670 protein-coding genes, 1 tRNA gene, 16 pseudogenes and 2 riboswitches (1 of these 689 cut by a window edge) are annotated in these 922,746 nt (G+C 74.2%); of the genes and pseudogenes, 306 read left to right on the top strand and 381 right to left on the bottom strand.

The features are described 5' to 3' along the window. Both OH807_RS38970 and OH807_RS38965 read right to left on the bottom strand, forming a co-directional pair. Positions 1–2,457 carry an FtsX-like permease family protein gene (locus OH807_RS38970; protein ID WP_406209488.1) on the bottom strand — a complete coding sequence of 819 codons (2,457 nt, stop codon included), beginning with the start codon at positions 2,455–2,457 and terminating at the stop codon, positions 1–3. After that, complete coding sequence (locus tag OH807_RS38965) at positions 2,451–3,200, bottom strand: ABC transporter ATP-binding protein (RefSeq protein WP_406209486.1); 750 nt, start codon at positions 3,198–3,200, stop codon at positions 2,451–2,453. The genes OH807_RS38970 and OH807_RS38965 overlap by 7 nt, the downstream gene beginning before the upstream one ends. A gap of 324 nt (positions 3,201–3,524) precedes the next feature. Between OH807_RS38965 and OH807_RS38960 the strand changes: the two genes are divergently transcribed. Continuing rightward, positions 3,525–3,701: a hypothetical protein gene (locus OH807_RS38960; protein ID WP_406209483.1), complete on the top strand. Its 177-nt coding sequence runs from the start codon at positions 3,525–3,527 to the stop codon at positions 3,699–3,701. 98 nt (positions 3,702–3,799) lie between these two features. On the opposite strand, the gene OH807_RS38955 is transcribed toward OH807_RS38960, so the two are convergent. The 4 genes from OH807_RS38955 to OH807_RS38940 form a co-directional block, all read right to left on the bottom strand. Next, positions 3,800–4,267, bottom strand: a complete 468-nt coding sequence (locus OH807_RS38955) for a MarR family transcriptional regulator (RefSeq protein ID WP_406209480.1) — start codon at positions 4,265–4,267, stop codon at positions 3,800–3,802. 198 nt (positions 4,268–4,465) lie between these two features. Next, a complete protein-coding gene (locus OH807_RS38950) occupies positions 4,466–5,662 on the bottom strand; it encodes a permease (protein ID WP_406209478.1) in 1,197 nt (398 codons plus the stop codon). Positions 5,663–5,848: 186 nt separating this feature from the next. Further along, positions 5,849–6,712 (bottom strand): alpha/beta fold hydrolase, encoded by an 864-nt coding sequence (locus OH807_RS38945; protein ID WP_406209476.1) that lies wholly within the window; start codon positions 6,710–6,712, stop codon positions 5,849–5,851. 120 nt (positions 6,713–6,832) lie between these two features. Then, positions 6,833–8,362: a protein kinase domain-containing protein gene (locus OH807_RS38940; RefSeq protein ID WP_406209473.1), complete on the bottom strand. Its 1,530-nt coding sequence runs from the start codon at positions 8,360–8,362 to the stop codon at positions 6,833–6,835. A 195-nt stretch (positions 8,363–8,557) separates the two neighbouring features. Between OH807_RS38940 and OH807_RS38935 the strand changes: the two genes are divergently transcribed. From OH807_RS38935 to OH807_RS38925, 3 genes are all read left to right on the top strand, one after another. Then, positions 8,558–8,785, top strand: coding sequence for a hypothetical protein (locus OH807_RS38935; RefSeq protein WP_406209470.1), 228 nt, complete (start codon positions 8,558–8,560; stop codon positions 8,783–8,785). Between the two features lie 164 nt (positions 8,786–8,949). Beyond that, positions 8,950–9,120, top strand: coding sequence for a hydrophobic protein (locus tag OH807_RS38930; protein ID WP_406211419.1), 171 nt, complete (start codon positions 8,950–8,952; stop codon positions 9,118–9,120). A 285-nt stretch (positions 9,121–9,405) separates the two neighbouring features. After that, positions 9,406–9,633, top strand: a complete 228-nt coding sequence (locus OH807_RS38925) for a hypothetical protein (RefSeq protein WP_406209467.1) — start codon at positions 9,406–9,408, stop codon at positions 9,631–9,633. A 97-nt stretch (positions 9,634–9,730) separates the two neighbouring features. Here the strand turns inward: OH807_RS38925 and OH807_RS38920 are convergent, their stop codons facing one another. Continuing rightward, on the bottom strand, positions 9,731–11,149 hold the full coding sequence (locus OH807_RS38920; protein ID WP_406209464.1) for a short-chain fatty acyl-CoA regulator family protein: 1,419 nt from the start codon (positions 11,147–11,149) through the stop codon (positions 9,731–9,733). 359 nt (positions 11,150–11,508) lie between these two features. Here OH807_RS38920 and aceA point away from each other — a divergent pair, with 359 nt between their 5' ends. From aceA to OH807_RS38905, 3 genes are all read left to right on the top strand, one after another. Then, positions 11,509–12,801, top strand: a complete 1,293-nt coding sequence (gene aceA, locus OH807_RS38915) for an isocitrate lyase (protein WP_406209462.1) — start codon at positions 11,509–11,511, stop codon at positions 12,799–12,801. 138 nt (positions 12,802–12,939) lie between these two features. Further along, positions 12,940–14,589, top strand: coding sequence for a malate synthase A (gene aceB / locus OH807_RS38910; RefSeq protein ID WP_406209459.1), 1,650 nt, complete (start codon positions 12,940–12,942; stop codon positions 14,587–14,589). A gap of 26 nt (positions 14,590–14,615) precedes the next feature. Further along, positions 14,616–15,482 (top strand): 3-hydroxybutyryl-CoA dehydrogenase, encoded by an 867-nt coding sequence (locus OH807_RS38905; RefSeq protein WP_406209456.1) that lies wholly within the window; start codon positions 14,616–14,618, stop codon positions 15,480–15,482. Between the two features lie 107 nt (positions 15,483–15,589). Here OH807_RS38905 and metE read toward each other — a convergent pair whose 3' ends face one another. Continuing rightward, positions 15,590–17,902, bottom strand: a complete 2,313-nt coding sequence (gene metE, locus OH807_RS38900) for a 5-methyltetrahydropteroyltriglutamate--homocysteine S-methyltransferase (protein ID WP_406209453.1) — start codon at positions 17,900–17,902, stop codon at positions 15,590–15,592. 187 nt (positions 17,903–18,089) lie between these two features. Next, positions 18,090–18,259, bottom strand: a riboswitch (cobalamin riboswitch). A gap of 419 nt (positions 18,260–18,678) precedes the next feature. Here metE and OH807_RS38895 point away from each other — a divergent pair. Continuing rightward, the gene (locus OH807_RS38895) at positions 18,679–21,225 is read left to right on the top strand and encodes a CARDB domain-containing protein (protein ID WP_406209451.1); all 2,547 of its coding nucleotides are present in this window, start codon (positions 18,679–18,681) and stop codon (positions 21,223–21,225) included. A 174-nt stretch (positions 21,226–21,399) separates the two neighbouring features. Then, a complete protein-coding gene (locus OH807_RS38890; RefSeq protein WP_406209448.1) occupies positions 21,400–21,759 on the top strand; it encodes a VOC family protein in 360 nt (119 codons plus the stop codon). A gap of 313 nt (positions 21,760–22,072) precedes the next feature. Here the strand turns inward: OH807_RS38890 and OH807_RS38885 are convergent, their stop codons facing one another. Together OH807_RS38885 and OH807_RS38880 are read right to left on the bottom strand one after the other, a co-directional pair. Further along, a complete protein-coding gene (locus OH807_RS38885; protein ID WP_406209446.1) occupies positions 22,073–23,359 on the bottom strand; it encodes a serine hydrolase domain-containing protein in 1,287 nt (428 codons plus the stop codon). Positions 23,360–23,647: 288 nt separating this feature from the next. After that, positions 23,648–24,295: a TetR/AcrR family transcriptional regulator gene (locus OH807_RS38880; RefSeq protein WP_406209443.1), complete on the bottom strand. Its 648-nt coding sequence runs from the start codon at positions 24,293–24,295 to the stop codon at positions 23,648–23,650. 60 nt (positions 24,296–24,355) lie between these two features. Here OH807_RS38880 and OH807_RS38875 point away from each other — a divergent pair, with 60 nt between their 5' ends. The 7 genes from OH807_RS38875 (at position 24,356) to OH807_RS38845 (ending at position 36,081) form a co-directional block, all read left to right on the top strand. Next, complete coding sequence (locus tag OH807_RS38875; RefSeq protein WP_406209440.1) at positions 24,356–24,520, top strand: hypothetical protein; 165 nt, start codon at positions 24,356–24,358, stop codon at positions 24,518–24,520. Positions 24,521–24,613: 93 nt separating this feature from the next. Continuing rightward, positions 24,614–25,699 (top strand): LacI family DNA-binding transcriptional regulator, encoded by a 1,086-nt coding sequence (locus OH807_RS38870; RefSeq protein WP_406209438.1) that lies wholly within the window; start codon positions 24,614–24,616, stop codon positions 25,697–25,699. A gap of 481 nt (positions 25,700–26,180) precedes the next feature. After that, on the top strand, positions 26,181–27,584 hold the full coding sequence (locus OH807_RS38865) for an extracellular solute-binding protein (protein WP_406209436.1): 1,404 nt from the start codon (positions 26,181–26,183) through the stop codon (positions 27,582–27,584). Positions 27,585–27,673: 89 nt separating this feature from the next. Continuing rightward, positions 27,674–28,651 carry a carbohydrate ABC transporter permease gene (locus OH807_RS38860; RefSeq protein ID WP_406209433.1) on the top strand — a complete coding sequence of 326 codons (978 nt, stop codon included), beginning with the start codon at positions 27,674–27,676 and terminating at the stop codon, positions 28,649–28,651. A 35-nt stretch (positions 28,652–28,686) separates the two neighbouring features. Next, a complete protein-coding gene (locus OH807_RS38855) occupies positions 28,687–29,556 on the top strand; it encodes a carbohydrate ABC transporter permease (RefSeq protein WP_406211418.1) in 870 nt (289 codons plus the stop codon). Between the two features lie 111 nt (positions 29,557–29,667). Continuing rightward, positions 29,668–31,305: a glycoside hydrolase family 13 protein gene (locus tag OH807_RS38850; protein ID WP_406209431.1), complete on the top strand. Its 1,638-nt coding sequence runs from the start codon at positions 29,668–29,670 to the stop codon at positions 31,303–31,305. Between the two features lie 510 nt (positions 31,306–31,815). Next, a complete protein-coding gene (locus OH807_RS38845) occupies positions 31,816–36,081 on the top strand; it encodes a discoidin domain-containing protein (protein WP_406211417.1) in 4,266 nt (1,421 codons plus the stop codon). A gap of 337 nt (positions 36,082–36,418) precedes the next feature. Here OH807_RS38845 and OH807_RS38840 read toward each other — a convergent pair whose 3' ends face one another. From OH807_RS38840 to OH807_RS38830, 3 genes are all read right to left on the bottom strand, one after another. Then, positions 36,419–39,310, bottom strand: a complete 2,892-nt coding sequence (locus OH807_RS38840) for a discoidin domain-containing protein (RefSeq protein ID WP_406209428.1) — start codon at positions 39,308–39,310, stop codon at positions 36,419–36,421. A gap of 362 nt (positions 39,311–39,672) precedes the next feature. Continuing rightward, complete coding sequence (locus OH807_RS38835; RefSeq protein ID WP_406209425.1) at positions 39,673–40,542, bottom strand: carbon-nitrogen hydrolase family protein; 870 nt, start codon at positions 40,540–40,542, stop codon at positions 39,673–39,675. 8 nt (positions 40,543–40,550) lie between these two features. Further along, positions 40,551–42,044 (bottom strand): APC family permease, encoded by a 1,494-nt coding sequence (locus tag OH807_RS38830; RefSeq protein WP_406209423.1) that lies wholly within the window; start codon positions 42,042–42,044, stop codon positions 40,551–40,553. Positions 42,045–42,161: 117 nt separating this feature from the next. Here OH807_RS38830 and OH807_RS38825 point away from each other — a divergent pair, with 117 nt between their 5' ends. Continuing rightward, positions 42,162–42,770, top strand: coding sequence for a TetR/AcrR family transcriptional regulator (locus OH807_RS38825; protein ID WP_406209419.1), 609 nt, complete (start codon positions 42,162–42,164; stop codon positions 42,768–42,770). A gap of 109 nt (positions 42,771–42,879) precedes the next feature. On the opposite strand, the gene OH807_RS38820 is transcribed toward OH807_RS38825, so the two are convergent. Continuing rightward, on the bottom strand, positions 42,880–45,060 hold the full coding sequence (locus tag OH807_RS38820) for a glycosyltransferase (RefSeq protein ID WP_406209417.1): 2,181 nt from the start codon (positions 45,058–45,060) through the stop codon (positions 42,880–42,882). 255 nt (positions 45,061–45,315) lie between these two features. Here OH807_RS38820 and OH807_RS38815 point away from each other — a divergent pair, with 255 nt between their 5' ends. Next, complete coding sequence (locus OH807_RS38815) at positions 45,316–46,665, top strand: glycosyltransferase (RefSeq protein WP_406209414.1); 1,350 nt, start codon at positions 45,316–45,318, stop codon at positions 46,663–46,665. A 31-nt stretch (positions 46,666–46,696) separates the two neighbouring features. Here the strand turns inward: OH807_RS38815 and OH807_RS38810 are convergent, their stop codons facing one another. Next, positions 46,697–46,819: a hypothetical protein gene (locus tag OH807_RS38810; RefSeq protein WP_406209411.1), complete on the bottom strand. Its 123-nt coding sequence runs from the start codon at positions 46,817–46,819 to the stop codon at positions 46,697–46,699. Between OH807_RS38810 and OH807_RS38805 the strand changes: the two genes are divergently transcribed. Beyond that, positions 46,791–47,081: a hypothetical protein gene (locus tag OH807_RS38805; protein ID WP_406209408.1), complete on the top strand. Its 291-nt coding sequence runs from the start codon at positions 46,791–46,793 to the stop codon at positions 47,079–47,081. The genes OH807_RS38810 and OH807_RS38805 overlap by 29 nt on opposite strands. 62 nt (positions 47,082–47,143) lie before the next feature. Here the strand turns inward: OH807_RS38805 and OH807_RS38800 are convergent, their stop codons facing one another. Continuing rightward, entirely contained in the window at positions 47,144–48,388 is a 1,245-nt protein-coding gene (locus tag OH807_RS38800) for an MFS transporter (protein ID WP_406209405.1), read from the bottom strand. 249 nt (positions 48,389–48,637) lie between these two features. Between OH807_RS38800 and OH807_RS38795 the strand changes: the two genes are divergently transcribed. After that, the gene (locus OH807_RS38795) at positions 48,638–48,910 is read left to right on the top strand and encodes a hypothetical protein (RefSeq protein WP_406209402.1); all 273 of its coding nucleotides are present in this window, start codon (positions 48,638–48,640) and stop codon (positions 48,908–48,910) included. Positions 48,911–49,289: 379 nt separating this feature from the next. Here OH807_RS38795 and OH807_RS38790 read toward each other — a convergent pair whose 3' ends face one another. Next, positions 49,290–49,886: an NADPH-dependent F420 reductase gene (locus OH807_RS38790; RefSeq protein WP_406209400.1), complete on the bottom strand. Its 597-nt coding sequence runs from the start codon at positions 49,884–49,886 to the stop codon at positions 49,290–49,292. Between the two features lie 40 nt (positions 49,887–49,926). Further along, a complete protein-coding gene (locus OH807_RS38785; protein WP_406209397.1) occupies positions 49,927–50,790 on the bottom strand; it encodes an inositol monophosphatase family protein in 864 nt (287 codons plus the stop codon). Between the two features lie 145 nt (positions 50,791–50,935). Between OH807_RS38785 and OH807_RS38780 the strand changes: the two are divergent. Beyond that, positions 50,936–51,119 (top strand): annotated as a pseudogene (locus tag OH807_RS38780) (LysR family transcriptional regulator); the annotation flags it as partial. A 242-nt stretch (positions 51,120–51,361) separates the two neighbouring features. On the opposite strand, the gene OH807_RS38775 reads toward OH807_RS38780, so the two are convergent. Continuing rightward, positions 51,362–51,835 (bottom strand): MarR family winged helix-turn-helix transcriptional regulator, encoded by a 474-nt coding sequence (locus OH807_RS38775; RefSeq protein ID WP_406209394.1) that lies wholly within the window; start codon positions 51,833–51,835, stop codon positions 51,362–51,364. A gap of 44 nt (positions 51,836–51,879) precedes the next feature. Here OH807_RS38775 and OH807_RS38770 point away from each other — a divergent pair, with 44 nt between their 5' ends. Further along, positions 51,880–52,797 carry an alpha/beta hydrolase gene (locus tag OH807_RS38770; protein WP_406209391.1) on the top strand — a complete coding sequence of 306 codons (918 nt, stop codon included), beginning with the start codon at positions 51,880–51,882 and terminating at the stop codon, positions 52,795–52,797. Between the two features lie 364 nt (positions 52,798–53,161). On the opposite strand, the gene OH807_RS38765 is transcribed toward OH807_RS38770, so the two are convergent. Both OH807_RS38765 and OH807_RS38760 read right to left on the bottom strand, forming a co-directional pair. Next, a complete protein-coding gene (locus OH807_RS38765; RefSeq protein ID WP_406209388.1) occupies positions 53,162–53,866 on the bottom strand; it encodes a metal-dependent hydrolase in 705 nt (234 codons plus the stop codon). 79 nt (positions 53,867–53,945) lie between these two features. Then, complete coding sequence (locus OH807_RS38760) at positions 53,946–55,976, bottom strand: APC family permease (protein WP_406211415.1); 2,031 nt, start codon at positions 55,974–55,976, stop codon at positions 53,946–53,948. Positions 55,977–56,266: 290 nt separating this feature from the next. On the opposite strand from OH807_RS38760, the gene OH807_RS38755 reads away from it, so the two are divergent. Beyond that, positions 56,267–57,847 carry an FMN-binding glutamate synthase family protein gene (locus OH807_RS38755; RefSeq protein WP_406211413.1) on the top strand — a complete coding sequence of 527 codons (1,581 nt, stop codon included), beginning with the start codon at positions 56,267–56,269 and terminating at the stop codon, positions 57,845–57,847. A 68-nt stretch (positions 57,848–57,915) separates the two neighbouring features. Then, the gene (locus OH807_RS38750; RefSeq protein ID WP_406209386.1) at positions 57,916–59,658 is read left to right on the top strand and encodes a thiamine pyrophosphate-dependent enzyme; all 1,743 of its coding nucleotides are present in this window, start codon (positions 57,916–57,918) and stop codon (positions 59,656–59,658) included. A 217-nt stretch (positions 59,659–59,875) separates the two neighbouring features. Here the strand turns inward: OH807_RS38750 and OH807_RS38745 are convergent, their stop codons facing one another. Continuing rightward, positions 59,876–60,253, bottom strand: coding sequence for a winged helix-turn-helix transcriptional regulator (locus tag OH807_RS38745; RefSeq protein ID WP_406211412.1), 378 nt, complete (start codon positions 60,251–60,253; stop codon positions 59,876–59,878). Positions 60,254–60,304: 51 nt separating this feature from the next. On the opposite strand from OH807_RS38745, the gene OH807_RS38740 reads away from it, so the two are divergent. After that, positions 60,305–61,192, top strand: a complete 888-nt coding sequence (locus OH807_RS38740; protein ID WP_406209384.1) for an NAD(P)-dependent oxidoreductase — start codon at positions 60,305–60,307, stop codon at positions 61,190–61,192. Positions 61,193–61,297: 105 nt separating this feature from the next. Here the strand turns inward: OH807_RS38740 and OH807_RS38735 are convergent, their stop codons facing one another. After that, positions 61,298–62,590 (bottom strand): MFS transporter, encoded by a 1,293-nt coding sequence (locus tag OH807_RS38735; protein WP_406209381.1) that lies wholly within the window; start codon positions 62,588–62,590, stop codon positions 61,298–61,300. 95 nt (positions 62,591–62,685) lie between these two features. Between OH807_RS38735 and OH807_RS38730 the strand changes: the two genes are divergently transcribed. Beyond that, entirely contained in the window at positions 62,686–63,132 is a 447-nt protein-coding gene (locus OH807_RS38730; protein ID WP_406209378.1) for a winged helix-turn-helix transcriptional regulator, read from the top strand. A 187-nt stretch (positions 63,133–63,319) separates the two neighbouring features. On the opposite strand, the gene OH807_RS38725 is transcribed toward OH807_RS38730, so the two are convergent. Next, the gene (locus tag OH807_RS38725) at positions 63,320–63,511 is read right to left on the bottom strand and encodes a helix-turn-helix transcriptional regulator (protein WP_406209375.1); all 192 of its coding nucleotides are present in this window, start codon (positions 63,509–63,511) and stop codon (positions 63,320–63,322) included. A 157-nt stretch (positions 63,512–63,668) separates the two neighbouring features. Beyond that, positions 63,669–64,364, bottom strand: coding sequence for a CBS domain-containing protein (locus OH807_RS38720; protein ID WP_406209372.1), 696 nt, complete (start codon positions 64,362–64,364; stop codon positions 63,669–63,671). Between the two features lie 408 nt (positions 64,365–64,772). Between OH807_RS38720 and OH807_RS38715 the strand changes: the two genes are divergently transcribed. Then, positions 64,773–65,672: an HAD family hydrolase gene (locus OH807_RS38715; protein ID WP_406209370.1), complete on the top strand. Its 900-nt coding sequence runs from the start codon at positions 64,773–64,775 to the stop codon at positions 65,670–65,672. Between the two features lie 126 nt (positions 65,673–65,798). Here OH807_RS38715 and OH807_RS38710 read toward each other — a convergent pair whose 3' ends face one another. Beyond that, positions 65,799–66,407: a CBS domain-containing protein gene (locus tag OH807_RS38710; protein ID WP_406209368.1), complete on the bottom strand. Its 609-nt coding sequence runs from the start codon at positions 66,405–66,407 to the stop codon at positions 65,799–65,801. 168 nt (positions 66,408–66,575) lie between these two features. On the opposite strand from OH807_RS38710, the gene OH807_RS38705 reads away from it, so the two are divergent. Together OH807_RS38705 and OH807_RS38700 are read left to right on the top strand one after the other, a co-directional pair. Then, a complete protein-coding gene (locus OH807_RS38705) occupies positions 66,576–66,779 on the top strand; it encodes a hypothetical protein (protein ID WP_406209365.1) in 204 nt (67 codons plus the stop codon). Between the two features lie 28 nt (positions 66,780–66,807). Beyond that, the gene (locus tag OH807_RS38700) at positions 66,808–67,620 is read left to right on the top strand and encodes a universal stress protein (protein WP_406209363.1); all 813 of its coding nucleotides are present in this window, start codon (positions 66,808–66,810) and stop codon (positions 67,618–67,620) included. 58 nt (positions 67,621–67,678) lie between these two features. Here the strand turns inward: OH807_RS38700 and htpG are convergent, their stop codons facing one another. The 4 genes from htpG to OH807_RS38680 all read right to left on the bottom strand — a co-directional run bounded on the left by htpG (position 67,679) and on the right by OH807_RS38680 (position 72,217). Further along, positions 67,679–69,595 (bottom strand): molecular chaperone HtpG, encoded by a 1,917-nt coding sequence (gene htpG / locus OH807_RS38695; RefSeq protein ID WP_406209360.1) that lies wholly within the window; start codon positions 69,593–69,595, stop codon positions 67,679–67,681. Between the two features lie 240 nt (positions 69,596–69,835). Continuing rightward, entirely contained in the window at positions 69,836–70,075 is a 240-nt protein-coding gene (locus OH807_RS38690) for a hypothetical protein (protein WP_406209358.1), read from the bottom strand. Continuing rightward, positions 70,050–70,739: a hypothetical protein gene (locus OH807_RS38685; protein WP_406209356.1), complete on the bottom strand. Its 690-nt coding sequence runs from the start codon at positions 70,737–70,739 to the stop codon at positions 70,050–70,052. The genes OH807_RS38690 and OH807_RS38685 overlap by 26 nt, the downstream gene beginning before the upstream one ends. Positions 70,740–70,978: 239 nt before the next feature. Beyond that, positions 70,979–72,217 carry an alpha/beta hydrolase family protein gene (locus OH807_RS38680; protein WP_406209353.1) on the bottom strand — a complete coding sequence of 413 codons (1,239 nt, stop codon included), beginning with the start codon at positions 72,215–72,217 and terminating at the stop codon, positions 70,979–70,981. Between the two features lie 180 nt (positions 72,218–72,397). Here OH807_RS38680 and OH807_RS38675 point away from each other — a divergent pair, with 180 nt between their 5' ends. From OH807_RS38675 to OH807_RS38655, 5 genes are all read left to right on the top strand, one after another. Then, on the top strand, positions 72,398–73,657 hold the full coding sequence (locus OH807_RS38675; RefSeq protein WP_406209350.1) for a sensor histidine kinase: 1,260 nt from the start codon (positions 72,398–72,400) through the stop codon (positions 73,655–73,657). After that, positions 73,654–74,334, top strand: a complete 681-nt coding sequence (locus OH807_RS38670; RefSeq protein ID WP_406209347.1) for a response regulator — start codon at positions 73,654–73,656, stop codon at positions 74,332–74,334. Before OH807_RS38675 ends, OH807_RS38670 begins: the two co-directional genes overlap by 4 nt. 341 nt (positions 74,335–74,675) lie before the next feature. Further along, entirely contained in the window at positions 74,676–75,692 is a 1,017-nt protein-coding gene (locus OH807_RS38665; protein ID WP_406209344.1) for an Acg family FMN-binding oxidoreductase, read from the top strand. A gap of 497 nt (positions 75,693–76,189) precedes the next feature. Continuing rightward, positions 76,190–77,104: a slipin family protein gene (locus OH807_RS38660; RefSeq protein ID WP_406209341.1), complete on the top strand. Its 915-nt coding sequence runs from the start codon at positions 76,190–76,192 to the stop codon at positions 77,102–77,104. A 90-nt stretch (positions 77,105–77,194) separates the two neighbouring features. Next, positions 77,195–77,560: a hypothetical protein gene (locus tag OH807_RS38655; protein ID WP_406209338.1), complete on the top strand. Its 366-nt coding sequence runs from the start codon at positions 77,195–77,197 to the stop codon at positions 77,558–77,560. 114 nt (positions 77,561–77,674) lie between these two features. On the opposite strand, the gene OH807_RS38650 is transcribed toward OH807_RS38655, so the two are convergent. Beyond that, on the bottom strand, positions 77,675–78,697 hold the full coding sequence (locus OH807_RS38650) for a 1-phosphofructokinase family hexose kinase (RefSeq protein ID WP_406209335.1): 1,023 nt from the start codon (positions 78,695–78,697) through the stop codon (positions 77,675–77,677). 258 nt (positions 78,698–78,955) lie between these two features. Then, positions 78,956–81,325, bottom strand: coding sequence for a phosphoenolpyruvate synthase (gene ppsA / locus OH807_RS38645; RefSeq protein WP_406209332.1), 2,370 nt, complete (start codon positions 81,323–81,325; stop codon positions 78,956–78,958). Between the two features lie 594 nt (positions 81,326–81,919). Between ppsA and OH807_RS38640 the strand changes: the two genes are divergently transcribed. The 6 genes from OH807_RS38640 (at position 81,920) to OH807_RS38615 (ending at position 90,483) form a co-directional block, all read left to right on the top strand. Beyond that, entirely contained in the window at positions 81,920–82,330 is a 411-nt protein-coding gene (locus OH807_RS38640) for a hypothetical protein (RefSeq protein ID WP_406209329.1), read from the top strand. Positions 82,331–82,427: 97 nt separating this feature from the next. After that, a complete protein-coding gene (locus OH807_RS38635) occupies positions 82,428–83,846 on the top strand; it encodes a zinc-binding alcohol dehydrogenase family protein (protein ID WP_406209326.1) in 1,419 nt (472 codons plus the stop codon). A gap of 306 nt (positions 83,847–84,152) precedes the next feature. Continuing rightward, entirely contained in the window at positions 84,153–85,577 is a 1,425-nt protein-coding gene (locus tag OH807_RS38630) for an MBL fold metallo-hydrolase RNA specificity domain-containing protein (protein WP_406209323.1), read from the top strand. Positions 85,578–85,933: 356 nt separating this feature from the next. Next, the gene (locus OH807_RS38625; RefSeq protein WP_406209320.1) at positions 85,934–88,909 is read left to right on the top strand and encodes a cation-translocating P-type ATPase; all 2,976 of its coding nucleotides are present in this window, start codon (positions 85,934–85,936) and stop codon (positions 88,907–88,909) included. Between the two features lie 330 nt (positions 88,910–89,239). Next, positions 89,240–89,683: a universal stress protein gene (locus tag OH807_RS38620; RefSeq protein WP_406209317.1), complete on the top strand. Its 444-nt coding sequence runs from the start codon at positions 89,240–89,242 to the stop codon at positions 89,681–89,683. Between the two features lie 347 nt (positions 89,684–90,030). Then, positions 90,031–90,483 (top strand): universal stress protein, encoded by a 453-nt coding sequence (locus OH807_RS38615; RefSeq protein ID WP_406209314.1) that lies wholly within the window; start codon positions 90,031–90,033, stop codon positions 90,481–90,483. A 189-nt stretch (positions 90,484–90,672) separates the two neighbouring features. Here the strand turns inward: OH807_RS38615 and OH807_RS38610 are convergent, their stop codons facing one another. The 4 genes from OH807_RS38610 to OH807_RS38595 form a co-directional block, all read right to left on the bottom strand. After that, the gene (locus OH807_RS38610) at positions 90,673–91,506 is read right to left on the bottom strand and encodes an ABC transporter permease subunit (RefSeq protein WP_406209311.1); all 834 of its coding nucleotides are present in this window, start codon (positions 91,504–91,506) and stop codon (positions 90,673–90,675) included. Next, the gene (locus OH807_RS38605; protein ID WP_406209308.1) at positions 91,503–92,483 is read right to left on the bottom strand and encodes an ABC transporter ATP-binding protein; all 981 of its coding nucleotides are present in this window, start codon (positions 92,481–92,483) and stop codon (positions 91,503–91,505) included. Before OH807_RS38605 ends, OH807_RS38610 begins: the two co-directional genes overlap by 4 nt. Before the next feature lie 161 nt (positions 92,484–92,644). After that, positions 92,645–93,343: a helix-turn-helix domain-containing protein gene (locus OH807_RS38600; protein WP_406209305.1), complete on the bottom strand. Its 699-nt coding sequence runs from the start codon at positions 93,341–93,343 to the stop codon at positions 92,645–92,647. A 30-nt stretch (positions 93,344–93,373) separates the two neighbouring features. After that, complete coding sequence (locus tag OH807_RS38595) at positions 93,374–94,417, bottom strand: zinc-dependent alcohol dehydrogenase family protein (protein WP_406209302.1); 1,044 nt, start codon at positions 94,415–94,417, stop codon at positions 93,374–93,376. A 214-nt stretch (positions 94,418–94,631) separates the two neighbouring features. Between OH807_RS38595 and OH807_RS38590 the strand changes: the two genes are divergently transcribed. After that, entirely contained in the window at positions 94,632–96,350 is a 1,719-nt protein-coding gene (locus tag OH807_RS38590) for a GAF domain-containing protein (RefSeq protein ID WP_406209299.1), read from the top strand. Here OH807_RS38590 and OH807_RS38585 read toward each other — a convergent pair. The 3 genes from OH807_RS38585 to OH807_RS38575 form a co-directional block, all read right to left on the bottom strand. Then, positions 96,347–97,333 (bottom strand): Acg family FMN-binding oxidoreductase, encoded by a 987-nt coding sequence (locus OH807_RS38585; RefSeq protein ID WP_406209296.1) that lies wholly within the window; start codon positions 97,331–97,333, stop codon positions 96,347–96,349. The two genes, OH807_RS38590 and OH807_RS38585, sit on opposite strands and share 4 nt — an antisense overlap. Before the next feature lie 169 nt (positions 97,334–97,502). Continuing rightward, positions 97,503–98,210, bottom strand: coding sequence for a response regulator (locus tag OH807_RS38580; RefSeq protein ID WP_406209293.1), 708 nt, complete (start codon positions 98,208–98,210; stop codon positions 97,503–97,505). Positions 98,211–98,386: 176 nt separating this feature from the next. Further along, positions 98,387–101,107 (bottom strand): GNAT family N-acetyltransferase, encoded by a 2,721-nt coding sequence (locus tag OH807_RS38575; RefSeq protein ID WP_406209291.1) that lies wholly within the window; start codon positions 101,105–101,107, stop codon positions 98,387–98,389. 274 nt (positions 101,108–101,381) lie between these two features. On the opposite strand from OH807_RS38575, the gene OH807_RS38570 reads away from it, so the two are divergent. Both OH807_RS38570 and OH807_RS38565 read left to right on the top strand, forming a co-directional pair. Continuing rightward, a complete protein-coding gene (locus OH807_RS38570) occupies positions 101,382–102,125 on the top strand; it encodes a helix-turn-helix domain-containing protein (RefSeq protein ID WP_406209288.1) in 744 nt (247 codons plus the stop codon). A 58-nt stretch (positions 102,126–102,183) separates the two neighbouring features. Further along, the gene (locus OH807_RS38565) at positions 102,184–104,607 is read left to right on the top strand and encodes a glycoside hydrolase family 65 protein (protein WP_406209286.1); all 2,424 of its coding nucleotides are present in this window, start codon (positions 102,184–102,186) and stop codon (positions 104,605–104,607) included. Between the two features lie 19 nt (positions 104,608–104,626). Here OH807_RS38565 and OH807_RS38560 read toward each other — a convergent pair whose 3' ends face one another. Continuing rightward, positions 104,627–105,112, bottom strand: coding sequence for a hypothetical protein (locus OH807_RS38560; protein WP_406209283.1), 486 nt, complete (start codon positions 105,110–105,112; stop codon positions 104,627–104,629). A 452-nt stretch (positions 105,113–105,564) separates the two neighbouring features. Between OH807_RS38560 and OH807_RS38555 the strand changes: the two genes are divergently transcribed. From OH807_RS38555 to OH807_RS38535, 5 genes are all read left to right on the top strand, one after another. Continuing rightward, a complete protein-coding gene (locus OH807_RS38555; protein WP_406209280.1) occupies positions 105,565–106,449 on the top strand; it encodes a universal stress protein in 885 nt (294 codons plus the stop codon). Positions 106,450–106,708: 259 nt separating this feature from the next. After that, a complete protein-coding gene (locus OH807_RS38550) occupies positions 106,709–108,034 on the top strand; it encodes a PP2C family protein-serine/threonine phosphatase (protein WP_406209277.1) in 1,326 nt (441 codons plus the stop codon). 107 nt (positions 108,035–108,141) lie between these two features. After that, positions 108,142–108,555 carry a universal stress protein gene (locus OH807_RS38545; RefSeq protein WP_406209274.1) on the top strand — a complete coding sequence of 138 codons (414 nt, stop codon included), beginning with the start codon at positions 108,142–108,144 and terminating at the stop codon, positions 108,553–108,555. Positions 108,556–108,686: 131 nt separating this feature from the next. Further along, complete coding sequence (chrA, locus tag OH807_RS38540) at positions 108,687–109,868, top strand: chromate efflux transporter (RefSeq protein WP_406209271.1); 1,182 nt, start codon at positions 108,687–108,689, stop codon at positions 109,866–109,868. A gap of 203 nt (positions 109,869–110,071) precedes the next feature. Continuing rightward, positions 110,072–110,605, top strand: coding sequence for a flavodoxin family protein (locus OH807_RS38535; RefSeq protein WP_406209268.1), 534 nt, complete (start codon positions 110,072–110,074; stop codon positions 110,603–110,605). Positions 110,606–110,708: 103 nt separating this feature from the next. On the opposite strand, the gene OH807_RS38530 is transcribed toward OH807_RS38535, so the two are convergent. The 6 genes from OH807_RS38530 to OH807_RS38505 all read right to left on the bottom strand — a co-directional run bounded on the left by OH807_RS38530 (position 110,709) and on the right by OH807_RS38505 (position 121,236). After that, entirely contained in the window at positions 110,709–111,386 is a 678-nt protein-coding gene (locus OH807_RS38530; RefSeq protein WP_406209265.1) for a CBS domain-containing protein, read from the bottom strand. Between the two features lie 132 nt (positions 111,387–111,518). After that, positions 111,519–112,361, bottom strand: coding sequence for a pyruvate formate-lyase-activating protein (pflA, locus tag OH807_RS38525; RefSeq protein WP_406209262.1), 843 nt, complete (start codon positions 112,359–112,361; stop codon positions 111,519–111,521). 82 nt (positions 112,362–112,443) lie between these two features. Further along, positions 112,444–114,711, bottom strand: coding sequence for a formate C-acetyltransferase (gene pflB / locus OH807_RS38520; protein ID WP_406209259.1), 2,268 nt, complete (start codon positions 114,709–114,711; stop codon positions 112,444–112,446). A 97-nt stretch (positions 114,712–114,808) separates the two neighbouring features. After that, the gene (gene adhE / locus OH807_RS38515) at positions 114,809–117,502 is read right to left on the bottom strand and encodes a bifunctional acetaldehyde-CoA/alcohol dehydrogenase (RefSeq protein WP_406209257.1); all 2,694 of its coding nucleotides are present in this window, start codon (positions 117,500–117,502) and stop codon (positions 114,809–114,811) included. A gap of 304 nt (positions 117,503–117,806) precedes the next feature. After that, positions 117,807–118,667, bottom strand: a complete 861-nt coding sequence (locus OH807_RS38510) for a universal stress protein (protein ID WP_406209254.1) — start codon at positions 118,665–118,667, stop codon at positions 117,807–117,809. 184 nt (positions 118,668–118,851) lie between these two features. Continuing rightward, entirely contained in the window at positions 118,852–121,236 is a 2,385-nt protein-coding gene (locus OH807_RS38505) for a phosphoketolase (RefSeq protein WP_406209251.1), read from the bottom strand. A 246-nt stretch (positions 121,237–121,482) separates the two neighbouring features. On the opposite strand from OH807_RS38505, the gene OH807_RS38500 reads away from it, so the two are divergent. From OH807_RS38500 to OH807_RS38480, 5 genes and pseudogenes are all read left to right on the top strand, one after another. Continuing rightward, the gene (locus OH807_RS38500) at positions 121,483–122,361 is read left to right on the top strand and encodes a universal stress protein (protein WP_406209249.1); all 879 of its coding nucleotides are present in this window, start codon (positions 121,483–121,485) and stop codon (positions 122,359–122,361) included. Between the two features lie 53 nt (positions 122,362–122,414). Then, positions 122,415–123,062 carry a hypothetical protein gene (locus tag OH807_RS38495; protein WP_406209247.1) on the top strand — a complete coding sequence of 216 codons (648 nt, stop codon included), beginning with the start codon at positions 122,415–122,417 and terminating at the stop codon, positions 123,060–123,062. A 151-nt stretch (positions 123,063–123,213) separates the two neighbouring features. Further along, complete coding sequence (locus tag OH807_RS38490; protein WP_406209244.1) at positions 123,214–123,915, top strand: response regulator; 702 nt, start codon at positions 123,214–123,216, stop codon at positions 123,913–123,915. 713 nt (positions 123,916–124,628) lie between these two features. After that, a pseudogene (locus tag OH807_RS38485) lies at positions 124,629–124,736 on the top strand (IS5/IS1182 family transposase); the annotation flags it as partial. 31 nt (positions 124,737–124,767) lie between these two features. Next, positions 124,768–124,974, top strand: a pseudogene (locus tag OH807_RS38480) (transposase); the annotation flags it as partial. Positions 124,975–125,446: 472 nt separating this feature from the next. On the opposite strand, the gene OH807_RS38475 reads toward OH807_RS38480, so the two are convergent. The 3 genes from OH807_RS38475 to OH807_RS38465 form a co-directional block, all read right to left on the bottom strand. Beyond that, positions 125,447–125,713, bottom strand: coding sequence for a hypothetical protein (locus OH807_RS38475; RefSeq protein WP_406209241.1), 267 nt, complete (start codon positions 125,711–125,713; stop codon positions 125,447–125,449). 100 nt (positions 125,714–125,813) lie between these two features. Beyond that, complete coding sequence (locus tag OH807_RS38470; protein WP_406209240.1) at positions 125,814–126,347, bottom strand: DUF1269 domain-containing protein; 534 nt, start codon at positions 126,345–126,347, stop codon at positions 125,814–125,816. Between the two features lie 28 nt (positions 126,348–126,375). Continuing rightward, positions 126,376–128,730, bottom strand: a complete 2,355-nt coding sequence (locus tag OH807_RS38465; RefSeq protein WP_406209237.1) for an arylsulfatase — start codon at positions 128,728–128,730, stop codon at positions 126,376–126,378. A 1,085-nt stretch (positions 128,731–129,815) separates the two neighbouring features. Here OH807_RS38465 and OH807_RS38460 point away from each other — a divergent pair. Next, a complete protein-coding gene (locus OH807_RS38460; protein WP_406209235.1) occupies positions 129,816–130,262 on the top strand; it encodes a DUF6325 family protein in 447 nt (148 codons plus the stop codon). A 1-nt stretch (position 130,263) separates the two neighbouring features. After that, on the top strand, positions 130,264–130,446 hold the full coding sequence (locus OH807_RS38455; RefSeq protein ID WP_406209232.1) for a hypothetical protein: 183 nt from the start codon (positions 130,264–130,266) through the stop codon (positions 130,444–130,446). A gap of 233 nt (positions 130,447–130,679) precedes the next feature. Here OH807_RS38455 and OH807_RS38450 read toward each other — a convergent pair whose 3' ends face one another. Continuing rightward, positions 130,680–131,651, bottom strand: coding sequence for a formylglycine-generating enzyme family protein (locus OH807_RS38450; protein ID WP_406209229.1), 972 nt, complete (start codon positions 131,649–131,651; stop codon positions 130,680–130,682). Positions 131,652–132,244: 593 nt separating this feature from the next. Between OH807_RS38450 and OH807_RS38445 the strand changes: the two genes are divergently transcribed. Then, on the top strand, positions 132,245–132,676 hold the full coding sequence (locus tag OH807_RS38445) for a hypothetical protein (RefSeq protein WP_406209226.1): 432 nt from the start codon (positions 132,245–132,247) through the stop codon (positions 132,674–132,676). 102 nt (positions 132,677–132,778) lie between these two features. Here the strand turns inward: OH807_RS38445 and OH807_RS38440 are convergent, their stop codons facing one another. Together OH807_RS38440 and OH807_RS38435 are read right to left on the bottom strand one after the other, a co-directional pair. Then, positions 132,779–133,426, bottom strand: coding sequence for a GAP family protein (locus OH807_RS38440; protein WP_406209223.1), 648 nt, complete (start codon positions 133,424–133,426; stop codon positions 132,779–132,781). A gap of 205 nt (positions 133,427–133,631) precedes the next feature. Further along, positions 133,632–134,174, bottom strand: a complete 543-nt coding sequence (locus OH807_RS38435) for a potassium channel family protein (protein ID WP_406209221.1) — start codon at positions 134,172–134,174, stop codon at positions 133,632–133,634. Positions 134,175–134,942: 768 nt separating this feature from the next. Here OH807_RS38435 and OH807_RS38430 point away from each other — a divergent pair. Continuing rightward, entirely contained in the window at positions 134,943–135,152 is a 210-nt protein-coding gene (locus OH807_RS38430) for a hypothetical protein (RefSeq protein ID WP_406209218.1), read from the top strand. A gap of 78 nt (positions 135,153–135,230) precedes the next feature. Here the strand turns inward: OH807_RS38430 and OH807_RS38425 are convergent, their stop codons facing one another. Beyond that, a complete protein-coding gene (locus OH807_RS38425; protein ID WP_406209214.1) occupies positions 135,231–136,679 on the bottom strand; it encodes a hypothetical protein in 1,449 nt (482 codons plus the stop codon). Positions 136,680–137,491: 812 nt separating this feature from the next. Here OH807_RS38425 and OH807_RS38420 point away from each other — a divergent pair. The 4 genes and pseudogenes from OH807_RS38420 to OH807_RS38405 all read left to right on the top strand — a co-directional run bounded on the left by OH807_RS38420 (position 137,492) and on the right by OH807_RS38405 (position 139,938). Further along, positions 137,492–137,791 carry a hypothetical protein gene (locus tag OH807_RS38420; RefSeq protein ID WP_406209211.1) on the top strand — a complete coding sequence of 100 codons (300 nt, stop codon included), beginning with the start codon at positions 137,492–137,494 and terminating at the stop codon, positions 137,789–137,791. Next, on the top strand, positions 137,716–138,327 hold the full coding sequence (locus OH807_RS38415) for a hypothetical protein (RefSeq protein ID WP_406209208.1): 612 nt from the start codon (positions 137,716–137,718) through the stop codon (positions 138,325–138,327). Before OH807_RS38420 ends, OH807_RS38415 begins: the two co-directional genes overlap by 76 nt. After that, positions 138,314–139,054: pseudogene (locus OH807_RS38410) on the top strand (phosphotransferase family protein); the annotation flags it as partial. The gene OH807_RS38415 and the pseudogene OH807_RS38410, both read left to right, overlap by 14 nt. Before the next feature lie 101 nt (positions 139,055–139,155). After that, the gene (locus OH807_RS38405) at positions 139,156–139,938 is read left to right on the top strand and encodes a DegT/DnrJ/EryC1/StrS family aminotransferase (protein WP_406209205.1); all 783 of its coding nucleotides are present in this window, start codon (positions 139,156–139,158) and stop codon (positions 139,936–139,938) included. Here OH807_RS38405 and OH807_RS38400 read toward each other — a convergent pair. After that, positions 139,928–140,989: a homoserine kinase gene (locus tag OH807_RS38400; RefSeq protein ID WP_406209203.1), complete on the bottom strand. Its 1,062-nt coding sequence runs from the start codon at positions 140,987–140,989 to the stop codon at positions 139,928–139,930. The genes OH807_RS38405 and OH807_RS38400 overlap by 11 nt on opposite strands. A gap of 146 nt (positions 140,990–141,135) precedes the next feature. On the opposite strand from OH807_RS38400, the gene OH807_RS38395 reads away from it, so the two are divergent. Next, positions 141,136–141,471 carry a KUP/HAK/KT family potassium transporter gene (locus tag OH807_RS38395; RefSeq protein ID WP_406209200.1) on the top strand — a complete coding sequence of 112 codons (336 nt, stop codon included), beginning with the start codon at positions 141,136–141,138 and terminating at the stop codon, positions 141,469–141,471. 417 nt (positions 141,472–141,888) lie between these two features. Here the strand turns inward: OH807_RS38395 and OH807_RS38390 are convergent, their stop codons facing one another. Continuing rightward, positions 141,889–142,482 carry a hypothetical protein gene (locus tag OH807_RS38390; protein WP_406209197.1) on the bottom strand — a complete coding sequence of 198 codons (594 nt, stop codon included), beginning with the start codon at positions 142,480–142,482 and terminating at the stop codon, positions 141,889–141,891. A 24-nt stretch (positions 142,483–142,506) separates the two neighbouring features. Next, positions 142,507–142,785 (bottom strand): hypothetical protein, encoded by a 279-nt coding sequence (locus OH807_RS38385; RefSeq protein WP_406209194.1) that lies wholly within the window; start codon positions 142,783–142,785, stop codon positions 142,507–142,509. A gap of 226 nt (positions 142,786–143,011) precedes the next feature. Here OH807_RS38385 and OH807_RS38380 point away from each other — a divergent pair, with 226 nt between their 5' ends. Both OH807_RS38380 and OH807_RS38375 read left to right on the top strand, forming a co-directional pair. Further along, on the top strand, positions 143,012–144,562 hold the full coding sequence (locus tag OH807_RS38380) for a Na+/H+ antiporter (RefSeq protein ID WP_406209191.1): 1,551 nt from the start codon (positions 143,012–143,014) through the stop codon (positions 144,560–144,562). A gap of 174 nt (positions 144,563–144,736) precedes the next feature. Then, complete coding sequence (locus OH807_RS38375; RefSeq protein WP_406209189.1) at positions 144,737–145,159, top strand: DUF3592 domain-containing protein; 423 nt, start codon at positions 144,737–144,739, stop codon at positions 145,157–145,159. Between the two features lie 127 nt (positions 145,160–145,286). On the opposite strand, the gene OH807_RS38370 is transcribed toward OH807_RS38375, so the two are convergent. The 13 genes from OH807_RS38370 to OH807_RS38310 form a co-directional block, all read right to left on the bottom strand. Continuing rightward, a complete protein-coding gene (locus OH807_RS38370) occupies positions 145,287–145,586 on the bottom strand; it encodes a hypothetical protein (protein WP_406209186.1) in 300 nt (99 codons plus the stop codon). Between the two features lie 62 nt (positions 145,587–145,648). Beyond that, positions 145,649–145,864 (bottom strand): hypothetical protein, encoded by a 216-nt coding sequence (locus OH807_RS38365; protein WP_406209184.1) that lies wholly within the window; start codon positions 145,862–145,864, stop codon positions 145,649–145,651. 189 nt (positions 145,865–146,053) lie between these two features. Further along, positions 146,054–146,737 carry a hypothetical protein gene (locus tag OH807_RS38360; RefSeq protein ID WP_406209181.1) on the bottom strand — a complete coding sequence of 228 codons (684 nt, stop codon included), beginning with the start codon at positions 146,735–146,737 and terminating at the stop codon, positions 146,054–146,056. A gap of 229 nt (positions 146,738–146,966) precedes the next feature. Further along, positions 146,967–148,334 carry a hypothetical protein gene (locus OH807_RS38355; RefSeq protein WP_406209178.1) on the bottom strand — a complete coding sequence of 456 codons (1,368 nt, stop codon included), beginning with the start codon at positions 148,332–148,334 and terminating at the stop codon, positions 146,967–146,969. Positions 148,335–148,730: 396 nt separating this feature from the next. Continuing rightward, positions 148,731–149,405, bottom strand: a complete 675-nt coding sequence (locus tag OH807_RS38350; protein WP_406209176.1) for a response regulator — start codon at positions 149,403–149,405, stop codon at positions 148,731–148,733. Then, a complete protein-coding gene (locus tag OH807_RS38345) occupies positions 149,402–152,032 on the bottom strand; it encodes an ATP-binding protein (RefSeq protein ID WP_406209173.1) in 2,631 nt (876 codons plus the stop codon). The genes OH807_RS38350 and OH807_RS38345 overlap by 4 nt, the downstream gene beginning before the upstream one ends. A gap of 124 nt (positions 152,033–152,156) precedes the next feature. Next, positions 152,157–152,786, bottom strand: coding sequence for a potassium-transporting ATPase subunit KdpC (kdpC, locus tag OH807_RS38340; protein ID WP_406209170.1), 630 nt, complete (start codon positions 152,784–152,786; stop codon positions 152,157–152,159). A gap of 15 nt (positions 152,787–152,801) precedes the next feature. Further along, a complete protein-coding gene (kdpB, locus tag OH807_RS38335; protein ID WP_406199634.1) occupies positions 152,802–154,922 on the bottom strand; it encodes a potassium-transporting ATPase subunit KdpB in 2,121 nt (706 codons plus the stop codon). Beyond that, complete coding sequence (gene kdpA, locus OH807_RS38330; protein ID WP_406209167.1) at positions 154,922–156,583, bottom strand: potassium-transporting ATPase subunit KdpA; 1,662 nt, start codon at positions 156,581–156,583, stop codon at positions 154,922–154,924. Before kdpA ends, kdpB (OH807_RS38335) begins: the two co-directional genes overlap by 1 nt. 1 nt (position 156,584) lies before the next feature. Beyond that, entirely contained in the window at positions 156,585–156,674 is a 90-nt protein-coding gene (gene kdpF / locus OH807_RS38325) for a K(+)-transporting ATPase subunit F (protein ID WP_037831562.1), read from the bottom strand. A 344-nt stretch (positions 156,675–157,018) separates the two neighbouring features. Further along, positions 157,019–158,851, bottom strand: a complete 1,833-nt coding sequence (locus OH807_RS38320; RefSeq protein WP_406209163.1) for an APC family permease — start codon at positions 158,849–158,851, stop codon at positions 157,019–157,021. Between the two features lie 230 nt (positions 158,852–159,081). Further along, complete coding sequence (locus OH807_RS38315) at positions 159,082–159,156, bottom strand: 50S ribosomal protein bL37 (protein ID WP_380419867.1); 75 nt, start codon at positions 159,154–159,156, stop codon at positions 159,082–159,084. Positions 159,157–159,188: 32 nt separating this feature from the next. Next, positions 159,189–160,025 (bottom strand): SDR family NAD(P)-dependent oxidoreductase, encoded by an 837-nt coding sequence (locus OH807_RS38310; RefSeq protein WP_406209160.1) that lies wholly within the window; start codon positions 160,023–160,025, stop codon positions 159,189–159,191. Between the two features lie 610 nt (positions 160,026–160,635). On the opposite strand from OH807_RS38310, the gene OH807_RS38305 reads away from it, so the two are divergent. The 4 genes from OH807_RS38305 (at position 160,636) to OH807_RS38290 (ending at position 163,415) form a co-directional block, all read left to right on the top strand. After that, on the top strand, positions 160,636–160,965 hold the full coding sequence (locus OH807_RS38305; RefSeq protein WP_406209158.1) for a PadR family transcriptional regulator: 330 nt from the start codon (positions 160,636–160,638) through the stop codon (positions 160,963–160,965). A 2-nt stretch (positions 160,966–160,967) separates the two neighbouring features. Continuing rightward, the gene (locus OH807_RS38300; protein ID WP_406209155.1) at positions 160,968–161,336 is read left to right on the top strand and encodes a DUF1048 domain-containing protein; all 369 of its coding nucleotides are present in this window, start codon (positions 160,968–160,970) and stop codon (positions 161,334–161,336) included. 289 nt (positions 161,337–161,625) lie between these two features. After that, positions 161,626–162,627, top strand: coding sequence for an ATP-binding cassette domain-containing protein (locus OH807_RS38295; RefSeq protein ID WP_406209153.1), 1,002 nt, complete (start codon positions 161,626–161,628; stop codon positions 162,625–162,627). Next, positions 162,624–163,415, top strand: coding sequence for an ABC transporter permease (locus OH807_RS38290; protein WP_406209150.1), 792 nt, complete (start codon positions 162,624–162,626; stop codon positions 163,413–163,415). The genes OH807_RS38295 and OH807_RS38290 overlap by 4 nt, the downstream gene beginning before the upstream one ends. 249 nt (positions 163,416–163,664) lie before the next feature. On the opposite strand, the gene OH807_RS38285 is transcribed toward OH807_RS38290, so the two are convergent. Both OH807_RS38285 and OH807_RS38280 read right to left on the bottom strand, forming a co-directional pair. Beyond that, entirely contained in the window at positions 163,665–164,072 is a 408-nt protein-coding gene (locus OH807_RS38285; protein WP_406209147.1) for a hypothetical protein, read from the bottom strand. 7 nt (positions 164,073–164,079) lie between these two features. Beyond that, positions 164,080–164,634 carry a universal stress protein gene (locus OH807_RS38280; RefSeq protein WP_406209145.1) on the bottom strand — a complete coding sequence of 185 codons (555 nt, stop codon included), beginning with the start codon at positions 164,632–164,634 and terminating at the stop codon, positions 164,080–164,082. 328 nt (positions 164,635–164,962) lie between these two features. On the opposite strand from OH807_RS38280, the gene OH807_RS38275 reads away from it, so the two are divergent. From OH807_RS38275 to OH807_RS38265, 3 genes are all read left to right on the top strand, one after another. Further along, positions 164,963–165,700 carry a GNAT family N-acetyltransferase gene (locus OH807_RS38275; protein ID WP_406209142.1) on the top strand — a complete coding sequence of 246 codons (738 nt, stop codon included), beginning with the start codon at positions 164,963–164,965 and terminating at the stop codon, positions 165,698–165,700. A gap of 195 nt (positions 165,701–165,895) precedes the next feature. Then, complete coding sequence (kdpB, locus tag OH807_RS38270; protein ID WP_406209139.1) at positions 165,896–168,091, top strand: potassium-transporting ATPase subunit KdpB; 2,196 nt, start codon at positions 165,896–165,898, stop codon at positions 168,089–168,091. A 145-nt stretch (positions 168,092–168,236) separates the two neighbouring features. Then, positions 168,237–168,773, top strand: coding sequence for a universal stress protein (locus tag OH807_RS38265; protein ID WP_406209136.1), 537 nt, complete (start codon positions 168,237–168,239; stop codon positions 168,771–168,773). Between the two features lie 3 nt (positions 168,774–168,776). On the opposite strand, the gene OH807_RS38260 is transcribed toward OH807_RS38265, so the two are convergent. After that, on the bottom strand, positions 168,777–171,206 hold the full coding sequence (locus OH807_RS38260) for a DUF4118 domain-containing protein (protein ID WP_406209133.1): 2,430 nt from the start codon (positions 171,204–171,206) through the stop codon (positions 168,777–168,779). 147 nt (positions 171,207–171,353) lie between these two features. Here OH807_RS38260 and OH807_RS38255 point away from each other — a divergent pair, with 147 nt between their 5' ends. After that, positions 171,354–171,998: a ricin-type beta-trefoil lectin domain protein gene (locus OH807_RS38255; RefSeq protein WP_406209130.1), complete on the top strand. Its 645-nt coding sequence runs from the start codon at positions 171,354–171,356 to the stop codon at positions 171,996–171,998. 105 nt (positions 171,999–172,103) lie between these two features. Here the strand turns inward: OH807_RS38255 and OH807_RS38250 are convergent, their stop codons facing one another. From OH807_RS38250 to OH807_RS38230, 5 genes are all read right to left on the bottom strand, one after another. Beyond that, positions 172,104–174,041: an amino acid transporter gene (locus tag OH807_RS38250; protein ID WP_406209127.1), complete on the bottom strand. Its 1,938-nt coding sequence runs from the start codon at positions 174,039–174,041 to the stop codon at positions 172,104–172,106. Between the two features lie 672 nt (positions 174,042–174,713). Beyond that, positions 174,714–176,402, bottom strand: coding sequence for a protein kinase domain-containing protein (locus OH807_RS38245; RefSeq protein WP_406209124.1), 1,689 nt, complete (start codon positions 176,400–176,402; stop codon positions 174,714–174,716). Positions 176,403–177,047: 645 nt separating this feature from the next. Continuing rightward, positions 177,048–178,538, bottom strand: a complete 1,491-nt coding sequence (locus OH807_RS38240) for an FAD-binding oxidoreductase (protein ID WP_406209121.1) — start codon at positions 178,536–178,538, stop codon at positions 177,048–177,050. 514 nt (positions 178,539–179,052) lie between these two features. Further along, entirely contained in the window at positions 179,053–179,469 is a 417-nt protein-coding gene (locus OH807_RS38235; RefSeq protein WP_406209118.1) for a VOC family protein, read from the bottom strand. A 10-nt stretch (positions 179,470–179,479) separates the two neighbouring features. Continuing rightward, the gene (locus OH807_RS38230) at positions 179,480–179,899 is read right to left on the bottom strand and encodes a helix-turn-helix transcriptional regulator (protein WP_406209115.1); all 420 of its coding nucleotides are present in this window, start codon (positions 179,897–179,899) and stop codon (positions 179,480–179,482) included. A gap of 185 nt (positions 179,900–180,084) precedes the next feature. On the opposite strand from OH807_RS38230, the gene OH807_RS38225 reads away from it, so the two are divergent. From OH807_RS38225 to OH807_RS38205, 5 genes are all read left to right on the top strand, one after another. Continuing rightward, positions 180,085–180,651, top strand: coding sequence for a MarR family winged helix-turn-helix transcriptional regulator (locus tag OH807_RS38225; protein ID WP_406209113.1), 567 nt, complete (start codon positions 180,085–180,087; stop codon positions 180,649–180,651). Between the two features lie 160 nt (positions 180,652–180,811). Next, positions 180,812–181,267, top strand: coding sequence for a hypothetical protein (locus OH807_RS38220; RefSeq protein ID WP_406209110.1), 456 nt, complete (start codon positions 180,812–180,814; stop codon positions 181,265–181,267). Between the two features lie 80 nt (positions 181,268–181,347). Further along, positions 181,348–182,202, top strand: coding sequence for an NmrA family NAD(P)-binding protein (locus OH807_RS38215; RefSeq protein WP_406209107.1), 855 nt, complete (start codon positions 181,348–181,350; stop codon positions 182,200–182,202). A 500-nt stretch (positions 182,203–182,702) separates the two neighbouring features. Continuing rightward, complete coding sequence (locus OH807_RS38210) at positions 182,703–186,629, top strand: Pls/PosA family non-ribosomal peptide synthetase (protein ID WP_406209104.1); 3,927 nt, start codon at positions 182,703–182,705, stop codon at positions 186,627–186,629. 80 nt (positions 186,630–186,709) lie between these two features. Beyond that, a complete protein-coding gene (locus tag OH807_RS38205; protein WP_406209101.1) occupies positions 186,710–188,038 on the top strand; it encodes a M1 family metallopeptidase in 1,329 nt (442 codons plus the stop codon). 52 nt (positions 188,039–188,090) lie between these two features. Here OH807_RS38205 and OH807_RS38200 read toward each other — a convergent pair whose 3' ends face one another. After that, complete coding sequence (locus OH807_RS38200; protein ID WP_406209097.1) at positions 188,091–189,764, bottom strand: carbohydrate binding domain-containing protein; 1,674 nt, start codon at positions 189,762–189,764, stop codon at positions 188,091–188,093. A 357-nt stretch (positions 189,765–190,121) separates the two neighbouring features. Here OH807_RS38200 and OH807_RS38195 point away from each other — a divergent pair, with 357 nt between their 5' ends. The 3 genes from OH807_RS38195 (at position 190,122) to OH807_RS38185 (ending at position 193,561) form a co-directional block, all read left to right on the top strand. Next, positions 190,122–191,501, top strand: a complete 1,380-nt coding sequence (locus tag OH807_RS38195) for a serine hydrolase domain-containing protein (RefSeq protein ID WP_406209094.1) — start codon at positions 190,122–190,124, stop codon at positions 191,499–191,501. 339 nt (positions 191,502–191,840) lie between these two features. Then, on the top strand, positions 191,841–192,746 hold the full coding sequence (locus OH807_RS38190) for a GNAT family N-acyltransferase (protein WP_406209091.1): 906 nt from the start codon (positions 191,841–191,843) through the stop codon (positions 192,744–192,746). Next, positions 192,743–193,561, top strand: a complete 819-nt coding sequence (locus tag OH807_RS38185) for a lysophospholipid acyltransferase family protein (protein WP_406209088.1) — start codon at positions 192,743–192,745, stop codon at positions 193,559–193,561. The genes OH807_RS38190 and OH807_RS38185 overlap by 4 nt, the downstream gene beginning before the upstream one ends. A gap of 98 nt (positions 193,562–193,659) precedes the next feature. Here OH807_RS38185 and OH807_RS38180 read toward each other — a convergent pair whose 3' ends face one another. Beyond that, on the bottom strand, positions 193,660–195,261 hold the full coding sequence (locus tag OH807_RS38180; RefSeq protein ID WP_406209085.1) for an MFS transporter: 1,602 nt from the start codon (positions 195,259–195,261) through the stop codon (positions 193,660–193,662). A gap of 303 nt (positions 195,262–195,564) precedes the next feature. Between OH807_RS38180 and OH807_RS38175 the strand changes: the two genes are divergently transcribed. From OH807_RS38175 to OH807_RS38165, 3 genes are all read left to right on the top strand, one after another. Continuing rightward, positions 195,565–196,248: a TetR/AcrR family transcriptional regulator gene (locus OH807_RS38175; protein WP_406209082.1), complete on the top strand. Its 684-nt coding sequence runs from the start codon at positions 195,565–195,567 to the stop codon at positions 196,246–196,248. A gap of 169 nt (positions 196,249–196,417) precedes the next feature. Continuing rightward, positions 196,418–197,407 carry a prolyl aminopeptidase gene (pip, locus tag OH807_RS38170; protein ID WP_406209079.1) on the top strand — a complete coding sequence of 330 codons (990 nt, stop codon included), beginning with the start codon at positions 196,418–196,420 and terminating at the stop codon, positions 197,405–197,407. 129 nt (positions 197,408–197,536) lie between these two features. After that, the gene (locus OH807_RS38165; protein WP_406209076.1) at positions 197,537–199,159 is read left to right on the top strand and encodes an esterase/lipase family protein; all 1,623 of its coding nucleotides are present in this window, start codon (positions 197,537–197,539) and stop codon (positions 199,157–199,159) included. A gap of 308 nt (positions 199,160–199,467) precedes the next feature. Here OH807_RS38165 and OH807_RS38160 read toward each other — a convergent pair whose 3' ends face one another. Together OH807_RS38160 and OH807_RS38155 are read right to left on the bottom strand one after the other, a co-directional pair. After that, positions 199,468–200,118, bottom strand: coding sequence for a response regulator (locus tag OH807_RS38160; RefSeq protein ID WP_406209073.1), 651 nt, complete (start codon positions 200,116–200,118; stop codon positions 199,468–199,470). After that, positions 200,106–201,350 (bottom strand): histidine kinase, encoded by a 1,245-nt coding sequence (locus tag OH807_RS38155; RefSeq protein ID WP_406209071.1) that lies wholly within the window; start codon positions 201,348–201,350, stop codon positions 200,106–200,108. The genes OH807_RS38160 and OH807_RS38155 overlap by 13 nt, the downstream gene beginning before the upstream one ends. Positions 201,351–201,891: 541 nt before the next feature. Here OH807_RS38155 and OH807_RS38150 point away from each other — a divergent pair. Together OH807_RS38150 and OH807_RS38145 are read left to right on the top strand one after the other, a co-directional pair. Next, positions 201,892–202,140: a hypothetical protein gene (locus OH807_RS38150; RefSeq protein WP_406209068.1), complete on the top strand. Its 249-nt coding sequence runs from the start codon at positions 201,892–201,894 to the stop codon at positions 202,138–202,140. A gap of 41 nt (positions 202,141–202,181) precedes the next feature. Continuing rightward, positions 202,182–203,240 carry an NAD(P)-dependent oxidoreductase gene (locus tag OH807_RS38145; RefSeq protein WP_406209065.1) on the top strand — a complete coding sequence of 353 codons (1,059 nt, stop codon included), beginning with the start codon at positions 202,182–202,184 and terminating at the stop codon, positions 203,238–203,240. Between the two features lie 134 nt (positions 203,241–203,374). On the opposite strand, the gene OH807_RS38140 is transcribed toward OH807_RS38145, so the two are convergent. The 3 genes from OH807_RS38140 to OH807_RS38130 all read right to left on the bottom strand — a co-directional run bounded on the left by OH807_RS38140 (position 203,375) and on the right by OH807_RS38130 (position 205,162). Then, positions 203,375–203,788: a GNAT family N-acetyltransferase gene (locus OH807_RS38140; RefSeq protein ID WP_406209062.1), complete on the bottom strand. Its 414-nt coding sequence runs from the start codon at positions 203,786–203,788 to the stop codon at positions 203,375–203,377. Positions 203,789–203,828: 40 nt separating this feature from the next. Beyond that, entirely contained in the window at positions 203,829–204,434 is a 606-nt protein-coding gene (locus OH807_RS38135) for an SMI1/KNR4 family protein (protein WP_406209060.1), read from the bottom strand. Between the two features lie 89 nt (positions 204,435–204,523). Further along, on the bottom strand, positions 204,524–205,162 hold the full coding sequence (locus OH807_RS38130; protein ID WP_406209057.1) for a MarR family winged helix-turn-helix transcriptional regulator: 639 nt from the start codon (positions 205,160–205,162) through the stop codon (positions 204,524–204,526). A gap of 97 nt (positions 205,163–205,259) precedes the next feature. Here OH807_RS38130 and OH807_RS38125 point away from each other — a divergent pair, with 97 nt between their 5' ends. From OH807_RS38125 to OH807_RS38115, 3 genes are all read left to right on the top strand, one after another. Continuing rightward, positions 205,260–206,624: an MFS transporter gene (locus tag OH807_RS38125; RefSeq protein ID WP_406209054.1), complete on the top strand. Its 1,365-nt coding sequence runs from the start codon at positions 205,260–205,262 to the stop codon at positions 206,622–206,624. Beyond that, the gene (locus tag OH807_RS38120; protein WP_406209052.1) at positions 206,621–207,619 is read left to right on the top strand and encodes a YdcF family protein; all 999 of its coding nucleotides are present in this window, start codon (positions 206,621–206,623) and stop codon (positions 207,617–207,619) included. Before OH807_RS38125 ends, OH807_RS38120 begins: the two co-directional genes overlap by 4 nt. A 416-nt stretch (positions 207,620–208,035) precedes the next feature. After that, positions 208,036–209,520 (top strand): PHB depolymerase family esterase, encoded by a 1,485-nt coding sequence (locus OH807_RS38115; RefSeq protein WP_406209049.1) that lies wholly within the window; start codon positions 208,036–208,038, stop codon positions 209,518–209,520. A gap of 71 nt (positions 209,521–209,591) precedes the next feature. Here the strand turns inward: OH807_RS38115 and mca are convergent, their stop codons facing one another. Then, on the bottom strand, positions 209,592–210,473 hold the full coding sequence (gene mca, locus OH807_RS38110; protein ID WP_406209047.1) for a mycothiol conjugate amidase Mca: 882 nt from the start codon (positions 210,471–210,473) through the stop codon (positions 209,592–209,594). Positions 210,474–210,663: 190 nt separating this feature from the next. Between mca and OH807_RS38105 the strand changes: the two genes are divergently transcribed. The 4 genes from OH807_RS38105 (at position 210,664) to OH807_RS38090 (ending at position 213,703) form a co-directional block, all read left to right on the top strand. Further along, positions 210,664–211,308 (top strand): TetR/AcrR family transcriptional regulator, encoded by a 645-nt coding sequence (locus tag OH807_RS38105; RefSeq protein ID WP_406209044.1) that lies wholly within the window; start codon positions 210,664–210,666, stop codon positions 211,306–211,308. Positions 211,309–211,502: 194 nt separating this feature from the next. After that, positions 211,503–212,183 (top strand): DUF6445 family protein, encoded by a 681-nt coding sequence (locus tag OH807_RS38100; protein WP_406209041.1) that lies wholly within the window; start codon positions 211,503–211,505, stop codon positions 212,181–212,183. 173 nt (positions 212,184–212,356) lie between these two features. Further along, complete coding sequence (murQ, locus tag OH807_RS38095; protein WP_406209038.1) at positions 212,357–213,349, top strand: N-acetylmuramic acid 6-phosphate etherase; 993 nt, start codon at positions 212,357–212,359, stop codon at positions 213,347–213,349. Between the two features lie 84 nt (positions 213,350–213,433). Further along, positions 213,434–213,703 (top strand): hypothetical protein, encoded by a 270-nt coding sequence (locus tag OH807_RS38090; protein WP_406209036.1) that lies wholly within the window; start codon positions 213,434–213,436, stop codon positions 213,701–213,703. A gap of 21 nt (positions 213,704–213,724) precedes the next feature. On the opposite strand, the gene OH807_RS38085 is transcribed toward OH807_RS38090, so the two are convergent. The 5 genes from OH807_RS38085 to OH807_RS38065 form a co-directional block, all read right to left on the bottom strand. Further along, positions 213,725–213,961, bottom strand: a complete 237-nt coding sequence (locus OH807_RS38085; protein ID WP_406209033.1) for a hypothetical protein — start codon at positions 213,959–213,961, stop codon at positions 213,725–213,727. A gap of 296 nt (positions 213,962–214,257) precedes the next feature. Next, complete coding sequence (locus OH807_RS38080) at positions 214,258–215,532, bottom strand: sugar ABC transporter permease (RefSeq protein WP_406209030.1); 1,275 nt, start codon at positions 215,530–215,532, stop codon at positions 214,258–214,260. Continuing rightward, a complete protein-coding gene (locus OH807_RS38075; protein WP_406209028.1) occupies positions 215,529–216,317 on the bottom strand; it encodes an ATP-binding cassette domain-containing protein in 789 nt (262 codons plus the stop codon). Before OH807_RS38075 ends, OH807_RS38080 begins: the two co-directional genes overlap by 4 nt. Positions 216,318–216,426: 109 nt before the next feature. Next, the gene (locus tag OH807_RS38070) at positions 216,427–217,521 is read right to left on the bottom strand and encodes a sugar ABC transporter substrate-binding protein (protein WP_406209025.1); all 1,095 of its coding nucleotides are present in this window, start codon (positions 217,519–217,521) and stop codon (positions 216,427–216,429) included. 488 nt (positions 217,522–218,009) lie between these two features. Then, on the bottom strand, positions 218,010–219,077 hold the full coding sequence (locus tag OH807_RS38065; protein WP_406209022.1) for an AraC family transcriptional regulator: 1,068 nt from the start codon (positions 219,075–219,077) through the stop codon (positions 218,010–218,012). Between the two features lie 158 nt (positions 219,078–219,235). On the opposite strand from OH807_RS38065, the gene OH807_RS38060 reads away from it, so the two are divergent. Next, positions 219,236–220,150, top strand: a complete 915-nt coding sequence (locus OH807_RS38060) for an MBL fold metallo-hydrolase (RefSeq protein ID WP_406209020.1) — start codon at positions 219,236–219,238, stop codon at positions 220,148–220,150. An 82-nt stretch (positions 220,151–220,232) separates the two neighbouring features. On the opposite strand, the gene OH807_RS38055 is transcribed toward OH807_RS38060, so the two are convergent. Continuing rightward, on the bottom strand, positions 220,233–221,015 hold the full coding sequence (locus tag OH807_RS38055; RefSeq protein WP_406209017.1) for an NAD(P)-dependent oxidoreductase: 783 nt from the start codon (positions 221,013–221,015) through the stop codon (positions 220,233–220,235). 70 nt (positions 221,016–221,085) lie between these two features. Between OH807_RS38055 and OH807_RS38050 the strand changes: the two genes are divergently transcribed. Then, entirely contained in the window at positions 221,086–222,045 is a 960-nt protein-coding gene (locus OH807_RS38050; RefSeq protein ID WP_406209014.1) for a LysR family transcriptional regulator, read from the top strand. 125 nt (positions 222,046–222,170) lie between these two features. Here the strand turns inward: OH807_RS38050 and OH807_RS38045 are convergent, their stop codons facing one another. Then, positions 222,171–222,539, bottom strand: coding sequence for an STAS domain-containing protein (locus OH807_RS38045; RefSeq protein WP_406209011.1), 369 nt, complete (start codon positions 222,537–222,539; stop codon positions 222,171–222,173). Positions 222,540–222,815: 276 nt separating this feature from the next. On the opposite strand from OH807_RS38045, the gene OH807_RS38040 reads away from it, so the two are divergent. Continuing rightward, complete coding sequence (locus OH807_RS38040; RefSeq protein WP_406209008.1) at positions 222,816–223,037, top strand: hypothetical protein; 222 nt, start codon at positions 222,816–222,818, stop codon at positions 223,035–223,037. A gap of 117 nt (positions 223,038–223,154) precedes the next feature. Here OH807_RS38040 and OH807_RS38035 read toward each other — a convergent pair whose 3' ends face one another. Then, positions 223,155–223,535, bottom strand: coding sequence for a hypothetical protein (locus OH807_RS38035; RefSeq protein WP_406209005.1), 381 nt, complete (start codon positions 223,533–223,535; stop codon positions 223,155–223,157). A gap of 373 nt (positions 223,536–223,908) precedes the next feature. Here OH807_RS38035 and OH807_RS38030 point away from each other — a divergent pair, with 373 nt between their 5' ends. Then, on the top strand, positions 223,909–225,561 hold the full coding sequence (locus OH807_RS38030; RefSeq protein WP_406209002.1) for a cytochrome bc complex cytochrome b subunit: 1,653 nt from the start codon (positions 223,909–223,911) through the stop codon (positions 225,559–225,561). Between the two features lie 98 nt (positions 225,562–225,659). Here the strand turns inward: OH807_RS38030 and OH807_RS38025 are convergent, their stop codons facing one another. Next, positions 225,660–225,989 (bottom strand): cytochrome C oxidase subunit I, encoded by a 330-nt coding sequence (locus tag OH807_RS38025; RefSeq protein WP_406208999.1) that lies wholly within the window; start codon positions 225,987–225,989, stop codon positions 225,660–225,662. Between the two features lie 420 nt (positions 225,990–226,409). On the opposite strand from OH807_RS38025, the gene OH807_RS38020 reads away from it, so the two are divergent. From OH807_RS38020 to OH807_RS38010, 3 genes are all read left to right on the top strand, one after another. Beyond that, positions 226,410–226,817, top strand: coding sequence for a hypothetical protein (locus OH807_RS38020; RefSeq protein WP_406208996.1), 408 nt, complete (start codon positions 226,410–226,412; stop codon positions 226,815–226,817). Further along, entirely contained in the window at positions 226,814–227,902 is a 1,089-nt protein-coding gene (locus OH807_RS38015; RefSeq protein ID WP_406208993.1) for a polyprenyl synthetase family protein, read from the top strand. Before OH807_RS38020 ends, OH807_RS38015 begins: the two co-directional genes overlap by 4 nt. A 156-nt stretch (positions 227,903–228,058) precedes the next feature. Further along, positions 228,059–228,391, top strand: coding sequence for a hypothetical protein (locus tag OH807_RS38010; RefSeq protein WP_406208991.1), 333 nt, complete (start codon positions 228,059–228,061; stop codon positions 228,389–228,391). A gap of 40 nt (positions 228,392–228,431) precedes the next feature. Here OH807_RS38010 and OH807_RS38005 read toward each other — a convergent pair whose 3' ends face one another. Then, positions 228,432–230,024, bottom strand: a complete 1,593-nt coding sequence (locus OH807_RS38005) for a PQQ-binding-like beta-propeller repeat protein (RefSeq protein WP_406208988.1) — start codon at positions 230,022–230,024, stop codon at positions 228,432–228,434. Positions 230,025–230,191: 167 nt separating this feature from the next. Here OH807_RS38005 and OH807_RS38000 point away from each other — a divergent pair, with 167 nt between their 5' ends. Beyond that, complete coding sequence (locus tag OH807_RS38000; protein WP_406208985.1) at positions 230,192–230,848, top strand: NADPH-dependent F420 reductase; 657 nt, start codon at positions 230,192–230,194, stop codon at positions 230,846–230,848. Between the two features lie 105 nt (positions 230,849–230,953). Here OH807_RS38000 and OH807_RS37995 read toward each other — a convergent pair whose 3' ends face one another. Together OH807_RS37995 and OH807_RS37990 are read right to left on the bottom strand one after the other, a co-directional pair. Next, positions 230,954–236,665 (bottom strand): amino acid adenylation domain-containing protein, encoded by a 5,712-nt coding sequence (locus tag OH807_RS37995; RefSeq protein WP_406208982.1) that lies wholly within the window; start codon positions 236,663–236,665, stop codon positions 230,954–230,956. After that, the gene (locus tag OH807_RS37990) at positions 236,662–241,677 is read right to left on the bottom strand and encodes an amino acid adenylation domain-containing protein (protein WP_406208979.1); all 5,016 of its coding nucleotides are present in this window, start codon (positions 241,675–241,677) and stop codon (positions 236,662–236,664) included. Before OH807_RS37990 ends, OH807_RS37995 begins: the two co-directional genes overlap by 4 nt. A gap of 510 nt (positions 241,678–242,187) precedes the next feature. Here OH807_RS37990 and OH807_RS37985 point away from each other — a divergent pair. Then, positions 242,188–243,090, top strand: coding sequence for an NADP-dependent oxidoreductase (locus tag OH807_RS37985; RefSeq protein ID WP_406208977.1), 903 nt, complete (start codon positions 242,188–242,190; stop codon positions 243,088–243,090). 96 nt (positions 243,091–243,186) lie between these two features. Here OH807_RS37985 and OH807_RS37980 read toward each other — a convergent pair whose 3' ends face one another. Next, entirely contained in the window at positions 243,187–244,077 is an 891-nt protein-coding gene (locus tag OH807_RS37980) for a DUF4328 domain-containing protein (RefSeq protein WP_406208974.1), read from the bottom strand. Between the two features lie 300 nt (positions 244,078–244,377). Here OH807_RS37980 and OH807_RS37975 point away from each other — a divergent pair, with 300 nt between their 5' ends. Beyond that, positions 244,378–244,824 (top strand): YchJ family protein, encoded by a 447-nt coding sequence (locus OH807_RS37975; RefSeq protein WP_406208971.1) that lies wholly within the window; start codon positions 244,378–244,380, stop codon positions 244,822–244,824. 154 nt (positions 244,825–244,978) lie between these two features. On the opposite strand, the gene rox is transcribed toward OH807_RS37975, so the two are convergent. The 3 genes from rox to OH807_RS37960 all read right to left on the bottom strand — a co-directional run bounded on the left by rox (position 244,979) and on the right by OH807_RS37960 (position 248,451). Further along, a complete protein-coding gene (gene rox / locus OH807_RS37970; RefSeq protein WP_406208968.1) occupies positions 244,979–246,406 on the bottom strand; it encodes a rifampin monooxygenase in 1,428 nt (475 codons plus the stop codon). 348 nt (positions 246,407–246,754) lie between these two features. Further along, positions 246,755–247,735: a polysaccharide deacetylase family protein gene (locus tag OH807_RS37965; RefSeq protein ID WP_406208965.1), complete on the bottom strand. Its 981-nt coding sequence runs from the start codon at positions 247,733–247,735 to the stop codon at positions 246,755–246,757. Positions 247,736–247,962: 227 nt separating this feature from the next. Next, complete coding sequence (locus tag OH807_RS37960) at positions 247,963–248,451, bottom strand: hypothetical protein (RefSeq protein ID WP_406211410.1); 489 nt, start codon at positions 248,449–248,451, stop codon at positions 247,963–247,965. Positions 248,452–248,637: 186 nt separating this feature from the next. On the opposite strand from OH807_RS37960, the gene OH807_RS37955 reads away from it, so the two are divergent. Continuing rightward, positions 248,638–249,177, top strand: coding sequence for a GNAT family N-acetyltransferase (locus OH807_RS37955; protein WP_406208962.1), 540 nt, complete (start codon positions 248,638–248,640; stop codon positions 249,175–249,177). A gap of 35 nt (positions 249,178–249,212) precedes the next feature. Here the strand turns inward: OH807_RS37955 and OH807_RS37950 are convergent, their stop codons facing one another. Further along, a complete protein-coding gene (locus OH807_RS37950) occupies positions 249,213–250,160 on the bottom strand; it encodes a carbohydrate kinase (protein ID WP_406208959.1) in 948 nt (315 codons plus the stop codon). 473 nt (positions 250,161–250,633) lie between these two features. Between OH807_RS37950 and OH807_RS37945 the strand changes: the two genes are divergently transcribed. From OH807_RS37945 to OH807_RS37935, 3 genes are all read left to right on the top strand, one after another. Continuing rightward, a complete protein-coding gene (locus OH807_RS37945; protein ID WP_406208956.1) occupies positions 250,634–252,160 on the top strand; it encodes a M1 family metallopeptidase in 1,527 nt (508 codons plus the stop codon). A 491-nt stretch (positions 252,161–252,651) separates the two neighbouring features. Then, positions 252,652–253,173, top strand: a complete 522-nt coding sequence (locus OH807_RS37940) for a SigE family RNA polymerase sigma factor (protein WP_406208953.1) — start codon at positions 252,652–252,654, stop codon at positions 253,171–253,173. Continuing rightward, positions 253,160–254,155: a hypothetical protein gene (locus OH807_RS37935; RefSeq protein WP_406208950.1), complete on the top strand. Its 996-nt coding sequence runs from the start codon at positions 253,160–253,162 to the stop codon at positions 254,153–254,155. Before OH807_RS37940 ends, OH807_RS37935 begins: the two co-directional genes overlap by 14 nt. Before the next feature lie 101 nt (positions 254,156–254,256). On the opposite strand, the gene OH807_RS37930 is transcribed toward OH807_RS37935, so the two are convergent. Further along, positions 254,257–255,357: a chemotaxis protein gene (locus OH807_RS37930; protein WP_406208948.1), complete on the bottom strand. Its 1,101-nt coding sequence runs from the start codon at positions 255,355–255,357 to the stop codon at positions 254,257–254,259. Positions 255,358–255,625: 268 nt separating this feature from the next. Here OH807_RS37930 and OH807_RS37925 point away from each other — a divergent pair, with 268 nt between their 5' ends. Beyond that, the gene (locus tag OH807_RS37925; protein ID WP_406208945.1) at positions 255,626–255,877 is read left to right on the top strand and encodes a hypothetical protein; all 252 of its coding nucleotides are present in this window, start codon (positions 255,626–255,628) and stop codon (positions 255,875–255,877) included. A gap of 145 nt (positions 255,878–256,022) precedes the next feature. On the opposite strand, the gene OH807_RS37920 is transcribed toward OH807_RS37925, so the two are convergent. The 3 genes from OH807_RS37920 to OH807_RS37910 all read right to left on the bottom strand — a co-directional run bounded on the left by OH807_RS37920 (position 256,023) and on the right by OH807_RS37910 (position 259,776). Further along, positions 256,023–257,642 carry a sigma-70 family RNA polymerase sigma factor gene (locus OH807_RS37920; RefSeq protein WP_406208943.1) on the bottom strand — a complete coding sequence of 540 codons (1,620 nt, stop codon included), beginning with the start codon at positions 257,640–257,642 and terminating at the stop codon, positions 256,023–256,025. A 348-nt stretch (positions 257,643–257,990) separates the two neighbouring features. Then, positions 257,991–258,956, bottom strand: a complete 966-nt coding sequence (locus OH807_RS37915; RefSeq protein ID WP_406208941.1) for a CAP domain-containing protein — start codon at positions 258,954–258,956, stop codon at positions 257,991–257,993. Between the two features lie 283 nt (positions 258,957–259,239). Beyond that, on the bottom strand, positions 259,240–259,776 hold the full coding sequence (locus OH807_RS37910; protein ID WP_406208938.1) for a GNAT family N-acetyltransferase: 537 nt from the start codon (positions 259,774–259,776) through the stop codon (positions 259,240–259,242). A 192-nt stretch (positions 259,777–259,968) separates the two neighbouring features. Between OH807_RS37910 and OH807_RS37905 the strand changes: the two genes are divergently transcribed. The 5 genes from OH807_RS37905 to OH807_RS37885 all read left to right on the top strand — a co-directional run bounded on the left by OH807_RS37905 (position 259,969) and on the right by OH807_RS37885 (position 264,373). After that, complete coding sequence (locus OH807_RS37905) at positions 259,969–261,510, top strand: ATP-dependent DNA ligase (protein ID WP_406208935.1); 1,542 nt, start codon at positions 259,969–259,971, stop codon at positions 261,508–261,510. Between the two features lie 205 nt (positions 261,511–261,715). Beyond that, positions 261,716–261,937 (top strand): ferredoxin, encoded by a 222-nt coding sequence (locus OH807_RS37900; protein WP_406208933.1) that lies wholly within the window; start codon positions 261,716–261,718, stop codon positions 261,935–261,937. Positions 261,938–262,243: 306 nt separating this feature from the next. Next, positions 262,244–263,518 (top strand): cytochrome P450, encoded by a 1,275-nt coding sequence (locus OH807_RS37895; protein WP_406208930.1) that lies wholly within the window; start codon positions 262,244–262,246, stop codon positions 263,516–263,518. 228 nt (positions 263,519–263,746) lie between these two features. After that, positions 263,747–263,908, top strand: coding sequence for a hypothetical protein (locus tag OH807_RS37890; RefSeq protein WP_406208927.1), 162 nt, complete (start codon positions 263,747–263,749; stop codon positions 263,906–263,908). 180 nt (positions 263,909–264,088) lie between these two features. Continuing rightward, the gene (locus tag OH807_RS37885) at positions 264,089–264,373 is read left to right on the top strand and encodes a hypothetical protein (RefSeq protein ID WP_406211408.1); all 285 of its coding nucleotides are present in this window, start codon (positions 264,089–264,091) and stop codon (positions 264,371–264,373) included. A 48-nt stretch (positions 264,374–264,421) separates the two neighbouring features. On the opposite strand, the gene OH807_RS37880 is transcribed toward OH807_RS37885, so the two are convergent. The 4 genes from OH807_RS37880 to OH807_RS37865 all read right to left on the bottom strand — a co-directional run bounded on the left by OH807_RS37880 (position 264,422) and on the right by OH807_RS37865 (position 266,549). Then, positions 264,422–265,237 (bottom strand): hypothetical protein, encoded by an 816-nt coding sequence (locus tag OH807_RS37880; RefSeq protein WP_406208925.1) that lies wholly within the window; start codon positions 265,235–265,237, stop codon positions 264,422–264,424. A gap of 105 nt (positions 265,238–265,342) precedes the next feature. Next, entirely contained in the window at positions 265,343–265,627 is a 285-nt protein-coding gene (locus tag OH807_RS37875) for a DUF427 domain-containing protein (RefSeq protein ID WP_406208922.1), read from the bottom strand. 177 nt (positions 265,628–265,804) lie between these two features. After that, positions 265,805–266,041 carry a DUF6296 family protein gene (locus tag OH807_RS37870; RefSeq protein WP_406208919.1) on the bottom strand — a complete coding sequence of 79 codons (237 nt, stop codon included), beginning with the start codon at positions 266,039–266,041 and terminating at the stop codon, positions 265,805–265,807. A gap of 271 nt (positions 266,042–266,312) precedes the next feature. Then, positions 266,313–266,549 (bottom strand): DUF2277 domain-containing protein, encoded by a 237-nt coding sequence (locus OH807_RS37865; protein WP_406208916.1) that lies wholly within the window; start codon positions 266,547–266,549, stop codon positions 266,313–266,315. Positions 266,550–266,879: 330 nt separating this feature from the next. On the opposite strand from OH807_RS37865, the gene OH807_RS37860 reads away from it, so the two are divergent. Then, complete coding sequence (locus tag OH807_RS37860) at positions 266,880–268,148, top strand: MFS transporter (RefSeq protein ID WP_406208913.1); 1,269 nt, start codon at positions 266,880–266,882, stop codon at positions 268,146–268,148. Positions 268,149–268,286: 138 nt separating this feature from the next. Here the strand turns inward: OH807_RS37860 and OH807_RS37855 are convergent, their stop codons facing one another. The 4 genes from OH807_RS37855 to OH807_RS37840 all read right to left on the bottom strand — a co-directional run bounded on the left by OH807_RS37855 (position 268,287) and on the right by OH807_RS37840 (position 270,591). Beyond that, entirely contained in the window at positions 268,287–268,829 is a 543-nt protein-coding gene (locus OH807_RS37855) for a gamma carbonic anhydrase family protein (RefSeq protein ID WP_406208910.1), read from the bottom strand. A gap of 180 nt (positions 268,830–269,009) precedes the next feature. Further along, complete coding sequence (locus tag OH807_RS37850) at positions 269,010–269,576, bottom strand: DJ-1/PfpI family protein (RefSeq protein WP_406208907.1); 567 nt, start codon at positions 269,574–269,576, stop codon at positions 269,010–269,012. 178 nt (positions 269,577–269,754) lie between these two features. Next, positions 269,755–270,174, bottom strand: a complete 420-nt coding sequence (locus OH807_RS37845; protein WP_406208904.1) for a hypothetical protein — start codon at positions 270,172–270,174, stop codon at positions 269,755–269,757. 84 nt (positions 270,175–270,258) lie between these two features. Next, positions 270,259–270,591 (bottom strand): hypothetical protein, encoded by a 333-nt coding sequence (locus OH807_RS37840; protein WP_406208901.1) that lies wholly within the window; start codon positions 270,589–270,591, stop codon positions 270,259–270,261. Positions 270,592–270,855: 264 nt separating this feature from the next. Here OH807_RS37840 and OH807_RS37835 point away from each other — a divergent pair, with 264 nt between their 5' ends. Next, on the top strand, positions 270,856–272,124 hold the full coding sequence (locus OH807_RS37835) for a glycerophosphodiester phosphodiesterase (protein WP_406208898.1): 1,269 nt from the start codon (positions 270,856–270,858) through the stop codon (positions 272,122–272,124). Between the two features lie 86 nt (positions 272,125–272,210). On the opposite strand, the gene OH807_RS37830 is transcribed toward OH807_RS37835, so the two are convergent. Both OH807_RS37830 and OH807_RS37825 read right to left on the bottom strand, forming a co-directional pair. Then, a complete protein-coding gene (locus OH807_RS37830; RefSeq protein WP_406208896.1) occupies positions 272,211–274,544 on the bottom strand; it encodes a transglycosylase domain-containing protein in 2,334 nt (777 codons plus the stop codon). A gap of 213 nt (positions 274,545–274,757) precedes the next feature. Then, positions 274,758–275,852 (bottom strand): hypothetical protein, encoded by a 1,095-nt coding sequence (locus OH807_RS37825; protein ID WP_406208893.1) that lies wholly within the window; start codon positions 275,850–275,852, stop codon positions 274,758–274,760. A gap of 132 nt (positions 275,853–275,984) precedes the next feature. Between OH807_RS37825 and OH807_RS37820 the strand changes: the two genes are divergently transcribed. Together OH807_RS37820 and OH807_RS37815 are read left to right on the top strand one after the other, a co-directional pair. Next, positions 275,985–277,055, top strand: a complete 1,071-nt coding sequence (locus OH807_RS37820; protein WP_406208890.1) for an SPFH domain-containing protein — start codon at positions 275,985–275,987, stop codon at positions 277,053–277,055. Beyond that, positions 277,052–277,981, top strand: a complete 930-nt coding sequence (locus OH807_RS37815) for a hypothetical protein (protein WP_406208887.1) — start codon at positions 277,052–277,054, stop codon at positions 277,979–277,981. Before OH807_RS37820 ends, OH807_RS37815 begins: the two co-directional genes overlap by 4 nt. Positions 277,982–278,089: 108 nt before the next feature. Here OH807_RS37815 and OH807_RS37810 read toward each other — a convergent pair whose 3' ends face one another. The 3 genes from OH807_RS37810 to map form a co-directional block, all read right to left on the bottom strand. Beyond that, a complete protein-coding gene (locus OH807_RS37810) occupies positions 278,090–279,436 on the bottom strand; it encodes a DUF2254 domain-containing protein (protein ID WP_406208884.1) in 1,347 nt (448 codons plus the stop codon). 207 nt (positions 279,437–279,643) lie between these two features. Beyond that, on the bottom strand, positions 279,644–280,069 hold the full coding sequence (locus tag OH807_RS37805; protein ID WP_406208881.1) for an acyl-CoA thioesterase: 426 nt from the start codon (positions 280,067–280,069) through the stop codon (positions 279,644–279,646). A 104-nt stretch (positions 280,070–280,173) separates the two neighbouring features. Beyond that, positions 280,174–280,941, bottom strand: coding sequence for a type I methionyl aminopeptidase (gene map, locus OH807_RS37800; protein WP_406211407.1), 768 nt, complete (start codon positions 280,939–280,941; stop codon positions 280,174–280,176). An 80-nt stretch (positions 280,942–281,021) separates the two neighbouring features. On the opposite strand from map, the gene OH807_RS37795 reads away from it, so the two are divergent. Next, positions 281,022–281,291, top strand: a complete 270-nt coding sequence (locus OH807_RS37795) for a helix-turn-helix domain-containing protein (RefSeq protein ID WP_406208878.1) — start codon at positions 281,022–281,024, stop codon at positions 281,289–281,291. 150 nt (positions 281,292–281,441) lie between these two features. After that, the gene (locus OH807_RS37790; protein WP_406208875.1) at positions 281,442–281,816 is read left to right on the top strand and encodes a YciI family protein; all 375 of its coding nucleotides are present in this window, start codon (positions 281,442–281,444) and stop codon (positions 281,814–281,816) included. 34 nt (positions 281,817–281,850) lie between these two features. Here the strand turns inward: OH807_RS37790 and OH807_RS37785 are convergent, their stop codons facing one another. From OH807_RS37785 to OH807_RS37770, 4 genes are all read right to left on the bottom strand, one after another. Then, a complete protein-coding gene (locus OH807_RS37785; protein ID WP_406208872.1) occupies positions 281,851–281,991 on the bottom strand; it encodes a hypothetical protein in 141 nt (46 codons plus the stop codon). Between the two features lie 149 nt (positions 281,992–282,140). Next, positions 282,141–282,926: an SDR family NAD(P)-dependent oxidoreductase gene (locus tag OH807_RS37780; RefSeq protein ID WP_406208869.1), complete on the bottom strand. Its 786-nt coding sequence runs from the start codon at positions 282,924–282,926 to the stop codon at positions 282,141–282,143. Then, positions 282,923–284,395 (bottom strand): MFS transporter, encoded by a 1,473-nt coding sequence (locus OH807_RS37775; RefSeq protein WP_406208866.1) that lies wholly within the window; start codon positions 284,393–284,395, stop codon positions 282,923–282,925. Before OH807_RS37775 ends, OH807_RS37780 begins: the two co-directional genes overlap by 4 nt. Before the next feature lie 132 nt (positions 284,396–284,527). Further along, positions 284,528–285,118, bottom strand: a complete 591-nt coding sequence (locus OH807_RS37770) for a TetR/AcrR family transcriptional regulator (protein WP_406208864.1) — start codon at positions 285,116–285,118, stop codon at positions 284,528–284,530. Positions 285,119–285,283: 165 nt separating this feature from the next. Here OH807_RS37770 and OH807_RS37765 point away from each other — a divergent pair, with 165 nt between their 5' ends. Continuing rightward, positions 285,284–285,769, top strand: coding sequence for a DoxX family protein (locus tag OH807_RS37765; RefSeq protein ID WP_406208861.1), 486 nt, complete (start codon positions 285,284–285,286; stop codon positions 285,767–285,769). A gap of 119 nt (positions 285,770–285,888) precedes the next feature. On the opposite strand, the gene OH807_RS37760 is transcribed toward OH807_RS37765, so the two are convergent. Next, entirely contained in the window at positions 285,889–286,185 is a 297-nt protein-coding gene (locus OH807_RS37760) for an MTH1187 family thiamine-binding protein (protein WP_406208858.1), read from the bottom strand. A 236-nt stretch (positions 286,186–286,421) separates the two neighbouring features. After that, positions 286,422–287,978 (bottom strand): SulP family inorganic anion transporter, encoded by a 1,557-nt coding sequence (locus OH807_RS37755; RefSeq protein WP_406211405.1) that lies wholly within the window; start codon positions 287,976–287,978, stop codon positions 286,422–286,424. A gap of 1,325 nt (positions 287,979–289,303) precedes the next feature. Here OH807_RS37755 and gcl point away from each other — a divergent pair. From gcl to OH807_RS37730, 5 genes are all read left to right on the top strand, one after another. Continuing rightward, complete coding sequence (gene gcl / locus OH807_RS37750; RefSeq protein ID WP_406211404.1) at positions 289,304–291,082, top strand: glyoxylate carboligase; 1,779 nt, start codon at positions 289,304–289,306, stop codon at positions 291,080–291,082. 187 nt (positions 291,083–291,269) lie between these two features. Then, entirely contained in the window at positions 291,270–291,761 is a 492-nt protein-coding gene (locus OH807_RS37745; RefSeq protein WP_406208855.1) for a pyridoxamine 5'-phosphate oxidase family protein, read from the top strand. A gap of 85 nt (positions 291,762–291,846) precedes the next feature. Then, on the top strand, positions 291,847–292,335 hold the full coding sequence (locus OH807_RS37740; protein WP_406208853.1) for a glutathione peroxidase: 489 nt from the start codon (positions 291,847–291,849) through the stop codon (positions 292,333–292,335). Between the two features lie 296 nt (positions 292,336–292,631). Continuing rightward, a complete protein-coding gene (locus OH807_RS37735; RefSeq protein WP_406208851.1) occupies positions 292,632–293,240 on the top strand; it encodes a hypothetical protein in 609 nt (202 codons plus the stop codon). Positions 293,241–293,311: 71 nt separating this feature from the next. Beyond that, positions 293,312–294,859: a hypothetical protein gene (locus OH807_RS37730; protein ID WP_406208848.1), complete on the top strand. Its 1,548-nt coding sequence runs from the start codon at positions 293,312–293,314 to the stop codon at positions 294,857–294,859. Between the two features lie 282 nt (positions 294,860–295,141). Here the strand turns inward: OH807_RS37730 and OH807_RS37725 are convergent, their stop codons facing one another. From OH807_RS37725 to OH807_RS37700, 6 genes and pseudogenes are all read right to left on the bottom strand, one after another. After that, positions 295,142–295,567, bottom strand: a complete 426-nt coding sequence (locus tag OH807_RS37725) for a GIY-YIG nuclease family protein (RefSeq protein WP_406208845.1) — start codon at positions 295,565–295,567, stop codon at positions 295,142–295,144. A gap of 577 nt (positions 295,568–296,144) precedes the next feature. After that, positions 296,145–296,983: pseudogene (locus OH807_RS37720) on the bottom strand (IS5 family transposase). Between the two features lie 216 nt (positions 296,984–297,199). Next, positions 297,200–297,322, bottom strand: a complete 123-nt coding sequence (locus OH807_RS37715; RefSeq protein WP_406208842.1) for a hypothetical protein — start codon at positions 297,320–297,322, stop codon at positions 297,200–297,202. A gap of 356 nt (positions 297,323–297,678) precedes the next feature. Beyond that, positions 297,679–298,599 carry a hypothetical protein gene (locus OH807_RS37710; RefSeq protein WP_406208839.1) on the bottom strand — a complete coding sequence of 307 codons (921 nt, stop codon included), beginning with the start codon at positions 298,597–298,599 and terminating at the stop codon, positions 297,679–297,681. 47 nt (positions 298,600–298,646) lie between these two features. Beyond that, positions 298,647–300,680 carry a protein kinase domain-containing protein gene (locus OH807_RS37705; RefSeq protein ID WP_406208836.1) on the bottom strand — a complete coding sequence of 678 codons (2,034 nt, stop codon included), beginning with the start codon at positions 300,678–300,680 and terminating at the stop codon, positions 298,647–298,649. Between the two features lie 221 nt (positions 300,681–300,901). Then, positions 300,902–301,831 (bottom strand): LysR family transcriptional regulator, encoded by a 930-nt coding sequence (locus OH807_RS37700; protein WP_406208834.1) that lies wholly within the window; start codon positions 301,829–301,831, stop codon positions 300,902–300,904. A 109-nt stretch (positions 301,832–301,940) separates the two neighbouring features. On the opposite strand from OH807_RS37700, the gene OH807_RS37695 reads away from it, so the two are divergent. The 4 genes from OH807_RS37695 to OH807_RS37680 all read left to right on the top strand — a co-directional run bounded on the left by OH807_RS37695 (position 301,941) and on the right by OH807_RS37680 (position 306,036). After that, the gene (locus OH807_RS37695; RefSeq protein WP_406208832.1) at positions 301,941–302,645 is read left to right on the top strand and encodes a succinate dehydrogenase cytochrome b subunit; all 705 of its coding nucleotides are present in this window, start codon (positions 301,941–301,943) and stop codon (positions 302,643–302,645) included. Continuing rightward, complete coding sequence (locus OH807_RS37690) at positions 302,645–304,588, top strand: fumarate reductase/succinate dehydrogenase flavoprotein subunit (RefSeq protein WP_406211402.1); 1,944 nt, start codon at positions 302,645–302,647, stop codon at positions 304,586–304,588. Before OH807_RS37695 ends, OH807_RS37690 begins: the two co-directional genes overlap by 1 nt. Further along, positions 304,585–305,322: a succinate dehydrogenase/fumarate reductase iron-sulfur subunit gene (locus OH807_RS37685; RefSeq protein ID WP_406208829.1), complete on the top strand. Its 738-nt coding sequence runs from the start codon at positions 304,585–304,587 to the stop codon at positions 305,320–305,322. Before OH807_RS37690 ends, OH807_RS37685 begins: the two co-directional genes overlap by 4 nt. 411 nt (positions 305,323–305,733) lie before the next feature. Beyond that, on the top strand, positions 305,734–306,036 hold the full coding sequence (locus OH807_RS37680; protein ID WP_406208826.1) for a hypothetical protein: 303 nt from the start codon (positions 305,734–305,736) through the stop codon (positions 306,034–306,036). An 87-nt stretch (positions 306,037–306,123) separates the two neighbouring features. Here OH807_RS37680 and OH807_RS37675 read toward each other — a convergent pair whose 3' ends face one another. Both OH807_RS37675 and OH807_RS37670 read right to left on the bottom strand, forming a co-directional pair. Further along, complete coding sequence (locus OH807_RS37675; RefSeq protein ID WP_406208823.1) at positions 306,124–307,050, bottom strand: DUF2797 domain-containing protein; 927 nt, start codon at positions 307,048–307,050, stop codon at positions 306,124–306,126. A 137-nt stretch (positions 307,051–307,187) separates the two neighbouring features. Next, a complete protein-coding gene (locus OH807_RS37670; RefSeq protein ID WP_406208820.1) occupies positions 307,188–309,656 on the bottom strand; it encodes a penicillin acylase family protein in 2,469 nt (822 codons plus the stop codon). A gap of 194 nt (positions 309,657–309,850) precedes the next feature. Between OH807_RS37670 and OH807_RS37665 the strand changes: the two genes are divergently transcribed. Further along, positions 309,851–310,138 carry a hypothetical protein gene (locus OH807_RS37665; RefSeq protein WP_406208818.1) on the top strand — a complete coding sequence of 96 codons (288 nt, stop codon included), beginning with the start codon at positions 309,851–309,853 and terminating at the stop codon, positions 310,136–310,138. 183 nt (positions 310,139–310,321) lie between these two features. Beyond that, the gene (locus OH807_RS37660; RefSeq protein ID WP_406208815.1) at positions 310,322–310,753 is read left to right on the top strand and encodes a VOC family protein; all 432 of its coding nucleotides are present in this window, start codon (positions 310,322–310,324) and stop codon (positions 310,751–310,753) included. 234 nt (positions 310,754–310,987) lie between these two features. On the opposite strand, the gene OH807_RS37655 is transcribed toward OH807_RS37660, so the two are convergent. Beyond that, positions 310,988–311,428, bottom strand: a complete 441-nt coding sequence (locus OH807_RS37655) for a winged helix-turn-helix transcriptional regulator (RefSeq protein WP_406208812.1) — start codon at positions 311,426–311,428, stop codon at positions 310,988–310,990. A 100-nt stretch (positions 311,429–311,528) separates the two neighbouring features. On the opposite strand from OH807_RS37655, the pseudogene OH807_RS37650 reads away from it, so the two are divergent. Both OH807_RS37650 and OH807_RS37645 read left to right on the top strand, forming a co-directional pair. Then, positions 311,529–312,374, top strand: a pseudogene (locus OH807_RS37650) (alpha/beta fold hydrolase); the annotation flags it as partial. A gap of 215 nt (positions 312,375–312,589) precedes the next feature. Then, complete coding sequence (locus OH807_RS37645; protein ID WP_406208809.1) at positions 312,590–313,279, top strand: maleylpyruvate isomerase N-terminal domain-containing protein; 690 nt, start codon at positions 312,590–312,592, stop codon at positions 313,277–313,279. A gap of 80 nt (positions 313,280–313,359) precedes the next feature. On the opposite strand, the gene OH807_RS37640 is transcribed toward OH807_RS37645, so the two are convergent. Then, a complete protein-coding gene (locus OH807_RS37640) occupies positions 313,360–315,624 on the bottom strand; it encodes an FUSC family protein (RefSeq protein ID WP_406208806.1) in 2,265 nt (754 codons plus the stop codon). Between the two features lie 366 nt (positions 315,625–315,990). Here OH807_RS37640 and OH807_RS37635 point away from each other — a divergent pair, with 366 nt between their 5' ends. Then, on the top strand, positions 315,991–318,156 hold the full coding sequence (locus OH807_RS37635) for a restriction endonuclease (protein WP_406208804.1): 2,166 nt from the start codon (positions 315,991–315,993) through the stop codon (positions 318,154–318,156). A 223-nt stretch (positions 318,157–318,379) separates the two neighbouring features. Next, on the top strand, positions 318,380–318,937 hold the full coding sequence (locus tag OH807_RS37630; protein WP_406208801.1) for a ricin-type beta-trefoil lectin domain protein: 558 nt from the start codon (positions 318,380–318,382) through the stop codon (positions 318,935–318,937). Positions 318,938–319,089: 152 nt separating this feature from the next. Here OH807_RS37630 and OH807_RS37625 read toward each other — a convergent pair whose 3' ends face one another. Together OH807_RS37625 and OH807_RS37620 are read right to left on the bottom strand one after the other, a co-directional pair. After that, positions 319,090–319,737: an HNH endonuclease family protein gene (locus tag OH807_RS37625; RefSeq protein WP_406208798.1), complete on the bottom strand. Its 648-nt coding sequence runs from the start codon at positions 319,735–319,737 to the stop codon at positions 319,090–319,092. A 298-nt stretch (positions 319,738–320,035) separates the two neighbouring features. After that, complete coding sequence (locus OH807_RS37620) at positions 320,036–320,872, bottom strand: hypothetical protein (RefSeq protein ID WP_406208795.1); 837 nt, start codon at positions 320,870–320,872, stop codon at positions 320,036–320,038. A gap of 264 nt (positions 320,873–321,136) precedes the next feature. On the opposite strand from OH807_RS37620, the gene OH807_RS37615 reads away from it, so the two are divergent. Then, positions 321,137–321,616 (top strand): peptidoglycan-binding protein, encoded by a 480-nt coding sequence (locus OH807_RS37615; protein WP_406208791.1) that lies wholly within the window; start codon positions 321,137–321,139, stop codon positions 321,614–321,616. A 163-nt stretch (positions 321,617–321,779) separates the two neighbouring features. Here OH807_RS37615 and OH807_RS37610 read toward each other — a convergent pair whose 3' ends face one another. Beyond that, positions 321,780–322,760, bottom strand: a complete 981-nt coding sequence (locus tag OH807_RS37610) for an Lrp/AsnC family transcriptional regulator (protein WP_406208789.1) — start codon at positions 322,758–322,760, stop codon at positions 321,780–321,782. A 165-nt stretch (positions 322,761–322,925) separates the two neighbouring features. On the opposite strand from OH807_RS37610, the gene OH807_RS37605 reads away from it, so the two are divergent. The 3 genes from OH807_RS37605 (at position 322,926) to OH807_RS37595 (ending at position 325,964) form a co-directional block, all read left to right on the top strand. Further along, a complete protein-coding gene (locus tag OH807_RS37605) occupies positions 322,926–324,500 on the top strand; it encodes an MFS transporter (RefSeq protein ID WP_406208787.1) in 1,575 nt (524 codons plus the stop codon). Positions 324,501–324,609: 109 nt separating this feature from the next. Beyond that, a complete protein-coding gene (locus OH807_RS37600; protein ID WP_406208784.1) occupies positions 324,610–325,482 on the top strand; it encodes a universal stress protein in 873 nt (290 codons plus the stop codon). 200 nt (positions 325,483–325,682) lie between these two features. Beyond that, positions 325,683–325,964 carry a hypothetical protein gene (locus tag OH807_RS37595; RefSeq protein WP_406208782.1) on the top strand — a complete coding sequence of 94 codons (282 nt, stop codon included), beginning with the start codon at positions 325,683–325,685 and terminating at the stop codon, positions 325,962–325,964. An 87-nt stretch (positions 325,965–326,051) separates the two neighbouring features. On the opposite strand, the gene efeU is transcribed toward OH807_RS37595, so the two are convergent. The 4 genes from efeU to OH807_RS37575 all read right to left on the bottom strand — a co-directional run bounded on the left by efeU (position 326,052) and on the right by OH807_RS37575 (position 330,889). After that, positions 326,052–326,903: an iron uptake transporter permease EfeU gene (gene efeU / locus OH807_RS37590; RefSeq protein ID WP_406208779.1), complete on the bottom strand. Its 852-nt coding sequence runs from the start codon at positions 326,901–326,903 to the stop codon at positions 326,052–326,054. Positions 326,904–326,953: 50 nt separating this feature from the next. Then, positions 326,954–328,297 (bottom strand): iron uptake transporter deferrochelatase/peroxidase subunit, encoded by a 1,344-nt coding sequence (gene efeB / locus OH807_RS37585; protein WP_406208776.1) that lies wholly within the window; start codon positions 328,295–328,297, stop codon positions 326,954–326,956. Between the two features lie 123 nt (positions 328,298–328,420). Beyond that, positions 328,421–329,566, bottom strand: coding sequence for an iron uptake system protein EfeO (efeO, locus tag OH807_RS37580; RefSeq protein WP_406208773.1), 1,146 nt, complete (start codon positions 329,564–329,566; stop codon positions 328,421–328,423). A gap of 414 nt (positions 329,567–329,980) precedes the next feature. Beyond that, positions 329,981–330,889, bottom strand: a complete 909-nt coding sequence (locus OH807_RS37575) for an ABC transporter ATP-binding protein (RefSeq protein ID WP_406208770.1) — start codon at positions 330,887–330,889, stop codon at positions 329,981–329,983. 307 nt (positions 330,890–331,196) lie between these two features. Here OH807_RS37575 and OH807_RS37570 point away from each other — a divergent pair, with 307 nt between their 5' ends. Next, positions 331,197–333,443: an amino acid adenylation domain-containing protein gene (locus OH807_RS37570; protein ID WP_406208767.1), complete on the top strand. Its 2,247-nt coding sequence runs from the start codon at positions 331,197–331,199 to the stop codon at positions 333,441–333,443. 150 nt (positions 333,444–333,593) lie between these two features. On the opposite strand, the gene OH807_RS37565 is transcribed toward OH807_RS37570, so the two are convergent. Then, entirely contained in the window at positions 333,594–335,006 is a 1,413-nt protein-coding gene (locus tag OH807_RS37565) for a hypothetical protein (protein WP_406208764.1), read from the bottom strand. 190 nt (positions 335,007–335,196) lie between these two features. On the opposite strand from OH807_RS37565, the gene OH807_RS37560 reads away from it, so the two are divergent. The 5 genes from OH807_RS37560 (at position 335,197) to hemC (ending at position 342,759) form a co-directional block, all read left to right on the top strand. Next, a complete protein-coding gene (locus OH807_RS37560) occupies positions 335,197–336,789 on the top strand; it encodes a M4 family metallopeptidase (RefSeq protein ID WP_406208762.1) in 1,593 nt (530 codons plus the stop codon). Positions 336,790–337,090: 301 nt separating this feature from the next. Beyond that, complete coding sequence (locus tag OH807_RS37555; protein ID WP_406208759.1) at positions 337,091–337,732, top strand: TetR/AcrR family transcriptional regulator; 642 nt, start codon at positions 337,091–337,093, stop codon at positions 337,730–337,732. Positions 337,733–338,020: 288 nt separating this feature from the next. Beyond that, the gene (locus OH807_RS37550; protein ID WP_406208756.1) at positions 338,021–339,385 is read left to right on the top strand and encodes an FAD-dependent oxidoreductase; all 1,365 of its coding nucleotides are present in this window, start codon (positions 338,021–338,023) and stop codon (positions 339,383–339,385) included. 552 nt (positions 339,386–339,937) lie between these two features. Beyond that, complete coding sequence (locus OH807_RS37545) at positions 339,938–341,668, top strand: alpha/beta fold hydrolase (RefSeq protein ID WP_406208753.1); 1,731 nt, start codon at positions 339,938–339,940, stop codon at positions 341,666–341,668. 155 nt (positions 341,669–341,823) lie between these two features. Then, a complete protein-coding gene (gene hemC / locus OH807_RS37540) occupies positions 341,824–342,759 on the top strand; it encodes a hydroxymethylbilane synthase (protein ID WP_406208750.1) in 936 nt (311 codons plus the stop codon). A 176-nt stretch (positions 342,760–342,935) separates the two neighbouring features. On the opposite strand, the gene OH807_RS37535 is transcribed toward hemC, so the two are convergent. Together OH807_RS37535 and OH807_RS37530 are read right to left on the bottom strand one after the other, a co-directional pair. Further along, the gene (locus tag OH807_RS37535) at positions 342,936–343,775 is read right to left on the bottom strand and encodes a hypothetical protein (RefSeq protein WP_406208747.1); all 840 of its coding nucleotides are present in this window, start codon (positions 343,773–343,775) and stop codon (positions 342,936–342,938) included. Then, on the bottom strand, positions 343,768–344,280 hold the full coding sequence (locus tag OH807_RS37530; RefSeq protein ID WP_406208744.1) for a SigE family RNA polymerase sigma factor: 513 nt from the start codon (positions 344,278–344,280) through the stop codon (positions 343,768–343,770). The genes OH807_RS37535 and OH807_RS37530 overlap by 8 nt, the downstream gene beginning before the upstream one ends. A gap of 253 nt (positions 344,281–344,533) precedes the next feature. Here OH807_RS37530 and OH807_RS37525 point away from each other — a divergent pair, with 253 nt between their 5' ends. Beyond that, positions 344,534–345,367, top strand: a complete 834-nt coding sequence (locus tag OH807_RS37525) for a hypothetical protein (protein ID WP_406208741.1) — start codon at positions 344,534–344,536, stop codon at positions 345,365–345,367. Between the two features lie 333 nt (positions 345,368–345,700). On the opposite strand, the gene OH807_RS37520 is transcribed toward OH807_RS37525, so the two are convergent. The 3 genes and pseudogenes from OH807_RS37520 to OH807_RS37510 form a co-directional block, all read right to left on the bottom strand. Beyond that, positions 345,701–346,309: a class I SAM-dependent methyltransferase gene (locus OH807_RS37520; protein ID WP_406208739.1), complete on the bottom strand. Its 609-nt coding sequence runs from the start codon at positions 346,307–346,309 to the stop codon at positions 345,701–345,703. After that, a pseudogene (locus OH807_RS37515) lies at positions 346,306–346,560 on the bottom strand (zinc-binding dehydrogenase); the annotation flags it as partial. The pseudogene OH807_RS37515 and the gene OH807_RS37520, both read right to left, overlap by 4 nt. Positions 346,561–346,678: 118 nt before the next feature. Then, entirely contained in the window at positions 346,679–346,921 is a 243-nt protein-coding gene (locus tag OH807_RS37510; RefSeq protein WP_406208736.1) for a hypothetical protein, read from the bottom strand. 255 nt (positions 346,922–347,176) lie between these two features. Between OH807_RS37510 and OH807_RS37505 the strand changes: the two genes are divergently transcribed. Then, positions 347,177–347,890, top strand: coding sequence for a hypothetical protein (locus OH807_RS37505; RefSeq protein ID WP_406208733.1), 714 nt, complete (start codon positions 347,177–347,179; stop codon positions 347,888–347,890). A gap of 74 nt (positions 347,891–347,964) precedes the next feature. Here the strand turns inward: OH807_RS37505 and OH807_RS37500 are convergent, their stop codons facing one another. The 6 genes from OH807_RS37500 to OH807_RS37475 all read right to left on the bottom strand — a co-directional run bounded on the left by OH807_RS37500 (position 347,965) and on the right by OH807_RS37475 (position 355,785). Continuing rightward, on the bottom strand, positions 347,965–350,277 hold the full coding sequence (locus OH807_RS37500) for an acyltransferase family protein (protein ID WP_406208731.1): 2,313 nt from the start codon (positions 350,275–350,277) through the stop codon (positions 347,965–347,967). Positions 350,278–350,425: 148 nt separating this feature from the next. After that, positions 350,426–352,153, bottom strand: coding sequence for a glycosyltransferase family 2 protein (locus tag OH807_RS37495; RefSeq protein WP_406208729.1), 1,728 nt, complete (start codon positions 352,151–352,153; stop codon positions 350,426–350,428). Positions 352,154–352,286: 133 nt separating this feature from the next. Continuing rightward, entirely contained in the window at positions 352,287–352,856 is a 570-nt protein-coding gene (locus tag OH807_RS37490; protein ID WP_406208726.1) for a GNAT family N-acetyltransferase, read from the bottom strand. A 242-nt stretch (positions 352,857–353,098) separates the two neighbouring features. Next, a complete protein-coding gene (locus OH807_RS37485) occupies positions 353,099–354,373 on the bottom strand; it encodes a CMD domain-containing protein (RefSeq protein ID WP_406208723.1) in 1,275 nt (424 codons plus the stop codon). Between the two features lie 144 nt (positions 354,374–354,517). Continuing rightward, positions 354,518–355,543, bottom strand: coding sequence for an LLM class flavin-dependent oxidoreductase (locus OH807_RS37480; protein ID WP_406208720.1), 1,026 nt, complete (start codon positions 355,541–355,543; stop codon positions 354,518–354,520). 167 nt (positions 355,544–355,710) lie between these two features. Further along, positions 355,711–355,785, bottom strand: coding sequence for a putative leader peptide (locus OH807_RS37475; RefSeq protein ID WP_406211400.1), 75 nt, complete (start codon positions 355,783–355,785; stop codon positions 355,711–355,713). 660 nt (positions 355,786–356,445) lie between these two features. Here OH807_RS37475 and OH807_RS37470 point away from each other — a divergent pair. The 5 genes from OH807_RS37470 (at position 356,446) to OH807_RS37450 (ending at position 361,242) form a co-directional block, all read left to right on the top strand. Next, the gene (locus OH807_RS37470; RefSeq protein ID WP_406208717.1) at positions 356,446–357,057 is read left to right on the top strand and encodes an OsmC family protein; all 612 of its coding nucleotides are present in this window, start codon (positions 356,446–356,448) and stop codon (positions 357,055–357,057) included. After that, complete coding sequence (locus OH807_RS37465) at positions 357,054–358,136, top strand: LLM class flavin-dependent oxidoreductase (protein WP_406208715.1); 1,083 nt, start codon at positions 357,054–357,056, stop codon at positions 358,134–358,136. Before OH807_RS37470 ends, OH807_RS37465 begins: the two co-directional genes overlap by 4 nt. A gap of 189 nt (positions 358,137–358,325) precedes the next feature. Next, entirely contained in the window at positions 358,326–359,492 is a 1,167-nt protein-coding gene (locus OH807_RS37460; protein WP_406208712.1) for an ABC transporter substrate-binding protein, read from the top strand. A 191-nt stretch (positions 359,493–359,683) separates the two neighbouring features. Next, positions 359,684–360,448, top strand: coding sequence for an ABC transporter permease subunit (locus tag OH807_RS37455; RefSeq protein WP_406208709.1), 765 nt, complete (start codon positions 359,684–359,686; stop codon positions 360,446–360,448). Further along, entirely contained in the window at positions 360,421–361,242 is an 822-nt protein-coding gene (locus OH807_RS37450; protein ID WP_406208706.1) for an ABC transporter ATP-binding protein, read from the top strand. Before OH807_RS37455 ends, OH807_RS37450 begins: the two co-directional genes overlap by 28 nt. 74 nt (positions 361,243–361,316) lie before the next feature. Here the strand turns inward: OH807_RS37450 and ahcY are convergent, their stop codons facing one another. The 4 genes from ahcY to OH807_RS37430 form a co-directional block, all read right to left on the bottom strand. Continuing rightward, positions 361,317–362,777, bottom strand: coding sequence for an adenosylhomocysteinase (ahcY, locus tag OH807_RS37445; protein ID WP_406208702.1), 1,461 nt, complete (start codon positions 362,775–362,777; stop codon positions 361,317–361,319). 53 nt (positions 362,778–362,830) lie between these two features. Beyond that, positions 362,831–363,814, bottom strand: coding sequence for a carbohydrate kinase family protein (locus tag OH807_RS37440; protein WP_406208699.1), 984 nt, complete (start codon positions 363,812–363,814; stop codon positions 362,831–362,833). 25 nt (positions 363,815–363,839) lie between these two features. After that, a complete protein-coding gene (gene metK, locus OH807_RS37435) occupies positions 363,840–365,099 on the bottom strand; it encodes a methionine adenosyltransferase (RefSeq protein ID WP_406208696.1) in 1,260 nt (419 codons plus the stop codon). A 322-nt stretch (positions 365,100–365,421) separates the two neighbouring features. Continuing rightward, positions 365,422–366,900, bottom strand: a complete 1,479-nt coding sequence (locus OH807_RS37430; protein WP_406208693.1) for an MFS transporter — start codon at positions 366,898–366,900, stop codon at positions 365,422–365,424. Positions 366,901–367,132: 232 nt separating this feature from the next. Between OH807_RS37430 and OH807_RS37425 the strand changes: the two genes are divergently transcribed. Continuing rightward, positions 367,133–367,489 (top strand): ArsR/SmtB family transcription factor, encoded by a 357-nt coding sequence (locus tag OH807_RS37425; protein ID WP_406208690.1) that lies wholly within the window; start codon positions 367,133–367,135, stop codon positions 367,487–367,489. Between the two features lie 91 nt (positions 367,490–367,580). Then, positions 367,581–368,741, top strand: a complete 1,161-nt coding sequence (locus OH807_RS37420) for an LLM class flavin-dependent oxidoreductase (protein ID WP_406208687.1) — start codon at positions 367,581–367,583, stop codon at positions 368,739–368,741. Positions 368,742–368,860: 119 nt separating this feature from the next. On the opposite strand, the gene OH807_RS37415 is transcribed toward OH807_RS37420, so the two are convergent. From OH807_RS37415 to OH807_RS37380, 8 genes and pseudogenes are all read right to left on the bottom strand, one after another. Further along, positions 368,861–369,856 carry a methyltransferase gene (locus tag OH807_RS37415; RefSeq protein WP_406208684.1) on the bottom strand — a complete coding sequence of 332 codons (996 nt, stop codon included), beginning with the start codon at positions 369,854–369,856 and terminating at the stop codon, positions 368,861–368,863. Between the two features lie 85 nt (positions 369,857–369,941). Next, the gene (locus OH807_RS37410; RefSeq protein ID WP_406208681.1) at positions 369,942–371,021 is read right to left on the bottom strand and encodes a Gfo/Idh/MocA family protein; all 1,080 of its coding nucleotides are present in this window, start codon (positions 371,019–371,021) and stop codon (positions 369,942–369,944) included. Then, positions 371,018–371,518, bottom strand: coding sequence for a flavin reductase family protein (locus OH807_RS37405; protein WP_406208678.1), 501 nt, complete (start codon positions 371,516–371,518; stop codon positions 371,018–371,020). Before OH807_RS37405 ends, OH807_RS37410 begins: the two co-directional genes overlap by 4 nt. A gap of 158 nt (positions 371,519–371,676) precedes the next feature. Beyond that, positions 371,677–372,546 (bottom strand): annotated as a pseudogene (locus OH807_RS37400) (UTP--glucose-1-phosphate uridylyltransferase); the annotation flags it as partial. Between the two features lie 162 nt (positions 372,547–372,708). Continuing rightward, positions 372,709–374,130 (bottom strand): annotated as a pseudogene (locus OH807_RS37395) (trehalose-6-phosphate synthase); the annotation flags it as partial. A 29-nt stretch (positions 374,131–374,159) separates the two neighbouring features. Continuing rightward, positions 374,160–375,230, bottom strand: a complete 1,071-nt coding sequence (locus tag OH807_RS37390) for a zinc-binding dehydrogenase (RefSeq protein ID WP_406208675.1) — start codon at positions 375,228–375,230, stop codon at positions 374,160–374,162. Between the two features lie 160 nt (positions 375,231–375,390). Beyond that, entirely contained in the window at positions 375,391–376,590 is a 1,200-nt protein-coding gene (locus tag OH807_RS37385) for an acyl-CoA dehydrogenase family protein (RefSeq protein WP_406208673.1), read from the bottom strand. Positions 376,591–377,040: 450 nt separating this feature from the next. Continuing rightward, positions 377,041–378,267, bottom strand: coding sequence for an IS701 family transposase (locus OH807_RS37380; protein ID WP_406208670.1), 1,227 nt, complete (start codon positions 378,265–378,267; stop codon positions 377,041–377,043). A gap of 575 nt (positions 378,268–378,842) precedes the next feature. On the opposite strand from OH807_RS37380, the gene OH807_RS37375 reads away from it, so the two are divergent. Beyond that, positions 378,843–379,451, top strand: a complete 609-nt coding sequence (locus tag OH807_RS37375) for a TetR family transcriptional regulator (RefSeq protein WP_406208667.1) — start codon at positions 378,843–378,845, stop codon at positions 379,449–379,451. Positions 379,452–379,512: 61 nt separating this feature from the next. On the opposite strand, the gene OH807_RS37370 is transcribed toward OH807_RS37375, so the two are convergent. From OH807_RS37370 to OH807_RS37360, 3 genes are all read right to left on the bottom strand, one after another. After that, positions 379,513–380,199 (bottom strand): HAD family hydrolase, encoded by a 687-nt coding sequence (locus OH807_RS37370; RefSeq protein ID WP_406208664.1) that lies wholly within the window; start codon positions 380,197–380,199, stop codon positions 379,513–379,515. 116 nt (positions 380,200–380,315) lie between these two features. Next, positions 380,316–381,461, bottom strand: a complete 1,146-nt coding sequence (locus OH807_RS37365; protein WP_406208661.1) for an oxidoreductase — start codon at positions 381,459–381,461, stop codon at positions 380,316–380,318. Between the two features lie 247 nt (positions 381,462–381,708). Beyond that, entirely contained in the window at positions 381,709–382,839 is a 1,131-nt protein-coding gene (locus tag OH807_RS37360) for a ScbA/BarX family gamma-butyrolactone biosynthesis protein (RefSeq protein ID WP_406208658.1), read from the bottom strand. 210 nt (positions 382,840–383,049) lie between these two features. Here OH807_RS37360 and OH807_RS37355 point away from each other — a divergent pair, with 210 nt between their 5' ends. From OH807_RS37355 to OH807_RS37345, 3 genes are all read left to right on the top strand, one after another. Beyond that, entirely contained in the window at positions 383,050–383,736 is a 687-nt protein-coding gene (locus OH807_RS37355) for a ScbR family autoregulator-binding transcription factor (RefSeq protein WP_406208655.1), read from the top strand. A 267-nt stretch (positions 383,737–384,003) separates the two neighbouring features. Continuing rightward, a complete protein-coding gene (locus tag OH807_RS37350; RefSeq protein ID WP_406208652.1) occupies positions 384,004–384,915 on the top strand; it encodes a lysozyme in 912 nt (303 codons plus the stop codon). A 141-nt stretch (positions 384,916–385,056) separates the two neighbouring features. Then, positions 385,057–385,782, top strand: a complete 726-nt coding sequence (locus OH807_RS37345) for a helix-turn-helix domain-containing protein (protein WP_406208649.1) — start codon at positions 385,057–385,059, stop codon at positions 385,780–385,782. Here OH807_RS37345 and OH807_RS37340 read toward each other — a convergent pair. The 3 genes from OH807_RS37340 to OH807_RS37330 are packed head-to-tail and all read right to left on the bottom strand — an operon-like array spanning position 385,735 to position 388,824. Beyond that, the gene (locus OH807_RS37340; RefSeq protein WP_406208646.1) at positions 385,735–386,388 is read right to left on the bottom strand and encodes a class I SAM-dependent methyltransferase; all 654 of its coding nucleotides are present in this window, start codon (positions 386,386–386,388) and stop codon (positions 385,735–385,737) included. The genes OH807_RS37345 and OH807_RS37340 overlap by 48 nt on opposite strands. Further along, positions 386,306–387,709, bottom strand: a complete 1,404-nt coding sequence (locus OH807_RS37335) for a hypothetical protein (protein WP_406208644.1) — start codon at positions 387,707–387,709, stop codon at positions 386,306–386,308. The genes OH807_RS37340 and OH807_RS37335 overlap by 83 nt, the downstream gene beginning before the upstream one ends. Further along, complete coding sequence (locus OH807_RS37330; protein WP_406208641.1) at positions 387,706–388,824, bottom strand: HesA/MoeB/ThiF family protein; 1,119 nt, start codon at positions 388,822–388,824, stop codon at positions 387,706–387,708. The genes OH807_RS37335 and OH807_RS37330 overlap by 4 nt, the downstream gene beginning before the upstream one ends. 500 nt (positions 388,825–389,324) lie before the next feature. On the opposite strand from OH807_RS37330, the gene OH807_RS37325 reads away from it, so the two are divergent. The 5 genes from OH807_RS37325 to OH807_RS37305 all read left to right on the top strand — a co-directional run bounded on the left by OH807_RS37325 (position 389,325) and on the right by OH807_RS37305 (position 393,492). Next, the gene (locus OH807_RS37325) at positions 389,325–389,720 is read left to right on the top strand and encodes a ribonuclease domain-containing protein (protein ID WP_406208638.1); all 396 of its coding nucleotides are present in this window, start codon (positions 389,325–389,327) and stop codon (positions 389,718–389,720) included. 233 nt (positions 389,721–389,953) lie between these two features. Continuing rightward, a complete protein-coding gene (locus OH807_RS37320; protein ID WP_406208635.1) occupies positions 389,954–390,775 on the top strand; it encodes a TetR/AcrR family transcriptional regulator C-terminal domain-containing protein in 822 nt (273 codons plus the stop codon). Positions 390,776–391,029: 254 nt separating this feature from the next. Beyond that, positions 391,030–391,344, top strand: coding sequence for a hypothetical protein (locus OH807_RS37315; RefSeq protein ID WP_406208632.1), 315 nt, complete (start codon positions 391,030–391,032; stop codon positions 391,342–391,344). Between the two features lie 6 nt (positions 391,345–391,350). After that, positions 391,351–392,418, top strand: a complete 1,068-nt coding sequence (locus tag OH807_RS37310) for a M14 family metallopeptidase (RefSeq protein WP_406208630.1) — start codon at positions 391,351–391,353, stop codon at positions 392,416–392,418. A 228-nt stretch (positions 392,419–392,646) separates the two neighbouring features. After that, on the top strand, positions 392,647–393,492 hold the full coding sequence (locus OH807_RS37305; protein WP_406208627.1) for a class I SAM-dependent methyltransferase: 846 nt from the start codon (positions 392,647–392,649) through the stop codon (positions 393,490–393,492). A gap of 13 nt (positions 393,493–393,505) precedes the next feature. Here the strand turns inward: OH807_RS37305 and OH807_RS37300 are convergent, their stop codons facing one another. Beyond that, positions 393,506–394,138 (bottom strand): TetR/AcrR family transcriptional regulator, encoded by a 633-nt coding sequence (locus OH807_RS37300; RefSeq protein ID WP_406208624.1) that lies wholly within the window; start codon positions 394,136–394,138, stop codon positions 393,506–393,508. A 213-nt stretch (positions 394,139–394,351) separates the two neighbouring features. Here OH807_RS37300 and OH807_RS37295 point away from each other — a divergent pair, with 213 nt between their 5' ends. The 3 genes from OH807_RS37295 to OH807_RS37285 all read left to right on the top strand — a co-directional run bounded on the left by OH807_RS37295 (position 394,352) and on the right by OH807_RS37285 (position 396,929). Then, the gene (locus OH807_RS37295; protein ID WP_406208621.1) at positions 394,352–395,110 is read left to right on the top strand and encodes an SDR family oxidoreductase; all 759 of its coding nucleotides are present in this window, start codon (positions 394,352–394,354) and stop codon (positions 395,108–395,110) included. Between the two features lie 92 nt (positions 395,111–395,202). Next, entirely contained in the window at positions 395,203–395,961 is a 759-nt protein-coding gene (locus tag OH807_RS37290) for an SDR family NAD(P)-dependent oxidoreductase (RefSeq protein WP_406211398.1), read from the top strand. After that, positions 395,958–396,929 carry an NADPH:quinone oxidoreductase family protein gene (locus tag OH807_RS37285; RefSeq protein WP_406208618.1) on the top strand — a complete coding sequence of 324 codons (972 nt, stop codon included), beginning with the start codon at positions 395,958–395,960 and terminating at the stop codon, positions 396,927–396,929. The genes OH807_RS37290 and OH807_RS37285 overlap by 4 nt, the downstream gene beginning before the upstream one ends. A gap of 90 nt (positions 396,930–397,019) precedes the next feature. Here OH807_RS37285 and OH807_RS37280 read toward each other — a convergent pair whose 3' ends face one another. Beyond that, entirely contained in the window at positions 397,020–397,886 is an 867-nt protein-coding gene (locus OH807_RS37280; protein WP_406208616.1) for an NAD(P)H-binding protein, read from the bottom strand. 176 nt (positions 397,887–398,062) lie between these two features. Between OH807_RS37280 and OH807_RS37275 the strand changes: the two genes are divergently transcribed. Next, entirely contained in the window at positions 398,063–398,476 is a 414-nt protein-coding gene (locus OH807_RS37275) for a winged helix-turn-helix transcriptional regulator (RefSeq protein ID WP_406208613.1), read from the top strand. Between the two features lie 66 nt (positions 398,477–398,542). On the opposite strand, the gene OH807_RS37270 is transcribed toward OH807_RS37275, so the two are convergent. The 3 genes from OH807_RS37270 to OH807_RS37260 form a co-directional block, all read right to left on the bottom strand. Then, positions 398,543–399,823: an alpha/beta hydrolase family protein gene (locus OH807_RS37270; RefSeq protein WP_406208610.1), complete on the bottom strand. Its 1,281-nt coding sequence runs from the start codon at positions 399,821–399,823 to the stop codon at positions 398,543–398,545. Positions 399,824–400,050: 227 nt separating this feature from the next. Then, positions 400,051–401,280: an acyl-CoA dehydrogenase family protein gene (locus OH807_RS37265; RefSeq protein ID WP_406208607.1), complete on the bottom strand. Its 1,230-nt coding sequence runs from the start codon at positions 401,278–401,280 to the stop codon at positions 400,051–400,053. Continuing rightward, the gene (locus tag OH807_RS37260) at positions 401,280–402,308 is read right to left on the bottom strand and encodes a phosphotransferase family protein (RefSeq protein WP_406208604.1); all 1,029 of its coding nucleotides are present in this window, start codon (positions 402,306–402,308) and stop codon (positions 401,280–401,282) included. The genes OH807_RS37265 and OH807_RS37260 overlap by 1 nt, the downstream gene beginning before the upstream one ends. Before the next feature lie 259 nt (positions 402,309–402,567). Here OH807_RS37260 and OH807_RS37255 point away from each other — a divergent pair, with 259 nt between their 5' ends. Next, positions 402,568–403,665, top strand: a complete 1,098-nt coding sequence (locus OH807_RS37255) for a hypothetical protein (protein ID WP_406208602.1) — start codon at positions 402,568–402,570, stop codon at positions 403,663–403,665. Between the two features lie 4 nt (positions 403,666–403,669). On the opposite strand, the gene OH807_RS37250 is transcribed toward OH807_RS37255, so the two are convergent. The 10 genes from OH807_RS37250 to OH807_RS37205 form a co-directional block, all read right to left on the bottom strand. Continuing rightward, on the bottom strand, positions 403,670–404,707 hold the full coding sequence (locus OH807_RS37250; RefSeq protein ID WP_406208599.1) for an ADP-ribosylglycohydrolase family protein: 1,038 nt from the start codon (positions 404,705–404,707) through the stop codon (positions 403,670–403,672). A gap of 76 nt (positions 404,708–404,783) precedes the next feature. Next, positions 404,784–405,683 carry a Gfo/Idh/MocA family protein gene (locus OH807_RS37245; protein WP_406208596.1) on the bottom strand — a complete coding sequence of 300 codons (900 nt, stop codon included), beginning with the start codon at positions 405,681–405,683 and terminating at the stop codon, positions 404,784–404,786. Positions 405,684–405,823: 140 nt separating this feature from the next. Further along, positions 405,824–406,510, bottom strand: coding sequence for an O-methyltransferase (locus OH807_RS37240; protein WP_406208593.1), 687 nt, complete (start codon positions 406,508–406,510; stop codon positions 405,824–405,826). 82 nt (positions 406,511–406,592) lie between these two features. Next, positions 406,593–407,348 (bottom strand): DedA family protein, encoded by a 756-nt coding sequence (locus OH807_RS37235; protein ID WP_406208590.1) that lies wholly within the window; start codon positions 407,346–407,348, stop codon positions 406,593–406,595. Positions 407,349–407,705: 357 nt separating this feature from the next. Beyond that, entirely contained in the window at positions 407,706–409,217 is a 1,512-nt protein-coding gene (locus OH807_RS37230) for a condensation domain-containing protein (RefSeq protein ID WP_406208587.1), read from the bottom strand. A gap of 23 nt (positions 409,218–409,240) precedes the next feature. Then, entirely contained in the window at positions 409,241–422,596 is a 13,356-nt protein-coding gene (locus OH807_RS37225) for a MupA/Atu3671 family FMN-dependent luciferase-like monooxygenase (protein WP_406208584.1), read from the bottom strand. A 167-nt stretch (positions 422,597–422,763) separates the two neighbouring features. Beyond that, positions 422,764–424,044, bottom strand: a complete 1,281-nt coding sequence (locus tag OH807_RS37220; protein WP_406208581.1) for an MFS transporter — start codon at positions 424,042–424,044, stop codon at positions 422,764–422,766. A 369-nt stretch (positions 424,045–424,413) separates the two neighbouring features. Further along, complete coding sequence (locus tag OH807_RS37215) at positions 424,414–425,313, bottom strand: class I SAM-dependent methyltransferase (RefSeq protein WP_406208578.1); 900 nt, start codon at positions 425,311–425,313, stop codon at positions 424,414–424,416. 208 nt (positions 425,314–425,521) lie between these two features. Further along, positions 425,522–426,316, bottom strand: coding sequence for a spermidine synthase (locus tag OH807_RS37210; RefSeq protein ID WP_406211396.1), 795 nt, complete (start codon positions 426,314–426,316; stop codon positions 425,522–425,524). A gap of 101 nt (positions 426,317–426,417) precedes the next feature. Beyond that, positions 426,418–427,383, bottom strand: coding sequence for an alpha/beta hydrolase (locus OH807_RS37205; RefSeq protein WP_406208575.1), 966 nt, complete (start codon positions 427,381–427,383; stop codon positions 426,418–426,420). A 369-nt stretch (positions 427,384–427,752) separates the two neighbouring features. On the opposite strand from OH807_RS37205, the gene OH807_RS37200 reads away from it, so the two are divergent. Then, positions 427,753–429,174, top strand: a complete 1,422-nt coding sequence (locus tag OH807_RS37200) for a selenium-binding protein SBP56-related protein (RefSeq protein WP_406208572.1) — start codon at positions 427,753–427,755, stop codon at positions 429,172–429,174. A 113-nt stretch (positions 429,175–429,287) separates the two neighbouring features. Here OH807_RS37200 and OH807_RS37195 read toward each other — a convergent pair whose 3' ends face one another. Beyond that, entirely contained in the window at positions 429,288–430,586 is a 1,299-nt protein-coding gene (locus OH807_RS37195; RefSeq protein ID WP_406208569.1) for an alpha/beta hydrolase family protein, read from the bottom strand. Between the two features lie 326 nt (positions 430,587–430,912). Between OH807_RS37195 and OH807_RS37190 the strand changes: the two genes are divergently transcribed. After that, positions 430,913–431,446 (top strand): hypothetical protein, encoded by a 534-nt coding sequence (locus OH807_RS37190; RefSeq protein WP_406208567.1) that lies wholly within the window; start codon positions 430,913–430,915, stop codon positions 431,444–431,446. Between the two features lie 82 nt (positions 431,447–431,528). Here OH807_RS37190 and OH807_RS37185 read toward each other — a convergent pair whose 3' ends face one another. Together OH807_RS37185 and OH807_RS37180 are read right to left on the bottom strand one after the other, a co-directional pair. Then, positions 431,529–432,821 (bottom strand): globin domain-containing protein, encoded by a 1,293-nt coding sequence (locus tag OH807_RS37185; protein ID WP_406208564.1) that lies wholly within the window; start codon positions 432,819–432,821, stop codon positions 431,529–431,531. A 165-nt stretch (positions 432,822–432,986) separates the two neighbouring features. Beyond that, a complete protein-coding gene (locus OH807_RS37180; RefSeq protein ID WP_406208561.1) occupies positions 432,987–433,970 on the bottom strand; it encodes a helix-turn-helix domain-containing protein in 984 nt (327 codons plus the stop codon). A 114-nt stretch (positions 433,971–434,084) separates the two neighbouring features. Here OH807_RS37180 and OH807_RS37175 point away from each other — a divergent pair, with 114 nt between their 5' ends. After that, on the top strand, positions 434,085–435,263 hold the full coding sequence (locus OH807_RS37175; protein ID WP_406208558.1) for an NAD(P)-dependent alcohol dehydrogenase: 1,179 nt from the start codon (positions 434,085–434,087) through the stop codon (positions 435,261–435,263). Positions 435,264–435,520: 257 nt separating this feature from the next. Here the strand turns inward: OH807_RS37175 and OH807_RS37170 are convergent, their stop codons facing one another. The 3 genes from OH807_RS37170 to OH807_RS37160 form a co-directional block, all read right to left on the bottom strand. After that, complete coding sequence (locus OH807_RS37170; RefSeq protein WP_406208555.1) at positions 435,521–436,072, bottom strand: DUF6114 domain-containing protein; 552 nt, start codon at positions 436,070–436,072, stop codon at positions 435,521–435,523. A 2-nt stretch (positions 436,073–436,074) separates the two neighbouring features. Next, complete coding sequence (locus OH807_RS37165) at positions 436,075–436,722, bottom strand: DUF6230 family protein (protein ID WP_406208552.1); 648 nt, start codon at positions 436,720–436,722, stop codon at positions 436,075–436,077. A 133-nt stretch (positions 436,723–436,855) separates the two neighbouring features. Then, positions 436,856–437,638, bottom strand: a complete 783-nt coding sequence (locus tag OH807_RS37160) for a TetR/AcrR family transcriptional regulator (RefSeq protein WP_406208549.1) — start codon at positions 437,636–437,638, stop codon at positions 436,856–436,858. 354 nt (positions 437,639–437,992) lie between these two features. On the opposite strand from OH807_RS37160, the gene OH807_RS37155 reads away from it, so the two are divergent. The 3 genes from OH807_RS37155 (at position 437,993) to OH807_RS37145 (ending at position 441,260) form a co-directional block, all read left to right on the top strand. After that, complete coding sequence (locus tag OH807_RS37155) at positions 437,993–438,661, top strand: Tat pathway signal sequence domain protein (protein WP_406208547.1); 669 nt, start codon at positions 437,993–437,995, stop codon at positions 438,659–438,661. Positions 438,662–438,882: 221 nt separating this feature from the next. After that, positions 438,883–439,755 (top strand): AAA family ATPase, encoded by an 873-nt coding sequence (locus tag OH807_RS37150; RefSeq protein ID WP_406208545.1) that lies wholly within the window; start codon positions 438,883–438,885, stop codon positions 439,753–439,755. Further along, entirely contained in the window at positions 439,752–441,260 is a 1,509-nt protein-coding gene (locus tag OH807_RS37145) for a VWA domain-containing protein (RefSeq protein WP_406208542.1), read from the top strand. Before OH807_RS37150 ends, OH807_RS37145 begins: the two co-directional genes overlap by 4 nt. A 64-nt stretch (positions 441,261–441,324) precedes the next feature. Here OH807_RS37145 and OH807_RS37140 read toward each other — a convergent pair whose 3' ends face one another. Together OH807_RS37140 and OH807_RS37135 are read right to left on the bottom strand one after the other, a co-directional pair. After that, entirely contained in the window at positions 441,325–442,329 is a 1,005-nt protein-coding gene (locus OH807_RS37140; protein ID WP_406208539.1) for an alpha/beta fold hydrolase, read from the bottom strand. A 236-nt stretch (positions 442,330–442,565) separates the two neighbouring features. After that, positions 442,566–443,423 carry a siderophore-interacting protein gene (locus tag OH807_RS37135; protein WP_406208536.1) on the bottom strand — a complete coding sequence of 286 codons (858 nt, stop codon included), beginning with the start codon at positions 443,421–443,423 and terminating at the stop codon, positions 442,566–442,568. Positions 443,424–443,515: 92 nt separating this feature from the next. Here OH807_RS37135 and OH807_RS37130 point away from each other — a divergent pair, with 92 nt between their 5' ends. Together OH807_RS37130 and OH807_RS37125 are read left to right on the top strand one after the other, a co-directional pair. After that, positions 443,516–444,325: a TetR/AcrR family transcriptional regulator gene (locus OH807_RS37130; RefSeq protein ID WP_406208533.1), complete on the top strand. Its 810-nt coding sequence runs from the start codon at positions 443,516–443,518 to the stop codon at positions 444,323–444,325. Between the two features lie 427 nt (positions 444,326–444,752). Next, positions 444,753–445,235, top strand: a complete 483-nt coding sequence (locus OH807_RS37125; RefSeq protein ID WP_406208531.1) for a hypothetical protein — start codon at positions 444,753–444,755, stop codon at positions 445,233–445,235. Positions 445,236–445,374: 139 nt separating this feature from the next. Here the strand turns inward: OH807_RS37125 and OH807_RS37120 are convergent, their stop codons facing one another. Then, entirely contained in the window at positions 445,375–446,685 is a 1,311-nt protein-coding gene (locus tag OH807_RS37120) for an MFS transporter (RefSeq protein WP_406208528.1), read from the bottom strand. 475 nt (positions 446,686–447,160) lie between these two features. Between OH807_RS37120 and OH807_RS37115 the strand changes: the two genes are divergently transcribed. From OH807_RS37115 to OH807_RS37105, 3 genes are all read left to right on the top strand, one after another. Next, positions 447,161–448,408, top strand: coding sequence for a D-alanyl-D-alanine carboxypeptidase family protein (locus OH807_RS37115; protein ID WP_406208525.1), 1,248 nt, complete (start codon positions 447,161–447,163; stop codon positions 448,406–448,408). Positions 448,409–448,636: 228 nt separating this feature from the next. Further along, positions 448,637–450,460 (top strand): alkyl/aryl-sulfatase, encoded by a 1,824-nt coding sequence (locus tag OH807_RS37110; RefSeq protein ID WP_406208522.1) that lies wholly within the window; start codon positions 448,637–448,639, stop codon positions 450,458–450,460. Between the two features lie 276 nt (positions 450,461–450,736). Continuing rightward, entirely contained in the window at positions 450,737–451,108 is a 372-nt protein-coding gene (locus tag OH807_RS37105; RefSeq protein WP_406211394.1) for a PPOX class F420-dependent oxidoreductase, read from the top strand. Here OH807_RS37105 and OH807_RS37100 read toward each other — a convergent pair. Further along, positions 451,092–451,973 (bottom strand): alpha/beta fold hydrolase, encoded by an 882-nt coding sequence (locus OH807_RS37100; RefSeq protein WP_406208519.1) that lies wholly within the window; start codon positions 451,971–451,973, stop codon positions 451,092–451,094. The genes OH807_RS37105 and OH807_RS37100 overlap by 17 nt on opposite strands. Positions 451,974–452,285: 312 nt before the next feature. Here OH807_RS37100 and OH807_RS37095 point away from each other — a divergent pair, with 312 nt between their 5' ends. Further along, positions 452,286–454,655, top strand: coding sequence for a lamin tail domain-containing protein (locus OH807_RS37095; protein WP_406208516.1), 2,370 nt, complete (start codon positions 452,286–452,288; stop codon positions 454,653–454,655). A gap of 77 nt (positions 454,656–454,732) precedes the next feature. On the opposite strand, the gene OH807_RS37090 is transcribed toward OH807_RS37095, so the two are convergent. Further along, positions 454,733–454,975 (bottom strand): hypothetical protein, encoded by a 243-nt coding sequence (locus OH807_RS37090; RefSeq protein WP_406208514.1) that lies wholly within the window; start codon positions 454,973–454,975, stop codon positions 454,733–454,735. Between the two features lie 10 nt (positions 454,976–454,985). Here OH807_RS37090 and OH807_RS37085 point away from each other — a divergent pair, with 10 nt between their 5' ends. The 5 genes from OH807_RS37085 to OH807_RS37065 all read left to right on the top strand — a co-directional run bounded on the left by OH807_RS37085 (position 454,986) and on the right by OH807_RS37065 (position 461,036). Next, a complete protein-coding gene (locus tag OH807_RS37085; protein WP_406208511.1) occupies positions 454,986–455,354 on the top strand; it encodes a hypothetical protein in 369 nt (122 codons plus the stop codon). A 326-nt stretch (positions 455,355–455,680) separates the two neighbouring features. After that, on the top strand, positions 455,681–457,753 hold the full coding sequence (locus OH807_RS37080) for a TerD family protein (RefSeq protein WP_406211392.1): 2,073 nt from the start codon (positions 455,681–455,683) through the stop codon (positions 457,751–457,753). A 165-nt stretch (positions 457,754–457,918) separates the two neighbouring features. Then, positions 457,919–458,101, top strand: a complete 183-nt coding sequence (locus tag OH807_RS37075; protein ID WP_406208508.1) for a hypothetical protein — start codon at positions 457,919–457,921, stop codon at positions 458,099–458,101. Then, complete coding sequence (locus tag OH807_RS37070) at positions 458,098–460,458, top strand: heavy metal translocating P-type ATPase (protein ID WP_406208505.1); 2,361 nt, start codon at positions 458,098–458,100, stop codon at positions 460,456–460,458. The genes OH807_RS37075 and OH807_RS37070 overlap by 4 nt, the downstream gene beginning before the upstream one ends. A gap of 107 nt (positions 460,459–460,565) precedes the next feature. Continuing rightward, entirely contained in the window at positions 460,566–461,036 is a 471-nt protein-coding gene (locus OH807_RS37065; protein ID WP_406208502.1) for a copper chaperone PCu(A)C, read from the top strand. 44 nt (positions 461,037–461,080) lie between these two features. On the opposite strand, the gene OH807_RS37060 is transcribed toward OH807_RS37065, so the two are convergent. Both OH807_RS37060 and OH807_RS37055 read right to left on the bottom strand, forming a co-directional pair. Then, entirely contained in the window at positions 461,081–462,097 is a 1,017-nt protein-coding gene (locus tag OH807_RS37060; protein WP_406208499.1) for an Acg family FMN-binding oxidoreductase, read from the bottom strand. A gap of 284 nt (positions 462,098–462,381) precedes the next feature. Next, entirely contained in the window at positions 462,382–463,272 is an 891-nt protein-coding gene (locus OH807_RS37055; protein WP_406208496.1) for a universal stress protein, read from the bottom strand. Positions 463,273–463,735: 463 nt separating this feature from the next. On the opposite strand from OH807_RS37055, the gene OH807_RS37050 reads away from it, so the two are divergent. Continuing rightward, positions 463,736–465,433, top strand: a complete 1,698-nt coding sequence (locus OH807_RS37050; protein ID WP_406211390.1) for a GAF domain-containing protein — start codon at positions 463,736–463,738, stop codon at positions 465,431–465,433. 313 nt (positions 465,434–465,746) lie between these two features. Here the strand turns inward: OH807_RS37050 and OH807_RS37045 are convergent, their stop codons facing one another. The 5 genes and pseudogenes from OH807_RS37045 to OH807_RS37025 all read right to left on the bottom strand — a co-directional run bounded on the left by OH807_RS37045 (position 465,747) and on the right by OH807_RS37025 (position 471,097). Continuing rightward, positions 465,747–466,472 carry a response regulator gene (locus OH807_RS37045; RefSeq protein ID WP_406208493.1) on the bottom strand — a complete coding sequence of 242 codons (726 nt, stop codon included), beginning with the start codon at positions 466,470–466,472 and terminating at the stop codon, positions 465,747–465,749. A gap of 176 nt (positions 466,473–466,648) precedes the next feature. After that, complete coding sequence (locus tag OH807_RS37040) at positions 466,649–467,182, bottom strand: hypothetical protein (RefSeq protein WP_406208491.1); 534 nt, start codon at positions 467,180–467,182, stop codon at positions 466,649–466,651. Between the two features lie 377 nt (positions 467,183–467,559). After that, positions 467,560–469,233, bottom strand: a pseudogene (gene ctaD, locus OH807_RS37035) (cytochrome c oxidase subunit I); the annotation flags it as partial. Between the two features lie 434 nt (positions 469,234–469,667). Then, positions 469,668–470,078: a pyridoxamine 5'-phosphate oxidase family protein gene (locus tag OH807_RS37030; protein ID WP_406211388.1), complete on the bottom strand. Its 411-nt coding sequence runs from the start codon at positions 470,076–470,078 to the stop codon at positions 469,668–469,670. 107 nt (positions 470,079–470,185) lie between these two features. After that, a complete protein-coding gene (locus OH807_RS37025) occupies positions 470,186–471,097 on the bottom strand; it encodes a sigma 54 modulation/S30EA ribosomal C-terminal domain-containing protein (protein WP_406208489.1) in 912 nt (303 codons plus the stop codon). Between the two features lie 658 nt (positions 471,098–471,755). Between OH807_RS37025 and OH807_RS37020 the strand changes: the two genes are divergently transcribed. The 3 genes from OH807_RS37020 to OH807_RS37010 all read left to right on the top strand — a co-directional run bounded on the left by OH807_RS37020 (position 471,756) and on the right by OH807_RS37010 (position 478,636). Beyond that, positions 471,756–474,878 (top strand): type 2 lanthipeptide synthetase LanM family protein, encoded by a 3,123-nt coding sequence (locus tag OH807_RS37020; protein ID WP_406208486.1) that lies wholly within the window; start codon positions 471,756–471,758, stop codon positions 474,876–474,878. A gap of 120 nt (positions 474,879–474,998) precedes the next feature. Then, entirely contained in the window at positions 474,999–475,187 is a 189-nt protein-coding gene (locus OH807_RS37015) for a hypothetical protein (RefSeq protein ID WP_406208484.1), read from the top strand. Between the two features lie 356 nt (positions 475,188–475,543). Continuing rightward, complete coding sequence (locus OH807_RS37010) at positions 475,544–478,636, top strand: AAA family ATPase (protein ID WP_406208481.1); 3,093 nt, start codon at positions 475,544–475,546, stop codon at positions 478,634–478,636. A 79-nt stretch (positions 478,637–478,715) separates the two neighbouring features. Here OH807_RS37010 and OH807_RS37005 read toward each other — a convergent pair whose 3' ends face one another. Both OH807_RS37005 and OH807_RS37000 read right to left on the bottom strand, forming a co-directional pair. Further along, on the bottom strand, positions 478,716–480,800 hold the full coding sequence (locus OH807_RS37005; RefSeq protein ID WP_406208479.1) for a HelD family protein: 2,085 nt from the start codon (positions 480,798–480,800) through the stop codon (positions 478,716–478,718). A 260-nt stretch (positions 480,801–481,060) separates the two neighbouring features. After that, positions 481,061–481,945: a virginiamycin B lyase gene (locus tag OH807_RS37000; RefSeq protein WP_406208476.1), complete on the bottom strand. Its 885-nt coding sequence runs from the start codon at positions 481,943–481,945 to the stop codon at positions 481,061–481,063. Positions 481,946–481,968: 23 nt separating this feature from the next. Between OH807_RS37000 and OH807_RS36995 the strand changes: the two genes are divergently transcribed. Then, complete coding sequence (locus OH807_RS36995; RefSeq protein WP_406208474.1) at positions 481,969–482,190, top strand: hypothetical protein; 222 nt, start codon at positions 481,969–481,971, stop codon at positions 482,188–482,190. Here OH807_RS36995 and OH807_RS36990 read toward each other — a convergent pair. The 6 genes from OH807_RS36990 to OH807_RS36965 form a co-directional block, all read right to left on the bottom strand. Beyond that, on the bottom strand, positions 482,177–483,379 hold the full coding sequence (locus OH807_RS36990; RefSeq protein ID WP_406208471.1) for an AI-2E family transporter: 1,203 nt from the start codon (positions 483,377–483,379) through the stop codon (positions 482,177–482,179). The genes OH807_RS36995 and OH807_RS36990 overlap by 14 nt on opposite strands. A 293-nt stretch (positions 483,380–483,672) precedes the next feature. Further along, the gene (locus OH807_RS36985; RefSeq protein ID WP_406208468.1) at positions 483,673–484,848 is read right to left on the bottom strand and encodes a winged helix DNA-binding domain-containing protein; all 1,176 of its coding nucleotides are present in this window, start codon (positions 484,846–484,848) and stop codon (positions 483,673–483,675) included. Then, complete coding sequence (locus OH807_RS36980; protein ID WP_406208465.1) at positions 484,845–485,570, bottom strand: glycerophosphodiester phosphodiesterase; 726 nt, start codon at positions 485,568–485,570, stop codon at positions 484,845–484,847. Before OH807_RS36980 ends, OH807_RS36985 begins: the two co-directional genes overlap by 4 nt. Positions 485,571–485,674: 104 nt before the next feature. Further along, positions 485,675–486,124, bottom strand: a complete 450-nt coding sequence (locus OH807_RS36975) for a hypothetical protein (RefSeq protein WP_406208462.1) — start codon at positions 486,122–486,124, stop codon at positions 485,675–485,677. 96 nt (positions 486,125–486,220) lie between these two features. After that, positions 486,221–486,637 (bottom strand): molybdopterin-binding protein, encoded by a 417-nt coding sequence (locus tag OH807_RS36970; protein ID WP_406208459.1) that lies wholly within the window; start codon positions 486,635–486,637, stop codon positions 486,221–486,223. A gap of 250 nt (positions 486,638–486,887) precedes the next feature. Beyond that, the gene (locus tag OH807_RS36965; RefSeq protein WP_406208457.1) at positions 486,888–488,081 is read right to left on the bottom strand and encodes an ROK family transcriptional regulator; all 1,194 of its coding nucleotides are present in this window, start codon (positions 488,079–488,081) and stop codon (positions 486,888–486,890) included. Positions 488,082–488,254: 173 nt separating this feature from the next. Between OH807_RS36965 and OH807_RS36960 the strand changes: the two genes are divergently transcribed. The 8 genes from OH807_RS36960 (at position 488,255) to OH807_RS36925 (ending at position 495,610) form a co-directional block, all read left to right on the top strand. After that, positions 488,255–489,526 (top strand): MFS transporter, encoded by a 1,272-nt coding sequence (locus tag OH807_RS36960; protein ID WP_406208454.1) that lies wholly within the window; start codon positions 488,255–488,257, stop codon positions 489,524–489,526. 270 nt (positions 489,527–489,796) lie between these two features. Beyond that, on the top strand, positions 489,797–490,345 hold the full coding sequence (locus OH807_RS36955) for an RICIN domain-containing protein (RefSeq protein ID WP_406208451.1): 549 nt from the start codon (positions 489,797–489,799) through the stop codon (positions 490,343–490,345). Between the two features lie 66 nt (positions 490,346–490,411). Further along, positions 490,412–490,957: an RICIN domain-containing protein gene (locus OH807_RS36950; RefSeq protein ID WP_406208449.1), complete on the top strand. Its 546-nt coding sequence runs from the start codon at positions 490,412–490,414 to the stop codon at positions 490,955–490,957. Between the two features lie 115 nt (positions 490,958–491,072). Beyond that, on the top strand, positions 491,073–491,834 hold the full coding sequence (locus OH807_RS36945; RefSeq protein WP_406208446.1) for a TVP38/TMEM64 family protein: 762 nt from the start codon (positions 491,073–491,075) through the stop codon (positions 491,832–491,834). Between the two features lie 82 nt (positions 491,835–491,916). Next, positions 491,917–492,459, top strand: coding sequence for a DinB family protein (locus OH807_RS36940; protein WP_406208443.1), 543 nt, complete (start codon positions 491,917–491,919; stop codon positions 492,457–492,459). Between the two features lie 268 nt (positions 492,460–492,727). After that, positions 492,728–493,120 carry a cell division protein SepF gene (locus OH807_RS36935; protein WP_406208441.1) on the top strand — a complete coding sequence of 131 codons (393 nt, stop codon included), beginning with the start codon at positions 492,728–492,730 and terminating at the stop codon, positions 493,118–493,120. A gap of 229 nt (positions 493,121–493,349) precedes the next feature. Further along, entirely contained in the window at positions 493,350–494,039 is a 690-nt protein-coding gene (locus OH807_RS36930) for a TetR/AcrR family transcriptional regulator (RefSeq protein ID WP_406208438.1), read from the top strand. Further along, positions 494,036–495,610: an MFS transporter gene (locus OH807_RS36925; protein ID WP_406208436.1), complete on the top strand. Its 1,575-nt coding sequence runs from the start codon at positions 494,036–494,038 to the stop codon at positions 495,608–495,610. Before OH807_RS36930 ends, OH807_RS36925 begins: the two co-directional genes overlap by 4 nt. A gap of 268 nt (positions 495,611–495,878) precedes the next feature. On the opposite strand, the gene OH807_RS36920 is transcribed toward OH807_RS36925, so the two are convergent. From OH807_RS36920 to OH807_RS36890, 7 genes are all read right to left on the bottom strand, one after another. Continuing rightward, the gene (locus OH807_RS36920) at positions 495,879–498,344 is read right to left on the bottom strand and encodes a SpoIIE family protein phosphatase (RefSeq protein WP_406208433.1); all 2,466 of its coding nucleotides are present in this window, start codon (positions 498,342–498,344) and stop codon (positions 495,879–495,881) included. A 148-nt stretch (positions 498,345–498,492) separates the two neighbouring features. Next, the gene (locus OH807_RS36915; RefSeq protein ID WP_406208431.1) at positions 498,493–499,113 is read right to left on the bottom strand and encodes a TetR/AcrR family transcriptional regulator; all 621 of its coding nucleotides are present in this window, start codon (positions 499,111–499,113) and stop codon (positions 498,493–498,495) included. Positions 499,114–499,247: 134 nt separating this feature from the next. Further along, positions 499,248–500,849, bottom strand: a complete 1,602-nt coding sequence (locus OH807_RS36910) for a 4-coumarate--CoA ligase family protein (RefSeq protein ID WP_406208428.1) — start codon at positions 500,847–500,849, stop codon at positions 499,248–499,250. 362 nt (positions 500,850–501,211) lie between these two features. Then, a complete protein-coding gene (locus OH807_RS36905) occupies positions 501,212–502,399 on the bottom strand; it encodes an acyl-CoA dehydrogenase family protein (RefSeq protein WP_406208426.1) in 1,188 nt (395 codons plus the stop codon). A 129-nt stretch (positions 502,400–502,528) separates the two neighbouring features. Next, on the bottom strand, positions 502,529–504,448 hold the full coding sequence (locus OH807_RS36900) for an acetyl/propionyl/methylcrotonyl-CoA carboxylase subunit alpha (RefSeq protein ID WP_406208423.1): 1,920 nt from the start codon (positions 504,446–504,448) through the stop codon (positions 502,529–502,531). A gap of 10 nt (positions 504,449–504,458) precedes the next feature. After that, positions 504,459–506,057 (bottom strand): acyl-CoA carboxylase subunit beta, encoded by a 1,599-nt coding sequence (locus OH807_RS36895; protein WP_406208420.1) that lies wholly within the window; start codon positions 506,055–506,057, stop codon positions 504,459–504,461. Next, entirely contained in the window at positions 506,054–507,724 is a 1,671-nt protein-coding gene (locus OH807_RS36890) for an acyclic terpene utilization AtuA family protein (RefSeq protein WP_406211386.1), read from the bottom strand. The genes OH807_RS36895 and OH807_RS36890 overlap by 4 nt, the downstream gene beginning before the upstream one ends. 374 nt (positions 507,725–508,098) lie before the next feature. On the opposite strand from OH807_RS36890, the gene OH807_RS36885 reads away from it, so the two are divergent. The 5 genes from OH807_RS36885 to OH807_RS36865 are packed head-to-tail and all read left to right on the top strand — an operon-like array spanning position 508,099 to position 514,372. Continuing rightward, entirely contained in the window at positions 508,099–508,353 is a 255-nt protein-coding gene (locus OH807_RS36885) for a hypothetical protein (protein WP_406208418.1), read from the top strand. 45 nt (positions 508,354–508,398) lie between these two features. Beyond that, positions 508,399–508,902: a hypothetical protein gene (locus OH807_RS36880; protein WP_406208416.1), complete on the top strand. Its 504-nt coding sequence runs from the start codon at positions 508,399–508,401 to the stop codon at positions 508,900–508,902. Continuing rightward, positions 508,899–511,133: a transposase gene (locus OH807_RS36875; protein ID WP_406208414.1), complete on the top strand. Its 2,235-nt coding sequence runs from the start codon at positions 508,899–508,901 to the stop codon at positions 511,131–511,133. The genes OH807_RS36880 and OH807_RS36875 overlap by 4 nt, the downstream gene beginning before the upstream one ends. Continuing rightward, positions 511,130–512,395, top strand: a complete 1,266-nt coding sequence (locus tag OH807_RS36870) for an AAA family ATPase (RefSeq protein WP_406208411.1) — start codon at positions 511,130–511,132, stop codon at positions 512,393–512,395. The genes OH807_RS36875 and OH807_RS36870 overlap by 4 nt, the downstream gene beginning before the upstream one ends. A 9-nt stretch (positions 512,396–512,404) precedes the next feature. Further along, complete coding sequence (locus tag OH807_RS36865) at positions 512,405–514,372, top strand: TniQ family protein (RefSeq protein ID WP_406208408.1); 1,968 nt, start codon at positions 512,405–512,407, stop codon at positions 514,370–514,372. Positions 514,373–514,557: 185 nt separating this feature from the next. Here OH807_RS36865 and OH807_RS36860 read toward each other — a convergent pair whose 3' ends face one another. Further along, entirely contained in the window at positions 514,558–516,354 is a 1,797-nt protein-coding gene (locus tag OH807_RS36860; RefSeq protein WP_406208406.1) for a DUF262 domain-containing protein, read from the bottom strand. A gap of 468 nt (positions 516,355–516,822) precedes the next feature. Here OH807_RS36860 and OH807_RS36855 point away from each other — a divergent pair. Further along, a pseudogene (locus OH807_RS36855) lies at positions 516,823–517,454 on the top strand (hypothetical protein). A 441-nt stretch (positions 517,455–517,895) separates the two neighbouring features. Here OH807_RS36855 and OH807_RS36850 read toward each other — a convergent pair. After that, the gene (locus OH807_RS36850) at positions 517,896–518,783 is read right to left on the bottom strand and encodes a LysR family transcriptional regulator (RefSeq protein WP_406208404.1); all 888 of its coding nucleotides are present in this window, start codon (positions 518,781–518,783) and stop codon (positions 517,896–517,898) included. Positions 518,784–518,875: 92 nt separating this feature from the next. Here OH807_RS36850 and OH807_RS36845 point away from each other — a divergent pair, with 92 nt between their 5' ends. Continuing rightward, positions 518,876–519,613: an SDR family oxidoreductase gene (locus OH807_RS36845; protein ID WP_406208403.1), complete on the top strand. Its 738-nt coding sequence runs from the start codon at positions 518,876–518,878 to the stop codon at positions 519,611–519,613. Positions 519,614–519,938: 325 nt separating this feature from the next. On the opposite strand, the gene OH807_RS36840 is transcribed toward OH807_RS36845, so the two are convergent. Both OH807_RS36840 and OH807_RS36835 read right to left on the bottom strand, forming a co-directional pair. Further along, positions 519,939–521,381: a DUF4157 domain-containing protein gene (locus OH807_RS36840; protein ID WP_406208400.1), complete on the bottom strand. Its 1,443-nt coding sequence runs from the start codon at positions 521,379–521,381 to the stop codon at positions 519,939–519,941. An 86-nt stretch (positions 521,382–521,467) separates the two neighbouring features. Continuing rightward, positions 521,468–521,974, bottom strand: a complete 507-nt coding sequence (locus OH807_RS36835) for a GNAT family N-acetyltransferase (protein WP_406208398.1) — start codon at positions 521,972–521,974, stop codon at positions 521,468–521,470. Between the two features lie 210 nt (positions 521,975–522,184). Here OH807_RS36835 and OH807_RS36830 point away from each other — a divergent pair, with 210 nt between their 5' ends. From OH807_RS36830 to OH807_RS36810, 5 genes are all read left to right on the top strand, one after another. Continuing rightward, complete coding sequence (locus tag OH807_RS36830; protein ID WP_406208395.1) at positions 522,185–524,011, top strand: RNA ligase family protein; 1,827 nt, start codon at positions 522,185–522,187, stop codon at positions 524,009–524,011. Next, positions 524,011–527,016 (top strand): RNA repair domain-containing protein, encoded by a 3,006-nt coding sequence (locus OH807_RS36825; RefSeq protein ID WP_406208392.1) that lies wholly within the window; start codon positions 524,011–524,013, stop codon positions 527,014–527,016. The genes OH807_RS36830 and OH807_RS36825 overlap by 1 nt, the downstream gene beginning before the upstream one ends. Before the next feature lie 222 nt (positions 527,017–527,238). Continuing rightward, positions 527,239–528,615 carry a M14 family metallopeptidase gene (locus OH807_RS36820; RefSeq protein WP_406208390.1) on the top strand — a complete coding sequence of 459 codons (1,377 nt, stop codon included), beginning with the start codon at positions 527,239–527,241 and terminating at the stop codon, positions 528,613–528,615. Positions 528,616–528,731: 116 nt separating this feature from the next. After that, the gene (locus OH807_RS36815; RefSeq protein ID WP_406208387.1) at positions 528,732–530,306 is read left to right on the top strand and encodes an APC family permease; all 1,575 of its coding nucleotides are present in this window, start codon (positions 528,732–528,734) and stop codon (positions 530,304–530,306) included. A 107-nt stretch (positions 530,307–530,413) separates the two neighbouring features. Further along, positions 530,414–530,557, top strand: a complete 144-nt coding sequence (locus tag OH807_RS36810; RefSeq protein ID WP_406208385.1) for a hypothetical protein — start codon at positions 530,414–530,416, stop codon at positions 530,555–530,557. Positions 530,558–530,602: 45 nt separating this feature from the next. On the opposite strand, the gene hypE is transcribed toward OH807_RS36810, so the two are convergent. The 15 genes and pseudogenes from hypE to OH807_RS36735 all read right to left on the bottom strand — a co-directional run bounded on the left by hypE (position 530,603) and on the right by OH807_RS36735 (position 545,261). After that, entirely contained in the window at positions 530,603–531,676 is a 1,074-nt protein-coding gene (hypE, locus tag OH807_RS36805; RefSeq protein WP_406211384.1) for a hydrogenase expression/formation protein HypE, read from the bottom strand. A 31-nt stretch (positions 531,677–531,707) separates the two neighbouring features. Further along, positions 531,708–532,832, bottom strand: a complete 1,125-nt coding sequence (hypD, locus tag OH807_RS36800; RefSeq protein WP_406208382.1) for a hydrogenase formation protein HypD — start codon at positions 532,830–532,832, stop codon at positions 531,708–531,710. Further along, the gene (locus tag OH807_RS36795) at positions 532,829–533,119 is read right to left on the bottom strand and encodes a HypC/HybG/HupF family hydrogenase formation chaperone (RefSeq protein WP_406208380.1); all 291 of its coding nucleotides are present in this window, start codon (positions 533,117–533,119) and stop codon (positions 532,829–532,831) included. The genes hypD and OH807_RS36795 overlap by 4 nt, the downstream gene beginning before the upstream one ends. Positions 533,120–533,141: 22 nt before the next feature. After that, positions 533,142–535,454, bottom strand: a pseudogene (gene hypF / locus OH807_RS36790) (carbamoyltransferase HypF); the annotation flags it as partial. Next, positions 535,451–536,290 (bottom strand): hydrogenase nickel incorporation protein HypB, encoded by an 840-nt coding sequence (hypB, locus tag OH807_RS36785; protein WP_406208378.1) that lies wholly within the window; start codon positions 536,288–536,290, stop codon positions 535,451–535,453. The gene hypB and the pseudogene hypF, both read right to left, overlap by 4 nt. Before the next feature lie 5 nt (positions 536,291–536,295). After that, positions 536,296–536,682 carry a hydrogenase maturation nickel metallochaperone HypA gene (gene hypA / locus OH807_RS36780; RefSeq protein ID WP_406208375.1) on the bottom strand — a complete coding sequence of 129 codons (387 nt, stop codon included), beginning with the start codon at positions 536,680–536,682 and terminating at the stop codon, positions 536,296–536,298. A 117-nt stretch (positions 536,683–536,799) separates the two neighbouring features. Then, a complete protein-coding gene (locus OH807_RS36775) occupies positions 536,800–536,904 on the bottom strand; it encodes a DUF6893 family small protein (RefSeq protein ID WP_406208372.1) in 105 nt (34 codons plus the stop codon). After that, entirely contained in the window at positions 536,898–537,404 is a 507-nt protein-coding gene (locus tag OH807_RS36770) for a hydrogenase maturation protease (RefSeq protein WP_406208369.1), read from the bottom strand. Before OH807_RS36770 ends, OH807_RS36775 begins: the two co-directional genes overlap by 7 nt. Beyond that, positions 537,401–538,774 carry a hypothetical protein gene (locus OH807_RS36765; RefSeq protein WP_406208367.1) on the bottom strand — a complete coding sequence of 458 codons (1,374 nt, stop codon included), beginning with the start codon at positions 538,772–538,774 and terminating at the stop codon, positions 537,401–537,403. Before OH807_RS36765 ends, OH807_RS36770 begins: the two co-directional genes overlap by 4 nt. After that, a complete protein-coding gene (locus OH807_RS36760; protein ID WP_406208365.1) occupies positions 538,771–539,415 on the bottom strand; it encodes a DUF6084 family protein in 645 nt (214 codons plus the stop codon). Before OH807_RS36760 ends, OH807_RS36765 begins: the two co-directional genes overlap by 4 nt. Next, a complete protein-coding gene (locus OH807_RS36755) occupies positions 539,412–540,062 on the bottom strand; it encodes a DUF5947 family protein (protein ID WP_406208363.1) in 651 nt (216 codons plus the stop codon). The genes OH807_RS36760 and OH807_RS36755 overlap by 4 nt, the downstream gene beginning before the upstream one ends. Then, a complete protein-coding gene (locus OH807_RS36750; RefSeq protein ID WP_406208360.1) occupies positions 540,059–540,526 on the bottom strand; it encodes a thioredoxin in 468 nt (155 codons plus the stop codon). Before OH807_RS36750 ends, OH807_RS36755 begins: the two co-directional genes overlap by 4 nt. After that, complete coding sequence (locus OH807_RS36745) at positions 540,523–542,307, bottom strand: nickel-dependent hydrogenase large subunit (protein WP_406208357.1); 1,785 nt, start codon at positions 542,305–542,307, stop codon at positions 540,523–540,525. The genes OH807_RS36750 and OH807_RS36745 overlap by 4 nt, the downstream gene beginning before the upstream one ends. An 83-nt stretch (positions 542,308–542,390) precedes the next feature. After that, positions 542,391–543,446 (bottom strand): hydrogenase expression protein HypE, encoded by a 1,056-nt coding sequence (locus tag OH807_RS36740; protein WP_406208355.1) that lies wholly within the window; start codon positions 543,444–543,446, stop codon positions 542,391–542,393. A gap of 48 nt (positions 543,447–543,494) precedes the next feature. Beyond that, positions 543,495–545,261, bottom strand: coding sequence for an enoyl-CoA hydratase-related protein (locus OH807_RS36735; protein ID WP_406208352.1), 1,767 nt, complete (start codon positions 545,259–545,261; stop codon positions 543,495–543,497). A 279-nt stretch (positions 545,262–545,540) separates the two neighbouring features. Here OH807_RS36735 and OH807_RS36730 point away from each other — a divergent pair, with 279 nt between their 5' ends. Then, entirely contained in the window at positions 545,541–545,792 is a 252-nt protein-coding gene (locus tag OH807_RS36730) for an amphi-Trp domain-containing protein (protein WP_406208349.1), read from the top strand. A gap of 91 nt (positions 545,793–545,883) precedes the next feature. Here OH807_RS36730 and OH807_RS36725 read toward each other — a convergent pair whose 3' ends face one another. The 28 genes from OH807_RS36725 to OH807_RS36590 form a co-directional block, all read right to left on the bottom strand. Beyond that, a complete protein-coding gene (locus OH807_RS36725) occupies positions 545,884–547,188 on the bottom strand; it encodes a serine hydrolase domain-containing protein (RefSeq protein WP_406208346.1) in 1,305 nt (434 codons plus the stop codon). Positions 547,189–547,406: 218 nt separating this feature from the next. Then, on the bottom strand, positions 547,407–548,243 hold the full coding sequence (locus OH807_RS36720; RefSeq protein WP_406208344.1) for a hypothetical protein: 837 nt from the start codon (positions 548,241–548,243) through the stop codon (positions 547,407–547,409). 563 nt (positions 548,244–548,806) lie between these two features. Then, a complete protein-coding gene (locus OH807_RS36715; RefSeq protein WP_406208341.1) occupies positions 548,807–550,582 on the bottom strand; it encodes a dipeptide ABC transporter ATP-binding protein in 1,776 nt (591 codons plus the stop codon). Then, positions 550,575–551,585: an ABC transporter permease gene (locus OH807_RS36710; protein WP_406208338.1), complete on the bottom strand. Its 1,011-nt coding sequence runs from the start codon at positions 551,583–551,585 to the stop codon at positions 550,575–550,577. The genes OH807_RS36715 and OH807_RS36710 overlap by 8 nt, the downstream gene beginning before the upstream one ends. Further along, a complete protein-coding gene (locus OH807_RS36705; RefSeq protein ID WP_406208335.1) occupies positions 551,586–552,665 on the bottom strand; it encodes an ABC transporter permease in 1,080 nt (359 codons plus the stop codon). It lies immediately after the preceding gene. Further along, a complete protein-coding gene (locus OH807_RS36700) occupies positions 552,662–554,302 on the bottom strand; it encodes an ABC transporter substrate-binding protein (protein ID WP_406208332.1) in 1,641 nt (546 codons plus the stop codon). The genes OH807_RS36705 and OH807_RS36700 overlap by 4 nt, the downstream gene beginning before the upstream one ends. Positions 554,303–554,550: 248 nt before the next feature. Continuing rightward, a riboswitch (SAM riboswitch) is annotated at positions 554,551–554,660 on the bottom strand. Positions 554,661–554,933: 273 nt separating this feature from the next. Continuing rightward, positions 554,934–555,455 carry an NUDIX hydrolase family protein gene (locus OH807_RS36695; RefSeq protein ID WP_406211382.1) on the bottom strand — a complete coding sequence of 174 codons (522 nt, stop codon included), beginning with the start codon at positions 555,453–555,455 and terminating at the stop codon, positions 554,934–554,936. 179 nt (positions 555,456–555,634) lie between these two features. After that, entirely contained in the window at positions 555,635–556,546 is a 912-nt protein-coding gene (locus OH807_RS36690; RefSeq protein WP_406208329.1) for a glutathione S-transferase C-terminal domain-containing protein, read from the bottom strand. Between the two features lie 112 nt (positions 556,547–556,658). Continuing rightward, entirely contained in the window at positions 556,659–558,014 is a 1,356-nt protein-coding gene (locus OH807_RS36685; RefSeq protein ID WP_406208326.1) for a M20/M25/M40 family metallo-hydrolase, read from the bottom strand. Continuing rightward, positions 558,011–558,844, bottom strand: coding sequence for a GNAT family N-acetyltransferase (locus tag OH807_RS36680; RefSeq protein ID WP_406208323.1), 834 nt, complete (start codon positions 558,842–558,844; stop codon positions 558,011–558,013). Before OH807_RS36680 ends, OH807_RS36685 begins: the two co-directional genes overlap by 4 nt. A gap of 578 nt (positions 558,845–559,422) precedes the next feature. Continuing rightward, complete coding sequence (locus OH807_RS36675) at positions 559,423–560,817, bottom strand: DUF6519 domain-containing protein (protein WP_406208321.1); 1,395 nt, start codon at positions 560,815–560,817, stop codon at positions 559,423–559,425. 79 nt (positions 560,818–560,896) lie between these two features. Next, positions 560,897–563,278, bottom strand: a complete 2,382-nt coding sequence (locus tag OH807_RS36670) for a hypothetical protein (protein ID WP_406208318.1) — start codon at positions 563,276–563,278, stop codon at positions 560,897–560,899. Continuing rightward, positions 563,275–566,703 (bottom strand): putative baseplate assembly protein, encoded by a 3,429-nt coding sequence (locus OH807_RS36665; protein ID WP_406208315.1) that lies wholly within the window; start codon positions 566,701–566,703, stop codon positions 563,275–563,277. Before OH807_RS36665 ends, OH807_RS36670 begins: the two co-directional genes overlap by 4 nt. Beyond that, positions 566,700–569,654, bottom strand: a complete 2,955-nt coding sequence (locus tag OH807_RS36660; RefSeq protein WP_406208312.1) for a putative baseplate assembly protein — start codon at positions 569,652–569,654, stop codon at positions 566,700–566,702. The genes OH807_RS36665 and OH807_RS36660 overlap by 4 nt, the downstream gene beginning before the upstream one ends. Then, entirely contained in the window at positions 569,651–570,016 is a 366-nt protein-coding gene (locus OH807_RS36655; RefSeq protein ID WP_406208310.1) for a GPW/gp25 family protein, read from the bottom strand. Before OH807_RS36655 ends, OH807_RS36660 begins: the two co-directional genes overlap by 4 nt. Before the next feature lie 5 nt (positions 570,017–570,021). Beyond that, entirely contained in the window at positions 570,022–570,366 is a 345-nt protein-coding gene (locus OH807_RS36650; protein ID WP_406208307.1) for a hypothetical protein, read from the bottom strand. Between the two features lie 10 nt (positions 570,367–570,376). Then, positions 570,377–570,913, bottom strand: a complete 537-nt coding sequence (locus OH807_RS36645) for a phage baseplate assembly protein V (protein WP_406208305.1) — start codon at positions 570,911–570,913, stop codon at positions 570,377–570,379. Beyond that, positions 570,910–572,031: a hypothetical protein gene (locus OH807_RS36640; protein WP_406208302.1), complete on the bottom strand. Its 1,122-nt coding sequence runs from the start codon at positions 572,029–572,031 to the stop codon at positions 570,910–570,912. Before OH807_RS36640 ends, OH807_RS36645 begins: the two co-directional genes overlap by 4 nt. After that, positions 572,028–572,351 carry a LysM domain-containing protein gene (locus tag OH807_RS36635; protein WP_406208300.1) on the bottom strand — a complete coding sequence of 108 codons (324 nt, stop codon included), beginning with the start codon at positions 572,349–572,351 and terminating at the stop codon, positions 572,028–572,030. The genes OH807_RS36640 and OH807_RS36635 overlap by 4 nt, the downstream gene beginning before the upstream one ends. Positions 572,352–572,412: 61 nt before the next feature. Beyond that, positions 572,413–573,057, bottom strand: coding sequence for a hypothetical protein (locus OH807_RS36630; protein WP_406208297.1), 645 nt, complete (start codon positions 573,055–573,057; stop codon positions 572,413–572,415). A gap of 98 nt (positions 573,058–573,155) precedes the next feature. After that, positions 573,156–575,339, bottom strand: a complete 2,184-nt coding sequence (locus OH807_RS36625) for a DUF4157 domain-containing protein (RefSeq protein ID WP_406208293.1) — start codon at positions 575,337–575,339, stop codon at positions 573,156–573,158. 116 nt (positions 575,340–575,455) lie between these two features. Then, the gene (locus OH807_RS36620; protein ID WP_406208290.1) at positions 575,456–575,713 is read right to left on the bottom strand and encodes a hypothetical protein; all 258 of its coding nucleotides are present in this window, start codon (positions 575,711–575,713) and stop codon (positions 575,456–575,458) included. Continuing rightward, on the bottom strand, positions 575,710–577,887 hold the full coding sequence (locus tag OH807_RS36615; RefSeq protein ID WP_406208287.1) for an ATP-binding protein: 2,178 nt from the start codon (positions 577,885–577,887) through the stop codon (positions 575,710–575,712). Before OH807_RS36615 ends, OH807_RS36620 begins: the two co-directional genes overlap by 4 nt. Beyond that, positions 577,884–579,077, bottom strand: coding sequence for a DUF4255 domain-containing protein (locus tag OH807_RS36610; protein ID WP_406208284.1), 1,194 nt, complete (start codon positions 579,075–579,077; stop codon positions 577,884–577,886). The genes OH807_RS36615 and OH807_RS36610 overlap by 4 nt, the downstream gene beginning before the upstream one ends. Continuing rightward, positions 579,074–579,289: a hypothetical protein gene (locus tag OH807_RS36605; RefSeq protein WP_406208281.1), complete on the bottom strand. Its 216-nt coding sequence runs from the start codon at positions 579,287–579,289 to the stop codon at positions 579,074–579,076. The genes OH807_RS36610 and OH807_RS36605 overlap by 4 nt, the downstream gene beginning before the upstream one ends. Before the next feature lie 860 nt (positions 579,290–580,149). After that, the gene (locus tag OH807_RS36600) at positions 580,150–580,893 is read right to left on the bottom strand and encodes a hypothetical protein (protein WP_406208278.1); all 744 of its coding nucleotides are present in this window, start codon (positions 580,891–580,893) and stop codon (positions 580,150–580,152) included. A 7-nt stretch (positions 580,894–580,900) separates the two neighbouring features. Then, positions 580,901–581,425, bottom strand: a complete 525-nt coding sequence (locus tag OH807_RS36595; protein WP_406208276.1) for a phage tail protein — start codon at positions 581,423–581,425, stop codon at positions 580,901–580,903. Positions 581,426–581,439: 14 nt separating this feature from the next. After that, entirely contained in the window at positions 581,440–583,131 is a 1,692-nt protein-coding gene (locus OH807_RS36590; RefSeq protein WP_406208273.1) for a phage tail sheath family protein, read from the bottom strand. A gap of 232 nt (positions 583,132–583,363) precedes the next feature. Between OH807_RS36590 and OH807_RS36585 the strand changes: the two genes are divergently transcribed. Further along, positions 583,364–584,086, top strand: a complete 723-nt coding sequence (locus OH807_RS36585; RefSeq protein WP_406208270.1) for a DUF4157 domain-containing protein — start codon at positions 583,364–583,366, stop codon at positions 584,084–584,086. Here the strand turns inward: OH807_RS36585 and OH807_RS36580 are convergent. Then, positions 584,058–584,957, bottom strand: a complete 900-nt coding sequence (locus OH807_RS36580; protein WP_406211380.1) for a Gfo/Idh/MocA family protein — start codon at positions 584,955–584,957, stop codon at positions 584,058–584,060. The two genes, OH807_RS36585 and OH807_RS36580, sit on opposite strands and share 29 nt — an antisense overlap. A gap of 279 nt (positions 584,958–585,236) precedes the next feature. Here OH807_RS36580 and OH807_RS36575 point away from each other — a divergent pair, with 279 nt between their 5' ends. The 17 genes from OH807_RS36575 (at position 585,237) to OH807_RS36495 (ending at position 602,540) form a co-directional block, all read left to right on the top strand. Beyond that, positions 585,237–588,788, top strand: coding sequence for a BTAD domain-containing putative transcriptional regulator (locus OH807_RS36575; protein WP_406208268.1), 3,552 nt, complete (start codon positions 585,237–585,239; stop codon positions 588,786–588,788). Between the two features lie 354 nt (positions 588,789–589,142). Further along, positions 589,143–590,171, top strand: coding sequence for a LuxR C-terminal-related transcriptional regulator (locus tag OH807_RS36570; RefSeq protein ID WP_406211378.1), 1,029 nt, complete (start codon positions 589,143–589,145; stop codon positions 590,169–590,171). Then, positions 590,168–590,809, top strand: a complete 642-nt coding sequence (locus OH807_RS36565) for a pyridoxamine 5'-phosphate oxidase family protein (protein WP_406208266.1) — start codon at positions 590,168–590,170, stop codon at positions 590,807–590,809. The genes OH807_RS36570 and OH807_RS36565 overlap by 4 nt, the downstream gene beginning before the upstream one ends. Before the next feature lie 118 nt (positions 590,810–590,927). Then, positions 590,928–591,812, top strand: coding sequence for a diiron oxygenase (locus OH807_RS36560; RefSeq protein WP_406208263.1), 885 nt, complete (start codon positions 590,928–590,930; stop codon positions 591,810–591,812). Further along, positions 591,809–592,645, top strand: coding sequence for a hypothetical protein (locus tag OH807_RS36555; RefSeq protein ID WP_406208260.1), 837 nt, complete (start codon positions 591,809–591,811; stop codon positions 592,643–592,645). The genes OH807_RS36560 and OH807_RS36555 overlap by 4 nt, the downstream gene beginning before the upstream one ends. After that, the gene (locus tag OH807_RS36550; protein ID WP_406208257.1) at positions 592,642–593,103 is read left to right on the top strand and encodes a holo-ACP synthase; all 462 of its coding nucleotides are present in this window, start codon (positions 592,642–592,644) and stop codon (positions 593,101–593,103) included. The genes OH807_RS36555 and OH807_RS36550 overlap by 4 nt, the downstream gene beginning before the upstream one ends. Before the next feature lie 10 nt (positions 593,104–593,113). Beyond that, positions 593,114–593,347, top strand: coding sequence for an acyl carrier protein (locus OH807_RS36545; protein WP_406208254.1), 234 nt, complete (start codon positions 593,114–593,116; stop codon positions 593,345–593,347). A 21-nt stretch (positions 593,348–593,368) separates the two neighbouring features. Continuing rightward, positions 593,369–594,193: a class I SAM-dependent methyltransferase gene (locus OH807_RS36540; RefSeq protein WP_406208252.1), complete on the top strand. Its 825-nt coding sequence runs from the start codon at positions 593,369–593,371 to the stop codon at positions 594,191–594,193. Then, on the top strand, positions 594,193–595,167 hold the full coding sequence (locus OH807_RS36535; RefSeq protein ID WP_406208249.1) for a 3-oxoacyl-[acyl-carrier-protein] synthase III C-terminal domain-containing protein: 975 nt from the start codon (positions 594,193–594,195) through the stop codon (positions 595,165–595,167). The genes OH807_RS36540 and OH807_RS36535 overlap by 1 nt, the downstream gene beginning before the upstream one ends. Beyond that, complete coding sequence (locus OH807_RS36530) at positions 595,167–595,433, top strand: acyl carrier protein (protein ID WP_406208246.1); 267 nt, start codon at positions 595,167–595,169, stop codon at positions 595,431–595,433. Before OH807_RS36535 ends, OH807_RS36530 begins: the two co-directional genes overlap by 1 nt. Beyond that, positions 595,430–596,296: a hypothetical protein gene (locus OH807_RS36525; protein ID WP_406208243.1), complete on the top strand. Its 867-nt coding sequence runs from the start codon at positions 595,430–595,432 to the stop codon at positions 596,294–596,296. Before OH807_RS36530 ends, OH807_RS36525 begins: the two co-directional genes overlap by 4 nt. 226 nt (positions 596,297–596,522) lie before the next feature. After that, entirely contained in the window at positions 596,523–597,890 is a 1,368-nt protein-coding gene (locus OH807_RS36520; RefSeq protein ID WP_406208240.1) for a condensation domain-containing protein, read from the top strand. Further along, positions 597,887–598,951 carry a polysaccharide deacetylase family protein gene (locus OH807_RS36515; protein WP_406208237.1) on the top strand — a complete coding sequence of 355 codons (1,065 nt, stop codon included), beginning with the start codon at positions 597,887–597,889 and terminating at the stop codon, positions 598,949–598,951. Before OH807_RS36520 ends, OH807_RS36515 begins: the two co-directional genes overlap by 4 nt. Before the next feature lie 34 nt (positions 598,952–598,985). Beyond that, positions 598,986–600,299, top strand: a complete 1,314-nt coding sequence (locus OH807_RS36510) for an MFS transporter (protein WP_406208234.1) — start codon at positions 598,986–598,988, stop codon at positions 600,297–600,299. A 98-nt stretch (positions 600,300–600,397) separates the two neighbouring features. Continuing rightward, positions 600,398–600,471: transfer RNA gene (locus tag OH807_RS36505), tRNA-Met, on the top strand. A 168-nt stretch (positions 600,472–600,639) separates the two neighbouring features. Continuing rightward, on the top strand, positions 600,640–601,245 hold the full coding sequence (locus OH807_RS36500) for an ArsR/SmtB family transcription factor (protein ID WP_406208231.1): 606 nt from the start codon (positions 600,640–600,642) through the stop codon (positions 601,243–601,245). Next, positions 601,242–602,540 carry an MFS transporter gene (locus OH807_RS36495; RefSeq protein ID WP_406208228.1) on the top strand — a complete coding sequence of 433 codons (1,299 nt, stop codon included), beginning with the start codon at positions 601,242–601,244 and terminating at the stop codon, positions 602,538–602,540. Before OH807_RS36500 ends, OH807_RS36495 begins: the two co-directional genes overlap by 4 nt. 424 nt (positions 602,541–602,964) lie before the next feature. On the opposite strand, the gene OH807_RS36490 is transcribed toward OH807_RS36495, so the two are convergent. Beyond that, on the bottom strand, positions 602,965–603,192 hold the full coding sequence (locus OH807_RS36490; RefSeq protein ID WP_406208225.1) for a hypothetical protein: 228 nt from the start codon (positions 603,190–603,192) through the stop codon (positions 602,965–602,967). 510 nt (positions 603,193–603,702) lie between these two features. On the opposite strand from OH807_RS36490, the gene OH807_RS36485 reads away from it, so the two are divergent. The 3 genes from OH807_RS36485 to OH807_RS36475 all read left to right on the top strand — a co-directional run bounded on the left by OH807_RS36485 (position 603,703) and on the right by OH807_RS36475 (position 606,270). Beyond that, positions 603,703–603,906 (top strand): cold-shock protein, encoded by a 204-nt coding sequence (locus OH807_RS36485; RefSeq protein WP_030918248.1) that lies wholly within the window; start codon positions 603,703–603,705, stop codon positions 603,904–603,906. 370 nt (positions 603,907–604,276) lie between these two features. Then, entirely contained in the window at positions 604,277–605,788 is a 1,512-nt protein-coding gene (locus OH807_RS36480; protein WP_406208222.1) for a DEAD/DEAH box helicase, read from the top strand. 101 nt (positions 605,789–605,889) lie between these two features. Then, complete coding sequence (locus OH807_RS36475) at positions 605,890–606,270, top strand: CBS domain-containing protein (protein WP_406208220.1); 381 nt, start codon at positions 605,890–605,892, stop codon at positions 606,268–606,270. A 153-nt stretch (positions 606,271–606,423) separates the two neighbouring features. On the opposite strand, the gene OH807_RS36470 is transcribed toward OH807_RS36475, so the two are convergent. Beyond that, positions 606,424–606,642 carry a hypothetical protein gene (locus OH807_RS36470; RefSeq protein ID WP_406208218.1) on the bottom strand — a complete coding sequence of 73 codons (219 nt, stop codon included), beginning with the start codon at positions 606,640–606,642 and terminating at the stop codon, positions 606,424–606,426. 215 nt (positions 606,643–606,857) lie between these two features. On the opposite strand from OH807_RS36470, the gene OH807_RS36465 reads away from it, so the two are divergent. Next, on the top strand, positions 606,858–607,343 hold the full coding sequence (locus tag OH807_RS36465; RefSeq protein ID WP_406208215.1) for a saccharopine dehydrogenase NADP-binding domain-containing protein: 486 nt from the start codon (positions 606,858–606,860) through the stop codon (positions 607,341–607,343). Beyond that, positions 607,253–607,930, top strand: a complete 678-nt coding sequence (locus OH807_RS36460) for a hypothetical protein (protein ID WP_406208212.1) — start codon at positions 607,253–607,255, stop codon at positions 607,928–607,930. The genes OH807_RS36465 and OH807_RS36460 overlap by 91 nt, the downstream gene beginning before the upstream one ends. A 75-nt stretch (positions 607,931–608,005) precedes the next feature. Here OH807_RS36460 and OH807_RS36455 read toward each other — a convergent pair whose 3' ends face one another. From OH807_RS36455 to OH807_RS36365, 19 genes are all read right to left on the bottom strand, one after another. Beyond that, on the bottom strand, positions 608,006–608,398 hold the full coding sequence (locus tag OH807_RS36455; protein ID WP_406208210.1) for a hypothetical protein: 393 nt from the start codon (positions 608,396–608,398) through the stop codon (positions 608,006–608,008). Positions 608,399–608,544: 146 nt separating this feature from the next. Continuing rightward, positions 608,545–609,639, bottom strand: coding sequence for a RimK family alpha-L-glutamate ligase (locus tag OH807_RS36450; protein WP_406208207.1), 1,095 nt, complete (start codon positions 609,637–609,639; stop codon positions 608,545–608,547). Continuing rightward, complete coding sequence (locus OH807_RS36445) at positions 609,632–610,279, bottom strand: GAF domain-containing protein (protein ID WP_406208204.1); 648 nt, start codon at positions 610,277–610,279, stop codon at positions 609,632–609,634. Before OH807_RS36445 ends, OH807_RS36450 begins: the two co-directional genes overlap by 8 nt. Beyond that, the gene (locus OH807_RS36440; RefSeq protein WP_406208201.1) at positions 610,269–611,150 is read right to left on the bottom strand and encodes a S8 family serine peptidase; all 882 of its coding nucleotides are present in this window, start codon (positions 611,148–611,150) and stop codon (positions 610,269–610,271) included. The genes OH807_RS36445 and OH807_RS36440 overlap by 11 nt, the downstream gene beginning before the upstream one ends. Further along, positions 611,143–614,352: an AAA family ATPase gene (locus OH807_RS36435; RefSeq protein WP_406208198.1), complete on the bottom strand. Its 3,210-nt coding sequence runs from the start codon at positions 614,350–614,352 to the stop codon at positions 611,143–611,145. The genes OH807_RS36440 and OH807_RS36435 overlap by 8 nt, the downstream gene beginning before the upstream one ends. Then, positions 614,349–615,827, bottom strand: a complete 1,479-nt coding sequence (locus tag OH807_RS36430; protein WP_406208195.1) for an MFS transporter — start codon at positions 615,825–615,827, stop codon at positions 614,349–614,351. Before OH807_RS36430 ends, OH807_RS36435 begins: the two co-directional genes overlap by 4 nt. After that, on the bottom strand, positions 615,824–616,849 hold the full coding sequence (locus OH807_RS36425) for a DUF6895 family protein (RefSeq protein ID WP_406208192.1): 1,026 nt from the start codon (positions 616,847–616,849) through the stop codon (positions 615,824–615,826). Before OH807_RS36425 ends, OH807_RS36430 begins: the two co-directional genes overlap by 4 nt. After that, positions 616,846–618,000 carry a radical SAM protein gene (locus OH807_RS36420; RefSeq protein WP_406211376.1) on the bottom strand — a complete coding sequence of 385 codons (1,155 nt, stop codon included), beginning with the start codon at positions 617,998–618,000 and terminating at the stop codon, positions 616,846–616,848. The genes OH807_RS36425 and OH807_RS36420 overlap by 4 nt, the downstream gene beginning before the upstream one ends. A 107-nt stretch (positions 618,001–618,107) precedes the next feature. After that, positions 618,108–619,037: a DUF6895 family protein gene (locus OH807_RS36415; RefSeq protein ID WP_406208190.1), complete on the bottom strand. Its 930-nt coding sequence runs from the start codon at positions 619,035–619,037 to the stop codon at positions 618,108–618,110. Continuing rightward, positions 619,012–620,298 (bottom strand): glycosyltransferase, encoded by a 1,287-nt coding sequence (locus OH807_RS36410; protein ID WP_406208187.1) that lies wholly within the window; start codon positions 620,296–620,298, stop codon positions 619,012–619,014. The genes OH807_RS36415 and OH807_RS36410 overlap by 26 nt, the downstream gene beginning before the upstream one ends. Before the next feature lie 114 nt (positions 620,299–620,412). Then, the gene (locus OH807_RS36405; protein ID WP_406208185.1) at positions 620,413–620,544 is read right to left on the bottom strand and encodes a hypothetical protein; all 132 of its coding nucleotides are present in this window, start codon (positions 620,542–620,544) and stop codon (positions 620,413–620,415) included. Between the two features lie 29 nt (positions 620,545–620,573). Beyond that, a complete protein-coding gene (locus OH807_RS36400) occupies positions 620,574–622,511 on the bottom strand; it encodes a BTAD domain-containing putative transcriptional regulator (protein WP_406208182.1) in 1,938 nt (645 codons plus the stop codon). Position 622,512: 1 nt separating this feature from the next. Next, positions 622,513–622,704, bottom strand: coding sequence for an aroma-sacti cluster domain-containing protein (locus OH807_RS36395; RefSeq protein ID WP_406208179.1), 192 nt, complete (start codon positions 622,702–622,704; stop codon positions 622,513–622,515). Further along, the gene (locus OH807_RS36390; RefSeq protein ID WP_406208177.1) at positions 622,694–623,104 is read right to left on the bottom strand and encodes a helix-turn-helix transcriptional regulator; all 411 of its coding nucleotides are present in this window, start codon (positions 623,102–623,104) and stop codon (positions 622,694–622,696) included. The genes OH807_RS36395 and OH807_RS36390 overlap by 11 nt, the downstream gene beginning before the upstream one ends. A 268-nt stretch (positions 623,105–623,372) precedes the next feature. Further along, entirely contained in the window at positions 623,373–624,284 is a 912-nt protein-coding gene (locus tag OH807_RS36385; RefSeq protein WP_406208174.1) for a LysR family transcriptional regulator, read from the bottom strand. A gap of 344 nt (positions 624,285–624,628) precedes the next feature. Continuing rightward, positions 624,629–625,822, bottom strand: a complete 1,194-nt coding sequence (locus OH807_RS36380) for a glycine C-acetyltransferase (RefSeq protein ID WP_406208171.1) — start codon at positions 625,820–625,822, stop codon at positions 624,629–624,631. 41 nt (positions 625,823–625,863) lie between these two features. Beyond that, complete coding sequence (tdh, locus tag OH807_RS36375) at positions 625,864–626,892, bottom strand: L-threonine 3-dehydrogenase (protein WP_406208168.1); 1,029 nt, start codon at positions 626,890–626,892, stop codon at positions 625,864–625,866. A gap of 327 nt (positions 626,893–627,219) precedes the next feature. Then, complete coding sequence (locus OH807_RS36370; protein ID WP_406208166.1) at positions 627,220–627,876, bottom strand: hypothetical protein; 657 nt, start codon at positions 627,874–627,876, stop codon at positions 627,220–627,222. Then, a complete protein-coding gene (locus tag OH807_RS36365) occupies positions 627,873–628,739 on the bottom strand; it encodes an ATP-binding cassette domain-containing protein (RefSeq protein ID WP_406208163.1) in 867 nt (288 codons plus the stop codon). The genes OH807_RS36370 and OH807_RS36365 overlap by 4 nt, the downstream gene beginning before the upstream one ends. Positions 628,740–628,967: 228 nt before the next feature. Between OH807_RS36365 and OH807_RS36360 the strand changes: the two are divergent. Continuing rightward, positions 628,968–629,482, top strand: a pseudogene (locus tag OH807_RS36360) (hypothetical protein). Here the strand turns inward: OH807_RS36360 and OH807_RS36355 are convergent. Beyond that, positions 629,449–630,654, bottom strand: a complete 1,206-nt coding sequence (locus OH807_RS36355; protein WP_406208161.1) for an IS110 family transposase — start codon at positions 630,652–630,654, stop codon at positions 629,449–629,451. The pseudogene OH807_RS36360 and the gene OH807_RS36355 overlap by 34 nt on opposite strands. Before the next feature lie 380 nt (positions 630,655–631,034). Between OH807_RS36355 and OH807_RS36350 the strand changes: the two genes are divergently transcribed. Further along, positions 631,035–632,426: a serine hydrolase domain-containing protein gene (locus tag OH807_RS36350; protein WP_406208158.1), complete on the top strand. Its 1,392-nt coding sequence runs from the start codon at positions 631,035–631,037 to the stop codon at positions 632,424–632,426. An 84-nt stretch (positions 632,427–632,510) separates the two neighbouring features. Here the strand turns inward: OH807_RS36350 and OH807_RS36345 are convergent, their stop codons facing one another. Then, positions 632,511–633,572 (bottom strand): ATP-dependent DNA ligase, encoded by a 1,062-nt coding sequence (locus OH807_RS36345; protein WP_406208156.1) that lies wholly within the window; start codon positions 633,570–633,572, stop codon positions 632,511–632,513. 66 nt (positions 633,573–633,638) lie between these two features. On the opposite strand from OH807_RS36345, the gene ligD reads away from it, so the two are divergent. From ligD to OH807_RS36330, 3 genes are all read left to right on the top strand, one after another. Further along, on the top strand, positions 633,639–634,646 hold the full coding sequence (ligD, locus tag OH807_RS36340) for a non-homologous end-joining DNA ligase (RefSeq protein WP_406208153.1): 1,008 nt from the start codon (positions 633,639–633,641) through the stop codon (positions 634,644–634,646). Between the two features lie 77 nt (positions 634,647–634,723). Continuing rightward, positions 634,724–635,359: a GNAT family N-acetyltransferase gene (locus OH807_RS36335; RefSeq protein WP_406208150.1), complete on the top strand. Its 636-nt coding sequence runs from the start codon at positions 634,724–634,726 to the stop codon at positions 635,357–635,359. Continuing rightward, complete coding sequence (locus tag OH807_RS36330; RefSeq protein ID WP_406208148.1) at positions 635,356–636,216, top strand: aminoglycoside phosphotransferase family protein; 861 nt, start codon at positions 635,356–635,358, stop codon at positions 636,214–636,216. Before OH807_RS36335 ends, OH807_RS36330 begins: the two co-directional genes overlap by 4 nt. A 67-nt stretch (positions 636,217–636,283) precedes the next feature. Here the strand turns inward: OH807_RS36330 and OH807_RS36325 are convergent, their stop codons facing one another. Further along, positions 636,284–636,520: a hypothetical protein gene (locus OH807_RS36325; protein WP_406208145.1), complete on the bottom strand. Its 237-nt coding sequence runs from the start codon at positions 636,518–636,520 to the stop codon at positions 636,284–636,286. Then, entirely contained in the window at positions 636,468–637,679 is a 1,212-nt protein-coding gene (locus tag OH807_RS36320) for an 8-amino-7-oxononanoate synthase (protein ID WP_406208142.1), read from the bottom strand. The genes OH807_RS36325 and OH807_RS36320 overlap by 53 nt, the downstream gene beginning before the upstream one ends. Before the next feature lie 226 nt (positions 637,680–637,905). On the opposite strand from OH807_RS36320, the gene OH807_RS36315 reads away from it, so the two are divergent. The 4 genes from OH807_RS36315 to OH807_RS36300 all read left to right on the top strand — a co-directional run bounded on the left by OH807_RS36315 (position 637,906) and on the right by OH807_RS36300 (position 644,015). Then, a complete protein-coding gene (locus OH807_RS36315; RefSeq protein WP_406208140.1) occupies positions 637,906–638,358 on the top strand; it encodes a hypothetical protein in 453 nt (150 codons plus the stop codon). Between the two features lie 34 nt (positions 638,359–638,392). Next, positions 638,393–640,654, top strand: coding sequence for a DUF6571 family protein (locus tag OH807_RS36310; RefSeq protein ID WP_406208137.1), 2,262 nt, complete (start codon positions 638,393–638,395; stop codon positions 640,652–640,654). A 114-nt stretch (positions 640,655–640,768) separates the two neighbouring features. Next, entirely contained in the window at positions 640,769–641,455 is a 687-nt protein-coding gene (locus OH807_RS36305; protein ID WP_406208134.1) for a hypothetical protein, read from the top strand. Positions 641,456–641,522: 67 nt separating this feature from the next. Further along, the gene (locus OH807_RS36300; protein WP_406211375.1) at positions 641,523–644,015 is read left to right on the top strand and encodes a DEAD/DEAH box helicase; all 2,493 of its coding nucleotides are present in this window, start codon (positions 641,523–641,525) and stop codon (positions 644,013–644,015) included. Between the two features lie 101 nt (positions 644,016–644,116). On the opposite strand, the gene OH807_RS36295 is transcribed toward OH807_RS36300, so the two are convergent. Further along, complete coding sequence (locus OH807_RS36295) at positions 644,117–644,980, bottom strand: hypothetical protein (RefSeq protein WP_406208131.1); 864 nt, start codon at positions 644,978–644,980, stop codon at positions 644,117–644,119. Between the two features lie 226 nt (positions 644,981–645,206). On the opposite strand from OH807_RS36295, the gene bioB reads away from it, so the two are divergent. The 3 genes from bioB to bioD are packed head-to-tail and all read left to right on the top strand — an operon-like array spanning position 645,207 to position 648,612. After that, positions 645,207–646,511 carry a biotin synthase BioB gene (gene bioB, locus OH807_RS36290; protein WP_406208129.1) on the top strand — a complete coding sequence of 435 codons (1,305 nt, stop codon included), beginning with the start codon at positions 645,207–645,209 and terminating at the stop codon, positions 646,509–646,511. Positions 646,512–646,534: 23 nt separating this feature from the next. Continuing rightward, positions 646,535–647,875 (top strand): adenosylmethionine--8-amino-7-oxononanoate transaminase, encoded by a 1,341-nt coding sequence (locus OH807_RS36285; protein WP_406208126.1) that lies wholly within the window; start codon positions 646,535–646,537, stop codon positions 647,873–647,875. Then, positions 647,872–648,612: a dethiobiotin synthase gene (gene bioD, locus OH807_RS36280; RefSeq protein WP_406208123.1), complete on the top strand. Its 741-nt coding sequence runs from the start codon at positions 647,872–647,874 to the stop codon at positions 648,610–648,612. The genes OH807_RS36285 and bioD overlap by 4 nt, the downstream gene beginning before the upstream one ends. Before the next feature lie 68 nt (positions 648,613–648,680). Here bioD and OH807_RS36275 read toward each other — a convergent pair whose 3' ends face one another. Continuing rightward, positions 648,681–649,268 carry a hypothetical protein gene (locus OH807_RS36275; protein ID WP_406208121.1) on the bottom strand — a complete coding sequence of 196 codons (588 nt, stop codon included), beginning with the start codon at positions 649,266–649,268 and terminating at the stop codon, positions 648,681–648,683. 303 nt (positions 649,269–649,571) lie between these two features. Here OH807_RS36275 and OH807_RS36270 point away from each other — a divergent pair, with 303 nt between their 5' ends. Continuing rightward, entirely contained in the window at positions 649,572–650,924 is a 1,353-nt protein-coding gene (locus OH807_RS36270) for an NtaA/DmoA family FMN-dependent monooxygenase (protein ID WP_406208118.1), read from the top strand. Next, positions 650,915–652,154 (top strand): annotated as a pseudogene (locus OH807_RS36265) (LLM class flavin-dependent oxidoreductase). Before OH807_RS36270 ends, OH807_RS36265 begins: the two are co-directional and overlap by 10 nt. Before the next feature lie 107 nt (positions 652,155–652,261). On the opposite strand, the gene OH807_RS36260 reads toward OH807_RS36265, so the two are convergent. Together OH807_RS36260 and OH807_RS36255 are read right to left on the bottom strand one after the other, a co-directional pair. Beyond that, complete coding sequence (locus tag OH807_RS36260) at positions 652,262–652,732, bottom strand: GNAT family N-acetyltransferase (RefSeq protein WP_406208116.1); 471 nt, start codon at positions 652,730–652,732, stop codon at positions 652,262–652,264. Positions 652,733–652,849: 117 nt separating this feature from the next. Beyond that, positions 652,850–653,557, bottom strand: a complete 708-nt coding sequence (locus OH807_RS36255) for a class I SAM-dependent methyltransferase (RefSeq protein ID WP_406208114.1) — start codon at positions 653,555–653,557, stop codon at positions 652,850–652,852. Between the two features lie 599 nt (positions 653,558–654,156). Here OH807_RS36255 and OH807_RS36250 point away from each other — a divergent pair. Then, entirely contained in the window at positions 654,157–655,338 is a 1,182-nt protein-coding gene (locus OH807_RS36250) for an ROK family protein (RefSeq protein WP_406208112.1), read from the top strand. 133 nt (positions 655,339–655,471) lie between these two features. Here the strand turns inward: OH807_RS36250 and OH807_RS36245 are convergent, their stop codons facing one another. Continuing rightward, positions 655,472–656,245 carry a GntR family transcriptional regulator gene (locus OH807_RS36245; RefSeq protein WP_406208110.1) on the bottom strand — a complete coding sequence of 258 codons (774 nt, stop codon included), beginning with the start codon at positions 656,243–656,245 and terminating at the stop codon, positions 655,472–655,474. 293 nt (positions 656,246–656,538) lie between these two features. On the opposite strand from OH807_RS36245, the gene OH807_RS36240 reads away from it, so the two are divergent. The 6 genes from OH807_RS36240 (at position 656,539) to OH807_RS36215 (ending at position 665,229) form a co-directional block, all read left to right on the top strand. Beyond that, positions 656,539–657,342 (top strand): exodeoxyribonuclease III, encoded by an 804-nt coding sequence (locus OH807_RS36240; protein WP_406208107.1) that lies wholly within the window; start codon positions 656,539–656,541, stop codon positions 657,340–657,342. Between the two features lie 15 nt (positions 657,343–657,357). Then, positions 657,358–657,768: a hypothetical protein gene (locus OH807_RS36235; protein WP_406211373.1), complete on the top strand. Its 411-nt coding sequence runs from the start codon at positions 657,358–657,360 to the stop codon at positions 657,766–657,768. A gap of 594 nt (positions 657,769–658,362) precedes the next feature. Beyond that, complete coding sequence (locus OH807_RS36230) at positions 658,363–659,676, top strand: chloride channel protein (protein ID WP_406208104.1); 1,314 nt, start codon at positions 658,363–658,365, stop codon at positions 659,674–659,676. A 1,590-nt stretch (positions 659,677–661,266) separates the two neighbouring features. After that, entirely contained in the window at positions 661,267–662,583 is a 1,317-nt protein-coding gene (locus OH807_RS36225) for a DUF6271 family protein (protein ID WP_406208101.1), read from the top strand. A 295-nt stretch (positions 662,584–662,878) separates the two neighbouring features. Next, on the top strand, positions 662,879–664,105 hold the full coding sequence (locus tag OH807_RS36220) for a SpoIIE family protein phosphatase (protein WP_406208099.1): 1,227 nt from the start codon (positions 662,879–662,881) through the stop codon (positions 664,103–664,105). A gap of 341 nt (positions 664,106–664,446) precedes the next feature. Continuing rightward, the gene (locus OH807_RS36215; RefSeq protein WP_406208096.1) at positions 664,447–665,229 is read left to right on the top strand and encodes a BTAD domain-containing putative transcriptional regulator; all 783 of its coding nucleotides are present in this window, start codon (positions 664,447–664,449) and stop codon (positions 665,227–665,229) included. A gap of 86 nt (positions 665,230–665,315) precedes the next feature. Here OH807_RS36215 and OH807_RS36210 read toward each other — a convergent pair whose 3' ends face one another. From OH807_RS36210 to OH807_RS36190, 5 genes are all read right to left on the bottom strand, one after another. Continuing rightward, complete coding sequence (locus tag OH807_RS36210) at positions 665,316–665,840, bottom strand: MauE/DoxX family redox-associated membrane protein (RefSeq protein WP_406208094.1); 525 nt, start codon at positions 665,838–665,840, stop codon at positions 665,316–665,318. Then, the gene (locus OH807_RS36205; RefSeq protein ID WP_406208091.1) at positions 665,837–666,400 is read right to left on the bottom strand and encodes a S26 family signal peptidase; all 564 of its coding nucleotides are present in this window, start codon (positions 666,398–666,400) and stop codon (positions 665,837–665,839) included. Before OH807_RS36205 ends, OH807_RS36210 begins: the two co-directional genes overlap by 4 nt. Then, on the bottom strand, positions 666,397–668,367 hold the full coding sequence (locus OH807_RS36200) for an ABC transporter ATP-binding protein (RefSeq protein ID WP_406208090.1): 1,971 nt from the start codon (positions 668,365–668,367) through the stop codon (positions 666,397–666,399). The genes OH807_RS36205 and OH807_RS36200 overlap by 4 nt, the downstream gene beginning before the upstream one ends. Next, positions 668,364–668,939 carry a hypothetical protein gene (locus OH807_RS36195; protein ID WP_406208087.1) on the bottom strand — a complete coding sequence of 192 codons (576 nt, stop codon included), beginning with the start codon at positions 668,937–668,939 and terminating at the stop codon, positions 668,364–668,366. The genes OH807_RS36200 and OH807_RS36195 overlap by 4 nt, the downstream gene beginning before the upstream one ends. 76 nt (positions 668,940–669,015) lie before the next feature. Next, complete coding sequence (locus OH807_RS36190) at positions 669,016–669,255, bottom strand: hypothetical protein (RefSeq protein WP_406208084.1); 240 nt, start codon at positions 669,253–669,255, stop codon at positions 669,016–669,018. A 383-nt stretch (positions 669,256–669,638) separates the two neighbouring features. On the opposite strand from OH807_RS36190, the gene OH807_RS36185 reads away from it, so the two are divergent. The 16 genes and pseudogenes from OH807_RS36185 to OH807_RS36110 all read left to right on the top strand — a co-directional run bounded on the left by OH807_RS36185 (position 669,639) and on the right by OH807_RS36110 (position 722,860). Further along, positions 669,639–670,919 (top strand): serine hydrolase domain-containing protein, encoded by a 1,281-nt coding sequence (locus tag OH807_RS36185; protein WP_406208081.1) that lies wholly within the window; start codon positions 669,639–669,641, stop codon positions 670,917–670,919. 933 nt (positions 670,920–671,852) lie between these two features. After that, the gene (locus OH807_RS36180; RefSeq protein ID WP_406208079.1) at positions 671,853–672,626 is read left to right on the top strand and encodes a BTAD domain-containing putative transcriptional regulator; all 774 of its coding nucleotides are present in this window, start codon (positions 671,853–671,855) and stop codon (positions 672,624–672,626) included. Between the two features lie 569 nt (positions 672,627–673,195). Beyond that, positions 673,196–680,926 (top strand): SDR family NAD(P)-dependent oxidoreductase, encoded by a 7,731-nt coding sequence (locus OH807_RS36175; protein ID WP_406208077.1) that lies wholly within the window; start codon positions 673,196–673,198, stop codon positions 680,924–680,926. A 45-nt stretch (positions 680,927–680,971) separates the two neighbouring features. Continuing rightward, positions 680,972–691,219 carry a type I polyketide synthase gene (locus OH807_RS36170; RefSeq protein WP_406208075.1) on the top strand — a complete coding sequence of 3,416 codons (10,248 nt, stop codon included), beginning with the start codon at positions 680,972–680,974 and terminating at the stop codon, positions 691,217–691,219. A 73-nt stretch (positions 691,220–691,292) separates the two neighbouring features. Further along, positions 691,293–696,611, top strand: coding sequence for an SDR family NAD(P)-dependent oxidoreductase (locus OH807_RS36165; protein WP_406208072.1), 5,319 nt, complete (start codon positions 691,293–691,295; stop codon positions 696,609–696,611). 76 nt (positions 696,612–696,687) lie between these two features. After that, positions 696,688–700,257 (top strand): annotated as a pseudogene (locus tag OH807_RS36160) (type I polyketide synthase); the annotation flags it as partial. After that, positions 700,249–703,185: an SDR family NAD(P)-dependent oxidoreductase gene (locus OH807_RS36155; protein ID WP_406211371.1), complete on the top strand. Its 2,937-nt coding sequence runs from the start codon at positions 700,249–700,251 to the stop codon at positions 703,183–703,185. The pseudogene OH807_RS36160 and the gene OH807_RS36155, both read left to right, overlap by 9 nt. Positions 703,186–703,256: 71 nt before the next feature. After that, positions 703,257–708,866 (top strand): SDR family NAD(P)-dependent oxidoreductase, encoded by a 5,610-nt coding sequence (locus OH807_RS36150; protein ID WP_406211370.1) that lies wholly within the window; start codon positions 703,257–703,259, stop codon positions 708,864–708,866. Between the two features lie 39 nt (positions 708,867–708,905). Continuing rightward, positions 708,906–714,797: pseudogene (locus tag OH807_RS36145) on the top strand (type I polyketide synthase); the annotation flags it as partial. Positions 714,798–714,842: 45 nt separating this feature from the next. After that, the gene (locus OH807_RS36140) at positions 714,843–716,006 is read left to right on the top strand and encodes an alpha/beta fold hydrolase (protein WP_406211368.1); all 1,164 of its coding nucleotides are present in this window, start codon (positions 714,843–714,845) and stop codon (positions 716,004–716,006) included. Positions 716,007–716,180: 174 nt separating this feature from the next. Further along, positions 716,181–716,870, top strand: a complete 690-nt coding sequence (locus tag OH807_RS36135; RefSeq protein WP_406208069.1) for a class I SAM-dependent methyltransferase — start codon at positions 716,181–716,183, stop codon at positions 716,868–716,870. 97 nt (positions 716,871–716,967) lie between these two features. Next, the gene (locus OH807_RS36130; protein ID WP_406208067.1) at positions 716,968–717,480 is read left to right on the top strand and encodes an SRPBCC family protein; all 513 of its coding nucleotides are present in this window, start codon (positions 716,968–716,970) and stop codon (positions 717,478–717,480) included. Positions 717,481–717,589: 109 nt separating this feature from the next. Beyond that, entirely contained in the window at positions 717,590–719,431 is a 1,842-nt protein-coding gene (gene asnB / locus OH807_RS36125; RefSeq protein ID WP_406208064.1) for an asparagine synthase (glutamine-hydrolyzing), read from the top strand. 10 nt (positions 719,432–719,441) lie between these two features. Further along, a complete protein-coding gene (ubiG, locus tag OH807_RS36120) occupies positions 719,442–720,215 on the top strand; it encodes a bifunctional 2-polyprenyl-6-hydroxyphenol methylase/3-demethylubiquinol 3-O-methyltransferase UbiG (protein WP_406208062.1) in 774 nt (257 codons plus the stop codon). A 2-nt stretch (positions 720,216–720,217) separates the two neighbouring features. Further along, the gene (locus OH807_RS36115; RefSeq protein ID WP_406208059.1) at positions 720,218–721,984 is read left to right on the top strand and encodes an FAD-dependent monooxygenase; all 1,767 of its coding nucleotides are present in this window, start codon (positions 720,218–720,220) and stop codon (positions 721,982–721,984) included. 84 nt (positions 721,985–722,068) lie between these two features. After that, positions 722,069–722,860 carry a thioesterase II family protein gene (locus OH807_RS36110; RefSeq protein ID WP_406208057.1) on the top strand — a complete coding sequence of 264 codons (792 nt, stop codon included), beginning with the start codon at positions 722,069–722,071 and terminating at the stop codon, positions 722,858–722,860. Positions 722,861–722,917: 57 nt separating this feature from the next. On the opposite strand, the gene OH807_RS36105 is transcribed toward OH807_RS36110, so the two are convergent. Continuing rightward, positions 722,918–723,595 (bottom strand): macro domain-containing protein, encoded by a 678-nt coding sequence (locus OH807_RS36105; RefSeq protein ID WP_406208055.1) that lies wholly within the window; start codon positions 723,593–723,595, stop codon positions 722,918–722,920. Between the two features lie 270 nt (positions 723,596–723,865). On the opposite strand from OH807_RS36105, the gene OH807_RS36100 reads away from it, so the two are divergent. Next, positions 723,866–725,506, top strand: a complete 1,641-nt coding sequence (locus OH807_RS36100; protein WP_406208052.1) for an ADP-ribosyltransferase domain-containing protein — start codon at positions 723,866–723,868, stop codon at positions 725,504–725,506. 125 nt (positions 725,507–725,631) lie between these two features. On the opposite strand, the gene OH807_RS36095 is transcribed toward OH807_RS36100, so the two are convergent. The 10 genes from OH807_RS36095 to OH807_RS36050 form a co-directional block, all read right to left on the bottom strand. Then, entirely contained in the window at positions 725,632–726,516 is an 885-nt protein-coding gene (locus OH807_RS36095; RefSeq protein ID WP_406208049.1) for a fumarylacetoacetate (FAA) hydrolase, read from the bottom strand. Positions 726,517–726,529: 13 nt separating this feature from the next. Continuing rightward, entirely contained in the window at positions 726,530–727,861 is a 1,332-nt protein-coding gene (locus OH807_RS36090; protein WP_406208047.1) for a pyridoxal phosphate-dependent aminotransferase, read from the bottom strand. Positions 727,862–727,910: 49 nt separating this feature from the next. Then, on the bottom strand, positions 727,911–729,566 hold the full coding sequence (locus tag OH807_RS36085) for an AMP-binding protein (protein ID WP_406208044.1): 1,656 nt from the start codon (positions 729,564–729,566) through the stop codon (positions 727,911–727,913). After that, entirely contained in the window at positions 729,563–730,678 is a 1,116-nt protein-coding gene (locus OH807_RS36080; protein WP_406208042.1) for a Glu/Leu/Phe/Val dehydrogenase dimerization domain-containing protein, read from the bottom strand. The genes OH807_RS36085 and OH807_RS36080 overlap by 4 nt, the downstream gene beginning before the upstream one ends. Positions 730,679–730,796: 118 nt before the next feature. Continuing rightward, positions 730,797–731,360, bottom strand: coding sequence for a type 1 glutamine amidotransferase (locus tag OH807_RS36075; RefSeq protein ID WP_406208039.1), 564 nt, complete (start codon positions 731,358–731,360; stop codon positions 730,797–730,799). Between the two features lie 12 nt (positions 731,361–731,372). After that, positions 731,373–732,173, bottom strand: coding sequence for an acetylglutamate kinase (locus tag OH807_RS36070; RefSeq protein ID WP_406208036.1), 801 nt, complete (start codon positions 732,171–732,173; stop codon positions 731,373–731,375). Beyond that, positions 732,170–733,225 carry an N-acetyl-gamma-glutamyl-phosphate reductase gene (gene argC, locus OH807_RS36065; protein WP_406208032.1) on the bottom strand — a complete coding sequence of 352 codons (1,056 nt, stop codon included), beginning with the start codon at positions 733,223–733,225 and terminating at the stop codon, positions 732,170–732,172. The genes OH807_RS36070 and argC overlap by 4 nt, the downstream gene beginning before the upstream one ends. Continuing rightward, positions 733,222–734,073, bottom strand: a complete 852-nt coding sequence (locus OH807_RS36060; RefSeq protein WP_406208029.1) for a RimK family alpha-L-glutamate ligase — start codon at positions 734,071–734,073, stop codon at positions 733,222–733,224. The genes argC and OH807_RS36060 overlap by 4 nt, the downstream gene beginning before the upstream one ends. Before the next feature lie 5 nt (positions 734,074–734,078). Beyond that, entirely contained in the window at positions 734,079–734,264 is a 186-nt protein-coding gene (locus OH807_RS36055) for a lysine biosynthesis protein LysW (RefSeq protein ID WP_406208026.1), read from the bottom strand. 30 nt (positions 734,265–734,294) lie between these two features. Beyond that, entirely contained in the window at positions 734,295–735,446 is a 1,152-nt protein-coding gene (locus tag OH807_RS36050) for an isopropylmalate synthase (protein WP_406208023.1), read from the bottom strand. A gap of 470 nt (positions 735,447–735,916) precedes the next feature. On the opposite strand from OH807_RS36050, the gene OH807_RS36045 reads away from it, so the two are divergent. Next, a complete protein-coding gene (locus OH807_RS36045) occupies positions 735,917–736,678 on the top strand; it encodes a LuxR C-terminal-related transcriptional regulator (protein ID WP_406208020.1) in 762 nt (253 codons plus the stop codon). A gap of 63 nt (positions 736,679–736,741) precedes the next feature. Next, on the top strand, positions 736,742–737,485 hold the full coding sequence (locus OH807_RS36040) for an arylmalonate decarboxylase (RefSeq protein ID WP_406208018.1): 744 nt from the start codon (positions 736,742–736,744) through the stop codon (positions 737,483–737,485). 137 nt (positions 737,486–737,622) lie between these two features. On the opposite strand, the gene OH807_RS36035 is transcribed toward OH807_RS36040, so the two are convergent. From OH807_RS36035 to OH807_RS36010, 6 genes are all read right to left on the bottom strand, one after another. Next, positions 737,623–738,291: a response regulator transcription factor gene (locus OH807_RS36035; protein ID WP_406208015.1), complete on the bottom strand. Its 669-nt coding sequence runs from the start codon at positions 738,289–738,291 to the stop codon at positions 737,623–737,625. Positions 738,292–738,839: 548 nt separating this feature from the next. Continuing rightward, positions 738,840–739,709: a polysaccharide deacetylase family protein gene (locus tag OH807_RS36030; protein WP_406208012.1), complete on the bottom strand. Its 870-nt coding sequence runs from the start codon at positions 739,707–739,709 to the stop codon at positions 738,840–738,842. A 79-nt stretch (positions 739,710–739,788) separates the two neighbouring features. After that, positions 739,789–741,009: an LLM class flavin-dependent oxidoreductase gene (locus tag OH807_RS36025; RefSeq protein WP_406208009.1), complete on the bottom strand. Its 1,221-nt coding sequence runs from the start codon at positions 741,007–741,009 to the stop codon at positions 739,789–739,791. Then, positions 741,006–742,409, bottom strand: a complete 1,404-nt coding sequence (locus OH807_RS36020; protein WP_406211366.1) for an NtaA/DmoA family FMN-dependent monooxygenase — start codon at positions 742,407–742,409, stop codon at positions 741,006–741,008. The genes OH807_RS36025 and OH807_RS36020 overlap by 4 nt, the downstream gene beginning before the upstream one ends. Before the next feature lie 93 nt (positions 742,410–742,502). Next, the gene (locus OH807_RS36015; protein WP_406208007.1) at positions 742,503–743,330 is read right to left on the bottom strand and encodes a DUF6292 family protein; all 828 of its coding nucleotides are present in this window, start codon (positions 743,328–743,330) and stop codon (positions 742,503–742,505) included. Between the two features lie 249 nt (positions 743,331–743,579). Then, positions 743,580–744,797, bottom strand: coding sequence for an MFS transporter (locus tag OH807_RS36010; RefSeq protein ID WP_406208004.1), 1,218 nt, complete (start codon positions 744,795–744,797; stop codon positions 743,580–743,582). A 65-nt stretch (positions 744,798–744,862) separates the two neighbouring features. Between OH807_RS36010 and OH807_RS36005 the strand changes: the two genes are divergently transcribed. After that, the gene (locus tag OH807_RS36005) at positions 744,863–745,279 is read left to right on the top strand and encodes a MerR family transcriptional regulator (protein ID WP_406208000.1); all 417 of its coding nucleotides are present in this window, start codon (positions 744,863–744,865) and stop codon (positions 745,277–745,279) included. Between the two features lie 97 nt (positions 745,280–745,376). Here OH807_RS36005 and katG read toward each other — a convergent pair whose 3' ends face one another. The 3 genes from katG to OH807_RS35990 all read right to left on the bottom strand — a co-directional run bounded on the left by katG (position 745,377) and on the right by OH807_RS35990 (position 753,698). After that, a complete protein-coding gene (gene katG, locus OH807_RS36000) occupies positions 745,377–747,629 on the bottom strand; it encodes a catalase/peroxidase HPI (RefSeq protein ID WP_406207996.1) in 2,253 nt (750 codons plus the stop codon). Positions 747,630–748,048: 419 nt separating this feature from the next. Beyond that, entirely contained in the window at positions 748,049–750,511 is a 2,463-nt protein-coding gene (locus OH807_RS35995) for a helix-turn-helix domain-containing protein (protein ID WP_406207993.1), read from the bottom strand. Positions 750,512–750,857: 346 nt separating this feature from the next. Continuing rightward, complete coding sequence (locus OH807_RS35990) at positions 750,858–753,698, bottom strand: AAA family ATPase (RefSeq protein ID WP_406207990.1); 2,841 nt, start codon at positions 753,696–753,698, stop codon at positions 750,858–750,860. A gap of 370 nt (positions 753,699–754,068) precedes the next feature. Here OH807_RS35990 and OH807_RS35985 point away from each other — a divergent pair, with 370 nt between their 5' ends. Beyond that, positions 754,069–756,939 (top strand): BTAD domain-containing putative transcriptional regulator, encoded by a 2,871-nt coding sequence (locus OH807_RS35985; protein WP_406207987.1) that lies wholly within the window; start codon positions 754,069–754,071, stop codon positions 756,937–756,939. 76 nt (positions 756,940–757,015) lie between these two features. Here the strand turns inward: OH807_RS35985 and OH807_RS35980 are convergent, their stop codons facing one another. From OH807_RS35980 to OH807_RS35970, 3 genes are all read right to left on the bottom strand, one after another. Beyond that, positions 757,016–757,633 carry a sigma-70 family RNA polymerase sigma factor gene (locus OH807_RS35980; RefSeq protein ID WP_406211364.1) on the bottom strand — a complete coding sequence of 206 codons (618 nt, stop codon included), beginning with the start codon at positions 757,631–757,633 and terminating at the stop codon, positions 757,016–757,018. A 382-nt stretch (positions 757,634–758,015) separates the two neighbouring features. Next, positions 758,016–758,390 (bottom strand): hypothetical protein, encoded by a 375-nt coding sequence (locus OH807_RS35975; RefSeq protein ID WP_406207984.1) that lies wholly within the window; start codon positions 758,388–758,390, stop codon positions 758,016–758,018. Positions 758,391–758,585: 195 nt separating this feature from the next. Continuing rightward, positions 758,586–759,095 (bottom strand): hypothetical protein, encoded by a 510-nt coding sequence (locus OH807_RS35970; protein ID WP_406207982.1) that lies wholly within the window; start codon positions 759,093–759,095, stop codon positions 758,586–758,588. A 268-nt stretch (positions 759,096–759,363) separates the two neighbouring features. Here OH807_RS35970 and OH807_RS35965 point away from each other — a divergent pair, with 268 nt between their 5' ends. Then, positions 759,364–760,572, top strand: coding sequence for a hypothetical protein (locus OH807_RS35965; protein ID WP_406207979.1), 1,209 nt, complete (start codon positions 759,364–759,366; stop codon positions 760,570–760,572). A gap of 85 nt (positions 760,573–760,657) precedes the next feature. On the opposite strand, the gene OH807_RS35960 is transcribed toward OH807_RS35965, so the two are convergent. The 6 genes from OH807_RS35960 to eccCa all read right to left on the bottom strand — a co-directional run bounded on the left by OH807_RS35960 (position 760,658) and on the right by eccCa (position 774,252). Beyond that, positions 760,658–762,055 carry a S8 family serine peptidase gene (locus OH807_RS35960; RefSeq protein ID WP_406207977.1) on the bottom strand — a complete coding sequence of 466 codons (1,398 nt, stop codon included), beginning with the start codon at positions 762,053–762,055 and terminating at the stop codon, positions 760,658–760,660. Next, positions 762,052–765,426 (bottom strand): right-handed parallel beta-helix repeat-containing protein, encoded by a 3,375-nt coding sequence (locus OH807_RS35955; RefSeq protein ID WP_406207974.1) that lies wholly within the window; start codon positions 765,424–765,426, stop codon positions 762,052–762,054. The genes OH807_RS35960 and OH807_RS35955 overlap by 4 nt, the downstream gene beginning before the upstream one ends. A gap of 99 nt (positions 765,427–765,525) precedes the next feature. Beyond that, entirely contained in the window at positions 765,526–766,947 is a 1,422-nt protein-coding gene (locus OH807_RS35950; protein WP_406207971.1) for a hypothetical protein, read from the bottom strand. 127 nt (positions 766,948–767,074) lie between these two features. Then, positions 767,075–767,518 (bottom strand): hypothetical protein, encoded by a 444-nt coding sequence (locus tag OH807_RS35945; RefSeq protein WP_406207968.1) that lies wholly within the window; start codon positions 767,516–767,518, stop codon positions 767,075–767,077. Positions 767,519–767,529: 11 nt separating this feature from the next. Beyond that, positions 767,530–770,178 carry a hypothetical protein gene (locus OH807_RS35940; RefSeq protein WP_406207965.1) on the bottom strand — a complete coding sequence of 883 codons (2,649 nt, stop codon included), beginning with the start codon at positions 770,176–770,178 and terminating at the stop codon, positions 767,530–767,532. Between the two features lie 138 nt (positions 770,179–770,316). Beyond that, on the bottom strand, positions 770,317–774,252 hold the full coding sequence (gene eccCa, locus OH807_RS35935) for a type VII secretion protein EccCa (protein WP_406211362.1): 3,936 nt from the start codon (positions 774,250–774,252) through the stop codon (positions 770,317–770,319). Between the two features lie 195 nt (positions 774,253–774,447). On the opposite strand from eccCa, the gene eccD reads away from it, so the two are divergent. After that, the gene (eccD, locus tag OH807_RS35930; protein ID WP_406207962.1) at positions 774,448–775,830 is read left to right on the top strand and encodes a type VII secretion integral membrane protein EccD; all 1,383 of its coding nucleotides are present in this window, start codon (positions 774,448–774,450) and stop codon (positions 775,828–775,830) included. An 82-nt stretch (positions 775,831–775,912) separates the two neighbouring features. Here the strand turns inward: eccD and OH807_RS35925 are convergent, their stop codons facing one another. From OH807_RS35925 to eccB, 8 genes are all read right to left on the bottom strand, one after another. Continuing rightward, the gene (locus OH807_RS35925; RefSeq protein ID WP_406207959.1) at positions 775,913–799,363 is read right to left on the bottom strand and encodes a hypothetical protein; all 23,451 of its coding nucleotides are present in this window, start codon (positions 799,361–799,363) and stop codon (positions 775,913–775,915) included. A 69-nt stretch (positions 799,364–799,432) separates the two neighbouring features. Next, positions 799,433–799,732 carry a hypothetical protein gene (locus tag OH807_RS35920; protein WP_406207957.1) on the bottom strand — a complete coding sequence of 100 codons (300 nt, stop codon included), beginning with the start codon at positions 799,730–799,732 and terminating at the stop codon, positions 799,433–799,435. Then, a complete protein-coding gene (locus OH807_RS35915; protein ID WP_406207955.1) occupies positions 799,725–800,171 on the bottom strand; it encodes a YbaB/EbfC family nucleoid-associated protein in 447 nt (148 codons plus the stop codon). Before OH807_RS35915 ends, OH807_RS35920 begins: the two co-directional genes overlap by 8 nt. A 139-nt stretch (positions 800,172–800,310) precedes the next feature. Then, positions 800,311–802,632, bottom strand: coding sequence for a hypothetical protein (locus OH807_RS35910; protein ID WP_406207953.1), 2,322 nt, complete (start codon positions 802,630–802,632; stop codon positions 800,311–800,313). Between the two features lie 91 nt (positions 802,633–802,723). Beyond that, on the bottom strand, positions 802,724–803,083 hold the full coding sequence (locus tag OH807_RS35905) for a hypothetical protein (RefSeq protein WP_406207951.1): 360 nt from the start codon (positions 803,081–803,083) through the stop codon (positions 802,724–802,726). Positions 803,084–803,099: 16 nt separating this feature from the next. Continuing rightward, positions 803,100–803,402 (bottom strand): hypothetical protein, encoded by a 303-nt coding sequence (locus OH807_RS35900; protein WP_406207949.1) that lies wholly within the window; start codon positions 803,400–803,402, stop codon positions 803,100–803,102. Between the two features lie 36 nt (positions 803,403–803,438). Next, on the bottom strand, positions 803,439–803,765 hold the full coding sequence (locus OH807_RS35895; protein WP_406207947.1) for a hypothetical protein: 327 nt from the start codon (positions 803,763–803,765) through the stop codon (positions 803,439–803,441). A 90-nt stretch (positions 803,766–803,855) separates the two neighbouring features. After that, positions 803,856–805,322 (bottom strand): type VII secretion protein EccB, encoded by a 1,467-nt coding sequence (eccB, locus tag OH807_RS35890; RefSeq protein WP_406207944.1) that lies wholly within the window; start codon positions 805,320–805,322, stop codon positions 803,856–803,858. 343 nt (positions 805,323–805,665) lie between these two features. Here eccB and OH807_RS35885 point away from each other — a divergent pair, with 343 nt between their 5' ends. The 3 genes from OH807_RS35885 (at position 805,666) to OH807_RS35875 (ending at position 811,770) form a co-directional block, all read left to right on the top strand. Further along, positions 805,666–808,545, top strand: a complete 2,880-nt coding sequence (locus OH807_RS35885) for an AfsR/SARP family transcriptional regulator (protein WP_406207941.1) — start codon at positions 805,666–805,668, stop codon at positions 808,543–808,545. 109 nt (positions 808,546–808,654) lie between these two features. Beyond that, positions 808,655–809,518: an MBL fold metallo-hydrolase gene (locus OH807_RS35880; protein WP_406207939.1), complete on the top strand. Its 864-nt coding sequence runs from the start codon at positions 808,655–808,657 to the stop codon at positions 809,516–809,518. Between the two features lie 191 nt (positions 809,519–809,709). Then, positions 809,710–811,770: a discoidin domain-containing protein gene (locus OH807_RS35875; RefSeq protein WP_406207936.1), complete on the top strand. Its 2,061-nt coding sequence runs from the start codon at positions 809,710–809,712 to the stop codon at positions 811,768–811,770. Positions 811,771–811,830: 60 nt separating this feature from the next. Here OH807_RS35875 and OH807_RS35870 read toward each other — a convergent pair whose 3' ends face one another. The 5 genes from OH807_RS35870 to OH807_RS35850 are packed head-to-tail and all read right to left on the bottom strand — an operon-like array spanning position 811,831 to position 817,490. Further along, positions 811,831–812,598, bottom strand: a complete 768-nt coding sequence (locus OH807_RS35870; RefSeq protein WP_406207933.1) for a 3-oxoacyl-ACP reductase — start codon at positions 812,596–812,598, stop codon at positions 811,831–811,833. A gap of 5 nt (positions 812,599–812,603) precedes the next feature. Continuing rightward, complete coding sequence (locus tag OH807_RS35865) at positions 812,604–813,977, bottom strand: aldehyde dehydrogenase family protein (protein WP_406207931.1); 1,374 nt, start codon at positions 813,975–813,977, stop codon at positions 812,604–812,606. Continuing rightward, entirely contained in the window at positions 813,974–814,696 is a 723-nt protein-coding gene (locus tag OH807_RS35860; RefSeq protein ID WP_406207928.1) for a gamma-glutamyl-gamma-aminobutyrate hydrolase family protein, read from the bottom strand. Before OH807_RS35860 ends, OH807_RS35865 begins: the two co-directional genes overlap by 4 nt. Continuing rightward, complete coding sequence (locus tag OH807_RS35855; RefSeq protein WP_406207926.1) at positions 814,693–816,051, bottom strand: glutamine synthetase family protein; 1,359 nt, start codon at positions 816,049–816,051, stop codon at positions 814,693–814,695. The genes OH807_RS35860 and OH807_RS35855 overlap by 4 nt, the downstream gene beginning before the upstream one ends. After that, entirely contained in the window at positions 816,048–817,490 is a 1,443-nt protein-coding gene (locus OH807_RS35850; RefSeq protein WP_406211360.1) for an amino acid permease, read from the bottom strand. Before OH807_RS35850 ends, OH807_RS35855 begins: the two co-directional genes overlap by 4 nt. A gap of 403 nt (positions 817,491–817,893) precedes the next feature. Here OH807_RS35850 and OH807_RS35845 point away from each other — a divergent pair, with 403 nt between their 5' ends. Beyond that, positions 817,894–818,643, top strand: a complete 750-nt coding sequence (locus OH807_RS35845; protein ID WP_406207923.1) for a FadR/GntR family transcriptional regulator — start codon at positions 817,894–817,896, stop codon at positions 818,641–818,643. 154 nt (positions 818,644–818,797) lie between these two features. On the opposite strand, the gene OH807_RS35840 is transcribed toward OH807_RS35845, so the two are convergent. Further along, the gene (locus tag OH807_RS35840) at positions 818,798–819,769 is read right to left on the bottom strand and encodes a TrmB family transcriptional regulator (RefSeq protein WP_406211359.1); all 972 of its coding nucleotides are present in this window, start codon (positions 819,767–819,769) and stop codon (positions 818,798–818,800) included. 767 nt (positions 819,770–820,536) lie between these two features. Here OH807_RS35840 and OH807_RS35835 point away from each other — a divergent pair. Then, entirely contained in the window at positions 820,537–821,616 is a 1,080-nt protein-coding gene (locus tag OH807_RS35835) for a hypothetical protein (RefSeq protein ID WP_406207920.1), read from the top strand. 72 nt (positions 821,617–821,688) lie between these two features. On the opposite strand, the gene OH807_RS35830 is transcribed toward OH807_RS35835, so the two are convergent. The 10 genes from OH807_RS35830 to OH807_RS35785 form a co-directional block, all read right to left on the bottom strand. Beyond that, on the bottom strand, positions 821,689–822,450 hold the full coding sequence (locus OH807_RS35830; RefSeq protein ID WP_406207918.1) for a thioesterase II family protein: 762 nt from the start codon (positions 822,448–822,450) through the stop codon (positions 821,689–821,691). 11 nt (positions 822,451–822,461) lie between these two features. Next, positions 822,462–823,724, bottom strand: a complete 1,263-nt coding sequence (locus tag OH807_RS35825) for a beta-ketoacyl synthase N-terminal-like domain-containing protein (protein ID WP_406207915.1) — start codon at positions 823,722–823,724, stop codon at positions 822,462–822,464. Then, positions 823,721–823,960 carry a phosphopantetheine-binding protein gene (locus tag OH807_RS35820; RefSeq protein WP_406207912.1) on the bottom strand — a complete coding sequence of 80 codons (240 nt, stop codon included), beginning with the start codon at positions 823,958–823,960 and terminating at the stop codon, positions 823,721–823,723. Before OH807_RS35820 ends, OH807_RS35825 begins: the two co-directional genes overlap by 4 nt. Before the next feature lie 25 nt (positions 823,961–823,985). Beyond that, positions 823,986–825,206 carry a hydroxymethylglutaryl-CoA synthase family protein gene (locus tag OH807_RS35815; RefSeq protein ID WP_406207909.1) on the bottom strand — a complete coding sequence of 407 codons (1,221 nt, stop codon included), beginning with the start codon at positions 825,204–825,206 and terminating at the stop codon, positions 823,986–823,988. Position 825,207: 1 nt separating this feature from the next. Continuing rightward, positions 825,208–825,468, bottom strand: a complete 261-nt coding sequence (locus tag OH807_RS35810; protein ID WP_406207907.1) for an acyl carrier protein — start codon at positions 825,466–825,468, stop codon at positions 825,208–825,210. Beyond that, a complete protein-coding gene (locus OH807_RS35805; RefSeq protein ID WP_406207904.1) occupies positions 825,465–826,364 on the bottom strand; it encodes an LnmK family bifunctional acyltransferase/decarboxylase in 900 nt (299 codons plus the stop codon). Before OH807_RS35805 ends, OH807_RS35810 begins: the two co-directional genes overlap by 4 nt. Continuing rightward, on the bottom strand, positions 826,361–848,248 hold the full coding sequence (locus OH807_RS35800) for an SDR family NAD(P)-dependent oxidoreductase (RefSeq protein WP_406207902.1): 21,888 nt from the start codon (positions 848,246–848,248) through the stop codon (positions 826,361–826,363). The genes OH807_RS35805 and OH807_RS35800 overlap by 4 nt, the downstream gene beginning before the upstream one ends. Further along, positions 848,245–849,084, bottom strand: a complete 840-nt coding sequence (locus tag OH807_RS35795; protein WP_406207900.1) for an alpha/beta fold hydrolase — start codon at positions 849,082–849,084, stop codon at positions 848,245–848,247. The genes OH807_RS35800 and OH807_RS35795 overlap by 4 nt, the downstream gene beginning before the upstream one ends. A 155-nt stretch (positions 849,085–849,239) precedes the next feature. Beyond that, positions 849,240–850,193 (bottom strand): chlorinating enzyme, encoded by a 954-nt coding sequence (locus OH807_RS35790; protein WP_406207897.1) that lies wholly within the window; start codon positions 850,191–850,193, stop codon positions 849,240–849,242. 10 nt (positions 850,194–850,203) lie between these two features. Beyond that, entirely contained in the window at positions 850,204–850,452 is a 249-nt protein-coding gene (locus OH807_RS35785) for an acyl carrier protein (RefSeq protein WP_406207894.1), read from the bottom strand. Positions 850,453–850,585: 133 nt separating this feature from the next. On the opposite strand from OH807_RS35785, the gene OH807_RS35780 reads away from it, so the two are divergent. The 5 genes from OH807_RS35780 to OH807_RS35760 are packed head-to-tail and all read left to right on the top strand — an operon-like array spanning position 850,586 to position 858,432. Beyond that, complete coding sequence (locus OH807_RS35780; RefSeq protein ID WP_406207891.1) at positions 850,586–851,626, top strand: pyridoxal-phosphate dependent enzyme; 1,041 nt, start codon at positions 850,586–850,588, stop codon at positions 851,624–851,626. Next, positions 851,623–853,065: an argininosuccinate lyase gene (locus OH807_RS35775; RefSeq protein WP_406207889.1), complete on the top strand. Its 1,443-nt coding sequence runs from the start codon at positions 851,623–851,625 to the stop codon at positions 853,063–853,065. Before OH807_RS35780 ends, OH807_RS35775 begins: the two co-directional genes overlap by 4 nt. Then, positions 853,062–854,264 (top strand): ATP-grasp domain-containing protein, encoded by a 1,203-nt coding sequence (locus OH807_RS35770; protein WP_406207886.1) that lies wholly within the window; start codon positions 853,062–853,064, stop codon positions 854,262–854,264. The genes OH807_RS35775 and OH807_RS35770 overlap by 4 nt, the downstream gene beginning before the upstream one ends. A 17-nt stretch (positions 854,265–854,281) precedes the next feature. Next, the gene (locus tag OH807_RS35765; protein WP_406207884.1) at positions 854,282–857,488 is read left to right on the top strand and encodes an amino acid adenylation domain-containing protein; all 3,207 of its coding nucleotides are present in this window, start codon (positions 854,282–854,284) and stop codon (positions 857,486–857,488) included. Further along, entirely contained in the window at positions 857,485–858,432 is a 948-nt protein-coding gene (locus tag OH807_RS35760) for a kinase (protein ID WP_406207881.1), read from the top strand. Before OH807_RS35765 ends, OH807_RS35760 begins: the two co-directional genes overlap by 4 nt. Here OH807_RS35760 and OH807_RS35755 read toward each other — a convergent pair. From OH807_RS35755 to OH807_RS35735, 5 genes are all read right to left on the bottom strand, one after another. Further along, complete coding sequence (locus tag OH807_RS35755; RefSeq protein WP_406207878.1) at positions 858,419–859,381, bottom strand: TauD/TfdA family dioxygenase; 963 nt, start codon at positions 859,379–859,381, stop codon at positions 858,419–858,421. The genes OH807_RS35760 and OH807_RS35755 overlap by 14 nt on opposite strands. Further along, positions 859,378–872,403 (bottom strand): amino acid adenylation domain-containing protein, encoded by a 13,026-nt coding sequence (locus tag OH807_RS35750; protein WP_406207875.1) that lies wholly within the window; start codon positions 872,401–872,403, stop codon positions 859,378–859,380. The genes OH807_RS35755 and OH807_RS35750 overlap by 4 nt, the downstream gene beginning before the upstream one ends. 1 nt (position 872,404) lies before the next feature. Further along, positions 872,405–874,765 (bottom strand): ACP S-malonyltransferase, encoded by a 2,361-nt coding sequence (fabD, locus tag OH807_RS35745; RefSeq protein ID WP_406207872.1) that lies wholly within the window; start codon positions 874,763–874,765, stop codon positions 872,405–872,407. Between the two features lie 153 nt (positions 874,766–874,918). Next, positions 874,919–875,704, bottom strand: a complete 786-nt coding sequence (locus OH807_RS35740) for a DUF6039 family protein (RefSeq protein ID WP_406207869.1) — start codon at positions 875,702–875,704, stop codon at positions 874,919–874,921. A 14-nt stretch (positions 875,705–875,718) separates the two neighbouring features. Continuing rightward, positions 875,719–876,582: a DUF6039 family protein gene (locus OH807_RS35735; RefSeq protein ID WP_406207866.1), complete on the bottom strand. Its 864-nt coding sequence runs from the start codon at positions 876,580–876,582 to the stop codon at positions 875,719–875,721. Positions 876,583–876,729: 147 nt separating this feature from the next. Between OH807_RS35735 and rfbD the strand changes: the two genes are divergently transcribed. From rfbD to OH807_RS35720, 3 genes are read left to right on the top strand one after another with little or no spacing between them, the layout of a single operon-like run. Beyond that, positions 876,730–877,599 (top strand): dTDP-4-dehydrorhamnose reductase, encoded by an 870-nt coding sequence (gene rfbD, locus OH807_RS35730; RefSeq protein WP_406207863.1) that lies wholly within the window; start codon positions 876,730–876,732, stop codon positions 877,597–877,599. Then, a complete protein-coding gene (locus OH807_RS35725) occupies positions 877,589–878,332 on the top strand; it encodes a TylF/MycF family methyltransferase (RefSeq protein WP_406207860.1) in 744 nt (247 codons plus the stop codon). Before rfbD ends, OH807_RS35725 begins: the two co-directional genes overlap by 11 nt. 16 nt (positions 878,333–878,348) lie before the next feature. After that, complete coding sequence (locus OH807_RS35720; RefSeq protein WP_406207857.1) at positions 878,349–878,732, top strand: DUF3224 domain-containing protein; 384 nt, start codon at positions 878,349–878,351, stop codon at positions 878,730–878,732. A gap of 127 nt (positions 878,733–878,859) precedes the next feature. Here the strand turns inward: OH807_RS35720 and OH807_RS35715 are convergent, their stop codons facing one another. The 6 genes from OH807_RS35715 to OH807_RS35690 all read right to left on the bottom strand — a co-directional run bounded on the left by OH807_RS35715 (position 878,860) and on the right by OH807_RS35690 (position 884,748). Further along, positions 878,860–880,173, bottom strand: a complete 1,314-nt coding sequence (locus OH807_RS35715; protein ID WP_406207855.1) for a cytochrome P450 — start codon at positions 880,171–880,173, stop codon at positions 878,860–878,862. Continuing rightward, positions 880,170–880,946: an enoyl-CoA hydratase-related protein gene (locus OH807_RS35710; RefSeq protein ID WP_406207852.1), complete on the bottom strand. Its 777-nt coding sequence runs from the start codon at positions 880,944–880,946 to the stop codon at positions 880,170–880,172. Before OH807_RS35710 ends, OH807_RS35715 begins: the two co-directional genes overlap by 4 nt. A gap of 1 nt (position 880,947) precedes the next feature. Further along, complete coding sequence (locus tag OH807_RS35705) at positions 880,948–882,180, bottom strand: hydroxymethylglutaryl-CoA synthase family protein (protein ID WP_406207849.1); 1,233 nt, start codon at positions 882,178–882,180, stop codon at positions 880,948–880,950. A 5-nt stretch (positions 882,181–882,185) separates the two neighbouring features. Then, positions 882,186–883,037, bottom strand: a complete 852-nt coding sequence (locus tag OH807_RS35700) for a DUF6039 family protein (RefSeq protein WP_406207847.1) — start codon at positions 883,035–883,037, stop codon at positions 882,186–882,188. A gap of 118 nt (positions 883,038–883,155) precedes the next feature. Further along, positions 883,156–884,388 carry a nucleotide disphospho-sugar-binding domain-containing protein gene (locus tag OH807_RS35695; protein WP_406207844.1) on the bottom strand — a complete coding sequence of 411 codons (1,233 nt, stop codon included), beginning with the start codon at positions 884,386–884,388 and terminating at the stop codon, positions 883,156–883,158. 3 nt (positions 884,389–884,391) lie between these two features. Further along, positions 884,392–884,748: a nuclear transport factor 2 family protein gene (locus OH807_RS35690; RefSeq protein ID WP_406207841.1), complete on the bottom strand. Its 357-nt coding sequence runs from the start codon at positions 884,746–884,748 to the stop codon at positions 884,392–884,394. A gap of 130 nt (positions 884,749–884,878) precedes the next feature. Between OH807_RS35690 and OH807_RS35685 the strand changes: the two genes are divergently transcribed. From OH807_RS35685 to OH807_RS35660, 6 genes are all read left to right on the top strand, one after another. Then, positions 884,879–886,189, top strand: coding sequence for a hypothetical protein (locus tag OH807_RS35685; protein ID WP_406207839.1), 1,311 nt, complete (start codon positions 884,879–884,881; stop codon positions 886,187–886,189). Then, on the top strand, positions 886,176–886,589 hold the full coding sequence (locus OH807_RS35680; RefSeq protein ID WP_406207836.1) for a RidA family protein: 414 nt from the start codon (positions 886,176–886,178) through the stop codon (positions 886,587–886,589). Before OH807_RS35685 ends, OH807_RS35680 begins: the two co-directional genes overlap by 14 nt. A gap of 117 nt (positions 886,590–886,706) precedes the next feature. Beyond that, positions 886,707–887,549 carry a hypothetical protein gene (locus tag OH807_RS35675; RefSeq protein WP_406207834.1) on the top strand — a complete coding sequence of 281 codons (843 nt, stop codon included), beginning with the start codon at positions 886,707–886,709 and terminating at the stop codon, positions 887,547–887,549. A 228-nt stretch (positions 887,550–887,777) separates the two neighbouring features. Next, positions 887,778–888,164, top strand: coding sequence for a DUF3224 domain-containing protein (locus OH807_RS35670; RefSeq protein WP_406207831.1), 387 nt, complete (start codon positions 887,778–887,780; stop codon positions 888,162–888,164). Beyond that, entirely contained in the window at positions 888,154–889,629 is a 1,476-nt protein-coding gene (locus tag OH807_RS35665; protein WP_406207829.1) for a class I adenylate-forming enzyme family protein, read from the top strand. Before OH807_RS35670 ends, OH807_RS35665 begins: the two co-directional genes overlap by 11 nt. A 237-nt stretch (positions 889,630–889,866) precedes the next feature. Continuing rightward, positions 889,867–891,366, top strand: coding sequence for a DHA2 family efflux MFS transporter permease subunit (locus tag OH807_RS35660; RefSeq protein WP_406207826.1), 1,500 nt, complete (start codon positions 889,867–889,869; stop codon positions 891,364–891,366). A gap of 112 nt (positions 891,367–891,478) precedes the next feature. Here the strand turns inward: OH807_RS35660 and OH807_RS35655 are convergent, their stop codons facing one another. From OH807_RS35655 to OH807_RS35635, 5 genes are all read right to left on the bottom strand, one after another. Next, positions 891,479–892,753: a hypothetical protein gene (locus OH807_RS35655; protein ID WP_406207824.1), complete on the bottom strand. Its 1,275-nt coding sequence runs from the start codon at positions 892,751–892,753 to the stop codon at positions 891,479–891,481. A 320-nt stretch (positions 892,754–893,073) separates the two neighbouring features. Then, on the bottom strand, positions 893,074–894,825 hold the full coding sequence (locus tag OH807_RS35650) for an ABC transporter ATP-binding protein (RefSeq protein ID WP_406207821.1): 1,752 nt from the start codon (positions 894,823–894,825) through the stop codon (positions 893,074–893,076). Then, entirely contained in the window at positions 894,822–895,610 is a 789-nt protein-coding gene (locus tag OH807_RS35645; RefSeq protein WP_406207819.1) for an ABC transporter permease, read from the bottom strand. The genes OH807_RS35650 and OH807_RS35645 overlap by 4 nt, the downstream gene beginning before the upstream one ends. Then, positions 895,607–896,560 (bottom strand): ABC transporter permease, encoded by a 954-nt coding sequence (locus tag OH807_RS35640; RefSeq protein ID WP_406207816.1) that lies wholly within the window; start codon positions 896,558–896,560, stop codon positions 895,607–895,609. Before OH807_RS35640 ends, OH807_RS35645 begins: the two co-directional genes overlap by 4 nt. Then, entirely contained in the window at positions 896,557–898,113 is a 1,557-nt protein-coding gene (locus OH807_RS35635) for an ABC transporter substrate-binding protein (RefSeq protein ID WP_406207814.1), read from the bottom strand. Before OH807_RS35635 ends, OH807_RS35640 begins: the two co-directional genes overlap by 4 nt. Before the next feature lie 161 nt (positions 898,114–898,274). Between OH807_RS35635 and OH807_RS35630 the strand changes: the two genes are divergently transcribed. From OH807_RS35630 to OH807_RS35615, 4 genes are read left to right on the top strand one after another with little or no spacing between them, the layout of a single operon-like run. Then, a complete protein-coding gene (locus OH807_RS35630; protein WP_406207811.1) occupies positions 898,275–898,535 on the top strand; it encodes an acyl carrier protein in 261 nt (86 codons plus the stop codon). A gap of 2 nt (positions 898,536–898,537) precedes the next feature. Then, positions 898,538–899,674 carry a beta-ketoacyl synthase N-terminal-like domain-containing protein gene (locus OH807_RS35625; protein ID WP_406207809.1) on the top strand — a complete coding sequence of 379 codons (1,137 nt, stop codon included), beginning with the start codon at positions 898,538–898,540 and terminating at the stop codon, positions 899,672–899,674. A 47-nt stretch (positions 899,675–899,721) separates the two neighbouring features. Then, positions 899,722–900,321: a polyketide synthase gene (locus OH807_RS35620; RefSeq protein ID WP_406207807.1), complete on the top strand. Its 600-nt coding sequence runs from the start codon at positions 899,722–899,724 to the stop codon at positions 900,319–900,321. A 2-nt stretch (positions 900,322–900,323) separates the two neighbouring features. Beyond that, positions 900,324–901,721, top strand: a complete 1,398-nt coding sequence (locus OH807_RS35615) for a class I adenylate-forming enzyme family protein (protein WP_406207805.1) — start codon at positions 900,324–900,326, stop codon at positions 901,719–901,721. A 67-nt stretch (positions 901,722–901,788) separates the two neighbouring features. Here OH807_RS35615 and OH807_RS35610 read toward each other — a convergent pair whose 3' ends face one another. Together OH807_RS35610 and OH807_RS35605 are read right to left on the bottom strand one after the other, a co-directional pair. After that, the gene (locus tag OH807_RS35610) at positions 901,789–902,610 is read right to left on the bottom strand and encodes a class I SAM-dependent methyltransferase (protein ID WP_406207802.1); all 822 of its coding nucleotides are present in this window, start codon (positions 902,608–902,610) and stop codon (positions 901,789–901,791) included. 16 nt (positions 902,611–902,626) lie between these two features. Continuing rightward, the gene (locus tag OH807_RS35605) at positions 902,627–903,022 is read right to left on the bottom strand and encodes a pyridoxamine 5'-phosphate oxidase family protein (RefSeq protein WP_406207799.1); all 396 of its coding nucleotides are present in this window, start codon (positions 903,020–903,022) and stop codon (positions 902,627–902,629) included. 127 nt (positions 903,023–903,149) lie between these two features. Here OH807_RS35605 and OH807_RS35600 point away from each other — a divergent pair, with 127 nt between their 5' ends. Beyond that, positions 903,150–903,683, top strand: a complete 534-nt coding sequence (locus OH807_RS35600) for a DUF1697 domain-containing protein (protein ID WP_406207797.1) — start codon at positions 903,150–903,152, stop codon at positions 903,681–903,683. 67 nt (positions 903,684–903,750) lie between these two features. Here OH807_RS35600 and OH807_RS35595 read toward each other — a convergent pair whose 3' ends face one another. The 7 genes from OH807_RS35595 to OH807_RS35565 form a co-directional block, all read right to left on the bottom strand. Then, on the bottom strand, positions 903,751–905,103 hold the full coding sequence (locus tag OH807_RS35595) for a cation:proton antiporter (protein WP_406211357.1): 1,353 nt from the start codon (positions 905,101–905,103) through the stop codon (positions 903,751–903,753). A gap of 2 nt (positions 905,104–905,105) precedes the next feature. Beyond that, on the bottom strand, positions 905,106–905,816 hold the full coding sequence (locus OH807_RS35590; protein ID WP_406207794.1) for a Crp/Fnr family transcriptional regulator: 711 nt from the start codon (positions 905,814–905,816) through the stop codon (positions 905,106–905,108). Between the two features lie 61 nt (positions 905,817–905,877). Further along, positions 905,878–906,174 carry a hypothetical protein gene (locus OH807_RS35585; RefSeq protein ID WP_406207791.1) on the bottom strand — a complete coding sequence of 99 codons (297 nt, stop codon included), beginning with the start codon at positions 906,172–906,174 and terminating at the stop codon, positions 905,878–905,880. A gap of 322 nt (positions 906,175–906,496) precedes the next feature. Next, on the bottom strand, positions 906,497–908,056 hold the full coding sequence (locus OH807_RS35580) for an MFS transporter (protein ID WP_406207788.1): 1,560 nt from the start codon (positions 908,054–908,056) through the stop codon (positions 906,497–906,499). A gap of 318 nt (positions 908,057–908,374) precedes the next feature. Beyond that, a complete protein-coding gene (locus OH807_RS35575) occupies positions 908,375–908,587 on the bottom strand; it encodes an MbtH family protein (RefSeq protein WP_406207786.1) in 213 nt (70 codons plus the stop codon). 78 nt (positions 908,588–908,665) lie between these two features. Beyond that, positions 908,666–914,395 carry an amino acid adenylation domain-containing protein gene (locus tag OH807_RS35570; RefSeq protein ID WP_406207783.1) on the bottom strand — a complete coding sequence of 1,910 codons (5,730 nt, stop codon included), beginning with the start codon at positions 914,393–914,395 and terminating at the stop codon, positions 908,666–908,668. Beyond that, entirely contained in the window at positions 914,392–917,709 is a 3,318-nt protein-coding gene (locus OH807_RS35565; RefSeq protein ID WP_406207780.1) for an amino acid adenylation domain-containing protein, read from the bottom strand. The genes OH807_RS35570 and OH807_RS35565 overlap by 4 nt, the downstream gene beginning before the upstream one ends. A gap of 315 nt (positions 917,710–918,024) precedes the next feature. Here OH807_RS35565 and OH807_RS35560 point away from each other — a divergent pair, with 315 nt between their 5' ends. The 5 genes from OH807_RS35560 to OH807_RS35540 form a co-directional block, all read left to right on the top strand. Continuing rightward, positions 918,025–918,591, top strand: a complete 567-nt coding sequence (locus OH807_RS35560; RefSeq protein ID WP_406207777.1) for a TetR/AcrR family transcriptional regulator — start codon at positions 918,025–918,027, stop codon at positions 918,589–918,591. Between the two features lie 149 nt (positions 918,592–918,740). Continuing rightward, on the top strand, positions 918,741–920,228 hold the full coding sequence (locus OH807_RS35555) for an MFS transporter (RefSeq protein ID WP_406207774.1): 1,488 nt from the start codon (positions 918,741–918,743) through the stop codon (positions 920,226–920,228). 67 nt (positions 920,229–920,295) lie between these two features. Continuing rightward, positions 920,296–920,739: an SRPBCC family protein gene (locus OH807_RS35550; protein ID WP_406207772.1), complete on the top strand. Its 444-nt coding sequence runs from the start codon at positions 920,296–920,298 to the stop codon at positions 920,737–920,739. A gap of 89 nt (positions 920,740–920,828) precedes the next feature. Further along, positions 920,829–922,190 carry a carotenoid oxygenase family protein gene (locus tag OH807_RS35545; RefSeq protein WP_406207769.1) on the top strand — a complete coding sequence of 454 codons (1,362 nt, stop codon included), beginning with the start codon at positions 920,829–920,831 and terminating at the stop codon, positions 922,188–922,190. Between the two features lie 226 nt (positions 922,191–922,416). Continuing rightward, positions 922,417–922,746 carry the 5' portion of an RNA polymerase sigma factor gene (locus OH807_RS35540; RefSeq protein WP_406207766.1) on the top strand. It continues 288 nt past the right edge of the window, so the window shows 330 of its 618 coding nt (coding positions 1–330); it begins with the start codon at positions 922,417–922,419; the stop codon falls past the right edge of the window.

The raw sequence follows: 922,746 nt of genomic DNA, 5'->3' as shown, positions 1-922,746 counted from the left end.
CTATTCGCGGATGCCTGCGACTTCGATCGCCCGTCGGCGGGTTGCCCGTCCGGTCGCTGCCGACGCGGTGACCAGGGTGACGAGGGCGCAGAGCGCGATGGTCCCCCCGATCCGGGTCCATGGGATCACCGTCGGCGCGCCGGTCACGAGTTTGCTCAGCGAGACGTGCTGGGTCACCGCGGCGAGGCCGGTCGCCACGGCGGCGAGCACGGTGCCGACGACCACCGCCACGGCCGACTCGGCCGCGGCCACCTTCACGATCTGGCTGCGTACCGCGCCGGCCAGCCCGAGCAGGGCGAACTCTCTCCGCCGCCCGGCCATCGCCATGATCAGGGTATTGGCGACGGCGATCAGCGCGTAGGCCAGCGCGATCCCCAGGATGATCACTGCGGCGTTGTCCGTCTGCTCGGCGACGTCAGCGCGTTGGGCCTGCAGGTAGGCTTCGTAGCTCTCGACGTGTGCGCCGGAGCCGGCCAGCGCCTGGTTCACCGCGGCCGTCTGCTGCTCGTCGAGCGGCCGGCCCGTGCCCGCCCGGGAGTCGAGGTAGACCCTGCTGGGCATCACCGCGCCGGTCAGTGACGCGGACAGGTAGGTGTCGTCGCCGTTCAGGCCGCGTGCGACGACGGCCGCGATGACGGTCGGGACCCGCGCGCCGGTCGGCAGCAGGGTGACCACCTGGTCCCCGACCGAGAGGCCGTCGGACTGGGCCGCGTGCTCGTCGATGACCAGGAAGTTGTCGGCCGGAGAGGTGAGCGAGCCGGAGAGCACGGGCGGCGTGACGGTCGTGCCCAGCGCGGAGGCGGGCACCGCATTCGTGCTCAGCGAGTCGATCTGCTCGCCGTTCGCGGTGCCGATCCGGATGTTCATCGAGGTGACCGGGGTAACCCGGACCCCGGGCACGGCCGCCAGCTTCTCCAGCGTCCGCGCGTCGATCCCGGCACCGCCGGGCACCACCACGTCGGCCGCGTGGATCTCCTGCTGCTGGCGGGCGAGCACCACGGCGTCACCGGACTCCTGCATCGTCAGCAGGGTGGCGACCAGCCCGACGGCCACCACGATCGGCGCCGCCGTGGCGGCCGTACGCCGCCGGGAGGTGAGGATGTTCTCGCGCACCAGCAACGGACCGGCCTTGGCCGAGCCGCGCAGCGGCCCGATCAGCAGCCGGGTGACCGGCCGCAGCAGGATCGGCGCCAGCAGTGTGACCGCGCCGACGTAGAGGAGCGGGACCACCTCGAACTTGCGGGCGCTGGCCGCCAGGTACGGCTCGGTCCGGGCGATGACCGCCCCCGCGACGACGGCGCCGATCAGCATCCCGATCCCCAGCAGCCAGCGGATCGGCGTCATCCCGCGGCGTTCCACCGCGCTCTCGCGCAGGACCTCGATCGGCCGGATCAGCGAGACCCGGACCAGGGTGGCGGCCGAGCCGGCCAGCGCCGCGGCCACGCCGATGACGAAGGAGACCAGCAGCGGCAGGGGGTTGAAGGGGATGGTGAACCACGCCGGGGCCACGTTGTGCTCCAGCATCCAGGAGCGCAGCGGCACGGTGCCCAGCGGGGCGAGGATGCAGCCGGCGACCGCCGCCGCCAGGCCGATCAGCAGCGCCTCGCCGAGAACCATGCGCCGCACCTGCCGGGGCGCGGCACCCACCAGCCGCATCAACGCCAGTTCACGGCGGCGCTGCTCGGTGGCGAAGGCGAAGGTCGCGATGACGACGAACACCGCGACGAACACCGCCAGTCCGATCGTGCTGCCCGCCATTGCCTGGGCGTTGGCCAGTGCCTGGGCGCCGCCGGTGGAGTCGGCGTCGAGCCGGGTCAGGTCGTCGCCGCCGAGGACCGCGGCTCGGCCGCCCACGAGGGCGGACAGCTGCTTCGTGCTCCGGTCGGTGACCAGAGCGTTGACGCCGGGGGACAGCCGCTCGGCCTCGGCATCGCTGAAGAACACCGCGCTCTCGAACCAGAGCGCGTCGGTGACCCCCACGACCCGGTAGCGACCGGCGCCGTCGGGGGTGACCGCGTGGGCCTGACGCCCGATCAGCGCCTGGTCGCCGCCGCCGACGGCGATCTCGTCCGGGGCCTGCGGCGCGCGCCCGGCCACCAGACGGTAGCCCGCGAAGGCGGCCGAGGACCAGGGATGGCCGGTCGTCCCCGCGGAGCCGGGGTTCAGCCGTACCGGGAAGCTGCGGTCGGGTGTGGCCCTGCCCGCCGCGGTCACCTTCGTCACGACCTCGGCCGGCAACACCGCCGGGGCCTTCATCGGGCGCCCCTCGAAGCCCTGCGGCGCGACCACGGCCTGGGCTTCCTTGAACCGCTGCGGCCCCGGGTGCGGCGTGCCGAAGGTGGCCGCCAGGGTCAGCGTCATCATGCCGATCATCGTCGTGCCGAGCGCGAGGGCGAGAAAGGCGCCCACGAAACCCGTCAAACGGTGGCGCAGGGTCGCTACGGCGATCTTCAGCACGGGTTCGTCCCGCTCCTGCCGGGCTCCAGCTCGGCCATCCGCAGGGCCACGGTCCCGGCCGTCGGCTCGAACAGCTCGCCGGTCACTCTGCCGTCGGCGAGGAAGACCACCCGCTGCGAGTACGAGGCGGCCACCGGGTCGTGCGTGACCATGATCACCGTCTGCCCGTGCTCCTCGACGACACCGCGCAGCAGCGCCAGGACCTCCCGCGCGGTACGCGAGTCCAGCGCGCCGGTCGGCTCGTCCGCGAAGATCACCTTGGGCCTGGTCACCAGCGCACGCGCGATGGCGACCCGCTGCTGCTGACCGCCCGAGAGCTCGGCGGGCCGGTGCCCGCCACGCTCGGTGAGGCCGACCTCGGCCAGCCCCCGGTCGATCACCACCGGGTCGATCGAGCGCCCGGCCAACTGCATTGGCAGCTCGACGTTCCGTCGGGCCGTCAGCGCCGGGATCAGGTTGAAGGACTGGAAGACGAAGCCCATGTGCTCGCGGCGCAGCTCGGTCAGGGCGCGCTCGGAGAGCTCGTGCAGCGGCGCGCCGTCGAGCAGGACCTGGCCCGCGTCGACCCGGTCGAGGCCCGCCGCACACTGCAGCAGCGTCGACTTTCCCGAACCCGAGGGGCCCATGATGGCGGTGAAGGTGCCCACCTCGAAGTCGACGTCCACCCCGTCGAGCACCTGCACCCGGCTGTCGCCACGGCCGTACGTCTTGTGCACGTCGATCAGGCGGACAATGTCGCCCACCCCCTCCGCACCGACGAAGGCCGGGCTCGAAGCCCGTGCCGGTAGAGCCTTGTTCCGGAACACTCGCTCGCCTTTTCCCTAGGGGCATCGGGCGGGGCACGTCCACCCGCCGCACCGACGCTAGGGCCGTTCGTGGCATCCACGCCTCCGGACTGCCCCTGATCTCGACCCTGAGGAACCCCTGACCCGGGTAAAGGGCGGCCGGGCAGCGCAGACACCCGCAACTCGCCACCGGCGGTCCAGCCCCGGGACCGCAGCGCTGTCAGCCGCTGTCGGCCGCTGTCGGCCGCCGAGCCGGTGCGCGCCGCGGAGATCCTGGTGCGGATGGCCAAGCGCCGCGACATCCCGACCAACCTCGCCCTCGGCGTGACGGCGTCGGAGAGGTCCATCACCCAGGACCGGCGACTGCTGGCGCAGGACGAGAAGTGGAGCGCCGTCGGACGGTCCGCGGACTTCACCGTGGCCTACCCGGTGAACTTCCCGGAGGAAGAGGCCGCCTGACGGCCCGGCGGCACATGCAGGCCCGGCGCACGGACGCCCTGCCGGAGGTGGCCGACGGCACCTCGGCCAAGGCCGGGGCGGGCCTGTTCCCCAGCCCGTCAGCCGACCGTCCCACCCGCGTTGCGGATCAGGCGCTGGAGCACCTTCACCGTGGTGACGTAGTCCGCGTCGTCGATGCCCTCGTGGAGGGCGGCACGGATCGCGGGGGCATTGCGTGCGAGGCGGACACGGGCCTCCTCCCCCGCCCCGGTGAGCCAGAGCCGGCCCTCGGTGTCCCTGGTCAGCCAGCCTCGCTCCAGGAGCACTTCGGCCTCCGCCGCCAGATCGTCCTCGGGCCGGACGTACGAGGCCATGGCCTCGCGCAGCCCGGCCAGGGTCATCCCCTCGCCGTCGGGTGAGATGTCGTTCACCGACAGATTGCGCAGCAGCCAGAACTGCGGCTGGGTGTAGCCCTTTTCGGCCTGCCGGGCCCGGGTGAACGCGATGAGCGCCTCGTGGGCGACACCCGTCCAGTACGCGGCCGGCTGTCCGGCGAGTTCGGCGTCGGTGCTCTGCCGGGTCGTCATGTGACGTCCTCTCCCAGTACTTCGGTCTCCGAGCCCGCGGGTGGTGCGGGTCATGAGGCGACCGTAATATCTCAAGTGCACTTCAAGGCAAGCGCATGAGCGCCCGGCGACCCACGGCGTCGCCGATCGCGCCGAGTTCACCCGTGGCGGTGGTGACTTCGGCGAGGTCGGGCGGCCGGATTCGCCTCGGGGCCGCGCTCAGTCGTGATCGTCGTGGGCGGCCGCCGTACCGGGTCCTCCCTGGGTGGCGCGGGGGGCTGCCGGCTCCGGGGAGCCGCCCATCATGCGCAGCATCGCGGAGCCTCCCGTCCGTCGGAAGCGGATCAGGAAGGCGGCGGCCAGGGCGAGGAAGGCGATGTTGAGCCACGTGGTGTAGTCCCAGGAGACGCCGTCGGTGGGGATCGTCGCATCGGCCTGGTCGGGCACCAGGCCCAGGCCGCCGAAGGTGAACTCGACGACGTAGCCCGCCGCCACCATGGAGGCGTAGAAGGTGGCGAGCAGGAAGACCGCCATTCTGGGGCCGTAGTACTTCCGGTAGATGTTGAGGATGGGCAGGATCAGCAGGTCGGCGAAGATGAAGGAGACGACCCCGCCGAAACTGATGCCGCCCTTCCACAGCACCACGGCGAGCGGCACGTTGCCGATCGAGCAGACGAAGGACAGCATCGCCACCACCGGGCCGATCAGCGGGCCCCACAGCTTGGCGGCGAGCGGGTGCCCGGCGAAGAAGAAGGAGTGCCAGAAGGAGTCCGGCACCCAGGCCGCGATGGCTCCGGCGATCAGCAGGCCGATCACGAGGTCCCGGAGGACGGCGGCCCACTCCATGACGAACACGTGGGACACCGAGGTGCAGCCCTCGCGGGAGAACAGCCGTCGGGAGAAGGAGCCCGGGCGTCGGACGGACATGTCCATCGCGGCATGACCCTCCATGGAGCCGGCCCGACCGCGTTCGGCCTGGTGGCGGGCATCGTCGAGCAGTTGCTTCCGCAGGAAGAGCCGGAAGAGCACGGCGAGCCCGACGATCATGACGGGCCCGCCGACGAACTCGGCGGCGGTGAACTGCCAGCCCATCAACAGGGCGAGGATCACGCCGAGTTCGATGACGAGGTTGGTGGAGGCGATCTCGAAGGCCATCGCGGCGGTGAAGTTCGCCCCCTTGCGGAAGAGCGAGCGGGCGAGGGCCACCGCGGCGTACGAGCAGGAGGAGGATGCGGCGCCGAGCCCGGCGGCGATCGCCAGGGTCCGCGGGTGGTCGTCGCCGAGCAGGCGGACGACCGTCGCCCTGTGCACGACCGCCTGCACGACGGCGGACAGGGTGAAGCCCAGGATCAGCGCCCAGGTGATGCCCCAGGTCATCGCTCCGGTGATGGACAGTGCGTGAAGGATGGCGTGCATGGTGCACACCCTCCCCCGGCCGCCGGTCCGGCGGCGGCAACCGGCGAGGAGCCGTCGCCCGGACGAATGACTCCGCTGCACCGAAGGACGTGCGGAGCCGCCGCGGTGGGTGGCACGCGGCGAAAGCGGTCATCCGGTCAACCGGTCAACCGGTCCAGCCGGTCACAGGGTCGGACGATCAGCCGGTCAGGTGGCCGTCCGGGGCTGCCCGGGGCTGCCGTCCAGGAGGGCGGTCAGGTCGGCGAAGGCCGCACGGACCGCCTCCGGCTGCTCGATCCAGGGGAAGTGACCGGCGCCGCCGATCGTGCGCCGCAGGACGTGGGGCCGGTCCACCGTGACCTCGTCCCGCCACAGGCCCTGGTCGACCACGTGGTCCTCGGCGCCGCTGACGATCAGGGTCGGCACTCCACTGTCCTGCGGCCTCCAGCGGGCCCGGTAGGTCTCGTCGAAGTGGGCGTCCGCCCAGGCCACCGCGTCGTGGCAGTAGGCGAGGCCTTCCAGCACGGCACGGCCCGCCGCGAGCCCGCCGGGGGTGAAGTTCCACGCCGCGGCGGCGAGGGTGAGCGCGCGCAGGGTGTCGTCGTTCGGGTTCCGGCCGTACTCCCCCGCCAGCGCGTCCAGGCCGGGGATCGGACGGGCCTCGGCCCACCGCGCGAAGGCCGGGCGCCAGCCGGCGTGCGGGGCGCTGCTGACCAGTACCGCACCGGCCAGGCGTCCTGCCAGCTCGGGGACGGCGAGCATGAACATCCCCCCGGTGGAGTGGCCGACCATGACCACCTCGTCCAGGGCCCCGGCCGCCTCGGCGAGCACGTCCGGCCACCGCTCGTAGGGGCGGTCGGGCACCTCCGGGCCCCGGTTCGAACCGTCCCCCGGCAGGTCGACCAGCCACACCGTGCCCGGCACCCGGGCCGCGCGGGCCAGCCCCGCCACGGACTCGGACCCCAGACCCGGCCCACCCGGAACGAACAGCCAGTTCCACCGCCCCTCGCTCACCGCAACCCGGCGCAGCCTGACGCCCGAGGCCGTCCAGCGCTCCCGATCGTGCTCCACCGCACTCACCTTCCCCGGGCCCCTCACTGGGGCTCCAGGGCGACGATACGTCCCTGCGGATCCGAGGTGACCGGGGCCGGCGGCGAGGGCCCGGGGCCGGCGGCGCCCGCACGGCTCGTCCTAGCGGGGGAACCGGACGAGGCCCTGGAGCAGCATCAGGCAACCGAGGATGTACGCGTACGCGCCGGGGCCGTAGAGGTCGAACTGCAGTCTCGTACGGCTCAGAATCACGATCAGCAGGACCGCGTTGAGGGCGGCACTGAAGCCGTGCAGGTACCGGGGCCAGCGCGGCACGGAACGCGGTACGGAGTCGGCGCGGCTGCGGCGTGCGAAGAACAGCGCCAGCACGCAGCTGCCGACGCCCAGGGCCGAGGCCACGACCCACGGCAAGGAGCCGTGCGCCATGTTGGCCAGGGCACTGCTCGCGAAGCCCGACCGGTTGCCGGGGGGCAGTGCCAGGGCGAGCGGCAGGGCCACGACGGCCGTCCAGAAGGGGGTCGTGGGGCGGGCGGGCCCCGCCGGTCGGGCGCCGGCGGCAGGTGCGGCCGGGCGGGCCGGTGCCGTCGCCCCGGTGCCGGGTGCCGGGACGGCAAGGGGCTCCGGCCGGTCGGCCGAGGGCGTCGGGAGCGAGGGCGTCGGGAGCGGTGCCGTCGAGGGCGCCGAGGGCGATTCCGTCGGGAGCGGTGCCGTCGCGGCCGGTTCCGCCGGGAGCGGTGCCGTCGCGGCCGGTTCCGTCGGGAGCGGTGCCGTCGCGGCCGGCACGGCGACGGTGCTGTGCAGCGCGCGGGTCAGGGGCGCGGGTGGCCATGCGGCGGTCAGCAGTGCCGTCCCGGCGGTGGGGTGGCTCTCGCTCCGCACCGGGGCGAGGTCCTCGATCAGTGCGGTGACCGACGGGCGCCGGTCGGGGTCCTTGGCCAGGCAGCGTTCGATGATCGCCAGACCGGGTGGCAGTTGGGAGATGTCCGGTTCCTCGTACGCGATACGGAAGTTGAGCGCCTGGGCGGAGCCCGTACCGAACGGGCCGGTGCCGGTGGCGGCGTAGGTCAGCACGGCGCCGAGGGCGAACACGTCGGTGGCCGGCGTGACCGGCCTGCCGGCCAGCTGCTCCGGGGCCATGTAGCCCGGTGTGCCGATGACCATTCCCGTCCGGGTGAGCGCGGTGGCTTCGGCGGCCACCGAGATGCCGAAGTCGACCACCCGGGGTCCGTCCGGTGCGATCAGGACGTTCGAAGGCTTGAGGTCCCGGTGGACCAGATCGGCTGCGTGGATGGCTTCGAGCGCCTCCGCGAGGCCCGCGCCCAGGGCCCGCACCGACTCCACCGGCCACGGACCGTGCGCCGCAACCGCCTCGTCGAGCGGCAGCCCCGGAATGTAGGCGGTGGCGAGCCACGGCATCGCACTGTCGGGGTCGGCGTCGACCACGGCGGCCGTGAAGAATCCGTTGACCCTTCGAGCTGCCGCCACCTCATGGGCGAACCGGCGCCGGAAGCCGGGGTCCTCGGCGAGTTCGGGCCGCACGATCTTCACGGCGACCAGCCGCCCGCTGGGCGACTGCCCCAGGTAGACCTGCCCCATCCCCCCGCCGCCGAGACGCCCGGCGATCCGGTACCGCCCTATCTGCCGCGGATCGGTCGACTGCAGCTCGTTCACCCGGTTCTCCCCTGACCACGGTAGGTGCGCACCACCCTCGCGCGATTACACACCAACCCGGCCCACCCGCGCAGCCCTACGGGCACCAAGCGGACCGGCGCCGGCCCGGCCGCAGTACCGCATGCCTCGGCGTCTCCGGGGTAGGCGCGCTGCGGCCCGCCGAACTGACGGGCCATCGGCAGAGGAGGCAAATCCATGGGTATAGGCGGCTGCATCATCGTCTTCGCGATCGGCGCGATCCTGACCTTCGGCGTCGACTGGCACATGAGCGGCGTCAACGTCGACGTCGTGGGGATCGTCCTGATGGCCGCCGGTCTTCTCGGCCTCGTGACGTACGCGAGCGTTTTCCGGCGGCGTCGGATGCTCGGCCGGGCCGGCGCCGACGAGGTCGTGGAGGAGCGGCGTTACTACGACGGGCGCTGAAGGTCGCACGCCGGGCGCCCGGCGTCGAGGTCCCATCCCTCGTGCCGCCGATGACAGGTGCCACCTCGTCCTGCTGCGGATCCGATGTCGGGCGGACGGTCCTCGCCCGAATGATCCACACGATCCGGGGCAGCCGAATCCTCGACATCGACTTGGAGGTCGACATGGTTCCCCTTCTGCTGGTTCTTCTGCTGGCTGTCCTGCTGTTCGGCGCCGGTTTCGCCCTCAAGGCACTGTGGTGGATCGCCATCGCCGTCCTGGTGATCTGGCTGCTGGGATTCGTCGCCCGCGGTACGGGTGCCTCCGGCAACCGCGGCCGCTGGTACCGCTGGTAGTGCCGGCCTCGCGACAGGCTCCGGGCCGGGGACGCTCACCGAGTGAGCGTCCCCGGCCCGCTTGCGCGCGTCGGTTGGCCGCCGGATCTGCCGTCGCCTGCCGTGGCATCCCGGTCACTTTGGGCAACCCTTGTCTTCACATGTCGAACGGTCCCCCAGAGCAGGGCAGTGGAATTCTTCAGAAATGGCGGATCCTGGCGTACCTTCATGAGAGAAGAGGTCATTCACCTAATTTGTTCATCCAATTATTGAACTCAAGGCTGGGGCAGTCAGTAGGAGGGTTCCATGGTCAGCAGCGCCGGCGACGGCAGGGTCCGCGACAGGAAGGCCACCGAGAGATCCCGCGGGACGACGGGCCGGATGTGGATCCGCACGTACCGGGTGGATGCCGACGGCCGGCCACTGGGCGATGCCGAGCACGACGAGTACGCGCCCGTCGCCCCGGAGCCGCTCGCCAGGCGCACCTGGCCGCCCTGCGCGTGCCCCCGGCACATCGCGTCGCCGTCCACGTAGGTCCGCCCGGGTCCGCCGGATCCGCACAGGCCGGAAGTGGCCTCCGCCGCCGACCCCCGGACGGGGCCCCCGGACGGCGATCCAGGACTGCCGTCACTCAGAGGTGCGGGCTCCGACTCTCCGGAGCGGTGTGCAACGGGTACGGAACGAAGGTGCTGGCGTGCTCGTCGACGGCCAGCGGCCGGCCGATGGCGGGCGCGGCGCGCTGCGGGCAGGCCGGGCGCTCGCAGACCTTGCAGCCGAGGCCGATCGGGGTGGCGGCCGCCTCGTCGCCCAGGTCGAGGCCGGCGGAGTAGACCAGCCGTCCGGCATGGCGGATCTCGCAGCCGAGGCCGACGGCGAAGGTCTTGCCCGGCCGCCCCCAGCCGCCCGGTGAGCGGGAGACCGCGCGGGCGGTCCACAGGTAGCGCCGGCCGTCGGGCATCCCGGCGACCTGCACGTGCACCCGCCCGGGGGCGGCGAAGGCCTCGTAGATGTTCCAGAGCGGGCAGGTGCCGCCGGTGCGGGAGAAGTGGAAGTCCGTCGCGGACTGCCGCTTGGAGACGTTGCCGGCCCGGTCCACCCGGACGAAGGAGAACGGCACGCCGCGCAGCCGGGGCCGCTGGAGCGTACTGAGGCGGTGGCACACGGTCTCGTAGCCGACGCCGAAGTGATCGGCGAGGTGCTCGATGTCGTACCGGGAGCGCTCGGCCTCCGTGTGGAACGTCCGGTACGGCAGGACGAGCGCGGCGGCGAAGTAGTTGGCGAGCCCGATCCGGGTCAGGGACCACGCCGGGGAGTCCGGCGCACTGTCCTGGGCCGCGAGTTCGGACAGCAGCCCGTCGTGCTCCAGGTACGCCAGCTGGGTGGCCATCCGGAAGGCCTGCTGGCCCGGGCGCAACCGGTCGGACAGCCGCAGGATCCGTGCCTTCGGGTCGTACTGGTGCAGCAGTTCGCCCCCGGTGGCGATCCGGACGCCGTGCCGGGCGGCCAGCCGCTCGGCCAGCACCGTCCGGACCTCACCCCGCCTCAGGTGGATGCCCTCCGCCAACTCCTCCGCCGCGAGGTCGAGTTCGTGGAGGTAGTTCTGACGGCGGTAGAAGAACTCACGGACTTGCTCGTGCGGCGCGAGGACGTCGCCCGCCGGGCCGCGGTCCCCGGCGAGGACGGCGAGTTGCTCGGCCGCGGCCCTGCGACGCCGGGCCAGATCGGCGAGGACCTGGGCCACGGCGGGGAGCCGGGCCGCGACCTCGTCGACGTCCCCCGGGGTGATGCGGCCGGACGCGATCTCCTCGCCGAGCGCGTCGCGCAGCTCGGCGGTGAGCCGGGCGGTGTCCGACGGGGCGAAGTACCCGGCGTCGACGCCCAGTGCCTCGGTGAGGCGCAGCAGCACGGGGATGGTGAGCGGGCGGGCGTCGTGCTCCAGCTGGTTGAGGTAGCTGGGGGACAGTTCGATCAGCCGGGCCATGGCCGCCTGGCTGAGCCCCCGGTCCTCGCGCAGCCGGCGCAGCCGGGCACCGGCGAAGGCCTTTCCCATGGTCCTGTTCTCCCCTGCTCACCCTGCTCAGCTCGGCGGCCGACCGGCCCGGTAGCCGCAGCCTAGCCCTCAGCGGCACGAGGGAAACCTTCGCAACCTTCGCCGATTTGGCAGGAATGCTTCGCAGGAATTGGCCGCGCTCCAGCGGTGACGGCGGCGGCACCGGGTGCCAGAGTCGGTACTGCGGCCGGGAGGCGCACAGCACAGCCCGACACTCCAGGCCGGTGTCCCTGGCGGAGCTGTCCGGGTGACCACGTCCTGCGGTGCTCCACCGCCGCCCGGCACCTCCCGGCCGCCCGTGGGGCGAGCCGCCTCGCACGCCTCACACCCTTCGCAACGAGCACTCTCGGGAGCAGACGATGACGCAGTCGGTTCGGCAGCAGCAGGAACAGCAGGCGGCGGCGCTGGCCGCCCGGTGGGCGTCCGACCCGCGCTGGGCGGGCGTCGAGCGGACGTACGCGGCGGCCGACGTGGTGCGCCTCGCCGGCACCGTGCGCGAGGAGCACACCCTGGCCCGGCGCGGTGCCGAGCGGCTCTGGGCCCAGCTCCACGAGCAGGACTACCTCCACGCCCTGGGCGCCCTGACGGGTGGCCAGGCCGTGCAGATGGTGAAGGCCGGGCTGCAGGCGATCTACCTGTCGGGCTGGCAGGTCGCCGCCGATGCCAACCAGGCCGGCCAGACCTACCCCGACCAGAGCCTCTACCCGGCCAACTCCGTCCCCCAGGTGGTGCGCCGGATCAACAACGCGCTGCTGCGGGCCGACGGGATCGACGCCGCCGAGGGCAACGACGGCCCGGACTGGCTGGTGCCGATCGTCGCCGACGCCGAGGCCGGGTTCGGCGGCCCGCTGAACGCCTTCGAGCTCACCAAGGCCATGATCGCGGCCGGCGCGGCGGGCATCCACTACGAGGACCAGCTCGCCTCCGAGAAGAAGTGCGGCCACCTCGGCGGCAAGGTCCTCGTCCCCACCGCCCAGCACGTCCGCACCCTCAACGCGGCCCGGCTGGCCGCCGACATCGCCGACGTGCCGACGGTGATCGTGGCCCGCACGGACGCGCTCGCCGCCAACCTGCTGACCACCGACGTCGACGAGCGCGACGCCCGCTTCTGCACCGGCGAGCGCACCGCCGAGGGCTTCTACCGGGTCGAGCCCGGCATGGCCCCGGTGATCTCCCGCGGCCTGGCCTTCGCCCCGTACGCGGACCTGATCTGGGTGGAGACCGGCACGCCGGACCTCGCCCAGGCCCGCGAGTTCGCCGAGGCGCTCAAGGCCGAGTACCCGGACAAGATGCTCGCCTACAACTGCTCGCCGTCGTTCAACTGGAAGGCCGCGCTGGACGACGACCAGATCGCCAAGTTCCAGCGGGAGCTGGGCGCGATGGGCTACCGCTTCCAGTTCATCACCCTGGCCGGCTTCCACGCCCTGAACCACTCGATGTTCCAGCTGGCGAAGGGCTACGCCGAGCACGGCATGACGGCCTACGTCGATCTCCAGGAGGCCGAGTTCGCCGCCGTGCCGGACGGCTACACCGCGGTCAAGCACCAGCGCGAGGTCGGCACCGGCTACTTCGACCTCGTCTCCACCGCGCTCAACCCCAACGCCGAGACCCTCGCGCTGACCGGCTCCACCGAGGCCGAGCAGTTCCACTGAGCCACCCACGGCGGCCGGCACACCACTGGAGCGGGGAGCTCCGCGGCCGCCGCCCACCCCGCCCGGGGCCTCGTTGAGGGACGAGGCCCCGGGCCCCATCACCCCCTGATTCCCGCCGCCTGCTTCCTGGAGTACCGGATGAGCCCCACCAGCCGCACCGAGATCCCCGTCGAGATCCCCGTCGGGCCGCCCGTCGAGCTCCTCGGCGCGCACGAGGACCGCTTCGAGGAGATCCTCACCCCCGAGGCCCTGGCCTTCCTCGCCCGGCTCCACCGCGCCTTCGCCGGCCGCCGCGCCGAACTGCTCGCCGAGCGGGCACGCCGCGCCGCCGCCCTCGCCGCCGGCGCGGGCCTGGACTTCCTCCCGCACACCCGCGCCGTCCGGGAGGACGCCGGCTGGCGGGTCGCCGGGGCGGGACCCGGGCTGGACGACCGCCGGGTGGAGATCACCGGCCCGCCCGAGCGCCGGATGGCGGTCAACGCGCTGAACTCCGGTGCGAAGGTGTGGCTGGCGGACTTCGAGGACGCCACCTCCCCCACCTGGCACAACCTCGTCTCCGGCCAGCTCAACCTGCTCGACGCCATCCAGCGCCGGATCGACGACACCACCCCCGGGGGCAGGCGCTACCGGATCGGCGACTCCCCCGCCACCATCGTGGTCCGCCCGCGCGGCTGGCACCTGGACGAGGCCCACCTGCTGATCGACGGCCGCCCCGCGATCGGCGCCCTGGTCGACTTCGGCCTCTACCTCTTCCACTGCGGCAGGCTCCAGATCGAGCGGGGCAGCGGCCCGTACTTCTACCTGCCCAAGCTGGAGAACCACCTCGAAGCCCGGCTCTGGAACGACATCTTCACCTTCGCCCAGGCCGAGCTGGGCATCGCGCGCGGCACGATCCGGGCCACCGTCCTGATCGAGACCGTCACCGCGGCGTTCGAGATGGACGAGATCCTGTACGAGCTGCGCGAGCACGCCGCCGGTCTCAACGCCGGCCGCTGGGACTACCTGTTCAGCCTGATCAAGAACTTCGCCCGGCAGGGCCCGCGCTTCGTGCTGCCCGACCGCTCCTCCCTCACCATGACCCAGCCGTTCCTGCGCGCCTACACCGAGCTGCTGGTCCGCACCTGCCACCGGCGCGGCGCCCATGCCATCGGCGGCATGGCCGCCGCCGTCCCGCAGCGCGACCCCGCGGCCAACGAAGCCGCGCTGACGAAGGTCCGGGCCGACAAGGAACGCGAGGCCGGCGACGGGTTCGACGGCTCCTGGGTCGCCCACCCCGGCCTGGTCGCCACCTGCCGCACCGCGTTCGACGCCGTCCTCGGCGACCACCCGAACCAGCTCGACCGCACCCGCGAGGACGTCGAGGTGACCGCCACCGACCTGCTCGCCGTCCACCGCCTCACCGTCGGCCTGCCGACCGAGCAGGGCGTGCGCGCCAACGTCGCGGTCGCGCTGCGCTACCTCACCGCCTGGCTCGGCGGCGCGGGCGCGGTCGCCGTGTTCGGACTGATGGAGGACGTCGCCACGGCGGAGATCGCCCGCTGCCAGCTCTGGCAGTGGGTCCACCACTGCTCCCGGCTGGCCGGTGGCTCGCTCGCCACCCCGGACCTGGTCCGCCGGCTGATCGACCGCGAGCGGGCCGCACTGCTCGCCGAGGGCGCCGACCCGATCCTGGTCGACGACGCCACCCGGATTCTCACCGAGACCGCCCTCGGCACCGAGCTGCCCGCCTTCCTCACCACCGGGGCCTACGCCCGCCACCTCGTCCGCCTCACCACCCCGGCCGCCTGAACCGGCCCCCGCCAAGGAGACAGTGCATGAACGACATCCGCCGTGTCGCCGTCGTCGGTGCCGGCCAGATGGGCGCCGGCATCGCCGAGGTCTTCGCCCGTGCCGGGCTCGACACCGTCGTCTGCGAGAACGGCTCGGCCGCCCTCCGCGCCGCCCGCAGCCGGATCGACCGCTCGCTGCACCACGCCGTCCAGCGGGGCCGTCTCGGCGAACAGCAGCGCACCGACGCCTGGGCGCACCTGCTGTTCGCCGACGACCTGGAGGCGCTGGCCGACCGGCAGTTGGTGGTCGAGGCCGTCGTCGAGGCCGAAGGCGTCAAGACCGAGGTCCTCCGAGCCCTCGACAAGATCCTCGTCTCCGAGGAGGCGGTGCTCGCGACCAACACCTCCGCCATCCCGATCACCCGGCTCGGCATCGCCACCGGCCGCGCCACGCACCTGCTGGGTCTGCACTTCTTCAACCCCGCACCGGTCATGCCCCTGGTCGAGCTGGTCCCCTCGCTGCACACCGACCCGGCCGTCCTCGACCGGGTGGAGACCTTCACCCGGGACGTCCTCGGCAAGCACGTCGTCCGCTCCCGCGACCGCGCCGGATTCGTCGTCAACGCCCTGCTGATCCCCTACCTGCTGTCCGCGATCCGGATGGCCGAGGCGGGCCATGCCGGCGTCGAGGACATCGACGCCGGCATGGTGCACGGCTGCGCCCACCCCATGGGGCCCCTCGCCCTCGCCGACCTGATCGGCCTGGACACCGTCCAGGCCATCGCCGAGTCCCTGTACGACGAGTACAAGGAGCCGCTCTACGCCCCGCCGCCCCTGCTCGCCCGGATGGTCGAGGCCGGTCTGCTCGGCCGCAAGAGTGGACGGGGCTTCCACGCGCACCGGAAGGCCTGACCGTTGATCCGGAGGCGGTGCGGTGGTGGCCTCCCGGTCCTCCCGGTCCTCCCGGTCCTCCCGGTCAGCTGCGGCCCCCGTCCGCCCCTCCGGTCCCGCACCGGCGCTCAGCCGGCGAGTTCCTCCCGCAGACGGCGGGCGGCACCGACCAGACTGTCCAACGACGCCCGGGTCTCGGCCCAACCGCGGGTCTTCAGACCGCAGTCGGGGTTGACCCAGAGCCGCTCGGCCGGGATCGCCGCGAGCCCGGCCCGGAGCAGTGCCACCGCCTCGTCGGTGCTCGGGACGCGCGGGGAGTGGATGTCCCACACGCCCGGGCCGACCTCGCGCGGGTAGCCGGCCCCGGCCAGCTCACCGGCGACCTCCATGTGGGAACGGGTGGCCTCCAGCGAGATCACATCCGCGTCGAGCTCGTCGATCGCGGTCATGATCGCGCCGAACTCGGCGTAGCACATGTGGGTGTGGATCTGGGTGTCGGCCCGCACCCCGGAGGTGGCCAGGCGGAACGACTCCGTGGCCCAGTCCAGGTAGGCGGGGCGGCTCGCGGCGCGCAGCGGCAGGGTCTCGCGCAGCGCGGGTTCGTCGACCTGGACGACGGCCGCGCCGGCGGCCTCCAGGTCGGTGACTTCGTCGCGCAGGGCGAGGGCGACCTGGCGGGCGGTGTCGGCGAGCGGCTGGTCGTCGCGGACGAAGGACCAGGCGAGCATGGTGACCGGCCCGGTGAGCATGCCCTTGACCGGGCGGTCCGTCAGGCCCTGCGCGTAGCGGAACCAGTCGACGGTCATCGGGTGCGGGCGGGAGATGTCCCCGGCGAGCACCGGCGGGCGGACGTATCGGGTGCCGTACGACTGCACCCAGCCGTTCCGGGTGGCCAGGTAGCCGGTGAGCTGCTCGGCGAAGTACTGGACCATGTCGTTGCGTTCGGGCTCGCCGTGGACGAGGACGTCCAGGCCGGCCTTCTCCTGGTACGCGATCACCTCGCGGACCTCCTCCTCCATCCGCTCCCGGTAGGCCTCCGCGCCGATCCGGCCGGCCGTCAGATCGGCCCGGGCGACGCGCAGTTCGGTGGTCTGCGGGAAGGACCCGATGGTGGTGGTGGGCAGCAGCGGCAGGCCGAGGCGGGCGCGCTGGGCCTCGCTCCGCCGGGGGTAGGCCTGCGGCCGCCGGGCGTCGGCCTCGGTCACCGCCGCCGTACGGGCGCGGACGGCGGGGTCACGGGTGATCGGCGAGTTGACGCGGGAGGCCAGGTCGGCCCGGTTGGCGGCGAGTTCGGCGGTGATCGCGCCGGTGCCCTCGCGCAGGCCCCGGGCCAGCAGCGCCGCCTCGGCGGCCTTCTGCTTGGCGAAGGCGAGCCAGCGGGCGATCTGCGGGTCGATGTCGCGCTCGGTGCTGGCGTCGATCGGCACGTGCAGCAGCGAGCAGGATGCCGCGACGTCGACCCGGTCGGCGAGGCCGAGCAGCGTGGCCAGGGTGGCGAGGGACTTCTCCAGGTCGTTGATCCAGATGTTGCGGCCGTCCACCACCCCGGCCACCAGGCGCTTTCCGGGCAGGCCGCCGACGGCTGCGAGATCGTCCAGGTTGGCGGCGGCCGGTCCGGTGAAGTCCAGTGCCAGGCCCTCGACCGGAGCCTTGGCGAGCACCGGCAGGGCGTCGCCGAGGCGGTCGAAGTACGTCGCGACCAGCAGTTGCGGCCGGTCGGCGAGGGCGCCGAGGTCGCGGTAGGCGCGGGCGGCGGCGTTCAGTTCGGCGGGGGTGCGGTCCTGGACGAGGGCGGGCTCGTCCAGTTGCACCCACTCGGCGCCGGCGGCCTTCAGGTCCGCCAACAGCCGGGCGTAGACGGGTAGCAGGCGGTCGAGCAGGGTGATCGGCTGGAAGTCGGCGGCCACGCCCGGGGCGGGCTTGGCGAGCAGCAGGTACGTGATCGGGCCGACCAGCACCGGGCGGGCGCGGTGGCCGAGCGCCAGCGCCTCGCGCAGCTCCGCGACGGCCTTGGCCGGGTTCGCGGCGAACGTGGTGTCGGGGCCGAGTTCGGGCACCAGGTAGTGGTAGTTGGTGTCGAACCACTTGGTCATCTCCAGCGGCGCCACCTCCTGCGTGCCGCGCGCCATGGCGAAGTAGCCGTCCAACGGGTCGGCGTCGACGGCCGCCCGGTGGCGGGCCGGGATCGCGCCGACGGCCACGCTGGTGTCCAGCACGTGGTCGTAGAGCGAGAAGTCGCCGGTCGGGACCTCCGTGACGCCGGAGTCGACGAGCTGGCGCCAGTTGCCCCGGCGCAGGTCGGCGGCCGTGGCCAGCAGCACGTCGGCGGTGACCGTGCCCTTCCAGTACCCCTCGACGGCCTTCTTGAGCTCCCGGCCCCTGCCCTGGCGGGGGTAGCCGAACACGGTCGCGGTCGCCGCGTCTGCGGACTTCGTGGTCAAGGGACTCTCCTTCGCGAGTCTGTTTCCTCAAGTGCCCGAGGACGGCACGAGGACGCGAAGGGACGACGAACCAGACGGCAGGCCGGCGCTGCAAACGCGCACGCCCGATCCACCCGGTGTGGTCGCCGACCCGCCCTCGAGGTCATCGGACAGCCGCACGCGGGTCCACCGCGGGCGGGCAGCAGGCAGGTCTTCGGACTCGCGGGCACGCCCACCCTGGTTCCAGGGCGGACACCTACTGGCCGTCGCTTCCCAGACCCTCCCGGGCCCAGTGCGTCTGACGGCGGTCGTTCCCGCTCACCGCTGCGGGGCAGTCCCGGACTGGCCAATTGAAAGGCGTCACCGGGTTCCCTCTTACGACACCCCGCCTGGCGGACGGGGCGTACCAGCTACACCCGGCAGCCTACGGCCAATCCCGCGGCATCCGACCGGAGAATCACTCAACCGACCACATTCTGAGACGCCGTCGGAGCCGGCCGACCGGCTGTCACCGTCCCGGGCCCCGGTGCTGACGCCGGCCGAAGCCGGCGCCGGCCGGGCCCGGCCGGGGCCCACCGGCCCGGCGTTCAGGAATCCGGGAGGAGGACCGGGAACGGCGCTGTCCGGTGGACGGCAGTGGTTCATCCGGTGGACGTCGAACGATTGTCCGCATGAATGATCCGCAAGAAGGTCACTCATTGTGCACAAATTGTCGCACCATATGCCTATCGGTCGTGCACCTGCGGCCAACCGGACGGTCTGCGGCGATTCACCCACCCGACCGATCTGGAGCTGAGATGACGCCGAGCAGACCGTCCTTGTCCCGCCGTGGTTCAACCGCGGCCATCGGGCTGGCCCTGGCCGGCACGACGGTGCTGTGGGGATCGGGCACGGCAACGGCCCTGCCGAGGCCGGCCGACGGAACGCAGCCCAAGGCCGTCCCGCACACCCGGGCGGCATGCCCGCCCGCACCCCTGTGGGCGAACACCGGCGGCGGCGACCACCGGCTGATCGAATACAGCCCCACCGGCACGCAGCTGTTCAGCGTGCCGGTGGTGCGGGACTACGGCGACATCGGGTTCAGCGCCGACGGTGGCACGCTCTACGGGATCGACTTCCCCGGCTCCGCCCCCGCGCTGCGCACGATCGACCCGGCCACGGGGGCGGAGACGGCGTCGGTGGCAGTCACCGGCCCGGCGGCATCGCCGTCCGTCAGTGTGTTCAACGCGCTGAGCCCGTTGCCGAGCGGCCTGCTGCTGACCGGCACCTTCAGCACCAACACCATCTTCACGATCGACCCGGCCACCGGCGCGAGCGCCGTCTTCGGCGCCTCGTTCCCGGCCGGGTTCGTGTCGGCGGGTGACTTCCTCTCCCTCGCCGACGGTGACATCCTCGCCTCGGCCTCCCCCGCCGGATCGTCCGGGTCCACCCCGAGCGCGATCTTCCGGATCCACCCGGACAACACGCTCACCGAGGTCGGCACCGTCCCGACCACGTTCGGGATGGCCCTGTCCGGAAGCGACGTCTACCTGTTCGGCGCGAACGGCAACCTCAACAGGCTGACGGCCCCGATCCCGACCGCCGCGTCGACCGACCCGCTGGCGTTCACCCAGGTCAGCGCGACGGGGAACGCGTTCTTCGGCGCAACGTCGGTGCAGGACAGCGGGAACTGCAACACCGTGGCCGCCCCGTCGATCACCAAGACCGCGGCGGAGGGCTCGTTCGTCACCGGCGAGACCATCCACTACACGTACACGGTGACCAACAGGGCCGACGTACCGCTCACCACCGTCGCCGTCACCGACAACGGCCCGGGCACGCCCACGGTGACCTGCCCGGCCGGACCGCTCGCACCGGGCGCGTCGGCGAACTGCACCGCCAGCTACCCGGCCACCGCGGCGGACACCGCGGCCGGGAGGATCGTCAACACCGCCACCGTCACCGCGGCCGCGCCGACCGGCCAGGTCGTCACCGCGACGAGCAACCAGGTGAGCGTCCCGCTGCGGGCCCTGGCCGTCACGAAGAAGGCCACCGAGACCCAGTTCACGGCCGCCGGCCAGACCATCCACTACACGTACACGGTGACCAACACCGGCCAGGCGCCGCTGACCGGTGTGGGCGTCACCGACCTGACCCCGGGCGTGAACGTCTCGGGCTGCGGGGTGGACCAGCTCGCACCGGGCGCGACCACGACGTGCCAGGCCACGTACGTCACCACCGCCGCCGACGTCGCGAACAAGAACGTCACCGACCAGGGCCGGGCCACCGGCACCGCCCCCGGCGGCGAGAGCGTCACCACCACCAGCAACACGGCCGTCGTGCCCCTCGACGCCCTCGCCGTGGTGAAGAAGGCCGCCGAGGCCCAGTTCACGGCCGCCGGCCAGACCATCCACTACACGTACACGGTGACGAACAACGGCGCCGAGGCGCTGACGAGCGTCACCGTGGCGGACAACGGCCCCGGCACACCGGCGGTGACCTGCCCGGCCGGACCGCTCGCGCCCGGTACATCGGTGGACTGCACCGCGACCTACGTCACCACCGCCGCCGACGTCGCGGCCGGGAAGATCGTCAACACCGCCACCGTCACCGCGACCACGCCCTCGGGCTCCACGGTGACCGGCACCAGCAACACCGTCACCGAGCCGTTCGCCGGCCTGAAGATCGTCAAGGCCGTCCAGGAGACCGCGTTCTCGGCCCCGGGACAGGTCCTGCACTACACCTTCACCGTCACCAACACCGGCAACGTGCCCCTCGGCACGCTCGCCGTCACGGACGTGGCGCCCGGCACGCCGGTCGTCTCCTGCCCCGTGCCGACGCTCGCTCCCGGAGCCGGCACGACCTGCACCGCGACCTACACCACCACGGCCGCCGACGTGAAGGCCGGGAGGATCACCGACACCGCGACCGTCACCGCCACCACGCCCGACGGCACCACCGTCACCTCCCGGAGCAACACCCTGACCGTCACCGCCTGCACCCCCTGCGAGGACAAGGACCACGGCGGCTGCGAGGGTGACAACCCCGACGGCCACGAAGGCGGGGGCCACGACGGCGGCGGACACGACGGCGGGGGCCACCACCCTCCCGGCCACGACCACAACGGCCCCGGCGGCGCGACCGGGCAGCACAGTGACGAGAGCCACGGCCCCCTGCCCGCCCCCGAAGCCCCGAACGCCGCACCGACCGGCCCGGCCCTCCAGGAAGCCGGCCTCGTCCCCCTCGCCCACACGGGATCCCCGACCCGGACCGCCGGCATCGCCGGCGCCGGCGCGCTGGCACTGGGCCTCCTCCTCGTCCACCTAGGCCGGACCCGCAAGCACGCGGCGACCACCCCCCGGTAGCGGACCCCGCACAGCTGAACCCCGACGCGGTCAGGCCGGACCAGCCTGACAACGGCCCGTGTTCCGCCGGAGCTCCCGGCGGAACACGGGCCGTCCCCGGTCCGCTCATGACCCGCAACCCTCGGTACGGCGTCGCAGCACCTCGTTGTCCACGCCGGGACCTACCCTGACCGCATGATCAATGGCGGACACGTCGTCATCCACAGCCGGGACGCAGAGGCGGACAGGGCCTTCTTCAGGGATGTACTGGAGTATCCGCACGTCGACGCGGGAGGCGGCTGGTTGATCTTCAAGCTTCCGCCGACCGAGATCGCCGTGCATCCCACGGAAGGCCCGGAGATGCACGAGCTGTATCTGATGTGCGACGACGTCGACGCAACGGTGACGGCCCTGGCCGCGAAGGGGGTGGAGTTCATCCAGCCGGTCACCGACGTGCGCTGGGGGCGGCTCACCAGGTTCCGCCTGCCGGGCGGCGGCGAGGTGGGCATGTACGAGCCCCGCCACGAGCGAGCCACCGATCTGCCGGCCCCATGACGGGCCACGACCGGCAATCACCTGCCGGCCGCAAGGCAGCCGCTCACCCCCGCGCAGAGGTCCGCGGCTCCGTCACCTCGGTGTGCAGGTCGGCCGTGGTGCCACTGAGGTCACCCACCTCCAACAGCTGGTGGCAAACGGCAACGGCCCCGGCCAGATCCCTCGTCCGGCGTACCGGATACGCCTGCGAAAATCCCATGCCCGGCAGTCTGTCAGGGCCACCTCCGGGAGGGCTGCCCCATTTCCGCAGCGCGGGCGAGGACCGCCCGCCGACGGGCCCGGGCGGCCGGTGCCGGACCACCGGGGTGGACGGTCAGCCGGTCGGGCCGGCGGCGGCCGCGGTGGCCCCCGCGGCCGGCTGACGGCCGCAGAAGGCGGTCGCCAGCAGCTTCTGCGAGGTCTTCCAGCCCTGGCCGGTGTTGCGGTAGCCGTTGGTCGAGACCGCCACCAGCCGGCGGCCGTCCAGGGTGCCGTAGAGGGCGCTGTTGTGCCCGCGCCCGGTGCTGCCGTTGTTGCCCCAGATGTCGCCACAGGGCGTGGTCAGCCGGCCGATCCCCAGGCCGTACTGGGCGCCGCCGCTCGCCGGGGCGACCGTCAGCATCTCGGCGAGCAGCGGTGCGGGGAGCAGCCGCCCGCCGAGCAGGGCCTGGAGGAAGCCGGCGAGGTCCGCGGTGGTCGAGATGCCGACGCCCGCCGCGTCCATCTCGCTCGGCTCCATCTCGGTGACGTCCACCGGGCCGCCGGGCAGGTCGAGGTAGGTGTGCGCGTGCGGGCCGCGGATCTCGGTCGCGTGGACCGGCATCGACGTCCCGGTCAGCCCCAGCCGGTCGATGATCCGGCGCTCCACTTCCCGGCGCCAGTCGTGGCCGGTGACCCGGCCGATGATCATGCCGGCCAGCAGGTAGTTGGTGTTCGCGTAGTGCCAGCCCGTGCCGGGCGCGGCGTACGGCGGGTGGCTGTTGGCCACCGCGAGGAGTTGCTGCGGCGTCCAGCTCCGCCAGCGCCCCTCGCGGAGCCAGGTCTCGTGGTCGACGCCGATGGCCGGGTCCTCGGTGTAGTCGAACAGCCCGCTGGTGTGGTTGAGCAGCTGGCGCACGGTGATGGAGCCGCCGCCCGGGACGGCACCCGGCAGCAGGCTCTCCACGCTGTCGTCCAGCCCGAACCGGCCCTCGCCGACCAGTTGGAGGACGACCGTCGCCACGAAGGTCTTGGTCACGCTGGCGATCCGGAACCGGCCGTTCGCCGAGGGCTCGGCGCCGGTCGAGAAGTCGCCCACGCCCTCCGCGCCCTTCCACACCGTGCGCCCGTACTCCGTCACCCGGGCGAGGGAGCTGGACGCCCCGCCGATCCCGATCACGCCCTCCAGTGCCTCGTTCAGCGCCAGGGCGTCCACGCCGCCCCGGTGCGGGTCACGGCCGGCCGCCTCCGGGCCGTTCCCCGGCTGCTCCTCGCCGACGGCCGCGGCTGCGGCCGGCCCGGTGCCGAGGGCGCCGGCCGTCGGGGCGGTCACGCCCACCAGGCCCGCGCCCGCCAGCGCGAGCGCGACGACCCGCACGCCCCGCGCCGTCCGCGACCCGTCCCGGTGCTCCGCCACCCTCATGAGTCCTCCTGTGTCCGTGCCAACGGCTTCCGCAACGCCTGAAGAATGTGAGGGATTGACACTTTGTCAGGCGGATGCGGGCCGGTCGTCCACCCGCAGGGGCACAGCGGCTCCGCCCACGGGTGGATGCTCCTCCGGCGTGTCGGCCCTCCTCAAGTCGGAGGCGGACCCACTACGGCGCGACACCAACGGTGCGAGGGCCCGCGGTTCGTCGCGGGTCCGCGAGCCGGCCGCCCGGGAGCGCGGCCTTCGCCGGCGTCGCTCGCGCACTCGTCTGCTACCGCCGGCCTACCGAAGGAGATGACGCCGTAGGAAGTTGTCGACGAGCATGTCGGTGAAGGCCAGGTCGACGGGGTCCCCGGTGACCAGGACGCGGTGGTAGATGGGCCCCACGAGCTGGTCGACCGCGGCCACCGTGTCGAGGTCTGCCGGGAGTTCGCCGCGTCGTACCGCGTTCTCCAGGGGGAGCCTGTCGCGGCGGCGCTGCTCGTCGAGGTACCGGGTGCGCAGGACGGCGGCGAACGCGGGGTCGTGCTGCGCGTGGCCGAGCAGTGCGGTGAAGACGGCGCCCGCGTCCGACCGGGTGAGGAACTCGGCCAGCTGGTGCAGGTGGGCGCCCAGATCGGCGGCCAGGTCACCGTGATCGGGTGGGGTGAGGGCCTCCGTCGCATCCAGGAGAAAGGCGTCCAGGAGGATGTCGGTCTTGGTCTTCCACCAGCGGTAGATGGTCTGCTTCGCCACCCCGGCGCTGGTGGCGATGCCCTCGATGGTGACGCCGGAGAAGCCCTTTTCCACCAGGAGGCCGTCGGCGGCCTCCAGCACGGCCTGCCGTGCCTGCTCGCTCCGCCCGTACCGGTTGCCGTGGTTCTGCCGTGCCGCCCGGTCCGCGCCGGCGCCTTCGGCGACCGCATTTCGTCGATCCGTGTCTGCCTTCACGGGCCAAGAGTAGGTCGCGACTCCTAGACGCAACGCAACGGTGCGTCTAGTCTAGGTTCCATGACACCGACCAGCACGCTCCATGACCCCCGCGTGGCATCCGCTCTCGACGCGATGTTCTCCCGGGCGGCGGCGGACGAAGCCCACGTACGCGACCCGCGGAACGGGTACCAGAGCGTCACGTTCCCGGTCGAGGACGGCATGGAGATCAGCTGCCGCCTCTGACGGGGTCGCCAGAAGGAGAGCCGGACGCCCGAGCGGAAAATATTGACGGCTCGCTGCAAATTTTCGCAAGCATTTTGCTCTAGGATCGCAGCCATGACTCGGCGACTTGCGGAAGTGGCGAAGAAGGTCGGGATGAGCGAGGCGACGGTCAGTCGCGTGCTCAACGACAGGCCCGGCGTCTCGGAGAGCACCCGGGTGGCCGTGCTCACGGCGCTCGACGTGCTCGGGTACGAGCGGCCGACGCAGTTGCGCGGGCTGCGGTCGCGACTCGTGGGCCTGGTCCTGCCGGAGCTCCAGAACCCGATCTTCCCGGCCTTCGCGGAGAGCGTCGGGGCGGCGCTGGCGCAGAACGGCTTCACCCCGGTGCTCTGCACCCAGACGGCCGGTGGGGTGTCCGAGCCGGAGTACGTGAACCTGCTGTTGCAGCAGCAGGTTTCGGGGGTGGTGTTCTTCGGTGGCCTGTACGCCCAGGACGACGCCTCGCACGCGCACTACGCCCAGCTGTTCGAGCGGGGCGTACCGACCGTCCTGCTGAACGCCGGCACCGGCGCGCTCGACTTCCCCCGGGTCTGCTGCGACGACGCGGTGGCGATGGAGCAGGCCTTCGGACATCTGCGCCAGCTCGGGCACGAGCGGATCGGCCTGATCCTCGGCCCGCAGGACCACGTCCCCTCGAACCGCAAGCTCGCCGCCGCTCACGGCTTCGCCGCGCGATCCGGGGTCGAACTGCCGGAGCGCCTCGTCGAACGGGCGCTGTTCTCCCTGGAGGGCGGCCAGGCGGCGGCCGGGCGGCTGCTGCGGCGCGGTGTCACCGGGATCGTCTGCGCCAGTGATCCGCTGGCACTGGGAGCGATCCGCGCGGCGCGGCGCCACCGGCTGGCCGTCCCGGAGGACCTGTCGGTGATCGGCTACGACGACTCCTCCTTCATGACCTGCACCGATCCCCCGCTGACCACCGTCCGCCAGCCGATCGAGGCGATGGCGAAGACGGCCGTCGACCTGCTGGTCAGTGAGATCGCGGGGGCGCGGGTGGATCACGACGAGGTGTCCTTCGAGCCGGACTTGGTGGTGCGGGGGTCCAGCGGTCCGGCGCCCGGGCACGGCGCTCCGCCGGGGCCGCGGCAGGGTCCGCCGGGCCTTGCCGTGCCGGCGTCCGGGGCCCGGTCCCGGATGCCCTAGCGAGCCGTCGGCGGCCCGGCCGGGCGCCGCGGCGAGGGGTGCGCGCGGGCCCGCCGGGCCGCCGGCGGAAGAGGTCCCAGGAGGGTGCGAGCTGCGGCTCGCACCCTCCTGCCATGTCCGGAATCGCCCCGCACCGGGCCGCCGGTCCGGAAGTCACGACAGTACATCGCGTTTTTGCGAAATCCTGTCGACATCTTGTGGTCATCTGTCGAGGAGTGGTTAAGTGAGCGCGCCGCCAGGGGGCACCCGGCACCGGACCCGCCCAGGGTTCTTGCCGGACGCCCCGGAGGCGGCAGGAGCCGCGCAAAGCCGGTGCACCACCCCGCCCGAACGCCGCAGCCCACAGCACGCCGCACGCCGCACCTCCCCGTGCCGTCCGCAGGACAGGACGGCACGGCCCCCACCGGAACCACATGGGCTCCCGCCGCGCCCCGAGCGCCGACCGTGCCCACCGTGTGCTTGTAGAAGGGTCCACCCGAACATGAAGACAAACGGGCTTCTCCACAGATCGGCCGTCGCGGTCGTCGTCGCCGGCCTGGCGTTCTCGGCCGCCGCGTGCAGCAGCTCCGGCAGCGGGTCGTCCTCGGGCGACAACGGCAAGGCGGGCGATGCCGCAGCCCCGCTCGACCCGGCCACCAAGGTCACCATCACCGCCGACTGCCAGCCGCCGACCACCAAGCCGGCCGAGCGCAAGCAGTGGGACGACGACATCGCGGCGTTCCACAAGATCTACCCGAACGTCACGATCAAGGCCACGGACGGGCAGCCCTGCGAGGAGCCCGCGAAGTTCACGGCCCAGCTCGCCGGCAAGACCCAGCCCGACCTCTTCTACGGGTACTTCACCGACACCGACCAGATCCTCGACGCCGGGGCGGCGGCGGACATCTCGGCGTACGTGAACGACACGACCGTCCCGGCGCTGAAGGACATCGACCCGTCGGTGCTCGGCACCCTCAAGGACGCCGACGGCAAGCTCTACGGGCTGCCGGTGACGAACTACAAGATGGGCCTGATCTACAACCGCAAGCTCTTCACCCAGGCGGGCCTGGACCCCGACAAGCCGCCGGCCACCTGGGCCGAGATCCGCGAGGACGCCAAGAAGATCGCCGCGCTCGGCAACGGCGTCAACGGCTACGGCGACTACAGCGCCACCAACCAGGGCGGCTGGCACTTCACCGCCGAACTGTACGGCCTCGGCGGCAGGATGCTCTCCGACGACGGCAAGAAGGTGGCCTTCAACAGCGCCGAGGGCAAGCAGGTCCTGCAGAACCTGTACGACATGCGCTGGACCGACAACACCATGGGCGGCGCCCAGGGCCTGAAGTGGCCGGACCTCATGACGCAGACCTCCACCGACAAGCTCGGCATGTACGTCGGCGCGCCGGACGACATCACGTACATGGTGCAGACCCTCAAGGGCAACTACGAGGACTACGGCATGGGCCCGATGCCGGGCGGCAGAGCGGCGCTGCTCGGTGGTGACGGCCGCTACTTCAAGAAGGGCTCCACCCCCGACCAGATCAAGGCCGGCATCGCCTGGGTCAACTTCAAGTACCTGACCATGGGCAAGGGGCAGTTCGACTACGCCCGCAACAAGACCGACGGCCTGCCGGTCGGCATCCCGCAGCCGAACTTCTTCGGCGGGGCCTCCCTCGCGGCCGACAACACCGCGAAGGCCGCCAGCGCCACCGTCCCGGTGAAGAACTACGCGCCGTACGTCTCGACCCCCGTCCCCGGCAGGACCGAACCGGCCAACGCCCAGCAGCTCTACAAGGTGCTGGACGCCGCCGTCTCCGCCGTGCTGACCGACAAGAACGCGGACATCGCCAAGCTGCTGACCGACGCCGAGAGCCAGGCCAACCAGGTGCTCGCCGGCCTCCAGTAGCACTGGACGGGGGCCGGCCCGCCCGGCTGGCCCCCGTACCCCCGGCAACCGTCCGACCAGCCCGTAGAGCCAGAACACCAGGAGAACCGATGGCCGGGACCATCTCCCCCTACAAGACCAGCCGCCGCCCCGCGCGGGCGGGAAGCGGCCCCACCGGGCGCGGCGCCGGCGGCCGGGAGCGTTCGGGCCTCGGCCGGAGGATCCGCCGCAACCTGTCGGCGCACGGGTTCCTCTTCGGGGCCCTGGTCTGCTTCGGCTTCTTCACCTGGTACCCGATGGCGCGCGAAGTGATCATGAGCTTCCAGAAGACCAAGCGGGGCCGGACCACCTGGGTGGGGCTCGACAACCTGAAGCGGATCTTCGACGACCCGGACTTCTGGCACGCCTGGCGCAACACCTTCCTGTTCACCCTGCTCGCGCTGGTGCTCGGGTTCGCGCTGCCGTTCTTCGTCGCGGTGCTGCTCAACGAACTGCGGCACGCCAAGGCCTACCTGCGGATCCTGGTCTACCTGCCGGTGATGATGCCGCCGGTCGCCGCCGTGCTGCTCTTCAAGTACTTCTACCACCCGGACTACGGGCTCTTCAACGAGATCCTGAAGGCCCTGCACCTGCCCACCTCGGCCTGGCTCAACTCCCCGGACACCGCGATGGTCTCGGTGGTGATCGCGGCCACCTGGATGAACATGGGCGGCGCCACGCTCATCTACCTGGCGGCCCTCCAGGGCATCCCCGGCGAGCTGTACGAGGCGGCCGACCTGGACGGCGCCGGCCTGCTGCGCAAGCTCTGGCACGTGACCGTCCCGCAGACCAGGCTGATCCTGTCGCTGCTCCTGCTGCTGCAGATCGTCTCGACGATGCAGGTCTTCGTGGAGCCGTTCCTGCTCACCGGCGGCAACGGTCCGCAGAACTCGACCATGACGGTCGTCTACCTGGTCTACGAGTACGCCTTCGACCTCGGCGGCAACAACTACGGCGTCGCCTCGGCCCTCGGGCTGGTCATGCTCGTGGTGCTCGCCGGATTCTCCGCCCTGTACTCGCGGCTGAGCCGCGCCGGCGACAACGACTAGGAAGGAAGCCCACCGTGGCAGCCAAGGAACCGCGGATGCGGACGATCGTCCCGCAGACCCAGCTCGACCGGCCGCTCGGGAAGGCCGTCTACTGGACGGTCCTGACCACCGTGGTGGTCGTCTTCACCCTGGTCTTCGCCGGCCCGCTGTACTGGCTGGTGACCGGTGGCCTGAAGTCCACCCAGGAGGTGATCCAGAGCCCGCCGACGCTCTTCCCCTCGGAGCTCCACTGGGGCACCTACGCCACCGCCTGGAGGGAACTCAAGCTCGGACGGCTGCTCTTCAACACCGTCTACTACGCGTTCGGCGCGCTCGCCCTCCAGCTCGTCTTCGACGTCGCCGCCGCCTATTCGCTCTCCAAGCTGCGGCCGGTGCTCGGCAACGTCGTCCTCGGCATGATGCTCGCCACGCTGATGATCCCGTCGGCGGTGCTGATCGTGCCGCAGTACCTGACGGTGCTGGACCTGCCGCTGCTGCACCTCAACCTGATCAGCACCCCGTGGGCGATCTGGCTGCCCACGGTCGCCAACGCCTTCAACATCTTCCTGCTGAAGCGGTTCTTCGACTCCATCCCGCAGGACCTGCTCGCCGCCGCCGCCATCGACGGCGCCGGCCCGCTGCGGACGCTGCGCTCGATCGTGCTGCCGATGTCCCGGCCGGTCCTCGGCGTGGTCTCCATCTTCGCCGTGGTGAACGTCTGGAAGGACTTCCTCTGGCCGATGCTGGTCCAGCCGAACCCGGCGGACCAGACGCTCAACATCGGCATCAGGTCGCTCGCCACCGGCGTGCCGCAGAACGTCATCATCGCCGCGCTGGCCATCGCCTCGGCGCCGACCGTCGTGTTCTTCCTGATCTTCCAGCGCAGCATCATGTCCGGGCTCACCTCCGGCGGCCTCAAGGGCTGACCGGCCCCGGGCACCGCGCCCGGACGGCCGCCGGGCGGGACTCCCGCCGACTGGCCCGCAGCCCGGCCCACCACGCTCCTCTCCGCACCCGGTCGAAAGGACCCCCCCACCGTGGGACAGCACCCCAGGCACCCGTCCGAGCAGTCGGACTGGTGGCGCGACGCGGCGATCTACCAGGTCTACCCGCGCAGCTTCGCCGACGGGAACGGCGACGGCACCGGAGACCTGGCCGGGGTCCGCTCCCGCCTCCCGTACCTCGCCGAACTCGGTGTCGACGCCATCTGGTTCAACCCCTGGTACCCGTCCCCGATGGCCGACGGCGGCTACGACGTGGCCGACTACCGCGACGTCGACCCGCTGTTCGGGACGCTGGACGAGGCCGAGAAGCTGATCGGGGAGGCCCTCGACCTCGGCATCCGCACCGTGGTGGACATCGTCCCCAACCACGTTTCCTCCGAACACCACTGGTTCCGGCAGGCACTGGCGTCGGCACCCGGCAGCCCCGAACGCGAGCTGTTCCACTTCCGTCCCGGCCGCGGTCCCGGCGGTGAACTGCCCCCCAACGACTGGGTGTCCGAGTTCGGCGGCTGCCCCTGGACCCGCACCACCGACCCCGACGGCACCCCGGGCGACTGGTACCTGCACCTGTTCGCCGTCCAACAGCCCGACCTCAACTGGGCCCACCCGCAAGTCCGTTACGAACACGAGTCGATCCTGCGGTTCTGGTTCGACCGCGGCGCGGCCGGCGTGCGGATCGACTCCGCGGCGCTCCTCGCCAAGGACCCGGCGCTGCCCGACTTCGTCAAGGACGTCGACCCGCACCCGTACACCGACCTCGAAGAGCTGCACGACATCTACCGGAGCTGGCGGACGATCGCCGACTCCTACCCCGGCACCCGGATCCTGATCGGCGAGGTCTGGCTCCCCGACGCCGAGCGGTTCGCCCGCTACCTGCGCCCGGACGAACTGCACACCGCCTTCAACTTCGACTTCCTCGCCCGCCCCTGGGAGGCCGAGAGCCTGCGCGCCTCGATCGACTCCACCCTGGCCCTGCACTCCCCCGTCGGGGCGCCGGCCACCTGGGTGCTCTGCAACCACGACGTCACCCGGACGGTCACCCGGTACGGGCGCCGGGACACCCGCTTCGACTTCGCCACCAAGGCCTTCGGCACCCCCACCGACCCGGAGCTCGGGCTGCGGCGGGCCCGCGCGGCGGCTCTGCTGTCCCTCGCCCTGCCCGGCGCCGTCTACCTCTACCAGGGCGAGGAGCTCGGCCTGCCCGAGGTCGAGGACCTCCCGGTGGAGCGGCTCCAGGACCCGATGCACCTGCGCTCCGGCGGCACCGACCCCGGCCGGGACGGCTGCCGCGTCCCGCTGCCGTGGTCGGGCACCGCGGCGCCGTACGGCTTCTCGCCGCAGGGCGTCGAAACATGGCTGCCGCAGCCCGCCGACTGGGCGGCGCTCACCGTGGCGGCGCAGTCCGCCGACCCCGGCTCGATGCTGGCGCTCTACCGGGCCGCCCTCGCCGCGCGGCGTGCCGAGACCGGTCTGCACGGCGACAAGTTCGAGTGGCTGGCCGGTGACGCCGAGGTCCTCGCCTTCCGCCGGGGCACCGGGTTCAGCTGCGTCGTCAACCTCTCGCCGCACCCGGCGCCGCTGCCCGCCGGCTCCACCGTCCTGCTGTCCAGCGGCCCGCTCGCGGACGGGCACCTCCCTGCGGACACCGCCGTCTGGCTGCGCGAGGCCTGACCGGCCGCCATGCGTGGAGCATGAGCGGCCGACGCCACGAACGCGGTGGTCGCACGGCCGCCCGACGGCGCCGCCACCCCCGCGGCAGGCCGCGTCGTCCTTGAGGGGGCGACGCGGCTCCTCGCCTCTCCCCCTCCCCTTCCTCCCTCCCCCTCCCGCTCCGCCCCCTCCCGCTCCGCCCCCTCCGCGCCGTCGTGCTGCCGAGCCACCGCCGGCCGCACTGCACCGTGCCGCTGTTCGATCGCGCGCCCCCGTACCGGCGGCGCGCCGCCACCCGCCATGAGTACGTCGGCCCCTCCACCGGAGGCTCCAGATGATCTCGGCTCGCGCACCCCCTCGGACACCCCTCGCACCGCCGTCCCCCGGGCATCGCCATGCCCGCGCACCCGGACGGCACTCACGGATCGGCACACGACGGAGACACCTCCCCGGGTCTCCGCACCCCCACCCTGTCATCCTGACGAGATCCAGAGGACCCCAGTGAGATCGACAGCTCCCATCCCCCGGCTGATGGCCGCGCTGGCCTCGGCCGGCCTGCTGATCGTCGCCGGCCCGCTCCTGCCCGCGCGCGCCGCGGGCGGTCCCAACCTGGCAGCCGGCAAGGCCGTCGCCGCAAGCAGCGCGACCGACGGCCGCACCGCCGGATTCATCAACGACGGTGACCAGAACTCCTATTGGGAGAGCAGCAACAACACGCTCCCGCAGTGGGTGCAGGTCGACCTCGGCACCAGCACCAGCATCGACGAGGTGGTGCTGAAGCTCCCCAGCGGGTGGGAGAGCCGCACCGAGACGCTCGCCGTCCAGGGCAGCGCCGACGGCACGAGCCTCACCACCGTCGCCGGCTCGGCGGCGTACGCGTTCGGCCCGGGCAACGGCAACACCGTCAAGATCTCCTTCCCCGCGACCAACACCCGTTACGTCCGGCTGGCGATCTCGGCCAACACCGGCTGGCCGGCCGCGCAGATCTCCGAGCTGGAGGTGCACGGCACCACCGGCACCGGCGGCAACCTGGCCCTGGGCCGGACGTTGTCCTCCAGCAGTACCTCGCAGACGTACACCGCCGCCAACGCCAACGACGGCAGTCAGGCGAGCTACTGGGAGAGCGCCAACAACGCGCTCCCGCAGTGGATCCAGGCCGACCTCGGCTCGGCGGTACCGGTCAACAGGCTGGTGCTGAAGCTACCCGGCGGCTGGGAGAGCCGGACCGAGACGCTGACCGTCCAGACCAGCAACGACGGCACCACCTTCGCCGACCTGGTGGCCTCCGCCGGCTACGTGTTCAACCCGGCGACCGGCAACACGGTGACGCTCGACCTGGACACCACCACGACCCGGTTCGTCCGGCTGAAGGTCACCGCGAACACCGCCTGGCCGGCCGCCCAGCTGTCCGAGTTCGAGATCTACGGCCCGGCCACCGGCGACACCCAGGCGCCGACCGCGCCCTCGGGCCTGGCGTACACCCAGCCGGCCGCCGGCCGGATCAGGCTGACCTGGAACGCCGCCGCCGACAACACCGGTGTCACCGGCTACGACATCTACGCCGACAACACGCTGGTCAGCAGCGTCGCGGGCAACGTCCTGACCTACACGGACAGCCGACCGGACAGCGCCACCGTCTCGTACTTCGTGAAGGCGAAGGACGCGGCCGGCAACCAGTCCCCCAGCAGCAACACCGTCACCCGGACGGGTGCCTCCGGCGACACCCAGGCGCCGTCGGCGCCCGCGACGCTGGCGTTCACCCAGCCGGCCGCCGGCCGGATCAAGCTGACCTGGGGTGCCTCGGCCGACAACGTGGGCGTGACCGGCTACGACGTGTACGCGGGCGGCGCCCTGCGTGGCAGCGTGGCGGGCGACGTGCTGACGTACACGGACAGCCGGCCCGACACCGCGACCGTCTCGTACTTCGTCAAGGCGAAGGACGCCGCCGGCAACCAGTCCGCCGCCAGCAACACCGTGGTGCGGACCGGCAACGGCGGTGGCGGCGGCACCAACCTGGCCGGCGGCAAGCCGATCTCGGCCAACTCCAGCGTCTTCACCTTCGTCGCGGCGAACGCCAACGACAACGACACCGCGACCTACTGGGAGGGTGCGGGCGGCAGCTACCCCAACACCCTGACCACCCAGCTGGGTTCGAACGCGATCGTGAACTCGGTCGTGGTCGAGCTCAACCCGGCGGCCGCCTGGGCCACCCGGACCCAGACCGTCGAGGTGCTCGGCCGTGAGCAGAGCGCGAGCGGCTTCACCAGCATCTCGGCGGCGAAGTCGTACACCTTCGATCCGGCCTCGGGCAACGCGGTGACCATCCCGGTGTCCGCCACGGTGGCCGACGTCCAGCTGAAGATCACCGCCAACTCGGGCTCCTCGGCCGGCCAGGTCGCCGAGTTCCAGGTGATCGGCACCCCGGCGCCGAACCCGGACCTCCTGGTCACGGCCACCTCGGCCACGCCCGCCGCACCGGTCGAGACCGACCCGGTCACGCTGTCCGCCACCGTGAGGAACAACGGCACGGCGGCCTCCGGCGCGACCGGCGTCAACCTGTACCTCGGCGCCACCAAGGTCGGCACCGCGCAGGTCGGCGCGCTGGCCGCGGGCGCGTCCAGCACGGTCTCGGTCTCCGCGGGCCCGCAGAACGCGGGCAGCTACCAGGTGACCGCCAAGGTCGACGAGGCCAACGCCGTCATCGAGCAGGACGAGACCAACAACAGCTACACCAGCCCGGCCGCGCTGGTGGTCGCCCAGGTCGCCAGCTCGGACCTGGTCGCCGCGCCGGTCAGCTGGACCCCGGGCAACCCGGCGGCCGGCAACAATGTCACCTTCACGGCGGCGATCAAGAACCAGGGCACCGTGGCCTCGGCGGGCGGCGCGCACGGCGTCACCCTGACCGTCGCGGACGCCACCACCGGCAGCGTGGTCAAGACCCTGACCGGCTCCTACACCGGTGCCATCGCGCCCGGCGCGACCAGCACCCCGGTGAGCCTGGGCAGCTGGACCGCCGGCAACGGCAAGTACACCGTGAGGACGGTGATCGCGAGCGACGCCAACGAACTGCCGGTCAAGCAGGCCAACAACACCAGCAGCCAGCCCCTGTACGTCGGCCGCGGCGCCAACATGCCGTACGACACGTACGAGGCGGAGGACGGCGTCCTCGGCGGCGGCGCGGCCGTGGTCGGCCCGAACCGCACCGTCGGCGACCTCGCGGGCGAGGCCTCCGGCCGCAAGGCCGTCACGCTCAACTCCACCGGCAGCTCGGTCGAGTTCACCACCAAGGCCAGCACCAACACGCTCGTCACCCGGTTCTCCGTCCCGGACGCGGCCGGCGGCGACGGCATCAACTCCACGCTGAACGTCTACGTCAACGGCAGCTTCCTCAAGGCCATCGACCTGACCTCCAAGTACGCCTGGCTGTACGGGAACGAGACCGGCCCGGGCAACTCGCCGGGTGCGGGCGGCCCGCGCCACATCTACGACGAGGCGAACATCCTGCTCGGGACGACCGTCCCGGCCGGCAGCAGGATCAAGCTGCAGAAGGACGCCGCCAACACCACCACCTACGCGATCGACTTCGTGAGCCTGGAGCAGGCCACCCAGATCGCCAACCCGGACCCGGCCAGGTACGTGGTGCCGACCGGCTTCGCGCAGGGCGACGTCCAGGCGGCCCTGGACAAGGTCCGGATGGACACCACCGGCACCCTGGTGGGCGTCTACCTGCCGGCTGGTGACTACCAGACCGCCAACAAGTTCCAGGTCTACGGCAAGGCCGTGAAGGTCATCGGGGCCGGCCCGTGGTTCACCCGCTTCTACGCGCCGGCCGACCAGTCCAACACGGACGTGGGCTTCCGGGCCCAGTCCACGGCCAACGGCTCCACGTTCTCCGGCTTCGGCTACTTCGGGAACTACACGTCCAGGATCGACGGCCCGGGCAAGGTGTTCGACTTCGCGAACGTCTCCGGCATCACGATCGACAACATCTGGACCGAGCACATGATCTGCATGTACTGGGGTGCCAACACCGACTCCATGGTGATCAAGAACTCCCGGATCCGGGACACCTTCGCCGACGGCATCAACATGACCAACGGCAGCACCGACAACCTGGTCAGCAACAACGAGGCCCGCTCCACCGGTGACGACAGCTTCGCACTCTTCTCCGCCATCGACGCCGGCGGCGCGGACGAGAAGAACAACGTCTTCGAGAACCTGAGCACCATCCTGACCTGGCGCGCGGCCGGTGTCGCGGTCTACGGCGGGTACGACAACACCTTCCGCAACATCTACATCGCCGACACCCTCGTCTACTCGGGCATCACCATCAGCTCGCTGGACTTCGGGTACGCCATGAACGGCTTCGGCACCATCCCGACCAACCTGCAGAACATCTCCATCGTCCGGGCCGGCGGCCACTTCTGGGGCTCGCAGACCTTCGGCGGCATCTGGGTCTTCTCCGCCTCCAAGGTGTTCCAGGGCATCCGGGTGAGCGACGTCGACATCGTCGACCCGACCTACCACGGCATCATGTTCCAGACGAACTACTCCGGCGGCCAGCCGCAGAACCCGATCACCGACACCGTCTTCACCAACATCTCGATCACCGGGGCGCAGAAGAGCGGCGACGCCTTCGACGCCAAGTCCGGCATCGGGGTCTGGGCCAACGAGGCGGCCGAGGCCGGCCAGGGGCCGGCGGTCGGCTCGGTGACCTTCAACAACCTCCGGATGAGCAACAACTTCCAGGACATCAAGAACACCACGTCGACGTTCACCATCACCGTCAACCCGTAGTGTCCGCAGGGTAGTCAGCGGACCCGGTGCCGCCGGGAGGCCATGCCTCCCGGCGGCACCGCCGTGCCCGGCCTCGCCCGCACCGGCGGTGACGGGCACGGCGGTGCCGGACGTGGGGCCGGCCACGGGCACCCCCGTGCCGGCCGATGGCAGCAACGCCCCGCCGAGTCGGCGACCCGCGCTCCGGCACCCACGGGCCGCCGAACCGGCCGCCCGTCGAGCGGCCACCCGGGACGGGCGGGCCGGAGGGATCCCCGAACGGGCCGAGGCCCCTCCGGCCCGCACAGGGCGGGCCGGAGGGGCCTCGGTGGGAGCCCGGTGTCGACCGGGGTCGGCGTCAGGAGGTGTACGCCTCGAACTCCGAGAGCTGCGCCGCGGGCCAGCCGGTGTTGCCGGTGAACGAGAGCTTCAGGTAGCGGGCGGTGGTGCCGGGGACGGAGACCGTCACCGTGTTGCCGCCGGCCGGGTCGAAGGTGTAGCCGGCCGAGCCCTTCACCATGGTCCAGTTGGTGCCGTCACTGCTCGCGAGCACGCTCAGCGTCTCGGTGCGAGCGGCCCAGGCGGTGACCGGGGGCAGCTTGAGGACGAGGCGGCCCACGGCGGTGGAGGCGCCGAGGTCACCCGTCAGCGACTGCGGGAAGGCGTTCGCGGCGCTCTCCCAGTAGCTGGCGGCGTCACCGTCGTTCGCCTTGCCGGCGGCGTAGACGTCCGCGGTGCTGGTGGCGCTCAGGGGCTTGCCCGCCAGCAGGTTGGTGGTGGCCGGCGGGGTGGTGGCCGGCGGGGTGGTGGGCGTGGTGGTGGGGGGAGCCGTCGGACCGGTGGCCCGGACCTCCAGCTCGGAGAGCTGCGCCGCGGGCCAGCCGGTGTTGCCGGTGACGCTCACCCGGACGTAGCGGGTGTTGGCCCGGGCGAATCCGAGGGTCGCGGTGTTGCCGGTGGCCGGGTCGAGGGTGATGACCGTCGACGGAGCCAGGGTGCTGAACGAGACGCCGTCGGTGGAGCCCTGGACGCTCACGGTCTCGCTGCGCTTCTCCCAGCCGGACGGGAGCCTGGCGGTGACGCTGCCGACCGCGGTGACGGCGCACAGGTCGACGGTGATCGCCTGCGGGAACGCGTTGTTGGCGCTCTCCCAGTAGCTGGCGGCGTTGCCGTCCACCGCGTTGGCCGCGGTGTACGTCTGGTTGGTGCTGCTGGCGGTGGCCGTCTTGCCCTGGGCCAGGTTGCCGGTGCCCGGGTTGCACGCCGGCGGCGTGGTCGGGGCGGTCGGCGACGTCGGCGGCGGCGTGGTCGGCGGTGTGGTCGGCGTGCTGGGCGACGTGGACGGGCTCGGCGAGGAGGTGCCGCCTCCGGTGGACGGCCGCCCGCCGTAGGTCCACTGCGGGGCGGGCCAGTTGCCGCTGCAGGTGGTGCCGTTGTTCCAGCCGGAGTTGCCGCCGCCGTCGACGATCACGAAGCCGCTGCCGACGCAGTTGTGGATCGGAGTGGCCGCCTGGGCGATGTTCTTCGCCTTGACGTCGGTGAACTTCATGGTGGCGTTGGCCTGCGCCTGGACGGCGTAGGTGCCGGCGCCGTCGATGTTCACGTTGGTGAAGTTGATGCCGCTGGACGAGCCGTCGATGGTCTGGACGGCCTCGTAGGAGCTGTCCAGGATGTCCGTGTCGGTGATGTTGATGGTCGCACCGGCGATCGGCTCGTTCAGGCCGTCGAACCAGATCGCGCCGACACCGAACTGCCAGTTGAAGTCGCTGTTGCCGGTGCGGATCAGGGTGTTGCGGGCCGCGGTGATGGTGCCCGCCACGGCGGTGCCGCTGCCGGAGTTGACCCCGGGGTAGCGGTTGGCGATGTGCAGGCCGCCGCCGTTGCTGATGGTGTCCGACATGACGTTGTCGGAGATGGTGAAGTCCTTGCCGCCGTAGGTGACGATGTTGTTCGCCAGGATCGGCAGCACCACGGTGTTGTGGGTGAAGCTGTCGTTGACGTTCGGCACCCGCTCCGGCCAGGAGGCCAGGCCGTCGTCACCGGTGTTGCGGACGAAGGTGTTGGTGACGGTCGAGTTGGTGACGCCGGTGTGGAGGTTCACGCCGTCGGCCGTCTGGTCCAGGATCCGGCTGTTCCTGACGGTGAAGCGGTCCATCGGACCGTCCATCCAGGCGCCGACCTTGGTGTGCTGGAGCCAGAGGTTGTCCAGAGTGGAGTTGGACATCGCGCCGCCGACGGCGTTGACCTGGTCCTCGTCGACCCGCTCGCGGATGTCGCCGATGATGGCGAAGTCCTTGAGGGTGACGTTCTGGCTCGGTCCGCCCTGGCCGACGTACTTGCCGTAGACGCCGGCAGCCTTGGCGCGGTTGTTCGGGTCGCGGCCGCCCAGCACGCTGTACCAGGGGCCGGCCCCGGCCAGGGTCACACCGTCGACCACCACGTGGTCGTAGAGGGTGAAGGTGCCCTGCGGGACGTAGACCGCGCGGCCCTGGGACTGACCGGCGTTGACGGCGGCCTGGAACTTCGCGGTGGAGTCGGTGGCGCCGGTGGGGTCGGCTCCGAAGTCGGAGACCACGTCGATGGCCCCGGCCGGCTTGCCGATCGGGGCTCCGACCTGCTCGAAGTCGGCCAGGTCGATGGTGAAGCTGGGAGACTGCGCGGTCGAGGAGACCTGGAGCCGGATCTTCGTCCCAGCCGGGTAACTCGCCCCGAACATCGTCCGGGTCTCGTCGAAGAAGTGGTGCGGGTTGGTGTCGCCCGGGTTGTTGTTGAACGGGTAACCGCCGTAGTACCAGCTGTACTTGGACGTGACGTCGACGCTCTTCAGCTTGCTGCCGTTGACCAGCAGGTCGATCGAGGCGTCCCGCCCCTTGCCGTCCGCGGTGTCGGGCAGGCTGTAGCGGAAGTCGATCGCGTTGGCCGGCTCGGTGAGGGTGAACTCCACGTACTGGCCGACCGCACCGAGCGTCACCGCCTGGCGGCCGGAGGCCTCCGAGGGCAGGTGGCCGTAGAGCCGGTCGGGGCCGACCACCGTCCCGTTGGTGGCCGCGTACTCGGCCTCCTGTTCCCTGAACGGGACGGTGGCGCCTCGACCGGGGACGCTCAGCGGCGAGAGCGTCGGGACGCCGGCGGCGCCGGCCGGGGTGGCGATGCCGATGACGGCGGCCGTGAACAGGCCGGCACTGCCGAGCGCGACCGCGGTCAGCGCGGCGACGCTGCTCCGTAGCCGGCGGGCGGGTGGTGACTGCATGTCGGTTACACATCCTTGCTGGTCGTGGGGGTGGAACCAGGGGTGGGGACCAGGCTGCAGGGCGGTCGGTACCGGCGGCGGCTCTGCGGCGCTGCGGCCGATCGGATGGCGCACGGGCTTCGAGCGTGTGACGCGGTGGGTTCCGCCGAGCGAGGAGAGACTATGGGCGTCGCCGCATGAAGTCCATATGAGAGAGCAAGAATCTGACACTAACTACGCAAGTTTTCGATCACATGCCGAGATTTGCGTGTCGTAGCCATGGGAACGGTGGAAATCCGGCGCCCCGTCCGACCCCTGCGGGCGGGGCCTGACACGGCGCGACCCGTCGAGCTGCCCGACCCGGGGCCGGGCAGCTCGGCGGCTCACTGCTCGCGGGCCCAGTCGGGGGTACGGAAGCCGCCGCCGTACATCGGCAGGTGGATCGTCGCCCCGTAGCGGGCGAGCTGGGCCCAGGGCCGGTTGATCCCGGCGGAGCCGTACGCGCGGACCCGGGTGACGGCGTCCAGGTCGAGCACGTCGACGAGGGTCTCCTCGCCGGCGCCGGCCTGCTGGCGCACGATGCCCTCCGGATCGACGATGACGCTCTGGCCCACCGCGGCGGGGTCGGCGGCGTTGACGTTGACGACGTAGACCTGGTTGGTCCAGGCGTTCGCGCGGGCGCAGACCAGCTCCATCTCCCGGTCGCGGGTGGTGGTCAGGGTGGGCTGGACGACGACTTCCGCGCCCAGCCAGGCGAGCTGTCGCACGGTCTCGGGGAAGGAGCCGTCGTAGCAGATCGCCAGGCCGACCCGGCCGGTGCCCGGGATGTCGAAGACGACGAACTCGCTACCGGGGGCTGCCTGTTCGTAGGGCTGCCAGGGGAACACCTTGCGGTAGCGGGCGACGATGCCCCCTTCGGGGGAGATCGCGAGCGCGGTGTTGTGGACGGTCCCGTCCTCGGTGCGTTCGAACACGGTGCCGGGCACCAGCCAGAGCCCGGTGGCCCGCGCGAGGGCGCACAGGCGGTCGGTCAGCGGCCCGGGGACCGGTTCGGCGACCTGCTCCATCCACCCCGGGCGGCCCTGGAGGAGCGGCGGTTCGGCGGCGAGCAGCAGTTCAGGGGCGATGACGAGCCGGACGTGCGGGAACAGCTCCCGCACGGCGTGGACCTGCTCCTCGAAGCGGAGGTAGGTGGCTGCCGGGTCGTGGACGACGGGGCGGGTCTGCAGGGCGGCGACGGCCAGGGTGCGCATGGGTGCTCTCAGTCCTCGGTGACGATCAGGTCGGTCACGGTGCGGCGACCGTTGCGGAAGAACTCCGGGAAGCGGAGCCGGAGAAGGGCGGTGACGGGCAGGCTCAGCACGATCGAGCCGATGCCCAGCAGGAACACGCCGCCGACGCCGTCGATCGAGGTGGCGCCGTAGTCCGGGTCCACCATGTCGACGGCGCTGCGGGCGAACGCGGCCAGCATCATCAGGCCGCCCGCGAGCGGGAGCAGGCCCTTGAACACCAGCGCCCGGCCGCCGGAGCGCAGCTCGGCGCGGAAGTGCCAGACGCAGGCGAAGGCGGTGGCGCCGTAGTAGGCGCAGACCAGCAGGCCGATGGAGAGCACGGCGTCCCCGAGGAAGGCGGGCGCGGCGAAGCTGAGCACCGCCAGCAGCGCGACCGCGACGGCACCGGTGAAGAGGGTGGCGACAGTGGGGGTGCGGTAGCGCGGGTGCACCCGGGCGAAGGCCGCCGGCATCGCCCCGTGCGAGGCGACCGAGACGTTGGGGCGCGCCGTGGAGACGACACAGGTCAGCAGTGCGGCGACGGCCGACAGCGCGACCGCGAGTTGCACGCCCTTCGCGACCGGGGCGCCGAGCACCGCCGGGGCGAGCGTGCCGAGGACGTCGGCGGCGTTGCTCGCGTTGCCCAGCCCCAGGCCGGTCGCGCCCGTCCCGGCGAAGCTGATCGCGGCGACGGCGGTGAACAGGTAGGTGCTGAGCAGGACGAGGGTGGACAGCACCGCGGCCCGGCCAGGGGTGCGGGTACGGTCGCGGGCTTCCTCGTTCACCGTGAGTGCCGCGTCCCAGCCCCAGTAGATGAACAGGCACAGCAGCACGGACTGCGCGAACGGCCCGGTGCCGTGGAAGGCGAAGGGGTTGAGCCAGCCGGGGCTGAACTCGGAGGCGGCGTCGTGGGCGGCGAGGGCGGCGACGCCGAAGCCGATCAGTGCGGCGAGTTGGACGGCGACCATGACGGTCTGCACCGCGGCCGAGAGCTGGACGCCCCGGTAGCCGACGGCGGTGGCCAGCGCGATCAACAGGGCGCCGAGACAGGTGACCGGCAGGGTCCGTCCGGCGAGGTCCGTGAGCCCTGCCACGTCGAGCAGGTTGGTGGCACCGACCTGGGCGAGGGCGGTCATGGCGATCAGGGTGGCCGTCTGCGGCAGCCAGTTGCCGAAGATCCAGCCGATCCAGGGGCCGAAGCTCCGGGTGATCCAGACGAAGTTGGTGCCGCAGTCCGGCATGACGCGGTTGAGCTCGCGGAAGGCGTAGGCGGTGCACAGGATCGGCACGAAGCCGACCAGCAGTGCGGCCGGTGCGAGGTGGCCGACGGCGAGCACCACCAGGCCCAGGGTGACGGTGATGCTGTAGGCGGGGGCGACCGAGGCCAGGCCGAGGGACACCATCGACAGCAGGCCGACGGAGTCGGCGGCGAGGCCCTTGTCGGGGGTGGTCGGTCTGGCTGCGAGATCGGTGGGGGTGGACATCAGGAGCTCCTGACGCGAGAACCGGGGAGTTGTTAAACGTGAATTTAAGAACCGGGCCATTCACCCGTCAAGAGCTGGACGGCTAGGATTGAATCCCGAGTCAGAGAAGGAGCGGTCATGGCACCGGGCAGCACAGGCGGTCGCAAGAGCAAGGAGGCCCGCCGGGCCGAGCTGGGCGCGGCGGTGCAGCGCGCCCTGCTCGCCCGCGGGCTCGACGGGCTGCGGCTGCGCGACATCGCGGACGAAGCGGGGGTGACCCCGGCCGCCGTGCTCTACTACGGAGACCTCGACGCGCTGGTGCACGAGACCTACCAGCACGGCATCGAGCGCTACAGCGCGGAGCGTGAACGCGCCGCCGAGCAGTACACCGACGCCCGCGACCAGCTGCGCGCCTGCATCGAGAAGGGTCCGGCCACCGGGCCGGACGACGCCCTCACCAGGCTGCTCTTCGAGTACTGGCCGCGGTGCCTGCGCGACCCCAGGGCCGCGGCTCTGGACAGCGCCCTGAGTGAGCGTCAGATCGCTGTCTACTACGGCATCCTGCTGCTCGGGCAACATCAGGGCCACTTCACGCTGGCCGACTCGCCGCGCCTGCTCGCGGCCAATTTCGTCGCCATGGAGGACGGCTACCAGATGGACATCCTGGCCGGCCGCCGCACCCGGGCCGAGGTCGTCACCGCACTGCGCAGCCTCGCCCGCACGGTGACGGGCTTCGATCTCGGGTGAGCCCCCGGGACGACCGTCGGACAGCGACGGGCCCGTCGCGCCCCTCGGCCGACGGTGGCGCGGCCCGGAGCGGCGAGGCCGGCCGGGCCGGCACCCAGCGCGATCTCCCTCAGCCGCTCCCCGTGACGTCCGGCCCACCGCCCCACCGCGGCGTGTGACACGGCTGCGCCACGGGGTCGTCCGTGCCGCACGTCGCCCGGTAGGCGCCGGCCAGGGACGCGGCCATGGCGTCGATGCCGAATCGCTCGCGCACCGTCGCGGCCCCGGCCGCCGCCATCACCGCCAGGTCCGGCGCCGGCGTGCTCACGAGGGCGCGCAGGCCGTCGGCCAGCCGCCCCACCGATTCGGTGGCCAGCAGCCGCCCGTTGACGCCGTCGCGCAAGTAGTGGGAGGCGCCGCCGCGCCGCGGGGCCGCCACCGGGAGGCCGGCCTCCATGGCCTCCAGCACGGCCAGCCCGAACTCCTCCTTCGCACTGGGGCACACGTACAGCACGGACCCGGGCGCGCGCTGGGCCAACGCCCTTTCCAGCAGCCGGACATGCCGGTTGGACAGCGCGGGCCACAGGGCGGCCCTGCGCATCGCCACCCGGTCCGTCGCCAGGAGTTCGGCGAGGCGGCCGCGGACCGTCGCCTCCACCGCGGTCGGGTTCGTGGGTGATCCGCCGACCAGCAGCAGGGTCGTGCGGTGGTGCAGGCCCGCGAGCATCCAGGCGCGCACCAGCTGTTCCTGCTGTTTGACGGGGTGGAGCCGCCCCACGCACAACAGCAACGGCAGCCCGTGATCGGCCGGGTCGAACGCATCGGGCGCATCCGGTGTGTCGGGCGCGTCGGGCGCATCGGGTCCGTCGGGCGCGTCGGGCGCGAGTGCGCCGCCGTACCCACCGCCACCGAACAGCCGCGCGAGCAGACCGCGCGCCGTCGCCGCGTCGTCCGCGGCGGGCCGGAAAGGGGCAATGCCCTCGGGCTGCACGTGGACCGGACGGTTCCCCAACTGCGGGAAGTGCGTGAGGAGTTCCTCCAGCCCGGAGCCACCCGGCATGGCCACCAGAAGGTCCGCCCGGGAGACCAGGCGGTCGGCGACGAAAACCCGGTGCAGGTCCAGGCGCAGCGCGCGCCCCGCGTCGCCGGTCCGCTCGGGCGGCAGGCCGGCGTGCCGTTCGTCCATGGCCCGGTGGGGGTCGGGGGTGACGGTGAACGCGAGCTTCGCTCCGTGGCGGCGTGCGGCCCGGGCGACGGCGAGGGAGGCGTCGTCGGCGAACCTGACGTGCACGAGGTCCGGTCGGGCGCCCGGTAGTTCGAAGATGCGGGCCGTCCACCAGGCCAGCGCCGCATGGTGCGCGGCGGCGTTCTCCGGATCGAGCGTTCCCGGCAGGTCCACGGGCAGTCGCACCAGCACGTGCGCCCGCCCCGACCAGTGCACCAGGCCCGCGCGTTCCACCTCCGCAGGCCGGGCCGTGGTCAGGGTGAGGACTCGGGCGACGCGCGCCCCGGCCGTCAAGGCCTCACCCAGGCCGGTCAGCAACACGCTCATCCCGCCGCTGAGTCCGGCGCCCGGTTCCTCCAGGCGGCCCTGCAGCATCGACTGCGCGACGACCGGAGCGCCCCGGACGCCCACGGCAAGATCGGCGAACGCCGCCCTGAACCGCCGGCCCGCCGGTGAACCGGGGCACGCCCGCTCGGCGCACGCGGCGAGCAGCAGTCGCTCGTACGCGTCCCCGCCCGGACCGGGGGCGTGTCGCACGAGGCCGCCGCCGGGCAAGCCCGACAGGTAGCGCCACAGGGCGTGGGTCTGCTCCCCGCCGACGGGCTCCAGGCCGGCCGCCTCCCCGGGCGAGAGCGGCCGCAGGCCGTTCGCGTCCGCCACGTCCAGCAGGAATGCCGTCTCCGCCGGGCTCGGGTCCGCCAGCAACCGCCGCCGGATCTCCGCGGTCGCGGCGGGCCCGCCCGCGCGGGCGGCACTGCGCTCCCACGCCTCCGCGAGAGCCGTCCGCTCCCACGCCTCCAGGTCGGCCGCCGCACCCGTCGCGGCCAGCACCCACGCCGGCGCGGCGCGTTCGCGCCGTGCGAGGTGCCGGATCCGCGCCGCGCGCCGGTCGGAGAGCAGCAGCACCGTATCGGGCTGCGCCCACGGATCCCCGTACTCGGCCCGCGCCAGCCGTCCGAGCAGGTCACCGTCCGGGACCGCGGGGGCGCCCCGGGCCCAGTGGAAGCGGCGCCACGCGGCAAGCGTCCCCACACCTGCCGCAGCGATCCGCGGCTCGGCCGCGACCGGCGTCACGTGGTGTGTCATCGCTCCTCCTCCCAATGCCGCCGTTCGGTCTCCGGCCTTTCGGAGACGAGCGGCGAAATGGATTGCGGTGGGCGTGCCGAGTTCGCCCGGCGCCTTCGCGGGGCCGTTCCGGGAGCTTCCCGGGAGCTTCTCGGCGCCGTCCCGGGGGCTTTCCGGCCCCGCGACGACACCCGCGTTCCCGAGGAGTGGCGACGCCGGAAGGCCTGGCATCATCGAAAGCCGCGCGCGCAGTGACGCCCCCGGATGGAGAACACCGTGCCCCGTGTCGTCGTGATCAGCCCGCCGTTCCACTCGCACGCCCGGCCCCTGGCCGCTCTCGGCACCGCGCTGACCCGGCACGACGCCGGTGTGACCTTCGCCTGCACCCCCGCCTTCGCCGGCCTCGCCGCCCGCAGCGGCCTCGGCTTCACCGAGTTGGCCGTGACTCGCAACGCCAACCACGGCATCGCCGAAACCACCCGCCAGGACGACGCGGAAGCGCAGCGGCTGCGTGAGTTCCTCGACTCCACCCATCGCGGCCCGGTCGCGACTCTCCTCACCCAGGCCCGCCACCGCGCCGACGACATGCTCGCCGACCCCGGACGCGTCCTGCGCCACCTCGCCGCCCTCGACGCGGAACTCCGTCCGGACTGGTACCTCGTCGACCAGCTCTCCTACGCCGCGACCCTCGCCCTGCACTGCCTCGGTCTGCCCTACGCCACCTTCTGCCCCGGCCACCCCAGCTATCTGCCGACCGCACCGGACGCCTACTTCGGCCTCCCCTACGCCTGGCCCGCCGCCCTGCGCCCGGCCCCCGCGGACCTCCGCCGGCTGCGCACCGCGGCGGCGGCGAACGACGCCGCGTTCACCGACGCGTTCCAGGCGGTCACCCGGCGGTACGCCCCCGACCGGCCCGAACCGGAGCGTGCCTTCGCCCTGTGCTCACCGCACGCCGTCGTTTTCAACTACCCCCGCCTGCCCTGGCTCCCGCCCGCTCCGACGGGCCCCCGGGCGCTGTACACCGGCCACCTCCTGCCGGACACCGGTCCCGCACCGCTGGACGAGCACTGGCAGGCCGTCCTCGCCCGTCTGACGACCGACGGACGCCCCCTGGTACTCGTCGCCCTGGGCACCTTCCTGTCGGCGCGCGACGATGTCCTGACCACCGCCGCGGCCGGAATCCTCCGGCACACCCCGGCCTCGGTCGTCGTGGCCGCCGGCGAACGCGTCACCGCCGTCGCGGGCCACCCCCTGCTCAACGGCGCCGCGCCCGGACGGCTGCACGTCACCTCGGCGATCCCCCAGCAGGAGCTGCTCCCGCACGCCGCCGCCATGGTCCACCACGGCGGCAACAACTCCTTCACCGAGTGCCTGCAGACCGGCGTGCCCGCGCTGGTCCTGCCGTTCTCCAGCGACCAGTTCGCCATCGCCCACGACGCCGAACGTGCCGCCGTGGGCCTCTGCCTGGCGCCCAACACACTCACGCCCCACGCCGCCGGCCAGGCCGTGGCCGCGCTCCTCGCCGGACAGGCCCACGGCACCGCGGCACTCACGGCCCGGCTGCGCCCGCCGGGCGCCGCCCGGGCCGCCGCCGCTCTCCTGCGGTGCATGCCCGCCCGCGACTGAAGCGGGCGCACACCACCGGCCGGCCCGTTGCTCAGCGGGGCGAGCCGGCCACCGGTCCGGCCACCAACTCGGCCACCGCGTAGACCCGGTGACCGAGCAACGGGAGGCGCAGCAGGGCGGCCGCGATGCGCTGGGCGGCCCCGATCCGCTCCATCACGGGGTGCTCCGCGACGGCGCGCCACGCCGGTGCGGCGGCGGCGGGCCCCTCGGCGCCGCGGGCCCCCGAGCGGAAGGCCGAGCCCGGCAACCCGGGCGGCGGCGGCACCGTCCTGCTCGGCGTCGCCTGGTACGACCGGGCGTTCTTCGACGACCGCCGCGACGCCTGGTTCGGCGCCATGCACCAGCGGATCCACAAGGACCCCGGCATCCCGCTGGAGGACATCACCGTCACCCACTGGCAGCTGCTCGCGAGCTGACCGGAGCACCACCAGCACACCGGCCGGGCCCCGCCATGCGGGGCCCGTGCCCGTGCCAGGGCTCAGTCGCGGGCCGCCGGCTCCGGCACCGGCAAGGCCTCCGACAGCGGCTGGTGCCCCCGGGACAGGGCCACCACCAGCACGGTACCCGCCCCGCCGACCACCGCCACCGCCAGGCCGCCCACCAGGAACGCGGCCCTCGGACCGGCGGCGGCGAGCGCGGGGACGAACAGCATCGAGACCGTCCCGCAAGTGCGGATCACGGTCAGGTCGACCGTCAGCAGCCGCCTGCGGGCGGCCGGAGGGAACAGCGCGAAGTGCGTGGACAGCGCGATCTGCAGGAACGGCGACACCGCCCCCGACAGGACGGACAGCGCCAGCAGCACTGGCAGCGACCCGGCCAGCCCACTGGCGGCCAGCACCAGTCCGGAGGCCGCCCACGCCCCGCAGTACACCGCTGTCAGCGGCCCGGGCAGCCGCACGTTCCCGGCCACCAGGTTCCCGGCCAGGGCCCCGGCGCCGGTGCAGGCCAGCACCGCCGCATAGGCGGAGGCCCCGGCACCGAGCCGACCGGCCATCAGGGCGGGCATCGCCAGCGACACCGCCCCGGCGAAGATCCCGATCCCGTGCACGGCCAGCACCACCCCGGTGTCAGGATGGGTCCGCACCAGCGACCAGACCCGTGGCCGCACCCCTGCCGCTTTCGGTCCGGCCTGCGGGGCGGCAGCGGCCGGCCAGGTACGGGCGGCCAGCAGCACCAGGGCGAGGGCCGAGAGCGCGAACGTGGCCGCGTCGACCCAGAACAGCCCGGCCAGTGGCATCACCGCCAGCAGCAGCCCGGCCGCCCGGGGACCGGCGATCCGGGCGATGCGGCCGGTGAGATCCATCAGCCCGCTGACTGCCTGGACCTCGCCCGGCCTGACCAGGTCCGGCACCAGCGCGCCGAGGTTCGGGTCGAACAGCGCCCCGCCGACTCCCAGCAGGGCCGCCGAGGTGATCAGCCCGACTGTGCCGAACTCGGCCCACGCCCATGGCAGCGCGGCCACCAGGGCCAGCCGCACCGCGTCCACTACCGCCAGCGCCCGCAGCGACGCGAACCGGTCCATCACCCGGCGCCCCACCGTGCCGAGCACAATGTAGGGCACGGACTCGGCGACGGCCACCAGGCCCATCGCCCCGGCGCCCGACCGCTCCCAGGCCATCCACATCACGGCCATCGCGTACAGCCGGTCGCCGAACACCGACGCCGTCTGCGCCCCCCACAGCAGAAGCACAGGCCCGCGCCGCAGCAACCGCACGTATCGCATGATCCACTCCGCCCCAGGAAAACACGAAGTCCCGGCAGCGGGCCGCCACCGGGAACTCCCCACACCCCAGGGCAACTTGAAGCCCTGCCGACGCAGGCGCCCCGAGCGCCGCCGGCCGCCGGCGGCGGCCACACCCGCCACTCGCCCCGGGCCCAGAACTGCGGCAGCCTGGCCCACACCACCGCACCCGAGACCGCCGCCCTGATCATCAATGCCACCGACCACATCACCACCACACCCGAGGCGGACGTGTGGTCTCTGGCGGCCTCCCTGTTCTGGTCCTGGACCCGCACCCCGCCCACCGACTACCGCGACCCCCAGGCGCGCCGTCCCGACCTGCTGGCCGACACCACGGCCAGCCGCCGCCACGACATCGCCGCTGTCCGGCCCTGGGCCTTCCCCGCCTTCGAGGACGCCTTGCGGGCCGGCCTCGCCCACGATCCGGGGCAACGACCCTCCGCCCGCTCGCTGGCCCGATCTCTCCGCACCGCCCTCACCGAGGACGCCCAGGCCCGCAAGTAGTAGCCCGGCCCGCGGCTGTTGGGCCGCCGACGTTTTCGTCCTCGATCCCCGGCGACCACGAGCACAGGACGCCGGGACCCCGGGCCGGGCACCGCCTCCCGGACCGCTGCCGAACCGCTGCCGGAGCGCCGCCGGAGTGCCGCCGGAGTGCCGCCGGACCGCTGCCGGAGCGCCGCTCCGCGACGCGAACAGAGCCGGCGCGGGAACGCGCGCGGCGGCATCCGTTCCCCATCGGGCACGGCACTACCGCCCGGAAGGGACACCGCCCCCCGGCACGGGATCGCAGGGCGCCCGGCCGGCGACAGCGTCACGGACGCAGCGGCGGTCGGGCGGGGGCCTGCGGGTCAGCTGTGTGCTGTGTGCTGTGCCGGGATGCGGATCAGCGGGCGATCGAGATCGCGAAGGGCGCGAATCCGCTGGACCGGATCACGTGCGGCACGAACAGGATCGCGGCCTCGGTGGCGCGGGCGGTCCGGATGCCGCCGAGGTCGGTGATCCACTCCGTGTCCCAGCCGAGGTCGGTGAGCAGTTCACGGACGGTCTGCTTGGCCTGCTGGTCCTCGCCGGAGAGGAACACCTCGGGCGCCTGTGCGAGTGCGGCCGGTGCGGTCATCACCGGGAAGAGCATGGTGTTGAGCGTCTTGACGACGCGCGTTTCGGGAAGCGCCTCCTGGAGCTGCTCGGCGAGGCTCGACCCGGGGTAGAGCAGATCGCCGGGCAGTCCGTCCGGTCCGTCGGCGGTGGCGTTGGAGACGTCGACCAGGATCTTGCCCCGCAGCTCCTCCCGCAGATCGGCGAGCCGCTCCAGCGAGCCGGCGCCGGGCGTCGCGTTGATGACGACCTCGGCCGTCCGGGCAGCGGCGGAGGCGGCGCCGGGCGCGCGGTCCACCGCCGTCACCTCGTGCCCCGCCCGGGCGAGGGCGGTCGCGAGATTGCCGCCGACGCGGCCGTTTCCGAGAACTGCGATCGTGGTCATGATGAGAAGGTCCTTTCGTAGGGGGGGTCGTGGTGGGTGGTCAGCGCGAGAGGGTGGCGACGGCCTCGGTGTGGATGCCGGGTGCGGTGGCCAGGAAGCTCTCGCTCCCCGGGGTCCAGGGGCGGCCGTGGGCGTCGGAGATCCGCCCGCCGGCCTCGGTGACCAGCAGCATCCCGGGCAGCAGGTCCGCGCGGGCGCCGGCGAACTGCCAGAAGCCGTCGATCCGGCCGGCGGCCACGTTCACGAGGTGCAGGGTCGCGGGCACGGCGGTGCGCACGACGAGCGCGTCGAGGAGCATCTCGGTGATCGAGGAGCCCACGCGTCGCACGACCGTCTCGTCCTCGTCGGGCCGGGCCTGGCTGGTGGCCACGATGCTCAGGCCGAGCTCCGTGGTCGGGGAGACGTGCAGCGGCCGGCCGTCGACGTGGGCGCCCGCGCCCGCCAGCGCGGTGTAGGTCTCGCCGGTCAACGGGAGGTGCACGGCGGTGAGGACCGGCCGGTTGTCGCGCACCAGGGTGGCGGTGACCGCCCATTCCGGCAGGGCGTGCAGGTGGTTGACGTTCCCCTCGGCCGGATCCACCACCCACCATTCGCCGGACGGCAGCGCCCCGCCGTCGAGCTCGTCCTCCACCCAACCCGCCTGCGGGCGCAGCTGCGTGAGGCGGGGGCGCAGGATGGCGAGGACGGCCTCGTCGTTGGCGGCGAGCGCCGCCATCAGCTCCTCACGGGTCCGGTGGCGGACCACGTCGCCGTAGCGCTCGCGCAACGCCGAGCCGGCCGCGCCCAGGGCGCTCACCGTCCGGGCGAGCAGGTCGGCGTCGGTCGCGGCAGTTCCGGTGGCGGCGACGTCGGTGGCAGCGACCTCGATGGTGGAAGCGGTGGCGGTCTGAAGCGGTCCGGACATGGCGGTGCTCCTGTTCTGAGGGATCCGAGGAGGGGAGGAGGCCGAGCGACCCGGGCGGTGTGTCCCGTCGTGTGCTCGCACTTCGAAGATAGGCAGCCTCGTCATTAACCTCAAATGCATGTCAGGAACTTTTAGAGTTACTCAGATGCAATTGGATTTGGATCCGCTCACCGCACTCGACGCGCTGCTGGAGGAGGGCAGCGTGACCGTCGCGGCCGCACGCCTTCACGTCACCGCCCCCCGCGATGAGCCGCAGCCCGGGCCGGATCAGGCACGTGACCGGGGACTGTCGTGGCATCAGCGCTACGCCACCGACCACGCCCACACCTGGCTGCGCACACTGGCACGCACCGCGCTGACCGTGCGCAGCGCCCCGCAACCGGCACCGACGGGCCGTGACGACCGGGGCCGACGGGACGGGCGGGCGCCCACTCGACGGGCACCCACTCGACGTCAGGCCACCGGGTCGCCACCCGGTCGCCCGTCGATCGCCCGTCCCTCGTCCGTCGCCCGTCCGTCGTCCGTCGCCCGTCGCCCGTCCGTCGTCCGGCGTCGGAGAGGCCCGGGTGCGTCAGCCCGTCGGCGTGCCGATCCGGTCGCGTTCCAGGGAGGTGCGCAGCTCCGAGAGGGCCTGCGCGGCGGCCGCCAGCGGGGACGGTCCGAGTGCGCCCGTCAGCAGCTCGGCCAACCGCTCGGTGAAGGTCCCTTCTGCCGCGTCGACCAGCCGCAGGCCGTCGTCGGTCAGGGCGAGCAGCGAGGACCGGCGGTCCGACGGATTCGGCCGGCGCGCCACCCATCCCTGCTGTTCCAGACGGTCGATGCCCTTGCTGGTGGCGCCGATGCCGATGGCGAACTCGGCGGCGAGGTCCGCCACCCGGGATGCGGGGTGGTCGCGGAGGTGGCGCAGGAACTCGAACTGCGACGTGACGATCCCGTGCTGCTCACGAAGGCGGTCGTTGAGGGCGTTGTACAGACGCGTCTCACAGCGGACGAGGTCGGCGAAGAAGTTCGGGAGTTCGACGGGACCATCCGATCTATATGCCATGGAATATAGTGTAGAGGAAGGTACTTCCGGACAGGAGCACTTGCATGAGCGACGAACAACGCGCCCGGATCGACGCGATGCTGCGGCAGCCCGGACCCGAGGGCCCTCAGTCGGTCGAGGCGATCCGCGCCGGATTCGAGGCGCTGATGGCCCACATGGTCGTGCCCGACGCCATCCGCACCGGGCGAACGACGCTCGGCGACCGGCCCGCCCTGCGCGTGGAGCCGGACAGCGGCCCGCGCGCCGGGACGATCCTGTACTTCCACGGCGGCGGCTGGGTGTACGGCTCGCCCCGGACCACGCTGTCGCTGACGGGGCAGCTCGTGGCCAGGACCGGCTTCAGGTCGTACTCGCTGGACTACCGGCTCGCCCCCGAGGATCCGTTCCCGGCCGCGATCGAGGACGCCCTGAGCGCCTACCGCGCCCTGCTCGACAGCGGTGAGGACCCTTCGGCCATCGCGTTCGCCGGGGACTCCGCGGGCGGCGGCCTCACCGTCACCACCTGCCTCGCCGCCCGCGACGCGGGCCTCCCGCTGCCTGCCGCGATCGTGGCGTTCTCCCCCGGGCTGGACGCCACCCGGTCCGGGGCGAGCATGGACACCAAGGCGGGCGTCGACCCGATCTTCACCCGCGAGCGCCTGGAACACACCGGCGCCCTGTACCTCGCCGGAGCCGACCCGCATCAGCCCCTGCTCAGCCCGGCCGTCCTCGCCGACCTGACCGGCTTCCCGCCGATGCTCGTCCAGGCGGGCACGAACGAGATGCTGCTGGACGACTCCACGCGCATCGCCGCCCGTGCCCGGGCCGCCGGAGTGGACGCGATCCTCGACATCACCGCCGGCGTACCCCACGTGTTCCAGGCCTTCGCGGGCGGCGGCCTCGACGAGGCCGACCAGGCGCTGGACCGGGCGGCCCTCTTCCTCACCCAGCACGTCCGCGCTCCCGAGGCGGCGGCCGCATAGCCTCGCCGGTCGGGCCGCCGGGCGGTCCAGGGCTCGGGGCCCCGGACGGCCCTGCGGCGTTCCGTACGATGCCGCGCATGGGCTGCTTCCGGGCGGTGGTGCTTCCCGGAACGGCGAGACACATGTACGTCCCGGTGTTTCGGGTGCTGTTCAGGTTGATGACGTGGTGGTACGTCCGGCCGTTGACCGTTCTGCTCGTCGCGATGCCGATCCACCAGTACTGTTCCGCGGCCTGGGTGACGCCGCCCCACTGGATCACTCCGGTGCCGGGGCGAGTTCGGCGGTGATCCGGAGCCGAGGAAGCAGGCCCCCGGGCCCGGAGAGCAGCGGGCCGAGCCGGGCCGACGGCGTAGCCGGATCCCCGTCACGTCATCGGTGGGGTGGGCGGGAAGGCGGCCCACCAGAGCAGGACGAAGGTGGCGATCGTCATCAGCGGGACGAGGAACTTCGTCTCGACGCCGTTGCCGGTGCGCTTGATCAGGACGATCCCGCAGTGGCGTCCGTGCGGCCAGAACAGCGGTATCCCCCGCTTGGTCAGGCAGTCTCCGAGGAGGTGGGCCAGCACGCCCAGGGTCACCGCGCAGGGCAGCCAGTGCGGGGCGTTCGGGAGCCGGGTGTCCAGGCCGGCCGTGCCCAGCACGGCCAGGCCGGTGGGGACGGTCCAACCCGCCACGCCCCGGCCGGCCGGGTGCGGGTGCAGCGCGTGCATGGCCAGGGCCAGTAGGCAGAAAGCCAGGCCGAGGGTGAAGCCGCGGCCGAGCCGCGCGATGCCGACCCAGCTGCCGGCACCGGCCAGTGCGGCGAACAGGAGGGAGTGGGTCGCGTGGCGGTGGCCACCGGAGAGCCGGCCGACCAGGCGGCACAGCCCCCGGGAGACCGGCCCGAGGACGTGCGCGAGCGTGCTGTCGTGGTGGTCCAGATCGGGCAGGAGCGCTGCGCCGGCACACAGGACGGTGCCCATCAGGATGTCGCCCGGTCCGAGCGGCCCGCCGGTCAGCACGGGGGGCAGATGCGGCGCCGCGGCCGCGAACAGCAGTGCTCCGCTCACCGCGTGCGAATGTCCCAGCACGATGCCCCCCGCCTCCGTCGCTCGACCGCCGGCCGGGCGGTCGCGTCCCGGGCTCGGACCCCGCCCCGACTACCCACGATCATCGGATCGAAGCACCGCCGCCGCCCGGTACCACGGGAGCCGGCCGGTCCGCCGCTGCCTTCCGTGGCAGCACCGACCCAGGGCCGACCGGCGGTGCGCCCCCGGGGTGGGCCCCGGGGGCCTGCGCGGCAGCCTCCCGAAGGGCCCGCCGGACGTCGAACGGGACGAGGGTGGCGGCGACGTGGGGCAGGCGGTCGACGGCCTGGGCGAGACGGTCACCCGCCCGCGCGTGCAGCAGGCGGCCGCTGACGGGCCCGTACGTGCGCCGGGGGATGAGCAGGGTGACGTCGGTGTGCCCGTCGGCCGTGGCGCGGGCGGCCAGGGCGGCGACGGCGTGGTGCAGGCGGCGGTCCGGGCACTCGACGAGCTCCAGCGGCACGTCCGCGGCCCGGTTGGCGGCCCATTGGCGACGCAGCTGTTCGGCGTGCTGCTCGTCGATCACGAAGTGCACGGCGTGGAGTTCGTCGGGCCGCAGACTCTGGCCGTGGTGGAGGGCGTTGACGACGGCGAGGTCGAGCCGGTCGACGAGGACGTGGACGACGCCGCGATGGCGGAACGTGGCGGTGGCTGAGGCCGGGGCGGCCTCCAGCGCGTCGGCCTCCGTGCGGTAGCGGTGGTTGGTGCGGATCAGCGCCCAGACGCCGACCGGGAAGACGACGACGACCATCCAGGCGCCCTCGGTGAACTTGGAGACCGCGAAGACCACCACGACGGCCGCCGAGGCCAGTGCCGCCGCCGCGTTGACGGCGATCTTCGTCCGGCGGTGCCTCTCCCGGCGGGTCCAGTGGTGCTTCACCAGGCCGGCCGCCGCCATCACGAATCCGGTGAAGACGCCGATGGCGTAGAGCGCCACCAGCTTCGTGAGGTTCCCGCCGGTCACGACCAGCAGCGCGAGCGAGGCCGCCGTCAGGACGACGATGCCGTTGGAGAAGGCGAGCCGGTGCCCGCGGACGGTCAACTGCCGGGGCAGGAAGGCGTCCTCGGCGACGAAGCTGGCCAGGAACGGGAACCCGTTGAAGGATGTGTTGCCGCCGGTGTAGAGGATGAGCGCGGTGGCGACCTGGACGATGACGAACATCGCGGTGCCGAAGGCGCTCTGCCCGAAGACCAGGTGTGCCTCCTGGGCCAGCACAGTGGGGCTTCCCGAGGTGAACGGCACGGTGTGGGTCTGCCAGGCGAGTGTGGAGACGCCGAGCACCAGGACGCCCAGGAGGGTGCTCATGACGACCAGCGTGCGGCGGGCGTTGCGGCCCTGCGGGCTGCGGAAGGCGCTCACGCCGTTGGAGACGGCCTCCAGCCCGGTGAGCGAGGAGCCGCCGTTGGCGAAGGCCCGCATCAGGACGAGGAGCGAGGCGCCCATCAGGAGGCCGCCGCCCGGGTGGCCCGTGTCGATGGCGCCGGGTGCGTGCAGGTCCGCCTCGCTCAGCCGCGGCAGATTGCCCGCGGCGAGCCGGAGCATGCCGGTGAGCACGGTCAGCCCCGTCGCTCCGACGAACAGGTAGGTCGGCAGCGAGAAGGCCCGGCCGGCCTCGCGGATGCCGCGCAGGTTGCCGTAGCAGAGCAGGCACACCACCCCGGCGGTGATCCACAGCTTCTCGTGATCGATGTTCACCTGCCAGAGGACGTGCAGCAGCGAGGCGACGGCATCGGTGCCGGCGGCCGTCTGGACGGCCACGGTGACGATGTAGTCGATCAGCAACGCAACCGCCGAGACCTGCGCCACCCGCGGCCCGAAGTTCTCCCGCGCCACCACGTAGGAGCCGCCGGTGCGGGTGTACGTCGTCACGACGTCGCGGTAGCAGAGCGTGAGCAGCAGCAGGAGCGCCAGGATGACGCCGGTGACCGGCATGACCAGGGCGAAGCCGGCCACCCCGACGGCGGGGATCAGCTGGGTCAGCATCTGCTCGGTGCCGTAGGCGCTGGAGCTGATGCAGTCCGGCGCGAGGACGCCCAGCGCAACGGGCTTGGACAGCTTCTCGTTGCGCAGTTCCGCGCTGACCAGTGGCGGCCCCAGCAGGATTCGCTTCATCCGGTAGCCCGGACCTTCGGGGAGGTCGCTCTCCTGCGGGCCCGTGTTGTCCGGGCGGTCCGGTACCGCGGCCATCCCTCATCCCCTTCGGTCACGAGAACGGGCGTCGCTGCCGGACTACTGCTCCGGTCGGCCCGCCCGCGGATCCGCCCTCCTTCTGTCCCGGCGGCCACCCGGCATGCACCGGCGGCGCGCGGGAACGAACGGCGGCCCGGCCCGGTTGCCCGGCCCGACGGCCCCGAACAACCGGTCGGCTTGCCGGGCGGGATCCGGGACATACGCGATCCGTGCTGAGAACTCTCTTCGTGGCCCTGTTGGGCGGCGCCGCCGTGGCCGCCGTCGTCGTGTCGGTCCTGGTGTCGCCGTGGTGGTGGTCGGCGGCCGGCCCGCTGACGGCACTGCTGCTGCTGGCGGTGCGGGACCTGCTCCAGAAGCGGCACGCCGTGCTGCGGAACTACCCGGTGGTGGGCCGCCTGCGGTTCGTCCTGGAGGCGATCCGCCCGGAGGTCCAGCAGTACTTCGTCGAGCGCGACTTCGACGGGCGGCCGTTCGACCGCTCCGTCCGCAGCATCGTCTACGAACGCGCCGAGGGGACCGATGCCGAGGAGCCGTTCGGCACCGAACTCGACCTCTACGACAGCGGCCGCGAGTTCCTCGTCCCCTCCATGAGCCCCTGCCAGGTGGCGGAGGAGCCGCCGCGGGTGCGGATCGGCGGCCCCGACTGCACGCAGCCGTACGACATGGCGCTGCTCAACGTCTCGGCGATGAGCTTCGGCTCGCTGTCCGCCAACGCCGTGCTGGCCCTCAACACCGGCGCCGCACTGGGCGGTTTCGCCCACGACACCGGCGAGGGCGGCATCTCCGAGTACCACCAGCGGCCGGGCGGCGACCTCATCTGGGAGATCGGCACCGGCTACTTCGGCTGCCGGACGGAGGACGGCGGCTTCGACGAGCGCGCGTTCGCCGAGAAGGCTGCCCGCCCGCAGGTCAAGTGCGTGTCGCTGAAGCTCAGTCAGGGCGCGAAGCCGGGGATCGGCGGGGTGCTGCCCGGCACCAAGGTCACCGCCGAGATCGCCGCCGTCCGCGGCGTCCCGCAGGGCCGCACCGTCATCTCCCCGGCGTACCACCAGGTCTTCGGCACACCCCGCGAGCTGGTCCGCTTCCTCGCGCGGATGCGCGAGCTGGCCGGCGGCAAGCCGACCGGGTTCAAGCTCTGCGTCGGATCCCGCCGCCAGTTCCTCGCCGTCTGCAAGGCCATGATCGACGAGAACGTCACCCCCGACTTCATCCTCGTCGACGGCGCCGAGGGCGGCACCGGTGCCGCGCCCCTGGAGTTCGCCGACCACATGGGCATGCCGCTGACCGAGGGGCTGCTGACCGTCCACAACGCCCTGTTGGGCACCGGTCTGCGCGACCGGATCCGGATCGGCGCCGCGGGGAAGGTCGCCACCGGCAGCGACCTCGTCAAACGGCTGCTCCAGGGAGCCGACTTCACCAACTCGGCGCGGGCCATGATGTTCGCCGTGGGCTGCATCCAGGCCCAGCGCTGCCACACCAACACCTGCCCCACCGGTGTGGCCACCCAGGACGCCCGCCGGGCCCGCGCCCTGCACGTCGGCGACAAGTCGCAGCGCGTCCGCCGCTACCAGGAGGCGACGGTCAGGAGCGCCCTGCAGATCATGGCCGTCATGGGCGTCGACGACCCCGCCCAGCTGCGCCCGCACATGCTGCGGCGCCGGATGGACGCGCAGACCGTCCGCTCCTACGCCGAACTGCACCCGCAGCTCGAACCGGGCCGGCTGCTCAAGGGCCCGCCCGACGCCTGGGCCGAGGACTGGTACGCGGCCGACCCCGACCGCTTCACCGTGTGACCGGCCCGGCCCGGGACGCCCCCCGACACCCCCGCTCCGAAACCCCCGACCGAACCGGAGGACCAACCGTGGCCCGCACCGTTGCCCGTGTCATCGTCGAAGCCCTGCAGGACCTGGGCGTGCGCCAGGTGTTCGGCGTCGTCGGCGACGCGCTGAACCCGCTCACCGACGCCATCCGCGCCGCCGACGGGATCGAGTGGATCGGCTGCCGCCACGAGGAGGCCGCCGCGTTCGCCGCGGGCGCCCAGTCCCAGCTGTCCGGCACGCTGGGGGTGTGCATGGGCACCGTCGGCCCCGGCTCCGTGCACCTCCTCAACGGCCTGTACGACGCCGCCAAGAGCCGCACCCCCGTGCTCGCCATCGCCGGGCAGGTCCCGCTGGCCGAGTTCGGCAGCGACTACTTCCAGGAAGTCGACAACGACCTGCTCTTCCGTGACGTCGCCGTCCACCGGAGCACCGTCACCTCCCCGGACCAGATGCCGCGCATGCTGGAGGCGGCCGTCCGTGCCGCGTTCAGCGAGAACGGCGTCGCCGTCCTCACGGTGCCCGGCGACCTCGGCGACCTCGAACTCACCGACGACCGGCCCGCCCGGTTCCCCCGCAGCCGCCCCGTCACCCGCCCGGACGAGCCGGGTGTCCGGGCGGCCGCCGAGCTCGTCAACGCCGGATCCAAGGTCACCCTGCTGGTCGGCCGCGGCGCCCGGGACGCGCGCGAGAGCGTCCTGGAGCTGGCCGAGCGGCTGGCCGCACCGATGGTCCTCACCCTCAAGGCCAAGGAGGGCTTCGAGGGGGACAACCCGTACCAGGTCGGCCTGACCGGACTGATCGGCAACCCCGCGGCCGCCCACGCCCTCGACAGCTGCGACACCCTGGTCATGCTCGGCACCGACTTCCCGTACCGCGACTGGTACCCCACCGACTGCAGGATCGTCCAGATCGACCTCCAGGAACGCAACCTCGGGCGGCGGGTACCGGTCGACACGGGCCTGGCCGGCGACGTCGGCGCGACGCTCCGCGCACTGCTCCCCCACCTGGACGCGGTGAAGGACCGCGCGCACCTGGAATCGACCCGCGACCGGTTCGCCACGTGGCAGGCCGGACAGCAGCGGCTCGCGGACCCGGACCACGACAAGCACCTGACGGGACGGCTGCGCAGCGTGCTGGACAACCGCGGCCACGACATCCGGCCCGAGGCGCTGGCCGCCGCCGTGGACGCCTTCGCCGCCGACGACACGATCTTCACCTCGGACACCGGCATGGCCACGGTCTGGCTCTCCCGGCACGTCTCGATGCGCGGCGACCGGCGCCTGCTCGGCTCCTTCAACCTCGGCTCGATGGCCAACGCGATGCCGCAGGCCCTCGGCGCCCAGCTGTGGGCGCCGGACCGCCAGGTCGTCGCGTTCTGCGGCGACGGCGGGCTGAGCATGCTGCTCGGCGACCTCATGACCATCCGCACCTACCGGCTGCCGGTCAAGCTCGTGGTCTTCGACAACCGCCGCCTGGGCATGGTCGAACTCGAACAGGAACAGACCGGGCTCACCGGGTTCGGCACCGGCCTGGACAACCCGGACCTCGCCGCCGTCGCCAACTCCCTGGGGATCACCGGTATTCGCGTCACCGACCCGGGCCACCTCCGGGCCGGCGTCCGCCAGGCGCTCGACACCCCGGGGCCGGTCCTGCTGGACGTGCTGACCAACCCGGACGAGCTCGCCGTACCGGGAAAGCCGACGGTGCAACAGGGCTGGGGCTTCGCCGTCGCCAAGGTCAAGGAGCTGCTGCGGAGCGGCCCGACCGACCCGACGACGGCCTGACCCCGCCCCGGCAGGGCCCCGGCCGGTCCCCGCGGAGCGTGAGCGCCCCGCGATCCCGACGGACAGGGCCGGTCCCGTACGCCGGCTCGCCTTGAGCAGCGGCGGCCGCAGCACCGCGCACGGGACCGGAGGCGTACCCACTTATTTGTGCGTACTGGGCAGGCCCGGGGGTGGCGGGCAAGCTGGATCTCGGAGGCGGAAGGGAGATGACGGCAGGTCAGGAGGCCGACGACTCGACCGGTGCGGCCGGTTCGGCCAGTTCGGCGGCCATGCGATCGAGGCGTTCGTGGCCCCAGTCGGAGACGGGGGCCAGGGCCTCGGAGAGGCGGAGTCCGAAGTCGGTCAGGGAGTAGACGGTCTTCAGCGGAAGAACGTCGTGCACCTCGCGGTGCACCAGACCGTCGGACTCCATCTCCCGCAGCGCCTGGGTGAGGACCTTCTCGCTCAGGCCCGGCAGCTGCCGACGCAGCTCGGCGGGCCGGTGCGGGCCTGCCTCCAACAGCCAGAGCAGGGACGTCTTCCACTTGCCGTCGATCACGGAGATCGCGGCCGTCACCCCGCAGACATTCGGGTCCACCGCCCGGCTGCGCGTCATCTTCGCCCCCTCGTTCTCGATGTCCACCACCATGTCTACAGGAGCTGAAGTATGTCCACCAACCACGTGCAGTCCGCCGTCACCGTGCTCGGCCTCGGACCGATGGGCCGTGCCCTGGCCGGCGCCTTCGTCGAGGCGGGGGTGCGGACCACGGTCTGGAACCGGACGGCCGGCCGGGACACCGACCTTGTCGGCAAGGGGGCGGTGAGTGCCGCGACCGCCGAAGAGGCGGTGGCTGCAAGCGAGTTGGTCATCGTCTGCGTGGTGAACTACGACGCCTCCGACGGCGTGCTGCGCCGCGAGGACGTCACCGCCGCGCTCAAGGGCCGGACGGTCGTCAACCTCACCGCCGACACGCCGCAGCGCGCCAGGGACACGGCCGTCTGGGCGGCGGCACACGGCGTCGATTACCTGGACGGCGCCATCATGACCCCCGCCCCGAGCATCGGCACCACGGAGGCGGTGTTCATCCACAGCGGCCCGGCCGAGCTGTACCGGCGCCACCAGCCGGTGCTGGCGGCCCTCGGTGGTACGCACACCCACCTCGGCGAGGAGATCGGCCGGGCGGCCGGGTTCGACATCGCGCTGCTCGACATCTTCTGGACGACGATGGCCGGGTACGTGCACGCACTGGCGCTGGCCAAGGCGGAGGGGATCGACGGGCGGGAGCTGGCACCGTTCGCCCAGGGCATCGGCGCGATCCTCCCGCCGCTGTTCGCCGAGTTCGCCGAGGACTTCGACAGCGCCAGCTACTCGGGTGCGATCAACCCGCTCACGTCGGCGGTCTCCACGATGGCCCACGTCGTGCACACGGCGGAGGCGCACGGCATCGACTCCGGCGTGATGCGCGCCGCCGAGGGGCTCGTCCGCCGGACCATCGCGCTGGGCCATGGCGGGGACGGTGCGAGCCGCCTGGCCGAGGTGCTCGGCCGGCGCTGATCGCCGGCGGCGGGGCGGGCGGCGACGGGCGGCGGCGTCGCCCGTCCCGCCGCCCACCGCCCGCTGCCGAGCTGCCGAGCTGCCGAGCTGCCGCCGGACTCGTCGTCACCGCCGCTGCGCGGCAGAACCCCGGCCCGCGACGCCGCTGTCGGCGCCCGGGGTGTCACCGCCCGGGGTGTCGGAACGGGTGAACGCCCAGAGCGCGAACGCGAGGCAGCTGAACGCCGCGCCCAGCGCGCAGACTGCGCCCCAGCCGGCGACCGCGCAAAGGGTGGTCGCGGCGATCGCACCGGTGGCGCTGCCGATCGAGTAGAAGACCATGTACCCGCCGATCAACCGGCTGCCCGCGTCCGGGCGCAGAGCGTAGATCAAGGTCTGGTTGGTGACGTGGACCGCCTGCACCGCGAGGTCGAGGAGGACGACGCCGATGACCAGGGCCCAGAGGGAGCTCCGGGTGAAGGCCAACGGCAGCCAGGATGCGGCGAGCAGCGCCAGGGCGGTGCCGGTGGTCTGTCGGGAGAGTCCGCGGTCGTTCAGCCGGCCCGCCGCGGTCGCCGCCAGGGCGCCCACGGCTCCGACCAGACCGAATGCCCCGATCGCGGTGTGGGAGAGGGAGAACGGCGGATCGCTGAGCGGCAGTGCGATGCTGCTCCACAGGGTGCTGAAGGCGGCGAAGATCAGCAGGCCGAGCAGGGCTCGGACCCGCAGGACGCGTTCCCGTGCGAACAGGGTGACGGTGGAGCGCAGCAGCTGTCCGTACCGCAGGGAGGTCGGCGGGAGGGCGCCGTGGCGCGGCAGCACCAGGTGCAGGGCCACGGCGAGCAGGGCGGTGAGCCCCGCCGAGGCGAGGTAGACGGAGCGCCAGCCGGCAAGGTCGGCGACGAGGCCGGAGGCGGTGCGGGAGAGCAGGATCCCGATGACCACGCCGCTGGTCACGAGACCGACGACCCCTCCACGGCGGGCCGGTGGAGCCAGTGAGGCCGCGAAGGCCACCAGGGTCTGGGTGACGACCGCGAGAAGCCCCATCGCGGCCATCCCCGCGAGCAGGAGCGTCGCAGTGCGGGCGACGGCGACCGCTGCCAGCGCCACCACCAGCAGGAGCAGTTGGGCGACGATGAGCCGTCTGCGGTCCACCACGTCACCCAGGGGTACGAGGAGGAAGAGGCCCACCCCGTAGCCGACCTGGGTGAGCGCGACGACGCCGCCGACCAGTGCCGGACTCATGGCGAGATCGTGGCCGATGGTCGCGAGGAGCGGTTGGGCGAAGTAGACGTTGGCCACCGCCGTCCCACAGGCCACGGCGAACAGGACGACCACCCCGCGGGACAGGACGGACGCGGACCCTCCGCCGTCGCGGGCCGCGGCCTGCCGTGTCCCGGCCTCACAGTCGCCGATCATTCGACACCCTCTCCCTACCTAGTTTCATCTTGCTACCGATCGGGACCGTAGCCGAGGTTGGTATCATGTTGCAACCGACATGATGGGAGGACGGCATGGTGGCAAGGACACGCTTCGACGACAGCGACTGCCCCGTCGCGCGATCGGTGGACGCGATCGGCGACTGGTGGTCCCTCCTGATCGTGCGCGACGCCTTCGACGGGAGCCGTCGCTTCGGGGAGTTCCAGCGCAGCCTCGGCGTGGCGAAGAACATCCTGACCACCCGCCTGCGGGCCCTCGTCGCCGGCGGCATCCTCGAAACCGTCCCCGCCTCGGACGGCAGCGCCTACCGCGAATACGTCCTGACCCCGAAGGGCAACGCCCTCTTCCCCGTCATCGTGGCGCTGCGCCAGTGGGGCGAACAGAACTTCTTCGCCCCGGACGAGCCGCACTCGCAGCTGGTCGACCGCCGGCACGGACAACGCCTCCACGACCTCGAAGTCCGGTCGGCGGACGGGCGCCGCCTGAACCCCGACGACACCACGGTCCACAAGGTGTCCTGACCGGATGCCGGGCACCGGAGCAACGGGAAGCGGAACGGACGGAACCGGCCGACCCCCGCACCGAAGCCGGCCGCCCCGCCCGGGGCTGCGGCGCGCGGGCGCGGCGCCCTGGTCCTGGACCTCTGGCTGACCGCCTGAACTCCCAGGGGCCCAGCCCTGCCGGGCTGGGCCCCTGGACCCGGGACGACTACGCCGCCCGTGTCCTCTGCTGCTTCACCCAGGCCTGGACCTCCGACACCTTGAACTGCAACTTGGCGTTCCTGCCACACCCGAACTTGCAGGGCACGAGCCCGAGGCGCGGAGCGTCCCGGTAGGCCCGGGCGAGGGACATGTTCAGATACGTCGCCGTCTCCTTGGCAGTCATGAACTGCTCCGGCACGGCACCCTCCTGCTGTCGTCAAACCGCCATTCGCTGACCACTCGTCTCAGTGGACAAGAGTGAGTTGGCCCCACCGCAAACGGCTGGTGGAGCGCATCGGCGGCCGTTGCATCCCTTCGGAAGCGAAGACAGGCAGAACTGCCGCGCGGCCTTCTTCTCACCGGCCCGCTCGGTAGGCGTGGGGGTGTTCCACCGGGACGTCGGTGTCGTCATCGGTCCAGTCGAGCGACTGGTGCACGGCCACCACGCCGTCCACCGCCCGGCAGAGCTGCTCGGCGAGCGGGATCAGGCTTCGGCGGGGCACCCGTCCCGTGAGGGTCACCACACCCTCCTGAACGGCGACCTGGACGGCGTCCGGCGCCAGCCACAGGGTCTGGCCGAGCACGTCGTGCGTGATCTCCTCGCGGATCGCCGCGTCGTTCCGCAGGAAGACCTGAAGCAGGTCCCGGCGGCTCACAATGCCGACCAGCCGGCCGACCTCGTCGACCACGGGCAGCCGCTTCACCTTGTGGCGGTCCATCGCGCGGGCCGCCTCGGGAACGGACCAACCGGGTCGGGCGGTGACGGGCGGGCTGGTCATCAGGCCGCCGGCGGTCTCGGCCTCCGCGCGGGCGCGGTCGTGGGCGTCGAGCCGGCGGCCCGGGAAGTGACCCTCGGGATCCGGCAGGACCGCCTCCTTGCGGATCAGGTCGGCCTCGGACACCACGCCGAGCGGGCGCCCCTGGTCGTCGATGACCGGGATGGCGGTGATGTCGTTGCGGTGGAAACGCGCCACGACTTCCTTGAACGGCGTGTCGGGCCCGGCCGTGACGACCTCCTGGGTCATCACGTCCTGGACGGTGCGGTGCCGCATGGTCCTCACTCCTTCGCGGGTCGTGCCGTACCCTCACTGTCCGCCGCCGGACCGGGCCGTTCCAGGGCCGTTCGGCCCCGCTGCCCGGGCCGGTCCGACCAGGACGGCCCACCGGGGGCGGCGCCGGGAAGCCGAGGGTGTCCGATCCGAAGGCCGCCGCACAAGGAACCCGCCTATCAGCGGACCGGAGCGCAGCCAGCGCGGGCCCGCGAGATCGGTGACAGCCCGCGGTCCGTCGCCGAGGTGCAGTGCCGGGACCGGGTCTCCGTGCGTGCCCGGTGGCCCGGCATTCGGGGCCGACCGGCCCTGGTGCGGGGAATTCCCGCCGGCGGAGGCTCGGAAGGTACCCGCCCGGAGAGCGCCACCAGGGAGCGCCACCGTCGTCGAACCGGACCGAAGGAGCCTCAGATGTCCACCGCCCACTACCAGCCGTCCGCGGCGGCGGCACGGCCGGCCTTCGGCGGTGCGGACACCGGACCGCTCGGAGCCGAGGAGTACGAAGAGCACGAGGAGCACGAGGAGCACGAGGACGGGACAGGCACCGACGGGACGCCGATCCGGCTGGTCCCTCACCTGGTGAGTGCCGTCATCTTCGACGCGGACCGTGTCCTGACCGACTCCCAGTCGCTGCGCGTCATGGCCTGGCAGGACACCCTCGACTCCTACCTGGCCCAGTACACGCACGTCACCGGTCGTCCGCAACGCCACCTCGACGCCGCGTCCGACCTTCCCGCCCACCTCACCGGCCGCCTCGACGCGGATACCGGGGCCGCCCTGCTGGCCGAACACCTGGTAGTCGCCGACCTGGCCGTCCAGCACCTCGGCCCGTCGGGGGAGGACCTGCTGGGCCTGCTCGTCCGCCACCAGGACCGGTGCTTCGAGGAACTCCTGCACTCCCAACCTGTGCCGCCGCGCAGAGGCGCTGTTCACCTGCTGCTGGCGCTGCGCACCGCCGGGATCCGGACGGCGGCGGTCACCACGAGCCGGCGCGGCGCGCTCCTGCTCCGTGCAGCCGGCCTGGCCGAGCTGGTGGACGCCAGTGTGGATGCCGGGGACGCGTGGCACTGCGGGCTCGCCGGACCACCCGAGCCGGGCCTGTTCGAGCTGGCGCTGGGGCTGCTCCAGGCCGCACCGGCGCGCTCGGTACTGCTGGCCGGCACACCGCTGGGCACGGCGGCCGGTGTCCGGGCCGGCTTCGGCCGCACGGTGGCGATCACCTTCGATCACGAGGCGCCCTCGGGACCGTGGCCGGCCGGGGAGCCGCTCGTACGAGGACTGGGTGCCGTCACGGTCGTCGAGAGCGATTGAGTCCTCGGTGCACCAACGTGGTGATCGTTCGACCGCCCAGCACGCCGCTGCCGGGGCACGCCGCTGCCGGGCCCCGGCGAGCCGTCGACGGCCACGCGTACGGACCCGGCCCCCGGAACGCCCCGCTCAGACCGGCGTGGCGAGTCGGAGTTCGACGCCCACGACCCCCGGCACGGAGCGCACCAGGCGTTCCAGGACGGGCGCGGAGACCGCGTCGGGCAAGTCTCCGGACAGGGTGATCCGGCCGTTCTCGGAGCGGACTCCGGTGTCCACGACAGCGGTCGGGCCGAGGGTGGCGACCAGTTCGAAGCGCACCCGGTCGGTGAGCCCGCGGTCGTCGTCGAGGTAGACCTTCAGCAGGTCGCTCCGGCTGACGATGCCGACCAGGTAGTCCTCCTCGTCGACCACCGGGAGCCGCTTGAGGTGGCCACGGGCCATCGCGCGGGCGGCCTCGTTGAGGGGGCTGCCGGGGTGCACGGTGACGGCCGGGACGGACATCATCCGCCCGGCCGTCAGCGCGTCGGCGCTCGCGCCGTCGCGGGCGCGGGCGCGGGCGGTGAGCAGGTCGGCCTCGGAGACCACCCCGACGACCCGGCCGTCGCCGGTCAGGACGGGGACCGCGCTGACCTGCCAGCGCTGCAGGGTATCGGTGACTTCGCGGAAGTCCGCGTCGCGGCCGACGGCCACCACCCCGTGGGTCATGACGTCGGCGACGGTGCTCGGTGTGCTGCTCACAGTGCCCTCCTCGTCCTCGCCCCTCCTCGCTCGTCCCACCTCCACTGTCGGCCCGCCGGACGCCGTCGGACAGGGCCGGACGGTCCCTGCCGCCGAGGGCGGTCCGGCCCAGGACAACGCGGCCGGACGGCGGGACGATGGAAACCCCGAGCCCCGCTGGAGGCAGCCATGACGACGGACGCCACGACGGGCACCGGCGGACCCCGACCGCAGCCCCGAACCGGCCCGCCGGCCTTCCGCGGCGGTGTGGGAACCGTCGCCGACGGCGATCCCCCGGTCAGGACCGACCACGCCCGTCCGGTGGTCGACTGCGGCCTGTTCCAGGGGACGGCCGCGGTGCCACGCCCGGGCGAGCGGGTGCTCGTCCGTTGAGCCGGACCGACCTATGGAGGTGTCAACGATGAACCGATCCATCGCCGTGGGCGTGGACCCGTCGGAGCCCAGCCGGGCCGCCGTCAACTGGGCCGCCGACGAGGCGGCACTGCGGCACGCGGACCTACGGCTCGTCCACGCCCGGTACGGCACTGCCGATCCGGGCGAGGCGCAGCTGCTCGACGAGGAGTGGGCACGGGTCGCCGAGCGACACCCGGACCTCACCGTCGCGGCCGAACTCGTGGACGGACCGCCACGCGAGGCGCTGACCGGCGCGGCGAAGGGGGCGGTGCTGCTCGTGGTCGGCAACCGGGGGTCGGGAGGCTTCACCGAACTGCTCGTGGGCTCGACCAGCCTGTACGTGGCCGCCCATGCGCCGTGCCCGGTCGTGGTGGTGCACCACGGGCCGGCGCCCGATGGCGGCGTGGTGGTCGGGCTGGAGGGCAGCGACGCGGAGGGCCCCGTACTCGCCCACGCCTTCCAGACCGCCCGGCTGCATTCCCTCCCCTTGACCGTCATCCACGCCTTCAGCTCACCACTGGTGCTCGGGCCCGGCCACGAAGTCCCGCCGGTGTACGAGGAGGGGCACGTCGCGGCGGAGCACGAGCGGCTGGTCGCCGAGGTCTTGGCGGGCCGGCGCGAGCGCTTCCCGGACGTCGCCGTCACCACGTCGGTCGTGCACTCGGGGGCCGCGAAGGAGTTGGTGGCGGCGTCTGCGGCCCACCGGCTGGTCGTGGTGGGCCGCCACGGTGAGCCGAGCGGGCCGCTCGGTCGCCTGGGCTCCACCAGCCGGGCGGTGATCCAGCACGCCCACTGCCCGGTGGTCGTCGTGCCGGTGTGAGTCGGGGTGCGGAGGTCCGGGACCGCGTCGTGCCCTGGCCGGCCGCACCCCGTACCGACTACAGGCCGCGGGACAGGCGGTCGGCGAGCAGCCGGGTGAAGCGGGCGGGGTCGGGAAGGTCGCCGCCTTCGGCGAGCAGGGCACTGCCGTGGACGAGTTCGGCGATCTCCGCCAGCGCGGGATCGTCGGGGTCGGCCTGGTGTGCCGTGCGCAGTGCGGTGACCAGCCGGTGGTCGGGGTTGAGTTCCAGGATCCGCTTGACGGAGGGAAGTTCCTGCCCCATGGCCCGGTACATCTTCTCCAGGGTGGGGGTCATGTCGTCGGCGTCGCCGACGATGCAGGCCGCCGACGTCGTCAGCCGGGAGGACAGCCGGACCTGCTTGACGTGCTCGGACAGGGTGGTGGTCAGCCAGGCCAGCAGGCCGGCGAAGTCCTGCTCGTGCCGGGCCTTGTCGGCGTTGGCCTGCTGGTCGTCGTCGGCGGGTTCGTCGAGGTCGACCTGGCCCTTGGCGATGGACTGCAGGCGGTGGCCGTCGAAGGCCGGGACCCGGTCGGTCCAGACCTCGTCGACGGGGTCGGTGAGGATGAGGACCTCGTAGCCCTTGGCCGCGAACGCCTCCATGTGGGGGGAGTTCTCCACCATCGCGCGGCTCTCGCCGGTGAGGTAGTAGATGGCGTCCTGGCCGTCCTTCATGCGTCCGACGTACTCGCGCAGGGTGGTGGTCCTCTGCGCATCGTGCGTGGAGGCGGCCGAGATCAGTTCGAGGAGGGTGTCGGTGTTGTCGGTGTCCTCGATCAGGCCCTCCTTCAGCACGCGGCCGAACTGGGCCCACAGCTCGGCGTAGCGCTCGGCGTCCTTGCCCTGCATGTCCTTGATCGCGCCGAGGACCTTCTTGACCAGTCGCCGGCGGACGCCCTGGATCTGGCGGTCGTGCTGCAGGATCTCGCGGGAGATGTTCAGTGACAGGTCGTGGGCGTCGACGACGCCCTTGACGAAGCGCAGGTAGTCGGGCATCAGCGCTTCGCAGTCGTCCATGATGAACACGCGCTTGACGTACAGCTGGACGCCGCGCCGGGTGTCGCGGGAGAACAGGTCGAACGGTGCCTGCGAGGGGATGAACAGCAGCGCCTCGTACTCGAAGGTGCCCTCGGCGCGCATGTGGATGGTTGCGGCGGGGTCGAGCCAGTCGTGGCTGATCTGCCGGTAGAACTCGTGGTACTCGTCCTCGGTGACCTCGCTGCGCGGCCGCGCCCACAGGGCCTTCATCGAGTTGAGGGTCTCGACGGTGTGCGTGGTGCCGCCGTCGGCATCCGTGCGCTCGGTGGCCATCCGGATCGGCCAGCGGATGAAGTCCGAGTACTGCTTGACGATCTGGCGGATCTTCCACTCGGACAGGTAGTCGGCGAGCCCGTCCTCGCTGTCGACGGGCTTGAGGTGCAGGGTGACCGAGGTGCCCGTGGGCAGGCCGTCGACGTCCTGGATGTCGTAGGTGCCCTGGCCCTCGGACTCCCACCGGGTGCCGGAGTCGGTGCCGGCCCGCCGGGTGCGCAGGGTGACCTTGTCGGCGACCATGAAGGCCGAGTAGAAGCCGACGCCGAACTGCCCGATCAGGCTCTGCGCCGCGGCGGCGTCCTTGGCCTCCTTGAGCTTGTTCAGCAGGCCGGCGGTGCCGGACTTGGCGATCGTGCCGATCAGGTCGACGATGTCGTCCCGGCTCATGCCGATCCCGTTGTCACGGATGGTCAGCGTGCGGGCTTCCTTGTCGACTTCGAGGGCGATGTGCAGGTCGGAGGTGTCGACCTGGAGGCCGGAGTCGGTCAGCGATTCCAGTCGCAGCTTGTCCAGTGCGTCGGAGGCGTTCGAGATCAGCTCGCGCAGGAAGATGTCCTTGTTCGAGTAGATCGAATGGATCACCAACCGGAGCAACTGACGGGTCTCCGCCTGGAATTCCAGCGTCTCGACAGTGTTACCCACTCTGGGTCTCCTTTTCCGGGTGAGGTGTGGTGAACGGATCGGCGTGAGCCCGGACGGCTCTCGCCGAACAGCGGCATGGTAGGCGACCGGTCGGCCGGCGACCGCCGCTGCACGTGGCGCGCTCCGGTCGTGGGGATCGGGCGGCCAGGTCTCGGACGATCTGGCTGACGGTCGGGGCAGGACGGTCGGCGGCATCGACCTCGGCCTCGATACCGTTGGGGTGCGGACACGGGTCGGGCGTCAGCGGCGCGCCGGTGCCGGCCCCGCCACGGACGCGGAGCTGGTACGGGGGAGGCCGGGGTGGTCGGCGAGGTGCCGGCGCACGGCTTCGAGTCCGTCCAGGCAGGCGTCCATGGCGGCGAGGGCGGAGCCGGTCTCGGTCCGCATGCGGACGCCCACGGCCTCGAACCGGCCCTGAAGCCGCTGCCAGCGTTCCTCGGCGGCGGCGACGGGGTCAGGTGCGTCGTTGGTCGCTGTCATGGCGCAGCCGGTCGGTGTGGTGGGTGATGTCGTCGAGGCGGGTGGCGAGGTGGCGGTGGCCCGTACCGAGGTGGGAGCGCATCGCGGCGAGCGGGGCCACCAGGCCGGCCGGGTCGGGGGTGCCGAGGGCGGTGGTGAGGTCGGCGAGTGCGGCGCGGGCCTGGGGGGCGAGGCCGGTGAGCGCGGCGACCTGTGCGGCGAGCACGCGCAGGTCCGCGGCGTTGGCGCGGGCCCAGGCCGTGACGGTGCGGTCCGCGGCCCGGCGGTCACGGACCGCCTTGACCCGCTCCGCGCCGGTCTCCGCGCCGGTCTCCGCGCCGGCGGAGGCGTCCTCGGTGCGGCGCAGACGCAGGTAGCGGTTCTCGGCCGCCTGACGGCTGGCGACACCCATGGGCCGGGCGAGATCGGCCCAGGTGGCGCCTGCGGCGCGGGCGGTTTCCACCAGTGGGGCCTCCCAACCGGCGAGCCGGGCACGCAGCTCCCGCAGCAGTACCAGCGTGGCCAGGGCCTGTTCGGCGCCGCCTTCCTGCGTGCCTCGACCCTCGGGGTGGCCGGGTGCCCCGGCGGTGCGGACGGCATCGTCGATGGCGGCGAGCGCCGCGGCTGCGGCGAGGAAGGAGACCGGATCGGGCCCGGCGGCGGGCTGCGGGGGCTTCTTGCTCATGCGGTCATTCTATGGACGACACCCCGTGATTGTCATCCACCGGACGACGTCGGCGCCGACGACGAAGCCGGCGTGCCGGCCCTGAGGATCCCGGTCGCCGAGTGGGCCAGGCCCCGCAGGACGGCGATCAGGCACGGCGGAGGCGACCAGCAGATCAAGGCCCGACCACGTCCCCGCGCCGCGGCCTCGCCACCGGTGGGACCGGAGTGGCGGGGGCCGGGCGCGGGGAGGGGGTGGGCTCAGCGGCGGTGGGTGATCTCGGGATAGAGGGCGGATGGCCGGTCGAAGAGCGTGGTCGGGCGGTGCCGCAGGTGGAGGTCGAAGAAGGCGGCGAGGTAGACGCGTTGGACCGCTGCGGCGCGGGTGCCGTCGAGGGAGCCGAGGAGCTGGTCGAGCTGCTCGGCGGGCCAGCCGAGGACCGGACGGGCGGCGGGCAGCAGTACCGCGAAGTCGCTGAAGGAGAGGTGGCCGGAGCCGTTCAGGGTGAGCTGTCGGCGCCAGGAGGTGAGCCGGGGCCAGAGCGCGTCCCACATCGCGTCGCGGGCCGGGCGGACGTCGGAGGCGCCGAGCAACAGCAACGGGCGGTCCACACCGTCGGTGGCCGACGTACCGAAGACCGGGCCGTCCATCGTGGTGGCGGCGAGGACACGCGCATCGTCGTGCAGGGTCTGGAGGGCGGTGGCGCCACCCATGGAGTGGCCCAGCATGCCGACGGCGGTGAGGTCGAGGGCCGGGCCGAGGCCGGACGGCAGCTCCCGGTGCTCGGCGTCGGGGTTGGTGCCGGCCGCGAGGTCGGTGAGCCGGTCCAGGACGAACCGGGTGTCGGCGGTGCGGTAGGCGACGATCTCCTCGTCGGTCATGGCGTGCACGGCGGGGGTGTTGCGGACCTCCAGCCGTCCGTCGGGGAAGCGGACCTCTCCGGCGTCGAAGGTGTGGTCGATCCCGACGACCACGTACCCGCGCGAAGCGAGGTCCTCGGCCTCGGCGGTGCCGAAGGCGCGGTCGCCACGTGATCCGGGCGAGTACAGCACGACCGGGTGGCGGCCGGTGTGCTCGGCGGGTGCGTTCACGAGGGAGTGGGTGAGCGGCCAGACGAGCCGCCCGGGGGCGGTGATGCCGAGGAAGTCGGTTTCCAGCCGGGCCTGTTCGGCGGCACCCGTCCAGGGCGCGCGCGGCAGACCGGATGAGCCGCAGGCGGCTGCCGGGTACCAGACCTGCGCCATCAGCTCCCGGGGGCGAGGGGTGGGCGCCCACAGGTCGGCGCGTCGCGGGTCGACGAGGTGCAGGACCGTGGTACCGACCGGGGACCAGCCGGTGGGTGCGGGCAGCGAGAGCCGTACCGGTGCGGGAGCGGTCACCGCGGGTGGGGCGGAGAGGTTCGGCGGGGCGGCCTGGACCGCCAGGGCGGTGACGGCGGGCGAACCGGCGGTCAGTACGGCGGTGAGCGTCCCGACGAGCAGGGACTGACGGGCTGTCATGTGGGCTCCTTCACTGGTTTCCCGCTGATCTCCTCGTGGATCCGCGCGCCGCGTTCCTGCGGTGGGAGGGAGTCGGCGGCTCCGCTCGACCATGGCGGACGTGCCGCGCCGCCGCGTCCGACCCCGGGCATACGACCGTGGTCGGATGCCCGCCGCCCGAGCCGCGGCTAGCCTGGCCGCGTGCAGATCGACGAGTCGTCCGCCACCGCCCCGTCACCCGCGCCGCTGCCGTGGACGCACCGGCCGGCGTCGTCCCCCTGGGTACTGGTCGACGCCCTCGCCGCGTCGGTCGGCACCACCGTCACCGGCGCCCGCGTGCTCGCGGCGGCCCACGAGTTCGACCCGCACGCACGCGGCAACCAGCCGCCGTCCGGCACCGCCCTCCCGGTGGCGCTGCTGGCCGTCGCGGTGCTCGGTACGGTGCTCGCGCTCCGCCGTCGGAGCCCGGCCGGGGTCTGCGGGCCGGCGGCGCTCGCCTGGGTCGTTCTGGTGGCCGGCTGTCGCCAGCCGGCGATGGGCCTGGTCGTCGGGTTCTGGGCGGTACTCGTCGGCGTGCTGGCGACCTACACGGCGGCGGCCCACGCCCGGTGGGCCGGCCGGGTGGCGCTCGGCGCCGCGGGCCTCGGCTGGGCGGCCACCCTGGCCTCGCCGGGCGAGGTCCGCGGCAACGTGCTGCTCGCCGTGGTCGGCCAGTCGGCCGCGTGGGCGGTGGGGGCGGCCGTCCGCCGCCACCGGGTGCTCACCGCGGCGGCGGCCGCCCATCGGGCGGCCCTGGACCGGGCCGCACGTGACGGTGAACGCCTGCGCCTGGCGCGGGAGGTGCACGACATCGTCGCCCAGGGGCTGGGCGTGGTGAGCGTGCAGGCGGGCTTCGGCCAGTACGCACTGGAGCATCGACCGGAGGAGGCCGGAGCCGCCCTGGCCGCCATCCGCGCGGTGAGCGCGGAGGCCCTGCGGGAGACCCGGGCGCTGCTCGCCGTCCTGCGCGAGGACACCGGATCGGCGCCCGCCGTCCTCCCGCCGGTACCAGGCCTGACGGCGGCGGACCTGGGCCGGCTGGCGGCCCGGACGGTGGCCGGCGGGGTGGCAGTTGACGTCCGGGTGCGCGGGTCCGAACGTCAACTGCCTCCCGGTGTGGGCCTGTCGGCGTACCGGGTGGTGCAGGAGGCACTGGCGAACGCGGTCCGGCACTCGGGGGCGGCAGGCGTCCTGGTGGAGGTGGAGTACCGGGACGGCGAGGTGTGGTTGGAGGTCACCGACGACGGCCGTGGCAGCGAGGTCGCCCCGAACCCCTGCGGCGGTGCACACGGCGGTACCGGGCTGACCGGGATGCGCGAGCGCGTCGCCTCGTACGGAGGATGGTGCACCGCCGGGCCGCTTCCGACCGGGGGGTTCCGGGTGACAGCGGCCCTGCCGTCGGCCGGAGCGGACGGCGCATGACCGTCCGGGTCCTGATCGCCGACGACCAGACGCTGGTTCGCGCCGGATTCGCGGGCATCATTCGGCTCGCCCCGGGCTTCGCCGTGGCAGGCGAGGCGGCGGACGGCGCGCAGGCGGTCGAACTCGCCCGCCGGGAACGGCCGGACGTGGTGCTGATGGATGTCCGGATGCCCGGCCTGGACGGCATCGAGGCGACTCGCCTGATCACCGCCGGTCCCTCCGGCAGCCGGGTACTGATCCTCACCACCTTCGATCTGGACGAGTACGTGCGCGGCGCGCTGCGGGCGGGGGCGAGCGGGTTCCTCGTCAAGGACGCGGAACCGGCGGAACTCCTGGCGGCGGCCCGTGCGGTCGCCGCCGGCGGTGCCGCACTCGCGCCGAGCGTCACCCGCCGGCTGATCTCCGGCCTCCTCGGTGCCGGGCCCACCGGGGAACAGCCGCTCCTGCCCGACCCGGAGCGTGCCAGGGCCCGCGCCGCCGTCGCAGCTCTCACGGCCCGGGAGCGTGAAGTGCTCGCCCTCGTCGGGGACGGCCTCACCAATCCGGAGATCGCCGCCCGCCTGCACATCACCGAGGGCACCGCCAAGACCCACATCGGCCGCCTGCTCCACAAGTTGGCCGCCCGCGACCGCGTCCGCCTCGCCATCCTCGCCCACCGCGCGGGCCTCTCCCGCTGATCGGCCGGGGCAGCCCAGCCGGCAGAGACCGGCCACGCGGACGCGGTCGGCGACGGAGGCCGCTGCGGGGCGGTCGGCCCGCGTCCCGAGCCATCGGCGGGTAGCCGTCCGGGCCGCCTTGGGCAGCGGCCCTCACCCGGCCGGCGAAGAGGACGTCGTCGCAGCCTTCGCCCGCCGGCCGGTCCGGACCGTCCGGCCTGTGTTCGGGGCCGGTGGGCCCATGCCCTGACGCCCCGCGCGGAGCAGCATGGAAACGGGATCGAACGAGGAGACGGGCGCCGACGCCCGGGCGGCAGCCCGGAGCGCCGACCGGAGCGCCGACCGGAAGGGATGCGCTGGTCATGACCGAGCAATCATTGTCCCTGGAGCAGCTGCGACTCCTGGCCTCCGCGGCAGGCGCGGCGCCATCGCTGCACAACAGCCAGCCGTGGCGCTTCACCCCGATGCCCGACTCACTCGGTGTGCAGGTGTACACCGACCCGGATCGCGCTGTACCGCTCACCGACCCCGACGGCCGGGCCTTGCACATCTCGGTGGGCGCGGCCCTGTTCAACCTGCGCGTCGCCGGGCTCCGGCTGGGCCGGGATCCGGAGGTACGGCTCCTTCCCGAGAGGGACGAGCCGCACCTGGCGGGTACGGTCCGCCTCTCCCGTCCCGCTCCTTCCTCGCCTCCCTACGGAAGGGATCTGTTCGAGGCGATCTGGCAGCGTCACTCCAGTCGCCAGCCGTTCGCCAACCGTGACGTGCCCGAGGTGGTCCTCGGCGAGCTGACGGCGGCGGCCCTCGGCGAAGGCGCGGTGCTGTCCGTCCTGGAGGAGGACGGGGTGCGCAGGGTGCTCTCCCTGACCGGAGATGCCGAACGTCGCACCCATGCCGACCTGGCACGGATGGCCGAGACGCGCGCCTGGCTGCGGCTGGAGGCGCCGGCGGCGGACGGGATTCCGGCAGCCGCGTTGGGCCCGCAGGATCACGATGCCCGTGTGCCCATGCGGGGCTTCACCGGGCGGACGCTGTCCACGTCGCCGTCCCAGCGCTTCGAGGCGCTGCCCCAGCTGGCCACTCTCAGCACCCACGGTGACCTGCCGGCCGACTGGCTGCGCGCCGGCCAGGCCCTGCAACGCATCTGGCTGCTGGCGACGGCCCACGGCCTGCGCGCCTCCGTCCTGCACCAGGCCGTCGAGTGGCCCGACACCCGATGGGGCCTGCGCGACCCTGCCGAAGGGGTCGGCCACGTCCAGCTCGTCCTGCGCCTCGGCTACGGACCGCCCGGGCCCGCCACCCCACGCCGTCCGGTCGACGAGATCCTCGACCTGACCGGCTTCCGCGACGCCCGTGTCGGCGGGGAGTCGTCGTGCTGACGCACCGCACCGTCCAGGACGTGATGACCCGCGACGTCGTGCGCGTCGTACCGGTCACGGGAGTCGTCGGGGTCGGCGGGTCGACCTCCTCGCCGAGGACTCGCGGGCGCCCTGACCCCCGACAGGCGTGAGTACTCCCGGTGGGGGTGGCCCGGGAGGTGGTGCCCGGCAGGACCGCACCCGCCCCGGGGCGGCCTCGCGGGCCGGGTCTCCGGTGACCTCTCCTGCGCACGCACCCGGCGCACACCGATCGGGCCCGAGCGGCCGGGCGGAGCCACTCCGTGTCACCACCGGCCACCTGCGCGTGGGTCGCGCCCCGCGTCAAGCGGGCCGGTCACGACGGGAGCAGGCCCGTTCGGCCCTGTCGCCGACTCCGGATGCGGAGCAGGCTCACGGTAGGACCGAAGACCGGTCCCGCGCCTCCCGGTCGCTCCGCTCGTGGCGACGCTTTCCCGGGCCCCGTTCTCCGCACAGGTCCGCAGTCGAAGGGAGCCGAAATGACTGCCTTGATCGCCGTTGTGGTGGTGCTCGTCATCCTTGTCCTGATCGGGCTCGCGATGTCGATCCGCATCGTCCGCCAGTACGAGAAGGGGGTCGTCTTCCGCTTCGGCCGGATCACCGGAGCACGCGACCCGGGATTGCGCCTGATCATCCCGTTCGCCGACGTCATGCACCACATCTCCCTACGGATCGTCACCATGCCGATCCAGTCGCAGGGCATCATCACCCGCGACAACGTCAGCGTCGATGTCTCCGCCGTCGCCTACTTCCGCGTCGTGGACGCCGTCAAGTCGGTCATCGCCATCGAGAACGTGAACTCCGCGATCAACCAGATCGCCCAGACGACCCTCCGCAAGGTCGTCGGCCGGCACACCCTGGACGAAACCCTCTCCGAGACCGACCGCATCAACCTGGACATCCGCCAGATCCTCGACGTCACCACGACCGAATGGGGCGTGGACGTCACCCTGGTCGAGCTCAAGGACATCCAGTTGCCCGACACCATGAAGCGCGCCATGGCCAAGCAGGCCGAAGCCGAGCGGGAGAAGCGTGCCAAGATCATCAGCGCGCAGGGGGAATCCCTGGCCGCCTCCGCACTCGGCGAAGCCTCCGACACGATGATGGCCCACCCGCTCGCCCTCCAGCTTCGCAACCTACAGAGCCTCGTCGAGATCGCCGTCGACAAGAACAGCACCGTCGTCTTCCCCGCCCCCCTGATGAGCACCATCGGCGAACTCGGCTCCTTCCTCGCCCGCGAGGCAACTGCGGCCGCCTCGCCCGCACCGCGTCCGCTCCCGGACACCCCGGACACCCCGGACACCCCACTCGCGACGAAGCCCGTTCACCTGCCCGCCCCCGCCCCCGCCCCCGTGCACGTGCCGGCACCCAACGGGGCAACCGCGACCCCGTAGACATCACCGTCCCCGTTCGGCCCGGTCCGAGGGATCACCGCGTCGGCCGGGCGACGGGCGGAACGCCCCGCACGGAAGGCCCAGGAGAACATGACGCAGCCCTTCCACCCACCGCACCACAGGTCGCACCGCATCCCCGAGCGCTGGAAGGCCGTGGCGGCCGACCACCGTACGCGTGCCGCTGCCCGGCGGTGGCAGCACGTCGGCACCGAGCCCCGCTGGGCACGCAGCGATCTACCGGCCCGGCGACTGCTCGGACGGATCTTCGTCCCGTTCTTCCTGCTCGCTACCGTCGTCCTCACGTTGCTCGCGGCGAACGCACTCCCCGCACCGAGCGCCGACCGTGCGTTCTTCACGGGCCTCGCCGTACTGTGCGCCGTGTCCACCGTCGTCGCGCTGGTCGACCTGGTCGTCATCCGGCGCCGGATGGCGGAGCAACGACGGTGGCACCGCTGACGACACGGCCGGGCGGAGGACACGGCCGCACGCTCCCCCGGCCTCAGCACGGTGCGCGGAGCAACGGGCACCGCGACGGCTTCCCGCCGGGGTGCGGACGCCCCAGGGGCAGTGTCATGAACCGGCTTGCCGTCTTGTCCGCACCGCGGGGAGGAGGGCCTCGGCCACCTCCCGATCGAACGGTTCGGTATCGGGAGTGAGCACCGCGGCGGCGGCCACGGCCACCCCGAGCGCGCAGGCCTCGACCGGATCGTCCCCCGCGGCCAGCCGACAGGTGAGTGCGGCCACCATGGCGTCTCCGGCCCCGGCGTCGCTGAGCGGCTCCCCGGGCAACGGCGGGACTCGCAACTCGGTGTGACCGTGCCTGCTCGAACAGAGTGCGCCCAGTTCCCCGAGGGTGGTGATGGCGATCTCGGTCGGTCCCGCAGCGAGCAGGTACTCGTTGACGGCGCGGGCGTCGTCGAAGCTCCGGACCGGCCGGCCGACAAGACTGGCGGCCTCGTGGTTGTTGCACCTCCGCAGATAGACGGGCTCGTGCAGCGACCCACGCAGGGCACGTCCCGAGGTGTCCAGCACCAGCCGGGCCCCGGCCTCCCCGACCCGGCGGGCGACGGCCGCGTAGAAGGTGTCGGGCAGGCCGCCGGGCAGACTGCCGCTGGCCACTGCGTACTGGTCGCCGCCGACTGCTCGGCCCAGCGCGTCCAGGAGGCGTCCTGCCTCCTCATCGTCCAGTCGAGGGCCCGGCGGCACGATGTGATAGCTGCGGCGTGACGCGGTCTCGAACAGCACGAACGCTTCGCGGGTCTCACCCGCGATCCCGAGAGCGAGGTGGTCGACCCCCTCCTCGTCCAGCAGGCGGTTGAGGCGCTGACCGACCTCGCGGCCGGCGGTGTGGACGGCGGTCGCCCGTCCCCCGAGCCGCGACACGCCCCGGGCGACATTGATCCCTCCCCCGCCGGCGGCCACGAACCTGACCCGGGCGCGGGTCTTGCCGATGTCCGCCAGGCGGTCGACCTCACAGCAGATGTCGACGGTGGGGTTCACCGTCAGAGTGACGATCGGCGACACGGTCTCCGGCAGCGGACTCCGCCCGCTGCCACCCGCCGGAGGCGAACCGGGCACGTCGGGGCCGCTCATGGTGGTGACACTGCGGTCATGCCCTCGCTCGTCCGTGGCCGCCCTCCAGGATTCCCGTCGACGGAGTGGTTCGCCAACGCATCTCGATCTCCTCACCCGGGCACTCCTTCCATCGTGCTGCGCGAGCACGGGAGACGCGATCGGAGGCACCCGCAGCCGTCGGCGCGCACCGGCTCCGGCCGTTGATCGGCGGCGCGCCGACCCTGTCGGCGGTGAACCGCGCGTCCCGGTTCACCGTCGGCAACCCCGCACCGGGGGTCAGGCCCGTTCGGCAGCGGCCACGTGCTTCTTCACGGCCACGAAGCTGTCCGGCGCCACCGAGATCGAGTCGATCCCGGCACTCACCAGGAAGCCAGTGAACGCCGGGTCGTCACTGGGCCTCTGGCCGCACAGGCCCACCGGGCGGCCGGCCGCGTGCGCCGTGGCGATCAGGGCCTCGACACTCCGGGTGACGGCAGGATCGGTCTCGTCGAAGAGGTGCGCGAGGGCGTCGGAGTCACGGTCGACGCCCAGGGTGAGCTGGGTGAGGTCGTTGCTGCCGATGGAGAAGCCGTCGAACCGTTCGGCGAACTCCGCCGCGAGGATCACGTTCGCCGGGATCTCCGCCATCACGTACACCTTCAGTCCGTTGCCACCCCGTGGCAGGCCCTCGTCGGCCATCACCGCGAGTACCCGGTCGGCCTCCCCCGTGGTGCGGCAGAACGGGATCATCACCACCACGTTGGTCAGGCCCATCTCGTCGCGGACCCGACGCAGCGCACGGCACTCCAGGGCGAAGCCCTCCCGGTAGCCCTCGCTGTAGTACCGGCTGGCGCCCCGCCAGCCGATCATCGGGTTGGCCTCGAACGGTTCGAAGGGGCGCCCGCCCACCAGCTTGGCGTACTCGTTGGTCTTGAAGTCGCTGGTGCGCACGATCACCGGATCGGGCCAGCGCGAGGCCGCGATCCGGGCGATGCCCTGGGCGAGGCGGTCCGTGAAGTACCGGGTCCGGTCCTGGTAGCCGTCCGTGAGTGCGTCGACGCGGCGCCGCTCCTCGGCGTCGAGGCGTTCGGGATGGACCAGTCCCATCGGATGGACCTTGACCTGGTGCGCGACGACGAACTCCGTCCGGGCGAGCCCCACGCCGTCCGCCGGCAGCTGCCACCAGCGGGACGCGGCAGCCGGGTCGGCCAGATTCAGCATGACCCGGGTCCGCGTTTCCGGAAGTCCGTCGAGGTCGATCTCGGACTGCTCGTAGTCGAGCAGTCCGGCATAAACGTGACCGTCCTCGCCCTCGGCGCAGCAGACCGTGACGTCCTGGCCGTCGTGCAGCAGCTCCGTCGCACGACCGGTTCCCACGACGGCCGGCACGCCGAGTTCGCGGCTGACGATGGCAGCGTGCGAGGTGCGCCCGCCGTGGTCGGTGACGATCGCGGCGGCCCGCTTCATGAGCGGTTCCCAGTCCGGGTCGGTGATCCCCGTGACCAGCACGGCCCCGGCCGGGAAGCGTTCGAGCTCGACGGGTGTGCTCAGTACGCAGACCGCTCCCGTGCCGATCGCTTCACCCACCGCGATCCCGTCGACGAGCGATTCCCCCGAGCCGGTCAGCCGGAAGCGGTGCAGCACCGCCGCGCGCCGCCGGGAGACCACGGTCTCGGGGCGGGCCTGGACGACGAAGATCTCGCCGGTCCGGCCGTCCTTGGCCCACTCGATGTCCATGGGGCAGCCGTAGTGCCGCTCGATCGCCACACCCCAGCACGCGAGGAGGCGCACCTCCGTGGCGTCCAGCACGGGGCGGGCGCGCTCCTCGGCACTGGTGTCCTCCGTACGGGTGAGGCCGCGATCGGCGTAGACGGCCTTGCGGCGCTTGGCACCGACCTCGGTGTGGATGACCGGGTCGAGTCCGGGGTTCTCCAGCAGCGGTTTGAAGACCAGGTACTCGTCGGGGTCGACCTGCCCACTGACCACCGTCTCGCCCAGTCCCCAGGCCGCGCTGAGCACGACGGCGTCCGGGAAACCGCTCTCGGTGTCGAGGGTGAACATCACCCCGGCCCCGGCCAGATCGGAGCGGACCATCAGCTGCACGCCGACCGAGAGCGCCACCGCGAGTTGGTCGAAGCCCATCCGCTCGCGGTAGTCGATCGCCCGGTCGGTGAACAGGGAGGCGTAGCAGCGTCGGCAGGCGTCCAGCAGGGCCTCGCGGCCCCGGACGTTGAGGTAGGTGTCCTGCTGTCCCGCGAAACTCGCCTCCGGCAGGTCCTCGGCCGTGGCGCTGCTACGCACCGCGACATCGGGATCCTCCCGGCCGGCCTCGCGCCCGAGCCTGGCGTACGCCTCGGCCAACTCCTCCTCCAAGGCGGGCGGCAGGGGTGTGCTGAGCATCGCGGCGCGGATCGTCGCGCCCACCTCGTCGAGTGGCGCGCCGCCGTTCAGCAGGTCGATCTGGTCGGTGATCCGCTGCCGGAGGCCGCCGGTGTCAAGGAACTCCCGGTAGGCGTCGGCGGTGCTCGCGAAGCCGTCCGGCACGCGGACACCGGCCGGTCCCAGGTTGACGATCATCTCCCCGAGCGAGGCGTTCTTCCCTCCGACGAGCCCGACGTCCTCACGGCCGAGACCGGAGAACGGGATCACCCGGCGGATCGTGGACATGGGTTCCTCCGCTGTTGCGAGCAGGAAGGGCGACGGACGCGCGCCGACGCGACGGTCTCCGCCCTCGGGGGCATCGCTGACAACGCACGCCCCGTCCTTCTCCGACTCCTCGACGCGGATCCCATGTGCTCCCCCGTCCGCAGTTCGACGGGGAAGTCCTTGAGCGACTCCGCGAACGGGGCACCGGTGCGATCAGCTGTGGAGCGTGTCGCCGAGCGCGTCGGGCCTTCTCGTCCGTCCGGGCTTCTCCTTCCATCGTGCTGCGCGACCGCGTCCACCGCGATCGGAGCAACCGCCCGCGGCATCCGCTCTGTCCCGGCCTCCCGGTCCGCGGCTTCGCGGATGCCGTGGGGCGTGTCGCCACCCGCGCAGCGACCGTTGATCCTCCGGGGCGTTCCTCGTTGTCGTCGTCGGTGCGAGACGGGGCGGCGCAGTCCGTGCGCCGGCAGAGGTGAGCCCCACCAGGCGCCTCGGCCGGGTCGGACATCGAACCGCCGAGGGCCGCGAGGACGAACGGGACCTCCCTGCCGAACGAATGCGGGAAGCCTCGCCCTGGCAGACCCTGGGAAAGAAGACCGACCTCGGAGGAGAGCGATGACCAGTACCGGTGGCCCACGGAAACCGAGCGCCACGGTGCACATGTCGATCTCCGGGGCGCCACGCGTGGCGAACAGGGTCGCCGACACGGTCGGGCAGTCGTTCAGACTGATCGTCGTCCCTGGTCCTGGCACGGCGGGGGACTACGTCTCACCCGGCGAACACGTGGTTCGCACCCGCTGGCAGGTGGACACGTCGGCGCCGGTCGAGGAGGCCCCGGCAGGGCCGGTCGCCCTCGCAGATGCCGGTGCCGGCCCGGTGCGCGTGGAACTCGGCGGTCACGCCGATGCCGTGGTCAAGGTCGATGCGCTGATCCGCGCGCACTTCCGCGCCGGACCGCCGGCGGGGATCTCACAGGCGTTCGACGTATGGCCGGACAGTCCGCCGCAGGCCGCAGGTGGGCCATGACCGGGGGCACGCGCCCGGCGAACGGTCCGGCCCCACCGCACTGTCGCAGTGCACGCCGGGCCACCAGGTCGTGGGTCGTGTTCTCCACCGCGGCGCCATGGTCCTGGACTTCTCCCCCGGCGACCGGGTCGGCATGGCCTGGCTGGCAGGCACCTGCGGCGATTGCCGGTACTGCCGGGCCGGCCGGGAGAACCTCTGCCCGGGCTCCCGGTACACGGGCTGGGACCTGCACGGCGGCTACGCCCGGTACACGGTGGCCGACGCCCGCTTCGTCTACCGGCTGCCGGAGGGGCCACCCGACGAGGAACTGGCGCCGCTGCTGTGTGCGGGGATCATCGGCTACCGCGCCCTGGAGCGGGCCGAACTGCCGCCGGGAGGCCGGCTGGGGATCTACGGGTTCGGCGCTTCCGCGCACCTCACGGCGCAGCTCGCCCTCGGCCGCGGCGCCACCGTGCACGTCCTGACACGGGCCGAGGAGGCCCGGCGGCTGGCGTTGGAGCTGGGCGCGGCCTCCGCGGGCGACGCGTACGGGTCCCCGCCGGAGCCGCTGGACGCGGCCGTCCTCTTCGCACCGGTCGGTGATCTGGTGCCGGTGGCCCTCGCCGCTCTGGACCGCGGTGGGACACTCGCGGTGGCCGGCATCCACCTCACCGACATTCCCGTGCTCGAGGTCCAGTGGTCGGACACCGGGCACTCCACCCTGTTCTTCCCCGGTCCGGACAGCCGCCTGCACCACTTCACCCGCCAGGACCCGAGCGGGCAGGCACCCAGGTCTTCCGACCGGCCGCAGAGCTCCTCGACGCCGGAGCGGAGCGGGCCCGCCGGACCGCGCGAACCCCCCGGCGGTCCGGAACGGACCAGGCCGAGCAACCCCGGCGACCTCGGCAGACGAGTCGCGCTGCGCCGCGAGCAGCTGGGACTCGGCCGGGAACAGACCGCGGCTCGGGCCGGCATGGCGGTGTCGTACCTGGAGTACCTGGAAACCTCCCCCTCCGACGTCGAGAGGGGCGCATTGGCCAGGCTGGCAGCCGTACTGGAAACCTCGGTCACCCGGTTGCTGGGAGGTGGACCCGACCTGCCGCCCGGCCGGGCGAGCGCCGCCGCGCACCCGGTGCTGGAGGAGCTGGCACGTTCCGAGTGCTGGGAGCGACTGTCCACCGACGGTGTCGGCCGGGTGGCCCTGGGCACCGCGACGGGCCCCGTCGTCCTCCCGGTCAACTACTGGGTACTGGACGGCACACTGATCTTCCGCACGGCTGCCGACGGGCCGCTCGCCGCCGCCGTCGGCCGGCGCGTCGCCTTCGAGGTCGACCGGATCGACGAGGCGCTGCGCACCGGCTGGAGCGTGCTGGCCACCGGTGACGCCCACCGGATCGACGACCGGCCGGCACTGGCCCACCTGAAACAACGGGACAAGCCGTCGCCCTGGGCGGGCGGCGAGCGGGAGTTGTGGGTCCGGATCACGCCGACCGAGCTCAGCGGCCGCGTGATCCGCACCGCCGACGACCCCACCTGACGCCGGTCCGACCGGACGCGAGCAGGCCCGTCCGGCCCGCCCTCCGCGACTCCGATCAGGTGCTCCCCGAGCCGTTCGCCGAGCGGTTCGACGGCTCGACGGCTTCTCGACGGGCAGCAAGGCCGGGAACCCGTGACCGCCGTCGGCATCCGGAACGACACGCTGGCGACCGCATCACAGCAGGCCAGGAAGCGGCGAGCACCTGCCCGAACACCGCGCGGCCCACCGTTTCACGGTCCGACCACGACAGCCGGCCGAAACGGAGGAACGATGGAAGCCCCGGGGAATCCCGATTCGGAGGCCGCCATGACGGCAGACGGCAGCACCCCTCCCCCACGCCCCCGCCCGGGCCTGCTCACGTTCCTCGGCGGTGTGGGAACGGTGACCGGGAGCAAATTCCTTGTGGAGACCGACCACGCCCGGGTCATGATCGACTGCGGCCTGTTCCAGGGCCTGGCCGAGTTCCGTCGCCGCAACTGGCGCGCCCTGCCGCTCGACCCGGCGGACGTCCAGGCGGTGGTGCTCACCCACGCCCACCTGGACCACTGCGGCTACCTGCCGCGCCTGGTCCGGGAAGGCTTTCGCGGCCCGGTGCTGACCACCTCGAACACCGCACGGCTGGCCGAGCTGATCCTGCGCGACAGCGCCCATCTGCTCCGGGAGGACGCCGATCACGCCAACGCGCACGGCTGGTCCAAGCACCGCCCCGCCCACCCGTTGTACGACGAGGACGACGTGGAGCGCACCATCGCCATGTTCGACCCCGTACCGCTGGACACCGATGTGGAGATCACCACCGGCACGGTGCTCCGGCTCCACCACGCCGGCCACATCCTCGGGTCCGCCTGGGCACACCTCACCCTGGAGGACGGGCACAGCCTGGCTGCCAGTGGCGACCTCGGCCGGCCCGTCCACCCGCTGCTGGAACCACCGGTGCCCTTCACCGGAGCCGACGTCCTGCTGATGGAGTCCACCTACGGCAACAGGCACCACGAGGAGACCGCCGCCCGTGAGTGGTTCGCCCGAGCGATCGAGCGCACCCTCGCCCGTGGCGGTACCGTCGTCATCCCGTCGTTCGCCGTCGACCGGACCGAGGTCGTCCTGCACCAGCTCGCCGAACTGCGCCGGGCCGGACGGCTTCACTCGGGAGCCCCCGTGTACGTCGACAGCCCGATGGCGCTCGCGGCCCTGCAGATCTACCGTGAGGCGTTCGCCGACCGGTCCCCCGAACTGCGCCGGGAGGTGGCCGACCACGGCGCAACAGCCCTCGACCCGGAACCGTTCTCACTGATCCACTCACTGCAGGAGTCGCTGGCCCTGGAACGTTCCAGCCTGCCGTCCGTCCTCGTCTCCGCCTCCGGCATGGCCACCGGCGGACGGGTCGTCCATCACTTGCGCAGGCTGCTGCCGGACCCGCGGAACACCGTGATCATCGTGGGCTACGCCGCCGCCGGCACCCGGGCCCGTGACCTGGTGGACGGCGCCAAGGTGCTGAAGATGTACGGCACCTACGTGCCGGTCCGCGCCGAGGTGGTCAACGTGCCCGCGTTCTCCGCCCATGCGGACGCCTCCGAGGTGATCGACTGGCTCAGGAACGCTCCGCCGCCGAGCACCACCTACCTCGTGCACGGCGAGCCCGAGGGCTCCCGGGAACTGCGCGACCGGATCGACCGCGAACTGGGCTGGACGGCGGTCGTCCCGCGTTCGGGTGAGCGTGTCCTCGTGCGCTGAGGGCTCCCCCCGGTCTGGTCCCGACGGGCGGTCGTGCGCCCCGGGCGGGTGCATCTCGACCCTCCGTCGTCGCCGGGAATCCCCCGGACCAGGGCCGGTCGGCCCCGACGGCCGGGGCACCGGGCCGCCACGGACACCCGGACCCGGCATTGCGCCCGTTCCGGGGACCGCAGCTCGTCACCGACCTCACCGACCTCGTGGACCACTCCGGCGTGGGCCCGCGACGACACCTGGGCGCAGGGCTGCCGGGCCTCTCCCCGGGGCCGGTCGGCCCTGCTGCCGGGCACGCTCCGGCGCCTACGGTGAGGAGAGGGCCCGGGTGCGCCGGGCCGCCCCACGACCACCGGGGAGGGAGCATGGCCCCGACCACCGCCCTCCGGCCGGCCGACCGGTCGGACTCCCCCGACCCGCGCGAGCCGATCACGCTGCTCTTCCGGGACCTGCGCACGTCGCCGGCGGGTCTGGCGGAGCGCGAGGCGGTCCGACGCCAGGCCGTGTACGGGCCCAACACGCTCACCCGGCGCGGCGGGCGGCGCTGGCCCCGCGAGCTCGCGCAACAGTTCACCCATCCTCTCGCCGTGCTGCTGGCCCTCGCCGCGGTACTCGCCGCCGTCAGCGGGGCCCCCGCGCTGGCGGTCGCGATCGTGGCCGTCATCCTGCTCAACGCCGCGCTCGCCTTCGCCCAGGAGCAGCAGGCCGAGCGGGCCGTGGAGGCGCTGGCGGCGTTCCTGCCGGAGCAGGCGACGGTGGTCCGCGACGGCGCCCGACGGGAAGTGGCCGCCCGGTCGCTCGTTCCGGGCGACGTCCTGGTGGTCGAGGAGGGCGAGCGGATCTCCGCCGACGCCCGGTTGCTCTCGGGTGGCGTCGAGGTCGACCTGTCGGCCCTGACCGGTGAGTCGGTGCCGGTGTCCCGCTCGGCCGACCAGGTGGACGTCGAAGGCTCCCTGCTGGACGCCCGCGACCTGCTGTTCTCCGGCAGCACCTGCACGGGTGGTGATGCCCTGGCGGTGGTGACCGCCACCGGTATGCAGACCGAGCTCGGCCGGATCGCCGCGCTGAGTCAGCGCACCCGGCGCGAGGAGAGCCCGCTGGAGCACCAGGTCAAACGCGCCGCCCGGCTGATCGCGGTGGTCGCCGTCGGTGTCGGACTGGCCTTCCTGCCGATCGGTCTTGCCGCGGGCCTGTCGCTCGCCGCCGCGGTGAGCTTCGCCATCGGCCTGCTGGTCGCCAACGTCCCGGAGGGCCTGCTACCGACCATCACCCTCGCGCTGGCCTCCGGCGTCCGCGACCTGGCCCGGCGCGGGGCGGTGGTCAAACGCCTGTCCGCCGTCGAGACGCTGGGTTCCACGACGGTCGTGTGCACCGACAAGACGGGCACGCTGACCGAGAACCGGATGCTGGTGACGACGGTCTGGACCCCGGACGGCGAGAGCACCGTCGATGCCCCGACTGAGGTGCCGCCGCAGGTGCGGCTGGTCGCCGAGGCGGCGGCCGCCTGCACGACGGCTCATCCGGACGCGGGCCACGGCGACCCGACGGAACTCGCGCTGCTCGCGCTGGCCGACCGGCTCGGTGTTGCGTCCCCGCCCGAGCGGCGTGACCTCGACCGTCGGGGCGTGTTCCGCTTCGACCCCCGCGTCAAACTCATGACCACCGCCGACGCCGGGGACGGCGCGGTCGTCCTGCACACCAAGGGCGCGCCGGAGGAAGTCCTCGCCCACGCCGCCCGGCTTCTCGACCACGGGGTGGAGCGGGCCCTCACCCCGGACGACCGGACCGAGGTCGCCGACGCCGTCGGTGCCCTGGCCGCCCGGGGCCTACGGGTGCTGGCGGTGGCCCGGCGGCGGCTGCCGGCCGGCGAGCCGCCGCCCGGCAGCCGGGAGGACGCAGAACGGGAGCTGTGCCTGATCGGCCTGATCGCCATGGCCGATCCGGCCCGGCCCGAGGTCGCCGCTGCGATCGAACGCGCCCACCGGGCCGGCATCACCGTGCACGTGGTCACCGGTGACAACGGCCTCACCGCGGCCGCCATCGCCGCCCAGGTCGGCATCGGCCACCGCGGCTCCCGCATCGTCACCGGTACGGAGCTGGCCTCGATGAGCGAGCCGGAGCTCGACACGCTGCTGGCACGGGGCGAGGAGGTGATCTTCGCCCGTACCTCGCCCGAGGCCAAACTGCGGATCGCCGACGCGCTGCGCGCCGAAGGCCACACCGTGGCGATGACCGGGGACGGCGTCAACGACGCCCCGGCCCTGCGGAGCGCCGACATCGGCGTCGCCATGGGGCGCTCCGGCACCGATGTCGCCCGCGAGTCGGCGACCATGGTGCTGACCGACGACAACTTCGCCACCATCGTCGCGGCGGTCGAGGCCGGCCGGCGGACGTACGACAACATCCGCAAGTTCATCGTCTACATCTTCGCCCACGCCGTCCCCGAGGTCGTTCCCTTCCTGGTGTTCGCCCTCGCCGGCGGTGCCGTCCCGCTGCCGCTCACGGTGATGCAGATCCTGGCCATCGACCTCGGCACCGACACCCTGCCGGCCCTCGCCCTCGGCCGCGAACGCGCCGAGCCGGGGCTGATGGACCGCCCCCCGCGCCCGCGGGGCGAGCGGGTGATCCAGCCCGCCATGCTGGCCCGGGCCTGGGGTTTCCTCGGACTGATCTCGGCCGCGCTGGTGATGGCGGGGTTCCTGCTCACGCTGACGCTGGGAGGCTGGCATCCCGGCGACCCGACCGGCCCCGGCACCGCGCTGCACCTGACGTACGAGCAGGCCACCACGGTCACCTGGCTCGGCATCGTCGCCTGCCAGATCGGCACGGCCTTCGCCGCCCGCACCGACCGCGCGTCGCTGCGCTCCGTCGGTGTCCTCAGCAACCGCCGACTGCTCGGCGGTATCGGCTTCTCGCTCGCCTTCGCCGCCGCGATCGTCTACCTGCCGCCGCTGCACCACGTGTTCGGGACGGCGGCGCTCACCCCGGCCCAACTGGCCGTCGTGGTGCCGTTCCCGTTCGTCGTCTGGGGCGCGGACGAGCTGCGCCGTGCCCTGCTGCGTCACCGCGCGGCCGGACGCGTCGCGCCGGCCGCCGTCGCGCCCGCGCCGGTGCGCCCCGTCGCCGGGACGTCCGGGCACCACCCGCTCGCCGTCCTCCTCGCCCGGCACGGTTGGAGCGCCCACCGGCTCACCCGTGCCCTCGGCGTCAGTGAACACACGGCCGACGAGATCGTCGCCCACGCCCGCCGGGTCGCCGCCGACCACGGCCGCCGCACGCACCGAGGCGGACCGCCACGAGCCGCAAGCGGGCCGAAGGGCTCCTCGGCCCACCCGCTGTGACGGGAGGATCGGCCCGCGCGCGCCCGGGCGGGCCGCACCGAAGGCCACCGGCCCGGTGGACGGCCGTCCAGGTCACGGTGCGGACCGGGCGGCCGGGTCGAGGCCGCGCCGGTCCAGCCGGAACGGCGGGTAGCAGCCGGTCATCAGGGCCGCGTACGCGACGACCCGGAACACCAGCGGTTCAGACCCACGAGGAGGTCGAAAATACCGCTCCGCCGGGGCGACTCGCGGAGTGCGCCGCACCGTGGCGGGGTGGAGAGTGGAACAGGCGGGGCGGACCGTGCCGCACAGCCTGCGGAGCCGCCGACCTGCCGGGAAGCGGGGCGAACGATGGACAGCGACGTCCCGGCGGCACGCCGGATCGTGGTCGGTGTGGACGGGTCGCCCGCCTCCCGGCAGGCATTGCGCTGGGCGGTCGGGCAGGCGCGGCTGACCGGCGCCGTCGTGGACGCGGTGCTCTGCTGGGTGCTCCCCACGATGTACGGGCGCGCGCCGATGTCCGTGGACCGTGAACTCGGGCACACCGCCGAGAAGGTCCTGGCCCAGGCGGTCGGCGCGACGGTCGGCGACGAGCGAGCGGCGGAGATCCGGGAGACGGCCGTTCTGGGGAACGCCGCCGAGGTCCTGGAGGAACGGTCTCACGGGGCCGATCTGCTGGTGGTGGGCAGCCGTGGCCACGGCGGCTTCGCGGGCGCCCTGCTCGGTTCGGTGAGCCGTCACTGCGTCCAGCACGCGGCGTGCCCGGTCGTCGTGATGCGCGGTGCCGATGGCTGACGACCTCGCGGAGGCCGTCCGGCGGGCGCGGTGGGACCGGTGGACCCAGGCCGGGGCGACGCACCGGGAGGCGGGGTGGCGGTCACCGCGGGCGGAGGCGGTCCACGTGCTGCACGTGGGAGTCGCCGTGGCGTCCGACCGGCCCGAGGGATCCCACGACGACCGAGCACCCCCGCACCCGGAGCAGCTGCCGCACGCACCACGCGCGCGCGGCCGACCGGCGGAGCAGTCCTCCGCCGCGCCGGTCACGCGGGCGCGGGCGAGCACCGGAGGCCGTGGAACCGACACACGGTCACGTACCCGGTCCAGATCCTGTCGGCCACGCAGCGCATGCAGGGAGCTTCCTCATGGGATCCACGCAGGACGACACCCACACCATCGTTGTCGGCATCGACGGCTCACCGTCCTCGTCGGCCGCACTGCACTGGGCACTCGAACACGCCCGGCTGGACGGCTCCACGGTGCACGCCGTGACCGCCTGGGACTACCCTCCGCTGACCGGCTGGGGCCTGTCGGTCCCCGGCCCCGAGATCGAGGAGGCGGCCCGTCTCAGCCTGGCGAACGCCGTGCAGCGCGAGGAGAGCGCGGAGAGCGCGGCAGCCCCTGCGGTGCCGGTCCGCCAGCACACCGTGTACGGCCACCCGGCCGAGGTGCTGCTGCGGGCCGCCCACGGGGCCCGGCTCCTGGTCGTCGGCAGCAGGGGCCTCGGAGGTTTCAAGGGCACCCTGCTCGGCTCCGTGAGCCGGCACTGCGTCGAACACTCCCCCTGCCCGGTGGTCGTCGTCCGCGGCACCTCCTGAGCCACCGCTCCGGGGGCCGGCCCCTCCCGGTCGATCACCACCGAGCCGTCCACGCCGACCTCCACGCACCGGACCTCGCACGGCTGTGGCCTGCTCGCTGAACGGTCGCGGCCCGGGGCGCTGCCGCCGTCGAGGTCGTCCGGTGCCCGGCGGAGGACCGCCGGGACCGGGCGACCGGCGCGGGACGGATCAGGGGGCGAGGTCCCGGCGGGCGAACAGCCGGAAGGCGACGGCGGTCCCGGTCAGGCCGACCGCCGCGAGGACGGCCACCGACCCCCAGGGAACGGACCCGTCGGCGAGCGCGTCGGCCGGCGTGTAGTAGTGGAACGGGCTGAGGTACCGCAGCGGCGCCGCCGGCGCCCAGGCGAGCGCCACGAAGTTCAGGGCGAAGCCGACCGCACCGAGGGCCACGGTCGCGCCGATGACGGGGGCCCGGTGCCGGCCCGCCGCCGAGAAGGCCAGCACCGGTCCGGTCAGGCAGAGCGCGAAAGCGCAGCCCAGCAGGCCGGCGGCGAAGACTCCGCCGATCGGCACGGCCTCGTGCAGCTTCGGTGACAACGCGACGCCGACCGCGATGGTCAGCGTCGCGGCGGCATTGAGCAGGATCGAGGCGGCCGCCAGGGCCGCGGTGCGTTCGGCGAGCAGCCGGGTGCGGGTGACCGGGCGGGTCATCAGCAGCTCGATGGTGCCCGACTCGATGTCGGCCGCAACGGCCGCGGCCCCCAGTGAGCCGATCGCGGTGAGCTGCATCGCGATCCAGAACGGGTGGGTGAGGCCGGCACCGAGAAGTCCCGGGTAGCTCGCGATGGACACGTCCCCGTTCGAGCCGCTGAACGCCCGGAAGGCACCGGGGGGCCGCCCTCCGCTGCCGAAGATCTGGCTCGGCGGGATCGTGCTGGTGATCACCACGATCAGGGTCTCGAACACGATCATGCCGAGCGCCAGCGCGACCAGCATCCGGCGGCGGCGGTGCAGCGCGAGCCAGACCAGCGGGAGCCGGGCGCTCACCGTTGCGCGGCTCATCGCCGGACCTCCGTCGTGGAGTCGGTGCCCGGGGTGCCCGGGGAGTCCGGGGTGCTCGGGGTGCCCGGTTGCCCGGTTGCCCGGTAGAGGTCGAGGAAGGCCTCGTCCAGTCCCGCCTCCTCGATGGTCAGGTCGGCCACCGGGAGGTCGGCGAGCAGGGCCCGCACGGCCCCCACCACCTCGTCCGGGGGCACCAGCAGCTCCACCCGTTCACCCTCCCAGCGGGGCGACCACCGCTCCGCCGGGCCCAGCGGCCGGGCACCCCGCCCGTCGGCGAACGTGAGCCGCACCCGCCTTGCCCGCGCCTGCCGCAGCTCGGACACGGACCGGACGGTGACCAGCCGGCCCTGCCGGACGATCGCCACCCGCCCGCAGGCCCGCTGGACCTCGGGGAGGACGTGACTGGACAGCAGGACGGTGCGGCCCTCGGCGGTCTCACCGGCGAGCAGCTCGAAGAAGCTCTCCTGGACCAGCGGGTCCAGCCCCTCCGTCGGTTCGTCCAGCACCACCAGTGCCGGCCGGTGCTGGAAGGCCTGGACGAGGCCCAGCTTCTGCTTCATGCCGCGCGAGTACTCCCCGACCGCGCGGTCCAGGTCGGCTCGCGAGAGGTTCAAACGGTCACAGAGCTCGGCCTGCCGGGGGACGGCGGCGCCCTGGACGGCGGCCAGCAGGTCGAGCGTCTGCCGGCCGGTGAGCTCCGGGTAGAGCCGCAGCTCACCGGGGAGGTAGCCGACCGAGCGCGCGAGCCGGCCGTGGTCCGCGACCGGGTCCAGCCCCAGCACCCTCACCTCCCCGGACGTCGGACGCAGCAGTCCGACCAGGCACCGCAGCGTGGTGGTCTTCCCGGCCCCGTTCGGCCCGAGCAGGCCGAACACCTCACCGGTGCCGATCTCGATGTCGAGCCCGTCGATGCCGACGGAGCGCCCGTACCGTTTGGTGAGCGAGCGGAGTTCGATCACCGGTCTGCTGTCAGGCATGTCGTTCCTCCCGTGCCGGCTGCGCACTCCGGAGGCTCGAACACCCCCTCCCGGCAACCGCCGCTCCGAGCGTGACGCCGCCGACCCCCCGCCGTCACGGGGCCGGACGTCCCTTGCGGAATCTCCACACCTCCGGAGCCGCCGCGCGGGTACGGAGCGGCTCAGTCACCGCCGATCCTGCGTCCGGTGATCTCGTCCGCCCGGATCCGCACCCAGAGCGGGCGGTCCCCGCCCGCCCACGGGGTGGTTCCGGGCAACCCCGCCAGCCGGCGCACCTCGTCGGCGTCCGTCACGTGCTGCGCCTCACCGAGGATCAGCACACTCCAGCCCCGGCGCAGCGAGTCGTCGATCCGGTCGACCTGGAAGGACACCGCGGCCCCGTCCTCCGGGGCCGCACCGCTCCGCACGGCCGTACGGAAGACGACCGTCCCGGCGTCCACCGCGTAGTTGACCGGGAAGACGGCCGGACCCGGCTCGACGGGCAGGGCGATCCGGCCCACGCCGTGGCCACCGATCCTGTCCCAGCACTCGGACGCGGTGAGGCGGAACAGCATGGGTCCGCGTCCGGGCCCCGGCTCCGCCTGCCCCGGCGGGGCGTCGGTGCGCCCGTCCACCAGGTCCTGGAGGGTGAGGCCCAGAGCGGCGGCGATCCGGACGAATCCACCCGGGTCGAAGTCCGGTCCCGCCTCCAGCAGGTACCGGAGGTACCGCGGCGCCATCGCCGCCTGTCGCGCCAGCATCTCCTCGGTGAGGCCGAGCAGGGTGCGGCGTTCGGTGATCCGGCGCGCCGTGTCGGCCGGGTCCGCCGGGTCCGCCGGGTCCGCCGGGTGCGCAACCCCGACCTCGTGCTCCTGGTCCATCCCGTTCTCCTTCGGCTCACCGGCGCCCGGTCACGTCCGGAAGAGTGCGACCTTGAGAGCGCCGTTGCCGCCCGCGTCGGCGAAGACGTCGTAGGCCTCCTGCATCTCGTCGAGGCCGAACCGGTGGGTGACCAGCCCGGAGACGTCGAGCCGGCCGGCGGCCAGCATGTCGAGCAGCAGCGGGGTGCTGCGGGTGTCGACCAGGCCGGTGGTGATGGTGACGTCGCGGATCCAGAGGTCCTCCAGGTGGAGCACGGCGGGCTTGCCGTGCACGCCGACGTTGGCCACCCGCCCGCCGGGGCGCACCACGCGGGTGCACAGCTCGAAGGACTCGGGGACGCCGACCGCCTCGATCGCCACGTCCGCCCCGAGCCCGTCCGGGCCAAGTGCGCGCACCGCTTCGGGGGTGGCCTCGGCGACGGTCAGCACGGTGTCGGCGCCCATCCGCTTCGCGGCGTCCAGGCGGCTCGCTGCGAGGTCGACCGCGATGATGCGGGCGGGGCTGTAGAGCCGGGCGGTGAGGATCGAAGCCAGGCCGATCGGGCCCGCACCGACGACCACGACGGTGTCGCCGGGGGTGATCCGGCCGTTCAGGACCCCGACCTCGTAGGAAGTGGGGAGGATGTCGGCGAGCAGGAGCGCGTCCTCGTCGGTCACGCCCGCGGGCAGCCGGTGCAGCGAGTTGTCGGCGAAGGGGGTGCGGACGTACTCGGCCTGGCAGCCGTCGACCAGATGGCCGAGGATCCACCCGCCGCCCCCGGTGCACTGACCGTAGCTGGCGGCGCGGCAGTAGGCGCAGCGGCCGCAGGCGGAGATGCAGGAGACCAGGACGCGGTCGCCCGCCTCGACGGTGCGCACGCCCGGTCCGGTCTCGACGACCGTGCCGACGGCCTCGTGGCCGAGGACGCGGCCGTCGGTCACCTCGGGTACGTCGCCCTTGAGAATGTGCAGGTCGGTGCCGCAGATGGTGACGGCGTCGACCCGGACGACGGCGTCCTCCGGGTCGCGGACGGCAGGGTCGGGGACGTCACCCCAGGTACGGCGGCCCGGTCCGTGGTAGGTCAGCGCTTTCATGTCCTGATCACTCCTGTCGGACGTCGGGCGCGCAACGGCACGTGCCGTCCCGTCTCCCCTCCAGCGTTCCCCCTGGGGCCGGTGGTCGCCATGGGGCGAACGGGGCCGGCCGCTGGGCCGATGGGCCCAGGCGGTCCCGCGGGGCAGGACGCGTCCGGGCGTCGCGTCTAGTCTGGCCATGGCACCCGGCAGGTCTCGGATCCCGGAGGAACCGGTGGGCAGCGCTTCGGAGAGCTCGACCCCTCTGCCGCAGCTGCGTCTCGACGAGCTGCTGGACGAGCTCCAGGCCAGGTTGGACGCCGCGCGCGGCACGCGCGACCGGGTGCACAGTCTGCTGGAGGCGGTCCTGGCGGTGGGCCGCGACCTGGACCTGGCCCAGGCCCTGCGGCACATCGTCGAAGCAGCGGTCACGCTGGTCGACGCCGAGTACGGTGCCCTCGGGGTGATCGGCGAGGACCAGCAGCTCTCCCAGTTCGTCCCGGTCGGCGTGACGGAGGAGCAGGTGAGGCGGATCGGACCCCTGCCCTCCGGCCACGGCGTCCTGGGCGAACTGATCCGCAACCCGGTGCCGCTGCGTCTCAGCCGCATCGCGGAGCACCCGGTGTCCTACGGGTTCCCGGCCCACCACCCGCCGATGAACAGCTTCCTCGGAGTGCCGATCCGGATCCGGGACAAGGTGTTCGGCAACCTCTACCTGACCGAGAAGCGCGGCGGCGGCGAGTTCGACGCCGAGGACGAGTCCGTGCTCGCCACCCTGGCCGTGGCGGCCGGGGTGGCGATCGACAATGCCCGTCTCTACGCCCGGGCCAGGCTGCGCGAACGCTGGCTGACGGCCAACACCGAGATCACCGGGAGGCTGCTGGCCGGAGCCTCCGAGCGGACGGTGCTCGGCCTGTTGGTCACCCGGGCGGCCGAGATCACCGGCGCCGACCTCGCGGTGGTGGCGCTGCCGCTGCCCGGTTCGGACGACCTGGAGGTCCGAATCGCCGTCGGCCTCGAAGAGACGCGTCACCTGGGCCTCGTCCTCCCACTGGACGGCTCCTTCGCCGGGGCCGCCGCCCGGACGGGTGGCCTGGTGGTGACCGGCAACGTCCGGCAGGACCCCCGCATCACTGCCGGGCCACCGCGCTGGGAGGGTCTGGGACCGGCGGTCGCGGTACCGATCGGCACCGCGGGGCACGGGCTCCGCGGGGTGCTGATGCTGGCCCGCGCAGCCGGCGCAGCGCTCTTCGGGGAGGACGAGTCCGGGCCGCTCCTGGGCTTCGCCGGCCAGGCAGCGGTGGCCATGGAGCTGGCGGAACGCCGCCGCGACTCGGAAAAGGTCGCCCTGCTCCAGGAGCGCGACCGGATCGCCCGTGACCTGCACGACCTGGCGATTCAACGCCTCTTCGCCACCGGGATGACCCTCCAGGGCGCCACCCGCTTCATCGACCACCCCGAGGCGACCGACCGGGTGCTGCGGGCGATCGACGACCTGGACGACACCGCGAAGACCATCAGGGCCACCATCTTCGGCCTACGGGCCCGCGAGACGGGCCCGGCCGCTGTCGGCCTGCGCGCGCGCGTGGTCGAGGTCGTCGATCGGGCGGCGCGGACGCTCGGCTTCACCCCCGGCCTGCGGATGACCGGACTGCTCGACGTCACCGTGCCGGCCGAGATCGCCGACGCGGTCGTCGCCGTCCTGGAGGAGGCGCTCTCCAACGCCGCCCGGCACGCCGCCGCGAGCAGGGTCGAGGTCTCGCTGACGGCCGGCGCGGAGCTGGCGCTCAACGTGACGGACAACGGTGGCGGGCTGCCCGAGGGCGGCCGGCGCAGCGGGCTGGCCAACCTGGCCGAGCGGGCCACCGGACTGGGTGGCACCTTCGCCGCCCGTGCACTGCCCGAGGGCGGCACCGAGCTGCTGTGGCGGGTCCCCCTGCCCCGGCCGTCCTAGGTCTTCCGGGGGTCGAGCACCTCGGCGGCCGCCAGTCGGGGTGTCGGCGTTCCCTCCGGACCGTAGCCGAGGCGGATCAGCATCTGCACGCACTCGGGCCCCGTGTGCGGCTCCCGGGCCTCCCGGCGCAGTTCCGGCCACTCCATCACCTGGTGCAGGAGCGAGGCCCGCACCTCGTGGACGGTGGCCGTCAGGAGGACGTGTTCCAGGCCGAGCCCGGTGCGCAGCCAGTCCTCGGGGCGGTCGTTGTCCGTGGTGAGCACCGCGAGGAGCGGCTCGTGCTCGAAGGTGGCGGGCCGCTGGTGCTCGGCGGGGCGCAGGGCGGCGAAGTCCCGCATGGGGAGGCGGCCGCCGCGGTCCTGCGGCCCGAGGGCGTGGGCCGGTATTCCGTACGGTGGTACGTCGCCGCTGCGGACCCAGTTGCGGCTCTCGGTCCGCTGGGCGGCATCGGTGGTGTTGCGGCGTTCGGCCTCCGCGGTGAGTTCGAGCAGCCGGGCCGTCTCCGCACGGCCGGGGAGGTGGAGGACCGTGCCCTCCGCCGCGGCCGCGGTCACCAACCGGTCGAGGACGTCCGGCGGGACAGGACGGTCGGTGAACGGGGTACGGATGGAGTGGCGCCGCCAGACGGCGGCGTAGAGGGCCTCGCTGCCGGGGAGCCGGACCGGGGACGCCGCGTCCAGCCGCACGGTGGCGAACAGGTCCGGCTCGGCGGGATCGGGCAGCAGCCGTACCTCCGGTGCCCAGCCGAGGTGGCGGGCGGCGACCCGAAGGTTCAGCACGGCCGCACCGACGGAGATGTGCATCGCCCGCCCCTGGGGGTCGGCGGCCGGGACGGCGCGCTCCCGCACCGCACGGACCTCCAGGACGGAGATCTCGGGGTCGAGCCGGAAGTGCCAGGGCTGGCTGTTGTGGATCGAGGGTGCGGCCACCGCGGCGGAGACCAGCTTCTCCAGGGCAGCGGCGTCGAGTGCGAGGGTGGGCATGGCGGTCTCCCTGGGGGTGCCGTCGACCGAGGGGGCGGCCCGCCGCCGGGGTACGTCCTCGCGGGCTTCCCGGCCGGGCGGGGTGGGCCTGTGGCCCCGCCTCCACCGTGCACCGGGGCGGCGGGCCGCCGCTTGGGCCGACCGGCCCATCCGGGCGGGCCGGGCGGGCTCAGTGCGGCCGCTGGTGCTGCGGCTGGTGCTCGGTGTCCGTGTGGGCGGCGAGCACGGCCGCCTGGAGACGCCGCTCCACGCCGAGCTTGGCGAGCAGCCGGGAGACGTGGTTCTTGACGGTCTTCTCGGCGAGGTAGAGCTCCTGGCCGATCTGCCGGTTGGTCTTGCCCTCGCCGACCAGGACGAGGATCTCCTTCTCGCGCGGGGTCAGTTGGGCGAGCGCGGCCTCGGTGGGGCTCTCCTCGTGGTGGCGCAGGCTCTCCATCAGCTTGCGGGTGGTCGCCGGATCGAGCATGGACTGCCCGGCGGCCACCGTCCGCACCGCGCCGACCAGGTCGACACCCTTGACCTGCTTCAGCACGTAGCCCGCCGCGCCCGCCATGATCGCGTCCAGCAGCGCGTCGTCGTCGTCGAACGAGGTCAGCATCAGGCACGCCAGCTCCGGCATCCGGTCGCGCAGCTCGCGGCAGACGGTCACCCCGTCGCCGTCGGGCAGCCGCACGTCCAGGACGGCGACATCGGGCCGCAGGGCCGGAACGCGGGCCAGCGCCTGCGCGCAGGTGCCGGCCTCGCCCACGACCTCCAGGTCGGGCTCCGCCTCCAGCAGGTCGCGCACCCCGCGCCTGACCACCTCGTGGTCGTCCAGCAGGAACACCCGTACGCGCTGCGCGGGGTCTGCGGGCCGAACGGGCTCGGTCGCGTCCATCGCCGGCACTCCTCCGGTTGGCGTCGTCACCCCACGATTCTGCGCGCCCGGCCGCCGCGGCGCACCGGAGGAACCGGGCCCCCCGTGCGGGGCCGCGTGGCACGCCGCCCTCCTGGGGGCCGGGTGGGCGACGGTCTCGGCCGGTGTGCCGTCCGGGATGCTGTGGTTCGTCGTGCTCACTCGTCCTGCACGGCGGCCGGTCGGCGCAGCCGGCGCAGGTAGGGGTCGAAGGAGGGGCGGGGTTCCAGCCTGATCCGGGCGTCGACGCAGATGACGCCGTCGGGGCGGGCGATCAGGGGGTTGAGGTCGGCCTCGACGAGTTGGGGGAGGTCGGCGGCGAGCCGGGAGATCCGGGCGAGTACGTCACGGACCGCCGCGAGGTCGACCGGAGGTGCGCCCCGGTAGCCCAGCAGCAGTGGTGCGCCTCGTAGTTCGGTGACCATGGCGGTGAGATCGTGCTCGGTGAGCGGGGCCAGGCGGGCGGTACGGTCGGCGAGGACGTCGGCAGTGGTGCCGCCCATACCGAGGACGACGAGCGGACCGAAAACGCGGTCCTGGACGACGCCGACGAGCAGTTCGAGCCCCGGGGCGGCCATCGGCTGCACCACCGCGCCGCTCAGCCGTCCGCCGAAGCGTTCGCCGAACTCGCGGAAGACGGCCCGGGCCTGGGCGTCCGTGGCCAGGCCGGTGCGCACCGCTCCGGCGGCGCTCTTGTGGACCTGGCCGGGCCAGTACGCCTTCAGCACGACCTCTCCTCCGTGCCCGAGGCCGCGCAGGCCTCGGGCGGCCGCCACCGCGCTGTGTTCGTCCCGTGCCCAGACCGAGGTGGTCAGCGGCAGTCCGTAGCAGTCCAGCAGGTCGGCCGTGCTCAGCGGGTCGAGCCAGCCGCCGTCCGGCTCGGCAACGAGGTGGGCCTCGACCAGGGCCCTGGCGGCCTTCGGATCACAGCCCGGCGGGTCCGCCTCCGCGGTGGACGGTTCGGCGAGCCACCGGGCGCGGTCACGGGCGTGGGCCAGCGCACGGGCGGCGGCCACCGTGTCGGAGTACGACGGCAGCCGGCCGCCGTCGTCGCACGTCAGGTGGCGGACGGGCACCTGTTGGTCGAGCAGGACGGCGACGATCGGGATCCGGCGCCGGGCCGGGCCGTCGAGCAACGCCCGCACCGGATCACCGTCGGTCGCCGTCGCGAGGGCGGTGGGGACGAGGCAGACCAGCAGGGCGTCGACGGCCCGACTGTGCTCCACCGCCTTGAGGCAGCGGGCCAGTTCGGCCGGGCCGACCGCTGCCGTGGTGTCGACCGGGTTTCGGGCCGAGGCACCTTCGGGGAGCGACTCCAGGAGATCGGGAGCGAGCTCGGGCAGCAGCAGTCCGGCGTCGGCGCAGGCGTCGGCGGCGAGGATGCCGATGCCGCCCGCGTTGGACACGACGGCGACCGCGCCGCGCGGGGCGGGAAGCGGCTGGGCGTACAACAGTGCTGCCGTGCCGACGAGTTCGTCGATGCTGCGGGTCGCGGTGATCCCGGCCTGCCGGAACAGCGCCTCGCGGGTGACGGTGGGGGTGGCCGCGGCCGCCGTGTGCGAGGCGGCGCCGCGCCGGCCGGCGGTCGAGCGGCCGGCATCGACGGTCAGGACGGGCAGCTTCCGCGTCACGCGGCGGGCGGTTCGGCCGAAGGCCCGCGGGTTGCCGAAGGACTCCAGGTGCAGCAGCACCAGCTCGGTACGGCCGTCGCCCTCCCACCACCGGAGCAGGTCGTTGCCGCTGACGTCGTACTTGTCGCCGAGCGAGACGAAGCCCGAGACACCGATGCCGAGCCAGGCCAGTCGCTCCAGCAGCGCGATGCCGACTCCCCCGGACTGGACGGCGACGCCGGCCGTTCCGGGCAGCGGGAACGCCCCTCCGAACTCGGCATCCAGCCGGACGGCGGGGTCGGTCTGGGCCACACCGAGACTGTTCGGGCCGACCATCCGCATGCTGTGGCGGCGGCAGGCCCGCATCAGCTGCCGCGACTCGGCCTGCCCCAGCCCGGCGGTGAGCACCACCAGCGCCCGGACACCGGCCCGTCCGCACTCCTCGGCGGCACCTGCCACGACCCCGGGCGGCACGGCCAGCACCACGAGGTCCGGAACGGCCGGCAGAGCACCCACCGACGGGTAGGAGCGCTCGCCCGCCACTTCCTGGGCCTTGGGGTTGACCACCCACAGGGGCCCGGTGAAGCCCCCGTCGCGGATCTTCCGCAGCACGGTCCGGCCGACCGACCCCGGTCGGCGCGAGGCTCCGAGGACCGCGACCGATGCCGGCCGCAACAGCGGGCCCAGGCTGGCGACGTCAGCACGGCGCCCTCGCCCGTCCACCGCCTCGCGGTAGTGCTCGTCCGTCTCGTCCAACGGCACCCGCACCCGGATCTCACCCTGTTCGAGGCGACGGTGCACGGGCAGCCCGAGGTCGGCGAAGACGCGGTGGACACCCCGGTTGCCGGCCAGGGTGTCGGCCTCGAAGACGCGGACGCCCCGGCCGCGTGCGGCATGGACCAAGTGCTCCAGCAGCAGGGTCGCCACGCCCCGGCGGTGCCACTCGTCCGCGACCGCCAGTGCCAGCTCGGCGGTGGCCGGGTCGTCCAGGGCCTCGCAGTCGGCCTCCCCGATCAACTCCCCTCCCGCCCAGGCGCCGAGTGCGAGCAGGCCGGGCCGGCCGTCGGTGCACAACCGCTCCGCGGCCAGCTCCGGCGCCCGCCGGCTGGCACCGAAGAAGCGCAGCCGCCGGCTTTCGGCCGACATCCGGTCGGCGTGCAGGCCGAGGACGGCGTCGCGGTCCGACGGGGCGATCGGGCGGATCTCGACCGTCGTCCCGTCGGCGATCAGCGCCTCGACGGCCGGCGGCGGGTGCGGGACGGTGGACATGGCGCCTCCTCGGCCTCGGACCGGTGGTGCGGACAGATCCAGCGTCCGCACCCCTGCGCGCCCTCCGGAAGGGCCGACCGGCCCACCTTCGGGACGGAATCCGGCGGACCGTTCGGCGCCGCGCGCGACCCGGCCGGCCCCTCGCACCGCTCCCGCCCGCCACCGACCCTGGAGTCGTGCCGGTCGACCGGTCCGGTACCGGGGCCACGCCCTCGAACGGGCGCCGTTCCCGTGGCAGCACCCCGAACGGTTCGGGCCTCGAAAGGAGCGGGCCATGTTCATGGCACTCACGGGCGGGGACCAGCCTCGGGGCCGTCCCTTCCGGTCCGACGAGGCCGACGACGCCCCGGCCGGTCCGGGCGACCTCGGACGCCGGATCGCCCTGCGTCGTCGACAGCTCGGACTCAGCCGTGCGGAGACGGCCGCGAGGGCCGGCATGGCGGAGGGCTTCCTGGAGTACCTGGAGTCGTCACCGGCCACCATCGGGAGCGGAGCGCTGATCAGGCTGGCCGACGCCCTCGGCACGTCCGCCACGCAGCTCCTCGGCGGCGATCTCGCGCTACCGCCCGGGTGGGCGGCGGCCACCGCCCACCCCGTCCTGACCGAGCTGTCGGCCCCGGAGTGTTGGGGCAGACTGGCTCCGGGCGGCGTCGGGCGGGTCGCCCTGAGCACGGCCGAGGGCCCGGTGGTGCTCCCGGTCAACTACCGCGTCCTCGACGGGACGCTGATCTTCCGCACCGCCGCCAGAAGCACCCTCGCCGCCGCCCGGGGCCTCCGGATCGCCTTCGAGGTCGACCGGATCGACGACTCGGCGCGCACCGGCTGGAGCGTCCTGGCCGTCGGCGACGCCGCCGCCTTCGACGAACCGGAAGCCGTCGAACGGCTCCTCCGCCGGGGCAGCCCGGACCCGTGGGCCGGAGGGCCGCGCGAGGTGTGGATCCGCCTCAGGCCGACGTCCCTGACCGGCCGGTCCATCCGCACGGCGGAGGAGGGACCGCGCGCGGACACCGCCGAATGAGCGCCCCGTCGCCGCGTTGCGCAGACTGGAGGGACGCCGACAGCACGGAGGCCGCCGCGTGGAGCCGGAGACCCTCACCACGACCACGACAGCCGGCGCGGCGATGCCCGACCCGTGGACCCTGCGGTACCAAGGCTTCGACCCGGCCGGGGAGGGTCTTCGGGAAGCACTCTGCGCGGTCGGAAACGGCTACGTCGTCACCCGCGGCGCCGCGCCCGAGTCGACGGCCGACGGGGTCCACTACCCGGGCACGTACCTGGCCGGCTGCTACGACCGCGCGTCCTCGATGCTCGCCGGCCGGGCGGTCACCAACGTGGACCTGATCAACACCCCGAACTGGCTGCCCCTGACCTTCCGCCCGGCCGGCGGCGCATGGTTCACCGGCCCGCCCGCCGAGCAGACCCTGGAGCTGGACCTCCGGCGCGGTCTGCTGACCCGGCACGCCCTCGTCGTCGACACCGACGGGCGCCGGACACAGCTGGTCCAACGCCGCCTCGCCAGCCAGGCGCAGCCGCACCTGCTCGCGCTGGAGACCACCCTCTCCCCCGAGAACTGGTCCGGCCCGCTGGAGATCCGCTCCGCCCTGGACGGCACCGTGACCAACACCGGGGTCGCCCGCTACCGCGGCCTGACCGCACGCCACCTGGTACCGTCCGGCCACGGCGTGGACGAGGACGGGACACTCTGGCTGGAGGTCGCGGCCACCGGCTCGCCGCTGCGCATCGCCCTCGCGGCCCGGACCCGCCTGTACCGGGCGGGCGTGGCCGTCGACGCCGACCACCGATGCGAGTTCCGGGACGGCTGGGCGGCGCAGACCCTCAGCACGGACACCCGGCCCGGCCGTCCGGTAACGGTCGAGAAGACGGTCGCCGTCCACACCTCGCACGACCCCGCGATCACGGCACCGCCGGAGGCATCCCGCCTGCTCGCCGCAGAGGCCCCCGGCTTCGGCCCCTTGCTGGCCGCACACTCCTCGCGCTGGGCCGAGTTGTGGCGGCGCTGCCGGATCGACGCGGACTTCGACGGCGCCGGCCCGCTGCACCTGGACCTGTTCCACCTGCTCCAGACGTACTCGGAGCACTCCGTCGACCTCGACGTCGGCATCCCGGCCCGGGGGCTGCACGGGGAGGCGTACCGCGGGCACGTGTTCTGGGACGAGCTGTTCGTCCTCCAACTGCTCAACCTGCGCTTCCCCGAACTGGCGCGAGCCGTCCTGCACTACCGCCACCGCCGTCTGGACGCCGCCCGGCAGGCCGCCCGCGAGGTCGGCCTGCGCGGTGCGATGTACCCGTGGCAGAGCGCGATCGACGGCCGCGAGGAGTCCCAGCGGCTCCATCTGAACCCCCTCTCGGGCCGCTGGCTGCCCGACCACAGCCACCTCCAGCGGCACGTCGGCTCGGCCGTTGCCTACAACGTCTGGCAGTACTACCAGGCCACCGGGGACCTCGACTTCCTCGCCGGGGCCGGCGCCGAGACCTTGCTGGAGATCGCCCGCTTCTGGTGCTCCGCCGCGAGCTGGGACCGTGACCGTGAGCGCTGGTCGATCCGCGGGGTGCTCGGCCCGGACGAGTACCACGACGCCTACCCCTGGGCGGACACCCCCGGCCTGGACGACAACACCTACACCAACGTCCTCGCCTCCTGGGTGCTGGCGCGCGCCCTGGACACCGTCCACGTCCTGCCCGGCCGCCGGCGCGACGAACTGCTGGAACGGCTGGCCATCGACGACACCGAACTCGACCGCTGGCGCGAGGTGGGCCGACGGTTGCACGTCCCCTTCCACGACGGTGTGCTCAGCCAGTTCGACGGCTACGAGCGGCTCGCCGAACTCGACTGGACCAGGTACCGGAGCCGATACCCCGACCTGCGCCGGCTCGACCGGCTCCTGGAGGCCGAGGGCGACACCACCAACCGCTACCGGGTGTCCAAGCAGGCCGACGTCCTCATGCTCTGGTACCTGTTCTCCGCCCGCGAGGTCCGCGACCTGCTCCGGCACCTCGGCCACCCCGCCGGACACGAGCTGCTGCGCCGCACCACCGGCTACTACCTGCGGCGCACCGTGCACGGCTCCACGCTCAGCTCGGTGGTGCACGCCTGGGTGCTCACCCGATCCGACCGCCGCGCCTCCTGGCGCCACTTCCGCGACGCCCTGACCGCGGACCTCCGGGACTCCCAGGGCGGCACCACCGCCGAGGGCGTCCACCTCGGCGCCATGGCCGGCGCGGTCGACCTCCTGCAACGCTGCTACACCGGCCTGGAGATCCGCGAGGACGCGCTCTGGCTGGACCCGCACCTGCCGTCCGCCCTCGGCCGGCTGGAGCTGGAGCTGCGCTACCGCGGCCACTGGGGCGTGGTGATCGCCACCGACCGCCGCACGGTGACGGTGAGCCTTCGCGAGAGTCACCAGGATCCCGTCCGGATCCGGTTCCGCGGCACCCCGGTCCTCGTCCGGCCCGGTGAGAGCCGGGTCTTTCCGCTCTGAACCGTCCGGAAGGCCTCGCTCAGCTCCGCCCGGACCAGAGCGGTTCGACCTGCTCCCACTCGGGTTCCCAGCTCATCTCGGCCCGGCGCCCCAGCGTGCGGCGGCGCAGCGCGTAGGCGCCGGCCGCCACGGCGGAGAGCCCGGTCGCCGTGCCGAGGCCGGCCGCCACGGCGTCCGAGGTGATCGCCTGCCGATCCTCGGCCGGTGCGGCAGGACGGCCCCCGTCGTCCACCTGGATCGGCACGGCCGTTCCGGACGTGGTGCCGGCCGGCACCACGATCAGGCCGCTGCCCGCCACGGCCCGCGGCACGTTCCAGGTCGCCGGGGCCCGGGCCCGGCCACCTCCCGTCCTGAACCCGTCGGACTGCGCCGGGCCGGTGGTCGTCGCCGTCACGGCGTGGCGGTGCCGGGCCGTCTGCTGCGCCGTCCGGCTCTCGCCCCGGAACACCAGCAGCGCGATCACGGAAGCCACCACCAGAGCCCCGAGGAGCGTCAACGTCACCATGACGGCGAGGCGGCTGAAGGCCCTGTCCACCCGCCGGCACAGCGGGCTCGGATCCCGGCCGACGGCGCGGCGGAGGTGACGCCACGGGGTGGTGCGCGTGGCCGGGTGCACACGGGTCACGGACGACGCTTGCACGGCGCGCCTCCTCACGGCGATGCGGACCGGTGGCTCCACTCTTCTCGGCGTCCGGGACCTCTCCAAGGGCCGGGAGGTCCGGCCGTCCGGCTCCCCGGCACCTTCGAAAGGGGTCTCATGGCCCCCGCTCCGGGGGCGCCCGGCCCTGCCCGCACGCGCCGAGCGTGATGCCGTCGCCCCCGCGGAGGCTGCCGCGGACGAGGGGGGCCGGTCCCGGTCGGGGAGGGCCGACCGGCCCTGCCACCGCTGCCCCGGTCCTTCTAGCGTGGACGTAGGACCGGATCCGGGCCTCCGGTCGCCCGACCCGTGGAGGAGCCATGACATCCCCGACCTCCGGTGGGAACCGTCCGATCGTCCTCGGCGTCGATGCCGTGGCCGCCGGGCGGATGACCGCCGTCTGGGCCGCCGACGAGGCCGACCGCCGTGGCCTGCCGTTGCGCCTGGTGCACGCGGTCCCGGTCCAGTTCCGCGAACTTCACGCCCACGACGAGGGCCACTACCGCAAGGCGCTGCGCGAACGCGGCGACGAGGCCCTGGACCTGGCCGCCACGGCGGTCCGCGAGCGGCACCCCGGCCTGACCGTGACCACGTCCGTGACCGAGGACGTCCCCGCCCTGGCGCTGTGCCGGGAGTCGGCCCACGCCGCGCTCGTCGTCCTCGGCTCGCGCGGGCTCAACCGGGCCGAGGAGGTGCTGAGCACGTTCTCCGTGACCGTCCCGGTCAGCGCCCAGGCCCGCTGTCCGGTCGCGGTCGTGCGCGAGCCCGAGCACGTGACCCAGGATCCGCCGTACGTGGTCGTGGGGGTCGACGGCAGTCCGTCCTCGGCGGCGGCCGTCGACGCAGCCTTCGAGGTCGCCGCGCGGCGGGAGGCGTGCCTCCGGGCACTCTGGGTGTGGCAGTCCCCGCTGATCAGCCGGGTCGACGAGGCGTCCGCCGTCAGGACGCTGCAGCGCCAGCTCCACGAGACCACGGCCGGCAACCACACCCTCCGCCCCGACGTCCGACTGACCCACGAGGTGATCCGCGGCCACCCCGTCGAGGAGCTGGCCACGGCCTCGGCGCACGCGCTCGCGGTCGTCGTGGGACGCCGCGGTGACGGCGGCTTCACCGGCATGCGGCTCGGCTCCGTCCCGCACGGCCTGCTCCACCGCGCCCACTGCCCGGTGCTCGTCGTGCCCACGGCCCGCCGGAGCCCGGGATGATGCCGAGCAGACCGCACCGGCCCGGCTACCGCGAAGGAGGCCGTCCGGTACGGACCGGGCAGCCGGACGGCCGGACGGCCGGACGGCCGGGAAGCACGGGACGGGACCGCGCGACCCTCTGCACTTCTGCCGTCCGCCGAGGTCCTGCCTAGGGTGGAAGGGCGGGAGACACCCGTGTCGTCCCCCGGCCCGGGGCCGCTCGGGTGACCGCCGGCCCGCCGCGACGGAATGTTCAGCAGGCCGACCGAAGGCAGGCTCGATGGACCAGGAGGAAGGACCGACGCCGCCGGACGTGCCCGATCCGGACCACCGGATCGACGACGAGCTGGATCGGATCGTCGGACGTCTGCGGACCCTGGCCAACGCCCGGGACCGTTTCCAGGACTTGCTGGACGCGGTGCTGGCGGTGGGCCGGGAGCTGGAACTGCCGGTCGTGCTGCACCGGGTGATCACCGCGGCGATGGGCCTGGTGGACGCCCGCTACGGCGCACTGGGCGTGCTGAGCGAGGACGGCGGACAACTGGAGGAGTTCATCCCCGTCGGGCTGAGCGAGCAGGAGCTGGCGGGCCTCTCCGACGTCGCGCTTCCGCACGGGCGCGGCCTCCTGGGGCACCTCATCGAACATCCCGAGCCGCTGCGGGTCGCCGACATCGGCGCCCACCCGCGGTCGGCGGGCTTCCCCCCGGGCCACCCGCCGATGCGGACCCTGCTCGGGGTGGCGGTCACCTCCCGGGGGCGCGTCTACGGCAACCTGTACCTGTCCGAACGGCGTGACGGGCGCCCGTTCGACCACCACGACCAGGACATCGTCGTGGCGCTCGCCGGCGCGGCCGGCCTCGCGATCGAGAACGCCCGCCTCTACCGGCAGGTCCGCACCAACGCCGAGTACTTCCAGCGCCTCCTCCTGCCCCGGCTACCCGAGCTGGCGCCCTTGTCCGTCGCCGCGATCTACCGCCCCGCCACGGCCCCGGACCACATCGGTGGCGACTGGTACGACGCCCTGGCGCTCCCCGACGGCGCCTGTGCGCTGGTCATCGGCGACGTCGTCGGACACGACCTGAGGGCCGCCGCCGCGATGGCCCGGATCCGCAACATGCTGTGCGCCCTGCTCTACGACCGCCGCACCCCGCCCAGCGCCGTCCTGACGCAGCTCGACCGCACCCTCCAGGCGATCACCGACAACCCGATCACCACCACCTGCCTCGCCCGCATCGAACCCGCCGAGGACGGTTGGACGCTGCGCTGGAGCACCGCAGGACACCCTCCTCCGCTCCTGATACCGCCCGACGGCCCCGCCCGGTACCTGCACGCCGACCCCGGCCTGCCCCTCGGTGTCGACCCGGACGTGCCCCGCCCGGACCACGTCCGCCCGCTCCCCGCCGGCAGCACGCTCGTGTTGTTCACCGACGGCCTGGTCGAGCGCCCCGACCGCCCCCTCGACACCGGCCTGACCGCCCTCGCCCGCATCGCCACCAGCCACGCCGACCTGCCCCTGGACGACCTGTGCCGGAGGCTGGCGGACGCCCGCCTGGGAGACGGCCGCGACGATCTCGCCGTCCTCGCCCTGCGCACTCCGACGACCTGATCCCCACCGGCCCCGACGCGCTCGGCACGAACCGCCCGCCGGGAGCCTCCGGGAGAGCGGCCGGCCAGGGGGACGCCACCATCACCGACCGTGCGCGGGACGTCCTGGTGGGCGTCGACGTCCGACAGCCGGCCGACGACGTTCTCGCCTTCGCCTTCGAAGCCGCCGCCCGGCGCTCGGTGCCCCTGCGGGCCGTTCACGCCTGGGCGCCCCCGATCGGCAGCGAGTACATGGCCTACGATGCGATCCGCGGCGTGGAGAAGGATCTCTCGGCCGCCGAGAGCACGCAGTCGGCCGACGCGCTGGCGCCCTGGCGGTCCCGCTACCCGCAGGTCGACGTGAAGTCCGACCTGGTGCGGGGCAACGCCGCCGACGTCGTGGTGGAGGCCTCGGCGGCAGCCAGCCTGGTCGTACTCGGCCGGCACGGCCGCCGGCTGCCGCTCGGCCCCCACCTCGGTCCAGTGGCCCACGCCGCGATCCACCACGTCCGCTGTCCCGTCGCGATCGTCCCCCACCGCTGACACCGCACCGCACCGCGCCCGGGGCCCTCGACGCCCGGTCGGACGAGGAAAGGAGATCGGGCCGTCCACTCCCGGTTCACCTCGTGCCGTTAGGATCTCGCAGCTGATCAGCGAGGGCGGGAGTGGGTCCGGTGGAGGGCGAGCAGAGGTCTGCGGCGCAGCGGGTCGGGCTGGGGACGATCGTCCGGGCGTGGGGTTGGATCGGCTGCACCGGATTCGGTGGCCCGCCGACCCACATCGCCTTGCTGCGCAGGCTCTGTGTGGAGCGGCGCGGCTGGATCTCGGCGGCCGAGTTCGAGGACGGGATCGCGGCGACGAACCTGCTGCCCGGGCCGGCCTCCACCCAACTGGCGATCTTCACCGCCTGGCGCCTGCGCGGCGTACCCGGCGCGCTGGTCGGCGGCGCGGCGTTCATCCTGCCCGGTCTGGCGCTGATCATCGGGCTGGCCGCGCTGTTCCTGGCGGGCAGTCCACCGCTGTGGGTGGCCGGTGCCGCGGCAGGAGCCGGGGCAGCGGTCGCGGCGGTCGCGGTCCAGGCCGCCCGCGCACTCGTCCCGGCGAGCTGGAAGCGCGCCGGTGACGCACGGGCTGCGCGGGTCCGGTGGATCGGCTACTTCCTCGCCGGCGCGGTGGCAACCGTACTGGTCGGCCCCTGGATGGCGCTGGTGCTGCTCGGTGCCGGCGCGGCCGAGGCGGCCGTACGGACCCGTGGCACCCGCCTCCGCGCTCAGCAGCGGGCGACGTGGCCGTTGCCACTGGCCGCCGCCGTGCCCGCCCTGGGCGGCCTGCTCGCTCTCGCCTGGGTCGCCTTCAAGGTCGGCGCGCTGTCCTACGGCGGTGGCTTCGTGATCATCCCGATGATGCAGAGCGACGCCGTCCACACCTATCACTGGATGACCGACAGCCAGTTCCTCAATGCCGTCGCCCTCGGCCAGATCACGCCCGGCCCCGTCGTCCAGACCGTCGCCGTCGTCGGCTACGCGGCAGCAGGCGTTCCCGGCGCGCTGCTGGCCGCCGCCGTGGCCTTCGCCCCCTCGTTCCTGTTCGTCCTCCTCGGCGCTCACCGCTTCGACCGGCTGCGTGCGGACGCCGGGGTGCAGGCGTTCTTCACCGGCGCCGGCCCCGCCGTGATCGGAGCGATCACCGGCTCCGCCGTCCCGCTGGCCCTCGCCCTCCAACACGCCTGGCAGTACGGAGTCCTCGCCCTCGCCGCCCTGTGGCTGCTCGCCGCCCGCAAGGGCGTCGTCGGCAGCCTGCTCGGTGCCGGGGCCCTCGGTGTCGCGGCATCCCTCATCGGCTGGCCCGTCGGCTGATCCGTCCCTGAACACGAAGCGGACGCGGCGTGGTCCCGGGCCCGCTCTGCCGCTCGCCCCTGCTCCGGGCCGGCAGCCCACGCCGCGGTCCTCCCCCACCACTGACACCGCACCGAGGGCCGTTCGACGCCCGGCCAGGACCGAACGGCCCGTTCCCCGGCGGGACCGGCGCGGGACGCTGGAACCGACGAGAGGTGGGAACCATGCACACCGTGATCGTGTACGAGAGCATGTACGGCAACACCCGCGAGATCGCCGAGGCCATCGCCGAAGGGGTGCACCAGGCCGACCCCGAGGCGTCGGTCGACTGCCTGCCCGTGGCCCGGGCCGACACCGGGATGACGCGCACGGCCGACCTCCTCGTGGTGGGCGGCCCCACCCACATGCACGGAATGTCCTCCGGGCTCAGCCGCCGGATGGCGGCCGTGGCCGAGGCCAGGAAGGAGGACCGCGCGGAAGCCGCCGAGGAGGCGTACGAGACCGCCGAGGGTCCGGGCCTGCGGACCTGGTTCCACCGACTCCCGAAGACCGAGCCCGGAACCCACGCCGCCGCCTTCGACACCCGCGCCGAGATGCGGATGAGCGGGGCGGCCGCCGAGGGCATCGCCCAACGGCTCTCCCGCCACCACTACGACGTGGTCGCCGAACCCGAGGGGTTCCTCGTCGAGGACGCCGACGGCCCGCTGCGCGCGGGCGAACTCGACCGGGCCCGTGCCTGGGGCGCCGGACTGGTCTGACCGTCCGCCACGGCCCGCCCGCAGCCCCCGACCGGTCCCCCGTCGCCTTCGACCGGCACGTGCCGAGCCGGCCTCGTGCGCCCTCGGAGCGACGTGCCGGGGATCAGCCGGCCGAACGCGGTGCGGCGGCGGCATCGGCCGCCCGGTGGTCGAGGCGGTTCGTCACCGAGACCACGCCGTCGACGCTCCGGCACAACCGCTCGATGACGGCCGGCAGGCTCCGGTGCTCGACGGTGCCGCCGAGGGTGACCTGTCCGTCGTGGACCTCGACGTCGAGGCTGTCCGGCGGGATGCCCAAGGTCCGGGAGAGGACCTCGCCGCGGATCTCCTCGCGGATCGCCCGGTCGTGACGGAGGAAGACCCGCAGCAGGTCGGAACGGCTGACGATGCCGATCAGACGGCCGGCCTCGTCGGTCACCACGAGGCGCTTGAGGTGCTTGGCCTGCATCACCCGGGCGGCCTCCACCACGGTCCACTCGGGGCGGGCGCACACGGCCGGGCCGGCCATGAGGCCCTCGGCCGTGGTGGCGCGGCTCCTGGCCCGGCCCGGAGCCGACAGCCGCGGGGTGGGCAGCAGGCCTGCGGGGTCCTCCCGGGAGGCCTCCTTGAGCAGCAGGTCGGCCTCGGAGACCAGGCCGAGCGGCCGGTCCTGTTCGTCGACGACGGGCACGGCGGTGATGTCGTGGTCGGCGAGCAGGCGGACGATCTCCTTGAAGCCGGTGTCGGGTCGCACGTGCACGACGGCGGAGGTCATCAGCTCTCCCACGATCCGGTGTCGCATGGTCGGACTTCCTTTCGGGTGCGGGGCCGCAGCGTGGGCCGCCGGGGTCGGGATCGGGCAGGTGCGCCGGGCCGGCGAGGCCCGGTGGGGCGTGTCGGCCCCGGGTGGAGACGGAAGCCCGGAGCGGAACCGTCAGACGGTGTGCAGCCCCTGCGCCGTGAACACCGCACGGGCCGCGGCCGTCTGGTCGCGGGTGGGCACCGGAGTGTCCGAGAGCGTGAACTCCAGACCGAGCGCTCGCCACTTCTCCGCGCCGAGCTTGTGGAAGGGCAGCACGTCCACGCGGGAGACGTTGCCGAGCGAGGCCGCGAAGGCCGCGACGCCCTCGACGTTCCCCTCGGCGTCGGTCAGGCCGGGGACGAGCACGAAACGGACCCAGACCTCCTTGCCGAGATCGGCGAGCCGGCGGGCGAAGTCCAGGGTGGGAGCCAGCTCCTGGTGGGTGAGGCGCCGGTAGAGCGCGCGGTCCCAGGACTTGATGTCCAGCAGGACCAGGTCGGTGTCGGCCAGCAGCGCGTCGGTGGCGCGGGCGCCGAGGAAACCGGAGGTGTCCAGGGCTGTGTGGAGACCGAGGCGGTGCTTGAAGCGGTGCAGCAACTCGCCGGTGAGGACCGGCTGGAGCAGCGGTTCACCGCCACTGACGGTGGCGCCGCCACCCGATGCGCGGATGAACTCGGTGTACTTGGAGGCCTCCCCGACGATCTCGTCCGCGGAGGTGCGCCGGCCGTCCCGCAGGTGACGGGTGTCGGGGTTGTGGCAGTACAGGCAGCGCAGCGGGCATCCGTCCAGGAAGACCACGAAGCGGGTGCCGGGGCCGTCGACTCCCGTGGAGAGGTCCCAGGAGTGGAGCATCCCCGCGGCGGGGCGCCGCGTGACGGCGGCGGCCGGGGTGGCGGCGATCGGAGTGACGGCGATCGGGGCAGGCGCTGCCGGGGGGCGACTCGGCGCACCCGGGGGAAGGGCGGGTTCGGCCATGACGGGGCTCCGGGGGTGGCAGGTGAGGACAACGGGCGCCGGCGCCCGGTGGTCGGGGCGGGCGCCGGCGAAAGGTCGCGCCCTACAGCGCGTCGTGGAAGGTGCGGTTGACGACGTCGAGCTGCTGCTCGTGGGTGAGCCGGACGAAGTTGACGGCGTACCCGCTGACCCGGATGGTCAGCTGCGGGTACTTCTCGGGGTGCTCCATCGCGTCGATCAGGGTGGCGCGGTCGAGGACGTTGACGTTCATGTGGAAACCGTGGCAGGTGACGTAGCCGTCCAGGACGCCCACGAGGTTGCGCACCCGCTCCTCCTCGGTGCGGCCGAGGGCGTCCGGGGTGACGGTGTTGGTGAGCGAGATGCCGTCCTGGGCGTCCTCGTAGGGCAGCTTGGCGACGGACAGGGCGCTGGCCACGTAGCCGTGGCGGTCGCGCCCGTTCATCGGGTTGGCGCCGGGGGAGAACGGCTCGCCGGCCCGCCGGCCGTCCGGGGTGTTGCCGGTCTTCTTGCCGTAGACGACGTTGGAGGTGATGGTGAGGACGGACTGGGTGTGCTCGGCGCCCCGGTACGTGGGGTGCTTGCGCACCTTGGCCATGAACTCCTCGACCAACCGGACGGCGATGCCGTCGGCCCGGTCGTCGTTGTTGCCGTACGCGGGGTAGTCACCCTCGATCAGGTAGTCGGTGACCAGCCCGGTCGCGTCCCGGACCGGGGTGACCTCGGCGTACTTGACGGCCGCCAGCGAGTCGACGGCCACTGCGAGCCCGGCGATGCCACAGGCCATGGTGCGCCTGACGGCCCGGTCGTGCAGGGCCATCTCGACCCGCTCGTAGGCGTACTTGTCGTGCATGTAGTGGATGACGTTGAGCGCGTGGACGTACGTCCCGGCAAGCCACTCCAGCTGTTCGTCGAAGCGGGTCAGCACCTCGTCGTAGTCCAGCACGCCCTCGCCGACCGGCGCGGTGGCCGGGCCGACCTGGGCGCCGGACACCTCGTCCCGGCCGCCGTTGACCGCGTAGAGGAGCGTCTTGGCGAGGTTGACCCGGGCCCCGAAGAACTGCATCTGCTTTCCGACCTCCATCGCGGAGACGCAGCATGCGATCGCGGTGTCGTCGCCGGTGCGCGGGCGCGTCAGCTCGTCCGACTCGTACTGCACCGAGGAGGTGTCGATCGACACCCGGGCGCAGAACTCCTTGAATCCCCGCGGGAGTCTCGGCGACCAGAGCACCGTCATGTTCGGCTCGGGCGCCGGCCCGAGGTTGTAGAGGGTCTGCAGGTAGCGGAAGGACGTCCGGGTGACCAGGGTGCGGCCGTCCGTGCCCATCCCGCCGATCGACTCGGTGACCCAGGTCGGGTCGCCGGAGAACAGTTCGTCGTACTCCGGTGTGCGGAGGAACCGCACGATCCGCAGCTTGATGACGAAGTCGTCGACCAGTTCCTGGGCCTGGGTCTCGGTCAGCGCTCCGGCCGCCAGGTCGCGCTGGAGGTAGACGTCGAGGAAGGTCGAGGTGCGGCCGAGCGACATGGCCGCGCCGTTCTGCTCCTTGACGGCGGCCAGATAGGCGAAGTACAGCCACTGGACCGCCTCGCGGGCGCTGCGGGCCGGCTCGGAGACGTCGTGTCCGTAGGCCGCGGCCATCTCCTTGAGTTCGCCCAGCGCCCGGATCTGCTCGGCGAGCTCCTCGCGTTCGCGGATCCTCTCCTCCAGTCGCGCCGGGTCCGCGGGCGCCGCGCCCAGCCCGGCCTTCTCGGCGAGCTTGGCCCCGATCAGCCGGTCCACGCCGTACAGGGCGACCCGGCGGTAGTCCCCGATGATCCTGCCGCGTCCGTAGGCGTCCGGCAGACCGGTGATGACGCCGGCCTTGCGGGCGGCGAGGATCTCGGGGGTGTAGGCGTCGAACACCCCGGCGTTGTGGGTCTTGCGGTACTCGGTGAAGACCTTCTCCAGCTGCGGGTCGACCGGGTAGCCGTACGTCCGCAGCGCGCCCGCGACCATCCGCCAGCCGCCGTTGGGCATGATCGCCCGCCTGAGCGGGGCGTCGGTCTGCAGGCCGACGATCAACTCGAGCTCGCGGTCGATGTACCCGGGCGCGTGCGCGGTGATGGTCGACGGCACGTCGTACGCGACGTCGTACACGCCCTTGGCCCGTTCCTCGGGGAAGCGGTCGGTGATCCGCCGCCACACCGCGGCGGTCCGGCCGGTGGGGCCGGCCAGGAAGGCGGCGTCGCCCTCGTAGGGGGTGTAGTTGCGCTGGATGAAGTCACGGACGTCGACGGCGTCGCACCACGGCCCGCCCTGGAATCCCTCCCAGGCGCTGCGGGCCGCAGCCTCGTTCTGCTGGACAGTCATCTTCTCGCTCCCGTCTCGGGTTTCCTCGTCACCACGGTGGTCCGCCGACGGCCCCGGTCCTTGTCCGGAAGGTCCCGGATGACCGGGCCGTTGGTCCTCAGCTCCGGTCGCCGTAGTAGGCCTGGCGCATCAGCCGCTGCATGTCGGCGAGCATCGGCATGCGGGGGTTGGCGGGGGCGCACTGGTCCTCGTAGGCGTTCATCGACTGTTGCGGCAGCGCTGCGAGGAAGGCCTCCTCGTCGACTCCGGCCTCCTTGAAGGAGCGCGGGATGCCCACCGCGTCCCGCAGCTCCTCGACCGCCGCCGCGAGGGACGCCACGCCCTGCTCGGGGGTGACGGCCGGCAGGCCGAGCATCCTGGCGATCGCCTGGTAGCGCGCGGGGGCGACGTAGCTCTGGTACTTGGGCCAGCCCGTCACCTTGGCCGGGGCGGATCCGTTCCAGCGGATCACGAGCGGCAGCAGCAGCGCGTTGGTGCGCCCGTGGGCGACGTGGAAGGTGGCCCCGAGGGTGTGGGCCATGGCGTGGACGGCGCCGAGGAAGGCGGAGCCGAAGGCCATCCCGGCGATCGTGCCGGCGTTGTGCATCCGCTCCCGGGCGGCCAGGTCGTTCCGGCCGTCCAGGACCGCGCGCTCCAGGTTCTCGAAGATCAGCTTGATGCCCTGGAGGGCGAGCCCGTCCGTGAAGTCGTTGGCGTAGACCGACACGTAGGTCTCGATGCAGTGGGTGAGGGCGTCGAAACCGGTGTCGGCGGTGACGTCCTTCGGCAGCAGAGTGGTCAGCGCCGGGTCCACGATCGCCACGCTCGGGGTGAGCGCGTAGTCCGCGAGCGGGTACTTCTGGCCGGTCGCGGTGTCGGTGATGACCGCGAACGGGGTGACCTCGCTGCCGGTGCCCGAGGTGGTCGGGATGCAGACCAGCTTCGCCTTCTCGCCCAGATCGGGGAAGGTGAAGGCGCGTTTGCGGATGTCGAAGAACTTCTCCTTCAGGTCCGCGAACTCCACTTCCGGGTGCTCGTACATCAGCCACATCACCTTGGCCGCGTCCATCGGCGAACCGCCGCCCAGCGCGATGATCGTGTCCGGTGCGAACTCCCGCATCAGCTCCGCGCCGCGGCGCACCGTGTCGATGCTCGGGTTCGGCTCGACGTGGTCGATCACCCGCACCTCGACCGGCTCCCGGCGCCGGTCCAGGACGTTGCGGATCCGCTCCAGGTGCCCGATCCGGACCATCGTGCGGTCGGTGACGACGACGACCCGGTGCGTTTTCGGCATGCTCGCCAGGTACTTGACGGAGTTGCGTTCGAAGTAGATCTTCGGCGGGACCTTGAACCACTGCATGTTGGTGTTGCGCCGTCCGATCCGCTTGATGTTGAGGAGGTTCAGCGCCGAGACGTTGCCGGACACCGAGTTGTGCCCGTAGCTGCCGCAGCCCAGGGTCAGCGAGGGGGTGAAGGCGTTGTAGACGTCACCGATGCCGCCCTGCGAGCCGGGTGCGTTCCAGATGATCCGGCAGGCCTTGACCGCGTGCCCGAACTCCTCCACGAACGCCGCGTCCTCGGTATGCACGGCGGCCGAGTGCCCGAGCCCGTCGAACTCCACCATGGCGGCAGCGAGTTCGGTCCCGTCGTGGCGCGAGCCGGCACTCAGCACCGCCAGGACCGGGCACAGCTTCTCCCTGGTCAGCGGCTCCGCCGGCCCGACCTGCTCGCAGTCCACCAGGATGACCGAGGTGGCCTCGGGCACCTCGAAGCCCGCCGCTTCGGCGATCCATGCGGCCGAGCGGCCCACCACGTCGGCGTTCAGCCTGCCCCCCGCGCAGGAGTTCCCCTCACCGGTGCCGAACAGGAGGCGCTCCAGCAGCACCTTCTCCTCGGCGCTCGCGTGGTGCGCCTTCAGCCTCCGGAACTCGGCGAGCGCGGCCTCCCGAATCTCGGAGTCCAGGATCACCGCCTGCTCGGAGGCGCAGATCATGCCGTTGTCGAAGGACTTGGAGAGCACGATGTCGTTCACCGCCCGCCGGACGTCCGCGCTCCTCTCCACGTACGCGGGGACGTTGCCCGCACCGACCCCCAGCGCCGGCTTGCCGCACGAGTAGGCCGCCCGCACCATGGCGTTGCCGCCGGTGGCCAGGACGGTGGCGACGTCCGGGTGGTTCATCAGGGCGTGGGTGGCCGCCATCGACGGCTCCTCGATCCACTGGATGCAGTGCACCGGGGCACCCGCCGCCACCGCCGCCTCCCGCACGATCCGGGCCGCCTCGGCCGAGCAGCGCTGGGCCGAAGGGTGGAAGGCGAAGACGATCGGGTTGCGGGTCTTGAGCGCGAGCAGGCACTTGAAGATGGTCGTCGAGGTCGGGTTCGTCACCGGGGTGACGCCGGCGACCACCCCGACCGGCTCGGCGATCTCCACGACACCGTCGATCTCGTCCCGGTGCACGACGCCGACGGTCTTCGTCCGCCCCATCACGTGGGTGACGTTCTCGCAGGCGAAGACGTTCTTCACCGCCTTGTCCTCGAACACCCCGCGGCCGGTCTCCTCCACGGCCAGGACGGCGAGCCCGGTGTGCTCGGCCAGCGCCGCCAGGGACGCCTTCCGGACGATGTGGTCCACCTGCTCCTGGGTGAATGAGGCGTACTCCTCCAGGGACTCCAGGGCGGAGGCGACCAGGACGTCGACGGCCGACGGGACGGACGGGGTGGCGGAGGGCGTGCCGGGGGCGGGCGGGGTGGCAACCGTGTCGAGGGAGCGCGTGCGGTCCGCTGTCTCGGCCTCGGGGCGGGAGCGCGGCATGGTGATCACCTTTCGGTTCGTCGTCCGGTCAGGGCGTTCCGGTCGCGACGCCTCCGGAACCCCGGCTTCGCCGCTGCTCAACAGACTGCCGTGGCAACGGACTTCGGCAGGAGCGCCATAAGGCCGTCCCTTCGGGCCGAAGGTCCCTACTTCGCCTGGAGCGCGATCGCGGTCGATCGGTCCGGTGCGGCCGGCCCCGTGCGGCACGACCGGTCCGGGCCGGCCAACGACCGCGGCCCGGACCTCGAAAGGTCCGGGCCGCGGTACCACCGGGCGGTACACCCGGACGGTTCGGCCGTGCGGTTCAGTCGTGCGGAACGATCGCGACCGGGCTCTGCGCGTGGTGCAGCACGGCGTGGGCGACACTCCCCAGCCGGGGCATGCCCGGCTGGTGCCCGGAAGCCCGCCGCCCCAGCACGACGAGCGAAGCCCCCCGGGAGGCGTCGACGAGCACCCCACCCGCGTGACGGGAAGTGAGCTCGGTCCCCACAGGAACCTGGGGGTACTTGTCCCGCCAGCGGGCCAGCGCGTCCTGGAGGCGCACCAGCTCCGCCGTCGCCATGGAGTCCTTGATCTCCCGCTGGTCGACCGGGGCGTCCGTCAGGTAGGGACCGGCCGGGAGCGTGCGGCACTCCACCGCGCGGAGCGTGGTGCGGCGGCGGGCCGCCTGCTCGAAGGCGAAAGCGAGCACCGGATCGCAGGGACGGTCCCCCTGCACGCCCACCACGACGTCACCCGCCCCGCCGGCCGTGCCCTCCGCGTCCGCGCGGACGAGGACGACGGGGCCGGGCGCGTGCGCGGCGACCCTCAGCCCGACCGAGCCGACGAGCAGCCCGGCGAATCCGCCGAGCCCGCGCGAGCCGAGGACGAGCACGGCCGCCCGCCTGTCGGCCGCCACGAGCGCGTGGGCCGGGTGACCGGGAATCCGCTCGACCGACAGCTCCAGACCGGGCAGCGCGGTCGCGATGCGGTCCCGGACCGCGAGCACCGACGGCGGCAGGCCGTCGTCGACGCCCTCCGCCCGCAGCGGCCTGCCGTCCTCGGCTCCCCCGACGTGGACCATCCTGAGCGCCCGCCCGCTCCGGTCGGCCTCGGCAGCCGCCCACGCGGCCGCCGCCGCGCTCTCCTCCGAACCGTCGATCCCCACCACCACGAAGCGCGACATGTCGCAGCCTCCCTCGTCCCGCGGGACGCGGCCGTCCGCGTCCTCGTCGTCCGGACAAGCCTCGCGCCGCACCCCGGGGTCGTGGCAGGGGCCGAGCAGCCCTGTGCCCGGACCGAAGGTCCCGGCACAGGGCAGGACCGAGCACGGAGCTGTCCGCCCGCCGACGGCGCCTCCTGATCACCGGTCAGGACCCCCACGCCCAGTCGACGACCTCCGGGAGGTCCGTACCGTGTTCGCGGATCCAGTCGTGGTGGCGTGCGCGCGAGTCCGCCATCCGCTGCCGGACGGCGGCTGCCCGCACGGCGAGGCCGGGGGTGCGGTCGATGACGTCCATGACCAGGCGGTAGCGGTCGAGGTCGTTGCGGACCACCATGTCGAAGGGCGTGGTGGTGCTCCCGGACTCCTTGTACCCGCGAACGTGCAGCTGGGAGTGGTTCGCACGGCGGTAGGCCAGCCGGTGGATCAGCCAGGGGTAGCCGTGATAGGCGAAGATGACGGGCCTGTCGCGGGTGAAGAGCGCGTCGAACTCGGCGTCCGGCATGCCGTGCGGGTGCTCCTCGGCCGGCATGAGCCGGGCCAGGTCCACCACGTTCACGACCCGCACCGTCAGGTCCGGCAGATGACGGCGGAGCAGACCCGCCGCGGCGACCACCTCCTGGGTGGGGACGTCCCCGGCGCAGGCGAGGACGACGTCGGGCCGGCGGCTGCCGTCCTCGGTGCCGGCCCACTCCCAGATTCCGGCGCCGCGGGCGCAGTGCACGCGGGCCTCGTCGAGGGTGAGCCAGTCGAAGCAGGGCTGCTTGCCGGCGACCACGACGTTGACGTAGTCACGGCTGCGCAGCACGTGGTCGGCGGTCACGAGCAGGGTGTTGGCGTCCGGCGGGAAGTAGACGCGCACGGCCTCGGGGCTCTTGTTGAGCACGTGGTCGACGAAGCCGGGGTCCTGGTGGGAGAAGCCGTTGTGGTCCTGGCGCCAGACGTGCGAGGTGAGGAGGTAGTTGAGCGAGGCGATCGGGGCCCGCCAGGGGATCCGCCGCGCGGTGCGCAGCCACTTGATGTGCTGGTTGACCATCGAGTCGACGATGTGGACGAATGCCTCGTAGCAGGAGAAGAGGCCGTGCCGGCCGGTGAGGAGGTAGCCCTCCAGCCAGCCCTGGCAGGTGTGTTCGGAGAGGATCTCCATCACCCGGCCGTCGCGGGCGAGGTGTTCGTCGGTCGGCAGGGTCTCGGCCTGCCAGGCCTTGCCGCTGGCGGCGTAGACGGCCTGGAGGCGGTTGGAGGCGGTCTCGTCGGGGCCGACCAGCCGGAAGTCGCGGCGTTCGGCGGTGCCGGCCATCACCTGTTCGAGGAGGTCGCCGAGGACCCGGGTGGGCTCGTGCAGACGCGTACCGGGCTCGTCGACGACGACGGCGAACCGCTCCAGCGGCGGCAGGGGCAGGTCGCGCAGCAGCAGACCGCCGTTGGCGTGCGGGTTGGCACCCAGGCGGCGGGCGCCGTCGGGGACGCAGGCGAGCACCTCGGGCACCGGGCGGCCGGCGGGGTCGAACAGTTCCTCGGGCCGGTAGGAGCGCAGCCAGGCCTCCAGCTGAGCGAGGTGGGCGGGGTTGTCCCGGACCTGGTCCAGCGGCACCTGGTGAGCACGCCAGGTGCCCTCGACGGGCACGCCGTCCACCTCGGCCGGGCCCGTCCAGCCCTTCGGCGTCCGCAGCACGATCACCGGCCAGGCGGGCCGCCCGGTCGCCGCGTCCTCCCGGGCGGCCCGCTGGATCTCGGCGATCCGCTCCACGGCGGTGTCCAGGGCGGCGGCCAGGTGCCGGTGGACCGTCAACGGGTCGTGCCCGGAGACGTGGAGCGGTTCGTGGCCGTACCCGCGCAGCAGTGCGTCGAGCTCGACCTCGGGCAGGCGGGCGAGGACGGCCGGATTGGCGATCTTGTAGCCGTTCAGGTGCAGGATCGGCAGGACCGCCCCGTCGTGCACCGGGTCGAGGAACTTGTTGCTGTGCCAGGAGGCGGCGAGCGGGCCGGTCTCGGCCTCGCCGTCGCCGATCACGCAGGCCACCAGGAGGCCGGGATTGTCCAGGGCTGCACCGTAGGCGTGCGAGAGCGCGTAGCCGAGTTCGCCGCCCTCGTGGATCGAGCCCGGGGTCTCGGGCGCGACGTGGCTGGGCACGCCACCGGGGAAGGAGAACTGCCGGAACAGCTTCGCCATGCCGGCCTCGTCCCGGGTCACGTCGGGGTAGGTCTCGGAGTAGCTGCCCTCCAGCCAGGAGTTGGCGAGGACGGCCGGCCCGCCGTGGCCCGGGCCCCAGACGCAGATCGCCTCCGTCCGGTGCTGCCGGACGATCCGGTTGAGGTGCGTGTGCACCAGGTTGAGACCGGGTGAGGTGCCCCAGTGGCCGAGCAGACGGGGCTTGATGTGCTCGGGCCGCAACGGCTCACGCAGCAGCGGGTTGCCCATCAGGTAGATCTGGCCGGCCGCCAGGTAGTTGGCGGCCCTCCAGTGTGCGTCCAGTGCCCGGAGCTCCTGGTCGGACAGGCCGCCGGGCGCCGGAGGTGGGGTGGCGGGCATGGTGGGGTCTCCTCGGGATCGTGGGGCGCGGCACTGGGCGCCCGGGGCCTGGCCGATCGTCACACTCCGTGCATGGGCCTGTACAGGGCCGATCGGAGCACTGCCGGGTCGTGCGGCCGGGACCACCGGCCCAACGGCCGGTCCCTTCGGTCCCTTCTCCGGACCGGCCTCGGGGCGGCAGATTCGGTGGCGTGCCGGACGCCGTTCGGCCCACCCGACGCCTTGATCCCACGAGGGGGAACCACCATGACGCGCTACGTCCTGACCGGAATCGACGGATCGCCGCAGAGTGAGGCCGCGGCACTGTGGGCGGCCGTGGAGGCCGCCCGCCGGGGCTGCGCGCTCCGACTGCTGCACGCCTGGCCCTGGCTCGACACCGGGGACGAGGACCCCTCCCGGCCGGGCGACCTGCGGCCGCGGGCCCTGGAGGCGCTCCGCGTGATCGGCGACCGGATCCGGCACGACCACCCGGGGCTGGCCGTGGAAGCGACAGTAATCTCGGACGACCCCGTCGACGGACTGATCGCCGCGGCGAAGGGGCTCGATCTCCTGGTGCTCGGCTCCCGCGGGTTCGGCGGTTTCACCGGCCTCCTGGTCGGCTCGGTGGGACTCGCCGTGGCAGCGGGCACGCCCGTCCCGACGGTCCTGGTCCGCTCCGGGCAGGCCCCGGCGCACCGGCCCGCGGCCGGCGGGGCGACGCGGGAGGTGCTGGTCGGTCTCGACGGCCGTGAACCCGGCGACGCGGTCGTCGAGTTCGCCGTCGCCGAGGCTGAGCTGCGCGGCTGCCGGCTGCGTGTCGTACACGGGTGGGACTTGGTACCCACCTGGTCGTACGGCGGCCTGATGCCGCCCCAGGTGAACCTGGTCGAGCAGGAGGCCACCGAGGCGGCCCTGATCTCCCCGGTCCTCACCGCCCTGAGGTCGAGGCACCCCGACGTCGACATCGTCGAGGACATCCGCCTCGGCGGCGGAGCCCGGGCCCTGTTGGACGCCTCCGGCCACGCCGACCTCGTCGTCGTCGGCCGGCGGGAGCGCCGTCACCACCTGGGGCCGCGCCTCGGCCCGGTGGCCCACGCCGTGCTGCATCACTGCTCCGCCCCGGTCGTCGTGGTCCCCCACCCCTGAGCCGTACCCGCCCCTCATCGGCACCGTCCTGAACAGCCACGAGGAGTACCGCCGTGTCCAGCACCCACCGCCCGCCCCGGGCCGATGGTCCGCCCGCACGGCCGTGCGGCCACCTCCGCCGGGCTGCCGGCCGGGAACGCAATCCGCTCAGCCGCGCTCTCGACCGGGCCCGGAGCCGGGCGGTGGTGCTCACCGCCCTCGGGATCGTGCTCGCGGCGCTCCTCGGGGCCGGGGCCGCCGTCGCCCGGCTCACCACCGATCAACGGCAGGCCGCGGTCACCACCGCCCGCCTGCACCGCGTCGAGGCCGTCGTGCAGGGCGAGGCCAAGCGGACGGACACTGCCGTCGTCGGTGGAAGGGCCGTCTACCGTGCTGACGCCGTCTGGACGTACCCCGGCGACCGGCGCAGCACCGGCAGCGTCGACGTTCCCAGGACGGCCGGTCCCGGCGTCGCCGTCGGAATATGGGTCGACCGCAGCGGCCGCCCGGCCGCAGCGCCACCGAGCTCCGCCGACCTCGTGGCCGACGCCGTGTGCCTGGGCCTGTTCCTCTTCGGCCTGCTCGGCTTGCCGGCCTGCGCCGGTCTCTGCACGAGGCTGGGCGTCCTCGACCGCCGGGCCGACCGGGCATGGACGCGGTCCTGGGCCCGGCTGGAGCCCGTTTGGAGCGGCCGTTCCACGCCCGGCCACCACGGCGACTGACCGCACACGTCACCGCGGTTCGCTCGCCCGCAGCCCCGAACTAGCAACCACAGGGCCGGACGGCCCTATCGCAACCACCCTTTCACAGGCCAGACTTCGCGGAGGTGCACGCGGCCTGCCACCGGGGCGGGGCGGCGGGGTTGGAGCGGTGATGACGGAGAGTCCGGCGGCTGGGGTCAGCAGCTCGGTGAAGGTGTTCCTGCTCGACGACCACGAGGTGGTCCGCCGGGGCGTGCACGACCTGCTGGACGCCGAACCGGACCTCCGGGTCGTCGGTGAGGCGGGCACTGTCGAACAGGCGCTCGCCCGCGTCCCCGCGCTGCGCCCCGACGTCGCCATCCTCGACATGCGGCTGCCGGACGGCGACGGGGTGACGGTCTGCCGCGAACTGCGCTCCCGCATGCCTGACCTGATCTGCCTGATCCTTACCTCGTTCGACGACGAGGAGGCCCTGCTGGCCGCCATCATGGCCGGGGCCGCCGGCTACGTCCTCAAGCAGATCAGCGGCACCGATCTGGTCACCGCCGTCCGCACGGTCGCGGCCGGCCAGTCTATGCTCGACCCCGGCGCGGCCACCCGGCTGATGGCCCGCCTGCGCGGCGACACCGCCACCGAGCAGAGCCCCGACCTGCCCCAGCTCACCGAACGCGAACGGGAGGTGCTCGCCCTGGTCGGTGAGGGTCTCACCAACCGTCAGATCGGCCAGCGGCTCTACCTCGCCGAGAAGACCGTCAAGAACCACATCTCCCGGCTGCTGGCCAAACTCGGAGTGGAGCGGCGGGTCCAGGCCGCTCTGATCGCCACCCGGACCCTCACCGCCCAAGGACAGCCGAACGGCCGGACCGGCCGTTGAACGACGCCGGACCGGTGAGCGTCACGCGGCCCGGTACGGTCCGGCGTCGTCCGGGTCCTTCCCGAACTGGTGACCGGCCGACTGGTCCCGACCCGCCTGCTCCGGCGCCGCCCGGATCGCAGGCCCGGAACACCTCCGCACCACGAGCGGGAGCGGAGAGCGGTCAGTGTTCCAACGGCACCGACCAGGACATCCTGGTACCGCCCCCCTCCGGGGAGGTCGCCGCCTCCTACATCACGGCCGACGCCGCCGAGTACTTCTCCCTCCCCCGCGACCGCACGATCATCATGGGATCGCACATCGAGGTGTAGACACGCCGGCCGCCGAGGACCGCATCCCCGGCCCGCCCCGATTCACACCCTGACCACTCCCGACCGGACGCCGCCGTTCGTGAACCACGGGAGTCCCCACGCGAACCTGAGGCCCCATCAGCAGAGGTCAGCAAAAGTCAGCACCAGTCCGAGTACACGTGCCCGGACGTGAGCACACCTGAGGACTCGACCCACCGCGCGTCGCAGGTTCACCGCGCCGGTGCGCCGCTCCGACAGGACGGCCGCGCCCCGCGGGCGTAGTTCTGCTTGTCATCACGAGGTCGACGTTTCCGCCCAGCTCAAGGGCATGATCCACCATCCGGAGTCAGCAAAAGGTCAGCAAGACTCCGGGGGTCGGCCATCATGGCAAGCACGAGTCTCATCCGCGGCATGGGCAGCTTCTTCCGACGCCTCCGCATCCGCTGGGACATACGCGACGACATCCATGAGGCATTCCTCAAACTGGCATGCTGCGTCATCACCTATCGGCGCGTCCGGGCTTTGTGTTAGCTCCTCTAAGGCGTGTCTGATAATTGATCTTGTGGCTGGTCGAGGCGAGTTGACGGACGCGGCGTGGGCGCGGATAGAGCCCTTGTTGCCGCAGGTGGACGGGCGTTGTCGCCCGTGGCGTGATCACCGCCAGGTGGTCAACGGCGTGTTGTGGCGGCTGCGGACCGGGGCGCCGTGGCGTGACCTGCCCGAGCGGTACGGGCCCTGGCAGACCGTCTACGAGCGCTTTTCGCGCTGGGGTTGTCCCCCCGTGGTGACCACGACCTACCCCTGGCGGCGTCGCGGCAGCTGCGGCCAGAGTGCCAGTCAGGACCGCCTGGGACTCGCGTCAGTGACTGGGGGCTCATCTTCCTCAAGGTCTGGGCGGAGGTTGTCGAGGAGGTCGTGCACAGCCAGCAAAAGCGCCCAACGATCAACCAGAAGCCGCGATGCGCCGGATCGATGACGATCGACCGCAGTACACCAATTACGTCCACCGGCTCGCAGACAGCGGCCTCGCCAACCAGCGTTCCGTCGGGGTCACGCAGACCCAACCGAAGGTCTGGGGACTCGCCTTCGGCGGTGCCCTCGGCAATCGGGGCAGGTGCGGATCTCGCCGACGCCTTCGCGCCGGGGCAGCACCGGTGAACCCGGCACCACTGGCACTGGCAGGCCCCTCAACCCCAGCGACAGGGCGGTGGGCAGCTCCGGCAGAGGCAGGGAGCGGTTCGTCAGTGGCTGTGCCGCAGGATCCATCGGACGCCACGGTCCGCGCCCGCGCAGCGCCGCCGGATCCTCGCGTGCCGCGCGTGCGGCACTTCATCGGACAGCTGCCGGGCCACGTCGGTCAGTTCATGTGCTCGGCACTGGAGATCGAGCAGGTAGTCAGGGTCGGGTCGGGGAGCGGCCATCAGGCGCTCGTACGCCGTCTCCACCGCGGCCAGCGCCGCACCCAGGTCATGTCGTGCCGTCTGCGGACGGTGCGGAAGCGTTGCCATGCCCTCTCCTACACGGTAGTGGCGCGCCGATCCTGCGGTCGGTCGCCTTCGACGGGTCCGGGGGCCGACCGGTCGCCCGATCCGCCCCCAGCGCCTGATGTCACGCACCCCCCGAAGCGTCGGTGTCCGGCTCGGCCATCTTCTGCTGCGCCTCGGCGATCGCACCCTTCAGGGCCTCCACGTGGTGCCCCTCGGCCTCGCCGACCGCCTTCTTGACGGCGCGGGTCACGGCCGGTTCGACCTTCCCGGCCGCCGAGCGCGGGAAGGCGACGACCAGTCCCGCACCACCGAGCGGGATGGTGGCCCCCACCTGCTCCTCCAGTTTGGCGGCCGTCCTGTGGTGGACCAGTTTGCCGGCGCCGGCGCCGATCACCGCGCCGACCGCGGTCGCGGCCAGCAGCGGTGGCGCGAACAGCCCTACCACGAACCCGACGGCCCCCAGGCCGGCTGCGCCCTCGCGAACCATGTGGTCGGTCTCCTCCACCGACAGGTCGCCGTTGAGGTCCTTGCTCACGACCACCGCACCGTGCAGGTAGCCGCCGCCGGCCAGGACCGCCTCGTAGTCCTCCCGGGCGGCTTCCTTCGACATGTAGCCGCCGATCAGCACGTCAATGGTCTCGTCGTCGAACTTCATCGGTCCTCCTCTGCTCCGCGAACGTGCCTCACCCGGAGAGTCCGTGCCCGGCGTGCCCGTGGTGGGCAGCGGTGTGCAGCGTGTCCTCGTCCTCGGCCGACGGGTGCGACGTGATGTCGAAGGTGACCTTCTTGACGGTGCCGGTGAAGGCGAAGGGCTTCTTGTCCTCGTAGCTGAGGTCGACGACTCCGCCGTTGTCACGGCCGATGTCCATGCCCGCGTAGGCCGAGAAGCGGATCGGGACGGTGTGATCCATGCGGCCGGTGGCGACGGCCTTGCCGTCGATCAGCAGGGTGACCTGTCCGCCGGTGGCGGGCTTGGGCGCATCGGCCACGAACTCCATGCGCACGTTCACCTCACCCGCCGGCAGCTGCACTTCGGCCTGCTGCCGGTAGACGAACACGCCCATCATCGAGTAGGTGTGGGTGAGTCTGCCGTCCTGGACGAAGAGCGAGAACCCGCCCAGATGGTCAGCCTCGGCCACGATCACGCCCTCGACTCCCTCCGGCGGGACAACCAGGTCGGCGCTGATCGTGTACGAGTGGTTGTAGATGCGCGGGATCATCCCCGACATGACGTTCTGGACGTCTCCCCGGTACTCGAAGTGGTCCAGATCCGGCCGCGGCGGGAGGATGCCGAAGAACGCGGACAGCGTGGCGAGCAGGGGGAGCACCTTGTACCTCTCCGCCTCCTGCCAGAAGAGCTCCCTCAGCTCCCGTACCTTCTCGGGGTGGTCCGCGGCGAGGTCGTGGGCCTGGCTGAAGTCGTCGGGCAGGTAGTACAGCTCGGTCGGGTCGTCGTCCGGATTCCAGACGCCCGGTGCGTACGGCCTGAGCGCATGGGGCGTGACCACCCACGGGATGCGCTCGGTCTTCATCGCCAGCCACCAACCGTCCTTGTACATGGCGCGGTTGCCAATGCTCTCGAAGTACTGCTGGGTGTGCCGTTCGGGGGCGGCCGCGTCGGACAGCGACTCCGCGAAGGTCACGCCGTGGTGGGGCTCCTGCTCGATCCCGTCGACATGGGAGGGGGCCGGGATCCCGACGACGTCCAGGATCGTCGGACCGATGTCGATGACGTGGGTGAACTGCGAACGCAGCGCGCCGGGGTCGGTGATGCGCGACGGCCAGTGGACGACCATCGGGTCACGCGTCCCGCCCAGGTGGGACCCCACCTGCTTGCCCCACTTGAACGGAGTGTTGCCCGCCCACGCCCACGCCGCGGAGTAGTGCGGGTCCATGAGCTGCGAGCCCCAGGCCTCGATGCCGCCGTAGCGGTCGGCCAGTTGGAGCTGCATCTCGTCGCTGAGCGGGATGCCGTTCTGCATCGTCATCTCGTTGAACGAGCCGGTGACGGTGCCCTCCATGCTGGCCCCGTTGTCACCCCAGATCCAGATGATCAGCGTGTTGTCGAGTTCGCCGAGCTCGTCGATCGCGTCGATGACCCGGCCGACGTTGTGATCGGCGTTCTCGGAGAATCCCGCGTAGACCTCCATCTGGCGGGCGTAGTAGGCCTTCAGCCGGTCGGAAATGTCGTCCCATGCGGGGAAGGCGTCGTCACGCGCTGTCAGTTCGGCTTCTGCCGGGATCACACCCAGTTCCTTCTGCCGGGCGAAGACCTCCTCCCGGAGCCGGTCCCAGCCCTGGTCGAACCTGCCCTTGTACTTGTCCGCCCAGTCGGAGGCCACGTGGTGCGGGGCGTGGCTGCACCCGGTGGCGAAGTAGGCGAAGAACGGTTTGCGTGCGTTCTGCGCCCGGACACCGTGGAGCCACTCGATGGTCTTGTCGGCCATGTCGTCCGGCAGGTAGTACGGGTTCTCCTTGTCGTAGAAGCCCTCCGGAGTACCGATGATCTTCTGGTTCTCCGCGAGGCACGGGTCCCACTGACCCGCGTCACCGCCCAGGAAACCGTAGAAGTAGTCGAAGCCCCACCCGTTCGGCCAGCGCGCGAACGGTCCGGCCGGTCCCTGGTCGCCGTCGGGGGTCAGGTGCCACTTGCCGAACGCCGCGGTGCTGTATCCGTTCTCCGCCAAGACCCTCGGCCACGGCGTGCAGTCCCGCGGCACGATCGCCGTGTAGCCGGGGAAGCCGCTGGAGAACTCGCCGATCGAGCCGAATCCGACCGTGTGGCTGTTGCGCCCGGTGAGCAGGGCCGCTCGTGTCGGGGAGCACAGCGCCGTGAGGTGGAACCGGTTGTACCGCAACCCCGTCTCGGCCATCTGGGTGAAGCGCGGGGTGTTGATGGGACCACCGAACGTGCTCGGGTTGCCGAAGCCGGCATCGTCGATCAGCACCACCAGGACGTTCGGGGCCCCGTCCGGAGGCTCCGGGTGCCCGATGAGGTTCCAGTCCGGCACCGATCCGTCGAGCGTTCTGTTGCTCACACCCTGGAACGGCGGCCTGCGTATCGGAAGCTTCGTGCGGTCAAGCTCGCTCATCGTTGTCCTACTTCCCGTTCACAACCATCAGCGTCAGGGCTGCCGGGGTCAGGGAGGCCGATCCCGTGAGTCCCTGCATCTGTTGTCGGCGGCGGCTGAATCGTGACCGGCTCCGGACGGTTGAGTTCTGATGCTCTCGTGTCGCTCTCCGCCCTTGTTCCGTCGCCGCCAGCGGCGTTGGGCTCTCGACGAGGCGGGCATCTCGTCTGCGCTGACCGGATCCGTCCCCGATGACTCCGGTACCGAGATGCGGGAAGCCGGCGTCGCCGGTCTGCTTCCGCCCGCGCGACGCCCTGCTCGGGGTCGGGGAGAGCCTGGCGTCCGGCTCAACAGCGGGCGCGGCGGCCCGAGATGTCGTCGCCGGCGATGACGGCGACCTCCTCATTGTCCGCCGGGACCGTCCCGTCCGCCCGATGACGCGAGTTCGGAGGGACGAAGGGCTGGTCCCGACACGGAACGTAGTGGACGCGGAACGACACAGCATCGCCGCATGCCGCGGCACACCCGGGCGGCGACTCGAAGTTCGCTGCCTCCGCCGGGAACTCAGGGAGCGCCCGTCGTCCACGCGGGAGGGAGAAACGGACCATCCTCGGGTGTGGTCGCAACGTCTGCCGACGTCGGTGGCTACCGGCGCACGCAGCGGTGTGCGCCGATGTCCCACGGTCGAAGCGGACGGCATCTGCCGTGTCCAGGCTGGGACTTCGGCCGGGATGCGGGCTCACAGCGACCGTGCAAGGCTGTCGATGGGACCGACATGGCCGGCACCTCCATGGGTGCGGACAGGCGCAACGGCCGAGAGTTCCCGAAGAATCCTGGCAACCGGATGGACAGCGCTCGCCGCCGTTGCGGTGATCTCCGCCGGCACTGCGGCGGTCTTTGCGGCAGCTCCGCCATCGCTGAGGCCCGCCCACGGACGAGCGGTGCGCTGGAGCGGGCGGGCACGCACGTACTCGAAGTCTCGGAACCTGCCGACCACCGACCATGCCACCCGACCTCGGGCGAGCGCTCGGCGCGACAACGGAGGCGCAGATATGACATCACCCGACAATGACGATTTGGGACCGGTCGACTACCTAGTCGTCGAATTTCCGCCGGCCACCTCGCACTTCACCGGCGAAATGGCCGCAGAGCTCGACAAGCTGGTCACCTCGGGGACCATCCGGGTCCTGGACCTGGTCGTCCTGACGAAGGGGCCGGACGGTGAGCTGGACGTCCTGGAGGTCAACGACCTCGAAGGCGTCGGCGAACTGCGTGCGGCAGAGGCGCAGTTGGCCGGCCTGCTCGCCGAAGAGGACGTCGTCAACCTGGCCGCCGCCATGGAGCCCGGCACGACAGCAGGAGTGTTGGTCTGGGAGAACACGTGGGCGGGACCGTTCGCCTCCGCCGCGCGCCGCTCCGGAGCCCAGCTCATCGCCAACGGACGCATTCCGATCCAGGCCATCCTGGCCTCGATCGAAGCCGACGACGAAGGAGAGTGAGATGCCTCTCGGACCCATGCGCAGAGGACGACGCGGGGTGATCGGCGCCCCCGTCGCTCGCACAGCGGCTGTCGTCGGCACCGCAGCTGTCGTCGCCCACGGGGTCGGCCGCCGCAGCGACCGGCGCGAGGACCGCCGGGACGACCGCCAAGACCGCCGGGAGGACCGCCGGGACCGGCGCTGATCAGGTTCGGCGCCGCCCGGAGTCAGGTGCTCCGGCTGCGGCGCGAACCGTTCGACCCCGAGCCTCACCGGCGGCCGAGTCCCACGGGAAGGACGGGACGAAATCGAGCTGCCCGCTGCCTGCCACGGCACCGGGGCCCGATGCGAGTGCACGTGCGCCTGCCGCCGTCTCCTGCGGAGCACGTCGACCAGCGCAGGTGGCCGACGCATCGCGGACAGGATGCTGCGTGCCGCTCATCCATCAGCCGGGCCTGCGCAGCGGAAGCCGATGTTGCCAGTGGAGGAGTCCGGGGTGTTGGGCATCCGGGCGGAGACCCGGTAGCGGCGGCAGTACGAGGCGTGGCAGAGGTAGGAGCCGCCGCGCAGGGAGCGCGCCGCGCCGGTCGGCGGGCCGGCCGGGTCCTCGCGGCGGCCGGCGACGTTCCCGACGGGGTGGAACCGGTCAGCGGTCCACTCCCAGACGTTGCCCGTCATGTTGTACAGGCCGTAGCCGTTCGGGGGGAAGGCATCCACGGGACAGGTGCCGAGGTAGCCGTCCTCCAGGGTGTTGTGGTCGGGGAAGGAGCCGTTCCACACGTTCATGCGGTGCCGCCCACCGGGGCGGAGGTCGTCGCCCCAGGGGAAGGGCTGTTGTTCGAGCCCTCCGCGGGCGGCGTACTCCCATTCGGCCTCCGTCGGCAGTCTCCGGGCGGCCCAGGTGCAGTACGCGACGGCGTCGTTCCAGGAGACGTGCACTACCGGGTGCGCCGCCCGGCCGCCGAGGTCGGACGCGGGGCCGTGCGGGTGCCGCCAGTCCGCGCCGAACACCTCCCGCCACCACGGAGCGGCGGCGACCGCCCGGGTAGGCGGGAAGTCGTCGGGCAGGAGGCCGCCGAAGACGAACGAGGCCCCGTAGCGCTCGGCATCGGTGACGTGGCCGGTGGCGGCCACGAACGAGGCGAAGCGGGCGTTGCTGACGCAGTGCGCGTCGATGGCGAAGGGGCTGAGCCGGACCCGTCGCACCGGGCCCTCGCCGTCCTCGGGGTAGGCGAGCGCGTCGTCGCTGCCCATGCGGAACCGGCCGCCGTCCAGCCGGACAGGCCGCGGCCCGGCGGGGGGCGCGTCCGACTGTGCGACCGGCGGTGCCGACAGTCCGGGCGGGCCCGGCTCCCCGGGCCCCTCCGGACGGCGGCCCGGGGTGCAGCAGGAGGGGGTGTTTCGTGTCATATGCTCGGTTTCTCCGTTTCCTGGTGACCGTAGGAATCCGGATCGTTCATGCTCCATTCCTCGCACATCGGACCGGGCGCCGCAGTCCGGGGCTGCCGCATCGTCGGTACGCGTGGCGTGAGGACGCCGACCGTGACAGGGTGACCGACCGGCGGAGCACGGCCGGGCGGATGACTCCGTTCGATGGCCGGTCTTCGAGTGCGGAGCTGGTGCCGAGCGTGCGGGCGTCCCGCGCTCCCGCTCGGTCCGGAGCGACTGTGCGCAACTCCAAGTCGGGAGCAGCGTGTGACTGGCGCGTTCGCACACACAGGGACGGCGGTGGCCGCTGCTGCTCAGGAGCTCAATCCATTGATGTCCACAGGGTTCTGACTGACCATCCGGACAACGGACCCTCGCGCCCCAGACCGCATCACAGGCAGAGGACGCTCCCGTACACAACCCTCGGCGGCTGGTACCGCGAGACGGGCCCAAGCGGAGAGGGCGTGGGGCAGTCCTGGAGGTGCTGCCTGACTACCGCCGTGGCAGCCTGGATATGGAGTCTCCGACCAGGTCGTCCGATTCGGCGACGAGGCTGTTCTCGAAGGAGCCCGAACATGGCCAGCGATGTCAGCGGAACGCCGACGGATGCCCACGCTTCCCGAAGGCCGTTCGCAACCGGCTGGACCGTCTTTGCCGCAGTTCTCATGATCTTCGGCGGCGCGATGGCGATATTCGAGGGGATCGCGGCCATCGCCAAGGACGACCTTATCGTCGTCACCCACAACTACGCCTACAAGATGAACACCACCGGCTGGGGCTGGATCCACCTCATCCTGGGAATACTCATCGTTCTCGCCGGTGTGGCCCTCTTCAGTGGTGCCGTATGGGCACGTGCCGTCGGTGTCGTCGTCGTCGGGCTGGGGATGATCGCGAACTTCCTGTGGCTGCCCTACTACCCGTTCTGGGCCATCGTGCTGATCGCCATCGATATCTTCGTGATCTGGGCTCTCTGTGCCGGAACGACCAGAACATCGCTGCGGGACTGATCCGCTGCCGCCGGCCCGTGGTGCAGGACCGGTGGCACTGCGCTGGTCCGGGAGACCGCCGTAGATAGCACAGCGCTGCGAAGCTCGGCACTCGGCATCGAGTCACACCAGCTGTGAGAGGCTCTCGCCCACCAACCAGAAGCCGACCAGGAGCGAGAGCACGACGATCGCCGGCTCCTGGTGGTCGACGATCCACCGACGCAGCTGCTCCAGTCTGACCTCGGCGGCGCTCGGGGCGAACACGGTGTAGAGCTCCATCGCCAGCTGACTCGAGGCCGCCAGGACGCAGAAGGCGAACAGGGCGAACCACGTGGCGTCGTCGGAGAGGTTCGCCTGGACCACTGCGGCCGCGCCGGCGGCCACCAGCCCCCAGGGCTGGAGCAGTACCGCGACTCCTGCCGCCGACCAGGAATTGGACTGGTCGAGGTGTCTCTGCCACTTGGGGGTCTTCCGCTCGTGCGGTGCCTTGACGCGGCGTCGCTTGTGCTCGCCGTATGCGATCAGGCCGATGCCCACCGCCAGCTTGACCACCAGGGCTGCCGTCGACGAAGCCGAGTTCCTGGCCGGGGGCTGACCACCAGTCATCAACAGCACTGCGGCGATCACCACGACCAGGCACGTCAGCCAGGCAAGGATGAAGGCGAGCCCCTTGCGGACCCCCTGCTCGGCGGACAGCAGCAGAACGAACGCGATGAGCGGGAGCGGCTCGAGCGTGATTCCCAGACCGATCACCATGAGCTCCAGGACCATCGTCAGCCACCTTCTGGATTTCCGGACACGAGTGCTGCGGCGGTGGGTGCGGTCCTCCGCCGGAACGGTCGGCCGACACGCGTGGCAACTCCGTGGCATACGAATCCGTCGTGAATGTCATGGCCTCGGCTCGTCCTGACGTGCTGCCACAGGCTCGGCCTCCTCCGGGCGAACTCGTGGCAACGGGGCGGTGGTGACGCGGCGGTCATCCGGACGGCCCGAGGTCACCCTCTGCCGGGTCACCCGGCCCGTCCGACGCGGGCCGGGCGGCACCGGGCGGTGGGCCCCCGGACTGCACACGCCGGTCGAGACCCCTGCGCACGGCCTCCAGCATGACGTGTGCGATGACACCGATCAGGAGCACGTCCGCGAGCATCTGCAGAACCGTCGTGATCCTTGCCGCTCCCGTTTTGGGGGCAATATCACCGAAGCCCACGGTGGAGAAGACCGTGACCGTGAAGTACACGGCATCCGTGCGGGACAAGGACTCGGTGAAGGACCCCGATTGGCTCCTCTCCAGGAGGAAGTAGCTCGTGGCGAACAGCAGGATGAGCAGGGGGAAGACGGTTGCGAGCGCCTCTACGGCCCGCAGCCTCGGGTACGGGGAACGGCTGACCGACCGCGTCTGCCACACGAGGAGGCCGGACACCGCCACCAGACCGAGGACGAGTCCCAGCACCGTTGCGGCGCTGTAGGGCTTGTCCATGGGGAGCAGGTAGTAGGCCGTCACCAGACCGGCGGTGGTCACCAGCGGTCGCAGTAGTGCGCGCACCAGGAGTCTGCGTCGCTTCCTCCGGGGAAGGTCCTGAAGATCCGGCCTCACCATCCCGTGCCCATCAACTCAGGACCGCAACGACAACCGATGAATCGCCATACAGATCACGATGCAGGATGCGCGCGCGGATTCGGCGCCCCGGGACCTCCTTACGGGGTGCGGACCACCCGGTCGGCCCAGTCCGCCCCCGGCGAGCGGAATCCCCATCTGTAACGGTGGGTGATCTACCCGCACGAGAAGTACGGCCTGGCTCCCAGCATCTCTCTGGCGATCGCCGCAAGCTCGGCAAGGCGACGGCTTCGGGCCGCTTCGGCGGCCTGCTCCCGGCTGTGACTGAGCCGTTGGAGCCGGCCGGCAGAGCTGCCGCTGGCGTCGCGGTGTGGTGCACGCCTCTCTGCGAGTCGCCTCGGTTCGCGCCCGGCGACTTCCCCGCGCAGCGGCCGGGCTGCGCTGTATCCGCCCTGTCTGCCCCCGTTGGGGTGGTTCGGGGTTGGACGGGTGCCGGGCGTGGGAGAGGCCGGTGATGACGAGATCTACCACGGGCCGCCGGCGCCGCCGGCCGACCACACATGCCGCCGCGTCGGTCGCTTCAGCTCATCCAAGCGCGCTGGCTGCACGGTCCGACCTGTGTCCGGCTGTGCCCTGCTGCCGGACCTGGAGCAGTGAGCACCTGTTGCCGGGAGGGGCGGTGGTGGCTACCACGTGGCATGAGCCGGCATGCCAGACCTCGGGGGCGCGCCCATGACCGGCAGCGTTTCCGTGGGACCCGATGGCGCGCCCAAGGGGTTGACGGCGCCGGTCGGCCGTCTGCCCGGCGACATCGCCGCGCGGATTCGGGCTGCCCGGGAGGCGGGGGTCGAGGAGCGCCACCTCGCGGTGATCCTCGCCGAGGCCTTCCCTCCGTTCGGCACCGGAGGCACGAGCTCTGACCGGCTCCGGGCTGACATGTGACCACCACCCCCGAACCGGAGCAGCAGGAACGCGGGCAACGACGTGAGTGCGGGGTCGCGCCTTCCTGGTCGCGGAGCCTCAACCGCCCGGGCGCGGGGCGCTTTCGACAGTGGGAGCCGACGGCGGTGGAGGGGAGTCTCCCGGTTCCGCGTCCAGGAACTCCCGAATGGCGAACCCGACCAGCACCACCACGACGATCCACCACACCACAGCCGCCGTCGGGTAGCTCCACGTCGCGAGGACGACGGCCGCAACGGCAAGGACCGCTGCTCCGATCCAGCGCTTGTAGTGGTGAACGAACCGGCCGACCGGCCCGAGGCGCATGCCGTGTGCAGTCGACACCTCGCGCAGGGCACCGATCGCCGAGCTGCAGGCGGTGCGGATCCAAACGGCGACCTTGGACGGGCCGATCAGGAAGGCGCCGACGCCCGTCACCAGCGCGGTCACGCCCACGGCGCGGACACTCGCGCGCAGGAAGCGGATCAGTGCGTCGTAGATCGCGCCGGCGGCGGCCTGGGATGCCCCGGGCGGCAGGTGGTCGAGGTAGAACGACCGGAAGACCGTCAGGACGACGCCCAGCAGGAGCATGGCGACGGCCACCCCGAGGGCGGCGCCGATCAGGCCGTGGCGCCGGTTCACGGCGGTGAACACCCCCGCGGCGGCCACCAGCACGGCGAGGATCGGGAGCCAGGTCCCCATGATCTGAAGGATCCGGAAGTAGGTCTTGACCTTGCCGACGTCCTTCGAGGAGAACACCACGAAGCTCGTGTGCACCTCCGGGATCTTCGCGGCGGGTCCGAAGCCCGAGGCCACCAGTTGGTCCTTGACCTTGGCGACGAACGGCCCGATGTCGATGGCGACCTGATTGTTCTCCAGCGAGACCGCGCCGCCGCCCTTGCCCGTAAGCGCCTTGTCGAGCGAGGAGTGCACCGCCCGGTTCGCGTCGACCCACAGGGTCTCGAACTGGTCGCTGGTCACCACCTTGTTCACGGTGCTGCTGACCAGTTGGGTGAGGCCGCTGGTGATCGGCCCGCTCAGGCCACCGATCAGCTTGCCGAGCTCGGGCGGCGCACCCTGCTGGACGGCAGCCTGGGAGAGCTCGTCCACCACGGCCTTCACGTCGATCTGGGCCAGGACCTCCGACGTGACCCGGCTGGTGAGCGCGGCCTGGACATCCGGGTTGCTCGCCAGCGGCGCCACCGTGGCCACGTACCGGTCGGTGTCCCCGACAATCGAGTCGGTCCACACCGCGATGACCGCGAGCAACGACAGCAGGGAGGAGATGACGATCAGGACGACCGAGCCGGATGTACGGAGGCGGTGGTGGCGCGCCCTCGGTGGCGGTGCGGACGCCTCGAGGACGGTGAGCCGGTGCCGCAGTGCGTCCAGCTCGCTGCGCTCGTCCCTCGGGAGCCCTGCCGGCTCCGGTGGCCCGCCGGTATCCGGCTGCTCGCCCTTGGGCCGGCCGTCCTGGGGCCGCGCGTCCCCCGTTTTCCCAGGATCCGGTTCGGGCGTGTCGGAAGGCATCGCAGGCTCCCAGGATCAGCTGTCCTTGACGAGGTGGTCTGACGCTCGGCCAGCCCTTCTTCAGGGAATGCTCGACGTGTCAGGACCGCCACCGGGGCGCGCACACGAGTGACCGCCGACCGGGTGTCCCATGTACTTCGCGAGTCGGCCGCTCGGCCCGGGACCAATTCGAGCCCGGGTGAGGCCCCTGTGCGCGGCACCACGGACTCCTGGTGGCTCGGTACGCAAAGGCGCCGGGTCCGGTGAGCGCGGGGCGGTGTTCCCGAACTCGCCCCAACGGTCGCCCGGCACCCCACCCGCCAGGCCATCGCCCACGCCTACCAGCGGAGGCGCCAAGCAAAAGCCCGCGCCCCCAGCGACCGCCACGACGAACCGCAGCAGACCCGCCGGTCTCGGACTGAAGGGACAGCAAGCATGGGCTTCAGCCTCCGCACTACCCCGAAGGGCGAGTCCTCCTCCTGCACATGTTGATCGCGCGAGCGATCACCAGCCCACCGATTCCGACAGACGCCACCGCTTCCGTCATCATCAGCAGCTTGGCCCACCGCTTGATCGCGGAAATGTCGGTGGGGCTGAACGCAGTGGCGCAGCGGCCTGGTCCGGCATCAGCGGGGGCGGAGCGACCAGGTGCGGGCCTGATGCCAGTTCGTGGAATGGATGCAGGGCCTTTCTATCGGTGTCTCGTCCTCGGACATGGTGTGCGACCTGCCCTGTTGCGCGGCTCACAGTGTGCGGCAGGTGTCGGGCAGGGGCGTGTGTCCGACAGGCCAGGGTGCGGCAACACGACCCAACTACCGATACAGGTCACCCAAGTGCCGGCCCGGTACGTCCCGCTCCTGCGCGACTTCCCCGGCTCGACACTGACCCTGGTGTCCACCGCCCGCGAGGAGGCCGAGCACCGGCACCTCGCCGCCCGGCTCGCGGGGGCGACAACGGCCGACCTCACGGTGGAGCGCTTCCCGCAGCTGACCGGCGACGAGCTGGCCGCCCTCGGCGAGGCCACCTCGCCCGCGAACGCGGCCTGCTGCTGGCCGTCATGCACAACCGAGGCGCCGACCCGGACTTCCTCGCGTTCGCCGACACAGTCCGCTCCCGCGGCCGTGCGCCCCTAGCCGTCACCGCCGACACCCTGGTCACCCTGCCCGGCCCGGGCTTCCGCAGCGGCCAGCACCGGCCCGTCGCCACGGACCTCGCCGTCCACGCCTTCGACCAGGTCCGCTCGCTGATCACCGCGCCGCCCACCGAGGTCACCTGCACGGAGACGGCGACCGGCTTCCTCGCGGCCCACAGCTCGATCGCCACGATCACCGTCCGATTCGCCGACGGCTCCCTGTTCACCTACCGAGGCGGCTACGTCGTCGATCCGGCCCTACGGACCGACGCCAACGGCGACTGGCGCATCAAGGGCCGTGGCTTCGCCGCCCGGTGGGCCCCGGACCCCCACCGGGCGCGGAACGCGTCCGAAGCCGGTCCGCCTGCCTACCAGCGGTGCATCACCGCCATGGTCGATGCCCTCCACCAGGACGGCCCCCTCCCGGTGCCCGCCGTCGCCAACCTCACCTCCATCGCCCTGCTGGACGCCGCCTTGGCCTCCGCCACCCACCGCCGACCCGTCCCCGTGCCGGAGGTGCCCGATGCCCACCTCTGACGCCGTGATCGTGACCAGCCGCGCGCACCCGCTGCTGGTCGACGCCCTCGCCGCGGCGGGCTTCGACGCCGCCGACGCGCACTTCACCCCACTCAAGGCCGGAACGGACAGCCTCCCCTTCGCTGCCAACACCCGCGACGGCGACAACCTGGTCGTCAAGATCCGCCGCGCGGGCAGCCGCTCCCGCTACCCGACCGCCGCCTGGGCCTCGGCCCGCATGCGCGAAGCCGGTGTTCCGGCCGCCGAGATCCTCTGGCACAGCCGGGAAGCGTGCGTGGAGACCTGTTGCTCCGGCCGCCCCGTCGAAGCCGAACCGCCCACGCCGCAGGACCTGGACGCGGCGAGGTGCGCGGGCGAGGTGCTCCGGCGCCTGCACACCATCGAGGTCGGCAGCTTCGGCCAGCTCGACGGCCACGGCATCGGCCAGCACGCCACCATCCAGGGCTGGTTCCTCAGCCTTGCGCCCCGCAGCGTCCCGAGCGTCGACGGCATCGACCTGCCCAGGTTGCTGCACCGGGCCCGCCTCATCCTGGACGTCGGATCGGGCCGCCTGGCCTCAAGTCCGCCCCGGCTCCTGCACGGTGACTGGGTCGGCCGGCACCTGTTCACCGATGACCGGCGGATCACCGGCGTCGTCGACCTGGAGAGCGTGCGCGGCGGCGACCCTCTGGTCGAACTCGCCGGCTGGTCGCTGCGCGAGCCGGCCCCGATGACCGAGGCCCTGTTCGCGGGCTACTTCGACGGCCCACTGCCCGCCGACTGCCTGCTGAGGCCGCCGGCGCCTGCTCTGCGGTCCTGGCCACCCACACCTGGGGCATCCCCGCCCGCATGGACCAGCTCCTCGGCGCCACGGAGCTGCCGATCGTCGAGGACTGCTCGCACGCCCACGGAGCCCTCTACCAGGGCCGGTCGGTCGGCTCCTGGGGTGCGGCCGGATGCTTCAGCCTCCAGGAGTCCAAGGCCGTCTCCGGCGGAGAGGGCGGCGTCCTGACCGCCATGGACCGGGAGGTCTACGAGCGGGCCCTCACCCTCGGCCACCACCCCGCCAGGCTCGCCGCCGAGCTCACCCTGCCCGAGCTGAAGCCGTTCGCCACCACCGGGGCCGCCTACACGTACCGGATGCCCGCCCTGTCCGCTGTCATCGCCCGCCAGCAGCTGCGGTCACTGCCCGACCGGATGCTGGCCGCCGAGCAGAACCTCCTCGCCCTCCGCGAGGCCCTGGAGGAGTACGACGCGCCCATCGCCTGGCCCGAGATCGGCGAGCTGTCGGTGCGCGGCTGGTACGGCACCCCGTTGACGATCGGCGTCCGCGTGCCGGACCCGGCGGAGCTGAGCAAGCGGTTCAAGGCCGCCGGCATCCCCGTCCGCTCTCTGTACGAGGACTGGACGCAGGCCCCGCTCTTCCAGCGCCCGGACCTGGCCGCGCGCTTCTGGCCGCACCTGGCCCGCAGCCCCTACCAGCCGCCGACCAGGGACGAGCTTCCCAACTTTCACAAGGCGATGCGGCAGATGATCGTCCTCAAGGTGCCGCAGATCCTGGCCCCGGACTACATGGAGCAGGTCGGCGAGACCCTCGCCGCCGTGCTGGTCCGCACGCTGGTCACGGCATAGCCGCGAACGCCTCCTGCACGTCCGCGCGCCGCTCGGTCCACCAGGCCAGCAAGCGATCGGCGGGCAGGAAAAGGTGGTCGCAGGAGTGGTCGTCGCGGTCGTAGTGGAAGACCAGCTGCCAGTAGTCCGACATGCGCTTCCACCAGAGCCGCTCCACCGCGTCTGCCAGGGCCGCCACCGGGATCGGCACCACCGACCGGTAGCCGGCCACGAACGCGGTCGTCCGCTCCAGGTCGAGGAAGCCGTCCTCACCGCCGAACTGCACGGTAGCGGTGCGGGCGACCTCCTCGCCGAACGGGCGCACGCGAATGCGGTCCCAGTCGATCACCCCGGCGATCTTGCCGTCCCGCCACAGCACGTTGCGGTGCTGCACGTCACCGTGCGTCCAGCCCACCGGGCCCGCCGCCACCTCGGTGGTCGGGCGCTCGCGGGCGTACTTGTCGAGCAGCACCTTGCGCTCACCCAGTGCCCGGACCGCGTCGGCATCGAAGGCCGTGGGACTCTCAAGGGCCGCGATCAGCGCCGAGAAGCGGGCCGCCTCGGCGTGCGCCGCACCCGGGGTAGTAACCGGGGCAGCCAACGGCTCCGATCCCGGGGGCAGCAGCCTGGCGGCCCGCTCGCCGTTCAGGCTCCGGTGGATCTGGCCGAGCAGGACACCGAGGTCCCCCGCCTGGTCCAGCGTGAGCTCCGTCCCGGGCTGGTGGCCGCCTTCCAACCAGGGGATCAGGCAGTAGCCGCGGCCCGCGACCTCCGCCACGATCTGTCCGGAGGAGGTGACCATCGGCCGTCCGACCGGGACTCCGGCGTCCGCCAGCTCGGACAGGACCGCAAGGTTGCGGCGGGCCAGCTGCAGCGACACGTCCATGATCCGCTTCAGCGCGAACACGCCCTCGGCCGTCTCCAACCGCCAGTTGCCGTTCATCAAGCCGTTGGGCAGGAAGCGGCACGCCTGGACCTCACCGAGCCCGAAGGCCCCGCCGAGGACCACCAGGTCCTCCTCGATCTTGCTGTAGCGCGAGCCACACGAGGCGTCGTCCATCGCTTCCGTCACCTGAAGCAGGCTAGCGGAGCGCGGGGCCCGGCGAGTCCGGTTCGGCGGGCGCATCGCCCGCGTCCGTGGTTCATCCGGCCACTCGGGCGAAGGCCAGTCCCGGGAGCCACAGCAGTCCCGTCAAGCCCGTCGTGACCGGCCTGGGCGTGGGCACCGAGCCTGCCCAAACCATCGTCGACGACCTCGGATACGCCGAGGACGGGATCATCCACGTCACCGCCCGGTTCGGCTACGTGGAAACACCGGACGTACCCGGCACCCTGGCAACGCTCACCCCGGCCGAGACCGAGGGACAGCTGCAACTCGACCAGGCCTCCTACTTCCTGTCGAGGATCGAGCTCCGCCGCGGGAAGACACCCACCATGGCACCCTGGCGCAAGCGGCTGTTCATCGCCACCTCCTACATCACGGCCGACGCCGCCGAATACTTCGGCCTCCCCCGCGACCGCACGATCATCATGGGGTCCCACATCGAGGTATAGGCGCGCCGTCCTGCAAGTCACCGCGACCACAGCAAGGCGCGCCGCATCTGTTCCGGTCCGCCCGGATTCGCCCCCATCGCCGGGCAACGTGCGATGGCCCGGCCCGAAGCCATGAAGTTCACTGCGCCAGGACGAGCAGGGCTGTAACGACGGAGGCCGCCGCCCCGGGCAGGGGTGACGGCCTCCGGTGCCGCGGTGCTCGGCTTGATGCCAGGTGTCACCGAGTGCACGCGGTACCTGGCCCATGTGGGACGGCCCGACGGGTTGCGGCGACGGGGTGGGGAGGTCGGTAGGCGCAGGTGGTGTTGCCGCCGAGGCTGGTGGTGACGCTGGCGAAGCCCTTGCCGAGGATGTCCTCGCAGCGGGCGGCGGCGGTGCCGTTGCCGAGCTGGTACGGCGCGCGGCGCTGCGCGCCGCTCAGTCGAGGTGATTGCCCAAGGCCGACGCCTCGGCTGCCGCGTCCGCGCGCCTCTGCAGGAGTTCGCGGTGGCGCTTCGCCGGCGGGTAGGCGGCCAGGCTGCCGACCGCGAAGAGCCCGAGGAGTAGGGCTCCATCGGGGCGGGCGTCCGCGATGAGCACCGCCAGCACCGTGAAGAGCGCAGCGAGGAGCAGCAGGAGGGCCGGGTCGTTCTGGGCACGGATCCGGTCCGCGGAAGGTCCGGGCATCCGGTCGGGGGCGGGGCGGAGCGGGGTGTGGCCCTGGGGCCGGCCCGGTGGTGTCCACGCCCACGGAGTGCCGGCTCCTGCGGCGCAGGTCCACGGCACCGGGGAGTGAACGCCGGGGGTCAGGTTGGGCCTGCGCATCCAGGCGCCTCGGGCGCGCGCGGCCGGGTCTTGGTCGACGACGGCCAGAAGTTCCGTGTTCGGCCCGGCGCGGCGCTCGCTCGCTATCCGGTAGCCGTAGAGTCGGCAGACCCAGCGGGCTTCGGCGTCGGTGGCGCGGAACAGGTGGGGCCGCAGAGTCACGGCAATCCGGCCGTCGAGTTGCTCGGCGAGTTCGGTCAGGTTCACGGCCTGCGCTTCCGGCTCGATCGGTCAGGCGGCCGGGTCCGGCCGGCATGCGTCGAGTGCGGTCGAGGCGTCGGTGACCGCTCGGTCCACCTCGTCGGTCCGCCAGTGCCACCGGTTCAGCGCCACACGGAGCGCGTTCCCCGTGGCGAACCCCTCGAGGGCGGCCACTGCGGCAGTACCGGACCGCTCACCGAGCGCTCGGGCCTCGGCGTTCTGGTCCGCGATCTCTCTCAGCACGGCCCTGACCGACGTGGGGCTCCCGCCAGAGCCGGTCTTGCCCTCGTTCTTCGGCGAACCACTCACCGCTGATCATTCCCCCCGGGTCGGCAATTCGCTCAAACTAGCTATCGGAGAGCTGAGTTAACAACTCGTCAACCGCTCCGAACGCCTTTCCTGACGGCTTCCTGACGCCCTCGGCAAGAGCTTGATAAAATACGATCACGGTGTGCCGGGAAGCCTGGTCGGCCGGGGGACGGACCGCGGCAGTCGGCCGCGGCGCCCCCGTGAGCGAAGTCCGGGGTTTCCACAGATGCGCGCGGTGGGCACGGTTCTCCTTCTTGTGGTGCTGGCGACGGCGGTGGCCACCGGTGCCCGCCGATGGCGGGTGCCCGCGCCGTCCCTGCTCGTCCTGGCCGGGCTCGCGGTCGCCCTGATACCCGGGGCGCCGGCCCTGCACATCGCGCCGGAGACCATCGGCCTGGTCGTCCTGCCACCGCTGCTCTACGCCTCCGCCGAGGAGTTGTCGCTGCGCGACCTTCGCGCGGTTTGGCGTCCGGTGACGGTGCTCGCCTTCGGCCTGGTGCTGGCCTCCGCCGCCACCGTCGGCCTGCTCGCCGCCGCGCTGACGCCGCTGCCCGGGTCCATGGCGTTCGTTCTCGGCGCGGTGCTGGCCAGCACCGACCCGGTCGCGGTGACGGCTCTTGGCCGGCGGCTCGCACTACCCGGGCGGGTGCAGGTCCTCGTCCAAGCGGAGAGCCTGTTCAACGACGCGACCTCGCTCGTGTTGTTCCGGGTCGCGGTGACCATCGCGGTGGCCACCGGCGCGGTCGGCTGGCAGTCGGCCGGGGGCCAGTTCCTGCTGCTCGCGGGCGGTGGCTGTGCGATCGGCGCGGCGGTGGCCGGCGCCGTCGCGCTGATCCGCCGCCGCACCACCGACCCGGTGCTGGAGACCGTGATCGCGCTGGTCACTCCATACGGCGCCTACGTCCTCGCCGAGTCCGCGCACACCTCCGGGGTCACCGCCGTGGTGGTGGCCGGAGTGCTTCTCGGTCACTCGGGGCACCGGCTCAGCGACGCCCGGATCAGGCTCCAGCTGCACGCCGTCTATGCGGTGGTGATCTTCCTGCTGGAGAGCGTGGTGTTCAGCATCATCGGGCTCGAACTGCCCACCCTGGTCAAGGAGCTGCCCGGCGGCACCGGGCTTTGGCCACTACAGGCGCTCGCCCTGGCCGCGGTGCTGATCGGGCTGCGAGTGGTCTGGATGCTGCCACTGTCGGCGGCGGTCAAACCGACCGGGGGCCGGCCGTCCTGGCGGGTGGCGAGTGTGGTCGCCTGGGCCGGCACCCGGGGTGTGATGCCACTGGCTGCCGCCCTCTCCATCCCGCTGGCCGCCGATGACGGACAGCGACTGGACGGGCGCCCACTGGTCCTGGTGCTGACCACGGCCGTGGTCGTCTTCACCCTGGTCGTGCAGGGGCTGAGCCTGGCCCCGTTGGTCACCCGGTCCGGGCTGGCCCTGGCACCGGAGCACACGGCGCGCGAGGAAGCGCAGGCCCGGGCCGCCATCGCCCGCGCCGGACTGTCCCACCTGGACCAGCTCACCGACCTGGAGTCCGTCCCCGACCACGTCCTGGACCGGGTCCGCCGGGGCCTGGAGGCCCGCCTGCGGCACGCCGACGAGCCGGACGACTCGGCTGGTGTCGACGTCCTGGCCTCCTACCGGGAGGTCCGCCGCGAGGTCATCGCCGTGCAGAGCGAGGAACTGCACCGCCTCTACGACGACCACCGGATCAGCGACACCACCCTCCGGCAGCTCCAGCGCGACCTCGACCTGGAGGAAACCGGCCTCGGCGGGCGGTGAAGGCGGCGGCCGACGATCCCGGGGAGTCCGCGCGGCGGCCGGTTCGAGGCGCTCGTGCACCCGCCGTGGAACCTTGACGCAGGGATAACGTCACGCCCGGTCGGCGACGGCGATACTGACAGGGCCGCGAGCGGTGGATCCGGTGGACGGCACGGCCCGAGGACGGGAGGAACCGTGGGAACGACGACCGGGATCACGGCCGCCCTGGCGGTGTCCGCGGGTCTGGGCGGCCTCGTCGCCTACCTGGCCGGACTGGCCGGACTGCGCGACCTCCGGCGGCTGCGCCAGGTCGGCGTCCCGGTGCGGGCACTGGTACGCGAGCGCATCCCCGGGCCGGAGGACCGCTCGGCCGCCTCCCGCCCGCTGCTGCAGTTCACCACCGAGGACGGCCGCGTGGTCGAGGTCTTCTCACCGGTGCCGGCGAGCCGGCGAGCACCCCTCGTCGACGGCTCGTACGTCGCCATCCGCTACGACCCGGCGGACCCCCGCCAGGTCCTCGTCACCGGGCGCGAGCGCCGCGGACTGGAGTACGTCTTCCTGGGGCTGGGCAGCGTCATGGCACTCACCGCACTCCTCCTGGTGGTCCTGAGCGGGTGACCTCGTCCTTCGGCCTACGCAAGGGGCATCACCTCTGTCGCCGTCCGACCGGAACCCCGGGAGGCCGGCCGTGGTGTCCCCGCTGCTACCTCGTCCGCCGGTTCCTGGGCGCGCTCGGCGCAGGACCCTAGTGCGGCGCGAGGATCACGAGAACGACGGCCGCCACGACGAGAACGGGTACGAAGACGAGGGCGAGGCCGAGCACGGCGGGAGTCAGCCGGTCCCGGAACTGCTTCGAGGGCCGGACCCGTGCGGCCGGGTCCGTGCTCAGCTCCCACCAGTTGACGACCCGCTGGAACTGCTCGTCGAAGTCGGGGGCCGGATGCGCGTCGCCGCGGTAGAGCCCGGGCAGCGAACGACGCCGCCCGCTCGCCAGGAACATCCGAACCGCGTACGACGACGAGCTCTGGCCCTTGGACTCGCGCACGTCGATCCACCGGATCTCGTACCAGGGGTAGGTCCGACCGCGCCCAAGGCCCCAACAGATGGTTATTCCGTCGGCCCCGACCCGCTCCAGCTCCGGTACGACAGGAGGACGACCGGGGCGAGGAGAACGATGCTCCCGCCCATCAGCCAGGAGAAGCCCACCGCGCCGAGCTGGGTGAAGGCGGCGGACCCTTCGACGACCAGGACGACAAGGGCCAGCACCACGTACAGCTTCGTCGGACGAGTCCGATCCATCGCCCGGAAGTTCAGTTCGATCACATTCGGCACACTACGCCTCCGGCCTCGGCCTCGAAACGGCGGGATTGGACCGTCATTGACGGTTGGTCAGAGATGGACGGTGGGTGTCGGCGCAAGCCCGAGCCCGGGTCCGCACCGCCGACCTACGGGGTGGCGGCGCGGGACCGGGGACGGTGCTGCCGCCCCGCTGAGCGGCGCCCCCGCCGGACGTCAGGCCAGCGCGGTCCCGAACGGGTCCACGCCGGGCAGGGCCGGCAGGTCCTCCACAGCCGGCAGGTCCGGCACCCGGAAGCGGACGCTGCGCAGGAAGGCGACCAGCAGTGGCGCGTAACCGTCCGCCCAGTGGTCCGCGTCCGGGGTGGTCGGTTCAGCGATCAGGACGCCGGGCAATGGCGGCTGCAGCGGTAGGTGGGCCTTGGCGGAGAGCAATGGGACGTTCTGCTCGCCGGTGAGCTGCCAGCCCGGGGTCTGCTCCAGGGAGACCACCACCGGACCGGCCGGAGCTTCGAAGCGGCGCACCAGGCGATGCGGTCCGTGCCCGTCGGCAGGGGCCGGCACAGGGGCGAGCATCTCCGTCAGGGCGGCGGCCACCGCCTCCTGCGGCGCGTCACCTGCCGTCTCCAGCTGCGTGACGGTCAGCGTCGCCAGGGACAGCCGCCCGTCGAGGGTGCCGACACAGGCGCCCGACCAGATCGCGTCGAGCTCGTTCAACGCAGCCGAGCCTGCCAGGTAGAGGTCGGTCAGCGCTCTGCGCCGGTCGGCGCCAAGCCAACCGGCTTGCTCGCCGAGCCGGCTCAGAACCAGCTCGTACGCCTCCTCCGGGTCGTCGGTGGCATGGAACTCCTCGAAGAACTCCGGGACTTCGAACTCCACGCTGCCGGTGGCCGGGTTCACCGCGTCTCCCCTCCGTCGTTCTGCTCACCCGCACGGGGTGCGGGAGGCGGCTCGGGCGGCGGGATCGTCCCGCCGTCCTCCGGGTACATCGGACGGCGCCCGCCTGCGCGGGCCAGCAGCCGGTGTCCGGGTCGAGCACCGCCCGGACCCGGGCGCTCCCGAAGCGGTCGGAGAGCTGTTTGAAGCCCTCCAGGCGGGTCCGAACGCGTTCCCGGCGCCGCAAGCCGCGTCAGGCGTACTCCCGCAGCCTGGGTCGGACCCCCAGCAGGGTGAGCGCCAACACCGCCGCGAGCACCGTCCCGCCCGCGGCCGCGGAGACCGCGTCGAGGTCGTCGTCGGTGGCCGCGACCGCGTGGTCGAGTGCGCGCTGGTTGATCGCCTGGACGTCGTCGATCGCCGTGCTCAGGACGCCGAAGTCGGCGTTGGACTGGCCGGCGGCGAGGCCGGTGTTGAAGGTGACGGCCTCCTTGAGGAGCCCCTGCGCGTACAGTTCGCGAATCTTGCGGTCGTCCCGCTGGTAGGCCTGGAACGCCGCCAGCACCCGCTCGGCCGCGTCCTGCTCGCCGACGAAGGTGATGTTCCTCAGCTCGTCGCCCAGGAAGCCCCCGAAGCCGACGGCGGCATGGTCGGCCCGGTGCGTGTCCGCCAGGGCGGCGAGCTTCGCGTTGTAGCCGGAGAGGGTGGCGCCGTCGACGCGGGCGAAGGCCTGGGTCTTGTCGAAGAAGCTCTGCTCGTACGCGGCCGCGCGGGCCGGGTCGGTCAGGTAGCGGCTCTCGTCCGCGTTCAGGTCGTACGCCACCGCACGGGCCCGGCCGAGGGCGATCACCGAGTCGTAGGAGTTGCTCTTCACGACGGTCAACTGGTGGTCCGCCCGGGAGGCGAGGGCCAGCCCGGTGATCAGCCCGGAGAGGACCAGCAAGGTGGTCACGGCGAGCGGCACGTTCACCAGCCGGTGGAAGCGCACCGTCAGCACGCGCTGGAGGGCACCGAGGGCCGCGAGCGCGAGCAGACCGGTGACCAGGATCCACCACCAGCCGGTGTCGACATCTCCCCGTTGGGCCGCGTAGATCCGTTCCACGGTGGCCGAGTTGGCCGCCGTGACCTCGTCCACGGCGGGCAGCAGGCGCTGCCGCAGCAGGTCGGTAGCCTCCCGGTAGGCCGTGAGCGCCTCCGCCGACGGCTTGCCCGCGGGCGCGTGGGCCTGCTCCTCCAGCAGCTGGGCCCGGGCCACCCGGCTCTCGTAGCGGCCGAGTTCACCGATGACGGTCTGCACCGCCCGCTGCCCAGCCGGATCGCCGGCCACCGCCTCGGCGACGCGTTGCAGGTCGGTGTCGGCCTGGGCACGGCGCTGCTCGTACGTCTCCAGGGTCTGCTTGCGCAGGACCTCGAAGTCCGGATCGGCGCCGAACAGCAGCAGATTGGCGGCCTGGGCATCCATGTCGTTCAGCGCGAAATACAGGTCCGCGGAGCGCACCACCTGGGGCGCGGCGTGGTGGCCGATGGTATCGGTGCCGCCGCGGGCCCCGATGAGGACGGTGGCAGTGGCCGCTGCCGTGGTCAGCAGCGCCGCCAGGCAGAGCCCGGTGAGGCCGCGCACCAGGCGCGGCGAGTTCCACCACGAGCGGTGGAGCCAGCCATGGGCGCCCCCCGCACGAGGATTCCAGTGACGGGAGGCGCGCGGCACGGGTGTTGATTCGAGCGGATCAAAGTCCGCCTCCCCCGGCGAACCCGTTGCCCCCACGACAACCGATCTGCTCGACGTACCCGTTGGCATCGCCGCGCGCCCCCCTCCCCTGTTTTTCACTGGCCGCCGAAACGGCCCCGGAGGAACCGCCGGGGCTGGGATTCGGCACGGCGCGCCGCCAGTCGTTGACTCTGGCGGTTAACCGTTCCTCACCGCTGACGCTATGCCCCGCCGATGCCGTGATCGGACCACCCTGACGCCCCCTTGACGAGTCACCCGGCGATCTTGACGAAGCCTTGGCGCCGCAAGTCACGGCTGGTAGCGGTAGCCGATTCCGGGCTCGGTGACCAGGTGGCGCGGTCGGCCCGGATCGGCTTCGAGCTTGCGGCGCATGGCGGCCAGATAGACCCGCAGGTAGTTGCCGTGGCCCGCCCCCTCCGGTCCCCAGACCTCGGCCAGAATCTGCCGCCCGGGCACCAGCCGGCCGGGATTTGCCATCAACAGGGCGAGGATCTTCCACTCCGTGGGCGTGAGCCGCACCGTTCCGTCCGGCCCGGTCACCGTGGCGGCGGCGAGATCGATCTCGTACGGGCCGATCCGCGGCGGCGGTCCGGGGACAGTGGTCACCGGCCGACGCAGGATGGCCCTGAGCCGCGCCAAGAGCTCGTCCATGACGAACGGCTTGGTGACGTAGTCGTCCGCGCCCGCGTCGAGCGCCCGGATCTTCTCCCCGGTGTCGGCCCGTCCGGACAGCACGATGATCGGAACGTCCAGCGTGGAGCGTACGCCCCGGATGACGTCCACCCCGTCGAGGTCGGGCAGCCCGAGATCCAGCACCAGCGCCTCAGGAGGCGCCTGTCCGACCGAGTCCAGCGCCTCCTGGCCGGTGCCCGCGGTCAGGACCGAGTAGTGGCGCGCCTGGAGACTGATCCGCAGTGCGCGCAGCAGCGCCGGCTCGTCGTCGACGACCAGGATGTGGCTCATCGGTACGTGTTCCTCTCCAGGTGGTCCGCACCGGCCACAGGCACCGAACCCGTCAGGGTGCCCCCGTCAATGGCCGCCTCGTCCGGGGCGGCGGGCAGGGTCAGGAGCATGGTGGTGCCGCCGCCGGGGGTGTCCTCGACGTCCAGGCTGCCGCCCATGGCCTCGGCGAGGCCTCGGGAGAGCGCGAGGCCGAGGCCGACGCCGGTGGTGTTGTCGGTGTCGCCGAGGCGCTGGAAGGGCAGGAAGACGCGGTCTCGGTCCTCGGGGGCGATCCCGGGGCCGCGGTCGATCACCCGGACCTCGACCCGCTCGGCGTGGTGGCTGGCGGCGACCAGCACGGGCGCGCCGGGTGCGTTGTACCGCAGCGCGTTGGCAATCACGTTGGCCAGCACGCGCTCCAGCAGTGGCGGGTCGACCAGCACCGCCGGCACCGTGTCCAGGTCGAGCGGCTGAACCGGCGCGTACGGGTCCGGGAGCGAGTCCACCGCGCGCGGCAGGATCTCTTCCAGATGTGTGGGCGCCAAGTGGAGGGTGAGGGCGCCGGCCTGGAGGCGACTCATGTCGAGCAGGTTGTCCACCAGCCGGGTGAGCTTGACCAGGGACTCGTCCGCCATGGCGAGCAGCTCGGCCTGGTCCTGATCCGAAAACGCCACATCTGGACTGCGCAGCGAGCCGATCGAGGCGAGGGCGGCGGCCAGTGGGGTGCGCAGGTCGTGGCTGACGGCGGCGAGCAGGGCGGTGCGCATCCGGTCGGCGGCCTTGATCGGCTCGACCTCGGCGGCGACCACTGCGAGCCGGTCACGTTCGAGGGCGGCGGCGACGTGCGCGGCGAAGGCGGTGAGGACGCGCTGGTCGGCGGCGGGCAACCGGCGGCCGGTGAGAACGAGGAGGGCGCTCTCCCCGACGGGCATCTCGGTCACCTCGTGGTCCGCGACACGGCCGTCCCCGCTTCCATGCTCGGCGCCGGCGTCAGCCACCGCCTCGCTGCACGCGATCGTCCGGCCGGTCGCCCGGTCGAGGAGGGCGACGGAGTGCATGCCGAAGGCCGTCCGGGACTTCTCCAGCAGTGCGGGCAGTGCGTCGGCGCCGCGCAGCACGCTGCCGGCGAGGGTGGAGAGGGTTTCGGCCTCGGCGGTGGCCCGGGCGGCCCGGGTGGTGAGCCGGCTCGCGTGGTCGACCACAGTGGATACGGTCAGGGCCACGGTGGCGAAGGCGATCAGGGCGACGAGGTTGTTGGTCTCGCCGATGGTGAGGTTGTGGACGGGCGGGATGAAGAAGTAGTTCAGCAGCAACGAGGCGATGACGGAGGCCAGCAGGGCCGAGGTCGCTCCGCCGAGCAACGCCACTGCCACCACGCCGAGCTGGAAGATCAGCGCGTCCGTGGTCAGGTTCAGTTGGGTGTGGAACGGAGACAGCAACGCGGTCAGCAGCGCGGGAACCACCAGCCCCGATGCGAACCCGGCGACGGTGCGGCGCCTGGAGTGGCGGCGGCCGAGCGAGGGCAGCCGGCCGCGGCCGGTGAACTCGTGGGTGACCATGTGGACGTCGATGTCCTCGGACGCGTCCACGGTGGTCTGCCCGTTGCCGGGCCCGGTGAGGAAACGGGTGAGGCGACCCCGGCGACTGGTGCCCAGCACCAGCTGCGTGGCGTCATGCGCCCGGGCGAAGGCGAGCAGTGCGGTCGGGATGTCATCGCCGACCACCACGTGGTAGCTGCCGCCCAACGCCTCGACCAGCTGGCGCTGCTGGGCAAGGGTCCCCGACGACGCCCCCGCCAGCCCGTCACTGCGGCTCACATGCACAGCGAGCAGATCACCGCCCGCCGTCCGGTCCGCGATCCGGGCGGCCCGGCGGATCAGGGTCTCGCCCTCGGGGCCGCCGGTGAGGGCGACCACGACGCGTTCGCGGGTCTCCCAGACGCGGTCGATGTTGTGGCTGGCCCGGTAGTCGCGCAGGCCCTCGTCGACCCGCCCGGCCACCCAGAGCAGGGCGAGTTCGCGCAGTGCGGTCAGGTTGCCGACCCGGAAGTAGTTGGAGAGCGCGGCGTCCACCTTCTCCGCCTTGTAGACGTTGCCGTGGGCCATCCGGCGGCGCAGCGCCTGGGGGGCCATGTCGACGAGTTCGATCTGGTCGGCCCGGCGGACCACCTCGTCCGGGACGGTCTCGCGCTGGGGGATGCCGGTGATCTTCTGGACGACGTCGTTCAGCGATTCGAGGTGCTGGACGTTGACGGTGGTGATGACGTCGATCCCGGCGTCGAGCAGCTCGTCGATGTCCTGCCAGCGCTTGGCATTGCGGCCACCCGGGATGTTGGTGTGCGCCAGCTCGTCCACCAGTGCCACCGAGGGACGCCGGGCGATCAGGGCGTCCAGGTCCATCTCCTCGAACTCGGCGTCCCGATAGGTCCGCCTGATTCTTGGCAGCATTTCGAGCCCATCCACCAACCCTTCGGTGAATCTCCGCCCGTGACATTCGATGTAACCGACCACCACGTCCGCACCGCGCTCCTGTCTGCGGTGGGCCTCGTCCAGCATCCGGTAGGTCTTGCCGACACCGGGGGCGGAACCGAGGTACACCCTCAGCCGGCCACGACGGTGCGTGGTACCGAGGGTGAGGTCGCGAGCCATGGGCGCTGCTCTTTCGTCTGAGGGGGCCGATCGGAGGTACAGCGGATATGGGCGACCGACCCGGGCACAGGAGAGGTTCTCCTGTGCCCGGGTCGGTCCGGTCACGCGGTTGTACGGCGCGACGTCACTTCTGCTCGCTCAGCGCCTTGTTGAGGAGGACGACGTTGACGCCCTCCTGGCCGAGGAAGCCGAGCGAGCGGCCCTCGGTGTACTTCCCGATCAGCGTGTTCACCGCCTGGACCGGCAGGTTGCGGGTCTTGGCGACCCGGTCGGCCTGCTCCTTGGCGTAGGCCACGGAGATGTGCGGGTCGAGGCCGGAGCCGGAGGCGGTGATCGCGTCCGCCGGCACGCTCGCCGGGTCGACGCCGTCGAACGCGGCGACGGCCTTGCGGCGGTCCTCGACCGTCGTGGTGAGGTCCTCGCTGTTGGGGCCCAGGTTGGAGGCGCCGGAGACCTTCGGGTCGTAGCCGTTGGCCGAGGGCCGGGGCTGGAACCACTGCGGGTCCGGCTTGGCCTCCTCGTTCTGGTCGTCGGGGTTCTGCTTGGGCAGGTTGTAGTTCTGGCCCAGCAGGCTGGAGCCGGACTCCTTGCCGTCGACCGTCACGATCGACCCGTTGGCCTTGTCGCTGAAGGCGACCTGGCCGATGCCGGTGACCAGCAGCGGGTAGGCGAGGCCGAGGATCACCGTCATCACCAGCAGCATCCGCAGTGCGGTGAAGTGCGTGCGCACGGTGGTGGGCAGGGGCTTGGACATCTGGGTTCTCCTCTCTCAGCTCAGGCCGGGGATGAACTGGACGACGAGGTCGATCAGCTTGATCCCGATGAAGGGGACGACCAGCCCGCCGAAGCCGTAGACCCCGATGTTCCGGCGCAGCAGTGAACTGGCGTCGGAGGGGCGGTACTTGACGCCGCGCAGGGCGAGCGGGATGAGGCCGACGATGACGAGGGCGTTGAAGACGATCGCCGAGGTGATCGCGGACTGGGGGCTGTGCAGGCCCATGATGTTGAGCTTGTCCAGGCCCGGGTAGACGGCGGCGAACATCGCCGGGATGATCGCGAAGTACTTCGCGACGTCGTTGGCGATCGAGAAGGTGGTGAGGGCGCCGCGGGTGATCAGGAGCTGCTTGCCGATCTCGACGATCTCGATCAGCTTGGTGGGGTTGGAGTCGAGGTCGACCATGTTGCCGGCCTCCTTGGCCGCCATGGTCCCGGTGTTCATCGCGACGCCGACGTCGGCCTGGGCGAGGGCGGGGGCGTCGTTGGTGCCGTCGCCGGTCATCGCGACGAGCTTGCCACCCTCCTGCTCCTTCTTGATCAGGGCCATCTTGTCCTCGGGGGTGGCCTCGGCGAGGAAGTCGTCCACGCCCGCCTCCTCCGCGATCGCCCTGGCGGTCAGCGGGTTGTCGCCGGTGATCATGATGGTCTTGATGCCCATCCGGCGCAGCTCGTCGAACCGTTCCCGCATGCCCTCCTTGACGACGTCCTTGAGGTGGATGACACCGAGGGCCTTCGGGGCCGCACTGCCGGTCCTGGAGGCGACGAGCAGGGGGGTGCCGCCGGCGGCGGAGATGCCGTCGACCAGGTCGGCGACGTCCCTGCCGACCGTGCCGCCGTTCTCGGTGACCCAGTTGGTGACCGAACCGGCCGCGCCCTTGCGCACCGAGTGGACGCCGTCGGCCTCGTCGAGGTCGACGCCGGACATCCGGGTCTGGGCGGTGAACGGCACCCAGGTGGCGTGCGTCAACTCGCCCTGGGCGCGGGCCCGCAGGCCGTACTCGGTCTTGGCGAGGACGACGATCGAGCGGCCCTCCGGGGTCTCGTCCGCGAGGGAGGAGAGCTGCGCGGCATCCGCGAGGTCACCGATGCTCACACCCTTGGCCGGCTGGAACTCGGCGGCCTGGCGGTTGCCGAGGGTGATGGTGCCGGTCTTGTCGAGCAGCAGGGTGTTGACGTCGCCCGCGGCCTCGACGGCGCGGCCGGACATCGCCAGCACGTTGCGCTGGACGAGGCGGTCCATGCCGGCGATGCCGATCGCGGAGAGCAGCGCGCCGATGGTGGTCGGGATGAGCGCCACGATCAGGGCGACCAGCACGATCATCGACTGCGGGGCGCCCGCGAACGTCGCCATCGGCTGGAGCGTGACGACCGCGATCAGGAAGACGATGGTCAGTGAGGCCAGCAGGATGTTGAGCGCGATCTCGTTCGGCGTCTTCTGCCGGGCCGCGCCCTCGACCAGGGCGATCATCCGGTCGATGAACGACTTTCCGGGCTCCGAGGCGATCTTCACCACGATCCGGTCGGAGAGCACCTTCGTCCCGCCGGTGACCGCGCTGCGGTCGCCACCGGACTCGCGGATGACGGGGGCCGACTCGCCCGTGATCGCCGACTCGTCGACGGAGGCGACGCCCTCGACGACGTCCCCGTCGCCCGGGATGATCTGCCCGGCCTCGACCACCACGTGGTCGCCGAGCCGCAGTGCCGTCCCCGGCACCTCCTCCTCGGCCCGGCCCTTCGGCCAGTCGAGCAGCCGGCGGGCCATCGTGTCGGTCTTGGTCTTGCGCAGGGTGTCCGCCTGCGCCTTGCCGCGGCCCTCGGCCACGGCCTCGGCCAGGTTGGCGAAGACCGTGGTCAGCCAGAGCCAGACCGTGATCGACCAGGCGAACACCGACGGGTCGGCTATCGCGGCGACGGTGGTGACCACCGAGCCGACCTCGACCACGAACATCACCGGGTTCTTCACCATCACCCGGGGGTCGAGCTTCTTCACCGCGTCGGGGAGGGAGGCGACGAGCAGCTTCGGGTCCAGCAGGCCGCCGGATACTCTGTGCGGCGCCGCCGCGGCGGGCGCCTCCGGCTGCGGGGCCGGCTTGTCGGTCAGGGTGGACGACATCAGGAGAGACCTTCCGCGATCGGCCCGAGGGCCAGGGCCGGGAAGTAGGTGAGGCCGACGACGATCAGGACGACGCCCGACAGCAGGCCCACGAACAGCGGCTTGTGGGTGGGCAGGGTGCCCGGGGTGGCGGGGACGGGCTGCTGCTGCGCGAGCGAGCCGGCCAGCGCCAGGACGAAGACCATCGGCAGGAACCGGCCGAACACCATCGCCAGACCCAGCGCCGTGTCGTACCAGTCGGTGTTCACGGTGATGCCGGCGAAGGCCGAGCCGTTGTTGTTCGAGGCGGAGGTGAACGCGTACAGCACCTCGGAGAAGCCGTGTGCACCGGAGTTGAGCATCCCGGCCCGCTCACCGGGCAGCGCCATCGCCAAACCCGTGCCGATCAGCACGATCGTCGGCGTGGTCAGGATGTAGAGGGAGGCGAACTTCATCTCCCGGCCGCCCAGCTTCTTGCCCAGGTACTCCGGGGTCCGGCCGACCATCAGACCGGCCACGAAGACCGCCACGATCGCCAGCACCAGCATCCCGTACAGGCCGGAGCCGACCCCGCCGGGCGCGATCTCGCCCAGCATCATGTTGAACATCGTGATCCCGCCGCCGAACGGCGAGTACGAGTCGTGGAAGGAGTTCACCGCACCCGTCGACGTCAGCGTCGTCGACGCCGCGAACAGACCCGAAGCGGCCACGCCGAACCGCTGCTCCTTGCCCTCCATCGCCGCGCCCGCCGCCTGCATCGCGGCACCGGAGTGCTGCGCCTCGAAGAAGGTGATCAGCGCCACCGAGGCCACCCAGAACAGACCCATCACCGCGACGATCGCGTAGCCCTGGCGGTTGTCCCCGACCATCTTGCCGAAGGCGCGCGGCAGCGCGAACGGGATCAGCAGAATGAGGAAGATCTCCAGGAAGTTCGTGAACCCGGTCGGATTCTCGAACGGGTGCGCCGAGTTGGCATTGAAGAAGCCGCCACCATTGGTGCCCAGCTCCTTGATGACCTCCTGCGAGGCCACCGGCCCGCCCGGAATCGCCTGCGGGTCGCCCGCCAGGGTGGCCACCTCGTGGAAGCCGTGGAAGTTCTGCACCAGACCGTTCGCAACCAGGACCAGTGCGAACACGATGGACAGCGGCAGCAGCAGGCGCAGGGAGATCCGGGTCAGGTCGACCCAGAAGTTGCCCAGCCGGTCCGTGCGGTTGCGGGTGAAACCGCGGATCAGTGTGGCGACGACGGCGATGCCCACCGCGGCGGAGACGAAGTTCTGCACCGCCAGGCCGGCCATCTGCACCAGGTGGCCCATCGCGGACTCGCCGCTGTAAGACTGCCAGTTGGTGTTGGCGACGAACGAGATCGCGGTGTTCCACGCCTGGTGGCCCGCCATCTGCGGCACCCCCAGGCTCAGCAGCAGGTGGCCCTGGAGGCGGATCAGACCGTAGAGGAAGAGCACGGAGACGGCCGAGAAGGCCAGCACCGAGCGCAGGTACGCCGGCCAGCGCTGGTCGGCGTCGCCGTCCACGCCGATGACCTTGTAGAGGCCGCGCTCGACTCTCAGGTGCTTCTTGGAGGTCAGGAGGTGGGCGATGTAGTCGCCCAGGGGCCGGTAGCACAGCACCAACGCGGCCACGAGGGCCAGGAACTGCAACCAGCCCGCAACAGTGGAGCTCATGTCAGAACTTCTCCGGGTAGATCAGCGCGAGGATGAGGTACCCGACGAGGGCGACGGCGACGATGAGACCTGCGATGTTCTCCGCGCTCACAGCTTCTCCACCCCCCGGGCGATCAGGGCGATGACGCCGAACACGGCAACCGTGACGGCGACGTAGATCAGATCGGACATGGGCTCCACCAGAGCGACTACGAGGATGCCGCGGCCGGCCCCGGAGGGCTCGGCGCAGCACCGGAGGAAGACCGGCTGGAGCAGCAAACCAGCTGGTGGGGGCGCGCAGCGGTTCCCTGATGCCCTCCATACGGGTGATCCGGAAACATTGACGCGGCCTTGATATCCGCGTCATTCACCCGAGACCACGGGTTGTCCTAAACGCTTCGGGTCCCGGACAGCGCCGCTGTCCGGGACCCGCGGGCCAGGCCCTGCACTGCCGCGCTACATCCGCATCCGGAGCCGGCAGACCACCGCGTCGGTGTGGCGGCGCAGCGCCCGGTCGATGACGGCGCCGCGCCGGTTCTGCAGCGCCCGCTGCCAGGAGCGGGCCGGTTCGACCTCGGGGATCAGCACGGTGAGCCGGTCGTAGGCGTGCTCGGCGGCGAGCTCGTTGACGAAGGCGGCGATCGGCGGGCCGAGCCGGCGGTGGCCGTCGGGGAGCTCCACCAGCGGCACGCCGGGCTGCCACAGCTCCCAGTCCCGGCGCAGCGCCTCCGCCTCGGCGCCGTCGTGGACGACGGTGACGGCGAGGACTTCGTCGCCGAGCGAGAGGGCGGCGGAGAGGGCGTCGCGGGTGAGGCGGGTGATGGCGGTGACGGGGACGACGACCAGGCTGCGCTGCGGGGTGAGCGGGCCGGGCACGCGGCCGAGCTCCAGGCGCTCGCCGATCCGGGTGTAGCTGCGGTGGATCCCCTCGAAGAGGAGGACGAGCAGCGGCAGGGCCAGGCAGATGCCCCACGCGCCCTCGGTGAACTTCGTGCCCGTGACGACGACCGCGGCGACGCCGGTGAGCAGCGCGCCGAAACCGTTCAGCGCGGCCCTCGCCCGCCAGCGGGCCGGCCGTTCGAGGCACCAGTGCCGGACCATGCCGACCTGGCAGATCGTGAAGCCGACGAACACCCCGATCGCGAACAGCGGCACCAGGCTGTTGACGTCCCCGCCCGAGCCGGCCAGCAGCAGCGCGGAGACGGCGGCGAGGAACAGCACGCCGTGCCGGTGCACCTGGCGGTCGGCGCGCAGCGCGAAGACGTGCGGGAGGTGGTTGTCGCGGGCGAGGAGGTGGAGCAGGACGGGCAGGCCGCCGAAGGAGGTGTTGGCGGCCAGAGCGAGCAGCACGACGGTGGCGAACTGCACCAGGTAGAAGCCGGCGCCGTGGCCGAGCGAGGCGTCGGCGAGCTGGGCCAGGACGGTGACGCCCTCCACCGGCTGGAGGTGGAAGCGGCCGATCAGCACGGCCAGTCCGATCAGCATCACGCCCAGCAGCACGCCGAGCGCGACCTCGGTGTGCTGTGCGCGCTTCACCCGCGGCGCGCGGAAGGACGGGACGGCGTTCGCCACCGCCTCCACGCCGGTCAGCGCCGAGCAGCCGGCCGCGAAGGCCTTGAGCAGCAGCAGCGCGCCGACCGCGGTGGCGTTCCCGGCCAGGACGGAGGCGTGCCCGGCGGCGGCCTCGGTGCTCGCCGGCGCGTCCCGGAACAGACCGACGACGACGATCGCCAGGACCGACAGCACGAAGACCGCGGTGGGCGCCAGGAACCAGCGCGCCGACTCCGCGATCCCCCGCAGGTTCACCGCCGTCACCAGCGCCAGCACGCCCAGGCAGAGCCAGACCCGGTCGCCGTACAGGCCAGGCACCGCCGAGGTCAGCGCCGCCACCCCGGCCGTCACCGACACCGCCACGTTGAGGATGTAGTCGATCACCAGCGAGGCCGCCGCGGTCAGCGCCGTCCGCCGCCCCAGGTGCGCCTTGGCCACCGCGTACGAGCCGCCGCCGTCCGGGAACGCCGCGATCACCTGCCGGTACGAGGCCACCAGCACGGCCAGCAGCACGGCGATCGCCGCCGTCACCGGCAGGGTGAACCCCAGCCCGTACGCGCCCGCCGCGGCCAGCACCAGCACGATCGACTCGGGCCCGTACGCCACCGACGCCATCGCATCCAACGACAACGCCGCCAACCCGCCCAGTGCGGTCAGCCGGTGGCCCTCGTCCGGAACCGAGCCGGTATCCGGGGGCTCGGGCTCGGCGGTGGCAACCGGGGTGGTGATGTCCGACATCCACTTCTCCATCGATCGTGTGTTCCACGATCGTGGGGGCTGTCCGGAAGCCCGGCCGCCGCTTATTGCGTTCCCTTGACGCGGACACCAGCAGCCTTGACGGCATCTTGACGGCCGCAGGCATACAACGGCCCCCGGGGCCGTCCGTCCGCCACAGTCCGGACAGGGGCCACCGGGGGCCGATCGTTCACCCGGTGCCGGTGGCACGCGGCACCGGGTGGTTCATGGGGTTACTGGCCCGGCTTGCGGCCGTGGTTGGCCTTCTTCTTCCGCCGGGCCTTCTTCTTGCGGGCGCGCTTGGACATGTCGTTCTCTCTGCCAGCAGTAAGGGGACGGGTCAGGCCTGGCCGACGAGCTGGTCGGCAAGCTTGGCGAGGCGGCGCTGCGAGCGCTCCTCCTGCACGATCGCGGCCGTCGGGGCGAGCTCGCCGCCGTCGTAGTACTCGCCGTTGAGCAGCGGTACGTCCGGCAGGCAGAGCCGGACGACGGCGGCCGCGCCCGCGGCCGGCGGCGCGCCGACCCGGCCGTAGAGCGGGAGCAGCGCGGTGTCGCACAGGCCCGGGTTGAGGCTGACGGCGGTGATGCCGGAGCCTGCCGGGGCCATGTCGGCGGTGGCCATGGTCAGGGCGAGCTGGGACTGCGCGTATGCCGCGACCCGGGAGTACTTCTTGGTGCGGTGCGGGTCGGTCCAGTTCATCGAGGCGGTGCGGTGCAGGGAGGAGGAGACGTTGATGATCCGCGCGTCACCGGCTGCCGAGAGCGGGGCGCGCAGCATTTTGGCGAGCAGGTGCGCGGCGAGGAAGTTGACCTGGAGCGAGACCTCGTTGCCGTCGTCGGTGAGGGTGCAGCGCTCGGGGGCCATCATGGCGGCGTTGTTGACCAGCAGGTCCAGCGCCGGGTAGTGCTTCACCACGGTGCCGGCCAGCACCGCGACCTCCGAGAGCCGGGTGAAGTCGGCTGCCAGTTCGACGAGTTGGTCGCGCCGGGCGCCGGCGGCGACGAGCCGCTCGACGGCATCCTCGGCCTCGGCGGTGCTGCGGGCGTGCACCAGGACGGTGGCGCCGAGCCCGGCCAGCAGACGGGCGCTCTCCCAGCCGATGCCGGAGGAGGCGCCGGTGACCAGGGCGGTGCGGGCGGACAGCGTGGACAGCGTGGACAGAACAGCGTCGGACATGACCCATCCAAGGGTGGCGGGCACCGCCGGGGTGCCGGCGGGCGTGACGGTGCACGCCCCCCGGGGGCCGGTGGTGCGGAGAAGGGTGGAACGGTGAAGGACGCGTCCGCCTCCCCCGCGCGGAGTGGCGAGGGAGGCGGACGGCACTACGCGGCACGCGGGCCGGCGACGGAGCGGGGAGGCTCGGACCTACCGGACGGCGGCGGTGACCGCGACAGCGACGACCCGCGGCCGCGTATGCGGCGGGCGGTCGTGGTGGCGTGTCGAGCGGTTCATGTCCCCATCCAACGCCACCCTGCGGAGCCCGGGCAAGCCTGCTCGCCATCCATGACGAGCCCCTGACGCCCCCCTGACAGGCCCTTGACGTCCGACCCGTCCGGGCCGTGTGAATTGGGGCCGAGTGGCAGCGGTACAGCGCCCCAGCCTCCTACTCCGACATGGCGTTCGAGAGTAGTGCGGCCCACTCGGGCTTCCGCCGGCACTGCTGCCGAACCGAGTGCTCGCGATGCCGACCCACAGCCCCACTACTCACTCTTGCTAAGTACTGGTAGTCAGCGTTACTGTGTAGCAGTAGTCAGCAACACTAAATACCTCAGAAAGGAGGTTTCCCATGTCCAAGCTGGAGACGGAGATGCTCAAGGGCACGCTGGAGGGCATCATCATCGCGTCCCTCTCCAGCCGGCCCGCGCACGGCTACGAGATCACTGCAGGGCTGCGGGAGCAGGGTTTCTCCGACATCGCCGAGGGGACCGTCTACGCGCTGCTCGTCAGGATCGAGAAGCGCGGCCTCGTCGATGTGGAGAAGGTCCCCTCCGAGAAGGGGCCGCCACGCAAGGTGTACTCCCTCAACGCTCAGGGACGGGAGTACCTCGAAGAGTTCTGGAGGACATGGAGCTTCCTCACGGAACGACTGGAACAGCTCCGCGAAGGGGGAAGGTGACCATGTCCGATGTCGAAAAGGGCGGCTTCATCTCAAAGGTGATCGGGCCCAAGAAGCGTTGGAGGGCGTACAAGGCCCGCGTCAAGGAGCTTCCCGAGAACTACCGCACGGCGGCCGAAGCGATCGAGCGGTACCTGATGCACTTCGTGCCGACCGACGGCGACAGCAATGCGTCGATGTTCGAAGACCTCGCCGACCTGTTCGAACAGGCCGCGGCGGACGGAATGCCGATTCACGAGATCGTCGGGGAGGACCCCGCGGAGTTCGTCGAGGCGTTCGCCCAGAACTACTCGGAGGGGGGCTATGTCCCCACTCGCGCGCGGAAGCGGCTGGCCGACGACCTCGCGCACGCCGAAGACCAGGCGTCCTGAAGACCGCACGCACGAACGACGAGATCACCGGATTCGGTCGCACTCGGGACCGCGCGCAGTGACGTGATGGTCGGCATCGGCGCGGGCACCGCGCTCCGAGCCGACGTCAACTCGACTTCCGGGCAGGTGCGCAACGCGCTCCCCGTGTCCAAGGCCCGGAGGAGACCGAGGACACCGCCCAGATCCGCACCCGCACGTCACCACCGATCCGCCGTGCCCGCGCCCGACCCCGAAGCGCCATCCTCAGCGCTCACCCCCAGCCACTTCAGCCTTCGAACGGGAGGGCTCCATGCCTTCATCTGTCATGCCCACATCCACCAGGAGCGGCGGCTACCCGTCCCCGGCTGCCGTCTCCGCCGTCGGTCTGCACAAATCGTTTGGCGACAAGACCGTCCTCGGCGGAATCGATCTGCACATCCCGGCCGGATCCGTGTTCGCCCTGCTCGGGCCGAACGGCGCCGGCAAGACCACCGCCGTCAAGATCCTCTCCACCCTCATCACCGCCGACGGCGGACAGGCCCAGGTCGCGGGCCACAACATCGCCGCCGACCCGCAGGCCGTGCGGGCCGCGATCGGCGTCACCGGGCAGTTCTCCGCCGTCGACGGCCTGATCACCGGCGAGGAGAACATGCTCCTCATGGCGGACCTGCACCACCTCTCGCGCAGCGAGGGGCGGCGCACCGCCGCCCGGCTGCTGGAGCGCTTCGACCTCACCGAGGCGGCGAAGAAGCCCGCCTCCACCTACTCCGGTGGCATGAAGCGCCGCCTGGACATCGCCATGACGCTGGTCGGCGACCCGCGGATCATCTTCCTCGACGAGCCGACCACCGGCCTCGACCCGCGATCCCGGCACACCATGTGGCAGATCATCCGCGAGCTGGTCGCCGACGGCGTCACCGTCTTCCTCACCACGCAGTACCTGGACGAGGCGGACGAGCTCGCCGACCGCATCGCCGTCCTCAACGACGGCAGGATCGCCGCCGAGGGCACCGCCCAGGAGCTGAAGCGGCTCGTCCCCGGCGGGCACGTGCGGCTGCGCTTCACCGACCCGGCCGTGTACCGGGCCGCCGCCACCGCCCTGCCCGGGGCCGCCGGGGACGACGAGGCCCTGACGCTCCAGGTGCCCAGCAACGGCAGCCAGCGCGACCTGCGCTCCGTCCTCGACCGGCTGGACTCGGCCGGCGTCGAGGCGGACGAGCTGACCGTGCACACCCCCGACCTCGACGACGTGTTCTTCGCCCTCACCGGACCCGCCAACATCCCCAACCAGTCCAAGGAGAGCGTCCGATGAGCTCCCTCTCCCTCGCCGTCCGCGACTCGTCCACGATGCTGCGCCGCAACCTCCTGCACGCGCGGCGCTACCCGTCCGGAACCCTGAACCTGCTACTCGCGCCGATCATGCTGCTGCTGCTCTTCGTCTACATCTTCGGAGACGTGATGAGCGGGGGCATCGGCGGCCACGGCGCCGACCGCTCCGAGTACATCGCCTACATCGTCCCGGGCATCCTGATGATGACCATCGGCAGCACCGTGATCGGAGCCGCGGTGCACATCTCCATGGACATGAGCGAGGGCCTCATCGCCCGCTTCCGCACGATGGCGATCCACCGCGGCTCTGTGATCATCGGGCACGTCATCGGCAGCGTGCTGCAGTGCATCGCCAGCGTGGTCCTCGTCGGTGCCGTCGCCGTGGCCGTCGGCTTTCGCCCCCACGATGCCACCGTTCTGGACTGGCTCGCGGCGTTCGGACTGCTCACGCTGTTCGCCCTGGCGTTCACCTGGATCGCGGTCGGCATCGGCATGGCCAGCCCGAACGCCGAGGCGGCCGCCAACAGCGCACAACCGCTGATCCTCCTCCCACTCATCTCCAGCGCCTTCATCCCGGCCGACACGATGCCGGGCTGGTTCCAGCCGATCGCCGCGTACCAGCCGTTCACTCCGGCCATCGAGACCCTGCGCGGCCTGCTGCTCGGCACCCACATCGGCAACAACGGCTGGATCGCGATCGCCTGGTGCGTCGGCCTGGCCGCGCTCGGCTACCGCTGGTCGACGGCACAGTTCAACCGCGACCCGAAATGAGTGCGCGGGCTGCACCCTGCAGCCCGCCTCCCTCCAGGACGGCGCACTCCGACACGGCATCGTTCGCCGGCGTGACAGCGCAGGCCAGCCGGGCACCAGGGTCAGATCGCCCGAGGGTGAGATCCCCTCGGGCGAGGGGACGCGAAGGATCCAGGCGCCCCGGGCGCCGACGACATCCGCGCCACAACCTCGCACGGCGACGTCACCGCCCGCAGCCTTTGGAAGGCGGCACCGCGAGACGTACGACGATCAGGCGATCGGCAGCCGGTCGACCCTGACTGCCCGGCGCGGCAGGGCCGCGGGCATGGCGAGCAGTAGGGCGGCCGCGGTGAACAGCGCGTAGTGGCCGCTCTCCGCGCCGACGCCGGACCAGCCGAGTTCGGCGTGGCTGTGCTCGGCGAAGGCGTTGCAGCACAACCAGGCGGCTATGCCGATCACCGGTGCTGCCAAGGGACGGGAGAAGGCCCCGAGCAGCGCACTCAGCCCAACGTAGGCGGCATACGCGAACCAGCCGGAGTGCAGCTCACCGAGCCTGCCCAGGCCGAGCGCCAGGGCACCGCCGACGACCAGCGTCACCGTGCCCGACATCGCGACGGGCAGCCGGTCCAGCACGGGGTGGTAGCGGTGGCCGCCGGGGCGGGCCGAGTACATCCGCACGGCGGGCCTATCCCTTCGCGCGGACCAGCTCGGGCGCAGGCCCGACCGGGAGGTGCCACTGGTTGCGCCGGTGCAGCGACTCCAGTTCCTGCTGCAACTCCGGCCGTGGGACGGCGAGGACGGAGCAGCCGGCCTTCCGCATGCAGTAGGCGGTCACGGAGTGCCGCAGCCGGCGGCGCAGCAGGCTGCCGCTCTGCCCCACCACGAGGAGGTCCCCGGGGTGGTCGGCGGTCCGCACCAGTGCGGGGCCAATCTCGCCGCGAACCACCAGCGGATGCATCGGCACACCCGGGCCGGCGCCGGCGAAGGCCGTGTCCAGGGCGTCGCGCAGGCGCTGCTCAGCGGTGTCGCGGACGACCGCGAGCAGCGGCGGGCACGGGGAACGGCGGTAGCCGAGCTCACCGCCCGGCGGTTCCCAGGCGAGTACGGGAATGACCTCGGCACCGGTGCGGCGGGCCTCGGCGACCGCACGGTGCAGGGCGGCCAGGCTGCCCAGGGAGCCGCTGACTCCGACCACCACGCGGCCCCGAGGCCACTCGTCGTTCCGGTGGCTGCCGTTCATGTCCTGTCCTCACGCCGCTGCGGCTCACGCGTCTTTTTCACGCGTCTTGTCCTCGGCTGTCCTTCAGCCGCTTCCAGCCAAGCCGCAGGGATGGCCGATCAGCGCGGCCTTGACGGGATTCTGACGCGGCCGACCATGATCCGAACGCGGCCTTGACGCCGTGTCGCGGGCGACCGCGCCCCGGATCGCGCCAAGGTAGCGTCAGCATCGTGTAGGTCACCGCCAGACTTCCGTCAATGACCGGCCAGCGGACCATCCGGTACGCGGTACTGGACGGGTGCCCGCATCCGTCACCGCCCCCGCCACAGCGCTCCCTTCCACCGAGTGGTTGACCCCGGAACTGCCCGGGGCCACCACCCTGGCCGCCCACGTCGAGCGAAGCGGCCACGGCGGCTGGTGGGCGGACGATCCCGGCCTCGCCCGCGCGCTGCTGGTGCACTGCGGGCCGGAGCGGCTGCTGCGCGGCGACCCGGACCGGCTCGACCCCGCCGCCCTCGCCGGCCTCGGGCGGGGTCGGTTCCACGCCCCGGACCGCTTCCTCCCCCTGCTGGGCCGCACCTTCACCCACCTCACGCCGTGGGTCCGCGCGGTATACGTCCAGCGGGAACGCCCGCGGCCGGTGTCGCCGCACACCGCAGGCTGGGTCCGCCCGCTCGGCCCGGGCGACGAGGGCAGGCTCGACCGCTTCGCGCTGCGCGGCGGTGCGGTGCGAAGCGGCCAATCACACTGGACGGCCGGGACCTGGGGCGGCCACCGCGCACTCGCGGCGAGCGGATTCGCCTGGGGCGCGTTCCTCGGCCCGTACCTTGCTTCGCTCGCCCGCGGCTACCTCGTCGGCCAGGACCATCTGGAGATCGCCGTCGCGACCGATCCCGCATTCCGCCGCCTCGACCTCGCCCTGGCCTGCGTCCACGCGGCCACTACCGCCGCCCAAGCGCACGGCCTCACCCCTACGTGGTCCGCTCCGGAGAGCAACCTCGCCAGCCGGACCCTCGCGGAGGCCGCGGGCTTCCGGGCCGTCCGGCGCGAGGTCGTGTATTGGGCGGGCCCGGCCGCGTCCCGGTGACCCCTGCGGCCGACAGGGCATCAGGTGCCCGCGTCAGGGTCGCGTCAGGGATCTCCCGTGTCACGCCAAGCAGGCGTCAAGACACGTATGGCGTGTGGAGATCCGGTGTTTCGCTGTGCGGCGTCTCCATTCCCCCGTCGGCACTGAACCGCCGCCCCCGTCTCTTGGGAGCGGCCCCGGAAGGTCCCAGAACTGATGCGCCGTTCGGCCCTCACCCCACCGGACACCACCACCACACCGGACGGGCCCGTCCCGGACTGGTTCCGCCGCCCAAAGGTCGCCGGCGCCGAGCCGGCGCACCCGAGCCACCGCCCCTCCGCGCCCCGGCCCGGACGCCGCCGGCTGATCACCGCACGCCAGCTCCGCGAAGCCCTGCCCGCCGCCCTGCGCAAACTCCACCCGCGCACCATGGCGAAGAACCCGGTGATGCTGGTGGTCGAGACCGGCTCCGCCCTCACCACCCTGACCGCGGTCGTCCATCCGAGCGTGTTCGCCTGGCTCATCAGCTTCTGGCTCTGGCTCACCGTGCTCTTCGCCAACCTCGCCGAGGCCGTCGCCGAGAGTCGCGGCAAGGCACAGGCCGAATCGCTGAGGCAGGCGCAGACCGGCACAACCGCCCGCCGCCTGCTGCACTGGCGGGCCGGCATCCCCGACCACCGGCATGAGATGCTCCCCGCCGAGCAGTTGCTGCTGCACGACATCGTCCTCGTGCGGTCCGGTGAGGCGATCCCCCGCGACGGCGAGGTGATCGAGGGCGTGGCCGCGGTGGACGAGTCGGCGATCACCGGCGAGTCCGCGCCCGTGATCCGCGAGTCCGGCGGCGACCGCACCAGTGTCACCGGCGGCACCCGGGTACTCTCCGACCAGCTCGTCGTCCGGATCACCTCCCGGCCGGGCCAGAGCTTCATCGACCGGATGATCGCCCTGGTCGAGGGCGCGAACCGGCAGAAGACCCCGAACGAGATCGCCCTCAACATCCTCCTCGCCTCGCTCACCATCGTCTTCGTCCTCTCCGTGGTCTCACTCCAGCCCATGGCGATCTACGCCGGCGCCCCGCAGACCAGCGTCGTCCTGGTCGCCCTGATGGTCGCGCTCATCCCGACCACCATCGGTGCCCTGCTCTCCGCCATCGGCATCGCCGGCATGGACCGCCTGGTGCAGCGCAACGTCGTCGCCCTCTCCGGCCGCGCCGTCGAGGCGGCCGGCGACGTCGACGTCCTGCTGCTCGACAAGACCGGCACCATCACCCACGGCAACCGCCGCGCGACCGCCCTCCACCCGCTCCCCGGCGCCACCGTCGAACAGCTCGCCGAAGCCGCCCAACTCGCCTCACTCGCCGACGAGACCCCCGAAGGTCGCTCTGTCATCGAGCTGACCAACCGCCAGTACTGGGTACCACCACGTGCCGACGGTGAACTCGGCGAACAGACCACCGTCCCGTTCACCGCCCAGAGCCGGATGAGTGGCGCCGACCTCGCCTGGCCCGACGGCACCACCTGCCTCATCCGCAAGGGCGCCGCGAACGCCGTCGCCCACTGGGTGGTGCGCTCCGGCGGACGGCTGCCGATCGAGGCCAAGGGCGTCGTCGACCGGATCTCCGCAGCCGGCGGCACCCCGCTGCTGGTCGCCGTCCACGACCGGCACAGCGCCCGGGCGCTCGGCGTGATCGAGCTCAAGGACGTGGTCAAGGAGGGCATCGCCGAACGCTTCGCCGAACTTCGCCGGATGGGCATCCGCACCGTCATGGTCACCGGCGACAACCCGCTCACCGCCCGCGCGATCGCCGCCGAGGCCGGCGTCGACGACTACCTCGCGGAGGCCACCCCCGAGGACAAACTCGCCTACCTCAAAAGGGAACAGGCCGCCGGGAACATGGTCGCGATGACCGGCGACGGCACCAACGACGCCCCCGCCCTCGCCCAGGCCGACGTCGGCGTCGCCATGAACACCGGCACCCCGGCAGCCAAGGAGGCCGGCAACATGGTCGACCTCGACTCCAACCCCACCAAGCTGATCGAGATCATCCGCGTCGGCAAGCAACTCCTCATCACCCGAGGCGCGCTGACCACCTTCTCGATCACCAACGACGTCGCCAAGTTCTTCGCGATCATCCCCGCGATGTTCTCCGCCTCGCACCCCGGGCTGCGGCACCTCAACATCATGGAACTGCACAGCCCGACCTCCGCGATCGCCTCCGCGATCATCTTCAACGCCCTGATCATCGTCGCCCTGATCCCGCTCGCCCTGCGCGGCGTCCGCTACCAGCCCGCCTCCGCCACCGACCTGCTCCGCCGCAACCTGCGCGTCTACGGACTCGGCGGCCTGATCCTCCCCTTCCTCGGCATCAAGGCCATCGACCTGCTCGTCCAGTTCGTCCCCGGCCTCGGCTGATGCCGGGGCCGTCAAGGGTCCGTCAAGGACAGGGCTCCGGGCGTCATGGTGCCGTCATCGGCCGGGTCGGCCGCCCCGGCGGGGCGTTCCATGGAGGCAATGACCCATCGGGTGTCACGTGTGATCGATGCGGAGGCGAACAGCCATGACCGGCACCACCAGAGTGATCGTCGGACTCAGCGGGTCACTGGGCAGCCTCGCAGCGCTCTACCGCGCAGTGACCGAGGCCGCCCGGCTGGAGGCCGTCCTCGTCCCGGTCGCCGCCTGGTCGCCCTCGGACGGCGACCAGCACGGCCCGCGCCCGCTGTCCGAGCTGGAACACGCCGCCCGCAGGCGCATCGACACCGCCTTCGAGCAGGTCTTCGGTGGCTACCCCGCCGACCTGGTCGTCCACCCGCTGGCGGTCCGGGGTCACGCCGGAGCAGCCCTGGTGTCCGCCGTCACCGGCCCGGCCGACCGGCTCGTGGTCGGGACCGGCCGGCACGGCCGCCTCGACCGTCTGCTGCACGGCTCCGTCCTGCGCTACTGCCGCACCTACGCGACCTGCCCGGTCATCGCTGTCTCCCCGTCCGAGCTGTTGGAGACACTGGAGCTCAGCGCCCGCAGCGGCGCGCCGCTCCCCCTCGCCGCCGGACAGCGTCACGCCGGCCATCGGGGCGCCCGGGCCGCCACCACGCACTGAGCATCAGGCTGCCGCGCGGACGAGGGCAATGACGTAGGCCGTCCCGCCGCCGGGAGCCTCCTCCGTGGTCAGCTCACCGTTCATCGCCCCGACGAACCCCTCGGCGACCGCCACTCCCGGCCCGCCGGCGGCGCCGTGGCCCACCACCCTGACGTGGAGCCGCCCGGCCACCAGTCCGGCACCGACCATCACCGGCCCAGGCCCCGCCGCCGCCGCCGCCGACCGAGCCGCGGCGAGGACGTCCGCGAGGGCGCGTTCCAGCAGGCCCGGGTCGGCCAGTGCCCGCGGCAGGCCGTCCACCGCCGCGACCTGGACGGGAGGCGCGGCCGGATCCTCCGGCAGCCCGGCCACGGCTGCCCGGACGATGTCACCGACTGCCGTCGGCCGCAGCACCACCGGAGCCACCCCGGCCCGGAGACGGCCGAGGTCCAGCAGGTTCGCCACCATCCGCTCCATCCGGGCCGCCTCGACACCGATCCGGTCACCGGCCGCACCGGCCGGCCCGTCCCCCGCCGACAGCACGGCGGCCGCCCGGCGGACCGCCGCCAGCGGCTCCCGGAGGTCGTGGCCCACCGCTTCCAACAGCGCCGTGTGCAGGGCGTCGGTGTGCGCCATGGCGTCGGCCGCCGAGGCCCGGGCCTCCAGCTGTTCGCGCTCGCGGGCCAGCCGCAGCTGGGTGACGTAAGGGCCCAGCAGCCGGGTGTCCTCCCCGCTCAGCGGCGGACCACGCAGCACCAACGCCGCGCCGGTGCCCAGATCGACGGAGAACGACGCCTCCTCGGGCCTGGGCGGTACCGCTGCCCCGGCGGAGGCGAGCGACTGCCAGAGTGGCCCGGCCTGTTGCAGCACCGCCGCGCCGTCCAGCCCGAACACCTGGCGCAGCTCCGCCACCAGCTCGGGCAGCGTCCGGGACCCGGAGTCCACCGTCTCGCCCGCCAGCCGGGCCAGCACAGCCGCCTCCGCCCGCGCCCGGTAGGCTTGCTGGGCGCGCCGGGCCAGGCCGTCGATCAGATGGGCGATGATCCCGGCGACGGCCAGGAAGACCGTCAGCGCCGCGAGGTCCGCGCCCCGCTCCACGACCAGGCTGTGCCACGGCGTGGTGAAGAAGAAGTCTGCAGCGAGCGCGCCCGCCGCGGTGCTGCCTGCGGCCGGCAGCAGCCCGCCGAGCCGGGCCGTCCCGGCGACCGGGAGCAGGAGGCAGAGCAGCACGCCTGACAGCCCCAGCGAGTCGCGCAGGGGCGAGAGCGCCCAGGCCAGCGCGGCCGTCCCGGCCGGACCGACCAGCCACGCCGTCCGGCGCCGCCGCGCCGGCACCGTCGCCGGACGGCGCCGTCGGGGTCCGGGCGGCACGGCCAGCAGACCGGGCTCGGGCGGCGGCAGGACGTGTACGTCGATCGGCCCGGCCAGCCGGATCACCCGGTTGATCACAGAACCCGAAGCCAGCTCGCGCCACCGTGACCGTGTCGTCGGCCCGAGCAGGAGCTGGGTCGCGCTCTCGGTGTGCGCGAAGTCCACCAGGGCCCGGGCGACGTCGCCGCCCCCGACCTCGACGTACGTCCCGCGCAGCTCCCGCAGCAGCTCGCGCTGGGCCGCCAGGCCCGGTGGCGCGGCCTGCGCGGTGCCGTCGTCCGCACGGACGTGCACGCCGATCAGGTCGCCGTGCACCCGGGTCGCGGTGCGGGCGCCGCGCCGGATCAGGTGCTCGCCCTGCGGGGCGCCGTCCATCGCGACCATGATCCGTTCTTTGGTCTCCCACGGCGCCCGGATGCCGTGCCGGGCCCGGTAGTCGGCAAGCTCCTCCTCCACCCGGTCCGCCAGCCAGAGCAGGGCCAGCTCCCGCAGCGCGCCCAGGTTGCCGGCCCGGAAGTAGTGGTCCAGCGCGACGTCGATCCGGTCCGGCGCGTAGATCTCGCCCTCCGCCATCCGGGTGCGCAGCGCCTGCGGGCTCAGGTCCACCAGCTCGATCCGGTCGGCCGCGCGCACCACCTCGTCCGGGATCCTCTCCCGCTGGGCGACACCGGTGATCTGCTCGACGACGTCGTTGAGACTCTCCAGGTGCTGAATGTTGAGCGTCGTCGCCACATCGATGCCGCTGTCCAGCAACTCCCGCACGTCCTGCCAACGCTTGGTGTTGCCGCTGCCAGGCACATTGGTATGCGCCAGCTCGTCCACCAGTGCGAGCGCGGGCCGACGCGCCAGCAGCCCGTGCAGGTCCAGCTCGGCCAGCTCGATGCCCCGGTACTGCACCCACCGGCGCGGCTGCACCGGCAGGTCCCCCAGCTGCAACTCGGTGCCACGGCGGCCGTACGTCTCGGCCAGCCCCACCACGACGTCCAGCCCGTCGCCGCGCAGCCGCCGCCCCTCGGCGAGCATGGCGTACGTCTTCCCGACCCCGGGCGCCGCCCCCAGAAACACCCGCAGCTTCCCCGGCACGGCCCGCTCACCACCTCCGTCACGTCCATGCTGCCCCGGCGCGGGTCCGGTGTCTCGGGGTGGCGGCCCGGGCGAGGCCGCTCCGGCCTGGGCTGCCCCGAAGAACCGGACGTCTGCCCCTTGGCGCAGGCCGTGCATGGGCGGCGTATGGATCGCAGGCCAAACGATCAAGACTCCGTCTTCTCCCCGACGATGGTCAGCGGCGTCCCGTCCGGGCAGCCGGCCGACCCCGGAAGGCCCGGATCGCCGGCCGTCCCCGCCGTGCCCGTCGAGGTGCCGGGCGTCATCGTCGGCGTTCCGGCCACTCCCGGCGTACCCGCCAAGCCCGGTGTGCCCGCCAAGCCCGGTGTGCCCGCCAAGCCGGGCAAGCCTGCCGAGCCCGGCACACCGTCCGGCTCCGGCCGCCCGCCGCTCGGCACCCCCGTCCACCTCAAGACGGTCGACAACCTCGGCGCCGTCGCCACCGACGACACATCCGGGTCGACGGTGATCGCCGGCAAGCCGGGCGGCGCCGGCGCCCAGTGGACCTTCCAGGATGCCGGCAGCGGCCGCTACCGCATCACCAACGGCCTCGGCCCGGACCTCACCGAGAACACCGGCACCTACTTCGCCAACGTCTCCGCCTGGAAGGGGAGCTCGGCCCAGAAGTGGGAGGTCCTCAACGTCAGCGGTGACACGTACCGGATCAGGATCAGCGACCAGGACTGCCTGACCTACCACGAGGACAACAAGACGCTCGGAGTGTGGACCTGCGACGGCTCCAAGGACCAGCAGTGGACGATCACCCGCTGAGCCGGTTGCGCGCCCGGCAGAACCGGTCCGGTGCCCGGTGGCTGCGGAGCCACCGGGCGCCGGATCACACATGCGCCGGGGCGCATCGCGACCGCGGCTGTGCACTCAGCCGACGTGGACGCGGGGGCGGCGGTTGCGGTCCGGCTCGGCCTCGCGGAGCACCTCGCGGGTGACCGGAGCGACCTCGCCCTGCCCGAACAGGAAGAACCGCAGGAACTGGGCGAACGGGTTGCCCTCCGTCCACTCGAAGTAGATGTGCGGCTGCTGCCCCGTCCGGTCCCGGACCTCGATGAGCAGTGCCGCCAGGGCGTTCGGCACGCTGGAACTCTCCAGTGAGAGCACCCGGTAGCGGTCGTGCAGCACCTCACCGCGGACGGTCAGCGCCGCCTCGAACTCCGACGGGTCGAGCACGGTGACCTCGACGAAGACGAGGTCGTCCTCGGCGGGGATGTCGTTGTCCGCCCGGATCTGCCGCTTCTTCCCCTGGTACTCCGCCAGATCGCGGGCGTTCGGCTCGTTGGCGATCAGCCGCAGAGGGCGGTGCGTGTAGTCGCGGATGAACCGCTCGGCGGCCTCGTCGAACTCGACGTCCGTCACCCGGAGTTCGAAGGCGCGCTTGAGCCGGGAGAGCAGCGACACCAGAATGATGCCGGCGATGAAGCAGGCGCCGATCTTGACGCCGTCCGGCCGCTCGGCGATGTTGATCGCCGTGGTGTAGAGGAAGACCGCCGCGATCACCGCGAAGCCGATCGTCCAGTTCCGCTCCCCCGCTTTGTGGGCGGCGATGGTCACGGCGATCGCGGCCGAGCTGATCAGCACCAGCACGCCGGTGGCGTACGCGCCGCCCTGGGCGTCCACGCTGGCGTCGAAGATCCAGGTCACCAGGAAGGCGATCAGGGTGAGGACGATGACCATCGGCCGCACCGCCCGTGCCCAGTGCGGCGCCATGCCGTAGCGCGGGAGGTAGCGGGGCATCAGGTTGAGCATGCCCGCCATGGCGGAGGCACCGGCGAACCAGAGGATGAGGATGGTGGAGAGGTCGTAGATGGTCCCGAAGGTATTGCCGAGGTACTCGTGCGCGAGGTAGGCGAGGGCGCGGCCGTTGGCCTCGCCGCCCGGCTCGAACGCCGCCTTCGGGATCAGCAGGGTGGTGATGAAGCTGGTGGTGATCAGGAAGACGCTCATGATCAGCGCCGCCGTGGTCAGCAGCTTCCTGGCACCCCGGATCCGGCCGGTCGGCTTCTCCTCGGTGTCCTCCGGGTCCCCCTCGATGTGCGGCATCACCGCGACACCGGTCTCGAAGCCGGACAGGCCCAGGGCCAGCTTGGGGAAGACCACCAGGGCGACGCCGATCATGGCGACCACGTTGCCGTGCTCGGCGGTCAGCGCGTCCGACCAGTCGCTGACCAGGTGCGGAGCCTGCAGAACCTCCCAGAGCCCGGTGATGACGACGACCACGTTCAGCGCCAGGTAGATCGCGACCAACACCACGGCCAGGCCGATCGCCTCGCTGAACCCCTTGAGGAAGACGCCCCCCAACAGCGCGACCAGGATCAGCGTGATCATCACCTGTTTGCCGCTCAGCGCACTCTGCAGGTGCGGGTTCTCCACCAGGTGCGCGGTGGCGTCGGCGGCCGACAGGGTGATGGTGATCATGAAGTCGGTGGCAGCGAAGCCCAGCAGCGCCAGGACGAACAGCTTGCCCTTCCAGAACGACAGCAGCCGCTCCAGCATCGCGATCGAGCCCTCGCCGTGCGGGCTCTCCTGCGCCACCCGCCGGTACACCGGCAGCGCGCCGAACAGCGTGACCAGCACCAGCACGATCGTCGCCACCGGCGACAGCAGACCGGCCGCCAGCGCGGCGATGCCCGGCTGGTAGCCGAGCGTCGAGAAGTAGTCCAGACCGGTCAGGCACATCACCCGCCACCAACGGGCGCCCTTGTGCTCGACGGGGGCCTGCGCATGCGGCCCGGGGTGCTGCTTGGCCATGTCGGCCAGCCCCTCCAGCAACCACGCGCGGACCCGCTGCCGTCCGGACGGCACAGCCCCCGGATCGACTGAACCCGACGAAACCACGCCGCACCCCTGTCCACAAATTTGAACCGCCCCGCCGTCCGGCAGACGGCAAGGCGACAGGGTATGCGATTCAGATGATCAGACCGCGCAGCGCCGGGAGGATATCGCCGTAATGGCGGAACACTCCCCACCGATCACACGGCTCCACTCCGAAACCCGATCGGTTCCTACCTCTGAGTGGCAAGAGTCATCCTCAGATTCGGCGTGCCGGCCGGAGGCGGCGGCCCGCCCGCTCACGGACACTGCGGCGACGCTGCGCCGGCGCACTCAGTGGTCGGACTCCCACCGGGCTTCGAGCCGCTGGACACCGTCCGGGCCCGTAACGGGTTGCCAGGACGCTGTCATCCCGCTCCCTCGACGAGCGGCACCGAGCGCGCCGGAGGCCGGCGCCCCGCCGATGGCCTGGAGCACGCTGCTGTCGAGCGGACTGTCTGCGAGCCTGCGCAGGATCGCCGCCGGGGTCGCCCCCGCGGACCCCCGGGTACGGGCGCCGGAATGGAACGGCCGGCGTTGGAAGGCACTGAGAACGGTCACGTGGACCTCACCTCCGGTAAAGCATCCTTCGATGCGGCAGGGACGACCGGCCCGACACAACTCCCGGGCGGCGGGGCAGTCACCCCGATCCGGCCCCTGCGGGCCTCAACAGCTCGAACACCCCGAGGCTAGTCCGGCGCGGGCACCTGCCGACCGGCCCTGACAACTCCTTGATTCCTCCCACGTGGCTGCTAACGATGCTCTGACGCCGGAGCCGGACGCAGAAGTTCGGATCTTCCGCACATCATCACGGACAACGGCCTGGCGCGTCCGGTCGACGAGCGCGGCCAACTCCTCGGGAAGACTCGGCTTCCCCGTGGGGGACGCGGGTGCGGGGACGATGTTCGCGGTGCCGCTCAGAGCCGAGGTGATCGACCGGATCTGCGCCAGCGACCAGTTGGTCCCGATGCCACGGGCGTGGCAGGAGAAGCGACCGGCGCAGGAGGCCAGCGCGGCGGCCAGTTCGTCACGGCTCTCCGCCTCGGCCTCGGTGTCGGTCAGCAGGATCGCGGTGCGTACGGCGTCCGCGTGGCCGGCGAACAGCCGGTCGGCGAGCCGTATCCATCGGCCGAATGCCGCCACCTCGATGGGTTCCAGCCCGGCCAGGGCCGCCCGCGCCTCGGCCTTGGCGACCGCCGTCGCCCGGACCAGCCGCAAGGTGTCGGGGTAGAGCATCCGCGCGTACTCCGACCCTGCGACGACAGCGAAGGAAACGCCGTCGTCGAGGCCGTCGATGGTCGCGGCAACCGTCGTCCTGACCGCTTGGAAGTCCGCTTCGGACAGCTCCGTGGAGAGACCGAGCAGAAAGACGAGCGTGCGGGGCACGACCGCCACCGGATCGCCCGCCACCGAACCCCCGCCCGTGACGGTGACGATCGTGTTGAGCTCGGTGGCGCCCGGCGCGAGGTACTCGTTGTGGTACAGCTCCAGGCCGAGCTCCGGAAGGACGTCGGGTGCCCGAAGGCCCGGGGCGGAACGGCCACGGCCCACGTTCCTCAGCCGCTCCGCGACGGCTCCGGCATCGGCCGGGCGACCCGCGGGTTCCTTGCTCAACAGCGCCGACACGAGCCGGTCGAGATCCTCGGGGATGCCCGGCCGGAGCGAGCCGAGGCGCGGGGGCGGGCTCTGCAGGTGATGCGTCATCGACACCCGGACGCCGCCACCCGTCGGGAACGGCGGCTTTCCTGTGAGAAGGGCGAAGAGCACACAGCCGAGAGCGTAGAGGTCGGCCCGTCCGTCGACCCGCGGGCTCCGCCACTGCTCGGGTGCCATGTAGTCGGGCGTCCCCATGAAGCTGCCCTCCCGGGTGAGGCCAGAGTCGCCCTGGAGGTATCCCGCGAGCCCGAAGTCACACACCTTGATCCGGTCTCCGGGGAGCAGCATCAGGTTGGCGGGCTTGATGTCCCGGTGGACGATGCCCGTCCCGTGGGCGTACGCCAGGGCGTCGGCGACCTGGGCGGCCAGGTCCACTGCCTGCTGAACGGGCAGTCCGGACGGCTGTTCCCGAAGCACCTCCGCCAGGTTGCTCCCCCTGATCAGCTCCATGACCAGGTAGAGCTGCCCGGCCCGCTCCCCGCTGTCGAAGATCTGGGCGATACCCGGATGCTGGAACCCCGCAGTGACCCGGGCCTCGCGGTGGAACCGCTCCAGGGCACTGCCCCTGGAAGTCGGCTGAGCAACGAGGAACTTGACGGCAACCTTGCGGTCCAGCCGCGGGTCGTGGGCCTGCCAGACCTCGCCCATCCCCCCGCGTCCGAGCAGCGACTCCAGCCGGTACCGGTCGGCGATCCGCATCCCCGGAATGTTCACAGCCCCCCGCAATCCGCCGGACGCCGCCGTCCCCAAGGCCCTGATCGTTCGGCATCCTACCGAGCGCCTCTCGCCAGCCACAGCTTCCCGTTCCGCGGGCACGCCGCACTCCCACGATCGCCGGAGACACCCTGGGGGACGGCCGTGGACATCGAGAGCAGACTGCTCCCGGTCTCAGCTCTCAACGCAATCGCACCAGGTACCGCCTGCCAGCCCCCGCCTCGACCCGCATCTCGCTACCCGGACGCTCCTCGCACACCAGGTCCGGGCACCAATCAGCAACCAGGCCATTTCCGCGCATGCGCATGCAGAGGCAAGCCGCAGAGCTTGTCCAGTCCCTCGCCAGCCTCTCCGACCACTACTGGTCGAACAGCTGCCGCCCGCGCCGATCAAACCTGACTGACCATCAGCTCAGGTCAGCAAAAGTCAGCATCAGTACGAGTCCACCCTCACAGATACGCGAATACTTGAGAGCTCAGCGCACGGTGGGGCGGACCCGCGCCGGTGCCGCAAGGAAGTCCGGCCGCCCTGCCTCGCTCGTGACAGAAAGCCACGTCGACCTCTTTACACACACCATTTACCCCAATATCATCCGTTTACCGGATGGTTGACATGGCACTGTGCGCTGGTTCAGGACGGCAGGGTGATCGACTGGGCGTGGTGGAACACGTTCCGCTCGTCCCAGGTCTTCTTGGCCCGCTGCAGGCGGGCGTAGTTCTGCTTGTAGTAGAGGCGCTGGTAGGGCGGGTCGGTCTGGCCGGCCGTCCCGAGGTCGACGTCGGGGTAGTTGACGTAGGCGCCGTCGGTGTCGGTGTTGATCTCCGGGATGCCGCCGGTGGCGCCGTAGACGTCCCGGTAGAGGCCGCGCAGGTAGTCGAGGTGCAGGGAGTCCTTGGCCGGGTCGGTCCAGTAGGTCTGGTACTGGAGCTTCATGATCGAGTCTCGCTGCGGGATCGCGTCCTCGGTGGGCGTGCGTGCATTGATCCGGCACCCGTATGAGTCGATCTGGACGAGCGTCTGCTGCAGCTCGGCGCCGTCGACGTCCTTGGTGAGCCACTCCCAGAAGGCGTCGATCTGCCGGGGGGTGAAGCGCCTGCGGTGGTAGGCCGACTTGTACTTGCCGCGCTGGTTCTCCCCCGAGCCGTTCAGCGTCATGGTGGCCTGGAACCACGGCATCTGGCGGCGCTGGTCCGGGTACGGCAGGAAGAGTCCGCCCGCGCTGTGGGTCTGGACGGTGGCCCGGGTCTTCATCCCGTCCTCCACAGCGGCCAGGAATGCGTCCAGCGGCGCGGGGTCGTCCTCGTCCCACTGGCTGAGCAGGACGACGTTCCCGTTCGACCGGTGGGTGAGCTTGAGGATGGCGAACAGGCCCCGGTAGGCCGTTTCCGCCTTTCCGCTGTGCGCGGTGAAGAAGGCACCGAAGTTGTTCACCAGCCGGTGGAAGTCGGCCGGCTCCTTGAGGAGGTCCGCCCACGGCCAGGCGACGCTGCTCAGCCAGACCCGCGGCGGCGGCTTCGGGATGTCGTGGCGGAAGTGGTAGCGCAGCACGACGCCGAAGTTCCCCCCGCCTCCGCCGGTGTGCGCCCAGAAGAGGTCCTGGTCCGCCGAGTCCTTCGGGTCGTTGCGGTGCGCCCTGGTCACTTCCACCCTGCCGCCGCGGACGGTCACGACGTCGACCTGGACCAGGTGGTCGACGGTCAGCCCGTGCCGCCGGGAGAGCAGCCCGTACCCGCCGCCACTGATGTGCCCGCCGGCCCCGACCGAGTAGCAGGAACCGGCCGGCAGCGTGACACCGAACTTGCGGAACAGCGTGGTGTAGACGTCCCAGTTGGTGGCGCCCCCCTCCACGCTGTAGGTGGGCGCACCGTACTTGTCGGTCGCGGTGCGGACGCCCCGCAGGGTGCTGAGGTCGAGGATGACGCCCCGGTCGTTGTCGACGAATCCCTCGTAGCAGTGCCCTCCGCCGCGGATCGTCGGCCGGAGCCCCTTGTCGAGTGCCGACCTGAGCGCCGTCACGGCGTCCGCCTCACCGCCGACCACCCGGATATAGGACGGGGTGCTGCTCCAGCGCTGGTTGAAGCCCTGACTGAGCGTCTGGTAGCGCCCGTCGGACGGGAACACCGTCTCCCCGTCGGACAACCCGTCCGACCCGACCGGATCGATCGGACCGACCGGCACACCGGGCGCGGCCGGGCCGACGGGGCCGACCGGACCGACCGGCTCGTCCGCCGATGCCGGCCCGGCACCGGCGGCAAGGCCGAGAGAGGCGGCGGACACCCCTGCGGCGGCGATTCCGGCGGTACCCAGGAATCCGCGACGGGAAAGTTCTTGATGCATGATCGGGACCCACTTTCTCGACACTGAGAAGCTGGCAGCCGCACGCTAGCACGCACGTTTGCTTTTGTGAATCCTGTACGAATTAGTGTGACAGTACGTCATTTCCAGAAAACGACTTCACCCGAATATTCGTCATTCTTTCTCGCGAGACCGGCCGGTATTGCGTCAACCACCGGTCCGCCGTCGGCCGCGCCGCGCCGCCCGCCCGCCCGCCCGCCCGCGCGCACGCACGACGACGCCCCGGCACCCGTTGCAGGGGGCCGGGGCGGGGAGGTCACGTCGCCCGGAGTGTGACCGGTTACTTGCCGCGCGGCTGGGTGAACCGCAGCATGTTCCCGGCCGGGTCCCGGAAGGCGCAGTCGCGGACGCCGTACGGCTGGTCCATCGGCTCCTGGAGCACCTCGCCGCCCGCGGCGCGGACCCGCTCGAACGTGGCGTCGCAGTCGGTCGTCCCGAAGATGACACCGCGGAGCATGCCCTTGGCCATCAGCTCGGCCACCGTCCGACGGTCGGCCTCGGAGGCGTTCGGGTCGGCGAGCGGCGGCTCCAGGACGATCTCCACGTCCGGCTGCGAGGGCGAGCCCACCGTCACCCAGCGCATGCCCTCGAAGCCGACGTCGTTGCGCACCTCCAGACCGAGCGCGTCGCGGTAGAAGGCGAGCGCCTTGTCGTGGTCGTCGACGGCGATGAAACACTGTGCGAGCTTGATGTCCATGGCCTTCACGCTACGGACCGGGGGTGGATCCCGCTTCTCCGTTCCTGACCGGCCGGGTGTGCATCTTGGCCACGCAGGCCGGGATGCCGGCGCCGTGGTCGTGGTCGCGGGCCCGGTACGCGCTCGGGCTCTCCCCGACCAACTCGGTGAACCGCGCGCTGAACGACCCCAGCGACGTACAGCCGACCGCCATGCAGACGTCCGTCACCGAGAGGTCACCGCGTCGCAGCAGCGCCTTGGCCCGCTCGATCCGGCGGGTCATGAGATAGCTGTACGGGGTCTCGCCGTAGGCGGCGCGGAAGCTGCGCGAGAAGTGCCCCGGGGACATCAGGGCGACCTGCGCCAGGGCGGGTACGTCCAGTGGCTGCGCATACTCGCGGTCCATCAGGTCGCGGGCCTTGCGGAGTCGGACGAGGTCGGAGAGATCCACGCACCTCACGGTACAGACCCCGCAGGACGGGGCACCAGCCACGCGGGCCGGGCCCGGAACGGGGCCCGCACCCGCGCGGGAGGAGGCGCGAACCCGCCCGCACCGGGGCGCGAGTCCGGCACCGGCCGCCGCCCGCGCCGCCGGCCGGCTTGACGACACAGATGGTTAGGCACCATATTACTTCCATGACCCAGCCGCACCGCCCGAACACCCGCCGCCCCGGCAGCGGTCCGGACGACGACCGGAGCCCCGACCAGGGCGCACCGACGCTCGACCAGGCCCGGCGACAGCTGAACCGGTACGGCCTCACGGCCGACCCGCAGGCCGTCCTGGTCGCCGCACGGCTGATGACGGCGGGCGCGCGACTGGGCCAGGCCGGAGAGGCGCACTTCGCCCGCTTCGGCCTCTCCACCGGGCGCTACCGGCTGCTCGCCGACCTGGAGGACCACGGCGGCGAGAAGTCGCCCTCCCAGCTGGCGGCGAGCCTCGGCGTGTCGCGGGCGACGGTGACCGGCCTGGTCGACGGGCTGGAACGCGAGGGCCTGGTGGCCCGCCGGCCGTCCACCGAGGACGGCCGCGGCAACGTGGTGATCCTCACCGCCCGCGGCGCCGAGCGCCTGCGGGAGATGGCACCCCAGCACTACGCACGCATGGAGGCCATGGTCGGCGGGCTCACGGTCGAGGAGCGCACGGTCTTCCTGGATCTGCTGGCCCGCCTGGTCGAGGGCATCTCCGCCCTGACCGACGACTAGCCCCGCCCCGCCCCCGAGCACGGTCCGAGCACCACCCCGGCACCACCCGAACCCGGCACGCCGCCGCAGCACCCGCGCGCGACGGGCCCGGCCACACTCAAATAGTTAGCTACCTAAGCACATATAGTTAGCCACCTAAGCAAAGAGGAGCCGCACACCCATGGCAGGAACGCCCGACTCCCCCGCCCAGCCCCCGCCGTTCATCCTGTGGCGCGAGGTCCTCGTCGCCTACCTGATGCCCGCCGTGATGGCGGGGATCGGCGGAGCCGTCACGCAGCAGCCCGAGCTGGCGATCGCCGCCGCCACCAGCATCGCGGGCACCTCCGCCGTCGTCGCCGCCCTGCTCGGCGCCCGGCTTCGCCGCCGCCCGGACCGCTCCTGGACCTTGCGGCCGCCGCGCGCCCTCCTGGCCGTGGGCTTCGGGCTCGGCGCCGCCGCCCTGGCCCTGCTCATCGGCCGGTCCGGCGCGCACTGGCTGCCGCAGGTGCCCGCACTGGCCGACAGCCGGTGGCCCGGCAGGCTGCCCATCGACCTCCCGGTCTCCGCCGCCATCGCCGCGACCATGATCACCTGGCGCTGGCGCGGCAGCCGGTCGAACCGGCACCGCCGGACCTGACCCCGCACCCCCACTCCCCACCCCCGAAATCCCCCTCGAACCAGACCCGCACCAGAAAGGCAGACCACATGATCGTCATCATGGGAGCGACCGGCGCCACCGGCGGAGCGACCCTGCAGAGCCTCGCCGCACTCGGCGTCCCGGCCCGCGCCCTCAGCCGCGACCCGCACCGCCTCACGGCCGCCCTCGACCACCGCACCCGCGCGCTGGTCGAGCCGGTGACCGCCGACGCGGCCGACCCGGACTCCCTGCGCGCGGCCTTCCGGGGCGCCCGCCAGCTCTTCCTCACCATGGCCAACGGCCCCCAGCAGGTCGAGCACGAGCTGCGCGCCGTCGACCTGGCCGTCGCGAGCGGCGTGGAGCACATCGTCAAGATCTCCGCGCCGGCCGCCGAACCGGACTCCCCCGTCGCCGTCTCGCGCGGTCACCACCGGGTCGAGCAGCACCTGCGGGCCACCGGGATCACCGCCACCGTGCTGCGCCCGTACGCGTTCATGCAGAAGCTCCTGCTACTGGCCCCCGGAGTGACCGCCGCAGGGACGATCCTCGGCGCGATGGGCACCGCTCCGTGCAACTACATCGACTGCCGGGACATCGGCGACGTCGCGGCCTCCGTGCTCACCCGGCCCGAGCAGGCGGGCGGGACGTACGAGCTGACCGGCGGACGGGCGTACAGCCACCCCGAGCTGGCCGCGCTGCTGGGCTCGCTGCTCGGCCGGCCGGTGCGGTCCGTCGACCTGCCGCCGGCGCAACTGCACGCGCACCTCGTGCAGCGGGCCGGGATGCCGGACTGGCTGGCGGCCCACGTGGTCGAGATCCAGCGGCTCGCGGTGGACCGCCCGGAGCGCCCCGACGACGCCGCCGCCCGACTCGTCGGACGCGCCCCGCGTACCCTTGAGGCGTTCCTCCGCGAGCACCTCGACCGCTTCCACTGACGGGGGCGGCGAGCCCCGGGAGCCCCGGCGGGCCCGGAAACGGGCCGGTCGGGGCCGCCCGCCACCCGAAGGGAGCACAATCCGGTGTGGCGTGGATCACGCCGCCGAAAATGAGCTGACGATCCGTCAAAATGACTGACATTCCGTCACCATCGCCCCACGGCAGCTCAGTTATTGCCTGACAAGCCGTCAGATTCGGCTGGTCGAGCGCGAGTTGGGTGGAGTGTCGGGGTGCGGTGCGTTCACCACCCGGGGCTACCATCGGTCGGGTTGTCCGCTCCCGCCCCGGAGTGAGGTCACCCGAACAGTCGAGTGGTCCCACCGCCCCCAGGGGCCGAGCGCCAGTCGCAACAGGGGCGAGGACGAGGAGCGCACGGGCTGCCATGACAGTCGAACCGAGTCAGACGGAGCAGACCCCGCAGGCCCCACCGATCCCGGACGGAGCCGCGGCCGCGGTCCCGACGCCGACCACGACCCCTGCTCCGGCCCCGGAACCGGCGATGGCGACAGCGACGGCGCCGGCACCGCCGACCGCGCCGGCCCGCGACCCGCACGACGCCCCCGCCACCATCACGGCCCCCGAGGGCACCGGCCGGGCGCTCTTCCCCGGCCGCCCGGCACCCGCCCCGCGCACCCTGGTCGACATCCTGGACGCCACCGTCCGCTCCCACCCCGGCGAGCCGGCCCTCGACGACGGGCGGACCGTCCTCAGCTACCGCGCGCTCGCCGCCGAGGTCGAGCAGCTGCGCCGCCGGCTCGCCGCCGCCGGGATCGGCGCGGGCGACCGGATCGGCATCCGCGTCCCCTCCGGCACCAACGACCTCTACGTCGCCATCCTCGCCGTGCTGGCCGCCGGCGCCGCCTACGTCCCGGTGGACGCCGAGGATCCGGACGAGCGCGCCCAGCTGGTCTTCGAGGAGGCCGCCGTCGCCGCCGTGGTGGGCGCCGAGCGCGCGCTCACCGTCACCGAAGGTCACCGCGCCGCCACCCCGGCCGCCCGGCCGACCACGGAGCACGACGCCTGGATCATCTTCACCTCGGGCTCCACCGGCCGCCCCAAGGGCGTCGCCGTCACCCACCGCAACGCCGCCGCGTTCGTCGACGCCGAGGCCGCGCTCTTCCTCCAGGACGAGCCGATCGGGCCCGGCGACCGCGTGATGGCCGGGCTGTCCGTCGCCTTCGACGCCTCCTGCGAGGAGATGTGGCTGGCCTGGCGGTACGGCGCCTGCCTGGTGCCCGTCCCGCGGTCGCAGGTCCGCAGCGGCGCCGACCTCGGGCCCTGGCTCGCCGAGCAGGAGATCACCGTGGTCTCCACCGTCCCCACCCTGGCCGCGCTCTGGCCGGCCGAGGCGCTGAACGAAGTCCGGCTGCTGATCTTCGGCGGCGAGGCCTGCCCGCCCGAGCTGGTGACGCGGCTGGTCACCGAGGGCCGCGAGGTCTGGAACACCTACGGCCCGACCGAGGCGACCGTGGTGGCCTGCGCGGCCCTGCTGACCGGCGACGGCCCGGTCCGGATCGGCCTGCCGCTGGACGGCTGGGACCTCGCCGTCGTCGACGAGGCCGGCCTGCCGGTCGCCTCCGGCGGCACCGGCCAGCTGGTGATCGGCGGGGCGGGCCTGGCCCGCTACCTCGACCCGGTCAAGGACGCCGAGAAGTACGCACCCCTGCCCTCGCTGGGCTGGGAGCGCGCCTACCGCAGCGGCGACCTCGTCCAGGCCGACCCGGACGGCCTGCTCTTCCTCGGCCGCGCCGACGAACAGATCAAGCTCGGGGGCCGCCGGATCGAGCTCGGCGAGGTCGACGCCGCCCTCCAGGCGCTGCCCGGTGTGGCCGGCGCGGCGGCCGCCGTCCGCACCGCACGCGGCGGCAACCAGCTGCTCGTCGGCTACCTCGTGACCAAGGACGGCTGGGACCGCGAGCAGGCCGTCGAACGGCTGCGCGCCGAGCTGCCCGCCGCCCTCGTCCCGCTGCTGGCACCGGTCGACTCGCTGCCCACCCGCACCTCCGGCAAGGTCGACCGCAACGCGCTGCCCTGGCCGCTGCCCGGCCTGGAGACCACTGGCCCGACCGAGCAGCTCTACGGCACCGAGGCCTGGCTCGCCGAGCAGTGGACCGAGATCCTCGGCGTGCCGGTGAGCGGCCCACGTGAGGACTTCTTCGCCATCGGCGGCGGCAGCCTGGCCGCGGCCAGGCTCACCACCCTGCTGCGCACCCGCTACCCGAGCGCCGCCGTGCTGGACATCTACCAGCAGCCGACGCTGCGCAAGCTCGCCCGGCACCTCGAACGCTCGGTGGCGGACGGCGGCGAGGCCCGCACCGTCGCACCGGTGCCGACCCGCGCCAAACTGCTCCAGCTGCTGATGCTGATCCCGCTCTTCACCGTGACGGGGCTGCGCTGGACGGTCGCGCTGCTGGCGCTCGGCAACGTGCTCGCCTGGTTCGGCGCCTACCCGTGGGCGCCGACCGCGTCCTGGTGGGTGGTCGGCGCGGGCGCACTGGCGCTGTTCAGCCCGGCGGGCCGGCTGGCCCTCGCGGCCGGCGGCGCCCGGCTGCTGCTGCGCGGTCTGCGGCCGGGCAGCTACCCGCGCGGCGGGAGCACCCACCTGCGGCTCTGGGCCGCCGAACGGCTCGCCGAGGTCAGCGGTGCCACCGCCCTCTCCGGGGCGTGGCTGACCCGCTACGCGCGGGCACTCGGGGCCAAGGTCGGCCCCGAGGTGGACCTGCACTCGCTGCCGCCCGTCACCGGCCTGCTCAAGCTGGGCCGGGGCTGCGCGGTGGAGGCCGAGGTCGACCTCTGCGGCTACTGGCTGGACGGCGACCGGCTGGAGGTCGGCCAGGTCAAGGTCGGCCCCGGGGCCGTGGTCGGGACGCGCTCGACGCTGCTGCCCGGGGCCCGGGTCGGCAAGGGCGCCCAGGTGCTGGCCGGCTCCAGCGTCACCGGGCACGTCCCGACCGGCCAGCGCTGGGGCGGCGCGCCCGCCGTCAAGCTCGGCCGGGCCGTCCGGACCTTCCCCAAGGAGCGGCCGGCCCGCCGGGCCCGCTGGGCCGCCCTGTACGGCGCGAGCGGCACGGCCCTGGCCCTGCTGCCCGTCCTGCCCGCGCTCGCCGGCCTGGCCGTGCTCTCCGGGTTCGTCCACCCCGGTACGGACCTCGGCACGGCGCTCGGCGGCGCCCTGCTGGGCCTGCTCCCCGCCACCCTGGCCTACGGGCTGGTCTACTCGGCGCAGCTGGTCGCGGCCGTCCGGCTGCTGAGCATCGGGCTGACGCCGGGCGTGCACCCACTGCACGGCCGGGTCGGCTGGCAGGCGTGGACGGTCACCCAGCTGATGGACCAGGCGCGCGAGATTTTCTTCCCGCTGTACGCGGGCCTGGTCACACCGCTCTGGCTGCGGGCGCTCGGGATGAAGGTCGGCCGGGGCGCCGAGGTCTCCACGGTGCTGGCGCTGCCCAGCCTGACCACCGTCGGGGACGGTGCGTTCCTGGCGGACGACACCCTGATCGCCCCGTACGAGCTGGGCGGCGGCTGGGTGCGGCTCGGCGAGGCGAAGGTCGGCGAGCGGGCGTTCCTCGGCAACTCGGGGATGACCGCGCCCGGCCGGTCGGTGCCCAAGCGGGGCCTGGTGGGGGTGCTGTCCGCAACCCCGGCGAAGGCCAAGAAGGGCAGCTCCTACCTGGGCATGCCGCCGATGCGGCTGCCGCGCGCGGCCGACCCCGCCGACCAGAGCCTGACCTACGAGCCGCCGGCCCGGCTGCTCTGGGCCCGCGGGCTGGTGGAGGTGGCGCGGCTGCTGCCGGTGCTGGCCTCCGGTGCGCTCGGCGCGCTGACGCTGGCGGCGCTCTCCTGGCTGGCGACCGGCTGGTCGCCGGTGGCGGCGGCGCTGCTCTCCGGCGTGGTGCTGCTGGTGGCCGGTGGCGCGGCCTGCGTGGTGGCAGCGGCGGCGAAGTGGCTGCTGGTCGGGCGGTTCCGGGCGGTGGAGCACCCGCTGTGGAGCGCCTTCGTCTGGCGCAACGAGCTGGCCGACACCTTCGTCGAGGTGCTCGCGGTGCCGTGGCTGATCGGCGCGGTGCCGGGCACCCCGGTGCTGAACCTCTGGCTGCGGGCGCTCGGTGCGGCCGTCGGGCGGGGCGTCTGGTGCGAGAGCTACTGGCTGCCGGAGGCGGACCTCGTCACGCTGGGCGACGGCGTGACAATCAACCGGGGCTGCGTCGTACAGACCCACCTCTTCCACGACCGGATCATGCGGATGGATACTGTCATTCTCCGCGAGGGCGCCACCCTGGGCCCGGGCGGGATCGTGCTGCCCGGCAGCACGGTGGGTGCGCGCAGCACGCTTGGCCCGGCCTCGCTGGTGATGCGCGCCGAGTCGGTCCCCGCGGACACGCGGTGGCTGGGCAATCCGATCGAGGTGTGGCAGACCACCTCGTGACCGGCCCGGTCACCCCCGTACCCGCATCCCCCACGTCCCCCATGTCGCAGGGAGCGCACGACCCGGTGAAATCCCGCCCGGTGAACCACCAGCACGCCCCGGCCCCCTCCGCCGCGCCCGACCCGTACTTCCCGAACAGCGGCGACCACCGCTACAAGGTGCACCGGTACGAGCTCGCGCTGGACTACCGGCCCGGGCCCAACCGGCTCGGCGGCACGGCCCGGCTCAGCGCCGTCGCGGGCCCGGCCCTCGCCGAGTTCGCGCTCGACCTGGCCGAGTTCCGGATCGGCCGGGTGCTGGTGGACGGCAAGGCCGCCCGCTACACCCACCGGGCCGGCAAGCTGCGGGTGCGCCCGGCGAAGGCGCTGGCCGCCGGGGCCGCGTTCACGGTCGAGGTGCACTACACCGGGAACCCGCGCCCGGTGCGCAGCCCGTGGGGCGGCCTCGGCTGGGAGGAGCTGACCGACGGGGCGCTGGTCGCCAGCCAGCCGGTCGGCGCGCCGTCCTGGTTCCCGTGCAACGACCGGCCGGCCGACAAGGCGACGTACCAGATAGCGGTCACCACGCCGTCCCCGTACACCGTGGTGGTCGGCGGCCGGCTGCTCACCCGGACCACCCGGGCGTCCAGTACGACCTGGGTGTACGAGCAGTCCGCGCCGACGTCGACGTACCTGGTGACGGTCTCGATCGGCCAGTACGCCCCGGTCGGGCTGGCCGGGCGCCCGGCCGTGCAGCAGACCGGGTACGTACCGGAGCGGCTGGCCGTCGACTTCGCCTCCGACTTCGGCCGGCAGCCGCGGATGATGGCGTACTTCGAGGACGTCTTCGGCCCCTACCCGTTCGGCGAGTACACGGTGGTGGTGGCCGACGAGGAGCTGGACGTGCCGGTGGAGGCGCAGGGCGTCGCCACCTTCGGCACCAACCACCTCGGCGGCGGCTGGGAGCGCGAGCGGCTGGTCGCCCACGAGCTGGCCCACCAGTGGTTCGGCAACAGCGTGTCGATCGCCGACTGGAGCCACATCTGGCTGAACGAAGGGCTCGCCAAGTACGCGGAGTGGCTCTGGTCCGAGCACGCCGGCGGCCCGTCCGCGGCCGCGCACGCCGCCATCGCGCACGCCCTGCTGTCCCGGCTGCCGCAGGACCTCCGGCTCGGCGACCCCGGCCGGAAGCTGATGTTCGACGACCGGCTCTACCAGCGCGGCGGCCTGACCGTCCACGCGCTGCGGAAGGCCGTCGGCGAGGAGGCGTTCTTCCGCCTGCTCCGCGAGTGGGCCCTGCTCAACCGGCACGGTGTCGTGGCGACGGCCGACTTCCTGGCCCACGCCGCCCGCTACACGGACGGCCCGCTGGAGGCGCTGTTCACGGCCTGGCTGCGGGAGCCTGCGCTGCCGCCGCTGCCGCTGGGCTGACCGGCCCCGCCCGGGCGGGCGGGGGCGGGGCCGGCCGGTGGAGGACGGCGGGTCAGCCGGTGAAGCCTGCCGTGATGGAGGTGAACTGCCAGTCGTTCTGGGCGATGCCGGAGCAGGTCTCCTGGAGGCCGCCACCGGCGCAGCCGCGGTCGCGGTTGACGGACCAGAAGGCGAGCCGGGCGATGTGGTGGCTGTTGGCCCAGTCGCGGATCGCGGTCCAGTTCTGGACGGTGGTGGTCTCCCCGGTGTCGCTGAGACCGTTCATGCCGGAGAGGCCGATGTGCGCGTAGGCGGTGGCGTCGTCCCACCCGAAGGTGGACTTCAGCTTCGCCTTCAGACCCTCGGCGGCGCTGACGGTGGCGGCGTACATGTCGGTGGAGGCGTTGCCGAAGTCGAACGGCATGATGGTGAAGACGTCGATGTCCGCGCCGAGCGCCTTGGCCTGCTCGATCAGCCGGTTGCCGTAGGAGGTCGGGCCGGTGGTGTCGGTACCGAAGGTCAGAATGGTGCGCAGGCCGGGGTTGTTCTGCTTGACGGTCTTGAGCGCGCCGAGGATGCGGTCCTGGACGGCGGCGTTCTCGAACTCGTCGGTGTTCTCGATGTCGACGTCGATCGCCTTGAGGCCGTAGGCGTCGATCACCTTCTGGTAGGCCGCGGCGAGGTCCGCCGTGGTGGCGCAGTTGGGGCCGAGCTTGTTGCCGCTCCAGCCGCCGATGGACGGGACGACGTCGCCGCCGGCCGCCCGGACGGCGTTGACGGTGGCCTGGTCCACGCCGTTCAGCAGCGGGCGCTGGCTGTCCCAGGCCGGGTTGCAGCCGTTCTGGGCGAGGACGAAGGCCAGGGTGAACCACTTGACGCCGGTGGCGTTCATGACGGTGGTGGCGGCCGGCGGGTTGCCCCAGCCGTTGTAGAGGTAGGGCGCGGCCTGCTTGAAGCCGGTGGGGGTGCCGCCGCCCGCGGTGTCGGTGGTGACGGCGAGCGGGCCGGAGGCGGCGGAGGTGTTGCCCGCCGCGTCGCGGGCCCGGACGGTGAAGCTGTAGGCGGTGGCCGGGGTGAGGCCGCTGACGGTGGCGCTCGCCCCGGTGGCGGTGGCGACCTTGGCGGCGCCCTGGTAGACGTCGTAGGCGGTGACGCCGACGTTGTCGGTGGCCGCGTCCCAGGCGAGGCCGACGGTGGTGGCGGACTTCGCGGTGGAGCGCAGGTTGCCGGGGGTGGTGGGGGCCTGGGTGTCGGCGGGGGTACCGCCGCCGGGGCCGTCCAGGGTCAGGTCGTCGGCGTAGTAGGTGCCCTGGCCGTACCAGCCGTTGAGGTAGACCTCGGCGCTGGTCTGGGTGGCGCCGGTGGTGAAGGCGACGCTCAGTTTGGTGTAGTCGGCGGCGGAGGTCCAGCTGGAGGCGCCGCCGGTGACGCCGAGGTAGACGTAGCTGCCGCGGACCCAGCCGGAGAACGTGTAGCTGGTGTTCGGCTGGACGGCGACCGTCTGGGTGCACTTGGCGTTGTCGCCCGCGCTCGCGGCGCCGGCCAGCGCCTTGGCGCCGCCGTGCACAGGGGCACCGACGACGGAACCGAGCCCGCCGCTGCAGGACCAGCCGGCCAGGGTGCCGGTCTCGAAGCCGGGGTTGGTGAGCTGGTTCGCCGCGTGGGCGGCGGTCGGTGCGGTGAACGCGGCGGCCGCCGCGAGCAGGGTGGCCGCCGCGGCGGCGGGCAGTCGGGTGCGCTGGTGCACCGGTGACCTCCAGTGGGGGTGTGGGGGTGGAGGTGCGGGGAGAAGCCCAAAATGGACTGGACCAATTCACGGTGTCAAGTCCCGCCCGCCGAACGGACGGCGGCGGATCGACGGCGGATCGGCGGCGGATCGGGGACCGGGGTGCGCCGGGGCGGCGAGCGGGGTGCGGCCCGGCCACGGCGCCGTTCCGGCCACAGCACCGTTCCGGGACGCCCCGGGAAAAGGTGTGGATCCGAACAGACCCCGGGGCTAGGTTGGGAAGGCCGTTCGCGCTGCCGCCGACGCCCCTGGTGACAGCCCCCGGCACCCGGCGGCCCGAGCCGTTCGAGCGCTCCTTCGGATGATTCAGAGGATCAGATGACCGACCTGTACGACGAGCTGTTCCCCACCACCCGCCGCGCCCTGCTGCACCGGATCGCGGTGGCCCAGACCGAGGGGCGCACGCCCTCGCTGGTCGCCGCGGTGGTACGGGACGGCCGGCCGGTCTGGAGCGGTGCGCGCAGCATGATCGACGGTCATGCGCCCACCCCCGACGTGCAGTACCGGATCGGCTCGATCACCAAGACCTTCGTCGCCGTCCTCGTGCTGCGGCTGCGCGACGAAGGCCTGCTCGACCTCGCCGACCCGCTCGGGCGCCACCTGCCCGGCACCGCCGCCGACGGCGCCACCGTCGCCCAGCTGCTCTCCCACTCGGCCGGCCTCGCCGCCGAGACCCCCGCGCCCTGGTGGGAGCGGACGGACGGCGCACTGCGCCCGGAGCTCGCCGACGTCCTGGAGGGCGAGCGCCCGCTGCGACACCCGGCCGGCCGGCTCCACCACTACTCGAACCCCGGCTTCGCCCTGCTCGGCGCGCTGGTCGAGCGGCTGCGCGGCGAGCCCTGGGGCGACGTGCTCCACCGCGAGGTGCTCGAACCGCTCGGTATGGACCGCACCACCCTGCTCCCCCAGCACCCGCACGCGGGCGGGTTCGCCGTCCACCCCTGGGCCGACGTCATGCTCCCCGAGCCGCTCACCGACACCGGCGTGATGGCGCCGGCCGGACAGCTCTGGTCCACCACCACCGACCTCGCCCGCTGGGCCGCCTTCCTGGCCACCGGCGACGACAAGGTGCTGGCCGCCGACACCGTCGCCGAGATGCGCCGGCCCGCCGTCGGACCGGAGGGCGACGACTGGTCCGACAGCTACGGGCTCGGCCTCCAGCTGATCCGGCACGAGGGCCGGCTGCTCCACGGGCACTCCGGTTCGATGCCCGGGTTCTCCGCCGGGCTCTGGATCAGCGGGACGGACGGCCTGGCAGCGATCACCATGGCCAACGCCACCAACGGCACCAACACGACGCGCGTCGCGGCGGACCTCATCGCGCTCACCGCCCGGCACGAGCCCCGGCTCCCCGAGCCCTGGCGCCCGCTGCCCGAGGTCGACGAGGAGCTCCTCGCGCTCACCGGCCCCTGGTACTGGGGCGCCGCCGGGCACGCGCTGCACCTGAAGGCCGACCGCGTACTGGAGTTGGTCACGCTGACCGGCGGCGCGCGCCACTCCCGGTTCCGTCCCGAGCCGGACGGCACCTGGACGGGCCTGGACAACTACTACGCCGGTGAGACGCTCCGGATCGTCCGCACCGCCGACGGCTCGGTCAGCCACCTCGACCTCGGTTCCTTCGTCCTGACCCGCGAGCCCTACGGCCCGGCCGACGTGATCCCCGGCGGTCTCGACCCCCGGGGCTGGTCGGCCGGCTGACCCCGGCCGGCGGACCGGTCGGAGCGACACGAGGGCCTGCCCGGCGAGCCGGGCAGGCCCTCGGCGTCCCGGGCCGCTGCCGCCACACCGCGGGTGCCGGTTTCCACCCCATGTCGTGGAGCAGCGGGCGGCGGGCGGGCAAGGGCCAGGTGACCGGCAGGCGCCGGGCGGCCTCATTCAGCAGGTGCACATCTACTCTCCGCCGAACCGCAACGTGGACGCCAGCCGGCTCGGAAAAACATACGGATACCGGTTCGCACGCCCGACGACCGAGCGGGCCGGGCCGGTGCCACGGCGTTCCGTGGCCGCCGCCGTCCGTGCTGCCCTGGAGGGTCCGCCATGACCACCGTCCCCACGTACGCTCCGCTCGCAGTCGCCCCCGGCCACACCGCCGCGGTCCCCACTCCGCGCCCGGCCCGGCCGGCCATCGTCCCCGCCACCGTTCCCGCCCCCACCGCTCCCGGCACTCCCGGCACCGCTCCCGCCGCCTACACCGTGTCGCTGGCGCAGGACGAGGACGACGTGCGCGCCGCCCAGCGGCTGCGCCACCAGGTGTTCGCCGCCGAGCTCGGCGCCGTGCTGCGCAGCCCCGTCCCGGGCCTGGACGTCGACCCGTTCGACGCGTACTGCGACCACCTTCTGGTCCGCGAGGGCGAGTCCGGCACGGTGGTGGGCACCTACCGGCTGCTGCGCCCCGAGGCGGCGCGGCGGGCCGGCCGGCTCTACTCCGACAACGAGTTCGACCTCCGCAACCTCGGCCCGCTGCGCGACGGCCTGGTGGAGCTCGGCCGCTCGTGCATCCACCCCGACCACCGGGGCAACGGCGCCGTGATCAACCTGATGTGGGGCGGCATCGCCCGCTACCTCGCCGACACCGGCAACACCTGGGTCGGCGGCTGCTGCTCGATCCCGCTGGACGACGGCGGCGCCACCGCGGCCCGGGTCTGGGACACCGTCAGCGCCAAGCACCTCGCCCCCGAGCAGTACCGGGTCACCCCGCACCGGCCCTGGGACGCCACCGGCGTGACGCGGGCCGACCGGGCCGCGCTGCCGCCCCTGCTCCGCGGCTACCTGCGGCTGGGCGCGTGGGTCTGCGGCGCCCCCGCGCACGACCCGGACTTCGGCACCGCCGACCTGTACGTGCTGCTGTCCCTGGAGCGCACCGACCCGCGCTACCTGCGGCACTTCCTCTCCGGGCAGCCCGGGCTCACCGGCTCCGGCGCCGCGCCGGCCGCCACCTCATGAGCGTCTGGCTGCCCACCGCCCCGTGCACGCCGGAGACCTGCCTGACCGACCGGGCCCCGGTCGTCGCGCCGCCCCGGCGGGTGCTGCGGCTGGCCGCCTGCCTGGTGGTGCTGGTCACCGGCCTCGCGCTGATCCTGCCGGTGCGCGCGCTCCCCGCGGGGGTGCGCGACCGGCTGGTCAGGCGCTGGGCCCGCACCCTGCTCGGCTCGCTCGGGGTCTCCCTCCGGCTCGGGGCGCCACCGGTGGCCCAGGGCGGGGTGCTGGTGGTGGCCAACCACGTCTCCTGGCTGGACATCCCGCTGATCGCCGCCGGCCGGCCGGGGCGCTCGCTCGCCAAGACCGAGGTGGGCCGGTGGCCCGTCCTCGGGACGCTGGTCGCCTGGGGCGGCACGGTCTTCCTCGACCGCGACCGGCTGCGGACGCTGCCCGGCACCGTCGCCGCCGTCGCGGAGGTGCTCCGGGCCGGACGGCCGATGGTCGTCTTCCCCGAGGGGTCGACCTGGTGCGGGCGGGAGAGCGGCCGGTTCCGGCCGGCCTTCTTCGAGGCCGCCGTCCGGACGGGCGCTCCCGTCCAGCCGGTGACGATCCGGTACCGGCTGGCGGACGGGCTCCCGACCAGTGCGCCCGCCTTCGTCGGCGAGGACGGGCTGCTCAGCTCGCTCGCCCGGGTGGTCGCGGTGCGCGGGCTGGTGGCCGAGGTAACGTTCCTGCCGCCCGTCGCGGCCCCGGCCGGGGCGGGCAGCGAGCGGTGGCGGGCCCGCCGGGAGCTGGCCCGGGCGGCCCAGGCCGCGGTGGAGGCGGCCGGGCGGCGGTGACGCCGGCGGCGGCGGGCGGACGGGCATCGCCGCCGGACCGCAGGACCGCAGGACCGCCCGACCGCAGGAGCCCCGTCCGCGGGCCGGGCGGCGGTGCGTCAGCCCGCCCGGCCCGCGCCCACCGGGTGCCGGCCGGCGGTGTCCGGCTGCCCCGGTCCGCCGTCCGGCGCCGCCGGCCCGGACCGGCCGCCCCGCCGGAGCAGGACGGCGACCACCACGGCCGTGGCCGCCAGCCCGGCCGAGCCGCACCGGACGGCGAGGTGCAGCCCGTCGACGAACGCCCCGTCGACCGCCGCCTGCACCGACGCCGGCAACACCGCCCCCGCCCCGCCACCCGGAGCACCGGCGGGCCCGGCGCCGCCCCCGGTCAGCGCGTCGGCGCCCCGTCCGGCCAGCTCGGGCGGAGCGCCGAGCCGGGCCGCCGACGCGGTGAGGGACTCGGTCAGCCGGTGGGTCAGCACAGCGCCGAGGGCCGCGACGCCCACGACGCCGCCGAGTTCGCGCAGGGTGTTGACGGTCGCCGAGGCCATCCCGGTCCGGGCGGGGGTGACGCGCTGGAGCACCGCGATCGAGACGGGGGTGAACGTCAGCCCCATCCCGAGGCCCATCGCGAACAGCGTCCACAGGTACTCGGGGTAGCGGGCCTGCGCACCGTAGAAGGAAAGGCCGCCCAGCCCTGCGGCGCAGAGCAACAGGCCCAGCACCAGCGGCAGTCCGGGACCGTGCCGGCCGGTCAGCCGGCCGGCGACCGGCGCGCCTGCCACGATCATCGCCGTCATCGGCAGGCCCGCGTACCCGGCGTCGGTCGGCGCCCACCGCAGGACGCCCTGCATCAGCAGCGGCAGGAAGAACATCGCGCCGAACATCCCGAAGCTCACCATGAACCCGCTGAGCAGCGCCCCGCCGAGGACACCGTCGCGGAACAGCCCGAGGTCCAGCATCGGCTCCGCCAGCCGGCGTTCGAGCAGGACGAAGGCCACCAGCAGGAGCACCGACGCCGCCGCGCAGACGAGCACCCGGGCGTCCGTCCAGCCCCGGGACGGGCCCTCGATCAGCGCGTAGACGAGTGCGCCGAGGGCGGCGGCGGACAGCACCAGGCCGCCGAGGTCGATCCGCCGCGCCCGCGGGGCGAGGTCCGGCAGCACCCGGCCCGCCAGGACGAGCCCGACCACCCCGACCGGCACGTTGATCCAGAAAACGCCTGCCCAGCCCAGGTGGTCCACCACCGGACCGCCGATCACCGGCCCGACCGAGAGGCCGAGCGCCGAGACCGCCGACCAGAGCCCGATCGCCCGGGCCCGCTCGCGTTCGTCGGTGAACACGTGCCGCAGGATGGCGAGACTCCCCGGGGTGAGCAGCGCGGCGCCGACGCCCTGGAGCATCCGGGCCGCGACCAGGGTGCCGGCCGAGCCGGCGAGTGCGGCGGCCGCCGACCCGACGGTGAACAGGGCGAGCCCGAGCCGGAACACCCGGGTACGGCCGTAGCGGTCGCCGAGTGCGCCGCCGGTGAGCAGCAGCGCCGCGTAGACGAGGCTGTACCCCTCGACCACCCACTGGAGGCCGCTGATCCCGGTGTCCAGCTCCCGCCCGATCCGGGGCAGGGCGATGTTGACGATGACGTTGTCCACCATGGACATGAACATGGTGATGCACAGCGTCGCCAGTGCGAGCCCCTTGCGCCGGGCGCCCGACTCCCCCATGACTGCTCCTCCTTGGTCGTGGCCTCCGTGAGCCGGAGCTCCGTGGGCCGAGTGCGTGCGGGCCGAGCCTTCGCGGCCCGGTTCTCCCGGCCTGAATCTCCGGGATCCGGATCTCCGCGGTCCGGATCTCCGTGAACCGGGATCCCTAACACCGTTAGGGATCGCTCGGCAGGGACAGCGTGTCCCTAACGGTGTTAGATTGCAAGCGGAATCTCCGCAGCCGCGGGAATCCGGACGGACGCGGGGCCCGGAGCCACCCGGAGCCGCAGGACCCCGCCGTCCCGGGAGGCGAAGCGAGGCCCCATGCCGGCGGACGACGACACCCCGCCCCAGCCCGCCCTGACCAGGGAGGCACTCGTCACGGCCGCCCTGCGGGTGCTCGAACGGGACGGCCTGGCAGGCCTGTCCATGCGGAAGGTCGCGGCCGAGGTCGGCGTGAAGGCGGCCTCGCTGTACTGGCACGTCCGCAACAAGCAGGAACTGCTCGACCTGCTCAACGACGCGATCATGGCCGACGCCGTGGCGCCGCCGCGCAAGGGGGACTGGCGCAGCCAGTTCCTGGAGTACGGCCGCCGCTACCGCCGGCTGCTGCTCGACCGGCGCGACGCCGCCAAGGTGGTCGCCGGGCGGCTCGCCCCCGGCCCGCACCTGCTGCGGCTGATGGAGGAACAGCTCGACCGGCTGCGCGAGGCCGGCTTCTCCGACGCCGACGCCGCCATGACCACCTACCTGCTCGGCGCCTACGTGCAGGGCTTCGTGCTCCAGGAGCAGTCCCCCATCTCCGCCGAGGAGACCACCGGCACCGCCCGCGGCGCCATCGCCGCGGCCGCCGGCGAGCGCTTCCGCGCACTGCCGCCCGGAGAGTTCCCCAACCTCGTCGCCCTGGCGGGCGCCCTCACCGAGCCCGCCATGGACGCCCGCTTCGACTTCGGCCTCGAACGCATCCTGGACGGCCTCGCCACCCTGCTCCCGCCGGACAATCGCTGACCGCGGCCGCGAGCACGCCCGCGCCGGCCCCGGCCCCGGCCCCGGGCGCAGGTCGACGACCCGTCGGTGCAGGCCGGCTGACGGACCGTCGGGAAATCCGATCGACGGGCGCCGCGGCGGGCGGGTAGCCTCCCACGGCCCGTCCGTTCGCACCGGGAGGTACTCCGCCATGTCCGCGTTCCATCCGCTCCGCGAGGCGTACGCCGAAGGCCTGTTGGAGGTCGGCGACGGCCAACGGATCCACTGGGAAGCCTCCGGGAGCCCGCAGGGCAAGCCCGCGCTGGCGGTGCACGGCGGGCCCGGCTCCGGGCTCAACCCGACCAGCCGGCGCTACTTCGACCCCGAGCGCTACCACCTCGTCCAGTTCGACCAGCGCGGCTGCGGGCGCAGCCTGCCGCACGCGGCCGACCCGGCCACCGGCCTGGAGCACAACACCACGGCCCACCTGATCGCCGACATGGAGAAACTGCGCGAACACCTGGGCATCGAGCAGTGGCTGCTGTACGGCGGCTCCTGGGGATCCACGCTGATCCTCGCCTACGCGCAGGCCCACCCCGAGCGGGTCTCCGAGATCGTGATCTGCGGGGTCACCATGACCCGCCGCGAGGAGACCGACTGGCTCTACCGCGGCGTCGCCCGGCTGTTCCCCGGCCCCTGGGAGGCCTTCCGCGACGCGCTGCCGCCGGCCGACCGGAGCGGTGACCTCGTGGCCGCCTACAGCAGGCTGCTGAACAGCCGGGACGAGACCGTCCGACGCTCGGCCGCCCGCTCCTGGGCCACCTGGGAGGACGCCGTCATCGCGCACGAATCGCTCGGCAAGCCCAACGCCTACACCGACCGCCCCGACGACGCACTGATGGCCTTCACCCGGATCGCCGCGCACTACTTCTCCCACGGCGCCTTCCTGGACGACGGCCGGCTCCTGCGCGACGCCGGGCGGCTGGCCGGCATCCCGGGCGTGCTCATCCACGGCGCACTCGACCTGGGCTCCCCGCTGGAGAGCGCCTGGGCACTGGCCAGGGCCTGGCCGGACGCCGAGCTGACGGTCGTCCAGGAGTCCGGGCACACCGGGAGCCCGGTGATGCGCCGGGCGATCTTCGAGGCCGTCGAACGGTTCGCCGCCACCGGCCCGCGCCCCCTCCGCCGACACGAGCAGTGACGAACCATCAACGGTCCGCATCCGGGGGGTGACAGCCCGCGCCCGGGCCCCGACACTGGAGGTACGAGCTCCACACCAACCGGTCGGCCGGTGCCCACCGACACCGGCCGCGGAGAGGGCAGGCCGGCCATGAACACGCCGTCCGCCAGGCTCCCGATCATCTACGTCCGGGGTTACGCCGGGGGCACCTCGGGGATCGAGAAGGCCGTCACGGATCCGTTCTACGGATTCAACGAAGGCTCGATGCACATCCGCGTCGGGCGTGAGAACTCCCCCGTCTTCTACCAGTTCGAGAGTCCCTTACTGCGCCTGCACCTCGACGAGGGCTACCACATCTTCGTCGAGGGCGGCCAGGGAACATACCTGGAGACCCACGACCGGATCCCACCCGACAGCATCTGGATCCACCGCTTCTACGACCTCTGCTCCGGCAGCTGGGGCGGCCGGCCCGAGCGGTTCGACCTGGAGTCGGCCGCCGCCGACCTCCTCGCGCTCATCGAGACGCTCCGGGACCGCACCGGCGCCCCGCGCGTCCACCTGGTCGCCCACTCGATGGGCGGACTGGTCTGCCGCTGCCTGCTGCAGAAGACCATCCCCGACCAGCGCCCGGGCCGCCGGGCCGCCGACTACGTCGAGAAACTCTTCACCTACGGGACACCGCACGGCGGGATCACCTTCGACGCCGGCCCCGCCGTCCCCGAGGCGCTCCGCGACGCCCTCAACATCAACGGCTCGGACATCTTCGGCCCCGCCCGGATGTACCAGTACCTCACCCCCACCGCCCTCCTCGACCCGGCCGGTCCGCCCGACGGCTGGCGCGCGGTCGACATGCCCGACGACGACGGCAGCGGCACCGCCGAGGAGGCCGCCGGCAGCTTCCCCCTGGAGCGGGTGTTCTGCCTGGTGGGCACCGACCCGTCCGACTACGAAGTGGCCCACGGGATCTCCTCGGCGGCCGTCGGACCGCGCAGCGACGGCCTGGTGCAGATCGCGAACGCCAGGGTCACCGGCGCCCAGCAGGCCTTCGTGCACCGCAGTCACAGCGGGCGGTACGGGCTGGTGAACTCCGAGGAGGGCTACCAGAACCTGCGCCGCTTCCTCTTCGGCGACCTCCGGGTCAGCGCAGACCTGGTCGGGCTCGACGTCCCGGTCGACGACCCCGACGTCACCTGGCAGGCCGAGGTCTCGCTCTCCGTGCGCGGATTGCCGGTCACCATGCACGAGCGCGCCGCGCCGCACTGGTGCCCGATCCAGCTCACCGACCCGGCGGAGAGCGGACTCGGGAACGGTCACGGGAACGGGAACGGGAACGGTAGCGCGAACGGGAACGGGAACGGAACTGCGAGCAGGAACGGCGACGGCACCGTCCGGCTGGCCACCACCTTCCTCTCCAGCGCGCTCCCGCGACCCGACGCGACCGGCCCGCTGCGCTACGCACTCGACCTGCGGGTGTTCTCCCTCCACGAGCACCACGGCTTCTTCGGCTTCGGCGACCACCTGGAGACCACCGCCGACTTCGCCGACAGCCTCATCGTCGACGTCGACACCTCCGGTCCGCGCCCGGCCGCCTGGGCCCACTGGAACTCCCAGGTCACCGGAGCCGTCAAGGACCTCCACCCCACCGGCGACCCGCTCCCCGACGACGACCCGACCGCCGCGTCGTGGGTCGGCCACCTCGACCTACCCGCCACCGCCACCCCGTTCCTCGGCGCCCGTGCCGCCGTCCGGCTCTCGGTGGGCCCGTGGAACTAGGGCCTCCCTCATGGATCAGGTCGGCCTGATCAGGTCGGCCTGATCAGGTCGGCTGGCTCGGATCGGCTGGATCGGATCGGTGCCCGGCATGATCCATAAGGGCCGGGACGGCACCGGCCCCCGCTCCGTACTGCTTGGCGAGCCCCCGGGCACTCGGCAGCGCGCCGCCGGCTTCTCTCCTCGATCGTCGGCAACCGCTGTTCGAGCGGGTCGAGTTCACCGAATCAGCCGTCCCGGACAGCCCCGGCATGCAGCGCGCAGGCGAAGGAAGCCCCGGGCTGTCCGCCCGTGCCGACGCCACAGGCCGGTCAGGCCCGGGACGCTCCGAGGAAGCGCAGAACGGCGAGCACGCGGCGGTGGTCCGTGTCGATCACCGGCAGGTCGAGCTTGGCGAAGATGTTGTTGATGTGCTTGGCCACCGCGCTCTCGCTGACCGTCAGCGCCTCGGCGATGCCGGCGTTGGAGCGCCCCTCGGCCATGAGGCCCAGTACGTCCAGTTCACGAGGGGTCAGCCGGTCCAGCGGGTCGTTGTCCCGTCGCAGCAGCAGCTGCGCGACGACCTGCGGATCCAGCGCCGTGCCCCCGCCCGCGACCCGCTGCACCGCCTCCACGAACTCCCCCACATCGGCGACGCGTTGCTTGAGCAGGTAGCCCACGCCGCTGGTGTTGGTCGCCAGCAGGTCGGCCGCGTACCGCTCCTCCACGTACTGCGAGAGCAGCACCACCGCCGTTTGCGGCCACCGCCGACGGATCACCAGCGCGGCGCGCACCCCTTCGTCGGTGAAGCCGGGCGGCATCCGGACGTCGACCAGGGCGAGTTCGGGCCGGTGCTCCTCCACTGCCGCCAGCAGCGCTTCCCCGTCACCGACCTCCGCGGCGACCTGGAAACCACCCGTCTCCAGCACCTTGACCAGACCGATCCGCAACAGCACCGAGTCCTCGGCGATCACCGCTCGCACAGCAACTCCGCCGCGACGGTCGTCGGTCCGCCGACGGGGCTGCTGACGCGGAAGGTCCCGTCGACGGAGCCGACCCGCTTGGCCAGCCCGCTCAGCCCCGTACCGGCGGAGGCGTCGGCACCACCCAGTCCGTCGTCGGTGACGTTCACCCGCAACACCTTCCCGACCCGCCTGACGGTCACCTCGGCACGTGTCGCGCGAGCGTGCTTGGTCACGTTGGCCAGCGCCTCGGAGATCACGAAGTACGCGACCGACTCCACAGCGGGCACCACCCGCTCCTCAAGATCGACCCGCAGGCGCACCGGCAACGGCACCCGGGCGGCCAACCCGGACAACGCCGCGTCCAGCCCTCGGTCTTCGAGGACGGCCGGGTGCAACCCGCGTACCAGATCGTTGAGTTCGGCGATCGCCTCCTTCGCCTCAAGGTGTGCCTCAGCGATCACCTCGCGGGCCTCACCCGGCAGGTCGGGGCGCGTGGCCATGGCCAGGCCCAGGTTGACCGCGAGGGAGACCAGCCGCTGCTGGGTGCCGTCGTGGAGGTCACGCTCGATCCGGCGGCGCTCGGCGTCGACTGCCTCGATCAGGTCGGTGCGGCTCCCGGCCAGGTACTCGACCCGCTCCTGGAGCCGCTGGGCCCGGCTGGGCCCGAGCAGCGCCAACGCGACTCGCGACTCCGTCCGGGCCACCGCCCCCGCCGTCCAGGGCACGGCACACAGGAGGGCGAGGCCTCCCACCGTGTAGCACGGCACCTGTGTCGTGTAACCGAACCAGTCCTGGCGGACCCCCACCGGCAGCGCCCACACCCAGCCGCAGGCGATGGCGCCCACCAGGCCCGCGGCCGCCATCGCCAGCACCGACAGCTCCAACGCGGCCACCAGCGGGCCCAGGAGAAGGTGGTATCCGAGCTGACGCAAGATACGCGTCAAGGAAAACCGCCGGGCCGCTGCCGCCCACGACCACCGCTCCGGCGTGGGCGTCGGCCGGGGGATGTCCACTCCGAGGAGTGCCCGGTGGCGGTACCGCTGAACGGCCGTCAGCACCGGGGCACCGAGCAGGATCAGGGCGGCCGACGCGGTGAGCACCGAAGCCCAGTTCCCCGTCCGGGCAACGGCCGTCGCGCCCCAGGACCACACGGGCACCAGGACCAGGTGCGGCATGACACCGGCGGCCAGGAAGCCGGTGTCCCGCCGCACCCGAAGCGCCGAGCGCCTCAGCACGGGTGGAATCATCATGATCCGACACTAGGACACCTCGACCGGGGTCTGCCATGAGCCTGGCATCCGAATCCATGGTGGCACCAGTGCCACCGATGCTGGTTCTGCAGTCGGGCGCGTGAGGCGCTGGAGCCTCGACATCACCGCGAGCGCCCAGCCAACGCTTCGCCGTTACCAGTTGGGGTAGTGGCCGAGCCGACGAGTGACGTACGACTCCGGCACGGCATCTGATTCGGTATCCGATCCGGCACGTCCTTCGGACCATGCCGGCAGTGCCCGGCAGGCGTGCACCCGCTGATTCCCCGCGGAGCCCGGCCCCTTCACCCGGTACTCAGGCTCGCGCCCCGGTGGCTCTGCCCCGGTCTCCGGCCCTGGTTCCGCCTCTGGATCTGGCTCTGGATCTGGCTCTGCCTCCACCTTCGCCGGGACCGCCGTTGCCACAGCGCCGTCAAGCGCCACGACCGCTTCCACGACCACGGCCGGCACACGGCCGGCACCGCCGCCGAGCAGGCGGCCGCCCGCCCGACACCCCATCCCACCGACCGAAAGTGCTGCCGACATGCGCCCCACCCTCTTCACCGTCGACCTCCCCGGTCCCGGACGGCTGAGCACCATGGCCAAACCCCGTGGTGACGACTGGATCGACGACGAAATGACCGCGCTGCGCGCCGGCGGCGTCGACATCCTGGTCTGCACACTCACCGGACACCGCGGAACAACGGGAGTGGACCACCAAACTGCCCCGGAGCACCGCGCCCTGACCCGTCGGATGCCTCCGACCGGCAGCGGAACGATCAGATCGACCTGACAAAGTACTCCTAAGAACCCTACCGGGGAGAGGAGAGTCGGATGGAGCGGGCCCGGATCCTGCTGTTGGACGCGGCTCCCGGTGCGCTGCTCGGCCGGGAGTTGGAGCGTTGGCTCGACCACGGACTGGCCGTCACGCTGAACCTGCGCCGGGTGGCCGACCACGCCGCAGTGCGTGCCCGCTGGGACGACCGGGTGGACTTCACCGACTTCGACGCCTTCGACGAACCCGCACTGCTCGCCGAGACCCTCCGGGACGGGCACGGCTACGATTCGGTCAAGTCGCGGGCCGGCGTTCCGCTGCGCGCGGCCTTCCTCGCAGCCGCGACCGACCCGGGCCTGACCCACCGGCTCCGGGTGATCGGCCGGGCCGGTGCGGGCACCGACCACGTCGAGCTGACTGCCGCCGCCCGCCACGGCGTCGCCGTCACTCACACCCCGGGCTCCAACGCGCCTGCGGTCGCCGAGTTCGCCCTCGCCCAGCTGCTCGCCCTGCTCCGCGATCTCCCGGCCCACAATGCCGCCTCCCACCAGGGCAGTTGGCGCCCACCCGCCACCCCGGCGACGGAACTGTCGGAGCTCACACTCGGCATCGTCGGCCCCGGGCGGATCGGCCTCGCCCTGGCCGACCGGACCACGGCTCTCGGCATGGACGTGCAGTGCTTCTCACGACGCACGACCGGCGGCCCACTGCCCCGCACCACCACCCTCGGCGCACTGCTCGCCACCAGTGACGTGGTCTCCCTGCACCTCCCGCTCACCCCACGGACCCGGGGCATGGTCGGACGGGCAGAGCTGGCGCTGATGCGCCCCGGTTCGATCCTGCTGAACACGGCCCGGGGCGGAATCGTCGACGAGCAGGCGCTGGCCGACGCGCTGCGCGACCCCGGACACCCGCTCTCCGCAGCCGCCGTCGACACCTTCGAGCACGAGCACGCCGCCTTCGCCTCGCCGCTCTTCGGCCTGCCGAACGCCCTGCTCACCCCGCACGTCGCCGGGATGACGGGAAACGCGATGGCCACGGCCGCCCTCCACTGCGCGGACCACATCGCCGCCCTGCTCGCCGGCCGCCCCGACGGCGTCCCGGTGGCCGGCGCCTGACGTTTCGTCAACTTGGCAGCACGCGGCACTGGGTCCGGCCGCGACGGCCTGGGACGAGACGGACGCGACGGACGCGACGGACATGCTGAACAGCCGTGCCGTCGGGAGCCGCCGGGCCGGAGTGCGGGCCCCGCTCAGAGCCGCCTGAGCCCCGCGGCCGTCGGCAGGAAGCCGCACTGCGCGTAGAAGGATTCGAGGCACGGCTCGTAGTCGACGTGCAGCCACTGCGCACCGGCGGCCTTCGCCTCGTCCGCAGCCGCGCGGACCAGCCGTATCCCGAGCCCCTGCCGGCGCTGGTCCGGGTGCACGGTGGTGTCCAGGATGAAGGCGTGCGCGCCACCGTCGCCGACGACGTTGACGAATCCGACCAGCCGGCTTCCGCGGCGCGCGGCGATCCAGGTGAGACTGCGGGCCAGCACGGGCGCGAAGGACGTCGGCCTGTGGTCCGGCCACGCGGCGTCGAACAGCTCGTTGAGCTCGGCATCCGTGAGTTCGGGCCGCACCACCAGCACCTCGTCGCCGTTCTGCGACGGATCATCGATCATCATGCCGAGCAGCTTGCCACGCGCCCCGGCCGGCTCCTGCCCCTCAGCGGCGGGCGGGTTCGAAGACCGGGACGGGGAGCAACGCGCCCCCGGCTTCGCCCTCGCCTTCGCTGTCGTCGCCGTCATCGCCGTCATCGCCGTCGTACTCGTCCTCGACTTCGACTTCGAGTGAGAACGCCTCGGTCGTGATCCGGCCGCTCAGCAGACCGTGGAGGAACTCCACCGCGCCCATCTCGTGCGACTCGTAGTACCAGCTGCGCGGAGTCCAGGCGACGACCGTCCAGGTGTCCGGCTCCCCCTCGGTGCGCCAGCAGAGGCGAGCGCCGTTGTCGACCGCGGCCCACTCCAGCAGACCGCCGGGCTCCGGGTAGAAGAGGTGCGGGCACTTCTCCGGATTGGTGCGCCGGAAGGACCGCTCACCGTCCAGCAGTCGTCGAGCGTGCTCCAGCAGCAGGTTCCTCGCGCCGAAGGACGTCAACGGGCTGATGAAGTCGACGAAGAGGCCACGGCCGTAGCTCGCGTCGAGCGCCTTGAAGTCTGCCGGAAGTCCGAGCCCGAGCGCGGCCTCGACCTGCTGCCAGTCGCCGGTCGTGTCGACCGGGTCCGCCGGTGGCGGCACCAGGCGGCGCAGCTCGTCGATCGTCGTCATGCCGCGGAGTGTACGCGGCACGGCCGGCAGCGCGGCTGGAGGCGGCGTGGGAGCGGCCGACCCGACCGCACCGGCCACACCGGCCGGGCCTACGCCCCGGAGCACGGCCCGTTCGCGGCATCGGGAGGCTCGGCACCTTCCACCACCAGCAGGACGCGACGGAGGAGGTCGGAGAGGACCTGCCGTTCGTCCGGTGCCAGCACGCCGAGGAGGCGGCGTTCCTCCCGGCCGACCACGTCCAGGGCCTCGTGCCATGCCGCCCGGCCGGCCTCGGTGAGTTCGACGTCGACCCGGCGCCGGTCCTCGGTGGAGGGGGTGCGGACGATGAACCCACGCCGCTCCAGGGCTTCGAGGCGGCCGGTCACGGAGGCGGGCGCCAGATTGAGGTCGGCCCGCAGCTCGGACGGGGTGGCGCGGCCGCCGCGGCCGGCCAGTTCGTGGAGCGTGTCGAACTCGTGCTTCTGGAGCCCGTAGTCGGCGACGCCCTGCTCCCGCACCCGGCCGAGGTGCCGGGTGAGCTTGGACATCCGGGTGACTGCGCCCTCGATGGCCGGGTCGAGGTGCGGCAGGGCGGGGCTCCAGCGCGCAACATGACCGTCGGTCCAGTCGCGCGGCTGCGCGCCCGGTCGGCTGCCCGCGCCCTCGACCTGGTCCGCGTCGCCGCCCCGGCCCGGTTCCGGGTCTTGCCGGGTGGGCGGTTCGTCGGCTCGACGCGCGGAGTGCTCCATGCGACGAGAGTCTAGGCGGCGGACGACCGCAGAGCCCGTCACGAACCCCACAGGTATTTCGTTGCCGAAATTTCGGTAACGAAATATAGTTCCCGACGTGACTCACCCCCTGCGACTCCACAACTTCCGGCTGCTCTTCATCGGCCGGACCATCTCCGCCCTCGGCGATGCCGTCGTCCCCACCGCCTTGGTCATCGCCATCACCCGGGCCACCGGATCCGCGGGTGCACTCGCCCTGGTACTGGGCTGCGCGATGGTGCCCAAGGTGTTACTGCTCCCGCTGGGCGGCGTGGTCGGTGACCGCTTCCACCCCCGCGTGGTCGCCATGGTGACCGACCTGGTCCGCGCCGCCGCACAACTCTTCGTCGCGGTCGAACTGATCGGCGGCGAACCCCGGCTGCTGCACCTCGCCGTGGCCTCGGCCATCGGCGGCACCGCCTCCGCCTTCGCCATGCCGACGGCCGCCCCGCTGGTCGCCGCCACCGTCGACGGACCACTGCGGATGCGGGCCAACGCCCTGCTCGCCTCCGCGGGCAACCTGGCACGCCTCGGCGGCCCCGCCCTGGCCGGCCTGCTCGTGTACACGACGGGGGTGGGCTGGGCGTTCGTCCTGGACGGGATCTCCTTCGTGGTCGGCGCGGCGCTGCTCGCCCGCCTGACCGTCCGGCACTCGCCCGCCGAGCGCCGTCCGTTCTTCGCCGACCTCGCCGAAGGTTGGATCGAAGTCCGCTCCCGGGACTGGTACTGGACCAGCCTGATCGCGCACGGCGTGTGGAACGGCGCCAGCACGGTGCTGATCACCCTCGGCCCGCTGATCGCCAGCCGCCACCTGGGCGGGGACGGCGTCTGGATCGCCATGACGCAGGCCGGCGCGCTCGGGCTGCTCGCCGGTTCGCTGATCGCCGGCCGGGTGCGACCGTCCCGCCCGGTGCTGGCCGCCAACCTCGGTCTCGCCCTCTACGCGCTGCCGCTGCTCGCCCTCGCCGTCACCGCCCCGGCACCGATCACCGTGACCGCCTACGCCGTGGCGATGGCCGGGCTCGGCTACCTCAACCCGGTCTGGCAAACCGTGGTGCAGCAGGAGTTCCCCGCCCAGGTGCTGGCCCGGGTCACCTCCTACGACTGGCTGCTCTCGCTGGCCGCCGCCCCGCTGGGCTACACGCTCGCACCCCTGGCCGCCCAGACCTGGGGAAGCACCGGACCGCTGCTGGTGACCGCCGCTCTGGTCGCCCTGGCCTGCGCGGGCACCGCGGCCGTGCCGGGCGTGCGCCGGATCGGCCGCCCAGTGCCGACGGAGCCGACTCGGGCCACCACCCGGGCTACCCCGGCCGAGCCGATGCCGGCAAGGAGTGGGCGAACCACCCCTGAGGGAAAGGGAAGTGAAGGAACGGAGCCCGGCCGACCTGACGCATCGAGGCCCCTGGCCGACCGCTCCGACCCGGCCCCTACGATACGAGCATGATCGCCTACGCCCCAGCGGCCCTCTTCTTCGTCCTGTGCGGGATCGGGGTCCTGCGCGACCGTCGCCGGTTCAGCAACGCCGTCCTGCTCGGCATCGCCGTCTCCCTGCTCGCCCTGGCGCTGCTCGCCGAACTGCGGAAGGCGCCCACGCTGGTGGCCGAACTGGCGGCGGCCGCGATCATCCTGCTGCCCGCGATCGGCACGCTGGCGCTGATCGGTTTCCTGATCTCCAACGGCCTCACGATGATCCGCAAGGAGGGCCTGCGCCCCGCCAACCTGCTCTCCCTCCTCGCCGGGCTCGGCATCCTCGCGGTGCTCGGCCTGCTGCTCGCGGCGGTGATCACGGACTCCTACCGGCTGGGCATCCTCGCGGGCACCGCCGTCCTGGTGGTCGGGTACGTCTCCTTCCTGTTCGTCTGCTTCGTCGGCTACGCCTTCCTCTACGGTCGTCACCGGCCGCGCCGGGACGTGGACTTCGTCGTGGTGCTCGGCTCCGGTCTGATCGGCGGCGAGCGGGTGCCGCCGCTGCTCGCCAGCCGGCTCAACCGCGGACGGGACGTGTACGAGAAGCAGGCCGCACGCGGCAACCCTCCGGTGCTGATCACCTCGGGCGGCCAGGGCCCCGACGAGAAGCTGCCCGAGTCCCACGCGATGGCCGACTACCTCGTCGAGCGCGGATTCCCGGCCGAGCAGATCGAACGCGAGGACCGCTCCCGGACCACCGAGGAGAACCTGCAGTTCAGCAGGGTGATCATGGAGCAGGCCAAGCCGGACTACCGCTGCGTGATCGTCACCAACAACTTCCACGCCTTCCGCGCCGCACTGATGGCCCGCAGGACCGGCGTCAACGGGCAGGTCTTCGGCTCCCCGACGGCCGCGTACTACTGGCCGAGCGCGACCATCCGCGAGTTCGCCGCGGTCTTCCTCTCCCACAAGCTGGTCAACTTCGGCATCTGCGGCCTTCTCGCCCTGTGCGGACTGCTCGCCGCACTCTGATCCCGGCCGCAGGACGACCGCGGCTGGGGGACGACCGCGGTGCGGGAGCACTCCGGCCGCAGGACGACCGCGGCCGCACGGTGATCACGGGGCGCGGTGATCACGAGGCAGCCGGGGTGGCCATGGCGGTGCGGGCCATGACGGGGAGTCGGAGGCCGGGTGACCGTCACATGTCTCCCGCCGGCGGGACGCGCCACGCTGCACGGCAGTCCTCCGTACTCCTCCCCCACTCCGGAGTCCTCATGACTGCGCTGTCTGCCGCCGGTCCGCACCTCCCTCCGCCACCGTCCTCCCGCACGCCCTCGTCCTCGTCCTCAGCGTCGCTCCCGGCCTCCGTGGTACCGGTTGCCACCCGGCGCCGTCACCGCGGGGGCTTCGGCCGCGGTAGGCGGTTCGCGCGCACCGCGGCTGCGGCGGTGCTGGCGGCGGGTCTGCTCACGGCCACCGCCGCACCCGCCTCGGCGGCCTCCACCCGCCCGGCGAGCGTCACCACCTCTTCCGCCCCCGCCTCTGCCACCGCCTCTGGCACGACCAATGCCGATGCCGCAGCGGGCGGGACGTTCCAGCAGGTCACCGGTTTCGGTGCCAACCCGGGCAACCTGGCCATGTACGCCTACGTCCCCGCAGGGCTGCCGACCGGTGCGCCGCTGGTGGTCGCGCTGCACGGCTGTGTGCAGACCGCCACCGACTACTACCGCAACTCCGGCTGGACCAAGTACGCCGACCTGTACGGGTTCGCGGTCGTGTTCCCGCAGACCGGCTCCGCCAACAACAGCCTCTCCTGCTTCAGTTGGTTCGACGCCACCAAGGACGGCCGGGGTTCGGGCGAGGCCGAGTCGGTCGTCGAGATGGTGACGAAGGCCCGGTCGCTCTACGGCTCGGACAGCCAACGGGTCTTCGTCACCGGCCTCTCGGCGGGCGGCGGGATGGCGGCCGACCTGCTGGCCGACTACCCGGATGTGTTCGCGGGCGGTTCCGTCGACTCCGGCCTGCCCGCGCACTGCGCCACCTCCCAGAGCGCCGCCTCGGGCTGCCAGAACAACGACCAGCGGCTCACCCCCGCTCAGTGGGGCGACAAGGTCCGCCGGGCGTACCCGGGTTACACCGGTCCCCGGCCGCGGGTGGCAATCTGGCAGGGCACGGCCGACACCACGGTGAAGCCGGTGAACGCGACGGAGCTGCGCGACCAGTGGACGGACGTGTGGGGCATCGGCCAGAGCGCGTCCGCCACCCGGAGCCTGCCGGGCGGCACCACCCAGTCCGTCTACAACGACGCCGGCGGCCGGGCGGCCGTGGCGCTCTACTCGGTCGCCGGGATGGGCCATGGGCTCGCGGTCGGCCCGGGCGCGGGTGCCGACCAGTGCGGGGCCACCGGCGCCTACTTCCTCGACACGATCTGCTCCAGCTACTACACCGCACAGTTCTGGGGCCTGGACGGCGGTGGCGGACCGTCCACCCCCGGGCTGCCCGCGCCCGCCGGTGTCACCGCGGCCGGCACCGGGCCGGACGCGGTCGCCCTCACCTGGCAGGCCGTCACCGGCGCCGCCTCCTACGCCGTCTACCGGGACGGCGTCCGGGTGGCGACTCCGGCCGCCGCCGCGTACACCGACACCGGGCTGCGCTCCGGAACGTCGTACGGCTACGGCGTGGCCGCCGTCGACGCGACGGGGGCCGAGGGAGCCCGGTCGGCGACAGTGGCGGCGCGCACGACAGGCGGCGCGCAGCAGTGCTTCACGGACAGCAACTACAACCAGGTGAAGGCGGGGCGCGCGACGCAGAGCGGCGGACTCACCTACGCCCTCGGCTCCGGGCAGGCCATGGGCCTCTGGAACACCTTCACCACCCACACCCTGCAGCAGACCGGCCCCGGGTACTTCGTACTCGCCGACGGACAGTGCTGACGCCCGCCGGGCCGGAACGGGACCCGCACCCGGGCCCGCACCCGGGCCCGCACCCGTAAGGCTGACGTGGCTCATCCAGCGGCCTCCCCGGGCCTGAGACCGGCGAACAGGTCCGTCTCGGGGAGCGCCGCCCGGACGAGGCTGCGCGCCAGGTGGTAGTCCTCGGTCGGCCAGACCTCGCGCTCGACGTCCCGCGAGTGGGCCATGAACCCGGCGCCGGGCTCGATCTGGGTGGCGTGGGCGAGCAGCGCGGCGTCCCGTACGGGGAACTGGTCGGCGCAGGCGATCCGCGTGGTGGTGGCGAGGGCGGGAGGGGTTTCGGGCCAGCCGGCGAGCAGCTCGCCCATCGCCGAGCCGACGCCCCGGGCCGTCATCGCGTCGTGCAGGGTCTGGAACCAGAGCCGGGACAGGGCGAGGTGGTAGTAGAGCTTGGCCGGCTGCCAGGGCTCGCCCGACTCCGGGTAACGCCCGGGGTCGCCGGCCGCTTCGAAGGCCTCGACCGTCACCCGGTGGGTCATCACGTGGTCGGGGTGCGGGTAGCCGCCCGTCTCGTCGTAGGTGATGACGACCTGCGGGCGGAAGTCGCGGATCAGGGCGACCAACGGCGCCGCGGCGTCCTCGACCGGCCGGAGCGCGAAGCAGCCCTCCGGCAGCGGCTCGTCGGGGCCGGGCAGGCCGGAGTCGGTGAAGCCGAGGAAGCTCTGGCCGACCCCGAGGATCTCGCGGGCGGCCGCCATCTCCTCGCGCCGGATCCTGGCCAGGTCGGCCCGGACCTCGGGGCGGTCCAGTGCCGGGTTGAGTACGGAGCCGCGCTCGCCGCCGGTACAGGTCGCGACCATCACCTCCACCCCCTCGGTGGCGTACCGGGCGAGCGTGGCGGCGCCCTTGCTCGACTCGTCGTCGGGGTGGGCGTGGACGGTGAGCAGGCGAAGGCCTGGGGGCTTGGTGAACACGGGTACTCCTTCTATTGGGAAGCCGGGTGGCCGGTGACAGCCCGTCTGGCCGGTCTGGCCGGCTGGGACCGATGACGGTCGGGGCGGACCGGATGCGCGCCCGCCGAGGAAGAACTTAGGTCCGACACACTCACTAGGTCAAGCACAATTTCTGTGTCGGACCCAACGAATCTGCGCTAGGCTCTCCTCCATGACCGACGGCACCCCGAACCTGCGCGAGCTCAACAAGCGGCGCACCCGCCAGGCGATCTCGCACGCCGCGACCCGGCTGTTCATCGAGCAGGGCTTCGACCGGACCACGATCGCCGAGGTGGCGACCGCCGCCGGCGTGGCGAAGATGACCGTCACCAACCACTTCCCGCGGAAGGAGGACCTCGTCCTCGACCTGCACGCGGAGCTCGTCGCCGGCCTGGCCCGCACGGTCACCGACCGCTCCCCCGGCGAGTCGGCGCTGGCCGCGCTGCGCCGGGAGTGCCTGGCGGCCCTGGACCGGCACGACCCCTCCCTCGGATTCGCCGGGGCCGACTTCGCCCGGACCGTCACCGACAGCCCCGCGCTGGTCGCACGCCTGCGCGAGATCCACGAGCAGAGCGAGGACGCGCTCGGTGCGGCGCTCGCCGAGGCCACCGACTCCCCGCCCGCAGACCTCACCGCCCGGCTCGCGGCCGGCCTGCTCGCCGCGATCCACCGGACGCTGTTCACCGACGTGTTCCGCCGCGGGCTGGCCGGCGAGGACCACGCGACGACGGCCCGGGCGATCCGCCCGGCCGCCGTCCGGGCCTTCGACCAGTTGGAGAGCGCCCTCGGCGGGTACGCCGTCCGCCCCTCACCATGACCCGGACTCGCCCTGACGCGGCCCCACCCTGACCCGGACATCCCCACAGCCGGCCAACAACCGCGACCACGACCACGACCAGCACCACCCGAACAGACCGGGTCCGAACAGCGGGGAAGGCCATGCGGGCAGTTGACGAAAGGTTGACCTGCTCACGGCAGAACGTTGGTGACCTCCGCGCCTATGGTCGGCGCATGCCCCCTCAGCCCACCGGGCGGACGGTCCTCCCCGTCCTGCCGTACCGCAAACCCACGCCCGGCCGGGACTACTGGCTCCTGGACAACGTCCTGCCCGACCCCGACGCCGTCAGGGAACGCGTCCTGGCCCGCGGCGACTGGACCGAGGGCTACCCGTACCGGCCCGAGGCCTGGCCCGGGCTGCGGACCATGCCCGGTCTGGAGCCGAACGAGCTGGCCCGGGTGGAGTCCCTGGTCCGCAAGGCGACCGGCGCGTCCCGGCTCTGGGTGCAGAGCACGCCCGGCGGCGGCACCCTCAACCACAACTGCGTGCAGGTGGTCGGCGCCGGCGAGTCGGAGTCCCGGCCGCACACCGACTCACGGGCGCTGTGCCGGTACGCCGCAGTGCTCTACCTCTCCCCCGGCGCGCCCAAGGACGCCGGCACCAGCTTCTACCGTCAGCAGTTCCCCGGCGGCCGGCTCGGCGGCAACCTGGTCAACGCGCCCCACAACAACCTGGTCGAGGCGCTCGGCACCCGACACGTCCCCGGCGACTCGTTCACCGAGGACGTCCGCGTCCCCAACCGGTACAACCGACTGCTGCTCTACCACGCCAACCTGATCCACAGTGCCACCGCCTACTCCGGCATCACCCTGGAGGAGCGGCGGATGACGGCGGTCTTCTTCTGGATGGCCTGACGACGACGGCGGTCGGGCCCAACAGCCTCACCCGGCACACAGTCGGACGAGCTCCGGGTCCGCCATCAGCACCACCCGGCCGGCCCCGGGCTCGAAGCCGAGCACCGGCCCCCTACCGCCGTCCCGGACGCCGACCCTGGTTGACGCCGTCCGCGCACGGGGAGGTAGCGGTCATGGAGAACGACCCGGCGCCCGCGCCGAGCAGGGACCCCGCCGGAGGCGCACCGGCGCCGCCCGCCCCGAACACCACCCCGAACACCGCCCCGGCCGGAGCGGCGACGGAGGCCGTACGCCCGGAGTGGGCCGAGCTCGACCTGCTGCCGACGCTCGACCTGCTGCGGTTGATGAACGCCGAGGACCGCACCGTCGCCGAGGCGGTGGCCGGCCGGCTGCGGGAGATCGCGGCGGTCGTCGACGCGGTCGCGGCACGAATGGGCCGAGGCGGTCGGCTGGTCCATGTCGGCGCCGGCACGGCAGGGCGGCTCGGAGTGCTGGACGCCGGGGAGTGCCCGCCGACCTTCGGCACCGCGCCCGGCCAGGTGGTGGGCCTGATCGCCGGCGGGCCGGCCGCCCTGGCCGGCGCCGTCGAGGGCGCGGAGGACCGGCCCGAGCTCGCCGCCACGGACCTGGCGGCGCTCGTGCTCACGCCGCAAGACACCGTGATGGGGATCTCGGCCTCCGGCCGCACCCCGTACACGGTGGCCGCCGTCCGGCAGGCCCGGGCCGCCGGGGCGCTGACGGTGGGGCTGGCCTGCACCCGGGGCTCCGCCCTGGTGGCCGCCGCCGAGCTCGGTATCGAGGTGGAGACCGGCCCCGAGGTGGTGGCGGGCTCGACCCGGCTCAAGGCGGGGACGGCGCAGAAGCTGGTGCTGAACCTGCTCTCGACGGCCGTCATGGTCCGGCTCGGCAGAACGTACGGAAATCTGATGGTCGACGTCCGAGCGGGCAACGAGAAGCTCCGCGACCGGGCCCACCGGATCGTCGTGCAGGCCACCGGCGCCGACCCCGACACCGTCCGGGACGCCCTGGCCGCCACAGGAGGACGGGCGAAGGACGCGATCCTGGTCATCCTGGCCGAGGTGGATGCGCCGGCGGCCGACCGGCTGCTCGCGGCCTCGGGCGGCCGACTGCGCGAGGCACTGGACTCCGCGCGCCCACAGGCCTGAAGCCGAACGGCGCCCGACCGCCCCGGACACCCGCCCCGGCCGTACCGGTCCGTCCCGGACGGGCTCCGTGGCCGCACGGCCGGGGTGGAGTTGCTGATCGGCTCCGCGGGCCCGGCGCTCGGCGATCTGCGGGCCGGGGGCCTCGCCGCCCGCTACGGGATCCGCGCCGCGCTCCGCAGTGGCGGGCTGCTCTGCCTGGGATCCACCGGCGTGCTCGCCGCCGCACTGCCGGCCCTCTGGCGGTACGACGTGCGGACGGACCCCCACGTGGCGGCCGTCCGGGCCGCGCAGCCGGCGGGCTCGGGGGAGGACGGCGGTGCACCGGACGCCCCGCACCCCGCGCCCGCCGGGTGAGCCCCGCGGGGCGGCAGCCGGTCAGGCCTCCTGGGTGTCGAGCCAGTGCAGCAGGACGGCGCGTTCCATCTCGTTGCCGGCCTTGGCGGCCGGGTCCAGCGCCCACCGCCGGATCCGTGCCACGGTCTGCGGGTCGAGGTCGAGGTAGAGCCGCCAGTGGGCGCGCGGGTGGCAGTCCGGGTCCTGCGGCTCGTCGCACTCGTGGCAGTGGGTGAAGAAGGCGTCGACCAAACGGTGCGCGATCGTCTCGGCAGACATGGACGGCGTACTTCCTCACTGGCTCGGGTTGGCGCCGCCGGCCTCCTCGGACCGGCGGGCCCGCTCTCCAGGGTGCGCGGCCGGGCCGTCCGCCCGGGAGGGACGAACGTCCCGCGCCGGGTGCCCGGTGCCCGTTCGTGACCGGGAACACACCGGCGCGGACGGGCACACCGGCCCCCGCCCCCGCACCCACATCGGCCCCCGCCCCCGCCCCCGGCGAGCGCTCCGGCCCCGGACAGCACAAGGCCCGGTACCCGTGGGGGTGGGTACCGGGCCGGTCGCGGAAGCGGTGCGGGTCAGCCGCGACCCGAGGACTTCTGGGTGCGGCGCGAGACCGAGTCGAGCACGACGGCGGCGAGCAGCACCGCGCCGGTGATCATGTACTGGATGGCCTGCGCCGCGTGGACCATGTCCAGGCCCGTGGTGATCGACTGGATCACCAGGATGCCGAGAAGGGCGGACCAGGTCTTGCCGCGCCCGCCGAAGAGGCTGGTGCCGCCGATGACCGCGGCCGCGATGGCACTCATCAGGACGTTGCCACCGCCCAGCGCCTTGTCCGCCGACCCCTGCTGCGAGGCGATGAACAGGCCGCCCAGGCCGGCCAGGCCGGCCGAGATCATGAAGACCGTGATGCGCACCCGGGCGACGTTGATGCCGGACCGGCGGGCGGCCTCGATGCCACCGCCGACCGCGAAGATCTGCCGGCCGTAGGAGGTGCGGCGCAGGACGAAGTCGGTCAGCACGACGACGCCGAGCAGGATCACCAGGGGCAGCGGCAGGCCGCGGTCCTGGTTGAGGGTGTAGGCGCCGACCAGGGCGAGCACCGACATGGCACCGGTGCGCAGGGCGATCTCGCCGGTGGTCCGGGCCGGCAGGCCGGCGGCCGCGCGGCGGCGGGCGTCGAGCAGCTGGCCGGCCAGGAAGACGGCGATGGCGAGCACGGCGAGCAGCCAGGCGTACAGGATGTCGCCGTCACCGATGAAGTAGGTGTCGAGGTTGGCGACGACGCCGTCGTTGATGTTGTTGATGGTGCCGAGCTTGCCGAGCACGTAGTCCTGCAGGCCGCTCCAGGCGAGCATGCCGGCGAGGGTGACGACGAAGGCGGGCACGCCGATCTTGGCGAAGAAGAAGCCGTGCAGGGCTCCGATGGCCACGGCCGCGCCGATCGCGAGCAGGATGGCCAGGCCCTCGTTCAGCCCCTGCCGGACGGCCAGCACGGAGGTGATCGCGGCGCAGACGCCGGCGACGGAGCCGAGCGAGAGGTCGATCTCGCCGAGCAGCAGGACGAAGACCACACCGACCGCGATCAGGCCGGGACCCGCGATCCACTTGGTGATGTTGGTCAGGTTGTCGGCCTGGAGGAAGTGGCCGGTGACGCTCTGGAAGATGACCGCGATCAGGATCAGGCCGATGACGACCGGCAGCGAGCCGAGGTCACCGCTCTTGATCTTGCGGCTGAACTCCTCCAGGTAGCCGGCGACGCCGCCCTGGCGGACCAGCAGCCGGGGGTCGGTCGCCGGCGTGGCGGGGGTTTCCGCGGCCTGGGTGGGGGTGGACTGGCTGGTACTCACTTCGCTTCCTCCGCGATGCGTGCCTGGCGCCGGGTGACGGCGTTGTCGGTGGCGCCGGTGATGGCGGAGATGATCTCCTCGTGCGAGGTGCCGGCGACCGGGAAGACCCCGTTGTTGCGGCCCAGGCGCAGGACGGCGACGGTGTCGGCGACCGCCTTGACGTCCGCCATGTTGTGGCTGATCAGGATCACTCCGAGGCCGCGTTCACGGAGCCGCTCGACCAGGTCGAGCACCTGCGCGGTCTGCTCGACGCCGAGTGCGGCGGTGGGCTCGTCCAGGATCACGATCTTGGGGTCGCCGACCAGGGCGCGGGCGATGGCCACGACCTGGCGCTGGCCGCCGGAGAGTGCGGCGATCGGGATCCGCACGCTGGGGATCCGGATCGAGAGGGTGTCCAGCAGTTCCTTGGCGCGCCGTTCCATGGCGACCTCGTCCAGCGTGCCGAAGCGGCGGAGCTCACGGCCGAGGAAGAGGTTGGCGACGACGTCGAGGTTGTCGCAGAGCGCGAGGTCCTGGTAGACGGTGGCGACGCCGAGCGCCTGGGCGTCCTGCGGGCGGCCGATGCGCACGGCGCGGCCCTCCCAGGAGATCTCGCCCTCGTCGATCGGGTGGACGCCGGCGATCGTCTTGACCAGGGTCGACTTGCCGGCGCCGTTGTCGCCGACGAGCGCGACGACTTCGCCGGCGTGGACGTCGAGGTCGACGTCGGTGAGTGCCTGGACGGCGCCGAAGCGCTTGGAGACCTCGCGCAGCGCCAGTACGGGTGCGCCTGTCACGTGAACCATCTCCTGCGGGGTAGTGCGTGGCGTGGGGTGGGGTCGGGTGTGCGGGCGCGGGGCCGGCGCTCCCCGGGTGGGGCGGGGAGCGCCGTGGCCACCGGGCCCGGCGGGCGCGTTACTTGATGCCGGCTGCGGTGCAGGCCGCGGCGTAGTCGCCGGCGCAGATGTCGGCGGCCTTGTAGAGGCCGTCGGCGATGACGGTGTCGGTGATGTTGGCCTTGGTGACGACCTTCGGGTCCAGCAGCTTGGCCGGGATGCCCTTGTCGGTGTCGCTGTCGATGGTCGACGGCGCGACGGCCTTGATGTCCTTGCCCTGCAGCAGGTCGACGGCCAGCTCGGCGGCGCTGTCGGCGAGCGGCTTGTAGGCCTTGTAGATGGTGTAGGCCTGGTCGCCGGCGACGATGCGCTGCACGGCGTCGAGACCGGCGTCCTGGCCGCCGACCGGGACGTTGATGCCGGACGACTTCAGCTGGGTGATGATCGCGCCGGCCATGCCGTCGTTGGCGGAGTAGACGGCCTGGAAGCCGTCCTTGCCGAACTGGGTGATAGCGGCGCCGATCTTCTGGCCGGCGACGGTGGGCTTCCACTCACCGGACTGCTCGTAGACGACCTTCTTGACCTTGCCGTCGAGCGCCTTGTGCGCGCCGGACTTGAACTTGGCGGCGTTCGGGTCCGCCTCGTCGCCGTTGATCATCACGATGTTGGCGTCGGCCGCCTTGGCGCCGAGCGCCTCGATCAGGGCCTGGCCCTGGAGCTCGCCGACCTTCTCGTTGTCGAACGACACGTAGGAGGAGACCGGGCCGGTGGCCAGCCGGTCGTAGGCGATGACCTTCACACCCTTGTCGGCGGCCTCCTTCACCCAGGACTGGGTGGACTTGGCGTCGAAGGCGTCCAGGATGATCACCTTCACACCCTGGGTGATCAGCGTGTCGAACTGCTGCTTCTGCTTCGCGGCGCTGCCTTCGGCGTTGCTGTACTGCACCTTGCAGTCCGGGCAGAGCGCCGAGACCTTGGCCTCGATGAACGGCCGGTCGAAGGACTCGTAGCGAGTCGAGGAGGCGTTCTCCGGGAGCAGCAGGCCGATGGACTTGGTGTCGCCGGAGCTCGCGCTGTCCTTCTTGTCGCCGCCGGCCTTGCCACAGGCGGCCATGGACAGGGCCATCGAGACCGCGGCGGTGCCGATGACGACGCGACGCATCGTTGCGTTCATGGTGGGGGGTGCCTCCCTGACGGTGCCGCAGCGCTGCGGCGGGGTGGGAGGAGTTAACCCGGCCGTCTCGCATGACGTCAATAAGTAAATCCAAGACGCGGCGAGTCGTCGGCTATTCGTTATCTTCGTGAACGCCTACCCCTCGTTGAAACCTGGAGGAAACTCCGAGAGCCAACCCGACAGGACATGACAGAAGGGACGAATGGTCGCGATTCAACCCCTCCACCTGGTACGGACCTGCCATGGCCGAAGCGTGGCGGTCGACCATCAATCCCACCCGTCATAGTCACATTTTCTTGACAAGAGCAGGGCAAAGAGAGCCTTGTGTTCAAGACTTTGATCAGTGGTGGAACGAACGGCCCGCACCGGAGTTCACTCGTTGCACAGCCGACCCGTGCGCACCACGCGCCACGGGCCACGCTCCATACGCCACGGGCCGGACGGACGGCCCACTCCGGGGCGCCGGCACCTCGTCCGGCGTCTGCACCTCACCCGGCGGGGGAGCCCTCGACCGGCTCGGCGCGCGCCGCGCGGTAGCGGCCCGGGGTGGTGCCGAACAGCCGGCTGAACGCGTGCGACAGCGCGTAGGGCGTGCTGTAACCGACCCGGCGGGCGATCGCCTCCAGCGGGTCGTCGGTCTCCTGGAGCAGGGTCGCGGCGCGGGTCATCCGCCACCAGGTGAGGTAGGCCATCGGCGGCCGGCCGACGAGCGCGGTGAACCGCCGGGCCAGGGTGGCCCGCGAGACGCCGGCCCGGGCGGCCAGCAGGTCCGCGTTCCACGCCCCGGCCGGGTCCTCGTGCACGGCCCGCAGCGCCGCGGCCACCACCGGGTCGTTCAGGGCTGCGGGCCAGCGCCCGCCGCCCGGACCGGGCCCCGGCGCGGCGTCCGGCTCCCGGCTCAGCCAGGCCCGGACGAGGTAGACCAGGAGCAGGTCCACCAGGCTGGGCACGGCCAGCGCCGCACCGGCCCGGTCGGCGGCCAGCTCCCGGCCCAACAGGTCGACCGCCGACCGCAGTTCGGGGTGCTCGCCGACCCGGTTCGGCAGGTGGACGACGTCCGGGAGTTCGCGCATCAGCGGGTGCGTGCGGGTGTGCTCCACCCGGTACTTCCCGCAGAGCAGTTCGGCCACCGGCCCACCCGCAGCCCCGCCGTCCACAGCTGCGCCGCCCGCCCGCGGCCCACCCGCAGCCGCAGCCGCACCGCCGACGGCCGGAGCATCCGCCGCCGTGACGACGGGCCGCGACGCGGTCGGCACCGGCCGCCCCGGGCCGAGCAGGAGGTCGATCGACACCGCCCGCGCCGCCTCGGCCCGCTCCAGCGGCGCGCTCGCGAGCACGTGTCCCGTGCCGTGCGGCAGCAGCACCGCGTCCCCCGCGCCCAGGCTCAGCGGCGGGCCGCCGTCCGGCAGCAGCCAGCAGCCGCCCTCCAGCACGACATGGAAGCCCGCCCCGGCATAGCCGGGGATCCGGGTGCACCAGCTGCCGGCCACCCGCAGCCGGTTGGTGGTCGGCCGCCCGATCCGCACGGCCGCGATCGCGTCGCTCACCACGTCCATCCGGCGAGCATAGCCCGAGCGGCGCAGGAGTGAGCAGTTCACGTATCCGGATGAGCCGAACCGGCATTGAGTCGCTCACTACGGCTTCCTAGGCTGATCGACAGGGGGCGAGAGAGCCCCCGCAGGGGCCGGGAGCGGCCGGATCGGGAGGAAGCACCATGGAGCGGATCGTGCTCGGCGACGCCGAGATCATCAGGGTCGTCGAGTGGCAGGGGCCGTTCGCCCCCGCCGGCGTGCTGGTCCCCGGGGTGGCGGCGGAGCACTGGAAGGAGAACGAGCCCTGGCTCGCCCCCGACCACTGGGACCCGTCGGCCGACACCTGCCGCGCGGCACTGCAGACCTGGGTGGTGCGCCACGGCGGCCGGACGGTCGTGGTCGACACGGGCGTCGGCAGCGGTCGGGAACGCCCCAACACCCCGCAGTTCCACCGGCGGGAGGGCGACCTCCTCGCCCTGCTCGCGGCGGCGGGCGTGGCGCCGGAGGAGGTCGACACCGTCGTCAACACCCATCTGCACGCCGACCACGTCGGCTGGAACACCGTGGACCGGGACGGCGCCTGGGTGCCGGCCTTCCCGAACGCCGCCTATCTGATGCCGGCCGCCGACCACGCGAAGCTCGCCGCGCTCGCCGGAGCGACCGCCCCCACCCCCGCGGGAGACGTGCCGCAGACCCAACTCGACGAGTGGCGGCTGATGTTCGCCGACAGTGTGCTCCCCGTCCAGCAGGCCGGGCAGGCCGTGCTCTGGGAGGACGAGTACCGGATCGACGACGCCCTCACCCTGGAGGCGGCCCCGGGGCACACTCCCGGCTCCTCCGTCCTGCGGCTCGCCTCGCACGGTGAACGTGCCGTTTTCGTCGGCGATCTGATGCACAGTCCGGTCCAACTGTCGTACCCCACCTGCAACAGCTGCTTCTGCGAGGACCCCGTCGAGGCCGCCGCGAGCCGTCTCCGCATTCTCGGACGGGCTTCGGAGAAGCACGAGTTGGTGATCCCGGCGCACTTCGGCGGCGCCGGTGCCGCCGAAGTGCACCGCGCCGGAGCGGGGTTCGCGATCACCCGGTGGGCCGGCTGACCTCACCCGCGCCGACGCCGGACGCCGGAGCCCCGCCGGAGCCCCGCCGGAGCCCCGCCGGGCCCCACGGCTGCGGCTGCGGCTACCGCCTGATCGCGTCCACCAGCCGGGCGAGGTCCTGCTCGGCGAGGTCGGGGTGCGCGAGCAGCAGGTCGCGGACGGCGGTGAGCACGCGGCCGCCGCCGGCCAGGCCGAGGTCCTTCGCCGCCAGCCGGACGGGGAAGTCGGCGTCCTGGCTGCGCGCGCGGTCCACCGCACCGCCGAGCGGCCCGCCGGCCAGGGCGCCGAGGGCGAGCTCCTCCGGCAGGCCGAGGGAGTCCGCGAGTGCCAGGGCCTCGCCGATCAGTGCGACTCCCCCGACGACCGCGCTGATCACGACGAGCTTGAGGGCGGCGCCCGAACCGGGGCCGCCGCACTGCACCACCCGGCCGAAGGTGTCGAGCACGGGCCGGGCCCGGTCGAGGGCCTCGGCGCGCCCGCCGGCCAGCACCGTCAGCCCGCCGGTGGCGGCCGGGCCGACGCTGCCCAGCACCGGCGCGTCCACCAGCTCGACGCCGTCCGGCAGTCGGTCACGCAGGGCCGCGGTGGCGTCGGGGCCGATGGACGACATGTCGATCCAGAGGGTGCCGGGGGCGAGCGCGTCCACAACCTGTCCGGCCACCGCGTCCACGGCCGCCGGGTCGGCCAGCACGGTGACCAGGATGCCGGCCCCCCGGACCGCCTCGGCCGGGGAGGCTGCCACGTCGAGGCCGGTCGCCCGGCCGGGGGTGCGGTTCCACACCGTCAACGGACGCTCGGTGGCGGCGAGTCGACGGGCCATCGGCAGACCCATCCGGCCGAGTCCCAGAAATGCGATCTTCTCCATGCCCCCACGCTAAGGAGCGCCGATCCAGGCGACAAGCGAATGTCTCGCATGATAGCCATGCTGAATGGACATGGCTTGGCTCGAGGTCTTCCGCACCGCCGCCCGACTGGGGTCGTTCACCGCCGCCGGGGAGCGGCTGGGCTTCACCCAGTCGGCGATCTCCCGTCAGATCTCCACCCTGGAGGCCGAGTTCGGCTCCGCGTTGTTCGACCGGATGGCACGCGGCGTCCGGCTGACCGAGCACGGGCGGGCCCTGCTGCCGCACGCCGAGGCGCTGCTCGACCGGCTCGACGGCACCCGGCGGGAGCTGGCGGCGCTGACCGAGCTGAGCCGGGGCCGGCTGCGGGTCGGCGCCTTCGACAGCGCCAACGCCGCCCTGGTTCCCGGTGCGCTGGCGGCCTTCCGCGCGGCGCACCCGCTGGTCGCGATCTCGCTCACCGAGGGCCTCTCGGCGGCGCTGCTCGACCGGCTGAAGGACGAGGAGATCGACCTCGCCGTGATCGCCGGCTACCCCGAACACACCTACGACACCGAGGCCTTCGACCTCCGGCCGCTGGTCGACGACCCGGTTCTGGTGGCGCTCCCGCGGGACCACCCGCTGGCCACCCGCAGCCGGCTGCGCCTGGCCGACCTCGCCGAGGAGGACTGGATCGCGGCCAGCCGGCAGCCCGAATCCACCCTGCTCGCCGCCTGCGTCCGCAGTGGCTTCCGCCCGCGCGTGGAGTACGTGGTGGCCGGGTGGACGGCCAAGCTGGGCCTGGTCGCCGCCGGGCTCGGCGTCACGCTCATCCCGTCCCTCGCGGCCCGCGCCGCGCCGTCCGACGTCGTGCTGGTCACCCTCCACCCCGAGGACACGCCCGTCCGCCTGGTGCGGACGGCGACCCTGCGGGGCCGGTCCGCGCCGCCCGCCGCCGTCGCCTTCCTCGCGCTGCTGCGCACGTCCGCGGGCCTCCCGGCCGGCACCGCGGACGCGACGGAGACGGCCGGTACGACCGGCCCCGCGGAGACGGCGGGCACGGCCGGGCGGTGACACCCCCGCCGCCCGACGAAGCGGTCAGCCCCCGCCCGGACCGGAACGGACCCTACTGAACCGGCCCGAACCGGCCTGAACCGGCACGGACCACCCGCGCACCAACCCGCGACGGGCGTGCGCCGTCACTGCGGCACGTCGTCGCGGATCCGGAACGCGTCGGTGGCGGCGGTGATGTCGAGCATCCGCAGGAGCAACGGGCGGGGCCGGGCGATCTCGACGCGGCTGCCGCCGGCGTCGGCGAGGGCCCGGGCGTGCAGCATCACGTTCAGCCCGGTGGAGTCGCAGAACTCCAGCTCCCCGCAGTCGATCACGACGGTGGTGTCCCTGGTGGCCAGGGCCTCGTCGAGCGCGGCGCGGACGGGGTCGACGGTGTCGAGGTCCAGTTCGCCGCGCAGGGCGACGACGGTGCCGCCGGCCCAGGCACGGCTGGAGACGGTGAGGCCGCCGGGCTCGACCACCCGGGCCCCGTGCTTCGGCGTACGACCCTTCATCGGACCGACTTCCTGCGCCCGCTTCTGCCGTGTCCCTCCACCTTAGGACGGGTCGGGGACGGGTACACCCGGTCGGGTGAAATCCCGGAGCACCGGCTCCACCCGTGGCCGTGCCGGGAGCCGGGGGCGGCCGGCCGGCGGCGGCGCCCGCCCCCGGGCGACGGATTTCACCCGCGCTGCCGAGTACCGGGGCCGACCGGTGGGCGAAGTCGGTGGGATGTGCGTTGGCTTGAGGCAGTACACCCGCTACCCCTGCTGCTCCGGAAAGGACGCACCATGACCGTCACCGCCGACCTCGACAAGATCCTCGACAAGGCCTACGAGAACCTCTCGCTGCAGGAGGTCCTCGGCTCTCCGATCGCCGCGCTCGCGGGGCTCACGGATGCCCACGGCACCGCCCTGGAGGCGCTGAGGATCAAGACCATCGGCGACCTCGGGCGCAACAAGTACATCCGGGCCGCGGTCGCCATGGCCGACCTGCAGGACCGCGCGAACTGATCCGCACCGGCCCCGGTCACCACGGCGGTGACCGGGGCGGTCCGGCCCGCACCACCGGCAGCCCGCACCTCGGCCCCGCCCCTGCTCAGCCCCGCCGCACCTCGGCCCCGCCCCTGCTCAGCCCCACCACTGCTCGGGGACGCCCACCGGCTCCTCCCCCGCCCCGGCCGGTGCCGGGGCCGGCGACACGGCCTCCGCCACCGCGGGCAGCGGCCCGGCGATGACCAGCACCCCGTCCGCCCCGGTCTCGGCGACCCGGTAGCCGGACTCCCGCAGCACCACGGCGACCGCCCCGCTCACCGCCGCCCGGACGCCCTCGCCGGGCGGGCCGCCGTCGTCGTCGCCACCCGGTCCGGCGTGGTCGGCCGGCGTCCAGCCGACCACCACGCCCTGCGGCCGGTGGCCGATCCGCAGGCCCGACGGCCCCCGTCCGATGTCGAACCCGGCGTGGGCCAGGGTCGCGGTCACGTCCTCGAAGAGTTCCCGGTGATCCACCATTGGCGCAGCGTAGGCCCGGGGGCGCGCCCGCCCCGTGCACGGCGCGCGCCGAAACGGTTCGGCGGCCCACCAACAGCACCCGGGCGTACCACGCCGGGCCCACCGGCGGCCGAACGGCGTGAAGAACCCCCGGACGCCCGACACGAGCGGCCGGACGGCCGGATGAACGTGCACAGGCGGCCCGCTGCCGACAGCATGGCAGGGTAAGCGCTCCATCACTTTGAGCAACGGGACCGGCGGATCGGCGGATCCGCGCGCCGGGGATCCCCGGCGGTCCCGTATCGAGAGGTCCCATGATCACATCAATCCGCCGGCCGGCAGCTCCGCAGGCGGGCTACCCGGTCGGTACGCAGCGGACGCCGGGGAGCCCGTCGTGAGTGCCGACCAGCAGTCGCGCCCGGGACCGGTCACCAGCACGCGGGCCGCGCCCGCCAACAAGGCCGAGGCCCTCGCCGACTGGACGGACGGCCGGCTCGGCATCTACACCCTGTCCAGGGCCAACCTGCGCAAGATCTTCCCGGACCACTGGTCCTTCATGCTGGGCGAGATCTGCCTGTACACCTTCGTCATCATCATCATCACCGGCGTCTGGCTGACCCTCTTCTTCATCCCGTCCATGGGCGAGGTGATCTACGAGGGGTCGTACATCCCGCTCCGGGGTGTCCAGATGTCCCAGGCGTACGCCTCGACGATCGACATCAGCTTCGACATCCGCGGCGGCCTGCTGATCCGGCAGATCCACCACTGGGCGGCGATCGTGTTCGTCGCCGCCATGCTGGTGCACATGATGCGCGTCTTCTTCACCGGCGCGTTCCGCAAGCCCCGCGAGATCAACTGGATCTTCGGGGCGCTGCTGCTCTTCCTCGGCATGTTCGACGGGTTCATGGGCTACTCGCTGCCCGACGACCTGCTCTCCGGCACCGGCATCCGGTTCATGGAGGGTGCCGTGCTGGCCGTGCCGCTGGTCGGCACGTACCTGCAGATGTTCATCTTCGGCGGGCAGTTCCCGGGCGTGGTGATCGTGCCGCGACTGTTCACCGTGCACATCCTGCTGATCCCCGGGATCATGCTGGGCCTGCTGGTGGCCCACCTGATCCTGGTCTTCTACCACAAGCACACCCAGTTCGCGGGGCCCGGCCGGACCGAGAAGAACGTCGTCGGCATGCCGCTGATGCCGGTCTACATGGCGAAGGCCGGCGGGTTCTTCTTCCTGGTCTTCGGCGTCATCAGCGCGATGGCGGCGATCGCCACCGTCAACCCGATCTGGGCGTACGGCCCGTACCGGCCGGACCAGGTGTCCACCGACGCCCAGCCGGACTGGTACATGGGCTTCTCCGAGGGCCTGATCCGGATCATGCCGGGCTGGGAGATCGGCCTCTGGGGGCACACCCTCAACCTGGGCGTCTTCATCCCGCTGATGATCTTCCCGATGGTCCTGGTGGCGATCTGGTTCTACCCGTTCATCGAGGCCTGGATCACGGGCGACCGGGGCGAGCACCACATGGCCGACCGCCCGCGCAACGCCCCGGTCCGCACCGCGTACGGCGCGGCCTGGGTCAGCCTCTACCTGCTGCTGCTCGCCGGCGGTGGCAACGACCTGCTCGCCACGCACTTCGGGCTGTCGATCAACGCGATCACCAACGCCGTCCGGATCGGCTTCTTCGTCGTGCCCGTGGTGATCTTCGTGATCACCAAGCGGTGGTGCCTGGGCCTCCAGCGCCGCGACAAGGAGAAGGTGCTGCACGGGCGGGAGACCGGTGTCATCAACCGGCTCCAGCACGGCGAGTTCGTCGAGGTGCACGCTCCGCTGCCGCAGGACCGGCTCTACACGCTCACCTCGCACGAGCAGCCGCAGCCGGTCGTGCTGCCGGCCGAGACGGACGAGAACGGCGTGGCCCGCAAGGCCGGGCTGCTCACCCGCACGCGGGCCAAGCTGTCCCGCGGGTTCTACGGCGAGGGCAGCCAGATCGCCAAGCCCACGACCGAGGAGCACGAGGAGATCACCAGCGGCCACGGCCACCACTGAGCCGCGGACGTTCGTACGGCAGGGGCCCGCCGCACCATCCCGGTGCGGCGGGCCCCTGCCGTGCCTGCGTCCCGTGCCGGTCCCGGGCGGCGGCCGGGTCAGCTGCGCAGGGCCGCCGGCACCACGGCGAGCAGCGCCGCCGCGAGCGTCACCGACAGGCAGACGGCCGCCCAGCGGGCACAGATCCGCCGGCACTCGCTGCGGTAGCGGGCGGCCAGTTGCCGGCACCGCTCGACCGCCCGGTCGACGACGTCCTCGGCGTAGCGCAACCGGTCCGCGGCGTAAGCGCGTTCGAGATCGTCCCGCTCCGCGGGCGAGAGCCAGCGGAACTGCCCGGCGAACGCCCTGGCGTCCCGCTCGGCCGCCGACACCTCGGCCTCCCAGGCGAGGTAGCCCTCCAGTCGGGCGATCTCCGCCCGGGCGTCCACCCGCGTCTCCGCCCGGGCGTCCGCCGCACCGGATCGCTTGCCCGGCCGAGGGCTCCGTGCTCTCGGCGGGCGCTGTCTGCCACCCATGACCGCTCCTTGTCCAGCACCCGGCACCGCGGCGAGCAGCTCGGCGGCAGCGGCGCACACCTGTGAGTCGGCCGCCCGGCCCCCGACCGGAGCCGCAGCGCAGCCACGCAACTACTACCAGTAGCCGGATGCCCGGTGGCCTGCGACGCGCCGACGTGGCAGGCGCCCGCCGGGCCGGTCGGCGCCGGCGTGCGATTGCGGCGCGGCGCCCCGGCGGGCATCGGACACGCTCCGCAGCCGAACGGGTACGATCGGCGATCGAGGCGGCGCTCGGCCCGGCCGCCGGCCCGGCTGCCCCGGCCCTCCCGGGGCGCGATCCAGGAGGTCAGAGCCATGCCCGACGCCGGTCGGTTCAGCGAGTTGGGCGAGCAGGGCTCGCAGGCGGTGATGGAGGCCGCCGCCGTGCTGGAGCGCGAGCTGTCGGCCGGGCTCGCCGACGCGAAGACGGCCGGTGACCGGCTCACCGCCGAACACCGCGTCGACCAGGAGGAGTTCGACCGCCTCGTCCACCGCGTCTCGGAGAACACCCACGAGCTGATCGACGCCGTCAGCGCCCGTGTGCTCGGCGGCACCGGCGGCGAGACGGCCGAACACGCCCAGCGGATCGCCGCCAACGCGCACGACATCCTCGACCTGCTGCTGAACCTGAGCAGCCTCGCCCCGGCGCTCGCCAACCGGTCGATGCGCAGCGCCTTCGGCCCCCAGCAGCCCGCCCGGCCCCAGGACGGGGCGCACGGGTGACAACCCCCGCCCCGGCACTGGCCGGTGGGGAGGCCCTGATCGACCGGGTGCTGGCCCGCTACCGGGAGCGGACCGTCACCGAACTGCTGCGGCACATCCCCGGGCAGAGCCCGCCGTACCTGTACGAGCTGGCCTCCGACTACCCCGTCCGGCCGTCCAAGGGCCTGCGGGGCGCGCTCTGCCTGGCCACCTGCGCCGCGTTCGGCGGCCGGCCGGAGCGGGCGCTCAACCCGGCGGTGACGGTCGAGTTGTTCCACAACGCGTTCCTGATCCACGACGACATCCAGGACGGCAGCGAGCTGCGCCGCGGCGCGCCGACGCTCTCGGCCGCGTACGGCGTGGAGGTGGCGCTGAACGTCGGCAACGCCACCAACCTGCTCGGCCTGCGGCGGCTGATGGCCAACCGCCGGGAGCTGGGGGGCGAGTTGGCCTGGCGGCTGTTCGAGGAGACCGAGCTGATGTGCCGCCAGTCGCTGGAGGGCCAGGCGATGGAGATCGCCTGGATCCGCGACCACGCCTGCGCGCTGGCCCCCGCCGACTACTACCGGATGTGCCTCAAGAAGACGTCCTGGTACACGTTCCTCTACCCGTGCCGTACCGGCCTGATGGTCGCCGAGGGCCCGGGGGCCGACGCCGCCCGGCTGGACCGGTTCGGCTGGTACCTGGGCGCGGCGTTCCAGATCCAGGACGACGTGCTCAACCTGGTCGGCACCCTGGCGGACTACGGCAAGGAGATCGCCGGGGATCTCTGGGAGGGCAAGCGCACCCTGATCCTGATCCACCTGCTGGAGCGCTGCACCCCGGCCGAACGGGCCCGCGCCGAGCGGTACCTGCGCGGCACCCGGGCACAGCGGGGCCCCGACGCGGCGGCGGACGTCTGCTGGCTGCTCGACCGGATGACGGCCTACGACTGCATCCGGAGCGCCCAGGAGGCGGCCGCGGGGCTGGTCGCCGCCGCCGATCAGGAGATCGCCCGGATCATGGCCGCCGCTCCGCCGCTCGCCGGGGAGGCCGGTGACGAGGCCGCCGAGGCGCGGGAGTTCCTGCTCGCCCTGCCGGACTTCGTGGTGACCCGGGGCCGTTGAGGCCGCCGCGGGCCACGCTCCGCCCCGGGCGTCCGGCCGTACCCCTGCCCTGCGACCGGCCTCGGCCGCGGAGCAGCACAGCTGAGTACTTCGCGCACCGTGACCTGAGTACCTGTCCGCTGCCGGGCGCGGCGGGCGGGCGGCCATGATCGTCGCATGACCGAAACCGCCGTCCGGCCGCACCCGAACTGGTGGCGTGCGCCGATGATCTCGACGCTGCTCACCCTGCTCTGCCTGCCGCTCTTCCGTGCCCTGCGGGGGCTCGCGGAGATGGGCCTCGACCCCTGCTACCGGCCCGGCGACTGCACGTCGACGTATGCGCACCTGGCCCTCGCCGACCACGCGCTGGCCGCCGTTCCGTTCCTGATCGTGCTGCAGTGGCCGGCGGCGTACCTGCTCCGGCCGCAGCGGCGCCTGATCGCCCTGCTGCCGGCCGCCGGGCTGCTGGTGATGGTGGCGGCCGTGATGACCATCGACCCGGGGACGTGAGGCCGGGGCCGGACCGCTGTCACGCCTCCGGTCCGAAGCCTCAGGCGAACGCCGACGGACGGCCGAGGGCGACGAGGTGGTGGTCCTTGGTGCCGACGTAGATCCGGCCCTTGTCCGTCGCCGGTACGGAGAACTTGCTGACCGTGCCGAGCGGGAAGGAACGGCGCAGCCTGAGCGTGCCGCTCACCGGCACCGGGTCGTAGGCCCGCAGTTCGCCGCCCTCGCCGTACTGGCCGGTGCCGGACCAGATCACCCAGACCAGGGCGGAGCCGCTGCGGGTGCCGTCGGAGGTGACGACGGGTGAGCCGGACATCTTCAGGAAGTCCTCGGCGCTCGTCCCGGCGTCGGTCAGCTGCGGGAGGCCGGTCGCGCCGACGGAGTACTTGAGGGCTCGCAGTCTGCCGTAGTTCTCGACGGTGTAGACGTAGCCGCCGTCGCCGCCCCAGACGGCCGGATGGCCCCAGACGCCGCCGTACGGGCCGGTGATGCCGAGCGCCTTGTCGGTGCCGCCGGGGCCCTGCCCCATGCCGCCGAGGTCGTCGCGGTCGAGCAGGAAGATCCGGCCGTCCTTGCCGACCTGCACCAGCAGCCGGGGGTGGGCCGGGGTGCCGAACAGCTCCGCCGGGAGGGCGACCGGGCCGCCGGAGCCGAGGTCGGTGTCCTTCTTGTCGAGGGTGGCGTTGTTGGTGGGGCTGAAGAAGTCCTTCGGGGTGAGGCCGCCGTCCTCGTCGACGGCGAGGCGGATCACCGACTCGCCGAGGCCGCCGGGCGGTTTGCTGCCGGGCCCTTTGGCGGGTGAGGCCCCGGCGCCCTGGCCGTTGGCGGTGGTGAGGATGATCCGGCCGGGGCCGTCCGAGAGGAGGCCGCTGCCGGCCATCCAGATCGAGGCGCGCTGGGTGTCGGAGCCGGCGACGGTGGACCAGAGGGTGAGCTTGCGGGTGCGGGTGTCCAGGCCGGCCAGCGTGCCGATGTAGTCGCCGATGCCGCAGAGCGAGCCGAAGCCGAAGTAGATGCGCCCGTCGAGCAGCAGCAGCCCGGGGCGCTGGAGCGAGCGGTAGGCGTTGAACGGCTTTCCGGGAGCGTTGACCGGGTCCCCCTGGACGGTGACCGGCCAGCCGCTGCGCTCGGCGCCCGTCCCGGCGTCGACGGCGTGCACGTAGTAGTGCGGGTGCTTGTCGTCGGGGCCGTCGTCGACCTTGCTGGTGAGGTACACGGTGCCGGTGGCCGGGTCGTACACGGGCGTGGCGGTGGTGCCGACGTTGGGGCCGGGGTCGGAGCAGCCGATCGCGGCGGAGGCCCAGGGGGCGCCCATCGCGCGCTGCCAGGTGATCCTGCCGGTCCTGGCGTCGATGCCGTAGACGTGGTTGGTCTCGGTGGCCACGACCACCGTCCGGCCGATGACCAGCGGCTGGGCGAAGACCTGGCCGTCGAGCGGGGTGGAGAAGCGGACACCGAAGTCCGCCGCATCGACCTCGGCGGGGGCGAGGCCGGGTTCGTCACGGTCCCAAGCGGTGCGTTCGGTGGTGACGGAGACGGTGGTGACGTCGGCGTGCGCGCTGGCGGCGGGCGCGAGCAGGGCGAGGCCGGTGAGCAGGGCGGCGGCCCGGACGCGGGGTCGGTCGGTGCGGTTCATGGCGCCCATCGTTCGGGGGCGGCCGCGGGGCCACCAGCCGAGGTGGTCCAGTCGGCCGTCGGCCGTCGGCCGTTCGCGGCCGACCCTCGCGTGGCCCGCACCGTCTGAACTATCGTCATCGCGGCGCACGCCACGGGGCGTGCGGCCGGAAGAGGGTGGAGACGCAGTTGCGCATCGGAATCATCGGCACCGGTACGGTCGGCCGGACGCTCGCGGACAAGCTGGTGGCGCTCGGCCACGAGGTGACGCTGGGCTCGCGGAGCAAGGACAACGAGGGGGCGCTCGCCTGGGCGGAGCAGGCCGGCCCGAACGGCCACAACGGGACGTTCGCCGACGCGGCGGCGTTCGGCGAGGTGGTGCTGAACGCGACCTCCGGCACCGTCTCCCTGGAGGCCCTGCGGGCGGCGGGCGCCGAGCGGCTGGCCGGCAAGGTGCTGGTCGACGTCTCCAACCCGCTGGTCTTCTCCGCCGAGGGCGTGGTCAGCCTGGACCCGGTGAACACGGACAGCGTGGGCGAGCGGATCCAGCGGGAGTTCCCGGACGCCCGGGTGGTGAAGACGCTCAACACGCTGTCCGCTCCGCTGATGGTGGAGCCGGGCCGGCTGTCGGGCGAGCACAACGTGTTCGTGGCCGGCGAGGACGCCGCGGCCAAGGCCCAGGTGGTCGCGCTGCTGGGCGAGTTCGGGTGGCCGGCCGACTCGGTGCTGGACCTCGGCGGGATCCAGGCCGCCCGGGGCCTGGAAATGCTGATGCCGTTCTGGCTCCAGCTGATGCGCACCTTCGGCACGACCGACTTCAACTACTCTTTCCAGCGCGCGAAGTAGCCCGCCGCGACGGCACCGGCCCCCTGCGGTACGGCAGTTCCGTACGGCAGGGGGCCGGGCCCGTCCCGGGAGGTCGCCCGCGCGAGCGGCGATCCGGTGCCGCGGCTACCGCGGTCCGGAGCCGACCGAGACGCGGTCGGCCGGACCGGGGTGGCCGGACCGTCGGGGATCGCCGTCCGGGGCGGCGCCGGGAGCACTCCCGGTGCCCGGCCGGGGCGGCGTGCCGCCGCGGCCGGCCCGGGCCGCGCCGAGCAGGGCCAACTGCCGGTCGGCCGCGGCCTGGATGGCGTCCTTGTCGCCGATCTCGGCGTCCGGCAGCGCGTCCGGCAGCAGGTCCTCGATCAGCCGCAGCGGCCGGTAGGCGAGGCCGAGCAGGCCCCAGACCGCGAGCACCACGCCGACCAGGACGAGCAGCAGGCCCGCGCCGCGGCCCGGTCCGGTGCCGATGAGCATGCCGACCGGCTCGGCGAGCGCGCCGCCGGGCCGCATCAGCGGCTCGAAGACGTGGTCGGAGAGCGGGCCCGCGGTGAGGAAGCCGAGCGGCATCATCGACATCGCCAGCATCTGGTTGGTGGCCAGCACGCGGCCCTGGAGTTCCATCCCCACCTTGGTCTGGATCAGCGCCATCCAGTGCGAGTTGAGGATCATCAGGGCCGCCCAGAGGACGAACAGCCCGCAGGCGGTCACGGCGGCCTGAGGGCGGCTGCCGGCCAGGACGGCGGCCAGGCCGACCACCGAGGTGAAGCCGATCATGCCGGTCGCGCGCCGCCGGGTGCCGCCCCAGAGGGCCATCACCAGGGCTCCGGTCATCGCACCGAGGCCGCCCACCGCCGTCACCACGCCGAGCTGCACGGCCGAACCGCTCGCCAGCACCATCGGGGTGATCAGGACGGTCGCCACCGCGAAGAGGTAGTTGAAGACCACGAAGAAGACCACCATCGCGACCAGGCTGTGCCGGCGGACGATGTAGCGCCAGCCGGTGACCACCTCGCGCAGCAGCGGCTCCTCCTGCCGGTCGAACATCGCGTCCGGGAACCGCACCAGCAGCAGGCAGGTGACCCCGGTCAGGAAGGTCGCCATGTCGAAGAGCACGACGCCGTGCAGACCGATCAGCGAGACCAGCACGCCACCGGCCAGGACGGCCATCATGTCGCCCGCCCCGGTGCCGAGTTGGGCGAGTCCGTTGGCCTGTCCGAGGTAGCGTTTGGGCACCAGCTGGGTGATCGCGGCCAGGTAGGCCGGGCGCTGGAAGGCCGTGCAGACCGCGCCGGTGCAGGCGACCAGGTAGATGTGCCAGACCTCCAGCAGGCCGGACCAGAGCAGCCCGCCGAGGGCGAGCATGCCGGCCGCCGCCACGGTGTCCGTGACGATCATGATCTTCCGCCGGTCGACCCGGTCGGCCAGCGCCCCGGCGACCGGCAGCAGCAGCACCGCGGGCAGGACGGCGACCACCGAGATCATCGCGAAGTCGAAGGCGGAGCCGGTCTGCTGGTACACCCAGACACCGAGGGCGAAGGTGGACAGGCTGGTCCCGACCATCGAGACGAACTGCCCGATCGCCACCTTGGCGAAGGTACCCAGCTCGGCGCGGGCCGCCGGCCGCTTCGCCGCCCGCTCCTCGACGACCGTGCCGGTGGCCGTGAACTCGGCCAGCACCCGGGCGAGTTCCGCCGCCTGGTGCTTGAGGAAGTAGTGCCCGGCGCGCGGGACCACGGCCAGCTCCACGGTGTCACCGAAGTGCTCCCACTCGGTGTACCGCTCCTCGTACAGCAGGGTGGCGCGGTCCTTCTCGCCGACCACGCAGAGGATCGGCGCCGCGATCCGCGCCGGGCGCCCCTCACCGTACGCGCGGGTGTAGAAGTCCTCGGCCTGCCGTACGTCGTGGCGCAACGCCCTGACCAGGAAGTCCTGTTCGGCCTGGTCGTAGACGTCGGTGAAGCCGCCCATCGCGCGCAGGTAGTCCAGGTAGGAGCGGTTGGAGAGCATCCGGTCGCCGGGCAGGCGCCGGGCCATCCACTCGGCGAACCGGCCGGGCAGCCGCGCCGCCGGGAAGGTCCCGCCGAGGGCCACGCCCCGCAGCTCCACGCCGGCCGCCTCCAGCCGGGAGGCGAGGGCGGTGGCCAGCGCACCGCCGAGGCAGTGGCCGTAGAGCAGGACCGGGCCGCCGATCCGCTCGGTGATCTGCTCGGTCAACCGGTCGGCCAGGCCGTCCAGCCCGGCGAGTTCGTCGTCGGGGCGGCTCGGGTCGTGGCCGGGCAGCTCGACCGCGTAGAGCTGGTGGCCGGGCGGCAGGGCGTCGGCGAGCGGCTGGAAGGTGACGGGGCTGCCTCCGCCGTACGGGACGCAGACCACCGTCACCCCGGCGGGCGCGTCACCGCGGGTGAGCCGGTGCAGCAGCGGGCGCGGACCCTCGTCCGCGCCGCCGGCCCGGGCGTCCAGCAGGGCGGCCAGCCCGCGGACGGTCGGGTGCTGGAAGAGGTCGATCACCGAGAGCCCACGGCCGATCAGCCGAACGGCGTGCACGGCGGAGAAGGAGTCGCCGCCGAGCGCGAAGAAGTCGTCCGCCGCACCGATCTCCTCCACCACCAGCACCTGCCGGTAGGCGGCAGCCACCTCCTGCTCGGTGGCGCCCGTCAACTCGCCGCCGCCCGAGACCGGTTGGCCGGTGGCCGGCTCGGGCAGGGCGGCCCGGTCGACCTTGCCGTTGGCGTTCAGCGGCAGGGCGTCCAGCACCACCAGCGCGGCCGGCACCATGTAGTCGGGCAGCCGGGTGCGCAGCGCGGCCCGCAGCTCCGCCGGGTCGGGGGCGGCGGCCGGGTCGGCGGGCACCAGGTAGCCGGCCAGGCTGCGGGCGGCGCCCTCGCCGCGGGCGACCACCACGGCCTCCCGGACGTCCGGCCGGGCGGTCAGCTCGGCCTCCACCTCGCCGATCTCGACGCGGAAGCCGCGGATCTTCACCTGGTGGTCGACCCGGCCGAGGAATTCGATCGCGCCGTCCGGCCGCCGCCGCACGAGGTCCCCCGTGCGGTAGCTGCGCCGGCCGTGCACCGGGGTGAACCGCTCGGCGGTGAGGTCGTCACGGCCGAGGTAGCCGCGCGCCACACCGCCGCCGGAGACGTAGAGCTCGCCGGGCACACCCACCGGCACCGGGCGCCGCCGGGCGTCCAGGACGTGCGCGCCGACGTTGCCGAAGGGCAGGCCGAGCGGCGCGGTGGCGGCGTCGCCGAGGTCGTCCGGGACGGCGGCGCCCAGCATCGAGACCGTGGTCTCGGTCGGCCCGTAGTGGTTGTGCAGCAGCAGCTCCGGCCGGGCGGCCCGGATCCGGGCGACCAGGTCGGGCCGGAGCGCCTCGCCCGCGCAGATCAGCAGCCTGGCCGGCAGCATCCCGCCGAGGCCCGCACCGTGCGCGGCGAGGCCCTCCAGGTGGCTGGGCACCAGCTTCATGGCGTCGATCCGGTGCTCGGCCGCGTAGGCGGCGAACGCGGCCGGGTCGGTCGCCTGCTCCCGGGTGAGCAGGTGCAGGCAGCCGCCCGCGGTGAGCGCGCCGAACACGTTGGTGGTGCCGAGGTCGGCGGCGAAGGTGGAGACCAGCGCCCAGTTCCAGCCCTGCTGGTCGCCGCCGATCCGCTCACGCAGCCCGTGCAGGTAGTTGCGGTAGTTGCGGTGCTCGACCGCGACGCCCTTGGGGGCGCCGGTGGAGCCGGAGGTGAAGACCAGGTAGCAGAGGTGCTCCGGGCGGACGTCCACCTCGGGGGGCTCCGCCGCGGCCGCACCGTCCGGCACCACGGCCGGCCGGCCGTCGCACCGCGCGCGCTGGTCCTCGGTGGTGACCACGGCGACGGCGCCGGCGGCCGTCAGCAGGGCCCGGATCCGCTCGTCCGGGTAGACCGGGTCCAGCGGCAGGTAGGCGCCGCCGGCCTTGAGGATGCCGAGCATGCCGACCACCAGGGCGGCCGAGCGCTCCATCAGCAGCCCGACCGGGCGGTCCGGGCCGGCCCCGAGGGCCACCAGCCGGTGCGCCAGGGCGTTGGCCTGCCGGTCGAGCTCGGCGTAGCCGAGGACGCCGTCGGCGCCGCGGACGGCCGGCGCGTCGGGGGTGCGCCGGGCCTGCTCCTCGACCAGACCGTGCAGGGTGGCGCCGAGGTCCCAGCCGCGCAGGGTGTCGTCCCAGCCGGCCAGCTGCCGCTCCTCGGCGGGGGTGAGCAGCGGCAGGTCGGCGAGCGGGCGGTCCGGGTCCGCGGCCATCGCGTCGAGCACCGTGGTGAGGTGGCCGAAGACCCGGCGGACGGTCGGCTCGTCGTACAGCTCGGTGCGCCAGACCAGGTCGGCGTGGAGATCGCCGCCCTGGTCGACCACCGCGACGGAGAGGTCGAACTTGGCGGTGTCGGTGCCGACCGGCCGCCAGCCCGCGGCCAGGCCGGGCAGTTCGAGGGTGGCCTCGGCCTGGTTGTGGACGTTGAGCAGGACTTGGAACAGCGGGGTGTGCGCGAGCTCGCGCTCCAGCCCGAGGGCGTCGACCAACCGCTCGAACGGCAGGTCCTGGTGGCCGAAGGCACCGAGCGTGCCCTCCCGGACGCGCTCCAGCAGCTGCCGGACGGTCGGGTCGCCCGAGAGGTCGGTGCGCATCGCCAGAGTGTTGACGAAGCAGCCGACCAGCGGCTCGGTCTCGCTGCGGGTGCGCCCGGCGACGGGTGTGCCGACCACCACGTCCTCCACGCCGGTGTACCGGGAGAGCACCGTCTGCAGGGCGGCCAGCAGCACCATGTACGTGGTGCTGCCGGTCCGTTCGGCGAGCGAGCGGATCCGGTGGCTGCGGTCCGCGCCGAACGTGACGCCGAGCTGCGCGCCGCGGGTGCCGGCCAGCGCGGGGCGGGGGCGGTCGGTGGGCACGGTGACGGTGGCGGTCGCACCGCGCAGCCGCTCCTGCCACCAGGCCTCCTGGCGGGCCAGCTCGGCCGTGAGCCCGGTCTGCTGCCAGTGCGCGACGTCGGCGTACTGGACGGCCAGCGGGGTGAAGGCCGGCGCGCGGCCCTCCCGGCGGGCCGCGTAGGCGGTGGCGAGGTCGGCGAAGAGCAGGCCGATCGACCAGCCGTCGGCGGCGATGTGGTGCAGCACGAGGCTCAGCACGCTGCCCCGGCCGGTGCGCAGCAGGAGAGCGCGCAGCGGCAGGTCGGCGGCGAGGTCGAACGGCCGACGGGCCTCCTCCGCCAGGGCGGCGTCCAGCCGGTCGACGGGGACGTCGGCGGTGGCGAGGGTGAAGGCGGCGGCGTCCTGCGCCTCGGGGCGGACGTCCCCGTCGACGGCCCGGTAGACGGTGCGCAGCACTTCGTGCCGGGCGAGCACGTCGGTGAGTGCGGCGTCGAGCACGGCGGGGTCGGGCTCGCCGTCGAGGTGGACGGCGAGCGGGATGTGGTAGGCGGCGCTGTCGGGCTCGTACTGGGCGAGGAACCACATCCGGCGCTGGGCCGAGGAGAGCGGGGCCGGGGTGCCGGCGGGCCGGGGGCCGATGCCGTGCCGTTGCGGGGCGCCGGGGGCGGCGCCCACTGCGGCGCCGGGGGCCGCTCCGGGCGCGGCCCCGGCCTCGCCGGCGGCCTTCGCGGCCTTGGCGGCCTTGGCGGCCTTGGCCTGGGCGAGCCGGCGGCGGAGCAGTTCCTGGCGGCGGGCGTCCCGGTCCTGGGCCGGCTGCGGGGCGTCGGGCTGTCCGGTGGACTGCTCCCCGGTGGTGCCGGGCGTGCCGGGCGTGGTGGGCGTGCCGGGCATGGTGGGCGTGCCGGGCGTGGTGGGCGTGCCGGGCGTGGTGGTGGGCCGGTCGCTCATGCGCGCTCCCCCGTCCGGATCTCGGCGGCGTCCGTATCGTCCTCGAACTCGTCGATTTCGTCGAGTAGTTGGTCCTCGATCCGGCGTGCCATCGCGATCAGGGTGCGGGCCTCGAAGACGGCGCGCAACGGCAGTTCGGTGGCGAAGGTGTCGCGGATCCGGGCGGTGAGGCGGGTGGCGAGCAGCGAGTGGCCGCCGAGGGTGAAGAAGTCGTCGTGCCGGGAGACCAGTTCGAGGCCGAGGACCTCCTGCCAGAGGTCGGCGAGGAGTTCCTCGCAGTCGCCCTCGGGCGGTGCGCCGGCGCCGCCGAGCAGCGGTGCGGGCAGTGCGGCGCGGTCGACCTTGCCGGCCGGCGTCAGCGGCAGTGCGTCGAGCAGCACGAGGGCGGCCGGCACCATGTAGTCGGGCAGCAGGCCGGCGAGCGCGGTGCGCAGAGCCGGCTCTGTCACGGTGGCATCGGCGACGGCGTATCCGGCGAGGACGGGCCCGGCCGGGGTGTCGGCGAGGCGGGCGGCGCCGGCCGAGACGCCCGGCACGGCGGTGAGGGCGGCCTCGACCTCGCCGAGTTCGATGCGGAAGCCGCGCAGTTTGATCTGGGCGTCGGTGCGGCCGTGGTACTCCAGGCGCCCGTCGGCGCGGCGGCAGGCGAGGTCGCCGGTGCGGTACATCGGCGGGCCGTCGGGGTGGCCGGGCTCGGGGACGAAGCGTTCCGCGGTGAGGTCGGGCCGGCCGTGGTAGCCGAGTGCCACGCCCGCGCCGGCGATGCAGAGTTCGCCGATGCCGTTGACGGGGACGGGCCGGCCGGCGGTGTCGAGCAGGTGCAGCCGGGTGTGGGCGATGGGCGCACCGAGGGCGATCACCCCACCATGGGCGGCGAGTTCGGGGCCGACCCGCTGGACGGTGGACCAGACGGTGGTCTCGGTCGGGCCGTAGAGGTTCCACAGGGCGTCGGTGCGCTTGAGCAGGGCCCCGGCGAGGTCCGCGGTGAGCGCCTCGCCGCCACAGAGGGCGGTCAGGCCGGCGCGGCCGGGCCAGTCGGCCTCCAGCAGCATCCGCCAGGTGGCGGGGGTGGCCTGGAGGTGGGTGATGCCGCGCCGCTCCAGCCATTCCGCGAGGGCCCGGCCATCGGTGGCGGTGGCCCGGTCGGCGATCTCCACCCGGGCCCCGGTGACCAGGGGCAGCCAGAGCTCCAGGCCGGCGATGTCGAAGGTGACGGTGGTGACGGCGGCCATCACGTCCTGCGCGGTGAGGCCCGGTTCGCGCCCCATCGAGGTGAGGAGGTTGACGATCGCCCGGTGCGGCACGGCCACGCCCTTGGGGCGGCCGGTGGAGCCGGAGGTGTAGAGCAGGTAGGCGCGGTCCTCCGGGCCGACGGCGGCGGCCGGGGCCTGCGGCGCGGCGGCGGCCTCCGGACCGTCGATCAGGACGACCGTCCGGCCGTCGAGCACCTCGCGCCCGGCGGTGGCGCGTTCGGCGACCAGCAGGGTGACGCCGGCGTCCGCCAGCACCGCGCGGTTGCGGGCCGCCGGCTGGTCGAGGTCGAGCGGCAGGTAGGCGGCGCCGCTGCGGAGCACGCCGAGCAGGGCGGCGGGCAGCAGCCGGCCGCGGCGGACGGCGACGGCGACCAGGGAGCCGGGCCCGGCGCCGTGCCCGGCCAGCAGGTGGGCCAGCCGCCCGGCGGTGGCGTCGAGTCCGGCGTAGTCGAGCACGCCGTCGGCGGCGGAGACGGCGACGGCCTCCGGCGTCCGGGCGGCCTGCGCGGCGACCAGCTCGTGCAGGCGGGCGTCGGGGACGGCCGGGCCGGCCGGACCGGTGCTCCCGTGGGCGGCGAGTTCGGCGGCCGAGAGCATCGCCAACTCGGCCATCGGGCGGTCGGGTTCGGCCACCGCGGCGGCCAGCAGCGCGACCAGGTGGTCGAGCACGGCCTGCACCGAGCGCTCGTCGTAGCGGGCCGTCCGGTACTCGGCGGAGAGCAGCGGGCCCTCGGCCGGGAACTCCAGGAACAGCGAAAGATCGGTCTTGGCCGTGCCGTTGCACACCTCGGCCACGAACTCCAGCCGGAGGTCGGGGAGTTCGACGCCCGCGACGGGGTGGTTCTGGACGGCGAGCAGCACCTGGGCGATCGGCGAGGCGGTCAGCCCGGCCGAGCCGTCGGCCCGGCGGGCCTGCTCCAGGAACGGGTGACCGCTGTGCTCCGCGGCCTCCAGCACCACCGGGCGCACCCGGGCGACCAGCTCGCGGAAGGTGTCGGAGCCGGCCGCCTCGAAGCGCAGCCCGACGGTGTTGATCAGCGAGCCGAGCACCTGCTCCAGCTCGGGCACCGGCCGGACGGCGAACGGGCTGAGCACCGCGAGGTCGGTGCGGCCGGTGTAGCGGTGCAGCACGCCGCCGAGCGCGGCGAGCACCGCCATGTAGAGGCTGGCGCCCTCCTGGGCCGCCCACCGGCCGGCGGAGTCGAGCAGGCCGGCGTCGATCCGGCGGGCGATCCGGCGGCCCACCGTGTCGTGCGGGTCGGGGTGCGGGCGGTCGCCGGGCAGGTGCTGCTGCTGGTCCAGCCCGTGCAGCCGCTCGCCCCAGCGCAGCGCGTCCGCGCGGCCGGCTGCCACGTACCGCTCCTCCCAGCGCGCGACGTCCGACAACTGGAGGATGGGCTCGGCGAGTTCGCCGCCACGGTAGGCGCGGCCGAGCTCGGCGAGCAGCAGGCCGGCGGCCCAGCCGTCCATGGCGGCGTGGTGCACGGTGAGCAGCAGTTCGTGCCGCTCGTCGCCGGTGCGCAGGGCGAGGGCCCGCAGCAGCCGGCCGCCGGCGAGGTCGAGCGGCCGGGCGGCCTCGGCGCGCAGTGCGGCGTCGAGCTCCTGGGCGGTCGCGCCGGTGAGGTCGAGCAGCGGCACGTCGACGGCGTACGGCGGGCGGACGTCCGCGACGGGCTCGCCGTCCCGGCCGGTCAGCGCGGTGCGCAGCACCTCGTGCCGGCGGACCACCTCGGTGAGCGCCCGGCCGAGTGCGGCGGCGTCCAGCACGCCCTCGGCGCGGATCCGCAGCGGCACGTTGTACAGCGCGGTGCCGGGCTGGACGGACTCGTGCAGCCAGAGTTCGCGCTGGAAGGCGGTGACGCGGGCGGGCAGGCCGGCCCCGCGCACCGGCGGTGCGACGGACGGGCGCCCGCCGCCGCCGTTGGCGACCCGCACGGCGAGCGCGGCGACGGTCGGCGCGGCGAAGAACTCGACGAGCGGGACGCGGGTGGCGTACTCGCGCTCGATCCGGGCCAGCAGGCCGGCGGCCAGCAGCGAGTGGCCGCCGAGGTCGAGGAAGACGTCGTGCACGCCGACCTCGGCAACGCCCAGCAGCTCACGCCAGAGCCCGGCGATCCGCTCCTCGACGGGCGTGCGCGGGGCGACGAACAGCTCCTCGCCGCCCCGGCCGCGGGCGACCGGGGGCAGTGCGCCGCGGTCGGTCTTGCCGTTGGGCGTCAGCGGCAGCCGCGGCAGCACGCCGACGGCCAGCGGGACCATGTAGCCGGGCAGCGCGGTCGCGCAGTGCGCGCGCAGGGCGGCCGGGGTCGGTTCGGCGCCGCCGGGCGCGGGCTGGACGAAGGCGGCCAGGTAGTCGCCGGCCTCGTCCTGCCGGACGACCGCGACGGCGGCCTCGACCGCGGGGTGGGCGGTCAGCACCGCCTCGATCTCGCCCAGCTCGACCCGGAACCCGCGCACCTTGACCTGGTGGTCGGCCCGGCCGTGGTACTCCAGCTCGCCGCCCGGCAGCCGGCGGACGACGTCCCCCGTGCGGTAGCAGCGTTCGCCGCCGACGGTGACGAACCGCTCCGCGGTGAGGTCCGGGCGGCCGTGGTACCCGCGGGCCAGGCCGTCGCCGGAGAGGTGGAGCTCGCCGATGCCACCGTCCGGCACGGGGTGCCGCCGCTCGTCCAGGACGTGGCCGGTGGTACCGGGCAGCGGGCGGCCGATCAGGGGCTCGCCGCGTTCGTCGCGGCCGACCAGCGACCAGGTGGAGTAGACGGTGTCCTCGGTCGGCCCGTAGAGGTTGTAGAGCCGCTCGACCTGGGGCTGGGCGTACACCTGGTCCGCCAGGCGGCGCGGCAGTGCCTCACCGGCCAGGTTGACGACCCGGACACCACCCGGCAGCCCGCCGCCCGCGCCGCGGAGCAGTGCGGCCATCGCGCTCGGCACGGTGTTGACCAGGGTCACTTCCTCGCGGGCGGGCAGCTCGGGCAGCGCGAGGACGTTCTCGGCCACCACGACGGTGCCGCCGACGGCCAGCGGGAAGAACAGCTCGTACACCGAGATGTCGAAGCAGACCGAGGTGCCGAACAGCACGCCGGCCACGTCGGCGGGGGTGTACGTGGCGGCGGCCCAGCGGAGCAGCGCGTTGACGCCGTGGCGGGTGACCGCGACGCCCTTGGGGCGGCCGGTGGAGCCGGAGGTGTAGAGCACGTAGGCCAGCGCGTCGGCCGCGCCCGGGCCGGCGGAGCCGGTGGGTCCGGCGGGTCTGCCGGGTCTGCCGGGTCTGGTGGGTCTGGTGGCGCCGGCGGGTCCGTCCGCACCCGGGGCGGCCGGGGCGAGCGGACCGGACGGCCCGGCCGGGTGCCCGTCGCCGGCGTACAGCAGGGTGGCGCCGGCGCCGGCCAAGAGGTGCTCGTGTGCCCGGTCGGTGACCACCACGGGAGCCTGCGCGTCGCCGATCACCAGCTCCAGGCGGTCCCGCGGGTAGGCCGGGTCGAGCGGCACGTACGCCCCGCCGGCGCGCAGCACCGCGAGCAGGGTGACCACGAGGTCCGCCGACCGGGGGAGACAGACCCCCACGAGGGTCTCGGCACCGACACCGGCGCCGGCCAGACGGTCCGCCACCGCGTCCACGGCGGCGTCTAACTGACGATAGGTCAGGCGCTGCTCGCCGTCGATCACGGCCGTGGCGTCGGGGGTGCGTCCGGCCTGGGCGGCGACCAGTTCGGCCGGCGACGCGGTCGGATCGAGCGGAGGAAGTCCCGTCGAACTCATCAACTCTCCTGAGGGATGGCCCTGCACCGACTTGTGGTCGGCTGGATTCGGGCGGTGTGCTCTCGGAGATGGTGGGGTAAAGATCTTCGAAAGACCAGCACATGTCCGACACTCGTTCGATATGCCGGAAAGATCGCTTCTGTCTCCGCGCCGACCGGTGAGCGGACCTGACGATTCGTCGACGATCTCTCACGGGCAGTCACCACTCGTGGCATCCGGGCACGCGGACCGCTACGGTCGCCCTCGAAGCACCTGACGCCCGTCGACCGAGCGCCGACGGCACATCGCCGGTGGACCTCCTGGTCGGATGCGCCCCGATTCCCGCCCTGCCATGCACCTGACCTGCCGTGCGTCCCCCGCACCGGCTGTCCCCCCGCACCGGCGATCCGCAGTGCCGGGTCGACACCGGGCCGGCCGCGGCGATCTACAGTGCGTGCGACGAGGGCGGACGCCCCGGCGGAATCGAGCGCCCGGCGCCCGCGGCCGCCGGGGCCGAGATCGGAGCGAACGATGAAGGCAGTGCGGTTCAGCAGGTTCGGAGACCCCGGCGTCCTGGAGATCGTCGACCTCCCCGCCCCGCACCCCGGGCCCGGGCAGATCCGGATCGCGGTGCGCGCGGCCGGCGTCAACGTCAGCGACTGGAAGAAGCGCCGGGGGCTGATGGACCAGGAGCTCCCGCAGACCCTGGGCCACGAGGCGGCCGGCACCGTCGACGCACTCGGCGAAGGCGTGTCGGACGTGGCCGTCGGCGACCGCGTCCTCGGCCTCTCCGGCGCGGGCGCGGCCCAGGCCGAATCGGCACTGCTGGACCACTACGTGCCCGTCCCGCCCGCGCTCGACTTCGCCACCGCCGCCGCCCTGCCCGCCGCACTGGAGACCGCCGCGCGCGCCCTCGACCAGCTCGACGTCCGGGCCGGCCGCACGCTGCTCGTCAACGGCGCCTCCGGCAGCATCGGCAGCGCCGCCGTCCAACTCGCCGTCGCGCGCGGGGCCCGGGTGATCGGCACGGCCGGACCGGCCAACCACGCGTACCTGCGCTCCCTCGGCGCCGAACCCGTCGCGTACGGCGAGGGCATGGCCGAGCGGGTCCGCGCACTCGCCCCCGGCGGCACCGACCTCGCCCTCGACGTCGCAGGCAGCGGCGTCCTGCCCGAACTCGTCGGACTCACCGGGGCCGCCGCCAACGTCGTGACGATCGCCGACTTCGCCGGCGCGCAGGAGCACGGCGTCAGGTTCAGCCGCGGCGACACCGGCCGCGCGCTGTACGTGCTCGACGAGATCGGCCCGCTGATCGAGGCCGGGCGGTTGGCGCCGCCCGCCGTACGGACCTTCCCGCTCGCCGACATCGCCGAGGCGCACCGCCTCGGCGAGGAGGGCCGCGACCGCGGGAAGATCGTGCTCCTGATCGGCTGAGCCGACTGCCGGAGCAGCGCGGCTGCGACGGGGCTCACGGCCGCCGGAGCAGCGCGGCTGCGACGGCGCTCACCACCGCCGCAGCCGTCCCGGCCCTCAGGACCGGTCGGACGACCCCTGACCGGCGCCGTCCGGCGCAGCCACGGACGCGGCCCCGGGGGCCGCCGCGGCACCGGCAGCGGCACCGGCAGGAGCAGCAGCGGAGACGGGAGCGGCGGCGGGAACGGCAACGGCACCCGCCGGGGCGCCGTACCCGGCCGGCACCGGCGGCTGGAACGGCAGCCGCGCCACCAGCGCGAACCGCGACTCCTGCATCGCCGTCAGGCGCCGCACCACCAGAACGGCCAGCACGGCTGCCACCACCCTGAGCCCGTCCGCCACGAGCTCCACGCCGAGCGCCGACCCCGGGGAGTCAACCCCGCCCGACCGCTCCATCATCGCCTGGACTCGCGTGACCAGAATCGATCCGAGCCACGCGGCCCACCAGAGCGACACCAGGGACTGCGATACCGGGCGCCGCTGACCGTCCGCGTCGACCGGACCGCTCGCCTGCCAGCAGTCCACCACCAGGCGCCACGGGAACCAGAACTGCACGAACGGAGTGATCCAGGCGCCGATGACCCAGCCCGCACCGTGCTGGTGCCCGTTGGGCACGAGCAGGTCGGCGTTGGCCCGTACCCGGCGGAGCCAGCAGATGAACACCACCGCCGTGCCGACCAGCGCCACGTAGAACAGGCCGGTGACCGCGGAGGAGAACAATGCGAGCAGGTCGAGAGGCTCGTCACGCGTGCCGTCCGGCGCGACGAGGAGGTCGTCCCCGGCCACCAGGCGCCAGATGTCGACGGCGACCGCGAGCAGCGCGACCACCCCGCTCACGCCCAGCATCACCCCGGCCGCCACCCCCAGGCCGGCCGGTGACCGGTAGGCCCCCGGCCAGGCGGGTGAGGCCTCCGAACACGCGAAGCAGCGCCCGTTCGCGCCGCTCACCGGACGCGCCCCACAAACCGCACACCACACCGACCGCTCAGCTCCCCACCGCACGTGACATCCGGGTCGGACCTTTCCGACCCGCCGCCACCCCGGAGCGGGGGGCGGGCGCGCCGACTCTAGGGGCTCCGACCCGACGGCCGCCACTCGAATTGCACACGAAAGACAGCAGCTCAGCGCAGGTATCGGCAGATTCCCGACGGATCCGGGCAGACGGTCGACCACCTCGTCCCGGCCCGGCGCTCGCACGGCCCCGCGAACCGGACCGCACCACCCCCGCGAGGGGTGAGAATGGACGCCATGTCCCGACGCCGCTCCGCGCCCCGCGCCGCCGCCCCCACCCCCCGGCTGCTGCCCTCCTCGCCCTGCCCGTGCGGCCTCCCCGCCGCCTACGGCGACTGCTGCGGCCGCTACCACCGCGGCCAGGCCGCCGCGCCGACCGCCGAGGCACTGATGCGCTCGCGCTTCAGCGCCTTCGCGGCCCACGACGAGGCCTACCTGCTGCGCAGCTGGCACCCCGACACCCGGCCCGCCTCGGTGGACTTCGACCCGGCGCTGCGCTGGGTGCGGCTGGAGGTGCTCTCGACCAGCGACGGCGGCGCGTTCCACGCCGAGGGCACCGTCGCCTTCCGGGCCCACTACACGGAGGGCCGCGAGGAGGGCGCCCTCACCGAGCACAGCCGCTTCGTCCGCCACGAGGGCGCCTGGGTCTACCTCGACGCCCTCTCCCTCGACCCCGGGATCTGAGCGCCAGGGACGTGAGCGCCAGGGACGTGAGCGCCAGGGACGTGAGCGCCCGAGACCCGGGCCCCGGGAAGCCGGGCCGCCGAGGACCCGGGCCGCGGACGAGGCGGGGCCGCAGAGAGCCGCGCTCCCGGGGACACCCGCCGTCGAGCCGCACTCAGCCGGCGGCGGCGCCGAACCACGTGGACAGCCGGTCGAGCAGCTCCTGCTGGTCGTCACCGACCCACGCGACGTAGCCGTCCGGCCGCAGCAGCACCGCGGGCACGTCCAGTTCCTCGGCGGCATCGACGACGTGGTCGACCCGGTTCTCCCAGCCCCGCACCGAGAGCCGGCCGGACCCGTCGAGCAGCAGGCCGCGGCCGCGGTGCATCAGCTCGTAGAGCCGGCCCTCCTTCAGCGTCACGTCCCGCAGCCGGCGGCCGAGCAGTTCGTGCCCGTCGCCGAAGTCGTAGCGGACGTCCACCGCGGTGATGATCCCGGTCACGTACCGGTTCACCTCCTCGAAATCCATCAGCTTCGAGAACAGCTCCCGCAACGCGGTCGCACCGGGGTCGCTCCCCAGCAGGGTCATCTGCGCGCGGGTGTTGTCCAGCACGCGGGCACCCACCGGGTGCCGTTCGGTCCAGTAGCTGTCCAGCAGCCCCTCCGGCGCCCAGCCGTTGACCGCCGCGGCCAGCTTCCAGCCGAGGTTGAACGCGTCCTGCAGGCCGAGGTTCATCCCCTGCCCGCCGGTCGGCGGGTGGATGTGCGCGGCGTCGCCGGCGAGCAGCACCCGGCCGACCCGGTAGCGCTCGGCCTGGCGGGTGGCGTCGCCGAACCGGGACAGCCAGCGCGGCGTGTGCACACCGAAATCGGTGCCCGCGACGGCTCGCAGCCGCTGCTTGAACTCCTCCAGGGTCGGCGCGGCCGCCCGGTCCTCGGCCACGCCGTCGGCGGGCACGATGACCCGGCACGTCCCGTCCCCGTTGGGGATGACGCCGAACCGCTGCTCGGTCGCCCGCACTTCCCCGACGACGGCGGCCACCGTCGCCGGGTCCTCGGTGAGCTCCATGTCGCCCAGCAGCGTCTCGACCGTGGCGGGCTCACCGGGGAAGCCCACCCCGATCAGCTTGCGCACGGCGCTGCGCCCGCCGTCGCAGCCGACCAGGTAGCGCGAGCGCAGCTGCGTGCCGTCCGCCAGCCCGACGCTCACCCCGTCCTCGTCCTGGCTCAGCCCGACCACCTCGCAGCCGCGCCGGATCTCGGCACCGACTTCGAGGGCGTGCTCGTTGAGCAGCCGCTCGGTGACCGGCTGAAGGACGGACAGGCCGTAGGGGTGGGCCGTGTCCAACCCGTCCGGCCACGGCTTCATCACGCCACCGAACAGACCGCCGACCCGGAACTTCTCACTGACCGCCAGGAACCTGTCCAGCAGGCCCCGCTGATCCAGCATCTCGACGCTGCGCGTGTGCAGGCCGCGCCCACGGGTCTCCTTGGTCGGCTCGGTCAACTTCTCCAGCACGACCACGCGTACGTCGTGCAGTCGCAGCTCGCCGGCCAGCATCAAGCCGGTCGGTCCGCCACCGACCACGATCACGTCAATCATTCGGAACGCCCGTTCGACGAGGTTGGATTCCGGCCGGCCGCTTCGCGCAGCCCCGGCGGCGACGACGCCGCCGGTGCTCCGCAGAACCGCGATCTCCGCTGGTCACGGCCTTGGCCGACCATTCTGCGACGCCACCGGGGCCTTGCCGCAAGGCCCCCCGTGCGCTATACCTTGGGAGTGGCGAGGAGCGGATTCTCCCCTCGGCCACCCTCCCGCCCGGCATGAACGGACCGGCCCCGTACGTACGCTGACGCACCGTCCTCGTGCTTGGCCTCGTGCCGTTCCCGCACCGTCCCCGCGCCGTCCCCGCACCGCCTCTCGCCCTGGCGGGCAACCGGCGAGCCGGCCTCAGAGGTAGTCGTCCAGGCGGGCGAGGGTGAAGCCCTGCGCGGTGACCTCGTTCACGACCTTGCGGAGCAGGTCCGGCATGCTGCCGTTCCAGAGATCGGTGCCCCGGAAGTGGGTGAGGATGATGTCCCCTGGGTGGAGTCGCTGGTCCTCGTAGCGGTACTCGATCCGGTCGGGGAAGGCCTCTTCGTTCCAGAGCGGTACCGCCTCGATGCCGCAGGAGGCGGCGGCCCGCAGCGTGTCGTCGTTGTACTCGCCGTACGGGGGCCGGAAGAGCCGGGGCCGGACGCCGATCTGCTGCTCCAGCTGGTCCTGCTGCCGGCAGATCTCGTCGCGCTGCGTGGCGTAGTCGAGCACCTTCAGGTTGCGGTGGTTGATGGTGTGGTTGTTGACCATGTCGCCCTGGGCGGCGAGCTTGCGGAAGTAGCCGTAGTCCGAACGGGCCAGGTAGTCGGCGACGAAGGTGCTGAGCGGGACTCCGAGCTCGTCCGCCATCCGGGAGAAGTCCGGGTCCTTCTCCGCCCCGTCGTCCACCGTCAGGAAGACGATCCTCTCGTCGGTCGGGACGCGGTACACCACCGGCGGCAGCCCGTTCGCGAGCTTCACCCCCTGGACGGGCCTGAGCTCCGGCTTGACCGCCGGCCGCTGCGGCGCGTGCGGCGGAAGCTCCTCCAGACCCCAGCGGTGGGCGGTCTCCAGCCCGGCGCGGACGGTGGCCTCGCGGCGGGCCACCGCGTCGGCGCTGCTCTCCTCCTCGGCCCTGGCCGGCCCCGGCAGCGCCAGCGGTACGGCGGGCGGGCGGGGGACGCCGCGGTCCGCCGCGTCGGCCTCGGGCTGCTGCCCCGGCGGCCGGTCCGGCTGCGCGTCCGCGCCGGCGGGCGCCGCACCCGCACCGGCCGGGGCCGCGGCCGCGGCCGCGTGCGGCCCGGCGGGCGCAGCGGGCGCGGCACAACCGGCGATCACGGCGGCCAGGCAGACCACCGCGAGGATTCCGCTCCCGGCCCGGTGACCCGTCGGCCGCTGACGTCCACTCAGGGTCGGATTAATACGATGATCTGATGGTGTGTCCATGGAGCACTGCTCCCCCGACACGCCCGTCGGCCAATCCCCCTCTCACCCGCCCGGCCTACCCCCAGAGCCCCTCCGGCCACCACCGCAACCCATCGACCCGCACCGCGGGGCCCCGACGACTGCCGTCCGCCCGGCCGTCACCGGAGCCCGTCGGCCCACACGGCGAGCGCCTCGAAGTCCGCCGCCACCAGCCCCCGGCCCGGGTGCACCCGGTGCAGCAGGGCGGGCCCCGGGTGGTGCGCGGCGACGTAGGCCCGGTCCGCCTCCCCGATGTCGTCGTCCACCCAGGCGAACGGCCGGCCGGCGGCCCGGTCGACCAGCGGCCAGGTCTTCGGGCAGGTGTCGTCCGGCCGCCAGACGGCCGGACCGGGCAGCGGCACGAACGGCAGCGGGGGCAGCCCGAGCGCCGGGGCGATCCAGCGGTTCGCACAGGCCTGCCAGGTGGTGGCCCACACCAGGTCGAACGGCAGGGCGCGCAGCGCCTCCCCGTGCGCCGCGTCCAGCCACACCTCCACCGGGCCGGGCGCCCAGGCCGGCTCCGCCCGGTACGGCCGGTACGTGGCCGGGCGGCTGTCCGGGTCCGCGTGGTACGGGTTGAGCGGTCCGTCGACGTCCAGCAGGAGCAGCGGGCGCGCGTGCCGGCCCCGGCTCGGACGGGGGTGCGGGCTCGTCGGCCGGCCCCGACTTGGGTGCGGGCCAGGGTGCGGGTTCACCGGGGAGAGCGTAGCCGGGGCGGGCTCGGCCCGCCGATCACCCTCGTGACCTCGGAAAATGGCTCGCGGACGGAACGGTCGGCCACCGATAATGCGCACATGACGACCAGCACGCCGCGAACGGCCGACCTCTGGACCGTCTCCCGGGCCGACGTCGGCTCCGCGGAGGCGCTGGCGCTGCTGCGCGCGTACTTCGCCGACGTGGCCAACCGCTACTACCGCCTCCACTTCGACCGCGACTGCACGGCCGAGGAGATCGACGCAGGTCTGGCGGACACCCCCAGCGACGACCTCGCCGAGCCCACCGGCCTGTTCCTGCTGGGGCGTTACGACGGCCGGCCGGAGTCCTGCGCGGGCCTGCGCATCCTCGACGCCCGCACGGTCGAGCTGACCAGGGTCTTCGTCCGGCACGCCCGGCGCGGCACCGGCGGCGGCGGGCGCCTGCTCACCGCCGTGGACGAGGCCGCCCGCTCCCTCGGCGCCGAGCGCATCGTGCTCGACACCCGGCTCGACCTGGTCGAGGCCCGCGCGCTCTACACCCGCCACGGCTACCGCGAGATACCGGCGTACAACAGCGGCCCGTACGCCCAGGTCTGGTACGGCAAGGACGTCACCGCACCGGCGGCGCCGGCCCGTTGAGCCGGGGCTGAGGCCGCCGACGGGCCGCGCACGCGTCAGCCCGGGTGCCCGCCCGCGGCACCGGCGTTCGCCTCCGTACCCGCCACCGCGCCCAACGCCGCCCGGAGTTCGTCGGCGCCCGGCGGGTCGGCACCCGGCCGGGAGACGGTCAGGGCGGCCGCGGTGACGGCCCAGGTGAGCGCCTCCTCCAGGCCGGCGCCGGTGCAGCGGGCCTGGAGCAGGGCCGCCATGAAGGCGTCCCCGGCGCCGACCGTGTCGGCCACCGGGGTCGGGCGGGCGGGGGCCTCCGCCCGCCGGCCGTCCGCGGTGAGGGCGAAGGCGCCCTCCGCCCCACGGGTGACGGCGACGGTGGCCGGCCCGAGGCCGAGCCAGTGGCGGGCGACGGACTCCGCGTCGCGGCCGGGGTAGAGCCAGGCGAGGTCCTCGTCGCTGGCCTTGACCAGGTCGCTGAGTGCGACGCAGCTCTCGACCCGGCGCACGGCCTGCCCGTGCTCCCCCATCAGCGCGGGCCGGACGTTGGGGTCGTAGCTGATGCCGATCCGTCCGCGCCACCGGCGGGCCAGGGCGAGCACGGCGGCCGCGCCCGGTTCGGTCACGGCGGCGATCGAGCCGAGGTGCAGATGGCCCGGCGGGTACGGGAGTTCGAGCTCCGGCCGGTCGGGCAGGGCCCAGCCGATGTCGAAGGTGTACCGGGCCCGGCCGGCGTCGTCGAGGCGGACCACGGCGGAGGGCGTCCGGCCGCCCCGGGGCGGTTCCGCGAGAACGGTCACCCCGGCCGACTCCAGGTGTTCCCGGATCAGCCGGCCGTTGGCGTCGGCGCCGAGCTCGGTGAGCAGCATCGCCGGCCGGCCGAGGCGGGCCAGCCCGTGGGCGACGTTGGCCGGGCTGCCACCGGGGTGGACCCGGTCGGGTGCGCCCTCGGTGCGGACGATGTCGGCGACGCACTCGCCGACCACCAGGACGTGCGGGGCGGGGCTGGTCAAGGCTGCGACTCCTGCCGGTCCGGACCGCCGGCGCAGCGGCGCGCGCCGGGGTGCTTGCGGCTGCACAGCCTACGCGGTGGGGCGCTGCCGGACGCGACCCTGCCCGGGCTTCCGGGCGCCGGGCAGGGCGCGGGCATGAGGGACGGCCGCCGGACCTGGCCAGGTGCTCCGACGGCCGTGGCCCCGCCCGTCAGGGGGTGGGGCACTTCGAACGTTATGACAGCCTGCGGTCGGTCGACCACCACAGTCGGCCGTCCGGGGGACGGCCGCGTGTCGCGGGGGCGGCCGCAGTGTCGGAGCGGTCCGCTACGATCCGTGTCCGGAGAGTCGCAGAACGGCATCGTCCCTGGACTGCGGCGCGGACGGCAGCACGAACGCGCGACCGCCGACCGCCGATCCCCGACCGCCAGCGGGGCAGGGGCAGCGGGACAGCGGGCAGCGGCACGAGCGACGACACGAAAGCGGTGATCACCGTGGTCAGGCCCCGTTCCGGTCCCGCCGTCGCGGCGGCGCTCGCCGCCGTGCTCCTCGGCACCACCGTGCCCGCCTCCGCCTCCGCAGCACCGGCCGCGGCCGCGGCCGGCGGGCCCGGTGACGCGGTCTTCCCCGCGCTCGGCAACGCGGGCTACGACGCCCTCGCCTACGACCTCGACCTCCGGTACCGCCCGGACGACCGGACGGCCGACGGCACCTCCGTGATGACGGCCCGCGCTCTCACCCCGCTGCCGCAGCTGGAGCTGGACGCACTCGGCCTGGCCGTGCACGCAGTCCGGGTGGACGGCCGGCCGGCCGGGTTCCGCACGCACGACGAGAAGCTGGCCGTCGTCCCGGCCGCGACGGTGCGCCAGGACGCCGTGCTGCGGGTGGAGGTCGACTACACGGCGGACCCCCGGGCGGTGCTGCCGCACACCGGCTGGGTGCCCACGCCCGACGGGTTCGCGGTGGCCGGTCAGCCCGACGGCGCGCACACCGTGTTCCCGTGCAACGACCACCCCGGCGACAAGGCCCGGTTCTCGGTGGCCGTCACCGCGCCGGACGGGCTGTACGGCGTCGCCAACGGCCGGCTCACCGCCACCGACCACCCGCGGAGCGGCCTGACCACCCGGCGGTACGTGTCGCGCGAGCCGATGGCCACGGAGCTGGTGCAGGTGTCGGTCGGCGACTACACGGTGCGCGAGCGCACCGGCCCGGGCGGCCTGCCGCTGCGGGACGTCGTGCCCACCGCGCGCGCCGCCGCCCTGGAGCCGGCCCTCGCGCTGACGCCCGGACAGCTGGAGTGGGCCGAGCGGCACCTCGGCGCGTACCCGTTCGAGACGTACGGGCTGCTGCCCGCCAACACCGACGACCCGGCGGCGTTCGCCTTCACCGGTCTGGAGACGCAGACCCTCACCCTCTACAAGCCGGGCTTCCTGCTCCAGGAGGAGCGCCTGATCGGCTCGCACATGATGCACGAGCTGGTGCACTCGTGGTTCGGGAACAGCGTCTCGCCGCACCGCTGGTCGGACCTCTGGCTGAACGAGGGCCACGCCGACCTCTACGGCCTGATGTACCGCTACGAGCGCGGCTGGCCCGACGCGGGCGGGTTCAGCACGCTCGCGGACCGGATGCGCGACGTGTACGCCAAGGGCGACCAGTGGCGACGCGACTCCGGGCCGGTCGCCGCCCCGACGGCGGCCGACCTCTTCGACAGCCAGCGCTACACCGGCGGCGCACTGGTGCTCTTCGCGTTGCGCGAGCGGGTCGGGGCGGACGCCTTCGACCGGATCGAGCGCTCGTTCCTCCAGGACCACCGGAACGGCTCGGCCACCACCGCCGACTACCTCCGCACCGCCTCGGACGTCTCCGGCCAGGACCTCACGGCCTTCCTGACCGACTGGCTCTACGGCACGCGCACCCCGCCCATGCCGGGCCACCCGGATTGGACGGTCGATCCGGCCGACCGGACCGACCCAGGGCCGCGCCGGCTCGCCGCCGCACCGCAGGGCTCCGGGACGCTCTGAGCCGGCCCGTCCCGCCGGCCTGTCCCGCCTGTCCGGTGCGCCTGTCCGGTGCGCCCGGGCGCCTGTCGCGCGCCCCTGGACGGCGGATACCGGCGGGCGGATCGTGGTGCCACGGCCCGCCCGCCGCCCGGCCGAGCTCCGGCCGGCTCGCGGGCCGTCCATCGCTCCCGGCCGCTCGACAATTCCCGCTCTCCCCGCGTTCCCGGCAGCGCAGCGTTTCCCGGTCTCGCAGCGTCCCCGGCATCCGTGCGTTCCCGTACGGCCCCCGCAGAGCGACCCCCGGCCGGTCCCGGAGAATGTCCCGGAGAATGTCGCGGGGAATGTCGCGGGGAATCCGAGAAAACCGCTCCGGCCGGGCAACCCGGACGTACTCCCACCGCGTTCAGCTGCCGTGAGACGAACACGGACAACACCCGGGGAGCGGCCGGACCGGCCGGAAACCCCGGCAGCGACGGCGGCGGCGACGGGAACACCATGGCGGGGGCAGGACGATGAGGGACGCGAGACCGGACTTCGAGGAGTTCGTCGCTGCCCGCAGCCCGCGACTGCTGCGCATGGCGTGGCTGCTGACCGGCGATCCGCACCTGGCCGAGGACCTGCTGCAGACGGCACTCGCCAAGGTCTGGCCGAAGTGGGACAAGATCTCGATCGACCGGCCGGAGGCGTACGTCCGGCGGGTGCTGGTGAACTCGCACGTCTCCTGGTGGCGCCGGCGCTGGCAGGGGGAACTGCCGCACGGCGAGCTGCCGGAGCCGCCGACCGACGCGGATCCCTACGAGGACGTGGTGGTCGGCCACGTGGTGGCCTCCGCCGTACGGGCGCTGCCGCCGCGGCAGCGGGCCGTGGTGGTGCTGCGCTACTTCGAGGACCTCAGCGTCGAGGAGACGGCCGCGGCACTGGGCTGCAGCACCGGCACGGTCAAGAGCCAGACGCACCGGGCGCTGCTGGCCCTGCGCGGCAAGATGCCCACCCGGGAACTGCTGCTGAGCGGGGGACGCAGTGACGGAGCCTGACACCGGCCGCGGCCGGTACGGCGGACCCACCGGGTACGGTCCGGGGCGGCCCGGGCACGACCGCTCCGGCGACGGGCCGGAGCCGGCCGAGGACACCGAGGTGGAGCGCGAGCTGCGCATCCTGCTGCACCGGGACACTCCGCACCTGTCGGCGCCCGCCGACCGGATGGACCGGATCATCGCCCGCGCCGACCGGACGAGGCGCCGCCGCCGGACCGCCGCACTCGCGGCCGGGCTGACCACGGGGCTGGTCGCCGCCGCGCTGGCCGCCGCGCCCGCGCTGGCTCCCGGGCCGGCGAACATCGCGCTGCGGCCCGCGACCGCGGCGCCACCACTGCCGGGCGGCACGGGCGGCACGGGCGGCACGGCGGGTGGTCCGGCGGCGAACGCACCGGGCTCCGGCTCCGACGCCGAGCCGGGCACCGGACCGGCGTCGGGCACCTCGGCGGGGTCGGCACCGACCGCCACACCGAGCATGCCCTCGGCCTCCGGAGCCGCCATGTACCCCCTGCGGTTCCCGGACCTCGGCGGACTGGTCGTCGACCTCCCGGCCGGCTGGTCGGCCATGAGTGTGCCGAGCGGAAAGCCCCAAATCGGCTACGGATACCTGGCGAACCGGTCGGTGGGAGCCTCCCCGTGCTCGGACGCCCGGGGCGACTGCGATCCGCTGGGGCATCTGGCCGACGGCGCCGTGCTCGTCACGATGACGCTGATCGGGGACCGCGTCCAGGTGGAGAAACTGTCCGGATCGACCGCCCCCGCGGTCGACACCGTGATCGACAAGCCCTGCGGCGTCCGTGGCGGCACCCGCCAGCTCGTCGGCCACCGCAGCATCGGCCTCTCCGGCCCGTCCGTGCTGGTGGAGCTGACGGCCTGTCTCAACAAACCCGCCCCGCAGACCGTGCTCCAGGTGCAGTCGCTGCTCGACTCCCTGCGCACCACCGGCAACGCCGCGATCGCGCCGGGCAGCAGCCACAGCTGACCGCCGCCCCTCCCCCGGGGGCGGTCACGCCCCGGCGCCCACCCGCCGGGTAGGCCGGTGTGCGCCGGGCGGGGGGTGCCGGGCGGGGAGGGGCGACGCCGTCAGTACCGCAGGACGGCGGCGATCCGGCCGCGGTCCGCCAGGACGCCGGCGGGGACGAACTGGACGGTGGCGCCGGTGTCCAGGGCCCGCTCGACGATCTCGTCGACCATGTCCTCCCGGACGTCCGGCCCGTCGGTGGTCGCGGGGACGAGGTGGTTGTCCGTCACCAGGACGGGCTCCCAGTAGTCCTCCTCGACCGCGAGCAGGCCGACCCGGCCCTCCCCGACCTTCCGCCACACCTCGTCGATGCCGCCCGCCAACGTCTTGACGCTCTGCGCGTGGTCGAGCCGCTGGTGGAGCTCGGCGACGGCCCGCTGCGCCTGCTGGTCGACGGCGGCCCGGACGGCCTCGGCGACGGCGGCGGGCTGGGCGTGGCCGAGACCGCCGCGCGGCACCTGGGCCGCCGCCCGCTTGACCGCGGTACCGACCTCGTCCAGCAGGGCCAGCGCGGCGGCCTCGCCGAGCACGTAGAGCGGCCGGGGGTCCGACTCCAGCAGCGCGCCGAGGGCGGCGTCCGCGTCCCGCAGGAAACGCCGGGTCTCCTCGTCGCGGAAGGTGCTGGGCACGTCGCCGATCCGTTCCTGACGCTCGACGTCCCAGTCGGGGCGGACCTGGTCCAGTGGGAAGCGGCCCGCGGTGTGCTCGGCCAGCCGCGACCCGGTGCCGCCGAACAGTGCGACCCGGTCGGCGGCCACCGTCAGCACCCAGTACGGCGCACCGACGGTGTAGGCGGAGACCAGGTTGCGGGTCAGGAAGGTCTCGGAGAACACCACCCGGGACGGCACGGTGCGCGGCAGCGACCAGACCTGGTGCTCGCCCGGCGCCACGAAGATCGCCAGGCCGTCCTCGGCGTGCACGAGGTCCACCTCGCGCAGGGCCCGGTCCAGCTGCTCGACCACGTCCAGCCGGTCGGCCCGGGAGACCGCCTCGTCGGCGTGCAGCCGGTTCTTGGCCTCGGCGATCAGGTTGCGCAGGCGGACCGGGTCCTGGGTGTTTTCGGGCTCGCTGCGGTGGGTCGGCAGCAGGACGGAGACGGCCGGGTAGCGCCGGTGACGGCGCAGCTCGGCGAGGACGGCGGGCGTGAGATCGGCTGCGTGCATCGGGTGCCCTTCTTGTCGGGGTTGACTCTGGTCTGACGGTGATGGGATCAGTGCATCGGGAAAAACCGGTCTTGACCTGATTTGCTCCCCGACCCCTCCCCATCCCACCGCCCTCCTATGCCACCCGCCACCGGAAACCGCTCCGTGCGCCGGGCGGCCTCCCCGGCCCTCCGCCCCGCACCCCGCCAAGCCCCCGTTCTCCGGCGCGGCCCGGTCAACGCCGTACGCCGAGCCGTAACCCGGGTGGCGGAGTCTCGTTGGACGGGGCATGAAGAAGCGCAGCATGCTCGCCGTCGCCTCGCTCGCCGTGGGTGTCGTGGCCTCCCTGACCGCTCCCAGCGCGCACGCGAGCGCGGTCGGCGGACAGGGCGATCTGACCGGGCCGCTCCAGCAGGGCGAGGCGCTGACCACCGCCCCCGGCGCCGTCCAGGGACAGGTCGGGGACGCCGGTGGCGTGGTCGGCGAGGCGACGAGCCACGGGACGGGCCGGGTGGTCGGCCTGGTCGGCCTGCCCGTCTGACCGCCTCTGACCGCGTCGGGCCCCCGCCCGGCCCGACGTCGGACGTCCGACGTCCGGGGTCCGGGGTCCGGGGCGTGGCTCCGGGGCCGGCGGCGGGGAGTTCCGGGCACTGCCGGAAGTGAGTGGGCCGTCCGGGGCCCGGCTCCTAGCCGAGGGCGGCGCCGAGGTCCTGGGTCCAGTACAGGCCGGCGGGACCGGTGGCGACGCCGATGCCGACGTCCTTGAAGGCGCAGTCCAGCATGTTGGACTGGTGGATCCCGCCGTCCATCCAGCGGGAGAACACGGTGGCCGGGGCGGCCGGCCCCCGGTCGAGGTTCTCGCCCCACTGCGACCAGCGGTAGCCGGCGGCCGTCAGCCGGGCATCGGCGCGGGCGCCGTCCGGGTTGACGTGGTCGAAGAAGCTGCGGGCCACCATGTCGTCCGCGTGCTTCTGGGCCGCCGTGTGGAGCCTCGGGTCGATCCGCAGCGGTCCGCAGCCGGCCCGGGAGCGCTCCGCGTTGACCAGGTCCACCAGTTGGCGTTCCGGGCTGGGCGGGGTGGTCGCGGTCGCGCGCGCCACCGTCGGAGTGGGTGCGGGCGCGGCGGGGACGGGCGGGACGGGCGGGTCGGTCGGCGCGGGGGCCGGTGCGACGGTCGGCGCGGGCGTCGGGGCCCCGGTCGTCTCCGCCGCGGGCGGCGCCGGCATCGCGGGCACCGAGGCCAGGTCGGGCGCTGAGGCCGGGGTGGTCGGTTCGGGCGCGGCCTGCTCGGGTTGCGGGTGGTGCGGCCAGACGAGGGCGAGCGTCGCGACGGCGAGGACGGTCGCCGCGCCACCCGCGACCACGGTCTTCCGCCGGGTCAGGGCGCCCCACGGCCCGTTGCCGCCGGCGGTCGGGTCGGCGGGGCCTGCGAGGCCCCCGGACGGGCCGGCCGCCGCTCCGTTGGCCGCTCCGTTGGCCGCGGCCCCGGATGCCGACGCGGCGGCCACGGCCTGGAAATGCAGCAGGGCGGGCGAGTCGAGCGGGATCGGCACCAGCGCCAGGCCCGCGAGCAGCCCCTCGGCGGGGAAGAGATCCCGGCCGAGCCCGTCGCAGGCGGCGCAGCCCCGGATGTGCCGGGCTATGCGCTTGCGCCAGACCGAGTCGGGCGTGCCGTCCCACCCTCCCGTCAGCTCGGCGAGCTCCGGGCAGCGCGGGTAGGCGGTGAGCGCGCGGACCACCACCCGGCCGGCCTCCAGCTGCTTCTTCATCCGCTGCACCCGGACCGCCGTGTGCTGCGGCGTCAGGTCGAGCGCCTCGGCCAGTTCGGCCCGGGTGAGGTCGCCGCAGGCCTCCAGCCACCAGAGGGCGAGCAGCTCCCGGTCGTCCGGCTCCAGCCAGCGGGTGGCCTCGGCGACCTCGCGGCGCTGCCCGGACAGGCCGAGCCGAAGGATGGTCAGGTCGGTGAAGTCGGCCCGGGGGTCGGCGATCTCCCAGGCCTCGTCGAGGCCGCCGACCGGGCTCTGCTGCTGTCCGGTGCAGCGGCGGCGGACCTGGTTCATGGTGATCGCGACCAGCCAGGAGCGGAACGACTCCGGATCGCGCAGCCCGTCCAGGCCGTCCAGCGCCCGGATCATGGTCTCCTGCGCGACGTCGTCCACGTCGGCATGGCCGTTCAGCGCGCGCCCGGCGACGTTGTAGACCAGCGGCAGCCAGGTGGCGACCAGCGCCTCCTGGGCCTGCCGGTCGCCCGCCTGGGCCGCCAGCACCAGGGTCGTCCCGGTCCTGTTCTGCACGTCAACGTTCATGGGTCCGCACTCCGTCTTGCCGAGATCCGTCCGCCGCTGCCTCCTGGGAGACCTCCGGGGAGTGCTCAGATAACAACAATTCGCGCGGATTCGGAAAACGGGTGTTCGGCCGGGGTACCGGCGGGCGGGACGACGGGCAGGACGGCCACCCGGTCCGGCGCCCGGCCTGCGGTCCGTCCGTGGGCGGACGGGCCGTGGGCGGACGGGCCGTGGGCGGACGCAGCGTGGGCGCACGCAGCGTGGGCGCACGCAGCGTGGGCAGGGCGGACGGGACCGGCGGGGGAAGCGCGGGGATCGGCGGGAAAGGCGCGGGGCGGAACGGAACGGGACGGGCGGGCGTGGTGCCGGTCAGGCCGGGACGGCGAAGACCTGCGTCCACCAGGGGCCTCCGGAACCGGTTCGGACACCGACACCGATCTGCTTGAACGAGCAGTTGAGGATGTTGGCGCGGTGGCCGGGGCTGTTCATCCAGGCGTCCATCACGGCTGCCGGGTCCTTCTGGCCGCGGGCGATGTTCTCGCCCCAGCTGCTCCAGCGGTAGCCGGTGGCCTCGATCCGGTGGTCGGCGTGGTAGCCCTCGGGGCTGGCGTGGTCGAAGTAGTTGCGGTTCGCCATGTCCTCGCTGTGGCCCTGGGCGGCGGCCGCCAGCCGGGGTTCGGCGGTCAGCGGGCCGCAGCCGTTCTGGGCGCGCTGCGCATTGACCAGGTCGACGACCTGCTGGGCGTACTGGGCCGCCGTCCCGCTCGCCGTGGTGGCGGGGGCGGGCGCGCCGGTCCGGGCGGTGCTCGCCGTGCTGCTCGCGGCGGTGGTCGCGGACGCCTTGGTGGCCGGGCTCGACGCCGGGCCGGAGCTCGCCTTGGCGGAGGCGGCGGAGCTCGGGGCGGTGGCGGAGGGCGTGCCGGAGGTGGTCGGAGCGGCCGTGGTCGGGGCCGCGGTGGCGGGCGCGTCGGTGGCGGCGTGGGCCGGGTCGGCGGCGGACGGGCTGCCGGCGGCGGCCGGGTCGGCGGCTCCGGCACCCGGGACCTGGATGCCCTCGTGGTTGCCGGCCTCGGCCGCGATCTGCGGGTCGAACGCCACGGCGGCCTGGTCGCTGCCGTCGCCGCCCCGGTACATGCCGTACCCGGCGCCGGCGAGCGCGGCTATCACCCCGGTGCCGGCCACCGCGGCGACCACCGCCATCACCGGGCCGACGCCCCGGCGGCCCCGGCGGCCGCGACCGCGCTTCCGGTCCGCGGCGCGGCGCGCAGCACGGCCGCCGTCCGCGGTGCGGCGGCCGGACGCGGGGAGGATGGTCGTCCTGTCTTCGCTGTTCACCTGGGCACGCTTCCTGTGTCGGGGTCGGCCGGTACGGGTGCCGACACCTGGGAGACCTCACGGCCACGCGCAGATAACAGAAAACACGAACGAATTCCGGATTCCCCTGTGATTCCCGTGTCCCGCCCGGGCCGGCGCCTCGCGGACCGGTCCGGCCGGGAGCCTACGCCGCCCGCCCGCGTGCCCCCGGGCCGCCCCCGTCCCCGCCCCGCCGCGGGTCGGTCCGGCTCGGGTCGGGTCGGGTCGGGTCGGGTCGGGCCGCCGCGGGTCGGTCCGGGCCGGGTCAGTCCGTGGCCGGCGCCATGTCGTAGGTGACGAACATGGTCCGGGTGGCGACCTGGTCGTACTTGCTGCGCGCCCGGTGATTGTCGTCGGCGGTGATCCACCGCACCGCGTTCCAGCCGCGCTCGGTGGCGATCACCCGCAGCCGGGCGAGCAGCGCGTCCACCGCGCCGCCGCCGCGCACGTCCGGGCTGACGAACAGGTCGTCCAGGAAGCCGGCGACCGCACCGTGCAACGGGCGGACGAACGGCCGGTAGTGCGCCAGGCCGACCGGCGTTCCGTCGGTGTCGCGGACGAGCAGCCCCTCCAGCTCGTGCCCCGGGTCGGTGAGCCAGGACCAGACCAGTTCGGCCTTCTCCTCCGGCATCGGCACCCGGTAGAACGCGCAGTAGCCGCGGAAGAGCTCGCGCCAGGGGGCGTAGTCGCCGGCCTCGGGTGCGCCGACGCTCCAGCGGGCGGCGGGAGTGGTGGTGCGGGGAGTCGTCTCGGCCTCCAGGAATCGGGCGGGAGCACCGTCGGCGCGCGCGGTGCTCCGCATGCGGTGTCGCGCCGGCATGACGGCCCGTCCGGTCACTTTGCCCGGACGCCGGGGACAAGAACCCGGCCGCTCCAGTACGGAACGGCGCATCCGGCGGGGGCGTGTCGCCCTGGCCCGTCCGGGCCCGGGCGCCGATGCTGGAACGTCCCGACCGCGCCGCCCCGGACCTCGTCCACCCCGAGGAGTCCCCGCATGCTGCTCCGTCACCTGGCCCTGACCTCCCGCGCCGCCGCCGGCGAACCCGGCCGCCGGGCCAAGACCACGCTGCTCGCCGATTGCCTGCGCGAACTCGGGCCGGGCGAGGCACCCTCCGCCGTCGCACTGCTCTCCGGGGAGTCGCACCGCCTGCGCACCGGCATCGGCCCGGCCGCCCTGCGCGACCTGCCGCCCCCGGCCGCCTCGCCGTCGCTGGGCGTCCGGGAGGCCGAACGGGCGCTCGAAGCCATCGCCGAGGTGCACGGCACCGGCGCGCAGGCCGGGCGCCGCCGGTTGCTCACCGCACTGTTCGAGCGGGCCACCGACGTCGAACAGGCCTTCCTCCGGGCCGTCCTGATCGGTGAACTCCGGCAGGGCGCACTGGACGCGGTGGTGGCGGACGCCGTCGCCCAGGCCGCCGGGGTACCCGCCACGGCGGTGCGCCGGGCGCTGATGTTCCGGGGCTCGGCCCGGGCGGTGGCCGCAGCGGCCCTGACCGGCGGCGTGCCCGCGCTGAACGCGTTCCGGCTGGAGGTCGGCCGCCCCGTCCGGCCGATGCTGGCGGCCTCGGCCCCCGATGTCGCCGCCGCCCTCGACCGGATCGGCCCGGCAGCACTGGAGTGGAAACTCGACGGCATCCGGGTCCAGGTGCACCGGGACGGCACCGACGTCGCGGTGTTCACCCGAAGTCTGGACGACATCACCGCCCGGGTGCCCGAGGTGGTCGAGGCCGCGCTCGCCCTGCCGGTCCGCTCGGCCGTGCTGGACGGCGAGGCGATCGCGATCGGCCCGGACGGCCGCCCACGCCCGTTCCAGGAGACCGCCGCCCGGACGGCTGCCCGCCGGGACGTGACCCGGCTGCGCGCGGAAGTCCCGCTCGACACCTACTTCTTCGACCTGCTGCACCACGACGGCGACGACCTGGTGGACCGGCCCGGCCGGGAACGCCGGGCCACTCTCGCCGGGTCGGTACCGGCCGGCCTCCTGGTCGCGCGCACCGAGACCGGCGACCACGACCGGGCCCGGGCCTTCTTCCGGGACACCCTGGCGCTCGGCCACGAGGGCGTCGTGGCCAAGGACCCGGCGGCGGCCTACGCCGCCGGACGCCGCGGCGCCGGATGGATCAAGGTCAAGCCCCGGCACACCCTCGACCTCGTGGTGCTGGCCGCCGAGTGGGGCAGCGGCCGCCGGCGCGGCCGGCTCAGCAACCTCCACCTCGGCGCCCGGGCCGCCGGCGAGCCCGGGCTCGGCCCCTGGGTGATGCTCGGCAAGACCTTCAAGGGCCTGACCGACGAGATGCTCGCGCGGCAGACCACCGAACTCCTGGCCCGCGAGGTCGACCGGGACGCGTTCACCGTGCGGGTACGACCGGAACTCGTGGTCGAGATCGCCTTCGACGGCGTCCAGCGGAGCCCCCGCTACCCGGCCGGGCTGGCGCTCCGGTTCGCCCGGGTGCTCCGCTACCGCCCCGACAAGACCGCGGCCGAGGCGGACACCGTGGCCACCGTCCGGGAGATCGCCGCGACGGAGGGGCTGTGAGCGCGCCCGCTCCCGCCCGACTGTATCTGACGACTGCTCAAACCTTTGTGACCACAGGAGTGTTCAGGCCCGTAGGGGAATCGGCCATTCTGCGTGGGATCGGCGCCGCGCCCTTCGTGTGCGACAGAGCGGTGGTTAGGTTGACACCAGCGGGGGGCGGCCGGCCCGGGTGATCCGGTGCCACACCACTGAGAGGTGTCCGTACATGCAGGTGAGCATCGACCAGGACCTCTGCTGCAGCTCCGGCCAGTGCGTCGCGACCGTGCCCGAGGTCTTCGAACAGGACGACCACGACGGTCTGGTGAGAGTGCGGCGGACCACCCTGGCGCCCGCGCTGCACGCCGACGTGCGGCTCGCCTCCGTGCTCTGCCCGGGCGGGGCGATCACCGTCACCGAGGACCGTCCGGCCGGCGGCCGGGGCGCGTAGTCGCCGTCCCACGACGCCGTCCCACGACGCCGTCCCACGACGCCGGTCCACGACGCCGCTCCACGCACCGGCTGCACGCACCAGGTCTCCGACCCCGCAGTCCGCCGCTCGCGGCGCCCACAGCCGCCGCCGTGCCGACCGGCCACCCGGCGTGCCGGATGCTGCGTGCTGCCCCGGCCCGGGCGGAGCGCGGGCCGCAGACGTCCGCCGACCACCGCCCCGCCGACCGCTGCCCGACGTCCGCCAGGCCACCGCCCGACGTCCGTCACTTGTCACTTGCCACTTGCCCCGCAAGGAGATCCCACCTTGACGAGCACGCCCACCGCCCCCGCCCCGCTGCTGCCCGCCCCCCAGGACGGCGGCTGCCCGTTCAGCCCGCCGTCCGTCTACACCGACGCCGCCCGCACGGGCACCGTCACCCGCGCCACGCTGCTGGACGGCTCCTCCTGCTGGCTGGTGACCGGCTACCAGGAAGTCCGCACGGTGCTCTCCGACCGCCGGTTCAGCGCGGACGCCCGCCGGCCGGAGTTCCCGTTCTTCGTCCCCGGCCGGCGCGAGATCGCCGTGGCCAACCCCAACTTCCTGCGCCTGGACGACCCCGAGCACGCCCGGCTGCGCCGCATGGTCACCGGGGACTTCCTGGTCAAGCGGGTGGAGGCGATGCGCCCGGAGATCCAGCAGATCGTCGACGACGCGATCGACCGGATGACCGCGAGCGGCTCCACCGCCGACCTCGTCACCCGCTACGCCCTGCCGGTGCCCTCCCTGGTGATCTGCCTGCTGCTCGGCGTCCCCTACGAGGACCGGCAGCTGTTCCAGGACCTCAGCCGGGTGCTCATCAGCAGCACGGCCACCACGCCGGAGGTCTCCCGGGCCCAGCAGGAGCTGCTCGACTACCTCGGCGGGCTCGCCGCGCAGAAGCGGCACCGGCCCGGGAACGACATCCTCAGCCGGCTGGTCGCCCGCGACGACCTCAGCCTCCGGGAGATCGCCTCGACGGGCCTGCTGCTGCTCGTCGCGGGCCACGAGACCACCGCCAACATGATCGCGCTCTCCACCCTCCTGCTGCTCCGGCACCCCGAGCAGGCCGCCCGGCTCGCCGACCCGGCCGCCGTCCCCGGGGCCGTCGAGGAGCTGCTGCGCCACCTCACCATCATCCACACGGGCCTGCCCCGGCTCGCCGTGGAGGATGTCGAGCTGGGCGGGACGCCGATCCGGGCCGGGGACGGCGTGGTGGCCATGCTGTCCACGGCCAACCGGGACGAGGAGCTGTTCGGCCCGCCGGGCACCCGCCCCGTCGACGAGCTCGATCTCGACCGCGACGCCCGGCGCCACCTCGCCTTCGGTTTCGGCGTCCACCAGTGCCTGGGCCAGCCGCTCGCCCGCGCCGAGCTCCAGATCGCGCTGGAAACGCTGTTCCGCCGCCTCCCCACCCTTCGCCTCGCCGGGACCGGAGCCGGAAGCAGTGCCGGTACCGAAAGCAGTGCCGGTACCGGTACCGGCACCCACGCCGACACCACGCCGGCCTTCCGCACCGAATCCCTCATCTCCGGGCTGCGGGAACTGCCGGTCACCTGGTGACCCGGCGCGGGCGCGGAGCGGCTCGCGCTGTCGGGGATTGAACCGGGCCCGACCGGGCAGTCGCAGGACGGACGGCGGCCGCCCCGGGGCCGGTCCGGTTGGCCGCGGGGTGGCTGTGGAGGCAGGCTGGAGGGGTGAGACAGAGACCCGGTCCGGCGACCGGCCGGTAGCGCCCCCGCGACGGGGCGCCCGGTGCGGCACCGGCCGGCCGAGGAGACGGAGGGCGCGATGACCGACATGAGCGCACGGTCCGAGGTGAGCGTCGACCGCGAGGAGGACGTCCGCGCCGCCGACCCCGAGGAGGGCATCACCTCGATGCAGAACCAGCACGCGCAGGACACCTCGCAGGCGGAGGGCGAACCCCTGGAGGAGCCCGGGGCGCGCAGCTGACCGTCCACGGGAACGAGTTGCCAGGAGGCCGCCCGGTGCACGGGCGGCCTCCGCGACCACGGGTGTCGCTGCCGCAGCGGCGGCGGACCGGCGAGGGAGGATGGGCGCATGAGCGAGCAGCAGCAGGGCGCAGCACCGGCGCAGGGCGGCGGGGCGACCGGGCCACCGGGGGATCCGCGGATGTCCTGGGCCACCTGGACCACGCAGTCGATCATCAGCGGCCCCGGCGGGGTCACCACCGCCGAGGTCGGCCCGATCTCCGGCGACCTGACCGTGCACACCACCTGGGTGGACGGCGAGGCCCGGCTGACCGTGCAGTACACCGGGGCGCTGGACTGGTACAGCGTGGCCGGGAGCCCCGTACCGGCGGCGGACGAGATCACCGCGCGGGCGATTCACCAGGCCATGGTCAACGCCGTCAAGGCCGGCCGCGGTGCCGGTGCGCCGGTGGCACCGGGCATCTGATCACGGCCGCTGACGAGCCCCGCCGGGATCCGGCCCCGGCGGGGCTCGTCAGGGGCCGGTCCTGCCGGGCAGGACCGGCCCCGCGGCGGACCAGTAGCCGCCGTCCACCGGGGGGCGGGAGCGCAGGTCGGCGCGGACGGCGCGGCCCACCTTGCGGGTGTCCCGGCGGTTGACGGTCGCACCGATCCCCGCGCCGACCAGGAGCGGGACGAGTGAGGGCAGGCGGCGCAGCGTGCTGCGGGTGAGCCGCTTGCGGACCTGCTGGCGGACTTCGGCGCCGAGCGCCATCGCGGCGAATCCGGCCGGTTTCACGAGCAGCGTCGCGTCGATGCCCCGGCGGTTGGCCCAGGCCCCGACGTAGGCGGAGGCGCGCTGGGTGGTGGTGCCCTGCGCGGGCTGGCCGTAGGCCTCGTGCAGCTCGGCGATCAGCTTGATCTCCACCGCCGCCACGGCGAGCGTCTCGGCCGCGATCTCCAGGGCCATCGCGGGTGGCACGGGCAGCATCGCCGCCGCCCCGACCCCGGCACCGAGGGCGGCGGAGGCACGGGAGGCGCCGGTGACCAGCAGGTCGGCGAGCTGCTCCGGGTCGTTGGCGCCGGGGTGCTGGGCCCGCAGGGTGGCGAGGCTCCGGACCGGGATGCGCGGCGCCGCCACGAGGAGCTGCTCGGTCAGCGTCCGCCCGCCGCGGGCCGCACCCTTGGCGGCGAACCGGCCGCCCCTGCCGAGCTGTCCGGCGACCCCGGCGACCAGCGCCGCCCCGCGGCGCCGGCCGCGCTCGGCCCGCTCCTCGGAGACCGGCCCGGCCGGGCCTGTGTCGACCGGGCCGGTGGCGGGCTGCTCCAGCTCCTCGACCAGCTCGGCCAACTCGTCGGCGAATTGGCCCGGGCGAGGTTCCGGCTGCCCGGACCGTCCCGGTTTCCTGAAGATTGCCATGCTCTGCCGGTACCCGGAGGGGCGCGGTGGTACGCGCTATTCGGTGATCTCCACCCCGCGCCAGAAGGCGATCCGGCCGCGGACGTGCGAGGCGTCGGGCTTCGGATCGGCGTAGTACCAGGCCGCGTCGGGGTTGGTCTCCCCCTCGACGTGGATCGTGTAGTACTCGGCGGTGCCCTTCCAGCCGCAGACGGTCGTGGTGTCGGACGGCCGCAGGTACTCACTGCGGACGGATTCGGCCGGGAAGTAGTGGTTGCCCTCGACGACGGTGGTGTCATCGCTCTCGGCGATGACCGTGCCCTGCCAGCGCGCGGTAGTCATGCGGGCGATTCTGCCGGACGGCGGCGCGCCGCGGGAGTGCGCCTCCGACGTGGGTTTCGGAGGCGCGGTTCGCAGATGCGGTTCGCAGATGCGGTCCCGAGCCGCGGTCCGAGCCGCGGTCCGGAGCCGCGGTCCGAGCCGCGGTCCGAGCTGCGGTCCGGACCCGGGCTCGGGGCGCTACGGGAGGGGCTGGGCGTGCACGGGGAAGTGCGGGGACTGGTGGCCGCCGCTGGCGAGCATCCGGACCTCGCCCGAGTCGCTGATCTCGGCCCGGACGATGCCGCTCGCGTCCTCGTAGACGGGGTGCCCGCCGGGGCCGGTCGTGCTGGTGCGGGTGACCACGACGACATCCTGAGGGGCCTGGGTGCCGGGCGTGCCCGGGAAGGTGAGTGCGAAGCGATCCGCGGGGCTCATCGCCGACCTCCTGATTCCTGCGGGTCCGTTCCGGTCCTTGCCCGGTCCTTGCCCGGTCCGTTCCTGCCCGTGTCTCTCGGTGCCTGGTGGCCGTGCCCGTGGTTGGCCGTGCCCGTGCCTGCCTGCCTGCCTGCCGTGTGCCGCTGTCTGCTGCCTGCTGCCTGCCTGCCGGTGCCTTCTGCGCGGTGCCGGTCCCGGCCGCGCCGACCGGCAGGCCGGGCCGGGGCTTCGCGGTCCGGCTGCTGCCGGCGGGTGCTGCGTCCGGTCCCGCTCAGGTGTCGGCCGGCGCGGGGCGGGCGGACGCGCCGCGCACCTCCAGCTCCGCGAGCAGCCTCGCGGTCGCCTCGGTGACGGCCTCCACGGCCCGGTCGAAGGCCTCCCGGTTGTGCGCCGCCGGGGCCCGGAACCCCGACACCTTCCGCACGTACTGCAGTGCGGCGGCGTGGAAGTCCTCCTCGGAGGCGTCGGGCGTCACCGGCGGTCTCAGCGTCTTGATACTGCGGCACATGACCCCAGTTTCGCGCGCGGAGGCCCGGCTGGCGACCCTCGTCCGTCACCGTTCCGACATGGGCGCATAGCAGCGGCGTCATCCGACCGGATTAGGATTTCGGACGAACTAATCGCTCTCCGCCCGCCTCGCACCCCCGCCCGCACCCTCACGCCACCACCTCCACGCCCTCGCGCCCCACGCCCTCCCCCGCCGCCCCGCCGCCTCTGCCGCGCCGCCGTCGCCGCCGCTCCTGCCGCCGGGCCCCTGCTCCTGCCCCCGTCGGCCCGACGACCGTGCCGACGCCCTCCCTGCCCTGCCCTCGGGCGGGCGTCACCCCGGAGTCCCGCCTTGCCACTCGCGCTGGTAGCCCTGGCCGTCACCGCTTTCGCCATCGGCACCACCGAATTCGCCGCCATGGGGCTGCTCCCCCAGGTGGCCGACAACCTCGACGTCTCCATCCCCCGGGCGGGATGGCTGATCTCCGCCTACGCCATTGGCGTGGTGATCGGCGCCCCGCTGCTCACCGCGCTCGCCGCCGGCCGCCCCCGCAAGAAGGTGCTCGTCGCCCTGGCCGGCCTGTTCGCCGCCGGCAACCTGCTCTGCGCGGTCGCACCCGACTTCTGGTCGCTGGCCGCGGCCCGGCTGATCACGGGCCTGCCGCACGGCGCGTTCTTCGGCGCCGGGGCGGTCGCGGCCGCCGAGCTCGTCGCCCCGCACCGACGGGCCCGGGCCGTGGCCGTGATGTTCTCCGGCCTGACCGTCGCCAACATCGTCGGGGTGCCGGCCGCCACCCTGCTCGGGCAGCACCTGGGCTGGCGGTCGACCATGCTGGTCGTGGTCGCCATCGCCGCGGCCGGCACGCTCGCCATCGCCCGTCTGGTGCCCGAGCTGCCCACCCCCGCGCAGTCCGGTCTGCGGCACGAGCTGAGCGCCTTCCGCAACGGGCAGCTCTGGCTGGCCCTGGCCACGGTGGTGTTCGGCTGCGGCGGCTTCTTCGCCTGCTACAGCTACATCACGCCGCTGCTCACCGAGGTCTCCGGATACGCGACCGGCTCGGTGACGATGGTGCTGGCGCTGTTCGGCGTGGGGATGACGATCGGCAACGTGCTGGGCGGGTTCGCCGCGGACCGTGCCCTGCGCCCGACCGTGTGCGCCGCCTTCGTGCTCTCCGCCGGCGCCCTCGCGCTGCTCGCCGTGACCGCCCAGGCCGCGTGGTCGGCCGCCGTCACGGTGATGCTGGTCGGGCTCTTCGGCTTCGCGATCGTCCCGGCCGTGCAGACCCTGGTGATGCAGAAGGCGCACCGCGCGCCGACGCTGGCCTCGGCCACCGTGCAGGGCGCGTTCAACCTGGCCAACGCGCAGGGTGCGTACTTCGGCGGCCTGGCCCTGGACGCCGGGCTCGGCTGGACGTCACCCACCCTGGTGGGCTCGGGGCTGGCCCTCTCGGGCGCCGCCATCGCGCTGATCGCCTGGGCCGCCGACCGCCGCCGGCCGGGCACCGCCGAGCCGGCCGGGCCTTCCGGGCCGGGCGCACCCGCGGCTGCGGTTCCGCCGCCGCGGGCCCCGGAAGCGGCCGACACGGGCCCCGCGGCCGTGATCACGGCGAAGGGTGCCTGATCGCCCCGGGGCCCGTCCCTGATGCCGTGCCGCCGTCCACCGCACCGCCGTCCGCCCACCGCCGTCCACCCCACCGCCGTCCGCCCACCGCACGCCGGGCGGACGGCGGTGCGGCGTCCGGCCGCCGAACCACCGCCGTTACTGCGCCGGGCGCTCGACCGGCACGATCTCCCGGTGGCCGTCGGCCAGCAGCCGGTAACCCTCGCCGTTGAACTTGATCCCCGCCCGCTCCTCCTCGGTCAGCTCGCGCCGGACCTTCGCCGGCACCCCGGCGACCAGCGAGCCGGGCGGCACCTCCATCCCCTGCGGCACCACCGCACCCGCGGCGACCAGCGAGCCGGCGCCGATCCGGGCACCGTTCAGGACCGTCGAGTTCATCCCCACCAGGACGTCGTCCTCGATCGTGCAGCCGTGCAGCACGGCGTTGTGCCCGACGGAGATCCGCTCGCCGATCACCAGCGGGAAGCCGAGGTCGGCGTGCAGGGTGCAGTTGTCCTGGATGTTGCTCCCCGCACCGACCGTGATCACCTCGGCGTCGCCGCGGATCACCGCGCCGTACCAGACGCTCGCACCGGCACCGATCGTCACCGAGCCCACCACCACCGCGTTGGGCGCGACGAAGGCCGTCGGGTCGACGGTGGGGACGCGACCCCCGACTGCGGCGATCAGCGGCTCTGCCATGTCTCGTCCTCCTGGTGACGCCCGGCGCTCGGTGTGCCGCACATGATCGCACCCCGCTCCGACCGGGCGGCCCGGGCCCCGTCACCGGACCGTCCCGCTGGACCATTCCACCGGGCGGGTGGGCCGGAAAGGCCGGCCGGCGCCCCCCGTGGGGGACGCCGGCCGGCCGCCGGGCACGGTTCAGGCGAGCGGGGCCTTCACCCGCAGCACCTCGACGAAGGCGCGGATCCACGCCGGGTGGTCCGGCCAGGCGCGGGCCGACACGACCACGCCGTCGACGACCGCCTCGCCGTCCACGTACTCCGCGCCCGCGGCGGCCACGTCCGGCTCCAGGGCGGGGTAGGCGGCGCTGCGCCGGCCGGAGAGCACTCCGGCGGCGGCCGTGACCAGCGGGCCGTGGCAGATCTGCGCGACCGGCTTGTCGGCCTCGAAGAAGTGCCGGACGATGCGCTGCACCTCCGGGTCGTTCCGCAGGTACTCCGGGGCGCGGCCTCCGGGGATCACCAGGGCGACGTACTCGGCCGGGTCGACGTCCGAGAAGGCGAGGTCGGCGGGCCAGGTGTAGCCGGGCTTCTCGGTGTAGGTGTCGAAGCCCTCCACGAAGTCGTGCACCACGAACTGGAGCCGCTTCCGGGTCGGCGCCGCGATGTCGACCTGGTAGCCCTCCTCGCGCAGCCGCTGGTAGGGGTAGAACACCTCCAACGACTCCGCGGCGTCACCGGTGACGAGCAGGATCTTCGATGTCATCGCGGACATTCCTCCAGATGATCGACCGTCAGACATGGTGCGGGCCCGCCATGGTGAGCACCGGAGCGGGCCTGGACCAACCTCCCGCACCCGGTGGCACCGGCGCAACAGGGCGCACCGGTCGTCCAGCAGCGCGCGATCCGCGGCGCGCGCCCCTCCCGACCGCGGGGCACCGGCGTCAGTTCCGGCGGAACATGAGCTCCTTCGGCCGGTACATCGCCAGCCTCGGGATGCTCTGGGCCGTGAAGGCGAAGAACGTCAGGGTGCAGGGCCCTTCCCGGCCCGTCCGCGAGATGTCCACCCCGAACCGTCCGTCACGCTCGAACTCCTCCCACGTCCCCGTGGCCGGCGTCGGCGCGGAGTCGGGGCCCGCGTTCACCCCGCCGCAGAGCGCCGCCGGGAGGAGCGACCCGCCGCCCAGGCGGCCTCCCCCGTCGAAGACCAGCACCGCCGACCCGCTCGACCAGCGCCCGACCGGGCTCGCCGGCTTCTCCCCCCTGTCGGAGAGGAAGACCACCGCGAGGACCACGACGACGAACACCACCACCCCCGCCACCGCCCCCCGCACACCGCCGCTCACGGATCCCCCGTTGCTCACGATCCGGATCATAGGACCGGACACGGGCCGATCGCCCTGGGGTTTCCGCCTTGCCCGCGGGCGTGGGCCGGACAACCGGGCGCCTCAGCGGAGGCCGGCCGCGTGCGCGACGCAGGCCAGCAGAGCCGCGTTGCCCACCGCCCCCGCACCGACGGCGCCGAGGAACCGCGCGGAGGTACCGTCCGGCCACGGGCTCAGGACCAGCGCGGGGAAGTAGCCGGGCATCGCCCACAGGGCGGCCGCCCACCGCCGGCCGTGCCCCGCCGGCCCGGGCCCGGCGGACGGCCCCCGCACGCCGGACGACTCCCGCGCGGCGGAAGGCTCCCACGCGGCGGCGAGGGCGAGTACCGAGGCGACGGCGAGGTACCCGGCCGAGGGGCAGAGCACGGCGGGGAGACCGAGGACGGTGTGCGGCATGCTCCCATCCTGCGACGCCGGCGGGGCCGTCCGCATGAGTACCGGTACTCAGGCGCGCCCACGGGCGCTCCCGCCCGCCGCCGGCCCGGTAGCACCGCATCCACACCGATACGTGGCGGAACTTCGCCGGTCGTTCGCCCCCAGGCCACCCGCCCGGGCACCACTGCTCCTAGTCTGCGGGCGGCGGCCACCACCGCACGCACCACCGCGGTGCCGCCAACCCGGCCACCACCGCCACGCCACCAGTGCGAGCTAGGAGCTTCCATGACGTACCGTCCGCTCGACGGCAGCAGCCCGGAGACACCCGCGCCGGGCGCCGACTCCTCGCGCCGCCGGTTCCTGCGCGCGACCGGCGTCGCCGGCATCGGCGCGGCCGCGTTCGCCGCCGGGGCCGGGGACGCCTTCGCGGCGTCCGGCGAGGACCAGCCCGACGCCGCCGACGAGCGCGGGGCGGCCGCCGCCCCGACCGGGACCCGCACGCCCGTCCGCACCGGCACCGGCCTGGACCGGCTGCCGCACCCGCTGGTGATCGGCCACCGCGGCGCCCCCGGCTACCGCCCGGAGGAGACCCTCGGCTCCTACGAACTCGCCCTGGAGCTGGGCGCGGACGTCATCGAGCCGGACCTCGTGCCGACCAAGGACGGCCAGCTGGTGATCCGCCACGAGAACAACATCGCGGAGACCACCGACGTCGCCGACCACCCCGAGTTCGCGGGCCGCCGGGCCACCAGGACCATCGACGGGCAGCCGCTCACCGGCTGGTTCACCGAGGACTTCACGCTCGCCGAGCTGAAGACCCTGCGGGCCAAGGAGCGCCTGCCGCTGCAGCGCCAGCGCAACACCCTGTACGACGGCCGCTGGCAGATCCTCACCTTCCGCGAGCTGGCCGACTTCGCGCGCAAGCGCGGGCGCGAGCTCGGCCGCGAGGTCTGGCTCTACCCGGAGACCAAGCACCCGAGCTACTTCCGCTCGATCGGCCTGCCGCTGGAGGAGCGCCTCGCGGACGAGCTGCGCCGTACCGGCCTGGCGGGCCGGCGCGGGCGCGCGATCCTGCAGTCCTTCGAGCCGAGCAGCCTCCAGCGGCTGGCCAAGCTGGTCGACAACCCGCGGATCCAGCTGCTCGGCGCCGAGAACACCCAGCCGTACGACTTCGTGCTCTCCGGGGACAAGCGGACCGTCGCCGACCTGGTGAAGCCCGAGGGCCTGCGCTGGCTCGCCACCTTCGCCCACGGCATCGGCCCGACCACGCAGTTGATCGCGCCGGTGGACGCGAGCGGCAAGCTCCGGCCGCCGACCACGCTGGTGCGCGACGCGCACGCGGCCAACCTGCTGCTGCACCCGTACACGGTGCGCAACGAGAACGCCTTCCTGCCGCTGGACTACCGCCGCGGGACGGACCCGAACGCCTACGGCGACGCGATCGGCTGGGCGAAGTACCTCTACGAGCTCGGCGTGGACGGCTTCTTCACCGACCAGACCGACACCACCATCCTGGCGCGGCAGGACTTCTGGGCGGCCAAGGGCGTCGGCTGACGGCCTGCCCCGCGCCCTCGGCGGCTGCCGACGCCCGTGCCCCGGACCGTTCGTACGGTCCGGGGCACGGGCGTCGGCAGGCCGGATCAGTGGTCGTCGCCCTGACCCTCCGTCTGTGCCTGCCCCTGCCCCTGGCCCTGGTCGGTGGGCTGCGCGTTGCGCGGCCGGGTGGGTGCCGTGGTGCGCCCGCCGCCGGGCCAGCCCGGCGCGGTCTCGGGCCGGCTGCCGCCCGGTGCGCTCGCGCCGCTGCTGCCGGACCCGCTCGCGCTCGGGTCCTTCTTCGGCGGCGGGTCGGGGATGTAGACCGTCCGGAAGTCCTGCTCGGGCATGCTCCGGACGGCGTCGCTCATCGCCTTCTGCCAGATCGGACCGGGCCCGGTCGCGCCGAACACCTCGTCCTGGTAGTGCCCGCCGATCCGGATGTTCTTCATCGGCACGCCCTTGGCCGGGCCGCCGAGCCAGACCGAACCGGCCAGGTTGCCGGTGTAACCGCTGAACCAGGCCGCCTTCTTCTCGTCCGCCGTCCCGGTCTTGCCGGCGATCTGCCGGTCGTCGTCGAGGCCGAGGTCCCGCGCGGTGCCGCCCTTCTCCGTCACGCCGAGCAGCACGGTGTTGATGACGTCCGCGGTGTTCTCCGCCATCACCCGGTCGCACTTGGCGGGAGTGACGGGCACGTCCTTGCCGTCCACCGTGGTGATCCGGTTGATCGCCAGCGGCGTGCAGTAGGTGCCCCGGGCGGCGAAGGTGGCGTAGACGTTCGCCATCGTCAGCGGGCTGACCTCCTGGGTGCCCAGGCCGAGGGCGGGCACCTCCTCCAGCGCGTCGCCGTTGGCCTTGCCCGCGACGCCGAGCTTGTTGGCCATCTGCTTGACGGCGCAGAGGCCGATCTCCTGCTCCATCTGGACGAAGTAGGTGTTCACCGAGAGGGCCATCGCCTGCTTGAGCTCGTACGGGCCGGCCTCGCTCGCCGACTCGTTGGGGACGGTCCCCTCCTTCTTGCCCTTCTTCAGGTTCTTCCACGTCCCCGAACAGGTGGACATGTTCGGCCAGTCGATCCGGTTCTGGGCGGGGTAGGACTGCGTCGACGGCAGCCCGGCCTCCAGAGCGGCGGCGGCCACGATGGGCTTGAAGTTGGAGCCCGGCTGGAAGCCGTTGCCGCCGCCCATCGCCGCGTCCACGTTGTAGTTGACGACGGTCTGGTTCTTGTTCGGGTCCAGGCCGTACGGGCGGGTCTGGGCCATCGCGAGGATCTTGCCGCTGCCCGGCTCGACCATCGTCATGGCGGCCGAGACCGGGTCGGTGACGAAGACCTTGGTGCTGACGGCGTTCTGCGCCGCGGCCTGCTTCACCGGGTCGAGGGTGGTGTAGACGTTCAGCCCGCCCTGGTCCCACAGCTTCTTCCGCTCGGCGGCGGTCTTGCCGAACACCGGGTCCTGCTTGATCACGTGACGCACGTAGTCGCAGAAGAAGCCCATGCCGGCGTTGGCGGTGATGCAGCCGTTCTGCGGCTCCTTGTAGCGCAGGCCGAGCGGGGCCGCCTTGGCCTCCCGGGCCTGGTCCGCGGTGATGTGCTTGTTCTCCACCATCTTGTCGATGACGGTGTCGCGCCGCTTCTGGGCGGCGACCGGGTGGAGCTTGGGGTCGTACTGGGTCGGGTTCTGCACGAGCCCGGCCAGCGTGGCCGCCTCGGGGAGGGTCAGGTCCTTGGCGTCCTTGCTGAAGTAGCGCTGGGACGCGGCCTGGATGCCGTACGCCTGGTGGCCGTAGAAGGTGATGTTCAGGTAGTTGCTGAGGATCTGCTCCTTCGTCAGGTCCTCCTCCAGCTTGATGGCGTACTTGAGTTCCTGGATCTTGCGGCCGATGGTCTTGCGCTGCGCCTCGCGGACGGCGACCTGGTCGTCACCGGCCTTCTCGACGTTGACGTTCTTCACGTACTGCTGGGTCAGCGTCGACCCGCCCTGGACGGCGGTGCCGCTCTCCGCGTTCTTGGTGACGGCCCGGAGCACACCCTTGAGGTCGACCGCTCCGTGCTCGTAGAAGCGCGCGTCCTCGATGTCCACCTGGGCCTGGCGTATCAGCGGTGACATCTGGTCGGCGGGTATGACCGTGCGGTCCCGTTCGTAGACCTTGGCGATCAGCCCGCCGCCGGCGTCGAAGATCTGCGAAGCCTGGCTGAGCGGCGGCGTCTTGAAGTCGTCCGGGATGCTGTCGAAGTTGTCGGCCGTGTTCTTGGCGCTGAGCCCGAGCGCGCCGGCCGCCGGCAGGATCAGGCCCGCCAGCAGGACGCCGGCCAGCGTGCTGTAGCCGAGGAACTTCAACAGGTGGCCCACCAGCCCGAGCGGGGTCTCCCGGCGCGGGGGGCGCGGGACCCAGGTGTCGCCCTGGTGCGGGGAGGAGGTGCGGCGGCTCATCCGTGACATAGCGGGAACACTACGTCCACGAAAACCCCGCGCGGGGCGGGTGTTGGCCAAGCTTTGTCACAAATCGGCGACAGATTCACCTCATCGGAAGCCGCTGGACAACCAGCCCGCCCAACCACCCGGAAAGGCAAGGTCCGTTCGTCCACGCCCGGACCCGCCCCGGGCCGTCCGACCTGCGGTTGACGTGAGCGCGGCGGCCGCAGCGCCTGACGGTCAGTCCGGCTTGCGCTTCTTCCGCAGGCCGAGCACCGCTCCCACCACGGCCAGCAGGAACACCACGCCGAGCGCACGGTCGGACGGCCCGCCCGAGGAGGCGGGCGCAGCGGACGATCCGGGCTGGGCGGACGCCCCGCCGGAGGAGCCCGGGCCCGGGGCGGCCGGGGCTCCGGAGGTCGGCGCAGCGCCGGGCACGGGCTTCACCGTGTCCGGGAACTGGTCGTCCGCCAGGGGCTCCCGCCAGACCGGGCTGTCCTTGCCCTCGGTGCCGTACAGCACCGCCCGCCCGTCCGCCGTGAAGGTGACGGACTCGCCCTGGCGCTGCAACGGCGCCGAGAGCGCGCCGAGTTCGACGGGCGCGCCGTCCTTCCAGCGGTACAACTGGGCGGAGAGGTAGCCGCGCAGGACGAGCCGGGTGCCGTCCGGGGAGAAGGCGCCGTCGGTGACCCAGGGGGTGTCGCCGATCCGGCGGAAGGTGTTGATGCCCGCGGTGGAGAGCTTCTCCGGCCCCTGGTAGAGCCCGCCCCCGCCCTGCTTCTTGCTGGCGATGTAGGCCCGGCCGGTGACCGGGTGGACCATCAGCGCCTCGGCGTCGCGCGGCCCGTCCTCGTAGCGGACCCGGTAGCGGACGGCGTCCACGGTCTGGTCGCGCAGTTCGGCGGGTTCGGCGAAGGAGTAGATCCAGACCTCGGGCCACTTGCCGCCGAGGTTGTCGCCGATGTCGCCGACGTAGAGCCGGCCGTCGGGGCCGAGCGAGATCGCCTCGACGTCGCGCGGTTCGATGCCGCGCAGGGTGACGGTGGCGACGGTGCGGCCCTGCGAGTCGACGGCGTAGACGTACGGGCCGTCGTCGCTGTCGTTGTGCGTCCAGTAGACGCCGGGGTGGGCGAGGCTGGCGGCGAGGCCGCTCGACTCGGTGATGCGCGGGTCGCCGATGGTGAAGGCCTGGCCGGGGCGGTCGGCCGCGTGGGCGGGCGGGGCGGCCGCCACGACGACCCCGAGCGCGGAGGCGGTCGTGCAGACGGCCGCGGCCAGGGCCGCCGACGCGCGCACCGCCCGTCGATGCCGCTCCCACCGCGTCTTCGTTCGCATCCTCAGCACCCGGCGATCCTCCCACGCCGGGCCGGGCGGACGCCGGACCGGCCGGGCACCACCCCTTTTCGTCATCTTGACGAGATTGCCGTGGAGCCAATATCGTCCCAGTGACGAAAAGGGGTGCCACTCATGGCCGACATCACCCGGCGCTTCGGACTGCGCCACCTGCGCGCCGTCCCCACCGCCCACATCCGCCACCTGAAGCGCGGCACGATCGCCCACGAGGGCGCCGGCCTGGCTTTCTGGTTCCGGCCGCTCAGCGCCGCCCTCTCCGAGGTGCCGGTCGACGACCGCGAACTCGCCATGCTCTTCCACGCCCGGACGGCCGACTTCCAGGACGTCACCGTGCAGGCCACGCTGACCTACCGGATCACCGAGCCCGCCACCGCGGCCACCCGCGTCGACTTCGGCATCGACCCCGACACCGGTGCCTGGCGCGCCGCCCCGCTCGACCAGATCGCCACCCTGCTCACCGAGACCGCCCAGCAGCACGCGCTCGGCCTGCTCGCCCGGACCTCGCTCGCCGCCGCACTCGTCGACGGCGTCAGCGCCGTCCGCGAGCGGATGGCCGCCGGGCTGGCCGCCGAACCCCGGATCACCGAGACCGGGCTCGCCGTGATCGCCGTCCGGGTCGTCGCGCTGCGCCCCGAGCCCGAGGTCGAGCGCGCCCTGCGCACCCCCGCCCGCGAACTCGTCCAGCAGGAGGCCGACCGGGCCACCTTCGAGCGGCGGGCCGTCGCCGTCGAGCACGAGCGCGGCATCGCCGAGAACGAACTCGCCAACCAGATCGAACTGGCCAAGCGGGAGAAGCAGCTGATCACCCAGCAGGGCGCCAACGCCCGGCTCCAGGCCGAGGACGAGGCGGCCGCCGACCGGGTGCGGGCCGACGCCGAGGCCGAACGCCGCACCCGGCTGGCCGGCGCCGAGGCCGAGGCCGCCCGCGTCCTCTCCGGTGCCGAGGCCGACGCCGCCCGCGCGCTCGGCGAGGCCCGGGCCGCCGCCGAGGCCGCCTGGCTCACCGCCCACCAGCAGGCCGACCCGGCGGTGCTGCGGGCGCTCGCCCTGATGCGGCTCGCCGAGCACCTGCCGAAGATCGACAGCGTCACCGTCACCCCGGACCTGCTCACCGGCCTGCTCGGACGGCTCGCCGGGCCCACCGGCCCCGTTGTGCCGGGCGCGGCGGGCGCGGGTGAGCGATGACGCTCGCGCCCCGGGCCGTCCTGGTGCACCGCCGCACCGAGTACGAGGAACTGCTCGCCCACCACGGCACACCCGGCCAGGCCGCCTTCTTCCTCTCCTCGCGCGGCCGGTCCGTCGCCGAGGTCGAGGCCCGCCACCGGCGGCAGGGTGAGGCGCTCGCCCGGGCGGCCGCCGCCGTCCCCCTGGACTGGCGGCGCACCCGGGTCGAGCGGGCCGACCTGCCGCGGTTCCTGTTCGAGCCGGAGGACGTCGTGGTGGTGGTCGGCCAGGACGGACTGGTCGCCAACGTCGCCAAGTACCTCGACGGCCAGCCGGTCATCGGCGTCGACGCCGACCCCGGCCGCAACCCCGGCGTCCTGGTCCGCCACCGCGCCGACGCGCTGCCGGCCCTGCTCCCGGGCGCCGTCGCCCGCAGCGCCGCCCGGCACCTGGACGAGCGCACCATGGTCGAGGCCGTCGCCGACGACTCCCAGCGGCTGCTGGCGCTCAACGAGGTGTACGTCGGCCAGCCCGGACACCAGACCGCGCGGTACCGGCTGGCGGTGACGGAGGCCGCGGCGGCGAGCCGGCCGGTGGCCGAGGCCGCCGCCGAGCCGCAGGCCTCCTCCGGGGTGCTGGTCGGCACCGGCACGGGCGCCACCGGCTGGTGCCGGTCCGCCTGGCTGGAACGCGGCGGACCGCTCGACCTGCCCGGAGCGGCCGCACCCGCTCTCGCCTGGTTCGTCCGTGAGGCCTGGCCCTCCCCCGCGACCGGCACCAGCCGGGTGCACGGGCTGCTGGACCCCGGCCGGCAGCTGGTGCTCACGGTCGAGTCCGACCGCCTGGTCGCGTTCGGCGACGGCATCGAGACGGACGCGCTGGAGCTCACCTGGGGCCAGACCGTCCGGCTGGGCGTCGCGGCGACCAGGCTGCGGCTGATGACCTGACCGGGTGACGGACGCCGTGGGTGTCATGGCTGTCGTGGGTTTCGTGGAGCGGGACGGTAGGACGGGTGGGACGGCTCCGCACCGGGGTGGCGGCCCCGCGCCGGGGCGTCAGCCCTGTGCGGCGCGGTCGGCGTGCGCGGCGAGGACGGCCAGGTAGCGGCGGTGCACGTCCTCCCGGTCGGCCGGCTCGGTCACCGACTCCGCGCTCACCCGGTCGATCATCCCGGCCTGCCGGAGCAGCACCTCGCGCTGCTCCTCCGTCCTGGTCTCCCGCATGATCTCCGCCAGGGCGTCGAGCTGCCGGATCAGCACGGCCGGCATGCCGTGCGCGGTCTGGCGGATCTTCTCGAAGGCGCGCTCCACCAGCCGCTCGTAGCTCACCGGCGTCGAGATCACCCGGATGTGGCCCGCCGCGTCCCGGTGGACCGGGTCGGGCTGCCAGCGCGACGCGATCCGGCAGAGCCCCTCCCCCAGCCAGTCGATGCAGGTCAGCGTGGTGAAGGTGTCGTTCACCGCGGTGGACAGCGCCCGGATGGCGATCTCCACCAGCTGATCCACCGCGAAGGCGATGTCCTGGGCGAGCGTCCTGGTCGGACCGGTGATGTGGGCCCGGGCGAAGCTCCGGGCCACCTCGTCGGCCGCCGTGGCCGGCCAGACCGTGGCGAGCTGGTGCCCCTGCACCAGGAAGTGGCCCGGCCGGTGGTCCAGGCGGATCACGGCGTCGAGCTCCGCCGCCATCGCGACCAGCGTGCGGTGCCGGACGAACTGCAGGTAGCCGCTGGCCGGGGCGGGGACGCTCGCCCCCGCGGCGTCCAGCCGCTCGTGCAGCTCGTCGGCGCTCGGGCCCCGGTCCACCGCGCCGCCCGGGGCGGGCTCACCCGCGCCCGCGTCGATCGCCGCCGAGAGCTCGGCCGCGATGTTCGCGATGACGTACGGCAGTTGGATGGAGGTGGCGATGTGGTGGATGAAGTAGATCAGCACCCCGAGGTCGGCCAGGACCAGGGCCATGCAGACGGTGATGGACAGGTGCGGGACGAACTCGCCGCGCGAGGACGGTCCGATCACCACCAGCGCGAGCACCGCGAAGAAGAACGTCCCGACGAAGGTGCCCAGGGTCAGCTGGGTGGTGCGGTCGCGGATGAAGGTCCGCAGCATCCGGGGCCCGAACTGGGTGGAGGCCAGCGTCAGGGTCACGATCATGATCGAGAACACCACGCCGACGACGGTGATCAGGGCCGCCGCGATGGCGGCGAGGATCTGCCGGGCGGCGTCGGCGGTGCCGCTGATGACCCAGCTCGGCAGCGTCAGCTCGCCCCGGTACGCGGCCCGGTCGAGGGACCAGGTGACCAGGAAGAGCAGCCCCGCGAGCACCACCTCCAGCATCGGCACCACCCAGAGGTTGGTCCGCAGTGCCTCCCGACGCCACTGCGCCTCCAGATGGACCCCACCGATCACCTCGCCCGCCTCCAGCCCCTGCGCACCGGCCCGCCGAACGCCTCCTCGTCCCAGCGTCGTCCGGGCGGGCGGCCGGCGCCCGCCGGGCCGCCCGCCCGGGTGGCACCGGCGGCCGGCCGGAGCAGCGGTCGGCGTGCTGGAGGAGGCGCTCCGCCCCGCGCTGACGGGCCAGGACCGTGCGCAGGAACGGTGGGTGGTGAGCGGCGCTCAGAGGCCGAGCAGCCCCGGGTCCGACGCCAGCGCGCGCAGTGGCTCGCGCGGGTCCGCGACCAGCCGCCGCGCGGCCAGGTCGAGGAAGCCTCCGACGCACGTCACCTCGGCGGCGAGGACGCCGTCCGCCCGGGTGATGGTCTGCACGAGCTCGAAGGTCTTGCCCGACCCCCAGACGAAGCGGCAGCTCACGCCCACCTCGTCACCGGCGCGCAGCTCCCGCCGGTACTTGACCGTGGTCTCCAGCACCACCGGGCCGACGCCCTTGGCCAGCAGGTCGGCCTGCTGCACGCCCGCCGCCCGCAGGTGCTCCCAACGGGCGTGTTCGGCGTACTGGAGGTACACGGCCTGGTTGAGGTGGCCCTGGGTGTCGGTCTCGTACCCGCGTACGGTGACCGGCACCGTGAAGTCATGATCCGTCATGGCCTGCACGCTACTCCGGGTTGCCCGGCCGCCTGCGGGTAACCTCCGTCACGGTCGCCCCCGTTCGACGGCCCGGGCAGCCGTCGGGCGCCCCGCCCGGCGGACTACGGCAGGGTGAGGATCCGGGGACCGTCCTCGGTGATCGCCACCGTGTGCTCGATGTGCGCGGCGCGGGTGCCGTCGGTGGTGCGCAGGGTCCAGCCGTCCGGGTCGGTGTCGTAGTCGTCGCGGCCGCCGGCCGTGAGCATCGGCTCGATGGCCAGCACCAGGCCCGGCCGGAGCGGGTAACCGCGCCCCGGGCGTCCCTCGTTGGGCACGTGCGGATCCTCGTGCATCCGGCGCCCGATGCCGTGCCCGCCGAAGCCCTCCGGCAGCCCGTACCCCTGCGCGCGGGCCACCCCGGCGATCGCGTGCGCGATGTCGCCGGTCCGGTTGCCGACGACGGCCGCGGCGATCCCGGCCTCCAGCGCCCGCCGGGTGGCGTCGATGAGCCGCACGTCGGCCTCCGCCGCCGCCCCGACCGTGAAGCTGACCGCGGCATCGCCGGCCCAGCCGTTGAGCAGCGCGCCGCAGTCGATGCTCAGAAGGTCCCCGTCGCGCAGCCGGTAGCCGTCCGGGATGCCGTGCACCACGGCGTCGTTGACGGAGGCGCAGATCACCGCCGGGAACGGCACCGGGGCGAAGGAGGGCCGGTACCCGAGGAACGGCGAGCCGGCCCCGGCCTTGCGCAGCACCTCCCGCGCCACCTCGTCCAGCTCCAGCAGGCTCACCCCGACGCCGGCCGCCGCCTCCACGGCCGCCAGCGCCTCGGCCACCACCCGCCCGGCCTCCCGCATCGCCGCGAGCCCTGCGTCCGACTTCAGCTCGACCATGTCGTCGATCTCCTCGATCCATCCACCCAATTCTTATACCGGTATTTCTATCACGGTCGCGGCGGTATTAGTATTGGCCCATGGTGAGGACCCCGTTGACCCCCTGGGAGCGCAACCGCGGCGAGCGCTTCGGCGCCCTGCTCCGCGAAGCACGCGGCAACCGCAGCATGGTCGAGGTGGCGGCAGCGGCCGGCATCTCCGCCGAGACCCTGCGCAAGATCGAGACCGGCCGGGCCCCCACACCCGCCTTCTTCACCGTCGCCGCGCTCGCCTACGCGCTCGGCCTCTCCCTCGACGCCCTCTCCGCCGCCTGCGTCCTCCCCGAGGACGGCGAGGCACTCTCCGCGTAGCCGGGGCTCCAGGGCAGGAGTGGGGGTCCGGGGCAGGAGCCGGGGTCCGGGGCCGGGGCATCGGGGCGGGGGTCTCGGCGCCAGGGCATCGGCCGACGCCCGACCCGCCGGCTGCGGGCACCCGTCCGGCTCCGGTGCAAGGATTGCGCCATGAAGTACCTGGTGCTGATGTACGCCGATCCCGCAGCGACCGCGGCGATGACGGCGGAGGAGCGGGCCGACGTGTTCCGCCGGCACGAGGCACTCCACCGTGACCTCGACGGCTCCGGCGAGATCCTGAACGGCGCGGGCCTTGCCTACCCCGAGGACACCGCGACCCTCCGCGGGACGCCCGACGGCCCCGTCACCACGACCGACGGGCCACTGGTGGCGGCGACCGAACAGCTCACCGCCTACTACGTGCTCGACTGCGAGACTCCGGAGCGGGCCCGCGCCATCGCCGAACGCGTCGTCGACTTCCACGTCGTGGCCGTCGAAGTCCGGCCGATCCACGACTCGTTCGGCATGGATCACGACAGCGACTGACCCGCCCGGCGGGCGGAGCGGCGCTGCCGTGACGTCAGCGGCTGCGCTGCCGGAGCGCGGCGAGCGCCAAGGCCGCCGCCTCGGCGGCCGAACCGACCACGTCGACGGTGACAAGGAGCCCCCGCGCGGCGTAGTACCGGGCCATGGGCTCCACCATCGCGTCGTACCTGCTCAATCAGCCGCGGATCCGGTGCTTGATCTCCAGTTGCGCGCGAGTCGCCTCGGCGGCGTGCCACCGTTGCGGACGTGCGACGACCGGCCGATCGGCTTGTCGCCGGTCGGCCGGTCGCGGGTCGGTTGCGGGCCTGGGGTCGTCGGGCGGCGTCAGGCTGTGATGCCGCCGTCGAGGACGAGGTCGGCGCCGACGGTGAACGCGGCCTCCGGGGAGGCCAGGTGGAGGACGGCGGCGGCGATCTCCTCCGGGGCTCCGGCGCGGCCGGCGGGGACCTGCTCCTTCATCCGGTCGGCCTTGTCCGCGGCGCTCTCGCCGGGCCGGCTGGACATGCTGGTGTCGACCGGGCCGGGGCTGACCGAGTTGATCCGGACGCCCTCGGCGATGTGGTCGCGGGCCGCGGCGCGGGTCAGCGTGCCGACGGCGGCCTTGCTGACGGCGTAGGCGCCGAGGCCGGCGAGGCGCATGTGGGTGCCGAGGTTGGACGAGATGTTGACGATGGCGCCGCCGCCGCTGGTGCGCATCTCGGCTATCTGGTGCTTCATGGCCAGCCAGGTGCCCGTCAGGTTGGTGTCGATCACGCGCTGCCAGTCCTCCTCGTCGAGGTCGGCGAGCGGGCCGGGGGTGCCGAGGATGCCGGCGTTGTTGACGGCGACGTCCAGGCCGCCGAACCGCTCGACGGTCTCCCGGACCAGCCGGGCCGCGTCGCCGCTGCGGGCGACGTCCCCGACCAGGGCCACGGCCTTGCCGCCCGCGGCCTCGATCAGGGCGACGGTCTCGGCGAGCGGTGCCCCGGTGCGGCCGGCCACGGCGACCTGGGCCCCCTCGGCGGCGAAGGCGAGGGCGATGGCGCGGCCGATGCCGCTGCCGCCACCGGTGACCAGGACGGACTTGTCGGCGAAGCGGGCGGTGGTAGCGGCGGTGCTGCGGGCGTTCATGCGGAGTACTCCTGGGTGTGGGTGATTCGGGCCGGCCGGGAGGTGTTCCCGGTCGACAGGGCGACCGCGGCTGCGGTCAGGGCGAGCCCCGCCGCGGCGGCCGCGAAGGCGGCGGCGTAGCCGCCGACCACGGTCGGGCGGGTGGCGGCGAGCGCCATCAGGGCGGCGACGCCGGTGGTGGGGCCGAGTTCCATGGCGGTGTTCAGGACGCCCGCCGCGAGGCCGGTGCGCCCGGGGCGCACCCCGCCGGTGGCCAGTGCCGACGCGCCGGCGAAGGCGGGGCCGGCACCCGCCGGGAGCAGCAGCAGCCCGGGCAGCAGGCCGGTGGCGTACGGGCTGCCGGGGGTGAGGCCGGCCAGCAGGGCGAGCCCCGCCGCGGCCACCACCAAGCCCCCGGCGGTGACGGCGGTGGCGCCGTACCGGACGGTGAGCGGCGCTGCCAGCCGGCCGGCCGTCAGCAGTACCGCCGCGTACGGGAGGAAGGCGGCGGATGTCGCCAACGCGCCCCAGCCGCGGACCTGTTGGAGGTAGAGCGGCAGCAGCAGGAAGGTGAGTGCGGTACCCGCGGCGGTCGCCATGACGGCGGTCAGGGCGGCGGCCCGCCGCCGGTCGGCGAGGAAGCCGGGAGGCAGCAAGGGCTCGGCGGTGCGGCGTTCAACGGCGGCGAAGGCGAGCAGCAGGGCGACGCCGACAGCAAGTGGGCCGAGGACGACGGGCGCCCGCCAGCCGTTTTCGCCGGCCGCCACCAGGCCGTAGCCGCTCGCGCAGATGCCGCCGGCGGCGAGGGCGGCGCCGGGCAGGTCGAGCCCGCCGGGCAGGCGGCCACCGAGCCGACCGGTGAGCCGAGCGGTGAGCCGACCGGCGCGCAGCCGGGGGGACGGCGGCCCGGCGGGCGGGAGCGGGGAGGCAGCGGGTGGGAGCAGGGCGGCGGAGCGGGCGAGCACCGCGAGGGCGACGAGCACGGGGACGGCGAACAGCCAGCGCCAGGAGGCCCAGGCGGTGACCGCGCCCGAGAGCAGGTTGCCGGCGGTGGCGCCGAGCACCGAGAGACCGCCCCACGTGGCCATCGCCCGGCCGTAGTCGGCGGTGCGGGGGAAGAGCGCCCGCACGACCGCGACCGCCGCGGGGGCGGCCAGTGCGGCACCGACGCCCTGGGCGAAGCGGGTGACGAGCAGGACCGGGAAGGTCTGTGCCGTGGCGGCGGCCGCCGAGGCGGCGGCGAGCAGCAGCAGGCCGGTCCGCAGCATCCGGCGGCCGCCGTACCGGTCGGCGAGCCGGCCACCGAGCAGCAGCAGCGAGCTGAAGGAGAGCCCGTAGGCAGCGCTGAGCAGCAGGACGCCGGAGGGGCCGAGGCCGAATTCGCGGGCGACCAGGGGCAGCGGGACGGACAGGATCATGATCGTGAAGATCAACGTCGCCTGGACGGCACCGAGCAGTGCGAAGCCCGGCCGTAAGGATTGCGGAACCATGAAATCCCCCCTCGCTTTACAGACCGTTCGGTCTAGTATCGAGTCGAAAAACGGGCCCCAGGCGCCCCATGCGTCACACCCGCCCGCAGCCGGACGGCGATCCCGGGGCACCCCCGCCACCCCGGGATCCGCTCAGCCCAGCAGCGCGAGCGCCTGCTCGGCGGCGTCGTCCAGGCGCGCGGTGGCGTCACCGGCCTTGCCGATCACCCGCATCCCCTGCAGCAGCACGAGCAGCATCCGCGCCAGCGCCCGGGGATCCCGCCCCTCGGGCAGCTCCCCCTGCGCCTCGGCCCGGACCAGCGCCGAGGTCAGCAACGTCTCCAGGTGACCGAGGCTGTCCGCCACCCGGCGGGCCGCACCCGCGTCGTGCGGGGCGAGCTCGACCGCCGTGTTGGTCACGAAGCAGCCGCGCCGGGGCCCGCCGTCCCCGTCCTCGCCGGCCTCCCGCGCATAGCGGCGGACCACCGCGCGGACGGCCGGCAGCACCGGGCCGGGCTGCGAGAGCTCGGCCAGCAGCACCGGATCGCCCTGCTCCCCGTAGCGCTCCAGCGCGCGCAGGTAGAGCTCGCGCTTGCTGCCGAAGGTGGCGTAGATGCTGGCGCGGGCGATCCCCAGCCCCTCGACGAGGTCGGTCATCGAGGTGGCTTCGTAACCGCGCTGCCAGAACAGCTCAAGAGCGGACTGGAGCGCCGCGTCGGGGTCGAATTCCTTGGTGCGGGCCATGACTGAACCCTAGTCATATCGAGACCGAACGGTCAAGAAAGATCGAGGGTGGAGCCCGGAACTTCGAGCACGGCCTATTTGACGGAGCCTTGTCAAGTGCCCATCAGTAAGGCTACCCTTACCGCCGCTCGTCCCCCGTCCCCTCCCCACAGGAGGCACCTCCCCATGCCTGCAAGCCCGCAACAGACGATCGACGCCGCGCGCCCACTGGTGCTGACGGCCTTCCGGGTCGTCGTCGGACTGCTCTTCGCCTGCCACGGCGCCGCCTCGCTCTTCGGCGTGTTCGGCGGCGCCAAGGGCGGCGGCACCGTCCCGGTCGGCCAGTGGCCCGGCTGGTGGGCCGCACTGATCCAGCTCGTCGGCGGCCTGCTCGTCCTGGTCGGATTCGGCACCCGGATCGCGGCCCTGCTCTCCTCCGGCTCGATGGCCTACGCGTACTTCACCGTCCATCAGGAGCACGCGCTGCTCCCGCTGCAGAACGGTGGCGAGGCCTCGGTGATGTTCTGCTGGGCCTTCCTGGCGATCGCGGCACTCGGCTCCGGCCCGTTCGCGGTGGACCGCCTGTTCAGCAGGAGCACCACCGGCCGGACCGGTCGCACCGGACAGCCGGAGACCGCCGGGCGCAGCTCGCAGCCGACCGCCGCGGGCTGACCGGCAGCCGCCGACGGGCGGCCGCCGGCCCCGCTCGCACCGGGACCGGCGGCCGCCCCGCAGCGCGCCGCACCACCTCGCGGCGCTCAACACCCGCGCACCGGCGGCGGGGAGCCGCCTCACCCCTCGGCGAGGTACCGCTCGACCGTGGCCACCTTGGCGGTGAGGCCGTCCGAGACGCCCGCCCGGTCGTCGATCTTGATGACGGTGCTCACCCGGCCGCTGTAGGCCTTCACCGCCTCGATCGCCGCCCGGATCACCGGCATCACCTCGTCCCACTCCCCCTCGATGCTGGTGAACATGGCATCGGTACGGTTCGGCAGCCCGCTCGCGCGGACCACCCGGACGGCGGCGGCGACCGCCTCCCCCACCTCCTCGCCGACCCCCAGCGGGGTGACCGAAAACGCTGCGATCACAGTCCTGCGCTCCTCTCCCGGACGGCCCGGCGGTCCGGCTGCCCGGCGGTCCGGCGGCTTCAGGAGCCGACGGCCCGACGGCGCTGCGGCCCGACGGACCGTCACGATGCTGCTGCCCGGCAGGCCGCCGGGCACCGCCACCAGGCTAGGGCGCGTCCGGCGAGCGCACTCGGACGAGCGCACGTCCGACGGCGCTGCCGCCGGCACCGGACTCCGGCCGGGTGCCGGACGCCGCGTCAGACCACTGTCGGCAGCGGCGGATCGACCGCCAGCGAGGCGGTGCTGCGGGCCCGGTGCTGGGCCGCCCAGGCGGTGAGCGCCACCGTGCAGGCGTGGTCGAGATGGCGCAGCCCGGACCAGTCCAGCTCGACCGGGCGGTCGGCCGGCAGGCGCTCCAGCGCGTCCAGCAGTCGGGGCAGTCGCAGGAAGGTCGCGTTCCCACTGAGCCGGACCCGCATCACCGGCCCCTCCCCGACCGCCCCGTCGGACAACCGGTCGGACAACCCGCCGGCCGCCCCGCCGGCCGGCCCGTCGGTCACCCCGCCCGCCGTGCCCTCCCGGGCCGGCAGCTCCTCCACGCCGATCTGCAGATGCGAGGTCTGCCAGGCCGACTTCACCACCGCGAGACCGATCCCGACCAGCACCCCCTCGAACAGGTCGGTGGTGATGACCGCCACCGCCGTCACCACCAGCACCAGCGCCTCGCCGCGGTGCTCGCGGCAGAGCGCGACGATCCGCCGGACCGGGACGAGCTTGGCCCCCGCGTGCACCAGGACGGCGGCCAGCGCCGTCAGCGGGACGAGGCCGAGGGCACCGGGCACCAGCGCGGTGAAGAGCAGCAGCCAGAGCCCGTGCAGCACCCGCGAGGCCTTCGTCCGCGCCCCCGCCTGGACGTTGGCCGCGCTGCGCACGATGACCGCCGTCATCGGCAGTGCGCCGAGCAGCCCGCAGAGCGTGTTGCCGACGCCCTGGGCGGTCAGCTCCCGGTCGTAGTGGGTGCGCGGGCCGTGGTGCATCCGGTCCACCGCCGCGGCGCTGAAGAGCGTCTCCGCGGAGGCGATCAGGGTGAAGGCGAGGAGGGTGCCGAGGCCCGCCGTGCTCGCCAGCTCGCCGAGCGCGCCGCGGTCCGGCAGCTGCACCACGTCCAGCAGACCGGCCACCCGGATCCGGGCCACCGGCAGGTCGGCGGCGGCGGAGACGGCCGCCGCGAGGCCGACGGCGGCCAGCGGCGCGGGCACCGCCCGGCCCACCCGGGCGGGCAGGTACTTCCAGAACACCAGCACCAGCAGGGTGCCGGCGCCGAGGGCGACCGCGCTCGGGGTGGCGGCCCCGGTGACGGCGTCGCGGAGCAGCGCCGGCAGCCCGGCGATCTTCTCCGGCCCGGTCGCGGGCGCCTTGCGGTCGGCGAGCGCGTACAGCTGGCCGAAGAGCAGGGTCAGACCGATGCCGGCCAGCATGCCGTGCACCACCGAGGCGGACATCGCCCGGAACCAGCGGCCCAGGCGTAAGGCACCCATCGCCAGCTGGAGCAGGCCGGTGCCGAGCACCAGCAGGCCGAGCGCTCCGGTGCCGAACTCCTGCACGGCCTCGTAGACCAGGACGGTCAGCCCGGCGGCCGGGCCGCTGACCTGGAGACTGCTGCCGGGCAGTGCACCGACGACGAGGCCGCCGACGATCCCGGTGACCAGCCCGAGCTCGGCGGGGACGCCGGAGGCGACGGCCACCCCGACGCAGAGCGGCAGCGCGACGAGGAAGACCACCAGCGAGGCCGGCAGGTCGAAGCGCCAGGGCACGGCGCGCAGCGCGGCGGCCGGAGCGGCGAACCGCGACGCCCGGCGCGGCCGGGCGCGGCCCGGCGGGGCGTTCCGGCGCGGACCGCCGGGCGGGCTCTTCCGGCGCCGGGGCAGGGCGCTCACCTCGCCACCGCCGGGGCGTGCGAGGGGCGGACGGGGGGACGGCAGGCGGTTCGGTGCATGGCTGCGTTCCTTCCGCGCGCCGGCCGGGAGGCGGGCGCGCCACTGGGAGGGAGCCCGCCGCCGCGCCGTTCGGCACGGGCGCGAGTACGGCACGGGCGCACGCAGCGCACGGGCGCGCGGTCGGCTCGGCGGCGGGGTCGTACGGGCGGATCGGCTGGACGCTCGGCGCAGCGAAGTCCCGCCCGGTGCGGCGACGGGACGCCCGCCCGGTGTCCGCGGCGCCCGCGCGCCGCGGTGGGACCGGTCCCGGCGGCGCGGGCCCGGCGGTGGACGAGCGGAGTCGGCGGACGCGACGAAGTCGGCGGGTGCTGCGAAGTCGGCGGGTGCTGCGAACGCCGCGGACTCTGCGACTCGGCGGACTCGGCAGCGGTGCGGCCGGCGCCCCGGCGGAGCGGGCGGCGGCGATGGGTGTCGGGTCGGGTGGCGTGCGGTCAGGGGGCGTGTCCCTCGGTCGGGTAAGGGCGGACCGGGCGCGCGTGGTCCTGGACGGGACAGCACGGCCGGAGCTCCCCCGCTCCCCGGTCGGTCCCGAACCCCCCGGCCGCAGCCCGTGTTGAACATGGCAACCATGACGGGCCCGGCGTGGCACCGACGGTACCCACGGCCCCGGCCGCCGCCAACCTCGTCCACCCTCCCTTCACCGCGACGGCACACCGGGGCCGCTTTCCGGCCCGGATCGAGCCGGAAAGCGGGCACACCCGTTCGTGCACCGACCTGGTATGCGAACGATGCCCGGCCGACCGGGCGCGGCGGTAGGCCCGCGATCGAGCGGGCGGCGGAGCGGGCGCTTTGCAGGAAGGGACGACGAGCGGCCCCGGAGCGCCGCCGCGGACTGGAGGAACGGGCGATGGATCGGGCACCCCGGCCGTGACAGCCTGGCCGGACGCCGGACACCGGGGCCCCACCCACCACACCCCGCCCACCGGCCACCGGGCCCTCGCCCACCGGCCGCCGGTCGGCCGCGACCTGCGGTTTCCGCCGACCGCCGGCTTCCACATTCTGTTGAAACTCCCCTTGACGCCCCGACAGGCGTCGCCTTACTTTGTTTCCGCATACAGAAACCGTTCTTCCGTATGGTGGAATTCTGGAGATGAGCCCTCCGACCCACTGCGGGCCGACGCAGGAGATACCCGATGCCTCGTATGACAGCCGCCCGTGCGGCCGTGGAGATCCTCAAGCTCGAAGGCGTTGAGGTCGCGTTCGGCGTGCCGGGCGCAGCGATCAACCCGTTCTACCGGGCCCTCAAGGAGGGCGGCGGCATCCGGCACACGCTGGCCCGCCACGTCGAGGGCGCCTCCCACATGGCGGAGGGCTACACCCGGACCAAGGCCGGCAACATCGGTGTCTGCATCGGTACCTCCGGCCCGGCCGGCACCGACATGATCACCGGCCTCTACTCGGCCATCGCCGACTCGATCCCGATCCTGTGCATCACCGGCCAGGCCCCGGTCTCCAAGCTGCACAAGGAGGACTTCCAGGCCGTCGACATCGCCTCGATCGCCAAGCCGGTCACCAAGAAGGCCACCACCGTGCTGGAGGCCGCGCAGGTCCCGGGCGTGTTCCAGGAGGCCTTCCACCTGATGCGCTCCGGCCGTCCCGGCCCGGTCCTCATCGACCTCCCGATCGACGTCCAGCTGACCGAGATCGAGTTCGACCCCGAGACCTACCAGCCGCTGCCGGTCTACAAGCCGCAGGCCAGCCGCGCCCAGGCCGAGAAGGCGATCCGGTTCCTGCTGGAGTCCGAGCGCCCGCTGATCGTCGCCGGCGGCGGCATCATCAACGCCGACGCCTCCGACCTGCTGGTCGAGTTCGCCGAGCTGACCGGCGTCCCGGTCATCTCCACCCTGATGGGCTGGGGCACCATCCCGGACGACCACGAGCTGAGCGCCGGCATGGTCGGCGTCCAGACCTCGCACCGCTACGGGAACGCGACCTTCCTGGAGTCGGACTTCGTCCTCGGCATCGGCAACCGCTGGGCCAACCGTCACACCGGGTACAACCTGGAGGCGTACACCAAGGGCCGCAAGTTCGTCCACGTCGACATCGAGCCCACCCAGATCGGCAAGATCTTCGCCCCGGACTTCGGCATCGCCTCCGACGCCAAGGCCGCACTGGAGCTCTTCGTCCAGGTCGCCAAGGAGCTCAAGGCCGAGGGCCGGCTGCCCGACTTCACCGCCTGGGCCGCGTCCGCCCAGGAGCGCAAGGCCACCCTGCAGCGCCGCACGCACTTCGACAACATCCCGATGAAGCCGCAGCGCGTCTACGAGGAGATGAACAAGGCCTTCGGCCCGGAGACCCGCTACGTCACCACCATCGGCCTGTCCCAGATCGCCGGCGCGCAGATGCTGCACGTCTACAAGCCGCGCCACTGGATCAACTGCGGCCAGGCCGGCCCGCTCGGCTGGACCATCCCGGCCGCGATCGGTGCCGCCACCGCCGACCCGGAGACCCCGATCGTCGCGCTCTCCGGCGACTACGACTTCCAGTTCATGATCGAGGAGCTGGCGGTCGCCGCCCAGCACAAGATCCCCTACGTCCACGTCCTCGTGAACAACGCGTACCTGGGCCTGATCCGCCAGGCGCAGATCGGGCTGGACATCAACTTCCAGGTCAACCTGGAGTTCGAGAACATCAACACCCCGGAGCTCGGCGTCTACGGCGTCGACCACGTCAAGGTCGCCGAGGGCCTGGGCGTCAAGGCCATCCGGGTCACCGACCCGAACGAGCTGGGCGCCGCGTTCGAGGAGGCCAAGAAGCTCGCCGCCGAGCACAGCGTCCCGGTCGTGGTCGAGGCCATCCTGGAGCGCATCACCAACATCTCGATGAGCCGGACCGTCGACATGAGCGACGTGACGGAGTTCGAGGAGCTCGCCACCCTGCCGGAGCACGCCCCCACGGCAATCAAGCCGCTGGCGCTCTAGCCGGGATCCCCGGGACGTCCGGGACGTCCGGGGCGGCCGCAATCGGGGGGACCGCGGCCGCCCCGGGCGTTTGCGGGTACGCGGGTGCGCGGATACGCGGGTACACGGCCGATCGTGCGGGTACGTACCGGGGACGACCCGCGGGCGACCGCAGCCCGCGGGCGCCGGCTCCCGGGAGGCCCACGCCGTGTCCTTCACCATGAGCATCGCCGAGCGCGAGCACTTCCTGGCCGCCGTCCACGTCGGCGTCCTCGCCGTCGGGGCCGACGGCGCCGAACCGGGCAAGGGTCTGCTGGCCGTCCCGATCTGGTACGACTACCGGCCCGGCGGCGTCCTGACCGTCCTCACCGGCCGCGACTCCGCCAAGGCCCGCCGGATCCGGGCCACCCGCCGGTTCGCGCTCTGCGCCCAGCAGGAGGACCCGCCCTGCCGGTACGTGAGCGTCGAGGGCCCGGTGGTCGCGATCGAGGACGGTGTCGACCCCGCCGAACGCGCGGCGATGGCCCACCGCTACCTGCCGCCGGCCACCGCCCGTGCCTACCTGGCAGCCACCACCGAGCAGCTGACCGCCGACATCGCCGTCCGGATGCGCCCCGAACGCTGGCACAGCGCCGACTTCGCCGCCGTCGCCGCCCGCCTCGACGGCCCGCTCCCGCCGACCGGGACGGAACACCCGTAGCCCGGTCGTGGTTGGGGCAGGCAGGGGCGGCTACCGTTCGGTGACGAAGCCCGTCCCGACACCGACACCCGAAGGGGACCTTCTCGTGAGCCTGTACGACATCCCGCTGCGCACCCTGTCCGGCGAGGCCGCCTCGCTCGGCGACTACAAGGGCAAGGCGCTGCTGATCGTCAACGTCGCCTCCAAGTGCGGCCTGACCCCCCAGTACGCCGGCCTGGAGCGCCTCCAGGAGCGCTTCGCCGCGCGCGGCTTCACCGTGCTGGGCTTCCCCTCGAACCAGTTCGCCGGGCAGGAGCCGGGCAGCGCCGAGGAGATCCAGACCTTCTGCTCCACCACCTACGGCGTCTCCTTCCCGCTGTTCGAGAAGACCGACGTCAACGGTGACGACCGTCACCCGCTCTACGAGGTGCTGACCAGGACCGCCGACGCCGAGGGCCAGGCCGGGGACGTCACCTGGAACTTCGAGAAGTTCCTGGTCTCCCCGGACGGCACCGTCGCCGCCCGGATCCGCCCGCGCACCGAGCCGGAGTCGGACGAGGTCGTCGCCGCGATCGAGGCCGTCCTGCCGGCCTGACCCGCACCACCGCCGAAGGGCCCGGGGCCACCGCCCCGGGCCCTTCCGCATGCGCGCACGCTTGCAACACGTGGTGGGGGTAACCCCTCACGAGTTCGCATCTCGTACTCTCCGCAGTCAGAGAGCCCGTACGGGTTCACGGTGCGGGCCCTCCGCGATTTGGCGGTGTGATTGCCGCGAATCACGCAGTGGGAGAGCCGCCGTGTCTGCGAGGGGCGGACATCACCCGCCGTACTCCACCCACCACGGGCACGGGAGGGACAGCTCAGAGGCCCTCCATCGCAGGCAGCCAGACCATGCACACCGCTGACCTCCTCACCGACCATGGTCTCCCCGTCGATGCCGGCGCCACTCCGGTCAATAATGCGTGGCGAAGCCAGAACTCCGTCGTCGCCCAAGCAGCCGGCAACCCGAACGAGACCGTCTACGTCGATGAGCAGCGCAACAACGACATCGTCGCCGCCAACGGCCAGCGCCCTGCATGCCGCGTATTGCCACCGACGGCCCTGGGGCTATCTCCAGGCGGACGGCCCAACCGTCATGGCAGACGCCCGACTGGCAGGCCGACTCGATCACCGACCTACCGTCATTCCTCTCGTGGAGGACCGAAGGCGGCCTCATTCCCTACCCATGAGCTGAGCCAGCAGCGCAACTACCGCAGTTGCTCCCACCACGGCGAACCCAAGCGGGGGTGCACGCACGATAAGAACGACGACGAGAACGCCCACCAGAAGGAGAACGACGGCGCGAACACTGAGCTGATCCATGGAGACCTGACTTCCCTGTCGGCGATCGGCATCTGCTGTTGCCACACCCAGCATCAGCCTCCGACAGCAGCCACTGACAGCTCCAGACGGATCCTGACGACATCAGCCGACTACGGGCAACTGCGCGCAGTCGTATGACAAAGTTTGACGAAGGCGCACCATCGCGTTGGTGGCTGATAGATGATCAACTCCAAGCTGGCGGAGGAAGCATGCGCGCCCCGTTGTGGACAAGGCCCGATCTGTCCCAGCAGCCTCGCCTGAAGGAGCTGAACACCGCTCTCCATGACCTCAGAACGGATGCCGGACTCCCCTCCGCACGGGGCATTCGCGACCAAATCGGTAAGGACGCACAGGAGTTCTGGATCGTCAATCACCAGGCGGTCCTGGACGCCTTCCAACGGACTGATCTACCGCACAGGGGTCGTCTCGACCTCATCGTCCGTGCCCTGGCCGAGATCGGCGGCCACGAAGAGGACGCTGTGGCTGACCGGTTCAAGGGGCTGTGGGCGCTGGCCGTCACCGAGACCGTCGCCCAGGCACACGAAGGCCTCCCAGGAGACGCCGCAGAGCCTGACGGCGAGGAGGAAGACGACGCACACAGCGACACCTCACTGGAATCACTGAAGGCACTGATCATCAATGCGGCACAGTCCCTGTGGAACGACAAGGACGCACTCAGGGTCTTCCTCGGCGTGGTCCGCCGCAGCAAGGGATTCGCCAAGATGGCGGATGCACTGGAGAAGCACCAGCCGGCGAATGCGACCTTCTACGACGTTCGGAGCCATGAGTTCGAGGTCGCTCGTTCCCCCGCCCGCGGAGACCTCTACGCTGTGCACCACTGCCTCGACGAACACCGGCTGAAGCACCAATGGTCCTTCACCGATCTGGAACACCAAACACGGATCTCCGCGGACAAGTGGATCCGCTGGCACACCCACAACGAGCTGCCCGAGCGCGAAGCGCTCATCGCCTTCTCCAATGCAGCACACCTGTGGGGAAAGGACCACGCGCTACTGCTCGGGCTTTGGAACGCTGCCCATGAAGCCTTGGAGCGCCAGTCACGCTACGATGCCCTGCCGTTGAACTTCGACTTCGACGAAGCGTGGGGAATGCGGTCTTCTGCGGCACCTCGACTGTGGGCGCTCGCAGGCGTTGGAGGCGACCCTCTTGCCGCCCACGGCCCCGATCTCGCAGCCGGACCCGCTCCAGTCTTCATCATCGCCGGACCAGCCGGATCAGGACGCTCCACAGCGCTGACGACGGTCGCGCGTTCTCTGCTGGAGAGGCGCACCAGGCTGCTCCTCATCGCACCACGGCCTTCACCACTGCGCGAACTGGCAGCGCGGCCGTCAGTTCTGGGCTGCCTCATACAGGAGAACGTCAGTCGCCAAGAACTTGAGGAGGTACTTGGCGCGGCCTCGCAGGACGACCCCGTGGTGGTAGTGATGGACGATGCCGAGGTACTGGCGGACTGCGATGCCCACCCTGTGCTGAGGCGACTGCTGCATCGCGGTTTCAGTGAAAGCGCAGCTCTGGTCGTAGCCGGAGACGAGCAGACAATCAGCAATGGCAGGAGGTGGCAGAGCGAACTGACCAGGGCCCACCGCGGCCTCCTGCTCGCTCCTCAGAACTCGAGATCTGGTGAGTTGATCGGCAGCGCCTCGGCGATCTCGCTCGTCAGTGATTCGCCTGTCCCCGGCCGAGGCTGGCTGCACCTCGGCGATGGCAGTCTCCTGGCGGTGACCGTTCCCCAGTAGCGCAGGCCGCTTCCTTCGATAGGTAGCGCGGCAGAGCCGTCGCAGGGTTGCGGGACCCGACCGCTCAGGGCCGCCCGGGCCCCTCGTCATTGCCGCTCCCCGCCTGTATCCATGCCGTACAGCAGGGAAGCAGAGGAGCCAGTCGACGTCCACCTGCGTGCCGCCTGCTCCCGGAAGGCTCTGTCGGCCGGCGCGACGAAATTGGATCACCGGCACCGCCAAGCCGAACCGATCGGCCGAGAACCGGGCATGCCCCATCGCCTTCGCCTCGAACCGCCGGATTCAGCTCTGCCGCGGCCAGCGGCTACGGCTCTGGAAGTACTCGAGAGCCGCAGGTTCCTCCGTGAACTCAAGCAGGCCGCCTACCCTGTCTGCCAATAGTGCTCGGACCTCGGATGGCGTGGCGAAGAAGAACTCTCGTCGCTGATTGGCGAAGTTAACACGCCTATCGGCGAATGCTTTGTGCAGTTCGGACTCCAGCGTCACGGCGTCATCGGAGAAGAACAACGCATGAACATCGTATCGAAACGGAACCGAAGCGTCTCCAAGCTCCCGGACGCGGTCCATCGGCTCGAGGCGGCGGGTCATTCCAATCTTGACGATGTTCGGGCCGAAGGCGCCAATATTGGAGATGACATATACGTAGCCGGCTCGAGTGTTCGCGAGGCGGTAGTCGTTGGCTGTGATGCGCGTCTTCGACCTGCGCAAGATCCTCAACACCGAATCCGGCGGCGCCGCCGACCGGATCGGCCGCCAGTCCCCGAGTGTCTATTACGCCCACAACTACGCCTACGTGCTGCCTCAAAGAGCGTTTTGTCCTGGCTGGGGCGTTTGATATCTCTCGGGTCGGCGGGGCTGGAGGCCGTGCAGGTTCGCGTGTGAGGATCCGCTCGTGAAGTGCGATGTGTGTGGACAGGCGATGTGGCGGTGGCCGGTGGCGCCGACAGCGTGTGAAGAGGAGCTCTGGTCCTGTTCCTGGTGTCATGCAGCCACGCATGTGGGCGGTGAGTGGTTCGAGGTCTCGCGACCGCCCTACCTGCCCGTGGAGACGCGCTGGGAGAGGGCCGTTGCGGACGGCCTGGCCGCAGGCGTCGCCCACGCGTTCGGCATCTTCGACAGGACGCTGTGCGGAGTTCGGGAAACTGGCATGTCGCCGTCCGACTATGGATGGCAGCCGGAACGGGCGAACGCCTGTGATGCCTGCCGGGAAGCGGCGGATGTCATCGATGACCGCTGGCCACAGGCGATGAGAGGCGAGGGCGCGCGGGTCAACGTGGCTCGGCGCCTATGAGTCTTTCCAGTTCGGAGTCGACTCTCGCGTGAGCTGTGGCTCATCAGGTCGATCATCGCAAGGCGGATCATGGCTTCGGAGCGGTGCGGATGGGTTTCGTAGTCGCGGGCGAGTCGGCGGTGGTGCATGAGCCAGCCGAAGGTCCTCTCGACAACCCAACGCCGCGGGATCACCTTGAACCCCTTCTCGGCGGGGTCGCGGCGGACGACTTCGACGTCGATGCCAAGGCGGGCGCCGTGGTCGATGGCCTTGGTGTGGTAACCGGAATCGGCCCAGGCCTTGGTCACACGCAGGTGTGCCTTCGAGATCTGCGAGAGCACCTGGATGCCGCCGGCGTTGTCGGAGACGCTCGCGGCCGTGACCAGTACGGCGAGGGGGAGGCCGAGGGTGTCGACCCCGATGTGTCGCTTGCGGCCTGCGATCTTCTTGCCCGCGTCGATGCCCTGGCCGGCAGCAGGGACATTGGCGGAAGTCTTGAAGCTCTGAGCGTCCAGCAGGCACGCGCTCGGCTTGCCGTTCCGGCCCTCCGCCTCGCGGACCAGCCGCCTCAGCACCCCGTTGAGCTGGTCAAACACGCCATCCTTCTGCCACGCGGCGAAGTACCCGTAGACCGTCTCCCACGGCGCAAAGTCGTGAGGCAGGTACCTCCACGGGATGCCGGTTCGGTCGACATAGAGGACCGCATCCATGATCCGCCGCAGGCCATGCTCGGGGGGCCGGCCTATGTCCAGCCCCTTTCCCCTTCGCTCGGCCCGCCAGGCCGACAGAATGGGCTCCATCAACTCCCATCGGGCATCGGAGAAGTCGCTCGGATACGGCCGTTGTCGAGGCATGTTTCGGTAGTACCGTCGACACCCCTTCGACTACAGGGCGCAAACAGGGGTGAGGGAAGCGCCTTGGGATCAGACAGGAGCGAAGGGGCCCAAACGGACACCCAACCGTCGCCACCGGTCCCAGACATCGCGACAGCAGACAGAAGCACCAGCCGTCCCAAGTCCGCTGGCCACCCAGACCGCCGCCAAACGCATCTGCCAGGACAAAACGCTCTTTCAGGTCGGCACAGTCACGTCGCAGACGACCTCCGCCGACGGCCTGGGGTCGTCGTCGATCTCCCTCGACCGGGTCAGCAGGTCGATCGTGATGACGGAGTACACCTGCCGGTCGGGCTGCACCGACTACCCCAACCGCCCGCCGAGGGCCGTCCTTTTCCCGTTCGCCTCCGGGGCGACGACGTTCGCCGCGACGACGACCGCCGGTCAGGCCCTCCAACTGCCCTGGTACAACCTGAACGGCATGGCTTCCCACAATGGCCGGTGGTGGTTCAACTCCTCGGGGCAGAAGAAGCTCTACTACTGGACCCCGACCGCAGACCCCGCCACCTTTCGCCTGGGTGGGCGGCGGCGACCCCGATCTGCTCTGGTCGCTGCAGGAGACCACGGGCGGCCGCAACGTCTTCGCCGTCACCCAGGCCACCTACGGCGGCGGCTGAGCGGGGGACCTGCGTCCGGCCGGGGCGGATGAGCGGAGCTCAGGAGCAGTGGTAGGTGAACGAGGTGGCTGCCGTGCGGGGGGCCGGGGAGAGGATCTCCAGGGTCGCGGTGGCCTGGAAGGAGCCCTGGCCCTCGAAGCTCCAGCGCAGCACCAGGTCGGTGTGGTGGGCGCCGGAGCGGACGTCCTGGGCGATCTCCCCCGAGGTGGTGCCGTCGCTGCGCTGCCAGCGGTAACGGACGGTGCCGGCGCCGCCGTTGGTCTCGACCGCAGCCGTGATCACCGCCGTGCCGCCGCAACCGGGGCCCGCCGGATCGGTGGTCACACCGACGCCGGTGACTGCCAGGGCCGGCATGGTGAAGCGCCAGAACAGGAAGGCGAGTACGGCCAGCAGCACCGCCACCGGCACCAGCCACCGCCGCACCCGACGAGGGCGCGCGGGCTGCGGCGCGTCCGCAGCGGGGGCGCCGTGCCAGACGGCGGCGGCCTGGGGCGGGACGCCGGGGCCGAAGCGTCGCAACTCGCCCGGGGCGAAGGACCGTTCGCCCTGCGGGGCGACGGTCGCGGTCGGGCCGGAGGGCTCCGCCGGGGTGGACGCCTCGACGGTGCTGGTCAGGGGCGGGGCGGGCACCGTGCTGGTCAAGAGGGCCGGCACCGTGCTGCCGTGTGCCGGGGTCTGGACACGGGTAGTGGTCTCCCCCGCCTCGGCAGCGCCCCAGACCCGCGGGTCGAGGAAGGTCGCGCTCGCCGCCTCGGCGCTGTCGAGCCGCACGGTGGCCTCGGTGTCGGGCGACGCGGCGACCGGCCCGGCGCCGAGCCGGACCGTCCCCTCCGCCGCCCCGGCCGGCTCCGCACCGAGCCGGACGGTCCGTGCCGCCTCGTCCGCAGGCGTGCCGAGCCGGACGGTCCGGTCTGCGGCCGTGCCCGGTGCCGGGGCGGGGTCGGGGCTGGGCGTGGGCATGGCTTCTCCAGGGAGCGGGGCGGGGCGGGTGGTTCGGCGGGCAGGGCTCAGCGGGGCGGGTCGCAGAGGTAGGCGGCCACCGTGCTCGATGTCTTGCCCGGCCTGACCGCGGCCGGGCTGGTACCGATGCTCACGCCCCAGGTCGGGAAGGTGTCGGCCGAGCCGAAGTCGTGCGACCGGGTGACGGTGGCGCGGCCGTCGCGGACCACCACCGTGTCGGTCGCGACGGTGACCGGCCGGCCGGTCAAGGTGTGGAACCAGTTCAGCGTCAGCGTGCCGGAGCCGGTGCCCTGCGCGACCACCGTCACCGTCGCGGTCAGGCTCCACCGGCCGCTGCAGGTCAACGAGTCAAGGTTCACCGTGCTGACTGCGACGGTCGCCGGCGCGACCGTCGCGGTGAGGGTCGGGGTGGGCGCCGCCGTCGGCGCGGCGGTGGTGGCGCTGGGAGCGGCGGGCGGGCCCGAGGGCGGCGCGGCCGTGGGGGCGCCACCGCCGGTCGGCAGCGGCGGCAGGCCGGTGGCGGGGCCGCCGGTCGCGGGCGGCGCGCCCTTGGTGGTCGGCGCCTTTCCGGTCGGCGTCCCCGTGGCGGAGGCGCTCGGGCTGCCGGTGGTCGCCGAGGGCGAGGCCGACGACTCGGACGGCGAGGCGCTCGGGAGGTCCGTGGCGCTGCTCGCCCCGGGCGACGGAGCGGCCGTCGGGCCGGCTGCTCCGAGCGTGGTGGTGGCCTCCGGCGAGGCGCCGCCGACGACGGTGCGGGCACCGCCGTCGGCGGCGCCCGCGATCGCCATGCCGGCCAGTGTGGCCAGGGTCAGGGTGCCGGCCACGACGCCGACGAGCGCCTTGCCCCGGCTGCCGAGCCGCACGCCCCGGCGGACCGGCGTCTCCCGGGCGAGCACCTCCCGGACCACCGCGGCCGGCGCGGCGCCGGTAGCGGTACCGGCGGCCCCGCCCGCGGCGGCCTGGGGCGGGACGCCGGCCAGCGCGGTGTGGGCCAGCGAGGTGCCGCCGGCCGCCCCGCCGCCGACGCCGGGCAGCAGCAGCGCGAGCAGCGCCACCAGCGCCGTCAGGTCACGCCGGCCCTTCTCCTCCCACTGCGGCCCGTACTCCGCGGACGCGACGGCCTCCAGCTCCTCGACCAGCGCGGCGGCGCTGCCGGGGCGGGCCTGCGGGTCCTTGGCGAGGCCGGAGAGGATCAGCGGCCGGACCATGTCGGGCGCCAGCGCGGCGGGGATCGGGGCCTCGGTGTGCTGGACGGCCAGCTCGGCGATCGTGGTGCCGCCGTAGGGGCGGGCGCCGGTGAGGCATTCGAAGAACGTGACGGTCGCCGCGTAGACGTCCCCGGCCGGGGAGGCGGGCCGCCCCGCCCACTGCTCGGGCGGCATGTAGGCGGGCGTGCCGGAGACGTCCCGGTCGTCGCCGCTCGGCACCGCGATGCCGAAGTCGACCAGCTTGGACGTGCCCGCGGTGTCGACCAGCACGTTGGCGGGCTTGTAGTCGCGGTGCACCACGCCCGCCTCGTGGGCGGCCGCCAGGCCCAGCAGTGAGCCCTTCAGGACGACCAGCGCGGCCTCGGGAGTGGTGGCGCCCTCCGCGCGGAGCAGGTCGCGCAGTGCGATCCCGTCGACCAGCTCCATCACGATGGCCGCGCCCCGCTCGCCTTCCACGTACTCGTAGAGCCGGGTGACGTGCGGGGAGTCGATGGCGGCGAGGGTCTCGGCCTCCTCCCGCAGGGCGGGCGTGCCGACGGTGCTGTGGAGGTACTTGATCGCGACGGGGGTGCCGGTCTCCCGGTGCCGGGCGAGCACCACGCGGCCGCTGGCGCCGGAGCCGAGCTCCCGCTCGTGGAGGTAGTCGGGGAGCTCCCAGGGGCGCTCGTCCTCGACCGCCGGGGCGCCGGGGGCCGCGCCGGAGCCGGCCCGGACGTCGACCGTGTCGTCGAGCCCGGCCCCGGTCGCGTCGGCCGCCTCGGCCGCGGGGGCGGTCCCGGTCTCCGCCGTGGCCCCGGCCGCATCGGGTGCCCCGCCTGCGGGAGCGCTGCCGCTCCCGGCCCGTCTGCCGTCCTGCTGCTTCCCGTTGTTCATCGCGTCGTACTCTCCCCGTGACTGCCTGCTGGGCCCTGCGGCGTCGCACCCTACGACACCGCGGCTACCGGCTGGGACGCGGCCCGGGGAACAGCGGGTTCCGGGCCCCCGGATCCGGAAGGTCACGATTCGGGTGATTCGCACACCGTGCCAACCATTCGCCGCGGCAGGCCCGCCCGGACCGGGCTCGGGTACGACCACGGGACGGACCACCGGTACGACTACGGCTCCAGCAGCAGCCGGGTGCCGGGCGGGAGCCCGCCCGACCGGGCCGCGTCGCGCAGGTGGGCCAGCACGGTCTCGCGCAGGGCCGCCGCCGCCCGGGTGAGCGGCACCTCGTGGCCGTGCGCGACGGCGATGGTCCGCCCGAGCCCGGGCCCGGCGAAGGGGGTGACAGCCAGCCCCGAGCGGGCCGCGACCATGCCCGGCAGCACCGCAGGGCCGAGCCCGGCCCGGACGAAGCCGAGCACCGCGTCCATCTCGCCGCCCTCCACCGCGAACTCCGGCTCGAACCCGGCCGCCCGGCAGGCCGCCAGGGTGGTCTCCCGGAGGTCGTAGCCCTCGCGGAACATCACCAGGGGCCGCCCGCGCAGGTCCGCCACCCGCACCTCGGCGCGCCAGCCGCCGGCGGACCGGGCGACCAGCACCAGCTCCTCGTGCAGCAGCTCGGTGACGTCCAGCGCGGACGCCGTCTCGCCGCTCGGCGGGGTGATGATCAGCGCGAGGTCCAGCTCCCCGGCCGCCAGCATCCGGACCAGGTCGCGCGAGCCGCCCTCGCGGACCATCAGCGCCACTCCGGGGTGGCGGTCCCGGAAGACCCGCAGCACGTCCGGCACCAGGCTGGTGCAGAGGCTCGGCGGGGCCCCCAGCCGGACCCTGCCCCGGCGCAGCTGCACCGTCTCCTGGACGGCCAGCCGGGCGCTCTCGGTGTCGGCGAGGATGCGCCGGGCGAGCGGCAGCAGGGCGTCCCCGGCGTCGGTGAGCGCGATGTTGCCCCTGGTCCGGTGGAACAGCTCGGCGCCCAACTCCCGCTCCAGCGCACGGATCTGCTGGGACAGCGAGGGCTGCGCGACATGGGCCGCGTCGGCCGCCCGGGTGAAGTGGCGGGTCTCGGCGACGGCAAGGAAGTAGCGGAGTTGCTGAAGCTGCACCCCGCCAGGGTAGGCCCGGCCCCCGGGCCCCGGCGATAGGCCACGGCTATCGCGGCGAGCCGCATCATGTCTTGGACGTACCGAGGGGCCCGTCCTTACCGTTGTCGCCATGACAACCGCGACTCGGACGGCCCGGCATCCGTCCACCCTGGCGCTCCTGTGGCGGTCGACCGTCGGCAAGAAGGCGGTCATGGCCGTCAGCGGACTGGTCATGCTGCTGTACCTGGTCGCGCACATGCTGGGCAACCTCAAGGTCTTCTTCGGCCCGGACGACCTCAACGGCTACGCGCACTGGCTGCGCACTCTCGGCCAACCGGTCCTGCACTACGAGTGGTTCCTCTGGATCGCCCGGTTCGGCCTGCTCGCCGCCGTCGGGCTGCACGGGGTGGCCGCGTACCAGCTGAGCCGGCGCGACCTCGCCGCCCGGCCGAGCAAGTACGTGCACCAGCGGCGCCGGGCGAGCTACGCGACCCGGACGATGCGGTGGGGCGGGGTGATCCTGGCCCTGTTCATCGTCTGGCACATCCTGGACCTGACCACGCTGACCGTGAACCCGGCCGCCGAGCACGGGCATCCGTACCAGAACATCGTGGCTTCCTTCTCCCACTGGTACAGCTGCGTGATCTACATCGTCGCGATGCTGGCCGTCGGGCTGCACATCCGGCACGGCTTCTGGAGCGCCGCGCAGACCCTCGGTGCCAACAACGCCCGGCGTGACCGCGCGTTGAAACTGACCGCCAACGGCCTGGCGCTGGTACTGACCGTCGGCTTCCTGTCCGTCCCCGTGGCCGTGATGACCGGAGTGGTGAGTTGATCCCCTACAGCGAGTACACCGTCGGCGATCCGGTCGCCGACACCAAGGCCCCCGCCGGACCGATCGAACAGCGCTGGGACCAGCGGCGGTTCGACGCCAAGCTGGTCAACCCGGCCAACCGCCGCAAGCACACCGTGATCGTGGTCGGCACCGGCCTGGCCGGCGGCGCGGCCGGCGCCACGCTCGCCGAACAGGGCTACCGCGTCGTGCAGTTCTGCTTCCAGGACTCCCCCCGGCGGGCCCACTCGATCGCCGCCCAGGGCGGCATCAACGCCGCCAAGAACTACCGCAACGACGGCGACTCCGTCCGCCGGCTCTTCTACGACACCGTCAAGGGCGGCGACTTCCGGGCCCGGGAGTCCAACGTGCACCGGCTCGCCCAGGTCTCGGTGGAGATCATCGACCAGTGCGTGGCCCAGGGCGTGCCGTTCGCCCGCGAGTACGGCGGCCTGCTGGACACCCGCTCCTTCGGCGGGGTGCAGGTCTCCCGGACGTTCTACGCCCGCGGCCAGACCGGACAGCAGCTGCTGCTCGGCGCCTACCAGGCGCTCTCCCGGCAGATCGCCGCCGGGAACGTCGAGCTGCACGCGCGCACCGAGATGCTCGACCTGCTGGTGATCGACGGCCGGGCCCGCGGCATCGTCGCCCGGGACCTCGTCACCGGCGCGATCTCCACCCACACCGCCGACGCGGTGGTGCTCGCCAGCGGCGGCTACGGCAACGTCTTCTACCTCTCCACCAACGCCAAGAACTCCAACGCCACCGCCGTCTGGCGGGCCCACCGGCGCGGCGCCCACTTCGCCAACCCGTGCTTCACCCAGATCCACCCCACCTGCATCCCGCGCTCCGGCGACCACCAGTCGAAGCTGACCCTGATGAGCGAGTCGCTGCGCAACGACGGCCGGATCTGGGTGCCGAAGGCCGCGGGAGACACCCGGCCGCCGGGCGAGATCCCCGAGGCCGAACGCGACTACTACCTGGAGCGGATCTACCCCTCCTTCGGCAATCTGGTGCCCCGTGACATCGCCTCCCGGGCCGCCAAGAACGTCTGCGACGAGGGCCGCGGCATCGGCCCCGGCGGCCAGGGCGTCTACCTGGACTTCGCGGACGCGATCCGCCGGCTGGGCCGCGACGCCGTCGAGGCCCGGTACGGCAACCTCTTCGAGATGTACGAGCGGATCACCGCCGAGGACCCGTACCGGGTGCCGATGCGGATCTACCCCGCGATCCACTACACGATGGGCGGGCTCTGGGTCGACTACGACCTGCAGACCAGCGTGCCCGGCCTGTTCGCGATCGGCGAGGCCAACTTCTCCGACCACGGCGCCAACCGGCTCGGGGCCAGCGCCCTGATGCAGGGCCTCGCGGACGGCTACTTCGTCCTCCCGCCGACCCTCAACGACTACCTCGCCCGCCACCCGCTGCCCGCCGTCCCCGCCGAGCACGAGGAGATCGCCGCCGTCGAGGCCGAGGTGACCGACCGGCTCAACCTCATCCTCGCCGTGGACGGCGACCGCACGCCCGACTCCTTCCACCGCGAGCTGGGCGAACTCCTCTGGAACGAGTGCGGCATGGCCCGCGACGAGGCCGGCCTGCGCCGCGCCCTGGCCCGGATCCCGCAGCTGCGGGAGGAGTTCTGGCGCCGGATCAAGGTGCCCGGCACCGGCCAGGAGCTCAACCAGTCGCTGGAGAAGGCCAACCGCCTGGTCGACTACTTCGAACTGGCCGAGCTGATGTGCCTGGACGCCCTGCACCGCGCGGAGTCCTGCGGCGGTCACTTCCGCACCGAGAGCCAGACCGAGGACGGCGAGGCCGCCCGCCGCGACGAGGCGTTCGGCTACGCCGCGGCCTGGGAGTTCACCGGCACCGGCACCGCCCCGGTCCTCCACCGCGAGGACCTCGCGTTCGAGCACGTCCACCCCACCCAGCGGAGCTACGCATGAACCTCACCCTGCGCATCTGGCGCCAGGCGGGCCCGGAGGCGGCCGGCTCGATGACCACCTACCGGGTCAGCGGGATCAGCCCCGACATGTCCTTCCTGGAGATGCTGGACACCCTCAACGAGGAGCTGATCACCCGCGGCGACACGCCGGTCGCCTTCGACCACGACTGCCGGGAGGGGATCTGCGGCGCCTGCGGCATGGTCATCAACGGCCAGGCGCACGGACCGGAGCGGACCACCACCTGCCAGCTCCACATGCGGCACTTCAGCGACGGCGACACCATCGACGTCGAACCGTGGCGGGCCTCGGCCTTCCCGGTGGTCAAGGACCTCGTCGTCGACCGGTCCGCGTTCGACCGGATCATCGGCTCCGGCGGGTACATCACCGCCCCCACCGGCAGCGCCCCCGACGCGCACGCCACCCCCGTCCCCAAGGAGGCCGCCGACACCGCCTTCGAGCACGCCGAGTGCATCGGCTGCGGTGCCTGCGTGGCCGCCTGCCCGAACGGTTCGGCGATGCTGTTCACCTCCGCCAAGGTGGTGCACCTCAACGTGCTGCCGCAGGGCGCCCCGGAACGGAAGGCCCGGGTACGGAACATGGTCTCCGCGATGGACGCCGAGGGCTTCGGCGGCTGCACCAACACGGGCGAGTGCGCCACCGCCTGCCCGAAGGGCATCCCGCTGCCGAGCATCGCGGCGATGAATCGCGAGTTCCTCCGCAGCGCGGCCGGCTGAGCGCCCGGCCCACGCCTGCCCACACCGGCCCACACCTGCCCACACCTGCCTGTCCGCCCGCGCCTTCCTGCCCCGCCCGTGCCCGTCCGTCCGCCTGCCGGAGTGCCTCGCGGGACCTCGGCCGGGACGGGCGGGGCGGGCGGGGCGCGCGGCTCGGCCGTGCGCTCCCCGCAAGGGTGGTGGATCGTCAGGACCGGTGCTCCACGCAGGAAATTCGCGCTACGGTGGTCCCCGCGCCAAGGAGGGTCATATGCCCGAGGTTCAGTCCTGCACCGGGTGTGGCGGGTCCGGCGGGACCCAGAAGACCGAAGCCACGGTCGAACTGGACGAGGAAGGGGGCATGGTGCCGAAGCTCAACACCTTCTGGTCACCGTGCGGTCGGTGCCACGGATCCGGGACGGTGATCGTCGGATGAGGATGGTCTTCGAGTGCGTCGAGTGCGGCAGCCACTACCTGCCGCCGGAGGAACTGAGCTACCCCGACGGGCCCGCCTCGCCCGTCTGGTGCACACACTGCCAGACGGCGAAGCGGGCGGCGGGCGTTCGCGAGGATCCGCTGCTCGCCCGGCTGGCGCTGGCCGCCGCCCGGGCCGCGCTCGCCCGGCGGGCCGCGGAGGACGCGGCACCCGCACGCTCCGACATCCGGCCGTCCCGGCCGCCGCGCTCGCACCGGGCACGGTCCGGTCCGGGCGGGGTGCGCAGCCGACTGGGCTGAGCAGGCCCGACGGCTCGGGCACCGGCCTCGGCAGCGGCATCGGGTAGGAGCACGGCACGAATGACCGGGCCGGCACTGCGGGGCCGGTCAGAACAGCGCCTCCTGGGTGTCCGCCTCCGGCGGGCGGACCCGGGCCCGTACGGTCAGGCCCGTGGTCGGGCGGTCGCCCGCCGGGGTGAGCGTCCAGCCCGTGAGCAAGCGGGTGTCGAGCAGCAGCGGCTCGGGGTCGTCGGGCCGGTCGAGCCAGAGGTAGCGCCCGACCGGCGGGCGCAGCGTGCCGGCGACGACCGCGCCGGCCGCCAACGCGTCGATCTGCCCGTAGACGGCCGGGGCTCCGCCGGCCAGGCCGAAGAGGTCCACGTGGTCGGTGACGGGGTGGCCGGGCAGCAGCTCCAGCGCGTGCCCGTCCAGCAGCCGGTGGGCACGGGTGCGGGCGTCGGTGAGGATCCCGCGGCGGTGCGCGGCGTCGCCGTGCCGCCACCAGTGCTCCGCCTTCACCTTGGCCGTGAACCGCTCGCGGGCCAGCCCGGAGGCGGCGACGGTGAGTTCGGCCCGGCGGACGGCGGGCAGGCTGCCCCGGGCGGCGAAGGTCCAGGCGAGCGCCCCCTGTTCGAGCAGCCGGGCGGTGCCGCGCTGTTCGGAGGTCAGACCCACCTTGAGCAGGCCCTCGCCGAACCAGGCGAGGTAGAGGCGGTAGGTGCGGCCGTCGTCGAGGATCTGGTCCCTGGCGATCGCCAGCCCGCGGTCGACGCTCTGGCAGGCGGAGCACTGGACGGCACCGCCGTCCGGGTCGATGACGGCGTGGTGCGGGCAGGGCGTCCGCTCGGTGGCGCCGACCAGCCAGGCGCCGGTGCAGCGCCGCGGGCCGGCCAGCAGCCAGCCGACCGGTGTGCCCGGCGCGACCGCCCGCTCGTGCCGGCGGCGGCCGTTGACCGCGGTCAGCACCGGCCGCCCGTCCTGCCAGTGCAGCCCGGTGGAGATCCACCCGCCGGCTGCCTGCTGCTGTCCGACCACGCCCGTCCTCCCGTCCGAACCTGCGAGGTTACCCGCCGCCCCCGACACCCGGCCCCATCCGGCCCCGCCCGGGATCGGACGGGGCCGGGTGCGGCCGGGTGCGGCCGGGTGCGGCCGAGTACCGCCGGGTGCTGCGGTCAGCGGACCAGGGTCGTCACCTTCAGGTGCGGGGCCGCCGTGATCTCGGCCTCGGTGAACCGCTCGGTCACCCACTGCTTGCGGGCGAAGAGCCGGGTCTGGTCGGTGTAGTGCGGCGAGGTCGGATCGGCGGACTCGCCGTAGCTGAGCAGGGTCCTGGTCCGCGGGCCCTGCCGCGTCAGCTCGGTGGCCATCATGAAGCTGGACCCGTGCGGGACGCTGCGCAGGTCGGCCGGGCGGGTGCCGCCGCCCCGGCCGGAGTCCGGGGCGGCCGTGAGCACGTTGAAGCAGCCGAGCCCGCCGGAGCAGCCGGGCAGCGGGATGCCCGCCCAGCGCTGGCGCAGGCCGATGGGTGCGTCCAGCGGGACGCCTTCGCCCGCCAGCTGCCGCACGGCGTCGGCGAGGGCGCGCTGTGCGGCCCGGTCCTCGCCGACGATCCCGCGCGGGGTGGTGAGCGGCTGGGCCGGGTCGTACGGCACGCGCTGCCAGGAGTCGGTACCGCTGCGGCTCAGGGCGAGCCGGAAGGCCTGCCAGAGGTAGGTGCCCCTGCTGTCGGCGTCGGCCCTGGTGTCCCAGGCCGCGAGCACCGCGCAGGCGGCCGCGAGGTCCACCGGGGTGCCGTCGGTCGCGGTCGCCGCCGGGTGGGCGCGGCACATCGCGACCGCGTCGTCACGGTCGAGATCGGCGGTGTACACGCGGTCCCCGAGCATCGTGGCCTGCAGGGTGGGCAGGCTGAAGCCCGCGGCGCCGAACCCGTCCCGGCCGGCCCGGCGGTCGGCGATCATCCGCAGGCCCAGCTGGGGGCGCGGGGCGATCCGGGTGCCGTTGTTGTAGATGGCCGGCAGGCCGGTCAGCGGCGCGTCCGCGTTGGTCAGGTACGGGCCGTTGTTCGAGTTGGCGACGTAGTCGGTCCGGGTCAGGCTCGGCTGGGCGGCCGGTCCGAACACGCCGGGCACCAGCGCGTCCGGGTCGCTGCCCCAGTCGCACGCGGTGGTCGAGCCGTCCAGGACCTGCCCGAAGTCCTCGGTCTGCCGGGCGCACCGGGCGTTCTGCTCGTCGGTCACGTGCGGGACGACGGAGCTGTCGGTGAAGTACGCCGTGCCAGTGGCGTCGGTGGCCATGGTGTACGTCCACGGCACGCCCTGGTAACTGCGCTGGGCCTGCTTCAGCTGGTCGAGGTTCTGCGCCTTGCCCATCGCCAGCCACTCGTTCATCGAGCGCAGGTTGTCGGCGTTGGCGTCGCGGACGGCGTAGGCGTGGTCGGTGGTCCAGCCGTCCGCGAGCACCGGTCCGTACCGGGAGTCGTACAGCGTGCGGGTGACGGTGGTCACCGTGCCGTCGGCCGCCCGGACGGCGACCGGGACGCTCCGGGCGGTCATCCGCTCGGCGCGGCCGTCGACCAGGTACCGGGTCGGGTCGCCCGGGGCGAGTGACAGCCGGTAGACGGAGGCGTGGTCGGCGTAGCTGGTGGTGTGCGTCCAGGCGAGGCCGCGGGTGTGCCCGATCTCGACCAGCGGGGTGCCGTAGAGGCCCGCGCCGGCGACGTCCATCACCCCGGGGACGGTCAGCTGGACCTGGTAGAAGCGGTCGCTGCCCGCCCAGCGGAGGTGGGGGTTGGCCAGCAGCATCCCGGTGCCGTCGCGGGTGGCGTCGCGGCCCAGGGCCCAGCCGTTGCTGCCCAGGTCGGAGGCCTCGCTGCCGCCGACGCGTGCGGCGGCGGAGGCCAGCGCGGCACGGGCACCGGTGGCCGGCGGGGCGGCGGCCGGTGCGGCGGCCTGCCCGGCCGGGGCCGGGGCGGTGGGCGGTGTCGCGGAGCCGATCCCGCCGGTGACCCCGGACTGGCCGGCCGCCGTGTCGACCTCCAGGATCAGCGACCAGAGGTCCAGGGCGGTGATCGGGCCGACCCACGCCTGTCCCCGGCAGGTCGGGTCCGGCAGCTTCGCCACCCCGGTCTCGCCCAGGTAGCGGTTGTAGCCGGCCGCGTAGCCCTCGACCATCCGGCGCAGCTCGTCCGTCGGGCCGAGCGGCGCCGGCCGGTCCAGCAGCCGCTGGACGGTACCGGCCTCGCGCAGGCCGCGGTGGTAGGTGTCGCCGGCCAGGTTGGGGGTGGTCGGCGCGTCGGTCGAGGTGGCGTCGGGGCCGAACCAGCGGGACCGCTCGCCACGCAGGGTCAGCACGTGGTCGGCGAGCTGGCACAGGTTGTCCTGGGCGAAGGCGTACCCGTAGCCGAATCCGAGGCCGCCGAAGTCCCGGGCCAGGATGTGCGGCACCCCGTACTCGGTCCGCCGGATCTTGGCCGTGTACCCGCCGCCGCGCTCCTCCGTGCCGTCCGCGCCGGCCGCCTGGGCCGGTAACGGCGCGACCGCCACCGCGGAGACCGAGGCGAGGCCGAACGCCACCGCACCGAGCCCCAAACGCCTCAGCAGACCGCCACTCTGACGACCAGTCACCTTGTTCGTCGTTGTCATGCCAATCAGGCTGCCGTTCGCCGCGGCCCCGGCGCATCACCCCTCCGGACGACCACGGAACGCCCCGATCGACCCACGGGTGTACGACCGGTGGCCCTACGGGCGTACATCGTCGAAGGTACGGACGCCACCCGCGGCCAAACCGTCACCCGGATGAACGGCAACCGGCCGGGTCCCCTCGTCGTTCTCCGGGCATGAGCCATCCGAACCCGCCCCGCGTCCTGCACATCGTCTCCGGCCGACCCGAACCTAAGCTCCCGGCGGCGGAGTTGACGCAGTCCTGGAACAGCAGCGCCGCCGAGCAGGCCGCCGACGCGCTGGACGCGCTGCGGACGGTCGAAGTCCCGGTGGGCGCCCTGCGGGCCGCGTTGCTGATCCTGGCGGACCTCGTCGTCCGGCCCGGGGAGAGCGAGGAGATGCGGGCGGCGGCCGCCGAGGTCTGCGGCCTCCTGGCCGGCCTGACCGACGCCCTGTCCGCCTGAGGGTTGTCCCGTAACTGGTCCTCGACAGCACCGAAGTCGCCGGCCGGGTGCCCTTCGGGGAGACGCCGGCCTCGGTTCACCCCTGCGAACGCACGACACGAAAGCGGGTAGCAGCCCTCCTCCCGACCACGCGCGAACCTCCTGACCTGGGAAGATGAGCAGGGCCCCTGTTATTGTGCGCCAATGTCAACGATCAAGCAGTTCCAGGTGACCTTCGACTGCGCGGAGCCGGTGCGCCTCGCCGCCTTCTGGTGCGAGGTGCTGGGGTACGTCATGCCGACGGTCCCGGAGGGCTTCGCCACGTGGGAGGAGTGCTACCGCTCGCTGCCGCCCGAGGATGCGATCTACTTCGCGTGCACCGATCCCTCGGGCGTGGCCCCGCGCCTGCTCTTCCAGCGAGTCCCCGAAGGCAAGGTCGTCAAGAACCGGGTGCATCTCGATGTGCGGGCCGGCGTCGGGCTCGTGGGTGACGAGCGCCTGGCCACACTTGAGGCCGAATGCGCACGGCTGACGGTGCTCGGCGCAAAACACGTGCTGACGCAGCGCGCCGATGGCGTCAACGAGTCGTGCATCACGATGCAGGACATCGAGGGCAACGAGTTCTGCCTCGCCTGACTACTCCTCCGGGACTGCGAGGTGGGGAGCCGTTTCCCGGGACCCTCTCAGCCCCCGCAGGCGGCGGGAGTCGTCCCGCGGGAGCGAGGTTGTGCAGGCGGGCAACGCCGGGCATCGCGTGGCGCACACCGTCGCCTCCGGCGAACGGAGTTGTCCAGGACGGCTCGGACGCCGTGATCACACACCAGCCACGGCCAGGATCCTCCCAGGGCAGGATCACTTGAGGGACAGCCCTCAGGGGTTGGCCGTTCGGTCCGGGCCACGGTCGGGGGGTGACTCGTCGGCGAGCCGGTTGCTGCGGTCGATCTCCGCCATGTGTGTCTCGGCCCAGACCCGCAGGACGGAGAGCGGCCCTTCGAGGGACAGGCCGAGCCCGGTGAGCCGGTAGTGGACGGCGGGTGGCACGGTGGCTTCCACCCGGCGCGCGACCAGGCCGTCGCGGACGAGGCTCTGCAGGGTGACGGACAGCATCTTCTGCGAGATGCCGGGGATGCGGCGCCGCAGTTCCGCGAAACGGCGCTCGTCCGGCGCCTCCTCGGCCAGCACCTTGACCACCATCGACGTCCACTTGGTGCCGATACGGTCGAGCAACTGGCGGGTCGGGCAGAGGGAGTCCAGCAGATCACCCCGCTCACCGGGCCGCCGGCCGCTTTCCCCGGCCGTCGATGTGGTCACTCGGAGCTCACCACCTGAAGGGAAAGTGCCGTCTTGGAGCCACCAACATAGTTCCTTAGCGTGAGGTGGTCACCATTCCTCACCACACCTGGAGCCTCCCGTGCCCGAGCTGCGGCGCATCCCCGTCAACGGTGTCGAACTCAACGTCGCCCTCGCCGGATCGGGCCCGGCCGTCCTGCTGCTGCACGGGTTCCCGCACACCTGGGAGCTGTGGACGGACGTGATGGCCGGCCTGTCCGGCCGATACCGCGTCATCGCGCCGGACCTGCGCGGGTTCGGCGCGAGCAGCGGGACCGCCTCCGGGTACGACGCGGGCACCCTGGCCGAGGACGCCGCGGCGCTTCTCACCGCGCTCGGCGTGTCCTCGGCCGCGGTGGTGGGCATCGACGCGGGTGTCGCGCCGGCCTTCCTTCTCGCCCTGCGCCGCCCCGGCCTCGTCCGGCGCCTGGTCGTCATGGAGTCGGTTCTGGGCAGGCTGCCCGGCGCCGAGGAATTCCTTGCCGACGGGCCGCCGTGGTGGTTCGGATTCCATTCCGCGGCGCCCGGCCTTGCCGAGACCGTGCTGGAGGGCCACGAGGCCGCCTACGTCGACTGGTTCCTGAGTACGGGCACGCTCGGCGACGGAGTGCGCCCCGCCGTCCGGGACGCCTTCGTCCGCGCATACACCGGCCGCCGGGCGTTGAGCCGCGCGTTCTCGTACTACCGGGCGCTGCCCGAGAGCGCGGTACAGATCGAGCGGGCGGTCGCCACTGCCCGCCTGACGGTGCCGACGATGGCGTTGGGCGCCCGGCCCGTCGGTGCGGCACTGGAACGCCAGCTCCGCCCGATCACCGACGATCTCACCGGACACGTCGTCGAAGACTGCGGCCACATCATCCCGCTGCACCGGCCGCACGCCCTGCTCACGCTGCTGCGTCCGTTCCTCGCCGGTGAGCACGCGAAAGCAACGTGCCCCGGTCCGCGGGGCCGACGTTCGACACAGCCCTGCACAGGGGCACCGCGGCTGCACCTCCCGCCCCCGGTCCCCGGCCCGTCCGCCTCTGCCACGGCTCCTACCCCGCCGGCCCCCGCCGGACCCGTGGCCGGGGCCGGCGAAGTGCCCCGCAGGCGCGGGCAGGCTCGGACGGGAGGGGTCGGCCGCGCCGCGAGTACAGTCGCGCCATGATCGACAGAGCTCCGGAGCCGGACCACGCCCCCGCCGCCGACGACGACGCCGCCCCCGTCACCGCCGACGACCTCGCCCTCGCGGTGCGCCTGGCCGCCGACACCCTGCGGGCCGCCCCGGCGGACGCCGACTGGTCGCGGCCCGCCGGGGCGATCGACTGGGACTGCTGGGCCACCGTCGAGCACCTGGCCGACGACCTGCTCGCCTACGCGGCCCAGCTCGGCCCGGCCGCCCCGCCGCAGGACCGCTACGTCCCGTTCCTCACCACGCGCCGCTTCCCCGGCGGGCCGAACAGCTTCGTCTTCGCGGACCGCGCGGCCGGGCCTGCGGGGCTCGTCCAGGTGCTGGAGGCGAGCGGGGCCCTGATGGTCGCGATGGCCCGCACCGCCGCCCCCGGGACGCGCGCCTACCACCCGTGGGGCCTCGGCGACCCGGCCGGGTTCCTCGCGATGAGCCTGCTGGAGACGCTCGTCCACCTGCACGACGTCGCCCAGGGCCTCGGGCTGCCGTGGGCACCCCCGGCCGGCCTCTGCCGGCGCACGCTCGCCCGGCTCTTCCCGGACGTCGCGCCCGACGCCGCGGGCCCCTGGCCCACGCTGCTCTGGGCCACCGGCCGCACCGCCCTCCCGGGCCGCCCCGCGCGCACGGAGTGGCGCTGGTACGCGGACGTCCGCTCCGACGGCTGAGGGGCCGGTCGGACGGGGCGGCCGGACGGGGCGGCCGGACGGGGCGGCCGGACGGGGCGGCCGGACGCGGCGGTCGCCGGTCAGGCCTGCGGGGCGGGGGCGGGCACGGCCGGGCCGCGGACCTGCTCCAGGTCGTCCAGCAGCCCGGTGAGCCAGACGGTGACGTCGACGGCGTGCAGCGCCGCCGCCCCGGTGGGCAGGCCCGTCGCCGCCATCAGCTCGCCCGACAGCGCGGCGCGCTCCCGGGCCAGTGCGTCCTGCCCGGCGCCGGCGGGTTCGCGCGCGCGCAGCGCCGCCGCCTCCCGGCGGAACGCCGCGGCCACCTCGTCCGCCCGGCGCACCAGCTCCGCCGTGCCGTCCGGGCCGGGCATCGCGGTGCCGGGCGGGATCCTGGCCAGCAGCGGTTCGGCGCCGCGCAGGGTGTGCTGCCCGGTGAGCACCGCGGCCTGCCAGTTCGGCCCGTCCTCGGCGGGATCGTGGCGCTCGCTGCGGTACTGCGCGTACAGCGCCTCGGTGAGCAGCGAGGAGCGGCGCAGCCGGGCCAGCGCCCCGCCGGCCGGGCCGGTCCCGGTCACCACCGCCACCGTCTCCCGCACGGCCTCGGCGCCGTCCTCCAGCAGGGCGGCCGTCCGGCGCCGCAGGTCCTGGCCGCCGCCGCGCGGCCAGGCGCAGAGCCCGGCCAGGATGCCGATCGCCGCGCCGGTGGCCACGTTCACCAGCCGGGCCTCCGCCAGCCGCCAGCTCGCCGGGGCCAGCTGGGTGAAGACCAGGGCGACCACGACGGTGAAGAGTCCCTGGCCCCAGGCGAGGCCGAGCGCCGGGCCGACCGCGAAGGCGAGCAGCATGACCGGCGGAAGGGCGGCCGCGTAGACCACCGGGTGCTCGCGGATCAGGAGCAGCATCGCGGCGGTGACGGCGGCGCCGCCGGCCGTGCCGACCAGGGCCGGGCGCAGGGTCATCCGGGTGTCGGTGGCGCTGGTGCGCATCAGGGTGAGGGTGGCCAGCAGCACCCAGAAGCCGTGCGAGAGGTCGAAGGCGCCGGCCACCAGCCGGGCGGCGCCGAGGGCCAGCGCGGTGCGCAGGGCGTTGCGGAAGAAGACCGAGTGGGTCGTCAGATTGCCGCGGAACCGCCGCCACCAGAGCAGCGGGGCCGGCTCGTGGGCGTACCAGAACGGCCCGGGCCACTGGTCGGCCGGTGTCCCGTCGGGCGGCAGCGGCGCGCGCCGGCTGACGGTCGCCGCCCGGGTGACGAAGCGGGCACCCTCGGCGGCGTCCAGGGCGACGGTGCCGAGCGCCAGCCGGACCGGCGTCGTGCTGCCCGGGCCTTCGCCGTCGGCGGCGCGCGCCGCGTCGAAGGTGGCGAGCTCCCGGTCGATCGGCCCGGTGACCGGGACGGGGCCGCCCTCGCGCACCCCGGCCGCGGCCGCGCGCAGGGCCTGCCCGGTGGCCGTCGCGAGCACCGCGGCGCCGGGGTTGGGCCGGTCGGCACCGGCGAACCGGAGGAGCCGGTAGAGCTGCCTGCCGGTGTAGTGCAGGGCGATCGCGCAGTGGGTGAGGGCGCGGTCGACGGCACCGGCCGAGGCGGGCCGTTCCATCACGGGGATCCGGGAGAAGCGCAGGTCGTCCAGGAGCGCCCGGGCCCGCTCGCCGGGCGGGCCGGCGCCGGGCGGGGCTGCATCGGGCGGGCCGGCGCCGGGCGGGCCCGGGCCGGGCGGGGTCCCTCCCGCGACGGGCGGCGCGACGGGCCGCCCCGCGCACGCGGCCGCGGACACGTCGGCCAGGTCCGCCAGGGCCGAGGCGGCGCGGGCCAGCCGGTCCCGGTAGTCGGGCGGCGCCGGCTCCGGCCAGAGCAGCCGCTCCGCCGCGGCGAGCAGCAACAGGCCCACGGCCACCCCGGCCAGCCGCTGCGGCAGGGTGTCGGGCCGGAACGGCGGGAAGCAGGGGAGGATGTAGAAGAGCTGCAGCCCGTTGGCCAAGCCCACCAGCCGGGGCCCGCCGACCGCGCCGAAGGACACCGCGAAGCCGACGCCCACCATGCCCAGGGCAGCCGTCCAGGCGTGCACGGCGAGCGCGGTGCCCAGGCAGACCAGCGCGCAGGCGAACGGCAGGGTCAGCAGCAGCGTCCGGGAGCGGGCCCGGGCGCTGCCCTCGACCCGCGCCAGGACGCCGACGGCGACCGCCCCGAACAGCGCGTAGGTGGCCGACACCGGGCTGTGCAGGCCGTAGCGGAAGGTGTAGAAGCCGATGCACGCGGCCAGCGTGACGCGGACGGCGCGGTGCACCGCCGCCGCGTCCGGGCGGGCCCGGCGGCGCGGGGGCCCCGTCCGCCCTGGCGATCGGCCCATCGCACCTCGCTCCCGTGGGCTGTGCCGCTCCCGGTACGCCCCGCCGCCACCGCGGGCGGCCACGCCGTTCGCGCCGGACTGTTCGCGCCGGACCGTTCGCGCCGGACCGTGCGACCAGGACCGTGCGACCAGGACCGGCAGGCGGTCGCGGAGCGCGACCCGGACGGCCGGAACCCGCCGGTGGGATCCGGCCACTTTTCACCCTAGGGCCCCTCCCGCCGTCCCGCCTGACGCGCCCGCAGCGCCGCAGGTCATGGGCGCTTCGCCGGTCCGCCGGTCCACGTTCTATTGTGGCGGGCGCGACGGGCGGTGCGGCCGGGAGGCGGCGCGCGGGTGCCGCCCGGGCACGGAACGAAGGGGTGGACGGTGGCGGGGCGGCGGAACGACGGGGTGCTGGCGATCTGGGCGGAGGCGCAGCGGCAGGAGCAGCGCCGGGAGGAGGCCCGGGGGCGGGCCCTGGCGACCGAACAGCGCAGGCTCGAACGCGAGGCGCGCGAGGCGCAGCGGGCGGAGGCCCGGGGCGAACGCGAGGCGCTGCGGGCGTACCAGCAGTCGCGGGAGACCGAGGCGGCCCGGCGGACGGCCGAACTGGACGGCCGGGTGGAGGAGTTGCGGGGGCTGCTGGCGGCCGGGCTGAGGCAGCCGGCGTTCAGCCCGCGGGCGCTGCTGGCACCGCGCACGCTGCCGGCCTTCGAGCCCGGCCGGCTCGGCGAGCCGGTGCCGATGCCGGACCAGGCGCACTACCAGGTGCCGCCGCCCGACCCCGGGCAGGCCCGCAATCCGGCGATCCGGCGCCAGTACGAGCAGTACGTGGCACAGGCGCGGGCCCGGTTCGAGCAGGACTGGTATGCGGCGCAGGCGGCCGAGGCGGACCGGCAGCGGCGGCTCGCCGAGTACCACGGGCAGTACCTGGAGTGGGTGGCGCAGCACCGCCGCCAGGACGAGGAACGGGCTGCCGGCACGCAGGAGTTGCTGCGCCGACTGCGGGGCGGCGAGGCGGAGGCGGTGCAGGAGTACTTCAGCGCCGTGCTGTACGGCTCGGCGGGCTGGCCGGAGGGGTTCCCGCACCGGCTGGTCGCGGCCTGGGAGGCGTCGAGCCGTCAGCTCGTCGTCAACTGGGAGCTGCCGGGCGCGGAGGTGGTGCCGGCGAGCACGCGGGTGCGGTACGTGAAGACGGACGACCGGGAGGCGGAGGTCGCCCGCCCGGCCACCGAGCGCAAGGCGCTGTACCGGGAGGTGCTGGCGCAGAGCGCGCTGCGGGTGGTGACCGAGCTGTTCCGGGCGGACACCGACGGCCTGCTGTCCTCGGTGGTGCTGAACGGCTTCGTGCGCGGCATCGACCCGGCGACCGGCCGGGAGGCGGAGCGGTTCCTGTCGACGGTGACCGTCGACCGGGGCGAGTTCGCCGGGCTGACGCTGGACCGGGTGGCGGCCGTGGAGTGCTTCCAGGGGCTGGGCGGGGTGCTCTCGGCCCGGCCGGAACGGCTGGACGAGGTGCGACCGGACCGGCTGCCGGAGACCGTCGGCGGCAGCCTGGCCGGGCAGGGCGGCGAGGACGAGCCGGACCTCTTCGAGATGGACCCGATCGAGTTCGAGGAGCTGATCGCCGAGCTCTTCCGGCTGCGCGGGTTCCGGGTGATGACCACCGCCCGCAGCGGCGACGCCGGGGTGGACGTGGTCGCCGAGGACCTCGACCCGGTGACCGGCGGCCGGATCGTCATCCAGGCCAAGCGCTACCGCTCGACGGTCTCCCCCACCGCCGTCCGGGACCTCGACTCGACCGTCCGCCACCACGGCGCGATCAAGGGCATCCTGGTGACGACGGCGGGCTTCGGGCCCGGCTCGTACGACTACATCCGCAACAAGCCGCTGACGCTGGTGAGCGGGCCGGAGCTGGTCGAGCTGCTCGCCGAGCAGGGCCTGCGCGGGCGCCTCGGCGGCGGCCGTGCGGGCGGCACCGGCGGTGTGGGCGCGGGCGCCGCCGCCGGACCGGCCGACGGCGGCGGGCCCGCCGACCGCCCGACCAGCGTGCAGGTGTCCTGGCGGAGCCGGACCGCCGGCGGGGACGCGGTGGAGCTGGACGTCTCGGCCTTCCTCTGCGCGGGCGGCAAGGTGGTCGGTGACGAGCACTTCGTGTTCTTCAACAACCCGCAGGACCCGGGCGGCGCCGTCCGCCTCCACCCGACCCGCTCGGTGTCCGGCGAGCCGGTCCGCGCGGCCGAGCTGACGGTGGACCCGCTCCGGCTGCCGGCGGGCGTGGACTCGGTGGTGGTCGCCGTCTCCACCGAGGAGGAGGAGCCACCCGCCCTGCCGCTCGGCTACGTGCACGGGCTGGCCGTGACCACGGCCCACGGCCCGGGCACCTCCGGCCCGGAGCGCTGGGCGGCCGCCACCGGGGGCGTGCCGGACACCGCCCTGATCGTGGGCGCCTTCCGGCGGACCGGCGGCGGCTGGCAGTTCACGCCGGACGGGACGGCCGTGGCAGGCGGGCTGGCCGGCCTCGCGGTGCACTGGGGCGTCGCCGTCGAGTAGCCGGAGGGACGGGCGGGCCGGGTCGGAGTCCGCGGTGGTGCTCCGGCCACCACAGCGGTGGGGTGGCCGGAGCACCACCGGCCCTTCGGTGCGTTCGGAAAGCCCCCTTGACCGTGGCCACCCGACCTCCGGAGGCTGGAGGCCTTCGCATATCTGTCACACCGTCAATTACGTGACAGGGAAAGCGGATACACCGATTCCAAGCTTTCGGAAGGACGATCCGATGCGCCGCACCACCACACTGACCGCCACACTCCTCCTCGCCGGGGCCGCGGCCCTGGCCGCACCCACCGGCGCCCTGGCCGCGCCCGCACCCGCACCTGCCTCCGCACCTGTGAACGCTTCTGCGAACGCGCCGGCCGTCGTTCCGGACGGTCCGATCGGGCCGGTCGCGCCCGGCTACCTCGTCGGCATCCTGAACCGGTGCGTGAGCGTGAAGTCGGGGCTGGGCCAGGACTGGGAGCCCGTCACGGCCAAGCCCTGCAACAGCAGCGCCGCCCAGACGTGGACCCCGAACCTCGACGGCACCGTCACGGCCCTGGGCAAGTGCCTGGACGTCTACTACGGCCAGACCTTCAACGGCGCCCGCGTGCAGATCTACACCTGCAACGGCACCGGAGCCCAGCAGTGGCGGCTGCGGGACGACGGCTCGCTCTTCAACCCGCAGTCCGGCCGGTGCGTCACCGGGCTGGGCCTCACCGCCGACGAGAACTACCAGCTGTACATCTGGGACTGCGACGGCGGCAACGCGCAGTACTGGAAGCTGCGCTACTACGTCTGACGGGAGCTGCCCGGCACTGCGAGCACGGGTGGAGCCCCGGACCGGATCGGGTACCGGTCCGGGGCTCCGGCCCGGGAGGCGACGCCCGGGGACGCAACACCCGGGTGTCGGTGGCGCCTGTGGTTCCTGCGGCGCCTGGGAGGAACGATTCCTCAGCAGCCGTTGAGGATCGAGGTCAGCGCGCTCTTCTCGGCGGTGTCGACGTTCAGGCCGTAGAAGTACTTCACCTGCACCCAGGCGCGGGCGTAGGTGCAGCGGTAGGACGCCTGCGGCAGCCAGGTGGCCGGGTCCTGGTCGCCCTTGCTGCGGTTCGAGCTCGCGGAGACGGCGATCAGCTGCGGGCGGGTCAGGTCGTTGGCGAGGGCCTTGCGCTGGTCGGTGCTCCAGGCCCAGGCGCCCGAGCGCCAGGCCTCGGCGAGCGGCACCAGGTGGTCGATGTCGAACGACGAGGCGTTCGTGGTGGTGGCGTTGTCGTACGCCGACACCCAGCTGCCGCTGACGGAGGAACAGGCCGAGTTGGTCACCACGCCGCTGCCGTCGCGCTTGAGGACGGTCTCGCGGGTGTCGCACGTGCCCGCGATGGTGATCCAGTGCGGGAACAGCGTCCGGTCGTAGGTGTCGGCGTGGGACTCCGCGGCCACCGGGATCGCGGCCAGGTACGTGCGGGCGGTGGCGGCCGAGACCGGGGTGGGCAGCGCGGCCTGGGCGCTGCCGGCACCGGCCACCAGGGTGGTGAGCGCGAGCAGCAGGGCGCCGGAGGCGGCGGCCAGGGCACGGCGGGGCATGCGTATCGCAGACATGCGGACTCCAGGGTCGGCGCGGGGGCCGGATCGGTGCGAGGGCAGGCGAAAACCCCCGGGCGGGGCCGCCCGGGCTGGCAACCAGCATGCCGTGCAGGGGGTTTACGCGGGTAGACCCCAGAGGGGAAATTCTGAATGACGCTCAGCCGACCGTCCGCGCGGCCACGACCACGGCCCGGCTCCCGGCGGCACCGGGCCGGGAACGGCGCCGCGCCGGGAACGGCGCCGCGCCGGGAGCGGCGCCGCGTCGGCGATGGCGCGGGGCCGGGGCCGAGCCCGGGCGGCCCCGCGCGACGCCCTATCGGGAGAAGTAGGCCTTGACGCTGACGGCCGCACCGCCCGCGTACTTCTGCACGGCCGCCCTGGCCTCTCCCGACACGGCCACGGAGGAGGTGCCCCCGGCCGGAATCGTCGTCAGCCCGCCGATCGGGACCACCTCGACCGCCTGCTGGGGCGAGCCGGGCTTCGGCTGGTCGTAGACCAGGTAGACGACGCGGACCGACACCGCCGTGTCGTTCGGGTTCGTCAGGACGACCTGCTCGAAGGCGGCGAACTTGCTCAGCGGCCGGCCGGACGCGTCCGCCGGCTTCACGTCGACCGGACTCACACCCGACGGAAGGTCCGCCGGGGCGAGCTCCTTGACGGCCACCCTGACGTCGGCGACCTCGCCGACGCCGGTTCCGCTGAACGCCAGGACGTCGTAACTCCCTCCGGGTTCGACGACGAGGCTGCCCCGGTCGCTCCCGTAGGCGGTCGTGACCCGCACGCCGGGCAGGTCCTTCCCGGCACCGTCCACCGCCGTGATGGCCAGGGTCGGTATCACGCTCGCCCCTCCGTCGTTGCCGATGAGGAGCGTCTGGTCGATGTACTCCAGCTTGCCGAGCGCGTGGTAGTCGAAGGACAGCGCTGCGGCCGACGGGCGCGCGGCAGGGCTCGCCGCGACCGGCGCGGCGGCTGGCGCGGCGGCCGACGGCACCGCTGCGCCCGGGACGTCCGCGGCCGGGGCCAGCGCGCCGGCCGGACTCGTAGCGGCACCACTCGAACCGCAACCGGCCAGTGTGACGATGCCGAGGACAATGCCCGCAACCGTCGCGCCCCGGCGACGCCGAACAGAAGATCGATCAGTATCTTGCATTCGCCGGAGACTAGCGGAAACCGGACAGTGAAGATCAATTCAGAGCTCCGAGAAGGAGACCGGGCTCGTCGCTCGCGGGGGTTCGGGCGGCTGACGGTGTCTCCGATCCGGTCTGGGCGCGTCTCAATGCGCTGGTCAGCGTGGTGGCCGCAAGTGGGGACGTCCCACGGCCCGTTGGGTGGTCGCCGGTGGGCCGCGAGGGTCGAGAGTGGTGCGAGCCCCGTGACCGGGGTGTTCGACTGTCGACATGTGCGGAGAAGGAACATGAGCATCATCAAGAGGGCCGCCGCGGTGGCGGTTTCCGTGTCGCTGTTCGCCGGGGCCGGCGTGCTCACCGCCACGGGCGCGTCGGCGGCCACCGTGTACGGCTGCCAGCGCTACCAGGGCGCCTCCCAGCAGATCGGCGCCTACTGGGGCCACTTCGCCACGTACGGCTACTACGACGGCAACAGCGCCGTCCCGACCAGCGGCGCCTTCAGCTCCGCGGCGGTCGAGGCGCAGTGTGCGCTGAAGAGCCTCGGCTACTCCGTGACCGCCGACGGCTACTACGGCCCGAAGACCCAGTCCGCGGTCGCCGACTTCCAGTCGCACCACGTGCTGAAGGTCGACGGTTTCGTCGGCCCGAGCACCTGGCCGGCGCTGCGCTTCTACGCGGCCGACCAGTCGGCGGGCTGCGGGCCGACAGTGGTCGCCGCGGGCGCCTCCCGGAAGAGCGCCGTGGCGGCCGTCCCGATGGGCTGCTGACCGGCCCCGTTGAAATGAAGTCCCGACAACAAGCTCCGGCGGTGAGTACGTACCGGCAGTGAACCCCGTTGTCCGGTAACGCCCCTGACGGCCCGCGACCCGGCGACCGGGCCGTCGGGGGCTGCGGCCGTCAGGGGCCCCCGACCGAGCGACGGCCGGGCCGTCAGCCGCGCAGGGTTGCCGCGGCCTTGTAGGTGCGCAGGACCGGTGCGGTCTCGATGCGGGAGATGGCGTCCAGGGCGACGCGTCGGGTCAGGTAGTGGTGCAGGGCCTCCGCGTCCCGGCACAGGGCGTGCGCGACCAGGTTGGTGGGCCCGGTGGTGGCGGCGACGACGGCGAGTTCGTCGTGGGTGGCCAGTGTGGTGGCGACCTCGTCGAGGCGGCTGGGGGCGACCTGCATCCACAACAGCGCGGACACGGGAGCGCCGAGGACGGCCGGCTCGACGTCGATGTCGAAGAACAGCGCGCCGCGGGCCCGCAGTTCGGTCAGGCGGCGGGCGGCCGTGGCGGGCGTGGAGCCGGTCGCGGCGGCGAGGTCCGCGTAGCCGGTCCGGGCGTCCTCGCGCAGCGCGGCCAGCAGGCGCAGGTCGGCCTCGGTGAGGACGTACGGGTCGCCGTCGTCGGCGGCGGGACCGGCCGGGACGGCGTGGGCGCGCAGCCGGTCCTGCTGCTCGGCGGTGAGCACACCGATCCGGCCCCGCCAGGCCGTGGGCCCGCCCAGGTAGGTGTGCAGCAGGTAGTGCGCGGAGACCGCGGTGATGCCGGCGGTCCGCGGGATGTCGCGCAGCAGCAGGGAGTGCGCGTCCGGGCCGCTGGGCGCGGTGTGGATGATCGCGACGATCTCGGTGCCGCCGGAGGTCAGCCGGACCCACGAGGTGTCGGGGCGGCGGGCCAGCGCGACGGCGATGTCGTGGGCGGTGCGGGTGGCGGCGGTGAGCCTGACGAACCACTGGTGGGCGCGGGTGCTGCGTGGGTTCGGCAGGGCGACGACGCGCAGGCCGCATTCGGCGGTCAGACGGCGGTAGCGGCGGACGACGGTCTGGGTCGAGCAGCCGAGCACGTCGGCGACGAGGGTGAACGGGGCGCGCGCGTCCACGTGCAGGGCATGGATCAGGCCGCGGTCGAGGTCGTCCAGGTCGGTCATATTCAGCAATCTAGCCGCCGGGGACGGAACAGATCCTCGCTTTGGTGGCCAAAGATGGAAGTCGTTGCGGGGGCCGGGCCAGGGTGGTGGCACCGGAAGGGGGCAGCGGGACGGCCGCCCCGGCCGGCCGAGGCTCCGCACACCACACCACCCCGGGGGAATCCCATGACCGAACGGTCCACCGCACCCGCCACGGAGCACAGGTCCGGGGCCGCCACCCGGGCGTCTGCCCGACCCACCACCCGGGCGTCTGCCCGACCCACCACCCGACCTGCCACCCGACTCGGCGAACCGGGCCCCGACCTGGCCGCCGCCCCGTACCGGCACCGGTGGGTCGCCCTGGTGGCCCTGCTCACCGCCGAGGCCATGAACCTCCTCGACGCGACCATCGTGCAGGTCGCCGGCCCCGTCGTCCACGCCGACCTGGGCGGCCCGGCCGCCGCGATCCCCTGGTACAGCGCCGCCTACACCCTCGCGTTCGCCCTGGGCCTGCTCACCGCCGCCCGCCTCGGCGACATCGCCGGCCGCCGACGGGTCTTCCGGATCGGCGTCGCCGCGTTCGCCCTCACCTCGCTGGCCTGCGCGCTCGCCCCCACCGGTGGCGCCCTCATCGGCCTGCGCGCCGCCCAGGGCGCCGCCGCCGCACTGATCGTCCCGCAGACGTTCGGGCTGATCCGGGCCATGTTCGACGGCGACGAACTGCCCCGGGCGCTGGGCACGATCGGCCCGGTGATGGGGCTGTCCGCCGTGCTCGGGCCCGTGCTGGGCGGCGTACTCACCCACGCCGACCTGTTCGGCAGTTCCTGGCGCGCGGTGTTCCTGGTCAACCTGGTGCCGGCGGCCGCCGTCCTGGCCATCGCGCCGCGCCTGCGTGAGGACCGCGCCCCCGTACGCCCCCGCCTCGACCCGGCCGGCACCGTCCTGGCGATGGCCGGGACCGCGCTGCTGGTCTGCCCGCTCACCGCCGGCACCGGCGCGCCGAGCGGCACCGCGTGGGCGGCGGCCGGGCTCGGCGCGCTCGTCCTGGCCGGGTTCGTCGCCCACCAGCGCCGCGCGGCGGCCGCCGGACGCTCCCCGCTGGTCGAGCCCTCGCTGCTGCGCGGCCGTGCCTTCCCCGCCGCCCTGGCCACCTCCACCCTGTTCTTCGCGGTCATGAACGGCGTCATGATCACCGTGGTGCTGCACCTGGAGCTGGGCCTGCACACCGGCCCGCTCACCGCCGGCCTCACCCTGCTGCCCTGGTCGGCCGGCCTGGCCGTGGCCTCCTGGGCCGCCGGGTCGCGCCTCGTCCCCCGGTACGGCAGCCGCGTCCTGCACGCCGGTGTCGCCACCCTGGCCGTCGGCCTCGCCGCCGCCGCGCTCGCCTACCGGGCCGCGCCCGCCGGCCACTACCCGCCAGGTCTGCCGTTCGCCCTCGCCCTGGCCGGCCTCGGCGTGGGCCTGTTCACCCCGCCGTTCTTCACCGCCGCGCTGCGCGGCGTCCGCCCGCAGGAGACCGGCTCGGCGGCGGGGCTCCTCAACGCCGTCCAGCAGCTCGGCGGCACGCTCGGCGTCGCCGTCGTCGGCGGCGTCTACCTGACCGGTGCCGGCTCCGGGCAGGCCGCCGCTCCCGCCGCGCAGCACGCGCTGGCGGCGGCCGGGGCACTGCTCGCCGTGACGGTCCCGGCCGCCTGGGCGATGACGGCGGGAGGCCGGGCCGGCCGCCGGGCCCCGGCGGGCCGCGTGGGCGACGCGCGCTGACCCCCGGTGGCGCGGCCTCCACCGGGACGCTGAGCCCGGCGCAGGCCCCGGCCCTACGCTGGAGGTGACGAACCGACCGGGCCGGACGGCCCTGCCGGGAGGAGGATCCATGGCTTCCAGCAACCGGCGCCGCCCGGTCGTCCTGGGGATCGACGCCTCGGCCCCCCGCTCCGCCGCCGTCCTCTGGGCCGCGGCGGAGGCCGGGCTGCGTGGGGTGCCGCTGCGGATGGTGCACGCCGTCCTCCCCATGGAGGTGAACCTCCGGGGGTTCGAGGAGTCCGACCACCACCGGCGCCTGCGGCAGCGGGGCGAGGAGGCACTCGACGAGGCCTCGGCGCTGGCCCGCGACCACCACCCCGGTCTGGAGCTGAGCACCCACCTGGTGGGCGAGCACCCGGCCCCGGCGCTGTGCCGGGAGTCGGAGGAGGCTCAGCTCGTCGTGGTCGGCTCGCGCGCGCTGAAGCGGTGGGACGAGATGCTGAGCACCTACTCGGTGGTCGTGCCGGTGTCCGCCCGGAGCCACTGCCCGGTCGCCGTGGTGCGGGCGGAGGGGCCGCCGGCCCCCGAGGGCGGACGCGAGGTCGTCGCCGGCAGCGACGGCAGCCCGGACGCCGTCCCGGCCGTGGCGTTCGCCCTGGACCTGGCGGCCCGGCACGGGGCGTCCCTGCGGGTCGTGCAGGTCTGGCGGCCGCCGTGGCTGATCCCCGTCGACGAGCAGTCCGTCCTGGTGGAGCTCGGGCGGTCCCTCCGGGAGAGCACCGCCGGGTTGTCCGCGGACTTCCCCGACGTGCCGCTCACCCACGAGGTGCTGCGCGGCCACCCGGTCGAGGCGCTCTCGGCCGCCGCCGGGCAGGCGCTGGCGGTGGTGGTCGGCCGGCACGGGGAGGGCGGGTTCACCGGTCTGCACCTCGGGTCGGTCGCCCACGGCATGATCCATCATGCGCCTTCGCCGGTGATCACCGTCCCGCTGCCCGCCCGCTGACCCGGGCCGGGCCGGGGCGGTCGGGCTCGGCGGGCGGGCTCGGCGGGCGGGCTCGGCGGGCGGGCTCGGCGGGCGGGCTCGGCGGGCGGGCTCGGCGGGCGGGCGGAGTGCCGGGCGGAACGGCCGGGCTGTCGGCGCTGCGTGCGAGGATGGCCGGGTCGGCCGGGTCGGCCGCACGGGGGAAGGACAGGGGTGGGGCGATGGAGCGGAGCAGGATCACGGGTGAGGGCCCGGACGGCCACCAGCACGTCGTGCGGATCGTCATGCGGAACAACGACTACGAGCAGGTGGTCTGCGACTCCTGCGGCTACCGCAAGTGGTCGGCGATCGGTGCCCGCGGCAAGGCCGAGCGGCACCTGTCGGAGTCGCACGAGGCGCAGTACCTGCGGCAGGAGCACTCACCGGCCCGGTGGGTGATGACCGGCGTCGGCCTGATCGGCTTCGTCGTCTTCCTCTTCAGCCCGTACGGCTTCTTCCACTGACACAGCGGCACCGCCCCGCCCGGCGGTGGCCGGACGGGGCGGTGCGAGGTGCTGCTGTGCGGTGCTGTGCCGTGCGCCTGCGGGGGCTCAGGCGGCCGTTCCGGCGGCGTCCGCCTTCGGCACGACCGGCTTGGCCGGTCGGCCGCCGAAGAGGCCGAGGAAGATCGCCAGGGTCGGCAGCAGGTACGCGAGCCAGACGACGAGCTGGAGCACCGTCGGGTCCGGCTGGAAGTTGAACACGCCCTTGAGCAGGGTGCCGTACCAGCTGTCCTTCGGGATGGTGCTGCTGATGTCGAAGGCCACGTCGTGCAGGCCGCCGAGCCAGCCGGCCTCCTGGAGGTCGTGCACGCCGTAAGCCAGCACGCCGGCGGCGACGACGACGAGCATGGCGCCGGTCCAGGTGAAGAACTTGGCGAGGTTGATCTTCAGCGCGCCGCGGTAGAAGAGCCAGCCGAGCACCACCGAGGTGAGCAGGCCCAGCGCCGCGCCGATGATCGGGTTGTAGCCGTCATTGGTGGCCTGCACCGCCGACCAGATGAACAGCGCCGTCTCCAGGCCCTCCCGGCCGACGGCCAGGAAGGCGGTGATCACCAGCGCGAACGTCCCCATCGCGAGGGCGGCGTCCAGCTTCCCGTGCAGTTCGGCCTTCAGGTGGCGGGCGGTGCGCCGCATCCAGAACACCATCCAGGTGACCAGACCGACGGAGATGACCGACAGCGAGCCGCCGAGCGCCTCCTGCGCCTCGAAGGTCAGCTGGGTCGAGCCGTACTGCAGCACGGCGCCGAAGGCCATGCTCAGGACGACCGCCGCCGCGACGCCCGCCCAGACCGGCGGGAGCTTGTCCTTGCGGTCGGTCTTGACCAGATAGGCGATCAGGATGCAGACGACGAGGCTGGCTTCGAGTCCTTCGCGCAGGCCGATCAGGTAGTTGCCGAACACGCTGGCTCCTGTGGGGTGAAGAGGTGGTACGTGCGGGTGGTGGCGGAGGGTCAGCCGAACAGGGCCTGGCCCCACCACTCGCCGGGCTTGCGGACGCCCGCCGGGCAGGCGAAGTGGGCGGAGCCGACGTGCTGGATGTACTCGTTGAGCTTGTCGCTGGACGCGAGGCGCTGCTGCAGCGGGACGAACGCCTTGCGGCTGTCGCGCTGGTAGGCGAGGAAGAAGAGACCGGCGTCGAGACGGCCCAGGCCGTCGGTGCCGTCGGTGAAGGAGAAGCCGCGGCGCAGGATCATCAGGCCGTTGTTGGTGTCCGGGTGGGCCAGCCGCACGTGCGAGTCCTCGGGCATCGCCTTGAGGTCCGGCGCGTCGTGCTCCTTCGGCTTGCCGTACGGGGCGCCCTCGCCCTTCGTGCGGCCGAAGACGTCCTCCTGCTCCTTGAGCGAGGTGCGGTCCCAGGTCTCGATGTGCATCCGGATCCGGCGGGCCACCAGGTAGGAGCCGCCGGTCATCCACTCCGGGCCCTCGCCCGGGCCGACCCAGACGTGGTCCGCGAGCTTCGCGGTGTCGGTGCCGGCGATGTTGTGGGTGCCGTCCTTGAAGCCCATCATGTTGCGCGGCGTCTGGGCGTCCGGGGTGGTGGAGGACGTCTTGCCGAAGCCCAGCTGCGACCAGCGGATGTTGACCGTGCCCATGCCGATCCGGGCCAGGTTGCGGATCGCGTGCACCGCGACCTGCGGGTCGTCGGCACAGGCCTGGATGCAGAGGTCGCCGCCGCTGCGCTGCGGGTCGAGCTTGTCGCCCTTGAAGTTCGGCAGGTCGATCAGGGCCTCGGGGCGCTTGGCCTTGAGGCCGAAGCGGTCCACGCCGTCCTTCTCGAACAGCGACGGGCCGAAGCCGATGGTGAGGGTGAGCCGGCAGGCCGGCAGGCCGAGGGCCTCGCCCGTGTCGTCCGGGGGCGCCTCGGGCAGGCCGCTCGCGGCGCCGCTGCCGACCTCGCGGCCGCCGGTCATCGCGGCGGCGGCCTTGGTCCACTCCTTGAGCATCTTCACCAGCGACTCGCGGGTGGCGGTCGCCGAGACGTCGAAGGAGGCGAAGTGCAGCCGGTCCTGGACGGGGGTGGAGATGCCGGACTGGTTCTCGCCGAAGAAGGGGATGTCCGCGGCGGCGGGGGCCTGGGCCGGGGCCGGGTCGTCCTGCCGGGTGGCGGCGGCGACCGAGCCGACGCCCGCGGCGCCGAGGGCGACCCCGGCTCCGGCCCAGCCGATGACGGCGCGCCGGCTCAGCGGGCTGCGGCCGGAGCCGTCCTGCCCGGCGTCGGTGACGGTGGCGGGGGCAGCGGTGCCGGCGTCGGTGCCGGCCGGGGTCCCGGTCTGCTGCTCGTTCTCGGCGTCCATCGGCGGGCGGCCCTTCTCTGTACTGAACTCACGGATGCCGTGGCGGCCGCTCGGGCCGCCACGGCGGTGTGGTGGTGGGTGGTGCGCTGTGCCCGGCCGCCCGGGGAGGGCGGCCGGCCGGGACTACTTGACGACCACCGCGGCGGCCAGCTTCGACAGCGGCTCGCCGAGCGAGTTCACCGCGTCCGAGAAGGTCTTGCGCTCGGCCTCGGTGACCTTGTCGTAGGAGGTGTAGGTGCCGTCGGTCTGCTTGTACTTGGCGAGCAGGGTCTGGATGGACGCGAACTCGCCGTCCAGCGTGGTGGCGAGGGCGGCGTCCTTCTCCGCGGCGACCGGCTTCAGCAGCTCGTAGGCCTTCTGCGCCCCCTCGACGTTGGCGACGAAGTCGGCGAGGTCCGTGTGGCTGTAACGGTCCTCCTCGCCGGTGATCTTGTTGGTGGCGACCTCGTCCAGCAGTTCCTTGGCACCGTTGGCCATGCTGGTCGCGGTGATCTCCGCCTCGGGGATCTTCTTCTGCCAGTCCTTCAGGTCGGCCACCAGCTGGTCGGCGAGCTTCTTCTCGTCGTCACCGATCTTGGCGTCGGCCCAGAGCGACTTCTCCAGCTTGTGCCAGCCCGTCCACTCCTGGCCGGCCTCCAGCTTGTCCTCGCGGGTGTCGGTCTTCGGGTCGACGTCACCGAAGCTCTCGGCGACCGGCTCGGTGCGCTCCCAGCCGGCGCGCGACGGCGCGTACAGCGACTTGGCCTTCTCCAGGTCACCCGACTTGATCGCGGCGACGAAGGCCTCGACGGCCGGGATGGTGGCGTCGGCCTGCTCCTGGGCGTACTTGCGGTAGGAGTCGACGGCGGCGGCCAGACGCGGGTCGGTCGCGGCGGCGGAGCCGGAGGCGTCACCGGTGACGGTGATCTTCTGGCGGATGCCGTCGCCGACCATGCCCGGCTTGCAGGCGACCTCGTAGGAGCCGGCCTTGATCTCGGCGTTGATGCTGGCCTTGGTGCCGGGGCCGATGTTCTCGCGCTCAGTGATGATCTTGTCACCGTCGCCGTAGACGTAGACCTCGGTGGTCTTCGAGCCCTTGTTGGTGATGTCGATCACGACGTGACCGGCCGGGAAGCTGGTCTTGGAGACCTCGCACGCGGTGTCGGTCGCGTTCACCTTCACGGCGTCGGCGGAGGCCTTGTCGTCCTTCTTCTGCGAGCAGCCGGCCAGCGCGGCGGTCGCCACAGCGAGGGTGAGCAGCATGGCTGCGGTGGAACGACGGGCGGACATGAAGGCTCCAGCGGGCAGGCAGGGCGAACGAGGGCAGGGCTGAGCACAGGTGTGAGAACCGGACTCGTCCGGCATCCCCACCCACTTAGCTAAGGCATACCTTAGGGATATCTGATTTCGCCGTCTACACCGCCCCCCGCTTGCGATCCGCGCAGGTGGGGGGCGGCCTTGGCCTCCCGGTGTCGTCAGCCCACCGACCATTTCCGGCCACAGCCCCCGCCGAACGGCGGGGTGGGCCGCCGCACGCCGGCCGACCGCCCGCCACCTGCGGCCGGCCCCGATGTCAAGCCCGGGTCTCACCGTACGGACACGGCTGCGGAACGGAGGGGGCGGGGCGGCGGCGGGGCGGTGAGGCGGCCGGGTCCGGGCCTGACACTCCCCGGGCGGGGGGTGGCTCCCGTCCGACGGGGGGTGTCAGTCCCGCGGTGCCCGACGGGCGGCGGCGCGGGCGGTCCAGCGGCCCTCGTGACGGCTGATCCGGATCGGGTGCCCGAAGCAGGCGCTGATCAGCTCCGTGGTCATCACCTCGTCCACCGGGCCGGCGGCCACGCACTCGCCGTCGCGCAGCAGCAGCGCGTGGGTGGTGCTCTCCGGCAGCTCCTCCAGGTGGTGCGTCACCAGCACACTGGCCAGCTCCGGATGCTGATGGCGCAGCAGATCCAGGCTGTCCAGCAGCAGCTCACGGGCGGTGAGGTCGAGCCCGGTGGCCGGCTCGTCGAGCAGCAGCAACCGGGGGCTGGGCATGAGCGCCCGGGCGATCAGGGCGCGGCCTCGCTCACCCTGCGAGAGCGTCGTCCAGGGGGACTCCGCCATCGCGGCCATGCCCAGCGTCTCGATCAGCTGCCCGGCCCGGTCCAGCTCCTCGGGGGTGGGCTTGCGGTTCAGGTCCGGCTCGATGGTGTTGCCGGCGCCGGTGAGCACCACCTCGCGCACGGTCAGCGGCGAGCGCAGCGGGTGCCGCGGGTTGACGTGGCCGAGGTGGCCGCGCAGCTCGCGGATGTCGACCCGGCCGAGCCGGCGGCCCAGCACGTCCACCTCGCCGCGGGTGGGGTGGGAGACGGCGCCGAGCAGCCCGAGCAGGGTGGACTTGCCCGCCCCGTTGGCGCCGAGCAGCGCCCAGTGCTGCCCGGGCTCGATGGTGAGCGTGATGCCGCGCAGCAGGTGCCGGCCGTCGCGGACGACGTCGACGTCCCGGGTGCGCAGCAGCGGACCGCGGGCCAGGGGGTCGGCCGGGGCGGCGGCCGGCGGGTCCGCGGGGGCGGAGCCGGTGAACGGCAGATCGGCGGACGGCAGATCGGCGGGCAGCGGGTCGGACGTGCTCATGGCGGGGCGGTCCTCCGGGGGTCGGCGCCGGGCAGGGGTGCGGGTACGGCACCGCCCCGGGCGCGCCGGCGGCGACCGTCCGCGTGCAGAGTACAACCGTTGGCGGGGTGGCGGCCGGGCCGTCCGCGTCGTGGACGCCGACCGCGACCGGTCGGGTCGGGGTGGGTGGGGTCGGGGCGGGCTGCTCCGGGCGCGGGTGTCGCCAGACAGCGGGGGCGCAACCGCTTTGGTACCGCGCACGCCCTGTCGCCGGTCGGCGATCGGCGGCACGATCGGGGAGAACCGCGGGACGAAGGGGGCTGGACGCATGGGGTGGGACGGGGAGCAGGTGGCAGGAGACGCCGAGCCGGCGGTGCGGGGCGCGGAACCGCCGGTACGGGGCGCGGAGCCGGACAGCCTGGGTACCGGGCCGGCAGGGCGGGCCGGCACGCTGCACGGGAGGTTCGAGGACCACGCGTGGCGCTCGCCCGAGGCCGTCGCCGTCCGCTGCGGCGCCCGGGAGCTGACGTACGGTGAGCTGGACGCGCGGGCCGACCGGCTGGCCCACCACCTGGTCGCGCAGGGGCTGCGGCCCGGTGACCGCGCGGCCGTCGCCCTCGGCCGGGGCACCGAGGTGTTCGTCGCGCTGCTCGCGGTGCTGAAGGCGGGCGCCGCGTACGTCCCGCTGGAGCCGGGCGCCCCCGACGCGCTGCTGCGGCACGTCCTGGCGGACGCCGCCCCGGCCCTGGTGGTGACCGAGGAGGCCCACCGGGTGCGGCTGACGGATGCCGGCGGGCGGCCGGTGGTCTGCCCGGACTCGGCGGCCGGAGCGATCGCGGCGCTGCCCGCCGGTGCCCCGGCGGTGGTCACCGGCCCGGCGGACCTCGCCTGCGTCTTCTTCACCTCCGGCTCCACCGGCCTGCCCCGGGGGGCGCTGATCGAGCACCGCAATCTGCTGGCCGCCCACCGGGGCTGGTCCGAGGTGTACCGCCTCTCGCCCGCCGACCGGATCCTGCAGACGGCGAGCCTGGAGTTCGACGTCTTCACCGCCGACTGGGTGCGCGCGCTGTGCAGCGGCGCCACCCTGGTCGTCGCGCCGCGCAACCTCACCCTGGACCGCACCGCCGACATCGCCGATCTGCCCGCCCTGGTGGCCGCCGAGCGGATCACCGTCCTGGAGCTGAACGTCCGCACCGCACGCCGGCTCCACGACCACCTGGCCGCCTCCGGCACCGGACTGCCGGGCGTACGACTGCTCACGGTCGGGGCGGAGAAGTGGTACCTGGACGAACAGCTCGGCCTGCAGCGGCTGCTGAACCGGGACACGGCCGCGCCGGGCGCGGACCTCGGGAAGGGCGGCGGCACCCGGGTCCTGAACGTCTACGGCCTCGCCGAGGCGTCCGTGGACTCCACCTGCTTCGACGCCGCCGGCTCGGCGGGCGGCGAGCTGAGCGAGCGGGTGTCCCTGGTCGGCACGCCGTTCCCCGGTGCCCGGGTGCACGTACTCGGGCCGGACGGCGCCCCGGTGCCGGCCGGGAAGGTCGGCGAGATCGCCGTCGCCGGGCCCGGCCTGGGCCGCGGCTACCTGAACCGGCCGGAGGAGACGGCGCGGCGGTTCGTCCCCGCGCCCTTCGACCCGGACGGCCGGGTGCTGCTCACCGGGGACCTCGGCCGGGTCCGGGCCGACGGCGTCCTGGAGTTCACCGCCCGGGCCGAGGCGGTGGTCGGGCCCGTCGACTCCGTCCGGACCCCCGACGTGGTGCGGCGGGTCGCCCGCGCCGCGCACGCGGAGGGCGTGCTGCGCAGCCACCCGGCCGTCCGGGAGGCCGCCGTCGCGGAGGTCGAGCCTGAGCCGGGGCGCCCGACGCTGGTCGGCTACGCGGTGACGACGCCCGGCGCCGAGGGGGCGGACGCCTGGACGCTCTCCGCCCGACTGACGGAGGAACTGCCGACCGGTCAGGCGCCCGCCGCCGTGGTGCCGCTGCCGGCCCTCCCCCGCACCCGGGCCGGCAAGCTGGACCGCTCCGCCCTGCCGCTGCCGGCCCCGCGCGACTACTTCTCCGCCGGTGCGGCGGGCGGGAAGGGCGGCCGGGCCGGGCGCAAGGGCGGCGGCAAGGCGGGTGCGGGCCGCCCTGGCGCGGCGCCGGCGACCGGCCTCGGCTGCGGGTGGCTGCTCCTGGCCCTGCCGTTCGCCGTCCTCGCCTGGCTGCTGACCGACACCTTCTGGCCGGGCTCCACCGACCTCTCGGCCGTGCCCGACCGCTACGCCTTCTGGTTCCACGTCCTGTACGTCTTCGAGTGGCTCTCGTTCGGCCTGGGCGTGGCCTTCCTCCTGGCGGGCCCGGCCGTGATCGCCCGGCACGGCCGGCCGATCGGGCTCTCCGTCGCCGCGACCGTGTCCGTGTTCTGGCTGCTGGCCGCCTGGTGGCCGCAGGACAACCTGTACCGGACCGCGTCGGCGACGGACTGGCCGCGGCAGGTGGCGCTGGTCTACGTGTTCAACGTCGCGCTGATGGTCGCCGCCGCGGTCCTGGTCCGCTTCCTGGTCTGGCGCCCGTCGGCCGGACGGAAGTGACGGCCCGCCGCGCGGCGGCGGGGTGGGGTGACGGGCGGGGTGACGGGCGGGCGGCCTCGGCGCAAGGTCGCGGCGGGGCGGCGGTGGTGCCCGGCGGTGCTGCCCGGCGCTGACGGGCCGTAGTGGCGGGGCAGCGGTGGCGGGGCGGCGTCAGCGCAGGGCCTCGAACATCCGGCCCAGCCCCTCGTTGGCCGCCCCGACCAGCGCTTCGGCGGCGTCCAGGGCCTGCACCGCCTCCGCGGCCCGGGCCGGATCCGGGGCCTCGCCGCCCGTTCGGGCCCGAAGGCGCTCCGGCGGCGCGTCCCGCTCGCCGGCGCCGTACACGGCGAGGGCCAGGCCGACGGCCGGCTCCGGTTCGTAGCCGGCCGTCACCACCAGCGGCAGCAGCATCACGCCCAGCCGGGCGCAGCGCGGCCGGAGCCGCTCCAGGTGGTCGTACAGCGCCTCCTGCGGGAGCCGGGCACCGAGCGGCATCCCGTCCAGGGTGCGGACGAGGTGGCCCGGGCCGCGGACGTGGTCGAGCCGGGCCTTCAGCACAAAGGCGACGGCCGGCCCGGTGAGCCGCAGATTGGTTTCGGTGGGCGCGAGCCTCCGCTCCCGGTCGGTGACGAAGTCGACGTCGTACCAGCCGCGGTGGCCCTCCGCGGCGAGGCGCTCGCCGACGGCGAGCCCGAACCGCGCGGCGGCCGCCGCCGCGCCGGGCGGCACCACTCCGGGACCGACCGTCACGCCCTGGTACCGGGTGCCGTCCACCGCCATCTCGCCGACGCCGACCGGGTGCACGCGCCCGTCCTCGCCGATCACCGCGTCGAAGGTGAGGTCGCGCAGCCGGCCGCCCCGGCCGCCGTCGACGTACTCCTCCAGCAACAGCGGCTCACCCGCCGGCAGCAGTTCGTCGCGCACCAGCCGGCGCAGCAGGGCCCGGGCGCCGCCGGCCGCGAGCAGCTGGTGCGGCGTCACCACGACGGTGCCGTGGCCGCCGACGCCGTACGGGCTCTTCACCACCGTGGTCAGGCCCCGGCCGGCCCGGGCGGCGAGCCGGCGGGCGGCGCTGCGCGCCGAGCCGGGCCGTTCCTGGTGCGGGACGACGACTCCCGGGTGCTGCGGGGCCAGTTCGGCGAACAGCCCGTGCGCGGCCTCCTTGGACTCGTAGCGGCGGACCGCCGCCAGCGCCGCCCCCTCGCCCCGGTCGGGCGTCCGGCCCCAGGCCACCACCGGCGCGGATCCGTCCGCGATCCGCGCGGTAAGGGCCGGACGGGCGGCCAGCGCCTGGGCGAGGGTCTCCGCCGGCGCGATCCCGCTGTGGAGCTCGACCGGCCCCCAGTCCAACTCCCGGGTGAGCCAGTCGATCCAGGCCCGGTCGACCTCGGCCGGCAGCACCAGCAGGGCCGGCTCGGGGCTGTAGCAGGTGGCCATGCCGGCGTAGTGGTGCGCCTGCCGCAGCCGCCGGGCCCGCTGCGCGGCGTCCGTTCCCGCGGCGAAGAACTGTTCGTTGAAGTCGGCCACGTTGCCCAGGTGCACGGCCCGCCGACCGCCCGTCCAGGCCCCCACCCATCCGTCCATCCCGCGAGCGTAGGGCCATCGGCGCTCTCCAGGAGCGGTGTTCACTCCCAGTCACCCTCGATCCGATCATTTTTGATCGGTACAGGACACAGATTGGTCAAGATCTGACTCAACATCTAGCCCCGCTTGGCCGCGGACCGTCAATCTCTGACCCAGCTCCTTCCCTGCAGCTACCCCGACTGGAGTCAGAGTGAGCCCCACCTCCTCTCACCGCCGCCACATCGCGGCCGGCGCCCTCGCGGCCACCGCCGCCCTCGTGGCCGCCACCTTCCAGGCCGGCACGGCATCCGCCGCCCCGGCCAACCGCGACACGGCCATCGCCCAGGCCAGGGCCAACGTCACCCACAACGCCGGTGTGTTCGGCTTCGGCGACGGCCAGGACCTCCAGGTCAAGGACGTCGTCATCGACGCCGACGGCACCCAGCACGTCCGCTTCGACCGCACGTACCTCGGACTCCCCGTCGTCGGCGGCGACCTGGTGGTGCACCAGGACGCCCGCGGCCGGCTCAAGGACTCCTCCCGCGCGGCGGCCCACGACGCCGCGGTGAAGTCCACCGTCCCGAAGGTGCCCGCGCAGGCCAGCGCCGGCCAGGCCCTCCAGGCCGCACCGGGCATCACCGGCGCCACCAGCTCGCCCGAGCTGGTCGTCTGGGCCGCCGACGGCACGCCCCGGCTCGCCTGGAAGACCACCGTCGCGGGCGTCGGCGACCACGGCCAGCCGGCCGGCAAGGTCGTCGTCACCGACGCCACCACCGGCGAGCAGATCGAGACCTACGACTCCGAGCACCAGGCCTCCGGCACCGGCCACTCCGAGTACACCGGTGACGTCACCATCGACACCACCGCGCAGTCCGGGGGCTACGCCCTGATCGACCCGGTCCGCAAGCACATCACCAAGGACGCCCACAACGTCGCCGCCGGCTCGCTCAACGCGAACTCGGGCACGCTCTTCACCGACACCGACAACGTCTGGGGCGACGGCAAGAAGTTCTCCACCGACCGGGCCACAGCCGCCGTCGACGCCCACGCCAACACCGCCTGGACGTACGACTACTACAAGAACGTCTTCGGTCGCAACGGCATCAAGAACGACGGCAAGGGCGCCACCGTCTTCGTCCACGTCGGCACCAAGTGGGACAACGCCCAGTGGTCCGACAGCTGCTTCTGCATGATGACCGGCGACGGCGACGGCACCACCGACCCCGAGCAGGTCGACCTCGACACCATGGGCCACGAGATGACCCACGGCGTCACCAGCGCCACCGCCAACCTCCGTTACAGCGGCGAGTCCGGCGGCCTCAACGAGGCCACCAGCGACATCTTCGGGACGATGGTGGAGTGGTACGCCAACAACAAGGTGGACACCCCCGACTACCTGTTCAGCGACCAGTCCACCCCGCCGTGGCTGCGCCGGATGGACAAGCCCTCGCTGGACGGCCGCTCGGCCGACTGCTGGACGAGCAAGGTCGGCCAGCTCGACGTGCACAACTCCTCGGGCGTCGGCAACCACTGGTTCTACCTGGCCAGTGAGGGCAGCGGCAGCAAGACCATCAACGGCTACACCTACAACAGCCCGACCTGCAACGGCTCCGCCGTCACCGGCATCGGCAACCAGAAGGTCGCCAAGATCTGGTACCGCGCGCTGACCGTCTACATGACGTCCACCACCAACTACAAGGGCGCGCGCACCGCGTCGCTGAGCGCGGCGAAGGACCTCTACGGCGCCACCAGCGCCGAGTACAAGGCCGTCGCGGCCGCCTGGAGCGCCGTCTCGGTCGGCTGACACCGTCCCTGATCGGTGCGTGATCCCGTGCGTGATCGGTGCGTGATCCCGTCCCTGATCAGTGCGTGATCCCGTGCGTGATCCGGGGCCTGATCCCCGGCACCGGTGGACGGTGTTGCGTGACGGGGACGGATCGCGGAGACCGGTGACGGCTGCCCCGTGACCGGCCCCCGCCTCCCGCCCGGTCGGTCCTGCCCACCAGCAGGACCGACCGGGCGGCTGCGCGTCCCCGGACGTTCGGGCGGCCACCGGGCCGTGGCAGAGTCGACAGGAATATACAGACCGGTCTACTGTTTTCGGCATGGGAGTCAAAGGCGAGGAGACCCGCGCCCGGCTGATCGCCGGGGCGCGCAGTCTGATCGAGGCGCAGGGCTACTTCGGCACCGGCCTCAACCAGATCGTGGCGGAGAGCGGAGCGCCGCGCGGCTCGCTCTACTTCCACTTCCCCGAGGGCAAGGACCAGTTGGTCGCCGCCGCGCTCCGACAGGCCGGCCAGGAGGTCGAGGAGCTCCTCAAGGCACAGGCCCGCCGGGAGGCGGACGCCGCCGCGATCGTCGGGCAGCTCACCGAGGTGTTCCTCGCGCGCCTGGAGGAGTCCGACTACACCAAGGGCTGCCCCGTCGCGACCGTCGGCCTGGAGACCGCCGGCAGCAACGAGGCCCTGCGCCAGGTCTGCACCGAGGTGTACGCGAGCTGGCAGGCCGTCCTCGCCGAACGCCTGGCAGCCGAGGGCTTCGGCCCGGCGGAGGCCGACATCGCGGCCACCCAGGTCCTCGCTCTGCTGGAGGGGGCCGTACTGCTCGCGCGCATCCGCCGCACCCGGCAGCCGCTGGAGGACGCCCGGCACGCCGTGCAGCACCTGCTCGCCCCGCAGCGCGCGGCCGCGGCGGGGAACGCGGCAGCAGGGCGGACGACGGCAGGACGCACGACGCCGCGACGCTGACCCGTACCGGCGCCGGCCGGAGGGCGGGGCGCAGCAGGCAGACGGGCGGGCAGGGAGCAGCGGGCTGGACGTGTGTTGATGCCCACCCGGCCCCGGGCCTGGAGGCCGGGCCCCGGTCGCAGCACGGTCGCGCCCGGGTGGGCCATAGGTTCGCTCTATGAGGTCATAGGGCGGCGGCCCCTACAGTGGCACAGGTGGAACGGGTTTGCTTCAGTCACCACTCCCGCTTCCCCACCCGCCGCACCGCCCGCCTGCTCGCCCGTCGACCGCCCGGAGGAACGCACCGCCATGTCCCGCCCGATCCGAATCGCGATCGTCGGAGCCGGCCCCGCCGGCATCTACGCCGCAGACGCCCTGCTGAAGTCCGATGCCGCACGCGAGCCCGGGGTGTCGATCGACCTGTTCGAGCGGCTGCCCGCCCCGTTCGGACTGATCCGCTACGGCGTGGCGCCCGACCACCCGCGGATCAAGGGCATCGTCACGGCGCTGCACCAAGTCCTGGAGAAGCCGCAGATCCGTCTGTTCGGCAACGTCGACTACCCCGGGGACCTCACCCTCGACGACCTCCACCGCTTCTACGACGCCACGGTCTTCGCCACCGGCGCGGACGCCGACCGCGCGCTCGACATACCCGGCATCGAGCTGGACGGCTCGTACGGCGCCGCCGACTTCGTCTCCTGGTTCGACGGACACCCCGACGTCCCGCGCACCTGGCCGCTGGAGGCCGAGAAGGTCGCCGTGCTGGGCGCGGGCAACGTCGCGCTCGACGTCGCCCGGATCCTGGCCAAGACCGCCGACGAGCTGCTGCCCACCGAGATCCCCCCGAACGTGCAGGACGGGCTGCGCCGGAACCGCGCCCTGGAGGTGCACGTCTTCGCCCGCCGCGGGCCGGCCCAGGCCAAGTTCAGCCCGATGGAACTGCGCGAACTCGACCACTCGCCCACCATCGAGGTGATCGTCGACCCCGAGGACATCGAGTACGACGACGGCTCGATCGCCGAACGGCGCGGCAGCAAGCACGTCGACATGGTCGCCGCCACCATCGAGAACTGGGCGATCCGCGACGTCGGCGACCGCCCGCACCGGATCCACCTGCACTTCTTCGAGTCCCCCGTCGAGCTGACCGGCACCGACGGGCGGGTGAGCGGCCTGCGGACCGAACGCACGGAGCTCGACGGCACCGGCAACGTCCGCGGCACCGGCCGCATCACCGACTGGGACGTGCAGGCCGTCTACCGGGCCGTCGGCTACTACTCCGACGAACTCCCGAAGCTGCCGTTCGACCCCGTCGCCGGCACCGTGCCCAACGAGGCCGGCCGCGTCCTGTCCGGCGACGGCTCGCACCAGGCGGCCACGTACGTCACGGGCTGGATCAAGCGCGGCCCCGTCGGCCTGATCGGCCACACCAAGGGCGACGCCAACGAGACGATCGCCTGCCTGCTCGCCGACCACGCCGAGGGCCGCCTCCCCGGCGCCACCGAACCGGACCCTGCGGCCGTCGAGACCCACCTGCGCGAGCGGGGCGTCCGCTACACCACGTGGGAGGGCTGGAAGCAGCTCGACGCCCAGGAGCGGGCGCTCGGCGCGGCGGAGGACCGGGAGCGCGTGAAGGTCGTGGAGCGCGAGGAGATGCTCCGGCACAGCGGCGCCTGACAACACGCCACCTGCCGCCGGCGGGGCCTTCCGATGCTCGGGCATCGGAAGGCCCCGGCAGTGGCGGGCCCCCGGCGGTGGCACGGGCCGTCGTTCCCGTCGCCGCTCTTCCCGTCGCCGTCGTTCTCACCCCGTCTCCTGTCCCCTCCTTCCCGGCCCGTCTCCCGTTCCCTCTTCCTGTGGGCTCGCAGGCGGGGGTATCTTCACCTGTGCAACGCCTGTATCTACGAGTGCACCCCGCTGATCCATTGGACGGCGGTTCCTTGCCGCGCAAAAAATATACCGACCGGTCTACAGAAACTTCTGGGGCGACGAAACTGGCCCGCCCTCGGAGGCGGCACCCGCCTCGCCGGCCGCCCGAAAAATATGCAGACCGGTCTACATATCTCCTGGCGCCCCGCTGCGGCACCCCCACGCGCACCCTCAGCTCTCAACCTCGCCCCTCAGCCACCCACCCCGCCCCGCCCCACTCCCCCACCTACCGGCCCGCCCCGCCCCACCCACGCCACGCACAAAAAATATGCAGACCGGTCTACAGAAAAGGACCCACCCATGAACGCCAAGCCCGCCACACCCACCCCTCCGACTCCCGCACCCCCGCGCACGTTCGTCCTCGGCGCCACCGGCTTCCTCGGCCGCTGGCTCGTCCTCGAACTCCTCGGGCGGGGCGAGCCCGTGGCCGCTTCCGTACGGGGTGGGCGCGACACCCCCCGGGACACCGAGCTCCGCGACTGGCTCCGCGCCCACGGCGCCGACGACACCGCCCTCACCACCGTCGCCGCCGACCTCACCCGCCCCGGTCTCGGCCTCTCCCCCGAGGACGACGCCCGGCTCGCACACGTCCAGGACGTGCACAACCTCGCCGCCCGCTACCGCTTCGGCCTCCCCCGCGCCGAGGCCCACGCCGCCAACGTCGACGGCGCGCTGCACACCCTGCACTGGGCCGCCGGCCTGACTGGGCTCCGGCGGCTGGTCCACCTCTCCGGCTACCGGGTCGGCCGGGACGCCGCCCCGCGCCACCCGCTCCCCGCCGCAGAGGCCGACGCGCTCTACGCCCGGCTCGGCGCGTACGAGGCGTCCAAGCAGCTGGGCGACGCCGCCGTCCGCGTCACGGCCGCCCGGCTGGGCGTGCCGCTGACCACGGTGAACCCGAGCAGCGTGATCGGGCACTCGGTCACCGGTGAGGCCGGGCAGTACATCGGCCCGGCCGAGCTGGTCCGGCAGCTCTGGGCCGGGCGGCTGCCGCTGCTGCCCGGGACGTCGCGCACCTTCCTCCCGGTGGTCGCCGTCGACCATCTGGCCCGGTTCCTCGCGGCCGTCCCCGAGCACGACGACGGCCCCGCCCGGGCGCACACCGTGCTCGACCCCGCCACACCGCCGCTGCCCGAGCTGATCGCCCTGCTCGCCGACCACCTGGGGGTGCCGGCACCCCGCCGGCTGGTCCCGGTCGGCCTCGTCCGCCGTCTGCCGCGCGCCCTGACCGGTGCCGACCCGGAGACGCTCAGTTTCCTCTCCGAGGACACCTACGACACCGCCTCGGCCGACCGGCTGGCCCGCGCCGCCGGGCTCCACCACCCGCCGGTCGCCGAACTGTTGCGCCGCTGGGCCACCCGCCTGGTCGCCGACGGGTTCGGCACGGAACCGCCCGGCCGGGCCCTCCCCGGCGAGTTCGCCGAAGCCGCCGGCTCCCGCAGCTACCTCGTCGGCGACACCACGGACGCCCGTTACGTCCTGTTGCACGGCCCCGGCGCCGACGCCGACGCCTGGCACGAGGTGACCGCACGACTCGACGCGCCCACCCTGGCCGCCGACCTGCCTGGCCTCGGCCGTTCCTCCCGCACCACCGCCCCCGACGAACAGTGGCTGGCCGCACTCCTGGGCCCCCTGCGCACACGCCCCGTCCTGATCGCCGCGGCCACGACCGCCGGCATCGCCCTGCGCTATGCAGCCACCCACCCGGACCGCCTGGCCGGAGTCGTCGTGATCGCACCCACCACCTCATCCGCCGACCACTCACCCATCGGCCGCTCACCCGCCGCGACTCCGGCCCACCGCCCGGGCGCGTCCCGCCGCGCCGCCCGCCGCCTCCGCCACTCCGTCCGGCCCGCCGAACGGGCGGCGCTCGCCGACCTGCTGCGCACCTGCCCGGTCCCCGTCCGGGTGCTCCCCGACCCCGCCGGCCCCTCCCCCACGAGCCGGGACGTCACCCGCCCCTACACCTACGCACCGGAACTCGCGGCCGCCATCGCCGAGTTCGCCCACTCCCTGTCCGCGTCCGACTGACCCGCCTCGGGCCACCCGTCCCGCCGGGGATCCGTACCGGCCGGACGGGGCCGGCTCGGATCACCCCCCGGTTTCCGACATGCTGTCTGCATCGGCACGAGCACCCCGGACCTACGATGGAAATGACCCACTGTCAGTCCTAGGAGTTGCTCCCCGTGGCTACGTTCCTGGTCGGCTCGCGCGCAAGCAACCTCGCCCGCGCCCAGGTCCGCGACTACCTCGCCCCCTTCCGCGAGCGGTTCCCGGAGCACACCTTCACGCAGCGGGTGATCCTGGAGGGCGGCGACCGCGACCGGCACTCCCTGCTCGCGGACGTGAGCGCGGTCAGTGGCGGGTCGGCGTTCAGCACCGAGCAGGAGGCGGCGCTGGTGCGCGGTGACGTCGACGTAGTCGTGCACTCCCTCAAGGACCTGCCGACGGCCAACCCGACGGGCCTGATGCTGCTGCGGCCGCCCGCCCGCGAGGACGTCCGGGACGCCCTGTGCGGGTCGACGCTCGCCGGGCTCCGCAAGGGCGCCCGGGTCGGGACGGGGGCCGCCCGGCGCACCGCCCAACTCCTCGCCGTCCGGCCCGACCTCGACATCGTGCCGATCCGCGGCAACGTCCCCACCCGGCTCCAGAAGCTCGCGGGGATGCGGCTGGACGCCGTGGTCCTCGCCGCCGCGGGGCTCCGCCGGCTCGGACTCGAATCGGCCATCGGCGAGCTGCTCCCCCTCGACCTGTTCCCACCGAGCCCCGGACAGGGCGCCCTGGGGATCCAGGTCCGCGAGGACAGCATGCCGATCCGAGCCGTGCTGTCGACCGCCGGCAGCGCAGCCGTCGACGCCGAGGTCCGCGCCGAACGGGCCCTGCTCGCCGATCTGCACGGCGGGTGCAGCGTGCCCGTGGGCGCCTACGCCGAGACTCTGGCGGACGGCTCACTGACCCTGTTCGCCCAGGTCACGTCGGTCGACGGAGGTCAGCGCGTCACAGGCCGCCGGTCCGGGCCGGCCACCGATCCCGAGCAGCTGGGCCGCACCCTGGCCGAGGACCTGATCGACCGGGGCGCACGCGTGATCCTCGACGGGATCCGGCCCCCTGCCGCGGTATAGCGCCGCATCAGGCAAACGAGGTGATCGGGATGAACGGGTGGTCGGGTGCTGTGAGCGGCTGCGCTCGCGGAGCGACGCGGCACTCAAGGCCGTCGAGGAGCTCGACGACCAACTCCGCCCCGTGCCCGCGCGACCGCGGGGACGGCCGCTCCACCGCCGAGTGCCCGAGGTGAGGGCTACCGCCGGGCGTTGTTGACCGTGGGCTGCGTCTTCTGGTTGTAGATCTCCTTGCCGTCGGCGTTGTAGGCGTGGATGTAGGGGGCCGGGGGGAAGGCCTTCGGGTCGGTGCTGGTGGTGATGGCCGCGGTGTGGACGAACGCGCCGCCCGCCATGACGGTCGGGTACTGCGTCGGGTCGTCGCCGTAGCTGACGGTGACCTTGGCGACGTCGGGTGTGTAGTGCCCGGCGCCCAGGGAGAGGCGCTGCCCGGCGGTGGCGGCCGGCGTGCTGAAGCTGTCGAAGAACTCGATCAGGTGGCCGGTGCCCCACAGGCGGTCGTTGATGAACGTCGCGGGGACGGACCTGCTGGTGCCCTTGCTGCCCTTCGACTCGCATTGCACGTACTGGTTGGCGGAGTTGACGGCGATGACCACGCCGTCGGTGTCCGCCGAGGCGACGGGGGTGCGGACCGCGATCACCGCGTGGTACTGCGACGCGTCGGAGCCCAGGCAGGAGGCCAGGATCCCGGCGACGGCCCCGGCGTCGATCGGGGTGGTACTCGTGCCGGCAACGGTGAAAGCGGCCGGGGGACGCGGGGAAGCCGGAACGGAAGCAGGCGCGGAGGAGACGTCCGTGGTGGCTGCTCCTTCCTGTGGTACCGGTGGGCGCAGCACGGACGGGAGAGCCAGGCACAGGGCTGCCGCGGTACAGGCCGCGGTCGCAACGAGGGCGTGCCGGCGGTGCCGGCGCCGGTCGGCGCGTCGGCGGATCTCCGCAGCAGGCAGCGTCGGCGCGGGCATCTGGGTGCCGAGCAGCCGCAGCCTGTCGCCGAGGGTGTCGTGGACGGGGTCAGACACAGAGCTTTCCTTCCTCGCTGGTCGGGGTCCAGTCGGCGAGCACGGCCGCGAGCGCGGCCCGGCCGCGGGCGAGGCGACTCTTGACGGCGCTGACGCCGGCGCCGGTCTCGACCGCGACCTGCTCGACAGAGAGGTCGCACATGTGGTGCAGGACCAGGGCGCTGCGCTGTGCCTCGGGCAGCTCACGTAGCGCAGTGACCAGCATCAGGTGCTCCTCGGTGGGCGGCTCGACGGTGGGCGGTTCCCGGCGGTGGTGGCGTCCGGCCAGGTGCAGGCCCCGGGACACACGTCGCCAGCGGGAGATGGCCAGCCGCCGGGCCGTGGTCCGGATCCACGCCTCCGGGGCGCTGTCCGGGTCGAAGGTGCGCCTCCGGTCCCACGCGCGGATGAACGCCTCCTGGACCACGTCCTGTGCTTCGGACCAGTCCCCGGTCAGCGCGTAGAGCTGCCCGGTCAGGCGGGAGAAGGACGCCGCGTAGAACGCGTCGAACTCCTGTGGCGTCATCAAGGGCCTCTCCTCCGGGGCTGTCCGTGGGCTCGCGGCACGGGCGGCTCGCGAGGAAGCACTCCTCGGCTGCGGCGGTGGAGCCGTGCGTCCTGGGTGGAGCCTCCCGCCCTTTACCCACGAGCACCGCCCCAGGGTTGCACCCACGGCCTATGACCTGGATCACGTGCGCGGGGTGCGACCCGCCGGGCGTCGGGAGCCCTACAGGGGCGCAGGCGTCAACCGGACGCCCAGCAGGAAAGGACACGGATTCATGCGTATCCGCCCGATCACGCTCGTCGCCGCCACCGCCATAGCCATCGCGACCGCGGGGGGAATGGCCACGGCCGCAACCAGCACCTCCACGCCCACCCCCACGGCCCACGGTGAGGCCTCCGCCGCGCCCACCGCTGAGCCCACCGCCGCGCCCTCCGCCGCGCCGACCGCTGCGCCCACCGCATCGGCCCCCGACGCCGGCTCGGCCGGCGCCTCGGCGGTCCCCAGCAGCGGCCCGTCCGTCACCCGTTCGACTGCCACCCCGGCCGCTTTCACCGTTGCCGGCACGAGTACCACCCCGATCGACGCCGGGGCCGTCGCCGGGATCCTGGCCTCCTGCCTGGGCTCCGACGCGTCGCAGTACCACGCGGTGATCGCGGTCCGCACCCCCGTCGCCTCGGCGGACACCGACGGCGTGGTCATCGCCGTCAACTCCGCCAACCAGTACGTGCAATGCGAGTCGAAGGGCAGCAAGGGCACCAGCAGGTCCGTCCCCGCGACGTTCATCAACGACCGCCTGTGGGGCACCGGCCACCTGATCGAGTTCTTCGACAGCTTCAGCACGCCGGCCGCCACCGCCGGGCAGCGCCTCTCCCTGGGCGCCGGGCACTACACACCCGACGTCGCCAAGGTCACCGTCAGCTACGGCGACGACCCGACGCAGTACCCGACCGTCATGGCGGGCGGCGCGTTCGTCCACACCGCGGCCATCACCACCAGCACCGACCCGAAGGCCTTCCCCCCGGCCCCCTACATCCACGCCTACAACGCCGACGGCAAGGAGATCTACAACCAGAAGACGCAGCCCAACGTCAAGAACACCCGTCCGTAGCCCCCGCCTCGGGCACTGGTCAGCTGTTCACGTGGCTGTTGTCGTTCCGATCTTGAGGGGTACTGATCGAACGGGAGTCTCGATCGGGTGACCGCGGCGGCAGCCGTGCACGAAGGCAGAGCCTCTTGGCAGCTCGAACGGTGTCGAAGCCGACGAGCTTGCCAGGAGGCCCTGTTGACGCAGTCCCACGCCACCGCTCAAGGGACGGGAGTTCGCGTGGTCGCGGACCCCGAATCGACTTCTCCGAGCGGTCCCCGGCCGGGAAGGTCGTCGTCGAGCAGCAGCCGGAGGACGGCCGCTGACGCCGGAGGGGGCGGGAGAGCCGGGCGCGGGCTACCGGGGGGACGACTCGAAAGCGAGGATCGTCCAGCTCACCCCCGGGCGGTCGTGCAGGTCGGCCCGCGGGGTGCGGACCAGCAGGCGCAGCCCGCGCTCGTGGGCCTGGCCGACCGTCTCGTCGGCCGGGACGGTGAACATCCGGCGGCCGGGCGGGACGGGGCCGTAGCGCAGCGAGAGCACCACCCGGCCACCCGGGGCGAGCAGCCGGGCGAGCGCGTCCATCGCAGACGGCCGTTCGTCGGCGGTCAGGTGCATCCAGACGGCGGAGAGCAGGATCAGGTCGAAGCGTTCGCCCGCCGTGCCGAGGCCGGCGAGCCCGGGCAGTGCGTCGTCCACCCAGCGGATGCCGCGGCCGGCGTGCAGCCGTTCGCCGGCGAGGCGCAGCTCGGCCGTCGGCTCGGCGGCGACGAGCCGGTGGCCGCGTGCGGCCAGGGCGGCCGCGTCCCGGCCGGTGCCGGCGCCGACGTCGAGGATGTCGGCGGGCTGCTCGGGGAAGAGGTGCAGCACCTCGCGGTGGACCTGTTCGAACGTCACCGCCTCGTACTGCGCGACGCGCTCCGTCGCCGTCTCCCCGTACCCCGCATTGCTCATGAGTTCGCTCACGGTTCGTCCCCCTCGTCCGCCGGGCGTGCACGGCGGGGGCCCGGCCGTGCCCGGTGGCACGCCGGCGGCCGGGCCGGATCGCCCGGCACGGTCAGGACCGCTCCCCCGCCACGGTCAGCACGATCTTGCCCCGGTTGCCGCGCGTTTTCCACCTGCCGGTGCGCGGCGGCGGCGTCCTCCAGGGCGAACACCGACTCCACCGGGGTGGTGGACACCTCGGCGGCCACCCGGTCGGCGATCTCCCGCAGGTCCGGGCGCCCTCGCGAGGATCGCCGGCTACCGCGCCCGTAGCCGCCCCTGAGGCCGGCCCCCGGCGCCGCCCCTGAACCCGCGTCGGGCCGGGGAGCGCGCCGGGCTCCCGGCGCGCCGTCACGCCTCGCCGGGGTGCCAGGCCGGCCACTCCCACGGGCGGTCGGTCCAGTGCACCTGGACGGGGTCGCGCGGGTCGAGGTCGGGGAAGAGCTGGTGGATCCTGGGCTCGAACTCCTCCGGGGCCAGTGGCTCCCAGCCGTGGCCCGCGAAGTGGACCAGACGGTACCGGCTGTCGGTGCGGAACTCGGCGACGTCGACCAGGGGCTTCGCGGCGCTGTCCGTCGTGTGGTGGGTGTCCATTCCCCCAGCATGTGCCGTACCCCGGGTGGGCGCACCCGGGGTACGGCAGGCAGCGTACGGGCGACCGGCCGGGCGACGGTGCGTCGGACGACTGCGCGACGGTGCGTCGGACGGGTGGGCGACGGAGCGTCGGAAGGCCGGGCGGCCCGGTGCGGAGAACCCCTCGTCCGAGTCATGTCCCGGCGTCGGCGCACTCGTTGAGCAGGGCGAGCAGCTCGCCGGTGGTCGGCGACGGCCGGCAGGAGGACACCGGACATGGGCACGCAGCCGACGGACGGGCAGTGGCAGTGGCCGAAGCAGGCGTGGCAGCCGCCCCCGGTGCCCGCACCACCCGTACCCGCACCGCCGGCTCCGGCCGCCGCGCCGCCGCCACCGCCGCCCGGGCCGGCGCCGGCGGGCCGGCCCTGCTGGGTGTGGCCGGCGTCGGCGGCCGGGATCGTGGCGGCGCTGGCCGCCGTACTGGTGACGTGCGGGCCCGGGTCGGGCGAGCAGTCCTCCGGCGTGGTGGCGTTCCCGTCGGCCTCGGCCTCCCCGACCGGGCCGCCGTCCGGCGCGGCGCCGGGCTCGCCGTCCGGATCGCCCGCCGACCTGCTGCCGGTACCGCCGGTGCCCGATCTGCTGCCCGCCCCGGCCACCACTCCGCCCGGCCCACCGGCCCCCTCCCCGGAGGCCGCACCGGCCCCGGGCGGGCCGGTGGGTACCGAGGAGGGGCCGGCGGACGGCCGCTCCGGCACGCCCCGGCCGCGGCCGGGGCGCCCACCGCGCGCGCCCTCACCGCACCCGGTGGGCGGGGCGGCGGGCGGTACGGCGGCAGCCGGCCCGCCGTCGGCGCAGGCACCGGCTCCGGGCGGCGCGCCGAGCCTGCCGACGGTGGCCGGGGCGGGCTCGCTCTGCGAGCAGGCCGAGCGTCTCGGCCGCTGGCCGGCCGGCTCGGAGCAGGCGCGGATCTGCCACAGCATCTACGGCTGAGGCCCACCGCCCGGCCGCCCAGCACCGGGCGGCCGGCGCCCCGCGGCCGGCCCGTCGATCCGTCAGCCGATCCGTCAGCCGGTGCCGAGCAAGCCCCGGTCCAGCCGCGGGGCCAGCACCCGGGCCAGGGTGTCGGTGATGTGCCCGCTGTCCCGGTAGAGCACCACGCCCTCCAGGACGGCCGGGCAGTCCGGGCCGGTGCCCGGGCAGAGCAGCGGCGCGAGGTCGAGCACCCGGACGCCGTACCGGGCGGCGAGGCCGCCGTCGATCAGCGGGTCCCGCTCGAAGGCGCTCTCCCGGGGGAAGAAGCAGGCGTCCGAACGACCGTCGGAGGCGGCCAGGCAGGTCGGGATGTCCTTGCCCGGCATCGGCGTGTCGGCGAGGTAGGCGAGGGGTGCGCCGACCGCCGCGAGCCGGTCGAGGGTACGCGTCCAGCCCTCGGCGCGCTCCTCCTGGCTGCCGTACCGGTTGAGGCCCGCCATCAGGACGAGGCGCGGCCTGGGCCCGGTGGCGAGCCTGGTCAGGGTGGTCTCGCGCCACCGGTCGCACTCGTCGAAGGTGCGGCCGAGGACGTTGTTGCGCACCGTCAGGGTGGCCAGCGGGCAGCCCGGCTTGACCAGCACCTCCAGCGCCCAGTTCCGTTGCCCGGCCAGGGCCAGTGCGCCCGAGATCCACTGGCCCGCGTGCGAGTCGCCGATCAGCACGATCCGGTCGGGGCCGGCCTCGGTGCCGGCACCGGTGCCGGGGCCGAACAGGCAGCGCGGGCTGCTGTCGGCGCCGAGCGGGATCTCGCAGCCCCGGCCGGGCGGGAAGTCCTCCCGGGCCCGGGCCAGCGACGGGGTCAGGGTGAGCAGCCGGGTGCCGGGGGCGAGCAGGGCGGGGCCGTCGACCGCGCCGGCCGGGACGACGACGGGCGGACCGGCGTCGCCGAGCGCCCGGACGGTGCCGCCGCCGAGGGTCAGACCGGCGATCAGCGGGATGATCAGGGCACTGGCGCCGACCGCGAGGCCCCGGCGCGGGGCCGGGCTGCTGCCGCGCCGCAGCGGCTGCTCGACCAGCCGCAGGGTGAGCCAGGCGGGCAGGGCGGAGGCGGCGGTGAGTGCGACCAGGGTGGTCCACGGCAGGGTGCCCCAGCGGGCCTGGGCGATGGTCAGCACCGGCCAGTGCCAGAGGTACCACGCGTAGGAGAGCCGGCCGGCGGCGCGCAGCGGGCGGACGGCGAGCAGCCGGCCGATGTCACCGGCGCCGGCCGTGCGGTGCAGCGGTGCGGCGAGCAGGACGGCGCCGGCGCCGAGGACGGGAAGCAGGGCGGCACTGCCGGGGAACGGTGTGTTGCGGTCGTAGCGGAAGACGGCGAGGAGCACGGCGGCGGCGCCGGCCCAGCCGAGCAGGCGCAGCACCCAGCGGGCGAGCCCGGCGGCCGGGCCCGGGCGTGCCGTCCGGGCGGCCAGGGCCACCCTGAGCAGGGCGGCGCCGGCACCGACGGCGAACTCCCAGAGCCGGGCGGCGGTGGAGAAGTAGCCGAGCGGCGCGGAGCCGGCCGTCCAGCGGATGCAGAGGGCCAGCGAGACGCCGCCGATCGCGGTGACCGTGACGGCGACCGCCGCCGTCCGTCGGCGGCCTGACAGCAGGCGGGCGAGGCCGAGCAGCAGGACGCCCCAGAGCAGGTAGAACTGGTTCTCGACGCCGAGCGACCAGAAGTGCTGGAGCGGGCTCGGGTCGCGCTCGGCGGCCAGGTAGTCGGTCTGCTGCCCGACGAACCGCCAGTTGGCGAACTGGCCGGCGGAGGCGATGAGGTCGCGCGCGAGGTCGGTGCCGCGCAGCGGGTCGAGCAGCGCGCCGCCGGCCAGGGCGGTGGCGACCAGGACGACGGCGGCCGCGGGCAGGATGCGGCGGGCGCGGCGCGCGGCGAAGTCCCGCAGGCCGGTCGGGCGGGCCAGCAGCAGGCCGGTGATCAGGAATCCGGAGATGACGAAGAAGACGTCGACGCCGACGTAGCCCCCGGTCAGGCCGGGGACGGCGGCGTGGAAGGCGAGCACGGCGAGGACGGCTACGCCGCGCAGGCCCTCGATGTCCGGGCGGAAGGCCGCCCGCCCGGGCGGCCCGGCGGCTGGCCGGGTCTCGGGGTGCACACCCGAACGTAAGGCCGGCGCGGTGCCGCGAGCGATGTCGGACGTGACGTCGGACGCGGTGTCGCGAGCGGTGTCGGACGTCGAACGGTGGACGACGTCGGACAGGAACGCGACGGCGGGGGCCGGGGCGGCGGGCACGCCGGCGGGCGCCGGTGCGGGCGCGGTGGCGGGCGCGGTACGGGCGGAGCCCGGCGAGCGGGTGCTCGGCGACTCCGCGGACGGGCGTCGGGCGCCCGGTGGTACGGCCGTGGACACGGCGGTGCTCCTTGCATGACTGGCAGCGGTGTTCGGGACCGCCTGGCCGATGGGGCGGCCGGGCGGTGGGTCCGCGCCGGTGGGGCGACGCGCAAGGGGAGCGAGGGGAAGAACGAAGGGGAAGGGGGAAGTACGACGCGACGGGACGTCAGAACAGCAGCGGGTCGGCCCAGCCGGAGGCCAGCAGGCCGCAGAGCAGCAGCACGGCCGTGAGGGCGACGGCATCGGACCGGCCGAAGCCCAGGTCGGAGGTGCGCCGGGTGGGCGGGGGCACCTCGGCGACGGCGGCATCGTCGCCACCGCGCAGCAGGGGCCACAGGGACCGGACGAGCGGGACCATGGTGTAGGCGGTGAGGCCGAGCAGGGCGGCGAGCGCCCAGTAGGGCTGCCAGCCGTACAGGGCGACGGCCCGGGCCAGGCCGGCCACTCCGGCGAGCACGACGAGGCCGAGCCAGCCGACGCCGATCCGGGCGACCGTCCGGGCCAGCGAACTGCCGCCGGAGACGGCCCCGGTGGGCACCCAGTCGGCGCTGCGGCGGCGCAGCGCGTGCGCGATGGCGACCACGTGGCAGAGCCCGCCGAGCAGTTGGACCCGGGTGACTTCGAAGCGCCAGCGGGTGCGGGACATCGCGGGCAGCAGGACGAGCGCGACCCAGATCGGCGGCAGGAACGGCAGCACCTGCCAGGGCTGGATCTCCTCGGGCCGGAAGAAGAGCATGATCAGGGCCGGCAGCGGGATGGCGAAGACGTTCACCGCGCTGGTGAGGTAGCCCAGGATGCCGTTCCAGAAGCAGAGCCGGGCCGATCGGGGGAGCGGCCCGCGCCGGAAGTCCTGGTCCCCGACCAGGGCGAGCGAGCCGAGGCACCAGCGGTACTGCTGGCTGATGAAGGCGGGCAGCCCGGTGGGAGACATGCCCTTGGCGACCAGTGCGGGCACGTACCGGGTGGTCCACCCGGCGCGGGCGAGCGAGAGTCCGGTGTAGAGGTCCTCGCTGTGGTCGATCTCCGCGAAACCGCCGACCCGCTGCAGCGCGGCCCGCCGGTAGAGGGCGTTGGTGCCGCAGCAGACGGTGCCGTCCTGGGCGTCCCGGGAGGGCTGGATCCAGCGGTAGAAGATCTCCTGGGTCGCTCCGGCGGCCCGCTCCAGCCACGACATGTCGGGGTCGGTGTCGAAGCACTGCGGGCTCTGCACGATGCCGACCTCGGGGTTGTCGAGGTAGGGCACCAGGTGGTGGAGGAAGTCGGGGCGCGGGCAGAAGTCGGCGTCGAGGACGGCGATGATCTCGCCGGTGCCCTCGGCCAGCCCGTGGTTGAGGTTGCCGGCCTTCTTGAACCGGCCCCGGTCGGGCCGGGCCCGGTACCGGAAGCCGTGGCGTTCCGCGAGTTCGCGCACCTCGGGGCGGGCGGCGTCGTCGAGCACCAGGACGGTGAGTTCGCCGGGCCAGCGGACGGCGGCGGCGTACCGGTAGGCGTTGGCGAGGACGTCGAGCGGTTCACCGGCGGTGGGCAGCAGCAGGTCGACGCCGGGGTGGCGGGCAGGCTGCCAGGCGCGCAGCAGCAGGTCGTGCGAGTCGCGGGTGTAGCGGCGGGCGCGCTGGCCGTCGGCGATCGAGAGCAGCCAGGTGGCGGCGTTGAGCACGGTCAGGGCCAGGAAGGGCCAGAGCAGTGGCCGGCTCAGGGCGAAGAGGCCGAGGGTCGCGGTCGCCCCGGCGTAGGAGAGGGTGGCGCAGAGCAGTACCCAGCGGCGCTGCGGGCCGAAGTACCAGTAGAGCTCCTCGTCGTCGGGCGGGCTGGGGAGTCGCAACGCGGTTTCCGCGGCCGGGCGGCGCGCGGCGGGGTCGGTTGCGGGCATGGCGGTGCCATGGAGTGCGGGCATGCGGAGATGGCCCCCCTGGGCTGGGCGGAACGTGGCCGTTCGTGCGCCAGCCTCTCACATTGGCCTAGACCAATAATGAACGAGGTATGACATCTCCGCATTGCCGCAGGTCAGCGATGACGCCTCATCACATCTACTGTCGAGTAAGGTTCTTCACCAGCTTCTCGAAGCGCAGATCGGAGCGGAGCGGGATGCCGAAACGCTCGTCGCCGTACGGGAACGGGGAGTGGATGCCGGTGCGCCGGAAGCCCCGGCGCTCGTACCAGGCGATCAGATCGGCACGCTGCTCGATCACCGTCATCTCCAGCTCGGCGGCGCCCCACTCCTCCCCCGCGAACCGCTCCGCCTCCGCCAGCACCGCACGGCCGACGCCACCGCCCTGCCGGCCCGGGCCGACCGCGAACATCCCGAAGTAGGCGTGCTCGCCGCGGCGCTCCAACTGGCAGCAGGCGAGCAGCTCGCCGCCCTGCTCGGCAAGCAGCACCACGCCCTCCGCATGGGTGACGGCGGCCGTCACACCCTCGACGTCGGTGCGCTGCCCGTCCAGCAGGTCCGCCTCGGTGGTCCAGCCGGCCCGGCTGGCATCACCGCGATAGGCGGACTCGACCAGGGCCACCAGCGCCGGCACGTCCGCCTCGGTGGCGGCACGGAAGGCGAGGCCGGGCGCCTCGGGCTGGGCGGCGTCTCGGGTGGTCTCGGGCACGGGGGGCCTCTTCTCTCCGGTGTGGCGGCGGCTCGGCGCCGGTCCTGGCATCGTGCCACAGGGCCGTCCGGCCCCGACCGGCCCGGACGGCCCCCGCCGGCTCCCCCACCGGCTCCCCTGCCGGCTCTGCCGCTGCCGCCCGGCACCTCCGGGCCTTCACCCACCTGCCCGGCCGCTCCCCTCCCGCGGCCGGGCAGGTGCACCGGCCGGCACCTCCCCCGGCACCGGCCGACAGCCCGATGTCAGGACGCCTCCCCCGGCACCGGCCGGCGGACTCGGCCGAGGGTGAGCATCAACCGGTTCGCCCACGCGAAGAACGCCGTCGCCTGGACCAGGTCGAGCTGCTCCAGGACGGAGAGGCCGTGGCCGCGCAGGCGTTCCAGGTCGGCGGCGGAGGCCGTCGGCGCGCTGGTGCTCAGCCGGGCCGCGAAGGCCACCACGTCCGCCCAGCGGCCCTCGAAGCCGTCGAAGCGGCCCCCGAAGAGGCGCTCGACCTCGGCCTCCCGGCCGGACAGCCGGGCCGCCAGCCGGCTGTGGACGGAGGCGCAGAACACGCATCCGTTCAACCGCGAGGCCACCGTGGCGGCGAGCTCGCGCTCGGCGCGCGGCAGACCGCCGGGACTGCGGAAGATGCCCCGGTCGGTGCGGGTCCGGTGCCGCAGCACCTCCGGATCCCGGGCGAGCAGACGGAAGTAGGGCCAGCTCGCGTCGGGGGCGGCGGCCAGCCCCGCCTGCTGCGGGCCGGTGGCCGCCTGCGGGTCGACGGGCGGCACCCACGGGTCCCAGTCGAGCACGTCGAAGGTGAACGGGATCTCCCCGGAGGGGAGTTCGGCGCCGTGCGGCAGGGCCGGCGGCACTCCCGGCACCCGCACGCCGAGCGCACCGGCCGGTCCGGCGGCGGCACCGGGCTCGTCGGTGGCCTCGGACCCGTCGGCGGCCTCGGCCAGCAGGGAGAGGCCGTGGACCAGCCGGGCCTGGTACGAGACGTAGGCGGCCACCTGGGAGAGGGTGACCACCTCGTCCGGGGTCAGCCCGGCGTCGGCCAGTGCCTGCTGGTGCCCCTCCGTCGCGGCCAGCGGCTCCAGGGCGAGCAGGGTGGCGTGCCCCAGCAGCGCCGCCGTCCGGGCGTCGCCGGGGCCGAAACCGGTCGAGCCGGCCGCGTCGACCAGCACCGGGTCGGCGCCGAGCGCGGCCAGCTGCGCCCGGTAGTGCCCGGCCAGCCGGCCGGTCGCCGGGCCCGCTGTGTGCAGGACGGCTACCCGCAGGGCGGCGGCCAGCCGCTCGGCCGGTGTCAGCGTGGTGAGGGCCGCTCCGGGATCGAACAGCGCGCGGTAGGTGTCCTGTGTGCCCAGGACGGCGTCCGGCCGTTCCGCGCGGGCGGCGGCCAGCGGCCCGTCCGCCGGGTGCGGGACGAGGGCGGCGACCAGGTCGGCGGCCGGCGCGGCAACCGGATCGGCGGCCTGGTCCGGGGCGGCGGCGACGGCGGTGCCGGCGTCCCGGGGGGCGGGGGAGGTCATCGGAGCTCCTGGAGTACGGGGGCGGTGAACGAACGGGGCGGCGGCAGGGGGCCGGGACAGAGTGCGGGCCGGGACGGCGGAGCAGGTCGGGACGGCGGAGCAGGTCGAGCGAGGCCAGGTCGGGCGAGGTCAGGTCGGACGAGGTCAGGCGGCGCCCGCGGCCGTCGCCGGGCCGGCGCCGGCCCGGCGCCCGAGCTGCGGGGCCACCTCCCGGGCGATCAGCTCCAGCGCGGCGAGCGTCCGGTCGTGGTTGAACCGGCCGGGGTGGGTCTGCACGATCAGCTCGTCCGCCAGCGGTACCACCTCGTCGGCCAGCAGGGACGCGGCCACCTCGTCCGGGTGCCCGGCGTGGACGTGGGCGCGCGCGAAGTAGCCGTCCAGTGAGCTCACCGGAGGGAAGAGGCCGGCCCGGACGCTCTGGTCCACGTTCTCCACCACCCCGGCGGTCAGTTCGGCGACGGCCGTCCGGCGGTCGGCCGCCGGGTAGACCGTCCGGGACACCCCGATCCGCGGGGGGCGGCCGCCCGTCCAGCGGTCGAGATAGCCCCTGGCCAGCGGCAACTGTGCTTCACCGGTCGGGAGTTCGGTGCGGAAGGCGGCCTTGGCGAGCAGCAGGCCGTCCCCGTCGCCCGCGATCCGGACGGCGCTCTGCGCACTCGTGGTGGACTGCCACAGCCGCCCCGCCACACCCGTGCCCTCGGGCTCCAGCCGGGCACCGCCGGGCAGCGGGCCACCGTCGAGCGTCCGCCGCAGCAGCGCCAGCGACTCGGCGTACCGCTCGCGGCGCCGCTCCGGATCCACACCGAAGGCCGTGAGCGTGCCGGGGTCACCGCCCGTCCCCAGTCCGAGCTGGAGCCGGCCGCCGCTCAGGACGTCCAGCACCGCGGCGTCCTCGGCGACGCGCACCGGGTCCTCGGCCGCGAGCAGGACGACGGCCGTGCCGAGCCGGATCCGCCGGGTGTGCTGGGAGACGGCCGCCAGCAACAGCAGCGGGGAGGGCAGGCCCCTCGTCTCCCCGGCGAAGTGGTGCTGCGCCACCCAGCCGCCGTCGAATCCCAACTCCTCTGCGGCGACGAACAGTTCGACCGTCCGCCGGTACAGGTCGGCAGCCTCGGTCAGGTCGGTGCCGTCATTGTTGACATGAGTGAGGAAGCTCAGGCGCAGGGCCATGGCGGGGGTTCTCCCGGGGGTCGGGGACGGCGGGCGGCTGCGGGCAGGGGCTGCCCGCCCGGGCGGCGGTGGGCGCGCGGCACGACACGGTGCCACGGCACAGCGTGGAGCGGGGTGGTACGCCCGGCAGGGCAACCGGCCCGGGAGGCGCGGTGAGGTCCGGTGGTTCAGCGACAGGCTGCGGAGGCCACGCGCAGCAGGTCGACGTGGCGCCGCGCAGTGAGGCGCGTCGGCGTCTTCATGGCAGCACCTTGGGACACGGAATGACGTCCTGTCAATTGCGGGCCGAGCGGGTGGCCCCGCTTCGGGGCGCGACCACCGCCCACCGGCCGGAACGCCGGGCGGGGATGCCCAGGTCACGACAACTGTGCTTCCTCGCACGATGATTGACATTGGTTCATTTGTACTCCTAGATTCGTACCGTGCATTCGGACCAGAGCATTCGCGGACACGTCGACCACTGTCGCGTCGCCAGTGCGCTGTGTCCCGCCGGCGCGTGTCCCGTCGGCACGTGTCCGGCCGACGCATGTCCGGCCGCTCCGGGCCGCGCCGCCCGCCGCTGACCACCGCTGCGGCTCCGGCCGCCCGGCGCCGGCCCCGGCCCGCACCGCCCGGCCCCGCGCACCCCGGTCCGAAGGACGCCCACCGGCAGCCCTGCCGGCACGCGGCTGGTCCAACGGTCTGCTGATCCGCCCGAGGACCCACCCGGATCCGCCTGCCGATCCGTGGGCGGCCCCGACCGCACCGGAGCGGCCGGACCGCGCCCACGCCCTGCCGCACACCCCGCACCGGGCACACCCCGCCGGTCCCTCCCGCCCCGCGCGGCCCACGCATCCCGTGCACCGGGACCGCTCACCGCTCACCGCTCACCACCGACCGCTCACGCCTGCGCAAGGACACCCATGACCTCCACCCGTATCCCGGACGACGACACCCTCCTGGACGACACCGCGGACCCCAGGCCCGGCCTGCGCGACTACCTCGCCGTCAAGCGGGCCGCCCTGCTGGCCCGCCGCAAGAACGCGGACGGCCCCGACGTCCCCGCCACCACCCTGCGGGCCCGCACCACGGCGGAGGACCGCAGCGGCGTCCGGCGGATCCGGATCCGCGAACACACCGTCCTCAGCGACTCCCCCGCGGACTTCGCCGGCTACGACCTCGGGCCGAGCTCCCCCGAACTCCAACTCGGCGTTCTCTCCAGCTGCCTGACCCACATCTACCTCATCCAGGCGGCCGACCTGCGGATCCCGCTGGACGCCCTGGAGGTCGCCGTCGAGGCCGAGCACGACGGCCGCGCGGGCACCCCCGGCTTCGAGGACGTACCGGTCCACCCGCACAACATCCGCTTCACCGTGTACGTCACCTCGCCCGTCCCGCGCGGGCGCATCGACGAGCTGCACGCCGCGGTCGAACGCAGCTGCCCGATCTACCACCTGCTGCGCGAGCCGCAGCAGGTCACCGGCGAGGTCGTGCACACGCTCTCCGGCGGCCCGGCCGGGGAGGACACCCGATGACCCGCACCACCCCGGCCGGATCCACCCCGGCCGACGGGCCCGGCCCGCGGCCGCCCGGCCCGCAGCGGCTCGGCGTGCTGTTCCACGTGTCCGGCACCGGCGATCCCGGCCGGATCCTCCGCGAACACCTCCGGCTCGCCGTGATCGCCGAGGACCTCGGCTTCCACTCCTTCTGGATCGCCCAGCACCACCTGGGTGCGGAGAGCGGCGTCGTCCCCTCCCCGTTCGTCTACCTCGCCGCAGTGGCCGCACGGACCGACCGGATCCGGCTCGGTACCGCGGTGGCGACGCTGCCGCTGGACGACCCGCTCCGGGTCGCCGAGGACGCCGCCCTGGCCGACCTGCTCAGCGGCGGCCGGATCGAACTCGGCATCGGGAGCGGCGCCCACCGCCCGTCCTTCGAGGCCTTCGGGCGCGACTTCGAGCAGCGCCGGGAGGACCAGGAACGGGCCGCCCGGCTCCTGGAGGAGACCCTGCGCGGCAAGCCGCTGCCGGGCGGCACCCTGCTGCACCCGCCCGCGCCCGGCCTGGCGGACCGGATCTGGGAGGCCACCGTCTCCGGTACCGAACGGGCCCGCGCCGCCGCGGCGGCCGGCCACGGGCTGCTCCTCTCACGCTCCGACGTCCGCGGCTCACTGCCCGTCGGCGAGGCCCAACTCCCCACCGCCCAGGCCTATCTGGACGCCTTCGCCGGGCCACCGGGCAGCGCCCCCCGGCTCGGCGTCTCGCGCACCGTCTTCCCCGCCGCCGACCGCGCGGCGGCGGTGCACGACCTCGCGCCAGGCGCCCGGTCCTGGCTCGCGCAGACCGCGTCGAACTGGGCGGGCATCGCCGTGCCCCCGGCCGACGCGGAGGACGACGCCCTGCTGCGCCGCCAGGACATCCACGCCGGCCCTGTCGAGGACGTGGCGGCGGGGCTGGCGGCCGACCCGGCCGTCGCCCTGGCCACCGACCTGCTCGTCCAACTCCAGCCCGGGCTGCCGTCCTTCGGCCGCGCGGTCGCGGCCCTGGAGGCCGTCGCCAGCTCCGTCGCCCCCGCCCTCGGCATCCCTCTTTCGCACCACGCCGACGCCGGCTGACCCGCCCGCTCCCGGCCCCCGAACGCCGCCGCACGCCCACGCACGCCCACGCACGCCCACGCACGCAGGCCGGCGCAGGCGTTCGCCCCGGCACCGCACCACCGACCCGGTACCGCCGGCGCCCGCCCGTCACCCGGGCCGCGCCGCGGCCGTCCCGCTCCCGACACCCCTTGCACCGGAGGACCACCCGTGCCCGCGCACAGATCCACCCCTCGGCAGCCGCAGCCGGCCCGCCGCCCGCTCACCGCCCTGCTCTCCCTGCTCCTCGCCGCCCTCCTCACGGCCGTCCTCACCGCCTGCGCCGGCAGCACCGCCGGCAGCACCGCCGGCAGCGGCTCGGGCGCGGCCGGCAGCAGCGACCTCTCCCGGGTCACGCTGACCGTCGGCTCCCCCTGCAAGGCCTGCCTGAAGCGGCTGCTGATCGCCTCCGGCCAGGACAAGAACACGCCGTACCGGATCAACTGGGCGGACTTCGACTCCACCCCGACGCTGGTCGAGGCGATGAAGGCCGGCAAGGTGGACGTCTCCCAGGGCGGCGAGACGGGCGTGCTGTTCGCGCTGGGCAACGGCGCCGACCTCAAGCTGCTCGGCGCGGTGAGCCAGTACCGCAGCGGCGGCACCGTCGTCCTGGTGAAGAAGGGCTCGCCGATCACCGACCTGGCCGGCCTGCGCGGCAAGAAGGTGGCCGTCCCCTTCTACACCGCCCAGCACTACCAGTTCGCGCGCTCGCTGGAGGCGGCCGGGCTCAAGTGGTCCGACGTCAACGCCGTCAACCTCACCACCACCGACGGCCTGGCCGCGTTCAACTCCGGTGACGTCTCCGCGTTCGTCATCTGGGACCCGAACGCCGCCGTCGCCGAGCTGCACCACGACGCCCGGATCATCCAGGAGCTGGGCAGCGTCCTGCCCACCTACAGCGCGCTGTACGCCACGGCCGCCGCCACCACCGACCCGGGCAAGCGGGCCGCACTGGAGGACCTCGCCCGGCGGTCGGTGCGGGCCTTCGCCTGGGTGAACTCGCACCGCACGCAGTGGGCCCAGGAGTTGTCCGGGCTGGCACAGATCCCGCTGGACTCCGCCCAGTTGGCCGCCGACCGGTCCGAGGCCCAGCTCGGCCCGGCCGACGCCGAGGTGCGGGCGAGCTGGCAGGCCGAGATCGAGTACTTCCGGGGCCAGAACCAGATCAAGCAGAGCTACCCGATCGCCGACCGGATCGTCCCGGGATTCGACGCCGTGATCGCCGACGAGCTGGCGAAGAACGGCGGCCGGCCCTCCCCCACCGGCACCGCCCCCGGCACTGCACCCGGCACCCCGGCCGCCGCCCCGGCCGGTACCCCGACGGGGAGCCACTCGTGAGCGGGACCGCCGCCCGCCCCACGGCCGGCCCCGCACCGCAGCACCGGCGGACGCAGCGGGAGGGGGGACCGCACGGCGACGGATCCGAGCACGTCGACGGACCCGGACATGGCGGCGGACCCGACACACCCGCCGGCCCGCCCACCGGCCCATCGGCCGGCCGGAAACCCCGCGGCGCCCGGCGTCGTCCGGTGGCCCCGCCGCGCTGGCTGCGCAAGACCGTCGCCCCCGTGCTCTTCCTGCTCGGCTGGCAGCTCGCCTCGGCAACCGGCGCCCTCGCCGAGGACGTGCTGCCCTCCCCCTGGACGATGGCCGGCACCTTCGCCGACCTGGTAGCGGACGGCTCGCTCGGCGAGGCGATGGCCGCCTCGCTGGGCCGGGTCGCCCTGGGCCTGGCCATCGGCGGCACCGCCGGGCTGCTCCTCGCCCTCGTCTCCGGGCTCTCCCGGCTCGGCGAGGACGTCGTCGACGCCCCCATGCAGATGCTCCGGACCCTGCCGTGGGCCGGCATGATCCCGCTGTTCATCATCTGGTTCGGCATCGACGAGCGCCCCAAGGTCGCGCTGGTCGCCTTCGCGGTGGCCTTTCCGCTGTACCTCAACACCTACGCCGGCATCCGCGGCGTCGACAGCAGCCTGGTCGAGGCGGCCCGCACCCTCGGCCTCGGCCGGCTGGCCATGATCCGCCACGTCGTCCTCCCCGGGGCCGCCCCCGGCGCCCTGGTCGGCCTGCGCTACTCGCTCGGCACGTCGTGGCTCGCGCTGGTCTTCGCCGAGCAGGTGAACGCCCAGAGCGGCATCGGATACCTGATCACCCACGCGCGCGAGGTCTACCGGACGGACATCGTCGTGGTCGCGCTCGTGGTCTACGCCTTCCTCGGTCTCGGCGCGGACATCGTCGTCCGCCTCCTGGAAAGGGTCCTGCTCTCGTGGCGACCGGCCTTCAGCGGCACCTGACCGACCCGTCCCCGGCCGGCCCGCCCGCCGGACCGCCACCCGCCGCCCGGGTCCGCGGGCTGACCCGCCGGTTCGGCGCGCGGACGGTCATCTCCGCGCTCGATCTCGACCTGGCCCGGGGCGAGTTCGTCGCCCTGCTCGGGGCCAGCGGCTGCGGCAAGAGCACCCTGCTGCGCATCCTGGCCGGGCTGGACGCCGAGATCGAGGGCGAGGCCGAGGTCACCGAGCGGCGGGCGGTCGCCTTCCAGGCACCGCGGCTGATGCCGTGGAAGCGGGTCTGGCGCAACGTCGTGCTCGGACTCCCCGGGCGCCCCGACCGGGCCGTGGCCGAGCGGGCGCTCGCCGAGGTCGGCCTCGCCCGGCACGCCGAGGCCTGGCCGAAGGACCTCTCCGGGGGCGAGGCGCAGCGCGCCTCACTCGCCCGGGCGCTCGTCCGGGAGCCGGACCTGCTCCTGCTGGACGAACCGTTCGGGGCGCTCGACGCGCTCACCCGGCTCAAGGCGCAGCGCCTGGTGATCGACCTCTGGCAGCGCCACCGCCCGACCGTCCTGTTCGTCACCCACGACGTGGACGAGGCCCTGCTGCTGGCCGACCGGGCCCTGCTGATGGCGGACGGCGTGATCGCCGACGAGCTGGTGGTCGGCCTGCCGCGGCCGCGCGATGTGACGGCACCCGGCTTCGGCCGGCTGCGGGCGCGACTGCTGGAGGGACTCGGCGTCACGGACGGCCCCGACCACGCCGATCACGCCGGCCTCTCCGGCCACGCTGACGGTCCGGGCCGTCCGGGCCGCTGACGCGCTGCGGTGAACGTGCCGGTGGCCGGCACCCCGGGTGCGGGGTGCCGGCCACCGGCGTACGCGTCGGGCGATCAGTACCGGTACTGGTCGGCCTTGTACGGGCCCTCGACCGGGACGCCGATGTAGTCGGCCTGGTCCTTGCTGAGGGTGGTCAGCTTCACGCCCAGCGCGTCCAGGTGCAGCCGGGCGACCTTCTCGTCCAGGTGCTTCGGCAGCACGTACACACCGATCGGGTACTGCTCGGTCTTCGTGAACAGCTCGATCTGCGCGATCGTCTGGTTCGCGAACGAGTTCGACATCACGAACGACGGGTGACCCGTCGCGTTGCCCAGGTTCAGCAGACGCCCCTCGGACAGCACGATGATCGTGCGGCCGTCCGCCTTGCGCCACTCGTGGACCTGCGGCTTCACCTCGGTCTTCACCACACCCGGCAGCTGCGCCAGCCCGGCCATGTCGATCTCGTTGTCGAAGTGACCGATGTTCCCGACGATCGCCTGGTGCTTCATCCGGGCCATGTGCGAGGCCATGATGATGTCCTTGTTGCCCGTCGTCGTGATGAAGATGTCCGCCGACTCGACGACATCCTCCAGCGTCGCGACCTGGTACCCGTCCATCGCCGCCTGCAGCGCGCAGATCGGGTCGATCTCCGTGACGATCACGCGGGCACCCTGGCCGCGCAGCGACTCCGCGCAGCCCTTGCCCACGTCGCCGTAGCCGGCGACGACCGCGACCTTGCCGCCGATCAGCACGTCGGTGGCCCGGTTGATCCCGTCGATCAGCGAGTGACGGCAGCCGTACTTGTTGTCGAACTTCGACTTGGTGACCGAGTCGTTGACGTTGATCGCCGGGAACAGCAGCTGACCGTCCCGGTGCATCTCGTACAGACGGTGGACACCCGTCGTGGTCTCCTCCGTCACGCCCTTGATCGTGGCCGCGACCTCGGTCCACTTGTTCGGCGTCTCGACCAGCGTGCGGTTCAGCAGTTCCAGGATGATCCGGAACTCGTCGTTGTCCGCGGTCGACGGGTCCGGCGCGGCACCGGCCTTCTCGAACTCGACGCCCTTGTGGATCAGCAGCGTCGCGTCACCGCCGTCGTCCAGGATCATGTTCGGCGTCTGCCCGTTCGGCCAGGTCAGCGCCTGCTCGGTGCACCACCAGTACTCCTCCAGCGTCTCGCCCTTCCAGGCGAACACCGGCACGCCCTGCGGGTTCTCCGCGGTGCCCTCCGGGCCGACCGCGATCGCCGCGGCCGCGTGGTCCTGGGTCGAGAAGATGTTGCACGAGCACCAGCGGACCTCGGCGCCGAGAGCCGTCAGGGTCTCGATCAGCACCGCCGTCTGCACGGTCATGTGCAGCGAACCGGTGATCCGGGCACCGGCCAGCGGCTGCGACGCCGCGTACTCGGCACGGATGGACATCAGGCCCGGCATCTCGTGCTCGGCCAGCTGGATCTCCTTGCGCCCGAACGGCGCCAGGGAAAGGTCGGCAACCTTGAAATCGGCCTGGGTTGCCGTGGCGGCGGGGGAAGACATGGCGTAGTCGCTCCGTTGTTCGCGGGCCTGCGGGACAGGGGGCCGGGTGGGTGTCACAGGGCGTGCTGGAGGCGGCCGCGCAGCGCGTCGGCGGCCGGGGGGCCGTAGGCCCGTTCGATCCGGGCGATCAGCCGGCCGGCGGACAGCTCGTACGTCTGGCTGCCGGCGGACTCCAGCACCGTGGCGGCCAGGGCGCAGCCGAGCCGGGCGGCCGCTTCGTCCGGCCACTGCCAGGCCAGGCCGGCCAGGAAGCCGCTGCGGAAGGCGTCGCCCGCGCCGGTCGGGTCGGCGACCGTGCCGGCCGGTGCGGCGGGGACGGTGAGGTCCGGGCGGCCCTCGCGCGCGACGGTGACGCCGTTCGCCCCGAGGGTGGTGATCCAGCCGCCGACCAGGTCGAGGATCTCGGCGCGGCCGAGGCCGGTGCGGTGCTGGAGCAGTGCGGCCTCGTACTCGTTGGTGAACAGCAGGGTGGCGCCGTCGATCAGGCTGCGGATCTGCTCGCCGTCGAGCCGGGCGAGCTGCTGGGACGGGTCGGCCGCGAAGGGGATGCCCAGGGCGCGGCAGCCGGCGGTGTGCCGGATCATCGCCGCCGGGTCGTCGGGGGCGACGAGCACCAGGTCGAGGCCGCCGGCGCGGGCGGCCACCGGGGCGAGGTCGATCTCGCGGGCCTCCGCCATGGCGCCGGCGTAGAAGGTGGCGAGCTGGTTCTGGTCGGTGTCGGTGGTGCAGACGAAGCGGGCGGTGTAGCGGGTGGCGCTCTCCCGGACGGCCGTGGTGTCGACGCCCTGCGCGTCCAGCCAGCTGCGGTACTCGGCGAAGTCGACGCCCGCGGCGCCGACCAGCAGCGGGTCGAGGCCGAGCCGGCCGAGCCCGACGGCGATGTTGGCCGCCGCCCCGCCGTGGTGCACCTGGAGCTCGTCGGCGAGGAAGGAGAGCGAGAGGTGGTCGAGCTGGTCGGGCAGCAGTTGGTCGGCGAACCGGCCGGGGAAGGTCATCAGGTGGTCCGTGGCGATGGAACCGGTGACGGCGATGCGCATCCGAGGTCTCCTCCGTGACGCCAGATCAGTCCTGCACGGCCTTCTTCAGCTGGTCGACCCGGTCGGTCCGCTCCCAGGTGAAGTCCGCCAGCTCACGGCCGAAGTGCCCGTACGCCGCGGTCCGGGCGTAGATCGGGCGCAGCAGGTCGAGGTCGCGGATGATGGCGGCCGGGCGGAGGTCGAAGACCTCGGTGACGGCCTTCTGGATGGTGAGGACGGGGACGGTCTCGGTGCCGAAGGTCTCGACGAAGAGGCCGACGGGCTCGGCCTTGCCGATGGCGTAGGCGACCTGGACCTCGGCGCGGCGGGCGAGGCCTGCGGCGACGATGTTCTTGGCGACCCAGCGCATGGCGTAGGCGGCGGAGCGGTCGACCTTGGACGGGTCCTTGCCGGAGAAGGCGCCGCCGCCGTGGCGGGCCATGCCGCCGTAGGTGTCGATGATGATCTTGCGGCCGGTGAGGCCGGCGTCGCCCATCGGGCCGCCGATCTCGAAGCGGCCGGTCGGGTTGACGAGGAGGCGGTAGCCCTCGGTGACGAGCTTGATGCCCTGGTCGGCGAGGGCCTTGAGCTCCGGCTCGACGACGAACTCGCGGATGTCCGGGGTCAGCAGCGAGCCGAGGTCGATGTCACTGGCGTGCTGCGAGGAGACGACCACGGTGTCGAGGCGGACGGCCTTGTCGCCGTCGTACTCGATGGTGACCTGGGTCTTGCCGTCGGGGCGCAGATAGGGGACGGTCCCGTTCTTGCGGACCTCGGAGAGCCGCTTCGACAGGCGGTGCGCCAGGGTGATCGGCAGCGGCATCAGCTCGGGCGTCTCGTCCGTCGCGTAGCCGAACATCAGGCCCTGGTCGCCGGCACCCTGCTTGTCCAGGTCGTCCGTGCCGTCCGTGCCGTCAGCGCCGTCCGGAAGGTCCGCGTCGCGGTCCCGGGCGGAGCCCTCGACGCGGGCCTCGTACGCCGTGTCCACACCCTGCGCGATGTCGGGCGACTGCGCGCCGATGGACACCGACACGCCGCAGGAGGCGCCGTCGAAGCCCTTCTTCGAGCTGTCGTAGCCGATCTCCAGGATCTTGTCCCGGACGAGCTGGGCGATCGGCGCGTACGCCTTGGTGGTCACCTCGCCGGCCACGTGCACCTGGCCGGTGGTGATCAGCGTCTCCACGGCGACCCGCGAAGTCGGGTCCTCCCGCAGCAGAGCGTCGAGGATGGTGTCGCTGATCTGGTCAGCGATCTTGTCGGGGTGTCCCTCGGTGACGGACTCCGAGGTGAACAGGCGGCGAGACACAGCGCTCCCTGGGGTTGCAGCGGCTGCTGACTGGGGTTCCGGGGCAGGCCCACGCGGAACAGTACGTACTCTTTCGGATGGTCCGGCGGGCGACAAGGGTGCGGGCCCGGCCCGGCGACACTTTGGGAGGTCGCCCCGCGGCCGCGGGGGCACGCCCACCGGAACGGCCCCGCCGGCCCGCGCGGAGCGGGCCGGTCGATGTGCACCGGTCCCTGTGGGCCGGACGGCAGACGCGGACCGGACGGCAGCCGCGGACCGGCGCCGGGGAGGCCTGGTCCGCGCCTGCCGTCCGGAGTCCGGCGGGCCCGAGGGAGGGGGCGGGTCAGCGCGCCGCGAGCGCCTCCTCGTCCGTCTTGGCGGGCTCCGCGCCCCCGGCGGCGGAGGGCTTGCGCAGGGTGAAGGTGAGCAGCAGGCCGAGCACCATGCCGGCCGCGGTGAGGACGACGACCAGGAACTCGCCGTCCGCGGTGGCCTTCAGCAGGGCGTCGCCGGCCTTGCCGCCCGTCCCCGCGTCGGCGATCGCGGTGAAGACGGCCAGGCCGATGGCGTTGCCGAGGTTGAGCGCGGTGGAGGCGGCGCCGTTCGCCACGCCCTGCTCGTGGGCGGGGGTGCCGGTCGCGGCGGCGATCCACATGGCCGTCCACACCACGCCCTGCCCGACGCCGGAGACGATCAGGCCGGGCAGCAGGGCGAGGTAGCCGGCGTCGGCGTCGAAGCCGAAGGCCAGAACCGCGGTGCCGACCGCACCGACCAGGAAGCCGCCGATCAGGGTCGGACGGAGCCCGCTGCGGGTGGTGAGGCGCTCGCCCAGCTGGGTGCCGAGGGCGATCGCCACCGAGGGGACGAGGAAGGCGAGGCCGGTCTCCAGGGCGCTGTAGCCGTGGACGGTCTGCAGCAGGACGGTGAGGAAGTACGGCAGGACGCCGAAGGTCGCCATGTAGATGAAGGTGATGGCGGTGCCCGCGGTCAGGTTCGGGTTACGGAAGATCCGGAACGGCATCAGCGGGTCCGCGCTGCGGCTCTCGATCAGGGCGAAGCCCGCGAGCAGCAGCACCGCCGCGGCGAACGCGCCGAGCACCCAGCCGCTCAGCCAGCCGAGCTCGGGGCCCTCCACCAGGGCGAAGACCAGGAGGGTGGCACCCGCGGTGACGCTGAGCGCGCCCGGCAGGTCGAAGCGGCGGCGCTCGGTGCGCGCCGGGTCCTTCGGGATCACGAACAGGGCGGCGAGGGCGACCAGACCGGCCAGCGGGACGTTCACGTAGAACACCGCGGGCCAGCCGAAGTTCTCCGTGAGCACGCCGCCGAGCAGTGCGCCGAGGGTGAGCCCGCTGGCTCCGGCGCCGCCCCAGACGGCCAGGGCACGGTTGCGCTTGGGGCCCTCCTCGAACTGGGTGTTGATCAGGGAGAGCGTGGAGGGCAGCAGCAGCGCGCCGCCGATGCCCTGGACGATGCGGGCGCCGATGATCACGCCGGGGCTGCCGGCCAGACCGCCGGCCAGCGAGGACACCGCGTAGATGGCGAGGGCGAGGATGAACATGCGACGGCGCCCGAGCAGGTCGGCGGCCCGCCCCCCGAAGAGCAGGAAGCCGCCGGCGAAGACGACGTAGGCGCTGACCACCAGCTGCTGGGTCTGGCCGGGGAAGCCGAGATCGGAGCCGATCTCGGGCAGGGCCACGAAGACGATGTTGAGGTCCAGCGCGTAGATCAGCTGCGCCAGGGCGAGCAACGCCAGGGTCCAGCCCAGGTGCCGGGCGCCGCCGGGAGCCTGGGCGTGGCCCGCGGACGCGGACGAAGTGGACATGGGAGTGCACCCTTCTCGGGTCCGGTCGCGGGATGCCCCGGACCGGGGGAATCGCGGGCGGAAAGCCCATCGTGAGTACGACTGTTTGTATCTTTGCGTACTCTAGGACTGTTCGGCAACCCGGGCGGTGATCGCACGATCACCGGACGGTCACCGGCGGAGACCGCCATGGCGGGAAGGGGGTGGCACGTGCGGACGGTTCATCGTTGGACTGTCGCGGTACCGTGGGAGCATGAGCTACCGCCACCCAGACCGCGAGCAGATCCGCATCGAGAACGTCCTCTCCGCCCTCGGCAGCCCGGTCCGGCTCGCCGTGGTGCGGGTCCTCGATGCAGGGGGAGAGCACAACTGCGGCAGCGTCCTGAACATCCTGGGCGTGACCTCGAAGTCGACCATGACCCACCACTGGCGGGTCCTGCGCGACAGCGGCGTCATCTGGCAGCAGCCCTCCGGACGGGAGAACGTGCTGCGGCTGCGCCGGGACGACCTGGACGCCCGCTACCCCGGACTGCTCGACGCCATCCTGACCGGGGCCCTCGACGACGAGACGGTCGAGGCCGCCCGCGAACGGCTCCGCGCCGGCAGCTGAACCACGCATCGGAACTCCCCGCGGCCACCCGGCACGGGCAGCCGGTGCGTGTCCACCACCGCCTGCCCATGCCACCACCGTGAGGAGTCCCATGCAGTTCGGGATCTACAGCGTCGGGGACTGCACCCCCGACCCGAACACCGGCCGCGCCATGACCGAGAACCAGCGGATCAAGGCCATGGTCGCCATCGCCGTCAAGGCCGAGGAGGTGGGCCTGGACGTCTTCGCCACCGGCGAGCACCACAACCCGCCGCACGTGCCCAGCTCCCCCACCACCCTGCTCGGCCACATCGCCGCCCGCACCGAGCGGATCATCCTCTCCACCGCCGTCACACTGATCACCACCAACGACCCGGTGAAGATCGCCGAGGACTACGCGATGCTCCAGCACCTCGCCGACGGCCGGGTCGACCTCGTGCTCGGCCGGGGCAACACCGCCCCGGTGTACCCGTGGTTCGGCCAGGACATCCGGCTGGGCATCCCGCTCGCGGTCGAGAACTACGCACTGCTGCACCGGCTCTGGCGTGAGGAGGCGGTGGACTGGGAGGGCCGGTTCCGCACCCCGTTGCAGTCCTTCACCGCCACCCCGCGCCCGCTGGACGGCGTCCCGCCGTTCGTCTGGCACGGCTCGATCCGCAGCCCGGAGATCGCCGTCCAGGCCGGCTACTACGGCGACGGCTTCTTCGCCAGCAACATCCTCTGGCCGAAGGAGCACTTCCAGGACCTCATCGCGCTCTACCGGGAGCAGTACGCCCGCAACGGCCACGGCACCCGCGAGCAGGCGGTGGTCGGGCTGGGCGGGCAGGCCTTCATCCGCAAGCGCTCCCAGGACGCCGTCCGGGAGTTCCGCCCGTACTTCGACAACGCGCCGGTGTACGGGCACGGGCCCTCGCTGGAGGAGTTCATGGACATCACGCCGCTCTCCGTGGGCAGCCCGCAGCAGGTCATCGAGAAGACCCTTCAGTTCCGCGAGTACTTCGGCGACTACCAGCGCCAGATGTTCAACATGGACCACGCCGGGCTGCCGCTGAAGACCGTCCTGGAGCAGCTGGACCTGCTCGGCGAGGAGGTCGTGCCGGTGCTGCGCAAGGAGTTCGCGAAGGGACGCCCGGCGAGCGTCACCCCGCCGCCGCTGCACCCGGCCGTCCGCGCGACCCGCGGCGGCGCGGACGGCCGGCGTGACGCCGGCGCGACCGGCCCGGCCGGCCCTGTGGACGGCGCCGGTGCCGTCGGCACCGCCGCGGCCCGCTGACGCGGGCCGGACACGACGCAGCGCCCGCCCGGGGAGGACCGGGCGGGCGCTGCTGGCCGTTCACGGGGCGGTCGTGGTCGCGCCCGTGCGTCGCGCCGTGGAAGGATCCTGACGAGGCGTCAGGGCTTGCGGGCGACCCAGACGCCGTTGGCACCCTGCCCCTCGAAGGGGACGACGCCCTCGGGCTTCAGACCGAACTCGGCCGCCCACTCGCCGTACTCGGCCGCGGTGTAGTTGCGGCCCCACGTCTCGACCAGCATGTTGAAGCTCATCAGCGCCGCGGGGGCCGGCCCGCGCTTGTCGTCGTCCACGAAGGACTCGGTGATCAGCACCACGCCGCCGGAGGGCAGCGCCTCGGCCGCGGCCCGCAGGATCTTCCGCGCGTCGTCGATGCCCCAGTCGTGCAGGATGTTGGAGAGCAGGATCGCGTCGTAGCCGGACGGGATGCCGCCGACCTCGAAGAAGTCGCCGCTGGCGAAGTCGATCCGGTCCGACAGGCCGGCCGCCTCCACCCGGGGCCTGGTCAGCTCGCAGACGAACGGCAGGTCGAAGACCGTGGTCCGCAGGTGCGGGTGACGGCGCGCCAGCTCGATGTCGTACGCCGCGCCGCCGCCGCCGACGTCGAGCAGCCGGTGGATGTTGGTGAAGTCGATGGCCTCGGCCAGCCGGCCCGCCGTGTAGGCGGACAGCGAGTGCATGGCGTCCCAGAAGTGCTCCTTGACCACCGGGTCGTCCGGCTGGAAGAGGGACTTCTGTCCCTCGACGTCCCAGGTGCTGGGGTGGTTGCCGCGCAGCGAGTCCAGGGTCTTGATGTACGCCGGGTACTCGTGCTTGTCGACCAGGGTGACCCAGCCGCCGAAGTACCGCGGCTTCCCCTTGACCAGGTACTCCTCGGTGACCGGCGTGTTGCGGTAGAGGCCCTCGTCGTCGAGGGTCAGCAGGTCGAGCGAGACCAGGGCGGTCAGCAGCAGTTCGGCCGGCCGCTCGTGGATGCCGTGCCGCGCGGCGAAGCCCTCCAGGGTGACGCCCTTGCCCTCGGCCAGCTCGGTGAACACCTCCAGTTCGGTCGCCAGCGCCAGGGCCTTGAAGGCGTAGACCCCGAGAGTCAGATCCATCAGTGGAGTTGGGGAAAGGGGCGAAGACACGATTCTCCTCCAGACTGTTCCCGGCACCCGATCGGGCGCCGTACGACCATTTGCATCATTTCGTATGATTGGTCCCCTGGGCAGTGCTGCCCGCAGGACCGGTGAGACTTTGGTAAGTCCGTTCCACGGCAACGGCGTTCGCGCAGGTCGCCGAGGTGGCGGTACGGACGGCCGGAGTGGGGGCACGGGCCGCCGCCTCGGCCACGGCGTCCAGGACGGCCGCCGCGCGCAGCAGCTCGGCCGCCGTCGGCGCCTCCCAGACCTCCTCGCCGCGCAGCCCGGCGAGGAACGCCTCGGTGGCCGCACCCGCATAGGGCGCGGCCGTGGCGGCCGTCAGCTCCAGCGCACCGGTGAGGACCAGCCGGCCGCCCTCCACCACGGCCGTGCCGCGCTCCCCCGCGACCCGCACCGACAAGCCGCCCGGGCGCGCGGCCCAGCCTGCGTGCAGCGAGACCGGCACCCCGCCCCAGGAGAGCAGGGCGGCGCCGCCGACATCCGGGACCGTCCCCGGCCGGTGGCGCAGCGCCGCGCCCAGCACCTCCGGCACGGCGCCGCCGTCCAGCCAGAGCAGCAGGTCGACGAGGTGCACGGCGAGGTCGGCGAAGGCGCCCGCGGCGCCCGCGGCCGGGTCCAGCATCCAGCCGGCCGGGCCCGCGAAGAGGCCGTCGGTCAGGCCGGGGTGCGCGAACCCGGCCTCCACGGAGGCGATCCGGCCGAGCCGCCGCCCGGCCAGCAGCTCGCGCAGCCGGCGCAGGGCCGGAGTGCAGCGCAGGAACATCGCGGTGGTCGCCCGGCTCCCGCCGGCCGCGAGTACGGCCAGCAGGTCGGCGGTCTCGGCGGCCGAGCGGCCGAGCGGCTTCTCGCAGAGCACCGGCAGCCCGGCCGCGGCCACCAGGTGCAGCAGCGCGGCGTGCTCCGCGGTGGTCGAGGCGATCAGTGCCGCGTCCGCCCCGGCGAGGGCCTGCTCCGCGGTGGCGGCCCGGCGGACCTCCGCCGGCAGCTCCGGCCACGGGCCGCGGCCCGCGTGGACGGCGGTGAGCTCGACGCCCGCGGCCGCCGTGACGGCCGCGAGGTGGTCGGGCAGGTGGACGTGGGCGGTGCCGAGGACGGCCAGCCGGACGGGCCCGCACCTCACCGCGCCCGGGCCGGCTGGTCGAGCGGGACGGGCCGGGTGAACCGGCGGTCGCTGTAGACCAGCGGCGGCCGGCTGCCGGTGTACAGCTGCTCGACCCGGCCGACCAGGATGCTGTGGTCCCCGCCGTCGAGGATCCGGTGGGTGGTGCAGGCGAGCCGGGCGGTGGCGGACTCCAGCCCGGGAAGACCGAGTTCGCAGGTCACCAAGTCACCGGCGGCGAACCGGTCGATGTTCGAGGTGGCGAACCGGACGGCCACCTCGGACTGGTCGTCGGCCAGGATGTTGACCAGGAAGCGGTCGGCCGCGGTGAAGGCGGCGTGGGTGCTGGCGGCCTTGTCCAGACAGATCAGGACGAGCTGCGGGTCGAGCGAGAGGGAGGTGAAGGAGCTCGCGGTGAACCCCCAGTGCCGGCCGTCCCGGTCGGTGGTGGTCGCCACCGTGACGGGCGCGGGCACGCGGGACATCGCCTGGGTGAATGCGGCCTGGGCCACGGGCATCAGAGGTCTCCGTCGGCAGTCGGTGCGGGTGGGGCGCCGGTGGGCGGGGCCGGTATGGCGGCGGGTGCGGCGGCGGGTGTTGTGGTGGGTGCGGCGGCGGGTGCGGCGGCGGGTGTTGTGGTGGGTGCGGTGATCGGCGCGGCGGTGGCCTCCGGGCCGGTCACGTAGTCGTGCAGCCAGGCCCGGAACTGCGGCCCGAAGTCCTCCCGCCGGCAGGCGATCCGGACGATGGCGCGCAGGTAGTCCGCCCAGTCGCCGGTGTCGTAGCGCCGACCCCGGAACACCACCCCGTGCACCGGCCCGCCGATCCCCTCGTCCGTCGCCAGCCGGTGCAGCGCATCGGTCAGCTGGAGCTCACCGCCGTGGCCCGTCCCGCTCTCCCGCAGGACGGCGAAGACCGCCGGGTCCAGCACGTAACGGCCGATCACGGCCAGGTTGCTCGGGGCCTGCTCCGGCGCGGGCTTCTCGACCAGGGCGGTCACCCGGACGAGGTCGTCCTCGCCCGTCGGCACCACTCGGGCGCAGCCGTACCGGTGGATCAGCTCCGGCTCGACCTCCATCAGGGCGACGACGCTGCCGCCCTTGCGCGCCTGCACCTCCGCCATCCGGGTGAGCAAGGGGTCCTCCGGGTCGATCAGGTCGTCCGGGAGCAGTACCGCGAACGGCTGCCCGGCGATGTGCGGGGCGGCGCGCAGGACGGCGTCACCCAGGCCCTTCGGCTCGCCCTGGCGCACGTAGTGGATGTCGGCCAGCTCGACCGGCTCGCGGACGCCGGCCAGCCGACGGGTGTCGCCACGCCGCTCCAGGGCGCTCTCCAGCTCGTGGTTGCGGTCGAAGTGGTCCTCCAGTGCCCGCTTGTGCCGGCCGGTCACCACCAGCAGGTCGTCCAGTCCGGCGGCGACCGCCTCCTCGACCACGTACTGGATCGCGGGCTTGTCGACGACCGGGAGGAGCTCCTTGGGCGTCGCCTTGGTCGCGGGCAGGAAGCGGGTGCCGAGGCCGGCCGCCGGGATGACGGCTTTGCGCAGGGTGCCAGCGGCGGGCCGAGGACCGGCCTGCGCGGGCAGCGTCCGGCCGGCGGCGCCGGCCTGTTCGGCGGCGCCGCCGTCGGTGCCGGCGCCCTCCGCCGTGGTCTCCCCGGCGCCGGCGCGGCCGGCGGCCGGCGGCGCTCCGCCCGCCAGGACGTCGAGGAAGGAGCGCGCCCAGTGCGCCACGTCGTGGCCGAGCACCTGCCGGCGCAGGCCGGCCATCCGCCGGGCACCCTCCTCGGGCGTCAGGTCGAGCGCGGCGGCCAGGGCGGACTTCACCTCGTCCAGGTGGTGCGGGTTGACCTGGAAGGCATCGGTCAACTCCCCTCCCGCGCCGGCGAACTCGCTGAGCACCAGGGCGCCGCCGAGGTCGTAGCGGCAGGCCACGTACTCCTTGCAGACGAGGTTCATACCGTCCCGCAGCGGCGTCACCAGCATGACGTCGGCGGCGCGGTAGAAGGCGGCCAGCTCCTCCGGACCGACCGAGGTGTGCAGGTAGTGCACGGCCGGGTAGCCGACCCGGGCGAACTCGCCGTTGATCCGGCCGACGGTGCGCTCGATGTCCTCCCGCATCCGCACGTAGTGGTCGACCCGCTCCCGGCTGGGGGTGGCGATCTGCACCATGGCGACGTCGTCGGCCTTGATCCGCCCCTCGGCGAGCATCTCGTGCAGGGCGCGCAACCGGACGTCGATGCCCTTGGTGTAGTCCAGCCGGTCCACACCGAGGACGAGGTGGCGCGGGTTTCCGAGCTCGGCGCGGATCTGCCGGGCCCGGCGGCGGGTCTCGGGCCGGCGGGCCAGCCGTTCGAGACCCGCCGCGTCGACCGAGATCGGGAAGGCGCCCACCGTGACCGTCCGCCCACCCGTCCGCAGGCGCCCCGAACCGTCGCCGGCCACCTGCTGGCCGCGGTCCGGCTGCGCGCCCGCCAGCCGCTCCGCCAGCCACTGGAAGTTCCTTGCACCACCGGCCCGTTGGAAGCCGATCAGGTCGGCGCCGAGCAGGCCGCGGACGATCTCGGACCGCCAGGGCAGCTGCATGAACAGCTCCACCGGCGGGAACGGGATGTGCAGGAAGAACCCGATCCGCACGTCCGGCCGCAGCTCGCGCAGCAACTCCGGGACGAGCTGGAGCTGGTAGTCCTGCACCCAGACGGTGGCCTCCGGGGCGGCCGCCGCGGCGGCGGCGCGGGCGAACGTCCGGTTGACCCGGACGTACGCGTCCCACCAGTGCCGGTGGTACTCCGGCGGCATCGCCACGTCGTGGTAGAGCGGCCAGAGGCTGGCGTTGGAGAAGCCCTCGTAGAAGTCGCGGACGTCCGCCGCGGAGATCTCCACCAGGTGCAGGCCCGGGCCGTCACCGCCCTGCGGCGGCGGCGCCGGGACGGGGCCACTCGTCCCGGGCCAGCCCACCCAGGCCCCCCGGTGCTCGCGCAGCACCGGTTCGAGCGCGTTGACCAGCCCGCCGGGGCTGTGCCGCCAGTGCTCGACGCCGTCGGCGCCGCGCTCCAGGCTGACCGGCAGCCGGTTGGCCACCACGACGAGCCGGGCGCCGCCGGGCGGCGGCGCGCTGCTGTCCTCTTGCATCCGACTCGCCTCTCTCGGTCTCGCCGGGCCTAGTTGCGGAAGTCGACGATCGTCTTGAGGTCGGTGGTGCTGCGGTAGTTCTCGAAGATCTCCACCAGGCCGTCGTAGTCGCTGAACTTGTGCACGGTGCTCAGCAGGGCCTTGCCGTCGACCACCCCGGACAGCAGCATCTGCATCGCGGAGGCGATCACGTTGGCCGTCTTGTGCATCGGGAAGTGCGTGACGTCGAACGGCGCCGAGGTGATGGTGATGCCCTTGGCGAGCATCAGCCAGGTGTCGAACTTCTGCATCTCCTGGGACGCGCCGTACAGCACGTACCGGCCACCGGCCCGGAGCTTGCGCATCGCCACCCGGCGCGGGTCCTTCGCCTCGTCCGGGACGTTGACGGTGGGCAGTGCGTCGAAGACGTAGTCGAAGGTGCTGTCCTCGACGGTCTCGATCAACTCGTCCGGCAGGTAGGCCCGCTGGGAGAACTGGCTCTCCGCGAAGTGGTTCCGGGCCGGGTTGGCGTCCACCGACACCACGACGTTGGGCGCCAGCAGCCGGCGGATGATGCTGCCCGCGATGACGCCGATCGGGCCGGTGCCGAGGATCAGCACCTTGTCCCCGACCCGGGGCGGGTTGGAGAGCACCGAGCGCAGCGCCCCGGTGACCGGTTCGATGAACGAGGCCTCCAGGTCGCTGAGTTCCCTGGGGATCTTCACCGCGGCGGCCCGGTGGTCGTCGTGGAAGTTCCGGTCCGCCTCGAAGATGTCCTCCTTGACCTGACCGGAGAAGATCGGGCGCAGCGTGCGGTACTCGGCGAAGCCGCCGAAGTCGGTCTGGCCCCAGTAGACGACCCGGTCGCCGACGCTGATGTCGGCGCCCTCCTGGTCGAACTTGGCGCCGATGTCGACGACTTCACCCAGGTACTCGTGGCCCAGGATCACCGGGTACTCGGAGGGGAAGAGGTGCCCCTCGAAGAAGGAGATGTCGGTCGAGCAGATCGAGACGCAGCGGGTCTTCATCAGCAGACCGTCCACCGGGGTTGCCGGAACGGGCAGTTCGGAGAGCACCGGCTTTCGGGGTGCCAGCAGCTGTACGGCCTTCATCGTCTCCATGTCCTTGGAACCTCGTCTCTCGTCGCTCAGCGGAGGGTGCGGTGGTGCCGTGCGGTGCGTGTGCGTGTGCGTGGACGTGCTTGGGCGTTCGGGCGCGTGCGGGTGCGTGCGGGTGCGTTCGGGCACGCAGGGGTTCGGGTGCGGGCCCGGCGGGCGGCGCTCAGCGGCGCATCTGGAGGCCGCCGCCGAGCAGGTACTGGCCGGCCATCTCGAAGTGCGTCGACGAGAGCGTGATGTGCTTCACCGCCGAGTGGACGTCCCGGAAGCACCGCTCCAGCCGGCTGGCCGCGTACACCGAGGTGGCCCCGGCGAGGTCGTAGGCGGTGTCCACCACCGCGACCGCCTTCTCGGCCACCGCGGCGGCCGTCAGCCGGACCACCGCGGTCAGCGAGTCGCCACCGGTCGCCCCGGTCTCGCGGACCAGTCGCGCGGCGTCGAGCAGCAGCACCCGGGCGCTGTACGCCTCGAACTCGGCGCGCGCCAGCCGGTCCTGGACAACGTGGCTCTGCGCGAGCGAACTGCTGCCCGCCGTACGGGTCTTGCGGACGGCCAGCTCCTTGAACTCCTCCAGGGCGTGCTGCGCGATGCCCAGCGCGGTCGAGGCGGAGGTGAACGGGCCGAAGTCGTAGTAGCTGATCCCGTACGCCCGGGAGGCCCGGGCGGCCGGCGGCCGGTACATGTCCGTGCCCAGCACCGTCCGCCCCTCCGGGACGAACACGCCGTCGACCCGGTAGTGGTTGCTGCCGGTGGCGCGCAGGCCCACGGTGTACCAGGTGTCGCGGAACTCCACGTCCCCGACCGGCACGAAGAGCTGGCGCAGCACCGGGCCCTGCTCGGTGGTGCGGACGGTGCCACCGTCCGTCACCCAGGCCGCACAGACCAGCCAGTCGGCGTGCGCGGAGCCGCTGGCGAACGCCCACTCCCCGGTCAGCCGGTAGCCGCCCTCCACCGCCTCGGCGTGACCGGACGGGTTGACCCCGCCGACCACCAGACCGGTGTGCTCCTTGAACAGCAGCCGGGCCGACTCCTCCGGCAGGTAGTCCGACAGCCGGCCGATGGCGCCCTGCACGCCCATCTGCCAGGCGATCGACGGGTCCAGCCGGGCCAGCGCCTGGATCACCGCCGAGCCGGTCTCGATGGCCACCGCCTCGCCGCCGAACGCCGGCGACACCCACATCCGGGGGATCCCGGCGTCGCGCAGCGCCTCGAAGACCGGGCGCGGGGTCGACCGCTCCCGCTCCCCGCGCTCGCGGTTCTCCTCGATCAACGGCGCGATCTTCTCGACGCGTGCCAGCCACTCCGCGGCCTCGTCCGAGACTGCGGGGCCGGGCAACCGGCCGAGGGCCCCTGCTGAACTCACGGTGATCCTCCTCGATGCTTGTCGGTGCTTCTCGGTGTCTCTCGGTGTCTCTCGGTGTCTCTCGGTGTCTCTCGGTGGTTCTCGGTGCTCGCGGTGCTTGTCAGTTCATCTCGGTGCTTGTCGACACGTCGCCGGTACGTCGCCGGTACTCGCCGGTGGGGCAGCAGTGGGCGCGCTCGGCGGGCGGAACGCGGGAGGCGGGCCGACGCCCGCGGCGTGTACGGCGTGCCGGGCGGGACAAGGGCTGCCCTCGGAGCGGGACCGTGATCCGTACGGCCCGCCGGGCGTCCTCCCCGTGGGATCTTCCCGCCCTTCCATTCTTGGGCGTCCGCCGTTGCCCGGACAATCGCGACCTGGCGAAGTCGCAGAGGCTTTGCCCGGGGCCCCGACCGGCCCCACCGGCACGACCGGCACAACCGGCCCCGACCGGCACGACCGGCACGACCGGCCTCAGGCCGAACGCCGGGCCGGTCCGCCGAGGCGCTGGGCCGGGATCCGGGTGCGCAGCCCCGTGGGCTCGGCCTCGCTGCCGGCGTGCAGCCGGCGGTAGGCGGCCGCCGCCGAGGCCATCGTCATGTGGTGGTGCCAGCCCGGGTAGGAGCGCCCCTCGAAGTCGAGGACGCCGAAGTTCTCCTCCAGGTCCGCCATCGTGCGCTCGGCCGAGCCGACGGCGCCCACGAGACCGAGCACGTCCTCCACCCGGCGGGCCGTCAGGCTGGTGATCCAGTAGCGGGCCGGCTGCCGGGGCCCGACCGCGGGCCGGACCAGCACCCGGTAGACCCGCTGCGAGACCCCGCGCGGCGCCCCGGCCCGGGGCAGCCGCACCAGCGCCGAGTGCATCGTGACCGGCTTGGGCCGCCCGTGCGCCTGGCGCACCACCAGGTGCGGCTGGCGGGCCTGGCTGCGCGCCATCAGTTCGCCGACGGCGGCCAGCGGCGCCACGGCCCGGGACACCGACTGCACCGGCTGGCCGGGAGCCACCTCGCAGACGAAGTCCATGCCCAGCCGGCCGAGCCCGGCCGCCACCGGTCCGATGTCCGGGGCCCGGCGCAGGTCCAGCACCCACGGCAGGGCGGCGAACCGGGGCTGCCCGGCGACGGCCCCGGCGAAGTCGAGCACGTGCGTCCAGGCCGGCCGGGCGGGCACGCCGTCCGGGATCCGGGCCCGCCGACGCCGCCCCTCGTCCGCGAACCACGACTCGTCCAGGGCCAACTGCCAGTCCACCGGCACACAGTGGGCATCGCCCACCAGGAACGACCCGCTCGCCAACTGGCAGTTGACGGTCCGCCCGGAGCCCGCGTCGAACCGCCGGTGCACCCCCACCGAGTGGTCGCCGCGTTTCGGTATGGTCAGCTCCGCCACCGTCCAGGCACGGGGCGCGGCCTGGCCCGCCACCGCCCGGGCCACCGCCTGGCGGACCGGCCCCCACTCCCACGGGCTCGCGTTGATGAACTGCTGGAGCCCGTGGGCGCCCGCCGTCGAGGGCGAGACCGAGCGGGCGAGTCTCTGCAGCGTCTTCTTGCCGGGCACGTTGAGCAGGCCGGACAGGTAGGCCCGGGCCCAGCGCCGCTGGTCGGTCCGAACCAGTGAGTCGAAGACCTGTTCCACGTATGCGTGCAGGGTGACGGGCCCGTCGGACCCGTCGGACCCGTCGCTGTGCATCTCGTCCAACCGCATGTGACGTCCACTCCCCTTGAATCGCCGGTGCGTCGATGCGCCGCTGCTCGTGCTCGCGCTACGCCGGTCCGTCTCGCTGGTGCGTTCACTGGTGCGTGCTGTTGGTGCGCCTTCGCCGGTGCGTGCACCGGTGCTCTCGTCGGTTCTCTCGTCGGTGCGCCTGGCCGGTGTGCTGCGTCCGCACGCGGCGTCGGTGCGTCGGTGCGTCGGTGCATGGACCGTACGGGCCGGTTCGGGCCGGTGCGCTCCGTTGCTGCGCCGGCGCTCGGTCGGCGTGCCGCACCGACCTGCCTCGTGCGCACGCTCGAACTGCTGAGAAAAAAATACCTTCACGGAGGAACGTTCTGCTGAGCCTTTGAGCGACTTTGCCAGATCGGGCGCCGACCTGCGCGTATCCCGGCCCGCACGGCGCACGCGCGGGCGTGCGCGGACAGGCGGATTCCTCCCGGGTGGGGACGAACCGCCCAATCCGGCTCCCGCGCGCTGCTTCCCCCCTTGCCCGGCGGCCGCACCGACGGTAATAGAGTTGCCACAGACAGTTCCGAATTGTTGCGTCGACACGGTTGAGAGGCATCGTGATCAAGCAGGAACGGGCCCTGAGGACGCATGAACTGCTGCTCGACGCCTCCGCCGACGAATTCGTCAGGCACGGCTACGCGGGCGCGAACCTGCAGCGGATCGCGGGCCGCACGGGCATGACCAAGGGCGCGCTGTACGCGCACTTCGCCTCGAAGCAGCAACTGGCCGCCGCCCTCACCACACCCTTCGACCAGGCGTGGCGGGAGGTCCTGGACCTCGTCGAGCAGGTCGACGAGGGCAACCGCCAGCCCCTCACGGCGCTGCGGTGCATCACCTTCAACCTGGTCGGACTGCTCCACTCCTGCCTGCGCTTCCGGGCCGGCCTCCACCTCGTGCTGGAGGAGGCCCGGGCCCGCTGCCAGCCCCCGGACGTGATCACCGACCTCACCCGGGCACTGACCCGGCTGGTCGACGAGGCCCAGCGGGCCGGGCAGTTGGAGCAGGACCACGAGCCCGCGGCGGTGAGCAGCTTCGTCATCGCCTCCGTGATCGGCACGTACTACACCGCGGTGGCCGAGGCCCGCCTCGACACCCTGCCCGACCGGGTCGAGGACATCTGGCACCTGGTCATGCCGCCGCCGGTGTGCGACGCGCAGCCGGGCTGACCAGGTTCGGCCGGACGGCGGCCCGGCGGTGGACGCGCCGCCCGGCGGGCGCCCGCGGCCGTCACCTGTACAGCACCCGGGCCGACGGGAGCGCGGCGGCCAGGGCCGGCTCCGCCCCGACGACCACGGGGTGCCCGACCTCGGCCAGCATCGGCAGGTCCGACACGTGGTCCCCGTACGCCCAGCAGTCCTCCGGGCCGAGCCCCGGGTAGCGGGCCAGGATCGCCCGGACGGCCGCCGCCTTGCCCTGCCCGATGGCGGGCTCGCCGACCACCGCGCCCGTCAGCCGCCCGGCCCGGACCTCCGGGACGGTGCAGACCAGGTGGTGCGCGCCGACCTCGGCGGCGATCGGTTCGAGCAGCGCCGGGAAGCCCCCCGACACCAGGACCAGGACGGCACCCGCCTCGCGGTGGGCGCGCAACTCGGCGCGGGTGCCGGGCAGGTAGAAGCCGGGCTCGCCACCCTCGGCCGCGTACCAGTGACCCACCAGTTCGGCGACGTCGTCGGCGCGCTCGCCCTGCCAGGCGCGGTAGTAGGCCAGGTTCCCCTGGTCCCTGGGGGCGCCCGCGGCCGTCAGCGCCCCCAGGCAGCGCAGGGTCTGGTCGGCGTGGCGCCGACCGGAGCCGCCGTGGCGGCGGGCGAAGTAGTAGGTGAAGAAGTCGATCAGGCTCTTGCGGGAGATCAGCGTCTCGTCGACGTCGCTAAAGACCAGCCGGGTCGGGGCCGGTGGGGCGGGCTCGGTGGGCACGATGGGCTCCGGAGTCGAAGGGTCTGAACGAGCTGCGTTCCGGGCGGATCGCCGGCGGGCGTGGGGCTACGACCGGCGTGGGGCTATGACCTAGGCGGGGTACGGCCGGGGTGGGGCTACGGTCCGATCGTGGCGGGACAGTTCGCGGGGCCCCCGGCCGGCACGGGAGCGGCCGGCACGGGAGCGGAGCCGTGCGCGACGGCGTACGGCGCGGCGGCCGCCGAGAGCCGCAGCCCGCCGTGGGAGGCGACGGTCAGGACGTCCCGCCAGGCGCGGTTGAGCTCCCCGTCGAGCTCGCGCTGCGCCGAACCCCCGTGCCGCACGAGGGAGTCGACCACCGCGGCGAGCCGCTCCGCGCCGTACGCCGCGTCCCGCCGGTTGCGGGCGACCGCCGCCGGGGTGACCGGTCCGTGGTCGGCCCGCCGGAGGGCCTCGCGCAGGAGCAGTTCGACGGCGTCGAGCTCGGCCGCGGAGCGTGTCAGCAGTTCGTCCGCCCCCGGACCGGCGGTGCCGGCCCAGTGGTCGAGCGCCGTCCGCGCGGCGCCGAGTGCGGGTGCGCAGAAGAGCAGCCCGCCGGCCAGGTGGGCCGGGACGGTGTGGCACCGGGCGCGCCCGGGCGGGCCGGTGCCGTCGATCATGGCAGCGAGCGGCGTGCTCAGCCGGTCGGGCACCGACAGCGGCCGGGGCGCGGTGACGGTGTGGCTGCCGGTGCCGCGCAGTCCGAGGCTGTTCCAGGTGTCCTCGATCGCCAACTCCCCGCTGCGGACGGCGAACACCCGCGGTCCGCCGACACCCGCGCCGATGCCCGCGCCCGCGCCGTCCACCCCCGCCGTGTCCGCGACCGCGAGGAGCACCCAGTCCGCATGCTCGGCGCCGCTGACGGTGGACCACCGCCCGGTGACCTCCCAGCCCCCGGGGACGGCACGCGCCGCCCCCGCCGGCGGCACCAGCCCGGCGGCGATCCGCACCTCCGGTCCGGCAGCCCAGATATCCCGCTGCCCCGCCTCGGGCAGATGGGCGGCGAACCTCCCGTGCGCAGCCCACAGACCGGCGCACCAGCCCGCCGATGCACACTGCCGCGCCACCGCCAGGACGTCGTCGAAGACCTCCGTGAACGTTCCTTCACAACCTCCCCATCCGGCCGGGACGAAGTGCCGGGGGAACCCGGCGCCGTCCAGCGCGGCCATCACCTCCTCCGTCAGCCGCCGGTCGCGGTCGGCCGCACCGGCACCCGCCCCCGCCAGAGCCGCCGCATCGGCCACCGCAAGGAGGCGAACTCGGCTGCTTTTCAAGCTAGTTGACTGTTCATCAATTCCAGCGGCCACCGGCCCGACCGCCGCGGCCGACCGGCCGCCCCCGGGCGGCGAGGACACGGCCGGGCCGGCCACCGCCGGCCGGGAGCGCCCGGGGCCGCTTGGCAAAAGGACGTTCAAGGCCTCTCCCTCGTCATTGCTTACATTCCTTCGTGACGGTATTTCTATGGCCGGGACCGCAGCGACGAGGAGGGGGTCAACGCCGATGGCCCTGATCCGCGCCGGTCGTCGTGCCCCGGCCCCAGACGGACTCCGATGTCAGCAGGAGGACGCCCTCCTGCACCGCGTCGATCGTCAGCTCCGCACGCCCGGACGCCCCCGGACTCCCGGCCCCGCCGCGGACCACCAGGGTGATCGGCGCGTCGAGCTCGGCGAACGCCAGGCAGCGGGTGTCCACCGCGAGCAGCGTGCGGGCATCGGCACGGGTGCCCCCGCCCCCGCCGGGTCTGCTCACCGGCTGGTGCACCAGCAGGTGGCCGAGCTGGCGGACGCCTTCGAGCAGCGCCATCAGCGGGACGTGGTCGGTCGGATGGTCGAAGAGGATCGCGTGCCCCGGATCCACCAGCAACTGCCACTCCCCGTCGGCCGGTCCGGCCGCCAGGACGGAGTCCTTGGTCCGCAGCCGGCCGACCAGCGGCGGCCGGATCCGGCGCCGCACGGCGACGGCCGGTGCGCCGGGCGCACCAGGCACGCCGGGCACGCCGGGCACGCCGGGCGCGCCGGGCGCGCCGTCAGGACCGCCGCCGAACGCGTCGCCGGAACCGTCCGGACGACCACCTCCGCCCCGCCCCCGGAGCGTCCGGTAGGTGCGCTCGTCGACCGCCACCACCGTCAGGCTGCCCCGGCCGCACTCCCGGCCGGCCAGCGAGAGGACGACCTCCAGGCGCATCCCGAAGCGCCGCGGCGGCCGGTTGCCGACCCACGTCCACTCGCCGGACAGCACCGCCCGCTGCGGCCCGGTACCGACCAGGAGCGCCTCGGGATCGGTGATCGTGAAGTCCATGCCGGTGCCCACGAACCGGTGGGTCAGCGGCACGTCGTAGTAGCGGTGGGCGAGGCAGACCAGCGACTGACGGATCGTCTCCGCGAAGAGCAGCGGATCGCTGAGCCCCTGCCCGTCCGGGTGGTAGAGCGCGTGGTCGCGCGGCCACTGGGCGCCGATCAGGAAGCGGTCGCCGCCGAGGGCGACCGTGTCGGTCAGGAACACCTCGGCGACCGCGGCGCGGTGGACGAAGTGGCGGGGAACGGTCTGCTGGAAGGCGAGTTCGAGAGCCGGGTCGACGGTGACGGCCTGCGCCTCGCCGGTCGTCACCCCGTACGCCGTCATATCGCCGAGGTCCGAACGGCGCGCGACATCAGGTACGAGTACATGATCTCCCCCCGGAGGTCATGGGAGGGCAGCGGCAGCGGTCCCCCCGTCAATGCCAACAAATCTACCTTCACGAAGGTTTATTTCAAGGGGCGAATCCCTCTGTAACGCCGTGTTTCACGGTGCCCCGCTTGCCAGTTACGTCCGCCTGCACAGGAGAACCCGATCGTGAAATCCCCTCAGCGCCCCCCGCTGACCGCACCCTCCGGCATACCGCGACCGGCGCCGCGCGGCAAGGACGTCAAACAGGAACGCGCCGTCCGCACCCAGGAGCGGATCCTGCGCGCCGCCGCCGAGGCGTTCGCCGGCAAGGGCTTTCCCGCCGTCACGATCCTCGACGTCGCCGAACTCTCCGGCATGACCAAGGGTGCGGTGTACTTCCACTACGCCAACAAGGAGGCACTGGCCCTCAGCGTGGCGGACGAGTTCTACCGCCGGATCGCCGTCATCGCGGACGCGGTGGCCGAGTTGGGCGTGCCGCCGGTGCCGGCGGTGGCCGAACTACTGCTGCACACCGCGGTGGCGCTACGGGACGACGTCGTGATGCAGGCCGGCGCCCGGCTGCAGATCGAGCGGGCCATGATCGAGGCCGAACTGCCCCTGCCGTACCAGAGTTACACCCAACTGATCTGTTCCTGGCTGACGGAGGCGGCCCGGCTGGGTGAGCTGGCCCCGGGTGCGGACCCGGAGGTGCTCGCCCAGGTACTGGTCTCCGCCTTCTTCGGCGCGCAGCACATGTCGTGGGTGCTCAACGACCGCGCCGACATCACCGAGCGGACGAGGGCCATCATCCGGACGATCATCCCTTGTGCGGAGTCCCCCCTCCTGACCCGGTCGGCGAGTTGGCGGGCGTGACGCGGCAGCGTGGGCCGGCGGGCGTGAACCGGCGGGCGTAACGCGGCCGGGACGCCGGCCGGCCGCGCCGCGCGGGGAGGGCGAGGAGGGCGAGGAGAGGCGGAGGAGGCGAACGCGGCGTCCGCCATGCACATGTGACGCCGGTTCACCATGTGGCCCTGGGTACCTGGCGGACGTGGCGGGTGCATGGCTACCCTGCTCCCGGCCGGAACCGTACCGGCTGAACCGCCATCCACGGGTCATCAGAACCGGACCAGAGGAGTGTTCATGTCCAGCACTTCCCGCTCCGCCCGCCCCACCGGTACCACCGCAACTCCGACACGCCGCAGGCTCCCCGTCCTCGCCGCCCTGGCGGCAGCGGTCGCCCTGGCCACCGTCACCGCCGCCCCGGCCTACGCGGCCGACCCCGCGCCCGCCCCGACCACCGCCCAGGACACCGGGCAGGCCGACGCCGGGCGACCCGCCCTGCACCCCGACCGCGACTTCGCCGGCTCCACCGTCGCGGCCCACGAGGGCAGAGAGAGCACCGCCGGCGTCCTCGCCCTCGCCGCCACCCAGACCCCCGGGCTGGACGTCGCCAGCTACCAGGGCAACGTCAACTGGTCCTCGGTGGCCGGCAACGGCGCCCGCTTCGCCTACGTCAAGGCGACCGAGGGCACCACCTACACCAACCCGTACTTCGCCCAGCAGTACAACGGCTCGTACAACGCCGGCCTGATCCGCGGCGCCTACCACTTCGCCCTGCCGGACCGCTCCTCCGGCTCCGCGCAGGCCACCTGGTTCGTCAACCACGGCGGCGGCTGGTCCCGCGACGGAAAGACCCTCCCGCCCGCCCTCGACATCGAGTACAACCCCTACGGCGCCACCTGCTACGGCCTCGGCCAGAGCGCGATGGTCAGCTGGATCCGCTCCTTCAGCGACACCGTGCACTCGCGGACCGGCCGCTACCCCACCATCTACACGACCGCGAACTGGTGGGCCACCTGCACCGGCAACAACGCCGGCTTCGGCGCCACCAACCCGCTCTGGGTGGCCCGTTACGCCTCCTCGGTCGGCACCCTCCCGGCCGGCTGGTCCTACCAGACCTTCTGGCAGTACGCCGACTCCGGCACCTTCCCGGGCGACCAGAACCTCTTCAACGGCGCCTACGACCGCCTCCAGGCCCTCGCCAACGGCTGATCCCGACCGCCGGGCAGGGTGATGGCGAAACGTTTCCCCACCACCCTGCCCGGCTCCCTTGTCTGTCGCCGAGCCCGCCGTTCACTTCGGGGCAGGACCGGCCGCGCTCGGCCCGCCGCCCGGCCTGGCATCATCGGTGCCGTGGAAGACGGCGAGGGGGCGGTGCCGAGGTTCGTCATCGGCGAGGGCTACGCGTTCTACCGCGGCCCCGCGGCCGACAGCGGCTCCCACCGCCACGCCGCCTTCCAGATCGCCGTGGCCGCCCGGGGCGAGCTGACCATGGTGGACGCCGCCGGGGCGCACCACCGCGCCGCGGTGCTGGTCGTGCCGCCGATGGTGCGCCACCGTCTGCTCGCGGTGACGCACCTGCGCACCTTCTTCGTCGAGCCGCACTGCGCCTTCGCGGACCGGCTGCGGGCGCGCTGCGAGGGCGGCATCACCGCCGCGCCCGAGTTGCGCGGGCTGAGCGAGGACGAGGTCCGCCCCGCCGGCACGCGGCCGTCGGCCGGGCTGGACGGGCGCCTGGTGGCGGCGATGAACGCGGCGGTGGAGCGGGCGCTCCCGATGCCGGCCCTCGCCGCGGGGGTCGGGCTCTCGCCGCAGCGCCTGCGGGCCCTGGCGCAGCATCAGCTGGGCATGCCGTTGCCGCGCTGGCGGATCTGGCGGCGCCTGGTCCGCGCGGCCGAGGCGCTGGGCGAGGGGCAGTCGCCGGCCGCCGCGGCGATCACCGGCGGCTTCGCCGACCAGGCGCATTTCACCCGGCAGATGCGCGAGATGGTGGGTCTCACGCCGTCGGCCGTCCTACCGGCACTGCGCGCGTCAGCCGCGCCGCGCCACGTAGACCGAGATCGATCCGGTGACGGTTGACACGACCTCGGCCTCGCGCACGTCGCGGAAGCCCGCCTCGGAGATCAACCGCAGCAGGACGCCCGCCGCGTTGGGCCGGGTGTCCTCCCTTCCGTCCGCCAGTTGCACGAACCCGAACGCGAGGCGCATCAGCGGCGTCCGCTGCCACCCGTAGTCGGCGATCACCAGCTTCCCGCCCGGTGCCAGGACGGCGGACATCGAGGCGAGGATCGCCCGTTTCATCGCGAGCGGGCACTGGTGGAGCACCAGGCTGGACACCACCGTGGTCGCCGAGCCGGCGCCCACCACCTCCTCCAGCGCGTCGCCCATGCCCTGCTGCCACCGGGGCGCCGCACCGGGGGGAGCGGGCTTACGCCGCGCGATCGCCAGGACCTCCGGATCGGGGTCCACGCCGATGATCCGGGCCCGCGGTTCGATGCGGCTCAGCAGCAGGCTCGTCGAGCCGGTGCCGCAGCCCACGTCGACGATCACGTCCTCCGGCTGCGGCGCCACGTGCATGGCCAGCAGGCCGCGCCACAGGCGTTCACGCATCAGGGCGACCACGGGATCGTAGAGGCGGGTCGGGGCGAAGCGGCCCGCCGCCGGGGTGAAGGTTCGTTCGGTCATGCGGAGAGTCTCGGTCGCCGGGTGCCGCCCGGTCTTGAACGAAGCGCTTGCCCCGGACGCCGCGAGGCAGCCGGCGGGGGCGGTGGGCGCGGCGGGCTCCGAGGCGGGCGGCGGCGCGCCGGAGCTTCGGTCCGTGCTTGACGAGGAGCAGCCACAGGAAGAGCAGTTGGAGGGTGCCCTCGACGCCGATGACCAGGGCACCGTCCAGGATCTGCCGCAGGTTCCCCGCCGCCGCTCCGGAGACGACGTTCCCGACGGAGTGCGCGAACAGGGACACCAGGATGGGGCCGGTGAAGTAGGCGAACGCGACCAGCGTCACGAGCGAGCCGAGCGGCATCACCGCCGCGTACAGCCTCACCGGTCTGCGTTCGTGCCGCGGGATCAGGAGGGTCGGGTCCGGCGGGGGTTCGCGCCCGAGGGCCGCCGCGCCGACCCGCCGGAGCACGTACCGGGTGTACGCCCAGGCGTCCGCGTAGAGGTTCTTGCAGCGCAGCAGCTCCTGGAGGACGAAGTACATGTCGGTGCGCATGTAGAGGGCGAACTGCTGCGCGACGGCCAGCAGCAGCGCGAGGACGAGCGCCCGCAGTGACCGCAGCAGGAACCCGGTCGGCTCGCCGACGGTGATGGCGAGGGAGCAGGCCGCGGCGATCGCCAGGTCGCAGACGACGCCGGCCAGGTAGACGCGGATCCGGACCCGCCGCGGCGCACCCCAGAGCCCGGAGACCGTCGTCTGGGCGACCAGGAACTGGAGCCTGGTGCCGACGCCGATCCGGGCGTAGACGTTCTCGGCGCGGGCCGCCGCCAGGTGCCAGAACTCGTGGATGCCCAGTGCGGTCAGGAACATCGCGGTGTTCCAGGCGAGGCTGACGCTCTGTGACTCGACGACGAAGTACGAGCGGTAGCCGGGCAGCAGCTCGTGCCGGAGCGCGGCCGCCGTCCACCCCGCGGCGATCAGGGCCAGCACCAGGGCGGCCACGGGCCGGGAGAACACCCACCGGACGTGCTCCGGCCGGAGCCGGGCGAGGCTCGGCGGCCGGTGCGGGTCGCCGACCGGCCGGCCGTCGACGGCCGAGACGAATCCCAGCCCGACCAGGTCGTCGACGAACGTCACGGCGTCGATGTCCGCGCCATGGCGCTCCCGCACGCTCCGGTGGGCGTCCGGGATCCCGCCACCCTCCCCCAGGGCGCGGAGGAACGTCACTGCCTCGTCGGGGAGTTCCACGAACTCCCCGGTGTCCACCCGGCCGACCACCCAGCTCCCGCCGTCGACCTTGAAGAGCAGGGGGTGGAGGCTGATCCGGCTGGTCGCGGTGACGGTCACCCGGGATCACCCGGCCGGTCCGCCGGGGAGGGCCCGCAGTCCGGGCAGTCGGCGCGCCGCTCGGCCTTGATCGCGTACTGGTGGTCGAGGTCAAGGAAGTTGCGGTGGTACTTGAGCCCCGCGGTCGGCACGTTCAGGCCGAGCAGGAGGTAGAGCGCCTCCAGTGCGGCGAAGTGTCCCGCCATCTGGGCGGTGGGGGCCAGCACCGGGTGGAAACCGGGGATCTTCCGGTCCTGCCAGAGGTCGCCGCGGCCGACGTCCTCCAGCCGCTCCCGCTCGGTGGTCCACAGGCAGGTGTTGCAGCCGGTGACGCCCGGGACGAAGGTGCCGACGGACAGCATGGGGCCGGTGTAGGCGCCGTGGATCCACGGGATGCCGAGGGCGAGCGCCGCCCTGTTCGCCCACCCGTCGATCTCCATCGGGTCGTCGGCACAGAGGAGGAAGAGGTCGGACCCGGTCACCGCGGCCGCGATGTCGTCGGGGCCGGTCAGCAGCCGCTCCTCGCCGGTGACCGTGACGTCCCGGTTGAGGCGGCTCAGCCGTTCCACCGCCACGGCGGTCTTGGGCCGCCCGAGGTCGTCCTCGTCGAAGAGGAACTGCCGGTTGAGATTCGTGAGTTCGACGGTGTCGTGATCCACGCACCGGACCAGGCCGACCCCGGAGGCGACCAGGCTCGAAGCGACGGCGGAGCCGATGCCGCCCACGCCGAGCACCGTCACGGTGCTCGCCTTGAGCCGGGCCTGGAGATCGAGCGGGCTCGCCCGCGGCGTGGTGTCGATCCAGGAGAGGAACTGCGTGCTCCGGCTGTACCGCTCCTCCTCCCGGCGCGACAGCCCCGCCGGCCGCGCGGCCCCGGCGTCCTCCACCCACCCCTGGGCGCGGAGGAAGTCGAGGACGTCGGCGACCTCCCGCTCCGGCCGGCCGTGCCGCCCGGCGACCCCGGCGATGACGTCCCGCTCCGTCCTGGTGCCGTCCATCCACTCGCACAGGGAGTGGACCAGGCCGGATTCGTCCTGGAGCTCGGTGGCGAGCCCGTAGTGCAGGCTTCCGATCCAGATCGTTCCGTCCGGCCGCAGGTGCGGCCGGTGAGGTGTCTTGATGCGCGGCTTCTGCATGGGGGCCTCCGAACGCCGGCCGCGACGGGCCGGGGCTGTCGCACGGCAGCCCCGGCCCCCGAACTGACTTGCCACTGGGCGGCCGTCAGCCGTCGGCCGGCTTGCGCGGCCCCGTGGTCTCCAGCTTGTCGAGCTTGCGGATCTTGATCTGCACCATCACGCCCACCTCCTCCCTCGGCTCGTCTGCGGTAGCAGCGGCGGCTGCGCCCTGCGGTGCAGCACCACTGGGTTCAGCCTGGCCGTCCCGGAGTCCCGGCCGCCTGAGCCACCGGCCCCGCCCCGGTCCCGAACCGGTCCCGAACCGGTCCCGGGCCCTGCCGCCCGGCGGCCCCCGCCCGCGCCCCGGGCCCGTCCGCGCGGGCCCGTCCGACCGGTGCCCGGGAGCGGATCGGGTACGCCGCAAGGCGTCCCGGTTCTGCCCCAGTGACGCGTACGTGAAGTGTTTTCTCGCCCTCCGGCAAGGGTTCCGCGCGGACCTGACAACAGCTCAGACTGCTGCCATGCGAACTGCTCTACGCGCGTTGAAGACCCGCGCCGCTTCCGTCGTCGCCGTCAGCCTGCTCGCCCTGGCCCCCGCCGCCGTGTCCGCCACCGAGGCCCACGCCGCCGTCAGCGGCAGCGTCTGCCTCACCGCCCTGCCGAGCCAGGCCCGGGACACCCTGGACCTGATCGACGAGGGCGGCCCGTTCCCGTACTCGCAGGACGGCATCGTCTTCCAGAACCGTGAGGGCGTGCTGCCCGCCAAGTCCTCCGGCTACTACCACGAGTACACCGTCATCACCCCCGGCAGCCCGACCCGCGGCGCCCGACGGGTCGTCACCGGCCCGATCTACCACGAGGACTACTACACCGCGAACCACTACGCGACCTTCGCCAAGGTCAACTGGGGCTGCTGAGCCCCTCCCCCACCCCCACCGGCCCGCCGCCCCGCCCCGATTCCCCCGGGCCGGGGCGGCTTCACCGCTCCCGCGACCGCCTCGCGGGCAATCCACGACGGGCGCACCGAATCCTCGACGAGCGCACTGTATGCCGGATATTTACCTTGTATTCTGGTCTGTACCGCCACCGGCGGGACCGCCTCGGGAAGGCCCGCCCGGCGGCGCCGGCACCCATGGCGAGGAGCGCGGACATGGCCGAGCGGGGCGGTACGGAGAAGCGCGGGCGCCTCAACCGCCCGCTGGTACTCGCCACCGCCGTCGCCCTGGTGGACCGGGACGGGCTGGCCGCGCTGACCATGCGCCGCCTGGCCGGCGCCCTCGGCGTCGAGTCGATGGCGATCTACCGCTACACCCCGGGCAAGGAGGCGCTGCTCGACGGGCTGGTCGAGGCGTTCTTCGCGGAGGTCAACGACCTGCTGCGCGACACGGTCGAGCCGGACGACGGCCGCACGACCCCCGGCACCGCAGGCACCCCCGGCAGGACAGGAACCCCCGGCACCGCAGGCACCCCCGGCACGGCAGACACTCCCGGGGCGGAGCCCGCCGTGCCGCCCTGGTGGGCCGAACTGCGGCGGATCGCCCGCGCGTTCGCCTCGGTGGCCCACGCCCACCCCGCGATCCTGCCGCTGGTGGCCGTCCGGCCGCTGACCGTGCCGGTGGCCCGCCGCCCGGCACCGGCCCTCCGGCTCACCGAGCACGTCCTCGCCGTCCTGACCCGGGCCGGGTTCGACGACTCCACCGCGCTCGCCGTCTACCGCGCCTTCGTCGCGTGGACGCTCGGCTGCCTCCTGGTCGACAAGCGCCAAGTGGTCGACAACCCCGACGAACCGGACCCGCTGCTGCGCCTGGGCCTGCACCGGCTGCCCGCCGCGGACTACCCCCGGCTTCGCGCGCTCGTCCCCCGGCTCACCGAGTACGACGACGAACGGGAACTGCTGGCCGGCCTGGACAGCCTGCTGACCGGGGTGCCCGAGGCGCCCCTTGACTCGTTCCACGACAGAGGCGCAGGCTGAGGATACGAGGTAAACATCGGCCATATACGGACAACACAGACGCGCCCCGGGCCCCCTACGAACCCGGTACGGACGCGCTGCGGACCTCGTCCGACCCGACCCGGAGCCGACCCACACCCGACCCCGCCCAGACCTGACCCGACCCCAACCCGGCCCGGAGCCGACCCGACCCTCACCGGACACCCCCGTGCATCAGCGCCCGCGCCGTCGGAATCGCTGGTGTCAGACCCGACGGCGCCCGAAAAGAGGTCGCCATGTCCACTCCCCGTTATGACATCCTCCGTGTCCGTGTCACCGCCGAGGACGCGGAAACCCTGCGCACCCTGCTCCGCGAAGTCCACCCGGACGTCGGCGGTCACCCCACCCGGGGCGCCGACGGCCGCTGCAGCATCGATACCTACGTCCCCTCCGACCAGGTCGCGGTCCTCGAACGCGAGGGCGTGACCGTCGAGAAGGTGGGAAACGCCTCGGAGGCCGGCCGCCTCGCCCAGGCCCAGGTCGGCACCGGCGACCGGTTCGCCGCCGAGAGCGCCCGTCCCCGCGGACTGGCCGTCAAGGTGAAGGACTGACCCGCCATGTCGTACCTGAACGTCACCGAGGTCGAGTCCGCCGTGGTCAGCCTCTCCACCGCGTTCCCCTCGCTCACGAGCCTCGTCGACCTGCCCGAACGCTCCGTCGAGGGGCGGGCGAGCCACGCCCTGCGGATCGGCGCGGAGTCCGTGGCGCCCAAGCGCTGCGTCGTCCTGACCGGCGGCCTGCACGCGCGCGAGTGGGGCAGCTGCGAGGTGCTCGTCCACCTCGCCGCCGACCTGCTGGAGGCCTACGAATCCGGCACCGGCCTGCGCTACGGCGGCACCACCTTCACCCTCGACGAGGTCCGGCGCATCCTGGACGAGGTGGAGGTCGTCGTCTTTCCGCTCGTCAACCCGGACGGCCGGCGCTACAGCCAGGACGTCGAGCCGATGTGGCGCAAGAACCGCAATCCGGCCCACTCCGGGGGCGACCCGGCCTGCATCGGCGTCGACATCAACCGCAACTTCGACTTCCTCTTCGACTTCGCCACCGCCTTCGCGCCGACCGCCGGCCCCCGGGTCTCGGCGGACCCGTGCGACCCGCAGGTCTACCAGGGCCCGCACCCCTTCTCCGAGCCGGAGACCCGCAACGTCCGCTGGCTCCTCGACCGGTTCCCGCGCACGCGCTGGTTCGTGGACGTGCACAGCCACGCCGAGGACGTGCTCTTCGTCTGGGGCGACGACGAGAACCAGTCCGTCGAACCCGGCATGAACTTCCGCAACCCCGCCTTCGACGGCACTCGCGGCATCGCCGGCGACCTCGCCTACGCGGAGTTCATCGAGAAGAGCGACGCCGACAGCTCGGCGCTGCTGGCCGAGCGGTTCTGCCAGGGCCTGCACGGCGTGCGCGGCCGCACCTACACCCCGATGTCCGGGTTCCAGCTGTACCCGACCAGTGGGACGAGCGACGACTACGCGTACTCCCGCCACATCGTCGATCAGGACCGCGGCAGGATCCTGGCCTTCACGATCGAGTGGGGCGAGATCTTCCAGCCGCTGTGGCCCGAAATGGAGCGGATCGTGCTCGACGTCGACGCCGGGCTCGTGCAGTTCTGCCTCGCCGCGCTCTGAAGGACCAGTGGCCCCCGGTCCGAGGCGTGGCTCCGCCCAGGTCCCGCCGACACGCAGCCCGCCGGCACGCAGCCGGGCGGCACCCGGGCGGGCGCATCGGGACGGCGGCGCCCGGGGTGCCTCGGTAGCTTGGGCGGGACGGCGGCGCGCAGCGGTGCGCGCCGCGCGGCAGCAACGGGCGCAGCGCGGACGGCGCGCGCGGAGCAGCGGAAGGCCGGGCGGGTTCAGATGGTCAGTGGCGAGCTCGATCTCTCCGGACTGCGGCGCGTCTACGGGCGCCCGGGCAGCCGGCTCTTCTACACGGCGGTCTGCCGCAACGCCCGGCACTGGGGGTGGACCGAGCCCGGGCAGTCGAAGTGGCGGTGCTGGCGGGCACAGCGCCAGCTGGAGGGCGTGCTCGGCCGGAAGCTGGCCCTGCCGGCCGGCTCGCGGGTGCTGGACGCCGGCTGCGGTGCGGGCGTGGTGGCGCGGGAGCTGGCGAAGCGGTTCGGCCTACGGATCAACGGGGTGGACGTGCTGGACTTCCACGTCCGGGAAGCCCGGCGGCTGAGCAACCGGGCCGCGCTGGAGGACCGGACCACCTTCTCCTGGGGCGACTACCACGATCTGGAGTTCGCCGACGGCTCGTTCGACGGCGCGTACTCGATGGAGACCCTGGTGCACGCCTACGATCCGGAGCGGGCGCTGGCCGAGTTCCACCGGGTGCTGCGGCCGGGCGGCCGTCTGGTGCTGCTCGGGCCGATCGGCGCACCGCCGGAGGAGATGAGCCCGCAGGGCCGGGCGGTGCTGGAGCCGTACCTCGACGCGATGGTCTTCCCGGGGGCGAAGCGCTACGACACCCGGAGCCTGAACGAACTGCTGGTCGGGGCCGGGTTCCGGATCGAGGAGGCGCTCGACGCCACCCCGCGCTACCTGCCGACCTCGGAGGCGCTGTACGCCTACTTCCGGGTGCCGTACGCGCTGCTGCGGCTGTTCGGCCCGGCGGAGCGGTGGCTGAACCTGCGGTCGGTGGTGGAGATGTACCACGTGCGGGAGTACGTGTCCTGGTACGTGCACACCGCCGTCAGGCCGTGATCCCGGCCCGGGCTCAGGCCCGCGTGCCCAGCATGCGCAGCACCAGCTCGCCGTAGCGGCGGCCGAGCTCCTCGGGCGTCTCGCTGCTGCGGTCGGTGTACCAGCGGGAGACGTCGATGCCCAGCGAGGTGACGGCGCGGGCGGCGGTGCGCACCTCGGCGACGTCGAAGACGCCGGCGGCGACGCCCGCCGCGATGAGGTCGCTCACCTCGCGCTCGATGTCCAGCCGCAGTGCGGCGACCACCGCGTACGCGTCCTCGGGGAGTGCGTGCAGTTCGTAGTTGACCACCCGGCCGACCGTCCGGGCCCGGGCGTGCCAGGCCGTGAACTCCTCCACCAGCCGCCGCATCCGGGCGGCCGGTCCGTCCTCGCCGGCCGCGGCCGTCCGGACCAGTTCCAGCGTGGCGGCGTGCCCGGCGCGGCTGATCTCGGCCAGCAGGGCGGCCTTGGACGGGTAGTGGATGTACAGCGCGGCCGGGCTCATGCCGGCGCCGGTGGCGATGTCGCGGGTGGTGGTGGCGTGGAAGCCGCGCTCCGCGAAGGACGCGACAGCGGCCCGGAGCAGCCGGTGCGCCGCCTCGGGGCGGGTGTCGGCGCTGCCGGGCAGGCTGGGCCAGAGGTCGGCGGTGGGCGTGCTGCTGGTCATGGCGCCATCCTCCCAGAAGGGGTGTCCGGGCGGCCCGGCAGGCGGCGGGGCGGACTGTTGACAGCCTCCCTCACCGACACCATGCTAAGCAAGCGCTTAGTCACAGCGGGCCAACTCCATCGACCTACCGACCGACGCCTTCGAGCGACGCCCTCGACCGACCATTCCGGCCGACGCCGTCGACCGACCCGAAGGCGCGCGAAAGGACCCTCCGTGGTGCACTCCTTCAAGGGCCAGGTGGCCGTCATCACCGGATCCAGCCGGGGCATCGGCCTCGGGATCGCGCGCGAGCTGGTCGCCCGCGGCGCCCGGGTCTGCCTGACCGCCCGCAACGCCGAGCCGCTCGCCGAGGCCGTCCGCGACCTGGGCGGCCCCGAGGTCGCCATCGGCGTCGCGGGCAAGGCCGACGACCCGGCCCACCAGGACGAGGCCGTCGCCCGCACCCTGGAGGCCTTCGGCCGGCTCGACCACCTGGTCAACAACACCGGCATCAACCCGGTCTACGGCCCGGTGCTGGACACCGACGAGGCCGCGGCCGCCAAGATCCTCGCCGTGAACGTGCTCGCCCCGCTGGCCTGGACCCGCCGCGCGCACGCCGCCTGGATGGGTGAGCACGGCGGCTCGGTGGTCAACGTCGCCTCCATCGCGGGCATCCGCGCCTCGCTCGGGATCGGCCTCTACGGGGTCTCCAAGGCCGCGCTGATCCGGCTCACCACCGAGCTGGCCGCGGAGCTCGGCGGCCAGGGCATCCGGGTCAACGCCGTCGCCCCGGCCGTGGTGAAGACGAAGTTCGCGGAGGCGCTCTACGAGGGCCGCGAGGAGGAGGTCTCCGCCGCGTACCCGCTCGGCCGGCTGGGCGTGCCGGAGGACGTCGCCGGCGCGGTCGCCTTCCTGCTCTCCTCGGATGCCGCCTGGATCACCGGCCAGACCCTGGTGGTCGACGGCGGCGTCACCCTGGGCGGTGGGCTGTGAGCACCCCGGGCGCCGGCCCGGAGACCGCGCCGAGCGCCGACCCCGTCGCCGCGGCGGGCACCGCCGGGCCCGGCGGCTTCGCCGGCCAGGGCGTGGTGGTCACCGGCGCCGGCCGCGGCATCGGCGCCGCACTGGCCCGGGCCTTCGCCGCGGCCGGGGCCCGGGTGGTGGTCAACGACCTGGACGCCGGGGCCGCCCGGGCGGTGGCCGCCGAGGTGGGCGGCACGGCCGCCCCCGGTGACGCCGCCTCCGCGGAGGGCGCGGCCGCCCTCGTCGAGCGGGCCCGGGCGGCGCTCGGCGAGATCGACGTCTGGTGCGCCAACGCCGGCGTCGCGCCGGTCGGTGACGCCGGCGCCCCCGCCGCCGCCTGGGCGAGCGCCTGGGAGGTCAACGTGCTCGCGCACGTCCGGGCGGCCGATCTGCTGCTCCCCCGCTGGCTGGAGCGCGGCACCGGCCGCTTCGTGGCGACGGTCTCGGCCGCCGGGCTGCTCACCATGCTCGGCTCGGCCCCGTACGCCGTCTCCAAGCACGGCGCGCTGGCCTTCGCCGAGTGGCTGTCCGCGACGTACCGCCACCGCGGGATCCGCGTGCACGCGCTCTGCCCGCAGGGCGTGCGCACGGACATGCTCGCCTCGACCGGCGCGGTCGGCGAGGCGCTGCTCGCCCCGACCGCGCTGGACGCCGGCGAGGTCGCCGATGCGACCCTGGCGGCCCTGGAGAAGGACCGTTTCCTGATCCTGCCGCACCCCGAGGTCGCCGAGTACTACGCCGTCCGGGCCACCGACCCGGACCGCTGGCTGGCCGGGGTGAACCGGCTCCAGCAGGGGCTGGAGAGGAGCAACGCGCTGTGAGGGCCTGGCAGGTCACCGAGCCGGGTGAGCCGCGCGAGGTCATGCGGCTCGTGGCGGACGTCCCGAAGCCGGTCCCCGGACCGGGGCAGCTGCTGGTGCGCGTCCGGGCCGCCGCGGTCAACTTCCCGGACGCGCTGATGGTGCGCGGGCAGTACCAGGTCCGCCCGCCGCTGCCGTTCACGCCGGGCGTGGAGCTGTGCGGCGAGGTGGTGGCGGGGCCGCGGGCCGGCGAGCGGGTGATCGGCAATCCGGTGCTGCCGGGCGGGGCCTTCGCCGAGTACGCGCTGCTGGAGGCCGCCGGGGCGTTCCCGGCGCCCGGGGCGCTGGACGACGCGGGCGCCGCGGCGCTGCACATCGGCTACCAGACCGCCTGGTTCGCCCTGCACCGCCGGGCCGGGCTGCGGCCGGGCGAGACCCTCCTGGTGCACGCGGCCGCGGGCGGGGTGGGCAGTGCGGCGGTCCAGCTCGGCCGGGCCGCCGGGGCCCGGGTGATCGCCGTGGTCGGCGGCCCGGACAAGGCCGCCGTGGCGAAGGAGCTGGGCGCCGACCTGGTGGTGGACCGGACTGCGGTGGACTTCACCGCCGCGGTGCGGGAGGCCACCGGCGGGCACGGCGCGGACGTGGTCTTCGACCCGGTCGGCGGCGCCGCCTACACCGGCTCCGCCAAGTGCGTCGCCTTCGAGGGCCGGATCGTGGTGGTCGGCTTCGCGAGCGGCGAGATACCGGCGCCCGCGCTCAACCACGCGCTGGTGAAGAACTACAGCGTCCTCGGGCTGCACTGGGGCCTGTACAACACCCGTGATCCCCAGGCCGTCCGGGCCGCCCACGCGGAACTGACGGGGCTGGCCGAGGCCGGCACCGTCCGGCCGCTGGTGAGCGACCGCGTGCCGCTCACCGGGGCGGCCGAGGCCGTCCAGCGGGTCGCGGACGGGCGCAGCACCGGCCGGGTGGTGGTGCTGGGCGAGTAGCGCGCGCGTCGGCCCGTACGGGGGCGCGGCCGCCCGGACGCGGCCCGCCCCCCGTACGGGCCGCGTCCGGGGAGCGGGCACCGCCCCGCGTCACCGGGCGGCGTCCGTGCCCCCGGCGATGACGTCGAGGGCCGGGCGCGGTGCGCGGCCGAGCAGGGCGGGCAGGTCGTTCTTGACCTGCCGCCCGTCCAGGAAGCCGTGGGCGATGGCCGACCAGGTGCTCGCCACCATCGGCACCTGGAAGGCCGCCGCTCCCGAGGCCGCCACCGCAGCCCGGGCCTCGGCGAGGCCGGCGGGCCGGTACTCGACCGGGCGGCCGGCGGCCCGGCCGAGCGCCGCCGCGATGTCGGCGGCGCCGACCGCCTCCTCCCCCACCAGCTCGTAGACCTGCCCGGCGTGCGCGGCCGGAGCCAGGGCGACGGTCGCCGCGACCTCGGCGAGGTCCGCCCGGGCCACCGCCGCCAGCCGGCCGTCGCCGAGCGGCGCGGTGATCACGCCGTGCTCGTCCGGGGCCGCCAGGGAGCCCAGCAGCTCGGCGTAGAGGCCGTTGCGCAGCACGGTCCAGCGCAGCGTCGAGGAGGCGCGCAGCCGCTGCTCCGTCCAGCGGTGGGCCAGTGCGAAGGCCAGGTGGTCGCCGTCGCCGGAGAGGCTGGTGTAGACCACATGCTCGATGCCGGCCTGCTCGGCGGCCTCGATCGCGGCCCGGTGCCGGGGGATCACCACGTCGTCCTCGCCGTAGCCGGCCGAGACCAGCAGCAGCGTCCGGACGCCCGTGAAGGCCTCCGCCAGGGTCTCCGGGCGGTCGAAGTCCACCGTGCGGACCGGGACTCCGGCCACCGGGGCGCGGTCGGCCGTGCGGCTGCCGGCCAGCAGGCCGTCGGGCCCGCCCTGCAGCCGGACCAACTGCTCCAGGACCAGACCGCCGAGACCTCCGTTGACGCCGGTGACGAGAAGCACGATTCCTCCAGGGTGGTGTACGGGCGGCGGTTCCTCCGCGCGCCCGGTTCTGCTCGGCTCTGCTCGGCTCGGCGCTGCGCTGCACTACTGCTCGGCACCGCACTGCTCTGCTCTGCTCTGCTCTGCTCTGGGACCATCCTGGGTAACGTGGGCGATCTACGTAAGGAGGCACTTGCATGTCAGTGGGGCACACCGGGGTAACCACCCCCAGGCCGGTGGTCTGGTGCGAGGACGGCGTGGACTGCGGGATCCGCGATCTGCTCGACCGGGTCGGCGACAAGTGGTCGGTCCTGGTGGTGGTCGAACTCGCCCAGGGGGTAAGGCGGTTCCGCGAGCTCCAGCGGGCCGTGCCGGGCATCTCGCAGCGGATGCTGACGCTGACCGTCCGTCGGCTGGAGCGGGACGGCCTGGTCTCCCGGACCGTCCACCCGACCGTCCCGCCGCAGGTGGACTACGAGTTGACGCCGCTCGGGCACAGCCTGACCCACCTGATCCGGGCGATGGCGGACTGGTCCTACGACCACCACGACGCGATCGTCGACTCCCGGCAGAGCTGGGACGCGGCCAACCCGGGTTCGGAGATCCGCTAGGAGCACGGCGATCGGGGGGAGCCGGGGGGAGCGGGGCGGCGGGGCAGGCGCCGCCGCCCGGCGGGCTCAGCGCGCGAAGTCCATCTCCGGGAACCGCGGCGAGGGCCCGTCCAGCAGGTGGTCGTCGTGCCCGCGCAGCCAGCGGTCGAAGAACGACGCCACGTACGCGCGGGTGGCGGCCACCGCGCGCTCCGGGCGGACGTCGCCCACGTCGTCCCGCAGGACGTCCGGGGTGACGGCGCCCTGCCGGGCCAGCTGGGGCAGCAGCGACTGCGCGTCGGTGTACGAGGAGTGCCGGGAGCCGGCCAGAGTGACGTCGACCTTCCAGCCCGGGCTGTGCTGCCAGAGGCCGTCCCAGCCGGGCTGGTGGTGGTAGTCGCCGGAGTCCGCGTTCTCGGTGCCCATCAGCAGGAAGGGACGGTCCAGGCCGTCCTGGGCGACGCTGCTCAGGTACACCCCCGTGCCGTCCGGCCCCGGGAAGTGCAGCTGGCCGTCCATGTTGACGCCGGCCTTGATCCGCGGGTCGTCGTGCATGGTCTGGACGGCGGTGGATCCGCCGGCGGAGTGGCCGACCATGCCGATCCGCGTGAGGTCGATCGAGCCGGCGAGGGCCGCGGGCAACCGCCCGTCGGTGCGCAGCGCGGCGAGCTCGTCCAGTACGAAGCGGGTGTCGTCGACCCGGGTCTGCAGGGCCTTGCGGAGCAGGGCACCGAGGTCCAGACCGGGGCCCAGCATGCCGGGGAACACGGAGTCCGCCCGCCGGCCGTCCGGGAACACCACCTCGGACGCGTCGTAGGTGTGGTCGACCGTCACCACCAGGTAGCCGCGGGAGGCGAGGTCCTCGGCGAGGCCGGTGCCCAGGGTGCGCGGGTCGCCGAGCCCGGCCGAGTAGAGCACCACCGGGCGCGGCCCGTTGCCGGGCAGTGCGGGCGCGTCCTGCCGGGCGTGCGTGCGGATCTCGGACCAGTCCGTCCGGCCGGGCTCCGTACGGTAGTTGAAGACGCCGGCGCCGTCGTTGCCGCCGAAGTGCTCGGCCGCCTGCGGCTCCATGTAGCGGGCCCGCTCGGCGCCGCGGGCGGGGCGGGTGGCCGGGTACCAGAAGCTGACCATCAGCTCGCGGGCCTCGCCGGGCTTCCACGGGTCCGCCCGTCCGGCGTCGGTGAGCCGCAGCGCGGTGGTACCGACGGCGTAGGGGCCGGTGGGCTGCGGCAGGGCGGCCCGCGCCTGCCGCTGCGCCACCGCGGGCGCCGCCACCGCCGGTGCGGCGGCGACCCCCAGCAGCGCCGTCGTCGCCAGCACCGCCGCGGCGCCCGTCCGTACCGCCCGTCCCTGTCCCCGCTTGCGCATGGTCTCCCGCTCCCCGTGGTGATCGCCCGCCGTCCGCCGGCCGGCCCGTACCCGGACAGTACGGGCCGGGTCGGTGCGTGGGCGTCATACCGCGGTGCCAACCCGCCGGGTACCACCCAGGTATGACACCGACGGCCGAGGCCCGGCGGAGGCCCCGGCCGGGCGCCGCCGCGGGTGCGCGCTCAGCAGGTACGCGCTCAGCAGGTATGCCCTCAGCGGTGGCGCGCTCAGCGGTGGCGCTTCAGCTCCCGTCGGGCCAGCGAGCGCTTGTGCACCTCGTCCGGCCCGTCGGCGAGGCGCAGGGTGCGGTTGCCGGCCCAGAGCTGGGCGAGCGGGGTGTCCTGGCCGACGCCGGCCGCGCCGTGCGCCTGGACGGCCTTGTCGAGGATCCACTCGACGGTGCGCGGGGTGGCGATCTTGATCGCCTGGATCTCGGTGTGCGCGCCGCGGTTGCCGACGGTGTCCATCAGCCAGGCGGTCTTCAGCACCAGCAGCCGCAACTGCTCGATCCGGACGCGGGATTCGGCGATCCAGTCCTGGACGACGCCCTGCTCGGCGAGCGGCCTGCCGAAGGCGACCCGGTCGAGCGTGCGCCGGCACATCAGCTCGACGGCGCGTTCGGCCATGCCGATCGCCCGCATGCAGTGGTGGATCCGGCCGGGCCCGAGCCGGGCCTGGGCGATGGCGAAGCCACCGCCCTCCTCACCGATCAGGTTGGCCGCCGGGACGCGGGCGCCGTCGAACTGCACCTCGGCGTGGCCGCCGTGGTCGGCGTCGTCGTAGCCGAAGACCTTCATGCCACGGCGGACGGTGACGCCGGGGGTGTCGCGCGGGACGAGGATCATGCTCTGCTGCCGGTGCGGCTCGGCGGCCGGGTCGGTCTTGCCCATCACGATGAAGACCCGGCACTGCGGGTTCATCGCCCCGGTGATGTACCACTTGCGGCCGGTGACCAGGTACGCGTCGCCGTCACGCTCGATCCTGGTCTCGATGTTGGTGGCATCGGAGGAGGCGACGTCGGGCTCGGTCATCGCGAAGGCGGAGCGGATCTCGGCGTCGAGCAGCGGCCGCAGCCACCGCTCGCGCTGCTCGGCGGTGCCGTACTGGGCGAGCAGCTCCATGTTGCCGGTGTCGGGGGCGGCGCAGTTGAGGGCCGGCGGGGCGAGCTGCGGGCTGCGGCCGGTGATCTCGGCGAGCGGCGCGTACTGGAGGTTGGTGAGGCCGCCGCCGGACTCCTCCGGGAGGCCGTGCCGGTCCGTCAGGAAGAGGTTCCAGAGCCCCTGCTTTCGCGCCTCGGCCTGCAGCCCGGCCACCACCGGCGGCACCGCCCAGGCCTCCCGCGCCGGGTCGGCGAGCTGGGCCTCCAGGACGGGCTCGGCGGGGTACACGTGCTGGTCCATGAAGGCGAGGAGGCGCTCGCGCAGTTCGAGCGTGCGGGCGTCGTGGGCGAAGTCCATCAGCGGTCCTTGAGGGTGGTGAGGCCGTGCTCGGCGAGGACGGGGGCCATCTCGCCGGCCCGTTCGAAGCCGGCGCCGAGCGTGCGGCCCTGGCGGAAGCGGTAGTGGATGCCCTCGGCGACGACGGCGAGCTTGAAGGAGGCGAAGGCGACGTACCAGTCGAGGTCGGCGGCGTCGCGGCCGGTGAGCCCGGCGTAGCGGGCGACGAGTGCGCCGGCCGACGGGAAGCCGGGGGCGGTCGCGGCGGCGGGGATGATGCCGCCGCCGACGCCGGCCAGCTCGGTGTACATCACCAGCAGGCCGACATCGGTGAGCGGGTCACCGAGGGTGGACATCTCCCAGTCCAGCACGGCGGTGATGGTGCCCCCGGGGTCGACGAGGACGTTGTCCAGCCGGTAGTCGCCGTGCACCAGGGCGGGCGCCGGCGAGGCGGGCAGCCGGGCGGCGAGCAGGTCGTGCAGGCGCTCGACGCCGGGCAGCTCGCGGCTGCGGGAGGCGGCCAGCTGGGTGGACCAGCGGCGCAGCTGGCGCTCCAGGTAGCCGTCGGGGCGGCCGAAGTCGGCGAGCCCGACGGCGGCCGGGTCGATCCGGTGCAGGGCGGCGAGGGTGTCGACGAGTCGCTCGCCGAGCGCGTGGACGCGCTCCGGGCCGAGGGCGGCGAGCGGCGCCGCGTCCCGGTGGGCGGTGCCGGGGACGTACTCCATCAGGTACCAGGGGGCGCCGAGGACGTCGGTGCCCCGGTCCAGCAGGAGGGTGCCGGGCACGGGGACGCCGGTGCCGTGCAGGGCAGTCATCACCCGGTGCTCGCGGCCCATGTCGTGCGCGGTGGCGAGGACGTGCCCGAGGGGCGGGCGGCGCAGCACCCAGCGGCCGGTGCCGTCGGTGAGCACGTAGGTGAGGTTCGAGCGGCCGCCCTCGATCAGGTCGGCCCGGAGCGGGCCGCGGACGGTGCCGGGCAGCTCGCGGTCCAGGTGGGCGCGGAGCCGCGCGAGGTCGAGCCCGGGCGGGTCGGCGGGGTTCTCTGGCACGGGGTCGGTCTCCTCACTCGACGGGTGACTAAGCGCTTGCTTAGCATTCAACCGAGGGGGCGCGCTGTCAATGCCGTCGTGCCGCGCGCCCCGGCCCCGCCGCGTCCTGCCCGCCGCATCCGGCCCGCCCCTCCCGGGTGCCGTGCCGCCTTGCCGGGCCGGCCGGCGCCGCCCCGCGGTCGGTGCACCGCGGTGCACCGGGCCCGGCTGCCGCCGTCCCGGGGACGGTGCACGGCCGCACTGCCGCCACAATGGCCCCATGAGGTTGATCCACTCCCTGGCCGGCGTGCTGATCCTGCTGCTCACCATCGGCAGCATCCTGCGCACCCTCGTCGTCCCGCGCGGCCTGTACTCCGCCCTGGTGCACCGGCTCTGGCGGAGCCTGCGCACCCTGCTGCGATGGTCCGCGGCGCCGTTCGGCTCCTACCGCGCGCAGGACCGGGCGCAGACCTGGCTCGCCCCGATGATCCTGGTCGGCATGCTCGGGGTCTGGCTGGGCAGCATGCTGATCGCCTACACCCTGCTGCTGCACGGCACCTCCGAGCTGAACTGGGCGGTCTCGTTCCGGGAGGCCGGCTCCAGCCTCTTCACCCTCGGCTTCGCCAGCGGGGAGCGGCTCCACCTCTCCGCCATCGACTTCCTCGCCGCCGCCAGCGGGCCCCTGGTGATCGCCCTTCAGATCGCCTACCTGCCCACCCTGTACAGCGCCTACAACCGCCGCGAGGTCGAGGTGACGCTCCTGCAGTCCCGGGCCGGCGAACCCGCCTGGGGGCCCGAACTCCTCGCCCGGCAGTCCCTGGTGGACACCGAGAACGCCCTCCCCCAGCTCTACCGCGACTGGGAGCGGCTCGCCGCCGACATCGGCGAGAGCCACTCCAACTACCCCGTGCTGCTCTCCTTCCGCTCCCCGCAGCCGAACCGCAGCTGGGTGGTCGGCCTGACGGCCGTGATGGACGCGGCCGCGATCCACCTGGCCGTCAACCCGCGCACCGCCCCGCCCGAGGCCCGGCTCGTCCTGCGCGCCGGCTTCACCGCGCTGCGCGACATCGCCCGCTCGATGCGGGTGGAGTTCGACCCGGATCCTGACCCGGGGACCCCGATCCGCCTCAGCTACACCGAGTTCGACGCCGCGGTGGCGATGATCACCGCCGCCGGATTCCCCCGTGAGCGCGCCACCCCCGAGGCCTGGCCGCACTTCCACGGCTGGCGCGTCAACTACGAGTCGCTCGCCTACGAGCTCGCCCGCCGCAGCGACTCCGTCCCCGCACTCTGGACCGGGCCGCGCGACTTCCGCGCCCCGGCCATCCCACCGGCCCGCCCCGCCGACCGCCGCCCGGGCGCGGCCGCGCAGGGCTGAGCGCTCAGCCCTCGTCCACCCAGGACGGCAGCGGTTCACGGCGGGCCGCCCAGACCTGCGGCGCCCCGCCCAGGCCGGTGCGCGCCGCCACCACGCCGCCGGTGATGGCGCAGGTGGTGTCGACGTCGCCCAGCCCCTCGGCGGTGGTCCACAACGCGTCGGTGAGGCTGCCGAGATGGTGGGCGGCCGACCAGAGCGCGAACGGCACCGTGTCGCCCGCCGTGATCCGCCGGCCGTTGCCCAGGACGTCGGCCGCCCGCCACGGCTCGGTCGCGGCGGGCAGGTCCGCGGCCCTGAGCAGGCCCTCCCGGACCTCCCCGGCCGGCGTGCGCCCGGCCACCTGGGCCAGCAGCTCCGCGCCGTCGGGCGCGGCCGTGCGCGAGGCCGGATCCGGGTCCGGGTCCGGGTAGGCGTGCAGGCCGCGGCCGGCTGCACGGTCGGTTTCCCGGTCGTGGCCGGTGTCACGCCCGGCGTCCCGCCCGGCGTCCCGGCCGGCGTCACGTCCGCGGGCCGCGAGCGCGGCGGCCAGGGCGACCGCCACCGCCCCCGCCACTCCCTCCGGGTGGGCGTGCGTGACCTCCGCGGAGAGCGCCGCCTGCTCAGCCACCTCGTCCAGGTCCGCGCAGAACCAGGCCCCCAGCGGCGCCACCCGCATCGCCGCCCCGTTCCCGAGGCTCCCCTCACCGCCGAACAGCTCCCGGGTCTCCGAGCGCCAACTCCGCGGCCGGTCGGCCAGCTTGGGCAGCAGCTGGTGCATCCCGTAGCCGTACCCGCGGTGGCTGTCGGCCAGGTACGTCACCCCGAACGCGAGCGCCAGGTCGTCCTGGTGCACCGCCTCGTACGCGGTCAGGACCCGGTACACCGACAGGGCCATCGCCGTGTCGTCCGTCCAGTGCCAGGACAGCTCCCCCGGCACCCGCCGTGCCCTGATCTCCTGGAACGCCACCCGGGCGGGCCGGAAGAGCGGGAACCACCGTTCCCCGAAAGCATCCCCGAGGGCCAGGCCCTCCAACGAGTCACGTGCGGCAGAGAACGAGGTCATCCGCGGATCATCCCAACCGGGGCGGGACGGCGCACCCGAATTCTCGTCCGCCGGCGCCGCGCGCTGCGGGGCTGCGTCAGACCTCCGCCGTGCTGCCCGTGGCGAGGGAGCGCTCGGCGGCGGCGAGGATCTCGACCACCCGCAGACCGAAGGCCGCGTCGCACGGGTGCGGTTCGCCGTTGCGCGCCGAGTCGGCGAGGGCGTCCAGGGCACGGTGCAGTGCGGCCACCGGGCCCTCGCCGCGCTCCGGCAGGTGCACCACCCCGGACTGCCCGCGCAGCTCCAGGCCGGTCCCGCCGGCCGCGAGCGGCGCGGTCAGGCTGAGCGCGAGCGTGCTGGACGCACCACCGGCGTGCCGCAGCACCAGGTGGACGGTGTCCAGCGGGCCGGCCGCGGCGGTCACCCGGGTCACGTCGCCGAGGACCGGCAGCAGCACCGAGAGCGCGTGCGGGCCGACGTCCCAGAGCGCGCCCTTCTCCTGCCGCCACGGCGAGGCCGCGTACGGGCTGGTGCTGTCGGGGGCGAACACCGAGCCGAGCCAGTCCGAGCGGCCGGTGAACCAGCCGCCGGTGGCGGCCTGCTTCTCGATCCACGGGATCTGCTCGCCGCCGAAGCGGACGGTGAAGAAGACCACCGAGGCGACCCGGTGCGCGAGCGTCGCCCCGACCACCCGGCGGGCGTCCGGGACGGTCAGCGCGACCGGCTTGTCCAGCAGCAGGTGGCAGCCCGCCTCGGCGGCGCGCACCGCAAGGTCGGCCTGAACGGTCGGCGGGAGCGCGATCGAGACGGCGTCCACCTCGGCGAGCAGCCGGTCGAGGTCCGCGTACCCGGGCACGCCGTGCGCCGCGCCGAGTGCGCCGGCCGCCTCGGGCCGCCGGCCCCAGACGCCCGCGAACTCGTAGGAGGGGTGCTCGGCCAGGACGGGCGCGTGCACCCGCTCCGCCCAGGGGCCGGTGCCCAGCAGTCCGATCCGCATGATGTGTCTTCCTTCTCCGTGCGTGCTGTTGCGTCGAGGCCGGCGCGCGCCGGTGCCCGGTGCGGTGCGCCCCGGACGGGGCCCACCCCCCACGGACCGACGGGCCGACGGCCGGGCGGGCGGGCGGGCGGCCGGGGCCGTCAGGCGCGGACGCGGGCCAGCGTGAAGCCGTCGTAGCCCTTCGCGCCGACGGTCTGGACGGAGGTCGCGCTCACCCGGGGTTCGGCGGCGATCAGCTCGTGCAGCCGGCGGGTCGCGGTGATCGCCGGATCGGTGCTGGCCGCGTCGGCGATCGCCCCGCCACGGACCACGTTGTCGACCACGATCAGCGAACCGGGCCGGGTCAGCTCCAGCGCCCGGGCGAAGTACGCCGGGTTGCTCGGCTTGTCGGCGTCGATGAAGACCAGGTCGAACGGCTCGACGCCGTCCGCCACCAGCGCGGCCAGCGAGTCCGCGGCCCGGCCCGTCCGGACCTCCGCCACCCGCCCCAGTCCGGCCCGGTCGAGGTTGGCCCGCGCGACGGCGGCGTGCTTCGGATCCAGCTCCAGGGTGATCAGCGTGCCGTCCGCGGGCAGCGCCCGGGCGAGCCAGATCGCGCTGTAGCCGCCGAGCGTGCCGACCTCCAGGATGCGGCGCGCCCCCTGGGTGAGGGCCAGCAGGTGGAGCAGCTTGCCCTGGTTGGGCGCCACCGCGATGTGCGGCAGGCCCGCCTCGTCGGCGGCGGCGGCCGCGGCCTCCAGCACCGGATCACGGCCGATCAACTGCTCGGAGAAGTACGCGTCCACCGCGTCCCACGTCTGCTGCGCCTGCTCCGCCTGGTCCGTCATAGGGCCCTCCACCTGCCGTTTCACATGCCACCGCCGGGGTAGCCCGATGCTACCCCGGCGGTGGGAGTGTTCCGGTGGAGCGTCAGTCCGCGGCGGGAGCGGCCGGCTGCGAGGCGCCGTTCAGAGCCGCGTTCGGGACGGCGCCCGGGGCCGTCTCCGGGACGGTGGCCGGGGCGGTCTCCGCCGCCCCTGCCGCGTCCGCGGCGTTCTCGGCCGCGTCCTCGGCCTCGCGGGCCTTCGCCATCTTGGCGAGCCGGCGCTTCATGAGCCAGGCCGAGAAGGCACCGCCCACGGCGGCCACCAGCAGACCCACCCAGGAGGCGCGGGAGAGCCACTGCTCGGCGACCTTGCCCACCTGGTAGACCAGCAGCGTGGTGCCGCCCGCCCAGACCACGCCGCCGAGCACGTTGGCGATCAGGAACTTCCAGTACGGCATCTTCAGCGCGCCCGCGAGCGGCCCGGCGAAGATCCGCAGCAGCGCGATGAAGCGGCCGAAGAAGACCGCCCACATGCCCCACTTCTGGAACGAGCGCTCCGCGGTGGCCAGGTGGTCCGGCCCGAAGTGCTTGGGGAACTTCCGTCCGAGCTTCTCGAACAGCGGCTTGCCGCCCTTGCGGCCGATCGAGTAGCCGATCGAGTCGCCGATGATCGCCCCCAGGATCGCGCAGACGGCCACCCAGACCGGGCTGACCACACCGCGCGCGGACAGCAGCGCCGCCGACACCAGCGCGATCTCCCCGGGCAGCGGGATGCCGAGGGACTCCAGCCCGATGATCAGCGCGACCAGGGCGTACACCGCACCCGGTGGGACGCTCTCGATCCAGGCGTCGATGTGCAAGGCCAGTACCTCCGTGGCAGGACGAGCCGCAGTGGCGGCACGCGGTGGTGCCTGGCCGGCGGTCTCGGCGTCGATCCGATGGCGGCACCCAGGCCGCACCCCGAAAGTGCAGCCTAACGTGCCGAGGCGGCCTGTCCCCCCGGCCGATCACCCTCGGTTAGGACGTTCGGGGCGCCGCCGTGGTTCCGGCCCGGGGCGCCGGTCACCGTCCGTCCCGGGCCGGCCACGCATTCCGCCGGCACCGCACACGGCGGCTGGCCGGGAGGCCATCGGGACGGCACCGGGAGGGGAAGGACGAGGAGGAGACCGGACCGCCCCGCAAGGGCAGGAGTCGGGGCGGGCCGGGCCTCGCGGGCCTCACGCCAGCGGCGGCACCTGCTCGGCCAGCCGCCGCACCAGGCCGTCGATCCAGCCGCGGACGGTGGCCTCGTCGAAGAGGTCGGCGTCGTACTCGGCCAGGCCCGCCAGGCCGCGCCCCTCGGGCGTGAGCATCAGCAACAGGTCCGACCGTGCGCTGCTGCCCGGGACGTCCTCGACCAGGACGTCCAGACCGGTCAGCTCCAGGACCGGCGCCGGGGTGCTCTGCACGACCAGCATGACCTGGGGGAAGGACGGGGGAAGGGCCAGCCCCAGCGCCCGCAGGTCCTCCGTGAGCAGGCCGAACGGGACGTCCGCCCGGTCGAGCGTGCTCGCCAGGGCCTCGGCCGCCCGGTCGATCAGCGCGGCGAAGCCGCCCGGAGCGCGGTTGGGAAGCCGGACCGGCAGGTTGGTGGTCAGCAGCCCGACCAGCCGCTCGTGCTCCCGGCGCCGCCGGTTGGCGGTCGAGAGCATCACCAGGCTCTCGTCGTCACCGGTGAGTTCACCCAGCAGATCACCCAGGGCGGCCAGCACCACGGCCGCCGGGGTGGTCGAGCGGCGGGCCGCGCAACGGTTCAGCGCCGCGGTGAGTTCGGGCGTCAGCTCGAAGCGCAGCACGCCGCCGTGCCCGGAGCGCCGCTCCGGGCGGGGGCGGTCGGTGGGCAGCGGCACCGTGAGCGGCAGCCCGGCGAGGCGCTCGGCGTAGCGCGCGGTGGCCCGGCGCACCGCCTCGCGGGTGACCACCGTCCTTTCCCAGCAGGCGTGTTCGATCATCGAGCCCGGCTCGGGCAGCACGGCCAGGTGGTCCCCGTACAGCGTTCCGAGGTCTGCGAGCAGGGTGGCCAGCGACCAGCCGTCCAGCACGATGTGATGAATCGTCAGCAGCAGGACGTGGTGATCGGGGGCCAGTCGCAGCAGCCGGGCCCGCAGCAGCGGTGGCGCGCCGAGGTCGAACGGGGTGGCGGCCTCCTCCCGGGTGGCGGCGGCCACCGCCTCCCCGGCGTCGCCCACCGCGTCGCCCACCGCGGCGACCGGCAGCGGCAGGGCGGCGGGGGCCGGCAGCACCTGCTGGAGCAGGCCGAGGTCGGTGGGCGTGTAGCGGGTGCGCAGGCTGCGGTGTCGGGCCGTCAGGGCGGTGAGGGCGCGTTGCAGGCGGTCGGGGTCGAGCGGGCCGCGCAGGGTGATCCGCTGGGTGATGTTCCACAGGCTCGGGTCGACCACCCGGCCGTGGCTGCGGTGCATCCGGGCCTGCGCGATCCCGGCCGGCGCGGAGGCCTCGGCCGCGCCGTCCCCGGTCAGGGCGGCGAGCAGCCGCTGCCGCTCCCCCTTGATCAGGGCGACGAGGTGGGCGTCCATCGCCCCGGGCGGGGCGAGGTACTCCAGCCGGTCACCCTCGGTGGAGAGGACGATCTCCCGTTCGTCCAGCAGCCGGACGAGCCGCTTCCAGTCCTCGGTCGGCCGAGACCCGGCGGTCGCGGGAGACCCGGCGGTCGCAGCGGGCCCGGGAGGCACGGCGGATGCAGGAGGCACAGTGGTCACAGCGTCCCTCGCTCGAAGGTCTCGGCCGGCTCGGCGGTACGGGCGCGGTCGGCCATGCCGCGGATGGTGGGGCGGCGGAAGAAGTCCAGGATGCCGATTTCGAGCCCGGTCTCCTCACGGACCAGGTTGAGCAGCCGGGTGGCGGCCAGCGAGTGCCCGCCCAGATCGAAGAAGGAGGTCTCCACACCGGGGGCGGGGACGTCCAGCTCCTTGGCCCAGAGCCGCTGGAGGAGCTGCTCCAGCTCGGTGGCGGGGGCGGTCCCGGCGGCGGCCCCGATCGGTACGGCCGGCGGCAGCGCGGCGCGGTCCAGCTTGCCGTTGCGGGTCAGTGGCAGGTGCTCCACGGCGGCCCAGAGCCGGGGCACCATGTGCTCGGGCAGCCGGTCGGCGAGCTCGTCGCGCACCAGGGCGAGCCCGGCGTCGGAGGCCGGTCCGCCGCCCGGGCGCCCGGCGAGGTCCGCAGCCTCCGCGAACACGACGTACGCGGCGAGAGCGGTGCCCTGCGGGCCGTGCTGGGCGGCGACGGCGGCGCTCCGCACCCCGGGGACGGTGCGCAGCACGTTCTCCACCTCGCCGGGTTCGATCCGGTAGCCGCGGATCTTCACCTGCTCGTCGATCCGGCCGAGGAAGTCCAGTGTGCCGTCGGGCCGCAGCCGGCCCAGGTCACCGCTGCGGTAGCGCATGCCCTGCGGGGTGGGGGTGAAGGCGGCCGCCGTCTCCTCCGGCCGGTTGAGGTAGCCGAGGCCGACCGAGTCGCCGAGGATGTGGATCTCGCCGACCGCGCCGTCCGGCACCGGGCGGCCGTGCGGGTCGAGCAGTTGGACGCGGGTGCCGGGCACCGGACGGCCGATCGGGGCGTGGTCGGGGCAGTCGGCGGACAGCTCGATGCTGGTGATCGCATGGGTCTCGGTGGGCCCGTAGTGGTTGAACAGCCGGCACTGCGGGTTGTCGCGCAGGAACGCGCGCAGCGCCGGGGTGAGCAGCAACTGCTCGCCGCCGGAGACGATCTCGCGCAGGTCGGGCACCGGGGCCTCGGCGAGGGCGCCGAGCAGGCTGGTCAGCGTGGTCTGCGGAAGGTGGATGCGCTCGGTGCGGGTGTGCCGGAGGTAATCGGCCAGCGCGTGGGCGTCGTAGCGGGTCTCCTCGTCGACGAGGACGAGCGTGCCGCCGCCGGCGAGGGCGGTGAGGACCTCCTGGACGGAGACGTCGAACCCGCAGGAGGCGTACTGCAGGGTGCGCAGCGGGCCGTGCTGGTCGGTGTTCCAGTCGACCAGCGACTGGAGTCCGCGGTAGGACATCAGGGCGCCCTTGGGACGGCCGGTGGTGCCGGAGGTGTAGAGGCAGTACGCGGGTGACCCGGGGTCGGGGTCGACGGCGGCCGGCGCGGGCGGCACCGGGCTGTCGTCGTCGGCCAGGACGACGGGCAGGGTGATGCCGAGGCGGTCGGTGCCGGTGCGGGTGAGCAGGAGGAGCGAGCCGCTGTCGGCGGCGATCAGGCGGCAGCGCTCGGCGCCGTGCACCGGGTCGATCGGCACATGGACGGCGCCCAGGCGGATCACGGCGAGCAACCCGGCCACCTGGTCGGCCGAGCGGGGCAGCAGGGTGGCGACGGGGGTGCCGGCGGTGACTCCTGCGGCAGCCAGGCGCGCCGCCAACTGTGCGGATCGGTCGGTGATTTCGCGGTAGCTGACGGATGTGCCGTCCGGCGTGAGGACGGCGGTGCGGTCGGGGTGCTCGGCCGCCGTGCGGGCCAGCCGATCGCGCAGCGGTGCGGTGCCGGTCAGGGCGGGGGTGGCCGTCTCGCGGCCGCCGGGCAGCAGTTCGGCCACCGGTCGGACCGGGTCGGTGACGGCGGCGGCGAGCAGCTGCTCGAACGCGGTCAGCAGGCGCTCGACGGTCTCCTGGTCGAACAGCGCGGTGGCGTACTCGACATGGCAGCGGATGCCCTCGGGCAGGTTGGTGAGGAAGAGGGTGAGGTCGAAGCCGGCCTTGTCGACGACGTCGTCCAGCGGGCGGGCGTCGATGCCCGGGAGGTCGAGCTCGAAGAGCGCGTGGTTCTCGAACTCCACCATCACCTGGAAGAGCGGGTTGCGGCTGGTGTCGCGGGCCGGGTTCAGCTCCTGCACCAGCACCTCGAAGGGGAGCTGCTGGTGCTCGTAGGCGTCCAGCGCGGTGCTCCGCACGTGGGCGAGCAGCCCTTCGAAGTCCGGCTCCCCGGAGAGGTCGAGGCGCAGGGCGAGGGTGTTGACGAAGAACCCGACCAGGTCCTCGGTGCCCTCGTCGCGGTTGGCGACGGGTGTGCCGAGCACGATCTCGTCCTGGCCGCTGAAGCGGTGCAGCACGCCCGCGAACGCGGTGAGCAGCACCATGAACAGGGTGGAGCGCCGGGACCGGGCCAGCTCCCGCACCCGGCCGGAGAGTTCGCCGTCCAACTGGCGGACGAAGGCGCGGCCCCGGCCGTCCGGCAGGGCCGGGCGCGGCCGGTCGGTGGGCAGGGCCAGCACCGGCAGCTCACCGGCGAGGACCGTCCGCCAGTGCTCCAGGCTGGCGGTGTGCGCGCCCGACGCCACCAGCGCCCGCTCCCGGGCGGCGAACTCGACGTAGCTGGTGGCGAGTTGCGGCAGCTCGGGACGGCGTCCCGACTGCGCGGCCCGGTAGAGCTCGCCCAGCTCACGGGTGATCACCACGGCGGAGAGGGTGTCGATGACGATGTGGTGCATGGCGAGGACGAGCACGTGGTGCTGCTCGCCCAGGCGCAGCAGCCGGGTGCGCAGCAGCGGCCCGGCGGCCAGGTCGAAGCGGTGGGCGCCCTCCTCGGCGACCAGCGCGCGGACGGCCTCCTCGCCGTCCTGCCCGGCCGGGACGTCCTCGACCACCAGCGGCGTGCCGGCGGCCGGCAGCACCACCTGGTACGGCTCGCCGTCCTGCTCGCGGAAGACGGTGCGCAGCGCCGGGTGCCGTTCGGCCAGGGCATGCAGGGCGCCGTCCAGCGCGCGGTGGTCGAGCGGCCCGTCCAGGGCGATGGCCTTGACCTCGTTGTAGCGGGAGCTGTCGGGCAGCATCCGGTGCAGGAACCACATCCGCTGCTGGGCGTACGACAGCGGGGCGCGCCGCTCGCGCGGCTGCTGGGCGGTGCGGCGCAGCTCGTCCAGGTGCGGCAGGCCGGTGGCGACCAGGTCGGGCGAGAGGCCGAAGTCGACGAAGGCGGCGATCTCGTCGGCACCGGCGGCGCGCAGCGAGTCCAGGACGGTCTGCACGCTCTCGGGGGTACCGATCAGCGCGCGCGAGGCGCAGTACCGCTCGTAGGCGCGCTCCAGGACGAACTCCAGGTCCTCCTCCGGGGTGTTCTCGTAGTCCAGGGTGAGGCCGAGGCTGTTGGCGACCTGCCCGAAGAGGGAGAGCGAGGAGCGCAGGTAGTTGCAGAACGGGCGGTAGGCCTGCTCGCGGGCGGTGGCGAGCTCGGCGCCGAGGTAGGTGTGCACCAGCACCACCACTCGTCCGGCCTCGGGGTCCAGGCCGTGCTCGGCCCGGGTGCGCCGGTAGAGGGCGACGTTGGCGGCCAGCTCCTCGACGCTCTGGGTCATCAGGTTGGTGATGACGCCGAGGTCGTGACGGGCGGCCTCGCGGAAGCTGTCCGGGTTGCCGACGATCGCCGTGTACATCGGTGGCAGTTCCTGGAGCGGCCGGGGGTGCAGGTGCACCTCGATCTCCTCGCCGTTGCCGCTGCGGCCCCGGTAGGGCTCGCCGCGCCACAGCGCCCGGATCGTGTCGACCTGCTGGTGCATCAGCTCCTTGTGGGTGCCGTAGCGGTCGGGGAAGAAGAGGAAGTCGTTGGGGTGCCAGCCGCTGGCGCAGCCGAGGCCGACCCGCCCGCCCGACAGGTTGTCGACCACCGACCACTCCTCGGCGACCCGGACGGGGTGGTGCAGCGGCAGCACGGCGCAGCCCGCGTTCAGCCGGACGCGCTCGGTCTCCCGGGCCAGGGCGGCGGCCAGCACCGAGGGGTTGGGGAAGATGCCGCCGAAGGAGTGGAAGTGCCGCTCGGGGAGCCAGACGGCGTGGAAGCCGTTGCGGTCCGCGAACCGGGCGCTCTCCAGGACGATCCGGTAGCGGTCCTCGGGCCGGGTGTCGAGCGGGTAGTCGCCGAAGAAGTAGAGACTGAAGTCGACCTTGCGGTCCGGATCACCGGCCGGTGCGGGCTCCGGTATCGGTGCGGGCGCCGGTGCCGGTGCCGGCGTCCGGACCGGTGCGGGCGGCTCCGGCCGGGCCGCCGGCGCCGGTGCCGCCAGTTCCTGGCGCGGCGCGGGGACGGACGGGACGGCGACCACACGCGCGGACGGGAAGAAGCCGCCGCGCCGCATGTCCCGCAGGGACGACCGGACGGCGTCGGCCACGAACTCCACGTCGCCGTCGGAGTGCGCGGTGGAGAGGAAGAAGTTGCGCCACTCCCAGACGTAGACACCCTTGACCAGCAGGTGGTGGAAGAGCAGCTCCATGTCGGCGCGCGGCTCGAAGCGGAAGAGCGAGCCGAAGTGCGCCAGCCGGAGCGGGAACTCCTCCTCGTCGAAGAAGCGGTTGAGGCCGGCGGCCAGCTCCCCGGTACGGGCGTTCAGCCGCTCCTGCAGACCCGGCCCCTGCTCCTTGAAGTGCCGCAGCACAGCGCGGCAGGCGGCCATCGACAGCGGGTGCTGGATGTAGGTGCCGCCGAAGAAGGTCGTGTCGTTCGGCGGGTAACTGGCGTCCCCGTACTGCCAGAAGCCGCCGTCGATGCCGTCCATCACGGCGGCACGCCCCGCGATGGCACCGATCGGGAAGCCGCCGCCGAGCACCTTGCCGTACGTCGACAGGTCGGGCTCGACGCCCCAGAAGCCACGGGCGCCGCGCAGGTGCGGGCGGAACCCGGTGAGCATCTCGTCGAAGATCAGCACGATGCCGCGGCGGGTGGTCAGTTCGCGCAGCTCGCGCACGAACTCGGCCGGCTGCCGGGAGGGGTGGCGGCTCTGCACCGGCTCGACGAGCACGGCGGCGATCCGGTCTCCCAGCTCGTCGATGACCTGCAGGCTCTCCGGGGCCCCGTAGGGGAGGACGACGAGGTCCGCGACCGCGCTGCCGGGGATGCCGATCGAGACGGGCACCGTCTCGCGGTCGGCCCCGTGGCCCACGGGGCGGCCCAGCGTGTGGTCGAAGTGCCCGTGGTACGAACCCTCGAACATCACGATCTTGTCCCGCCCGGTGTACGCCCGGGCCAGCCGGATCGCCCCGGCGTTGGCCTCCGTCCCGGAGTTGGCGAACGCGACGCGCTCGGTGCCGGTCAGCTCCGCCAGCAGTTCGGCGGCCTCGCCGGTCTCCTCGCCGCGCGGGCCCAGCCGCAGCCCGCCGGCCAGGTGCTCGCGGACGGCCTCCTGGACGAAGTCGGGCTCGTGGCCGAAGAGCAGCACCCCGAAGCCCATCGTGATGTCGACGTAGTTGTTGCCGTCGACGTCCTCCAGACGCGAGCCCTGTGCGCGGCGGGCGGCGAGCGGGTAGAGCATCTCCTTGGTCGCCGACCGGAAGCCGACCACGGCCCGGCTGTCGGCGAGCACCCTGCGGTGGCGTTGGGTGAGCGCCTTGGAGGCGGCGGTGCGGGCGGTGAAGCGCTCGACCAACTCGTCCAGGTGGCGGCGCTGCTCGCCGCTCAGGCCACCCCCGGCCATCCCGGAGTCCCTGGACACCGTGACGCGCGGGCCGTGCACCTGCGGCGCGGCGGCGGGCCGGGCGGGGGCATCGTGGGCGGGCGCCGGTGCGGGCTGCACCGCGACGGGCTGCTCCGCCACGGCCGCGGCGGGGAGGGCCGGTACGACGGGGAGGGCCGGCACGGCGGGGACGGCCGGCGTGAGGGGGACCGCCGAGGTCGTGGGCGCGCCGGCGAGCAGGCCGAGCTGGTCGGTCATCAGCTGGGAGAACTGGCCCATCAGGGCGAGCTGGCGCTCGATCACCGCGCCCGCCCCGCCGGGTGCCGAAACGTCGACGGGCGCCGCGGAGACAGCCGGCGCCGACGCGGTCGGGGCGGCGGCCGTCGGCCCGGCGGGCACGGCCACGCGGCTGCCGGGGACGGCCTGCACGGGCACCGGCGCAGGTGCCGGTGCAGGTGCCGGCGCAGGTGCCGCGACCGGCTCGGGCATCGCCGGAGCCACCACCGCGACCGGTACCGGGACCTCGACCGGGGCCGGCGTCGGAACCGCGACCGGCACCGGCACCGGCGCGGGCACCAGGCCCGCCAGCGCCTCGGCGGTCATCCGCCCCGTGATCAGCCCGGCCAGCCGCGCCGGGGTGTCCGCGTCCTCGAACAGTTCACGCATCGGGACGCGTACCCCGAAGGCCCGCTCCAGGTCCCGGATCATGTTGATCATCGACAGCGAGTCGGCCCCGAGGTCGAAGAAGGGATCCTCGGCACCCACCGCCTCCTCGGTGACGCCGAGCTGACGCGCGGTCTGCGCGACGACCCGGCTCAGCACCAGGCCGGCCGCCTGCTCCACCGGGTCCGGCGTGGGCGTGTCCGTCATGACTGGCTCCTCCAGAACGGTGCGATCGGCTTCGGGTGCGCCTGCGGGTGTGCCTGCGGCTACAGCTACGGCTACGGGTCCGGTCGGTGATCCGGAGCCCGGCCGGGCTCCGGCCCCCGGCTGCGGGACGGGCCCGGCGTCGCTGCCGGGAGGCGTGAACCAGTGGTACGTGCGGTGGAACGGCCGGCCCGGGAGCGGTACGCGCCGGGCGGGCCCGTCCGGCCACCGCCGGGCGGCCGCGGCCGCCGCCCAGTCCACCGGCACCCCGTGGGTCCACAGGGTGCCGAGCGCGGTGAGCAGTTGGCGCTCCGGCCCGCGCCCGCGCCGGCCGCTCGGCACGAACACCGCGTGCGCCAGCTCGCGCCGGCCCAGCCCGCTCAGCGTGTGGTGCGGACCGACCTCCAGGAACAGCCCGTGGCCGAGCCCGTCGAGGGTCGCGAGCACCCGGTCGAAGCGCGCGGTCTCGCGGGTCTGGCGGACGAAGTGCCCGGGGTCGGGCACCGTGCCCGGCGCCAGCACCGCGCCGTCGAGGTTGCTCACCAGCGGTACCCGCAGCGGGCGCAGGGCGAGCTGCTCCAGCCGGCCCCGGAAGGGCTCCAGCACCGGGTCCATCAGCCGGGAGTGGAACGCCCGGTCGCCGGCCAGCCGCTCGGTCTCCACGCCCTCCAGGGCCAGCACCGCCTCCGCCGCGGCCACGTCCCCCGGCCGCCCGGCCAGCACGCACTGCCCGGCGCCGTTCACCACGGCCAGCTCCACCCCGGGCAGCCACTCGGCGAGCGCAGCCAGCCGTTCGGCGGAGGCGCCGGCCACCGTCATCGCACCGGGCTCGGTCGACCGGTGCATCAGCCGCCCGCGCACACCCGCCAGGAAGAGCCCGTCGGCCAGCGAGTACGCCCCGGCGGCGTACGCCGCCGCGTACTCGCCCGCGCTGTGCCCGGCCACCGCCGCCGGCCGCAGCCCGAACTCCTCCCAGAGCGCGGTGTACGCGGCCTGCACGGCGAACAGCGCCGGCTGCGCGGCCTCGGTGCTCCAGGCCTGCTCCCCGCCGTCGGGGGCCGGCTCCAGCAGCAGCGGCAGCAGCGCCTCGCCCCAGGCCTCGCGGTGCAGCCGGTCGCAGGTGTCCAGCACCTCCCGGAACACCGGGTACGCCTGGTACAGCCCGGCGGCCATGCCCCGGTACTGGGCGCCCTGCCCGGTGTACAGCAGAACGGGCGCCGCTGCGCCGCGCCCGGCGTCCCGGGCCGAGTGCGCCGGTCCGGTGGCGCGTCCGCCGACGAACGCGGCGAGCGTCTCGGCGAGTTCGGCGGGACCGGCGCCGGTGGCGGTGAGCCGGTGGCGCAGCGGGCGGCGTCCCGCGCCGAGGGTGAGCAGCAGATCGGCCGGGCGCGGCGCGTCGTCGCCGCGCAGCCGGTCGAGCACGGTGGCCGCGAGCTCGGTCAGCGCCTGCGGGCTGCGGGCGGACAGCGGCAGCAGGGCGACCGGCGGGCCGGCGGCGCCGGCGGTCACCGGCACGTCCGCCCCGGCTGGCGGGGCCTCCTCCAGGATCAGGTGGGCGTTGGTGCCGCCGACGCCGAGCGCGCTGACCCCGGCCCGGCGCGGGGCGTCCCCGGCGGGCCAGTCGGTGGCCCCGGTGGGGAGGACGAAGGGGCTGCCGGCCAGGCCCAGGGCCGGGTTGGGCCGGGTCAGGTGGGCCACCGGCGGGATCGCCCGGTGGCGCAGCGCGAGGACGGCCTTGATCAGACCCGCCATCCCGGCACAGGTGTCCAGGTGGCCGATGTTCGGCTTGACCGAGCCGAGGGCGCAGAAGCCCACCGCCTCGGTACGGGCCCGGTAGGCGCGGGTGAGGGCCTGGACCTCGATCGGGTCGCCGAGCGGGGTCCCGGTGCCGTGCGCCTCGATGTAGCCGATGCTGTCGGCCGGCACGCCCGCCACGTCCAGGGCCCGGCCGACCACGGCGGCCTGGCCGTCCACGCTGGGCGCGGTGTAGCCGACCTTGCCCGCGCCGTCGTTGTTGACGGCGGAGCCGAGGATGACCGCGTGCACGGTGTCGCCGTCGGCCAGCGCCCGGTCGAGCCGCTTGAGCAGGACGGCGGCCACGCCGTTGCCGCCGACGGTGCCGCCGGCCCGCTCGTCGAAGGCCCGGCAGACGCCGTCGGGCGCCAGGATCGAGCCCTCCTGGTAGCGGTAGCCGGCGGCCTGCGGGATGTGCAGGGCGGCGGCTCCGGCGAGGGCGAGGTCGCTGTCGCCGGTCAGCAGTGACTGGACGGCCAGGTGGACGGCGACCAGCGAGGTGGAGCAGGCGGTCTGCACACCGACGGCGGGCCCGGTGAGGCCGAGCCGGTAGGCGACCCGGGTGGCGGCGAAGTCGGCCTGGTTGCCGATCGCGACCTGCAGCGCCTCGACCGGCCGCGCCGGGTCGGCGGCCGTGCCGACGGCGTGCTGGAGGTAGGTGCGCAGCGAGTACAGCGTCATGCCGGTGCCGGCGAAGACGCCTACCCGGGTGTCCGGCGCGGTGTCGCCGTGGCCGCCGTCGTCCAGGGCCCGGGCGCAGGTCTCCAGCAGCAGCCGCTGCTGGGGGTCCATCAGGGCGGCCTCGGCGGCGCTGATCCCGAAGGCCTCGGCGTCGAAGTGGCCGATGTCGGCGATCGGCGCGGTGACCGGGACGAAGTCGGGGTGGGTGTACTCCTCCGGCCGGATGCCGGCGGCGGCGAGCTGCTCGGGGGTGTACCGGGTGGTGCTGACCACGCCGTCCACGATGTTGCGCCAGTACTGCTCGGGGGTGTCGGCGCCGGGCAGGCGAAGCGCCAGGCCGATCACCGCCACCCGCCGGTCGGCGGGCACCACCTGCGCCGTGTCGGGGGCGGCGGCCCGTACCTGCTCCTGGGGATCGCCGGCCAGATGGGCCGCCAGCGCGTCCACGGTGGGGTGGCGGAACAGTGCGGTCTGCCCCAGCCCCGGTGCGGGACCGGCCGCCAGCGCGGCCTGGACCCGCATCAACTGTACTGACCCGAGACCGAGTTCGTGGAACGCCCGGCCGGGGTCGACCGGCTCGCCGAGGACGGCTTCGAAGGTGTCCAGCACGGCGCGGCGCAGCTCGGCCGGCGCGGGCGCCGCCGCGACGGGTCGGCGGGCGGCCCCGGCGGCGGGCGCCTCCTCCGCCTCCTCCGCCTCGGCGACCAGCCGCGGCTCGCCCGCCAGCAGCCGGCGCCGGCCGGCGGGGCGGGTGGTGTCGGGGCCGGCGTAGTAGTGACCGGGCGGAGCAGTCAGCAGCGCGGTGGCCAGCTGCCGGCCCTGCGCGGCGTCGAACACGGCGATCCCGCGCTCGGCGGCGCCCTCGTCGTGGGAGGTCTCCCGGTTCATCCCGACCCCGCGCCACAGGCCCCAGGAGACCGTCCAGGCGGGCACCCGGTGCTCCCGGCGCAGCCGCTCGACGGCCGCCTCCAGGTAGCGGTTGGCGGCCGCGTACCCGGCCGAGCCGACCACCTCCTGAAAGCCGATCATCGAGGAGTAGCCGACGAACTGGGCGCCGGGGCGGGCCGCCACCAGCTCGGCGAGCGCGTCGGTGCCCGCGGTCTTGGCCCGGACGGCCCGGTCCCACTGCTCGGGGCCCAGCTCCTCCAGCAGCCCGATCCGGTAGTCGCCGGCGAGGTGCAGGACACCCTCCAGCGGTGCGCCCCACACCTGCTCGGCCTCGGCGACGGCGGCTGCCAGGGCCCCGCGGTCCGCGACGTCCGCCGTCCGGTGGTCGACCCGGCCGCCGGCCCGGACCAGCCGTTCCAGCGCGGCGCGCCGCAGGGCCGGCGCCGGCCCGTCCGCGTACGGGTCGGTGCGCCCGACGAGCAGCAGGTGCGGGCCGTGCCGGCGGAGCAGCTCCGGGAGCAGCTCGCCCGCGAGCCCGCCCAGCCCGCCGGTCACCAGCCAGCGGGCCCCGGGCGAGAGCAGGGTGCAGGCCGGTGCGGTGTCGTCCGGCGGGGCGAGCGGGCCGAGCCGGGGCACGTACGCGCGCCCGTCGCGCCAGGCCGCCTCCGGTTCGCGCCGCGGGTCGGCGAGGAAGGCGAGCACGGCTCGCGGGTCCGGCGGCGCCCCGGCGGGCAGGTCGAGGTGGCGGGCGCCGGGGAGCAGCTGCTCGGCCCGGACCCCGGCGGTCAGGGCGGCGGTCAGCGCGGCGACCGGGCGCGGTACGTCACCGTCGGCGAGGGTGTGCAGCCCTGCGCTGACGGTGGTGAGTTCGACACCGCCCGGGCCGCTGCTGCCGTAGCGGTGGGCGAGCGCGCGGACCAGGCCGAGCAGGGCCTCGCCGCACAGCACCTCGTCGGTCTCGGCGGCCTGCGCCCACAGGTGCAGGACCAGCTGCGGGCGGTGGCCCGCGGCCTCCAGGTCGTCCAGCAGCCGCGGCCAGCTCGCGGAGCGCCGCTGGTCGAGCGCGTAGCCGCCGCCGAGGCGGGCGTAGGAGTCCGCCTGCGACGCCTGGACGGCGCCCGGCAGCAGGGCGGCCAGCGCGTCCGACAGCGTGCCGGGCCCGACGGGGCCGAGCAGCAGGACGCGCTCCGGGGGCACCGGGGCGGGGGCGGCCGGCACGGGCCTGGGCTCCCAGGCCGGGCGGCGCACGATGTCCGGCAGCGTACGGGCGTTGCCCTCGGCGAGGTCCAGCCGGGCGACCAGCGCGTCGAGGCTCCCGTCGAGCAACCGGGCACGGATCGCGGTGCGTTGGATCTTGCCGCTGGTGGTGCGGGGGAAGTCGGCGGCCGGCACCGGGAGCACCAGCGCAGCGGAGAGCCCGAAGCGCTCGGCCAGCGCGGCCCGCACGGCGCCGGCCACCCGGTGCGGCTCGCCCCTCTCCGGGGCGGGCACGAAGAAGACCGCCAACTGCTCGCTGCCGCTGCGCTCGTCGGGCACGCCGCACGCGGCGACGTGGCCGGAGAGCACCCCGTCGACGGTGGAGACCACGTCCTCCAGGTCGTGGCAGAAGTGGTGGACGCCGTTGATGATGATGATCTCCTTGCGACGGCCGGTGAGGATCACCTCCCCGTCGCGCAGGTAGGCGAGGTCCCCGGTGTCGAACCAGCCGTCGGCGGTGGCAGATTCGCGGTCCGCCTGCGGATTGTTGAGGTAGCCGGGGGTGACCCTGCCGGAGGAGACCTGCAGGCGCCCGATCCGCAGCTCGGGCAGCACGGTGCCCCGGTCGTCGGCGACCCGCAGCCGGGCCCCGGCGGCCGGGCGGCCCATCGACAGGAAGCGGGTGGCGGGCTCGGCCGAGCCCTCGGGCAGCGGCCGGAGGTCTCCGGTGAGCGAGTCGGTGGCCAGGGTCTGGACGGCGCCGGCCTCGCCGTAGCGCTTGTAGGTGATGATGGTGCAGGTCTCGGCCATGCCCCAGCCGAGCAGCAGGTGTTCGGGACGCAGCCCGGAGGGTGCCAGCCGGGCCAGGAACTCGTCGGCGACGCTCTCGGTGCACTGCTCGCCCGCGTTGATCAGGGACTTGACGGCCGAGAGGTCCCAGCGCCGCTCGGGAGCGGCCCGCAGTGCCTCGGCGACGAGCCGGTAGCCGAAGTTGGGCGACCAGGAGTGCGCGGCGCGCCGGCGCTCCAGAGTGTCCAGCCACAACAGCGGCTCGGCGAGGACGAGTTCGGTGGGGATGTGGGTCTGGTCGCAGGCCGCCACGACGTCCCGCAGGTGGAACATCAGCAGGCCCGCGACATGGTCGAGCGGCAGCCAGTTCACGGTCGCGTCGCCGGGCGTGTAGCCCTCCTCGCACGCCCCCGCCACGTACTCCAGGATGCCCCGGTGGCTGATCCGGATCGCCTTGGACCGCCCGGTGGAGCCCGAGGACAGCTGAAGCATCGCGACGTCCCCGCTCGCGCCGTGCGGCGTGGCGGGCGGCTGCGCGGCGGAGCGGTCGACCGGGACCACCCGCAGCCCGGCCGCCTGCGGGTGGAGCGCGCCGATGCCCGCGAGCCCGGACACCGCCTCACCGGCGGCCAGCACGGGCGGGTGCTCCAGCGTCTCCCACGCGTTGACCAGCTTCTCCAGCACCGGGCCCGGGTGGTCGTAGCCGGGCGGGCGGGCCACCGTGACGGGCAGCACGCCGCCCAGCAGGCAGGCCCACAGGGCGGGGAAGTAGTGCTCCAGGTCGGGCACTTGGAGGATCGCCCGATCGCCCGGGCGCAGGCCCGCCGCGGTGAGGGTGCCGAGCACCCGCAGCGCCCGGTCGAGCAGTTCGGGGTAGCGCAGGGTGGTGGTGCCGCCGTCGGCGCGCACCAGGTGCAGCCCGCGCCCGGGGTGCAGCCGGGCGGCACGCAGCAGCGCGTCGGGCAGGTCGGCGGGGCCGTCGGGCTGCGCCGCCAGGGGCGCCCCGACGGCGACGGCCGGGGCGCCGGAGGCCGGCTCCGGCTGCGCCGCGGGGGCGGGGGCGGGGGCGGGGGCGGCCGCAGCGCCGGCACCGGCACCGGCACCGGCACTGAACGGGCTCCACCGGCCGGAGAGTCGGCTCAGGTGCTGCCGTGCGGGCCGGGGGTGCTCGTGCGGATCGCGGGCCGCGGCCAGGGCGGCGGCGTCCGGCGTGCCGTCGGCGGTGCGCGGTATGCCGTCCACCAGGCGGATCTCGGCGCCGGGGGCGTCCTCCAGCAGTTGCGCCGCGGCCCAGCGGCGCAGCCCGGCCCGGTCCCGGTCGTCGGCGGGCACCAGGTAGGCGACCAGCTCGGCGCCGCCCTGTGCCCCGCCGGGGACGAGGGCACAGTCGGCCAGGCCGGCGTGCTGCAGCAGCCGGCCCTCCACCACATCGAGTCGGGGGCGGGCGGGGCCGTGGGCGCTCATACGGTACCTTCCTTGGCTCTGCGGGCGGGAACGAGCTACGGCGGGCGGGAGCGGCGGCGCTGCCGACGGGCCGGGGTGCACCGGCCGTGGGCGTGCCGCGGGAAGCGGAGCAGGGAGCGGGGAGCAGGGGGCACGGAGTGGTGCAGGGGCGGAGCAGGCGGCGTCGGCTAACTCTCCGTCGGTACGGGGACCGCGGCCGGCGCGCGCCGCCGGCGGGCACCGATCCCCACCATCACCAGGAACCCGGCGGCCAGCGCGATCGGTACGGCGTGCGAGAAGCCGACCACCGTGAGCGGGCTGAACCGCTCCATCAGCCCCGCGCTGAGCAGCATGCCGACGCCCATGCCGAGGCTCTCGGCACTGGCCACCAGCCCGAACGCCTGGCCTCGCCGGTCGTCGTCGACCGCCTGGATCCGGGTGGTGTAGGAGATCTCGGTGAACCCGTCCGCCAGCCCGGCGCCGAGCGCGACGACGAGGAAGAGGGGGGTCGGCAGCCCGGTGAAGGCGAGGATGAAGCAGGCCGACATCAGCGCGGTACCCACCGCGAAGGCCCGTTCGCCCGGCTCCCGGCCGCGTTTGACCAACAGTCGGGAGACGAGCTGGTGGGCGCCCAGGCTGCCGACCGCCCAGGTGGCCCAGAACAGGCCCAGCACCGCGGCCGGGTTGTCCGGCGACGTCCGGGTCGCGAACACCGGCAGGCCGATGTTGTGCGCGGCCGAGCCGAAGGCGTCGACCAGTCGGATGGCGACCATCGCGCCGATCACCGGCAGGGCGCGCAGCAGCACCAGCCCGGCGAGGCGCCCGCTCGGCTCCGCGGCCGCCTTCCCCGGCCCGGCGTCGCGCGCGGCCCGGGTGCGCAGCGGCAGCCGCAGCACGACCGTGCCGAACACGACGAAGCTGGCCGCATCGGTGAGCAGCGCGGCATGGAAGCCGGCCCAGGCCACCAGCACCCCGGCGGAGGCGAACCCGAGCACCATCGCCGTCGAACGACCGGTCACCAGCACGCCGTTGGCGCGGGCCCTGTGGTCCGGGCCGACCATCTCGGGCACGCTGCTGCGCAGTGCGACGGCGCTGAACGTGCCGGCCGCGCCGAAGAGCAGGGCCAGCGGGTAGAGCACCGGGATCCGCGCGTGGTCGGGGACGAGCGCGAGCGCCACCAGGCCGGTGGCCTGGGTGAAGGCGCAGCCGACCATCAGCAGGCGGCGGTCGAGGCGGTCGACGACGCGCCCGGCGAGCATGCCGGCGCCGAAGCCGCCGAGCAGACGCAGCGTCAGATACCCGGCCGTGCCGAGGGCGCTGCCCGCGGCCTCGTACGCGAAGAGGCTGAGCGCCACCATGTTGAGCTGGCTGCCGTAGCTGGAGACGGCGTCCCCGACGGCAAGCCAGTAGAACGGCCTGGGCAGGCCGCTCGTGGCGGCACCCCGGCTCGGAACGGTGTGATCCCCCACGACGGCTCCATTGCCATGTGACATTTCATCTGGATCCTAGGGCGGCGCCGTCGGCGGGATCAAGGGTTTGATCGCCCACGGCGCTAAGACCATACGACAGTACGCCGTCAATCTGGACCGGAACGTTCACTTCCGGCCACCCCGGCGGCGGGGCTGGCCCGATCGCACGGGAACGCCGCCCCGGCCGCCGTCGCCGGGCGGTTCGCGGGCCTACGGCGGCCCCACGGTGGCGCGCAGCTCGGTGACGCAGCTCGGTGGCGCGCAGCTCGGTGGCACGCCCGTCGGGGCACGCCCGTCGGGGCGCGGCCGTCGGGGCGCGGCCGTCGCAGCGCCACCGCCCTGCGGCGGCCCACCCGGTCGTCCCACCGCCTACGACAGCTGGGGCCGCTCGGCAAACTCCAGGACGGTGACGGACGGGCGGCGGGTGGCCAGCGGCGGGACGGTGAGCGCGAGCGGCAGCAGTGCGCCGAGCACGCCGCGGCCGCCGGTCGGCCGGACGTCCCGGACCGCGGCCACCGCCGGGCTCGCCGTGCTCAGCTTGGCCCGCTCGCCCGCGTCCATCCCCCACGGCATCGGGGGCGCCACGTAGTCGTGACTGCGCATCCTGCCGCTCACCGTGAGCCGGCCGAACCAGCGCGGTACGGCGTCCAGCACCAGCGAGCCGCCAGGGAACCGCTCGGCGCAGCCCGCGATCAGGGCCTTCACCTGGGCCGGCCGGAGATACATCAGCAGGCCCTGGGCGGTGACCAGCACCCCGCGGCTGCTGTCCACCTCCGCGGCCCAGCCCAGGTCGGTGGCGTCGGCCGCGAGGTAGCGCTGGCGCGGGCCGGGCGGCAGCAGGCGCTCGCGCAGCGCCACCGCCTCGGGCAGGTCCACGGTGAGCCAGCGGGCCCGGCCGTTGTCGACCCGCCAGTACTGGGTCTCCAGACCCTCGCCCAGACAGACCACGGTGCCGCGCGGCTCCCGGAGCAGGAAGTCCGCCACCTCGCGGTCGAAGCAGGCCGTCCGCAGCGCCTGGAGCTGGGCCTGGGTGCCGTTGGTGCCGAACCGCTCGGCGAACGGGTAGTCGATCCGGTCGACCAGCTCGACGGCCTTGGGATCGTTCAGCACCGTGTCCGGCCGCCGCGCCTCCACCGCCCGGTGCCAGAGCGTCCACAGCGCCGTCTCCGGCACCTCCCCGAGTTCCGGCCGCGCGATCGGTCCCGCCGGCCCGGCCGGTTCGGCCCGCTCCGTCCGTTCGGCCTGCTCCGGTCGGTCCCCGCTGCTCATCCCGCGCTCCCTCGCACCGCTGTCCGGCATGGATCCGCCGATTCTGACACCCCCGGGCGCGCGGAACCGGCGCGCGACACCGCGGCACGCCGGGGAAACACGCCCGCGCACGGTGCGGTGGACGCCCCCGGCTCCGGCCCGCACGCACGGCCGCACGCGCGCACGCCCGCGCACCCGCGCACCCGCGCACCCGCACGAGGAGGGCCGCTCAGCCGACGCTGAACGCGCCGTCCGGGGGCGGCGGGCTGTCCGTCGCCCCGGCGTCCGTCACCGGGGGCGTGCGGCCGCGGAAGGACGCGAGGTCGGCGCCGTCCATGAGCCGGGCCGGGAAGATGTCGGCGGCCAGCCGGCGCGCGAGGTCCGCCGCCGGGAGCGGGGCGGCCGAGCCGACCAGCAGGATGTTGCCGTAGCGGCGCCCCCGCAGCACGGGCGCCTCCGCGATCAGCAAGGTCTCCGGGAAGACCGCCCGCAGGGTGGCCGCCTGCGCGCGGGCGAAGGAGAGCGGCGGGCCGTCGGCGAGGTTGGCGGCGTAGCAGCCGCCGGGGCGCAGGGCGGCCGCGGCAAGCCGGAGGAACTCCACCGAGGTGAGGTGGGCGGGGGTGCGCGAGCCGTGGAAGACGTCGGCGACGACGAGGTCCAGCGAGCCCGCCGGGGCGGCCGCCAGGGCGTCCCGGGCGTCGCCGACCGTTGCCGTGATGTCCGCGCCGGGCCCCTGCCAGGGCAGGTGCTCCTCGACCAGCGCGAGCAGCGGGCCGTCGACCTCGGCCACCCGCTGCCGCGAGCCCGGGCGGGTGGCCGCCAGGTAGCGGGGGACGGTGAGGGCGCCGCCACCGAGGTGGAGGGCGTCGAGCGGCTGCCCGGCGGGCGCGAGCGCGTCGACGAGGTGGCCGATCCGCTGGGTGTACTCGAACTCCAGGTGGGTGGGGTCGCCCAGGTCCACGTAGGACTGCGGGGTGTCGTCCAGGGTGAGCAGCCAGCCGCCGTCGTGGTCGATGTCCGGCATCAGCCTGGCCAGCCCGAGGTCGGTCCGCCGGGCGACCGGGACGGGTTCCGCGGCGTCCGGTCCGGGCGCCGCGGTGCCGGAGCTCCCGGCGGTGTCTCCGGTCACTCCGCGCGCTCCGGCGCCGGCAGGTAGGCGTCGAGCCAGCGGTCCAGGCCGGTGAAGACCTCGGCACGCGCCGCCGGGCCGGAGAGCACGAGGTCGTGCATGCCGTCCTTGATCCGGACGATGGTGACGTGCCGGCCGAGGCGCGGCCCGACGGCGGCGATGTCGTCGGCGCGCAGCACCGCGTCCGCGTGGTGCAGGGCGGCCTGCCACTTGGTGGTGGAGACCGAGGCGGTGGAGGCCATCAGCAGGACCGGGACGTCGATGCCGAGCCCGCGCCGGGCCTGCCGCTGCCCGCGCTGGATCGCGGCGAGCCAGCCCGCGTACAGCGGGAAGCCCTCGGCGGGCTTCAGCCGGAGGTCGAAGTCCCACTCGCCGCGGTGGTCGCGGTGCAGGCTGTGCACGTAGTGCGGGTTGAGCGTGGAGGGGAGCTTGCGGGTGGTGGCGAAGCGGCCGAGGGCGTCCACGGCGGGTGCGCCGAGGGCGCGGACGGCCGGGGCGGCGGGGAGGGAGAGGAACGGGCTGTTGAGGAAGAGCCCGTCGACGACGCCCCGCCCGGCCCGGCGGCCGGCCCAGAGCGCCGTCACCAGGCCACCGGTGGAGTGGCCGTTCACCAGCAGCTGCCGGTGCCCGTCCTCCTCGCGGATCACCCGGACCGCAGCGTCCAGCTCCTCGTCGTAGGCGGCGAGGTCGCGGACGAAGTTCGGCGAGTGGTGGGGGCGCAGCGAACGGCCGTACTTGCGCAGGTCGAGGGCGTAGAAGGAGTAGCCGCGCTCGACGAAGTGATCGGCGAGGTGGGTCTGGAAGAAGTAGTCGACGTAGCCGTGGACGTACAGCACCGCGCGCTCGCTGCCGGGGACGAGCCGTCGGACCAGGGTGGCGCTGACGTCGCCCTCCTCGTCCGGGGCGAGCGGCAGCTCGGCCGACTCGTAGGGGGCGCCCAGAATGTCTTCCCGGAACTCCATGTCCGCCGTACCCGTTTCTCTGCTCCGGCCCGCTCGGGCCTGTTCCGACCTGCTTCGGTCCTGCTCCGGTGCCGCTGCGGTCCTGCTCCGGTCCTGCTCCGGTGCCGCTGCGGTCCTGCTCCGGTCCTGCTCCGGTGCCGCTGCGGCCGTCCGTTCCGGCCCGGCGCGGGTCGCGGGCCGTCGTGGCCGCTGCCCGTCCGCCCGGGAGCACCGACGATACCGGCCGGTAGCCCGGTGTGCGGCACCGCCGTCCCCGCGCCGCCCGTGCCTCTCCGCCCCCTGTGCGCCTGCTGTGCGCCCGCGGTCCTGTGGAACGCTACCCGGGCCAGAGCCACTCCCCCTGTCAACGAAGAGAGTTGAGGAGTCAGCATGCCGCACGGGCACCATCCGCAGGCCGGCCACAGCGACCCGTCCCTGTACCGAACGCCGGCCGAGGCGATCGCCGCTCCCCCGGAGCGGCTGGCCTACGTGGCCGGGTTCGACCGGTCGGCGCAGCGGCCGGACGCACTGATCACCGTCGACACCGATCCGGCGTCGCCGAGCTACGGGCGGGTGCTCAACTTCTCCGAGCTGCCGGGGCTGGGTGACGAGCTGCACCACTTCGGCTGGAACGCCTGCTCCAGCGCCCTGGCCCACGCGTGCCACGAGAGCCCGGAGCGGCGTTACCTGCTGCTGCCGGGGCTGCGGTCGTCACGGCTGCACGTGATGGACACCCGGCCGGACCCGGTCCGGCCGCGGCTGGTGAAGACGGTGCCGGCCGAGGAGCTGGCGGCCAGAGCGGGCTACTCCCGACCGCACACGCTGCACTGCGGGCCGGACGGCGTCTTCCTGTCCTGCCTCGGCGGCGCGGGCGGCGCGGACGGGCCGGGCGGGGTGGCGCTGCTCGACCACACCACCTTCGACGTGCTGCGCGCCTGGGAGACGGAGCGCGGGCCGCAGCACTTCGCGTACGACGTCTGGTGGCACCTGGGGACCAACGTCGGGGTGACCAGCGAGTGGGGCACACCGTGGATGGTCGAGGACGGGGTGGTGCCGGAGCTGCTGCTGGGCCGCAAGTACGGGCACGCGCTGCACTTCTGGGAGCTGGACTCGGGCCGCCACCTCCAGCGGATCGACCTCGGGGACCAGTACCAGATGGTGCTGGAGCTGCGGCCCGCACACGATCCGCAGGCCGAGTGGGGCTTCGCGGGCGTGGTCGCCAACGTGGAGGACCTCTCCGCCTCGGTCTGGCTCTGGTACCGGGACGGCCCGGCGTTCACCGCGCGCAAGGTGATCGAGATACCGGCCGAGCCGGCGAAGCAGGAGGACCTGCCGCCGGCCCTCCAGCCGTTCGGGGCGGTGCCGCCGCTGGTGACGGACATCAACCTGTCGGTGGACGACCGCTGGCTGTACGTCTCCGCCTGGGGCACCGGCGAGCTGTTCCAGTTCGACGTGTCGGACCCGTTCCACCCGCGACAGACCGGTTCGGTGCGGCTGGGCGGGGTGGCCGCGCGGACGCCGCACCCGGCCGAACCGCACCGCCCGCTGAGCGGCGCGCCGCAGATGGTCGAGATCAGCCGGGACGGGCGGCGGCTGTACCTGACCAATTCGCTGTACGGCTCCTGGGACGACCAGTTCTACCCGGACGGCATCGAGCCGTGGATCATCAAGCTGGACGCCGACACCGGGGCGGGCGGGCTCTCCGTCGACCCGCGCTTCTACCCGCACGGGGCGGAGTTCCGCGGGCTGCGGGTGCACCAGACGCACCTGGCGGGCGGCGACGCCTCCTCGGACTCCTACTGCTACCGCTAGGTCCTCGGACCGAGGGCTCGGGACACTGACGGGCGGCGGGCGGCCGCACCCCCGGTGGCGGCCGCCCGCCGGCGCGTACCGGGCGTGGGCGGCCGCCCGCCGGCGTACCGGGCCTACGGGTGGTACACGACCTCCGGGAAGGCCTTCGACGGTCCGTCGAGCAGGTTGCCGCAGGGCCGGTTGCGCAGGTGGAGGTCGAAGAAGGCACGCGGGTAGGCCTGCTGGATGCGGACACCGCGATCGGGGTCGAGGGTGCCGACCTGGGCCTGGATCTCCTCCAGGGGCATGCCGAGCAGCTTGCCCGCCTGCGGGATCAGCGTCATGTTGTCGCCGTACGAGGAGTGCACGGCGCCGGTGGCCTGGACGTCGAGGCGCCAGCCGCGCAGGTGGCCCCAGAAGGTCTCGACGTACGGGCTGGCGGCCCGGGTGTAGGCGGCGGTCATCAGCATGAACGGCCGGTCGATGTCGGTGGTGATGGCGGGGTTCGACTCCATCCGGCCGTCCAGGGTGAGGCCGGCGCGGATGCGCGGGTCGGCGACCATGGCGAGGGCGGCGGCGGTGCCGCCCTTGGACCAGCCGGAGACGCCGATGTTCCGCGCGTCCAGGCCGCCGAGCAGGCCGGCCGGCAGGGCGCGACCGTCGACGTCGGGGTTGCGTCCGTTGGCGAGGTCGACGACGCGCTCGACCAGGAAGAGCAGGTCGGCCGCGTAGTCCTTCGGGACCATCCCCGGGGCGACGGCGTCCCGGACGACCACCGTCCCGTCCGGGAACTCGGTGATGCCGTCGTGGGTGTGGTCGACGGTGACGACGGCGAAGCCGTGGCTGGCCAACTCCTGGACCATGATGGTGTGGTCGCCGCGGTGACCGCCCGCACCGTGCGAGTAGAGCACCACGGGCAGCGGCCGGCCGGCCCGGTGGACGGGCGCACCCTGGTGGCCGGCGGTCAGCGGGACGAGGGAGGGGTCGAGCGGGAATCCGGTGTCGTCGAGGAAGGCGCGCAGCGCGCCCGCCGTCATCCAGGGGGCGAGCGGGTGCGCGTCGGCGTTCGCGGCCCTGGCCGGGTACCAGACGGTGGCCATCAGCTCACGGAACTTCCCGGGCCTGGCGTTCGGGTCGAGCCGGGACTCGTCGCGCAGGTGCAGCGGCACCATGCCCACCGGGAAGGGCCCGGTGGGAGCCGGCAGGGTGAGCCGCGCGGGGGTGCCGGTGCCGCCGGAGGCAGTCCCGGAGGGGACGGTGCCCGCGGAGACGGGAGCGGCCGAGGCGGTGCGGGCAAGACCCAGCGGCGCGACGACGCCCAGGGTGAGGGCGGCACCCAGCATGCGGCGGCGGGTCGGTCCGGTACGGTGTGCGGTCGCGGTGTCCTGCGGCGCGGTGTCCTGCGGCGTGCTGTCCATCGGCGTGGTGTCCATGCCCGGAACGCTGTCACGCGGTGCAGGTGGGCCGCATCAACCCACTGATTGACTCTCCGTCACGCCGCATCGGCCCACAGGGTTACATCCCCGGGCTGATGCGGAACGGGTGCGGGCCGGACCGGGGCGGCCGTCGGCACACACGGCACGGCGCGGCAGGGACACGGCGGGGACATGGCAGATTTCCGGTCATGTTGGCCGGGGTTCAGGCCGTCCTCCGTCCTCCGACGCCCGCGGACACTAGGGTGCGACGCGTCCCCGCAGTCACACCCTCCTCCCCGCCGCCCGAACGCGCCGGGGTGGACTACCGATCGGACCGATGCGTCATGACCACGATCCTCCGTCAGCAAGGAAGCCGTTCCCGGACGGCCGCCCTCCTCGGCCGGCTCGCCCGGGCGGCCGCCACGGTGACGCTGTTCGCCGCAGCGCTCACCGGCACGGCCGCCGGCGCGGCCACCGCCGCCCCGGCAGCGGCCACCGCGTCCGCGTCCGCACCCGCGGCACCGGCCGCCGCAGCTGCGGCTTCGGTGGGCGGATGGACCTGTCCGGGCGTGGCCGTCCCGCCGGGCTACGTCATCACGATGTTCGACATCCGCGGCTGCAACGGCTACGGCGCCTGGTTCCAGCAGCCGGTGCGGGACGGCATATGGACGTGCAGCGGCTCGCCGATCGTGTCCGGCTACGTCCTGACGAACTACGACCCCCAGGGGTGCAGCGGCGTCGGCGCCTGGTTCCACCAGCTGGTCCGCAACGGCATCTGGACCTGCCCGTACTCGCCGATCCCGGCCGGCTACCGCAGCACCACGTACGACGCCCGCGGCTGCAGCGGGCTCGGCGCCTGGCTCACCATCAAGGCCTGACCGGGCGCACCCGGCCCGGCTGCCGCACCCAACGCGGCAGCCGGGCCGTGCCGTCACCGCCCGGCCCGGACGGGCGCCGGCGTCAGCGCCGGGCCACCGGATCGTGGTGGACGCGGGCCGGCGGCATCCCGGCGGCGACCAGCCGGGCGCGGACGTCGTCCACCAGGCCGGCCGGGCCGCTGACGCAGGCCAGGTGCTCGGTCCAGTCACCGCTGTGACCGACCCGCTCGGCCAGCTGCCGCCCGGCGACCGGCGTCAGCTCCAACCACGGCTTTCGGCCGCCGAGTTCGGTGACGGCCTGCCAGTCGTAGAGGTCGGCCCGGTCACGAGCGCCGACGAACAGGTGCACCCGGCGGCCGCGCCGGGGGTGCACCGCCAGCTGCTCGACGATCGCCTTCATCGGGGCCAGTCCGGTGCCGCCGGCCACCAGCAGCAGGTCACGGGTGTCGTCCTCCGGCATCAGCGCACCGCGCGGCGGGCCGAGCCGCAGCCGGTCGCCGACGGCGGTGTGCTCCACCAGGGCCGCGCTGACGCCGCGCGGGCCGGTCCGCCGGACGTGGAACTCCACCTCGTTGTCCGGGCGGGGCGCGCAGCCCATCGAGTACTGCCGCCAGGTGTGCGGCAGCATCGGGTGTTCCACGGTGCCGTACTGGCCCGCCCGGTAGGGGTAGGGCTCGCCGGTGCGCAGCCGCAGCACCGCGAGGTCGGGGCGCCGGCGCTCGTGGCAGACCACCACGGCGTGCCAGTACGGGGGTTCGGTGAGCGCGGACTCGGCGCCCGCCACCATGGCCGCGACCGCGAACCGGAGCATCCGGACCCACGCCTCCTCCGGCCCGGCCGTCCACCCCGCGCCGGCCCGGTGCCGGATCGCCTCGCGGAGCGCCTCCTCGAAGGCCTCGTAGTGCACCGGCCGGACGCCCAGCTTGCGGTGGTCCCGGCCGAGCCGGCCCAGCGTGGCGGCCAGCTCGCCGGGCCGGTCCAGATGCTCGACCAGGTACGTGAACATCCGCTCCAGATGGGCCTGTTGGAACTCCATCGAGGCCGGGAAGAGCGCGCGCAGACAGGGCCGGCGCCGGAACATCACCGCGTACAGGTGCTCGATCAGCCCGGCGAACGGGGTGACCAGACCGAGGGTGCGCAGGATCAGCTGCTGGTCGGCGGCGCCGCCCCCGGGACCGCCGGGGTAGGACGCACCACCGTCGGGCCCGTCGCCCCCCGCCACCGGGGCGGCCGACCCGACCGGGGCACCCGGGTGGTCCACCGGGGCGGCCGGGCCCGTGAAGGCCGGCGCCGGGCTGAGGATCTGCCGGCGCAGCCGCATGGCATGGTGGCGCGCGATCAGGCGGTCGTACTCGGTCGTGGTGCTGGTCTCCATGACCGATCAGCCTAATCATCCCTCAGATACCGTTCGTACAGGCCCGGTTCACCTCACCGGCCGGTTCCGGGCAGGGCGGGGCCCGGACGGCGGCAGGTCCATTGAACGGCCCGGCAGGAGGGCGGGAGAAGGGCCGGCGGTCCCGGCCCGACCAGGACTTCCGGCCTAACGCGGCGGTTCCGAAGAGGACTCCCGGCCCGTCGGCCCGGCCCCGGCAGCACCGGCCGCCCGGTCGACGGGCGCCCGGTCGACGGCCCCGGTCTCGGCCCCGGCCGGGCCCGCGGGCTCCCCGCGGCCGGCCACCGGGGCGGTCGCGGCCCAACTGGCCAGCAGCCGCAGCGACTCGGCCGAGGTCGTGCCGGGTTCGGCATGGTAGGTGACCAGCACCAGCCCCGGCTCGCCGGCCGGGCGCAGCGTCTCGTACCGCAACGTCAGCCGGCCGACCACCGGGTGGTGCAGCTCCTTGCTGCCGTGGCCCTTGTCCCGGATGTCGTGGGCTGCCCAGAGCCGGCGGAAGTCGCCGCTCTTGAGCGAGAGTTCGCCGATCAGCGAGGCCAGCCGGGGGTCGTCGGGGTCGCGCCCGGCGTCCAGCCGCAGGATGCCGACGACGTCCGCGGCCTTGCCCTCCCAGTCGTCGTACAGCTCGCGCGCGGCCGGGTCGAGGAAGACGTGCCAGGCCATGTTGCACTGCTCGGCGGGCATGGCGGAGAAGTCGCCCAGCAGGGCGTTGCCCAGCCGGTTCCAGCCGACAATGTCCAGCCGGCGGCCGAGCACGTACGCGGGCACGCTCTCCATCGCGTCCAGCAGTTGCTGGAGCGCGGGCCGGATCTGCTGGCGGCGGCCGGCCGCGGGGCGCCCCGTCCGGCGGCGGGCGGGCTTGGTGATCCGCTGGAGGTGCTCCCGCTCGGCCGTGGTGAGCCGCAGCGCGCGAGCGATCGAGTCCAGCACGGCGGTGGAGACGGACTCGCCGTGCCCCTGTTCGAGCCGGATGTAGTACGCGGTGCTCACCCCGGCCAGCTGCGCCAGCTCCTCCCGGCGCAGGCCCGGCACCCGGCGGCGGGTCCCGTGGTCGGGCAGGCCGACGTCCTCGGGCCGCAGCCTGGCCCGCCGCGACCGGAGGAATTCGCTGAGTTCGGTGCGCTGGTCCATGCCGCCAGTATGAGGGTGAGTCTGCCGGTCGTACGTTGGGCGTGCGTACGACGGGGCTGCGTACGACAGGTGCTGATCTGGTTACCGCGGGCGAGCCGCCGCAGGCTGGAGCACATGACGAACACGACGACCAGCACGACGACGACCACGACGCGGTCGGCCGCCCCGGTGAACGCCACCGGCAGCACGAACTCCACCCCGACCACCACCCCGACCACCACCCCGGCTTCCGGCGCCGGCGCGGACCCGCGGACCGTGGCCGCGTACGCCGCCCCCGCCCCGAAGGCGCCGCTGGCGAGGACCACGGTCCCGCGCCGGGCGCTCGGCGCGCACGACATCCTGATCGACGTCCGCTTCGCGGGCATCTGCCACTCCGACATCCACCAGGTCGCCGAGGACTGGGGCGACGGCATCTTCCCGATGGTGCCCGGCCACGAGATCGCCGGCGTCGTTGCCGAGGTCGGCCCCGGTGTGACCCGCTGGGCGGTCGGCGACCGGGTCGGGGTCGGCTGCTTCGTCGACTCCTGCCGGGAGTGCGACCACTGCCGGGCCGGGCTGCAGCAGTTCTGCACCGGCGCCACGGGCCCGGTGTTCACCTACAACGGCGTCGGCCGCGACGGCGAGCCGACGTACGGCGGCTACTCCTCGCAGCTGGTGGTGGACGAGGGCTACGCGCTGCGCATCCCGGACGCGCTGGCGCTGGACGTCGCCGCGCCGCTGCTCTGCGCCGGGATCACGATGTACTCGCCGCTCAACCACTGGGGTGCGGGCCCGGGCAAGAAGGTCGCGATCGTCGGCCTCGGCGGGCTCGGGCACATGGGCGTGCAGATCGCGCACGCCCAGGGCGCGGAGGTCACCGTGCTCAGCCAGTCGCTGCGCAAGCGCGAGGACGGCCTCCGGCTCGGTGCGGACGCCTACCACGCCACCTCCGACCCGGCCACCTTCACCGACCTGGCCGGCAGCTTCGACCTGATCGTCAACACCGTCTCGGCCGACCTCGACCTCAGCGCCTATCTCGGCCTGCTGAAGGCCGACGGCACGCTCGTCCAGGTCGGCGCGCCGGAGAAGCCGGTCACGGTGAACGCGCACGCGCTGCTGGTGGGCCGCAAGTCGCTCGCCGGCTCGATGATCGGTGGGCTGCCGGAGACCCAGGAGATGCTGGACTTCTGCGCGGCGCACGGGATCGGTGCCGAGATCGAGCTGATCGACGCCGACCGCATCAACGAGGCGTACAGCCGCGTCCTGGCCGGCGACGTCCGGTTCCGGTTCGTCATCGACGCCTCGACGATCTGACCGGGCGGCTCCACCGGGAGCCGCACCCGAGCACCCGGAGCCGCGCCCCGAGTACCAGGTCGGGCCCTCCTCCCCCGTCGATCCGGGGGAGGAGGGCCCGGCCCTCGTCGTACCGGTCCTGACCCCGGGCCCGGTTCCGGGCCTCGGCTCCGGCGGCCTTCCCCTCGCTCACTTCGGCAGGAGGACGGCCACGGCGCCCCGCCCCCGGTGCTCTCCCATCACCGGGGGCGGGGCGCCGCGTCATGCCCGGGCCCGGCTCATGCTCCGGCCGGTCCGGGTGCTTCGCCCCGGGCCGCGCGGCGCAGCCGGCGCCGTCGCAGGGGCTGGTCCGGCAGCCACCCGAAGGTGAGGCAGGCCCCCAGTACTCCGAGGATCATGCCGAACAGGAAGCCGCCCAGGTTGGAGGTGAGCCAGCTGGCCAGTGCGGCCAGCACCGCGAGCACGGAGTAGAAGAGCCGTTGAGCGGGGTTGAACAGGATCAGCACGCCGCAGATCACCATCACCGCCGGTACCAGGTAGCCGGCCAGCCCCTGCATCCCGATGTGCAGGACGACGGGCAGCGGGGCCCGCAGCGTGAAGAGGATCTCGGCGCCGCCCAGCAGCACCAGCAGGCCGCCCCAGAACGGCCGCCGCCCCCGCCAGCCGCGCCAACCGGGGGCGGCCGGGGCCGCGGTCGCCGCCGCGGTGCCGTCGGCCGCGGGTCCGTCGGCGCCGGGAACGGCGCCGGGAGCGGGATCGTCGACGCCGGGAACGCTTTCAGGGCCGGCGCCGGTGCCGGTACCGGCCGGGTCGGGAACGGAGCCGGCCACCGTCAGCAGCCCTCCGAGCTGAAGCTCAGCCGGAGGTTGGGCAGTTTGAACGCCCCTGCGGTGGTGGCGTAGTTGTGCTGCCGCAGGTTCTTGATGGTGACGGTGTCGGCCTGCTGTCCGAACACGCCCGGCAGGCCCTTCACGCCCGCCTTGGTGTAGGTGCTGGCGTCGCCGCCGATCTCGATGTTCTTGAACGACGCGTCGCCGGAGAGCAGGTCGGAGTCGGTGGTCAGGTCGGTCGCGGTGACCGGGGTGCCGGCGTCGCCCGCCCTGATCAGCAGGTTGATGCCGCCGAGGTCGACGCTCTGGCAGAGCTTGGTCAGCTCGGCCTGCTTGATCGCCGAGACGGCGACCAGCACCTGGCCACCCGTGTCACCCTCGTTCGGGCTGCCCTCGATCATGTGGTCCAGGCTGCCGAACTGCTCGAAGCCGACGCCGTCGAGGTTGTCGGCGGTGACGGTGAACGGCATCCCGGAGATGGCGAACTGGGCGGCGAGCACGCCCTGTGCGGTGAGGGTGATCAGGACGGCGCCGACGGCGACGGCGGGTACGGCCATCAGCGCGGTGCGCCGGAGCCGGACGCGGCCTCTCGTCCCGAGGGGTGCGGTGGTGCTCTCGTTTGCGGGGGCGGCGTCCTCGGACGTGGCCATGTGTGCTCCCTGGGTGGTGGGCGGGCAGGCACTGGCACGTTGTCCTGGCGCGGACAGCGTTCTGCGGCCCGACCGGTGGGCCGCCCCGTGGCAGCGGGGCGGGCCGGACGGACCGCAGTCGGTAACTGGGAAGCTACTGCCCGGTATCCTGCGGGTCAATACGGGTGCACGAAGGATCATCACCGATGGGCCGGCGCACCGGCGCACCCGACCCGGGGACGGCCGCGAGCCGTCTCCCCGCCTCGGCGGGCCCGAGGAACGGCGCCAGGCAGAAGAGGCTCAACACGGGCAGCAGATCAGGGAGTTCCTCCGTACGGCCGGCGTCGACCACCCGGTGGATCGAGCGGTGGACGCCGCCGACCACCGCGTCCACCAGCGCCTCCACCGCGACCCCGCCGGGAGGCTCGGGCACCTCGGCGAAGAACACCCTGAAACGGTCGAGGAGTTGGGAGATCTCGCGACGCCCGTCCGGACCGACCGACTCGATCTCGATCACCGCCATGGTGGCGAACGCCGGTACCCCGGCGAGCAGTTCGAGCAGAGCGCGGAGCGCCTCACGGATGCCGGTGCACCAGTCCGGTGCCGCCGCGAAGGCCGCCGCCATCCGCCGGATGACCACCCCGGTGCCGTACCGGTGAGCGGCCAGGAAGGCGTCCTCCTTGCCGCTGAACAGCTCGTAGAAGACCGGTCTGGTGACGCCGGCCGCGCGGCAGATGTCGCTCACCGTGGCGTGCTGGTAGCCGTGTTGGGCCACGGTGTGGACGAGGCCGTCGAGCAGCCGCTCGCGCTGGGTGGCGGCGACCACGGCGGGCGGCAACCGGCTCGGGCCGCGCTTGATCGAGCGGGCCGGATCACGGCCGGTCCGCGCACCCGGCAGCAGCGGCGCCTCGGCACCCTGGACGGCATCCGACTTCATCGCCAACTCCTGTGCTCGGTATTGACATTGACGCAAGGTCTGGTTTACAACACTCGCAGGTTTCCAATCGGACGGCGATCTGCCGCCGGAGGCCTTCCCGCGTTCCGACGCTCAGTATGGCGAACGCATGCCACGGTGGCAGCCGTCGACGTGCACCCCACGCACTCCCTGCACCTCCTCGCCGTACGGGCGGGCCCGTGGCGCCGGGCCCGCCGCACCACCGGACGCACCTTCCCCCACATCGCACCGCCGACGCGCACCACGGCGCGTCACCCTGCACCGTCCCGCCGCGCGTACCTCCGCGCGAGCCCCGCGGGCTCCCCCACCCAACTCCGCACGGAGAGAGGCACCCTCATGCGCATCCGCCGCTCCCTCGGCGCCGCGGCCCTGGCCGCCGTCGCCCTGGTCACCGCCGCCGGCACCCCCGCCCAGGCGGCCGGGCCGGCCGTCCTCACCTACGGCAGCACCGGCGGCACCGCCGTCGCCGTCGGCGACGTCCTGGCCGCCAACCTGGCGCCCGGCAACTACGCCACCTTCTACTCCACCGCGAGCGGGACGAGCGGCATCAAGTGTGCCGTCTCCTCGTTCTCCGCCACCGTCACCAGCAACCCGGCGGCGCCCGGCGTGGCCACCGAGCAGCTCAACAGCCACACCTTCGGCTCGTGCACCGCCAACGTCATCGGCGTCATCTCGGTGCAGAGCATCACGGTCAACAACCTGCCGTACACCAACGCGGTGAGCGACGCCGCCGGCAACCCCGTCACCCTCAGCCCGACGGCCGGGCCGCTGCAGACCACGGTGGTGCTGAACACCATCCTCGGCGCCACCACCTGCGTCTACCGGGCACCCGGCAGCATCGCCGGCACCACCAACAACGTCGGCCAGACCATCGGCTTCTCGGCCCAGCCGTTCAGCAAGGTCTCCGGCCCGAGCACCTGCTTCGCGACCGGCTGGTTCTCGGCCACGTACGGGCCGGTCAGCGACAGTTCGGTCGCCGGCAGCCCGCACGTCTACATCAACTGACGCCCGGCACCGCGGAGCGGTCCGGCACACGGAAGTGAGCGGCGTGCGGCAACCGGGTGGTTGCCGCACGCCGCTCACGTGGCACGCCCACCGGCCGCCCGCGGCGCACCCGGCCCCGTACCGGCCCCGTACCCGGGACAGCGAAGTGACCGGCCGGTAAGGTGCGGAGCGCAACGCACCGGGCAGGGCAGCGCAGGGCGGCGGAACAGGGAGTGGAACGCATGGGTGGCGACGGCACCGGATTCTTCGCGTCGGCGGCGGACGCCGCCGCCGGACTGGCCGAGGCCGGCTACCTGGCCTCCACCGCGGTGGCCACCACCGTCTTCCTCTCCGACCGGCTGGGCAAGCCGCTGCTCGTCGAGGGCCCGGCCGGCGTCGGCAAGACCGAACTGGCCAAGGCGCTGGCCGAGATCGGCCGGGCCCGGCTGGTCAGGCTGCAGTGCTACGAGGGCATCGACGAGGCCCGCGCGCTCTACGAGTGGAACCACGCCAAGCAGTTGCTGCGCATCACCGCGGGCCGGGACGAGGGCTGGGACGAGGCCCGCACCGACATCTTCGGCGAGGAGTTCCTGCTCACCCGGCCGCTGCTGACCGCCATCCGCGGCGACGAGCCGACCGTGCTGCTGATCGACGAGATGGACAAGGCCGACGTCGAGGTGGAGGCGCTGCTGCTGGAGGTGCTCAGCGACTTCCAGGTCACCGTGCCGGAGCTGGGCTCCATCACCGCGACCAGGCGGCCCTTCGTCCTGCTCACCTCCAATGCCACCCGGGACCTCTCGGAGGCGCTGCGCCGCCGCTGCCTCTTCCTCCACCTCGACTACCCGGACGCCGAGTTGGAGCGCCGCATCGTCCGGCTGAAGGTCCCCGGGCTGGACGCCGCGCTGGCCGAGTCGGTGGTGCGGGTGGTCGGCGCGCTGCGGGCGATGGAGCTGCGCAAGGCCCCGTCGGTGGCCGAGACCATCGACTGGGCCCGCACCCTGCTCGCCCTCGGCGCGGACACCCTGGACGAGGCCGTGGTCCGCGACACCCTCGGGGTGGTCCTCAAGCACCAGGACGACATCCTGAAGGCTGCCCAGAAGCTGACCCCGGCATGACCGTGCCGATCCCCGCTCCCGCGCCCGTCCCGGGAGTGCCGGCCGCCGCCCCGGAACCGCGCGACACCGCCGCCCGGATCACCGGCCTGGTCCGGGCCCTGCGCGGCCACGGCCTGCGGATCGGCCCGGCGGAGACGGTGGACGCCGCCGCCGTCACCGAGGTCCTCGGCCTCGCCGACCGGGAGCAGCTACGGGCCGGTCTCGCCGCCGCACTGCTCCGCTCCGAGGCGCAGCGCGCGGTCTACGACGCCGCCTTCGACCTGTACTTCCCGCTCGGTGTCGGCGCGCCCGAGGCGGCCCGGAGCGGCCTCGCCGCGGAGGGCCCGGACGCCGGCAACTCGGGCGTGCCTCAGGGGAGTCCGCGCGAGCGCCCGGACGAGCTGCTGCGGGAGAGCCTGCGCGAGCGCCTCGCCGCCGCGCTGGCCGCCGACGACCGGGCTGCGCAGACCCGGCTGGCCGGCGAGGCGGTGGCCGCGTTCGGGCGGTACGGCGCCGGCTCCAGCCCCGGCTCGGACGGCTGGTCCGCCCACCAGACGCTCGGCCGGCTCGCACCCGAGACGCTGCTGGCCCGCGTGCTGGCGGCGCTGCGCGAGGGGCCGGCCCCCGATGCCCCGGGCGACGTCGCCGGCCCGCTGCTCGCCGACGAGATCCGCCGCCGCATCCAGGGCTTCCGCGCCCTGGTGGGTACCGAGGCGCGCCGCCGCGCCGCCGAGCTGCGCGGGACGGAGCGGATCGCCGAGCGCGCCGTCGCCCCCACCGTCGACCGGATCGACTTCCTCGCGGCGGGCCGCGACCAGCTGGCCGAACTGCGCCGCACCGTGCAGCCGTTGGCCCGGAAGCTGGCCACCCGGCTGGCCGCCCGGCGACGGCGGGCGGCCCGCGGGCAGATCGACCTGCGCCGCACCCTGCGCCGTTCGCTCTCCACCGGCGGCGTGCCGCTGCGCCCGGCGTACCGGCTGCGCCGACCGGCCCGGCCGGAGATCGTGCTGCTCTGCGACATCTCCGGTTCGGTGGCGGGCTTCGCCGACTTCACCATGCTGCTGGTGCAGGCGATGAGCGACCAGTTCAGCAAGGTGCGGGTGTTCGCCTTCGTCAACCGCACCGCCGAGGTGACGGCACTGCTGGCCGCGAGCGGCCGCAGCTCCGACCCCGCCGTGCTCGCCCGGCGGATCCTCACCGAGGCCAAGGTGATGGGCCACCACGGCAACAGCGACTACGGCTCCGCCCTGGGCGAGTTCGCCGAGCACCACCTGGCCGCGGTCGGCCCGCGGACCAGCGTGCTGGTGCTCGGCGACGCCCGCAACAACCACCGCGACCCGAACGTGCCCGCGCTGCGTCTGATCGCGGAGCGGGCCCGCCGGGTGCACTGGCTCAACCCCGAGCAGCCGGCCCTCTGGGGCACCGGTGACTCGGCCGCGCTCGCCTACGCGGAGGCGGTGGAGATGCACTCCTGCCGCAACGCCCGCCGGCTCACCGAGCTGATCGCCCGACTGGTGCCGGTCTGACGGACAGTCACACACCGGCCGAGGCGTCCGACGGTCCGTCATGTGATCGTCGGCAGAGTGTGGTTCACCCGTCCAGGTGCCGGAGGAAATCCAGCAGTGCCGCACTGACCTCGGCCGGCCGCTCCTGCTGCGTCCAGTGCCCGGCGCCGGGCAGGCTGACGTGCCGGTGGAGAGCGGGCGTGAGGTTCTCCAGCAGGAGGCGCAGCGCCTCGGGGCCGATCAGGGACGTCACCATGTCGCGGTCGCCCGCCACGTAGAGCGCCGGGACCTCGATCCGCCGCCCGGCGAAGGCGGTGAGCAGTTCGTTGTTGCGGTCGATGTTCCGGTACCAGTTGAGCGGGCCGGTGAAGGCGCGCTCACCGTGCTCCGCGTAGTCCGCGGCGAAGGCCTCGATGTCGTCCTCGGTGAGCCAGTCGGGCAGCTTCTCCGGTTCGGGGACGGTGTCCAGCAGGGTCCGCCCCTCCGGGACGACCCAGACTCCCCCGCGGTCGGCGCCGGAGCGGTCGCCGGCGCCGCTGTACAGGACGCGACGGAAGGTGGCGGCCGGATCCCGGGCGAGCTCGGCGTCGGCGACGCCGGGCCGCTGGAAGTAGATCTGGTAGAAGCCGTCGCCGAAGCGCTCGCGGGCCTGCGCGAGCGGCGGCAGCCCGGAGACCGGCAGCGGCGGCACACTCAGCCCGGCCACGCCGCGCACCAGGTCGGGCCGGAGCGCGGCGGTCGACCAGGCGACGGGCGCCCCCCAGTCGTGGCCGACCACCACCGCGGGCCCCCCGCCGAGCGCACCGATCAGCGCGGTGACGTCCCCGACGAGGTGGAGCAGCGTGTAGGCGTCGACGGCGGCCGGCTGCTCGCTGCGGGCGTAGCCGCGCTGGTCGGGGGCGACCACCCGGTACCCGGCCGCGGCGAGCGGGGCGAACTGGTGCCGCCAGGAGTACCAGCTCTCCGGGAAGCCGTGCAGCAGCAGGACCAACGGGCCCTCGCCCTGTTCCGCGAGGTGCAGCCGGATGCCGTTCACCTCGATGTCGCGATGCCCGATCGCGCCGTACCTGCTGTCGGTGCGCCTGGTCATGTCGCCCACCCCTGCTCCTCCGGCTCTCAGGCCCTCAGGTCCTCAGGCCCTCAGGTCCTCATGGACTGCGACCGGGCCGCCTCCGGGCCGTCACCGGCCGGTGCCGGCCCGGTCGTTCGTCCTCCACCCTGCCCACCGCGCCGGCTCCGGAACCCCCGGCCGGCCCCGGAACCGCGGCCGGCCGCCGCGCGGCTCCCCAGGCACGGGCGCGGGCCGGCCGTCGTGGCGCCCCGGGCTCAGCCGCCCGCCCCGGCCGCCTTCTCCCGGGCGTCCGCCAGGTCCTCCGCCGTGGGCGCGTCGTCCTGGGTGAGCCGGTGGCGCCAGTAGCCGGCGAAGTCCACCGCCTCCTTGGCCAGCCCGCGTTCGCCGACCAGGTGCCGGCGCAGCGCCCGGACCGCCGACGCCTCGCCGGCCAGCCAGGCGAACGGCGTGCCGCCGGGAAGTGCGGCGGCACGGACGGCCTCGGTGAGCGGCCCGCCCGGGACGGCGCCGTCGCGGTGCAGCCAGTGCTCGGTGAGGTCGGCGCGGGTGTCGAGGCGCTGCCGCTCGCCCTCCCCCGCCACTTCGAGGAAGGCGACCACCGTGGTGCCGGCGGGCAGCGCCTCCAGCAGCGTGCCGACCGCGGGCAGCGCCGTCTCGTCGCCGGCCAGCAGCACCCAGTCCGCCTCGGCGACGGCGGCGGTGAGCGGCACCGGCCGGGCGTACAGCTCGGACGGGCCGACCATGCCGAGCCGGTCCCCGGACCGGGCCCGCGCCGCCCAGGCGCTCGCCGGGCCGGCGTCGCCGTGCAGCACGAAGTCGATCTCCAGCACCCGGGTACCGGCCCGCCGCCGGCGGAGGGTGAAGCTGCGCATCCACGGCCGTTCGGCCTCGGGGACGGCCAGGTAGGCCTGGTACCAGCTCATCACGTCGTCGCGCTGCTCCGGCAGGACGGGCTCCCGCCGGCCCGGCCGGGGGAAGCAGAGCTTGACCTGCTGGTCGGGGGTTCCGCCGACACTGTGGTCGAGCGCGTCGGCCTCGAAGGTGATCCGGGCCATCCGCGGGGTGACCCGCTCGACCCCGATGACCTGGACGGATGTGACGGGCAGCTGCACGGTGGGCACCTCCGGTACCGGATCCACTGATAACCTTACGCCATAAAGAGTTACCTCGGGCTGGTTACTTTACGCCATAAGGAGTTGCCGTCGTGACCGTCTTCGCCGGACAGGGGGACGCCCGTCGTTCGCTGTCCCTGCTCTGGGCCGCCCCCGGCCACCCCCGCCCCGGGCGCAGCGGCCCCAAGCCGGCACTGAGCGTCGAGGCCATCGTGACCGCGGGCCTCGCGGTGGCCGACGCCGAGGGCATGGCCGCACTCTCCATGCGGGCGGTCGGCGAGCAGCTCGGCCGCACCGCGATGGCGCTCTACACCTACGTCCCGGGCAAGGCCGAGCTGCTCGACCTCATGCACGACCGGGTGCTCGGCGAACTGCCCACCTCCTACGACCTCACCGCCGGCTGGCGGCCCGCCGCCACCGCATGGGCCGAGGACGCGTTCGCCTGCTACCTGCGCCACCCGTGGGTGCTCCAGATCTCGCAGGCCCGGCCGGTGCTCGGCCCCGCCGAACTCGGCGCGATGGAGACTCTGCTCCGCATCCTCACGGGCGCCGGGCTCGCCCCCCGTCTCCTGCGGGGCGTGGTCGCCGCCCTCTGGCAGCTCGTCCGCGGTATGGCCCGGACGGCCGCCGAGGCCCGCGACGCGGCGGCCGCCACCGGCATCTCCGACGCCGAGTGGTGGCAGGCCCGCTCGGCCGGACTCGCCGAGTTGGCACCGGACTTCGCGGACCGGTTCCCCCTCCTGACGGCCCTGGAGAGCGACCCCGCCGGGCCGGCCGACCCCTACGACGACACCACCGGCCACCTGGAGCAGCAGACCGCGGAGGCCTTCCGGACCGGCCTCGCCGTCCTCCTCGACGGCGTCGAGGCGGCCGTCGCACACCGCCGACCGGACCGCACCTGATCCGCCCGGCCGCACACCGCCCCGCACACCGCCCCGCACATCGCCCCGCACACCGTGCCCGAACGGACCGGCGGAGCCGAACGACGCATGCAGAGCCGGGCGTTCATCAGGGCACCCGGATCCAGCAGCGGAGAGGAGCAATCCGGAGGAAGAATCGCAGACCGGGCAGCGGCATCATGACAGCACGGACTCGCGCTCTATTAACGGATCGTCAATCTTGAATGGTTCAAGTGTATTTGGCCCGTGTGCGAGGGCTCCGCCGGCATCGATTGACAGGCGATCAACGTGCTGATGATGTTGCTGCCGAGGGCCCGGCGCCGTGAATACCGGAAGGCCGTGCGGTCGGACCGCGTCCGGCCGGGGCCCGCGCACCGCCCGCCGTCCGGCCGGCGGACGGATCTGTGGTCGAGGGGCCCGAGTGTTGAGCATGAAGAACCTCTGGAGGCACGCGGCTTCGGCTGCGGCGATTGCTTCGATGGCCATGGGGACGGTCGTCGGACTGTCCGGCCCGGCCAGTGCCGCCACCGATTGGATCCAGGGTGCCGGCTACCTGGAGAACACGGTGTGCGACAAGCCGAACGTCACGAACGAGCGCCTCGCCGACATGGGAGGACAGCCGCCCTTCTCGGACCAGGGCATCTTCCTCTGCGGCGGCGGATTCAACACGATAGTGCCGATGGTGAGGATCAACGGCGTGCTGCACGTCTTCGCCATCGGAACGGACCGTGCCGTCTGGGTGAAGTACGACGGTGCGTGGCACACGCTCGACGCAATCGTCGGCACCGGCTTCGTCGCGTACACCTACAGCAATGAGAACGGCTCCCTGACCCTGAAGATCACCGGCACGGACGGTCACACCTGGTACCGGACGCGCAACAGCGGCGGCGGCTGGACCAACTGGTCCCGCTAGAAACGGTCCGGCCGATCATGTGACCACTGCTTGGCCTGCTCGTTCCTCCGGTACGGGACGGGGAGAACGCGGCGGCCCGTCGGACGTCCGCCTCCGGACGCCGGGTCCGCTGTCCGGGCCCGGCGTCCGGAGGCGGCGTTCAGCGCAGGCCGACCGCCTCGGCGGCGCCCGGCCTGCGCAGGCCCGCGTGGAGCAGTCCGGCCAGGCCCGAGAGCAGCGCCGGTGCCGCCCCCAGCGCCAGGCACAGGGCCGGCGGCACACTGCCGACCAGCAGGCCGACGCTCGCGGTGCCGCCGGCGGAGCCCGCGTTGAAGGCGGTGTTCACCCAGGCGCCCGCCCTGGTCCGGGCACCGGGCGCGGCACCTTCGTCGGCCAGCAGGTAGGCGGTGGTGATCAGGGGTGAGACGAAGAGTCCGGCGACGGCGACGGCAGCGGCGAGCACCGGCACGTCGGGCGCGAGGCCGGCCGCGACCAGGGCCGTGCCGAGCCCGGTGGCCAGCACCCGCAGCCGGGCCGCGTGCGGGGCGGACCACCGGAGCGCGCCGTAACCGAGGCCGCCGACCGCGCTGCCCGCCGAGAGCGCCGCCAGCACCCAGGCCACCGCGCCGGCCTGCCCGCGCTGCTCCGCGAAGGCGGCCACCGTCAGGTCCAGCGCACCGAGCGCCAGTCCGGTGGCTGTCGAGGCCAGCACCGCCCGGCGCAGCTCTCCCTCGACGGATCGCCGCTCCGGGCGCCCGCCGTCCGCGCTCTGCGTCCCCGGTACCTCGCCGCCGGCCTCGTTCCCGGCTTCCGCCCCGGCTCCCGGGCCGGGACCGGCCGCCGGCCCGGCGAGCGCCCGGACCGGCGGCGCGGCGGCCAGTGCGAGCGCGCCCGCGAGCACCAGCACGGCGCCCGCCACGAGTGCGGCCGCCGGGCCCGCCGGTCCGCCCAGCCCGGCGGGCCGGGCGGCCGCGAGCAGCAGGCCGACGAGCAACGGGCCGCTGACGAAGAGCAGTTCCTCGGCGACGGTGTCCAGGCTGTACGCCCGGCGGAGCAGCTCCCGGTCCGGCAGCAGCCGGCGCCAGAGCGTCCGCATGACCGGCCCGAGCGGGGGTGTGCCCGCCCCGGCGGCCACGGCCAGCGCACCGATCACCGGTGGCGGCGTGCCCGGGCGCCAGGTGACGCAGGCCGTCAGGACGAGCAGGCCCGCGTACCCCGCGGCCAGCGGCGGCAGCACGCGCCGGGGCCCGTGGCGGTCGACCAGCGCGGCCCGGGCCGGCGCGAGGAGGACGCTGGCCAGGCCGAACAGCGCCAGTACCGTCCCGGCCGCCGGGTAGGAGCCGGTGGCGTCCCGGACGGCGAGCAACAGGGCGAGCGGGACCATCCCGTAGGAGAGCCGGCCGAGCAGCGCGGCGGCGAAGGTGCGGCCGGCGTGCGGGGTGCGCAGGACAGCACGGTAGGAGGGGGTCATCGGAACGTTCCTCGGTGAGTGCGGGCACAGCCGTGCCCGGAGAGCGTGCGGGGACACCGGTGGGCCGCGCCCGGCGAGCGGGGCGCGGTCGTGGCGGGTCTGCTACGCACGGGGGAGGAACATGCCCGGCACGGTAGCAGACCCCGGCCGCCCCGGACAGGGCCCGGACGGAGCAGCGGGCGGGGCGGCCGCACGGCGGCGCAGGTACGTTCGCGGTGTGCAGCAGAGGTCCACTCAGCAGAGAACAGGGCGTCAGCAGCCCGGCCGGCAACCGTCGGCCCGGCGGACGCCGGGCCGGCCCGGATCGGCGTGGCAGCCCCGGTCACACCTCCGGTCCTCACCGGCGCCGGCGCAGCCCCCGTCCCAGCAGCCGCCGTCCCAACAGCGGCTCTCCCAACAGCCCCCGTCCCAGCAGCCCCCGTCCCAGCAGCGGCCGAACCCGCTGCGCCGGCCGGCCGCCGGCTGCGCCGTCGCCGTGCTGCTGGTCGCCGTCGCGGCGCCGGCGGCGTTCGCCCAGGACGCGGCCTCGGTGGTCGGCGGCGAGCGGCTGGGCCGGCCGGCCGTGCAGGTGGCACCGCTGGCCGGGGCGCCCGCGCTGCCGCCCGAGCTGTCCGGGCGGTCCTGGCTGATCGCCGACGCGGCGTCCGGCGAGATCCTGGCGGCGCGCAACGCGCATCTGCCGCTGCCGCCGGCCAGCACGCTGAAGATGCTCTTCGCGGACACCGTGCTGCCCAAGTTCGACCGCGCGCTGGAGCACCGGGTGGCGCCGGCCGAGCTGGCGAACCTGGGGGCGGGCAGCAGCCTGGTGGGCGTCAAGGAGAACCTGTCGTACCGCGTGGAGGACCTCTGGCGCGGCGTCTTCCTGGCCTCCGGCAACGACGCGGTGCACGTCCTGGCCCACATGAACGGCGGGCTGGCGCAGACCGTGGCCCAGATGCAGGCGCGCGCGGCGGCGCTCCAGGCACGGGACACCCACGTGATCTCCCCCGACGGCTACGACATGGACGGCCAGGTCTCCTCGGCCTACGACCTGACGCTGTTCGCCCGGGCCGGGCTGCGCAACCAGGACTTCCGCTCCTACTGCTCGACCCGCACCGCGCGCTTCCCGGGCGGTGTCGACAAGACCACCGGCGTGCGGAGCACGTTCGACATCGCCAACACCGACCGGCTGCTCGGCAAGTACCCCGGGCTGATCGGCGTGAAGAACGGCTACACCACCAACGCGGGCTCGACCTTCACCGGCGCCGCCGAACGGGGCGGCCGCACGCTGCTGGTGACGGTGATGCACCCGGAGGCGCAGGGCACGGTGTACGACGAGGCGGCCGCCCTGCTGGACTGGGGCTTCGCCGCGGCGGGCAAGGTCGAGCCGGTCGGGCAGCTGGTGGAGGAGCCGGGTGCCGCCTCGGCCCCCGCCACCGCGGCCCCGGGCTCGGGCGGGTTGCCGCAGGCGATCCGGCAGGCCGACCACGCGCTCGGGCCGGCCGGCTGGACGGCCGTCACGCTGGGCGGGGCGCTGGTGCTCTGGGGCGTGGGCCGGGTGCGCGGCAGACGGCGCCTGTACCCGGTCGCCGTGCCGGCCGCCCCGCTGCCGAGCGGCCCGCACCGGTCCGGCGCCACCGCACTGGGCGGTTCGACGGCGGTGGGCGGGCGCCACCGGCGCCGTACGGCGCGCGCCGTCCGGGCCGCGGTGCAGTCGGCGCGGCGGCGGCTGCACGCGCGGTAGGCCGCGCGGGGCGGCCGGCGACCGGCGACCGGCGACCGGCCCACGATCGGCCGTGCGTCCGGGAGCGCGTCAGGGGCACGTCGGCGCATGCAGCAGGGCGAGCAGGCAGGGTGCACTCACCCGTGATACCCGATATGCCCGACATGCAGCATTCCTCCGCCGGTGTTCTGATGGCGCAGTGTGCGGCCCCGCGCCGCCCGCCCGACCAGCCGCGGAACGGAGCGACGGATGACCGCCCTGCCCTTCGAGGACACGACCGACTTCGACAACGCCGACCGGGGGTTCGTCGCCGCGCTGACACCCGCCGTCATCGAGGACGCCGCCGGACGCGTGGTCTGGGACAACGACGCGTACGCCTTCCTGGACTCCGCGTGCCCCGACACCGCCCACCCCAGCCTGTGGCGGCAGGCGCAGCTCTGTGCCCGGCAGGGGCTCTACCGGGTCACCGAGCGGGTCTACCAGGTCCGCGGGCTCGACCTCTCCAACATGACGCTGATCGAGGGCGAGCGCGGCGTCGTCGTGATCGACCCGCTGATCTCCGCCGAGACGGCCGCCGCGGCCCTGGCGCTGTACCGGACGCACCGCGGCGACCGGCCCGTCACCGGCCTGGTCTACACCCACTCCCACGGCGACCACTTCGGCGGTTCGCGCGGGGTGCTGCCGCACGGCACCGAGGAGGGTGTCCCGGTGATCGCCCCGGCCGGGTTCCTGGAGCACGCCGTCAGCGAGAACGTCTACGCGGGCAACGCGATGACCCGGCGGGCCGTTTTCATGTACGGCGACCGGCTGCCGAAGGCCCCCGACGGGCAGATCGGGGCAGGTCTCGGCATGACCACCTCCACCGGGGCGATCACGCTCGTCCCGCCGACCCTGGACATCACGCGGACCGGGCAGGAGGAGACGGTCGACGGCGTCAGGATCGTCTTCCAGCTCACGCCCGGCACCGAGGCACCGGCGGAGATGAACTTCCTCTTCCCCGACCTTCGCGCGCTCTGCCTCGCCGAGAACGCCACCCACAACATGCACAACATCGTGACCCTGCGCGGCGCGGTGGTGCGCGACGCCCGGATCTGGTCCCGCTACCTGGACGAGGCGATCGAGTACTTCGACGGCCGGTACGACGTGGCCTTCGCCTCGCACCACTGGCCGACCTGGGGCCACGACAACGTCGTCGCCTTCCTCGCCGAGCAGCGTGACCTGTACGCCTACCTGCACGACCAGACCCTGCGGCGGCTCAACGACGGCCTCACCGGCCCGGAGATCGCCGAGGAGCTGCAACTGCCGCCCGCGCTCGAACGGCGCTGGCACACCCGCGGCTACTACGGCTCGCTGAGCCACAACGTCAGGGCGGTCTACCAGCGCTACCTCGGCTGGTTCGACGGCAACCCGGCCCACCTCTGGGAGCACCCGCCGACGGCGCAGGCGCAGCGCTACGTCGAGGTGGCCGGCGGCGCCGAGGCCGCCCGGAGCAAGGCCCGGGCGTACGCCGACGCCGGGGACCTCCGGTTCGCGGCCACGCTGCTCAACCACGTGGTGTTCGCCGACCCGTCCGACACCGCCGCGAAGGAGGCGCTCGCGGACGTGTACCGGCGGCTCGGCCACGGCGCGGAGAACGGGACGTGGCGCAACTTCTACCTGTCCGCCGCGGCCGAGCTGCGCGACGGCCCCGCCGGGGCCCGGCTGGACTCCACCAATCCGGAGATGGCCGTGGCACTCACCGTGGAGATGCTGCTCGACTCGGTGGCGATCCGGATCGACGGGCCGCGCGCCTGGGACGAGGACCTCACCGTCGACCTGGTCCTCACCGATTCGGAGCAGCGCCACCGCCTGACGCTGCGGCACGGCGCGCTCACCCACCGGTCCTCCGCGCCGAACCGGGCCGCCCGGTCGGCGGCCGGGGTGACGCTCACGCTCACCAAGCCGCAGCTGCTCGGCCTGCTGGCCGGGCAGGGCCTCGACGGCATCGGCGTGGAGGGCGATCCGCAGGTTCTGACGCGGCTGTTGGCACTGGTCACCGCGGTGGACAAGGCGTTCCCGATCGTGACGCCGTGACGCGTCGGGCCCGGCCCGTGCCGCCGCCCGCGGCACGGGCCGGGCGCGGGTGCCGTCGGCACGGGACGCCGCCCGACGCGTCCTAGACTTCCCGTCATGAACGCCGTGACGCCCGACCCAGACCCCGACCCCGACCCCGAGCGCGACGCCGCCGCCGAGCCCGTCCCCGCCGCCGCCTCCGAGCCGGCCTCCGACCCCGCCGCCGACGCCGCGGCACCCGATCCCGCCACGCAGGAGCAGCAGGAGAAGCAGGAACAGCAGGAGCGGCTGGAGCGGCTGGTCCGGCTCTCCTCCGGCAGCTACCTGCTGGTGACCACCTACAAGAAGGACGGCAGCACGGTGCCGACCCCGGTCTGGGTGGTCCGCGACGGCGACGCGCTGGGCATCTGGACGGTCACGGACTCCTGGAAGGTCAAGCGGATCCGCAACCGGGCCGACGTCCTGGTCGGCCCGTGCGACGTCAAGGGCCGCCCGACCGGCGAGTCGTACCCGGCCACCGCCGAGATCCTCGACCCCGCCGGGACGGCCGCCTACCGCACCAGGCTGCGGCAGAAGTACGGCCTGCTCGGCGTCCTCACCCTGCTCGGCAGCCGGCTGCGGCGCGGCGAGCGCGGCACCGTCGGCATCCGGATCACGCCGGCCGGCTGACCGCCCACGCGGCCGGTCGCACCGGCCGGTCCGCCGCGGCGCAGGTGTCCAGGACCACCCGGGCGACCAGCTCCGGATCGTCGCTCATCGGCACGTGCCCGCAGCCCGGCAGCCGGACCAGCCGCGCGTCCGGGAGCTCGCGCAGCGCCCGGACGCCCTGGCGGCGGAGCAGGATCCGGTCCCGGGTGCCCCAGGCGACGGTGACCGGGAGGTCCGCGACGCCCCCGGTGAACCGCAGACCGCGGCCGGCCTCCAGCGTGGCCTCGAAGCCGGTGGCGCCGCGCAGGGCCCCCGTCTCGGCGGTCGCGGCGGCGGCGTCCCGGCGGCCCGGGCGGGCGTAGATGGTGGAGACCAGGAGCGCCCGGCCGGCCCTGGAACGGGCGAGCCGGCCGACCGCGGGCTGCGGCAGCAGCCGAGCGCCGACCCGCATCCCGCCCAGGACGGCGTAGGCGTAGCGCCGCTCCGTCTCCGTCCAGAAGCCGGCCGGGGCCAGCGCCGTCACCGAGCGGGCCAGTCCGGCGCGGCCGAGGCCGAGCGCCAGCAGCCCGCCGAGCGAGTTCCCGGCGACGTGCGGCCGTTCGATCCCGAGGGCCGTACAGAGCTGCCCGAGCACCGGCACCACCGCCTCCAGCCCGTAGGGCACGCCGGCCGGCAGGGCGGGCGAGGCGCCGAACCCCGGCAGGTCGACGGCGATCACTTCGTGATGCTCGGCGAGTGCGGGAAGCACCGGCTCCCAGGCCTGCCAGTGGTGGCCGATCCCGTGCAGGAGCAGCAGCGGGCTGCCGGCCCCGGTACGCCGGTGGCGGACGGTCACCGTGCCGGGTCCGTAGGGGGTGGGCAGCGGGAAGGTGACGTCGGCGGGCATGCGGCTCCTCTGTGCGACGGGGTGTCAGCAAGGATTACCGACCGGTAGCACGCCCGGCAAGGGGGCTGCGGGAGTGATCGCGGGGCCGCGGCGGGCGGGTGCACGAACCGACCTGGTGCGTACATGCCGATCGAACTGTTCTTCCGCTGTACGTCTGGCCGTCGGCCGCCGCCCGCGGTACGGAACCCGTGGCGTTGCTACAACCACAGCGCCCGACGTTCCACCCGATTGGCCAGATCGTCAGATCGTCAGATCGTCAGATCGCCGGACCGCGCGGGCCACCCGCCCGGCCGGCCGTCGGAAGGAGAGCCCATGCGGCGAACCGATCGAGCCCGCCTCCGCACCGTCGCGGTGGCGTCCGCCGCCGCCGTGGCGGGAGCGCTCACCGCACTCCCGGCCACCACCGCCCAGGCGGCGTCCCCGGACATCGTGATCAGCCAGGTGTACGGCGGCGGCGGCAACTCCGGCGCCCCGTACGCCAACGACTTCATCGAGCTGTACAACCGCGGGAGCGCCGCGGTGAGCGTCACCGGCTGGACGGTGCAGTACGCCTCGGCCGCCGGCTCCTCGTGGTCCCGGACGACGCTCTCCGGCACCATCGCCCCCGGGCGGTACCTCCTCGTCCAGGAGGCGGCCGGTGCCGGCGCGGGCGCGGCCCTGCCGACCCCCGACATCACCGGCACCCTCGCGCTCAGCGCCACCTCCGGCAAGGTCGCCCTGGTCACCAACGGCACGGCGCTGACGTGCAGTTCGGGCTGCGCCGGCCAATCCGGCGTCAAGGACCTGGTCGGCTACGGGAGCGGCGCCGGCTCGGCCGAGGGCTCGCCCACCGGCACGCTGTCCAACACCACGGCCGCGCTGCGGGCCGGCGGCGGCGCCACCGACACCGACAGCAACGCCGCCGACTTCACCGTCGCCGCGCCCGCGCCGCGCAACTCCGCCTCCACCGGCGGCGGCACCGGGGGCGGCACCCGAATACACGACATCCAGGGCGCCGCCCGCACCTCCCCGCTGGCCGGCCGGCCCGTCAGCGGCGTGCCCGGCGTGGTCACGGCCGTCGGCCCCGCCGGCTTCTGGTACCAGGACCCGGCCCCGGACGCCGACCCGGCCACCAGCGAGGCCCTCTACGTCTACACCTCCACCGCCCCGGCCGTCGCGGTCGGGGACTCCGTGACCGTCGGCGGCACGGTGAGCGAGTACCGCCCCGGCGGCACCGGCGGCACCACCAACCTCACCGTCACCGAGCTGACCGCGCCCAGCGTCACCGTCCTCGCCCACCTCGTGCCGCTCCCCGCGGCGACCGTCGTCGGCAGCGGCGGCCGGGTGCCGCCCGCCACCGTGATCTCCAGCGTCACCAGCGGCGACGTCGAGACCGCCGGCTCCTTCCTCCCCGCCACCGACGGCCTCGACTTCTGGGAGTCGCTGGAGGGCATGCGGGTCGAGCTCGACAACGCGGCCGTGGTCGGCCCCAGCACCGCGTACGGCGAGATCCCGGTCGTCCCGCAGGGAAGCACCACCCGCACCGCCCGCGGCGGCATCCTGCTCCGGGCGGACGACGCCAACCCCGAGCGGGTGATCCTCGACGACGTGCTCGCCCCGACCCCGGCCGCCACCGTCGGCGACACCCTCACCGGGGCCACCGTCGGTGTGCTCGACTACTCCTTCGGCAACTTCAAGCTGCTCGTCACCGCCACCCCCGCCGTCACCCCCGGCGGCCTCGCACCCGAGACCACCGCCGCACCGGCCGCCGGCGAACTCGCCGTGGCCACCTTCAACGTGGAGAACCTCGCGCCCGGGGATCCGCAGAGCAAGTACGCCGGCCTCGCCGCCGGCATCGTCAGCAACCTCCGCGCGCCCGACCTGGTGGCGCTGGAGGAGATCCAGGACAACAGCGGCGCCACCGACAACGGCGTCGTCGCCCCCGACCAGACGCTCGCCAAGCTCACCGCCGCCATCACCGCGGCCGGCGGCCCCGCGTACACCTACCGGCAGATCGACCCGCAGAACGACCAGGACGGCGGCCAGCCCGGCGGCAACATCCGCCAGGTCCTCCTCTACCGGACCGACCGCGGCCTGACCTTCACCGACCGCCCCGGCGCCGGCTCCACCACCGCCGACTCCGTGGTCGACAACGCCGGCACCCCCGCCCTCGCCTACTCCCCCGGCCGGATCGACCCCGGCAACTCCGCGTTCGCCGCCAGCCGCAAGCCGCTGGCCGGCGAGTTCCGCTGGCACGGCAGGCCGGTCTTCGTGATCGCCAACCACTTCAACTCCAAGGGCGGCGACCAGCCGCTCTTCGGCCGCTACCAGCAGCCCGCCCGCCCCTCCGAGACCCAGCGACACGCCCAGGCCACCGTGGTGAAGTCCTTCACCGACCGGATCCTGGCCGTCGACCCCAACGCCACCGTGATCGTGCTCGGCGACCTCAACGACTTCGAGTTCTCCACCACCGCCGACCTCCTGACCGCCGGCGGCACCCTCGTCGACCTCCCCCGCACCCTGCCCCTCGCCGAGCGCTACACCTACGTCTACGAGGGCAACTCCCAGGTGCTCGATCACATCCTGCTCTCCGGCGCGGCGGCCGCGACGGCGTACAGCTACGACATCGTGCACCTCAACAGCGAGTTCCCGGCCCAGCTCAGCGACCACGACCCGCAGATCGTCCGGATCCCGCTGCCCTGACCTCGCCCGACCGCGGCCGACCCGACCGCTCCACCATGCCCTGCGGTACTGACGCCCCGGCAGCTCCCGCCGGGGCGTCAGTACCGCAGGGCCTTCACCGCCACGGGCAGCAGCCGCTGATCGGGCGTGGCCTTGCTGAACGCCACCGGCGCGGCCTTCTCCCCGGCGGGCAGGTGCTCGACCCCGACCACCGAACTGTCCACCGTCTTCCCGTTGGTGTCCGTGAAGTCGACCTGCACCGCGTAGGACGCGGTGTCGAGCCCGCTGTTCTCGATGGTCACCACGACGGCGCGCAGCCCACCGGTCTGCGCCAGCGGCACACCCGTCAGCGTGACGTCCCCGAGCGCGTTCCCGCCGTTCTGCAGCGGCCCCAGCACCTCCGACGCCCGCCGCCTCGCCTCGATCCCCTGCCCGGAGACCTGCGCCTCGAAGGAGGCTGCGGCGGCCGAGGCGGACGCGGCAGCCGCCGACACCGACGCCAGTGCCGACTCCGCCGTCGAGGCCAGCGCCGACGGCGGCTCGCCCGAGAACGAGGACGGCTCGGGCGCCGTGGTCAGCGTCGCCGGGGCGGAGGACGAACTCACCGACGGATTGGTCGAGGAGCTGCTGCACGCCACCGCCAGCACCCCCACCCCGCTGACCACCGCCACCAACGCCACCGCCCGCACCCCCGCACCGCACCGACGCGGCAATCCCTGAACTTCGCGCACCGCGGATCCCTCTCCCACACACTGCCCCAAGGCCGTCGGCCCGTACGTCCCCCATGCTTCGCAACAACCCACCGCCACGGCGACACCTGCTCCCCCGTTCGGGTGGAGACCCCGTCACCCGAAGGGCCGCTCCGATCCCGAAGATCACGTTCCGGTTGCATGCAGACAATCTGCCCGGAGCCTGGCCGGAGCCGCCCTCGGAGCCGCTAGGCTCCCTGCTGGCCGCCCCGGACGCATGCGGGCGGCGGAACAATCGACGGCTGCGCCGGCTCCGGCGGCACAGCCCTGGTCCTCTGGGGGACGCTCGTGCAGGACATGGTCAAGGGCGCCAACGTCGGTCTGGCGGCGCTGAGCGAGAGCGCCGACTCCGTCATCGTGAGCCTGGGCTGGAGCAGCCCCGAGGGTGACGGGGACGCCGACGTCTCGGTGCTCCTCCTGACCGCCGACGGCAAGGTCCGGAGCAACGCCGACTTCTTCTTCTACAACAACCCGACGGCCGAGGACGGCAGCGTGCAGCTGCTCGGGCAGACGCTGACGGAGACCGGCACCGAGGACCGCATCCGGCTCGACCTCACCGCCGTGCCGGCGGACGTCGAACGCCTGGTCGTCGCCGCCAGCCGGCACCGGCGGGCGGCCTTCGGACAGTTGGACGGCCTCCACCTCGAACTCGCCGACAGCACCGGCGAACAGCTGCTCGGCTTCGCCATCACCGACGCCGACTCGGAGAGCGCCTTCGTCTTCGGCGAGATCTACCGGCGCAACGACGAATGGAAGTTCCGCGCCGTCGGCCAGGGCTACGACACCGGACTGGCCGGGCTCGCCACCGACTTCGGCATCGACATCGACGAGGACGACGAAACGGCCGACGGCGGCGGTAACGGGGACGACGCCGAGGGCGCCGAGACCGACGCGGGCGAGGGCGGCACCGTCGAGGAGCGTGCGCCCGGCGCCGAAGAGCTCCGGACGACGGCGGCGGACACGGCGGACGCAGGGTCCGCGGCGCCCGACGCGCCGGCCGCCAAGGTGCTGATCCCGGCCCAGGCAGGGGCCCCCGAGGCGGCCGCCGAGGCCGCGCCCAAGCGGCTGCGCACCGCCAAGAAGAAGGTCGCCCGCCCGAGGACGGCGAAGCCGACGCTCGCCGAGAACGACTCCTGGCGCAGGGCCCGGCTCTTCCCCGCCACCGGCCTCAAGAACGACCGGGAACGCGAAGTCCGGGCGACCTCCGTCCTGCTGTCCGTCATGGCGCAGGTCCCCGCGTTCGGCCGGCGGCTGACGGCCGGGTTCGGCGCGCCGGCCGGCCGGATGGACACCTTCACCGAGGTCTCGCTGCCGCACGGCGACAACCCCAAGCGCCCCGACGGCGTGATCGTGGTCGAGCGCGCCGGGCGGCGCTGGACGGCCCTGATCGAGAGCAAGACCAACGGCAACCCGATCAGGCCGGAGCAGGTCCAGGACTACATGGACATCGCCGCCCGGCGGAACTACGACGCCGTCATCACGCTCTCCAACGACGTGGCGCTGGAGGGCAGCCCGCTCGTCGACGTCAAGATCGACCGCCGCCGCAAGCACAAGGTGGCGCTGCACCACCTCTCCTGGGCCGAGGTGGCCTTCCAGGCCAAGACCCTCGTCCACCACGAGGGCCTCACCGACGACACCCACGGGTGGCTGCTGGAGGAACTGCTGCACTACCTCCAGCACGAGAACTCCGGCTGCCACGGCTTCCAGAACATGGGCCCGGCGTGGGTCCCCGTGCGCAACGGCATCGACGACGAGACGCTCCTCGCCGGGGACGACCGCGCCACCCAGGTCGTCGAGAGCTGGGAGCGGCTCGTCCGGCAGGTGTGCCTGCAACTCGGCGGCGAACTCGGCGTCAAGGTGCTGCCCGTCCAGCGGGCCCGCCGCGGTGACGACCCCGGGGCGCGCCGGACGGCGCTGGCCGAGCGGCTCTGCGCGGACGGCCGCCTCGACGCCGAGATCAGGATCGACGGCACCCCCGGCAACCTCGGGATCACCGCCGACCTGCGCGTCGGCAAGCTGCGGACCTCCCTCGACGTCCCGGCGCCCGAGCAGGGCTACCCGCTCAGCTGGGTCAAGCGGCTGGTCCGCCAGCTCTCCGAGGCGCCGGCCGACCTCCACGTGGAGACCCTGACCGACGGCGCCGCCGCCGGGCCCCGGGGCACGCTGGAGAAGCTGCGGCCCGAACCCGGCAACCTGCTGCCCAAGGACTCCTCCAGGATCACCGGATTCCGCCTCTCGCTCTCGAAGACGATGGGCAGCACCCGCGGCAACGCCGAGTCGGGCTTCATCCGCAGCGTCGACGCGGCCGTCGAACGGTTCCACTCCGGTGTGATCGCCCACCTGGACCAGCGGGCGGGCCGCCGGGCCTGACCCTACGACGCACACCACCGGCAGGGCCGGAGCCGCACCCGCGGCTCCGGCCCTGCCTGCGTTCGCGGGGCGGCGCGGCCGGGCCCTGCGGTGGGCCGGCGCGGATCCGTCGGGACGTACGGGAACCAGGCGGGGTGGCGGGCCGACTGGTGGGGAGTGAGTGCGATGACGCCGGATGGCCGGCCGTTCAGGGTTCTGGCGGGGTTCGCCCTGCTGTTGGTGGTGGTGTTCGTGGCGGCGTTCGTGGCGGGGCGCGGGGCCGGGCCGGTGTCGCCGGGGCTGACGCCCGGGAGCGGCGGCGGCGGGAAGCCGGGGATGAGCGGGCACGACATGGGGGCGGGCCGGTGAGCGCCGTCGCGGGAGCGGAGGCCGGGGCCGCCGGCCCCGGGGCGCTGGTGAGCACCGACCTGACGGTCGGCGGGATGACCTGTGCGGCCTGCGTGGGGCGGGTCGAGAAACGGCTGGCCCGGATCGACGGGGTCACCGCGGGGGTCAACCTCGCCACCGGGCGGGCACGGGTGCTGCACCCCGCCGGGGTGAGCACCGCGGAGCTGGTCGCGGCGGTCGAACGCGCCGGGTACACGGCCGAGCCGGCCGTCGGCGGGCCCGTCCCGTCGGGCCCGGAGCCGGCGCCCGCCGCCGAACGGTGGCGGCTGCTGGTGACGGCCGTACTGAGCGTGCCGGTGCTGGTACTGTCGATGGTCCCGGGGTTGCAGTTCCCGGCCTGGCAGTGGGTCTGCGCCGGCCTGGCCCTGCCGGTGGTGACGTGGGGCTCGGCCGGGTTCCACCGGCGGGCCCGGCAGGGGCTGCGGCACGGCACCGCGACCATGGACACCCTGGTCAGCCTCGGAGTGCTGGCCTCCTTCGGCTGGTCCGGCTACGCCCTGCTGTTCGGCGGCGCCGGGGAGATCGGCATGCGGATGCCGTTCTCGCTGACCGCGGACGGCGGCGCCGCCCACGTCTACCTGGAGGCGGCCGTCGGCGTGCCGCTGTTCGTGCTGGCCGGGCGGCTGCTGGAGGGCCGGGTGCGGCGGCGCACCGGCTCCGCGCTGCGCGCGCTCGCCGAGCTCGGCGCGAAAGAGGTGTGCGTCCGGGATCCGGAGTCCGGCGCCGAGCACCTGCTGCCGATCGAACAGCTTCTCCCCGGACAGGAGTTCGTCGTCCGGCCGGGCGAGCGGGTGGCCACCGACGGAGTGGTCGTGGACGGCGGTTCGGCGCTCGACCTGAGCCTGCTGACCGGCGAGAGCGTGCCGGTGGAGGTCGGCCCGGGGGACGCGGTGGCCGGTGCGACGGTCAACGTCGGCGGCGCGCTGGTCGTCCGGGCGACCGCGGTCGGGGCCGACACCCAGCTGGCCAGGATCACCGCGCTGGTCGCGGACGCGCAGGCGGGCAAGGCACGGGCACAACGGCTGGCGGACGCGGTCGCGGGGGTCTTCGTGCCCTGCGTCCTCGCGGTGGCGGTGTGCGTGCTGGGCTTCTGGATCGGCGCGGGCGCCGACCCGCAGGCGGCCGTCACGGCGGCGGTCGCCGTCCTGGTGGTGGCCTGCCCGTGCGCGCTCGGCCTGGCCACCCCGACCGCGCTGCTGGCGGCGACCGGGCGGGGCGCCGAGCTGGGCGTGCTGGTGCGCGGCCCGGAGGTGCTGGAGAGCCTGCGCCGGATCGACACCGTCGTGCTGGACAAGACCGGCACGCTGACCACCGGACGGATGGAGCTCGCCGAGCTGACCACCGCGCCCGGTGTCACCGAGGACCAGGTGCTGCGGCTGGTGGGAGCCGTCGAGCACCGATCGGAGCACCCCGTTGCCCGGGCCGCTGTGGGGGCGGCCCGGGCCCGGTGCGGCTCCGACCCCCTTCCGGCGGTGGCCGATTTCACGGCCACCGCCGGAGTCGGGGTCAGCGGAACGGTCGAGGGGCGCCTCGTCCGGGTGGTCCGGCCCGACGCCGCCGCGGGCCCGCTGCCGGCCGGCCTCGACGAGGCTCTGGCCCGCGCGGCAGCCGCCGGACGGACCGCGGTGGTGGCGGAGCTGGACGGGCGGCCGGCCGCCGTCCTCGCCGTCGGCGACACGCTGCGCTCGGGCAGTTGGCGGGCCCTCCACCGGTTGCGCGGACTGGGCCTGGAGCCCGTCCTGCTGACCGGGGACGGCCCCGGCGCGGCGCGGGCGGTCGCGGAGGAGCTGGGCATCGTGCAGGTGCACGCCTCCGCCTCGCCGCAGCACAAGGCCGAGGTGGTCGCCGCGCTGAAGGCCGCCGGGCGCACCACGGCCGTGGTCGGCGACGGCGTGAACGACGCCGTCGCGCTCGCCTCGGCCGACCTCGGGATCGCGCTGGCCTCGGGCAGCGACGCCGCCATCGGAGCCGCCGGGCTCACCCTGGTGCGCGGTGACATCGAGGCGGTGGTGGACGCCGTCCGGCTGGCCCGGCGGACGCTCGCCACGATCCGGGCCAACCTGCTCTGGGCCTTCGGCTACAACGTGGTGCTGATCCCGCTGGCGGCGGTCGGTCTGCTGAACCCGATGCTGGCAGCGGTGGCGATGTCGCTCAGCTCCCTGCTGGTGGTGGCCAACAGCCTGCGGCTGCGCACCTGGCAGCCGGGCCGCGGCGGGGGCCGCCCGGCCGGTGGTGGCCGCCCCGCGCGCCGGCGCGGGGCGCCCGCGGGGGCCGGTGCGCGGGCACAGGCCGCGGCGCGGGCGGGGGTGCGGCGGTGAGGGCGCGGCGGGCCGACGGAGCGGGGGCTTCCGGCGAGGGGACCGGGGAGGAGCGGCCGGGGCGTGCCGGGCCGGCGTGGAGCGGTCTGCGCCGGACGGCGGGGCGGGTGCGCACGGTCGGGCCGCCGGTGGCGGCCGCCGCGGTCGCGCTGGCGCTGCTCTCCGGGTGGACGGCCGTCGGCGGGGCCGGCCGGCAACGCGCGGTCGAGGCCGGGCCGGGGTGGCTGCTGCTGCCCACGGCCGGCGCCTCGACCGCCACGGCGGCGTTCTTCACGATCCGCAACCCCGGTGACATTCCGGACGAACTCGTCCGCGCGGAATGGGAGTTCGGCGGCCGGATCACGCTCAAGCAGCACCGGCACCAGGGTGCCTCCGGCCGTTGGGAGCCCGTCCCGGCACTGCCCGTCCCGGAGCGCGGCACGCTGGCGATGTCCCCCGAGGACGCCGACCTGATGATCGCCGACCCGCCCGCGCTGCGGAGCGGGCAGTGGGTGGAGTTCACGCTCACCTTCCGCCGCAGCCCGGAGCTGAAGGTGCGGGCCGAGGTCGTCCCGCCGGGCGGCCGGCGCAGCGGCTGAGGCCACCGGCCACCCGCCCGCCAGTGCACCGGCCGCGGCCCGTCCTACCCGCCGGTGGCCGGGGGCTCGACGAGCGTCTCCTCCACCGGGCGGCGCGGGGTGGCGGCGCCGGGCGGGCCGTAGCCCATCCGCAGGACCAGCTGGACGTGGCCGGGCCCGGCGGCCGGGTCCCGCAGGCCCCAGCGGGTGTCGGGCCACTCGACGGGCTGGTGCCAGACCGTCAGGCGGAGGCCGTGCACGGTGGCCAGCAGCCAGACGCGTTCCAGCGCCTGCCCGGTGCGCAGCCAGTCGGCCGGGTGGTCGGTCGCGGTGCTGAGGGTGCAGAGCTGCGGCAGCGATTCGAAGCGCCGGGACGGCCGGGCGGGCGCGTCCTGGTAGGGCGGGCGTCCGCCGTACTCGCGCATCGGGACGCGGGCGTCGTGGTCGCGCGCGCCGAGGGCAGTGAACGGCAGACCGTCGACGGCGTCGGCCCCCGCATCGTCGGCCCGGAGCCAGGCGCGGGTCTCCGCCTGCCGGTCGGGGTCCTGCGCGATCCGGTCCTCGGCCTCGGCGGTGAGCGCCAGCACCCGGCGGACGCCGTCCTCCTCCAGGGCGGCGAGCGCGGCGCCCTCGCCCCGGGCGGCGTCGACGAGCTCTCCGATCACGGCCTCCGGCACGTCCCGGTTGGTGAACGGCTCACGGCTGGAGTGACGGTCGGGGATGGCCGGGGCGAGATCGCGGCCGAACGGGTGCGCGGCGCGGGCGGGGGCGGAGAGGTCGAGCACGGCGAGCTGGTGCGGGTCGTCCGCGTCCGGGAGCAGCCGGACGACCGGCTCCCGGCCGAGCCGGGCCGCGGCGACCACCCGCAGGTTGAACAGGGCGGCACCGGCCGCGATGTGCAGCGCGGAGCCGTCGGGATCGGCGAGCGGGACGGCCCGGGCCGGATCGGCGAGCACCGCCAGGCCACGCCCGCCCAGGACGGGGCGGAACCGCCACGGCTGGCTGTTGTGCAGGGAGGGCGCCGCTCCGCCGGCGGCGGCGAGCAGACGCAGCTCGGCCGGGGTGAGAGTGGGCTCGGTCATGGTGATCCTCTCCTTGCCTCGGACGTCGGACCTCGGGCCTCAAGCTTCTGGCCTCAAGCTTCTGGCCTCGGGCCGGGCTCCGCACACCCGGCGGCACCCGACGGCACCCGGCACGGGGCCGGTGCGGCTCTGCCGCTCCCGAGCGTGCCTCCGCGGAACGGGCGGGTGAAAGGGTCCAACGGCCCGGTTCCGGGCCCGCCTGCCCGGCCTGCGGCTCCCCGCTCCCGGCTCCCGGCTCCCGGCTCCCGGCTCGCGGCTCGCGGCTCGCGGCTCGCGGCTCGCGGTCAGTCGTGCGGCACCACCGCTACCGGCGCCTGCGCGTGGTGGAGCACCGCGTGCGCGACGCGGCCGAGCCGCGGGCCGAGGTCGTGCGGGCGCCGCCGTCGGCCGAGCACCACCAGGCCGGCCGTCGCGGAGGCCTCGACCAGCGCACGGGCGGCACCGACCCGGACGTCCTCGACGACCTCGACCCCCGCCGTCCCGGGATGCCGCTCCCGCCACCCGGCCAGGGCCATGGTCAGCGCCTCGGCCTGCAGCTTCTCCAGGCCGACGGCGTCGGGCGGGATGGGGGCGAAGCCCACCGACCCGAACGCCGGCGGCAGGTCCCAGCCGTGGACGGCCCGGAGCCGGGCGCCGCGCAGTGCGGCCGCCCGGAAGGCGAAGGCCAGCACGGAGTCGTCCGGGGCCGCGGTGTCGACGCCGACGATCACCTCGGTGGGCCCGCCGGGCCGCTGCCGGGCCGGCTCCCGCACGGGCTCCCGCTCCGGCCGGACCAGCACCACCGGCACGCCGCTGCGGGCCGCGGTCGCCGTCCCCACCGAGCCGACCAGCAGACCGGTGAAGCCGCCGAGCCCGCGCGAGCCGAGCACCAGCAGACCGGCGTCCCCGGCGGCGGCCAGCAGACCGTCCACGGCCGCGTCGAGCACCACGTCGGTGTGCACGACCAGGCCGGGCCGGTCCGCGCGGACGGCATCGGCGGTCTCCGCCAGCATCCGCTGGGCGGCGGCGGGCAGCGCGTCCTCGTCGACGAACGCGGACCGGCCGTCGGTCAGCCAGGGCCAGGCGTGCACCAGGCGCAGCGGGGCGTCCCGGCGGAGCGCCTCCTCGGCGGCCCAGTGGGCGGCCGCCGTACTCCCGGGCGAGCCGTCGACTCCGACCAGAACGGTGGGCGTCATGAGGGGGTTCCTTCCGCTGCGGGCCACTGCCGGCGCCGGCGGCACGTCCTGACGCACCGTCCGGCACCCTCACCCTCCCCGGCCGACACCGTACGCCCCAGAGCCGCACGGCCCCCGCCGGCAGGGCCGTTGGTCCCGCCCCGGCGCCGCCCGGCCGGGCGGCGCCGGGCGCACCCCGCCGTACCGGCCGGGTGCGCCCGGGCACTACCGTGAAATCCAACAATCCTCCCGGTCGGGCGACCGGGGGCGGACCGGGACGGAACGGGACAACGTGACGAGGAGGACGCCGGTGGGCGGCGCGGACGGTACGCGGGCGGGCACCGGCGGCACACCGGGTACGGCCGCCGCGGCCGGCACCCCAGGCACCGGCAGCCGGGCAGCCACCGGCACTGCGGCAGCGGAGGTACGCGGCACGGCGGACGTACGCGGCACCGCGGACGGTCCCGCCGGGGGCTCGGCGCGGATGCCGCGGCTGCGCCTCGACGAGCTGCTGGAGGAGCTCCAGTGGCGGATCGACGCCGCGCGCGGCACCCGGGACCGGGTGCACAGCCTGCTGGAGGCCGTCCTCGCGGTCGGCCGCGAGCTGGATCTCGCCCAGGCCCTGCACCGGATCGTCGAGGCCGCCGCCGACCTGGTCGACGCCCGTTACGCCGCGCTCGGCGTGATCGGCGCGGACGGGCACACGCTGTCGCAGTTCCTGACGGTCGGCCTGACGCCCACCGAGATCGCCGCGATCGGGCCGCTCCCCGCCGGGCACGGCATCCTGGGCGAGCTGATCCGCGACCCGCAGCCGCTGCGCTGCCCGGTGCTGTCGGAGCACCCGGCCTCGGTCGGCTTCCCCGCCCACCACCCGCCGATGCACACCTTCCTCGGGGTGCCGGTGCGGGTGCGCGGCGAGGTGTTCGGCAATCTGTACCTCACCGACAAGCGCGGCGGGCTGGACTTCGACGCCGACGACGAGGCGGTCATCGCGACCCTCGCGGTGGCGGCCGGGGTCGCCATCGACAACGCCCGGCTGTACGAGGAGGCGCAGCAGCGGCAGCGCTGGCTCCAGGCGAGTGCGGAGATCACCCGCAGCCTGCTCTCCGGCGCGCCGCGGCTGGAGGTGGTCGAACTGATCGCCCGCCGGGCGCGGGAGATCGCGGGTGCCGAGCTGGCGGACGTCTCGGTGGCGCTGGCCGGGCCCGGGGAGCGGGCCGGGGAGCTGACGGTGGAGGTGGCACTCGGCGGCGATCCGGGCGCCCGGCTCGGCGTGACCGTACCGGTGGACGGCACCCTCTCCGGCGCCGCCTACGCGTCCGGTTCACCGGTGACCAGTGACGAGCTGGCCTCCGACGCCCGGTTCACGGCGGGGCCGCCCGGGCGGTTCGACGGCCTCGGACCGGCGGTGGCGGTGCCGCTGGGCACCGGGACGGGCTTCGGGCGGGGCGTGCTGCTGCTCGCCCGGGCACACGGCCTCCCACCGTTCACGGCCGAGGAGGCGGGCCCGCTGCTGGGCTTCGCCGACCAGGCTGCGCTCGCCCTGGAGCTGGCCGAACGGCGGCGTGACGCCGAGCAGTTGACGCTGCTGGAGGACCGCGACCGGATCGCCCGGGACTTGCACGACCTCGCCATCCAGCGGCTCTTCGCCACCGGGATGACCCTGCAGAGCGCGGGCCGGATGATCGACAGTCCGAGCGCGGCCGACCGGGTCGGCCGGGCGGTCGCCGACCTGGACGAGACGATCAAGATCATCCGTTCGACGATCTTCGGCCTGCGCGCCCACAACGAACCCGACCGCGGGCTGCGGGCCCGCGCCACCCGGACCGTCGGCGAGGCCCGGACGACGCTCGGCTTCGCACCGCGGCTCAGCATGGAGGGCCTGCTCGACACCGACGTCCCGCCCGAGCTGGCCGAACACGTCCTCGCCGTCCTCGGCGAGTCGCTCAGCAACGCCGCCCGGCACGCCCGGGCCGGCCGGGTGGAGGTCGCCCTGCGGGCGCTGGGCGGCCGGATCACCCTCACCGTCACCGACGACGGGGTCGGCATCCCGGACGGCGGCCGGCGCAGCGGCCTGCGGAACCTCGCCGAGCGGGCCGAGCGGGTGGGCGGCACGTTCGACCTCCGGCCCGCCGAGGGCGGCGGCACCCAGGTGGTGTGGGACGCCCCCCTGCGGGCGTGACACCGCACGGCCGGGGACGGTGACGCACCGACCGGTGCCGTCCGCGTCGTCCCCCTCGTTCACCCGCCCCCTCGTTCACCCCGTCGGCCCGGAAGGCGGGGCCGGCGCGGACTGCTCGGCCGACGCGGAGGGCGGTCGGGGTTCGGCGATCGGCGGTCGGGGTTCGGCGATCGGGGTTCGGGGTTCGGGGTTCGGGGTTCGTACGAGCGATGGTCACTCGCCGGGCCGGGGCGGGGAGGGGAGGGGAGGGGAGGGGACCGTTGGTCCCGCCGAGGGCCCTGGCCCCTCAGGCCGCCGGCTCCCTCGCCGGGGCTCAGCCGCGCAGGGTGCCGAGGCCGCGCGGGTGGGCCGACTGAGCGGCCGCGGCCTGGCGCCGCTCGGTGGCGATCAGGGCGGCCTGGACGCGGCGCTCGACGCCGAGCTTGGCCAGGAGGCGGGAGACGTGGTTCTTCACCGTCTTCTCGGCGAGGTAGAGCCGCGCGCCTATCTGGCGGTTGGTCAGCCCCTCGCCGATCAGCGCCAGCACCTCCTGCTCGCGGTTGGTGAGCTCGGGCCCCTGCGGCGCGGGCCGGGCCGGTTCGGCGTCGCTGCGCAGGCGGTTGAGCAGGCGGGTGGCCGCGCCCGGGTCGAGCATCGAGCGGCCGGAGGCGACGGTGCGCACGGCCGCGACCAGGTCGGTGCCGCTGATCTGCTTGAGCACGTACCCGGCGGCGCCCGCCATCACGGCGTCGAGCAGCGCCTCCTCGTCGTCGAAGGAGGTGAGCATCAGGCAGGCGAGGTCCGGCATGCGTGAGCGCAGCTCGCGGCAGACCGTCACCCCGTCGCCGTCGCCGAGGCGGACGTCCAGGACGGCGACGTCGGGGCGCAGCGCGGGGACGCGCACGAGGGCCTGCTCGGCGGTGGCGGCCTCGCCGACCACCTCCAGGTCGGGCTCGCCGTCCAGCAGGTCGTGCACGCCGCGGCGCACCACCTCGTGGTCGTCCAGCAGGAACACCCTGACCGGCGCCGGCGCCCCGGCGCCCGCCGCACTGCTCGCCATCTCGTGGCTCCGCCTTCCTCGCGCCCGGGCGGACTGCCGCGGGCCCCACCGCATCATCCCCGACCGGCGGGCCCCGTCCCAGGGCCGAACGGCCCCATTGACGCGGCCCCGTCGATTCAGCCCGGTCGGTCCGGGCGCGGTCGGCGGGGAGCACCGGGCCCACCGGGGACGCTCCGTCAGGGCCGCCGGCGGCGGGCGTTGCCGAGGCCGATCAGCAGGAACGCCCCGGAGACCGCCACCGCGGTGCCCGTCGCCGCGGCGAGACGCGGGGCGAGCGCGCCACCGCCGGAGAGCAGGATGGAGACCGCGCCGAGCGAGGAGACCGCCAGGCCGACCAGCAGCCAGCCCAGCAGGGTCAGGGCGGCCGGACGCGGGCTGCGCGGCGCGGGGCCGGCGTCCAGCATGGCCCAGCGCAGCCGCTCCTCGCGCAGCTCGGCGTGGCGTTGCCGGAGGGCGCGCAGTCGTAGCACGGCACCGGCCAGCAGGCCGGCCAGGGCGATCCGGGCGGCCGGCTGCCAGTCGGGCACGGCCAGCAGCAGGCCGCCGGCCAGGGCGAGGGCCGCCCACCAGACGACGCAGGCCGCGGCGCCGGTGCGGGCGGACCGCGGGCGGTCGTCGCCCGCCTGGAGGTCGGCGATGGCGGGCAGGTACCAGACGCAGCCGGACGCGGTGACGGCGGCGGTGCCGATGGCCAGGAGGGTGTGGGGCATGCCTTGTGCTCCTCATCCGGTGGGTTCCCCGCAGTGACCGGCGGGGTGGGGCCGCCTCCGCCCGCCCGGGGGCATCGGTGCGGGCGGGGACGGCGTTCGGGGGTGTCCCGGCGCCGGCGGCCCGGCCCCGGGATCGGACCGGCAGAACGCGGGGGCGGGACAGGTGGGGCAGGTGGGGCAGGCAGGACGGGCGGGACCGACGGGAGCGCCCGTCAGCTCCCGGGCCTCGCCGGCGGCCGGGGCTCCCCGGCGGCCGGCCCCGGCGGGTCCGACGGCCGTGCCTCGGGGGCCCGCCGCGCCCACCGCGCCCGCGGCGCCGGCAGGTCGTACGCGGCCGGGACGACGCCGGCCAGGTGCTTGGCCGGCTCGCCGTTGTGGTCCAGGTGGTCGCGGGCCGCGATCTCCGGGTGGTGCAGGTCGAACGCCGGGGACTCCGAGCGGATCCGCGGCAGGGTGACGAAGTTGTGCCGCGGCGGCGGGCAGGAGGTGGCCCACTCCAGCGAACGGCCGTAGCCCCACGGGTCGTCGGTCCCGACCTTCTCGCCGTACTTGGCGGTCTTCCAGACGTTGTACAGGAAGGGCAGGATCGAGAGGCCGAGCAGGAACGAGCCGAGGGTGGAGACCGTGTTGAGCACGGTGAAGCCGTCCGCGGCCAGGTAGTCGGCGTAGCGGCGGGGCATGCCCTCGGCCCCCAGCCAGTGCTGGACGAGGAAGGTGGTGTGGAAGCCGACGGTGAGCGTCCAGAAGCTGATCCGGCCGAGGCGTTCGTCCAGCATCCTGCCGGTCATCTTCGGCCACCAGAAGTGGAAGCCCGCCATCATCGCGTACACCACGGTGCCGAACAGCGTGTAGTGGAAGTGCGCGACGACGAAGTACGAGTCGGAGACGTGGAAGTCGATCACCGGCGCGGCCAGCAGCACGCCCGTCAGGCCGCCGAACAGGAAGGTGACCAGGAAGCCCACCGTCCAGAGCATCGGGGTCTCGAAGCTGAGCGAGCCCTTCCACATGGTGCCGACCCAGTTGAAGAACTTGACGCCGGTGGGCACGGCGATCAGGAAGGTCATGAAGGCGAAGAAGGGCAGCAGCACCTGCCCGGTCACGTACATGTGGTGCGCCCAGACGGTGACGGAGAGGCCGGCGATCGCGACGGTGGCGGCGATCAGGCCCGCGTAGCCGAACATCGGCTTGCGGGAGAAGACCGGGATCACCTCCGAGACGATCCCGAAGAACGGCAGGGCGAGGATGTAGACCTCGGGATGGCCGAAGAACCAGAACAGGTGCTGCCAGAGCATCGCCCCGCCGTTGGCCGGGTCGAAGACGTGCGAGCCGAACTTGCGGTCGCACTCCAGCGCCAGCAGCGCGGCGGCCAGGACCGGGAAGACCATCAGCACCAGGACGGAGGTGAGCAGCACGTTCCAGCAGAAGATGGACATCCGGAACATGGTCAGCCCCGGGGCGCGCATACAGACGATGGTGGTGATGAAGTTGACCGCGCCCAGGATGCTGCCGAAGCCGGAGAGCGTGACGCCCATGATCCACATGTCGGCGCCGACCCCGGGCGAGTGGATCGCGTCGGAGAGCGGCGCGTAGAGGAACCAGCCGAAGTCGGCAGCCCCCTGCGGGGTCGCGAAACCGGCCGCGGCGATCAGCGAACCGAACATGAACAACCAGAAGGCCAGCATGTTCAGCCGCGGGAAGGCCACGTCCGGCGCGCCGATCTGCAACGGCATGATCCAGTTGGCGAAGCCGGTGAACAGCGGCATCGCGAACAGCAGCAGCATCACCGAACCGTGCATGGTGAAGGCCTGGTTGAACTGCTCGTTGGAGAGGATCTGCGTCCCCGGGCGGGCCAGTTCGGCACGCATGACCAGCGCCAGGACGCCGCCGATCAGGAAGAACCCGAACGCCGACACCAGGTACATGGAGCCGATCGTCTTGTGGTCGGTGGTCGTCAGCAGCCGGACCAGGGCCGAGCCGGGCCGGCGGACCGGGACTCCTCCCGTCCGGACGGCGGACGACGGCGGCGGCGCGCTGTCGCCCGTTGCCTCGATGGCGCTCAAGGACGCACTCCTTCGGAACTACTGCGATGGGATGGCGATCCATGATCGGAACTCGACGCCCTTGCGCCCCAGGGCCGTTGGACCCAGCCGCCCCGGGCCGGTGGGCCTCGGTCCGCGGCCCCGCGCAGGGACCTCCGCCCGGGGCGCGTCGGTGGGGGTGGCACTCGGCCCGGGGGCGCGTCGGTGCACTCGGGCCGGTCGCTGTCGGCGCAGCCACCACCTCACCTCGGCGGTGCAGCGGGCGCCCGGCACCTGGGGCCGGCTCTTCGGCCCGCTCGCGGACGGCGTCGCCGCCCACGACCGCGCGGCGAACGGGCTCCGTGGGGCGCGGCCGGACGGCGGCCGGTAGCGGACGCGCCGGGTGCGGGCCCCGGGGTGGCCGTACCGCTGCCCCGGGGGCCGCGCCCGGCGCCCCGTCCTGAGCGCTACCGGTGCGCGCCCGCGGTGAGGCGGTAGCCGGTCACCAGGTCGGGCTGGATCGCCACCGTGTGATCCGTGCCAGCCGCCACCCAGGGGCGCAACAGCGCGCGGTAGCGGGCCAGCTGGCCGGGGTCGGTGACCGGCCGGGCATAGCCGGTGACCACCACGCTCCAGCCGAGGTGGGTGAGCGGGTCGATCGCATCCGCCTCGTAGGCGACCACCACACCGGCCGCGTCGGCCCCGAGCGCCGCCGCGGTGAGCGCGGCGCCGTCGTGAGTGCGGATCACCACGGTGTCGTCCACCAGCAGGTGGTTGACCGGGCGGATGGCCGGCAGCGCCCGGGCGGTGAACACCACCCGGCCGAACGACGCACTGCCCAACAGCCGCAGGGCCTCTCCCCGTTCGACCGGCACCAGGTGGCGCGGCGGCGGCGCGGCGGGCGGGCGCCCGGCCGCACCGGGCGCACCGGGCGGGCTCGGCGGACGGCGCAGCGCGCGCAGCCGGCGGCGCACCGCCTCGTCGTTCACGAGACGGCCGCGATCAGTCCGAGCCGGCCGTCGAAGCGCCGGTAGAGCACCCGGCCGCGGTGCGTCCCCGGCTGGGCGAAGAAGAGGAACGGCAGATCGGCCGCGGAGAGCCGCTCGACGGCCTGGCCCTCCGTGAGCTCCGGCGCCCCGCACGGGTGGAGCGTGAGCGGGACGGCCGGGCACGTGGGCGGCCCGGCGGCCGCGGTGCGGGCGAGCCGGTAGCCGGTCGGGCCGACCCGGTAGACCACCGCGTCCGTCTCGGTGGCCGGGTCGGTGAACAGGTGGATGTCGAAGTCCATCGCGTCCATGGTCCGGGCCGCCGCGTCGGGCGAGCACCAGACCGGCGTGGCCCACTTGCGCCGGGCGATCCGCTGCGGCGTCTCGGCCCAGGGGACTTCGGTGCACGGGTGCGCCACCGTCCGGGCGGCACCGACGGCCACTGCCGTACGGTCGGCGCGCCACTCCCCGCCCCGCGCCACCGCGACCGGGCCGGCGCCCCGGCCGTCCGGGACCGCGCCCTGCACCGGGAGGCTCCGGCCCTGCACCGGCAGGCCGCGCCCCTGCGCGGGAACGCCGGCCAGGAGGACGCGGCCGCGCGGCCGGCGGGGCCACGGCCGGGGAGCCCAGCCGGCGGTGACGGCGGCGACCCGGGCGCGCAGCCCGTCCGCGAGCCGGTCCAACGCCTCGCCGAGGTCGGCAGCAGCCTCCTGGACGCGGATCCGCCGCCCGTCGACCTCGGCATTGACCTGGGCCAGGACGGTCGCCGCGCCGACCAGCCCGACCCGGACCCGCAGCGACTCGACCAGGGCGTCGGCCCCCTGTATCGCGGCCGCGATCCGGGCTCCGGCATCGACCGCGACGCCCCGCGACATCCCCTCGCACACCTGCACCGTGACCAACTCGCCCATCCCAGGCCTCTCCTGTCCCGCCTCGCCGTTGCACTTCCGGGTACTTCCACGCCCTGCCACGCCTGCCCCCGGCGAGGCCCGCGTACACACCCGCGCGCCGATCACGATCCCTCCGCCGCTCGCGGAGCGGGAAGGGCCGAACGGCCCCATCGACGCCCGCCGGCCGACCCCTGCACCCGGGCCCCACGACCGCCCCCACGGCGGCCCCACGGCGGCCCTGGGAGGGCTCCACGACGGCCCCACGGCGGCCCCGGCAGCGACTCGGCCCGCCCGACCTGCCGGGTGGTCAGCCCCGGTGGTCCGCAGCGCCGTTCGATCTCCGCCCTCCCGCGGCCCCGCGGACCCCGCGAACATGCGATGATCGGGGCCGCACCCGGCCCGGCGCACGCCGGCCGTCGGCCGCACTCCCCCGGATCATGCGGGACGGCCGTCACAAAGATGGGGGCCGGTCCCCCATGCCCCGGTGGGCACGACAGGACAAGGATCAACCCCGAGGGCGGCGTCTTCGACGGCAGCGCGGTCCTCTCCCGGCATCGGAGGTGCGGTGGTGGCAGAAGTGGACGCCGTGCGCAGAGCGCGCCCCGACGGGGGTGGCGCACCGGATCAGGGCCCGGTAGCACCGGCATCCGCCCAGGCCACCACGACGCCGCACCCTCCGATGCCCGGCAGCCGTCCGCCCCGCGACGGCGACCGTCCGGCCGCGGTGGTGACACCCGACCCGGCCCCGGCCCGCAGCACCGCATACGGCACGACACCCGGCACGACAGCCGCTGCGCCCCGGGCCACGACGCCCCTGCCCCCGTACCTCACCCCGGTCCCGCCCCAGGGCCTGCCCGGCGCCGCCCGGCTGCGGCCGCCCGGTGCGGCCGCCCCGTGGTGGGCAGCGGCGCTGACGCCGGGCCGCCCCTGGCCGGCCGGCCCGCCCGAGTGGGCCGCCTTCGTCGAGGCCGCCGTCGCCGCGGCCCCCGACCGGCCGGTGGTGCCGCGCGCCGCCTATCCGGACCTCACCGGCTTCGCCCTGGTCCTGACGCCGTTCGCCGACCACGCGCTGGCCCGGCTGCTCGCCGCGCTCACCGCCGCCGGTGTCACCCGGCCCGAACCGTCCGACCGGCCCGCCCGCGCCAACCCGCTGGACCTGCCCGCCCTCTGCGCCGGCTTCACCGCCCACCTCGCCACCCGGCTGAGCCGGATCGCCGCCCGCACGCTCGTCCTGGAGCTGCACACCGCACGGTCCGCGGGCCGGCTGAGCGGCGGCACCCCGCAGGAGCGGTTCCGCGTCTTCCTCGCCCTCACCGCGCGCCGGGAGGGCCTCGCCGCCCTGCTGCGCGACTACCCGGTGCTGGCCCGGCTGCTCGCCCAGGCCTGCCTGGACGCCGCCGACGCCTACGCCGAGCTGCTCGTCCGCTTCACGGCCGACCGACCGCTGCTGGTCCCCGGCCTGCTGCGCGGCACCGACCCCGGTCCGCTGGTGGCCGTGGACGCCGAGGCCGGCGACCGGCACCGCCGGGGCCGGGCCGTGGCGGTCCTGCACTTCGCGAACGGCGCCGCCGTCGTCCACCGCCCCCGGCCGCCCGCCGCCCACCGGCACTTCAACGAGCTGGTCGGCTGGTTCAACGCACAGCCCGACGTGCCCCGGCTGCGCGTGCTCGGGCTGCTCGACCGGGGCGGCCACGGCTGGACGGAGTTCGCCGAGGCCCGGCCGTGCCGCACCCACTTCGAGGTGGAGCGGTTCTACCGGCGCCAGGGCGCGCTGCTGGCCCTGCTGCACGTGCTCGACGGCACCGACCTGCACTTCGAGAACGTGGTCGCCTGCGGCGAGCACCCCGTCCTGGTCGACGTGGAGACGCTGTTCCACCCGCCGGCCCAGGCCGGTCCCGCGGCGGACCCGGCGGCCCGGGCGCTGGAGGAGTCGGTCCACCGGGTCGGCCTGCTGCCGCAGTTGCTGCTCGGCGACGACGGCGCGGTGGACGTCTCGGGCCTCGGCGGCGGCGGGGGCACCGCCTCCCCGGTGGAGGGCGTGGACTGGGCGGGCGCCGGCACCGACGAGATGCGGCTGGTGCGCCGCACCCGCCGGTTCGGCGAGGCCCGCAACCGACCCCGGCTGCACGGCGCCCCGGTCGACCCGGCCGCGCACACCGACGCCCTGGTGGCCGGGTTCCGTGCCGGGTACGCCGCGCTCACCGCCGGCCGCGACCGGCTCGGCGGCCCGCGCGGCCTGCTGCGGGCCTTCGCGGAGGACGAGGTGCGCGTGGTGCCGCGGGCCACCCGGGTGTACGCGCGGCTGCTCGACGAGTCGACCCACCCGGACGTGCTGCGCGACGCGGCCGCCCGCGGTGCCGTCCTGGAGCTGCTGCGCACCGACGCCGTCGACGACCCCGGCCGGCCCGGCCTCGCCGACCACGAGCTCACCGACCTCCGGGCCGGTGACGTCCCGCTGTTCACCACCCGGCCCGGCAGCCGCGACCTGTGGACGGCCGACGGCCGCCGGCTCCCCGGCGAGCTGGCCGAACCGGGGCTGGCCCGCGCCGAGGCCAAGCTTGCCGGCCTCGGCGGGGTCGACCGCAAGGACCAGGAGTGGATCATCCGGGCCGCGATGGCGGGGGCCGCCGCGACGCCCGCGCACCGCCCCGGCCGCCCGGCGGCGGAGAACGTCTGGGCCACCGCACCGGAACCGGAACGGCTGCTGGCCGCCGCCCGCGGCGTCGGGGACCAGCTGGTCGCCGCGGCGTACGGGGGGCGCGACCGCACCAACTGGCTCGGCCTGGAGCTGCTCGCCGACCGGTACTGGCGGGTCCGGCCGCTCGGCGCCGACCTGGCCGGCGGGTACACCGGCACCGCGCTCTTCCTCGCCCAACTCGCCGCCCTGACCGGCTCCGACCGCTACGCCGAGGTGGCCCGCCGGGCACTCGCGCCCGTGCCCGGCCTGCTCGACCTGCTCGGCACCCACCCCGACCACCCGGCCGCCGTCGGCTCGGGAGCCTTCGCCGGGCTCGGCGGCATCGCCTACGCGCTCACCGAGATCGCCCGCACCCTGGACGACCCGCTGATCCGGCAGTGGACCGGCCCGGCGGTGGCGCTCACCGCGGCCGCCGCCGAGCGCGAGAGCGACACCGGTGTGCACAGCGGCACCGCCGGCGGTCTGGCCGCCCTGCTCGCCGTGCACACCGCGACCGGCCGGCCGGAGGCCCTGCAAGCCGCCGCCCGCTGCGCGGCCCGGCTGGTCGCGGCGCCGCCGCCCGCCGGGCCCGGCTTCGCGCACGGCGCCGCCGGCACCGGGTGGGCGCTGCTGCGCTACGCCCACGCCGTCGGCGAGCCGGCCGGCGGCCCCTACCGGCGGACCGGCCTGGCGGCCCTGCACGCCGCGACCGCCGTCCGGCCCCGCGAGCCGTCCTGGTGCCGCGGCCGGCCCGGCATCGCGCTCGCCGTGGCCGACAGCCCGGCCGCGACGGCGGACCCGCGGCTCACCGACTGGCTGCAGCGGGCCGCCCGCAACACCGCGCGCGCCGCCCCGCTGCCCGACCACAGCCTCTGCCACGGCGAGCTCGGCGTCCTGGAGCTGCTCGGCCGCGACGGCCCTGCCCACGGGCGGACGCCCTGGGTGCGCCGGGCCGGCGCGCTGCTGGCCTGCGTCGACCGGAACGGCCCCCGCTCCGGCACACCCGAGCACGTGCCGCATCCGGGCCTGCTCACCGGCCTGGCCGGGATCGGGCACGGGCTGCTCCGGCTGGGCTTTCCCGAGCGGGTGCCCGCCGCCCTCCTGCTCGGCCCGCCGGCTCTTTGACCGCACCACCGTTCACGGCACCACCGGACCGGGTACGGTGCGGCGGGCGGGCAGTGCCGCCCGTCCGGGTTCCACCTCTGCCAGCACCCGATTCAATGACGAATGGGAGTACGTGAGCACATGCACGACACCGACCTGACACTCGTCCCGGTCCAGGCGACCACCCGGCCCGACGAGTCTGCCGACCACCCCGCCGGCGAGATCCGCCTGCGGGCCGGCGGCGGCCTGGGCCTGCGCTCCCACCTGCTCGCCTCCGGCAGCTCCGCAGCGTTCCCCTTCGAGTTCCCGACCATGACCGTCCCGGTCTGACACTCCCGGTCCGCCCCCGTACGGCCGGCCGTACCGTCCTCAACCGGTCCGCCGGTGGGCCGGTCCGCCGACGGTCCGGCCGTGACCCCCGCACCACCCCGGCCGACGCGCGGGAGCGACCGCGCCCGACCGGGCCGACCGCCACCGGGAACCGGGCAGCGCCCCGGTGGCGGTCCGGGGCCACCGGACCCGACCGGACGGGCACCGGCCTCCGCGGACCGCCGGGCCCTCCCGGGCGAACCGGGGCAGCACCCCGCACATGTGGTCGCGCGGTGCCGCCCGTGGTGGCGCGGCGTGCGCTTCGTGGCCGGTTCACCGCTCTACAGATCCAACAGGGCGTCAAGTAGCCTGCGGCCATGCGCACCACATCGTCGATCACCGTCGGCCGGGCGGCCGAGCTCGGCCTGCTCGGCAGCGCGCTGGCCGCCTCCCGGCAACGGGCCGGGCGGGCGGTGTTCCTGCTCGGCGAGGCCGGGATCGGCAAGTCCCGGCTGGCCGCGGAATGCGCCTACCTGGCCTACGGGTTCGGGCTGCCGGTACTGCGCGGCCGGGGATCCTCCACGCTGACGGTGACGCCGTTCCGGCCGCTGATCGAGGCACTCTCCTCGCGCTTCCGGGCCGTCGGCGCACCGGCCGACCCCGAACTCGACCCCTACCGGCCCGCCCTGGCCCGGCTGGTGCCCGAGTGGCGCGGCGCCGCGGCCGGCTCGGCCGGATACCCCGAGACGGTGGTCGAACTCGCCGAGGCGCTGCTGCGGCTGCTCGCCGTGCTCGGCCGGGAGCAGGGCTGCGTACTGCTGCTGGAGGACCTGCACGACACCGACGCGGAGACGCTCGCCGTGCTGGAGTACCTGGTCGACAACCTGGCCGGCCTGCCCGTCCTGGTGGTCGGGACGCTCCGGGCGGAGCCGGGCCCGGCGCTGGAGCTGGTCCGGGCGGCCGAGCGGCGGCGGGCCGCCGGCGTCGCCGAACTGGGGCCGCTGCCGGCGGCCGACGTCCGGGCGATGGCCGCCGCGATCCTGGAGAGCGACGTCGCCGAGGTGCCGGCGCCCGTCCTGGCGCAGCTCGCCGAGCGCGGCGACGGCTGCCCCTACCTGGTCGAGGAGCTGCTCGCCGACATGCTGGCCTCCGGCTCGCTGCACCGGGCCGGCGGCCGCTGGGCGGTGGCCGGCGGCCTGGGCACCGCGGTGCCCAGCACCATCGTGCGCAGCTGGGGCCGGCGGATGGCCGAGCTCGACCCGCCGGTGCGCGAACTCCTGCTGACCGCCGCCACGCTGGGCAGCCGGTTCTCGGTCACCACCGTCCAGTTGATCACCGGGTACGACGACCGGACGCTTTTCAGCCACCTCCGCTCGGCCTCGGAGGCCGATGTCATCGTGCCCGACGGGGCCGACCCCGACCGGTACGCGTTCCGGCACACCCTCACCGCCGACGCCGTCACCGCCACCATGGCGCCCGCCGAGCGCGCCGCAGTGGCCCGCCGCGCGGCCCGGGCGATCCTGCTCGCGGATCCGGAGCTCGGGGAGGAGCGGCGCCAGCTGGTCGCCTCGCTGCTGCTGGCCGGCGGTGACCGGGCCGGCGCCGCGGGACACTTCGCGGAGGCCGGCCGGCAGGTGCTGGAGGCGGGCGCCGCCGGTTCGGCGGTCGTGCTGCTGGAGCGCGCGCACGAACTCGCCGACGACGCCGGGCGGGCGGCCGTCACCGAGCAGTTGCTCCCGGCACTGGCCGAATCGGGCCGGCTGGACCGGGCGTTCGAGCTGGCCCGGACGCTTCCGCCGGTCGTCGCCCCGGCACCGGCCGCTCCCACGCTGACCGGCCGGGCACCGACCGCCGCGCGGGGCATGCCGGACGGCGGCCGGCGCGGGAGCGGGCACCCGCCCGCCGCCGACCGCCGGATCGAGCTGCACACCCGGCTCGCCTGGGCCGCGGTGATGGCCGAACGGACCACCGAGGCGAGAGCCCAGCTCACCGCGGCCCGCGCCCTCACCGGCGTACGGCCCCGCCCGGAGCAGGACGCCGCGCTGGTGGTGGTCGAGGGCCATCTCGCCCTGCTCCCCGGCCCGGAGGCCCCCGCCGACCCGCGCACCGACACCCCCGCCGATCCGCGCGTCAGCGCCCCCGCCGACCACCGGCCGGCCCGGGCCCGGCTCGCCGAGACCGAGCGGCTCGCCCGGCACGCCGCCGAGGTAGCCGAGCACTCCGGGCTGCCGGTCGTCGCCTGCCAGGCCTGGCAGTTGCTCGCCCTGCTGGCCCGCGAGCGCGGCTTCGACGACGCCGACGCCTGCCTGGAACGCATGCTGGCGGTGGCCGAGGCGCACGCCCTCCCGGTCTGGCGGGTCGAGGCACTGCTGCGGCTCGGTGCCAACGCCTTCATGCGCACCGGCGACGGCGCCCGCCTCGTCCGCGCCCGGGAGGCCGCCGCCGGGCTCGGGGCCATCGTGCTCACCCAGACCCTGGACGGCCTGCTCGCCATGAACGCGGTGCTGCGCGGGGAGTGGCGGACGGCCCGGGAGATCGTCGACCGATGTCTCGACGCCACCGCGCGGCTGCACAACCTCGCCGCGCACCGCTACCTGCTGCTCGGCTCCGCCACCCTCGCCGCACACCTCGGCCAGGACCGCGAGATGGAGCGCGAGCTGGCCCGGTTCAAGCAGGCGGGCGGCGAGGAGTCCTTCCTGATGCCGCTGCGCCACGGCCTCTGCCGGGCCGTCGGCGCCCTGCTCGCCGAGGACCGCGCCCGGGCCCGCGCCGAACTGGCGGCCGGACTCGCCTGGGAGCTCCAGCACCCCAGCGTCTTCTACCTGGCCGGCCGGCACGGCCTGCACCCGCTGCTGGAGGTCGTGGACGGCGCCTGGACGCGCGCCGAGTTCACGGCCGCCACCACGGCCCCGGCCGCCGGACTCGCCTGGAACCGGCAGTTCCTGCTCTTCGCCGAGGCCGTCCTGCTGGGTCGCGAGCAGCGCCCGGACGCCGCCGCCCGGACCCTCGACGAGGCCCGCGCGGCGGCCGCGCCGTTCCCGCTCGCCCATCACCTGGCGCTCCGGATCGCCGCCGAGGCCGCGCTCGCCGACGGCTGGGGCGAGCCGGTGCTCTGGCTGCGGGCCGCCGAGGAGTACTTCCACGGCGCCGGGATCCGGCCGGTGGCCGGCGCCTGCCGGGGCCTGCTGCGCCGGGCGGGCGCCAGCGTCGCGCAGCACCGGGGCGGGCGCGACGCCGTCCCGGCCCGGCTGCGCACCTGCGGGGTGACGCTGCGCGAGTACGAGGTGCTCGGGCTGCTCGCCGACCGCCCCGGCAACCAGCAACTGGCCCGGCGGCTCTCCATCTCCCCGCGCACGGTGGAGAAGCACCTCGCCAACCTGCTCTCCAAGACCGGCTGCCCGGACCGGTCCGCGCTCTGCGCGCTGGCCGCCGAGCTCGGCGGCGATCCCCCGGCCCGACCGACGGCCTGAGCGCCTCCGCACGCACCCCGCCCCCGCACGCCGCACCCCGCATCCCGCGCCCCGCACGCACCCCGCAGCGCCGGCCCGCCTACTCCGGCCGGACGGTGAGCACGCAGAGCCGCTTGGTCGCCCGGGTGAGGGCGACGTAGAGATCCCGTTCCCCGCTCGGCCGGGCGGCGGTGATCGCGTCCGGGTCCACGACGACGGCCGTGTCGAACTCCAGGCCGCGCGCCTCCGAGGCGGGCACCAGGCGGGCGTACTCCCCGACGCCCGCGGCGGCCAGGTCCTCCACCGCCGCGTCGGCGCAGACCACGCCGAGCAGTTCGCCCGGGTGCGCCGCGGCCTGCTCGCGCAGCTCCCGCCGCAGCTCCGCGGTGAGCCGGTCCGCCGTCGTGGCAAGGGTGCTGGGCTCGTCCCCGTGGCGGACGGAGCTGATCGGTGGCTGCTCGGGGGCGATCCGGGTGAGCAGCGCGGTGGTGGTGGCCAGGATCTCCTGGGTGGTGCGGTAGCTGACAGTGAGGGTGCGCAGGTCGAAACGGCGGTCGAGGTGCGGGTCCAGCGCCTCGTTCCAGCCGCGCGCGGTGGTCGCGGCGCCAGCCTGGGCGAAGTCGCCGACCAGCGTCATCGACCGGGCGGGGCAGCGCCGCAGCACCATCCGCCACTGCATGGCGGTGAGCTCCTGCGCCTCGTCGACGACGACGTGCCCGAAGGTGCGCTCCGGCGGCCCGTCGACCAGGCTCGCCGCCTCGTCCAGCAGCGCCACGTCCGCGTCCGACCACGGCTCGCCGGGCCCGCGGAGCAGCAGGGCACGCTCGGCCTCGCCGAGCCCGGGGAGGTGCTCGGCCGCCGCGGCCTGGTCGGTCAGCAGGGCCCGGACGACGTCGGCGGACACCAGCCGGGGCCACAACTCGTCGACGGACCGGTCCATGTGGTCGTCGTCCAGCAGCGCCGCGCGCATCGCGTCGGCGTCGAACTCGTCGGCGCCGGAGACGGGTTCGTCGTCCATGCCGAGGTTGCGCAGGTCCGCCGCCGCGACCCGGTCGAGGTCGACCCCGGTCAGCTGGGCGACCTGCTCGTAGATCTCCGCCAGCACGTCGACGGCGCTGCGGGCCAGCGCGGCCGTGACGGCGTCGACGAGCAGCTCCAGGAACAGCCGGCGGGCCCGGTTGTGTGCGAGCCCGCTCGACTGCGCACTGCTCCGCGCCCGGGCGACGTCCGCCTCGTCCAGCCGGATCCACTCCTGGCCCACCCGCACGGTGAACCCGCCCTCCGGCGCCTGCCGGGACCGGACCAGCCCGGCCAGCGCGTCCACCCACGCGGCGTCGCCCTTGATCCGCGCCACCGCGTACGGATCCACCGCCCCGGCCCGGATGCCGGCGAGCTCCCCGCAGGTGGAGAGCTCCACGTCGTTCTCGCCGAGCGAGGGCAGCACCTGCGAGATGTAGTCCAGGAACCGGGCGTTGGGGCCGAGCACCAGCACGCCGCGCTCGGCGGCCTTGGGGAAGGCGTACAGCACGTACGCCGCCCGGTGCAGGGCCACCACCGTCTTTCCGGTGCCCGGGCCGCCCTGAACGACCGTCACGCCCCGGTGTGTCGAGCGGACGATGGCGTCCTGCTCGGTCTGGAGCGTCGCCACCGCCGAGCCCATCCGCCCCGTCCGGCGGGCCCGCAGGGCCGCCGCGAGCGGTCCGTCACCCACCACGTCCTGGTCGGTGGGCTCGGAGCCGTCCAGTACTTCGTCGCTGACCCCGACGACCGTCCGGCCCTCCAGCCGGAGATGGCGCCGGCGGCGCAGGCCCATCGGGTGCACCGGCGTCGCCTCGTAGAAGGACCTCGCCGCCTCGGCCCGCCAGTCGACCAGCACCGGCAGCTCGTCCTCGTCCCGCTGGAGCCCCAGCCGCCCGATCCGCAGGAGCGTGCCGTCGGCCAGGTCGATCCGGCCGAACACCAGCCCGCCCTCGGCGCCCTCCAACCGCTTCAGCTCCCGCCCGAGCTGACTTGCCGCCAGCTCGCGCTCGAAGATCGCCCCCTCGCTCCCGGCCCGGGCTGCGAGCACCTCCCCCAGCTGTACCCGCGTGCGGGAAAGCCGCTCGTCGAACAGTCCGCAGATGGCGGACACCCCGGCCCGCTCGGTCTCCACCTGGCGTGCCGCGTTGTCGTTGCCCCGTGACAAGAAATGCCTCCTCTGGGTCGCGGCCTGCCACTATGCGGAGGATTCCCGGGAAAGTAAATATTGACCTTGCGGTCGGAATCGTGTCCTCGCCCGGCCTGCCACAGGCTCACCGGGGCGGCCCGGGAACGGCATTCCGTGCGGGCCGGGCCACGAGCCAGGACGGCGCCCGGGCCGCGCCCGGCAACTGCCAGGGCCCCAGGGCCTCGGGCATCGGACGTCAGTGGGTCAGGCGTCAGGCGTCAGGCGTCAGGCGTCAGGCGTCAGGCGTCAGGCGTCAGGCGGACGATCTCGCCGATCTCCAGGGCCGCGTACACGGCGCCGTCCGGGCCGACCGCGATGCCGTGCGGCTCCGAGGCGGCGACCGGCAGGTCGTACCCCCGGTAGCTGCCGTCCGCGGTGAGCGAGCCGATCCGGTTGCCGGCCCACTCGGTGAACCAGAGCCGCCCCTGCGGCCCGGCGGCGACGGCGTGCGGCCGGCCGGCCCGGTCGGGCAGCGGGTACTCGGTCACCGTGCCGTCGACGGCGATCCGGCCGAGCTGCCCGGCGCCGATCTCCACGCACCAGAGCGCACCGTCACCGCCCGCGGCGATGCCGACCGGCGCCGCCCCCTCGGTCGGCAGCCCGTGCACCGTGACCGCGCCGTCCACGGTGATCCGGCCGACGGCATGGGCCTGGTTGAGGGTGAACCAGAGTGCACCGTCGGGGCCCGCGGTGATCATCGACGGCATGCCGCCCGCCACCGGCAGCGGATACTCCGTCACCTCGCCGTCCACCGTGATCCGGCCGATCCGGCCGGCGTTCAGCTCGGTGAACCAGAGCGCCCCGTCCGGTCCCGCGGTGATCCCGTACGGTCCGGCGCCGTCCGTCGGCAGCGCGAAGGAGCGCTCGCCGCCGTCCACGTCGATCCGCCCGATCCGGTGGTCCCGCATCCGGGCGAACCAGAGCGCGCCGTCCGGCCCCGCTGTGATCACCGAGGGCCCGCATCCGGGCGCCCCGAGCCCGAACCGCCGCACCGACCCGTCCGCCGCCAGCCGCCCGATCTCCCCGGCGTGCACCAGCGTGAACCAGACCGCGCCGTCCGGTCCGACCGTGACCCCGTACGGCCCGGCCCGGCCGTCCGACACCTCGAACCGCTCGACCGTCATCGACCCTCCCCCACTATTGCGACGTGCGTCGCATTAACACTCTCGCACAGGCCCACCCGCACCACAAGCACGGCGCAGCACCGCCGACGCGGCCAACGCCGGCCGACGCGCCCGGCCGCGGCCCGGAACCTGCCGAACTGATCCAACCACCCGCCGGGCCGACCGAGTTCTGCCAGAACCTCGACCTGGTCACCTGGTTCGCCGGGCACGCGCTGCGCCGCGGCTGCCCGGTCACTTACCGCTGACCTCGGACCGCTCGGGCTCGGCCGCCCCGGCCCGGCCGCCCCGCCTGGCACGGCCGGGCGCGCCACGCAGGACGGAGATGACGCCGACGCCGGCCGCGCAGACCGGGACGGCGAGCAGCGCACCGAGGATCCCGGCGATCCCGGCACCCGCCACCACGGCCGCCATGATGGTCGCCGGGTGCAGCTCGACGGTGCGGCTCTGGATCACCGGCTGGAGGATGTTGCCCTCGATCATCTGGACGGCGAGCACCACGCCCAGCGTCCAGAGCGCCGTGCCGAACCCGCCGTCGGCCAACGCGACCAGCACGGCCACCGTCCCGGAGAGGAACGCCCCGATGAACGGGATGTAGGCGCCCATGAAGACCAGCGCGCCGAGCCCGGGGGCACCGGGGACGCTCAGCAGCAGCAGGCCCACGGTGATGAAGAAGGCGTCGATCAGCGCGATCAGCGTCGTCCCCCGCATGAAGCCGGCCATCGCCTCGAAGGCGCGGCCGGCGCAGGCGATGACCGTCTCGGCGCTGCGGGGCGGGAGGTAGGAGCGGACGGCCTCGGGGGTGCGATGGCCGTCCCGGAGGAAGAAGAAGACCAGCGCGAGGGTCAGCACGCCGCCGGTGAGGATCTGGGTGGCCAGGCCGAGGCCGGAGAGCACGCTGTTGGTGAGGGTGCTGACGAGGCCGTTGGTCTCGCCCTGCGCGTTGTCCAGCGCGTGGCGGATCTTCTCGCCGAAGGGTCCGAGCCATTCGGCGATCCGGTCACCCGCCTCCTGGAGCGCCTGGGCGATCTGCGGGGCGCTGTGCACCAGCGAGTTGACCAGCAGGGCGATCACTCCGCCGACCGCGGCCACCAGCAGCGCGCAGGTGAGCCCGGCGGCCAGGCCGCGGCCGACGCCGCGCCGGACCATCCACGGCATCACGGGGTAGAGCAGGGACGTCCCGAGCAGTGCCAGCAGGACCGGGACGGTGGCGGCGCGCAGCTCGACGAAGGCGAAGACCGCGAGCGCGAAGACGGTGATCAGGACGATGACGGCCACCGACCAGGCGGCGGCCGCGCGCACCGGCGGCGGCAGCATCAGGTAGGGCCGGCGGTGGTCCGTCCGGCGTTCGAAGCCGACGTCGTCCGGACCGCCACCCGACGGGGGCTCCCCCGACATGTCCACCTCCGACTGGGCCGACCGGTCAGTTCGCCCCATCTCAGCAGATGATCTGATCAAGTGCCCGTTTTGTCGCGTCCTGGCGCGCCCGGGCCGACGGCCCGACGCCCCCGGCCCGGGGCCACCGGCCCCACTCTGCAACCGCACCCCGGCCGCACCCCGGCGGAACGGGCGGGGCTCACCCCATCGAGTCCGCCGGGCCGGGGACACGCCGGAACACCCGCCCGACGGTCGAACGCCAGGACCGGGCCGGCCTCACCGACCGACCCGTCGACGGCACGCCGGCACGCCAGTACGACGGGCAGTACGACTGTGACGCCGCTACGAGGCCGCTACGCCGCGTCCTCGAAGCGGATCTCCCCACCGGCAGCGCCGTCACCGGCAGCGCCCCCGCCGGCACCCCCGCCGGTGCCACCGCCGTCCGGCGCCGCGTCGGCCGCGAAGGCCAGCACCCGGGCGGCCTCGGCCTCCGCCGCCTGCCGGTCCGCGGGCCGCAGCAGCGCGAACGGGCGGATCACCACCGCCCGCGCCCCGCCCCGGCCGCCCTCCGTCAGCTGCCAGCTCCCGGCCACCAGCCCGTCCACCAGCAGGATGCCGGGCACGAGACCGTTCTGCGTCATCACCCGCGGCCGGTACTCCTCGGGCAGGACGCGGGTGCGGTCGGCGTGCGAGAGCACCAGGTTGTCGAAGGGCGCCAGCAGCCGGACGGGCGCCGGCACCGACGGGTCGGGCCGGGGTGCGTCCGGCAGGTCGTGGAGCAGCCGGCCCTGCTCGTCCCGGAAGGTCACCAGCCGGGGGGCGAGCCGCTTCAGCACCGGTCCGAGCCGGCTGAGACCGCACCACTTCTGCAGGTCGGCGACGGTGGCCGGGCCGAAGGCGGCGAGGTAGCGAAGGGCCAGGTCGTCGAGGACCGGCTCGGGGTCGAGCGGGCGGCCGAGCCAGTGCTCGGCGGTGGTGTGCGCGGCGGCGCCGCTGCGGCCCCAGATCCCGCGCGGCGGCACCTGCACCAGCGGCAGCAGGCCGCGGGCGCCCTGGGCCAGGGCGGCCGGATCGCGGTCGGGGCGGGTGGCGGCGAGCAGCGGGCCGAGCTGCTGGAAGGTACGCGGCTGCTCCTCCAGCAGCGTCCGGGCCTCGGCGGCGAGCGCGTCGAGGTCGAGGCCCGCGAGCTGCTTGCCGAAGGTGCTGCGCAGGCCCTGGTCCAGGACGGGCTGGAGGAGCGGGCGCAGGGTCAGGCAGTCCTCGGCGGTGACGAGGTGGATGGTGCCGCGCTGGAGCGCGATCCGGACGACCCCGCGCTCGTCGAGGAGCGTGGTGAGCTGCGCGGCGGAGAAGCCGTCCAGCCGGGAGAGCAGCCCGAGGTAGGGCGGCTGCGGCACGGCCTGGGCCTGGAGCCCGCCGAGGTGGTGGACCAGCGCGGCGGGTGTCATGGTGCTGCGGGCGAGCAGGTGCTGACGGGCCAGCAGGGCGCGGCCCAGCGCACGGGGTGTCAGGACGGCCGGCCCGGTCACCGCCGCTCGTCCAGGACGGCGCGCAGCAGGGCGATCCGGTTGCTGGTGACGGAGTCCACCCCGGCCGCGCGGAGCCGGCGCATGGTGCGGCGCAGGTCCGCCGTCCAGGTGGAGACGGCGAGGCCGGCGTCGTGCGCGGCGGCCGTGAACTCCGCGGTGGCGAGGCCGAACGGCGGGTTGAGGTAGTGCGGGCGCAGGTCGTCGAGCAGGGCGCGGACGGGCAGCCGGGGCTGCTTCCAGGTGAGCGCGATCTCGGCGTCGGGGGCGAGCGCCCGGACGGCGAGCATCGCGGTGGCGGGGCCGCAGAAGGCCACCCGGCGCTCCGCCCCGAGACCGGTGACGGTCTCCCAGGTGGCCGCGACGGGGTGCGGGTCGTCCAGGTCGATCAGCAGCCGGGCGGCCGGGGTGGCGCCCACGGTCTTGAGCGCTTCCGCGAGGGTGGGGACGGTGAGGTCGCCGTCGCGCAGCTCGTCCAGCTGCTCCGCGGTGACCCGGCGCAGCTCGCGCGGGTCGCCCCAGAGGCGGTCGAGGGTCGCGTCGTGGAGCAGGACGGGCACGCCGTCGCGGGTGAGCCGGACGTCGACCTCGACGGCGTCGGCGCCGGCGGCGAGGGCGGACTCGACGGAGGGCAGGGTGTTCTCGCGGTACCGGTAGGGGTCGCCGCGGTGGGCGACGGCGAGCACCGGGCGGCGGTCTGCGGGCTGCGGGCGGGCGGCGTTCACGGCGGCGGCGTTCCTCGGGGCGGCGGACGGGGCGGCAGGCAGGACGGCAGGACGTGCGACGGGCGGGGCGGCGGCCGGGCGGTGGGGCACGGGCCGGGCGGCGGTCACCTCGACCGCCCCACCAGCCCGGCGAGCCACGGGGTCAGGTGGAGCATGGTGACGGCCTCCCGGTAGGCCGCCTCGCCGGGCACGGTCACGATCAGCGTGCAGGACGGCGGGAAGGCCCGCTGCCGGACGTGCACCCGCCCGCTCCAGAGCGCGTCGAGGAAGGCGGGCACGCTGTCGCGCGGCACGTCGAAGTCGATGCCGTCGACGGTGACCAGCGCCTCGTCGTGGACGAAGAGGCGGACGCCGATCTCGGGCCGGCCGCCGATCTCCAGCAGCGCCTCGTGGGGTATCGCGTCGAGTTCGTCGCCGTCGGCGCCGACGAGCCCGGCGAAGGTCCGGTCCCGGCCGATGTCGTGGGCGGCGCGGACCTCGCGGCCGTGCCGGGCGGCCATCGCCTCGACCGCGAAGACGGCGCTCTGGGTGGACGGCAGCGGGGGGTGGGGCATCGGGTGGCGGTCCTCTCGTCGGTGGGTCACGGCCGGAAGGGGCGGCTCACGGCCGGAAGGGGCGGGGCGCGCGCACGAATCGGCGCAGTCCGGCCGTCACCGCAGTTCGACCATCACGTTGGTCGACTTGATGACCGCCGTCGCGGGCGCACCGGGCACCAGCTTGAGCTCCTCCGCCGACTCCCGGCTGATCAGCGAGACCACCCGGAACGGCCCCGCCTGGATCTCCACCTGCGCGGCGACGTCACCGAGCACCACGTCGGTGACGATCCCGGGGAACCGGTTGCGCGCCGAGGAGGGCCGCCCCTCGGCCTCGGCGTTCTCGGGACGGGCGAGCTCCCGGGCGAAGGCGGCCAGCTGGGCACCGGGGATGATCCGGTGGCCGTGCTCGTCCCGCTCGGCGGCGACCCGGCCGGCGTCGACCCAGCGCCGCATGGTGTCGGCACTGACGCCGAGCATCGCCGCCGCCTCGCCGATCCGGTACGGGTTGACCGGCACCCCGGACTGGCTCATCTGCGACTCCTGACGGTGGTTCGGTGGATCGGCGGCCCGGCGGACCGGGCTGCTGAAGGGGCACGACCCCGGCCCCGCCGCCATCCTGCCGTACCGGGCACCCGCCCGGCCAAGCGGACTGCCTTCGGCACGCCACCGCGCCCCGGCCGCCGGGCCCGGCGCGCGCGTCACGAGGCCGCGAGCGGCGCCGGGAGCGCCACCGGCAGCGGCACTGGAAGCAGCACCGGGCACGGCGCCACGGCGCCGGGCATCACGGCTCGCCGAAGAGGTCCTGCCGGACGGCGTCACCGGCGGTCAGGACGGCGCCGGCGAGCACCGCGCCGCCACCGGCCGTCCCGGCCCGGACCTCGGTGCGCAGCGGGGTCAGCCCGGCGAGCCGCCGCTCCACCCGGCGGGCGAGTTCGGCACCGCCGGCCCGGCCGATCTCGCCGCCGAGGACGACGCAGCCCGGGTCGAGGACGACGCAGACGGCGGCGGCGCCGACGGCGACCCGTTCGGCGAGCTGGTCCAGGAACGGTCCGCCGGGCCCGCCGTCGGCGAGCGCGCCGAGCGCCGCACGGACGGCCGCCTCGGCGGCGGCCGCGTCGTCGGCAGGGTCGGCCGGCAGGCCGTGCTCGCGGGCCAGCGCGCAGATCGCGGCGCTGCCGACCAGGCCGTGGAAGCCGCCCTCGCAGCCGGTGGCGCTGGGCAGCCGGTCCGTGCCGGGGACGGGCAGGAAGCAGATCTCGCCGGTGCCGCCGGAGGCGCCGCGGCGCAGCCGCCCGTCGATGATCACGGCGGCGCCGACGCTGTGGCCGAGCCAGATCAGCACGAAGGTGTCCTGGCCGCGGGCGGCGCCGATCCGGTACTCGGCCCGGCCGGCCAGGTTGACCTCGTTCTCCAGGATCACGTCGGTGCCGGGCAGCGTGCGCAGGGCCGTGAGCAGTTCGGTGTGCCAGGCGGGCAGGGCGCCGGTGCTGTGGAGCCGGCCGCTGGCGGGGTCGACCAGTCCGGGCGCGCCGACGGCCACGGTGTGCAGCCGTTCGACGCCGGCCTGCCGGGCGGTGTCGAGCAGGGACCGGACGATCCGGTCGGCCGTGTCCGCGTCGCCGCGCCCCTCGACGGCCACCTCCGCGGTGGCGAGGGCGTGCCCGGCGAAGTCGGCGACGACCACGCTGGCACCGCCGGAGCGGACGTCGACGGCGCCGATGTGGGCCCGCGAGGCGACCAGTGCGTAGACCCGGGCGTTGGGACCGCGGCGCTGCTCTCCGCGTTCGCCGACCACGGCGACCAGGCCGGTGTGCTGCAGCCGTTCCAGCAGGTCGGCCACGGTCGGCCGGGAGAGGCCGGTGAGGCCGCGCAGCTCGGTCGCGGTCAGTGGTCCCTGTTCGAGCAACAGGTTGAGCGCCAGCCGGTCGTTGATCGCCCGGGCGGTGCTCGGCGTGGCCGTACGCACGGTGGTCATGGGAGTGCATCCTTCCAGAGTGTTTCTATCAGGGTCCCTTCCTGATAATTTATCGAACGACCGCGGACCGCACCAACGGCGCCGCGCGGGGCACATGCCCCACAGGAACCGACCACTCAGGAACCACCCACTGGGGACCGCCGCGCACCGACGCGGCCGGGAGGGAAGACCGGATGACCGACACACCCACCACCGCCGGGCCGGAGCCCGTCCGGCCCGGCACCCCCGGCCCGGACGGCCGGGGCGACACCCTGCAACGGCCCCGCCGCGCCAGGACGTCCGTCGCCCTGGTGTTCGCCGTCCACGGCGCCGTCGGCGGCACCTTCGTCACCCGGATCCCGTGGCTCCAGGACCGCCTCCACCTCTCCCCCGGCCAGCTCGGCCTGGCCCTGGTGATGCCCGCCGTCGGGTCGTTCCTCGCCATGCCACTGGCCGGCCGGGTCGTCCACCGGCACGGCGGGCGGGCCGCCGTCCGCGGGCTCCTCACCGTCTGGTGCCTGGCCCTGGTGCTGCCCGTCCTCGCCCCCTCGCTGCCGGTCCTGTGCGCAGCGCTCTTCGTGTACGGCGCGACCGCCGGCATGGCGGACGTGGCGATGAACGCGCAGGGCGTCGAGATCGAACAGCGGCTCGGCCGCTCGATCATGTCCGGACTGCACGGCATGTGGAGCGTCGGCTGTCTGGTCGCCTCGGGCCTCGGCATCCTCGCCGCCCACCTGGAGCTGGACGCCCGGCTCCAGCTGGTCGTCACCGCGCTGGTGCTGGCCGTCCTCGCGCAGCCGGTCTCGCACGGCCTGCCGGATCTGCGGGCGGCGGCGGAGGCGGAGGCGCCGCCGCGGTTCGCCCTGCCGCCGCGCAGCTCGCTGGTGATCGGCCTGGTCGGCTTCTGCGCGGTGTTCGCCGAGGGCGCCTCGATGGACTGGAGCGGGGTCTACCTGAAGGACGTCACCGGCGCCTCGGCCACCCTGGCCGCCGCCTCGTACACGGCGTTCGCGCTCACCATGGCGGTCAGCCGGCTGGCCGGCGACGCGGTGATCCGCCGGCTCGGCGCCGTCTGGGCGACCAGGCTCGGCGGCGCGGTCGCCACCGTGGGCGGCCTGCTGGTGGTCGTCGCCGACAGCCCGGCCACGGCCATCCCCGGCTTCGCCCTGATCGGCGTCGGCATCGCGGTGATCGTCCCGCTGGCCTTCGCGGCGGCCGGCCGGATCGGCAGCAACGCCAGCCAGGCCATCGCCGGCGTCGCGACCGTCACCTACACCTCCGGGCTGGTCGCGCCCGCCGTCATCGGCACCCTGGCCCAGGCCACCTCGCTGAGCGTCTCGTTCTCCCTGGTGACCGCGCTCGCCTTCGCGCTGGTCCTGAGCGCGGGCGCGCTGCGCCGCGCCGAACGTCCCGCCGCGCCGGCCGACTCCGGCCGCCCGCGCTCCACCCCGGTCCTGACGGAGTGACACCCGCGCCCGCCGCCCCGCCGACGGCCGGCAATTCTCCGGACCGACGCGCAACCTTTTCGAACGGCGCGTGTCCAACCAAGTGACACACCCGGCCACCCGGCTGTAGCACCGCCCCGGCCGTCCCGACCCAGCGCCTGATCCTCACCCCGCCCGGGGGGCGCCTCGTACCGACCCCGACCCGCCACGGTGGGGAGCCCGGCGGGGCTCCCCACCGCGACTGCCCCAGCACAGCCGCCCACCTCGTGCGCCATCACCAGGAGGAACGCCATGCCCACCCGCGTCAGCACCACCCACCGCCGCCTCGGCCCCGCCGCCGTCCTCACCCTCGCACTCGCCACCGGGGCGGCGGTCGCCGTCCCCACCGCCCCCGCCCGGGCCGAGGACTCCGCCCGTTTCGTGATCGGGAACCTCTCCTCCTACAAGTGCCTGGAGGTCGCCGACCGGCGCACCGACGACGGTGCCCCGGTCCGCCAATGGACGTGCACCGGCGGCGACAACCAGAAGTGGTACTGGACCGACCGCAACGAGCTGGTCAACGTCCACAGCGGCAAGTGCCTGGAGATCCCCGCCTACAGCACCACCTGGGGCACCCCGGCCGGCCAGTGGACCTGCAACGGCGGCACCAACCAGGCCTGGAGCGACGCGAACCGGCTGCACAGCGGGCTCCGGTACCTCACCAACGCCCACAGCGGCCTCTACCTGGACGTGGCCGGGGCGAGCACCGCCGACGGCGCGCCGGTAGGCCAGTGGGGCCTCAACGCCGGGTACAACCAGGTCTGGTACTACCAGCCGTTCCCGCCCGGACCGCACAACTGAACAACTGAACAACTGACGGACCGCCCGCTCCGCCGCCGCACCTCCCAACCCATCGCAGGAGACGCCGTGATCAGGCTCCGCCGCACCCTCGTCGCACCGCTCGGCTCCGCAGCCCTCCTCACCGCCACCGCACTGGCCCCCACCGCACTCGTGGCGGCCGCACCCGCCCGGGCCGCCACCACGGCCCCGTTCGAGATCAACAGCGCCGCCACCGGGAGGTGCCTGGAGGTCGCCGACTGGCGCACCGACGACGCCGCCCCCGTCCGCCAGTGGACGTGCACCGGCGGCGACAACCAGAAGTGGGTCCGCACCGACCGCAACGAGTTCGTCAACGTGCACAGCGGCAAGTGCCTGGAGATCCCCGCCTACAGCACCACCTGGGGCACCCGGGCCGGCCAGTGGACCTGCAACGGCGGCACCAACCAGGCCTGGGACGAGACCGTCGTCCACCACAGCGGTATCCGCACGCTCACCAACCGCAACAGCGGCCTGCTCCTCGACCTCGTCGGCGGCAGCTACGAGGACGGCACCCCGGTGGAGCAGTGGGGCAACAACTACGGCCTCAACCAGATCTGGCTCTACTCCCCCTGGCCGGCCGGCTCGGTCGGCTGACCCCCGCGCACCCGCGCACCCGCTCACCCCGCCACCCACCTACCGCCGGCCTGCCTGCCCGCCCGTGGCTCAGGGGCACGCCACGGGCGGGCGGGCCACCGGTTAGGCTCGGCCGGTGCCCGCACCCGCCTCGCCCACACCTCCGCCGCCGACCGCGCCGGCCACGCCGGACACGCCGGCTGCGCTGCCGGCCACGCCGGACACGCCGCCGACCGCCCGGGCGGGGCGGTCGCCGTGGCCGCGGTTCGCCCTGCTGGTGGCGATCCTCGCGGCGGCGGCGGGCTCGCTGCTGCTCTGGAACCCGACCGCCCTGCTCTCCCACGGACTCCCGGCCGGCGTGCCCGGGTACTGGCTGGCACCCGCGTTCACCCTGGTCTACGCCGTGGGGACGCTCGCCTTCGTGCCGCGACCGGCCCTGAACGCGGCGGCGGGGCTGCTGCTCGGCATCCAGCAGGGCGTCGCGCTGGCCGTCCTGGGCACCACGCTCGGCGCCGCGCTGGCCTTCGCGCTCGGCCGGCTGCTCGGCCGCGACGCGCTCCGGCCGTACCTGCGGGGGCGGATGCTGACCGCGCTGGACCGGCGCTTCACCGAGCAGGGGTTCCGCAGCGTGCTGCTGCTGCGCCTGCTGCCCGGCCTGCCGTTCCAGGCCGGGAACTACGGCGCGGCCTTCTCCGGCGTGCGCTTCCTCCCGTTCCTCACCGCGACGGCGCTGGGCGTCGTCCCGACCACCGCGATCTACGTGACGGCCGCCGCCAGCGCGGGCGAGCCGGGATCGGCGGCCTTCCTGCTCTCGGCCGGGGCGATCGCCGCCCTCGTGGTGGGGAGCCTGGTCTCGTTCTGGCGGGCCGCCGCCCGGCGGCGCTCGCCCGCCGCCTGAGCGCCCGCGCCGCCCACCGCACCCCGGCGGGCCCGCGCGCCCACCGACTATTCGGTCGCTTCCGCAGCCGGGCTGCGCCAGGATGGCCGCCATGACAAGCCCCGCGACCGCCGCTGCCGCCCTCCGGACCGACCCCCCGCTCGCCGCCGACGAGACCACCATGCTCACCGCCTGGCTGGACTTCCACCGCGCGACGCTCGCCCACAAGTGCGAGGGCCTGAACGCCGCCCAGCTGCGGCTGCGCTCCGTCCCGCCGTCCTCGCTCTCCCTGCTCGGCCTCGTCCGGCACATGGCCGAGGTGGAGCGGTTCTGGTTCCGGGCCATCCTGGTCGGCGAGGACACCGGCCCGGACGGGCTGTACTGGAGCAAGGAGCACCCCGACGGCGACTTCGACCTGGTCGACACCGCCGACGCCGAGGCGGACTTCGCCGTCTGGCAGGGCGAGATCGCGGCCGCCCGGCGGGCCTGCGCCGGCCTCTCGCCGGACACCGTCGGCAAGCGCGACCGCCGCGGCGAGCCCGTGACGCTGCGCTGGATCCTGATGCACATGGTGGAGGAGTACGCCCGGCACAACGGACACGCCGATCTGCTCCGGGAATTGGTGGACGGGACAACCGGCGAGTGAAATCGTTCCCACATTGTTGACAGAAGGTCAATTAGGCGGTGACTGCGACCGATATGGTCTACGCGCGCAACCGTCCGCCGTCCAGCTGCGTCGCATCAGTTGCCCGGGTTCGCCCGGGTTTCCGGCGCGGCGCGACTCGTACGGGGGTCGCGAGCGGGCACGGGACCGGTGATCAGTGCGATACTCGGACAGTTCCGACGAGTGGATGACGTGTCAAAAGGACACGCGCACCGGGGGACCTGAACGGAACGAGGCAGGGAGGCGCGGCATGGGAGCACTTCGCGACGAGCACCACAACGGGTGGCTGATGCCCTCCGGGAACTACCCGGCCGCGGTGTACGACGACGAGTGGATCGAGCAGGAGACGGTGTCGTCCTCCCCCGCTCCCACGAAGATCGTCTCCCTGCGGCCGACGGGCTTCGAGGCCGCCCGGACGGTGGGCGAGCACATCCGGGCCAGCACGCCCGTGGTGATGGACCTGACCGAGATGAGTGAGGCCGAGGCCAAGCGCATGGTCGACTTCGCCTCCGGGCTGATCTTCGGCACCTGCGGCGGCATCGAGCGGATCGCCCGCCGGGTGTTCCTGCTCACCCCGGCGGACGTCGAGGTGATGGTCATCGACCGCCCGCTGGACGAGACCGGCTTCTACAACCAGAGCTGATCCCGGGCCGGCGCCGAGCGCGCCGCCCGACCGTGACACCCCGACCGGGGGCGGCACCCGCCGTCCCCGGTTTTTTGCTGCCCTGCCCCGGACGGGCCCCACACCCCGGTCGCCACCCCGCCACCCCACCGCCTCCGCCACCTGCACCGGACCCGCCGTTCCAGGTACCGGATGACACGAGTGAGGAATGAATGAGACATCCATGTCTCATCTGTCGTACACTCGTCCCATGGCCACCGATCGCGACGCTGTCCTCGAAGCCGCCGTGGGCGTGCTCTCCCGCCGCCCCACCGCCCACCTGGACGAGATCGCCCGCGCCGCGGGCATCAGCCGCGCCACCCTGCACCGGCTCTACCCGGGCCGGGAGGCGCTGATCCGCGCGGTCGGTCTGCTGGGCCTCCAGCGCTTCGGCACCGCACTGGACACCGCCGCCGTCGAGGACGGCGACGCGCACACCGCGCTGCGCCGTCTGGTCGACGCGACCGTCCCGGACGCCACGCTCTGCGCCTTCCTGGCGGGCGAGAACCAGCTCTACGACGACGACGAGATCAACGACGTCTGGGAGGTGCAGATCGCCCGGCTGCACGCGCTCTTCCTGCGCGGGCAGCAGCAGGGCGTCTTTCGCGTCGAGCTCTCCGCGGCCTGGCTGAGCGAGGCCTTCTTCGACCTGGTCGCCGGCATCGGCTGGGCCATCCAGGACGGCCGGCTCGCCCCGCGCGACGCCGCGTTCTCCCTCGCCGAGCTCTTCCTCGGCGGCGCGCTGCGCCACCCGCAGCCCACCGACCCCGCCCCGGCGCACGACGGCACCACGCACGACGACACTGCGGACCCCGGCGAAGCGCCCCGCAGCACCCCGCCCCGCAGCAGCATCACCACCCACAGCAGTCCGGAACACCGGTCGGAAGCCGATACCCCATGAGCAGTACCGTCCACACCCTCCCCCGTCGGCGCTGGACCGGCCTCGCCGTCCTCGTCCTGGCCGTCACCCTGGTCGCCGTCGACGCGACCGTCCTCTCCCTCGCCATCCCGTCAATCAGCGAGACGCTGCGGCCCAGTGGCACCCAGCTGCTCTGGATAGGCGACGCCTACTCCTTCGTCCTGGCCGGCCTGCTGGTCAGCATGGGCGCGCTGAGCGACCGGATCGGCCGCAAGAAGCTGCTGCTGGCCGGTTCCACCGCGTTCGGCGCCGCCTCCCTGCTGGCCGCCTACTCCCCCAGTGCCGGGTGGCTGATCCTGGCCCGCGCCCTGCTCGGCGTCGCCGGCGCGACCATCATGCCGTCCACCCTGTCGCTGATCCGCAGCCTGTTCCCGGAGGACCGCGAGCGGGCCACCGCGATCGGCATCTGGGGTGCGGCCGCCACCGCCGGCGCCGCGCTCGGCCCGGTGGTCGGCGGCATCCTGCTGGAGCACTTCTGGTGGGGCTCGGTGTTCCTGCTGAACATCCCGGTGCTGATCCTGCTGCTCGTCCTGGGCGCCTGGCTGCTGCCCGAGTCGAAGGACCCGAAGCCCGGCCGCTGGGACGTGCTCAGCGTCGGGCTGTCGCTGGCCGGCGTGATCGGTGTGGTCTACGCGATCAAGGAGGCCGCCGCCCACGGCGTGGCCCGCTGGGACGTCCCGGTCGCGGCCCTGCTCGGCGCCGCCGCGCTGACCGTCTTCGTCCGCCGCCAGCTGCGCCTGCCGACCCCGCTGCTGGACGTCCGGCTCTTCTCCGACCGGCGCTTCACGGCGGCCGTGCTGGCCTCGCTCACCGCGCTGGTCGGGCTCTCCGGCGTGGTCTTCGTGACGTCGCAGTACCTGCAGCTGGTCCGCGGCTACGAGCCGCTCAAGGCGGGCCTCGCCGAGTTGCCGGCGTTCGCCGGTGCGGTGGTCGGCGGCCTGCTGACCGCCCGGCTGGCCCGGCGCGCCGGCGCCCGCGCCTCGCTGACGTTCGGCCTGCTCGCCATGGGCACCGGCATCGCCCTGCTCGGCTGGGTCCAGCAGGACACCACGTACCTGGTGCTGGCCGCCGCCTTCCTGATCGTCGGCACGGCCGAGGGCGTGGTCTACACGCTCGGCGCGGACCTCGTGCTCGGCGCGGCCCCGGCCGACAAGGCCGGCGCCGCCTCGGCCGTCTCCGAGACGGCGTACGAGCTGGGCACCGCGCTCGGCATCGCCCTGGTGGGCTCGGTGGTCGGCTCGCTGTACGCGAGCGGGCTGGTCGTCCCGGCCGGGACGGATCCGGAGGCGGGTGCCCGGGCCGGCGAGTCGCTGGGCGGCGCGGTCGAGGCCGCGCACGGCCTGCCGCGGACGCTGGCCGACCCGCTGCTCGGCAGCGCCCGGGACGCCTTCGTGCACGGCATGAACGTCGCGGCGATCCTGGCGGGTGCGCTGCTGCTGGCCGCCTCGGCGCTCGCCTGGCGGCTGCTGCGGGGCCTGCCCCGCACCGCCTCGTCGCAGGCTCCGGAACAGCAGGAAGAGCTGGAGCGGGCCCCGGAGCGGGCGGGCGTGTAGGACTCGCCCCCGCCCACCCGGCGATCCCTGCGGCGGCGGCCGGCCCGGAACACTCCGGGCCGGCCGCCGCCGCACTCCGCTGTCCGGGCCCACGTCCGGCCACATGGCCGGGCCCGCGTCCGGGCCCCGGTCCTCGACCGCGCGTGGCAGACGCCCCACCCCTGGTCCCTCCCGCCGGTCCGGCCCGTGCGGCGCAACGTACCCGCCGGTCCGGCCCGGCACTCCGGCCGGCCCTCACGAGCACTGCGGGACAGCCGCCGGCCCGGGCTCAGACCACGCCGAAGGGCAGCTCCAGCTCCGCCCAGACCACCTTGCCGTCGCGGGTCAGCCGGCTGCCCCAGCGCTGGGCGAGCTCGCTGACCAGGAACATGCCGCGGCCGCCCTCGTCCTGCTCGGCGAAGGGGCGCAGCTGGGGCGTCTGCCCGCCGCTGTCGGCGACCTCGACGGTGAGGACGCGGTCGCGGAACAGGCGCAGCCGGCGCGGGGCGTCGGCGTGCAGCAGCGCGTTCGTGACCAGCTCGCTGACCAGCAGTTCGGCGTAGTCGGAGAGGGCCGACAGGCCCCAGTCGTCGAGGGTGGCGCGGGTGAAGCGGCGGGCCAGGCCGGGGAGCCGGCCGCCCCCGGTGAGCGGGAGGGTGGCGACCCGGTCGGCGGGCAGCGGCAGCACCCGGGCCATGATCATCGCTATGTCGTCGTCGGTGCCGTCGGTGACCAGCGCGCCGAGGACGGCGTCGCAGCTCTCCTCCAGCGTCCGGCCAGGGCCGGAGAGGGTGCGGGCGAGCAGGCCGATGCCGTCGTCGATGTCCTGGCCGCGGCGCTCGACCAGCCCGTCGGTGTAGAGGGTGACCATGCCGCCCTCGGGGAGGGTGAACTCGATCGACTCGAAGGCGACGCCGCCGACGCCGAGCGGGACGCCGGGCGGGACGTCGATCGTGCGGGCGGTGCCGTCGGGGGCGACCGAGACCGGCGGCAGGTGGCCGGCCGAGGCCACCTGCACGGTGCGCTCCAGCGGGTCGTAGACGGCGCAGATGCAGGTGGCGAACTGGCTCTCGCCGATGCCGGAGGCCGTCTCGTCCAGCCGGGTCAGCACCTGCTCGGGCGGCAGGTCCAGGGTGGCGAGGGTGCGGGCGACGGTACGCAGCTGGCCCATCGTGGCGGCGGCCCGGATGCCGTGCCCCATCACGTCGCCGACCACCAGTGCGACCCGGCCGCAGGAGAGCGGCACGACGTCGAACCAGTCGCCGCCGACCTCGCTGACCACGCTGCTCGGCAGGTAGCGGTAGGCGATCTCCAGCCCGAGCGTGCGGTGGATCTCCTGCGGCAGCAGGCTGCGCTGCAGGGTGAGCGCCGTCTCGCGCTCGCGCCGGTAGAGCCGGGCGTTGTCGATGGCGAGCGCGGTGCGGGCGACCAGCTCCTCGGCCAGCGCGACGTCGGCCGCGTTGAACGGCTCGGGGTTGCGCATCCTGATGAATTCGGCGCCGCCCAGCACCATGCCGCGGGCGGTCACCGGCAGCATCAGGTACGAGTGGATGCCGGCCGCGATGCCGGGGGCGACCCGGTCCTCGCTGGCGACCAGGCCGCGGAGCACGTCCTCGTCCACGTGGGCGCGCAGCAGTGGGCGGCCGCTGCGCAGGCACTGGGTGTAGCTGCGCTCGGGCGTGTACTCGTTGACCTCGCCGACGGTGTCGACGGCGTGGACGAGGCCGGACTCGTAGGACTCGCCGACGGCGACGGCGCGCAGTTGTACGGAGCGGTCGGTCGGGATGGCGGCCGGTTCGGCGCCGCGCAGGACGGGTTCGAGCAGGTCGACGGTGGCGAAGTCGGCGAACCGCGGGACGACGGCCTCGATCAGCTCCTCGGCGGTGCGCTGGAGGTCGAGCGTGGTGCCGATCCGGGCGGTGGCCTCGGCGATGGTGGAGAGACGTTCCTGCGCGCGGGCGGCCCGGGCCTCGGCCTGGAAGCGCTCGGTGACGTCGATGATGGAGGAGCAGACGCCGAAGACCCGGCCGGTGGAGTCCTCCAGCCGGAAGTAGGAGGCGGACCAGGCGCGGTCGCGGCGCGGGTCGCCGGGGACCCTGCCGTGCGAGCGGGCGTCAACCACCGGCCGGCCGGTGACGAGCACCTGTCTCATGGTCTGTTCGATCTCGGCGCCGTTGATGCCGGGCAGGACGACCCCGATCCGGCGCCCGAGGTGGTCCTCGACGGGCAGGCCGTTCATCCGGGCGAGTGCCTCGTTGAGCCGGACGTAGCGCAGGTCCGTGTCGTAGACGGCCATCCCGATCGGGGACTGGCCGAAGATGCCGTCGAGCACCGCGAGGTCCGCCTCGACACGGTGCAGGGCCCGGGTGTCGGAGGCGGTGGCGAGCAGCAGCAGGGTGCCGCCGGGGCCGGCGATCGGGTAGGTGCGCAGTTCCAGCTCGACGAGGTGGCCGTCCCGGTGGCGGACCGGGAAGACGCCGGACCAGCCCTTGCCGGCCATGATCCGCTCGAACAGGGCAAGCACCTCGGGGCGGTCGGACTCACCGGTGAACAGCCGGGCGGCGTAGCTGCCGACGGCCTCCTCCTCGGGATAGCCGAGCAGCGCCTCGGCGTCCTCGCTCCAGTGCAGGATCAGACCGTCGGCCTGGAGCAGCGCGGTGGCGAGCGGGACGAGGCGATGGCCGTCCAGCCGTGCGGGCGTTCCGCCCGGTACGGGGCCGGCGGCGTCGGTCGCATCCCACTCGTGTCCGTGCATGATCAGGCAGCACCCCGGTTCGGCTCGTGCCCGGCCGGGCGGGGACTCGCGGTCCGTGCCGGCCGGGGTTCTTCTCCAGACTGCACGGACATCGGCCGCCCGGCGACCCCTTCGGTCGGGGCGTGCCGGTCGGCCAGGTGTACGAGCATCATTGGCGTACCGGCCGCAGCGTACTCTCAAGAACGCTCGCCCACTGCCGGATCACTCCGGATCGTCTGGCGCTGTCGTCGGTGAGCAGGTTCGCCAGGCCGAGACCGCGGGCCATGTCCAGGGTGGCCTGGACGCTCTCGCGGACGCCGGGCACGGTCTCGTCGGCGCCGAGGAACTCGACGGCGGCCCGGTGGGCCTCGCGGCCGACGTGGCCCTCCAGGGCGACGATCCGCTCGCGCAGCGGCTCCTCGGTGGCCGCGGCGACCCACAGGTGCAGGGCCGCGCGGAACAGCGGGCCGGTGTAGAGGCGCACGATCATCCCGACGACGGCCTCGGTCCGGGCGGGGCCGGCGGCCGGCAGGTCGTCCGCGTGGGCGCGGACAGCGGCCAGCCGCTCGGCGGTGACGTGCTCGACGGCCGCGGTGAAGAGGTCCTCCCGGGTCGGGAAGTGGTGCTGGGCCGCGCCGCGGGAGACGCCGGCGCGTTCGGCGACCACGCTCACCGTGGAGCCGTGCCACCCGGTCTCGGCGAGGCAGTCGACGGCTGCCGCCAGCAGCCGCTGCCGGGTGGCACGGCTGCGGTCCTGCTGCGGGGCACGGGCGGCGGGGTGGGCGGTCATCGTCGGCTGCTGGTCCTGTTCGTACGGCGGCGCGGCGGGACCGATCCTCGCAGACGGGTCCGGGCGCCCCGACGGGCGGTCGGCCCGCCGGGGCGCCCGCCCGGCCTCCCCGGCATGCGGCTCCCGGCCGGGGCTCAGCGGGCGGCTTCCCGGGCGCGCAGCTCCCGGCGGAGGATCTTGCCCGCCGCGGACTTCGGGACGGCGTCGAGGAACTCCACCGCGCGCACCTTCTTGTAGGGGGCGACCTGCGCGGCCACGAAGGCGGTCACCTCCTCCTCGGTGAGGGTGCTGCCGGGGGCCCGGACCACGAAGGCCTTGGGCCGCTCGGTGCCGTCGGCGTCGGTGACGCCGATCACCGCGGCGTCGGCGATCCCGGGGTGGCCGAGCAGCAGCGCCTCCAGCTCGGCGGGGGCGACCTGGTACCCCTTGTACTTGATCAGCTCCTTCACCCGGTCGACGACGTACAGGTAGCCGCGGTCGTCCACGTACCCGACGTCGCCGGTGTGCAGCCAGCCGTCGGCGTCGACGGTCGCGGCGGTGTCGGAGGGGCGGCCGAAGTAGCCCTTCATCACCTGCGGGCCGCGGATCAGCAGCTCGCCGGGCTCGCCGGGGCCGAGGTCGGCGCCGGAGCCGTCGAGTGCGGCGACCCGCAGTTCGGTGGAGGGCAGCATTCGGCCGACCGAGCCGGGCGAGGGGTCCTTTTCCGCGGGGGAGACGACGTGCGAGACCGGCGACAGCTCGGTCATGCCGTAACCCTGGAGGACACGCGGCAGGCCGAGCCGGCGCGCGCAGTCCTCGGCCAGCTCGTGGTCCAGCGGGGCGGCGGCACAGAGCAGGTACTCGACCGAGGAGAGGTCGAAGCGGTCGACGATCGGGTTCCTGGCCAGGGCGAGGGCGATCGGCGGGGCGACGATCAGGGCCTGGACGCGCTGCTCCTCGATGGTCCGGCAGAACTGCTCCAGGTCGAAGCGGGGCAGCACCACCACGGTGGCGCCGCAGCGCAGCGGCTGGTTGAGCAGTGCGGTCAGCCCGTAGATGTGGAAGAACGGCAGGACGGCGAGGATCCGCTCGCCCTCCTTGGGGCGGTAGAGGGCGTCCGTCTGCGCGAGGTTGGTGGCGATCGAGCGGTGGGTGAGCATCACCCCCTTGGGCAGGCCGGTGGTGCCGCTGGAGTAGGGCAGCACGGCGATGTCGACGGCGGGGTCGACGGCGACGTCGGGCTCCGGCCCGGAGGAGGCGAGCAGGTCGGCCAGCGAGCGGTGGCCCTGCGCCCCGTCCAGCACGATGATCTCGGCGAGCGGGCTGCCGGCGGCGGCGAGCTTCTCCGCGGCCTGCCGGGCGGTGTCCAGGAACCGCGCGACGGTGACCAGCCAGCGGGCGCCGCTGTCGGCCAGCTGCCCGGCGAGCTCGCCGACGGTGGCGAGCGAGGAGACGGTGGTGACGGTCGCCCCGGCCCGGGTCGCGCCGTAGAAGGCCATCGGGTAGCTGACCGTGTTGGGGCTGAGGAGCGCCACCACGTCCCCCTGCCGGACTCCTGCCTCGGCCAGGCCGGCCGCCACCCGGCGCACCGCCGAACCGAGCCGGGCGTGGCTGACCGTCTCCCCCGTGATGCCGTCCACCAGGGCCGGCCGGTCCCCGTAGCGGTCGGCCTCGCCGAGCGCTACGTCATGGATCGGCAGGTCGACGACGGCGACCTCCGGGAACTCGCTGTGGAACACCAAGGCGTGCCTCCTCATTGGCAGTTGACGAGTGGACGGACAGCCTCCGGACAGCGCGGACCGCCCGGCGGCCGCACTCGCGAACAGGAGCATACGGACAGTGGTCGCGCGGTACGCCATTGTGACGAGGGATCGCGGGAGCAAGCGTGGCGCGTGTGCCGGGCCGAGCGCGCGACCGGACGGCAGGTACACGACGGGCGCACGGCCGCCCGCCCCCGGGAACGGCCCTGACCAGGGAGTTTCCCCACCGGGCGACGCACCGCTCCTCCGCCGGCCTCCCCCGGCTGCCGGCGGTCGCAGGTGCGGCCGCCGCCGTACGGGCGTTCGGCGACGCGAACGACAGCGCCGGGCACCTCCGCCGGCCCGCACCGGGCCGGCCGTCAGTACGACTTCGGGAGGCCCAGCGTGTGCTGGGCCACGTAGTTGAGCACCATCTCCCGGCTGACCGGCGCCACCCGGCCGACCCGGGTGGCGGCGAGCAGGGCGGCGAGCCCGTACTCCTGGGTGAGGCCGTTGCCGCCGAGGGTCTGCACGGCCTGGTCGACGGTCCGGGCGGCCGCCTCGCCGGCCGCGTACTTGGCCATGTTGGCGGCCTCACCGGCCGCGATGTCGTCCCCCGCGTCGTACAGCAGTCCGGCCTTCTGGGTCATCAGGCGGGCGAGCTCGATCTCCACCGCGCACTGGGCGAGCGGGTGCGCGATGCCCTGGTGGGCGCCGATCGGGGCCGACCAGACGGTGCGCTCCTTGGCGTAGCCGACGGCCTTGCCGAGCGCCTGGCGGGCGAGGCCGAGCGAGAACGCGGCCGTCATGATCCGCTCGGGGTTGAGGCCCGCGAAGAGCTGGAGCAGCCCGGCATTCTCGTCGCCGACCAGCGCGTCGGCGGGCAGCCGGACATCGTCCAGGAAGACCTGGAACTGCTTCTCGGGGGCGACGAGCTCCATCGGGATCGGCCGGTACTCGAAGCCGGGGGTGTCGCGCGGGACGACGAACAGTGCGGGCCTGAGCTTGCCGGTGCGCGCGTCCTCCGTCCGGGCGACGAACAGCACGGCGTCGCAGTGGTCGATCCCGGAGACGAACACCTTGCGGCCGGTGAGCAGCCAGTCCTCGCCGTCCCGGCGGGCCACGGTGGAGATCCGGTGGGAGTTGGAGCCGGCGTCGGGTTCGGTGATGCCGAAGGCCATCTTCCGCGTGCCGTCGGCGAGTCCGGGCAGCCACTGCTGCTTCTGCTGCTCGGTGCCGTAGCGGGCGATGACCGTCCCGCAGATCGCCGGCGAGACGATCAGCAGCAGCAACGGACAGCCCGCGGTGCCGAGTTCCTCCAGGACGATGGCGAGGTCGGTGATGCCGCCGCCCCCGCCGCCGTACTCGGCCGGCAGGTTGGCGCCCAGGTAGCCGGCCTTGCCGGCCTCGGCCCAGAGTTCGGCGGCCTGCTCACCGGCCCGGGCCTTGGCCAGGTAGTACGGGGAGCCGTAGCGCTGTCCGAGGTCGGCCACGGCGCGGCGCAGGGCCTGGCGTTCGGGGGTCTCGATCAGCGGGCTGCCGGGGGTGGTGGTGCGCGGTGCGGACATGCGGTGGTCCTTTCCGAGCGGGCGGGCGGGCGGGCACGGCCGGTGGCCGGAGGCCGGTGGCGGGTGGGTGCCGAGTGAGCGAGCCGGCGGGTGGGCGCGGCCGGAGGCGGGTGGGTGCCGGGCGAAGGGCTACGGCTTGCGCTGGACGACGGCGAGCAGGGTGCCGAGTTCGACCTGCCGGCCGGGGGTGACGAGGAGCTCGGTGAGGACGCCGTCCGCCGGAGCGGTGACGCGGTGCTCCATTTTCATCGCCTCCAGCCAGAGCAGCGGTTGGCCGGCGGTGACGATGTCGCCGACCACCGCGGCCGTCCGGACGACCGTCCCGGGCATCGGGGCGAGCAGGGCACCGGGGTCGGTGTGCGCGGCCGGGTCGGGGAAGCGCTCCAGAGCCGTCAGCACCGTCGCCCCGGCCGGGGTGTCGACGTACACCCGGTCGCCGTGGCGCGCGACGTCGAAGGCGTGCCGCAGCTGCCCGGTCCGCAGGACGACCCGCTCCGCGTCGGCGGACTCCAGCACCGTTCCGGGGTGGCCCTCGGCCTGCAGCCCGTCGCGGGTGAGCCGGTAGCGGACGTCGAACTCGGCGCCGTCCGCCGCCCGGTAGCGCCTGACCTGCGGCTGGGACGGCAGGTTGCGCCAGCCGGAGGGCAGCGCCGTCCGGCGGCCGGCCGCGTCGGCCAGCGCGGCCGCCAGCGCGGCGAGTTCACCCGCACCGCCGCCCGGGGCGGTCAGCACGGCCGCGTGCTCGGTCAGGAAGCCGGTGTGCAACCGCTCGGCCAGGAAGGCCGGGTGCCGAAGCGTCCGGACGAGCAACTCCCGGTTGGTGGCCGGTCCGTGGATCCGGGCCCGGGCGAGGGCGTCCGCCAGCCTGCGGGCCGCGGCCGGGCGGGTCGGCGCCCAGGCGACGACCTTGGCGAGCATCGCGTCGTAGTGCACGGTGATCTCGTCGCCGTTGCCCGTGCCGGAGTCCAGCCGCAGCCCGCGCCCGGTGAACTCATCGTGCGGCGAGCGGAGTTCGAACCGGTGGACGGTCCCCGTCGCGGGGCGCCAGTCCTGGGCCGGATCCTCCGCGTAGAGCCTGGCCTCGATCGCGCAGCCGACCGGCTCCGGCGCCTCCCCGGTGAGCTTCTCGCCCTCGGCGACGGCGAGTTGGAGAGCCACCAGGTCGAGCCCGGTGACGGCCTCGGTCACCGGGTGCTCGACCTGGAGGCGGGTGTTCATCTCCAGGAAGTAGAACCGGCCGTCCTCGGCGAGCAGGAACTCCGCCGTTCCCGCGCCGACGTAGCCGATCGCCCGCGCGGCCGCGACGGCGGCGGCGTGCAGGCCCGCGCGCAGCTCCGCGGGGAGCCCGGGCGCCGGCGCCTCCTCGACCACCTTCTGGTGCCGGCGCTGCACCGAGCAGTCGCGGTCGCCGACCGCCCACACCGTGCCGTGGGTGTCGGCGAGCAGCTGGACCTCGACGTGCCGGCCGGTGGGAAGGTAGCGCTCGCAGAACACCTCGTCGTCGCCGAAGTTCTTCGCCGCCTCGGCCCGGGCCGCGGTGAGCGCCCCCGCCAGCTCGTCCAGCCGGTGCACCACCCGCATGCCCCGGCCGCCACCGCCCGCGGCCGCCTTGACCAGCAACGGCAGGTCGGCTTCGGCCGGATCGGTGACGGCGGCCAGCACCGGCACGCCGGCGGCCGCCATCAGGGCCTTGGCGGCGGTCTTGGAGCCCATCGCGGCGATGGCCGCGGGCGGCGGGCCGATCCAGGTCAGCCCGGCGTCCAGGACGGCCTGCGCGAATGCGGCGTTCTCGGAGAGGAAGCCGTAGCCGGGGTGGACGGCGTCGGCGCCGGCGGCCAGCGCGGCCCCGATGACGAGGTCCCCGCGCAGGTAGGTGTCGGCGGGTGTCGCGCCGGGCAGGCGGACGGCGGTGTCGGCCTCGCGGGTGTGCGGGGCGGCGGCGTCCGGGTCGGAGTGCACGGCCGTGGTGGCGATGCCCAGGCTCCGGCAGGTGCGGAAGACCCGGCGGGCGATCTCCCCCCGGTTGGCGACCAGCAGGTTGGTGATCACGAGGTCCCTCTCACATTCGGAAGACGCCGTAGCCGCGCGCGCCCTCGATCGGCGCGTTGTGGATCGCGGAGAGGCAGAGGCCGAGCACGGTACGGGTGTCGCGCGGGTCGATCACGCCGTCGTCGTAGAGCCGGCCGGAGAGGAAGACCGGGAGCGACTCCGCCTCGATCTGCTGCTCGACCATCGCCCGGATCGCGGCGTCGGCGTCCTCGTCGTAGGGCTGTCCCTTGGCGGCGGCGGACTGCCGGGCCACGATCGAGAGCACACCGGCCAGTTGCTGCGGTCCCATCACCGCCGACTTGGCGCTCGGCCAGGCGAACAGGAACCGCGGGTCGTACGCCCGCCCGCACATGCCGTAGTGGCCGGCCCCGTAGGAGGCGCCCATCAGCACCGAGAGGTGCGGGACGCGGGAGTTGGCGACGGCGTTGATCATCATCGCGCCGTGCTTGATGATGCCGCCCTGCTCGTAGTCCCGGCCGACCATGTAGCCGGTGGTGTTGTGCAGGAACAGCAGCGGGGTGTCCCGCTGGTTGGCCAGCTGGATGAACTGCGCGGCCTTCTGGGACTCCTGGCTGAACAGCACGCCCTGCGCGTTGGCGAGGATGCCGACCGGGTACCCGTGCAGCCGGGCCCAGCCGGTGGCGAGGCTGCTGCCGTAGAGCGGCTTGAACTCGTCGAAGTCCGAGCCGTCGACGATCCGGGCGATCACCTCGCGCGGGTCGAACGGCACCTTGAGGTCGCCGGGGACGATGCCGAGCAGCTCCTCCTCCGCGTACTTCGGCGGCTCGGCGGCCCGGTCCGGATCCGCGCCGGGCTTGCGGTGGTTCAGCCGGGCGACGACCCGCCGGGCCAGCCGCAGCGCGTCCGGCTCGTCCACGGCGAAGTGGTCGGCCAGGCCGGAGGTGCGGGCGTGCATCTCGGCGCCGCCCAGCGACTCGTCGTCGGCGTCCTCGCCGGTCGCCATCTTCACCAGCGGCGGCCCGCCGAGGAAGACCTTGGCGCGCTCCTTCACCATCACGGTGTGGTCGGACATCCCCGGCACGTAGGCACCGCCGGCCGTCGAGTTGCCGAACACGACGGCCACGGTCGGGATCCCGGCCGCCGACAGCCGGGTGAGGTCGCGGAAGAGCGCGCCGCCGGGGATGAAGATCTCCTTCTGGCTGGGCAGGTCGGCGCCGCCGGACTCGACCAGGCTGATCAGCGGGAGGCGGTTGGTGAGCGCGATCTCGTTGGCCCGCAGGGCCTTGCGCAGCGTCCACGGGTTGCTGGCGCCGCCGCGCACGGTCGGGTCGTTGGCGGTGATCACGCACTCGACGCCCTCCACCACCCCGATCCCGGTCACCAGGGCGGCACCGACCGGGTAATCGCTGCCCCAGGCCGCGAGCGGGGAGAGCTCCAGGAACGGCGAGTCCTCGTCGACCAGCAGCTCGATCCGCTCGCGCGCCAGCAGCTTTCCGCGGGTGCGGTGCCGCTCCACGTACTTGGGACCACCGCCGGCCAGTGCCTTGGCGTGCTCGGCGTCCAGCGCGGCGAGCCTGGCGAGCATGGCGGCCCGGTTCTCGGTGTGGTCGGCGCCGGCCGGGTCGAGGCGGGTGGGCAGGACGGTCACAGCAACGCCTCCGGGATGTCGAGATGGCGGGAGCGCAGCCACTCGCCCAGCGCCTTGGCCTGCGGGTCGAACCGGTGCTGGGCGGCGACGCCCTCGCCGAGCAGGCCGGTGAGCGTGAAGTTGACCGCGCGGAGGTTCGGCAGCAGTTGCCGGGCGACGGGCAGGTCCGCCACCTCCGGCAGGAGCAGGCGGAGGCGGTCGACGGTCAGGGTGTGCGCGAGCCAGCGCCAGCCGGCCTCGTCACGGGCCCAGACACCGAGGTTGGCGTCACCGCCCTTGTCGCCGCTGCGGGCGCCGGCCACCAGGCCGAGCGGCGCCCGACGGGTCGGGCCGGCGGGCGGCGGGCCGGGGAGCGCGTGCTCGACGAGGAGCGCATCCGCCGACGGCGGTTGCAGGGCTTGCGGGACGGGCGTCGGCTTCGGCAGGCATGTCGGCGGGACGGCGATCCGGCGGCCGTCCGGCAGCACGGCCGTGTGCTCGACCAGGGCGGCCTCCACCGGCACCGCCGTGAACACCCCGTACGGCGCGCCCGGCCCGGGCGGCGCCGTCAGATGGAAGCCCGGGTAGCCGGCGAGCCCCAACTCCACCGCAGCCTTGCCGAGTTCACGGCCCACCTTGGCCGGATCGGCGTCCCGGGCGGTGAGCCGGAGCAGCGCCGAGGCGGTCTCCTCGGTGTCCGCGTCCGGGTGATCGGTCCGGGCGAGCGTCCAGCGCAGCTCGGCCGGGCAGGCGTCCGGACCGCCCAGGGCCTCCGCCAACTGCCGCTGCACCAGGGCGGCCTTGGCCTCGATGTCGAGCCCGGTCAGGACGAACACCACCTCGTTGCGGTGGCCGCCGAGCCGGTTCAGCCCCACCTTGAGCGTCGACGGCGGCGCCTCGCCCCGCACCCCGTCGATCCGCACCCGGTCCGGGCCCTCCTGGGTCAGCCGGACGCTGTCCAGCCGGGCCGTGACGTCCGGGCCCGGGTAGCGCGCCCCGCTCGTCTCGTACAGGAGTTGGGCGGTGACGGTACCGGTGGTGACGGCGCCGCCGGTGCCCGGATGCTTGGTGATGACGCTGGAGCCGTCGGCCGCAAGCTCGGCCAGCGGGAACCCGGGGCGGGTGACGTCGTGCTCGCGGAAGAACGCGTAGTTCCCGCCCGTCGCCTGCGCGCCGCACTCCAGTACGTGCCCGGCCACCACCGCCCCGGCGAGCTCGTCCAACTGCCCGGGCCCCCAGCCGAAGTGGGCGGCCGCCGGGCCCGCCACCAGCGCCGCGTCAGTCACCCGGCCGGTGACCACCACGTCCGCGCCGGCCCGCAGGCACTCGGCGATCCCGAACGCCCCGAGGTAGGCATTGGCCGCCAGCAGGCCTTCGGGCAGGCCGAGTTCGGCCCGCCGCGGGAGGAGGTCGTCCCCCTCCACGTGCGCCACCGCCGGATCGAGCCCCTGCTGCTTCGCCAGCTCCCGGATCGCCTCCGCCAGGCGGGCCGGATTCAGCCCGCCGGCGTTGACCACGATCCGCACCCCGCGCTCCAGCGCCAGCCCGAGGCACTCCTCCATCTGCCGCAGGAACGTCCTCGCATACCCGAGCCCGCCGTCCCGGAGCCGGTCCCGCGCCAGGATCAGCATGGTCAGCTCCGCCAGATAGTCCCCGGTGAGCACATCCAGCGGCCCGCCCGTCAACATCTCGCGCACCGCCGAGAACCGGTCCCCGTAGAACCCCGAGGCATTCCCGACCCGCAACACCGCCCGCGACCCCACAGCCACGCCTCCCGTCCCGGTGGCCCAACTCCCGCCGTCGGGCAGCAGCGTGGCACCGCCACGAAGAAAAAGCAATCATGCCTGCTTGTTTTTGGCCCCGCGCCCTGCCCGCCACCGTGTGTGCGACTGTGACTGGCAGGGATAGTTGGCCATTGGCGGAGATAGTTGGCCAGAGGGCGATCAAGTAACTGTGAGTTACGAACAGGTTCGGAGATTCACCACCGGCCCGCACGCGGGGGTGGTGTCGTATGCCCATGGGTACGGAGACTGCACCCCGAGTCCGTTCTGACGAGTGCAACTTGGTCCATCTGATCGCGCCGTACGGCGGCGACAGCGCCTTTCGTCATCAGCTGGTACTGGAAGAAGGCTGGCGCCGTCGCTGGGTGACTACGTGGCTGTTCGACGGCGACCAGGTGGTCTGGCCGGTCCGGGACATCGAGTCGGTGCCGTTGCTGGCGTCGCAGCCGATGCGCCGGTTCACCTGGCGCGCCCGGCAGTTGCATCGCCCTGGGCTAGAGTTCATGGTCTCGACCGGGCGTCAGCATGGGTTCTAGTCGCTGGAGGAACGGTGCCTGCTGCTCGCGCTGGACTTTCTGCAGGTGTCCGAGGTGCTGCCGCAACCGTTCGTGCTGGACTTTGAGCACTCCTCGGGCCGCGCGGCGCACGTCCCGGACTTCCTGGCTCTGATGCCGGACGGAGGCCGGTGGCTGTTGGACGTACGCCCTGGCCACCTCATCAAGGACGACGACGCCTTGAAGTTCGCAGCGACGCGGGAGGCCGCAGCTGCGGCCGGATGGCGGTACGCCGTGGTGACGAGGTGGCGCCCGAACGTCATGAGTCTCCTGGACGCGTTGTCGGCCCGGCGGCGGCCCGCAGCTGATCCGCTGGGTCTGCAGCCCCAGTTGCTGGAAACGGCGGCGGTCGGGTCGCTGTCGTTTCTGGATCTGGTCGAGTCAACGCAATGGCCGGCCCTCGCCCGCGCTCAGGCCGTCCGTCTTCTCTGGCGGCGCCGACTGGGCATGAGCATGGATGAGTCGCTCCAGGACGGCTCACGGATCTGGCTGGGCAACGTAGTCGCCCGACACCAGAAGGGGCACGCATGACCCGGGGTGTCCTTGTCCTGGCCAACGGTGTCCAACTGCGCCTGGGTGATCTCAACTGGACCGTGCAGGAGGTGGAACCACATGTCGGACGGGTCGTGCTGGCCTCCGCGGAAGGCCGGCGCGAGCGCCGTTCGCTTCGCTGGCTCATGAATCACCCAGACGTCCAGGCAGTTGCCGTGACTGACGTGTCCCAGAATCGGTCCCGCCAGCCGGCAGGTCTTGCCGACCTGACTCCGCAACAGCTGCAGCAGGCCCGCATTCGTGCGGAGCATGTACTCGAAGCGGAGACCGGCTATCGGAGCGGAGATCCCTTCCGGGCCCTGCCTCACGAGCCGCGGCCTGCATACGATCCGGCGGCAACCACGCTGACCGAGCGTCAGCAGGCCAAGGCGGCGGAGCTGAAGCACTTCGCCCCTGCCGAGCCGGCCGCTCTAGGGCTTCGCTACATGAGCGAGCGGACTCTGCGGCGCCTGGCCGGGCGGAGTTCGGAAGAGATCGTGCTGGCGTGCGCGGACGGCCGGTGGCTGCGCGCGAGCGGCGGGCATCCCAGCATTACCGAGGAGATCCGCGAAGCGATCTTCGCAGTGAGGGAGGAGTTCCTTCGGCGCTCACGGATGAGCATGATGGCCCGGCACCGCCTGCTGCACCAGTACGTCCGCGAAGTCTTTCCCGACTTCCCGCCCGAGGACGTTCCCGGTCGCAAGACGCTGACGGCGGTCTGGGCAGAGTGGTTCGGTCCGGACGGGTCACGTCAGCGTTACGTCCGCACGGCCCAGACCGCAGACACCGGCCAGCGGGTCGTGGTTCACCGACCGGGGCAGGTGATCGCGCTGGACAGCACACCTCTGCCGGTCAAGATCCGCGAGTCGGTCTTCGGCGAGCCGATATCAGCGATGCTCTCGGTAGCGCTCGACCTCTACACGCACTCGGTTGTCGCCTTCCGCCTCACGCTGGTGTCGGACACCTCGCTGGACATCGCGATGCTGCTGCGGGACGTGATGATGCCTTTGCCGATGCGGGAAGGCTGGGGCGAGGACATGGAGTGGCCCTACCCGGGGGTCCCGGCGACGCTTGTTGCTGAGTTTGCCGGGCACCGGGTCGCCGCACTGCCGTTCTTCGCACCCGAGACGGTCACCACGGACCATGGCAGCGTCTACAAGAATCACCACATCGTGGACGTCCAGCGGACGCTGGGCTGCAACATCCTGCCCGCACGAACCCTACGGGCCACCGACAAGTCCGCTGTCGAGCGGGCCTTTTCTGCGTTCAACTCTCTTCTCCTGGAACACCTGCTGGGGTTCACTGGAGCCGATGTCGCCGACCGGGGCGCCGACCCGGAGAGCGACGCCGTCCTGACGATGTCCCAAATGGAGCACGTTCTCGCCACCTGGATCGTCAAGATCTGGCAGAACCGCATCCTGGGCGAGTACGCACCGTCCTGGGCCCCTGAGGAACACCACAGTCCGAACTCCCTGTTCGCAGCGTCGATGCAGCAGGGCGGATTCGACCTGGAGGTTCCCGGGCTGGAGCTCTACTACAAACTCCTGCCCAGCCATCACGTGAAGATCCACCGCCGTCGCGGGGTGAAGATTCGCGGGCTTTGGTACCACGACCCGGCCCTGGACGAAGACCGCTTCCTGCAGCCATCCGGGCGGGGCGGCCGGCACCGAGGAAAGTGGGTGGTCCGCTCTGATCGGCGCGATCGCCGCACCGTGTTCTTCCAGGACCCAGACGACGCCGAGCGATGGCATGTTCTTCGCTGGACCGGGCTACCGCCGGAGGGGGAGGTTCCGGCCTTCTCGGACAAGACCGTCGAGGCATTGCTTGCCGAGGTCCGCCAGAAGCGGCTGGCCCCACGAACAGATGCCGATCTCCTACCAGTGCTGCTGGATATCCTCGGTTCGGCGACCCCGGTTAGCGAATGGCCGAGCCAGATGACCAAGCGCGAGAAGACAAGCCGTTCCCGACGGGCCGCGCAGGCTGCTGCTGCAGTAGCCGACCAGACACCGACACGCAAACCACCGTCGGAAGCTGAGGTGGTCCCCTGGCCCATCGAAGCAGCCATTGTCGAGAAGGCCATGGATGCCGACCGGCGACGCCGGCGCGAATCGGTAGTTGTCCAGCAACCGACCCCACCGCCACGGCTCGGCGACAGCCTACGGCGCCGAAACGTATTCCTGTTGCCGCCCGACGAGGGCGAGGGTGACCAGCAGGTCAAGGAGGACGAATGACAGCGCCCTTGCCACTGAACCCACTTGCTGGACTTCTGGCGAGCAAGCCACCGCGCCGGGACACCTTCGAGGGCTGGCAGTACTACCGCAGCATGCGCCGCGCCTTCGTCCCCGCGCCGAGGTTGAGCCTTGACGAGTGGCGGTCGATGAGTCCGCGCCAGCGGTCCCTTCATAACCTGCTCCGCACGGCGACTCATGTGAACCTACCGCTTCAAGAGACCCCGATGTCGCTCAAGGTGGCTCGCCTGGTCCAACGACGCATCAGCAACAACGCATTGAAGGTGACTGCCGCGACCTGGCCCGGGGTAATGATCAGCGGTTGGGGCTACCAAGGGAAGACCGAGACAGTCTGTGAAGTCGCTGCCGACTTCGAGGACTCCTGGCAAGACCTCAACGAGTTCATGAACCCTGGTGTGACGCCCGGAACTCGCGCCCTGCACGCGCCAGTCGCCTACGTCCAGACTCCGGTCACCGCGAAGCCGAAGAGCACCTGCGAGGCGATCCTGCACTTCTTCGGTGCGAACACCAAAAATCTGACCCTGCCTCAGCTGGTCCGGCAGGTCGCCGGCTCTCTGGACGACCATGGGGTCAGAGTCCTGATCCTCGATGACATCACCCGACTGCGATTGCACCGAGCCGACGACCAGGACGCACTGGACCTGGTCCGGGCTTTCATGAGCATGAACGTCACCCTCATCCTGATCGGTGTCGACATCGTCGGCTCAGGCCTGCTGCGGGGAGCGAAGTGGGACAAGCGGGAGCGTCAGTGGGTGGTACCGCCCCCAGAAAACGCGCGCATCCACGGCCTGGAGGTCACCCAGACCGAGCGTCGCTTCGAGTTGGTCGAGCTCGACCGCTTCCGCTACACCACACCCCATGACATCCAAGCCTTCCATGACTACCTCGGTGGTCTGGAGGACGGACTCCGCCTGTTCAAAGCCGAGCCCGGAATGCTCACCGAAGGCGGCATGCCCGAATACCTGATGCGCCGTACCGGCGGGGTCGTCGGGCTCCTCAACCGCCTTATCGAGGACGGCGCCAAGGAAGCAATCGACGGCGGCCGAGAACTTCTGGACGAGGACCTCCTCGACGAGATCATCATCAGCCTCGATGACCCCGGACGAGACCCCGAGGCCGGTGAGGTCCCCACCATCCCGGCCCCGCTCCTCAGCGCGGAGAACCAAACCGCCGCCAAACCGAGGCGCCGACGCAACACCGTCTTCGACGATGACGGCCCGATGGCTGCTCAGGCCCAGGGGTGATCAGTGCCCGTGTCCGCCAACGAACCAGCCCCTCTGCCCAGAAGCCTCGACCCACTGCCGGGCGAGAGTCTTCCCGGCTTCATCCTGCGGCTCGCGCACCTTCTCGACCTGGCCCCGAGCGTTCTCATGCGCCAGGCCGGCCTGGCCACTCCAGGTGTCGGCAACCAGTCCTCCCAGGCGCGACACCTGCTGATGATGGAACCCACCGTCCTGGAGTCCTTCGCCCGTTGCACGCGCCTGACAGAGGCCGAGGCAGAAGCGCTCTCCATGCGACGTTTCGTGGGCCGCTATCCAGCTGTCACCGAGGCTCTGGTCAGCCCAGGGGGCACCACCTTGCGCCCGACCGGCAGGCCCCGGGACTGGCTCTTCCTGACCTCCAGCCGCTACTGCCCGCAGTGCCTTGCGGGCGACGGCAGCGAGATCCAACGCCGCCACGGCGGCGCCTGGAAAGTCGAGTGGCACTTTGGGCTGGTCTTCGCCTGCCTCCAGCACAACGCTCTACTGGAAGATCTCTGCCCGTCCTGCGTGCAACCCGCTCACAGCCGCGGCAGTTGGAGCGCGACTCGGACACTGATGCCCTCCCAGTGGGTCGCGGGTCTTCATCCCGCGCAATGCCGCACCAAGATCCGGCAGCCGGACGGTTACCAACCTTGTGGCCAGCGACTGGACACCGCAGCCGCCCTGCCAGCCCGGCCACTCACGCCTGAGCTTGCCGCGCTACAGCGCAAGATCCTCGGCCTGCTGGCACCCGGCCACGACCCGACGGCCGCCTCGGCTGCCATACGCGATCTGCAGGTCATGTCAGCCGTGGTCTGCGCAACCTGGCCGAAGGCTGCAGCCCATGCGACCTTCAAACTCCCGCCCACCCTGGACGACTACCTTTCCTCTGCCCGAACAGATCCCTCGGGCCGACTCCGGTGGGACGCGACACCGCCCAACAGCACCCTCACCGCAGCCCTCCTTGCCCTCGCTGACACACTCCTCGCCCAACCACGGCCAACGTTCCAGCAAAGCCTCGGCGTCCTGCTCCAAGACGTCGAACCGGTGATGGCCAGCAACTGGACCAAGACCCGGGGCGCCGTCGCGTCAGGATGTACGCCCCTGACCAGACTTGATGTCGAACACGCCCTCACCCTTCGCTTCCCCAAGCCCTCGATGAGGCCCGGACCCGACACCAAACCCATCATCCCCGTCCGCGAACGCGGGTACCTGCCCGAAAATATTCCCCAATGGCTGCCAGATGGCTGGCTCAGCCTTCTCATCAGCGACAGCGCCAGAGCCCGACCCGGGAGCAGTGACAGGTTCCGCAGGACTGCCGCCGTTCACCTCGTCCAGGCCGCAACCGGCTCATCGCTGTTCAGCGCCGCCCAGTTCCTCGGAGTTCCGGCATACTGCCTCAGTGGACACGGACGTACACTGACCGAAATCACGCCCCCGGGCGACCAGTTCGCTCTGCATCGGGACCGCATGGAAGCTTTCGAGGCACTCGCGCAGCACATCGCCAGCCTCCCCAATCCTGTCGACTACAGCCACCGCCGACATCAGCTCGCCCTCTGGGATCTCGGCCTGGACGAGTGGCACACCATCACGGACCAACTCCCACCCTTGACCAGCGATGCGTCAAAGACGAAGCAGGACGGCCTAATTCGCGAATGCGCATCAGCCTACATCTGGGCCAAAGTCACTGGCAGCGAATGGGCCCTGGCGCCGTGCTTCCATCCTCCATTCACCAGCCGCGACCGTCCTGTTTACCCAAACCTCCCCGAATACCGGCTCCTCGACCGAATCCGTCGCGCAGAACAAGGCCCGGATTTCTTTCACGCCCTGCAACAAGCCCTAAATACATACGTGAACCAACTGGTACTTTCGATCCCTACAGCCTCACGACTGGTTCAAGCCGCGAGTTACGGTTCTGGCCAATGGTCACACGGCAGCGCCAGCTTCGGTCTTGGGGGCAGATCGCGGCTACCGAGCTGACTGGGTCCCAGTTGAGGCACCCAGCAGCTCTTGCATCAGCGGCATGCAGGACGAGTGAGTGCGGATAGCCTGACATCAGCACCCTGATGCGCAATTCCTAATCCTAACGATATACCGTTTCCTGCCGAAGCCGGGGCCTATTCATGATCGACTGCATGCCTTAAGGAAAGATCGGCCAGCAACGCTCACGGCGCTGGAAAGCGTCGGACGAGCTCAATCATGCCGCCTGCCAGCACTTCATCCGTATTCGGACCATTCCTAACGAAGAACTTCCCGTCATACATCACCGGAGACGACATCGCGGCCGGCTCCAGCTTCCAAAGCAAACAGTCCCGATACCGGAACGGCTTCAGCGTACTAGCAAGTGCTTCCGCAAAGCGCGGCTCCAGCTTAGAGTTCTTGATCTTATCGATGAGCCATCGAAAGAACTCGTCAACCGACTTTCCGAGTGCGTCGAGCTCATGCTGCGTACCCGTGATATAAAACCGGTCCAGCTGCTGACTGTCGACGCCAGCAAATCTCTTGATGGCCTCCGCGTCGCTGGCATCATCGGCCACCCCAATGAAGATCACGCCCTTGGCTTGAGCCCTAGTATTCGCCATGGCGCTAGCGATCTTCATGATCTTACTGAAGCTGCCCTCATCAAAAACCGAAGGCTTATTCAGCTGACAGAAGCCTTGCTTCAGCTCGAAAAGCGCCTCTTCAGTCAGCGCCATACGCAAGGTCGACTCGAATCTGAAGGCCTGCTCTTGGAGCTCAAGTTTATGCTGATCCTTGGTTGCTTCAAAATGGGGCCGAAGATATCCCTTAACTGCGTTGATCAAGGAAGTCTTCCGCGTACCTCCCCAGTTTCCTCCTCCAGGGATACTCAGGTCCTTATCCCAGAATCCCTTGAGGGCAACGGAGAACTCTCTCTTGCTCTTGGGTACTAGGCTCTCCTCATGGAGAAGCTGGTCCACAGCCACGAATAGCGCATGGAAGTGGCGGGGAATTCCACGAGGGTTCTGTTGCGTAACAGTCCACGTAGAGTATGGGGCTCCCGCAATATCAAGAGTTTCCTTGATCAAATCGAGGGTGTCCATGAAGCGGCGTTCCACTTCACTCGTCCCCATGGTCAGCAGCCTTGAGCGAATAATCCCTGCTGACGTAGAGGAAGATGACCGCTCCTCAGCGTAGGCGGCGTTTCGATACTCCAGCCCACTGGACGCAAGGGGACGCAAAATTAGATCGAGAAGGAGATCGAGGACGAGCTCTTCATCACGGGACTCACGGACGGAATCACGCGAAAGAATTCCTTGCTTAACCCAGAAGATCTCTTCGTCAAAAATCCCGTAATCGAGATTCCGATTAGTGATGCTAATCTTCGGCATGTCATTCAGGTTGACGTAATCCGTCAGTGACGAGTCACCTCGGATAGCTGCACTTATCCGCCGCACCAGGCCGGAAATCTCCATAGTTGACCCGGCCTGCCGAATCTCCTGGAGGCTCAGGTATCGCCCAGATGAGTTGATCCTGCGAAATACCTCGTCAACTGATGACTCGCTAGCTGATCGATAGGTCGATACTGGGAGCTGATAGTTAGTGAAGTCTCGACAGGTTGAGCGGTCCCAGACAGGCTCTCGCTGAACAAGATTCCCTTCATCTTTGAGGAACTTGGTGTCAGCCAGGGTCTCAATATCAAAGAACTTGCCATCGACAGAAAATTCGTTCTCAATAAATGCAAACATGGCATTGAGGCGCTGAAGGCCGTCGATAACCTCCAAGCGCGCCACATCCTCATGCTGACTTTCAGCGAGCAAAATTAGTGGAATTGGAAGCTTCTTAAGCACGGAATCGATCAGCTTTTCCTTCTCTTCGACGGTCCATACGAGCTTCCGCTGGTACCGGCGATTAATCAGGAATCGATTCTTCCCGTAGTCGCTGTAGAGCTGCTGAAGGCTCTCTCCCTTGACTGAGAGCTCTGTGCTATCTGTCGCGGCCATTTCAATCTCCTAAGATCGCCCGTGATGCCAGCACACTGGAGGGACAAATTCGGCGTCTGGCATCAACGTCGTGCCAGGCTAGCGCAGAGACCAGCGGTCTTGAAGGAAATTGCCGCTCTGAATCGCAACTGCATCCGCTACGCAGCTGCTGGTTCCTCATGTGGGGCTGGCGGGTCAGGACCACACCTCAGCCGTTCCGCGATGTCGGCCTGAACTCCTGCCAGAACACGTTCGTGTTCTGGCGGCCACCGTGGTTGACCATCCTCAACCGCCGACACCCTCCGTGATCGATCACCTGCAGCACTGGCCAACCATCACTGCCTAAAGTGGCCAACAATCGCTGCCAACTCAACCCATCACCTGCACAGTCCATGCCTCAGCTGGCCAACTATCCCTGCCAGTCACAGCGACTGGAGCTCCAGGCTCCCGCCACACTGAGTGACTGTGACTGGTCGCGATAGATGACACCTGGTCGCGACGACTGACACCCAAAGCGCAACCGAACCCGTCGAGGTGGACGGCGTTCGTGTTCCTCGGCAGGGCCTCGGGCAGCACCGAGAGAGGCGGATCGAGCACGGGATCCCGGTCGTGGAGGTCGACCGGGCCGCGTCCTTCCAGGACCGTTGGGGCGGTCTCGCGCTGCCGCCTGCCCCGTTCTACGAGGGCGGTCCGCACATCCTGGGCGCCGATTGTCCCGAAGGCTCGCCCGCTGAGGGCTGGCTGTTCTCGGCGGGAAGCTGTCGGGTGTCCATGGCCACGGATTCATGATCGGCTCCGACGGCGCATTCGGGATCGATGCCTACCGCTGGACACCGCTGCATGCCAGCACAGACGGATGGGTGGAATCCTTGGCGCTCGCCGCCCATGCTCGTCGCTGGGCCAAGAGCGTGACAAGGATCAGGGGGAAGGCCGTCGAGTCATTGGACCTCGTCGGCTTCCAGCCGGTGCCTGAAGTACAGGGCGTCACGGACACGTGGTGGCGGGGCAAGGACTCACTCATCGCCCTCTACCGGGGCGAGGCCGTCGGCATGGACGCTCCGCAATGCCTGGAAGCCCACGTGTACGGCGGCCTCGACGGGTGGGGGCTCCGCGGCGGCTGATCGCCGACACCGCCGAATCTCAGCACCTACTCGGCCGGGCGGCCCACGCAACTGGCTCAACGCTGGGAACAGGTGGTCAGCCACCTCACCCGCGATGACGCGTTCCGCTGGCGGCTTGTACGCGGAAGGGGCCCAGCCTCGGCGGTGGGCGACGACCTGGCTGTTCGACGGCGGTCAGGTTGTCCGGCCGGGGCGGGACCTGGGGTCGGTGCCGGTGCTGGATTCACAGCCGGTTCGCCGATTCACCTACCTGCCCGAGCCGCAGACCCGCCCGCCAGCTACGACTTCCGGTCACCGCGTGGTGCAACCGTCAGCGATGGCTGGCGATGGCTGGCGACACGCCTGATCGACTACAGCCTGCTGTGACTCAGCAGGTGCCCTGTTGCACCGAAGCTGACGAATTCTCGCCGGAGCTCGGATCTCATCCGCGCTGCCGGATTCTCACGGATTCGCGTTCTGGCCCGGCCAGAGCCGTGTGGCTGTGCGGACCAGGCCGGCCAGCATGAGGGAGCGGCTGTGCGCGGGCCAGACGATGTGGGTCACGACGGAAGGCGCGTCGACCAGGGGAACGGCCGCGTGCTCGGCCCACAGCCAGGAGCGGGCGGAGTCGGGGACGACCGCCACGGTGCGTCCGAGGGCGATCAGCTGGGCCAGTTGTGTCTGGTTCTGGATCTCGGGGCCGGGGCCGGGCGCGTAGGTGCCGCGGGTGGGCCAGCGGGCGAGCGGCAGACCGGGGACGTCCCTGACTTCGGCCAGGGACAAGGTCTCGCGGGCGGCGAGGGGGTGCCCGGCAGGCAGGAGGGCGACCTGCCCCTCGGCCTCCAGCGCCTCGCTGTCGAACCCGGTGAGGGAGTTCCACGGCGTGTGCATGAGCGCGACATCGGCGCGTCCGTCGCGCAGCAGCTCCTCCTGCTCGCAGAGGCCGCACGGCAGCACCTCGATCTCGGCACTGTCGGGCTCGGCCGCGTAGGCGTCGAGGAGCTTCCGCAGCAGGTCGTGGGAGGCGGCGGCCTTCACCGCGAGGACCAGCCGGCCTCGGGGGCCGCCGGGACTGTCGCCGTACCCGGCGCGCCGGGTACGGCGGACGGCGGCCGCGGCCGCGTCGAGAGCCGCCCGGCCCTCCCGCAACAGCACCTCCCCGGCACCGGTCAGGCGGACGCCACGGCGGTTGCGCTCCAGCAGACCGACCCCCAGGCGCCGTTCGAGCTGCTGGATCGCCCGCGACAGCGGCGGCTGGGCCATCCCGAGGCACTCGGCGGCGCGCCCAAAGTGCAACTCCTCGGCCACGGCGACGAAGTACCTCAACTCGCGGGTCTCCAGGGTGTCCACGGCCGCAGCATACGCGGTGATACCCGCCGGGTATGACAGGGCACCGTACCGGTGTTGGCCGCACCACCCGCCCACGGGCCAACATCATCGACATGAACGAAACGAACACCGCGCTGGTGACCGGCGCGAACAAGGGCATCGGCTACGAGATCGCGGCCGGACTGGGCAGCCTCGGCTACCGCGTCGGCGTGGGAGCCCGCGACGCGACCCGCCGCGAAGCCGCCGTCGCCAAGCTGCGCGCCGCCGGCGTGGACGCCTTCGAGGTACCGCTGGACGTGACCGACGACCGCAGCGTCACCGCCGCCGCGGAACTGGTCGAACGACTGGCCGGACGCCTGGACGCCCTGGTCAACAACGCCGGCATCCCCGGCGAAATGGGCCCGGGATGGCTGCAGGAGCCGACCACACTCGACCTGGAAGTGCTCCGCACCGTCGTGGACACCAACGTCATGGGCGTCGTCCGGGTGACCAACGCGATGCTGCCACTGCTGCGGCGCTCCGCCTCCCCCCGCATCGTCAACGTCTCCAGCAGTGTCGGCTCCCTGGCCCGGCAGGCGGACCCGGACGTCGAGGTCGGCCCCGTCATGGCGGCCTACGCGCCGTCGAAGTCCTTTCTCAACGCCCTCACCCTGCAGTACGCCCGACAGTTCACCGGCACCAACATCCTCATCAACGCCGCCTGCCCGGGCCTGGTCGCGACCGACTTCACCGGCTTCCACGGACCCCGCACCCCCGCACAGGGCGCAGCCACTCCGATCCGGCTCGCCACCCTCCCCGACGGCGGCCCGACCGGCTCCTTCTTCGAGGACGACGGCGTCGTCCCCTGGTAGTCACCTGGTTGGGCTGTGCAGCGTCGCCGGCAGCATGCGACTGTGGCAGCCGTCGTCCGCCGGCCGATGGCTCGCGCTGACCATCGGCCAGGCGGACCGGGAGCTGCCGTTCGCACTGCTCGCAGCGATCGGTGAGGCGTCCTCGCTCCCGGGACGAGCTGGGTCCGGGGGGTCCGGGGGGCCGGGGACCGACCGTCACCCACCGGATCGTCATGAGCTGTGGAGTCGGCGACAACCCGCGTGCCGAGCAATCGTCAGCGACGGCCTGCCGGCCCCGGTCCCAACGGCCTCACCCGCACTGCCGGAGTGTCAGGGTGTCAGGGTGTCAGGGTGCGGTGCCGAGGCGCCTGGTGAGGTCGGCCTCCTCGTGTTCGAGCCGAATGATCTCCTCCACGGTGGCCACCCACTGCGACGAGTCCTCGGCCCGGCGGCGGCCCTCGCGCAGCGGAGCGAGGCGTGCTTCGCCTTCGCCGCGGTCGCGTTCCAGCTCCTGGACCGGGTCGAAGTCCTCGCTGTCCGGCGGCGGTCGCCCGGATGCCGGGGGCGCGACGCCCAGGGTGCGCAGGACGATGCTCGCCTCCTCCTCCCAGACGTGGACCGGCCGGGTCTGGCGCTCGACCTCCTGCTTGCTCACCGCGCCCTTCCCGAGCTTGCGCTGCAGGTAGTCGGCATCGACCATGCCGAGCAGGTCGGGCCGGTTCGCCGGGTCGGGCCGGGCGGCGGTGAAGTGCTCCTGCTTCTTTCCGGCGCGGTCGGTCGAGGTCGTCTCCGAATAGCTGTCCATGAAGCCGAAGAGGTGGGCCAGTTCGTGGGCCACCGCGATCACCCTCGACCCTTCGAGATGGGCCGGCGCGAGGCTGATCACACCGGTGACCGACGTGCCGACCGACGGTTCGCTGTCCGGCCGGCGCACCCGGATCACGAAGGCCCCCGCTGGGTTCGGGAGGTCGTTGCGCAGGTACGTCAGCCGGGGCACCAGGCGGAACTTCGTGCCGGCGTACTCGCCGTGCTCGATGTCGACCTGCCACGCGCCGCTGATCGCGGCCTCGATCCGCGGGATGTCCGCCTTCGCACGCTTCTGGGCGTCCTGGTCCGGCAGGCCCGCGTAAGCGATGCGCAGCTCGACGGTGAGCGTCACCGTGTCGCCGGCACGGGCCGCCGTCACTGCCTGCCGCACCCGGCCGGCCGCGACGGTTCCGCCCCAGAGCTCGGGGGCCGCGCGCGCCGACCGGCTCCCCGCCAGGTCGTGTTCCTTGCCGCGGGCCACCGCGTCGCCCTGCCGGGCGCGTCCGGTCGATTCGACGAACCGGTCGGTGGACTGCCGCTCCTGCCCACGCAGCTTCGCCAGCCGTGCGCGGACGGCGCTGAGCCGCTGCGACAGCGCCTGCCGGTCGTCGGCGGCCTGGACCAGCGGTGCCGGCCCGGCGGCTCCGGAGGTCTGCGCCACGACGTGACCCAGCTCGTGCGCGAGCAGCGTGCGCCCCTCCGCCGTGCCCGGCGCGTACCGGCCCGCCCCGAACACGATGTCCGTGCCGTACGTGTAGGCCCGGGCCTGAACGGCCTGCGCCGACGCCGCCGCGTCCTCGCCGGTGTGCACCCGCACCCGGCTGAAGTCGTGACCGGTGGTGGCCTCCGCACCGGCCCGGACGGCACTGTCCAACGGACGCCCGGGCCGGCGCCCCAGGAGCTCGGCGACTGCGGTGGGCGGGGTGCTCCGGAGCGCCACCGCGTGCCGCGTCCGGTCGGACAGCGGGGCGGAATGCTTCATGCCTCAGCTGTACCACCGCCGCACGCCCGCCGCACGGGCGCACCGGGACGGGGCGGGAACGCGGGCGGGCACGGGGGCGGAGCCGGTCAGCCCAGCGGGAGGACCATCTCGACCAGCAGGGCGGCCGGGTCCAGCGCGTAGGGCTCGGACTCGCCGGTGAAGGTGAAGCCGCGGCGGCGGTAGTACGCCGTGGCACGGGGGTTGCCCTCGTGCACGCGCAGCAGGAGCCGGCGTGCTCCGGCCGCGGTGCGCGCCCAGTCGAGGACGGCGTCCAGCAGGGCGTCGGTGACGCCGTGCTGCCGGCCGCGGTGCGCGGGGCCGACCCAGACGCCGACCAGCAGCGCCGTCCCCGGTTCGGGCGTGAACGAGATCATCGTCCCGACCCACGCGCCGTCGTCCGCCACCGCGGCGAACCCGACGCTGCCCGGCTCGTTGACCCGCGCCGTCCGCGCACGCCACTCGTCCTCGCCGTGGCCCAGTGCGGTCTCGTAGGTCTCCATGAACGCCATCGGCGTGTCCAGCAGCTGGGCGAGCCGGACGGTGCGCAGCCGCTGCCAGTCCTCCACCCCGATCCGTTCGATCCGGTACGGCACGCGGTCCCCCTGTCGGTGTGTCCGTCCCGGTGATCACCGGGGCCCGGGCAGCATACGATCCGCGCAGGTCAGCGCGGAATGCGGCCCTGTCGCGAGCATCGGGACCGGCCCAGGGCCGGCGCGCAGCCGAGCACCGCGTTAATCGATGGCTCCACGCGGACGCCCGCTCCTACAGTGGGCGCGGACCGAGCACGTCGACGGGAGGCGATCATGCGCGTGCACTACCCTCGTACGCCGCATCTCCCCTGGTCACCGGGAGCGGCGGCCGACGACGTCCGCGCGGGGGACCTCGCCGGCCTGGCCGGCGCGGAGGTCGTCGTCACGGAGAAGCTCGACGGCGAGAACACCAGCGTCTACCGCGACGGGCTGCACGCCCGCTCGCTGGACTCGGCGCACCACCCGTCCCGGGCCTGGGTGAAGGCCCTCCAGGGCCGGATCGGCCCGCGGATCCCGCCCGGCTGGCGGGTCTGCGGCGAGAACCTGTTCGCCCGGCACTCGATCCCCTACACCGACCTGGAGAGCTGGTTCTACGGCTTCTCGGTCTGGACCGGTGAGGACCACTGCCTCGGCTGGGACGACACCGTGCGGTTCCTCCACCGGCTGGGCGTGCCGGCCCCGCGGGTGCTCTGGCGCGGCCGGTACGACGAGCGGGCGCTGCGGGCGCTGCGGCTGGACACCGGCCGCCAGGAGGGCTTCGTGGTGCGGACCGCCGCGGGCTTCCCCCGGGGCGAGTTCGGCCGGCGGGTGGCGAAGTGGGTCCGCCCGCAGCACGTCCGCACCGACACGCACTGGATGCACGCCGCCGTCGTGGAGAACGGGCTGGGCCCCGCCGCCGCGCTCTGGGCGGTGCGCTCCGGGGCGGCGCCCGAGGTGCCGGCGCTGCGGGCGGCGCTGGGGCTGACCGAGGCCGAGTGCCCGCCGCCACCCGGCGGCCCGGCCCCGGCCGCAAACCGCGCGCCGACCGCAAACCGAGCACCGGCCGGGGACCGCGCGCCGGCCGAGGCCGCCGCGCGGCTGGACGAACTCGGCCGCAGCGGCGACGCTCGGCTGGCCGGGGTGCTCGCCACCGTGTTGCGCGGGGCCCGCCGGGAGTGGCTGGCGCCCCGCCTGGCCGGGCCGCTCGGCCTGCCGCTGGCCCGGCGGGTCGCCGACCTGGTCGGCCTCCACCCCGTGCTGCACCGCCCGTACCCGGACGAGGAGCGCCGCACCGGCCTGGTCCGGCTCTCCTTCGCCGCGGACCTCGGGGTGCTGCACGCCGTCGCCGCCGCGGCGTCGGCCGAGGCGGACGATCCGGCGGCCGCCCGCGAGCAGGTGGGCTGGTCCGCGCTGCACGCCGAGGACGCCGGGCTGCTGGACGGCGCCCGGCTGCGCCTGCTGCGGGCCGGTCTGCACGCGTCGCTGGCCGGCCTCGACCGGGACGCGGCCGACCGCTGCTGGGCGCAGGCCCGCGAGGCGTTCGCGCTCGGCCGGATCGGCACCGCCGAGGAGGCGGTGGCGGCCGGGTGGCGGTGGCGGGACGGCCGGTTCCCCCGGCTCGTCCAGCTGGCGGGCCCGGCCGGCAGCGGCAAGAGCAGCTTCGCCGCCGGTCTCGCCGCGCGCGGCGGGGCCGACGTCCGGATCGGCCTGGACGACCTGCGCGAGGCCCGGGGCTCCCGCGCCGACCAACGGGACAACGCCGAGGTGCTGCGCGAGGGCCTGGACCGGCTGGACGCCGCCCTGACCGGCAGCACGACGGTGGTCTGGGACGCCACCTCCCTCAACCGCCACCAGCGCTCCCTGGCCATGGGCGTGGCGCAGCGCCGCGGCGCCCTGGTCACCCAGGCGGTACTGCTGGTCGACGAGCCGGAGCTGCTCCGCCGCAACGCCGTCCGCAGCCATCCCGTCCCGGCGGCGGTACTCACCGCGCAGCTGCGCCGGTTCAGCCCGCCCTATCCCGGCCAGGCGCACCGCACCTGGTACGTCGGCGCGAGCGGCACGGTCGAGGACACGGCCGGCACGCTCGACCCGGCCGACGACGCCCCGGAGGACCACGCCTGATGCGCCCCATCGAGCAGATCTGTCAGCGCATCCGGTGGGACGCCCGCTTCGATCCGGCCCGCTTCGTGGTGGGCGTCCGCCAGCGCGACGACCGGACGAAGCGGGTCCCGCTGGAGGCCTTCGCCGCGGCCGGCGACATCCCGTGGCACCGCGTCCGGTACGTCGAGGCGGACGGCGAGGTGGTGTGGGACCGCTCCACCGGCACGGACCGTCTCGACACCGCCGAGGTCAGCCGCCGGACCGAGCCGCGCCGGCTGCGCGCGCCGTTCTTCACCGCCGTGACGCCGTACGCCTGGCAGCCGGCCTCCGGTTGGTGCCCGGCGGACGCCCCGGGCCCGGCCGGGCACCCGGGCGCGGCCGGACCGGCCGCCGCGGCGGAGCTGCGGGTGCTCACCTGGAACACCCTGTGGGACCGCTACGACGGCGAGCTGATCGACACCGCCCGGCGCCGCCCGCTGCTGCTCGCGGCGCTGGAGGCCGCCGACGCCGACGTGATCGCGTTGCAGGAGGTCGAGCCCGCGCTGCTGGCCCTGCTGCTCGACGCACCGTGGGTGCGGGCCCGCTTCACGGTGACCACCGACCCGCGCGGGCGGGAGGTCGACGCGTACGGTCTGCTGCTGCTCAGCCGGCTGCCCGTCCTGGAGGCGGGCCTGCACGTGCTCGGCCCGCACAAGGCCGTCACGGCCGTCACCGTGCGGACGACCGGCGCACCCCTGGTGGTCGCCGCCGTCCACCTCAGCAGCGACCACTCGGCGGACGGCGCGGGCCGGCGGCAGGCCGAACTCGCCCGGCTGGCGGAGGGCCTGGCCGGCATCGAGGGCGACGCCCTGCTGCTCGGGGACTTCAACGACGGCCGTTCGGGCGCCGACGGCCCGGCCGCCGCGCTCGGGCTGCGGGACGCCTGGACGCAGCTCCACGGGCCGGGCGACGACACCCCCACCTTCGATCCGGTGGCCAATCCGCTCGCCGCGGTCTCCTCGCTCTCCGGCCGGCCGGCCCGGCTCGACCGGGTGCTGCACCGCTCCGACGACGCGCTGGTCTCCGCGGCCGTCCTGCTCGGCGACCGGCCGACGGCGGCCGGGCTCTTCCCGTCCGACCACTACGGCGTGGCCGTGGACCTCCGGATCGGTCTCCCGGCCGACGCGGCCGGTACGGGGGTCGCCGCGAGTGCCGGTGCCGGGAGCAGTACCGGCCCGGACGGCGTGCTCGGCGTGCTCGGCGTGCTCGGCGTGCCGCCGACGGCCCGGACGGCCGTCGCCTGGTTGCCGCCCGAGGAGTTGTGGCCGCCGATCCAGGCCCTGCGCGCCGCCCACGACCCGCAGCTCGACCGCTGGCCGCCGCACGTCAACCTGCTCTTCGGCTTCGTCCCCGAGGCGCACTTCGACCGGGCCCTCCCGCTGCTGGGCGGGGCGGCCGCCGAGGTGGCGCCGTTCACCGCTCGGCTGGAGGGGGTGCACACCTTCGGCCACCGCGAGGACGCCACGGTCTGGCTGGACCCTGCAGCCGGGTCCGCGGCGCCCTGGGCGGCGCTGCGGCACGCGCTGGAGCGGCGGTTCCCCGCGTGCCGTGGCCGCGCGGACGGCTTCACCCCGCACCTGACGCTGGGGCGCAGCCGCGACCCGCTGCAGGCGTCCGCCGACTGCGCGGCCCGGCTCGGCTCGGCCGCGGCCCGGGTGGGCGAGCTGGTCGTGCTGTCGCGCCGGGGCGGCGAGCCGATGCGCGCCCGGGCGGTGATCGCGCTGGGCACCGGTGCGGTCCGCCTGCTGCCCGAGCCCGAGCCCGCACCCCGACCGCAGCCCGAGGAGGCCGGGCGCGAGGCCCTGGCCCGGCGGGTGACCGACCGGCTCGCCACGGCGCTGGCGGAGGGTGTCGTCCACCCGGTCGGTTCGCGCCGGCTGGGCTGCCAACTGGACGGCGCCGACCTGGACGTGGTGGTGGCGCTGCCCGGCGAGCCCGATCTCGGGGCGGTCCGCGACCGGGTCACGGCCGCGCTGCCGAACGCCGGGCGGGTCCGCGAGGTGCGCGGCGCGCGCGTGCCGGGCCTGCGGCTGGAGGTCGACGGCCTGGCGGTCGACCTCGTCGTGGTCTTCACCGGGGGTCTCGATCCGGCCGAAGCCGTTGGCCGGCGTGCCGAGTTGGGCGAGGCGGCCGCGATCGCCCTGAGCGCGGTCGGGGACGCCGAGGCGATCCTGACGGCGGTCGGCGGGCGTCACGACCGGTTCGCCCGACTGGCCCGCGAGGTGAAGGCGTGGGCCCGGGCCCGGGGCCTGGACTCCGCGCCGTTCGGCCAACTGCCCTCGCTGGCCTGGTCGGTGCTGGCAGCACGGACCGTCCGGGAGGCGGACGACCTCACCGCGGACGCCTTCACCGCGGACGCCCTCTTCGAACGCTTTCTGGAGACCTGGGCCTGCTGGGACTGGCGCCGGCCGGTCGGCCTGCACGGTGACGTGACGGAGCCTCAGCTCGGTTCGGTGGCGGTACTCACCCCGGCCGCGCCGGTCCGCAGCTGCACCGCCCAGGTCGGCCCCGACGGGGCGGAGCTCCTCACCGAGGAGCTCTACCGCGCCTGGGAGCTCGTGACGGCGGCGGCCGCGAGCGGAGCCGATCCGTGGCCCGAGCTCCTCTCCCCGCCACCGCTGCACCGGCGGCACGCGGCCTGGGCGGTGGTCACCGCCGAGGCCGCAGGGGGGCACTCCGGGCACTCCGACGGCCCCGGCCAGGCCGGCCCCTCCGCACGCTCCGAGCGGTTCGAGGAGACGCTGGGTGCCGTCCGCGGCCGGTTCCGGGCCCTGCTGGCCGCACTGGAGGAGGCCGGCGCCGAGGGGGTGCACGCCTGGCCGCGTCCGTTCGAGAACGGTCCGGACGTGGTCCGGTACGCGATCGGCCTCGGCCGCACCCCGCCGGGCGCCGACCGCCTCGCCGCGGTCGCCGCCGGCTGGTGCCGGGGGCTGCCGGGGGTACGGGTGGACCGCGCGGACGGCGGGGACGTGCCGACCCTGCGCTGACCCGGGGCCGGGGCGCCGGACGCAGCACCGGCGCAACGGGCAACAGACAGCGGACGCGGACCCGGACCCGGACCCGGGCGGCGGGCCCGGTACAGACGCGCGCCCGGAGGCACATCACCCCCACACCATTGACGAAAGCATGACACTGACGGACCATCATGCTGGCGCGCGCCGCAATTCCTCCCCCGCTCCGTCCCTACGGACCCCCACAGGAGGACAGTCATGCGACTGCCCCGCCGAGGGAAGCCCGCCGCGGTCACGGCCGCCCTGCTGGCCCTCGCACTCGCCTCGCCGCTCACCACCCAGGTCTCCGCGCACCCGCTCACCGCCGGTGCCGCCGCACCGGCCGCCGGTGCCACCGACCTCCCCCGGCAGTACCTCGTCGACGGCCCCCGTACCGTCGCCGAGCGCACCGCCCTGGCCGCCACCGGCGCCTCGGTGGACGCCGTCCGCACCGACTCCGTGGTCGTCACCGCCACCCCCGCCGAACTCGCCCGCCTGCGCGCCCTCGGCTGGTCCGCCACCGCGCTGCCCGACCCCGGCCCCGGCTCCGCCGGCGGCGGTACCGAGGACGACCGGGAGGGCGTGGGCGCAGCGGTCTACGACTTCCCGTCCGCCGACTCCGGCTACCACAACTACGCGGAGGCCGCCGCCGACATCGACGCCGTCGTGGCCGCGCACCCCGCCATCATGAGCAAGCGCGTCATCGGCACCTCGTACGAGGGCCGGCCGATCGTCGCCGTCAAGATCAGCGACAACGTCGGCACCGACGAGGACGAGCCCGAAGTGCTGTTCACGGCCCATCAGCACGCCCGCGAACACCTCACCGTCGAGATGGCGCTCTACCTGCTGCACGAGTTCGGCGACAAGTACGCCACCGACAGCCGGATCGCGAACGCCGTCAACAGCCGGGAGATCTGGGTGATCCCCGACCTCAACCCGGACGGCGGCGAGTACGACATCGCCACCGGCCGCTACCGCAGCTGGCGGAAGGACCGCCAGCCGAACGCGGGCAGCAGCAGCGTCGGCACCGACCTGAACCGCAACTGGAACTACAAGTGGGGCTGCTGCGGCGGCTCCTCCGGTTCCACCTCCAGCGAGACGTACCGGGGCAGCGCCCCGGAGTCCACCCGGGAGACCAAGGTCGTCGCCGACTTCGTCCGCGGCCGGGTGGTGGGCGGCAAGCAGCAGATCACGGCGGCCATCGACTTCCACACCTACAGCGAGCTGGTGCTCTGGCCGTTCGGCTGGACCACGGCCGACACGGCCACCGGCATGACCGCCGACCAGTACAACACCTTCGCCACCCTGGGCCGGAGCATGGCCGGCACCAACGGCTACACGCCCGAGCAGTCGAGCGACCTCTACATCACCGACGGCTCGATCGACGACTGGCTGTGGGGCGTGCACCGGGTCTTCGCCTACACCTTCGAGATGTACCCCGGCCCGAACGGCAGCAGCGGCTTCTACCCGCCGGACGAGGTGATCGGCCGCGAGACCAGCCGCAACCGCGAGGCCGTCCTGCGCCTGGTGGAGACGGCCGACTGCGTGTACCGGGTGATCGGCAAGCAGCAGCAGTACTGCGGCATCACCACCTGACACCCGAGCCCGGCCGGCCGGGGCCTCTCCTGCACAGGCCCCGACCGGACCCCGGGCGTAATCTGAGGAGGTCCGCTCCTCGTCAGTCCTATGCTCAGGGTCGGGAGGTGGGAACGATGAACCGTCCCTCCGGAGCCCCCACACCGCCTCCGCCCGCCGCACCCACGGTGGTCAGCTCCAGGGCGGGTGAGAAGGGCCTGAAGACCGGGGCCCTCGGTCTGGTCTCCTCCGTCGCGATCGGCCTGGCGTCCACGGCGCCGGCGTACAGCCTGGCCGCCACGCTCGGCATCATCGTGGTCGGCGTGGGCCTCCAGGCACCGATCGTCACCGTGCTGGCGTTCATCCCGATGCTCCTGATCGCCTACGCGTACAAGGAGCTCAACGCCTCGGACCCGGACTGCGGCACCACGTTCACCTGGGGAGCCCGTGCCTTCGGCCCCCGCACCGGGTGGATGGGCGGCTGGGGGATCGTGGCCGCCGACATCATCGTGATGGCCAACCTGGCACAGATCGCCGGCGTGTACGGGTTCCGATTGTTCGGCTTCGACGGGCTCGCCGAGAGCACGGTGTGGACCACCGTGGCCGGAGTGGTCTGGATCATCGTGATGACCGCGATCTGCTACGTCGGCATCGAGATCTCGGCGGCCCTGCAGCGCTGGCTGCTCTGCGTCGAGATCGTGATGCTGGTACTGCTGTCGGTCACCGCGCTGGTCAAGGTCTACGGCGACAGCCCACCGAGCACCGCGATCCACGTGTCGGGCTCCTGGTTCAACCCCTTCGAGATCTCCTCGACCACCGCGTTCACCGCAGGCATCCTGGCCGCTGTCTTCATCTACTGGGGCTGGGACACCGCGGTGTCGGTCAACGAGGAGACCGCCGACGCGGCCCGCACCCCCGGCCGCGCCGCCGTCATCTCCACCGTCCTGCTGCTGGTCATCTACGCGCTGGTCTCCACCGCGGCGCAGGCCTTCGCGGGCATCGGCACGGAGGGGATCGGGCTCGGGAACGAGGACAATTCGGGGGACGTGCTGTCGGCCCTGGGCGGCGCAGTGTTCGGCAGCGCCGGGCTGGGCTGGTTCCTCACCAAGCTACTGATCTTCATGGTGCTGACCTCCTCCGCGGCCTCCACCCAGACCACCATCCTGCCGACCGCCCGGACCACCTTCTCGATGGCCGCGCACAAGGCCATCCCCACCCAGTTCGCCCGGGTGCACCCGCGGCACCGGACGCCGACCTGGTCCACCATCGGCATGGGCCTGGCGTCCATCGCCTTCTACGTGCTGCTCACCGCGATCAGCGGCAACGTGCTCGCCGACTCGATCGCCTCGGTCGGCCTGGCCATCGCCTTCTACTACGGCCTGACCGGCTTCGCCTGCGTCTGGTACTACCGCAAGGTGCTGACGCGCAGCGTCCGCGACTTCGTCTTCAAGGGCCTCGCGCCGCTGCTCGGCGGCCTGATGCTGCTGTACTTCTTCTGCTACGGCGCCTTCGACGTCTACGCCGACCCCGACTACGGCTCCACCTCGATCGACCTGCCGATCTTCGGGAACACCGGCGGCGTCACCGTGATCGGCATCGGCGCGTTGCTCCTCGGCCTGGTGCTGATGCTGATCCAGCGCGCGGTGGAGGGCTCCTGGTTCACCCACCCGGACGTCCCGGTCAGCGTCGCCGACCCCGCCGACGCGCCGTAACGGCCGGACCGCCACCGGCACGCCCCACTCCAGCCCCGGCCCCCGGTCCGGCCCCCACTCCCGCCGTCGTACCCCTGTGGCTGCCGCCACGAGGTCCGGTCTGGCAGGTGCCGGCCGACGGATCCGGCGCACCGTCGGTCCTGCTGGCCGACGCCGACTCCCCGGCACCCATCGGCCCGGCCCGCGACACCGCGGCCCCGGACGCCCCGACGGCGACCGGCCCGACGGCGACCGGCCCGGCACAGCCGTGACGCCCCGGCCGAACGCGGCCGGGGCGCCGCTCCCCCGACCGGGTCTCAGCAGATCCGCGGCAGCTGCTCCCCCAGCGGCAGATCGACCACCCGCGTCCCGCCGAGCGCCGTGCGGGCCACCACCATGCCGGGGTGCTCCGTCACACACTCGCCGATCACCGCCGCCCCCGCGCCCAGCGGGTGGGCCCGCATCGCGGCGAGCACGGCCTCGGCCTGTTCGCGCGGCACGAAGGCGACGAGCTTGCCCTCGTTGGCGACGTACATCGGGTCGAGGCCGAGCACGGCGCAGGCGTTGGCCACCTGCGGCGGTACGGGGACGGCGCGCTCGCTCAGCGCGACGCCCACCCCGGCGGCCGCCGCGATCTCGTTGAGCGCCGCGGCCAGCCCGCCCCGGGTGGGGTCGCGCAGCACGTGCAGGTCGGGGGTGACGGCCAGCATGGCGTCGACCAGGCCGCCGAGCGCGGCACAGTCGCTCTCGATCTCCACCCCGAACTCCAGGCCCTCGCGCACGCTCATGATCGCGACGCCGTGCAGCCCGATCTCCCCGCTGACGATGACCACGTCGCCGGGGGTGGCGCGCTGCGGCCGGATGTCCACCCCGGCCGGGACGAGGCCGATGCCGGCGGTGTTGAGGTAGATGCCGTCGCCGTGCCCGGACTCGACCACCTTCGTGTCACCGGTCGCGACCTCGACGCCGGCCGTCCGGGCGGCCTCGCCGAGCGCCCGGGCGACCTTGTCCACCACGGCCATCTCCACGCCCTCCTCCAGGATGAACCCGCAGGAGAGGTAGGCGGCCCGTGCCCCGCTCATGGCGAGGTCGTTGACGGTGCCGTTGACGGCGAGGTCGCCGATGCTGCCGCCGGGGAAGAAGAGCGGCCGGACGACGTAGGAGTCGGTGGAGAACGCGAGTCTGGCACCACCCAGCTCCAGCACCGCGGAGTCGCCCAGCGAGGCGAGGGCCCGGCCGCCGAAGGCCGGGACGAAGAGGTTCTCCACCAGCTCGGCCGACATCGCCCCGCCACCGCCGTGGCCCATCACCACCCGGGGGTGGTCGCGCAGCGGCAGCGGGCAGCTCCAGCCGGAGAAGTCCGGCGCGGCCGCCGGAGCCGCCGGGGACACCGGGGACACCGGGGCCGTCAGGATCTCGGTCTCAGCCAACGGGGCTCGCCTCCCGGGGGACGGGCGGCGTGCTCAGCCGCCGGTAGAGGTAGTACGCGGCGCAGGCCCCCTCGCTGGACACCATGGTGGCGCCGAGCGGGCTGCGCGGGGTGCAGGTGGTGCCGAAGGCCTCGCAGCGGTCGGGCTTGAGCAGGCCCTGCAGCACCTCGCCGCTGCGGCACTGCGCGGGTTCGAGGGTGTTGATCCCGGAGACGTCGAAGCGGTGCTCGGCGTCGAAGTCGCGGTAGCGCGCCGAGAGCCGCCAGCCGCTCCGCGGGATGACGCCGATGCCGCGCCAGGCCCGGTCGGTCACCTCGAAGACGTCCGCCAGCATGGCCAGCGCGGCCGGGTTGCCCTCGGGGCGGACGGCCCGCGGGTAGGCGTTCTCGACGGTGTGCTCGCCGCGTTCCAACTGCCTTACGGTGCGCCGGATCCCTTCCAGGATGTCCAGCGGCTCGAAGCCGGTGACCACGATCGGCACCCGGTGGCGTTCGGCCAGCGCCGGGTACTCGGTGGTGCCCATCACGCTGCACACGTGGCCGGCGGCGAGGAAGCCCTGGACGCGGCAGTCCGGCGAGTTCATGATCGCCTCGACGGCCGGGGGCACCCGGACGTGCGAGACGAGCATGCTGAAGTTGCGGATGCCCTGCTTCCTGGCCTGGTGGACGGCCATGGCGTTGGGCGGGGCGGTGGTCTCGAAGCCGATGCCGAAGAAGACGACCTCGCGGTGCGGGTTCTCCCGGGCGATCCGCAGCGCGTCGAGCGGCGAGTACACCACCCGGACGTCGCCGCCCTCGCCGCGGACCCTGAAGAGGTCGCGGTCGGTGCCCGGCACCCGCAGCATGTCGCCGAACGAGCAGAAGATCACCTCCGGCCGGGCCGCGACGGCCAGCGCCCGGTCGATCATCTCCAGCGGGGTGACGCAGACCGGGCAGCCCGGCCCGTGGATCAACTCGACTTCCTCGGGCAGGAGTTGGTCGATCCCGTGCCGAATGATGGTGTGCGTCTGGCCGCCGCACACCTCCATCAGCGCCCACGGCCTGGTCACCGTCGCCCTGATGTCGGCGAGCAGGCCGCGGGCCAACTCCGGGTTCTGGAAGTCCTCCAGGTACTTCACGGCCGCTCCTCCTTCGCCGGCGCGCCCACCGCGGCCTCCCAGGGGTCGCCGAACTCCTCCTGCAACAGCCCGAGTTCGGTGAACAGGTCGAGCGTCCGGCGGGCCGATTCCTCGTCCAGCCGCTGCAGGGCGAACCCGACGTGCACGATGGCGTACTCCCCCACCTGCAGGTCGGGCAGGTACTCCAGGCAGACGTCCTTGACGACCCCGCCGAAATCGACGACCGCCATCCGGGCCCCCTCGCGTTCCATGATCTCCATCACCCTTCCGGGCACCGCCAGGCACATCCGGTGTCTTCTCCTCTCAGGTGCCGGCCGGGCTTGCGGCCCGGGCGGCCACCATCAGCTGGCCGAGGGCCAGTCCTCCGTCGTTGGGCGGCACCCGGCGGTGCCGCAGCACGGTGAAGCCGTCCGCCCGCAGGCCGTGCGCGGCGGCCGAGGACAGCAGCGCGTTGGCGAAGACGCCGCCGCTCAGCGCGACCGTCCCCACGCCGTGCTGCTCCCGGGCCGCCCCGCACACCGAGCGGACGAGGCCGGCCACCGCGGCGTGGAAGCGCGCCGCGACCAGGCCGGCCGGGGCACCGGCGGCCAGGTCGGCCAGCACGGCGGCGAGCACCGGCGCGGGATCGGCGACGAGCACCTCGCCCGCCGGCCGCAGGCCGAAGGCGTAGCCCTCGGCCGGGCCGTGCGCCAGCGCGGCGGCCTCCAGCTCGATCGCCGCCTGCGCCTCGTACTCGGCGAGCTGGCAGACCCCGGCCAGGGCGGACACCGCGTCGAACAGCCGCCCCATGCTGGAGCTCGGCACGCAGTTCAGCTGCCGCTCCAACTGACGCTCCAGCACCCGTAGTTCATCGGGCGGGCAGGCACGGACGGGCGCCAGGTGGGCGGCCCACGGCAGGCCCGCGGCGCGCAGCTGGGCGAGCGCCGTGCGGTACGGGCGGGCCACCGCCGCGTCCCCGCCGGGCAGCGGGACGTACGCGAGGTGGGCGAGCCGCCGGTAGCCGTCGTAGTCGGCCAGCAGCACCTCGCCGCCCCAGACCGCGCCGTCGTCGCCGTACCCGGTGCCGTCGAAGGCGACGCCGATGACGGGCCGGCTCCCGTCGAGCCCGTGCTCGGCCATCACCGAGGCGATGTGCGCGTGGTGGTGCTGCACCGCCCGGACCTCCCGCCCGGCCGCGGCCGCCCGGGCGTGCCGGACGGACCGGTAGCCGGGGTGGCGGTCGACGACCAGCAGGTCGGGCCGGACTCCGGTGACGGCGCCCAGCTGGGCCACCGCCCGGTCGAAGGCCCCGAGGGTCGCGAGGTCGTCCATGTCCCCGATGTGGCCGGACAGCCAGGCGTACCCGTCCTGGGCCAGCGCGAAGGTGTTCTTGAGGTCGCCGCCGACGGCCAGCACCGGCCGGACGGGCACCGGGAGCGGCAGGGGCAGCGGCGCGTGGCCGCGGGAGCGGCGGATCGGCAGCTGTTCGCCGTCCACCACCCGGACCACCGAGTCCTCGCACGGGACGTGGATCGGCCGGTCGTGCGTCAGCCAGGCGTCGACCAGCGGCGCGAGCCGTTCGAGGGCGTCCCGGTCGTCCGTCACGATGGGCTCGCCGGAGAGGTTGGCGCTGGTCATGACCAGCAGCCCCGGCCCCGGCGGGGCGAGCAGCAGGTGGTGCAGCGGTGCGTACGGCAGCATCACACCGAGGTCGGGGCTGCGCGGTGCCACCGCCTCCATCGCCGCCGAGCGCCGCCCGCCGCGGCGCAGCAGGACGATCGGCCGGGCGGGCCCGGTGAGGAGTTCCTCCTCGGCGAGCTCCAGCCGGGCGAGCGCCGCGACCTCGCCGAGGTCCCGCGCCATCAGCGCGAAGGGTTTGGCGCCGCGCCGCTTGCGCCGCCGCAGCCGGGCCACGCTCCGTTCGTTCCGCGCGTCGCAGACCAGGTGGTAGCCGCCGATGCCCTTGACGGCCAGGACGGCACCGGCCCGGAGCAGCCGCCGGGCCTCGGTGAGCGCCGCCTCCCCGGCGGGCGTCGGCAGCCCCGGCACCACCAGCGCGAGCGCGGGCCCGCAGGCGTAGCAGGAGACCGGCTGGGCGTGGAACCGCCGGTCGGCCGGGTCGGCGTACTCGCGCGCGCAGTCGCCGCACATCGGGAACCGGGCCATCGTGGTGTTGGCCCGGTCGTAGGGCAGGCCGGTGACGATGGTGTGGCGGGGCCCGCAGTTGGTGCAGCTGATGAAGGGGTGGCGATAGCGGCGGTCGCCCGGGTCGGCCAGTTCGGCGAGGCAGTCGGCGCAGGTGGCGGTGTCCGGTGGGATCAGCGTCCGCTGCGGGCCCCCGGCCCGGGACGGTGTGATGGCGAAGCCGGGCGCGCCGGTGGGGGCGAGCGGCTCGTGTTCCACCGAGAAGACCTGGGCGAGCGGCGGTGCGTCGCTGGCGATCCGGCGGCAGAACGCGTCCACCGACTCCCGCTGCCCCTCGACCTCGGCGAGCACGCCGTCACCGGTGTTGGTGACGGTGCCGGCCAGGCCGAGTTCGGTGGCGAGCGTGAAGACGAACGGCCGGAAGCCGACGCCCTGGACGAGCCCGCGGACGGCGACCCGGCGGCGCTGCGCGACGGCCGCCGGCCGGCCGGCCGTCACGGCCCTTCCACCACCGACGCGTGCGGGTGCGCGTGCGCGTGCCCGGAGTGCCCCTCGTGCTCGTGGTCGTGCTCGTGGTCGTGCCCGTGGTCGTCGTCGTGCCCCTTTGCAGGCCCGTGCACGTGCTCGTGCGCATGACCGGCCGCCCGGGTGCCCGCCATGACCGGCCGGTGCACCTCCGCGCCGTCCAGCACCGCGAGCGCCCGCTCCAGGAGCGCTCCCACCCCCTGCCCGCGCCGGGCCGAGGTGAACACCACCTCCACACCCGGGTTGACCCGCGCGACGCTCGCCAGGAACGCCGCCTCGTCGAACTCCGCCGCGGCCGCGAGGTCCGCCTTCGTCACCAGCACCAGGTTGGCCAGCCCGAAGGCCGTCGGGTACTTGAGCGGCTTGTCCTCCCCCTCGGTGACGGAGGCGAGCACCACCCGCAGCGACTCACCCAGGTCGTACGAGGCCGGGCAGACGAGGTTGCCGACGTTCTCCACGAAGAGCAGCCGGGTCTCCGCCGGCAGCCAGCCCGCGAGGTGCGCGCGGAGCATGTCCGTCTCCAGGTGGCAGAGCCCGTCGGTGAGCACCTGCTTGACCGGCGCGCCCGAGCGGGCCAGCCGGACGGCGTCGTTCTCGGTCGCGAGGTCCGCGGTGAGCGCCGCGACCGGCACCCCGCGCTCCCGGGCGAGCCCGAGCTCGGCCTCCAGCAGCGCCGTCTTCCCGCTGCCCGGGCTGGAGAGCAGGTTCACCACCGCCGTTCCGCGTGCGGCAAGCCGGGCCCGCAACTCCCTCGCGCCGTCGTCGTTCCGGGCGAGCACCGCCTGCCGGAGTTCCACCGTGCGACACATCGGTTTCAGCCTTCCTGATCGGCATCGGCCCGGGCGCCCGCGGGCCGCTCGGCCCACTCGACGCCGAGGATCTGCAGTTCCCGGCCGGCCAGCAGTTCGACCCGGCCGCCGTCGCAGTGCGGACAGCCCAGGTCGGGCGGCATGCCCACGGCCCACTCGACCTCGCACGGTGCGCACCTGGCGCGCGCCGGCACCGCCTCGGTCTCCAGCACCGCACCCTCCACCAGCGTTCCGGTGCAGGCCAGTTCGAAGCAGAAGTCCAGTGCGGACGGCACCACCCCGGCCAGCTCGCCGACCTGCAGCCGCACCCTGGCGACCGCGCCGGCCCCGTGCTCGCGGGCCGCCGCGTCCACCTGTTCGACGACTGCCGTCGCGATCGACATCTCGTGCATCGGCCCCGCTCCCGGCGTTGGAGGCAACAGGCTTCATTACAGGGCGCGATGGCGGGCATCGGCTCGAAGCCGCGCCGCCACCGCGCCCGGAGTACGCCGTTCGCCGCAACCCCGCCGTCACATGCGCAGGATCCGCAGGTAGCGCCTCAGGTCCGGCAGGCTCTGCCAGACCAGCGCGGCGACCGCGGCCACGACGGCCGCACCGACCAGGTTCTTCAGCATGGTGATGCCTCTCTCTCCGCCTGCGCGTCCGTTCCGACCAGCCGCAGGATCACTCCGACCGCCTCGTCGACGGCGGCCTCCACCGGGGCGCTGAGTCCGATGCCCTCCTCCAGCGACTCCGGTTCGCACCCCACCACGAGCACCCGGTCCGGGGCGGAGCCGTCCGTCCCGGCGGCCAGCGTGGCGAGCAGCGCGAGCACGGCGTCCGGGCCCATCCGGTGCCCGTCCAGCACGGGCGACTCCACCGGGCCGGCCTCCGGTTCGATCAGGTAGACCGTCCCGGGGTCGCCGCCGCGCGCCGTGGCGTCGACGAGCAGCAGCAACCGGTAGCCGTCCAGCAGCTGGTAGGCCAGGTGAACGCCCCGCACGCCGACGTCGAGCACCTCGACGTCCGGCGGCAGGGGGTGTCCGGCCAGCCGCCGCACGGTCTCCACACCGAAGCCGTCGTCGCCGAGGAAGATGTTGCCCACCCCGGCCACCAGCACCCGGCCCGCCGTCACGACTCCTCCAGCGGGGTGACTTCGTCCGGCTGGAAGTACCGGAATCTGCCCTGGGCCCGCCAGAGGTCCGCCCCGGGGTCGTCCTCCACCGTCACCGCCAGGTGCACCGAGCCGTCCACGTCGTGCAGCACCGCCTCCACCAGGGCCGTCCGGCCGTGCAGGAAGAGGTCCTGGGCGTCGGTGCGCCGGCGGCCGGGCCGCAGCAGGACGCGGCTGCCGGCGCCCACCTCGCGGCCGTCGACCAGCACCTTGTCGCGGTCGGGGTCGGTGTCCGGATCGTTGCCCGGGTCCCACCAGGGCTGCTCGGGGGCGTCCCCGGTGTCCCCGGTGATCTCGCGCAGGCCCCGGACGGCGCCGTGCAGCCGCTCCAGCACCTCCGGCGGCATCGAGTCGGCGAGGTCGATCACGGCGCCCGCCCGCTCGTCCGTGCCCCGGGCCTCGCGCTTCTCGCGCTCGGTCAGGGCGGCCGTCCGCAGGGCGAGGATCTCGTCGATCTCGGTCGCGTCGTAGAGCACGCCGGGGCTCTCGGGGGCGACCTGCGGGTGGTCCTCCAGGATGATCGGCGAGGACAGCAGCACCTGACCTCGGCCGGGCGGGCCCGCCAGCACCGGCCAGGTGTGCTCGTTGCGGCACTCGGCGGCCGCCGGCCGGGCCCACTCGGGCGGGTCCGTCACCGACAGGAAGGCGCCGCGGTCGAGGCCCAGCAGCAGGTGTGCCGAGACCAGCGCGCGCGGCAGCGCGGCGTCGCGCCCGGCGTCCGGCCCGGGCGACCAGCCCGTGCTGTTCTCCACCACGGCGGTCAGCCGCTGCACCCCGTACGGCCCGGGGACGGCCTGCGCGGTGAGGCGCAGCACACCGTCCAGTTGCTCGCAGCGGCGGAGCAGCCGGCCGACGGGCGCCCCGTCCTCGCGGAGCAGCTCCATCTCCTCGCAGGCCGGCAGCCGGAACGGCCGGACGATCCCGCCCCCGGCCAACTCCTCTACCGGGGCCACGAGTTCGATCCGCTCCTCGACGCCCTCGTCCCACGGGACGAGCACCCGGTCGGCGAGCTCCAGCTCGTCGGCGGGCTCGAACCCGCCGGTCGGCGTGGCGCGTTGGACGGTCCGCCGGCGGGCCCGGAGGAAGCGCAGCTCCACGGCGAGCCGGTCGCCGGGGCGCGGCTCCATCAGGCATTCGGTGCGCTGGTGGAAGTGCTCGCCGCTGTCCTCGCCGTAGCCGGGCGGGACGAGTACGCCGAACTGCCAGCGCAGCCGGTTCTTGGCGGCGGACGCCCGGTAGGGGTAGAGCACGTAGCCCTCGAACAGGACGGCGTCGGCGATCTGCCGGGCCTGCGCGAACCGGCTCTCGGTCTCGGCCGTGAAGGCGGTCACCGGGCGGCCTCCTCGACCGGGGCCGTGCTCAGCAGTTCGCGCACGGTCGCCTCCCACGAGGGCAGCGCCCGGCGGGAGCGGTACGCGAGCAGCTCCTCCATCACGTCGCCCGGGAGCCGCAGCCAGCCGCAGCCGGGGAAGTGCTGCTCGATCATCTCGCGCCAGACCGCGACGGGCATCCGGACGACGGCCTCCCGGTCCCAGGCCACCGGGGCGACCTGGAAGCCGCCGGGGCCGGTGAAGGCGGTGCCGGAGAACAGCAGCAGCAGGGGGGCGTCGCCGCCGTCCAGCGCCGCGAAGTACCGGGCGGATGCCACCTCCATGTCGTAGGTGCAGGGCACCACCAGGTCGGCCTCGGTCTCGCCGGTGAACCCGGGCACCATCAGCGGGACCTGCGCGAACTGGACGGGGTTCAGGGTGCTCCCCCAGCGCGAGCGCTCGCCGAACAGGTCGGCCAGCCGCCCGCCCTCGGCCTCGCCGTAGGAGCGGCGCGCCGGTTCGATCCGGAGCTGGCAGCGGAGGGCGAGCGCGTGCACCCGGGTGTCGGCGGGGGCGGTGATCCGCAGCCGGAAGACCAGGGTCGGTCCGGCCGCGTGCGGGTCGGCCCGCACCCCGGTGCAGGCGAAGGCGAGTTCGGTCACGGCGTCACGCCCTCTCGCAGGGTCCGGGCCTGCCCGGACACCCGGGCGAAGAAGGCGTCGAGTTCGGCCCGGGCCTCGCTGCCGCCGTCGAAGCCCTTCCAGCAGCGCCGCAGCCGGCCGACCAGCTCGTAGCAGGAGTCGATCGGCACCAGGAAGCACTGGACGGCGCCGTCGGAGGGCCGCCGCAGCAGCAGCGCCTCGACGTCGGGCTCCAGCTCGGCGGCCAGCCGGCTGCCGCCGAGGGCGGCCTGCCAGGCCGCCTCGTCCGGCTCGCTCTCGGTGGCCCCGCCCGGGCCGGGGTAGAGCAGGACCAGCCGGTCCTGGCGGGAGTTGCGGAACACGAAGGCGGTGCCGACCGGGATCCCGAGGGCCGCCCACTGCGCCTCGCCGAACCGGTGGTCCGGGTCGGCCAGGTGGCGGTCGGGCACCGCGCGGTAGCGGCCGCCGGCCGCGCCCGGCTGCTGGAACAGCAGCCGGCACGCCGTGCACACGCAGGTGAGCTGCTGCTCCTCGGTGTCCACCAGGTGGCGGTGCACCGCGGGGACGTGCTGGCCGCAGAAGGCGCAGCGCTCCGGCTGCGGGGGCACGGGCTCCCGCAGCCGGCGCAGCAGGGAGGTGCCGGGGCGGGCGAGCTGACGGGTGTTCACCGCACCTCCGCCGAGGCCGGGGGGCGGGTGCCGATCTGGAGCAGCTGCGGCGCGCGCTCCAGCTCCACCGCCGTCACCTCGGGCGCGTGGCAGGCCAGGGCGTCCTCGACGTCCTGTTCGGAGCAGCCGCAGCCGCTCCGGCTCCGGCGCACCCGCAGGGCCCCGGTCGCGGGGTCGAAGCCGAGCTGCTCGACCGGCTCGGGCAGAGCGGCGAGCGCCCGGGTGATCCGGGCGCCGACGTCCTCGGGGTGGAGGTCGTGCAGGACGAGCAGCCCGGCGACCGCCGGGTCGTCCAGCAGCTTCGCCAGTGCCTGGGGCGCCAGCGCGGCGACGAGCCGGGCGAGCCCGTCGGCGTAGAAGGCCATCAGTTCGCGGACGAGCTGCTCGCCGGCCTCCTGCGCGCCGTCGCCGTCCAGCCGGTCCAGCGCCTCCTGGATCCGCAGCCCGGTCTGCTCCGCCGTCATGCGGTGAGCCCGCTCAGGCCGGTGGGCACGTGCATCTTCTGCACGGTGCGGCCGCCGCCGACGTACATGTGCACGCCGCAGGGCAGACAGGGGTCGAAGCTGCGCACGGCCCGCATGATGTCGATGCCCTTGAAGTTCTCCGGCGAGTTCTCCTCGAAGATCGGCGTGTTCTGCACCGCGTCCTCGTAGGGCCCGGGCGTCCCGTAGCTGTCGCGGACGCTCGCGTTCCACGGCGTCGGCGGGTACGGGTGGTAGTTGGCGATCTTGCCGTCCCGGATCACCATGTGGTGCGAGAGGACGCCGCGCACGGCCTCGGTGAAGCCGCAGCCGACGGCCTCGTCCGGCACCTCGAAGCGCTCCCAGGTCTGGCTGCGCCCGGCCCGGACCTCGGCGAGGGCCTTCTCGGCGAAGTGCAGGGCCGCCGCGGCCGCGTACGCCTGGAAGTACGTCCGGGCGCGGTTGCGCTCGATGGCGTTGCTCCACTGCGGGATCTTCCACTCGAAGGTGACCTCGGGCTTGGTCATCGAGCGCGGCAGGTTGATCCGCACGCTGTGGCCGGTGGCCTTGATGTAGCCGATGTCGACCAGCCCGGAGAGCGCGGTGGACCAGAGGCGGGCGATCGGGCCGCCGCCGGTGTCGAGGGCGAGGTGGTCCTTGCCGTCGAACCAGCGCGGGGACATCACCCAGCTGTACTTGTCGTCGAAGTTGCGCTTCTGCGGCGCGGGGACGGTGTGCTGGTTCCAGGGGTGCCTGGGGTCGACCGGGTTGCCCAGCGGGTCGTGGGTGACGAAGAGCTCCTTGCCGGCCCAGTCCTCGTAGTAGGAGCTGCCGAGCAGGATGCGGATGCCGAGGTTGATCTCGGTGAGGTCGTTGGTGACCAGCTTGCCGTCGACGACGATGCCCGGGGTGACGAACATCTTCCGTCCCCAGTCGGTCATGTTCCGGTACGTGAAGTCGCAGTGGTCCGGGTCGTTCAGGCTGCCCCAGCAGCCGAGCAGGATGCGGCGCCGGCCGACCTCCTCGTAGCCGGGCAGCGCCTCGTAGAAGAAGTCGAAGAGGTCGTCGTGGAGCGGCACGACCTTCTTCATGAACTCCACGTAGCGCATCAGGCGGGTCAGGTAGTCGGTGAACAGCTGGACGGTCGCCACCGTGCCGACGCCGCCAGGGTAGAGCGTGGAGGGGTGCACGTGGCGGCCCTCCATCAGGCAGAACATCTCCCGGGTGTACCGGCTGACCTGCAGCGCCTCGCGGTAGAACTCGCCCTCGATCGGGTTGAGCGAGCGCATGATGTCGGCGATGGTGCGGTACCCGTGGTCGCCCGCGTGCGGTGCCTCGGTGCGCTCGGCCAGCTCCAGCACACCGGGGTTGGTCTCGCGGACCATCTTCTCGCAGTAGTCGACCCCGACCAGGTTCTCCTGGAAGATGTTGTGGTCGAACATGTACTCGGCGGCCTCGCCGAGGTTGATGATCCACTCGCCCAGGTGCGGGGGCTTCACCCCGTACGCCATGTTCTGCGCGTACACCGAGCAGGTGGCGTGGTTGTCGCCGCAGATGCCGCAGATGCGGCTGGTGATGAAGTGCGCGTCCCGCGGGTCCTTGCCGCGCATGAAGACGCTGTAGCCGCGGAAGACCGAGGAGGTGCTGTAGCACTCCGCGACCTTCTTCTGCTTGAAGTCGATCTTCGTGTGGATGCCCAGGCTGCCCACGATCCGGGTGATCGGGTCCCAGGACATCTCCACCAGGCCGCTGCCGTCGCCGGTCGCCTTGGTCGTCGGTGCCATCGTGTCTGTCGTGCCCTTCTGGAAGCGGGGAGGTCGTCAGCGGCGGAGCGGGCCGCGCGCACGGGGTGCGGCGGCCCGCCGGTTCACCACGGCGCGCGGTAGCCGGTCGTCAGCTTGCGGCCGGAGTGGCGCCACTTCGGTTCCTTGTCGACGGTCTTCGTGGTGATCGCGCGGAGCCGGCGGATCACCGCGCCGTACGCCGAGCTGGCGTCGGACGAGATGTGGGAGCCGGGCGGCGGATCCATGAACGGCATGAACTTGTCGGGGAATCCGGGCATGGTGCAGGCGATGCAGATGCCGCCGACGTTGGGGCAGCCGCCGACGCCGTTGATCCAGCCGCGCTTGGCGACGTTGCACTTGACGACGGGGCCCCAGCAGCCGAGCCGCACCAGGCACTCCGGGGTGCCGTACTCGGTGGCGAACTGGCCCTGTTCGTAGTAGCCGCCGCGGTCGCAGCCCTCGTGCACGGTCGCCCCGAAGAGCCAGGTGGGGCGGAGCTTGTCGTCCAGCGGGATCATCGGCGCGGAGCCGGCCAGCTGGTAGAGCAGGTAGGTCAGCGTCTCGGCGAAGTTGTCGGGCTGGATCGGGCAGCCGGGCACGCAGACGATGGGCAGGCCGGCCTTGGACTTCCAGTCCCAGCCCAGGTAGTCGGGCACGCCCATGGCGCCGGTCGGGTTGCCCGCCATGGCGTGGATGCCGCCGTAGGTGGCGCACGTCCCGATCGCGACGACGCAGGTGGCCTTGGGCGCGAGCCGGTCCAGCCACTCACTCGTGGTGATCGGCTGGCCGGTGGCCGGGTCGTCGCCGAAGCCGCACCAGTAGCCCTCCGGCTTGATGTTCTCGTTCGGGATGGAGCCCTCGACGACCAGGACGAACGGGTCGAGTTCGCCGCGGTCCGCCTTGAAGAACCACTCCACGAAGTTGTCGGCGCCCTGCACCGGGCCGCATTCGAAGTCGATGAGCGGCCAGTGGACGGCGATCTTGGGCAGGCCGGGCAGCGCGCCGGTGACGATCTCCTCGATGCTCGGCTGCATGGCGGCGGTCAGGGAGACCGAGTCGCCGTCGCAGCTCAGGCCCGCGTTGATCCAGAGAATGTGCACCACACCGGTATCGGTGGCGGTCGTTTCTGCAGCACCCATGAGGATGCCTCCTCGGAACTGGGAGCCGGGCAAAATGGCTCAAACCAGTCATAGCAGTGCTTCGGCCGACCCGCCGGTCCGCAGAGCCGACGGGGCGCCCGAAAGAAGCGCAAGCCCGGGCGGCCGTTCGGACCAACCGGCCGGCGGCGACGGCGCGGGGAGCTTGTGGACGAACGCCCCGCGCAGCGCGTGGTACGGCGCGTCCGGGGTGAAGAACTGACGGCGCATCACCGCCAGCTCCTCGCGGCGGTACTCGGCCAGCGGCTTCACCTGCTCGTCCGCCTCCCGGGCGGCCTTCTTCGCGGCGATCCGGCCCTGGACGGCCGGCGAGGCGGCGAGCAGCCCGGCCAGCCGGAGCACCTCGGGCCCGAACCCCTCCGGGGTGCACGGCAGCACCCGGTCGGCCAGCCCGCTCCGGCCGGCGGCCGTGGCGCTCACCGGCAGCGCCCGCCCGGTCAGCCGGCCCGCCTCGGCCGCCCCCACCCGGCGCGGCAGGGTGTACGTCCAGTACTCCGAGCCGTACAGGCCCATCAGGCGGTAGTGCGGGTTGAGCACCACGCCCTGCCGGCACCAGACCTCGTCGGCCGCCAGGGCGAGCATCACCCCGCCCGCGGCGGCGTTCCCGCCGAGCGCCGCGACCACCAGACGGTCCGTGCCGGTGAGGATCTCGGCGACCAGGTCGTCCATCGCGTTGATGTTCGCCCAGGACTCCGCCGCCGGGTCGGGCGCGGCCTCGATCACGTTGAGGTGGATCCCGTTGGAGAAGAAGTCCCGGCCGCCGCCCAGCACCAGCACCGAGGTCGGCCGCGTCCGGGCGAAGCGGTACGCGTCGAGCAGGCGGCGGCAGTGGTCGGTGCTCATCGCGCCGCCGGGGAAGGAGAAGAGCAGCCGGCCGACCGGGCCGTCCTCCCGGTAGCGGATGTCCGACCAGAGCGGGTCGCCCTCCGCCGGCATCAGCGGTGCGGCCCGCTCGGGCACGTCCGGCAGCTCCGCGCCGAGCGCCGTGACGGCCGGCAGCTTGACGGTCGGCGGGCCGCCCGGGAGCCGGCGCCGCCGGAGCTCGGGGATCCACACCGCGCCGTCGGCCGTCGCCCGGCAGACCGCCCCGGCCCGGGTGGCCAGCAGCGCGCCGGGCCGGCCGCGCAGCACCGGCTCCGGGTGCCCGCCGTGCAGGTACCACTCGGCGCCGAGCAGCTCGTCGAGCACACCGGGCCGGGAGTCGGCCGCCCGGAGCTTGCGGAGGACGGCATCGGTGCAGTCCGCCGCCCAGTCGATCCGGCGGACCTCCTGGCGCAGGTACGGCCGGGTGCCGTCCGGCACCCGGCCCCCGGGGTCGCCCTGCGGACGCGGGGCGTACCCGCCCGAGGCGAACCGCTCCACCGCCTCCAGCACCGCCCGGACCGCCGCGTCGGAGACTTCGTTGCGGTACAGGTCGCTCTTGCCGACCGGCGGCACCGGGCAGTCGGCCGAGGCCCAGACGGGGCCGGCGTCCATCACCTCGTCGGCCTGGAGCACCGTCACGCCCCACGCGGCGGCCCCCTCGTGGATCGCCCAGTCCACCGAGGAGGGGCCGCGGTCCCCCGGCGGGCCGGGGTGCACGATCAGACAGGTCAGCGACGACCAGACGTCCCTCGGGAGCGCCGTCCTCAGCATCGGCGCGATCACCAGCTCCGGACCGAAGCCCCGGACCGCCTCCCGCAACGCGTCGTCGTCACCGGCCAGGTGGACGTCGACCGTGTGCCGCCGGTCCCGCAGCTCGGCGTGGACGCGCTGCGTGAGGCTGTTGAACGCACTTGCGACGAGCAGGACCCGCATGACCGCCTCCGGAGCTACGCCCGGGGTGCATCCGCGCACCCCCGGTGGACCCGGCGATCATGCGCCCGGCGCGCCGCCGCCCACCGGCACCGCGCCGCCCGTTCACCCGGGCGGCGGGGCGGTGATCCGGCGTGCGGCCCGGCGTGCCGGCGGGCGGGTGCAGCGCCACGGAGGTGCAGGCCGTCCGGATCGTTCCTATGGTCGGTATGCGGGGCGCGGCGCGGGGACGGACCCGGGCCGCTGCACCGCCCGCCTGTTCCGACCGGATCGGAGAGTGCCGTGAAGGACCTCAAGTTCGAGCAGAAGCGCTCGCTGTCCCGCCTGGAGGCCGCCGACCAGCTCTCCGCGCTCGCGGACGCACTGAGACACGGGGGCAGCGCCGAGCTGGAGCTCGGCCCGGGCACACTGAGCTTCCGCGTCCCCGAGGAGCTCCGCACCGAGGTCGAGGTGGAGGTCTCGGACGGGGAGATCGAGCTGGAGATCGAGTTCAAGTGGCCGACCTCGCAGGCCGCCCCGGGCTCGGACGACTGAGGCTCGCAGGACCGAGGCCCGGACGACCGGGGCTCCGACGAGCGGAGCTCGGACGACCGGGCCCGGCCGCGTCGCGCGGTGCCGCCCGGGATCAGATCCGGGTGTCCTCCACCACCGGCACGCGGGCGTACCCGGTGCCGCCGCTGCCGCCGTCCTCCCACGCACCGGACGCCGGCGCGCGCAGGGCGGGGGCAGCCGCCGGGGCCGGCGTCTTACCGCAGAAGGCGGGCTCCAGCACGTTCATCAGCCCCTGGGTGACGGCGCCGTTGTTGGAGGCGTTGGCGAACACCACCACGCTGCGCCGGCCGTCGGGGGTGACGAAGCTCTGCGTCTGGAAGCCCTGGACGATGCCGCCGTGACCGAGGACGTTCCCGCAGGAGAGCGCGATCTGCCGGAGCCCGAGCCCGTAGCTCACCTTCGCCGTGGGCGTGGGGAGCACGCTGGTCATCTGCTTCAGGGAGTCGTCCGAGACGAGACCGCCGGCGCCGCCCGCGAGCAGCGCGGTGAGGAAGCGGTCCATGTCGGCGGCGGAGGAGATGACCCCACCGGCGCTCCAGAGCCAGGAGGCGGTCTGCTCGGTGGAGTCCAGCAGCGGCTTGCTGCGGTCGTCGTTGGTCAGGTAGCCGGTGACGTGCGGGCCGGCGATCCCCTGCTCGGGCACCACGAAGGAGGTCTGCCGCAGGCCCAGCGGCTCGATGACCTCCTCGCGCAACACGTCCGCGTAGGGGCGCCCGGTGAGGTGCTCGATCGCGAGGCCCATCAGCACGTAGTCGGTGTTGGAGTAGGAGTACTTGCTCCCGGGGGTGTACTGCACCCCGTGCCCGACCGAGAGTGCCACCAGCTCCTGCGGCGAGTAGACCTTGGTGCGGATGCGCGCCTCGAAGGCGGCCGTGGTCTCCTCGCCGGCCTGCTCCAGCAGGTCGTTGGTGTGGTCGTAGACGCCTGCGCGGTGCTCCATCACCTGCCGGCCGGTCATCGCCCAGCCCTCCGGCAGGGTGCCCTGCGGGAGGTAGTCGCGCAGCGGCTTGTCCAGGTCGATACGGCCCTGCTCGGCGAGGCGCAGCACGAGCACCGAGGCGAACATCTTGCTGTTGCTGCCGACCCGGAAGCGCCGGTCGGCCTTCATCGGCGTGCCGTCGAGGTCGCCCTTGCCGACGCTCAGTGACCAGCCGGCCTCGCGGCTCCCGTGGTCGCGGATCACGGCGAACGCCCCCGGCGCGCCGGCGGTCAGGGTGCCCTGCAGGGCCTTCCGCACGCCCGCCGTGTCCGGCGCCGGCGCGCCGGTGGCGGCGGCCGGCACCGGCTGGGCGGCGGCCGCGGACACGCCGACCCCGCTCACCAGTACCGCACCTGCCGCGGCCACCGCGGCCGAACGTGCGAGTCCGATCTTCACCATTGGGGAGCCCCCTGCGTCTGTGTCGTCGCGCGCAGAGATCCTGCGCGGACCAAGATCCTATCTCGTGAACACGACAAGACCTGACAGCCCGTCACCCGCGGCGGGCCGAACGGCGCAGGTGGGGGCGGGTGCGCGGCCAGGGGGCGGGGGCGGGGGCGGGTGCGCGGCAAGGGGCCGGCGTGCGGCCGCCGGGCGGGTGCGCAGCCGGGGAGCGGGGCTCAGCTCCGCGGCGGCCCGGCCAGGAACCGGTGGAGCGAGGCGGCCGTGGCGGCGGCGAACGCGGCCCGGGCCGGCTCGTCGATCCGGTCCAGCGAGAGGTAGGGGTTGAGGTCCTCCAGCTCGACCAGGAGCAGCTCGCCCTCCGGTGTGCGGCAGGCGTCGACGCGCTGGATGCCGTGGTCGAGGGTGTTCCACTCGACGAACCGGCGGGCGAAGGCGAGGTCGGCCCCGGTCGGCTCGTAGCGCTCCAGCACCCAGCGCCGGTCCGGGTCGGGGGCGTACAGGGCGTACTGGAAGGCGTCGTCGACGAAGAAGAAGGACACCTCGTAGCGGAAGTCGATGCGCGGCTGCACCAGGATCTCGCCGTACGCGAGGGCGGGCAGCCGCTCCGGGGCGACGAACTCCAGGCCGATCGAGTCGGCGCCGGCCTTCGGCTTGACGGCGTACTGGGCGGCCTCCGGCAGCCGGTCGAGGTCCTCGGGCCGGTCGACGGTGGGGATCACCGGGTAGCCGGCGGCGGTGAGGTCCAGCAGGTACTGCTTGCCGGCCATGTCCCCGCACCCGGAGAGCGGGTTGTAGACCCGCGTGCCGCGCGCCGCCGCCGCGCTCCGGAAGGCCTCGTACTGCTCCTGGTAGTGCAGCACCGGGCCGCTGTTGCGGACCACCACGGCGTCGAAGGCGTCCATCAGCGCGACGGCGTCGAGCGGGTGGCAGAGCGCGAGGTCGAAGTCCGCGCGGAGCCGGGCGGTCAGCTGGATGTCCTCGTCGCAGTAGCGCCGGCCGCGGGCCTGGTAGGCGAGGTCGGTCACGAACAGAACGCGGGGGCGGGCGGGCACGGTGCATCTCCTCGGTCGGCGGCCACCAACCTACCCACGATCACGGGCCGGCGGGAACCCGTCGCCGCAGATCAGCGCCCCTGCGACCGGGCCGCACCGGCCGCGGCGGGCGACTGCCCGGAGCGCGCCGGCGGCCGGCACCCGGCCCGGCCGGCGGGGCCGGTCCGCCGCTTCGGCGGTGCCCGTCGAGGCCGCTCGCCCTCTCGGCCCGGTTGTCATGACTGAAACACCGTCCGACCGGGCATACCGTCAGTAGCCCACCGATGGGCCCGGTTGAGACTCCCCCACGAGCGCAACCGGGCCCCAGGCCGGCGACCGGGCCTGGACGTGACTCCCCCCACGGAGTGGCGACCAGGCCCGCATGGTGTTCAACCAGCGACACGCAGCGTACATGTCATCTCCACGTAGCGCTACCGTGCCGTCCGCGGGGCTTCCCCCGACGCCCCGGGCGCGGTCGGCCGGGCCGCCCCGGCGGGCAGCCGAACGGCCCGGCGGACACTGCCCGCCGGGCCGCTGAGCAGCGCGGATGCCGCCCGACCCGCGCTCGCGCGGGGTTGCTCCCGTCAGGCGCCCACCGGGCTGCGGTCCCGGCGCGCCTGCCGGATCGGGTCGGGCACGGGCAGCGCGGCGACCAGCCGCCGGGTGTACGCGGCTCGCGGCGCGCCCAGCACCTCGGCGGCGCTGCCCGCCTCGACGATCCGGCCGCGGTGCAGCACGGCGACGCGGTCCGCCACCTGCTGGACCACCGCCAGGTCGTGGCTGATGAACAACGCGGCGAAGCCCAGCTCCCGCTGGAGCCGGACGAACAGCTCCAGCACCTTGGCCTGGACCGAGACGTCCAGCGCCGAGGTCGGCTCGTCGGCGATCACCAGCTGCGGGCGCAGGGCCAGCGCCCGGGCCAGCCCGGCGCGCTGGCGCTCGCCGCCGCTCAACTCGTGCGGGTGGCGGTCACCGTAGGCCCGGGGCAGCTGCACCGACTCCAGCAGCGCGTCGACCTCCGCCCTGACCTCCCGCCGGCCGAGCTCGCGCCGGTGGACCACCAGCGGCTCGCCCACGCACTCGGCGATCGTCAGCAGCGGGTTGAAGCTGGTCGCCGGATCCTGGAAGACGAACCCGAGCCGGCCCGCCCGGCTGCCCGCCGTCGACCGGCGCGCCCTGCGCAGTCGCCCCCGGGCCGCCAACGGCTCTCCCAGCACGTCGAGTTCGCCCGAGCTGACGCCGGCCAGCCCGGCGACCGCGCGGCCGATGGTGGTCTTCCCGGAGCCGCTCTCGCCCACCAGGCCGAGCACCTCGCCGGGGCGGATCTCGAAGCTGACGCCGTCCACCGCCCGGAAGGCCTTGCTCCCGAGGCGCGCGGGGTAGTCGACGGTCAGGCCGGCGGCCCGCACCACCGGCGCCACGGCAGCGGCGTCACCCGCACCGACGGCGTCCGGACCGGCGTCACCCGGACCGACAGCGCCACTGCTCCGCACACTCCCGGAGCCCCCGGGGCTCGCGGCAGTCCCGGCAGTCCCGGCAGAAGGCGGCACTGCCGAGGTCTCGAAGACGGGCACGGCCGCGAGCAGTTGCCGGGTGTACGGGTGCTCCGGCGCGGCGAACAGCGTCCGCACCGGAGCCTGCTCGACCACCCGCCCGTCCCGCATCACCGCCACCCGGTCGGCCAGGTCGGCCACCACGCCCATGTTGTGCGTGATCAGCAGGATCGCCGTGCCGAAGTCCGTCCGGCAGCGGTGCAGCAGTTCGAGGATCTCGGCCTGCACCGTGACGTCCAGCGCGGTCGTCGGCTCGTCCGCCACGATCAGCCTGGTGCCCAGCGCCAGCGCCATCGCGATGACGGCCCGCTGCTTCTGACCGCCGGAGAGCTGGTGCGGGTAGTGGTCCACCCGGACGGACGGCTCGGGGATGCCGACCTTCTCCAGCATCTCGATCGCCCTGGCCCGCCGCTCCGCCCGCGTCCCGCTCCCGTGCGCCCGCAGGCCCTCGGCGAGCTGCCAGCCGATCGTGAACACCGGGTTGAGCGCGGTGGACGGCTCCTGGAAGACCATGGCGGCGTGCGAGCCGCGCAGGGCGCGCAGCCGGGCGCGCGAGGCCGTCAGGACGTCCTCCGCCGGCTCGGCCGAGCCGTCCCCCAGGAGCACCCGCCCGCGGGTGGTGGCGGTGGCGGGGAGCAGCCCGAGGACGGACTTCGCCGTGACCGTCTTGCCGCTGCCGCTCTCGCCCACCAGGGCGAGCACCTCGCCGGGCGCCACCGTCAGGTCGACGCCGCGGACGGCGGGCTCCTGGCCGGCGTCGGTGCCGAACGACACGTGCAGGTCCTCGATGCGCAGCAGGTCAGTCATCCCCGGGGCCTCCGTCCGGTCGTGCGGACCGGTCGGGGGTGCGCCCCTCGTCCGGCGTGCGTCCCCGGCCGGGGCGGCGGCGCAACCTCGGGTCGGCCAGGTCGGTCAGGCTCTCGCCGAGCAGGGTCGTCCCGAGGACGGTGAGGACGATGCCGATCCCGGGCGGGACGGCCGTCCACCAGATCCCCGATGTCACGTCCGCCACCGAGCGGTTGAGGTCGTAGCCCCATTCCGCCGCGGAGTTGGGCTCGATCCCGAAGCCGAGGAAGCCCAGGCCCGCCAGCGTGAGGATGGCCTCGGAGGCGTTGATGGTGAGGATCAGCGGCAGGGTGCGCACCGAGTTCCGCAGCACGTGGTGGAACATGATCCGCCACGTACCGGTGCCGATCACCCGGGCCGCCTCGACGAAGGGCTCGGCCTTCACCCGGGCCACTTCGGCGCGGACCACCCGGAAGTACTGCGGCACGAAGGCCACGGCGACCGAACAGGCCGCCGCGCCCAGGCCGCCGACCAGGCTCGACCGGCCGCCGCTGATCACGATCGACATGACGATCGCCAGCAGCAGCGAGGGGAAGGCGTACATCGCGTCGGCGAGCCCGACCAGCAGCCGGTCCAGCCGCCCGCCGAGGTAGCCGGAGACGAGGCCGAGCAGCACGCCCGCGACCACCGGGAGCAGCAGGGCGGCGGCGATGATCTCCAGGGCTGTCCGGGTGCCCCAGAGCGTGCGGGAGAGCACGTCGTACCCGGCGATGGTGGTGCCGAGCAGATGGGAGCCGCTCGGCGCCTGCTGCGAGCCGAACAGCTTCTGGCCCTCGCCCAGTTGGGCGTAGCCGTAGGGGGCGAGCAGCGGGGCGAACACGGCCGCGAGGAGGAAGAGGCCGGTCAGCGCCGCCCCCGTCAGCAGCATGACGCGCTGCAGTCCGACGCTGCCGCGCACCCCGGTGGGGAGCGGGAGCCGCCGGCGCGGCACGGGGGCCGGCCGGGTGAGCAGGTGGTCGGCCACTCAGTACCTCACTCGGGGGTCGATCAGCGCCGCGACGACGTCGACGAGGAAGTTGGTCACCGCGACGACCACGGCGAACACCGCCACGATCCCCTGCACCGCCGTGAAGTCACGGGCCGTCAGATAGTGGGCGAGCTCGTAGCCGAGACCCTTCCACTCGAAGGTGGTCTCGGTGAGCACCGCGCCGCCGAGCAGGCCGGCGATCTGCATCCCGAGCACGGTCACCACGGGGATCAGGGCCGGCCGGGTGGCGTGCCCGGTCACCAGCCGGAACCGGCCGACGCCGCGGGAGCGGGCCGCCTCGACGTAGTCGGCGGAGAGCGTGCCGATCAGGTTGGTCCGGACGAGCCGGAGCAGGACCCCGGCGACGAGCAGCCCGAGCGCGACGCTGGGCAGCACCGCGTGCGCCAGCACGTCGGTGACGGCCGACCAGTCACCGCTGCGCAGCGCGTCCACCAGGTACAGCCCGGTGCTGCTCGACCGGTCCTGGAGCTCCAGTTGGACGTCGATGCTCGCCCGGCCCGAGGCCGGGAACCAGCCCAGCCCGACCGCGAAGACCAGCTTCAGCAGCAGCCCCAGGAAGAAGACCGGGGTGGCGTAGTTGAGGATGGCCAGCAGCCGCAGGGCCACGTCCGGCGCGCGGTCGCGGTAGGAGGCGGCGACCATGCCCAGTGGCAGGCCGACGACCAGCGCGACGAGCAGCGCGAAGCCGGCCAGCTCGACGGTGGCGGCACCGAAGGTGCTCAGCACCTCGGAGACCGCGCGGTTGTCGGTGGCGGTCGTGCCGAAGTCCCCCGTGAGCACGGCACGCAGGTAGTCCAGGTACTGGCTGAACAGCGGGCGGTCGTAGCCCGCCTGGTGCAGTTTGGCCTGGAGCTGCTCGGGGGTCAGGCGGTCGCCGAAGGCGGTGGTGATCGGGTCTCCGGTGGCGCGCATCAGGAAGAAGACGACGCTGACCAGGACGAGCACGGTGGGGATGATGAGGAGGAAGCGGACGATCAGGTAGCGGGCGAGACCGTACCCGGCGGCGCCGCCGGCCGAGCCGACGGCGCCGGAGGTTTCCTGCGCGTGGACGGTCACTTCTTCGAGAGCTCCGCCCAGCGGAACTGGTAGGCGCTGGTGAGCTTGTCCGGCACGCCGGCGATCCCCTCGCGGGTGACGATCGCGGTGGAGCCCTGGAGCAGCGGCACCAGCGGCACGGCCGCGGCGGTCGCCTCCTGGGCCTGCTGGATCAGGGTGGTGCGCTTGGCCGGGTCGGTCTCGGTCTCCTCCTGCTTGATCAGCGCCCGGACGGCGGGGTCGTCGTAGGCGTTGTTGACCCAGTTGTTGTCGGCGTAGAAGGAGGCGAGGTAGTTGTCGGCGTCGAGGTAGTCCGCGTACCAGCCGAGCTGGTAGAGCGGGTACTGGTCGGCGACGCGCTCCTTGCCGTACTGGGCCCAGGCGGTGGACTGGAGGTTCACCTTGAACAGGCCGGTGGCCTCCAGCTGGGTCTTGATCAGTGCGTACTCGTCCGCCGAGGAGGAGCCGTAGTGGTCGGTGTTGTACTGGAGGTTCAGCGCGACGGGGGTGCTCACCCCGGCCGCCGAGAGCCGCTGGGCCGCCGCGGCCTTGTCCGGACCGCCCTGCTTGTCGCCGTAGAGCGCCTTGAGGGCGGGGGTGGCACCGGTGATGCCGTCGGGGACGGAGGTGTAGAGCGGCTGGAAGGTGTTCTTGTAGACCTGGGAGGCGAGCTGGGCCCGGTCGACGGAGTCGGCCACGGCCTGACGGACCGCCAGCGCCTTGGCCGGGTCGGCCTGTTGGGTGGCGGAGCCGAACGGCTGGGTCTTCAGGTTGAAGACGATGAACCGGATGCCGTTTCCGGAGCCGGTGTGCACCACGACGCCCGGCTTGGTGGAGAGGTCCTGGAGGTCCGTGGTGGGCAGGGTGCGGTAGACCGCGTCGATGGTGCCCTGCTGGACGTCGAGCTTGAGGTTGCCGGCGTCCGTGTAGTACTTGAGCTGGATGTTCTTGGTCTTCGCGGCGCCGAACAGGCCCTGGTAGGCGGCGTTCGCGGTGAACGAGACCAGCGAGTTCTTGTCGTAGGTGCCGATCGCGTACGGGCCGGACCACGGCTTGGCGGAGACCACGGCAGCGTCGTCGAGGATCTTGTCGGCGGGGAACACCTGCTCGTCCACGATGTAGCCGGCCGCGGTGGAGAGGATCTGCGGGAAGAGCGTGTCGTTGGCCGACTTGAGGGTGAAGACGACCTTCGCCGGGTCGGTGGCGTCCACCGACCGAAGGTTGTACAGCAGCGAGGACGGGCCGTTCTTGTCCGCGATCCCGAGCTGCCGGTCGAAGCTGAACTTGACGTCGGAGGAGGTCAGTTCGTGCCCGTTGGCGAACTTCAGCCCCGGCTTGAGGGTGACGGTGTACGCGTTGGGGCCGGTCAGCTCGACCGCGGAGGCCAAGTCCGGTGAGACGTCCGAGGAGCCGTTCTTCGCGGTGAGCAGCGTCGCGTAGACCTCGCTCTCGATCGTCCCCGAGCCCGCGTCCCAGGAGCCCGCCGGGTCGAGGCCGGTCACCTGGTCCGTGGTGCCGATGGTGATGGCCTTCGCCGAGCTCCCGCCGGCGCCGGTCGTGCTCCGCGCACTGGTGCAGGCCGTCAGGGCCACCAACGTCGCCGTGCCGACGGATATCACACCGATGCCGCGAACGGCCGAAGTTCTGAAGGATGACATGGGAGTTCTCTGCTTCCGCGCGCTTGATGGACGCGAGCACGCCGGGGCCGCCGGACGGGTGGCCGGGAGCCGGGCAGGGTGCGCTCGCGTGGGAGGTCGGTCACTGGGCCCGGACGGCCGACGGCCGTCCGGAGGCGGTCAGTGACGACAGAGCGCGCTGGACACCAGCAGCAGATCGATGTGGCGGCGGCGGAAGAACCCTGCCATGCCGACCTCCTGGTGTGTGTGACCCCGGCCCGTGGCCGGTGCAATCGCGCTTGCGGAACGGAACGTCCACCGAGCCTTCACCTGGAGCACCCCACCGCGTCAGGGGGTTGCCGTCCGGCCAGCCAGGGCTTGAACACCGGAACTCGTGGCGCGCTGGAACCGTAGATCAACAAGTTCCCCGGCGTCAATGCCTGTTGGAGGCGCCCGCGGAAGAGTGACCACACCGACACCTGATCAGGGGGTGGTCCCGGGCGGGCGCACGCTCCTCCGCGCGGCGGTGCCGGGCCGACCGACAGTGGCTCAGGGCGCGGCGGAGGGTGCCGAGAAGGGCAGGGCGGAGGGCGCAGAGGAGAGCACGGTCGCGGTCACCCGGCGGCGGCCCCCGGCCGGGTGCGGCCCCGGCCGGGCGCGCCGCCGGGCCGGGTCAGCAGCCGACGTGGGCGAGGGCCCGCTTGAGCAACGCCCCCTGCCCGCCCGGCATGTCCTGCTGCACCAGCGGCGAGGCGGCCTCCGCCGGGCTGAACCAGACCAGGTCGAGGGCGTCCTGACGCGGCCGGCAGTCGCCCGCCACCGGAATGATGTAGGCCAGGGACACCGCGTGCTGGCGGGGGTCGTGGAACTCGGTGATGCCCAGGGTCGGGAAGTACTCGGCCACGGTGAACGGCTGCAGGGAGGCCGGGATCCGGGGCAGCGCCACCGGGCCGAGGTCCTTCTCCAGGTTCCGCAACAGGGCGTCACGGACCCGCTCGTGGTGCAGCACCCGGCCGGAGACCAGCGTGCGGCTGACCGTCCCGTCCGGGCCGATCCGCAGCAGCAGTCCGATCTGGGTGACCTCACCGGTGTCGTCGACGCGCACCGGCACCGCCTCGACGTACAGGATCGGTATCCGGGCGCGGGTGGTCTCCAGTTCCTCGGGAGCGAGCCAGCCCGGCGTGGTTTCCGTCATGTCAGACATTGGGCGATCGTACGTTCCCGGGGCTCCCCCGTGCTGACGCCCCGCCCGGCGGAGCAGGCAACGCCCGCCGTTCCCGTGCCGATCCGCCGCACCGCCCACGCCCGGCCGGTGCCCCCGCGGCGCGGTGCCCCGGGACGCACCGCACCCCCGGGGCACCGCCGGCCCGGGCCTCAGACGGTCTGCGGCCGCTCCGCCGGGGCGTTCCAGTCGGGCACCTCGGCGCCGGGTGTGCTGAAGGTGGCGAAGTCCGTGGTGCTGCCGAACGCCTTCTGCTGGTAGAGGTCGCGCGCGTAGGCCCACAGGTGCGGGTACTCGGCGAGGCCGGGGTTGATGGCCCGGTCGTGGTTGCTCCGGGCGTCGTAGCGCACCAGCGTCACCCAGAGCCGCACGTCCGCCTCGGTCAGCCGCTCACCGAGCAGGTAGCGGCGGGTGGCCAGCCGGGCGTCCAGCTCGGCGAAGGTCTCCAGCAGTGTCGTGCGGGCCGCGAGCGCGGCCTCCCCGGTGCCGGCCGCCGGCCCCACGCCGTGGTTGACGGCCGGGCCCAGCCGGGCGTCGAGGGCGTCGATCTCGGCCCGCAGGTCCTCCGGGTAGGTGTCGGCGCCGTTGCTCCAGCGGCCGAACTGCGTCGCCAGGTCGATGCCTATGCCGGTGAAGTCGTTGCTGACCACCCGTCCGGTCGTGCGGTCCCAGAGCGTCGGCACCGAGACGTGCCCGTCGAAACCGGGCTCGGTCCGCTCGTAGGCGTCGCGCAGCAGGGTGAAGCCGTTGACCGGGTCGGGGCCGTGGGTCTCCCGGAAGGCCCAACCGCGGGCGTCGCGCCGGTCGTCGACGTAGGAGACCGAGACGGCGTCCTCCAGCCCGTTGAGGGCGATCTGGATGGTGACGCGCTGCGCCCAGGGGCAGAACCAGCCCGCGTAGATGTGGTAGCGGCCGGGCTCGGCGAGGTGACCGCTGCTCCCGTCGGCGGTGATCCGCCCGTTGAAGCGGTAGAGCGGGCGCTCGTCGCCGGGCGTCCGGATGATCCGGTACTCGCCGTGGGCGGCGGTGTCCACGGGGCTGGCGTAGTTCACGTGCTGACTCACATCGAACTCCTCGAAGGGGGCGGAACGGTGCGGTGAAGGGGGTGGAACGGTGCGCCGGTGCGCGCAGCGCTGCCGACCGGCGGCGGGCTCGCCGGCCGGCCGGCGAGCCCGGTCAACAGGAGCGCAGGAAGCGGTCCAGGACGCGCGTCCCGAACTCCAGGGCGTCGACCGGCACGCGCTCGTCCACACCGTGGAAGAGCGCGGTGAAGTCCAGCTCGGCGGGCAGCCGCAGCGGCGCGAAGCCGAAGTGACGGATGCCCAGGCGCTGGAAGGACTTGGCGTCGGTGGCGGCCGACAGCATGTACGGGAGGACGCGCGCGCCCGGGTCCTCGGCCCCGATGGCCAGCGCCATCGCGTCGACGATCGCGCCGTCGAAGGTGGTCCGGACGGCCGGCAGGCTGTCCCACTCGCGTTCGACGTCCGGCCCGAGGAGGTCCGCGAGTTCGGCCTCGAACTCCTCCTCCCGGCCCGGCAGGATGCGCACGTCGACGGTGGCGCGGGCCTGCGAGGGGACGACGTTCCCGGCGTGGCCGGCGTTGAACAGGGTGACGTTGGCGGTGTCGCGCAGGCTCGCGCCGATCAACCGTGACAGGTGCCCCAGCCGGGCGACGGCCGCCTCCGGGTCCCGCTCGTCGAACGGGACACCCGTCAGTTCGGCCACTCCCTCCAGCAGTTCGCGCACCGGGTCGGTGAGGATCAGCGGGAACCGGTGCGCCTCAAGACGGGTGACGGCCGCCGCGAGTCTGCCGATGGCGGTGTCGGTGTGCAGCATCGACCCGTGCCCGGAGGTGCCGGTCGTCCGCAGCCGCAGCCACATCACGCCCTTCTCCGCCGTCTCGACGAGGTAGGCCCGCGCGCCGCCGTCGAAGGTGACCGAGAAGCCGCCGACCTCGCCGATCGCCTCCGTGACCCCCTCGAACAGCCCGGGGTGCTCGTCGACGAGCCGGCGCGCGCCCTGGAAGCCACCGTTCTCCTCGTCGGAGACGAAGGCGAAGACGAGGTCCCGCGGCGGGACGACGCCCTCGCGCCGGAACCGCCGGGCGACGGCCAGGGTCATCCCGACCATGCCCTTCATGTCGACGGCGCCGCGCCCCCAGAGGTACCCGTCGCGGACCTCGCCCGAGAACGGGTGGACGGTCCACTCCGCCGGGTCGGCGGGCACCACGTCGAGGTGACCGTGGACGAGCAGCGCACCGCGCGTCGGGTCCGCGCCGGGGAGCCGGGCGATCACGTTGCCGCGTCCGGGCCCGGTCTCGACGTAGGTCGGCTCGTAGCCGGCCTCGGCGAGCCTGGCGGCCACGTACTCGGCGGCCGCCCGTTCGGTGCCGGTGGCGCCCGGGTCACCGGGGTTGGTGGTGTCGATCGCGATCAACTCGGAGGCCAGCGTGACGACTTCGCGCACCGCGGCTTCGGCCTCGGGGCCCGCGCCGGGCCGGCGGGCGGGGTCCGTCCCGGGCGCCGCCGTCACGCGCCCTGCTCCCCGCCGGGGACGCGCAGGCCCAGGAAGGTGACCTTGCGGCGGAGCCGGAACCCCAGCGACTCGTAGAGCCGGATCGCCGTGCTGTTGGCCGCGGAGGTGTGCAGGAAGGGCGTGTCGCCCCGCTCGCGGATCCCCGCCGCAACCGCTCGCACCAGCCTGGTCGCCAGGCCCTGCCCGCGGTGGGACTCGGCCGTGCAGACGGCGCTGATCTCGGTCCAGCCCGGCGGACGCAGCCGCTCCCCCGCCATCGCGACCAGCTCGCCGCCGCGCCGGATGCCCAGGTAGCCGCCGAACTCGATGGTGCGGGGCAGGAACGGGCCGGGCCGGGCGTGTGCCACCAGCGCCAGCATCTCCGGTACGTCGGCGGGGCCCAGCCGGACGGCCTCCTCGTCGGGCTCGGCCCGCAGGCCGTCGTCCACCAGCTGCACACCGGGGCCGTGCATGACGATCTCCCAGTGGCCCGGCACGGTGCTCGGGTCGCCGGTGGCACTGAGCACGGTGCCCGGCCCGAACAGGGCCGCCAGGTCGCGCCAGGTCTCCTCGTCGGGCCGGTCCGGGAGGGCCGCGAACGGCGACACGTCAGCCGGGTAGCGCAGGACGTCGCCGCGCCGCTCGGCGAAGTGGGCGTGCGGGCCGAGCAGGGCGGCCCGGGCCGGATTGTCCAGGGGGTGGCGGTGCCGGTCGCCGTCCGCGGCACCGCGCGGACGGCTCCCGGGGCGCGGACGGGGCGCGGACCGCCCGGGCACCGCGGGCCTCGGACCGGCCGGTGACGGGCCGGCCGGCGCACCGTCGGGGGTGAGCAGGGGGTGCTGGGGCATGCGAAGCCGTTCCTCGTTCTCGGTCTTCCCGGTGCCTTCGGCCGCGGTCCGTCCGGCGTCGGCCGGGGGCCTGCCGGGGCCGGGGGCCGGGGAGACCGGGGCCCGCCGGGACAGCAGGACGGAGGGGCGGAAGGGCACAGAGCTGGACGGACGGACGGGCGGACGGGACGGCCGGGCCGGAGCGCGGGCCCGCCCCGCCTGCGGGAGCACAGACGCGAGGGCGTGTCGGACCGCTACGGGCAACAGAGGCCGGTCGGGGAGCCGACGCCGTCGATCCAGCGGCGCCGCACGAGCCGGGCGTCACGGGCCCGCCCGTCGGACACGGCACGACGGGGGTCACCCTCCGGTCGGCACGCCGCACGCGACCGGCGCAGGCGTCCGAAGACCACCCGCTCGTCCCGCAGCTGGCGTGCGTACATCGTCCGTCCGTTCCACATCCGGCGACCGTGAAGGTCAACACTACCGCTCGGCGGCGCCGATTCCAGGGGCAATGTCGGATCCCCGCGCGCGGACGCCCCGGCGGTGTGCCCCGGCCGGGGCGCGGTGCCCCGGGGCGGCGCTCCGGGGCACCGCGGCGCTCAGTTCGGGCGCGGGAACGGAATGCGCAGGTCGACGACCTGGCGGACGGGATCGCCGACCCCCTCGACGACCGCCAGGGGCGCGTGGTGGTAGCTGATGCCGTGCGGCTCCCGCGCCTGCGGCCGGCCGTCGGCGTCGGCCGGCCACTCCACGTCGCCCGTGACGACGCGGGCGGGGATCAGCCAGTGGTCGCCCGCGCGGTACTTGCGGGGCTTGGCCGGATCGTCACTGCCCGTGAACCTCACCTCCACGCCGTCCTCCAGCGGGAGCCAGTCGTCCTCCTGGACGAGCAGGGCTCCACCGGTCCCGGTCCCGGTGCCGCCGCCGTCGCTCGCCGGCGCCGGGCGCCGGTGGTCCCAGCGGCGCAGCGCGGGGTGGCGGCCCGGGTCGGAGCCGATCGCCCGCCGGTTCGGGTCGGTGGACGGATCGGCGTCGAGCACGACCCGGCGCGCGGTGCGGTCGACCTCGGCGACGGCGTGGAGCCGGGGGCTCGGCCGGTCAGCCGTGTCGTCGGGCCCCCGGTACACGCAGCTGTCGTCCACGAGCTCGACGAGGTCGCCGACCTCCAGGCCGAGCCGGGCGTCCCGGCCGAGCGTGTCCAGTTCGACGGTGGCCCCGGCGACGGACCGGACGGGCAGGGTCACCGAGCCGTTCTCCCGGGACCACTTGAACGTCGCCGTGCCGGCCGGACCGCCGCGGTGCACCTCCACCCGGTAGAGCTGGTTCTCCAGACCGCGGTAGCCGGAGTCGGGCGACAGGTCACTGGGCTCGCTGTCGCCCCGGGCCTGCTGGGCCCGGGCGGTGAGCAGCGGCCCCGGCTTGAAGGCCTGCGCGATCAGGCCGCTGAGGAAGCGCACCGCCGTCCCCCGGTCGGGGATCCCCCGCTCGGCGACGAGGGGGAGCCAGCAGATCTGCCAGACCACCTTGGTCCGCACGGTCGTGTCCGGCCCGTGCAGGCCGAGCGCGACCTCGCGGATCGCCGGGTCCTCGTCGGCGGTGACCAGCCGCTCCCAGACCCGCAGGTAGACCAGGAACGCCCCGGCGGGCAGCGCCGGGTCGCTCTGCTGGTCGAGGTGGCCGTCGGGTTGGGTCCAGTACTCGGTGGTGCCGGCGGACTCGCACAGGATGCCGTCGACGTACATCCGGCCGCCCGACACCTTGAGGACGCCGCCGCTGAAGTCGACCTTGAACCCGCCGTCGGCCTTCCCGTCCGGGCCGGCCGGGTAGGCGGCGGGCCCGAGCACGTCCGCGGCCAGGGTGCGCAGGTAGTGGAGCAGGATCGCCGTCTGTTCGTTGATCTCGGAGTCGAGTTGCACCCGCCCCTGCTGGGAGAGGACGGCCGAGAAGCCCCGGGCCGCCTGGTCGAAGGTGATGCGGGAGAAGTCGCCTTGCATGGTGGGTTCGCTCCCTGGCTGAGCTGCGACTGGATACCTGACCCATGATGGAAGACCGGGTACCCGGCGGGCAGCAGGCTCACGTGACGAAGTGGATCCCGCTGTCGCAGCCGGCCGGTGTGTACTCGGCGAGCCTGGCGCGCAGGCCCTCCTCCCGCAGGGGCAGGAAGAGGTCGTGCAGGGCGCCCATCTCGGATCCGTCCTCCGCGCCGCGGCGGATCTCGTCGGGGCAGTCGTCGGCGAGCCGGACGTAGCCGGGGGTGCCGTAGCGGGTGCTGGTGAACCGCGGGGCCACCCGGGCCCGGTCCCCGGAGTGGTCGGGCTCGCAGTGGAACCGCCGGGGGGTGCGGGAGCCGGGCGGCAGCCAGCTGAACCGGACGCACCCGGAGCTCACGTCGCCGATCCGCACGTCGCCGTCCAGCAGGCAGTTCTCCAGCAGTCCGACGGCGCGGGTGTGGAGCGTTCCGATCACGGTGCTGCGGCTGGCCGAGAACACCACCGGGGCCTGGCGGTCCTCCACGCCGGTCAGCGCGGCGAGGTCCCGGCCGGTGGCGTCGAGCACGCTGTCGGTGAGGTGGATGCGGTTGGGCTCGGCCGGTGCGTCCTCCCGGCCGGCCACGACGGTGCCGAGGACGGAGTGCTCGACCAGGACGTCGGCCGGGGTGTCGATCAGCTCCAGGCTGGCCTCCTCCGGCTGCTGCGGCCGGCAGCGCTCGTCGAGGTCCCATCCGGGCACCAGCGTGCAGTGCCGCAGCACGACCCGGCCGATCGGTCCGCGGATCTGCACGCTGCGGCCGGTGACGGTGAGGCCGTCGAGGACGACGACCGGCAGGGGCCCGGTGCCGCGGCCGGTTCCGGTGATCCGCAGTGCGTCGGGACGGTTGCCGGACCAGTCGAGCAGCCGGAGGACGGGCCGGGCGCCGTCGGCGGCGCGGACGGTGAGCCGCTCCCCGAGGTCGAGGCGGATGTCGACGAGGTCCTGGTAGGCCTCGCTGGAGGTGATCTCGACGACCGCGTCGACCGGGCCGGGGGCGGGCACCGGCACCACCGGGGCACCGGCTCCGGACGCCGCGTCCGACGGCCGGGCCGCCCGTCGCCGCGACCGCGGGTGCGAGTGCGGCGACGGGTGCGCCTGCGGGTGCGCCGACCCGCCCGACGGCCGCTCCGAGGCGCTGTCCGCAGGCCCGTCCGACGGCCCGTCCGACGGCCCGCCCGGCGTCCCGGTCGGTGCGCGGCCCTCCCGCGGGTGCTCCGGGCCGTCGTCGTGCTCCGGGCGGCGGGTGTGCTTGTCCTCCTGCCACTGGTCGAGCGCGTCGGTGATCCGGGTGTGGTCCCCGTGCGGTCCGACGAGGTAGCGGCGGGTGCCGGGGCGGGTCCGCGCGGTGTCGGGCCGCGGGTACTCGCCGCCGCCGAGGTCCGCGGGGAAGCCGTAGCGGTAGCTGACCCAGACGCCCTCCTCGGGCGCGTGCCTGGAGGGAAAGGCGATCCGCCCGAGGACCGGGTCGAGTGCGACCTTCCCGCCGTGCGGGCGGTAGGCCCAGCCGGACAGGTCGGCGGGCACGATCCGCGCCAGCGGCACCGGGTCGGCCGGCTCCGGTCCGGTCCACACGCAGATGCTCTTGCCGGGGCCGTAGTAGTCGGCGAGCCGCTCGACCAGGGCCCGTCGGCGGATCGGCGTCGGCAGGTTGGTCTCGTCCGCGATGTGACCGGCGGTCGGTTCGGGGACGGGCCGGGTGAGGAGCTGGGTGTCGTTGCCCAGGACGCTGAAGGTGTAGCAGGAACGGGCCCGGTCGAGGCAGAACGCCGGCGCGCGGGTCACCGTATGGGTGCGCAGGCGCCAGACGTACAGGGTGACGTCGGGGATGCCGTACCGGCCCGGGCGGCGGGCCGCTCCGCTGCGGGGCACCTCCACGGTGTGGGCCAGCTCGTCGAAGGGCCCGTCGATCCGGTCGAGGAGGTCGGTGGAGCGCAGGTCGACGAGTCTGCCGGCCCGCAACCGGCGGCGGATGTCGTGGTCGTCGGCCGTGTACCGGCGGACCGGCTGGGTGAGGGCGAGCAGCCGGCGGTGCTCGACGGCGCGGGCGGGCCAGTCGGCGACGTCGGCCGCGAGGTCCTCCAGCAGCGCGAGGGTTCCCTTGCGGCGGCGGTTGGCGACGGTGGCCGCCACCTCCCGGCGGGGCAGGGCCACGGAGAGCAGCCGGTAGGCCTCGGGCGATTCGTCCCCGGTCGCCGCCGCCGCGCCGGGGAGCAGCCGGTATCCGACCAGGTCGCCCAGGTAGGGCACGACCCAGTCCTCGCAGGTCTCGACGAACCAGTTGGCGTAGAGCCGTTCGATGTCGGCGTGGACGATGTCGGCCTGTTCGGCGATGACGGCGAGCAGCGCCGCGAGCCGGCCACCGGTCTCGGCGTCCCGCCGGCGGTGGACGGCGGGCAGCAGCTCGTACAACTGGTCCGGGGTCATGGGATTCTCCGCAGGACGAGGGTCTCGGGCAGCGCCGGATCCAGGAGGACGAGTCGGGCCGGGCGCAGCGGGCCCGGCCCGGCCGCGCGAGGCCCGGCCGCGCGCGGGCCCGGCCCGCGCGGGCCGCCCCCGGCAGGCGGGGCGGGCTCGGCGGACGGGGTGGACACGGCTGACGGGGTGGACACGGCGGGCACCGGAGGTACGGCGGGCCCGGCGGGTACGCAGGCCGCGGCCGTGGTGAGGCCGGCCGCGATCGCGGCCAGACCCTTCGGGCCGAGGTCGTCGGGGATGCCCGCGAAGACGTCGACATCCACGTGGTCGACGCCCGGAACGGCCTGGACGGCGGCGACGGCCGTGCTCAGGTAGGCCGGTCGGCCGAGGTCCGCGGCGGCGAAGCCCAGCGCGCCGAGCAGCGCGCCGCGGACCAGCGGTTCGACGGCGTCCCAGTCGTGGTCGGGCAGCAGGCGCACCCCGGCCGCGAGGACGAGCCGGACCCGCCCGCACACGTCGACCCGGACGGGCAACTGGGGGTCCCCGTACCGGTTGAGCGCGGCCTGCAGGGCGGCGACCACAGGTGACCCGCCGTCCAGGGCGGCGTCCGCGGCGGCGGCGACCGTGACGTGGACGATCTGCCGGCCGCCCTCCAGGCCGCGGCGGGCGAGGGCCTTGCCGATCCCGGCGAAGGCCCGGGCGAAGTCCTGGTGGTCGCGGACCGACACCAGCCGGTCGAGCGCGCCCAGCCGCAGCGGGATCGCGGCCCGGGTGTCGGCCGGGCCGTCGGCGTCGGTGCCGCCGGTCGAGGGCAGCGGGTTGGTGGCGCTGCTGACACCGAGCGGCCGGCTCACCACGTGGTTGATCAGGTCCGCGGCGAGGTTCCCCGCACTGCCGCCGCCGATGCGGTACCGGGCGGTGACGTTCTCCACGCCGGTCGGCAGCCGGCGGCCGCGGAGGCCGTCGCCGAACCCGACGGCGGTGCCCCCGTCGGGGGCGGTGCGCAGCCGGTACCCGGAGTCGGCCGGGCCGAGGGCGGTGAGGTCGTCCGTCGGTGCCCAGGTCACCGCGCCGACCCGGACGGTCAGGGCGGGTGCCGCGCCGTCGGTGGTGGCGGCGGGCAGCCAGGTGAGCGGCCCCTGGCGCAGCGGCAGCAGTTGGCCGGCCCGGGTGGCGTCGCCGCTCCCGAGCACTTCGCTGCGGCTCTCGCCGGCGGTGGCGGGCACGACGTTGCCGAGGATCGCCACGGTGTCCCGGCGGTAGGTGTAGGCGAGGTCGGTGGTGAGGACGATCGTGGTGCGGACCTGGTCGCCGGGCATCAGGGGGTCGAAGGTCTGCTCCACCCCGCCGAGCATGACGAGTTCGGTGCCCGGCACCCCGAGGTCGGTCCGCTCCCCGGTGACGACCAGCCACCGGCCCGGCGCCAGGCCGTCGAAGGCGTCGGCGAGTTCGATCCGCCGCCCGGACACGTGCTCGTCGATCGGCGGGCCGACGACCGGGAGCTGCTCGTCCGCCGCCCAGACGGTGGTGGCCCGTCGGACGAGCGGGTCGGCGGGGTGGTCGGTCCAGGGGCTCTCCAGGCGCAGCTGGGTCACCCTGGCCGCGTAGTTCTTTCCCGCCACGGCCACTTGGGTGACGTCCACGACCTTGATGATCCTGGGCGTGCGGTCGGCGACGAGGTCCTCGACGGTGACTGTCCGCACGGCGATCCAGCGCCCGGGCAGGATGGTGTCGTACACCGCGTCCAGGGTGAGGTCGCGGCCGTCGCCCGACCGGGCCTCCACGGACATCTGCCCGGTGTCGGGATCCGGCTCGTGGCGGTGGCTCGCGCTCACGGTGCCGGGGACGGCCGCCCCCAGCGGCGCGGCCTTGAGGCGGAAGCGGAACACCCCGGTGGACTGGTCGGTGGCGCCCGGCGAGGCGGCGGCCACGGCCCGGTAGAGCTGCCCGGCGAGCTCCGGACGGGCCGCGGCGAGGAGCCGGAGCAGCGTGTCGGATTCGCGGCGGAAGAGCTCGGTCACAGGCGTCGCCAGCTCCTGCAGCCCGGCCGGCGGGCGGGCCGGCGGACGGGCGAGGCGATCGAGCAGCGGAGCGAGCGCGTCGAGCGCGGTGCCGGTGCGGGTGCTCGGCGAGGCGTCCGCAGCTCCGGTCACGGGTGCGGGCATGACGACCGGTACCGCGACGGAGCCCGGCTCCACCGCTGCGGGCGGGCCGCCGCCCCCTGCTCCGGGCAGCGCCAGGGTGACCGCTTCCAGCGGGCCGGGCACCGGCCCGACGGGGCCGCCCCGGGTCACGGCCGCCATGGCCTCCTGGGCCTCCACGGCCCGGAACGCCTCCAGGGTCTCGATCGGCACGACCTCGCCGGGGACCTCGGCGTCCACCGCGGCGCCGGCCGCCGCCACGGCGGCCCGGACGGAGTCGGCCACCCTGCCGAGCCGCTGGTCGGCGTCGCGGTTGCTCCGGTCCCGGGCGACGCCGATCCCCCGGTCGAGCTCGGTGACCCGCGGCCCGAACGAAGCCCGGACGGCGGCCGGGTCGGGCAGGCTGCCGTTTCCGCGCACCACGCGCAGCAGGGCGTCCAGGGTGCCGGTCATCGCGTCGAGGTCGACGTCCGGCCGGACCCCCTCGGCCGCCGGTGCTCCCGCCGCTCCCCGGGCGGCTGCGACGGCCTCGGCGACCCGGCCGAGGGCGTCGGCGTAGAGCTCGGTCCTGGTCGGCACGGCAAGGGTCAGGGTGGTCCGGCCGCGCTGCGGGTCGGCGTGGCCGCCGGCCACCACGCGCAGGCGGTTGCTGCCCGGGTCGGCGAAGGTGAGGAGCAGCCGGTCGCCGGCGGCGATGGTGGGGTGGATCCCGGACAGTTCCAGCTCCTTCAGGCCGCCCGCGGTGGTCGGGGTGATGCCGGGCAGGCCGGTCAGCCGGACCGGCAGCCGGTTCCACTCGGCACGGGCGGCGAGGTCCTCCGAGGTCTCGAAGGTCTGTGGGAGCCCGCCGGGCGGCGGGCTGCTCTTGACCTGGGAGCCCGCCGGGACGGTCGAGCGGGCACCCGCGTCGAGGGTGTACGCGAGGAAGGTGCTCGCCGCGAGTGCGGGGCGGGGGCGGTGGCCGACGAGCGCGCCCAGCCGGGCCAGGGACTCCCCCTCGACGGCCGTGCGCAGGTAGCCCTCGTTGGCGATGCGCTCCTGGTAGAAGGTGAGGATGTCCGCGATGACGGCCCAGCCGTCCAGCAGGGCGATCGACGGGTCGTCGGGCTCACGGGTGGTCAGCGCGGCCGTCTGCGGGTGGCTGCCGTCGGAGAGCCGCGCCAGCATGGAGTCCAGGAACTGGCCGTAGGTGCCGGCCCGGTAGCGGAGCTCGGGCAGACCGGGCCGGTTCCGGATCGGTGCGGGCGTGCTGCGGCGGATGCCGGCGCAGCACTCGCAGGTCGGGCCGCTCATCGTCCTCCTCGCATGGTGAGGACGAGCCGCCCGTTCCGGGGGTGGGTGGCGTCGTCGTCGAGCCGGGCGATCTCCAGGGGGCGCAGCCTGAGGATCCCGGAGGCCGGGAGGTCCTCCTCGCCGTCGTGCAGCCGGCGCAGCCGGGTCACTTCGGCGTGCAGGACGCCGGGGACGCCGACGGCGAGCGCGACCAGACGGCTCACCCGTACCGGTGTGCCGAAGGTGAGGGCGTCGGGGTCGAAGAAGCCGCGGCCGCCGCCGGGGAGCCGGCCCGGTCGCAGTGCCAGCAGCAGGGCCTGCTGCACGTGCCCGGCGATGTGGTCGGGGTCGACGGTGACGTCGAGGGCGAGGTCGAGCGGCACCTGCTGGGCCGGGCCGGTGACCACGTCGTGGCCGATCCGCCGGAACCGGCGAAGGTTCTGCCGGACCTCCTCCAGCAGCGGGCGCGGCACGTCGCCGGTGCCCAGCGCGTCGAGGACGACGTCGGCCTCGTACCAGCTGCCCGTCCAGCGCAGGGAGGCGGCGGCACGCTGAACGCCGGGCCGGGCGCCGGCGAGGGTCGCGTAGTCCTCCGCGGTGATGGCGCGCAGCAGCCTTCGGAAGGGCTCGCGCGGCGCGGCCAGCCGCACGTCGGCCACGGGCTCGGGTTCGGTGCCGCCGGTGGCGGGCAGCGGGTTCCGGACGCGCAGGACGGCCCCCAGTTCGGTGGTGCGCGAGGCGATCCGGTTGACGGCCCCGCTGCCGACGTTGCCCGCGCGGCCGTTGCCGGTGCGGTAGGTGGCCAGCAGGACGGTCCCCGGCGCCGGGGCCGCTCCGCACCGGCCGTCGCCGAACCGCAGGTGGAGCAGACCGTCGTCGTCGGACTCCCCCACCAGGTGCCGGTCCTGGGGGCCGCTGGCCAGGAGGTCGCGGCGGACGTACCAGGGGTGCCGGTCGGTGCCGGTGCCCTCCGTCCGGATCCGCACGGAGGGCATGGCCTCGCGCGGGTCGCTGCGCACGGCGTCACGGGCCGGGCCGTACAGGGCCGGGTTCTGCGGGTCGACGGACGCCGCGGCCTCCTCGCCCCAGGTGTGCGCGAGTTCCCAGCCGATGTCGGCGGTGCGGAGCACGTACCCCGCGCGGGCCCGCCGGATCAGGACCAGCAGGCGCCGCAGTCCGGCGCCGAGGATCTCGTCGAAGCGGTCGAGCAGGGCGGTCACCGCCCGGGCCGGATCGTCCTCGGAGCGGTACCCGGACGGCAGGAGGGTGGCGAGCAGGCTCCGGTCCGAGGCGGTGAGCACGGCGCCGGGGTACCGCATGGCACGGAGCCGGTCCTGGACCAGCTCGGGCAGCCGGGCGAGTTGCCGGGCCTGCGCGGCGGCGAGGTCGTCCGGCCGCGGGTAGGGCGCGGACCAGGTGACCGGGGCCCTGGTGAGCACCGGGGCGAACGGTCGGGGCTGCGTCCCGGTCGGCCCGCCGGCCGCCGGCACCTTGAGGCTCTCGCGCTCGCTGCCCGGCAGCCAGCTGTTCCAGGTGCCGTGCTCGACCAGGACGGCGTTCCCCCGGGCGACGGAGACCTCCCGGTCGGGGCTGTCGGGGGCGGTGACGCAGAGCGGGAAGGTCAGGGCGTCCTCGACGGCCCAGGCGACGTCGAGGACGCGCTTGTCGTAGAGGGCGTCGACGCTCTCGGTCACCCGGGTGAGCCGAACGGCCTGACGGTGCCCGGGGTCGGCGTCGGCCTCGGTGCCGGTGCCCGGGCCGAGCAGCTCCTCGAACACCAGGACGTCACCGGGGGCGAGGCGCAGCGGCCGGGCCGGCCGCCGCTCGTCGCCGTGCGGGCGGCCGACGGAGTCACCGCGGGAGCTGCCGTACGGACCGGCATCGTCGGAGTCACCGGCGGAGTCACCGGCGGAGTCACCGGCGGAGTCACCGTACGAGCTGCCGAGCCGGCTGCCGTACGAGCTGCCGACCGGGCCGGCAGCCGGGCGGGCGGGGGCGGGCTCGGCCGGCTCGTCGAGCAGGGTGGCCCCGGTCGCGCCGACCGGCAGGCAGCACCCGCGGTCGCCCCAGGTCCACAGGCTGATCCGGTTGTGCTCGGGCCGCAGGACGATGTCGTGCCGCTGCACCGGGTGGTAGACCGGCAGGGGGCTTCGGGCCAGCTCCTGGGCGCTGATCGCGGGACCGCCCTGCGGGAAGCCGCCGGGCGGGGCCACGGTGAATCCGAGGTCGTCGGGTTTCAGAGTGAGCTGCTCGGCGGTCTCGACGAGGACGAAGGCCCGGGCCGCGCAGCCGTCGTGCATCGGATAGTCCACCAGCCGGGCGTGGCGGCGCACGGAGGTGCGCAGTCGGGCGGTCTCCAGGTAGGCCTCGGTCGCCACCGCGTCCTGCAAGTAGCTGAGCTGGTCGCCGACATGGGCGAGCAGCTCGACCAGGGTGACGCCGAGGTCGGGGACGTGGCGCTCGGTCCACTCGGGCATGGTCAGGGCGAGCCGCTCCAGGAGCAGCCGGCGGAAGCTCGCGTAGTCCTTGGCGAGGTGGTCGACGGCCGGTGCCGGGCGCGGCTGCGGCGGGCAGTCGGCGGGCCGCGGGGCGCAGTCCAGCCCGCTCGGCGGGGGCGTCCGGAAGCTGAACTCCCAGGAGGCGTACCGCGTGTCGAAGCCGTGGCCGTAGGCATGCAGCCGGTAGGCCGAGCCGTCGCCGCGCCGGTCGAGGGCCAGCCGGAGCCGGGGGGTCCGGTCCTCGCCGTCCTCCGGCTCGGCCCGGGAGACCGAGACGATCCGGATGCCGGTGACCCGCCGGCCGCCCTCGATACGGAAGCTGTGCCGGTCCAGCCCGTCGGGGAGGGTACCGAAGAAGGCCACGGTGAGGCTGCGTCCGTCGGCGGCGGCCTCGACGCCGGCGAGGCCGGCCAGCCCACGGGCCAGGACGGCCGCCCGGCGCCGTTCGTCGTCGCAGCTCAGCGGTGCGGTCATGCCGACGTCCCCCCGTCGATGAGTACCTGGCTGCTCAGCCCGGTCGCGGTCAGCCGGTAGTTCACCGACACCCGGAGGGTGGACTCCTCCGCCCTGACGGTCAGCGATTCGACGGTGAGCAGGTCGCCGAGCCAGCGCTGCAGGGCGGCCTGGGCGGTCATCTCGACGGCCGCCGCCAGCTCGGGGCCGTTGGCACCGAAGACGAGGTCGAGCAGGCCGCAGCCGAAGTCGGGCCGGTTCACCCGCTCGCCGGGAGAGGTGAAGAGCACCTGTTCGACCAGGTCGCGGACGTGCACGGCGTGGTCGGCGGCCTCGCCGGTGCGGCCGCGTGCGTCGATGCGGTAGGGGAATCCGATGTCCATCGTCCTCACATCCCCAGCACCCGGGTCTGCATGAACTGGACCATGGGCGGGTTGGGTGGCGGGCTCCCGACGGCGACGGCGATACCGGGGCTCGGGGGCGGAGTGGGTTGGAGCAGGACGGGCAGGCCGTTGACGAACACCCGGGTGGAGGTCATCAGCCAGGTGACGGTGGCGCAGGGGGTGCCGGCCGCTGTCAGTGCGCAGCCCGCGACGAGCAGGCGGTCCGCGACGGTGGCGACGGGCTGGGCGCCGACCAGTACCCTCACCTGCGAGGGCGCGGGCATGTTCACCAGGCCCGGCGGGTGCGCGCACATCATCACGGCCCCGAAGTGCAGCATCAGTCCGGGCATCGCGTTCTCCTCACTGCACCATCAGGGCGCCGTGGTTGACGATCACCTGGGTGCCGGTGAGCATGATGCTGGCCAGGCCCGGGCCGCACGAGATCTCGATGTAGGCCTCGTTGACGTTGATGAACGGTCCGGCCGCGCCGTGGAGTTGCAGCGTGATGCCGCCTGTCGGTCCGGGCAGGTCGCTGATCACCAACGCGTTCTGGGAGGGCGTCGCGAGCACGATCTGCGGGGTGCCCGGCGGGGTGGCCAGGGCGGCCGGGGGCACCTCGCCGGCACCGCCGCGCCAGAACCCGACCCAGACCGCCCGGTTCGGGTCGCCGTCCAGGAACTGCACCCACACACCGGAGTTGGGCAGCGGCACCACGTACATGCCGCTGGCCGTGCCCGCCACGGGCGACAGCGGCGCCGCCCAGATACAGGGGTCGTCGCCGAGGACATCGGGCACCCGGACCAACAGGCGGCCCATGTTGGAGGTGTCCACGTTGGACACCACGATGCCCTGGTACAGGCCGTGCCTCTTCTTGTCCTTGGCAGTCTGGGCTGTCACGGGATCACCACCGGTGTGATCGGGACGAGGCCGTCCCGGGAGAGCGTGAAGTCCTGCTTGTACTCGCCACGTTTGATGTGGTGCGTGACGCTGTTCACGTAGTAGATGCCGTCGTAGGCGAGGCCGGCCCCGCGCACGCCGACGAGGTGGCGGGCCCGGAGCACGTGGCCGTAGCGCAGCACGTCGAGACTGCCCTGGCCGGTGACGGCATCGGCCGATTCGGCGCTCCGGCCCAGGCCGAACAGCAGGGTCTCGACCAGGGAGCGCCCGGTCTGGTCCGGCAGCGGTTCCTCGCGCAGGGCCACGGCGGGCCGCAGCGCGAGCGGCGGACGCAACAGGCTGATGTCCGGGATCGGCACCGGGATGCTGAGCTTGGTGAGGGGCTCGGTCAGTCTGATGGTGTACTGGGTGCGGGAGAGGCCGTCGTAGGCGAAGCTGAGCGACTCGACGTTGGTGGCGGTGCCGCTGTCCACGGTGAGCGCCGGCTGGAGCAGCCCGGCGCGCACGTGCGGCCCCCAGTAGGCGAGGTTGACCCCGGGCACGGGCCCCGGCTCGATGAAGAAGGTGTATCCCACGTCGGCGGCCATGGAGCGCAGGTACGCGAGATCGCTGCTCGACTGGACGGGGATCTCGACCGCGGGGTTCGGCAGGTCGGGGATCACCGGGGGGACGGCCAGCGGGATGATGCCGTACTCCGCGTAACCGGCGCAGATCAGCATCACCCGCAGGTTGTGCGGCAGTCCCGGGTAGCAGCGTTCCCGGTGTCTCAGGTCCATCAGCAGAGTGAGGTCCTCGCCGGTGAGGGTGAGCGTGCTGGTGCCAGGGTCCTTCCCGGGCACCAGCTCCTGACGAGTGATCAGGCCGTCCATGAGCACGCTCGGGAACCCGCCGACCACCGCCGTCAGCACCACGCGGATCCCCGGGTCGAGCCCGCCGGCGGCCAGCAACGCCTGGATCACCGTCGCGCTCCGCCCCGCGGCGAAGGTCAGCTGGAAGCCGCTCGCCCCACTGGCGGAATTGGTGACCTGCGCCGACTGCAGGGCGTCGACGAGCACGGCCGGCGCGGGGATCGGCAGGATCTTCCCGATCAGCAGCATCAGCTGGAGGCTCCGGATCACTGCGGGCCCGCTCCCCCGGACGGTCCGGGCAGGCCGAACGGCAGGGTGATCCGCAGCCGCCTCCCGGGCACCTCCACGACGTCCGCCGGCCACATCGCCCGGTTGGCGTCGGCGATCCGCCAGGCCTGCTCGGGGTCGCCGTACTGCCGCGCGGCGATCCGGTCGAGCCGGTCGCCGGGCCGGACGACCTGCTCGCCGACGAGAGCCAGTTCGTCCGGCTGCGGCAGGAAGCGCCGCCGCACGTAGGTGACGATCCGTCCCTCCGGCGACGTCCAGGTGGCCGTGGGGAGGCCCTGGTACCTGCTGGTGGGTTCGAACATCCTCGCCTCTCTCGGGGCCGTCTCGTTCCGTCCTGGTGTCCCGGGTGCCGGGAGTCCGGGCTCAGATCCCGGTGAATCCGACCGCGGCCGGATTGCTCACCGGCAACCCGGCGAGCCGCTCCTTGTCCTGCTGGTAGCGCAGGTAGAGCGCCCCGGCCTTGTGCGTGAAGCCGACGTCGTCGACGGTGAGGGTCCGGACGGTCAGGGCGACCTTGGCCCTGACCGGGTTGAGATCCCCGTCGTAGGCCTCCTCGGTGACGCTGAGGTCCGTGATCCGCACCGGCACCACCCGCCGCGCACCCAGCACCAGCAGGGTCAGCGGCGCCTCCTCCGGCGCGATCTCCAGCATCCCGTTGCCCGCCAGCCCGTTCTCGTGGAGCAGCTGCGCACTGCTCGGGTACACGGCCGTCTCCAGCGCCGACAGCACTCCGAACAGGCCGACGCCGACCGTCGGGTTGGGCAGGCCGCCGCTGCCGAGCTGGTCGGCCGCGTCGAACTCGGCGTCGAACTTGAACGTCTCGTGCGGCGGCCCCTTGAGGCGCAGCGCTTCGAGCCGGTCCCCCGCCCCGCCCCCGACCCCCTGCGGCTGCAACGTCCGGGTGAGCGTGTCGGGGTTGTACTGGAACGGCACGACCCGCAGGACCCTCCCCTGCTCGGGATCGAGCAGGACGAACCCACCACGCAGCGGCTCGGACGTGGGTGCCACCGGTCACCTCCCTTGCAGACGGATCACACGAATGCGGGCGCGGCGGCCGCCACGCGCGGAGCGGGGCCCGGGCCCGCGGCCGGGCCGGACCGTCGGGGTCACCGGTCCGTCCCCCGGTCCGGTGGCGCGGGCGCGCCGCCGCCCGGGTTCGCCGCACCCGGTGCACCCGGTGCACCCGGTGCGCCGCCGGCGTCGACCGTGCTCACCCAGAGCCGGAGCCGGTGGACCCAGTCCTTCGCGTACGCGGCGTCGCGTTGGATCGTCGCCACGGTGGCCCGGGCGTCGGCGATCGCGCGGTCCAGGTGGTTGATGACGTGTTCGAGATCGGTCCACACCTGGAAGGCGGTGACCTCGATCGGGATGGGCCCGCTCCGCAGACCGGGCAGGCCCTTCGTCGTCAGGATCGCCTCTGCCGCCCGCCGGCGGGTGGCGGCCCTGGTGCGGGTGGCCTCCAACTGCGTGATGCGCTCGGTCAGCCCGTCCCTTGCGGAGTCCAGCCTGGTCCACACCGAGAACAGCGAGAACATGGCCGCGCGCGCGGTGTCCGGCTCGCCGAGGGTCTGTTCGAGCTGGGCCTGGAGCCCGTTCAGCCGGGTGCTGTAGCTCTCGGCCTCGACACGCCCCCGGGCCGCCCCGTCCGCGACGGTCCTGGCCTGCTCCGTCTCCTCGGTGAGGACGAAGGGCCCGCCCTTGGCGGCCCGCTCGGCCTCGGTCAGGGTCTTCTCGAACGCCATGTAGGCGTCCACGGCCTCCAGCCCCAGCAGCAGGCCGCGGAACGCACTCGACGACATCAACCGCAGCAGGCCGGGGCCGAGCCCCTTGGCCAGTGAGCCGGCCGCGCGGAGCGCACCGCCGACACGGGACGGCGCGGCCCCGACGACCACGACCCGGACGGGGACCTTCAGGAGGTTCAGGTGCCGCAGGCGGAAGAACGAGTTGCGCAGCGCCGCCTCACCGGCCTCCTGCAGCGCCCCCTGCTCCGGGGGGCTCATCCGGAACATGCCGGGGACCTCGACGTGGATCAGCAGGACGTCCGGGCGGCGCAGGACCGACTTCGTCCAGGCTCCGCCCGCCCCCTTGCGGAAGTCGGACTCGCTGGTCAGACCGGCACCGATGCCTTCGAACCCCTTGGCGGCCTCCGTCACGTTGGCCGCCACCCGGGCCTTGAGTGCCTCGGGGCTCATGTCGTCCAGCTGTTTGAGCCGCTTGATCTGGATCCAGGTGCCGCCGACCACCTCCTCGGTGACCTCGGCCCGCCCACCCGCTCCGGTGCCCTGGGTCACCGTGGGCGCGGCGTTCCCGAGCACCAGGTCGACGCCCTGCTGCTTGACCTGCGGCTGGTAGGCGCCCGCGTAGTAGAAGGCGTGGGTGTCCGCCTCCAGCACCTCGTGCAGGCTCATGCCCGGGGGCACCCTCGCCCCGGTACCCGCCGCCGCGGCGACCACCGGCGCCGCCGTCGGCGTCGGAGCGGCGGTCCGGCCCCGGGGCCCCGGTGCGGAGCCCGCTGCCGGGGCGACGGGCACGGGCACGGGCGGTGGCGGCGCGCCTGCGGCCGCGGGCACGGGCGCGCCGCCGTCCCCGGCGAGGTCGGGGTAGGCGGCGACGGCCTCCTCGTACTGGGCACGCAGCTCCGGACGGGTACCCGCGTAGCGGAGGTAGTCCCGGATCGTCCGCCGACGCTCCTCCTCCGACGCCCAGTGCGTCGCCCGGTCGGACGTGACCATGGAGATGCGTTGCGATGCGAGCCAGGCCCCCGAGCCGGGCTTGGGGCCCGCCTCTGCGGCGGGCGCGCAGTGCACCCCCACCGGGACGCCCGAGCGGACGGTGACCGGCGCGCCCGGGTCGTCGGCGAGCGCCGACGCCTCCGCCTCCGGGCCCGGACCGGACGGGACGCCCGCCGCACCCAGCTCCTGCTGGACGACATGCACCAGTTCGTGGGTCAGCAGGCGCGCGCTCTCCGGCGAACTGGGCGAGAACCGCCGCGGCGCGAAGGCGATGTGGGGACCGACCGTGAACGCCTGCGCGCCGAGGCCGTCGGCCGCCGTCGCCGCCGGACCGTCCGTGTGCAGCCGGACCCTGCCGAAGTCGTGGCCGAACCGCTGCTCGGCCGCAGCGCGCAGCGCCGGTGGCAGCGGCGTTCCCGGCCGACGGACGGCGGCCGCCACCAGCGGTGGGAGGCCGGGCCCGGGCGGAGGTGGTCCCGCGGTGTGCGCCGGCACCCCGACGAATCCGCGTCCGTCGGCGTCGGGAGCCTCGGCCGCGGGGCCCGGCTCCTCCCGCACCCGAGCCGCGTCCTCCGCAGCCGTGCCCGCACCCGCGCCCAGGTCCGGCACCCGTGCAGGAGCCCGGACCGGACCGTCCGCCCGGGCCGTGGTCCGTGTCGGTGCCACCCGCCGGGTCATCGGCGCACTCCCCGGGCCGGGTGCAGGCTGCGGTGCACGGCGCGGGCGACGGCCCGGCCGAAGGCGGCGGGGTCTGGATCGGCGGCCACGGCGGGGGTGACGGCGTGGCGGACGCGGTGGTCCCCGTCCCGGCTGGGCGGATCGGCGGTCAGCAGGGCGGCGAGCTCACGCTCCAGCGCCTCCCGCAGCGCCGGCGCGGCGCCGGGAGCGACGCCGTCCAGCACCAGCCTGCCGATCCGCAGCTCGATCCTCATACCGCCGTCTCCGTCCGGTCGTCCCAGACGAAGTCGCTCTCGGCCGCCGGCATCTCCGCCTTGTGCAGCTCGGCCCGGGCCGCCGCGAGGACGGCTGCCATGCCGATCGGGGTCCCCGCCGACGCGGCGGCGAAGGCCGCGTTGACCGCGGTGTTGCGGATCATCCCGCCGCTCAGCGGCAGCGCCGCGAGCCGCTCCAGGTCGAGCGGGCCGACCGGGGCGCCCGCCGGGAAGGCCCGCGCCCACATCGCGCGGCGCTCGCCGGCACCGGGAAAGGCGAACGGGACGACGAACCGCAGCCGCCGCAGGAACGCCGTGTCCAGCGAGCGGCGCAGGTTGGTCGCGAGGATCGCCAGCCCCTGGTACGCCTCCATCCGCTGGAGCAGGTAGCTGACCTCGATGTTGGCGTAGCGGTCGTGGGAGTCCCGCACCTGGCTGCGCTTGCCGAAGAGCGCGTCGGCCTCGTCGAAGAACAGGATGGTGCCGCCCGGCTCGGCCGCGTCGAACAGCCGCCGCAGGTTCTTCTCGGTCTCGCCGATGTACTTGCTGACCGCCGCCGAGAGGTCGACGCGGTAGAGGTCGACGCCCAGGTGCCGGGCGAGCACCTCGGCCGCCATGGTCTTACCCGTGCCACTGGGCCCGGTGAACAGGGCGCTGATGCCCAGCCCACGGGTGACGCGGTCGCCGAAGCCCCAGTTCTGGTAGACCGTCCCGCGCTGCGCCACCTGGTCGGCGATCTGCCGGATCAGCCCCAACTCCTGGGCGGGCAGCACGATGTCGTCCCAGCCGACCCGGGGCTCCAGCCGCTGGGCCAGCGCCCCGAGGCGCGGCCTGGTCCGGGCCAGGCAGCCCTGCCAGGCGGCCGCCGGGTCGCCGGCCGTCGCGGCGGCGATCTCCTCGATCGCGCCGAGGTCCAGGGCGAACTGGCCGGCCAGCCGGTCCGCGTCGGCCGGCTCGAACGCCGGCGCCCACGCCCGGGCCCGTTCGGCGGCGGACGGCGGCTCGACGTCCACCGCCACCGTCGGCGCGGGCACGCCGGGCCGGCTCTCCCGGGTGGCCAGGAAGCACGGCCCGCCGCTGCGCTCCAGGAAGCGGCCGATCCGGCGCGTCTCGTCGCGTTCGTCGCCCGGCCCGGCCTCGCCCGGGCCACCCGTCCCGTCGCCGATCCCGTCGTCGTCCGCGTCGAGGTAGAGGGCGAGCGGCAGCAGCCGGGCCTCGCGCTGCCAGAGCCGGGCGACGGTGTCGAGTTCGACCGCCGTCCCCGGGATCAGGCCCACCGGCAGCCGGTGCAGCAGCAGGCCCGCCTCGGCGGCGCACTGCGCGGCCACCGCACGCTTGCTCTCCCGGTCGGCGCCGAGCAGTTGGACCACCGGCGGCCGCCGGTCGGGCAGCTCGGGGCCCCCGGGCCAGTGCGCGGCGATCCGGGCGACCGCCGCGTGCCGGGCCCCCGACGGCCCGGCCCCGCCGGTCGGCGGCGCCACGGGCGTCACCCGCGGCTCCAGACGTTCGTCGAGGTAGTCGAGCCCCTTCAGATGGTCGACGATCCGCTCGTCGGCCCGCAGGGGGCTGCTCACCAGGGTCTGTCCGGCCGACCGGCCGATCTCGACCAGCTGCCACCAGCGCAGCCCGCGGTAGGGGGAGAGCACGTCCCAGGCGGGCTCGGGGAAGAGCGAGAGTGCCAGGGCGAATGTCGGGTCGGCCGTCCGGGCGGCTCCCTGGGCCCGGGCGTACAACTCGGCGATGCCCGGGTCGAGTGCCGGGGCGGTGCAGAGCAGCAGCGTGTTCCGCTCGAACGCGGAGAGCCCGAGCAGGCGGGCGAGGCTGATCAGGGCGGGCGGCGGGTCGACCGCGCCCGCCTGCGCCATCTCCTCCTCGGCGGTCGCCAACCGGGCTTCGGTCACGGGCTGCTCGGCGGCCTTCGCGGCCTTCGCGGCCGGCCGGCCCGGGCCGGCGGGCGCCGCCGGGGTGTCGGCGTGACGGCGGAGGAGCAGCCGGAGCCAGCCGAGTGCGGCGGTCAGGTAGCGGCTGTTCGCCGCCTCCCATGCCTCTGCCGACACCGTCGACGGCGTGGTGGCCGACGGGTGCTCGGCCTCCCGGCCCGGCGCGGCCGGCGGGGCCTCGCCGTCGCCGTCGTCCGGCCGGGCGTCGGGCTCCGGTGCGGGGGTGGTCGTCACGTCACCACCACCGCCGCGGCCTGGTCGAACTCCGGTTGCTCGGCCTCGGGGTCGAACAGCAGGCTGTCGACGCCGTCGACCCGCAGCCGCAGGGCGTACCGGCCGGGCCGGGCCTTCGCCAGCCGGAACACCAGCTTCCCGGTCGGTGCCTGGAACGGCTCGGGGGGCACCGGCGCGTCCCCGACCAGCAGCAGCACCTGCTGGCCCGGCTGCACCTTCGGCGCACAGGAGACCCGGAGCTCGACGGTGCCGGCGGCGTCCCGGGCCGCCGCCATCGGCAGGCCACCGGTGATCCGCGGCGCGATGCCCAACGGCACCGCCGTGCTGGCCCGCCGGGTGCCGTCGGCGGCCTCCAGCAGGACCGTCGCCGACCAGGCGCCGGCGGCGATGTCGCCGGGGAGGGTGGCGCTCAGCCCGCCACCGCCGTCGCTCTGCGCGGGCCGCTCGACCGGGCCGCCGAGCCGTGGGTTGGCGAGCCGCAGGATCGGCGTCCCGTCGTCGAGCCCGCTGCCGCTGAGCACGATCGGCTTGCCCGGCAGCGCCACGGCCGGGGTGACCGAGCCCAGCACGGGCTGCCGGCCGGCGGTGCCCAGGGCGGCCGACGGACCGTGGCCCTCGTCGCCGCGGCGCACCACCGGCAGCGGCGCGCGGCCGGGATCGGCGCTGTCGAGCAGCACGATCCGGGCCTCGTAGGCGGCCGACGTGCGGTACTGGCTCTGGAAGGCCGTCCACAGCTTGGAGATGTCCTCCGTCCCCAGCCCGACCGGGGTGAGCCGGACGCGCTCGGTCTGCAGGTGGAGGTCGCTGAACGGGGCGGCGGAGCGGAGGTCGGCGGGCCGCAGCTCGGGGTGGTCGTTCAGGGTCGCCATCGCCGCACCGAGGATGCGGTGCGCCGCCGAGTCCTGGGCCTCGCCGCTCGTGTACGGGGTGAGCAGGTAGTGCAGCACCAGCGGCAGCGCCGGCGGGCGGGTCTCCCCCGGCCGGGTGCCCTCCGGGTCGAGGTTGCGCATCGTGCCGTCGATGGTCGTGCGATAGAGGAAGACGTTGAGCGCGGCGTCGGGGCGCTCGGCCGCGACCTCGTCCGGCGGGCGTGCGGTGACGGTGGCGCCCGGCACCAGGGAGCCCACCGCGCGCTGCAGGATCGCGCGCAGCGTGTCCGTCACGGCGGCGACCGCGAAGGCGTCGCTCACGTCCGCCTCCGGAGGTAGTCGTCGAGGCTGAGTGCAGGCTGCCGCACGGTGCGGCGCGTGGCGACGGGTGCCGCGGCCGGCGGGGCCGCCCGGACCTCCAGCCGGTCGATGGTGACCCGGACGATCGTCTCGGGCACCGGCGCCGAAGCGGCCGTCCGGCCCTCGACGGGGGCCGCGCCGCCCGTACGGGGCTCGGCGGACGGCGGGCGCACGGCGTACGAGGCCGGGCCCGGGCCGGGCTGCCGGGCAGCCGCCGGCGAGCCCGGTCGGCCACGCTCGGCGTTCGGCTGCGGCAGTGCTTCGGCAGGCCTCGGCGGGCCGCCCGCCGGAGCGGCGGGGCGGGAGGGGCCGGCGGACGGGGGGCCGGCGGACAAGGGGAGGGCGGGCGGCGGTGCAAGGGGCGCCGGCCCGGGCACGGGACGGGACATGTTCCGGGACGCGCGTCGAGCGGCCGTGGCCTCGACGGCCGACCGGCCGGGGCCCGCGGCGGGCGGGGCAGGAGCATCGCGGACGGGCGGCGCGGGAGTGTCGGCGGCGGGTGGTGCCGAGACCGGCAGGGCACTCCCCGAGGTGCCCTCGGGCACCCGCCCGGGCCTGCCGGCACGCCCCGCTCCAGCACGCCCTGCTCCGCCGTACCCCGCTCCGGCCCGGACCCCGTCGGCGGTGGGTCGATGCGGCTCGACGCTGTCCGACTCGACACGGTGCGGCTCAGCACGGTGCAGCTCAACACGGTGGGGCAGGCGGTCGGCGTCCACCCCGCCCACCGCCCGGACCGGCGACGATGGAGCCTCCGTCGTCAGGACCGGTGCCGGGGTCGGGGCCGATCGCTGTGGCAGGTCGTGCCCGCCGCCCGTCCGCTGACGCTGGTGCTGGTGCGACTGCGACAACGGCTGTGCCGCGGGCGCGCCGGGCGGCGACGCCGTCCCCTGTTCCGCGGGCAGCGGCCGCGGTGACAGGTCGTCGACCACGCCGTCCGGCGTCCACGGGGCGGGGGCGCCCGGGTCGAACAGGGTCGGCAGCAGGGGCCGCAGCCGTGGTCCGGCCTCCCCCAGCAACCGGCCGACGAAGTCGTTCATCGGACCGCCGTCTCCAGGTAGATGCGCCGCCGCGCCGGACTGACCGCGAGCACCTCCGACTCCGTCCAGCCGTACGCCCGGGCGAGCGTGGCCACGTCGTGCAGCAGGCGTCTGGCGTAGCGCTCGACCTCGGCCCAGAGGTGTTCGGCGATGTCGAGCGCCGCCGTCCAGGTACGGCCGCAGTGCGGACAGGTGAGCGCCACGGCGGTGTCGGCTCCGGGGTCGAGGTCGGCGAGCTGCCCGGCCACCGCGTCGAGCACGGCGTCGGGCACCGTCTCCGTGGCCGGTTCGACGGCCAGCAGACACCGGGTGAGCAGGGCGCGGCGCGCGTCGGGCGCAGCGGGGTCGACGTCGAGCAGATCCCGCACGGTGAGCGGGCGGTAGCGGACCTCGTGGCCCGCGGCACTCAGGCTGCCGGTGGCCGGGCGCGCGCCCGGGACGGCACGGTGTGCGGGCGGTCGGAGCTCGTCCGCTTCGACGGTGACGTCGAGCTGTTCGCCGCAACCGGGACAGTCCGTGGTGCACGGGAACGTGGCTCCGAACGCGCTCACCCGCAGATCCAGCAGGAGCGCGTGGAGGCCGGCCAGCGTGAGATCGGGCGGCGTGGAATCGGGCAGCGTGAGGTCGGCGACCGGACCGGCCCCCGCCGCGGCGAGCAGCAGGGCCCGCGCGCGGGCGCCCTGCCGCTGCCCCGTCTCCCAGGTGTCCAGCAGGCCCGCCTCCGTCAGCTCCGGTGTCACCGGCCCGTCATCCCGAGGCCGTATCGCTGAACTGCGACAGCTGCGGCGGGTTGGTCCGCTCCCTGACCCAGCCGTGGTGTTCGAGCTTGATGTGCTCGAAGGCGACGGCGTTGGCATTGGCGTCGAGATCCGGCAGGGCCTGGTACTCCGACACCCAGGCGTCGTGGACGGAGTAGGAGAGCACCTGCTGCCCCGACTCGTCGAAGACGTCGATGACGAGATCCCGGCGGAAGTCCTTGAGCGAGGTCTCCAGGCCGCCTGCCGAATTGCGCAGGCTCCACACCCGGTTGGCCCACTCCTCGAAGGCCGTGTCGATCGTGCAGCCGCGCTCCAGCGTGATGGCCTCGTACTCCGTCCGGCCGGGCAGCTTGTGACTCGTCCCCGGATTGCCGCCGTCCCGGTGCTTGATCACCTCGGTGGTCCGCTTGAGACCGCCGACCTTGCTGATTCCCGCGATGTACTCGGTGGATCCGCCGAACTTGACCCGGAACCGGAAGTTCTTGAAAGGGTCCCGTCGAATGATTTCTGGCATCGGTGACCGTCCTCCTAGACCTGGATCTGCCCGGCGAGCTGCTGAATGTGGATGATCACGAACTCGGCGGGCTTCAGCGGCGCGAAGCCGACCAGGACGTTGACGACCCCACGGTCGATGTCGTTCTGCGGGTTGTTCTCCCGGTCGCACTTCACGAGGTACGCCTCACTGGGCGTGCGCCCCTGGAACGCGCCCTCCCGGAAGAGCGAGTTCATGAACGCGCCGACGTTCAGCCGGATCGACGCCCAGAGCGGCTCGTCGTTGGGCTCGAACACCACCCACTGCGTCCCCCGGAAGAGGCTCTCCTCCACGAACAGCGCGAGCCGGCGGACGGGCAGGTACTTCCACTCGTCGGTCAGCTGGTCGGCCCCGCGCATGGTGCGCGCACCCCAGGCCACCGGCCCGACGGCCGGGAACTGACGCAGGCAGTTGACACCGAGCGGGTTGAGCCGGCCGTTGTCGAGGTCCGTCATCGGTACATCCAGCCCGGTGACACCGTTCAGCGACGCGTCGGTACCGGCCGCGGCCTTCCAGACGCCGCGGCTCACATCAGTCCGGGCATGGACGCCGGCCATCACTCCGCACGGCGGGAACGAACGCGTACTGCCCCCACGCAGCCGGTCGGGCGCCTGCACCCTCGGGTAGTAGAGGGCGGCGTTCCGGGCCGACGGGCCGGTGAGCGGCAGGGTCGCGGCCGCTGCGGCCACCTCGGGGATCGTCTTCTTGTCCCACGCCGCCGGCGGATCGACGAGCAGGATCGCCCGCCGGTCGACGCAGAGCACCAGCGCCGCGGTCAGCAGCTCCGCATCCGAGGCAGGCTTTCCGTCGACGAGAGGCTGGTCCCTCAGCGCGTCGGGCAGGCAGAGCAGGTTGAAAATGTCGGTCTTGAGGAGCGCGTAGATGCCTGTCTTTTCGGCCGCAACGCCCAGGTAATCGGCGCTGTCCGGCAATACATCCTTGGTGGCGGTGAACTCGGGCGACGTGACCGGCGGCGGCTGCGCAGGGCCGCCCAGATGCCCGGCGCCGTCGTCGCCGTCGTGCTCGGCGCCGTTCTGCGGGGTCGCCGGGGCCGGCGTCGGCGGAGTGGCGGCAGGAGTAAACGGATCGGGGTCCGGTGCCGGGGCGTTGGCCCCTGGCATGGCCCCGCTCCCGTCCGCCGACAGGACGACGAGCCGTGAGGTTTGCAGTGCGTTCCGCAGGCAGCGCGAGTCCGCCGGGTCGGCGCTGACGTTGAGGTACTTCTCCCGCAGCCCGGTCTCGGAGTCCCAGACCGTCAGGTTGTAGAGCTTGCCCACGTCCTCGGGCGCGACGTCGTGATCGACCCGCGCGCGCAGGTGCTGGCCCCAGACACCGGGGCTGATCGGCTTCAGCACCGGCCGGGTATCGTGATCGTCCGGCTTGGACGGCCCGCTGCCGATCGCGAACAACGGCGCCTCCGACAAACCGATGATCCGGACGATCTCCGCCTCGGCACCGCCGTTGACATAGAACTGGTAGACGGCGTAGCTCATGGGGCTGTCCTGGTGGAGTCCACCGAAGGTGGTCTCGTAATCGGCCCAGGACGTGATGTGGACCGGTCCGTCGACCGGTCCGCGCGGGGCGTAGCCGACGAAGGCCGCGACCGAGGTCGGCACTCCGGTGATGGCCCGGACCGGACTCGCGATTTCTTCGATGTAGACACCTGGATAGGTGATATTCACCGGCATGGAAACCTCATTTCTCCAGCCCGGTGAGCGCCGCTCCGGGTCAGCCGCCGACCAATTCTTCGAGCGACCATAGGCACGGCTCGTCGGCGGGCGGCGGCGCGGCGGGCGGTTACTCCCTCGATCAGCCGATCACCGCCATTCGATCGGCCCTCACCGCCCGCCCCGGCGCGACCGGCGGGGCATCCGCGCCGGTGCCACCATGCGAGAGGGCCCAGGTGCAGGGAGGCCCGCCATGGACCGTGAGTATGCGAACCCGAGCGCACCGTCGGCCGACGAGACGGAGGCGCGGGCGGCCGCCCGGCACCAACGCGTGCCCGACCGGGTCGGCAAAACGCCCGCCGCGAACGCCCGGCGGGACTACCCGGGCGTGGTGCCCGGCCCCGGCGGTACGCCGCTCGCCGCCGTCCTGCCGGAGGCCGCCGGGCCGCGGTTCGACGAGGTGCGGGTGCACGCCGACGACCGGTCAGACCGGCTCGCCGCCCGTCGCGACTGCCGGGCCTTCACGGCCGACGGGCACATCCACCTGCGCCGGGGCGAGTTCGCCCCGCTCACGGGGCGGGGCCGGGCCCTGGTCGTGCACGAGGCCACCCACGTCCTCCAGCAGCGGCTCGGCGGGCCGGCGCTCCAGCGCGAGGAGCAGCCCAAGGAGGCACCCGACCGCCTGCGGGCTCCCACCGAGCTGCCGCCCGGGCGGACGTACCGGGTGGTGCTGGTCGGCTCGCCCGGCCAGGCGGAGGTCCGGGCCGGGCACGCGCTCCAGTTCGTCCGGGCCGCCCAGTTCGCGGGCTCCGGCTCCGGCCGGGTCTGGCTCGTCGAACGCACCGGCTACGAGGAGGGCAAGGTCGACCAGGCCGAGGTCCGCGCCCGGGCGGGCGGGGCGTACGGATCGCCCCCTGACGCCGGGCCCGGCGCACCGGGTGGGGTGGTCAGCCCGCCTCGATGCGTTCGACGATGAGTTCGCAGAGCTCGTGGGTGCGCAGGGCGTCGTGGGCGTCGAGGGTCTTTCCGGTGCGGACGGCGTCGAGGAAGCCGAGGACGACCTGCTCGATGCCGCGCTGGCGGGCCACCGGGACCCAGTCGCCGCGGCGGCGGACGGTGGGCTGGCCGCGGTGGTCGATCACCTCGGCGAGGTTGTGGACGGCGCGCTTGGAGTCGCCGCCGGAGACCTCCAGGATCTCCTCCGTGGAGCCGGACACCCGGTTCATGATGCCCAGGGCCGTGAAGCCCTCGCCGCCGAGGGTGAGGACGACGTGCTCGACCAGGCCGTCGCGGGTGCGGGCGCGGACGTCGACGTGGTCGATCTCGCCGGGGGCGAGGAAGCGCAGGGTGTCGACGACGTGGATGAAGTCGTCGTAGACCAGGCTGCGGGCGGCCTCCGGGAGACCCTCGCGGTTCTTCTGGAGGACGATGAGGTCGCGCGGGCGCTCCTTGGCCTGGACGTAGCCGGGGGCGTGGCGGCGGTTGAAGCCGACCATCAGGGAGCGGCCGGTCCGGTCGGCGAGGTCCACCAGCCGCCGGGCGCCGTCCACGGTCTGGTCGAGCGGCTTGTCCACGTAGACGTCGACACCGGCGGTCAGCAGCTGCTCGACGATCGGGACGTGCTGGTCGGTGGCCGCGTGCACGAAGGCGGCCCGGATGCCGCTGCCGATCAGCGCGCCGAGGTCGGTGTGGCAGTGGTCCGGGTCGACGCGGTGCGCGGCGGCGATCCGGGCGAGCTTGGCGCCGTCCCTGGTCATCAGCCGCAGGTCCAGGCCCGGCAGCGCCGTGAGGACCGGCAGATACGCCTTCCGGGCGATGTCGCCGAGGCCGATCACCCCGACCGGCAGCAGGGCGTCGGGGGCGGTGGTCGGGCTCATCGGCTCTCCTGTGGTGCGGGTGATCGTCGGCCCCACCCACCCTATTCGCCGGGCCGCCGTCCCTCCGACCGGGCCGCGGAGTGCCCGCGCCCCGCGGGCGGGCGCGGGGCCGACTGTCCCTTGCCTGCCGCATTGGTCTAGTCCAAACTGATCGTCGGTCGGAGCCCCTGCGGAGCCGGCCGGGCACGGCCCGCAATGCCGCCGCCGGTCGCGGTCGACTGGTCGCAGTCATCGGATGAGGGGGATGCCATGTCAGAGCGGACGTCGGCCACGGGACTTCCCCAGGGGGATCCGGCGGGCGAGCCCGGACCGTTCGGCCCGCGGCTCCAGTCGCTCCGCAGACGAGCCGGGCTGAGCCAGGAGCTGGCCGCGTTACGGGCCGGGATCAGCACCCGGGCGCTGCGCGACATCGAGCGCGGCAGGGTCCAGCGGCCGCAGTCCCGCACCCTCCAGCGCCTGGCCGGCGCCCTGGAACTGACCGGCGGTGAGCTGGCGGACCTGCTGGCCGCCTCCCGCACCGGGCCGGCCCGCGGCGCCGGCCGCCGGCCGCGCCTGCTGATCCTCGGCCCGCTCACCCTCCAGCACGGCCAGACGCCCGTCCCGGTGACCAGCCCGATGCTGCGCCGCCTGCTCGGGCTGCTCGCCCTCAAGCACCCCGAGCCCTCCACCCAGCAGGAGATCACCGACACCCTCTGGCCGTCCGGGCCGCCCAGCTCCCGCCAGAGCCTGATCCACACCTACGTCAGCCAGGTCCGCCAGCTGCTCGAACCGGGCGGCCCGCGGACCGTCCCGCCGCCGACCGTCGTCCGGACGCCCACCGGCTACCTGCTGGAGGCGGCCCGCAACCAGATCGACCTCGGCCACTTCGACGAGCTGCTGGCCCAGGCGAAGCGCGTGCACCGCACGCCGGACCCGGGGGCCGCGTACGAATCGCTGACGCAGGCCCTCCAGTGGTGGCGGGGGCCGGTGCTCGCGGACGCGGACCCGGTGCTGCGCCAGCACCCGGCCGCGGTGGCGGCCAACAAGCGGCGGGTCAAGGCGGTGCTGCTGCACGCCGACACGGCGCTGCTGCTGCGCCGGCCCGAGGAGGCCGTCCCGGTGCTGTGGGACATGGTCAAGGCCGAACCGCTGCACGAGGGCCTGCACGCCCGGCTGATCCTCACACTGGCCAGCTGCGGGGAGCAGGCCGCCGCGCTCAACGTGTTCAGCCGGCTGCGGGACCGGCTCGACGAGGAGCTCGGCATCGCCCCCAGCGCCGAGGTCCGCGACGCCCACCTGCGGGTACTGCGCCAGCAACTGCCCCTCGCACAGCGCCCGTACCACGCCGCGCCGGCCGACCGCACGACGCTCACCGGCCCGCTCCCGGCCCAGCTGCCCGTCAGGACCGGCACGCACGTCGGGCGGCGCCGGCAGATGCGCGAGCTGGACGCCCTCGTCGCGCCCGACCCGGCGCGCCGCTCGCCCGTGGTCGCGGTGGTCGGCGCGCCCGGGGTCGGCAAGACCGCCCTCGCCAGGCACTGGGCGCACGCGCGGCGCGAGCACTTCCGGGACGGCCGGCTCTTCGTCGACCTGCGCGGCCACTCCGCGCTCCCGACGCTGCGCCCGGGCGACGTCCTGGCGCAGTTCCTCCGGGCCCTGGGCACACCGCCCGACCGGCTGCCCACCGCCGAGGACGAGGCCGCGGCGCTGTACCGCACGCTGCTCGCCGACAAGCAGATGCTGATCGTGCTGGACAACGCGCGCGACGCCGAGCAGGTCAGGCCGCTCCTCCCCGGCGCCCCGGGCTGCGCGGTGGTGATCACCAGCCGCAGCCGGCTCGCCGGGCTGGTCGCCGGCGACGGCGCTCTCCAGCTCAGCCTGGACGTGCTCGACCAGGACGAGGCCCGCCAACTGCTGAGCAGCACCATCGGCGAGAGCCGGGTCGCGGCCGAGGAGGAGGCCGCCCGACGGCTCGTGCGGGTGTGCGGCGGCCTGCCACTGGCGATCCGGATCGCCGGCGCCGACCTGCTCGCCCGCAACGCCGGGATCGCCGGCTACTGCGCCGAGTTGGCAAGCGACGAGCGGACGGGCCGGCCACGGATCGACGGGGACCGCCGCTCGACGCTGCGGGCCGTCCTCGATCTCGCTCACCACGCGCTGCCGGCCCCGGCCCGGCGGATGTTCCGGCTCCTCGGCCTGATGTCCGGACCGGACCTCACCGTGGACGGCGCCGCGGCGCTGGCGGATTCGACCTCGGCCGACTCGGCCGGGCTGCTGCTGAGCCTGGCCGACGCCCACCTGGTGCAGGAACGGGCGGCCGGCCGGTTCGGGCTGCACGACCAGCTGCGCTCCTACGCCCGTGAGCTGGTCGGCCGGGAGGAGGCGCAGGCCGCCCGGCAGCGGCTCTACGACTGGTACCTCTACCACTCCGACGCGGCGGCCCGGCTGCTCCACCCGGACGACCCGGGCTCCGACCCGACGTCCGACACCGCCACCGGGACGGCGCCCTCGGCCGCGCTGGTCTTCTCGGACCACGGGCAGGCCTCGAAATGGCTGGACAGCGAGCGGGAGAACCTCGCCGGCGCCGTCCTCCAGGCCTCCGGCGCCGGCTTCTCCGCCACCGCCTGGCGGCTGGCGGAGAGCCTGCACGGCCACCTCGCGGCCGGGTCGCACACCGGCGACTGCCTCAAGGTCGCGACCGCGGGCCTGTTCGCCGCCGTCGCCGACGGGGACCTGCGGGCCCAGGCCGCCGCCCAGTTGCGGCGCGCCGAATGCCACCAGGTCCTGGCCAACCACGCGCAGGCGCTGGACCTGCTCGGCAGCGCACTGGAGCTCGCGCGGCAGGCCGGCTGGCTCCACGGGCAGGCGCTGGCGCTGCGCCGCATCGGCGCCGCGCACCAGGAGAGCGGCGCCGTCCGGCCGGCCTACGAGCACCTCTCCCGGGCGCGTGAACTCACCCGGCACGGCGACGCGGCGGGCGAGGCCGACGACGTCACCGACCTGGGGCTGATCTGCTGGAAGCTCGGCCGGCTGCACGAGGCCGCCGAGCACTTCGCGCTCGCGGCCCGGCTCTTCCGCGACCAGGACTCGGCCGGCGGCGAGGCCGTCGCGCAGACCCACCTGGGGATCGCCCACCGTGCGCTGGGGCGCCCCAAGGACGCGATCCGGGTGCTCGGCGAGACTCTGCCGGTCCACCTGAGGGGCGGCAACAAGGTCGGTGAGACGGTCGCGCTGAGCTGCCTCTCGGGCGCGTACACCGACCTGGGCGACCACTCCACCGGGCGGCTGCTGGCCCACACGGCGCTCGCCGGCGCGCAGGCGCTGCGCAACCGGAGGCTGGAGGCCACCGCCTTCTTCGCCCTGGGCACCGCGCAGGAGCGCGCCCACGACCTCGCCGAGGCGGCCGACAGCTACCGGGAGGCGCTCCACCTCGCCGAGGTCGTCAACGACCGCTTCCCGCAGGTCTCCGCGCTCGTCGGGCTGGCGACCGTCCAGATGTACCTGGAGCCGCAGGCCGCCCTGCGCACCGCCGAGTGCGCCGTGGCGCTCGCCCGCGAGGCGGAGTTCCGGATGCTCGAAGGCTGTGCGCTCAACGCGCTGGCCTGTGTCCGGGTACGGCTGGGCGAGTCGCGGGCCGCGCTGGAGATCGGGCACGAGGCGCTCGCCCTGCACCGCGGGACGGGGCACCGGCCGGGCGAGGCGCGCAGCCAACTGGCCCTCGGCTACGCGCAGTCGGCCCTCGGTGCGCGGAGCGAGGCGTTCGAGCACTGGCGCGAGGCGCTGCGGCTCTCCCGGTCGATGGGCCGGGTCCGTTTCCGCTGACGGCCGCCCGCTCCTGCCGCCGGCCCGGCGGCAGGACAACTGCTCCGGCAGTTGCCCGAGTTCTGCCGGTCCCCGGGGGCCGGTGGGCGGCCGCCGGGAAAGCCGCTGGTGAGCGCCGCCGCACCCGGCCGCGGGCGGCTCCCCGGAGGCTTCCGGTCCTCTGTTCCGCCTGTAGGTGCCCTACCAGCCCGGCTACGTACGGTGGTCGCACCGCAAGGATGTTCTCTGTGCCGACTCATGAGGTGACACGTTGCCACGACTCACGGTGCCCTTCACCGCCACCCGTGCGGGGCCTTCCGGGCCCCTCCCCGTCGGTCCTGCCACCACCATCCGCGCGATCAGAACGAGGTGACGATGCACTCCCCGGCACAGACCTTACGTCAGGAATCCGAGCGGACTGCCGAGGTGGACGAGTTCGTGGTGGCCTTCTACGAACGCACCGTCGGGCGTGCCGACTTCACTCCGTCCGGGATCGCCGAGGAGCTGGGCGTCCCGCAGCAGCGCGCCGAGCACGCGGTCGGCGTGCTGCTCGGACTGCGCCTGGTCAAGCCGGCGGAGGGCGGGACGGGCCGGCTGGTCGCGGTCAGCCCCGAGGCCGCACAGGTGGAGCTGCTCGTACCCCTGGAGCGCGAGATCCTCGACAGCCGCCGCCGACTCGCCGGATTCAAAGGACAGTTGAGCTCCTTCGTGGCGGCGTTCGAGAAGCAGGCCAGGACGCGCGCCGAGCCGGTGGTGATCACCGACGACCCGGAGGAGATCGAGCTGCGGCTGCTGGAGGCCGCCCAGGGCTGCACCAGCGAAGTCCTGGTGCTGCAGCCGTGCGTGGCCCGCGAGACCCGCGATCTGCAACTGGCCCGCCCGCTGGTGCTGGAGGCACTGCGACGCGGCGTGCAGGGACGGATCCTCTACCCCCACACCGCCCGCGGCGACTCGGACACCCGCGCGCACATCGGCGAACTCCTGCCGGCGGGCGGGCAGGTGCGCACCACCAACGAAGTACGCGACCGCTTCCTCGTCTTCGACCGGAAGACGGCCTTCATCCCGGCCGGCGAGGGCGACGCGATCGCCGTCGTCTACGACGGCACCGTGGCGGCCTTCCTGGCCGGACTGCACGCCCGGGTCTGGGACTCCGCGTTCGACTTCGACTCCGGCGCGGCCGGCTACGCCGGGACGCTGGAGGACCTCAAGGCCACCCTGCTCGACCTGCTGGCCTCCGGCGCCAAGGACGAGGTGATCGCGCGGCGGGTGGGCATGTCCGAGCGGACCCTCCGCCGCCACGTCGCCACGATCATGCAGGACCTCTCCGCCACCAGCCGCTTCCAGGCCGGGGTGCTGGCCGCCCGGACCGGCCTCGTCGACCCCGCCCTGAGGAGTGCCGCATGAGCCGCTACGACCAGCTCGCGTACACCGCGTCGGTACGCCGGGTCCAGCAGGAGATGGGCAGCGCGGCGGCGGCCGACCGCCGGCTCAAGCAGCCCGCCGGGGAGGCCGAGCCGCTCACCGGCTCGGAGGCCGCCTTCATCCGCAGCCTCGACGGCTTCCTGTTCGCCAGCGTGGGCGAGACCGGCTGGCCGTACATCCAGTTCCGCGGCGGCCCGCGGGGCTTCGTCCACGTCCTGGACGAGCGCACCCTCGGCTACCTCGACGTCCGCGGCAACCGGCAGTACATCACCACCGGCAACGTGCGCGGCGACGACCGGGTGGCGCTCTTCTTCATCGACCACGGCCGCCGGACCCGCCTCAAGCTGTACGGCCGTGCCACCGTCGTCCCGGCCGGCAAGGACCCGGCGCTCGCCGAGCGGCTGGACTCCCCGCGCACCGACGGGACGGTCGAACAACTCGTCACCGTCCGGGTCGAGGCCTTCGCCTGGAACTGCCCCAACCACATCACCCCGCGCTTCAGCGAGGCCGAACTCGCCGACGCACTGGCCCCGGTCCGCGACCGCCTCGCACAGCTGGAGGAGGAGAACGCCGCCCTGCGCGCGGAACTCGCCGCACACCGCGACGGCGGCCGGCCGTGACGTCCCGGGCAGCCCGCTGACCGAATTCGGCAGCCGGTTTCGGGCGGTGATAAACCCCTGCTCGATTCCCTACTCTGGAATCAGCAAAGAGCCCCCCGAAGCGAACGGAGACATCGCGATGGTCAGCGATGTGATCGACCGGAACGACCGGTTCCGGGGAATCCTGGACCGACTCGCCACCAAGTCGATCGACGACTACTACAACCCGTACCGGCTGTTCGAGTGGCCGGACCGACTCCCCGAGGACATGTGGTGGATGAGCCCCGAGCTCACCACCACGTTCGGGACGGAATGGGCCGAGCGGCTCACCCCGCAGCAGCTCCACCGGCTTTCCAAACACGAGAGCATCAATTTCTACAGCCTCAACGTGCACGGCATTCGGGAACTGCTCATCGAGGTGGTCGGCCGGATCCACACCGCCGGTTTCGAAACACCGTCGGAGTTCTTCCACCATTTCATCGGTGAGGAGAACGAGCACATGTGGTTCTTCGCCGAATTCTGCCTCCGCTACGGCGGGAAGATCTACCGGCAGCCGGCCGGCGGGGAGGCCGGCGACGCGGAGGGGACCGGCTCCGCGGCCAAGATCCAGAGCCTGCTGGTCTTCGCCCGCATCCTGATCTTCGAGGAGCTGGTCGACCACTTCAACTCGGCGATGGCCGAGGACGAGCGGCTGCACGAGACGATCCGCGGCATCAACCGGATCCACCACCAGGACGAGTCCCGGCACATCGCGTTCGGCCGTGAACTGGTCGACCTGCTCCACCAGGACCTCAAGCAGACCGCCACCGAGCAGGAACTCGCCGACGTCTCCACCTACCTGCGCCGCTACCTGAAGCACAGCTTCGACTCGCTCTACCACCCGCAGGTCTACCGCGACGCCGGCCTGGAGCACCCGCACGAGCTGCGCCGCTCCCTGCTGGAGTCGCCGGCCCGGGCCGCGGCCGAGCAGCGCACCTTCCGCAAGACCATCAAGTACCTCGAAAAGACGGGACTCGTCCGATGAACCGCCTGACCGGGAGCGACGGTGCACCCGCGCTGGCCATCCTCGGACCGCAGGCCACCCGGCTGGTCAAGGAGCTCGACCTGGTCTTCGCCGGCTGGGGGGTCGCGGCCGGCGCCGAGGAGATCAGCGCCCCGCCGCTCTTCCCGGTGACCGACCTGGAGAAGTTCGACGTCTACACCAACTTCCCCCAGCTCGCCTGGGTGGCCGGTTCGCTCGACCTGACGGACGATCAGTTCAAGCCGGTCGAAGGACGGTTCGGCCCCGGCGCGGTGACCGAGGCCCGGTACGGACTGCCGCACGCCACCTGCTACGGCGCCTACCTGTTCCACGAGGGGGCCGAGGTCGCCGACGACACCCTGGTGACCCTCGTCAACCGCTGCTTCCGCAACGAGGACCACTACGGCGGACTGCGCCGGCTCGCCAGCTTCCAAATGCGCGAGATCGTCGCCCTCGGCAGCCACCAGCACACCCAGCAGGTGCTGGCCCGCTCCACCGAACGGATCCAGGCCTTCGCCGCCGCGCTCGGGATCGAGCTGGCCAAGGTGCCGGCCGGCGACCCGTTCTTCCGCAACGACAACGGGCGCGCCCTGCTCCAGAAGCTCAGCCCGGTCAAGTACGAGTTCCAGTACGGCGACCTCGCGATCGCCTCGGTCAACACCCACCGCAACTTCTTCGGCGAGCGGTGCGGCATCCGGCTGGAGTCCGGCGAGCACGCCTACACCTCCTGCGTGGCCTTCGGGCTGGAGCGCTGGCTCGCCGTCCTGACCGAGCACTTCGACGCCGACCTCGACGCCGCGCTGGCGGCCGTCCGCGCCGCCGCCGACCCGTCGTGACCCGACCCCGGATCGGCATCGACCTCGTGCCGCTCTCCCGGGTCCGCGACCTGCTGGACCCCGACATCGGGCCGGTGCTCGGACGGTTCCTCTCCCCCGCGGAGATCATCGCCTCCCGGACCCCGGACGGCGCCCCCGACCAGGCCGGGATCGCCGGCCGACTGGCCGCCAAGGAGGCCGTCTTCAAGCTCCTCGGCGCCGTCGGGAGGCCCGTCCCCTGGCAGGCCATCGAAGTCCTGCGCGGCCCCGGCGGCCGACCGGCGGTCCGGCTCTCCGGCGGGGCGGCCGAGTTGGCCGGCCACGCCGGGCTCGGCCCGATCGACGTCAGCATCAGCCACGACGGCGGCTTCGCGATCGCCGTCGCGGCCGCCACCGCCACCGCCACCGCCACCGCCACCGCCACCGCCACCGCCACCGCCACCCACGATCACCACCTCTCGCTGGATCATCGACTCTGAAGGGAATGCCATGAGTTCCGCAGGTATCGACAAGGTCCGGGACTGGATCCTCGGCCGTCACCCCGAGCGCACCGAGCTCGCCGCCGACGTCGACCTCATCGAGAGCCGGCTCGTCGACTCGCTCTCCTTCGTCGAACTCGTCTACACGATCGAGGACGCCGCGGGCATCGAGATCGACTTCGACAACATCGACATCGAGGACTTCCAGACCCTCACCACCATCGAGAAGGCGTTCTTCGCCTGATCCCGAGGAGGGATCTTCACCATGGATGCTGTCTCGTACACCGCACAGTGGATGGCCGCGGCCCGCTCGCAGGAGTCCGAGCGCGAGGACGCGCTGTTCGTCGACCCGCTGGCCCGCGACCTGGCCGCCCCCCGGGGCTTCGAGCTGATCGAGCGCTACGCCGGCGGGGGCCTGCTGCCGTTCATCTCCATCCGGACCAAGTACCTGGACGACGCCATCCGGGACGTCCTGGCCGAGAGCGGGATCCAGCAGGTGGTGCTGATCGCCGCGGGCATGGACACCCGCGCGTACCGGCTCGACTGGCCGGAGGGCACCGAGGTCTACGAGGTCGACCACGCCCTGCTGATCGCCGAGAAGCGCCGCCGCCTCGACGCCCTCGGCGCCGAGCCGCGCACCGACCGGCGCGAGGTCTCCGCCGACCTCACCCAGGACTGGCTGCCCGCCCTGGAGGCCGCCGGCTTCGACCGCGAGCGCCCGACCCTGTGGGTCGCCGAGGCGCTGACCTTCTTCCTCACCGAGGAACAGGCCGCCGCGCTGCTGCGCCTGCTCGGCTCCGCCTCGGCCCCCGGCAGCCACCTGGCCTTCGACATCCTCGGGCGCGCCCTGCTCCGCAGCCCGTTCTCGAAGCCCTTCCTGGACACCCTCGCCGCCGACGGCACGCCGTGGATCTTCGGCACCGACGAGCCCGAGGAGTTCCTGACCGCCAACGGCTGGAGGACCACCGACCTGCGCGAGCCCGGCCAGCCCGGCGCCGGCGAGGGCCGCTGGCCGTACCAGGTCCAGCCGCGGAACCGCCGCGGCGCCAACCGGCTCTGGCTGATCCGCGCCGAGACAGCGACGCTCTGATGGGCCGTCCGACCACGGACCGCCGGATCACGCTGGAGCGGATCGAGTCGTACCTGCCCGAGCGCAGCGTCCGGATCGAGGAGCTGGGCGAGCGGCTGGGCCTGAGCCGGGCCGAACTCGGCGTGTTCCGCAAGTTCTACGGCCTGGACACGCTGCGCTTCGACCCCGCGCTCCCGCTGCTCGACCTGCTCCGGCCCGCCGCGCGCGGCGCCCTGGCCGCCCTCCCCGAGGGCGGCCGGGTGGACTACCTGGCCTACGCCCACACCACCCAGGCGGTGGCCCCGGCCGACGTGGACATCGCCCGGGTGGTCGGCGACGACCTCGGCCTCACCGGCACCGAGGCCTTCGGCCTCAGCCACCAGGCCTGCGTCAGCAGCCTGGGCGCCATCGACGTGCTCGGCGAACTCCTCCGCGCGGAGGGCGCCGAGGGCGCGTACGCCCTGATGGTCACCGGCGAGCAGGCGTACTCGCCGATCGTCCAGCACGTCCCCAACACCGCGATCATGGCGGACGCCGCGGCCTCCTGCCTGATCACCCTGGACGGCGACGGCGACATCGTCCGCTCCTTCGCCACCCGGACGCTGGGCGAGTACGCGCAGTGGCTGGAGCTGACCCCCGAGCAGAACACCGAGTTCGGGCAGCAGTACGGCAGCCGGATCGCCGAGGTGATCCACCAGGCCCTGACGGAGGCCGGGTCGACGCTCGACGAGGTCGACCTGGTGATCCCGCACAACGTCAACAAGCTGGCCTGGCGGCAGACCATCAAGGAGCTGGGGGTGGCGCCGGAGAAGGTGTTCCTGGACAACGTCCCGCGGGTCAGCCACACCTTCGCCTCGGACGTCTTCGTCAACTACACCACCCTGCGCGACGCCGGCCGCCTGGTGGACGGTGCGCACTACCTGCTGGTCTCCGTCGGCCTGGGCGCCACCTTCGGCGCGATGGTGATCACGCACCGTGCGGCAGGTGGGAGCTGATGGACCGTCAGGATGTGCTGGCCGTCATCGAGAAGGCACTCGGCGAAGTCCTGCAGCGGCCGGTCTCCGGGCTCACCGAGGAGACCGCGCTCTTCGACGAGCTGCAGCTCGACTCCCTCGCCGTGCTGGGGCTGCTGATGACCGTCGAGGAGGCGACCGGGATCGCGGTCGACCCGGAGGCGCTCGACATCGACCACCTGCGGACCATGCGGTCCTTCGCCGACTACGTCGAGGAAGCGCTCCGCCAAGAGGAGGGGACGTCATGAGCGGACTCGCCGTCCGGGCCGCCGCCGCGGTGCGCTCACCGCAGGGCCGCGCACCGGGTGACGCCGCGGCCGCGCTCGACTACTACCGCGACCTGCTCGCGCCCTACGGCGCCAAGCCGGACGAGGAGTTGCTCGGCCGCGGCGCACACGTCCGGCATCGCGACCTCGCGGACCTGCTCACCGCCGACGAGGGCGTCGGCCGGAGCCGGCCGGAGCTGCTGATCGTCACCCACGCCCTCCCGGACGTGGTGCCGTTCACCGCCGTCGCACCGTACCTGACCGATCGCCTCGGCGGCCGGGCGGCCAACTTCGCGATCGGCCAGCAGGGCCTGGCCGCGCCCTTCACCGCCCTGCGGATCGCCTCGGCGTACCACAGGGCGGGGCGGGCCGCGGAGGTGGTGCTGGCGGTGCTGGAACAGACCACGCTGCCGACGGCCTTCCCGCTCGTCGACGAGACCCCGCTGGTGGACTCCGCCGCGGCGCTCGTCCTCGGGCCCTCCACCGGGGCCGGCCTGCGGTTCGCCGGGGCGCGCTCGGCCGGGTCGGCGGCCGCCGCACTCGGCGCGGAAGCACCCGGCCCGGACCTCGGGCCCGGGCCCGGCCTCGGACTCGGGCTCGGGCTCGGGGAGGACGGCACCCTGCTGGTCCTCGGTCCCTGGGTCACCGAGGACGTCACCGAGGCCGTCGCCGGGAGCACCGCGGTGCACCGGGTGGCCCCGGGCAGCTACTGCACCAGCCTCTGGCTGGAGCTGGCCGAGCACTGGCAGGAGTGGCAGCAGGCCTACCGGCGGATCGTGCTGTGCGACACCGACCCGCGATCCGGCCGCAGCCACGTGGCACTCTTCGCCGCCGGCGAGGGGTGACTCCCCGGTCGGGGCCGGGCCCGTCCGTCACGGCCGGTCGTGGCGGACGGACCCGGCCCCGAGCACCGCGTCCGCGCAGACCGCCGCGCGGGCGCGCACCCTCGCAGCCGCCCGGCCGGAGGAGGCCGGCCCGGCCGCACCCGCTCGGCCGGGGCGGACGCTTCGCCGCCCCGGCCCGGCTTCGACAGACATCGGACGAGGCAACCGAAGGGCAGGTCGGAACACCATGACCACGGTCAACGAGCGCACCATCGAACTGGACTCCGCGAGGGCCGGGACGGGCCCGGCCACCTGGGGGCAGCGGGCGATCTGGGGTGTCGTCACCCGGCTCGGCGACGACGCCCCCCGCTACAACCTGCCGGCCGACCTCCCCGTCTCCCCGCCCCGCCCCGCCGACCGCGTGCTCGCGGACCTCACGGAGCTGCTCCGGATGCACGACAGCCTGCACACCCGGCTGCTGCCGGTGGGCGAGGACGGCCTGGAGCAGGTCGTGGACGGCAGCGGCGCGCTCACGGTGGAGGTCCGGACGTGCGCCGCGGCCGAGGCCCCGGCGGTCGGTGCCGGCCTGCTCCGGGAGCTCGCCGGACGCTCCTTCGACCAGGCGCGGGAGTGGCCCCTGAGGATCGGCCTGGTGGAGTGCGAGGGGCTCGTCCACCGGCTGGTGCTGGCGGCCTCGCACACCGCGATGGACTACTGGGGGCTCGGCCGGATGCTCCGGGACTTCGCGCTGATCGAGTCCGGGGAGTCCGCCGAGTCGCTCCGCCTGGCGCGCCCGGCCCTCCAGCCGCTGGAGGCCGCGGCGGTGCAGGCCTCGCCGCTCGGCCGCCGCCGGGACGAGGCGGCCCGCCGCTACTGGTGCGATCAACTCACCGCCGGGCCGCGGCAGATCTTCCCCACCGCGCCGGAGCTCGCGGCCGATCCGGGCCGGATGTTCCCCAACGCGCTGCTGCGCTCGCCCGCGCTGGCGGTGGCCGTCGGGCCGGTGGCGGCGGCGCTGGGGGTGAGCGACGCCGCGGTGCTGCTGGGCGCGGCCTCCCACCAGCTGGCCCGGATGTCCGGCAGCAGTGACGTGCTCTTCCAGGTGGTCGTGGGCAACCGCTTCCAGCCGGCCGCCGCGGCCGCCGTCAGCACCGTCGCACAGGAGGCGCTCTTCCTCCTCACCGACGCCGACAAGGACTTCACCGACGCGGTGCGCCGGACGCGCTCCACCGCGTTCAACGCCTTCCGCCACGCCGCCTACGACAAGTGGGCACTCGACCGGGAGGTGGCGGGGCTGGTCGGGCGCGGTGAGGCGGCCGACCACTCGTACTGGTGGAACGACACCCGGGATCCGGCGAGCGGCCCGTTCGACACCGTGGAGCGGCCGCAGGCCACGCCGGGCGAGCTGGCCGGCCGGACGGAGTTCAGCTGGCCGACGGAGTTCCTGCCCCGGGTGAACGTGTCGGTGGCGGTGGACGTGCTGACGGCCCCCGGCGCCCTCGAACTCGCCATGACCGCCGACCCGGCCGTCCTCTCGCGCGACGGCATGGAGGAGTTCCTGCGCGGCGTCGAGCAGCTGGTCGTGGCCGCGGCGACAGCGCTGGGGGAGGCGTGACCACCCGCTACGCGGGCATCGCCTGGACGGGTACCGGCTACCGCGTCGAGGTCGTCGACGCGGTGGGCCGGCGGGTGGTGGAGCCGGGCAGCTGGGACGCCGGCCGGGTCGCCGAACTCATCGTCCGGCTGCGGGAACTGGCCGGCGGCGGGGCGCTGGCCGTGGTCGTCGACAGCACCAACGGCCTGCTCGACGGCCCGATGACCGCCGCGGGCCTGGACGTCTACCGCGCCGACCCGTGGCAGCTGCCGCCCCGGCCGCGGTTCGGGTCCGTCCCCGCCGCGCTGCTGGCCGAGCAGGCCCGCAGCGCGCCGGGCACGCTGGCCCGGGTGACTGCCGAGGGCGGCAGCCTGACCGGCCGCGCCGAGGAGTTCCACGAGGGCGTGCGCGCCAGCGAGCCCGTCCGGGCCGCGCTGACCGCGGCCGGGCGCTACTTCGAACACGGTCGGCGCGACACCCCTCGCGTCGCGCTGACCTTCGACGACGGGCCCGACCCGGTCCACACCCGGCAGGTGCTGGAGATCCTGGACCGCTACGACGCGCGGGCCACGTTCTTCTGCGTCGGCCACCATGTGGCGGCCCTGCCCGACGAAGTCCGCCGGATCGCCGCGGCCGGCCACGAACTCGGCAACCACTCCTGGTCCCACCCCTTCCTCCCCGACCTGACGGCCGGACAGCTGCGCGAGCAGCTCGACCGCACGGCCGAGGCGGTCGCCCGGGTGACCGGCGAGACCCCGACCCGCTTCCGGCCCCCCTACGGCGCCCTCAGCCCCGAAGTGCCGGCCGCCCTGGAAGGACGCCCGACCATCCTCACCATGTTCGACGTGGACTCCCGGGACTGGACCAGGCCCGGGCCCGGGCAGATCACCGCGACCGTGCTGGAGGCCACCGGGCCGGGCTCGGTGGTCCTCATGCACGAGGGCGCCGGTGACCGCGGGCAGACCGTCCAGGCCCTCCCGTCGATCGTCGAGGGCCTGCTCGAACGCGGCCTGGAGCTGGTCACGGTGGGCGAACTCGCCGAGCCGGCCGGTACCGACAGCACGCAGCCACGCGACCGATGAAGAGCACGATCGACGACCGAAGGACTGAACCGTCATGGAAGAACGCTTGGCAGAGCACACGGCTGCGGAGGCGTCACCGCAGCACCAGGACCGGCCCGCCGGGGAGCCGTCCACCGAGGGGCCGCCCGCCGCGGGACCGCTCCCGGGTGAGCCGGCGATCTGGTCCCGCAACTTCCGGTACTACTTCACCGCGCGCAGCGCCGGTCTGCTGAGCTGGGCGATGCTGCCGGTGGCGGTGTCGGCCGGTCTGCTGGCGGGCGGTTACGGGCTGGACACCGCCGGGTACGCGATGGCGTTCCTGGTCGCGCCGTTCGCGGGCCTGGTGCTGTTCGGCGGCGTCCTCGCCGACCGGTTCACCGCCCGCCGCATGATGATCATCGCCGACCTCACCAACCTGACGGCGCACCTGCTGCTCGCCCTGCTGTTCCTCAACGGCATCGACCACCTCTGGCAGCTCTACGGCCTGCTGGTGGTCGCCGGCACCGCCAACGCGATGTTCCAGCCCGGTGCGTCCTCCACCGTCCCCCTGGTCTCCCGTGACGTCCAGGGGGCCAACGGCGTCCTGCGGACCTCCGAGGCGATCACCGGCCTCGGCGGCCCCGCCCTCGCCGGCGTCCTGGTCGGCTTCGGTTCGACCGGCTGGGTCATGGTCATCTCCGCGGTCGCCTACGGCACCAGCGCGTTCTGCCTCTTCACCCTCCGCCTCGGCAGGATTCCCGCCCCGCCCGCCGGCGAGAGCCTGTGGCGCAACCTCGCCGTCGGCTGGTACGAGTTCCGCTCCCGCAGCTGGCTCTGGGGCGTCATCCTGATCTGGATGTTCTACGCGATCCTCTCCTGGGGGCCGCAGCTGTCCGTCGCCGCCGGCGTGATCGTGCCCCGGCACGGTGCGAGCGCCTTCGGCCTCGTCAACGCCGCCCTCGGCGCGGGCACCGTCGCCGGCGGGCTCCTCGCGATCCGCTACAAGCCCCGCCGCCCCCTCGCCGCCGGCGCCGTCGCCATGATGGCCTACCCGCTCTACCCGCTCGGCATCGTCCTCGACTGGCCGGTCTGGCTCCTCGCCGCCGCCCAGATCGCCGTCGGCATCGGCATCGGCGTCTGGGGCGTCATGTGGGCCACCAGCGTCCAGACCCAGGTCCCCGGCGAGGTCCTCAACCGCGTCCACGCCTACGAGGTCGCCGGCTCCGTCGGCATGTACCCCATCGGCAGCGCCCTCGCCGGCCCCGCCGTCCACGCCTTCGGCACCGACAAGGTCCTCCTCGTCGGCGTCGCCGTCGCCTTCCTCACCGCCACCGCCCTCCTCCTCACCCGCCCCATCCGCACCCTCGGCCGCGCCCCCGAACGCACCTGAACCCCACCGGACACCCCGACGGCACCCCGACGGCACCCCGGCGATTCCGCAGGCGATTTCGCGTTGGCCCGGCAGTCGCGTAGAGTCGGGTTCACCGACGCGGGGTGGAGCAGCTCGGTAGCTCGCTGGGCTCATAACCCAGAGGTCGCAGGTTCAAATCCTGTCCCCGCTACGACGAAGGCCCGGGATCGGCGCACGCTGTGCGCTGGTCCCGGGCCTTTTTTCGTCGGCCGGCCGGGGGCGGCGGGCCACTCCGGCGAGGGGCCGTCACTCCCATGTTGCAGAGGAACCTCTGCAAATACCTCTATGCAGAGAACTCTCTGCATCCTACGATGACGCCATGACGGAGCACCCCGAACAGCCGACCCCGCCCGCCCGGCAGTCGCGCCGGCTCGACGCCCGGAGCCTGCGCGGCCTGGCCCACCCCCTGCGGATGCAGATCTTCGAACTCCTCAACCTGGACGGCCCGTCCACCGCCACCCGGCTCGCCGAGCGGCTCGGCGAGAACACCGGCACCGTCAGCTGGCACCTGCGCCACCTGGCCGAGCACGGCTTCATCGAGGAGGAGACCGGCCGCGGCACCAAGCGCGAACGCTGGTGGCGCCGGGTGCCCGTGGCCAACCGGCTCGACACCTCCGACTTCCGCGACGACGCCGACACCCGCGGCGCGCTCTCGCTCTACCTGCACGAGCTGGTGCAGCAGTACTTCAACCGGGTCACCTCCTATCTCGGTGAGGAGTGGGAGAACGAGTGGCGCGACGTCGGCACCGTCTCGGACTGGAGCCACCTGCGGCTGACCGCCGCCCAACTCCAGTCGCTGAACGAGGAGTTCGCAGCCGTCATCGCCCGCCACACCCCCGCCCCGGACGCCGAGCCCGACCCGGACGCACTGCCGATCGTGGTCCAGATCCAGTCCTTCCCGCGCCGGTCCCGGAACGCCCGGTGAGCGCCGCCGCGCAGGGCGGACTGCTCCGCCGCAACCGCGACTTCCGGCTGTTCTGGTGCGGCGAGACCGCGGGCAAGTTCGGCGCGTCGGTCACCGGCGTGGCACTGCCGCTGATCGCCGTCTCCGACCTGCACGCCTCCACCTTCGAGATCGGCCTGCTGAACGCCGCCGCGTGGACGCCCTGGCTGCTGATCGGCCTGCCGGCCGGCGTCTGGGTCGACCGCTTACCGCGCCGCCCGATCATGATGGCCGCCGCCGCGATCTCGCTGCTGCTGTTCGCCGCCGTCCCGGTCGCCCACCGGCTCGGGATGCTCAGCACCGGCCTGCTGCTGACGGTCGCCCTGCTGACGGGCACCGCCGCCGTCTTCTTCCAGACCGCCTACACCGCGTACCTGCCCGGCCTGCTCAGCCCCGCCGACCAGCCCGAGGGCAACGCCAAACTGCACGGCAGCGCCTCCGCCGCCCAGATCGCCGGGCTCGGCTCCGGTGGCCTGGTCGCCCAGTTCGCCGGCGCGGTGAACGGCATGTTCGCCAACGCCGCCACCTTCCTGGTCTCACTCGTCTGCCTGGGCCGGATCCGCCACCGCGAGACACCCGCCCCGCGCCGGGAGCGGGCGCTGCGGCGCGAGGTCGCCGAGGGTCTGCGCCTGGTCGCCGGGGACGGCTGGCTGCGGTCGCTCACCCTGTTCGGCGCGACGTCCAACCTGGCCCTGATGGGGTACCAGTCGGTCCAGGTCGCCTTCCTGGTCCGCGAGGTCGGACTCGGCTCCGGCACGGTCGGCGGCCTGATCGCGACCGCCGCGAGCGGCGGCATCGCCGGGGCGTTCGCCGCGCGCCGGATCGGCGCCCGGATCGGAACCGCCCGGGCGCTGCTCCTCTTCGAACTGGGCCTGTCCACGCTCGCCCTGCTCATCCCCCTCACCACCGACGGGGCGGGCCTGCTGCTCTACGTCGCGGGCGGGTTCAGCGTCTCCGCCGCCGTGGTGGCGGGCAACGTGCTCAAGTCGGGCTTCCAGCAGAGCTACTGCCCGCCCGGACTGCTCGGCCGGCTCACGGCCAGCGCCGCCGTCCTCAACTACGGCACCATCCCGGTCGGTGCGGTGCTCGCCGGCATCCTCGGCACGACCCTCGGCCTGCGACCCGCGATGTGGATCACCACGGCCGGCGTGCCGCTCGCCGCACTGGTCCTGCTCTTCTCCCCCGTCGGCCGCAGCCGCGACCTCCCGGCCACGCGTCTCGCGGACGTGACCGGAACGGACTCGGACGACCACGCACCGGCCGCGGCCCTGCGCTGAAGCACGCGTCCGCCGAGGCCCGCACCGGCGCCTCCGGGCGCCGGGAACGGGCACCGGGAACCGGTGGGACGTGCGGGAGGGGTGAGGTCGAACGGGGGGTACGTGGCGCCGCCAGGTACATCCGCCCGGGGCCGTGTCGCCAGCAGGGGTAGCACAGGGGTGCAGCAGGAACCACGGACTGCGCCGCGGGCGTGGTGATCACCGGCGGCGGGCTCGGCACGCGGACCGTCGGCGGATCGGGGCCCGGGCAGTGCGCCCGGCAGGCTCGCCGGTCTCCGCCCACCACGAACGGGTGAGCATCGGCGGACCCCCGGCGGCAGGCCGGTCGGGCCCGGCGGCCGGCGGCCGCGGGTGGTGGCGGGCGGGGGACGGGCGGAGCGGAGGAGTTGGACGGGGGCCCGGGCCTGGACCGGGGCCCCCGGGGTCAGAGTTTGAACATCGCGGTGTAGGGGTAGACGACGCGTACTTGCCGCGACCCGAAGTCGACGAGGACAGCGATGTCCCCATCGCCCTCGACCTCGATCGCCCGGCCGAGGCCGTAGCTGTCGTGGGTGACACGGTCGCCTACTTCGAAGCGCTTGACCGGCGCCTCTGGACGAGCTTTGAAGGGGCTGGTGGGCAGGGGCCGGCGGACTGCTGCTGGTTTCGTCATTCCGTCCAGTATGCGCCGGAAACCGTGGCCGTGGGCCCCAGGGGCGGGCTCGAATTCGGTTGGCCGGCATCCGAAATCGCGCCCACGGGCGGATCCGCCGCTGCCGCCCGGGCCGCTCACGACGGCGGGCGCCGGGCCGGACGGGCGCACGGCGCCCGCCGCGAGCCTCCCCGCAGCGGACTTCCGCCGGATCCGCCGACCCGGACGGCCGCCACCCCGTTCGGCCATTCGGCCTGGTCACACCGTGTGTCGCGGTTTTCCGGCGGCGGCCGGCGGCACTCCCCCGGAGCGGTTTCCACGAGACCGGGAGTGAGAATTCCGCCGCCGCGGGCCAGGGCCTGCTAGAGTGGTTCCAGTTGCAGTAGTGGTTCCCATGAACTTTGTGTGCGCCTGCTGATGGATCGCAGGCGCATTTTTTCTTTCCCGGCTCTTCCCCGGGTGGGTGCTCATCACGGCGACTCGGAGCCGGCACCGTGCGGGCTCCGGTCAGCCTCTTGAAGGAGATTCTTAATGGCTAATGGCACTGTGAAGTGGTTCAACGCGGAAAAGGGCTTCGGCTTCATCGAGCAGGAGGGTGGCGGCCCGGACGTCTTCGCCCACTACTCGAACATCAACGCCAACGGCTTCCGTGAGCTGCTCGAGGGCCAGAAGGTCGAGTTCGACGTCACGCAGGGCCAGAAGGGCCCGCAGGCGGAGAACATTCGCCCGCTGTAGTTTCACCTGCCACGGCACCCGCCCAGCAGCGAGGGGCCCGCACCGCGTACATGCACGGTGCGGGCCCTTCGGCCTTTGCTCCAAGAACGATCCGGGCCACTCAGGCCCCCGGCTCCGCCACCGGCGGCCGGTCCCACGCGAGACGCCCAGCGCCGCGTCCGGGCCGGCGCCCTGCCGTGACAGCTCACGGTTCGAGTTCTCCGCTCCCGCCGATTTCCGGTGAGCGGCCGACCGTAGGTGACGTGCCGCACGGTTCTACCGTCCACGCCCCGCCCGTCACATTCTCGGCCCGTTTCCCTTGCGGTCTCCGCCGGCGCCCCGCGCCGCTGAGCCTTCCTCGAAGCGTGCCGCCCTTGAGGAAGGTTTCCGCATGAACCGTTCCAGCCGCTCCCCCTACCAGAACTCCCGCTCCGGAGCCGGTTCCCGCTCCGGCGGCGGCCCCGCCGGCTCCCGGTCGACCGGCGGCCGGCGCCCCTCCGGCAGCCGGAACGGCCGTCAGGGCTCCGCACCGTCCGGCGAGTTCGCCATGCCGGTCAGCACCACCCCGTCCCTGCCGGCCGTCGAGTCGTTCGACGAGCTGGACATGCCCAAGGCGCTGCTCTCCACGCTGACCCGCCAGGGCGTCACCGCGCCGTTCCCGATCCAGGCCGCCACGCTGCCCAACTCGCTCGCCGGGCGCGACGTCCTCGGGCGCGGCCGGACGGGTTCGGGCAAGACCATCGCCTTCGGCCTCGCCGTGCTGGCCCGGACGGCCGGCCGGCGCGCCGAGCCGCACCGCCCGCTGGCGCTGGTGCTCGTCCCCACCCGTGAGCTCGCGCAGCAGGTCACCGAGGCGCTCACCCCGTACGCGCACTCGGTGCGCCTGCGGATCGCGACGGTGGTCGGCGGGGTCTCGATCGGCCGTCAGGCCCACCTGCTGAACCGCGGCGCGGACGTCGTGGTGGCCACCCCCGGCCGGCTCAAGGACCTGATCCAGCGCGGCGACTACCGGCTGGACGAGGTCGGCATCGCCGTCCTGGACGAGGCCGACCAGATGGCCGACCTCGGCTTCCTTCCGCAGGTCACCGAGCTGCTCGAACAGGTCGCGGAGGGCTGCCAGACGATGCTGTTCTCGGCCACCCTGGACCGCAACGTGGACCGCCTGGTGCGCCGCTTCCTCAACGACCCGGTCACCCACTCGGTGGACCCGTCGGCCGCGGCGGTCAGCACCATGGAGCACCACGTGCTGCAGGTGCAGAACCACGACAAGAACGCCACCATCGCCCACATCGCGTCCCGCGACGGCGGGGTGATCATGTTCACCGACACCAAGCACGGCGCGGACCGCCTGGTGGAGGACCTGCTCGCCAACGGCGTGAAGGCCGCCGCGCTGCACGGCGGCAAGTCCCAGCCGCAGCGCACCCGCACCCTGGAGCAGTTCCGCACCGGCCACGTCACCGCACTGGTCGCCACCAACGTCGCCGCCCGGGGCATCCACATCGACGGGCTCGACCTCGTCGTCAACCTGGACCCGCCGAGCGACCACAAGGACTACCTGCACCGCGGCGGGCGCACCGCCCGGGCCGGCGAGTCCGGCACCGTCGTCACCCTCGTCCTGCCGAACCAGCGCCGCTCGATGGCCCGCCTGATGGCCACCGCCGGCATCACCCCGGTCACCACCCGGGTCAGCGCCGGCGACGACGAGCTCACCCGGATCACCGGCGCGCGGGTGCCCACCGGCGTGCCCGTCGTGATCCCGGACCCGGTCGTCGAGCGCCCCCGCCGCGGCGGCGCCCCGGGCCGGGGCCGCCGCAGCCGCCCGGCGCAGTCCGAGGGCCGCACCCCGCAGGCCGCCTCGGGCGGCCGCCGGCGGGCGCCGCGTCGCATCGCGCTCGCCGCATAGCCGCGCAGCGACGAACACCGGAGCCCGCACAGCGTCGACACCCACCGTCAGTGCCCTGATCGCCGCCGACACCGGCGGAAGAGACGACAAGGAGCCCGCCCATGACCACCAGCGTCGAACTTCCCGTGGCCACCCCCACGGTCGGCGACCTCATGAAGCGCCCGGATCTGCAGATCAGCGACGACGTCATGGTCGACACCGCGATGGACATCCTGCGGACCTCCGGTGCGGACCACCTGCTGGTACGGGACGACGACGGCCGCTGCGCCGGGTTGCTGACCCGGCTGCACCTCGCACCGTTCCAGGCCCGGTCCTGGTACACCGAGCGCACCGCAGTGCGCGACATCGTCCTCGACCGGGCCCCGTTCGCCACGGCCGACATGCCCGCCGCCACGGCGGCCGCGGCCATGCGCTCGCGCGGCCTGGACGCGTGGCCGGTCGTGGACCGGGAGGGCCGCGTGATCGGCCTGCTCGGCGCGTAGGGCTTGTCCGACTGATCCCTGGAGGACCGAGGGAGACCTCGGTCCGGTCCGGGCCCCCGCCGTCGGGCGGCAGCCCGGCCCCCGCTGCCACCACACGAGTCCGGCCCCACCGCAAACGCGGCGGGGCCGGACTCGTGCACGTTCATCGGTCTGCTAGCCGACAGCCTGGTACCCACCGTCCTCGGCGCGGAAGATCTGCCTGGCCTTGGAGAGCAGCTGGAGGTCACGGCGCACGGTGCGCGGGTCCGGGCGGACGACGTAGGTCTCGCGGGCCCGGTTCCAGTCCCAGGTGCCGCCGTCCTTCCGCATGATCTCCAGGAGGCGCTGCCGGCGTTCGATCGCCGAGGCGGGTGGGGTGAGGTCGTCGTTCATGCGTCCATTCTCTCGCATCGCGGTGCCGGGTCGGGACAGGGGCGTGCAGGACGGCGGTGGACGGCGTGCGGTCGTCCCTGCTCCCGCCGGTCGGGAGCGGAGCGGACGGGCGGGCCGGCCCGTCGACGGCCGCCCCCGTCTCCGCTTCCCCGGGCCGGGGTTGGCGTCCTCCGGACGGCACCCTCCGGGGGCCGCCCCCTCGGTACGATCGGCCGATGACCACGATTCTGATCATCGGTGCGGGTGACATGGGGGAACGGGTCGCCGACGGGCTGGCCGCCGGCGGACCGGGACGGCGCCTGCTGGTGGCGGGCCGGTCGGCGGGCGGCGACGCCGTGGCAGCCACCGTGGCCAGCGCCCGCGACTGCCGGGTCGAGGCCGTCCGCCTCGACGCCTCCCGGCCGGACGACGTCGCCGCACTGGTCGCCGCCGCCTGCCCCGACCTGATCGTCAACTGCGCCTCGCTGCGCGGCCCTGGGCGACGGCCGGCCGTACCGACCCGGCCGCCCGGGCGATCGCCGCGGCCGGGCTGGCGCTGCGCCTGCCCTACCAACTCCCGCTCGTCCTCTCGGTCATGCGGGGCATCCGGGCCGCCGGCCACACCGGCCCGGTGGCCAACCTGTCGTTCCCCGACGTCACCGGCCCGGTGCTGGCCCGGCTCGGCCTCGCCCCCACCCTCGGCCTCGGGAACGCGGGCATGATGCACCTGCGGGTCCGCGCCGCACTGCGCGCCGCACTCCCCGACCGACCGCTGCCGCTGATCCGCGTCCTCGGCCACCACTCCCAGGTGTTCGACGTGATGCAGGCCCGGGAGCCCGCCGACCCGGACCTCCGCGTCCGCGTCCACCTCGGCGAGGACGGGGAACGGGCCGACCCGCTCGCCTACCAGGCCCCGCCCCTGGCCCCCGGACCGCGCTACAACGCCGTCACCGCCGCGGCCCTCGGACCCGTCCTGGAGGCGCTGCTGCCCGGGGCCGCCCCGCTGCGCCACTCGACCGCCGCACCGGCCGGCCTGCCGGGCGGCTACCCCGTCCGGATCTCCGGCGGCTCGGTGGCCCTGGACCTCCCGCCGGGCCTCTCCGAGCCGGACGCGATCGCCTTCAACGAGCGCCTGGCCGCCGGCGACGGCGTCCACCGCATCGACGCCGACGGCACCGTCCACCTCACCGACCGGTGCCGCCGGGCCGTCGCCGGGATCGCGCCGGACCTCGCCGACCCGATCGCCGTCGACGACCTCGCCGTCCGGGCGGCCCGCCTCGACGCCGTCCTGGCGGCGGCGGCCGGCTGACCGCACACCCGCTCACGGGCCGGCCCGTGAGCGGGCACGAGGGTGGGGTACGGAGAGGCGGAGTGCGGGGCCCGGTCAGCGGGCGTCGCGGCGGACCTTGAGGGCCCAGAGCACCAGGGGCAGCTGCACCGGAAGCCGGGCGGCCGCGACCTGGCGCCACGGTGAGGGCCGGTGGCGCCAGTCGTGGGCCATCTTCACGTTCGCCGGGAAGACCGCGGTGAACAGGCCGGCCGCCGCCAGCGCCCCCAGCGCCCGGGTGCGCGGCGCGGCCACGGCGGCGCCGACGGCGAGCTCGACCACGCCGCTGCCGTACGTCCAGGCCCGCGGACGGCCGGGCAGCCGGCGCGGGACGATGGCGTCGAACGGGCGCGGGGCCACGAAGTGCGCGACCCCGGCGCCGATGAGCAGGCCGCTCAACAGGCGGGCGGACCGGACCGACCGGGCCGGCGACAGCGGCGTCTCGGACACGGGGCGCTCCTTCGGTTCGGTGCCGCACCCGCCTCGGGCACGATGGTTACCGAACAGTAGCGTGCGGCGCGGCGGCCCGGAAGGCATCCTTCCGGGCCGCCCCGCCGCACGGCCGGTGGCGAGCGGCCGCCCCTCGGCCGGACGGCCTACCGGGCGGGGGCCGGGCCGGCGAGGAAGCCCAGGAGGTCGAAGCGGCCGGGAGCCGGGAGGGCCCGGCGGTGCAGGCCGGCCAGCATGGCGGCCACCGCCGCGGTGACCGGGGCGGTGCCGGTCCGCTCCTCGGCCCAGCGCCAGTCGCCGTCCGGGTTGACCTCCAGGAAGACCGGGGTGCCGGCACTGATCAGGAAGTCGAAGGCGCCGTAGTGGAGCGACATCGCCGCGGCCAGGGCCAGGGTGGCGGAGACCACCGCGGGCGGCGGGTCGACGGGGTGGACCGCGACCCGCTCGGGGGCCAGCCACGGGTCCGCGGGAGTGTCCTTGACCACCCGGAAGGCGTGCAGCTGCCCGGCCACGAAGTAGACGCGCAGCTCCTCCTCGTGCTCGACGTACTCCTGGACGACGACGGGCGGGCCGGGGAACGGACCGCCGCCGGGGCGGTCCGCGCGGAGGCCGGACCGGTCGACGACCACCGGGAAGACGCCGTTGAGCCGGCCCGGCACCGACTCGACGAAGTGGTGGTGGGCCGCCTTGATGACCAGCCTCGGACACGTGAACGCGTCCCGGGCGCGGGACGGGTCGGTGGTCAGCATCGTCCGCGGGACGGCGATCCGGTGCCTCCTCGCCAGGTGCAGCTGGGCGAGCAGCCCCACCGGGGCCGGGCGGAGCGCCGTCCCGGAGACGGTCTCCAGCTGGCCTGCCGCGGCCTGCCAGGACTCCCGCAGGAACTGCGTCCGGGCCCCGTCACCGGTGCCCTCGATCGCGGCCACCGAGAAGTGCCTCACCCACGTCACGGTGGGGGTCAGCCGGCGCCCGTCCAGGCAGGCCGACCGTCCGTCCGGGGCCACCACCAGGTCGGCGGTGAGGAGTTCGTCGGCGTTCAGCCGGGCCCACCGGACGCCCTCGGCGGCGAGCCGGGCCTGCACCGCGTCCAGGTCACGGTCGCAGGCCCGGCTGAGCAGCAGCACGCACGGGACGGGGCGCGGGCGGACGTCGACCGTGTGCGCGGGGTGCGCGAGCTGGGCGAGGAAGGCCGCCTGGGACGCGACGGGCCGCGGTGGGGCGGCCGGACGGGCGTCAGCCATGGTCACCGGCCAGCAGTTCGTCCGCCATCACCAGCAGTTTGTTGACGGTCGCGGCCACCTGGTCGGAGGCCTGCGGCAGCCGGTCCGCGACCCGTTGCAGCAGGAGCGCGCCGGCCGGCCCGGCGGGGGCCGCACCGGACCGGGCGCCGCGCTCGGCGTCCAGCGAGCGGAGCCGGAGCAGCAGCTCCAGCACCGTCGCCATCTCGGTCGCCAACAGCCCGAGCGAGGCCATGTCCCCGAGGTCGCAGCGCTCCCGGCTGTCGTGGTCCAGCACTTCGAGCACGCCGATGCAGTCGCCCTCGCAGATCAGCGGGGCGGCCATGATGCTGCGCGGCACGTACCCGGTGGACTCCGCCGCCTTCCGGGCGAACTGGTGGCTCTCCGAGACGTCGTCGATCACCAGCGGCTGGCCGGAGACCATCGCCCAGCCGGCGATGCCGGTGCCGCTGGGGAAGCGCGTCCCCAGCAGGTGCTGCTCGCCCTCGCCCGCGACCGCCTCGAAGACGAGGTCCCCGTTGTCCTGGTCGACCAGGAGCACGGAGGCGGCCGCCGCGCCGAAGACGCTGCGGGCCACCTCCACGATCGACTGGAGCAGTCTGCGCTGCGGGATGTCGGCACTCGCCGGCCGGTCAATCGACACGGGCACCTCCCTCGGGTGCGGCCACGTTCCCGGCGGCCAGGTAGAGGACGGACTTGAGCTGGAACGGGGTGAACGCGCGGTGCTTGCTGAGGATGAGCGCGCAGATCCCGGAGATGTGCGGGGTCGCGAAGCTGTTCCCGGTGCTGAGCAGCCGCCGGCCGCCGGGACCGGCCACCGGCACCCGGACGCCGCGGGCGTAGAACTCGACCGGGGGTGACGGGTTGTAGTAGTAGGTCATCGGGTTGGGGCTGTCGTGGCTGGCCACCGAGATGACCGAGGCGAACGGCCACGGGTAGCTGCGCACCGGCATGTTGTGGGCGGAGGCGACGATGATGCAGCGCCGGAAGTAGGCGGCGTCCGAGAGGTCGCGCAGCGCGTCGCAGAAGTCGGGCTTGGTGGTGGAGAGGCTCATGTTGATGACGTCGAAGCCCTCCTCGACGGCCCAGGTCAGCCCCTTCAGCAGGGCGGCGCCGCTGCCGTGCCGGCCGCTGGACAGCACGCGCACCGAGGTGAGCGACACCGCGGGGGCGATCGAGCGGATCACGCTCGCGCAGGCCGTGCCGTGGCCCGACGCGTCGCCGGGTTCGGTCGGGGTGACGACGAGCTCGCCGTCCTCGCCCTTGATCACGTCCAGCGCGCGGTCGAGCCCGCCGACCAGCGGGTGGTCGGCGTCCACGCCGCTGTCGAGCACGCAGACCCGGACCCCTGCGCCGTCGGCGTCCCCCCAGGCCCACTCCGGGGTGACCGGCCCGAGCGGGCTCACCGCGAAGGGCTCCTGCGGCACCACCGACACGGGCATGCTCCAGGCGGGCACGCCCGGGAAGTGGTCGCGCGGCGGCCGACGCCACGGCGGGAGCTCGGTCTCAGTCATCCGTGCCGCCCTCCCCCGCCCCGCCGGCGGCCGCTGCCGATGGACGGCCGGCGCCCGCCGCGGGCAGGGCGGTGGCGAGCCACGCCCGGACCCGCCCGGCCGGGAGCGCCGCACCCTTGGCCTCGAACCTGTGCAATGCCGCGCTCCCTTCCTCCCTCGCCCGGCCGGTCCTCCCGGCCGCGGCGAGCACGATCGCCAGATCGAAGAGCGTGTCCCCGGTCAGGCACGGGTCGTCGGAGCCGGCCACCAGGGCCCGGGCCGCCAGCGCCTCGGCGACCGCCTCCTCGTGCCGGCCGCGGACGGAGGCGATCCGGCCGCGCAGCGCGGCCGTGCCCAGGCGGGCCCGCAGGCCCGGGCTGCCGCCGTCCCGGCCGATCCGGTCGAGGGCCTCCGCGGCGGCCGCCGTCCGGCCCTGGGCGAAGAGCTCCCGGGCGATGGCGACCTCGGTGTTGCGGGTGTCGGAGGCGTGCTCGGTGGTGCGCAGCACGCTCAGGCTCTGCCGGTACCGCGCCTCGGCCACCTCGTGCGCGCCGGCCAGCGACTCCACGAAGCCGGACGCGTCCAGCACCACCGCGTCGGCCAGGTCGGCGTGCACGTCACCGGAGTAGGCCAGCGCGTCGGCCACGGTGCGCCGGGCACCGTCGAGGTCCCCGCCGAGCGCCTCCAGGTGGGCGCGGGTCACCAGGACCGGGATGAGCAGGGCCCGGCCGGCGGCGAACCGGTGGCCGAGCATGGCGCACAGCTCCAGCCCGGCCGGCACGCCGGTCGGCGCCCACTGCGCCAGCTCGCAGACGGCGCAGAGCAGCCGGTCCTCCTCGTAGCGGTCGCCCAGGGCGCGGGCGCGGGCCAGCGCGAGCCGTAGCGCGGCCTCGGCGGCGGCGGTGCGCTCCGCGGCGAGGTCGAGGTAGGCCAGCAGCTGGTGCAGCCGGCACCGGCTGAGGTCGTCCTCGGGGTGGCGCTCCAGCTCGGCCGCGAGCACGGCGGCGTCGGCCGCCACGGCGTCGGGCGGGGCCAGGCCGAGGCGGAGCGCCACGATCCCGCGCTGGACGGCGCAGACGGCCGTGTTCCGCCGGTCGGCGGGCAGGGCGGCCTCGGCGGCGGCGAGGGCGGCGTGGCAGCGTTCCTCGTCCTGCAGCCAGATCCCGGCGTCGCAGACGTGCAGGGCGAGCGGGGTGTGGCGGGGGTCGCCCTCCGGGAGGAGGTCCCGGGCGCGTTCGAGCAGTTGGACGGCGGCGGGCAGGTCCTTGCGGGCGAGGGCGGCCATCCCCTCCGCGATCAGGGTGTCCGCCGCCGGACCGGCCAGGGCCGGCAGCTGCCGGTCTCCCGGCCGCAGCTGCCGGCGCAGCCGGGAGGTGGCCTCGACGTGGTAGACGACGGCCATCGCGTCCTGCGGCCGCTCCCGGCCGAAGCGTTCGGCCAGGTGGTCGTGCCACCGCTCGCGGCGCGTCTTGGGGGTGAACTCGTAGGCGGTGTCGCGCAGCAGGGCCTGCGCGAACCGGACGGTGCCGGCGGGGCCGCGCTCCAGGACGCGCCGCCGGGCGAGCCTCGCCATCGCCTCGTCGGCCGTGGCGGCGCCGATGCCGTCCGCGTCGGCGAGCTCGCGCAGCAGCTCCCGGGTGAACTCGCGCCCGATCACCGCGGCGAGCTCCAGCAGGGCGCGTTCGGTGGCGGGCAGCTGGTCCAGCCGGGCGCCCAGGATCGCCTGGATCGTGGGCGGGATCTGGGGGCCGGGGGCGGTTTCGGCGAAGACCTCCATGAGCTGTTCGGCGAAGAGCGGGTTGCCGTCGCAGAGCACGGCGACCCGGCCGGTGACCTCCTGGTGGTCCTGCGCGGCACGCTGCTCCTGGGCATGGACGTCGCCGCGCAGGGCGAGCTGCCCGACCAGGGCCGCGGTCTGCTCGGCGTCCATCGGCCCGAGCTCCAGCGTCGTCGCGCAGGGTTTGCCGCCGCCCCAGGCGCTGCGGGTGTCGAGCAGTTCGGGGCGGGCGACGCAGAGCAGCAGCACGGGGACGTCGTGCAGCCAGGTCGCGACCTCGTCGATGAGGTCCAGCAGGGTGGCCTCGGACCAGTGCAGGTCCTCCCAGACCATCACCACCGGGCGCGACCGGCCGAGGACCTCCAGCAGGTGGCGCACCGCCCAGGCGATGTCCTCGACACCGACCTGGCCGGTGCCGCCGTCCTGGTCGACCACCGTGCCGAGGGTGTGCGCGACCAGGCTGTCGGCGGGCGGGTCGCCGGGCCGGCCCCCGTCCTCCGCCAGCAGCCGGGTGAGGGCCGGCCAGCCGCCGGGGAGCGAGCCGAGCATCTCGGCCAGCGGGCGGTAGGTGATCCCGCGGCCGTACGCCGAACAGCGGCCGGTCAGGACGGTGACCTCGCCGTCGGGCAGGGTGGCGAGGAACTCCCGCACCAGGCGCGACTTTCCGATCCCGGGCACCCCGACCACGGTGGCCAGGCAGACCTGCCGCCGCAGCCGGGTGCGCCGGAAGCTGTGCTCCAGCTCCTCCAGCTCGTCGGCCCGGCCGATGAACGGGGTCGGCGCGGGGGTGTCGGCCGCCGGGTCGGCGGTGGTGACCCGCCACGCCGGGACCGGCCGGGCCTTGCCCTTCAGCCGCAGCGGCTCGACGGGCTCGATGCCGACCTGCCCCCGCACCACGGCGGCGGTGTCGGCGCAGACCAGCACCTCGCCCGGGGCGGCGGCCGTCTGCAGCCGGCTGGCCGTGTTGACGGAGTCCCCCACGACGCGGAAGTCGTCCCCGCCCCGGGTGATCACCATGACGTCGCCGGTGCAGATGCCGGCCCGTGCCTCCAGCTTCACCCCGTACGCGGCGCCGAGTTCGGCGGTGAGGCCGGCCAGGGCGTCGAGCGCCCCGGTGGCGGCGCGCACGGCGCGGACGGCGTCGTCCTCGTGGGCCACCGTGGCGCCGAAGGCGGCCAGGATGGCGTCGCCGATGAACTTCTCCACCGCGCCGCCGTGATCGGCGATGCAGGCGCCGCAGCGCGCGAAGTAGCGGTCCATCACCTGCCGCAGCGCCTCGGGGTCGAGCCGCTCGGCGAGGGCGGTCGAGCCGACGATGTCCAGGAACAGCATGGACACCTTCTTGCGGGTCTCGCGCCGGTCGGCGCCGGCGGCGAGCTGGGCGCCGCAGCCGGCGCAGAACCGGTCCGGCTCGGCGGCCGCGCGTCCGCACGCGGGACAGTTCACGGTGTGCCCTTCAGGGTGGGCTCGGCCGGCCCGGGGCCGGGCTCGTCGCCCGGCTCGTCGGCGGGCAGCCGGCCCGGGCCGGACGCGGCGGCCGGTGGGGCGGCGGGTGCGGTGTCCGGCGCGCCGTCCGGGCCGGTGTCCGGTGCGGGACCGGCGGCCGGGGCGGGCCCGGCGGCCGGGGAGGCGGCCGGGGCGGGGAGGGCGAACCGCGCGCAGACGCCGGCGAGCACGACGACGACCCCCGAGGCGGCGAAGATCGTGTCGATCGGGCCGAACCGGAGCCCGGCGAGCGAGCCGGAGAAGTCCCGCAGGCCACTGCCGGCGAGCCAGCCGGCCAGCACCGCCGTCAGCATCGCCGCCAGCCGCGTCACCGGGTAGAACACGGCGAGCACCCGGCCCCGGAACTCCTGCGGGGTCGCGGCCAGCAGCAGCGGCGCCATGGCGGTGTTCAGCATGGTGATCGGCAGGATGAAGACGAACAGCACCGCCACGGCGCCGGGGAAGCCGGTCTGCCGGGAGTACAGGACCAGCAGGACGCCGCTGACCATCAGGCCGATCCAGGTCGTCCGGCGGGCGCCGATCCACCCCACCACCCGGCCCGAGGCCAGCGCACCGGCGATCCCGCCGATCCCCGTCGCCATCCCGAGGTAGCCGTACAGCTGGGCGGAGGCGTGCAGGTTCCCGGTGGCGAAGAAGACGTTCAGGGTGGTCAGGGCGCCCACCCCGAGCTGGCCGACCACGGTGAGCAGCAGCAGCGCGACCAGGAACCGGCTGCGCACGAAGAACCGCAGGCCCGCCCGGAACTCCCTGACCACGCCGGGGCGTTCGGCGCCGGCCTCGGCCGGGACGGCGGCCGGCGCCGGCCGGATGTCCACCGAGCGGATGGCGACGTAGGACACCAGGTAGGAGAGCGCGTTGAACAGCAGCGCCCACTGGATGCCGACGGTGAACAGCAGCGGCGCGGCGATCGGCGGGCCGACGATCCAGGCGGTCTGCGCGGTCGCCTGGGCGATGCCGGCGGCCCGCGCGCGGTCGGCGTCGCCGGTGACGAACTCCGCGACGACCGCGAACCGCGCCGGGGTGAAGAACTGGCCGGCCGCGTTGAGGACCAGCACGGTCAGGTAGATCAGGCCGAGCCAGAGACCGACCGGGAGGTCCCCGGCGGGCAGGAGGGAGACGGCGGTCAGCACGGCCACCAGCCCGCCGCGGATCACCTCGGTGCCGAGCATCGTGGCGCGCTTGTCCCAGCGGTCCACGAAAACGCCCGCGAGGGGGCCGACGAACAGCACGGCGGCACTGGTCGCCAGCACGACGCCGCTGACCGCCTGCGGCCCCCAGGGCTGCCCCTTGGCCAGCACGGTGGCCACCCAGAGCACCAGGGTGGTGCTGAACACGGCGTCCCCGACCGAGGAGACGGCCTGGCCGAACCAGAGGCGGGTGTACTCGGGGCTGATCAGGACCGGCAGGCGGATCACGGGGCACCCGCCGGGGTGAGGAGCAGCGTCATCAGGGCCGTCACCAGGGTGGTGTGGTAGGCCTTCGCGAAGAACGCGCCGGCCCCGTCCGCCGGCGTCACCCTGGTGCCCGCGGACCGCCCGGGGATCGCGCCGTCGCTCTGCTGGGCCCGGGCGAGGCAGCCGACGGCGGCCCTGCCCCAGGGGGTGCGCAGCGGCTCCAGGCCCAGGCAGGCCTGCGTCATCAGGAGCTCCGCCGCCAAGTCCCACCAGTCGCGCCGGACGCAGTGCTCCAGCAGCCGGCGGATCAGCTCCGCCACGTCCGTCAGGGCGTCGGCGGACAGCCCCGCGCCGGTCCGGCCGAAGTCGCTCAGGTAGAAGCCGGAGTGCGTGACGGCGTACGCCTCGGGGACGGTCACCGGCGGTTCGCCGGGCGCCGGCGCGCGCCCGGCCGCCTCGGCCGGGAGCGTGACGAGGACGTTCCGGGCGAGGAGCTCCGGGTACGGCTCGACGGTGTGGCGCACCCCTGCCTTGTCGGCGTAGTACCGCAGCTCCAGCCGCTGGTAGGGGGACCTCCCCCGCGGTGACAGGTCGTCGGCGGCCAGCCCGGCGAGCACGGCCCGGCACGGCCGGTCGTCGATGCCGTCGGGGGCCAGCGCGGCGTAGACCAGCCCGTAGTACGCGGCGCAGCGGGGGTCGGCGGTGACGAGCCGGGGGAAGTCCGGGTGCTGCCAGATCGCCCGGACGCGGGCGCTCACCCGGCCGAGCCGCGGGTCGCCGCCGGTGTCCAGCCGGGCCCAGCAGTGCTGGAGCAGCGCCAGTTCGAGCGCGGCCTTCGCGGGCGCGTACGGCGTCTCGTGCCCGGTGGGGCCCGGGCCCGGCGCGTACGGGTCGAAGCGGTCGAGGTTCCGCTCCAGCCAGCCGAGGGCGCCGGCGGAGAGCCGGTGCAGATCGGGCGGCGCGGCGTCCGGCGTCATGACGTCCGGCGGTGCGGCGCCCGGGAGCGTGACGTCCGGCGGTGCGGCGCCCGGCGGCGTGGTCACAGGCGCCCCGTCTCGTCGAGGTAGTCGAGCAGGGCCGCGTCCACCGTGTCGTGGAAGCCCGTGAGCGTGCCGCGGTCGTCCGCGCGCCGGTAGAGGTCCTCGCAGCCGACCCAGCGCTCCCGGGTGACCTCGCCCGGCAGGTACCCGTCGGCGATCGTGCCGACCTCCCAGTCGGTCCGGCCGGCCGTCTCCCAGCAGCTCGCCAGCGTGCCGTCGGCGCTGACCACGGAGCCGTAGCGGCCGTCGCCGTAGCCGCAGGTGACGCACGGGCGGCGGGCCTTCGGGCGGGTCACGGTGAAGCCGAGGTCGAGGGCGCGGCGCTGCCACCGGGTGAACCGGTCGGACAGGTCGCGGCTGTGCCGGAGGTCGTTCCCGTAGCCGATGCCGACGTCCCCCACCTGGGCGAAGTACAGGGTGCAGCGGGCGGGGTCGAGCGCGGCGGAGAGCCGGTCGATCAGCGCGTCGACGCCCTGGTACGTCTCCTGGGAGACGTTCACCCGCAGGATCCAGCGGAGCGGGGAGACGTCGGAGGCCCGGACGATGTTGCGCACCGTGGTGTCGAAGGTCCCGGCGCCGTCGGCCCGCCGGATCCGGATCCGGTCGTGGTCGGGGCGGTCGCCGTCGAAGCTGACCTGGACGGAGCGGAGCCGCAGGCCGGCCAGCCGGGTGGCCAGGGCCGGGGTGAGCAGCGTCGCGTTGGAGATCATCCAGGCGGAGGCCAGCCCGTGGTCGGCGGCCCGTTCCAGCAGCTCGACGCAGCCGCGCGGGTTGAGCAGGGGCTCCCCGCCGAACAGCAGGACGCGCAGCTCCGTCACGGCGGCGGCGGCCATCTGCCGGTCGGTGAAGTCGAGGATCGAGCCGATGGTCCGCGAGGTCAGGCGGCTCCGGGCGATGCGGGGCGGCCGGCTGCCGCCGGCCGGGTCCTGGCCGGTGTTCTGGAAGCAGTAGCCGCAGCCGAGGTTGCAGTTGGTGCTGGTGAGCACCGTGAGCGAGTAGCTGCGCGGGAGCGTCGAGGTCAGCAGCCCGTGCTCGCGCAGCCGGCCTTCGGTGGCGGGCCGCAAGCGCCCCTCGGCGGTCAGCTGGCCGTCCCGCAGACGGGCCAGCCCGCCGCCCGGGCCGAGGAACCACCAGTTCCGCTCGCCGCGGAGGATGCGCGCGCCGGCGAGGTCGGTGGCGGGACCGGTGCCGGTCCCGGTGGCAGGGTCGGTGGCGGGGTCGGTGGCAGGGTCGGTGGCGGGGTCGTCGACCCGGGCCCCGGTCACCGCGACCCCCGGGCGGCCGGTGCGGGCTCCTGGGTGCGGCCGGCGCCGCCGGGGCGCCCGTGCAGGACGGTCAGCGTGGCGAGGGCGGTCACCAGGGTCGACTGGTAGGCCTTGCGGAAGTACTCCACGGTGGTCGGCGCCGTGTCCGCCCGGTCGCCGGGGGACCGCCCGGGGATCGCCCCGCCGGGGGCCTGCACCTCGGCGAGCATCCGCAGCCCGGCCGCACCCGACCGGGTGCGCAGCGGGTCGAGGCCGAGGCAGTGCTGCGCGAGCACCAGCTTGCCGGTCAGGTCCCACTCCCCGCGGCGCACGGTCGCCTCGGTGAGCCGGCAGACCCGGTCGCGGGCGTGCTCCAGGGCCGGGCCGGTCAGCACGAGGGAGTCCGGGTCGCCCGGGTCGGGGGTGCGGAAGCCGAAGTCGGTCAGGTGGAAGACCGTGTGGGTCACGTCGCAGACGTCCAGGTCGTCGACCGGCGCGCCGTCGCCGTGCCGGGCGAGCCGGCCCTCCTCGTACAGCTCCCGGTAGGAGCGCAGGCGGTGCCGGAGCCCGGCGAGGTCGGCGTAGTACCTGGTCTCCAGGCTGCCGAAGGCCGACTGCCGGCGCGGGGCCAGCGGGCCGCCGGCCGTGAGCTCGGCGAGCACCGTCCGGTGCGGGCCGTCGGTGAGCCCGGCGGGTGCCAGTGCGCCGTACGCCAGCCGGAACTGCCAGGCGTAGCGCGGTTCGCCGGCGAGCAGCGGGACGAAGCCGGGGTCGCGCCAGACCTGGCCGACCGTGCCGGCGATCTCCGCGAGGCCCGGGTCCGCCGGGGCGATCCGGGCCCAGGAGCGGCTCAGCAGGGCGAGCTGCAGCAGGGCCTTGACGCGCGGGGTGGGCGGCAGCTCGGCGCGGCCCGACGGCGAGTCAAGAAAGCCCGAATGGAGCCGCATCCAGTGCAGCGCCCCCGTCGACAGTGCCGCCACGGCCGCTGTGTCCGGGCCGGCTGATCGCGTACCCATGGTTCTCCCGGTTCTGTGTGGAGGTGGCTGACGGCCGGGCCGCCCGCTCGATGACGTCGGCGGCGCGGGCGGCGCCGCCCGCCGCGGCCAGCCGGCGGCCGAGCCCGCGGGCGCGCTCGCGCAGCAGGTCGTCCCGCCAGGCCGCTTCGATCGGCCCGGACGCGTCCGGCTCCGCCGTTCGGGGGACGTGCACGGCCGCGCCGGCCCGGAGCAGGGCGCCGGCGAGCAGCGGCTGCTCGGAGCCGTTGGGCGAGACGCCGAGGGCCCGGCCGCGCAGCAGGGCGGCGAGCACGGGGGCGGACGTGCCGCTGGTCAGCACGAGGCCGGCCAGGTCGACGAGCGGCCCCAGCCACGGCTTGCGGACGAGCAGGATGTCGGCCCCGGGGGCGGGTTGCGGGTCGGTCGACCGGCCCTGCTCGACGACGGCCTGGAACGGGCCGCCGGTGAAGGCCGCGTTGAGGCGGGGCCACGGGGTGCCGCCGCCGAAGAAACGGCCCAGGTGGACGTAGACGACGGGTTTGCCGGAGCGCTCCAGGTGGGCGCGGACCTCCGCGAGCTCGGCCCGGTCGGCCGCGGGCTCCCAGGCGAGCGGCCCGACCTGGTGCACCCGCCGGGGCAGCTCCGCGCCCGGGTACTCCAGTGCGGGGTCGCCGCGCAGCAGCAGGGCGTCGCCGAGCAGCGGGCCGGCGGCGGGGTGCGCGTCCCACCGGGACGGCCGCCCGGCCAGGCCGGCCTGCTCCCGGGTGGCGGCGTGGAGGTCCAGGCACTCGCGGGTGCGGTTCTCCCTGGTCCGGCCGAACTGCGGCTCGCCCTCGCCGCCGCTGCGGTAGTCCCACAGGTGGACGGAGAGCCCGATCACCGCCACCGGGATGTCCAGCGTCTCCGCGGCGAGCAGTGCGCCGTTGCACAGCACCGAGGTGACCAGCAGATCGGCCCGGGCCTGGCGGGCGGCGCGGACGACCGCCCGGTACTGCGCCGCCCCGGTGGTGCCCCACCAGGTGGCGGAGAAGGCCCGGCGGCCGCCGAAGTCCTCCGCCGCGGCGAACGGCAGGCCGGCCTCGGCCGCCACGGGGGCGGCGGTGGCACGGCCGAGCAGGCTCACCCGGTGGCCCCGACGCCGCAGCTCGTGCCCGGCGGCGACCGCCGGGTAGAGGTATCCGCCGTCACTGAGCGGGCAGAGCAGGATGTTCACGGGGCCTCCGGGCCGGGGCGTTCGGGGAGCCGAGCGGGCCGCCCGGCCTCCGGCGACGTGCACCGGAGACCGGGTGGCGTGGCCCGCTCGGCCCTCATGGCTCGGGGTTCGGGATCAGAGCGCCGAGCTGTTGTTGACGACGCACCAGTCCTCGACAGCCTCGTCGGTGGCGGGCACCCCGTGCGCGACGACGTCGACGTCCTCGTCCTCGGTCTCTGCCGGCTCCGGGTTGATGTCCTCGGGCATGCTGTCCTCCTCTGCGGTGGCGGCGTCGGCTACGCCGGTCCGAGAAGAAAGGTAGGGATCCCCGGTATGGCACCGATTAGGCCCGGGTTCGATTTCGGTATGACGACCCGTCCGTGGTTCGCCACCGGTACGCGGGCGGTCGCCGCACCGGCCACGCCTGCCCCGGCCGCGGCCACTCCGGCCCCGGCCGTTCCGGCTCCGGCCGCGGCGGTTCCGGCGGCACCGGCCGCTGCCCCGGCGGCCAGCTCCCGCGCGTAGGCGTACGGCAGCGCCGGCATCTCGTAGCGCACGGTGTGGGCGAAGCCCTCGACGTTCGGCACGGTCAGCAGGCTGGCCTCCAGCAGGAGTTCCAGCACCCGCACCGCCGTGTCCGGATCGGTGCCCAGCACGGCGGCGGCCCGGTCCAGCGTGAACACCGGCTCGGCGAGCCGGCCGAGCCGCTCCACCGCCCAGTGGGCCGGCCCGGGGAGGTCCTCGATCGACGCGGCCAGCCGGGCCCGGACGGCCGGATCGCCCCCGCACAGCTCGTCCAGCAGCGCGGCGCCGTCCGCCATCCGCGCGCCGTACTCCCGGAGCGGCACGTGGCGCAGGAAGGCCAGCCGGTCGGCCGCCAGGCGGACTCCCAGCGGCAGCAGCCCGGCCGCCCGGACGATCCGGACGGCGGACTCGCGGTCGGCGTCCACCCGGTCCCGGCCGATCACCCGGCCCAGGAACTCCACCGCCTCCTCCACCGCGAACGGCGGCAGCCAGACCCGGTGCGCCCCCTCCAGCCCGATCAGCCTGGGCCGGGCCGTCACCACGACCGCGCTCCCGCCCGCCTCCGGCAGCAGCGGGCGGACCTCCGACTCGCGCCGCACGTCGTCCACCACGACGAGAGCCCGGCGCCCGGTCAGCCACAGCTGCCAGGCCCACCGGGGGTCGGCGGCGTCCTGCAGCGGCGGGCCGCCGGGCGAGACCGCGGCCAGCAACTGGCGCAGCACCTCCTCCAGCGGCCGCAGCCGGCCGTCCTCGCCGCGCAGCCGGACGAACAGCCGCCCGTCCGGGAACCGGTCGCCCATCCGGCGGGCGACGTGGACGGCGAGTGCGGTCTTGCCCGCGCCGAGCGGGCCGGTCACCACGGCCGGGTGGTTGCCGGCCCCGGCGAGCACGTCCGCGAGCTGCCGGGCGGCCGCCTCCCGGCCGGTGAAGGCCGGCGGGTCGCCGGGCAGCAGGTCCGGCCGGGGCTCGCGGCGCGGGCGCGGCGCCGGCGGCCGCGGCTCGGCGGGCGGCTGCTCGCCCAGCAGCGAGCGGTAGAAGCCGGCCAGGGCCGGGCTGGGGGGCAGCCCGAGCTCGTGGGCCAGGGCCTGCCGCAGCTCGTCGTAGACCGCCAGCGCCTCGGAGCGCCGCCCGGCCCGGCAGAGCGCGGTCATCTGCAGCATCCGCAGCCGCTCCCGGAGCGGGTGCTGCTGGGCGATCCCGTCGATCCGCTCGATCGCCGCAGCGCCGCCGCCCGCCGCGAGCTCCGCCTCCACCCAGTCCTCGAACACCCCGAGGAAGCGCCGGTCCAGCCGCTGGGCGGCGGCGGCGATCAGCGGCACGTCCCGGAAGCCCTCCAGGGCCGCGCCGCGCCAGAGGTCCAGGGCCTCGGCCAGGGCGCCGGTGCGGGCGCGCTGCTCGAAGCAGAGCGAGTCCAGCTCGCCGGGCGCCGTGTGCAGCACGTAGCCGCCGGCCTGGTGGCTGATCCGGGTACCGGACTCCGCGGCCACCAGCCGGCGCAGCCCGCACACGTACACCTGGAGGTTCTTGCGGGCCGTCCGGGGCGGTGCGTCCTCCCAGAGCGCCTCGACCAGGGCGTCGAACGACACCCGTGCGTTCGCGTGACAGAGCAGTGCCGCCAGCAGAATCTGCTGCTTCCGGGATCCCGGGTCCACCGCGCGGCCGTCCTCCAGCACGCGCAGCGGGCCGAGAATCCCGAATCTCACCGCCATCTCACGCCAACTTGATGGCGGTGGAATGCCCCTCTACCTCGGCGTCCGAAACGTCATCGAGCCGTTGTTTGACGGAATTCAGGACGGCCACTTCGTCCTCGCTGAGCCCGGAAAGCACATCCCGCTGTTCCGGGGTCAGCAGGTCGACCGGGTTTCCCGCTTGCCTGAGGGCGGCAAGGGCGTCAAATGTCATGGTCCCCTCCTGTGTCTCCGGTGGCGCCTGCGTCGGGCGCCAGAACATCATCGGGCGCGGCACGGGCGGCGTCCATGAGACCTTTGGGCCAGGAATCCCCTTCGACCGGGGCGGACGCCACGATCAGCGCCAACAGCCCGGCCTGCAGCCGCGACCGGAGCCCCAGCTTCGCCAGAATGGCGGTGACGAACCGCTTCACGGTTCGTTCACTGACATTCATTTCGCGGGCTATCGAGCGATTGTCGTAACCGAGGCCCAGCAACTCCAGGACGGCCCGCTCCCGCGGAGTCAGCGCCCGGGCCAGCGGCAGCGCCGCCGCCAGGGAATGCGGCAGCCCCGGCTGCCGGAGCGCCCCGCACGACGGGCACACCGGGGAGAGCGCACCGCCGGCCCCGGTCAATGCACCCGCACCTCGGTACACGGGGGTGGCGATGCTCCGTCGGACAGCAACAGGATCCCCCCTCGGGCACACGACTGCGGTGCCCTCATGCTGACGCCAGCACCCGGCACCGGCAAGAGGGTGAACCTGCCCTGATACTGCCAACATCACATCCGAGCAAAGGATTTGAGACGTAATCAGCACGATTTTGCCCGACGGGACGGGTGGGGCGGGCGAGGCGGGCGGGGCCGGAGGGGAACGGCGGGCCGCGGGCCGGGTCGGCCCGGCCTCAGGCGGTGGCGGCGGCCGCCTCGGCGAGGGCCTCCAGCACCGGCCGGATCAGCGGGTGCCCGTCCGCGCCGGCCCGGACCGCCGCGAAGACCCGGCGGGTGGCCAGCGCGCTGTCCACCGGGCGGACGGCGACCCGCGCCCGGTCCACGCCCAGCAGGGCGGACCGCGGCACCAGGGCCACCCCGGCGCCGGCCGAGGCGAGCGCGACGACGGCGCGGAAGTCGTCCGAGGAGTGCAGCAGCCGGGGCTGGAAGCCGGCGTACTCGCAGGCCAGCAGGACGACATCGTGGCAGGGGTTGCCCGGGTAGGGGCCGATCCACGGCTCGTCGGCGAGGTCCGCGACGGCGATCGGGCCCGCGCCGGCGGCCAGCGGGTGGGTGAGCGGCAGCACCGCCTCGAAGGGTTCCGCGTACAGCGGCACCCTGGTCAGCCGGGCGTCGTCGGCGCGCGGTGCGCCCCGGTACTCGACGGCCACCGCCAGATCGGCGCGCCCGTCCAGCACCATCGGGAGGCTGGCGTCCCCCTCCGCGTCCAGCACCCGGAGCCGGACGCCGGGGGCGCGGGCGGCGAGGGCACCGATGGCGGGCGCGAGGACGAGCGAGATCCCGGTCGCGAAGGAGGCGACGGTGACCTCCCCGGCGACGCCCGCGGAGTAGGCGGCGAGGTCCGCCTCGGCCCGCTCCAGCTGGGCGAGCACGGCGTCGGCGTGGCCGAGCAGGATCTCGCCGGCCGCGGTCAGGCGCACCCCCCGGCCCTCGCGGGCCAGCAGGTGGTGGCCGGTCTCCTGCTCCAGGGCGGCCAGCTGCTGGGAGACGGCGGAGGGGGTCAGGTAGAGGGCGGCCGCCGCGGCGGTCACGGTGCGGTGGTCCGCCACGGCCCGCAGGGTCCGCAGCCGTCGGGCGTCGATCACACGGCAATTCTGCCAGCGTGGCGGGGCCGCCGGGACGGGAGGGGCGACAGGGGCCGTGGGAGGCACGTGACACCGGGCGGCGGGCGGCACGGGCGGCGGGCGGCAGTTCCGCGATCGGGAGTGGGAAGTCGGGCGGGCCGACCTCCCACTCCCGGGCGGGAGGGTGGGACAGATGGTTCGGTGGTGACGGCCGGAGCCGTCACGGGCGCGGCGGCAACTGCGGGGTGCGGCGGCCGGCCTGGTGGCCGTGCGGCGGGGGCGGGCCGGCCGGCCCCCGCCGCACGGCGGTTCGGGGCCCGTGGCGCGTCCGGTTCCGGGCGGACGGGCCACGGGCGTTCGTGGGGCTACTCCCCCAGCGCGGCGCGGGCGTCCACGAACGCGGCGACGGCGCGCTCGACGTCCTCGGTGGAGTGCGCGGCGGAGAGCTGCACCCGGATCCGGGCCTGGCCGTGCGGGACGACCGGGAAGGAGAACCCGATCACGTACACGCCGCGCTCCAGCAGCAGCTCGGCGAGCCGGCCCGCCTTGGCCGCGTCACCGATCATCACCGGGGCGATCGGGTGGTCGCCCGGCAGGATCTCGAAGCCCGCCTCGGTCATCCGGGAGCGGAACAGCGCCGTGTTGGCCGCCAGCCGCTCGCGCAGGTCGCTCGACTGCTCGACCAGGTCGAGCACCTTGAGCGAGGCCGCGGCGATCACCGGGGCGAGCGAGTTGGAGAACAGGTACGGCCGCGAACGCTGGCGCAGCAGGGCGACGATCTCGCGGCGGGCCGCGACGTAGCCGCCGGAGGCGCCGCCGAGGGCCTTGCCGAGGGTGCCGGTGATGATGTCCACGCGGTCCATCACGCCGTGCAGTTCGGGGGTGCCGCGGCCGCCCGGGCCGACGAAGCCGACGGCGTGCGAGTCGTCGACCATGACCATCGCGTCGTAGCGGTCGGCGAGGTCGCAGATCTCGCGCAGCGGCGCGACGTAGCCGTCCATGGAGAAGACGCCGTCGGTGACGATCAGCCGGCGGCGGGCGCCCTGGGCCTCCTTGAGCTGCTGCTCCAGGTCGGCCAGGTCACGGTTGGCGTAGCGGAGGCGGCGGGCCTTGCAGAGGCGGATGCCGTCGATGATGCTCGCGTGGTTGAGCGCGTCCGAGATGACGGCGTCGCGCTCGTCGAGCAGGGTCTCGAAGACGCCGCCGTTGGCGTCGAAGCAGGAGGAGTAGAGGATCGTGTCCTCCTGGCCGAGGAACCCGGAGAGACGGTCCTCCAGCTCCTTGTGCACGTCCTGGGTGCCGCAGATGAAGCGGACCGAGGCCATGCCGTAGCCCCAGCGGTCGAGGGCGTCCTTGGCGGCGGCGAGCACCTCGGGGTGGTCGGCCAGGCCGAGGTAGTTGTTGGCGCAGAAGTTGAGCACCTCGCCCGGACGCCCGCCGGCGGTGACGGTGACGGCGGCGCTCTGCGGGCTGCCGATCACCCGCTCGGGCTTGAAGAGGCCGGCCTCACGGATCTCGTCGAGGGTGGCGGCGAGGTCGTCGCGCACGTTGTCGAACACGGTGGCTCCTAGTCAGCGAGTAGTCAGCGAGTCGGGGAGGCTCAGGCGGTCCAGTCGAGAATGATCTTGCCGCAGCGGCCGCTCGCCGCCTCGTCGAAGGCCGCCTCGAAGTCGGTGGCGGCGTACCGCCCGGTGATCACCGGGCTGAGGTCGAGGCCGCCCTCCAGCAGGACGGACATCGCGTACCAGGTCTCGAACATCTCCCGGCCGTAGATGCCCTTGATGGTGAGCATCGAGGTGACGACGGAGGCCCAGTCGACCGGGAACTGCTCCGCGGGCAGGCCGAGCATGGCGATCTTGCCGCCGTGCGTCATGTTGGCGATCATCGCCTGCATCGCCTCGGGGCGGCCGGACATCTCCAGGCCGACGTCGAAGCCCTCGCGCAGGCCCAGCTTCTGCTGGCCCTCCTCGATGGTCTGCTCGGCGACGTTCAGAGCGAGCGTGACGCCGACCTCACGGGCCAGGTCGAGCCGGTACGGGGAGACGTCGGTGATCATCACGTTGCGCGCACCGGCGTGCTTGGCGACGGCGGCGGCCATGATGCCGATCGGACCGGCACCGGTGATCAGCACGTCCTCGCCGACCAGCGGGAAGGAGAGCGCGGTGTGCACGGCGTTGCCGAACGGGTCGAAGATCGCCGCGACGTCCAGATCGACGGGGACGCGGTGCACCCAGACGTTCGAGGCCGGCAGCGCGACGTACTCGGCGAAGGCGCCGTCCCGGCCGACGCCGAGGCCGACGGTGTTGCGGCACAGGTGGCGGCGGCCGGCCAGGCAGTTGCGGCACTTGCCGCAGACCAGGTGGCCCTCGCCGCTGACCAGGTCGCCGATCGAGATGTCGGCCACGGCCGCACCGATCTCGGCAACCTCGCCGACGAACTCGTGACCGAGCACGAGCGGGGTCCGGATGGTCTGCTGCGCCCAGCCGTCCCAGTTGCGGATGTGCAGGTCGGTGCCGCAGATGCCGGTGCGCAGGACCTTGATCAGCACCTCACCGGGGCCGATGACCGGCTTCGGGACGTCCACCAGCCAGAGTCCGGGCTCGGCCTGCTGCTTGACGAGTGCCTTCACTGCGGTGGCTCCTGACGCGCGAGGGGGCGGCCTGGTGAGGGCAGGCCGACGGGGCCCGGCGGGGTGGCTGCTCCTGCCTCCCTCGCACCCGGCACGGAGCAATCTGCCTGGTGGGAGTGGGTGCGGTCCATCGAGGAATTCTTAAGGGCGGCCACAGCTGGGCTAAACGATCGTGCCCGAGCCGGGGCGGGCGGCCGGTGCGGCGTGCCGGTGGCCACCCGTTCGGCGCAGCGTGCGGGGCGGGCAGGCGGGGCGGGCGGAGCGGGCATGCGGAGCCGGCGGCCGGGGTCAGCTCCTCCGGTCGGCTCGTCCGGTCAGCTCCTCCGGTCAGCTCCTCCGGTCGGCGATCGCCCGGGTGAGCGCCGCAGCGGCCGCGAGCAGCCCAGCGGCGACGGCGAGCAGCCCGCCGGTGGGGACCAGCAGGTCCGCCGGGCGGGTGGCGGCGACGAGATCGGAGAGCAGCGGGTTCACCGGAGGCAGGCCCTTCGCCGCCAGCAGGGCCGTGAGCAGCACCAGGGCGAGCAGCAGCGCGTGCCCCTGCCGCCGGAACACCAGCCGGGAGCAGACCAGGCCGACGGCGATGCCGGTGAGGGCGCAGGTGAGCTGCGCCTCCGTGCCGAGCAGCAGGTCGGCACCGGTCGGCCGGTGGCTGCCGGTCAGGAACGGGATGCCCAGACCGAGCGCGGTCAGCAGCAGGCACCAGAGCACGGCGGTGCAGACGGTGCCGAGCAGGACACGTCGGGAGTCACCGGCGTTGACGACCACGACCGAGTGGTGCGCCTGGTCCTCCAGGCCGACCAGCGCGCCGGTGAGCCAGGTCGAGCAGACCAGCGCGGCGCCGGACGCCGCCCCGTAGCTCCCGGTCAGTGGGCCGTTGTCGTTGCTGGTGAGGACGACCAGCAGGCCGATGAAGAGCAGCACCGGCGCGAGGTAGCGCTGGGACAGCAGCAGGGTGGTGCTCAGGTAGCGGACCAGCGCGGTCACCGGGCCGCCTCGCTCGGGCCGGCGTGCTGTCGGCGGTCGGCGCCGTCGCCGCCGTCCGTGCGCGTGACGCCGTCCACGGACCACCGGTGCCGGAGCGCGGTCAGCAGGACGGCGTCCGAGTGCGGCCCCTCGACCCGGAGCACCAGGGCGCCCCCGCGGCGGGCGGCGTCCAGCACGCCGGGCACCGCGGACCAGTCGGGCCCGGGCGGCCCGGCCGGGCCGGTGAGCACGATCTCGGTGACGGCCGCCCCGTCGGCGGCCGCCCGGCCGCCGCGCCGGCGGACCCGCCCCTCGGCGATCGCGTAGGTGCCGGTGGCATGGGTCTCGGCGAGGGCCTCGCGGTGGTCGGTGAAGACGACGGCGCCGCCCGCGGCGGCCACCTCGCCGAGGAGTGCGCCGAGCACCCCGTGGGCGGAGGCGTCCAGCCCCGACCAGGGCTCGTCGAGGACGAGCAGATCGGGCGGGACGAGCAGCGCCTGCGCGAGGGCGACCTTCTGGGCGTTGCCCTTGGAGAGCGTGCGCAGCGGCGCGTCCCGGCCGCCGGCCAGCGCGAGCCGGTCGATCAGCGCGTCGGCCCGGTCCCTGGCGGCGGCGGTGCGCAGGCCGCGGATGCGGCCCATGTGGGTCAGGTAGGAGGCCGCGGAGATGCGGTCGTGGGCGGTGAAGCGGTCCGGCACCCAGCCGATCTCCCGGGGGCGGCCGGTGATCCGCCCGGAGCTGGGGCGGGAGAGGCCGACCAGGATCCTCAGCAGGGTGGACTTGCCCGAGCCGTTGCCTCCCACGAGGGCGAGGACGTCGCCCTCGGTGACCTGAAGGTCGACCTCGCGCAGGATCCACCGCCCGGCGCCGTAGCGCTTGCCCACTGCCTCGCACCGCAACAAGTCAGCCCCCGATGACGCGTGTTCAGGTCCGTTCCGGCACCCTACTGCGCCCGGGATCAGGGCAGCGTACGGGCCGGCGCGGGGGCCGGCCCGGGCTCGGCACGGGCGCCGGTCCGGAGAGGCGCGCGGGGGTGTGCGGGGGGGTGCCTCTTTGGGGTTCGTCAAAGAAATCGGGCTGCGCTCGGGTGGTGTGGCGGGCAGCATGGCGGCATGCCTGATCTGCTGTGGGAAAATGTCAAGGACTTCTTCGACCCTGAGCTGATGGGCGCCTTGCCGGACGTCTGTGTGGAGGGCGCCTCGGTCGAGGACTGGCAGTTGGTGTTTGACCTGGTCCGGTCGTGCGGCTGGGGTGGGAGTACTGGGAGGGCAAGGTCCTGGTTCCGTTGCCCTCGGCGGAGGTGGTGTTGTCACGTCCTGCTGACGCGGACATGGCCATGCTGCGGGTGTGGCCCTGTGCGGGCGTGCTGGTGAACTTTTGGCCGATGTCGTCGGGTGAGATCGATTTCGATGTCGACCTTCGGGAGCTGCAGGGCCAGGAAGGGGTGGACGTCCTGTGCGGCTTCCTGGGCTCGATCGGGCGCCGGCTGGGCAAGCCCGTGCGGATGACGGCTGGAGGCGACTGGGGGAACCCGGTGCTCGGGTTCGATCCAGCGGCGGACCGCGTGGTGTTGCTGGCAGATCCGCGTGGAGTTCAACTGTCGGCGGCTGTGGGCCGGGACTCGTAGAAGGTGCCGTCGCGGGGCATGGCGAACAGGACGTCGACTCGGCGTCTGGCCAGGCAGAGGAGGGCCTGGGTGTGGCGCTTTCCTTGGTTGATCTTCTTGTCGTAGTAGGCGCGGGAGGCCGGGTCGCCGAGTGAGGCGAACGCGGCCAGGAAGAACGCGCGTTTCAGCTGCTTGTTGCCCCGTCGGGAGGGTTGCTCGCCGCGTATGGATGAGCCGGAGCTGCGGGTCTCGGGGGCGAGGCCGGCGTAGGAGGCAAGGTGGGCAGAGGTTGGGAAGGCGCTCGCGTCGCCGACGTCGATCAGGACGCGGGCCCCTGTTCTGGTACCGATGCCGGGCATGGAGGTGAGGATCTGTGACAGCGGGTGCTCGTCCAGCAGTTCCTGGATCCGCTTCTCCAGGAGCTTGCGCTGGTCGAGGGCGGCCCGCAGCGAGCCGGCCAGGCTCGGCACGATCAGCGCGGCCGCCTCGGTGCCCGGGACGACGACGGTCTGTTCGTCGAGCGCGGTGAGGATGTCCTCGACGAGGCGTTCGAACATGCGCGGGGCCAGGGGCCGGGCGATGCTGAGCAGGCGGCGGCGTCCGGCCTTGCGCAGGGCGGCCGGTGAGCCGAACCGCTCCAGCAAGGCCAGCACCGCCGGATGGTCGGTCCTGGGCCCCAGCACCCGCTCCAGGTGAGGGTGGATCCAGGTGAGCAGGCCGCGCAGGCGGTTGGCGATCCGGGTCGCTTCGCCGGCGAGGTCGTCGTCGAAGCCGACGATCATCTCCAGTTCGGCGATGGTCTCGTCGGTGAGCTCGATGCCGCGCAGGGTGTGCGGCATGGTGCGGGCGGCGTCCGCGATGACGAAGGCGTCGCGGGCGTCGGTCTTGGCCTCGCCGGGGTAGAGGTCGGCGATGCGCCGCATTGTCAGGCCGGGCAGGTAGGCGACGCGGCAGCCGGCGTCCCGGGCGACTGCCAGGGGCAGGGCGCCGATGGAGGCGGGCTGGTCGACGACGACCAGGACGGTGCCGTGCTTGGCGGTGAGCTTGTCGAGGACGGCCCGCATCTTGGGCTCGCTGTTCGGCAGCCGCTTGTCGAAGACCCGCTTGCCGGCCCGGGTCAGGGCGGTTCCGTGGTGTTCGCCCTTGCCGACGTCCAGGCCGAGGAAGACGTCCACGTCGCCGGTGTCGATCACGCTGATCCCTTACGAGGTCGTGCTGTCCCGGCCTCGCTTGGCGTGGCACCAGTCGCCGGCATCCACGTTACGAAGAGCCTCCCAGCACGCTGGTGGTCCTGCCCCTATCAGCGGTCTACCGATGCCTCCGGCCCGGTGACACCACCCCCCGGATCATGCGAACTACACGGGGGAACAGTCATGCCGGACCGGTGGCCGGGAGCCCCATTGCGGGGCCACGAAGAAGGTAACGGGGGTACCCCGGGGGGTGCGTCCGTTCGGGCCAGCGCGACGGCGGCCGGCGCGCGGCCCGGTCACGGCGCGCATACGGTGGCGAACGCTCCCCCGGCCCCGTGGAGCGACGCTCCGGGGCCGCCCGCCCGCAGAGAGGCGCCTCGACCATGACCAAGACCGGACGGCCGTTCCCCGCCCACCGCCGCTCCCCCGCCCGCTCGGGAGCGGCGGCGCTGGCACTGGCCGGTCTGCTGGCCGCCGCCGGCTGCTCCGGCGGGACGGCCGCCGCCCCGCCGGCCGCCGGGGCGGTCACCGCCGTACCGGCCGCGCTCAGCCCGACGGCGACGAGCGGGTCGGGCTCGCCCTCGGCTTCGGCTTCGGCGACGGGCTCGCTGTCGGCCTCTGCGTCCGCGTCCACGTCCGGATCCGCGTCCGCCTCGGTGTCGGCGGGCGGACCGGCCGGCGGCGCCGTCGCCCCGCTCACCCCCGACGTCACCGCCCGGCTGGACGCCGCGGTGCAGCGCGTCCTCAGCCAGGCCGGCGTCCCCGGCGTCATGGTGGCCCTGACCACCCCCGACGGCAGCTACCTCAAGGCCTTCGGCGTCTCCGACAAGGTCGCCGGCACCCCGATGGTGACCGGGCTGAACATGCGGATCGGCAGCGAGACCAAGACCTTCACGGTGACCGCCCTGCTGCGGCTGGTCGACCAGGGCAAGGCCGGCCTCGACGACCCGGTCGGCCGGTACCTGGCGGGCGTGCCCGGCGGCGACACGATCACCCTGCGCCAGCTCGCCGACATGCGCAGCGGCCTCTACTCGTACACCGACGACCCGGGCTTCGTGAAGGCCTTCCTCGACAACCCGCAGCAGGCCTTCACCCCGCAGCAGCTGCTCGCCGCCGCCTTCCAGCACCCCGCGAACTTCGCGCCCGGCGCCCGGTTCGAGTACTCCAACACCAACACCGTGGTGCTCGGCCAGGTGATCGAGAAGCTCGGCGGGCAGCCCCTCGGCACCTTCCTGAAGCAGCAGGTGTTCGACCCGGCCGACCTGGGCCGGACGGTCTTCCCCACCGATGCCGCCTTCCCCCAGCCGCACGCCCGCGGCTACACCAACCAGACGCCGGACGGCACGATCGCCGACGCCACCGACTGGAACCCGTCCTGGGCCTGGGCGGCCGGAGCCGCCATCTCGGACCTGGCCGACCTCCAGAAGTGGGCGAAGGTGCTGGCCACGGGCACCCTGCTGACGCCGGCGACGCAGGCCCAGCGGCTGATCGCCCTGCCCACCGGCGTCCCGGACATCGGCTACGGGCTGGGGCTCTTCGTCAACCACGGCTGGATCGGACACAACGGCTCGCTGCCGGGCTACCAGAGCCTGGCGATCTACCTGCCCTCGGCGCAGGCCACCCTCGTGGTGCTGCTGAACACCGATATCGCCTCGCAGGGCGCCGAGCCGTCGACGCTGTTCGGTCAGGCGATCACCGAGATCGTCTCGCCGGGGAACGTCTACTCCTTCCCCGCCGCCCCCGCGAGCGAGTCACCCTCGGCCGAGGTCGCCTGACGGCCCGGGCTCCCGTACCCGGGGCCGGTCCCTCCGCGCGGAGGGGCCGGCCCCGGGTACGGGAGCGACGGTCGCCGGGAGTTCTCAGCCCCCGAGCACCCGGGCGAGGTCGTAGGAGACCGGCTCCTCCAGCTGCGCGTAGGTGCAGCTCTCCGGCGTGCGGTCCGGGCGCCAGCGGCGGAACTGCGCGGTGTGCCGGAAGCGCGTCCCCTCCATGTGGTCGTACGCCACCTCGACCACCCGCTCGGGGCGCAGCGCCACCCAGGAGAGGTCCTTGCCGCCGGTCCAGCGGCTCTGCGCGCCGGGCAGCCGGGCGTCGGCGTGCGCGGCCTCGTCCGCCCAGCCGCCCCACGGGTGGCCGGAGGCGTCGGCCATCCGCAGCGGGGCCAGCTCCTCGGCGAGTTCGCGCCGGCGGGCCATCGGGAAGGCGGCGCAGACGCCGACGTGCTGGAGCCGCCCCTCGGCGTCGTTGATGCCGAGCAGCAGCGAGCCGACCACCGGGCCGCTCTTGTGCTCGCGGTAGCCGGCCACCACGCAGTCGGCCGTCCGCTCGTGCTTGATCTTGAACATGGTCCGCTCGCCCGGCCGGTACGGGTGGTCCAGCGGCTTGGCCACCACCCCGTCCAGCCCGGCGCCCTCGAACTCGGCGAACCAGCGCTGCGCCAGCTCCCGGTCGGTGGAGGCGGGCGCCGTGAACACCGGGTCGGCGGCGCCCGCGAGGGCCTCCTCCAGGGCCGGGCGGCGCACCGACAGCGGCTCGTCCAGCAAGGAGGCCTCGCCGAGGGCGAGCAGGTCGAAGGCGACGAAGGAGGCAGGGGTGCGCTCGGCCAGCAGCTTCACCCGGCTGGCCGCGGGGTGGATCCGCTCCAGGAGCTCCTCGAAGCGCAGCCGCCCGTCCCGGGCGATCACCAGCTCGCCGTCCAGGACGCAGCGCGGCGGCAGCTCGCGCTTCAGCGCCTCGACCACCTCGGGGAAGTACCTCGTCAGCGGTTTGCCGGTGCGGCTGCCGAGCTCCACCTCGGCGCCGTCGCGGAACACCAGGGCGCGGAAGCCGTCCCACTTGGCCTCGTACTGCATCCCGGGCGGGATCTTCGCGACCGACTTGGCGAGCATCGGCGCCACCGGCGGCATCACGGGCAGGTCCATGGCTCAGATCCTCGCGCCAACCCTTCCGGGGCGCGCGCCGGGCGGGGCGCGCTTAGCGTGAGAGGCATGGGCTCAGCCGTGGAACTGGATGTCGCCGGGCGCAGCGTCCGGCTGTCGAACCCGGACAAGGTGTACTACCCGGAGCGCGGGTTCACGAAGCTGGACGTCGCGCAGTACTACCTGGCGGTCGCGGACGGGGTGCTGCGCGGGCTGCGGGACCGGCCGACCACGCTGCAGCGGTTCCCGGACGGCGTGGAGGGCGAGTTCTTCTACCAGAAGCGGGCGCCGAAGGGCCTGCCGGAGTGGCTGCCGACGGCCCGGATCAACTTCCCGTCCGGACGCTCGGCCGACGAGATCTGCCCGACCGAGCCCGCCGCGGTGCTCTGGGCGGCCAACCTCGGCTGCCTCACGTTCCACCCGTGGCCGGTGCGGCGGGGCGACACCGACCACCTGGACGAGCTGCGGATCGACCTCGACCCGCAGCCCGGCACCGACTTCCGCGACGCCGCCCGGGCCGCCCACGAACTGCGGGCGCTGCTGGAGGAGTTCGGGCTGCGCGGCTGGCCGAAGACCTCCGGCGGGCGCGGACTGCACGTGTACGTGCCGCTGGAGCCGGAGTGGACGTTCACCGACGGCCGGCATGCGGTGATCGCCCTCGGCCGGCTCCTGGAAAAGCGCCTGCCCGGCCGGGTGACCACCGCGTGGTGGAAGGAGGAGCGCGGCGAGCGGATCTTCGTGGACTACAACCAGATGGCCCGGGACCGCACCATCGCCTCCGCCTACTCGCTGCGCGCCCGCCCGCGGGCGACCGCCTCCGCGCCGCTGCGCTGGGAGGAGCTCGACGACGCCGCACCGGAGGACTTCGACCTGCGGACCCTGCCGCCGCGGTTCGCCGAACTCGGCGACCTCCAGGCGGAGATGGACGACAAGGCGTACCGGCTGGAAGGGCTGCTGGAGCTGTACGAGCGCCAGCTGCGGGACGAGGGGCTGGGCGAGCTGCCGTACCCGCCCGACCACCCGAAGGCCCCCGGCGAGCCGAGCCGCGTCCAGCCGAGCCGGGCCCGCAAGACGTGACCGCGCAACCGCGTAGGCTGGCCGCGATCGGCCGATCATGACACGGGGTGGAGGGGTTCGGGGTGGGCCTGCGAGGGATGCGCGAGATCCTGGCGGACGCGGCGGGCGGGGTGTTCCCGCCGTCGGACGGGACGGTGACGGTGGTACCGCAGCCGTCGCCGCGCGAGGCGGGAGTGCTGTCCTTCTCCGCCCACGCGGTGGTCTTCACCGACGAGGACCCGGCCTGGGTGCACGAGGTGCTGGCCGCCGTACCGAGCGATCCGCTGGCCGCACCGCTCTGCCCGCCGTTCCTGACCGCGTTCGCCGAGCGGACCGGCCGGGTGGTCAACAACATCGACCTGCTGACGGTGGCCGGGCGGCTGCCCGGCGGGCCGCCGCTGCCGCTGGAACCGGTGGAGGACCGCGCACACCCCCGGGTGGTCCGCGCGCTGCGCTACCGGGAGGACGTGCGGGTGTTCACCACGGACGGCGGGGTGCTGGTGCTCGGGCGCGGCGTGGCCGGGCGGTGGGAGTGCGCGATCGAGGTGGACCAGCAGGCCCGCGGCCGGGGCCTCGGCCGGGCACTGGCCCTGAGCGCCCGGCACCTGGTGCCGGAGGGCGAATGGATCTGGTCCCAGCAGGCACCCGGCAACGCCACCAGCGTCCGCGCGTTCCAGGCGGCCGGCTACCGGCCGGTCGGCGCGGAGACGCTGCTGGTGACGGGGCAGCCGTGAACGGCCTCGCGGACGTCCCGGTCGAGGTGCGGGCCCGGCTGGCCGTCCGGTTCGGGCCGGCGGCGGAGGACTGGTGCGCGCGGCTCCCGGCCCTGGTCGAGGAGCTGACCGCACGGTGGGGCCTGACTGCGCGGTCGGCCGGTGGCGGCGGGACGGCTCGGGTCTTCCGCTGCACCCGCCCCGACGGCGAGCAGGTCTGGCTGAAGCTCACCCCGGACGCGGAGGTGGCCCGGCAGGAGGCGGCCGCGCTGCGCGCCTGGGCCGGGCTGCCGTCGGTGGTGCGGCTGCTGGCGTACGACCCGGCGGCGGCCGCCCTGCTGCTGGCGGACGTGCCGCCGGGGACGACGCTGCGCGAGCGGCCCCGGCAGCCGGCCGAGGTGGCGCCGCTGCTCGGCGCCCTGCGGTCGGTGCCGGTGGACGGCCTCGCCCTCGGACCGCTGGCGGAGCGGGTGGACTTCCTCTTCGACCTCACCGAGCGCCGGGCGCCGGGCATCGTCCCCGCCCGGGCCCGCGCCCGGGCCCGGGAGCTGGCCACGGGCGGCCCGGTGACGCTGGTCCACGGGGACCTCCACCCGGGCAACGTCCTCGACGGCCCGGCCGGCCCGGTGGCGATCGACCCGCGGCCCTCCCTCGGCGATCCCGACTTCGACCTGGTGGACTGGGTGCTCGACGACGTCACCGACCTGCCCGCCCTGGACCGCCGGACCGCCGAGCTTTGCGCCCTCGTCCCCGGCGCCGACCCTGACCGGGTACTCGCCTGGTGCCGGACGCTCGCCGTGATCGTCGCCGCCCCGCGCGCGGCGGCCGGGCGGCGGGACGCGGAAACGACGTTCCTGCGGGAGCTGGCGGGGCTCTGACTCCGGGGCGGGCTCCGACCCCGGGCCGGGCGCCGGGTGCCGGGCGCCGCCGAGCCCCGTGGAAGGGTCAGGCTGCCGCGACGCCGCCGAGGAGGAAGGCGAGGGCGCCGGTGAGCAGGGCGCCGGTGATGACCGCCAGCGCGGTCACCGGCCACCCCCACGGGATCAGCGAGCGGAGCAGCCGGGCCGCCAGGCAGGCGCCGAGGGCGACCGCCGCCGGGGGCGCGGCCCCGGGCGATCCGCGGGTGCCGTCAGGCGGTGTGCGCGCCGGCCGGGGCGAGCGTGGCGATGATCCGTACGGCATCGGCGATCTGAGCATCCGTCAGGTCACCGCGTGCGGTGAGCCGCAGGCGGGAGACGCCGTCCGGGACGGAGGGCGGGCGGAAACAGCCGACGGCCAGACCGGCCCGGCGGCAGTCGGCGGCCCAGGCGACGGCGGCCTCCGGGCCCGGCGCACGGACCGACACCACGGCCGCATCCGGCTCGGAGGCGTGCAGACCGGCCGCGGTGAGCCGGGCGGCGAGGGAGCGCGCCACCTCGCGGGCGCGCTCGGCACGCTCCGGTTCGGCGCGCAGCAGCCGCAGCGCACCGAGGGTGGCACCCGCCGCGGCCGGGGCCAGGCCGGTGTCGAAGATGAAGGTGCGGGCCGTCTCGGTGAGGTGGCGGATCACCCGGCGCGGCCCGAGCACCGCACCGCCCTGCGAGCCGAGCGACTTGGAGAGCGTCACCGTGGCGACGGTGTCCGGCTCGCCGGCCAGACTGGCGGCCGCCAGCGCGCCGCTGCCGCCGGGGCCCAGCACACCGAGCCCGTGCGCGTCGTCCACCAGCAGGGCCGCTCCGAACGCCCTTGCGGTGGCGGAGAGTTCGCGCAGTGGGGCAGCATTGCCGTCGACCGAGAAGACCGAGTCGGTGACCACCAGCGCCCGGCGGTGGGTGCGCTCGGCGAGCGCGGCGCGGACGGCCTCCGGGTCACTGTGCGGAGCACGGTGGACATCACCGCGAGCGAGCCGGCAGCCGTCGATCAGCGAGGCGTGGTTGTACGCGTCGGAGACGATCAGGGTGTCCGGATCGGTGAGCGCGGTCAGTGCGGCCAGGTTGGCGGTGTAACCGGAGGAGAACACCAGGGCCGCCTCCACGCCGCAGAACTCGGCGAGCTCGCCCTCCAGTTCCGTGTGCAGCGCGGTGGTGCCGGTGACCAGTCGGGAGCCGGTGGCGCCGCCGCCCCAACGCAGCGCGGCATCGGCGGCGGCCCGGGTGACCACCGGGTGCCGGGTCAGGCCGAGGTAGTCGTTGCCGGCGAGGTCGAGCACCGGATCCTCGGCCGGGCGGCTGCGCAGGGTGCGGGTGAGGCCGGCGCGGGCGCGGAGTTCGGCCGTCTCGTCGAGCCAGTCGAAGACGGCGCCGGGGTCGGCAGCGGCCGCCGGGGCGAGGACGGGCGATTCGGGCGCGGTGCGGTGGGCCATGCCCGGCACTCTGGCACGCCGGGCGCGCGGCGGGCAATGTGCGACGCGGCACACGCTCGCCACGGTATTCATGGTGCGTTCACCTTGAATTCATTCGAGGCTTGTTATCCATTCGCCTTTCTTTTCGACTCCTCGCAAAGGCCCCAAAGCGTCACCCAAAACTTTTCAGCCGTTCGTCCGATCAGTTACGCTCCCCCAGCGATCTGACTTGGGGGGATACATACAGATGGCAGATCTGGAATTCGAGCGCCGGATGAATCCCTGGCTGTTCGACAGCTCAGGGAACCTGACCGCGGACGCCAAGAAGCAGTTCCCGGACCTCGCCGCGGCGGCCGCCGGCCCCGTGGCACCGGTCACCGTCCCGGCAGCGGGCGGCGGGCAGACCGTCACCACCAACCCCGCCATGCTCCGGACGGCCTCCAACAACGCCGCCGCGCTCCAGGGGTCCGTCCGCACCGAATGCGGCCAGCCGTGGGAACACGTCAACAGTGCGGTCTCCTCGCTGATGGGGCTCAACCTCTGCGCCGGGCTCAACAATGCGTGGAGCGTCTGGCAGAGCCAGACCCACGCGCTGGAGCAGGCCATCGGCAACATCAGCCAGAACCTGCAGACCACCGCGCAGAACTACGAGGCCACCGAAGCCTCCATCCACAGCCAATTCGCGCAGAAGCACGACTGAGCACGACCGAGGAACCGGGGGAAACCAGACCGCCATGGTGACGTTCAGCCAGCTCCAGCACCTCGACCTCGCCTCGCTCAACGGGGCAGCGGGCGACTTCGAGGCCATGGTCCGCAAGTGGGACCTTTCCACCAAGATGCAGAACGAGGTCATCGGCCCCGTCCAGCAGTCCAACTGGCACGGCCCCAGCGCCGAGCCCGCGCTCGCCTCGCTCACCCGCACCCGCGACCAGATCCACGCGGCCTTCGAGGAGGCCTCCGCCATCGCGCGGACGCTGCGTGAGGCGCACGACGAGCTCGCGGCCGCCAAGAAGGACCTGCAGACGGCCGTCCAGCACGCTGGCGCCAAGGGCCTCACCGTCGACGCCGAGGGCGGCGTGCACTGGCCGCCGGCCACCGACCCGGCAGACAAGAAGGACCCCGACTACGCCAAGAGCCAGCAGTCCAACGCCCAGGCCGCGGCCGACGAGATCGGCAAAGCACTCGACCGTGCTCGCGAGGCCGACGACGCGGCCACCGCGGCGCTCGCGGGCGACACGGGCACCGACTCCAACGCCTTCAACAGCAACCCCGTCGGCAGCCTCGCCGAGGCCGAGGCCAAGCAGGCCTCGGAGATCCTGAGCCTCGGCTCCAAGGCCACCGACGCCCAGCTCACCCAGCTCCAGACGCTGCTCCAGCACCACAGCGGCGACCCGCGCTTCGCCGCCGCCTTCTACGGCGGACAGGACCCGGCCACCTTCCTCGCCTCCTACGGCGCGATGGCCCAGAGCGGCGACTTCGCCAACAGCCCGGCCCGCAAGGACGCCATCAAGGGCATCCAGGACGGCCTCGGCCTCACCCTGGCCACCGCCACCGACGGCAAGAAGCAGCCGCACGTCTCCGACGAGTGGGAGCAGCGGCTGCGCAAGGCCGGCGGCGAGCAGATCCCGCTCGACCCGAAGGCCAACCCGAAGTCCAGCCCGTACGGCTACCAGATCCTCGGCAACATCCTGCGGCACGGCGACTACGACCCGCACTTCATCAACCCGATCGCCGAACACGTCACCCAGCTGACCAACGAGAACCCGGGCCGCTGGGACGCCGTCGCGGCGATGCACGGCTCGCCGTTCCAGGAGTTCCAGTTCACCGGGGTGACGGACGAGAAGGGCAACGTCCACGGCTTCAACCCGATGTCCTCCGTCCTGGAGGCCCTCGGCCACAGCCCCGAGGCGGCCACCAAGTTCTTCAGCGACCCGCCCACCACGTACAACCCGGACGGCACGGTCAAGAGCCACGGCGGCGAGAACAAGTACTTCGCCATGCTCACCGACAGCGGCGAGCGCTCCCTGCTGCGCGACATGCCCTACCCGCTGCGCCCCAACCCGGGCACGGCGGACGCCTTCGAGGTCGGCGCCCTCGGCCACGCCCTGGAGGCGGCAACGACGGGGCGGGCGTACGACGACGCCGACGCCCCGCTGGCCAAGCACACCCCGGAGATGTCCGCGCTCACCCACAAGATTTTCGACACGTACGGCAGCAAGGAGGGGCCGGAGCAGTTGCACGGCGAGAAGGCACTGTTCGGCGCCATGAACGGCAGCCTGGGCAATATCACCGCCGCCTACATGGGGGACGTCCAGGCCGCCCTCGAAGGCCCGGGCGCCCCGGCCGCGACCGGCACACCAGCCGATCTGAAGGACGCCCAGGTCCGACGGCTGCTGGACGTCCTGGGGCGCGACCCGGACGCCTACGCCTCGATAGCGGCCGGGCAGCAGGCGTACACCACGGTCCAGATCGAGGACGCCATCGCCAAGCACAGCCACGGCAGTCAGAGCGAAGTCCAGATGGCCGTCGAGAACGCCGTCCGTCCTGGCGGGCAGGTCACTGGTCTCATCACCGGTGCCATGGTGGATGAGGTGTACACCAAGCACGCCGCCGAGGACAAGGACTACAACGAGGCCGTCGACTCAAAGCGCGAAATCGCCGGCAAGGTATGGGAGTTCACCGGCGGGAAGGCGCTGGAGCGCGCTCCGGTGGCAGGCGAGGGCGTCAACTTCGTGGTGGACAAGATCATGGACGGCATCGCCGACAGCTACAAGGTCGACACCCACAACGAGGCGGACGACGAGGCGAAGGAGGCATTCGCCCAGTCCAACCACGGCGCACAGAAGGCTGTCATGGAGACGATCGACCGGGCAGCCGCGGGCAGCGGACTCGATCCCGCCTTCGTGGAGCAGCTCCGGCGCAGGGCCGGACAGGTCACGGACGACGGATACACCTCGGGTGTGGCCGGACCGAAGCCCCCGCCCAAGAGTGGCTGAGCCCCGGGAGGGCCGGACGACGATCAGCGTCGGGCACCTCCTTCCGCCGTCCCGGACGGCGCCCGGGACGGCTCCCCACTTCTGTGGCACTGACGACAAGGCGGTAAGCAGGCGATGACCGAAGAAATCCAGTCCGGGCCCACGCAGGGCATCGCCCAGGCTGCCATCGCGGAGGTGGAGGCCCGCTCGGCGCGGCGTCGGCGCAGGCTGCTGGTGGTGGGACTGCCGCTGACGGCGGTGGTCGCGGCTAGCTTGTGGGCGTGGCAGCCGTGGAACTCGGTGGACCTGCCGGAGAGCGCTTGCTGGTCGCTGGCAACCCGGGCGGACCTTGAGCCCGCCGCCGGGGACAACGGCCAGACGGTGGTCCGGGAGCAGGGCGATCCGGCCGGCGGGGCGAAGGCTCCGCTGTGCGTTGTCCACTGGAACACCTGGTACGGCAGGAAACTGCTCAGCGTCGGGGTGGAGCGGCCCGATCAGGCCGCGTTCGAGGCCGCCCGGCTCGGTCCTGCCGCCCGGCCGGACCAGCCACCGCGAGCGCTCGAAGCGGGTTCCGGCATCACCGGCTGGATCCGCCCGGACGCGAGCGTCGAGCTGCTGTACCGGTGCGACTACGCGGGCCAGGCCGAGGAACACTACCGCCGGGTAGTGGTCACCGGCACCGCCGCCGCGGGCAGCAGCGTCGACACCCTGAGGGCACCCCACGTGACCGTCGCCTGGCGCGCCGCGAAGGCGGCGATCGCCGGGGAGCACTGCACAGGCCTCGGCCTGGTGACCTCCCCGCCCGCCGTTCCCGCCAGGTGAGCGGCCCCGGGCTTTGCCCGGGGCTGTGGCGAGCAGGCAAGATAGCCGGGTGACCCTCCTTGATCTGATGCCGAAGCCCGCCACCCCCGACGCGCTGTACGAGACGTTCGCCGCCTGGGCGGAGGAGCGCGGGATCACGCTGTACCCGGCGCAGGAGGAGGCGCTGATCGAGCTGGTGTCGGGGAACAACGTCATCCTGGCGACGCCGACCGGCTCCGGGAAGAGCCTGGTGGCGGCCGGGGCGCACTTCGCGGCGCTGGCGGAGGGGAAGCGCACCTTCTACACCGCGCCGATCAAGGCGCTGGTGTCGGAGAAGTTCTTCGACCTGTGCAAGATGTTCGGCACCGAGCAGGTCGGCATGATGACCGGCGACGCGAGTGTGAACCCGACGGCGCCGATCATCTGCTGCACCGCCGAGGTGCTGGCGCAGATCGCGCTGCACGACGGGCCGCGGGCCGACATCGGCCAGGTGGTGATGGACGAGTTCCACTTCTACGCGGAGCCGGACCGCGGCTGGGCCTGGCAGATTCCGATCCTCGAACTCCCGCAGGCGCAGTTCCTGCTGATGTCGGCGACGCTCGGCGACGTCCGCCGCTTCGAGGAGGACCTGACCCGGCGCACCGGCCGGCCGACGACCGTGGTCCGCTCGGCGACCCGGCCGGTCCCGCTGTTCTACGAGTACCGCCGCACCACCATGCACGACACCCTGGAGGAGCTGCTGAAGACCGGTCAGGCCCCGGTCTACGTGGTGCACTTCACGCAGAAGGAGGCGGTGGAGCGGGCACAGTCGCTGATGAGCATCAACATGTGCTCGAAGGCGGAGAAGGACGCCATCGCCGACCTGATCGGCAACTTCCGCTTCACCACCAAGTTCGGCCGCAACCTGTCCCGTTTCGTGCGGCACGGGATCGGCGTGCACCACGCCGGCATGCTGCCGAAGTACCGCCGGCTGGTCGAACGCCTCGCCCAGGCGGGCCTGCTGAAGGTGATCTGCGGGACGGACACGCTCGGCGTGGGCGTCAACGTGCCGATCCGTACGGTGCTGTTCACCGCGCTCTCCAAGTACGACGGGGTGCGGGTGCGGGTGCTGCGCGCCCGTGAGTTCCACCAGATCGCGGGCCGGGCCGGCCGGGCCGGGTTCGACACCGTCGGGCAGGTCGTGGCGCAGGCGCCGGAGCACGTGATCGAGAACGACAAGGCGGTCGCGAAGGCGGGCGACGACCCGAAGAAGCGGCGCAAGATCGTCCGGAAGAAGGCGCCGGAAGGCTTCGTCGGCTGGTCGGAGGAGACCTTCGAGCGGCTGATCGCCGCGGACCCGGAGCCGCTGGTGTCCCGGTTCAAGGTGACCCACGCGATGCTGCTGGCGGTCATCGGCCGCCCGGGCAACGCCTTCGAGGCGATGCGCAAGCTGCTCACCGACAACCACGAGGACCGCTCGGCCCAGCGCCGGCACATCCGGTCCACGATCGCCATCTACCGCTCGCTGCTGGAGGGCGGCATCGTGGAGCGGCTGCCGGAGCCGGATGCCGAGGGCCGGATCGTCCGCCTCACCCTGGACCTCCAGGAGAACTTCGCCCTCAACCAGCCGCTCTCCACCTTCGCGCTGGCCGCGTTCGAACTGCTCGACCCGATGTCGCCCTCGTACGCGATGGACGTCGTCTCCGTCGTCGAGGCGACGCTCGACGACCCGCGCCAGATCCTCGCCTCGCAGCAGAACAAGGCGCGCGGCGAGGCGATCGGCGAGATGAAGCGCGACGGCATCGAGTACGAGGAGCGGATGGAGCGGCTCCAGGAGATCACCTACCCGAAGCCGCTGGAGGAGCTGCTCACCCACGCGTACGACGTGTACCGGCGGGCACACCCGTGGATCGGCGACCACGAGCTCCGGCCGAAGTCGGTGGTCCGCGACCTGTTCGAGCGGGCGATGACGTTCACCGACTACGTCGGCCACTACGAGCTGGCCCGTACCGAGGGCATCGTGCTGCGCTACCTGGCGGGCGCGTACAAGGCGCTGGAGCAGACCGTCCCCGAGGACATCAAGACCGACGACCTCAAGGACGTCATCGCCTGGCTCGGCGAGCTGGTCCGCCAGGTCGACTCCAGCCTGCTGGACGAGTGGGAGCAGCTGGCCAACCCGAGCGAGCCGCAGGCCGCCGAGGTGACCCTGGACGACAAGCCCGCGCCGGTGACGGCGAACGCGCGGGCCTTCCGGGTGCTGGTGCGCAACGAGCTGTTCCGCCGGGTCGAGCTGGCGGCGCTGGAGCACTACAACGCGCTGGGCGAGCTGGACGGCGAGTACGGCTGGGACTCCGACCGCTGGGCGGACGCGATGGACGGGTACTGGGAGGAGCACGACGACCTCGGCACCGGCCCGGACGCGCGCGGCCCGAAGATGCTGCTGATCGAGGAGGAGGACTCCTCCTGGAAGGTCCGGCAGATCTTCGACGACCCGGCGGGCGACCACGACTGGGGCATCAGCGCCGAGGTCGACCTGTACGGCTCGGACGAGGAGGGCCGGGCGGTGCTGCGGGTCACCTCGGTGAACCGCCTGGACGGCTGACCCGGCACGGCACCGGGCACGGCACCGGGCACGCCGTCAGGCATCGCGCGCAGAGGGGAGGGGCCCACCGGTCGGTGAGCCCCTCCCCTCTGCGCGCCGCGTCACATCCACATGAACGGTGCGCCGGCCGAGTAGGAGACGGCGCGAGTGGCCTCGTCCAGCAGCAGTTCCTGGCCCGGCGTCGGGCTCGCGACGGCCGGGGCCACGGGTGCGGTGGTGGTGGCCGCGGTGGGGCCGGCGGCGCCCGGGGTGGTGGCCGGACCCTGGGGCGAGGGCGTACCGCTGTGCTGCTCGGCCATCCGCGAGCTGGTGACGGTCACGTGCCGGCCGACCGCCTCGACGCGCTGTTCGGTGCCCGGCCTGGCGCTGCCGGCGGGCTGGGCGGGGGCGGTGGAGGCGTCCGGGAGGATGAAGGCGAGTGCACCCGGCTTGGCGCGCAGCACCTCGGCCGCCTTGGCGGCGGTGACCTGGTCGGGGAAGCGCAGCAGGGTGACGCTGCTGAGGACCGGCTTGTCCTGCCCGGCGAAGCTGACGGTCAGGTAGCCCTGGCAGCCGCTCTCGCGGAGCACCTCCTGGGTGCGGTCCTGGAGTGCCTCGGTGCAGTTCTCGCCCTGGCGGACGCCGGAGCGCCGGCCCTTGTAGGCGCCGACCTCGACCACCCGCTGGGCGGGGAAGAGGCTGTCCACGTTGAGGCCGTCCGCGTCGGCGCGGCTGCTCGGCGGCGGATTGCCGACGACGGGCGGGGTCTTGGTGGCGTCGTTGCTGGAGGGGCCGAGGCCGGGTATGAAGTCGCCGGGCGTCGGACGGGTGATGATCCAGCCGCCGGCGGCGACCACGCCGACCACCACGATCCAGCCCACCGCCCGCCGGGCGCCGAACCTCCTGGCCGGCCGCCGGTACCCGCCGGCGGGCTGGTCGGAACCGTGGTCTCCCGGTGACGGGGTGCGCTCCCCCTGCGTGGTCATGGCGCAGATTCTAAGCAACGCGCGGGTGGTGCAGATCACGGGGGCGGGCCTCCGGTGATCTTGCGCACTACCCGCCGGTAACCCGGGTGTCCGCACCCCCGTCCCACGACGTGACCTGCGCCACTACCGTGAGCTGCGACACTGTGACAACTCGCACATCCTCCCCGGGATCTTCTGGTGGGTTTCCTCTGGCGTCGCCTGTCGGCCACCAGGCAGGATCAGGCCCATGGATCTGCTCGATACCCTCACCGCCAAGGGCCTGCGCGGGGAAGCCCCCACCCGCGAGGAGGCACTCGCCGTCCTCGCCACCACCGACGACGACCTGCTCGACGTGGTCGCGGCCGCCGGGCGGGTGCGCCGGCAGTGGTTCGGCCGCCGGGTGAAGCTCAACTACCTGGTGAACCTGAAGAGCGGGCTCTGCCCGGAGGACTGCTCGTACTGTTCGCAGCGGCTGGGCTCCAAGGCCGAGATCCTCAAGTACACCTGGCTGAAGCCGGACCAGGCCACCGAGGCGGCGCGGGCCGGCGTGGCCGGCGGCGCCAAGCGGGTCTGCCTGGTGGCCAGCGGCCGCGGCCCGACGGACCGGGACATCGACCGGGTCACCGACACCATCTCCGCCATCAAGGAGGCCGACCCGGCCGTCGAGATCTGCGCCTGCCTCGGCCTGCTCTCCGACAACCAGGCCGAGCGGCTGAAGGCGGCCGGCGCCGACGCCTACAACCACAACCTCAACACCTCCGAGGGCACCTACGGCGGCATCACCACCACCCACACCTACGCGGACCGGGTGGACACCGTGCAGAAGGCGCACGGCGCGGGCCTGTCGGCCTGCTCGGGCCTGATCGCGGGCATGGGCGAGACCGACGAGGACCTGGTGGACGTGGTCTTCGCGCTGCGCGAGCTGGGCTCGGACTCGGTGCCGGTGAACTTCCTCATCCCGTTCGAGGGCACCCCGCTGGCCAAGGAGTGGAACCTCACGCCGCAGCGCTGCCTGCGCATCCTGGCGATGGTCCGCTTCGTCAACCCGGACACCGAGGTGCGGATCGCCGGCGGCCGTGAGGTGCACCTGCGCACGCTCCAGCCGCTGGGCCTGCACATCGCCAACTCCATCTTCCTCGGCGACTACCTGACCAGCGAGGGCCAGGCCGGACAGGCCGACCTCGACATGATCAAGGACGCCGGCTTCGAGGTCGAGGGCGCCGGCGAGGCCACCCTCCCCCGGCACCGCTCCGACATCGCCGCGGCCCCGGCCGGCGGCGGCTGCGGGACCGGCGGCGGCTGCGGTCCGTGCGGCGGCCACGCGAGCGCCCCGGACGGCGAGGCCGACGGACACGCGGGCGGGGCCTGCGGCGGGCACGTCCCGGCGGCGGCGCGGCCGGCCGAGCCGGTCACGGAGCCGGTCACGGAGCCGGTCGCGGCTGTTGGGGCGACCACGGAGGCGGCCGCGGCGAACCCGAACGACGAGCTGCGCAGCGACCTCGTCCGGGTCCGGCGCCGCGGCGCCGGCACCGAGCTGGCGCCCAACGCCTGACCACTGCAAGGGAATCCACCATCATGGCGCAGCCGCCCCAGCGGCCCGGCAGTACCCTGCCCACCGGCCCGCTCCCCACTGACGCTCTGCTCGCCCTCGACCGGGCGCACGTCTGGCACCCCTACGGGCCGATGCCGGGCACCGCCACCCCGTACGTGGTCGAGTCCGCGTCCGGGGTGCGGCTGCGGCTCGCCCGGCCGGTGGAGGGCCGGGACGAGCTGGTCGACGGCATGTCCTCGTGGTGGGCGGCGATCCACGGGTACGGGCACCCCGTCCTGGACGAGGCGGTGCGCGAGCAGCTCGGCCGGATGAGCCACGTCATGTTCGGCGGGCTCACCCACGAGCCCGCCGTCCGGCTGGCCGCCCGGCTGGTGGAGATCACCCCGGAACCGCTCCAGCACGTCTTCCTGGCCGACTCCGGCTCGGTGGCCGTCGAGGTCGCAATGAAGATGTGCCTGCAGTACTGGCAGTCGACCGGCCGGCCGGAGAAGCGCCGGCTGCTCACCTGGCGCGGCGGCTACCACGGGGACACCTTCCACCCGATGTCGGTCTGCGACCCCGACGGCGGCATGCACCACCTGTGGGGCGGGGTGCTGCCCGGGCAGCTGTTCGCGCCGCAGCCGCCGGCCGGCTTCGACGCTCCCCCGGACGCCGAGTACGCGGCCCGTTTCGAGGCGCTGATGGAACGGCACGCCGGCGAGCTGGCCGCCGTCATCGTCGAACCGGTGGTGCAGGGCGCGGGCGGCATGCAGTTCCACTCCCCCGCCTACCTGCGGATGCTGCGCACCCTCTGCGACCGGTACGGGGTGCTGCTCGTCTTCGACGAGATCGCCACCGGCTTCGGCCGCAGCGGTGCCCTGTTCGCGGCCGACCACGCCGGCGTCTCGCCGGACGTGATGTGCCTGGGCAAGGCGCTGACCGGCGGGTACCTGACGCTGGCCGCGGCGCTCTGCACCTCGGAGGTCGCGGACGGCATCAGCCGGGGCGAGGTGCCGGTGCTCGCGCACGGGCCGACGTTCATGGGCAATCCGCTGGCCGCCGCCGTCGCCAACGCCTCTCTCGACCTGCTGCTCGGGCAGGACTGGGAGGTCGAGGTGAAGCGGGTCGGCGCCGGGCTGCGGGAGGGCCTGGCGGGCGCCGCCGCACTGCCCGGCGTGCACGACGTCCGGATCCAGGGGGCCATCGGCGTGGTGCAGTTGGACCACCCGGTGGACGTCGGCGCCGCGACCGCGGCGGCCGCCCGGGAGGGCGTCTGGCTCCGCCCGTTCCGCGACCTGATCTACACCATGCCGCCGTACGTGACAGGAGACGAGGACGTGGCACGCATCGCGGCCGCGGTGACCGCTGCGGCGGTGGCCGGATGATCATCCCCCCGGTGCTCTTCGTGACCGGTACCGGCACCGAGGTCGGCAAGACGGTCGCCACGGCCGCCGTCGCCTCGGCCGCCGTCCGGGCCGGCCTGCGGGTCGCGGTGCTGAAGCCCGGGCAGACCGGGGTCGCCCCCGGCGAGCCGGGGGACGCCGAGGAGGTGGCGCGGCTCGTCGGCGCACCGCTCACGCTCCGCGAACTCGCCCGTTACCCCGAGCCGTTGGCGCCCGACACGGCCGCCCGCCGGTCCGGCCTGCCCAGCCTCACCCCGGCCCGGACGGCCACCGCCGTCGCCGAACTCGCCCGCGACCACGACCTGGTGCTGGTCGAGGGCGCCGGCGGCCTGCTCGTCCGCTACGACGAGGAGGGCCGTACGCTCGCCGACCAGGCGCTCGCCACCCGCGAGCTCGGCCTGCCCGCCCAGGTACTGCTGGTCGCGACGGCGGGCCTGGGCACGCTCAACACGACCGCGCTGACCGCGGAGGCGCTGGCGGCGCGCGGCCTGCCGCTGTTCGGCGTGGTGATCGGCGCCTGGCCCGGCTCGCCCGGCCTCGCCGACCGGTGCAACCTCGCCGACCTGCCCCGCTCGGCCGGCGCACCCCTGCTCGGCGCGCTCCCCGCGGGCGCCGCCGCGGCACCGGACTTCCCGGCGCTGGCGGCCGGCGCGCTGGCGCCGGCGCTGCACGGGCGGTGGGACGCCGAGGAGTTCGCGCGGACGCACCGGCCCCGGTAGCACCGCCGGGCGGCCGGCCTCGGTGGGGCCGCCCTCGGGGGCCGGCGGGCCCCGGCGGGGCCGGCCCGTCAGCCCTTGGGCACCGGGCCGGTCTTCCCGAGGGTGAGTTCGACGTTCGGCTTCTCGGCCTTGGGAGCGGAGATCCGCATCGTGGTGTACTCGCCGCCGGTCAGACCGCCGAGCGTCACCGTGGCGGGGTAGGCCGCCACACCCCCGGCGGCGTTGTTCTCCCACAGCCGGCCCGTGCCGGTGGCGGCCAGCCCGCCCCACCCCGTCCAGGTCAGGCCGTCCAGCTGCCCGGTGCCGGGGCCGCAGCCCACGGCGAGGGACCTGGGCGTGGAGAGCGGGTTGCCGTCGCACCCGTGGACCACCGGGACGACGTCGGCCGGTTCCGACGGCTCCGCCGGGGCGGACGCGGACGGCACGGGGGCCGGGGTGGTGGACTGCGGCGCGGCGGCTGCCGGGGTGGAGGGCGCCGGGGTGGAGGGCGCCGCTGTGCTGGGCGGTGCCGGTGCTGCGGTGCCGGAGGGCTCCGCCGTGGTCGTCCCGGCGCTGCTGCAGCCGGCCGCCACGAGCAGCAGGGCGAGCACGCCCGCCGCGAGGCCGGCCGTGGCGCGTCGTCGGGCGTGCGTCGCCCCCGTGGCCTGGTCTGTCATGGTCCCCCCGTCCGCCGGTGCTCCCCGGTCTTCGTCCGAGAAGCCCGCCCAGCGTACCGGTACGCCTCCCCCGCCCGGCGGCCGTACCCCGGTCCGGACGCCCGGGCTCCTTACTGCTGCGACGCACGGTCAACTCCGGTGGCTCTCACCCGACTCGGCGCCCCCGACGCCCTCCGCGGCCGCCCGCCCGGCAGTTCGTTTCCGCCCGTGAACAGTTGATTGCAGCTGTTGCCCCTGGTCACCGGGCCTGCGCAGGATGGGCCGGTCCCCCGAGGGTGGGGCGTCAGGAGGCGAGCAACCGTCGTGCCGGGTAAGCAGATTCACCTTGCCGCGTTCTTTCCCGGGATCGGGAGCACCACCGTGTGGTCCGATCCACGGGCCGGCAGCCAGATCGCGTTCGAGTCCTTCGCCCATCTCGCGCGGACGGCCGAACGCGGAAAGTTCGACTTCTTCTTCCTCGCCGAGGGCCTGCGCCTGCGCGAACACAAGGGGGAGATCTACGAACTCGACGTGGTGGGAAGGCCGGAGTCGCTGACGGTGCTCGGCGCGCTGGCCGCCGTCACCTCGCGGCTCGGGCTGGCCGCCACCGTCAACTCGACGTTCAACGAGCCCTACGAGGTGGCCCGGCGGCTGGCCACGCTGGACCACCTGAGCGGCGGGCGCGCGGCCTGGAACGTGGTGACCAGCTGGGACGAGTTCACCGGGGAGAACTTCCGCCGCGGCGGGTTCCTGGCGGAAGCCGGCCGGTACACCCGCGCCACCGAATTCCTGCAGACCGCCCGCGAGTTGTGGGACAGCTGGGCACCCGGCGACATACCCGCCGACCGGGCGGGCGGCCGGTTCGTCCGGGAAGGCGCCGGCGCCTTCGCCCACCGGGGCACGCACTTCGACATCTCCGGCCGGTTCAACACCCCGCGGCCGCCGCAGGGACACCCCGTGATCATCCAGGCCGGCGAGTCCCCGCAGGGCCGCGAGTTCGCCGCCTCCGACGCCGACGTCATCTTCAGCCGGTACAGCAGGATCGCCGAGGCCCAGGACTTCTACCGGGACGTGAAGGGCCGGCTCGCCGCGTACGGCCGCACGCCCGACCAGTTGAAGATCCTGCCCGCCGTCACCTACGTCCTCGGCGACACCACCGAGGAGGCGCACGAGCGGGCCGCCGAGATCCGCCGCGCGCAGACCGGCCCGGAGACGGCCATCGCCCACCTGGAGGCGATCTGGGGCCGCGACCTCTCCGGCTACGACCCCGACGGCCCGCTGCCCGACATCGACCCAGACCCCGACAGCCTGCTGCTCAAGGGCCACGCGCTGTTCCGGGTCGACCGGGCCGCGACCGCCAAGAAGTGGCGCGAGCTGGCCGAGGAGCGCGGGCTGAGCATCCGCGAACTCGTCACCGAAGTCACCGGACGGCAGACCTTCATCGGCACCGCGCGCGACGTCGCGGACGCGATGGACGAGTTCGTGCAGAGCGACGGCTCGGACGGCTTCGTCATCGCCCCGCACCTCACCCCGGGCGGCCTGGACGAACTGGTCGACCACGTGGTGCCGCTGCTCCAGGAGAAGGGCGTCTACCGCACCGACTACACCGGCCGCACGCTCCGCGACCACCTGGGGCTGACCGCCCCGCAGCAGCCGATTCGGGAGGCATCCGCGTGACCCGGCAGAACCCGCAGCTCCACCTCGCCGTCGCCCTGGAGGGCGCCGGCTGGCACCCCGCCGCCTGGCGCGCCGAAGGCTCCCGCGCCGACGAGCTGTTCACCGCAGGCTACTGGGCCGACCTCGTCACCGAGGCCGAACGCGGCCTGCTCGACCTCGTCACCCTGGAGGACACCCTCGCACCCCAGTTCGCGAGCTTCACCGGCCTCGACAACCGGACCGACCAGGTCCGCGGCCGGCTCGACGCCGTCCTCACCGCAAGCCTGATCGCACCGCTGACCTCGCGGATCGGGCTCGTCCCCACCACCAACGTCACCCACACCGAGCCGTTCCACCTCTCCACCGCCATCGCCACCCTCGACTGGACCAGCCTCGGCCGGGCCGGCTGGCGCGCCCAGCTCTCCGCCCTCGCCGACGACGCCACCCACTTCGGCCGCCGCACCACACCGCGGCTCACCGCGGCTCACCGCGGCCGACACCCTCGACTCGACGCTGATCTCGCTGCGCCTGCGGCCGCTCTTCGCCGAGGCCGCCGACGTGGTCGAGGTGGTCCGCCGGCTCTGGGACAGCTGGCAGGACGACGCCGAGATCCGCGACGCCGCCACCGGCCGGTTCGTCGACCGCACCCGGCTCCACCCGATCGACTTCACCGGCGAGCACTTCAGCGTCCGCGGACCGTCCATCACCCCGCGCCCGCCGCAGGGCCAGCCGCCGGTCGCCGTCCTCGCACACGCCGCCATCCCCTACGAACTCGCCGCCAAGGCCGCCGACCTGGTCTTCGTCACCCCGCACTCGCTCGCCGGCACGACCGCTGTCCTCGGCGAGGTCGAGGCGGCCAAGGCCGCCGTCGGCCGGCCCGCCGACCTGCCGCTCAAGGTCTTCGCCGACCTGCTGGTCTTCCTGGACGAGCGGCCCGGCGCCGCCGCCCGGCGCAAGGAGCGGCTGGACGAGCTGGACGGAGCGCCGCTCGGCTCCGACGCGGAGATCTTCACCGGCACCCCGGCCGAACTCGCCGACCTGCTGCTCGACCGGTACCCGGCCGGCCTGGACGGCTTCCGGCTCCGCCCCGGCGAACTCCCGCACGACCTCGCCGGGATCACCCGCGGGCTCGTCCCCGAACTCCAGCGGCGCGGCGCCTTCCGCACCGCGTACACGGCGGACACCCTCCGCGGCCACCTCGGTCTCCCCCGCCCGGCCAACCGCTACGCCGGCGCCGAGACGGCCGGGTAGCGGATCTCCGGACCGGGCCACCGGACCGCGAGCCGCCACCGGGCCGGCTCCCGGTCCGGCTCCCGGTCCGGTGGCGGCCTCAGCGTGCCAGGGGCTTGACCCAGGCCTCAGCGTGCCAGGGGCTTGGCCCAGCGGGTCCACTCCGGCTGGGGGCCGTAGCCGGCGGCCTGCCAGGTCCGTTGGCCGAGCCCGTTGTCGTCCAGCACCATCGCGTCGGCTCGGCGGCCGCCGAGCCCTGCGAACCGGGCCTCGGCGGCGGCCAGCAGGGCGGCGCCCACGCCACGGCGGCGGTGCGCCGGGTCGACCGCGAGGCGGTAGAGGTGACAGCGCCAGCCGTCCCAGCCGGCGATCACGGTGCCGATGATCCCCCCGGGAATGCCGGTGCCGGGCGCGGCCGCGGCGCCGGGGCCGGCCGCCGGGACGGCGACGATCAGGCACTCCGCGTCCCTGGCGAGCAGCGCGGCCACCCCGTCGGCGTCGTCCGTGATGCTCGTCCCCTTCGCCGCGCGGGCCCAGAGGGCGAGCACGGCGGGGATCTCGTCGGGGGTGGCGGGGCGCAGCACGATGTCGTCGGTCATGGCCGCGTGTCTACCAGGGCCTCCGGGCCGCCTGCTGGGAATTCCGGATCCCGGACGGCTCCCGGGGCCCGGGCCCGGTGCCCTTGGCGGTGCCGGCCCCCGGCACGGCGGGCGGTGTCAGCCCCGCGCCGCTGCCGCTGCCTGGTCGAGCCGCCAGACCGTGGTGGTCTTGAGCGCGGCGTCCTCCAGATCGGCGACCACCGGCACGTCGTAGGCGGCCAGCGCGGTGAACCGCTCGCGCGGCAGGTAGGCCCGCCCGGGATCGCCGACGATCACCACCGCACCGCGATCCCGCGCCCGCTCCAGGAACGGCAGGAACCGGGCGGCCATCGCGCGCTCGTAGAAGACGTCCCCGGCGAGCACCACCTCGGCCGGACCACCGTCGCCGTCCAGCAGGTCCTCCACCGCGGCGTCGACCCGGACGCCGTTCGCCGCCGCGTTGACCTCGATCGCGGCCACCGCGTAGGCGTCGATCTCGGCGGCCCGCACCGACCGCGCGCCGCACCGCGCCGCCGCGATCCCCACCAGCCCGGAGCCGGCTGCCAGGTCGAGCACCGTCCGGCCCGCGACCAGCTCCGGGTGGTCCAGCACGTACCGCGCCACACCGACCCCGCCCGCCCACGCGAACGCCCAGAACGGCGGTGCCAGACCGGATTCGCCCCGGGCCGCCTCGGTGGTCTCCCAGAGGGCGATGGCGTCCTCGGCCATGTGCAGGGTGACCTCGGGCACGAACGGGACGGGGGTCGGCCGGGTCTCGCTCCGCACAAAATCTCGGTCCGACGGCGCAGTTGCCCCGGAGGGAACATCCCGGGTCTCGTTCAGCATGTCCGCAGCATAGAGGCTCGGCAGGGGCCCGGCCGCCACGGCCGGACCGGGGCATCCGGCAGGCCGGGGTGTCCGGCGGGCCGGGCGGCGGGCTCGGCAGCAGGTCCGGCGAGGGTCTCGGCGGCGGGCTCGGCAGCAGGTCCGGCCGGATGACCGGCAAGGGGGTTGACGGGCTGACCGGCACCGTGGACGGCCCCGGCCCGACGGGCCCGCACCCGGCCGGGCCGGGCGCCCGCGCCGCGGGTGCTCCGTGGGGGCTCCGTGGGGCCGCTGTGGTGGTGCCGTGGAGGTACGGCCGGCTCCGCGGTCGGCGGGCGCGGGCCGCACCCGGATCACGCACCGCCACCCGGTGCGTACCATTTCGATACCGAAGCCGGGGTGAGCTGCGAAGATGCTCGCCCGCCGGGCCCGGGCCCGGGTAGCATCCGGCACATGCCCTCCGGGCCCGGCGCAGGCGTTCCGCGCTGTCGTGCCCATGGTCCGGGCGGCGGACTCTCGCGGAAAAATCGGCGGGCGGCACTCGGCGCCGGCAGCCGGTGACCTCCGCGCACTCGGCACCGCGCGCCAGGGCTGTCGCGCGAACGGCGAAGGGCAGCGTCTTGGCGGATCGGCTCACCGGAGGAGACTCCTCGCTGCTGCGACGGATCAACGCGGCGGTCACGCTTCGGGCGCTGCGGGCCGGTCACTCGGTGACCCTCACTCAACTGGTCGGGGACACCGGACTGTCCCGGCCCACGGTGGAGGGCGTGATCGAGGGGCTCGTCGAGACCGGGCTCGTCGCCGAGGTGGACCAGCCGCAGAACGGCGGCCCGGCCGGCGGCGCGGGGCGCCGGGGCCGGCCGGCCCGCTGGTTCCGGTTCCGCGCGGAGGCCGGGCACGTGCTCGGCATCGAGATCGGCGTCCACGACATCCGCGTCATCCTGGCCGACCTCACCGGCGAGGTGGTGGGCAGTCACTTCCGCCCGGTCGAGGAGACCCTCGACGCCGAGGAACGCCTCACCGTCGTCCGCAATGTCGTCGCGGAGGTGCTGCGCAAGGCCGGCGTCTCGCGCGACAACCTCTGGGCCGTCGGCGTCGGCACGCCCGGCATCGTCGACCGCGACGGCACCGTCCAACTCGGCACCGCCATGTCCGGCTGGACCGGCCTCGACCTCGGCGCCCGGCTGCGGCGCTCGTTCCGCTGCCCGGTGATGATCGAGAACGACGCCAACCTGGCCACCATCGCCGAGCACTGGCAGGGCGCCGCGGTCGGCGCGGACGACGTGGTCTTCGTGATGGCCGGTCTCAGCCCCGGCGCCGGCTCGCTGATCAACGGCAAGCTGCACCGCGGCTTCGGCGGCGCGGCCGGCGAGATCGGCGCCCTGCACCTGCTCGGCCAGGAGGTCACCCCCGAGCGCCTGCTCTCCACCACCGGCAAGCCGCTCAACCCGCTGGACGAGGCCGCCGTCGCGCGCGTCCTGAAGCTGGCCCGCGAGGGCGACGAGATCGCCAAGATCGCGATGGACCGCTTCCTCACCCGCCTGGTGCAGGGGGTCGCCGCCCTGGTGCTGGCGATCGACCCGCAGCTGGTGGTGATCGGCGGCTGGGCCGCCGGCCTGGACGGCGTACTGGAGCCGCTGCGCGAGCGGCTCGCCCAGTTCACCCTGCGCGCCCCGGAGGTGGCGCTGGCGGCACTGGGCTCGGAGGTCGTCGCGATGGGGGCCCTGCGGGTGGCGCTGGACCAGGTGGAGGAGCAGCTGTTCGCCGTCGACCCGCCGACGGGCGTGGGCGTCCGGGGCTGAGCGCCCCCGGGCCCCGCCCTCCCCTGATTTTCTCTGCCCCTCCTTCCCTCCCTTCCCCTCCCCGGGAACGGCTCGGGCCCGGACGCCTGTGGGTGCGTCCGGGCCCGAGCCTGAGGGTGTTTCGGAAAGTGGTTCAGGAGGCGGTGCGGACCGCGGAGGCGGCACCGACGGGGGTGACCTCGACCAGGCCGGTCTCACCGAAGGTGAGCTTGCAGGTGTCGGCGCGGTAGGTGGAGACGGCCAGCGCGACCAGGCGGCCGGCGGCGGCGTACTGAGTGGTCATGACCAGCACCGGCGAGCCCGGCGGGCGCTCCAGCAGCGCGGCCTCGCCGGCCTCGGCGACACCGAGCTCCACGGCGCGGGACTCACCGTCGACCTCCAGCCGCTCCAGCTGGCGCAGCACCGAACGGGCGCGGTCGCTCTCGGCGCGGAAGCCGGGCAGGTGCGGCAGCGCGGCGGCGGGCACGTGCAGCGACTCGGTGGCCATGTTCTGGCCCTGGACCATCCGCACCCGGCGGACGGTGTGCACGGTGGCACCCTCGGCGATCCCCAGAGCCTTGGCGAGCCGCTCGGGGGCCGGGGCGGTGGTGCAGTCGACCGTGCGCCAGGCCTGGCTGCGCGCGGTGCCCGGCCAGCCCTCCTCGTGCCGGTTGACCGGGACGCCGACCCGCGGGGCGGCGATCAGCGTGCCGATGCCTCGGCGGCGGACCAGCCGGCCCTCCAGCTCCAGCTGGTCGAGCGCCTGGCGCAGAGTGGCCCGGGCGACGCCGAAGCGGGCGGCGAGCTCGCGCTCGTTGGGGAGGACCTGCCCGGTGGAGAACTCCGTGTCGATGGCGCGGAGCAGCACCGTGCGCAGGTGCCAGTACTTCGGTTCCGGTACTGCCGCGAGCTTCCCTGTCGTTCCCACCGTGGCCTCCACCCTGTTTTGTCCGCCCTGCCGAAAGGAGGTCGGACCCGGCCCGCTGCCCGCTGTTGCGGCAGGTGGGAGAGCGGGCTTTATCCGTCCTTCTTTATTAAAGGTCTTTGCAGTAAGTGACCCTAGGGGCTGTGTCCGGAGATGGTCAAGACCAATGGCTCGGGTTGGTGCCGGCGTCGTACGGATTCATGCCGCGTTCACGACATTCCGACATCCGGACACACTCGCTCCCGTCCGGACGCGTCGCGCGCCGGGCACCCTGCGCCGCTCGGTAGGCTGCCCGGGTGATTGTGGTGACGAGTGTCAACGTGAACGGGATCCGGGCGGCCGCCAAGAAGGGGTTCGTCGAGTGGCTGGCCGGCACCGAGGCCGACGTGATCTGCCTCCAGGAGGTCCGCTGCGAGGAGGGGCAGCTGCCCGTCGAGCTGCGCGACCTGGACGGCTGGCACGCGGCCTGGGCCCCCTCGGCCGCCAAGGGCCGGGCAGGCGTCGCGGTGCTTTCCCGACAGGCACCCGAGCGCACGGTGATCGGATTCGCCTCGGAGGAATTCGACAATTCGGGCAGGTATGTCGAAATCGACCTCCCCGGGCTGACCGTGGCCAGCCTCTATCTCCCGTCCGGAGAAGTCGGCACCGAACGCCAGGAGGAGAAGGAACGCTTCATGGCGGAGTTCCTGACCCACCTCGGCGAACTCCGCACCCGCGCCGCCGCGACCGGCCGCGAGGTCGTCGTCTGCGGCGACTGGAACATCGCCCACCGCCCGGAGGACCTCAAGAACTGGAAGGCCAACCAGAAGGCCGCCGGCTTCCTCCCCGAGGAGCGCGCCTGGCTCACCCGCGTCTACGACGAGGCCGGCTACGTCGACGTGGTCCGCAAGCTCCACCCCGACCGCACCGGCCCCTACACCTGGTGGTCCTACCGCGGCCGCGCCTTCGACAACGACTCCGGCTGGCGGATCGACCTGCACTGCACAACTCCCGGCATCGCCGCCAAGGCGGTCGAGGCCCACGTGGAACGCGCTTCCTCCCACGCCGAGCGGTGGTCCGACCATGCCCCCGTGACCGTGCACTACGACCACAAGGGCTGACCACATCGGAGCACTCTGGCCCGGTGGGCACGCGAACGCCCGCTGTCCGACTGGCCGCTGAAACTGCCGGCAGATGCCCGGCATGCCGGCTACCGCCTCTCCGATCCGGAGGCCCGACCGCCGAAACAGCTCTTCCTCGACTGGGAGGTGAGCGCGGTGGATCCGGCCGCCGAAATGTTCGAGAACGAGGTTGGTGACGGTGCTCTCGCAGACCGGGCAGGTGTGTCAGTGCCGGCGGGGCGGCCACCAGGGGTCACACCCGGTGCGGCGGGGTGCTGCAAGTCGGTCGGGTTGCATGCCGCGGGTCGATGGCCCACAGAGGGTGGACTCCGCCGGGGTGGGCGTGCGGGCGGCAACTCGGCCCCGGGCTGCCCCCTCGGCTCACCGATACAGCGTGCCAGTCCGCCCTACCCACGCACCGAGTGACGGTCTACCTAACCGTTCGTCGTTCTGACCGGCGCAGCCCTCTTCAGCGGCGCCGTCCGGGCACGTGTCATCGGCGCGGTAGTCGCCGGCCTCGGTATGATCGCCAACTTCCTGTGGCTGCCGTACTACCCGTTCTGGGCCATCGTGCTGATCGCCATCGACATCTTCGTCATCTGGGCGCTCTGCGCCGGAATGACCGGATCAGCCTCTCGGGTTTGGTCTCGTCGCCGCCGGCCCGCTCCGAGCGAGAGGCGCAGCACTGACCGACAGATCGCCTCCGTTCGGTCCGAGCCACCGGACCGCTCGGGCATACGGGTGCTTTCGGTCGGAGCTGCGGCGTCGTAGCGGCCGAACACGCACGCCCCGTGCGCAGGATCTCCCGTATGGAGACATCCTCGCAGCACCGACGATCGTGGTGGTCATGGCGGTCTGGGCGTCAGGCGGGTCCACCATGCCTGCTCAGGGAAGGCCCGGCGGTGCAGGGCGCGCGTGCGTTCCGCCTGCTTGCCACATCGGGCTGCAAGGTCTCGGGTTAGGAAGGCGTTGGTGACGACACCGCCCGATCCTCTTGCGCTGGTGCGGTCCAGGAGCTACGTGGCGCTGCTGGTGCTTGCCGCGATCATCGGCGTTCCCGTCTCGGCAGCGGCCTACTTCTTCCTCGCCCTGGTCAGCGAAATGCAGGGATGGATCTTCACCAGCCTGCCGAAGGCCCTGGGATTCCACGGCGAACCCCTGTGGTGGCCGATTCTGCCGCTGCTGCTGGCCGGCGTGCTGGTCGCGCTGACCATCCGGTACCTGCCCGGCGCGGGCGGGCGTTCACCAGCCGACGGCTTCAAGGCGGGCGAGGGCCCACCACCCGCCATCGACCTTCCCGGCATCGTACTCGCGGCCTTCACCACCCTGAGCCTGGGCGTGGTTCTCGGGCCCGAAGGACCTCTGGTCGCCCTCGGCGCAGGGCTCGGCGCCCTCGCGGTCCGCCTCGCCAAGCGGGATGCGCCGCCCAGAGTCCAGTCCGTGCTGGCCGCCGCAGGCAGCTTCGCCGCGATCAGCACCCTCCTCGGCTCGCCCCTGACCGGTGCCTTCCTGCTGATGGAGGCCTCCGGCCTGGGCGGCGCCATGATGCAACTCGTGCTGGTACCAGGTCTGCTGGCCGCAGGCGTCGGATCCCTCATGTTCGTCGGCCTGGACGCCTGGACCGGCCTGGGCACCTTCTCGCTGGCGATTCCCGGTCTGCCGCACGTCGGTGCGCCCACCGGCACCGAATTCCTGTGGGCCGTGGCGATCGGGATCATGGCCGTTCCGGTCGGCTCCGGAATCCGCCGGCTCGCCCTGATCCTGCGGCCCTATTCCGAGCGGTGGATCGTGCCGGTCACCGCAGCGGTCGGTCTGGCGATCGCGGGTCTGGCGATCGCGTTCGCCGCAGCCACCGGCAAGAGCTCCTCCGAGGTGCTGTTCTCGGGGCAGTCCGCACTCGGCCCGCTCATTGCCAACAGCGCCGGCTACACCGTCGGAGCGCTGCTGCTGCTCATCGTCTGCAAAGGGCTCGCCTACGCAATGTCGCTGAGCTGCTTCCGCGGTGGCCCGACCTTCCCAGCCCTGTTCATCGGGGCAGCCGGTGGCATCGCACTGTCGCACCTGCCGGGGCTGCCGCTCGTCGACGGCGTCGCCCTGGGCATCGGCGCGATGTCCGTCGTCATGCTCAGACTCCCGCTGACCTCCGTCCTCCTGGCCACCCTGCTGCTCGCGTCGGACGGCCTGGCGGTCATGCCGCTGGTCATCGTGGCAGTCGTCGTGTCATATGTGCTCTCCGCCAGACTCGCACCGCCCCCGCCTCAGGGAACCCCTTCTGCCACGACAGCGCCCCCCGAACCGCACGAACCGAACCGCCGGCCTGATCGCGCGGCCTGATCGCGTCACTCGCGGCCGGGAACCGCCGTCGGCGCGGTAGTCGCACCGCTGCCGGCAAACCGACCGACCCGGCCCGAACGCCTGTCGGCGAACGTCCAGACAGCGGCCGCTCCACCCACAGGGTGACCGGGCGCAGCGGAAGCGACTGCCGCCCGGTGCCCGGCAGCCACAGCCGCGCACCGGCGGGCAGCTCACGCAGGAACGGGCCGAGCCGCGAGGCAACGGACTCGCCGTCCAGTTCGACGAGTTGATCGTGCGCCAGTGGACGGTCCGCACAGCTCACCTGCCAGTCGTCCTCCTCGGCCAGGAACGCCCGCCCGGCGCCGGTCAGGACGCGCACGCGCCCGCGCGGGCCGTGGGCCGTGGGCGGTCGGTGTGCTGCCGGCGAGGTCCGCGGTGAGCGTTACCCGCTCGACCAGCGGCCCCGGCAGCAGCGGCACGCCGAGACCCAGTCCACGGGCCAGCAGGTCGGCCGGCTCGCCCGCCTCGGGGTGCCGCCGGTCCGTGCGGCCGGGAGACGGCTTCGCACTGGCGGCCCGGGAGTGATCGAACGGATAAGCCGAACACGCTCGGCGATCGATTCGATGCACAAAGTATCCATGGCGGCGGCTTCTCGCCAGGAGCGAAACCGGGACGGCGCCCCGCACCGACGCGCCACAATGGTGCGTACACATCCGTACCCCCGGGCCACCGCCGGGCCTCCGACGGCCCGCTTCGGGTCGAGCCGGACAAGCACAGGGAGCACCCTCAGGAGGGACGTACCGAACGGAAGGCCGCCGTCTGCGGTGGGCGATCCGGTCGGCAGGTCGGGGGATGACAACACGGATGCCGAGTCGGCGCACGTGCCGGCGGATGGGGCGGGACGAATAGGCGTGGTAGGCAAGTGCGATGTCGGGGCGACCCTGAGTACGAACACCGCAGGGTGAAAATGTGCACGGTCGCCGCCCGGCTCCTGGGGAGTTGGCCGGTGGAACTCTTCGGTGCGGAGGTGACCGCGGCCCGACCGCCCGGGCTGGGGGTCGGGCCCGCGAGGGTCCGGATCGGACCACCCAGCCCCCGCGCATGGCCGTCAATCACCGTGCACCACCGCTGCGCAGGCCGCAGGCTCGGGCGTCGCTCCTGGCGACGCCCGAGTGAGGGCAGGGGTGCCTGCCCGATGGGGCAGTGTCGGTGGGTGCCGCCCGGTACCGGAAAGCATCCCGTTGACACCGAAGTTGGTCTAGTCCACCGTGGTGGAGCAAGGCCGTCCACAGGAGTCCGGCCGGAGCCCCCGCGACCCGGGACCGGCACCGCGCGGGGCTCAGCGGCTCCCTCAACTCGACTGCTTCACAAACGGTTTGACTGAGGCACGCGGCATGGCCATGCCTTGATCCCCCGGGCGGGCACCAGGGGCCGACGATCGACGGGAGACACCGCATGCGCAGGACCTGCCGGGAGCGGGGATCCCTGGCGCGCGGGGCCCGCCCGAGTTCCCCGGCCGGGCACTCCCTCGACCGAACAGGCCGGGGCCGTCGGCGAGCCGCACGCCGGCGTCAGCTCAACCACCGCTTTCTGTCACACCTTTGACGATCAGACGGAGAACTCCACACCATGCAACGAGTCTGCCTCGGGCTGCCCACCATGCGTCCCTGCCCCGACACCATCGTGGACCTCGCCGAGGAGGCGGCCTACGCCGTCGCGACCTTCGGGGTCGAGGTGCACCTGCTCGTCCTCGACACCACCGATGCCGCCGACTTCGCGAAGAACGCGGACGCCGTGGCCTCGCTGTCCCCCACGGACGGCGTGTTCGTCCACCACCTCGGCAACGCGGAGCAGCGGGACTTCCTGCGCCGGGTGGCCGAGCGCTCCGGCGCCGCCGACCCCGAGCTGCTGCTCGACCTGATGCTCCCGGACGCCGTCTCGTACGGCTCCTGCGTCAACCGGGTGTTCCTGGGCGCGGCCGCCCTGGGCTGCACCTCCACGCACCTGCGCAACGACGACTTCGACTTCCAGGTCGTCGACGGCCGGAAGATGTTCCCGATCCACCAGGAGCTGCTCTCGATCGGCCGCCCGGCCGGCGACGTGGTGGCCGACGTGACCCGCTCCGAGCTCGACCCGGCCGACGCGGAGAAACCGGTGATGCTGGTCAGCGGCTCCTTCATCGGCGAGCTCAACGTGGACATCGGCGAGATCCACGAGCTGGACCCGGCCGTCTACCGCGACCTGGTCCGCCTGTGGACCCCGCCGGTGTGGTCGGACGAGGACCGGGACGCGATGGTGGACGTCTCCTTCAAGGGCGCCGGCTCCGAACCGTTCGACAGCGACGACTCCGTCCTCGGCGTGCCCGACATCTGGGACGTCTACATGTGCAACATCGCCCTGGACCACCGGGCCTACGAGGTGCTGCCGCTGCTGCCCTCGATCGAGACCATCGGCACCGACTACGCCCTGCTGCACGCCCTGGTCCACTCCCGGCTGCCCGGCGTCGTGCACAACCGCCACATCGTCAACTACTACACGCCCGAACGCCGCATCGGCGCCGGCTTCATCTCCTACCAGCTGCGGTTCGTGAAGTTCCTGCTCTCGATGCTGTACCTCTACCCGGTCTACGGCGGGATGATCGACCTCGGCCGCGGGCTGCTGGACGAGCAGCACGGCCTGAAGGTCGAGCCGATCCTCGACCTGGTGCGGGGCAGCATCGAATGGGACCGCGCCGGGAACGAGCACTGCCTGGACGTCCTGGACGTCTCCTACCGCAAGCTGGGCGGCAAGTACGCCGAGCTCGCGGACGTGGTGGCCGGCCGGCGGCAGCAGCTCCTGGACGAGGCGCAGGCGGACGCCGAGCGCTGGGCGGTGCTGGTGGAGGCCTGGGCGGGGATGGCGGCCGCCGCCCGCACCGAGGGCCTGACCTCCGGCGCGGACGCCTGAGTCCGCTGCGCCCGGTGACCGGCTGCGGTCAGTGACCGACTCCGCCCGGTGACCGACCGCGATCAGCGATCCGATGGTCGTTCCGGCCCCCGGCCGGGCCCCCGGCGCCGTCGGCCGGGGGCCCGGCTGGCGCGGTGTGTCCGGATCGCAGATGGTGGCAGGGAGGGTGCCACAGCTGTCGGAGGCGTGCGATGGACAAGGAAGTCGGGCGGCGGTCGCCGATCGCCGCGGGCGGCCGCGGCCGGAGCCGGTCCGTCGGCCTGCGCCGCGGGCCGGTGAACCGGGCCGCGGGACCATGAACATTCCGCCCGTCGACTACGGGGCGGTGTTCCACGCGCTGCCCGGCATGGTCGCCGTCCTCACTCCGGGCCTGGTGTACGTCGACGTCAACGAGGACTTCGCACGGCTGTCCGGCCGCACGCGCGAGCAGCTCATCGGCCAGTACCTCTTCGACGTGTTCCCCGACAATCCGAACGATCCCGCCGCCACCGGCAGCCGCAACCTCATGACCTCCCTCCGGCGGGTCCTGGTGACCGGCGAACGCGACACCATGGCCCTCCAGCGCTACGACGTCGAGGCCCCCGGCAGCCCCGGCGAGTGGGAGGAGCGCTACTGGAGCCCGGTCAACGTCCCCGTCCTCGACGCCGGGGGCGAGGTGGTGCTGCTCGTCCACCGCGTGGAGGAGATCACCGAGCTCATCCGGGCCCACGGCCTGCCCGAGGGCGACCGCGCCCGCGTCCTGGAGGCGGAGCTCTACACCCGTGCCCACGAACTGCAGGAGGTCAACGAGCGGCTGCGCGAGGCCCACGCCCGCGAACGGGAGGTCGCCCTCGCCCTCCAGGAGGCCATGCTCCCCGTTCCCCGTCCGCTCGAACACCACCTCGCCGCCGTCCGCTACCGGCCCGCCGCCGACGCGCTGAACGTGTGCGGCGACTGGTACGACCTCGTCGAGCTGCCGGAGAACCGCCTCACCGTCGCCGTCGGTGACGTGGTGGGCCACGGCCTGGCCGCGGCCGGGGTCATGGGCCAGCTGCGCAGCGCCCTCAGCGCGGCCTCGCGGGTAGCCGTCGGCCCCGCCCAGGCGCTGGATGTGCTGGGCCTCTACGCCCGCTTCGTCGACGGCGCCGAATCCACCACCGCCGCCACCGCCTTCGTCGACTGCGACGCGCGCACCATCACCTACAGCAGTGCCGGCCACCCGCCGCCCGCGCTGCTGCGCGGCGGGGGCACCGTCGAGTTCCTCGACCGGGCCACCGACCCGCCGCTCGGCGCCCGCCCCGAGCACCAGCCGCGGCCGCAGGCCGTCACCGGCTTCGCCGACGGCGACACGCTCGTCCTCTACACCGACGGCCTCATCGAGCGACGGCACGAGGACATCGACACCGGCCTGCAACGGCTCGCCGACGCGCTCGTCCGCCACCGCCACTCCGATCCCGACGCCCTCGCCGACCTCGTCCTCGGCGAACTGCTCCCGCCCGGCGGCGCGACCGACGACACGGCCCTCGTCATCGTCCGGCTCTGACAGCGGGCGCCGAAACCGCCGCACCACCGCCACCGACAGCGCCGGACGCATGCGCAGGGCCCCCGGGCACGGCGGGCCGTTCCGGCCGGACCTTCCGGGGATCGCACCCGTACCGGCTGCGGCGCGGCGGTTTCGGCAGCACCGTTCCCATCGGTGGGGCGACGGCTTATGATCACGCGCATCGCGAGCCGCGGACTCCTGTTCGAACAACCGGAGTTCGCGTGAGCTGCCCACAAGGTCCGTAGCTCGGGGGAGATATGCGCTACACAGTTCTTGGGCCGTTGGAGGTTTTCGACCGGGGCACCGTTGTGCCCATCGAACGGCCGCGCAGGCGTGCGGTGTTGACGTACCTGCTGCTGAACGCCAACCATCAGGTCTGCATCGAGCAGCTGGTGGACGCACTCTGGGGCGAGCGGCCGCCGCGCAGCGCCCGCGGGCAGGTGCACACCGCCGTGTCGGCCCTGCGCAAGCTCCTCCCGGGGGCTGCCGACGGGGACGGGCGCGGGGAGGACGCCGGTCCGCTGGCCTCGCTGGCCGGCGGTTACCGGCTGTCGATCGGCCGGCACGACCTCGACACCGTGGACTTCTGCCGGGAGGTGGCGGAGGCCCGGCGGCTCACGGGGCTCGGCGAGCACGCGCAGGCCGTCCGGCACTTACGGACCGGGCTCGGCCTGTGGCGGGGCGGCGCGCTGATCGGGATCGACGCCCCGTTCGTGGAACCGTTCCGGGCCCACCTGGAGGAGGAACGTTTCGCCGCCCATGAGCTGCTGGCCGACATCGAACTCGGCGCCGGGCGGCACCACGAACTGATCCCCGAACTGACCGCCCTGGTCGACCGCTACCCCGCCCGGGAACGCCTGGTGGAGCAGCTCGTCCTCGCCCTGTACCGCAGCGGACGGCAGACCGACGCACTGGCCGTGGCCCGCCGCCTGCGGGCGCTGCTCGCGGACGAGTTCGGGCTGGACCCGGGGGCCGCCCTGGTGGAGCTGGAGAACGCCGTGCTGCGCGGCGACCCGGCGCTGCTGGGCCCGCGTCGGCACACCCGCGCGGGCCTGCCGCGGCGCCCCCGGCTCTGTTGCCACCCGACCCGCACCCCTGCACACCATCGGCGCACCGGTCACTGACCGGTCACTGACCGACCGCCGGCCCGGCACCAGTCCCCTGGTGCCAGGTCGGTGGCGGGCCAGGCCGGTGGCGGGCGCCGTGGGCGTCAGGACCGGCGCGGCGCCGCGGGCCCCTGGAACAGGTAGGCGATGTCGTCCCACCGTACGACCAGGGCGCCCGCGGCCGCGCCCGCGCCGAGGGCGACCACCGCCAGGGCGGGGGCGACGTCACCACCGGGGGCCAGCGCCGCGCCGAGCGCGCCGGCGGCGAGCAGGCAGTTGCGCAGGACGAAGCCCGCGGCACTGCCGCGGGCGGCGGGCCGCGCCCGGCCGAAACACCGGCAGTCCGCCGCCCGGCCGGCCCGCAGGGTCGCGACGGTGAAGCCGGTCAGCAGCACGAGTGCGGCCGCCGCACCGGCCTGCCGCACGGTCGCGAGCAGGGCGAGGGTCGCCAGTTCCGCGACGATCACGGCGACGGCCGTCGGCCGCCGCAGGCCCGCGGCCAGCCAGCGGAAGCCGGCCAGGTCGGCGGCGAAGGCCGCCAGCGCGGCGCGGCTGCGCGCCTTGCTGATCACGGCGGCACCGAAGACCACCACCAGCAGGGCCCGGGCGGCCAGTTGCAGCATCGTCATGCGTTCCTCCTGCTCGCGTCGTGGCTCGGGTCGTGGCCCGTTCCGGGGCATGTGCCGTCGCCCGTGCCAGGGCCGGCACCGTCGCTCGCGCCCGCACCGCTCGCACGGCGCCCCGATCGGGCCAGGGACTGCGCGGGCCGGCCGTCGCGGGCCATCCGGCGGACGGCGACGCCCAGGGCGGTGCGGACCGGGACGGCGCCGAAGGTCCGCGAGTCCAGGCTGCGGGGGTTGTCGCCCAGGACGGCCAGGTGTCCGGCCGGCACCGCGGGGCAGCCGCCCGCGGCGCCGTCCCCCGCGACCGCGCTGACCCGCTTCACCAGCCACCCCGGGTCCTCCGGGGTGCGCGAGCCCTCCGGGACGGGGACGACCACCACGTCGCCGCGGTGGAACACCGTGGTCCGGCGCACCAGCACCCGGTCGCCGTCACGCAGGGTCGGCTCCATGCTGCCGCCGTGCACGACGACCAGTTCGAAGGAGCGGCGGAGCAGCAGCACCGTGGCCGCGGCGCCGGCCAGCACCCCGGCGGCGACGGCCGCCCGGGCCGGGGCGAGCGCGTTCACCGCTCCGCCCCGGACCGCGCCGCCCCGGACCGCTCCGCGGCGAGGCGCTCCGGCGCGGCGTCGCCCGCGGGCACCGCACGACCGCCGTCGTGGCCGTCCGGCTCACGGGCCGCCGGCCGGTCCTCGCGGCGGTCCTCGCGGTGGTCCTCGCGGTGGTCCTCGCGGTAGCCCTCGGCCTGAGCGGCGAACAGCTCCGCGTACCGGCCGTCGAGGGCCACCAGCGCGTCGTGGCTGCCGCGTTCGACGATCCGCCCCTCGAAGAGCACCAGGATCAGATCGGCCTCGCGCAGCGCGGCGAGCCGGTGCGAGATCAGCAGGCTGGTGCGACCTGCGCGGTGGCGGCGGAGCGCCTGGTGGACCTGCCGTTCGGCGAGCGCGTCGAGGCCGGAGCTGGGCTCGTCCAGGATGAGCAGCTCGCCGTCCTCGCGCATCAGCGAGCGGGCCAGGGCCACCCGCTGCCACTGGCCGCCGGAGAGCATCACGCCGTCCTGCTCGTCCTCGTCGGTGAACGTCCGGCTGAGCATCGTCCGGTAGCCGCGCGGCAGTTGCTCCAGGCTGTGGTCGATCCCGGCGCGCGCGGCGGCGGCGCGGATCCGGTCGAGGTCCTCCCGGTGCTCGGGCGCGCCCAGGCCGATGTTCTCGGCGGCGGTGAGGTCGTAGGTCATGAAGTCCTGGAACGTAGCTCCGATCCGGCGCCGCAGCTCCTCGACCGGCATCGTGCGGATGTCCACGCCGTCCCACAGGATGCGCCCGCGGTCGGGGTCGTAGAACCGGCAGAGCAGCTTGACCAGGGTGCTCTTGCCCGCGCCGTTCACGCCGACGAGGCCGACGGCGCTGCCGTGCGGAAGGCGCAGGTCGACGCCGCGCAGCGCCCAGGGGGCGTCGGGGGTGTAGCGGAACCAGACGTCCTCGAAGGTGATGCCGTCGTGCAGCGGGGCCGGGACGACCGTGCCGTCCGGCAGGTCGGCGGGCGAGCCGATCAGCGCGAGGTAGTGCCCGAAGAGCCGCAACGCCTGCTCCACGCGGCCGAGCTGCATCACGATCGACGACAGTGCGCCCTGGACGGCGGCCACCGCGGCGGTGAACAGGGTCATGTCGCCGAGGGTGATCCGGCCGCCGAGCACCTGTCGTGCCACCACGACGGCCGCGACACCGGCGGCGGCCGCGGTGAGGAGGGCCAGCCCCGACTGGACGAGGACGCTGCGGCGCAGCGCGGTCAGGCCGGCGCCGGTCGTGTCGCGGAGCCCGTCGAGGGCGCGCCGGCGGAACAGCGGCCCGGTGCCGAACAGCCGGATCTCCTTGGCGGCCCGGGGGTCGATGAGCAGCGACCGGTAGAAGAAGTACCGCCGGGTGGCGGGGACGGTGGCGGCGGCGGTGTCGGCCAGGCCCCGGGAGGTGCGCAGGTGACCGGCGACGGACACCGCGACGCAGAGCACCAGGAGCCCGCCCATCGGTGGCCAGAACACCAGCACCGTCCCGAGGAACCCCGCGATGGTCGTGGTGCTGCGGACGGCGTCGAGCAGGAAGTCGAGGACGTCGTGCGGCGCGCCCTGGGCGGCCGTCTCGGCGAGCCGGATGCGGTCCTGGGTCGCCGGGTCCTCGAACGGGCGCAGCCCGCGGTAGGCGTTGACCCGTTCGTAGAGCCGGTCCTGCACCTCCAGGTTCACCGCCCGGCCGACGACGGCGCCGACCAGCGCGGTGGCGTGGTTCAGTACGGCGGTCGCCCCGGCCAGGCCGGCCCCGGCGGCCGCCAGCCACGCCACCCGGGTGCCGTCGGCCGCGCCGGGGCCGCCCGCACCGGCCAGCGCGTCGACGAGCAGCTTGGTGACGTAGGCCGTCGCGGCCGGGAGCACCCCGGTGAGCAGCGCGAGCGAGAGCTGGAGCAGGATCCCGCGGGGCGAGGCCCGCCACCCCAGCCGCAGCGCGGCGGCCGCGGCCCGGGCCCGCCCGACGACCGTCGTGGTCACACCGTTTCCCGGACCGGAGCCGGGCGGTCGGTCCGCGCGCGGTACGCCGACGCGGGCACCACGTCGGCCAGGTCGTGACCGGCCGCGGCGATGACGCCGTCCTTGATCCTGAGCAGCGTCGGGAACGCGCTGACCTGGCCGAACGCGGCGGTGGCCGCGGACTTCTCGGCGACGACGGCGACCCGGCCGACGGGGCCCAGGAGGGCGCTCATCCGGCGGGTCTCCGGGTCGTCGGGATCCCCCACGACGAAGAACAGCGGGTCGTCGGCGCCGGTGACGGCGCCGCCGGCCAGGGAGTCGATCAGCGTGCCGCAGGGGGTGCAGCCGACCATGACGAAGCCGGCGAAGGCCTCGCCGACGGCGACGTCGGCCGCGGTGACCTCCACCCCGGAGGTCGTCACGGCGGCGAACTCGGCGACGGCGGTGCCGACCGCCGGCAGGGCGTCGGGGGCGCCGCCCGTGCCGCCCTCCTCCAGCGCCCGCAGCCTGCGGATGATGGCGAAGGTCAGGACGAGGTTGGCCGCGACGGCGATGCCGAGCACGACGGCGGCGGCGGTGAGGGCGGTGAGCATGTCGGTTCCTCTCTGGGCCGTTCGGATGGCGACGAAGGGCGGGGGCCACCTGATCGGGGCCCCCGCCCGGAATCCGTCAGCAGCCGTACGCGACCTTCTTGTTGTACTGGAGGCCGCCGGTGCCCTTACAGGTGCCGGTACAGTTGTAGTAGCCGTTGCACATCGGCTGCCACCACCAGCCGCCCGAGCAGTAGCCGCCCTGCGAGTTGCAGGCGACGACACCGCAGTAGTCCGGCGGCACGCAGGCGCCGGCCTTCTTCTGCTTCAGCAGCGCGCCCAGCATCCGGTCGCCGAGCGTGGTGAGGGTCCTGGTCATGTGACCTCCTTGTGGGGGTTCGACCCGTCCGGTCGAGCCGCCCCACCATGCTGTCCGGCCCCCCTCTCCATCGGCTCCTCGTCCGCTCTCCGCCCCCCGGGGCCGAGGTGGCGTCACCCGCCCGGCGGCGCGGGCGCGTCCGTCCGGGTCCGTTCGGGTCCGTGCGGGTTTGCCCGGGCCGGGCCCGGCGTCCGATGCCCGGTCACCCGGACAGCCCGTCAGGGTCGTCGTGGTGGGCATCTGCCACGGACGATCTGACCAAGAGCTCCACGCGACCCGGAACGAGGACACCCGAGATGACCCGACCGTTTCCCCACCGACGGAACACCAGGGCCCACCGCGGCCTGGCTGTGGCTGCCATAGCCGTGGCCGGGCTGCTCCCGATGGCAGCGACCCCTGCGTACGCCGCGGCGCCCGAGCTGGCCGCCGCGCACGGGCAGGACCACCGCCACGGACACCAGCACGGCCACGGACACCGTCACGGACACGGACACGGCCACGGCCACGGAGCGGCCCGCGGGGAGGGCCGCCACGAGGACCACCGCCGGGGCGGCGAAGCCGCCGCAGAGGTCAGCAGCGACGACAGCTCCGCCGAGGACTGCTGGGACGAGCTGAGCCCCGCGCTGACGGCCCAGATCGACGCGGCCGTCCAGCAGGCGATCACCCAGACGGGTGTGCCCGGGGTGAGCGTCGGGATCTGGCTGCCGGGCAAGGGCCGGTACGTCCGCTCGTTCGGCGTCGCCGACAAGAAGACCGGCGCGCCCATGACCGAGGACCTCTTCGTCCGGATCGGCAGTGAGACCAAGACCTTCACCGCGACCGCGCTGCTCGAACTGGTCGACGACGGGCTGGTCGGTCTCGACGACCCCATCTCGAAGTACGTGAGCGGCGTCCCGAACGGCGACCGGATCACCCTGCGCAACCTCGCCGAGATGCGCAGCGGTCTCTTCCCCTACTCCTCGGACCCGGACTTCGTCACGGCGCTGGAGTCGGACCCGACCAAGCCCTTCACGCCCGAGGAGCTGCTCGCCTACGGGTACAAGCACCCCAACGTCGCCGAGCCGGGCGAGACGTTCCAGTACAACAACAGCAACTACATCCTGCTCGGCCTGGTGGTGGAGAAGGTGAGCGGCAGCTCGCTGGCCGACTTCATCCGCGAGCGGGTGACGGAGCCGAGCGGGCTCGGCGACACCATCTTCCCGGAGGGCGCCGAGATCCCGTCGCCGCACGCGCACGGCTACACCAACCAGACCCTCGACGGCTCGACGGTGGACTCCACGTACTGGAACCCGAGCTGGGGCTGGGCCGCCGGGGCGATGATCTCCACCCTGGACGACCTGAAGAAGTGGGCCCCGATCGTCGCGACGGGTGAGCTGCTCTCGCCCGAGACCCAGGCGCAGCGCACCAAGTTCCTCCCGACCGGGCTCCCCGGCGCGGGTTACGGGCTCGGCCTGTTCTCGGTCCAGGGGTGGGTGGGCCACAACGGCTCGCTGCCCGGGTACGAGACGCTGACGCTCTACATGCCCGAGACGGGCGCCACCCTCGTGGTGGTCCTCAACACCGACATCTTCACCCAGGGCAGCGAGCCGACCACCCTCTTCGGTCAGGCCATCACCCGCGCGCTGACGCCGAACAACGTCTTCTTCATCCCCCCGACGAAGTAGACCCGGCGCCGGCCCCCTCGGCCGCCCTCGCACGTCTCCACGGATCTTCGTACGACTTCGGGCGCCTTCGAGGCGCCGTCACCGGCCAGGGCCGGGCCGGTTCAGCCACCGGTCCGGCCCGCTGCTTGTCCGGAGCCGGCGAGGCCTCATTGCGCCCGGGGCCGACCGCCCGGGAACCGATTGCGCGGGAGCCGTTTGCGTCCCGGACCAGGGGGAAGCACCAACTGTTCTTCCACCAGCGCCTATTGGGATACCCGACGCCTTTTCACCGGCCCGCCCGTCCGATCCGGAAGATGATCCGGCACCCATTCGGCAGGCCGCTGCCCGGCGGGGAACGACCTGGCCAATCGTACGCACAGACCCGGTGGCGCTGAAAGACCCACCTGGTCGGGCAATGCGCGGCGGCAAGAACCGGACACGGCCGAAAATGTCCGGGAACGCTCGGCGGCGGCCGCGTCGCCGCGTCGTAATTCGGACGATTCCGGAGCCCCGCCGCAATCCCCGCCCGGCCCGGCCGAGCCGCCCCGCGCACCATGCGGCACACGGGCCCCGGTGCTGCGCGGCACAAGGGCCGGAGGTTCGGGGCCGGACGGGACGGATCGTCCAAGCTTCAAGGATTCACAAATTTTTGGGGGCCAAATCACGCCAGGGCGGCAACCCGCCACCGGGCCGGAACGGTGCGGGCTCCGGAGCCCGGTTGCCTTACCCGCGAAGGGACTTCCGAAACCTTGACCTGATCGGACGTCAGCACGCCATACCAAGACGGGCGCCGACGGTCCAGACCTTCTTTCAGGAGGATTTGCAAGTACGCTGTCGTCAACCGCGCGAGCACCTGTTCGACTACCGGGACCTTTCCGGAACCTGGATGTTTCCTCCGCGCGGTCGACGATGTTTCTTCAGTACTGGGGGTGACTTGTGGCGGAGGGTCACGCAATGAATTTCAGGGTTCTTGGCCCGTTAGTGGTCCAGGTCGGCGGAATCCCAGTGAATCCGGGGTCGGCCCGACAGCGGGCGGTATTGTCCACCCTCCTCCTGACGCCCGGCCAGCCCGTGACGGTGGAACAACTCACCGAGGCCGTCTGGCCGCGGAACCCGCCCAGCGACGTCATGGCGAACCTGCACAGCTACGTGTCCAACCTCCGGCGGCTGCTGGAGCCGAACCGGCCGCCCCGCAACCGGGACACCGTCCTGCGGCGCGAACCGAACGGCTACGTCCTGGCGGTGGACGCGGACTGCATCGACTCGGCCCACTTCGAGCGGCTGCTGCACGAGGGCCGGCGACTGCTCCAGGCCGGGATGCACCGGCAGGCGAGCCTGACCCTGGAGAACGGGCTGGCGCTGTGGCGCGGTTGCGCCTACCCGGAGGTGAGCGACTACGCGCTCGGCGCACAGACGGCCTCGCGGTTCGAGGAGTTGCGACTCCTGGCCCTCGAAAGCCTGTGGGACGCCACCCTCGCCGAGGAGTGCGACTTCTCCGCGCTCGCGGCCGAACTGCCCGCGCTCGCCGTACGGTTCCCCACCCGGGAGCGGTTCAGCTGGCTGCTGATGAAGGCGCTGTACCGGTCCGGCCGGCGGGCCGAGGCGATCGACGCCTACCACCGGACCCGCCGGACGCTGGCGGAGGAGTACGGCGTGGACCCGGGCTTCGAGCTCCAGGAGCTGTTCGGCACGATCCTGCGCGGCGACCCCATCGCGGAGTGCGCCTGAGCACCGGGCGCAGGCGGCCCCGTCCCCACGGGCAGCGGGTGACGGACGGTAGGTGACGGGCGGTAGGCGGAAGACCGGAGGGTCGGAGGGTCGGAGGGTCGGCGGGCGGCAGCGGGTCATGGACCGGCTCGCCGCCCGTCCGCATGTCCGCGGCGGCGCCCGCCTGCGCGTCCGGCTGCCCGGCCGACCGGTCATTCGGCCGTCCGGCCACGGGGGCTTCCGTCCACCCGACCATTCCCTTGGCATGTGCATGGCGTTCCACGGGCTTCCGGGCAGCCGTGGCGCGCGCCTCCGGCAAGCCGTTCGTGTCTGAATCCTCGCTGGTCGGAGCCCCCTCCAAGGCCGTTCCAAGTCGGCTCCAAGTCGGTTCCAAGTCGCCGCCAAGACGGCCCTGGCATCGTGCTGAACGCAAGTACGAAGATCAACACGAGGCGGTCCCGGACCACCTCGGCGGGACCGGGCGAGCGCAGCCACCACAGGTGCGCGAAGGGCCCGGCGTCGGTGGACGGGGGACCCACCGGCCACGCGCCACCGCCTGCACCGGCCGACCGGGCAGGACAGCCGAGACGATGAGGGAAGCCGAGTTCGCCGTGCCCCAGCCAAGTGATGAGGACAACGCGGTCGCCGTCGTCGGACTGTCCTACCCGGCACCCGGCACCCGTGACGACACCCGGGGCCACGACGGCGGACCGGACTGCGGCGCAGGATTCTTCGGGGCGCCGGCCGACCTCGCCGCCGGGCTCGGCCCCGCCGACTGGGCCGCCCTGGAGCTCGGCTGGACGGCGCTGGAGGACGCCGGGATCGTCCCCGCCTCGCTCCGCGCGGGCCGGACGGGCGTCTTCCTCGCCGCATCCCCCGCGTCCCCCGGGGCCGGTACCGCCCGGCACCTCGACACCACCGAGCACCTCGACACCGTTCGGCACGTCGCCACCGTCCTGGACCTCCACGGCCCGCAGGTTGCCGTCGAGCCGTCGGCCTCCGCCGCCCGGGACGCCGTCGCGCTGGCCGCGGCGAGCCTCCGCGCCGGCGCGTGCGACCTCGCCCTCGCGGGCGACGCCGGCACCGTCCTCACCGTCCTCCGGCGGCTGCCGGAGGCGCGTCGCGACGGGGCACCGATCCACGGCGTCCTCGCCGACGGCCGCCGCGCGGCCGAGACCGGCCCCCTCGCGCTGATCGGCGCCGCACCCACCGAGCCCGGGGAAGCCGCACCCGCCGACCTCACGGCACCCGCCACCCGGCCCCCGCTGGCGAGCACCTTCACGCCGCTGGTGCTCTCCGCCCGCAGCGCCGCCGGCCTGCGGGCCCAGGCCCGGGCGCTCCACGAGCGCCTCGCCGCCGATCCCGGGCTCCGGCTCGCCGACGCGGGCCTCTCCCTGGCCACCACCCGGACCGCCTTCGAGCAGCGCGCCGTCCTGGTCGCCGACGGCCGGGAGCACGCCCTGACGGGTCTGCGCGCTGTCGCCGAGGACGGCTTCGGCCCGCTGCTCGTCCGCGGCACCGCGGGCACCGACGCGGGTCCGGTCTTCGTCTTCCCCGGCCAGGGCACCCAGTGGCCCGGCATGGCGGCCGGGCTGCTGGAGTCCTCCGCGGTGTTCCGCGAGCACATCGAAGCCTGCGCCGACGCGCTCGAACCGCACGTCCCCTGGTCCCTGCACGACGTCCTGCGCGGCGCCCCGGGTGCTCCCGCCCTGGTGTCGGTGGACGTCGTCCAGCCTGTCCTGTTCGCCGTCATGGTGTCCCTCGCGGCCCTCTGGCGGGCCTGCGGCGTGGAGCCGGCCGCCGTGGTCGGCGCCAGCCTCGGCGAGATCGCGGCCGCCCACGTGGCCGGTGCGCTCGACCTGGCCGAGGCCGCCGAGGTGGTGGCGCTGTGGAGCCGGGCACAGGCCGAGGCGGCCGGCGAGGGCGACCTGGCCTCGGCCCTCCTGCCCCGCGACCGGCTGGCGCCGCGGCTGGCCGACCGGCCGGGCCGGCTCGACATCGCCGGCACCAACGGCCCGCGGTCCGCCCTGTTCTCCGGCGAGCGCGCGGCCGTGGACGAGCTGCTCGCCGAGCTGGCGGCCGACGGCGTCCGGGCCAGGAAGCTCAGCAACGGGCTCGCCGCGCACTCCCCCGGGCTCCGCCTGGACCGCGACCGGCTGCTCGCCGCCCTCGCGCACATCCGCCCACGCACGTCGGCCGTCCCGTTCTACTCCTCCGCCACCGGCGGGCTGCTGGACACGGCCGCGCTGGACGGCGCGTACTGGATCCGGAACATCACCGGCGAGATCCGCTTCGAGGACGCCTCCCGCGCGCTGCTGGCCGACGGCCACCGGACCTTCCTGGAGGTCGCACCGCACCCCGACCTGCTCGGCGGCCTCCAGGAGACCCTGGACGAAACCGGCCTGACGGAGCACACCGCCGTCATCGGCACCCTCCGCCGCGACCGGGGCGGGCCGGAGCGCTTCCTCACCTCGCTCGCCGAGCTGCACGTCCGGGGCATCGCCGTGGACTGGACGGCCGTGCTCACCGGGCCCGGCACGCGGCAGGTGCCGCTGCCGACGTACCCGTTCCGCGCCGCGAAGCCCGCCACCGGCCGGTCGGACGCCGAACGCCGGCGGTGGATCCGGGAGCTGGTCCGCGCGGAGATCACGGCGCTGCGCGGCCCCGGTGCGGCGGCCGGAGCCGACGCGGACCGGCCGTTCCGGGACCTCGGCTTCGACTCGGCCACGGCGGTCGAACTGCGCAACCGGCTGATGACGGCGACCGGCCTGCGGCTGCCGCTGACGCTGCTCTTCGACCACCCGACGCCCGGGAGCCTCGGCCGGCACCTGCTCGCCGAGCTGGGCGGCGGCGGCGTGCCGGAGGGGACGGAGCCCGCCGACGCGACGGCAGCCGGAGCGGGCGGCGGTGACGCGGCGGAGGAGCCGATCGCGATCGTCGCGATGGCCTGCCGGTTCCCCGGCGACGTCCGCAGCCCCGAGGACCTCTGGCGGCTGGTCGTGGACGGGCGGGACGCCGTCTCGCCGTTCCCCGACAACCGCGGCTGGGACGTGGCCTCGCTGTACGACCCGGACCCGGCCCGCTCCGGGCACAGCTACACCCGCGAGGGCGGTTTCCTGCACGAGGCGGACCGCTTCGACGCCGCGTTCTTCGGGATCAGCCCGCGCGAGGCCCTGGCGATGGACCCGCAGCAGCGGCTGCTGCTGGAGACGGCGTGGGAGGCCTTCGAGCGGTCCGGCATCGACCCGTCCGCGCTGCGCGGCTCGCGCACCGGCGTCTACGTCGGTGCGATGACGCAGGACTACGGCGCCCGGATGCACGAGGCGGGCAGCGGCGTCGAGGGCCACGTCCTGACCGGCACGACCGTCAGCGTCCTCTCCGGCCGGCTCTCCTACGTGTTCGGGCTGGAGGGCCCGGCGATCACCGTCGACACGGCCTGCTCGTCCTCGCTGGTCGCCCTGCACCTGGCCACCCGGGCGCTGCGCAACGGCGAGTGCACGATGGCCGTCGCGGGCGGGGCGGCCGTGATGGCCTCACCGGGCATGTTCGTCGAGTTCAGCCGCCAGCGCGGGCTGGCCCCCGACGGGCGCTGCAAGGCCTTCGCCGCCGCCGCGGACGGCACCGCCTGGGGCGAGGGCGTCGGCGTCCTGCTGCTGGAGCGGCTCTCCGACGCGCGACGCCACGGGCACCGGGTGCTGGCCGTGGTCCGCGGCTCCGCCGTCAACCAGGACGGCGCCTCCAACGGCCTGTCCGCGCCGAACGGCCCCTCGCAGCAACGCGTCATCCGGGCGGCGCTGGCCGACGCCCGGCTCTCGGCGGCGGACGTGGACGCGGTGGAGGCGCACGGCACGGGCACCCGAATCGGCGACCCGATCGAGGCACAGGCCCTGCTCGCCACCTACGGGCAGCGCCGGGGCACCGAACGGCCGCTCCTGCTGGGCTCGTTGAAGTCCAACATCGGCCACACCCAGGCCGCCGCCGGGGTCGGCGGGGTGATCAAGATGGTGATGGCCATGCAGCACGGCGTGCTGCCCGCCACCCTCCACGTCGATGCGCCCACCACCCACGTGGACTGGACGGCCGGCGCGGTCGAACTCCTCACCGAGGCACGGGACTGGCCCACCAACGCCGAACGCGCCCGCCGCGCCGCCGTCTCCTCCTTCGGCATCAGCGGCACCAACGCGCACGTCATCCTGGAACAGGCGCCGGCGGACGACGCGGCGGCCGGTACCGGGGCCGCGGGCGGTGTGCTGCCGTGGGCGCTCTCCGCACGGACCCCCGAGGCGCTGCGCGCCCAGGCCGCCCGACTGCGGACGGCCGTCGAGACCCACCCGGAATGGGAACCCGCCGACGTCGCACGGGCCTTGACCGACCAACGATCCGTGTTCGAGCAGCGGGCGGTGGTGATCGGCGACAACCGCACCGAACTCCTGAACGGCCTCGCCGCACTCGCCGACGGACCGGACGGCACCCCCACGCCCGGCGCCGTCCACGGCACCGCCACCACCGGCCGGACCGTTTTCGTCTTCCCCGGCCAGGGCTCCCAGTGGATCGGCATGGGCGCCGAACTCCTCGACACCTCGGCCGTGTTCGCCGAATCCGTCGCCCAGTGCGAAGCAGCCCTCGCCCCGCACACCGACTGGTCCCTCACCGACGTCCTGCGCGGCAACGACGACCTCACCCGCGTCGACGTCGTCCAACCCGCCCTGTTCGCCGTCATGGTGTCGCTCGCCCGCGTCTGGCAGTCCCTGGGCGTCGAACCCGACGCCGTCCTCGGCCACTCCCAGGGCGAAATAGCCGCTGCCCACATCGCCGGAGCCCTGACACTGGAGGACGCCACCCGCATCGTCGCCCTCCGCGCCAAAGCCATCACCACCCTCGCCGGCACCGGCACCATGGCCAGCATCCCGCTGCCCGCATCCCAGGTCGAACCGCTCCTCGCCCCGCACGCCGACGAGGTCAGCATCGCCGCCGTCAACGGCCCCTCCCACACCGTCATCGCCGGCACCGTCACCGCCGTCCACGCCGTCGTCGACCAGGCACAAGCCCAGGGCGTCCGGGCCCGCACCATCCCCGTCGACTACGCCTCCCACTCCCCCCAGGTCGAGAGCCTGCGCGCCCAACTCCTCAGCGACCTCGCCGACATCAAGCCGGCCGCCGCCACCATCCCGTTCCTCTCCGCCGTCACCGCCGAGCTCACCGACACCACCACCCTCGACGCCACCTACTGGTACACCAACCTCCGCAGCCCCGTCCTCTTCCAACAGGCCGTCCGCAAGCTCGCCGACACCGGCCACACCGTCTTCATCGAAACCAGCGCCCACCCCGTCCTCACCGCCGCCATCCAGGACACCATCGAGGCCACCGACCACCCGGCCGTCACCACCGGCACCCTGCGCCGCGACGAAGGCGGCATCCGCCGGCTCCTCACCTCCCTCGCCGAGGTCCACACCACCGGCACCACCGTCGACTGGACCCCCCTCCTCCCCACCGGCCGGCCCGCTCACCTCGACCTCCCCACCTACCCCTTCCAGCGCGAACGCTTCTGGCTCACCCCGCCCGCGACCGCCAACCCCCGCACGGCCGGGCTCGACTCCGCCGAGCACCCCCTGCTCAGCGCCGTCCTCCCGCTCGCCGACAGCGACGAACTCGTCCTCACCGGCCGGATCGGCCTCGCCGACCACCCCTGGCTCGCCGACCACGCCGTCTGGGACACCCCCCTCCTCCCCGGCACCGCCCTCGTCGAACTCGCCCTCCACGCGGGACGCCGACTCGACTGCGAGCACCTCGAAGAACTCACGCTGGAGGCTCCGCTCGCGTTCTCCGCGGAGCACGGCGTCCGCGTCCAGGTCCGGGTCGGCGCGCCCGACGACACCGGCCGCCGCCCCGTCACCCTGCACTCCTCCCCCGACGCCCCGGACGACCCCGACACCCCCGATGCCCCGTGGACCCGCCACGCGACCGGCACCCTGGCGGCGGCGGGCCCGGCGGTGCCGGCGGCGGCGTGGGAGCTCCCGGCAGCCGCGCTCGACCCGGACGACGCGCTCTACGGCCGGCTGGCCGACGTCGGCTTCGACTACGGTCCGGCGTTCCAGGGCCTGCGGGCCCTCGGCCGGCACGGGGACGACATCCTCGCCGAGGTCGTGCTCCCGCAGGAACGGCACGACGACGGCTTCGCGCTGCACCCGGCGCTGCTGGACGCCGCCCTGCACGCCTGCCTGCTCCAGGGAGCGGACGGCGTCCGCCTGCCGTTCGCCTGGTCCGACGTCACCTTCCACGCCGGCCCGGTCACCGCGCTGCGCGTCCGGCTGAAGCCGACCGGGCCGGACACCTTCTCGCTCACCGCGACCGACGAGGCCGGGAACCCGGTTCTCTCCGTCGGCGCCCTGACGCTGCGGCCGGTCACCCCCGAGCAGTTCAGCGCCGCCGCCCGCAGCCACCGCGACTCGCTGTACCAGGTGGACTGGGTACCCGCGCCGCCCGCGCCGGGCGCGACCGCGGAGGCTCCGCCGTTCGTCCTCGCTGCGGAGGGCGGGCCGGCCGAGCTGCTCGCTGCGGTCTCCGCGGCGGTGGTGCCGGGCACGGTCGTGGCCCCCTTCCTGCCCGGCCCGGGGGTGACGGCGGAGGCCGTCCGCGCCGCCGCGGCCCGTGCGCTGGGCCTCGTCCAGGCCTGGCTGGCCGAGGAGCGGTTCGCCGGCTCCCGGCTGGTGCTGCTGACCCGCGGCGCGGTGGCCGTGGACCCCGCGGAGGACGTCACGGACCTCGTCCACGCACCGCTCTGGGGTCTGGTCCGGTCCGCCCAGTCGGAGAACCCGGGCCGTCTCGTGCTGGCGGACCTCGACGACCACCCCGACTCGCACCCGGCGCTGCTCCGGGCGCTGGCCTCGGCGGAGCCGCACCTGGCCGTCCGCGCCGGGCAGGTGTCCGCCGCCCGGCTGCAGCCGGCCGCACCGGCCACCGCGCCGGCGCCCGCCGGCCCGTCCGACGCGTCCGACGCGTCCGGCCCGTTCGGCCCGTTCGGCACGGTGCTGGTGACCGGCGGCACCGGCCTGCTCGGCGGCCTGCTCGCCCGCCACCTGGTCACCCGGTACGGCGTGCGGCACCTGCTGCTGCTCAGCCGGCGGGGCCCAGCCGCCGAGGGCGCGGCCGAACTCCGTGCCGAACTGACCGCCGCGGGCGCCCAGGTGACGATCGCGGCCTGCGACGCCGCCGACCGGGAGGCGCTCGCCGCCGTCCTGGCGGCGGTGCCCGCCGAACAGCCGCTGACCGGTGTGGTGCACACGGCCGGCGTCCTGGACGACGGCGTGCTCACCGCGCTGACCCCCGACCGCGTGGCGGCCGTCCTGCGGCCGAAGGCCGACGCCGCGTGGCACCTCCACGAGCTGACCCGCGGGGGCGGCCTGCGGGCCTTCGTGATGTTCTCCTCGGCGGCCGGGGTGCTGGGCCAGGCCGGCCAGGCGAGCTACGCGGCGGCCAACGCCTTCCTCGACGGCCTCGCCCAGCGACGCCGGGCGGAGGGGCTGCCCGCGCACGCCCTGGCCTGGGGCCTCTGGGCCGAGGCCGGCGGGATGACCAGCCACCTCGCCGAGGCCGACCTCCGGCGGCTCGGCCGCACCGGCCTGGCACCGATGCCGTCCGCCCAGGGGCTCGCGCTCTTCGACACCGCCCTGGCGACGGACCGCGCGGTGCTGGTGCCCGCCCGGCTGGACACCGCCGCGCTGCGGGCGCAGTCCGACCTCCCGCCGCTGCTCCGCGGCCTGATCCGCCCCACCGGGCGCCGCCGCGCGGCCGCCCCCGGCGCGGCGGCGTTCCGCCAGCGGTTCGCCGATCTCGCACCCGCCGAGCGCGGCCGCGCCGTGCTCGACCTGGTCCGCGCCCACGTGGCCGCCGTCCTCGGCTACGCCTCGCCGGACCGGGTCGAGGCGGACCGCGGCTTCCTCGACCTCGGCCTCGACTCGCTCACCGCCGTCGAACTGCGCAACCGGCTCGGCGCGGAGACCGGCGGCCGGCTGCCCGCCACGCTGATCTTCGACCACCCGACCCCGGCCGCCGTCGCCCGCCACCTGGAGGCCACGGCCTTCCCGGTGGAGGAGAGCGCCGGGCCCGCGGACCCCGACGAGATCGACGAGATCGCGTTCCGCCGGACCCTGGCCGCGATCCCGCTGGTCCGCCTCCAGGAGGCCGGGCTGGTCCAGACCCTGCTCCGGCTCGCCGACACCGCCGACGGATCCGGCGAGGCCGACGAGGAGGAGGAGCCCGGCAGCGCGCTCGACACGATGGACCTGGAAGACCTCATCCGGGTTGCCCTCGGTGACAGCTGATCACCACTCACCACGTCCCAATGGCCCGGAGTTTCGGAGTTCGCGATGACCGCATCCAGTGAAGAAGTCGTCAAGGCGCTGCGGGCCTCCCTCAAGGAGGCCGAGCTCCTGCGGCAGCAGAACCGCAAGCTGACCGCCTCCGCCTCCGAGCCGATCGCCATCGTCGGCATGGCCTGCCGCTACCCCGGGGGCGTCAAGTCCCCCGACGACCTCTGGCAGTTGGTCGCGACGGGCAGCGACGCGATCTCCGCCTTCCCGGAGGACCGCGGCTGGGACGTGGCCTCGCTGTACGACCCGGATCCGGACGCGGTCGGCAGGACGTACACCCGGTCCGGCGGATTCCTGCACGACGCCGCGCTGTTCGACCCCGACTTCTTCGGGATCAGCCCGCGCGAGGCGGTCGCCATGCACCCGCAGCAGCGGCTGCTGCTGGAGACCTCCTGGGAGGCCTTCGAGCGGGCCGGCATCGCCCCCTCGTCGGTGCGCGGCAGCCGGACCGGCGTGTTCGCCGGCGTCATGCACCAGGACTACGCCGCCCGGCTGCGCGAGACGCCCGAGGACCTGGAGGGCTACCTGATGACGGGCAGCCTGGGCAGCGTGGTGTCCGGCCGGGTGGCCTACGCCCTCGGCCTGGAGGGCCCGGCCGTCACGGTGGACACCGCCTGCTCCTCCTCGCTGGTCGCCCTGCACCTGGCGGCGCAGGCGCTGCGCAACGGCGAGTGCTCGATGGCGCTCGTCGGCGGCGTCACCGTGATGACCGGACCGGGCGGATTCGTCGAGTTCAGCCGGCAGCGCGCGCTCTCCCCCGACGGGCGCTGCCGGGCGTTCGCCGCCTCGGCGGACGGCACCGGCTGGGCGGAGGGCGTCGGCGTCCTCCTGGTGGAGCGGCTGTCGGAGGCCCGGCGCAACGGGCACCGGGTGCTGGCCGTGGTCCGCGGCTCGGCGATCAACCAGGACGGCAGCAGCAGCGGCTTCTCCGCGCCGAACGGCCCGGCACAACAGCGGGCGATCCGGGAGGCGTTGAAGAACGCCCGGCTCTCGGCGGCGGACGTGGACGCGGTGGAGGCGCACGGCACCGGCACCCGGCTCGGCGACCCGATCGAGGCACAGGCCCTGCTCGCCACCTACGGGCAGGAGCGGGACGGCGGACAGCCGCTCTGGCTCGGCTCGTTGAAGTCCAACATCGGTCACACCCAGGCCGCCGCCGGGGTCGGCGGGGTGATCAAGATGGTGATGGCGATGCAGCACGGCGTGCTGCCCGCCACCCTGCACGTCGACGAACCGACCGACCACGTGGACTGGACGGCCGGCGCGGTCGAACTCCTCACCGAGGCAAGGGACTGGCCCGCCAGCACCGAACGCGCCCGCCGCGCCGCCGTCTCCTCCTTCGGCATCAGCGGCACCAACGCGCACGTCATCCTGGAACAGGCCCCGGCGGACGACACGGCTCCGGTCGCCGCCGACTCGCCGTCCCCCGTGGTGCCGTGGGTGCTCTCCGCCCGCGAGCCTGCGGCCCTGCGCGCCCACGCCGCCCAGCTCGCCGACCACCTCCGGGAGCACCCCGAGGCCGACCTGCGCGCCGTCGGGCAGACCCTGCTCACCGGCCGCGCCACCCTCGACCACCGCGCCGTCGCCCTCGGCCGCACCCCCGAAGAACTCCTCACCTCACTCACCGCCCTCGCCGACGGCACCGAGGGCACCGCCGAAGGCAGCGCCGACCAGAACGGCCGGACCGTTTTCGTCTTCCCCGGCCAGGGCTCCCAGTGGATCGGCATGGGCGCCGAACTCCTCGACACCTCCACCGTGTTCGCCGAATCCGTCGCCCAGTGCGAAGCAGCCCTCGCCCCCCACGTCGACTGGTCCCTCACCGACGTCCTGCGCGGAAACGACGACCTCACCCGCGTCGACGTCGTCCAACCCGCCCTCTTCGCCGTCATGGTCTCCCTCGCCCGACTCTGGGAAAGCCTCGGCGTACGAGCGGACGCCGTCCTCGGCCACTCCCAAGGCGAAATAGCCGCCGCCCACATCGCCGGCGCCCTCACCCTCGACGACGCCGCCCGCATCGTCGCCCTCCGCGCCAAAGCCATCACCACCCTCGCCGGCACCGGCACCATGGCCAGCATCCCGCTGCCCGCATCCCAGGTCGAACCGCTCCTCGCCCCGCACGCCGACGAGGTCAGCATCGCCGCCGTCAACGGCCCCTCCCACACCGTCATCGCCGGCACCGTCACCGCCGTCCACGCCGTCGTCGACCAGGCACAAGCCCAGGGCGTCCGGGCCCGCACCATCCCCGTCGACTACGCCTCCCACTCCCCCCAGGTCGAGAGCCTGCGCGCCCAACTCCTCAGCGACCTCGCCGACATCAAGCCGACCGCCGCCACCATCCCGTTCCTCTCCGCCGTCACCGCCGAGCTCACCGACACCACCACCCTCGACGCCACCTACTGGTACACCAACCTCCGCAGCCCCGTCCTCTTCCAACAGGCCGTCCGCAAGCTCGCCGACACCGGCCACACCGTCTTCATCGAAACCAGCGCCCACCCCGTCCTCACCGCCGCCATCCAGGACACCATCGAGGCCACCGACCACCCGGCCGTCACCACCGGCACCCTGCGCCGCGACGAAGGCGGCTGGACCAGGCTGCTCACCTCCGCCGCCCACCTGCACGCCCACGGCACCCCCGTCGACTGGGCCCCGCTCGTCCACCCCGGCCACCACCCCGACCTCCCCACCTACCCCTTCCGGCACCAGCACCTGTGGATCCAGGACGCCGCCCCGGCCGGTCCGGGCCCGGCGGCGGTCTCCGCGGTGGACGCGGGCTTCTGGGAGGCCGTCGAGGAGCAGGACGTCGCCTCGGTGGCCGCGACGCTCCAGGTCGAGGACGAGGAGCAGCGGCGGTCGCTGAGCACCCTGCTGCCGGCGCTCTCCTCCTGGCACCGGCAGAGCCGTGACCGCTCGGCCGTGGACGACTGGCGGTACCGGATCGGCTGGAAGCCGGTGGCCGACCTCGCGCCGGCCGCACTCACCGGCACCTGGCTGGTGGTCGTCCCCACGGGCCGTACCGGGGACGCGTGGGTCGCCGAGGCCACCCGTGGACTGGGCGCGCGCGGTGCCCGGACGGTGCTGCTGGAGACGGACGCCGACCGTGACGCCCTGGCCGCCCGGCTGCGCGAGGTGGTCGACGGCGGTGAGCCGGGCGAGCTCGCGGGCGTGCTGTCGTTCCTCGCGCTGGACGCCCGACGGCACCCCGGTCGGCGCACGGCGACCACCGGCGTCGCGCTGACGCTGGCGCTGGTCCAGGAGCTCGCCGGCCTCGGCCTCCGGGTGCCGGTGTGGTGCGCCACGCGCGGCGCCGTGCACACCGGGCCGTCCGACGCACCGGCCGACCAGGTGCAGGCGCAGCTGTGGGGGCTCGGCCGGGTCGTCGCGCTGGAGCTGCCGCACCTCTGGGGCGGTCTGGTCGACCTGCCCGGGCAGCCGGACGAGCGCTCGCTCGGGCGGCTGCTGCGGGTGGTGGCCGGCAGCTCCGACGAGGACCAGGTGGCGGTGCGGCCGGCCGGGCTGTTCGCCCGGCGGATGGTGCACGCCCCGGTCGGGGAGGCCCGGCCGATCCGCGGCTGGCGCCCGCGCGGCACGGTGCTGGTCACCGGCGGCACCGGGAGCCTCGGCCCCCGCCTGGCACGGTGGCTGGCCGACAACGGCGCCGAGCACCTCGTACTGGCCAGCCGTTCGGGCCCGGACGCCCCGGGGGCGGCGGACCTCGCGGCCGAGCTGACCGCGCGGGGCGTGGCCGTCACGCTGGCCGCGTGCGACGTGGCCGACCGCGACGCGGTGGCCGGCCTGCTGGACGGGCTGCGGGCGGACGGGCACACCGTGCGGGCGGTCCTGCACACGGCCGCGTTCATCGAGCTGACGTCCGTGCTCGACACCACGGTGGAGAGCCTCGACCAGGTACTGGCCGCCAAGGTGGACGGCGCCCGGCACCTCGTCGACCTGCTCGACCCGGAGGCGCTGGACGCCTTCGTCCTGTTCTCCTCGATCGCCGGCTTCTGGGGCAGCGGGGACCACGCCGCCTACGCCGCCGCCAACGCGGCGCTGGACGCCCTGGCGGAGCAGGGCCGGGCCGACGGCCTGCCGATGCTCTCGGTCGCCTGGGGCGTCTGGGAGGACGCCGTCAACACCTGGAAGAACCTCGGGGACCAGGACGTCGAGCGGACCCGCCGGCGGGTGCGCGAGCAGGGTCTCCCGCTGATGCGCGCCGAGTTGGCGATCGCCGCCCTTCAGCAGGCGCTGGACCACGACGACACCTTCGTCGCGGTGGCCGAGATCGACTGGGAGCGCTTCGTCCCGCTCTTCACCGCGCTGCGCCCGAGCCCGCTGCTCGCCGAACTCGCCGGGGTTCGCGCAGTGTTGGCGGCTCCCGCCGCTGCGGCGGCGCCCGCCACCGCCGCGGAGTCCGAACTCCGGCTCGCGCTGGGCCGGTTGTCGGAGGCGGAGCAGCTCCGCACGCTGGCCGACCTCGTCACCCGGCACGCCGTCGCCGTGCTGGGGCGCAGCACGCCGGACGCCATCCGCCCCGAACGGGCTTTCAAGGAGCTGGGGTTCGAGTCCCTGACGGCCGTCGAGCTGCGCAACCGGCTGAACGCGGCCACCGGCCTCCGGCTCCCGGCCACCCTGATCTTCGACTTCCCGACGCCGGCCGCACTCGTCGCCCAGCTGCGCCGCGAGATCCTGGAGCTGGACGCGGCCGAGGCCCCGGCCGCGGTGGCCCGGCCGGCCGCCGCAGCGGCGGACACCGGCGCGGACGGCGAGGCGATCGCGATCGTCGGCATGGCCTGCCGGTTCCCGGGCGGGGTCTCCACCCCCGAGGAGCTCTGGCAGCTGCTCGTCAGCGACGGCGACGTGATCTCCGGCCTGCCCACCGACCGTGGCTGGGACGTGACCGCCGTCGCGGGCGAGCAGGGCGGTTTCGTCCGGGACGTGGACGCGTTCGACGCCGGGTTCTTCGGGATCAGCCCGCGTGAGGCGCTGGCGATGGACCCGCAGCAGCGGCTGCTGCTGGAGACGTCCTGGGAGGCCTTCGAGCGGGCCGGCATCGACCTGACCTCGCTGCGCGGCAGCCGGACGGGTGCCTTCGTCGGCGCCATGCAGCACGGGTACGGCGTGCAGTCGGCCGACGCCCCGGCCGCCATCGGCGACTACGTCATCACCGGCAGCGTCACCAGCGTCATCTCGGGCCGGCTCTCCTACGCGTTCGGGCTGGAGGGCCCGGCGATCACGGTGGACACCGCCTGCTCCTCCTCGCTGGTGGCCCTGCACCTGGCAGCGCAGTCACTGCGCAACGGCGAGTGCACGATGGCCGTCGCCGGCGGCGCGGTGGTGATGCCGACCCCGGACTCCTTCATCGGCTTCAGCCGGATGGGCGCGCTCTCCGGGAGCGGCCGCTGCAAGGCGTTCTCCGAGGACGCGGACGGCTTCGGGCTCGCCGAGGGCGCCGGTGTGGTGCTGCTGGAGCGGCTCTCCGACGCCCGGCGCAACGGGCACCCGGTGCTGGCCGTGGTCCGCGGCTCGGCCGTCAACCAGGACGGCGCCTCCAACGGGCTGGCCGCGCCGAACGGCCCCTCCCAGCAGCGCGTGATCCGCGCCGCGCTGGCCGACGCCCGGCTCTCGGCGGCGGACGTGGACGCGGTGGAGGCGCACGGCACCGGCACCCGGCTCGGTGACCCGATCGAGGCACAGGCCCTGCTCGCCACCTACGGCCGCGAGCGGGGCACCGAACAGCCGCTCTGGCTCGGCTCGGTGAAGTCCAACCTGGGCCACACCCAGGCCGCGGCGGGCGTGGCGGGCGTGATCAAGATGGTGCTGGCGATGCGGAACGGCGAGCTGCCGCGCACCCTGCACGTCGCCGAGCCAACCACCCACGTGGACTGGACCAGCGGCGCGGTGGAGCTGCTCACCGAGCGGCGCGCGTGGCCGCGGGCGGACGGGCGTCCGCGGCGGGCCGGCGTCTCGGCCTTCGGCATCAGCGGCACCAACGCGCACCTCATCCTGGAGGAGGCCCCGGCGGACGAGGCCGAGACCGAGGCTGCCTCCGCCGAATCGCCGTCCCCCGTGGTGCCGTGGGTGCTCTCCGCCCGCGAGCCTGCGGCCCTGCGCGCCCACGCCGCCCAACTCGCCGACCACCTCCGGGAGCACCCCGAGGCCGACCTGCGCGCCGTCGGACAGACCCTGCTCACCGGACGCGCCGCGCTCGACCACCGCGCCGTCGCCCTCGGCCGCACCCCCGAGGAACTCCTCGCGAGCCTCACCGCCCTCGCCGAGGAGGGCACCGCGGCCGGCAGCACCGAGCAGAACGGCCGGACCGTCTTCGTCTTCCCCGGCCAGGGCTCCCAGTGGATCGGCATGGGCGCCGAACTCCTCGACACCTCCACCGTGTTCCGCACCCACATCGAAGCCTGCGCCGACGCCCTCGCCCCCCACGTCGACTGGTCGCTGCTCGACGTCCTGCGCGGCGGCAACGACCTCACCCGCGTCGACATCGTCCAACCCGCCCTCTTCGCCGTCATGGTCTCCCTCGCCCGCCTCTGGGAGAGCCTCGGCGTCCGGGCGGACGCCGTCCTCGGCCACTCCCAGGGCGAAATAGCCGCCGCCCACATCGCCGGCGCCCTCACCCTCGACGACGCCGCCCGCATCGTCGCCCTCCGCGCCAAGGCCATCCTCGCCATCAGCGGACACGGTGGCATGGCCTCCCTGCCCCTGGCGCAGGCCGAGGCCGCCGAGCTCCTCGCCCGGTGGGACGGCCGCCTCACCGTCGCCGCCCACAACGGGCCCGCCACCACCGTCGTCGCCGGCGACCGGGACGCCCTCGACGAGCTGATCGCCCACTGCGAGCAGCAGAACGTCCGCGCGCGCCGCATCGACGTCGACTACGCCTCCCACTCCCCGCACGTCGAGGCGCTGCGCGACCGGCTCCTCGCCGACCTCGCCGACATCCGACCCGCCGCCGCGAGCGTCCCGTTCCTGTCCGCCGTCACCGCCGAGGTCGTCGACACCAGCACCCTCGACGCGGCGTACTGGTACACCAACCTGCGCAGCCCCGTGCTCTTCCAGCAGGCCGTCCGTGCCCTCGCCGACACCGGTCACAGCACCTTCGTCGAGGCCAGCCCGCACCCCGTCCTCACCCCGGCGATCGAGGACACCCTCGACGGCGTGCCGGTCGTCGTCACCGGCACCCTGCGCCGCAACGAGGGCCACTGGACCAGGCTGCTCACCTCCGCCGCCCACCTGCACGCCCACGGCCACGCCGTCCGGTGGGCGCCGCTCGTCCGCCCGGGCGACCATCCGGACCTCCCCACCTACCCGTTCCAGCGCGAGCGCTTCTGGCTGACCGCCGGCGCGACCGCCACCCCGCGCACCTCCGGGCTCGACTCCGCCGGGCACCCGCTGCTCGCCGCGGCCGTCGTGCTGCCCGACGACGAGGGCGTGATCCTGACGGGCCGGATCTCCGCCGGCACCCACCCCTGGCTCGCCGACCACGCCGTCTGGGGCACCGTCCTCGCCCCCGGCACCGCGCTGGTCGAGCTCGCCCTGCACGCCGGGCAGCGGGTCGGCTGCCGGCACCTGGAGGAGCTGACCCTCCAGGCACCCCTCCTCCTGCCCGGGCAGGACGCCGTCCGGATCCAGGTCCGGATCGGCGCTCCGGACGACGCGGGCCGCCGCCCGCTCACCGTCCACTCCACGCCCGACGCCCCCGACGGTGCCGACACCGACGGTGCCGCCTGGACGTGCCACGCGACGGGGACGGCCGCACCGGCCGCACCGGCCGCCGGGTGGGCGAGCGGCGCCGCCTGGCCGCCGGCCGGGGCCGTGCCGGTCGGGCTCGACGGCCTCTACCCTCGGCTCGCCGCGGACGGCCTCGGGTACGGGCCGGCGTTCCAGGGCCTGCACACCGCCTGGCGGCTCGGGGCGGAGGTCTACGCCGAAGTCCGGCTGCCGGAGGCGCAGCTGGCCGACGCCGACCGGTTCGGGATCCACCCCGCACTGCTGGACGCGGCCCTGCACACCACCCTGATCGACGGCGCGGAGCAGGTGCGGCTGCCGTTCTCCTGGTCGGGCGTCACCCTGCACGCCACCGCCGCCACCGCGCTGCGGGTCCGGCTGACGCCGACCGGGCCGGACGGCCTGGCGCTGTCGGTCGCCGACCCGGCCGGTCTGCCGGTGGCCACGATCGACGCGCTCGCCGTGCGGCCGGTCTCCCCCGCGCAGCTCGGCTCCGCCGCCGACCGCACCGCCGCGGACTGCCTCTTCCGGCTGGCCTGGACCGAGCAGGCCGAACAGGCCGAGCAGGCCCCGCGGGACGGCCGGTCCGCCGCCCGCACCCTCCACCACGCCGTGCTCGGCGCGGAGGCACCGGCCGGCGCACCCGGCGCGGAGGCCGTCTCGGCCCTCGCAGCCCTCGCCGAGGCCGTCACCGCCGGCGCACCCGTGCCCGAGGCCGTCGTCCTCCCCTGGGCGGCGCAGCCCGGCGGGGACCGCCGGTCCGCAGACGCCGCCCGCGAGGCCGTGGAGCGGGCGCTCGCCCTGCTCCAGGCCTGGGCCGCCGACGACCGGTTCGCCGCCTCCCGGCTGGTGCTGGTCACCCACGGCGCCGTCGACACCGCCGAGCCGGCCGGCTCGGCCGACCCCGCCGGCTCCCCCGATCTCGCCGCGACCGCCGTCTGGGGCGCCGTCCGCTCCGCGCAGGCCGAACACCCCGACCGGTTCGTCCTGGTGGACCTCGACGGGCACCCCGGCGGCCCCGGCGCCGACGCCACCGCGCTGCTGCCGGCCCTGCTCGACGGCGCCGAACCGCAGTACGCCGTCCGGGCCGGGCGGGTGCTGGTGCCCCGGCTGGCCCGGCTGCGCCCCGACGACGGCGCCGGCGCGCAAGCACCGGACCCCGAGGGCACGGTGCTGATCACCGGCGGCACCGGGACGCTCGGCGCGCTGGTCGCCCAGCACCTCGTCGAGCGGCACGGCGTCCGGCACCTGCTGCTGGTCAGCCGTCAGGGCCCGCGGGCCGAGGGGGCGGAGGCGCTCGTCGAGCGGCTCTCCGCGCTCGGCGCCGAGGTGACCGTCGCCCGGTGCGACGCCGCCGACCGGACCGCGCTGGCCACGCTGCTCGCCACCGTCCCGGCGCAGCACCCGCTGACCGGGGTGGTGCACGCGGCCGGGGTGCTGGACGACGGCACGCTCGCCTCGCTCACGCCGGAGCGGGTCCGGGCCGTGCTGCGCCCGAAGGCGGACGCGGCCTGGCACCTGCACGAGCTGACCCTCGACGCCAAGCCGGCGATGTTCGTGCTGTTCTCGGCCGCGGGCGGGGTGCTGGGCAGTGCCGGGCAGGCCAACTACGCCGCCGCCAACGCCTACCTGGACGGCCTGGCCGCGCACCGCCGCGCGCTCGGCCTGCCCGGGGTGTCGATGGCGTGGGGGCTGTGGTCGGCCGAGAGCGCGATGACCGGCGGGCTGAACGCGGCCGACCGGCGCCGGATGCGGCGTTCCGGGGTGCTGCCGATGACCACCGCGGAGGGCCTGGCGCTGTTCGACGCCGCGCTCGCCCAGGACCGCCCGCTGGCGCTGCCCGTCCGGCTGGACCTCGCCGCACTGCGCGCGGGGGACCCCGCGGAGCGGCCGCCGCTGCTGCGGGCGCTGCTCGGCACGGCCCCGCGGCGGGCCGCCCGGGCCGGGGCACCGGCCGGGACGGACGGCGGGACGGCGCTGGCCGGTCTGACGGCCGGTGAGCGGGCACACGCCCTGGTCGAGCTGGTCCGGGCCCAGGTGGCGACGGTGCTCGGGCACGCCTCGCCCGCGGCGGTCGCCGCCGGGCGCGGGTTCCTGGAGTCCGGCTTCGACTCGCTCCGCGGGGTCGAGCTGCGCAACCGGCTGAACGCGGCCACCGGCCTGCGGCTGCCGGCGACGCTGGTCTTCGACCACCCGACCCCGGCCGCGGTCGCCGCCCACCTCGGGGAGCTGCTGGACCAGCAGGAGCGGCCGGCCGCACCCGCCGCACCGGCCGCCGGGGCGCACGTCGACCTGGACGGCCTGGAGGCCGGCCTGCGCGACCTGGCCGCCGGGGACCCTGCGCGCGAGCGGCTCGCCGCCCGGCTGCGCGGGCTGGCGGCGCAGCTGGACGCCGCCGCGGCGCAGGGCCCGGACCGCCCCGGCGACGACGCGGACGAGTTCGGGGACGAGTTCGGGGACGCGACCCTCGACGAGCTCCTCGACATCGCCGACAGCGAACTGCAGAACCCGTGAACCCGCCCGCCCGAGCCGTGGCCCGGCCCTTCGCCGCCCGGATCCTTCGACAAGACGAGAGGCGCACCGCGCAATGACGAGTGACGAGAAGGTCCTCGACACCCTGAAGCGGCTGACCGTCGACCTGCGCAGGACGCGCCGGCGGCTGCAGGAGGCCGAGGACGGGGCCCGCGAGCCGATCGCCGTCGTCGGCATGGCCTGCCGCTACCCGGGCGGGGTCACCTCGCCCGAGGACCTCTGGCGTCTCGTGGCCGAGGAGCGGGACGCCGTCTCGCCGTTCCCGGCCGACCGCGGCTGGGCCGAGGGCCTCCACCACCCCGACCCGGCGCGGCACGGCTCGGTGTACGTCCGCGAGGGCGGGTTCCTGCACGACGCGGCCGACTTCGACCCGGCGTTCTTCGGCATGAGCACCCGCGAGGCGCTGGCCACCGACCCCCAGCAGCGGCTGCTGCTGGAGACGGCCTGGGAGGCCTTCGAGCGGGCCGGCATCGACCCGGTCTCGGTGCGCGGCTCGCGGACCGGCGTGTTCGCCGGGGTGATCTACCAGGACTACGCCTCGCGCCTGCGCCGGGTGCCCGGCGAGTTCGAGGGCTATGTCGGCAACGGCAGCACCGGCAGCGTCGCGTCCGGCCGGGTCGCCTACACCCTGGGCCTGGAGGGCCCCGCCGTCACCCTCGACACGGCGTGCTCCTCCTCGCTGGTCGCGCTGCACCAGGCGGCGCAGGCGCTGCGGACCGGCGAGTGCTCGCTCGCCCTGGCCGGCGGGGTGACGGTGATGGCCTCGCCGATGGCGCTGGTCGAGTTCAGCCGGCAGCGCGGACTGGCCACCGACGCGCGGTGCAAGGCGTTCGCGGCCGGGGCCGACGGGACGGGCCTGGGCGAGGGCGTGGGCCTGCTGCTGCTGGAGCGGCTCTCCGACGCCCGGCGCAACGGGCGCCGGGTGCTCGCGGTGATCCGCGGCAGCGCCGTCAACCAGGACGGCGCCAGCAGCGGCCTGACCGCGCCGAGCGGGCCGGCCCAGCAGCGGGTGATCCGGCAGGCACTGGAGCAGGCCGGGCTGTCGGCGCGCGACGTCGACGCGGTGGAGGCCCACGGCACCGGGACGACGCTCGGCGATCCGATCGAGGCGCAGGCGCTGCTCGCCACCTACGGGCAGGACCGGGCCGACGGGCGGCCGCTGTACCTCGGCTCGGTGAAGTCCAACATCGGGCACGCCCAGGCGGCCGCCGGCGTGGCCGGCGTGATCAAGATGGTGATGGCGATGCGGCACGGCGTGCTGCCGGCCACCCTGCACCTGGACGAGCCCAACCCGCACGTGGACTGGACGGCCGGCGCGGTCGAGCTGCTCGCGGAGCGACGGGCGTGGCCGGCGACCGGGCAGCCGCGCCGGGCCGGCGTGTCGTCGTTCGGCGTGAGCGGGACCAATGCGCACCTCGTCCTGGAGCAGGCGCTCCCCGACGAACCCGAGGCTGCCGAGGGTGCCGAGGGTCCGGGCGCTGCCGGTGCGGTCGGTGCGGTGACCGTGCCGTGGGTCCTCTCCGGCCGGACGGCCGCCGCGCTGCGCGCCCAGGCCGCGCGCCTGCTGGCCCACCTCGACGAGTACCCCGGGCGAACGGCGGCCGAGACCGGCGCGGCCCTGGCCCGCACCCGGACGACGTTCGAGCACCGGGCCGTGCTGCTCGGCACCGACCTCACCGAACTGCGGGCGGGCCTGGCGGCGCTGGCGGCCGGCGAGCCGCGCCCCGGGCTGGTCGAGGGCGTCGCCGGCGGCGACGAGCGGGTGGTCCTCGTGCTGCCGGACGGCCCGGCCGACGGGTTCGACTCCGCCGTACGGCTGCTGAACGCCTCGCCGCTGTTCGCCGAGCGGCTGGCCGCGTGCGACGCGGCGCTGGCCGCGGCCGCCGGCTGGACGGCGTCGGACGTGCTGCGCAGTGCCCCCGGCGCGCCCGACCGGGCCCGGCCCGAGGTCGGCCGGGCCGTGCACTGGGCGGTACTGGTCGCCCTCGCCGGGCTCTGGGAGAGCCACGGTGTGCACCCGGCCGCCCTGGTGGCGGCAGGCACCGGCCCGGTCGACGTCCCGGTCGCGGCGGCGTGTGCCGCGGGCGCGCTGTCCCTCGCGGACGGTGCGCGTGCCGTGCTCGCCGGCGAGCGGCCCGCCCTGGCCGGCGCCCGGATCCCGGTGCTCACCGCCGCGCCCGAGGACGCCGTGCCGGAGCTGCTCGACCGCGGCCACACCAGGTTCGTGGTGCTCGACGCCGGGCTGACGGCGCGGGTCGCGCAGCTCGCCGGCCCCGCCGTCCAGGTGATCGACGGCACGGCCGCCGTCCTCGCCGGCCTGGCCGATCTGCACGTCCACGGCGGGCCGGCCGACTGGTCGGCGGCGTTCCCCACCGCCGGGCTCCGCCCGGTCGACCTGCCGACGTACGCCTTCCAGCGCCGGCGCCACTGGCTGGAGGACGGGCCGGCCGACCCCGACGTGCAGGCCGCCGGGCTCGCCCCGGCGGACCACCCGCTGCTCCGGGCCGTCGTCGACCTGCCGGACGGCGAGGGGCTGCTGTTCACCGGCCGGCTCTCGCCGCGCGAGCTGCCCTGGCTCGCCGACCACACCGTCGGCGGGCGGGTGCTGCTGGCCGGCGCCGCCGTCGTCGAGCTGGTCCGCGGAGCGGGCGCCCGGACGGACTGCCCGCACCTCGCCGAGCTGACCCTGCTCGCCCCGCTGGAGTTGCCCGGGCCCGGCGCCGCCCCGGAGGCCGGCACCCGGATCCGGCTGGCCGTCGGCGCCCCGGACGGCACCGGACGGCGGACGGCGGAGCTGTCCTCGCGCGCGGCCTCCCCCGAGGACGCCCCCTGGACCCGCCACGCCACCGCCGTGCTGGCGCCCGAAGTCCGGGTCGAGGCGTCCGACCTGGTGGCCTGGCCGCCGCCCGGCGCCGAACCGCTCGCCCTCGACGGCTGCTACCACCGGCTCGCCGCCCTCGGCGTCGACTACGGCCCGGCCTTCCGCGGGCTGCGCGCACTCTGGCGGCGCGGTGACGAGGTGTTCGCCGAGGTGGCCCTGCCGGAGGCGGAGCGCACCGAGGCCTCCCGGTACGGCCTCCACCCGGCGCTGCTGGACGCCGCCCTCCAGGCCTACGCGGTCGGCTCGCCGCAGGCGGCGGCGGGGCGGGTGCCGGTGCCGTTCGCGTGGCACGGCGTCGCGGTGCGGGCCGCGGGCCCGGCGGCCCTGCGGGTGCGGCTCGCCCCGGCCGGCCCGGACGCGGTGACCCTGGAGGCCGCCGATGCGGCCGGCGTCCCGGTGGCGTCGGTCGCGAGCCTGCGCTCCCGGCCGCTGCCCGCGGACGCGGCCGGCCCCACCCCGCTCCGGCGGGTCCACTGGGCACCCGTTCCGGTGGCGGCGGACGTCGCCGCGGTGCGGGCGGCCGTGGTCGGCCCCGGCGCCATGAGCGGCCTCACCCACCCGCACCACTCCGATCTCGCGGCCCTGGCCGCTCTCGCCGCCGGGACGGCGGTGCCGGACGTGGTGCTCGCGCCCCTGCCGCCGGTCGGCGACGACGGGCCGGCCGGCGTCCACACCGCCGCCGCCGACGCCCTGCGGCTCGTCCAAGGCTGGCTGGCCGAACCCCGTTTCAGCTCCGCCCGACTGGTCGTCGTGACGCGCGGCGCCCACGTCACCGGCCCGGACGACCCGGCCCCCGACCTCGCGGCGGCCGCCGTCCGCGGGCTGCTCCGCTCGGCACACTCCGAGCACCCGAGGCGCTTCGGCCTGCTCGACCTGGGCGCCACGCCGCCGTCCGAAGCCGCGCTGGCCGGGGCCCTCGCCCGGCTGGCCTCGGACGAGCCGGAACTGGCCCTGCGCCGGGACGTGTTGCTCGCACCGAGGTTGACGCAGGCCGAACGCGTCGCCGGCGACGAGAGCGACGGCGCCATCGACAGCGCCATCGACGACGCCCCGTCCTTCGACCCGCACGGCACCGTCCTGGTCACGGGTGGCACGGGCACGCTCGGCCGCCTGCTCGCCCGCCACCTGGTCGAGCGCGGCGCCCGGCACCTGCTGCTGACCGGCCGCCGGGGCGACCAAGCCCCGGGCACGGCCGAGCTCGTGGCGGAGCTCACCGCCTGCGGCGCGGAGGTCACCGTCGCCGCCTGCGACGCCGCCGACCGGGAGGCCCTGGCCGGCCTGCTGGGCGCACTGCCCGCGGCCCACCCGCTGACGGCGGTCGTCCACGCGGCCGGCGTGGTCGACGACGGCCTGCTGACCTCGCTCACCCCCGAGCGGCTCGCCGCCGTGCTGCGGCCGAAGGTGGACGCCGCCTGGCATCTCCACGAGCTGACCCGCGACGCCGGGCTCGACTCCTTCGTGCTGTTCTCCTCCGCCTCGGGCACCTTCGGCACCGCCGGACAGGCCAACTACGCGGCCGCCAACGCCTTCCTCGACGCACTGGCGCAGCGGCGGCACAGCGAGGGCCTGCCCGCACTCTCACTGGCCTGGGGGCTCTGGGCCGAGCGGAGTGGTCTGACCGACCGTCTGGACGGCGTGGCAGCAGCCAGGTTGGGCCGGGAGGGCGTGCGCGCGCTTTCCACGGCGGAGGCACTTGATCTCTTCGATGCCGCCCGTATGATGATCACTGAGTCGGTGCTCGTCCCGGTTCGGCTGGATCCCGCGGCGCTGCGGGAGCGCGCCGAACAGGGCCAGGTACCGGCGCTGCTCAGGGAGTTGGCCGCCGCACCGGATCCCGCGGCGGCACCGGCCACCGCTCCGGCCACCGCTCCGGCCACCGCTCCGGCCACCGCGAGGGGCGAGGGCCCGGCCGCGGACCGGGAGTCGGAGCACGCCTCGGGCCACGGGTCGGACGAGGTGAGCGGCTTCGCACAGCGACTGCGGGCGCTGCCGGAGCCGGCCCGCCGGCGGGCGCTGCTCGACCTCGTCCGCACCCACGCGGCCGTCGTCCTGGCCGAGTCCGCGCCCGAGGACATCGACCCGGACCAGGGCTTCGTCGACCTGGGCTTCGACTCGCTCGCCAACCTCGAACTCCAGGAACGGCTGCAGGACGCCACCGGCCTCCCGCTGCCCAGCACCCTGATCTTCGACCACCCCACCGCCACGGCGCTGGCCGACCACCTCTGTGCCGAGTTCGGCACCGGGGGCCCCACCACGGCGATGGGCCCGGCGCTCGCGGAACTCGACCGGCTGGAGGCGTTCCTGACGCCCTTCGCGGACGACGACCTGGCCCGGACGGCGATCACCCACCGGCTGCAGGACCTCCTGTCCCGCTGGGGCGACGACGGCCGGGGCAGCAGCACCGACCGGACCGACCCCGCCGACCCCACCGACCTCGCCTCGGCGAGCGACGACGAACTCTTCGACGTGCTCAACCAGCTCCGCGCCCGCTGAGGGCCCGGCAGAACCAACCAGGCAGAACCAGGCAGAACCAGGTCGACACCCGAACCGGCTATAGGAGCAGGCTCAAGTGGCACATGAAGACAAGCTTCGCGAGCACCTCCGGTGGGCTGCCGCCGAGCTCGGCGAGGCACGCCGCCGGGTGGCCGAGCTGGAGGCGGCCGACCAGGACCCGATCGCCATCGTCGGCATGAGCTGCCGCTACCCCGGCGGGGTGCGGACGCCGGACGAGCTCTGGGAGCTGGTCTTGGCCGGCCGCGACGCCGTCGGCCCGCCGCCCGCCGAACGCGGCTGGCGGACGGAGGACTTCTACGACCCCGACGGCCTGCGCCCCGGCACCTCCTACGTCTGCGAGGGCGGCTTCCTCGACGGCGCGGCCGACTTCGACCCGGCGTTCTTCGACATCAGCCCGCGCGAGGCGCCCGCGATGGACCCGCAGCAGCGGCTGCTGCTGGAGACGGCGTGGGAGGCCTTCGAGCGGGCCGGAATCCCCCCGGCCGCCGTGCGCGGCACCCGGGTCGGCGTCTTCACCGGCCTGATGTACCACGACTACGGCACCCGGCTGGCCTCGGTGGACGAGTCCGTCGCCGGCTTCCTGGGCAGCGGGACGGCGGGCAGCGTGGCGTCCGGCCGGATCGCCTACGTGCTCGGCCTGGAGGGGCCCGCCGTCACGGTGGACACGGCGTGTTCGTCCTCGCTGGTCGCCCTGCACCTCGCCGCCCAGGCCGTCCGCCGCGGCGACTGCGCGATGGCACTGGCCGGCGGCGTCACCGTGATGGCCACCCCCGACACCTTCGTCGAGTTCAGCCGCCAGGGCGGGCTGGCCCCGGACGGGCGCTGCAAGTCCTTCGCGACCGCGGCCGACGGCACCGCCTGGGGCGAGGGTGCGGGCATGCTCCTGGTCGAGCGGCTCTCCGACGCCGAGCGCCTGGGCCACCGGGTGCTCGCCGTCCTGCGCGGGTCCTCGGTCAACCAGGACGGCGCGAGCAGCAGCCTCTCGGCCCCGAACGGCCCCTCCCAGCAGCGGGTGATCCGGCAGGCCCTCGCCGAGGCGCGGCTCTCGCCGGACCTCGTCGACGCGGTGGAGGCGCACGGGACGGGCACCCGGCTCGGCGACCCGATCGAGGCGCAGGCCCTGCTCGCCACCTACGGGCAGGCCCGCCCGGCCGAACGGCCGCTGCTGTTGGGCTCGTTGAAGTCCAACATCGGCCACACCCAGGCCGCCGCCGGGGTCGGCGGGGTGATCAAGATGGTGATGGCCATGCGGCACGGCGTGCTGCCCGCCACCCTGCACGTCGACGAACCGACCACCCACGTGGACTGGACGGCCGGCGCAGTCGAACTCCTCACCGAGGCACGGGAATGGCCCGCCACCGGGCGGCCCCGGCGGGCCGCCGTCTCCTCGTTCGGGGTCAGCGGGACGAACGCACACGTCGTCCTGGAGCAGGCCCCGGCCGTCGAGGCGGCGACCGGCACGGTCAACTCACCGTCCTCCGTGGTGCCGTGGGCGATCTCCGCGCGGACGGCGGAGGCGCTGCGGGCCCAGGCCGCACAGCTGCGCGCGGCCGTCGACGCGCACCCCGAGTGGGACACGACCGATGTGGCAAGGGCACTGGCCGACGAACGGTCGGTCTTCGAACAGCGCGCCGTCGTCGTCGGCGACAGCCGCACCGAGCTGCTCAGCGGCCTCACCGCACTCGCCGAGGGCACCGTCGCACCTCATGTGGTCCACGGCACCGCCACTGCCCGCCGCACGGCCTTCGTCTTCCCCGGCCAGGGCTCCCAGTGGATCGGTATGGGCGCCGAACTCCTCGACACCTCAACGGTGTTCCGCACCCACATCGAAGCCTGCGCCGACGCCCTCGCCCCGCACACCGGCTGGTCCCTCACCGACGTCCTGCGCGGAAACGACGACCTCACCCGCGTCGACGTCGTCCAACCCGCCCTGTTCGCCGTCATGGTGTCGCTCGCCCGCGTCTGGCAGTCCCTGGGCGTCGAACCCGACGCCGTCCTCGGCCACTCCCAGGGCGAAATAGCCGCCGCCCACATCGCCGGAGCCCTCACCCTCGAAGACGCCGCCAGAATCGTCGCCCTCCGCAGCAAAGCCATCCTCACCCTCAGCGGACACGGCACCATGGCCAGCATCCCCCTCCCCGCCACCCAGGTCGAGAGCCTGCTGACCCCGCACGCCGACCAGGTCAGCATCGCCGCCGTCAACGGTCCCTCACACACCGTCATCGCCGGCACCGTCACCGCCGTCCACGCCATCGTCGAGCAGGCGCAAGCCCAGGGCGTCCGCGCCCGCACCATCCCCGTCGACTACGCCTCCCACTCCCCCCAGGTCGAGACCCTCCGCGAGCAACTCCTCAGCGACCTCGCCGACATCAAGCCGGCCGCCGCCACCATCCCCTTCCTGTCCGCCGTCACCGCCGAAATCACCGACACCACCACGCTCGACGCGGAGTACTGGTACACCAACCTCCGCAACCCCGTCCTCTTCGAACAGGCCGTCCGCAAGCTCGCCGACACCGGCCACAGCACCTTCGTCGAAACCAGCCCCCACCCCGTCCTCACCACCGCCATCGAGGACACCCTCGACGGCACATCGGTCGTCACCACCGGCACCCTGCGCCGCGACGACGGCGGCCCCGCCAGACTCCTCACCTCCCTCGCCCACGCCCACACCACCGGCACCACCGTCGACTGGACCCTCCTCCTCCCCACCAGTGGGCCCACCCATCTCGACCTCCCCACCTACCCCTTCCAGCGCGAACGCTTCTGGCTCGACGCCACCGCCGCCACCGGGGACGTCCGCTCCACCGGCCTCACCGCCGCGGACCACCCCCTGCTCAGCGCCGTCCTCCCGCTCGCCGACAGCGACGAACTCGTCCTCACCGGCCGGATCGGCCTCGCCGACCACCCCTGGCTCGCCGACCACGCCGTCTGGGACACCCCCCTCCTCCCCGGCACCGCCCTCGTCGAACTCGCCCTCCACGCCGGCGACCACACCGGGTGCGATGTCCTCGACGAACTCACCCTCCAGGCCCCGCTGCTGCTCCCGGAGGACGACGCCGTCCGCGTCCAGGTCCGCGTCGGCGCGCCGGAGGACGACGGGCGGCGGACCTTCTCGATCCACTCCCGGCCCGAGCGGCAGGACGCCCCGTGGACCCGCCACGCGACCGGCGTCCTCGCCACCGGCGCCGAGCGGCCCGCCCCGGACCTCGCCCCCTGGCCGCCGGCCGGGGCCGTCCCGGTGGACGTCGAGGGCCTCTACCCGCGCCTGGCCGAGGACGGACTCGGCTACGGCCCGGCGTTCCAGGGCCTGCGGGCGCTCTGGCGGCACGGTGAGGAGCTGCTCGCCGAGGTGCGGCTGCCGCAGGGGCAGCACGACGCCGCCGCCCGGTTCGGCCTGCACCCGGCGCTGCTGGACGCGGCCCTGCACGCGGCCCCCGCCGCCTCGCCGGGCGAGGTGCGGCTGCCGTTCTCGTGGAGCGGCGTCACGCTCCACGCCACCGGCGCGACCGAGCTGCGCGTCCGCCTGACGCCCACCGGCGCCGACGGGCTCGCGCTCGCGGTGGCCGACGCGGCCGGCGCCCCCGTCGCCCGGGTGGCCTCGCTCGCGAGCCGCCCGGTGGACCGGGAGCAGCTGCGGGCGGCCCGCGACGGCGGCGCGGACCCGCTGCTGAGCGTCGAGTGGACGGAGCTGCCGGCCGCCGCCGGGGCGCCGGCCGGCCGCCGGGTGCTGCTCGGCGCCGACCCCCTCGGCCTCACCGACACGCTCCGGCTCGGCGGGTACGCGGATCCGGCCGCCCTCGCCGAGGACGTCGCGGCCGGCGCGACCGTGCCCGAGGCCGTCGTGCTCACCTGTGCCGGCCCCGCGTCGCCCGACACGCCGGCCGCCGTCCTGGCCGCCGCCGAGCAGGTGCTCGCGGTCGTCCGGGAGTGGCTCGCCGACGACCGCTTCGCGGCCTCGCGCCTCGTCCTGGTCACCCGCGGCGCGGTGCCCGCCGCCCCCGGCGAGGACGTGCACGACCTCGTCCACGCCCCGCTCTGGGGTCTGCTGCGCTCCGCCCAGACCGAGCACCCGGGCCGCTTCGTCCTGCTCGACCTGGACGCCCGCACCCCCGCGCCGCGGGACGTGCTCGCCCGGGCGCTGGACCGGGCCGCCGGCGGCGACGAGCCGCAGCTCGCCGTGCGCGAGGGCGGTCTGCTGGCGCCCCGGCTCGTCCGGGCGGCCGGCGGCCGGCTGCTGGAGCCCCCGGCGGACACCCCGCACTGGCGTCTGGACACCACCGCCAAGGGCACGCTGGAGAACCTCGCCCTGCTCCCCCACTCCGCGGCCGCGGCCCCGCTCGGCCCCGGCCAGGTCCGGATGGCCGTGCGCGCCGCCGGGGTGAACTTCCGCGACGTCCTGCTCGGGCTGGGCATGGTCGACCAGGACGTGATGGGCGGCGAGGCGGCCGGTGTGGTGCTGGAGACCGCGCCCGACGTCACCGGCTTCGCGCCGGGGGACCGCGTGATGGGCATGGTGCCCGGCTCGTTCGGGCCGGTCGCCGTGGTCGACCACCGGCTGCTCGTCCCGCTACCGGCGGGGTGGACGTTCACCGAGGGCGCCTCGGTGCCGATCGCCTTCCTCACCGCCTACTACGGCCTGGTGGACCTCGCCCGGCTCGCCCCCGGCGAGTCGGTGCTGATCCACTCGGCGACCGGCGGCGTGGGCACGGCCGCGATCCAGCTGGCCCGGCACCTGGGCGCCGAGGTGTTCACCACGGCGAGCCCGGCCAAGTGGGACGCGCTGCGCGCGCTGGGCGTCCCGGAGGACCGGATCGCCTCCTCCCGCAGCCTCGACTTCGAGCAGCACGTCCGGGCGGCCACCGGCGGCCGGGGGGTGGACGTCGTCCTGAACTCCCTCGCCAACGAGTTCGTCGACGCCTCGCTGCGGCTGCTCGCGGACGGCGGCCGGTTCGCGGAGATGGGCAAGACCGACATCCGCGACGCGGCCGAGGTCACCGCCGCCCACCCCGGCACCTCCTACCTCTGGTTCGACCTGATCGAGGCCGGCTACGACCGGATCGGCCGGATGACGGCCGAGCTGATGCCGCTCTTCGCGAGCGGCGCGCTCCGGCCGATCCCGGCCCGGACCTGGGACGTGCGGCGGGCCACCGACGCGTTCCGCTTCATGAGCCAGGCCCGGCACGTCGGCAAGGTGGTGCTCACCATGCCCTCGGGGCCGGACCCCGAGGGCACCGTGCTGGTCACCGGCGGCACCGGCGTGCTGGGTGCCATGGTGGCCCGGCACCTGGTCACCGAGCACGGCGCGAAGCACCTGCTGCTGCTCGGCCGGCGCGGCCCCGAGGCACCCGGCGCCGCCGAACTCACCGCCGAACTCACCGCCCTGGGCGCCCGGGTGACGGTCACCGCCTGCGACACCGCCGACCGCGAGAGCCTCGCCGGGGCCCTCGCCGGAATCCCCGCCGCGCACCCGCTCACCGCCGTCGTGCACGCCGCCGGCGTCCTCGACGACGCCGTGATCGCCTCGCTCACCCCGGCGCAGCTGGCCGCCGTCCTGCGCCCGAAGGTGGACGCCGCCTGGCACCTGCACGAGCTGACCCGCGAGGCGGACCTCGGTGCCTTCGTCCTGTTCTCCTCCTCGGCCGCCGTGCTGGGCGGCCCGGGCCAGGGCAACTACGCCGCGGCCAACACCTTCCTCGACGCACTCGCCCAGCACCGCCGCGCGGCGGGCCTGCCCGGCCAGTCGATCGCCTGGGGCCTGTGGGAGCGGGCCAGCGGCATGACCGGCCACCTGGCGGCCACCGACCTGACCAGGCTGCGCCGCTCCGGGGTGAGCCCCCTCGCGGACGCCGAGGGCCTGGCGATGTTCAGCGCGGCCCTGCACGCCGACCAGGCGCTCCTGGTGGCGATGAAGCTCGACGTCACGGCCGCCCGCGCGGCCTTCCGGAACGGCTCGGTGCCGCCGCTGCTGCGCCGGCTGGTCGGTGCGCCGGGCCGGCCGGCGGTGTCGGCCGCCCCGGCCGGCGGGGACTCCGCGCCGGCCCGCCGGCTGGCCGCCCTGCCCGCGGCCGAACGCGCCCGCGCGCTGCTGGAGCTGGTGCGCGCCAACGCGGCCGTCGTGCTCGGCCACGCCACCGACGAGGCGATCCGGCCGGACCGGGCGTTCAAGCAGCTCGGCTTCGACTCGCTGACCGCCGTCGAGCTGCGCAACCGGCTCAACGCCGCGACCGGGCTCAAGCTGCCGGCCACGCTGGTCTTCGACCATCCGACGCCGGACGCACTGGCCGGCTGGCTGCACACCGAGCTGGCCCCGGCCGAGCCGGCCGGCCGGACGGTCTCCGACGACGAGGTGAGCCGGCTCCTGGCCGGCGTCGCACCGGAGCGGCTGCGCGCCGCCGGACTGCTCGACGCGCTGCTGGCACTGGCCGGCACCGCCCCCGGGGAGCCACCGGCCGGCGGCCCCGCCCACGAGCTGGACGAGGTCGACGCCACGGACATCGACGCCATGGACGCCGACGACCTGATCGGCCTCGCCTTCGGCACCACTGACCTCTGATCGCGATCGGACTGCGGAGAACAACGATGGCTGCATCACAGGCTGCGACACAGGCCGCGTCACCGGACAAGGTGCTGGAGGCGCTCCGGCTCTCGCTGAAGGAGACCAAGCGGCTCCAGCAGCAGAACCGCCGGCTGACCGAGGCACGGCAGGAGCCGATCGCGATCGTCGGCATGGCCTGCCGGTTCCCCGGCGACGTCCGCAGCCCCGAGGACCTGTGGCGGCTGGTCGCCGAGGGGCGCGACGCCCGCTCCGACTTCCCCGCCGAACGCGGCTGGGACACCGAGGAGTTGTACGACCCGGACCCGGACCGGCCGGGCCGCAGCTACGTCCGCCAGGGCTGCTTCGTGCAGGACGCGGACCGCTTCGACGCCGCGTTCTTCGGGATCAGCCCGCGCGAGGCCCTCGCCATGGACCCGCAGCAGCGGCTGCTGCTGGAGACGTCCTGGGAGGCCTTCGAACGCGCCGGCATCGACCCGACCTCGGTGCGCGGCAGCAGCACCGGCGTGTTCGTCGGCGCCTCGCCGCTCGGCTACGCCGCCGACCCGCGCAGCGCCGAGGGATCCGAGGGCTACCTGCTGACCGGCACCACCGTCAGCGTGGCGTCCGGCCGGCTGTCCTACACCTTCGGGCTGGAGGGCCCGGCCGTCACGGTGGACACCGCCTGCTCCTCCTCGCTGGTGGCCCTGCACCTGGCGGGCCGGGCGCTGCGCGACGGCGAGTGCTCGATGGCGCTGGTCGGCGGCGCGGCGGTGATGGCGGCGCCGCACATGTTCATCGAGTTCAGCCGCCAGCGGGGCCTGGCGCCGGACGGGCGGTGCAAGGCCTTCGCGGGCGCCGCGGACGGCACCGCCTGGGGCGAGGGCGTCGGCGTGCTGCTGGTCGAGAAGCTCTCCGACGCCCGGCGCCTCGGGCACCCGGTGCTGGCCGTGGTCCGCGGCTCGGCCGTCAACCAGGACGGCGCCTCCAACGGCCTGACCGCACCGAGCGGTCCCGCCCAGCAGCGGGTGATCCGGGCGGCGCTCGCCGACGCCCGGCTCTCGCCGGCGGAGGTCGACGCCGTCGAGGCGCACGGCACCGGCACCCGGCTCGGCGACCCGATCGAGGCACAGGCCCTGCTCGCCACCTACGGCCGCGAGCGGGACGCCGAACAACCGCTCTGGCTCGGCTCGGTGAAGTCCAACCTCGGCCACACGCAGCTCGCCGCGGGGGTCGCCGGCGTCATCAAGACCGTCCTGGCGATGCGGCACGGGGTGCTGCCGGCGACCCTGCACGTCGACGAGCCGACGCCGCAGGTCGACTGGTCGCGGGGCGCCGTCGAGCTGCTCACCGAGCAGCGGGCGTGGCCCGCGACCGGCCGGCCCCGGCGGGCCGCCGTCTCCTCGTTCGGGATCAGCGGCACCAACGCCCACGTGATCCTGGAGCAGTACGTCGAGGAGACGCCCGCCGAAACGCCTGCCGAAGCAGCCGCCGACGCGCCCTCGGAGGCACCGCACGAGGCGCCCGCCGGCACCCCGTGGCTGCTCTCCGCCCGCGACCCGGAGGCGCTGCGCGCCCAGGCCGGGCGGCTCGCCGACGCCGTCGCCGACGCCCCCGGCTGGGAGCCCGCCGACGTCGCCTGGACCCTCGCCACCGCCCGGGCCGGCCTCGACCACCGCGCGGTGGTGCTCGGCACCGACCGCACCGCCCTGCTCGCCGGCCTGGACGCGCTGCGCCGCGCCGACGACGCACCGCAGCTCGTCCGGGGCCCGGCCGGCGCCCGCACCGGCAAGCTGGCCTTCCTGTTCACCGGCCAGGGCGCGCAGCGGGCCGGCGCCGGCCGTGAACTGCACCGCCGCTTCCCGGTGTTCGCCGCCGAGCTGGACCGCGTCTGCGCCCTGCTGACGGAGCGCGGCGGGCTGCCGGTCCGGGCGGCCCTGCTCGCCGCCGAGGGATCACCGGAGGCCGCCCTGCTGGACGGGACGGCCTTCGCCCAGACCGCCCTGTTCGCGCTGGAGGTGGCGCTCTTCCGGCTGACCGAATCCTGGGGCCTGCGGCCGGACTTCCTGCTCGGACACTCGATCGGCGAGCTGGCCGCCGCCCACGTGGCCGGAGTGTTCTCGCTGGAGGACGCCGTCACCGTGGTCGCCGCCCGCGGCCGGCTGATGCAGCAGCTCCCGGCCGGCGGTGCGATGACGGCGGTCGAGGCGACCGAGGAGGAGGTCACCGCCCTGCTCGCGGGCCGCGAGCACGCGGTCGGCATCGCCGCCGTCAACGGGCCCCGGTCCGTGGTGCTCTCCGGCGACGAGGACGCGGTGGCGGAGCTCGCCGGGCGGCTGGGCGCCGAGGGCCGCCGGACGAAGCGGCTCACCGTCAGCCACGCCTTCCACTCCCCGCACATGGCGGGGATGCTCGACCGGTTCCGCGAGGTACTCGCCGGCGTGACACTGCACGAGCCCGTGATCCCGGTCGTCTCCGACCTCACCGGCCGGCCGGCCGCCGCCGGGGAGCTCGTGACGCCCGAGTACTGGGTGCGGCACGTGCGCGAGGCCGTGCGCTTCCACGACGGCGTCCAGCACCTGCTCGGGCAGGGCGTGACGGCCTTCCTGGAGCTCGGGCCGGACGGCGTGCTCTCCGCCATGACCCAGCAGAGCGCGGGCGACCGCGCCGCGGGCATCGCGGCGGCCCCGCTGCTGCGCCGGGGCCGCCCGGAGCCGGACACCGTGCTCGCCGCCGTCGCCGCCGCGCACGTGCGCGGCGTCCCGGTCGACTGGCCGGCCTGCCTCACCGCCCTCGCCGGGCCGGCCCGGCAGCGGGTGGACCTGCCCACGTACGCCTTCCGGGGCGAGCGGTACTGGCTGGACGCCGCCGCGCCGGGCGGCACGCCCGCCAGGGTGACCGGCCTGGGCCTGGACCCGGCCGGGCACCCGCTGCTCGGCGCCGCCGTCACCCCCGCCGAGGGCGGCGGGCCGATCCTCACCGGGCGGCTCTCGACCCGCTCGCACCGCTGGCTCGCCGACCACGTCGTGCTGGGCTCCGTGGTGGTGCCCGGCACCGCCTACCTGGAGCTGGCGCTGCACGCGGCGCGGCTGACGGGCTGCACGGTGGTCGAGGAACTGGACCAGGAGGCGCCGCTGATCCTCCCCGAGGACGGCGCGGTGCAGGTGCAACTGGTGGTCGGCGAGGCCGACGCGACGGGCCGGCGCCCGTTCGGCGTCCACGCGCGGCCGGACGGCGAGGAGGCCTGGACGCGGCACGCCGGCGGCACGCTGGCCACCTCCACCGGGAGCGGCACGGACGGCGCGGACGCCTGGGAGCCCACCGGGGTGTGGCCGCCGGAGGGCGCCGAGCCGGTGGACCTCGACGGCTTCTACCCGGCCGTCGCCCGCGACGGCTTCGCCTACGGCCCGTCGTTCCGCGGCCTGCGGGCGATGTGGCGGGCCGGCACCGAGGTGTACGGCGAGGTCGCCCTGCCGGATCCGGAGCGGGCGCAGGCCGGCGGGTACGGCGTGCACCCGGCGCTGCTGGACGCCGCGCTCCATGCGGGCCTGGCCGGGAACACCGGGGGTGACGTCCTGCTGCCGTTCGCCTGGAACGGCGTGCGGCTGCACCGCCCCGGCGCGGCCGTCCTGCGACTGCGGCTGGCCCCGGCCGGACCGGACGCGATGTCCCTCCAGGTGGCCGACGCGAGCGGCGCGCCGGTCGCCTCGGTCGCCGCGCTGCGGGCCCGGGCGGTCTCGGTCGAGCAGCTGCGCGCGGCCGCCGGGGCCGGGCTCGCCGACGCCCTGTTCCGCGTCGAGTGGTCGCCCGCCCCGGCCGCCGAGCCGGCCGAGGCCACCGGACCGGCCGGCGGACGGTGGGCCGTCCTCGGCGACGGCGCCGGGCACCCCGGCGTCGACGCCCACCCCGACCTCGCGGCGCTCGCCGAGGCCGTCACCGCCGGCCTGCCGGTGCCGGACGCGGTCTTCCTGACCCTCCCGGACCCCACGGGCGGCCTCCCCGCAGCGGTCCGCACGGCCGTGCGGGCGGCGTCGTCCGCCCTGACGGCCTGGGCCGCGGACGACCGCTTCGCCGGCTCCCGGCTCGTCCTGGTGACCCGCGGCGCGGTCGCCGCCGGGCGGGACGAGGACGTGCCGCAGCTCGCCCACGCACCGCTCTGGGGCCTCGCCCGGGCCGCCCAGGCCGAGCACCCGGACCGCTTCGTCCTGCTCGACCTCGACGGCGGCACCGGCACCGACGCGGCCTTCGCCCGGGCAGCCGCGGGCGGCGAGCCGCAGCTCGCCCTGCGCGCGGGCACCGTGCTGGCCCCCCGGCTCACCCGGGCCCGCAGCGCGGCACCCGCACCGGCCGCCACCCCGGACCTCGCCGGTACGGACGGCGCCGGCACCGTGCTGGTCACCGGCGGCACCGGTGCGCTCGGCGCACTCGTCGCCCGGCACCTCGTCACCGCGTACGGCGTGCGGCACCTGCTGCTGCTCGGCCGGCGCGGCCCCGACGCCCCGGGAGCCGCCGAACTCACCGCCGAACTCACCGCCCTGGGCGCCCGGGTGACGGTCACCGCCTGCGACACCGCCGACCGCGAGAGCCTCGCCGGGGCCCTCGCCGGAATCCCCGCCGCGCACCCGCTCACCGCCGTCGTGCACACCGCCGGCGTGGTGGCCGACGGCGCGCTGGCCGCCCTCACCGAGGAGCGGTTCGACGCCGCGCTCCGCCCCAAGGCGGACGCCGCCTGGCACCTGCACGAGCTCACCCGCGACGCCGGGCTCGCCGCCTTCGTGCTGTTCTCCTCCGCGACGGCCACCCTCGGCGGCGCCGGCCAGGGCGGCTACACCGCCGCCAACGCCTTCCTCGACGCACTCGCCCAGCACCGCGCCGCCCAGGGCCTGCCCGCCCGCTCCCTCGCCTGGGGCCTGTGGGAGCAGCAGGCCGGCATGGCGGGCGCGCTCGACGAGGCGACGCTCGGCCGGATGCGGCGCTCGGGCGTCCGGGCACTCACCCCGCAGGACGGCCTCGCCCTGTTCGACGCGGCGATCGCCGGCGCCGACCCGACGGTGCTGCCGGTCCGGCTGGACGCCGCCGCACTGCGCCGGGCCGGCGACGACCTCCCGCCGCTGCTGCGCGGCCTGGCCGGCCCCGCCGCCGGGCCCGCCCGCCGGGCGGACGCCGGGGCGGCGGAGGGCCTGAAGCGGCGGCTGGCCGGGCTCACCGGGGCCGAGCGCGAGCGCGCCCTGCTCGACCTGGTGCGCGCTCAGGTGGCGGTCGTCCTCGGTCACGCGGACGCGGCCTCGGTGGGCGCCGACCGGGCGTTCGGGGACCTCGGCTTCGACTCGCTGACCGCCGTCGAGCTGCGCAACCGCCTGACCGGCGCCACCGGCCTGCGGCTGCCGGCGACGCTGGTGTTCGACTACCCGACGGCGGCGGAGCTGGCCCGCCACCTCGACGCGGAGCTCCCGCGCGAGGGGGCGCCGTCGGCCGCGCCGGTGCTCGCGGAGCTGGACCGCCTCGACGCCGTCCTCGGCGGGATCACCGCCGACCACCCGGAGCATGCCCGGATCGCCGGCCGGCTGCGCGCCCTGGCCGCCCGGTGGAGCGACCAGCACACCCCGGCACCGGGCGAATCACCCGCAGCCGAGCTGGAGTTGGACTCGGCCGACGACGACGAGGTCTTCGACTTCATCACCAACGAGCTCGGCATCTCCTGACCCGCCCGCCGGCGACCGCGCCGGCCGTCCGCCCCGTACCTGTCCGATCCGAAGGGTTGCGCCACTGTGGCCAGCGAGACCGAGGACAAGCTCCGCTACTTCCTCAAGCGGGTGACCGCCGATTTGCAGGAGACCCGCCGGCGGCTCCAGGAGATGGAGTCCGTCACGGGCGAGCCGATCGCGGTCGTCGGCATGGCCTGCCGCTTCCCCGGCGGCGCCGACTCGGCGGAGCGGCTCTGGCAGCTGGTCGCGGACGGCCGGGACGCCGTCACACCGTTCCCCGCCGACCGCGGCTGGGACGTCGAGGCGCTGTACGACCCGGACCCGGACCGCACCGGCCACACCTACGCCCGCGAGGGCGGCTTCGTCGAGGGCGCGGACCGGTTCGACGCCGGCTTCTTCGGCATCGGGCCGCGCGAGGCGCTGGCGATGGACCCGCAGCAGCGGCTGCTGCTGGAGACGTCCTGGGAGGCCTTCGAGCGGGCCGGCATCGACCCGGCCGCGCTGCGCGGCAGCAGTACCGGCGTCTTCATGGGCGCCGGGCAGGTCGACTACGCGGCGCTCGCCCAGCGGGCCACCGACAGCCTGGAGGGGTACCTGCTCTCCGGCGGCGCGGCGAGCGTCATCTCGGGCCGGCTCTCCTACGTGTTCGGGCTGGAGGGCCCGGCGATCACCGTCGACACGGCGTGCTCCTCCTCCCTGGTCGCGCTGCACCTGGCCTGCCAGTCGCTGCGCCGCGGCGAGTGCACGACGGCGCTCGCCGGCGGGGCGGCCGTGATGGCCTCGCCGGGCATGTTCGTCGAGTTCAGCCGCCAGCGCGGCCTGGCGCCGGACGGGCGGTGCAAGGCCTTCGGCGCCGGCGCGGACGGCACCGGCTGGGGCGAGGGCGCCGGCGTGCTGCTGCTGGAGCGGCTCTCCGACGCGCGGCGCCAGGGCCACCGGGTGCTGGCCGTCGTGCGCGGCTCGGCCGTCAACCAGGACGGCGCCTCCAACGGCCTGACGGCTCCCAACGGGCCGTCCCAGCAGCGCGTCATCCGCACGGCGCTCGACAACGCCCGGCTCACGGCCTCGGACATCGACGCGGTGGAGGCGCACGGGACGGGCACCACCCTGGGCGACCCGATCGAGGCGCAGGCCCTGCTCGCCACCTACGGGCAGGAGCGGGGCACCGAACAGCCGCTCTGGCTCGGGTCGGTGAAGTCCAACATCGGTCACACCCAGGCCGCGGCGGGCGTGGCCGGGGTGATCAAGATGGTGATGGCCATGCAGCAGGGCGTGCTGCCGCGCACCCTGCACGTCGCCGAGCCGACGCCGCACGTGGACTGGACGGCCGGCGCCGTCGAGCTGCTCACCGAGAACCGGGCCTGGCCGGCCGGTGACCGCGCCCGCCGGGCCGGGGTCTCGGCGTTCGGAGCGAGCGGGACGAACGCGCACGTCATCCTGGAGGAGGCGCCCGCGGTCGAGCCGGCGGCCGAGGCTGCCTCCGCCGACTCGCCTTCGCCCGTGGTGCCGTGGGTGCTCTCCGGCCGCGACGAGCCCGCGCTGCGCGCCCGGGCGGGGCAGCTCGCCGCGTACCTCCGGGACCACTCCGAGGCCGACCTGCGGGCCGTCGGGCAGACCCTGCTCACCGGCCGCGCCGCGCTCGACCACCGCGCCGTCGCCCTCGGGCGGACCTCCGAGGAACTCCTCACCGCACTCACCGCCCTCGCCGAGGAGGGCATCGCCGCCGGCAGCACCGAGCAGGCCGGCCGGACCGTCTTCGTCTTCCCCGGCCAGGGCTCCCAGTGGATCGGCATGGGCGCCGAACTCCTCGACACCTCCACCGTGTTCGCCGAATCCGTCGCCCAGTGCGAAGCAGCCCTCGCCCCGCACACCGACTGGTCCCTCACCGACGTCCTGCGCGGCGGCAACGACCTCACCCGCGTCGACATCGTCCAACCCGCCCTCTTCGCCGTCATGGTCTCCCTCGCCCGCCTCTGGGAGAGCCTCGGCGTCCGGGCGGACGCCGTTCTCGGCCACTCCCAGGGCGAAATAGCCGCCGCCCACATCGCCGGCGCCCTCACCCTCGACGACGCCGCCCGCATCGTCGCCCTGCGCAGCAAGGCCATCACCACGCTGGCCGGCAGCGGCACCATGGCCAGCATCGCCCTGCCCGCGTCCCAGGTGGAACCGCTCCTCGCCCCGCACGCCGACGAGGTCAGCATCGCCGCCGTCAACGGCCCCTCCCACACCGTCATCGCCGGCACCGTCACCGCCGTCCACGCCGTCGTCGAGCAGGCCAAGATCGACGGTGCCCGGGCGCGCACCATCCCCGTCGACTACGCCTCCCACTCCCCCCAGGTCGAGAGCCTGCGCGCCCAACTCCTCAGCGACCTCGCCGACATCAAGCCGGCCGCCGCCACCATCCCGTTCCTCTCCGCCGTCACCGCCGAGCTCACCGACACCACCACCCTCGACGCCGCCTACTGGTACACCAACCTCCGCAGCCCCGTCCTCTTCCAACAGGCCGTCCGCGCCCTCGCCGACACCGGCCACACCGTCTTCGTCGAAGCCAGCGCCCACCCCGTGCTGACCCCGGCGATCGAGGACACCCTCGACACCACCGACCACCCGGCGGTCGTCACCGGCACCCTGCGCCGCGACGAAGGCGGCTGGACCAGGCTGCTCACCTCCGCCGCCCACCTGCACGCCCACGGCACCCCCGTCGACTGGGCCCCGCTCGTCCACCCCGGCCACCACCCCGACCTCCCCACCTACCCCTTCCGGCAACGCCGTTACTGGGTGGAGACCACCGGCCCGGCCACCGGCACCGGCGCGGGTACCGGCGCCCCGGCCGCCCGGCCGGACGACAGCGCCGCGACCTCCGCGGGGACGGAGCTGCGCCGGCGGCTGGACGGGCTCCCCGGGCCCGACCGCGAGCAGCTGCTGCTCGATCTGGTGCGGTCCCACGCGACCGCCGTCCTCGGCCTCGACGATCCGATCGCACCCGGGCGCTCCTTCCACGAGCTGGGCTTCGTCTCGCTCACCGCCGTCGAGCTGCGCAACCGGCTGAACGCCGCCACCGGCCTCCGGCTCCCGGCCGCCGTCGCCTTCGACCACCCGACGCCCGAGGCGCTGGGCCGCCTCCTGCACGGCCGGCTGCTCGGCACCGGCGCCGAGCCCGCCGACACGGCACCCGTGCCCGCGGCCGGGACCGGCGGCGACGAGCCGATCGCCATCGTCGCCATGGCGTGCCGGTACCCGGGCGAGGTGCGCAGCCCCGAACAGCTCTGGGGGCTGGTCGCGGACGGCCGGGACGCGATCACCTCGTTCCCCGCCAACCGGGGCTGGGACCTCGACAACCTCTACGACCCCGACCCGGACCGCCCCGGCCGCAGCTACACCCGCGAGGGCGGGTTCCTGCACGACGCGGACGGCTTCGACGCCGCGTTCTTCGGGATCGGCCCGCGCGAGGCCCTCGCCATGGACCCGCAGCAGCGACTGCTGCTGGAGACCTCCTGGGAGGCCTTCGAACGGGCCGGGATCACCCCGGACAGCCTGCGCGGCAGCCGCACCGGCGTGTTCGCGGGCAGCAGCGGCCAGGACTACCACCTGCTGGCGCAGGGCTCGTCCGACGAGGGCTACCTGATGACCGGCAACGCGGCCAGCGTCATCTCCGGGCGGCTCGCCTACACCTACGGGCTGGAGGGCCCGGCCGTCACGGTGGACACCGCCTGCTCCTCCTCGCTGGTCGCCCTCCACCTGGCGTGCCAGTCGCTGCGGTCGGGCGAGAGCACGCTCGCGCTCGCGGGCGCCGTCACCGTGCTCTCCACGCCGCAGGCGTTCATCGGCTTCAGCCGCCAGCGCGGGCTGGCGCCGGACGGGCGCTGCAAGCCGTTCGCCGCCGCCGCCGACGGCACCGCCTGGGGCGAGGGCGCGGGCGTGCTGGTGCTGGAGCGGCTCTCCGACGCCCGCCGCAACGGGCACCCGGTGCTCGCCGTGGTCCGCGGCTCGGCCACCAACCAGGACGGCGCCTCCAACGGCCTGTCCGCACCGAACGGACCCTCCCAGCAGCGGGTCATCCGGCAGGCGCTGGCCAACGCGCGGCTGACTCCGGGCGACGTGGACGCCGTCGAGGCGCACGGCACCGGCACGCCGCTCGGGGACCCGATCGAGGCCGAGGCGCTGCTCGCCACCTACGGGCAGGGCAGGGCGGCCGAACGGCCGCTCTGGCTGGGCTCGGTGAAGTCGAACATCGGCCACACCGCGGCCGCCGCGGGCATGGCGGGCGTGATCAAGATGGTGCAGGCGATGGAGCACGGCGTCCTGCCGCCGACGCTGCACACCGACGCCCCCACCCCGCACGTGGACTGGAGCTCGGGCGCGATCGCCCTGCTCACCGAGCCGGTGGCCTGGCCGGAGCACGGCCGGCCCCGCCGCGCCGGCGTCTCCGCCTTCGGCATCAGCGGCACCAACGCCCACGTCGTCCTGGAACAGGCCCCGGTGGAGCAGGAGACTGCGTCCGCCGTCCTCCCGGACACCACCGACCCCGACCCGGCCACCCCCGACCCGGCCGACGGCGACCCGGCCGAGCCACGGCCGCTCGTCGCCTGGCCGGTCTCGGCCCGCGGGGAGGCCGCCCTGCGCGGCCAGGCGGAGCGCCTGCGCACCCACCTCGACGACCTGCCCGGCCTCGCCCCCGCCACCGTCGGACGCTCCCTGGCGCTCACCCGCGCCGCCCTCCCGCACCGGGCCGTGCTGCTCGGCCGGGACCTCGGCGAGCTGGGCGCCGGCCTGACGGCGCTGGCCGCGGGAACGGCCGCGCCGGGCCTCGTCCGGGGCACGGCGGCAGCCGGCCGGCTCGGCTTCCTCTTCCCCGGCCAGGGCAGCCAGCTGCCCGGCATGGGCCGCGGCCTGTACGCGGCGCACCCGGTCTTCGCCCGGGCCCTGGACGAGCTGTGCGCCCTGCTGGACGAGGAGCTCGCCGAGCCCGGGCGCCCCGCGCTGCGCGACGTCCTGTTCGCCCCGGAGGGCAGCCCCGAGGCCGCCCTGCTCGACGAGACGGTGTTCACCCAGGCCGGGCTCTTCGCGGTCGGCCTGGCGGCGTTCCGCCTGCTCGGCTCCTGGGGCGTGACGCCCGACCACGTCGGCGGCCACTCGGTCGGCGAGCTGGCGGCGGCCTGCGCGGCCGGCGTGCTGACGGTGCAGGACGCCTGCCGGCTGGTCGCGGCCCGCGGCCGGCTGATGCAGGCCACGCCCGCCGGCGCGATGGTCGCCGTGGAGGCCACCGAGGACGAGGTGCTGCCGCTACTGGCGGGCCGGGAGGACGAACTCGGCCTCGCCGCCGTCAACGGGCCGCGCGCCGTCGTGCTGTCCGGGTCGGCGGGCGCGGTCGACGAGGTGGCGGCCGTGCTCGCCGCCCGCGGGTGCCGGACGAAGCGGCTGCGGGTCACCCGGGCGTTCCACTCGCCGCTGATGGACGGGGTGCTGGAGCGCTTCCACGAGGTGGCGGCCGGGCTGGCGTACGGGCCGCCGCGGATCCGGCTGCTGTCGAACCTGACCGGCGAGCAGGCCACCGCCGAGCAGGTCGGTGCGCCGGAGTACTGGGTGCGCCACATCCGGGGGACGGTGCGGTTCCACGACGGCGTGCGCCGGATGGCGGCCGACGGCGTCACCACCTTCCTGGAGGTCGGCCCCGGCGGCGTCCTCTCCGCGCTCGTCCGGCAGGCGACCGCCGACCGGACGCCGGCCCCGGCGGCGGTGCCGCTGCTGCGGCGCGGCCGGCCGGAGCCGGAGAGCGCGCTGACGGCGCTCGCCCACGCGCACGTCCGCGGGGTGCCCGTGGACTGGGACGCCGTCCTCGCCGCTCCCGCGGCGGGCACCGTCGCCCTGCCGACCTACGCGTTCCAGCACCGGCGCTTCTGGCCGGACGCCGCCGCCCCGGCCGCCGCGCCGGAGCAGCCCACCGCCGTACCGGACCAGCCCGGCACCGCGCCAGTGGCCGCCCGGCCGGCCGCCGAGGACGCCCCCGCCCGGCTGCGCGAGCGGCTCGCCGCCCTCGGCCCGGCCGAACGTGACGCCGCCCTGCACGCGTTGGTGGCCGGCCAGGTCGCCGCCGCGCTCGGGCACGGCTCCGCCGACGAGCTGGAGGCCGGGCTGAGCCTGCCGGAGCTGGGCTTCGACTCGCTGGCCGCGACCGAGCTGAGCGCCGCCCTGCTGGCCGCCACCGGCCTCACCCTGCCCGCCACGGCGGTGTTCGAGCACCCCACGCTCGATGCCCTCACCGCCCGGCTGCGGGCCGAGCTGGAGGCCGCCCCCGGCTCGCCGGACGCACCCGCCGACGGCCTGCTGGCCTCGCTGGCGCCGCGCGCCGCGGAGCTCGGCCGGTTCGCCGAGTTCGGTGAACTCCTCGCGGCCGCCTCCCGGTTCAGGGAGACCTTCGACGCCCCGCCGGCCCCGGCCGTCCGCCCGGCGCCCGTCCGTCTGGCCCAGGGCCCGGCCGCCCCGCGATTCTTCTGCTTCCCCTCCTTCGCCACGAAGTCCGGCGCCCACCAGTACGCCCGGCTCGCCGCCGCCGCCCGCGGCCGCCACGAGCTGTGGGCCCTGCCGGCCCCCGGATTCGGCGCGGGCGAGCCGCTGCCCGCCGACCTCGACGCGCTGGTGCGCCTGCACGCCGAGGACGTCGAACGGCTCGCCGCCGGGGAGCCGTTCGCGCTCCTGGGCCACTCCGCCGGCGGCTGGATCGCGCACGCGGTGGCGGCGCACCTGGAGAAGCTCGGCAACCCCCCGGCGGCCCTCGTCCTGCTGGACAGCTACCGGCCCGGCAGCGCGACCCTCCCGCGCATCCAGGCGGAGATCGCCCGGCAGCTGACGGACGGCCGCCTCGCGCCGGACCAGCTGCTCGACGACACCTCGCTCACCGCGACGGGCGGCTACGGCCGGCTCTTCGAGGCCTGGGAGCCGCAGCCGCTCGCCACCCCGACCCTCCAGCTCCGCGCGGCCCGGCCGCTGCCCGGCTTCCCGGCCGCCGGCTGGCAGGCCGACTGGCCGGTCCCGCACACGGAGGCGGAAGTGGCGGGCGACCACTTCACCATGACCGGCGAGCACGGGCCCGCCACCCTGCGGGCCGTCCTCGACCACCTCGCCGGGGCCTCCGGCTGACCGGCCCGGCCGGCCCGCCCGCGCCGTCCTCCCGGTCCAGCACCGCACCGCACACAGCACCACACAGCACAGCACCACATCGCACCGCACCGCACCGCACCGCACCGCACCGCACCGCACCGCACCGCACCGCACCGCACCGAGTATCCGTTCCCGACCGAGGGTGAGCAGACCATGAGCAGCGACCACAACCCCCAGCCCGGCTCCCTGGACCAGGCCGTCCTGGACGGCCAGGCCCCCTACCACCGCCGCGCGCTGCACTTCTACGACCTGCTGGTGTTCCGTGGCAGCGCCCCGCTGTTCTGGCGCTGCTCGCCGAAGAACTTCCTCCAGATGTACAACACCTGCGTCGGCGCGAAGCACCTGGAGATCGGCGTCGGCACCGGCTACCTGCTCTCGCACACCCGGTTCCCGGTCTCGAACCCGCACATCACGCTGGCCGACCTCAACCCCGCCACGCTCGACTTCACCGCGGAGCGGCTCGCCACCTTCGCCACCACCACCAAGGTGGTCGCCAACGCCCTGGAGCCGCTGCCGGTGGCCGAGGAGAGCCAGGACTCCGCCGCCCTCAGCTTCCTGCTGCACTGCATCCCCGGGAGCCTGCGCGACAAGGGCGTGGCCATCCGGCACGCGGCCGCGGCCGTGAAGCCCGGCGGCACGGTGTTCGGCAGCACGGTGCTCTCCTCCGGCGTCCCGGTCACCGGCGCCGGCCGCTGGCTGATGAACAACCTCAACGCGAAGGGCGTCTTCCACAACGACCAGGACGACCTGGAGGACCTGCGCGACCAGCTCAAGCAGAACTTCGAGGACTTCGACCTGGTCGTCCGCGGCTCCGTCGGCCTGTTCCGCGGCCGCAAGGCCTGACCCTCCCGCACTTCCCCGCACTCCCCTGAAATCCCCTGAACTCCCCTGAACTCCCCCGCTCCCCTGCCCCGCACCGTTCCGGAAAGGACCCGACGCCATGGCCGCACGCTGGTACCCGATCGAGGAGGCCGACGACTCGCTCTTCGCCAAGGCCCCGCTCTACCACGCCCGTTCGGTGGAGGTGCCGTTCTCCGCGGAGGAGACGTGGGCGGCCCTGACCGGCGACGGCGTGTCCAGCTGGACGAAGGGCATGCGCCGGCTCACCTGGACGTCGCCGCGGCCGTTCGGCGTCGGCACCACCCGGGAGATCGAGATGGAGAGCGACCTCGTCCTCCGCGAGCGCTTCTACCGCTGGGAGGAGGGCACCCGGAAGACCTTCACCGCGACCGGGGCGACCCGCCCGATCTTCCGCCACCTGGTGGAGGACTACGTGGTCGAGCCGACCGGGACCGGCGCCCGGTTCAGCTGGCGCTGGGCGGCCGAGCTGAACCGCCCGTGGTCGTTCCTCCAGGGCCCGCTGGACCGCTTCTTCTTCGAGCCCACCGGCCGCTCGCACATCGACGGCCTGCCCGCCTACATGGCCGGGCTGCCCCGGCCCGTCCGCGACTGAGCCCCTCCCTCTCCCCCTCCCCCTGCTTCTCCCCCGCCCGGACCCCTCAACGGCCCCCGGAACTCCCGGAACCCCGAACCGCCGAACCCCCGAACGAAAGAAGACCCGAATGTGCGGGATCGCCGGCTGGATTTCCTTCCAGCTCGACCTCGAACGTGAACTCCCCGCCCTGAGCGCGATGACCGACACCATGATCTGCCGCGGGCCGGACGCCGGCGGCACCTGGCTGTCCCGCCACGCCGCCCTGGGCCACCGCCGGCTCGCCGTGATCGACCTGGCGGGCGGCGTGCAGCCGATGGTGGTCGAGACGCCGGACGGCCCGGTCGCGATGACGTACAGCGGCGAGGCGTACAACTTCACCGAGCTGCGGGACGAACTCCGCCGCCGGGGGCACGAGTTCCGCACCTCCAGCGACACCGAGGTCGTGCTGCGCGGCTACCTGGAATGGGGGCAGGGGGTCGCCGACCGGCTCAACGGCATGTACGCGCTGGGCATTTGGGACGGCCGCGTGGAGAAGCTGGTGCTGCTGCGCGACCGGCTGGGCATCAAGCCGCTCTACTACTACCCGACCGCCGACGGCGTGATCTTCGGCTCCGAGGCGAAGACCCTGCTCGCCCACCCCGCGGTGGACCGGGTGGTCGACGCCGACGGCCTGCGCGAGATGTTCGGCTTCGTCAAGGCCCCGGGCCGCGCGGTCTGGTCGGGCATGCACGAGGTCAAGCCGGGCACCATGGTGACCGTCGACCGCTCCGGGCTGCGCGAGCACGTGTACTGGCGCCTGGAGGCGGCCGAGCACCGCGACGACACCGAGACCACCGTCCGGCGCGTCCGTGAGCTGCTGGAGGACAGCGTGGCCCGGCAGTTGGTGGCCGACGTGCCGCAGTGCGTGCTGCTCTCCGGCGGGCTCGACTCCAGCGCCCTGACCGCCCTGGCCGGCCGCCGGCTGGCCGCCGCGGGCGAGCAGGTCCGCACCTTCACCGTCGACTTCGAGCAGCCGGACGACTTCCGGCCGGACGACCTGCGCGGCTCGCAGGACGCCCCGTTCGCCCGCGAGGTGGTCCAGCACGTCGGCACCCTGCACCACGACATCAAGCTCGACCACCAGGCCCTGGCCGACCCGGCGGTGCGCCGGGCGACGGTGACCGCCCGGGACCTGCCGTTCGGCTTCGGCGAGGCGGACAACTCGCTGTACCTGCTGTTCAAGGCGATCCGCGAGCACTCGACGGTCGCGCTGTCCGGCGAGTCCTCCGACGAGATCTTCGGCGGCTACCCGTGGTTCCACCTGCCGGCCGTGCAGGAGGTCCCGATGTTCCCGTGGGTGACGGCCTCCGGCCTCGGCCCGCGCAAGCACCCCACCAAGCTGATCGACCCCGAGCTGCTGCTGAAGACGCTCGACGTCCCCGGCTACTGGGCGCAGCGCTGGAGCGAGTCGGTGGCGGCCGTCCCGGTCGTGCCGGGCGAGGACGCGCACGAGCGGCGGATGCGCGAGTTCTGCCACGTGCACCTGACCAGCCTGCTGGGCCTGCTGCTGGACCGCAAGGACCGGATGAGCATGGCGGTCGGCCTGGAGGTGCGGGTGCCGTTCTGCGACCACCGCCTGGTGGAGTACGTGTACAACACGCCCTGGGCGATGAAGACCTTCGACGGCCGGGAGAAGAGCCTGCTGCGCGCCGCCGTGCGGGACATCCTGCCGAGCTCGGTGGTGGAGCGGCGCAAGGCGCTCTACCCGCACACCCAGCAGCTGGCCTACGTCGGCGCGCTGCAGCGCCAGGTGGGCGAGCTGCTGTCCGGCGGCCACGACGCGGTGGCGATGTTCGACCGCGCCGCGCTCACCGGGGCCGTCGGCGCCCAGCCGGAGGCCGTCGACCGGGACGAGCGGGAGGCGTTCGAGCGCGTCCTCGACCTGGCCGTCTGGCTCGACCTCTACCGCCCGACCGTCAAGACCTCCTGAGGAGCCCGCCATGCCCGTCGACAACGACGTCTACAACACCCATTCCTGGTGGGACGACGACCAGCCGTTCGCCACGCTGGAGGCGTTCACCCCGGCCCGGTTCGAGTACTTCCACGACGTGCTGACCAACCGGCTGCGGCTGGACCTCAAGGGCCTCAAGGTGCTCGACGTGGGGTGCGGCGGCGGCCTGCTCGCCGAGCACTTCGCCCGGACGGGCTGCGTGGTCACCGGGATGGACCCGTCCGGCCCCTCGCTGGCGGCGGCCGGTGAGCACGCCCGCGAGTCCGGCCTGGAGATCGAGTACCAGCAGGGCTTCGCCGAGCACCTGCCGTTCCCGGACGCCACGTTCGACTTCGTCTACTGCTGCGACACGCTGGAGCACGTCACCTCGGTGGACCAGTCGGTCTCCGAGGCCGTCCGGGTGCTCAAGCCCGGCGGCCACTACCTGTACGACACGATCAACCGGACCTTCCGGTCCAAGCTCGCGATGATCAAGATGGCGCAGGACTGGAAGTCGGTCAGCTTCGCGCCCAAGGACCTGCACGACTGGGCCAGCTTCATCAAGCCGGCCGAGCTGCACGCCGTCTTCCGCAAGTACGGCCTGGCCAACCAGGACCTCGTCGGATTCGCCTCCACCCGGCCGCAGCTGGAGCTGTTCAAGGCGATGCGCCGGCGCGCCCGGGGCGAGATCAGCTACGGCGAGCTGGGGCGGCAGTTCCAGCTCGGCGTTCACAAGGACACGTCGGTCATCTACGCCGGCTACGCACGGAAGGCAGCGAACTGACCATGGCGACCCCCACCCCCGACGTCCGGGTGCCGGTACTGATCGTCGGCGCCGGGCCGGCCGGCCTGACCGCCTCGCTCGCACTCTCCCGCTACGGCGTGGCGCACCTGCTGGTCGGCAAGTACCCGGGCACCGCGCACACCCCGCGCGCCCACCTGCTGAACCAGCGCACCGGCGAGATCCTGCGCGACCTCGGCGTCGAGCGCGAGGTGCTGGCCGAGGCGACGCCGAGCCCGCTGCTGGCCAACCACGTCTTCATGTCGACGTTCGCCGGCCCCGAGGTGAGCCGGCTCGACGCGTACGGCAACGGCCCGGACCGGATCGGCGACTACCTCGCCGCCAGCCCGAGCACCATGTGCAACCTCGCGCAGCACCGGCTGGAGCCGCTGCTGGTCGAGCAGGTCCGGCAGGCCGGGGTCGGCGAACTCCGGTTCGGCCAGGAGTTCCTGAGCATGGAGCAGGACGAGGACGGCGTCACCGCGGTGATCGCCGACCGGCAGTCGGGCCTGGAGTACACCGTGCGCGCCGACTACGTGATCGGCGCGGACGGCGCGAAGAGCCGCGTGATGGAGCAGGCCGGGCTCACCGTGGAGGGCGCCACCGGGCTGGCCAAGGTGGCCTCGGTCTGGTTCGAGGCGGACCTCACCGCCTACTGCGCCGACCGCCCGGCGATCCTCTACATGGGCGCCGTGCCCGGCAACCCGCCGGAGGACGGCCGGGTGTTCGTCAGCATCCGCCCGTGGACGGAGTGGGTCTACCTGCGCTTCCTCGACCACGGCGCCGAGTTCGACCGGGACGACCACGAGGAGATCCTCGCGCACATCCGGGAGAGCATCGGCGATCCGTCCGTCGAGGTCCGGATCAAGAACGTCTCGCCGTGGGAGGTCAACGCGGTCGTCGCCCCCCGGTACGGGGAGGGCCGGGTGTTCTGCGTCGGCGACGCCGTGCACCAGATGCCGCCGACCAACGGCCTCGGGCTCAACTCCGCCGTCGCGGACTCCTTCAACCTCGCCTGGAAGCTGAAGCTCGTCCTGGACGGCGCGGCCTCCGCCGCGCTGCTGGACACCTACCAGGCCGAGCGGCTGCCGGTCGGCGGGCAGATCGTCGACCGCGCGGTGCGCAGCATGCTCGACTTCCTCGGCATCCCGGCGGCGCTGGGCTTCACCGCCGGGCAGAGCGCGACCGAGCAGTGGGAGCTGCTGCGCGGCCTCGCCGACGACACCGAGGACGGCGCCGCCCGGCGCGCCGCGCTGGCCGCCGCCACCGACCGGATCAACTACCAGGTCAACGCGCACGGCGTCGAGATCGGCTACCGCTACCGCAGCGGCGCCCGGGTCGACGACGGCACCCCCGAGCCGGCCGACGAGCGGGACGCGGAGCTGTACTACCGGCCCACCACCTGGCCGGGCGCGCGCCTGCCGCACGCCTGGCTGGAGGACGGCGGGCGCCGGCGCTCCACGCTGGACGTGGTCGGCCGGGGCCGCTTCGTCCTGCTCACCGGCCGCGGCGGCGACGCCTGGCACGAGACGGCCCGGGAGGCGGCCCGGCTCACCGGGGTGCCCGTCACCGTCCGCACGATCGGCGGCGCCGAGGGCCTGCGCGACCCGTACGGGGCGTGGGAGCGGCTGCGCGAGGTCGACGCGGACGGCGGCGTGCTGGTCCGCCCGGACGGGCACGTGGCCTGGCGGGCCCGGTCGGCCGCCTCCGCCGGTGACCTGCCCAAGGTGCTGACGGACCTCCTGCGGTCGCCCGCCGGCCCCGCGGCCTGACCGTCCTTCCGGGTGGCCCCTGCCGAGCAGGGGCCACCCGGCCCTCCCCTTCCCCCCGACCACTCACCACCGAGGACGCCCCCCATGGCCGTGACCGACCCCGGCACCGGCGACGCCCGCTGGATGCGCCGCTTCCACCCGGCCCCGGCGGCCGACACCCCGCGCGTCGTCCTGCTCCCGCACGCCGGCGGCTCCGCCACCTTCTTCCGCCCGCTGGCCACGGCCCTGGCCCCGCGCTTCGACGTGCTGACCGTCCAGTACCCGGGCCGCCAGGACCGCCGCGCCGAGCCGCGGATCGAGGACCTCGCCGAGTACGCCGACCACGTCCACCGCGCCCTCCCCACCGACGGCCGGCCGCTCGCCCTCTACGGCCACAGCATGGGCGCGCTGCTCGCCTTCGAGGTGGCCCGCCGGCTGGAGGCGGACGGCCGGGCGCCGCTCGCCGTGGTCGCCTCCGGCCGCCGCGCCCCGTCCGTGTACCGCGAGGACACCGTCCACCTGCGCGACGACGCCGGCCTGATCGCCGAGGTGCGCGAGCTGAGCGCCACCGACGGCAGCCTGCTCGCCGACGAGGAGCTCGTCCGGATGATCCTCCCGGCGCTGCGCAGCGACTACACCGCCGTCGAGCGCTGGGTCTGCCCGCCCGACGCCGTCCTGACCGCCCCGCTGCTGGCCGTGACCGGCGACGCCGACCGCTGGACCGGCATCGAGGAGACGGCCGCCTGGGCCGCCCACACCACCGGCGCGTTCCGCCTGGAGGTGCTCGGCGGGGGCCACTTCTTCATCGTCGACCACTGGGAGCGGCTGGCCGGCCTGGTCGCCGACTTCACCCTCGATGCCCTCGGCACCCACCGGACCCTCGGGGCGACGGCCTGACGCACCCCCGCACCTCCCGCCGCTCCCGCCGCCGCACCGCACCCGCCCGGCCCGCCGTCAGCGGCGGGAGGTGCGGCGGGCCGGCGGCGTGATGCGGATCCGCTGCTCGACGGGGGCGCTGTCGATGTCGGCGAGCTGCGCGGTGACGGTGCCGCGCAGGTCGTCGTCGTCCTCGAAGCAGTGGTCCTGGAACAACGTGTGGCCGGTCCACATCAGATTGGCGCAGACCCGGGCCGGCACCCGCCCGGTGTGGGCACCCATGCCGACCAGGGCGACCGACGTGATGCTGCCCGGCGTGACACTGTTCTGCCGGTGGACGGCCTGGAAGGCGGCGGCGCAGGCCAGGGCGACGTTCAGCGTCTCGCTCACATTCTGCGCGGACTCCTCCATCGTCGGCGCCGAGATGAGGAACCTCGGGGCGGTCGCCCCGGAGGGCACGCACACCGCGCTCCCCACCGGGAGCCGGCCCGCGTGGCGGCTGCGGATCGCCCGCTGGACGCGCAGCTGGATGCCCGCGCCGAGGTGACGCTTGATCACCGCGTCCACCCCGCCGTCCATCCGGCCGCGGGAGTTGGTGGGGCTGACCCAGGCGTCGACGTCCTCGTCGAGGATCGAGCCCCGGCGGATCTCGACCCCGGCGGTGTCGGCGAACGCCGCCCGCCACGCCTCCACCACGGTCGCGTTGATGTCCGTCAGCACGACCCTCAGCGGCGGCTGTACGCGGTTCACACTCATGGTCCACTCCCCGTTCGGGACAAGGTCGTTCTGCAACTGAGAACGACGCTACCGGGCCCCACCGACAACGCCGCCGCGCGCCCGCCCGGGCCCGTCGGCTGTCGGTGGGCCGACGTAGTGTCAGAACAGGTCGGGAGCGGCCGGCCGGAGCCGACCGGCCGCCCGCCCGGCGTCCCCTGCCCTGCGTCGCCCCGTTCCGGGCCGTCGCACGGGGCCGGCCGCCGCGCCGACCGGTCCCTCCCGCACGGTTCGACAGTTCGGAGTCCTCCCATGAGCGCTGCCCACACCCCCGCCACGCCCGACCCGAACGACCCGCTCGCCCTCGCGGAGCTGTTCACCGGCGGCGGCGAACCGTGGCTCCCGCTGCTGAAGCCGGTCGTCGAGGCGCAGCCCGACGCGGCCGCCTTCATCGGCCCGGGCCGCTCGCCCGAGGTCGTCCCGGTGCGCGAACTCACCTTCCAGGCGCTGAAGCCGCACGCGCCGCACCGGTGGAAGGTGGTCGTCTTCGGCCAGAACCCCTACCCGCGGCCGGAGAGCGCCACCGGCATCGCGATGTTCGACAACACCTTCCACGACTGGAAGGACAGCCAGTTCGGCCGGGTGGTCAGCATCCGCTGCCTCATCAAGGCGGCGGCGATGTGGAAGTACGGCATCCCCAAGAAGACGCCGATCGCCGACGTCCGGGCGCTGCTGGCGGAGCGGGAGACCGTCCAGCCGCCGGAGTGGTTCCAGGCGATGCTGACGCAGGGCGTGCTGCTGCTGAACGCGGCGCTCACCGCCGAGAGCGGCGGCGGTGCGGGCGCCGCGCACACCGCGTTCTGGCGGCCGGTCGCCGAGCGGATCGTCGAGGAGATCCTGCGGGCCAAGCAGGGCGCCGCCGAGGAGGACCGCGGGGTGGTCTTCGCCTGGTGGGGGGCGCACGCGCGGAACCTGAAGAAGGTCGTCCTCCGGCTCCAGAAGAAGTACCCCGAGGTCGAGGTCCGGCACATCGACCACGCCAATCCGGCCGCGCAGGGCGACCTCTTCTGCGACGGCGACCACTTCGCCACGGTGAACGCGGCCCTCGCGTCGCTGGGGTACGACGGGATCGACTGGCTCCCGAGCACCGGCTGGGACCGGCGTGCGGCGGAGGCCGGCGGGGCGGGTGACGACACCGCCGAGCGGATGGGCGCGTTCATCGCGTCCACCATGGAGCAGCACCAGCTGTACCTGGAGCGGCTCGCGGGGGTGAAGGACGAGGGGCTCGTCCTCCCACCCGTCACCGGCGTGTTCGACACCCCGCTGATGGACTTCCGGGACGCCGTCGGCCCGGTCGCCGCGCTGCTGGCCGGCCTGGACCGGCACGTCGGGCGGGCGCACGAGTTCGGCAAGCGGCGCGCGGACGAGGCGGCCGGGGCGGCCGGAGCCGGCGGCGCGGACGGCGGCCTTTCGGCCGACGCGATCGCCGCGCTCCACCTGTACACCTGCGAGTCCGCGTTCTACCGGGAGATCAACGCCGTGCTGCGCTCCCCGGACCGGGCCCGGCTGGTGCCGTACCTCCCGTACCTGCGGCTGCTGTTCTCCGCCGTGGAGCAGCTCCCGGTCCGCACCGAGCCGCTCTGGCGCGGGGTGGCGCTGGACCTGCGCGCGCAGTACCCGCTGGGGCGGACCGTCACCTGGTGGGGCGTCTCCTCGTGCACGTCCGAGCTCCAGGTGGCGCGGGCCTTCCTCGGCAGCCGCGGCAAGCGGACGCTCTTCGAGGTGCACCCGGCCCGGGCCACGGGCATCCAGCAGTACTCGGCGTTCACCGGCGAGGAGGAGTTCATCCTCCTGCCGGGCACCCAGCTGGAGGTGACGGGGGTCCGGGCCGAGCGCGGCGGGCTCTGCACCGTGACGCTGACGGAGCTGGCGGAGCAGACGCTCGTCTCCTGACCGGACGCAGCACCCGGGCACAGCACCCGGACGCAGCGCACCCGGAGCCACCGACACTGCCCGGACGCACCGGAGCCCGGTACGGGGAACGCCCCGCACCGGGCTCCGCCACCCGCCCCTGGCCGCTACTTCGGCAGGCCGAAGCTCACCTCGTTGGCCAGCACCACGCCGTGGCTCTTCACGTCGATGCTGATGCGGTCGCCGTGGGCGATCCGGAAGCCGTCGTGGTAGCTGGCCTTGTCGGCGCCGAGCAGGATGTAGTTGACCAGGCCCGGGCGGCGCACCGCCGGGTACTCGAAGAGGTTGTCCACCATCTGCTGGATCGGCCAGTAGAGGGCGTCACCGCCGCAGTCGAACGGGCCCTCCCAGGCCGGGGCGCCGTCCCGCTCGATGGTGACGTGGCCGGTCACCGACTGCGGCGGCTCGCCGAGGAACAGCCAGGGCGCGATGGAGGTGTCGCAGAGCTTGCAGTACGGGTTCCAGCCCGGGTTCTGGATGTGCAGGCCGATGTCGCACAGGTCGTTCCCGAAGGTGTAGCCGACGTAGCGCGGGTTGCCCGCGTCGTCGTTGACGTAGACGAGGGCCACCTCCGGCTCCTCGATCAGCGCGACGGCCTTCTCCGGCACGACGAGCGGGTCGCCGGGCAGCTTGAGCCAGGAGCCGAAGCCCTTGAAGAACCAGTTCGGCGCGACGAACTCGTCACCCTCGCTCCACTCGCCCTCGAACTTCGACTTGTGGGTCCGCATGAAGCCGCTGAGCAGCGCGTTCCCGGTGGTGGCGGGCAGCAGCGGCGGCAGGTAGCGCACCTGCTCCTCACCGCCCTCGACGGTGATCGGCTCGACCTCGGCCTTGATCGCGGCGACGACCTCCTCGGGGGTCTCCGCGGCGATGAACTCGGCCTGCAGCCGGCCGTCGTTCACCCGGTACAGGGTCAGCGCCTCGCCGGGTACGGGCTTCTCGAAGCCCACGTAGCGCTCGCCCTGGTATTCGCATTCGAAGAGTACGGACATCTCGGTGGGCCTCCTAGGCTCGTTGGTGCGGTCGGCCCGCCAGGGGCCGGCTGGTGGTGGACGTGGAGGTGGAGGAGGGCGCGGTGAGGTCCGCGAGGACCTCCGCGACCCGGTCGAGGGGGGCCTGGACCCAGGGCAGGCCGAGCGGGTCGGCGGCGGCCAGGGCGGCGTCCTGCTGCTCGGCGCTCTCCCCGTAGAGGCGGCTGGTCGCGGCACGCAGCCGCAGCCGCCCCGGCTCCTCGCCGAAGGCCTCGCCGGCCAGCACGCCGAGGCCGTACCGCTCGCTGAGCAGCCCGGCCAGTCCGGCGCCGGTGTGCACCCCGTGGGCGGCGGCGAGCTGCTCGCGCAGCGGCTCGAAGTCCGGGTACAGGTAGCAGGTGGCGCGGACCGGGTCGAGCAGCGCCCCGGCCTTGACGAACCGCTCCGCCATGGCGCGGGCGACGATCCCGTGCAGCCGGCGCGCGGCGGCCACCCGGGCCACGATCTCCGGCGGTTCGTCGAGCGCGTAGGCGGCCGCCACCTGGACGGGCGCGGGCGGGCTGGACCAGATCTGGCTGGCGATGGCGACCAGCCGGGCGTGCAGGCCCTGCCCGAGGCCGCTGTCGGGCAGCCGGGCGATGCCGGTCCGCCAGCCGCCGACCGCCAGGTTCTTGGTCAGCCCGGTGGTGACGACGGTGCGCTCGGGGGCGAACACGGCCGGGGAGACGGCCGGGCTGTCCGGGTCGAAGACCAGGTCGCAGTAGATCTCGTCGGAGATGATGACGAGGTCGAGCTCCCGGGCCGCCTCGGCCAGGCGCCGTACGGTGTCGGGCGAGGCGACGTTGCCGGTGGGGTTGTCCGGCAGGGTGACCACGACGGACCGCGGGTCGCGGCCGGCGGCCCGGGCCCGGGCGACCTCCTCGCGCAGGCCGTCCGGGTCGGGCACCCCGCCCTGCCCCGCCAGGACGGGGACGTGGAAGGCCCGGGCGCCGACGAGTTCGGCCTGCGCGGCGTAGGTGACCCAGCTGGGCCGGGGGATCACCACGTCGCCGCCGACCGCCATGACCAGCGCGAACAGCAGGGACTTGGTGCCCGGCCCGGCGACGACCAGGCCGGGGTCGACGGCCAGGCCGCGCCGCTGCCAGTAGCCGGCCGCGGCCGTCCGCAGTTCGGCGCTGCCGGGCACCGGGCCGTAGGTGGCCCGGTCCGCGGCGGCGGCGAGCCGCGCCCGCAGTTCGGGGTGGACGGGCAGGCCGATCTCGCCGCTGGCCATGATCAGGACCTGTTCTCCGGCGGCACGGCGGCGGGCGAGGGCCTCGTCGGCGGCCAGCGTCGCCGACAGCGTCACCTTCGCGGGCTCGGTCATGGGTGGGCTCCACAGGTCGGGTCGGGTTGCGGTACGGGGCAGGTCCCGGTCACTGCCCGCCATGGCGGCGGCGCAGCTCGGCCTTGCGGACCTTGCCGGTGAGGGTCTTGGGCAGGGCGTCGACGACCACCAGCCGCTCCGGGAGGAACCGCTCGTCCTGGCCGGCCGCGCGCAGATGGGCGCGGAGCCGGTCCAGTTCGGGCGCCGACCCGGCGCTGGGGACGACGACCGCGACGATCGGGTCGTCGAGGGAGCCGGTCGTCCCGATGAAGGCGGTCTCGGTGACGTCCGGGTGCTGCGAGACGACCGCCTCCAGCTCCGTCATCGGGACGACGATGCCGTCGCGCATCAGGGCGTCCTTGGCCCGGCCGAGGACGCGGACTCCGCCGCGCCCGTCGTCGCGGGCGAGGTCCCCGGTGTCGAACCAGCCCTCGGCGTTGAACTCGGCGGCGAAGACGTCCTCGCGCTTGTAGTAGCCGAGGGCCTGCGCCGCGCCGCGCACCCGGAGCCGGCCGACGGCGGCCCGCCGGTCGGGGTGCTCCCGGTCGTCGATGCGCAGCTCCATCGAGTCGATCGGCCCGCCGTTGCTCTGGGCCGCCCAGTTCTGGTTGTAGTCGAGCCGGGTGATGGTGACCGGGCCGAACTCGGACATCCCCCAGACCGAGTAGGTGCGCGCGTCCAGGGTCTCGCGCACCTCGTCGACCAGCTGCTGGAGCACCGGCGCGGAGCCGGTGACGGTGTGGCGCAGCGTGGAGACGTCGCGCGGGTCGGCCCGCTGGGCGGCGGTGATGTCGAGGAGCGTGGACGGCGGGCCGTAGAGCAGGGTGGCGCCGTAGCGCTCGACCAGGTCGAGCAGGGCGGCGTTCTGCCGGACGTCCTGGAAGGCGATGGTGCCGCCGAGCATGACGCCGGTCAGGATGCCCTGGCCGAAGCCGGAGTAGTGGACCAGCGGGGTGGTGACGGCGGCGACCAGGCTGTCGTCGAGCAGGAAGGTGTCGGCGTAGCCGCGGACGGCCGCGTGGATGGTGTTCTGGCTGTGCAGGACGCCCTTGGAGGGGCCGGTGGTGCCGGAGGTGAACAGCACCACGAACGGGTCGTCCGGGGCCAGTTCGCGCCCGTCCAGCTCGCCCGCGCGCTGCTCCTCCCAGGCGACGCCCACGAAGTGGTCGTCGAAGGAGAGCGTGCCGGCGTCCCGGCCGCCGACCACCACCACGTGCTCCAGGGGCAGTTCGGCCTTGAGCGCGGTGAGGTGCGCGGCGAGCGGGTAGCCGTTCCACTCCGGGACGGTGATGCAGACCCGCGCCCCGGTGAGCTCCAGGCGGTGGCGCAGCTCCTCCTCCTGGCAGACCGGGTCGATCGGGCAGATCACGGCGCCGGCCCGGATGCAGGCGAACAGCAGCGGCACCGACTCCCACCGGTTGGGGAGCTGGACGGCGACGAAGTCACCGCGCTGTACGCCGAGTTCGATCAGGGCGACGGCGAAGCGGTCGGTCAGCCGGGCGAGTTCGGAGTAGTCGAGGGTGTCGGTGCGGGCCTCGGCGATCCGGCGGCCGGCGACGGCGAGCTTGTGCGGGCGCACCCGGGCCTGGTGGCGCAGGTCGTCGAGGAAGGTCTCCTCGCGCCACCAGCCGCGCCGCAGGAACTCGGCCGCACGGTCCTCCGGGGCGGGTGCCCGGTTCGGCACGGGGGCCGCGCCGGCGGTCACCCGCGCTCCTTGCGGCGCACGTCGAGCAGCTCGGGCAGCGGGTCGCCGGCGCGCCCGGCGCCGATCTCCAGCAGGTCGCGGGTGTTGCGGCGGACGCAGTCGCCGACCCAGTCGAAGACCCAGGCCTTGCGCGCCTCGGCCGCCAGCTCGAACGGGACGACCCGGGTGACGGCCAGGGCCGCCGAGCCGGCGCCGCCGATGTTGGCGATCACGCCGGGCACGAGGGTGACGCCCGCGGCGAGCACCTTGGCCTTGCCCTCGGCGCTGGAGGCGAGGTTGCCGCCCTCGACGACCAGGCGCGAGCGCAGGCGGTGCGCGTTGTCGGCGTTGATCGCGTGCTTCTGGGCCGCCAGGATCAGCAGGTCGGCGTCGACGTCGAGCCAGGCGTCCGGCTCGCCGGACTGGGTGACGCCCTGCGGCAGCCGGGAGCGGTCGATCCGGCCGAACTCGTCGGTGATGGCGACCAGGTCGGCCACCGGCAGGCGGTCCGCGCTGATGGTGCCCTGGACGTCGGCGACGCCCACGACGACGTGGCCGCGGTCCTCCAGGAAGCGCGCGACGGCACGGCCCACCGCGCCGAAGCCCTGCACCACGACGCGGGCGGCCTCGGTGCGGCCGGTGGCCTCCAGGGCGGTGACCGCGGCCACGCCCACGCCGTGCCCGGTGCAGTCGATCAGCGGCTCGTAGTAGGTGCGCCAGTCGATCGGCATGTCCGGGGCGCCCAGCCGGTAGCGCGGGTCGTAGCCGGCCTCCTCGAAGAAGACGGCGCGGTCGGCGGGGGTGACGCCCATGTCGATGCCGAGGTGGATGCCGCCGTGCAGCAGCGGCTTGACGGTGCGGCCGAAGGTGCGGAAGGTCTCCTCGCGGTCGCTGCCGTCGGAGACGATGCCGGCCTTCGCCCCGCCGATGCGCAGCCCGGCGAGGGTGAACTTGTCGGTCATGTCGCGGGCCAGGCCCGCGACCTCCTCCTCGGTGACCCCGGTGGTCATCCGGGTCCCGCCCATGGCCAGGCCGTCGACGAGGGAGTCGACGACCACCCAGCCCTTGATCGATCCGCCGCTGCCGTTCAGGTGGGTCACGAGGGCCGGCGGCCGGGAGTCTTCCACAGTCATGGTGAAGTCCTTCGGTACAGAGATCCGGTACAGAGGTGGGTTCGGGGTGCGAGGTGCGCCGCGCACGGGCGGCGGCCGGCTCCGGGAGCCCGGCCGTCCGCCCGTACGTGACGGACCGTCACTGGTACAGCTGTGCGAAGCCTCGCAGAATCTCCAGGCCGTCGCTGCGGAACTCCAGGTGCGCCTGGGCGCCCAGGATCCGGCCGTCCTCGGAGCGGAGGAACTCGACGGGCGCGTGCTCGGAGCGGCCGATGGAGCGGAAGCCCTCCGGCGCCTCCTGGAGGTAGAGGGTGTGGCGGTGGAAGACCGTCACCGTCGGCTTCACGTAGGTGAAGAGCGGCTCCTCCTTGTCGACCTTCACCTCGTAGCCGCCGACCCGCTGCGGCCCCTCGGCGAGCCGGCCGCCGTTCGCCACGGCGAGGATCTGCATGCCGCCGCAGATCCCGAACACCGGGACGTCGGCGCCCATCACGAGGTCGATGAGCGGCTTGTAGAAGTCGCGGTCGTAGGCCCGCACCTTGGTGCCGCTGAGGACGATCGCCTGGTAGCGGCCGTCGAGCCGGCCGGGGACGGACGCGGCGTCGACCGCGTCGGTCTCCGAGCCGAGCTCCTCGAAGCGGCTACGGAGCTGCTTCAGCGACAGGGTTCCGTTGTTGACGACTAGCACACGGGATTTCGCCACGTGCGGGGCTCCTCACGCTCGGGTGATGACGGTTCCGGTGCGGGCGGCGATCAACTCGCTGACGGGGGCGCTGCCGATGATCACGCGCTGCACGCCCCGGTCGAGGGCCTCGCCGGCGGCGCGCAGTTTCTTGCGCATGCCGCCGGTGGCGCCCTTGTCCCGGAACCGGGCGGCGGCCTCGGCCGTGATCTCGCGCACCGGCCGGTCGTCGATCAGCAGGTGGGCGACATCGGTGACGAGGATCAGCTGGTCGGCCCCGATGCCCCCGGCGACGGCGGCGGCTGCCCGGTCGCCGTCGGTGTTCACCTCCCGGCCGGCTTCGTTCCGGGCCAGTGGTGTGACCAGGTAGGCGTGACCGGGGACGAGGTTCTTCAGCGGGGCCGGGTCGACCCCGGTGATGGGGCCGACGAGGTTCTCCAGCTCGACGAGCTGCTTCTCCTTCCACCACCACCGCTCGCCCTCGCCCGCCGTCACCAGGCCGTCGCTGCCGAGCACCCGCTCCGCGGTGATGCCCCGCTGCTCCAGCCGTCCGAGGACGTCCTCGGCGAGCGCGGCGCTGACGGTCTTGATGTCCTCGATGACCTCGGGCGTGGTCCAGCGGCTCTGGTTGCCGTAGCGGTCCCGCAGGATCGCCGAGGGCTCGTGGTAGCGCGGGCTGAGGTTCTTCAGCGGCTTGGACCAGCCGTGCACGAGGACGAGCGGCCGTTCCCGCCCGAGCCGGGCCAGGTCGTCCCACCAGGAGCCGGCCAGGTCGTCGACGGTGCTGCCGCCGAGCTTGACCACGGTGGGGGTCGGGGAGGCTGCCGCGCTCATGCGGGCATCACCGGCTGCATGGTCAGGCCGGTCTCCACGGGCAGGCCGAACCGGATGTTGAGCGCCTGCACCGCCTGGCCCGCCGCGCCCTTGACCATGTTGTCCAGCGCCGACAGGACGACGATCCGGCCGCCCTCCTCGTCGTGCAGGACGGTCACGTCGCAGTAGTTGGAGCCCAGCACGGCCTGCGGGTCCGGCACCGGGATCAGCGTCTCGTTGTGCCGGCGGACCCGCACGAACGGGTGCTCCTTGTAGAACCGCAGGTACGCCCGGTGCAGGGTGCGCGCGTCCACCGCGTCGTCGGTGAAGACGTACGAGCTGGCCATCAGCCCCCGCACGTGCGACACCCCGTACGCCGACATGCTGAGCGCCTCGATGCCGCCCGGCTTGCTGCGCTCCAGGAAGTCCTTGACCTCCGCGGCGTGCCGGTGCCCCGCCGGTGCGTACGGGGCGATGGCCCCGTTGCGCAGCGGGTGAAGGTCCGCGGTGCGCAGCTGCAGGCCGCCGCCGCTGGAGCCGGTCTTGCCGTCCACCACGACGTTCTTCAGGGTCAGCCCGAGGGCGGTCACCAGCGGGGCGAGCCCGAGCGTGATCGCGGTGGCGAAGCAGCCCGGCAGCGAGATCAGCGCGGCGCCGGCCAGCTGGTCGCCGATCAGCTCCGGCACGCCGTAGACGAAGCGGTCGGCCAGCTCGGCCGTCCGCTCCACGCCCGGGTACCACCGGTCGTGCAGCTCCGGCGTCCGGATCCGGAAGGCGCCGCTGAGGTCGATGACGCAGGGCACCCGGTCGGCCAGCCGCGCCGCGAGCTCCGCCGAGGCGGGCGCGGGCGTGGCGAGGAAGACGACGTCGCAGCGGTCGGAGAGGTCCTCCGGCACCGGTTCGACGGTCAGCCCGAGGTCCAGCCGCAGGCCCGGGTGGAGCTCGGCCGGGCGGCGTCCCGCGCTGGAGGATCCGCCCAGGAAGGTCAGCTTCAGCTCGGGGTGCTGGACTGCCAGTCTGATCAGTTCACCGCCGGCCAGCCCGGAGGCTCCGACGATACCGACCCGGATCATCCGGTTTCCTCCTGTAGGTAGCGGCCGATGGCGGCGGCGATGTCCACCCCGGTCGCCGAGGCCACGGCCCGGAAGGCCGGGGCGTGGTTCACCTCGTTGACGACGTAGCCGTCCGGCGTCTCGAAGAGGTCGATGCCGAAGATGCCGTCGCCGAGGACGTCCAGGACGCCGTCGACGATCTTCTGCACCGCGGGGTCGAGGTCGACGGCGCGGTTGCGGTTGCCCAGGGCCGCGTTGCTGCGCCAGTCGACCCCGGCGCTGCGGAACTCCGCGATGGCGACCAGCTCACTGCCGACCACGAAGCAGCGCAGCGAGGAGCCGCCGGCCAGGTAGGGCTCGACCAGGGAGGCCTGCTCGAACCCGTGCCCGAGGTCCTCCACGTAGTCGTAGACCGACTGCGCGGTGTCGGCGTCCCGCAGGAGGGTGACCCGCTTGCCCATCCCGCCGAAGACCGGCTTCAGCACGACCGGGGGCGGCAGTTCGGTCAGCGCCTTCTCGAAGTCCCGCCGGGAGAGCACGAGACGGTAGTCGGGCACCGGCACGTCGGCGGCGCGCAGCTGGGCGCGGAGCGTCAGCTTGTTCTCGCAGGCGTGGATGGCCGACGCGGTGTTCAGGGTGGGGATCCGGGCCGACTCCGCGACGGTGGCGATCAGGCCGCCGCGCGTGTAGCTGCGGCTGCGGATCAGCACGGCGGCGTAGCCGCTGAGCGCTGCCGACTCCGGGTCCCCCAGGCCGAGGGACTCGTCGTTGACCCACTCGATCCGCAGACCGAAGTCGGCGGCGGAGTCGATCAGCCGGCGTTCTTCCCAGCCGACCCGGTCGGCGACAATGGCGACGGTACGGTCCATGGGGGTTACTGGCCCCAATCGCGCAGCTGCACCTCGACCATCTGGAAGGTGAGCGTGCCCTCCACGACCTCCTCCACGCGGAGCGTCAGCATGCACTCCGGGCAGGCGATGGTCTCGCCCTGCACCATCGGCGGGGTGGTCAGGTCGGTCTCGCACTCGGGGCAGAGACCGGTGAGCGTTCCAGCGGACATGGTTCTCTCCTCAGTTTTTCTGTCGGTGGGTCAGAGGGCCTGGTACTCGACGGCGGCCTTGCGGATCGCGTCGCGGTCGATCAGCTCGCCGTCGCGCTCCTGGCGCTCGGTCAGCCAGGCGGTGAAGGCGGGGACGTCGACCGAGCCGGCGAGCTCGTCGAGGGCCCAGGTGACGAGCGGGTTCGTCAGGCGGGTGCGGACGCGCAGTTCGCGGGTGTTCCCGACCACCTCGGGCGCGAGGGTCTCGTACGCCGCCGGGTGGGTGAGCTGGCCGGGCAGCTCGTACGCGAAGGCGTGCGGCGTCGTCGGGCCGGACTGGAAGGCCTCGCCGAGCTTCGCACCGCGCAGCGCGAGGTTGGTGAGCTCGGTGAGGTGGCTCAGGTCGAAGCGGGTGTCGCCGTGGATCACCCGGAGCGAGGTGAGCAGCTCGGCCAGCGGGGCGTTGCCGCCGCGCTCGCCGATGCCACCGGCCGTGGCGGAGATCCACTTCGCCCCGGCGCGGTAGGCGGCCAGCGAGTTGGCGACGGCCAGGCCCAGCATGTTGTGCGAGTGGATCTCGATCTCGGAGCCGTCGATCGCGGTGAGGTCCCCGATCACGCTCTCCATCTGCCAGGGCGACAGGTAGGCGACGGTCTCCGCCAGCCGGAACCGGTCCGCGCCGGCCTCGAAGCCGGCGGCCACGTACGGGACCAGCCGCTCCTTGGGCGTGCGGGCGCCGTCCTCGCCGCTGAAGGTGACGTGGAAGCCGCGCTCCTTGGCCCCCTCGATGGCGGCCTTGGCGACCGAGATCAGGTACTTGGTGCTCGGCGAGGCCAGCTTCAGCTTCGCGTGCTCCTCGGAGGTCGGGATCGAGAACATCACCGACTTGACGCCCAGGCGCAGGGCCTCGTCCAGCGCCTTGGCGACCTGCTGACGGTCCCGCACCACGACCAGGGTCAGGCTGCGTTCGGGCCCGACCGCCTCGTGGGTGGCCAGGACCAGGTCGGCGTCGGCGGAGTTCGGCCCGGACACCATGCCGACCTCGACCAGCTCGACGCCGGTCTTCACCAAGAGGTCGGCGATGACCGCCGCGTCCTTGGGGCCGAACTCGACGCCGGCCATGTGGGCGGAGTCCCGCAGGGTCGCATCGGATATGTGCGGCAGCTCGCGCTGGAGGTTCTCTCCACTTTCTGATATTGCCATTGCATTAACTCCTTATTTCAGAACCTGGGACAGGATCTGAGCACCGAGTTTCGGCAGGCGGTCGATCGCGGGGGGGTCGCCCCGGCGCCCCGGGTCCCGGAGGCGGGGAAATCGACCCGTCGGCTTCGGGTGAATACCTACCGCGGACCGCTCCGAATCGGGACGGTGAGGTGCGGTGGAAGCCGATGAACAGCCTCACTGATTCGGCAACGAAGGTCAAGATCCGCTATGTCAGGGCTTCGTCAAGCTTCATCACGGCCGTGTCAGGCAGGGAAAGGAATGCAAGATCCGGCTGGGCGGACTGCCAATTCCCGCTGGAGTTCCTGCGAATCACCGGACTTCTGGTCTACGGTGCTCGGAGTTCGATGCCCTGCCCGCGGAGCCGCGGGAGCGCCCGGCCCGCCCGGCTCCGCCGGCATCGGCCGCGGCCCGGGGGTAGCCGGCCGACAGGGGACGGCGGGAGGAAGAGCATGATCTTCGTTGTTGAGCTGCTCCTCCGGGAGGACGCGGGGGACCGCCCGCGAGGACTGGCGGAGCACCACGCCTACTGGGACGACCGGGCCCGCGAGGGGGTGCTGATCGGCGGCGGGCCGTGGCGGGACGGCTCGGGCGAGCTGCTCGTCTGCGAGGCCCCGGACCGGGCCGGCCTGTTCCGCATCCTCGACCGGGACCCGGGCACCCGGTCCGAGGTCGTCACCCTGGCCAACGTCCGGGAGTGGGACGTGGTGCGCGGGGTCTCGTTACCGGACCGGCGCCGGTGTACCGCGGGCGCGGGCCCGGCGGACCGGCGTGGCAGCACCGGCACCACCCGCACCGGCGGCACCGCCCGTACCGGTGGCAGCGCCCGCACCGCAGGAAGCACCGGCACCACAGGCAACACCGGCAACACCGGCAACACAGGCCCGGCAGGAACCATCGGCAGCGCCGGCACCACGAGCAGCACCGGCACCGCGCGCACCACCGCGGCCGCCGCCACCACCGAGGAGCTGACCCCGCACGAGGAACGCATCGCGGCCATGATGGTCGACGGCATGACGAACCGGAGAATCGCCGAGACGCTCTCCGTGTCGACCCGCGCGGTGGAACTCCGGATCACCCGGATCTATCTCAAACTGGCCATCCGGCGGCGGGCCCAGCTGGCCCCCGCACTGAGCCGGCGGCAGAACGCGGAGCAGCCTCCGCGGTGGGCGGCCCGCACGGATCCGAATTCGCAGGGCTGCGGTTTCCCGTAGTGCCCCGGCCTTTGCCCGGGGATAGCGTGGGGGAAATCCCTCCGACGAACGGGTGATACCGCCATGGATATTCCTGCCGCACCCCGGATCGGGCTTGTCGTGCCCCCGGAGAATCCCACCGCCGAACCCGAGTACAGCCACCTCCTGGGCTCCGCGGCGAATGTCCACACCACGCGCTTCCCGACCACGCCGGGCAAGAACCTCCAGGAAATGCTGGAGACGTACAACGAAGTCCTGCCCGACGTCCTGGCCGGATTCGGGCGACTGCCGCTCGACGCCGTGGTGGTGGCCTGCAGCGCGTCGCACTACCTGCTGTCGCCCGAGGGCGACCGGATGTTCTGCGAGCAGCTCTCGGAGCGCACCGGCGTCCCGGTCCGGTCCTCCTCGCTGGCCACCCTCGACGCCTGCGAGGCGCTCGGCCTGACCCGGCTGACCCTCGTCTCCCCCTACGAGCCGTGGCTGACCGACCTCTCCCGCAGCTACTGGGAGAAGGCCGGCCTCACCGTCGACCAGGTCGTGCCCGTGCCGGCCGGCGACCGCTACGACCCCTACGCCGTGACGACCGAGGCACTCCTCGCCCAGGTGCGGCGGCACGAACTCGCGGAGGACACCACGCTGCTCTGCACCGGTACCGGGATGTTCACCCTGGCCGCGCTGGGCGAGTTCGGCGGCGACCGGGGCGGCGTGGTGCTGAGCTCGAACCTGGCCAGTGTCTGGTGGGCGCTGCGCACGGCGGGCGTGCGGACCGATGCGCTCGACGGCCACCCGCTGCTGCGGCAGCTGACCCCGCTGGCGAACGCGGCCTGAGCGGCGGCCGGCCGGCCCCGGGTGCGCCGGTTCCGCGCCGGGCCGGCCCTTCGCCCCGGTCGGCACCGCCGGAAGCGCCGACCCCGCCGGGTCCGGACCCTCGGGCGGCACCGACAGCCGGAGCGCTGCCGATGCTCTCAGGCGCTGCCGATCCGGTAGCCGACGCCTCTGACGGTGATGATCCACTTGCTGGCGCCGAGCTTGCCGCGGAGGCTGCTGACGTGGGTGTCGAGGGTGCGGCTGGACTCCCTCCAGTCGCTCTCCCAGACCTTCGCCATCAGCTCCTTCCTGGACACCACGGATTCCGGATTGGAGGCGAGCACGTAAAGCAGTTCGAATTCCTTGGCCGTGACATTCACCACTCGGTCATTTAATCGGACTTCACGGGCCCGGCCGTCTATGCGCAGCGCGCGGAGCGAAATGTCCTGGGAGGCCTGCGGTCTGGTGTGCGAATGCGTGCGGCGGATCACGGCCTCGATGCGCGCGGCGACCTCGCGGGGGCCGCAGGTCTTCACGACGCAGTCGTCGGATCCGGCCTGCAGGGCGAGGACCCGGTCCAGTTCGGTGTCACGGCCGGCGAAAGCGATGACGGGCGTGTTGCTGACGGCCCGGATGGCGCGGCAGATTTCCAGTCCGTCGACATCCGGGAGTTCGAGATCGAGCAGCACCAGATCGACGTCGTGATACATTTCCAGCGCCTCTCTACCCGTACCGGCGCTTTTTGCCTCGTATCCCTGCCGCCGCAGATTGTAAAGCATTGATTCGGCCACCGCAGGGTGTTCTCCCACTACGAGCACGCATACCATGTTCCTCGGCCGCCTTCCAGAGGAGCTCTCACCAGTTTCGGCGCAGGACCAACCGACGGTAGAGCTTGCGGCGGCCCGCGGAGATGCACTACAGCTTTGCGATCGAACCGAGGCGCGACCCGTCCAATATTGACACCCGGTGCCCTGCTAGGCAAGCAAAAAAAGCGTTGGCAGGTTCCGCTAGGCGGGCCGGCGAGCCCGTGGTCAACGCCGGAGATCGTCATTGGGCGGAACACTTGCGTCGCCACGCACCCATTGATGTTTCAAAGTCGTGTCAGCTTTGCGAAGCTGCCTGGTCAGGAGATATTCGGGCACTCCGGACACACATCGGGGACCGGACGGGGCCGGGCCGCGCCGAAGCCGCTTCCGCACGCCCCGGCGCGGCCCGGAATCGGCCCCGGATAAACGGACCGACGAATTCCGGGCCGCCCCCGACCGGTCACCCGGGCCGGCCGGGTGTGACTGACAGCACGTCAGAGCCCCGGCGGCCGGGCGGCCCGTCGGTCACCCCGTGCCACCGGAGCCGCGCCGCCCCACCCCCCTCCCGGTCACCAGGTGCGGCCGGTCGTCCGGAGATAGTGCTCGGCGATGTCGTCACTGGTCGTCAGCCAGACCCCGGGGTGATTCGCGAGGTGGCCGAGTACCTGGTCCACGTACTTCTGCCGGAACGGCTGGCCCGCGATGAACGGATGCAGCACCAGGGCCATCACCCGTCCGCTCTCCGCCGAATCGGCGTGCAGCTGCTCCAGTTGATCCTCGACGATCCGCACGAAGTCCGGACCGCCGAGATTCTTTCCGACGAACAGGTTTACGTCGTTCACCTCGATGGAATACGGAACGCTCAACATCCCCGGGACGTTCAACCGGTACGGCTGATCGTCATTGCACCAGTCCAGTACGTACTGCAGGCCGAGTTCCGCGAGGAGTTCCGGTGTCCGGAACGTCTCCGTGAGCGCGGGGCCGAGCCAGCCCCGCGGCCGGCGGCCGGTCGCCTTCTCGATGGTGTCCACGACCTCGGCCAGACCGATGCGCTCCTCGTCGGCGTCCAGGCCGGCCTGGAAGGTGGAATTGTCCCTCCCGTGCGCGACCCAGGCCCAGTCGCGTTCCAGTCCCGCCCTGACGATCTGCGGATAGTGTTCGCAGACATCGGAGTTGAGCATCACGCTCGCGCGCACCCGGTGCCGGTCGAGGCTCTCGGCCAATCGCCAAATACCCACCCGGGGGCCGTAGTCGCGCCACCCGTAATTCAGCGGATCGGGAGCCAGGCCGGCCGTTCCCGGAAAGATGCTCGTCGACCCGCGGTCGACGTGGTAGTGCTCGATGTTCAGGGCCACGTAACAGGCGACCCGGGCGCCGCCCGGCCAGTGGATCGGCGCGCGGTCGACGATCGGGCTGTAGTCGAAGAGTTCGTTGTGCATCGTCCCTCACTTCGTACCCGGTACAGGCGGTCGGCGGCCGGCGCCCGGTCGGGCTGCGACCGGTTTCATGCTGCCCGGCTCAGGGCGCCACCCCCGGGAGGTCCGTCGGCGCGTAACGGTTCGCCGGGCGGGCGAGGCCGAGCAGGCCGCGCAGCGTGCCGGCCTCGTAGGCGGTGCGGAACACCCCGCGCCGCCGGAGCTCGGGCACCAGGCCGCCGGTGATCGCGGCGAGGTCGTGCGGCAGCACGCCGGGCCGCAGCCGGAAGCCGTCCAGCCCGGCCTCGCGCCAGTCCAGCAGCAGGTCGGCGAGCTCGCCCGGCGTACCGGTGAAGATCTCCGCGTCCGAGGTGTACTCGGTGCCGTCCAGCTCGTCCAGCCGCCGTTTGCGCGCGGCGGCGCAGCCCGGCTCGTCGTCCAGGAACACCACCAGGTCGGCGAAGGCGATGAGCGGCTCCCCGGCCGGCCGGCCGACGGCGGCCTGTGCCTGCCCGACCGCGTCGAGCCTGGCCGCGGTGTCCGCCCGGGAGTGCGGCGTCAGGTAGACGAGGTCGGCGCCGGCCGCGGCCAGCTCGTACGGCGTGCTCGCGTGCGCGAGGACGGTCACCAGCGGCTGGCCCTGCGGCGGGCGCGGCGTGATCGACGGGCCCCGGACGCTGAAGTGCTCGCCCTCGAAGTCGATGTGGTGCAGCTTGTCGCGGTCGATGAAGCGGCCCGTCGCGATGTCGCGGATCTCCGCGTCGTCCTCCCAGCTGTCCCAGAGCCTGCGCACCGCCTCGACCACCTCGTGGGCCTCGCCGAACAGCTCGCGCAGCCGCTTGGCGATCAGCTCCGAGTCGCGGATGTCCTCCGCGGTCAGCTGCGGGGTCGTCCGCCGGCCGAAGTGGGCGGCGTCGGCCGCCCGGGAGGTGATCTGCGGACGCCACCCGGCCCGCCCCCGGCTCGCGTAGTCCAGCGAGGCGATGCCCGAGGCGACGTGGAACGGCTCGGTGTGGGTGACGTTGGTGGTCGGCACCAGGCCGATGTGCGAGGTCAGCGGCGCGAGGGTGGCGGCCAGCAGGACGGCGTCCAGCCGGCCCCGGACCTGGTCGGTCCGGTCGTCCGGCCGGTGGAACGCGGCGGACTGGAGGCCGAGGGTGTCCTCGAAGGTGACGAAGTCGAGCAGGCCGCGCTCGGCCTCGCCGACCAGGTCGGCCCAGTACCGGGCCTTGAAGACGTCGGCCGGCCGGGCGCCCGGCTCCCGCCAGGCCGCCGGGTGCCAGCCGGTGCCGTCCAGGGCGACCGCGAGGTGCAGGCGGGTCACGATATCTCCTTCTCGGTGCGTCCGGTCGTGCCGTTGTGGGCCGCCCCCGGGGTGCGCGCCGGCTTCAGGCCGAGGTGGTCGCGCAGCGTCGGGCCGGTGTAGTCCTCCCGGTGGACGCCCATCTCCTGGAGCAGCGGCACCACCCGGTCCACCAGGTCGTCCAGCCCTCCGGGGGTCAGGTGCGGCACGAAGATGAAGCCGTCGGCGGCGTCGGTCTGCACGAACTCGTTGATGGAGTCGGCGACCTGGCGTGCGGTGCCGACGAAGGTGGGCCGCCCGGTGACCTCGATGACCACCTCCCGGATGCTCAGCCCGCGCGCCTCGGCGAGCTCCCGCCACCGGCGCACCGTGCCCTCGCGGCCCTTGCGGAACTGCGTGTGCCCCTTGGTGACGACGGTGTCGGGCAGCGGTTCGACGTCGGGCAGCGGGCCGTCCGGGTCGTAGCCCGAGAGGTCCCGGCCCCAGAGCGCCTCCATCAGCATCAGCGCGGTCTCCGGGCCGACCTGCGCGCGGCCGATCTCGGTGGCGCGCTCGGCGGCCTCCTCCGCCGTGTCGCCGAGCACGTAGGTGACGGAGGGGATGATCTTCAGGTCCTCCGGGTCGCGGCCGTACCGGGCGAGCCGCCCCTTCACGTCCTTGTAGAAGGCGCGACCGTCCTCCAGGTTGCTGTGCTTGCTGAAGATGACGTCCGCGTCGGAGGCCGCGAACTCGCGGCCCTGGGGCGAGTCCCCCGCCTGGATGATCACCGGGTGGCCCTGCGGGCCGCGGGGCGTGCTGAACCGCCCGGAAATGTCGAAGTGCCGGCCCCGGTGGGCGAACTCGCCGGCCCCGGCCTGCACGAAGGCCCCGGCCGCGGCGTCGGCCGGCACGTCGTCCGGCCGCCAGCTGTCCCAGAGCACGCGCGCGACCTGGAGGAACTCCGCGGCCCGGGTGTAGCGGTCGCCCTCGTCGAGGAAGCCGCCGCGCCGGAAGTTCTCACCGGTGAAGGCGTCCCAGCTGGTCACCACGTTCCAGGCGGCGCGGCCCTCGCTCAGGTGGTCCAGGGTCGCCAGCCGCCGGGCCACCTCGTAGGGCTCGTTGAAGGTGGAGTTGACCGTCGCGGCCAGCCCGAGGTGCGTGGTGACGGCGGCGAGGGCGCTCAGCACGGTGAGCGACTCGGGTCTGCCGACCACGTCGAGGTCGTGGAAGCGGCCCTTGTGCTCGCGCAGCCGCAGCCCCTCGGAGAGGAAGAAGAAATCGAACTTGCCGCGTTCGGCGGTCCGGGCGAGCCGGGCGAAGGAGTCGAACTCGATCTGGCTCTCGGACCTCGGGTCCGACCAGACGGTGGTGTTCTGGACGCTGGGGAGTTGCGCGGCGAGGTGGATCTGCTTGACGGGCACGAAGGTCGTCTCCTGCGGCAGCGGGTTCGGGGGGCGGCGTGGCGGTGTGCGGCGCGGGCCGGTTCGGGGCCTGCGTGGGCCTGGCCGGATCGGTGCGGGCCGGCGCGGGTCGGTTCACTGCATCGGGCCGCCCGGATCGTCCCGGCGCCGGCCGCGCTCCTCCGCCATCCGCTGCTGGAGGTCCGCGGCGTGCGACAGTGCCCGGCGGTTGTGCAGCGCCGTCCCGTGGCCGCCCGCCCGGCGGGCCTGGAGGTCCTCGGCCAGATCGGCGGCCAGGACACCCGGACCGTAGGGGGACGAGGCCACCTCGGCGAACTCCAGCAGGTGCAGCACCGCCTGGAACTCACTGGCCCGCAACGGGAGGTCGAGCACCGGGTCGGGGCCGGGCGGGGTGAGCGCCGCACGGACCCGCTCCTGGTAGGCCCGCGCCCGGAGTTCGGCGAACCGCGACTTGGGCGCCTGCTGGGCCGCCGCACCGGGGACGTACGCGGCGAGGCGGTCGAGCAGCGCCGGGAACTCGCTCCCCTCGGCGCGGTAGTAGGGGCGCTCGGCGCTCCCGGCCGCGGTGGGCGTGAGCCGCATGGTGTCCAGGAAGGCCGCCACCCGGTGCGGTTCGGGCAGCACGCCGTCACCCATCCAGCGGGCGTGGGCCAGGAAGTCGGTGGCCCGCCCGGCGTTGCGCAGGAAGCACCAGCCCGACGTACCGGCCCAGTGCAGGCCGCAGTCGGAGTCCGCGCCGATCCGCTGGCCGAACCGCCGGGTGAAGTCGATGCCGCCCTCGACGTCGTCGAAGAAGTGCTCGGGCTCCGCGTACGGCCCGCAGCTGTACACCGAGGCCACCGGGACGCCCTGGGCCATCAGCTGCTCGGCGACGGCGGTGACGTAGTGCGCGGCCCGGAACTCCAGCGCCCTGGCGGTGCGCGCGTCGATCTCCGCGGCCATCCGGATCCTCCTCGTGACGTTCCTTCAGTGGGCTGCCCGTGCGCCGGCCCGGCCGGGCCCCCGGCCGGCAACCGGGAGGACGAGGACCCGCGGGGCAGGTCCTCGTCCTCCCGGCGTCCCGCCGTGGTCGTCCGCGGGGAGGTCGTCCCCGCGCGGACCGTGGGTCCGGCACCCGGCCGCGGGCCTCATCCGGTCGGGGCGAGCCGGCCGGGGCCCCGGTGTCGCGTGCCGGGTCTCACGGGCGGGTGCTCATGCGCGCTTCGCAGGGAAGCCGTGCGACCGGGCCGCGACGATCACGGCCAGGACAGGGGCCATCAGGATCAGGACGCTCCACGGGAACGACGAGGCGCCCACCGTGTCGAGCAGCACCCCGCCGACGACACCGCCGCCGGCCATGGCCACGTTCCAGAGGGTGACCAGCATGGCCTGGGCCGCGTCCGCCTGCTCGCCGCCGGCGTCGCCGCCCGCGGTCTGCAGCAGCGTGGGCACGCCGCCCCAGCCGAGGCCCCACAGCGCCGCGGCGATGTAGACCAGGGCGTGGGTGTCGGACAGCAGGCCCAGGACGGCGGCCGCGACGGCGACCAGCACGGCGCTGCCGATGGTCAGGACGCGCAGCTTGCCGTTGATCTGGGCACCGACGATCCAGATGCTCACCAGCGAGGCGACACCGAAGACCAGCAGCACGAGGTCGGTGGAGCTGCCCATGCCGAGGTGGTCGAGGTAGGTCGCGATGTAGGCGTAGAGGACGGTGTGGGCCAGGACGAACACCAGGGTGACGAACAGGACCGGCGTCACGCCGGGGACGGAGAGGGCGCCCAGGATCCTGGTCTTCCCCTCGGGCCGCTGCCCCGGGTAGTCCGGCACGGTCGCGGCGATCCAGGCGATCACGACGAGCGCGAGCGCGGTCATCACCAGGAAGGTCACCCACCAGCCGAGCACCTTGCCGAGGAAGGTGCCGGCGGGGACGCCGAGCGAGAGGGCGACCGGGATGCCGGTCATCACGATCGCGATGGCCTTGCCCTGGAGGTGCGGGGGCGCCATCCGGCGGGCGTACCCGGCGAGCAGGGCCCAGGCCAGACCGGCGGCCACACCGGCGACGAACCGGGCCACCATCGTCACGGGATAGTTCGTCGACACGGCGGTGGCCGTGTTGGCGACGGCGAACGCGGCCATCGCCGTCAGCAGCAGGCGCTTGCGCCGCCAGGCCGCCGTGGCCACGGTCAGCGGGATCGCGGTGAGCGCGGTGCCGATCGCGTAGATCGTCACCGACTGCCCCATCGCCGACTCGCTGACCCCGAGGTCGGAGCTCATCGCGGGCAGCACGCCCGCGGGCAGGGTTTCGGTCAGGCTGGTGATGAAGACGGCCGTGGCCAGTGCCAGCAGCGCCAGCATGGGCAGCTTGTCGCTCTGAGGTTCCTGGCTGCCATGGGTTTCGGCGGGGGAATCGACTGGTAACTGTGTGCTCATGACGGCTATCGTGAAACCCTCACATATATGTGAGGGTCAACGCGACTTGATGTGAGGTCGGTCACATGCGCATCGGAGAGCTGTCGGAACGCACCAACACGTCCCGCCGTCTACTGCGCTACTACGAGGAGCAGTTGCTCATCGTCTCCACCCGTTCCCCGAACGGCTACCGCGAGTACGACGAACGCCTGGCGGACCGGGTCATGCAGATCCGCGGACTGCTCGACGCCGGGCTCCCCACCCGGATCATCAAACAGATTCTCCCCTGTCTCGACAAGCCCCGGGCCATCCACTTCTCGGACGCGACGCCGGAGATGATCACCACCCTGACGCTGGAACGCGACCGGATGACCGAGCGGATCAACTGCCTGACCCGCAACCGGGACGCGGTGGCCGACTACCTCGACGCGGTGAGTGGCAACGACCACCCGGAGGCCGTCCTGGCCCGGGCCGGCTCCGCCGCCGCCACCGCCACCGCATGACCGGTGCCCCGCACCCCCGCCCGCGCGGGGTGCGGGGCACCGTGGTGCCACGCGGCCGTCCGGTCAGGCCCCGCACGGGGCCGGCCCGGACGCCCGGTCAGGCCCGGTCGAACCGGTCGAGCTCCATCACCTTGGCCCACGCCGCGACGAAGTCCGTCACGAACGTCTGCCGCGCGTCGTCGCTCGCGTACACCTCGGCGAGCGCGCGCAGCTCGGAGTTCGAGCCGAAGACGAGGTCGGCGCGGGTGCCCGTCCAGCGGACGGCGCCGGTGGCGGCGTCCCGGCCCTCGAAGGCGCTGCCGTCCTCGGACGTCGCCTGCCAGACCGTGCCCAGGTCGAGCAGGTTGACGAAGAAGTCGTTGGTCAGCCGCCCGGGGGTGTCGGTGAGGACGCCGTGCGCGGACTCCTGGTGGTTGGCTCCCAGCACCCGCAGACCGCCGACCAGCACCGTCATCTCCGGGGCGCTCAGGGTCAGCAGGTTCGCCCGGTCCAGCAGCAGGTACTCGGCCGGCAGCCGGTTGCCCTTGCCGAGGTAGTTGCGGAACCCGTCCGCGGCCGGCTCCATCGCCGAGAACGACTCGACGTCGGTCTGCTCCTGCGAGGCGTCCACCCGGCCCGGCCGGAACGGCACCTCGACCTCGACACCGGCCTCCCGGGCGGCCTGCTCGACGGCCGCGCCGCCGGCCAGCACGATCAGGTCGGCGAGCGAGATCCGCTTTCCGGTGGTCTGCGCCTCGTTGAAGGCCGTCCGGACGCCCTCCAGGGTGCGCAGCGCCGTCGCCAGCTCGTCGGGGTCGTTGACCTCCCAGCCGCTCTGCGGCTGGAGGCGGATCCGCGCGCCGTTGGCGCCACCGCGCTTGTCGCTGCCGCGGAAGGACGAGGCCGCCGCCCAGGCGGTGGCGACCAGCCGGGACACCGGCAGGCCGGCCGCGAGGACCTGGCCCTTCAGCGCGGCGACGTCGGCGGCGTCGACGAGTTCGTGCGTCACCGCCGGCAGCGGGTCCTGCCAGAGCAGCTCCTCGGCCGGGACCTCCGGGCCGAGGTAGCGGGCGACCGGGCCCATGTCACGGTGGGTCAGCTTGAACCAGGCCCGGGCGAAGGCGTCGGCCAGCGCGGCCGGGTCGGCCAGGAAGCGCCGCGAGATCGGCTCGTAGACCGGGTCCAGCCGGAGCGCGAGGTCGGTGGTCAGCATGGTCGGCGCGTGGCTCTTCGACGGGTCGTGGGCGTCCGGGACGGTCCCGGCGCCGGCGCCGTCCTTCGGCTTCCACTGGTGGGCGCCCGCGGGGCTCTTGACCAGCTCCCACTCGAAGCCGAACAGCGTCTCGAAGAAGCTGTTGTCCCAGGCCACCGGGGTGGCCGTCCAGGCGCCCTCCAGCCCGCTGGTGATGGCGTCGTCGCCCTTGCCGGTGCCGAAGGTGCTCTTCCAGCCGAGGCCCTGCTGTTCGAGCGGCGCGGCCTCGGGGTCGGCACCCACGTGGTCCGCCGGGCCGGCGCCGTGGGTCTTGCCGAAGGTGTGGCCACCGGCGATCAGGGCGACGGTCTCCTCGTCGTCCATCGCCATCCGGCGGAAGGTCTCGCGGATGTCGCGGGCCGCGGCGAGCGGGTCCGGAGTGCCGTTCGGGCCCTCCGGGTTGACGTAGATGAGGCCCATCTGCACGGCGCCGAGCGGGTTTTCGAGGTCGCGGTCGCCGGTGTAGCGCTCGTCGCCGAGCCAGGTGGTCTCCGGGCCCCAGTAGACGTCCTCCTCCGGCTCCCAGGTGTCCTCGCGGCCGCCGCCGAAGCCGAAGGTGGTGAACCCCATCGTCTCCAGGGCGACGTTGCCCGCCAGGATCATCAGGTCGGCCCAGGACAGGCTGCGGCCGTACTTCTTCTTCACCGGCCAGAGCAGCCGGCGGGCCTTGTCCAGGTTGGCGTTGTCCGGCCAGCTGTCGAGCGGGGCGAAGCGCTGCTGGCCGGCCCCGGCGCCACCGCGGCCGTCGCTGATCCGGTACGTGCCGGCGCTGTGCCAGGCCATCCGGATGATGAGCGGGCCGTAGTGGCCGTAGTCGGCCGGCCACCAGTCCTGCGAGGTGGTCAGCACCTGCGCGAGGTCCCGCTTCACGGCCGGGAGGTCGAGGGCCCCGAACGCCGCCGCGTAGTCGAAGTCCTCGCCGAGCGGGTTGGCCACGGCCGGGTTCTTGGCGAGGATCTTCAGGTTCAGCCGCTCCGGCCACCACTGGCTGTTCCCGCCGCCCTGGGTCGGGTGCAGGGCCCTCCCGTGCGCGACCGGGCAACCGCCCACGCCCTCCGCGCCCGCCGCTGTGCCCGTCTCTGTGACGATCGGATCGTGGTTGTCGTGGTTCTCGGACATGGGAATCCTTCCATACGGGCGGATCACGGTGCACCGGAGTCTTCGGATATCTGGGCTTCCGCCCGAACCCGATCCTACGGTGGAGAGAATCCAAGTCAAGAAGCACGCCAACGCCGTTGGCTGCCTGGGAAAGAGGGGCCCGTTCGGGGCCGGTGCGGGGGCAGCTCCCGGTACCGGCACGGGGGAACGCCGGGGAAACCGGTTCGTGGACGGCCGGAAAGCGTGCGATTTTCCGACGGAACTCGCCCGGGGCGTGAATTCCCGGTTCTGATGATTTCCTGGACTACCGGAAATGCGATGTGTCGCCGGCCGGCGACCGGGGCCGCCGCCGGCGGATCGGTCTCTCCACGGCTCCGACCGTACTGCCCGGACGGCCCGGACCTCAGCCCGTCCGGGAATCCGGCCCGGCCCGCCGGCCGCTACACGCCCGCGGTGGTGCTCCGGCGGGGTGCGGGGAGGCCGCCGGGGCGGCCGGGCTCCGCGCTCATGTCGGTCAGCGCCTCGGTGAGGATCTCCCGGGCCTCGTCGGCGCGGCCCTGCTCGATCAGGACGGTGCCGAGCTCGGTGAGAGTCTTGGTCATGCTGTCGGGGCGGCCGACCGCCTCGAAGTGGACGAGGGCCTGCCGGTAGGCCTTCTCGGCCCCCACCCAGTGCTTCAACGCGGCCCGGTCGAGGCCGAGTTCGTGGGCCGAGAGGGCGGCCATGAGGTGCGGCAGCGGGGAGGCCCAGAGCTCCACCAGCTCCAGCGCCCCGGCCAGCGCCTGGCTGCGGGTGCTCACCGCCTCCTCGACCCGCCCGGTCTCGCGCAGGCAGTTGGCCGCGCCGCGCAGGGTGACCAGCCGGCCCAGCCGGGCGTGCCGGTTGGGCACGGTGGCGAAGACGTCCGCGGCCTGCTGGTAGGCGGCCGCAGCCTCCCGGTGGCGGAGCAGCCGGCGCAACCCGCTGGCCAGATAGGTCAGCGCCCAGCCCTCCTGCCCCCGGTCGCCGGTCTCGCGGGCCAGGCCGAGCGCCTCCGCGGCGAGTTCGACGCCCCGCTGGTAGCGGTGCAGGCACGTCACGTACGTCCAGGCCAGGTAGTTGAGGTGGACGGTCTCCAGGGAGCGGTCCCCGCAGGCGCGGGTGGCGTCGACCGAGAGCTGGAACACCTCGGCCCAGATGTCCCAGCTCAGCAGCCGGTCGGAGAACCAGTGCATGGCCTCGGCGGTGTCGATCACCTCGTGGTGGCGGCCGGCCGCGGCGGCCCGGCGCAGGGCGGCGAGCCACTCCGGGGCCTCCTCCTCCAGCCAGCGGGCGGCCTCGGCGAGGGTCTCGGGGGCGGTGGCCGGATCCGGGTCGGTGCCGGCCCCGCCCTCGCCCTCGGCCGGGTCCGGGTTGAAGCGCCGGCCCGCGGCGGCGGCGCGGCGCAGCAGCCAGGTGTCCGCGAGGGCGCGGGCGGCTTCGAGCTCGGCCGGGTTCTCCTCCTCGCCCAGCCGCTCGCCGGCGTAGAGCCGGACGAGGTCGTGCAGGCGGTAGCGCTCCGGGACGGAGAGCTGGACCAGGCCGGCGTCGGTGAGCTGTTCCAGGTGGCGTTCGGTGCGGGGTGCGGACAGGCCCGCGTAGGCGGCGACCACGGCGGCGGTGACGTCGTACCCGGCGGTCAGCGCGCAGCGGCGCAGGACGAGCCGGGTCTCCACGGGCAGCCGGCGGTAGGAGAGCGCAAAGGCGGGGCGGACCGCGAGGTCGCCCGTCTCCAGCACGTCCAACCGGTGCTCCTCGGCGCCGAGTTGGCGCAGCAGGTGACCGACGGTCTGTTGCGGGCGGGCGACCAGGCGCTGGCCGGCGATCCGCAGCGCGAGCGGCAGGTACCCGCAGAGCCGGGCGAGTTCGGCGGTGGCGTCGGGTTCGGCGGCGATCCGGTCCGGGCCGGCGATGCGGCCGAGCAGGACGGCGGACTCGGTGGGGGTGAGGGCGTCGAGCCGCAGGCGGTGGACGGACTCCAGGCCGGGCAGGGTGTGCCGGCTGGTGACGAGGGTGAGGGTCGGCCCGGAGCCGGGCAGCAGCGGCCGGACCTGGCTCTCGTCGGCCGCGTTGTCGAGCACCAGGACGAGCCGCCGGTCGCGGACCAGGGCCCGGTAGAGGCCGGCCCGTTCCTCGGTGCCGGCCGGGACGGCGCCGTCGGCGACGCCGAGGGCGCGCAGGACCTGGCCGAGCGCCTCGCGGGCCGAAAGGGGTTCGGCAGCCATGCCCCGGAGGTCCAGCGAAAGCTGCCCGTCCGGGAAGAGGTGGGCCAGCGCGTGGGCGGTGTGCAGGGCGAAGGCGGTCTTGCCGAGGCCCGGCTGGCCGCTGATCAGCGCCACCCTGGGGTGGGCCGGGTCGCCGTCCTGGGCCAGCGCCCCGATGAGGCCGAGGGCGTCCTCGCGGGCGGTGAAGTCGGCGATGTCGCGGGGCAGGGCGAGCGCGTAGCCGGCGGGCGCCGCGGCGGGCTCGGCAGGCGCGGGGGCGGGCGCGGCGGGCCTGCCCGGTGCGCCGGGCTCCGCGGGAGATGCGGCCGTCGGGAGCGCCGTCCGGGGCGCCTGAGGATCCTGGACTGCTGGGGGTGCCAGGGGTGCCGCGCCGACCCGGCTGCCGCGCGGGCGGCCGGTGCGGGCGGCTCGTTCGAGTACGTCGGCACCGTCCGCGTCCAGCCGCAGGGCCTCGGCCAGGGCCCGGACGGTACGCCGCTGCGGTCCGCGGGTCCGGCCGCGCTCCATGTCCCCGACGGCCCGCAGGCTGATGCCGGCCGCGGCGGCGAGCTCCTCCTGGGTCAGGCCGGCCCGGACCCGGTAGCGGGCCAGCAGGCCGGAGAACTCACCGTGTTCGCCGGAGTCACCGGTGTCCGCGCCCACGCCGTCCGCCTCAGCCATGCCCCACCCCTGCTACTGCCGGTACTTCTGCCTCATGTCATGCCCCCAACGGCCATGCCAGGCAGAAGTATGCCCGGTCCGCACCGGTTCTCCACCATCCGTGCAGCTCAGAGGGCACTTTCGGGCCGGTTCCGGACGGCCCGGCCGGTGGTCGGGGCGGCGGCGGGCGGGCGGTAGTTCTGCCGGTAGTTCTGCCTGGTCGGCAGCCTTGCACGGACCGACTCCGCCGATCGGAGGGGGCCGATCGGAGGGGGCCGATCGGAGGGGCCGCCGACGGGGCCGCCGGCCCGGGCGGATGCGGGGCGGACGCCCGGCCCGGCCCGGTACGGGTGCGCCGCCGCCCGGCTCAGGCCGCCGCGCCGCCGCGCTCGGCGGCCTCCCGCCGGACGGCCTGGGCCTCGGCCGTCCGGCCGACCGCGTGCAGGAGGTCGGCGAGCAGCTCGTGCGAGCTGCGTTCGAGGCGCGCGTCGCCGACCGCGCGGGCCAGCGCCACGGCCAGCCGGGCGGTGGCCTCGGCGGCCTCGCCGGCGCCCAGCGCGTCCAGCGCGCGGGCCCGGCTCTGGGTCGCGCGGACGGCGTCGGCGCCGCCCGGGCGGTCGGCGCAGGCCCGCAACGCCTCGTCGGCGCGCTCCAGGGCCTGGCCGGGCGCGCCCGCGAGCACCAGGGCGTCGGCGAGTTCGGCCAGCGCGCCGGCCCGCAGGTGGCCGGCGGCCGGTGGCCGGGCCTCGGCCACCAGGGCGTTCAGCAGCGGCACGGCCTGCTCGTAGCGGCCGGCCCGGACCAGCGCCGCGGCCACCCTGGCCCGGCAGCGGTGCCGCAGCACCTCGTCCGCGGCCCGGTCGGCGGCGGTGACGGCCCGTTCCAGGTACTCGGTGGCGCTGCGGAACACCCGGCGGTCGACCAGCAGGACGGCCAGATCGGTGGAGAGCCGGGCGACGGCCACCTGGTCGACGCAGGCGTGGGCGGCGCGCAACCCGGCCTCGACGGTGGTCCGCCAGTGCGTGCGGTCGGAGTCGGTGCGTTCGTAGAGTCGGCCCGCCCAGTGGGCGAGCTGCCAGGCCGCGGCGGGGCGGCCGTGCTGCTCGGCGCCGAGCACCACCGCGCGCACCGTATTCTCCTCGCGCCGGAACCAGGCCCCGGCCTCCGCCGGGGCGAGCGGGCGGGGCCGCGGGGTGCCGGTGCCCGGCCCGCCGGCGGAGCCGTCGTGGGAGGCGCCGTCGCCGAAGGAGCCGTCACCGGCCGGCCCGCCCTCCGTGCAGGCGGCGGTCGCGGCCAGGTAGTGGCCGATCAGCCGGTCCAGCGCGGCGAGCCGGTCGTCGCAGTCGAGGTCGGCGGCCAGCCGGGCGCCGAACCGGCGGACCAGCCCACGCCGGGTGTAGCGGCCGGGGGCGCGCTCCTCCAGCAGGTGGACGGCGTCCAGCCCGGCCAGCAGCGTCCGGGCGGTGGCCGGCGGCAGGTCCGCGAGCGTGGCGGCCGTCCCGGCGCCGATCTCGCCGTCGGGGTGCAGGCCGAGCAGGGTGAACAGCCGGGCGGCGGCGGGCGGCAGCGTGCGGTACGTCAGGTCGAGGGCGGCCGTGATGCCGAGCGGGCCGCCGGCGCCGGCGAGGGCGGCGTGCCCGGCCTGCTCGTCGGAGAGCTCGGCGACGAGGTCGGCCGGCGTCCAGCCGGGCCGGGCGGCCAGCCGGGCGGAGGCGAGGCGCAGGGCCAGCGGCAGGTGGTCGCAGCACTCGGCGAGCGCGGCGGCGGCCGGCGGGTCGACGGCCACCCGGTCGGCGCCGAGGGTCCGGACGAGCAGCTCCCGGGCCTCGTCGCGGCTCAGCACGTCCAGCGGGAGCGGGATGCCGCCCTCGCGGGCCAGCAACCGGCGCAGCCGGCTGCGGCTGGTCACCACGGTGACGGGCCCGGCGGGGCCGCCGGGTGCGGCGGATGCCCGGTCCGGGCCCGGCGCGGGCGGCGGGTCGGGCAGCAGCGGGGCGAGCTGCTCGTACGAGCGCGCGTCGTCCAGCACGAGCAGGACCCGCCGGCCCGTCAGCAGCTCCCGGAAGCGCCGGGCGCGTTCGTCCAGCGTGTCGGGCAGTTCCTCCCCGGCCACCCCGAGGGCGGTGAGCAGGCCGCCGAGCACCTCCGCCGGATCGCGCGGGCCGTCCTCCGCGAAACCGCGCAGGTCGACGTGGAGCCGGCCGTCGGGGAACCGGTCGGCGGCCCGCTGCGCCCAGGCCTGCACCAGCCCGGTCTTGCCCACCCCCGCCGGGCCGGTGACCAGGATCGGGCGGCCCTCGGCGGCGGGGGCGAGCGCCGCGTCCAGCCGGGCGAGTTCGGCCGCGCGGCCGACGAACCGCCGGTCGGCGGGCGGCGGTTCGACGGACGGCAGGCCGGTGCGGGGCCGGACCGCACCGGCCGCCGCGCCCGCGCCGGCCCCGGGCCCCGGACCGGACGGGCCGGTGGCCGGCCGGAGGCCGGAGCGCTCGCCGCCCGCGCCGGCCCCGGGCCCCGGCGCGTCCGCCGGCCGGAGCGTCGCGCGTTCGCGCCACTGCGCCGCCTCCGCCGGGCGGCCGGCCTGGTCGAGGCAGCCGGCCAGCCGGACGGCCAGCCCCGGCCGGGCCGCCGCCGCCTCGCTGAGTTCGGCGACCAGTTCGCCGCCCCGGCCGGCCCGGCAGAGGCCGTCGGCCAGCCGGTCCAGCACACGCAGCCGCAGGTCCGCGAGGTGCGGGGCGGTCCGTTCGCGCAGCAGGGCCGATCCGCAGTCGGCCAGGGCGGGGCCGCGCCACAGGTCGAGGGCGGCGCGCAGCAGCGGGAGGGCGGGATCGTCGGGCGACCCCCCGGGCTCCGCGTCGTCCGCCCGGCCGGGCAGCTGCACCCCGGCCCGGTCGCAGAGCACCTGGAAGCGGAACACATCCACCCGGTCGGGGTCCCCGGTCAGGACGTAGCCGGCGCCGCGGGTGGCCAGCGTCAGCGAACCGTCGTCCAGGACCCGCCGCAGCCCGGCGACATGGCCCTGGAGCGCGGCGCGGGCGGTGGGCGGCGCGCAGCCGTCCCAGACCAGCTCGATCAGCTCGTCGGGGGCCACCAGCCGGTCGAACCGGACGGCGAGCACGCTGAGCAGCGCGCGGCGCTTGGGGGCCGAGGGGGTGACGGCCGTGCCGTCGTCCCGCCGGACGGCCACCGGCCCGAGCAGGTCGATCCGCATGCGGCCGTTTCTCCCTCCCGCACCGGGCGGCCGGTCCGCCGGGTGCTGTCCGGGCCGGTCCGGCGCCCGTCGCAACGGGGGTGCCCGGCCGGTCCGTCCGTGCTGTGTCCGACGAGCCGTCCGCGGCCGCCCGATTCGTCCGAGGATAGGCCCGGCCCGGCCCCGGCCCGGCCGCCGGGGTTGCCCGCCCGGTCGTCCACCGGGCCCGGCAACCGCCGGCGGCCGCTCCGGGGCCCGGCGGCCGGCCGCCCGCGCCCGCCGTCCCCCCGCCCGCCCCCCGCCCGTCCCTCGGGGGACACCGGCGGGCACTACACTGCACCCCCCGGGAGCGGCCCGGCGTGATCGATTCGATACGGAGGGTGGGGTACGGGTGCGGATTCGGCTCCTCGGTCCGGTGGAGCTGCGGGCCGGAGCGGGCGGCTTCGTGCCGCTGCCGGGGGCACAACGGCGGGCGGTGCTGGCCGGCCTGGCCCTGCAGCTCGGCCGGGTCGTCCCGGTCGACGACTTCTGCGCGCTGCTCTGGGGCGACCGGCCGCCGGCCAGCGCCCGGCCGGCGCTCCAGGGCCACGTCGCGGTGCTGCGCCGGGCGCTCGCCGGGAGCCCGTTCGTGCTGCACACCCGCGCGCCCGGCTACCTGCTCACCGGCCCGGCGGACGAGGTCGACGCCCTGCACTTCGAGGCGCTGACCGCCCGGGCCGCCGAGCGGGCCGAGGCCGCCGTGGCCGGGCCGGCCGGCCACGGCCCCGACCAGGGCGGCACACCGCTCGGGCTGCTGGAGCAGGCCCTGCGGCTGTGGCACGGCAACGCGCTGGCCGACCTGCCGGACACCGCACCCCGCCGCGCCCTGGTCGACCAGCTCGACCAGGCCCGCACCCGCGCCCTGATCGCCTGGGCCGGGCTGCGCCTGCACGCGGGCACCGGCGCCTCGGCCGTCCCCGTCCTGGAACAGGCCGTCCGCGCCGACGGGCTGCGCGAGGAGCTGGTCGCCCTGCTGGTGCGCTGCCTGCACCAGGCCGGGCGGCCGGCCGACGCGCTGACCGCCTACCACCGCACCCGCGCGCTGCTCGACCGCGAACTCGGCATCCCGCCCGGCCCGGTACTCCAGGCCGCCCTGACGGAGGTGCTGGCCGACGACCGGGCCACCCGCCCGGCCTTGGTCCGCCCCGGCCCGGCCCAGCCGCCGCCCGCCGCGCCGGTACCGCTCCGGCCCGCCCCGCCGGCCCGCCCGGCACCCGACCAACTCCCCCGCCGGCCGGTGGACTTCGTCGGCCGCGAGGCCGAGCTGCGGTGGCTGGACGAGGCCCTCGGCCCGGACCGCGGCGAGGACGGGCCGGTGCTCGTGGTCGGCGCCGCCGGGGTCGGGAAGACCGCCACCGTCACCGCCTGGGCGCACCGCGCGGCCGGTGCCTTCCCCGACGGCCGGCTCTTCGCCGACCTGCGCGGCTTCGACCCGGCGGGGCCGGCCGACCCGGCCGACCTGCTGGCCGGCTTCCTGCTCGCGCTCGGCGTGCCCGCGTCCGGGCTGCCCGCGGACCGGGCCGGCCGGGCCGCCCTCTACCGGGAGCGGACGCACGGCCGGCGCCTGCTGGTCGTGCTGGACAACGCGCTCGACGCCGGCCAGCTCACCGACCTGCTGCCGGGCGGCGCGGACTGCGCCACCGTGGTGACCAGCCGCGGATCGCTGGAGGACCTGCTCGTCACCGAGGGCGCCGCCCTGCTGCGCCTGGGTGCGCTGGACGGGCCCGACGCGCTGCGCCTGCTGGAGCGCGCACTGACGCCCGACCGGATCCGGGCCGAACCGGCCGCCGCCGCCGAGGTGGTGGAGCTCTGCGACCGGCTGCCGCTGGCGCTGCGGATCGCGGCGGCACGGCTGGCCGCCCGCCCGGACTGGGCCGTCGCCGAGCTGGTCGCCGACCTCGCCGACGAGCCGGGCCGGCTGGCGGCCCTGGAGGCCGACGGCCTGGCCGGCATCTCCGACGCACTGGAGCTGACGTACCGTCATCTCTCGCTGGACGCAACCCTGTTGTTCACCCTGCTGGCCACCCACCCCGGCCTGGAGGTGGACGTCCCGGCGAGCGCGGCACTGCTCGGCAGCGACCCGGCCGCCGCCCGCGAGGCGCTCGGCGAGCTGGCCGCCCACCACGTGCTCACCGAGACCGGCCCCGGGCGTTACGGCCGCCCCGACCTGGTCCGGCTGTTCGGCGCGCAACTGCTCGCCGAACACCCCGAAGGGGTCCGGCGGCTCGGCACGGAACGGCTGGTGGGCTACTACCTGGAGGCCACCCGGCACTGCAGCGAGCAGCTGGAGCCGGCCCAGGAGGGCTACGGCGAACACCCGCGCCCGGCCGCCGTCCAGCCGCCGGCGGCCGGCGTCCGCGGCGCGCTCGACTGGTTCCGGACGGCGGAACCGGTGATCCGCGCGCTGGTCACCGCCGCCGCCGGCACCGACCCCCGGCGGGCCTGGCGGCTGGCGATGTGCGCCAGTGCGCTCTACTACGGCTCCAGCCGGTTCACCGACTGGCTGAGCTGCCTGGACGCCGCCGAACCGGCCGCCGCGGCGTGCGGCGACCGGGCCGGACTCGCTCTGCTGCTCGGCGCCCGGGCGAACGCCCTGCTCGGCCTCGAACGCCGTCAGGAGGCGGCCGAGGCCGCGCGCAGGGCCGTGGCCGGCTCCTCCCCCGAGGACGGCTACGCGCACGTCCGGGCGCTCGCCGTACTCGCCCTGGCCACCGCCCTGCGGGGGGACCAGGCCGAGGCCGTCCACCCGGCCGCCGCGGCGACCGTGCTGGCGCGGCGGAGCGGCGACCCCCGGCAGCTCTCCTACGCCCTCGGCTACGGCGCCGCGGTGACCCTGCTGGCCGGCAACCCGGAGGGCGCGCTCGCCCAGGCCCGCGAGGCCAGGAGCCTGCTGCCGGGCCATCCGGCCGCGACGATCCACCTCTGGTCGATGCTGACCGAGGCGCACGTCGTCCAGTCGATCGGCCCGAAGGAGGCCGGCGAGCTGGCCTGGCACCGGCTGCTGGCCGCCTGCGAGGAGGCCGGCCAGCTGCACCTGCAGGCCATCGCCGAACAGTCCTACGCCGCGTTCCTGCTGGCCCGGGGCCGTGAGCCGGAGGCCGTCGGCCGGCTCCGCGCCGCCCTCGGCCGGTTCCAGTCGCACACGCTGGAGTCCGGCTCGGCCAGCACGATGGCCGCCGCCGTCGAGGAGTCGCTGAACTCGCGACCGCCCCCGGCGTTCTGAGCGCCCGGACCACCCGGACCACCCGGACCGTCCGGACGGCCCGGACCGCCTGGACGGCCCGGCCTGCCGGGCGGGCTCACGCCGGGCGGGCCGCCGCCCGCCGGGCCCCCGCGCCCTTGCGCCCGGGCACCGCCGGGGCGGCGCACTCCTCCCTCGGCGCGTAGCCCTGCTCCGCCGCGAGGACCGGGCGCAGCGCGCGGATCGCGTAGAAGTTGCGGGACTTCACCGTGCCGGGCGGCACCCCGAGCCGGGCCGCGGTGTCCGCCACCGACCGGTCGTTCAGGTGCAACTCGACCAGCACCTCGCGGTGGTGGTCCTGGAGCCGCCGGAGCGCCCGGTCGACGTCCTCCGCCACCACCACCCGCTCGTACGGGTCGTCGGCGAGGGGGCGGTCCTCCGACTCCTCGCCGAGCACCTCCCGGGCGCGGGCGGCGGCCATCCGGTAGTGGTCGATGGCGATCCGCCGGGCGACCGTGAAGAGCCACGGCCGGCTCTGCTCGGGCCCGGCCGCCAGGGCCTCCGGGTGCTGCCAGGCGCGCAGCAGGGTCTCCTGGAGGATGTCCTCGGCCTTGCCGCGGTCACCGCCCGTCGCCCGGAGCAGCGCGCGGATCAGGTAACCGCCGTGCAGGCGGTGGATCTCGGCGAGCGTCTCCGGGTCGAGGGTGGGGCGGGCGGCCTTGGCCGGCGCGGCCACGACGGACGGCCCGGCGGCGGACGGCTCCGCGGCGGACGGCCCGGCGGACTGCGGGGCGGCGGCCTGCGGCCCGGCGGGCGACGGCTCCGCGGGCTGCGGGGCCGCCGACCGGCGCGGGCCGGTGGACTGACGGGGGACGGCGGGCCGACGCACGGCGACGGGCTGGTGCGTGGTGGCGGACTGGCGCGGGGTGGCGGGCGGCGTGGACAAGCGCTACCTCTCAGGTCGGGCAGGGGTCAGGGCGCAGACCGACCGGATTCCCCCCGGTGGCCGCGAACACCAGGCTGCCGGGGGCCGCCAAGAGTCCGCCAACAATCCGCCAACGCGCGCCCGGCACCCCTCCGGTCCGCCCCCGTACCCGCCCGGTCCGGGCTGCCCCGGCTCAGCTCCCGTCGAGCACGCCGATCAGCTCCTGGATCCCGTCCTCACCGCGCCGCTCGATCAGGACCGCGACCCAGTCGGCGAGCCGGTCCCGGTCCGTCGCCGACCAGGCCGGGGCCGACGGGTGCTCGTCGACGAACAGCGCCGCCGCCAGCCGCCGCAGCTCCGGCAACGGGGCCGGCACGGGCACCTGCCGCTGCACGGCGCGGGCCCGCCCGTTCGGCGGCCCGCCCAGGGCGAGCCGCCGGGCCGCGGCGATCACCTCGGCCGCCGGCGCCCCGGGCACGGCCAGGGCCGGCGGGCCGGGCAGGGCCTCCGCCCCCTCGGCCACCAGCGCCGCGATCAGGTCACGCGGTCTCGGTCCGTCCGGTGCCATCCTCTGTTCCTCCCCCTGTCCCGCCACGGGACTCACGCGCTTCTCCTCCCCGGTGCCCACCTCCGGCCGGGACACCACCGAAGAGACGGTACCCAGTGGCCGGCGGGTTGAGCAGGTACTTTTCCGACGATCTGTCGGGCGACGGTCGGCCGGCCGGCCCCCCACGGCCCGGCCGGCCGACCGGCCGGACTCCGGCTAGAACGTCGTCCAGTCGTCGTTGTCCGGGGTGTTGAGCGTCCGGATCCGCTCGCCGTCGCGGTCGTCGAAGGTGTCGGTCGCGATCTTGAACGTGCTGCCGTTCGGCTTGTAGCCGTAGAGCACCACCGTCTCGCTGCTCCGGCCGCTCAGCGACAGGCCGACGCAGCTGCCGGGCGGGACGATCACCGTCGCCATGTTCCGCTGCGGGAACACCGCGTAGGACGCGTAGGTGCCGTTCGAGCAGAGGACGAAGTTCCCGGCCGGGATCCTGCCGCCGTGGGTGGCGGAACCCGTGTCCCCGGCACCGCCCGTGCCACCGCCCGAACCGCCGCCGTGGGTGGCGGAACCCGTGTCCCCGGCACCACCCGTGCCACCGCCCGAACCGCCGCCGTGGGTGGCCGTACCGGTGTCGGCGGCGTGGGCGGCGGTGCCGCCCGTGAGCCCGACCAGACCGGCGGCCAGCAGCAGGCCGGCCGCCCGGGCGCCGCGCGACAGGGTGGTACGCATGGGTCCTCCAACTGATCAGCGAGCGCCGTACGCGCTCTGTTCATCTCAACGGGCCCTCCGCCGGGGGCGGTTCACCCCACCGGGCCGGCCGCCGGCAGAACCGCCCACAGAACCGCCCGCGGATCCGCCTGACGGCGGTACCGGCGGTACCGGCGAGCGGCCGGATGAACCCGCGGGCGCGGCGTTGCCGTACTCCTGGCTGTACGGGCCGCTCGGACGGCCCGGCCGAACGGGCCGGTACGCGGACCACGAACCCGGAGGACACGGGATGCCCCTCGACCACGGCGCCCCGGGCGGCACGGCGGCCCCGATCGGCCCGGGCGACCGCCCCGACTACACCCCGGCCAGCTGGCCCGATCCCGTGCCGCTGGCGGCCCGGACCTCGCTCGACGCCCTCGGCACGCAGCTGATCCCGCCCGCCGAGCGGTCGCTGTTCACCCGGACGACGCTGCCCGAACTGACCGCCCCGGAGGGTGCGGGCGAGCTGCCCGCGGTGCCCCCGGCGGCCGCCGCCCCCGCACCGGGCCCCGTCCCGGCCGGACCGACCGCAGTGGCCGCGCCTGCCGGACCGACCGCCACCCCGGCCCCGGCCACCCCGGCCCCCGCCGGGCCCGGCCCCGGGCCGCAGCGTGGCAGGGCCCTGCGGCTGCCGTTCGCCGGCGGCACCGAGGCCCGCCGGCGGCAGCTGGTCGAACGGACCCGCACCCCGCTGCTCGGCTGCCACCGGATCGCCCTGCTGGGCCCGCCCGCCGACGCCCGGCAGGCCGGCATCGCCGTGGCGCTCGGCGCCCAGCTCGCCCGGTACCGGCCGGACCGGGTGGTCGTCCTCGACCTCGCCGCCCCGTACCCCGGCGGCCCCGGCACCGCCCTCCCGCACTCGCACCCACAGGCGCACCCGCACCCGCACGCGGAGCGCTGGGCGGGCCGGTGGGCGCTGGGCGAGCTCTTCGCGGCGGCGCCCCTGCCGGCCCCGGCCGAGCGCCCGGCCGGCACGCTGGAGGTGCTGACCCTGCGTCCGGACCTGCCGCCGCCGGCCCTCGACGCCGCCCGCTACCGGCAGGCCCTGGGCACCCTGAGCGGCGACTACCCGCTGATCCTCAGCGACGCCTCCGCGGCACCGGACGACGTGCAGCAGGCCGCCGCCGGACTCGCCGACCGGCTGGTGATCTGCGCGGGTGCCTCGGCGGCCGGCGCCCGGGCCGCGTCCGCCCAGCTGGAACGGCTGACGGCGCGAGGTCCCGGCGGCCCGGCCGACAGCATCGTCGTCTTCGTCCCCGCCCCGCCCGCGGCCTCGGGCTCCGACCGCCCGGTGGCGGCCCGTGACCTGGCGGAGCACTTCGGCGCCCGCTGCCGCGGCGTCGTCGTGCTGCCCGCCGACCGCCGGTCCGCCCCGGCCGACCCGTGGTCCCGGTCGGCCCTGCTCGAACTCACCGCGCTGATCGGTGACGGCCTGCCCGCCCCGCACCCCGGCCCCTGACCCGGTCCCTGACCCGGAGCCGGGGCCCGGGCCCGGGCCCGGGCCCGGGCCTCGGCTCCGGCCCGCTCAGGGCGTCGGCGGGGCTTCAGGGCGTCGGCGGGGCCGCCGCCTCCGGGGTGCCGGCCCCCGACGCCGGCTTCCAGCCACGGGCCCGGCCGCGCGGGGCGACGGCCGCGGCGAGCGCCACCAGGGCGATCACCCCCAGGGTGCTCACGGCCACGGTGACGGCCCGGCGCGGGGCGGTCGAGGCGGGAGCGGCCGCGGGCATGGCCAGGGTGGACGGGGTGGCGGGCGGCGGCTGCTCGCCGCCGAGGAGCGTCGTCACGGCGGCGACCAGGTCGACGGTGCCGTGGCCGAACTGCGGGTCGGGCACGGTGGTGCCCAGGCGGTAGGCGGTGGCCTCCAGCCGGGCGGTCAGCTGCTCCACGGTCAGGTCGGGCCGGTAGCCGAGCACCAGGGCGGCCGCGCCCGCCACCAGCGCCGTCGCGTAGCTGGGCCCGGAGGCGGTGTAGTACCCGCCCGCGGCCGGGCCGGTGCTCATCACGGCGTCGCCGGGGGCCGCGAGGTCGACCCGGCCGCCGACGGCCGGGCCGCCCTCCGCCGGGACGCCGGCAGGGCCGAGGTCACGGACCGCCAGCACCTCGGGGTACGCGGCCGGGTAGACCGGCGCCGGTTCGGCCTGGTCGAGCACTCCCCCCTGGGCCTGGTCGGCGGCGGCCGGCGCGAGGACGAGCGCGCCCCGGCTGCGGGCCTTGCGCACGGCGGCGGCCAGCGCCTCGCTGCCGGCGGGCACCGTCACCCCCACGTCGATCACCCGCGCGCCGGCGTCGACCGCGGCGTTGATGCCCTGCGCGAGGAGGTCGGCGGTGCCGGCCCCGGCGGCGTCGGTGACGCCGACGGCGAGGATCCGGGCGTGCGGGGCCAGGCCGGCGAAGCCGGTGCCGTCGCGCCGGTCGGCGGCGATCAGCCCGGTCAGGAAGGTGCCGTGGCCGACGCAGTCGACGGCGGGGTCGCCGGCGCCCGGCAGCCTGGCCGCGTGGCTGAGCCGGCCGGCCAGCAGGCCGGAGCCGTCGGTGACCCCGGAGCCGAGCACCGCGACGGTGACGCCGTCGCCCTGGCTCAGCGGCCAGACCCGGTCGGGCCGCAGGAAGGTCTGCGGCCAGGGCGTGAGCCGGGTGCCCTTGGCGGAGGCGGGCAGGCAGCCCACGGGCTTCCCGAGCTGGTCGCGGCGGAGCTGGCTGACGCCCGGCAGGACGTCCTCCGCCGCCGCACCCGGCGTCCCGGACGCGCCGGGCGTCCCGGACGCGGCCGACGGGCCGGCGACACCCGCCCCCGCCGTCGGGCCCGACTTCGGCGCACCGGCCGCGGCACCGGCCGCACCGGTGCTCCCCGCCGCACCGGCGGCTGCTGCCGCCCCGGCGGGCAGCAGCAGGGCGCCGGCCAGCACCCCGGCCAGCCACGGCGCGGCGACCGCCGGCCTCATACCGGCGTCCCGATCCGCTCGACCGGGATGTCCTGCGGCAGCAGCAGGCTCAGCTCGGCCAGGTCGGCCACGTCCAGGCGGGCCAGCCGGCCGGCCTGACGGGTGATCATCGCCTCCAGGACCTGCCGGGCGAAGCGCCCGTTCCCGAAGCTCCGGTCGCGCGGGACGGACGCGAACCGGGTGGCGAGCGCCGCCAGCGTCTCCGGGGTGCAGCGGTAGCCGCCGGCCTCGGCCTGGACCCGGACGATGGTGATCAGTTCCTCGTCGCTGTAGTGCTCGAAGGTGACCTCCCGGGAGAAGCGCGACGCCAGCCCGGGGTTGGAGGCGAGGAAGCCCTGCATCTCCTCCTGGTAGCCGGCCACGATCACCACGACCTCGTCGCGGTGGTCCTCCATCAGCTTCATCAGGGTGTCCACGGCCTCCTGGCCGAAGTCCCCGCCGCTGCCGTGGCGCGGCGTCAGGGTGTACGCCTCGTCGATGAAGAGCACACCGCCGCGGGCGCGTTCGAAGGCGTCCCGGGTCAGCTGGGCGGTGTGGCCGATGTACCGGCCGACCAGGTCGGCCCGGGCGGTCTCGACGAGCTGGCCGCCCGGCAGCACGCCCAGCTCGGCCAGCAGCTCGCCGTAGAGCCGGGCCACCGTCGTCTTGCCGGTGCCGGGCGGCCCGGAGAAGACCAGGTGGTGGCTGATGACGGCGGCCGGCAGCCCGGCCTCGACCCGGCGGCGGGTCTGAAGGGTGAGGTTGACGAGGTCCTCGACCTGCTGCTTGGCCGCGCCGAGACCGACCATGGCGCGCAGCCGGTCGAGCAGGCCGGGCTCGTCGGGCTCCTCGACGCCCGAGGTGGCGCGGGCGGCCGCCGCGGCGGCGTGCTCGTCGACGTCGGACGGCACCAGCAGGGCCAGGTCGGCGTTGTTGATCGTCTCCAGTTCGGCGAGCCGGGAGGCCTGCCGGTCGACCATCTCCTCGAAGACCTTGCGGGCCGCCCGGCCGTTGCCGAAGTCGGCGCCCCTGGGCATCCGTTCGAAGTGCTCGGCGAGGGCCTCGCGGGTACCGTCGGCGAGCTCGTAACCGTGGCCGGACGCCGCGCGTTCGACGATGGTGGTGAGTTCGTCGACGCTGTAGTTGGCGAACTCGACCGTCCGGCTGAACCGGGAGGCGAGGCCCGGGTTGGAGGCCAGGAAGGCCCGGATCTCGGCCTCGTAGCCGGCCACGATCACCACCAGGTCGTCGCGGTGGTCCTCCATCAGTTTGACCAGGGTGTCGATCGCCTCGCGGCCGAAGTCGGGGCCCGTCCCGCCGGAGCCGGCCGACAGGGTGTACGCCTCGTCGATGAAGAGCACCCCGCCGAGGGCCTCCTTGACCACCTCGGTGGTCTTCAGCGCCGTGCCGCCGATGATCGAGGCGACCAGGTCGGCCCGGGCCACCTCGACCAGGTGACCGCTGCGCAGTACGCCGAGCTCCGCCAGGATGGCGCCGTAGAGCCGGGCCACGGTGGTCTTGCCGGTGCCGGGCGGGCCGGCGAAGACGAGGTGGCGGCTCATCGGCAGGGCCGGCAGCCCGGCCTGTTCGCGGCGCCGGGCCAGCTTGTTCAGGTTGACCAGGGTGGCGACCTGGTCCTTGACGCCCTCCAGGCCGACCAGGGTCTTCAGCACGGCCTGCGGGCCCTGCGGGCCGGCGTCCGGGCGGGCCGCGGCCGCGCCCCCGTCGCCGTCCTCCGCCCCCTCCGCGGCGCCGTCCGGGCCCGTCCCGCCCGCCTCGGCGGTGGCGCTGCCGTGGGCGTCGGCGGTGCGGTTGTCGCGGCTGTCCAGGTTCTCGACCGAGAGCCGCTCGCTCGGCTCGCTCTGGCGCAGGCCGGCGCCCTCGTTCTCGGCGACCACGCAGTCGGTGAGCCGGACGGGCTCGGCGGACTCCGAGCGGATGCCGTCCACCGTGTTGCCGGTCAGCCGGCACCCGGTCAGGGTGGCCCGGGAGCCGGGCAGCAGGTGGAGCCCGTGCCGGCGGTTGGCGCGCAGCCGTGACCTGGTCGCGGTCAGCTCGCCGCCGTGCTCGACGCTCACGCCGTCGTACGCGTTGTCGGCCGTCTCGACCTCGCGCAGGGTGGCGATGCCGTCCGGACCGATCGAGATCCCGCTCGCCCGGCTCCCCCGCACGGAACCGCCGCCGAGGTAGGTGTTGGCGCCGTCGGCGATCCGGACGCCGGACTTGCCCGCGTCGAGCACCGTCGCCTCCTCCAGGCGGCCGCGCCCGTCCCGCAGCACCTCGACGCCGTGCCCGGCGGCGCCGGAGACGATGATCCGGCGCAGCAGCGGGTTGGCGCCGTCCCGGACGACGACGCCGTTGCCGGCGGTGTCGCGCACCTCCAGGCGGTCGAACTCGGCCACGCTCTCGCCGGTCAGCTCGACGCCGTCGGCCTCGCCGTCGCGCACCACGGCCCGCACCAGGGTGGGGCCGGAGGACTCCCCGACGTGGATGCCGGCCTGGGCGGCGGCGGTCACCTCGCAGTCCTCGAAGGTGCCGCGGGAGCGGTCGGAGACGTGCAGGCCGTGGCCCTGGGTGCGGACGGCCCGGCAGCGGCGCAGCAGCGGATCGGTGCCGTTGGCGAGGACGAAGCCGTGGCCGCGCACGGCCGTGACGGTGCACTCCTCCAGCACCACCCGGGCGGTGGAGCCGAGGAAGACGCCCTGCGCGGCGTCCCGGACCTCCGTCCGCACCAGCCGGGTGGTGCTCTGCTCCTCCAGCGCCACGGCGGGTTTGTCGGTGGCGGAGATCTCGCAGTCCTCGATCACGCCGCGGGCCTCGCCGTTGGCGCAGATGCCGTTGCCGCGGGCGTCGCGCAGCACGCAGCGCCGCACGACGGGGTTGGCGCGTTCGCCGATCACCAGGGCGGAGGTGCCGAGGTGCTCGATCACGCTGTCCTCGACCACGCTGGTGCCGTCGGAGGTCTCCACGAGTCCGGCGCCGGCCGGGTTGGTCACCCGGCAGCCGCGCATCGCCAGCGAGCCCTGCCGGCGGGTCAGCACGGCCGTCCAGGAGCTGCCGATCACCTCGCAGTCCTGGAGGGCCAGCTGGCCCTGCGGGACGTCGACGGCGGGCAGGTCGTCGTCCTGGCCCTGGATCACCAGGCCGGTCAGCTGGACCGCCTCGGCGAGGACCTGGACCACCGAGCCGCGCCGCGGGCTGATCCGCACGCTCCCCCGGACGTCCTCGGCCGCGATGGTCACCATCTTGGTGACCACCAGGTTCTCCTCGTAGCGGCCGGGGCGCACCGAGATCACCGCTCCGCTGCGGGCGGCCTGGAGGGCTTCACCGATCGTGCGGTAGGAGCCGGACTCCCGCTGCTCCGCGCAGACCGTCAGCACCGGGCGCGACATGGCCAGGGGTTCCCTTCGTCGGGGTGGGTTCACCGTGGTGGGTCCGCCGAAGCGGCGCACCGGGATGGGTGGGTGCGGCCGGCCGGGTGGCCGGCCGGCTCAGGAGGTGCAGGTGGCCTTGACCGCGGCGGCGGCGTGGTGGGCCTTGACCTGGGTGCCGGCCCAGTCCTCGCCGCGGGTGTGCAGCGTGACGGTGAGCGTGCCCTGGTAGGCGTACGCCGTCTCGTTCACCCAGCGGCCGCGGTTGGCGGTCTGGTCGATGACGAAGGAGCCGGACGTGCTGCCGCTCTTCACGGTGTAGAGCGTCGCCTTGCCGCCGACCTTCTTCGGGTCGCTGTCGGCCGGGATGTAGACGGACAGGGTGCAGCTCTTGACGCTGCCGAGGTTGAACGTCCACACCACGGAGTTGTTGTCGTCCTTGCCGTCTCCGGACATCGGCACCGAGACGTACGTGCCGTTGCAGCCGTCGCCGCTCCAGCCGCCGGAGTTGGTCTTCCAGCCGGAGTCGCCCTGGTCGAACCAGCCGATCGGGGCGTACGTGGCACCGCTGTTGCCCTTGCAGTACGGGCCGGCCACCGCGACCAGGGGGGCCGGGGCCGCGGGCTTGGAGGCGGCGGGCGGCGGGGCCGGCTGCTGCGCGGCGGGCGGCGGGGCCGCTCCCCCGGCGGGCGGCGGCGCGACGGCCCCGCCCGCGGTGCTCCCGCCGGAGGCGCTGCCACCGGTCGCGCTGCCACCACCGCTCGCGGCGCCACCGCCGCCGGCGGCCGGAGGCGGTGCCGCGGCGCCGCCGGGGGCCGCGGAGCCGCCGGAGCGGGGCGTGGGCTTTCCGGGGGCCGGGCCGCCCGCGCCGCCGGCCGCGGCGGCGTCGGGGGCGGGCGCCGACGGGGCGGCCGCATCGGGGGCGGGCGCGCCGTTCTCGCCCGCGGGCGCGGGCACGCCGGGGGTGGCGTCGGCCGGGGCCGGGGTGCCGGTGGGGGCACCGTGCTGGTCGAATCCGGGGACGAAGCCGTTGCCGCCGTCACCGTTCTCCGGGCCGTAGCCGGGCGGGGAGTCCGCCCGGGCCGGACCGTGGTTGGGCCCGTCCCCGCCGAGCTGGGTGGCCACCACCGACCCGCCGACGAGCACCAGCCCGACGGCGACGGCGGCCGCGATCATCGGCCGGGAGACCCGGCCCGGCTTCGGGCCGGCCGCCTCGGCCTCGCCCGCGGCGTCGGGGCTCGCGGGGACGGCCGCGGCGATCGCCGCGGCGGCGCCGGCCGGCGGTGCGGCTGCGGCCGTCGCCCCGGCGGCCCCCGTGCCGGGGGCCGGGGGCAGCGGTGCGGTGGCACCGCGCGGGGTGCCGCTGCCGGCGGCCGCGCCGGTGGTGCCGCCCGTCGTGCTGCTGCCGGCCGTACTGCTGCTGCCGGCGGCGGTGCTGCCGCCGGTGCCCGTGGCGGCCGGAGCCGCCGGTGCCGCGGCCGGCTTGCCCCCGCCCGGCGCGGAGCTCTCCTCCTCGGCCTCGGCCGCCGCGGCCCAGTTCACCGCGGGGAGCTGAAACCCGGGCGTCCCCCGCTCCCCTGCACCGCGATTCTGCTCGCCCACCGTCATCCCCTGCGCTCGGCTCGACAACACTCCTGTGGGGAGGTACGGGCGGCGTGGCCGTGGAGGTTCAGCCCTCCTGCCCGACGCTCCACACCGCGGCGTCCGCCGGCTCCGGCGGGGCCAGGACGAACGCCACCGCCCGCTCCAGCACCTCCGGCCCCGGCGCGGCCGGCGGCGCGTCGAGCCGGGCGCGCACGTGCGCCAGCAGACCGGGCTCGGGCTCCAGTCCGTACTCGTCCAGGTAGTACGTCACGGTGTCGGTCCAGATCCACTGCCCGTCGGTGCGGTAGCCCATCGGCACCACGCCGCGGCGCTCCCGGTCCACCACGTCGTCCATCAGCATCGGGGTCAGCAGCACCGGCGCCCCGGCGTGCAGGTACCGGGCGACGGCCGCGTGCTCCATTCCCGGCGCGAGCCGGGGGTGTCCGGGCGCGAAGCCCGGGCCCGTCACCGGATCCACGTGGTCGAACACCGCCGCGAGCTCGAAGCCCGCCCGCACCGTCTCGGACATCCCTGTACTCCTCACCGCTCGCCGGCCTTCCCTTCCTCCGACGGCCCGCCGGCGGCCGCGGGTTCACCGGCCGGCCCGGCGACACCGCCCAGGTCGAGCCGGAACCGGGCGGGGGCGGCCGGCCGGATCCGCTCGGCCGGTGCGACGGCCTCCCGCCGGCCGAGCCAGGTGCGCAGCCGCTCCGGGGCCGGGCGCACGCCGCCGACCTCGTGCAGCAGCACCCGCGCGGGGCGCCCCTCGTCGGCGTCCGGCGGCTCGACGGCCACCACTTCGAAGCTGCTCCCCGGCGCGAAGACCACGGTCGGCTGGTCACCCGGCTCGCCGAAGGCCGAGGTGCGGCGGCCGCCGACGGACCAGATGGCGAACTCGATCCCGGCGTCCGCGCCGAGGTCGGCGCCCGGGTCGGCGATCCCGCCGACGGGGGCGAGCTCGGTGAGGACGCTGCCCGGGGCGTAGCCGGACAGGTCGGTGCAGCCCGCCGGGGCCGCGGCCAGCACGCCGCCGTAGTGGCTGGGCAGCCGGCGCAGGCCGGCGGCCAGGCACCGCAGGTAGGCGGCCGTCGGGCCGGGCTCCCCCGCCCGGGCCGCCGCGGTGAGCTCGGCCCGGCCGGCCGGCACCCCCGCGTCGGTGTGGTGCAGCAGGACGGCGACCAGCTCGGCGCGGGAGGCCTCGTCCTCCGCGAGCGAGCGCAGCCCGGGCAGCCGGGTGGTCGCGTCGTCGGCGCGGCTCGCCCACCGCTGGTAGGCGGGGCCCAGCAGGGCCATCAGGGCGGCGCGGTCGTCGGCGGGGGTGGCGGTCGCGGCCTCCGGCGGCAGCGGCGCGGGGGCGGCGGGGGGTACGGGGGCGGCCGGGGGCAGCGGTGCAGGGTCCGGCTCGGGGGCGGGCTCCGGGGCGGGCGCCGGGGCGGGCTCCGGCTCGACGGCGGGCGCCGGCTCGGGGACAGCCTCCGGTGCAGGAGCGGGCGCCGGCTCAGGAGCAGCCTCCGGTTCCGGGGCGGCCTCCGGCAGTGGCGCGCGGCCCGTGCCGGAGCCGGTGCCCTGCGTCGAGACCCGCACGGGGGCAGGGGCAGGGACCGGCTCGGGCTCCGGAGCGGGCCCGGGCTCCGATGCAGGCGCGGGCTCCGACGGAGGCTCCGGGGCCGGGCCCGCGGTGGTGGCCACGGCAGCCGGCCCGGGCGGGGCCGGCGGAACGGCGACGGCGGTGGGCGGCTGCGCCCGGTCCGGCCCGAGGGGCAGGACGGCGGTCTCGGCCTCGGCCGGCGGCGCGGGCGCCCGTCCGGCCACCGGCCCCGGGACGAACGCAGGCCCGGCCGCGGACACGCCCGCGGGCCCGGCGGGCGCCACCGGCCCGGCGGCACCGGGGGCGGCACCGGCGGCCGGCGGCGCCACCGGCCCGGCCCCCACCGCCCGGCCCAGCCAGTCGAGCCCGTGAATCCGCGCGCAGAACCGCCCCACCGCGTCCGACTCGACGTCCGGAGCCCCGGCCACCGCGAGCGCCAGCCGGGCCGGCCCGGCGAGCGGCGTACCGGCCGGCCCGGCGAGCGGCGGCAGGCCGGCGAGCACGCCGCCGAGGTGCGCCCAGGCGTCCTCGGGCACCGGGCGGCCGGCGGAGCCGACGAGCAGCACGGGCTGCCGGGGGTCGGGGCGGTGCAGCCGGGGGCCGCGGTCCGCCGTCCCTTCCGGGTGCAGCCAGAGGCCGGCCGCGACGGGCTCCAGCTCCCAGCCGGGGAAGGCCGGGTAACGCACCGGCCCGTCGCCCTCGGGGGCGCCCGGGCGGGTGCGCAGGCCGACGGCGGTCACCGTCCGGCCGACGGGGCAGGCGGAGAGTTCGGTGAGGTACGGCTCCCAGCCCGGGGTGCCGTCGGCGGCCACGTGGACGGTGCGGTGGCCGGCGCCGTCGGCGACGGGCAGGCCGACTGCCGCCCGCACCTCGCGGCCGAGCGAGGAGGCCAGCACCGCGGCGCATTCGATCAGGTCGACCGGCGCCGCCCAGGGCAGGCTGAGCAGCGGCCGGGCATCGCCGACCGTGTCGAGCAGCAGGGCGGCGGCGTTGGCCAGTTGGACGCTGGTGGGCAGCCGCCCGTCGGGCTCGCCGAGCACGAGCAGCAGGGCGGCGGCCGGGGCCGCGGCCCGGTCGAGCAGGGCCGGTCGGGCGGCCGGGGCGGCGGCGGTCACCCAGAAGGCGCCGCCGGACAGCGGGGTGATGGTCGCGGCGGCCGGCCAGCGTTCGCCGAGCGCCTCGGCCGGCCCGCCGCCGGGGCGGCAGCGCCACCAGCAGCCGCCCGGGGCCGCGAGCGTGCCGTCCGCCTCGACGGAGACCACCGCGTCGGGGGCGACGACCGTCAGCCCGGTGCGCCGGGCCAGCTGTTCGGCGGGGCGCCGGCCGTCCGGTCCGGTCGCGGCGAGGCCGGAGGCGGCCAGCACCAGGGTGTCGGCGGCGCGGCCGGCCGCCGTCCGGGCGAGTTCGTCGAGGGAGCCGAGCAGGACGGGCGCGGCGTCGGCCGCGGCGGCGAGCAGCAGCAGGGCGCCGGGCTCGGCGCGCACGGGGGCCAGGGCCTGCGCCAGTCCGGCCGCCTCCGCGCCGGGCGGGGCGATGACGAGGTGCGGGCCCACCGCGCGGAGCGTGGACCGCTCGGCGGTGCCGGATGCCGGCGGGTTCATGGGCCGGCCTCCCTTCTGCTGGTTGCGGCCGGCCGGCTGCCTGCCGACGGTCGGTTCGGGGCGGCACGAGCGGACCCGGCCGGCCCGGTCGGGGAGGACCGGGCCGGCCGGGCCGCCGGTAGGACGCGCCTGCCGGGACTACGGCGCGGGCGGGCCCGCCGGTTCACCCTCCGGCGCGGCCAGCAGGCCGCTCTGCACCTGCACGGTGCGCCGGCGGGTGATGTACAGGCCGCGCCCGGCCGGGAACTGGCGGGGCTTGAGGTTCCCGAACAAGTAGCCCTCCGAGGCCGGGCAGGAGAACAGCAGGGTGGGCGAGTTGACCTCCTGGAGCTTGCGCAGCAGCGGGTCGCCGAGGGCCCGGCCGATCCCGTTGGCCCCGCGGGCGACCACCAGGTGCAGGCCGATCTCGGTGCCCTGGGCAAGGTGGTCGAGCAGCGCCGCGAACGGGTGGTTGCCCGCGCCGGAGCCGACCAGGTCGTAGTCGTCCACCACGATGAACAGCTCCGGCCCCTCCCACCAGTCGCGCAGCTTCAGCCGCGCGGGCGCGATCTCGGCGGACGGCACGCGGTTCTTCATGGCGCGCGCCGCGCCGTCCACGATCTCGCGGAGCTTGTCGACCGCGACGGCGTAGCCCAGCCGGTACTCCTCCGGCACCGTGTCGTACAGCTCGCGCCGGTAGTCGACCAGCATGATCCGTGCCTCGGCGGGCGTGTAGGCGGTGGTGATGGCGTTGATCATGAGCTTGAGCAGGTTGGTCTTGCCGGACTCGCTGTCGCCGACCACCAGCAGGTGCGGGTTCTCCTCGAAGTCGTGCCAGAGCGGCGCGACCTCGGTGTCCTCCAGGCCGATCGGGACCCTCAGCCGGCCCTCGGGGGCGGGCAGTTCGGCCGCGTCGAGGGTGAGCGGCAGCATCCGCACCTCGGGGGCGCGCGGCCCCGTCCAGTGCGCGGCGACGGCGTCCACCAGGTCGGCGACGCCCTCGCCGAGGTCGTCGGTGCGGCCGGCCCCGTCCAGGCGGGGCAGGGCGGTGAGGAAGTGCAGCTGCTCGTCGGTGAGGCCGCGGCCGGGCACCTTGGGGACCTTCGCCGCCGCGCGCATGTTGATCACCGAGTCGACGGAGTCGCCGAGCCGCAGCTCGAACCGGGTCTGCAGCTGGTCGCGCAGGCCACCGGTGACCTCGCCCCAGCGGGTGGTGGCGATCACCAGGTGGACGCCGTAGTTGATGCCGCGCTGGGATATCAGGGTGAGCGGCTGGACGAGGTCGCCGAACTCCTGGCGCAGGGTGTTCCAGCCGTCGATCACCAGGAAGACGTCACCGTACGGGTCGTCGGGCAGCTCGCCCGCGGCCTTGCGGCGGCGGAAGGAGGCGATCGAGTCGATGCCGAGCTCGGCGAAGTACTTCTCCCGGCGGGTGATGACGGCGTTCACCTCGGCGACGGTGCGCAGCACCCGCTCGGCGTCGTGCCGGCCGGTGACCCCGCCGACGTGCGGCAGCCCGCGCAGGGCAGAGAGCGTGCCGCCGCCGAAGTCCAGGCAGTAGAACTGGGCCTCGCGCGGGGTGTGAGTGAGCGCGAGACCGGTGATCAGGGTCCGCAGCAGGTTGCTCTTGCCGCTCTGCGGGGCGCCGGCGATGCCGACGTGGCCGCCGGCCCCGGACAGATCGGCCGTGAGCAGGTCGCGCAGCTGGTGGAAGGGGCGGTCGATCACGCCGACCGGGATGCCGAGCGCGCCGTGCGTGCGCGCGTCCGCCGTGGTCAGGCCGCGTTCGGGGTGCGGGACGATCGGCGGCAGCAGCTCGTCGAGGGTGGGCGGGGCGCCCAGGGGCGCCAGCCAGACCCGGTGGGCCGGCGGACCGGCGTCGCGCAGCCGGTCGGCAGCGATGTCCAGCAGCGTGCCGGACGCCGCCTCCTCCACCGGCTCCGCCGCGACCTGCGGCAGCTGGCGCGGCGTCAGGTACTCGGTGCCGTACGCCACCACCTGGCCGGCCAGGGCGGCCTGCTGGGCGGCCCGGCGCTTGGGGCGGTAGGGCCCGGAGACGTACGCGGCCTTGAAGCGGGTCAGGGTCGAGATGTCGCTGCGCAGGAAGCCGTTGCCGGGCTGGGAGGGCAGCTGGTAGGCGTCGGGCACGCCCAGGACGCCGCGGCTCTCCATCGCGGAGAAGGTGCGCAGGCCGATCCGGTAGGACAGGTGGGACTCCAGTGCGCTCATCCGGCCCTCGTCCAGGCGCTGCGAGGCCAGCAGCAGGTGCACGCCGAGCGAGCGGCCGAGTCGGCCGATCATCACGAAGAGCTCCATGAAGTCACGGTGGGCGGCGAGCAGTTCGCTGAACTCGTCGACCACCAGGAACAGCGTGGGCAGCGGTCGCAGCGGCGTCCCGGCGGCCCGCGCGGTCTCGTACTCCAGCAGCGAGGCGTAGCCGGCGTCGCGCAGCACCTCCTGGCGGCGGACGAGCTCGCCGTGCAGGGCGTCGCGCATCCGGTCCACCAGAGCCGCCTCGTCGGCGAGGTTGGTGATCACGGCCGAGGTGTGCGGCAGGGTGTCCAGGCCGAGGAAGGTCGCGCCGCCCTTGAAGTCCACCAGGACGAAGTTGAGCACCTCGGAGGAGTGCGTCATGGCCAGCGCCACCACCAGGGTGCGCAGCAGCTCGGACTTCCCGGAGCCGGTCGCGCCGATCAGCATGCCGTGCGGCCCCATGCCGCCCTGGGCGGACTCCTTCAGGTCGAGGTCCACCGGGCGGCCGTCCGGGCCCAGCCCGAGCGGCACCCGCAGGCGCTTGGGGATCCCGCGCTGGGCCCAGAGCGCCTCGACGTCCACCGCGTGCAGGTCGGGGATGCCGAGCAGGGCGGTCAGGTCGAAGTCGGTGGCCAGCGGCTCGGCGACGTCCACCGTGTCGGCGATCCGGTAGCGGGCGAGCTGGGCGGCGAGCCTGGTCGCGGCGCGCGGCGTCAGGGCGTCGGGGCGTCCGAGGTCGGTGTCGACGTCCTTGCGGTTGCGGTCCGCGCCGACCATGGCGAGCCGTCCGCCCGCGATCCGCAGCCGCAGGGTGGTCCGGGCGGCACGCCACTCCAGGCTCTCGGCGAGGTCGATCAGCACGGTGTTGCGGTAGCCGGCCAGTGCGGCCCGGCTGCCGGCGTGCGCGCCGGGGCCGTCCAGCACCAGGACGGTGAACGGCTCGTCGCGGCTGGGTGCGGCGTCCGGCTCGTAGCCGGGGCGGCCGGTGAACTCCTCGCCGAGCAGTTGCTCGACCTCGACCAGGCTGCCCGCCACCAGCCGGACCGGGCCGGCGCCGTCGGTGTCGCCGGGGTGCAGCGCGTGCGGCAGCCACTTGGCCCACTCCCACTGGTCCCGGTGCTCCGGCTCGGCGACGATCGCGATCCGCAGCTCGTCCGGCCCGTGCGCCACGGCCAGCTGGGCGAGCACCGCCCGGACCAGTGCCCGGGCGGCGTCCGGGTCGTCGGCCTGCAGCAGCAGCTTGGCGAAGCCGCGCAGGTGGATGGCCATCGGCTGGTCGGCGACCGTGCCGTAGGCGTGGATGAAGCGCCGCAGCGCGTGCGCGCAGAGCGGTTCGAGGTCCTCCACCGGCTTGGTGGAGAGCGGGGCCAGCGGGGTCGCCAGGCGCTGGGCGCCGAGCCCGATCCGGACGTCGCTGAAGTCCGGGTGGGCGGACCGCCGCTCCCAGAGCCGGGTGGTGCCCACCAGCGACCAGAGCTCGCCGGGCGCCGGGTGCCGCCAGGCGAGGGCCTTGCGCTGGGCGTCGACCGAGCGACGGACCTGCCGGCGCACCTGGGAGAGGTAGCGCAGGTAGTCGCGGCGTTCGGCGCGCAGCAGCTGCTTGCGGTCGCTGGAGCCGCGGATCAGCTGGGTGACCAGCATGCCGACGGCGGAGAGCGCCATCATGCCGACCGCGACGTAGCTGAGCGCACCGCCGCCCTCGCTACCCCCCGGGTGCAGGAACATGAAGACCATGGACAGCGAGCCGAGCGCCATCGGCATCATGCTGATCACGCTCGCCATGCCGCTCTGCTTCTCGGGCAGGCTCGGCGGCTCCTGAAGCTGCACCTCGCCGTCCGGCATCTCCGGCCCCGGGCGCCGGGGCGTCCGGTTGATCAGGACCACACTCACCTAGGGCTCCTCACTGCCACGCCGTCCCTTCAAGCTCACGGACGGCGGGCCGCCGCGGGTTCAGCGGACCGCTGAACGCTCGACGGCGCACCACCCGTTCGTCAGGAGGTAGGGACAGCACGGACGGACCCGCACCGGAGGAGTGGCGTGAGCAGCAGTGTCGTGGCAGGACTGTGCCGATTGAGGTTCCATGCGCCGGGGGCGGTCTTCGACCTCGCCGTCCCCGCCGACGTACCGCTCGCCGACCTGCTGCCGGCCGTCCTCGGCCACGCGGGCGCCGACCTGGCCGAGGAGGGGCTGGAGCACGGCGGCTGGGTCCTCCAGCGGCTCGGCGAGGACCCGCTCGACGAGGAGCAGAGCGCCGAGGCGCTGGAGCTGCGCGACGGCGACGCGCTCCACCTGCGGCCGCGCCACGAGGCCCTGCCGCCGGTGCACTTCGACGACCTGGTGGACGGCGTGGCCACCGGCATGCACGAACGCGGCGACAGCTGGCGCCCCGAGCTGACCCGGCGGCTGGCCCTGGCCGTCGCCCTGCTGGCACTGGCCGGCGGCTGGGTGCTGCTCGCCCTGCCCGGCCCCGCCGGCCTGCGGATCGCGGCGTCCGCCGCCACCGCGCTGCTGCTGCTGCTCGGCGCCGTCAGCGCCTCCCGGGCGATGGCCGATGCCGGGGCCGGCGCCGCGCTGGGCGCCGCCGCCGTCCCGTACCTCGGGCTGGCCGCGCTGCTGCTGCCCGGCGGCCCCGGCGGGCACGAACTGCTGGGCGCCCGGATCCTGGCCGCCTCCTCGGCGGCGGCCGGCGCGGCGGTGCTGGCGCTGGCCGCGGTCGGTGCCGCCGCGCCGCTGTTCCTGGCCCTGCTGCTGGTCGGGGCGTTCGGCGTGCTGGCCGGGGTGCTGGTGCTGGCCGGGATGACGCCCGGCCAGCTGGTGGCGGTGGTCGCGGTGGCCGCGGTGCTGGTCGGCTCCTTCGTCCCGTCGTTCGCCTTCCGCCTCTCCGGCCTGCGGCTGCCCATGCTGCCGCGCAACGCGGAGGAGCTCCAGGAGAACATCGACCCCTTCCCGGCCGCCGCCGTGCTGCCCCGGAGCCTCGTCGCGGACGACTACCTGATGGCCCTCTACACCGCGATCGGCGCGATCACGGCCGTCTGTCTGACCGTACTGGCCCTCACCCCCGGCTGGGCGGGCCCCGCCCAGGCCGGCGCGCTCAGCCTGTTGCTGCTCCTGCACGGCCGCGCCATCGGCAGCACCCGGCAGCGCCTGAGCCTGCTGCTGCCGGGGGTGTACGGCGTGGCCGTCCTGGTGGCGCACGAGGCGGCGTCCTCCTCCGCCGGCGGGCGGACCGGCCTGCTGGGCGGCCTGCTGGCGGTGGCCGTCTCGCTCCTGGTGGCGGCCTGGACCATCCCCGGCCGCCGCCTGCTGCCGTACTGGGGCCGGATCGCGGACATCTTCCACACCCTCAGCGCCCTGGCCCTGCTCCCGCTCGCCCTCCAGGTCTGCGGCATCTACCACACCCTGCGCGGCCTCGCGGGCTGAGCGCCCGCCCCCGGGCCCCGGCCGCCGTGGCGGCCGGGGCCCCGTGCTGTCCGGCGGCCCTCGCCGGAGACGCCCCCGGGGGTCAGTCCTCGTCCTCGGGGTGGGTCTCCGTCCCGTTTGTGCGACCGCCGTAGGTCCGGTAGAGCACCTGGTACACCGTCCACAGCTGCTCGTCGGTCAGCTCCGGCAGCTCCTCGTTCAGCTTCCGCAGCTCCTCCGCGAGCTTCCGCATGGCCGCTGTCCGGTCCATGGCCGGGTCACTCATCAGTGCCGCCCATTCGTGGTCGCTCAGCCAGGTGATCCCGGGCAGTTCCAACACGGGCAGGGCGGGAAGGGAATCCCGGATTTCCTCGGCGGCCTCGGACCGGAGCCCCTCAGCCCGAGCCGCCGTATCGCGCCGCAGATCCTCCAGCATCGCCCGGGCCCCGCCGTCCTGGATCTTGGCCGCCAGCTCGTCGAGCTGGTTCAGGTAGGGATTGGTCCAGCGAGCGAGGTCGACCCCGGACATCGATTCGATGCCGGTCACTCTGCTCAGGCCGTCCATCACCTCTTGCGCGACGAGCGGATGGGAGGGGTGCCACGGGCCGGTGGTCCTGGCGTCCGCACCGAAATAGAAGCCGATGCCGTCACGGATCACCTGGAGGTCCCTCGCGCTGAAGTCCCCGGTGAAATCCTCGGCGTTCCGGTTCGTGTCCCCGTGGCGCGCGTCGGTGATGAACACCCGCCCGTAGTGGTGGCCGAGATCGTCCTCGAACTTGAGGCCCCGCGTCCATCCCTTGGAGGGTTTGATGTTCGGCAGGACGGTGCCCGCGACCTCTCCCGTACGGTGCGGGCTGATATCGATCGAAATGATCCTTATCCCGGCGAAGGCGAGCTGGTCCATCACCCCGCTGCGCATGCCGACCGCGCCGACGACGTCGTAGGTGTCGGCGAGGTACCTCAGCAGCGCGAGCTCCTTGCGCCGGTTCCCGGTCGAGGGCCACGTCCAGTAGTCCAGCAGGTTGGCGCCGGGGTGGTTGGCCGGCTTCTCGCCCATGGCGACCACCTCGACCGGCACGCCGGTCCCGTCGGCCAGCCCACCCGCCGCGGCGATGAGAGCGTCCATGCCGTGGGCGCCGGTGTCGAGCGCCGGCGCGTTCGCCCCGGCGCGCGTGCTGTGCCCGCTGCCGCGATACACGGCGAGGACGTACCTCCTGCCGGGCTCGAAACGGCCTCGTGTCGCCAGGTCCGCCTGGAAGGCCTCGGCCTCCTCCCGGGTGTAGTACCCGTAGGTACGCGCGAAGTCCTCGATGCGCTGGACCTTCGAGTGGTCGCCACTCCCCGGCGACCGTCTGAAGCGGCCGTTCAGCCTCCCCAACCCCGCGGCCAAACGGATCAGATCGGGCCTCAGCTCCCTCCTCGCCGCAACGGGATCAGGCGACCTCTTGAGCACGTTCTCGACCAGGGCCTGGTGATCGCCGTCGACGGTCCTGCGGAAGTACCCGGCGATGTCCTCCGACGCCTTGGTCTCACTCCGGCCGGCCGGCGGCACCGAACTCGTCGTGTACCGCACCGTACGCCCGGCCCGGATCAGGTCGTCGTGCAGATTGACGATCATCTCGGCCTGTTTCTTGGTGCTTTCACCGACGTTCCAGATCAACAGGTCAGCATCGGGCTTGGCCAGCATGGCCGCCCGCATGTGGTACATGTCACCGGAGTTCTCCGCGCGGATCAGGTAGGTGTTGTCGTTCCCCCTTGGCTGCGCCACGTGATCACCGGTGGAGACCGCCCACACGTGGGTGTCCTGCCAGTGATGCTCCTCCGCCTGCCAGGTCTGCCCGGTGTCCGTCTGCCACCAGTCCAGCGTGCCGTCCGCCCTGCGCGCCACGGCGACCACCAGCGCCGCCACGTTCGGGTGCGTGAGCACGACGTTGGCGAACCGGACCGTCCCCGGACGGTCCGTCGATCGCGACTCCGGAAGGACGGACGACCTCTCGGCGGCCCTGCGCGCCAGGCCCGTCAACCGCTCCCGGAGCGCGGCGAACGCGGGCTCGCCGGTGCCGTAGTCGTACAGCAGCTGCCGGCCCTCCGGTAGGGCGATCTCCCGCTCGTGGCGCGTGATCGCCGCCCAGGCGTCCTGCCGCTGACCGGCCCATGCCGGGGCCGCGTGCACCGGTGGCCCGTCCGGGAGGGGCGCGGCATGGTCCAGCACCGCGGCCACGTCCTGGACCGGTCCCTCCGCCGCGACATCCTCGTGGACCGCCGGAGGGTTCTGACCGTTGTCTGCCAGGACCACCATCGACTCGTCGGTGATCGGCGTGTGCTCGCTCGCCTGCGGGACGGGCTGCTCGCCGTCCCGGAGGAGTTCCTGGCCGTGCGGGGCGGAGCGGACGGTGCCGTCCTCGCCGACCGTCAGGCGGTTCCAGTCGCCGGGGTGCTCGATCAGCGGGCGGCCGTCGGCCGAGAAGCCCGCCCTGGCGGCGGTGACCGCCCGGGACTGCTCCCCGCCGGTGAGGAACAGCAGGTCACCCGGCGCGTAGGCCTCCAGGTGGGTGAGCCGGGCCAGGTTCGGGCTGAGCTGCCCGCCGTCGGCCGCGGCCTGGAGCCGGCGGGCGTCGAGCGCCTGGTGCAGCGCCGTCAGGGTGGCGGCGGCGTAGGACTCCGCCCCGGTCCGGCCCGCGTAGCAGGCGAGGAAGCGCAGCGGCTCGCCCTGCCAGCGGCCGGCCTCGGCGAGTCGGAGCATGGCGCCCGCCATCTGCTCCGGCGACAGCTGCTCCCCGTGCCAGGTCGGCGTGCCGTCGGAGGTCGAGCCGTGGTAGGCGACGGTGAAGTAGCGGTCGTCCTCCGGGAGCCGGCGCAGTGCCTCCAGGAGGGCCTGCGATCCGGCCGCCCCGCGCTCGGCCGGATCGGCCAGCAGGTGGACCCCGGGGGCGACGGGGGTGGCGAGCACCGAGGCGACCGCGTCGGGCGTGGAGCCGCGGTCGATCGTCTCGCCGCCGGGGTGGAGGAGCGAGAACAGCACGCGTTCGTTGTTCGCCGAGGGGTGTTCGGTGGTCTCGTGGAGCGGGATCTCCATCTCGATCGGGACGAGGCCCTTCTCGGTGTGCACGGTGTCGCCGTTCCGGAGGGTCAGCTGCACCTCCGCGAAGCCGGTGTACCGGCCCATCTCGACGGAGATCTTCGCACCGGCCACGGTCTTCCCGCCGCCGGCCGCCGACGAGCCCTCACGCGTGCGGTGGCTGCCGCCGCCGACCACGCCGGCCGTCACCTCGGTGGCGCCCTTGACACCCACCAGGGCGCCCGCCTGCCCCTGCAGGCTCCACTGCCGCCAGTCCAGCCGGGTGGTCCGCCCGCCACCGCTGGAGTCGTTGGCGGGGCTGAGCGCCGCCCGCCGACTCGGGCCCTGGTACTCCAGCTGGACGATGGAGACCGCGGCGCTCACGCCGGCGTCGGCGACGAACAGGCGGTCGCCGACGGACGGGGTGGTGATCGTCCGGCCGTCGGGGGCCGGCAGGTCGCGCGGCCCCTCCTCGGCAGGGTTCTCGACCCGGCCGCGGGTGACCGACCCGAACAGGGAGGAGAGCTGCGCGTGGCTGTGGGTGTCGTGCGCGACGGACTCCAGCCACCCCCACGTCCGCGGCCCGAAGAACCGCTCGCCGTAGGCGCCCAGCACGTCCCGGACGCCGGAGGTGTCGCCGATCCAGCGCAGCACGTCGCCGCCGCGCGGGCCCTGGGTGAACAGCTCGGCCGGCGGCCGGCGCACCGCCGTCGGGCCGAACGGGACGGCGGGCGTGACCGAGCGCAGCGGCGCGGCGAGGTCGGTCGGGGGCACGGGTTCGGCCCGGCCGGTCTCGGTGAGCACGTCCGCGTGGATCACGGCCTGCGCCTCCAGCCGCCGGTACGAGCCCTGGCGGAGCAGGCCGTCCCCTGCCTGGGCCAGCCGGCGGGTGACGGCCCGCAGCGGCGAGGCGGCGGCCGGGGTGACGGCGCCCTCGGGCGACTGCGGGCGGGCGGCGGCGGGGGCCGCCCGGAGGCGCTCCTCCGTCCGGTGCATCTGCTCGCGCGCCGCGGCGTCGGGGCGGATCGCGTCGTGATCCGGCCCGAACACCCGGACCAGCGGCTTGCGTTCGAACGAGACCCTGATCCGCACCTCCGCCCGATGGGCGTCGGCGACGAGCTTGGTCTTGACGGCCGTTCCGGCCACGGTGACGTCGCTGCGGTGCTCCAGCCGGTCGACGCCGCCGGCGCGCGTGACGTTCGCACCGCCGACGAACGCCGCCCCCGAGCCCAGCACGTCCGTGGTGGCGAGCACGCCGAGGGTGACGGCGTTGCCGTGGCCGCCGCCGGTGTTGGTACCGCCGTCCGAGCTGGTCAGCGACGTCTGGGAGCTGCTGCCGATGTTGAACTCGACCTGCGGGGACGAGCCGGTCCGGGTCAGCGGCCCCAGCTCGGCGGTGATCCGGGCGGTGGAGCGGCCGTGCCGCACCACGATCTCGTGCCCGGCCGTCAGCGACTTGAGCTGGGTGTGCAGCCGGTCGAAGTCCAGCTCGGCGGCGAGCTTCTCGGCCATGCCCGGCCAGTCCCGGCCCAGCGCCGCCGCGGCGGTGGTCCCGAGGTCGGCGACGACCTGGTGCGGCGTCCCGTCCTCGCCCGTGCCGGTGGTGCGGTAGACCCGGGTGACGATGTCGGAGGAGCCGATCCGGTGCCCGGGCAGGCGCAGCGGCTCCGCGGCCGGCGGGGCCGGGACGACCTCCCGGTGCGGCGCGGCGATCACGACCGGCACGGTGACGGGCCCGTCCAGCGGGGTCAGCGCGCGGTTCCACCGGGCGGGCTCGAAGGCGACGGTGAAGACGGCGTCGCCGGCCAGCACGTCCCCCTCCTCGGTGCTCTTGCCACGGCTGCCCGTCCCGCCGGTGCGGTCCACGGCCAGCCCCTGCACCGCGTCCCTGGTGTGGGCGAACTCGCCGCTGACGGTGACGTGCGGGACGGTGCCGCGGGCCTGGAACCGGATCCGGTGGCGGGTCCGCTGGTCCCAGCTGAACCCGACCGTGGTGCGCTGCTGGCTGCCCAGCTCGAACTCGAAGGAGGTGACGGACTCCCGGTGCCGGAGCCCGGTCACCGTGGCCGTCACGACGACGGTGCCCTTCCAGTTGCCGTGGTCGACGGGCACACGGATGCTGCCGCCCCTGGTCAGCCCGGACAGCGCCGCCTTGAGGGCAGTCGGGTCGAGCCGGCGGGCGAGCTGCGCGGAGAGCTGCGGCGGCACCGCGCCGACCTGCCGGCGGAGCGCGTCCTCGACCCGCCGGAACACGGCGGTGTCACCGGCTCCGAAGCCGAGCACCACGTCGGAGTGGCCGAGCCTGCTGCGCTCCCGCGCCGGGCCGAGGGCCGGCGCGGCGACGGGGCCGGCGTGCGGATCCGGGCCGGTGAAGCCCCGGAGGTCGTCCGCACCGACCTGCCGGGTGACGGTGTGGGACCGTTCCATGCTGAGTTCGGCCGCCAGGTGGACGGGCGCGCCCGCGTCCCGGGCCCCGTTCACCGTCAGCTCCAGGCGGAAGTCGGTGGCGAAGAGCTCCTGGGCACTGCGGTACTTGCCGTTGGCGTAGCTCTTGGTCGAGTTGCCGCCGCGCCAGCCGTCGCGGCTGCGCACCTCCCGGCTGATCGTGGCGCCGCCCTGGAACGAGTCCTTGAACGGCTTGCCCTCGGCGTCGAGCGTGTTCTCGCGGATCTGCGTCGTCGTCTTGCCCGCGCCCTGGAGCTGTCCGTTCTTGGTGTCGGAGCGCAGGTACCGGTGGGACTCGACGGTGCCGCTCTCCCGTACCGGGTTGAGGTCCGCGGAGTCCTGTCCGCGCAGGTGGGTCATCCGGGCCACCTCCGCGGTGAGCGTCAGGTGCAGCCCCTTCAGCGGGCCGAGGGTGACCTCCGGAGTGCGCAGTCCGGTGCTGCCCGGGCGGGTCATCGCGACCAGGTGGGCGCTGACGGCGGCGTGCGAGAAGGTCTGCAGGACTTCGTCCCGGACCTGCAACCAGCCCTGCTCGCCCAGTTGCTCCCGGCCGATCCGGTCGAGTCGCGCATGGAGCGGCGCGATGTCCCGCAGGTCGCGGACGGTGGTGGTGTCGGGCAGGCCGGTGGAGCCGTCGCGACCGGGCCAGACCCCGCCGGGAGGCCCGGGCACCAGGGCGTCGAGGGCGTGCGGGGTGGCCTCCGGCGGCGTGAAGGGGACGGCGGAGCGGAAGACGGGCGGCTGCGGGGCGCCACCGGTCTGCGGGTGGGCGGTGGCCTCCGCCGGGACGGCCTCCGTCCGGTCGATCACCGTACGGAAGCCCACGCTCGTGTGGACGGACTCGCTCCCGGGCTGCGGCAGCCGGCTGCGCCAGCCGAACCGGACCTCGATCCGCGCCTCGCCCTCGAACAGCACGGCCGGGGACTTCACCTTGGTGGCGAGCGCAAGCTCGTCCCCGCTGCCGTGCAGCTCAACCCGGTCCCGGCCGGCCCGGCCCGCCAGACCGAGGCTCCCGAGCCAGCTCTTGCCGGTGCCGTTGCCGACGCTCGACGGCAGCGTCTGCCACTCCTTGCTGCCGGTGACCTGCTCGGTGTGCGCACGGGACGTCCCCGTGCCGATGTTGAACTCGGTGGACGGCAGGTTGCCCACCTGCCGCATGGTGGTGACGGCCGCGCGCTCGAAGGTGAGCACGGCGGTCGGGCCGGTGAGGCTGTCCACCGTGACGGTCAGTTCCTGGCCGGACATCAGCGCCTTGAGGTCCTGGTGCAGCGTGCCGAGGCCGACCTCGTCGAGCAGCTTGGCCTTCAGACCGGACCAGCGGTCACCGAAGTACCGGGCGGCGTCCTGCTCGAAGCCGGCCACCACCTTGCCCATGCCGGTCGGGACCGGGCCGGCTGCCACGGGGGCGAGGTCGATCTCACCGGCGGCGTTCTCGGCCGGGACGACCGGGTGGTCGACCGGGTACACGTCGGTCACGATGTGCTGGCCGGCCAGCCGCCGGTGCTCGGCGACCTCGCGCGGCACGGCGAAGTGCTGGGTGAGCCCGCCCGGCGCGTTCCCCGTCTCGCGGAGCGGCACGGCGACCTCACCGGTCAGCGGCAGACGGACCGGCTCGGTGACCGCCACCGGGCGCGGGAGCCCCCGGTAGTGGGAGTCCACGAACTCCACGCGGACCTGGAAACCGGTGTCGAAGAGGGCGGCGGGCTCGACGGTCTTGCCGCGGGCGAGCGTCCGCCCGGCGTCCGCCGTGGTGCTGCCGTTCATCCACCCCTGCTGGTAGCCGAGGGTCTCGGTGAGGTCCCCGCCGCTACCGAACTTGGTCTTCACCTGGAGGCCCAGGTTCGCCTGCCAGAGCCCGTCCGCCGTGACACCCACGGACGTCTGCTGCTCGGAGCCGTACTCGAACTCGAACTCGTCGACCGTCCTGCGGTAGTGGCTCTCCCCGACGGCCGCCGTGATCCGGACGGTGCCGGACCAGCTGCCGGCCGAGAACGGCACCTCCCGGACGTCGCCGCGGGACAGCGCCGACAGCATCGGCCGCAGCGCCTCACCGCCGAACAGCGTCTCGGCGAGCGTCCGGGCCGCGGCCTGCTCCCCGTGCAGGGCTGCCGCGAAGGTGCCGGTGAGGTCCTGGAGCATCGTCGCCCGGTCGTGACCGAGGCTGACCAGCACGTCGGAGGCGGCCAGGCCGCGCCCCGCGAACCGCGGGGGCACGGTGGGGTCGGGCCGGGGCGGCGGCACCGCGGCGACGACATCGGCGGGAGCAACCGTCTGGACCACGGCCTGCGGCTGCGGCTCGGTGGTCTGCGACTCGGTGATGTGCGGGACGATGGTCTGCGACTCGGCGGGCTGCGGCTCCAGTTGGTGCGACTCCACGACCTGCGTCTCCGGCAGCGGCAACGGCAGCGGCGGTTCGACGGCCTCCTCGGAGTGCACGGAGGTCCGCTGGGGGCCCTGCTCGTCACCACCCGTGACGAGCGGCCGGCTGCCCTCGGCGCCGGCGGCCGAAGTCTGCGCCGGGGACGCTTCGTTCCGGGCTCCGAGGTTGAGCACGTCCATGATCGACTCGGCCTCGGACCGACGGCGGGTCCGCTCCGCGGCCACGACCACCGGCTGTACGGGGACGACGGGCTGCTCGTGCACCACCACCGCCGGTTCCTCGTGAACCACGACCGGCTCCTCGTGCACGACCTCGGGCTCGTCGTGAACCACGGCCGGCTCCTCGTGAACCACGGCCGGCTCCTCGTGCACGACCTCGGGCTCGTCGTGAACCACGGCCGGCCCGTCGTGAACCACCGCCGGCTCCTCGTGCACGACGGTGTGCTGGTCGCCGGCGCTCCCGTCCATGAACTCGCGGAAGCCGGTGAGGGCCTCCTCCTCCGCGCGGGCCCGGCTGACCGGGTTGGCGAGCGCGGCGTGGACGGCCTGCGGGTCGTCGCCGTAGATCCGCTCCAACAGGTGCAGCAGGTCGGGCTCGTTCGCGCGAACCCAGTCGGCACCGTTGTTGCGGGGCTGCCCGGTGACCGGGTCGGTCCCGTGGTTGGTCCCGAGGTACGCGTTGGTCAGCTGGGCGAAGTACTCGTGCACGTCGGCCGAGGAGTAGTTCCCGGTCAGCGCACCGCTGCGGTCATGACGCCCGCCGTCGGGCCACGCCGTGACCGACTCCTCGCCGAACAGGTCCGCCAGCGTGTCCGCCTGCCGCTTGCCCCGGTACGCCTCCTCCACCAGCTCCCGCTGGCGTGGTGTCAGGCCGAACTTGTAGACCGCGTGTGCGAGTTCGTGCGTACTCGTGGAGTACCCCTCGGGGTAGCTGGCATGCGGTCCGACGCTCGTCCGCCCGCCGAGCAGGTTCTCCTCCGTGATCGCCACGAGGCGGTCCTCGCTGGAGCCGCGGACGTCGTCCCAGAGCCGGCCGGCGGCCGCGTCGCCGTCGCCCCGCACCCCGCGCAGCTGCCCGAAACCGGGCACGTCGGTCATCGCCACGTCACGCGGGACCACCACCACCCGGACACCCGCGGCCAGCACCCCGGCCGCGACGTCCTGGTGCTGGAGCATCCGCGCGACCTGCGCCTCCGCCTCCCGCCGCGCGGACACCGGCTGGTGCGTACGGGGGTCGACGTCCACGATCAACCGCGCCGCGGCCTGCGCGAAGTGCTCCGCCGACAGCTCGGTCCGCAGACCGTTCACGAAGTCGGCATCGGCAGCGAGTTCCCGGCTCCGCTCCGGCCCGAGGTGCTCCAGCGCCTGCACGCGCGCCGGCACCGGCGCCGGGACGTGTGCGCCCCCGCCGGGCGCCACCACGAGCGGCTGCTCGTGTCCGGTCTCCCCGGTGGACGGCGGCGGCGGGTTGCTCTGGTCCATGTCCGTCGGCTCCGACGGCCGCTCGGGCTCGGGCCGGGACCTCTTCTCGGTCGGCTCCGCCATCTCGGTGTCACCGTCGGGCGAGAGCTGCCGCTTCGACCCGCCCTGACCGCCACTCCCGCCCTGCGTGTCATGGCCGTCGTGGCCGTCGTGGCCGTCGTGGCCACCCTGCGCACCGTCCTGCTGGTCGACAGGGCGAGGCGTCAGCGGGGAGTAGTGGCTCTCACTGAGGAGGAGTACGAGATCACGGACGGCGCTGTGGGCACCCAGCGGATTCACCACGTGCCAGGTGGTCCCGTTGAAGATGCTCAGCCGCGCGCCGAGGGCCGAAGCGACGACCGTGGGGATCAGGTCACCGTAGGACCCGCCTCCCCATCCCATGTTCTTCACGATCCAGTGCAGGTCCGCCATGGTCGCGCCGGACTCCGCAGCCATCGCGGTCAGCTGCGGGTTCTCCTCGTTGGCGGTGATCCACGCATTGACCTCGCCACGACGGGCCAGCGCATCGGCGTCCCGGTGCACGGTCGGCGCCTGCGCCCGGTCCTCTTCGCGCTCGCTCTCGCCCAGCCGCCTGGCGGTCTTGTGGAGGTCCTTCGAAGCCTTGGTCTGCTTCACCCCCTGCCCTTCGGCAGCCAGCAGGGAGTTGACGGAGTGGTAGAGGCTGTCGCCGTTCTTGGGCGTCACCTCGTGGATCTGGTAGCCCGCGTAGTACACGGCGGCGTTGTTGTAGAGGTCGCGGTGGTGGGCCTGGAGTCCGGGCAGGCCGGGCAGCCCCTGGGCGACCATGGTCCGGTACACCTCCCCCTGGCTCATGCCCGCGAACTGCTGCCCGTCCCGGAAGGCCGGGTCGTACTGAGTGCGCAGGTACTGCTCCATCTCCTCCTTGTTGTACGCGTACGTCAGCACCTCCTCGCGCAGCTTCTCGTACCGCAGCCGCAGGTGCTGGACGCGGTCGGCGGCGAACTCCTCGGGCGTGTGCGCCCGTTCCCCCAGGAGGCCCAGCTGCTGCCGGATCTCGCTCAGCTCCCGGTACCCGAAACCGCGCTCCTTGCCGTAGACCTCCGTGGGCTTGCGCCAGTGCGCGGCACCGCCCGGCGCCTGGTAACCGAGGCTGCCCGCCGGCTGTTTCTGACCCTTCGTGCGGCTCCCGTCGACCGTGATGCTGTACCGGCCCGACGCCGTGGGCGGGGCGGGGATCATCAGACGCTCGTAGCGCGGTGCCTCACCGCCGGCTTCGGTCCTGCCGTTGTCATCGCCGTGCCACTTCTCCATCCGGGAGCTGCCGGTGGCGCCCCGCTCCTCCAGGTAGGTGACCTTGTGGCCGATCAGGGCGGCGGCCTCCAGATTGCCGGACCGGGCACCGAGGTGGCGCATGTCGTACTGCCTGTCGAGGAAGTCGTACAGCCTCAGCTGCCCGGTCCTGAGGTCGCCCGTCCACGCGTCGTGCCCGGACGCGGCGTCGCGCCAGAAGCCGGTGACGTGGTGGATCGACGTGATCCCGAGCTCCGTGTTCATGTCGCGGACCAGGTTGTTCCACTTCTCGCCCCGGGTCGGGTGCGGGTCGCCGGTGATGAGCACCAGGCCGTGGTCACGGGCGACCTCGCGCAGGATCTGCCGCACCCCCTGGAAGCTGGTGTCGTGCTCCATCCGCTGCCGCAGCTCGACCCAGTTCGCTGCCTTGCCGGTGAAGCGGGACCAGAGCACCAACACCTTGGCGTTCGGCTCGGGCAGCGTGATCCCGCGCCGCTGCAGCCAGCCCTGGACCTCGGTGTCGTGCGAGCCGGTGATCTTCCAGGCCTCGCGGACGGTGGCCCGCAGCTCCGGCGAGAACGTCTCGGCGACCCGCCGGGTGCCGAACGCGACACTCTTGATCGCCGATTCCTGGTTGGCGGCCTTGACGCCGAGGACCTTGTCCACGATCCGGGCGGCCTCGGCGTCCAAGGCTTTGTAGAGCTGCTTCGTGACCATGCTCGGCACGTCCGCCGTGTGGATCCGGTCCCGGCCGATCCCGATGTCGACGTAGAACTTCTCGATCTCCCGGGACTTGTCCTTGGCGTTGATCGGCCGGCCCGTTTCCGGTCCCGGTCCACGCCCGATCACGACGTGCAGCTTCGGATCGGCGAGCAGCGCGGCCGCGATACCGAACTGGTCGCCCGACGAGTAACCGGGCTGCCGGACGAGCCGGACGTGATCGTCCGGAAGGGTGTCGTCGTCGGGATCGGGCTCGGGCGCCCGCGGGGCGACGGCGTCCGGCCCGGTGTCCTGCGCGGGGTGCTCGGGGTTCGTCTCGGGTGCGGAGATCGGGTCGACCCAGGTGTGGGCGCGCTCGTGCGGCACCGCCTCCGCCCGGGCCTGCTCGAACGTCAACTCGTGCCGACCGGCCACCGGGTGCGCAGCCTCCACATGCCCCACCACCGCCGAAATCAGCTGGAGGTGCCGCTCCCGCAGACCACCCTGCCGCAGCCCCTCCGGCGCCGACCGGCGGTAATCACCGAACAGACTGCCCTGCACATCCGGCCGATGCTCCAGACCCGCCGCCCGGTACTCGTCCCGCAGACCCAGCTGATGCCCCAACTCGTGCGCATAATCCAACGGCTCCGCATCCGACCACCACGACCGCTGATCCATCACACGATCCCGGCCCACCAGATCCACCGTCAGATGCGGACGCTCCTCCGCACCCGCCCGCACCACCGTCACATGCAAACGGTCACCGTTCGCCAACCGGTACCCCGGCCCGTTCAGATGCTCCTCCACCCCCCGAACAACCCTGCCCCACACCGCACCCGCGTCATGACCGCCACCCTCGCGGAACGCCACCCGCACCGTCAGATCCGTCACCGGACCACCACCGTGCTCAAAACGCCGCGCCTCGAACCCCGACCGCACCACGAACCGCGGCGTCCGATCCAACCCCACCCGCGGCAACACCGACGACGGAGCAACCGGCACCACCTGATCGGCCGCAGGCTCGTCGTGGACGACGCTGCGCTGTTCGTCCGACGGCACCGGACTGCGCGGGTCCGTCCCGGCCGGCGCCGGCTCGGGCCGGGACCTCTTCTCGTCCGGCTCCGCCATCTCCGTGTCACCGTCGGGCGAGAGCTGCCGCTTCGACCCACCCTGCCCACCGTCCCCGCCCTGCCCGTCATGACCGGTCTGCGCGCCCTCCGGCTCGGCGACGGGGATACGCGTCAGCGGGGAGTAGTGGCTCTCGGTGAGGAAGAGTGCGAGCTCGCGGACGACACCGTGGTCACCCAGCGGATTCACTACGTGCCAGGCGGTCCCGTTGAAGATGTGCAGCCGTGTGCGGAGGGCCGAAGCGACGACCGTGGGGATCAGGTCCCCGTAGGACCCACCCCCCTGCCCCAAGTTCTTCACGATCCAGTGCAGGTCCGACATGGTCGCGCCGGAGTTCGCCGCCAACGCGGTCAACTGCTGCTCGTTCGCGGTGATCCACGCATTCACCTCGCCACGACGGGCCAGCGCATCGGCGTCCCGGTGCATGGCCGGCGCCTGGTCGGCCTGCTCCGGGGGCAGCCGGTTGGCGGTTTTGTGCATCTGCTTCGAAGCATTGGTCTGCTTCAGCGCCTGCCCGTCAGCGGCCAGCAGGGAGTTGACGGAGTGGTAGAGGCTGTCCCCGTTCTTGGGCGTCACCTCATGGATCTGGAAGCCCTGGTAGTACACGGCGTTGGCGTTGTAGACGTCGCGGTAGTGCGCCTGGAGCCCGGGCAGCCTGGTCAGCCCATTGGCGACCATCGCCCGGTACACCTCCTGCTGGGTGCGGCCATCGGGCTGCTGCCCCTCCCGGAAGGCCGGGTCGTACTGATCGCGCAGGTACTGCTCCATCTCCTCCTTGTTGTACGCGTACGTCATCACGTTCTCGCGCAGCTTCTCGTACCGCTCCCGCAGGTGCTGGATGCGGTCGGCGGCGAACTCCTCAGGGGTGTGCGCCCGGTCCCCCTCAAGGCCGAGCCGCTGCCGGATGTCGCTCAGTTCCCGGTACCCGAAGCCGCGCTCCTTGCCGTAGACCTCCGTGGGCTTGCGCCACAGCGCGGCACTGCCCGGCGCCTGGTAGTCGAGACTGCCCGGTGCCGGTTGCTGACCCCTCGTGCGGCTCCCGTCGATCGTGATGCTGTACCGGCCCGAGGCCGTGGGCGGGGCGGGAATCCTCAGCCGCTCGTAGCCCGGCGCCGTGCCCCCGGCTTCGGTCCTGCCGGCGTCGTCCCCGTGCCACTTCTCCATCCGGGAGCTTCCGGTGGCGCCCCTCTCCTCCAGGTACGAAACGCGGTGGCCGATCAGGGCGGCGGCCTCCAGGTTGCCGGACCGGGCCCCGAGGTGGTGCATGTCGTACTCGGAGTTCAGGAAGTCGTACAGCCTCAGCTGCCCCGTCCTGAGGCCGCCCGTCCACGCGTCGTGCCCGGACGCCGGCTCCCGCCAGAAACCGGTGACGTGGTGGATCGACGTGATCTTGAGCTCCGCGTTCATGTCGCGGACCAGGTCGTTCCACTTCTCGGCCCGGGTCGGGTGGGGGTCACCGGTGATGATCACCATGCCGTGGTCACGGGCGACCTCCCGCAGGATCTGCCGCACGCCCTGGAAGCTGGTGTCGTGCTCCATCCGCTGCCGCAGCTCGACCCAGTCGGCCGCCTTGCCGGTGAAGCGGGACCAGAGCACCAGGACCTTCTTGCCCGGCTCGGGCAGCGTGATCCCGCGGCCCTCCAGCCAGGTCCGGACCTCGTTGTGGTGCGAGCCGGTGATCTGCCACGCCTCGCGGACGCGCTGCCGCAGCTCCGGCGAGAAGTTTTCGGCGACTCGCCTGGTGCCGTACGCGACGCTCTTGATCGCCGCCGCCTGGTTGGCAGGATCGATGCCCAGGACCTCGTCCACGATGCGTTCGGCCGCGGTGTCCAAGGCCTTGTAGAGCTGCTTCGTGACCATGTTCGGCACGTCCGCGATGTGGATCCTGTTCCGGGGGATCCCGGTGGAGACGTAGAACCTCTCGATGTCCCGGGACTTGTCCTTGGCGTGGATCGGCCGGCCCGGCTCGGATTCCGGCCCACGCCCGATCACGACGTGCAGGTTCGGGTCGTGGAGCAGCGCGGCCGCGATGCCGAACTGGTCACCCGACGAGTAACCGGGCTGCCGGACGAGGCGGACGTGGTTCTCCTCCAGGTTGTCGTCGTCGGGATCGGGCTCGGGCGCCCGCGGGGCGAGCGCGTCCGACTCGGTGTCCTCGCTCGCGGGGTGCTTGCCGGTCGCGTTCGGGTCGGAGACCGGGTCGACCCAGGTGTGGGCGCGCTCGTGCGGCACCGCCTCCGCCCGGGCCTGCTCGAACGTCAACTCGTGCCGACCGGCCACCGGGTGCGCGGCCTCCACATGCCCCACCACCGCCGAAATCAACTGAAGGTGCCGCTCCCGCAGACCACCCTGCCGCAAACCCTCCGGCGCCGACCGGCGGTAATCACCGAACAAGCTGCCCTTCACATCCGGCCGATGCTCCAGACCCGCCGCCCGATACTCGTCCCGCAGACCCAGCTGATGCCCCAACTCGTGCGCATAATCCAACGGCTCCGCATCCGACCACCACGACCGCTGATCCATCACACGATCCCGGCCCACCAGATTCACCGTCAGATGCGGACGCTCCTCCGCACCCGCCCGCACCACCGTCACATGCAAACGGTCACCGTTCGCCAACCGGTACCCCGGCCCGTTCAGATGCTCCTCAACCCCCCGAACAACCCTGCCCCACACCGCACCCGCGTCATGACCAGCACCCTCACGGAACGCCACCCGCACCGTCAGATCCGTCACCGGACCACCACCGTGCTCAAAACGCCGCGCCTCGAACCCCGACCGCACCACGAACCGCGGCGTCCGATCCAACCCCGTCCGGGGCAGCACAGACTGCGGCACCACCCCGTCGACCGCAGAATCGTCGTGCACGACAGTGCGCCGCTCCTCCGACGACGCCGGCATCCGCGGATCCACCCCCGCCGGCGACGACTCGGGCCGCGACTTCTTCTCGGTCGGCTCCGCCATCACCGTGTCACCGTCGGGCGAGAGCTGCCGCTTCGACCCACCCTGCCCACCGTCCCCGCCCTGCCCGTCATGCCCACCGTTCCCGCCGGCGGCCTCCGGCGCGGCGACAGGAACCAGCAGGGAGAAGTTGCTCTCGGCGAGGAACAGCCCGATGTCATGGACCGGGGCCTGCTCACCCAGCGGATTCACGACCCTCAAGGGCATGGTCCCGTCGAAGATGTGCAGCCGCGCGCGCAGGGCCGAAGCCACGATCGGCGGAATCAGGTCGCCGTGGGAGCCGGCCCACCATCCCTGGGTTTTGATCATCCAGCGCAGGTCCCCCATGCTCACCCCGTGACTCTCGGCGTGTGCGGTGACCAGCGCCACGTTCTTGCTGATCCAGCTGTTGACCTGGGCGCGCCTCGCCACCGCGTTGGCGGTCCGGTGCGCGGCCTGCGCAATCGCAGCCTGCTGCGCGTCCGACGCGTCCGCATGCTGGCGCCACGCCGCCGCGTCGGCGGCCTGATCCGGACCCAACGCGTCCGCGGCCTGGCGCCACCCCTCCGCCTCAGCGGTTCGCGTCGCAAGTTCCGCCTCGGCGGCTCGGTGCAGCTCCTTCGACTCGGGGCTCTGGCGCACCGGCAAGGTGGTGCCGGGCTGTTCCGCATAGAAGTTGATGGACTGGTAGAGGCAGTCCCCGTCGTGGGGGGTCGTGGCGTGGATCCGGTAGCCCGTCCCGGCCAGGGTCGCGTTGTTGCGGAGCATGCGCTGGTACGACTGGAGTGAGGGCAGGACGGGCAGCCCCTCCGTGATCATGCGCGTGTAGAGCTCCTGCGGGGTCATGCCCTCGTGCTGGGGCCCGCTCCGGAAGACGTGGTCGTACTGGCCCAGGTAGTGCTCCACCCCCTCGATGCCCTGCGAGTGGTCCAGGATGTCCTGACGCAGCTTTGCGTACCGCTGCCGCAGGTGCTGGACGCGGTCGGTGGCGAACTGCTCGGCGTCGAGCGGCCTGTTCTCCCCGAGGTTCAGCCGCTGCCGGATGTCGCCCAGTTCCTCGTACCCGAAGCCGCGCTCCTCCCCGTAGACCGCCGCGGGCTTGCGCCACAGGACCGTCCCGCCCGGCGGCTGGTAGCCGTGATCGCTCCGCTCCTGGTACGTCCCGTGCTTCGTGTCGAACGGGATGCCGTACCGGCCGGACGCGGTGGGCGGGGCGGGGATCGTCAGGCGCTCGTAGCCCGGCGCCTCACCGCCGCGCCCGGTCAGACCGGTGTACTCCGCGTGCCACTGCTTCATTCGGCCGCCTCCGCTGGAGCCGGCCTCCTCCAGGTACGTCACCTTGTGGCCGATCAGCGCGGCGGCCTCCAGGTTGCCGGACCGGGCCCCGAGGTGGTGCAGGTCGTACTGGCTGTCGAGGAAGTCGTACAGCCGGAGCTGCCCGGTCCTGAGACCAGCCGTCCACGCGTCGTGCCCGGACGCGGCGTCGCGCCAGAAGCCGGTGACGTGGTGGATGGAGTTGATCTGGAGCTCCGCGTTCATCGTCTCGACCAGCCGGTCCCACTTCTCGCCCCGGGTGGGATGGGGGTCGCCGGTGATGAGCACCAGGCCGTGGTCACGGGCGACCTCACGCAGGATCTGCCGCACCCCCTGGAAACTGGTGTCGTGCTCCATCCGCTGCCGCAGTTCCACCCAGTCGGCTGCCTTGCCGGTGAAGCGGGACCAGAGCACCAACACCTTCGCGTTCGGCGCGGGCAACGTGATCCCGCGGCCCTCCAGCCAGGACCGGACCTGGTCGTTGTGCGAGCCGGTGATCTGCCACGCCTCCCGGACGGTCGCCCGCAGCTCCGCCGAGAACCTCTCGGCGACCCGCCTGGTGCCGTACCCGACACTCTTGATCGCCGATTCGCGGTTCGCAGGGGTGATCTCTTCGACACCGCGCACGATCTCCCTGGCCCGCGCGTCCAGCGCGGCGTACAGCTTGTTCGTCTCCATGCTCGGCACGTCCGCGATGTGGACCCTGTTCCGGGGGATCCCGGTGGAGAGGTAGAACCTCTCGATCTCCCGGGACTTGTCCTTGGCGTTGATCGGCCGGCCCGGCTCCGATTCCGGTCCACGCCCGATCACGACGTGCAGCTTCGGGTCCTGGAGCAGCGCGACCGAGATGCCGAACTGGTCGCCCGACGAGTAACCGGGCTGTCGTACGAGCCGGACGTGATCGTCCGGAAGGGTGTCGTCGTCGGGGTCGGGCCTGGGCGCCCGCGGGGCGACGGCGTCCGGCCCGGTGTCCTGCGCGGGGTGCTCGGGGTTCGTCTCGGGTGCGGAGATCGGGTCGACCCAGGTGTGGGCGCGCTCGTGCGGCACCGCCTCCGCCCGGGCCTGCTCGAACGTCAACTCGTGCCGACCGGCCACCGGGTGCGCAGCCTCCACATGCCCCACCACCGCCGAAATCAACTGAAGGTGCCGCTCCCGCAGACCACCCTGCCGCAAACCCTCCGGCGCCGCCTGACGGTAATCACCGAACAAGCTGCCCTTCACATCCGGCCGATGCTCCAGACCCGCCGCCCGATACTCGTCCCGCAGACCCAGCTGATGCCCCAACTCGTGCGCATAATCCAACGGCTCCGCATCCGACCACCACGACCGCTGATCCATCACACGATCCCGGCCCACCAGATCCACCGTCAGATGCGGACGCTCCTCCGCACCCGCCCGCACCACCGTCACATGCAAACGGTCACCGTTCGCCAACCGGTACCCCGGCCCGTTCAGATGCTCCTCCACCCCCCGAACAACCCTGCCCCACACCGCACCCGCGTCATGACCAGCACCCTCACGGAACGCCACCCGCACCGTCAGATCCGTCACCGGACCACCACCGTGCTCAAAACGCCGCGCCTCGAACCCCGACCGCACCACGAACCGCGGCGTCGCATCCACAGTCATCCGCGGCGCCACGAAACCCGGCTCCACCGTGCGGACCTCCGTCACCGCGTCGGTGGGGACGGGGCGGGTCACCGCGTGGTCGGCGGCGTCGAGGCCGCTCCGCCGGGGGTCGAGGACGGTCAGGGCGCGGGCGATGTCCTCGGCGGCCCCGCCGGACTCCCGCTCCGGGGCGCGGCCGAACACGTTCTCGTGGGCGGCCTGGTGTCGCCGCCAGCCCGCGCCGTCCAGGCCCGCCGGGCCCCACAGCTCGCGGTACTGCTCGAAGAAGTCGTCGCCGTACTCGCGCCGCAGGGAGCTGATCAACTCCTCGCTGATGGTGTGCCGGGCGGCGAGCTCCTGGTAGCCGTCGGCGGCGTCGCGCAGCGCGGGCATGATCTCGGCCTCGAAGCGCACGCGGTCGGGCAGCTCGTCGGCGAGGCGCCCGTGCTCGGCCGTCCAGTCGGCGTGCCGCGCCGCGGCCTCCGGGCCGGTCAGGTCGGCCGGGGTGCGGAACGTCCGGTCGAAGGCCTCGCCGACCCGGTCGGCGTGGCCCTGCCGGACGCGGTCGGCGGCGTCCTCCGGGAGCACGCCGTGCTCCCGGGCGGCCTGCCGGGCGGCATCGCCGGCCGCCCGGGTGACGGCCAGGCGGGCGCCCTGGTGGGTGAGCCGGTCGTGCAGGCCGGCCGCGGCGGTGAGTGCGGCGAGCTCCTCGGCGAAGGTCTGGTCCGGCTCGTTCCGGTCGGGGCGGTTGAGGTGCTCGGCGATCCGCCGGTCGACGGCCTCGGCCACCTCACGGGTGACGGCCCCCCTGGCCTGCTGGACATCGTGCTCGGTGACGCCCAGGGCGCGGGCGTGCTCCCCGTTCGCCGCGCTGTCGGACCAGCTGTCGACGGCCTTTTCGGTCTCCTCGGCCGCCCGGCGGATCACCGCCTCGCGGGCCGCCTGGACGGCGAACTCGTGCGGGAGGGCCGCGGCGTGCCCGGCCAGCGCCTGGGCGGCCAGGCCGGCGGCGGCATTCCGCTCACGGCGCGGCCCGGCAGCGCCGTCGACCGGGCCGGCGATGCCCTCGAAGTCGGCGCCGAGCCGGTCCCGCAGGGTCTCCCGGATCAGGGCCAGACTGTCGGCGGAGAGCTCCGGACGCTCGGTGACCCCTGCGGCGGCCAGCAGCTCCCGGTCGACCGCGTCGATGCGGTCGAACCAGGTGCGGGCGGTCTGCTCGACGCTCCGGTCGGCCCCGTCGAGCAGCAGCTCCCGCCCGGCCCGGACGTCGAGCTCACCGGTGAGGTGCTCGGTCATCCGGTCGAGGGTGCGGGCCGCGTCGGCGTTGCTCGCGTCGGTGAGGTGGTCGGCGGTGGCGTAGATCCGGGTGATCTGCTCCTCGGCCCGGGTCCGGAAGTCCGCGGCCGCCTCCCGGCGGATCAGCTCCACCGTGGCGGGCGGCAGATCGGCGGGCCGGCGCGGCGCCGCGGCGCCGTCGGCCTCGCCCAGCAGGCGGGGCGGGGCGCTCCACTCGGTGACCGTCCGCTCGAAGCGGCCCATGGCCACCCGGACGGCGGCCTCGCGCACCGAGGCCAGGTGGGTGAGGCCGTCCACGCCGGCGAGGATCTGCGCGCGCTCCTCCGGGCGGGCCTCCAGCTCCGCGTGCAGCAAGTCCCGGGCCCGCTGCCGGACCGCCGCCGGGAGGCCCGCAGGGGCGTCCTCGGGGAACCGGACCGGCCCCTCGGCGAAGGACTTGTCCAGCGCCTGCTCGACCTCGGTGTCGTGGGGACGGCCGCTGCCGTCCGGGTCCTGCCGCTGCTTCTCGGCCGCGTCGGCGAGCTTGGCGTCGTAGCTGTCCTGGAGGTCGCGCTGGGCCTGCTCCCACTGCGCGTGGCGGGGGTCGGCCGGGTCGACGCGGGCGTGCTCGGGCGCCGGGGTGTAGTGGTACCCGGGCGCGGCGGCCGGGTGGTCCGGGGACGGGACCGGGGACGTGTCGGGCTCCGGGTCCGGTGCGCGGGACGCGTCCGGCTCCGGGTCCGGCGTCCGCGGCGGATCGTGCGGGGCCTGCTCGGAGCGGTCCCCGAAGACGGCGGCCTCCGGCATGTCCCGGGAGACGGTCCCCCGGGTGTAGGCCTCCGGGAGGGTGGACGGGTACTCGCGGACCCGCGGGAGGCCCTCGGCCGTCCGGGTCTTCCCCTCGTCGGACGCCGGGTTGATGTACTCGCGGAAGTTCCCGCCGCCCTCGACGACGGGCCGGCCGGTGGCGTCGAAGCCGACCTTCGACGCCACGAGGACGTGCCCCGAGCCCGGCTCGGTCCGCATCGTCCTGGGCGACTCGAAGCCCGGTGCCACCCATACCGAGCCGTCGGCCGCCACCGCCTTGAGGTCCTTGAACTTCGGCGAGGCCCACAGCTCGCCCATCACCTGCTCGACGTACCGGGCGTGCGTCCCGACGTCGAGGCCGCAGGCGACGAACTCCAGGGTCTCCCGGCCGCCCGGCAGCATCCCGTCCTGGTGCAGCCCGTGCACGATGTTGACGATCTCGTGGGTCCGCAGGGCGCGCCCGTCCAGGGTGGGGCGGCCCTCGGCGTCGGTGTGGATGACCAGCCGGTAGCGGGACTCGTCCACCGGCAGCAGCGCCAGCGTCTCCCGGGTCCGCGCGTCGGGGGCGTCACCGATCACCCAGCCCCGCTGCTGCCCGCCGGCGGCGTCCGGCAGGGCGGTGCCGAACTTCTTCGGGTCGACGGGAGTGCCGAGGTCGAAGTAGGCCAGGTCGTCGTCCGTGCGGTCGGCGGTGGACCCGTCCTCGTGGTTCCGGCCGGGGGTGTGGGGAGGCGTGGTGGTGGCGTCCGGGGTGTGCGGCGGGGTCGGCTTCGGCGGCTCCGGCTTGGTCGGCTCCGGCTGGCGCGCGTCCTGGTCGTGATTCCGGCCCGGGGTCAGCAGCGGCGCGGTGGCGTCGTCCGGGGTGTGCGAGCTGGTCGGCTGCGGCTTCGGGGGCTTGGGGGCCTCCGTCTGCCGCCCGTCCTGCTGGTGCTCCGGGTTCGGGTCCCGGCGCGGCGACGGGGCCTCGTGCGAGGACTGCGACGAGCTCTGGGACGTGGTCGGTGCCGGCTTGGGAGCCTTCGGCTGCTGCGTCTCCTCGTGCTGCTCCGCGGTCGCGTCCCGGCGCGGCGTCGCCGCCTCGTGCGCGGACTGCGACGAACCCTGCGAGGTGCTCTGGGAGGTGCTCTGGGACGTGGTCGACCTCGGCTTCGGGGGCTCCGGCTGCTGCCTCTCCGCGTTCTGCGGCCGGCGCGGGGTCGTGCTGTCGCCGCCCTCGTCGGACCCGTGGGGCCCCTTGGACCGCGGCGGGGCCTCGTGCGCGGTCGCCCCGTTCCCGGCCCCGGAGGCCCCCGAGCCCGAGGATGCCGAGGAGCCCGGCTTCCGCTCCGCCGAGGTGTCCGTGTGCCCGGGCGTCTCCGTCCTGACCTTGCTGTCGGCCCCGCTCCCCCGGCCGCCCGCCGAGGAGTCCGAGGTCTTCGGCGAGTGGGTCGAGCCGGACGAGCTGGTCGAGCCGTGCGACTCCGTCCCGACCGGCGCCGGTGCGTCGAGGTCGAGCGCCGCCCGGGCCTTGGGGCCCATCGGACGCGGGATCAGCAGCGACGTCGGGTGGCCGCTCAGGTTCGAGGCGATGGCCAGCAGGGTGCGCGAGTGGAACGGCCCGTAGTACTTGGAGTCACTGGTCTCCGCCGACTTGGCGTCCCACTTGGCCACCCGCTCCTGGAACTTGAGCTGGAGCGGCGCGGTGATCTCGTGTCCGAAGTGGGTGATCGCCCCCATCGAGACCCCGGCGACGAAGCTCTCCCAGGTGACGTGGAACTGGTGGTCCTCGTTGTAGATCGCGTTGGCCGTGCCCTCGGTGAGGATGTTCTGCACGCCGCCCTTGATGTACATGCCGATGCCTTCACCGAACTTGTACAGCAGCTGGAGGCCGGTCTGGGCGCGCAGGCCGCCGGCGAGCCCCATGGTGCGCTCCGCCAGCTGGCTGATGACCCGCTGCTCCTCCTTCGTCGCTCCCACGAGGACGGCGTCCAGGAGCTTGCGCACGGCCTGCTGGTCGACGGCGTACCGGGCGCCGTTGGAGGCCAGCGTCTTGGCGAAGTTCTGACCCGCCTGGTTCGCGACCTCCTTGCCGATGCCCAGCTTCGACAGGTTCTCCTCGAAGGACTTGCCCATCTCCAGGGTGAACTTCTCGGCGGCCGACAGCTTCTCGGCGGCTTCCTTGCTCGCCGCGCCGCCGGCTTTCCCGACGGCGGCCTTCGCCTCGGCGCCGGCCGCCTTCGAGGCCGCTCCGCCCACGGTCTTGGTGGCTCCCTTGGACGCGGCTGCCGCAGCCTCCTTCTTGACCGTGCTGCCCACCGCGGTCTTGATCTCGCCCTTGAGGGCGCTACCCGCAGCGCCCTTGAGGTCGCCCTTGAGCACGCCGCCCGCCACGGTCTTGATGTCGTTCTTGACGATGTTCCCGGCGGTTCCTCCCAGCCCCTTGCTCAGGCCCTTGAGGTCGTTCTTCAGCAGGTTGCCGATGCCCGAGCCGAACATCTTCCCGAAGAGCTTGCCGAAACCGAAGGTGAGCAGCTCCAGCGGCCCGGTGATGAGGCCGTTGATCGCCGCGAACTTGAGCGTCTGGACGGTGGCCTCGCTGTCCCACTCCTTGCGGTGGCCCTTGCCGATCTGAATGCCCTGGATGATCACGTCGAGCATCAGGCCGGTGGTGACGCTGAGGAACTCGTGCAGCGCGATCTGGCGGAGCAGCCACAGGAAGACCTGCTTGATGATCTGCGCCGCCGCCTCCCGGGCGGCGAAGATGGTCGCGAGCGAGGCGCCGAAGGTGAGCGGGATGTTGGCGATCGCCCAGGCGATCTGGGCCAGCAGCTGGACGAGCTGCCCGATGATCATCCACTTGGTGTACTCGACCTGGTTGGCCACCTTGTGGGCGAATTCGCCGAGCTCCTTCGCCGACGACTCCGCCGCCAGGAGGTAGTTGGTGCCGTTCGTCCCGCCGACGAGCTCGTTCATCCGCTCCTCGAAGCGCTCGGCGGCCTCGCCCGCGAACTCCTCCTGGCAGCGTTTGACCAGCGCGATGATGTAGCCGCGGAGCTCGGGCATGTCCTTCGCGATCGCCAGGTAGTCGTCGCCGGCCGTCCGGAGGTTGTCCTCGTTGGCCTCGGGCCACTTCATGCCGCTCACGAGGGAGAACACCTTGGCCAGAGCCGGGGGCAGCATGATCGACACGGCGGGTACTCCTGGTGGTTCGTGGGTCGGGGCCCGGCCGCGGGCCGGTGCTGGGCGGACGGCGGTGCGTCAGACCACGCTGCTGGCGTCGTCGTCGGCGTTGCTGAACAGGGCGGCGGCCTGCTCTCCCGTCATCCCGGCGCTGTCGAGCGTCTTGCGCACGCGCTTGATCAGCGAGATCAGGACGGCGGTCGGCTTGTCGGCGTTCTTGTGGTACTCCTTCCCGATGTCGTCGTTGCCGGCCGAGTTCTTGTTGAAGTTGTCGATCTCGTCGACCTTCAGCACCATGCCGTCGACGAGCGCCGACATCGGGCGGAAGTTGCGGAACGCCTTGTCCAGGTCCTCCAGGGCGGTGAGCTCCCTAGCCACGGAACTCCTCCTGACGCTCGCGCTTGCGGCGCTCCTCCGCCAGCGCGTCGGCGTGACCGGGCCGCATCGCGCGCAACGGCTCCAGCAGGTCGTCCAGTTCGGTCCCGCCGGTCATCGAGCTGCGCAGCAGCTCGTCCAGGCCGCTGAACGAGCTCATCCCCTCGATCACCCGCTCGCCGATGTCGGCGCGGGCGGTGTTCAGCACCTCGACGAGCACCCGGCTCAGCTCGGCCGGTGCCATCGAGCGGTAGGCCGAGGTGTGGAAGGTCAGCGAGACCACCTGGCCCTGCGCCCCGACCACCGCGGTGACCATCCGGTCCTTGGAGGTCACCGAGGCGGTGGCCACCTCCAGCTCCTTGGCCTTAGCGGTCATCTTCGCCTGCTGCTCGGCCAGTTCGTTCATGGCCTGTTCGATCTGCTCGGCGTACGAGAACGCCATCGCCGGCACCTCCGTCTCATCCCGGGACGTGTTCCGGGCCCCGCGGGGGCGGCGCCCGGAACACGTCGGCTTGTGGGTCGTCCGTTCCGTACTACGGACGGACCCGGCCCGGAGGTTCGGCCGGTCGGCAGGAGGCCGCTCAGCGGCCGATGACGCCGGTCACGCCACCGGTGTCGGTGCCCCAGACCTCCTCGTCCTCGGCCAGCCAGGTGGTGCGCTGCCGGTCCTTCTCGCCCTGGCCGCCCGCGGCGCCCGCTCCGGCGCCTCCCATCGGCGGCATCATCGGCGAGCCCGCGCCACCGGTGGTGGAGACCTGGCGGCCCATCAGCTCGGCCTCCTCCGCGGCGGTCGCCGCGGCGGCCCGCTGGGCGGCGCCGCGCGTCGCCGCCGCCTCCTCGGCCATCGCGGCGGTGCTCTTTGGCAGGCCGAGGGTGGAGGCCATCTTCTCGCCCACGCCCAGCGACGCCGGCCCCGAGGCCGCGATGCCGCCGGTCGTGCGCACGCCCGAACCGCCGCCGAAGGACTCGCCGAACAGGTCCGTCCCGGTGCCGCGCACCCCGCTCGTGCGGCCGGTTCCGAAGCCGTCCCCCAGCCCGCCCAGCGAGCTGGGCAGACCGGTGTACACGCCGCCCGTGCCGCCACCACCGGTGTACACGCCGCCCGTCCCGCCGCCGCCGGTGAACACGCCCCCGGTCGAGCCGCGGCGCGCGGCGAGTGCCTGCTCCTCGTCCGACAGCAGCTGTTCCAGCGGCGAGACCGGCCGGCCGGCCTGGTCGCGGACGACGCCGTCCTTGTCGATGGTCGAGCCCTTGCCCAGCACGACCGGATTGCCGTTTGCGTCGATCAGCTTGGCACCGTCCGGGCCGGTCACCGTGCCGTCGTCGTTCACCTTCGACCCGACCGGGACCTTGAACACGTTCCCGTTCCCGGTGGCCGCCGGCTGCCCGACGGTGGTGCCCGCGGGTACGTGGCGGGGCTTCCCGTCCGTGCCGAGCAGCGGTTTGCCGTCGGGCCCGATCAGCTCGCCCTTGGCGTTGACCCTGGTGCCGGGCGGCACCATCAGGGGCTGGCCGTTCTTGTCCAGCAGCGGCTTGCCGTTCTTGTCGAGCAGCGGTGCCTGGCCTCCGCCGCCGCCGCCGATGCCCCCGATCCCGCCGATGCCGCCGGTGTTCCCCTTGTTGCCACCGATTCCGCCGAGATCGCCCTTCACGGGGGGCGGCGGGCCGATGTCGGTCTTCGGCGGCGGGGGCCCTCCGCCCTTGTCCCCCGTTCCGAGGTCCGGGCCCTTGTCGCCCGTTCCGCCGGCGCCTCCGGGCGGGGGCGGGGCCTCGGGGCCGGGCTTGGGCGGCTCGATCTGCAAGGTGATCGTCGGCGGGGCGAAGGTGCCGAGATAGCCGCTGGTGGTGTTGTAGATCGGCGTCAGGACCGCATTGGCATCGGTCGCCGCCTTGTCGAGCTTCTCCACCACCCAGCTCTTCCACCTGTTGACGGCCGTCGTCTCCAGCCAGTCGATGAAGCCGTCACCCGCCATGTCCGTGGGCGGGACGAGTATGCCGGTCTGGAAGGGAGTGCCGTCGGTGGCCGTGGCAACCGCGAACGTGGCACTGCTCTTGTTGGCGTTGAGGGTGGGCGTCAACTGCGCGACGCCGATGGCGAACGCGTACCGCACGCAGGCGTGCGGCCAGCGCCACGACTCGGGATTGTCCTTCTGCGATTCCGGCTGGAGTATCCACTGGCCGGTCCCCGCGTACGTGGGCTTACCCCCCCAGGCGTTGTAACCCTTGTCGTAGAGGGACAGCACCGCCGTGTGCAGCGCGTCGCGGGCCGTTTCGAGCTGCTTCGCGATCAGGTCGCCCGTACCGCCGAGGCGGATCTGGACTTCGTCGAACTCGCCCCTCAGCCCGACCAGGACCTCCTTGAGACGGCCGGCCGCACTGCCCTGGAAGTCACTGCCCGCACCGTCGACGCCATCGGCCCAGTCCCGGAGCTTCACCTGCTGGTCGGTGATCCACTTTTCGAGCTGCCTGATGCTCGCCACCGCAGCGGTGAAACTTGCCTCGCTGGTCTTGTCGTTGGCGAGGGCACTGCCCCACAGCAACTTCCCCAGGACCTCGTCCGCGGCGTGCCCGAAGCTCCCGAGGGGGCTGTCCTTCTCCCCCGTACCCGGGTCGTCCCAGAACGGCCAGTTGCACGTGACGCCCAGGAGGGTGCTGTACTGGGCCTGGCCCGATCCCGCCGGATAGACCCACTCGGCCCACATGTCGTAGCCGGCCACCGCATCGCCGTTGACCTTGCCCTTGACCTTGCGCTTGTCGTTGATGCTCTTCAAGGTCGTCGTCAGCATGTGGCCGGTGATCCACTTTTGGGAGACCACGGCATCACGGTCCGTGATGGTGCTGTGGTCCGTGCCCGCGAAGGCCCTGAGCATGTTCTCCCAGGGGTAGGACTGCGGTGCTGCCATGGTATTCATCCCGATGGTTGGGAACGGATTGGACTGCTTCGCACCGACGGCCGGGCGGACCGTCACGGTCGCCCGGCCGTCGGTCGAGTCGTCAGGCGGTCGTGTTCGTGCCCGTACCGCCCATCAGGTCCTTGAGGAAGTCCAGCATCTGCGCTTCCGTGAGGGAGTCGTGCTCCCCCTCTCCGAGCCTCAGCTTCGCCTTCAGCAGATCCATCCTCAGGCGGTCGACGTCGTCATGGAGCTTGCCGAGGGCCCCGATGACGCTCGTCTTGTAGTCCTCGTAGGCCTTCCGCAACGAGGCGGCCGGGGTGTACGAGTCGCTGCCGGGCAGCAGCGGCGCGGTGTTGCCCTGGTCGGCCTTCTGCGTGCTCACCTCGACCTCGAAGGCGAACAGCTTTCCCGCGAACTCCTCCAGGCCGGGGAGCGAGACCTTGATGGTTTCGCTACTCATGCGCGGTCACCCCCGACTAGTGACTGAACCCCTTGGAGGCGTCCGTGTCCGACTGCACCATGATCTGGTGCATGGTGGCGAGCGTCCCGGCCGCGGCCGTGATGTCGTCGTCCATCTGCTTCTCGTTGGCGGTCACCACGCGGGAGAACTCCTCGAACGCGACGGCCGCGGCACCCTGGAAGTGGCCGTTGTCGATCACGTTTCCCAGCTGCTTGACCAGGGTGTCGAGGTTGCCGGACATCATGGACCCGGCCTTCTGGAGCTCCTGGACCGCCTGCGCCACCGTCTCGTGGTGGAGGTGGATGTTTCCGAACTGCATCGCTGTACTCCTCTCGTTCTTTCTTCCGCCGGGCCGTCAGGCGCCCTGCAGCCCGTCGTAGATGCCGTCGGCGGCGTGCGCCCTGGCGTCGTCCTCGGCCTGGGTGAGGATCTGGTTCGCGCCCTGGGTGCTCTGGACGAAGTGCTCGAAGGCACCGATGACCGTGTTGTACCGGCGCATCCAGTCCTCGATCTTCCCCTGGAAGGTGCTGCTCGCCCCGGAGATGTAACCGGCGGCGACCTCCTCCTTGATCCGCTCGACCGTACGGCCGGCGGTCACCATGTGCTCGATCTGCGTCTCCAGGCTCGCGAGGACCTGGCGGATCGCCTCGTCCTCCTTGACCAACATGGGAGGGGTGGACATCGCTGGTGCTCCTTCCGTCTGCTCACGGGGCCGCGGGCGCGGCCCCGCACACGCGTCATCAGGGTCAACGGGCGCCCTCCGCGGGGCGGTTCACCCGCACACCGGCGGGCTTGCCGGGGCTGTCGGCGCGGCGACGGCGCCGTCCGCCAGGGCGGCGGGGTCGAGGCTCGGGCCGACCGGCAGCAGGCCGAGGACGGCGGCCGGGACGCCCGCCGCGGCGGTCTCGCCGTAGCCGAGCTGCTTGAGGGCGAGCGCGGACGGCACCGGGTACTTCACGCCGCCCTCGGTGACCAGGTAGGTGGTGGCACCCGTCCCGGCGCCCGACAGGGCCCGGACGAGGGCGCCGCGGCCGGGCCGGACGGCGATCCGGTCCGCGACCGGGCAGGCCGCCGTCACCCCGGGCTGGGCGGCGGGCGGGCGGGCGGCCGCCGCGTCGGCACCGGCCAGGACGGTGACCGTGCCGACGGGCGCACCGGCGCCGGTGTGCAGGTCCGCGCAGACGGCCTCGCCGCGCGCGGGCACCACCAGGCCGGGCGGCGCCTCGGGCAGCCCGGCGGCGGCCGGACCGGCCGCCGCGGACGGCGCGGTGTGGGCGGCGAGGTCGTCCGCGCCGATCGACGCGGCGACCGGGGCGTCCTTGCCGTACGCCTCGCGCTGGGTGCGCGGATCGCCGCGCAGCAGCTCGAAGCGCGTCCTGCTGAGCGGGACGAGGCCCTCCTGGGTGAGCACGTAGTGGGCGCCGCCGGGTGTGTCGAAGAGCTGCCCGAGCTTGGTGGGCCGCCCCGCGAGGGTCGGCCCGGCGCTGCCGCGGCCGGGCACCGCGGGGGCGGCCAGGTCGGGGCCGGCGGGCAGCGCGTTCACCAGGCCGGCCGACACCGGGAACGGCGTGGTGCCGGCGTAACCGAGGGCCTGGAGCGCCGAGTTGGCGGTGTCGACGCGGAGCCGCTGACCCTGCCAGAGCAGGTGCACCGCACCGTCCGGGGTGCTGACCAGCACGCCCTGCCCGGCGGCCGGCGCCTTGCCCTCGCGGGCCGGGTCCACCAGCAGGGAGAGCCGCGGGACGGGCGGGCTGCCGGGGCCGTTGGGGCCCGGCTCGGTGGTGCCGCAGACCAGCCAGGTGGCGCCGGCGAGACCCTTGGCCGCGGGCAGGCCGTCGGGGGCGCCGACGATGCCGACCGGTCCGCCGCGCGGCACCGCCGCGACGGTGTCCCGGGCGACCTGCTTGACCACCATCTTCTCGCCCGCCACCAGCTTGGCGCTGGTGTCGTTGAGCACCGGGTGCAGCTGCCCGCCCAGGTAGAGGTAGCGGGCGCCGTTCTCCTCGACGACCACCAGCGTGCCGGGGGCCGCCCAGTCGGTGCTGCCGCCCGGCTTCACCATCCCGTAGACGGTGACCCCGAGCCCGATCAGCACGGCCACCGCGAGCCCGGTCAGGGTGCCGCGGGTGGTGCGGCCGGTGGGGGTGTCGGGCGCGTCGGGCTCGGCCCGCAGCATGCCGGAGGCGAGCCTGCTCATCACGAACAGGTGCGCCTGCACCTGGTCGCGTCGGGACTGCATCCAGTTCCTCCCTGGGTGCTCCGGGCCGGAACCGGGCGGGAACGCCGGACCGCGCCCCGCCTGCGGGACGCCGGAGCACGCCCCCACCCCGCTGTACGGCCCCGGCGGCCCGGGGAGTTCACCCGGGCCCGGTGACCGCCCGGACGGGGCGCCCGGCCGGGCCCGTCCCCCGTCGGACGGCGGGGTGCCGCCGGGCTGCTACTCGCCGGTAGGCTGCTCGGACCCCGCGGTCACGACGTGCCGCGCCCGACGCGACGCGGGCGCCCGGGGTGGCCGAGGCGCCCGGGGCGGCCGGCCGGGCGGCGGGACGAACGACACCGGTGGGACGGGCGGGACGAGGACGATGGGGATACGACTGCTCGGCCCGGTCGAGCTGCGGCACGCGGACGGCACCACCGCCGTGGTGAGCGGCGCACAGCGGCGGGCGGTGCTCGCCCTGCTGGCCCTGGAGCTGGACCGGGTGGTACCGGTCGAGCGGTTCTGCGAACTGCTCTGGGCCGACGAGCCGCCGGCCCGGGCGAAGGCGGCCCTCCAGGGGCACGTCGCAGCGCTGCGCAAGGCCCTGGACGGTTCGGGGTTCACGCTGCTCACCCGCGCCCCCGGCTACCGGCTCACCGGCGATCCCGGGGAGGTCGACGCGCTGGCCGTCGCCGTGCTCGCCGAGCGGGCCACCGGTACGGCCGACGACGCCACGGCCGCCGCGCTGCTCGAACAGGCCCTCGGCCGGTGGCGGGGGGCGGCACTCGCCGACCTCCCGGCCACGCCGCTCCGCGACGCACTGGCCGACCGGCTCGACGGCGCCCGGACGGAGGCGCTGACCGCCTGGACGCGGCGGCGGCTGCGACTCGGCCAGGGCCGGACGGCCGTGCCCGCACTGGAACAGGCCGTCCTCGCGGACGGGCTGCGCGAACCGCTGGTGGCCCTGCTGATGCGCTGTCTGGTGCAGGACGGCCGGGGCCCCGACGCGCTGCGCGTCTACCACCGGGCCCGCGCCGTGCTGGCCGAGGAGCTCGGGGTGGCGCCGGGGCCGGCACTACAGGAGGCGCTCGCCGCGGCCCTGACGGCGGACCGCGGCGCGGGCACGGCGACCACCCCGCCCGGCACCGCACCTGCAACGCCCCCCGCACCCACCGCACCCACCACGTCCCCCGTACCCACCGCGCCCACCGCGCCCACCGGTCCGGGGCCCGGTCACGTCCCCGGGCCGCCGCGCGGCTTCGTCGGCCGCGGGGCCGAGCAGCAGTGGCTCGCGGAGCAGTGCGGCCCGCAACGGAGCGGCGACGGCCTGGCCGTGGTGGCCGGCCCGGCCGGCGTCGGCAAGACCGCCGTGGTGCTGCGCTGGGCGCACGGGGCGGCGGCCGGCTTCCCCGACGGCCTGCTCTTCGCGGACCTGCGCGGCTTCGACCCGGCCGGCCCGGAGGACCCGGCCCGGGTCCTGGGCCGCCTGCTGCGGACGCTGGGCCTGCCCGAGTCGGCCGTCCCGGAGGACCGGGCCGGCCGGGCGGCGTTGTTCCGGGAGCGGACCCGGGACGGCCGGCTGCTGCTCGTACTGGACAACGCCCGCGCCGCCGAGGACGTCGCCGACCTGCTGCCGTCCGGGCCCGGCTGCGCCACCGTGATCACCAGCCGGAACAGCCTGGAGGACTTGGTGGTCAGCGACGGCGCGGCCCTGCTGCACGTCCCCGCGCTGCCCGCCGCCGACGCGCACCGCCTGCTGGCGGGCCGGCTGACCGCCGAGCGGACGGCCGCGGAACCGGCGGCGACGACGCGGCTGGTCGAGCTCTGCGAGCGGCTCCCGCTGGCCCTGCGGATCGTCGCCGCCCGGCTGGCGGCGCGCCCCGGGTGGCGGATCGCCGATCTGGTGGCCGAGCTGACCGACGAACACACCCGGCTCGCCGGGCTGGGCACCGGCGGCGGGGTGGTCAGCGTCCGGACGGCGCTGTCGCTGACCCACCACCACCTCCCCGAGGACGCCCGCGGCCTGCTCGCCCTGCTGACCGCCCACCCCGGCACCGAGATCGACCCGCCCGCGGCGGCGGCCCTGCTCGGCACGGACGGCGAGGGCGGCCGGCACGCGCTCGGCGCGCTCGCCGCCCACCACCTGCTGACGGAGCACCTGCCCGGCCGCTTCGGCCGGCACGACCTCGTCCGGCTGTTCGGCGCCGAACTGTTCGCCGGGCTCCCCGCGGACGAGCAGCGCCGGGCCTTCCGCCGCCTGGTCGACTACGAGCTGGTCGCCGCCGGGCAGGCCGTCCGGCGGCTGAACCCGTTCCACCGGCCGTACCGGCCGCCGGGCCCCGGCCCGCTGGCGCTGCCCCGGCTCGGCGACGTGCCGGCCACGCTCGCCTGGTGCCACGCCGAGGAGCCGGTGCTCCGCGCGCTGGTGAGCGCCGCCACCGAGCGCGGCGAGTACGAGCGCGCCTGGCGGCTGGCCCGCTCGACCGCCACGCTGTACTACGGCGCCGGGCGGGTCACCGACCGGCTGGACTGCCTGCGGGTCGGGCTGCGGGCCGCCCGGCTGGACGGCGGCCGGGAGGGGCTCGCCGCGATGGAGACGGCCACGGCGTGCGCGCTCGGCTCCAGCGGACGCGTCGCGGAGGCGCTGCCGCTGGCCGGGCGCGCGGTCGGCCGGACGGTGCCGGAGGACGGCGAGCTGCACATCCACGCGCTCTCCGTCCGGGCCTCGATGACCGCGCTCTCCGGTGACCCGGTCGGGGCCGACCGCCTCTCGGCGGAGACCCTCGACCGGATCAGGGCGAGCGGGCTGCAGGAGCACGCGGCCACCGTGCTGAGCAACGCGGCGGCCCTGAAGGTCCTGCTGGGCGAGCCCTCGGCCGCGCTGGAGCACGCCCGGGAGACCCGCGCGCTGCTCTCCGGCCACCCGACCGCCAACGCCCACCTGTGGGCGATGGTCAGCGAGGCGCTGGCCCTCGGCTCGCTGGGTGAGCGGGAGGCCGCCGAGCAGGTCTGGCGGGAGGCGCTGCACCTCTGCCGGTCGACCGGGAACGTGCGGCTGCACGCCCTCACCCGGCGGCACTTCGCGGAGTTCCTGACCGGCACCGGCCGGACGGCGGAGGCCGGCGAGCACCTGCGGGCGGCGGACGCGCTCTACACCGAGCACGGGGACGCCGGCCAGGCCGAGGGCCTGGACCTGCGGCTCGCCCGGCCACCGGCCCGGTCCGCGGGCGCGGCCCGCCCGCGCGGCGGCCTGCGCATCGCCTGACCCCCGGGCGGCACCCGGCCGCCCGGGCCCCCGGGCCGCTGAGCCCCCGTGAACCCCGCCCCCGTGAACACCCCCTGAACCCTGCCCGCCGACCCTCCCCGGAGACGACATGACCGTCCACCACCTGGACTGCGCCACCATGTGCCCGATCGGCGGCCGACTGCTGATCGGCAGCGGCGGGCCGCTGGTCGGGCGGCTCTCCGCACACTGCCTGCTCGTCGAGGGCGACCGGGGGCTGACCCTGGTCGACACCGGCTTCGGCACCGCCGACGTCGCCGACCCCCGCCGGCTCGGGCGGACGCTGCGCGCAGCGGCCCGGCCCCGGCTCGCCGCCGCCACCACCGCGCTGCACCAGGTCCGCGCGCTGGGCCACGACCCGCGCGACGTGCGCCACATCGTGCTCACGCACCTGGACCCCGACCACGCGGGCGGGATCGGCGACTTCCCGCACGCCCGGATCCACGTCCTCGCCGACGAGCTGCGGGCCGCCCTCGCACCGCCGACCCGGGCCGAGCGGGACCGCTACCGCGCCGCCCAGTGGGCGCACGGCCCGCGCTGGGCGGAACACCGGGCGGACGCCGCCACCGAGGACTGGTTCGGGTTCGGCGCGATCCCCGTGCAGCCGGACGACGCCGCCGGCTTCCTGCTCGTCCCGCTGCCCGGCCACTCCCGGGGGCACTGCGGCGTCGCCGTGCGCGACGGCGCCGGCGGCTGGCTGCTGCACTGCGGTGACGCCTACTTCTCACGGGCCGACTCCGACCCGGCCGGGCCGCGCCGCCCGCCGGGGCTGGCCGCGTTCCAGCGTCTTGCGGCCCTCGACAACCGCGGCCGGCTGGAGACCCTGGCCCGGCTCCGCGGGCTGCGCCGCGACCACGCCGGTGAGGTGCGCCTGATCTGCGCGCACGACCCGGCCGACCTCGTGCTCCCCGGACACCCGCCGCGGGCGGACGACCGGGGCGGACGAGGGGCGTGAACAACCGGCCGAACAATGCGGTGAACACCCGTTCCGGTCGCTGCTATTGACTACTTTTCCAACAGTGGCGATTCTCGTCACACCGAGTGCGCGGTCCATGACAGCCGGCCCGGACGGGCGTCCGCGTGCCCGGACGGCACCCGTCCGCCCCCGACCGCGCCACCCCCTCATCTCGGACCTGGGTGGTGCCCATGACCCAACTGCCCCATCAACGGCGCGGATTCGTCGCGTTACTGGCTGCTCTGCTCACACTCGCCACCCTGGTGCTCGCCGCCCCGGCCCCCGGGGCGCAGGGCGACCAGGGCTGGTGGAACCCGACCGCACGACCCTCGCCGGACTCACAGATCGGCGTCACCGGGGAGCCGTTCCGGGGCACCGACGCCCAGGGGCACGTCCGGGGCTTCGTCGACGCACACGACCACATCATGGCCAACGAGGGATTCGGCGGCCGGCTCATCTGCGGGCAGTCCTTCTCCCCCGCCGGGATCGCCGACGCGCTCAAGGACTGTCCCGAGCACTACCCCGACGGCTCGCTCGCGATCTTCGACTTCGTCACCAAGGGCGGTGACGGGAAGCACGACCCGGTCGGCTGGCCGACCTTCGCGGACTGGCCCGCCCACGACTCGCTGACCCACCAGCAGAACTACTACGCCTGGATCGAGCGGGCCTGGCGCGGCGGTCAGCGGGTCCTCGTCAACGACCTGGTCACCAACGGGGTGATCTGCTCGGTCTACTTCTTCAAGGACCGCAGCTGCGACGAGATGACGGCGATCCGGCTGGAGGCGCAGAAGACGTACGAGCTGCAGTCCTACATCGACTCGATGTACGGCGGGCCGGGCAAGGGCTGGTTCCGGATCGTCACCGACAGCGCGCAGGCCCGCTCGGTCGTGGCGCAGGGCAAGCTCGCCGTCGTCCTGGGCGTGGAGACCTCCGAACCCTTCGGCTGCAAGCAGATCCTGGACGTCCCGCAGTGCAGCAAGGCCGACATCGACCGCGGCCTGGACGAGCTGTACGGGCTGGGCGTGCGCAGCATGTTCCTCTGCCACAAGTTCGACAACGCGCTCTGCGGGGTGCGCTTCGACGAGGGCGCGCTCGGCACGGCGATCAACGTCGGCCAGTTCCTCTCCACCGGCACCTTCTGGCAGACCGAGAAGTGCACCGGTCCGCAGCACGACAACCCGATCGGCCTGGCCCCGGCCCTCGCGGCCCAGGCGCAGCTGCCGCCGGGCGTAACGGTACCGGCCTACGCCGGGGACGCCCAGTGCAACTCCCGCGGTCTGACCGAGCTCGGCGAGTACGCCGTCCGCGGGATGATGCAGCGCAGGATGATGCTGGAGGTCGACCACATGAGCGTCAAGGCCGCCGGCCGGTCCTTCGACATCATGGAGTCCGAGTCGTACCCGGGCGTGATCTCCTCGCACAGCTGGATGGACCTCGACTGGATCGAGCGGGTCTACCGGCTCGGCGGCTTCGTCGCCCAGTACATGAACGGCGCCGAGGCGTTCAGCAACGAGGCGAAGCGCACCGACGCGCTGCGCGACAAGTACCACGTGGGCTACGGCTACGGGACCGACATGAACGGTGTCGGCGGCTGGCCGGGCCCGCGCGGCGCGGACGCCCCCGGCGCGGTGCAGTACCCGTTCCGCACCGCGGACGGCGGTTCGCTCGTCGACCGGCAGACCACCGGCGCGCGCACCTGGGACATCAACACCGACGGCGCCGCGCACTACGGCCTGGTGCCGGACTGGCTGGAGTCCATCCGGAAGGTCGGCGGCCAGGACGTGCTGGACGACCTGTTCCGCGGCGCCGAGTCCTACCTCACCACCTGGGGGGCGTCGGAGCAGCACCGGGCCGCGGTGAACCTGGCCGCGGGCGCGAGCGCGACGGCGGGCTCGGCGGAGTGGAACCCGTTCACCAGCTACGCGGCCGGCCGGGCCGTGGACGGCGACCGGGGCACCCGCTGGGCGAGCGACTGGAACGACAACCAGTGGCTCCAGCTGGATCTCGGGTCCACCGGCCTGGTCGGGCGGGTGATCCTCGACTGGGAGCGGGCCTACGGGCGGGCGTACCGGATCGAGGTCTCCACCGACGGCACCAACTGGCGGCAGGTGTGGTCCACCACCACCGGTGACGGCGGTCTGGACACCGCGCTCTTCACACCCGTCCCGGCCCGCTACGTCCGGATCCAGGGGGTGCAGCGCGGCACCCAGTGGGGCTACTCGCTGTACGAGGTGGGTGTCCACAGCAGCTGACCGGCGGCGGCGCCGGGGCCCGGGCGATCCCGGGCCCCGGCGCCGCCGGATGCGGTGCCGCTACTGCGGGGTGACGTAGGCGCCGGAGATGCCGCCGTCGACCAGGAAGGTGTTGGCGGTCATGAAGGAGGAGTCGTCGGAGGCCAGGAAGGCGACGGCGGCGGCGATCTCCTCGGGTTCGGCGAACCGGCCGAGCGGGATGTGCACCAGCCGGCGGGCGGCGCGCTCCGGGTCCTTGGCGAAGAGTTCCTGGAGCAGCGGGGTGTTGACCGGGCCCGGGCAGAGCGCGTTGACCCGGATGCCCTCGCGGGCGAACTGCACGCCCAGCTCGCGGGACATCGCCAGCACCCCGCCCTTGGAGGCACTGTAGGAGATCTGCGAGGTGGCCGCGCCCATCACCGCGACGAACGAGGCGGTGTTGATGATGGAGCCCTTGCCCTGGCGCTGCATGTGCGGGATCGCGTACTTGCAGCAGAGGTAGACGCTGGTCAGGTTGACGTCCTGGACGCGCTTCCAGGCCTCCAGGCCGGTGGTGAGGATGGAGTCGTCGTCGGGCGGGGAGATGCCCGCGTTGTTGAAGGCGATGTCGAGCCGCCCGTAGGTGTCCACGGCCTGCTGGTAGAGGGCCTCGACCGCCGGCTCGTCGGTGACGTCGACCTGGACGAAGAGGCCGCCGACCTCGTTGGCGGCCTTGGCGCCGGTCTCCGGGTCGAGGTCGGCGCAGACCACCTTGGCCCCCTCGGCGGCGAGGCGGCGTGCGGTGGCCAGGCCGATGCCGCTGCCCGCGCCGGTGATGACGGCCACCCGGCCGTCGAGTCGCTGCGTCATGGTGATCATTCCTCCGTGGAGATGAAGACGTTCTTGGTCTGGGTGAAGGCGTCGAGCGCGTCCGGGCCGAGTTCGCGGCCCAGGCCGGACTGCTTGAAGCCGCCGAACGGCGTGCTGTAGCGCACCGAGGAGTGCGAGTTGACGGAGAGGTTGCCGGCCTCGATGCCGCGGGCCACCCGCAGCGCGCGGCCGACGTCCCTGGTCCAGACGGAGCCGGAGAGGCCGTACTCGGTGGCGTTGGCGAGGCGCACGGCGTCCTCCTCGTCGCGGAACGGGACGACGGTGACCACCGGGCCGAAGATCTCCTCGGTGCAGGCCGGGTCGTCGGGCCGGACGGGCGCCAGCACCGTCGGCGGGTACCAGAAGCCGGGCCCGTCGGGGGCGCTGCCGCGGAACGCGACGGGCGCGTCGGCGCCGACGTAGGAGGCGACCCGGGCCCGGTGGGCGGCCGAGATCAGCGGGCCCATCTCGGTCTTCTCGTCCGACGGGTCGCCCACCCGGACGGCCCGGACGGCGGGCTCCAGCAGGGCCATGAACTCGTCGTGGACGGAGGCCTCGACGAGGATCCGGGACCGGGCGCAGCAGTCCTGGCCGGCGTTGTCGAAGACGGCGTAGGGGGCGGTGGCGGCGGCCCTGGCGAGGTCGGCGTCGGCGAAGACGAGGTTGGCGCTCTTGCCGCCGAGTTCGAGGGTGACCGGCTTGACCTGAGCGGCGCAGCCCGCCATCACCTCCCGGCCGACCGGGCCGGAGCCGGTGAAGACGACCTTGCGGACGTCGGGGTGGGTGACGAAGCGCCGGCCGACGACCGGGCCGCGGCCGGGCAGGATCTGCAGGACGTGCTCGGGGAGCCCGGCGGCCAGGGCGAGTTCGCCCAGGCGCAGGGCGGTCAGCGGGGTGAGTTCGGCCGGTTTGACGATCACGGTGTTGCCGGCGGCGAGGGCCGGGGCCAGGGCCCAGGCGGCGATCGGCATCGGAAAGTTCCACGGCACGATGACGCCGACCACGCCGAGCGGTTCCTGGAAGGTGACGTCGAGGCCGCCGGCCACCGGGATCTGGCGGCCGAACAGCCTTTCGGGGGCGGCGGCGTAGTACTCGATGACGTCGCGGGCGTTGCCGGCCTCCCAGCGGGCGTTGCCGATGGTGTGGCCGGCGTTGGCGACCTCCAGGGCGGCGAGGTGCTCGCGGTCGGCGTCGACGGCGGCGGCGAAGGCGCGCAGCAGCCGGGCCCGGTCGGCGGGGGCGACCCGGCGCCAGGTGTCGAAGGCGGCCCGGGCGCGGGCCACGGCGGCGTCGGTCTCGGCCGGGCCGGCCAGCTCGACCGTGGTGATCACCTCCTCGGTGGCCGGGTTGACCACCTCGAAGAGGTCGGGTTCGGTCATCGGGCGCTCTCCTTGTGGCCGGCGGTGACGAGGGCGTGGAACAGGCGGGGGTCGTCGGGGTCGGTCTCGGGGTGCCACTGGACGCCCAGGGCGAAGCGCCGGCCGGGCAGTTCGAGCGCCTCGACCGTCCCGTCGGCGCTGTGGGCGGTGGCGTGCAGTCCGGTGCCGAGCCGGTCGACGGCCTGGTGGTGGTAGCAGGAGACCTCGGCGGCCGGGCCGAGGACGGCGGCCGCCCGGGTGCCCGGGCGGACGTCGACCCGGTGGCGGACGAAGCGCGCGGGGACGATCCGGTGGCTGCGTTCGGGCAGGTGCTGGCGGAGCGTGCCGCCGAGCGCGACGTTCAGCAGCTGCATGCCGCGGCAGACGCCGAGCAGGGGCAGGTCACGCTCCAGGGCGCCGTGCAGCAGGGCGAGTTCCCAGTCGTCGCGGGCGGGGTGCGGGGGCCCGGTGTGCGGGTCGGCGGCGGCTCCGTAGCGGGCCGGGTCGACGTCGGGGCCGCCGGCGAGCACCAGTCCGTCCAGCACGTCGAGCAGCCGGCCGGCCCCGCCGGGCTGCGGCGGCAGCAGTACCGGGGTGCCGCCCGCCGCGGAGACGGCGTCGACGTAGGTCTGCGGGACGAGCGCGGCGCGCTGGTGCCAGACCGCCCAGGCGGCCTCGTCCTGGTAGCTGGTGATGCCGATCAGCGGCCGCGGCGGGCCGTCCGGCGTCGGCGCCGTCACAGCCGCTCGAATCCGCGGCGCCGCTCCCAGTCGGTCACCGCCCGGTCGTAGGAGGCGAGTTCGACCTTGCCCGCGTGGGCGTAGTGGCGGACGACGTCCTTGCCGAAGGCCTCCCCCGCGACGGCGCTCTGCTCGAAGGCGGTGACGGCGTCGCGCAGGTTGGCCGGCACCCGGGGGGCGTCGGAGGCGTACGCGTTGCCGGTGAACTCCGGTTCGAGGGTGAGCTGTTGCTCGACGCCGTGCAGGCCGGCCGCGATCAGTGCGGCGACCGCGAGGTACGGGTTGACGTCGCCGCCGGGCACCCGGTTCTCGAAGCGCAGCGACGGCCCGTGGCCGACCACCCGCAGCGCGCAGGTGCGGTTGTCCCGCCCCCAGGCGATCGCGGTCGGCGCGAAGCTGCCGGGCACGTACCGCTTGTAGGAGTTGACGGTCGGGGCGAACAGGAGCGAGAAGTCGGCGAGGCAGGCGAGTTGTCCGGCCAGGAAGTGCTCCATGGTGCGGGAGAAGCCGTGCGGCCCGTCCCCGGCGAACACCGGCCGGCCGTCGTCGTCGCGCAGGCTGAGGTGGATGTGGCAGGAGTTGCCCTCCCGCTCGTCGTACTTGGCCATGAAGGTGAGGCTGTAGCCCTCCTGGGCGGCGATCTCCTTGGCGCCGGTCTTGTAGACGGTGTGGTCGTCGCAGGTGGTGAGCGCGTCGGCGTACTTGAAGGCGATCTCGTGCTGGCCGAGGTTGCACTCGCCCTTGGCGGACTCCACGGTGAGGCCGGCGCCGGCCATGCCGTTGCGCAGCCGGCGCAGCAGGGGTTCGATCCGGCCGGTGCCGAGCACCGAGTAGTCCACGTTGTACTGGTTGGCCGGGGTGAGCCGGGTGTAGTCCTTGTCCCAGGCCTGTTCGTAGCTGTCCCGGAAGACGATGAACTCCAGCTCGGTGGCGGCGTGCGCCTGCCAGCCGTAGCCGGCCAGCCGGTCGAGCTGGCGGCGCAGGACCTGCCGCGGGGAGACGGCGACGGGGGTGCCGTCGTGGTGGGTGACGTCGCACTGCACCATGACGGTGGCCGGGTGCCAGGGCACCGCGCGCAGGGTGGCGAGGTCGGGGCGGAAGGTGAGGTCGCCGTAGCCGCCCTCCCAGGAGGAGAGCTCGTAGCCGTCGACGGTGTTCATGTCGACGTCGACGGCGAGCAGGTAGCCGCAGCCTTCGGCGGCGTTCGGCACCACGTCGGTGAGGAAGTACTCGGCGGCGACGCGTTTGCCCTGGAGGCGGCCCTGCATGTCGGTCATCGCGAGCACGACGGTGTCGACGGAGCCGTCGGCGACGCGGGTGCGCAGCTCGTCGAGGCTGAGCCGGGGGCTGTTCATCGGGTCTCCAGTTCGGCGTCGAGGGCGGCCGGGCCCGGCGGGGTCTCGTGGATCCGGGGGCCGGTGAACCAGTGGCGGGCGGAGGCGAGCCACCAGAGGCCGGCGAAGCCGACGACCGCGGTGACGGCCACGGGGGTGTAGTTGAAGCTCTCGGTGGTGACCGGGCTGACGGTGGGCAGCATGAACAGGACGGTGATCACGGCCGTCCAGCCGACCGCGACGGTGCCGATGATCCCGCTCCAGCGGCCCAGGTGCCAGGGACCACGCGGGAAGGCATCGCCCTGGCGCAGCCGCAGGTAGACCGGGACGACGTAGGAGATGTAGAGGCCGATCACGGAGATCGAGGTGACGGCGGTGTAGGCGGTGGAGTTCCACAGCGCGGGCAGGCCGAGCAGCAGGGCGCCGCCGGTGGCGAGCCAGACCGCGTTGGTGGGGGTCCGGGTGCGCGGGTCGATGCGGTGCCAGAGGGCGGAGCCGGGGAGCGCGCCGTCCCGGGAGAAGGCGTAGATCATGCGGGAGTTGGCGGTGACGGAGGCCATCCCGCAGAAGAACTGGGCGCCGATGACGATCAGCAGCAGCAGTTCGGCGCCGTTGGTGCCGATCGCGTCGATGAAGATCTGGGCGGGTGCCACGCCGGTGGCGCTGTGGAGCGCGCCGTCGTAGTCGCGGATGGCGAAGGTGATGCCGAGCAGCAGGATCCAGCCCGCCACCAGGGAGACGGTGATGGCGTTGACGATGCCGCGCGGCCCGGAGCGGGCGGCGTCGCGGGTCTCCTCGGTCATGTGCGCGGAGGCGTCGTAGCCGGTGAGGGTGTACTGGGCGAGCAGCAGGCCGAGCATGGCCACGTAGAGCTGGTTGTGGAAGCCGGTGTTGTTGACGAACTCGGTGAACACGAAGGAGGCGGAGGCGTGCCGGTCGGGCAGCAGGACGAGTGCGCCGACGATGACGGCGACGCCGACCAGGTGCCACCAGACGGACAGGTTGTTGAGGAAGGCGACGAGTCGGACGCCGCGGGTGTTGAGCAGGCCGTGCAGCAGCAGGATGACGGCGAAGATCTCCACGGTGTGGGCGGGGGTGGCGGAGAAGCCGAACTGCAGGCTGAGGAAGGCGTTGGTGAAGAAGGCGGCGCCGTAGTCGACGCCGGCGGTGACCGCGACCTGCCCGAGGAAGTTGAACCAGCCGGTGAACCAGCTCCACGCGGGGCCGCGGCTGCGGGCCAGTTTGGCGGACCAGTAGTACAGCCCGCCCGCGGTCGGGTAGGCGGAACAGATCTCCGCCATCGCCAGCCCGACGCAGAGCGTCAGCAGGCCGACCACCGGCCAGCCCCAGATGATCATCGCGGGGCCGCCGGCGTTCATGCCCGTCCCGTAGAGGGTCAGGCAGCCGGAGAGGATCGAGACGATGGAGAAGGAGACGGCGAAGTTGGAGAAGCCCGACATCGACCGGGCGAGCTCCTGGGTGTAGCCGAGCTCCTGGAGGCGTTGTTCGTCGGCGGAAACGGGCGGTGCGCCTGCCGGAAACACCGGCGGGGAAGGGTGGTCGGGTGAGCTTTCGCCAGTCATGGGCACCCCTGGGGGTTGAGGGTGTGCGGGGCGGCGCGCGGCCACTGCGGTGTGGCGCGGCCGTCCGCAGGGTCGACGGTCCGACGGCTCTTCAATGGTCTGGAACCAGACCATTGGGGTGGTGAGCAGCATCGTTCACCCCCCGCCGGGGCCGCGTCAAGAGCCGGGCCCGGAGACGGCCCGGGAGAGGGCCCGGGAGCGGGCCCGGGCGCGGGCCCGGGCGCGCCGCCGGGAGACGGGCGCGCCCGCCCCGGCGGTCGACCGTGGGTACGATTCCGGCGTGGACGTCGACGAGGCACGCGAACAGGCGCGCGGGGACTGGCAGGCCGGAGCGATCTTCCGGCCCGTGCGGACCGGCAACGCCTTCGAGGAGACCGTCGAGCGGCTGCTCCAGGCGATCAAGCTGGGCGTCTTCGGCCACGGCGACCGGCTGCCCGCCGAACGCGAACTCGCCGCCCGGCTCGGGGTCAGCCGCGAGACGCTGCGCGAGGCGCTCCGCACGCTCCAGCAGGCCGGCTGCGTCGAGCCGCGCCGCGGCCGCTACGGCGGCACCTTCGTCACCTACCGGATGCCCCCGCCCGACGTCACCGACCTGCGGCGCGCCGTCCGCGACCTCGGCGGCGAGCTGGAGGACGCGCTGACCTACCGGCTGGTGCTGGAGACCGGCGCCGCCGAGGCCGCCGCCCGGCGCACCCTCTCCCCCGGGCAGCGCTCCTACCTGGAGGGCCGGCTGGCCGACCTGGAGGGCGCACCGGCGGAGCAGTACCGGCAGCTGGACTCGCGCTTCCACCTCGCGGTGGGCGAGCTGACCGGCTCGCACACGCTGGCGGCGGGCATCGCGGAGGCCCGGATGCGGCTCAACGACCTGCTCAACGCCATCCCGATGCTGGAGCGCAACATCGAGCACGCCGGCGAGCAGCATCGCGCGATGGTCCGCGCCATCCTGGACGGCGACGGCGAGGCCGCCCGGCGGGCCACCGAGGAACACCTGGCGGCGACGGCCGCGCTGCTGCGGGGCTTCCTCGGCTGAGCCCGGCCGCCGGAGCGGCACCGGGCACCGGCCGGCGCCGGTGGAGCCGGCCGGACCTGCGGGCACGGTGGCACCCGCGGGACCACCGGGACCGTTCGGGTTGCCGGGGCCGTTCGGGTTGCCGGGACCGTTCGGGTTGCCGGGACCGCCGGGGTCAGAGCCAGCCGCGTTTGCCCGCCTGGAGGCCGGCGGCGAACCGGCCGCGGGCGTCGAGGCGCTCCATCAGGTCCGCCATCATCCGGCGGACCGTCCGCAGCGAGAGCCCGAGCCTGGTGGCCGCCCCCGCGTCGGTCGAGCCCTCGGCGAGCAGCCGCAGTAGCTCAAGCTCCTGGCCGGTGAGGCCCTTCTCGTTGCGTTCGGTACACGCCCCCATCGGGGTGGCGTCCCGCCAGACCACCTCGAACAGGGCGACGAGGCCGGCCACCACGCCGGCGCCGGTGAGCTGGACGGCGCCCTTCCGGGTGTTGGCGGGATCCACCGGGACGAGGGCCACCCGGCGGTCGATCAGCAGCATCCGGACGGGCAGTGCGGGCACCGTGCGCACCTCGCCACCGAGGCCGGTCAGCCAGTCCGCGTACTCCGCGGTCAGCGAGTCGTTGCGGACGCTGTCCAGGTACACCGTCCGCATCATCACGCCGCGGCCGATCACGCTCTCGTCGAGCGGTTTGCTGGCCGCCAGGCTGGCCGCGGACTGTGCGCCGCCCGGGTTGAAGGTGACGCACTCGAAGGTGGCCTGAGCGGCGAGATCCCCTATCCGGGCCTGGATCGCGTCGATCCCGATCAGCTGCTCGGCGTGCCGGCGCTGGCTGTTCGCGTAGAGGTCCGCGTACTCGTCGAGGACGGAGGTGATGGCGATCCGACATCGCTCGACCTCCTCCTGACGGTGCTGCAGCTCCTCCTGCCGGCGGCGTAGCAGCGACTGGAGGCCGACCTCCGGGCTGACCGGCGCGACCTCCCCGCGGGGGGCGGACTCGATCAGCAGCCGGAGGTCGGTCAGACGGTCCAGCGCCGCCCGTAACTCGTCCTCGGTCATCCCGAGCTGGTGCGCCAACTCCTTTATGCCCCAACGATGATGAGTCAGCATCATCCGATAGACGGTCTCGGTACGCTCGTCCAGGCCCAGCATCTCCAGCACGCCGACAGCCCCCGTTCACGGTCCCCGCCCTTGTGATGCAGACATCATGCCGCCTCCAAGCGGTGCGAGCCACCGATCCCGGCAAACCGGTCGCCCGTGGCACTCAGTGGCCACCGGGATTTTGCTGCCAGCCCGGGCCTCTTCCGCCGCCGCCGAGACGCTGACCAGACTGTGGGCACGGAACGCGGGGGCCTCATTTCCGAGGATCACCCGCCGGAAATTCCTTCTGGGGGCATTCCATGTCTGCTGCCACTGCCCGTACCCTTCGTGCCACCGGTGCCTGTCTCGTGCTCACGTGTGTGTTTTCCGTCGCCACTCCCGCCCTCGCCGTCACTTCCGCACCAGCCGCCGTGTCCGCCGGATTCCACAACGGCTCCAACCTCAACTGGGATGTCGCGCCGGGTCATTCCGAGAACCTCAACTGGGACTGAGACCGCACCCGCGCCGAGCGGCGCGGCGCCCGTGCCGACCGGTGAAGCGTCCCGGCCGGCACCGGACCGCAGGCAGGTCGTGGCCGGTCGGCGCACGGCCCCGGTCTCCGCGCGCCGGCCGTGCGCCCGGCGGGCCCTTCGCGTCCGGACCGCGCCGCACCCGCTCCGCAGTGCATCGGAATCATCACGCGCCGAATCCGGGGGAATCCCGGCGCCGCTCCGACCGTCCGGGCAGGAAGCTGCCGGCCGGGCACCGGGGAGGCCGCCGGGGAGCCCGGCACCGGTCCGCACACCTACCGCACCCCATCAGAGCCCGGGAGACCGCGGATGACCGCTCCGCCAGGCGTCGAGATCTACCCCGAACCGGCCCGTGGGTTCCACCCGAACGGTTTCGCCGCCGGCGGTTCCGGCCCGAACCAAGGTGTCCCCGGCGACTACGAGACCGACGATGTCACCGCCGCCGCCTACAATCTGCTGATCGGCCAACCCGGTCTCGATCTCGCCGAATTCGCCCGCCGGCTCCATTGCACCGTCGATTCGGCCCGCTGCGTTCTCGACCGGCTGGCCGACCTGGGGCTCCTCTCCCGCTACAGCACCGGGAACGAATCGCTCGTCGCCCTGAGCCCGCTCACCGCGATGCACCGGCTGATAACCCGCGAGCGGGACATCCTGGAGCAGCGCCGCCGGTATCTGCGCGAGACGGTCAACACGTATTCGTCGATTCTCTCCGCCTACGGGGTCGGCTCCGGCAGCGGCGAGCCGGACGACTCCGAAGTGCTGCCCGACCCCGCCGCCGTCCACGCCCGGCTCCAGGACCTCGCCGCCGGCGCCCGGCACGAGGTGGTCTCCTTCCGCACGTTCGCGAACCCGGAGCGGACCGGCGGTGCGCTCAACGGCTCGCTGGACCTCGAACCACTGGGCCGGGGCGTCCGGGTGCGGGCGCTGTACCTGGAGGCGATCGAGTTCGACGAGGCCGTCGCGGAGTACGCCAGGGTCGCGAGCTGCGCCGGTGCGCTGGTGCGGCTCGCCCCCGAGCTGCCGATGAGCATGATCGTCTACGACGGCCGCACCGCGCTGGTGCCCCGCACGCCGGGGCGGCCCGCCGACGGGGCGCTGGTGCTCCGTCAGCCGGCCGTGGTGGCCCTGCTGACCTCGCTCTTCGAGGCGCGCTGGGAGCTCGGCCGGCCGACGGGCCGCACCGGGGCGGCGGAACCGGGCGGCTGCACCTCGGCGGAACGCGCGGTGGTACGGCTGCTCGCCACCGGCTCCAAGGACGACGCGGTGGCCCGCCAGCTGGGCACCTCCGTCCGCACCGTCCGCCGGGTGGTCAGCGCGCTGATGGACCGGGCCGGGGTGACCTCCCGGTTCGCCTTCGGGGTGCACGCGGCCCGCCGGGACTGGATCTGACGGCGGCCCCGGCCGCCCGGTCCCGACCGGGGCAGGGCCGGGGCCGGGCCGGGGCCGGGACCGCGGCCGCGGTCAGGCCCGCACCCGGGCCAGGTCCTGCCGCAGCGCCCCGAGCACGCCGGCGCCCGCGTCCTTCAGGTAGAAGTGGCCGCCGGCGAATACCCGCAGGGTGAACTCCCCCGTCGTCTCGCCCTGCCAGGCCAGCAGCTCGCCGGCGTCCACCTCCGGGTCGTCCACGCCCATGTACGCGGCCACCGGGCAGCGCAGCCGCCCGCCGGGCAGCGTCCGGTACGACTCGTTCAGCTCGAAGTCCGCCCGCAGTGTCGGCAGCAGCATCCTCAACAGCTGGGCCTCGCCCAGCACTTCGGGCGGAGTGCCGCCGAGCTCGCCGAGCGCGTCGAGGAAGGCGGCGTCCGGCAGGGTGGAGAACTGCCGCCGCCCGGACGGCAGCCGCGGCGCGCGCCGGCCGGAGACCACCAGCAGCTCCGGTGCCCGCCCGGCCGCCGAGAACCGGCGGGCCGCCTCGTAGGCGAGGATCGAGCCGAGGCTGTGCCCGAAGAAGGCGTACGGCCGGTCGAGGTACGGCTCCAGCGCCTCGCAGAGCGGGTCCAGCAGCTGCTCCACCCGCCGGTACGGCAGCTCGCGCACCCGGGACTCCCGCCCCGGGAGCACCACCGGCCGCACGTCGACGTCCGGGGCCAGGGCCTGCCGCCACGGCCGGAAGGCCACCCCGCCGCCGCCCGCGTGCGCGAAGCAGAACAGCCGGACGGCTGCGGCGTCGGCACGGACCCCCGCCTCGCCGGCCAGCCACCGGGACTCGACCACTGGATGCATCTGCGCTCTCCCTACATTCCCGGACGCCCGAACACCACACTGGTGTTGAAGCCGCCGAAGCCGAAACCGTTGGACACCGCGTACCCGATCGCCAGCGGGCGCGAGCGCCCCCCGACCAGCCGCGCGCCGGCCGCCAGCGGCCGCCGCAGGTTGGCGTTGCCGTGGACGAAACGCCCGCGCATCTGGAGGAGGGTGGCCACCGCCTCCACCACGCCCGCCGCGCAGAGGCAGTGCCCGACCAGGCCCTTGGTGGAGTTCACCCACGGCCGGCCGGCGCCCTCCCCGAACACCTCGCGCAGCGCGGCCAGTTCGGTCTCGTCGCCGAGCGGCGAGCCGGTGCCGTGGGCGTTCACGTAGTCGATCCGGTCCGGGGTGAGGCCGGCCTGCCGGATCGCCCTGGAGATCACCTCGGCCTCTCCGGTCAGGCTCGGGTCGGCCAGGCCGTTGCCGTCCAGGCGCAGCGCGTACCCCGCCAGCCGGGCCCAGACCTCGGCGCCCCGGCGGGCCGCGGACGCCGCGGACTCCAGCACCAGGCAGGCCGCGCCCTGGCCGGGGACGAACCCCTCGTGGTCGGCGTCGAACGGCCGTGACGACTCCTGCGGCGCGGTACCCCGCCCGCCGGCCATGGCCCCGAGGTTGTAGAACGCCTGGCGTTCCATGTCGGACAGGTCGGTGAGCGCGCCCAGCACCAGGCAGACGTCCACCGCGCCGGCGGCGACCAGCCGGGCCGCGTTGATCACGGCCACGTTGCCGCTGGCCGACGCGCCGCCGACGGTGTAGCCCTCCCCGGTGAGCCCGAGCAGCTGGCTGACCGTCCCGACGTGGTCGGTGTCCATGAACTGCAGGGGGTAGCGGGCCGGCAGGTGCACCGGGCTGCCGGTGTAGCGGTGCCGGACCTCCTCGGCGTACCGGCCGCCCAGGTTGTGCCCGGCGACGATCAGCCCGGCCCGCTCGCCGGGCACCGGCCGGTCGGCCAGGCCGGAGCGCTCCCAGGCCTCCAGGGCGACCGTCACCGACGCCTGCACCGACAGTGGTGAGCGCCCGGCGACCCGCAGCGCCGACCTGCGCAGCGCGGCGGCCCGCCCGGCCACCGCGGTGCGCAGGTCGAAGCCGGGCAGGTCGGCGCAGAGCCGCGGGCGCAGCTCCGGGTAGTCGCCGTCGACGGTGCGCAGGCCGATCCCCGACGTCCCGGCCCGCAGCGCGCGGGCGAAGGCGTCGGTGTCCGGGGCGGTGGCGCAGAGCACCCCCGCCCCGGTGACCAGTACCTCCGTCATCGCAGGTGCCCGCGCAGCAGGCGGGCCAGCGAGCCGATGTCGTGGACGTCGGTGAACTCGGTGACGGACAGGCTGATGCCCAGCGCGTCCATCGTCATGGTGACCACGTCCACCCGGTCGATGCTGTTCGCCCCGAGGTCGGTCAGTGACACCTCCTCGGTGACCGCATCGGGGTCCAGGTCCGGGAGGACCTCCAGCACGCTGCGGCGGATCGCGATCAGGACCGCGTCGCTCATCGTCGTCTCTCCGTTCTGGCAGCTCTCAGCGCCACTCGTACATCCGGTGGTAGTCCTTGGTGCGGGTGTGCACCAGCAGCGGGCCGTCCTGCGGCAGGTACTCGGCGTACCGGTCGAGGTCGACCACGCGGTCCTGCACGGGCACCAGGGTCCGCAGGTTCTCGGGCAGCAGCCCGGCGTACTCGGTGAAGGTCAGCTCGCGCCGGCGGGCCAGCCGCCCGCCGATGTCCATCGCGCGGACCGCCCGGACGGAGCCCTCGTCGACCACCCCGCTGAAGAACTCGGCGGAGCAGCCGGAGCCGTACGAGTAGAGGCCCACCCGGGCCGGGCCGTCCACCGGGGCGTGGTCGAGCAGCCCGGCCAGGGCCAGGTAGACCGAGCCCGAGCAGAGGTTGCCGACCAGGGCCGGGTACTCCAGCGACGGCCCCACCCGGCGGGCGAAGTCCGCCTCGGCCTGCACCGCGTCGGCGCCCGCCTCGCGCATCAGCTTGCGGTGCGCGGCGCGGACGAGCCCGCTGAACGGGGTGTGCATCGCCAGGTGGTCGAAGGTGGTGCGGAAGTCCGCCCCCTCCACCCGGCCGCGGTAGTCGGCGAAGCTGTTGCTCAGGCAGTCCAGGTAGGCGAAGAGCGAGCGGTCGACGTCGGCGATGTCGAACTCGGGCGTCGGCCGGGCGGAGTCGAGGGTCTCGTAGCTGTAGAGGCCGAAGGCGCCGAGGTCCAGCTCCAGCACGGTCGGCCGGTCGCCGAGCAGGACGGCGGCCGCGCCGTGGCCGGTGGCCGGCTCGGCGTAGCCGGCCCGCTCGTCCACCAGGGCGACGTCGGTGGCGACGATCAGCGCCTTCGCCCCGGGCGAGGCGCCGGACGCCAGGTAGCCGGCGGCCAGCTGGAGGGCGCCGGTGGCCGCGTAGCAGGCCTGCTTGACCTCCAGCAGGCGGCAGTTGCGGCTCAGCCCGAGGTGCTCGTGGACGTAGGAGGCGACCGACTTGCTGAGGTCGAGGCCGGATTCGGTGGAGGTCACCAGCACCTCGATGGCGGCCCGGTCGGCCGGGTCGAGCGCCTCGACCAGCGGGCGGGCCGCGTTGACGGCGTTGGTGACCGGGTCCTCGAAGGGCAGCGCGATGGAGCGGTTGCGCATGGCCAGGTTGGCCAGCCGCTCCGGGTCGAGCCCGCGCCCGGCGAACAGGGCCGGGACGGGGATCTGCGCGACCCCGGCGTAGACGTTGAGCGCCTCGATGCCGTAGCCCATCTCAGCGCCTCCCGGCCCGCAGCAGGAAGTCCACCAGGGCGTCGACGTCCGGCAGTTCGGCGAACCGGGACATCGGCTCGTCCAGCCCGAGCCGGTCGACCAGGCCGAGGATGATCTCCACCCGGTCGACCGAGTCGGCGCCGAGGTCCTTCAGGTGCTGGTCGCCGCTGATCGCGGCCGGCGCCAGGCCGGGCAGGATCTGCCCGATGACGTCCCGCACCAGGGCGTCCATCCGCTCGCGCGCGTCGGTCGGCGTGCTCATCCGGTCACTCCCGTGTCGAGTCGGAGCGAGCACACGGCCAGCAGCCGGCCGGTGTCGCGGTCGCGCAGCACCACGTCGACGGCCTCCTGTCCGTCCGAGCAGCGCCACAGGCGCAGCCCGGCGGTCAGCGGGCGGCCCGCGTCCGCGTTGCCGAGGTAGCAGAGCTGCTGGTCGGTCACCACCCGGTCCAGGAACGACCGGTCGTCCCGGCCCAGGCTGCGCCAGAACCGCAGCAGGGCCCAGTCCACGATGGAGAAGTAGGAGGCGAAGTAGAGCAGGCCGGCGCCGTTGAGGTCCCGCGAGGGGTCGACCTCGTAGTCGACCTCCAGCTCGGCCTCGCGCCGGTCGTCCCGGTGGTCGAGGAAGGTCAGCGCCCGCCGGGCGAAGCCGTACGCGTGCCGGGGCGAGAACTTCTCCGGCAGCTCCGGCAGGTGCCGGTGCTCGAAGTCCGGCGGCGAGGAACGGACCAGCCCCTCGTTGGTGCCGCCGGCGCCGCGGGCGACCCAGCGGTTGAAGTTCTCCACGTAGAGGCAGTCCGGATCGGCGAAGGCGTAGAACTCCTCCGGCTCGATCGGCGCGGCCGCGGCCTCGGGGGTCCGCGCGATCCGGTGCAGGGTGAGCACCGACTCGCTGCCGAAGCCGAACAGCCGCGAGGTGATGTGCAGCCGGTCGCCGAAGGCGGGCGTGCGCAGGTGGAAGCGGCGGCTCCCGCGGACCCGGTAGTAGTAGAAGGACAGGTAGGTGGGCGCCCCGGTGGCGTCCCTGGCTCTCAGCACGTCGGTGCCGCAGACCTCGCTGACGGCGTCCCACGTCCAGTCCCCGATCTGGCCCGCGAACAGCGAGTTGTGCCCGCACATCCCCGGCCGGATCAGTTCGGTGCGCCTGACGGTACTCATCGCGGGCCTCCGGCCGGCTCGTGGGCGGACGCCGCCCCGGCGGGCGCCGCGGCGGCGGCCGGCCCGTGGGCGGACAGGAAGGGCAGCAGCAGCTCGTGCACCCGGGCCGGGTTGGTCAGACAGGGGAAGTGGCCGGCGTCCGGGAGTTCGACGAAACGCGAGTCGGGGATCGCCCCGTGCAGCAGGTGGACGGCCTTCTGCGGGATGACGGTGTCGTGGCGCCCCCAGAGCACCAGGGTCGGTGCGGCGATCTCCGGCAGCCGGGCGAAGAGCGTGGGCTGCGCGGCGAACACGTCCAGGTAGCTGAGCCCGATCTGCGGGTCCATGCTCTCGCAGCGCAGCAGCAGCTCCTGGAGCGCCGCCCGGTCGCCGTCCAGCTCCCCGTGGTGGGCCTCGATCCGGTCGAAGTCCTCGGCCGCCACCACGGAGAGCCGGTTGACCTCGCCGTTGCGGTTGCCCACCTTGTACGAGCTGCCCACCAGGGTGAGCGAGGCGGTGTCCGCGGGGTGGCGCAGCGCGAAGCTCTGGGCCACCAGGCCGCCGAACGACGACCCGAGGACGTGGACCGCGCCGGTGATCCGGAGCCGGTCGAGCACCGTCCGGTAGAGGGCGGCCAGCCCGTCCAGGGTGAGATCGCCGGCCACGGTGGTCGCCCCCACCCCGGGGTGGTGCACGGTGACCAGCCGGTACCGGTCGGCCAGCCCGGCGAACTGACGCGCGAACACGCCGGCCCCGATGTTGAACGGGGTCATCAGCAGCAGCACCGGGCCGGCGCCCGCGGTGAACACCTCCACCTGCCCGCCGGGCAGGTCCAGCAGCAGCCGCTCGGCCACCGGGGCGTGCTCGCGCAGCACGGCCCCGTTGTCGTCCTTGGCCCGGTGCCCCTCGCGCATCGCCCCCTCGATGTCGGTCGGCAGCCCCGCCGCCGGGTGGAACCTCGGCAGCGCCGTCGCCGCGCGCTCCCCGCCCACCGGCAGCAGGTCCGGGACGGGGCCGTCCGAGCGCCACAGCGCCACCAGCCGCTCCGCCACGACCGCCGCCCGGGCCGTCCCCAGGCCCACCGGGACGGCCAGCCGGATCCGCCGGGCGTCACCGAGGTGCGGGGCGGCCCGCACGCCGGTGCCGCGGTAGATCCAGGCCAGGCAGGACTCCACCGGCTGCGCCAGCGCGGCGAAGCGCGGCATCCGCGTCACCTCCAGCAGGACGCAGTGCCCGCCGAGCGGCTCCGCCACCGGCAGGCCGGCCTCGCGCAGCGCCGTCCCGAGCACCCGGACGGCGGCCATCCGCTCGCGGACCTCCGCCGCCGCCTCCGGCTGCTCGGCCAGCGCCCGGGCCAGCAGCCGGCGGGCCGCGAGGCCGACGTCGGCACCGCGCAGCGCGACCGACTCGCGCAGCCGGTCCGCCAGGGCGGGCATCCGGGCGGCGACCACGCCGCCGGAGGCGACGCCGAAGTCCTTGGAGAGGCTGAGGGTGACGGCCCCGGCGAGGCCGAGCAGCTCCTCCACCACCTTCCACACGTCGGCGCCCCGCCACTCGGGCTCGTGGGCGACCACGAACTCGGCGTTCTCCAGCACCCGGGTGGCATCGAGCACCAGTGGCACGCCGTGCGCCTGTGCCTCGGCCCGGACGGCCCGCAGGTTGGCCACCGAGACCGGCCGGCCACCGGCCGCGTTGGCGGCCAGCTCGACGGCGACGAAGGCGACGTCCCGCCCGGGCCGGGCCAGCTCCTGGCGCAACCGGGCGAGGTCGACGTCCCCGGCGAAGCCGCTGCCGGCAGCGGCGGCCGTGCCGGCGGGGGCGGTCGTGCCGGCGGGGGCGGTCGGACGGTCGGACGGGAGCTCCACCGGCGTGAAGCCGGTGTCGGTGAGGCTCAGCAGCCAGGTGAAGAAGAGGCCGTTGTGCAGGACGGTCCCGCGCGGCCCCGGCCAGGACCGGCAGAGCAGGGCCTCGGCGGCCCGGCCGGACGCGGTGGGCACCGCGTACTCGCAGGGCAGCCAGCCCGGTGCGGTGAAGTCCGCCGGATCCCCGTCCCGCTCGACGCGCTCCTGGAGCGCCCGGGTGCGGGCGGTCAGCACCGGGTCGTCCAGCTCCGCCCACGAGTCGGTGAGCAGGTCGAAGTCGACGGCGCCGTGCGGCAGCGCGAGCGGGTTGAAGCCGGCCTCGGCCAGCCGGGCGTCCCGCTCGGCGGTGCGCCCGGCGGCGAACGGGTCCGCGACGGGCGGGTCCGTGACGGGCCGCGCGACGGGTGCGGCGGGTGCGGCGACGACTGCGGCCGGGGGCCGGGGGGCGGGGGCAGCGACGGGGGCAGCGGCGGCGACCGGCACGGCCGCCCCGGGCGCGACCATTCCGGGGGCGTCCGCCGCGATGTCCGGGTTGGCGATCATCAGGATCACCTCGGAGACCGGCGTCGGCGTGCCGTCGACCGGCCGGCAGAGGTAGATGGCCCGGTTCACCGGCCGGAACTTGTTCTTGAACTGGAAGTTGCCCTCCCCGAACACCCCGACCGACCGCAGCTCCGCGAGCCCCTCCTCGACCTCCGGCTCGGCGTTCGGGGAGTCGCCCAGCTTGACGCCGAAGCTGGCGCCGAAGCTGAACAGCGCCACGCCCTCCTCCCGCAGCCGGTCGAGGATCCTGACGATCGCGAACTCCAGGCCGCCGCGGGGCGCGTCGGCCGGGTAGAACTCCAGGTCGAGCAGGTACCCCGGCTCGGACGGGATCCGGGTGACGATCACCGCACTGGCCGGCACCCCGTTCACCCGGGTGACGAACATCCGGTGCCGCTCGGCCAGCTGACCGCGCCCCAGCTCCTCCCGGACCACGGCCACGTACGGGTTGACCATCTGCTTCGCGCCGCCCCAGCGGTCGATCAGGCCGACGATCTCGCGGTCCACGGCCGGATCCGAACCGACCGCGTACTCCTCGGTGGTGACCCGGCCGGACCGCTCGAACCTGGCCACCAGGTTGCGCAGCCTGCTCATCCGGCCCCCGGCGAGCGAGAACCCGGCGAGGTCCTCCAGCCGCTGGACGGCGCCGAACGGCGTGGCCGTCAGCGCGGCGCCGCCGGCCCGCTCCAGCGGCAGCAGGGAGAGGAAGTTCGACCGCAGGCCGTACCGGGCCGCGTAGGCCACCCATTCGGCCGCCAGCGGTTCGAAGTCCTCCTCCGACCCGGCGTAGCTCCAGGCGAACAGGTGCTCGTCCCGGCGGGAGAAGTTGAAGTAAGCCCGGCGCGTGGAGCCGACGAACGCCAGCGGTGCGATGTCCCGGCCGGCGAGCCCGCCCTCCTTGGCGTGGAGCCGGTCGATGGCGGCCAGCAGCCCGGCGATCTCGGGCAACTCCGCCAGCCGGCTCTTGCGCACGACGAACGGCTGCTCGCCCTCGGGAGCCGGGCCCGCCGCGGCCTCGGCCAGCACCACCGGCCCGGCCGCGGCCGCCGGACCGGCGGCCAGCGCGTCGGCCAGCAGCGCACCGGCGCGCGCGCCGTAGGCCGTCACCAGGTGGTCAGCCAGCCGGGGGACGGTGGGGTGGTCGAAGAGCAGCGTCTTGCGCAGCGCGCCGAAGTGCCGCTCCAGCAGGCTCACCGTGCGCAGCATGTCGAAGGAGGTGAGGCCGTTCGCGGTGAAGTCCTGCCCGAGGTCCAGCGGCCGGCCGGCGATCCGCTCGATCAGCCGGGCCAGCAGCGCCGCCGGCCCGGCCTCGCCCACGGGGGCGGGTGGTTGGGCGGGCGCGGGCTGCGCGGCAGGGGCCTGCTGGACGGCAGGAGCCGGAGCCGGGGCGGCGGCCGGGGCCGGGGCAGGGGCCGGGATCACGACAGGGGACGGGAGCACGGCAGGGGCCGGAGCCGGGGCGGCGGGCGGGGCGGCGGCGGCCGCAACGGGCCGGCCGGCGGTCACCAGGCCCGCGATGTGCCCGGCGAGCAGCCCGGCGCTGTCGAACTCGTAGAGCTCCGCGGCCTGGAGCTCCAGCCCGTACCGCGCGTTCAGGCGCCGGGCGAGGTCCATCCGGAAGATGGAGTCGAGACCGAGATCGCCGAACGGCTGCCCGGGCTCCACCCCCTCCGGCTCCAGGCCGAGGATGTCCGCCGCCTCGGCGGTGATCACGGCCGACACCTCGTCCACCGGGACGCCGCCCCTGACCGGGCCCTGCGCATCACGGACCCACAGCTCGGGGACCGGCAGCGCCGGGACCGGCAGGTCCCGTGACGGCGCGTCGGCCGTGACGGCTCCGGCCGGCGGGCCCGCCGCGGGGGCCGGCAGCGGCGTACGGCCGACCGGCGCCAGGGTGATCCTGGGGCCCCGCCTGCGCTCCGGGGCGGTACCGCGCTCGGCGGTCCGCCGGGTCTCCTCGGTCACGTCTGCCTCCTTCCTCGACCTGCCCCCACGGGCACGGTCCTCGTCGGCACGGATCTGGTCGGTCGGGATCTGGTCGGTCGGGATCTGGTCGTCGGAGGGCTGGTCGGCGGGCGGTTGGTCGACGGGAGGCCGCTCGGCGGGGGTGCGGCCGTCGAACCAGTACGGCCGGCCCTCGAACGGTGCGCCGGGCAGCGGCGTCCGCCCCGGCCCGCGGCCCGCCCAGAGCTCCGCCCAGTCCACCTCGCCACCCGCGACCCAGTGGGCCGCGAGCTGCTCGGGGGCCGGACCGGCCGGCGCCGGCGCCGCCTGCGGACCGGCCTGCCCGAGGAACGCGCCGGGCCCCGACGCGCCGGCCTCGGCGGCCGCCAGCGCCCGGAGGCCCCGCACCGCCTCCGCCACCGAGCCGGCCACCAGGGCCGCCCGGTACGGGTACGCCGTCCGGCCGACCTGGAGGGTGTGGGCCACCCTGGCCAGATCGGGTGCCGGGCCGGTCTCCAGGGCGGCGGCCAGATCGGCCGCGTACCGGCGCAGCCCGTCCGCGCTGCGGGCGGAGAGCACCAGCAGACGGCGGCCCGGTTCGGTGACGGGCGGCGCCGGACGGTGCGAGGCGAGGACGACGTGGGCGTTGGTGCCGCCGAAACCGAAGGAGCTGACGCCCGCCGTGCGGTCCCCGGTCCAGGGCCGGGCCCGGTCGTTGACGAAGAAGGGGCTGCCGTCCAGCCGCAGGTACGGGTTGGCCTCGCGGTAGTGGATGCTCGGCGGCAGCACCTCGTGGCGCAGCGCGAGCAGCATCTTGAGCAGCCCGGCCGCACCGGCCGCGGCCTCCAGATGGCCGATGTTGGTCTTCACCGACCCCAGTGCCACGTGCGGCTCGGCGGGGGCGGGCAGACCCCGCTCGGCGTACAGGGTGCCGAAGGCCTTCTTGAGCCCGTCCGCCTCGACAGGGTCCCCCAACCGGGTGCCGGTGCCGTGCAGTTCGACGGCGCCCACCGTCCGGGGATCGGTGCCCGCCTCCCGGTGCGCCCGCAGCAGGACCTCCGCCTGGGCCTGCGGGTTGGGTGCGGTGAGCGAGGTGGAGCGCCCGCCGTGGTTGACGGCGGTGCCGCGGACCACGGCGTAGACGTGGTCCCCGTCGGCCAGGGCGGCGGCCAGCGGCTTGAGCACGACGGCGCCGACGCCCTCGCCGCGGACGTACCCGTCGGCGTCCTTGTCGAACGTCCGGCAGGCGCCGTTCGGGCTGAGCATCCCCGACTGCTGGAAGGCGGTGAACAGGCCGGGGCTGAGCAGCGCGTTCACCCCGCCGGCCACGGCCAGCTCGCAGTCACCGGCCTCCAGCGCCCGGACGGCGCGGTGCAGGGCGACCAGCGAGCTGGAGCAGGCGGTGTCGACCGCCTCGCTTGGCCCCCGCAGGTCGAGCACGTGGGAGACGCGGTTGGCCAGGATCGAGTGCGCGATGCCGCTCGCGGTGTGGGCCTGCACCGGGCGGCCGTGCAGCCGCAGCAGGTCCGCATAGTCGGTGGTGGAGACGCCGACGAACAGGCCGGTGGCGCTGCCGGCCAGGGAGTCCGGCCGGTAGCCGCTGTCCTCGACCGCCCGCCAGACGGTCTGCAGGAACAGTCGCTGCTGCGGGTCCATCAGGGCCGCCTCGGTGGGCGAGATCCGGAACAGCTCGGCGTCGAAGCCGGCCACGTCCGTGAGGAAGCCGCCGCGCAGCCCGGCGGTGTCGGGGTGCTCGTGCAGCTCCAGCCGGTCGGCCGGGGCCGGACCGACGAGGTCGTCACCGGCCACCAGGCGGGCCCAGAACCCGGCGAGGTCCGGGGCGCCGGGCAGGGTGCCCGCCAGGCCGATCACGGCCACCCCGCCCCGGGTGGGCACCGGGTGCGGAGCCCCGGGTTCGGTGACGGTCCCGGTCCCGGGCTCGGTCGCGGTGACGGTCCCGGTAACGGTCCCGGGCTCGGTAGCGGTCCCGGTAGCGGCCTCGTCGATGGCCTGGGCTTCGGACGGCGCGGCCGGGACGGACGGCAGGGCCGGGCCGTGCTCCCGGGCCAGGTGGTCGGCGAAGGAACCCAGCGTCGCGCATTCGAAGAGCACCGTCGGCAGCAGGTCGAGGTCGTACTCCAGATTGACCTGGTTGATCAGCTCGGTCAGGGAGATGGAGTCGAAGCCGGTGTCCATCAGGTCGTCGTCGAGGCCGACCTCCTCCGGGTCGACCAGCAGGAAGCCGGCGGCGATCCCGCGCAGCCGGGCCCGGACGGCGGGCAGGTCCGGCGTCCCGCCCGGGGCCGACGCCGGCGCGGCCGCCCGCGCCGGGGCCGGCGGTGCCACGGCCGACGGTGTCGCGAGCGCCTCGACAGCGAGGCCCTCGACGGCCAGTGTCTCGACGGCCGGCGTCCCGACGGCCTGGGGCTCTACGGCCGGCGTCTCGACGACCAGGAAGGACGGCTCGGCACCGGCCAGGCCGCGCCGCAGGACGTCCAGGGCCGCCGCCGTCGGCATCGGGACCATGCCCCAGCGCCGGGCGAGCAGGGTGCGGGTGGCGTCGTCCACCGCCATGCCGCCGTCCGCCCAGAGCGGCCAGCCGATCGAGAGCGTCCGCCCGGGGCGCTCGCCGCGGGCCCGGCGCTCCTCCCGCTCGGCGGCGAAGGCGTCCAGGAAGGCGTTGGCGGCGGCGTAGTCCGCCTGACCGGGGTTGCCGCTCTCCCCGACCACGGAGGAGAACAACAGGAAGAAGTCGAGGTCCTGGCCGGCGGTGGCCTCGTCGAGCAGCCGGGTGCCGGTGACCTTGGGGGCCAGCACCTCCTCGATCCCGGCCCCGGTCTTGCGCACGGCCAGCGCGTCCCTGGTCACCCCGGCGGTGTGCACCACGCCGCTCAGCGGGCCGGCCGCCGCGACCAGCCGGTGGACGTCCTCCGGGCGGGTGATGTCCGCACGATGGAACACCGCGGTGGTGCCGCCACGGTTCAGCCCGGCGATCCGGGCCGCCGCCACGGGGCCCGGCTCGGTACGCCCGGCCAGGACCAGCCGGACCGGTCCGTGGGCCGCCAGGAACTCGGCGGTGTGCAGGCCCAGCGCACCGGCCCCGCCGGTGATCAGGTAGCCGCCGCCCGGCCTGGTCGGCAGCCGGTCGGCCGCGGGCGGGATGAAATCGGCGAGCCGCTTCACCAGCCGCCGGCCGTCACGGTGGCGCACCTCCGGTTCGGCGCAGCGCAGTTCGGTCAGCAGCAGGGCAGCCCGGGTGTCGGTGTCCTGCTCGGGGCCGAACTCGACCCGGGAGCCGACGAAGCCGCTGTGTTCGAGGGCGAGGGTGCGGACCGCGCCGGTCACCGCGATCTGCTCCGGCTGCGCGCCGGTGTGGGTGTGCAGCGCGCGGAGTGCCGCGCCGGGGCGTCCGCGCAGCAGGGCGGCGGCCAGCTCGACGAGGCTGCGGACGTCCCCGGTGTGCACCACCGCGTCGGGGTGCAGGGAGGGCGCGGCGCCGGGCGGGATCACCACGCACCGGGTGTCCGTGCCGGCCGTGGCCCGTTCGAGGGCGGCGGCCAGCCCGGTGTCGGTGGTGACCACCAGGAGCAGCCGCGGGGTGGCGCCGGCCGGCTCGGCCGGGCGCTCCTCCCAGGCCGGCCGCCGGTAGACGGTGGTGGTCGCCGGCGCCGGGGCGGCCGAGGGCGGGTCGAGCGGTTGCGGGGCAGCCGGCGTCGCGAGCTCGGCGGGGCCGACCGCCGGGGCACCGACCGGGGCGACGGCGGCGGCCGTCGTGAGCCAGTACCGGCGCCGCTCGAACGGGTAGCCGGGCAGGTCGACGCGGGCGGGGTGCGGGTGCGCCCAGTGGGCCGGCCAGTCGACCGCCGCACCGTGCACCCAGCGGACCGCCGGGTCCTCGTCCGCCTGCTCGGCGGCCCGGGGCGCGGCCGTCGCCAGCAGCACGCCGTCCGGCACCGTCCCGCCGGCCACCGCGGCCAGCCGGGCGGCGAGCGCGGCGTGGTCGGCGGCCCGCACGGCCAGCCGCTCGGGGAACTCGCGGCGCCCGACCTGGCTGGTGAAGCAGATCGCGTCCAACGCCTCCACCGCACCCGGACCGGTCAGGAAGTCGGCCACCGACCCGGCGTAGCGGAGCAGTTGGTCGCGCGTCCGGGCGGAGAGCAGGAACAGCTGCTCGCCCGGTCGCGGCTCGGGGCGCTCGCGGGTGTCGCGGTACTCCTCGACCACGAGGTGCACGTTGGCACCGCCCGCGCCGAAGGAGCTGATCCCGGCCCGGCGCGGGGCGTCACCCGCCCGCGGCCACGGCTCCAGCGCGGTCGGCAGGGTGAACCGCCCGGCGTCGAGGGTGATCTTCGGGTTGACGGTGGTGAGGCCGGCGACCGGGGCGATCCGCCCGTTCCGGAGCTGGAGCAGCACCTTGGTGAGGCCCGCGATGCCCGCGGCGCCCTCCAGGTGGCCGATGTTGGCCTTGACTGACCCGACGGCGCACCGCACCGCGTCCCCGCCGGCCGCGCCGAGCGCCCGGCCGAGGCCGGCCAGCTCGATCGGGTCGCCCAGCTCCGTCCCCGTCCCGTGCGCCTCGACGTAGCCGATGGTGTCCGGGTCCACGCCGGACCGGCGAACGGCCTCGGCGATCAGCGCGGCCTGCGCGTTGGGATTGGGCACGGTGTAGCCGGCGGTCTTGCCGCCCGCGTTGGCGAGGCCCGCCTTGACGATCCCCCAGATCCGGTCCCCGTCCGCGACGGCCTCCCGCAGCGGCTTGAGCAGCACCGCGCCGACCCCCTCGCCGGGCACGAAGCCGTCGGCGGCGGCGTCGAAGACCTTGCAGCGCTCGTCGGCGGAGAGCATGTTCAGCGCGCTCAGCGCGACGTGGTGCGCGGGGTGCAGAATCAGGTTGACCCCGCCCGCGATGGCCGTCCGGCACTCGCCGCGCCGGATGCTCTCGCAGGCCAGGTGGACGGCGAGCAGGGAGGAGGAGCAGGCCGAGTCCACGGCGAAGCTGGGCCCGTGCAGGTCCAGCACGTAGGAGACCCGGTTGGCGATCGACCAGTAGGCGGAGTGCGCGCCGGCCATCCGGCCCTCGGCCCAGCCGGTCGCCGCCAGCTGACCGTAGGAGCCGTACATGGTGCCGACGAAGACGCCGGTGCTGTGCTCCCGGGTGCTCTCGCCGAGCTGGCCGGCCCGGTCGAGCAGCTCCCAGGCTGTCTCCAGGAAGAGCCGCTCCTGCGGGTCGATGTCGGCGGCGTCCCGCGGGAGGATGCCGAAGAAGGCCGGGTCGAACCGGTCGATGCCGTCGAGGAACCCGCCCCACCGGCTGTACGTCCGCTGGGCGCGGCCCTTCTCCGGGTCGAAGTGGGTGCGCCAGTCCCAGCGGTCCGCCGGGACTTCGGTGATGCCGCCGGCACCCTCGGCCAGCAGCTGCCAGAAGGAGTCCAGGTCCGCCGCGCCGGGGTAGCGCCCGGCCACGGCCACGACGGCGATGTCGTCGTCCCGGGGGGCGGGTTGGGGAGCGGGGGCGGGGGCAGGGGCGGGTACGGGTACGGATACGGGCGCCGCGACGGGCGCGGGCTCGGGTGCCTGGCGGAGGGCGGCGAGCTGCTCCGGGTGGGTCCGGAGGAGGTGCTCCCCGAGGTCCGCGATGGTCAGGTGCTCGAAGAGCAGGGTGGCGGGCTGCGGGCCGAGGTCGCGCTCCAGCCTGGTCAGGATGTCCAGGCTGACCAGGGAGTCCACCCCGTAGTTCTCGAAGGTCACGCCGTCCGCGAGGTCGGCCTCGGCGAAGCGGAGCACTTCGGCGAAGACGCCGCGCACGTAGGCGCGGGCGGCCGCCCCGGCCCCGGCCGGCGCCGGGTCGGCGGCGGCGGTGGCCCGCATGGTGGCCGGAGCGGCGACCGCGACGGCGACGGGTGCGGCGACCGCGACGGGCCCCGGCTCCGACGCACCGGCGGTGGCCGCGAAGAGGCACTGCTCCAGGTCGTCGGCGGCGGTGCCCTCGAAGCCCCGGATCCGAACCGGGTCGAAGCCGCCGCCGGCCAGCAGGCCCCGCCAGGCGGCCGGGCCGAGCAGCGGGGCCCCGGGCAGCCGCAGCCCGGCGTCCTCGTAGCGCCACCAGCCCGGGGTGAGACCGAAGGTGAGGGTGAGGAAGCGTGCGGCGCGGGTGACTTCGTTGACCAGCAGCAGGCCGCCGGGGCGCAGCAGGCCGCGGACGTGGCCGAGGGTGCGGTCCATCCGGGCGGTGGCGTGCAGGACGTTGGTGGCGAGCACCAGGTCGGCGCCGTGGCGTTCGAAGCCCTGGGCGGCCGGGTCGCGTTCGATGTCCAGCGGTTCGAAGCGGACGAACGGGTGGCTCGCGCCGAAGGCGTCCTGGCCCCGGCGGAGGAAGGCGGTGGAGACGTCGGTGTAGCGGTAGTCCACCGGGACGTCCGCGGCCGCCAGGGCGGGCAGCACGAAGGCGCTGCTCGATCCGGTGCCGGCGCCGATCTCGACGACGCGGACCGGGCGGCCGGTGGCGCGGTGGGCCGCGACGGCCGCCGCGACGGCCTCCTCGGCGAGCAGCCGGTGGTAGTGGTCGGCGGAGGCCTGGCCCCGGTAGACCTGCTCGACGAGGTCGGCGGAGCCGCCGGGGAACAGCACCTCGGTCGCGCCCCGGCTGCCGTCCAGGACGGCGGGCACCGCGTCGACGCAGCGCCGCAGCAGCTCGACGTGCGGGGCGAGGTCCGGGTAGCGGGCGGCCGGGTCGGGCTCCGCGGCGGGCTCGGCGGGTGCGGAGACGGTGTCGCCGGTCCGGTGGAGCCGGCCGGCCGAGACGAGCAGGTCCAGCAGGGCGTCGAAGAGCCGCCGGCCGGCCGGGCGGACGGCCAGCCGGGCGGCGAGCCGCTCCACCGGGCCGTCCAGGGTGCCGAGTTCCTGCCGGAGGCGGCGGTCGAGCAGCGCCGGGGCGAACCGCTCCAGGGCGGCGAAGGCCTCCCGGGCACGGGCGACCGCGTCCTCCTGCCCGACCGGTCCGGTGGTGGCGGCGGACGCGGCCGCCGCGGGGGTGGCGCCGAGCCGGGCCAGCCCCTCGGCCGAGGCCCGCACCACCAGCGCCTGCGGCACCCGGTGGAGCAGCAGGGCGTCGAGCGCGGCCATGCCCTCCGCGGGCGCGAGCGAGCCGACGCCGAACGCCGACAGCCGCTCGGTGTACCGCGCGTCGGCGACCGCGCCGACGCTCCCCCAGAAGCCCCAGTTGACGACCGTCACGGGGAACCGGCAGCGGCGGCGCAGCTCCGCCGCGTAGGCGTCCTCGAAGGTGCTCGCCGCCGCGTACCCGGCCTGGCCCGCCGAGCCGGTGAAGGAGACCGCCGAGGAGAAGAAGGCCAGGAAGTCGGGTCGTTCGGTGGCCAGCGCCTCGCCGAACGCGACCGCCCCGGCCACCTTGGGCGCGAGCACCTCGGCGAGCCCGGCCTCGTCGAGCCGGGCGAGCGCGCGGTCCCCGAGCACCATCGCCGAGTGGAACGCCCCGTGCAGGGCGCCGAACTCCTCCCGGGCGCGGCGGACGGCGCCGCGCAGGGCGGCCGGGTCGGCGGCGTCGGCGCGCAGGTAGCGGCCCCGGCCGCCGAGCCGCGCGAGGTCCGCGAGCAGCGCCTCGACCTCGGCACCGGCGGGCCGGCGGCCGACGATCGTGACCTTGGCCCGGACGGTCCGGGCCAGGTGACGGGCGAGCTCCTGCCCGATGCCGCCCGCCCCGCCGAGGATCAGGTACGAGCCGCCCTCCCGGTAGGGGTGGCCGGTGGCGGGGAGCGTGGCGGGGGCGGGGAGCGAGGCGGGCACGACCGTGCGGGTCAGCCGGCGGCCGCCGCGCAGGGCGATCACCCGGTCGGTGCCGGGCTCGCGGCGCAGCAGGCCGGCGAGTTCGGCGGCGTCCCACCGCCCGGTGCCGACGTCGACGCAGCCGACCGTCCAGCCCGGGTACTCGGCGGCGGCGGAGCCGGCCATGCCGAGCAGGCCCGCGGCGTGCGGGCGCACCGGGCCGCCGTCCGCGGCCACCGCGCCGGCCAGCACCACCTTGAGGGTCGCCGGGCGGCCGGCCCCGGCCGCGCTCATCGCGCGGATCGTCCGCAGCAACTCCGCGGCGGCCGGGTCGTGTTCGGGGGCACCGCCGCGGTGGGGTTCGCAGGCGAGCAGGTAGACCACGTCCGGTGCGTCGCCCGGCCGCAGCGCGGGCACCGCCTCGGCGAGGTCGCCCCCGGCCCGGTGCGCGGCGACCAGGGCGGCGGCCAGCGCGGCCGTGCCGGGCCCGTGCAGCACCCGGACCACGGCGCCGCCCGGGTGCCGGACGGTCGCGGGCGGCAGCGCCTCGCGCCAGGCCGGGACGTGGATCAGCCCGGCGAGGGGCCCGCCGGCCGCCGTTCCGGCCGGCAGGTCGGCCCGGGGCTCCTGCGGCGCCGGGCGGACCGGGCGCAGGGCGAGGCCGGTGAAGCGCACCGCGACCCGGCCGGCCGGGTCGGCCAGCCGGACCGTCCAGCCGCCACCCTCGCGCCGGACGTGGGTGAAGCCGGTGGCGGGCACCGGCCCGAACACCTCCAGCCCGCCGAGGGCGAACGGCACCTGGGGCCCGCCGTCACCGGCGGCGGCCAGCGCGGCGACGGCCTGCAACGCGGCGTCGAGCGGCACCGGGTGGAGCGGCCGGGCGGGGAGCTCGGCGGCCCGGGCCGGGGGCACCGTCAACACCCCGAGCGCCTCGTCCGGGCCGTGCCGGACCTCCTCCAGCGCGCGGAACGAGGGGCCGTAGGCGATGCCGGCGGCCGCGAAGCCCGCGTAGAGCTCGGCGCCGGAGCGGCGGCCGGTGCAGCGCGCGCGGACGGCGGCCGGGTCGAGCAGTTCCGCGGGCCCGTCGACCCCCGCGGTCACCCGGCCGCGGGCGCAGACCGGTTCGCCCGGCCCGGCGGAGAGTTCGAACCGGCCGGCCTCGACGGTCAGCAGCGGCGTCCGCGGCCCGCCGAGCGGGAAGGGGCGCAGCCACTGGATGCCCGTGAACCGCAGCGGGCCCGTCAGGCCGGCGGCCCGGGCGGCGAGTTCGAACACGGCGACGCCAGGCAGCAGCGCCGTCCCGGCGACGACGTGGTCGGCGGCGATCCAGTCGGCGGGGGCCGGCGCGTCGGCCGGGGCGTCGGCCAGGGCGGCGGCCGGCGTCGGGGTGCCCGGGGCCCGGTGGGTGGTGGCCGTGGCGATCCCGTACGGCCGGTCGTCGAACCGGTGCCCGGGGAGCGAGATCCGGCGGCCGGCGGCCGGCCGGTCCGGCCCGGACCAGTCGACGTCCCCGCCCGCGAGGTAGTGCCGGGCCGTCCGCTCCGGCTCGCCCGAGCCCGGCCGGCGCGGCGCACCGGCGGCCGCGGCCCGCAGCTGCGCCACCAGGTCGGTGGTGCCGGTGGTCACGAAGGCCGCCCGGACGGCGTGGTGGACGCGCCCCGCGCCGAGCGTGCGGGCGACGTCGGCCGGTGCGACCGGGCCGGCCGCCGAGGCGGTCTCCAGGCGGTCCGCCAGGGCGGTCATGGTGCGGAGCAGGGCGTCCTCGCTGCGGGCGGAGACGGGCACCAGGACGGCCGCGCCCGTGGCCCCGCTCTCCCGGCGGCGCGGCGCCTCGGCGACCAGCAGGTGGGCGTTGGTGCCGCTGAACCCGAAGCTGCTGACGGCGCCGACCAGCTCGCCCGAGGCGCCCGGCGTCCAGGGTTCGAGTGCGGTGACCGGCCGCAGGCGGCTGCGGCCGAAGTCGATCTCGGGGTTGGCCGTCGTGTAGTTGACGGTCGGCGGGATCCGGCGGTGCCGCAGCGCGAGCAGCACCTTGAGCAGGCCGGCGATGCCCGCCGACATGGTGGTGTGGCCGATGTTGCCCTTGACCGAGCCGAGGCCGCAGGAGCCGCCGTCCACCGCGTCGCGGCCGAACACCTGGTCCAGGGCCCGGATCTCGATCGGGTCGCCGAGCGGCGTCCCGGTGCCGTGCGCCTCGACGTAGGTGACGTCCTGCGGCCGGAGACCGGCCCGGCGCTGCACCCGGTCGATCAGCTCGGCCTGTCCGGTCGCACTCGGTGCGGTGAGCCCGTTGGTCCGGCCGTCGCCGTTGACGCCGCTCCCCCGGATGACGCCGTGGATCGGGTCGCCGTCCGCCACCGCCCGGTCCAGCCGCTTGAGTACCACCGCGCCGACGCCCTCGCCGAGCACGATCCCGTCGGCCGAGGCGTCGAACGGCGCGCTGCGGCCGGTCGGCGAGAGCATGCCGGTCCGGCTGGTCTGGATGTGCATCCGCGGGGTCAGCATCAGCGCCACACCGCCCGCGACGGCGGCCTCGCACTCCCCGGAGCGGATGCTCTCGCAGGCCAGGTGCACGGCCACCAGGGAGGAGGAGCAGGCCGTGTCGACCGCCATCGTCGGGCCGGTGAGGTCGAGGTGGTAGGCGATCCGCGCGGCCAGCACCGAGGCGGAGTTGCCGAGGAAGGTGTGCGCCGTCTCGCTCCCGCCCTCGGCCCGCAGCAGGTCGGCGTACTCGCCGGTGGCGCAGCCGACGAAGACGCCCCAACGCCGCTTCGAGGGCGTCTCCAGCGCGTGGCCGGCGTCCTCCAGGCTCTCCCAGGCGGTCTGCAGGAAGAGCCGCTGCTGCGGGTCCATCGCCGCCGCCTCCAGCGGCGACATCCGGAAGAAGGTCGGGTCGAAGCGGTCGATGCCGTCCAACAGGGCAGCCCACTTGCTGTACGTCCGGTCGGGGACGCGGCGGTCGGGGTCGTAGTGCTCGGAGACGTCCCAGCGCCCGGGCGGGACTTCGCGGATGCTGTCCACGCCGTCGGCCAGGTTCTGCCAGAAGGTGTCGAGGTCGGGTGCGTCGGGGAAGCGGCCGGCCATGCCGATCACAGCGATGTCGGCGGCGGTGCGGTCGAGGGCCGTGCGGTCGGCGGCCGTACGGTCGGCGGCGATGAGGTCGGCGGGATCGGCGACGGCGGCGGTGAGGTCGGCGGGATCGGCGACAGGGGCGGTGAGGTCGGCGGGATCGGCGACAGGGGCGGTGAGGTCGGCGGGATCGGCGACAGGGGCGGCCGGCGGTGGCTCCGCGACGGGCGCGGTCAGCACGACGGGTCGCGGCGCGGCGGCGGCCGGACGGACGGGTGCGGCGGTGAGCGGGGCCAGGGCCACCTGCCCGGTGCGCGGTGCGGGGGCGGCGACGGGCTCCGCGACGGCGGCCGCGTGAGCGGGTGCCGGTGCCGGTGCCGGTGCGGGTGCCGCCGGTGCCGGGGCCACGGCGGCGGGCGCCACAGGAGCGGGCGCGGGGGCCGGCTGGGCGGCGGTGGCGGCCGCCAGCAGGCTCAGGTCACGCTCGATCACCTCGCCCACGTACGCCGTCAGCCGGGGCAGGGTCGGGTGGTCGTAGACCGCCACCGAGTCGATGTCCAGGCCGAAGGCGGAGTTGACCGCGCGGACCAGCTCGACGGCGCCGATCGAGTCGAGCCCCAGCTCACTGAAGGTGGACGCGGGGTCGATCTCCTCCGGCGTCAGGTAGAGCGTCTCGCCGAGTACTTCCTGCACCACGGCGGTGATCCGCGCGGCGTCCGCCCCGCGGGGCGCAGCGACGACGGGCGGCGCCGGCGTGACGTGCGGCACCGGCGGAAGAGGCAGCGCCGGCGGAGCGGGCACCGGCACGGCCGCGGCCACCGGCACCGGCGTAGCCGGCTGCACCGGCACCGGCAGCGGCTGCACCGGCGGCGCCGGGACGGGCGCACCGGCCCGGAAGCCGTCCACCTTGGCGAAGTACTCCTGGATCCGGCCCACCGAGTCCGAGCCGAACACCCGGTCGTGCATCGCCGATTCGCGGTCGATCACCGGCCCGAGCCGGGCCAGCTCCCGGTCGGCGAGGTCCTGCTTGAGCACCCGGACGGCCTCGGCGGGCTTCTCCGCGATCGAGCGCGCCAGTCCGAGGGCCGTGGCGAGCACCTCGGAGCGGTCCGCGAAGGCCACGTTGGCACCGCGCCGTTCCAGCTCCTCACCGCGAAACGGCCGCCCCGTGTACATGAGTTCGGTGGCCAGCAGCCGGCCCAGCCGCTCCCCGAGGACGTGCGTCGCCCCCATGCCCGGGGTGAATCCGTAGGTGAGGAAGTTGGCGCTGTAGACGCTCTCCCGGGCCAGCACGACCAGGTCGGCGTGGAGGCCGAAGGCGAAGCCGCCGCCGGAGGCGTGCCCGCGCAGTGCGGAGACCACCGGGCGGGTGCAGCGCAGCAGGCCCTCGTAGACGAACGGGACGTCGGTGAACCGGCTGCCGCCGCCCGCCAGGGTCTCCAGGCCCTCCGGGGTGGCGCCCATGCTGAACACGGTCTCCGTCCCGGTCAGCACCACGGCCCGGACGGCGTCGTCCTTCTCGATCCGGGCGAAGGCGTCCTCCAGACCGCGCATCAGCCCGGGGGTGAACATGTTGCTGCCGCCGCGCTCGCGCATCACGAGCAGCGCGATCCCGGGCTCCAGCAGCCGGAACTCGACCTCCTCGCCGTCGACCGGCGCGAACTCCACTGCCGGGGCAGCTGGTTCGGCCGGTCTGGCCGGCGCAACGGGCACGACGGGCACGACGACCGGCAGCGGCTCCGGACGCGCCGGGCGCTCCGCCCGCTCCGGGCTCTTCCAGCGGCCCACCCAGGAGGCCTCCTCCTGGAACGGATAACCCGGCATCGGACGGCGGCGCAGGGCCGGCCCGCCCGCACGGCAGGCCGCCCAGTCGACGTCCCCGCCCGCGGCCCAGTGCGCCGCGACGGCGTCGAGCCGCCCGGACCGGTACGCGGCGACCGGGTCCGGCTCGGCCGGTGCCCCGGTGCCGCCCCAGTGGCCGCCCGCGCCGGCCGGCCCGCCGTCGGCGAAGCGCCGCAGCGCCGCCCGCAGACCGGTGAGGTCGTCGGCGACCACGGCGAGGCGGTGCGCCATCGGCGTCCGGCCGACCTGCGAGGTGTGGGCGAGGTCCGCCACCAGGTAGGGATCCGCGGGCCCGCTGCCGGGCCCGGCAGCGGCGGCCAGGCCGGCCACCGTGCTGTCGGGGCCCGGCCGGGTGCCGGTGGCCTCGCCCAGCTGCCGCAGGCCGTGGACGTCGAACCCGAGGTCGGCGAGCGGCTCGTCGGGCCCGACCGCCGCGGCCGGGATCCCGAGCACCTCGGCCGCCCGCTCGGCGAACCAGCCGGCCGGCCGGCCGTCGGCGGCCTCCAGGGCGTCCAGGGCCTCCAGGTGGCGTTCGGCGTAGGCGCGCAGCTCCGGCCCCGTACGGGCGGAGAGCACGAACAGGCTGGCGGAGGCCGGGTCGTTCGGGCGCTGCACGGCGGGGGTCTCCTCCTCGACGAGGACGTGGGCGTTGGCACCGCCGGCGCCGAAGGCGCTGACGCCCGCCCGGCGCGGCCGGCCGTCGACGGCGGGCCACGGGCGGCGGTCCTGCTGGACCCGGAACGGGGAGCCGGTGAGGTCGATGTGCGGATTGGTCCGGGCCGAGTGCAGGGACGGGACGTGCTCGCCGTGGGCGAGCTGGAGCAGCACCTTGGTCAGCCCGGCGATGCCGGCGGCGCTCTCCAGGTGCCCGATGTTGGACTTGACGGAGCCCAGCGCGACCGAGCCCGCCGGCAGGCCGTCGGCCGCGAAGGCCTTGCGCAGGCCCTCCACCTCGATCGGGTCGCCGAGCGAGGTGCCGGTGCCGTGGGCCTCGACGCAGTCGACGGATCCCGCTGCCCAGCCCGCCCGGTCGAGGGCCGTCCGGACGAGCCCGCCCTGCGCCGCCGGGCTCGGCACGGTGAAGCCGCTGGTCCGGCCGGTGTGGTTGAGCACGGTGGCCCGGATGACGCCGTGGATGTGGTCGCCGTCGGCCCGGGCCCGGGCGAGCGGCTTGAGCAGCACCGCGCCGACGCCCTCACCGGGCACGTAGCCGGTGCCGTCCGCGCCGAAGCTGCGGCACCGCCCGTCGTCGGAGAGGAACTGGCCCTGGGCGAGCTGGAGGTACTTCTGCGGGTGGATCGACACGTTGACGCCGCCGGCCAGCGCCAGTTCGCACTCGCCGCGCCGGATGCTCTCGCAGGCCAGGTGGAGCGCGGTCAGCGACGAGGAGCAGGCGGTGTCCACGGCCATGCTCGGGCCGTGCAGGTCGAGCGTGTAGGAGACCCGGTTGGCGACCGAGGCGTGCATGGCGGTCGGGGCGACGCCCCCGGCCTCCTCGGCGAACAGCTGGTAGTGGTTCCACATCACGCCGACGAAGACGCCGGTGTCACGGGTGGCCGCGGTGCGCGGGCGGTAGCCGGCGTTCTCGAAGGCGTGCCAGCTCGTGGTGAGGAAGAGCCGCTCCTGCGGGTCCATCCGCTCGGCGTCCTTGCGGGAGATGCCGAAGAAGGCCGGGGCGAAGCCGTCCACGCCGTCGAGGAAGCCGCCCCACCGGCTGTAGGTGCGGGCCTCGGCGTTGCGGTCCGGGGAGAACAGGGCGTCGTGGTCCCACCGGTCGGCGGGCACCTCGACGATGCTGTCGACCCCGCCGGCCAGGTTGGCCCAGAAGGTGTCGAGGTCGGGGGCGCCGGGGTAGCGGCCGGCCAGCCCGATCACGGCGACGGCTCCCGCGTCCCCGTCCCCGTCGCTGTACCCGGCCCCGGCCGGCCCGGCGACGGGCGCGGCGGCGGGTGCAACGGCGGCTTCCGCGACGGGCGCGGCGGCGGGCCGGGCGGGCGCCGGCAGGAGCGCCGGCACCCGGTCCGGGTCGCCGTACAGCACGGCGAGGGCCGGGCGGTCGCCGGCGGTGGCGCGGGCCAGCAGCCCGATCCCGGTGGCGGTGGGCAGCGGCAGCATGCCGGTCCGCGTGCCGGAGCGGCGTACCGCGGCCTCGTCGGGGCGCATCCCGCCGTCGGCCCAGAGCGGCCAGGCCACCGCGAGGGTGCGGCCCGGCCGTTCGGCGGCGCGGTGCCGGGCGTACTCCAGCTGGAAGGCGTTGGCGTAGGCGTAGTCCGCCTGGCCCGGGTTGGCGAGCACCGCCGAGAGCGAGGAGAACAGGACGAACAGCCGCAGGTCGTCCCCGGCGGTGGCCGCGTCCAGGTGGCGGGTGCCGTCGATCTTGGCGGCGCCGACGGTCCGCAGGTCGGCGGCGTCGCGGCGGAAGAAGAGGCCGTCGCCGACGGTGCCCGCGCAGTGCAGGACGCCGTCGATCCGGCCGAACGCGGCCCGGGTGGCGGCGGCGGCCGCCTCGGCGCCCGCCCGGGTGGACACGTCGGCCACGGTGTGGCGGACGTCGCCGCCGAGGGCCCGCCAGGCCGCCGTCCGGCGCTCCAGCGCGGCGTCCGCGGGCCGGCGGCCGACCAGCATCAGCCGGGCGCGGTGACGCGTCACCAGGGGGTCGGCGAGCAGGCCCGCGAGACCGCCGGCGCCGCCGGTCACCAGGTACACCCCGTCGTCGGCGAAGCCGGTGGCGTCCGGGCCGGGGGCGTCCGGGCCGGGGGCGTCCGGGCCGGGGGCCGCCTCGGCCCAGCGCCGCAGCTGCCGGCGGTCGGCCCGGTGACGCACGTGGTGCCCGTCCGCGGCGGCCGAAGCGCCACCGGCCGCCTGCGAGGCTCCGGCGGCGGGCCGGGCGAGGTCGGCCAGCTCCGCGAGCAGGCGGGCCGCCCGCGGCCGGTCGCTCTCCACCAACCGGCAGGGCACCGAAGGCACTTCGGCGCTGATGGTGGCAGCGAGCGCCCCCAGCGCGGTGTGCTCCGGTCGCCGGGGGCCGGCCGCCACCACCAGGACCGGGACGGTCCCGGTCGGGCGGCGGTGGACCAGCGCCGCGGCCAGCGTCCAGAGTTCGGCGGCCGCGGCGTCGCCCGCCGGGCCCGCGTCCTCGGCCGGGCAGAGCAGGTACCCGGCCGGGGCGGGGCCGTCCGCGGCGAGGTCACGGAGCAGCCCGGCGACCTGCTCCGGATCGGCGAGGTCGAGCCGGATGTCGTCCCCGCCCGCGGGGCGCTCCCCGTGGCCGCGTCCGACGGCGACCACGCGCCGCCCGTCGGCGCGCAGGTCCGCCACCAGGCCGTCGGACGCGCCCAGGACGACGAGGTCGCCCGCCGGTGCGGCCGGCGGCCACGGCGCGTCCGTCCACTCCTCGACGCGGCAGACGGCGACGGCACGCCCGTCGTCGGCGAGCGCGTCGGGCAACGCGGACCGCGCGGGCACCTCGGGCACCTCGGGCACCTCGGGCGCAAGAGGCACAGAAGGCGCACCAGGCACCTCAGGCACAGCAGACGCAGCAGGCACGGCCGAACCGGCCGACGCCCCCGCCGCCGCCAGCGCGGCCGGATAGGTCTCCGCGAGGTGGCCGGCCAGGCCGTCGACGGAGCCGTACTCGAAGAGCAGGGTCGGGTAGAGCGTGGCGCCGACCAGCGGCTCCAGTTGCTCCCCCATCCGCAGCAGCGTCACCGAGTCGAGGCCCAGGTCGTAGAAGCCGGTGTCGGCCGGCACCTCGGCGGCGGGCCGCCCGAGGGCCTCCCCGACCAGCTCGCGCAGCCGGGCGGTGGCCACCGCGAGCGGCCCGGGCCCGGCCACCGCCACCGCCGCCTCAGCGAGCCCGCCCGGTACGGTCTCCGCCGGCACCGGCACGTCCAGCAACGGCACGTCCAGCACCGACTCGTCCACCGCCGGCTCGTCCACCACCGACTCGTCCAGCAGCCGGGTGATCAGCTCGGGGTGCCGGATCCGCTTGCAGGACATGTCCCGGAACTCCGCCAGCAGCCGGCCCCGGTCGTCGTGCAAGGTGTAGTCGTTGCGCACCAGGTCGCCGGAGGCGGAGGCCTGTTCGGGCCGGGCGACGTGCACGTGGAAGCTCTCGCCGACCGCCTCGGGCGCCCGGAACCAGCCGATGTGGAAGGGGATGAACGGCTCGGCACCGACGTCCTCGTTCTGGCCGAACGCGGCCAGCGTGGAGGCGTCGGCCTTCCCCGGGTGCAGGTGGAAGCCCGGCTCACCCGCCCGCCCGGAGTCGTCCAGCCGGAGCGAGGCGAGCAGCCCGGGCTCGCCCCGGTGCAGGACGCCGCGGCAGGTCATCGGGCCGCCGTGCCGGATGCCCTCGCGCCGGGTGCGGGAGTAGAGCAGGTCCATGTCGTCCCGGCGGACGGCCTCCGCGCGCAGCCGGTCGAGGTCCAGCGGCGGCGGCAACGGCTCTTCGGTGTCGACGAGTTCGGCCCGGGCGTGTTCGCGCCAGGGGCCGCGGGGCGCGCCGTCGACCACCCACCGGCTGTCCACCCGGACGCGCCGGGCCGGTTCGCCGCCGGCCGTGACGGTGACCCGCAGTTCGCGCTCGCGGCCCTCCCGGGTGACGACCGGCTCGGAGAACAGGACGTCGCGCAGGGCGAGCCGGCGGTGGTCCTCCCCCCGGGCGATCAGGACCCGGTAGACGAGGTCCAGGAAGGTGACGCCGGGCATGACGCTGACGCCGTGGACCACGTGGTTGGCCGTGATGAAGTCGTCGTGCGTCAGCCGGATCCGGCAGTCGATCTCGTGCGCGTGCCGGGCCGTTCCGTCGTGCTGGGCCATGCCGTCGTCCCCCTCGTACGGGCGCTGCTGGGCGGGTGTCACACCTGCGGGGTGAGCGGGGCCGTCCCGGCCAGGAAGTCCGCCAGGATCCGCCGGAGCCGGGGGCCGGCCCCGAAGACGGAGAGGTGGTCCCCGGTCGGTTCGACCCGCAGCACCGCGCCGGGCAGGGCGGCGGCGACCAGGTGCGAGCCGTCCGGGTGGGCGGTGCGGTCGTCCTCGCTGGTCACCACGAGGGCGGGCATCGTGCGGAGGGCGGCGAGTGCGGGCGTGCTGTCCTCGGTCATGGTGGGGAGGGTGAGGGCGCTGTAGCGGTAGAACAGTTCGTCGGTGGTGTAGGGGTGGAAGACCAGGTCGGCGATCTCGGCGGGCAGGCCGGCCCGGGTGCTCTCCGCCAGGGCGGAGTTGATCATGGCGGCGTCCTCGCGCCCCTGGACGGCCATCCCGAGCAGGGCCCGGAGGTTGTCCTGGTGGTCCGTCACCGGGCCGGGGCTGCCGGACCAGTCGCCGTGCCAGAGGCTCAGCGAGCCGAACCGCCCGGGCCGGCCGGACGCGGCCCGCAGCGCGATCACGGCGCCGCCGCACAGGCCCATCAGGTGGGCGGAGGGGAGTCCGTAGTGGTCCATGACGGCCAGCAGGTCGGCGGCCTGGGCGTCGACGTCGGTCGGCAGGGCGTCGAAGCCGGCCCCGTCGCCCAGGTCGCCGAAGAGCCCCCGCGTCTCCCAGGTGACCACATGGTGGTCCCGGGCCAGCTCCCGCATCCACGGCTCGCACAGCCCGGCCGGCATCCCGCACGCGGAGGCGAGCACGACGGCGGGGCTGCCCGGTGTCCCGGCGGAGTACCCGCGCAGCGTCGCACCGGCGCGGGGGATGGTGTCCATGACGGCGAACATCGCGTAGTCCTCGGGGTCGCGGTGCTGCGCGGACCGGGGTCGCGCGCAGCCCCTACGGGCGGCTGGTCGGGTCGGCACGGGCGGCACGGAGGTGCACGGGCGTCACCGGGGGTGGACGGTCCCCACCGGCCGGTGCGCGGGTGTCACCGGGTGGTGAACGGGTGCCCCGTGGTGGTGCGGGTGGCGATCGCGTTGTGGTCGTACTCGTTGCTGCCCGAGACGAGCACCGACCCGAAGCGCTCCAGGCTGACCTGGCCGCCGTACTCGATGATCTGCTCGGTGTCCGGGTAGACCCGCACGGAGGTCGGCACGTAGCGGTTGGCGAAGCCGAGCCGCATCTCGTCGGTCTTGCCGCTGTGCGGCAGCGAGGCGTGCATGAGGGTGGACCAGAACATGATCGCCTCGCCCGGGCGCATCACCATCGGCCTGGCCTGCGACTCGTCGGGGACGAAGTCCTCGTCGATCTGCAGCTCGCGGTAGTCGTAGCCGAAGAAGCCGCGCGGGATGCCCTCCTTGACCGCGGAGTTGATGCGGTCCGGGTCGTAGTGCATCTTCTTGGTCTCGTCGTAGTGCATCGCCTGGTGGGTGCCCGGCATGAACTGCAGGCAGCCGGTCTCCTCGTTGGCCTCGGTGAAGGCCGTCCAGACGGTGAGCGTGCCGCCGAAGTGGACGTTGTCCGCGCCGCTCCACAGGATCTGCGGGCTGCCGGAGGCGTTGGCGAAGGTGTCCGCCTGGTGCCAGTCGGTGCCCTCGTCGCCCGGGTACTTGGGGAAGAACTCGGTGCGCCAGCAGAGCACGTCCGGGCCGAGGACGCTGGCGACGCGGTCGGTGATCCGCTGGTTGCAGACGTGATCGGCCAGGAAGTCGTTGTCCAGGTGCCGGTCGTAGTTGGAGATGTTGGTGTTTCCGGACTGCGCGGCCTCCTCCTGGTAGACCGCATTGCTGCGGTCCATCAGGGCGAGCCGCTCGGTGCGCCAGACCCGGCGCATCTCCTCGATCTCGTAGACCTTGAACGGTCCGAAGAAACCGTCCCGGTGGAACTGCGCGAGCTCATCCGCGCTGAGCGCGAACGGCTGCGCCCCGCCATTGTTCGTCATTTCGGACTCCCTAGCTGTCGGTGGCCGGAACGGCCGGCTCCTTGGCGGCGCACGCCGCGATTCCCCGTGCCGTCGCCGTCCCGCCCAGGTCCGCGGGGTGTACCACGACGTGCAGTTCCTGCTTGACCCCGGCGAGTACCCGCACGAAGGACAGGGAGGTGCCCCCGTTGTCGAACAGGTCGTCGTCGAGGCCGAGGTTCGGCCGGCCGAGTACGTCGCGGACGATTCGCAGAACCGTCTCTTCCTGTGTCGCTTCCATGGCTGCGAACGTAAACAGGAGCGGCCCCGACGTCTGGTCACTGTTGAGCAGACGTCACCCGGCGGGATCGGTGACGGTGGACCGGCCACGGCGAACCCGTCGCCGAAAATGGCGGCCTCCCCGGGGGAGCACAATGGCTGACAACCTCTACCGAGAATCGACCGAGGCGATACTGCTGCCGCGGATCATCCGCCTCGGCGGAAACCTTTACGGCGCCGCTTTCACCCTGATGAAACTGGTGCCCGCCCGGCACATCCTGCGGAAGGCCGAGCGGGACGGCCTGATCGGCCCGCGCACCACCGTGGTGGAGACCACCTCGGGCACCTTCGGGCTGGCGCTGGCCCTCCAGACGGCGCTGATGCGCCGCCCGCTCGTCCTGGTCAGCGACCCGGTCATCGACGACAACCTCCGCCGCCGGCTGGCCGATCTCGGCGCCCGGCTGGACATCTGCGCGGAGCCCGCCGCCGTCGGCGGCTTCCAGGAGGCCCGCCTCAAGCGGCTGGCCGAGATCCGCGCCGAGCACCCCGACAGCTTCTGCCCCGAGCAGTACTCCAACCCGGAGAACCCGGCCTCCTACGCCGTCGTCGCCGAGCACCTCGAACGGGCCCTGGGCGGCGTCGACTGCCTGGTCGGCCCGGTCGGCTCGGGCGGCTCGATGTGCGGGACGGTCCGCGCCCTGCGGGCCGGCCGCGACGTCCGGGCGATCGGCGTCGACAGCCCGCACAGCGTGCTGTTCGGCCACCCGGACGGCCACCGCGTGCTGCGCGGCCTCGGCAACAGCCTGATGCCGGAGAACCTCGACCACCGGGAGTTCGACGAGGTGCACTGGTGCCCGCCCGCCGAGGCCTTCGCCGCCACCCGGGAACTGCACCGGGGCAGCGCACTCTTCCAGGGCCCCACCAGCGGCGCCGCCTACCTGGTGGCCCGCTGGTGGGCCGCCCGGCACCCGGACGCCAAGGTCGTGGTGATGCTCCCCGACGAGGGCTACCGCTACCAGGAGACGGTCTACGACGACGCCTGGCTGCGGGCCGGCGGCTTCGACCTGCCGCTCCCGGCCGGCCCCGAGCCGGTGACCGACCCGACCCGCCCCACCGACCGGTGGAGCCGGTTCGCCTGGGGCCGCCGAGCCTTCGCCGACGTCGTCCGCACCGCCGCCCCGGAGGCCACCCGATGAGCCGGCTCACCGCGACCGTGGGCGCGCAGATCCAGTCGATCGTCTACGGCTCCCCCGGCCCCGACGAGATCGCCGCCGAGCTGCGGCTCACCTCCCGGATCGACCTCGCCCACCTGGTGATGCTGGTCGAGCGGGCGCTGATCACCCCGGCCGACGCGGCCGCGCTGATCGGCCGGATCCAGGAGCTGCGGGCCGACGACTTCCGCCCGCTGCACGGCGTCCCGACCCCGCGCGGCCTCTACCTCGCCTACGAGCAGGAGCTGAGCGCCTCGCTCGGCGCCGGGATCGGCGGGCGGCTGCACACCGGGCGCTCGCGCAACGACCTCAAGGCCACCGTGACCGCGCTGCGCCTGCGCGCCGAAACCGGCACCCTGATCGCCGAACTGACCCGGTTGCAGGCCGTCCTGCTGGCCCGGGCCCGGGCCCACCGCGGCGCGCTGATGCCCGTCCACACGCACTACCAGGCGGCGCTGCCGATCACCTACGGGTACTACCTGGTGGGGGTGGCGCTCGCCCTGGGCCGGGACGTCGCGGCGCTGCGGGCCGCCGCCGACGCGGCCGACCGCTGCCCGATGGGCGCCGGGGCCGCCGCCGGCACCGACCTCCCGATCGACCCCGCGCGCACGGCCGCCCTGCTGGGCTTCGCCGGGCCACCCCGGCACGCGCTGGACGCGGTGGCCAGCCGGGACGGAGCCCTGCACGCGCTGGCCGCGGCCGCGGGCGCGGCGCTGACGATCAGCCGGCTCGGCACCGACCTCCAGCTGTGGAGCAGCGCCGAGTTCGGCTTCGTCGCCTTCCCGGACCGGCTGGTCGGGGGCAGCTCGGCGATGCCGCAGAAGCGCAACGCCTTCCTGCTCGAACACGTCAAGGCCAAGGCCGGCACGGCGATCGGCGCCTGGACGGCGGCGGCCACGATGACCCGGTCGACGCCGTTCACCAACTCCATCGAGGTCGGCACCGAGGCGGTCGCCGCCGTCCGGCCCGGCCTCGAAGCCGTCCGGCAGGGGGCCGTCCTGGCGCGCGCCCTGGTGGGCGGCGGCCGGCCGGTGGAGGAGCGGATGCTCGCCCGGGCCGAGGACGGCTTCGTCGGGGCGACGGCGCTGGCCAACCTGCTGGTCCACCGGGGCGTGCCGTTCCGCACCGCGCACCAGCTGGTGGGCGGCGCCGTCCGGCGGGCGGTCGAACGCGGCGGCGACCGGCTGACCGCCGCCGACCTGCCCGCCGAGCTGCACGACACGGACATCGCACTGCCCGCACTGGTGGAGGCGCAGCGGGCGGGCGGCGGCCCCGGGCAGTTCGACGAGGTCTTCGCCGACGCCCTCGGCGACCTCGACGGGCACGCGCGCTGGGTGCGGGCCGCCGCGGCCCGGGAGGCCCGGGCCGGCCGCGACCTGGCCGGGGCCGCCGCCGCCGTGGTCGAGCTGGGGACGAAGCGGTGACGGCGCTCGCCCTGGTCGAGAGCAACACCACCGGCTCCGGGCGGCAGTTCTGCGCGGCCGCCCGCGCCGCGGGCCTGCGGCCGGTGGTGCTCACCGCCGCGCCGGAGCGCTACCCGTACCTGCTCGCGGACGCGGTGGACCACCTCCCGGTGGACACCGGCGACCCCGCGGCCGTGCTCGCCGGCTGCCGGGCCCTGGCGGCCGGCGCGGGGCTGGCCGGGGTCGCCTCCAGCTCCGAGTACTTCGTGGCCACCGCGGCCACCGCCGCCGCCGCGCTCGGCCTGCCGGCCGCCGATCCGCTGGCGCTGGCCCGCTGCCGGCACAAGGACCGCCAGCGCGCGGTGCTGGCCGCCGCCGGGGTGCCCGTCCCCGCGCACCGGGCGGTGACCGCCGTCGACGCCGCGCTGGCCGCCGCCGCCGAGCTCGGCTACCCGGTGGTGGTGAAGCCGACCACCGGCTCGGGCTCGGTCGGCGTCCGGCTCTGCGCCGGGCCGGCGGAGCTCGCCGCGCACGCGGCCGGGCTGCTCGGCGCCCCGGTGGACGAACGCGGCCGGGCCACCCCCCGGCTGGTCCTGGTGGAGGAGTACGTCCGGGGGCCGGAGTACTCGGTGGAGACCTTCGACGACACCGTGGTCGGCGTGGTCGCCAAGCACCTCGGGCCGGCGCCGCACTTCGTGGAGACCGGGCACGACATGCCCGCGCCGGCCGTCCCGGCGGGCCTGGCCGCGACGGCCGTCCGCGCGGTGCGGGCGCTCGGCCTCGGCTGGGGCGCCGCGCACACCGAGCTGCGGGCCGGGCCCGGCGGACCGGTGCTGATCGAGGTGAACCCGCGGCTGGCGGGCGGCATGATCCCCACCCTGGTCCGGCTCGCCACCGGCGTCGACCTGGTGGCCGCCACCGTCGCCCGGGCCGCCGGACGCCCGCACCCGGTCGAGCCCGGCGCCGGCGCGCACGCGTCGATCCGGTTCGCGCTGACCGCCCGGGCGGGCACCGTCGAGGCCGTCGGCGGGCTGGCGGACGCCCGGGGCCTGCCGGGTGTCGAACTGTCCGAGATCACCGTCGCACCCGGCGCCGAGCTGGAGATCACGCACTCGTTCCGCGACCGGTTCGGCTACGCCGTCGCCACCGGCCCCGATGCCGCCACCGCCGCCGGCCGCGCCGAGCGCGCCGCGGCCCACCTGCGGGTAGTGACCCGATGAGCACCCAGGAGTCCCCGATGACCGACACCCAGCGAGGCACCGCCGTCCCGCGGTGGACGATCGCCGGCGCCGACCCCGGCCCCGGCTTCGGCCGGCACCGGGCGGCCCTGCCGGCCGCCCTGGCCGACGCGCTGTGCGCCCGGGCCGACGAGCTCGACGTCGACCTGACCGTCCTGCTGTTCGCCGCCCAGCTCAAGGTGCTGGGCGCCGTCACCTCCGAACGGTCGCTGGTCACCGGCCGGCGCACCAAGGCCGGGCCCACCGCGCACGCGGCCGAACCCGCCGACGGCAGCTGGCGCGAGCTGGTCGCCGTGGCGGACCGCGCCCTCGCCGAACCGGTGGACGCCGCCCCGGAGACCTGGCTCGACCTGCGCACCGACGCCGACGGCGAGCCGGAGCCCGACGCCGCCTACGTGCTGCACTACGACGCCGACCTCACCATCACCCTGACGTACCGGCACGCCGTCCTGACCGCCGGCCACGCCGAGCGGCTGGCCGGCTACCACCTCGCCGCGCTCACCCTGCTGGCGGCCGACCCCGACGCGGCGCACCACGAGCAGAGCCTGCTGTCGGAGCAGGAGCAGGAGTTCCAGCTGACCGGCCTCGGCGGGCCGGAGCGGCCGCTGCCCGGGCCGCTGTTCGTCGAACTCTTCGAGGAGCAGGCCCGGCTGCGGCCCGACGCGCCGGCCGCCGCGCACGGCGGCCGGCGCTGGACGTACCGCGAGCTCGACGAGCGGGCCGACCGGATCGCCCGCGCGCTGCTCGACCGCGGCCTCGGCACCGAGGACGTGGTGGCCGTCGTGATGGACCGCACCCTCGAATGGGTGGCCGCGACCCTCGGCGTGCTCAAGGCCGGCGGGGTCTACCTGCCCGTCCGCCCGGACTTCCCGGCCGGCCGGCTGGCCAACCAGCTGGAACGCAGCGACTGCCGGTTCGCCGTCACCGCGGCCGGCTCCGAGGCGGTGCTGCGGGCCGCCGTCACGGAGAGCGGGCGGGAGTGCCGCACCGTCCTCGCCGCCCAGGCCCTCGCCGCACCGCACCGCGGCCGCCCGGACCGGCCGGCCGGGCCCGGGCAGCTCGCCTACATCTACTTCACCTCGGGATCGACCGGCGCCCCCAAGGGCGCGATGTGCGAGCACGAGGGCATGCTCAACCACCTCTACGCGAAGATCGACGACCTCGGGCTCACCGAGGGCGACGTCGTCACCCAGACCGCCTCGCAGTGCTTCGACATCTCGCTCTGGCAGGTGCTGGCCCCGCTGCTGGTGGGCGGCTCCACGCTGATCGTCGACACCGCCGCGCAGCTGGACGTGGAGGGCTTCGTCGAGCTGCTGGCCTCCGGCGGCGTGCAGGTCGCCCAGCTGGTGCCCTCCTACCTCGACGTGCTGCTCGCCAACCTGGAGGCCCGCCCGCGGACACTGCCCGGCCTGCGGATCGTCTCGGTCACCGGGGAGGCCCTGAAGGTCAGCCTGGTGAAGCGCTGGTTCGCCGCCCTGCCGGGCATCCCGCTGGTCAACGCGTACGGCGCGACCGAGGTGTCGGACGACACCATGCACGCCGTGCTGGACGCCGTGCCCGAGCGCGACCTCGCGGTGGTCAACGTCGGCCGGTCGCTGCGCAACGTCCGCACCTACATCCTCGACGAGCGGCTGCGGACCGTCCCGCTGGGCGCCCCCGGCGAGATCGCCTTCGCCGGCGTGAGCGTGGGCCGCGGCTACATCAACGACCCGGAGCGCACCGCGCAGGCCTTCACCACCGACCCCTACCGGCCGGGCACCCGGCTCTACCGGACGGGCGACTACGGCCGCTGGCTGCCCGAGGGCACCATCGAGTTCCTCGGCCGGCGCGACCAGCAGGTGAAGGTCCGGGGCTTCCGGATCGAGACCGGCGAGGTGGAGAACCGGCTGCTCCAGATGCCCGGGGTCGCCGAGGCCGCGGTGGTGATCGCCGGCACCGGCGACGCCGACCGGCACCTGGTCGCCTTCCACACCGGCGCCGACGGCCTGCAACCCGCCGACCTGCGGGACTTCCTGGCCGCCGCCCTGCCGGACTACATGATCCCGTCCTACTTCCACCGGCTCGACGCGCTCCCGCTCACCGAGAACGGCAAGACCGACCGGAAGCTGCTCGCCTCCCGCGCCGCCGAGCTGGGCCAGGACCTCGCCGCGTACGTGCCGCCCGCCACCGGCACCGAGCGGCGGCTCGCCACCGCCTGGGCCGAGGTGCTGAACGTGCTGGTCGGCCGGATCGGCCGGGACGACGACTTCTTCCGGCTGGGCGGCACCTCGCTGGCCGCCGTCCGCCTGGTGGTCCGGCTCGAACGGCTGGTGTCGCTGCGCGACCTGGTGGCCCGCCCCGTCCTGCGCGACCTCGCCGCCGCCATCGACGCGGCCGCCGCCGGGACGGCCCGGCCGGCCGGCGGCGACGAGACCGTGCAGCGGCCGGCCGGTGACGACGAGATCGTGCAGCGGCTGACCGTGCCGGACGGCGACACCCGCGCCACGCTGCTCTGCTTCCCGTACGCGGGCGGGAACGCCGTCAACTTCCAGCAGCTCGCCCGGGAGCTGGCCCCCGCCCGGATCGCGGTGTCCGCCGTCGAACTGCCCGGCCACGACCTCGGCCGCCCCGACGAGCCGTACGCCGACGTCACCGAGGTCGCCCGCCGGGCACTGCGCGAACTCCCGGACGGCCCCGTCCTGCTCTGGGGCCACTGCGCCGGATCGGCGTACGCGCTCGAACTGGCCCGGCAGCTGGAGGCCGCAGGCCGGCCCGCCGCCCGGCTGTTCCTGGCCGCCCTGCTGCTCGACGAGCCGGCCGAACTGCGCCGGGAGAGCGCCGAGGTGACGGCCCTGGACAACCGGCGGATCACCGCCCGCCTCCAGGAGGACAGCGCGTACGTCGAGCTCGACCTGCTCAAGTCCGAGCGGTCCGACCTGGTCAGCGGCGCCTACCGGCACGACGTCCGCTCGACCAACGACTACCTGCTGGAGCTCCAGGAGGGCCCGGAGCGCCCGCGGCTGGCCGCCACCCCGGTCGACGTGGTGGTGGCCGAGGACGACCCGACCACCCGGGAGCCCGCCCAGCGGTACAAGCTCTGGGAGCGGGCCGCCGACAGCGTCGCCCTGCACCGCCTGGAGGAGGGCGGCCACTACTTCGCCCGCACCCGGGCGGCGGAGGTGGCGGCGCTGGTCGCCGCCCGGTGCCCGCAGGCCGGACGCGGATGACCGCCGGACCGGCCGCGCCCGCCGGACCGGCCGCGCCCGCCGTGCCGGCCCCGGCCGGCGCCCCGGTCCCGTACCGGGGCGCCACCGGGGTCAGCACCTGCTTCGGGACGTTCGGCGAGCTGCTCCAGGGCATGCTGCCCGAGCCCGACGCCGACTTCCTGGTCACCCTGCCGGTGGCCCGCTGGACGATGTCCACCTTCCGGGTGGAGCCGGGCCGCACCGGCGTGGAGGTGCGGCCCGCGCACAAGGGCAAGGCCCGGCGGATGGCCGAGATGGTCCTCGCCGCGGCCGGTGCGCCCGGCGGCGGCCTGCTCACCGTCGACAGCAGCCTCCCCGAGGGCAAGGGCATGGCCAGCTCCTCCGCCGACCTCGTCGCCACCGCCCGCGCGGTCGCCAACGCCGTCGGGCTCGACCTGCCGCCGGCCCGGCTGGAGGACCTGCTGCGCCGGATCGAGCCGACGGACGGCGTGCTGTACCCGGGGGTGGTCGCCTTCGACCACCGCCGGGTGCGGCTCCGCGCCCGCCTCGGCTCGCTGCCGACGATGACCGTGGTGGGCCTGGACGAGGGCGGCACGGTGGACACCGTGGCGTTCAACCGGATCGCCAAGCCCTACACCGCGGCGGACCGGCGCGAGTACGCCGGCCTGCTCGCCCGGCTCACCCGGGCGGTCGCCGGGCGGGACCTCGCCGAGGTGGGCGCGGTGGCCACCCGCAGCGCGGAGCTGAACCAGGCGCTGTGGCCCAAGCGCACCCTGGGCGAGGTGCTGCGGGTCTGCGAACAGGTCGGCGCCCTCGGGGTGGTGGCGGCGCACAGCGGCACCATGCTCGGGGTGCTGCTGGACCCCGCCGACCCCCGGTACGTGGAGCGCATCTCGGCGACCGTCCGGGCCTGTTCGCGGATCAGCCCGGACGTCTCGCTGTACCGCTCGCTCAGCTTCGACTGACGCCGGCCGGCACCGCCACGGGATCCGCCAGGGCGACGGCGACCTGCCGCTCGCCCTGGTACGGGTCCCGGCTGTGTGCCGTGCGCAGGTTGTCCACCACCAGGACGTCGCCGTCCTGCCACGGTTCGCGGACGGTGTGGGCGTCGTAGACGGCGTTGATCAGGTCGACGGTGGCCGCGTCCAGCGGGCTGCCGTCCCCGCAGCGGGTGGTGAACGGCAGCCCGTCCGGGCCGAATTCGAAGGCCAGGTACTCGCGGACGACCGGGTCCATCGTCCACTCGTTGAGGAAGGCGATCTGGTTGAACCAGATCCGCTCCCCCGTCGCGGGGTGCCGCAGCACCGCGGGCCGGAGCCGGGTGGTGCGCAGCGTGTCCTGCGGGCCCCACGTCCAGCCGATGCCGTTCTCCTTGCAGTACCGCTCCACCTCGGCGCGGTCGGTGGTCGCGAAGGCCGTGCGCCAGTCGACGCCGACCGCGCCGTTGTGGCTGCGGAGCAGCTCCCAGCCGTGCCGCTCGAAGCGCTCCACCAGCCCGGCCGGCAGGCCGCGCAGGACGGCGGCGCCGTCGGCGAGCGCCACCGCGCCGCCCTGCTCCGGGGCGGTCAGGCAGGCGAACACCTGACGGGACGGCACGGTGCGGGCGTAGCTGAGCTCGTGGTGCATGCACATCGGCTGGTCGGGCGGCCACTCGGTGGCGGAGTACAGGCCGGGCCGGTGCTCGGTGCGGGGCGCGAACGGCTCGTACTCGGCCATCGGTGCGGTGCAGACCGCGCGGACGGCCCGCTCGGCGGCGTCGAGACCGGGCAGGCGCAGCCCGCGCAGGAGCACCGCGCCGTGCTCGGCGACCACCGCGTCGACCGCGGCCCGGTGGTCGCCGAGGTCGTCGACGGTGCCGGTGATCCGGGCCACCGGCGGGCGGCCGGGGGCCACCGTGAGCTCGAACGTCGTCATACTGCGGCCTTTCCGTGGGAGCGGAAGTCGAGGTCGAGCACCGAGGCGACCAGCCGGGCCGTCCCGGTGGGCGCGGCGGCGGGCGCGGCGGCGGGCGCGGCGGCGGGTGCGGCCGTGGGCGCGGCGGGCGGGGCAGCGGTGGCCGCTGTCGGTGCCGGGGCGGCGTCGGGGCGGTCCCACCAGAGGCGGCGGCGGTGGAACACCGGGGCCGGCAACGGCGTGCGCCGGGGCCGGACGGCCGGGGCACGGGAGACGACGGCGTGCGCGTTGGTGCCGCCGAGCCCGAAGGCGCTCACCCCGGCGACCCGCTCGCCGGTCCACTCCCGCAGGGTGGTCCCGGGGACGAACGGCGAGGCGGCGAAGTCGAAGCGCGGGTTGGGGTGGTCGCAGAACAGCGTCGGCGGGATCTCCCCGTGCTCCACCGCCAGCAGGGCCTTGATCAGGCCCGCGATGCCGGCCGCGCTGAGCAGGTGCCCGAGGTTGGACTTCACGCTGCCGATCGTGCAGAACCCGGTCCGCGCGGTCTGCTCGCGGAACACCTCGGTCAGCGCCCGGAGTTCGATCGGATCGCCGATCATCGTGCCGGTGCCGTGCGCCTCCAGCAGGCCCACCTGCTCGGCCCGCACACCGGCCCGGGCCAGGGCCCGGCGCACCACCTGGGCCTGGGCGACCGGGTTGGGCGTGGTGAGGCCCATGGTGCGGCCGTCGTTGCCGACGGCCACCGCGTCCAGCACGGCGTGGATCCGGTCCCCGTCGGCCAGCGCGCGTTCCAGCGTCTTGAGCAGCAGCACGCCGCAGCCCTCGCCGGGGACGAAGCCGTCCGCGTCCTTGTCGAAGGTGGCGCAGCGCCCGCGCGGGGACAGTGCCCGGGCCACGCTGAACTCCAGGTAGGGCTCCTCGTCGAGGAGCACCTCCACCCCGCCGGCCAGGGCGAGTTCGGACTCGCCGGCGCGCAGGCTGCGGATCGCCGCCTGGACGCCGACCAGCGCCGAGGAGCAGGCGCTGTCGACCACCAGCGCGGGGCCGCGGAAGTCGTACTGGTGGGCGATCCGGGCGGCGATGAAGTTCTGGTCGCCGCCGAGCCCGCCGGCCGCGCGCTCCAGGCCGATCCGGCGGCGGTAACCGGACATCCGGGCCCCCATGAAGATCCCGACGTCGGCGCCGCGCAGCTCCTCGTCCCGGTAGCCGGCGTCCCGCAGGCAGGCCGCGGTGGCCTCCATGGTCAGCCGGATCGCCGGGTCGAGGTCGCGGGCCTCGCCGTCCGGCATGCCGAAGAACTCCGGGTCGAAGTCCTCCAGCCCGTCGACGAAGCCGCCCCACTTGCTGATGCTCCGCCCGGGCGCGCGCTCCGGCCGGTACAGCCGGTCGGTGTCCCAGCGGCCGGGCGGGACTTCGGTGACGGCGCAGCCGCCGGTGCGCAGCAGCTGCCGGAAGGCGTCCAGGTCGGGGGCGCCGGGGAAGCGGCAGGCCACCCCGACGACCGCGATCCGCTCGCCCCGGCGGCCGCCGGGACCGTCGGGCCCCTCGGGGTCGGGGACGGGGGCGACGGGGGCAGGGACCGCCGGGGCGGGCGCGACGGCGGCGGGGACGGCCGGTGCGACAGCCGCGCCGATCGCGGTCAGGTGGGCGCCGAGGCGGTCCAGCGTCGGGTGGTCGAACAGGGCGGTCGGCTCCAGCGGGCGCCCGGTGGCGGCCTCGATCCGGGTGACCAGCTCCGCCAGCAGGACGGACTCCACCCCGAGGTCGGCGAAGTCGGCGTCGCACTCGAGCTGCTCGACCGGGGTGGCCAGCGCACCGGCGAACAGCTCCACCAGCCACCCGGGGGCGCCCGGTGCCTCCACCGCCCCGGCCCGGTCCGGCGCCGGGCCGCCCGCCGGGCGGGCGGGCGCGGGCCGGGCCGGCCGGTTCGCGTGCAGCACCGTGTCCGGGTCGAAGGCCGCCCCGCCCGGCCGGGCCGGGCACGGCAGCAGGACCACCGCTCCCGGGCCGTCCAAAACGTCGTCCAGCACCGCCAGCCCGGCCTCGTCGCCGAGGGCGTCCAGGCCGATCCCGGCCGCGGCGTCGGGCCGGCCGGTGCCGCCGCCGGTGTCCCGCCAGACCGGCCAGCGGACCGCACGGGCCTGCGGGTGGTGGCGGGCCGCCAGATCCAGGTAGGCGTTGGCGGCGGCGTAGTCGGCGACCCCGGCGGCCAGGGCCGGCGCGGCGGCGCTCACCGAGGAGAACAGCACCAGGAACTCCAGCGGATCGCCCCCGGTGAGCTCCAGCAGGGCGTCCAGGCCGTCGCCCTTGGGCTCCAGTACGGCCCGGATGCCGTCGAGGTCCTTCTGCAGGAAGGGCGCGGGCCCGGTGCTGCCCCGGCCGGCGCAGTGCACGACACCGCCGATCGGCCCGAGCGCCGTCCGGACGTCGGCCAGGAAGGCCGCCAGCCCGGCCCGGTCGTCGAGCCGGCCGGTGTGGGTCATCACCCGGGCGCCGAGCCGTTCCAGCTCGCGGATCCCGGCGACGGCCTCGGCGTCGGCGGCGCTCAGGCCGCCCGCCGTCCAGGTGTGCCGCGGTGGCAGCGGGCGCACGCCCAGCACCGCGATCCGGCGGGCGCCCCGCCGGACGAGGTGCCGCGCGGTGAGCGCGCCGAGCCCGCGGGTGCCGCCGGTGACCAGGTAGACCCGCTCCGGGGAGGGCTCCCAGCGCCTGGTCGCGGCGGGTGCCGGTACCAGGACCGGCCGCAGCCGCGCCCCGGACCGCAGGCAGGCCTCCCCGTACGGCCCGGGGCTGTCCCAGACCGCCCGGAGCTCCTCCGACCGCTCCGGCCGGTCGGTGTCCAGCACGGTGGCCCGCACCCACGGGTGCTCGGCACCGAGCTGGCGGACGAACCCGGCCAGCCGGGCGCCGCGCCGGTCGGGGCCGGGACCAGGACCGGCCGGGCCGAACAGGCCGCCGGTCACCTGCAGCACCCGCAAGCCGGCCGCCGGGCGGGCGGCGAGGACCTGCTGCAGGATCACCAGCCGGGCCGTCCAGGGGCCGTCGTCCCGCTCCCCCGCCGGATCCTCGGCGAGGGCGCACAGGTCGAGCAGGCCGGTGACCGGGGCCCGGTCGAGCGACGCGCGGTCGAGCAGGGCGCGGACGGCCGTCCGGGCACTGCCGGCGTCGGTGAAGTCCACGCCCTGGCGCAGGGTCACCAGCCGGGCCGGGGCGAAGGCCTCGGCCAGGCCCGGCCGGTCGTCGGCGAGCAGGCAGAGCACCGTGCCGCCGGCGCCCTCGGTGGTGGGGGCGGCGGCAGGGGCGGCCGGGTCGGGCTGCCACTCGCGGGCCAGCAGCGGTACCCGGGCCGGCTGTTCGGCCGGCGCGGCGGCCGCCGGCCGCGGACCGGCGCCCGGCTCGGGCCGGGGCAGGGGTTCGGGCCGGGGCAGGGGTTCGGGTACGGGTACGGGCGCGGCGGCCGGCAGCACCGGGCCGGCCTCGACCCAGCACGGCAGCGCCGCGAACGGGTAGCCCGGCAGGTCCGCGACGCGGCGCGGGCCGGGGTGCAGCGCCGCCCAGTCGACGGCGCCGCCCTGCACCCAGTGCCGGGCGAGGTCCGAGAGGTCCGCCGCCGGTCCGGGTTCGCCGCCCTGCCCCGCCCCGGCACCGGCCCGGCCGCGGAACACCGCCGGGTGCTCCGCCGCCGCCAGGTGCCGTTCCAGCCGGTCGAGCAGCTCCGCCGGGCTCGCCGCCAGCACCGCAAGCCGCTCGCGCATCGCCTCCCGGCCGAGCTGGGAGGTGTGGGCGAGGTCCGCCAGGTCGAGCGGGGCCCGCTCCGTCGTCCGGCCGGCCGCACCGCGCAGCAGGGCCGTCCAGCGCTCGGCGAGCCGGCGCAGCTGCTCCTCGGTCCGGGCCGAGAGCACGACCAGCTGGGGGCCCGGCACGGCGGGTGCCGGCGGCGGCGCCGGGTGGTCCTCGACCACCACGTGCGCGTTGGTGCCGCCGGCGCCGAAGGAGCTGATCCCGGCCCGGCGCGGCCGGTCGGCCGGCCAGGGGGCGGCCTCGCGCTGAACGCGGAACGGGCTGCGCGCCCAGTCGATGTGCGGGTTGAGCTCCGCGGCGTGCAGCGAGGGGGCCAGCGTGCTGTGGCGGAACTGCAGCAGCACCTTGGTCAGCCCGGCGATGCCCGCGGCGGCCTCCAGGTGGCCGATGCCCGACTTGACCGAGCCGATCGGCCAGTGGCCGGGCGCGGGAGCAGCACCGGGGCCGTCCGTTCCGTCCGTTCCGTCCGGGGTGAACGCCCGGGCCAGGCCGTCGAGTTCGATCGGGTCGCCGAGCGGGGTGCCGGTGCCGTGGGCCTCCAGGTAGCCGATGTCCGCCGGGCCGACGCCGGCGTCCGCCAGGGCGGCGCGGACCAGTTCGCCCTGGACCACCGGGTTGGGCACGGTGTAGCCGTTGGTCTTCCCGTCGTGGTTGACGGCCGTGCCGAGCACCACGGCGTGGATCCGGTCGCCGTCCGCGAGGGCCCGGGCGAGCGGCTTGAGCAGGACGGCGCCGACCCCCTCGCCGGGCGCGAAGCCGTCACCGCCCGCCCCGAAGCTGCGGCAGCGGTGGTCGGTCGAGGCCATCCCGAGCTCGCGCAGCGCGGCGAACTTGTTCGGGTGCAGGGAGAGGTTGACCCCGCCCACCAGGGCCGCCTCGCACTCGCCCCGCCGCAGCGCCGTCACCGCCAGGTGCAGCGCGGTGAGCGAGGACGAGCACATGGTGTCCACCGTCAGGCTCGGCCCGTTGAGGTCCAGGACGTACGACACCCGGTTGGCGATCCCGGCGATGGCGGAGCCGACCGGCCGGCCGGCGGCCACCCCGAGGATCGGGTACTCGTTGTACATCGAGCCGACGAAGACGCCGACCCGCCCGCCGTGCCGTTCCCGGAGCCGCGCCCTCGTCCAGCCGGCGTCCTCCAGCGCGTGCCAGGCGGTCTGCAGGAAGAGCCGCTCCTGCGGGTCCATGGCCGCGGCGGCCCGCGGGGTGATGCCGAAGAACAGCGGGTCGAAGCCGGCGACGTCGTCCAGGAAGCCGCCGATCATCTCCTCCGCGCCGTCCCCGGGCCGGCGACGGCCCTCCGGGAGCGGGGTGACGAGGTCCCGGCCGGCCACCAGGTGCTGCCAGAAGGCGTCGAGGTCGTCGGACTGCGGGTAGCGGCCGGCGAGGCCGACCACGGCGATCCGGCCGTCGTCGGCGCGAGCGGCAGGAACGGCGGGCGCGACAGGGACGACAGGAACGGCAGGAACGGACGACGCACCGGGAGCGGGCCGTTCGGCGGGCCCGAACCGCTCGGCCCCCGGCAGGGCGGCCAGCGCCCCGGCCACCCCGGCGAGATCCCGGTGGGCGAAGAACAGGGTGCTGGGCACCTCGCCGCCGAGGTCGGCGGCGAGCCGGGCGGTCAACTGCACCACCAGGGCCGAGGAGAGGCCGTAGTCCTCCAGCGGGGCGTGCTGGTCCAGCCGGCCCAGCGGCACGCCCGAGACCTCGGCGAAGACGCCGGACAGGTACGCGAGCGCCCCGGCGGAGGCCGCACCGGGCACCGGTACGGTCACCGCGGCCGACACGCCGACCGTGCCTTCCGAACGCGACTCGACGGCGCGCGAGGCCCGGGGTCGGTCACCGGCCGCCGTCGGGCGGGCGTGGTGCTCGGCGCGGGCGGGCGAGCCGGGCAGCGGCACCCGCCGGGCCCCGGCGGGCCGGTACGCCGTCCAGTCGATCTCCGCACCGGCCAGCCAGGCGGCGAGCGCCGGATCGGTGGCGGCGGCGGGCCCGGCGCCCCGGTGGACGGCGTCCAGCGCAGCCCGCAGCTCCTCCGTGGTCGCCGCCCCGACCACCGTCCGGCGCGCCCCGTGCACGCGGCCCGACTGGAGGGTGAGGGCGATGTCGCCCGGCGCCGGGGCCGGGCCGGCACCGAGGTGCCGGTGCAACCGGCCTGCCAGGTCGGCCAGTTGCCCGTCGGTCTGTGCGGAGAGCGGGAAGGCGTACCGGGCGGTGCCCCCGGCCGGTCCGGCCTCGGGGGCCGGCGCGGCCGCGCGCAGCACCACGTGCCCGTAGGAGCCGGTGGCGCCCACCGCGTTCACCAGCGCCCGGGCCGGGCCGGTGCCCGGCCAGAAGGCCAGGTGGCCGGCCGGGCGGATCTCCGGCGGCAGGCCGGGCACCGCGCCGGGCGCGGCCGCGAGCAGCGTCGGCGCGATCTGCCGGTTCCGGAACTGCAGCAGGACCTTGACCAGTTGGGAGAGCCCGGCGGCCGCCTCCAGGTGGCCGATGTTGGGCTTGACCGTCCCGACCACGACCGAGCCGCCGGTGAACACCCGGCCGAGCGCCTCCAGTTCGGCGGCGTCGGCGAGCAGGGCGCCGGCCGCGGCGCACTCCACGTAGTCGACGTCGGCCGGCAGCAGCCCGGCGGCGTCCAAAGTCGCCGTGAGCGAGCGGGCCAGCGGGCCCGCCTGCGGGGTGCCGAACCGGCCCGCCCCGCCGAGGTGGCCGATCCGGCTCGCCTCGACCACGGCCACGGCGGAGTCGCCGTCCCGGTCGGCCGCCGGGCGGTTGCGCAGCAGGACGGCCGCGACGCCCTCGCCCGGCGACCAGCCGGGCGCGGCGGTGTCGAAGGCACCGGCCGGCAGCCGCTCGGCGAGCAGGCCCAGCCCGGCCAGCAGGTCGAGGTGGTACGGGTGGGTGAGCAGGTTGGCGGCCGCGACCACCGCCGCCTCGCACTCGCCCCGGCGCAGGCTCTCGACCGCCAGGTGCAGGGCGGCCAGGGAGGACGAGCAGGAGGTGTCGATCGCGAGGCTGGGGCCGTCGAAGCCGAAGTGGTGCGAGATCCGGTTCGCCGCCTCGGAGGCGGTGCCCGAGATCGTGGCGCCGCCGCCCGCGCGGGCCAGGTCGGCGCCGACGTGCTGGTAGTCCTGCCACATCGCCCCGCAGAACACCCCGACCGGCCCGGCGGCGTTCAACGACGCGGCGGTGTGCCCGGCGTTCTCCAGGCACTCCCGGACGACGTGCAGCAGCAGCCGCAACTGCGGGTCGAGCCCGGCGGCCTCCGCGGGGGCCACCCGGAACAGCAGGCTGTCGAAGGTGTCGACGTCGGCCAGGTAGCCGCCGAGCGGCGCGTTCGGCGGGAGGTCCGCCCGCCGCCGCTCGGGCGCCGCCACCAGGGAGCGGACGCCGCGGCTGAGGTTCTGCCAGTAGGCGTCGAGGTCGTCCGCGCCGGGGAACCGGCCCGCCGCCCCGACCACCACGACCTCCGGCCGCTCCCCCGGGCCGGGGGCTGCGGCGGCCGGGGCCGGGACCGCCGCCACCCCGTCCCGAAGGCGGTCCTCCGGCAGGCCCTGCGGCTGGCCCACCGGGCGGACGAAGAGCGGGAGTTCACCCCCCGCCGCAACCGCCGCTGCCGCCGCCCCCGCCGCGTCGTCGAGCGGGCCGCCCAGGAACGCGTGCAGGTAGCGGTGCCGGTCGGTGAGGCCGAGCTGCGCCCGCAGGCCGTCCAGCGCCAGGGTGCCGACCGGGCAGAGCCCGACACCCGCGAACGGCTGGCCCAGCAGCAGCAGTTGGCCGAGGTAGCCGGCCTCGACCAGTTCGAAGCGCTCGGCGTCCGCCCCGTAGAGCGGCGCGACGGCGTCGTCCTGCCCGAACAGGTACAGCTCGAACCCGGCCGCGTCGAAGACCGGGCGGTTGTAAACGAAGTGCATCGAGCGGTCCAGCTCCGGCGCCGCGTTCACCAGGTGCAGCGCGTGCTCGACCGGGTGGTGGTAGTAGAGCCCCGCGGGCACGCCCTCGACACCACCGGGCCGGACGTGGACGTAGACCTGCACGGCGTAGGTGTCCCCGGCCGACGGGTACATCCGGCGGCGGCGGCCGCCCACCTCGGTCTCCCGGAGCAGGGCGAGCAGCCGGCCGAAGGCCGCGGCGGGCACCGGCCCGGCGGCGAACTCCCGCCGGCTGGACCGCCAGCCGAAGTGCTCGGCGGCCACCGCGGCGCCCTCCAGCGGGAGTACGGGCTCGCCCGGCGCGGGGCGGCGCAAGTCCCAGCGGGCCTGCTTGAAGGCCTCCCGCTCGGCGGCCGAGAAGAAGTCCACCCGCGGAGGCCCGTCCGGAGCCGCGACGGCGGCGACCTCCACGGGCGCGGGCACCGGCGCGGGCACAACGGCCGGGGCCGGCACGGGCGCGGCGGCAGGCACCGCGGCAGGCGCCGGCTCTGCTGGGCCGACCAGCTCCGCGACCGCCGTGGCGATGCCCGCGACGGTGGGGTCGACGAGCAGCGCCGACACCGGCACCTGCCGCCCGTACCGCTGCTGCAGCACCCCGGAGACCTGCACCAGGGTGAAGGAGGTGGCGCCCTGGTCCCAGATGTCGGCGGCGGTGTCGACGCCGGCCAGCCCGAGCAGCTCGGCGAAGATCTCCGCCAGCTCCGCCGTGAGTGCGGCCCGGTCCACGACGGGCCCCGCGGCCGGCGCGACGGCAGGAGCCGGCCCGGGCACGGCCGTCGAGGCCGGCACCGCGGCGGGCCCGGGATCGGCCGGGGCGGGAGCCAGGCGGTGCGTGCTGCCGGGCTCGACCGGCCAGGGCAGCGCCTCGCGGTCGAGCTTCCCGTTGGCCGTCGCCGGGAAGGTGTCCACGAAGGCCACCACGTTGGGCACCATGTAGTCGGGCAGCGTCTGCGCGGCGTGCCGGCGCAGCTCGGCCACCGACGGTGCCCGGCCCTCGCCCTCGCCCTCCCCCTCGGCGGCGACCACGTACGCCACCAGCCGGCGGTCGCCGGTCCGGTCGGCGCGGGCCAGCACGACCACGTCCTGCACCCCGGGGCAGGAGCGCAGCCGGTACTCGACCTCGGCCGGTTCGACCCGGAAACCGCGGATCTTCACCTGGCTGTCGGCCCGGCCGAGGAAGCAGATCACCCCGTCCGGGAAGAAGCTCGCGCGGTCCCCGGTCCGGTACATCCGGGCGCCGGGCCGGTCGCTGAACGGGTCGGGGACGAAGCGCTCGCGGGTGAGGCCGGGCTGCCCGTGGTACCCCTGGGCCAGGCAGTCGCCGCCGATGTGCAGGTCCCCCTCGACGCCGGCCGGGCAGGGTCGCAGCCGCTCGTCGAGGATGTAGTAGCGGGCGTTGTCGATCGGGCGGCCGTAGGGGATGCTGCGCCAGGCCGGGTCGATCGCACCGACCTCGAACCAGTTGGACCAGACGGTGGCCTCGGTCGCCCCGCCGAGACTGACGACCCGGGCCCCCGGGAACAGCCGCCGGACTTCACCGGGCAGCGGCAGCGGGGTGTAGTCGCCGCTCAGGTAGACCAGGCGCAGGGTGTCCGTGCCCGGCGCGCCGAGCCGGCCGGGGAAGAGCGGCGCGAGCTGGTTGAGCGTGGTCGGCGCGGAGTTCCAGAAGGTGACCGGCTCGCGGAGCAGGATGTCGAGCAGCAGGTGCGGGTCCCGCTGCTCGCGCTCGTCGGCGACGTACAGCGAGGCGCCGTGGCCGAGCAGGCCGAGGATGTCGAAGACGGACAGGTCGAAGCCGAGCGAGGTGACGCAGAGTCCGACGTCCTGCGGCCCGAAGCCGAAGGTGCGCACGCACCAGTCGAGCAGGTTGAGCAGCGGGCGGTGCGTCACGGAGACGCCCTTGGGCTTTCCGGTGCTGCCGGAGGTGAAGATGACGTAGGCGGTGTCGTCGACGCCGCCCACCGGCTCCGGGTCGTGCTCCGGGCGGCCGGGTGCGTCGGCCGGCACGGACCGCACTCCGGGGGGCAGGGCCCACCCCGTCCGCGGCTCGGTGCTGATCACCGGGCCGATCCCGGCCTCCTCGACGATCGCGGCGGCGCGGGCCGCGGGCAGGCCCGGCTCCAGCGGGACGTAGAAGCCGCCCGCCTTGAGGACGCCGTACACGGCGGCGACCATCTCCGGGCCGCGCGGCAGGCTGATGCCGACCGGGGTGCCCGGGCCGACGCCCTGCTCGCGCAGCGCCCAGGCGATCCGGTTGGCCCGGCGGTTCAGCTCGCCGTACGTCATGGTGCCGCCCGTCCAGCGGACCGCGACGGCCTCGGGGTGCAGGGCGGCCTGCTCCTCGAAGAGCCGCTGGACCTGCCGGTCGGCGCGGAACGGGACGGGCGGGGTGTGGCGCCCGTGCTCGGGGTCGAGGTGCGGGGGCAGCGCGGCGGGCACCCGCTCCGGCTCCACGTCCGACCCGGCCGGCCCCGGCCGGGGACCGGGCTCGGGATCGGGATCGAGTGCGAGGCCGGTGAGCAGGTCACGGTAGTGCGCGAACATGGCCTCCAGCCGCCCGGCCGGGAACTGCGCCTCGGTGGCGTCCCAGTAGAAGCGCAGCACGTCGCCCTCGTCGATCGCGATGCAGTCGAGCGCCACGTCGGGGGTGCAGGTCAGCCAGGGGCCGAGGCGGACGCCGGCGGGCAGCGGCCGGTCGGCGAGGTCCAGCAGCCCGGTGTAGACGACGGGGAGTTCGAAGGCGCCGTCGCGGCGCTCGCGCATCACCCGCCGCCGCAGCTCGCCGAGGCCGCTGACGTCGTCGGCGGCCCGGTCCTCGTCCAGCACCCGGCGGAACGCCGCCGCCTGCTCCCACAGCCCGAGGCCGGCGTCCGCCCTGGTCACCCAGCTGAGCGCGGTGAACTCACCGGGCCGCAGGCGGGCGGAGCCCTCCGTCCAGCGCACCACCGGCAGGGCGAAGGGGACGGCGTGGTGCCCGGCCAGGGCCTCGCTGAAGGCGGCGGCCAGCAGGTCGTCGGGGCCGAGCCCGGCCCGCTCGGCGGCCTTCCGGACGGCGTCCCAGCCGGTCACCAGGCCCTCGAAGCGGCGCCGGTGCCGGTCCGCCCCGGCGGGCAGCACGGCCGGGCCGGGCGGCAGCGCCTCGACCCGGTCGCGCCAGTGCGCCACCCGGGCGGGGCGGTCGGGGCTCTGCCGGCGGCGGTCGCGGTCGGCGAGCTGCTCGGCGTACCCGCCGCCCGGGGCGGGCTCGGCGGCCGGATCCGCGTACAGCCGGAACAGCTCGCGGACGAGCTGGTGGATGCTGCGGCCGTCCAGCACGGTGAGGTCGGTGGTGAGGTGGACGACGGCCGGGGCGCCGGCCGGGCCGCGGGTGACGAGCAGTTCGGACTGCGGGCCGCGGCCGAGCGGCAGGGCCCGGCCGGCCATCCGCTCCGGCAGGGCGCGCAGGAAGGCCGCCGGGTCGTCGAGCCGGGTGAGGTCGACGACCGGGATCTCCCAGGCCCGCGGCACGCCCGGGTGGACGGCCTGCCGGCCGTCGTGGGTGACGACGGTGCGCAGCACGTCGTGGGCGGCGACCAGGCGGAGCCAGGCGGCCTCCAGCCGGCCGGTGTCGAGGTCGTCCACCTCGAAGGTGTGGTGGACCTGGCAGCCGTCCCACGGCGCGGGCCGGGAGACCGCCCGGGGGACGAAGTAGGCCTGCTGGAGCTCGTTGAGCGGGCGGTGCTCCGGCGGCCGGTCGCCGAGGGCGCGCAGGGCGTTGACGAACGCGGCGAAGCGGACGGCGGGCTCGCCGGGCGCGAACTGCTCGGCGACGCAGTCCCAGCGCAGGTGGAGCGCGCCGTCGCGCTCCCACATCTGGTGATCGAGCGCGACGCCGGTGGTCTGGCTGACGGCGTGCCGGACGGCCCCGGCGAAGCCGTCGGCGCCCGCCCGGCCGGTGCCGAGCAGGCTGGTGAAGACCACCGGCAGGGCGGGCGGCGGCGCGGTGCGGTCCTTGGCCCGGACGGCCCGCAGCGCGGCGACGCCGGAGACGGCGGTGTGGTCGAGGCCCTCCCAGAGCCGTCGGTGCACCTCGGCCGCGGCCTCCGGCAGCGGGCGGTCCAGGGTGTCGGGCAGGCCGAGGACCAGGCTGGAGGTGAACGGGCCGACGAGGTCCTCGGCCTCGGCGGGCAGCCGGGAGCGGTGGTTGGTGGTCAGCACGAAGGAGAGCGGGCGGGTGTCCCGCTGGCGGCCGAAGGCCTCGGCGAACAGGGTGAGCACCAGCGCGGTGGGCGAGACGTCCCAGGCGGCCGCGAGCCGGCCGAGGGCCTGCCACTGGGTGGCGTCCACGGTCGCGGACAGTGCGGTGCGGCGCGGCTGCGCGGTGGGCGGGGCCACGGTGTCCGGGCCGTCCGGCAGGCCCGCCAGCCGCTCGGTCCAGTAGGTCAGGTCGGCCCGGTACTGCGGGCTGCGCTGCTGCGCGGCGAGGTCGAGCAGGCAGTCCCGGACGGTGAGGGCGGGGCGGGCGAGCGGGTACCCGGGGTCGCGGTAGCAGTGCCACCAGTCGTCGAGGATCACGCCGAGGCCGTGGCCGTCGATGAACAGGACGTCGATGCTCAGGTGTACGACGGAGCGGCCGCCGGGCCGGTGGGAGACCTCGACGGTGTGCATCGGCCACTCACCGGGGGCGTAGCGGCGGTGCGAGAGGCGTTCGCGGGTGCCGGCGGTGTCCTCGGGCCCGCCGACGGCCAGCGGTCCGACCCCGGCCCCGTCCCCGTCCCCGTCCCCGCGCTCGGTCTCGCTCTCGGGGCGGATGCGCTGGCGGCCGTCGGGGGTGATCACCGCCCGCAGCATCTCGTGGTGGCCGACCACCCGCCGCCAGGCCGCCTCCAGCGCGGGCACGTCCAGGTCGTCGACCTCGAACTCCCGGTAGACGTGGCAGCCGATCGGGTCGGGGCCGAGCTGGGGATCCTTGGCGACCAGGTAGGCCTGCTGGAGGTCGGTCAGCGCGAACGGCTCGTACCGGGCGTCCGCGCCGCCGGCGGGAGCGGGAGCGGGAGCGGCGGGGGCGCCGCCGTCGGCGTTCTCCGGCGGCGCGTCACCGGGGGCCGCCTCGGCCCGGATCCGGGCCAGCAGGTCACCGGGGGTCGGGCACTGCCGCAGCCAGGAGACCGGGACGTCCACCCCGAACTCCTTGCGGATCCGGAACCAGACCCGGGTGAGCGCGAGGGACTCCAGGCCCTGCTCGCGCCACCCGAAGTCCAGGGTGACTTCCTGGTCCGGCACCGCACTCGCGAGGATGCGCAGCAGCCGCTCGGTCGATCGGTCGTCCTGCACGTCAGTCTCCCGGGTTGGCAAGGGTCCAGGTGCGGAGCGAACCGTCGAGCAGTTCGGCCGCACCGGTCATCAGCAGCTCGGCGATGGCGTCGACGTGGCGGTTGCGCCACGGCGCCAGCGGCGTCCCGGCCACCAGGCGGTTGAACGCGCCCAGGGCCGGTCCGCAGTGGATCTGGTAGTTCACCTGCTCGTCGGGGGTGCCGCCGAGTGCGAGCCGGGTGGAGTGCACGAAGTACCAGCGGAACACCTGCGCCATCCGCGCCTTGGGGTTCTGCTCGGCCCGGGCGAGGTCCTCGGGGCGGTACCGGCCGAGGTGGGCGGCCGTCTCCGCCCACACCTCGTCGAAGCTGCGGCGGAACCAGCGCTCCTCGATGGTGCGGCGGGTCGCCGGGTCGATCTCGTCCAGCCCGCCGTACTGCCGGTAGAGCTGGTGCAGCTTGTTGGCGCGGGCCGGGAAGAGCGTGCCGCGGCGCACCACCTGGACGCGGGCGCCCAGTTCGAACATGTCGCCGGCCGGGGCGTAGGCGGTGTCCTGGACGTCGAGGGTGGCCAGCAGGTCCTTCACCTCGTCGGAGGTGGCGGCCTCGGGCGTGCACTGGTTGACCGAGCCGGTCAGCACGAAGTCGGCGCCGAGTACGAAGGCGGCGGCCACCGCCCCGGGCGCGCCGAGGCCACCGGCGGCGCCGACCCGCACCGGCTGCGGGTAGCGGTGCTCGGCCGCGCAGCTGTCGCGCAGCCGCAGCATCGCGGGCATCAGCGCGTACGGGTTCCCGGCGTCGGTGTGGCCGCCCGAGTCGGCCTCCACGCAGAGCTCGCCGGCCACCGGCAGCAGGGCCGCGGCCCCGGCCTCGGCCGCGGTCAGCGCGCCCTCGGCGACCAGCCGCTCCAGCATCCGGGGCGGCGGCGGGCTCATGAAGGCGGCGGCCACCTCCGGGCGGGAGACCTTGGCCAGCAGGTGGCGGGCGGCCACCGGGGTGCCGTCCGCGGCGCGGCGGGCACCGGCGAAGCGGTACCGCAGGAGGGCGGGGGTGACGGCGGTGAACGCCGAGGCCTCGACGTGGCGGACGCCGTGGCGCAGGTACAGCTCGACGAGGGCGCGCTCGGCCGCCGGGTCGTCCGGGGCGGCCAGCAGGTTCACCCCGAACCGGCCGTCGTCGCCGAGCCGGTCGCGGATCTCACGGATCGCGGCGTCGACCTCCTCCGGGCGGAGCCCGCCCGTGCCGAGGAAGCCCATCAGCCCGGCCCGCGCCATCCGGACCACCAGATCGGGCGAGGCGATGCCCTTGAACATCGAGCCGGCCAGGTAGGCGTGGCGCAGCCCGTAGTCCGCCCGGAAGGCGGCACTGCCCAGGCTCCCGGGCCGCACGACGACGGCCGGCACGACGGCGGGCCCGGCGGGCGGGACGGGCACGGCGGGCGCAGCAAGCAGGGCGGGCGCGGCAGGCAGGGCGGGCGCGGCAGGCGGGACGGCAGGGGCGCCGGCCGGGACCACGGCCGGGGCGGCAGCGACGGCGGCCGGCTGCTTGCGGGCCTGCGCCCAGAGGTCGGTGAGCACCCGGCCCGGCCCGATCTCCACCAGCTCGTCCACCCCGCGCTCCAGCAGGTGGCTCATGCTCTCCCACCAGCGCACCGGCGAGGACACCTGGCGGGCCAGCAACTCCTTGACCCCGCCCGCCCGGTAGGGCTCCGCGGTGGCGTTGGCGATCACCGGGACGGCCGGGTCGGCGATCTCGACACCGGCCAGGAAGGCCGCGAACTCCGCGGCGGCGCCCGCCATGTGGCGGGAGTGGAACGGTGCGCTGACCTGGAGCGGGACGAACCGCCCGGCGCCGGCCGCGCGGATCGCGTCGGCGGCCCGGCGCAGCGCCTCCTGCGGGCCGGCCAGCACCACCTGGCTCGCCGAGTTGCGGTTGGCGAGGTCGACGTCGTCGATCCCGGCCTCCGCCAGCAGGTCGGAGAGCCGGCCGGGGTCGGGGCCGATCACGGCGGCCATGCCGCCGCCGTTGGCCCGGCCCATCACCTCCCCGCGCCGCTGCACCAGCCGGAGCCCGGTCGCGAAGTCGAAGCACCCGGCGGCGAACAGGGCGTTGTACTCGCCGAGGCTGTGGCCGGCCAAGTAGTCGGGCGGGGGGCAGGCCTCCGCGCGGGCGAGGGCACCGAGCGCGTTGACCACGAAGAGTGCGGGCTGCACCGAGCGGGTGTCCTTCAGCCCGGGCTCGGCGCCCTCCAGGCACACGGCCCGGACGGACCAGCCGAGGATCTCGTCGGCCTGCCGGACGTGCTCCGGGTACCGGTCGAACAGGTCGGCGCCCATGCCGGGGCGTTGCGCACCCTGCCCGGGAAACACCCACACCACGGTCATTGCGTCAACTCCCCCGCCGGACGTTCTGGTTGGTGGCGCGGCCGGCTCGTCGACCGACCCGGCCGGGCCCGGGCGGGCCGGCCGGGCCGGTCGACGGACGGACTCCCCGAGGCTCTGGGTCCGAAAGAGGGGCCTAGGCCGGCCCTCTTTCGCCTAGGCCTGACGGGTGGCGTACAGGCCCCAGTGGTGCGGGGTGAGGGCGGTCTCCACCAGGCTGCCGTCGACGAAGGTGCCCGGCCGGCCCTCGGCGGCCAGCACCTCGCGGAGCCGGCCGTAGACGGTGAGGTCCTTGAGGTGGAGCAGCCAGTGCACCCGGTCGGCGTCGCCGAAGGCCTCGTCGCAGAGCGTCACGCCGGCCTCGCCGGCGAACTCCTTGGTGACGGAGTCGGCGATCTCCTGGGCGAGTTGGCGGCCCTCGGTGCGGAAGCCGTGACCGATCCGGGCCGAGCGGAGCAGCACGATGCCGGCGTTGGCCGAGTGGAGCGCGGGGGCGGCCTGGCCGGCCCACGGCAGCAGGACGTTGGAGCGCACGCTGCCGTCCACGAACAGCCGGTCCCAGGCGCCGCCGCCGCTGTCCTCCTGGACGCGCTCCTTGGCGATGGACTCCCGGAAGGCGCGGTCCTGGTCCCCCATCTCGACCATGCCGTAGTAGCTGTCCAGGGAGCGCAGGTGGATGAGGAAGTGGATCCGGTCCTCGTAGCCGAAGCTCTCCTCGTAGACGTAGGCGGTGGCGTTCCCGGCCTGCCGCCCGTTGACGTGCTTGGCCACCTCGCGGGCGAACATCCGCCCCTCGTTGCGGAATTCGGACTTGAGCTGGCCGACCTTCTGGACGACCACCCCGGCGTTGCCGGAGTGCAGCAGCGCCTCGGGAGCGAGCTGCGCCTGGTGGTCGGCGGCGGGGACGATCTGGGCGCGGCGCTCGTCGGTCATGGGTTCCATCGGTGCCTCCGGTCTCAGCGCAGCGGGGTCATGGCAACGTCGGACATCGTGCCGTCGAGGAAGAGGCCGGCCCAGGTGCCGCCGCCCTTCTCGGCCGGGATCCACTCCCGGAAGTAGATGTCGCGGACGTCCTCGTCGCGGACGTGCAGCTCCATCAGCCGCATGTAGGTGTTGATGTCCTTGAGGTGGATCAGCCAGTGCAGCCGGTCAGCCTGGCCGAAGGCCTCCTCGTACACGAAGACCGTGCACTCGCCGGGCAGGTTCCGGTTGATCGACTCGGCCACCACCCGGCCGAACTGCCGCGCCTCGGAGCGGTGTTCGGAGGCCATCTGGCCGACGCGGTGCATCAGGATGCCGGCGTTGCCGGAGTGCAGGATGCTGTCCAGCGGCAGCGAGGTCTGCTCGCGGGCCGGGGGCAGCATGACCGGGCCGTCACCGCGGTAGACGGTGCTCTGCTTCTCCAGCTCGCCGTCGACCTTGGTGCCGTACATGCCCCAGAACTGCGGCATCAGGACGGTCTCGCGGATGCTGCCCTCGACGAACAGCCGGTTCCACTCGTCCGGACCGTGCTCGGCCTTGGCCTCGTCCTGGACGCGGACCAGCTCGTAGTAGGCGGCGAGCGAGTCGAGGTGGATCACGTAGTGCAGGCGGTCCTTGACGCCGAAGGTCTCCTCGAAGACGAACGCCCCGGCGACGCCCGGCTGTTCGGTGCTGAGCCGGCTCGCCGCGGCCCGGGCGAACCCGACCGCCTCGGCCCGGTGGCCGGCCCGCACCTGGGCGACCCGCTCGACGACCACCCTGGCGTTCACGGTGTGCAGCTGCTGCTCGGCCGGCAGCGGGTTCTGGTGCTGTGCCGGCGGCACTGTCGGAAAGCTCATGAGCGGCCGTGTCCCTTCGCGTCGTCCTTGCCTGGCGTCTGGCCGTGACGCTAGAGGACGCCCCGGAAGGCGGGCTGCTCAGTTTGGAGCAGACCGCCTCACCGCCTCTCGCCCACGCTGTGGGCACTGACCGGAAGGCGGGGAGCCATGCGAATTCTGCTGCTCGGATGCGAGGGCCTGCTCGGCACCACGATGCGGGCCACGGCCGCGGCCGACCCCCGGGTCACCTCGATGGTGGCGCTGGGACACGGAGAGATCGACATCACCGACCGGGAGCAGGTGCGGCGGGCCGTCCGGGAGGTCCGTCCCGACGCCTGCGTGAACACCGCGGCCCTGATGCCGGCCGACCTCTGCGACCAGGAGGCGGAGCGGGCGTACGCGGTGAACACCCTCGGCCCGCGCTGGGTGAGCCAGTCCTGCGCCGAGGTCGGGGCCGTCCCGGTCTACATCAGCACCGACTTCGTCTTCGACGGGCAGGGCACCCGGGCGTACCGGCCGGACGACCTGCCGCGGCCGGTCCAGACGTACGGGATCACCAAGCTGGCGGGCGAGCACGAGACCAGGCTCGGCAGCGACCGGCACCTGATCGCGCGGACGGCCTGCCTGTTCGGGCCGCCGCCGGTGAGCCCGACGGCGCGCGCCTCCTTCGTCGACCGGGTGGCCGCCGCGGCGGCCGCCGGCAACGACCTGAAGATCGTGGACAACGTGGTGATGTCCCCGACGTTCACCGGCGACCTTGCCACCACCGTCCTCGACCTGCTGCACCACGGGGCCGACAGCGGCGTCTACCACGTGGTCAACCAGGGCAGCACCTCCTGGTACCGGCTCTGCGTGGCCGTGCTGGAGCGCCTGGGCATCGACGCGCAGGTGACGCCGGTGGAGGAGCAGTTCACCACCACCGCGCCCCGCCCGCACCACACACCGCTGGCCGGCGAGCTCCCCGAGTTCGCCCGCCGGATCCGCCGCCCGTGGGAGGCGGCGCTCGACGAGTACCTGGGAGTGCGCCGTGCCGGCTGACCTGTACCTGGACCTGATGAAGCGGGTCCTGACCAACGTGATCTACCAGGACCCGCCGCACGAGGTGGCCTGGCACCCGGGCACCGACTTCGACGCCGGCCGCCGCGCCGCCGGGCTGGACTGGCCCTCGGTGGCGCACACCATGGTCGGGCTCGACCGGCTGGACAACCTCCAGGCCTGCGTCGAGCAGGTGATCGCGGACGACGTCCCCGGCGACCTGATCGAGACCGGCGTCTGGCGCGGCGGGGTGACCATCTTCATGCGGGCGCTGCTCGCCGCGTACGGCCAGAAGGACCGCACGGTCTGGGTCGCCGACTCCTTCGAGGGCATCCCGGACTCCGCCGCGGGCCACCCGCGGGACCAGGCGATCGCGCTGGACCGGTTCAACGACGTGCTGGCCGTCCCGGTGGCGCAGGTCGAGGAGAACTTCCGGCGGTACGGCCTGCTGGACGACCAGGTGCGGTTCCTGCCCGGCTGGTTCGAGACCACGCTGCCCGCCGCGCCGATCGAGCGGCTGTCCGTGCTCCGGCTGGACGGCGACCTCTACGGTTCGACCATGGACGCGCTGGTGCACCTCTACCCGAAGCTGTCCGTCGGCGGCTTCGTCATCGTCGACGATTACGTCATTTCGGCGTGCCGCGAGGCCGTCCACAACTACCGTGAGTCCCACGGCGTCACCGAGGAGATCGTCCGCATCGACGACTGTGGCGTCTACTGGCGACGAACCTCCTGATCCGAAAGGCCACTTCATGACCACCACCGCCAAGGGCACCCTGGACGTCAGCGACTGGGTGGAGACGTCGCTCGCCGAGTCGGACGGCCAGGCCAAGCAGGCCGGCGCCCACTCGCAGGGCGCGTTCACGGGTGACCTGGAGGGCAGCGGCCGGGCCGACTGGCTGCTCACCTACCCCGTCGAGGGCCCGGCGCACTTCGTCGGCACCCAGCGCTTCGAGGGCAAGCTGGGCGGCCGCTCCGGCTCGTTCGTGCTCCAGCTGCGCGGCACCTTCGACGCGACCGGCGCCCACGTGCAGTGGGACGTGGTGCCGGGCTCCGGGGCCGGCGAGCTGACCGGCCTGAGCGGCTCCGGCGGGTACGAGAACGCCGACTACACCCTGGAGTTCAGCCTCTCCTGAGCCGGGCCGGCCGGCCCGTACGGGAACCGCCGAAGGGGGCGACGCCATCGCGTCGCCCCCTTCACCGTGGGCCCCTTCGCCGTGGGCCCGTCAGCCGGCTCGCCGGCCGGCCGTCCGGCCGGTCCGGTCACGCACCGCCCGGCGAGAGCAGCACCGGCAGCGCGGCCAGGCCGCGCATCACCCGGGTCGGCCGCCAGCGCAGCTCCTCGGGCGCGCAGGCCAGCACCGGGCGCGGGTGGCGCCGGAGCAGCTCGGTGAAGGCCGTCTCGCCGATCATGCGGGCCACCGGCACCCCGAGGCAGCGGTGGATGCCGTGGCCGTAGGCCAGGTGCGGGTTGGGCGAGCGGGTGACGTCCAGCTCGTCCGGGCGCTCGAACCGCCGGCCGTCGCGGTCGGCGGAGTTCATCACCACGGAGACGATGGCGCCCTTCGGCACCACCGTGCCGTCCACGTCGATGTCCTCGCGGGCGATCCGCAGGGTGGAGAGCGCGACCGAGCCGTCGTAGCGGAGGAACTCGTCGATCGCGGTGGGCATCAGGCCGAGGTCCGCGGTGAGCAGCTCCAGCTGGGCGGGGTGGCGCAGCAGGGCGAGGACGCCGTTGGCGACCATGCTGACGGTGGGTTCCTGACCGGTGTTCAGTAGGAAGATCAGCAGGGCGGTCATCTCCTCCTCGCTGAGCGGGTCGCCGGCCTGTCGGGCGAGCAGCAGACCGGTGAGCACGTCGGGTTCGGCCCGCTGCCCGTCGCCGGGCTCCCCGCCGGCCGGCCCCGCGGCTCGCCCGGCGGCCTGCTCGGCCGTCTGCTCGGCGGCCAGCTCGGCGCTGCGGCGGCCGATCAGCTCGGCGAAGAACCGGCGCATCTCGCGGTACGCGTCGGCCCGGCTCATGGTCGCCCCGGCCGCCCCGGGCAGGGTGAGCCCGGCGGACGCCCACACGTGGTAGTCGTCGAAGTCGTCGGTCGGCACCCCGAGGATCTCGCCCATGATCCGGACCGCCAGCGGGAGCGCGTAGTCGGCGATGAGGTCCACCGGGCGGGTGGGGTCGAGGGCGTCGAGCAGCTCGGTGACGGTCTTCTCGACCCGGGGCCGCAGGGCGGCCGCCCGGCCCGGGCTGAAGCTGCGCTGGATCATGCCGCGCAGCCGGGTGTGGTCCGGCGGGTCGGCGTTGAGCAGGTGGAACATGTACTGGTCGGTCTTCGCGTCGCCGGTGACGTAGCCGGCGGCGAGCAGCTGGTCCCAGGCGGCGCGCGGGTCCTTGGTCAGGCGCGGGTCGGCGAGCATCTGCCGGCCGTGCTCGTAGCCGGTGAAGGTCCACCGGCACAGGCCGGTCGGCTCGCGCACCAGGTGCACCTCACCGGCCTCGCGCAGCTGCGCGTAGCGGGGGTAGGGGTCGGGGTCCGAGCCGTCGGGCAGCGGGACGGGGTGGTCGGGGGTGCCTGTCACCGGGTCTCCCAGGGCATCTGTCGGTGGGCCGCGAAGTTGTCGATGCGGTGCTGGACGACGGGCGAGGACATCAGCCGGGCGAACTCGCCGACGGCGGTCCGCTCCAGCTCCTCGGCGGGGAGCCACATCTGCCCGAAGTACCGTTTGCCGTCGCCGATCACGCCCGGGTCGATTTTGCCGAGCCGGCTCGCCAGCCGGCGCAGCGCGGGCTCGGCATCCTCCAGCAGCTCGTCCACCAGGTGGATCTCGGCGGCCCGGGCGGCGGTGACCGGCAGCGTGCTCATGGTCATCGCGTAGGCCGGCTGGAAGCCCGTCCGGCGGACGAGGAAGGGCGTGACGCAGCACGGCAGGAGCCCCCACAGGGCCTCCGGCAGGGCGAAGCTGCTGCGCCCCGTGGCGTAGACGAAGTCGCTGGCCGCCACCAGGCCGACGCCGCCGCCGGTGACCCGGCCGTCCACCACGCTGACCACGATCCGGGGGACGGTGGTGAAGCGTTTGAGCAGCCCGTAGAAGGCCTCCCCGCCGCGGACGGCGAGCTCGTCCCCGGCCCGGTTGCTGCCGGCGGCGTCGGCGAAGTCCATCCCGGAGCAGAACACCGGGCCGGCGCCCTCCAGCACGATCGTCCGCAGGTCGGGATCGTCCTCGGCCTGGTCCAGGACGGCGTGCAGCTCCGCCATCAGCTCCGCGTTGATGCTGTTGCTGCGCTCGGGCCGGTCGATGACGACGCGCAGGCTCTCGCGCTGCCGGGTGACCCGCAGGGTCCGGTGCTCCATGTCAGCTCCAGCGGTAGCGGCGGTGGAAGTCGACGACCCGGTCGAGCACCAGCAGGCCCCGGCCCTCGAACCGGCTCCCGTACACCTCGGCGTACGGCCCGGTGTCGTAGACGTGGTCGCGGACCCCGCACATCCGGTCCAGGCCGAGATCGCTGATCAGCTCGTACTCGGGCATGGAGAGCGGGTACCGGTCGGCGATCGCGGCGGCGATGCCGCGCCCGGCGAGCTGCTGCCCGCCGGCCGGCGCGACCACCCCGCTGTAGAACTCCGAGGCGCAGCCCGAGCCGTAGGAGAAGAGCCCGAGCCGCCGCGGGGCGGTGGTGTCGGTGTGGTCGATGAGCGAGCAGAGCGCGAGGTAGAGCGCCGCGGAGTACACGTTGCCGACCTGGGTGGCGTAGCGCAGGCAGGGCTCGACCCGGGCCGCGTAGTCGCGGTCGATCTCGGCCGGCCCGGCCGGGCTCTCGGCCCGGCGCAGCCGGCGGTAGGCGCCCTTGACCATGCCGGCGAAGGGCGTGTGGAAGACCAGGTGGTCGAAGGTGGTCATCAGGTCGGCCGCCGGGACCCTCTCCCGGTAGGCCCGGAAGCTGTGCACCAGGCACTCCATGTAGGCCATCAGCGAGAGGTCGGAGTCCCCGGCCTCCAGGTCGGGGCGGGGCCGCAGGGTGTCCATCACCTCGAAGCTGTGGTAGCCGTTGGCGCCCTGGTCGAGCGCGAGGACCTGCGGGTCGTCGCCGACCAGCATGGCCACCGAGCCCGCGCCCTGGGACGGCTCCCAGTAGGTGTCGCGGGCCGCGACGCTCGACGCGTCGGCGGCCACCACCAGCGCCTTGGCGCCCGGGACGGGGCTGCCGGCGATGATGCCGGCAGCCGTCTGGAGCGCCGCGGTGCCGCCGTAGCAGGCGTGCTTGACCTCGAACGAGCGGCACCGGCGGCCCAGCCCCAGGTAGTGCTGGACGTAGGTACTGATCGGCTTGCCGAAGTCGAGCCCGGACTCGGTGCCCACCACGACGAGTTCGATGCGCTCCCGCTCCTCCGGGGTGAGCGCGTCGACGAGCGGCTTGGCCGCGTTGACCGCGTTGGTGACCGGGTCCTCGCAGGGGAGGTTGACGGACTTCCGCTCCATCATGAGGTTCCCCATGCGGCTTTCGTCCAGGCCGCGGGCCTCGAAGAGCTGCTGGACGCCGAGCGAGGCCCGCCCGACGTAGGCGTTGATCGCCTCGATGCCCACGGCCATCCCGGTCAGCCCGCCGTCGGGGTGAACGGCACGAGGACGGTGTCCTGCATGCTGCCGGGCACGAAGAGGTCGCCCCAGCCACCGCCGCCGTGCGTGTCGGGGACGCGCTTCTTGGCGTGCAGCTCCTGGTAGCCGGCCTCGCCGGCCAGCGCCTCGACCTTCTCGTACACGTCCAGCGAGCGCAGGTGCAGCAGCCAGTGCAGGGTGTCCTGGTGGCCGAAGATCTCCTCGTAGAGGAAGGCCGTCGCGTCGCCCGGCAGGGCGGTGTTGACGTACTCCGACCACTCGACGCCGTAGTAGCGCGCCTGGTCGCGCAGGGTGTAGCGGGCCTTGGCGGTGCGCAGCACGATGGCGCCGGCGGTGGCCGTGGTCAGCTGGATGTCCGCGGGCTGGCTGGTCTGGTAGACCGCCGGGTCGGTGAACATCGCGGCGGGGTCGACGGCGCCCTCCGGCGGGTGGCCGACGCCGTGCTGCGGGCAGAGGATCCGCTCGGAGAAGGTGCCCGGCATGAACATCCGCTCCCAGTTGCCGCCGCCCTTGGCGGGCAGCCGGTCCAGGGTGGAGATGTCCTGGTACTCGCGGTCGTGGTCGACCATCTTCAGCAGCCGCTGGTAGTCGTGCGGGGACTTGAGGTGGACGAACCAGTGCAGGCGGTCCCGGACGCCGAGGACCTCCTTGAACACGTAGGTGCCGATCAGGTCGCCCTGGGCGTTGTTCAGGTAGCGCACCAGGTCGGACGCGAACTCGCCGCCCTCGGTGGCGAATCCGTACTCCAGCTGGCCGGTGCGGTGCACCGTGAAACCGGAGTTGGCCGAGTGCAGTGCGGGCACCCGGTCCTTGGGCTTCTCGTCGGTCATGTTCTCCACTCCTCGGTCGGGTCGGTCTGCTGTTCCGTGCGGTGCTGCGGCTGCTGCGGGCCGGTGCCGCGCCGGGGGCCGTCGGCCGGTGCCTGCGCACCGGTCCGCCGGCCCGCCGCTACGCCCCGGCCCGCCCGGGCGGGCCGGCGGTCCACCGGGCCAGCCGGTCGGCGAGCACGGCGGGGGTGGGCTGGGCGGCCATCTCGGCCCGGACCTCGCGGGCCGCCACGCGCAGCGCGTCGTCCTTGAGCAGCCGGGCGAGCGCCTCGGGGATCTCCTCGGCCTCGTCGGTGGTGAGGCCGCAGCCGCGCCGGGCCACCGCGTCGGCGTTGATGAACTGGTCGGCGATCTGCGGCAGGACGAGCTGCGGCAGCCCGGCGTCCAGCGCGGTCATGGTGGTGGACGAGCCGCCGTGGTGGACGACGGCGTCGCAGGAGGCCAGCAGCGGGCCGAGCGGGACGTACCCGCAGCCGTGCACGTTGGACGGCAGCGGGCCGGCCGCGGCGAGCCGGTCGTGGTCGGTGGTCAGGACGAAGTCGGCGTCCAGCCGGGCGGCGGCCGCGACGATCGGCGCGAAGCCGCCGAGGCCGAGCTCGGGCAGGACGGTGCCCAGGGTGACGGCGATCCGCGGCCGGGCGCACCGGCCGCCGGGCGCCGCGCCGCCGAGCAGGGCGGCATCGACCAGCCCGCCGCCGTTGAACGGCACGTAGCGCATCGGCCAGCCGTACGCCGGCCCGACCGCCATGCTCGGCGGTGCGACGTCCAGCGCCGTGCTGCGGGCCGGGCGGGTGACGCCGTAGCGGGCGTAGTCGTCGGCCAGGTGGCCGGCCAGCGCGTCGACGGCCTGCGGGCCGCGGGCGAAGCCGATCGGGTGCTCGACGGCCGGGATCCCGAGCAGCGCGGCGACGAGCGGGCCGCCGCCCTGCATGGTCTCGAACACCACCAGGTCGGGCTGCCAGCGGGTGGCCGCCTCGACCAGGCCGTCGAGCGTCCCGGCGGACATCGGGCCGAAGATCCGGGCCGCGAAGGCCCAGCCGTTGGCGTCCCGGACGTGCCGGGCCTCGCGGGCCTCCTGGACGTTGCGCGCGGCCATCTCGGCCGGGCTGACGCCGAGCGCGCGGGCCTGCGCCAGGGTGCGGCCGCGCAGCTCCTCGCGCAGCGCGTCCATCCGCTCGCGCGAGGCCGTCCCGACGACGGTGACCCCGGCGCCGACGATGGCGGGCAGGTCACCGGGCAGGCGTCCCGCCGTGGCGTACAGCACCTCGTGGCCGGCCGCCCGGAACGCCCAGGTGAGCGGGACGGTCGCGAAGGTGTGCCCGTGGCCGGGCGAGGCGGTGACGAGGACGCGCACCGGCTACGCCCACCAGTCGCGGACGCCGCCCTCGTCGCAGCCGAACTGACGCCAGATCATGTCGTCCTTGACGACGTAGGAGCCGACCGCGACGATCTCCTCGCCCTTGATCCGCATCGCGGAGCGGGTCATGATCTGGTCGTCGCTGTGCACGTACTCCAGCACGCCGATGAACTCCGGCTGCAGCTCCTCGTACTTGTCGAGGAGGTCCTTGATCGCCTCGGGGCCCTCCAGCACGCCCTGGAAGCGCAGCGACTTGACCTCCGGGTGGTAGGTCTTCATCAGACCCTCCCGGTCGTTGGTCATCATGCACTGGATCTGGCGGGCGAAGACGGGGTGGAGCGCGGAGAAGTCGGTCACGGCTGCCTCCTGGGCGTGGGCTGTCTGCTCGGCGCACCCGCCGGCACCCCCCACTCTCCAAAGAGCGGGTGCGGGCCGTCTGCTCAATTGGGAGCAGCGACCCCGGCTCGGCCGCGCCCATGCTCGCGGCATGACGACAGAACCGGACCTTCTCCCCCCACTGGACAACGCCGCCATCGAGCGGCTGATCCTGGCCGCCGGAGGCCGGGACGAGACCCTCCGGGAGGCCGTCGGTGCGCTGGGCGTCCGGCAGGTCTGCGCGGTGCTCGCCGACGAGGTCGCCTTCCGCGCCGAGGTCCCGGTGATGGACCTGATGGACTCGCCGGTCCAGCTCCAGTTCGACATCACGCACGACGGGCTGCGCGTCCCGCACGTGATCGAGGCCTCGCACGGCGTGCCCGTCCACCTCTTCGCGGGGACGGCCGAGCACGCCGCGATGCTCGTCGAGTACGAGCTGACCGACCTGGTGCACGACCTCTTCGGGCCCGCCCGGGAGCGCCGGTCCGGGCGCCGGCGCACCGTGCCGCGCTTCGAGGAGGCCGCCGCCCGGCGGCCCGACCTGCGGATCCTGACCGTCACCCGCTCCGCCCACCAGGCGGTCACCGCCGTGCTCTCCGGGATCGACAAGCCCGCCGACCTGGGGGCGCTCGCCGTCCGCTACTACTCCGACAAGTGGGGCGGCCTGCACTGGTTCACCCCGCACTACGAGCGGCACTTCGCCGACCTGCGGGACAAGCCGGTGCGCGTCCTGGAGATCGGCGTCGGCGGCTACACCACGACCACCTTCGGCGGCGGCTCGCTGCGGATGTGGCGCCGCTTCTTCACCCGCGGCCTGGTGTACGGGCTGGACATCTTCGACAAGACGGTGGCCGACCAGCCCCGGGTCAAGACGCTGATCGGCAGTCAGGACGACCCCGGCTACCTGAACGCGATGGCCGCCGAGTACGGCCCCTTCGACGTGATCATCGACGACGGCAGCCACGTCAACGCGCACGTCCTGACGTCCTTCCGCACCCTGCTGCCGCACCTCAACCCCGGTGGCCGCTACGTCATCGAGGACCTCTGGACGGCGTACTCGACCGGCTACGGCGGGATCGAGGGGACGACCGCCGGTGCGGGCACCTCGATCGGCCTGCTCAAGGAGCTGGTCGACGCGATCCACTACGAGGACCACAGCGGCCCGGAGGCCGGCGCCGAGCCCGGCTTCGCCGCGGCCAACGTGGTGGGGCTGCACGTCTACCACAACCTCGCGGTCATCGAGAAGGACCGCAACGCCGAGGGTGGGGTGCCGGCCTGGTGCCGCGGCCCGCACCCCGGCCAGTTCGCCACACCGCCCGCGGGCGCCCAGCCCTCGGCCACCCCGTCCTCGGCCACCCAGTCATCGGCCACCCAGCCCGGGTCCGCCGAGCCCGCGCCCGGGTCGGACCGTGCCGCCGGCTGACGGCGGCGCCGCCCCGGTGCCCTCCGTCACCGTCGACCCGGAGGACGGCCTCGGCCGGATCCCCAGCTACGCCCAGGGGGTGCTCGTCCCGGGCGGCTCGCGGCTGCTGTTCATCAGCGGCCAGGCGCCCCAGACGGCCGACGGGTTCGTCCCCGAGTCCTTCGAGGAGCAGTGCCGGCTGGCCTGGGCCAATCTGCTCGCCGTGCTCCGGGCCGCCGGGATGACCACCCGCCACCTGGTGAAGGTCACCGTGATCCTGGCCGGCCGCGAGCACCGCGCGATCTGCTCCAAGGTCCGTCAGGAGGTGCTGGGCGACCACCGGCCGGCCGTGCTCTACACCTTCGCCGACCTCTGGGTCGACTCCTGGCTGCTGGAGATCGAGGCTGTCGCGGCGGCCTGAGCCCGGCCCCGCACCGCCCGGACCCACCCGCCAACGCCGCCCGCGCCGCCCGGACCCCGCACGCCCGGCCCGTGCCGGCCCGCCCACCGAAGCCCTCTCTCAGGAGCCCGATCGCCCATGACGAAACCCGAGGCTTTCAACGTCCTGCGCACCAGCGACAGCGGCGAGCTGATCATCGTCGCCGACTACGCCGCGACCGGCCGGCAGGCCGCCAACTTCCACGACCTGGCCAAGCTGCTGGAGACCGGGCACACCATCTGGGAGACCGCCCCCGCGCCGTGGGGGCAGGAGACCGGGATGACCGGCGGGGACCAGGCCGACCGCTGGCTGCACGGCATCCGCGACAGCGGCCTCACCGTCCGCGCCCTGCTCGGCTTCTGCGGCGGCGGCGTGTACGCCGGCGTGCTGGCCGAGCGGATCGCCGAGTGGCAGGAGCGGCCCCGGCTGGTCCTCTTCGACCCCGGCTTCGCCGAGAGCGCGATGCTCACCGAGCACGTCGACGGCTTCTACCGCCGCCTGGCCAAGGCGTTCACCGAGGAGCAGCTCGCGGCCGGGCACCGCCGGGTCGCCGCCGAGGCGGCGGCCGCCACCGGCGCGGTGGACCTCGCGGGCCGGCTCGGCCGGCTCTTCCACGAGGAGCTGCGCCCGGCGATCGTGCGGGCCGGCTGGAGCGAGCGGGCCGCCGAGGAGAGCGCCGGCCTCGTCACCGGCTACCTGCACTGGCTGGCCGGCGCCGTGGACCTCGACCCGCGGCCCGGCTGGGCGCGGGCCGCCGTGCTGAACTCCAGCGACCCGGAGATCGGGCTGCACATCATCCCCGAGCCGGAGCGCTCCGCGATGTTCGGCGAGGCCCGCTTCTTCGACGTGGTGCACGCCGACCTGCTGCGCACCACCGACGTCGCGAAGCACACCGACGCGTTGCTGAGCAGGCCGGCCGCATCGTACGCGGACGCTCAATAGTGACCAGACCGACGGGCCCGGACCGGGCAAGCATGGTCCCGCCCGGCGGTGCGCCGGGCGGGGCGACGGCCCCGGACCGCGAGCCCCGGTCCGGCCCCGTCCCGCTCCGGCACTCCCTCGCCGAGCTCCTGACCGGGCCCGGCATGGTGGCGGCGGTGTTCGGGATCTGGGCCCAGGCGATTCCGCCGCGAACCGCACCCGTATCCAGCTCGACCGAAGAGGCTGATCATGACTGAGCGTGTCACCGGAGCTTTCACCTTCGACAACTGGGAGGGCGGCGACATCGTCCACTGGGACGAGGCGCAGATGCAGCGCAACAAGGGCACCAAGGTGTTCACCGGTGACATCACCGGCACCAGCGTGCTGGAGGCGGTGATGCTCGGGGTCGAGGGCGGCCCCGCGATCTACGTGGCCGTCGAGAAGCTGAACCTGGAGTTCCACGGCCGCAAGGGCACCTTCTTCCTCGCCCACCGGTCGATGGCGGACGGCACGACGCACCGCAAGTCCCTGGAGATCGTGCCCGGTTCGGGCACCGGTGACTTCACCGGCATCTCGGGCAAGGCGGAGATCCTGCCCAGCCACGACCTCGTCCTGGACTACGACCTTGAGTCCTGAGGCGGCGGCGCCGCGCGCGGCCGGGGACCTCCTCAGCCACCGGGCCGGGGTGCACCCCGACGGGGTGGCCTTCATCGTCGACGGCGGCGGCGAACTCACCTACGGCGACTGGGACCGGCGCTCCAACGCCGTCGCCCACCGGCTGCTCACCGACGGCGTCGCCCGGAACGAGCGGATCGCGCTGTTCTTCGGCGGGACGGAGTGGGTGGAGTACGCCGTCGCCTACTTCGGGGTGCTCAAGGCCGGTGCCACCGCCGTCCACCTCAACGCCGACCAGCCCGACGAGGAGCTGCGCCGGCGCGTCGGGCTGACCGGGGCCACCCGCCTGGTGCACGCCCCGGCGCGGCCGGCCCCGGCCTTCTTCACCGGCACCGCGGCCACGGTCGACGACCTCGACGGCGGCGACTTCACCCCGGTGGAGGTGGACATCGCGCCGGAGGACATCGCGGACGTGATGTTCACCTCCGGCACCACCGGCCCGGCCAAGGGGTACACCGTCCCGCACGGCAACGCCGTGTACGGCCGGACGATCGGGGCGATGGGCGCCTTCGGCGAGGCCTCGTACATGCTGACGACCCTGCAGATCGCCACCGGCAGCAGCGCGAGCGCCCTCAACATCGCCACCATCGCCCAGGTGGTGACGGTGCTCGGCCCGCAGCGCGACATCGACCGGACCGGCCTGCTGATCGAGAAGTACCGGGCCGGCATGGTGGCGATCACCCCGTGGATCGCCAACCGGATGGTCGAGACCCGCCTGCACGAGAAGTACGACCTCTCGTCGGTGGGCATGTTCGCCTGCGGCTCCGCGCCGCTCTCGCCGGCCCGGGCCCGGCAGCTGCTGGCGATGGTCCCGACGGCGCGGATCACCAGCGCCTGCTCGCAGTCGGAGGCCGGCCCGGCGCTGTGCGTCAACGTCTTCGACCCGGAGCGCCCGATGTCGACCGGCAAGCCCACGCCGGTGACCGAGCTGCGGATCGTCGACGAGGCGGGCGAGGACCTCCCGGCCGGCCGGGTCGGCGAGATCTGGCTGCGCCACCCGGCGCCCAAGCGGCTCTACCTCGGCCTGCCGGAGATCAACGAGAAGATCCTCGCCGACGGCTGGTACCGCACGGGCGACCTCGCCCACCTGGACGAGGAGGGGTTCGTGAACTTCTTCGACCGGCGGGCGGACGCCGTCCGCACCGCGGACGGCCTGGTCTCCACCCTCGCGGTGGAGGCGGCCCTCTACGAGCACCCGGACGTCCTGGAGGCCGCCGTGTTCGGCGTCCCCGCGGAGGCGCCGCTCCAGCAGGTGATGGCGGCCGTCGCCCTCCGGGACGGCCGGCCGGACCCGGGGCTGGCGGCCTACCTCGCCGGGCGGCTCACGCCCGCCGAACGCCCGGCCCGGATCGTGTTCCTGGCCGAACTGCCGCGCAACTCCCAGACCAAGGTGGTCAAGCGGGAGCTGCGCGAGACGTACGGCTGACCCGCGCCCAGGAGGGGGGCTCCTGACCAGGAGCCCCCCTTCGCCATGTCCGCCGCCCGGGCCGGCCCGGACACCCCCGGCTGTCATGTCCCGACCCATCGAGCGGCCCGACCCACCGAGAGCCCGTCCCACCGAGAGCCCGTCCCCACCGAGCAGCCCTTCCACCGAGAGCCCCGCCCGTCCCGTCGGCAACCGCCGTCCGTCCCGCCGCACCGCCGTCCCCCGAGAGGACGCCCCATGACCGCACCCACTCCCCCGACCGCCACCGCCGAGGGCCTCGACCCCCGGCGCTGGACGGCACTGATCGTGCTGCTCACCGCGAGCCTGATCGACGTCCTCGACGTCACCATCGTCAACATCGCCATGCCGAGCATCCGGCTGGACACCGGCGCCTCCTTCAGCGCCCTCCAGTGGCTCAGCGCCGGCTACGCGCTGGCGTTCGCCGTCGGCCTGATCACCGGCGGGCGGCTCGGCGACATCTACGGCCGCAAACTCGTCTTCCTGGTCGGTGTCGCCGGCTTCACCGTCGCCTCGACGCTGTGCGGGGTGTCGGCCAACTCCGAGATGCTGATCGGCTCGCGCATCCTCCAGGGGGCCTGCGCCGCGCTGATGGTGCCGCAGGTCCTGTCGATCATCCACGTGTCGTTCCCGGCCGAGGAGCGCGGCAAGGTCTTCGGCCTGTTCGGCTCGGTGATCGGCCTGGGCGCGGTGCTCGGCCCGCTGGTCGGCGCGGTGCTGACCGAGTCCGACATCTTCGGTCTCGGCTGGCGGTCGGTGTTCCTGCTGAACCTCCCGATCGGGGTGGCCGGCCTGCTGCTCGGCCTGCGCTTCGTCAGCGAGTCCAAGGCGCCGCAGGCGCTGCGGCTGGACCCGGTGGGCATGCTGCTGGCCAGCGCGGGCCTGCTGATGCTGCTGCTGCCGCTCACCCAGGGCCACGAACTGGGCTGGCCCGTCTGGGGGTTCGTCCTGATGGCGGCCTCGGTGCCGGTGTTCGCCGGCTTCGTCGCGCACGAGGCGGCCAAGAGCCGGCGGGACGGCTCGCCGCTGGTCGAGCTCTCGCTGTTCAAGGTGCGCAGCTTCGCCGCCGGCATCGGGGTGCAGCTGTCCGTCAGCATGGTCAGCGGCATCTTCCTGATGGTCTGGACCCTCTACCTGCAGCTCGGCCTCGGCTGGAGCCCGCTGCGGGCCGGCCTGACCGGCATCCCGAACGCGCTCGCCACCTCGGCCTTCGCGGGCCTGGCGATGACGAAGCTTGGGGCGTACGGGCGCAAGGTGCTCCAGGCGGGGGCGCTGGTGATGGCCTCCGGGGCGGTGCTCTACGCGCTCGCGGCCCTGCACTGGGGCGCGTCGATCCACCCCTGGCAGATGGCCCTGCCGCTGGCGGTGATGGGGGCGGGGACGGGCCTGATCATCGCCCCGCTGACCGGCTCGGTGCTCTCCCAGGTGCCGTTCCAGCACGCCGGTTCGGCGTCCGGCCTGATCAACACCACCAACCAGCTGGGTCTGGCGCTCGGTCTGGCGCTCTCCTCGGTCACCTTCTTCACCGTGGTGGACCACCCCGCCGAGGGCCGGGCGGCCGCCGACGTGTTCACCGACGGGTTCGCGCACTCGCTCTGGTGGGTGGCGGGCGGCCTGGTGCTGGCCCTGCTGCTGATGCTGGCCCTGCCCAAGGTGCCGCCGCCGCCCGTCTTCACGATGCCGGCGGCGGAGGAGGACGAGGCGCAGCAGCCGGCCTGACCGCCGCCCGCGCCACGGCACGACGGAGGGGGCTCCCGGCGGGGAGCCCCCTCCATGCTGTGCGGCGCACCGGCGGGCGGCCCGGGACAACCTCGGACGGCGTCGGACGGCGTCAGACGGCGTCCGCGGCGGCGAGCCGGGCGCGCCGGGCGCGGGCTCCGCGGTAGAGGCTGCGCAGCCACAGGACGACGCCGCCGCCGTCGACCAGGAAGGCCAGGATCACCACGGTGGCGAAGTCGAAGCTGCTGAACCGGGATCCGCCGCCGACCACCCAGAGGCCCACCTGCTCCAGGTACTTCCAGAGCAGCGGGAGGGCCACCGTGAAGAGCAGCGCGAGGAACATCAGCCGCCCGGTCAGCCAGAACACGGCGAAGCCGCGGACGATCCGCATCTCGCGCCGCGGCACGCCCGACTGGTCGACGCGGTGCGCGGAGCGGCGGAACCGGACGGTCAGGTTGTAGAGGTAGTCCTGGGTGTCCGCCATCAGGCTGCGGCAGTTCAGCAGGGTGGAGATGACGTAGTAGCCGTCGGTGCGCAGGAAGAAGAACCACTGCCAGACCACCCGGGTGCTGTAGGTCAGCATCACCCCGCCGATCAGCAGCGTGGCCCAGCGCGGGAGTTCGTAGAGGCCGTGCCGCCCGCCCCACTGCACCCCGGCCAGCACCGAGTAGGAGACCAGGTCGAGGATCGAGCCGATCATGAAGGCCAGGTAGCGGCGACGCTTGGGGGCGAGCAGGATGCCGCTCATGTCGGTGGTGGCGACCATGAAGTACATCTGGTTGCCGATGCCCAGCCGGGACGGCACGCCGGCCGCCCGGGCGGCCACCACGTGCCCGAACTCGTGCACCGCGATGCCCACCAGGGCGCAGGCGAAGGTGGCCCAGGTGAGCACGCCGAAGTAGTCGGTGTAGAACAGCGCACCCGGGGTCGGCACGATCGCCGGGTCGGCGGCCTGGGCGACGAGGCCGAGTGCGATCACGATGCCGAAGGCCGTGAGCACCGGCCGGCCGACCAGCCGCCGGGCGGTCTCCGGGGTGAGGCCGGCCAGCGCCCAGCTGCGGCGCGCGGTGCGGCGCTCGGGGGCCGCGGCCGTGCCCGCCCCGGCGGGCTGCGGGTCGGTCCCGTCGGCCGCCCCGACGAAGCCCTCCTCCTCCAGGGCCGCCAGGAAGTCCTCGATGTCCGGGACTTCGTCGTGCCGTTCCTCGTAGCGTCTCGCCGCCTCGCCGACGGTGAGGCCCTCCGCCAGCGCGTCGAGGATGTCCAGGCCCTCGACGGGGATCGCCAGGAACACCTCGCGGTCGAGGTCGCCGATGGTGGCGGAGTCGCCGTCGAGCCGGCGGGTGAACGGCCGGACCGCGACCAGCGAGTCCGACGAGTAGTCGGCCATGTCCTTCACTCCTCTCGGGTCCGCACGCAGTTCGGATGGCAGAGCAGGTGCGGGGGGAAAACGGATGCGGGGGAAAGCGGGTGCGGGGAAAGCGGGTGCGGGGAAAGCGGGTGTCGGGCGGGAAAACAACAGGCCGGCAGGGGCCGGTGCAGGGGGCACCGGCTCCTGCCGGCCTTGTGGCAGGCGCCCGATCAGCAGGCGACCTCGGCGACGCACGCGGCGGCGGCGCTGGTCTTGACCTTCTCCAGGCGGCGGACGACGAGCTTCTTCTTCATGGGATTCACCCCCCTTCCGTTCGGTGTGGGGAGATCCTCCCGCGGTCAACCGGACCGGGTCTGCGCACTTGTGTGCATCTCGTTCACCGGTTCGACGGGTTTCCGCCACACCGCGAGCGTGGGCGCGGCCTCGACCAGCGACCTCGTCCACTCGTGCCGGGGATCGGTCAGCACCTCGGCCACCGGGCCCTGTTCGCAGATCTTCCCGTCGACCAGGACGAGCACCCGGTCGGCGACCCGGGCGAGCACGCCCAGGTCGTGGGTGATGAAGACGACGGCGAGGCCCAGCTCGGCCCGCAGGCCGTTGAGCAGGGCCAGTACGTCGGCCTGCACCCGGGTGTCGAGGCTCGCGGTGATCTCGTCGCAGAGCAGCACGTCCGGCCGGGCGGCGAGCGCCCGGGCGATGGCGACCCGCTGGCGCTGCCCGCCGGAGAGCTGCTGCGGGTAGCGGCCGGCCAGGCCCGGGTCGAGGTCGACCAGCGAGAGCAGCCGGTCGGCCTCGGACCCGGCCTGGGCGCGGTCCATCCCGTGCAGCCGGCGCAGCGGCCGGATCAGCGCCGAGCCGACGGTGCGGCGCGGGTTGAGCGAGAGCGTGGCGTCCTGGGCGATCAGCTGGATCCGCCGGCGCTGGTCGACGCTGCGCGCCCGCAGCCCGGCCGGCAGCGGCCGGCCGTCCAGCTCGATGCTGCCGCTGTCGGGGCGGTGATGGCCGCTCACGCAGCGGGCCACCGTGGTCTTGCCCGCCCCGGAGAGGCCCAGCAGTGCGACGCACTCGCCCGCCGCCACCTCGAAGGAGACGCCGGCCGAGGCGACGGTGACCCGTCGCCGGCCGTGGCCGTGGCCGGCGTGCAGCTCCCGGACGGCCAGCACCGCGGCCGGGCGCGGCGGCGGGGCGGCGGCCGGTCCGCCGGCGGCCCGTTCCTCCCGGGGCCCTTCGGCGGCCGCCGGTAGCCCGGCGGCACCCCCGACCGACTCCACCGGCTCGGCCGACCCGGGCGGTCCGGGCGGTCCGGGCGGCCGTTCCGGGGGCCCGGCCCGGCCGGCCGCGGTCGGCAGCACCGGCACCGCACGCACCAGCTCCGCCGTGTACGCGGCGCTCGGCGAGGTGAGCGCCCGGGCCAGCGTGGTGTCCTCGACGACCGCGCCGGCCCGCATCACCACCAGCCGGTCGGTCAGCCGGGCGGCGGCGGTGAGGTCGTGGGTGATCAGCAGCAGGGTGAGCGCGCGCTCCTCGACCAGTTCGTCCACCTGGTCGAGGATCCGGCGCTGGGTGAGCGCGTCCAGGCCGGTGGTCGGCTCGTCCAGGATCAGCACGGCCGGCTCGGGGGCGAGCGCCCGGGCGAGCGCGAGGCGCTGCTGCTGGCCGCCGGAGAGCTGGTGCGGGAAGCGCCGCCGGAACGCCCGGTCGGTGGGCAGGCCGACCCGGGCCAGGTGCGGGCCGATGTCGCCCTCCTCGCCGGGCACGGCCACCTCGGCGATCTGCCGCTCCACCCGCAGGGTGGGCGTCAGGGAGGCCGGTGGGTCCTGCGGGAGGTAGGAGACGGTGCTCCGGCGGGCGGCCCGCAACTGCTGGCCACCGAGCTCCAGCATGGGCCTGCCGGCCAGGGTGACCCGCCCGCCGACGACCCGGAGCCCGGGGCGGACGGAGCCGAGCAGGGCGTGCGCCAGCGTCGTCTTGCCGGAGCCGGACTCCCCGACGATGCCGATCCGCTCGCGGGCGCCGGCGCTCAGCGAGACGCCGTCCAGGACGGCCCGGCCGGCGAGGTCGTGCAGGACGAGGCCTGCGATCTCGATCACGCCGGGATCCGGGCGGTCAGCCGGTCCAGGGCGAGGTTGGCCGACACGGTGAGGCAGGACAGGGCCACGGCGGGCAGCACCACGCCCCAGGGCGACAGGGTGACGCCCTCGATGTTCTCGCTGATCATGGCTCCCCAGTTCGGATCGCCCGGGCCGAATCCGAGGAAGCCGGCCGAGGCGGTGATGAAGATGGCGATCGCGAACCGACTGCCCGCGTCCGCGAGGATCGGCCGCACGATGTTCGGCAGGATCTCCCGCACCATCACGGTGACCGGCCCGTCCCCGAGGGCCACGGCCTGCTCGACGTAGCCCGTCCGGACCACCGACAGGGTCGCGGCGCGCGCCACCTGGGAGACGAACGGCACCCCGGTGACCAGGATCGTCGCCAGCAGGGTCGGCCCGGAGTAGCCCCAGCCGTGCAGCAGGATGAGCAGCAGCAGCACCGGCGGGAGGACGAGCACCAGGTTGGTGAGCCGGGAGAGCACCGCGTCCAGCGGTCCGCGCAGGTAGCCGGAGACCATGCCGATCGCGGTGCCCAGCACCATGGTGGCCAGGGTGCCGACCAGCGGCAGCACGACGAGGTCCTGGCCGCCGTGCAGGAACCGCGCCCAGACGTCGCGCCCGGCGCGGTCCGCGCCCAGCGGCAGCCCGGCGCCGTGCACGGCGTAGGGGATCGCGACCACCCGCCCGGGGTCGTGGCCGGCCAGCAGCGGGCCGGCCAGCGCGATCAGCAGCACCGCCGCGATCGGGACCACCAGCAGCCAGGGCAGGATCCGCCGGGTCATGACGCGCTCCGCAGCCGCGGGGTGGCCAGGACGGCGAGCCCGTCCGCCACCAGCAGGCAGGTCACCGTCACCGTGGCGAGCAGCATGCCGACGCCTTCCAGTACGGGGGTGTCGTGGTGCCGGACGGCGCCCACCAGCGTCTCCGACAGCCCCGGGTAGCTGAAGACCCGCTCGACCACCGCCGTGCCGCCGAACAGCGCGGCGACCAGCCAGGCGAAGGTCTGCGCGCAGGGCGCGACGGTCGACGGCAGCAGGTGGCGCCGGATCACCACCCGCTCGGGCAGCCCGGCCAGCCGGGCCGCCTCCACGTGCGGCGCGGCGTCGGCGTCCACCACGGCGGCCCGGACGATCCGGCCGGCCCAGGAGGCCGCGAAGAGCGTCAGCGACAGCACCGGCAGGACGAGGATCACCGGGCGGTCCAGCGGGGTGCCGCCGAACGGCACCAGCGAGACCGCCGGCAGCAGCTCCAGCCCGGTGCCGAGCACCAGCACCAGCAGCACCGCGAGGACGAACTGCGGGACGGAGACCAGCGCGACGGCCGCGCCGGAGAGCAGCCGGTCCAGCCGCGTCCCCGGCCGCAGCCCGGTGACCACGCCGAGGCCGGTGGCCAGCAGCACGGTGAGCACCGCCGTGATGCCGACCAGCAGGGCGGTGTCGAGGAACGGCGTGACCACCGCGTCGAGCACCGGCTTGCGGTCGTACAGGCTGTGCCCGAAGTCGCCGTGCAGCACGCCCTTCATCCAGTCCACGTACTGCCCGGCGAGCGGGCGGTCGAGGCCGTACTCGGCCCGCATCCGCGCCACCTCCTCCGGCGTGGCGCTGGCGCCCAGGGAGGAGCTCGCCGCGTCGCCGGGCAGCACCTGGGACCCCGCGAACAGCAGGACCGAGGCACCGAGGAGGGTCCCCAGTGCCCCGGCCAGCCTGCGGCTCGCGGTCAGCAGCCCGCTCACACCGCTGCTGCGGCGCTGAAGATCGGCAGCGCGCCGACCCGGCCGATGCCGTTCAGCGGGACGCGGGTGGCGTCCAGCTGGTCCTGGAAGGCCCAGATGATGTCCCCGCCGTTGTCGTAGAAGTCGTGCTGGATCTCGTCGAAGGCCTTGGCGCGCTTGGCGTCGTCGGTGATCAGCTGGGCGTCGCCGAGGCGCTTCCAGTGCGCCGCGCCGGCCCCGGTGACGTTGAAGAAGGCGGCCTGGGTGGTGGTGGCGGCCAGGTGCAGGGCGGGCGGGCGGTTCGCGTAGTAGAAGGCCTGGAACGGGTTCTGGGTGAGGGTCTTGAGGTCCGCGTAGTAGGCGTCGGCGGGCACGGTCTGGAGCTTGAGCGTGACGCCCACCTCGGCGAGCTGCTGCTGGAACAGCTTGGAGGCGTCCAGCATGCCGGGGACGACGTCGCCGGTGCGCAGCGTCAGCTCGGTGATGCCGGCCTCCTGGAGCAGCTTCTTGGCCTGCGCGACGTCCCGCTTGCGCTCCGGCAGGTCGGCGTAGCCGGGCATGCCCTGGCCGACCACGTCGTTGGCCACCGAGCCGTTGCCGAGCAGGGCGGTGTCCACCAGCTGCTTGCGGTCGACCGCCAGCCGCAGCGCCTGCCGGACCTTGGGGTTGTCGAACGGCGCGAGCGTCTGGTTCATCGAGAAGCTCAGCGCGTTGGCGCTGGCGGCGCCGGCCCGCACCACGGTGAGCGCCTTGTTGGCCTTCTCGGTGGCGGCGCCGACCGCGCTGATGCCGACCGCGTAGTCGACCTCGCCGCTCTTCACGGCGTTCAGCCGGGCCGCCGCGTCCGCGATCCTGATCAGTTCGAGCCGCTTCACGGAGGGCTTGGGGCCCCAGTAGTCGTCGTTGACGACGAGCCGGACGTTCTGGTCGTCGACGCCCTCCAGCTTGTACGGGCCGGAGCCGATGCCCTTGGAGAAGTCGGTGGTGCCGTCGGGGAACACCGGCGAGAAGGCGACCAGCACGGCCTCCCGGAAGTCACCGCGCGGGCGCTTCAGCGGCACCTCGAAGCTCCGGTCGTCGACCACCTTCAGGTTCGGGAGGTCGACGTCGACGAAGACCGAGGAGCGGCTGGCGGGCGCCGTGCCGACGGTCCGGAGGCTGAAGACGGCGTCCTTGGCCGTCACCGGGCGGCCGTCGTGGAACTTCGCACCCGTGCGCAGGGTGACCGTCCACCGGCTGCCGTCGGCGTTCGGGGTCACCGTCTCGGCGAGCCCGTAGACGTACTTGTCCCCGGCGAGCAGCATCAGGCTGTCGTACAGGTGGTACATGACCATCGAACTCAGGCCGTTGCCGACCGCCCGCGGGTCGGTGCCGTTGGCCTTGGTCGGGTCGGTGAGCGCGACCTTGAGGCGGTCCACGGTCTTCGGTGCCGCCGCCTTGTCGCCGGAGCCCGACCCGCCCGATCCGTCCGACCCGCAGGCCGCGAGCGGCCCGCCGACCGCCACGGCGAGGACCGCCGCACCGGTGCTCCTCAGGAACGAACGCCGCCGGAACTCGGGTGTGCTGCTCGCCATGTCGGTGACTCCTGTCTTAAATCTTCCTCTTCGATGTTCAGGAGAGTCACATCCGGCAGGCGGAAAGGCTGCTCAAAACTGACCAGACCCGGCCCCGTCCGGCCCGGAACTGTGGGGGAGCGAAAGCTCTGGACACCCCCAGCCTCAGGAAGGACCGGACCATGGACGTCACGGAAACCATCAAGGACATCCTCGTCACCGACGTCTTCGTGGAAGTACCGGTCGAGGACATGCGCGAGGACGAGAGCCTGCGCGACGTCTACGGCCTGGACTCGCTGGGCTTCGTCGAGCTGCGCGCCCAGTGCGAGAACCGGTTCGGCGTGACCATCTCCGCCGCCGAGTTCACCCCCGACCAGTTCGGCACCATCGCCGACGTGGCCGCCCTGGTGCTGCGGCTCCAGGACGCCGCCGCGGCCCGCTAGCCGTGCCCCGGCCGATCCGCCCGGACGACGTCTGCATCACCGGGATGGCCTGGAACACCCCGCTCGGCGACACCCTCGACGGCGTGTGGCAGCGGCTGCTGGCCGGCGACAGCGGGGTGGCCGACACGCCGTCCGCGCACCCGGTGCGCACCACCCTGGCCGCGACCGTGCCCGGACTGCCGCAGGAGAGCGCCGGCGCGCGGCAGACCGCCCTGGCCGCCGGTGTCCTGACGGGCGCCTTCGACGCGGCCGGCCTCGACCCGGCCGGGCCCGGCGTCCGGGTGGTGCTCGGCACCAGCTTCGGGCCGCTGCTCGACGAGCCGTTCGAGGCCGCCGACGACTGGGCGGTGGCGGCGGCCGGCCGCGCCGGGCACCCGCACCGGCCGGTCTCGGTGAGCACCGCCTGTTCGGCCGGCGCGGACAGCGTCCTGCTGGCCGCCGAGCTGGTCCGCGCCGGCTGGGCCGACGCCTGCGTGGCCGGCGGCGTCGACGTGCTGACGCCCGCCAAGCGGCTCGGGCACACCGCGCTCGGCACCATGAGCGAGGACCGGCTGCGGGCCTTCGACGAACGGCACAGCGGCATGCTGCTCGGCGAGGGCGCGGCCGCCCTCGTGCTGGAGCGGGCCTCCTCGGCCCGCGCCCGGTCGGCCCCCGTGCTCGCCGTGCTGAGCGGGGCCGGATCGGCCAACGACGCCACCGGCCTGACCGCCCCGGACCCGTCCGGGGAGAGTGTCGTGCTCGCCGTCCGCCGCTGCCTGGCCGCCGCCGGGCGCACCCCGCAGGAGGTCGCCGTGCTGAACGCGCACGCCACCGGCACCGTGGTCAACGACGCGGTGGAGAGCACCAGTCTGGCCCGGCTGTTCGGCGGCGCCGAGCGCGCCCCGCTGGTCTTCGCCACCAAGGGGGCGCTCGGCCACAGCCTCGGCGCGACCGGCGCGATCGAGGCCGTCTCGGTCGTCCTCGCGCTGCGCGACGGCCGGGTGCCGGCCGTGCACGGGCTGGAGCGGCCGATGGCCGGGTTCCCGCTGCCGCTGGCGGTCGGCGGGCCGACCCGCTTCGAGGGCGGGCTCGGCGCCAGCCTCACCATCGGCTTCGGCGGGTTCAACACCTGTCTGCTCTTCGAGCGGGCGGGCCGGTGAGCGCCCCCGGCCCGGCCGGCGGCGGGCTCCCGGCCGCCGGATCCCCGGTGCCCGGGCCCGCGGACGCCGCCCGTCCCGGCGCCGGCCGGGGCGGCTTCGCCGTCGCCGGCACCGGGACGGCCGCCTCGGCCACCCCGGCCGAGTTCGCCCGCAACGCGCCCTCCTTCTTCGCCGACCCGGTCGCCTGGCTGATCGCGGCCGCCGTCGACCGCGCCCTCGACGACTGCCCCGACGACCTCACCCACCGGCCCGACCAGGTCGGCGTGATCGCGCTCAGCGCGCTCTGCTCCGGCCTGACCATGGCGGCGCTGGCCGCCTCGGCCGGCCGCGGCATGGTCTCGCCGCTGCGGTTCGCCGGCGCCAACCCCGGGGTGCTGGCCGGCCTGCCCTGCATCCGCCGGCAGTTCCGCGGCCCGACCCTGACGCTGGCGATGCCGCCCGCCCACGGCCTGGAGCCCGCCGCCGTGGCGGCCGGCGCCTGGCTGGACGGCGGGCAGGCCACCCACGTCCTGATCGCCACCCACCTCGTCGAGGACGGGGTGCACGTGGCACGGTGCGCGGTCCTGCGGGCCGCGCCGCACGCACCGGACGCACCGGACGGCCGCCGCGAGCTCGACCGGCTCCTCGGCCCTGACGTGAGCGAGTGACCATGACCATCGGACAGACCGGCCTGCCGTTCGGGTGGGACGAGGTGGCGGCCCTGCTGGACCGCACCACCGACCTGGGCGCCGGCCCGCCGGACCCCTCCTTCGCCGACGTGACCGCCGGGATCGACGGGCTCGGCCTGCCGCCCGGCACCCCCGTGATCATCGCGCTGTCCAACAGCCGCCGGATGCTGGAGCTCTACTTCGCGGTACTGCTCACCGGGGGCGTGCCACTGGCCGTCTCCCCCGCCACCTCGTCCGCGCGGATCGCCGAGCTGGCCCGCCGGGTCGACGCCGGCGCGGTGCTCTCCGCCCGCCCCGACGTGGCCCGGCTGGGCACCGCCCGGACGGTCGGTGGCGTCCGGGCCGTGCTGCTCCGGCCGGTGGGCCCCGGGCAGCCCGCCGGCACCGCGCTGATGCTCACCTCCGGCACCTCGGGCCTGTTCAGCGCCTGTCTGCACCGGGTGGACTCGCTGCTGCGCAACGCCCGCCGGCACGCCACGGCCGTCGGCCTGCGCCCCGACGACACCGTCCTGGTCAACCTGCCGCTCTTCTACTCGTACGCGGTCGTCGCCCAGGCCTTCGCGGCGCTGGCCACCGGGGCCCGGCTGCTCGTCTCCGGGCCGCCGTTCTCCCCCGCCGCCTACCCCGGCCAGCTGGAGGAGCACGACATCACCTCCTCCTCGATCACCCCGACCATCGCCCGGCTGCTGCTGCACCGCGGCGAGAAACTGCCCCGCGGCCTGCGGATGCTGACGGTCGGCGGGGACGCCCTCGCCCCGCGGCACGTGGCGCGGCTGCTCGGCGCGCTGCCCGACACCGAGCTGTACCTCACGTACGGGCTGACCGAGGCCGGGCCGCGGGTCTCCACGCTGGCCGCGCACCGCGAGCCCGCGCACCGGCACGGCTCGGTCGGGCTGCCGCTGGACGGCGTCCGCGCCACCCTGCGCGACCTCGCCGAGGACGGCACCGGCGAGCTGCTGGTGCACACCGACACCGCCCTGCTGGCCCGGGTCGGGGAGACTCCCGGCGACCGCGCGCCGGCCGGGCCGGGTGCGGTCGCCACCGGCGACCGGTTCCGGATCGACGAGGACGGCTACCTCCACTTCGCCGGCCGGCTCTCCGACTTCATCGTGGTGCGCGGCGAGAAGGTGTCGCTGGCCGCCGTCCGCCGGTACGTCCAGTCGCTGCCCGGGGTGGTCGGCTGCACCACCACGGTCGGCCCGGAGCCGGACGGCTACGCCGACTACGCGCTGGACGTCCGGCTGGACGTCGCCCCGGACGGTGACGAGGAGGCGCAGGCCGCGCGGGTCCGGCGGGCCGTGCTCTCGTTCCTGCTGCCCGCCGAGCGGCCGAAGTCCCTGGAGATCGGCCCGGCCGACCAGGTGGCCTTCCGCAAGTGAGCCGGACGCGCCGGAGGGGGTGTTCCCGCGGGAACACCCCCTCCGGCGCGTCCGGGCCGCCGCCCGATCAGTCGTCGCGGTCGGCCAGCGTCAGCCGGATCGACTGGCCGACCCGGTACGTGCCGTCCGCCGTGCGGAAGGTCTCCAGGTGCTCGGCCACGGCCGCCTTCACCTCCGGGTGCCGCTCCGCCGGGATCCGCGCCCAGACGGCCCGCTGACCGTGCGACATCGACCACTGCTGCCAGTGGTCGACGTCGCGCAGCACCACGTCGAGCGGGAAGGTCTCGGTGCGCACCCGCCGGAACCCCGCGGCCCCGACCAGCTGCTCCACGCCCGTGTCGCTGTCGAACGGGCTCGGCGCGCGGAAGGCGGACGCGGGCAGGAACCGCCCGAACACGTCGTCCAGCCAGCCGGCCCCGTGGTCGCCGAAGGTGGACAGGCCGAGCCGGCCGCCGGGCGCCAGCAGCCGGTGCCAGGCGCGCAGCGCCGCCAGCGGCGCGGGCAGGAAGAAGACCACGAAGGACGCCACGGCCAGGTCGAACTCCCCTGCCGGCAGCCCGGGTTCACCGGCGTCCCGCTGCACCACGCGGACCTGGCCGAGGCCGCGGGCGGCGGCGTCCGCGGCGGTCGCCCCGACCATCCCGGCCGAGAGGTCGATCCCGGTGACCCGGCCCTGCGGCCCCACCGCGTCGGCCAGCGCGAACAGCGCCGCGCCGCGGCCGCAGCCCAGGTCGACCGCCCGCTCGCCCGGTTGCGGGTGCAGCGCGCCGACCAGTCGTTCGGCGATCGGCGTGAACCACGGCACGCCGACGTTGTCGTACACGTCCGCCACCTGGTCGAAGACCGCGGCGATCTGCGCGCGGCGTTCCGAGGCCGGCATCAAGCCCATGGGAGAGTCCCTGTCGTCATGGCCGCCCGTCGAGCGTACTGCGGACGCCGAGCGGCTCCAGTTCGATGATCACCCGCCGCATCGGCGCCAACGCCCGGTAGGGCTCGCCCCGGTAGCGGTACGAGAGCCGGTCCAGGTGGTCGGCGGCCCCCTCCTCGGAGACCGAGACCAGCCCGGTCTCCACCTGCACGACCCGGTACATGTCCCGCGGGTCGATCAGCAGCAGGCTCGCGTGCCGCTCGCGCTCCAGGTGGCCGAGCCAGTGCGCGCCGCGCCGGCTGTTCAGCCGGAACCGCCCGTCGGCGTACTCGAACCAGACCGGGTGCATCGCGACCCGCCCGGTCCGCCGGAGCGTCCCGACGACGATCGGAAGGGGTTCGGCGAGGAACGCCGCCGTCGCCGCACTGATCACAACCGGCCGTCCTTCCGCTGGTGCGTGGGGCTGGGCAGCTCCCAGCTTCCGCTGCGGAGCCGGTCCCGTCTGTGCAGAATTGAGCGGTACGTCTGTCTCCGCGCCTGCGACGAAAGAGAGTTCACCCGTGCCTCGTTATGCCGTACTGCTCAAGGGGATCAACGTCGGCGGCAAGAAGAAGCTCGCCATGGCGGACCTTCGGGTGCTGCTGGCCGAGCTGGGCTTCACCGACGTCGCCACCTACCTGCAGAGCGGCAACGCCGTCGTGAGCAGCCCGGACGCGCCGGAGGCGGTCGCCGAGCGGGTCGAGGGCGCGATCCGGGAGCGGCTGGGGATGCAGGTCAGCTGCCTGGTCCGGACCGGTGAGCAGCTGCGGACGGTGATCGACAACCACCCGCTGGCCGACGTCGCGGACAACGGCTCCTGGATGTTCGCCCTCTTCCTCTCCGACGTGCCCGACGCCGCGCTGCTGGCCGAGCACGACCCGCGCGGCCTGGCCCCCGGGGAGGTGCACCTCGGCGACCGGGTGGTCTACCACTGGTGTCCCCGGGGGCCGCTGGAGGCGCCCGACGTCAGCGGGTTCCTGGAGCGCCGGCTCAAGGTGACCGTCACCGGCCGCAACTGGAACACCGTCAACAAGCTGGCGGGCATGCTCGCCTGAGCACCGGGCCCGGCCCATCCCCGCCGGCCGGGCCGGGCGGGGCGGGGCGGGGCGGGTGCGGGCCGCGTCAGGGGCGGGCCGGCGGCTCGGTGCCGACGGGCGGCTCGGCGGGGACGGGCAGCAGGCCGGCGTCGGCCGCCCGCAGGTGCTCGTCCGCGTTCTGCTCCACCCGCTTCATCGACCAGCGCAGCAGCGGCGGCGCCATCACCGAGGTGAGGACGGCGATCAGCACCACGATGGTGTAGGTGGCCGTGGTCAGGATGCCGAGGCGCAGGCCCACCGAGGCCACCACGATCTCCACCGCCCCGCGGGCGTTCAGCCCCGCCCCGATCGCCAGCCCCTCCCAGCGGGTCAGCCGGCTCGACCGCGCCCCCAGGTAGGCGCCCGCGAACTTGCCCAGCGTCGCGAGCAGCAGCAGGCCGACGCCGGTGAGCAGTACGGCCGGGTCGCGCAGCGCGCCCAGGTCGATCCGCAGGCCCGCGTTGGCGAGGAAGAGCGGTGCCAGCACCGTCACCGTGACGGCCCGCAGCGGCGCCAGCAACCGCGCCTCGATCGCCGAGGAGATCAGCACCCCGGCGACGAAGGCCCCGAACACGGCCTCCAGCGCGAGGGCCTGGCCGGCCGCGGCGCAGAGCAGGACGACGACGACCACGATGCCCGAGACCGCCCCGGTGTCCCCCGTTCGGGCGGCCGTCCGCAGCACCCGGCGGACGAGCGGCCGGCCGATCAGCGCGGCCACCGCGACGAACCCGGTCAGGTAGAGGACGGCGAGCCCGACCCGGGCCGGGCCGAGCGATCCGGCCGCCATCGCCGAGACCAGCGAGAGCAGGAACCAGCCCACGGCGTCGTCCACCGCCGCCGCGGCCAGGGTGAGCTGGCCGACGTCGCGGTGCAGCAGGTTGAGGTCGCTGAGCGTCTTGGCGATCACCGGGATCGCGCTGACGCTCAGCGCGACCCCGAGGAAGAGCGCGAAGGCGGGGCGCTGGGCACCCTCGCCGACCAGCGCCCGGGGCACCAGCCAGCCGCAGGCGAACCCCAGGGCCAGCGGGATCACCAGACTGCCCAGCCCCACCCGGACGACCACCCCGCGGCGGCGGCGCAGGAGCTTCAGGTCGAGGTGCGCGCCGGCCACGCCGACCAGCAGCAGCACCGCGAACTGGGCCACGGCGTCGAGCAGGTGGGCCTGGCCGGCGGTGGCCGGCAGCAGCCAGCCGGCGAGGCCGGGCGCGACGGCGCCGAAGACCGACGGCCCGAGCAGCACCCCGGTGGCCAGTTCTCCCACCACCGCGGGCAGGCCGAACCGGTTGGCCAGCCGGCCCAGGCAGAGGGCCACCAATAGCAGGATGCCGAGCTGGAGCAGGAAGACCAGCACCTGGTGGGAGGTCAGCGACGGTGCCGGGGTGAAGGCGAGCGCGGTCATGGTCACGCCGCCATGGTGTGACCCGCCAGCGGGCGGACCCGGTAGCCGTCGGCCATGAAGGCCCGCAGCGCGGGCTCGTGGACCACCATGAAGCAGTCCCGGGAGCGGTCCACCAGCCCCGCGTTGCGGAACCGCTTGAGGAAGAACCCGACCCGCGAGCGCGTGGTGCCGACCATCGCCGCGAGCTCCTCCTGGGTGATCTTCTCGCCGATCCGCAGCAGGTGCGCGTCCCGCCGCCCCAGCTTGCGGCCCAGGTGCAGCAGGACGGCGGCCAGCCGGTACTCGCTGTCCTCGGTCACGAGGCCCGCGATCAGCTGCTGCTGCTCGAACATCCGGCCCGCCATGTAGCGGACGAACTCCTCGCGCAGGCCGGCGTCGGACATCGCGGCCAGCACCTTGGCGGCGGACATCCGGCGCAGGACCACCGGCGTCATCGCGGTCACGGTCTCCGTCCGGCCGCGTCCGACCAGGCAGAGCTCGCCGAACACGTCGCCGACGGTGTGGATGCTCAGGAGGCACTCCTTGCCCTCCCGGGAGGGCACGATCGCCTTCACCTGGCCCTGCTCCACCAGGTAGATGCTGCGGTCGCGGTCGAGGCAGCCGTACACCACCTCGCGCCGGGCCACCTCGATGGTCGACGCGCTGAGCGCCTCACTGCGGATGAGCCGTGCCAGGCTCTCCCCGAGCCCGGTGACGGGCACCACGGCGGTCATCGACAACACCCCTCGGCCGTCGTCGTGCTGCCCGCCCCCGCCGCGTGGTGACAACTGCTGTTCACAGACCCGTCCCCTCTGCCCTGAAGTCATTGCCTGTCCAGACCCGCTGTCCGATGTAGTGCAGCTGCCGGTGCTCCGCATCCACCCGGCTGCCGATCGCCCGTGCCAGTGCCCCCGCGTCGTCGGCCGTGGTCACCGACAGGAAGAGCACGAGGTAGACCCCGCGCGCCGTACGCCGCACCCGGAGGTGCTCCAGCCTGGCGGTGGTGCGCCGGCCACTGCGGCGGATGCCCGTCTCGATGGTCTCGGGTGAGGGAGGGACGCCATCACCGTCCACGGAGAAGCTCAGCTCCACGGCGTACACCCTCGATCACGCCACGATCACGGTCATGGCAGCCGCTGCGTCGAGTACGAGCACGGGACTCCTCTGTCCGTCGGAGAGCGGGAACGGCTCCGCACCGGCCGTTCGGGCCCCGCGGACGCCACCAGGAGTCTGCCTGCGCACGGTCGGCGAGGTCACGGCCTGCCCGGCGCGAAAAGCTGTCATGACTCGTAGCTGCCACCGGCCCGGCGAACCGGCCACTCCGGCTCCCGGGCGGTTCACCGGGGCCGGGCGGGCCGGTGGCGGACACGCCGCGGGGGCCGCCGGTGCTCCGGCGGCCCCCGCGGCACAGGGCTCAGACCGTGCCGTCCTCCCCCGCCGGGACCTCCGCCGCGGCCCCGGCGGGCTCGGTGCGCCCGGCCGGGCCTGCGGGCTCGGCGGTGACCCGCGTCCCGGGGTGGAACAGCGCGCACAGGAAGGTGACCGCGAGCGCCGCCGCCATGCCGTACAGCACCGGCCCGTTGGCCTCGGCGAAGGCCCCGCGGACGGCGTCCGCCAGCTCGGCCGGGACGCCCGGCGCCCCCTGGCCGGAGCCGGCGCCGTGACCGGTGATGCCGTTGGTGATCTGCTCGGCGGCGCCGTGCGCGGCGTCGGCCGGCACGCCGTGCGCGAGCAGCACCTCCTGGACGTCGGTGGTGGTGCTGTGCAGCAGGACGGTGCCCAGCACCGCCAGCCCGAGGCTCGCCGAGTAGTTGCGCACGGTCTGGGTGATGCCGGTGACCTCGCCGTAGGAGGCGCCGATCGCCCGGTTGACGGCATCCGTCGAGGCCGGCGTCAGCAGCAGTCCGATGCCGGCGCCGGCCATCACGATGTACGGCCACTGGGCGCCGAGCGAGAGGTCGGTGATCTTCCGCGCCCAGAGTGCGAAGCCCACGGCGGCGAGGGCCGAGCCGGCCAGCATCGGCGGCCGGGCGCCGATCCGGTCGAGCATCCGGCCGCCGACCTGGGTGCCGGGGGCGAACCCGGCGAAGAACACCAGCAGGTAGAGGCCCGCGTCGTTGGCGGACTGACCGAGCGCCACCTGCGCGTAGACCGAGGCGAAGAAGAACACCGGGACGAAGGCGATCATCGAGAAGAACAGCACCGCGTTGTCGGCCGCGAAGGCACGGTCGGTGAAGACCCGCAGCTTGATCAGCGGATCCCGGGTGCGCAGCTCGAACAGGACGAAGAGCGCCAGCACCACGAGGCCGCCGCCGATGCAGAGCCAGGTGGCCGGGCTGCCCCAGCCCCAGGAGGCCGCCTGCTGGAGGCCCAGTACGCTCAGCGCCATGCCGGAGGCCACCAGCACCGCGCCCGGCCAGTCGATCGGCTCGCGGCGCCCGGTGTTGGGGATCCGGGCCATCAGGGTGAGCACCACCGCGATCACCGCCACCGGCACGTTCACCCAGAAGATCGCCCGCCACGTCCAGCTGGTCAGCCAGCCGCCGAGGACCGGGCCGATCGCGGTCAGGCCGCCGGCGACGCCGAAGAACAGGGCCAGCGCGCGGCCGCGCCGCTGCACCGGGAAGACCTCCACCACCACGGCCAGCGCGGCCGGGAACATCAGCGCCGCGCCGAGCCCCTGGACGGCGCGGAAGACGATCAGCCAGGTCTGCGCCGCGCCGCCGGTCGGCACCGCCCCGCAGAGGGCCGAGGCGACCACGAAGGTCAGGGTGCCGATCAGGGCCATCCGGCGGTGCCCGAGCACGTCCGCCAGCCGGCCGCCGAGGGCGAAGAACGCCGCCAGCGAGAGCAGGTAGGCGTTGACCACCCACTGCATGCCGACCGAGGAGAGGCCGAGCTCGCGGATGATGTCGGGCGCGGCGATGGAGACGATGGTCTGGTCGATGAAGGTCATCGAGACCGCGAAGAGCATGCCTGCCAGGGTCAACGACTGACTGGCGGCCACCGGCGTCGGTGGGGCCGGAGCATTCTCGGACCGCACGGGTTCCCGTCCTTGGTGTTCGAGGGGTGGGGGCGGCGCGGCCGGGCCCGGCCGGGGGTGCACAGCTCCGGCCGGCCCGTGCCGCCGGCCGGGTGGACCACTGTCCCACCCGGGCGGCCGCCCCGCACGCCTGCGGCGCGACCGCCCGGAGGCGTGTCGCGCCGGGCGGGCGTCGGGCCGGGCGTCGGGCCGGGCGTGGCCCGGGGCCGGCCCGGGAGGCCCGCCGGGGCGCCGCTCACTCGGCGCCGCTCACCCCTCACCGCCGGCCCGCGCGGCCGTGGACCGGCGCAGGCTCAGCGGGCGGATGTCCGGCCAGACCCGGTCGACGTGGGCGCTGCACTCCTCCTCGGTGCCGGCGAACCCCTCGGCCCGCCAGCCGGCGGGCAGCAGGGCGCCGGCCGGCCAGAGGGCGTGCTGCTCCTCGTCGTTGACGACCACCTGGTACTGGGCTGCGGTGCTCATGGGTACTCCTTGTCGGGCTGTCCGAGGGGTGGGGCCGGCGGGGCCGGCGGCGGTGCGGGGTGACGCCCCGGGGCGGGGTCAGACGCCCACGGGCTCGCGGGCCGCGGGCTCCCCGGGGGCGGGCTGCGCCGTCCGGCGGGCCGCCGCCGCCCGGGCGCGTTCGCGCAGGCCGACCAGGTCGTCCGGTTCGGCGTCGGGCACGTCCCGGTCGAACCGGGCCAGCGCCGGCAGCCGCAGGCCGACCGCCACCAGGGCGAGCATCGCCAGGCCGAACAGCAGGTACATCAGCGCGACGCCGCGCCCGGGCCCCGTCCCGATCAGCGGGCCGAACACGCCGGCGAGCGCGCCGCCGTCGTCCATCAGCGGGCCGAACAGCGAGGCGCCGAGCGGGGCGATCACGCCGTGGCCGAGCGGCAGGGTGGACCACGCCACCAGGGTGTTGAGCGCGAACACCCGGCCGTGGAACCGCTGCGGCACCTTGACCTGCACGATGGTCGAGTAGACACCGTTCACCAGGGAGAGCGCGAAGGACATCCCGAACGCGCCGGCGGCGATCGCCCAGAGGCCGGCGTGCAGGCCGGTGAGCGCGCAGGCCGCCGAGAGCAGCGCGGCCAGGCCCAGCATGCCGCGCAGCCGGTGCCGGCGCGGCCCGCCCCAGAAGCCCATCGCGATGCCGCCGAGCAGCGCGCCCGCGCCGCCCGCCACGGCCACCCGGGCGGCGCCGTTCAGGTCGGAGAAGGCCAGCACCATCGGGGTGACCAGCAGGAACAGCGGGGAGAGGAAGACGTTCAGGCCGGCGAACCAGAGCAGCATCGAGCGGAAGCCCCGGTTGCGCCAGGAGTACTCGAAGCCGTGCTTGATCTCCTCGGTCAGCGACTCGCGGCGCGTCCACGGCAGCGTCCGCGGGAACTTCACCGCGAGCAGGATGCCGATCGCCACCGTGTAACTCACCACGTCGATGATCAGGATGCCGCGCAGGCCGATCGCGGCCATCAGCGCCACCGCCACCAGCGGCACGACGAACTGGGCGGCTCCGAAGGCCAGTTGGACGATGCCGTTGGCGTGCCCGAGATACTGCTTGGGCACGATCTGGGGCACCGCGGAGGCGTAGGCGAGCCGTTGGAAGGTGAGCGCCACCGAGAGCACCCCGAGCAGGACGTAGATCTCCCAGGAGTGCAGCTGCCCGGCGAGCAGCAGGGCGAGCATCGCGGCCTGGGTGGCGCCCGCGGCGACGTCCCCGGCCAGCATCACCTTCCGGCGGTCCAGCCGGTCCACCAGGGCGCCGGCGAGCGGGCCGACCAGGATGCCGGGCAGCATCGCGATCACCGCGTAGAGCGCGTAGCGGGCCATCGAGCCGGTCTCCAGCAGGATCCAGACCGGCAGCGCGAACTCGGTCAGCGCCGAGCCGGTGATCGAGACCAGCTGTCCGGCCGCGACGGCCAGGAAGCGCCGCATGCTCGGCTGCGGGCCGTCCTCGGCCGGCTCCCCCGCCGTCCGCCCCGATGTCTCCCCCGCCGTCGCCGTCCCCGTCCCCGTTGCCACCGCCGGCTCCCCGGCCGGGGCGGGCGGGCCGGTCTCGCCGTGGAACCACCAGGAGGAGTCCGGCCTCCGGGCGGGCAGCCGGTCCGTCTCGCCGGCCAGGACGGCCCGGTGCACGGTGGTGACGGCCTCGGCGACTTCGTCCGCGCGGTACTTGACGAAGAAGTGACCGCCCTGGTCGAGCACCGCGACGGCGGACCGCTCGGCGAGCAGCAGCCACTCGCGGTAGCGCTCCTGGTAGAAGTCGGCGGCCGGGTCCCGGTCGCCGACCAGCGAGACCAGCGGCGCCCGCAGCCGTGGGGCGCCCGCCTCGACCTCGGCGATCGCCCGGGTGAAGTACTCCTCGGCAGCCTTGGAGTCGCGGCGCATGTTCCCGACGATGAACCGGACCTGGTCCTGGTCCAGCTCGGAGGTGTCGACGCCCATGCCGGTCAGCCAGTTGACGTAGACCCGGTCGCCGAGCAGCGGCTCCAGCGAGGCCACCTTGCTCAGCACGGTGAGCACCCTGCTCGGCGGCGCGGCGAACGGGAACTGCGCACCGGCGTAGACGGCTTCGAGCTCGCGGCCGGAGGCCTCCAGCAGCCTGGCGGTGGCCACCGCCAGGGCCGTGCCGACGCCGCAGTGTCCGTAGACCACCACCGGTCCCTCGACCCGCTCGCGGACCTCCTGGGCCAGCTGCCCGGCCAGTTCGTCGAAGGGCAGGTGCTGCTCGGTGACGCCCACGTCGTGGCCGGGGATGGCCACCGCCCACAGCTCGGTGTCGGCCGGCAGCAGGTCGGCGACCGGCTGGTAGACCACCGCGCTGCCGCCGCCGTACGGGACGCAGACCAGCGTGAGCCGGCGGCGTTCCGCGGGGACGGGCCGGGTGAGCCGGTGCAGCAGCTTGCGCGGGCCGCGGGCCTGCTCGGAGAGGTCGGCCAGGGCGGCGAGGTCGCGCACCGTCCGGGCGGTGAAGAGGTCCATCACGCTGATCGGGCGGGCGCCGGCCTCGGCGAGCCGCTTGCGGGCCTTCGCGACCACCTGGGTGGCGAGCAGCGAGTGGCCGCCGAGGTCGAAGAAGTCCTCGTCGGTGCCGACCTCGGGCAGGCCGAGCACCTCGGCCCAGATCGCGGCGAGCACCCGCTCGGCAGCGGTTTCGGGCTGCTGCACCCCACCCCCGGCGCGGCGCAGCTTCGGGGCGGGCAGGGCGCGCCGGTCGAGCTTGCCGTTGGGGGTGAGCGGCAGCGCCGCCAGCACCGGGAAGGCGGTGGGCACCTGGTGGTCGGGCAGCGAGAGCTTGAGGGCGGCGCGCAGCGCGGCCGGATCGGGCTCCTCGGTGCCCGGTTCGAGGACGAGGTAGCCGATCAGGCGCTTGTCGCCGGGGTTGTCCTCGCGGACGACCACGGCGGCGTCGGCGATGCCCGGCCGGGCGCGGAGCAGGGCCTCGGTCTCGCCGGGCTCGATCCGCAGGCCGCGGATCTTCACCTGCTGGTCGATCCGGCCGAGGTGCTCCAGGGCGCCGTCCGGGCGGCGGCGGGCGAGGTCGCCGGTGCGGTAGAGCCGGGAGCCGGGCGGCCCGTACGGGTCGGGGACGAAGCGGGCGGCGGTGAGGCCGGGGCGGCGGTGGTAGCCGAGGGCCACGGCGGTGCCGCCGATGTGCAGTTCGCCGGGGGCGCCGGGCGGGACGGGCCGCAGCGCGGCGTCCAGGACGTGGAGCCGGGTGTTGTCGATCGGCAGCCCGATCGGCACGGTCTCCAGCGGGCCCTCGCACTCCCAGGCGGAGACGTCGACGGCGGCCTCCGTCGGGCCGTACAGGTTGGCCAGCCCGCAGCCGGGCAGCCTGGTGGTGAACTCCCGTGCGGTGTCCGGCGGGAGGGCCTCACCGCTGCACACCACGCGGCGCAGTCGGGTGCACTGCTCGACGCCCTCCTCGGCGAGGAAGACGGTGAGCATGGCGGGCACGAAGTGGGCGACGGTGACCCCGGCCCGGGCGATCAGGTCGCGCAGGTAGCCGGCGTCCTTCTGCCCGCCGGGCTTGGCCAGGACGAGCCGGGCGCCGGTGGCCAGCGGCCAGAAGAACTCCCAGACCGAGACGTCGAAGCCGGCCGGGGTCTTCTGCAGGACGGCGTCACCGGGGCCGATCCGGTAGGTGTCCTGCATCCAGCGCAGCCGGTTGGCGATGCCGCGGTGGGTGTTGGGCACGCCCTTGGGGCGTCCGGTGGAGCCGGAGGTGTAGATCAGGTAGGCGGTGTCGCCGGGCAGCGGGCCGGCCGGGCGGGCCTTCGCCCGCGGCCACTCGGCCGGGTCGTCGAGCAGCAGGACCTGCGCGGTGCAGCCCTTGGGGATCGGCAGCCTGCGCTGGGTGAGCAGCACGGGCGCGGCGCTGTCCGCGAGCAGGAAGGCGAGCCGCTCGGCCGGGTACTCGGGCTCCAGCGGGGTGTAGCCGGCGCCGGTGCGCAGCACGCCGAGCAGGCCGGCGACCAGTTCGGGCGAGCGCTCCGCGCTGACCGCGACCAGAGTGCCGGGGCCGACCCCCTCGGCCGCCAGCCGGGCGGCGATCCGGTCGGCGGCGGCGTCGAGCTGACGGTACGTCAGGGCCGGCGCGTCCTCGAAGGCGACGGCGACGGCGTCCGGGGTGCGGGCGATCTGCTCGGCGATCATCCCGGTCAGCGTGACGTCCGGCCGGTCCACCGCCGTCCGGTTGAACTCCTCGATCTCGAAGGCGCGTTCGTCCGCGTCGAGGCCGTCCAGGGTGGACAGCGGCGCGTCCGGGCGGGCGGCCAGGGCGGCCAGCAGCCGGCCGAAGTGGGAGCCGAGCCGGGCGATGTCCTCCTCGGCGAAGAGGTCGGTGTTGTAGTTGAACGCGCCGATCAGGCCGTCCGGCCACTCCTGGAGGAACAGCTCCAGGTCGAACCTCGTCCCGCTGGCGCGGACGCCGAACGGCTCGATCTCCAGCGGGAACTCACCGAGGGTGTCGAGGACGTTCGCGTAGTTCTGGACGGCCAGCACGGCCTGGAAGACCGGCGGCCGGCTGACGTCGCGCGGCGTCCTCAGCTCGGTGACCAGCTGGGCGAAGGGCAGCTCCTGGTGGGCGTAGGCCTCCAGGCAGGTCTCCCGGGTGCGGCGGAGCAGCTCGGTGAACGAGGGGTCGCCGCCGAGCCGCGCGGGCAGCGCCAGCACATTGACGAACATGCCGACCAGCGTTTCGAGTTCGGGCTCGGGCCGGCCGGCGATGGGCGAGCCGACGGCGAACTCGGTCTGCCCGCTGAAGCGCGCCAGCAGCGCCTGGAAGGCGGCCAGCAGCACCATGTAGAGGGTGGCGTCGCGCTCCTTGCCGAGCGCCGTCAGCGCGTCCAGCAGCTCGCGCTCGATGCGGAAGCCGTGGCCGGCGCCGACGAAGGTCTGCTGCGGCGGGCGGGGCCGGGAGAACGCCAGCTCCAGCGGTTCGACGCCGGCCAGTTCGCGGGCCCAGTGGGCGACTTCGTCGGCCAGCCGGTCGCCGCTCAGCCGCTCCCGCTGCCAGATCGCGAAGTCGCCGTACTGGACGGCGAGTTCCGGCAGCGGGTCGGCCTGCCCGGCGGCGTAGGCGGCGTAGCCGCGCAGCACCTCGCCGACCAGCACCTCGCTGGACCAGCCGTCGCTGACGCTGTGGTGGACGACCAGCAGCAACAGGTGGTCGTCCACGGCCAGCCGGACGAGCAGGGCGCGCAGCAGCGGCCCGGCCTCCAGGTCGAACGGGACGGCGGCGGCCGCGTCGACCAGCCGGCCGGCCTCCTCCTCGTCCGCCGCGTCGGCGGTGGCCAGGTCGAACGGCGCCGGGTCGGCGATCTCCAGCACCGGGCGGCCGTCCTCGGTGGCCGGGTAGCGGGAGCGCAGCGTCTCGTGCCGGGCGACGACGGCGTCCAGCGCGCGGCGCAGCGCGGCGGTGTCCAGCGGGCCGCGCAGCCGGCGGGTGACCGGGATGTTGTAGGCGGCGGTGCCGGGCGCGAACTGCTCCATGAACCAGAGGCGTTCCTGGGCGAAGGAGAGCGGCACCGGGCTGCCCTCCGGCCGGCGGGGCACGGCCTGCTTCGGGGCGGTGCGCGTCCTGAGGCGGCGGCTGAGCAGCTCGCGCTTGGCCGCGGAGAGCCGGGCGGCGGGGGCCTGGCCCGCGGGGGCCTGCCCGGCCTGCTCCTGCCCGGCCTGCTCCTGCCCCGGTGCGTCCTGCCCGGCCGGGGCCGGGTCCACCGGGGCCCGGCCTGCGGGGAGCGCCCCCGCTCCGGCGGCGGGGGTGGGGGTGTCGGTGCTCATGACGGCGTGTTGGTCCCTTCCGGGGAGTCCTGCGCGGCGAGCAGTTCCTCGACGGCGTCCTCGGACAGCTCGTCGAGTTCGGCGACCAGGGCGGCTTCGACGGCGTCGGCGAAGGCGGCCACGGTCCGGTGGGTGAAGAGCGTGCGCAGCGGCACGGCGAGGTCGACGGCCGAGCGGATCCGGGCGACCACGCGGGTGGCCAGCAGGGAGTGGCCGCCGAGGTCGAAGAAGTCGTCCAGCGCGCCGACGCGGTCCCGGCCGAGCACCTCCTGCCAGACCTCGGCGACCAGCTCCTCCGCCTCGGTGCGCGGGGCCAGGTAGGCGGCGCGCAGCTCGGGGCGGCTCTCGGGGGCGGGCAGGGCCCGTCGGTCCAGCTTGCCGTTCGGGGTGAGCGGCAGTGCCTCCAGCAGCAGCAGGACGTTCGGCACCAGGTGGGCGGGGAGGGTCGCGGCGAGCCCGGTGCGCAGTGCCTCCGGCTCGGGGGCCGGCCCGCCGGCGGCGGGGACGACGTAGCCGACCAGGGCGTCGCCGCGGACGGTCACCACGGCCTGGCCGACGCCGGGCAGGGCCAGCAGGGCGCTCTCGGTCTCCCCGGGCTCGACCCGGAAGCCGCGCACCTTGATCTGGCTGTCGATCCGGCCGAGGAACTCCAGCGCGCCGTCGGCCCGGCGGCGGACGAGGTCTCCGGTGCGGTAGCGGCGGGCGCCGGGCGGGCCGTCGGGGTCGGGGACGAACGCCCGGGCGGTGGCGCCCGGCCGGCCCAGGTAGCCGTAGGTGACGCCGTCACCGCCGACCACCAGCTCGCCCGGGGTGCCGGGCGGCACCGGGTGGCCGTACCGGTCGAGGACGGCCACGGTGGTGGCGCCGATCGGGCGGCCGATCGGCGGGCGGGCCGCGGCGTCGGCGGCGCCGAGCTCGGCGGTGGTGGCGATCACCGTGGTCTCGGTGGGCCCGTAGGAGTTGACCACCCGGACGGTGTCGCCGAACCGCGCCCGCCAGGCGGCGACGGCCTCCGACCGCACCTGGTCGGCGCCGAGGACCAGCAGCCGCAGCCCGGCCGGCCACGGCGTGGCCTCCAGCTCGACGACCAGCTGGTGCCAGTACGGGGTGGGCAGGTCGAGCACGGTGAGCCCGGCGGCGGAGGGCTCGGCGAGCTGCTCGGGCAGGGCGGCGCCCGGCTCGGCCACCACCAGCGCGGCGCCCGCGGCGAGCGCCGGGAACACCTCCTCCGCGCAGGTGTCGAAGGAGAGCGAGGCGAACTGCAGCACCCGGTCCGCGGCGGTGATGCCGTAGCCCTCGCGCATCCAGGCGACCCGGGCGGCCAGCGCGCGGTGCGGCACCAGGACGCCCTTGGGGGTGCCGGTGGAGCCGGAGGTGTAGACCAGGTAGGCCGGGTCCTCGGCGCGCACGGCGGCGCTCCCGGCGATCGGCGCACCGCCGTCGGCCGTCGCCGCGAGCACCGGGACGTCCGCCGGCAGCTGCTCGGCCGGCCGGCCGTCGGCGGTGACCAGCACCTTCGCGCCGCTGTCCGCGAGCATGAAGGCGAGCCGCGCGGCCGGGTACTCCGGATCCAGTGGCAGGTAGCCCGCGCCGGCCCGCCAGGCGGCCAGCATGGTGACCACCGCCCGCGGTCCGCGCGGCAGGCAGAACGCGACCACGTCCCCGCGGCGCACCCCGGCGGCGGCCAGCCGGCCGGCCAACCGGGCCGACTCCTCGGCCAGCTCGGCCCGGGTCAGCCGCTCGTCCCGGCTCTCCAGGGCGAGCGCCCCCGGGGCCGCGGCGGCGGCGAGGTCGATCGCGGCGAGCACCGTCGCCGGGTGCGGCGGCACGGCGGGGCCGGCCGTCTGCGCGGACACCGCGGCGCGCTCCTCCGCGTCCAGCAGCGCCAGCCGGTGGACGGGCGTCTCCGGCGCGGCCAGCGCGTCCCGCAAGAGCGTGTCGAACCAGCGGCCGAGCCGGGTGACCGCGGCCTCGTCGAGCAGCTCCGTCCGGTGCCCGAAGATCGCCAGCAGGTCGTCGCCGTCCCACCGGACGTCGAGGGCGAGGTCGAACTTGGCGGCCGAGTACCCGCCGTCGAGCTCGGTGCAGCGCAGGTCCGCGAAGGCGTGCTCGTCCAGCGCGCCGCCGCTCTGGGTGTGGACGGTCAGCAGGGTCTGGAAGACCGGCGTGCGGCCCGGGTCCCGCTCGATCCGCAGCTCCTCGGTGAGCTGCTCGAACGGCACCTGGCTGTGGCCGAGCGCGCCGAGCCAGCCGGAGCGGGTGCGCTTCAGCAGCTCGGCGAAGGTCGGCGCACCGCCGGCGGAGCCGGGCGAAACGTCCGCGCGCAGCACCAGGGCGCTGGAGAAGTAGCCGACCGTCCGCTCGGCCTCGACGGTGCTGCGGGCGGCGGTGGGCACACCGATGCAGAAGTCGTCCTGGCCGGTGCAGCGGTGCAGCAGCGCCTGGTAGGCGGCGGCCAGCACCATGAACGGGGTGAGCCGGCGGGCCCGCGCGAAGGCGCCCAGCTCCGGGCCGAGGCCGCGCAGGATCCGGGTGTGGAACGCCCCGGCGCTGCTCGGGTGGGTGGGCCGGGGCCGGTCCGGCGGCAGCTCCAGCGCGGGAGCGCCGGCCAGCCGGTCGCGCCAGTAGGCCAGCGCGTCCGATGCGTCCGGGCCGGCCAGCCGGGCCCGTTCGGCCGCGGCGTGCGCCAGGTAGGAGGGCGGCTCCGGCAGCTCCGGCACCCGCCCCGCCCGGTGGGCGGCGTAGCGCTCGGCGAGCTCGGTGCGCAGCAGGCCCAGGGACCAGCCGTCGGCGGCGATGTGGTGGACGACCAGGCAGAGCACGTGCTCCTGCTCCCCGGTCCGGAACAGTGCGGCGCGCAGCAGCGGACCGGCCGCGAGGTCGAAGCCGCGGTTGGTGCGCTCGGCGAGGGCGGCGGGCAGCCGGTGCGGCTCGGCGCGCAGGTCGACCTCGTCCAGCGGGAGCGGCGCCGGCGGGTCGACCAGGACGACCGGCCGGCCGTCCTCGTGGGGGAACCTGCTGCGCAGCGCCTCGTGCCGGGCCACCGCGCCGTCGAGGGCGGCCCGCAGCGCGGCCGGCTCCAGGGCGCCGGTGAGCCGCAGCGCGAGCGGGATGTTGTAGGAGGGGTCGCCCGGGTCCAACTGGTCCAGGAACCAGAGGCGTTCCTGACCGACGGTGAGAACGGCGGCCGCGGCGCCGGGCCCGGCCGCAACCCCGCCGGCCGGCCCCGCGGAGTGCGGGGCCGGCTGCCGGGCCGACTGCGGGGCCGACTGCTGGGCGGAGCCGTGCTCGGCCGCGTGGACGTGCGTGGTCATGGTGCTCCTCGTTCCCGCCCCGCGCGTCCGAACGACGACAGGGCTCGGGCATGGCTCGACCGCGTGCCCTGTCGGTGGGAGGGAGCTGCGCGCTCGGCGAGGCGGCGGGCCCCCGTACGGCCGCCGCAGTGCGGATCATGCTAGGGAGCGGCGTCGCCGAGCGTCAATGGTCTGGACCAGCTATCCGCGACCGGACTTCCGCCACGGCGCGGAGCCGTCCCCGGACGGTCTCCCACCTGCCTGTGGCCCGCCTGTGGCCCGCCTGTGGCCTGACGGGCCGTTGACACCCGCGGGTGTGAGTGATTGAGTACTCACATGAAGAACGAACGACCCCGCCAGCTGTCCACGGCCGAGGAACGCCGCGAGACGGTGCTCCGCACCGCCATCGGAGCCTTCGCCTCGCGGGGGTACTTCGGGACCACGACCACCGAGGTCGGCAAGGCCGCCGGCATCTCCCAGGCCTACGTCTACCGGCTCTTCCCCAACAAGGAGTCACTGTTCGTCGCCGTCGTCGAGCACTGCTTCACCCTGGTCCGGGGCAGCCTGGAACGCGGCGCGGCGCAGGCCGGCGGCAGCGCCCCGGAGGCCGCCCTGCACGCGATGGGCGAGGCCTACGCCAAACTGATCAGCGACAACGACGTGATGCTGGTCCAGCTGCACGCCCAGGCCGCGGCGGTCTCCGAGCCGGCGATCCGGGAGGCGGTGCGGGCGGGCTACGCCCGGCTGGTCGAGTACGTCCGGGGCGCGTCCGGCGGCGACGAGCGGCAGGTCCAGGAGTTCTTCGCCACCGGCATGCTCTGCCACCTGCTGGTGTCGATGGGGGCGGAGCAGGTCGACGCACCCTGGACCCGCACCCTGATGGCCGGCATCACGCACTACTAGCGGCCGTCCGGCCCACCCCGGGTCCGCCCCGGGTCTGCCCGACAGCGGCCCGCCCCCGGCGGGGTCCCATCGCACTCCCGTGCGGTCCGGCACCCCGCCCTCTCTTCGGCCTCATGAGTGAGTGGTCGACCACACATAGGAGTACAGCGGTGAACGCAAGCAGCAGGGAGCCGGCCGTACGGCCCCGCGCCGCACTCGCGGTGCTGGCCGGGGCCCAGTTCGCGGTCGTCCTGAGCACCTCGATCGTCAACGTCGCCCTCCCCGCCGTCCGGGACGGCATCGGCCTCTCCGACGGCGGCATGTCCTGGGTGGTCAACGCCTACGGGCTCGCCTTCGGCGCCCTGCTGCTGCCCGGCGGCCGGGCCGCCGACCTCTTCGGCCGCCGCCGCGTCCTGCTCGCCGGCCTCGCACTCTTCTCCGTCGCCGCCCTGACGGCCGGGCTGGCCACCACCCCCTGGCTGCTGCTCACCGCCCGCACCGTGCAGGGCGCCGGGGCGGCGGCCGTCGCACCCGCGGCGCTCGCCCTGGTGATGCAGCTCTTCCCGCCCGGGCCCGGCCGCGGCAGGGCGCTGGCCGTCTGGGGCGCGGTCTCCGGGGCGGGCGGGGCCGCCGGGGTGCTGCTCGGCGGCGTGCTCACCGAGAGCCTCGGGTGGCCGTGGGTGTTCCACGTCTCGGCGGCCGGCGCCGCCCTCGTCCTCGGCGGCACCGTCCTGCTCGTCCCGCCCGGCAGCACCCCCGCCCCCGACCTCCGGCGCCTCGACGCCGGCGGCGCGGCCACCGCCGCGCTCGGCCTGACCGCCCTGGTGTACGGATTCACCACCGCCGGGCGGGCGGGGTGGGGCTCGGCGCCCGTGCTGCTCGCCCTGGGGGCCGTCGCCGTGCTGCTCCCGGTGTTCCTGCTGCTGGAACGGCGCCACCCCGAACCGCTCCTCCCCCGCCGCCTGTTCGCCACCGGCCCGGTGGCGACGGCCAACCTGCTGATGGCCCTGCTCGGCTCGGTCTGGGTCGGCGTCTTCTACTTCCTCCCGCTCTACCAGCAGCAGGTGCTCGGCGCCGGACCGCTGGTCGCCGGCCTCTCCCAGCTGCCGCTCGCCGCCGCCAACATCGCCGGCTCGGCGATCGCCCCCCGGCTCGCCGCCCGGACCGGACCGGCCACCGCGCTCGCCGTCGGCCTGCTCGCCCTGGCCGGCGGACTGCTCTGGCTCTCCCGCATCGCCGCCGACGGCAGCTTCACCGCCGACCTGCTCGGCCCCACCCTGCTCACCGGCCTGGGCCTCGGCATCGCCTTCGTCCGGCTCACCGGCGCTGCCGTCACCGGAGTACCCGCCGCCGACGCGGGGCTGGCCGGCGGCCTGGTGAACACCGCTCGGCAGCTCGGCGGCGCCCTCGGCCTCGCCCTGCTGGGCAGCCTCGCCGCCTCGGCCACCGCCGGGTACGCCGCCCACCACTCCCGGACGGAGGCCCTCACCGAGGGCTACCGGACGGCCTTCCTCGCCGCCGCCCTCGTCATCGCCGCAGCGACGGCGCTCACGCCCCGCCTCGCCCGCCGCACCGCTGCTGCCGGCCCGGCCCTCCGGCCCGCGCCACCCACCGCGCCCACCGCGCCCACCGCGCCCACCGCGCCCACCGGCCACTGAACCCGTTCCGCCCCGACCGACCCGCTCCACCCCGACCCGCTCCACCCCGACCCGAGGAGAGATTCCGATGACCCTGCACACCATCGACGAGACCGCCCCCGCCATCGTCCGCCTCAGCACCGTGATCCACGCCCCGCTCGCCGTCGTCTGGTCCCTGCACACCGCCGTCGACTCCTGGGCCGACTGGCTCCCGGACGTCGACCGGGCCCGGCTGGACGCCCCACTCGCCACCGGCGTCTCCTTCCGCTGGCAGACCCACGGCCTCGACATCACCTCGACCGTCCACGAGCTGGTCCCCGGCGTGCGGATCGTCTGGGGCGGCCCGGCCAACGGCATCGACGGCGTCCACGTCTGGACCTTCGAGGAGACGGACGGCGCGGTCACCGTCCGCACCGAGGAGTCCTGGGCCGGTGCGCCCGTCGAGGCACAGCCCGCCGAGCTGGAGGCCGCGCTGCGAGCCTCGCTGGAGAGCTGGCTCGGCCACCTCCAGGCCGAGGCCGAACGCCGCTGAACCGCCGCTGCCGCTACCGGCGGCGCCCCCACCCCGCCCGGCCGTCCGCACCCCACGCACCCCGCCCCGTTGCTCCGGAGGAGCCCGCCATGACCACCGTCCTGCCGCCCTACCTGACCGGCCACTACACCCCCGTCACCGACGAGGCCACCGCCACCGGACTCACCGTCGAGGGCCACCTGCCGCCCGAGCTGACCGGCCGACTGATCCGCAACAGCCACAACCCCAAGCCCGGTGTCACCCCCACCCACTGGTTCAAGGGCAGCGGCATGGTGCACGGCATCCGGCTGCGCGAGGGCCGCGCCGAGTGGTACCGCAACCGCTGGGTGCACACGCCGGCGCTGGACGGCGCCCCGTACCTGACCGAGCACGGGCCCGACCTGACCGCCTCCACCGCCGGCACCCACGTCATCGAGCACGGCGGCCGCCTCCTCGCGCTCTGCGAGTCCGCCCTCCCGTTCGAGCTGACGCCCGAGCTGGAGACGGTCGGCGCCTTCGACTGGAACGGCCGGCTCACCTCCGCGATGACGGCCCACCCCAAGGAGGACCCGGCCACCGGCGAGCTGCACTTCTTCGCCTCCTCGCCCTTCCCGCCCCACCTGATCCACCACGTCTCCTCCCCCGACGGCACGGTGCTGACCAGTCAGGAGGTGCCGGGCGCGAGCGCCGCGCTCAAGCACGACTTCGCGATCACCGAGCACTACGTGGTCTTCCTGGAGGGCTCCGTCACGCTCGACCTCTCCGACCACTCCGGCATCCCCTACGGGTGGAGCGACGAGCAGCCGGCCCGGATCGGCGTCATGCCGCGCGGCGCCGGCGGCGCGGCGAAGGTCCGCTGGCTCCCGCTGCAGCCCGGCTACGCGATGCACCTCGCCAACGCCTACGAGGACGCGGCCGGCCGGATCGTCGTCGAGGGCCCGTCGGTGGGCCGGGAGGGCTGGCAGCGCTCCTGGAACTGGTGGGTCGGCGCCCCGGACCGCGGCGCCGAGCCCAACTCCGGCTCCCGCAGCCGCCGCTGGATCGTCGACCTGGCCGCCGGCGCCGTCCGGGAGGAGCAGACCGACGACCTCACCGTCGAGTTCCCGACCATCAACGAGGCGTTCCTCGGCCGCGAGCACCGCTACCAGTACGCGCTGTCCTTCCCCGACGACCGCGGCGTCGGCAACCACACCCTGGTCAAGTACGACCGCCGCACCGGCGGGCGGCAGCTGCTGCCGGTCGGCACCGGACAGCTGCCGAGCGAGGCCGTCTTCGTCCCCGCCGCCGGCGCCGCCGACGAGGACGCGGGCTACCTGCTGACCGTCGTCAGCGACCTCAACGCGAACGCGTCCAAGCTGCTCGTCCTGGACGCCTCCGACCTCTCCGCCTCGCCGGTCGCCACCGTGCACCTCCCGCGCCGGGTGCCGGCGATGATCCACGGCTCGTGGATCCCGGACGCCGACCTGGCCTGACCCGGCGCGGCCCTCCCCGGCCCACCCGGCCCACCCGGCCAGACCCGGCCTACTCTGACCCCACCCGGCTCCACCCGGCCGGACCTGATGCGGACCTCCCCCACCGCGTCCGGTCCGGCCCCGGGCGTCCCGGCGGCCGGGGCCTCCGAAGACCGCGTGTAACGCTCCTGAGCGCCCGAGCCAAGTAGAGATGTCAGGCAGTGCTCGTCGTCCCAAGGAGTCATCCGTGTCAGCGGAGCATCCGATAGCACCACCCTCGCGAGACCCGGCGGCGTTCGCCGTGTTCTACCAGCAGCAGTTCGACACCGTGCTCGGCTTCGTCACCCGGCGCACCGACAGTGTCCACCTGGCGGCCGATCTGACGGCCGACATCTTCCTGACGGCGCTGGAGCAGGCGGACAGCTACGACCCCCGCCGCGGCGCGCCCGTCGCCTGGCTGTACGGCATCTCCCGCAACGTCCTGGCCTCGCACTTCCGCGGCAATGTCCGCGAGCGGGGCGCGGTGGCCAGGATCGCCGGTCAGCGGATGCTGGACGATCAGGACGTGTCCGCGATC

It is taken from the genome of Kitasatospora sp. NBC_01560, from assembly GCF_045208415.1.
GTDB lineage: Bacteria > Actinomycetota > Actinomycetes > Streptomycetales > Streptomycetaceae > Kitasatospora.
The sequence above is the reverse complement of the archived record's forward strand: the minus strand, read 5'-3'. Positions and strand labels throughout refer to the sequence as shown.

Bases quoted from the DNA above. Each gene is read 5' to 3' on its own strand.
- OH807_RS37840 (WP_406208901.1), bottom strand. From the start codon at position 270,591: ATGCCGCACACCGTCCTCGGTCTCCCCGCCGTGCTCTGCCCCTCGGCC.
- OH807_RS36405 (WP_406208185.1), bottom strand. From the start codon at position 620,544: ATGCCCGAGGACATCAACCCGGAGCCGGCAGAGACCGAGGACGAGGAC.
- OH807_RS35790 (WP_406207897.1), bottom strand. From the start codon at position 850,193: ATGACGAACAATGGCGGGGCGCAGCCGTTCGCGCTCAGCGCGGATGAG.
- OH807_RS38510 (WP_406209254.1), bottom strand. From the start codon at position 118,667: ATGTCGCGCTTCGTGGTGGTGGGGATCGACGGTTCGGAGGAGAGCGCG.
- OH807_RS36475 (WP_406208220.1), top strand. From the start codon at position 605,890: ATGACCACCAGCGTCGAACTTCCCGTGGCCACCCCCACGGTCGGCGAC.
- OH807_RS36750 (WP_406208360.1), bottom strand. From the start codon at position 540,526: ATGACGGCGGAGCAGACCGGGCTGCGGATCCAGGAGGCGCTGGACCGG.
- OH807_RS35760 (WP_406207881.1), top strand. From the start codon at position 857,485: ATGACCGCCGGACCGGCCGCGCCCGCCGGACCGGCCGCGCCCGCCGTG.
- OH807_RS36130 (WP_406208067.1), top strand. From the start codon at position 716,968: ATGGCCGCACGCTGGTACCCGATCGAGGAGGCCGACGACTCGCTCTTC.
- OH807_RS38295 (WP_406209153.1), top strand. From the start codon at position 161,626: ATGCCTTCATCTGTCATGCCCACATCCACCAGGAGCGGCGGCTACCCG.
- OH807_RS35765 (WP_406207884.1), top strand. From the start codon at position 854,282: ATGACCGACACCCAGCGAGGCACCGCCGTCCCGCGGTGGACGATCGCC.
- OH807_RS37055 (WP_406208496.1), bottom strand. From the start codon at position 463,272: ATGACGCCCACCGTTCTGGTCGGAGTCGACGGCTCGCCCGGGAGTACG.
- OH807_RS37020 (WP_406208486.1), top strand. From the start codon at position 471,756: ATGCCCGGCAGCCGTCCGCCCCGCGACGGCGACCGTCCGGCCGCGGTG.
- OH807_RS37480 (WP_406208720.1), bottom strand. From the start codon at position 355,543: ATGGCCCTGCGCCTGAGCTTCCTCACTCATGTCAACAATGACGGCACC.
- OH807_RS38610 (WP_406209311.1), bottom strand. From the start codon at position 91,506: ATGAGCCGCGCAACGGTGAGCGCCCGGCTCCCGCTGGTCTGGCTCGCG.
- OH807_RS37415 (WP_406208684.1), bottom strand. From the start codon at position 369,856: ATGGATCTGACTCTCGGGGTCTACGCCTTCAAGGCCCTGGCGCTGGCG.
- OH807_RS36510 (WP_406208234.1), top strand. From the start codon at position 598,986: ATGGAAGAACGCTTGGCAGAGCACACGGCTGCGGAGGCGTCACCGCAG.
- OH807_RS38120 (WP_406209052.1), top strand. From the start codon at position 206,621: ATGATCGCCTACGCCCCAGCGGCCCTCTTCTTCGTCCTGTGCGGGATC.
- OH807_RS36325 (WP_406208145.1), bottom strand. From the start codon at position 636,520: ATGCCGTACGGATCATCGCCACGCTCGCCCCGGCCGGCGCGCACACCG.
- bioB (WP_406208129.1), top strand. From the start codon at position 645,207: ATGGATCTGCTCGATACCCTCACCGCCAAGGGCCTGCGCGGGGAAGCC.
- OH807_RS35700 (WP_406207847.1), bottom strand. From the start codon at position 883,037: ATGACCGACGAGAAGCCCAAGGACCGGGTGCCCGCACTGCACTCGGCC.
- OH807_RS37505 (WP_406208733.1), top strand. From the start codon at position 347,177: ATGGGCACGCAGCCGACGGACGGGCAGTGGCAGTGGCCGAAGCAGGCG.
- OH807_RS37705 (WP_406208836.1), bottom strand. From the start codon at position 300,680: ATGAACAACGGGAAGCAGCAGGACGGCAGACGGGCCGGGAGCGGCAGC.
- OH807_RS38055 (WP_406209017.1), bottom strand. From the start codon at position 221,015: ATGGAGAAGATCGCATTTCTGGGACTCGGCCGGATGGGTCTGCCGATG.
- OH807_RS36680 (WP_406208323.1), bottom strand. From the start codon at position 558,844: ATGCCCCAGCACCCCCTGCTCACCCCCGACGGTGCGCCGGCCGGCCCG.
- OH807_RS38785 (WP_406209397.1), bottom strand. From the start codon at position 50,790: ATGTCCGGACCGCTTCAGACCGCCACCGCTTCCACCATCGAGGTCGCT.
- OH807_RS36700 (WP_406208332.1), bottom strand. From the start codon at position 554,302: ATGTCATCCTTCAGAACTTCGGCCGTTCGCGGCATCGGTGTGATATCC.
- OH807_RS36545 (WP_406208254.1), top strand. From the start codon at position 593,114: ATGAGTTCCGCAGGTATCGACAAGGTCCGGGACTGGATCCTCGGCCGT.
- OH807_RS36275 (WP_406208121.1), bottom strand. From the start codon at position 649,268: ATGACAGACCAGGCCACGGGGGCGACGCACGCCCGACGACGCGCCACG.
- OH807_RS38100 (WP_406209041.1), top strand. From the start codon at position 211,503: ATGCCCCCTCAGCCCACCGGGCGGACGGTCCTCCCCGTCCTGCCGTAC.
- OH807_RS36595 (WP_406208276.1), bottom strand. From the start codon at position 581,425: ATGCCAGAAATCATTCGACGGGACCCTTTCAAGAACTTCCGGTTCCGG.
- OH807_RS36005 (WP_406208000.1), top strand. From the start codon at position 744,863: ATGCGCATCGGAGAGCTGTCGGAACGCACCAACACGTCCCGCCGTCTA.
- OH807_RS38955 (WP_406209480.1), bottom strand. From the start codon at position 4,267: ATGACGACCCGGCAGAGCACCGACGCCGAACTCGCCGGACAGCCGGCC.
- OH807_RS37920 (WP_406208943.1), bottom strand. From the start codon at position 257,642: ATGAACGTTGACGTGCAGAACAGGACCGGGACGACCCTGGTGCTGGCG.
- OH807_RS37875 (WP_406208922.1), bottom strand. From the start codon at position 265,627: ATGACTACCGCGCGCTGGCAGGGCACGGTCATCGCCGAGAGCGATGAC.
- OH807_RS37095 (WP_406208516.1), top strand. From the start codon at position 452,286: ATGCGGCGAACCGATCGAGCCCGCCTCCGCACCGTCGCGGTGGCGTCC.
- adhE (WP_406209257.1), bottom strand. From the start codon at position 117,502: ATGCCGCGCTCCCGCCCCGAGGCCGAGACAGCGGACCGCACGCGCTCC.
- OH807_RS37100 (WP_406208519.1), bottom strand. From the start codon at position 451,973: ATGCCCGCCGACGTCACCTTCCCGCTGCCCACCCCCTACGGACCCGGC.
- OH807_RS38425 (WP_406209214.1), bottom strand. From the start codon at position 136,679: ATGCCTTCCGACACGCCCGAACCGGATCCTGGGAAAACGGGGGACGCG.
- OH807_RS37550 (WP_406208756.1), top strand. From the start codon at position 338,021: ATGTCCCGCCCGATCCGAATCGCGATCGTCGGAGCCGGCCCCGCCGGC.
- OH807_RS38245 (WP_406209124.1), bottom strand. From the start codon at position 176,402: ATGCGGATCGCCGACCGGTACCGGCTGGAGTCGCTGCTCGGACGCGGG.
- OH807_RS35815 (WP_406207909.1), bottom strand. From the start codon at position 825,206: ATGGGCTACGGCATCGAGGCGCTCAACGTCTACGCCGGGGTCGCGCAG.
- OH807_RS36555 (WP_406208260.1), top strand. From the start codon at position 591,809: ATGAACCGCCTGACCGGGAGCGACGGTGCACCCGCGCTGGCCATCCTC.
- OH807_RS38685 (WP_406209356.1), bottom strand. From the start codon at position 70,739: ATGAGCAAGAAGCCCCCGCAGCCCGCCGCCGGGCCCGATCCGGTCTCC.
- OH807_RS36350 (WP_406208158.1), top strand. From the start codon at position 631,035: ATGACCAAGACCGGACGGCCGTTCCCCGCCCACCGCCGCTCCCCCGCC.
- OH807_RS36840 (WP_406208400.1), bottom strand. From the start codon at position 521,381: ATGAAGCATTCCGCCCCGCTGTCCGACCGGACGCGGCACGCGGTGGCG.
- OH807_RS37240 (WP_406208593.1), bottom strand. From the start codon at position 406,510: ATGACGGACCAGGCGGAGCAGGCGCAGCAGACGTGGGACGCGGTGGAC.
- OH807_RS37180 (WP_406208561.1), bottom strand. From the start codon at position 433,970: ATGGACCAGCGCACCGAACTCAGCGAATTCCTCCGGTCGCGGCGGGCC.
- OH807_RS35610 (WP_406207802.1), bottom strand. From the start codon at position 902,610: ATGGGCTTGATGCCGGCCTCGGAACGCCGCGCGCAGATCGCCGCGGTC.
- OH807_RS36815 (WP_406208387.1), top strand. From the start codon at position 528,732: ATGAACCGTCCCTCCGGAGCCCCCACACCGCCTCCGCCCGCCGCACCC.
- OH807_RS37315 (WP_406208632.1), top strand. From the start codon at position 391,030: ATGTCCACTCCCCGTTATGACATCCTCCGTGTCCGTGTCACCGCCGAG.
- OH807_RS36695 (WP_406211382.1), bottom strand. From the start codon at position 555,455: ATGACGGAAACCACGCCGGGCTGGCTCGCTCCCGAGGAACTGGAGACC.
- OH807_RS38835 (WP_406209425.1), bottom strand. From the start codon at position 40,542: ATGCGCACCCTGGCCGTCGCCGCCCTGCAGACCCGCCCCGTCGTCCAC.
- kdpB (WP_406199634.1), bottom strand. From the start codon at position 154,922: ATGTCGTCCACCCTGACCGACAAGCCGGCCCCGCAGCCGGAGGCGCCC.
- OH807_RS38310 (WP_406209160.1), bottom strand. From the start codon at position 160,025: ATGTCCGACGCTGTTCTGTCCACGCTGTCCACGCTGTCCGCCCGCACC.
- OH807_RS38265 (WP_406209136.1), top strand. From the start codon at position 168,237: ATGACCGGCACCACCAGAGTGATCGTCGGACTCAGCGGGTCACTGGGC.
- OH807_RS37350 (WP_406208652.1), top strand. From the start codon at position 384,004: ATGTCCAGCACTTCCCGCTCCGCCCGCCCCACCGGTACCACCGCAACT.
- OH807_RS37190 (WP_406208567.1), top strand. From the start codon at position 430,913: ATGACCACGATCCTCCGTCAGCAAGGAAGCCGTTCCCGGACGGCCGCC.
- OH807_RS36970 (WP_406208459.1), bottom strand. From the start codon at position 486,637: ATGAGCCAGTCCGGGGTGCCGGTCAACCCGTACCGGATCGGCGAGGCG.
- OH807_RS35570 (WP_406207783.1), bottom strand. From the start codon at position 914,395: ATGAGCACCGACACCCCCACCCCCGCCGCCGGAGCGGGGGCGCTCCCC.
- OH807_RS35565 (WP_406207780.1), bottom strand. From the start codon at position 917,709: ATGACCACGCACGTCCACGCGGCCGAGCACGGCTCCGCCCAGCAGTCG.
- OH807_RS36890 (WP_406211386.1), bottom strand. From the start codon at position 507,724: ATGTTGACGGGCGGGCCGCTGGATGTGCTCACCGGGGACTATCTGGCG.
- OH807_RS37045 (WP_406208493.1), bottom strand. From the start codon at position 466,472: ATGGCGAGCAGTGCGGCGGGCGCCGGGGCGCCGGCGCCGGTCAGGGTG.
- OH807_RS38580 (WP_406209293.1), bottom strand. From the start codon at position 98,210: ATGGACGCGACCGAGCCCGTTCGGCCCGCAGACCCCGCGCAGCGCGTA.
- OH807_RS35615 (WP_406207805.1), top strand. From the start codon at position 900,324: ATGACCATCGGACAGACCGGCCTGCCGTTCGGGTGGGACGAGGTGGCG.
- OH807_RS37185 (WP_406208564.1), bottom strand. From the start codon at position 432,821: ATGGAGACCAGCACCACGACCGAGTACGACCGCCTGATCGCGCGCCAC.
- OH807_RS36320 (WP_406208142.1), bottom strand. From the start codon at position 637,679: ATGGCCCACCGCACCGCGCCCGAATCGCCCGTCCTCGCCCCGGCGGCC.
- eccB (WP_406207944.1), bottom strand. From the start codon at position 805,322: ATGCAGTCCCGACGCGACCAGGTGCAGGCGCACCTGTTCGTGATGAGC.
- OH807_RS37440 (WP_406208699.1), bottom strand. From the start codon at position 363,814: ATGCGCATCGCCGTCACCGGTTCCATCGCCACGGACCACCTGATGACC.
- OH807_RS36255 (WP_406208114.1), bottom strand. From the start codon at position 653,557: ATGCTGAACGAGACCCGGGATGTTCCCTCCGGGGCAACTGCGCCGTCG.
- OH807_RS38155 (WP_406209071.1), bottom strand. From the start codon at position 201,350: ATGATGATTCCACCCGTGCTGAGGCGCTCGGCGCTTCGGGTGCGGCGG.
- OH807_RS35805 (WP_406207904.1), bottom strand. From the start codon at position 826,364: ATGAGTACCGTCAGGCGCACCGAACTGATCCGGCCGGGGATGTGCGGG.
- OH807_RS37545 (WP_406208753.1), top strand. From the start codon at position 339,938: ATGAACGCCAAGCCCGCCACACCCACCCCTCCGACTCCCGCACCCCCG.
- OH807_RS38905 (WP_406209456.1), top strand. From the start codon at position 14,616: ATGAACGACATCCGCCGTGTCGCCGTCGTCGGTGCCGGCCAGATGGGC.
- OH807_RS37905 (WP_406208935.1), top strand. From the start codon at position 259,969: ATGCTGCTCCGTCACCTGGCCCTGACCTCCCGCGCCGCCGCCGGCGAA.
- OH807_RS37320 (WP_406208635.1), top strand. From the start codon at position 389,954: ATGGCCGAGCGGGGCGGTACGGAGAAGCGCGGGCGCCTCAACCGCCCG.
- OH807_RS37255 (WP_406208602.1), top strand. From the start codon at position 402,568: ATGAGGTTGATCCACTCCCTGGCCGGCGTGCTGATCCTGCTGCTCACC.
- OH807_RS38235 (WP_406209118.1), bottom strand. From the start codon at position 179,469: ATGGACATCAAGCTCGCACAGTGTTTCATCGCCGTCGACGACCACGAC.
- OH807_RS35945 (WP_406207968.1), bottom strand. From the start codon at position 767,518: ATGTCCGAGACGGTGCGGGCGGGCTTCGAGCTCGCGGCGGTGTTCGAC.
- OH807_RS37565 (WP_406208764.1), bottom strand. From the start codon at position 335,006: ATGGACGGATGGGTGGGGGCCTGGACGGGCGGTCGGCGGGCCGTGCAC.
- OH807_RS37325 (WP_406208638.1), top strand. From the start codon at position 389,325: ATGCGAACTGCTCTACGCGCGTTGAAGACCCGCGCCGCTTCCGTCGTC.
- OH807_RS37205 (WP_406208575.1), bottom strand. From the start codon at position 427,383: ATGGAGTTCCGGGAAGACATTCTGGGCGCCCCCTACGAGTCGGCCGAG.
- OH807_RS38535 (WP_406209268.1), top strand. From the start codon at position 110,072: ATGCACACCGTGATCGTGTACGAGAGCATGTACGGCAACACCCGCGAG.
- OH807_RS38730 (WP_406209378.1), top strand. From the start codon at position 62,686: ATGGTGGCAAGGACACGCTTCGACGACAGCGACTGCCCCGTCGCGCGA.
- OH807_RS38620 (WP_406209317.1), top strand. From the start codon at position 89,240: ATGGACAGCGACGTCCCGGCGGCACGCCGGATCGTGGTCGGTGTGGAC.
- OH807_RS36870 (WP_406208411.1), top strand. From the start codon at position 511,130: ATGACAGCGCCCTTGCCACTGAACCCACTTGCTGGACTTCTGGCGAGC.
- OH807_RS36010 (WP_406208004.1), bottom strand. From the start codon at position 744,797: ATGAGCACACAGTTACCAGTCGATTCCCCCGCCGAAACCCATGGCAGC.
- OH807_RS37570 (WP_406208767.1), top strand. From the start codon at position 331,197: ATGGGGTGGGACGGGGAGCAGGTGGCAGGAGACGCCGAGCCGGCGGTG.
- OH807_RS36170 (WP_406208075.1), top strand. From the start codon at position 680,972: ATGACCGCATCCAGTGAAGAAGTCGTCAAGGCGCTGCGGGCCTCCCTC.
- OH807_RS38700 (WP_406209363.1), top strand. From the start codon at position 66,808: ATGAACCGATCCATCGCCGTGGGCGTGGACCCGTCGGAGCCCAGCCGG.
- OH807_RS38595 (WP_406209302.1), bottom strand. From the start codon at position 94,417: ATGAAAGCGCTGACCTACCACGGACCGGGCCGCCGTACCTGGGGTGAC.
- OH807_RS37870 (WP_406208919.1), bottom strand. From the start codon at position 266,041: ATGAGCCCCGCGGATCGCTTCGCACTCACCTTCCCGGGCACGCCCGGC.
- OH807_RS38760 (WP_406211415.1), bottom strand. From the start codon at position 55,976: ATGAAGCGAATCCTGCTGGGGCCGCCACTGGTCAGCGCGGAACTGCGC.
- OH807_RS35825 (WP_406207915.1), bottom strand. From the start codon at position 823,724: ATGACGGAGGTACTGGTCACCGGGGCGGGGGTGCTCTGCGCCACCGCC.
- OH807_RS37405 (WP_406208678.1), bottom strand. From the start codon at position 371,518: ATGCCCGTGGCCCAGGCCGCATTCACCCAGGCGATGTCCCGCGTGCCC.
- OH807_RS36055 (WP_406208026.1), bottom strand. From the start codon at position 734,264: ATGTCCGCTGGAACGCTCACCGGTCTCTGCCCCGAGTGCGAGACCGAC.
- OH807_RS35735 (WP_406207866.1), bottom strand. From the start codon at position 876,582: ATGAGCTTTCCGACAGTGCCGCCGGCACAGCACCAGAACCCGCTGCCG.
- OH807_RS35630 (WP_406207811.1), top strand. From the start codon at position 898,275: ATGGACGTCACGGAAACCATCAAGGACATCCTCGTCACCGACGTCTTC.
- OH807_RS38925 (WP_406209467.1), top strand. From the start codon at position 9,406: ATGGTCAGCAGCGCCGGCGACGGCAGGGTCCGCGACAGGAAGGCCACC.
- OH807_RS38405 (WP_406209205.1), top strand. From the start codon at position 139,156: ATGGACCAGCTCCTCGGCGCCACGGAGCTGCCGATCGTCGAGGACTGC.
- fabD (WP_406207872.1), bottom strand. From the start codon at position 874,765: ATGACCGTGGTGTGGGTGTTTCCCGGGCAGGGTGCGCAACGCCCCGGC.
- OH807_RS37835 (WP_406208898.1), top strand. From the start codon at position 270,856: ATGACGTACCGTCCGCTCGACGGCAGCAGCCCGGAGACACCCGCGCCG.
- OH807_RS36535 (WP_406208249.1), top strand. From the start codon at position 594,193: ATGGGCCGTCCGACCACGGACCGCCGGATCACGCTGGAGCGGATCGAG.
- OH807_RS35685 (WP_406207839.1), top strand. From the start codon at position 884,879: ATGACGACAGAACCGGACCTTCTCCCCCCACTGGACAACGCCGCCATC.
- OH807_RS38450 (WP_406209229.1), bottom strand. From the start codon at position 131,651: ATGACACGAAACACCCCCTCCTGCTGCACCCCGGGCCGCCGTCCGGAG.
- OH807_RS35990 (WP_406207990.1), bottom strand. From the start codon at position 753,698: ATGCGGATCGACCTGCTCGGGCCGGTGGCCGTCCGGCGGGACGACGGC.
- OH807_RS37555 (WP_406208759.1), top strand. From the start codon at position 337,091: ATGGGAGTCAAAGGCGAGGAGACCCGCGCCCGGCTGATCGCCGGGGCG.
- OH807_RS37735 (WP_406208851.1), top strand. From the start codon at position 292,632: ATGCACACCGCTGACCTCCTCACCGACCATGGTCTCCCCGTCGATGCC.
- OH807_RS37900 (WP_406208933.1), top strand. From the start codon at position 261,716: ATGCAGGTGAGCATCGACCAGGACCTCTGCTGCAGCTCCGGCCAGTGC.
- OH807_RS37660 (WP_406208815.1), top strand. From the start codon at position 310,322: ATGTCAACGATCAAGCAGTTCCAGGTGACCTTCGACTGCGCGGAGCCG.
- OH807_RS36095 (WP_406208049.1), bottom strand. From the start codon at position 726,516: ATGTCCGTACTCTTCGAATGCGAATACCAGGGCGAGCGCTACGTGGGC.
- OH807_RS38715 (WP_406209370.1), top strand. From the start codon at position 64,773: ATGTCCACCGCCCACTACCAGCCGTCCGCGGCGGCGGCACGGCCGGCC.
- OH807_RS35965 (WP_406207979.1), top strand. From the start codon at position 759,364: ATGCCCCTCGACCACGGCGCCCCGGGCGGCACGGCGGCCCCGATCGGC.
- OH807_RS35905 (WP_406207951.1), bottom strand. From the start codon at position 803,083: ATGAGTAGCGAAACCATCAAGGTCTCGCTCCCCGGCCTGGAGGAGTTC.
- OH807_RS37025 (WP_406208489.1), bottom strand. From the start codon at position 471,097: ATGGGCGAGTTGGTCACGGTGCAGGTGTGCGAGGGGATGTCGCGGGGC.
- OH807_RS37430 (WP_406208693.1), bottom strand. From the start codon at position 366,900: ATGTCCACTTCGTCCGCGTCCGCGGGCCACGCCCAGGCTCCCGGCGGC.
- OH807_RS36260 (WP_406208116.1), bottom strand. From the start codon at position 652,732: ATGACCGACGACATCGTGCTGCGCCCCGCCACCCCCGACGAGATCCCC.
- OH807_RS37695 (WP_406208832.1), top strand. From the start codon at position 301,941: ATGACAACCGCGACTCGGACGGCCCGGCATCCGTCCACCCTGGCGCTC.
- OH807_RS38670 (WP_406209347.1), top strand. From the start codon at position 73,654: ATGACCGTCCGGGTCCTGATCGCCGACGACCAGACGCTGGTTCGCGCC.
- OH807_RS36520 (WP_406208240.1), top strand. From the start codon at position 596,523: ATGACCACGGTCAACGAGCGCACCATCGAACTGGACTCCGCGAGGGCC.
- OH807_RS38085 (WP_406209033.1), bottom strand. From the start codon at position 213,961: ATGTCTGCCGAGACGATCGCGCACCGTTTGGTCGACGCCTTCTTCACC.
- OH807_RS36650 (WP_406208307.1), bottom strand. From the start codon at position 570,366: ATGCCCGGACTGATGCTGCACTTCGGGGCCGTGATGATGTGCGCGCAC.
- OH807_RS38680 (WP_406209353.1), bottom strand. From the start codon at position 72,217: ATGACAGCCCGTCAGTCCCTGCTCGTCGGGACGCTCACCGCCGTACTG.
- OH807_RS36500 (WP_406208231.1), top strand. From the start codon at position 600,640: ATGACGGAGCACCCCGAACAGCCGACCCCGCCCGCCCGGCAGTCGCGC.
- OH807_RS36875 (WP_406208414.1), top strand. From the start codon at position 508,899: ATGACCCGGGGTGTCCTTGTCCTGGCCAACGGTGTCCAACTGCGCCTG.
- OH807_RS38150 (WP_406209068.1), top strand. From the start codon at position 201,892: ATGCGCCCCACCCTCTTCACCGTCGACCTCCCCGGTCCCGGACGGCTG.
- OH807_RS38585 (WP_406209296.1), bottom strand. From the start codon at position 97,333: ATGCCCACCCTCGCACTCGACGCCGCTGCCCTGGAGAAGCTGGTCTCC.
- OH807_RS38770 (WP_406209391.1), top strand. From the start codon at position 51,880: ATGAGCGACGAACAACGCGCCCGGATCGACGCGATGCTGCGGCAGCCC.
- OH807_RS36115 (WP_406208059.1), top strand. From the start codon at position 720,218: ATGGCGACCCCCACCCCCGACGTCCGGGTGCCGGTACTGATCGTCGGC.
- OH807_RS37310 (WP_406208630.1), top strand. From the start codon at position 391,351: ATGTCGTACCTGAACGTCACCGAGGTCGAGTCCGCCGTGGTCAGCCTC.
- OH807_RS36585 (WP_406208270.1), top strand. From the start codon at position 583,364: ATGGACCGTGAGTATGCGAACCCGAGCGCACCGTCGGCCGACGAGACG.
- hypA (WP_406208375.1), bottom strand. From the start codon at position 536,682: ATGCACGAGATGTCGATCGCGACGGCAGTCGTCGAACAGGTGGACGCG.
- OH807_RS35910 (WP_406207953.1), bottom strand. From the start codon at position 802,632: ATGGCAGCACCGCAGTCCTACCCCTGGGAGAACATGCTCAGGGCCTTC.
- OH807_RS38005 (WP_406208988.1), bottom strand. From the start codon at position 230,024: ATGAACCGCACCGACCGACCCCGCGTCCGGGCCGCCGCCCTGCTCACC.
- OH807_RS35775 (WP_406207889.1), top strand. From the start codon at position 851,623: ATGAGCCGGCTCACCGCGACCGTGGGCGCGCAGATCCAGTCGATCGTC.
- OH807_RS38490 (WP_406209244.1), top strand. From the start codon at position 123,214: ATGACGGAGAGTCCGGCGGCTGGGGTCAGCAGCTCGGTGAAGGTGTTC.
- OH807_RS37820 (WP_406208890.1), top strand. From the start codon at position 275,985: ATGGCCGACATCACCCGGCGCTTCGGACTGCGCCACCTGCGCGCCGTC.
- OH807_RS38560 (WP_406209283.1), bottom strand. From the start codon at position 105,112: ATGGTGACGTTGACGCTCCTCGGGGCTCTGGTGGTGGCTTCCGTGATC.
- OH807_RS37360 (WP_406208658.1), bottom strand. From the start codon at position 382,839: ATGACGGCGTACGGGGTGACGACCGGCGAGGCGCAGGCCGTCACCGTC.
- OH807_RS38180 (WP_406209085.1), bottom strand. From the start codon at position 195,261: ATGGGGGAGTCGGGCGCCCGGCGCAAGGGGCTCGCACTGGCGACGCTG.
- OH807_RS38350 (WP_406209176.1), bottom strand. From the start codon at position 149,405: ATGAGCCACATCCTGGTCGTCGACGACGAGCCGGCGCTGCTGCGCGCA.
- OH807_RS36485 (WP_030918248.1), top strand. From the start codon at position 603,703: ATGGCTAATGGCACTGTGAAGTGGTTCAACGCGGAAAAGGGCTTCGGC.
- OH807_RS37510 (WP_406208736.1), bottom strand. From the start codon at position 346,921: ATGGACACCCACCACACGACGGACAGCGCCGCGAAGCCCCTGGTCGAC.
- OH807_RS38460 (WP_406209235.1), top strand. From the start codon at position 129,816: ATGACATCACCCGACAATGACGATTTGGGACCGGTCGACTACCTAGTC.
- OH807_RS36035 (WP_406208015.1), bottom strand. From the start codon at position 738,291: ATGGTATGCGTGCTCGTAGTGGGAGAACACCCTGCGGTGGCCGAATCA.
- OH807_RS38570 (WP_406209288.1), top strand. From the start codon at position 101,382: ATGTTCATGGCACTCACGGGCGGGGACCAGCCTCGGGGCCGTCCCTTC.
- asnB (WP_406208064.1), top strand. From the start codon at position 717,590: ATGTGCGGGATCGCCGGCTGGATTTCCTTCCAGCTCGACCTCGAACGT.
- OH807_RS38790 (WP_406209400.1), bottom strand. From the start codon at position 49,886: ATGACCACGATCGCAGTTCTCGGAAACGGCCGCGTCGGCGGCAATCTC.
- OH807_RS37000 (WP_406208476.1), bottom strand. From the start codon at position 481,945: ATGACGGTCGAGCGGTTCGAGGTGTCGGACGGCCGGGCCGGGCCGTAC.
- OH807_RS37160 (WP_406208549.1), bottom strand. From the start codon at position 437,638: ATGAAGTCGGATGCCGTCCAGGGTGCCGAGGCGCCGCTGCTGCCGGGT.
- OH807_RS35895 (WP_406207947.1), bottom strand. From the start codon at position 803,765: ATGTCCACCCCTCCCATGTTGGTCAAGGAGGACGAGGCGATCCGCCAG.
- OH807_RS38070 (WP_406209025.1), bottom strand. From the start codon at position 217,521: ATGAACGCAACGATGCGTCGCGTCGTCATCGGCACCGCCGCGGTCTCG.
- OH807_RS35795 (WP_406207900.1), bottom strand. From the start codon at position 849,084: ATGGACACCATCCCCCGCGCCGGTGCGACGCTGCGCGGGTACTCCGCC.
- OH807_RS36045 (WP_406208020.1), top strand. From the start codon at position 735,917: ATGATCTTCGTTGTTGAGCTGCTCCTCCGGGAGGACGCGGGGGACCGC.
- OH807_RS35995 (WP_406207993.1), bottom strand. From the start codon at position 750,511: ATGGCTGAGGCGGACGGCGTGGGCGCGGACACCGGTGACTCCGGCGAA.
- OH807_RS38705 (WP_406209365.1), top strand. From the start codon at position 66,576: ATGACGACGGACGCCACGACGGGCACCGGCGGACCCCGACCGCAGCCC.
- OH807_RS36825 (WP_406208392.1), top strand. From the start codon at position 524,011: ATGCGCCCCATCGAGCAGATCTGTCAGCGCATCCGGTGGGACGCCCGC.
- OH807_RS38165 (WP_406209076.1), top strand. From the start codon at position 197,537: ATGAACACGCCGTCCGCCAGGCTCCCGATCATCTACGTCCGGGGTTAC.
- OH807_RS38185 (WP_406209088.1), top strand. From the start codon at position 192,743: ATGAGCGTCTGGCTGCCCACCGCCCCGTGCACGCCGGAGACCTGCCTG.
- OH807_RS35875 (WP_406207936.1), top strand. From the start codon at position 809,710: ATGACCCAACTGCCCCATCAACGGCGCGGATTCGTCGCGTTACTGGCT.
- eccCa (WP_406211362.1), bottom strand. From the start codon at position 774,252: ATGCCGGACGGCGAGGTGCAGCTTCAGGAGCCGCCGAGCCTGCCCGAG.
- OH807_RS38860 (WP_406209433.1), top strand. From the start codon at position 27,674: ATGGCCGGGACCATCTCCCCCTACAAGACCAGCCGCCGCCCCGCGCGG.
- OH807_RS36860 (WP_406208406.1), bottom strand. From the start codon at position 516,354: ATGGCCGCGACAGATAGCACAGAGCTCTCAGTCAAGGGAGAGAGCCTT.
- OH807_RS35580 (WP_406207788.1), bottom strand. From the start codon at position 908,056: ATGCTCTTCGCGGTCTCGATGACCTTCATCGACCAGACCATCGTCTCC.
- OH807_RS37730 (WP_406208848.1), top strand. From the start codon at position 293,312: ATGCGCGCCCCGTTGTGGACAAGGCCCGATCTGTCCCAGCAGCCTCGC.
- OH807_RS36105 (WP_406208055.1), bottom strand. From the start codon at position 723,595: ATGAGTGTGAACCGCGTACAGCCGCCGCTGAGGGTCGTGCTGACGGAC.
- kdpB (WP_406209139.1), top strand. From the start codon at position 165,896: ATGCGCCGTTCGGCCCTCACCCCACCGGACACCACCACCACACCGGAC.
- gcl (WP_406211404.1), top strand. From the start codon at position 289,304: ATGACAGCCGCCCGTGCGGCCGTGGAGATCCTCAAGCTCGAAGGCGTT.
- OH807_RS36100 (WP_406208052.1), top strand. From the start codon at position 723,866: ATGAGCGCTGCCCACACCCCCGCCACGCCCGACCCGAACGACCCGCTC.
- OH807_RS35675 (WP_406207834.1), top strand. From the start codon at position 886,707: ATGACGAAACCCGAGGCTTTCAACGTCCTGCGCACCAGCGACAGCGGC.
- OH807_RS38660 (WP_406209341.1), top strand. From the start codon at position 76,190: ATGACTGCCTTGATCGCCGTTGTGGTGGTGCTCGTCATCCTTGTCCTG.
- OH807_RS38035 (WP_406209005.1), bottom strand. From the start codon at position 223,535: ATGGTGGATCACCGGGAACTCTTCGAGGACGTGACCGCGACCCTGGCC.
- OH807_RS36220 (WP_406208099.1), top strand. From the start codon at position 662,879: ATGAACATTCCGCCCGTCGACTACGGGGCGGTGTTCCACGCGCTGCCC.
- OH807_RS38895 (WP_406209451.1), top strand. From the start codon at position 18,679: ATGACGCCGAGCAGACCGTCCTTGTCCCGCCGTGGTTCAACCGCGGCC.
- OH807_RS36525 (WP_406208243.1), top strand. From the start codon at position 595,430: ATGAGCGGACTCGCCGTCCGGGCCGCCGCCGCGGTGCGCTCACCGCAG.
- OH807_RS38220 (WP_406209110.1), top strand. From the start codon at position 180,812: ATGGCAGGAACGCCCGACTCCCCCGCCCAGCCCCCGCCGTTCATCCTG.
- OH807_RS37150 (WP_406208545.1), top strand. From the start codon at position 438,883: ATGGGTGGCGACGGCACCGGATTCTTCGCGTCGGCGGCGGACGCCGCC.
- OH807_RS37795 (WP_406208878.1), top strand. From the start codon at position 281,022: ATGGTGAGGACCCCGTTGACCCCCTGGGAGCGCAACCGCGGCGAGCGC.
- OH807_RS38950 (WP_406209478.1), bottom strand. From the start codon at position 5,662: ATGCACGCCATCCTTCACGCACTGTCCATCACCGGAGCGATGACCTGG.
- OH807_RS35710 (WP_406207852.1), bottom strand. From the start codon at position 880,946: ATGGAGCACCGGACCCTGCGGGTCACCCGGCAGCGCGAGAGCCTGCGC.
- OH807_RS37910 (WP_406208938.1), bottom strand. From the start codon at position 259,776: ATGCGGAGCACCGCGCGCGCCGACGGTGCTCCCGCCCGATTCCTGGAG.
- ahcY (WP_406208702.1), bottom strand. From the start codon at position 362,777: ATGTCTTCCCCCGCCGCCACGGCAACCCAGGCCGATTTCAAGGTTGCC.
- OH807_RS35645 (WP_406207819.1), bottom strand. From the start codon at position 895,610: ATGACCCGGCGGATCCTGCCCTGGCTGCTGGTGGTCCCGATCGCGGCG.
- OH807_RS36195 (WP_406208087.1), bottom strand. From the start codon at position 668,939: ATGCTCACCGCCCTCACCGCCGCCGCCGTCGTGCTCGGCATCGCCGTC.
- OH807_RS38010 (WP_406208991.1), top strand. From the start codon at position 228,059: ATGACCGAAACCGCCGTCCGGCCGCACCCGAACTGGTGGCGTGCGCCG.
- OH807_RS38625 (WP_406209320.1), top strand. From the start codon at position 85,934: ATGGCCCCGACCACCGCCCTCCGGCCGGCCGACCGGTCGGACTCCCCC.
- OH807_RS36110 (WP_406208057.1), top strand. From the start codon at position 722,069: ATGGCCGTGACCGACCCCGGCACCGGCGACGCCCGCTGGATGCGCCGC.
- rox (WP_406208968.1), bottom strand. From the start codon at position 246,406: ATGATTGACGTGATCGTGGTCGGTGGCGGACCGACCGGCTTGATGCTG.
- OH807_RS35870 (WP_406207933.1), bottom strand. From the start codon at position 812,598: ATGACGCAGCGACTCGACGGCCGGGTGGCCGTCATCACCGGCGCGGGC.
- OH807_RS38555 (WP_406209280.1), top strand. From the start codon at position 105,565: ATGACATCCCCGACCTCCGGTGGGAACCGTCCGATCGTCCTCGGCGTC.
- OH807_RS38690 (WP_406209358.1), bottom strand. From the start codon at position 70,075: ATGACAGCGACCAACGACGCACCTGACCCCGTCGCCGCCGCCGAGGAA.
- OH807_RS35550 (WP_406207772.1), top strand. From the start codon at position 920,296: ATGACCCTGCACACCATCGACGAGACCGCCCCCGCCATCGTCCGCCTC.
- OH807_RS38440 (WP_406209223.1), bottom strand. From the start codon at position 133,426: ATGGTCCTGGAGCTCATGGTGATCGGTCTGGGAATCACGCTCGAGCCG.
- OH807_RS36135 (WP_406208069.1), top strand. From the start codon at position 716,181: ATGAGCAGCGACCACAACCCCCAGCCCGGCTCCCTGGACCAGGCCGTC.
- OH807_RS37710 (WP_406208839.1), bottom strand. From the start codon at position 298,599: ATGCCCACGCCCAGCCCCGACCCCGCCCCGGCACCGGGCACGGCCGCA.
- OH807_RS38650 (WP_406209335.1), bottom strand. From the start codon at position 78,697: ATGAGCGGCCCCGACGTGCCCGGTTCGCCTCCGGCGGGTGGCAGCGGG.
- OH807_RS38415 (WP_406209208.1), top strand. From the start codon at position 137,716: ATGCACAACCGAGGCGCCGACCCGGACTTCCTCGCGTTCGCCGACACA.
- OH807_RS36620 (WP_406208290.1), bottom strand. From the start codon at position 575,713: ATGAGGATCGAGCTGCGGATCGGCAGGCTGGTGCTGGACGGCGTCGCT.
- kdpA (WP_406209167.1), bottom strand. From the start codon at position 156,583: ATGAGCTCCACTGTTGCGGGCTGGTTGCAGTTCCTGGCCCTCGTGGCC.
- OH807_RS38890 (WP_406209448.1), top strand. From the start codon at position 21,400: ATGATCAATGGCGGACACGTCGTCATCCACAGCCGGGACGCAGAGGCG.
- OH807_RS37110 (WP_406208522.1), top strand. From the start codon at position 448,637: ATGACCGCCCTGCCCTTCGAGGACACGACCGACTTCGACAACGCCGAC.
- OH807_RS37985 (WP_406208977.1), top strand. From the start codon at position 242,188: ATGAAGGCAGTGCGGTTCAGCAGGTTCGGAGACCCCGGCGTCCTGGAG.
- OH807_RS36070 (WP_406208036.1), bottom strand. From the start codon at position 732,173: ATGAGCGCGGCAGCCTCCCCGACCCCCACCGTGGTCAAGCTCGGCGGC.
- OH807_RS36795 (WP_406208380.1), bottom strand. From the start codon at position 533,119: ATGTGCCTGGCGGTGCCCGGAAGGGTGATGGAGATCATGGAACGCGAG.
- OH807_RS36665 (WP_406208315.1), bottom strand. From the start codon at position 566,703: ATGAGCGGCCCGACCTGCGAGTGCTGCGCCGGCATCCGCCGCAGCACG.
- OH807_RS36725 (WP_406208346.1), bottom strand. From the start codon at position 547,188: ATGGTGAAGATCGGACTCGCACGTTCGGCCGCGGTGGCCGCGGCAGGT.
- OH807_RS35820 (WP_406207912.1), bottom strand. From the start codon at position 823,960: ATGAGCGACGCGGTCCTGATCGCGATCCGCCGCAGCGTGCTGGAGGTC.
- OH807_RS36670 (WP_406208318.1), bottom strand. From the start codon at position 563,278: ATGACCCCGGACCAGTTGTACGAGCTGCTGCCCGCCGTCCACCGCCGG.
- OH807_RS35660 (WP_406207826.1), top strand. From the start codon at position 889,867: ATGACCGCACCCACTCCCCCGACCGCCACCGCCGAGGGCCTCGACCCC.
- OH807_RS38775 (WP_406209394.1), bottom strand. From the start codon at position 51,835: ATGGCATATAGATCGGATGGTCCCGTCGAACTCCCGAACTTCTTCGCC.
- OH807_RS36415 (WP_406208190.1), bottom strand. From the start codon at position 619,037: ATGCGGCTCCATTCGGGCTTTCTTGACTCGCCGTCGGGCCGCGCCGAG.
- OH807_RS38065 (WP_406209022.1), bottom strand. From the start codon at position 219,077: ATGGACGTGGTGAGCGACGCGATCGCGGCCGTGCGGATCGGGCGGCCG.
- OH807_RS37470 (WP_406208717.1), top strand. From the start codon at position 356,446: ATGACCTCCACCCGTATCCCGGACGACGACACCCTCCTGGACGACACC.
- OH807_RS35720 (WP_406207857.1), top strand. From the start codon at position 878,349: ATGACCACCACCGCCAAGGGCACCCTGGACGTCAGCGACTGGGTGGAG.
- OH807_RS37575 (WP_406208770.1), bottom strand. From the start codon at position 330,889: ATGAGCACGTCCGACCCGCTGCCCGCCGATCTGCCGTCCGCCGATCTG.
- OH807_RS35590 (WP_406207794.1), bottom strand. From the start codon at position 905,816: ATGACCGCCGTGGTGCCCGTCACCGGGCTCGGGGAGAGCCTGGCACGG.
- OH807_RS36990 (WP_406208471.1), bottom strand. From the start codon at position 483,379: ATGGGGCGAACTGACCGGTCGGCCCAGTCGGAGGTGGACATGTCGGGG.
- OH807_RS38175 (WP_406209082.1), top strand. From the start codon at position 195,565: ATGCCGGCGGACGACGACACCCCGCCCCAGCCCGCCCTGACCAGGGAG.
- OH807_RS38655 (WP_406209338.1), top strand. From the start codon at position 77,195: ATGACGCAGCCCTTCCACCCACCGCACCACAGGTCGCACCGCATCCCC.
- OH807_RS38075 (WP_406209028.1), bottom strand. From the start codon at position 216,317: ATGGTTCACGTGACAGGCGCACCCGTACTGGCGCTGCGCGAGGTCTCC.
- OH807_RS37930 (WP_406208948.1), bottom strand. From the start codon at position 255,357: ATGCACGCAGCCGATCTCACGCCCGCCGTCCTCGCCGAGCTGCGCCGT.
- OH807_RS37145 (WP_406208542.1), top strand. From the start codon at position 439,752: ATGACCGTGCCGATCCCCGCTCCCGCGCCCGTCCCGGGAGTGCCGGCC.
- OH807_RS36955 (WP_406208451.1), top strand. From the start codon at position 489,797: ATGCCCACCCGCGTCAGCACCACCCACCGCCGCCTCGGCCCCGCCGCC.
- OH807_RS37265 (WP_406208607.1), bottom strand. From the start codon at position 401,280: ATGGACTTCGCCCACGACGCCCGCACGCTCGAACTGCGCGAGCGCCTC.
- OH807_RS36165 (WP_406208072.1), top strand. From the start codon at position 691,293: ATGACGAGTGACGAGAAGGTCCTCGACACCCTGAAGCGGCTGACCGTC.
- OH807_RS37825 (WP_406208893.1), bottom strand. From the start codon at position 275,852: ATGCGAACGAAGACGCGGTGGGAGCGGCATCGACGGGCGGTGCGCGCG.
- OH807_RS38430 (WP_406209218.1), top strand. From the start codon at position 134,943: ATGACCGGCAGCGTTTCCGTGGGACCCGATGGCGCGCCCAAGGGGTTG.
- OH807_RS38635 (WP_406209326.1), top strand. From the start codon at position 82,428: ATGGTCCTGGACTTCTCCCCCGGCGACCGGGTCGGCATGGCCTGGCTG.
- OH807_RS36655 (WP_406208310.1), bottom strand. From the start codon at position 570,016: ATGGACATCGGATTCCCCTACCGCATCGACGCACGCGGCCGCACCGGC.
- OH807_RS37425 (WP_406208690.1), top strand. From the start codon at position 367,133: ATGAGCTACCGCCACCCAGACCGCGAGCAGATCCGCATCGAGAACGTC.
- OH807_RS38630 (WP_406209323.1), top strand. From the start codon at position 84,153: ATGACGGCAGACGGCAGCACCCCTCCCCCACGCCCCCGCCCGGGCCTG.
- OH807_RS38800 (WP_406209405.1), bottom strand. From the start codon at position 48,388: ATGCGATACGTGCGGTTGCTGCGGCGCGGGCCTGTGCTTCTGCTGTGG.
- pflA (WP_406209262.1), bottom strand. From the start codon at position 112,361: ATGGCCGAACCCGCCCTTCCCCCGGGTGCGCCGAGTCGCCCCCCGGCA.
- ligD (WP_406208153.1), top strand. From the start codon at position 633,639: ATGGGCTCAGCCGTGGAACTGGATGTCGCCGGGCGCAGCGTCCGGCTG.
- OH807_RS37250 (WP_406208599.1), bottom strand. From the start codon at position 404,707: ATGACCTCGTTCTCTGCCGCACGTGACTCGTTGGAGGGCCTGGCCCTC.
- OH807_RS36775 (WP_406208372.1), bottom strand. From the start codon at position 536,904: ATGCTGAAGAACCTGGTCGGTGCGGCCGTCGTGGCCGCGGTCGCCGCG.
- efeB (WP_406208776.1), bottom strand. From the start codon at position 328,297: ATGGACGCCGAGAACGAGCAGCAGACCGGGACCCCGGCCGGCACCGAC.
- OH807_RS37805 (WP_406208881.1), bottom strand. From the start codon at position 280,069: ATGACGGATCATGACTTCACGGTGCCGGTCACCGTACGCGGGTACGAG.
- OH807_RS36590 (WP_406208273.1), bottom strand. From the start codon at position 583,131: ATGCCGGTGAATATCACCTATCCAGGTGTCTACATCGAAGAAATCGCG.
- OH807_RS37765 (WP_406208861.1), top strand. From the start codon at position 285,284: ATGCCTGCAAGCCCGCAACAGACGATCGACGCCGCGCGCCCACTGGTG.
- OH807_RS37270 (WP_406208610.1), bottom strand. From the start codon at position 399,823: ATGCGCAAGCGGGGACAGGGACGGGCGGTACGGACGGGCGCCGCGGCG.
- OH807_RS37485 (WP_406208723.1), bottom strand. From the start codon at position 354,373: ATGACCTCCCCCGCCCCCCGGGACGCCGGCACCGCCGTCGCCGCCGCC.
- OH807_RS37855 (WP_406208910.1), bottom strand. From the start codon at position 268,829: ATGGCAGAGCCGCTGATCGCCGCAGTCGGGGGTCGCGTCCCCACCGTC.
- OH807_RS35975 (WP_406207984.1), bottom strand. From the start codon at position 758,390: ATGGCACCGGACGGACCGAGACCGCGTGACCTGATCGCGGCGCTGGTG.
- OH807_RS38825 (WP_406209419.1), top strand. From the start codon at position 42,162: ATGGCACCGGGCAGCACAGGCGGTCGCAAGAGCAAGGAGGCCCGCCGG.
- map (WP_406211407.1), bottom strand. From the start codon at position 280,941: ATGGTCGAGCTGAAGTCGGACGCAGGGCTCGCGGCGATGCGGGAGGCC.
- OH807_RS37630 (WP_406208801.1), top strand. From the start codon at position 318,380: ATGCGCCGCACCACCACACTGACCGCCACACTCCTCCTCGCCGGGGCC.
- OH807_RS36480 (WP_406208222.1), top strand. From the start codon at position 604,277: ATGAACCGTTCCAGCCGCTCCCCCTACCAGAACTCCCGCTCCGGAGCC.
- aceA (WP_406209462.1), top strand. From the start codon at position 11,509: ATGACGCAGTCGGTTCGGCAGCAGCAGGAACAGCAGGCGGCGGCGCTG.
- OH807_RS37225 (WP_406208584.1), bottom strand. From the start codon at position 422,596: ATGAGCGCCCACGGCCCCGCCCGCCCCCGACTCGATGTGGTGGAGGGC.
- OH807_RS37155 (WP_406208547.1), top strand. From the start codon at position 437,993: ATGCGCATCCGCCGCTCCCTCGGCGCCGCGGCCCTGGCCGCCGTCGCC.
- OH807_RS36175 (WP_406208077.1), top strand. From the start codon at position 673,196: ATGAGGGAAGCCGAGTTCGCCGTGCCCCAGCCAAGTGATGAGGACAAC.
- OH807_RS36285 (WP_406208126.1), top strand. From the start codon at position 646,535: ATGGCGCAGCCGCCCCAGCGGCCCGGCAGTACCCTGCCCACCGGCCCG.
- ubiG (WP_406208062.1), top strand. From the start codon at position 719,442: ATGCCCGTCGACAACGACGTCTACAACACCCATTCCTGGTGGGACGAC.
- OH807_RS36820 (WP_406208390.1), top strand. From the start codon at position 527,239: ATGCGACTGCCCCGCCGAGGGAAGCCCGCCGCGGTCACGGCCGCCCTG.
- OH807_RS37620 (WP_406208795.1), bottom strand. From the start codon at position 320,872: ATGCAAGATACTGATCGATCTTCTGTTCGGCGTCGCCGGGGCGCGACG.
- OH807_RS38605 (WP_406209308.1), bottom strand. From the start codon at position 92,483: ATGCCTGACAGCAGACCGGTGATCGAACTCCGCTCGCTCACCAAACGG.
- OH807_RS38060 (WP_406209020.1), top strand. From the start codon at position 219,236: ATGGAGCGGATCGTGCTCGGCGACGCCGAGATCATCAGGGTCGTCGAG.
- OH807_RS37830 (WP_406208896.1), bottom strand. From the start codon at position 274,544: ATGTCACGGATGAGCCGCCGCACCTCCTCCCCGCACCAGGGCGACACC.
- OH807_RS35960 (WP_406207977.1), bottom strand. From the start codon at position 762,055: ATGAGGCCGGCGGTCGCCGCGCCGTGGCTGGCCGGGGTGCTGGCCGGC.
- OH807_RS37975 (WP_406208971.1), top strand. From the start codon at position 244,378: ATGTCCCGACGCCGCTCCGCGCCCCGCGCCGCCGCCCCCACCCCCCGG.
- ppsA (WP_406209332.1), bottom strand. From the start codon at position 81,325: ATGTCCACGATCCGCCGGGTGATCCCGTTCTCCGGTCTCGGCCGTGAG.
- OH807_RS36530 (WP_406208246.1), top strand. From the start codon at position 595,167: ATGGACCGTCAGGATGTGCTGGCCGTCATCGAGAAGGCACTCGGCGAA.
- OH807_RS36440 (WP_406208201.1), bottom strand. From the start codon at position 611,150: ATGACTGAGACCGAGCTCCCGCCGTGGCGTCGGCCGCCGCGCGACCAC.
- OH807_RS35705 (WP_406207849.1), bottom strand. From the start codon at position 882,180: ATGGCCGTGGGCATCGAGGCGATCAACGCCTACGTCGGGCGGGCCTCG.
- OH807_RS37665 (WP_406208818.1), top strand. From the start codon at position 309,851: ATGAGCCATCCGAACCCGCCCCGCGTCCTGCACATCGTCTCCGGCCGA.
- OH807_RS35855 (WP_406207926.1), bottom strand. From the start codon at position 816,051: ATGAACAGCCCCCGGCTCAGCCTCGACGAGCTGCGCACCCGCGTCGCC.
- OH807_RS37640 (WP_406208806.1), bottom strand. From the start codon at position 315,624: ATGGGCCGATCGCCAGGGCGGACGGGGCCCCCGCGCCGCCGGGCCCGC.
- OH807_RS36450 (WP_406208207.1), bottom strand. From the start codon at position 609,639: ATGGCTGACGCCCGTCCGGCCGCCCCACCGCGGCCCGTCGCGTCCCAG.
- OH807_RS37600 (WP_406208784.1), top strand. From the start codon at position 324,610: ATGGCTTCCAGCAACCGGCGCCGCCCGGTCGTCCTGGGGATCGACGCC.
- OH807_RS36565 (WP_406208266.1), top strand. From the start codon at position 590,168: ATGAGCCGCTACGACCAGCTCGCGTACACCGCGTCGGTACGCCGGGTC.
- OH807_RS37330 (WP_406208641.1), bottom strand. From the start codon at position 388,824: ATGCAGAAGCCGCGCATCAAGACACCTCACCGGCCGCACCTGCGGCCG.
- OH807_RS38720 (WP_406209372.1), bottom strand. From the start codon at position 64,364: ATGCGGCACCGCACCGTCCAGGACGTGATGACCCAGGAGGTCGTCACG.
- OH807_RS36305 (WP_406208134.1), top strand. From the start codon at position 640,769: ATGACCGAAGAAATCCAGTCCGGGCCCACGCAGGGCATCGCCCAGGCT.
- OH807_RS38575 (WP_406209291.1), bottom strand. From the start codon at position 101,107: ATGTCCACCGTCCCGCACCCGCCGCCGGCCGTCGAGGCGCTGATCGCC.
- OH807_RS36300 (WP_406211375.1), top strand. From the start codon at position 641,523: ATGCCGAAGCCCGCCACCCCCGACGCGCTGTACGAGACGTTCGCCGCC.
- OH807_RS37780 (WP_406208869.1), bottom strand. From the start codon at position 282,926: ATGAACGCCCGCAGCACCGCCGCTACCACCGCCCGCTTCGCCGACAAG.
- OH807_RS36845 (WP_406208403.1), top strand. From the start codon at position 518,876: ATGAACGAAACGAACACCGCGCTGGTGACCGGCGCGAACAAGGGCATC.
- OH807_RS38470 (WP_406209240.1), bottom strand. From the start codon at position 126,347: ATGAAGTTCGACGACGAGACCATTGACGTGCTGATCGGCGGCTACATG.
- OH807_RS38885 (WP_406209446.1), bottom strand. From the start codon at position 23,359: ATGAGGGTGGCGGAGCACCGGGACGGGTCGCGGACGGCGCGGGGCGTG.
- OH807_RS37680 (WP_406208826.1), top strand. From the start codon at position 305,734: ATGAGGATGGTCTTCGAGTGCGTCGAGTGCGGCAGCCACTACCTGCCG.
- OH807_RS36080 (WP_406208042.1), bottom strand. From the start codon at position 730,678: ATGACTGTGGAAGACTCCCGGCCGCCGGCCCTCGTGACCCACCTGAAC.
- kdpC (WP_406209170.1), bottom strand. From the start codon at position 152,786: ATGTCCAAGCCCCTGCCCACCACCGTGCGCACGCACTTCACCGCACTG.
- OH807_RS37645 (WP_406208809.1), top strand. From the start codon at position 312,590: ATGATCGACAGAGCTCCGGAGCCGGACCACGCCCCCGCCGCCGACGAC.
- OH807_RS37990 (WP_406208979.1), bottom strand. From the start codon at position 241,677: ATGAGTTCGACGGGACTTCCTCCGCTCGATCCGACCGCGTCGCCGGCC.
- OH807_RS35915 (WP_406207955.1), bottom strand. From the start codon at position 800,171: ATGGCGTTCTCGTACGCCGAGCAGATCGAACAGGCCATGAACGAACTG.
- OH807_RS38050 (WP_406209014.1), top strand. From the start codon at position 221,086: ATGGCTTGGCTCGAGGTCTTCCGCACCGCCGCCCGACTGGGGTCGTTC.
- OH807_RS37075 (WP_406208508.1), top strand. From the start codon at position 457,919: ATGACGCCGGATGGCCGGCCGTTCAGGGTTCTGGCGGGGTTCGCCCTG.
- OH807_RS38045 (WP_406209011.1), bottom strand. From the start codon at position 222,539: ATGAAGGGTCGTACGCCGAAGCACGGGGCCCGGGTGGTCGAGCCCGGC.
- OH807_RS36935 (WP_406208441.1), top strand. From the start codon at position 492,728: ATGGGAGCACTTCGCGACGAGCACCACAACGGGTGGCTGATGCCCTCC.
- OH807_RS37340 (WP_406208646.1), bottom strand. From the start codon at position 386,388: ATGACCGAACGAACCTTCACCCCGGCGGCGGGCCGCTTCGCCCCGACC.
- OH807_RS37380 (WP_406208670.1), bottom strand. From the start codon at position 378,267: ATGCGGTTGGACGAGATGCACAGCGACGGGTCCGACGGGTCCGACGGG.
- OH807_RS36925 (WP_406208436.1), top strand. From the start codon at position 494,036: ATGAGCAGTACCGTCCACACCCTCCCCCGTCGGCGCTGGACCGGCCTC.
- OH807_RS36635 (WP_406208300.1), bottom strand. From the start codon at position 572,351: ATGTTCGAACCCACCAGCAGGTACCAGGGCCTCCCCACGGCCACCTGG.
- OH807_RS38475 (WP_406209241.1), bottom strand. From the start codon at position 125,713: ATGGCAACGCTTCCGCACCGTCCGCAGACGGCACGACATGACCTGGGT.
- aceB (WP_406209459.1), top strand. From the start codon at position 12,940: ATGAGCCCCACCAGCCGCACCGAGATCCCCGTCGAGATCCCCGTCGGG.
- OH807_RS36185 (WP_406208081.1), top strand. From the start codon at position 669,639: ATGGCAGCGACCCCTGCGTACGCCGCGGCGCCCGAGCTGGCCGCCGCG.
- OH807_RS36915 (WP_406208431.1), bottom strand. From the start codon at position 499,113: ATGACCGCCCACCCCGCCGCCCGTGCCCCGCAGCAGGACCGCAGCCGT.
- pip (WP_406209079.1), top strand. From the start codon at position 196,418: ATGTCCGCGTTCCATCCGCTCCGCGAGGCGTACGCCGAAGGCCTGTTG.
- OH807_RS35885 (WP_406207941.1), top strand. From the start codon at position 805,666: ATGGGGATACGACTGCTCGGCCCGGTCGAGCTGCGGCACGCGGACGGC.
- OH807_RS36190 (WP_406208084.1), bottom strand. From the start codon at position 669,255: ATGACCAGGACCCTCACCACGCTCGGCGACCGGATGCTGGGCGCGCTG.
- OH807_RS36395 (WP_406208179.1), bottom strand. From the start codon at position 622,704: ATGACATTTGACGCCCTTGCCGCCCTCAGGCAAGCGGGAAACCCGGTC.
- OH807_RS37245 (WP_406208596.1), bottom strand. From the start codon at position 405,683: ATGCGGATCGGACTGCTGGGCACCGGCCCCTGGGCGGAGCGGGTGCAC.
- OH807_RS35740 (WP_406207869.1), bottom strand. From the start codon at position 875,704: ATGGAACCCATGACCGACGAGCGCCGCGCCCAGATCGTCCCCGCCGCC.
- OH807_RS35810 (WP_406207907.1), bottom strand. From the start codon at position 825,468: ATGAGCACGCCGACCGACGCGCGCGAGCGGATGGACGCCCTGGTGCGG.
- OH807_RS36015 (WP_406208007.1), bottom strand. From the start codon at position 743,330: ATGGCCGCGGAGATCGACGCGCGCACCGCCAGGGCGCTGGAGTTCCGG.
- efeO (WP_406208773.1), bottom strand. From the start codon at position 329,566: ATGTCCGCCCGTCGTTCCACCGCAGCCATGCTGCTCACCCTCGCTGTG.
- OH807_RS37625 (WP_406208798.1), bottom strand. From the start codon at position 319,737: ATGTCTGCGATACGCATGCCCCGCCGTGCCCTGGCCGCCGCCTCCGGC.
- OH807_RS38020 (WP_406208996.1), top strand. From the start codon at position 226,410: ATGCCCGACGCCGGTCGGTTCAGCGAGTTGGGCGAGCAGGGCTCGCAG.
- OH807_RS37615 (WP_406208791.1), top strand. From the start codon at position 321,137: ATGAGCATCATCAAGAGGGCCGCCGCGGTGGCGGTTTCCGTGTCGCTG.
- OH807_RS38935 (WP_406209470.1), top strand. From the start codon at position 8,558: ATGGGTATAGGCGGCTGCATCATCGTCTTCGCGATCGGCGCGATCCTG.
- OH807_RS36335 (WP_406208150.1), top strand. From the start codon at position 634,724: ATGCGCGAGATCCTGGCGGACGCGGCGGGCGGGGTGTTCCCGCCGTCG.
- OH807_RS36310 (WP_406208137.1), top strand. From the start codon at position 638,393: ATGGTGACGTTCAGCCAGCTCCAGCACCTCGACCTCGCCTCGCTCAAC.
- OH807_RS37175 (WP_406208558.1), top strand. From the start codon at position 434,085: ATGACGAACACGACGACCAGCACGACGACGACCACGACGCGGTCGGCC.
- OH807_RS35575 (WP_406207786.1), bottom strand. From the start codon at position 908,587: ATGAGCACCGCAGCCCAGTACCAGGTGGTCGTCAACGACGAGGAGCAG.
- OH807_RS37210 (WP_406211396.1), bottom strand. From the start codon at position 426,316: ATGCCGGACATCGACCACGACGGCGGCTGGCTGCTCACCCTGGACGAC.
- OH807_RS36315 (WP_406208140.1), top strand. From the start codon at position 637,906: ATGGCAGATCTGGAATTCGAGCGCCGGATGAATCCCTGGCTGTTCGAC.
- OH807_RS36975 (WP_406208462.1), bottom strand. From the start codon at position 486,124: ATGCCCCACCCCCCGCTGCCGTCCACCCAGAGCGCCGTCTTCGCGGTC.
- OH807_RS37670 (WP_406208820.1), bottom strand. From the start codon at position 309,656: ATGACAACGACGAACAAGGTGACTGGTCGTCAGAGTGGCGGTCTGCTG.
- OH807_RS38820 (WP_406209417.1), bottom strand. From the start codon at position 45,060: ATGACACACCACGTGACGCCGGTCGCGGCCGAGCCGCGGATCGCTGCG.
- OH807_RS38305 (WP_406209158.1), top strand. From the start codon at position 160,636: ATGTCCAAGCTGGAGACGGAGATGCTCAAGGGCACGCTGGAGGGCATC.
- OH807_RS35560 (WP_406207777.1), top strand. From the start codon at position 918,025: ATGAAGAACGAACGACCCCGCCAGCTGTCCACGGCCGAGGAACGCCGC.
- OH807_RS38960 (WP_406209483.1), top strand. From the start codon at position 3,525: ATGGCCAAGCGCCGCGACATCCCGACCAACCTCGCCCTCGGCGTGACG.
- OH807_RS36060 (WP_406208029.1), bottom strand. From the start codon at position 734,073: ATGGACCGTACCGTCGCCATTGTCGCCGACCGGGTCGGCTGGGAAGAA.
- OH807_RS35595 (WP_406211357.1), bottom strand. From the start codon at position 905,103: ATGACCGCGCTCGCCTTCACCCCGGCACCGTCGCTGACCTCCCACCAG.
- pflB (WP_406209259.1), bottom strand. From the start codon at position 114,711: ATGACTGTCCAGCAGAACGAGGCTGCGGCCCGCAGCGCCTGGGAGGGA.
- OH807_RS36920 (WP_406208433.1), bottom strand. From the start codon at position 498,344: ATGCACGGACACGAGTGGGATGCGACCGACGCCGCCGGCCCCGTACCG.
- OH807_RS37165 (WP_406208552.1), bottom strand. From the start codon at position 436,722: ATGGCCACGTCCGAGGACGCCGCCCCCGCAAACGAGAGCACCACCGCA.
- OH807_RS36180 (WP_406208079.1), top strand. From the start codon at position 671,853: ATGAATTTCAGGGTTCTTGGCCCGTTAGTGGTCCAGGTCGGCGGAATC.
- katG (WP_406207996.1), bottom strand. From the start codon at position 747,629: ATGTCCGAGAACCACGACAACCACGATCCGATCGTCACAGAGACGGGC.
- OH807_RS37215 (WP_406208578.1), bottom strand. From the start codon at position 425,313: ATGAGCAGCGGGGACCGACCGGAGCAGGCCGAACGGACGGAGCGGGCC.
- OH807_RS36090 (WP_406208047.1), bottom strand. From the start codon at position 727,861: ATGACCGAGCCCGCGAAGGTGACGCTGTCGGCGACGCTGGCCGCCGAC.
- OH807_RS38380 (WP_406209191.1), top strand. From the start codon at position 143,012: ATGCGCGCGGTGGGCACGGTTCTCCTTCTTGTGGTGCTGGCGACGGCG.
- OH807_RS37525 (WP_406208741.1), top strand. From the start codon at position 344,534: ATGCGTATCCGCCCGATCACGCTCGTCGCCGCCACCGCCATAGCCATC.
- OH807_RS37610 (WP_406208789.1), bottom strand. From the start codon at position 322,760: ATGACCGACCTGGACGACCTCGACCGCGGCCTGATCCATGCCCTGCAC.
- OH807_RS37790 (WP_406208875.1), top strand. From the start codon at position 281,442: ATGAAGTACCTGGTGCTGATGTACGCCGATCCCGCAGCGACCGCGGCG.
- OH807_RS35670 (WP_406207831.1), top strand. From the start codon at position 887,778: ATGACTGAGCGTGTCACCGGAGCTTTCACCTTCGACAACTGGGAGGGC.
- OH807_RS38105 (WP_406209044.1), top strand. From the start codon at position 210,664: ATGACCGACGGCACCCCGAACCTGCGCGAGCTCAACAAGCGGCGCACC.
- OH807_RS37200 (WP_406208572.1), top strand. From the start codon at position 427,753: ATGCCGCACGGGCACCATCCGCAGGCCGGCCACAGCGACCCGTCCCTG.
- OH807_RS38855 (WP_406211418.1), top strand. From the start codon at position 28,687: ATGCGGACGATCGTCCCGCAGACCCAGCTCGACCGGCCGCTCGGGAAG.
- OH807_RS38455 (WP_406209232.1), top strand. From the start codon at position 130,264: ATGCCTCTCGGACCCATGCGCAGAGGACGACGCGGGGTGATCGGCGCC.
- OH807_RS38225 (WP_406209113.1), top strand. From the start codon at position 180,085: ATGACCCAGCCGCACCGCCCGAACACCCGCCGCCCCGGCAGCGGTCCG.
- OH807_RS38505 (WP_406209251.1), bottom strand. From the start codon at position 121,236: ATGCCCGCCACCCCACCTCCGGCGCCCGGCGGCCTGTCCGACCAGGAG.
- OH807_RS38145 (WP_406209065.1), top strand. From the start codon at position 202,182: ATGGAGCGGGCCCGGATCCTGCTGTTGGACGCGGCTCCCGGTGCGCTG.
- OH807_RS37140 (WP_406208539.1), bottom strand. From the start codon at position 442,329: ATGACCAGGCGCACCGACAGCAGGTACGGCGCGATCGGGCATCGCGAC.
- OH807_RS38840 (WP_406209428.1), bottom strand. From the start codon at position 39,310: ATGCAGTCACCACCCGCCCGCCGGCTACGGAGCAGCGTCGCCGCGCTG.
- OH807_RS38290 (WP_406209150.1), top strand. From the start codon at position 162,624: ATGAGCTCCCTCTCCCTCGCCGTCCGCGACTCGTCCACGATGCTGCGC.
- OH807_RS36830 (WP_406208395.1), top strand. From the start codon at position 522,185: ATGCGCGTGCACTACCCTCGTACGCCGCATCTCCCCTGGTCACCGGGA.
- OH807_RS35635 (WP_406207814.1), bottom strand. From the start codon at position 898,113: ATGGCGAGCAGCACACCCGAGTTCCGGCGGCGTTCGTTCCTGAGGAGC.
- OH807_RS36210 (WP_406208094.1), bottom strand. From the start codon at position 665,840: ATGACGATGCTGCAACTGGCCGCCCGGGCCCTGCTGGTGGTGGTCTTC.
- OH807_RS36675 (WP_406208321.1), bottom strand. From the start codon at position 560,817: ATGCAAGGCGACTTCTCCCGCATCACCTTCGACCAGGCGGCCCGGGGC.
- OH807_RS37530 (WP_406208744.1), bottom strand. From the start codon at position 344,280: ATGACGCCACAGGAGTTCGACGCGTTCTACGCGGCGTCCTTCTCCCGC.
- OH807_RS38255 (WP_406209130.1), top strand. From the start codon at position 171,354: ATGGATCGCAGGCCAAACGATCAAGACTCCGTCTTCTCCCCGACGATG.
- OH807_RS38830 (WP_406209423.1), bottom strand. From the start codon at position 42,044: ATGTCCACCCCCACCGATCTCGCAGCCAGACCGACCACCCCCGACAAG.
- OH807_RS37770 (WP_406208864.1), bottom strand. From the start codon at position 285,118: ATGGCCCGCACCAAGGAATTCGACCCCGACGCGGCGCTCCAGTCCGCT.
- OH807_RS38345 (WP_406209173.1), bottom strand. From the start codon at position 152,032: ATGGCTCGCGACCTCACCCTCGGTACCACGCACCGTCGTGGCCGGCTG.
- OH807_RS38135 (WP_406209060.1), bottom strand. From the start codon at position 204,434: ATGACGACGATCGACGAGCTGCGCCGCCTGGTGCCGCCACCGGCGGAC.
- OH807_RS36745 (WP_406208357.1), bottom strand. From the start codon at position 542,307: ATGGCACCGACGACCAAGGCGACCGGCGACGGCAGCGGCCTGGTGGAG.
- OH807_RS36050 (WP_406208023.1), bottom strand. From the start codon at position 735,446: ATGGCAATATCAGAAAGTGGAGAGAACCTCCAGCGCGAGCTGCCGCAC.
- OH807_RS37940 (WP_406208953.1), top strand. From the start codon at position 252,652: ATGAGGGACGCGAGACCGGACTTCGAGGAGTTCGTCGCTGCCCGCAGC.
- OH807_RS37465 (WP_406208715.1), top strand. From the start codon at position 357,054: ATGACCCGCACCACCCCGGCCGGATCCACCCCGGCCGACGGGCCCGGC.
- OH807_RS38530 (WP_406209265.1), bottom strand. From the start codon at position 111,386: ATGCGACACCGGATCGTGGGAGAGCTGATGACCTCCGCCGTCGTGCAC.
- OH807_RS37050 (WP_406211390.1), top strand. From the start codon at position 463,736: ATGCCGCGGCTGCGCCTCGACGAGCTGCTGGAGGAGCTCCAGTGGCGG.
- OH807_RS36570 (WP_406211378.1), top strand. From the start codon at position 589,143: ATGCACTCCCCGGCACAGACCTTACGTCAGGAATCCGAGCGGACTGCC.
- OH807_RS38190 (WP_406209091.1), top strand. From the start codon at position 191,841: ATGACCACCGTCCCCACGTACGCTCCGCTCGCAGTCGCCCCCGGCCAC.
- OH807_RS38140 (WP_406209062.1), bottom strand. From the start codon at position 203,788: ATGATGATCGATGATCCGTCGCAGAACGGCGACGAGGTGCTGGTGGTG.
- OH807_RS37495 (WP_406208729.1), bottom strand. From the start codon at position 352,153: ATGCCCGCACTCCATGGCACCGCCATGCCCGCAACCGACCCCGCCGCG.
- OH807_RS37890 (WP_406208927.1), top strand. From the start codon at position 263,747: ATGACCGACATGAGCGCACGGTCCGAGGTGAGCGTCGACCGCGAGGAG.
- OH807_RS38870 (WP_406209438.1), top strand. From the start codon at position 24,614: ATGACTCGGCGACTTGCGGAAGTGGCGAAGAAGGTCGGGATGAGCGAG.
- OH807_RS38805 (WP_406209408.1), top strand. From the start codon at position 46,791: ATGCGCTGGGCGGCCCCGATCCGCTCCATCACGGGGTGCTCCGCGACG.
- hypB (WP_406208378.1), bottom strand. From the start codon at position 536,290: ATGTGTCGCACGGTGGAACTCCGGCAGGCGGTGCTCGCCCGGAACGAC.
- OH807_RS37595 (WP_406208782.1), top strand. From the start codon at position 325,683: ATGGAGCGGAGCAGGATCACGGGTGAGGGCCCGGACGGCCACCAGCAC.
- OH807_RS36295 (WP_406208131.1), bottom strand. From the start codon at position 644,980: ATGACCACGCAGGGGGAGCGCACCCCGTCACCGGGAGACCACGGTTCC.
- OH807_RS38930 (WP_406211419.1), top strand. From the start codon at position 8,950: ATGGTTCCCCTTCTGCTGGTTCTTCTGCTGGCTGTCCTGCTGTTCGGC.
- OH807_RS36540 (WP_406208252.1), top strand. From the start codon at position 593,369: ATGGATGCTGTCTCGTACACCGCACAGTGGATGGCCGCGGCCCGCTCG.
- rfbD (WP_406207863.1), top strand. From the start codon at position 876,730: ATGCGAATTCTGCTGCTCGGATGCGAGGGCCTGCTCGGCACCACGATG.
- OH807_RS38280 (WP_406209145.1), bottom strand. From the start codon at position 164,634: ATGAACGGCAGCCACCGGAACGACGAGTGGCCTCGGGGCCGCGTGGTG.
- OH807_RS35655 (WP_406207824.1), bottom strand. From the start codon at position 892,753: ATGGCCGACTACTCGTCGGACTCGCTGGTCGCGGTCCGGCCGTTCACC.
- OH807_RS38320 (WP_406209163.1), bottom strand. From the start codon at position 158,851: ATGTCGGACATCACCACCCCGGTTGCCACCGCCGAGCCCGAGCCCCCG.
- OH807_RS38615 (WP_406209314.1), top strand. From the start codon at position 90,031: ATGGGATCCACGCAGGACGACACCCACACCATCGTTGTCGGCATCGAC.
- OH807_RS35900 (WP_406207949.1), bottom strand. From the start codon at position 803,402: ATGCAGTTCGGAAACATCCACCTCCACCACGAGACGGTGGCGCAGGCG.
- OH807_RS37125 (WP_406208531.1), top strand. From the start codon at position 444,753: ATGAAGAACCTCTGGAGGCACGCGGCTTCGGCTGCGGCGATTGCTTCG.
- OH807_RS38845 (WP_406211417.1), top strand. From the start codon at position 31,816: ATGGCCGCGCTGGCCTCGGCCGGCCTGCTGATCGTCGCCGGCCCGCTC.
- OH807_RS38040 (WP_406209008.1), top strand. From the start codon at position 222,816: ATGACCGTCACCGCCGACCTCGACAAGATCCTCGACAAGGCCTACGAG.
- OH807_RS35830 (WP_406207918.1), bottom strand. From the start codon at position 822,450: ATGCATCCAGTGGTCGAGTCCCGGTGGCTGGCCGGCGAGGCGGGGGTC.
- OH807_RS37080 (WP_406211392.1), top strand. From the start codon at position 455,681: ATGGTCAAGGGCGCCAACGTCGGTCTGGCGGCGCTGAGCGAGAGCGCC.
- OH807_RS37195 (WP_406208569.1), bottom strand. From the start codon at position 430,586: ATGGACACCACGCCGATGGACAGCACGCCGCAGGACACCGCGCCGCAG.
- OH807_RS35780 (WP_406207891.1), top strand. From the start codon at position 850,586: ATGGCTGACAACCTCTACCGAGAATCGACCGAGGCGATACTGCTGCCG.
- OH807_RS37305 (WP_406208627.1), top strand. From the start codon at position 392,647: ATGGTCAGTGGCGAGCTCGATCTCTCCGGACTGCGGCGCGTCTACGGG.
- OH807_RS37010 (WP_406208481.1), top strand. From the start codon at position 475,544: ATGCGCACCACATCGTCGATCACCGTCGGCCGGGCGGCCGAGCTCGGC.
- OH807_RS37390 (WP_406208675.1), bottom strand. From the start codon at position 375,230: ATGGAGACGATGAAGGCCGTACAGCTGCTGGCACCCCGAAAGCCGGTG.
- OH807_RS36040 (WP_406208018.1), top strand. From the start codon at position 736,742: ATGGATATTCCTGCCGCACCCCGGATCGGGCTTGTCGTGCCCCCGGAG.
- OH807_RS36560 (WP_406208263.1), top strand. From the start codon at position 590,928: ATGGTCAGCGATGTGATCGACCGGAACGACCGGTTCCGGGGAATCCTG.
- OH807_RS37955 (WP_406208962.1), top strand. From the start codon at position 248,638: ATGACGACCAGCACGCCGCGAACGGCCGACCTCTGGACCGTCTCCCGG.
- OH807_RS36225 (WP_406208101.1), top strand. From the start codon at position 661,267: ATGCAACGAGTCTGCCTCGGGCTGCCCACCATGCGTCCCTGCCCCGAC.
- OH807_RS37995 (WP_406208982.1), bottom strand. From the start codon at position 236,665: ATGAGCGACCGGCCCACCACCACGCCCGGCACGCCCACCACGCCCGGC.
- OH807_RS38195 (WP_406209094.1), top strand. From the start codon at position 190,122: ATGACCGACCTGTACGACGAGCTGTTCCCCACCACCCGCCGCGCCCTG.
- OH807_RS36905 (WP_406208426.1), bottom strand. From the start codon at position 502,399: ATGTCCGCACCGCGCACCACCACCCCCGGCAGCCCGCTGATCGAGACC.
- OH807_RS37685 (WP_406208829.1), top strand. From the start codon at position 304,585: ATGAACCTCACCCTGCGCATCTGGCGCCAGGCGGGCCCGGAGGCGGCC.
- bioD (WP_406208123.1), top strand. From the start codon at position 647,872: ATGATCATCCCCCCGGTGCTCTTCGTGACCGGTACCGGCACCGAGGTC.
- OH807_RS37815 (WP_406208887.1), top strand. From the start codon at position 277,052: ATGACGCTCGCGCCCCGGGCCGTCCTGGTGCACCGCCGCACCGAGTAC.
- OH807_RS35840 (WP_406211359.1), bottom strand. From the start codon at position 819,769: ATGCTGGGCCTGGACGAGCGTACCGAGACCGTCTATCGGATGATGCTG.
- OH807_RS36345 (WP_406208156.1), bottom strand. From the start codon at position 633,572: ATGGACCTGCCCGTGATGCCGCCGGTGGCGCCGATGCTCGCCAAGTCG.
- OH807_RS37015 (WP_406208484.1), top strand. From the start codon at position 474,999: ATGCACGACACCGACCTGACACTCGTCCCGGTCCAGGCGACCACCCGG.
- OH807_RS38300 (WP_406209155.1), top strand. From the start codon at position 160,968: ATGTCCGATGTCGAAAAGGGCGGCTTCATCTCAAAGGTGATCGGGCCC.
- OH807_RS38745 (WP_406211412.1), bottom strand. From the start codon at position 60,253: ATGACGCGCAGCCGGGCGGTGGACCCGAATGTCTGCGGGGTGACGGCC.
- OH807_RS38550 (WP_406209277.1), top strand. From the start codon at position 106,709: ATGGACCAGGAGGAAGGACCGACGCCGCCGGACGTGCCCGATCCGGAC.
- OH807_RS35955 (WP_406207974.1), bottom strand. From the start codon at position 765,426: ATGTCGCGCCCGGTGCTGACGGTCTGCGCGGAGCAGCGGGAGTCCGGC.
- OH807_RS35835 (WP_406207920.1), top strand. From the start codon at position 820,537: ATGACCGCTCCGCCAGGCGTCGAGATCTACCCCGAACCGGCCCGTGGG.
- OH807_RS38740 (WP_406209384.1), top strand. From the start codon at position 60,305: ATGTCCACCAACCACGTGCAGTCCGCCGTCACCGTGCTCGGCCTCGGA.
- murQ (WP_406209038.1), top strand. From the start codon at position 212,357: ATGGAGAACGACCCGGCGCCCGCGCCGAGCAGGGACCCCGCCGGAGGC.
- OH807_RS37885 (WP_406211408.1), top strand. From the start codon at position 264,089: ATGTCCTGGGCCACCTGGACCACGCAGTCGATCATCAGCGGCCCCGGC.
- OH807_RS37300 (WP_406208624.1), bottom strand. From the start codon at position 394,138: ATGACCAGCAGCACGCCCACCGCCGACCTCTGGCCCAGCCTGCCCGGC.
- OH807_RS38130 (WP_406209057.1), bottom strand. From the start codon at position 205,162: ATGGAGCACTCCGCGCGTCGAGCCGACGAACCGCCCACCCGGCAAGAC.
- OH807_RS35970 (WP_406207982.1), bottom strand. From the start codon at position 759,095: ATGCGTACCACCCTGTCGCGCGGCGCCCGGGCGGCCGGCCTGCTGCTG.
- OH807_RS36400 (WP_406208182.1), bottom strand. From the start codon at position 622,511: ATGGCGGTGAGATTCGGGATTCTCGGCCCGCTGCGCGTGCTGGAGGAC.
- OH807_RS36470 (WP_406208218.1), bottom strand. From the start codon at position 606,642: ATGAACGACGACCTCACCCCACCCGCCTCGGCGATCGAACGCCGGCAG.
- OH807_RS36030 (WP_406208012.1), bottom strand. From the start codon at position 739,709: ATGCACAACGAACTCTTCGACTACAGCCCGATCGTCGACCGCGCGCCG.
- OH807_RS35545 (WP_406207769.1), top strand. From the start codon at position 920,829: ATGACCACCGTCCTGCCGCCCTACCTGACCGGCCACTACACCCCCGTC.
- OH807_RS37040 (WP_406208491.1), bottom strand. From the start codon at position 467,182: ATGCCCCACACCCTCCTGGCCATCGGCACCGCCGCCGTCACCGCGTCC.
- OH807_RS38210 (WP_406209104.1), top strand. From the start codon at position 182,703: ATGGCGACAGCGACGGCGCCGGCACCGCCGACCGCGCCGGCCCGCGAC.
- OH807_RS36715 (WP_406208341.1), bottom strand. From the start codon at position 550,582: ATGACTGACCTGCTGCGCATCGAGGACCTGCACGTGTCGTTCGGCACC.
- OH807_RS35755 (WP_406207878.1), bottom strand. From the start codon at position 859,381: ATGACGACGTTCGAGCTCACGGTGGCCCCCGGCCGCCCGCCGGTGGCC.
- OH807_RS36960 (WP_406208454.1), top strand. From the start codon at position 488,255: ATGACCGACACACCCACCACCGCCGGGCCGGAGCCCGTCCGGCCCGGC.
- OH807_RS37925 (WP_406208945.1), top strand. From the start codon at position 255,626: ATGAAGAAGCGCAGCATGCTCGCCGTCGCCTCGCTCGCCGTGGGTGTC.
- OH807_RS36910 (WP_406208428.1), bottom strand. From the start codon at position 500,849: ATGAGGAGGCACGCCTTGGTGTTCCACAGCGAGTTCCCGGAGGTCGCC.
- OH807_RS38640 (WP_406209329.1), top strand. From the start codon at position 81,920: ATGACCAGTACCGGTGGCCCACGGAAACCGAGCGCCACGGTGCACATG.
- OH807_RS37865 (WP_406208916.1), bottom strand. From the start codon at position 266,549: ATGTGCCGCAGTATCAAGACGCTGAGACCGCCGGTGACGCCCGACGCC.
- OH807_RS36740 (WP_406208355.1), bottom strand. From the start codon at position 543,446: ATGGGTGCTGCAGAAACGACCGCCACCGATACCGGTGTGGTGCACATT.
- OH807_RS35850 (WP_406211360.1), bottom strand. From the start codon at position 817,490: ATGTCGGGCTTCTCCAACTTCGCCGTCTCCTTCTCCATCGTCTCGATC.
- argC (WP_406208032.1), bottom strand. From the start codon at position 733,225: ATGATCCGGGTCGGTATCGTCGGAGCCTCCGGGCTGGCCGGCGGTGAA.
- OH807_RS38875 (WP_406209440.1), top strand. From the start codon at position 24,356: ATGACACCGACCAGCACGCTCCATGACCCCCGCGTGGCATCCGCTCTC.
- OH807_RS35785 (WP_406207894.1), bottom strand. From the start codon at position 850,452: ATGGAAGCGACACAGGAAGAGACGGTTCTGCGAATCGTCCGCGACGTA.
- OH807_RS38865 (WP_406209436.1), top strand. From the start codon at position 26,181: ATGAAGACAAACGGGCTTCTCCACAGATCGGCCGTCGCGGTCGTCGTC.
- OH807_RS36940 (WP_406208443.1), top strand. From the start codon at position 491,917: ATGGCCGCCATGACAAGCCCCGCGACCGCCGCTGCCGCCCTCCGGACC.
- OH807_RS38600 (WP_406209305.1), bottom strand. From the start codon at position 93,343: ATGGACCAGGAGCACGAGGTCGGGGTTGCGCACCCGGCGGACCCGGCG.
- OH807_RS35865 (WP_406207931.1), bottom strand. From the start codon at position 813,977: ATGACCGAACCCGACCTCTTCGAGGTGGTCAACCCGGCCACCGAGGAG.
- OH807_RS35880 (WP_406207939.1), top strand. From the start codon at position 808,655: ATGACCGTCCACCACCTGGACTGCGCCACCATGTGCCCGATCGGCGGC.
- OH807_RS36735 (WP_406208352.1), bottom strand. From the start codon at position 545,261: ATGCGGGTCCTGCTCGTCGCAAGTGCGTTCAACAGCCTCACGCAGCGC.
- OH807_RS38445 (WP_406209226.1), top strand. From the start codon at position 132,245: ATGGCCAGCGATGTCAGCGGAACGCCGACGGATGCCCACGCTTCCCGA.
- OH807_RS36930 (WP_406208438.1), top strand. From the start codon at position 493,350: ATGGCCACCGATCGCGACGCTGTCCTCGAAGCCGCCGTGGGCGTGCTC.
- OH807_RS35940 (WP_406207965.1), bottom strand. From the start codon at position 770,178: ATGAACCCGCCGGCATCCGGCACCGCCGAGCGGTCCACGCTCCGCGCG.
- OH807_RS38665 (WP_406209344.1), top strand. From the start codon at position 74,676: ATGACCGAGCAATCATTGTCCCTGGAGCAGCTGCGACTCCTGGCCTCC.
- OH807_RS36575 (WP_406208268.1), top strand. From the start codon at position 585,237: ATGTCAGAGCGGACGTCGGCCACGGGACTTCCCCAGGGGGATCCGGCG.
- OH807_RS38920 (WP_406209464.1), bottom strand. From the start codon at position 11,149: ATGGGAAAGGCCTTCGCCGGTGCCCGGCTGCGCCGGCTGCGCGAGGAC.
- OH807_RS38735 (WP_406209381.1), bottom strand. From the start codon at position 62,590: ATGATCGGCGACTGTGAGGCCGGGACACGGCAGGCCGCGGCCCGCGAC.
- OH807_RS37060 (WP_406208499.1), bottom strand. From the start codon at position 462,097: ATGACCGAGCCCACTCTCACCCCGGCCGAGCTGCGTCTGCTCGCCGCC.
- OH807_RS37775 (WP_406208866.1), bottom strand. From the start codon at position 284,395: ATGGTTCCGCAATCCTTACGGCCGGGCTTCGCACTGCTCGGTGCCGTC.
- OH807_RS36465 (WP_406208215.1), top strand. From the start codon at position 606,858: ATGACCACGATTCTGATCATCGGTGCGGGTGACATGGGGGAACGGGTC.
- OH807_RS38810 (WP_406209411.1), bottom strand. From the start codon at position 46,819: ATGGAGCGGATCGGGGCCGCCCAGCGCATCGCGGCCGCCCTGCTGCGC.
- OH807_RS37275 (WP_406208613.1), top strand. From the start codon at position 398,063: ATGTCAGTGGGGCACACCGGGGTAACCACCCCCAGGCCGGTGGTCTGG.
- OH807_RS36490 (WP_406208225.1), bottom strand. From the start codon at position 603,192: ATGACGAAACCAGCAGCAGTCCGCCGGCCCCTGCCCACCAGCCCCTTC.
- OH807_RS36660 (WP_406208312.1), bottom strand. From the start codon at position 569,654: ATGACCGCACCGCTGAGCTGCGACGACGAACGGCGCCGGGCGGCCGTC.
- OH807_RS37850 (WP_406208907.1), bottom strand. From the start codon at position 269,576: ATGACATCGAAGATCCTGCTCGTCACCGGTGACGCCGCGGAGTCGTTG.
- OH807_RS38215 (WP_406209107.1), top strand. From the start codon at position 181,348: ATGGGAGCGACCGGCGCCACCGGCGGAGCGACCCTGCAGAGCCTCGCC.
- OH807_RS37605 (WP_406208787.1), top strand. From the start codon at position 322,926: ATGACCGAACGGTCCACCGCACCCGCCACGGAGCACAGGTCCGGGGCC.
- OH807_RS38500 (WP_406209249.1), top strand. From the start codon at position 121,483: ATGACGCGCTACGTCCTGACCGGAATCGACGGATCGCCGCAGAGTGAG.
- OH807_RS37420 (WP_406208687.1), top strand. From the start codon at position 367,581: ATGCAGTTCGGGATCTACAGCGTCGGGGACTGCACCCCCGACCCGAAC.
- OH807_RS37120 (WP_406208528.1), bottom strand. From the start codon at position 446,685: ATGACCCCCTCCTACCGTGCTGTCCTGCGCACCCCGCACGCCGGCCGC.
- OH807_RS36965 (WP_406208457.1), bottom strand. From the start codon at position 488,081: ATGACCACCGTGCGTACGGCCACGCCGAGCACCGCCCGGGCGATCAAC.